The sequence below is a fragment of the Shimwellia blattae DSM 4481 = NBRC 105725 genome (genome assembly GCF_000262305.1).
In the GTDB taxonomy this organism is placed as follows: Bacteria; Pseudomonadota; Gammaproteobacteria; order Enterobacterales; family Enterobacteriaceae; genus Shimwellia; species Shimwellia blattae.
Window position 1 is genome coordinate 1 of the sequence record NC_017910.1, and the last position, 922,746, is coordinate 922,746.

842 protein-coding genes, 18 tRNA genes, 4 rRNA genes, 2 other RNA genes, 16 pseudogenes, 2 riboswitches and 1 other annotated feature (1 of these 885 only partly in view) are annotated in these 922,746 nt (G+C 56.4%); of the genes and pseudogenes, 528 read left to right on the plus strand and 354 right to left on the minus strand.

Features of this window, described 5'->3' with window-relative positions; all coding sequences use genetic code 11:
• Nucleotides 1-99: 99 nt before the first annotated feature.
• The 8 genes from dnaA to EBL_RS00040 all read left to right on the plus strand — a co-directional run bounded on the left by dnaA (nt 100) and on the right by EBL_RS00040 (nt 10,231).
• Nucleotides 100-1,500, plus strand: coding sequence for a chromosomal replication initiator protein DnaA (gene dnaA, locus EBL_RS00005; RefSeq protein ID WP_014715698.1), 1,401 nt, complete (start codon nt 100-102; stop codon nt 1,498-1,500).
• A gap of 4 nt (nt 1,501-1,504) precedes the next feature.
• Nucleotides 1,505-2,605: a DNA polymerase III subunit beta gene (gene dnaN / locus EBL_RS00010; RefSeq protein ID WP_002443737.1), complete on the plus strand. Its 1,101-nt coding sequence runs from the start codon at nt 1,505-1,507 to the stop codon at nt 2,603-2,605.
• A gap of 132 nt (nt 2,606-2,737) precedes the next feature.
• Nucleotides 2,738-3,811, plus strand: a complete 1,074-nt coding sequence (gene recF / locus EBL_RS00015; protein WP_002443738.1) for a DNA replication/repair protein RecF — start codon at nt 2,738-2,740, stop codon at nt 3,809-3,811.
• Nucleotides 3,812-3,839: 28 nt separating this feature from the next.
• Entirely contained in the window at nt 3,840-6,254 is a 2,415-nt protein-coding gene (gene gyrB, locus EBL_RS00020) for a DNA topoisomerase (ATP-hydrolyzing) subunit B (RefSeq protein WP_002443739.1), read from the plus strand.
• Nucleotides 6,255-6,411: 157 nt separating this feature from the next.
• Complete coding sequence (gene yidA, locus EBL_RS00025) at nt 6,412-7,233, plus strand: sugar-phosphatase (protein WP_002443740.1); 822 nt, start codon at nt 6,412-6,414, stop codon at nt 7,231-7,233.
• A 172-nt stretch (nt 7,234-7,405) separates the two neighbouring features.
• Complete coding sequence (locus EBL_RS00030) at nt 7,406-8,317, plus strand: 2-dehydro-3-deoxygalactonokinase (protein ID WP_002443741.1); 912 nt, start codon at nt 7,406-7,408, stop codon at nt 8,315-8,317.
• Nucleotides 8,268-8,900 carry a 2-dehydro-3-deoxy-6-phosphogalactonate aldolase gene (locus EBL_RS00035; protein ID WP_002443742.1) on the plus strand — a complete coding sequence of 211 codons (633 nt, stop codon included), beginning with the start codon at nt 8,268-8,270 and terminating at the stop codon, nt 8,898-8,900. The genes EBL_RS00030 and EBL_RS00035 overlap by 50 nt, the downstream gene beginning before the upstream one ends.
• A gap of 65 nt (nt 8,901-8,965) precedes the next feature.
• Entirely contained in the window at nt 8,966-10,231 is a 1,266-nt protein-coding gene (locus tag EBL_RS00040) for a YidR family protein (protein ID WP_002443743.1), read from the plus strand.
• A 13-nt stretch (nt 10,232-10,244) separates the two neighbouring features.
• On the opposite strand, the gene EBL_RS00045 is transcribed toward EBL_RS00040, so the two are convergent.
• A complete protein-coding gene (locus tag EBL_RS00045) occupies nt 10,245-10,574 on the minus strand; it encodes a YceK/YidQ family lipoprotein (RefSeq protein ID WP_373278481.1) in 330 nt (109 codons plus the stop codon).
• A gap of 316 nt (nt 10,575-10,890) precedes the next feature.
• Nucleotides 10,891-10,962 (plus strand) — a sequence feature (ROSE (Repression Of Heat Shock gene Expression) occurs in the 5'-region of heat shock genes and acts as an RNA thermometer to modulate expression.).
• Here EBL_RS00045 and ibpA point away from each other — a divergent pair.
• The 6 genes from ibpA to EBL_RS00075 all read left to right on the plus strand — a co-directional run bounded on the left by ibpA (nt 10,956) and on the right by EBL_RS00075 (nt 15,380).
• Complete coding sequence (gene ibpA, locus EBL_RS00050; protein WP_002443745.1) at nt 10,956-11,369, plus strand: small heat shock chaperone IbpA; 414 nt, start codon at nt 10,956-10,958, stop codon at nt 11,367-11,369. (Overlaps the previous feature by 7 nt.)
• 88 nt (nt 11,370-11,457) lie before the next feature.
• The gene (gene ibpB, locus EBL_RS00055) at nt 11,458-11,886 is read left to right on the plus strand and encodes a small heat shock chaperone IbpB (RefSeq protein ID WP_002443746.1); all 429 of its coding nucleotides are present in this window, start codon (nt 11,458-11,460) and stop codon (nt 11,884-11,886) included.
• A gap of 119 nt (nt 11,887-12,005) precedes the next feature.
• On the plus strand, nt 12,006-13,667 hold the full coding sequence (locus tag EBL_RS00060) for a putative transporter (protein ID WP_002443748.1): 1,662 nt from the start codon (nt 12,006-12,008) through the stop codon (nt 13,665-13,667).
• A gap of 66 nt (nt 13,668-13,733) precedes the next feature.
• Entirely contained in the window at nt 13,734-14,087 is a 354-nt protein-coding gene (locus tag EBL_RS00065) for a YidH family protein (RefSeq protein ID WP_002443750.1), read from the plus strand.
• Nucleotides 14,077-14,436: a DUF202 domain-containing protein gene (locus EBL_RS00070; protein ID WP_002443751.1), complete on the plus strand. Its 360-nt coding sequence runs from the start codon at nt 14,077-14,079 to the stop codon at nt 14,434-14,436. Before EBL_RS00065 ends, EBL_RS00070 begins: the two co-directional genes overlap by 11 nt.
• Nucleotides 14,436-15,380, plus strand: coding sequence for a radical SAM protein (locus tag EBL_RS00075; protein WP_002443753.1), 945 nt, complete (start codon nt 14,436-14,438; stop codon nt 15,378-15,380). The genes EBL_RS00070 and EBL_RS00075 overlap by 1 nt, the downstream gene beginning before the upstream one ends.
• A 22-nt stretch (nt 15,381-15,402) precedes the next feature.
• Here the strand turns inward: EBL_RS00075 and emrD are convergent, their stop codons facing one another.
• The gene (emrD, locus tag EBL_RS00080; protein ID WP_002443754.1) at nt 15,403-16,596 is read right to left on the minus strand and encodes a multidrug efflux MFS transporter EmrD; all 1,194 of its coding nucleotides are present in this window, start codon (nt 16,594-16,596) and stop codon (nt 15,403-15,405) included.
• Between the two features lie 365 nt (nt 16,597-16,961).
• Between emrD and EBL_RS00085 the strand changes: the two genes are divergently transcribed.
• The 3 genes from EBL_RS00085 to EBL_RS00095 are packed head-to-tail and all read left to right on the plus strand — an operon-like array spanning nt 16,962 to nt 19,725.
• On the plus strand, nt 16,962-18,176 hold the full coding sequence (locus EBL_RS00085; protein ID WP_002443756.1) for a lipopolysaccharide biosynthesis protein: 1,215 nt from the start codon (nt 16,962-16,964) through the stop codon (nt 18,174-18,176).
• A gap of 29 nt (nt 18,177-18,205) precedes the next feature.
• The gene (locus EBL_RS00090; RefSeq protein WP_002443758.1) at nt 18,206-19,309 is read left to right on the plus strand and encodes a glycosyltransferase family 4 protein; all 1,104 of its coding nucleotides are present in this window, start codon (nt 18,206-18,208) and stop codon (nt 19,307-19,309) included.
• Between the two features lie 11 nt (nt 19,310-19,320).
• Nucleotides 19,321-19,725, plus strand: a complete 405-nt coding sequence (locus EBL_RS00095; protein WP_014715701.1) for a hypothetical protein — start codon at nt 19,321-19,323, stop codon at nt 19,723-19,725.
• A 39-nt stretch (nt 19,726-19,764) separates the two neighbouring features.
• On the opposite strand, the gene EBL_RS00100 is transcribed toward EBL_RS00095, so the two are convergent.
• Nucleotides 19,765-20,160, minus strand: a complete 396-nt coding sequence (locus tag EBL_RS00100) for a (R)-mandelonitrile lyase (RefSeq protein WP_002443762.1) — start codon at nt 20,158-20,160, stop codon at nt 19,765-19,767.
• Nucleotides 20,161-20,302: 142 nt separating this feature from the next.
• Here EBL_RS00100 and EBL_RS00105 point away from each other — a divergent pair, with 142 nt between their 5' ends.
• Together EBL_RS00105 and EBL_RS00110 are read left to right on the plus strand one after the other, a co-directional pair.
• A complete protein-coding gene (locus EBL_RS00105) occupies nt 20,303-21,208 on the plus strand; it encodes a LysR family transcriptional regulator (protein ID WP_002443763.1) in 906 nt (301 codons plus the stop codon).
• 144 nt (nt 21,209-21,352) lie between these two features.
• Nucleotides 21,353-23,590 carry a TonB-dependent receptor gene (locus EBL_RS00110; protein ID WP_034920479.1) on the plus strand — a complete coding sequence of 746 codons (2,238 nt, stop codon included), beginning with the start codon at nt 21,353-21,355 and terminating at the stop codon, nt 23,588-23,590.
• Nucleotides 23,591-23,619: 29 nt separating this feature from the next.
• Here EBL_RS00110 and EBL_RS00115 read toward each other — a convergent pair whose 3' ends face one another.
• From EBL_RS00115 to EBL_RS00125, 3 genes are all read right to left on the minus strand, one after another.
• Entirely contained in the window at nt 23,620-24,282 is a 663-nt protein-coding gene (locus tag EBL_RS00115) for an EAL domain-containing protein (RefSeq protein WP_002443766.1), read from the minus strand.
• Nucleotides 24,283-24,544: 262 nt separating this feature from the next.
• A complete protein-coding gene (locus EBL_RS00120) occupies nt 24,545-25,645 on the minus strand; it encodes an alkene reductase (RefSeq protein WP_002443768.1) in 1,101 nt (366 codons plus the stop codon).
• Between the two features lie 141 nt (nt 25,646-25,786).
• Nucleotides 25,787-27,877 (minus strand): TonB-dependent receptor, encoded by a 2,091-nt coding sequence (locus EBL_RS00125; RefSeq protein ID WP_002443771.1) that lies wholly within the window; start codon nt 27,875-27,877, stop codon nt 25,787-25,789.
• Between the two features lie 901 nt (nt 27,878-28,778).
• On the opposite strand from EBL_RS00125, the gene EBL_RS20405 reads away from it, so the two are divergent.
• A protein-coding gene (locus tag EBL_RS20405; RefSeq protein ID WP_126298230.1) for an IS3 family transposase occupies nt 28,779-30,148 on the plus strand; the annotation gives its coding sequence in 2 pieces (ribosomal slippage) (nt 28,779-29,262 and nt 29,262-30,148; 1,371 coding nt in all).
• Nucleotides 30,149-30,551: 403 nt separating this feature from the next.
• Here EBL_RS20405 and EBL_RS00140 read toward each other — a convergent pair.
• The 6 genes from EBL_RS00140 to EBL_RS00165 form a co-directional block, all read right to left on the minus strand.
• Nucleotides 30,552-33,680, minus strand: coding sequence for an efflux RND transporter permease subunit (locus tag EBL_RS00140; RefSeq protein ID WP_002440801.1), 3,129 nt, complete (start codon nt 33,678-33,680; stop codon nt 30,552-30,554).
• Entirely contained in the window at nt 33,677-35,194 is a 1,518-nt protein-coding gene (locus EBL_RS00145; protein ID WP_002440800.1) for an efflux RND transporter periplasmic adaptor subunit, read from the minus strand. The genes EBL_RS00140 and EBL_RS00145 overlap by 4 nt, the downstream gene beginning before the upstream one ends.
• Nucleotides 35,194-36,447 (minus strand): TolC family protein, encoded by a 1,254-nt coding sequence (locus EBL_RS00150; protein ID WP_002440799.1) that lies wholly within the window; start codon nt 36,445-36,447, stop codon nt 35,194-35,196. The genes EBL_RS00145 and EBL_RS00150 overlap by 1 nt, the downstream gene beginning before the upstream one ends.
• Nucleotides 36,448-36,460: 13 nt before the next feature.
• Nucleotides 36,461-36,811 (minus strand): copper-binding protein, encoded by a 351-nt coding sequence (locus EBL_RS00155; RefSeq protein ID WP_002440798.1) that lies wholly within the window; start codon nt 36,809-36,811, stop codon nt 36,461-36,463.
• A 117-nt stretch (nt 36,812-36,928) separates the two neighbouring features.
• Nucleotides 36,929-38,371, minus strand: coding sequence for a Cu(+)/Ag(+) sensor histidine kinase (locus EBL_RS00160; RefSeq protein WP_002440797.1), 1,443 nt, complete (start codon nt 38,369-38,371; stop codon nt 36,929-36,931).
• Nucleotides 38,361-39,044, minus strand: coding sequence for a copper/silver response regulator transcription factor (locus EBL_RS00165; RefSeq protein ID WP_002440796.1), 684 nt, complete (start codon nt 39,042-39,044; stop codon nt 38,361-38,363). The genes EBL_RS00160 and EBL_RS00165 overlap by 11 nt, the downstream gene beginning before the upstream one ends.
• Nucleotides 39,045-39,580: 536 nt before the next feature.
• Between EBL_RS00165 and EBL_RS00170 the strand changes: the two genes are divergently transcribed.
• From EBL_RS00170 to EBL_RS00190, 5 genes are all read left to right on the plus strand, one after another.
• Entirely contained in the window at nt 39,581-40,195 is a 615-nt protein-coding gene (locus tag EBL_RS00170) for a fimbrial protein (protein WP_002440795.1), read from the plus strand.
• Nucleotides 40,196-40,288: 93 nt separating this feature from the next.
• Nucleotides 40,289-40,990 (plus strand): fimbrial biogenesis chaperone, encoded by a 702-nt coding sequence (locus tag EBL_RS00175; RefSeq protein WP_002440794.1) that lies wholly within the window; start codon nt 40,289-40,291, stop codon nt 40,988-40,990.
• 15 nt (nt 40,991-41,005) lie between these two features.
• On the plus strand, nt 41,006-43,495 hold the full coding sequence (locus EBL_RS00180) for a fimbria/pilus outer membrane usher protein (RefSeq protein ID WP_014715705.1): 2,490 nt from the start codon (nt 41,006-41,008) through the stop codon (nt 43,493-43,495).
• Nucleotides 43,486-44,463 (plus strand): fimbrial protein, encoded by a 978-nt coding sequence (locus EBL_RS00185; RefSeq protein WP_002440792.1) that lies wholly within the window; start codon nt 43,486-43,488, stop codon nt 44,461-44,463. The genes EBL_RS00180 and EBL_RS00185 overlap by 10 nt, the downstream gene beginning before the upstream one ends.
• 56 nt (nt 44,464-44,519) lie before the next feature.
• A complete protein-coding gene (locus EBL_RS00190) occupies nt 44,520-45,203 on the plus strand; it encodes a fimbrial protein (RefSeq protein ID WP_174270551.1) in 684 nt (227 codons plus the stop codon).
• 40 nt (nt 45,204-45,243) lie between these two features.
• On the opposite strand, the gene EBL_RS00195 is transcribed toward EBL_RS00190, so the two are convergent.
• From EBL_RS00195 to EBL_RS00205, 3 genes are all read right to left on the minus strand, one after another.
• Nucleotides 45,244-45,939, minus strand: coding sequence for an EAL domain-containing protein (locus EBL_RS00195; RefSeq protein ID WP_002440790.1), 696 nt, complete (start codon nt 45,937-45,939; stop codon nt 45,244-45,246).
• 308 nt (nt 45,940-46,247) lie between these two features.
• On the minus strand, nt 46,248-46,940 hold the full coding sequence (locus tag EBL_RS00200; protein ID WP_002440789.1) for a flagellar brake protein: 693 nt from the start codon (nt 46,938-46,940) through the stop codon (nt 46,248-46,250).
• A 419-nt stretch (nt 46,941-47,359) separates the two neighbouring features.
• Nucleotides 47,360-48,229 (minus strand): LysR family transcriptional regulator, encoded by an 870-nt coding sequence (locus EBL_RS00205; RefSeq protein ID WP_002440788.1) that lies wholly within the window; start codon nt 48,227-48,229, stop codon nt 47,360-47,362.
• 190 nt (nt 48,230-48,419) lie between these two features.
• On the opposite strand from EBL_RS00205, the gene EBL_RS00210 reads away from it, so the two are divergent.
• Complete coding sequence (locus EBL_RS00210) at nt 48,420-48,821, plus strand: rhodanese-like domain-containing protein (protein ID WP_002440787.1); 402 nt, start codon at nt 48,420-48,422, stop codon at nt 48,819-48,821.
• 42 nt (nt 48,822-48,863) lie between these two features.
• Here the strand turns inward: EBL_RS00210 and potE are convergent, their stop codons facing one another.
• Complete coding sequence (gene potE / locus EBL_RS00215; RefSeq protein WP_002440786.1) at nt 48,864-50,207, minus strand: putrescine-ornithine antiporter; 1,344 nt, start codon at nt 50,205-50,207, stop codon at nt 48,864-48,866.
• Nucleotides 50,208-50,809: 602 nt separating this feature from the next.
• Between potE and adiA the strand changes: the two genes are divergently transcribed.
• Both adiA and argR (EBL_RS00225) read left to right on the plus strand, forming a co-directional pair.
• Nucleotides 50,810-53,080, plus strand: a complete 2,271-nt coding sequence (adiA, locus tag EBL_RS00220) for an arginine decarboxylase (protein WP_002440785.1) — start codon at nt 50,810-50,812, stop codon at nt 53,078-53,080.
• Between the two features lie 420 nt (nt 53,081-53,500).
• Entirely contained in the window at nt 53,501-53,959 is a 459-nt protein-coding gene (gene argR / locus EBL_RS00225; RefSeq protein WP_002440783.1) for a transcriptional regulator ArgR, read from the plus strand.
• 258 nt (nt 53,960-54,217) lie between these two features.
• Here argR (EBL_RS00225) and cadB read toward each other — a convergent pair whose 3' ends face one another.
• The 5 genes and pseudogenes from cadB to EBL_RS00245 form a co-directional block, all read right to left on the minus strand.
• Complete coding sequence (gene cadB / locus EBL_RS00230) at nt 54,218-55,567, minus strand: cadaverine/lysine antiporter (RefSeq protein WP_002440782.1); 1,350 nt, start codon at nt 55,565-55,567, stop codon at nt 54,218-54,220.
• 282 nt (nt 55,568-55,849) lie between these two features.
• A complete protein-coding gene (locus EBL_RS00235; protein ID WP_002440781.1) occupies nt 55,850-56,185 on the minus strand; it encodes a HigA family addiction module antitoxin in 336 nt (111 codons plus the stop codon).
• Nucleotides 56,186-56,242: 57 nt separating this feature from the next.
• A pseudogene (locus EBL_RS19515) lies at nt 56,243-56,452 on the minus strand (type II toxin-antitoxin system RelE/ParE family toxin); the annotation flags it as partial.
• 86 nt (nt 56,453-56,538) lie between these two features.
• Nucleotides 56,539-57,432, minus strand: a complete 894-nt coding sequence (locus EBL_RS00240) for a hypothetical protein (protein WP_002440779.1) — start codon at nt 57,430-57,432, stop codon at nt 56,539-56,541.
• A 400-nt stretch (nt 57,433-57,832) separates the two neighbouring features.
• Nucleotides 57,833-58,519, minus strand: a complete 687-nt coding sequence (locus tag EBL_RS00245; RefSeq protein WP_331852413.1) for a substrate binding domain-containing protein — start codon at nt 58,517-58,519, stop codon at nt 57,833-57,835.
• A gap of 359 nt (nt 58,520-58,878) precedes the next feature.
• Between EBL_RS00245 and EBL_RS00250 the strand changes: the two genes are divergently transcribed.
• Together EBL_RS00250 and EBL_RS00255 are read left to right on the plus strand one after the other, a co-directional pair.
• Nucleotides 58,879-60,558, plus strand: coding sequence for a sulfatase-like hydrolase/transferase (locus EBL_RS00250; RefSeq protein WP_014715709.1), 1,680 nt, complete (start codon nt 58,879-58,881; stop codon nt 60,556-60,558).
• Nucleotides 60,559-60,617: 59 nt separating this feature from the next.
• Nucleotides 60,618-61,775 (plus strand): anaerobic sulfatase maturase, encoded by a 1,158-nt coding sequence (locus tag EBL_RS00255; RefSeq protein WP_002440776.1) that lies wholly within the window; start codon nt 60,618-60,620, stop codon nt 61,773-61,775.
• Nucleotides 61,776-61,778: 3 nt separating this feature from the next.
• Here EBL_RS00255 and EBL_RS00260 read toward each other — a convergent pair whose 3' ends face one another.
• The gene (locus tag EBL_RS00260) at nt 61,779-62,216 is read right to left on the minus strand and encodes a hypothetical protein (protein ID WP_002440775.1); all 438 of its coding nucleotides are present in this window, start codon (nt 62,214-62,216) and stop codon (nt 61,779-61,781) included.
• A gap of 166 nt (nt 62,217-62,382) precedes the next feature.
• On the opposite strand from EBL_RS00260, the gene EBL_RS00265 reads away from it, so the two are divergent.
• Together EBL_RS00265 and dsdA are read left to right on the plus strand one after the other, a co-directional pair.
• On the plus strand, nt 62,383-64,359 hold the full coding sequence (locus EBL_RS00265; protein ID WP_002440773.1) for an alkyl/aryl-sulfatase: 1,977 nt from the start codon (nt 62,383-62,385) through the stop codon (nt 64,357-64,359).
• 173 nt (nt 64,360-64,532) lie between these two features.
• On the plus strand, nt 64,533-65,873 hold the full coding sequence (gene dsdA / locus EBL_RS00270) for a D-serine ammonia-lyase (RefSeq protein WP_002440772.1): 1,341 nt from the start codon (nt 64,533-64,535) through the stop codon (nt 65,871-65,873).
• Between the two features lie 195 nt (nt 65,874-66,068).
• On the opposite strand, the gene EBL_RS00275 is transcribed toward dsdA, so the two are convergent.
• The 9 genes from EBL_RS00275 to fdnG all read right to left on the minus strand — a co-directional run bounded on the left by EBL_RS00275 (nt 66,069) and on the right by fdnG (nt 76,894).
• A complete protein-coding gene (locus EBL_RS00275; RefSeq protein WP_002440770.1) occupies nt 66,069-67,112 on the minus strand; it encodes a virulence RhuM family protein in 1,044 nt (347 codons plus the stop codon).
• 138 nt (nt 67,113-67,250) lie between these two features.
• Nucleotides 67,251-67,345, minus strand: a tRNA-Sec gene (locus EBL_RS20410).
• A 131-nt stretch (nt 67,346-67,476) separates the two neighbouring features.
• Nucleotides 67,477-67,833, minus strand: coding sequence for a TehB family protein (locus EBL_RS00280; protein WP_002440769.1), 357 nt, complete (start codon nt 67,831-67,833; stop codon nt 67,477-67,479).
• Nucleotides 67,834-68,171: 338 nt separating this feature from the next.
• Nucleotides 68,172-69,317: an NADH:flavorubredoxin reductase NorW gene (norW, locus tag EBL_RS00285; protein ID WP_002440768.1), complete on the minus strand. Its 1,146-nt coding sequence runs from the start codon at nt 69,315-69,317 to the stop codon at nt 68,172-68,174.
• Between the two features lie 9 nt (nt 69,318-69,326).
• Nucleotides 69,327-70,766, minus strand: a complete 1,440-nt coding sequence (gene norV / locus EBL_RS00290; RefSeq protein WP_002440767.1) for an anaerobic nitric oxide reductase flavorubredoxin — start codon at nt 70,764-70,766, stop codon at nt 69,327-69,329.
• 604 nt (nt 70,767-71,370) lie between these two features.
• Nucleotides 71,371-72,300, minus strand: a complete 930-nt coding sequence (gene fdhE, locus EBL_RS00295; protein ID WP_002440765.1) for a formate dehydrogenase accessory protein FdhE — start codon at nt 72,298-72,300, stop codon at nt 71,371-71,373.
• The gene (fdoI, locus tag EBL_RS00300) at nt 72,297-72,932 is read right to left on the minus strand and encodes a formate dehydrogenase cytochrome b556 subunit (RefSeq protein ID WP_002440763.1); all 636 of its coding nucleotides are present in this window, start codon (nt 72,930-72,932) and stop codon (nt 72,297-72,299) included. The genes fdhE and fdoI overlap by 4 nt, the downstream gene beginning before the upstream one ends.
• Nucleotides 72,929-73,831, minus strand: coding sequence for a formate dehydrogenase subunit beta (fdxH, locus tag EBL_RS00305; RefSeq protein ID WP_002440761.1), 903 nt, complete (start codon nt 73,829-73,831; stop codon nt 72,929-72,931). Before fdxH ends, fdoI begins: the two co-directional genes overlap by 4 nt.
• Nucleotides 73,832-73,843: 12 nt before the next feature.
• On the minus strand, nt 73,844-76,894 hold the full coding sequence (gene fdnG / locus EBL_RS00310) for a formate dehydrogenase-N subunit alpha (RefSeq protein ID WP_002440760.1): 3,051 nt from the start codon (nt 76,892-76,894) through the stop codon (nt 73,844-73,846).
• A gap of 208 nt (nt 76,895-77,102) precedes the next feature.
• Between fdnG and fdhD the strand changes: the two genes are divergently transcribed.
• Both fdhD and EBL_RS00325 read left to right on the plus strand, forming a co-directional pair.
• Nucleotides 77,103-77,933, plus strand: coding sequence for a formate dehydrogenase accessory sulfurtransferase FdhD (fdhD, locus tag EBL_RS00320; protein WP_002440759.1), 831 nt, complete (start codon nt 77,103-77,105; stop codon nt 77,931-77,933).
• A gap of 292 nt (nt 77,934-78,225) precedes the next feature.
• A complete protein-coding gene (locus EBL_RS00325; RefSeq protein ID WP_002440757.1) occupies nt 78,226-78,438 on the plus strand; it encodes a YdgH/BhsA/McbA-like domain containing protein in 213 nt (70 codons plus the stop codon).
• A 41-nt stretch (nt 78,439-78,479) separates the two neighbouring features.
• On the opposite strand, the gene EBL_RS00330 is transcribed toward EBL_RS00325, so the two are convergent.
• Both EBL_RS00330 and EBL_RS00335 read right to left on the minus strand, forming a co-directional pair.
• The gene (locus EBL_RS00330; protein ID WP_002440756.1) at nt 78,480-78,803 is read right to left on the minus strand and encodes an AzlD domain-containing protein; all 324 of its coding nucleotides are present in this window, start codon (nt 78,801-78,803) and stop codon (nt 78,480-78,482) included.
• Complete coding sequence (locus tag EBL_RS00335) at nt 78,803-79,465, minus strand: AzlC family ABC transporter permease (RefSeq protein ID WP_002440754.1); 663 nt, start codon at nt 79,463-79,465, stop codon at nt 78,803-78,805. The genes EBL_RS00330 and EBL_RS00335 overlap by 1 nt, the downstream gene beginning before the upstream one ends.
• 138 nt (nt 79,466-79,603) lie before the next feature.
• Between EBL_RS00335 and EBL_RS00340 the strand changes: the two genes are divergently transcribed.
• From EBL_RS00340 to EBL_RS00350, 3 genes are all read left to right on the plus strand, one after another.
• Nucleotides 79,604-80,152, plus strand: coding sequence for a helix-turn-helix domain-containing protein (locus EBL_RS00340; protein ID WP_002440753.1), 549 nt, complete (start codon nt 79,604-79,606; stop codon nt 80,150-80,152).
• A gap of 122 nt (nt 80,153-80,274) precedes the next feature.
• Nucleotides 80,275-80,586 carry a type II toxin-antitoxin system HigB family toxin gene (locus tag EBL_RS00345; protein ID WP_002440752.1) on the plus strand — a complete coding sequence of 104 codons (312 nt, stop codon included), beginning with the start codon at nt 80,275-80,277 and terminating at the stop codon, nt 80,584-80,586.
• Complete coding sequence (locus EBL_RS00350) at nt 80,583-80,996, plus strand: helix-turn-helix domain-containing protein (RefSeq protein ID WP_002440751.1); 414 nt, start codon at nt 80,583-80,585, stop codon at nt 80,994-80,996. Before EBL_RS00345 ends, EBL_RS00350 begins: the two co-directional genes overlap by 4 nt.
• Before the next feature lie 58 nt (nt 80,997-81,054).
• On the opposite strand, the gene rhaM is transcribed toward EBL_RS00350, so the two are convergent.
• The 5 genes from rhaM to rhaB are packed head-to-tail and all read right to left on the minus strand — an operon-like array spanning nt 81,055 to nt 86,164.
• Complete coding sequence (rhaM, locus tag EBL_RS00355) at nt 81,055-81,369, minus strand: L-rhamnose mutarotase (RefSeq protein WP_034920130.1); 315 nt, start codon at nt 81,367-81,369, stop codon at nt 81,055-81,057.
• Nucleotides 81,370-81,380: 11 nt separating this feature from the next.
• Nucleotides 81,381-82,529 (minus strand): lactaldehyde reductase, encoded by a 1,149-nt coding sequence (gene fucO, locus EBL_RS00360; protein ID WP_002440748.1) that lies wholly within the window; start codon nt 82,527-82,529, stop codon nt 81,381-81,383.
• A gap of 25 nt (nt 82,530-82,554) precedes the next feature.
• A complete protein-coding gene (gene rhaD / locus EBL_RS00365) occupies nt 82,555-83,379 on the minus strand; it encodes a rhamnulose-1-phosphate aldolase (RefSeq protein ID WP_002440747.1) in 825 nt (274 codons plus the stop codon).
• A gap of 59 nt (nt 83,380-83,438) precedes the next feature.
• Nucleotides 83,439-84,698 carry an L-rhamnose isomerase gene (rhaA, locus tag EBL_RS00370; protein ID WP_002440746.1) on the minus strand — a complete coding sequence of 420 codons (1,260 nt, stop codon included), beginning with the start codon at nt 84,696-84,698 and terminating at the stop codon, nt 83,439-83,441.
• Nucleotides 84,695-86,164: a rhamnulokinase gene (rhaB, locus tag EBL_RS00375; RefSeq protein WP_002440744.1), complete on the minus strand. Its 1,470-nt coding sequence runs from the start codon at nt 86,162-86,164 to the stop codon at nt 84,695-84,697. The genes rhaA and rhaB overlap by 4 nt, the downstream gene beginning before the upstream one ends.
• Before the next feature lie 302 nt (nt 86,165-86,466).
• On the opposite strand from rhaB, the gene rhaS reads away from it, so the two are divergent.
• The 3 genes from rhaS to kdgT all read left to right on the plus strand — a co-directional run bounded on the left by rhaS (nt 86,467) and on the right by kdgT (nt 89,460).
• A complete protein-coding gene (rhaS, locus tag EBL_RS00380; RefSeq protein ID WP_002440743.1) occupies nt 86,467-87,300 on the plus strand; it encodes an HTH-type transcriptional activator RhaS in 834 nt (277 codons plus the stop codon).
• 89 nt (nt 87,301-87,389) lie between these two features.
• On the plus strand, nt 87,390-88,250 hold the full coding sequence (rhaR, locus tag EBL_RS00385) for an HTH-type transcriptional activator RhaR (protein WP_002440742.1): 861 nt from the start codon (nt 87,390-87,392) through the stop codon (nt 88,248-88,250).
• Nucleotides 88,251-88,476: 226 nt separating this feature from the next.
• Nucleotides 88,477-89,460 carry a 2-keto-3-deoxygluconate transporter gene (gene kdgT / locus EBL_RS00390; protein WP_034920128.1) on the plus strand — a complete coding sequence of 328 codons (984 nt, stop codon included), beginning with the start codon at nt 88,477-88,479 and terminating at the stop codon, nt 89,458-89,460.
• Between the two features lie 55 nt (nt 89,461-89,515).
• Here the strand turns inward: kdgT and rhaT are convergent, their stop codons facing one another.
• The gene (gene rhaT / locus EBL_RS00395) at nt 89,516-90,550 is read right to left on the minus strand and encodes an L-rhamnose/proton symporter RhaT (protein ID WP_002440740.1); all 1,035 of its coding nucleotides are present in this window, start codon (nt 90,548-90,550) and stop codon (nt 89,516-89,518) included.
• Nucleotides 90,551-90,840: 290 nt separating this feature from the next.
• Here rhaT and sodA point away from each other — a divergent pair, with 290 nt between their 5' ends.
• Complete coding sequence (gene sodA / locus EBL_RS00400; RefSeq protein ID WP_002440738.1) at nt 90,841-91,461, plus strand: superoxide dismutase [Mn]; 621 nt, start codon at nt 90,841-90,843, stop codon at nt 91,459-91,461.
• Between the two features lie 178 nt (nt 91,462-91,639).
• Here sodA and EBL_RS00405 read toward each other — a convergent pair whose 3' ends face one another.
• Nucleotides 91,640-92,302, minus strand: coding sequence for a helix-turn-helix transcriptional regulator (locus tag EBL_RS00405; protein ID WP_232001887.1), 663 nt, complete (start codon nt 92,300-92,302; stop codon nt 91,640-91,642).
• Between the two features lie 760 nt (nt 92,303-93,062).
• Here EBL_RS00405 and EBL_RS00410 point away from each other — a divergent pair.
• A complete protein-coding gene (locus EBL_RS00410) occupies nt 93,063-95,660 on the plus strand; it encodes an autotransporter outer membrane beta-barrel domain-containing protein (RefSeq protein ID WP_002440736.1) in 2,598 nt (865 codons plus the stop codon).
• 676 nt (nt 95,661-96,336) lie between these two features.
• On the plus strand, nt 96,337-97,020 hold the full coding sequence (gene yiiM, locus EBL_RS00415; protein WP_002440735.1) for a 6-hydroxyaminopurine reductase: 684 nt from the start codon (nt 96,337-96,339) through the stop codon (nt 97,018-97,020).
• A 57-nt stretch (nt 97,021-97,077) separates the two neighbouring features.
• On the opposite strand, the gene EBL_RS00420 is transcribed toward yiiM, so the two are convergent.
• Nucleotides 97,078-97,440, minus strand: a complete 363-nt coding sequence (locus EBL_RS00420; protein WP_002440734.1) for a YibL family ribosome-associated protein — start codon at nt 97,438-97,440, stop codon at nt 97,078-97,080.
• Between the two features lie 149 nt (nt 97,441-97,589).
• On the opposite strand from EBL_RS00420, the gene EBL_RS00425 reads away from it, so the two are divergent.
• The 4 genes from EBL_RS00425 to exaC all read left to right on the plus strand — a co-directional run bounded on the left by EBL_RS00425 (nt 97,590) and on the right by exaC (nt 103,216).
• Complete coding sequence (locus EBL_RS00425; RefSeq protein ID WP_002440733.1) at nt 97,590-98,198, plus strand: glutathione S-transferase; 609 nt, start codon at nt 97,590-97,592, stop codon at nt 98,196-98,198.
• A gap of 70 nt (nt 98,199-98,268) precedes the next feature.
• Complete coding sequence (selA, locus tag EBL_RS00430) at nt 98,269-99,660, plus strand: L-seryl-tRNA(Sec) selenium transferase (protein ID WP_002440731.1); 1,392 nt, start codon at nt 98,269-98,271, stop codon at nt 99,658-99,660.
• Entirely contained in the window at nt 99,657-101,501 is a 1,845-nt protein-coding gene (selB, locus tag EBL_RS00435) for a selenocysteine-specific translation elongation factor (protein ID WP_002440729.1), read from the plus strand. Before selA ends, selB begins: the two co-directional genes overlap by 4 nt.
• 176 nt (nt 101,502-101,677) lie before the next feature.
• Entirely contained in the window at nt 101,678-103,216 is a 1,539-nt protein-coding gene (gene exaC, locus EBL_RS00440; RefSeq protein ID WP_002440728.1) for an acetaldehyde dehydrogenase ExaC, read from the plus strand.
• A 34-nt stretch (nt 103,217-103,250) separates the two neighbouring features.
• Here exaC and flhA read toward each other — a convergent pair whose 3' ends face one another.
• The 6 genes from flhA to hypA all read right to left on the minus strand — a co-directional run bounded on the left by flhA (nt 103,251) and on the right by hypA (nt 109,177).
• Nucleotides 103,251-105,341: a formate hydrogenlyase transcriptional activator FlhA gene (gene flhA, locus EBL_RS00445; protein WP_002440726.1), complete on the minus strand. Its 2,091-nt coding sequence runs from the start codon at nt 105,339-105,341 to the stop codon at nt 103,251-103,253.
• A 211-nt stretch (nt 105,342-105,552) separates the two neighbouring features.
• A complete protein-coding gene (gene hypE / locus EBL_RS00450; protein ID WP_002440724.1) occupies nt 105,553-106,563 on the minus strand; it encodes a hydrogenase expression/formation protein HypE in 1,011 nt (336 codons plus the stop codon).
• A complete protein-coding gene (gene hypD, locus EBL_RS00455; RefSeq protein ID WP_002440722.1) occupies nt 106,560-107,681 on the minus strand; it encodes a hydrogenase formation protein HypD in 1,122 nt (373 codons plus the stop codon). The genes hypE and hypD overlap by 4 nt, the downstream gene beginning before the upstream one ends.
• On the minus strand, nt 107,681-107,959 hold the full coding sequence (locus EBL_RS00460) for a HypC/HybG/HupF family hydrogenase formation chaperone (protein ID WP_002440721.1): 279 nt from the start codon (nt 107,957-107,959) through the stop codon (nt 107,681-107,683). Before EBL_RS00460 ends, hypD begins: the two co-directional genes overlap by 1 nt.
• Entirely contained in the window at nt 107,950-108,822 is an 873-nt protein-coding gene (gene hypB / locus EBL_RS00465; protein ID WP_002440718.1) for a hydrogenase nickel incorporation protein HypB, read from the minus strand. The genes EBL_RS00460 and hypB overlap by 10 nt, the downstream gene beginning before the upstream one ends.
• Complete coding sequence (gene hypA, locus EBL_RS00470; protein WP_002440716.1) at nt 108,815-109,177, minus strand: hydrogenase maturation nickel metallochaperone HypA; 363 nt, start codon at nt 109,175-109,177, stop codon at nt 108,815-108,817. The genes hypB and hypA overlap by 8 nt, the downstream gene beginning before the upstream one ends.
• 324 nt (nt 109,178-109,501) lie before the next feature.
• Here hypA and hycA point away from each other — a divergent pair, with 324 nt between their 5' ends.
• The 11 genes from hycA to hypF all read left to right on the plus strand — a co-directional run bounded on the left by hycA (nt 109,502) and on the right by hypF (nt 120,489).
• Nucleotides 109,502-109,969, plus strand: a complete 468-nt coding sequence (gene hycA, locus EBL_RS00475) for a formate hydrogenlyase regulator HycA (protein ID WP_002440714.1) — start codon at nt 109,502-109,504, stop codon at nt 109,967-109,969.
• Nucleotides 109,970-110,054: 85 nt separating this feature from the next.
• Nucleotides 110,055-110,663, plus strand: a complete 609-nt coding sequence (locus EBL_RS00480) for a 4Fe-4S dicluster domain-containing protein (protein ID WP_002440712.1) — start codon at nt 110,055-110,057, stop codon at nt 110,661-110,663.
• Entirely contained in the window at nt 110,660-112,486 is a 1,827-nt protein-coding gene (gene hycC, locus EBL_RS00485; RefSeq protein WP_002440711.1) for a formate hydrogenlyase subunit 3, read from the plus strand. The genes EBL_RS00480 and hycC overlap by 4 nt, the downstream gene beginning before the upstream one ends.
• A 5-nt stretch (nt 112,487-112,491) precedes the next feature.
• Entirely contained in the window at nt 112,492-113,415 is a 924-nt protein-coding gene (locus tag EBL_RS00490; protein WP_002440709.1) for a respiratory chain complex I subunit 1 family protein, read from the plus strand.
• A gap of 16 nt (nt 113,416-113,431) precedes the next feature.
• A complete protein-coding gene (locus EBL_RS00495) occupies nt 113,432-115,141 on the plus strand; it encodes a hydrogenase large subunit (protein WP_002440707.1) in 1,710 nt (569 codons plus the stop codon).
• Between the two features lie 43 nt (nt 115,142-115,184).
• Nucleotides 115,185-115,727 carry a formate hydrogenlyase complex iron-sulfur subunit gene (locus EBL_RS00500; protein ID WP_002440705.1) on the plus strand — a complete coding sequence of 181 codons (543 nt, stop codon included), beginning with the start codon at nt 115,185-115,187 and terminating at the stop codon, nt 115,725-115,727.
• Entirely contained in the window at nt 115,727-116,491 is a 765-nt protein-coding gene (locus EBL_RS00505; protein ID WP_002440703.1) for an NADH-quinone oxidoreductase subunit B family protein, read from the plus strand. Before EBL_RS00500 ends, EBL_RS00505 begins: the two co-directional genes overlap by 1 nt.
• Nucleotides 116,491-116,901: a formate hydrogenlyase maturation HycH family protein gene (locus EBL_RS00510; protein WP_002440702.1), complete on the plus strand. Its 411-nt coding sequence runs from the start codon at nt 116,491-116,493 to the stop codon at nt 116,899-116,901. The genes EBL_RS00505 and EBL_RS00510 overlap by 1 nt, the downstream gene beginning before the upstream one ends.
• Nucleotides 116,894-117,367 carry a hydrogenase maturation peptidase HycI gene (gene hycI, locus EBL_RS00515; RefSeq protein ID WP_002440700.1) on the plus strand — a complete coding sequence of 158 codons (474 nt, stop codon included), beginning with the start codon at nt 116,894-116,896 and terminating at the stop codon, nt 117,365-117,367. The genes EBL_RS00510 and hycI overlap by 8 nt, the downstream gene beginning before the upstream one ends.
• Before the next feature lie 183 nt (nt 117,368-117,550).
• Complete coding sequence (gene hydN, locus EBL_RS00520; protein WP_002440698.1) at nt 117,551-118,096, plus strand: electron transport protein HydN; 546 nt, start codon at nt 117,551-117,553, stop codon at nt 118,094-118,096.
• A 161-nt stretch (nt 118,097-118,257) separates the two neighbouring features.
• A complete protein-coding gene (hypF, locus tag EBL_RS00525; RefSeq protein WP_002440696.1) occupies nt 118,258-120,489 on the plus strand; it encodes a carbamoyltransferase HypF in 2,232 nt (743 codons plus the stop codon).
• A 103-nt stretch (nt 120,490-120,592) separates the two neighbouring features.
• On the opposite strand, the gene avtA is transcribed toward hypF, so the two are convergent.
• Nucleotides 120,593-121,846, minus strand: a complete 1,254-nt coding sequence (gene avtA / locus EBL_RS00530; RefSeq protein WP_002440694.1) for a valine--pyruvate transaminase — start codon at nt 121,844-121,846, stop codon at nt 120,593-120,595.
• Between the two features lie 507 nt (nt 121,847-122,353).
• On the opposite strand from avtA, the gene EBL_RS00535 reads away from it, so the two are divergent.
• Entirely contained in the window at nt 122,354-123,241 is an 888-nt protein-coding gene (locus EBL_RS00535; RefSeq protein ID WP_002440691.1) for a protein bax, read from the plus strand.
• A gap of 50 nt (nt 123,242-123,291) precedes the next feature.
• On the opposite strand, the gene xylR is transcribed toward EBL_RS00535, so the two are convergent.
• Both xylR and xylE read right to left on the minus strand, forming a co-directional pair.
• Nucleotides 123,292-124,470 (minus strand): D-xylose utilization transcriptional activator XylR, encoded by a 1,179-nt coding sequence (gene xylR, locus EBL_RS00540; protein ID WP_002440689.1) that lies wholly within the window; start codon nt 124,468-124,470, stop codon nt 123,292-123,294.
• Between the two features lie 95 nt (nt 124,471-124,565).
• Nucleotides 124,566-126,080 (minus strand): D-xylose transporter XylE, encoded by a 1,515-nt coding sequence (gene xylE, locus EBL_RS00545; RefSeq protein ID WP_081489151.1) that lies wholly within the window; start codon nt 126,078-126,080, stop codon nt 124,566-124,568.
• A 382-nt stretch (nt 126,081-126,462) separates the two neighbouring features.
• Between xylE and xylA the strand changes: the two genes are divergently transcribed.
• The gene (xylA, locus tag EBL_RS00555; RefSeq protein WP_002440685.1) at nt 126,463-127,785 is read left to right on the plus strand and encodes a xylose isomerase; all 1,323 of its coding nucleotides are present in this window, start codon (nt 126,463-126,465) and stop codon (nt 127,783-127,785) included.
• Between the two features lie 50 nt (nt 127,786-127,835).
• Nucleotides 127,836-129,290: a xylulokinase gene (gene xylB, locus EBL_RS00560; protein WP_002440683.1), complete on the plus strand. Its 1,455-nt coding sequence runs from the start codon at nt 127,836-127,838 to the stop codon at nt 129,288-129,290.
• 39 nt (nt 129,291-129,329) lie between these two features.
• Here the strand turns inward: xylB and EBL_RS00565 are convergent, their stop codons facing one another.
• Nucleotides 129,330-129,551 (minus strand): type II toxin-antitoxin system Phd/YefM family antitoxin, encoded by a 222-nt coding sequence (locus EBL_RS00565; protein WP_002440681.1) that lies wholly within the window; start codon nt 129,549-129,551, stop codon nt 129,330-129,332.
• Between the two features lie 83 nt (nt 129,552-129,634).
• Nucleotides 129,635-130,627 (minus strand): acyltransferase, encoded by a 993-nt coding sequence (locus tag EBL_RS00570; protein ID WP_002440679.1) that lies wholly within the window; start codon nt 130,625-130,627, stop codon nt 129,635-129,637.
• 181 nt (nt 130,628-130,808) lie between these two features.
• Here EBL_RS00570 and EBL_RS00575 point away from each other — a divergent pair, with 181 nt between their 5' ends.
• The 4 genes from EBL_RS00575 to EBL_RS00590 all read left to right on the plus strand — a co-directional run bounded on the left by EBL_RS00575 (nt 130,809) and on the right by EBL_RS00590 (nt 135,226).
• Nucleotides 130,809-131,120, plus strand: a complete 312-nt coding sequence (locus EBL_RS00575) for a YsaB family lipoprotein (protein ID WP_002440677.1) — start codon at nt 130,809-130,811, stop codon at nt 131,118-131,120.
• Nucleotides 131,121-131,360: 240 nt separating this feature from the next.
• Nucleotides 131,361-132,278, plus strand: a complete 918-nt coding sequence (glyQ, locus tag EBL_RS00580; protein ID WP_002440676.1) for a glycine--tRNA ligase subunit alpha — start codon at nt 131,361-131,363, stop codon at nt 132,276-132,278.
• A 9-nt stretch (nt 132,279-132,287) separates the two neighbouring features.
• On the plus strand, nt 132,288-134,357 hold the full coding sequence (gene glyS, locus EBL_RS00585) for a glycine--tRNA ligase subunit beta (protein ID WP_002440674.1): 2,070 nt from the start codon (nt 132,288-132,290) through the stop codon (nt 134,355-134,357).
• 158 nt (nt 134,358-134,515) lie between these two features.
• On the plus strand, nt 134,516-135,226 hold the full coding sequence (locus EBL_RS00590) for a DUF3053 domain-containing protein (protein WP_002440672.1): 711 nt from the start codon (nt 134,516-134,518) through the stop codon (nt 135,224-135,226).
• Nucleotides 135,227-135,265: 39 nt separating this feature from the next.
• Here EBL_RS00590 and ghrB read toward each other — a convergent pair whose 3' ends face one another.
• The 6 genes from ghrB to EBL_RS00620 form a co-directional block, all read right to left on the minus strand.
• Nucleotides 135,266-136,240, minus strand: a complete 975-nt coding sequence (gene ghrB / locus EBL_RS00595) for a glyoxylate/hydroxypyruvate reductase GhrB (protein WP_002440669.1) — start codon at nt 136,238-136,240, stop codon at nt 135,266-135,268.
• 54 nt (nt 136,241-136,294) lie between these two features.
• Nucleotides 136,295-137,578, minus strand: a complete 1,284-nt coding sequence (locus tag EBL_RS00600) for an MFS transporter (RefSeq protein ID WP_002440667.1) — start codon at nt 137,576-137,578, stop codon at nt 136,295-136,297.
• Between the two features lie 126 nt (nt 137,579-137,704).
• Nucleotides 137,705-138,649: a sugar kinase gene (locus EBL_RS00605; RefSeq protein ID WP_002440666.1), complete on the minus strand. Its 945-nt coding sequence runs from the start codon at nt 138,647-138,649 to the stop codon at nt 137,705-137,707.
• A 3-nt stretch (nt 138,650-138,652) separates the two neighbouring features.
• Nucleotides 138,653-139,405, minus strand: coding sequence for a sugar phosphate isomerase/epimerase family protein (locus EBL_RS00610; protein ID WP_002440664.1), 753 nt, complete (start codon nt 139,403-139,405; stop codon nt 138,653-138,655).
• Between the two features lie 174 nt (nt 139,406-139,579).
• A complete protein-coding gene (locus EBL_RS00615) occupies nt 139,580-140,596 on the minus strand; it encodes a LacI family DNA-binding transcriptional regulator (protein ID WP_002440663.1) in 1,017 nt (338 codons plus the stop codon).
• Between the two features lie 91 nt (nt 140,597-140,687).
• Nucleotides 140,688-141,353, minus strand: a complete 666-nt coding sequence (locus EBL_RS00620) for an OmpA family lipoprotein (RefSeq protein ID WP_002440661.1) — start codon at nt 141,351-141,353, stop codon at nt 140,688-140,690.
• Between the two features lie 153 nt (nt 141,354-141,506).
• Here EBL_RS00620 and EBL_RS00625 point away from each other — a divergent pair, with 153 nt between their 5' ends.
• Entirely contained in the window at nt 141,507-143,828 is a 2,322-nt protein-coding gene (locus EBL_RS00625) for a molybdopterin guanine dinucleotide-containing S/N-oxide reductase (RefSeq protein WP_002440660.1), read from the plus strand.
• A gap of 7 nt (nt 143,829-143,835) precedes the next feature.
• Here EBL_RS00625 and EBL_RS00630 read toward each other — a convergent pair whose 3' ends face one another.
• Both EBL_RS00630 and tag read right to left on the minus strand, forming a co-directional pair.
• Complete coding sequence (locus EBL_RS00630; protein ID WP_014715719.1) at nt 143,836-144,237, minus strand: N-acetyltransferase; 402 nt, start codon at nt 144,235-144,237, stop codon at nt 143,836-143,838.
• Between the two features lie 23 nt (nt 144,238-144,260).
• A complete protein-coding gene (tag, locus tag EBL_RS00635; protein ID WP_002440658.1) occupies nt 144,261-144,824 on the minus strand; it encodes a DNA-3-methyladenine glycosylase I in 564 nt (187 codons plus the stop codon).
• Nucleotides 144,825-144,969: 145 nt separating this feature from the next.
• Between tag and EBL_RS00640 the strand changes: the two genes are divergently transcribed.
• The 9 genes from EBL_RS00640 to dppF all read left to right on the plus strand — a co-directional run bounded on the left by EBL_RS00640 (nt 144,970) and on the right by dppF (nt 155,440).
• Nucleotides 144,970-145,677 (plus strand): autotransporter outer membrane beta-barrel domain-containing protein, encoded by a 708-nt coding sequence (locus EBL_RS00640; RefSeq protein WP_002440657.1) that lies wholly within the window; start codon nt 144,970-144,972, stop codon nt 145,675-145,677.
• A gap of 205 nt (nt 145,678-145,882) precedes the next feature.
• Complete coding sequence (locus EBL_RS00645; protein WP_002440656.1) at nt 145,883-147,085, plus strand: L-lactate MFS transporter; 1,203 nt, start codon at nt 145,883-145,885, stop codon at nt 147,083-147,085.
• A 223-nt stretch (nt 147,086-147,308) separates the two neighbouring features.
• Nucleotides 147,309-148,985, plus strand: a complete 1,677-nt coding sequence (gene eptB / locus EBL_RS00650; protein WP_002440655.1) for a kdo(2)-lipid A phosphoethanolamine 7''-transferase — start codon at nt 147,309-147,311, stop codon at nt 148,983-148,985.
• Nucleotides 148,986-149,074: 89 nt separating this feature from the next.
• A tRNA-Pro gene (locus EBL_RS00655) sits at nt 149,075-149,151 on the plus strand.
• 592 nt (nt 149,152-149,743) lie between these two features.
• On the plus strand, nt 149,744-151,351 hold the full coding sequence (gene dppA, locus EBL_RS00660; RefSeq protein ID WP_002440653.1) for a dipeptide ABC transporter periplasmic-binding protein DppA: 1,608 nt from the start codon (nt 149,744-149,746) through the stop codon (nt 151,349-151,351).
• A 163-nt stretch (nt 151,352-151,514) separates the two neighbouring features.
• A complete protein-coding gene (dppB, locus tag EBL_RS00665) occupies nt 151,515-152,534 on the plus strand; it encodes a dipeptide ABC transporter permease DppB (protein ID WP_002440651.1) in 1,020 nt (339 codons plus the stop codon).
• 10 nt (nt 152,535-152,544) lie between these two features.
• A complete protein-coding gene (gene dppC / locus EBL_RS00670; RefSeq protein WP_002440649.1) occupies nt 152,545-153,447 on the plus strand; it encodes a dipeptide ABC transporter permease DppC in 903 nt (300 codons plus the stop codon).
• Nucleotides 153,448-153,458: 11 nt separating this feature from the next.
• Entirely contained in the window at nt 153,459-154,439 is a 981-nt protein-coding gene (gene dppD / locus EBL_RS00675) for a dipeptide ABC transporter ATP-binding protein (RefSeq protein WP_002440647.1), read from the plus strand.
• Nucleotides 154,439-155,440, plus strand: coding sequence for a dipeptide ABC transporter ATP-binding subunit DppF (dppF, locus tag EBL_RS00680; RefSeq protein WP_002440645.1), 1,002 nt, complete (start codon nt 154,439-154,441; stop codon nt 155,438-155,440). Before dppD ends, dppF begins: the two co-directional genes overlap by 1 nt.
• Before the next feature lie 6 nt (nt 155,441-155,446).
• On the opposite strand, the gene bcsG is transcribed toward dppF, so the two are convergent.
• From bcsG to bcsE, 3 genes are read right to left on the minus strand one after another with little or no spacing between them, the layout of a single operon-like run.
• Nucleotides 155,447-157,087, minus strand: a complete 1,641-nt coding sequence (gene bcsG, locus EBL_RS00685; RefSeq protein ID WP_002440643.1) for a cellulose biosynthesis protein BcsG — start codon at nt 157,085-157,087, stop codon at nt 155,447-155,449.
• Nucleotides 157,080-157,274: a cellulose biosynthesis protein BcsF gene (gene bcsF, locus EBL_RS00690; RefSeq protein WP_002440641.1), complete on the minus strand. Its 195-nt coding sequence runs from the start codon at nt 157,272-157,274 to the stop codon at nt 157,080-157,082. The genes bcsG and bcsF overlap by 8 nt, the downstream gene beginning before the upstream one ends.
• A 5-nt stretch (nt 157,275-157,279) precedes the next feature.
• Nucleotides 157,280-158,836 carry a cellulose biosynthesis protein BcsE gene (bcsE, locus tag EBL_RS00695; RefSeq protein WP_014715722.1) on the minus strand — a complete coding sequence of 519 codons (1,557 nt, stop codon included), beginning with the start codon at nt 158,834-158,836 and terminating at the stop codon, nt 157,280-157,282.
• Nucleotides 158,837-159,010: 174 nt separating this feature from the next.
• Between bcsE and bcsR the strand changes: the two genes are divergently transcribed.
• From bcsR to EBL_RS00740, 9 genes are all read left to right on the plus strand, one after another.
• Complete coding sequence (bcsR, locus tag EBL_RS00700; protein ID WP_002440639.1) at nt 159,011-159,205, plus strand: cellulose biosynthesis protein BcsR; 195 nt, start codon at nt 159,011-159,013, stop codon at nt 159,203-159,205.
• Nucleotides 159,206-159,229: 24 nt separating this feature from the next.
• Nucleotides 159,230-159,952, plus strand: coding sequence for a cellulose biosynthesis protein BcsQ (gene bcsQ / locus EBL_RS00705; RefSeq protein ID WP_002440638.1), 723 nt, complete (start codon nt 159,230-159,232; stop codon nt 159,950-159,952).
• Nucleotides 159,952-162,546 (plus strand): UDP-forming cellulose synthase catalytic subunit, encoded by a 2,595-nt coding sequence (bcsA, locus tag EBL_RS00710; protein WP_002440637.1) that lies wholly within the window; start codon nt 159,952-159,954, stop codon nt 162,544-162,546. Before bcsQ (EBL_RS00705) ends, bcsA (EBL_RS00710) begins: the two co-directional genes overlap by 1 nt.
• A 21-nt stretch (nt 162,547-162,567) precedes the next feature.
• Nucleotides 162,568-164,868 carry a cellulose biosynthesis cyclic di-GMP-binding regulatory protein BcsB gene (bcsB, locus tag EBL_RS00715; RefSeq protein ID WP_002440636.1) on the plus strand — a complete coding sequence of 767 codons (2,301 nt, stop codon included), beginning with the start codon at nt 162,568-162,570 and terminating at the stop codon, nt 164,866-164,868.
• A gap of 1 nt (nt 164,869) precedes the next feature.
• Nucleotides 164,870-165,973, plus strand: coding sequence for a cellulose synthase complex periplasmic endoglucanase BcsZ (gene bcsZ, locus EBL_RS00720; protein ID WP_002440635.1), 1,104 nt, complete (start codon nt 164,870-164,872; stop codon nt 165,971-165,973).
• Nucleotides 165,955-169,263: a cellulose synthase complex outer membrane protein BcsC gene (bcsC, locus tag EBL_RS00725; RefSeq protein ID WP_002440634.1), complete on the plus strand. Its 3,309-nt coding sequence runs from the start codon at nt 165,955-165,957 to the stop codon at nt 169,261-169,263. The genes bcsZ and bcsC overlap by 19 nt, the downstream gene beginning before the upstream one ends.
• Before the next feature lie 117 nt (nt 169,264-169,380).
• Nucleotides 169,381-171,432 carry an EAL domain-containing protein gene (locus EBL_RS00730; RefSeq protein ID WP_217995383.1) on the plus strand — a complete coding sequence of 684 codons (2,052 nt, stop codon included), beginning with the start codon at nt 169,381-169,383 and terminating at the stop codon, nt 171,430-171,432.
• A 119-nt stretch (nt 171,433-171,551) separates the two neighbouring features.
• Entirely contained in the window at nt 171,552-172,835 is a 1,284-nt protein-coding gene (locus tag EBL_RS00735; RefSeq protein WP_002440632.1) for a dicarboxylate/amino acid:cation symporter, read from the plus strand.
• Nucleotides 172,836-173,072: 237 nt separating this feature from the next.
• Complete coding sequence (locus EBL_RS00740; RefSeq protein ID WP_002440630.1) at nt 173,073-174,569, plus strand: M16 family metallopeptidase; 1,497 nt, start codon at nt 173,073-173,075, stop codon at nt 174,567-174,569.
• 67 nt (nt 174,570-174,636) lie between these two features.
• Here the strand turns inward: EBL_RS00740 and kdgK are convergent, their stop codons facing one another.
• From kdgK to EBL_RS00765, 5 genes are all read right to left on the minus strand, one after another.
• The gene (gene kdgK / locus EBL_RS00745) at nt 174,637-175,569 is read right to left on the minus strand and encodes a 2-dehydro-3-deoxygluconokinase (RefSeq protein WP_002440628.1); all 933 of its coding nucleotides are present in this window, start codon (nt 175,567-175,569) and stop codon (nt 174,637-174,639) included.
• A 211-nt stretch (nt 175,570-175,780) separates the two neighbouring features.
• Complete coding sequence (locus EBL_RS00750) at nt 175,781-177,100, minus strand: MFS transporter (RefSeq protein WP_002440626.1); 1,320 nt, start codon at nt 177,098-177,100, stop codon at nt 175,781-175,783.
• Between the two features lie 255 nt (nt 177,101-177,355).
• The gene (gene yhjD / locus EBL_RS00755; RefSeq protein ID WP_002440624.1) at nt 177,356-178,369 is read right to left on the minus strand and encodes an inner membrane protein YhjD; all 1,014 of its coding nucleotides are present in this window, start codon (nt 178,367-178,369) and stop codon (nt 177,356-177,358) included.
• Nucleotides 178,370-178,574: 205 nt separating this feature from the next.
• Nucleotides 178,575-180,227 carry an alpha,alpha-trehalase TreF gene (gene treF / locus EBL_RS00760; RefSeq protein ID WP_002440622.1) on the minus strand — a complete coding sequence of 551 codons (1,653 nt, stop codon included), beginning with the start codon at nt 180,225-180,227 and terminating at the stop codon, nt 178,575-178,577.
• A 119-nt stretch (nt 180,228-180,346) separates the two neighbouring features.
• Nucleotides 180,347-181,864 (minus strand): SmvA family efflux MFS transporter, encoded by a 1,518-nt coding sequence (locus tag EBL_RS00765; RefSeq protein ID WP_002440620.1) that lies wholly within the window; start codon nt 181,862-181,864, stop codon nt 180,347-180,349.
• Nucleotides 181,865-181,978: 114 nt separating this feature from the next.
• On the opposite strand from EBL_RS00765, the gene EBL_RS00770 reads away from it, so the two are divergent.
• Together EBL_RS00770 and mrdA are read left to right on the plus strand one after the other, a co-directional pair.
• Entirely contained in the window at nt 181,979-182,569 is a 591-nt protein-coding gene (locus EBL_RS00770; protein WP_002440618.1) for a TetR family transcriptional regulator, read from the plus strand.
• 127 nt (nt 182,570-182,696) lie between these two features.
• Nucleotides 182,697-184,646 carry a penicillin-binding protein 2 gene (gene mrdA / locus EBL_RS00775; protein ID WP_002440617.1) on the plus strand — a complete coding sequence of 650 codons (1,950 nt, stop codon included), beginning with the start codon at nt 182,697-182,699 and terminating at the stop codon, nt 184,644-184,646.
• A gap of 9 nt (nt 184,647-184,655) precedes the next feature.
• On the opposite strand, the gene EBL_RS00780 is transcribed toward mrdA, so the two are convergent.
• From EBL_RS00780 to EBL_RS00795, 4 genes are all read right to left on the minus strand, one after another.
• Nucleotides 184,656-185,330 (minus strand): DUF3313 domain-containing protein, encoded by a 675-nt coding sequence (locus EBL_RS00780; protein ID WP_002440616.1) that lies wholly within the window; start codon nt 185,328-185,330, stop codon nt 184,656-184,658.
• Nucleotides 185,331-185,378: 48 nt separating this feature from the next.
• Entirely contained in the window at nt 185,379-186,029 is a 651-nt protein-coding gene (locus EBL_RS00785) for a MarC family NAAT transporter (protein ID WP_002440615.1), read from the minus strand.
• 968 nt (nt 186,030-186,997) lie between these two features.
• Nucleotides 186,998-188,353, minus strand: coding sequence for a glutathione-disulfide reductase (gene gorA, locus EBL_RS00790; protein ID WP_002440610.1), 1,356 nt, complete (start codon nt 188,351-188,353; stop codon nt 186,998-187,000).
• A 90-nt stretch (nt 188,354-188,443) separates the two neighbouring features.
• Nucleotides 188,444-189,286: a 23S rRNA (adenine(2030)-N(6))-methyltransferase RlmJ gene (locus EBL_RS00795; protein WP_002440609.1), complete on the minus strand. Its 843-nt coding sequence runs from the start codon at nt 189,284-189,286 to the stop codon at nt 188,444-188,446.
• Between the two features lie 237 nt (nt 189,287-189,523).
• On the opposite strand from EBL_RS00795, the gene prlC reads away from it, so the two are divergent.
• Both prlC and rsmJ read left to right on the plus strand, forming a co-directional pair.
• A complete protein-coding gene (gene prlC / locus EBL_RS00800; RefSeq protein WP_002440607.1) occupies nt 189,524-191,566 on the plus strand; it encodes an oligopeptidase A in 2,043 nt (680 codons plus the stop codon).
• Nucleotides 191,567-191,574: 8 nt separating this feature from the next.
• Nucleotides 191,575-192,333 (plus strand): 16S rRNA (guanine(1516)-N(2))-methyltransferase RsmJ, encoded by a 759-nt coding sequence (rsmJ, locus tag EBL_RS00805; protein WP_002440605.1) that lies wholly within the window; start codon nt 191,575-191,577, stop codon nt 192,331-192,333.
• Between the two features lie 3 nt (nt 192,334-192,336).
• Here rsmJ and EBL_RS00810 read toward each other — a convergent pair whose 3' ends face one another.
• Nucleotides 192,337-192,840 carry an RrF2 family transcriptional regulator gene (locus tag EBL_RS00810; protein ID WP_002440603.1) on the minus strand — a complete coding sequence of 168 codons (504 nt, stop codon included), beginning with the start codon at nt 192,838-192,840 and terminating at the stop codon, nt 192,337-192,339.
• 233 nt (nt 192,841-193,073) lie between these two features.
• Between EBL_RS00810 and EBL_RS00815 the strand changes: the two genes are divergently transcribed.
• Nucleotides 193,074-194,276, plus strand: coding sequence for an NAD(P)/FAD-dependent oxidoreductase (locus EBL_RS00815; protein WP_002440601.1), 1,203 nt, complete (start codon nt 193,074-193,076; stop codon nt 194,274-194,276).
• A 68-nt stretch (nt 194,277-194,344) separates the two neighbouring features.
• Here EBL_RS00815 and uspA read toward each other — a convergent pair whose 3' ends face one another.
• Nucleotides 194,345-194,782 (minus strand): universal stress protein UspA, encoded by a 438-nt coding sequence (gene uspA / locus EBL_RS00820; protein ID WP_002440600.1) that lies wholly within the window; start codon nt 194,780-194,782, stop codon nt 194,345-194,347.
• Nucleotides 194,783-195,210: 428 nt separating this feature from the next.
• Here uspA and uspB point away from each other — a divergent pair, with 428 nt between their 5' ends.
• Nucleotides 195,211-195,546: a universal stress protein UspB gene (gene uspB, locus EBL_RS00825; RefSeq protein WP_002440599.1), complete on the plus strand. Its 336-nt coding sequence runs from the start codon at nt 195,211-195,213 to the stop codon at nt 195,544-195,546.
• 72 nt (nt 195,547-195,618) lie between these two features.
• Here uspB and pitA read toward each other — a convergent pair whose 3' ends face one another.
• Nucleotides 195,619-197,112, minus strand: a complete 1,494-nt coding sequence (pitA, locus tag EBL_RS00830; protein WP_002440598.1) for an inorganic phosphate transporter PitA — start codon at nt 197,110-197,112, stop codon at nt 195,619-195,621.
• A 226-nt stretch (nt 197,113-197,338) separates the two neighbouring features.
• Between pitA and EBL_RS00835 the strand changes: the two genes are divergently transcribed.
• Complete coding sequence (locus EBL_RS00835; protein ID WP_002440596.1) at nt 197,339-198,535, plus strand: BaiN/RdsA family NAD(P)/FAD-dependent oxidoreductase; 1,197 nt, start codon at nt 197,339-197,341, stop codon at nt 198,533-198,535.
• 53 nt (nt 198,536-198,588) lie between these two features.
• Here EBL_RS00835 and EBL_RS00840 read toward each other — a convergent pair whose 3' ends face one another.
• Both EBL_RS00840 and EBL_RS00845 read right to left on the minus strand, forming a co-directional pair.
• Nucleotides 198,589-199,146, minus strand: a complete 558-nt coding sequence (locus tag EBL_RS00840) for a DcrB family lipoprotein (RefSeq protein ID WP_002440595.1) — start codon at nt 199,144-199,146, stop codon at nt 198,589-198,591.
• Between the two features lie 72 nt (nt 199,147-199,218).
• A complete protein-coding gene (locus EBL_RS00845) occupies nt 199,219-199,887 on the minus strand; it encodes a 7-cyano-7-deazaguanine/7-aminomethyl-7-deazaguanine transporter (RefSeq protein ID WP_002440594.1) in 669 nt (222 codons plus the stop codon).
• A gap of 202 nt (nt 199,888-200,089) precedes the next feature.
• On the opposite strand from EBL_RS00845, the gene tusA reads away from it, so the two are divergent.
• A complete protein-coding gene (gene tusA / locus EBL_RS00850) occupies nt 200,090-200,335 on the plus strand; it encodes a sulfurtransferase TusA (RefSeq protein ID WP_002440593.1) in 246 nt (81 codons plus the stop codon).
• 45 nt (nt 200,336-200,380) lie between these two features.
• On the opposite strand, the gene EBL_RS00855 is transcribed toward tusA, so the two are convergent.
• Together EBL_RS00855 and EBL_RS00860 are read right to left on the minus strand one after the other, a co-directional pair.
• Complete coding sequence (locus EBL_RS00855) at nt 200,381-202,603, minus strand: zinc/cadmium/mercury/lead-transporting ATPase (protein WP_002440591.1); 2,223 nt, start codon at nt 202,601-202,603, stop codon at nt 200,381-200,383.
• Nucleotides 202,604-202,705: 102 nt separating this feature from the next.
• Nucleotides 202,706-203,332, minus strand: coding sequence for a lysoplasmalogenase (locus tag EBL_RS00860; protein ID WP_002440589.1), 627 nt, complete (start codon nt 203,330-203,332; stop codon nt 202,706-202,708).
• A gap of 135 nt (nt 203,333-203,467) precedes the next feature.
• On the opposite strand from EBL_RS00860, the gene EBL_RS00865 reads away from it, so the two are divergent.
• Entirely contained in the window at nt 203,468-203,839 is a 372-nt protein-coding gene (locus EBL_RS00865; protein WP_002440588.1) for a DUF2500 domain-containing protein, read from the plus strand.
• Here the strand turns inward: EBL_RS00865 and EBL_RS00870 are convergent.
• Both EBL_RS00870 and rsmD read right to left on the minus strand, forming a co-directional pair.
• The gene (locus EBL_RS00870; RefSeq protein WP_002440586.1) at nt 203,836-204,105 is read right to left on the minus strand and encodes a DUF1145 family protein; all 270 of its coding nucleotides are present in this window, start codon (nt 204,103-204,105) and stop codon (nt 203,836-203,838) included. The genes EBL_RS00865 and EBL_RS00870 overlap by 4 nt on opposite strands.
• Nucleotides 204,092-204,691 carry a 16S rRNA (guanine(966)-N(2))-methyltransferase gene (gene rsmD, locus EBL_RS00875; protein WP_002440585.1) on the minus strand — a complete coding sequence of 200 codons (600 nt, stop codon included), beginning with the start codon at nt 204,689-204,691 and terminating at the stop codon, nt 204,092-204,094. Before rsmD ends, EBL_RS00870 begins: the two co-directional genes overlap by 14 nt.
• Before the next feature lie 181 nt (nt 204,692-204,872).
• Between rsmD and ftsY the strand changes: the two genes are divergently transcribed.
• The 5 genes from ftsY (at nt 204,873) to EBL_RS00900 (ending at nt 210,667) form a co-directional block, all read left to right on the plus strand.
• Nucleotides 204,873-206,444, plus strand: a complete 1,572-nt coding sequence (gene ftsY / locus EBL_RS00880) for a signal recognition particle-docking protein FtsY (protein WP_002440583.1) — start codon at nt 204,873-204,875, stop codon at nt 206,442-206,444.
• A 2-nt stretch (nt 206,445-206,446) separates the two neighbouring features.
• Nucleotides 206,447-207,115 (plus strand): cell division ATP-binding protein FtsE, encoded by a 669-nt coding sequence (gene ftsE / locus EBL_RS00885; protein ID WP_002440581.1) that lies wholly within the window; start codon nt 206,447-206,449, stop codon nt 207,113-207,115.
• Nucleotides 207,108-208,178, plus strand: coding sequence for a permease-like cell division protein FtsX (gene ftsX / locus EBL_RS00890; RefSeq protein WP_002440579.1), 1,071 nt, complete (start codon nt 207,108-207,110; stop codon nt 208,176-208,178). Before ftsE ends, ftsX begins: the two co-directional genes overlap by 8 nt.
• Nucleotides 208,179-208,460: 282 nt before the next feature.
• A complete protein-coding gene (gene rpoH / locus EBL_RS00895; protein ID WP_002440578.1) occupies nt 208,461-209,318 on the plus strand; it encodes an RNA polymerase sigma factor RpoH in 858 nt (285 codons plus the stop codon).
• 239 nt (nt 209,319-209,557) lie between these two features.
• Nucleotides 209,558-210,667: a branched-chain amino acid ABC transporter substrate-binding protein gene (locus tag EBL_RS00900; protein WP_002440577.1), complete on the plus strand. Its 1,110-nt coding sequence runs from the start codon at nt 209,558-209,560 to the stop codon at nt 210,665-210,667.
• 69 nt (nt 210,668-210,736) lie between these two features.
• Here EBL_RS00900 and panM read toward each other — a convergent pair whose 3' ends face one another.
• Complete coding sequence (gene panM / locus EBL_RS00905) at nt 210,737-211,117, minus strand: aspartate 1-decarboxylase autocleavage activator PanM (RefSeq protein WP_002440576.1); 381 nt, start codon at nt 211,115-211,117, stop codon at nt 210,737-210,739.
• 421 nt (nt 211,118-211,538) lie between these two features.
• On the opposite strand from panM, the gene livK reads away from it, so the two are divergent.
• Genes livK through livF form a run of 5 tightly spaced genes read left to right on the plus strand, consistent with a single transcriptional unit; the run spans nt 211,539 to nt 216,375 of the window.
• A complete protein-coding gene (livK, locus tag EBL_RS00910) occupies nt 211,539-212,648 on the plus strand; it encodes a high-affinity branched-chain amino acid ABC transporter substrate-binding protein LivK (protein ID WP_002440574.1) in 1,110 nt (369 codons plus the stop codon).
• A 47-nt stretch (nt 212,649-212,695) separates the two neighbouring features.
• Nucleotides 212,696-213,622, plus strand: a complete 927-nt coding sequence (livH, locus tag EBL_RS00915; protein ID WP_002440573.1) for a high-affinity branched-chain amino acid ABC transporter permease LivH — start codon at nt 212,696-212,698, stop codon at nt 213,620-213,622.
• Nucleotides 213,619-214,896, plus strand: coding sequence for a high-affinity branched-chain amino acid ABC transporter permease LivM (locus EBL_RS00920; protein WP_002440572.1), 1,278 nt, complete (start codon nt 213,619-213,621; stop codon nt 214,894-214,896). The genes livH and EBL_RS00920 overlap by 4 nt, the downstream gene beginning before the upstream one ends.
• Nucleotides 214,893-215,660 carry a high-affinity branched-chain amino acid ABC transporter ATP-binding protein LivG gene (livG, locus tag EBL_RS00925; protein WP_002440570.1) on the plus strand — a complete coding sequence of 256 codons (768 nt, stop codon included), beginning with the start codon at nt 214,893-214,895 and terminating at the stop codon, nt 215,658-215,660. Before EBL_RS00920 ends, livG begins: the two co-directional genes overlap by 4 nt.
• Nucleotide 215,661: 1 nt before the next feature.
• A complete protein-coding gene (livF, locus tag EBL_RS00930; RefSeq protein ID WP_002440569.1) occupies nt 215,662-216,375 on the plus strand; it encodes a high-affinity branched-chain amino acid ABC transporter ATP-binding protein LivF in 714 nt (237 codons plus the stop codon).
• Nucleotides 216,376-216,424: 49 nt separating this feature from the next.
• Here the strand turns inward: livF and EBL_RS00935 are convergent, their stop codons facing one another.
• Complete coding sequence (locus EBL_RS00935; protein WP_002440568.1) at nt 216,425-216,967, minus strand: hypothetical protein; 543 nt, start codon at nt 216,965-216,967, stop codon at nt 216,425-216,427.
• A gap of 190 nt (nt 216,968-217,157) precedes the next feature.
• Between EBL_RS00935 and ugpQ the strand changes: the two genes are divergently transcribed.
• Nucleotides 217,158-217,898: a glycerophosphodiester phosphodiesterase gene (gene ugpQ / locus EBL_RS00940; protein WP_002440567.1), complete on the plus strand. Its 741-nt coding sequence runs from the start codon at nt 217,158-217,160 to the stop codon at nt 217,896-217,898.
• Between the two features lie 33 nt (nt 217,899-217,931).
• Here the strand turns inward: ugpQ and EBL_RS00945 are convergent, their stop codons facing one another.
• Nucleotides 217,932-218,207 (minus strand): DUF2756 domain-containing protein, encoded by a 276-nt coding sequence (locus tag EBL_RS00945; protein WP_002440565.1) that lies wholly within the window; start codon nt 218,205-218,207, stop codon nt 217,932-217,934.
• 355 nt (nt 218,208-218,562) lie between these two features.
• Here EBL_RS00945 and EBL_RS00950 point away from each other — a divergent pair, with 355 nt between their 5' ends.
• From EBL_RS00950 to glgP, 10 genes are all read left to right on the plus strand, one after another.
• Nucleotides 218,563-219,258 carry a pirin family protein gene (locus EBL_RS00950; RefSeq protein ID WP_002440564.1) on the plus strand — a complete coding sequence of 232 codons (696 nt, stop codon included), beginning with the start codon at nt 218,563-218,565 and terminating at the stop codon, nt 219,256-219,258.
• 111 nt (nt 219,259-219,369) lie between these two features.
• On the plus strand, nt 219,370-220,365 hold the full coding sequence (gene gntR / locus EBL_RS00955; protein ID WP_002440562.1) for a gluconate operon transcriptional repressor GntR: 996 nt from the start codon (nt 219,370-219,372) through the stop codon (nt 220,363-220,365).
• A 150-nt stretch (nt 220,366-220,515) separates the two neighbouring features.
• A complete protein-coding gene (gntK, locus tag EBL_RS00960) occupies nt 220,516-221,043 on the plus strand; it encodes a gluconokinase (RefSeq protein WP_002440560.1) in 528 nt (175 codons plus the stop codon).
• Entirely contained in the window at nt 221,043-222,383 is a 1,341-nt protein-coding gene (gene gntU, locus EBL_RS00965) for a gluconate transporter (RefSeq protein ID WP_002440559.1), read from the plus strand. The genes gntK and gntU overlap by 1 nt, the downstream gene beginning before the upstream one ends.
• Nucleotides 222,384-222,641: 258 nt before the next feature.
• Nucleotides 222,642-223,748: an aspartate-semialdehyde dehydrogenase gene (gene asd / locus EBL_RS00970; protein WP_002440558.1), complete on the plus strand. Its 1,107-nt coding sequence runs from the start codon at nt 222,642-222,644 to the stop codon at nt 223,746-223,748.
• 274 nt (nt 223,749-224,022) lie between these two features.
• A complete protein-coding gene (gene glgB, locus EBL_RS00975; RefSeq protein WP_002440557.1) occupies nt 224,023-226,209 on the plus strand; it encodes a 1,4-alpha-glucan branching enzyme in 2,187 nt (728 codons plus the stop codon).
• The gene (glgX, locus tag EBL_RS00980) at nt 226,206-228,188 is read left to right on the plus strand and encodes a glycogen debranching protein GlgX (RefSeq protein ID WP_002440555.1); all 1,983 of its coding nucleotides are present in this window, start codon (nt 226,206-226,208) and stop codon (nt 228,186-228,188) included. Before glgB ends, glgX begins: the two co-directional genes overlap by 4 nt.
• A gap of 15 nt (nt 228,189-228,203) precedes the next feature.
• Complete coding sequence (gene glgC, locus EBL_RS00985; RefSeq protein WP_002440554.1) at nt 228,204-229,487, plus strand: glucose-1-phosphate adenylyltransferase; 1,284 nt, start codon at nt 228,204-228,206, stop codon at nt 229,485-229,487.
• Between the two features lie 99 nt (nt 229,488-229,586).
• Nucleotides 229,587-231,020, plus strand: coding sequence for a glycogen synthase GlgA (glgA, locus tag EBL_RS00990; RefSeq protein WP_002440551.1), 1,434 nt, complete (start codon nt 229,587-229,589; stop codon nt 231,018-231,020).
• A 20-nt stretch (nt 231,021-231,040) separates the two neighbouring features.
• Nucleotides 231,041-233,488, plus strand: coding sequence for a glycogen phosphorylase (gene glgP / locus EBL_RS00995; protein WP_002440550.1), 2,448 nt, complete (start codon nt 231,041-231,043; stop codon nt 233,486-233,488).
• 59 nt (nt 233,489-233,547) lie between these two features.
• On the opposite strand, the gene glpD is transcribed toward glgP, so the two are convergent.
• Nucleotides 233,548-235,056, minus strand: coding sequence for a glycerol-3-phosphate dehydrogenase (gene glpD / locus EBL_RS01000; protein WP_014715729.1), 1,509 nt, complete (start codon nt 235,054-235,056; stop codon nt 233,548-233,550).
• Between the two features lie 228 nt (nt 235,057-235,284).
• Between glpD and glpE the strand changes: the two genes are divergently transcribed.
• The 3 genes from glpE (at nt 235,285) to EBL_RS01015 (ending at nt 237,303) form a co-directional block, all read left to right on the plus strand.
• A complete protein-coding gene (glpE, locus tag EBL_RS01005; protein WP_002440547.1) occupies nt 235,285-235,611 on the plus strand; it encodes a thiosulfate sulfurtransferase GlpE in 327 nt (108 codons plus the stop codon).
• Nucleotides 235,612-235,687: 76 nt separating this feature from the next.
• Nucleotides 235,688-236,521: a rhomboid family intramembrane serine protease GlpG gene (gene glpG / locus EBL_RS01010; RefSeq protein WP_002440545.1), complete on the plus strand. Its 834-nt coding sequence runs from the start codon at nt 235,688-235,690 to the stop codon at nt 236,519-236,521.
• A gap of 23 nt (nt 236,522-236,544) precedes the next feature.
• On the plus strand, nt 236,545-237,303 hold the full coding sequence (locus EBL_RS01015) for a DeoR/GlpR family transcriptional regulator (protein ID WP_002440543.1): 759 nt from the start codon (nt 236,545-236,547) through the stop codon (nt 237,301-237,303).
• Nucleotides 237,304-237,383: 80 nt separating this feature from the next.
• Here EBL_RS01015 and malT read toward each other — a convergent pair whose 3' ends face one another.
• Nucleotides 237,384-240,089 carry an HTH-type transcriptional regulator MalT gene (gene malT / locus EBL_RS01020; RefSeq protein ID WP_002440541.1) on the minus strand — a complete coding sequence of 902 codons (2,706 nt, stop codon included), beginning with the start codon at nt 240,087-240,089 and terminating at the stop codon, nt 237,384-237,386.
• 598 nt (nt 240,090-240,687) lie between these two features.
• Between malT and malP the strand changes: the two genes are divergently transcribed.
• Complete coding sequence (gene malP / locus EBL_RS01025) at nt 240,688-243,090, plus strand: maltodextrin phosphorylase (RefSeq protein ID WP_002440539.1); 2,403 nt, start codon at nt 240,688-240,690, stop codon at nt 243,088-243,090.
• Between the two features lie 10 nt (nt 243,091-243,100).
• Complete coding sequence (gene malQ / locus EBL_RS01030; protein WP_002440537.1) at nt 243,101-245,221, plus strand: 4-alpha-glucanotransferase; 2,121 nt, start codon at nt 243,101-243,103, stop codon at nt 245,219-245,221.
• A 48-nt stretch (nt 245,222-245,269) separates the two neighbouring features.
• Here the strand turns inward: malQ and nfuA are convergent, their stop codons facing one another.
• Nucleotides 245,270-245,845 (minus strand): Fe-S biogenesis protein NfuA, encoded by a 576-nt coding sequence (gene nfuA, locus EBL_RS01035; RefSeq protein ID WP_002440536.1) that lies wholly within the window; start codon nt 245,843-245,845, stop codon nt 245,270-245,272.
• A 58-nt stretch (nt 245,846-245,903) separates the two neighbouring features.
• Nucleotides 245,904-246,584, minus strand: coding sequence for a DNA utilization protein GntX (gene gntX, locus EBL_RS01040; protein WP_002440534.1), 681 nt, complete (start codon nt 246,582-246,584; stop codon nt 245,904-245,906).
• Nucleotides 246,585-246,624: 40 nt separating this feature from the next.
• On the opposite strand from gntX, the gene bioH reads away from it, so the two are divergent.
• Nucleotides 246,625-247,410: a pimeloyl-ACP methyl ester esterase BioH gene (gene bioH, locus EBL_RS01045; RefSeq protein ID WP_002440533.1), complete on the plus strand. Its 786-nt coding sequence runs from the start codon at nt 246,625-246,627 to the stop codon at nt 247,408-247,410.
• On the opposite strand, the gene yjjJ is transcribed toward bioH, so the two are convergent.
• From yjjJ to greB, 6 genes are all read right to left on the minus strand, one after another.
• Nucleotides 247,411-248,718, minus strand: a complete 1,308-nt coding sequence (gene yjjJ, locus EBL_RS01050) for a type II toxin-antitoxin system HipA family toxin YjjJ (RefSeq protein ID WP_002440531.1) — start codon at nt 248,716-248,718, stop codon at nt 247,411-247,413. It abuts the gene before it with no gap.
• A gap of 1,058 nt (nt 248,719-249,776) precedes the next feature.
• Entirely contained in the window at nt 249,777-250,013 is a 237-nt protein-coding gene (gene feoC, locus EBL_RS01055; protein ID WP_002444765.1) for a [Fe-S]-dependent transcriptional repressor FeoC, read from the minus strand.
• A gap of 12 nt (nt 250,014-250,025) precedes the next feature.
• Nucleotides 250,026-252,344: a Fe(2+) transporter permease subunit FeoB gene (feoB, locus tag EBL_RS01060; RefSeq protein ID WP_002444766.1), complete on the minus strand. Its 2,319-nt coding sequence runs from the start codon at nt 252,342-252,344 to the stop codon at nt 250,026-250,028.
• 49 nt (nt 252,345-252,393) lie between these two features.
• Nucleotides 252,394-252,618 carry a ferrous iron transporter A gene (gene feoA / locus EBL_RS01065; RefSeq protein ID WP_002444768.1) on the minus strand — a complete coding sequence of 75 codons (225 nt, stop codon included), beginning with the start codon at nt 252,616-252,618 and terminating at the stop codon, nt 252,394-252,396.
• Between the two features lie 463 nt (nt 252,619-253,081).
• On the minus strand, nt 253,082-255,418 hold the full coding sequence (locus EBL_RS01070; RefSeq protein WP_002444770.1) for a Tex family protein: 2,337 nt from the start codon (nt 255,416-255,418) through the stop codon (nt 253,082-253,084).
• Nucleotides 255,419-255,506: 88 nt separating this feature from the next.
• Complete coding sequence (gene greB / locus EBL_RS01075) at nt 255,507-255,992, minus strand: transcription elongation factor GreB (RefSeq protein WP_002444772.1); 486 nt, start codon at nt 255,990-255,992, stop codon at nt 255,507-255,509.
• Nucleotides 255,993-256,210: 218 nt separating this feature from the next.
• Here greB and ompR point away from each other — a divergent pair, with 218 nt between their 5' ends.
• Both ompR and envZ read left to right on the plus strand, forming a co-directional pair.
• The gene (gene ompR, locus EBL_RS01080; RefSeq protein ID WP_002444774.1) at nt 256,211-256,930 is read left to right on the plus strand and encodes an osmolarity response regulator transcription factor OmpR; all 720 of its coding nucleotides are present in this window, start codon (nt 256,211-256,213) and stop codon (nt 256,928-256,930) included.
• Entirely contained in the window at nt 256,927-258,288 is a 1,362-nt protein-coding gene (gene envZ, locus EBL_RS01085; RefSeq protein ID WP_014715733.1) for a two-component system sensor histidine kinase EnvZ, read from the plus strand. Before ompR ends, envZ begins: the two co-directional genes overlap by 4 nt.
• Before the next feature lie 51 nt (nt 258,289-258,339).
• Here the strand turns inward: envZ and pckA are convergent, their stop codons facing one another.
• The 5 genes from pckA to EBL_RS01110 all read right to left on the minus strand — a co-directional run bounded on the left by pckA (nt 258,340) and on the right by EBL_RS01110 (nt 264,430).
• The gene (gene pckA, locus EBL_RS01090) at nt 258,340-259,959 is read right to left on the minus strand and encodes a phosphoenolpyruvate carboxykinase (ATP) (protein ID WP_002444778.1); all 1,620 of its coding nucleotides are present in this window, start codon (nt 259,957-259,959) and stop codon (nt 258,340-258,342) included.
• 302 nt (nt 259,960-260,261) lie between these two features.
• Nucleotides 260,262-261,140 (minus strand): Hsp33 family molecular chaperone HslO, encoded by an 879-nt coding sequence (gene hslO / locus EBL_RS01095; RefSeq protein ID WP_002444780.1) that lies wholly within the window; start codon nt 261,138-261,140, stop codon nt 260,262-260,264.
• A gap of 27 nt (nt 261,141-261,167) precedes the next feature.
• Nucleotides 261,168-261,569: a ribosome-associated heat shock protein Hsp15 gene (gene hslR / locus EBL_RS01100; RefSeq protein WP_002444783.1), complete on the minus strand. Its 402-nt coding sequence runs from the start codon at nt 261,567-261,569 to the stop codon at nt 261,168-261,170.
• Nucleotides 261,566-262,237, minus strand: a complete 672-nt coding sequence (yrfG, locus tag EBL_RS01105; protein WP_002444786.1) for a GMP/IMP nucleotidase — start codon at nt 262,235-262,237, stop codon at nt 261,566-261,568. The genes hslR and yrfG overlap by 4 nt, the downstream gene beginning before the upstream one ends.
• Before the next feature lie 69 nt (nt 262,238-262,306).
• The gene (locus EBL_RS01110) at nt 262,307-264,430 is read right to left on the minus strand and encodes an intracellular growth attenuator family protein (protein ID WP_002444787.1); all 2,124 of its coding nucleotides are present in this window, start codon (nt 264,428-264,430) and stop codon (nt 262,307-262,309) included.
• 327 nt (nt 264,431-264,757) lie between these two features.
• Between EBL_RS01110 and nudE the strand changes: the two genes are divergently transcribed.
• Complete coding sequence (gene nudE / locus EBL_RS01115) at nt 264,758-265,318, plus strand: ADP compounds hydrolase NudE (RefSeq protein WP_002444789.1); 561 nt, start codon at nt 264,758-264,760, stop codon at nt 265,316-265,318.
• Between the two features lie 626 nt (nt 265,319-265,944).
• Nucleotides 265,945-266,859: a CfaE/CblD family pilus tip adhesin gene (locus tag EBL_RS20785; protein ID WP_308417262.1), complete on the plus strand. Its 915-nt coding sequence runs from the start codon at nt 265,945-265,947 to the stop codon at nt 266,857-266,859.
• 41 nt (nt 266,860-266,900) lie between these two features.
• Here EBL_RS20785 and mrcA read toward each other — a convergent pair whose 3' ends face one another.
• Nucleotides 266,901-269,447: a peptidoglycan glycosyltransferase/peptidoglycan DD-transpeptidase MrcA gene (gene mrcA, locus EBL_RS01125; protein ID WP_002444794.1), complete on the minus strand. Its 2,547-nt coding sequence runs from the start codon at nt 269,445-269,447 to the stop codon at nt 266,901-266,903.
• Between the two features lie 156 nt (nt 269,448-269,603).
• Here mrcA and EBL_RS01130 point away from each other — a divergent pair, with 156 nt between their 5' ends.
• From EBL_RS01130 to trpS, 12 genes are all read left to right on the plus strand, one after another.
• Nucleotides 269,604-270,401: a hypothetical protein gene (locus tag EBL_RS01130; RefSeq protein ID WP_002444796.1), complete on the plus strand. Its 798-nt coding sequence runs from the start codon at nt 269,604-269,606 to the stop codon at nt 270,399-270,401.
• Nucleotides 270,401-270,970 (plus strand): PilN domain-containing protein, encoded by a 570-nt coding sequence (locus tag EBL_RS01135; RefSeq protein ID WP_002444798.1) that lies wholly within the window; start codon nt 270,401-270,403, stop codon nt 270,968-270,970. Before EBL_RS01130 ends, EBL_RS01135 begins: the two co-directional genes overlap by 1 nt.
• A complete protein-coding gene (locus EBL_RS01140) occupies nt 270,954-271,397 on the plus strand; it encodes a HofO family protein (protein WP_002444801.1) in 444 nt (147 codons plus the stop codon). The genes EBL_RS01135 and EBL_RS01140 overlap by 17 nt, the downstream gene beginning before the upstream one ends.
• On the plus strand, nt 271,394-271,726 hold the full coding sequence (locus EBL_RS01145; protein WP_002444803.1) for a HofP DNA utilization family protein: 333 nt from the start codon (nt 271,394-271,396) through the stop codon (nt 271,724-271,726). Before EBL_RS01140 ends, EBL_RS01145 begins: the two co-directional genes overlap by 4 nt.
• Nucleotides 271,726-272,955 carry a secretin N-terminal domain-containing protein gene (locus tag EBL_RS01150; RefSeq protein ID WP_002444805.1) on the plus strand — a complete coding sequence of 410 codons (1,230 nt, stop codon included), beginning with the start codon at nt 271,726-271,728 and terminating at the stop codon, nt 272,953-272,955. The genes EBL_RS01145 and EBL_RS01150 overlap by 1 nt, the downstream gene beginning before the upstream one ends.
• Before the next feature lie 446 nt (nt 272,956-273,401).
• Nucleotides 273,402-273,923 (plus strand): shikimate kinase AroK, encoded by a 522-nt coding sequence (gene aroK, locus EBL_RS01155; protein WP_002444807.1) that lies wholly within the window; start codon nt 273,402-273,404, stop codon nt 273,921-273,923.
• A gap of 64 nt (nt 273,924-273,987) precedes the next feature.
• The gene (aroB, locus tag EBL_RS01160; protein ID WP_002444809.1) at nt 273,988-275,076 is read left to right on the plus strand and encodes a 3-dehydroquinate synthase; all 1,089 of its coding nucleotides are present in this window, start codon (nt 273,988-273,990) and stop codon (nt 275,074-275,076) included.
• 97 nt (nt 275,077-275,173) lie between these two features.
• Nucleotides 275,174-276,544: a cell division protein DamX gene (damX, locus tag EBL_RS01165; protein WP_002444812.1), complete on the plus strand. Its 1,371-nt coding sequence runs from the start codon at nt 275,174-275,176 to the stop codon at nt 276,542-276,544.
• 65 nt (nt 276,545-276,609) lie between these two features.
• Nucleotides 276,610-277,425: an adenine-specific DNA-methyltransferase gene (dam, locus tag EBL_RS01170; protein WP_002444815.1), complete on the plus strand. Its 816-nt coding sequence runs from the start codon at nt 276,610-276,612 to the stop codon at nt 277,423-277,425.
• Nucleotides 277,426-277,470: 45 nt separating this feature from the next.
• Nucleotides 277,471-278,148, plus strand: coding sequence for a ribulose-phosphate 3-epimerase (gene rpe / locus EBL_RS01175; RefSeq protein WP_002444817.1), 678 nt, complete (start codon nt 277,471-277,473; stop codon nt 278,146-278,148).
• Nucleotides 278,141-278,902: a phosphoglycolate phosphatase gene (locus tag EBL_RS01180; RefSeq protein WP_002444819.1), complete on the plus strand. Its 762-nt coding sequence runs from the start codon at nt 278,141-278,143 to the stop codon at nt 278,900-278,902. Before rpe ends, EBL_RS01180 begins: the two co-directional genes overlap by 8 nt.
• A gap of 4 nt (nt 278,903-278,906) precedes the next feature.
• Nucleotides 278,907-279,911: a tryptophan--tRNA ligase gene (gene trpS / locus EBL_RS01185; RefSeq protein WP_002444821.1), complete on the plus strand. Its 1,005-nt coding sequence runs from the start codon at nt 278,907-278,909 to the stop codon at nt 279,909-279,911.
• 47 nt (nt 279,912-279,958) lie between these two features.
• Here the strand turns inward: trpS and cysG are convergent, their stop codons facing one another.
• From cysG to nirB, 3 genes are all read right to left on the minus strand, one after another.
• The gene (cysG, locus tag EBL_RS01190) at nt 279,959-281,332 is read right to left on the minus strand and encodes a siroheme synthase CysG (protein WP_002444823.1); all 1,374 of its coding nucleotides are present in this window, start codon (nt 281,330-281,332) and stop codon (nt 279,959-279,961) included.
• Between the two features lie 133 nt (nt 281,333-281,465).
• Nucleotides 281,466-281,792, minus strand: coding sequence for a nitrite reductase small subunit NirD (gene nirD, locus EBL_RS01195; RefSeq protein ID WP_002444825.1), 327 nt, complete (start codon nt 281,790-281,792; stop codon nt 281,466-281,468).
• A complete protein-coding gene (nirB, locus tag EBL_RS01200; RefSeq protein WP_002444828.1) occupies nt 281,789-284,332 on the minus strand; it encodes a nitrite reductase large subunit NirB in 2,544 nt (847 codons plus the stop codon). Before nirB ends, nirD begins: the two co-directional genes overlap by 4 nt.
• A gap of 243 nt (nt 284,333-284,575) precedes the next feature.
• Here nirB and EBL_RS01205 point away from each other — a divergent pair, with 243 nt between their 5' ends.
• Nucleotides 284,576-285,859, plus strand: coding sequence for a cytosine deaminase (locus EBL_RS01205; RefSeq protein WP_002444830.1), 1,284 nt, complete (start codon nt 284,576-284,578; stop codon nt 285,857-285,859).
• 29 nt (nt 285,860-285,888) lie between these two features.
• Here EBL_RS01205 and tsgA read toward each other — a convergent pair whose 3' ends face one another.
• Nucleotides 285,889-287,079 carry an MFS transporter TsgA gene (gene tsgA / locus EBL_RS01210; RefSeq protein WP_002444832.1) on the minus strand — a complete coding sequence of 397 codons (1,191 nt, stop codon included), beginning with the start codon at nt 287,077-287,079 and terminating at the stop codon, nt 285,889-285,891.
• Between the two features lie 302 nt (nt 287,080-287,381).
• On the opposite strand from tsgA, the gene ppiA reads away from it, so the two are divergent.
• The 5 genes from ppiA to argD all read left to right on the plus strand — a co-directional run bounded on the left by ppiA (nt 287,382) and on the right by argD (nt 290,773).
• Nucleotides 287,382-287,954: a peptidylprolyl isomerase A gene (gene ppiA, locus EBL_RS01215; RefSeq protein WP_002444834.1), complete on the plus strand. Its 573-nt coding sequence runs from the start codon at nt 287,382-287,384 to the stop codon at nt 287,952-287,954.
• 138 nt (nt 287,955-288,092) lie between these two features.
• On the plus strand, nt 288,093-288,263 hold the full coding sequence (locus EBL_RS19535; protein ID WP_002444836.1) for a YhfG family protein: 171 nt from the start codon (nt 288,093-288,095) through the stop codon (nt 288,261-288,263).
• A 1-nt stretch (nt 288,264) separates the two neighbouring features.
• Complete coding sequence (locus tag EBL_RS01220) at nt 288,265-288,867, plus strand: putative adenosine monophosphate-protein transferase Fic (RefSeq protein WP_002444838.1); 603 nt, start codon at nt 288,265-288,267, stop codon at nt 288,865-288,867.
• 33 nt (nt 288,868-288,900) lie between these two features.
• On the plus strand, nt 288,901-289,464 hold the full coding sequence (gene pabA, locus EBL_RS01225; protein ID WP_002444840.1) for an aminodeoxychorismate synthase component 2: 564 nt from the start codon (nt 288,901-288,903) through the stop codon (nt 289,462-289,464).
• An 85-nt stretch (nt 289,465-289,549) separates the two neighbouring features.
• The gene (argD, locus tag EBL_RS01230; protein ID WP_002444841.1) at nt 289,550-290,773 is read left to right on the plus strand and encodes a bifunctional acetylornithine/succinyldiaminopimelate transaminase; all 1,224 of its coding nucleotides are present in this window, start codon (nt 289,550-289,552) and stop codon (nt 290,771-290,773) included.
• Between the two features lie 53 nt (nt 290,774-290,826).
• Here argD and crp read toward each other — a convergent pair whose 3' ends face one another.
• Nucleotides 290,827-291,459, minus strand: coding sequence for a cAMP-activated global transcriptional regulator CRP (gene crp, locus EBL_RS01235; protein ID WP_000242758.1), 633 nt, complete (start codon nt 291,457-291,459; stop codon nt 290,827-290,829).
• Between the two features lie 304 nt (nt 291,460-291,763).
• On the opposite strand from crp, the gene EBL_RS01240 reads away from it, so the two are divergent.
• Nucleotides 291,764-292,168 (plus strand): OsmC family protein, encoded by a 405-nt coding sequence (locus EBL_RS01240; protein ID WP_002444844.1) that lies wholly within the window; start codon nt 291,764-291,766, stop codon nt 292,166-292,168.
• Nucleotides 292,169-292,214: 46 nt separating this feature from the next.
• Here the strand turns inward: EBL_RS01240 and EBL_RS01245 are convergent, their stop codons facing one another.
• The 4 genes from EBL_RS01245 to EBL_RS01260 form a co-directional block, all read right to left on the minus strand.
• Nucleotides 292,215-293,114, minus strand: coding sequence for a phosphoribulokinase (locus tag EBL_RS01245; RefSeq protein WP_002444846.1), 900 nt, complete (start codon nt 293,112-293,114; stop codon nt 292,215-292,217).
• 87 nt (nt 293,115-293,201) lie between these two features.
• Entirely contained in the window at nt 293,202-293,420 is a 219-nt protein-coding gene (locus EBL_RS01250) for a YheU family protein (protein WP_002444848.1), read from the minus strand.
• On the minus strand, nt 293,414-294,436 hold the full coding sequence (locus EBL_RS01255; protein ID WP_002444850.1) for a hydrolase: 1,023 nt from the start codon (nt 294,434-294,436) through the stop codon (nt 293,414-293,416). Before EBL_RS01255 ends, EBL_RS01250 begins: the two co-directional genes overlap by 7 nt.
• A gap of 103 nt (nt 294,437-294,539) precedes the next feature.
• Nucleotides 294,540-296,447 (minus strand): ABC transporter ATP-binding protein, encoded by a 1,908-nt coding sequence (locus EBL_RS01260; RefSeq protein WP_002444852.1) that lies wholly within the window; start codon nt 296,445-296,447, stop codon nt 294,540-294,542.
• A 121-nt stretch (nt 296,448-296,568) separates the two neighbouring features.
• Here EBL_RS01260 and kefG point away from each other — a divergent pair, with 121 nt between their 5' ends.
• From kefG to slyD, 4 genes are all read left to right on the plus strand, one after another.
• Nucleotides 296,569-297,120, plus strand: a complete 552-nt coding sequence (gene kefG, locus EBL_RS01265; RefSeq protein WP_002444855.1) for a glutathione-regulated potassium-efflux system ancillary protein KefG — start codon at nt 296,569-296,571, stop codon at nt 297,118-297,120.
• The gene (gene kefB, locus EBL_RS01270) at nt 297,121-298,926 is read left to right on the plus strand and encodes a glutathione-regulated potassium-efflux system protein KefB (RefSeq protein ID WP_002444856.1); all 1,806 of its coding nucleotides are present in this window, start codon (nt 297,121-297,123) and stop codon (nt 298,924-298,926) included. It abuts the gene before it with no gap.
• Between the two features lie 18 nt (nt 298,927-298,944).
• Nucleotides 298,945-299,145 carry a YheV family putative zinc ribbon protein gene (locus EBL_RS01275; protein WP_002444859.1) on the plus strand — a complete coding sequence of 67 codons (201 nt, stop codon included), beginning with the start codon at nt 298,945-298,947 and terminating at the stop codon, nt 299,143-299,145.
• A gap of 94 nt (nt 299,146-299,239) precedes the next feature.
• A complete protein-coding gene (gene slyD / locus EBL_RS01280; protein ID WP_002444861.1) occupies nt 299,240-299,863 on the plus strand; it encodes a peptidylprolyl isomerase in 624 nt (207 codons plus the stop codon).
• Nucleotides 299,864-299,948: 85 nt separating this feature from the next.
• Here slyD and EBL_RS01285 read toward each other — a convergent pair whose 3' ends face one another.
• Nucleotides 299,949-300,167 (minus strand): protein SlyX, encoded by a 219-nt coding sequence (locus EBL_RS01285; RefSeq protein ID WP_002444863.1) that lies wholly within the window; start codon nt 300,165-300,167, stop codon nt 299,949-299,951.
• A gap of 241 nt (nt 300,168-300,408) precedes the next feature.
• On the opposite strand from EBL_RS01285, the gene fkpA reads away from it, so the two are divergent.
• The 42 genes from fkpA (at nt 300,409) to EBL_RS01490 (ending at nt 323,816) form a co-directional block, all read left to right on the plus strand.
• Entirely contained in the window at nt 300,409-301,212 is an 804-nt protein-coding gene (gene fkpA, locus EBL_RS01290; protein ID WP_002444865.1) for an FKBP-type peptidyl-prolyl cis-trans isomerase, read from the plus strand.
• Between the two features lie 249 nt (nt 301,213-301,461).
• A complete protein-coding gene (locus tag EBL_RS01295; RefSeq protein ID WP_002444867.1) occupies nt 301,462-302,190 on the plus strand; it encodes a helix-turn-helix transcriptional regulator in 729 nt (242 codons plus the stop codon).
• A complete protein-coding gene (tusD, locus tag EBL_RS01300; RefSeq protein ID WP_002444869.1) occupies nt 302,190-302,576 on the plus strand; it encodes a sulfurtransferase complex subunit TusD in 387 nt (128 codons plus the stop codon). The genes EBL_RS01295 and tusD overlap by 1 nt, the downstream gene beginning before the upstream one ends.
• The gene (gene tusC / locus EBL_RS01305) at nt 302,576-302,932 is read left to right on the plus strand and encodes a sulfurtransferase complex subunit TusC (RefSeq protein ID WP_002444870.1); all 357 of its coding nucleotides are present in this window, start codon (nt 302,576-302,578) and stop codon (nt 302,930-302,932) included. The genes tusD and tusC overlap by 1 nt, the downstream gene beginning before the upstream one ends.
• 8 nt (nt 302,933-302,940) lie before the next feature.
• Nucleotides 302,941-303,225, plus strand: coding sequence for a sulfurtransferase complex subunit TusB (gene tusB, locus EBL_RS01310; protein ID WP_002444873.1), 285 nt, complete (start codon nt 302,941-302,943; stop codon nt 303,223-303,225).
• Nucleotides 303,226-303,343: 118 nt separating this feature from the next.
• Nucleotides 303,344-303,718 carry a 30S ribosomal protein S12 gene (gene rpsL, locus EBL_RS01315; RefSeq protein ID WP_000246815.1) on the plus strand — a complete coding sequence of 125 codons (375 nt, stop codon included), beginning with the start codon at nt 303,344-303,346 and terminating at the stop codon, nt 303,716-303,718.
• Nucleotides 303,719-303,814: 96 nt separating this feature from the next.
• On the plus strand, nt 303,815-304,285 hold the full coding sequence (gene rpsG, locus EBL_RS01320; protein WP_002444875.1) for a 30S ribosomal protein S7: 471 nt from the start codon (nt 303,815-303,817) through the stop codon (nt 304,283-304,285).
• 94 nt (nt 304,286-304,379) lie between these two features.
• Nucleotides 304,380-306,494, plus strand: a complete 2,115-nt coding sequence (gene fusA / locus EBL_RS01325; RefSeq protein ID WP_002444877.1) for an elongation factor G — start codon at nt 304,380-304,382, stop codon at nt 306,492-306,494.
• 68 nt (nt 306,495-306,562) lie between these two features.
• A complete protein-coding gene (gene tuf / locus EBL_RS01330; RefSeq protein ID WP_014716237.1) occupies nt 306,563-307,747 on the plus strand; it encodes an elongation factor Tu in 1,185 nt (394 codons plus the stop codon).
• A 168-nt stretch (nt 307,748-307,915) separates the two neighbouring features.
• Nucleotides 307,916-308,110 (plus strand): bacterioferritin-associated ferredoxin, encoded by a 195-nt coding sequence (bfd, locus tag EBL_RS01335; RefSeq protein WP_002445396.1) that lies wholly within the window; start codon nt 307,916-307,918, stop codon nt 308,108-308,110.
• Between the two features lie 71 nt (nt 308,111-308,181).
• Nucleotides 308,182-308,658 carry a bacterioferritin gene (gene bfr, locus EBL_RS01340; protein ID WP_002445394.1) on the plus strand — a complete coding sequence of 159 codons (477 nt, stop codon included), beginning with the start codon at nt 308,182-308,184 and terminating at the stop codon, nt 308,656-308,658.
• A 312-nt stretch (nt 308,659-308,970) separates the two neighbouring features.
• A complete protein-coding gene (gene rpsJ, locus EBL_RS01345; protein ID WP_001181005.1) occupies nt 308,971-309,282 on the plus strand; it encodes a 30S ribosomal protein S10 in 312 nt (103 codons plus the stop codon).
• A 32-nt stretch (nt 309,283-309,314) separates the two neighbouring features.
• A complete protein-coding gene (gene rplC / locus EBL_RS01350; RefSeq protein ID WP_002445391.1) occupies nt 309,315-309,944 on the plus strand; it encodes a 50S ribosomal protein L3 in 630 nt (209 codons plus the stop codon).
• A gap of 10 nt (nt 309,945-309,954) precedes the next feature.
• Entirely contained in the window at nt 309,955-310,560 is a 606-nt protein-coding gene (gene rplD / locus EBL_RS01355) for a 50S ribosomal protein L4 (RefSeq protein WP_000424395.1), read from the plus strand.
• Nucleotides 310,557-310,859, plus strand: a complete 303-nt coding sequence (gene rplW, locus EBL_RS01360; protein ID WP_002445388.1) for a 50S ribosomal protein L23 — start codon at nt 310,557-310,559, stop codon at nt 310,857-310,859. Before rplD ends, rplW begins: the two co-directional genes overlap by 4 nt.
• A gap of 19 nt (nt 310,860-310,878) precedes the next feature.
• Entirely contained in the window at nt 310,879-311,700 is an 822-nt protein-coding gene (gene rplB, locus EBL_RS01365) for a 50S ribosomal protein L2 (protein ID WP_002445387.1), read from the plus strand.
• 16 nt (nt 311,701-311,716) lie between these two features.
• Nucleotides 311,717-311,995, plus strand: a complete 279-nt coding sequence (rpsS, locus tag EBL_RS01370) for a 30S ribosomal protein S19 (protein ID WP_001138115.1) — start codon at nt 311,717-311,719, stop codon at nt 311,993-311,995.
• Between the two features lie 14 nt (nt 311,996-312,009).
• Complete coding sequence (rplV, locus tag EBL_RS01375; RefSeq protein ID WP_002445385.1) at nt 312,010-312,342, plus strand: 50S ribosomal protein L22; 333 nt, start codon at nt 312,010-312,012, stop codon at nt 312,340-312,342.
• Nucleotides 312,343-312,359: 17 nt separating this feature from the next.
• Nucleotides 312,360-313,061 (plus strand): 30S ribosomal protein S3, encoded by a 702-nt coding sequence (gene rpsC / locus EBL_RS01380; protein ID WP_000529945.1) that lies wholly within the window; start codon nt 312,360-312,362, stop codon nt 313,059-313,061.
• A gap of 12 nt (nt 313,062-313,073) precedes the next feature.
• On the plus strand, nt 313,074-313,484 hold the full coding sequence (gene rplP, locus EBL_RS01385; protein ID WP_002445382.1) for a 50S ribosomal protein L16: 411 nt from the start codon (nt 313,074-313,076) through the stop codon (nt 313,482-313,484).
• Entirely contained in the window at nt 313,484-313,675 is a 192-nt protein-coding gene (rpmC, locus tag EBL_RS01390) for a 50S ribosomal protein L29 (RefSeq protein ID WP_002445381.1), read from the plus strand. Before rplP ends, rpmC begins: the two co-directional genes overlap by 1 nt.
• Nucleotides 313,675-313,929: a 30S ribosomal protein S17 gene (gene rpsQ, locus EBL_RS01395; protein WP_000130100.1), complete on the plus strand. Its 255-nt coding sequence runs from the start codon at nt 313,675-313,677 to the stop codon at nt 313,927-313,929. Before rpmC ends, rpsQ begins: the two co-directional genes overlap by 1 nt.
• 164 nt (nt 313,930-314,093) lie before the next feature.
• On the plus strand, nt 314,094-314,465 hold the full coding sequence (gene rplN / locus EBL_RS01400) for a 50S ribosomal protein L14 (RefSeq protein ID WP_000613954.1): 372 nt from the start codon (nt 314,094-314,096) through the stop codon (nt 314,463-314,465).
• A gap of 10 nt (nt 314,466-314,475) precedes the next feature.
• Complete coding sequence (gene rplX, locus EBL_RS01405; RefSeq protein ID WP_002445369.1) at nt 314,476-314,790, plus strand: 50S ribosomal protein L24; 315 nt, start codon at nt 314,476-314,478, stop codon at nt 314,788-314,790.
• Between the two features lie 14 nt (nt 314,791-314,804).
• A complete protein-coding gene (rplE, locus tag EBL_RS01410) occupies nt 314,805-315,344 on the plus strand; it encodes a 50S ribosomal protein L5 (RefSeq protein ID WP_002445367.1) in 540 nt (179 codons plus the stop codon).
• A 14-nt stretch (nt 315,345-315,358) separates the two neighbouring features.
• A complete protein-coding gene (rpsN, locus tag EBL_RS01415) occupies nt 315,359-315,664 on the plus strand; it encodes a 30S ribosomal protein S14 (RefSeq protein ID WP_002445366.1) in 306 nt (101 codons plus the stop codon).
• 33 nt (nt 315,665-315,697) lie between these two features.
• Nucleotides 315,698-316,090: a 30S ribosomal protein S8 gene (gene rpsH / locus EBL_RS01420; protein ID WP_002445363.1), complete on the plus strand. Its 393-nt coding sequence runs from the start codon at nt 315,698-315,700 to the stop codon at nt 316,088-316,090.
• A gap of 12 nt (nt 316,091-316,102) precedes the next feature.
• On the plus strand, nt 316,103-316,636 hold the full coding sequence (gene rplF / locus EBL_RS01425; RefSeq protein WP_002445362.1) for a 50S ribosomal protein L6: 534 nt from the start codon (nt 316,103-316,105) through the stop codon (nt 316,634-316,636).
• Nucleotides 316,637-316,645: 9 nt separating this feature from the next.
• Nucleotides 316,646-316,999: a 50S ribosomal protein L18 gene (gene rplR, locus EBL_RS01430; protein ID WP_000358960.1), complete on the plus strand. Its 354-nt coding sequence runs from the start codon at nt 316,646-316,648 to the stop codon at nt 316,997-316,999.
• Nucleotides 317,000-317,013: 14 nt separating this feature from the next.
• Complete coding sequence (rpsE, locus tag EBL_RS01435) at nt 317,014-317,514, plus strand: 30S ribosomal protein S5 (RefSeq protein ID WP_002445361.1); 501 nt, start codon at nt 317,014-317,016, stop codon at nt 317,512-317,514.
• Between the two features lie 6 nt (nt 317,515-317,520).
• Nucleotides 317,521-317,700 (plus strand): 50S ribosomal protein L30, encoded by a 180-nt coding sequence (gene rpmD / locus EBL_RS01440; protein ID WP_002438695.1) that lies wholly within the window; start codon nt 317,521-317,523, stop codon nt 317,698-317,700.
• 3 nt (nt 317,701-317,703) lie between these two features.
• Complete coding sequence (rplO, locus tag EBL_RS01445) at nt 317,704-318,138, plus strand: 50S ribosomal protein L15 (protein ID WP_002445360.1); 435 nt, start codon at nt 317,704-317,706, stop codon at nt 318,136-318,138.
• A gap of 7 nt (nt 318,139-318,145) precedes the next feature.
• Entirely contained in the window at nt 318,146-319,477 is a 1,332-nt protein-coding gene (secY, locus tag EBL_RS01450) for a preprotein translocase subunit SecY (RefSeq protein WP_002445359.1), read from the plus strand.
• Between the two features lie 31 nt (nt 319,478-319,508).
• The gene (rpmJ, locus tag EBL_RS19540; protein WP_000868187.1) at nt 319,509-319,625 is read left to right on the plus strand and encodes a 50S ribosomal protein L36; all 117 of its coding nucleotides are present in this window, start codon (nt 319,509-319,511) and stop codon (nt 319,623-319,625) included.
• Between the two features lie 145 nt (nt 319,626-319,770).
• On the plus strand, nt 319,771-320,127 hold the full coding sequence (rpsM, locus tag EBL_RS01455; protein WP_002445358.1) for a 30S ribosomal protein S13: 357 nt from the start codon (nt 319,771-319,773) through the stop codon (nt 320,125-320,127).
• A 16-nt stretch (nt 320,128-320,143) separates the two neighbouring features.
• The gene (gene rpsK, locus EBL_RS01460; protein ID WP_001029684.1) at nt 320,144-320,533 is read left to right on the plus strand and encodes a 30S ribosomal protein S11; all 390 of its coding nucleotides are present in this window, start codon (nt 320,144-320,146) and stop codon (nt 320,531-320,533) included.
• Nucleotides 320,534-320,566: 33 nt separating this feature from the next.
• Nucleotides 320,567-321,187, plus strand: a complete 621-nt coding sequence (rpsD, locus tag EBL_RS01465) for a 30S ribosomal protein S4 (RefSeq protein WP_002445357.1) — start codon at nt 320,567-320,569, stop codon at nt 321,185-321,187.
• 25 nt (nt 321,188-321,212) lie between these two features.
• Nucleotides 321,213-322,202, plus strand: coding sequence for a DNA-directed RNA polymerase subunit alpha (locus tag EBL_RS01470; RefSeq protein WP_002209013.1), 990 nt, complete (start codon nt 321,213-321,215; stop codon nt 322,200-322,202).
• 40 nt (nt 322,203-322,242) lie between these two features.
• Entirely contained in the window at nt 322,243-322,629 is a 387-nt protein-coding gene (rplQ, locus tag EBL_RS01475) for a 50S ribosomal protein L17 (RefSeq protein ID WP_002445356.1), read from the plus strand.
• Between the two features lie 102 nt (nt 322,630-322,731).
• Complete coding sequence (locus EBL_RS01480; RefSeq protein WP_002445355.1) at nt 322,732-323,100, plus strand: DnaJ family domain-containing protein; 369 nt, start codon at nt 322,732-322,734, stop codon at nt 323,098-323,100.
• Entirely contained in the window at nt 323,100-323,525 is a 426-nt protein-coding gene (gene zntR / locus EBL_RS01485; protein ID WP_002445354.1) for a Zn(2+)-responsive transcriptional regulator, read from the plus strand. The genes EBL_RS01480 and zntR overlap by 1 nt, the downstream gene beginning before the upstream one ends.
• Before the next feature lie 51 nt (nt 323,526-323,576).
• Complete coding sequence (locus EBL_RS01490; protein WP_002445353.1) at nt 323,577-323,816, plus strand: alternative ribosome-rescue factor A; 240 nt, start codon at nt 323,577-323,579, stop codon at nt 323,814-323,816.
• On the opposite strand, the gene mscL is transcribed toward EBL_RS01490, so the two are convergent.
• The 5 genes from mscL to def all read right to left on the minus strand — a co-directional run bounded on the left by mscL (nt 323,791) and on the right by def (nt 328,601).
• Nucleotides 323,791-324,204, minus strand: coding sequence for a large-conductance mechanosensitive channel protein MscL (gene mscL, locus EBL_RS01495; protein ID WP_002445352.1), 414 nt, complete (start codon nt 324,202-324,204; stop codon nt 323,791-323,793). The two genes, EBL_RS01490 and mscL, sit on opposite strands and share 26 nt — an antisense overlap.
• Nucleotides 324,205-324,336: 132 nt before the next feature.
• Nucleotides 324,337-325,713, minus strand: a complete 1,377-nt coding sequence (gene trkA / locus EBL_RS01500; protein WP_002445351.1) for a Trk system potassium transporter TrkA — start codon at nt 325,711-325,713, stop codon at nt 324,337-324,339.
• 47 nt (nt 325,714-325,760) lie between these two features.
• The gene (rsmB, locus tag EBL_RS01505) at nt 325,761-327,050 is read right to left on the minus strand and encodes a 16S rRNA (cytosine(967)-C(5))-methyltransferase RsmB (RefSeq protein ID WP_002445350.1); all 1,290 of its coding nucleotides are present in this window, start codon (nt 327,048-327,050) and stop codon (nt 325,761-325,763) included.
• Between the two features lie 69 nt (nt 327,051-327,119).
• Nucleotides 327,120-328,067 carry a methionyl-tRNA formyltransferase gene (fmt, locus tag EBL_RS01510; protein ID WP_002445349.1) on the minus strand — a complete coding sequence of 316 codons (948 nt, stop codon included), beginning with the start codon at nt 328,065-328,067 and terminating at the stop codon, nt 327,120-327,122.
• A gap of 21 nt (nt 328,068-328,088) precedes the next feature.
• Nucleotides 328,089-328,601, minus strand: coding sequence for a peptide deformylase (gene def, locus EBL_RS01515; protein WP_002445348.1), 513 nt, complete (start codon nt 328,599-328,601; stop codon nt 328,089-328,091).
• A gap of 129 nt (nt 328,602-328,730) precedes the next feature.
• Here def and dprA point away from each other — a divergent pair, with 129 nt between their 5' ends.
• Genes dprA through EBL_RS01545 form a run of 6 tightly spaced genes read left to right on the plus strand, consistent with a single transcriptional unit; the run spans nt 328,731 to nt 332,539 of the window.
• Complete coding sequence (dprA, locus tag EBL_RS01520) at nt 328,731-329,855, plus strand: DNA-protecting protein DprA (RefSeq protein ID WP_002445347.1); 1,125 nt, start codon at nt 328,731-328,733, stop codon at nt 329,853-329,855.
• The gene (gene smg, locus EBL_RS01525; protein WP_002445346.1) at nt 329,827-330,300 is read left to right on the plus strand and encodes a DUF494 family protein Smg; all 474 of its coding nucleotides are present in this window, start codon (nt 329,827-329,829) and stop codon (nt 330,298-330,300) included. Before dprA ends, smg begins: the two co-directional genes overlap by 29 nt.
• 30 nt (nt 330,301-330,330) lie before the next feature.
• A complete protein-coding gene (locus tag EBL_RS01530; protein WP_002445344.1) occupies nt 330,331-330,888 on the plus strand; it encodes a DNA topoisomerase family protein in 558 nt (185 codons plus the stop codon).
• Entirely contained in the window at nt 330,878-331,450 is a 573-nt protein-coding gene (tsaC, locus tag EBL_RS01535; RefSeq protein ID WP_002445342.1) for an L-threonylcarbamoyladenylate synthase type 1 TsaC, read from the plus strand. Before EBL_RS01530 ends, tsaC begins: the two co-directional genes overlap by 11 nt.
• Nucleotides 331,451-331,466: 16 nt before the next feature.
• Nucleotides 331,467-332,285 carry a shikimate dehydrogenase gene (aroE, locus tag EBL_RS01540; protein WP_002445340.1) on the plus strand — a complete coding sequence of 273 codons (819 nt, stop codon included), beginning with the start codon at nt 331,467-331,469 and terminating at the stop codon, nt 332,283-332,285.
• Nucleotides 332,282-332,539 (plus strand): DUF1488 family protein, encoded by a 258-nt coding sequence (locus tag EBL_RS01545; RefSeq protein WP_002445338.1) that lies wholly within the window; start codon nt 332,282-332,284, stop codon nt 332,537-332,539. Before aroE ends, EBL_RS01545 begins: the two co-directional genes overlap by 4 nt.
• Here EBL_RS01545 and EBL_RS01550 read toward each other — a convergent pair.
• Nucleotides 332,515-333,069 (minus strand): gamma carbonic anhydrase family protein, encoded by a 555-nt coding sequence (locus EBL_RS01550; protein ID WP_002445336.1) that lies wholly within the window; start codon nt 333,067-333,069, stop codon nt 332,515-332,517. The two genes, EBL_RS01545 and EBL_RS01550, sit on opposite strands and share 25 nt — an antisense overlap.
• Nucleotides 333,070-333,545: 476 nt before the next feature.
• On the opposite strand from EBL_RS01550, the gene EBL_RS01555 reads away from it, so the two are divergent.
• The 7 genes from EBL_RS01555 to rrf (EBL_RS01585) all read left to right on the plus strand — a co-directional run bounded on the left by EBL_RS01555 (nt 333,546) and on the right by rrf (EBL_RS01585) (nt 338,940).
• A 16S ribosomal RNA gene (locus EBL_RS01555) occupies nt 333,546-335,087 on the plus strand.
• Nucleotides 335,088-335,158: 71 nt separating this feature from the next.
• Nucleotides 335,159-335,235 (plus strand) — tRNA-Ile (locus tag EBL_RS01560).
• A 106-nt stretch (nt 335,236-335,341) separates the two neighbouring features.
• Nucleotides 335,342-335,417 (plus strand) — tRNA-Ala (locus tag EBL_RS01565).
• A 162-nt stretch (nt 335,418-335,579) separates the two neighbouring features.
• Nucleotides 335,580-338,483, plus strand: a 23S ribosomal RNA gene (locus EBL_RS01570).
• Nucleotides 338,484-338,578: 95 nt separating this feature from the next.
• A 5S ribosomal RNA gene (gene rrf / locus EBL_RS01575) occupies nt 338,579-338,694 on the plus strand.
• A gap of 14 nt (nt 338,695-338,708) precedes the next feature.
• Nucleotides 338,709-338,784: transfer RNA gene (locus EBL_RS01580), tRNA-Thr, on the plus strand.
• Nucleotides 338,785-338,824: 40 nt separating this feature from the next.
• A 5S ribosomal RNA gene (gene rrf / locus EBL_RS01585) occupies nt 338,825-338,940 on the plus strand.
• The 16S, 23S and 5S rRNA genes sit together here with 3 tRNA genes alongside, the layout of an rRNA operon.
• A gap of 98 nt (nt 338,941-339,038) precedes the next feature.
• On the opposite strand, the gene EBL_RS01590 is transcribed toward rrf (EBL_RS01585), so the two are convergent.
• Complete coding sequence (locus EBL_RS01590) at nt 339,039-339,260, minus strand: lipoprotein (protein ID WP_014715741.1); 222 nt, start codon at nt 339,258-339,260, stop codon at nt 339,039-339,041.
• Between the two features lie 262 nt (nt 339,261-339,522).
• Between EBL_RS01590 and EBL_RS01595 the strand changes: the two genes are divergently transcribed.
• Complete coding sequence (locus EBL_RS01595; protein ID WP_002442128.1) at nt 339,523-340,791, plus strand: 4-aminobutyrate--2-oxoglutarate transaminase; 1,269 nt, start codon at nt 339,523-339,525, stop codon at nt 340,789-340,791.
• An 82-nt stretch (nt 340,792-340,873) separates the two neighbouring features.
• Here EBL_RS01595 and fis read toward each other — a convergent pair whose 3' ends face one another.
• From fis to msrP, 10 genes are all read right to left on the minus strand, one after another.
• Nucleotides 340,874-341,170 (minus strand): DNA-binding transcriptional regulator Fis, encoded by a 297-nt coding sequence (gene fis / locus EBL_RS01600; protein ID WP_000462905.1) that lies wholly within the window; start codon nt 341,168-341,170, stop codon nt 340,874-340,876.
• A gap of 25 nt (nt 341,171-341,195) precedes the next feature.
• Entirely contained in the window at nt 341,196-342,161 is a 966-nt protein-coding gene (gene dusB, locus EBL_RS01605; RefSeq protein WP_002442126.1) for a tRNA dihydrouridine synthase DusB, read from the minus strand.
• A 355-nt stretch (nt 342,162-342,516) separates the two neighbouring features.
• Nucleotides 342,517-343,398 carry a 50S ribosomal protein L11 methyltransferase gene (gene prmA, locus EBL_RS01610; protein ID WP_002442124.1) on the minus strand — a complete coding sequence of 294 codons (882 nt, stop codon included), beginning with the start codon at nt 343,396-343,398 and terminating at the stop codon, nt 342,517-342,519.
• Between the two features lie 11 nt (nt 343,399-343,409).
• The gene (gene panF, locus EBL_RS01615) at nt 343,410-344,864 is read right to left on the minus strand and encodes a sodium/pantothenate symporter (protein WP_002442121.1); all 1,455 of its coding nucleotides are present in this window, start codon (nt 344,862-344,864) and stop codon (nt 343,410-343,412) included.
• On the minus strand, nt 344,854-345,096 hold the full coding sequence (locus EBL_RS01620) for a YhdT family protein (protein ID WP_002442119.1): 243 nt from the start codon (nt 345,094-345,096) through the stop codon (nt 344,854-344,856). Before EBL_RS01620 ends, panF begins: the two co-directional genes overlap by 11 nt.
• Nucleotides 345,097-345,196: 100 nt before the next feature.
• Nucleotides 345,197-346,546, minus strand: a complete 1,350-nt coding sequence (gene accC, locus EBL_RS01625) for an acetyl-CoA carboxylase biotin carboxylase subunit (protein WP_002442117.1) — start codon at nt 346,544-346,546, stop codon at nt 345,197-345,199.
• 11 nt (nt 346,547-346,557) lie between these two features.
• The gene (accB, locus tag EBL_RS01630) at nt 346,558-347,034 is read right to left on the minus strand and encodes an acetyl-CoA carboxylase biotin carboxyl carrier protein (protein ID WP_002442116.1); all 477 of its coding nucleotides are present in this window, start codon (nt 347,032-347,034) and stop codon (nt 346,558-346,560) included.
• Nucleotides 347,035-347,055: 21 nt separating this feature from the next.
• A complete protein-coding gene (aroQ, locus tag EBL_RS01635) occupies nt 347,056-347,508 on the minus strand; it encodes a type II 3-dehydroquinate dehydratase (protein WP_002442114.1) in 453 nt (150 codons plus the stop codon).
• A gap of 225 nt (nt 347,509-347,733) precedes the next feature.
• Nucleotides 347,734-348,342 carry a protein-methionine-sulfoxide reductase heme-binding subunit MsrQ gene (gene msrQ / locus EBL_RS01640; protein ID WP_002442112.1) on the minus strand — a complete coding sequence of 203 codons (609 nt, stop codon included), beginning with the start codon at nt 348,340-348,342 and terminating at the stop codon, nt 347,734-347,736.
• A gap of 1 nt (nt 348,343) precedes the next feature.
• On the minus strand, nt 348,344-349,348 hold the full coding sequence (gene msrP, locus EBL_RS01645) for a protein-methionine-sulfoxide reductase catalytic subunit MsrP (protein ID WP_002442110.1): 1,005 nt from the start codon (nt 349,346-349,348) through the stop codon (nt 348,344-348,346).
• A 328-nt stretch (nt 349,349-349,676) separates the two neighbouring features.
• Between msrP and csrD the strand changes: the two genes are divergently transcribed.
• The 8 genes from csrD to tldD all read left to right on the plus strand — a co-directional run bounded on the left by csrD (nt 349,677) and on the right by tldD (nt 362,103).
• Nucleotides 349,677-351,617, plus strand: a complete 1,941-nt coding sequence (gene csrD / locus EBL_RS01650) for an RNase E specificity factor CsrD (protein WP_002442108.1) — start codon at nt 349,677-349,679, stop codon at nt 351,615-351,617.
• A 334-nt stretch (nt 351,618-351,951) separates the two neighbouring features.
• Nucleotides 351,952-352,995, plus strand: a complete 1,044-nt coding sequence (mreB, locus tag EBL_RS01655) for a rod shape-determining protein MreB (protein ID WP_000913396.1) — start codon at nt 351,952-351,954, stop codon at nt 352,993-352,995.
• 66 nt (nt 352,996-353,061) lie between these two features.
• Entirely contained in the window at nt 353,062-354,102 is a 1,041-nt protein-coding gene (gene mreC / locus EBL_RS01660) for a rod shape-determining protein MreC (RefSeq protein ID WP_002442105.1), read from the plus strand.
• Nucleotides 354,102-354,590, plus strand: coding sequence for a rod shape-determining protein MreD (gene mreD, locus EBL_RS01665; RefSeq protein WP_002442103.1), 489 nt, complete (start codon nt 354,102-354,104; stop codon nt 354,588-354,590). The genes mreC and mreD overlap by 1 nt, the downstream gene beginning before the upstream one ends.
• An 11-nt stretch (nt 354,591-354,601) precedes the next feature.
• A complete protein-coding gene (locus tag EBL_RS01670; RefSeq protein ID WP_002442102.1) occupies nt 354,602-355,189 on the plus strand; it encodes a Maf family protein in 588 nt (195 codons plus the stop codon).
• Nucleotides 355,186-356,655: a ribonuclease G gene (gene rng, locus EBL_RS01675; protein WP_002442100.1), complete on the plus strand. Its 1,470-nt coding sequence runs from the start codon at nt 355,186-355,188 to the stop codon at nt 356,653-356,655. The genes EBL_RS01670 and rng overlap by 4 nt, the downstream gene beginning before the upstream one ends.
• A 58-nt stretch (nt 356,656-356,713) precedes the next feature.
• Nucleotides 356,714-360,508: an AsmA2 domain-containing protein YhdP gene (gene yhdP, locus EBL_RS01680; protein WP_002442098.1), complete on the plus strand. Its 3,795-nt coding sequence runs from the start codon at nt 356,714-356,716 to the stop codon at nt 360,506-360,508.
• Between the two features lie 146 nt (nt 360,509-360,654).
• Nucleotides 360,655-362,103: a metalloprotease TldD gene (gene tldD, locus EBL_RS01685; RefSeq protein WP_002442097.1), complete on the plus strand. Its 1,449-nt coding sequence runs from the start codon at nt 360,655-360,657 to the stop codon at nt 362,101-362,103.
• Nucleotides 362,104-362,119: 16 nt separating this feature from the next.
• Here tldD and aaeR read toward each other — a convergent pair whose 3' ends face one another.
• The gene (gene aaeR, locus EBL_RS01690) at nt 362,120-363,067 is read right to left on the minus strand and encodes an HTH-type transcriptional activator AaeR (protein WP_002442095.1); all 948 of its coding nucleotides are present in this window, start codon (nt 363,065-363,067) and stop codon (nt 362,120-362,122) included.
• Between the two features lie 239 nt (nt 363,068-363,306).
• Between aaeR and aaeX the strand changes: the two genes are divergently transcribed.
• The 3 genes from aaeX to aaeB are packed head-to-tail and all read left to right on the plus strand — an operon-like array spanning nt 363,307 to nt 366,420.
• Nucleotides 363,307-363,510 carry a p-hydroxybenzoic acid efflux pump operon protein AaeX gene (aaeX, locus tag EBL_RS01695; protein WP_002442092.1) on the plus strand — a complete coding sequence of 68 codons (204 nt, stop codon included), beginning with the start codon at nt 363,307-363,309 and terminating at the stop codon, nt 363,508-363,510.
• A 7-nt stretch (nt 363,511-363,517) separates the two neighbouring features.
• Nucleotides 363,518-364,450 carry a p-hydroxybenzoic acid efflux pump subunit AaeA gene (gene aaeA / locus EBL_RS01700; protein ID WP_014715743.1) on the plus strand — a complete coding sequence of 311 codons (933 nt, stop codon included), beginning with the start codon at nt 363,518-363,520 and terminating at the stop codon, nt 364,448-364,450.
• 5 nt (nt 364,451-364,455) lie between these two features.
• A complete protein-coding gene (gene aaeB / locus EBL_RS01705) occupies nt 364,456-366,420 on the plus strand; it encodes a p-hydroxybenzoic acid efflux pump subunit AaeB (protein WP_002442088.1) in 1,965 nt (654 codons plus the stop codon).
• 12 nt (nt 366,421-366,432) lie between these two features.
• Here aaeB and argR (EBL_RS01710) read toward each other — a convergent pair whose 3' ends face one another.
• Complete coding sequence (gene argR, locus EBL_RS01710; protein WP_002442086.1) at nt 366,433-366,903, minus strand: transcriptional regulator ArgR; 471 nt, start codon at nt 366,901-366,903, stop codon at nt 366,433-366,435.
• Between the two features lie 424 nt (nt 366,904-367,327).
• Here argR (EBL_RS01710) and mdh point away from each other — a divergent pair, with 424 nt between their 5' ends.
• The gene (gene mdh, locus EBL_RS01715; RefSeq protein ID WP_002442084.1) at nt 367,328-368,266 is read left to right on the plus strand and encodes a malate dehydrogenase; all 939 of its coding nucleotides are present in this window, start codon (nt 367,328-367,330) and stop codon (nt 368,264-368,266) included.
• Between the two features lie 63 nt (nt 368,267-368,329).
• Here mdh and degS read toward each other — a convergent pair whose 3' ends face one another.
• The 3 genes from degS to zapG form a co-directional block, all read right to left on the minus strand.
• The gene (degS, locus tag EBL_RS01720) at nt 368,330-369,391 is read right to left on the minus strand and encodes an outer membrane-stress sensor serine endopeptidase DegS (protein WP_002442082.1); all 1,062 of its coding nucleotides are present in this window, start codon (nt 369,389-369,391) and stop codon (nt 368,330-368,332) included.
• 80 nt (nt 369,392-369,471) lie between these two features.
• On the minus strand, nt 369,472-370,839 hold the full coding sequence (degQ, locus tag EBL_RS01725) for a serine endoprotease DegQ (RefSeq protein ID WP_002442079.1): 1,368 nt from the start codon (nt 370,837-370,839) through the stop codon (nt 369,472-369,474).
• A 218-nt stretch (nt 370,840-371,057) separates the two neighbouring features.
• On the minus strand, nt 371,058-371,459 hold the full coding sequence (gene zapG / locus EBL_RS01730; protein WP_002442078.1) for a Z-ring associated protein ZapG: 402 nt from the start codon (nt 371,457-371,459) through the stop codon (nt 371,058-371,060).
• A 205-nt stretch (nt 371,460-371,664) separates the two neighbouring features.
• Here zapG and zapE point away from each other — a divergent pair, with 205 nt between their 5' ends.
• From zapE to sspB, 5 genes are all read left to right on the plus strand, one after another.
• Nucleotides 371,665-372,795 (plus strand): cell division protein ZapE, encoded by a 1,131-nt coding sequence (zapE, locus tag EBL_RS01735; RefSeq protein WP_002442076.1) that lies wholly within the window; start codon nt 371,665-371,667, stop codon nt 372,793-372,795.
• A 248-nt stretch (nt 372,796-373,043) separates the two neighbouring features.
• Nucleotides 373,044-373,472, plus strand: a complete 429-nt coding sequence (gene rplM, locus EBL_RS01740; protein ID WP_002442074.1) for a 50S ribosomal protein L13 — start codon at nt 373,044-373,046, stop codon at nt 373,470-373,472.
• Between the two features lie 14 nt (nt 373,473-373,486).
• The gene (gene rpsI, locus EBL_RS01745; protein ID WP_000829818.1) at nt 373,487-373,879 is read left to right on the plus strand and encodes a 30S ribosomal protein S9; all 393 of its coding nucleotides are present in this window, start codon (nt 373,487-373,489) and stop codon (nt 373,877-373,879) included.
• Nucleotides 373,880-374,196: 317 nt separating this feature from the next.
• A complete protein-coding gene (sspA, locus tag EBL_RS01750; RefSeq protein ID WP_002442072.1) occupies nt 374,197-374,838 on the plus strand; it encodes a stringent starvation protein SspA in 642 nt (213 codons plus the stop codon).
• 5 nt (nt 374,839-374,843) lie between these two features.
• Nucleotides 374,844-375,344, plus strand: coding sequence for a ClpXP protease specificity-enhancing factor (gene sspB, locus EBL_RS01755; RefSeq protein WP_002442070.1), 501 nt, complete (start codon nt 374,844-374,846; stop codon nt 375,342-375,344).
• A 66-nt stretch (nt 375,345-375,410) separates the two neighbouring features.
• Here the strand turns inward: sspB and EBL_RS01760 are convergent, their stop codons facing one another.
• A complete protein-coding gene (locus EBL_RS01760) occupies nt 375,411-376,829 on the minus strand; it encodes a glutamate synthase small subunit (RefSeq protein WP_002442068.1) in 1,419 nt (472 codons plus the stop codon).
• 9 nt (nt 376,830-376,838) lie between these two features.
• Nucleotides 376,839-381,302 (minus strand): glutamate synthase large subunit, encoded by a 4,464-nt coding sequence (gene gltB, locus EBL_RS01765; protein WP_002442066.1) that lies wholly within the window; start codon nt 381,300-381,302, stop codon nt 376,839-376,841.
• A 672-nt stretch (nt 381,303-381,974) separates the two neighbouring features.
• Between gltB and mnmL the strand changes: the two genes are divergently transcribed.
• The 4 genes from mnmL to mtgA all read left to right on the plus strand — a co-directional run bounded on the left by mnmL (nt 381,975) and on the right by mtgA (nt 386,916).
• The gene (gene mnmL / locus EBL_RS01770) at nt 381,975-382,913 is read left to right on the plus strand and encodes a tRNA modification radical SAM protein MnmL/YtqA (RefSeq protein ID WP_002442064.1); all 939 of its coding nucleotides are present in this window, start codon (nt 381,975-381,977) and stop codon (nt 382,911-382,913) included.
• A gap of 55 nt (nt 382,914-382,968) precedes the next feature.
• Nucleotides 382,969-385,314 (plus strand): aerobic respiration two-component sensor histidine kinase ArcB, encoded by a 2,346-nt coding sequence (gene arcB, locus EBL_RS01775; RefSeq protein WP_002442062.1) that lies wholly within the window; start codon nt 382,969-382,971, stop codon nt 385,312-385,314.
• 229 nt (nt 385,315-385,543) lie between these two features.
• The gene (gene elbB, locus EBL_RS01780; RefSeq protein ID WP_002442060.1) at nt 385,544-386,194 is read left to right on the plus strand and encodes an isoprenoid biosynthesis glyoxalase ElbB; all 651 of its coding nucleotides are present in this window, start codon (nt 385,544-385,546) and stop codon (nt 386,192-386,194) included.
• Entirely contained in the window at nt 386,194-386,916 is a 723-nt protein-coding gene (gene mtgA, locus EBL_RS01785; protein ID WP_002442058.1) for a monofunctional biosynthetic peptidoglycan transglycosylase, read from the plus strand. Before elbB ends, mtgA begins: the two co-directional genes overlap by 1 nt.
• 9 nt (nt 386,917-386,925) lie before the next feature.
• Here mtgA and npr read toward each other — a convergent pair whose 3' ends face one another.
• The 11 genes from npr to EBL_RS01840 form a co-directional block, all read right to left on the minus strand.
• Nucleotides 386,926-387,198 (minus strand): PTS phosphocarrier protein NPr, encoded by a 273-nt coding sequence (gene npr / locus EBL_RS01790; RefSeq protein ID WP_002442056.1) that lies wholly within the window; start codon nt 387,196-387,198, stop codon nt 386,926-386,928.
• A complete protein-coding gene (gene rapZ / locus EBL_RS01795; RefSeq protein WP_002442054.1) occupies nt 387,195-388,049 on the minus strand; it encodes an RNase adapter RapZ in 855 nt (284 codons plus the stop codon). The genes npr and rapZ overlap by 4 nt, the downstream gene beginning before the upstream one ends.
• Before the next feature lie 66 nt (nt 388,050-388,115).
• Nucleotides 388,116-388,607, minus strand: a complete 492-nt coding sequence (gene ptsN / locus EBL_RS01800) for a PTS IIA-like nitrogen regulatory protein PtsN (RefSeq protein ID WP_002442052.1) — start codon at nt 388,605-388,607, stop codon at nt 388,116-388,118.
• 80 nt (nt 388,608-388,687) lie between these two features.
• Nucleotides 388,688-388,975 carry a ribosome hibernation promoting factor gene (gene hpf, locus EBL_RS01805; protein ID WP_002442050.1) on the minus strand — a complete coding sequence of 96 codons (288 nt, stop codon included), beginning with the start codon at nt 388,973-388,975 and terminating at the stop codon, nt 388,688-388,690.
• A 21-nt stretch (nt 388,976-388,996) separates the two neighbouring features.
• Complete coding sequence (gene rpoN, locus EBL_RS01810; protein ID WP_002442048.1) at nt 388,997-390,430, minus strand: RNA polymerase factor sigma-54; 1,434 nt, start codon at nt 390,428-390,430, stop codon at nt 388,997-388,999.
• 171 nt (nt 390,431-390,601) lie between these two features.
• Nucleotides 390,602-391,327 (minus strand): LPS export ABC transporter ATP-binding protein, encoded by a 726-nt coding sequence (gene lptB / locus EBL_RS01815; RefSeq protein WP_002442046.1) that lies wholly within the window; start codon nt 391,325-391,327, stop codon nt 390,602-390,604.
• A 6-nt stretch (nt 391,328-391,333) separates the two neighbouring features.
• Entirely contained in the window at nt 391,334-391,885 is a 552-nt protein-coding gene (gene lptA, locus EBL_RS01820) for a lipopolysaccharide ABC transporter substrate-binding protein LptA (RefSeq protein WP_002442044.1), read from the minus strand.
• Entirely contained in the window at nt 391,854-392,429 is a 576-nt protein-coding gene (gene lptC, locus EBL_RS01825; protein WP_002442042.1) for an LPS export ABC transporter periplasmic protein LptC, read from the minus strand. Before lptC ends, lptA begins: the two co-directional genes overlap by 32 nt.
• Entirely contained in the window at nt 392,426-392,992 is a 567-nt protein-coding gene (kdsC, locus tag EBL_RS01830) for a 3-deoxy-manno-octulosonate-8-phosphatase KdsC (protein WP_002442040.1), read from the minus strand. The genes lptC and kdsC overlap by 4 nt, the downstream gene beginning before the upstream one ends.
• 22 nt (nt 392,993-393,014) lie before the next feature.
• Nucleotides 393,015-394,001 carry an arabinose-5-phosphate isomerase KdsD gene (kdsD, locus tag EBL_RS01835; protein ID WP_002442037.1) on the minus strand — a complete coding sequence of 329 codons (987 nt, stop codon included), beginning with the start codon at nt 393,999-394,001 and terminating at the stop codon, nt 393,015-393,017.
• A 48-nt stretch (nt 394,002-394,049) separates the two neighbouring features.
• Nucleotides 394,050-395,015, minus strand: coding sequence for a calcium/sodium antiporter (locus EBL_RS01840; RefSeq protein ID WP_002442035.1), 966 nt, complete (start codon nt 395,013-395,015; stop codon nt 394,050-394,052).
• A gap of 254 nt (nt 395,016-395,269) precedes the next feature.
• On the opposite strand from EBL_RS01840, the gene mlaF reads away from it, so the two are divergent.
• From mlaF to murA, 7 genes are all read left to right on the plus strand, one after another.
• Entirely contained in the window at nt 395,270-396,088 is an 819-nt protein-coding gene (gene mlaF, locus EBL_RS01845) for a phospholipid ABC transporter ATP-binding protein MlaF (protein ID WP_002442034.1), read from the plus strand.
• Between the two features lie 3 nt (nt 396,089-396,091).
• Nucleotides 396,092-396,874, plus strand: coding sequence for a lipid asymmetry maintenance ABC transporter permease subunit MlaE (gene mlaE / locus EBL_RS01850; protein ID WP_002442033.1), 783 nt, complete (start codon nt 396,092-396,094; stop codon nt 396,872-396,874).
• 3 nt (nt 396,875-396,877) lie between these two features.
• The gene (gene mlaD, locus EBL_RS01855; RefSeq protein WP_002442031.1) at nt 396,878-397,435 is read left to right on the plus strand and encodes an outer membrane lipid asymmetry maintenance protein MlaD; all 558 of its coding nucleotides are present in this window, start codon (nt 396,878-396,880) and stop codon (nt 397,433-397,435) included.
• A gap of 17 nt (nt 397,436-397,452) precedes the next feature.
• Nucleotides 397,453-398,088, plus strand: a complete 636-nt coding sequence (gene mlaC, locus EBL_RS01860) for a phospholipid-binding protein MlaC (RefSeq protein WP_002442030.1) — start codon at nt 397,453-397,455, stop codon at nt 398,086-398,088.
• A complete protein-coding gene (mlaB, locus tag EBL_RS01865) occupies nt 398,088-398,390 on the plus strand; it encodes a lipid asymmetry maintenance protein MlaB (RefSeq protein ID WP_002442029.1) in 303 nt (100 codons plus the stop codon). Before mlaC ends, mlaB begins: the two co-directional genes overlap by 1 nt.
• Before the next feature lie 124 nt (nt 398,391-398,514).
• The gene (gene ibaG / locus EBL_RS01870; protein ID WP_002442028.1) at nt 398,515-398,769 is read left to right on the plus strand and encodes a BolA family iron metabolism protein IbaG; all 255 of its coding nucleotides are present in this window, start codon (nt 398,515-398,517) and stop codon (nt 398,767-398,769) included.
• A 52-nt stretch (nt 398,770-398,821) separates the two neighbouring features.
• The gene (gene murA / locus EBL_RS01875) at nt 398,822-400,084 is read left to right on the plus strand and encodes a UDP-N-acetylglucosamine 1-carboxyvinyltransferase (RefSeq protein WP_002442027.1); all 1,263 of its coding nucleotides are present in this window, start codon (nt 398,822-398,824) and stop codon (nt 400,082-400,084) included.
• Between the two features lie 70 nt (nt 400,085-400,154).
• Here murA and sfsB read toward each other — a convergent pair whose 3' ends face one another.
• On the minus strand, nt 400,155-400,427 hold the full coding sequence (sfsB, locus tag EBL_RS01880) for a DNA-binding transcriptional regulator SfsB (RefSeq protein ID WP_002442026.1): 273 nt from the start codon (nt 400,425-400,427) through the stop codon (nt 400,155-400,157).
• A gap of 221 nt (nt 400,428-400,648) precedes the next feature.
• On the minus strand, nt 400,649-401,620 hold the full coding sequence (gene ispB, locus EBL_RS01885) for an octaprenyl diphosphate synthase (protein ID WP_002442025.1): 972 nt from the start codon (nt 401,618-401,620) through the stop codon (nt 400,649-400,651).
• 257 nt (nt 401,621-401,877) lie between these two features.
• Between ispB and rplU the strand changes: the two genes are divergently transcribed.
• The 4 genes from rplU (at nt 401,878) to cgtA (ending at nt 404,763) form a co-directional block, all read left to right on the plus strand.
• Nucleotides 401,878-402,189 (plus strand): 50S ribosomal protein L21, encoded by a 312-nt coding sequence (gene rplU, locus EBL_RS01890; protein ID WP_000271401.1) that lies wholly within the window; start codon nt 401,878-401,880, stop codon nt 402,187-402,189.
• Nucleotides 402,190-402,207: 18 nt separating this feature from the next.
• Entirely contained in the window at nt 402,208-402,465 is a 258-nt protein-coding gene (gene rpmA, locus EBL_RS01895; RefSeq protein ID WP_002442024.1) for a 50S ribosomal protein L27, read from the plus strand.
• A 143-nt stretch (nt 402,466-402,608) separates the two neighbouring features.
• Nucleotides 402,609-403,574: a DMT family transporter gene (locus EBL_RS01900; protein ID WP_002442023.1), complete on the plus strand. Its 966-nt coding sequence runs from the start codon at nt 402,609-402,611 to the stop codon at nt 403,572-403,574.
• Between the two features lie 16 nt (nt 403,575-403,590).
• Complete coding sequence (cgtA, locus tag EBL_RS01905) at nt 403,591-404,763, plus strand: Obg family GTPase CgtA (protein ID WP_002442021.1); 1,173 nt, start codon at nt 403,591-403,593, stop codon at nt 404,761-404,763.
• 69 nt (nt 404,764-404,832) lie between these two features.
• On the opposite strand, the gene pmrB is transcribed toward cgtA, so the two are convergent.
• From pmrB to dacB, 3 genes are read right to left on the minus strand one after another with little or no spacing between them, the layout of a single operon-like run.
• Nucleotides 404,833-405,888, minus strand: a complete 1,056-nt coding sequence (gene pmrB, locus EBL_RS01910; RefSeq protein ID WP_002442019.1) for a two-component system sensor histidine kinase PmrB — start codon at nt 405,886-405,888, stop codon at nt 404,833-404,835.
• Between the two features lie 2 nt (nt 405,889-405,890).
• The gene (gene pmrA / locus EBL_RS01915) at nt 405,891-406,547 is read right to left on the minus strand and encodes a two-component system response regulator PmrA (protein ID WP_002442016.1); all 657 of its coding nucleotides are present in this window, start codon (nt 406,545-406,547) and stop codon (nt 405,891-405,893) included.
• Nucleotides 406,548-406,550: 3 nt separating this feature from the next.
• Entirely contained in the window at nt 406,551-407,981 is a 1,431-nt protein-coding gene (gene dacB / locus EBL_RS01920) for a serine-type D-Ala-D-Ala carboxypeptidase (RefSeq protein ID WP_002442013.1), read from the minus strand.
• 245 nt (nt 407,982-408,226) lie between these two features.
• Between dacB and greA the strand changes: the two genes are divergently transcribed.
• Entirely contained in the window at nt 408,227-408,703 is a 477-nt protein-coding gene (greA, locus tag EBL_RS01925) for a transcription elongation factor GreA (RefSeq protein WP_002442010.1), read from the plus strand.
• Nucleotides 408,704-408,852: 149 nt separating this feature from the next.
• On the opposite strand, the gene yhbY is transcribed toward greA, so the two are convergent.
• A complete protein-coding gene (gene yhbY, locus EBL_RS01930; RefSeq protein ID WP_034920336.1) occupies nt 408,853-409,146 on the minus strand; it encodes a ribosome assembly RNA-binding protein YhbY in 294 nt (97 codons plus the stop codon).
• A 124-nt stretch (nt 409,147-409,270) separates the two neighbouring features.
• On the opposite strand from yhbY, the gene rlmE reads away from it, so the two are divergent.
• The 4 genes from rlmE to glmM all read left to right on the plus strand — a co-directional run bounded on the left by rlmE (nt 409,271) and on the right by glmM (nt 414,285).
• On the plus strand, nt 409,271-409,897 hold the full coding sequence (rlmE, locus tag EBL_RS01935; protein WP_014715747.1) for a 23S rRNA (uridine(2552)-2'-O)-methyltransferase RlmE: 627 nt from the start codon (nt 409,271-409,273) through the stop codon (nt 409,895-409,897).
• 182 nt (nt 409,898-410,079) lie between these two features.
• Nucleotides 410,080-412,014: an ATP-dependent zinc metalloprotease FtsH gene (gene ftsH / locus EBL_RS01940; RefSeq protein ID WP_014715748.1), complete on the plus strand. Its 1,935-nt coding sequence runs from the start codon at nt 410,080-410,082 to the stop codon at nt 412,012-412,014.
• A gap of 92 nt (nt 412,015-412,106) precedes the next feature.
• Nucleotides 412,107-412,955 (plus strand): dihydropteroate synthase, encoded by an 849-nt coding sequence (gene folP / locus EBL_RS01945; protein ID WP_002442002.1) that lies wholly within the window; start codon nt 412,107-412,109, stop codon nt 412,953-412,955.
• Nucleotides 412,948-414,285 carry a phosphoglucosamine mutase gene (gene glmM, locus EBL_RS01950; protein WP_002442000.1) on the plus strand — a complete coding sequence of 446 codons (1,338 nt, stop codon included), beginning with the start codon at nt 412,948-412,950 and terminating at the stop codon, nt 414,283-414,285. Before folP ends, glmM begins: the two co-directional genes overlap by 8 nt.
• A 62-nt stretch (nt 414,286-414,347) precedes the next feature.
• Here the strand turns inward: glmM and dcuC are convergent, their stop codons facing one another.
• Both dcuC and iadA read right to left on the minus strand, forming a co-directional pair.
• Nucleotides 414,348-415,817: a C4-dicarboxylate transporter DcuC gene (gene dcuC, locus EBL_RS01955; protein ID WP_002441998.1), complete on the minus strand. Its 1,470-nt coding sequence runs from the start codon at nt 415,815-415,817 to the stop codon at nt 414,348-414,350.
• 12 nt (nt 415,818-415,829) lie between these two features.
• Entirely contained in the window at nt 415,830-416,963 is a 1,134-nt protein-coding gene (gene iadA / locus EBL_RS01960) for a beta-aspartyl-peptidase (protein ID WP_002441996.1), read from the minus strand.
• Nucleotides 416,964-417,118: 155 nt separating this feature from the next.
• On the opposite strand from iadA, the gene EBL_RS01965 reads away from it, so the two are divergent.
• The 3 genes from EBL_RS01965 (at nt 417,119) to EBL_RS01975 (ending at nt 418,613) form a co-directional block, all read left to right on the plus strand.
• Nucleotides 417,119-418,012, plus strand: a complete 894-nt coding sequence (locus EBL_RS01965; protein WP_002441994.1) for a LysR family transcriptional regulator — start codon at nt 417,119-417,121, stop codon at nt 418,010-418,012.
• A gap of 165 nt (nt 418,013-418,177) precedes the next feature.
• Nucleotides 418,178-418,513, plus strand: coding sequence for a preprotein translocase subunit SecG (gene secG, locus EBL_RS01970; RefSeq protein WP_002441992.1), 336 nt, complete (start codon nt 418,178-418,180; stop codon nt 418,511-418,513).
• Nucleotides 418,514-418,526: 13 nt separating this feature from the next.
• Nucleotides 418,527-418,613: transfer RNA gene (locus EBL_RS01975), tRNA-Leu, on the plus strand.
• 87 nt (nt 418,614-418,700) lie between these two features.
• Here the strand turns inward: EBL_RS01975 and EBL_RS01980 are convergent.
• Both EBL_RS01980 and EBL_RS01985 read right to left on the minus strand, forming a co-directional pair.
• Entirely contained in the window at nt 418,701-419,678 is a 978-nt protein-coding gene (locus EBL_RS01980) for an amidohydrolase family protein (RefSeq protein WP_002441989.1), read from the minus strand.
• A gap of 445 nt (nt 419,679-420,123) precedes the next feature.
• Nucleotides 420,124-421,281, minus strand: a complete 1,158-nt coding sequence (locus EBL_RS01985; RefSeq protein WP_002441987.1) for a helix-turn-helix domain-containing protein — start codon at nt 421,279-421,281, stop codon at nt 420,124-420,126.
• 199 nt (nt 421,282-421,480) lie between these two features.
• Here EBL_RS01985 and EBL_RS01990 point away from each other — a divergent pair, with 199 nt between their 5' ends.
• Nucleotides 421,481-422,077: a DUF6448 family protein gene (locus EBL_RS01990; protein ID WP_002441986.1), complete on the plus strand. Its 597-nt coding sequence runs from the start codon at nt 421,481-421,483 to the stop codon at nt 422,075-422,077.
• 58 nt (nt 422,078-422,135) lie between these two features.
• On the opposite strand, the gene argG is transcribed toward EBL_RS01990, so the two are convergent.
• Nucleotides 422,136-423,482 (minus strand): argininosuccinate synthase, encoded by a 1,347-nt coding sequence (argG, locus tag EBL_RS01995; protein WP_014715750.1) that lies wholly within the window; start codon nt 423,480-423,482, stop codon nt 422,136-422,138.
• A gap of 327 nt (nt 423,483-423,809) precedes the next feature.
• Between argG and EBL_RS02000 the strand changes: the two genes are divergently transcribed.
• From EBL_RS02000 to EBL_RS02055, 13 genes are all read left to right on the plus strand, one after another.
• Nucleotides 423,810-423,886 (plus strand) — tRNA-Met (locus EBL_RS02000).
• A 209-nt stretch (nt 423,887-424,095) separates the two neighbouring features.
• Entirely contained in the window at nt 424,096-424,548 is a 453-nt protein-coding gene (gene rimP / locus EBL_RS02005) for a ribosome maturation factor RimP (protein WP_002441982.1), read from the plus strand.
• Nucleotides 424,549-424,574: 26 nt separating this feature from the next.
• Nucleotides 424,575-426,062 carry a transcription termination factor NusA gene (nusA, locus tag EBL_RS02010; RefSeq protein ID WP_002441980.1) on the plus strand — a complete coding sequence of 496 codons (1,488 nt, stop codon included), beginning with the start codon at nt 424,575-424,577 and terminating at the stop codon, nt 426,060-426,062.
• A 24-nt stretch (nt 426,063-426,086) separates the two neighbouring features.
• Entirely contained in the window at nt 426,087-428,771 is a 2,685-nt protein-coding gene (gene infB / locus EBL_RS02015; RefSeq protein ID WP_002441978.1) for a translation initiation factor IF-2, read from the plus strand.
• A 66-nt stretch (nt 428,772-428,837) separates the two neighbouring features.
• Nucleotides 428,838-429,239, plus strand: a complete 402-nt coding sequence (gene rbfA / locus EBL_RS02020) for a 30S ribosome-binding factor RbfA (RefSeq protein ID WP_002441976.1) — start codon at nt 428,838-428,840, stop codon at nt 429,237-429,239.
• Nucleotides 429,239-430,183: a tRNA pseudouridine(55) synthase TruB gene (gene truB, locus EBL_RS02025; RefSeq protein WP_002441974.1), complete on the plus strand. Its 945-nt coding sequence runs from the start codon at nt 429,239-429,241 to the stop codon at nt 430,181-430,183. The genes rbfA and truB overlap by 1 nt, the downstream gene beginning before the upstream one ends.
• Before the next feature lie 116 nt (nt 430,184-430,299).
• Nucleotides 430,300-430,569 (plus strand): 30S ribosomal protein S15, encoded by a 270-nt coding sequence (rpsO, locus tag EBL_RS02030; protein ID WP_002441973.1) that lies wholly within the window; start codon nt 430,300-430,302, stop codon nt 430,567-430,569.
• A gap of 259 nt (nt 430,570-430,828) precedes the next feature.
• On the plus strand, nt 430,829-432,961 hold the full coding sequence (pnp, locus tag EBL_RS02035) for a polyribonucleotide nucleotidyltransferase (RefSeq protein WP_002441970.1): 2,133 nt from the start codon (nt 430,829-430,831) through the stop codon (nt 432,959-432,961).
• 120 nt (nt 432,962-433,081) lie between these two features.
• Nucleotides 433,082-433,969 carry a lipoprotein NlpI gene (gene nlpI / locus EBL_RS02040; RefSeq protein WP_002441968.1) on the plus strand — a complete coding sequence of 296 codons (888 nt, stop codon included), beginning with the start codon at nt 433,082-433,084 and terminating at the stop codon, nt 433,967-433,969.
• 104 nt (nt 433,970-434,073) lie between these two features.
• Nucleotides 434,074-434,154 (plus strand): protein YrbN, encoded by an 81-nt coding sequence (gene yrbN / locus EBL_RS20415; protein ID WP_126298285.1) that lies wholly within the window; start codon nt 434,074-434,076, stop codon nt 434,152-434,154.
• Nucleotides 434,147-436,045, plus strand: a complete 1,899-nt coding sequence (locus EBL_RS02045; protein ID WP_002441966.1) for a DEAD/DEAH family ATP-dependent RNA helicase — start codon at nt 434,147-434,149, stop codon at nt 436,043-436,045. The genes yrbN and EBL_RS02045 overlap by 8 nt, the downstream gene beginning before the upstream one ends.
• Before the next feature lie 150 nt (nt 436,046-436,195).
• Nucleotides 436,196-437,443, plus strand: a complete 1,248-nt coding sequence (gene mtr, locus EBL_RS02050; protein ID WP_002441963.1) for a tryptophan permease — start codon at nt 436,196-436,198, stop codon at nt 437,441-437,443.
• A gap of 205 nt (nt 437,444-437,648) precedes the next feature.
• Entirely contained in the window at nt 437,649-438,587 is a 939-nt protein-coding gene (locus EBL_RS02055) for an Rpn family recombination-promoting nuclease/putative transposase (RefSeq protein ID WP_002441961.1), read from the plus strand.
• An 87-nt stretch (nt 438,588-438,674) separates the two neighbouring features.
• On the opposite strand, the gene EBL_RS02060 is transcribed toward EBL_RS02055, so the two are convergent.
• The 6 genes from EBL_RS02060 to ubiU form a co-directional block, all read right to left on the minus strand.
• Entirely contained in the window at nt 438,675-439,937 is a 1,263-nt protein-coding gene (locus EBL_RS02060) for a CfaE/CblD family pilus tip adhesin (protein WP_014715752.1), read from the minus strand.
• A gap of 223 nt (nt 439,938-440,160) precedes the next feature.
• Entirely contained in the window at nt 440,161-441,573 is a 1,413-nt protein-coding gene (locus EBL_RS02065) for a CfaE/CblD family pilus tip adhesin (protein WP_237714738.1), read from the minus strand.
• Nucleotides 441,574-441,829: 256 nt separating this feature from the next.
• Nucleotides 441,830-442,876 (minus strand): CfaE/CblD family pilus tip adhesin, encoded by a 1,047-nt coding sequence (locus EBL_RS02070; protein WP_002441955.1) that lies wholly within the window; start codon nt 442,874-442,876, stop codon nt 441,830-441,832.
• A gap of 268 nt (nt 442,877-443,144) precedes the next feature.
• The gene (locus EBL_RS02075; protein WP_002441954.1) at nt 443,145-444,155 is read right to left on the minus strand and encodes a luciferase-like monooxygenase; all 1,011 of its coding nucleotides are present in this window, start codon (nt 444,153-444,155) and stop codon (nt 443,145-443,147) included.
• 122 nt (nt 444,156-444,277) lie between these two features.
• On the minus strand, nt 444,278-445,156 hold the full coding sequence (locus EBL_RS02080) for a U32 family peptidase (RefSeq protein WP_002441951.1): 879 nt from the start codon (nt 445,154-445,156) through the stop codon (nt 444,278-444,280).
• Nucleotides 445,157-445,172: 16 nt separating this feature from the next.
• Nucleotides 445,173-446,168: a ubiquinone anaerobic biosynthesis protein UbiU gene (ubiU, locus tag EBL_RS02085; RefSeq protein ID WP_002441950.1), complete on the minus strand. Its 996-nt coding sequence runs from the start codon at nt 446,166-446,168 to the stop codon at nt 445,173-445,175.
• Between the two features lie 258 nt (nt 446,169-446,426).
• Here ubiU and ubiT point away from each other — a divergent pair, with 258 nt between their 5' ends.
• Nucleotides 446,427-446,951 (plus strand): ubiquinone anaerobic biosynthesis accessory factor UbiT, encoded by a 525-nt coding sequence (gene ubiT, locus EBL_RS02090; RefSeq protein ID WP_002441948.1) that lies wholly within the window; start codon nt 446,427-446,429, stop codon nt 446,949-446,951.
• Complete coding sequence (locus tag EBL_RS02095) at nt 446,945-447,448, plus strand: GNAT family N-acetyltransferase (protein WP_002441946.1); 504 nt, start codon at nt 446,945-446,947, stop codon at nt 447,446-447,448. The genes ubiT and EBL_RS02095 overlap by 7 nt, the downstream gene beginning before the upstream one ends.
• Here EBL_RS02095 and EBL_RS02100 read toward each other — a convergent pair.
• On the minus strand, nt 447,435-447,737 hold the full coding sequence (locus tag EBL_RS02100) for a GIY-YIG nuclease family protein (protein ID WP_002441944.1): 303 nt from the start codon (nt 447,735-447,737) through the stop codon (nt 447,435-447,437). The genes EBL_RS02095 and EBL_RS02100 overlap by 14 nt on opposite strands.
• 106 nt (nt 447,738-447,843) lie before the next feature.
• On the opposite strand from EBL_RS02100, the gene EBL_RS02105 reads away from it, so the two are divergent.
• Complete coding sequence (locus tag EBL_RS02105; RefSeq protein WP_002441942.1) at nt 447,844-448,278, plus strand: YhbP family protein; 435 nt, start codon at nt 447,844-447,846, stop codon at nt 448,276-448,278.
• A gap of 24 nt (nt 448,279-448,302) precedes the next feature.
• Entirely contained in the window at nt 448,303-448,950 is a 648-nt protein-coding gene (locus EBL_RS02110) for an NAD-dependent epimerase/dehydratase family protein (RefSeq protein ID WP_002441940.1), read from the plus strand.
• A gap of 54 nt (nt 448,951-449,004) precedes the next feature.
• On the opposite strand, the gene dolP is transcribed toward EBL_RS02110, so the two are convergent.
• From dolP to EBL_RS02130, 4 genes are read right to left on the minus strand one after another with little or no spacing between them, the layout of a single operon-like run.
• Nucleotides 449,005-449,580: a division/outer membrane stress-associated lipid-binding lipoprotein gene (dolP, locus tag EBL_RS02115; RefSeq protein WP_002441938.1), complete on the minus strand. Its 576-nt coding sequence runs from the start codon at nt 449,578-449,580 to the stop codon at nt 449,005-449,007.
• 10 nt (nt 449,581-449,590) lie between these two features.
• Complete coding sequence (gene diaA, locus EBL_RS02120; protein ID WP_002441936.1) at nt 449,591-450,181, minus strand: DnaA initiator-associating protein DiaA; 591 nt, start codon at nt 450,179-450,181, stop codon at nt 449,591-449,593.
• A 30-nt stretch (nt 450,182-450,211) separates the two neighbouring features.
• Nucleotides 450,212-450,613 (minus strand): YraN family protein, encoded by a 402-nt coding sequence (locus EBL_RS02125; protein ID WP_002441934.1) that lies wholly within the window; start codon nt 450,611-450,613, stop codon nt 450,212-450,214.
• A complete protein-coding gene (locus EBL_RS02130; RefSeq protein WP_002441932.1) occupies nt 450,571-452,640 on the minus strand; it encodes a penicillin-binding protein activator in 2,070 nt (689 codons plus the stop codon). The genes EBL_RS02125 and EBL_RS02130 overlap by 43 nt, the downstream gene beginning before the upstream one ends.
• A 61-nt stretch (nt 452,641-452,701) precedes the next feature.
• Between EBL_RS02130 and rsmI the strand changes: the two genes are divergently transcribed.
• Nucleotides 452,702-453,565, plus strand: coding sequence for a 16S rRNA (cytidine(1402)-2'-O)-methyltransferase (rsmI, locus tag EBL_RS02135; RefSeq protein WP_002441930.1), 864 nt, complete (start codon nt 452,702-452,704; stop codon nt 453,563-453,565).
• 4 nt (nt 453,566-453,569) lie between these two features.
• Nucleotides 453,570-454,613, plus strand: a complete 1,044-nt coding sequence (locus tag EBL_RS02140; protein ID WP_002441929.1) for a Fic family protein — start codon at nt 453,570-453,572, stop codon at nt 454,611-454,613.
• A 50-nt stretch (nt 454,614-454,663) separates the two neighbouring features.
• Here the strand turns inward: EBL_RS02140 and garD are convergent, their stop codons facing one another.
• On the minus strand, nt 454,664-456,235 hold the full coding sequence (gene garD, locus EBL_RS02145; RefSeq protein WP_002441926.1) for a galactarate dehydratase: 1,572 nt from the start codon (nt 456,233-456,235) through the stop codon (nt 454,664-454,666).
• Nucleotides 456,236-456,726: 491 nt separating this feature from the next.
• Between garD and garL the strand changes: the two genes are divergently transcribed.
• The 4 genes from garL to EBL_RS02165 all read left to right on the plus strand — a co-directional run bounded on the left by garL (nt 456,727) and on the right by EBL_RS02165 (nt 459,568).
• Nucleotides 456,727-457,497, plus strand: coding sequence for a 2-dehydro-3-deoxyglucarate aldolase (gene garL / locus EBL_RS02150; RefSeq protein ID WP_034920330.1), 771 nt, complete (start codon nt 456,727-456,729; stop codon nt 457,495-457,497).
• Nucleotides 457,498-457,527: 30 nt separating this feature from the next.
• Nucleotides 457,528-458,418 carry a 2-hydroxy-3-oxopropionate reductase gene (gene garR / locus EBL_RS02155; RefSeq protein ID WP_002441923.1) on the plus strand — a complete coding sequence of 297 codons (891 nt, stop codon included), beginning with the start codon at nt 457,528-457,530 and terminating at the stop codon, nt 458,416-458,418.
• Nucleotides 458,419-458,468: 50 nt separating this feature from the next.
• An RNA gene (rnpB, locus tag EBL_RS19510) (RNase P RNA component class A) lies at nt 458,469-458,849 on the plus strand.
• A gap of 365 nt (nt 458,850-459,214) precedes the next feature.
• Nucleotides 459,215-459,568 (plus strand): hypothetical protein, encoded by a 354-nt coding sequence (locus EBL_RS02165; protein ID WP_002441920.1) that lies wholly within the window; start codon nt 459,215-459,217, stop codon nt 459,566-459,568.
• Between the two features lie 47 nt (nt 459,569-459,615).
• Here EBL_RS02165 and EBL_RS02170 read toward each other — a convergent pair whose 3' ends face one another.
• Together EBL_RS02170 and EBL_RS02175 are read right to left on the minus strand one after the other, a co-directional pair.
• The gene (locus EBL_RS02170) at nt 459,616-459,816 is read right to left on the minus strand and encodes a hypothetical protein (RefSeq protein ID WP_002441918.1); all 201 of its coding nucleotides are present in this window, start codon (nt 459,814-459,816) and stop codon (nt 459,616-459,618) included.
• A gap of 29 nt (nt 459,817-459,845) precedes the next feature.
• A complete protein-coding gene (locus EBL_RS02175) occupies nt 459,846-460,547 on the minus strand; it encodes a pirin family protein (protein WP_002441916.1) in 702 nt (233 codons plus the stop codon).
• A 101-nt stretch (nt 460,548-460,648) separates the two neighbouring features.
• On the opposite strand from EBL_RS02175, the gene EBL_RS02180 reads away from it, so the two are divergent.
• Nucleotides 460,649-461,554, plus strand: a complete 906-nt coding sequence (locus EBL_RS02180) for a LysR family transcriptional regulator (protein WP_002441915.1) — start codon at nt 460,649-460,651, stop codon at nt 461,552-461,554.
• A 24-nt stretch (nt 461,555-461,578) separates the two neighbouring features.
• Here the strand turns inward: EBL_RS02180 and EBL_RS02185 are convergent, their stop codons facing one another.
• From EBL_RS02185 to EBL_RS02235, 11 genes are all read right to left on the minus strand, one after another.
• Nucleotides 461,579-461,947 carry a DUF805 domain-containing protein gene (locus tag EBL_RS02185; protein WP_002441912.1) on the minus strand — a complete coding sequence of 123 codons (369 nt, stop codon included), beginning with the start codon at nt 461,945-461,947 and terminating at the stop codon, nt 461,579-461,581.
• 148 nt (nt 461,948-462,095) lie between these two features.
• A complete protein-coding gene (locus EBL_RS02190; RefSeq protein ID WP_002441911.1) occupies nt 462,096-463,082 on the minus strand; it encodes a glutathione S-transferase family protein in 987 nt (328 codons plus the stop codon).
• Between the two features lie 93 nt (nt 463,083-463,175).
• The gene (locus EBL_RS02195) at nt 463,176-463,568 is read right to left on the minus strand and encodes a DoxX family protein (protein WP_002441909.1); all 393 of its coding nucleotides are present in this window, start codon (nt 463,566-463,568) and stop codon (nt 463,176-463,178) included.
• 213 nt (nt 463,569-463,781) lie between these two features.
• Nucleotides 463,782-464,075: a YqjK-like family protein gene (locus EBL_RS02200; protein ID WP_002441907.1), complete on the minus strand. Its 294-nt coding sequence runs from the start codon at nt 464,073-464,075 to the stop codon at nt 463,782-463,784.
• Nucleotides 464,072-464,467: a phage holin family protein gene (locus EBL_RS02205; RefSeq protein WP_002441905.1), complete on the minus strand. Its 396-nt coding sequence runs from the start codon at nt 464,465-464,467 to the stop codon at nt 464,072-464,074. The genes EBL_RS02200 and EBL_RS02205 overlap by 4 nt, the downstream gene beginning before the upstream one ends.
• Before the next feature lie 2 nt (nt 464,468-464,469).
• Nucleotides 464,470-464,772: an ElaB/YgaM/YqjD family protein gene (locus tag EBL_RS02210; protein ID WP_002441903.1), complete on the minus strand. Its 303-nt coding sequence runs from the start codon at nt 464,770-464,772 to the stop codon at nt 464,470-464,472.
• A gap of 35 nt (nt 464,773-464,807) precedes the next feature.
• Entirely contained in the window at nt 464,808-465,176 is a 369-nt protein-coding gene (locus EBL_RS02215) for a DUF1090 domain-containing protein (RefSeq protein WP_002441900.1), read from the minus strand.
• 144 nt (nt 465,177-465,320) lie between these two features.
• On the minus strand, nt 465,321-465,692 hold the full coding sequence (gene mzrA / locus EBL_RS02220) for an EnvZ/OmpR regulon moderator MzrA (RefSeq protein WP_002441898.1): 372 nt from the start codon (nt 465,690-465,692) through the stop codon (nt 465,321-465,323).
• A 13-nt stretch (nt 465,693-465,705) separates the two neighbouring features.
• Nucleotides 465,706-466,371, minus strand: coding sequence for a DedA family general envelope maintenance protein YqjA (gene yqjA / locus EBL_RS02225; protein ID WP_002441896.1), 666 nt, complete (start codon nt 466,369-466,371; stop codon nt 465,706-465,708).
• A gap of 315 nt (nt 466,372-466,686) precedes the next feature.
• Nucleotides 466,687-467,463, minus strand: a complete 777-nt coding sequence (gene exuR, locus EBL_RS02230; protein WP_002441894.1) for a transcriptional regulator ExuR — start codon at nt 467,461-467,463, stop codon at nt 466,687-466,689.
• A 118-nt stretch (nt 467,464-467,581) separates the two neighbouring features.
• Nucleotides 467,582-468,883, minus strand: a complete 1,302-nt coding sequence (locus tag EBL_RS02235; protein ID WP_002441892.1) for an MFS transporter — start codon at nt 468,881-468,883, stop codon at nt 467,582-467,584.
• Nucleotides 468,884-469,350: 467 nt separating this feature from the next.
• Here EBL_RS02235 and uxaC point away from each other — a divergent pair, with 467 nt between their 5' ends.
• The 3 genes from uxaC (at nt 469,351) to EBL_RS02250 (ending at nt 472,919) form a co-directional block, all read left to right on the plus strand.
• Nucleotides 469,351-470,763 (plus strand): glucuronate isomerase, encoded by a 1,413-nt coding sequence (uxaC, locus tag EBL_RS02240; protein ID WP_002441890.1) that lies wholly within the window; start codon nt 469,351-469,353, stop codon nt 470,761-470,763.
• Between the two features lie 18 nt (nt 470,764-470,781).
• Nucleotides 470,782-472,269 carry a UxaA family hydrolase gene (locus EBL_RS02245; protein WP_002441888.1) on the plus strand — a complete coding sequence of 496 codons (1,488 nt, stop codon included), beginning with the start codon at nt 470,782-470,784 and terminating at the stop codon, nt 472,267-472,269.
• Nucleotides 472,270-472,358: 89 nt separating this feature from the next.
• Complete coding sequence (locus tag EBL_RS02250; protein WP_002441886.1) at nt 472,359-472,919, plus strand: YgjV family protein; 561 nt, start codon at nt 472,359-472,361, stop codon at nt 472,917-472,919.
• Here EBL_RS02250 and sstT read toward each other — a convergent pair.
• The 3 genes from sstT to EBL_RS02265 all read right to left on the minus strand — a co-directional run bounded on the left by sstT (nt 472,916) and on the right by EBL_RS02265 (nt 476,208).
• Nucleotides 472,916-474,166: a serine/threonine transporter SstT gene (gene sstT, locus EBL_RS02255; RefSeq protein WP_002441884.1), complete on the minus strand. Its 1,251-nt coding sequence runs from the start codon at nt 474,164-474,166 to the stop codon at nt 472,916-472,918. The two genes, EBL_RS02250 and sstT, sit on opposite strands and share 4 nt — an antisense overlap.
• Nucleotides 474,167-474,379: 213 nt before the next feature.
• On the minus strand, nt 474,380-475,351 hold the full coding sequence (locus EBL_RS02260; RefSeq protein WP_002441882.1) for a TerC family protein: 972 nt from the start codon (nt 475,349-475,351) through the stop codon (nt 474,380-474,382).
• Nucleotides 475,352-475,704: 353 nt separating this feature from the next.
• Nucleotides 475,705-476,208: a M48 family metallopeptidase gene (locus EBL_RS02265; RefSeq protein WP_002441880.1), complete on the minus strand. Its 504-nt coding sequence runs from the start codon at nt 476,206-476,208 to the stop codon at nt 475,705-475,707.
• 87 nt (nt 476,209-476,295) lie between these two features.
• Here EBL_RS02265 and rlmG point away from each other — a divergent pair, with 87 nt between their 5' ends.
• Entirely contained in the window at nt 476,296-477,432 is a 1,137-nt protein-coding gene (gene rlmG / locus EBL_RS02270; protein ID WP_002441878.1) for a 23S rRNA (guanine(1835)-N(2))-methyltransferase RlmG, read from the plus strand.
• Here the strand turns inward: rlmG and EBL_RS02275 are convergent.
• Together EBL_RS02275 and ygjG are read right to left on the minus strand one after the other, a co-directional pair.
• A complete protein-coding gene (locus EBL_RS02275; RefSeq protein ID WP_002441876.1) occupies nt 477,429-479,447 on the minus strand; it encodes an NADPH-dependent 2,4-dienoyl-CoA reductase in 2,019 nt (672 codons plus the stop codon). The genes rlmG and EBL_RS02275 overlap by 4 nt on opposite strands.
• 173 nt (nt 479,448-479,620) lie before the next feature.
• Entirely contained in the window at nt 479,621-481,018 is a 1,398-nt protein-coding gene (gene ygjG / locus EBL_RS02280) for a putrescine aminotransferase (protein ID WP_002441874.1), read from the minus strand.
• Nucleotides 481,019-481,348: 330 nt separating this feature from the next.
• Between ygjG and EBL_RS02285 the strand changes: the two genes are divergently transcribed.
• Together EBL_RS02285 and EBL_RS02290 are read left to right on the plus strand one after the other, a co-directional pair.
• A complete protein-coding gene (locus EBL_RS02285) occupies nt 481,349-482,254 on the plus strand; it encodes a diguanylate cyclase (protein WP_002441872.1) in 906 nt (301 codons plus the stop codon).
• Nucleotides 482,255-482,638: 384 nt separating this feature from the next.
• Nucleotides 482,639-483,418, plus strand: coding sequence for a siderophore-interacting protein (locus tag EBL_RS02290; protein ID WP_002441871.1), 780 nt, complete (start codon nt 482,639-482,641; stop codon nt 483,416-483,418).
• Between the two features lie 19 nt (nt 483,419-483,437).
• Here the strand turns inward: EBL_RS02290 and idi are convergent, their stop codons facing one another.
• From idi to EBL_RS02305, 3 genes are all read right to left on the minus strand, one after another.
• Nucleotides 483,438-484,025 carry an isopentenyl-diphosphate Delta-isomerase gene (gene idi, locus EBL_RS02295; RefSeq protein WP_002441869.1) on the minus strand — a complete coding sequence of 196 codons (588 nt, stop codon included), beginning with the start codon at nt 484,023-484,025 and terminating at the stop codon, nt 483,438-483,440.
• A gap of 169 nt (nt 484,026-484,194) precedes the next feature.
• Nucleotides 484,195-484,761: a UbiX family flavin prenyltransferase gene (locus EBL_RS02300; RefSeq protein ID WP_002441868.1), complete on the minus strand. Its 567-nt coding sequence runs from the start codon at nt 484,759-484,761 to the stop codon at nt 484,195-484,197.
• 12 nt (nt 484,762-484,773) lie between these two features.
• A complete protein-coding gene (locus tag EBL_RS02305) occupies nt 484,774-486,261 on the minus strand; it encodes a UbiD family decarboxylase (RefSeq protein WP_002441866.1) in 1,488 nt (495 codons plus the stop codon).
• A 117-nt stretch (nt 486,262-486,378) separates the two neighbouring features.
• On the opposite strand from EBL_RS02305, the gene EBL_RS02310 reads away from it, so the two are divergent.
• The 23 genes from EBL_RS02310 (at nt 486,379) to EBL_RS02395 (ending at nt 514,522) form a co-directional block, all read left to right on the plus strand.
• Nucleotides 486,379-487,287, plus strand: a complete 909-nt coding sequence (locus EBL_RS02310; protein WP_002441864.1) for a LysR family transcriptional regulator — start codon at nt 486,379-486,381, stop codon at nt 487,285-487,287.
• Between the two features lie 269 nt (nt 487,288-487,556).
• Nucleotides 487,557-488,873, plus strand: a complete 1,317-nt coding sequence (gntT, locus tag EBL_RS02315) for a gluconate transporter (RefSeq protein WP_002441863.1) — start codon at nt 487,557-487,559, stop codon at nt 488,871-488,873.
• Between the two features lie 961 nt (nt 488,874-489,834).
• Entirely contained in the window at nt 489,835-490,056 is a 222-nt protein-coding gene (locus EBL_RS20420; protein ID WP_002441859.1) for a hypothetical protein, read from the plus strand.
• Nucleotides 490,057-490,127: 71 nt separating this feature from the next.
• On the plus strand, nt 490,128-490,769 hold the full coding sequence (locus EBL_RS02320; RefSeq protein ID WP_002441857.1) for a YjbF family lipoprotein: 642 nt from the start codon (nt 490,128-490,130) through the stop codon (nt 490,767-490,769).
• Nucleotides 490,769-491,512, plus strand: coding sequence for a capsule biosynthesis GfcC family protein (locus EBL_RS02325; protein WP_014715762.1), 744 nt, complete (start codon nt 490,769-490,771; stop codon nt 491,510-491,512). Before EBL_RS02320 ends, EBL_RS02325 begins: the two co-directional genes overlap by 1 nt.
• Nucleotides 491,512-493,605, plus strand: a complete 2,094-nt coding sequence (locus EBL_RS02330) for a YjbH domain-containing protein (RefSeq protein ID WP_002441852.1) — start codon at nt 491,512-491,514, stop codon at nt 493,603-493,605. The genes EBL_RS02325 and EBL_RS02330 overlap by 1 nt, the downstream gene beginning before the upstream one ends.
• A 249-nt stretch (nt 493,606-493,854) precedes the next feature.
• Entirely contained in the window at nt 493,855-494,499 is a 645-nt protein-coding gene (locus EBL_RS02335; protein ID WP_002441850.1) for a phosphatase PAP2 family protein, read from the plus strand.
• Nucleotides 494,500-495,250: 751 nt separating this feature from the next.
• Nucleotides 495,251-496,396 carry a polysaccharide export protein gene (locus EBL_RS02340; protein ID WP_002441848.1) on the plus strand — a complete coding sequence of 382 codons (1,146 nt, stop codon included), beginning with the start codon at nt 495,251-495,253 and terminating at the stop codon, nt 496,394-496,396.
• A 4-nt stretch (nt 496,397-496,400) separates the two neighbouring features.
• Complete coding sequence (locus tag EBL_RS19560) at nt 496,401-496,835, plus strand: arsenate reductase/protein-tyrosine-phosphatase family protein (protein WP_169315008.1); 435 nt, start codon at nt 496,401-496,403, stop codon at nt 496,833-496,835.
• A gap of 18 nt (nt 496,836-496,853) precedes the next feature.
• Entirely contained in the window at nt 496,854-499,019 is a 2,166-nt protein-coding gene (locus tag EBL_RS02345; RefSeq protein WP_002441843.1) for a polysaccharide biosynthesis tyrosine autokinase, read from the plus strand.
• Nucleotides 499,020-499,098: 79 nt separating this feature from the next.
• A complete protein-coding gene (gene wbaP / locus EBL_RS02350; RefSeq protein ID WP_002441841.1) occupies nt 499,099-500,526 on the plus strand; it encodes an undecaprenyl-phosphate galactose phosphotransferase WbaP in 1,428 nt (475 codons plus the stop codon).
• Between the two features lie 7 nt (nt 500,527-500,533).
• Nucleotides 500,534-501,679 carry a glycosyltransferase gene (locus EBL_RS19565; RefSeq protein WP_002441839.1) on the plus strand — a complete coding sequence of 382 codons (1,146 nt, stop codon included), beginning with the start codon at nt 500,534-500,536 and terminating at the stop codon, nt 501,677-501,679.
• Nucleotides 501,676-502,668, plus strand: a complete 993-nt coding sequence (locus EBL_RS19570) for a glycosyltransferase family 4 protein (RefSeq protein ID WP_002441837.1) — start codon at nt 501,676-501,678, stop codon at nt 502,666-502,668. Before EBL_RS19565 ends, EBL_RS19570 begins: the two co-directional genes overlap by 4 nt.
• Nucleotides 502,669-502,688: 20 nt before the next feature.
• A complete protein-coding gene (locus EBL_RS19575; RefSeq protein WP_002441835.1) occupies nt 502,689-504,023 on the plus strand; it encodes a hypothetical protein in 1,335 nt (444 codons plus the stop codon).
• Between the two features lie 71 nt (nt 504,024-504,094).
• Entirely contained in the window at nt 504,095-505,315 is a 1,221-nt protein-coding gene (locus EBL_RS19580) for an O-antigen ligase family protein (protein WP_002441833.1), read from the plus strand.
• A gap of 60 nt (nt 505,316-505,375) precedes the next feature.
• Nucleotides 505,376-506,797, plus strand: coding sequence for a mannose-1-phosphate guanylyltransferase/mannose-6-phosphate isomerase (locus tag EBL_RS02360; protein WP_002441831.1), 1,422 nt, complete (start codon nt 505,376-505,378; stop codon nt 506,795-506,797).
• A 14-nt stretch (nt 506,798-506,811) separates the two neighbouring features.
• Nucleotides 506,812-508,188: a phosphomannomutase CpsG gene (gene cpsG / locus EBL_RS02365; RefSeq protein WP_002441829.1), complete on the plus strand. Its 1,377-nt coding sequence runs from the start codon at nt 506,812-506,814 to the stop codon at nt 508,186-508,188.
• 65 nt (nt 508,189-508,253) lie between these two features.
• The gene (locus tag EBL_RS02370) at nt 508,254-509,402 is read left to right on the plus strand and encodes a glycosyltransferase family 4 protein (protein ID WP_002441828.1); all 1,149 of its coding nucleotides are present in this window, start codon (nt 508,254-508,256) and stop codon (nt 509,400-509,402) included.
• A 30-nt stretch (nt 509,403-509,432) separates the two neighbouring features.
• On the plus strand, nt 509,433-510,326 hold the full coding sequence (locus tag EBL_RS02375) for a glycosyltransferase family A protein (protein ID WP_014715765.1): 894 nt from the start codon (nt 509,433-509,435) through the stop codon (nt 510,324-510,326).
• Nucleotides 510,327-510,367: 41 nt separating this feature from the next.
• The gene (locus EBL_RS02380) at nt 510,368-511,807 is read left to right on the plus strand and encodes an oligosaccharide flippase family protein (protein ID WP_126298236.1); all 1,440 of its coding nucleotides are present in this window, start codon (nt 510,368-510,370) and stop codon (nt 511,805-511,807) included.
• Nucleotides 511,804-512,760 (plus strand): polysaccharide pyruvyl transferase family protein, encoded by a 957-nt coding sequence (locus EBL_RS02385; RefSeq protein ID WP_002441822.1) that lies wholly within the window; start codon nt 511,804-511,806, stop codon nt 512,758-512,760. Before EBL_RS02380 ends, EBL_RS02385 begins: the two co-directional genes overlap by 4 nt.
• 18 nt (nt 512,761-512,778) lie before the next feature.
• Nucleotides 512,779-513,585, plus strand: a complete 807-nt coding sequence (locus tag EBL_RS02390) for a glycosyltransferase family 25 protein (RefSeq protein WP_002441821.1) — start codon at nt 512,779-512,781, stop codon at nt 513,583-513,585.
• A gap of 64 nt (nt 513,586-513,649) precedes the next feature.
• On the plus strand, nt 513,650-514,522 hold the full coding sequence (locus EBL_RS02395; protein WP_164713765.1) for an acyltransferase: 873 nt from the start codon (nt 513,650-513,652) through the stop codon (nt 514,520-514,522).
• Between the two features lie 95 nt (nt 514,523-514,617).
• Here the strand turns inward: EBL_RS02395 and EBL_RS02400 are convergent.
• Both EBL_RS02400 and EBL_RS02410 read right to left on the minus strand, forming a co-directional pair.
• Nucleotides 514,618-515,705, minus strand: a protein-coding gene (locus tag EBL_RS02400; protein WP_126298237.1) for an IS3 family transposase whose coding sequence is annotated in 2 segments (ribosomal slippage) — nt 514,618-515,453 and nt 515,453-515,705 — 1,089 coding nt in all. Because the reading frame shifts where the segments join, the coding sequence is not laid out codon by codon here.
• 287 nt (nt 515,706-515,992) lie between these two features.
• Nucleotides 515,993-516,451, minus strand: a pseudogene (locus EBL_RS02410) (integrase core domain-containing protein); the annotation flags it as partial.
• Between the two features lie 62 nt (nt 516,452-516,513).
• On the opposite strand from EBL_RS02410, the gene EBL_RS02420 reads away from it, so the two are divergent.
• Nucleotides 516,514-517,601, plus strand: a protein-coding gene (locus EBL_RS02420; protein WP_126298237.1) for an IS3 family transposase whose coding sequence is annotated in 2 segments (ribosomal slippage) — nt 516,514-516,766 and nt 516,766-517,601 — 1,089 coding nt in all. Because the reading frame shifts where the segments join, the coding sequence is not laid out codon by codon here.
• A 38-nt stretch (nt 517,602-517,639) separates the two neighbouring features.
• On the opposite strand, the pseudogene EBL_RS02425 reads toward EBL_RS02420, so the two are convergent.
• A pseudogene (locus tag EBL_RS02425) lies at nt 517,640-518,050 on the minus strand (IS3 family transposase); the annotation flags it as partial.
• 66 nt (nt 518,051-518,116) lie between these two features.
• Between EBL_RS02425 and EBL_RS02430 the strand changes: the two are divergent.
• The gene (locus tag EBL_RS02430) at nt 518,117-519,139 is read left to right on the plus strand and encodes an IS110 family RNA-guided transposase (RefSeq protein ID WP_014715772.1); all 1,023 of its coding nucleotides are present in this window, start codon (nt 518,117-518,119) and stop codon (nt 519,137-519,139) included.
• Nucleotides 519,140-519,357: 218 nt separating this feature from the next.
• Here EBL_RS02430 and EBL_RS02435 read toward each other — a convergent pair.
• Nucleotides 519,358-519,474 (minus strand): annotated as a pseudogene (locus EBL_RS02435) (transposase); the annotation flags it as partial.
• Nucleotides 519,475-520,083: 609 nt separating this feature from the next.
• Here EBL_RS02435 and EBL_RS02440 point away from each other — a divergent pair.
• The 10 genes from EBL_RS02440 to EBL_RS02490 all read left to right on the plus strand — a co-directional run bounded on the left by EBL_RS02440 (nt 520,084) and on the right by EBL_RS02490 (nt 535,240).
• Nucleotides 520,084-520,575 carry a cellulose biosynthesis protein BcsO gene (locus EBL_RS02440; RefSeq protein WP_042340370.1) on the plus strand — a complete coding sequence of 164 codons (492 nt, stop codon included), beginning with the start codon at nt 520,084-520,086 and terminating at the stop codon, nt 520,573-520,575.
• Between the two features lie 22 nt (nt 520,576-520,597).
• A protein-coding gene (locus tag EBL_RS20265) for an IS3 family transposase (protein ID WP_126298233.1) occupies nt 520,598-522,111 on the plus strand; the annotation gives its coding sequence in 2 pieces (ribosomal slippage) (nt 520,598-521,051 and nt 521,051-522,111; 1,515 coding nt in all).
• Between the two features lie 194 nt (nt 522,112-522,305).
• Nucleotides 522,306-523,109 (plus strand): cellulose biosynthesis protein BcsQ, encoded by an 804-nt coding sequence (gene bcsQ / locus EBL_RS02455; RefSeq protein WP_014715776.1) that lies wholly within the window; start codon nt 522,306-522,308, stop codon nt 523,107-523,109.
• A gap of 18 nt (nt 523,110-523,127) precedes the next feature.
• Nucleotides 523,128-525,242: a UDP-forming cellulose synthase catalytic subunit gene (bcsA, locus tag EBL_RS02460; protein WP_014715777.1), complete on the plus strand. Its 2,115-nt coding sequence runs from the start codon at nt 523,128-523,130 to the stop codon at nt 525,240-525,242.
• Nucleotides 525,239-527,659: a cellulose biosynthesis cyclic di-GMP-binding regulatory protein BcsB gene (gene bcsB, locus EBL_RS02465; protein ID WP_014715778.1), complete on the plus strand. Its 2,421-nt coding sequence runs from the start codon at nt 525,239-525,241 to the stop codon at nt 527,657-527,659. Before bcsA (EBL_RS02460) ends, bcsB (EBL_RS02465) begins: the two co-directional genes overlap by 4 nt.
• 9 nt (nt 527,660-527,668) lie before the next feature.
• Complete coding sequence (locus EBL_RS02470; protein ID WP_014715779.1) at nt 527,669-531,520, plus strand: cellulose biosynthesis protein BcsC; 3,852 nt, start codon at nt 527,669-527,671, stop codon at nt 531,518-531,520.
• 2 nt (nt 531,521-531,522) lie between these two features.
• Entirely contained in the window at nt 531,523-532,005 is a 483-nt protein-coding gene (gene bcsD / locus EBL_RS02475; protein WP_014715780.1) for a cellulose biosynthesis protein BcsD, read from the plus strand.
• 27 nt (nt 532,006-532,032) lie between these two features.
• Nucleotides 532,033-533,043 (plus strand): family 8 glycosyl hydrolase, encoded by a 1,011-nt coding sequence (locus tag EBL_RS02480; protein WP_014715781.1) that lies wholly within the window; start codon nt 532,033-532,035, stop codon nt 533,041-533,043.
• A gap of 897 nt (nt 533,044-533,940) precedes the next feature.
• Entirely contained in the window at nt 533,941-534,201 is a 261-nt protein-coding gene (locus EBL_RS02485) for a DUF2534 family protein (RefSeq protein ID WP_014715782.1), read from the plus strand.
• A 115-nt stretch (nt 534,202-534,316) separates the two neighbouring features.
• Nucleotides 534,317-535,240 (plus strand): Rpn family recombination-promoting nuclease/putative transposase, encoded by a 924-nt coding sequence (locus tag EBL_RS02490; RefSeq protein WP_014715783.1) that lies wholly within the window; start codon nt 534,317-534,319, stop codon nt 535,238-535,240.
• A gap of 76 nt (nt 535,241-535,316) precedes the next feature.
• Here the strand turns inward: EBL_RS02490 and EBL_RS02495 are convergent, their stop codons facing one another.
• On the minus strand, nt 535,317-535,637 hold the full coding sequence (locus EBL_RS02495) for a hypothetical protein (RefSeq protein ID WP_014715784.1): 321 nt from the start codon (nt 535,635-535,637) through the stop codon (nt 535,317-535,319).
• A 534-nt stretch (nt 535,638-536,171) separates the two neighbouring features.
• On the opposite strand from EBL_RS02495, the gene EBL_RS02500 reads away from it, so the two are divergent.
• From EBL_RS02500 to EBL_RS02530, 7 genes are read left to right on the plus strand one after another with little or no spacing between them, the layout of a single operon-like run.
• A complete protein-coding gene (locus EBL_RS02500) occupies nt 536,172-537,587 on the plus strand; it encodes an undecaprenyl-phosphate glucose phosphotransferase (protein ID WP_042340371.1) in 1,416 nt (471 codons plus the stop codon).
• Complete coding sequence (locus EBL_RS02505) at nt 537,577-538,863, plus strand: outer membrane beta-barrel protein (protein WP_014715787.1); 1,287 nt, start codon at nt 537,577-537,579, stop codon at nt 538,861-538,863. Before EBL_RS02500 ends, EBL_RS02505 begins: the two co-directional genes overlap by 11 nt.
• Nucleotide 538,864: 1 nt before the next feature.
• A complete protein-coding gene (locus EBL_RS02510; RefSeq protein WP_014715788.1) occupies nt 538,865-539,422 on the plus strand; it encodes a polysaccharide biosynthesis/export family protein in 558 nt (185 codons plus the stop codon).
• A 2-nt stretch (nt 539,423-539,424) separates the two neighbouring features.
• Nucleotides 539,425-541,551, plus strand: a complete 2,127-nt coding sequence (locus tag EBL_RS02515) for a GumC family protein (RefSeq protein WP_014715789.1) — start codon at nt 539,425-539,427, stop codon at nt 541,549-541,551.
• A 41-nt stretch (nt 541,552-541,592) separates the two neighbouring features.
• A complete protein-coding gene (locus EBL_RS02520; protein ID WP_042340373.1) occupies nt 541,593-542,981 on the plus strand; it encodes a hypothetical protein in 1,389 nt (462 codons plus the stop codon).
• A gap of 1 nt (nt 542,982) precedes the next feature.
• A complete protein-coding gene (locus EBL_RS02525; RefSeq protein ID WP_042340375.1) occupies nt 542,983-544,002 on the plus strand; it encodes a glycosyltransferase family 2 protein in 1,020 nt (339 codons plus the stop codon).
• Nucleotides 543,980-545,194, plus strand: a complete 1,215-nt coding sequence (locus EBL_RS02530; protein ID WP_014715792.1) for a glycosyltransferase family 4 protein — start codon at nt 543,980-543,982, stop codon at nt 545,192-545,194. The genes EBL_RS02525 and EBL_RS02530 overlap by 23 nt, the downstream gene beginning before the upstream one ends.
• Before the next feature lie 34 nt (nt 545,195-545,228).
• Here the strand turns inward: EBL_RS02530 and galE are convergent, their stop codons facing one another.
• From galE to EBL_RS02545, 3 genes are all read right to left on the minus strand, one after another.
• Nucleotides 545,229-546,245 carry a UDP-glucose 4-epimerase GalE gene (gene galE, locus EBL_RS02535; protein WP_014715793.1) on the minus strand — a complete coding sequence of 339 codons (1,017 nt, stop codon included), beginning with the start codon at nt 546,243-546,245 and terminating at the stop codon, nt 545,229-545,231.
• Nucleotides 546,246-546,311: 66 nt separating this feature from the next.
• On the minus strand, nt 546,312-547,244 hold the full coding sequence (locus EBL_RS02540; RefSeq protein WP_042340629.1) for a glucosamine inositolphosphorylceramide transferase family protein: 933 nt from the start codon (nt 547,242-547,244) through the stop codon (nt 546,312-546,314).
• A gap of 271 nt (nt 547,245-547,515) precedes the next feature.
• Nucleotides 547,516-547,591: transfer RNA gene (locus tag EBL_RS02545), tRNA-Ile, on the minus strand.
• 143 nt (nt 547,592-547,734) lie between these two features.
• On the opposite strand from EBL_RS02545, the gene mug reads away from it, so the two are divergent.
• Nucleotides 547,735-548,241, plus strand: a complete 507-nt coding sequence (mug, locus tag EBL_RS02550) for a G/U mismatch-specific DNA glycosylase (protein ID WP_002443270.1) — start codon at nt 547,735-547,737, stop codon at nt 548,239-548,241.
• Between the two features lie 54 nt (nt 548,242-548,295).
• On the opposite strand, the gene rpoD is transcribed toward mug, so the two are convergent.
• The 3 genes from rpoD to rpsU all read right to left on the minus strand — a co-directional run bounded on the left by rpoD (nt 548,296) and on the right by rpsU (nt 552,584).
• On the minus strand, nt 548,296-550,140 hold the full coding sequence (gene rpoD, locus EBL_RS02555; protein ID WP_002443271.1) for an RNA polymerase sigma factor RpoD: 1,845 nt from the start codon (nt 550,138-550,140) through the stop codon (nt 548,296-548,298).
• A 269-nt stretch (nt 550,141-550,409) separates the two neighbouring features.
• A complete protein-coding gene (dnaG, locus tag EBL_RS02560; protein WP_002443273.1) occupies nt 550,410-552,155 on the minus strand; it encodes a DNA primase in 1,746 nt (581 codons plus the stop codon).
• Nucleotides 552,156-552,368: 213 nt separating this feature from the next.
• A complete protein-coding gene (gene rpsU / locus EBL_RS19585; RefSeq protein WP_001144069.1) occupies nt 552,369-552,584 on the minus strand; it encodes a 30S ribosomal protein S21 in 216 nt (71 codons plus the stop codon).
• Nucleotides 552,585-552,830: 246 nt separating this feature from the next.
• On the opposite strand from rpsU, the gene tsaD reads away from it, so the two are divergent.
• Complete coding sequence (gene tsaD / locus EBL_RS02565; RefSeq protein ID WP_002443275.1) at nt 552,831-553,850, plus strand: tRNA (adenosine(37)-N6)-threonylcarbamoyltransferase complex transferase subunit TsaD; 1,020 nt, start codon at nt 552,831-552,833, stop codon at nt 553,848-553,850.
• 33 nt (nt 553,851-553,883) lie between these two features.
• Here the strand turns inward: tsaD and plsY are convergent, their stop codons facing one another.
• Nucleotides 553,884-554,513 carry a glycerol-3-phosphate 1-O-acyltransferase PlsY gene (gene plsY, locus EBL_RS02570; RefSeq protein WP_002443276.1) on the minus strand — a complete coding sequence of 210 codons (630 nt, stop codon included), beginning with the start codon at nt 554,511-554,513 and terminating at the stop codon, nt 553,884-553,886.
• A gap of 106 nt (nt 554,514-554,619) precedes the next feature.
• Between plsY and folB the strand changes: the two genes are divergently transcribed.
• The gene (gene folB, locus EBL_RS02575; RefSeq protein ID WP_002443278.1) at nt 554,620-554,976 is read left to right on the plus strand and encodes a bifunctional dihydroneopterin aldolase/7,8-dihydroneopterin epimerase; all 357 of its coding nucleotides are present in this window, start codon (nt 554,620-554,622) and stop codon (nt 554,974-554,976) included.
• A 129-nt stretch (nt 554,977-555,105) separates the two neighbouring features.
• Nucleotides 555,106-555,942, plus strand: coding sequence for an undecaprenyl-diphosphate phosphatase (gene bacA / locus EBL_RS02580; RefSeq protein ID WP_002443280.1), 837 nt, complete (start codon nt 555,106-555,108; stop codon nt 555,940-555,942).
• Between the two features lie 10 nt (nt 555,943-555,952).
• Here the strand turns inward: bacA and EBL_RS02585 are convergent, their stop codons facing one another.
• Together EBL_RS02585 and EBL_RS02590 are read right to left on the minus strand one after the other, a co-directional pair.
• Nucleotides 555,953-557,194 (minus strand): multifunctional CCA addition/repair protein, encoded by a 1,242-nt coding sequence (locus EBL_RS02585; RefSeq protein ID WP_002443282.1) that lies wholly within the window; start codon nt 557,192-557,194, stop codon nt 555,953-555,955.
• Nucleotides 557,195-557,305: 111 nt separating this feature from the next.
• Nucleotides 557,306-557,926 carry a TIGR04211 family SH3 domain-containing protein gene (locus EBL_RS02590; RefSeq protein ID WP_014715795.1) on the minus strand — a complete coding sequence of 207 codons (621 nt, stop codon included), beginning with the start codon at nt 557,924-557,926 and terminating at the stop codon, nt 557,306-557,308.
• Between the two features lie 253 nt (nt 557,927-558,179).
• On the opposite strand from EBL_RS02590, the gene EBL_RS02595 reads away from it, so the two are divergent.
• The 4 genes from EBL_RS02595 (at nt 558,180) to glgS (ending at nt 564,324) form a co-directional block, all read left to right on the plus strand.
• Entirely contained in the window at nt 558,180-559,481 is a 1,302-nt protein-coding gene (locus EBL_RS02595) for a CYTH domain-containing protein (protein ID WP_002443286.1), read from the plus strand.
• 41 nt (nt 559,482-559,522) lie between these two features.
• Nucleotides 559,523-562,360: a bifunctional [glutamate--ammonia ligase]-adenylyl-L-tyrosine phosphorylase/[glutamate--ammonia-ligase] adenylyltransferase gene (gene glnE / locus EBL_RS02600; RefSeq protein ID WP_002443288.1), complete on the plus strand. Its 2,838-nt coding sequence runs from the start codon at nt 559,523-559,525 to the stop codon at nt 562,358-562,360.
• 80 nt (nt 562,361-562,440) lie between these two features.
• Entirely contained in the window at nt 562,441-563,877 is a 1,437-nt protein-coding gene (hldE, locus tag EBL_RS02605) for a bifunctional D-glycero-beta-D-manno-heptose-7-phosphate kinase/D-glycero-beta-D-manno-heptose 1-phosphate adenylyltransferase HldE (protein WP_002443290.1), read from the plus strand.
• Nucleotides 563,878-564,114: 237 nt separating this feature from the next.
• Complete coding sequence (glgS, locus tag EBL_RS02610) at nt 564,115-564,324, plus strand: cell surface composition regulator GlgS (protein WP_002443291.1); 210 nt, start codon at nt 564,115-564,117, stop codon at nt 564,322-564,324.
• 52 nt (nt 564,325-564,376) lie between these two features.
• Here glgS and ubiK read toward each other — a convergent pair whose 3' ends face one another.
• Complete coding sequence (ubiK, locus tag EBL_RS02615; RefSeq protein WP_002443293.1) at nt 564,377-564,658, minus strand: ubiquinone biosynthesis accessory factor UbiK; 282 nt, start codon at nt 564,656-564,658, stop codon at nt 564,377-564,379.
• 119 nt (nt 564,659-564,777) lie between these two features.
• A riboswitch (FMN riboswitch) is annotated at nt 564,778-564,929 on the plus strand.
• Nucleotides 564,930-565,032: 103 nt separating this feature from the next.
• Between ubiK and ribB the strand changes: the two genes are divergently transcribed.
• Nucleotides 565,033-565,686, plus strand: a complete 654-nt coding sequence (gene ribB / locus EBL_RS02620) for a 3,4-dihydroxy-2-butanone-4-phosphate synthase (protein WP_002443294.1) — start codon at nt 565,033-565,035, stop codon at nt 565,684-565,686.
• Nucleotides 565,687-565,757: 71 nt separating this feature from the next.
• Here ribB and zupT read toward each other — a convergent pair whose 3' ends face one another.
• Nucleotides 565,758-566,525 carry a zinc transporter ZupT gene (gene zupT, locus EBL_RS02625; protein ID WP_002443296.1) on the minus strand — a complete coding sequence of 256 codons (768 nt, stop codon included), beginning with the start codon at nt 566,523-566,525 and terminating at the stop codon, nt 565,758-565,760.
• Between the two features lie 183 nt (nt 566,526-566,708).
• Here zupT and ygiD point away from each other — a divergent pair, with 183 nt between their 5' ends.
• Entirely contained in the window at nt 566,709-567,497 is a 789-nt protein-coding gene (ygiD, locus tag EBL_RS02630) for a 4,5-DOPA-extradiol-dioxygenase (RefSeq protein WP_002443298.1), read from the plus strand.
• Between the two features lie 55 nt (nt 567,498-567,552).
• Here the strand turns inward: ygiD and EBL_RS02635 are convergent, their stop codons facing one another.
• The 3 genes from EBL_RS02635 to tolC form a co-directional block, all read right to left on the minus strand.
• Entirely contained in the window at nt 567,553-568,713 is a 1,161-nt protein-coding gene (locus EBL_RS02635) for a glutathionylspermidine synthase family protein (protein WP_002443300.1), read from the minus strand.
• Between the two features lie 3 nt (nt 568,714-568,716).
• Complete coding sequence (locus EBL_RS02640; RefSeq protein WP_002443302.1) at nt 568,717-569,373, minus strand: DUF1190 family protein; 657 nt, start codon at nt 569,371-569,373, stop codon at nt 568,717-568,719.
• 187 nt (nt 569,374-569,560) lie between these two features.
• Nucleotides 569,561-570,967: an outer membrane channel protein TolC gene (gene tolC, locus EBL_RS02645; RefSeq protein ID WP_002443304.1), complete on the minus strand. Its 1,407-nt coding sequence runs from the start codon at nt 570,965-570,967 to the stop codon at nt 569,561-569,563.
• A 210-nt stretch (nt 570,968-571,177) separates the two neighbouring features.
• Between tolC and nudF the strand changes: the two genes are divergently transcribed.
• From nudF to EBL_RS02675, 6 genes are all read left to right on the plus strand, one after another.
• On the plus strand, nt 571,178-571,813 hold the full coding sequence (gene nudF, locus EBL_RS02650) for an ADP-ribose diphosphatase (protein WP_002443306.1): 636 nt from the start codon (nt 571,178-571,180) through the stop codon (nt 571,811-571,813).
• A 2-nt stretch (nt 571,814-571,815) separates the two neighbouring features.
• Nucleotides 571,816-572,238: a DUF1249 family protein gene (locus EBL_RS02655; protein ID WP_002443308.1), complete on the plus strand. Its 423-nt coding sequence runs from the start codon at nt 571,816-571,818 to the stop codon at nt 572,236-572,238.
• A gap of 24 nt (nt 572,239-572,262) precedes the next feature.
• The gene (cpdA, locus tag EBL_RS02660) at nt 572,263-573,090 is read left to right on the plus strand and encodes a 3',5'-cyclic-AMP phosphodiesterase (RefSeq protein WP_002443311.1); all 828 of its coding nucleotides are present in this window, start codon (nt 572,263-572,265) and stop codon (nt 573,088-573,090) included.
• A complete protein-coding gene (yqiA, locus tag EBL_RS02665; protein WP_002443313.1) occupies nt 573,090-573,665 on the plus strand; it encodes an esterase YqiA in 576 nt (191 codons plus the stop codon). Before cpdA ends, yqiA begins: the two co-directional genes overlap by 1 nt.
• Before the next feature lie 44 nt (nt 573,666-573,709).
• Nucleotides 573,710-575,602 carry a DNA topoisomerase IV subunit B gene (gene parE / locus EBL_RS02670; protein ID WP_002443315.1) on the plus strand — a complete coding sequence of 631 codons (1,893 nt, stop codon included), beginning with the start codon at nt 573,710-573,712 and terminating at the stop codon, nt 575,600-575,602.
• Between the two features lie 142 nt (nt 575,603-575,744).
• Nucleotides 575,745-577,232, plus strand: a complete 1,488-nt coding sequence (locus EBL_RS02675; protein ID WP_002443318.1) for a TrkH family potassium uptake protein — start codon at nt 575,745-575,747, stop codon at nt 577,230-577,232.
• A 62-nt stretch (nt 577,233-577,294) separates the two neighbouring features.
• Here EBL_RS02675 and EBL_RS02680 read toward each other — a convergent pair whose 3' ends face one another.
• Both EBL_RS02680 and EBL_RS02685 read right to left on the minus strand, forming a co-directional pair.
• Entirely contained in the window at nt 577,295-577,606 is a 312-nt protein-coding gene (locus EBL_RS02680; protein WP_002443319.1) for a putative quinol monooxygenase, read from the minus strand.
• A 29-nt stretch (nt 577,607-577,635) separates the two neighbouring features.
• Complete coding sequence (locus EBL_RS02685) at nt 577,636-578,217, minus strand: NAD(P)H-dependent oxidoreductase (RefSeq protein WP_002443320.1); 582 nt, start codon at nt 578,215-578,217, stop codon at nt 577,636-577,638.
• Between the two features lie 245 nt (nt 578,218-578,462).
• Between EBL_RS02685 and parC the strand changes: the two genes are divergently transcribed.
• From parC to ftsP, 3 genes are all read left to right on the plus strand, one after another.
• Nucleotides 578,463-580,727, plus strand: coding sequence for a DNA topoisomerase IV subunit A (gene parC, locus EBL_RS02690; protein ID WP_002443321.1), 2,265 nt, complete (start codon nt 578,463-578,465; stop codon nt 580,725-580,727).
• Between the two features lie 186 nt (nt 580,728-580,913).
• Nucleotides 580,914-581,672 carry a 1-acylglycerol-3-phosphate O-acyltransferase gene (locus EBL_RS02695; RefSeq protein ID WP_002443324.1) on the plus strand — a complete coding sequence of 253 codons (759 nt, stop codon included), beginning with the start codon at nt 580,914-580,916 and terminating at the stop codon, nt 581,670-581,672.
• Between the two features lie 98 nt (nt 581,673-581,770).
• Entirely contained in the window at nt 581,771-583,186 is a 1,416-nt protein-coding gene (gene ftsP / locus EBL_RS02700; protein ID WP_002443326.1) for a cell division protein FtsP, read from the plus strand.
• A gap of 45 nt (nt 583,187-583,231) precedes the next feature.
• Here the strand turns inward: ftsP and hemW are convergent, their stop codons facing one another.
• Genes hemW through EBL_RS02725 form a run of 5 tightly spaced genes read right to left on the minus strand, consistent with a single transcriptional unit; the run spans nt 583,232 to nt 586,546 of the window.
• Complete coding sequence (gene hemW, locus EBL_RS02705; RefSeq protein WP_002443331.1) at nt 583,232-584,371, minus strand: radical SAM family heme chaperone HemW; 1,140 nt, start codon at nt 584,369-584,371, stop codon at nt 583,232-583,234.
• Nucleotides 584,364-584,957 (minus strand): XTP/dITP diphosphatase, encoded by a 594-nt coding sequence (locus tag EBL_RS02710; protein ID WP_002443335.1) that lies wholly within the window; start codon nt 584,955-584,957, stop codon nt 584,364-584,366. The genes hemW and EBL_RS02710 overlap by 8 nt, the downstream gene beginning before the upstream one ends.
• A gap of 16 nt (nt 584,958-584,973) precedes the next feature.
• Nucleotides 584,974-585,273: a DUF167 family protein YggU gene (gene yggU, locus EBL_RS02715; protein WP_002443338.1), complete on the minus strand. Its 300-nt coding sequence runs from the start codon at nt 585,271-585,273 to the stop codon at nt 584,974-584,976.
• Entirely contained in the window at nt 585,270-585,824 is a 555-nt protein-coding gene (locus EBL_RS02720) for a YggT family protein (protein ID WP_002443339.1), read from the minus strand. Before EBL_RS02720 ends, yggU begins: the two co-directional genes overlap by 4 nt.
• Nucleotides 585,825-585,841: 17 nt before the next feature.
• Nucleotides 585,842-586,546, minus strand: a complete 705-nt coding sequence (locus EBL_RS02725; protein WP_002443341.1) for a YggS family pyridoxal phosphate-dependent enzyme — start codon at nt 586,544-586,546, stop codon at nt 585,842-585,844.
• A 7-nt stretch (nt 586,547-586,553) separates the two neighbouring features.
• Here EBL_RS02725 and EBL_RS02730 point away from each other — a divergent pair, with 7 nt between their 5' ends.
• Nucleotides 586,554-587,537, plus strand: a complete 984-nt coding sequence (locus EBL_RS02730) for a type IV pilus twitching motility protein PilT (protein WP_014715798.1) — start codon at nt 586,554-586,556, stop codon at nt 587,535-587,537.
• A gap of 10 nt (nt 587,538-587,547) precedes the next feature.
• On the opposite strand, the gene ruvX is transcribed toward EBL_RS02730, so the two are convergent.
• The 8 genes from ruvX to metK form a co-directional block, all read right to left on the minus strand.
• Nucleotides 587,548-587,967, minus strand: coding sequence for a Holliday junction resolvase RuvX (gene ruvX / locus EBL_RS02735; protein WP_002443345.1), 420 nt, complete (start codon nt 587,965-587,967; stop codon nt 587,548-587,550).
• Nucleotides 587,967-588,530 (minus strand): YqgE/AlgH family protein, encoded by a 564-nt coding sequence (locus EBL_RS02740; protein ID WP_002443347.1) that lies wholly within the window; start codon nt 588,528-588,530, stop codon nt 587,967-587,969. The genes ruvX and EBL_RS02740 overlap by 1 nt, the downstream gene beginning before the upstream one ends.
• A 113-nt stretch (nt 588,531-588,643) precedes the next feature.
• Nucleotides 588,644-589,591 (minus strand): glutathione synthase, encoded by a 948-nt coding sequence (gene gshB / locus EBL_RS02745; RefSeq protein WP_002443349.1) that lies wholly within the window; start codon nt 589,589-589,591, stop codon nt 588,644-588,646.
• Between the two features lie 33 nt (nt 589,592-589,624).
• The gene (gene rsmE, locus EBL_RS02750) at nt 589,625-590,356 is read right to left on the minus strand and encodes a 16S rRNA (uracil(1498)-N(3))-methyltransferase (RefSeq protein WP_002443351.1); all 732 of its coding nucleotides are present in this window, start codon (nt 590,354-590,356) and stop codon (nt 589,625-589,627) included.
• Nucleotides 590,357-590,459: 103 nt separating this feature from the next.
• Nucleotides 590,460-591,197: a deoxyribonuclease I gene (endA, locus tag EBL_RS02755; protein WP_002443353.1), complete on the minus strand. Its 738-nt coding sequence runs from the start codon at nt 591,195-591,197 to the stop codon at nt 590,460-590,462.
• 86 nt (nt 591,198-591,283) lie between these two features.
• Nucleotides 591,284-591,793 carry a SprT family zinc-dependent metalloprotease gene (locus EBL_RS02760; RefSeq protein WP_002443354.1) on the minus strand — a complete coding sequence of 170 codons (510 nt, stop codon included), beginning with the start codon at nt 591,791-591,793 and terminating at the stop codon, nt 591,284-591,286.
• 642 nt (nt 591,794-592,435) lie between these two features.
• Complete coding sequence (locus EBL_RS02765) at nt 592,436-593,830, minus strand: sugar porter family MFS transporter (RefSeq protein ID WP_002443356.1); 1,395 nt, start codon at nt 593,828-593,830, stop codon at nt 592,436-592,438.
• A 377-nt stretch (nt 593,831-594,207) separates the two neighbouring features.
• On the minus strand, nt 594,208-595,362 hold the full coding sequence (gene metK / locus EBL_RS02770) for a methionine adenosyltransferase (RefSeq protein ID WP_002443357.1): 1,155 nt from the start codon (nt 595,360-595,362) through the stop codon (nt 594,208-594,210).
• Between the two features lie 875 nt (nt 595,363-596,237).
• Here metK and speA point away from each other — a divergent pair.
• On the plus strand, nt 596,238-598,214 hold the full coding sequence (speA, locus tag EBL_RS02775) for a biosynthetic arginine decarboxylase (protein ID WP_002443359.1): 1,977 nt from the start codon (nt 596,238-596,240) through the stop codon (nt 598,212-598,214).
• A gap of 157 nt (nt 598,215-598,371) precedes the next feature.
• Complete coding sequence (gene speB / locus EBL_RS02780) at nt 598,372-599,289, plus strand: agmatinase (RefSeq protein ID WP_002443361.1); 918 nt, start codon at nt 598,372-598,374, stop codon at nt 599,287-599,289.
• Nucleotides 599,290-599,292: 3 nt separating this feature from the next.
• On the opposite strand, the gene EBL_RS02785 is transcribed toward speB, so the two are convergent.
• Complete coding sequence (locus EBL_RS02785; protein WP_232001950.1) at nt 599,293-600,507, minus strand: MFS transporter; 1,215 nt, start codon at nt 600,505-600,507, stop codon at nt 599,293-599,295.
• A gap of 438 nt (nt 600,508-600,945) precedes the next feature.
• Here EBL_RS02785 and EBL_RS02790 point away from each other — a divergent pair, with 438 nt between their 5' ends.
• From EBL_RS02790 to EBL_RS02855, 14 genes are all read left to right on the plus strand, one after another.
• Entirely contained in the window at nt 600,946-601,269 is a 324-nt protein-coding gene (locus EBL_RS02790) for a non-heme iron oxygenase ferredoxin subunit (RefSeq protein ID WP_002443364.1), read from the plus strand.
• Complete coding sequence (locus EBL_RS02795; protein WP_002443367.1) at nt 601,266-601,574, plus strand: recombinase-like helix-turn-helix domain-containing protein; 309 nt, start codon at nt 601,266-601,268, stop codon at nt 601,572-601,574. Before EBL_RS02790 ends, EBL_RS02795 begins: the two co-directional genes overlap by 4 nt.
• Nucleotides 601,575-601,585: 11 nt before the next feature.
• A complete protein-coding gene (locus EBL_RS02800; RefSeq protein ID WP_002443369.1) occupies nt 601,586-602,608 on the plus strand; it encodes an aromatic ring-hydroxylating oxygenase subunit alpha in 1,023 nt (340 codons plus the stop codon).
• On the plus strand, nt 602,608-603,357 hold the full coding sequence (locus EBL_RS02805) for an SDR family oxidoreductase (RefSeq protein ID WP_002443371.1): 750 nt from the start codon (nt 602,608-602,610) through the stop codon (nt 603,355-603,357). The genes EBL_RS02800 and EBL_RS02805 overlap by 1 nt, the downstream gene beginning before the upstream one ends.
• A gap of 23 nt (nt 603,358-603,380) precedes the next feature.
• On the plus strand, nt 603,381-604,169 hold the full coding sequence (locus EBL_RS02810; protein ID WP_002443373.1) for an IclR family transcriptional regulator: 789 nt from the start codon (nt 603,381-603,383) through the stop codon (nt 604,167-604,169).
• Between the two features lie 87 nt (nt 604,170-604,256).
• Nucleotides 604,257-605,180 (plus strand): VOC family protein, encoded by a 924-nt coding sequence (locus tag EBL_RS02815; protein ID WP_002443375.1) that lies wholly within the window; start codon nt 604,257-604,259, stop codon nt 605,178-605,180.
• Nucleotides 605,177-606,373, plus strand: coding sequence for an NAD(P)/FAD-dependent oxidoreductase (locus tag EBL_RS02820; protein WP_002443377.1), 1,197 nt, complete (start codon nt 605,177-605,179; stop codon nt 606,371-606,373). The genes EBL_RS02815 and EBL_RS02820 overlap by 4 nt, the downstream gene beginning before the upstream one ends.
• 26 nt (nt 606,374-606,399) lie before the next feature.
• Entirely contained in the window at nt 606,400-607,653 is a 1,254-nt protein-coding gene (locus tag EBL_RS02825; RefSeq protein WP_002443379.1) for an MFS transporter, read from the plus strand.
• 10 nt (nt 607,654-607,663) lie between these two features.
• A complete protein-coding gene (locus tag EBL_RS02830) occupies nt 607,664-608,194 on the plus strand; it encodes a cupin domain-containing protein (protein WP_002443380.1) in 531 nt (176 codons plus the stop codon).
• Nucleotides 608,195-608,203: 9 nt separating this feature from the next.
• Nucleotides 608,204-608,977 carry an alpha/beta fold hydrolase gene (locus tag EBL_RS02835; protein ID WP_002443382.1) on the plus strand — a complete coding sequence of 258 codons (774 nt, stop codon included), beginning with the start codon at nt 608,204-608,206 and terminating at the stop codon, nt 608,975-608,977.
• Nucleotides 608,961-609,755: an SDR family oxidoreductase gene (locus tag EBL_RS02840; protein WP_002443385.1), complete on the plus strand. Its 795-nt coding sequence runs from the start codon at nt 608,961-608,963 to the stop codon at nt 609,753-609,755. The genes EBL_RS02835 and EBL_RS02840 overlap by 17 nt, the downstream gene beginning before the upstream one ends.
• 9 nt (nt 609,756-609,764) lie before the next feature.
• Nucleotides 609,765-610,547, plus strand: coding sequence for an aspartate dehydrogenase (locus tag EBL_RS02845; protein ID WP_002443388.1), 783 nt, complete (start codon nt 609,765-609,767; stop codon nt 610,545-610,547).
• Between the two features lie 11 nt (nt 610,548-610,558).
• Nucleotides 610,559-612,028, plus strand: coding sequence for an aldehyde dehydrogenase (locus EBL_RS02850; protein WP_002443389.1), 1,470 nt, complete (start codon nt 610,559-610,561; stop codon nt 612,026-612,028).
• A gap of 16 nt (nt 612,029-612,044) precedes the next feature.
• Nucleotides 612,045-613,685, plus strand: a complete 1,641-nt coding sequence (locus EBL_RS02855; protein WP_002443391.1) for a thiamine pyrophosphate-binding protein — start codon at nt 612,045-612,047, stop codon at nt 613,683-613,685.
• 63 nt (nt 613,686-613,748) lie between these two features.
• On the opposite strand, the gene EBL_RS02860 is transcribed toward EBL_RS02855, so the two are convergent.
• Complete coding sequence (locus tag EBL_RS02860) at nt 613,749-615,020, minus strand: OprD family outer membrane porin (protein ID WP_002443393.1); 1,272 nt, start codon at nt 615,018-615,020, stop codon at nt 613,749-613,751.
• 495 nt (nt 615,021-615,515) lie between these two features.
• Complete coding sequence (gene loiP / locus EBL_RS02865) at nt 615,516-616,274, minus strand: metalloprotease LoiP (RefSeq protein WP_002443395.1); 759 nt, start codon at nt 616,272-616,274, stop codon at nt 615,516-615,518.
• A 343-nt stretch (nt 616,275-616,617) separates the two neighbouring features.
• Here loiP and tkt point away from each other — a divergent pair, with 343 nt between their 5' ends.
• From tkt to EBL_RS02900, 7 genes are all read left to right on the plus strand, one after another.
• On the plus strand, nt 616,618-618,609 hold the full coding sequence (gene tkt, locus EBL_RS02870; protein WP_002443397.1) for a transketolase: 1,992 nt from the start codon (nt 616,618-616,620) through the stop codon (nt 618,607-618,609).
• Nucleotides 618,610-618,897: 288 nt separating this feature from the next.
• On the plus strand, nt 618,898-619,917 hold the full coding sequence (epd, locus tag EBL_RS02875) for an erythrose-4-phosphate dehydrogenase (RefSeq protein WP_002443399.1): 1,020 nt from the start codon (nt 618,898-618,900) through the stop codon (nt 619,915-619,917).
• Nucleotides 619,918-619,966: 49 nt separating this feature from the next.
• The gene (pgk, locus tag EBL_RS02880) at nt 619,967-621,130 is read left to right on the plus strand and encodes a phosphoglycerate kinase (protein WP_002443401.1); all 1,164 of its coding nucleotides are present in this window, start codon (nt 619,967-619,969) and stop codon (nt 621,128-621,130) included.
• A gap of 102 nt (nt 621,131-621,232) precedes the next feature.
• Complete coding sequence (fbaA, locus tag EBL_RS02885) at nt 621,233-622,312, plus strand: class II fructose-bisphosphate aldolase (protein ID WP_002443404.1); 1,080 nt, start codon at nt 621,233-621,235, stop codon at nt 622,310-622,312.
• 188 nt (nt 622,313-622,500) lie between these two features.
• Complete coding sequence (gene mscS, locus EBL_RS02890) at nt 622,501-623,361, plus strand: small-conductance mechanosensitive channel MscS (RefSeq protein WP_002443405.1); 861 nt, start codon at nt 622,501-622,503, stop codon at nt 623,359-623,361.
• 171 nt (nt 623,362-623,532) lie between these two features.
• Nucleotides 623,533-624,168 carry an arginine exporter ArgO gene (argO, locus tag EBL_RS02895; protein WP_002443407.1) on the plus strand — a complete coding sequence of 212 codons (636 nt, stop codon included), beginning with the start codon at nt 623,533-623,535 and terminating at the stop codon, nt 624,166-624,168.
• 132 nt (nt 624,169-624,300) lie between these two features.
• Nucleotides 624,301-625,041: an oxidative stress defense protein gene (locus EBL_RS02900; RefSeq protein WP_002443409.1), complete on the plus strand. Its 741-nt coding sequence runs from the start codon at nt 624,301-624,303 to the stop codon at nt 625,039-625,041.
• Nucleotides 625,042-625,080: 39 nt separating this feature from the next.
• Here the strand turns inward: EBL_RS02900 and EBL_RS02905 are convergent, their stop codons facing one another.
• Nucleotides 625,081-625,974: a LysR family transcriptional regulator ArgP gene (locus tag EBL_RS02905; protein WP_002443411.1), complete on the minus strand. Its 894-nt coding sequence runs from the start codon at nt 625,972-625,974 to the stop codon at nt 625,081-625,083.
• 237 nt (nt 625,975-626,211) lie between these two features.
• Here EBL_RS02905 and rpiA point away from each other — a divergent pair, with 237 nt between their 5' ends.
• The 3 genes from rpiA (at nt 626,212) to EBL_RS02920 (ending at nt 630,887) form a co-directional block, all read left to right on the plus strand.
• A complete protein-coding gene (rpiA, locus tag EBL_RS02910) occupies nt 626,212-626,874 on the plus strand; it encodes a ribose-5-phosphate isomerase RpiA (RefSeq protein ID WP_002443412.1) in 663 nt (220 codons plus the stop codon).
• A gap of 292 nt (nt 626,875-627,166) precedes the next feature.
• Nucleotides 627,167-628,405, plus strand: coding sequence for a phosphoglycerate dehydrogenase (serA, locus tag EBL_RS02915; protein WP_002443414.1), 1,239 nt, complete (start codon nt 627,167-627,169; stop codon nt 628,403-628,405).
• Between the two features lie 208 nt (nt 628,406-628,613).
• Nucleotides 628,614-630,887: a YgiQ family radical SAM protein gene (locus EBL_RS02920; RefSeq protein ID WP_002443416.1), complete on the plus strand. Its 2,274-nt coding sequence runs from the start codon at nt 628,614-628,616 to the stop codon at nt 630,885-630,887.
• A gap of 45 nt (nt 630,888-630,932) precedes the next feature.
• Here EBL_RS02920 and dkgA read toward each other — a convergent pair whose 3' ends face one another.
• Nucleotides 630,933-631,760, minus strand: a complete 828-nt coding sequence (dkgA, locus tag EBL_RS02925) for a 2,5-didehydrogluconate reductase DkgA (RefSeq protein ID WP_002443418.1) — start codon at nt 631,758-631,760, stop codon at nt 630,933-630,935.
• Nucleotides 631,761-631,868: 108 nt separating this feature from the next.
• Nucleotides 631,869-633,032, minus strand: coding sequence for an alcohol dehydrogenase (yqhD, locus tag EBL_RS02930; protein ID WP_002443420.1), 1,164 nt, complete (start codon nt 633,030-633,032; stop codon nt 631,869-631,871).
• Between the two features lie 185 nt (nt 633,033-633,217).
• On the opposite strand from yqhD, the gene EBL_RS02935 reads away from it, so the two are divergent.
• Nucleotides 633,218-634,135 (plus strand): AraC family transcriptional regulator, encoded by a 918-nt coding sequence (locus EBL_RS02935; protein ID WP_002443422.1) that lies wholly within the window; start codon nt 633,218-633,220, stop codon nt 634,133-634,135.
• Nucleotides 634,136-634,199: 64 nt separating this feature from the next.
• On the opposite strand, the gene EBL_RS02940 is transcribed toward EBL_RS02935, so the two are convergent.
• Both EBL_RS02940 and metC read right to left on the minus strand, forming a co-directional pair.
• Nucleotides 634,200-634,856: a DedA family protein gene (locus EBL_RS02940; RefSeq protein WP_002443424.1), complete on the minus strand. Its 657-nt coding sequence runs from the start codon at nt 634,854-634,856 to the stop codon at nt 634,200-634,202.
• 140 nt (nt 634,857-634,996) lie between these two features.
• A complete protein-coding gene (metC, locus tag EBL_RS02945; RefSeq protein ID WP_002443425.1) occupies nt 634,997-636,208 on the minus strand; it encodes a cystathionine beta-lyase in 1,212 nt (403 codons plus the stop codon).
• A gap of 258 nt (nt 636,209-636,466) precedes the next feature.
• On the opposite strand from metC, the gene exbB reads away from it, so the two are divergent.
• Together exbB and exbD are read left to right on the plus strand one after the other, a co-directional pair.
• Nucleotides 636,467-637,204 (plus strand): tol-pal system-associated acyl-CoA thioesterase, encoded by a 738-nt coding sequence (gene exbB, locus EBL_RS02950; RefSeq protein ID WP_126298240.1) that lies wholly within the window; start codon nt 636,467-636,469, stop codon nt 637,202-637,204.
• A 6-nt stretch (nt 637,205-637,210) separates the two neighbouring features.
• Nucleotides 637,211-637,645 (plus strand): TonB system transport protein ExbD, encoded by a 435-nt coding sequence (gene exbD, locus EBL_RS02955; protein WP_002443429.1) that lies wholly within the window; start codon nt 637,211-637,213, stop codon nt 637,643-637,645.
• Nucleotides 637,646-637,696: 51 nt separating this feature from the next.
• Here exbD and EBL_RS02960 read toward each other — a convergent pair whose 3' ends face one another.
• Both EBL_RS02960 and mgrA read right to left on the minus strand, forming a co-directional pair.
• Entirely contained in the window at nt 637,697-638,251 is a 555-nt protein-coding gene (locus EBL_RS02960) for a sugar O-acetyltransferase (protein WP_002443432.1), read from the minus strand.
• Nucleotides 638,252-638,396: 145 nt separating this feature from the next.
• Nucleotides 638,397-639,437 (minus strand): L-glyceraldehyde 3-phosphate reductase, encoded by a 1,041-nt coding sequence (mgrA, locus tag EBL_RS02965; RefSeq protein WP_002443434.1) that lies wholly within the window; start codon nt 639,435-639,437, stop codon nt 638,397-638,399.
• A 531-nt stretch (nt 639,438-639,968) separates the two neighbouring features.
• Here mgrA and mqo point away from each other — a divergent pair.
• On the plus strand, nt 639,969-641,606 hold the full coding sequence (mqo, locus tag EBL_RS02970; RefSeq protein WP_002443436.1) for a malate dehydrogenase (quinone): 1,638 nt from the start codon (nt 639,969-639,971) through the stop codon (nt 641,604-641,606).
• A gap of 54 nt (nt 641,607-641,660) precedes the next feature.
• On the opposite strand, the gene EBL_RS02975 is transcribed toward mqo, so the two are convergent.
• The 4 genes from EBL_RS02975 to EBL_RS02990 form a co-directional block, all read right to left on the minus strand.
• Nucleotides 641,661-641,897, minus strand: a complete 237-nt coding sequence (locus tag EBL_RS02975) for a hypothetical protein (RefSeq protein ID WP_002443438.1) — start codon at nt 641,895-641,897, stop codon at nt 641,661-641,663.
• A 160-nt stretch (nt 641,898-642,057) separates the two neighbouring features.
• A complete protein-coding gene (gene yghU / locus EBL_RS02980; protein WP_002443439.1) occupies nt 642,058-642,915 on the minus strand; it encodes a glutathione-dependent disulfide-bond oxidoreductase in 858 nt (285 codons plus the stop codon).
• Nucleotides 642,916-643,037: 122 nt separating this feature from the next.
• A complete protein-coding gene (gene yjiA / locus EBL_RS02985; protein WP_002443441.1) occupies nt 643,038-644,000 on the minus strand; it encodes a GTPase in 963 nt (320 codons plus the stop codon).
• Nucleotides 644,001-644,141: 141 nt separating this feature from the next.
• The gene (locus EBL_RS02990) at nt 644,142-645,446 is read right to left on the minus strand and encodes an HD domain-containing phosphohydrolase (RefSeq protein ID WP_002443443.1); all 1,305 of its coding nucleotides are present in this window, start codon (nt 645,444-645,446) and stop codon (nt 644,142-644,144) included.
• Nucleotides 645,447-645,812: 366 nt separating this feature from the next.
• Here EBL_RS02990 and tpx point away from each other — a divergent pair, with 366 nt between their 5' ends.
• Nucleotides 645,813-646,319, plus strand: coding sequence for a thiol peroxidase (gene tpx / locus EBL_RS02995; RefSeq protein ID WP_002443446.1), 507 nt, complete (start codon nt 645,813-645,815; stop codon nt 646,317-646,319).
• Between the two features lie 13 nt (nt 646,320-646,332).
• Here the strand turns inward: tpx and EBL_RS03000 are convergent, their stop codons facing one another.
• From EBL_RS03000 to pdxR, 3 genes are all read right to left on the minus strand, one after another.
• The gene (locus tag EBL_RS03000) at nt 646,333-646,617 is read right to left on the minus strand and encodes a type II toxin-antitoxin system RelE/ParE family toxin (protein WP_002443448.1); all 285 of its coding nucleotides are present in this window, start codon (nt 646,615-646,617) and stop codon (nt 646,333-646,335) included.
• A 2-nt stretch (nt 646,618-646,619) separates the two neighbouring features.
• A complete protein-coding gene (locus EBL_RS03005) occupies nt 646,620-646,880 on the minus strand; it encodes a type II toxin-antitoxin system Phd/YefM family antitoxin (RefSeq protein WP_002443450.1) in 261 nt (86 codons plus the stop codon).
• 132 nt (nt 646,881-647,012) lie between these two features.
• Entirely contained in the window at nt 647,013-648,428 is a 1,416-nt protein-coding gene (gene pdxR, locus EBL_RS03010; RefSeq protein ID WP_002443453.1) for a MocR-like pyridoxine biosynthesis transcription factor PdxR, read from the minus strand.
• 120 nt (nt 648,429-648,548) lie between these two features.
• Between pdxR and EBL_RS03015 the strand changes: the two genes are divergently transcribed.
• Together EBL_RS03015 and EBL_RS19595 are read left to right on the plus strand one after the other, a co-directional pair.
• Nucleotides 648,549-649,004, plus strand: coding sequence for a carboxymuconolactone decarboxylase family protein (locus EBL_RS03015; protein WP_002443455.1), 456 nt, complete (start codon nt 648,549-648,551; stop codon nt 649,002-649,004).
• A 42-nt stretch (nt 649,005-649,046) separates the two neighbouring features.
• Nucleotides 649,047-649,252 (plus strand): annotated as a pseudogene (locus EBL_RS19595) (IncC plasmid conjugative DNA transfer DtrJ family protein); the annotation flags it as partial.
• Between the two features lie 47 nt (nt 649,253-649,299).
• On the opposite strand, the gene EBL_RS19600 reads toward EBL_RS19595, so the two are convergent.
• The 3 genes and pseudogenes from EBL_RS19600 to EBL_RS20920 all read right to left on the minus strand — a co-directional run.
• Nucleotides 649,300-649,635, minus strand: a complete 336-nt coding sequence (locus EBL_RS19600; protein ID WP_014715805.1) for a hypothetical protein — start codon at nt 649,633-649,635, stop codon at nt 649,300-649,302.
• An 83-nt stretch (nt 649,636-649,718) separates the two neighbouring features.
• Nucleotides 649,719-649,946, minus strand: coding sequence for a type II toxin-antitoxin system RelE/ParE family toxin (locus EBL_RS19605; RefSeq protein WP_002443459.1), 228 nt, complete (start codon nt 649,944-649,946; stop codon nt 649,719-649,721).
• 25 nt (nt 649,947-649,971) lie between these two features.
• Nucleotides 649,972-650,091, minus strand: a pseudogene (locus EBL_RS20920) (antitoxin PaaA2 family protein); the annotation flags it as partial.
• 153 nt (nt 650,092-650,244) lie between these two features.
• Here EBL_RS20920 and EBL_RS20270 point away from each other — a divergent pair.
• A protein-coding gene (locus EBL_RS20270) for an IS3 family transposase (protein WP_126298233.1) occupies nt 650,245-651,758 on the plus strand; the annotation gives its coding sequence in 2 pieces (ribosomal slippage) (nt 650,245-650,698 and nt 650,698-651,758; 1,515 coding nt in all).
• 1 nt (nt 651,759) lies between these two features.
• Here the strand turns inward: EBL_RS20270 and EBL_RS03030 are convergent.
• On the minus strand, nt 651,760-651,954 hold the full coding sequence (locus tag EBL_RS03030; RefSeq protein WP_014715806.1) for a 2-thiouracil desulfurase family protein: 195 nt from the start codon (nt 651,952-651,954) through the stop codon (nt 651,760-651,762).
• 220 nt (nt 651,955-652,174) lie between these two features.
• On the opposite strand from EBL_RS03030, the gene EBL_RS03035 reads away from it, so the two are divergent.
• Nucleotides 652,175-652,594, plus strand: coding sequence for a hypothetical protein (locus EBL_RS03035; protein ID WP_002445509.1), 420 nt, complete (start codon nt 652,175-652,177; stop codon nt 652,592-652,594).
• An 820-nt stretch (nt 652,595-653,414) separates the two neighbouring features.
• Nucleotides 653,415-654,200, plus strand: coding sequence for a membrane protein (locus EBL_RS03040; RefSeq protein ID WP_014715808.1), 786 nt, complete (start codon nt 653,415-653,417; stop codon nt 654,198-654,200).
• Between the two features lie 2 nt (nt 654,201-654,202).
• Here the strand turns inward: EBL_RS03040 and EBL_RS03045 are convergent.
• Nucleotides 654,203-655,290, minus strand: a protein-coding gene (locus EBL_RS03045) for an IS3 family transposase (protein ID WP_126298255.1) whose coding sequence is annotated in 2 segments (ribosomal slippage) — nt 654,203-655,038 and nt 655,038-655,290 — 1,089 coding nt in all. Because the reading frame shifts where the segments join, the coding sequence is not laid out codon by codon here.
• A gap of 98 nt (nt 655,291-655,388) precedes the next feature.
• On the opposite strand from EBL_RS03045, the gene EBL_RS03055 reads away from it, so the two are divergent.
• From EBL_RS03055 to EBL_RS03065, 3 genes are all read left to right on the plus strand, one after another.
• A complete protein-coding gene (locus tag EBL_RS03055) occupies nt 655,389-656,846 on the plus strand; it encodes a cbb3-type cytochrome c oxidase subunit I (protein WP_014715810.1) in 1,458 nt (485 codons plus the stop codon).
• 257 nt (nt 656,847-657,103) lie between these two features.
• Complete coding sequence (locus EBL_RS03060; protein WP_002445513.1) at nt 657,104-657,445, plus strand: TehB family protein; 342 nt, start codon at nt 657,104-657,106, stop codon at nt 657,443-657,445.
• A 254-nt stretch (nt 657,446-657,699) separates the two neighbouring features.
• A complete protein-coding gene (locus tag EBL_RS03065) occupies nt 657,700-658,329 on the plus strand; it encodes a deoxynucleoside kinase (RefSeq protein ID WP_002445515.1) in 630 nt (209 codons plus the stop codon).
• Nucleotides 658,330-658,733: 404 nt separating this feature from the next.
• Here EBL_RS03065 and EBL_RS03070 read toward each other — a convergent pair.
• The 6 genes and pseudogenes from EBL_RS03070 to EBL_RS03095 form a co-directional block, all read right to left on the minus strand.
• Nucleotides 658,734-659,231, minus strand: a pseudogene (locus tag EBL_RS03070) (DUF5983 family protein).
• A 20-nt stretch (nt 659,232-659,251) separates the two neighbouring features.
• Nucleotides 659,252-659,467, minus strand: a pseudogene (locus EBL_RS19615) (integrase core domain-containing protein); the annotation flags it as partial.
• Nucleotides 659,468-659,474: 7 nt separating this feature from the next.
• On the minus strand, nt 659,475-660,545 hold the full coding sequence (locus tag EBL_RS03075) for an IS110 family RNA-guided transposase (RefSeq protein WP_002445664.1): 1,071 nt from the start codon (nt 660,543-660,545) through the stop codon (nt 659,475-659,477).
• 210 nt (nt 660,546-660,755) lie between these two features.
• Nucleotides 660,756-661,708 (minus strand): annotated as a pseudogene (locus EBL_RS03080) (IS3 family transposase); the annotation flags it as partial.
• A 73-nt stretch (nt 661,709-661,781) separates the two neighbouring features.
• Nucleotides 661,782-662,222, minus strand: a pseudogene (locus EBL_RS03090) (tyrosine-type recombinase/integrase); the annotation flags it as partial.
• A gap of 193 nt (nt 662,223-662,415) precedes the next feature.
• Nucleotides 662,416-662,491: transfer RNA gene (locus EBL_RS03095), tRNA-Phe, on the minus strand.
• A gap of 485 nt (nt 662,492-662,976) precedes the next feature.
• Here EBL_RS03095 and EBL_RS03100 point away from each other — a divergent pair.
• Nucleotides 662,977-665,115, plus strand: a complete 2,139-nt coding sequence (locus EBL_RS03100) for an ornithine decarboxylase (protein ID WP_002444891.1) — start codon at nt 662,977-662,979, stop codon at nt 665,113-665,115.
• Nucleotides 665,116-665,121: 6 nt separating this feature from the next.
• Here the strand turns inward: EBL_RS03100 and EBL_RS03105 are convergent, their stop codons facing one another.
• Nucleotides 665,122-665,814, minus strand: coding sequence for a response regulator (locus EBL_RS03105; RefSeq protein WP_002444892.1), 693 nt, complete (start codon nt 665,812-665,814; stop codon nt 665,122-665,124).
• Entirely contained in the window at nt 665,804-667,429 is a 1,626-nt protein-coding gene (locus EBL_RS03110) for an ATP-binding protein (protein WP_002444894.1), read from the minus strand. Before EBL_RS03110 ends, EBL_RS03105 begins: the two co-directional genes overlap by 11 nt.
• A gap of 324 nt (nt 667,430-667,753) precedes the next feature.
• On the opposite strand from EBL_RS03110, the gene EBL_RS03115 reads away from it, so the two are divergent.
• The 12 genes from EBL_RS03115 to EBL_RS19625 all read left to right on the plus strand — a co-directional run bounded on the left by EBL_RS03115 (nt 667,754) and on the right by EBL_RS19625 (nt 676,194).
• Nucleotides 667,754-669,118: a 2-hydroxycarboxylate transporter family protein gene (locus EBL_RS03115; RefSeq protein ID WP_002444895.1), complete on the plus strand. Its 1,365-nt coding sequence runs from the start codon at nt 667,754-667,756 to the stop codon at nt 669,116-669,118.
• Nucleotides 669,119-669,140: 22 nt separating this feature from the next.
• Nucleotides 669,141-670,001 carry a fumarylacetoacetate hydrolase family protein gene (locus EBL_RS03120; RefSeq protein ID WP_002444897.1) on the plus strand — a complete coding sequence of 287 codons (861 nt, stop codon included), beginning with the start codon at nt 669,141-669,143 and terminating at the stop codon, nt 669,999-670,001.
• 18 nt (nt 670,002-670,019) lie between these two features.
• Complete coding sequence (citC, locus tag EBL_RS03125) at nt 670,020-671,045, plus strand: [citrate (pro-3S)-lyase] ligase (protein WP_002444899.1); 1,026 nt, start codon at nt 670,020-670,022, stop codon at nt 671,043-671,045.
• Nucleotides 671,046-671,060: 15 nt separating this feature from the next.
• Nucleotides 671,061-671,351: a citrate lyase acyl carrier protein gene (citD, locus tag EBL_RS03130; protein ID WP_002444900.1), complete on the plus strand. Its 291-nt coding sequence runs from the start codon at nt 671,061-671,063 to the stop codon at nt 671,349-671,351.
• Complete coding sequence (citE, locus tag EBL_RS03135) at nt 671,348-672,223, plus strand: citrate (pro-3S)-lyase subunit beta (protein ID WP_002444902.1); 876 nt, start codon at nt 671,348-671,350, stop codon at nt 672,221-672,223. The genes citD and citE overlap by 4 nt, the downstream gene beginning before the upstream one ends.
• A gap of 10 nt (nt 672,224-672,233) precedes the next feature.
• Nucleotides 672,234-673,751, plus strand: coding sequence for a citrate lyase subunit alpha (citF, locus tag EBL_RS03140; protein ID WP_002444904.1), 1,518 nt, complete (start codon nt 672,234-672,236; stop codon nt 673,749-673,751).
• A gap of 4 nt (nt 673,752-673,755) precedes the next feature.
• On the plus strand, nt 673,756-674,295 hold the full coding sequence (citX, locus tag EBL_RS03145) for a citrate lyase holo-[acyl-carrier protein] synthase (RefSeq protein ID WP_002444905.1): 540 nt from the start codon (nt 673,756-673,758) through the stop codon (nt 674,293-674,295).
• Nucleotides 674,273-675,130: a triphosphoribosyl-dephospho-CoA synthase CitG gene (citG, locus tag EBL_RS03150; RefSeq protein WP_002444907.1), complete on the plus strand. Its 858-nt coding sequence runs from the start codon at nt 674,273-674,275 to the stop codon at nt 675,128-675,130. The genes citX and citG overlap by 23 nt, the downstream gene beginning before the upstream one ends.
• Before the next feature lie 255 nt (nt 675,131-675,385).
• Entirely contained in the window at nt 675,386-675,559 is a 174-nt protein-coding gene (locus tag EBL_RS20905) for a DUF5431 family protein (RefSeq protein WP_306307617.1), read from the plus strand.
• Nucleotides 675,498-675,626: a Hok/Gef family protein gene (locus EBL_RS19620; protein WP_373278507.1), complete on the plus strand. Its 129-nt coding sequence runs from the start codon at nt 675,498-675,500 to the stop codon at nt 675,624-675,626. The genes EBL_RS20905 and EBL_RS19620 overlap by 62 nt, the downstream gene beginning before the upstream one ends.
• Before the next feature lie 327 nt (nt 675,627-675,953).
• Nucleotides 675,954-676,127 (plus strand): DUF5431 family protein, encoded by a 174-nt coding sequence (locus EBL_RS20910; RefSeq protein WP_306307619.1) that lies wholly within the window; start codon nt 675,954-675,956, stop codon nt 676,125-676,127.
• The gene (locus EBL_RS19625; RefSeq protein ID WP_373278508.1) at nt 676,066-676,194 is read left to right on the plus strand and encodes a Hok/Gef family protein; all 129 of its coding nucleotides are present in this window, start codon (nt 676,066-676,068) and stop codon (nt 676,192-676,194) included. The genes EBL_RS20910 and EBL_RS19625 overlap by 62 nt, the downstream gene beginning before the upstream one ends.
• A gap of 117 nt (nt 676,195-676,311) precedes the next feature.
• On the opposite strand, the gene mltC is transcribed toward EBL_RS19625, so the two are convergent.
• The 3 genes from mltC to mutY form a co-directional block, all read right to left on the minus strand.
• Entirely contained in the window at nt 676,312-677,397 is a 1,086-nt protein-coding gene (mltC, locus tag EBL_RS03155) for a membrane-bound lytic murein transglycosylase MltC (RefSeq protein WP_002444912.1), read from the minus strand.
• A 99-nt stretch (nt 677,398-677,496) separates the two neighbouring features.
• Complete coding sequence (locus EBL_RS03160) at nt 677,497-677,769, minus strand: oxidative damage protection protein (protein WP_002444915.1); 273 nt, start codon at nt 677,767-677,769, stop codon at nt 677,497-677,499.
• Nucleotides 677,770-677,771: 2 nt separating this feature from the next.
• On the minus strand, nt 677,772-678,854 hold the full coding sequence (mutY, locus tag EBL_RS03165) for an A/G-specific adenine glycosylase (protein ID WP_002444917.1): 1,083 nt from the start codon (nt 678,852-678,854) through the stop codon (nt 677,772-677,774).
• Between the two features lie 156 nt (nt 678,855-679,010).
• Here mutY and trmB point away from each other — a divergent pair, with 156 nt between their 5' ends.
• Genes trmB through EBL_RS03180 form a run of 3 tightly spaced genes read left to right on the plus strand, consistent with a single transcriptional unit; the run spans nt 679,011 to nt 680,831 of the window.
• On the plus strand, nt 679,011-679,730 hold the full coding sequence (gene trmB, locus EBL_RS03170) for a tRNA (guanosine(46)-N7)-methyltransferase TrmB (RefSeq protein WP_002444919.1): 720 nt from the start codon (nt 679,011-679,013) through the stop codon (nt 679,728-679,730).
• Complete coding sequence (locus EBL_RS03175) at nt 679,730-680,056, plus strand: YggL family protein (RefSeq protein ID WP_002444921.1); 327 nt, start codon at nt 679,730-679,732, stop codon at nt 680,054-680,056. Before trmB ends, EBL_RS03175 begins: the two co-directional genes overlap by 1 nt.
• A 58-nt stretch (nt 680,057-680,114) precedes the next feature.
• Nucleotides 680,115-680,831, plus strand: a complete 717-nt coding sequence (locus EBL_RS03180; RefSeq protein ID WP_002444923.1) for a YggN family protein — start codon at nt 680,115-680,117, stop codon at nt 680,829-680,831.
• Between the two features lie 15 nt (nt 680,832-680,846).
• On the opposite strand, the gene EBL_RS03185 is transcribed toward EBL_RS03180, so the two are convergent.
• The 3 genes from EBL_RS03185 to zapA all read right to left on the minus strand — a co-directional run bounded on the left by EBL_RS03185 (nt 680,847) and on the right by zapA (nt 682,033).
• Entirely contained in the window at nt 680,847-681,443 is a 597-nt protein-coding gene (locus EBL_RS03185; RefSeq protein WP_014715818.1) for a 5-formyltetrahydrofolate cyclo-ligase, read from the minus strand.
• Between the two features lie 35 nt (nt 681,444-681,478).
• Nucleotides 681,479-681,662: non-coding RNA, 6S RNA (ssrS, locus tag EBL_RS19630), on the minus strand.
• Between the two features lie 41 nt (nt 681,663-681,703).
• Nucleotides 681,704-682,033: a cell division protein ZapA gene (gene zapA / locus EBL_RS03190; protein ID WP_002444926.1), complete on the minus strand. Its 330-nt coding sequence runs from the start codon at nt 682,031-682,033 to the stop codon at nt 681,704-681,706.
• A gap of 281 nt (nt 682,034-682,314) precedes the next feature.
• On the opposite strand from zapA, the gene EBL_RS03195 reads away from it, so the two are divergent.
• The 7 genes from EBL_RS03195 (at nt 682,315) to gcvP (ending at nt 691,534) form a co-directional block, all read left to right on the plus strand.
• Nucleotides 682,315-682,893 carry a YecA/YgfB family protein gene (locus EBL_RS03195; protein ID WP_002444928.1) on the plus strand — a complete coding sequence of 193 codons (579 nt, stop codon included), beginning with the start codon at nt 682,315-682,317 and terminating at the stop codon, nt 682,891-682,893.
• 65 nt (nt 682,894-682,958) lie between these two features.
• Nucleotides 682,959-684,272: a Xaa-Pro aminopeptidase gene (pepP, locus tag EBL_RS03200; RefSeq protein ID WP_002444930.1), complete on the plus strand. Its 1,314-nt coding sequence runs from the start codon at nt 682,959-682,961 to the stop codon at nt 684,270-684,272.
• Complete coding sequence (ubiH, locus tag EBL_RS03205) at nt 684,269-685,447, plus strand: 2-octaprenyl-6-methoxyphenyl hydroxylase (protein ID WP_002444932.1); 1,179 nt, start codon at nt 684,269-684,271, stop codon at nt 685,445-685,447. The genes pepP and ubiH overlap by 4 nt, the downstream gene beginning before the upstream one ends.
• A gap of 12 nt (nt 685,448-685,459) precedes the next feature.
• Nucleotides 685,460-686,662, plus strand: a complete 1,203-nt coding sequence (gene ubiI, locus EBL_RS03210) for an FAD-dependent 2-octaprenylphenol hydroxylase (RefSeq protein WP_002444934.1) — start codon at nt 685,460-685,462, stop codon at nt 686,660-686,662.
• Nucleotides 686,663-687,061: 399 nt separating this feature from the next.
• Nucleotides 687,062-688,159, plus strand: a complete 1,098-nt coding sequence (gene gcvT / locus EBL_RS03215; protein ID WP_002444936.1) for a glycine cleavage system aminomethyltransferase GcvT — start codon at nt 687,062-687,064, stop codon at nt 688,157-688,159.
• A 20-nt stretch (nt 688,160-688,179) separates the two neighbouring features.
• A complete protein-coding gene (gene gcvH / locus EBL_RS03220; RefSeq protein WP_002444938.1) occupies nt 688,180-688,569 on the plus strand; it encodes a glycine cleavage system protein GcvH in 390 nt (129 codons plus the stop codon).
• 91 nt (nt 688,570-688,660) lie between these two features.
• A complete protein-coding gene (gene gcvP, locus EBL_RS03225; protein WP_002444940.1) occupies nt 688,661-691,534 on the plus strand; it encodes an aminomethyl-transferring glycine dehydrogenase in 2,874 nt (957 codons plus the stop codon).
• 65 nt (nt 691,535-691,599) lie between these two features.
• Here gcvP and EBL_RS03230 read toward each other — a convergent pair whose 3' ends face one another.
• Together EBL_RS03230 and rpiB are read right to left on the minus strand one after the other, a co-directional pair.
• The gene (locus EBL_RS03230; protein ID WP_002444942.1) at nt 691,600-692,046 is read right to left on the minus strand and encodes a type II toxin-antitoxin system HicB family antitoxin; all 447 of its coding nucleotides are present in this window, start codon (nt 692,044-692,046) and stop codon (nt 691,600-691,602) included.
• A gap of 18 nt (nt 692,047-692,064) precedes the next feature.
• Nucleotides 692,065-692,496 (minus strand): bifunctional allose-6-phosphate isomerase/ribose-5-phosphate isomerase RpiB, encoded by a 432-nt coding sequence (gene rpiB / locus EBL_RS03235; RefSeq protein WP_002444945.1) that lies wholly within the window; start codon nt 692,494-692,496, stop codon nt 692,065-692,067.
• Between the two features lie 337 nt (nt 692,497-692,833).
• Here rpiB and EBL_RS03240 point away from each other — a divergent pair, with 337 nt between their 5' ends.
• The 7 genes from EBL_RS03240 (at nt 692,834) to EBL_RS03270 (ending at nt 699,750) form a co-directional block, all read left to right on the plus strand.
• Complete coding sequence (locus EBL_RS03240; protein WP_002444947.1) at nt 692,834-693,721, plus strand: MurR/RpiR family transcriptional regulator; 888 nt, start codon at nt 692,834-692,836, stop codon at nt 693,719-693,721.
• Nucleotides 693,722-693,807: 86 nt separating this feature from the next.
• A complete protein-coding gene (gene alsB, locus EBL_RS03245) occupies nt 693,808-694,758 on the plus strand; it encodes a D-allose transporter substrate-binding protein (protein WP_002444949.1) in 951 nt (316 codons plus the stop codon).
• Nucleotides 694,759-694,810: 52 nt separating this feature from the next.
• A complete protein-coding gene (gene alsA, locus EBL_RS03250) occupies nt 694,811-696,337 on the plus strand; it encodes a D-allose ABC transporter ATP-binding protein AlsA (RefSeq protein WP_002444952.1) in 1,527 nt (508 codons plus the stop codon).
• Complete coding sequence (alsC, locus tag EBL_RS03255) at nt 696,316-697,287, plus strand: D-allose ABC transporter permease (protein WP_002444954.1); 972 nt, start codon at nt 696,316-696,318, stop codon at nt 697,285-697,287. Before alsA ends, alsC begins: the two co-directional genes overlap by 22 nt.
• 22 nt (nt 697,288-697,309) lie before the next feature.
• Nucleotides 697,310-698,002, plus strand: coding sequence for a D-allulose 6-phosphate 3-epimerase (gene alsE / locus EBL_RS03260; protein ID WP_002444956.1), 693 nt, complete (start codon nt 697,310-697,312; stop codon nt 698,000-698,002).
• Entirely contained in the window at nt 697,986-698,891 is a 906-nt protein-coding gene (alsK, locus tag EBL_RS03265) for an allose kinase (RefSeq protein ID WP_002444958.1), read from the plus strand. The genes alsE and alsK overlap by 17 nt, the downstream gene beginning before the upstream one ends.
• A gap of 115 nt (nt 698,892-699,006) precedes the next feature.
• Nucleotides 699,007-699,750: an SDR family oxidoreductase gene (locus tag EBL_RS03270; protein ID WP_002444960.1), complete on the plus strand. Its 744-nt coding sequence runs from the start codon at nt 699,007-699,009 to the stop codon at nt 699,748-699,750.
• Between the two features lie 24 nt (nt 699,751-699,774).
• On the opposite strand, the gene trhA is transcribed toward EBL_RS03270, so the two are convergent.
• Nucleotides 699,775-700,428, minus strand: coding sequence for a PAQR family membrane homeostasis protein TrhA (gene trhA, locus EBL_RS03275; RefSeq protein ID WP_002444962.1), 654 nt, complete (start codon nt 700,426-700,428; stop codon nt 699,775-699,777).
• Nucleotides 700,429-700,609: 181 nt separating this feature from the next.
• On the opposite strand from trhA, the gene EBL_RS03280 reads away from it, so the two are divergent.
• The 3 genes from EBL_RS03280 to EBL_RS03290 all read left to right on the plus strand — a co-directional run bounded on the left by EBL_RS03280 (nt 700,610) and on the right by EBL_RS03290 (nt 703,533).
• A complete protein-coding gene (locus tag EBL_RS03280) occupies nt 700,610-701,197 on the plus strand; it encodes an HD domain-containing protein (RefSeq protein ID WP_002444964.1) in 588 nt (195 codons plus the stop codon).
• 38 nt (nt 701,198-701,235) lie between these two features.
• On the plus strand, nt 701,236-701,964 hold the full coding sequence (locus tag EBL_RS03285) for a MurR/RpiR family transcriptional regulator (RefSeq protein ID WP_014715822.1): 729 nt from the start codon (nt 701,236-701,238) through the stop codon (nt 701,962-701,964).
• A 135-nt stretch (nt 701,965-702,099) separates the two neighbouring features.
• The gene (locus tag EBL_RS03290; protein WP_002444968.1) at nt 702,100-703,533 is read left to right on the plus strand and encodes a 6-phospho-beta-glucosidase; all 1,434 of its coding nucleotides are present in this window, start codon (nt 702,100-702,102) and stop codon (nt 703,531-703,533) included.
• Between the two features lie 32 nt (nt 703,534-703,565).
• Here EBL_RS03290 and ygfZ read toward each other — a convergent pair whose 3' ends face one another.
• A complete protein-coding gene (gene ygfZ, locus EBL_RS03295) occupies nt 703,566-704,555 on the minus strand; it encodes a tRNA-modifying protein YgfZ (RefSeq protein WP_002444970.1) in 990 nt (329 codons plus the stop codon).
• A 222-nt stretch (nt 704,556-704,777) separates the two neighbouring features.
• Between ygfZ and sdhE the strand changes: the two genes are divergently transcribed.
• Nucleotides 704,778-705,044, plus strand: coding sequence for an FAD assembly factor SdhE (gene sdhE / locus EBL_RS03300; protein WP_002444972.1), 267 nt, complete (start codon nt 704,778-704,780; stop codon nt 705,042-705,044).
• On the plus strand, nt 705,025-705,441 hold the full coding sequence (locus tag EBL_RS03305) for a protein YgfX (RefSeq protein WP_002444974.1): 417 nt from the start codon (nt 705,025-705,027) through the stop codon (nt 705,439-705,441). The genes sdhE and EBL_RS03305 overlap by 20 nt, the downstream gene beginning before the upstream one ends.
• Before the next feature lie 14 nt (nt 705,442-705,455).
• On the opposite strand, the gene fldB is transcribed toward EBL_RS03305, so the two are convergent.
• Nucleotides 705,456-705,977 (minus strand): flavodoxin FldB, encoded by a 522-nt coding sequence (gene fldB, locus EBL_RS03310; RefSeq protein ID WP_002444975.1) that lies wholly within the window; start codon nt 705,975-705,977, stop codon nt 705,456-705,458.
• Nucleotides 705,978-706,026: 49 nt separating this feature from the next.
• Here fldB and xerD point away from each other — a divergent pair, with 49 nt between their 5' ends.
• From xerD to tnpA, 6 genes are all read left to right on the plus strand, one after another.
• A complete protein-coding gene (gene xerD / locus EBL_RS03315; protein WP_014715825.1) occupies nt 706,027-706,998 on the plus strand; it encodes a site-specific tyrosine recombinase XerD in 972 nt (323 codons plus the stop codon).
• Nucleotides 706,999-707,027: 29 nt separating this feature from the next.
• Nucleotides 707,028-707,744 (plus strand): bifunctional protein-disulfide isomerase/oxidoreductase DsbC, encoded by a 717-nt coding sequence (gene dsbC, locus EBL_RS03320; protein ID WP_002444979.1) that lies wholly within the window; start codon nt 707,028-707,030, stop codon nt 707,742-707,744.
• Nucleotides 707,745-707,747: 3 nt separating this feature from the next.
• Nucleotides 707,748-709,481: a single-stranded-DNA-specific exonuclease RecJ gene (recJ, locus tag EBL_RS03325; RefSeq protein WP_002444982.1), complete on the plus strand. Its 1,734-nt coding sequence runs from the start codon at nt 707,748-707,750 to the stop codon at nt 709,479-709,481.
• A gap of 96 nt (nt 709,482-709,577) precedes the next feature.
• Nucleotides 709,578-710,676, plus strand: a protein-coding gene (prfB, locus tag EBL_RS03330; protein WP_126298241.1) for a peptide chain release factor 2 whose coding sequence is annotated in 2 segments (ribosomal slippage) — nt 709,578-709,652 and nt 709,654-710,676 — 1,098 coding nt in all. Because the reading frame shifts where the segments join, the coding sequence is not laid out codon by codon here.
• A 9-nt stretch (nt 710,677-710,685) separates the two neighbouring features.
• On the plus strand, nt 710,686-712,203 hold the full coding sequence (gene lysS / locus EBL_RS03335; RefSeq protein WP_002444987.1) for a lysine--tRNA ligase: 1,518 nt from the start codon (nt 710,686-710,688) through the stop codon (nt 712,201-712,203).
• 204 nt (nt 712,204-712,407) lie between these two features.
• Complete coding sequence (tnpA, locus tag EBL_RS03340; protein WP_002444991.1) at nt 712,408-712,866, plus strand: IS200/IS605 family transposase; 459 nt, start codon at nt 712,408-712,410, stop codon at nt 712,864-712,866.
• Between the two features lie 115 nt (nt 712,867-712,981).
• Here the strand turns inward: tnpA and EBL_RS03345 are convergent, their stop codons facing one another.
• A complete protein-coding gene (locus tag EBL_RS03345) occupies nt 712,982-713,611 on the minus strand; it encodes a GntR family transcriptional regulator (RefSeq protein WP_002444994.1) in 630 nt (209 codons plus the stop codon).
• Between the two features lie 160 nt (nt 713,612-713,771).
• Here EBL_RS03345 and EBL_RS20280 point away from each other — a divergent pair.
• Nucleotides 713,772-715,285 (plus strand): IS3 family transposase gene (locus tag EBL_RS20280; protein ID WP_126298233.1). Its coding sequence is split into 2 segments (ribosomal slippage): nt 713,772-714,225 and nt 714,225-715,285, totalling 1,515 coding nucleotides; the frame shifts between segments, so codons are not numbered across the junction.
• Nucleotides 715,286-715,398: 113 nt separating this feature from the next.
• On the opposite strand, the pseudogene EBL_RS20430 reads toward EBL_RS20280, so the two are convergent.
• From EBL_RS20430 to EBL_RS03385, 6 genes and pseudogenes are all read right to left on the minus strand, one after another.
• Nucleotides 715,399-715,614, minus strand: a pseudogene (locus tag EBL_RS20430) (integrase core domain-containing protein); the annotation flags it as partial.
• 7 nt (nt 715,615-715,621) lie between these two features.
• On the minus strand, nt 715,622-716,692 hold the full coding sequence (locus tag EBL_RS03360) for an IS110 family RNA-guided transposase (RefSeq protein ID WP_002445664.1): 1,071 nt from the start codon (nt 716,690-716,692) through the stop codon (nt 715,622-715,624).
• Nucleotides 716,693-716,902: 210 nt separating this feature from the next.
• Nucleotides 716,903-717,855, minus strand: a pseudogene (locus EBL_RS03365) (IS3 family transposase); the annotation flags it as partial.
• Between the two features lie 201 nt (nt 717,856-718,056).
• A complete protein-coding gene (locus tag EBL_RS03375; protein WP_002445564.1) occupies nt 718,057-718,863 on the minus strand; it encodes a carbon-nitrogen hydrolase family protein in 807 nt (268 codons plus the stop codon).
• Nucleotides 718,860-719,522, minus strand: a complete 663-nt coding sequence (locus tag EBL_RS03380; protein WP_002445562.1) for an RraA family protein — start codon at nt 719,520-719,522, stop codon at nt 718,860-718,862. The genes EBL_RS03375 and EBL_RS03380 overlap by 4 nt, the downstream gene beginning before the upstream one ends.
• A gap of 9 nt (nt 719,523-719,531) precedes the next feature.
• The gene (locus tag EBL_RS03385) at nt 719,532-720,854 is read right to left on the minus strand and encodes an MFS transporter (protein WP_002445560.1); all 1,323 of its coding nucleotides are present in this window, start codon (nt 720,852-720,854) and stop codon (nt 719,532-719,534) included.
• Between the two features lie 268 nt (nt 720,855-721,122).
• On the opposite strand from EBL_RS03385, the gene actS reads away from it, so the two are divergent.
• A complete protein-coding gene (actS, locus tag EBL_RS03390) occupies nt 721,123-721,872 on the plus strand; it encodes an amidase activator ActS (RefSeq protein WP_002445558.1) in 750 nt (249 codons plus the stop codon).
• A 117-nt stretch (nt 721,873-721,989) separates the two neighbouring features.
• Nucleotides 721,990-722,063: transfer RNA gene (locus EBL_RS03395), tRNA-Gly, on the plus strand.
• Nucleotides 722,064-722,107: 44 nt separating this feature from the next.
• Here the strand turns inward: EBL_RS03395 and EBL_RS20285 are convergent.
• From EBL_RS20285 to EBL_RS20290, 3 genes and pseudogenes are all read right to left on the minus strand, one after another.
• Nucleotides 722,108-723,006: pseudogene (locus EBL_RS20285) on the minus strand (IS3 family transposase); the annotation flags it as partial.
• 262 nt (nt 723,007-723,268) lie between these two features.
• Nucleotides 723,269-725,275 (minus strand): BCCT family transporter, encoded by a 2,007-nt coding sequence (locus EBL_RS03410; protein WP_002445574.1) that lies wholly within the window; start codon nt 725,273-725,275, stop codon nt 723,269-723,271.
• 191 nt (nt 725,276-725,466) lie between these two features.
• A protein-coding gene (locus EBL_RS20290; protein WP_126298233.1) for an IS3 family transposase occupies nt 725,467-726,980 on the minus strand; the annotation gives its coding sequence in 2 pieces (ribosomal slippage) (nt 725,467-726,527 and nt 726,527-726,980; 1,515 coding nt in all).
• A 789-nt stretch (nt 726,981-727,769) separates the two neighbouring features.
• Here EBL_RS20290 and EBL_RS03425 point away from each other — a divergent pair.
• Nucleotides 727,770-728,450: an alanyl-tRNA editing protein gene (locus EBL_RS03425; RefSeq protein ID WP_002442146.1), complete on the plus strand. Its 681-nt coding sequence runs from the start codon at nt 727,770-727,772 to the stop codon at nt 728,448-728,450.
• On the plus strand, nt 728,443-729,360 hold the full coding sequence (locus tag EBL_RS03430; RefSeq protein ID WP_002442148.1) for a DMT family transporter: 918 nt from the start codon (nt 728,443-728,445) through the stop codon (nt 729,358-729,360). The genes EBL_RS03425 and EBL_RS03430 overlap by 8 nt, the downstream gene beginning before the upstream one ends.
• Before the next feature lie 47 nt (nt 729,361-729,407).
• Here the strand turns inward: EBL_RS03430 and EBL_RS03435 are convergent, their stop codons facing one another.
• The gene (locus tag EBL_RS03435; protein WP_002442152.1) at nt 729,408-729,980 is read right to left on the minus strand and encodes a helix-turn-helix domain-containing protein; all 573 of its coding nucleotides are present in this window, start codon (nt 729,978-729,980) and stop codon (nt 729,408-729,410) included.
• 163 nt (nt 729,981-730,143) lie between these two features.
• Entirely contained in the window at nt 730,144-731,697 is a 1,554-nt protein-coding gene (locus EBL_RS03440) for an L-lactate permease (RefSeq protein ID WP_002442154.1), read from the minus strand.
• A 621-nt stretch (nt 731,698-732,318) separates the two neighbouring features.
• Here EBL_RS03440 and EBL_RS03445 point away from each other — a divergent pair.
• Genes EBL_RS03445 through EBL_RS03455 form a run of 3 tightly spaced genes read left to right on the plus strand, consistent with a single transcriptional unit; the run spans nt 732,319 to nt 735,164 of the window.
• Nucleotides 732,319-733,038, plus strand: a complete 720-nt coding sequence (locus EBL_RS03445; protein ID WP_002442157.1) for a (Fe-S)-binding protein — start codon at nt 732,319-732,321, stop codon at nt 733,036-733,038.
• Nucleotides 733,039-733,048: 10 nt separating this feature from the next.
• Nucleotides 733,049-734,476 (plus strand): LutB/LldF family L-lactate oxidation iron-sulfur protein, encoded by a 1,428-nt coding sequence (locus EBL_RS03450; RefSeq protein ID WP_002442159.1) that lies wholly within the window; start codon nt 733,049-733,051, stop codon nt 734,474-734,476.
• Nucleotides 734,469-735,164 carry a LutC/YkgG family protein gene (locus EBL_RS03455; protein WP_002442162.1) on the plus strand — a complete coding sequence of 232 codons (696 nt, stop codon included), beginning with the start codon at nt 734,469-734,471 and terminating at the stop codon, nt 735,162-735,164. Before EBL_RS03450 ends, EBL_RS03455 begins: the two co-directional genes overlap by 8 nt.
• Nucleotides 735,165-735,219: 55 nt before the next feature.
• Here the strand turns inward: EBL_RS03455 and EBL_RS03460 are convergent, their stop codons facing one another.
• Genes EBL_RS03460 through idnO form a run of 3 tightly spaced genes read right to left on the minus strand, consistent with a single transcriptional unit; the run spans nt 735,220 to nt 737,002 of the window.
• A complete protein-coding gene (locus EBL_RS03460; protein ID WP_002442164.1) occupies nt 735,220-735,690 on the minus strand; it encodes a NanQ anomerase/TabA/YiaL family protein in 471 nt (156 codons plus the stop codon).
• Nucleotides 735,691-735,722: 32 nt separating this feature from the next.
• Nucleotides 735,723-736,226: a gluconokinase gene (locus EBL_RS03465; RefSeq protein WP_002442166.1), complete on the minus strand. Its 504-nt coding sequence runs from the start codon at nt 736,224-736,226 to the stop codon at nt 735,723-735,725.
• A gap of 11 nt (nt 736,227-736,237) precedes the next feature.
• A complete protein-coding gene (gene idnO / locus EBL_RS03470) occupies nt 736,238-737,002 on the minus strand; it encodes a gluconate 5-dehydrogenase (protein WP_002442167.1) in 765 nt (254 codons plus the stop codon).
• Nucleotides 737,003-737,346: 344 nt separating this feature from the next.
• On the opposite strand from idnO, the gene EBL_RS03475 reads away from it, so the two are divergent.
• The 12 genes from EBL_RS03475 (at nt 737,347) to arsC (ending at nt 748,792) form a co-directional block, all read left to right on the plus strand.
• The gene (locus tag EBL_RS03475) at nt 737,347-738,339 is read left to right on the plus strand and encodes a LacI family DNA-binding transcriptional regulator (RefSeq protein ID WP_002442169.1); all 993 of its coding nucleotides are present in this window, start codon (nt 737,347-737,349) and stop codon (nt 738,337-738,339) included.
• A gap of 166 nt (nt 738,340-738,505) precedes the next feature.
• Nucleotides 738,506-739,468 (plus strand): 2-hydroxyacid dehydrogenase, encoded by a 963-nt coding sequence (locus EBL_RS03480; RefSeq protein WP_002442171.1) that lies wholly within the window; start codon nt 738,506-738,508, stop codon nt 739,466-739,468.
• Between the two features lie 103 nt (nt 739,469-739,571).
• Nucleotides 739,572-740,882, plus strand: a complete 1,311-nt coding sequence (locus tag EBL_RS03485; RefSeq protein ID WP_014715835.1) for an MFS transporter — start codon at nt 739,572-739,574, stop codon at nt 740,880-740,882.
• Nucleotides 740,883-740,894: 12 nt separating this feature from the next.
• Nucleotides 740,895-741,410: a heme-degrading domain-containing protein gene (locus EBL_RS03490; protein WP_002442174.1), complete on the plus strand. Its 516-nt coding sequence runs from the start codon at nt 740,895-740,897 to the stop codon at nt 741,408-741,410.
• A gap of 201 nt (nt 741,411-741,611) precedes the next feature.
• Nucleotides 741,612-742,610, plus strand: coding sequence for a siderophore ABC transporter substrate-binding protein EitA (eitA, locus tag EBL_RS03495; protein ID WP_002442176.1), 999 nt, complete (start codon nt 741,612-741,614; stop codon nt 742,608-742,610).
• On the plus strand, nt 742,610-743,620 hold the full coding sequence (locus EBL_RS03500; RefSeq protein ID WP_002442178.1) for a FecCD family ABC transporter permease: 1,011 nt from the start codon (nt 742,610-742,612) through the stop codon (nt 743,618-743,620). The genes eitA and EBL_RS03500 overlap by 1 nt, the downstream gene beginning before the upstream one ends.
• Entirely contained in the window at nt 743,620-744,381 is a 762-nt protein-coding gene (eitC, locus tag EBL_RS03505) for a siderophore ABC transporter ATP-binding protein EitC (protein WP_002442180.1), read from the plus strand. The genes EBL_RS03500 and eitC overlap by 1 nt, the downstream gene beginning before the upstream one ends.
• 108 nt (nt 744,382-744,489) lie before the next feature.
• Nucleotides 744,490-744,840 (plus strand): transcriptional regulator, encoded by a 351-nt coding sequence (locus EBL_RS03510; protein ID WP_014715836.1) that lies wholly within the window; start codon nt 744,490-744,492, stop codon nt 744,838-744,840.
• Between the two features lie 47 nt (nt 744,841-744,887).
• On the plus strand, nt 744,888-745,250 hold the full coding sequence (arsD, locus tag EBL_RS03515; RefSeq protein WP_002442183.1) for an arsenite efflux transporter metallochaperone ArsD: 363 nt from the start codon (nt 744,888-744,890) through the stop codon (nt 745,248-745,250).
• A gap of 17 nt (nt 745,251-745,267) precedes the next feature.
• On the plus strand, nt 745,268-747,019 hold the full coding sequence (gene arsA, locus EBL_RS03520) for an arsenical pump-driving ATPase (RefSeq protein WP_002442185.1): 1,752 nt from the start codon (nt 745,268-745,270) through the stop codon (nt 747,017-747,019).
• Nucleotides 747,020-747,064: 45 nt separating this feature from the next.
• Nucleotides 747,065-748,354, plus strand: a complete 1,290-nt coding sequence (locus EBL_RS03525) for an arsenic transporter (RefSeq protein WP_002442187.1) — start codon at nt 747,065-747,067, stop codon at nt 748,352-748,354.
• Between the two features lie 12 nt (nt 748,355-748,366).
• Entirely contained in the window at nt 748,367-748,792 is a 426-nt protein-coding gene (gene arsC, locus EBL_RS03530) for a glutaredoxin-dependent arsenate reductase (protein WP_002442188.1), read from the plus strand.
• Between the two features lie 43 nt (nt 748,793-748,835).
• Here the strand turns inward: arsC and EBL_RS03535 are convergent, their stop codons facing one another.
• The 16 genes from EBL_RS03535 to EBL_RS03610 all read right to left on the minus strand — a co-directional run bounded on the left by EBL_RS03535 (nt 748,836) and on the right by EBL_RS03610 (nt 762,131).
• Nucleotides 748,836-749,165, minus strand: coding sequence for a DMT family transporter (locus EBL_RS03535; RefSeq protein WP_002442189.1), 330 nt, complete (start codon nt 749,163-749,165; stop codon nt 748,836-748,838).
• Between the two features lie 17 nt (nt 749,166-749,182).
• The gene (locus EBL_RS03540; protein ID WP_002442190.1) at nt 749,183-749,596 is read right to left on the minus strand and encodes a DMT family transporter; all 414 of its coding nucleotides are present in this window, start codon (nt 749,594-749,596) and stop codon (nt 749,183-749,185) included.
• Between the two features lie 31 nt (nt 749,597-749,627).
• The gene (locus EBL_RS03545; protein ID WP_002442192.1) at nt 749,628-750,296 is read right to left on the minus strand and encodes a hypothetical protein; all 669 of its coding nucleotides are present in this window, start codon (nt 750,294-750,296) and stop codon (nt 749,628-749,630) included.
• A 12-nt stretch (nt 750,297-750,308) separates the two neighbouring features.
• Nucleotides 750,309-750,929: a phosphate propanoyltransferase gene (locus EBL_RS03550; RefSeq protein WP_002442193.1), complete on the minus strand. Its 621-nt coding sequence runs from the start codon at nt 750,927-750,929 to the stop codon at nt 750,309-750,311.
• Nucleotides 750,926-751,339 carry a BMC domain-containing protein gene (locus tag EBL_RS03555; protein WP_002442195.1) on the minus strand — a complete coding sequence of 138 codons (414 nt, stop codon included), beginning with the start codon at nt 751,337-751,339 and terminating at the stop codon, nt 750,926-750,928. The genes EBL_RS03550 and EBL_RS03555 overlap by 4 nt, the downstream gene beginning before the upstream one ends.
• 12 nt (nt 751,340-751,351) lie before the next feature.
• Entirely contained in the window at nt 751,352-752,299 is a 948-nt protein-coding gene (cutD, locus tag EBL_RS03560) for a choline TMA-lyase-activating enzyme (protein ID WP_002442197.1), read from the minus strand.
• An 81-nt stretch (nt 752,300-752,380) separates the two neighbouring features.
• A complete protein-coding gene (cutC, locus tag EBL_RS03565) occupies nt 752,381-755,770 on the minus strand; it encodes a choline trimethylamine-lyase (RefSeq protein WP_002442200.1) in 3,390 nt (1,129 codons plus the stop codon).
• A gap of 23 nt (nt 755,771-755,793) precedes the next feature.
• Nucleotides 755,794-756,948, minus strand: a complete 1,155-nt coding sequence (locus EBL_RS03570; RefSeq protein WP_002442202.1) for a 1-propanol dehydrogenase PduQ — start codon at nt 756,946-756,948, stop codon at nt 755,794-755,796.
• 15 nt (nt 756,949-756,963) lie between these two features.
• Complete coding sequence (locus EBL_RS03575; RefSeq protein WP_002442204.1) at nt 756,964-757,221, minus strand: EutN/CcmL family microcompartment protein; 258 nt, start codon at nt 757,219-757,221, stop codon at nt 756,964-756,966.
• Nucleotides 757,222-757,246: 25 nt separating this feature from the next.
• Nucleotides 757,247-758,839, minus strand: a complete 1,593-nt coding sequence (locus EBL_RS03580) for an acetaldehyde dehydrogenase (acetylating) (protein WP_002442205.1) — start codon at nt 758,837-758,839, stop codon at nt 757,247-757,249.
• Nucleotides 758,840-758,892: 53 nt separating this feature from the next.
• Entirely contained in the window at nt 758,893-759,171 is a 279-nt protein-coding gene (locus tag EBL_RS03585) for a BMC domain-containing protein (RefSeq protein WP_002442217.1), read from the minus strand.
• A 12-nt stretch (nt 759,172-759,183) separates the two neighbouring features.
• Nucleotides 759,184-759,468, minus strand: coding sequence for a BMC domain-containing protein (locus tag EBL_RS03590; protein ID WP_002442227.1), 285 nt, complete (start codon nt 759,466-759,468; stop codon nt 759,184-759,186).
• Between the two features lie 17 nt (nt 759,469-759,485).
• Nucleotides 759,486-759,764 carry a BMC domain-containing protein gene (locus tag EBL_RS03595; RefSeq protein WP_001540796.1) on the minus strand — a complete coding sequence of 93 codons (279 nt, stop codon included), beginning with the start codon at nt 759,762-759,764 and terminating at the stop codon, nt 759,486-759,488.
• 442 nt (nt 759,765-760,206) lie between these two features.
• Nucleotides 760,207-760,725: a FidL-like protein gene (locus EBL_RS03600; RefSeq protein WP_002442231.1), complete on the minus strand. Its 519-nt coding sequence runs from the start codon at nt 760,723-760,725 to the stop codon at nt 760,207-760,209.
• A complete protein-coding gene (locus tag EBL_RS03605; RefSeq protein ID WP_002442233.1) occupies nt 760,722-761,537 on the minus strand; it encodes a winged helix-turn-helix domain-containing protein in 816 nt (271 codons plus the stop codon). The genes EBL_RS03600 and EBL_RS03605 overlap by 4 nt, the downstream gene beginning before the upstream one ends.
• Nucleotides 761,538-761,558: 21 nt before the next feature.
• The gene (locus EBL_RS03610; RefSeq protein WP_002442236.1) at nt 761,559-762,131 is read right to left on the minus strand and encodes a TetR/AcrR family transcriptional regulator; all 573 of its coding nucleotides are present in this window, start codon (nt 762,129-762,131) and stop codon (nt 761,559-761,561) included.
• Between the two features lie 373 nt (nt 762,132-762,504).
• On the opposite strand from EBL_RS03610, the gene asrA reads away from it, so the two are divergent.
• From asrA to EBL_RS03640, 6 genes are all read left to right on the plus strand, one after another.
• Nucleotides 762,505-763,548 (plus strand): anaerobic sulfite reductase subunit AsrA, encoded by a 1,044-nt coding sequence (gene asrA, locus EBL_RS03615; protein ID WP_002442237.1) that lies wholly within the window; start codon nt 762,505-762,507, stop codon nt 763,546-763,548.
• Nucleotides 763,549-763,551: 3 nt separating this feature from the next.
• Nucleotides 763,552-764,370 carry an anaerobic sulfite reductase subunit AsrB gene (gene asrB / locus EBL_RS03620; protein WP_002442239.1) on the plus strand — a complete coding sequence of 273 codons (819 nt, stop codon included), beginning with the start codon at nt 763,552-763,554 and terminating at the stop codon, nt 764,368-764,370.
• A 10-nt stretch (nt 764,371-764,380) separates the two neighbouring features.
• Nucleotides 764,381-765,391: a sulfite reductase subunit C gene (asrC, locus tag EBL_RS03625; RefSeq protein ID WP_002442241.1), complete on the plus strand. Its 1,011-nt coding sequence runs from the start codon at nt 764,381-764,383 to the stop codon at nt 765,389-765,391.
• Between the two features lie 331 nt (nt 765,392-765,722).
• Nucleotides 765,723-766,466: a sulfite exporter TauE/SafE family protein gene (locus EBL_RS03630; RefSeq protein WP_002442242.1), complete on the plus strand. Its 744-nt coding sequence runs from the start codon at nt 765,723-765,725 to the stop codon at nt 766,464-766,466.
• 24 nt (nt 766,467-766,490) lie between these two features.
• Nucleotides 766,491-767,732, plus strand: coding sequence for a four-carbon acid sugar kinase family protein (locus tag EBL_RS03635; protein ID WP_002442244.1), 1,242 nt, complete (start codon nt 766,491-766,493; stop codon nt 767,730-767,732).
• A gap of 16 nt (nt 767,733-767,748) precedes the next feature.
• Entirely contained in the window at nt 767,749-768,492 is a 744-nt protein-coding gene (locus tag EBL_RS03640; protein WP_014715838.1) for a DeoR/GlpR family DNA-binding transcription regulator, read from the plus strand.
• Nucleotides 768,493-768,534: 42 nt separating this feature from the next.
• Here the strand turns inward: EBL_RS03640 and EBL_RS03645 are convergent, their stop codons facing one another.
• The 3 genes from EBL_RS03645 to EBL_RS03655 all read right to left on the minus strand — a co-directional run bounded on the left by EBL_RS03645 (nt 768,535) and on the right by EBL_RS03655 (nt 770,735).
• Complete coding sequence (locus EBL_RS03645) at nt 768,535-769,419, minus strand: DHHA2 domain-containing protein (protein ID WP_002442247.1); 885 nt, start codon at nt 769,417-769,419, stop codon at nt 768,535-768,537.
• 253 nt (nt 769,420-769,672) lie between these two features.
• Entirely contained in the window at nt 769,673-770,125 is a 453-nt protein-coding gene (locus tag EBL_RS03650; RefSeq protein ID WP_002442249.1) for a hypothetical protein, read from the minus strand.
• 205 nt (nt 770,126-770,330) lie between these two features.
• The gene (locus EBL_RS03655) at nt 770,331-770,735 is read right to left on the minus strand and encodes a YgiW/YdeI family stress tolerance OB fold protein (RefSeq protein WP_002442251.1); all 405 of its coding nucleotides are present in this window, start codon (nt 770,733-770,735) and stop codon (nt 770,331-770,333) included.
• Between the two features lie 230 nt (nt 770,736-770,965).
• Between EBL_RS03655 and qseB the strand changes: the two genes are divergently transcribed.
• Both qseB and qseC read left to right on the plus strand, forming a co-directional pair.
• Nucleotides 770,966-771,628 carry a quorum sensing response regulator transcription factor QseB gene (gene qseB / locus EBL_RS03660; RefSeq protein WP_002442253.1) on the plus strand — a complete coding sequence of 221 codons (663 nt, stop codon included), beginning with the start codon at nt 770,966-770,968 and terminating at the stop codon, nt 771,626-771,628.
• A complete protein-coding gene (gene qseC, locus EBL_RS03665; RefSeq protein ID WP_002442254.1) occupies nt 771,625-772,980 on the plus strand; it encodes a quorum sensing histidine kinase QseC in 1,356 nt (451 codons plus the stop codon). The genes qseB and qseC overlap by 4 nt, the downstream gene beginning before the upstream one ends.
• 33 nt (nt 772,981-773,013) lie before the next feature.
• Here qseC and EBL_RS03670 read toward each other — a convergent pair whose 3' ends face one another.
• The 3 genes from EBL_RS03670 to uxuA all read right to left on the minus strand — a co-directional run bounded on the left by EBL_RS03670 (nt 773,014) and on the right by uxuA (nt 776,672).
• On the minus strand, nt 773,014-773,784 hold the full coding sequence (locus EBL_RS03670; protein WP_002442257.1) for an FCD domain-containing protein: 771 nt from the start codon (nt 773,782-773,784) through the stop codon (nt 773,014-773,016).
• A 136-nt stretch (nt 773,785-773,920) separates the two neighbouring features.
• The gene (locus EBL_RS03675; protein ID WP_002442259.1) at nt 773,921-775,390 is read right to left on the minus strand and encodes a fructuronate reductase; all 1,470 of its coding nucleotides are present in this window, start codon (nt 775,388-775,390) and stop codon (nt 773,921-773,923) included.
• Between the two features lie 97 nt (nt 775,391-775,487).
• Nucleotides 775,488-776,672 carry a mannonate dehydratase gene (uxuA, locus tag EBL_RS03680; protein ID WP_002442261.1) on the minus strand — a complete coding sequence of 395 codons (1,185 nt, stop codon included), beginning with the start codon at nt 776,670-776,672 and terminating at the stop codon, nt 775,488-775,490.
• A gap of 325 nt (nt 776,673-776,997) precedes the next feature.
• Between uxuA and EBL_RS03685 the strand changes: the two genes are divergently transcribed.
• From EBL_RS03685 to EBL_RS03695, 3 genes are all read left to right on the plus strand, one after another.
• Nucleotides 776,998-778,014: a LacI family DNA-binding transcriptional regulator gene (locus EBL_RS03685; RefSeq protein ID WP_002442263.1), complete on the plus strand. Its 1,017-nt coding sequence runs from the start codon at nt 776,998-777,000 to the stop codon at nt 778,012-778,014.
• Nucleotides 778,015-778,135: 121 nt separating this feature from the next.
• Nucleotides 778,136-779,605 (plus strand): Na+/H+ antiporter NhaC, encoded by a 1,470-nt coding sequence (gene nhaC, locus EBL_RS03690; RefSeq protein ID WP_002442265.1) that lies wholly within the window; start codon nt 778,136-778,138, stop codon nt 779,603-779,605.
• 8 nt (nt 779,606-779,613) lie between these two features.
• Nucleotides 779,614-780,801: a MalY/PatB family protein gene (locus tag EBL_RS03695; RefSeq protein WP_014715840.1), complete on the plus strand. Its 1,188-nt coding sequence runs from the start codon at nt 779,614-779,616 to the stop codon at nt 780,799-780,801.
• Nucleotides 780,802-780,858: 57 nt separating this feature from the next.
• Here EBL_RS03695 and EBL_RS03700 read toward each other — a convergent pair whose 3' ends face one another.
• The 11 genes from EBL_RS03700 to EBL_RS03750 all read right to left on the minus strand — a co-directional run bounded on the left by EBL_RS03700 (nt 780,859) and on the right by EBL_RS03750 (nt 792,780).
• The gene (locus tag EBL_RS03700) at nt 780,859-781,560 is read right to left on the minus strand and encodes a creatininase family protein (protein ID WP_002442269.1); all 702 of its coding nucleotides are present in this window, start codon (nt 781,558-781,560) and stop codon (nt 780,859-780,861) included.
• A gap of 20 nt (nt 781,561-781,580) precedes the next feature.
• Nucleotides 781,581-782,528, minus strand: a complete 948-nt coding sequence (locus tag EBL_RS03705; RefSeq protein ID WP_002442270.1) for a GntR family transcriptional regulator — start codon at nt 782,526-782,528, stop codon at nt 781,581-781,583.
• Nucleotides 782,512-784,029 carry a sodium:solute symporter family protein gene (locus EBL_RS03710; RefSeq protein WP_002442273.1) on the minus strand — a complete coding sequence of 506 codons (1,518 nt, stop codon included), beginning with the start codon at nt 784,027-784,029 and terminating at the stop codon, nt 782,512-782,514. Before EBL_RS03710 ends, EBL_RS03705 begins: the two co-directional genes overlap by 17 nt.
• A complete protein-coding gene (locus EBL_RS03715) occupies nt 784,029-784,274 on the minus strand; it encodes a hypothetical protein (RefSeq protein ID WP_002442274.1) in 246 nt (81 codons plus the stop codon). Before EBL_RS03715 ends, EBL_RS03710 begins: the two co-directional genes overlap by 1 nt.
• A 166-nt stretch (nt 784,275-784,440) precedes the next feature.
• Nucleotides 784,441-785,118 carry a Fe2+-dependent dioxygenase gene (locus tag EBL_RS03720; RefSeq protein ID WP_002442277.1) on the minus strand — a complete coding sequence of 226 codons (678 nt, stop codon included), beginning with the start codon at nt 785,116-785,118 and terminating at the stop codon, nt 784,441-784,443.
• 47 nt (nt 785,119-785,165) lie between these two features.
• Entirely contained in the window at nt 785,166-787,454 is a 2,289-nt protein-coding gene (locus EBL_RS03725; RefSeq protein ID WP_002442279.1) for a catecholate siderophore receptor Fiu, read from the minus strand.
• A 291-nt stretch (nt 787,455-787,745) separates the two neighbouring features.
• Nucleotides 787,746-788,558 (minus strand): MetQ/NlpA family ABC transporter substrate-binding protein, encoded by an 813-nt coding sequence (locus EBL_RS03730; RefSeq protein WP_002442281.1) that lies wholly within the window; start codon nt 788,556-788,558, stop codon nt 787,746-787,748.
• A gap of 21 nt (nt 788,559-788,579) precedes the next feature.
• Entirely contained in the window at nt 788,580-789,248 is a 669-nt protein-coding gene (locus EBL_RS03735; protein WP_002442283.1) for a methionine ABC transporter permease, read from the minus strand.
• Complete coding sequence (locus EBL_RS03740; RefSeq protein WP_002442284.1) at nt 789,241-790,263, minus strand: methionine ABC transporter ATP-binding protein; 1,023 nt, start codon at nt 790,261-790,263, stop codon at nt 789,241-789,243. The genes EBL_RS03735 and EBL_RS03740 overlap by 8 nt, the downstream gene beginning before the upstream one ends.
• Before the next feature lie 218 nt (nt 790,264-790,481).
• Nucleotides 790,482-791,162 carry a LuxR C-terminal-related transcriptional regulator gene (locus EBL_RS03745; protein ID WP_002442286.1) on the minus strand — a complete coding sequence of 227 codons (681 nt, stop codon included), beginning with the start codon at nt 791,160-791,162 and terminating at the stop codon, nt 790,482-790,484.
• 301 nt (nt 791,163-791,463) lie between these two features.
• On the minus strand, nt 791,464-792,780 hold the full coding sequence (locus EBL_RS03750) for a voltage-gated chloride channel family protein (RefSeq protein ID WP_002442288.1): 1,317 nt from the start codon (nt 792,778-792,780) through the stop codon (nt 791,464-791,466).
• A gap of 86 nt (nt 792,781-792,866) precedes the next feature.
• Nucleotides 792,867-792,938: riboswitch (Fluoride riboswitch) on the minus strand.
• A 220-nt stretch (nt 792,939-793,158) separates the two neighbouring features.
• On the opposite strand from EBL_RS03750, the gene EBL_RS03760 reads away from it, so the two are divergent.
• The 3 genes from EBL_RS03760 to kduD all read left to right on the plus strand — a co-directional run bounded on the left by EBL_RS03760 (nt 793,159) and on the right by kduD (nt 796,307).
• Complete coding sequence (locus EBL_RS03760) at nt 793,159-794,337, plus strand: acetyl-CoA C-acetyltransferase (RefSeq protein WP_002442289.1); 1,179 nt, start codon at nt 793,159-793,161, stop codon at nt 794,335-794,337.
• Nucleotides 794,338-794,645: 308 nt separating this feature from the next.
• Nucleotides 794,646-795,482 (plus strand): 5-dehydro-4-deoxy-D-glucuronate isomerase, encoded by an 837-nt coding sequence (gene kduI, locus EBL_RS03765; RefSeq protein ID WP_002442291.1) that lies wholly within the window; start codon nt 794,646-794,648, stop codon nt 795,480-795,482.
• Nucleotides 795,483-795,545: 63 nt separating this feature from the next.
• Nucleotides 795,546-796,307, plus strand: a complete 762-nt coding sequence (gene kduD, locus EBL_RS03770) for a 2-dehydro-3-deoxy-D-gluconate 5-dehydrogenase KduD (RefSeq protein ID WP_002442293.1) — start codon at nt 795,546-795,548, stop codon at nt 796,305-796,307.
• Between the two features lie 534 nt (nt 796,308-796,841).
• On the opposite strand, the gene EBL_RS03775 is transcribed toward kduD, so the two are convergent.
• Together EBL_RS03775 and EBL_RS03780 are read right to left on the minus strand one after the other, a co-directional pair.
• Nucleotides 796,842-797,165, minus strand: coding sequence for a cupin domain-containing protein (locus EBL_RS03775; protein WP_002442306.1), 324 nt, complete (start codon nt 797,163-797,165; stop codon nt 796,842-796,844).
• A 100-nt stretch (nt 797,166-797,265) separates the two neighbouring features.
• A complete protein-coding gene (locus EBL_RS03780) occupies nt 797,266-798,216 on the minus strand; it encodes a LysR family transcriptional regulator (RefSeq protein ID WP_002442309.1) in 951 nt (316 codons plus the stop codon).
• A gap of 114 nt (nt 798,217-798,330) precedes the next feature.
• On the opposite strand from EBL_RS03780, the gene lysA reads away from it, so the two are divergent.
• Nucleotides 798,331-799,593, plus strand: coding sequence for a diaminopimelate decarboxylase (lysA, locus tag EBL_RS03785; protein WP_002442311.1), 1,263 nt, complete (start codon nt 798,331-798,333; stop codon nt 799,591-799,593).
• Between the two features lie 30 nt (nt 799,594-799,623).
• Here lysA and galR read toward each other — a convergent pair whose 3' ends face one another.
• Entirely contained in the window at nt 799,624-800,631 is a 1,008-nt protein-coding gene (gene galR, locus EBL_RS03790) for an HTH-type transcriptional regulator GalR (protein WP_002442313.1), read from the minus strand.
• A gap of 213 nt (nt 800,632-800,844) precedes the next feature.
• Complete coding sequence (locus tag EBL_RS20440; protein WP_014715842.1) at nt 800,845-801,099, minus strand: hypothetical protein; 255 nt, start codon at nt 801,097-801,099, stop codon at nt 800,845-800,847.
• Between EBL_RS20440 and aas the strand changes: the two genes are divergently transcribed.
• Complete coding sequence (aas, locus tag EBL_RS03795) at nt 801,098-803,257, plus strand: bifunctional acyl-ACP--phospholipid O-acyltransferase/long-chain-fatty-acid--ACP ligase (RefSeq protein WP_002442315.1); 2,160 nt, start codon at nt 801,098-801,100, stop codon at nt 803,255-803,257. The genes EBL_RS20440 and aas overlap by 2 nt on opposite strands.
• Nucleotides 803,250-804,446 carry a lysophospholipid transporter LplT gene (gene lplT / locus EBL_RS03800; protein WP_002442317.1) on the plus strand — a complete coding sequence of 399 codons (1,197 nt, stop codon included), beginning with the start codon at nt 803,250-803,252 and terminating at the stop codon, nt 804,444-804,446. The genes aas and lplT overlap by 8 nt, the downstream gene beginning before the upstream one ends.
• Before the next feature lie 77 nt (nt 804,447-804,523).
• Here lplT and EBL_RS03805 read toward each other — a convergent pair whose 3' ends face one another.
• The 4 genes from EBL_RS03805 to mutH form a co-directional block, all read right to left on the minus strand.
• Nucleotides 804,524-805,564: an NADP(H)-dependent aldo-keto reductase gene (locus EBL_RS03805; protein WP_002442320.1), complete on the minus strand. Its 1,041-nt coding sequence runs from the start codon at nt 805,562-805,564 to the stop codon at nt 804,524-804,526.
• A 168-nt stretch (nt 805,565-805,732) separates the two neighbouring features.
• On the minus strand, nt 805,733-805,951 hold the full coding sequence (locus tag EBL_RS03810; RefSeq protein WP_002442322.1) for a YgdI/YgdR family lipoprotein: 219 nt from the start codon (nt 805,949-805,951) through the stop codon (nt 805,733-805,735).
• A 150-nt stretch (nt 805,952-806,101) separates the two neighbouring features.
• Nucleotides 806,102-806,815 (minus strand): TerC family protein, encoded by a 714-nt coding sequence (locus EBL_RS03815; protein WP_002442324.1) that lies wholly within the window; start codon nt 806,813-806,815, stop codon nt 806,102-806,104.
• A gap of 66 nt (nt 806,816-806,881) precedes the next feature.
• On the minus strand, nt 806,882-807,583 hold the full coding sequence (gene mutH / locus EBL_RS03820) for a DNA mismatch repair endonuclease MutH (protein ID WP_002442326.1): 702 nt from the start codon (nt 807,581-807,583) through the stop codon (nt 806,882-806,884).
• A gap of 691 nt (nt 807,584-808,274) precedes the next feature.
• Here mutH and rppH point away from each other — a divergent pair.
• The 12 genes from rppH (at nt 808,275) to recD (ending at nt 826,672) form a co-directional block, all read left to right on the plus strand.
• Nucleotides 808,275-808,805, plus strand: a complete 531-nt coding sequence (gene rppH / locus EBL_RS03825) for an RNA pyrophosphohydrolase (protein ID WP_002442328.1) — start codon at nt 808,275-808,277, stop codon at nt 808,803-808,805.
• A 12-nt stretch (nt 808,806-808,817) separates the two neighbouring features.
• Entirely contained in the window at nt 808,818-811,064 is a 2,247-nt protein-coding gene (ptsP, locus tag EBL_RS03830; protein WP_002442330.1) for a phosphoenolpyruvate--protein phosphotransferase, read from the plus strand.
• Nucleotides 811,065-811,226: 162 nt separating this feature from the next.
• Nucleotides 811,227-812,108: a prolipoprotein diacylglyceryl transferase gene (lgt, locus tag EBL_RS03835; protein ID WP_002442332.1), complete on the plus strand. Its 882-nt coding sequence runs from the start codon at nt 811,227-811,229 to the stop codon at nt 812,106-812,108.
• Nucleotide 812,109: 1 nt separating this feature from the next.
• Nucleotides 812,110-812,904 (plus strand): thymidylate synthase, encoded by a 795-nt coding sequence (thyA, locus tag EBL_RS03840; protein WP_002442334.1) that lies wholly within the window; start codon nt 812,110-812,112, stop codon nt 812,902-812,904.
• Between the two features lie 198 nt (nt 812,905-813,102).
• Nucleotides 813,103-813,543, plus strand: a complete 441-nt coding sequence (locus EBL_RS03845) for a prepilin peptidase-dependent protein A (RefSeq protein WP_162138175.1) — start codon at nt 813,103-813,105, stop codon at nt 813,541-813,543.
• Nucleotides 813,513-814,145 carry a prepilin peptidase-dependent protein gene (locus tag EBL_RS03850; RefSeq protein ID WP_232001910.1) on the plus strand — a complete coding sequence of 211 codons (633 nt, stop codon included), beginning with the start codon at nt 813,513-813,515 and terminating at the stop codon, nt 814,143-814,145. Before EBL_RS03845 ends, EBL_RS03850 begins: the two co-directional genes overlap by 31 nt.
• The gene (locus EBL_RS03855; protein WP_126298242.1) at nt 814,142-814,570 is read left to right on the plus strand and encodes a YgdB family protein; all 429 of its coding nucleotides are present in this window, start codon (nt 814,142-814,144) and stop codon (nt 814,568-814,570) included. Before EBL_RS03850 ends, EBL_RS03855 begins: the two co-directional genes overlap by 4 nt.
• On the plus strand, nt 814,567-814,875 hold the full coding sequence (locus EBL_RS03860; RefSeq protein ID WP_014715846.1) for a prepilin-type N-terminal cleavage/methylation domain-containing protein: 309 nt from the start codon (nt 814,567-814,569) through the stop codon (nt 814,873-814,875). Before EBL_RS03855 ends, EBL_RS03860 begins: the two co-directional genes overlap by 4 nt.
• Nucleotides 814,876-814,896: 21 nt before the next feature.
• Nucleotides 814,897-818,274, plus strand: coding sequence for an exodeoxyribonuclease V subunit gamma (gene recC, locus EBL_RS03865; RefSeq protein WP_002442345.1), 3,378 nt, complete (start codon nt 814,897-814,899; stop codon nt 818,272-818,274).
• A 108-nt stretch (nt 818,275-818,382) separates the two neighbouring features.
• Nucleotides 818,383-821,271, plus strand: coding sequence for a pitrilysin (ptrA, locus tag EBL_RS03870; protein ID WP_002442347.1), 2,889 nt, complete (start codon nt 818,383-818,385; stop codon nt 821,269-821,271).
• Nucleotides 821,268-824,828, plus strand: a complete 3,561-nt coding sequence (recB, locus tag EBL_RS03875) for an exodeoxyribonuclease V subunit beta (RefSeq protein WP_002442349.1) — start codon at nt 821,268-821,270, stop codon at nt 824,826-824,828. Before ptrA ends, recB begins: the two co-directional genes overlap by 4 nt.
• Nucleotides 824,825-826,672 (plus strand): exodeoxyribonuclease V subunit alpha, encoded by a 1,848-nt coding sequence (gene recD, locus EBL_RS03880; RefSeq protein ID WP_002442351.1) that lies wholly within the window; start codon nt 824,825-824,827, stop codon nt 826,670-826,672. The genes recB and recD overlap by 4 nt, the downstream gene beginning before the upstream one ends.
• Nucleotides 826,673-826,704: 32 nt before the next feature.
• Here the strand turns inward: recD and argA are convergent, their stop codons facing one another.
• Nucleotides 826,705-828,036, minus strand: a complete 1,332-nt coding sequence (gene argA / locus EBL_RS03885; protein ID WP_002442355.1) for an amino-acid N-acetyltransferase — start codon at nt 828,034-828,036, stop codon at nt 826,705-826,707.
• Nucleotides 828,037-828,269: 233 nt separating this feature from the next.
• Between argA and amiC the strand changes: the two genes are divergently transcribed.
• Entirely contained in the window at nt 828,270-829,517 is a 1,248-nt protein-coding gene (gene amiC / locus EBL_RS03890) for an N-acetylmuramoyl-L-alanine amidase AmiC (protein ID WP_014715848.1), read from the plus strand.
• A gap of 80 nt (nt 829,518-829,597) precedes the next feature.
• On the opposite strand, the gene EBL_RS03895 is transcribed toward amiC, so the two are convergent.
• From EBL_RS03895 to EBL_RS03905, 3 genes are all read right to left on the minus strand, one after another.
• Nucleotides 829,598-829,674, minus strand: a tRNA-Met gene (locus tag EBL_RS03895).
• Between the two features lie 35 nt (nt 829,675-829,709).
• Nucleotides 829,710-829,786, minus strand: a tRNA-Met gene (locus tag EBL_RS03900).
• 45 nt (nt 829,787-829,831) lie between these two features.
• Nucleotides 829,832-829,908, minus strand: a tRNA-Met gene (locus EBL_RS03905).
• Between the two features lie 207 nt (nt 829,909-830,115).
• Here EBL_RS03905 and mltA point away from each other — a divergent pair.
• Together mltA and tcdA are read left to right on the plus strand one after the other, a co-directional pair.
• A complete protein-coding gene (gene mltA / locus EBL_RS03910) occupies nt 830,116-831,216 on the plus strand; it encodes a murein transglycosylase A (RefSeq protein ID WP_002442359.1) in 1,101 nt (366 codons plus the stop codon).
• Between the two features lie 78 nt (nt 831,217-831,294).
• Nucleotides 831,295-832,104: a tRNA cyclic N6-threonylcarbamoyladenosine(37) synthase TcdA gene (gene tcdA, locus EBL_RS03915; protein WP_002442361.1), complete on the plus strand. Its 810-nt coding sequence runs from the start codon at nt 831,295-831,297 to the stop codon at nt 832,102-832,104.
• Here the strand turns inward: tcdA and csdE are convergent, their stop codons facing one another.
• Together csdE and csdA are read right to left on the minus strand one after the other, a co-directional pair.
• Complete coding sequence (csdE, locus tag EBL_RS03920; RefSeq protein ID WP_002442363.1) at nt 832,105-832,533, minus strand: cysteine desulfurase sulfur acceptor subunit CsdE; 429 nt, start codon at nt 832,531-832,533, stop codon at nt 832,105-832,107.
• A gap of 4 nt (nt 832,534-832,537) precedes the next feature.
• Nucleotides 832,538-833,743 carry a cysteine desulfurase CsdA gene (csdA, locus tag EBL_RS03925; RefSeq protein ID WP_002442365.1) on the minus strand — a complete coding sequence of 402 codons (1,206 nt, stop codon included), beginning with the start codon at nt 833,741-833,743 and terminating at the stop codon, nt 832,538-832,540.
• A gap of 134 nt (nt 833,744-833,877) precedes the next feature.
• On the opposite strand from csdA, the gene EBL_RS20445 reads away from it, so the two are divergent.
• Genes EBL_RS20445 through rlmM form a run of 4 tightly spaced genes read left to right on the plus strand, consistent with a single transcriptional unit; the run spans nt 833,878 to nt 836,699 of the window.
• Nucleotides 833,878-834,195 (plus strand): hypothetical protein, encoded by a 318-nt coding sequence (locus tag EBL_RS20445; RefSeq protein ID WP_126298243.1) that lies wholly within the window; start codon nt 833,878-833,880, stop codon nt 834,193-834,195.
• A 53-nt stretch (nt 834,196-834,248) separates the two neighbouring features.
• A complete protein-coding gene (locus EBL_RS03930; protein ID WP_002442367.1) occupies nt 834,249-835,166 on the plus strand; it encodes a transcriptional regulator GcvA in 918 nt (305 codons plus the stop codon).
• 44 nt (nt 835,167-835,210) lie between these two features.
• Entirely contained in the window at nt 835,211-835,606 is a 396-nt protein-coding gene (locus EBL_RS03935) for a DUF423 domain-containing protein (RefSeq protein ID WP_002442369.1), read from the plus strand.
• Nucleotides 835,599-836,699: a 23S rRNA (cytidine(2498)-2'-O)-methyltransferase RlmM gene (rlmM, locus tag EBL_RS03940; protein WP_002442371.1), complete on the plus strand. Its 1,101-nt coding sequence runs from the start codon at nt 835,599-835,601 to the stop codon at nt 836,697-836,699. Before EBL_RS03935 ends, rlmM begins: the two co-directional genes overlap by 8 nt.
• Before the next feature lie 43 nt (nt 836,700-836,742).
• Here rlmM and xni read toward each other — a convergent pair whose 3' ends face one another.
• From xni to queF, 5 genes are all read right to left on the minus strand, one after another.
• Complete coding sequence (gene xni, locus EBL_RS03945; protein WP_002442373.1) at nt 836,743-837,507, minus strand: flap endonuclease Xni; 765 nt, start codon at nt 837,505-837,507, stop codon at nt 836,743-836,745.
• An 84-nt stretch (nt 837,508-837,591) separates the two neighbouring features.
• Nucleotides 837,592-838,959: an L-serine ammonia-lyase gene (locus EBL_RS03950; protein WP_002442376.1), complete on the minus strand. Its 1,368-nt coding sequence runs from the start codon at nt 838,957-838,959 to the stop codon at nt 837,592-837,594.
• A gap of 131 nt (nt 838,960-839,090) precedes the next feature.
• Complete coding sequence (locus tag EBL_RS03955) at nt 839,091-840,380, minus strand: HAAAP family serine/threonine permease (RefSeq protein ID WP_002442378.1); 1,290 nt, start codon at nt 840,378-840,380, stop codon at nt 839,091-839,093.
• Nucleotides 840,381-840,826: 446 nt separating this feature from the next.
• Nucleotides 840,827-842,191: a nucleotide 5'-monophosphate nucleosidase PpnN gene (gene ppnN, locus EBL_RS03960; protein ID WP_002442380.1), complete on the minus strand. Its 1,365-nt coding sequence runs from the start codon at nt 842,189-842,191 to the stop codon at nt 840,827-840,829.
• A gap of 113 nt (nt 842,192-842,304) precedes the next feature.
• The gene (queF, locus tag EBL_RS03965) at nt 842,305-843,153 is read right to left on the minus strand and encodes an NADPH-dependent 7-cyano-7-deazaguanine reductase QueF (RefSeq protein WP_002442382.1); all 849 of its coding nucleotides are present in this window, start codon (nt 843,151-843,153) and stop codon (nt 842,305-842,307) included.
• Nucleotides 843,154-843,218: 65 nt separating this feature from the next.
• Here queF and syd point away from each other — a divergent pair, with 65 nt between their 5' ends.
• The 8 genes from syd (at nt 843,219) to EBL_RS04005 (ending at nt 851,630) form a co-directional block, all read left to right on the plus strand.
• Nucleotides 843,219-843,764, plus strand: a complete 546-nt coding sequence (gene syd / locus EBL_RS03970; protein WP_002442384.1) for a SecY-interacting protein — start codon at nt 843,219-843,221, stop codon at nt 843,762-843,764.
• Between the two features lie 647 nt (nt 843,765-844,411).
• On the plus strand, nt 844,412-844,741 hold the full coding sequence (locus EBL_RS03975) for a YqcC family protein (protein ID WP_002442386.1): 330 nt from the start codon (nt 844,412-844,414) through the stop codon (nt 844,739-844,741).
• Nucleotides 844,741-845,538, plus strand: coding sequence for a tRNA pseudouridine(65) synthase TruC (truC, locus tag EBL_RS03980; protein ID WP_002442388.1), 798 nt, complete (start codon nt 844,741-844,743; stop codon nt 845,536-845,538). Before EBL_RS03975 ends, truC begins: the two co-directional genes overlap by 1 nt.
• A complete protein-coding gene (locus EBL_RS03985; RefSeq protein WP_002442390.1) occupies nt 845,538-845,987 on the plus strand; it encodes a flavodoxin in 450 nt (149 codons plus the stop codon). The genes truC and EBL_RS03985 overlap by 1 nt, the downstream gene beginning before the upstream one ends.
• Nucleotides 845,988-846,344: 357 nt before the next feature.
• Complete coding sequence (locus EBL_RS03990; protein ID WP_002442392.1) at nt 846,345-847,700, plus strand: MFS transporter; 1,356 nt, start codon at nt 846,345-846,347, stop codon at nt 847,698-847,700.
• Nucleotide 847,701: 1 nt separating this feature from the next.
• Complete coding sequence (locus EBL_RS03995; protein WP_002442395.1) at nt 847,702-849,048, plus strand: enolase C-terminal domain-like protein; 1,347 nt, start codon at nt 847,702-847,704, stop codon at nt 849,046-849,048.
• A gap of 18 nt (nt 849,049-849,066) precedes the next feature.
• On the plus strand, nt 849,067-850,407 hold the full coding sequence (gene gudD, locus EBL_RS04000; RefSeq protein WP_002442397.1) for a glucarate dehydratase: 1,341 nt from the start codon (nt 849,067-849,069) through the stop codon (nt 850,405-850,407).
• 68 nt (nt 850,408-850,475) lie between these two features.
• A complete protein-coding gene (locus EBL_RS04005) occupies nt 850,476-851,630 on the plus strand; it encodes a glycerate kinase (protein WP_002442399.1) in 1,155 nt (384 codons plus the stop codon).
• Between the two features lie 47 nt (nt 851,631-851,677).
• Here EBL_RS04005 and EBL_RS04010 read toward each other — a convergent pair whose 3' ends face one another.
• The 3 genes from EBL_RS04010 to barA all read right to left on the minus strand — a co-directional run bounded on the left by EBL_RS04010 (nt 851,678) and on the right by barA (nt 855,272).
• Nucleotides 851,678-851,983: a HigA family addiction module antitoxin gene (locus EBL_RS04010; protein WP_034920402.1), complete on the minus strand. Its 306-nt coding sequence runs from the start codon at nt 851,981-851,983 to the stop codon at nt 851,678-851,680.
• Between the two features lie 11 nt (nt 851,984-851,994).
• Nucleotides 851,995-852,273 (minus strand): type II toxin-antitoxin system RelE/ParE family toxin, encoded by a 279-nt coding sequence (locus EBL_RS04015; RefSeq protein ID WP_002442404.1) that lies wholly within the window; start codon nt 852,271-852,273, stop codon nt 851,995-851,997.
• A gap of 209 nt (nt 852,274-852,482) precedes the next feature.
• Nucleotides 852,483-855,272, minus strand: a complete 2,790-nt coding sequence (gene barA, locus EBL_RS04020; protein ID WP_002442406.1) for a two-component sensor histidine kinase BarA — start codon at nt 855,270-855,272, stop codon at nt 852,483-852,485.
• Between the two features lie 53 nt (nt 855,273-855,325).
• Between barA and rlmD the strand changes: the two genes are divergently transcribed.
• From rlmD to EBL_RS04070, 11 genes are all read left to right on the plus strand, one after another.
• Nucleotides 855,326-856,624: a 23S rRNA (uracil(1939)-C(5))-methyltransferase RlmD gene (gene rlmD, locus EBL_RS04025; protein ID WP_002442409.1), complete on the plus strand. Its 1,299-nt coding sequence runs from the start codon at nt 855,326-855,328 to the stop codon at nt 856,622-856,624.
• Between the two features lie 53 nt (nt 856,625-856,677).
• Nucleotides 856,678-858,912, plus strand: a complete 2,235-nt coding sequence (relA, locus tag EBL_RS04030) for a GTP diphosphokinase (protein ID WP_002442412.1) — start codon at nt 856,678-856,680, stop codon at nt 858,910-858,912.
• 67 nt (nt 858,913-858,979) lie between these two features.
• Complete coding sequence (mazG, locus tag EBL_RS04035) at nt 858,980-859,771, plus strand: nucleoside triphosphate pyrophosphohydrolase (RefSeq protein WP_002442414.1); 792 nt, start codon at nt 858,980-858,982, stop codon at nt 859,769-859,771.
• 351 nt (nt 859,772-860,122) lie between these two features.
• Nucleotides 860,123-861,760, plus strand: a complete 1,638-nt coding sequence (gene pyrG / locus EBL_RS04040) for a glutamine hydrolyzing CTP synthase (protein WP_002442416.1) — start codon at nt 860,123-860,125, stop codon at nt 861,758-861,760.
• A gap of 84 nt (nt 861,761-861,844) precedes the next feature.
• Nucleotides 861,845-863,143: a phosphopyruvate hydratase gene (gene eno, locus EBL_RS04045; protein WP_002442418.1), complete on the plus strand. Its 1,299-nt coding sequence runs from the start codon at nt 861,845-861,847 to the stop codon at nt 863,141-863,143.
• Nucleotides 863,144-863,279: 136 nt separating this feature from the next.
• Nucleotides 863,280-865,070 (plus strand): sensor histidine kinase, encoded by a 1,791-nt coding sequence (locus EBL_RS04050; protein WP_002442421.1) that lies wholly within the window; start codon nt 863,280-863,282, stop codon nt 865,068-865,070.
• Entirely contained in the window at nt 865,060-865,728 is a 669-nt protein-coding gene (locus EBL_RS04055; protein WP_002442423.1) for a response regulator transcription factor, read from the plus strand. The genes EBL_RS04050 and EBL_RS04055 overlap by 11 nt, the downstream gene beginning before the upstream one ends.
• A 142-nt stretch (nt 865,729-865,870) precedes the next feature.
• Nucleotides 865,871-866,494: a DMSO/selenate family reductase complex B subunit gene (locus EBL_RS19650; protein WP_002442425.1), complete on the plus strand. Its 624-nt coding sequence runs from the start codon at nt 865,871-865,873 to the stop codon at nt 866,492-866,494.
• A gap of 2 nt (nt 866,495-866,496) precedes the next feature.
• Nucleotides 866,497-867,321: a dimethyl sulfoxide reductase anchor subunit family protein gene (locus EBL_RS04060; protein WP_002442426.1), complete on the plus strand. Its 825-nt coding sequence runs from the start codon at nt 866,497-866,499 to the stop codon at nt 867,319-867,321.
• A gap of 27 nt (nt 867,322-867,348) precedes the next feature.
• The gene (locus EBL_RS04065) at nt 867,349-869,775 is read left to right on the plus strand and encodes a DMSO/selenate family reductase complex A subunit (RefSeq protein WP_002442428.1); all 2,427 of its coding nucleotides are present in this window, start codon (nt 867,349-867,351) and stop codon (nt 869,773-869,775) included.
• A gap of 62 nt (nt 869,776-869,837) precedes the next feature.
• Entirely contained in the window at nt 869,838-870,518 is a 681-nt protein-coding gene (locus EBL_RS04070; RefSeq protein ID WP_002442430.1) for a TorD/DmsD family molecular chaperone, read from the plus strand.
• A gap of 6 nt (nt 870,519-870,524) precedes the next feature.
• On the opposite strand, the gene EBL_RS04075 is transcribed toward EBL_RS04070, so the two are convergent.
• Entirely contained in the window at nt 870,525-871,349 is an 825-nt protein-coding gene (locus EBL_RS04075) for a MurR/RpiR family transcriptional regulator (RefSeq protein ID WP_002442432.1), read from the minus strand.
• Nucleotides 871,350-871,513: 164 nt separating this feature from the next.
• Between EBL_RS04075 and EBL_RS04080 the strand changes: the two genes are divergently transcribed.
• On the plus strand, nt 871,514-873,070 hold the full coding sequence (locus EBL_RS04080) for a maltose/glucose-specific PTS transporter subunit IIC (protein WP_002442433.1): 1,557 nt from the start codon (nt 871,514-871,516) through the stop codon (nt 873,068-873,070).
• 211 nt (nt 873,071-873,281) lie between these two features.
• On the opposite strand, the gene EBL_RS20705 is transcribed toward EBL_RS04080, so the two are convergent.
• Nucleotides 873,282-873,434 (minus strand): hypothetical protein, encoded by a 153-nt coding sequence (locus EBL_RS20705; protein ID WP_002442435.1) that lies wholly within the window; start codon nt 873,432-873,434, stop codon nt 873,282-873,284.
• Between the two features lie 229 nt (nt 873,435-873,663).
• Here EBL_RS20705 and queE point away from each other — a divergent pair, with 229 nt between their 5' ends.
• Entirely contained in the window at nt 873,664-874,335 is a 672-nt protein-coding gene (gene queE, locus EBL_RS04090) for a 7-carboxy-7-deazaguanine synthase QueE (protein WP_002442437.1), read from the plus strand.
• A 50-nt stretch (nt 874,336-874,385) separates the two neighbouring features.
• On the opposite strand, the gene queD is transcribed toward queE, so the two are convergent.
• Nucleotides 874,386-874,751: a 6-carboxytetrahydropterin synthase QueD gene (gene queD, locus EBL_RS04095; protein WP_002442439.1), complete on the minus strand. Its 366-nt coding sequence runs from the start codon at nt 874,749-874,751 to the stop codon at nt 874,386-874,388.
• A gap of 361 nt (nt 874,752-875,112) precedes the next feature.
• Here queD and cysJ point away from each other — a divergent pair, with 361 nt between their 5' ends.
• Genes cysJ through cysH form a run of 3 tightly spaced genes read left to right on the plus strand, consistent with a single transcriptional unit; the run spans nt 875,113 to nt 879,411 of the window.
• Nucleotides 875,113-876,915, plus strand: coding sequence for an NADPH-dependent assimilatory sulfite reductase flavoprotein subunit (gene cysJ / locus EBL_RS04100; protein WP_002442441.1), 1,803 nt, complete (start codon nt 875,113-875,115; stop codon nt 876,913-876,915).
• Complete coding sequence (gene cysI / locus EBL_RS04105) at nt 876,915-878,627, plus strand: assimilatory sulfite reductase (NADPH) hemoprotein subunit (RefSeq protein WP_002442443.1); 1,713 nt, start codon at nt 876,915-876,917, stop codon at nt 878,625-878,627. Before cysJ ends, cysI begins: the two co-directional genes overlap by 1 nt.
• Nucleotides 878,628-878,679: 52 nt before the next feature.
• Nucleotides 878,680-879,411, plus strand: coding sequence for a phosphoadenosine phosphosulfate reductase (cysH, locus tag EBL_RS04110; protein WP_002442445.1), 732 nt, complete (start codon nt 878,680-878,682; stop codon nt 879,409-879,411).
• A 23-nt stretch (nt 879,412-879,434) separates the two neighbouring features.
• On the opposite strand, the gene EBL_RS04115 is transcribed toward cysH, so the two are convergent.
• Nucleotides 879,435-880,472 carry an aminopeptidase gene (locus tag EBL_RS04115; protein WP_002442447.1) on the minus strand — a complete coding sequence of 346 codons (1,038 nt, stop codon included), beginning with the start codon at nt 880,470-880,472 and terminating at the stop codon, nt 879,435-879,437.
• A 285-nt stretch (nt 880,473-880,757) separates the two neighbouring features.
• Between EBL_RS04115 and cysD the strand changes: the two genes are divergently transcribed.
• The 13 genes from cysD to EBL_RS04180 all read left to right on the plus strand — a co-directional run bounded on the left by cysD (nt 880,758) and on the right by EBL_RS04180 (nt 891,073).
• On the plus strand, nt 880,758-881,666 hold the full coding sequence (gene cysD / locus EBL_RS04120) for a sulfate adenylyltransferase subunit CysD (protein ID WP_002442449.1): 909 nt from the start codon (nt 880,758-880,760) through the stop codon (nt 881,664-881,666).
• An 11-nt stretch (nt 881,667-881,677) separates the two neighbouring features.
• Nucleotides 881,678-883,114: a sulfate adenylyltransferase subunit CysN gene (gene cysN / locus EBL_RS04125; protein ID WP_002442451.1), complete on the plus strand. Its 1,437-nt coding sequence runs from the start codon at nt 881,678-881,680 to the stop codon at nt 883,112-883,114.
• The gene (gene cysC, locus EBL_RS04130) at nt 883,114-883,719 is read left to right on the plus strand and encodes an adenylyl-sulfate kinase (RefSeq protein ID WP_002442453.1); all 606 of its coding nucleotides are present in this window, start codon (nt 883,114-883,116) and stop codon (nt 883,717-883,719) included. Before cysN ends, cysC begins: the two co-directional genes overlap by 1 nt.
• A gap of 48 nt (nt 883,720-883,767) precedes the next feature.
• Nucleotides 883,768-884,091 carry a DUF3561 family protein gene (locus EBL_RS04135; RefSeq protein WP_002442455.1) on the plus strand — a complete coding sequence of 108 codons (324 nt, stop codon included), beginning with the start codon at nt 883,768-883,770 and terminating at the stop codon, nt 884,089-884,091.
• A gap of 173 nt (nt 884,092-884,264) precedes the next feature.
• On the plus strand, nt 884,265-884,579 hold the full coding sequence (gene ftsB / locus EBL_RS04140; protein ID WP_002442457.1) for a cell division protein FtsB: 315 nt from the start codon (nt 884,265-884,267) through the stop codon (nt 884,577-884,579).
• Nucleotides 884,580-884,600: 21 nt separating this feature from the next.
• Nucleotides 884,601-885,296: a 2-C-methyl-D-erythritol 4-phosphate cytidylyltransferase gene (ispD, locus tag EBL_RS04145; protein ID WP_002442459.1), complete on the plus strand. Its 696-nt coding sequence runs from the start codon at nt 884,601-884,603 to the stop codon at nt 885,294-885,296.
• Nucleotides 885,297-885,308: 12 nt separating this feature from the next.
• Nucleotides 885,309-885,788 (plus strand): 2-C-methyl-D-erythritol 2,4-cyclodiphosphate synthase, encoded by a 480-nt coding sequence (gene ispF, locus EBL_RS04150; protein ID WP_002442462.1) that lies wholly within the window; start codon nt 885,309-885,311, stop codon nt 885,786-885,788.
• A complete protein-coding gene (truD, locus tag EBL_RS04155; RefSeq protein WP_002442464.1) occupies nt 885,785-886,834 on the plus strand; it encodes a tRNA pseudouridine(13) synthase TruD in 1,050 nt (349 codons plus the stop codon). The genes ispF and truD overlap by 4 nt, the downstream gene beginning before the upstream one ends.
• Nucleotides 886,815-887,576, plus strand: coding sequence for a 5'/3'-nucleotidase SurE (surE, locus tag EBL_RS04160; protein ID WP_014715854.1), 762 nt, complete (start codon nt 886,815-886,817; stop codon nt 887,574-887,576). Before truD ends, surE begins: the two co-directional genes overlap by 20 nt.
• Nucleotides 887,570-888,196, plus strand: coding sequence for a protein-L-isoaspartate(D-aspartate) O-methyltransferase (locus EBL_RS04165; protein ID WP_002442467.1), 627 nt, complete (start codon nt 887,570-887,572; stop codon nt 888,194-888,196). Before surE ends, EBL_RS04165 begins: the two co-directional genes overlap by 7 nt.
• 171 nt (nt 888,197-888,367) lie before the next feature.
• Nucleotides 888,368-889,498, plus strand: a complete 1,131-nt coding sequence (gene nlpD, locus EBL_RS04170; protein WP_232001957.1) for a murein hydrolase activator NlpD — start codon at nt 888,368-888,370, stop codon at nt 889,496-889,498.
• Between the two features lie 107 nt (nt 889,499-889,605).
• A complete protein-coding gene (gene rpoS, locus EBL_RS04175; protein ID WP_002442472.1) occupies nt 889,606-890,598 on the plus strand; it encodes an RNA polymerase sigma factor RpoS in 993 nt (330 codons plus the stop codon).
• A gap of 130 nt (nt 890,599-890,728) precedes the next feature.
• On the plus strand, nt 890,729-891,073 hold the full coding sequence (locus EBL_RS04180; protein ID WP_002442474.1) for a nitrous oxide-stimulated promoter family protein: 345 nt from the start codon (nt 890,729-890,731) through the stop codon (nt 891,071-891,073).
• A gap of 26 nt (nt 891,074-891,099) precedes the next feature.
• Here EBL_RS04180 and mutS read toward each other — a convergent pair whose 3' ends face one another.
• Nucleotides 891,100-893,667 (minus strand): DNA mismatch repair protein MutS, encoded by a 2,568-nt coding sequence (gene mutS, locus EBL_RS04185; RefSeq protein ID WP_126298289.1) that lies wholly within the window; start codon nt 893,665-893,667, stop codon nt 891,100-891,102.
• A 160-nt stretch (nt 893,668-893,827) separates the two neighbouring features.
• Between mutS and EBL_RS19655 the strand changes: the two are divergent.
• The 3 genes and pseudogenes from EBL_RS19655 to EBL_RS20710 form a co-directional block, all read left to right on the plus strand.
• Nucleotides 893,828-894,124 (plus strand): annotated as a pseudogene (locus EBL_RS19655) (integrase); the annotation flags it as partial.
• A gap of 267 nt (nt 894,125-894,391) precedes the next feature.
• Nucleotides 894,392-895,596, plus strand: a protein-coding gene (locus EBL_RS04195; protein ID WP_126298244.1) for an IS3 family transposase whose coding sequence is annotated in 2 segments (ribosomal slippage) — nt 894,392-894,710 and nt 894,710-895,596 — 1,206 coding nt in all. Because the reading frame shifts where the segments join, the coding sequence is not laid out codon by codon here.
• Between the two features lie 259 nt (nt 895,597-895,855).
• Nucleotides 895,856-896,026, plus strand: a complete 171-nt coding sequence (locus tag EBL_RS20710; protein ID WP_000069461.1) for a hypothetical protein — start codon at nt 895,856-895,858, stop codon at nt 896,024-896,026.
• On the opposite strand, the pseudogene EBL_RS04200 reads toward EBL_RS20710, so the two are convergent.
• The 4 genes and pseudogenes from EBL_RS04200 to EBL_RS04220 all read right to left on the minus strand — a co-directional run.
• Nucleotides 896,023-896,451 (minus strand): annotated as a pseudogene (locus EBL_RS04200) (Fic/DOC family protein); the annotation flags it as partial. The gene EBL_RS20710 and the pseudogene EBL_RS04200 overlap by 4 nt on opposite strands.
• A protein-coding gene (locus tag EBL_RS04205) for an IS3 family transposase (protein WP_126298259.1) occupies nt 896,448-897,616 on the minus strand; the annotation gives its coding sequence in 2 pieces (ribosomal slippage) (nt 896,448-897,367 and nt 897,367-897,616; 1,170 coding nt in all). The gene EBL_RS04205 and the pseudogene EBL_RS04200, both read right to left, overlap by 4 nt.
• Before the next feature lie 51 nt (nt 897,617-897,667).
• A pseudogene (locus tag EBL_RS04215) lies at nt 897,668-897,892 on the minus strand (cell filamentation protein Fic); the annotation flags it as partial.
• 257 nt (nt 897,893-898,149) lie between these two features.
• Nucleotides 898,150-898,794 carry a histidine phosphatase family protein gene (locus tag EBL_RS04220; RefSeq protein WP_014715861.1) on the minus strand — a complete coding sequence of 215 codons (645 nt, stop codon included), beginning with the start codon at nt 898,792-898,794 and terminating at the stop codon, nt 898,150-898,152.
• 347 nt (nt 898,795-899,141) lie between these two features.
• Here EBL_RS04220 and EBL_RS04225 point away from each other — a divergent pair, with 347 nt between their 5' ends.
• Nucleotides 899,142-899,366 carry a hypothetical protein gene (locus EBL_RS04225; RefSeq protein ID WP_002444448.1) on the plus strand — a complete coding sequence of 75 codons (225 nt, stop codon included), beginning with the start codon at nt 899,142-899,144 and terminating at the stop codon, nt 899,364-899,366.
• 34 nt (nt 899,367-899,400) lie between these two features.
• Here EBL_RS04225 and EBL_RS04230 read toward each other — a convergent pair whose 3' ends face one another.
• Genes EBL_RS04230 through EBL_RS04250 form a run of 5 tightly spaced genes read right to left on the minus strand, consistent with a single transcriptional unit; the run spans nt 899,401 to nt 903,770 of the window.
• Nucleotides 899,401-900,168 (minus strand): ABC transporter ATP-binding protein, encoded by a 768-nt coding sequence (locus tag EBL_RS04230; RefSeq protein ID WP_002444446.1) that lies wholly within the window; start codon nt 900,166-900,168, stop codon nt 899,401-899,403.
• A gap of 9 nt (nt 900,169-900,177) precedes the next feature.
• Entirely contained in the window at nt 900,178-900,942 is a 765-nt protein-coding gene (locus EBL_RS04235; RefSeq protein ID WP_002444445.1) for an ABC transporter permease, read from the minus strand.
• Entirely contained in the window at nt 900,942-901,781 is an 840-nt protein-coding gene (locus tag EBL_RS04240; protein WP_002444443.1) for an ABC transporter permease, read from the minus strand. The genes EBL_RS04235 and EBL_RS04240 overlap by 1 nt, the downstream gene beginning before the upstream one ends.
• On the minus strand, nt 901,768-902,844 hold the full coding sequence (locus tag EBL_RS04245) for an ABC transporter substrate-binding protein (RefSeq protein WP_002444440.1): 1,077 nt from the start codon (nt 902,842-902,844) through the stop codon (nt 901,768-901,770). The genes EBL_RS04240 and EBL_RS04245 overlap by 14 nt, the downstream gene beginning before the upstream one ends.
• Nucleotides 902,841-903,770 carry a TauD/TfdA dioxygenase family protein gene (locus EBL_RS04250; RefSeq protein WP_002444438.1) on the minus strand — a complete coding sequence of 310 codons (930 nt, stop codon included), beginning with the start codon at nt 903,768-903,770 and terminating at the stop codon, nt 902,841-902,843. The genes EBL_RS04245 and EBL_RS04250 overlap by 4 nt, the downstream gene beginning before the upstream one ends.
• Nucleotides 903,771-904,035: 265 nt before the next feature.
• On the opposite strand from EBL_RS04250, the gene mltB reads away from it, so the two are divergent.
• The 15 genes from mltB (at nt 904,036) to luxS (ending at nt 915,351) form a co-directional block, all read left to right on the plus strand.
• On the plus strand, nt 904,036-905,121 hold the full coding sequence (mltB, locus tag EBL_RS04255) for a lytic murein transglycosylase B (protein ID WP_002444437.1): 1,086 nt from the start codon (nt 904,036-904,038) through the stop codon (nt 905,119-905,121).
• 152 nt (nt 905,122-905,273) lie between these two features.
• Nucleotides 905,274-905,771: a nicotinamide-nucleotide amidase gene (gene pncC / locus EBL_RS04260; protein ID WP_002444434.1), complete on the plus strand. Its 498-nt coding sequence runs from the start codon at nt 905,274-905,276 to the stop codon at nt 905,769-905,771.
• Nucleotides 905,772-905,864: 93 nt separating this feature from the next.
• Nucleotides 905,865-906,929 (plus strand): recombinase RecA, encoded by a 1,065-nt coding sequence (gene recA, locus EBL_RS04265; protein ID WP_002444432.1) that lies wholly within the window; start codon nt 905,865-905,867, stop codon nt 906,927-906,929.
• A 125-nt stretch (nt 906,930-907,054) separates the two neighbouring features.
• Nucleotides 907,055-907,549: a regulatory protein RecX gene (locus EBL_RS04270; RefSeq protein ID WP_002444430.1), complete on the plus strand. Its 495-nt coding sequence runs from the start codon at nt 907,055-907,057 to the stop codon at nt 907,547-907,549.
• Nucleotides 907,550-907,749: 200 nt separating this feature from the next.
• The gene (alaS, locus tag EBL_RS04275) at nt 907,750-910,377 is read left to right on the plus strand and encodes an alanine--tRNA ligase (RefSeq protein WP_002444429.1); all 2,628 of its coding nucleotides are present in this window, start codon (nt 907,750-907,752) and stop codon (nt 910,375-910,377) included.
• A gap of 241 nt (nt 910,378-910,618) precedes the next feature.
• Complete coding sequence (gene csrA, locus EBL_RS04280) at nt 910,619-910,804, plus strand: carbon storage regulator CsrA (protein WP_002444426.1); 186 nt, start codon at nt 910,619-910,621, stop codon at nt 910,802-910,804.
• A 345-nt stretch (nt 910,805-911,149) separates the two neighbouring features.
• A tRNA-Ser gene (locus EBL_RS04285) sits at nt 911,150-911,242 on the plus strand.
• Nucleotides 911,243-911,246: 4 nt separating this feature from the next.
• Nucleotides 911,247-911,323, plus strand: a tRNA-Arg gene (locus tag EBL_RS04290).
• A 56-nt stretch (nt 911,324-911,379) separates the two neighbouring features.
• Nucleotides 911,380-911,456, plus strand: a tRNA-Arg gene (locus tag EBL_RS04295).
• 47 nt (nt 911,457-911,503) lie between these two features.
• Nucleotides 911,504-911,580: transfer RNA gene (locus tag EBL_RS04300), tRNA-Arg, on the plus strand.
• A gap of 179 nt (nt 911,581-911,759) precedes the next feature.
• Nucleotides 911,760-911,836: transfer RNA gene (locus tag EBL_RS04305), tRNA-Arg, on the plus strand.
• 188 nt (nt 911,837-912,024) lie between these two features.
• Complete coding sequence (gene yqaB / locus EBL_RS04310; RefSeq protein ID WP_002444417.1) at nt 912,025-912,591, plus strand: fructose-1-phosphate/6-phosphogluconate phosphatase; 567 nt, start codon at nt 912,025-912,027, stop codon at nt 912,589-912,591.
• On the plus strand, nt 912,588-913,016 hold the full coding sequence (locus tag EBL_RS04315; RefSeq protein WP_002444415.1) for a YqaA family protein: 429 nt from the start codon (nt 912,588-912,590) through the stop codon (nt 913,014-913,016). Before yqaB ends, EBL_RS04315 begins: the two co-directional genes overlap by 4 nt.
• Nucleotides 913,017-913,128: 112 nt before the next feature.
• The gene (gene gshA / locus EBL_RS04320) at nt 913,129-914,685 is read left to right on the plus strand and encodes a glutamate--cysteine ligase (RefSeq protein WP_002444413.1); all 1,557 of its coding nucleotides are present in this window, start codon (nt 913,129-913,131) and stop codon (nt 914,683-914,685) included.
• A 150-nt stretch (nt 914,686-914,835) separates the two neighbouring features.
• A complete protein-coding gene (gene luxS, locus EBL_RS04325; protein WP_002444411.1) occupies nt 914,836-915,351 on the plus strand; it encodes an S-ribosylhomocysteine lyase in 516 nt (171 codons plus the stop codon).
• A 63-nt stretch (nt 915,352-915,414) separates the two neighbouring features.
• On the opposite strand, the gene emrB is transcribed toward luxS, so the two are convergent.
• From emrB to proW, 6 genes are all read right to left on the minus strand, one after another.
• Nucleotides 915,415-916,950 carry a multidrug efflux MFS transporter permease subunit EmrB gene (emrB, locus tag EBL_RS04330; RefSeq protein ID WP_002444409.1) on the minus strand — a complete coding sequence of 512 codons (1,536 nt, stop codon included), beginning with the start codon at nt 916,948-916,950 and terminating at the stop codon, nt 915,415-915,417.
• 15 nt (nt 916,951-916,965) lie between these two features.
• A complete protein-coding gene (gene emrA, locus EBL_RS04335; RefSeq protein ID WP_002444407.1) occupies nt 916,966-918,141 on the minus strand; it encodes a multidrug efflux MFS transporter periplasmic adaptor subunit EmrA in 1,176 nt (391 codons plus the stop codon).
• A gap of 122 nt (nt 918,142-918,263) precedes the next feature.
• A complete protein-coding gene (mprA, locus tag EBL_RS04340; RefSeq protein ID WP_002444405.1) occupies nt 918,264-918,794 on the minus strand; it encodes a transcriptional repressor MprA in 531 nt (176 codons plus the stop codon).
• 550 nt (nt 918,795-919,344) lie between these two features.
• Nucleotides 919,345-920,532 (minus strand): MFS transporter, encoded by a 1,188-nt coding sequence (locus EBL_RS04345; RefSeq protein WP_002444401.1) that lies wholly within the window; start codon nt 920,530-920,532, stop codon nt 919,345-919,347.
• A gap of 127 nt (nt 920,533-920,659) precedes the next feature.
• Complete coding sequence (gene proX / locus EBL_RS04350) at nt 920,660-921,655, minus strand: glycine betaine/L-proline ABC transporter substrate-binding protein ProX (protein WP_002444398.1); 996 nt, start codon at nt 921,653-921,655, stop codon at nt 920,660-920,662.
• Nucleotides 921,656-921,720: 65 nt separating this feature from the next.
• Nucleotides 921,721-922,746, minus strand: the 3' portion of a protein-coding gene (gene proW / locus EBL_RS04355) for a glycine betaine/L-proline ABC transporter permease ProW (RefSeq protein WP_002444396.1). It continues 21 nt past the right edge of the window; the window shows 1,026 of its 1,047 coding nt (coding positions 22-1,047); its start codon lies beyond the right edge, outside the window — the gene reads right to left on this strand; the stop codon is at nt 921,721-921,723.

The following is a 922,746-nucleotide window of genomic DNA, read 5'->3' on the forward strand; positions in this document are numbered from 1 at the left end:
TTCGCACGCTACCCGGTCCGGGCTTGTCAGCGTGTGCCAACAATCATGAATAAATCTGTCTTCGTCATTTTATCGACTTTAGTTTGAGTGGAGTCCGCCGTGTCACTTTCGCTTTGGCAGCAGTGTCTTGCCCGATTGCAGGATGAGTTACCAGCCACAGAATTCAGTATGTGGATACGCCCCCTACAGGCGGAACTGAGCGATAACACGCTGGCCCTTTATGCGCCAAACCGTTTTGTGCTCGACTGGGTAAGGGACAAATACCTCAATAATATCAACGGACTGTTAAATGAATTTTGCGGTGCGGATGCACCGCTACTGCGCTTTGAAGTGGGCAGTAAACCGGTGAGCGCGACTGTGGTTGCCAGCCGTGGACCTGCCAGCAATGTGGTGGCGCCGGAACACCCTGCCCGGGTGGTGGCACCCGCAGCGGCACGCCCGAGCTGGGACACGGTTCCGGCACCGGCAGAGCCGTCCTACCGCTCTAACGTTAACCTGAAGCACACCTTTGATAACTTCGTTGAGGGTAAGTCAAACCAGCTGGCGCGCGCGGCGGCACGTCAGGTGGCCGATAACCCCGGCGGGGCTTATAACCCGCTGTTTTTATACGGCGGCACCGGGCTTGGGAAAACCCACCTGCTGCACGCGGTAGGCAACGGGATCATCGCGCGCAAGCCGAACGCCAAAGTGGTGTATATGCACTCTGAGCGTTTTGTACAGGACATGGTAAAGGCGCTGCAGAACAACGCCATTGAAGAGTTCAAACGCTACTACAGATCTGTGGATGCCCTGTTGATAGATGACATCCAGTTCTTTGCCAATAAAGAACGATCCCAGGAAGAGTTCTTCCACACCTTTAATGCGCTGCTGGAAGGTAACCAGCAGATCATTTTGACCTCGGATCGTTACCCGAAAGAGATCAACGGGGTTGAGGATCGTCTGAAATCCCGCTTCGGCTGGGGGCTGACAGTAGCCATTGAGCCGCCAGAGCTGGAAACCCGCGTGGCGATTCTGATGAAAAAGGCCGACGAGAACGACATCCGCCTGCCGGGCGAAGTGGCCTTCTTTATTGCCAAGCGCCTGCGCTCAAACGTGCGCGAGCTGGAAGGGGCACTGAACCGGGTTATCGCCAACGCCAACTTTACCGGCCGGGCGATCACTATCGATTTTGTCCGCGAAGCGCTGCGCGATTTGCTGGCGCTCCAGGAAAAGCTGGTTACCATTGATAATATTCAGAAGACTGTGGCGGAGTATTATAAAATCAAGGTGGCGGATCTGCTGTCTAAACGGCGTTCGCGTTCGGTGGCCCGCCCGCGCCAGATGGCGATGGCGCTGGCTAAAGAGCTGACCAACCACAGCCTGCCGGAAATTGGCGATGCGTTTGGTGGCCGTGACCACACCACGGTGCTGCACGCCTGCCGCAAGATTGAGCAGCTGCGTGAAGAAAGCCACGACATTAAAGAAGATTTTTCCAACTTAATCAGAACTCTCTCTTCGTGATGCTATGAAATTTACCGTTGAACGTGAACATTTATTAAAGCCCCTGCAACAGGTGAGCGGCCCGCTGGGCGGGCGCCCGACATTACCTATCCTCGGTAACCTGCTGCTCCAGGTGGAGAACGGTACACTGTCATTGACGGGCACCGATCTTGAGATGGAAATGGTGGCACGGGTGGCGCTGGTCCAGCCCCACGAGCCTGGCGCCACAACCGTACCGGCGCGTAAATTTTTCGATATCTGCCGCGGATTACCGGAAGGGGCAGAAATCGCCCTGACCCTGGAAGGGGACCGGATGCTGGTGCGCTCCGGGCGCAGCCGCTTCTCGCTGTCTACCTTACCGGCGGCGGATTTCCCGAACCTGGATGACTGGCCCATCGACGTGGAATTCACGTTACCCCAGGCCACCATGAAACGCCTGATTGAGGCCACCCAGTTTTCCATGGCCCACCAGGACGTGCGCTATTACCTCAACGGGATGCTGTTTGAAACCGAAGGTGAAGAGCTGCGCACTGTGGCGACGGATGGTCACCGCCTGGCCGTATGCTCCATGCCGGTGGGCACATCGCTCCCGAGCCACTCGGTGATTGTGCCGCGCAAAGGCGTCATTGAGCTGATGCGGATGCTGGATGGCGGGGAGACCCCGCTGCGCGTGCAGATTGGCAGCAATAATATCCGTGCCCATGTGGGGGATTTTATCTTCACCTCTAAACTGGTGGATGGCCGCTTCCCGGACTACCGCCGGGTACTGCCGAAAAACCCGGACAAAACCCTGGAAGCGAGCTGCGACTTGCTGAAGCAGGCCTTTTCCCGGGCGGCGATTTTGTCTAACGAAAAATTCCGCGGAGTGCGCCTGTTTGTGGCGGACAACCAGCTGAAGATCACCGCCAATAACCCGGAACAGGAAGAAGCCGAAGAGATCCTCGACGTCACCTACGATGGCACCGAAATGGAAATCGGCTTTAACGTCAGCTACGTACTGGATGTCTTAAATGTCCTGAAGTGCGAAAATGTCTGCATTCGCCTGACGGACTCCGTATCCAGTGTGCAGATAGAAGACAGTGCCTCACAAAGCGCGCAGTATGTCGTAATGCCGATGCGCCTGTAGTATTGCGTATCGGTATTGGGGGGCTTTTTGGGTATTGTGCCCGCAAAGCCCCGGCCAGGCCCGCCAGATCAACCGGTACCAGCGGATACGCCGCCACCGGTGAGTCGTCAGCCCTCAGTGTGTGAGTTAACCATGTCCCTGTCCCGGCTACTAATCAAAGACTTCCGTAATATCGATGCGGCGGATCTCGCCCTGTCTCCCGGGTTTAATTTCCTGGTGGGCGCTAACGGCAGCGGCAAAACCAGCGTGCTGGAAGCTATCTACACCCTGGGCCACGGCCGGGCGTTTCGCAGCCTGCAAACCGGGCGGGTTATCCGCCATGAACAGCCCGCTTTTGTGCTCCACGGGCGGTTACAGGGAGCAGAGCGGGAGATAGCTGTCGGGCTGACCAAAGATCGCCACGGCGAGAGTAACGTCAGAATCGACGGCAGCGACGGCCACAAAGTGGCGGAACTGGCACTGTTAATGCCGATGCAGCTTATTACCCCGGAAGGGTTTACCCTGCTTAACGGCGGGCCGAAATACCGCCGGGCGTTTCTGGACTGGGGCTGTTTTCACAATGAGGCGGGCTTTTTTACCGCCTGGAGCAACCTCAAGCGGCTGCTCAGGCAGCGCAATGCGGCCCTGCGCCAGGTCAGCCGCTATGGGCAGCTGCAGCCCTGGGATCTGGAGCTGGTGCCGCTGGCAACCCGAATCAGCCGCTGGCGGGCAGAGTACAGCGCCGCCATTGCCGAAGATATGGCTGACACCTGCGCCCAGTTTCTGCCGGAGTTTGCGCTGAGCTTCTCTTTTCAGCAGGGCTGGGAAAAGGACGCGGACTACGGCGAGGTGCTGGCGCGCAATTTTGAACGTGACCGCATGTTAACCTATACCGCTGCAGGCCCCCACAAAGCGGATTTCCGCATCCGGGCGGACGGCGCACCGGTAGAAGATACCCTGTCCCGTGGCCAGCTTAAGTTGCTGATGTGCGCGTTGCGCCTGGCCCAGGGCGAGTTTTTAACCCGTCAGAGCGGGCGACGCTGCCTGTATCTGATAGACGATTTTGCCTCTGAACTGGATGATGCGCGTCGCGGACTGCTGGCCAGCCGCCTGAAAGCGACACAATCCCAGGTTTTTGTCAGTGCAATCAGTGCTGAACACGTATCCGATATGGCGGACAAAAATTCAAAGATGTTCGCCGTGGATCAGGGTAAAATAACCGATTAATCCAAGTTGAAATGAGCGAGAAACGTTGATGTCGAATTCTTATGACTCCTCCAGTATCAAAGTCCTGAAAGGGCTGGATGCGGTGCGTAAGCGCCCGGGTATGTATATCGGCGACACGGATGACGGCACCGGTCTGCACCACATGGTATTTGAGGTTGTGGATAACGCTATCGACGAAGCACTCGCTGGCTACTGCAAAGATATCGTAGTCACCATTCATGCGGATAACTCGGTATCTGTACAGGATGACGGGCGTGGCATTCCGACCGGGATCCACCCGGAAGAGGGCGTGTCCGCTGCCGAAGTGATTATGACTGTGCTGCACGCTGGCGGTAAATTCGACGATAACTCCTATAAAGTCTCCGGCGGTCTGCACGGCGTGGGGGTATCTGTTGTGAACGCCCTGTCTCAGAAGCTGGAGCTGACCATCCGCCGCGACGGGAAAGTGCACCACCAGATTTATCAGCACGGGGAGCCCCAGGCACCCCTGTCCGTTACGGGCGACACCGAAGTGACCGGCACCATGGTGCGTTTCTGGCCGAGCCTGGAAACTTTCACCAATGTGACCGAGTTTGAATATGAAGTGCTGGCAAAACGCCTGCGTGAACTTTCGTTCCTGAACTCCGGCGTCTCTATTCGCCTTATCGACAAGCGCGACGGCAAAGAAGACCATTTCCACTACGAAGGCGGTATCAAAGCCTTTGTTGAATACCTGAACCGCAACAAAACGCCGATCCACCCTAATGTGTTCTACTTCTCCACCGAAAAAGACGGCATTGGCGTGGAAGTGGCTTTGCAGTGGAACGACGGGTTCCAGGAAAATATTTACTGCTTTACCAACAACATTCCTCAGCGCGACGGGGGGACTCACCTGGCCGGGTTCCGTGCGGCCATGACCCGTACCCTGAACGCCTATATGGACAAAGAAGGCTACAGCAAGAAAGCCAAAGTCAGCGCCACCGGTGATGACGCCCGTGAAGGTCTGATTGCGGTGGTGTCCGTGAAGGTACCGGATCCGAAATTCTCCTCCCAGACCAAAGATAAGCTGGTCTCCTCTGAGGTGAAAACCGCCGTTGAACAGCAGATGAACGAGCTGCTGGGTGAATACCTGCTGGAAAACCCGGGCGATGCCAAAATCGTGGTGGGTAAAATCATTGATGCGGCCCGTGCCCGTGAAGCGGCACGCCGCGCCCGTGAAATGACCCGCCGTAAAGGCGCGCTGGATCTGGCTGGCCTGCCGGGCAAACTGGCGGACTGCCAGGAGCGCGATCCGGCCCACTCTGAACTCTACCTTGTGGAAGGGGACTCCGCGGGCGGCTCTGCCAAGCAGGGGCGTAACCGTAAGAACCAGGCCATTTTGCCGCTCAAGGGTAAAATCCTGAACGTGGAAAAGGCCCGCTTTGACAAGATGCTCTCCTCCCAGGAAGTGGCGACGCTTATCACCGCCCTGGGCTGTGGCATTGGCCGCGACGAGTACAACCCGGACAAACTGCGCTACCACAGCATTATCATCATGACCGATGCGGACGTGGACGGCTCGCATATCCGTACGCTGCTGCTGACCTTCTTCTACCGTCAGATGCCGGAAATTGTTGAGCGTGGCCATGTGTATATTGCCCAGCCGCCGTTGTACAAAGTGAAAAAAGGCAAGCAGGAGCAGTACATCAAAGATGACGAGGCGATGGATCAGTACCAGACCACCATCGCGCTGGACGGGGCGGCACTGCATATCAATGCCAGCGCACCGGCGTTGTCTGACATGGCGCTGGAAAAACTGGTGTCAGAGTTTAACTACGTGCGCAAGATGATTGGCCGCATGGAGCGCCGCTACCCGCGCGCGCTGCTGAATCAGCTGATTTATCACCCGACACTGAGCGAAGAAAACCTCAAAGATGAAGCCTTTGTGACCCGCTGGGTTTCGGACTTAATTGCCGATCTGACCGAAAGCGAGCAGCACGGGAGCATCTGGAAGTACGACATCAACGACAACGAAGAGAAACAGCACTTCGAGCCGGTTATCCGGGTGCGTACCCACGGTGTGGATACGGACTACCCGCTGGACCACGAATTTGTGACCGGCGGTGAGTACCACAAAATCTGCCACCTTGGCGAGCAGCTGCGTGGGCTGATCGAAGAGGGCGCTTACGTGGAACGCGGCGAGCGCCGCCAGAACGTGACCAGCTTCGAGCAGGCACTGGACTGGCTGGTGAAAGAGTCGCGTCGTGGCCTGGCTATCCAGCGTTACAAAGGGCTTGGCGAGATGAACCCGGAACAGCTGTGGGAAACCACCATGGATCCGGAAAGCCGCCGCATGCTGCGCGTTACGGTAAAAGACGCCATTGCCGCCGATCAGCTGTTTACCACCCTGATGGGCGATGCGGTAGAACCGCGCCGCGCGTTTATTGAGGAAAACGCCCTCAAAGCCGCCAATATCGATATCTGATACTGCCAGCGCGCACCAGCTAACAACACCGCCTCCGGGCGGTGTTGTTGTTTACGGGCGCCGCCACACGCCAGGAAAAAGCACAATAAACCGGCTATTGTCGTGAGCGGAATCGCGTTAGCATGTTCGTAATAACTCTTATGGATGATGAATGGCGATGACAATAAAACTGATTGCGATTGATATGGACGGCACCCTGCTGTTGCCTGATCACACCATCTCCCCGGCCGTAAAAGAGGCCATCGCCCGGGCCAGAGCACAGGGGATCCGGGTGGTTATCACCACCGGTCGGCCTTTTGCGGGCGTAGAGAACTACCTGCAGCAACTGGGTATGACTCAGGAGAGCGACTACTGCATCACCTATAACGGGGCACTGGTTCAGAAAGCCAGCGATGGCAGCACCGTAGCCCGGACGACACTGAGCTATGAGGATTACCGCTACCTGGAGGCCGTATCGCGCCAGGTTGGCACGCACTTTCATGCGCTGGACAGGCACACCCTGTATACGGCGAACCGGGATATCAGCCGGTATACGGTCCATGAGGCGGAGATTACCGGCATCCCGCTGGTATTCTGTGAAGCAGAAAAGATGGATCCGGCAACCGGCTTTCTGAAGGTGATGATGATTGACGAGCCCGGGGTGCTGGATGCGGCCATCGCCCGTTTACCGCACGAAGTCCGCGAGCGCTACACGGTGATGAAAAGCTCGCCCTTCTTCCTGGAGATCCTCAATAAGCAGGTGAATAAAGGCACCGGGGTAAAAGCCCTGGCAGACGCGCTGCAAATCAAACCGGAAGAGGTGATGGCGATTGGCGATCAGGAAAACGATATTGCCATGATTGAATATGCCGGCACCGGCGTGGCCATGGGGAACGCGATCCCTGCCGTCAAAGAAGCGGCGAATCTGGTCACCGCATCGAATCTGGAAGACGGGGTCGCCGTTGCTATTGTGCGCCATGCCCTGGGCTGTACACACTAACTGCCTGCCCCCCTTATCCCTGTAAACCCGCTCCCGTAGCGGGTTTTTTTTCGCAATTTACCGAATTGTTCTTTTTGTGACTCATCTTGTATTACAAGATGTGGGTGTTGTAATACATTAGCTTCGCTGCGCACGGTATCACGGGCGCAACCCACAGTCTGAAGGACACCATATGACATCACGCTATATTGCTATCGACTGGGGATCCACCAACCTGCGGGCCTGGCTGTATCAGGACGGGCAGTGCCTTGACAGCAGGCAGTCAGAGGCAGGGATCACCCGCCTCAATGGCCGCACACCAGCGGCCGTGTTGGAGACCATCACCACCGGCTGGCGGGCACCCGACACCCCGGTGCTGATGGCCGGTATGGTCGGGAGCGACGCAGGCTGGAAAACCGCCCCCTATTTGCCCTGCCCGGTGGCGTTATCTGACATCGCCACCCGGCTGACCCCGGTGGTGGACAATGTCTGGATCGTGCCCGGGCTGTCTACCGGGGAGGCGGCGCACCCGAATGTGATGCGCGGCGAAGAGACCCAACTGCTCGGGGCCTGCCAGGTGCGCCCCGCTGCGTACTATGTGATGCCCGGCACCCACTGTAAGTGGGTCTCTGTGCAGGGCCAGCAGGTCACGGATTTTCACACCGTGATGACCGGGGAGCTCCACTATTTACTGATGTCCCACTCACTGCTGGGTAAAGGCCTGCCTGAGCAGGTTCTCAGCCAGCAGGCATTTGATGACGGCCTGGAAAATGGCCTGAACAACCCGGCACTACTGGCGCGGCTTTTTGAAGTGCGCGCCGCGCATGTGCTGGGCACGCTGCCCCGTGAGGCGGTCAGCGATTATCTTTCCGGTCTGCTGATTGGTGCCGAAGTGGCCACCATGACCCGCAACATGGATCGGGATCCCACCATTACGCTGGTTGCCGGAAGCGGGCTAATCTGGCGCTACCGCAGGGCCTTTACCGCCCTTGGGTATAGCGCGCAGGCCATATCCGGTGATGAGGCATTTCAGGCAGGCATAAGGAGCATTGCAGATGCAGTGGCACACTCAACTTCCGCTGATAGCCATCCTGCGCGGGGTTAAACCCGCAGAGGCATATGAACATGTGGCGGCGGTGATTGACGCCGGGTTTGACGCGGTCGAGATCCCGCTAAACTCACCGGGCTGGCAGCAGAGTATCTCCGCCATGGTTGAGGCGTTTGGCAGCCGGGCGCTGATCGGTGCCGGCACCGTGCTGAGCGTGGAGCAGGTTGACACCCTGGCCGGTATGGGCAGCCAGCTTATCGTGACGCCCAACACCCAGCCTGCGGTTATCCGCCGGGCAGTCGCACACGGGATGACGGTGTGCGCTGGCTGTGCCACCGCCACTGAAGCCTTCAGTGCCCTGGAGGCTGGTGCCCAGGCGCTGAAAATTTTCCCCTCTTCTTCGTTCGGGCCGTCCTATATCGGGGCGCTGAAAGCGGTATTGCCGCCGGAGGTGCCGGTCTTTGCCGTGGGGGGCGTGACGCCGGAGAATCTGCGCTTCTGGCTGGAGGCCGGGTGTATCGGCGCCGGGCTGGGCAGTGATCTCTACCGGGCCGGGCAGGGGGCCGAACGCACGGCTCAGCAGGCCCGGGCGTTTGTCAGCGCTTACCGGGACGCCACATCAGCCGCTCAGGCAGAGTAAAACGGGTGGGATAAACGCCCGCAATCCTTTACCCTGAGGCGATATCTTCGCTTCAGGGTCTTTCTATGGCACAAATAACCCACGCCGCACGCCACCATCAGCTGACCAATATTCATAGCTGGACACCGGACAGCCAGTGGCTGGTCTTTGATGTGCGCCCTTGTGGTGCCTCATTTACCGGGCAAACTATCGAGCGGGTCAATATTCACAGCAAAGAGGTGCAGGTGCTGTACCGGGCCCCGGCGCAAAGCCATGTGGGTGTGGTCACGGTCAACCCGCAGCCGCCGGAGCGCTACGTGTTTATTCACGGCCCGGAGCACCCGGATGCCGACTGGCACTATGATTTTCACCACCGGCGCGGCGTGGTGCTGGAGGGCGGGCAACTGACCGGCCTTGATGCCATGGACATTACCGCCCCCTACACCCCCGGCGCCCTGCGCGGCGGGAGCCATGTACATGTCTGGAGCCCGGACGGGGCGCTGGTGAGCTTCACCTACAACGACCATGTGCTGCACGAGCGTGATCCGGCGCTGGATCTGCGTAATGTGGGGGTGGCGGTGCCCTGTGGCCCGGTAACGCCAGGGGGCCACCACCCCCGGGAGTACAGCGGCAGCCACTGGTGCGTCCTGGTCAGCGAAACCACCCCCACACCGCGCCCCGGCAGTGATGAGATCAGCCGGGCTTATGAAGAGGGCTGGGTCGGGGAGCAGGGTTATACCCGGACACCGGGTGAGCACCCGCGCCGGGCACTGGCGTTTATCGGGGATACGCTTTCGGTGAACGGGGAGAAAGTGCCGGAGCTCTTTATTGTTGATTTGCCGGACAGCGAAGCGGGCTGGAAGCAGGCCGGGGCGTTCCCGCTTCAGGGAACACCGGACCGCATGCCCGCCCAGCCTGCCGGGGTTGTGCAGCGGCGCCTGACATTTACCCATCAGCGGCGTTACCCGGGGCTGGTGACATCGCCACGCCACTGGGTACGCAGCTCGCCGTCTGCAGAGTGGATAGCCTGCCTGATGAAAGATGACCAGGGGGTGGTTCAGCTCTGGCTGGTCTCCCCGCTGGGGGGCGAGCCGCGCCAGCTCACGCATGGCACCCGGGGGGTTGAATCTGCCATTAACTGGCACCCTTCCGGGCGCTGTCTGGGGTTTGTTCAGCAGGGGCGGGTCGTGTTGTGCGATGCCCGGAGTGGCGAAATCACCCCGCTCAGCCCGGCGGGAGAAACGCCGGTCAGTGGCGATGCGGTGGTCTTTTCACCGGACGGCCAGCACGTGGCCTGGATGCAGGAGGCCGGTGGTTTCCGCCAGCTGTTTACGGCCCGGACGGGCCTGTAGCCATAAAGCGGGCTTAATTTGCGGCGGTCACTGGCGGGATCACGTCATTGATCGCCTGGTTCCGGCGCTCGCTCTCTTCCACCTTCGCCCGGGCAGATTTGTCGGTGCGCAGCATATCCCAGGGCAGTAATACCGTATCCATCACCGCGGTAAACGGCATATCCAGCGCCACAAACGGCTTCAGCCCCCAGGTGGTCTGGTCATCAGACAGCAACTGGTAGCTGGCTTTGGTGCCAGGATAGTACCCCTGCTGACCGCCGGTATGGGTCATTACGCTGGAGCAGCCACTGATTACGGCCACACTGGCGCTTATCAGTAATACTTTAAGAGAAAGTGTCATCATTTGCGTTGCCATTATGTCATCGCTGCGGGCGGGTCCTTGTTGGGTTATATCATGAGCAGTCAGAATGCCCAGAGCTGAAGTGCTGCACTGTGGCGCCGCTCTCACTCTGCCGGCAATATTCCCGGCTTTAGTGTAAGTGAAGATTCGCCAGGGGTAAAAAATTAGTTCACCGTCTTTGATTCCACGTAACCCCCTGGTGAAAAAATCACCCGCACCTTGCGGTGGGCCAAAAATTTTTGCGCCGGTTAGCTTGAAAAAACAGACGCCACCACCATCTTAATTGGGTGGCCGGAAAAGGTGCTCGCCGAACGGGAGACCTGGCCGTTAAGCCTGTCCATTGCGGAAGGCTGAATTTATCTCGCTGATTTCAGGAGCTTTATTATGCGTAATTTCGACTTATCCCCACTGTATCGTTCTGCCATTGGTTTCGACCGTTTATTTAACTTACTGGAAAATAATCAAACCCAGTCAAATGGCGGCTACCCTCCGTATAACGTTGAGCTGGTAGATGAAAACCATTACCGCATCGCCATTGCCGTGGCCGGTTTCGCCGAGAGCGAGCTGGATATCACCGCCCAGGACAACTTGCTGGTGGTCAAAGGCGCCCACGCCGGTGAACAGCCAGAGCGGACCTATCTGTACCAGGGGATTGCCGAGCGTAACTTCGAACGCAAATTCCAGCTGGCAGAGAATATCCACGTGCGTGGCGCAAGCCTGGTAAACGGCCTGCTGTATATCGATCTGGAGCGCGTTATTCCGGAAGCGATGAAACCACGCCGTATCGAAATTAATTAATCAGGCAGTATCGCTGTCTCTGTCGCCCGCTTGCCGGTTACCGGGAGCTTACGGGCAATAACTTTTCGCTTCTCAGAAGGAAAAAACCATGCGTAACTATGATGTCTCCCCCTTATTACGTCAGTGGATTGGCTTTGATAAATTAGCCAGTGCGCTGCAAAATGCCCCGGAAACCCAGGGTTTCCCGCCTTATAACATTGAAAAGAGCGACGATAACCACTATCGCATTACGCTCGCCCTGGCCGGGTTCAGCCAGCAGGATATTGAAATTAACCTTGAAGGTACGCGCCTGAGTATCAAAGGCACGCCGAAAACCCCGGAAAATGAGCCGAAATGGCTGCATCAGGGGTTGGTTATGCAGCCGTTCAGCCTGAGCTTTACCCTGGCTGATCATATGCAGGTAACCGGGGCCACCTTCACCAACGGCCTGCTGCATATTGATACCGAGCGTCAGGTGCCGGAAACCGCCGGTCCGACCCGTATCGCCATCAGCGAACGCCCGGCGCTGAATAGTTAATCTTGCGGTTTTGCGCCAAAAGGCTCCTTCGGGAGCCTTTTTTGTGCTCTGTCGCCGGGTCATGAAGGCCCGGTTCTGACAAAATCCCTGTAGTGTGTGTGGCATATCAGGGAAGTCGTATGAGCGAGGTTGCGCTGACAGTCAGTGTATTGGCACTGGTCGCCATTGTGGGGCTATGGATCGGCAGCATTAAGCTGCGCGGTGTGGGGTTTGGCGTTGGCGGGGTACTGTTTGGCGGTATTCTGGTCGGCCACTATGCAGAGCAGTTCGGTATCGCCCTTAACGGCGGAATGCTGCACTTTATTCAGGAATTCGGGCTGATTCTGTTTGTCTATACCATCGGTATTCAGGTGGGGCCGGGGTTCTTCTCTTCGCTGCGGGTTTCTGGCCTGCGGCTGAATCTGTTTGCCATTCTGATTGTGGTGCTGGGTGGGCTGGTTACGGCCCTGCTGCACAAGCTGTTTAATATTCCGCTGCCTGTGGCGCTGGGGATCTTCTCCGGTGCGGTCACCAATACACCCGCACTGGGGGCCGGCCAGCAAATTCTTACCGATCTGGGCACCGCTGCATCAGACGTCAACCAGATGGGCATGAGCTATGCCATGGCGTACCCCTTCGGGATCTGCGGCATTCTGCTGAGTATGTGGGGGCTGCGCCTGGCGCTGCGTATCAATGTTGACCAGGAAGCGCGCGCCTTCGATACCGAAAATGCCGTCAGCCAGGCCACGCTGCAAACGGTCAATATCCGGGTAGAAAACCCCAATCTTGATAAGCTCGCCATCCAGGATGTGCCGGTACTGAATAACGACCGGATTATCTGCTCACGCCTGAAACGCGACGAATTGCTGATGGTCCCTTCCCCCACAACGCTGATTCAGCCCGGGGATCTGCTGCATCTGGTGGGCCAGGAAAAGGATTTGCATGAAGCGCAACTGGTTATCGGCAAGCCGGTTGAGACATCGTTATCCACCCGGGGCACGGATCTGCGGGTTGCCCGGGTGGTGGTGACCAATGAGAAGGTACTGGGGAAAAAGGTCCGCGAGCTTAATTTTAAGCAGCGCTACGATGTGGTTATCTCGCGGCTGAACCGCGCCGGGGTGGAGCTGGTGGCAGGCAGTAGCGCCACGTTACAGTTCGGGGATATCCTGGTGCTGGTCGGGCGCCCGGCGGCCATTGAGGCGGTCTCTGCCGAAGTGGGCAACGCACAGCAAAAGCTGCAGCAGGTTCAGATGCTGCCGGTGTTTATCGGTATCTGGCTTGGGGTGCTGTTGGGCTCTGTACCGCTGTTTATTCCCGGTTTTCCGGTGGCGCTGCGTCTGGGGCTGGCGGGCGGGCCTTTGATTATGGCGCTGATCCTCGGGCGTATCGGCAGTATCGGCACTCTCTACTGGTTTATGCCACCCAGCGCCAACCTGGCCCTGCGGGAGCTGGGGATTGTTCTGTTCCTGGCGGTGGTGGGGCTGAAATCCGGCGGGGACTTTGTCGATACTCTGGTCTCGGGGGACGGGGTAAGCTGGATGCTGTACGGTATCGCCATCACCCTGATTCCGCTGCTGGTGGTCGGGTTTGTAGCACGCCTGGTGGCGCGGATGAACTACCTGACTATCTGCGGGATGCTGGCCGGTTCGATGACTGATCCCCCGGCGCTGGCATTCGCCAACAGCCTGCACGGCACCAGCGGTGCGGCGGCGCTCTCTTACGCGACGGTATACCCGCTGGTGATGTTTTTGCGGATCATTACGCCCCAGTTGCTGGTGGTGCTGTTCTGGGGGCTGGGATAATCCCCCCCGGATGGCCCGTTATTTGTTATTCTCAGGGGATGTTTCACCCTGAATTCACTCACTACCATGGCAAACAAAAGTAAACTGCCGGGCGATGCGCCGGACTACCGTTTTTCACTGGCGAATGAGCGCACCTTTCTTGCCTGGGTGCGCACGTCACTTGGCGTGCTGGCCGCCGGGGTCGGGCTGGATCAACTGGCCCCAAACCTGGCAACCCCGCTGGTGCGCGAGATCATCGCCATGGCGCTGTGCCTGTTTGCCGGTTGTCTGGCGATTTTTGCGTATCTGCGCTGGCTGATGACCGAGAAATCCATGCGCCTGAAACAGGATCTGCCCTATACCCCGGTGTTGCTGCTGCTAAGCATTATGATGGCGCTGGTGGCGGGGGCTGTGCTGGTGATGGTGCTGTATGGCGGATAATCGCCGCCAGCGGCGCATTGCCGATCCCGGGCTACAGCCGGAGCGCACCTCCCTTGCCTGGTTTCGTACCCTGCTGGGTTACGGGGCGCTGCTGTTACTGGCCCTGCGCCATCAGGGGCAAATCGCCGGCACTGTTTACTGGATCACACTGGCTATTACATCACTGGCGGGATTTGTGATCTACGGCTACGCACGCCAGCGCAATCTTATGGATATTGAGCTCAGCGATTTTGTTAACCGCGCGGCGATGGGGGCACGTCTGAGTATTGTACTGGCGGTGCTGGCGCTGGCGGTGTTGTTTTCCGCCGCCCACGCCCGGTGGATACTTCAATATCTACAGGAGATGTAATGCTGGGTCGTCTGTTTACGGCAATCACCCCTAAGCCTTTTGGGCTCTCCCCGTATCGTCGTGTCGATAGCGCCCGTCAGTCTCCTGTTGCGTTAATGGATAACCACACCCTGGAGAATTATCTGCGCCAGCAGATAGACGCCAGCCCTGAAGAGGATGTGACCTTTGACTGGCTGTGTGGTGAGCCCTCCGGTGAAAAACTGCTGTTTTTCCGTGATGTTGTCGCAATGCAGGCACGCCTGGCTGGCGGCAAGCGGATCCACAACGCCCTGCTGATTGACGGCTATCTGCCTGATGAGGGCTGGGTGCAGTTTCTCAGCCACCACCAGTGGCTGGTGGAGCTGCCGGTTTGTGGCCCCCAGGAGTGGCATGATCTGGCGCGCACCCGGCGGGGGCTGGCCCCGGATCATGCGGTAATTATGGATACCCTCGGGCGGCTCAGGCAGTGGCAGGTGAGCCTGCGGCTACTGGTGGAGGTGAACCAGGATAACTGCCAGCACCCGCGCGGCTTATATGAGTGGCTGCGCCAGACCGGTGTGCCCTTTATTCAGTTCGCCCCCCGGGCGGGTAGCGGTATGCCGGACGGGCTGGACGCCTCCCGCTGGGGACACTTTCTGAATACGGTTTTCCAGTGCTGGGTGCACCGCGATATCGGCAAGATATTTATTCAGCAGTTTGATGCGGTGCTGGGGGCCTGGTGCGGGCTGAAATCGGCCCCGGGGATGACCCCCGCCTGCCAGCACTGTGAGATGGGCTGGCTGTGCCACGCTCAGCCCACCGAGCCGGAGGTGAAATGCACCCTGTGCCGGGGCTACCTTGATTTCTTTACCTACTCGGCGCCGTTTATGCGCGTGATGCGCGATCTGATAGCCCAGCGCCGCTCCCCCATGGAGCTGATGCTGCTGCTGGAGACCGGCCAGAAAAAGGCGCCGCAGGGCGAGTAAACAGACCTGCGGCCAGGTGCGGTTAAACCGGCTGGTGATGATGGCGCGCCCGCTGGGCCAGCGCCAGCCAGCAGCACACAATCAGCAGCCCCATGGCGGTCATCAGCATCCCGCTGCTGTTCTGGCTGGTTTGCGGCAACATGGCGGAAAACCAGGCCAGGGTGCCGGAGGCGATATTCTGCAGGCCGCCCACCAGTGCCCCGGCAGTACCGGCCAGCACCGGGAACGGCTCCATTGCGCCGCTGGTTGCCAGGGGGAACAGCATCCCCGCCCCGAAGAAGAACAGCGCCGCGGGCACCAGCAGTGTCCAGACATTCATGGTGTCAAACCAGGCGGGCAGCCACATCAGCAGCCCGGCCAGCAGGCAGCAGGAGACCGACTGCCACATCAGGGTGGAAAACTGGCTGTTCCGGCGCCCGGCGACCCATGCCCCGAAGAAGGCGGCCGGGATCGGCAAAATAAACAGAATACTGACCACCACACTGGGCAGCCCCAGAACCGCCCCCAGCAGCACGCCGGAGCTGGATTCAAACACCGCAATCCCCGCCAGACCGCCCATCAGCATCAGCAGGTAGCAGTCAAAGGACAACGAGCCCAGTAACTTGCGATAACTGGCCAGCATCCCGGGGCGCTCGCTTTGCTGCGGGCGGGTTTCCGGCATATGGCGCCAGATATTCCAGGTTACCACCAGGCACAGCGCCAGTAAAAAGGCATAACAGGCGCGCCAGTTCCAGATGGTTTCCAGCACCCCGCCAATCAGCGGCGCCAGCAGCGGGCTGACGAGGATCCCCATATTCAGAATACTGTTGGCGTGGCGCAGTTCGCCGCCCTCATACAGATCCCGGGGCATGGTCCGGCACATGACACCAGCGACCCCGGTCCCGGTCCCCTGTAGCGCACTGGCGGCAATCAGCAGTGGTAGCTGGCGGGACATCAGCGCCACCAGGGTGGCGACGATAAAAATCAGCATCCCCACCAGGATAACCGGGCGGCGGCCCACCCGGTCCGACAGGGGGCCATAAATTAGCTGGGAAACACCATAGGTGAGCAGATACGCCGCCATCACGCCCTGCACCGACCCTTCGCGCACGTTAAGGTCGTGCGCCATACCGGCCAGGGCCGGAATATAGATGGTTTGCGTCATTTGCCCGACGGCAACCAGCAGAATCAACATCAGCATAATATGCCGGTTCTGTTTCGCTTTAGTGTTTTGCATGGTTATTGTTTATCAATGCTGAATATGGAACTGGGTTTTTGGTTTAATTGCAGCGAAATCTACCACATTTTTGCTAAACTTAAGATGAATTATGCTGACGAAGATGTGGGCGATTATGGCAATTTTTGTTGACATCAACGGAGAGAGAGAATGACATCTGGCTGTTCTGCCAGGGCATGCTATACATAACGTAGCGATAGAACGGCTGTGGCCGGAGAACAGAGTGTCCAGACGCAATACTGGCGGCAGAATGAGATAAAAATGCATAACCGCCGACTAAAAACACCATCAGATAGCTATCTGTTAATATCCTTTAGCTGGAGGGTTTTTCTTTGCCAGCGCGGCCCCTGGCCTCGGGTATCGTGATGAATTTATTACGCAGTATCACCACGATTGCCAGTTCTTCGGTGATTTCCCAGCTAATTGGCGCGTTATCTATCTGGTTTATCTCGCACCGCTACGGTATGGCGGAGGTAGGGATCTATTCACTGGTCTACAGTATTGTGCTGGTGGGGGCGCAGGTCTGTATGTTCGCCTCTCAGCTTCTGATCCCCCGCCAGCCGGATGCTGCGCAACTGGCCCGTAACGTGGTGTTTTGCGCCCTGCAGAGTATGGTGGTGGCGGTGCCCTGGGCAGTGCTGACCGGCTGGATTTTTCACCTGCCGGTGTGGCTCCTGTACCTGCTCTCCTTTGCCAATGCCATGGTGCTGGTGGCGGAGAATCTGGCGCTGCGGGAGGGAAATTACCGGTTTCTGACGTTCCAGCGCATTATGGTCTCCGTGATTGTGATTGCCTCTGTCCTGGCGGCACCCGGTAGCGGGTGGTTTTATGTGTCGTGGACTGTGCTGCTGCTGTTGCTTATCGCCTGGTGTATTGCCCGCACCTTTGATCTGCGCACCGTACGCGCCAGCTATTTCACCCCGGGCAATAATCTGGCCTTTTTCCGTGAGCATCGTCAGCACCTGTTTAAGGTCGGCAGTGCCGAAGTGCTGGCCATGGTAAACAATAACCTGCCCATTATGCTGGTGAATTTCTGGTTCTCGGCGCTGGTTGCCGGGTACTTCTCGGTAGTGATGCGTTTTTGCCTGTCGCCGGTGATGATAATCGGCAACGCGGTGCGCAACTCTATTTTCTCCAAGTGGTCGATGGATTTTCGCAACCACACGTTTAACTACCCGGAATATAAAAAGATCCGCCTGCTGCTGGTGGTGATGGGGGTGGTCTGTACCCTGGGGATACTGATTTTCTACCCGCTGGTGATGCATCTGGGCTTCAGCAAAGAGTGGATCGACTCCATCCCCTCGTCGCGTTACCTGGCACCCTATATCTTCCCGGCGCTGGCCATAAGCCCCCTGACGGTGGTTGAGCTGATTTTTGGCTCGCACCGGTATTTTCTGCGTATTCAGATAGAGCAACTGGCGATTGTGCTGCTGGGCTTCCTGGTGGTGCCCTGGCTTGGCCATAGCTATGCGCTGGCGCTGCTGACTTACTCGGTGCTGACGCTTATCCGCTATATGTTTATTTTACTGCAGATGAATAAACGGGCCGCACTGCTCAGTGAGCAGATGGTCCGGATATGAGAGCCGGCAACGCTTATCAGGTAAGTCCGATGATTAAAAAGATTACCGTACTGGGCACCCGGGGGATCCCGGATGTGCTGGGCGGGGTGGAGACGCACTGCCAGAACCTGTATCCGGCTATCAAGGCCCGGCATCCTGAGCTGGAGATTTGCGTGATTGCCCGCTCACCGTATGTCGATTACCGGCGCAGCGAATACCGTGGGGTACAGACCAAAGCTATCTGGGCGCCGAAGAAAAAATCCCTGGAGGCCATCGTCCACTCGCTGCTGGCGGCCCTCTCCTGCCGCTTTGACGGCTCTGATGTGGTCCACGTTCACGCGATTGGTCCCGGGCTGGTGGTGCCCCTGCTGCGGCTGATGGGGAAAAAAGTGGTGTTTACCCACCACGGCCCGGACTATGACCGCCAGAAATGGGGGCGGCTGGCCCGTACCGCTCTGGTGCTGGGTGAGCGCCTGGCAGTAAAATACGCCAGCGAAGTGATTGTTATCTCTGAGGTGATTAACCGTCTTATCCAGAACAAATACCGGCGTATGGATGCCCACCTTATCTACAACGGGGTGAACCCGCCGGTCACGCTGGATGAGCAACAGGTGCAGCAGACCCTGGGGCAGTTCGGCCTGGTGGCGGGCGGGTATATCGTCGCCGTGGGGCGTTTTGTGGAAGAGAAAGGCTTTCACGATCTGATCAACGCCTGGCGGGCATCCGGCGTGACGCTGCCTCTGGTGCTGGTGGGGGATGCGGACCACGCCACCCCCTATAGTGAGAAACTGCGCCAGCAGGCGGCCGATAACGGGGTGATCCTCACCGGCTTTTTGCGCGGTGCGGCGCTTCAGGCGGTGTTCTCCCGGGCGCGTTTATTTGTGATGCCCTCTTACCACGAAGGGCTGCCCATCGCCCTGCTGGAGGCCATGTCCTGGTCACTGCCGGTGGTGGTCAGTGATATTCCGGCGAATCTGGAGGTCGGGCTCGATCCTCAGGTGTATTTCCCCACCGGCCACGTGGATAGCCTGGCAGAGCAGCTGACCCGCTGGAGCCAGGCAGGCCATGTGGATTACAGCCGTTATCTGCAGCGTTATGACTGGGATACCATTGCCGCCAGGACGCTGCAGGTCTATCAACAAACCCAATCATAGCCAGGTGTAGAGTGGATACTCCCGAAAAACGGCCCATGGTGATTGAGCGCTTTTACCAGGCGCTCGATGAAGACACCGCCGCATCATTATCCGCGGACCAGAAAGCGGCCCTGGAAGAGGCGGTATTGTCGATAACGCTGACAACCCGGCAGCGGATCGATATCCGGCGTACCGTCTCATTTTTTGGCCGCCGCTATTTTTATGTTTTTCTGGCCGGTCGCGACAGGCGCAACGCCACGCGCCATAAATCGACCCTCGGGCGTATGGCGCTGTCGGTGCTGGTGTTCGGGTGGCTGCTGTTTTGCGCCGTTTCGGTGTTTATCACCCTGTATCTGATCAAATCAGCCCTGGGAATTGATGTGTTTAAACATTTCCATGTGGGGCTCTGGACCTGGCTGATTGAGCACCAGCGCTGAGGCCAGGCCGGTATTCTGCGATACCGGCCTGCGGGTCACTCAGCCGTGATACTGGCTGTCTGTGACCTGCTCCAGCCAGTCTACCGGGCTGCCGTTGAGCGACTCGGCAATGGCGATATGGGTCATGGCTGTTTCGCGACAGGCCCCGTGCCAGTGCTTCACCCCCTCCGGGATCCAGACAATATCACCCTGGTTAATTTCCTGCTTTTCCTGGCCCCACTCCTGTAGCCAGCCGCGCCCCTGGGTCACAATAAGTGTCTGCCCCAGCGGATGGGTATGCCAGGCGGTACGGGCGCCGGGCTCAAAGGTGACGCTCGCCCCGCCAACGGTGGCAGGCGGTGTGGCCTGAAAAGGGGCATCAATACGCACTGTTCCGGTAAACCACGCTGCCGGGCCCGGCCGGGAAGGCTGTGAGCCGCTACGTATAATTTTCATCATCTTCTCCTGTTATGGGGATGTCTACGGACACTGCTGAGTGTAGATGGGATGATTGTTGAGTATTAGCCGGGTAAACGCGTAAGGTGTTGTGAGTAAAATTCATTAGTAGCCCTGAGCTGCAGGGTGAGGATAAGGCAACATGTTGAAAGATAACGTTAATGATCTTATCTCTTTCAGTATGGTGGCCCGGGAGCGCAGTTTTACCCGGGCGGCAGCGCAGCTGGGGGTTTCCCCCTCGGCCCTGAGCCACGCCATGCGCGGGCTGGAAGAGCGCCTGGGGGTGCGCCTGCTCACCCGTACCACGCGCAGCGTCTCTCTGACGGATGCAGGGGAGCGGTTGCTCAGCCAGATAGCGCCGTCACTCAGTGATCTGGAGGTGGCCCTTAACGGGCTGGGTGATCTGCGCGACAAACCTGCCGGGAGTATCCGCATTACCGCCGGGGAGCACGCGCTGGCCTTTGCCTTGTGGCCGGCAATGAAACCCTTTCTGGCCCGATACCCGGACATCCGACTGGAGATCACCACCGATGACGGTCTGACTGACATTGTCAGTGCCCGGTTTGACGCGGGGATCCGCCTGGGTGAGCAGGTCGCGAAAGATATGATTGCCGTACCGGTTAGCCCGCCGATGCGTATGGCCGTGGTAGGCTCCCCGGCATACCTGGCCCGGACGGGAATCCCGCAAACGCCCCGGGCGCTGCAACAGCATAACTGTATTAATCTGCGCCTGCCCACCCTCGGCGGGCTGTACGCCTGGGAGTTCAGCCAGAACGGGCACAGCATCCGGGTACGGGTGGACGGGCAGCTGGTCATCAACAGTCTGGTACAGCGGTGTGATGCGGCCCTTGCCGGGCTGGGGCTGGCCTATGTACCGGAAGATGTCGTGCAGCCGGATCTGGACGCCGGGCGGCTGGTGCGGGTGCTGGCTGAGTGGTGTGAGCCTTTCCCGGGGTATTATCTGTATTATCCCAGCCGTAAGCAGCATACTGCTGCATTTTCCCTGTTTATTGACGCCGTACGCTGGCACGCGACCCCCCGGAGATAAGGCGGTCTGTCGCCTCTGCAGGCATCGTCACCCCATAAATTTTTAGTAATAAGTTCCATTTTTCTTGCAATCGTCTCGCTCAGAATGATAATTGCTCGCAAAACAATAAGTGTTATCACTTTCATTTGCCCGGAACTTATACAAATGCGCACCAACCCTTCCTCTGCTATGCGGGTTAAGCCCCGTCTTCTGGCTGTGTTAATCAGTTCAGCAACTTTCCCGGCCGTCGCCGCCACCGCGTCGGCAGACGCCAGCCAGGCCCGCCCGAACGAGGAGACCGTCGTGGTTACTGCGGCCCCGGACGCAAGCGATACGTTTACGGCCGGTGGTGATCAACTGGTACCGGCGTTCCTTGATGGTCAGATTGCCAACGGCGGCCGGATGGGCATGCTGGGCGAGCAGAAAGCCATGGATGTTCCCTTTAGCGTTATCGGCTACACCTCAAAACTGGTGGAAGATCAGCAGGCCCACACCATTGCCGATGTGGTGGCGAACGACGCGGGCGTACAGTCAACCCAGGGCTACGGTAACTTTGCTGAAACCTACCGGATCCGTGGCTTCACCCTCGACGGGGACGATATGACCCTGGGTGGCCTGTCCGGTATTGTGCCGCGCCAGGTGATGGACACCCAGATGCTGGAGCGCATTGAAGTGTTTAAAGGGGCAAACAGCCTGATGAACGGGGCATCCAGCACCGGCGTGGGCGGGATGATTAACCTTGAGCCGAAGCGGGCAGAGTCAATCCCTGTCACCCGGGTCGGGGTGGACTACACCTCAGATTCGCAACTGGGCGGCAATCTTGATGTGGGCCGCCGCTTTGGTGATAACGATCAGTTCGGGGTGCGGGTTAACCTGCTGCACCGGGAAGGCGGCACTACCGTGGATAACGACCGCCGCCGCACCACGCTTGCCTCTGTGGGGCTGGACTACAAAGGCGAGCGCCTGCGCAGCTCTCTGGACTTTGGCTATCAGAAAAAAACCTTCCACGGCAGTACCGCCGGGATCAACATTACCAACGTTGATTTTATCCCCTCCGCCCCGGGAACGTCCCATAACTACAGCCAGAAGTGGGCCTGGAGCGATATTGAAAACGAATTCGGTATGCTGAAGTCCGAATACGATCTGCTGGATAACAACCTGCTGACCGCCTATGGCGCACTGGGCGGGCAGCACGCCCATGAACAGGGCACCTACAGCTCGCCAAAACTGATTGACGGCAGCGGTGCCGCCACAGCGGGCCGCCTGGATACCAACCGGATCAGTGATACCGCCAGCGGTATGGCCGGGCTGCGCAGCCAGTTTGCTACCGGGCCGGTTAGCCATAAAGTGAACGTGGGCTATGCGGCGCAGACCACGCAGATTAAAACTGCCTGGGGCATGGCATGGGGGAATGAATCCCCCACCAATATCTATGATACTCACGCGGTGCCGATGCCGGACAATGTACTGACTGGCGGGAAAAACTACACCGATCCGCTGACCACCGAGCGCGATCGCTCCCAGGGGTGGTTGCTCAGCGATACACTGGGTGTGCTGGATGACTCGGTCCTGTTAACGCTGGGGGCCCGCCATCAGAAAGTGGTGGTGACCAGCTATAACGTCAACACCGGTAAGCAGGAGGCCGCCAGCAGCTACTCTGAGCAACGCTGGATGCCCACCTACGGGATTGTCTACAAGCCCTGGGAGAGCGTATCGCTGTATGCCAACCACACCGAAGCGCTCCAGCCTGGCGGCACCGGTGCCCTGGGCACGGTTAACTACGGGCAGAGCCTTGGTATCGTTCACTCGAAGCAGAATGAAGTGGGCGTGAAGCTGGACTTTGGCCGGGTAGGCGGCTCCGTGGCGCTGTTTGAAATTAAAAAACCGTCGGTGCTGACCACCACCAGTAATAACCTGTCTTACAGCAAGCTGGACGGGGAGCAGCGCAACCGTGGCCTTGAGCTGAATGCCTTTGGTGAGCCGGTGCTGGGCCTGCGCCTGAACGGCGGGGCCACCTGGATGGATCCGGAGCTGACCAAAACCCAGGACGGTATCAACAACGGTAACGATGCCATCGGGGTGCCGCGTTTTACCGCCGTATTCGGCGCTGAGTATGATATTGCCCAGGTGCCGGGGCTGACCGCCACCGGGCGGGTTAACCATACCGGCTCCCAGTATGCGGATTCAGCAAATACCAAGAAGCTGTCTGCCTATACCACGCTTGATCTCGGCATGCGCTACCGTATGCAACTGAACGAAGACAAAAACGAAATGGTGGTACGTGTCGGGCTGGATAACGTCACCAATAAGAAATACTGGTCTGGCGTTGATTCAACCAGCGGTATCTACCTGTTCCAGGGTCAGGGCCGCACGCTGAAAGCGTCGCTGAGTTACGACTTCTGATAACGCAACCGCCCCGTCAGGGGCGGTTATTATATTTCCAGCTCAAAGGATAAGTTACCGTCAACCGGCCAGTAATAGCCCTGGGCGCAGCGAATGGGCGCCACGGCGGCAAACTGCAGATGATCGTCATTTTCCACCCCTTCCACAATCACCACCCGGGCTAACTCATTAAGCTGCCGGGCAAAATCTGCCATGGTGCGGCGATCGTTAATTTCCGCCAGATGCCACAGGACATATTTATCAATTTTTATCCCGTCAAAGCGCAGGGGCAGCGCTGAAATAGCGGTTATTGCCGCTTCATTAATATCATCCAGCCAGATGTTAATACCATAGCGGCGAACTTTACTGAAAATGGCGGCACCACGGCGGGTGAGCGCGTCCAGGTGCGCCATACACTGCAGGCAGTCCAGCTCGATATTATAGCCCGCCATGCGGGGCAGAACGTTATCTGCCCATTTATCATCCAGGAGCAGGTCCAGGCTGACATTAATAAAAACGGCCTGTTGTTGTGGTATACCTGGCTCCCGCAGGCGGGCTATCTGTAAATCAACAATATCGGATAATGTTGCCAGCGGCGCGTGGCGAAAAAACGTTTCAGCATCTTCATTTTCCGGGCGGCATAACATTTCGCTGGCGATGATTTGCCCCGTAGCAATATCCACAATAGGTTCAAAACGGCACTGTAGTTTCATGATGTTTTATTGTTATCCGTTTTTATGCGCCAGTGCTTCTCGCACCGCGTCAGGTAAGCCGGTATACGTTTATACCTGACGGTTATTGAAAATTAATATACAAAAGCGCTACAGATGACGGTTTTTTGCCACCACAGCTGCGGGCAGGAGGCGTAAGGCTAACGGGGATGCCAGTGGTCGGAAGGGAAAAGCGCGGGAGAAGACCGGCAGGTGTGCGGGAACGCTGAAAACAGAGACCGCCCCGTCAGGGGCGGTCCGGAGATCATCCTGCCCGGGCCGGATAATCTGTATAGCCATGCTCGTCGCCGCCGTACAGGGTGAGGCGGGCATCGGCGTCAAAGTCGGCCAGCGGCCAGTTATTGCGCAGGCGAATCGCCAGGTCCGGGTTGCTGACATAAGGCGTGCCGAAGGCAAACAGATCCGCATATCCCCGGGCCAGCATCTGCTCTGCGTGGGCTTTCGTCAGTTTGCCCGCTACCATAATGGTGCCCGGATAGACGGCGCGCACCTGCTGGCGGAAATGTTCCGGCACAGCGGTAAAGCGGGAAATATTTTCTGAAAAGTGCACGTAGGCCAGATTCATCGGCGCCATTTGCGCCAGGGCCAGCAGCACCACGTCGACAATTTCCGGGTCCGGATCGGCAAAGCCCTCAATCACGTGGGGGGAGAGGCGCACGGCGACTTTTTCACTGCCGATGGCATCACAGACTGCCTGTAGTGTCTCTGTCAGGAAGCGCACGCGGTTCTGCTGGCTGCCGCCGTAGTTGTCGGTACGCAGGTTGCTGGACTGGTGCAGGAAGGTGTCAAACAGATACCCGTGGGCTGCATGAATTTCCACCCCGTCAAACCCGGCTTCCATGGCATTGCGGGCGGCCTGGACAAAGTCGCGGATCGTGTCGTCAATGTCCTGCTGGCTCATGGCGCGGGGCATATCGGTCTCAATCATCCCGAAGCCGCCTTGCGGCAGCGGGCCGAAGACTTTATCCGGATCCTTTTGCGCAGAAGGGGCTACCGGCTGCTGCCCGGCAATGCTGGCGTGGCTGCGGCGGCCCACGTGCCAGAGCTGAACAAAAATCTTGCTGCCCGCGTCATGCACCGCTTTTGTGACCTGTTTCCAGCCTTCAATATGCTCGCGGGTGTAGATCCCGGGCGTCATTGAATAGCCGCGGGCCACGGCGGAAATCGGCGTGCCTTCGCTGATAATTAACCCGGCGTTAGCGCGCTGCTGGTAGTAGGTGGCCATCATTGCGTTGGGCACATCACCGGGTTGTGAGGTGCGGGAGCGGGTCATGGGGGCCATAACGATACGGTTAGCCAGCGGCAGCGAGCCGAGGCTGACATTGCTGAATAAGTCGTGAGACATTGCGATTCTTCCGGTTAACTGAACTGCGGGCAGCATAGCAAACGGGAACTGCTGCATTAACTGGCACAATGGCAATTGTCTTTTGCTGGCAAAGCAATAGTGGCGCGGAGAACCGCGCCAGCAGAGGATGAAAACGCAGGATTAAAACGTATAGTTAACCGAGAGCCAGTAGTTACGCCCCGGGTTCACATAGCCAGTGGTTGAGGCGGCGGTCTGGAAGTAGTCCCCCGCATAGGTGGAAGAGCGCCCCACCTGGTAGAGCTTCACATCGCTGAAGTCTTTATCCAGCAGGTTGTTGATGGCGCTGTTCAGGGTCAGGCTGTCGGTCAGCTTCCAGGACATACCGAGATCAACCACGGTCCACGCTTTGAGGTATTCGCCTTTGTCGTCATAGACGGCCTGCTGAATGGGGCTGAGGTTCTGGTACTTGCTCAGATAACGCGGTGACTTGCCGTTATAGCGGGTATTCAGCCACAGGTTAATCTCCGGTGTGCTTTGCCAGTTCAGCCGGGCATTGGCCATATGCTGCGGGGTGTAATTCAGCGGCGCGCCCTGATTGATGCCGTCCTGCTGTTTGCTGCGGGTAAAGGTGTAATTCAGGGCCAGTGACCAGTCCGGGTGCCCCAGGGGGATGTGGCTGGCAAACTCAATACCGCCGGTGCGGGCTTTACCACTGTTGGTAAAACTGTTGGTGAAGTCATCGATACGGTAAGAGACAATTTTGTTGCGGTAATCGGTCCAGAAGCCGGTGATATTGGCATTTAACCCGTTGCCCGGATCGTAATACAGCGCCGTTTCCAGACTGGTGCTCTCTTCGGGTTTCAGGTTCGGGTTGCCCACGCTGTTCACCTGGCCCTGGCGGGTCACACCGCTGATACCGTCATGTAACTGGCCAAGGGAGGGGGCTTTATAGCCGGTGGTCACCCCGCCTTTCACGGTCCAGTCCGGGTTAACATTCCACACCAGATACGCCCTGGGGCTCCAGTGGCCGCCAAAGACATCATGATGCTCATAGCGGGTGCCCCAGGTCAGGGTTAACGGCTCCAGCAGCTGCCACTCATCTTCCGCAAATACGGCGCCGCTTTTTTGATGGAAACTTTTCCCGGAGCTCGCTTTAACGACCCCGTCGGTCATCCGGGAGTCGGTAAATTCACCGCCGATAGTCAGCAAATGCGCTGTGCCAAGCGGGGTGAGGAATTTGGTATCCAGTACGGTATTGGTGTTGTTCAGCACCCGGGGCCGCCCGGCGAGGCTGGCATTTTCCGGGGAGAGGGCGGCGGCAACCAGCTGGCGGCCTTTGTTCTGGGTCTGGTTCCAGCTGAGGTTGGATTTCCAGATACCGGCATCAAGGGTGGTGTCGTGGCCGAGGGTGATTTTATTGCGCTCATAGCGCAGGGTCTTATCGTAACCCCCGGTCAGGCTGCCCAGCTGGCCGTCGCTGTTGTTGTAGCGCTGCCGGGAGCTGTCGAGATCCAGCCACAGGGTGTTGCTGTCATGGGTTTTCAGATCCAGCCGGGTGCCGATGGTGTAATTTTCCCCGGCGGTCGGGTAGGGGATACGGCTGACGGCGGTCTCGCTCAGGGAGGTGACGCTGGAGCCCTGGCGCTGGGTGGTGCTGCCGCGCACCTGGAGCGCCAGCCGGTCCTCAATCAGCGGGCCGCTGGACCAGAAGTTGGCCACCGTGCTGTTGCCCCATTTGTTATCACTTTGCAGGTTAATGCCGCTATTTATGCTGGTTTTCCAGCGATCGGCGCTCTTTTTGGTGATCACGTTGACCACCCCGCCGATGGCATCGGAACCGTACAGGGTCGACATGGGGCCACGGATCACCTCAATGCGCTCAATGGCGGACAGGGGCGGCATAAAGCTGGTATTCATGGCGGAGAAGCCATTTGGCGTGACGTCGCGGCTGCCGTTCTGGCGCACGCCGTCTATCAGGATCAGGGTGTAGCTGGGGGGCATACCGCGAATGCTTATCTCCAGCCCGCCGGTTTTGCCAGTGGTGCTCTGAACATCCACCCCTTCTACTGCCCGCAGGGCATCGGCCAGGTCATTGTATTTATTGGTCTGGAGCGCTTCCTGGGGGATCACGGAGATACTGGCGGCGGCGTTAGTGAGTTTTTGTTCGTGGCCTGCGGCGGTGACCACGATAACGTCTTCCGCCCCAAGGGCGGTGGTGCTTGCCAGGCCGCAGCTGGCGAGAAGTGCTGAGGTGATAAGTGAGAGACGCATAGCATTATCCTTATGGTGAAAAAACAGGCAGGGCATAAGGTAAAGGTGCGTCGGGGGCAGAAATATCCGGCAAACATCTATTTGCGAAAATTCTCAAATGCAAACAATAATCAATCAAACTTTACAGTGAGCCGGGCAATAAACAGGTTCATCGCGGGTTAGCGTGATATTTCCCAAACGGTGATTTGTGAGAATAGCGATTCTCGCCCGCTTCAGGTTCGGACATATGAACGCCCGGTGAACGGGTTCCGCTCCCCGACGATGGGCACTCATATGTTGTGTGCGGAACCTGGTCGCGTTCCAGGAGGGGGGGCCGGCCCCCTCCTGGAGACCTCGCCGGCCCGCGGTCAATCGCCGCTGCGCGGTTCGCTGCAACTCCGGCTTGCTCTGGCGGACCAGTCAGGATTATTCGCCTCATCCATGAGGCTCACCCCTCCGGGGCCAGCGCAAGCGCTGTTTAACATTGTTCCTGACAATGTTATGCGGCATCCATGCCTCAACCTTCCTTCTGGCTGCCATCCTGGCAGCCAGTCCTTGAGCTGCACCTGCGTTTTCGCCGATTGCCTTTATGCGGGGGTTTAACACCCTCGCGGTCGTTAACAAACGTTCAGCGGCATTTCAGCCGCTGAAACTGTGTTGTTGTACCGCAGGGGTTTTCCAGTCCCGCGTAAAAGAAACTGGCGGCGCGAAGCTGAAAAGACCAGGGGTGGCGGCCCGGATGGCCGCCACAGGGAGGGCTGAGACAGGATGTCGAATCCCGACCGGACCGCAGGATTGAGGCACAGCAGAGCGTATCGCGCAGCGACAGTTTCCCCGCGGGCCGGGGGTATCCCTAAAGGGGAATCGGTTGCACTGAACCCAGGATCCTGGACTAACTATTCATAGTCCGGAGATCATAAACATGAAATATCCTGTGGAAGTCCGGCTGGCAGCCGTTAAGCATTACCTGGCCGGAAAAGCTACACTAAAAGAGACAGCACGCCAGTTTAAGGTTGGAAAATCCCCTCTAAATCGCTGGATTCGGGCATACAGGCACCAGGGTATGGAGGGACTGAAGCCCCGCTCTCGCCATCCCTATACTGCCGAATTTAAGCTATGCGTTGTCCGTTACATCATCAGAAACCGGTGTAGTTGCGAGGATGCCTCCGCGCACTTTGCTATCCCTAATGAAACCTGCGTGCTGAACTGGTTAAAACGTTATCAGCTCAACGGCAGCAGAGCATTTAAACCAGCCAAAACTGCCCGAATTATCACTTCTGGAGTTGCTATGAAAAAAGCAAAATCCCCACCAAATCCCCGGGAGTTCAGTGAGATGACTCATGCTGAACTTCAGGATGAACTTGAATATCTACGCGCTGAAAATGCCTACCTAAAAAAGTTAAAATCCCTGAGAGAGGAAGAACTCAGGGAGCAGCAGAAAAAGCGGCAACAATAAACGCACTGCTACCAGATCATAAGCTGAAATATTTACTTCGCGCTGCGGCTTTGCCACGCAGTACGTATTACTATCAATGCGCCAGAAGTGATACCACAACGGACAAATATGCTGATATCGTGCTGGCTATACAGGCAATCTATAAACATCATGCTGGTCGTTACGGTTACCGACGTATGACACTTGCCCTGCGAAAAGAGGGTTTTACACTAAATCACAAAACTGTCAGAAAGCTGATGAAGGAGCATGGCCTGCTCTGTCAGTTACGACGTAAAAAGTATCGCTCCTATATGGGAGGATGCAGCGTAACAGCAGAGAATCTTCTCGCCCGTAATTTCAGGGCCTGTAGCAGCGGGCTGAAATGGTGCACAGATATAACAGAGTTTCGCGCCGGAACACATAAGCTCTACCTTTCCGTTATACAGGATTTGTTTAATAAGGAAATTGTTGCCTGGCATACATCTCTGAGGCCCTCTCTGGGGTTGGTCTGTAAGACGCTGGATAAGAGCCTGAAAGGGAAAAATTATAGGCCAGAGTTGATATTACACAGCGATCAGGGGTGGCATTACCACACACTCATGTGGCGCAGTATGCTGGCTGATGCAGGGATCAGGCCGAGTATGTCACGTAAGGGTAACTGTCTTGATAATGCTGTGATGGAAAATTTCTTTAGCCACCTGAAAACGGAGATGTATTACCGCAAGGAGTATCGGGATCCTGAAGAACTGCGACGGGATATAGCGAAATACATTCATTACTTCAATCAAGAACGTATCAGCCTTAAGACTGGAGGAGTAAGCCCGGTAGAATACCGGGCTCAGGTAGAAAAACAGTAATCAGGCGGTGTCCAGGTTTTGGGGTTCAGTGCAGGTATTCCCCTTTAGGACGCGACCAGGTTCGGTTGCCACAAAGAAATACCGGGGGGCGGGGAGCGGAACCCGTGCACACCACTGACATGGACAAAATCACTGGCACCGCAGCCCATCCCGGCACCATAAGGCCAGTGTGAATCGCCGGATTCCACTAAACCACCCTTTGGGAAAAGGCTTCAGCCGCCACGCTTAAATGCGATGAACCAATAAAAAGCCCCCAAACGGGGGCAAACATAAAATAAGAACACTAAGAAAAGGCTACAGAGAGGGGATGTACGCCCTGGCCTGTAGCGCGGCCAGAGCTAACTACCTGATAATCATAGCCCGTGGAGGCTGACCCTCCACTGACCCGTTCATGACAACCCTGTCATTTCGCCTTCTTGCGGTGGATAAGTTTATACACCGCCGGGATCACCAGCAGCGACAGCAGTGGGGCGGTGACCATTCCGCCTATCATCGGCGCGGCGATACGCTGCATCACCTCAGAGCCGGTGCCGCTGCCCCACATAATCGGCAACAGCCCGGCCATAATGGTGGCGACCGTCATCACTTTCGGGCGCACGCGCAGCACGGCGCCTTCGTGAATTGCCTCATTGAGCAGCGGGGCCGGTAATTTCTCCTGGTGGTTCCCCACCCGCTTATCAATGGCGTGGTTGAGGTAGAGCACCATAATGACCCCGAACTCTGCCGCCACCCCGGCCAGGGCAATAAAGCCCACCGCCGCCGCCACGGAAAGGTTATACCCCAGCAGATACAGCAGCCAGACACCGCCAATCAGGGCGAAAGGCAGGGTGCCCATAATCAGCAGCGCATCCTGCACCCGCCGGAAGGTCAGATACAGCAGCACAAAGATAATCAGCAGCGTTACCGGCAGCACCACTTTCAGCTTGGCGGTGGCGCGCTCCAGGTACTCATACTGACCAGACCAGCTCAGGGAGATCCCCTCGGGGAGTTTTACCTGCCCGGCAACGGCGCGCTGCATATCTTCCACGGCGGATTTCAGATCCCGGTCGCGGATATCCACATAGATCCAGTCAGAGAGCCGGGCGTTCTCGCTTTTGAGCATTGGCGGCCCGTCGTTCACTGAGATACTGGCAAGCTCCGACAGGGCTATCTGCCCCCCGGCGGCGGTCACCACCGGCAAGTCGCGCAGCTTTTGCAGCGAGTCGCGCAGTTCGCGCGGGTAACGCACGTTGATGGGGTAGCGTTCGCGCCCTTCAATGGTTTCGCCAATATTGTCGCCACCGACCACGGCGGAGACCATCGACTGCAACTCTTTTACCGAGACGCCATAACGGGCGGCTTTTACCCGGTCAATATCCACATCAATATAGCGCCCGCCGTCCAGGCGCTCTGCCAGGGCGGAGGTCACCCCCGGCACCTGGCTTACCACCCGCTCTATCTGCTCTGCGGTCTGCTCAATCAGCGCGATATTGTCACCGTTAACTTTGATACCCACCGGGCTTTTGATACCGGTTGCCAGCATATCGAGGCGGTTACGGATGGGCGGCACCCAGATATTTGCCAGACCCGGTACTTTTACCCGGCTGTCCAGCTCATTGATAAGTCCCTCCATGGTCATGCCGGGGCGCCACTGATCTCTGGGTTTAAAGCGGATAGTGGTTTCCAGCATGGTCAGGGGGGCCGGGTCGGTGGCGGTATCTGCCCGGCCCGCTTTACCGAAGACCGTGTCGACTTCGGGCACGGTTTTGATAAGCCGGTCAGTGAGCTGCAACAGGCGCGCCGCCTCCCGGCTGGAGATCCCCGGCAGGGTGGAGGGCATATACAGCAGGTCCCCTTCGTCGATGGCGGGCAGGAATTCGCTGCCCAGCCGTGAGAGGGGCCACAGGGTGGCGACCAGCAGCACACCGGCCACGGCCAGGGTGGCTTTTGGCCGTTTCAGCACCCGGTCCAGCAGGGGCTCATAGGCGCGGATCAGCGCCCGGTTAATGGGGTTGGCTTGTTCATCGGGGATCTTACCGCGAATAAAGAACCCCATCAGAATCGGCACCAGGGTTATCCCGAGCCCGGCGGCCACCGCCATGGAGTAGGTTTTGGTAAACGCCAGCGGGGAGAACATCTTCCCTTCCTGGGCTTCCAGGGTGAATACCGGAATAAAGGAGAGGGTAATAATCAGCAGGCTGCAAAACAGGGCCGGGCCCACCTCAGACGCGGACTGCTGCGCGATGTGCCAGTAATCTTCGGAACGGGGCTGGCGGTCCGGGTTATCGTGGCGCCACTGCTCCAGCACCTTGTGCATGTTTTCGATCATCACGATAGCCGCATCCACCATCGCCCCGATGGCAATCGCAATCCCCCCCAGGGACATCATATTGGCGCTGACCCCCTGGTAGTGCATCACGATAAACGCCCCGAGGATCCCGAGCGGCAATGTCAGCATCGCCACCAGTGCCGATCGCAAATGGAACAGGAACAGGGCGCACACCACCGCCACCACAATAAACTCTTCAATCAGCTTATGGGTGAGGTTCTCAACAGAGCGCTCGATCAGGTGCGATCGGTCATAGACCGGCACGATCTCTACCCCGGCAGGGAGGCTTTTTTTCATCTCTGCCAGTTTGTCTTTTACCGCTCTAATGGTGGTCAGGGCATTTTTGCCGGAGCGCATAATCACCACGCCACCGGCCACTTCCCCTTCGCCGTTAAGCTCGGCAATACCGCGGCGGATCTCCGGGCCACGGCGCACGGTGGCAATATCGGCGAGCATCACCGGGATCCCCCCCCGGGAGGCGACCACAATCTGGTCAAAATCCGCCAGGGATTTCAGGTAACCGGAGGTGCGCACCATATATTCCGCTTCCCCCATTTCGATAACCGCGCCGCCCCCTTCCTGGTTGCTGCTTTTAATGGCGGTAATCGCCTGGTCGTGGGTGATATTCAGCGCCCGCATCCGGTCGGGGTTGAGCACCACCTGATACTGCCTGACCATGCCGCCAATACTGGCCACTTCCGATACGTCGGGCACGGTTTTAAGCTCAAATTTCAGCAGCCAGTCCTGAATGGCGCGTAAATCTCCCAGGCTGTGCTTGCCGCTGTGATCGACCAGCGCATATTCAAAGACCCAGCCCACACCGGTGGCATCCGGGCCGAGAGAGGCTTTCGCCTCCGGCGGCAGGGAGGACTGCACCTGGCTCAGGTACTCCAGCACCCGGGAGCGTGCCCAGTAGAGATCGGTGCCATCTTCAAACAGGACATACACGTAAGAGTCCCCGAACATGGAGTACCCGCGCACGGTTTTTGCCCCCGGCACGGAGAGCATGGTGGTGGTCAGCGGGTAGGTGACCTGGTCTTCAACAATCTGCGGCGCTTTGCCCGGGTAGCTGATGCGGATAATCACCTGGGTGTCGGAGAGGTCCGGCAGGGCATCGAGCGGGGCGTTTTTGACGGACCAGACCCCCCAGGCGGCCATCATCAGCGTTGCCAGCAGCACCAGCAGACGGTTACGCAGGGACCAGCGGATAACGGCGGCAATCATGGCTGCTCCTTATGCCCGGTGTGATTCATCTGCCCGGCGGGCATGATGGTCGTGATGGCGGCACCCTCTTCGCTGACACTGAAGCTGAACATCACCTGGTCACCGGGGTGCAGATTGCGGCTCAGCGCCGGGGTAATGGTGAAGTCCATGGTCATGGCGGGCCATTTCAGGGCCGGTACTGGCTGGTGGGAGAGGGTCACCGTGCCTTCGGCGCTGTTCAGGGCGTTGACTACCCCGGTAGTGGAATAGGTGGCGGCGGTTTTTTTCTCTGCCGCGGGCTGGGTGGTGTCGCTCATCTGGGGCAGCGCGCTGCGCAGGCTGGCTTCGGAGTCGATCAGGAACTGGCCGGAGGTCACCACATTCTGGCCTTCGCTGAGGCCGGCGGTTATCTCTGTCCAGCCATCCTGGCTGCGCCCGGCGGTAACGGTGACCGGGGTAAACCAGCCATCCCCTTTGGTGACCAGCACCCGGTTGTTGCTGCCGGTCATGATGAGCGCCTCCTGCGGGATGGCGAGCACGCTGGGTGCCGGGCCCCCCTGCGCAAGGCGGGTTTGCAGATACATGCCGGGTTTCAGCAGGTGCTGCGGGTTATCCAGCACCACCCTTGCCTGCAGGGTGCGGGTGGTGACATCCAGATCCGGCAGCAGCTCTTCTACCCGTCCCTGGAACACTTTCCCCGGCCAGCTCTGGGTAGTGGCCTCCAGTTTGCTGCCGGTGGTTATCTGGCTGGCCTGGTTTTCCGGGTAGCTGATGACTATCCAGACCGGATCAAGGCTTGAGAGCTCAAACAGCTCCTGGGCGGCGGCCACCTGCGTCCCGGCGCGAATATTCAGTTTACTGATATAGCCGTCTGCCGGGGCGGTGAGGGTCACCCGGGTCTGGGGTTTACCGTGGCGTTCGGCGCTGCGGATCACCGACTCCGGCATAAACTGCAACTGCAGGCGGGCCCGGGCGGCGGCGGTAAGGGCGCTGTCGCCCATCCGGCGTACTGCCAGATATTCCTGCTGGGCGGCAGCCCACTGGGGATACCACAGCAGGGCCAGCGGCTCGCCGCGTTTTACAAACTGCTGGGTGGCGTTCACGTAGAGCTTCTCCACCACGCCGCTGGCAAGGGCGGGGATCGCCTCCACGCTGCGCTCATCGGTGGCGACGGTGCCGAAGGCATCGCTGTGCGAAGCCATCGTCCGGCGGGTGACCCTGGCCGTCCGCACGCCAAGGTTCTGCTGCTGTGCGGCGCTGATTCTGACCCCGTTTTGCTCGTCGCCTTCATCCGCGTAGCGGGGCACGAGATCCATATCCATAAACGGGGATTTCCCCGGTTTATCAAAGCGGGCGTTCGGGCTCATGGGATCGTACCAGTAGAGCACCTTGCGCCCGGTGTTGTCTGCCGTGGCGGCGGGGTTAGCGCCGGGCTGTGCCGTGGAAGGGCTGCTGGTGTGGCCCAGCCAGTAACCGGCACCGGTGCCCAGGGCAATCAGCACGGCGGCCAGGCTTAATTGAGTGGTAACACGCATTAGTTCACATCCTGTGGGATCAGGTAACGGATGGCAGCCCAGCTGTCAGCGAGGGCTTTTTCGGCATTATTTTTGGCGATTTCGCCGCTCAGGTAGTCCCGGCGGGCGGCGAGGATCTCAGAAAGCGAGGCGCTGCCGGACTGGTACTGGGCCTGAACCAGGGTAATTTTGTCGCGCAGCAGCGGCAGAACTTGCTGTGCCTGGCGATCGTAAATGGCTTTTGCGGCGTTGTACTGGGCAACCAGGGCCGCCAGCTCCGCCTGGTGCTGGCGAATCAGCTGGGTGAGCTGGTCGTTTGCCTCATAGGTGCGGGACATATCGGCCGCGTGGTCTTTGTCCTGGCGCTTACTCTGGAAGAGGGGCAAATCCACGGAAAACATCACGCCCGCCATATCGTCATAGTCATCTGACCGGTGGCCGTAAAAGACCTCGACCCCCACATCCGGAATGGCGGCCACTTCCGACTGGGCAGACTTCGCCCGGGCGCTGTCGGCCGCGCGGGAGGCCTGCACCACTTCCGGGTGCTGTTTGATACCGGCTATCAGCGCGCTCTGTTCGGCGGGTAAGCGCTCAATGCGCGGAAACGCGCCGCTGGCTTTATCAATATCTTCGCCGGTGAGTTTTTGCAGGTTGGCCCGGGCGATTTGTACATCCCGGCGGGCGTTGTCTTCTTCGTTACGCATGGCGTTCAGCGCCAGTTCGACATCCAGCACGCTGGACGGTGTGGCCCCGCCGCTGGCAACGCCCGCACGCTGGGTGCCTGTCTGGCGGCGGGTTTCACTGATAAGCCGCTGTACCGAGGCAAGCGTCTTTTCCGACAGGGCCAGATTGAGCCAGGCCTGGGCGGTGTCGCGCTGGAGCTTCGCGCGGATAATCGCCGCGCCGGAGGCGGTCTGCTGCGCCTGGGCGCGGATGGCATCCGCCTTGCGCTCGCGTTTGGTGCTGCTGATATATTGCTGCTCAATGCCTATTTTTTGCATCGTCATCCCTTCCCGGGTGAAGCGATGGGCGTTGCTGCCCTGCACCGGCACGTTATCCAGGCCAAATTTCAGCTTGGGATCCGGTAACTGGGTGGCGGAGTCCGCCATATTGTTCAGGGCATCGACCTGGTGGCTGTTGGCCGAGAGCTCTGCCGAGTAGCTTTCCGCCGCCCGGATAGCCTGGTCAAGGCTGGTGGCACCGGCGGGCAGTGTAACCAGCAGGCACAGCAAAAAGGGCAGCCCGGAAGCTGCCTTGTTAAGGAGGGGGGTCATAAGCGCTCCGGAATTATCGGGTGTGCGTTGTGTCCAGGGCGTAGCCCGTGGTGGTCTGGTGGAAGGTGAAGTCGATATTCTCACCGGCGCTCAGCGCAGCACCTTTGTAACCGGAAAGGTCAAAACGCATGGTCATGGGCGGCCAGTTCAGCTGTTCAATGGCCTGGTGGGCAATGGTTACGGTCTTACCGTTGAGGGCTTTAACCACCCCGGTTGCGTGGTATTGCACCGGGGCGGCGGTGGTTTTTGCGTCCATGTTCATGCCGGCCATCTGGCCGTTACCCATTGCTGCCAGGGTCGGGAATGTCACCGCGCTGGTGCTGAGCAGGGCGCCGGTCAGAAGAAGAGAGTGCAGTAATTTCATGAGGGTCTCCAGATAACTATCCGTGTGGTATCAGTGAATAACGATGCTGGAGACCATAATAGGGCGGCCATCCTGATGGCGGCATGACAGGAAAATGACAAGGCTGTCATTTTCCTGTTATACGGGCAGGCGGAGGGTAAACCGGGTGGAGTGGATATCAGAGGCGACACTGATATCGCCGTGGTGCGCCTTAATGATGGATTTGACAATCGCCAGCCCGATACCGCTCCCTTCCCCTTTGCGCTGGCGGGAGGGGTCCACCCGGTAGAAGCGGTCGAACAGTCGGGGAAGGTGGCTGGCGGCAATCGGCGTGCCCGGGTTTTCGACCACCAGAACCACCGACCCTTGCTGGTGGCTGAGGCGCACGCGCACCGTTGCCCCCTGCGGCGTGTAGCGGATGGCATTAGACAGCAGGTTATTGATTGCCCGGCGAATCATTAACGGGTCGCCGTGCAGCAGCTGTGGCTCCCCTTCCAGGGCCAGCGCCACGCCGCGCTCTTCGGCAAAGGCTTCAAAAAACTCAAAAACCTTGATCACTTCCTGGCGCAAATCGATCAGGGCATTTTCCGGGATCAGCTGGTTGTTATCCGCCTGGGCGAGGAACAACATATCGCTGACCATTTTGGCCATACGGTGGAACTCTTCAAGGTTCGAGTAGAGGATCTCCTCCAGCTCCCGGGTGCTGCGCGGCTGGCTGAGGGCGATTTCGGTCTGGGTTATCAGGTTGGTGATGGGGGTGCGGATCTCGTGGGCAATATCGGCACTGAAGTGCGACTGGCGGGTAAAGACATCTTCAATGCGCTCAATCATATGGTTGAACGACTTCACCAGCTGCTCCAGCTCAATGGGCACCGCGCGGGAGTCCAGGCGCACATCAAGGTTCGCCGACGAGATATTGCCTATCCGGGTGCTCACGGCCCGCAGCGGCGCGTGCCCCCGGTAGACGGCAAACAGCACCACCAGAATAATCAGCAGGCTTATCAGTGCTGCGGAGATCACCAGCTTATGTTTCAGGCCGTTAATATAGTGCAGGTGGAAATCCATCGACATGGCCACCACCAGGCGCTGGGTGATTTGCTGGCCGTTGTGGGTGGTGACCACCGGCACGGCGATGACCCGGTACGTGGTGGTTTTGTGCCGGGTATGGTGTGGTGCCAGTGTACCGTGGCCTGCCGGGCCCGGGGCGTTCCACAGGTAGTAGCGCTGATAGTGCCGGGCGTGCTCCGGGGTGAAGGTGCTCAGCGCCGGGGTGCTGGCGGTCTGAAATAACAGCTCGCCACGGGGCCCGGTGAGGTAGATAAACACATTCTGATAGGCGGCGGTTACCTTGCGGATATCATTTACCCGTGCTGCCAGGGGCTCCTGATTATCCGAGAGGATATGCAGTACATTGGTGCTTATTTGGGTGAGATCGTTAACATCCTGTTCGGCAAAGTGCTTTTCCACGGAGTTGATCATTATCCAGGTAAACACAAAGAACGCGACAATGGTGGAAAGGCAGATAAAAAATGTCAGCCGGAAGGCCAGGGAAAATGGCCGCTGCAGGGGGTTATTGCGCATCCGGGACCTCAAGCAGATACCCCACGCCGCGCACGGTCTGAATCAGCTTTGGCTCAAAATCATTATCTATCTTGGCCCGCAGGCGCTTTACCGCCACGTCGATAACATTGGTGTCGCTGTCAAAGTTCATATCCCACACCTGGGAGGCGATAAGCGAACGCGGCAGCACCTCCCCCTGGTGGCGGATAAAAAACTCCAGCAGGGTAAATTCTTTGCTGGTGAGCGTAATACGGGTGCCGTTACGGGTGACCTTGTGGGATACCCGGTCGAGCATTAAATCGGCTATCTGAAAGCGGCTTTCCGGAATGGTGTCGCTGCCGCGGCGCAGCAGGGTGCGGATCCGGGCCAGCAGCTCGGCAAAGGCGAAGGGTTTTACCAGATAGTCGTCCGCCCCCAGATCAAGCCCCTTCACCCGGTGCTCTACCGTGCCGAGCGCGGTCAGCAGCAGGATGGGCATCGCCCGTCCGGCGGCGCGCAGCATCCGCACGATATCCCAGCCGTTCACATCCGGCAGCATCACATCCAGCACAATAAGATCGTAAGAGCCGGTCATTGCCAGGTGGTAGCCATTAAGACCGTTGTCGGCCAGGTCCACTACAAAGCCCGCTTCGCTCAGCCCTTTACACAAATATTCGCCGGTTTTGGACTCGTCTTCGACCACTAATAACTTCATTGCGCCTCCACCCGGCAGTTCACCGTATTACCGCGCAGTCTAATCTGCCACCGGAAAAGAGAGAAGCGCCCGGAGGGAAAATGACAAAAATATCATCAAAAGAACCGTTATAAATGTTGCGAAGTGGTGTACAGAGTGGGGGTTTTACAGGCCAGTTTTCCATCTGAAAATGCTGTAAAAACAATACACTAATTAATGTTATTCCCCATGATCCAGAAAAATAACAACTGTAAACATTTATTATAATGTTTTTCTTTATACATCATGGTTTTTTGATAGGCCAAACCCATTAATTTTTTGAAACTGGCTGGTTAATAAAATGTATATTGACCGGGAAATAGCATGATGGCAGCAGCAGGTGGTGAAAATAGTATTCACCGCCAGCGGGTTTTCTGCGCTCAAAATTCCGGGTTGTGATTAGCCAGAAATATTGCCCGGCCAGCATGGCTATTTGCAATGGCACGAGTTAGTTACGCGCATTATCTGGCTGACGTTTGTGCCAGGTTTTTTATCGTATTCCGGCAAAGGAAAAGGCAATGAAAAAGGTCATTCTCGCTACGGCGATGGCAACGGTATTTTGTGGCGTTTCCGGCGCAAATGCTGCGGATCAAAATGTAGGTGGCGGTCAGGTTAATTTCTTCGGGAAAGTGACCGATGTTTCCTGCACCGTATCAGTGAACGGCCAGGGGAGCGATGCCAATGTGTATTTATCTCCGGTGACGTTAACTGAGGTGAAAGCCGCCGCGGCTAACACCTACCTGAAACCAAAATCATTCACCATTGATGTTACCAACTGCCAGGCCGCAAGCGACGCAGGCAACACCGCAGTGGGCGGGGATAAACTGGGCGTGAACTGGACCGGCGGTAACTTACTGGCGGGCGCGAACACCAACCAGCAGGGCTACCTGGCAAATACCGAAGGTGCCGGTGCTAAGGATATTCAGCTGGTACTGTCCACGGATTCTGACACGGCGCTGGCGAATAAAATTATCCCGGGTGCCTCTTCCCAGCCGAAAGCGAAGGGAGATACCGCTGCCGTGGCAGACGGTGCGCGCTTCACTTATTACGTTGGCTACGCCACCGATACACCGAATAGCGTCACTACCGGTGTGGTAAATAGCTACGCCACTTACGAAATTACCTATCAGTAATTTCCGTTATATCCGGACTGTTCACCGCTAATTATTGCGGGCTGCACCCACATTGCAAGCGGCAGTTTCTGCCGCTTATTTTCTGAGGTCACAATGAAAACTATTGCCCTGCTGAGCTGTTTAATTTTTAGCATTCCTGTCTGGGCTAATAACATTATTGTTAATGGCACCCGCTTTATTTATCCGGGTAATGAAAAAGAAATTACCGTTCAGCTTTCTAATACAGCCGATCGCCCGGCACTGGCTCAGTCCTGGCTGGATAATGGCGACGCCAGCGCCACGCCAGACACCATTACCACCCCGTTTATTATTACGCCGCCCATCTCCCGGGTGGATGCCCGGAGCGGCCAGACGCTGCGTATCCGGCTGGCAAACCCGTCTGCTATGGCTGCCGGGAAAGAGTCCCTGTGGTGGCTGAATGTGCTGGAAATCCCGCCGGTCGTTACCAGCGAGAAAAACGAAGGCAGCAATATTCTGCAACTGGCGATCCGCTCGCGCTTTAAGTTTATTTACCGCCCGGCCGGGTTAGGTAACCGGGATACCGCCCCGGAAAAACTGCTCCTCACGGCGGATGCTGGCGGGGTGCAGATCAATAACCCGACGCCGTTTTATATCACGGTGACCCGTATTTCGCGTAACGGCACTCACGCGCTCAATAAAAATACCGTGATGCTGGCGCCGCTTGCCAGCCAGCATGTGGCCCTGAGCGAGAGTGTGCGTGCCAGCGAGACGCTGACACTGAACAATATTAATGATTACGGCGCCGATGTTGCTGTGAAGCTCGCCGTCAGATAACAGGGAATTTTGATCATGAAGCAGAGGACACGCTCTCCGGCAATGCCCTGTACGGCCATGATCCTGGTGTTGTATTGCAGTGCGGTAGTGGCGGGTGAAAAACGGCCTGACCAGGGGACGGTATATCAGTTTAACGATGGTTTTATTGTCGGCAGCCGTGAAAAAGTGGACCTGTCGCGCTTTTCGTCCAGCGCCATCTCGGAAGGGGACTATTCCGTAGATGTGTATACCAACGGGGAGTGGAAAGGGCGCCGGGATCTGCATATCACCCGGGATGAACACGGTGAACTCGGGGTGTGCTACACCCGGGAAATGCTGGCCCAGTTTGGTATCGCCAGTGAGAAGCTGAACCGGGAACTGAGCCAGCAGAGCGGCTTTTGCGGGCGGCTGAGCGCGTGGCGCAAGGATCCGATGGTGAAAGATACCCTGATCCAGTCTGCTCTGCGCCTTGAGATTAGCGTGCCACAAATCTATGAAGATCAGCTGTATAAGCACTATATCAGCCCCGCCTACTGGGACCGGGGCATCGCGGCGCTGAATCTGGGCTGGAATGCCAACGTCTGGAATAACCATACGTCTTCGGCCGGGGGAAGCGACAATAACAGCGCGTATCTGGGGATCAACGGCGGCCTGAGCTGGGACGGCTGGCTGCTTAAGCATATCGGCAATATGAACTGGCAGGAAAAGCAGGGCGGCGCCCACTGGAAAAGTAACCAGACCTACCTCCAGCGGCCCATTCCGCAAATTAACGCCATTGCCAGCGGCGGGCAGATTTTTACCAGCGGCGAGTTTTTTGACACCATCGGCCTGCGCGGGGCAAGCCTTGCCACGGACGACAACATGTTCCCGGATGGGATCCGCAGCTACGCCCCGGAAATTCGCGGGGTCGCCAACAGTAACGCCCTGGTCACCGTGCGCCAGGGAAGCAATATTATTTACCAGACCACCGTACCGCCCGGCCCCTTCACCCTGACCGATGTCTACCCTTCCGGTTACGGCAGTGATCTGGAGGTCTCCGTAAAAGAGGCCGATGGCTCCACCCAGGTCTTTAGTGTGCCTTATGCTTCTGTGGCCCAGCTTTTGCGCCCGGGGATGACGCGCTATGCGCTCTCGGCCGGGAAAGTGGACAGCAATAACCTGCGTAATAAGCCGGTGCTCTGGCAGGGTACCTGGCAGCACGGCCTGAACAATATGTTCACCCTGTATACGGGCACCACCGGGTTTAACGACTATCAGGCTTTTTTGCTCGGCACCGGGATGAATACCGGTATCGGGGCACTCTCTTTTGATATTACCCAGTCACAGCTGAAGCTGGACAGCGGCACAAAGCGCGGCCAGAGCTACCGGGCCACCTTTAACCGCATGTTTGCCGAAACGGAAACCAGCATTGTGCTGGCGGCGTATCGCTACTCAACGGAAAACTACTACAACCTGAGCGATGCCCTGTACGCGGTGGATCAGGAAAAACACCGCGACCGGAATTACAGCCTGTGGCGTGAGCGCAACGGGTTCAGCTTTACCGTAAACCAGAACCTGCCGGAGGGCTGGGGTGGCGTGTATCTCAGCGGCCGGATCTCTGACTACTGGGAGCGCAGCGGCACCGAGAAACAGTACCAGCTCAGCTACAACAATATGTACGGGCGGCTCTCCTGGACCCTGGGGGTGCAGCGGGTCTACACCCCGGACAGCAGCGGTAACCGGCGCGATGACCGGGTGTCGCTTAACCTCAGCTACCCGCTGTGGATTGGCGAAGGCCGCACGGCGAATCTCACCTCGAACACCGTCTGGAACGACAGCCACTTTGCCAGTGCGCAGGTGGGGGTAAACGGCTCCCTGGACAGCGACAGCAACCTGAATTACGGGGTTTCGACCACCACGACCCGGGGCGGCAACCACGATGTGGCGCTCAACGGGAGCTACCGCTCCCCGTGGACCACCATGACCGGCAGCTACAGCCAGGGTGAAGGCTACCGCCAGAGCGGTATCGGGGCCAGCGGCACCGTTATTGCCCACCGGCACGGGGTGGCCTTCTCGCCGGAAACCGGCACCACCATGGCGCTGGTTGAGGCCAAAGACGCCGCCGGGGCCACGCTGCCCGGCTCCCCGGGCACCCGGGTAGACCGCGACGGCTACGCGATTTTGCCCTACCTGCGCCCCTACCGGATCAATGCAGTGGAGATCGATCCGAAAGGCTCTGAGAGCGATGTGGCCTTCGAGAATACGGTGGCCCAGGTCGTGCCCTGGGAAGGGAGCGTGGTGAAAGTGACATTCGGCACCCGGGTACAAAACAGCGTACTGGTGCATGCCCTGCAGGCGGGCGGTCAGCCGCTGCCTTTTGGGGCGACCATTACCGATGCCAGCGGCAACGAGATTGGCGTGGTGGGCCAGGGCAGCATGATGTTTATTAACGAGGCCACCGCCCCCCGGGCGATTGTGAAATGGAGCAGCGGCCAGTGCACGGTGCAGCTTGATCCGGCAAAAAGTAAGGAGAAGGTATGTCGTTAATCCGTATGGTCCGCTGGGGGATAGTGCTGTGTGCCCTGTGGGGAAGTGCCGCGTGGGCCAGCTGCTGGCAGGCCCACAGCCCCTATGAGATCGATATGTCGATGGGGCGGGTGGTGGTGAGCCCGGATCTGCCGGTGGGCGGTGTTATTGCCACCCGGACCTGGACGATGCCGTCGAATAATACGGTCTATGTCTCATGCTCTGAGTCGGCGTCCCGCACTTTCAAGGCAGACGTGGTAGCCCCCGGGATGATGCTGGGGGGAAGTAATATCTACGCCACCGATATTCCCGGTATCGGGCTGCGGTTTTCCCGTAAAGGGCAGATAAGCATTGTGTACCCCGGCACCTATACCACCACCGGTAGCCGTTTTATTCTGGCGGGGTCCACATTTACCCTGGAGATTGTTAAAACCGCCGAGGTGACCGGCAGCGGCACACTCGCCAGCGGGCCCTACACCGAATATGGCCTGCCGGGGATAGTAATGCTGAAAACCAGCCTGACGGCGGACGCCATCACCATTGTTTCCCCCTCCTGTAGCGTGCTGAGCGGTAAAAATATGAATGTGGATATTGGCACCATTAAGCGCAGCGATCTCAAAGGGGTGGGCACCTGGGCCGGTAACACACCGTTCAACATACAGCTGCGGTGCAGCGGCGGGGTGAGCATCAGCGGATACGCCAATATCAACACCACGTTTTCCGGCAACCTGGCAACGGGGACCACCTCCCGCCAGGGGGTACTGATCAATGAAAAAACCGGCAGTTCAGCGGCAAAAGGGATCGGCGTGCAGGTGCTGCAAAACGATACCCCGCTGGAATTTAATAAAAAATATAATATCGGGAGGCTGGCCAGCGATACGACACAGCTGTACTCCCTGCCTTACCGCGCCCGGTTTTACCAGTATCTTGCCGATACCAGCAGCGGCGAGGTGGAGTCGCATATGGTGTTTAATCTTACCTATGATTAATTCAGGAGCACGCCATGTGGCCAGCCAGAGCAGGAAAAATAACGCGTAATATCATTATGCTGGGGATTGCGGGCTACGGCATTTTCAGCGCCCCGGCACAGGGATTCACGACCAATTACGAGAAGGGCCGGGTGGGGTTTTTAGGCCAGGTGACCGATGTCTCCTGCACCGTCACGGTAGGGGTGCAGCAGGAGATTGTCGGTAATGTCCGGTCGGCACGGGCTGCCGGCTCGCAGGCCGGGAGCCAGAGCGTGACCCACCCGCTGCGGGGGCCGAAGGCGGCCTCGGGCGAGGTCTGGCTGGCGCCGGTAAGCCTGGCGGAGGTGTACAGCCACCCGCCGGGTGCCTTTCTGAAGCCCCAGCCCTTTACGCTGCAGCTTTCCCGCTGCCGGCTGGATAACGGGCCACGCAGTGGCGGGCCGGATAATATCCGGGTGCGCTGGGTCGGTGGGTATATGGTTAACCCGGTCAATAATGAAAATGCCGGGTATCTGGCCAACACCCTGCCGGACGGGGCGCGCAATATCTACCTGGCGTTAGCGGTGAATGACAATAACACCCTGGATAAAAACAATAAAATTGTTCCGGGCCTGGCCGGGCAAAACCAGGTACAGATGCAGGAGCTGGCCAGCCAGGGGGGAATATTCACCTATTATGTTGGCTATATCACCCAGACGCCGCGCCAGGTGACCAGCGGGCCGATTATTACCCGGGCCGTATGGGAGCTGGTTTATTACTGAGGAATAGTACGGTGAAGTGCCAGTGCGCTGGCACTGATTATCAGACAGAGGCGATTAACTCATCCATGCTCAGCGCAGGCCAGTAGTGCCCCTGCAGGGCATACCAGTCCATTCCCGCCAGCCAGTCTATTTGCGCCTGGTTTTCCACCCCTTCGATAATTACGTGATGCTGATTGTTATGTAAAAAACTCAGTAATGAGCGCATATAGTGCTGGCCGAAGGCGTTATCTTCCAGAAACCAGAAGGCGTCTTTATTGATTTTGATATAGCCGAAATGGTGGCGGCGAATCACATCAATACCCGCATAGCCAGAGCCGTAGTCATCAAGCCAGAATACCGGGCTGCGCTGTTGCGCTATGGCGGAAAAAAAATCAGACAGCAGGCGCTGGCTATGTTCGTTAATTTCAAAGTGCACACAGGGTATCCGGTGGATACGTTCAATAAATTGCGCATCGTGAAACAGGTCGAGGATGTCATCATCCACATTCAGGGTAACGGTGATGTGGTGGCGGGCAAACCATGACTGACGGGACTCAATGAGTGCAAGCTGGTCGAGGAATATAGCGGTACGTAAAGCGGGGGTGGCGCTGTGGAAGAATTCCTCGGGGGTGAGGATTTCGTTGTTAAAGCGCGAGAGGCATTCAACGGCAACCAGTTTCCCATGTTGCGAAAACATGCGCTCAAAAACGTAATGGATATCTGTTTTCCATGGTTGTGATACGGTGCTAATGTCCATTATTCCTCTTTGATTATCAGCACAGTTGTTGCGTACAGCCTGCCCATAAAAATATTCCTACAAAAACTGTGGTTATAAGAAGCATGGCAATAATACTGGCGACGAAAGGGTACGCCGGATATTTTACACATGAAGTTAATTTCTGGCGACGCGATTCTTTTATATGGCATGGTGAAATTTTATGGTAACAGAAGGAGTTAACAATCGCGGGCATGCTGCCATTACCCCGGGAATAGGACAAAGACACAGCGGTCGGGCAGGCAGCATGGTAATGGTATTTTGTTGTTTTATTTTCTGAACTGCTGGCGTTAGTGTGTTTTCTTGCGTTTATTCTCCATCAGTAATTCGGTCACGAGTTTATCAATACGGTTACGCTCTGATGGGCTGCGAAACTGAAACTGGCAGGATATTTTATAACAGGTGTCTGGCTGGCCTGTTTCTTTTATCGTGTTGATTTTGCTGACATTCCTTACCGCGAGATCAATGATCAGCTCGCCATAGTCATCAAGGCTGAAGATAGCCTGCTTTAACAGCACATTATTGTGGGTGAGTTCAGTATGCTGGATTTCAGACAGCAGCGCGCAGCCGCCGGGGGATATATCCAGAATGCTGAAGGCATAGTTTTTACCGTTTTTATAGCGACCATGGCAGGAAAAAGGAGTGTCTCCTGGCAGCATCAGCCGCTTGTCTGTCCGACGCTGAAGAATTTGAATCTCCCCGGGGAGCATAAAGCGCTGCTGGCCCTCTTCTGACGGCAGAGAGGTTGTGGTGAATTCCACTTTCCCGGATTCTACATGTAAAACAAATAAATAGTTTTTACCGGCGGTGACCGGTGGATTCATATTTATGGAAAAGAAACCGGCGCCAAGATTACTTATTTTTGTTGTTATGCTGGACCCGGAAATAACTATCTCAATATCTGTTCTGCGCCTGAACTCCTCACGAAAAATAGCAATAATTTCATATCGGTTACGCTCTGTGACTCCCGAATTCATCAGCATCCCTCTGTTATGTTTTTCTTCTGTATGTATTTAATGCCACTGGTTTTCTGCGAACACAGTAATTGATTCAATTGCTCTTTTTTGCAGCGCTCATATGTTTATAACTATCAGTATTTGTTTATTGATATGGCATAACATTGTAAAGGGTGGTTTTTTGTTAAAATAACACATTGTTTTTATCGCGTTGAATATTAAAAACCCTACTCCCGGTATAGTTATTGGTTGCCAGAAGTGGAAGGAATCGTGCTATTTTTTTGATATCACTGTGAATTAACCGGCTGTTAATCGTTTGTGCAGACTCACCATGCCGGTTTAATTTCCGGCGCTGTAACAGAAAATAAGCCCGCTAATAGTCAGTGGTGTTATTTTGGCTGGCGCTATTTACCTGGTAATAGTGTGGATATATTGCGGCCAGCCGGTTACCGCGCCGTATTGCGGTTGTTTTCTGGCGGACAGAGCTGCTCTGCGGGAAAGTCGGGAATATCTGCGGCTGTCAGGTATGCGTTTTTCATCAGCAGCGAGGCATTAATGCGATCGGAGAAACCCGCCACCGGGCGTAACTGATGCGCAGTCGCCTGGGCGCGGGAAATGATGCCCACAGCGTTCCGGCTCAGGAGTAAAGACAGGGTGACTTGTTCACTGCCAGAGGGGATTTCCCCGGGGCGTTGTGCCGGGCTGGGGTAAAAGCCGGATAAAAAACGGCGATAGCTGGCGGCATAAGCACATGCCTGCTGCGGGCAAATCAGGCTTTCAGCCACACCAGACCAGGCACTGCTGCTGGCCGCCACCACGGAGATATACAGATCAGGCAGTATGATCCGGTGGTACTGCTGCGGGAAACTCTCACCCAGCACAATGGCGATGTCGGCCTCCCCTGATTTCATCTTTGCCAGATTTTCCGGCGTTTCAGAGGCGCTGAATACCAGCGCGTGCCCCGCCAGTTTGTGGGTCAGGTATTCAATAATCCGCTGGTTTGTCGCCACGGAAAACGTGTTATTAAGCGCAATATGTATTTGTGGTGACTGCTGTATTTGTAACTGACGGGCCTGATGCTCCAGCTGGTTTGCGCTTTGCACCACCTGCCGGATATACGGTAATAGCTGCTGCCCCTGCTCTGTGAGGGTGACACCTTTATGGTGGCGGTGAAAAAGCGGTACGCCAAACCAGATTTCTGCTTTTTTCAGCTGCGCTGCCAGGGCCTGAAGGCTGAGGTGCGACTCCCGGGCGGCCACGGTCAGCGAACCGGCGCTGGCGGTTTTTAGCAAATTATTTAATACCGTAATATCCATCACCCCTCCGCAGTAGCTCTACTGGTTATATCAGCGCGTTGCCCGCGATTCAATCAGCAGGATGTGGCCTGAAAAAAAACGTTCAGCGTGCTGAAAAATCATTGCATATGCGGCCGGGAAGTTTATTGCCAGACTGGGTAACAACGCAGGGTATCTCTGTATATCAGCAACCGGTACACCAGGAGGCACAATGTCTGTCAGTGAACAATATGCATATTATCAACATAAACTGGCCTGGGAGATGGACGCCTGGGATCTCTTTACCGCCCGGCAGGCGGGGGAAAATATCGTGGTGGTAGACGGGCGTAATGCCCGGGCTTTTCAGCAGGAGCATATACCCGGCGCCATTAATTTACCGCACCGCCAGCTGAGTGCCGGGACAACCCGCCACCTGGCAACGGATGCCCTGTATGTCTGCTACTGCGACGGTATTGGTTGTAATGGCTCCACGCATACCGCGCTGAAACTGCTGGCGCTGGGGTTTTGCGTAAAAGAGCTGACGGGTGGGCTGGTGTGGTGGAAGCAGGAAGGCTATGCCACAAACGGGGATGCCGGGCAGAGCGGGCAGGAGATGCAGTGCGGGTGTCGGTAAGAGGTGAAGACCCCGCCGGGCGGCGGGGTCTGCTGAGTGTTATCAGTTCTGGGTGCTGGTTTCATTCGGGTGCGTGATGCGGTATTCCGTATCGCGCCCGGCAACAAAGCCGTAGAAAATGTAGCCAAACAGCGTGATTATCGAACCGCCATATACTGCTTCATCACCGCAGGCGTAAACACCATAGATGCTGTATACCACCGCACAGGTGCCCAGGAAGGAGGCGATAACATACTGGTGCTGGGTCACGTGGTTTTTACGCAGCATCACCTGCAGGCCAGTCATCGACAGGACATACGGCACCATGTTAATAAACACCGCGAGGTTCAGCAGCATATTGAACTGGTTGAGCAGGTTCGGGGAGATGGTCATACATGCCAGCAGCAGCTCCAGTACCAGCATGATCAGCATCCCGGCGATGGGGGCGTCGTCGCGGCTCACTTTACCAAAAATTTTCGGGAACAGACCGGTATCCGCAGCGGCTTTTGAAACCTGCGCGTTAGTGAACTGCCAGCCCAGCAGGGAACCAATACAGGCGATAACCGCCAGTGCTGTCACTACCTGGCCTACGATCGGGGTGAACATCATAGAGAACACCAGGCCAAACGGCGCATCGGACGTGGCCAGCTGTGCGTTAGGCACAATACCCTGAATTACTGACGTTGACGCGATATACACGATAGCGGCAAACGCTGTACCAAACAGACAAGCCAGGGGAACGTTTTTCTCCGGGTTTTCTACGGCATCAGAGTTCGCACCGGCAGACTCAATCCCCAGGAAGGCCCACAGCGTTAAAGAAATACCGGAAGAGACAGAGCCGCCCAGGGACATGCCGTGCGGGTTCCAGGCTTCGGCGAAGAGCTCCGGTTTGAACCAGAACCAGCCAATCACAGAAAGACCGGCAACCGGAATAATGATCCCCCATACGGTGATGCCGGAGATTTTCCCGGTGAAGCTGGCCCCTTTAAAGTTGGCAACCATGGTGACCACCAGAATGCCGACTACCGTAAAGAAGGTATGCATCGGTGAGGTTTTGATCCACGGGAAGAACGGCGCCATATAGCCGGTTGCGGATACCGCGATAGCCACACAGCTGATGACCAGGCAGACATAATAGGTATAAGAGGCAATAAAGAAGGAGGATTTACCGTGTGCCTCTTCTGAGTAGGCGGACATCCCACCGGCGCGTTTACAGAAGGCGCCGCACTTGGCAAAGGTAAACGCAATACACATGGCCCCGAGGGCGGTTACGATCCATGACAAAATAGAGATAGTACCAATTTGGGCCAGACTGGCCGGGAGCATAATTATCCCCGACCCCATCATATTGACCGCAACCAAAATGGTGAGCCCCACGACCCCCATTTTTTTAGATTCTGTAGCCATTCATATTCTCCTGACCAAATAATTTCGTAATGGAAATTAGTTTTCAGCAGGCAATTTTAATTCAGATATTAAATATAAATATTCAACGTCAGAATTAAAATTAGAAGCAAACTCCTGCCGGGTAAATATTTTCTTTTTCAGAATATTTATTCTGAAAGATGATTTAAGAACGCTCGAGGTTTGGCAGGATAATATTCCCGGTGAGAGGGTGTGTCAATTAACAATATGTGGTTTATATTTTTTTTAAAGATTTTTTGATTGTCTGTGCCTGTGCCCGGATTTTGTGTGTTAATGCCGCTTTTTGCCACTTGTTTAAGTTAATCGTGCCGCTAAGGGAATAAAAATACCCTGGGTTTTATTATATAGGGTAAATATTCAGTGTTCTGATATTATTATTTCCACAGGGTGAAAATCGTGTTTTTTCTCTGGAAATATGCACCTCTATGATTTATTGTCTTTCCCCGACAATGTTTAATGACTATTAGCCACGTGGCGATACGGCTATTTAATTATTTATAAATAGTGAATAGTTAAATATATCCGCTATTTTTATATTAATTTCGCCATTGTGTTACTGGTAAATCAGCTATTTCGAGAATCCTATGTGTGATAAAGAATATCTGGTCGTAGGCGGCTCTGTCGCTAAAAATACGCCCCTTGAAGAGTGTGTTGATCAAATCGTAACAACGCTGACCAACAAAGGTGAGCATATCCGTTTTGCGCCAACCTATGAGCAGGCCACCGGGTATGTGAGTTCAACCGCTGCCGTTGACTGCGTCATGGCCGAATGGGCACCGCATAAGAAAGACGACATTCTGGTTTTCCTGAAGCAATTCCGTATCCGCCACGCCAAGGCCCCGGTATTTTTGCTGGTGAAATCCCACGAAGATAACAAAGCCATTGTGCCGGAAATAATGAGCCAGATTACGGAAACCTTCCTGATCCTGGATGACACCACAGACTTTATTGTCGGGCGCCTGCAGGCGGCCGTAGCGCGTTATGAAAAAGCCATTATGCCGCCGCTGATGGCCGCCATGATGAAATACGCGAAGGAAAAAGAATACTCCTGGTCTGCACCTGGTCACCAGGGGGGGATCGGTTTTTGTAAAACGCCGGTAGGCCGTAAATTCTTCGATTTCTACGGTGAAAATATTTTCCGCACCGATATGGGGATTGAACGTGCCAGCCTCGGGTCTATGCTTGACCACACAGGTGCCTTTGGCGAAAGTGAAAAATATATTGCCGATGTTTTTGGTGCCGACCGCTCCTACTCTCTGGTGGTGGGGACCTCTGGCTCTAACCGTACTATTATGCAGGCGTGCTGTACTGATAAAGACATCGCCATTGTTGACCGTAACAGCCATAAATCCATTGAACAGGGTCTGATGCTGACCGGTATTACCCCGGTATATCTGACACCTACCCGCAACGCTTACGGTATTATCGGCCCGATCCCGAAAAAACAGATGGCTGCCCAGTATATTAATGCGGCCATTAAAAACAGCCCGTTTGCCAGCAAAGCAGCCAATCAGCGCCCGGTATACAGCGTTATTACCAACTGTACCTACGATGGTCTGATTTATAATGGCGACACCATCCAGGCACTGCTTGGCGAGTCCACAGACCGCATTCACTATGATGAGGCGTGGTTTGGCTACTCCCGCTTTAACCCGATTTATAAAGGCTTCCACGCCATGCGCGGGGAGAAAGCGTCCCACAGCAAAGATCAGCCGACCATTTTTGCGACCCACTCCACCCATAAACTGCTCAATGCGCTGTCTCAGGCCTCTTACATTCATATCCGCGAAGGGCGCGGTAATGTGAAACCGGCCCAGTTCAACCAGGCGTATATGATGCACGCAACCACCTCTCCGCTGTATTCCATTGCGGCGTCAAATGACGTGGCGGCCGCGATGATGGACGGCGAACAGGGGCTGAACCTGACCACGGAAGTGATTCAGGAAGCGGTCGAATTCCGCCAGGAAGTGGCCCGCGCTTACCACGCGGCTGAGAAAAATGGCGACTGGTTCTTCAAACCCTGGAACGCGGAAGTGGTCCGCTGCCCGAAAACCGGCGAGCAGTATGACTTTGCCGATGCGCCGCTCGAACTGCTGACCCGCGAACAGTCCTGCTGGCGGCTGCAGCCGGGCGACAGCTGGCACGGATTTGATAACCTGGACGAAGACTGGGTGATGCTGGATCCGGTAAAAGTCAGCCTGCTGGCCCCGGGTCTGAACGACGACGGCTCCCTGCAGGAGAAAGGCGTGCCTGCCGCACTGGTTACGGCTTACCTGTCCAGCATTGGGATTGTGCCGACCCGCACCACCGATTTCCAGATTATGTTCCTGTTCTCCATGGGGGTTACTAAAGGGAAATGGGTCACCCTGATGAACAGCCTGCTGGCGTTTAAACGTCATTATGACAACAACGACCTGCTGTCTGAGGTGATGCCAGCCCTGGTTGAGGCGGCACCGGAACTGTACCGCGGTATGCGCATGCAGGAGCTGGGCAACCGGATGATAGACTTCCTGCGCCAGTACAAACCGAGTGAGCAGCTGAACAAAGCCTACTCAACCCTGCCGGCTATCGATATGCTGCCGCGCGCGGCCAATATTGAGCTGGTGAATGATAACGTGGAAATGGTCTCTATTGAGAACCTGGCAGGCCGCACGGCCGCGAACTCCGTGATCCCTTACCCGCCGGGAATTCCGATGCTGATGTCCGGTGAAAACTTTGGTGACCACACCAGCCCGCAGATTGCTTACCTGAAAGCGCTGCAGGAGTGGGACCGTCAGTTCCCGGGTTTTGAGCATGAAACCGAAGGTACTGAAAAAGAAGATGGCGTTTATCATGTAATGTGCATCAAACGCTAATGTGAGGTTATGCAACAGGGCCGTGTTATTATGGCCCTGTTGCTTATTTATTTCACTGGAAATGGAGGGTTATTCGCTATATATTCACTGCTGGTAGATAACTATTCCAGTTTTTGCATTTCTTTCCTGCGCTTCTCATTAATTTTTCTGATTCTGTCATCATATATTCTAATAATTCATGCGCACTTAGTGATCAGTGGTTATTATTCAGGCAAAACGTGGACATAAAATTTTACGTTTTAGCAGAGACTGAAATTTTAGTGATGCCTAAAACTTGATCAGCATCAAGGTATTTTTCATTTGTATTATGATTCCAATAATGATTTCAGTTGTAGAAGTTTATCGAGGAATTAATATCTTGCTTAATAATTATCATCCCACATAATGGCGCCATCTGTGAATTCTGAGTGAGGATATTATATGGGTGACAAAAGAACGCTGGATGAAGTATTTAAACAAATGCTTCGTGAAGAGAATATGAGTTCTCAGGCTGATATTGTTGACTATCTTAAACACAAAGGATTCGAACATATAAACCAGTCCAAAATTTCCCGAATGCTGGCAGCGGCTGGTGCGGTTCGTTCGCGCAATGCGAAAATGGAAATGGTGTACTGTTTACCTTCCGAACTTGGTGTCCCGACCAGTAATACGCCGCTGCGTAAATCTATTGTGGATATTGTGGCGAATGACTCCATGGTGGTGACCCGCACAGTGCCTGGCGCGGCTCCGCTTATTGCCCGCCTGCTGGACTCCTGCGGTAAGCCTGAAGGTATCCTCGGCACGATTGCCGGTGACGATACTATTTTTATTGTTCCGGTAATGGGGTTCCCGATTCAGGACTTGCGTGAAACTGTCGCCGGTATTCTTAACGGCAAATAATAACAGTCAGTGCTCTCATATATTGCTGGATATTATTAGACTGATGCCAGACGGTAACATAACAGAGAAATGGTGCTACATCATTTTGCCAGAATGTAATCAGCGGTAATATTTTTTGCAGAGATAAACCTGTTTTGTGTGACCTGTAATATTTCCTGACGGGGAAAAGCCATATATTAGCGCCTCGTCAGGCAGCGGAAAAAAAGCCCGGAAATCATAATGAAATCCGGGCTGCGTTGTTTTATTAGCGGGAAGGTATCAGAGGGTGGGCTCTTTATGGGTTTCCACTACACCGCGTTCGGCATTGCGCACGGTATCTTTCGCCCCCAGTTTACGCCCCCAGAAGATAAGGATCGTCAGGCTGATGATAAACGTGGCCGTGAGTTTAATGGATTCCGCACCGGACAGGGCCACAAAGCAGAACAGGCAGCCCATCAGGGAGGCAAGCAGGCTCAGCACGTGTTTCAGGCGCGCCCCTTCCAGGCGAATTAACGCCACGCAGGAGTAAAAATAGGGCAGCATGGTCAGCAGCACGGCAATACCGATTAAATCACCGAAGATATCCGCAGAGCGCGAACCGCTGGAGGCCATAAAGGTCATGGCGGCCATCAGCAGGCTCATCTTAATTGCCGACAGGATAATCCCTTTACGGGGCACACCGTGGCTGTCTGTTTCGCCGTAGATTTTCGGGAAGTTACCGTCCTGCGCCGCGCGCACCCCGGCCTGGCCGACCATCATCATCCAGGAGCCCAGCGCCGCAAGGCAGGCGAACGCGGTAAAGGCCGACACCACCGGCGCCGCCCAGTTACCGACCATCATCGCCGCGCTGCTGGCAAACGGCGCGCCGGTAACGGCCATCACGCTTGCCGGGAACATGCCGCTCATTACCTGGGTTGCCAGGATATAGACAATCCCGGCAAACGCCGTACCCAGCAGGGTCGCCAGCGGTACGGTCCGTTTCGGGTTTTTCACCAGCCCGGAACTGACCGAGGCGGACTCCACCCCAACGAAGGCCCACAGGCAGATCAGAATACTGGTCATGATAACGTGGCCGTCGGCCTGCCCGGAGGTGTTCCAGTTTGCCTGATACAGGGCCGGGTCGAACCAGTACCAGCCGAAGATAGCGGTGCCAAAGACCGGGATCAGTACCAGCACCAGCCCGACGGTGGTCAGCCGGCTGACCCAGTTCCCCCCCAGCATATTCACAAACGCCATGATCCAGATGATCACGATGCTGGCGATCCCGGCAGGGATCGGGTGGTTGAGCGCCGGGAAGAAGACCGATAAATAGGCCACGCCCGCCAGGCAGTCTGCCAGGTTGCCTATCCAGTTGGCGTGGTAATAAAGTACCGCCGTCTGAAAGCCGAAAGCGGGCCCCAGGCGACCGGCATAGGCAATAGGCCCGCCCACTTGCGGGTCACGGGTTGCCAGCCGTGCGAAAACATAGGCCAGAGACAGGGCCCCGATCAGGGCGATGATCCAGCCAAAAAGTGCGATGGAGCCAATTTGGGCGAGGTTGGCGGGTAGCAGCGCAATCCCGCTGCCCATCATGTTCCCGGCGACGATCCCCGTACAGGCAATAAGCCCAATTTGCTTTGATGAAGCCATATATATCCCGTTGTACTGATTTGGTTTGTGCTGCCATCCCTGCCGGCAATGATGTGGCGCGATGCCAAAATCCTGGCGCCAATTATATGACAAATAGACCGTGGCTTCTCATCACCCGGTTTTTTACGGGTGATATTTTGTTAAACGGCACGTCACCTGCCTGACCTGGCGAATAGATATTCGCCGGGCTGCAGTTGCTTAAGTCTAGCTGTGGAATCCGAAGCCGGTAGCGCCTGGGTCAGGAAAATCACTACCGGAAATGGGGAGGGGAGCCTGGCGGGATCAGGCGATTTTCTTATCAGCTTTGCTGGCGATAAATCTGGCGACGGGAACGATGCGGCTGAGCTCTTCCTGCGCGCGGGGATCGTTTTCTACCTCCCACAGATCGACAGCGGCCTGAAGGTTAAGCCAGAAATCAACGGAGGTATCGAAGGCTTTGGCAAGGCGAAATGCCATGTCAGTCGTGAGTTTGCGGTTGTTATTAACCAGTGCACTTACGCTATTACGATGCACATGTAACATTTGTGCAAGTTCGTTGATTTTAAGGTCCAGTGGCTCCAGGTATTCATACAGCAGGATGTCACCTACAGTAGTTGGTTTTCTGGTTGCCTGTTTCATTCGTATTCCTTGCGGTTTTGCGTTTCGGAGGTCGCCAGCGTTAACTGGCGCTTTTATTCAGTATTTATGCGGATCCAGGTAGAGGTCTTCTGCTTTTCCGTTCACCCACTTAAATATCAGGCGATACTGCTGGTTAATACGAATTGACGAATAACCTTCCAGTTTGCCGTTTAGCTCTTCATATCTGTTGCCTGGAGGCGATCTTAAATCCAGATATGTCACGGCAGCATTGATGATGTCGAGCTTACGAGCGAGCGTCGTATGAATACAGTAATGCACTCACGCACAGTGCTCAAGTGCATTGCTATCGCATACTGTTCACCGGTGGACCATGCCCGTCCGGTAATTGCCTGCTATTTCTGGGCCTGTACCGGCGGTGGGTTAAGTTGTAATTCTTCTCTGGTCAGCCAGGTTTTACCGCCGTTGCGGCTGTAGGGGGTGTTCGGGTCGTAGAACAGGTTGCCCCGGCTGTCCCGGGCATCGGGGTCGGTGACGTTGGCGGCGTAAATATAGCGCGGCGTGGTGGTAATGGTCTGGTAGCGGCTGCCATATGCCCCGGGCAGGTAGCCTGCGCCGGTTAAGTCACCTGCTCTGACGGATTTATCCGGGTAGTAGTCAGCGCCTACCGAGATCAGCACCTTATTACCGGGGGAAGATTCCGGCAGCCAGGCTTTTAATTGCACAAACGTCCCCAGAATACGCGGAGAGGCGCAATCGGCCGCAATACAGACAATATCCGTGCCGCCGTGGATTGGGTGCATTTCGGCATCCAGCTGATAAATATTCGCCGTGTCGTCAGTGCTTAAATTCGGTGTGTCGGCAATATAATCAACGAGGTTAAAATCATAATTTGCCGCCCAGGAAGGGCGCGTTGTCACGCGGATTTGTTTCCACTGCGCTTTGGCAATATCCCGGGGGGCGGCCGGGTCGGAAAATAGCGCCCATAGCGCAACATCGCTCACGGCGATGCGGGTGCCATTCAGGGTGGCGGTACTGGTGGCCGCCGGGTAGGCCACAAACCAGAACGCGATGGCTTTCCAGTCACCGGAGACATATTTCTGTGCTGCCGGATTGGCGCTGTTAATAATGGCGTTGCGCCAGTAGTCCGGTGCTGCATCACCAGACGGGATCCCCTGGATAACATTACCGTGCAGGGTCCATGACGCGACAGACGGTGCTTTGTAGAGCACGGCATCATTCATTTGCGTCATCGACTGATATATTTGTTCGACAAGAGCAGCATCCATAAACGCCTCTGTGGCCTGATTAATATGTTAACAAGAACAGGGTATGGCTGATGGCGATAATCTGCCAACACCCTTACTACTGATATATACTCTGAATAATTCGAGTTGCAGGAAGGCGGCAAGACCGTGAGTCCTCAGGAGCATAGTTGGCTATGTGACTGAGGTGAGCGGGCGCAGGCAACGCACCTGCAGCTTGAAGTATGCCGAGTATAGTCAGAAATGCGGCGAACGTCAGAGGTTTAGGGTAAAAATAACCCTGGAAAAGATCGATATTATTTTCGTTACGACGTACTGAAACCCTCGCGGTGGGCGCCAGCCCGCTCACCGTGGTGCGGGGGTTAATAGCCAGCAGCTTATATTTTCATTATTTGCAGCAGGTATTCCCCTGCCGCACAGGTAATTATTCTGCCTGCGGGGGAATAGTGGCAAAAAAATCCCGCAGTATGGTGTATATCTGGCGCACCACCGGTGAAAACTGGCTGCGATGGGGGCAGATAAAATTCAGCGGCGCCTTTTCGCCCCGGAGATCCGCCAGGAGCGGCACCAGGCGTCCGCTGGCGATCTCCTCCTGCACATCCAGCCAGGATTTATAAGCAATACCGTATCCGGCCAGGGCCCATCGGCGGGAGACGTCTGCATCATTGCTGACATAGCGGCCATGAACAATAATGGTTTGCTGGCCCGCCGCGCCGCTAAAAGACCAGGCGTTGTGGATATGTTCATTTCTGAACCACAGAATGCACTCCCTACCGGCCAGATCTGCGGGGCTTTTGAGGGCCCCTTCCCGGGCAAGATACTCCGGAGAGGCAACCAGCACCCGCCGGTTATGCGGAGCAAGCGGTAGCGCCACATAGCTGCTGTTTTTCAGCTCCCCGTAACGGACGGCAATATCAATCGGATCCCGGTAAATATTGCTGACCTCGTCAGAGAATAGGAGCCGTACCGATACGCCGGGGTTTTCCCGGCAAAATTCAGAAATCAGCGGGAATCTTACGCCCTGCTCAGGGTTAAGATTAATGCAGCCCCTGTCAGCACCCGGTAATACTGTTTCCCGGCGGGTTGCCGGGTGATGTCCGGGAGGGCTCAGGGCCCCTTCCGGAAATTATTCACTGATGGCAATTGTACAATAAATTCTATATTTTCTTCTGCTGAATATTCCCCCGCAAAAATAGCCTTTTGCCGATTTTTCCTATATTTACCAGTACGTTATCTTTCCCGTCTGTAAAATTATTCGCCACTGAAGAAGGCCGGAATGTACAGCCAGGCTGTATATTGATCTGAAATAAATTTTACGCACTATACTGTTATTGTTTCTTTTCGTTATGGCAGGAATCGATTCAGCAAGGTCATTATTTATGGCATTGATTATTTTTTGAGATCGATCCCGGTTTTAACTTATTTCATATCACAAAATAACGGTTCTTTTTGAAAGCATGGTGAGTGTTTATGAATTTGTCATTCCGTAAAACGGCTATTACAACCACTATTTCGGCGATTATTGCCTCTGGTTTTATGACCACCGCAGTGCAGGCGGATGATGTCAAACTGAAAGCAACAAAAACCAACGTGGCGTTCGCTGATTTCACGCCAACTGAATACAGCACCAAAGGGAAACCGAATATTATTATCCTGACGATGGATGATTTAGGTTATGGACAATTACCCTTTGATAAGCGTTCTTTTGACCCTAAAACCATGGAAAATCGCGAAGTTGTCGATACCTATAAAATAGGTATTGATAAGGCGATTGAGGCGGCAAAAAACTCAACGCCGACCTTACTCTCCCTGATGGATGAAGGGGTCCGGTTTACTAACGGCTATGTGGCGCACGGCGTGTCCGGCCCTTCCCGGGCGGCTATTTTCACCGGCCGCTCCCCGGCGCGGTTTGGGGTTTACTCTAATACGGATGCGCAGAACGGTATTCCGTTAGAGGAAACTTACCTTCCGGAATTATTCAAAAATCACGGTTATTACACGGCCGCTATTGGTAAATGGCATCAGGCGAAAATCAGTAATGTTCCGGTGCCGGAAGATAAACAGACCCGGGATTATCACGACAACTTTATTACCTACGCGGCTGAAGAGTGGCAACCCCAGAACCGGGGCTTCAATTATTTTATGGGCTACCATGCTGCCGGTACTGCCTATTACAACTCGCCTTCATTATTCCGCAACCGGGAGCATATTCCGGCTAAAGGCTATATCAGCGACCAGCTGACAGACGAAGCGCTGGGGGTTATCGACAGAGCTAAAACCCTGGACCAGCCATTTATGCTCTACCTGGCTTACAGCGCCCCGCACCTGCCAAATGATCAGCCCGCGCCTGATCAGTATCAGAGCAAATTTAATACCGGCAGCCAGACGGCAAATAACTTTTATGCCTCGGTCTACTCTGTTGACCAGGGGGTAAAACGGGTACTGGAAAAACTCAAAGAGACCGGCCAGTACGACAACACCATTATTCTGTTCACCTCTGATAACGGCGCGGTGATTGACGGCCCTCTGCCGCTTAATGGCGCCCAGAAAGGCTATAAGAGCCAGACGTACCCCGGCGGCACCCATACCCCGATGTTTATGTGGTGGCACGGTAAACTGCAGGCCGGAAATTACAGCCAGTTGATCTCGGCGATGGACTTCTTCCCCACGGCGCTGGATGCCGCGAAGATCAGTATCCCCGGCAACCTGAAGCTGGACGGCACGTCACTGCTGCCTTATGTCACGCAGAAGAAAAAAGGCACGCCGCACCAGTACCTGACCTGGGTGACCTCTTATTCCCACTGGTTTGATGAGAAAAATATTCCGTTCTGGAACGGATACCACAAATATGTGCGCAGCGAATCTGACGATTACCCCCATAACCCGAATACGGAAGATCTGAGCCAGTTCTCATACACGGTGCGCAGTAACGACTATTCACTGGTCTATACCGTCGAGGGTAAGCAGCTGGGGCTGTATAAACTGGATGATCTGCAACAGAAAAATAACCTGGCGGCACAGCATCCGGACATTGTAAAAACCATGGCGGGCCAGGTGAAAACATTCCTCAGTGGCAGTAAGCCGCCTCTGAGCCAGATTAACCAGGAGAAATTTACCAACATCAAAAACGCCATTGAGGCGGAACAGTAACCGGTAACCCGTAGCCGGATGGCGGGCCAGGCCCGCCATCTTATTTTTTAGAGAGAATTATGCATATTACTGCCAAACCCACCAGCTACCAGTGCAACCTCCAGTGTGATTATTGCTTTTACCTTGATAAAGAGGCCCAGTTTACGCACTCGCCGCATATGGACGCGCACACGCTGGAAGCGTTTATCAGGAATTATATCGATTCAGCCGGGCCGGAGGTCTATTTTACCTGGCAGGGCGGGGAGCCGACCCTGGCGGGGCTGGATTTTTACCGTAACGTCATCGCATTGCAGCAGAAATTTGCCGGTAATAAAAAGATCCATAACGCAATGCAGACCAACGGGATTTTACTCAATGATGAGTGGTGCCGTTTTTTGCGACAGCACAATTTCCTGATGGGTATTTCCATTGATGGCCCGGAAGAGTTGCATAACCGTTACCGGGTGACCCGCTCAGGGAAAGGCACTTTTGAGAAAGTGATGGCAGCAATTGAACTGCTGAAAAAGCATCAGGTAGAGTTCAATACACTGACGGTGATTAATAATTATAATGTTCACTACCCGCTAAAAGTGTACGAATTTTTAAAAAGCATCGGCAGCCGCCATATGCAGTTTATTGAACTGCTGGAGACCAGTGAGCCCAATGTCTATTTTGATAACCCGGCAGACACTTTCCGGCTGATTGATTTTTCGGTGCCGGCGAAAGATTATGGCCATTTTATGGCGACGATTTTTAAGGCGTGGGTGAAGACGGACGTTGGCCATATTTTTGTCCGCCAGTTTGAGAGCACCATCAGCCAGGTGCTGGGCCACGGCCACACCAGCTGTATATTCCAGCAGGCGTGCCACAATAATTTTGTTGTGGAGTCCAACGGCGACGTTTACGAGTGCGATCATTTTGTCTGGCCGGAATATAAAATTGGTAATGTGGCCTCTGATCCGCTGTCCCGGCTGGACAGCACCCGCCTGACGGCGCAAAAGCAGGTGTTGTCCCGGGAGTGCCAGCAATGTATCTATAAACCGCTGTGCCATGGCGGCTGCCCGAAACACCGGATCAATAAAGGCACTGGGGCGAATATTTCCTATTTTTGCCAGGGGTATCAGGTGATGTTTGCCACCATGGTGCCTTATCTCAATGCGTTTGTTGAGCTGGCGAAACACCGTATCCCGCTGGATAACATTATGAAAATTCAGGGCAGCATTACGCCGCCGTCCTGAGGGTTATGAGCACATGTCATTAAAGGGCCCGCGCGGGCACTGGCGCATGATCAGGTGAAGTTGCGCTTCTTCCAGGGTGTACATCCCCCCGTGGAAGGGATCAACAATGAGCCAGCCCGGTACACCGAGGAAAACCAGATTACCCAGGGTGTACCAGTGGCTGAGGCGGTACGCCAGCGGCCTGCGCACCGAGTAGTAACCCTCGTGCCTGAGTATCAGCGTATAGCTGCGCTTACCAAAATAGCTGCCGTCGGCTTTTTTCAGGCTCACCGCCTGCGGCGTTCTGCCCGTTGCGGCAAGCTGGCCTTTGTCATCCACAATCGCGAAGAACGCGTTTGTGGGGTCGCTGTCGATATAAACGGTTTCTTCACTGCTGCCAACCAGCGTGGCGCAGCCGCTTAGTAACAACGGCAGTAACAGCAAAAAGGCTAATTTTCTCATCCAGGCGCTCCCCCTTGTATAGCGGTTAAAGGCGGCACAAGGGACCGGGAACTTAAGTGCCGGGCAGCATTTACCGGAAAATGTGAATAAATTGTCATAATATTGTAACAAGCCGCAAATTGCGGCCTGATTTATGACACTGATAGCCGGATAAATGAGGATAACCATGGGTCTGAAACCGATAGTAAAAGGCATGGTGCTTGCGGGTATTTTTTCGTCTTTCCCGCTGACAGCCTGGGCGGACGTTACACCAAAAGCCGCGACGGATGCCACAAAGCAGGCTAACGATGCGCTTTATAAACAACTGCCTTTCTCCGATAACACCGATTTTACCAATGCCCACAAAGGATTTATTGCCCCGCTGCCGACGGATGTTATTAAGGGCGAGCAGGGCAATGTTATCTGGGATCCTCAGCAATATGCGTTTATTAAAGAGGGAGAGAAAGCCCCGGATACGGTAAACCCGAGCCTGTGGCGCCAGTCTCAGTTGATTAATATTAGCGGCCTGTTTGAAGTTACGGATGGGGTTTACCAGATTCGTAACCTTGACCTCTCTAATATGACCATCATCGAGGGTAAAGAAGGTGTTACCGTCGTTGATCCACTGGTTTCTGCAGAAACCGCAAAAGTGGGCATGGAGCTCTATTATAAAAACCGCGGTAAAAAGCCGGTGGTGGCGGTTATCTACACCCACAGCCACGTAGACCACTATGGTGGCGTGCGCGGTGTGGTTAGTGAGGATGATGTTAAAGCCGGTAAGGTGAAGATCTATGCGCCTGCGGGCTTTATGGAAGCGGCGGTGGCGGAAAATATTATGGCCGGTAACGTGATGAGCCGCCGGGCCAGCTATATGTACGGTAACCTGCTCAGGCCAGACGCGACAGGCCAGGTCGGCGCCGGGCTGGGCACCACAACCTCTGCCGGAACCGTTACCCTGATTGCGCCTACTAATATCATCGAAAAAGACGGCCAGAAAGAGGTGATTGATGGCCTGACCTATGACTTTATGCTGGCTCCGGGCTCGGAAGCGCCTTCGGAGATGCTGTGGTATATCGAAGAGAAAAAACTGATTGAATCCGCAGAGGATGTTACCCATACCCTGCATAACACCTATTCCCTGCGCGGGGCGAAGATCCGCGAGCCCCTGCCGTGGTCAAAATATATTAATGAAGCGATTGTGCGCTGGGGTGATAAAGCCGAGGTTATCATGGCCCAGCACCACTGGCCGACCTGGGGCAATGAGAATGTGGTGAACCTGCTGAAGAGCCAGCGGGATCTGTACCGGTATATCAATGACCAGACCCTGCGGATGGCTAACGAAGGGCTGACCCGTGATGAGATCGCGGCGAAATTTAAACTGCCGGATAGCCTGGCGCACACCTGGGCCAACCGGGGCTACTATGGCTCTGTCAGCCACGATGTGAAAGCGACCTACGTGCTGTATCTTGGCTGGTTTGATGGTAACCCGGCCACCCTGGACGAGCTGCCGCCGGAAGAGTCTGCGAAGAAATTTGTCGATTATATGGGCGGTGCCGACGCCATCATGAAGAAGGCGAAAGAAGACTACGCCCAGGGGAATTACCGCTGGGTGGCGCAGGTGGTCAGTAAGATTGTGTTTGCCGATCCGAAAAACCAGGCGGCCCGCAATCTGGAGGCCGATGCTCTGGAGCAACTGGGGTATCAGGCAGAATCGGGCCCGTGGCGTAACTTTTACCTGACCGGGGCGCAGGAGCTGCGCAATGGCGTGGTGAAAGGGCCAACCCCGAACACCGCCAGCCCGGATACGGTAAAAGCCATGACACCGGAAATGTTCTTTGACTATCTCGCGGTGCATATTAACGGCGAAAAAGCCGGTAAGGCGAAGTCGGTCTTTAATATTGACCTTGGTAACGACGGCGGCAAATACAAGCTGGAGCTGGAAAACGGCGTGCTGAACCACACAGCCAATGCAGAAGCCAAAAATGCAGATACCACCATTACGCTCAATCGCGATACGCTGAATAAAATTATCCTCAAAGAAGAGACCCTGAAACAGGCTGAGGATAAAGGCGATGTGAAGCTGAGCGGTGATCGCGCGAAACTGGAAGAGATGCTGGGCTATATGGATAAGTTCGATTTCTGGTTCAATATCGTCACCCCTTAAGATCTATACCCCTGCAGTGCTTCTGCAGGGGTCATTTTACTGCGCGGTTTTCTCCGCCAGAATCCCCGCCTGCCCCTGTAGCCTGATATTAGCCCGGAGATTATCGCATCGCTCGTGGCCCTGGCATGTACATTCCTGCTTTCCTTTATTATCTAAGCGCAAAGAGACGTATTATGGAAAACATTCAAAAACTTATTGCTCAATATCCGTTAGTGGAAGATCTGGTCGCACTCAAAGAGACGACCTGGTTTAACCCGGGTACGACCTCTTGTGCGGAAGGCTTACCGTATGTCGGCCTGACGGCGCAGGACGTGCAGGATGCCAGTGATCGCCTGGCGCGTTTTGCGCCCTATCTGGCAAAAGCCTTTGTGGAAACGGCCCCGGCGGGCGGGATTATTGAATCTGAAGTGGTGCCCATTGGGGCTATGCAGCGGCGTCTGGAACAGGAGTACGGCCAGACAATCAGCGGCGACATGTTGCTTAAGAAAGACAGCCATCTGCCGATTTCCGGCTCCATTAAAGCGCGGGGCGGTATCTATGAAGTGCTGACCCACGCAGAAAAGCTGGCGCTGGAGGCGGGCCTGCTGTCAACGGATGATGACTACAGCGTGCTGCTCTCGCCTGAGTGTAAAGCGTTCTTCAGCCAGTACAGTATTGCGGTGGGCTCAACCGGTAACCTGGGGTTGTCCATCGGCATTATGAGTGCCTGCATTGGTTTTAACGTGACGGTGCATATGTCTGCCGATGCCCGCGCCTGGAAAAAAGCCAAACTGCGCAGCCACGGTGTTACGGTGGTGGAATACGCAGAGGATTACGGGGTGGCGGTGGAGCAGGGGCGTAAGGCTGCCGAGTCCGATCCGAACTGCTTTTTTATCGACGATGAAAACTCCCGCACCCTGTTTCTGGGCTATGCGGTTGCCGGCCAGCGGCTGAAAGCGCAGTTTGCCCGGCAGGGGCGGGTGGTGGATGCCAGCCACCCGCTGTGTGTTTACCTGCCCTGTGGTGTTGGTGGCGGCCCTGGCGGCGTGGCGTTTGGCCTGAAGCTGGCATTCGGGGATAACGTGCACTGCTTCTTTGCCGAGCCGACCCATTCACCGTGCATGCTGCTGGGCATTTATACCGGCCTGCATGATGCTCTGGCGGTGCAGGATATCGGTATCGATAACCGGACCGCGGCGGATGGCCTGGCCGTTGGCCGTGCTTCCGGGTTTGTCGGGCGGGCTATGGAGCGGCTGCTGGATGGCCTGTACACCCTCGATGATCAGACCATGTACGACATGCTGGGCTGGCTGGCGGAGGAAGAGAAGATTCTGCTGGAGCCCTCGGCGCTGGCGGGGATGGCGGGGCCACAGCGTATTTGTGCCTCGGCGGCCTGGCAGCAGATGCACGGGATAAGTGATGTGGCGCTCAGTAATGCCACTCACCTGGTCTGGGCTACGGGTGGCGGTATGGTGCCGCAGGAAGAGATGGCGCAGTATCTGGCAAAAGGGCGGGCACACCGTCGCAGTGCGTGATTATCTGATGCGATTTTAACGGGTAAGTACACAATCCCCGTAAGCTGCGAAGCGTGTTGCTTATGGGGATTGGGGGAGCCGGGGCCCGGAAAATGGCTGCCACCGCAACTTTTTGATACCAGGGCCGGTGACAGATCGGTGTTGTAGCGTTCTTTGAATGCGGCAGTGATTTCACAGGGGTCATGCCTGTGGCGCTCAGAACTCTTTTTTGTGCTTTTTTCCCCATTGCAGCAATGTGTTGAGATCCTTCTCACCTTCAGCTTCTTTTAAGCGCCGTTGTTGCTCCGCATACTGGCGGTATTCCGCCTGGGCTTTTTCATCGGCCATTTTCTTGCTGACGTTGCCCGCACCTTGCAGAACTTCGCGGTCGTTAAATTGCAGAAACTGATCCAGTTTATCCTGCCAGTCACTTAAAAAAACTTGCTGACGACGACGAGCCTGATCTTCGGCAAAATCCAGCCACATGTTCACTACACGGTTGAGTTCGCTGACTTCATCCTGGTTAAGGTAGTTTTTTGCCACAGTCACGTCGCCTTTACGTACCTCTTCGCCTTTATAGCTGGTTAGACCCATATGTGGTTGGCTGGAATTGGCACGTTGGTGGATGAGTTCAGCTGCCGTATGGCCGGTACAGGCAAAATGCAGTTTGTTCTGGATAGTTTGGAAAAACTGCGTGGTCTCTTTCAATGATGGCTGATAGTCAGCGGCCAACGCAAAGATCTCTCTGACTCGTAAATAAACCCGTCGTTCGCTGGCGCGAATATCGCGGATGCGCTCCAGCATCTGATCAAAATAGTCAGGTACGGCCGATGTCCCAACGGGTGGATTTTTCAGCCGCTCATCGTCCATCACAAAACCTTTTATCAGATACTCCTGGAGTGTCTGAGTGGCCCACTGACGGAACTGCGTGCCGCGTGGCGAGCGGACACGATAACCAATAGCGAGTATGACGGGGAGACTGTAGTGAAGCATATGGCGGCTTACCTGACGATGACCTTCCTGCTGAACTTGTAAGTAAGACTTACAGGTTGCGTTTTGTTCAAGTTCGCCTTCTTCGTAGATTGCTTTAATGTGTTGTGTGATGGCCTGGGGGGTAATCTGGTAGAGGTTTGCGATGGTTGCCTGGGGTAACCAGAGTGTTTCTTGCTCAAAGCGGCATTCAACATGTACCTCACCGTCATCACTGGCAAACATAATAAACTCGCCTGTCGGAGAATGAGATAAATCTTTGTCAGCCATGTTGTCTCCGCTTTTATGTGAGCTGTTGTGTGTAACCATTCCGTATCCCTGAAGGCTGTACACCGGTAAACAACGTCCGGAACAGGATTTCTGTGCGATACCATTATTACGTGCAGACAACATGGGGGATAGGCGGTTTGGCGGAAGACCACAGGAGTCGAACCTGCCCGGGACCGCTGGCGGCCCCAACTGGATTTGAAGTCCAGCCGCCTCACCGGAGACGACGATCTTCCTCAGAAAGTGCCCGCTATTATAGCGGTTTTAGTGGTATTTCCTACCCCTGTTATCACTTTCTGAAGACAACAGGGCGGCGCCCGTTTGCGGACGCCGCCCTGTCAGACCGGTTACTGCTTGTTGCCGCGCGTTAGCGGCGCGGGATATTGACCACCTGCCTGATACCCTCACCTTCAGGGGAGGAGTCCGGCGCGGCGAAAAAGTCGATATTAAAGTATGTATCGTCGGTCAGCAGTTCAATACGGTGCCAGTACCGGGGCGGGCTGATACCAAAATGCCCGGCCTCTATCACCACTTCAATTTCCGGCGTGGTGTCCTGCTCATTGCGAAAACCGATATATTTTACCGCCCCCTGCATCACGGACAGGCGCCCGTAGACCCCGGCTTTAGTGTTGTGGTGGGTCAGCAGGGCACCGGGTACGGTGGTTTTATTCCAGAACGGTGTGGAGCGGGTATGGCGGAAGTTTTCAGGGATAGTTATAGCCATGGTGGTCACCTCATTAAGTCGTCAGTCCATCAGGATCGCGCGCGGTACTGCAACGCTGTGTATCTGTAATAGTGCATATGCCGTGCCAGTTTTAAAAATCACTGATATTCATCTAGTTACGTTTTTTCCACTGCGCAGCAATGTCATATTGACTTCCCCTGTTTGTGTCAATATGACTGTCTGAGAGTCATATTGACCGTCAGACTGCTGGCTGGACTACCTTCACAGAATAAACCAAAAAAAGCCCCGCAAGGCGGGGCAAATCGTAAGGCTAAGTACCGGGCGGGCCCGGTAAGGCATGCGGCGCAGTCCGGCGCCGTTGAGGTTTTTCCGGTTATTCAGGCGGCGGTCGCCACATTCAGCTGTTTGAGCAGGGCGAAGCCTTGCTTCATTTCATCTTCGCTGACCACAAAGGCCCGCAGAATATTCTGTTCGTCATAGCCACGGGCCACCATACCGGCCGCGCCGCGCTGGATCTGCCATGACAAGTCCGTGCGCCGGGTATCCCCCGCCAGCTGGAGCGGCAGATCCGGGGTTTTGATTTTGACCAGCATGCCCGGTAGCTGCAGCGTGTGGTTATCACCCAGCAGATTTTTCGCCAGCGTCATCGCCCCCAGCAGGGCCGGCTGCAGGAAGGGCAGCACCTGGCCGTCCACTTCCGCACAGTCGCCCAGGGCGTAGATATCCGGCTGGCTGCTCTGTAACTGGCGGTTCACCACAATACCCCGGTTCACCGTAAGCCCCGCATGCTGCGCCAGGCCCGTATTCGGGCGCAGGCCAATGGCGGCCACCGCGATGCTGACATCCAGGGTACGGCCATTGCTCAGTGTGGCCTGAACCCCGTCGGCAGTACGGCGCAGTGCCTGTAACTGCTGGCCAAACAGCAGCTCCACCCCCTGCTGATGCAGATGGCTTTGCAGGCGGGCGCTGGTCTCTGGCGGCATCAGCGAGCCCAGCAGGCAGGGGCCGTTATCCACCACCACTACCTGCTTACCGGCCCGTGAGAAATCCATTGCCAGCTCGGTACCTATCAGCCCGCCCCCGAGGATAAGAACGCGCCCGGCGTCCCGCAGCCCGGATTCACAGGCGCGGTACTCGTCCTGGCTGTTCAGGGTCAGCAGCAGCTCGCGCCCGTCAACCGGGGGGCGCACTGCGCTGGCGCCGGTGGCCAGTACCAGCTTGTCATAGTGCCACTCACGGCGGCTGCTGCTGACCACATGGCGTTCGGGATCGATACCGGTGACCCACTCGCCGGGGAAGAGCTGCAGATGATACTGTTCGGCAAACTCGCCTGCGCTCTGGCGGACCATTTCGTCGGCGCTGACCCCCTGGCTTATCACATGGCTGAGGTCGGGCTTGTTGTACTCGTCCATGCTGTCTGCGGCAATCAGGGTTAGCGGCACCTCGCTGTTTTGCTTACGGATACTTTTGACCAGCTGGCGGGCGGCAAAGCCCGAGCCGATAATGACAATGCCATGCTCCATAACGCCCCCTTATTTCACCGGATCAAACACATCTTTGCCCATTGAGCATTCCGGGCAGAGAAAGTCGTCAGGCACATCGCTCCACGGGGTGCCGGGGGCCACATTCTGGGTCTCTTCGCCGGTGGCCGGATCGTAGATCCACATACAGACACTGCACTGCATTTTCGGGCCGAGATCGGCGTTGGCAGCAGGCCGGGCGGCTTCGGTACTGGCGCAACCGCAGGCACTCTGTGGGGCGGTCTCCGGCAGCGGAGAGAGCGCCCACTGGCGGGCGATTTCCCGGCCGTGTTCGCGGCAGGCGGCCAGGGTGTCGCTGTCCGGGCGCCATTTGGCTTTCAGGGAGATAGTGGTTTCGAACCCGGCATCCATCAGGCGGGTCTGGACCCGGTCAACGGCGCCGCCGTTCCAGCCGTAGCTCCCGAAGGCAGAGGCTTTTTTATTGCGAAAACGCAGGCCGGTAAGCTCTTCGAGTAAGCCTGCCACTTTCGGCATCATCACGTTATTCATGGTTGATGAGCCCACCAGAACCCCCTTAGAGCGGAAGGTGCTGGTGATAATGTCGTTTTTGTCGCTGCGCGCCACGTTGTAAATTTTCACCGCCACGCGAGGGTCAACTTCGGTAATCCCCTGGGCGATGGCGTCGGCCATCATCCGGGTGTTGTTCGACATGGTATCGTAGAAAATAGTAATGCGATCTTCCTGGTAGTCGGCCGCCCACTTCAGATACTGCTCAACAATTTGGGTCGGGTTGTCGCGCCATACCACCCCGTGGGAGGTCGCTATCATATCCACCGGCAGGTTGAAACCGAGGATCTCGGTAATTTTCGGGGTCACCAGGCGGCTGAACGGGGTCAGAATATTGGCGTAATAGCGCTGGCACTGATCAAACAGCTCCGTCTGGTCGACTTCGTCATTGAACAGGTGCTCGTCGCAGTAGTGCTGGCCAAAGGCGTCATTACTGAACAGCACCGCATCGCCAGTGATATAGGTCATCATGCTGTCCGGCCAGTGCAGCATCGGGGTTTCAACAAAAATCAGTTTCTTGCCGTTACCGATATCCAGGCTGTCGCCGGTTTTCACCACATTAAAATTCCACTCCGGGTGGTGGTGGTGGCCGTTAATGGAGTCGATGGCGTTGTTAGTGCAGTAAATCGGGGTATCGGGGATGTAAGACATCAGCTCGGTCAGGGCACCGGCGTGGTCTTCTTCCGCGTGGTTGATGATGATGTAGTCGATAGCGTTAAGGTCTATCTCGTCTTGCAGGTTGCGCACAAATTCCCGGCTGAATTTGTGGTCTACGGTGTCAATCAGGACATTTTTTTCTTCCCGGATCAGGTAGCTGTTATAGCTGCTGCCTTTCAGTGTTTTGTACTCGGTGCCGTGAAAATCACGCACTTCCCAGTCACGCTGACCAACCCAGTGAATGTTATTTTTAACCAGAATAGACATAGATACCTCAATAGCAAATGATCAATAAATGATGCTTAGCTAATACAGGAATCGTGCCAGTTTTTTAACTTAATGAAACTAAAGGAAAATAAAAATAATCGGTTCATTGTGATAGTCATTATGACTCTTGATGTGTAGGTCAAAAAGACATTGTCATTGTTAAAATGACTATTCCGGGGGCAGCAAACAGACAAGCCGTAAACGACAGGGCAGAGAAAAACACAAAAGGGAGATACACAGCAGAACGACACAGGAAGGAGAGTCCCCAACGGGGACCGCGAACGGTCCCCGTGGGGTTGCAGTAACACTCGCTCACCCGAGCGGGTGCACTTACAAGCCCATTGCTACATGGATTCGGGCGCATTATATGCCTGAATTCATCGGGTTACCAATACCCCGTGGGGGCCTTTTTTGTGCTTTTTTAAATTTAGGGGGCATTTACTGCCGCTTCGTTAAAAGGACTTATATAAATTCAATATAAATCAACAGGATAAAAAATTTCCGCGACGGCAGGTGATCTGTCTGAATTTATAAAAAAATGCCAAAAAAAAGGGCGGCAGCGCCACCCTGATGTATTGACTCGCACCACAAATGCAAGCGCGTCTTATTCCCCTTCGCCGGGGAACAGGAACGGGTTGATGGAGCTGCGGGCAAAGCCCTCCTGCTCCATGCGGGCATCCAGCACCAGGCTTGCCAGATCGTCGGCGACCGCCTCTACGTTCGGGTCCTTTTCCTGATAGAGGATCTTCAGGTAGGAGCCACAGTCACCGCAGCTTTCCGCCTTAATGGCGGACTGCTCGCTGTCCAGAGACCAGTAGTGCAGATCCCGGGTCTGTTCGCAGTTGCTGCATTTGACCCGGACCACATGCCACTCGGTCTCGCACAGATTACAGTGCAGGTAGCGCAGCCCCTGGGTGGTGCCTATCTGCACAATGCTGGAGACCGGCATACTGCCGCACACCGGGCAGAACTGGCGGTGTTCACCATATTCGGCCCGGGCTTTGCCGGGGATCTGGCTGGCCATTTGCGCCCAGTACAGGGAGAGCGCCGCCCAGATAAACGGGGCTTTGTCGCTGCTTATCTGGCTGAACTGCGCGTTGAACAGTGCGCTGGCCATCTCTTCAAGCTCCCGGGCGGAGGCTTTTTCCAGATTTTCGATCACCGCCAGCGCCTGGCCGCTCATTTCCGGCTTCAGCTCGGCAATCAGAGAGCGCAGCAGGGTGTGCCAGTGGTCGTCACGGGGCAGGGTGTGGAGATCCAGCGGTGGTGTCCCCTCGCTTGCGGCCCGGGCAATCCTCGCGGTGAGGTCTATCTCCAGCGGGTGGTCATAGAGCACCACCTCCTGGGCGTGGGCTATCAGTGCGGCAAAGCGCAGATAATCGCCCAGCGGGTTGCTGGTTGCCAGTTCACGCAGGCGCTCTGCCCGGCGGTGGTAAAGATTTTTCAGCCTGGGGAATAATAACGGCGGAATCATATCCGCCGTATGTTTGTCGCCCTTCTCCAGCTGGTCTTGCGGGATAATGCGAATACTCATTCAGATGATTTTTCCTGTTTCTGGCGGACTTCCCGATACCAGCGCGGGTGGTGTTTCTTCGCCCACGCAGCCGGTACCCAGCCTTCCACCATTGCGGTAATGGTGCCTTTCACCCAGAGGGCGGCGTAGATATGCACCATGATAACCACAATCAGCGCCACTGCGGCAAATGAATGCAGCATTAGCGCGACCCTGATCACCGGGATTGAGAAAGCCGGCGCGAAGTACGGCCGCCAGATAACGATCCCGCTTACCAGCAGCAGCACCAGCAGCAGAATAGCCGACCAGAAAACAAACTTCTGGCCAAGGTTATAGCGCCCGGTGTCGCCCACTTCCTCGTTAACGATGATCTTACGAATATTCTTCGCCCAGAAGATATCATCCTTATTGATTAGGTTGTGGTGCCAGTAGCGGAAGAACATGATGATAAATGAAGCAAACATCACCACCCCGACAAACGGGTGCAGAATGCGCGCCAGCTGCGGCGTGCCGAAGATTTGCATCAGCCAGTTGAAGGAGGGGAAGAAGAACCCCAGCCCGCTCACCGCCGCCAGCACAAAGCAAAAGGCGGTGATCCAGTGGTTGATTCGCTCCGGCGCCGTATAGCGCACGATGGTGTCACGTTTTCTCATTTGCGCACCTCGTCTTTTTCGTCATGGGGTTTGTCTTCCTCTTCGTCTGCGCGGTTAGGCCCGACACCGACATAATGGAAGACACTGGCGGCGAAGGTGGCCGCAAAACCAATGGCGGCCAGCGGTTTCCAGACCCCTTTCCAGAACTTCACGGTGGCGCTGATTTCCGGGTTTTCCGGCAGGCCGTGGTACAGATTCGGCTTGTCCGCGTGGTGCAGTACGTACATAACGTGGGTGCCGCCCACGCCCGCCGGATCGTACAGACCTGCGTTTTCGTAACCCCGGGTTTTCAGCTCGCTGACCCGCTCCCCGGCCAGGGTTTTCATGGCCTCTTTGGTGCCAAAATGGATGGCGCCGGTCGGGCAGGTTTTCACACAGGCTGGCTCCTGGCCCACTTCAACCCGGTCTACGCACAGGGTGCATTTGTAGACCCGGTTGTCTTCCGGGTTCAGGCGCGGCACGTCGAACGGGCAGCCGGCAATACAGTAGCCGCAGCCAATGCACTGCTCAGACTGAAAATCGACGATCCCGTTGGCATACTGGATAATTGCCCCTTCCGCCGGGCACGCCTTCAGGCAGCCCGGATCAGCACAGTGCATACAGCCATCCTTGCGGATAAGCCATTCCAGTTTGTCGTTCTGCTCCACTTCTGAAAAACGCATCACCGTCCAGGATTTCGCGGTCAGATCCGCAGGGTTGTCGTACACCCCCACGTTATTGCCCACTTCATCACGCAGGTCGTTCCATTCGGAACAGGCCACCTGGCAGGCTTTACAGCCAATGCAGGTGGTCACGTCAATCAGCTTCGCCACCTCTTCCTGATGATCCCGCGCACGGGGCGCGGGGGTGAAGCCGTTAGTGGCGGAACGGCGGATAATATCCTGAGATTGATAAGCCATAGTTCGCCTCCGTTACGCCTTTTCCACATTCACCAGGAACGCCTTGAACTCCGGCGTCTGGGTGTTCGCATCACCGACAAACGGTGTCAGGGTGTTGGCGATAAAGCCTTTCTTCGCCACCCCTTCGTAACCCCAGTGAATCGGAATACCGATGGTATCCACCTGTTTACCGTGCACATTCAGGGTGCGGATACGTTTGGTCACCACCGCCCGGGCTTTGATATAGCCACGGTTAGAGGAGACTTTCACCATATCGCCCTGAGCGATGCCCAGTTTACCGGCCAGCTTCTCGCCAATTTCCACAAACTGCTCTGGCTGGGCAATGGCGTTGAGTAACGCGTGCTTAGTCCAGTAGTGGAAGTGCTCCGTCAGGCGATATGTGGTGCCCACGTAGGGGAATTTATCCGCTTTGCCCATTGCTTCAAGGTCGCCCTTAAAGACGCGGGCTGCCGGGTTAGAGACCACGTTCGGGTGCAGCGGGTTGGTGCCCAGCGGCGTTTCGAACGGCTCGTAGTGTTCCGGGAACGGCCCTTCCGCCATCTTGTCGAGGGCGAACAGGCGGCCCATCCCTTCCGGCTGCATAATAAACGGCCCCACATCGGTGCCCGGTGCTGCGGCGCTGTAGTCCGGAATATCCACGCCGCCCCATTTGGCGCCGTCCCACTTGAGGAGCTGGCGTTTCGGATCCCACGGGTTGCCCTGTGGATCGGCCGAGGCGCGGTTATACAGAATGCGGCGGTTAAGCGGCCAGGCCCATGCCCACCCCAGGGTGTTACCCAGGCCAGATGGATCGGCGTTATCGCGCTTCGCCATCTGGTTGCCGTCTGGCGTCCAGCTGCCGGTGAAGATCCAGCAACCGCTGGTGGTGGTGCCGTCGTCACGCAGATGGGCAAAGGTGCTGAGCTGCTGGCCTTTTTTCGCCAGTACCGCGCCGGTGGCCGGGTCGGTAATGTCGGCCAGTGCCCGGCCGTTGCTCTCCTGGGCGACCTCTTCCGGGGCCGGGGCTTCCGGGGTGCTGTAGTTCCAGCTCATGTTCAGCACCTGCTCCGGGCAGGCTCCGCCTTCGGTGGCGTACATCTTTTTCAGCCGCAGGAACAGACCGGCCAGAATTTCCCCGTCGTTGCGTGCATCCCCGGGGGCGTCTGCCCCTTTCCAGTGCCACTGCAACCAGCGGCCGGAGTTAACGATAGAGCCGTTCTCCTCCGCAAAGCAGGTGGACGGCAGGCGGAATACCTCGGTCTGGATGGTGGACGAGTCCACATCGTTCTGCTCACCGTGGTTCTGCCAGAAGGTGGCGGTTTCGGTGTTCAGCGGGTCAATGGTGACCAGGAATTTCAGCTTCGACAGTGAGGCTATCACCTTGTTCTTGTTCGGGAACGAGGCCACCGGGTTAAAGCCCTGGCAGATATAGCCGTTCACTTTGCCCTGGTGCATCATTTCGAAGTATTGCAGGACGTCGTAGCCTTTGTCCCACTTCGGTAACCAGTCAAAGCCCCAGCTGTTTTCTGCGGTGGCTTTATCCCCGAAGAAGGCCTTCATCATGGAGACGAAGAATTTCGGGTAGTTACCCCAGTAGTTCACCTGGCCTTCCAGCAGCGGTTTGGGGGTGTTGGCGGCCAGATAGGTTTGCAGATCCGGCTGTTTTTCGCTGGGTAAAGTCAGATACCCGGGCAGGCTCTGGGAGAGCAGGCCAAGGTCAGTCAGCCCCTGAATGTTGGAGTGACCGCGCAGGGCGTTAACCCCGCCACCGGCCATCCCCATGTTGCCCAGCAGCAGCTGGATCATCGCCATGGTGCGGATGTTCTGGGCACCGATGGAGTGCTGGGTCCAGCCCAGGGCATACAGGAACGAGGTGGTCTTATCTTTGGCGCTGGTTTCGGCCAGATATTCACACACTTTGAGGAAATCGGCCTTTGGCGTGCCGCAGATGGTCTCGACCATTTCCGGCGTGTAGCGGGAGACGTGCTGTTTGAGCAGGTTCCAGACACAGCGCGGGTGGGCCAGGGTGGTGTCGCGTCTGGCGTGGCCGTTTTCGTCCAGCTCGTAGTTCCAGCTGGTCTTATCGTATTTGCGGTTTGCCGCGTCGTAGCCGGTGAACAGCCCGTCGTCAAAGCCGTAATCCTCACGCACGATCAGGCTGGCGTTGGTGTAGGCTTCCACATATTCGCGGTTAATTTTTTCGTTTGTCAGCAGGTAGAGGATAACCCCGGACAGGAACGCAATATCCGTACCGGAACGAATCGGGGTGTAGAAATCCGCCACAGACGCAGTACGGGTAAAGCGCGGATCAATAACGATAAGTTTAGCGCCGTTATGGATCTTGGCTTCCATGGCCCAGCGGAACCCGACCGGGTGTGCTTCGGCGGCGTTACCGCCCATCACCACGACAACGTCGGCGTTTTTAATATCTACCCAGTGGTTGGTCATCGCACCGCGACCAAATGTTGGAGCAAGACTTGCTACCGTTGGTCCGTGTCAGACACGCGCCTGGTTATCCACGGCAAGCATGCCGAGGGCGCGGGAAAATTTCTGGGTTAAATAGCCGGTTTCGTTACTTGAAGCAGACGCACACAGCATACCGGTGGAGAGCCAGCGGTTAACGGTGGTGCCTTGATCGTTTTGGGCAATGAAGTTGGCGTCCCGGTCGGCTTTCATCAGTTTTGCGATCCGGTCGAAGGCATCGTCCCAGCTGATATCCTGCCATTTGTCGGAGCCTGGTGCGCGGTACTGGGGTGTCTTCAGGCGGCTTTCTGAGTGGATAAAATCCACCAGACCTGCGCCTTTCGGGCACAATGCCCCGCGGTTTACCGGATGATCCGGATCCCCTTCGATATGGAAAATGGAGGCTTTCGCGTTTTTTGCACCGTCTCCGAGGCTGTACATCAGTAAGCCACAGCCTACGGAACAGTATGTGCAGGTGTTGCGGGTTTCACGGGTACGCAACAATTTATATTGCCGTGTTTCCGCAAGCGCGGTTGCCGGGGTAAAGCCCAGTGCCGCTGCTGTGGTTCCTGCCATACCGCCAGCGCAGATCTTAAAGAACTGCCTTCTGCTGACTTGCATGGGTTGCTCCTTGTCTCGACATATTGCTCATTGCTTTGCCCTGTTGTGCCGGGCTGACCAGTCACGCCAGGGGCGATTTATTCTGTTTTCCTTTGCACCAGACGGGGCAAGGGTTCAAAATCTGTTCAGAAACCCTCCATAACCGGAGGGGTAGTGCTAACAGAATACCATAATAGTGTTGTGGCTGTTCTCATTTGGTTAATATAATGTGAAGAATGTATCAACAGGTGAGCCGGAAAGTGCTCAAAGTGTCACAGGCGCACAGCCCTTTATGCTCTGGGATAAGCAGGATCTGGTGAATACCCACCAGGACTGGCTGGCAGAGGAAGTACCCGTGGCGCTGGTCTATAACGGCATTTCCCATGTGGTGATGATGGCATCGCCCAAAGATCTGCAGGCGTTCGCGCTGGGGTTTTCCCTGTCTGAGGGGATTATTGCCTCACCGGCGGATATCTACGGTATGGATGTGGTTCCCACCTGCAATAACGGGCTGGAGGTGCAAATTGAGCTCTCCAGCCGCCGGTTTATGGGGCTGAAGGAGCGCCGCCGCGCCCTGGCAGGCCGCACGGGGTGCGGGATCTGCGGGGTAGAGCAGCTGGATGACGTGGTGCGCCCGATCCCGTCACTGCCGTTTTCGCAGCAATTTTCCCTCAGCAAGCTGGATGCGGGTATTGAATCCCTGCGTGGCTACCAGCCGGTGGGGCAGCTTACCGGGTGTACCCATGTGGCCGTCTGGCTGGATGAACAGGGCCAGGTGAGCGGGGGCTATGAAGATGTTGGCCGCCACGTGGCGCTGGACAAGCTGCTGGGGCAGCGCAGCCTGGCAGGCTGGTCCGACGGGGCGGCGCTGGTCTCCAGCAGGGCCAGCTATGAAATGGTCCAGAAGGCCGCCATGTGCGGGGTGGAGATCCTGTTTGCGGTATCTGCGGCCACGACCCTTGCCGTTGAAGTGGCGCGCCGCTGTAATCTCACGCTGGTGGGTTTTTGCCGCCCGGGCCGGGCGATGGTCTACACCCACCCGCAGCGTTTACTTCCCTGATACGCCCTTTCCCGGGCAGATAAAACGCACGTTTTATCCCCTTCGTCGCCAGTGATCATTTCGTGTCACTGGCGATTTTTAGCTCTAAACCCTGATAATAACGCTGGTTAATGGGTTTTTATCCTGCTTTTAACATTTGCGCGGTTATTAATCAGAATATTATCTCTTGTTCAGATTATTTGATTGTGTGAAGCAAACTATTCCACTATTCCTGAGTGTGATCTGGATCTACTATTTATCTCAACAAAGGCACAGCGCCTTTCCCGGAACAGACAAACGCAGGAGACAGACCATGAAAACTATCAAAACTTTTGTTGCTGCCATCGCCCTTACCGCTGCTTTCGGCGCTTTTGCAGGCCAGACAGTCACCGCCACTGATTCAACCCTCGACGGTGCGGAAGCAAAAATCGCGGCTAAAGCAGAAGCGGCCGGTGCCTCTGCTTATAAAATCACTGAAGCCTACACCGGTAACCAGGTACATATGACGGCGGTACTGACCAAATAAGCCAGACTGTCCCTGTGTAAAAAGCGCCTGCGGGCGCTTTTTTAATGGATGCCCGCCAGGCGCAGCAGCGCGGTCACAACGGCGGCAGCAATGATAACCAGGATAAGCGGCGCTTTGCGCCAGGCCAGCAGCAGCGCCACCGCCACCCCGGACACCCGGGCGGCACCGGCAAAATGGCCATCTTCATAGAGCGCGGCGCTGAGCGCGACCGCAAACAGCAGTGTGGTGGCCGCGTCGGACAGTAGTGCCCGGGCGTGCTCAGAAAGAGCCAGCTTGCTGCCCAGTTTTACCCCGCCAAAGCGCATCAGATAAGTGCCCACAGACAGCAGCGCAATACCGCTCAGAATTAATCCGTTACTGGCCATTATTTTTTCCTCAGCGCTAAGCCAAACAAAGAGATCAGAACCGGTAATCCCACCGGCAGCAGGGGCACAGTCCCCAGGGCCAGCAGTGCGCCGCCACTGGCGCGAATACAGGTGGTTTTATGGCGTAGCGCGGGCAGTACCAGCGCCAGCAAAATGGCCGGGAAGACAGCATCCAGCCCGATGGCTTCGGCCGAAGGCAGCAACCGGCCCGCCACACTCCCCAGCACCGCCCCCAGCGGCCAGCAGATGGCGACCCCCATTCCGCACAGCCAGTAAGCGGCTCTGCGCTGGGCCGGGGTATGCTGGGAGAGGCCAAATACCACGCTCTCATCGTTCATGATATGGCAGCCCAGCAGGCCGCTGGCGCCTTTGCCCACCAGATCACGCACGTTCACACCAAACGGAATATGGCGCGCATTTACCAGTAGCCCGGCCGCTGCCGCCGCGAGAGGGTGCCCGCCGCTGGCCACAATGCCGATAAACATAAACTCTGATGCACCGGCCAGAACAAATAACGACAACATAAACGGCACCCAGAGCGGGAAGCCATAGGCGGCCGCCAGGGAGCCGTAAGAAGCGCCAGTAATGGCGATGGCCAGGGCGACCAGGGCAATGGCCTTTACCGTGGCGGCTGGCAAACAGGAAAATGGAGATGTGGACATAAGAGTTTCACCATATCGAACGATGTTCCATTATAATGAACATAACCAGAGTGTTTATCAAGACGAACGAATCGTTCATTATAGCGAACGTTCCGTGAACGCATTGATAATCTTAGTGGATAAAAGCCGGGAGATGTCATGGCACAGCCGATTGCCTTAATTGCCAGAAGCCTGGTGCGCGAGCGTACCCGGGCCGGGTTGTCCCTTGGGGAGGTGGCGCGCCGCGCCGGGATTGCCAAATCCACCCTGTCTCAGCTGGAGGGAGGCAACGGAAACCCGAGCCTTGAAACCCTGTGGTCACTGTGTGTTGCGCTGGACATCCCTTTTGCCCGCCTGCTGGAGCCCCAGGCACCTGCCACCCAGGTTATCCGCCGGGGAGAGGGCACCAAAGTGGTGGCCGGGCAGGCCAATTACGAGGCCATTTTGCTGGCCGCATGCCCGCCGGGGGCACGGCGCGATATCTACCTGCTGCTCACCCAGCCCGGGGCGGATCGCGAATCACAGCCGCATCCGCCGGGCTCCGTGGAGCATATTATCGTTACCCGCGGCCGGGCGCTGGTGGGGCTTATCAGCGCACCGGAAGAGCTGGGGGAGGGGGACTATATTTGCTACCCGGCCGATCAGGCGCATCTGTTTAAAGCGCTGGAGCCGGATACCACGGCACTACTGGTGGCGGAGCAGAATTAGCGGTGGGTCCGGGTAACCGGTGGCAGTGTGCTGCGAGCAGGATTCAGGAAATAAAGTGTTCACATTGTCACCACTACTGCACTAAGATAGGCTGTTTCCATGTTGGAAACATGGAGCGCAGGATGCATATTATATCAAGAGCGCCGTTCGATACCGCGACCAAAATATTCCCTAATCAGGCTGCTGCACTTGATGATCTTTACCGGGTTCTGAAACGTGAGAATTATCGCTCACCGGATGAGATGAGAATGCAATTTCCCAGCCTGGACCGGATGAAGCTCCGGGAAAAATGGTGGGTTATTGATGTGGGTGGTGGTCAGCTAAGGGTGATGTTCTTTGCTGATTTTGAACGGGGAAAGTTGTTCATCAAGCATATTTCTACCCATGCTGAATACGACAAGCTGACGGACTATTACCGGAGGAACAAAGAGTGAGTTACGCAGAAGCCATTAAAACTGCGCAAGCGCTGGCAACCATGTTCCCGCTGCTTGGGGGAAGCACCTCCCGTAAAGATTATGAAGACGCTTTGCGGATGGTGGAGTATCTGGTCGAACATGAGCCGGATAGCCCGCTGATTGATATGCTGGCCGCCAGGATAGAGAAATACGAGGATGAAGCTCCTGAATTCGCCGAGTTTAACGCGCGCATTGCCAGCGTTCCGGCGGGAGTATCGGTACTCAGGGTTATCATGGATCAGTATCATTTAACGCAGAGTGATTTCGAGCAGGAGATTGGTAAAAAATCCCTGGTTAGCCGTATTTTGAGTGGTCAGCGTTCCCTGACCCTTGCGCATATCAAAGCGCTGGCCGCGCGCTTTCATATTAAGCCTGAGCTGTTCCTCTGAATTATCCATTCACCCGGCAGACCCTTCTGCCGGGTGATAATGACGGGTCCTGAAGCCGTTATTCCAGGTAAAACACCGGCTTCAGTTCCGCACTGCGCGGGCTGTTATCCGGGTTGGTGGGCATCACCTCGCGCATATACGCCCACCAGCGCTGGCAGACGTCCGTTTGCGCTATCGCGTTCCAGCGCTCTTCTGATTCCACCTCCACCGTGGCAAACAGCAGGTGGCGCTCCGCGTCGAGATAAATCCCGTAGTGATGGGCACCGTGCTGTTTCAGCACCGCTTCCAGCTCCGGCCAGATGGGCGAATGGCGGCGCTGATACTCCTGGTGAGCGCCGGGGTTCACCTGCATCACAAAGGCTTTACGGATCAGGGTATTCTGGCTCACAGGGCCTCCAGATACAGGGCGTGCACGTCGTCACGGCTGGCGGTACGCGGGTTACACGGTGCGCAGGGATCTGCCAGGGCTTTATCCAGCCAGCCTTCAATATCCTGCCGGGTGATGCCCAGTGCGGCAAAACCGGCCGGGATCCCCACCCGGGCGGAAAGCGTACGGATGGCGTGAATGGCCGCAAGGCTTGCCTGCTCTTCGTCCATATCACGGGTATCAACCCCCAGCGCACTGGCGATCCGGGCAAAGCGGGCGGGCGCAGACGGGCGGTTAAAGTGTTCAACCACCGGCAGCAGGATAGCGTTACACACCCCGTGTGGCAGGTTGTGGGTGGCCCCTGGCTGGTGGGCCAGGGCGTGAACCAGCCCGAGACCGGCGCTGTTAAATGCCATTCCCGCCAGATACTGGGCACAGGCCATCATCTCTCTGGCCTTCAGGTTGTGGCCGTTATCCACCGCCTCCGGTAGCCACTGGCCAATCAGGCGGATGGCTTCCAGGGCGTTCGGATCGGTAAGCGTATGGGCCCCGGTGGAGACATAGGCTTCAATGGCGTGGGTGAGTGCGTCCATCCCGGTGGCGGCGGTGACCGCAGGCGGGATCGCCAGCATAACGCTTGCGTCATCCACGGCAATATCCGGAATGATATTGCTGTCGATAATCACCTCTTTGACCTGGCGTTCGCTGTCGGTAATCACGGCGTTGCTGGTCATCTCGGCGGCAGTACCGGCAGTGGTGTTGATCGCCACCAGGTGAACCCCCGGATGGGTGACATGGCCAACACCCGAATACCGGGTAGAGGGCCCCGGATTGGCGGTGAGAATTTTAATCGCCTTGGCGGTGTCTATCGGGCTGCCGCCACCAAAGGCGATGATATAGTCGCACTGGTTATCCTGCCAGGCCTGGAACCCCTGCTGCACCAGGGCTTCGGTCGGGTTCGGGAATACCGAATCAAACAGGTGCCAGTCCATATTGTGCCCGGCCAGGGCGCTGAACAGGCTGTCCAGCAGGCCCAGTTTCACCAGCTGGCCATCGGTCACAATCAGGGCCTTGCCCCACTGTTTGCCGGAAACCAGTTTCACCATATCGCCGATAGCGCCCGTCCCGTGCAGGCTGATTTTGGGTAGAGCAAGGGTAAAGCTCATGAGTATCTCCTTGTGTCCGGGCCGGTTACAGGGCCAGCGCGCCCGCCAGCGGGGTTACACCAAAGCGTGCCGCCAGGGCGGCCAGCTCCTCCCGGGAGATGGTCTGCTTCATGCCGCCCATCGACAGCACCTTCACCAGGATCTCGGCAGATTTTTCCGCGGTATCGATAAGCCCGAAGGCCTCATCAAGGGTCGGGCCGCTGCCGAACACCCCGTGAAATGGCCATAACACCAGGGCGTGCTTGTCCATCTCCCGGGCGGTGGTCTGGCCAATATCATCAGTACCCGGCACCATCCACGGCAAAATACCTACCCCGTCCGGGAAGACCACCAGGCATTCGGTGCTGCCTTCCCACAGTTTGCGGGTGATAAGGTTGGTGTCGTTTTCCAGCACATAGGTCAGGGCTATCAGGTTGGTGGCGTGACAGTGCATGATCACGCGATCTTTACCGCCGGTGGCCCTGATGCGGGCGCAGTGAGATAAAAAATGGGCCGGTAATTCCGAGGTTGGCAGGGCATCCCCCTCCAGCCCCCAGAGGATGTGATACCCGGCGCCGTCACGGTCAACCCGGACCACGCCAATATTGGCGGCGGTTTCCAGCGCCACATTGCGGAAGAACTTACCCGAACCGGTAACAATAAACGGCGTACCGGCCAGTTCCGGCATCGGCTGGCTGAGCGGGATATAGCGCGGCGTGGCGTGGAAGTCGGCAGTGTAAGGGGCGATGTCGTCTTCATCCAGGCGCAGGGTCAGGTTGCCGCCGTTGCGCTCGTCCCAGCCTTTTAACCAGGCGTCGGAAGTGGCTTTGATCATGCCCTGGACAAACCAGGCATCGAGAATCTGTTGCATTGTCTGTTACCCCGTTAAGCCGGGCAGTGTGCCCGGCAGAGTGATAGTGGTGGTGGCGTTTAGCCGCGCTGGCTGAGGATGCTTTGCTCGTAGTGGCGCACTGTGGTCAGCCACTCGCTGCCTGCCGGAACGTCGTGGCGCTGGCAGTACATCTCCCACACCGCCTGCCAGGGCAGGGATTTTTGCTCTTCCAGCAGTGCCAGGCGGGCAGTGTAGTCCCCGGCGGCCTCCAGCTGGCGTAACTGGTCCGTTGGCTCCAGCAGGGCGCGCAGCAGGGCTTTTTTCATATTGCGGGTGCCGATAACCCAGGCGGCAATCCGGTTGATGGAAGCATCAAAGAAATCCAGGCCGATATGTACCCGCCCGAACAGGTCATGGCGCACGATCTCGCTGGCGATAGCCTGGGTTTCGTCATCCAGCAGGACCACGTGGTCGCTGTCCCAGCGTACCGGGCGGCTCACATGCAGCAGCAGGCGCGGCACATAGAGCATGGCGGCGGAAATTTTGTCGGAAATCACCTCGGTGGGGTGGAAGTGGCCCGCATCCAGGCACAAGGCGGTCTGGCGGCTGGTGGCATACCCCATGTAAAACTCGTTTGAGCCCACGGTGTAGCTTTCTGCGCCAATGCCGAACAGCTTGCTTTCTACTGCGTCAATATGGTGTGCCGGGTTCAGCTTTTCGCTTATCACCTCATCCAGGGCGGCGGCCAGGCGCTGGCGCGGCGCCAGGCGATCGACGGTAATGTCTTTCATGCCGTCCGGGATCCAGATATTCATCACAGACGGGGTGCCCAGCTGTTCACCGAAGTAGGCAGAAATCCGGCGGCTGGCCTTGCAGTGATCTATCCAGAACTGGCGGATTTCCGGGTCCGCGTGGGAGAGGGTAAACCCGTCGGCACTCAGGGGGTGCGAGAAGCACGACGGGTTAAAGTCCAGCCCCAGCTGGTGGGTTTTGGCCCACTCTACCCAGTTTTTAAAGTGCTCCGGTTTGATCTTATCCCGGGATACCGGCGTTTCAGACTCCAGATAGATAGCGTGCAGGTTAAGGCGCTTTGGCCCCGGGATCAGGCTCAGCGCCTGTTCCAGATCGGCCCGCAGCTCCTCTGCATTACGCGCCTTGCCCGGGTAGTTACCGGTGGCCTGGATCCCGCCGGTCAGATTGCCCTGCGGGTTTTCAAAACCGGCCACGTCGTCACCCTGCCAGCAGTGCATGGATACCGGCAGGCGGTCCAGCTGTTGCAGGGCGTGTTCGACATCAATGCCTGCGGCGGCAAAACGCTGTTTAGCCAGTTGCCAGGCCTGTTCAAGTTGAGTAGTCATGCGCAAAGCTCCTTTGTGTGGCGGTTTTGCTGCGAGCGGGCAACAAAACGGGCAAGGTTGCCAGTCGGATCAGGGGTATAGGTGATGAGGTGATGGTTGTTGCGCACCACCTGGCGGAACGCGTCCACGTCCCGCAGTAAATCTCGGGCCATCAGCTGAATGCCGATATTGCCAAGGGTGGAGGCCTCCACCGGGCCCGCCAGTACCGGGATCCCGCAGGCATCGGCACATAGCTGGTTGAGCAGGGTATTCTGGCTGCCACCGCCCACAATATGCAGGTGGGTGAACGGGCGGCCGCGCAGGGCGGAGAGCTCCTCAAGCACCGTGGCGTACAGCAGCGCCAGGCTGTCAAAAATACAGCGCGCCAGTTCGGCCGCGGTTTGCGGCACCGGCTGGCCGCTTTCCCGGCAGGCGGCCTGAATTTCCGCGCTCATGCTCTCCGGGTTGATAAACCGGTCGTCATTCGGGTGAATGGTGTAGCGGCAGGCGGGGATCTGGCGGGCCTGCTCTATCAGCCGGGGGACATCGCTTATCTGCTGCTCAGCGCAGACCCGCTGCAACAGCCACAGGCCCATAATGTTTTTCAGCACCCGGTAGCGCCCCTCGGCCCCGCCTTCATTGGTGATATTGGCCGCCAGCGCCCGGGGGCTGGTATACGGGGTCTGGCTTTCAAAGCCCATCAGCGACCAGGTCCCGGAAGAGAGATACGCGGCCTGGTCATCCTGTAGCGGGGCGGCAATCACCGCGCTGGCCGTATCGTGGGTGGCAACGGAAACCACCGGAATACGGTTGTGCTGCGGGCAGATCCAGTGGCCGATAACATTGCCCGGGTGGGTGGGTGTGCCAAACCAGCGGCGCGGTACGCCCGCCCAGGCCAGCAGGGTGTCATCCCAGTCGTCGCTGTTAATATTCACCAGTTGGGTGGTGGTGGCGTTGGTATATTCCCAGTTCATGGTGCCGGTTAACCGGTAGCATAAATAGTCCGGTATCAGCAGCAGATGGGCGACGCGCGCCAGCAATTCTGGCTGCTGCTCACGCAGGGCGCGCAGCTGGTAGAGGGTATTAAACGGCAGAAACTGGATCCCGGTGCGCTGGTAAATCGCGTCGCGGCCCAGGGCCTGGCAGGCCTGCTCCTGTATACCCCGGGTGCGGTTATCCCGGTAGGCCACCGGCAGGCCAACCCGGTTGCCCTGCGCATCCAGCAGGACAAAGTCCACGCCCCAGGTATCAATGCCGATACTATCGATCAGGATGCCCTCATCACAGATTCTGGCCAGGCCAAGGCGGATATGGTGCTCCAGGTTATCCACATCCCAGGTCTCCTGGTTCTCAACCCGGTGCAGGCCATTGGCGAAGCGGTGAATCTCCCGCAGGGTAAGGTTGCCGGTGGTTGTCTCATAGCGGGCCAGCATTACGCGGCCGCTGGAGGCACCTAAATCAACAGCAACACAGTGGTGAACAGTCATGACGGGCTCCTTGCGAAAATCACTGGTTGCCAGTCTAGGAGCCTGCCCGGGTGTTCACCTTCGTACTAATGACAGCCCGTAAACGGGGCTGGCAGGAAACCAAAGATAAGCGTGAGTCGCTTCACAAATTGCCGCGCAGGGGCGGAAATCGCCCGGTGTGACAGCCGCCGCATTTCGCGATATTTCCCGCCATATCTTGAATAACCTGCAGCTTTTGCCCCGTTTGGTGTCGAAACTTTAAGGCCGTAACCGGGTTGCTTCTCTAGTATCGAAGGACATTTCCGCAGGAGGGGGTAACAGCAATGACACAGTTACACGGGTTTGATTTCTTCCCGGCGGGCGGTGGCAGCGTGGCAATAGAGCCGCGCCAGCCCCAGACCCGGTTTCCTGAACATGACCATGATTTCTATGAAATTGTTATTGTTGAGCACGGCACCGGCACCCATATTTTTAACGGCCAGCCCTACACCCTGAGCGGCGGCTCCGTGTGCTTTGTGCGTGACCATGACCGGCACCTGTATGAACACACCGACAATCTGTGCCTGATCAACGTACTGTACCGCTCGCCGCACGGGTTCAGCTTTTTATCCGGGCTGGATAAGCTGCTCCCCCAGGAGCAGAACGGGAGCTACCCGTCTCACTGGCGCATCAGCCCGGCGATTTTGCAGCAGGTGTGCGGCCTGGCCCGGCAGCTGGAGCAGGATGGCACCGGGAGCGATCCCCACGGCATTGCCCGGCGTGAAATCCTGTTTATGCAGCTGCTGCTGTTGCTGCGCCAGGGCAACCAGGCCGATGCGGCCAGCAATAACGGGGGGCTTAACCAGCTGCTGGGCTGGCTGGAGGAGCACTACGCAGAGGAGATCTGCTGGGACAGCCTGGCCGACGATTTCTCCCTCTCCTTACGGACACTGCACCGCCAGTTAAAACAGCGCACCGGGCTGACGCCCCAGCGTTTTCTGAACCGCCTGCGGCTGGGGAAAGCGCACCACCTGTTGCGCCATAGTGAAGACAGCGTCACGGATATTGCTTTTCGCTGCGGTTTTGGCGACAGCAACCACTTTTCGACCCTGTTTAAGCGCGAATTTAGCTGGTCCCCCCGGGATGTGCGCCAGGGGCGCGACCGCACCCTGCAATAGCCGGGCGTTATCGGCAATTCGCGAACAGATTCACTGTTTTTGGCCCCGTAAAAAGAAATAATTATCACTTTCTGATCCGGATACCGGGCATGGCTCCATTTATTCTGCGCAAAGCTGACTTTTTCCCCAACTGCACCTTTCCGGCGGCGGTGGCGGAACGCTATCCGCAGGATGTATTCGCCGAGCACAGCCACGAATTTAATGAGCTGGTGATAGTGCTGCGCGGTAACGGGCTGCATGTGCTTAACGGGCGCCCGTGGCGCATTACCCGGGGCGATCTGTTTTATATCCGGGCGCAGGACCGGCACAGCTATACCTCGGTCGATAATCTGGTATTGCAGAATATTATTTACTGCCCACACATGCTGACACTCCCTGCGGACTGGGCACAGCTGCTGCCCGGGCTTAGCGAGGCGCCCGGGCGGCCAGACTGGCGCTTAACCGCCCGCGGCATGGCCGAAGCCAGAGGGCTTATCACCCGGCTCGGGCAGGAGACCAGCCACGGGGACGCCTGGGGCGCGCTGATGGTGGAATCCCTGTTTTTGCAGCTGGCGATAGCCCTTTACCGCCACCGCTATATACCCACGCAGGCCCCGGAGCCGGAAGAGCGCGGCTCCGTTGAAGCGCTGATCGCGGCTCTGGCAAACAGCCTGGACAAACCCTTTGATCTGGACAGCTTCTGCGCCCGCCACCACTGTGCCGGGCGCACCCTGCGCCAGCAGTTTCGCCAGCAAACCGGCATGACCATCCCCGGCTACCTGCGCCAGGTACGCATTTGCCACGCCCAGTACCTGCTCCGGCACACGGCGCTACTCATCAGCGAAGTCGCCACCCGCTGCGGTTTTGAAGACAGCAATTACTTTTCCGTGGTATTCACCCGCGAAACGGGCGAGCCCCCCCGGCAGTGGCGGCAAAGCCGCAGCGCCAGCCCCCTTAGCCTCACCGACTGATCCCCCCGGGCCGCCCGGTTTTACGTTGCGCTGCGTTGCAGTGAAAGTGTGACCATTTTCAATTAATGAAATCCGGGATCTTAAAAAATAAAACATCGTTTCTTTTTGTGATCTGCGATCATGTTAATTGCTCCTGATAAAGCCTATTGTTTCCAGTAAAAGCGCGCCACGGCCTGTATCTTCCGCCTCCGGCGCCAGGAAAATAACTTTATCGATGGTGCCTATTATGCAAATCAAAAGAGCAATTGAACGGATCCCCGGCGGAATGATGCTGGTTCCGCTGTTCCTTGGCGCGCTGTGTCATACCTTTGCGCCAGGATCGGGCAAATATTTTGGCTCATTCACCAACGGGATGATGACCGGTACGGTGCCTATCCTCGCCGTGTGGTTTTTTTGCATGGGGGCGTCTATCAAACTCAGCGCTACCGGTACGGTGCTGCGTAAATCCGGCACCCTGGTGATTACCAAAATCGCGGTGGCCTGGCTGGTAGCGATGGTGGCATCGCGCCTGTTACCGGAACACGGTGTTGAAGCCGGGTTCTTTGCGGGGCTGTCTACGCTGGCGCTGGTGGCCTGCATGGATATGACCAACGGCGGGCTGTATGCCTCCATCATGCAGCAGTACGGCACGAAAGAAGAGTCCGGCGCGTTTGTGCTGATGTCGCTGGAATCTGGCCCGCTGATGACCATGGTTATCCTCGGTACGGCCGGTGTGGCCTCGTTTGAGCCCCATGTGTTTGTGGGGGCGGTATTACCGTTCCTGGTGGGGTTCCTGCTGGGTAACCTGGATCCGGAACTGCGGGATTTCTTCAGCAAAGCCGTGCAGACCCTGATTCCGTTTTTCGCCTTTGCCCTCGGTAATACTATCGACTTAAGTGTGATTGCCCAGACCGGCGTGCTGGGGATTGTGGTCGGGGTGATGGTGATTATTATTACCGGTATTCCGCTGATTATTGCCGATAAACTTATCGGCGGGGGCGACGGTACTGCGGGGATTGCCGCTTCCAGCTCTGCCGGTGCCGCCGTGGCAACGCCGGTACTGATTGCGGAGATAGCACCGCAGTTTAAAGCGGTTGCGCCTGCGGCCACGACCCTTGTGGCGACATCAGTGATTGTGACCTCGGTACTGGTGCCGGTTCTCACCTCTATCTGGTCACGTCATGCAAAAAAAGCGCGGATCTCCGCAGATATACGCGCTGCGGTGAAATAACCCGCCGCCCGCTTTCCTGAACCCAAAAGGGGCCTGTTGGCCCCTTTTTGATGGCTCAGTTCGCCATACCCAGCCCCACGACATTGGCCGCGATAATAATCACCACGCAACCCAGGCTCAGCACACGCACTGGCTGGCGACCGGCGTTATTCCACTCCTTAAGCACCAGCCCGACCAGACCGCCGCACAGCACATAGAAGCTCATGTGCAGCATCCAGCTCATATAATCATACTGGGCCGGGATCCGCGCATGGCCCCAGGCATAGAAGAAGAACTGCAGATACCACATTAACCCGCCCAGGGCAGAGAGCAGCACGTTGGTAATAATCAGCCCCCGGGCCTGGGAGAAATCCGCCCTGACCGAGAGCGACGGCACCCGCGCCAGGCGGATAAAGCAGTAACCCAGGTTAATGACGGCACCACCGCCCATGATCACCACATAACTTGGCAGCGCCACATACAGCGGATCCACCCCCAGCGCGGCGGCGGCTTCATGCATGGGTTTGGCGGCGTTCATGGCAAAAGACATCCCGGCGGAAAAAATACCGCACATCACCGCCAGCATAAGCCCTTTTTTGAGGTTGAACTCTTCGGCTTTGATGCCCATTTTGCGCTCTTTTAGCTGCCCGGCCCGGGTCACAATCGCCACCCCGATAAGCGCAATCAGCACCCCGAGGAGCGTCATTTGCCCGCCGGGGGTGCCCACCAGTACGCCAAACTGGCCGTTCAGAATTGGGGTCATCAGGGTGCCGACAATCAGCGTAATACCAATGGCGATACCAATCCCCATCGACATGCCGAGGTAGCGCATGGTCAGGCCATAGTTAATATTGCCAATGCCCCACATGGCGCCGAATAAAAACACCGGCAGCAGGGTCGATGCGCTAAACGAGGTGTAGTAATCCAGCAGGTTCGGTAACAGGGCGGCGCTGACGGCCCAGGGCAGAATTATCCAGGAGACTATCCCGCCAATGGACCACATGGTCTCCCATGACCATTTTTGTACTTTTTTAAACGGAGCGTAAAAGCAGGCGGCGCTGGCCGCGCCAATGAGGTGCCACAAAATACCCATCGTAATTGCGTTACTCATTCTTATATCCTCATATGTCGAATGGGTTCGGGGCCACAAACCCCGGTACGATGAGTGTAAAAATTCACCAGCAGCATAACCTTTATACCGTTGCCGCCAGGCGGGTAAGGGTGGCAAAGAGCGGAGGAATCCCCTGTCGGTATTCACAAATCTGGCGTTTTGCGGGGGGTGATAACCTTATAAAAAACGAGGCATTGATAATCATTTTCAATATCATTTAAATAATTATAATGACCAGACTGCTTACGCGGCGTTAACAACCTCTGCCGCCCGACAATCTGGAGATGATTATGAGTTATACACTGCCATCCCTGCCGTACGCTTATGACGCACTGGAGCCGCACTTCGACAAACAGACCATGGAAATCCACCACAGCAAGCACCACCAGGCGTATGTGAATAACGCTAACGCTGCGCTGGAAAGCCTGCCGGAGTTTGCCAGCCTGCCGGTTGAGGAGCTGATCACCAAACTGGATCAACTGCCTGCGGATAAAAAAACCGCGCTGCGTAACAATGCCGGTGGCCATGCGAACCACAGCCTGTTCTGGAAGGGGCTGAAAAAAGGCACCACGCTGCAGGGCGATCTGAAAGCCGCCATTGAGCGTGATTTCGGCTCTGTCGATGCCTTCAAAGCAGAGTTTGAAAAAGCCGCTGCCACCCGTTTTGGTTCCGGCTGGGCGTGGCTGGTGCTGAAAGGCGATAAGCTGGCAGTGGTCTCCACGGCTAACCAGGACAGCCCGCTGATGGGTGAAGCCATTTCTGGTGCTTCCGGCTTCCCGATTGTTGGCCTGGATGTCTGGGAGCATGCTTACTACCTGAAATTCCAGAACCGCCGCCCGGACTACATTAAAGAGTTCTGGAACGTGGTGAACTGGGATGAAGCTGCAGCCCGTTTTGCTGCTAAAAAATAATCCTGCCTGATGTAAAAAAGCGAGCATAAGCTCGCTTTTTTTCTTTGTTATATTCTTATTTATATCGGCCACCCGGCCAGGGAAATACACAGCCGTGGCGGGCCATTTTATAAAAAACCTGGTGTTGGCATCGGACAATGTGGTTCACATCAGGGAGTTGTTATTATTAATACCGTGGTCAGCTAATAGTGCGGGCATTGATATACAGGCGGTTAAGTTTATTTCCTAGGTGTTTTTCAATACGTTGCTTGCAGGCATAAACGTGGCGGATGTTTAAATCCATCGTTTCGGCGATTTGCCGGGCAGTCATACCGTTGATGAATTTCCCTAATATAATGAATTCTGTTTGTGTCATGGTGGGGCCCCGGGTGTGAAGATCAATGTAGCCGACAAAAATTTTTCTTATTTTATCACTGGTGACGGACAGCTCATCATCATGGTAGATAATGGCGGAGATCGGCCGGTGTAATTTAAACAGGAAATTCGCCAGCGGCTGCAGGTGCCTGTCGCTGATGAGTATGATCCTCAAGCCGGACTTAGATAAAAATGTTATCCACGCATCATCTGTAAAAATATGCAGATTGGTGATGGAAAAATCGATAAAAATATACCCATTAAGCATGGCATGGTTGTTGTCTGTCAGTAATCCTTCAATAATGCCACGGTTAAAATACAGGTTATCCTCAGGCCACAGGCAAAAGCAGGGGCTGGTACAGTATGCGGTCTGAGGGGACACCTCTGGCCGTACAGAACAGTGCTGTGGGCAACTGCTGCAGAACAATTTTTTCAGTTCCGTATTGAGCCCCATTTCCCGTTTTCTCCCTTCTTCCCCTGGTATCATTTTTTATCATTTCATTCGCCTTCCTGTTATGTCAACGGGTGCTAAAAGGAGCCGGAAATTATAGAAATAAGGTATAACTGGAAAAATCCGAATATGTTAAAAAATGTTGCGCAATTGGATGTCAGGTAAAATAAGTGTGAATAACGAACGTGGTGTACTGCCTGTAACTGGTAGCAGTTTGCTTCTTACCAGGAAAATAATCCTTTGTATTAGGAAGTTTGTTTTTATAAAAATGTGGCCGCTGTCATGCTGTTATCGCACAAATAGTTAAACCCTGTGTATTATCTTCAGTGGCCAAAAATCTTCCCGGATCTTAATGGTTTTTATTAAGTTTACTGCGCATTTGATCAATTAGTGCGATGGCATGACAATAATAATCCGAACAGGAAATAAATACTCCTGGTCATTCGCGTAAACAGCCTGAGATTTTTTAGTGTCTGTTTATAAATACCACGAAAAATAACGGCTATGACGTAGTGGCATTTATTATGCACCATATCTTTTCTAAGAGTATTTCATCTTAATTTACGCATTGTAAGTTAACCTTAAAAATACGTTTTTAACACTCTATTGACACTTTGTTTTTTGAATGGAACTATCAGACTGAAAAGTCAGACACACCAGACAAGCATAGAGGCACAGCGCACTGTGTAATAAATATTGCTATTCCTTGCTTCAGGAAGAGAACAGTACGTAAATAATATTTACGCGCGCTCTCTTTTACACCTCCGGGAATGGTAATGAATAAATGAGGTGGATTATGAGCAAAAATAAAATATTCGGGTTTTCAAAAGGTACGGTGGGGATCTCCGGGGCTTTGATGATTTCCGGGTTGCCATTTATAGTGGCAGCTGATGGTGTATTTGATGCCAGCCGGACGTTATATTACTATTCATCATTAAACCCTAATGGCGATCGATATGATTATACTAACTATGATCAGGTAAACGTTGTAACTAGTGTCAAAGGGACGATCTCCGGGCTTGATGGGTGGGGAATCTACCTTAATAAGGAAAATTATAAGTTTAATAATCTCAGCGTGACATCGAAGGGTGATAAGGCTGATGGTATCCACTCCAAAGCCGGGGGCGGAACGGTCACTATTGAGAATTACACCGTCAGAACTGAGGGAGAGAGTGCCGACGGTATCAACCTGGGCCGGGAGTTAAACGAGCTACAATCCACAGTATTAATCAATAATGCGCAGATCTATTCTGAGGGTGGCATGGGGATTCGGGCCAACAGCTCAGTTAGGTCATTAACACCTGTTACCAGTATTATTATCAATGACCAGGCCGGTATTGAAACCGCTGCTGAGGGTTCATCTATTGCGGGATATGCCGTATTTGCCGGGAAAGATACCGAAAATAATAGTTCAGAAACCGCAATGGGCCAGGCCGTTATCGCACTCAATGGTAATAGCACAATAAAAACTGCCGGGGGGAATGCTCACGGCGTTTATGCCCGGGAAAACGGGACTATTTCTCTTAATAATACTCATGTGGAAACGGCAGGGAATAACGCTCACGCGCTGTTTGCTTCAACCAGCACCGCAGACCAGGCGGCCACTATTAACCTGCGGGGGAATACAGCGCTGCAGTCAGGAGCGGGTTATGCCGCTTATGCTTCTGGTGAGCTGGCAACGATCCGCTCCTGGGATGATGTAAACAATCTGGCCACGTCCGGTATTTATACCGTGGAAGGCGATATCGTTGCCGATAAGGCAGGGCGGGTAACACTCGATATGGCCGAAGGCAGCCAGTTCACCGGGAAAACCAACTCTAACCAGCTGGCTGATTCAGCCAGTACGGCGGGCGAAATCAACCTTGCACTGAGTGGGGCCTCCAGCCTGTGGACCATGACCGGGGACTCGGTACTGTCGCAACTGAACCTGGATGGGGCGACACTGAAATATCAGCCCCCGAAAGAGGGCAGCACCTTTACGCCGATGACCCTCACCGTGGCGGGCGACTACACCGGCAATGGCGGTACTCTGGCGTTAAACACTGTGCTGGGTGGCGATAACTCCTTAACCGATAAACTGATCGTTAAAGGTAATACCTCCGGCAGCACCAACGTCGCGATCAACAACATTGGCGGTGCCGGTGAACAGACCGTAGAAGGGATCGAAATTGTTGAGGTTGGCGGCAACTCTGAGGGCACCTTTGCCAAAGCCGGGCGTATCGTGGCGGGCGGTTATGATTACGACGTGGTGAAAAAAGCCAGTAACTGGTATCTCACCAGCCATCTGACGCCGGTTGAACCCGAAGAGCCGACGGAGGTTCCCATTGATCCGCCAGACCCTGTCGATCCACCAGACACGCCAGACCCTGTTAACCCACCGGTTGATCCGGTAGATCCACCAGCACCACCCGCAACAGGTGTAAACCAGTACCGTCCGGAATTTGGTAGCTACCTGGCGAACAACTACGCGGCGAACACCCTGTTTATTACCCGCCTGCACGATCGCCTCGGGGAGACACAATACACCGACATGTTAACCGGTGAGCGCAAAGTCACCAGTATGTGGATGCGTCACGAAGGGGGCCACACCCGCTTTACCGACGGCAGCGGCCAGTTGAAAACTCAGGCTAACCGCTACGTTCTGCAAATCGGGGGCGATATCGCCCAGTGGACCAGCGACGGCCTTGACCGCTGGCACCTGGGGGTTATGGCCGGGTATGCCAACCAGAAAAGCCGGACCCACAACACCCACAACGGCTACAGCTCACGCGGCCAGGTTGATGGCTACAGTATCGGGTTATACGCCACCTGGTACGCCAACGAGGAGAATAAAACCGGCACATATCTGGACAGCTGGGTACTGTACAACTGGTTTGATAACAAGGTGACCGGCAAGCATTTAGCCAGTGAGAAATATGACTCTGACGGTATTACCGCGTCAGTCGAGGGGGGATACACCTTCCTGGTAGGTGAAAGCGAGCGCGCCACTTACTGGATCCAGCCGAAGGCCCAGGCGATTTGGATGGATGTTCAGGCGGATACCCACCGGGAGCGCAACGGCACCGTGGTGAAGGATAAAACAGACGGCAACCTGATGACCCGGCTCGGCGTGCGCGCTTACCTGAAAGGCCACAGCGCCATCGATGATGGTAAAGGCCGCGAGTTCCAGCCCTTTGTGGAAGCCAACTGGATCCACAACACCCGTAACCAGACCGTGCAGATGGGCACCATCCGCAACGATATCAGCGGCACTAAAAATATCGGTGAGCTGAAAGCCGGGGTTGAGGGGCAGATAAACCCGCGTCTGCAGGTGTGGGGTAACGTTGCCCAGCAGATTGGCGATAACGGCTACAGCGATACCGCCGCAATGCTGGGAATAAAATACAGTTTCTGAGGATAATGCACATTATTGTTAAGACCAGCGCTTATGCTGGTCTTTTTTTTGTTCAAATCGCGATGGTTCACCAGAAAGTAAAATAAATACCGGTAAGGATAATTCCCCAAAAAACTAACAGTATCATACTGATAATGCCGTAAACTTTTTGGTTGTAAGTCATTCTTACTCCAGATAACATGCTGTTTGTAGTGGTAATTTTCTTTATTGTCAATAATACTTTTGGTGGTAAAAAGGCCCCGAAGAATAAAAATATCCTGCTTTCTGCAAAGGTTATTTTTTTATTCTGGTGTATTTATATAAATATATTTTTTGGTAAAAGTCATGGTTAATTTTTTTGCCAGCTATAAATATATAAATTTTATTAATATATTTTAAATAAGTTATTAAGCTAATTATCGGTGATGGCTTGACCCCGGGTGGTCCGTAACGGCAAAATGATAATATCAGTTAACTTATAGTGATTTAACCCTGCAGACAGGGTGCAGTAGCGCTATTCATAATCCCCCATTGATAAAGTGATCTGCCTCCCATATTGACCTTCTGTGTTTACATACTGTTTAGCATGGTACCGGGGGCAGCGTATTTTTACCCCGATTTGTGGATGGTCACCACCCCGGGAAGCGTTGATAATAACGGCCTACCTCAGGTTCAGTTGCAGCGGAGAGAACAGCAGATGAAGCATCATGTTCAGGTATATACCGGCCCGGTCCGGGAGTACAGCGGCAGCCGCCCCAGTGCCATTGCCAAACACCAGACGGAAGGCGAGCTGGTGCTTAATACCCTCGGGCTGGAAGGCGACCAGCAGGCAGAGACCGTCTATCACGGCGGGCCGGATCGGGCCCTGTGCCACTACCCCAGTGAGCACTATATCCACTGGGCCCGCGAATTCCCGGAGCAGGCAGAGCTGTTTAATGCCCCGGCCTTCGGAGAGAACCTCTCCACCCGGGGAATGACCGAGCAGGATGTCTTTATTGGCGATATTTATCGCTGGGGAGAGGCGTTAATCCAGGTCAGCCAGCCGCGTTCGCCGTGCTTTAAACTCAACTACCACTTCGGGATCAGCGATATGTCCGTGCTGATGCAGCAAAAAGGGCGCTGTGGCTGGCTCTACCGGGTGATTAATGGCGGGAGGGTGTCTGCGGCACTGCCGCTGGAGCTGGTCTCCAGGGTGAGTGATATCTCCCTGAGTGAGGCCATGTCGATTGCCTGGCACATGCCGTTTGATGACGAGCAGTATCACCGCCTGCTGTCGGCGGCCGGTCTGTCTGTAAGCTGGGTAAAAACCATGCAGCAGCGGCGCCTGAGCGGGAAAATCGAAGATTTTAACCGCCGCCTGCTGGGCCGCGCTGGCGGGTAATCCGCCCCCCGGCCACGGTACAAAAACGGGAAAGGTGGTGGCCTTTCCCGCCGGGAGTCAGAACGGGTTTCTGGCGAAACCGGTCATCTCTTTCAGGCCCATCTCCCGGCCCAGCGCCGTCATCGGGTGTACCACAACCAGCCCGCGCACGCTCTTTTTCAGTTTCCCCATATCCGCCTGCTCTTTGCGGGTAATGGCGCGCTGAAACGGCATTTTCATCAGTTTCTGCGCTTCTTTGCTCAGCTTCGCCACGCGCTGCTCATGCAGGCGGGCGATCTCTTTTTCCAGGGTGGCCTGCTCGGCTTCCAGCTCGGCGTATTTTTCGGCCTGCTCAACCAGCGACAGGCCAGCCATTTGGTGTTTTACCGCGTCCAGACGATCGCTGAGGCGTTTAATTTCGTTATTTTCGATATCTTTCATAAATAGTCATTTCAGAAGTGAAGCCAGGATCGGGCAAGGATACACCATCCGCCCCGCAGGAGAAAATTGTCCCGCCGTGGCGCGCGAAACGGGAAGGGTAAACCTGTTTGAACCATACTTAGGCAACACTGGCGAAAAAGGACTCCGTTATGAAACTTATCGGCAGCTATTCAAGCCCGTATGTCCGTAAAATCTCGGTCATTTTGCTGGAAAAAGAGATAGCATTTGAGTTTGTGAACCGCATCAACAGCGACGGCGAAGATATCGTGACCCGCTATAGCCCGCTGAATAAAGTGCCGGTGCTGGTGGCGGACGATAACAGCATCTGGTTTGACTCTCCGGTGATTGCCGGGTATCTGGAGGCGCTGAACATTCCGCCACAGCTACAGCCCACCGACGGGGCACAGGCCCGGTATATGCACCAGGTCGAAGCGCTGGCAGATGGCCTGCTGGATGCGGCAACCCAGCTTGCCCATGAGCTGAAAAAAAAGCCCGGCCAGCAGAATGACGCCGACATCATCGCCCTGCGCGGGAAAATTACCCGCGCGCTGGACTGGCTGGAGCAGCAACTGGTCGCGGGCAAGATCACCGCACAGCCGCTGACAGTGGGCACCATCGCCATTGGCTGCGCCATCGGGTTTATTAACCGCCGCCGCATAGCCCAGGGCTGGTGCGTGGACCACCCGCAGCTGATCCGCCTGGTGGAAAGCCTGTTCCGGCGCGAGAGTTTCCTGCGCACTGAACCGCAAGCCTCATGATCTACGCCTGTGACAGGGGATCGGCTCCCCTGTTACACTGCACCTATTGTCTGTTAATTCGATACCATCCATGACTACCGATCCCCGTTCGCTGTATAGCCTGATCCCGTCTACGGATCGCCTGCTTAATGCTGGCGAGTTCGCCGGGTTGCTGGCTGATTTTGGTCACACCCGGGTCGTGGCGACCCTGCGCCAGATGCAGGATGACGCCCGGGAACACATTCGCCAGCACCAGAGCCTGCCGGACTGGTGCGCTGACTGGGCCGGGGCACTGGGCTGCCGCCTGGCCTCCGCCCGCCAGAGCGCGCTGCGCCCGGTGTTTAACCTCACCGGTACGGTGCTGCACACCAATCTGGGCCGGGCCATCCAGCCCCAGGAGGCGGTCGAGGCGGTCAGCCAGGCCATGGCATCGCCGGTCACCCTGGAATACTCCCTGGAAGGGGCCGGTCGCGGCCACCGGGATCAGGCGCTGGCGGCGTTACTGTGCGAGCTGACCGGGGCGGAAGATGCCTGTATCGTCAATAACAATGCGGCGGCCGTGTTACTGATGCTGGCGGCCTGCGCCAGCGGCCAGGAGGTGGTGGTCTCCCGGGGTGAACTGGTAGAGATAGGCGGGGCATTTCGCATCCCGGATGTGATGCGCCAGGCAGGCTGCCAGCTTCGCGAAGTGGGCACCACCAACCGCACGCACCTGAAAGATTACCAGGCGGCGGTAAATGACCAGACCGCCCTGCTGATGAAAGTGCACACCAGCAATTACCATATTGAAGGCTTTACTAAGAGTGTCAGCGAGCAGGAGCTGGTCACCCTGGGCGATACGCTGGGGATCCCGGTGATTACCGATCTGGGAAGCGGCTCCCTGGTGGATCTCAGCCAGTATGGCCTACCGGCTGAGCCCATGCCCCGGCAGCTGATTGCCGCCGGGGTGAGCCTGGTGAGCTTCTCCGGGGATAAACTGCTCGGCGGCCCCCAGGCGGGGATCATCGTCGGGAAAAAGGCCCTGATTGAGCGCCTGCAACAGCACCCGTTAAAACGCGCCCTGCGGGCCGATAAAATGACCCTGGCGGCGCTGGAGGCGACACTGCGCTTATACCAGCACCCGGAAACGCTGGCCGAACGGTTACCCACCCTGCGCCTGCTGACCCGCAGTGCGGAGGATATCCGGGCCCAGGCAGAGCGCCTGCTGGCCCCGCTCCAGGCGCGCTACGGGGCGGATTTTCTGGTGGCGGTCGAGCCCTGCCTGTCACAGATTGGCAGCGGTTCACTGCCGGTCGATCGCCTGCCGGGTGCCGCCTTAACCTTCACCCCGCGCGACGGGCGGGGCAGCACGCTGGAGGCGCTGGCAAATGGCTGGCGCGCCGCTCTGGTGCCGGTTATCGGGCATATTTCAGACGGGCGGCTGTGGCTGGATCTGCGCTGCCTGGAAGATGAAGCCGGTTTAATGGAGATATTATTGTCATGATTATTGCCAGTGCAGGCCATGTTGACCACGGCAAAACGACGCTGCTGCAGGCGCTGACCGGCGTCAATGCCGACCGTCTGCCGGAAGAGAAAAAGCGCGGTATGACCATCGATCTGGGGTACGCCTACTGGCCCCAGCCAGATGGTCGCAGTATTGGGTTTATCGACGTACCGGGGCATGAGAAGTTTCTCGCCAATATGCTGGCCGGGGTGGGGGGCATAGACCACGCCCTGCTGGTGGTGGCCTGCGACGACGGGATCATGGCCCAGACCCGGGAGCACCTGGCGATTTTGCAACTGACCGGCCAGCCTGCACTGACCGTGGCCCTGACCAAAGCCGACCGGGTAGACGCAGAGCGTATCGCCCGGGTAGAGGCTGACATCCGCCAGCTGACCGCCGAACTGGGCTGGCCGGAAGTGGCGCTGTTTGTGACCTCCGCGCCGGACGGGCGCGGCATTGAGCCGCTGCGCGAACACCTGCGCCAGCTACCGGAACGCGAACATCTGACCCGCCACCGCTTCCGGCTGGCTATCGACCGGGCCTTTACCGTAAAAGGGGCCGGGCTGGTGGTTACCGGCACCGCCCTGAGCGGTGAAGTGCGGGTGGGTGACTCCCTGTGGCTGACCGGCGCGGCAACCCCGATGCGGGTGCGCGGGCTGCATGCCCAGAACCAGAATACCGACCACGCCTGGGCCGGGCAGCGCATTGCCCTGAACATCAGCGGGGATGCAGAGAAAACCGACATCTCCCGGGGGGACTGGCTGCTCAGCGTGCAGCCGCCTCAGCCGGTGGAGCGGGTGATTGTGCAACTGCACTGCCATACACCGCTGCAACAGTGGCAGCCCTTACACATTCACCATGCGGCCAGCCATATTACCGGGCGGGTCTCGCTGCTGAATGACGAGCTGGCCGAGCTGGTGCTGGATGCGCCGCTGCTGCTGGCGGATAACGACCGCCTGGTACTGCGCGACATCAGCGCCCGCCAGACCTTAGCCGGTGCCCGGGTCGTGTTGCTGGATCCGCCACGGCGCGGTAAGCGCCAGGCGCCATTTCTGGCCTGGCTGGCGGCGCTGTCCAGCGCCCGGGATGACGCCCGGGCACTGGCGCTGTATCTGCAGCGCGGCGCCATCAGCCGGGCGGCGTTCAGCTGGGCCCGTCAGCTGACCCCGGCGGGTATGGATGCGCTGCTGGACTCTCCGGGGCTTATCCGCGCCGGTGACCAGCTGCTGAGCGATGAGGTGGCCGGAAAGTGGCGGGAAAAACTGCTCGCGGTGCTGGCCCGCTACCATGAACAGCACGACGACCAGCCAGGGCCGGGGCGCGAACGGCTGCGGCGTATGGCCCTGCCGGGCGAAGATGAAGGGCTGGTGCTGGCGCTGATTGAGCAAATGCGCCAGCAAGGGCTCCTGGAGAGCCGCCAGGGCTGGCTGCATCTGCCGGGCCATGAGCCGGGCTTCTCCGGGGATCAGCTGGCCCTGTGGCGCCAGGTGGAGGCGCGCTTCGGGGATGACCCCTGGTGGGTGCGCGATCTGGCCCGGGAAACCGGCGTTGAGGAGCAGGTGATGCGCAAACTGCTGCGTAATGCGGCGCAGCAGGGCTATATTACGGCGATCGTCAAAGATCGTTACTACCGCCAGGCGCGGATCATCGAATTTGCCGATCTGATCCGCGCGCTGGATCCGGAGCGCGGCGCGACCACGGCGGCGGATTTCCGCGACCGTCTGGGGGTCGGGCGCAAGCTGGCTATCCAGATCCTTGAATATTTTGACCGCATCGGTTTTACCCGCCGCCGGGGAAATGACCACCTGCTGCGCGACAGCGCCCTGTTTTTACATCAGTAAGCGGGCTGCCAGTGAAGCCGGGGCTCACCCGGCTCACCGGCATATCACAGATACAGGGCGCTTTTTCCCCGCGTCAGCGTCAGGATCGTGATAGCGCTCGTAAAGCGCTGGTAAGATGGCGAAAAAAACACCGCCAGCGACTACCCTTAGGAAAGATGCCCCCTGAGGAGAGAATCATGACGACGACCCCCCCTGATCTGCGTTTAACCCCCGGTGAATATGGCTTTCCGCTACAGCTTAAAGCGCGCTACGACAACTACATCGGCGGAGAGTGGGTGCCCCCGGTTGACGGCGCCTACTACCAGAACCTGACCCCGGTCACCGGCCAGCCCCTGTGTGAGATAGCCAGCTCCACCCCACGGGATGTGGACCTGGCGCTGGATGCGGCCCACGCCATCAAAAGCACATGGGGCAGCATGGCGGTGCAGGAGAGGGCGGCTATTCTGCTCAGAATCGCCGACCGTATGGAGCAGAACATTGAACTGCTGGCTACCGCCGAAACCTGGGACAACGGCAAGCCCATCCGCGAAACCAGCGGCGCAGATATCCCGCTGGCTATCGATCACTTTCGTTATTTCGCCTCCTGCATTCGCGCCCAGGAGGGGGGCATCAGCGAGGTAGACAAAGACACGGTGGCCTACCACTTCCACGAGCCGCTGGGGGTGGTGGGGCAGATTATCCCGTGGAACTTCCCGCTGCTGATGGCCTGCTGGAAGCTGGCCCCGGCCCTGGCCGCCGGGAACTGCGTGGTGCTGAAACCGGCACGGCTGACACCGCTGTCTGTCCTGCTGCTGATGGAGCTGGTCGGGGATCTGCTGCCCCCCGGGGTGGTGAACGTGGTCAATGGCGCCGGGGGCGAGATTGGCGAATATCTGGCGACCTCAAAGCGGATTGCCAAAGTGGCGTTTACCGGCTCCACCGAAGTGGGCCAGCAGATCATGCAGTACGCGACGCAGAATATTATTCCGGTCACCCTCGAACTGGGGGGCAAATCGCCGAATATTTTCTTTGCGGATGTGATGGAAAAAGAGGACGCCTTCTTTGATAAGGCCCTGGAAGGGTTCGCGTTGTTTGCGTTCAACCAGGGGGAGGTCTGCACCTGCCCGAGCCGGGCGCTGGTTCAGGAGTCGGTATATGATCGCTTTATGGAGCGCGCCATTCGCCGGGTTGAGGCCATCCGCAGCGGTAACCCGCTGGACAGCAGCACCCAACTGGGGGCACAGGTATCCAGCGGCCAGATGGAGACCATCCTCAACTATATCGAGATAGGCAAAAAAGAGGGCGCCGATGTGCTGAGCGGCGGTAAGCGCCGCCTGCTGGGGGGCGATCTGAAATCCGGCTACTACCTGGAGCCGACTATCCTGTTCGGCCAGAACAGTATGCGGGTATTTCAGGAGGAGATTTTCGGCCCGGTACTGGCGGTCACCACCTTTAAAACCCCGGAAGAGGCGCTGGAAATTGCCAACGACACAGCCTACGGGCTGGGGGCCGGTGTGTGGACCCGTAACGGCACCCTGGCCTATAAAATGGGGCGCGCTATTCAGGCCGGGCGCGTCTGGACTAACTGCTACCACGCTTACCCGGCCCACGCGGCGTTCGGGGGGTATAAACAGTCCGGCATTGGCCGGGAAACCCACAAAATGATGCTGGAGCACTACCAGCAGACCAAGTGTTTGCTGGTGAGCTACTCCGATCACGCCCTCGGCCTGTTCTGATAAACCGGCCCGGCTCCGTCAGGGGCCTGGCCGGTTACAGGGCGTCTTTATCGATCCCCAGGCGCTTCATGCGGGACAGCAGCGTGGTGCGCTTCATGCCCAGGCGCTGGGCCGCACCGCGGGGGCCTGCCACTACGCCGTTGGTCTCTTTCAGCACCCGGATAATATGCTGCACTTCGTCCTCGCCCTCCCGGGGGGTATCGCAGTCGGCCATGCTGGCGACCGGCAGCGGGTTCAGCTCCGCAAAGCGATCCGGCTCCGGCAGGGAGAGCTGTAACACATTGCCCCGGGTGAGCAACACCGCTCGTTCAATCACGTTTTCCAGCTCGCGCACGTTACCGGGCCACTCCATACGGCTCAGAATCCGCAGGGTTTCGGCCGGAATACTGTCGATATTGCGCCCCAGGCGGCGGGCAATCTTAAAGGTGAAGGCTTTCACCAGCAGCGGGATATCTTCCGGGCGTTCGCGCAGCGGCGGCAGCTGGATGGGGAACACATTCAGCCGGTAGTAAAGGTCGCTGCGAAACTCCCGGTCAAGGACCATCTGTTTCAGATCGCGGTTCGTGGCGGCAATCAGGCGCACATCCACTTGCTGAATCTTATTACTGCCGAGGCGTTCAAACTCCTTTTCCTGCAACACGCGCAGTAGCTTCGGCTGCAATTCCAGCGGCATATCCCCCACCTCATCAAGGAACAGGGAGCTTTTATCTGCCAGTTCAAAACGGCCAATACGCTGGGTGTTGGCCCCGGTAAAGGCACCGCGCTCGTGGCCGAACAGGTCGCTTTCCAGCAGGCCCGCAGGCATGGCGGCGCAGTTAATTTTTACCATGCGCCGGTTATTGCGCCCGCTCTGGTTGTGGATAGCCCGGGCAATCAGCTCTTTACCGGTGCCGGTCTCCCCGAGGATCAGCACCGTACTGTTGCTGTGGGCCACCATCTCCACTTGCTTCATCACGTTGGTCATGACATCGCTGCGCCCGATGATTTCGCCAAAATCACCGGCCACGTTGTTGATTTGCTCCGTGAGGGCAAGGTTCTCATCCACCAGGTTTTCCTTGAGGTGGTTGATCTCCCGCCAGGCGAGGGCGTTATCGACCGCAATGGAGATACGCTCGGCAATCTGGCGCAGTAATTTGAGGTTTGCCGGGGTAAAGACATCCGCCTCGCACTGGGCCAGCTTCAGCACCCCGAGCATTTTATTACCGAAGGTCAGCGGCAGCAGGCACAGGGTCTGGATCTGGTTACCCCACATTTCGAACAGCATCCGCTCGTAGGGGGCCAGCTGATCATGGTGGTGCAGGTTCAGCAGCAGCATTTCGCGGCTTTTAAAGACCCGCTCAGAGAGTGTGCCGCTTTCGGTCACTTCGCTCTGGTCGTGGATCGGGGATTTTTCATCCACAAAATGGGTGGAGTAGACATGCAACAGCCCGCGCCGGTTACTGCGCAGCACAATACTCACGGAATCTATAGAGAAATAGCGGTGGATCTCGTAGGCAATTTCGCTCACCAGATCGTCTAAATCCAGTTTTGACAGCACCGCATTGGTGACCGCCACCAGGATACGGAAATCGTCGCGCTCCCGGCACAATAGCTGGTATTCGTGGTTGTTGTTCAGCCGGTTCTGGATCTGCTCAGCCACCAGGGAGACAATCTGCGCCAGGGTATACAGCCGGGAGAGCTCTTTGTCGCTCCAGGGCTGGTCGGTTTCGCGGATAAACTCACAGCCGCCAATGATTTTTCCGTCGGTAGCCAGCGGCAGCAGGCAGTAGCGTTTAAAAGGGCTGTAGAGCTCCAGGCTTTTCAGTTGCGGCCAGGTATCGTCGAACTCTTCCTGGGTACACATCAGGGCTTCCGGGCGTGAGAGCACCCGGCGCACCGGGCCATTAGCCAGCAGCATTTCGTCTTCATAATGCAGGGGGTGGCCCTGCTTATCCATACCGTAAAAGCCCACCTGTTGCTGCAGCGGGTGATACAACAAAATATTAACTTTGTCGGCCAGGGCGCTGCGTCTGACCATGCCGGTCAGACTTTCTGCCAGCGCGCTTAAATCCGGCTGTTGTAACAGGGTGCGGGTGATATCAAACAACCCCTGTTGTCCGAGATCACTCATTGGCGTATATGACATAAGCTCATCCGAAAAAATGTTTTTCCGCTGCGGCGCACACGGCCACGTCGCGTTATTTTATCTTAGTTGTTTTTGTAACAAGGAAAGGGGCAACGCCCGCCTTTCGCCCTGCCCGGCGGCTTCGCCGCACCGCCGGTAAGGGAAAAGGGAAATGTTATAATATTAGTCGTAACAGTGTATGAGATCTGAGGCCAGCGGATGCTGGCACAGGTCAACAAATACGGGGTAAAGGCTCTGCGTGGGGTAAATCAAGGCTGCGTTTGACACCGTACAGCCCGGTCACCCGGACCCCGGTACGGGCCGTGACATCGCCAATAATCGCGGCATCTTTGCCCAGCGGGTGCTGGTGCAGGGCATTAAGCACCTCTGGTGCCGCCGCACGGCTGGCGACAATCACCAGTTTGCCTTCATTGGCAAAGTTGAGCGGATCAAGCCCCAGCAGCTCACAGACCCCGCGCACCACCGGTTTGACCGGTAATTGCGCTTCGCTGATCTCCATACCGCAGCCGCTGGCATCGGCAAACTCGTGGAGCACCGCATTCACCCCGCCACGGGTGGCATCGCGCAGGGCTTTCACCCCGGCAATCGGGTGCAGGCTGGCAATCATGGGGGCCAGTACCGCACAGTCGCTGCGCAGATCCCCCTCCAGCCCCAGCTGCTCGCGCAGGTTGAGAATGGTGGCCCCGTGATCCCCGAGCGTGCCGCTGGCGATAATCACATCGCCGTCGCTTATCTGGCTGGCGCCCCAGTTCAGGCCGCGCACAATCGCCCCCATACCGGCAGTATTAATAAAGACCTTATCCGCCGCCCCTCTGGGCACCACTTTGGTATCCCCGGTCACGATGGTAATACCCGCTTCCCGGGCGGTGTGGGCCATGCTGTGGACAATCTGCTCCAGCAGGGCAAAATCCAGCCCCTCTTCGAGGATAAACCCGCAGGACATCCAGCGCGGGATAGCCCCGCCAACGGCCACATCGTTCGCGGTGCCGCAAATCGCCAGGTGGCCGATATTGCCCCCGGGGAAGAACAGCGGATCGATAACATAGCTGTCGGTCGAGAAGGCGAGCTTATCCCCGCAGGCGGTCAGCTCCGCCAGCGGGAGCCGGGCGGCGTCTTCCTGCTCGGCAAGCCACGGGTTGGCAAAAGCCTCCATAAACAGGCTGGCGATCAGCTGCTGCATGGCCTGGCCGCCGCTACCGTGGGCTAGGGTAATGGTTTTCATGCTTCACTCTCCTGGCCGCGGTACTGATACCAGGCGGCACACGCACCTTCTGAGGAGACCATCAGGGCACCGAAGGCGTTCTGCGGGTTACAGGTGTTGCCAAACAGCGGGCACTGGTGGGGTTTGCAGCGCCCGGTCAGCACGTCGCCACAGCGGGCGCGCGGATCGTCACTCACCTGTTGCTGGCGCGGGTTAAAATGCTGCTCGGCATCAAACTGCTGATAGGCCGGGGTCAGTCTGACACCGGACTGGTTAATGATCCCCAGCCCGCGCCATTCGGAATCCCCTTCCAGCATAAACACATCGGCAATCGCCTGCTGGGCCAGCGGGTTCCCCGCATCCGGCACAACCCGGCGGTACTGGTTTTCAATTTCAGGCTGACCGGCAATTTTCTGCTCTACCAGCATCAGCATGCCCTGTAGCAGATCCACCGGCTCAAAACCGGCAACCACCAGCGGGCGGTGGTGCTCACTGGCGATAAAGTCATAAGCGGCAGTGCCGATAACCATACTCACATGGCCCGGGGCAAGGAAAGCGTCGATACCGTTGTCTGGCTGCTCCAGCAGGCTGCGCAGGGTCGGGATCAGGGTGATGTGCTGGCAGAAAAAGTAGAAATTATCCACCCCGTCCGCTTTGGCCTGTTGCAGGGTCAGGGCGGTGGCGGGCATGGTGGTTTCGAACCCGAGCCCGAAGAAGACCACCTTGCGATCCGGGTTGGTGCGCGCCAGTTGCAGGGCGTCCATCGGCGAGTAGACCACCCGCACGTCTGCCCCTCTGGCCCGGGCGTCCATCAGCGAGCCGGATTTACCCGGCACTCTGATGGCATCCCCGAAGGTGCAGAAAATCACCTCCGGGTGGCTGGCTATCTCCAGGCAGGCGTCAATGCGCCCCATGGGTAATACACACACCGGGCAGCCGGGGCCGTGGATAAACTCAATGTTTTCCGGCAGCAGCTGGTCGAGCCCGAATTTAAAAATTGCGTGGGTGTGGCCGCCGCACACCTCCATCACGCGCAGCGGGCGGCGGGCGTCGTAGTTCAGTAGCGGGGCACGGGCGTTAAGCTGCTCAATGAGCGCCATCACTTTCGCCGGATCCCGGTATTCGTCAACAAAGCGCATCAGGCCCGCTCCTCACCATAAAGCAGCGCGCCCACATCCGGTTCCACGGCAAACATATTTTGCAGGGCCTCCAGGGTGTCGAGGGCTTCCTGCTCATCAATGATGCTCATGGCAAAACCCACGTGTACCAGCACCCACTGGCCGATACGGGAGTTGCCGTCGTCGTCATGGGTGCCGACCAGGGCGAGGTTTACCTCGCGCTGCACACCGCAGACATCCACTTTCGCGTGGCTGTCGCCGATTAATTCACTGATTTGTCCGGGAATGCCTATGCACATTGTTGTGCCTCCAGCCAGGCCAGCCACTGATCCATACCGTCGCCTTTGGTGGCGGAAACCAGCAGGATCTCAATATCCGGGTTCACTTCCCGGGCGTATGCCATGCATTTTTCCACGTCGAAATCGAGATAGGGCAGCAGATCCACTTTATTGAGGATCATCAGCGATGCGGCGGCAAACATATGGGGGTATTTCAGCGGTTTGTCTTCCCCTTCGGTTACCGACAGCACCGCGACTTTATGGCGCTCACCGAGGTCAAAACTCGCCGGGCACACCAGGTTGCCCACGTTTTCAATAAACAGAATGCCGTTGTCCGCCAGCGGCAGGCGCAGCATGGCGTCGTGGATCATCTGGGCGTCCAGGTGGCAGCCTTTACCGGTATTCACCTGAATGGCCGGGGTGCCGGTCTCGCGGATGCGCGCCGCGTCGTTCACGGTCTGCTGATCCCCTTCGATAACCGCACACTCTTTATTACCGTGCAGGCGTTTAAGGGTTTCGGTCAGCAGGGTGGTTTTACCGGAGCCCGGGCTGGAGACCAGGTTCAGGACCAGTTGCTGGTGGGCGGCAAACTGCTGGCGATTATGGGCTGCCAGCTGGTTGTTTTTATCCAGCACGTCGATTTCAATTTCCAGCATCCGGCGCTGGGTCATGCCCGGCGCGTGGGTGCCCGCTTCGCCGTGGCCGTAATGCAAATCGCCCTCAGCCGAAGCCTGAGGCGCAAAAGAGGGGGTCTTAAGGCCGGTAATTTTCATTGCCGGGCGGGCGGATGGCGCAAAAGGCGCGCTGCGAAACGCGGAGTGCGGGTTGTGCTCATCCCCTTCGATATAGCGGTTGCCTTCACCGCAACCACAGGTGCTACACATGTTGATTCTCCTGTTCGATTTCCAGGCGTTTAATCTGGAGGCCGTCATCGGCCACGATACGTAAATTAGTACCGTTGCATTGCGGGCAGACGCGCACCCGCTGGGTCAGCAGGGTGATGTGCTGCTGGCAGTCATAGCACCAGCATTCGGCTTCCTGTTGGTGAACGTCCAGCGTACACCCTTCTGCCAGGGTGTCGCGGCAGACCAGATCAAAACAAAACTGCAGGGCGCTGGTTTCCACACAGGAAAATGCGCCAACCTCCAGCCAGACGCCGGTCACTTTGCTGGCACCGTGCTGGCGAGCCTGCTGCTCAATAAGTTCAATTGCCCGCTGGCAAAGGGTGATTTCGTGCATAACGCCTCCCGGACTGATAGGGGAGTGATGCAAGCAGTATGCCAGGTTGCCGCACTGTACCCACACTAAAGGGCGCCCCGCCGGGCTTTGCCCGGACAGTTGTCTGACCCGGAACGAAAAAAATCCATGTTAGCAGATAGCTACCCGGGGGACTGTGGGGCACATCAGGTATCTGTCACCGGGTGTCGAAGATGTCGAAATGACATGTCGTCAGTGGGGGCGTTTTCGTGGGCGGCCTTAAAAACCATTTAATAACAATGAGTTGAAAAACTGGCATGAAATATGCCTATGGGGGTTATTACCACTAACTGAAATGACACCACTATGACTATATGGGAACTGAGTGAAAAGGCAGAGTATATTGCCGATCGTCACCAGCAGTTGCATAACCAGTGGCAACACTATTGCAATACGCTGACTCAGGCGATCACCCTGTCGAAAGCCAAATTACACCACGCGGTTGGCTGCAACCCGGATGATGATTTGCGCTTCTTTTTATTTGATCACTTCGTTGTCCGCATTGCGCTGGCGGAAGGCTTTAACAGCCAGGTGATTGAATACTTTATTGAAACCCGCAACGGCGAGCAGAAGGTACTGATTGCCCGCGCCCATATGGCGCAAAACGGCACCCTCGACAACAGCATCGACAACCGCGACCGCAACGCCGTACTGGACCATTACCTGGAAAAAATCAGCCCGGTTTACGACTGCCTGTACCGCGCCATCCATGATGACGTACCGCTGCGCATGGCCGATCTGAGTCTCCCTGAAATACGCAGAGCCACGGCCTGATCCTGATTCGTGTGTCGAACCCTGTCGAAAATGACACTGTCCGGCATGTTTTCGTCAAAAATGACTATTCCTGAGGTAATACCCGGTGAACCGTTTTGTAATTGCCGACCCGAAGCTCTGTATGGGGTGCCACACCTGTGAGGCCGCCTGCTCAGAGACTCACCGGCAGCATGGGTTGCAGTCCATGCCGCGTTTACGCGTGATGCTCAATGCCCATGAGTCCGCACCGCAGCTCTGCCACCATTGTGAAGATGCGCCCTGTGCCACTGTCTGCCCGGTGAACGCCATTAACCGTGTGGATGGCGCCGTACAGCTGAATGAAAGCCTGTGCGTAAGCTGCAAACTGTGCGGCATCGCCTGCCCGTTTGGCGCTATCGAATTTTCCGGCAGCCGCCCGCTGAATATTCCGGCCAACGTCAACAGCCCGAAAGCCCCTCCGGCGGCACCGGCCCCGGCCCGGGTCAGCACCCTGCTGGACTGGGTGCCCGGCATTCGCGCCATCGCCGTGAAATGCGACCTGTGCAGCTTTGACGAGCAGGGGCCCGCCTGTGTGCGCACCTGCCCGACCAAAGCGCTGCGCTTAGTGGACAACCGGGATATCGCCCTGTCCAGTAAACGTAAACGCGAGATGGCGATGAATATCGCTTTTGACGATTTGTCCATGTTCACCGGCCAGAGCGAGGCAACCAAATGAATGCACTGACGCTACTTTACTGGGCGCTGTCCGGGTTTGTCCTGAGTGCGGTGCTCGCCGGGGTTTTCTATAAAGCCAAAGCCGTAAGCGGCTTTCTGGCCGGGCTTGGCGGCGCTGTCAGTAGCGCACTGGCGCTGGGCGCGGGTGTACAGGCGTTGATGAGCGGTGCCACCGGTGAAATGGGCCTGCGCTTTTTTCACCAGACCTTACAACTGACCCCCATGAACGGCCTGTGGCTGATTGCCGTCTGCCTGCCGGCGCTGTTTGTCAGCCTGTTTAACATCAGCTGGCACCAGCACGCCGGGGTGAAGGCCAACGGCCTGCTGATCAACCTGCTGCTGGCGGCAGCGGTAATGGCGCTGACCGCCGGTAACATCGCCACCCTGGTGCTGATGGCGGAAATCATGGCCCTGTGCGCGGCGTTCCTGACCGGTTGTGCTCAGTCCGGCAAACTGTGGTTTGCCCTGGGCCGCCTGGGCACAGTGCTGCTGGTTATCGCCTGCCTGCTACTGGAAAAACGCTACGGCACCCTGGACTACGCCGCCCTGCATGAGGCGACCGCGTTACAGCCGCTGGGCTCCGGTATCTGGTTACTGGGGCTGGTGGGCTTTGGCCTGCTGGCCGGGATCATCCCGCTGCATGGCTGGGTGCCCCAGGCTCACGCTAACGCCTCTGCCCCGGCGGCGGCGCTGTTTTCAGCCGTGGTGCTGAAAGTGGGTCTGTTCGGGATCCTCACTTTTTCGCTTATCGACGCGGCGCTGCCGCTGTGGTGGGGCATTGTGGTGATGGTGCTGGGGATGCTGACCGCGTTTATTGGCGGCCTGTATGCCCTGATGGAGCACAACATCAACCGCCTGCTGGCGTACCACTCCCTGGAAAACATCGGCATTATTCTGCTCGGCCTCGGGGCGGGCTTAACCGGCCTTTCCCTGAATGAGCCGGGGCTTATCGCCCTTGGCCTGACCGGTGGCCTGTTCCACCTGGTGAACCACAGCCTGTTTAAATCCACCCTGTTCCTCGGGGCCGGGGCCGTGTGGTTCCGTACCGGCTACCGCGACATTGAAAAGCTGGGCGGTATCGGCAAACGCATGCCGCTTATTTCGCTGGCGATGCTGGTAGGGCTGATGTCCATGGCCGCGCTGCCACCGCTGAACGGCTTTGCCGGTGAGTGGGTGATTTACCAGTCCTTCTTCCGCCTGGGTGAGCAGCCGCTGTTTGCCGCCCGCCTGCTGGGGCCGCTGCTGGCGGTAGGGCTGGCTATCACCGGTGCGCTGGCAGTGATGTGTATGGCGAAAGTCTACGGGGTGACCTTCCTCGGCGCGCCGCGCACCCGGGAGGCCAGTGAGGCCAAACCGGCCCCGCTGCTGATGAACCTCAGCGTGGCGGCACTGGCCCTGTGCTGTGTAGCTTCCGGTGTGGCTGCCCCCTGGATCCTGCCGCTGCTGCGTAACGTGGTGCCGCTGCCGCTGGTTTCTGCCCACAGTGTGGTGTCCCAGCCGCTGATGACGCTGCTGCTGATTGGCTGCCCGCTGCTGCCGTTCCTGGTGATGGTGTTCTTCAAAGGCGATCGCCTGGTGTCCCGCTCTCGCGGTGCGGCCTGGGTGTGTGGTTACGACCACGAGCAGTCGATGGTTATCACCGCCACAGGTTTTGCCCAGCCGGTAAAAGCGGCGTTTGCCCCGCTGTTAAACCTGCGTAACCGGCTGAACCCGGTGCAGTGGGTGCCGGGCTGGCAGAGTGAATGCCTGGCGGGCTCGGTGCGCCGTCTGGCCTTTATTGAACTGGCGATTCTGCTGGTGATTGTGGTTTCCCGGGGAGCATAAAAACAATGACTGTGATTCTTGGTTTGATTCAGGCGCTGGTGCTGTTTGCCATTGCGCCGCTGATATCCGGCATTACCCGCGTAGCCCGCGCCCGGATGCATAACCGTCAGGGGCCGGGGGTGCTTCAGGAGTACCGGGATCTGTTCAAGCTGCTGGGCCGCCAGAGCGTGGCCCCGGCGGCCTCTGGCTGGGTCTTCCGCCTGATGCCGTTTGTGATGGTGGGCGTTATGCTAACCATCGCCAGCGCCCTGCCGCTGATTACTGTCGCCGCTCCGGTGGCGGCACTGGGTGACCTTATCACCCTGATTTACCTGTTTGCCATTGCCCGCTTCTTCTTCGCCATTGCCGGTCTGGATACGGGCAGCCCGTTTACCGGTATCGGCGCCAGCCGTGAAGCGATGCTCGGGGTACTGGTGGAGCCTATCCTGCTGCTGGGCCTGTGGGTGGCCGCGCAGGTCGCGGGCTCTACCCATATCAGCAATATCACCCTGACCCTGTACCACTGGCCGGCCTCCCAGACGCTGACCCTGCTGCTGGCCATGGCGGCCTGCGCCTTCGCCACCTTTATTGAGATGGGCAAGCTGCCCTTCGACCTGGCGGAAGCAGAGCAGGAGCTGCAGGAAGGGCCGCTGACTGAATACAGCGGATCTGGTTTTGCCATCCTCAAATGGGGTATCAGCCTCAAGCAGCTGGTGGTGTTGCAGATGTTTGTCGGGGTGTTCCTGCCCTGGGGGCAGATGGTGGATTTTTCAGTCGCGGGCCTGGTGCTGGCGATTGTGGTGGCCGTCATCAAGCTGGTGCTGGGGGTGCTGATTATCGCCCTGTTTGAAAACAGCATGGCGCGCCTGCGGTTCCTGAAAACGTCCCGGGTGACCTGGGCCGGTTTTGGCTTCGCGTTTTTAGCTTTCGTCTCCTTCCTGGTGGCGTAATAAGAGAGTGTTTTGTATGTCTGAAGAAAAAATCGGTCAACAGTATCTGAACGCGCTGCACCAGGCGTTTCCCGGTGTGGTTCTGGACGAAGCGTGGCAGACCCGCGACCAGATAACCATCACCGTGAAAACCAACTACCTGCCGGAAGTGGTGGAGTTTCTCTACTACCAGCAGGGGGGCTGGCTGTCGGTACTGTTCGGGAACGACGAACGCCCGCTGTGCGGCCATTATGCGGTCTACTATGTGCTCTCCATGGAGAAGGGCACCAAATGCTGGATCACCGTGCGTGTTGAAGTGGACGCCAACACCCTGGAATACCCGTCTGTCACGCCGCGCGTACCGGCGGCTGTCTGGGGCGAGCGCGAAGTGCGCGACATGTACGGCCTGCGCGCCGTTGGCCTGCCGGATGAGCGCCGCCTGGTGCTGCCCGATGACTGGCCGGACGATCTCTACCCGCTGCGCAAAGACAGCATGGACTACCGCCAGCGCCCGGCACCGACCACCGACGCAGAAACCTACGAGTTCATCAACGAGCTGGGCACCAAAAAGAACAACGTGGTGCCGATTGGCCCGCTGCATGTGACCTCTGACGAACCGGGCCACTTCCGCCTGTTTGTTGACGGTGAAAACATCATTGATGCGGACTACCGGCTGTTTTATGTCCACCGCGGCATGGAGAAACTGGCAGAAACCCGCATGGGTTACAACGAGGTGACCTTCCTCTCTGACCGGGTGTGCGGTATTTGCGGGTTTGCCCACAGCACCGCGTATACCACCTCGGTGGAAAATGCCATGGGCATCCAGGTGCCGGAACGGGCCCAGATGATCCGCGCCATTCTGCTGGAAGTGGAACGCCTGCACAGCCACCTGCTCAACCTGGGGCTGGCCTGCCACTTTGTGGGCTTTGACTCCGGCTTTATGCAGTTCTTCCGGGTGCGTGAGCAGTCCATGAAAATGGCGGAAATCCTCACCGGTGCCCGTAAAACCTACGGCCTGAACCTGATTGGCGGTATCCGCCGCGATATGCTCAAAGACGACATGGTCCAGACCCGCCAGCTGGCCCAGCAGATGCGCAAAGAAGTCCAGGAGCTGGTGGATATTCTGATGAGCACCACCAATATCGAGCAGCGCACCGTGGGCATTGGCCGCCTGGATCCGCAAATCGCCCGTGACTTCAGCAACGTCGGCCCGATGGTGCGCGCCAGCGGCCACGCCCGCGACGCCCGCTACGATCATGAGTTTGTCGGTTACGGCCTGCTGCCGATGGAGATCCACAGCGAACAGGGCTGTGACGTTATCTCGCGCCTGAAAGTGCGCATTAACGAGGTGTTCACCTCCCTGAATATGATCGACTACGGCCTGGATAACCTGCCGGGCGGCCCGCTGGCGGTGGAAGGCTTTACCTATATTCCGCACCGTTTCGCCCTCGGCTTTGCCGAAGCGCCGCGCGGCGACGATATCCACTGGAGCATGACCGGCGACAACCAGAAGCTGTTCCGCTGGCGCTGCCGTGCGGCCACCTACGCCAACTGGCCGACCCTGCGCTATATGCTGCGCGGTAACACCGTGTCTGACGCGCCGCTGATTATCGGCAGTCTGGATCCTTGCTACTCCTGTACTGACCGTATGACCGTGGTCGACGTGCGCAAGAAGAAGAGCAAAGTGGTGCCGTACAAAGAGCTTGAGCGCTACAGCATTGAACGCAAGAACTCGCCGCTGAAATAAGCCGTTACCCCCCCGCCGGGCGGCGGGGGGTTGAGGAAGAGCAATGTTTACTTTTATTAAAAAAGTGCTGAAAACCGGGGTAGTCACTGAAAACTACCCGCTGACCCCCATTGCGGTGGATAAAAATTTCCGCGGCAAGCCGGAGCATAACCCCAGCCAGTGTGTGGGCTGTGCGGCCTGCGTGAACGCCTGCCCGTCTAACGCGCTGAGCGTGGAAACCAACCTCGCCGGGCAAACCCTCGACTGGCAGTTTAACCTCGGGCGCTGCATCTTCTGCGGCCGCTGTGAGGAAGTCTGCCCGACGGCGGCCATTAAACTCTCTCAGCAGTATGAGCTGGCGGTGTGGAAGAAAGAGGATTTCCTGCAGAAATCCAGCTTCCCCCTGTGCCACTGCCGCAGCTGCCAGCGCCCGTTTGCGGTGCAAAAAGAGATTGATTACGCCATCGCGATTTTGCAGCACAACGGCGACCAGCGCGCCGAACAGCACCGGGAAAGTTTTGAGACCTGCCCGGAGTGCAAACGCCAGCAGGGGCTGGTCTCCTCTGACCGTATTGATTTAACCCGCCATATGAAAGAGGCCAGCTGATGAGCAACTTAATCGGCCCGCGCGACGCCAACGGGATCCCCGTACCTATGACGGTGGATGAATCCATCGCCAGCATGAAAGCATCGCTGCTGAAAAATATTAAACGCTCCGCCTATGTCTACCGGGTGGACTGCGGCGGCTGTAACGGCTGCGAAATTGAAATCTTCGCCACCCTGTCGCCGCTGTTTGACGCCGAGCGCTTCGGGATCAAGGTGGTGCCCTCTCCGCGCCATGCGGATATTTTGCTGTTTACCGGTGCGGTGACCCGCGCCATGCGCTCCCCGGCACTGCGTGCCTGGCAGTCTGCGCCGGATCCGAAGATCTGCATCTCTTACGGTGCCTGCGGCAACAGCGGCGGTATCTTCCACGACCTGTACTGCGTGTGGGGCGGTACGGACAAGATAGTCCCGGTGGATGTCTATATTCCGGGTTGCCCGCCAACCCCGGCCGCCACCCTGTATGGCTTTGCCATGGCTCTGGGCCTGCTGGAGCAGAAAATCCACGCCCGGGACGCCAGCGAACTGGATACCCAGCCTGCGCAGATCCTGCACCCGGATATGGTGCAGCCCCTGCGGGTGCGCATTGACCGCACGGCGCGCAAACTGGCGGGCTACCGCTATGGCCGCCAGATTGCCGATGACTATATGAACCATCTGGCCCAGGGGGAAGCCGGTATTGCCCGCTGGCTGGAGGCGGAAAACGACCCGCGGCTGAGCGAAATTGTCACCAATCTTAACCAGCTGGTTGAGCAGGAGCGTATCTGATGAGCGAGTCGGTGGTGTTCAGCCAGCTGAGCCGTAAATTTGTCGATAATGATAACAAGGCGCCGGATCAGGCCCAGCAAGTTATCTACTATAGTCTGGCGATTGGTCACCACCTTGGGGTGATCGACTGCCTGAAAGCCGCGCTGGTCTGCCCCTATGAGGCGTACCAGGCGTGGGTAGCGACGCTGGAAGCGGGCAGCGAAGCGCGGCGCAAAATGGAAGGCGTGCCGCGCTATGGCGAGATAGTCATCGACCATAATCACGTGGTGATGCTGGCGCGGGCATTTGATGCCGCGCTGGCGCAGCAAACCCCGCAACAGCAGCAGTGGAGCCGTGAACTGCTGGATATGCTACAGGCTATTCAGCTGGAACCGGCCATTTACCTGATGGTGAGGAGAGATCGTGACTGACGTTTTGCTTTGTGTCGGCAACAGCATGATGGGGGACGACGGTGCCGGCCCCCTGCTGGCAGAAAAATGCCAGGCTAACCCGCAAGGGGAGTGGGTCGTGATTGACGGGGGCAGCGCCCCGGAAAATGACGTTGTGGCCATTCGTGAGCTGAAACCCCGGCGCCTGCTGGTGGTCGACGCCACCGATATGGGGCTCAACCCGGGTGAGATCCGCATTATCGACCCGGACGACATTGCCGAAATGTTTATGATGACCACCCACAACATGCCGCTCAACTACCTGATTGACCAGCTCAGAGACGACGTTGGCGAGGTTATCTTCCTGGGGATCCAGCCGGATATCGTCGGCTTCTATTACCCGATGACAGACCCGATCAAACAGGCCGTTGAGACCGTATACCAGCGCCTGGCAGGCTGGCAGGACCACGGGGGATTCGCCCAGCTGGAAGCGCCAGAACCGGAATAACCCCCTGCAAACCGGCACCCAGTGACTGTCATTTGCCTGAAGATTATCGTCATTTGTGACGATCCGGCACGGGCGACGTGCCGGATCAAGGTAAAACCGGCCAGATGGCGCTAGTTTCAAACCTGGCACGCTTTGTGTATGCCAATAACTATTCAAAACGTAAATGAACTGCCGGAGATTATGATGAACCGCTTCGTCATTGCTGATTCGAGCAAATGTATTGGCTGCCGCACTTGCGAAGTGGCCTGTGTCGTGTCCCACCAGGAGGGTCAGGATTGTGCAACCCTGACCCCGGAAGTTTTTTTGCCACGCATTCACGTTATCAAAGGGGTCAATATTTCGACCGCGATGATGTGCCGTCAGTGTGAGGATGCCCCGTGTGCCAACGTGTGCCCGAACGGCGCCATTGTGCGGGAAAAAGGCTTCGTACATGTGATGCAGGAACGCTGCATTGGCTGTAAAACCTGCGTGGTGGCTTGCCCTTACGGGGCGATGGAAGTCGTGGTGCGCCCGGTTGTGCGCAACAGCGGCGCGGGCCTGAACGTGAAAACCCAGAAGGCGGAAGCCAACAAATGTGATTTGTGCTACCACCGCGAAGCGGGCCCGGCCTGTATCGAAGCCTGCCCGACCAAAGCCATTATGCTGGTAGACCGCAACAAACTGGATCAGATTTCCGCTGAGCGCCGCCGCCGTGCTGCGCTGGATACCTCTGGTTCCCTGATCTTCTGAATGACCACCGGGCGGGGGTAACACCTGCCCGGGATCACCTTTTTTGTAAGTACCACCCCGGTAACAGCGGTTTTCCTGCCGTTGCCCATTCGGGTGGGTTATCCTGAAACGTGGGGCGGGTTTCGTCCCGCGTCTTTTTCATCTCATCAGCTAATATAACGATGCGTAATCAGGGTGTGGCGCTGCGGATCCGCGGCAAAGTTCAGGGGGTTGGGTTCCGGCCTTATATCTGGCAGATTGCCAGTGAAATGGGGCTGGCAGGCGATGTCTGCAACGACGGCAGCGGCGTGGTGATCCGCCTGGTGCACCTGCCGGAGGACTTTATCACCGCCCTGTATCAGCGCTGCCCGCCGCTGGCGCGTATCGACAGCCTGGAGCGCAGCGTTATGCACTGGCCTGCGCTGCCGGACGATTTTACCATCCGCCAGAGCGATGCCGGGGCCATGTCCACCCAGATAGTGCCCGACGCGGCCACCTGCCCCGCCTGCCTTGCGGAAATGAACGACCCGGCCGAGCGCCGTTACCGCTACCCGTTTATTAACTGCACCCACTGTGGCCCGCGATTTACGATTATCCGCGCCATGCCCTATGACCGCCCCTTTACCGTGATGGCGGGCTTCCCCCTTTGTGCCGCCTGCGAGGCGGAATATCGCGACCCCCGGGACCGGCGCTTTCACGCCCAGCCAGTGGCCTGCCCGGCGTGCGGCCCCTGGCTGAGCTGGCAGGCCGGTGACCAGCACGCAGAGCGGGAGGCAGCACTCCAGGCGGCGCTGGCGGCCCTGCGAGGCGGGCAGATCATTGCCGTAAAAGGGGTGGGTGGGTTTCACCTGGTGTGCGATGCGCGCAACGATACGGCAGTCACCCTGCTGCGCCTGCGCAAACAGCGCCCGAAAAAGCCCCTGGCGGTGATGCTGGCGCAGGACAGCGGCCTGCCCGGTGCTGCCTGCGCACTGCTTAACACCCCGGCGGCGCCCATCGTTCTGGTGGATAAAGCCCACTGTGGCCCCCTGAGCCCGGAGATAGCCCCCGGGCTGAATGAGGTGGGGGTATTGCTGCCGGGCAACCCGCTCCAGCACCTGCTGAGCCAGGCCTTTGGCGGGCCGCTGGTGATGACCTCCGGCAATCTCAGTGGCCGCCCCCCTGCGCTGACTAACCCGCAGGCGCTGGAGGATCTGGCCGGGCTGGCAGACGGCTGGCTGCTCCACAACCGGGACATCCTCCAGCGGATGGATGACTCCCTGGTACGGGCAGACGGCAGCATGCTGCGCCGGGCCCGGGGGTTTGTGCCGGATGCGCTGCCGCTGCCGCCGGGCCTGACGGTCACACAGCCGCTGCTGTGCCTGGGGGCTGATCTTAAAAACACCTTTGCCCTGGCGCGCGGTGATCAGCTGGTGCTGAGCCAGCACCTGGGCGATCTGGGGCAGGAGGGGGTGGAAGAGCAGTGGCAACATGCCCTTGATCTGATGCGCCAGGTCTACGATTTTACACCGCAGCAGGTGGTGATGGATGCCCACCCGGGCTACCAGCTGACCCGGATTGGTCACCAGATGGGCCTGCCGGTACACCTGGTGCTGCACCACCATGCCCATATTGCCGCCTGCCTTGCGGAGCACCACTGGCCCCTGGACGGGGGGGCGGTAATTGGCCTGGCGCTGGACGGTATCGGCATGGGGGCAGAGGGCGAACTGTGGGGCGGGGAGTGCCTGCGGGTGGACTACCGCCAGTGCGACAAACTGGGCGGGCTACCGGCGGTGGCGCTGCCCGGCGGTGATCTGGCGGCGCGCCAGCCCTGGCGTAACCTGCTGGCCCACTGCCTGCGGTTTGTGCCCGGCTGGGAAGCCCTGCCCGAAACGGCCGTGATCCGCCAGCAGATGTGGCAGCCGCTGGCAAAAGCGATTGCCCGGGGGGTTAACGCGCCGCTGGCCTCTTCGGCCGGACGTTTATTTGATGCCGCCGCCGCCGCACTGGGCTGTGTGGGGCTGGCGCAAAGTTATGAAGGGGAGGCTGCCTGCACCCTGGAGGCGATGGCCTGGCGCCACGGCCCGGTGGATCACCCGGTGAGCTTACCCTGCGTAGATGGCCAGCTGGATCTGGCCGTGTTCTGGCAAAGCTGGCTGGGCTGGCAGGCCGCCCCTGAGGCCCGGGCCTGGGCCTTTCACGACGCGCTGGCCGCCGGGCTGGCGGCGCTGGCCCGTTATCACGCCCGCCAGCAGGGGCTGAATACGGTAGCCTGCGGTGGCGGTGTCTGGCATAACCGCCTGCTGAGCCAGCGCTTAGGGCACCACCTGGCGGACTGTACGCTGCTGTTTCCCCATATCCTGCCTGCGGGAGACGGGGCGATTTCTGCAGGCCAGGCGGTGATTGCCGCCGCCTGGTCACAGGCTAAAGGATAAGATCCCCGGTTCTGACGTTATTATACTCTCAGCCGTGCGGACACTGCTGAGAGCGACACTCATTGCGCAGAGTCAGGTTTCCCGCCGTAGCGGGCTGGCAGGTTCAGGCCTGCTCAGCCCAGGCGAGCTCCAGCTCCTCGGCAAGGATTTTTACACCCGCTTCGATTTTGTCCGGCTCCGGCACGTAGTTCATGCGCATACACTGCTGAGTGTGGGGCCAGGGCTTTTCCAGCCCCGGGAAGAAGTAGTGCCCGGGCACCATCAGTACACCGCGTTTTTTCAGGCGCTGATAGAGCACCTCGGTACTGATGGGTAAATCTTTAAACCACAGCCACAGGAAGATGGCCCCTTCCGGTTTGTGGATCAGGCAGCGCTCCTGCGGAATATAGCGGCGCAGAATGGCAATGGTCTGCTGCACCCGCTGGTAATAGAACGGTTTAATGACCGTTTCCGACAGGCGCAGCAAATCCTGGCGGCGGATCATCTCGGCCGCCATGGCCGGGCCGATCCCGCCGGGGGCCAGTGTCATAATGCCGTTCATATTGCTGATGGCGGAGATGGTCTGCTCACTGGCGATGATGATGCCGCAGCGGGTGCCCGGCAGGCCCAGCTTGGACAGGCTCATACACAGAATGATATTCGGGTTCCACAGGGGGCGCGCAGGCGAGAAGATAATCCCCGGGAAGGGCAGACCGTACGCGTTATCGATAACCAGCGGGATCTGGTGCTGGTGGGCCAGCTCGTCAAGGCGCATCAGCTCTTCATCGGTTATCACATTACCGGTGGGGTTGGTGGGGCGTGATACGCAAATCATGCCGGTATCGTCGCCGATATGCAGGCGATCGAAGTCAACATAGTATTTAAACTGCCCGTCCGGCAGCAGCTCAATATTGGGCCGTGCGGAGACAAACAGATCGTCCTCCAGCCCGGCATCCGCATAGCCGATATACTCTGGCGCCAGGGGGAAAAGCACCTTGCGTACCGAGCCGTCACGCCGGCGCCCGGCGAACAGGTTAAATAAGTAGAAAAACGCGCTCTGACTGCCATTTGTCAGTGCAATATTCTGCGGTGAAATATCCCAGTCAAAGGTGGTTTTCAGCAGCTCAGCCAGGGCGATGATAAATTCATTTCTCCCCCCGGGGCCGTCGTAATTGCACAGGGCATCCACGGCATTACCGTTATCCAGCATGTCTGCCAGTAGCTTACGAAAGTAGCTGTCCATTTCGGGAATGCAGGCCGGGTTTCCGCCGCCGAGCATGATTGCGCCCGGGGTGCGTAAACCATCGTTGAGGTCTTCCATCAGGCGGGTAATGCCTGAATAACGGGTAAATTTGTCGCCAAAAAGAGAGAATGTCATAGCCGTGGATCTGTGAGTTACTGCACAAGGGAGCTAACGATAACCCCGGAAACCATGTTGTGCAAACCGGAGCGGGAAAGGGGCTGTAGCGTTTAATGCTGCCTGGTGTGGGAAAGCAGCATTAAACACTATTTTGGTTGCTGGCTGTACCGGGCGCGGGCAAATTTGCGTTTGGTTACATTTCCTGAGCCCGGGCATCTGACTGAGTTTTCTACCCTTTCCTGGCCCCAGCACGACGGGTCAAAAGTGAGCACCGGGGGAGGGGTATTTTCTTGCCGCATCGCTTAGCCGCGCCGGCGGGAAAATTAACGTTAACAGAATGTAATTTTTGGCGAATAAGATATTTATTTCTCAGTATTTTTTAGTTTTAACAAAAATTAGAGTTTGGCAGGAATTAAGAATTGGACTATTTATTTTAATGTCCCGAAACCGTACTTTTGTTATGATCTGGAATTCGTATTCCGTAAAATAAGGTGTTGGAGTGCATATATCCGACCAGGAGACATAATGATATCGACTCCCATTCGACGATTTGGGGCCGCGATACTCATGTTGCTGACCTTGAGTTTTTCTTCTCAGGTTCTGGCCCAGAAGCACGAAAGTAAAGCAACGAGTCACAAAGCCCATACAACGCACGCGAAAGCGAAAAAGACCACGACCACAGCGAAAAAACGACACACAGCGCTGAAGGCCAGCCCAAAAGGCAAAGTACTGGCAAGTAGTAAACAAGAGTATTCTCGCAATAGTGTAAGTAGCAGTACGTTCCCTGACTTGCGAAAATACCCTTCCGGGACACCAAGGAAGAAGGCGTTTCTCCGGACGATTATGCCGTATATCAATCGCCAGAATGCAGCGATTACTGCGGATCGAAACTGGCTGATTTCGAAGCAATACGATGCCCGCTGGTCACCATCTGAAACGGCGCGTCTTAAAGACCTGTCGCGTAAGTATAAAGTGGCCTGGAACGGCAACACTAAACGCGTGCCGTGGAATGCACTGCTGGATCGGGTAGATATTATTCCGACCAATATGGTTGCTACCATGGCGGCGGCTGAAAGCGGCTGGGGGACCTCCAGACTGGCGCGCAGCAATAACAACCTGTTCGGTATGAAGTGCGTGAAAGGGCACTGTACCGGGGCTGCGGGCAAGGTGAAGGGCTATTCGCACTTTGAGTCGGTCAATGAATCTGTGGCGGCGTATGTGGCTAACCTGAATACGCATAATGCGTATAAATCATTCCGTAAAGAGCGCGCGAAATTGCGCCGTGCGGATCAGGAAGTGACCGCCAGCAATATGATCCACAAGCTCAAAGGGTATTCCACCCGCGGGCAGAGCTACAATAACTATCTGTTTGCCATGTACCAGAGCAACCAGAACCTGATGGCCGCCTATTAATCCCGGCCGGATAAAAACGCCTTCTTCGTAAGGCGTTTTTTTATTGTGCTTTATTCGTTGATTTCGCTGTTTTTCCCCCGGTGCTCCCCGGGGGTTATTCCGTAGGCTTTCTTGAAGACTGAATAAAAATACTGCAACGACGGGTAGCCGCACATCTGTGATATTTCACTGAGTGATAATGACGTGCTGGAAATTAAACTTCTGGCCCGCTCCAGCTTCTCATTGTGAATAATCGCGTGGATAGTCTCGCCCACCTCTTCTTTAAAACGCTTCTCCAGATTCGAGCGGGAAATCCCTACCGCGTCCAGCACCTGCTCCACTTTAATGCCCTTGCAGGCGTGGTTGCGGATATAGTGCATCGCCTGGATAACCGCCGGATCGCACAGCGAGCGGTAATCGGTGGAGCGGCGTTCAATCACCCGGGCGGGCGGCACCAGGATGCGCTGTAGCGGTAGCTGTTCGTTGTTCAGCAGGCGGTGCAGTAACTTGGCGGCCTGGTAGCCCATCTGCCGCGTGCCCTGGGCCACAGACGAAAGCGCCACCCGGGAGAGGTAGCGGATCATCTCTTCGTTGTCGATGCCAATGACCGGGAGCTTCTCCGGCACCGGCAGGTGCAGGTTGTCGCACACCTGCAGCAGGTGCCTGGCCCGGGCGTCGGTAACGGCGATAATCCCGGTCTGGGGGGGCAGGGTCTGTATCCAGTCTGCCAGCCGGTTCTGAGCGTGCTGCCAGTTGTCTGGCGTGGTTTCCAGCCCCTGATAGACTGCCCCGGGGTAGGCTTCGCTGGCGACTATCTGGCGAAAGGCGTGTTCCCGCTCGGCGGCCCAGCGCTTACCGCTGGAGGCAGGCAGCCCGTAGAAGGCGAAGCGGTTAATGCCTTTTTCTTTAAGGTGCAGAAAGGCGCTGTTGACCAGCTGGTGATTGTCGGTGGCGATGTAGTGCACCGGGGGGTAGTCTTCCGGGCGGTGATAGGAGCCACCCACGCCAACGATGGGCACGCCGGTGGCCCGGAGTAAGGACTCTATCTCTTTGTCGTCAAAATCCGCAATCACGCCATCGCCCAGCCACTCGCCGATGGTGTCGAGCCGGGTGCGGAAATCCTCCTCCATAAAGATGTCCCACCCCAGTTGTGACGCCTGGAGATACTCGCCAACCCCTTCAATCACCTGGCGATCGTAGGCTTTGTTGGCGTTAAACAGCAGTGTGATGCGATGACGTTTTTCGTGCATGCCGGATCTCATCCTGTATATGGTTTTTATGAACCAGATAGCAAAAGGCCACAATCGTTATCGTACCGATCGTGGCCAGGCCTGAGAAGAACAGATCAGCCGCGGGAGATTTGCGCTTCACGCGCCTGCGGGGTGTTTTCTGACCATAAAGATTCCAGCTCTTCCAGGGTCTTGCCTTTGGTTTCCGGGACAAACTTCCACATAAACAGCGCAGCCAGCACGCCCATACAGCCGTAGATCCAGTAAGAGAATCCGTTGTTAAAGTGGGAGACCAGCCAGGAGTTTTTGTCCATCATCGGGAAGGTCCAGGAGACAAAGTAGTTTGCCAGCCACTGGGCCGCCACCGCAATGGCCAGCGCCTTGCCACGGATCGCATTCGGGAAAATTTCTGCCAGCAGCACCCAGCATACGGGCCCCCAGGACATGGCAAACGCCGCCACGTAGAACAGCATCGCCAGCAGGGCGATAACACCGGACCACTGGGCGTAGAACGCCGTCCCGAGGACGAACATCCCCAGCGCCATTCCCACCGCGCCAATAATCTGCAGCGGCTTACGGCCAAATTTATCCACCGTCATGATAGCCAGCACGGTAAAGCTCAGGTTGATCACCCCGACAATAATGGTCTGCAACAGGGCAAGGTCGGTACTGGCACCCAGGGTTTTAAACACTTCCGGGGCGTAGTACAGCACCACGTTTATCCCGACAAACTGCTGGAACACGGAGAGCATCACACCGATAACAATCACCCCGAGGCCGAACATCATCAGGCGCCCGCCGGTCTGCTTACCGTGCTCAATAGAGTGGGCAATATCCCGGGCGGCCACAGTGGCCTGGGTTTTGCCCATGATTTTTTCCAGCACCCCTTCAGCCAGCTGATGGCGGCCTTTAGCGATAAGCCAGCGCGGGCTTTCCGGCACGGTAAATAACAGGCCAAAGAATAACAGCGCCGGGATCGCTTCTGAGGCGAACATATAGCGCCAGCCAATGCTGTGCAGCCAGGAGGCATCGCCCGAGCGGGCAATAAAATAGTTAACGCAATACACCAGTAACTGGCCAAAAATAATGGCGAACTGGTTACAGGAGACCAGCTTACCGCGAATATTAGCCGGGGCGACTTCTGCGATATACATCGGCGAAAGCATTGACGCCAGCCCCACCCCGATACCGCCAATAATCCGGTAAATAACAAATTCAGGAATATAGCCAGATAAATAATAAGGGATCCCTTCGCTACTATCAGCAATGCTTCTGAGACCCAGCTCCGGCCAGGCGGAACCGACCGCGGAAATAAAAAACAGCAGTGCGGCAATTTTTAATGCATTACGGCGGCCGAAATAATTACTGCACACGCCACCCAGTGCCCCACCGATAATACAGCCAATCAGGGCGCTGGCGACACAGAAGCCCAGCAGCGAGTTGGCTGCCGCCTCCCCGAGCCCCCGGGGCTCCACAAACACTTTACTGATCGATTCAACCGCACCGGAAATCACGGCGGTATCATAACCAAACAGCAGCCCGCCCAGCGCGGCCACCACCGTGATATTAAACACATAAGATGAATTATATTGAGCTGTCATGTATTGCCCTGCCTTATTTTTTTCAGACATGCAACATTCAGCGGGTGGCGTTACTGGCCTGCCAGCACCACTAAACAAAGATGTGTAGGGTATAAAAAACCTGATGCACCGCACAGGCGACATGAATAATTTCCCGATATCCCTCCTGCAGCGCAGCAGATTTATTTCCCTCCTATCCTTATTGGCCTGCTGGCGGCAGGCAATTACCATATTTGGTATTCTTATTATCAATTATTACTTCTATGAGACATTTCACAAATCATTCACTTTTATCTCCGTGGGGCTATTTTTTGCGACCAGTACCACAATAAGTAATTCTCTGAACCGGGCTGTAAAATAACGTAATTGCCGGAATGCGTAATGGGCCGCAGGATGAATCCCGTAGCATCAAACCTATTTCAAGGAGCGCATCATGCCGACCTATTTTGACCAGATTGACCGGGTACGTTTTGAAGGCCCGAAAACCACCAACCCACTGGCGTTTCGTCATTACAATCCGGACGAACTGGTTCTGGGTAAGCGCATGGAAGATCACCTGCGCTTTGCCGCCTGCTACTGGCATAACTTCTGCTGGAACGGGGCGGATATGTTCGGGGTGGGCTCCTTTGACCGCCCGTGGCAGCACCCGGGCAGCGCACTGGAAATGGCCCGCCAGAAAGCAGATGTGGCGTTCGAATTCTTCCATAAACTGAATGTGCCTTACTACTGCTTCCACGATGTGGATGTCTCCCCGGAAGGTGCCTCCTTAAAAGAGTACCTGGAAAACTTTGCCCACATGGTCGATGTGCTGGCTGAAAAACAGCAGCAGAGCGGTGTCAAACTGCTGTGGGGCACGGCAAACTGCTTTACTAACCCGCGCTTCGGGGCCGGTGCCGCCACCAACCCGGATCCGGAAGTGTTCGCCATGGCCGCCACCCAGGTGTTTACCGCCATGAACGCGACCCAGAAACTGGGCGGTGAAAACTATGTGCTGTGGGGGGGCCGTGAGGGCTATGAATCCCTGCTGAATACAGATTTACGCCAGGAGCGTGAACAGATCGGCCGCTTTATGCAGATGGTGGTTGAGCACAAACACAAAATTGGCTTCCGGGGCACACTGCTGATTGAGCCAAAACCGCAGGAGCCGACCAAGCACCAGTATGATTACGATGTGGCGACCGTTTATGGCTTCCTGAAGCAGTTCGGCCTGGAAAAAGAGATTAAAGTGAACATTGAGGCGAACCACGCCACCCTGGCCGGTCACTCTTTCCACCATGAAATCGCCAGCGCCATTGCCCTTGGGATCTTCGGCTCGGTGGATGCCAACCGTGGCGACGCGCAACTGGGCTGGGATACAGACCAGTTCCCGAACAGCGTGGAAGAGAACAGCCTGGTGATGTATGAAATCCTCAAAGCCGGGGGCTTCACCACCGGTGGCCTGAACTTTGACGCCAAAGTGCGCCGCCAGAGCACCGACAAATACGATCTGTTCTACGGCCATATCGGCGCGATGGATACCATGGCGCTCTCCCTGAAGATTGCCGCGCGCATGATTGAAGACGGCGAGCTGGATAAACGCGTTGCCCGTCGCTACAGCGGCTGGAGCAGCGAGCTGGGCCAGCAGATCCTCAAAGGGCAGATGTCCCTGGCGCAGCTTGCCCAGTATGCTCAGCAGCATCAGCTGGATCCGCACCACCAGAGCGGCCACCAGGAGCTGCTGGAGAATCTGGTCAACCACTATATTTTTGATAAATAAGCCCTGTCGCGCCACGCTCTGCGTGGCGCACCCTTTATGGAGCCAACGCTATGTATATCGGGATCGATCTGGGAACCTCCGGGGTAAAGGTGATTTTACTGAGCGAACAGGGCGAGGTGCTGGCCAGCAGTACCTCGCCGCTGACCGTTTCACGCCCCCGGGAATTGTGGTCTGAACAGGATCCGCAACAGTGGTGGCAGGCGACAGATAGCGCAATGCAGGCGCTGGCTGCGCAACATCCGCTGGATCAGGTCCGCGCCATTGGCTTGTCCGGGCAGATGCACGGCGCCACACTGCTGGACAGCCAGCAGCGGGTGCTGCGCCCGGCCATTTTATGGAACGACGGGCGCTGCGGCGAAGAGTGCCGTCTGCTGGAACAGCAGGTGCCGGACTCCCGCCAGATTACCGGCAACCTGATGATGCCGGGCTTTACCGCCCCGAAACTGCTGTGGGTAGCCCGCCACGAGCCGGAGATCTTCCGCCAGGTGGCGAAGGTGCTGCTGCCTAAAGATTATTTACGCCTGCGCATGACCGGCGACTACGCCAGCGATATGTCAGACAGCGCTGGCACCCTGTGGATGGATGTGGCCAGCCGGGACTGGAGCGACAAGCTGCTGGCCGCCTGCCACCTCACCCGGGACCATATGCCCGCCCTGTATGAGGGCTGCGATATCACCGGGGAGCTGCTGCCTGAGATTGCCCGCCGCTGGCAGATGCCGGTGGTGCCGGTGGTGGCCGGTGGTGGCGATAACGCCGCCGGTGCCGTGGGGGTAGGGATGGCAGACGCCGGGCAGGCGATGCTCTCCCTGGGGACCTCCGGGGTCTATTTTGCCGTGAGCGACGGCTTCCTGAGTAACCCGGAAAGCGCGGTGCACAGTTTCTGCCACGCCCTGCCTGAGCGCTGGCATTTGATGTCGGTGATGCTGAGTGCGGCTTCCTGCCTGGACTGGGCTGCCCGGCTGACCGGCATGGCGGATGTGCCCGCATTACTGGCTGGCGCAGAGCAGGCCAGCGATACCGCGGGCGACTTGTGGTTTCTGCCTTACCTGTCCGGGGAGCGCACCCCCCATAACAACCCGGCCGCTAAAGGGGTCTTTTTCGGCCTGACCCACCAGCATGGCCCGGCGGAGCTGGCGAAAGCGGTGCTGGAAGGGGTGGGCTATGGCCTGGCCCAGGGGATGGATATCGTGAACGCCTGCGGCGTTGCCCCCCGGAGTATTACGCTGATTGGCGGCGGGGCGCGCAGCCCGTACTGGCGCCAGATGCTGGCAGATATTAGCGGCCAGACCCTCGACTACCGCACCGGTGCCGAGGTCGGGCCTGCGCTGGGGGCCGCAAGGCTTGCGCAGATTGCCATGTCCCCCGGGGTAGCCTTAAGCACGTTGCTGCCGCCGCTGCCGCTTGAGCAGCAGCACATTCCGGACGCGGCGCGCACAGCCCGCTACCGGGAGAAACGCGAAACGTTCGCGCGGCTATATCAGCAGCTTGCACCGCTGATGGTCTGATAAAAAATGCCGGGCAATGCCCGGCATTTTTCTGGATATTTACTGATAGGCCAGCGCTTTAATGGTATGACCATGACGCGCCATAATTTCTGCAAATTCGGCATCCAGCTTTGCTTCCTGCCAGGCGTTAAAATCATCGCGGCTGATCAGCACCGCCGCTGAGCCATCACGGCGGGTAATTTCGACGGGCTCCCCGGCGGTGGCGGCGTCCATGACTTCAGAAATATGCTGGCGGGCCTGTGAGGTCGTATAAGTGCGCATAACCGCTCCATTAATGTACAGATGACAGGTACAACTCCTGGCTATATTTTGCACATATTCTCCGCCCCGGCGAGCCCTTTTTGCTAACTCACCAGCCGGTGCTTATCCAGGCGCTGTAACCCGGCGGATAATACCAGGCTTCCCCCCAGTGCGACCGTAAATACCCAGACCATATCCAGCAGCGGCCAGCGGGTCAGCACCAGATTGTGGTGGCGCAGGGCGTGGATTATCAGCGCGTGAAAGCCGTAAATCCCCAGCGAGTGGCGCGACACCAGGCCGAGGAACGCCAGAGAGCGGTCATTAACGCGGTTTTTAACGTACAGCAACAGGGCCGGGGCGGCGATAAACACCAGCGGCCCGCAGTAGAGGTAAAACGTGTCGGCAAAATTGCCGCGCCAGAGCAGCTCATGGCGCGTCCCGAAGGCGATACCCAGCACCGCAAGGCCAAACCCGACCAGGGGCCAACTGCCCAGCCGCTCGCTGGACATCTCGCCCAGCACCCGGCCCAGAATGCCGTACAGCAGGTAGTAGAAGGTTTCGCCGCCAATGTATAAATTGAACGGCAGGATCTTCATGCCGTGGATAACCAGTGGCGGCGTGTTCGGGTTAGCAATAATGCCCAGTACCAGCAACAGGCCCAGCAGGGTGCCCGGCGGGCACTTTTTTACCTGAATCAGCGGCGAGAGCAGGTAAATCACCAGCAGGGCGAAGAAAAACCACAGGTGATAAAACACCGGTTTCTGAAACAGATGGAGCAGCGAGGCGTGGGGGCTTATCCGGGTGGCGAAGGTGATATAGAGCAATGCCACCAGGCTGTAAAACAGTAAGCATGCGCCAACCCGCAGAAAATGGCGGCGGCGTGCGCTACGCTCCCCGAAAAACAGATAGCCTGAAATCATAAAAAACAGCGGCACGCTGACCCGGGAGGCGGAATTAAGCAGGTTAGCGATATCCCAGCCGGGCGTGGGAGGGCGCTGGGGGTGGGTGGTCAGCACCCATGTTGTGGTATGGATAACCACCACCATCAGGCAGGCTATCCCGCGCAGATTATCTATCCAGTTTATTTTTTGCTGCATGAACTCCCCTGGGTAACTGTGATCCAGTAGCACAGTGTGGCGGCTGAATCTTCACCGTGCAGCCAGGTAAAATCTGAGTTTTACCCGCCAGGCGGGAAGCAAAGGTGCAGGTTACGGCGCAATAGGCCACACTGTTGCGCGCAGAATAATAACGGCTTTACTACCACGATGGCGAAAAGTTATGGATAAAAAACGCCGGCTTGCAGGGCTGGTTACCCTTGTCTTACTGGGGCTGACCGGATGCAGTCATACCGAAGAGCATCAGCAATATGCGCAGCGGGCCCACACGGCACCGGTACGCCAGTTTGATATGGAGCAGTCCTGCCGTGATGCGGCGGCTATGCGCTACAACACCCGGGCCCAGCAATTAACCATCAGCCAGCTGGAGCGCTTTCAGGGCAGTTATGAAGTGAGCGGCACCACCCGCCGCGAGGAGCATTTCACCTGTTCGTTTGACGATGCCGGGCAGTTTTTGCACTTATCCATGCGCTGATCCCCCCTGCTCGGGCACGAAAGCGCCGTTTACGGCCAATTTGTCGCGGTATCTGCGCCATTCACCGGTATACTGTCCCCACTCTGGCTGGCAGTAATGCGCGGCCAAAACGTCGCTGGCGTGCCAGGCGCGTCCTGCGGTGGCCGGTTGTCAACCCGCCACCCGTGATGCAACTTGACTGCTTTTGAGTATATACTGGTCGCTTCCTCATAAAACCACCCGTATCGCGTGCGAAAGAATATGCAAAAGTTTGATACCAGGACCTTTCAGGGCCTGATCCTGACCTTACAGGATTACTGGGCTCGCCAGGGCTGCACCATTGTTCAACCTCTGGACATGGAAGTTGGCGCCGGAACCTCACACCCGATGACCTGCCTGCGCGCGCTTGGCCCGGAGCCAATTGCCGCCGCCTATGTGCAGCCGTCACGCCGTCCGACCGATGGCCGCTACGGCGAAAACCCGAACCGCTTACAGCACTACTACCAGTTCCAGGTGATCATTAAGCCGTCACCGGACAACATTCAGGAGCTGTACCTCGGCTCGCTGAAAGAGCTGGGGCTGGACCCGACCATTCACGATATTCGCTTCGTGGAAGACAACTGGGAAAACCCGACCCTGGGCGCATGGGGCCTGGGCTGGGAAGTGTGGCTCAACGGGATGGAAGTGACCCAGTTCACTTACTTCCAGCAGGTGGGTGGTCTGGAGTGTAAGCCGGTAACCGGCGAAATCACTTACGGCCTGGAGCGCCTGGCCATGTATATCCAGGGCGTAGACAGCGTTTACGACCTGGTCTGGAGCGACGGCCCGCTGGGTAAAACCACCTACGGCGACGTGTTCCACCAGAACGAAGTGGAGCAGTCCACTTACAACTTCGAATATGCAGACGTGGATTTCCTGTTCACCTGTTTCGAGCAGTATGAGAAAGAAGCCCAGCAGCTGCTGGCGCTGGAAAAACCGCTGCCGTTACCGGCCTATGAACGCATTCTGAAAGCCGCACACAGCTTTAACCTGCTGGATGCCCGCAAAGCTATCTCGGTGACGGAACGCCAGCGCTATATTCTGCGCATCCGCACCCTGACCAAAGCGGTGGCGGAAGCGTACTACGCTTCCCGTGAAGCGCTCGGCTTCCCGATGTGTCACAAGTCAGATAATAAGTAAGAGGTCGCCATGTCTGAGAATACATTTCTGGTGGAAATCGGCACTGAAGAGCTGCCACCGAAAGCCCTGCGCAGCCTGGCCGAATCCTTTGCTGCTAACTTTACTGCCGAACTGGACAACGCGGGCCTGGCCCACGGCCAGGTTGAGTGGTTTGCTGCCCCGCGCCGTCTGGCGCTGAAAGTCGCCGGTATGGCGAGCGCTCAGCCGGATCGCGAAGTGGAAAAACGCGGCCCGGCCATTGCCCAGGCCTTTGATGCGGAAGGTAACCCGAGCAAAGCCGCCGCAGGCTGGGCCCGCGGTTGCGGTATCAGCGTTGATCAGGCCGAGCGCCTGGTGACCGACAAAGGCGAATGGCTGCTGTATCGTGCCCATGTGAAAGGCGAAAGCGCCCAGGCGCTGTTACCGAACATGGTGGCGACCTCGCTGGCGAAATTGCCGGTCCCGAAACTGATGCGCTGGGGTGATTCCGACGAGCACTTTGTGCGCCCGGTTCACACGGTGACCCTGCTGCTGGGCAGTGAGCTGATCCCGGCGACGATTCTGGGCATTCAGTCCGATCGCGTGATTCGCGGCCACCGCTTTATGGGTGAGCAGTCCTTCACGATTGATAGTGCAGATCAGTACCCTGAAATCCTGCGTGAGCGCGGTAAAGTGGTGGCGGACTACGCCGAGCGTAAAGCCCGCATTAAAGCCGACGCCGAAGCCGCTGCCCGCCACATTGGCGGTAATGCGGATCTCAGCGACAGCCTGCTGGAAGAGGTGGCCTCCCTGGTGGAATGGCCGGTGGTGCTGACGGCGAAATTTGAAGAAAAATTCCTCGCTGTACCGGCAGAAGCCCTGGTCTACACCATGAAAGGTGACCAGAAATACTTCCCGGTCTATGCCGCAGACGGCAAACTGCTGCCGAACTTTATCTTCGTGGCGAACATTGAGTCTAAAGATCCGCAGCAGATTATTTCCGGTAACGAAAAAGTAGTGCGCCCGCGCCTGGCGGATGCGGAGTTCTTCTTTAATACCGACCGCAAAAAACGCCTGGAAGACAACCTGCCGCGCCTGGAGACGGTCCTGTTCCAGAAACAGCTCGGCACTCTGCGCGACAAAACCGACCGTATTGAAGCGCTGTCTGGCTGGATTGCCCGCCAGATTGGGGCAGATGTGAACCACGCTACCCGCGCGGGCCTGCTCTCCAAGTGCGATCTGATGACCAACATGGTGTTTGAATTTACCGACACCCAGGGCGTCATGGGGATGCACTATGCCCGCCACGACGGCGAAGCCGAAGATGTGGCCGTGGCCCTGAATGAGCAGTACATGCCGCGCTTTGCCGGTGATGCGCTGCCTTCAAGCCTGGTGGCCTGTGCAGTGGCGATTGCCGACAAAATGGACACCCTGGCGGGTATCTTCGGCATTGGTCAGCACCCGAAAGGGGACAAAGACCCGTTCGCCCTGCGCCGTGCGGCACTGGGGGTTCTGCGGATCATTGTTGAGAAAAACCTGCCGCTGGATCTGCAAACCCTGACGGAAGAAGCCGCCCGCCTGTACGGCGACAAGCTGACCAACGTGAACGTGGTCGACGATGTGGTGGACTTTATGCTGGGCCGTTTCCGCGCCTGGTATCAGGAAGAAGGCCACGCGGTAGACACCATCCAGGCGGTGCTGGCGCGCCGTCCGACCCGCCCGGCAGATTTCGACGCCCGGGTGAAAGCGGTCAGCCATTTCCGTACCCTGGAAGAAGCTGCCTCCCTGGCCGCTGCCAACAAGCGCGTGTCCAACATTCTGGCGAAGTCTGAAGAGACCCTGAATGACATTGTCCACGCCTCGCTGCTGACCGAAGAGGCCGAGATAAAACTGGCCCGGGATCTGGTGGTTCTGCGCGACAAGCTACAGCCCTGGTTTGAAGCGGGTCGCTACCAGGACGCGCTGATTGAGCTGGCTCAGCTGCGCGCCCCGGTGGATGCGTTCTTCGAGCAGGTGATGGTTAACGCGCCGGAAAAAGAGATCCGTCTTAACCGTCTGACATTGCTGAACAAACTGCGCGAGCTGTTCCTGCAGGTAGCGGATATTTCGCTGCTGCAATAATTGCCGCCGGTTAGCATATTCAAACCCGCCGCTCAGGCGGGTTTATTCTTTTTGGGTGGTATAGCCTCAGGGGCTATTAAGTCACGGTGTGTTGGACTATTCTTAGCACCGTTGGCGGCACATTTGCGCTTTTTTTATTGGGTAACAGGAGTAAAAAAATGGCGACAGGTAAGTCCTGCTCTCGCTGGTTAGCATCTCTGGCAGCGATTGTCATGGTAGTGAGTTTAAGTGGGTGTTTTGACAAAGAAGGCGAGCAGCGCAAAGCGTTTATCGATTTCCTGCAGAATACCGCCATGCGTAGCGGCGAACATCTGCCGACGCTGACCTCTGACCAGCGTAAACAGTTCGGGCCGTTTGTCTCTGACTACGCCATTCTGTACGGCTACTCCCAGCAGATTAGCCAGGCGGTGGATTCCGGGATCAGACCCGTGGTCGACAGCGTGAATAGCATCCGTGTGCCGCAGGATTATGCGACCCAGCGTGAAACCCTGTCCCAGATTAACGGCTCGCTGGGTGTGCTGAGCCAGCAGATCCAGAGCGCCAGAATGCAGGCAGACAGCGCCCGGGCGACCTTAAAACAGAATGATGAACTCAAAGCGGTGTACGACAAGGTATACCAGAAAGTGGTCTCCGGCACTGCGGCAACCCTGGAGCCGCTGATCCCGGCCGCCCAGACGCTGACCGCGCAACTGGTGCAGGTGGGGGATTTCATTCAGCAGCAGGGCACGCAGGTGGGCTTTGTGGCAAACGGGATCCAGTTCCCGACCTCTCAGCAGGCCAGCCAGTACAACAGCCTGATTGGGCCGCTGGCTTCCCAGCAGCAGGCCTTTAACCAGGCCTGGAGCAGCGCTTCTGCCAGCATGCAGTAAGCGATAACATACCGGGGCAACCGCCCCGGTATGGGTGTATCACTTCAGCGCCTGCGGGTTCACGCAGTTCTGCGCAACATTCCCCTGCATGGCATTGATCAGGTTATCGACCGCACAGGCCGCCATATTGTAGCGGGTTTCGTGGGTGGCCGAGCCAATATGCGGCAGCGCCACCACATTGGGCATACTCAGCAGCGGTGAATCTGGCGCCAGGGGCTCGCGTTCAAACACATCCAGCCCGGCGGCGTGAATCACCTTGTTGTTCAGGGCATCGATCAGTGCCGCTTCATCCACGACCGGGCCACGCCCGCCGTTGATCAGAATGGCGGACGGCTTCATCAGCGCCAGTTTTTCCGCATTGATCAGGTGATGGGTCTGCGCCGTCAGCGGCAGCACGATACAGACAAAATCAGCCTCTCTGAGCAGGGTATCCAGCGGGCAATAGCGGGCATTAAAGCGCTCTTCGGCCTGGGGGTGATGGCTGCGGGCGTTGTAGAGAATTGGCATATCAAAGCCAAAGTGCGCGCGCTGAGCCAGGGCCAGGCCGATACGCCCCATACCGACAATCCCCAGGGTTTTGTGGTGGACATCCGTACCGAACCGCTCCGGGCCAATGCTTTTGGTCCACTTGCCTTGTTTTACCCACTCTGCCACTTCCACCACCCGGCGGGCGGTGGTCAGCATCAGGGCCATCAGCGTATCGGCGACGGTTTCGGTGAGCACGGTGGGGGTGTGCATCAGGGCGATGTGGCGGGCCGAAAGGGCATCGACATCAAAATTGTCGTACCCCACCGAAATGGTCGAGCTGACGCGCAGTGCGGGCATCTTCTCCAGCAGGGCCGGGCCCACCTTTTCACTGGAACCCAGTAACCCTTCGGCCCGGGCGAAAGCCTGCGCATGCTGTGCCACGGTCTCCGGGCGCAGATCCGGCACGCGGGTAACGGAAAAGTGCTCCTCTACGCGGGACAGCAGATCATCAGGCAGGGTTTTATACAAAATAACGGACGGCTTCATAACGGGCTCCGTAAACAGAAAAGAAACAGCAGGCGGCCGGGGCCGCCTGCCCTGTCAGGCGTGGTGCTGTGCGCTGGCCGGGATCGTCTGGCGGCTGGCCGGGCGGACAATTAATGTCAGCCACACGGCCACCAGCAGTGCGCCCCCCATAAAGATAAAAGAGGCGGAAGGGCTGCCGGTCGCCCCGTTGAGGTAACCCACAAACCAGGAGCCGAAGAACGACCCCAGGGCCCCCATACTGTTGATAAGCGCCATGGCGCCACCGGCCACGTTACGCGGCAGCATCTCCGGAATAATCGCGAAGAACGGCCCGTAAGGGGCATACATGGCGGCACCGGCAATCACCAGCAGGGTGTAGGAGACCCAGAAGTGATCCGGGCCGACCGCCCAGGAGCCGATAAACGCCAGTGCGCCCACCAGCAGCAGCGGCCAGACAAACAGTTTCCGGTTGTGCATCTTGTCAGAGGCCCAGGAGACCACAATCATGGCGATAGTTGCCGCCAGATAGGGCACAGAGCTCAGCCAGCCCACATCGACCATACTCAGGTTAGCACTGCCCGCGTGGATAATGGAAGGCAGCCACAGCACAAAGCCATACACCCCGATACTCCAGGCAAAGTATTGCATACACAGCAGGATAACGTTGCGCGAGCGGAACGCCTCGCCGTAGTTACGCACCGCCTTGATACCGGCCTGCTCTTTGTCCAGCTCTGCCTGCAGTGCGGCTTTCTCGTCGGCGGCCAGCCAGCTGACCTGGCCGGGTTTATCTTTTACCAGCACCCACCAGCAGAAGGCCCAGAGCACCGCCGGTACCCCTTCGATAATAAACATTTCCCGCCAGCCAAAGGCCTGAATCAGGTAGCCGGAGACAATCGACATCCACAGCACGGTGACCGGGTTACCGAGGATCAGGAAAGTGTTCGCCCGGGAGCGTTCCGACTGGGTAAACCAGTTGCTGATATAAATCAGCATGGCGGGCATGACCGCCGCCTCAACAACCCCGAGAATAAAACGAATGGCGGCCAGCATCGGAATATTGCTGACCATCCCGGTCAGCGAGGCGCAGCCCCCCCACAGGATCAGACAGACAAAAATCAGCTTACGCACGCTGCGGCGCTCTGCGTACAGGGCACCGGGGATCTGGAAGAAGAAATAACCGAGGAAGAACAGCGCCCCCAGCAGTGAGGAGATCCCCTTAGTGATCCCCAGATCGTCATTGATCCCGGCGGCGGAAGCAAAGCTGAAGTTCGCCCGGTCCAGGTAGGCCAGGCTGTAGGTAATAAAGATGATTGGCATGATGTACAGCCAGCGTTTTGGAGCATTCGTCGGGCTTTTCATAGGCTTGCCTCTGTGTTGAGGTTGAGCGTCATACCGGTGTGTAGGGTAGCGGCTGATGCTGACGCATTAACAAGTGTATGCACTACTGAGTCCATGCCCGGCGCCACCCGGGCCTGTGGTGGCGAATTACGCTGTTTCGGCCAGAGCCTCCCGGGTCGGGAGCCCTTCGCTGTCCCCGATAACCTGAATCGCCAGGGAGCCAATTTTATTACCGCGCCGCACCGCCTGGGGCAGGGGTTTGCCCTCCAGCAGGGCACTTATCACGCCCACGGCGAAGCCATCCCCGGCGCCCACCGTGTCGACCACGTTCGCCACATAGAACGGATCCACCCGCCCCTTGTCCCCCTGGGCGGTCTTGTACCAGGCGCCCTCTGGCCCGGTTTTGATCACCACAATCTGCACCCCCTGGTCGAGGTAGAAATCGGCAATGCCTTCCGGCGTGCTGCGCCCGGTGAGGATCTCCCCCTCACGCAGGCCGGGGAGCACCCAGTCTGCCTGGCGCGCCAGCTTATTAAGCTGGGTGACCATCTCCTGCTGGCTGCGCCACAGGGAAGGGCGCAGGTTGGGATCAAAAGAGATAGTTTTACCCGCCGCGCGCATGGTGCGGGCGGCAAAATGCAGCAGCTCAAGGGAGGTGGCAGAGAGCGCCGCCGCCACCCCACTTAAATGCAGATGCCGGGCCGCGGAGAAACAGGCGCTGTTGAAATCATCACAGGAGAGGTGGCTGGCGGCGGATCCTTTGCGGAAATACTCTACAATGGGATCGGTTCCATTTTCTGCTTTCGATTTCAGCTGGAACCCGGTGGGGTAGCGGTCATCCAGGGTTACGCCCCGGGTGTCGATACCCTCTTTTTCCAGATGGTCGATAATAAAGCGGCCAAAGGAGTCATTCCCCACCCGGCTTATCCAGCACACCCGGTGGCCCAGGCGGGCCAGACCGGTTGCCACGTTAAGCTCTGCACCGGCTGCGCGCTTTGTAAAGTGGCAGGCTTCCGCCAGCGGGCCGCTCTCTGCGGCAACAAACATCGCCATGGCCTCGCCAATGGTGATGACATCCAGGGTCTGTGACATAACTTATTCCTCGCGCAGCAAATTAACGTAGCGGCGGGTGACCGCCACCAGGTCCGCTCCTTCCAGCGGGAACTCAATTCCCCGGGGAACGCTATCGGGAAGCTGGCGCAGCAGGGCTGACCAGCGCTCAGGCTCTGATGTGTCTGGCGGCACGGCCCGGAACTGGCCGTTATGGGGGCTGGCCGCTTTCACATGGATATAACTGACGGACGGCGCCAGATGGCGGGCCGCCTGCTCCGGGCTGTCGTCTACCCACAGCCAGTTGCCCATATCAAAAGTCAGGGTGACGGGCAGCGCGTTGACCCGGCAGGTGGCCTGGAAGCGCTGCATCGGGGCGAGGCGCCCGTTGGGGGTCTGGTCATTTTCAATCACCAGCGCAACGCTGCCGGGGGCAAGACAGTCGCGCAGCCCATCGAACGCAATGGTGCGCGGAGCCTCCCCCAGGGAGAGCTTCAGCCAGCGGGCCTTCAGGCGGGCGGCCTCTGCCAGCAGCTGCGGGAGCAGGGGGTTAAGCTGACCACTGGCGGTAAACAGCGGCTCTGGTGCTGAGTAGCAGGCGAATAAGTGCCGGGCGCGGATGGCCGCGCTGAGTGTGCCCAGATCCTCCAGTTCGCGGGCGCTACACAGCTCGCGGCGGATCTCTACCCCGTCGGCCCCGGCGGCGGCAATCACCGGCAGTAACGCCTGCTGCCCGCCCAGTGCTGCCACACGGTCATTGCCGTAGGCAGATGTTACAACAACGATCTCCCGTTTCATCCAGTACCCCGTATTCATTACATCTGGCTAACATGATCAATACAGTAGATGGAACCGGTTCCATAAAAAAGTGCCAGGTGGCGAATTTATGATCACTATCACGCAAACGCCTGGTCCGGAGGTAACTGTTCAGCAGGAAATGTCGCCCGGTGGGCAATAATGTGCCGCCCGGCACTAGCGGGCGGTGGAGCCGCGGATAATAAGCTCGCCGGAGAAGTTCTGCTCGCGTACCGGTTCGCTGTTGCCTTCGATCCGGCTGACAACCTGCTCCAGCGCCGCATAGCCTATCTGCCAGGTGGGCTGTTTGAGGGTGGTGATCCCCACGCCTGCCAGCTCTGCCCATTCCAGCTCATCAAACCCGAGCAGGCCAACATCGCTGCCCCAGTTAAGGCCCAGGCGGCGCAGGGCCCGGGCAACCTGAAGTGTCAGGGCCCCGTTGGCGGAGATAATCGCTTTGCGCATGCCCCGGTGGCTGGCGTGGAACTGGCGCAGGGTGGTGTCGAGGGTTTCGCTGTCGTGCAGCGGCACGCCTGCGCTTTCTGCCCGCACGTGGGGGTAGCGGCTCAGGGTGCGGCGAAATGCCTCCTGGCGCTCCCGGCGGGTATTCACGGTGCCCAGGGGCTCGCTGAGGAACAAAATCGCCTCAAACCCCTGCTGGACCAGGTGCTCTGTGGCGGTGGTGGCGGCCTGGTTGTTATCCAGCCCGACCATATCGCAGGCAAAACCGGGAATTTTACGGTCAATCAGCACCATCGGCAGGGCGGACTGTTGCAGGCGGTTAAGGGCCTCTTCGCGCATGCCGACCGCGTTGACCACAATCCCCTCCACCTGGTAGCTGCGCAGCAGATCCAGATAGTGCTGCTCCTGGTTGATTTCGTTATTGGTATTACAGACCAGCGGGGTAAAGCCCTGCTCCCGGCAGGCGGCTTCGATACCGCTTAATACGTCCACGGAGTAGGGGTTGGTGATATCGGCAATGATAAGCCCGATAAGCCGGGTGCGCCCGCGTTTGAGCCCCCGGGCCATCTGGCTCGGGCGGTAGTCGAGCCGGGCAATGGCCTGCTCAATACGCTGGCGTAAATCGTCAGACAGCAGGTTCTGCTCACCATTCAGATAGCGGGATACGCTGGTTTTTCCGGTATTTGCTGCTCTGGCCACATCGCTGATGGTGGGCCGGGATGATTTCACCATGTCTGTTCCCTCGCTGACGAAGAGAACACCTTAGCGCGAAACGCCGTGGGATCAAGCAATAACGCACCCCGCCTGGGGGGGTGCGCCGGGATTACTGCAGTGGGCTGAGGGTGATTTCAACCCGGCGGTTCTGGGCTTTACCCTCTTCGGTACTGTTGCTGGCGATGGGGTTCGCCGGGCCCATACCGGAGGTGCGCAGACGGCCCGCCGCCACCCCCTGGGTGATAAGCGCGCTGGCTACGGCATCTGCCCGCTGCTGAGACAGGCGCATATTCAGCGCCTGGCCGCCGGTGCTGTCCGTATAGCCCACCACGTTAACGGCGGTTTTGGCATACTCTTTGAGCACCATCGCCACCCCGGTCAGGGTATTGGCACCCGCCGGTTTCAGGGTGGCACTGCTGCTGTCGAAGGTGACGTTGTTTGGCATATTGAGGATGATATTGTCGCCATTGCGGGTCACGCTGACGCCGGTGCCCTGCATTTTCTGGCGCAGTTTTGCCTCCTGCACGTCCATGTAGTAACCCACACCGCCACCCAGTGCGGCACCGGCGGCCGCGCCGATAAGCGCCCCTTTACCGCGGTCTTTTTTAGATGACGAGAGCGCCCCGACACCGGCACCGACTAAAGAGCCAATGCCCGCGCCAATGCCGGATTTCCCCGCTTCACGCTCGCCGGTGTATGGGTTAGTGGTACAGCCGGAAACGGCCAGGGCACCGCTGACGACAGCGGCAATGAAAATGATGCTTTTTTTGTTCATATTTTCCCTAATCTGGATTCTTGTACGATAGCGCTTTACCAGGGTAAATCCGCAGTTGATTATGACGGGTAAATATGTTGAAAATTCCGTGAATCATTCTGAATTTTGTAAAGAAAACGCAATCAGATCCCCGCCGTTAACCAGGAGTCCGCTGTGGCACATGCATCCTCTACCCGCCAGATCCTTACCGCCGCTCACTGGGGGCCCGTGCAGGTTGAAACCGATGGTGAGCGGGTGCTCACTTCCCGCGGAGTATTAGATACCGCGCTACCTAACAGCCTGCAAACGGTGGTTGCCGACCAGGTCCACAGCCCGGCGCGTATCCGCTACCCCATGGCGCGCAAAGGCTTTCTCGCCTCGCCGGAGGCACCACTCGGCGAGCGGGGGAAAGATGAGTACGTGCGTATCAGCTGGGAGCAGGCGCTGGATCTGATTGATAAACAGCACCGGCGCATTCGCACCGCTTACGGCCCGGGGGCGATTTTTGCCGGTTCTTATGGCTGGCGCTCCATTGGCGTGCTGCATAAATCGTCCACGCTGTTGCAGCGCTATATGGCCCTTGCCGGGGGGTATGTGGGCCACCTGGGGGATTACTCCACCGGGGCAGCCCAGGTGATCATGCCTTATGTGCTGGGCTCTAATGAGGTGTACCAGCAGCAGACCAGCTGGCCGGTGGTGCTGGAGCACAGCGAGGTGGTGGTGCTGTGGAGCGCTAACCCGCTCAATACCTTAAAAATTGCCTGGAACGCCAGCGACGAGCAGGGGCTGAACTACATTGCCGCGCTGCGCGACAGTGGCAAAACGGTCATCTGCATTGATCCGATGCGCTCAGAAACGGTGGAATTCTTTGGTGAGCAGGCCCGCTGGGTAGCACCCCGCCCGGGCACGGATGTGGCGCTGATGCTGGGGATCGCCCATACCCTGGTGGTGAACCGCTGGCTGGACAGCGACTTCCTCGCCCGCTGCACCGAGGGTTACCCTCAGTTTGCCGACTACCTGACCGGGCTGGATGACGGCCAGCCGAAAGACGCCCGCTGGGCGGCGGCGATTTGCGGCGTGCCGCAAGCACAGATCTGCCAGCTGGCGGAGCTGTTCAGCCAGCGGCGCACCCTGCTGATGGGGGGCTGGGGCATGCAGCGCCAGCAGTACGGGGAGCAGCGCCACTGGATGCTGGTGACCCTGGCCGCCATGCTGGGGCAAATTGGCCTGCCCGGGGGCGGGTTTGGTTTTTCCTACCATTTTGCGAACGGCGGTAACCCCACCCGGCGGGCGGCGGTGCCCGCCTCCATGCAGAACACCCTGCCGGGGGCTGGCCGTGTGGTGGATAGCATCCCGGTGGCGCGCATTGTGGAGGCGCTGGAAAACCCCGGCGGGCACTACCGGCACAACGGAGAGGATAAAACCTTCCCCGACATCCGCTTTATCTGGTGGGCGGGGGGCAATAATTTTACCCACCACCAGGACACCAACCGGCTTATCCGGGCGTGGCAGAAGCCGGAGCTGGTGGTTATCTCCGAGTGTTACTGGACCCCGGCGGCAAAGCATGCGGATATCGTGTTACCGGCGACCACCAGCTATGAGCGCAACGATCTGACCATGACCGGTGACTACAGCCACCAGCACCTGGTGCCCATGAAGCAGGTTGTCGCCCCTCAGTATGAGGCGCGTAACGATTTCGATGTGTTCGCCGATCTCAGCGCCCGCCTCAGCGACGACGGGCGGCTGCGCTTTACACAAGGCAAAGATGAAATGGCCTGGCTGGCGGAGTTCTACCAGGTGGCCCGGCAGCGGGGGGCTGAGAAGGGGGTCGTCCTGGCGGATTTTGCCACCTTCTGGGCGGCAAACCAGCTGACTGAAATGCCGCAGCAGGAAGAGAATAACCGCTTTGTCCGCTTTGCGGATTTCCGGGCCGATCCCCGGGCGAACCCCCTGAAAACCCCGAGCGGCAAAATTGAGATTTACAGCGCGCGGATTGCCGGGTTTGGTGAGCCAGACTGCCCGCCACACCCGGCCTGGATAGCGCCGGATGCCTGGTGGGGCAACCGGGAGCCGGGGCAGCTTCAGCTCCTTTCTGCCCACCCGGCCCACCGGCTGCACGGGCAGTTGCACTACAGCCGCCTGCGGGAGCTGTACCAGGTGGCGGGCCGTGAGCCGGTTACCCTGCACCCGGATGACGCGGCCCGCTACGGCATTGCCCCGGGGGATCTGGTGCGGGTGTGGAACGCCTGCGGCCAGGTGCTGGCCGGTGCCCTGGTAAGCGACGGGATCCGCCCGGGGGTTATCTGTATCCATGAAGGGGCGTGGCCGGATCTGGCGCCAGAGGCAGGGGGGATTTGCCGGCAGGGGGCGGTAAACGTGCTGACCCGGGATATTCCCACCTCGCGCCTGGGGAATGGCTGCGCCGGGGGCATGGCGCTGGTATGGATTGAAAAATACAGCGGCCCGCAGCCTGCGCCCGCAGCGTTTATCCCCTGAGAGCCGGTCAGGATGACCAGTTCATAATCCAGGTGGGCAGGCGGGTCTCTTCCTGCCAGGCGCAGTCTTCAATATGAAACCCCTGGCTCAGGTAGAAGGCCACCGCCCGGTGGTTTTGCTGGTAGACCTCAAGGCTCAGGCGGGCAAAGCGCTGCTGGACATGGTGCATCAGCGCGCGACCTGTGCCTTGCCCCAGGTGCGCCGGGGCGACAAACAGCGCCCCGATAAACTGCCGCTCCAGCACGCTGATAAACCCCTCAAGCCCGCCGGGCCCTTCCCACACCCAGGTGCAGGCGTGGGGCAGGTACACATGGCGTACCACCGGCAGGCTTTCCTGCCAGTAGCCCGGGTCAATAAACGGGTGGGCCTGGGTGGTGCTCTCCAGCCACAGCGCCAGCAGGGCATCCATCTCCTGCGGGTGAAAACGGCGGATCACCGGGGGGCCTGCGGGTGGCAAAAGCAGCTGGTCACATGGTCGTTTACCAGGCCGCAGGCCTGCATAAAGGCATAGCAGATGGTGGAGCCGACAAATTTAAACCCGCGCTTTTTCAGCGCTTTTGACATGGCGTCTGATTCGGGGGTTGAGGCGGGCACCCCGGCCAGGCTGGCGCGCTGATTATCCCGGGGCTGGTTATCCACAAATCCCCAGATAAAGTCGCTAAATGACTCCCCGGCGGCCTCCATGGCAAGAAATGCCCGGGCATTACCAATAATGGCGGTAATTTTCCCCCGGTGGCGAATGATTCCGGCATCCTGAACCAGCCGTTCAATGTCGGCATCGGTCATTTTGGCCACCGCGTGGGGATCAAACTGATGAAACAGACGGCGGTAATTTTCCCGCTTTTTTAAGACGGTTATCCAGGATAACCCCGCCTGCTGCCCCTCCAGGCACAGCATTTCAAATAAACGCTGGCTGCGTTTTTCCGGTACACCCCATTCGGTGTCGTGATAAGTGAGGTAGAGCGGATCCTGAGTGACCCAGCCGCATCGTTGCATAGTTCTGTCCTGGTCGGGGGCGAATTGCGCAAAATCAGCCTGACAGGTGACTTGACGTAACCGCTTTTACGATAATAGTTAAATCATAGCGCATTGATAATGCACAGCCTGTGCCTTATCCGGCTCTTTTCCGGAGTCGTACCCCATGACGATTATAAAGATAAGCAGTGTGCGCCAGATTAGCTGGCGTATGGCAGTGGTGTCGTGGTGTCTGTTGTTTTCACCTGTGTCGCATGCCTGGCCCCAGGAGTACCAGGGGAGCGATGACGAGGGAAATACCCACTCCCGGTATACCTGGGATAGCGAGCATCAGCCGAACTACAGCGATATTCTGGCAAAACGCCTGAATGCGGGCGCCACCGCTCCGGGTGCGGCCGGGCTGTTTCTGGGCGGCAGCGCCACACTGGGCGAGCCGGACACCACCAGCCTCGGGGTCGGGTGGAATATCCCGCTGTCTGGCGCGGTGACCACCGGACCGGTAGCCAGCCTGAAGCGCGACAACGCCAGCCAGAACCATGACGAGGCCGCCCTGACCGGCGCGGGGCTGGCAGATCCTTTGCAGCGGGCGAGCATCAGCTCCCTGGGCTGGCGGGTCAACTACTCCCTGGGGGCGATTAACTCCTGGGCCGCGATCAGCGTTAACCACCAGTATGGCGATAATCTCTGGCGTGCCCAGCCGGGCACCGGCGCGGTAGCGCTCACCGGCCAGGAGAGCAACTGGAAGGATATCGCCCTCGGGGCGGATATGCCCCTGTACCCCAATGTGGCGGCCTGGGCGTCGCTCTCCCAGAGTGATGGCGCCCTCTACGGCAATGACTACATGTATAACCTCGGGGTGAGTGCGCGCTTCTGAGTAAGTCAGCACCCACTAACTTTAAAGCCGGGGCGCTGGCCCGGAAAAAGGCGCCCGCCCGGCCTCCGCTACGTCATTCATTCCGCTCTCGCGGCATTTCATTCCGTCTTTACGGCATCTCATGCCAAATTCCCCTGGAATAAAGCGCCATTCGGTAAGGTTATTCACAGACGATATTCCCGAATTGCTAACCCAGGTGGCTGCTATGAATACACCCTCTAATCACCATGTTCGCTGGTTTACCCTGCTGGGCACCATCATTACGCAGTTTGCGCTTGGCTCGGTATATACCTGGAGCCTGTTTAATGGCGCGTTGTCCGACAAGCTGGGCGAGCCGGTAAGCCAGGTGGCCTTTTCGTTCGGTATTTTAAGCCTTGGTCTGGCGCTCTCCTCTTCGGTTGCGGGGAAATTACAGGAGCGCTTCGGAGTGCGTAATGTCACTATCGCCTCCGGTGTGCTGCTGGGCCTGGGGCTGTATCTTACGGCGCACGCAAACAACCTGATGATGCTGTGGCTGAGCGCCGGGGTGCTGGTGGGCCTTGCGGACGGGGCCGGTTACCTGCTGACCCTCTCCAACTGTGTGAAATGGTTCCCGGAGCGTAAGGGGCTGATTTCTGCGTTTGCCATCGGTTCTTACGGGCTTGGCAGCCTCGGGTTTAAATTTATCGACAGCCAGCTGCTGGCATCCTACGGCCTGGAGCACACCTTTATTATCTGGGGTGCCCTGGTGGCGGTGATGATTATTGGCGGCGCCTTCCTGATGAAAGACGCTCCGCTGCAGCAGGCATCTGCCGGTAACGGCGAAACGGCCAAAGACTACACGCTGGCGCAGTCCATGCGTAAACCTCAGTACTGGATGCTGGCCGTGATGTTCCTGACCGCCTGCATGAGTGGCCTGTATGTAATTGGTGTGGCGAAAGATATTGCCCAGACCATGGCGCATCTGGATGTGGCGACAGCGGCAAACGCCGTAACGGTTATCTCCATCGCTAACCTGGGTGGCCGCCTGGTGCTGGGGATCCTGTCTGACAAAATGGCCCGTATCCGCGTTATCACCCTTGGGCAGATTATCTGCCTGATCGGGATGGCCGCACTGCTGTTCGCACCGCTCAATGCCTGGACCTTCTTCGCCGCTATCGCCTGTGTTGCCTTTAACTTCGGCGGGACTATCACCGTCTATCCGTCACTGGTGAGCGACTTCTTCGGCCTGAACAACCTGGCGAAAAACTACGGGGTGATTTATCTGGGGTTCGGTATCGGCAGCATCTGCGGCTCGATTATTGCCTCCCTGTTCGGTGGCTTCCACGTGACCTTCCTGGTGATTTTCGCCCTGCTGATTGTCTCCCTGGCGTTCTCTACCGCCATTCGCCGCCCGCAGGCGCTGAGCCTGCACCATTCCCACGCCTGATGCGGCTTTTCAGGTAACAGTAAATACTCACTAACCGCCCGGCTTCTGCCGGGCGGTTTTGTCTGAAAAGCGCATTTTCTGTTAACTCTGTGAAGTGGCTAGCATAATTAGCATCAACAATAAGTAAATGGCTCTTTATTTATCGGTAAAACGAACTACCGTATCCCCCCGAAGTCTTACCTCAGGTAAATGATTATTCTTTCTTCTGGTTTCGGGAAACTGCATGAAATTTATTAAATCGATGACTCAGCAGAGACTCTGCTTTCTGCTGGCGGTGTATATCGGCCTGTTTCTGAATATGGCCGTATTCTCCCGCCGCTTCGATAGTGATGTTGATGGGTTTGCCTCCCGGGAGCTGACCATGGGTGTGGAGCTGATGGCGACAATCCTGGTTACGTTCTTCCTGTTTCGCGTGTTATCGCTGGCCGGGCGCTTCACCTGGCGCGTGCTGGCCTCTCTGGTGGTGGTGTTTTCCGTAGCCGCCAGCTACTACATGACCTTTATGAACGTGATAATCGGCTACGGGATTATCGCCTCGGTCATGACAACCGATGTCGACCTCTCTAAAGAGGTGGTGGGCTGGCACTTTATCCTGTGGGTGGTGCTGGTGAGCCTTGCGCCTTTGTGGCTTATCTGGCGTAACGACTGCCAGCAAACCCTGCTGCGGCAGGTGCGCTCCCCGGGGCAGCACCTGAAAAGCCTGGGGATGCTGCTGGTGGCGGGCCTGCTGGTGTGGGCGCCTATCCGCATGATGGATAACGTGCAGAAAAAGCACGAGAAAGCCAGCCGGGTCGATCTGCCAAGCTATGGTGGCGTGGTGGCGAACTCGTACCTGCCGTCTAACTGGATCTCCGCACTGGGGCTGTATGCCTGGGCCCAGGTGGATGAATCGTCTGACAGCCGTTCGCTGCTCAACCCGGCAAAGAAATTTACCTACACAGCACCGCAGGATGACGACGACACCTGGGTGGTGTTTATCATCGGCGAAACCACCCGATGGGACCATATGGGGTTACTGGGCTACGGGCGCGATACCACCCCGAAACTGGCGGCAGAGAAAAACCTGGTGGCGTTCCGGGGCGAATCCTGCGACACGGCGACCAAGCTCTCCCTGCGCTGCATGTTTGTGCGTGAGGGCGGGGCTGCGGAGAACCCCCAGCGCACCCTGCATGAACAGAACGTATTTGCAGTGCTGAAGCAACTGGGCTTTGAGTCCACGCTTTCCGCCATGCAGAGCGAGATGTGGTTTTACTCCAACACCCTGGCCGACAATATTGCCTACCGGGAGCAGATTGGGGCAGAGCCCGCCAACCAGGGCAAGCAGGTAGACGACATGCTGCTGGTCGACGAAATGAAGCGCTATATGGCCGGTCAGCCCCAGGGGAAACAGCTGTATATCTTCCACACCAAAGGCTCGCATTTTTCCTATTCCCAGCGCTATCCGCGCAGCTTTGCCCGCTGGAAGCCGGAATGTGTGGGGGTGGATGACAACTGCACCCGGGAGGAGCTGGTCAACGCCTATGACAACTCGGTGCTGTATGTGGATACCTTTATTGATAGCGTGATTGACCAGGTTCGCGACAGGAAAGCCATTGTGTTTTATGCCGCCGACCACGGGGAGTCGATCAGCGAAGGGAAGCACCTGCACGGCACGCCGCGCAAACTGGCCCCGCCGGAGCAGTTCCGGGTGCCGATGATGGTCTGGATGTCGGACAAATACCTTGAAAACCCGCGCAACCAGCAGGCGCTGGCGCAGCTTAAAGCCGCGGCCGCCGGGAAGACCACACGCCACCACGTGGAGCTGTACGACACGGTAATGGGCTGCCTGGGCTACAGCTCACCGGACGGCGGCATCAACCAGAACAACAACTGGTGCCACATTCCGGCGCAGAAAAAATAGACCGCTGTATTATTTTCAGCCATTCAGTCAATTTTTTTTATTAAAGCATTGACGGGTATCCGGGGTAGCAGTAATATGCGCCCCGCATTCGGCGAGTAGCGCAGCCTGGTAGCGCAACACGTTCGGGACGTGTGGGTCGGAGGTTCAAATCCTCTCTCGCCGACCAATTCCTGAGAAACCCGCAACACTTGTGTTGCGGGTTTTTTGCATTCAGCCCCCACGCACGCATTTCCTGCCAGCGCTTATCCGTTTTGTGAACTGTTCCATTGAATTTTCTTATGACGTCTGACCACTTTTTATCTTTTGCTTAGCGGTCTCATCAGCATTTTTCCCTGCCAGCCTGGCAAGTTACAAAATAACTTGTTCATATCTTAGCCATTCAGGCTAAAACTTTACAAAAAATGGCTAAAATCTAATCACCATGTTTTAGTGCCGAATCAGTGTTTTTCACTGCTGAGGCGGCGGTAACATAATTTTCTGTGCTGTAAATCGGGCTTCGCGGTTTTTTTTCTCGTTGTGTGGCGCTTCGCAAAGCGCGTGTAAATCCCCGCGGCGTGTATTGACGACGGGCGGAAGTGTTGACAGATTGTGACACGGGAAGGGGAGTTTACGGACAGTATCTGCTGGAAAATACTGACCCTTCTGAAAGGATTCTCCATTCTCAATGCCTTTTGCAGGCGCTCCCGCACGGACCGGGTAAAAAATAAAAAAAGGTCTGGCGGACAACACAACACTTATCACATCGGAGCAAAACAACAATGCGAATCTCCTTGAAGAAATCAGGGGTGCTGAAGCTGGGCCTCAGCCTGGCGGCGCTCACCGTTGCCGCCGGCGTTCAGGCAAAAACACTGGTCTACTGCTCAGAAGGCTCCCCGGAAGGGTTTAACCCCCAGCTGTTCACCTCTGGCACCACTTATGATGCCAGCTCAGTGCCCATCTACAGCCGACTGGTGGAGTTTAAACTTGGCACCACTGATATTATCCCGGGCCTTGCGGAAAAGTGGGATGTCAGCGCCGACGGTAAAACCTACACCTTCCACCTGCGCAAAGGGGTGAAGTGGCAGGAGAGCAAACTCTTTAAACCGACCCGCGACTTTAACGCAGACGATGTGGTGTTCTCCTTCGACCGCCAGCAAAACCCCAAAAACCCGTATCACGGCGTGTCCGGCGGCAGCTATGAATACTTCGAAGGCATGGGCCTGCCCGCGCTGATAACCGGCGTGAAAAAAGTGGACGACTATACGGTTGAGTTCACCCTGAGCCGCCCGGAAGCGCCGTTCGTTGCCGACCTGGCCATGGACTTCGCCTCTATTCTTTCAAAAGAGTACGCCGACAATATGCTCAAGGCGGGCACCCCGGAGAAAGTCGATCTTAACCCTATCGGCACCGGCCCGTTCCAGCTGCTTCAGTACCAGAAAGACTCCCGCATTCTGTATAAAGCCTTCCCGGGATACTGGGGCACCAAACCGCAGATAGACCGGCTGGTGTTCTCCATCACGCCGGATGCCTCCGTGCGTTATGCCAAGCTGCAAAAAAATGAGTGTCAGGTGATGCCATACCCTAACCCGGCGGATCTGGCGCGCATGAAAGAAGACAAAAACATCAATCTGATGGAAATGCCGGGCCTGAACGTGGGTTACCTGTCGTTCAATACCGAGAAAAAACCCTTTGATAACGTGAAAGTCCGCCAGGCGCTGACCTGGGCGGTCAACAAAGAGGCGATCATCAAAGCGGTTTACCAGGGGGCAGGCCAGCCGGCGAAAAACCTGATCCCGCCGACCATGTGGGGCTATAACGACGCGGTACAGGATTACGGCTACGATCCGGAAAAAGCCAAAGCGCTGCTTAAAGAAGCCGGTATGGAAAAAGGCTTCAGCGTGGATCTGTGGGCGATGCCGGTTCAGCGCCCCTATAACCCGAACGCCCGCCGCATGGCTGAGATGATCCAGGCCGACTGGGCCAAAATTGGCGTGCAGGCCAAAATCGTCAGCTATGAGTGGGGCGAGTACCTCAAGCGCGCCAAAGCCGGTGAGCACCAGACCGTGATGATGGGCTGGACCGGGGACAACGGGGATCCGGATAACTTCTTCGCCACCCTGTTCAGCTGTGCCGCCGCCAAAGACGGCTCTAACTACTCCCGCTGGTGCTATAAGCCGTTTGAAGAGCTTATCCAGCCTGCCCGCGCCACCGACGACCACAACCAGCGTATCGCCCTGTACAAACAGGCCCAGGAGATGATGCACGATCAGGCCCCGGCACTGATTATTGCCCACTCCACCGTGTTTGAACCGGTGCGCAAAGAGGTGAAAGGCTACGTGGTAGATCCGCTTGGCAAGCACCACTTTGAGAACGTCTCCATCGAATAATCATATCCACAACAGGAGGGCTGCGAGCCCTCCGACGATAACGCCAGACACGCCGGTAACAGGTTGTGCTGTGTTACCGGCCCCCCGTGCGCGGGCGTCTGATTGGTGAGCAATATCGCCTGCCGGCCAGTGCGGCGGCAGGCTTTTACAGAGAACCAGGGATATGTTGCAGTTTATTCTCCGACGTCTGGGGGTTGTGATCCCGACGTTTATCGGCATTACCTTACTCACATTCGCGTTTGTCCACATGATCCCCGGCGATCCGGTAATGATCATGGCCGGGGAGCGCGGAATCTCCCCTGAACGCCACGCCCAGTTACTGGCCCAGCTCGGGCTGGACAAACCCCTGTGGCAGCAATACCTCAGCTACATCCAGGGGGTACTGCACGGGGATTTAGGGATCTCCCTGAAAAGCCGTTTACCGGTGTGGGATGAGTTTGTCCCGCGCTTTAAAGCCACCCTGGAGCTGGGCCTCTGCGCGATGCTGTTCGCCATGATTGTCGGCATCCCGGTGGGGGTGCTGGCGGCGGTTAAGCGCGGCTCCATCTTTGACCACTCCGCCGTGGGCCTGGCGCTGACCGGTTACTCCATGCCCATTTTCTGGTGGGGCATGATGCTTATCATGCTGGTGTCGGTACAGCTGAATCTGACCCCGGTTTCCGGGCGCATCAGCGATACGGTATTCCTTGACGACTCGCTCCCCCTGAGCGGTTTTATGCTGATTGATACCGCCCTCTGGGGCGAGCCCGGGGACTTTACCGATGCCCTGGTCCATATGATTTTGCCCGCCATTGTGCTGGGGACCATTCCGCTGGCGGTGATTGTGCGCATGACCCGCTCCGCGATGCTGGAAGTGCTCGGGGAGGACTATATCCGCACGGCCCGGGCAAAAGGGCTCAGCCGCATGCGGGTGATTGTGGTCCACGCCCTGCGCAACGCCATGTTACCGGTGGTCACGGTTATCGGTTTGCAGGTGGGCACGCTGCTTGCCGGGGCCATCCTGACGGAGACCATCTTCTCCTGGCCGGGGCTGGGGCGCTGGCTGATAGATGCCCTGCAACGCCGGGACTACCCGGTGGTTCAGGGTGGGGTACTGCTGGTGGCGACGATGATAATCCTCGTTAACCTGCTGGTTGATCTGCTTTACGGGGTGGTGAACCCGCGTATTCGCCACAGAAAGTAAGGGAGCCCTGATGACACAACTGAATGAAAATACCGTGCTGGCCGCACCGGTGCCGATGACGCCGCTTCAGGAGTTCTGGCACTACTTTAAGCGTAACAAAGGGGCGGTAGTGGGCCTGGTGTATGTGGTGGTGATGCTGATCATTGCCCTGTTTGCCAGTGTGCTGGCGCCCCACGGCCCGGCGGAACAGTTCCGCGATGCGCTGCTCCACCCGCCGGTCTGGCAGGAGGGGGGCTCCTGGCAATATATCCTTGGCACCGATGATGTGGGCCGCGATGTGCTGTCGCGCCTGATGTATGGCGCGCGCCTCTCGCTGCTGGTGGGCTGCCTGGTGGTGGCGCTGTCGCTGGTGATGGGGATTATCCTGGGGCTGGTGGCCGGTTACTTTGGCGGCCTGGTGGACACCATCATTATGCGGGTGGTGGATATTATGCTGGCGCTGCCCAGCCTGCTGCTGGCGCTGGTACTGGTGGCTATCTTCGGCCCGTCGATTGTTAACGCCTCCCTGGCGCTGACGTTTGTCGCCCTGCCGCACTATGTGCGCCTGACCCGGGGCGCGGTGCTGTCTGAGGTGCACCGCGATTATGTGACCGCCTCCCGGGTAGCGGGTGCAGGCGCAATGCGCCAGATGTTTATCAACATCTTCCCCAACTGCCTGGCACCGCTGATTGTTCAGGCCTCTCTCGGGTTTTCTAACGCCATCCTCGATATGGCCGCGCTCGGCTTTCTGGGCATGGGGGCGCAACCGCCAACCCCGGAATGGGGCACCATGCTTTCCGACGTGTTGCAGTTTGCCCAGAGTGCCTGGTGGGTGGTGACCTTCCCGGGGCTGGCCATTTTGTTAACGGTACTGGCATTTAACCTGATGGGCGACGGGCTGCGGGATGCGCTCGACCCCAAACTGAAGCAGTAAAGAGGCACCCAATGGCGTTACTGAATATAGATAAATTATCGGTGCATTTTGGCGAGAAAGAGGCCCCATTCCGTGCCGTTGACCGGGTGAGTTACCGGGTGGAGCGGGGCCAGGTAGTGGGGATTGTCGGCGAGTCCGGTTCGGGGAAATCGGTCAGCTCGCTGGCTATTATGGGGCTGATTGATTACCCGGGTCGGGTCATGGCCGAGCGGCTGATGTTCGATGGTCAGGATCTGCAACGCTTGTCTGAGCAGGAGCGTCGCCAGCTGGTCGGGGCCGATGTGGCGATGATTTTCCAGGATCCGATGACCAGCCTGAACCCCTGCTATACGGTGGGGTATCAGATTATGGAGGCCATAAAAGTACACCAGGGCGGCAACCGCCGCACCCGGCGCCAGCGGGCCATTGATCTGCTGACCCAGGTCGGGATCCCGGATCCGGCCTCCCGGCTGGGGGTGTTCCCGCACCAGTTATCCGGGGGCATGAGCCAGCGGGTGATGATCGCCATGGCGATAGCCTGCCGCCCGCGGCTGTTGATTGCCGATGAGCCCACCACCGCCCTGGATGTGACCATCCAGGCGCAGATTATTGAGCTGTTACTGGATCTGCAACAGCAGGAAAACATGGCGCTTATCCTGATAACCCATGACCTGGCGCTGGTGGCGGAAGCGGCCGATAAAATCATTGTGATGTATGCCGGGCAGGTGGTGGAAAGCGCCGACGCGCAGGATATTTTCCGCGCCCCGCGCCACCCCTATACCCAGGCCCTGCTGCGGGCGCTGCCGGAGTTTGCCCAGGATAAAGCCCGGCTGGCTTCCCTGCCGGGGGTAGTGCCGGGGAAATATGACCGGCCACAGGGCTGTTTGCTGAACCCGCGCTGCCCCTATGCCACCGATCGCTGCCGGGTGGAAGAGCCCCCGCTGCACAGCCTGCCGGGCGGCCGCCAGTCGAAATGTCACTACCCCCTTGATGATGCCGGGAGGCCCGCATAATGCATATTCAGTTAGTCAGCAGCCAGCCGCTACTCCGGGCGGAGGATCTGAAAAAGTATTACCCGGTGAAAACCGGCCTGTTCCGGCCCGAGCGGCTGGTCAGGGCGCTGGACGGGGTCTCTTTCACGCTGGAGCGCGGTAAAACGCTGGCGGTGGTGGGGGAGTCCGGCTGCGGGAAGTCGACACTCGGGCGGTTGCTGACCATGATAGAAACCCCCACCGGCGGGCAACTGCACTATCTGGGCCAGGATCTGCTGATCCCCGATCCCCAGGCTCAGAAGCTGCGGCGCCAGAAAATCCAGATTGTGTTTCAGAACCCTTATGGCTCCCTGAATCCGCGCAAAAAAGTGGGGCAGATTCTTGAAGAGCCGCTGGTTATCAACACCACCTTAAGCCGCGACGCCCGGCGGGAGAAAGCCCTCGCCATGATGGCGAAAGTGGGCCTGAAGCCCGAGCATTACGACCGCTACCCGCATATGTTTTCCGGCGGCCAGCGCCAGCGTATTGCCATTGCCCGGGGGCTGATGCTGGATCCGGATGTGGTAATAGCCGACGAGCCGGTCTCCGCGCTGGATGTGTCGGTGCGTGCCCAGGTACTGAACCTGATGATGGATCTGCAACAGGAGCTGGGGCTGTCTTATGTGTTTATCTCCCACGACCTGTCGGTGGTGGAGCATATCGCCGATGAGGTGATGGTGATGTACCTCGGGCGCTGTGTGGAGAAGGGCAGCAAGGCGCAGATTTTCACGAACCCGCAGCACCCTTATACCCAGGCGCTGCTTTCAGCCACCCCCCGGCTGAACCCGGATCAGCGCCGGGAGCGCATTAAGCTGAGCGGCGAGCTGCCAAGCCCGCTGAGCCCGCCACCGGGCTGTGCCTTCAGCGCCCGCTGCCGCCGGTGTATGACGAGCTGCACCCAGTCACCGCCAGAGCTGAAGAGCTATGAGGGCCAGCAGGTGGCCTGCTTTGCGGTGGAGCAGGACCACGCGATGTCTCAATAACAGAGGCTATTGCGGGTACGGCACCCAGTCACCGCCGCTCAGGCGAACATAAGGGTGCCCCTGATATTCCACCACCACTGCGTTAGCATTCTCGGAGACCACCGCAGATTGTGGCAGACCACGGGTCAGGGCATTCCAGTCCACCGTGTCTGCCACAAAGTTCCTGCCGTCGACGGTGCGGGCGACCAGCTCAGAGATAGCCAGAAAACTGCTGGGCTGTGTTATCTCAATGGGGGTGCCCTGGTGGGGCGCCTTCATGCCGGTAAATTTCACGCCGACCGGCACATGGGTTATCGACGGGCTGGGGATATCGCGCAGCCCGGAGATCTGCATTTTATCGCCCACCAGCGCGGCACCGTGTTCCGGCACCAGCAGCACCATCACCTTGCGGTTGCTTTTTTCCAGCGCACTCAGAAAGGCGTCCAGCTCATCGAACAGTTTTTTGGCCCGGGTGCGGTAGTCGGCGGTTTTACGGGTTCCGGCGATGTAGTTACCGTCGTGCAGCGGCAGCAGGTTAAAGAAGGTGGCGCTGCGCCCGCCTGGCTGCTGGCCGCTGTGCGCCATCCAGCGTTGCAGGATAGCCGCATCGTCATAGATGCGGGAGCCGTCAAAAGAGTGCAGGTTCAGGGGCAGGTTTTGCTGGTCCATCAGCGGTGCCTGCATTCCCCCTTGTTCGCGGATCTCTTTGAGCATATCGCCGAACACGCCATTGTGGTCGAGCATCAGCTGTGAGGTAAAACCGAGGCGGGCAAGGTTCTCAAACAGATAGCACTTGTTACCCGCCGCCGAATAGAGATCTTTATGCGATGGCTGCCCGCAACTGGCGCGCAGCAGGCGAATAGCCGCCGGGCCGCTGTATGAGGTGGCCGAATTAAAGTGCTTAAACACAATGTCAAAGTGCGACCACAGAGGGTGGGTATCCAGCCCGGTGGCCTGAATATCTGACCACGCCAGTGAGCAGATATTAATAACCAGCAGGTCGAAGGGCTGGGCATCGGCGGGCAGCGCGGTGGGGAAATTGGTCTGGCGCTTCGCTTCGCTGGCATAAAAACGGTTAAGCCAGTCGGTCAGGTTATCCGTGGTCGGGGGGGCGGTCTGGGCCGGAATATCATTTGCGGCAGCAGCGGCGGTCTGATCTGCGGCTGTGTGAGAGTTTCCGGCGCTCACCTCCGGGGCCCGTGTCAGCACTGGCCCGCCCGGGGTTGCCAGGTTTAGCCAGACCATGGCCGCCACGCTTATGGTGGTGACCCGGAGCCACTGGGCGATAAACAGCCAGCCTACCAGCATCACAAAGGCGACGCCGACCATTTTCCAGTTAATAAAGCGGGCTATCAGATCGACAATATAATCCAGGCTAAATTCGGTCAGCTGCGCGCCCTGGCTTATCAGGCTGTCCAGCCCCAGCAGCCAGGTATCGTGCCAGAACAGGCCAATGCCCACGGGAAAACTGATCCAGTTGCGCAGGGTATGCAGCCGCTCACCGGGCAGCGGCAGCAGTAGCCAGGCCATAAAAATCAGGTTCGCCAGCGGGTGAAAATTAAGATAACCGGCCCACAACAGGGCAAATTTAAACAGAAAATAGAGGTTCCACCCCGCCAGCCCCCGCCAGCGCCACCCGGTGGCGGGTGTGTGTACGGATTCAGTCATGTTTACGCGTGGCCCCGGGTGCGGCAGAGCGACGTATCACCCCGGCGGGTTTCAGGTATCTGGCCGTGAAAAACGTGCGCGTTACGCGGGCGATTATCCCGGGTAATCGCGGGTGCAGGGCGTAGCCCAGCGGTATAAAAATGACCGCACACAGAAAAATCAGCTGTAAAATATCGTTAATATTCATGAGGGTTACGGATCCTGCGGGTTCCCGGTGAGCAGGGTGACGGGCTGTGGCTCCCGCCGCCATCCCTGCTCGTTGTAATGGATGTTCATGGCATCCTGACTGCCTGATGTCTGAGGGAGAGGCTGATTAAGCTGCCCCAGGCTGGATTTGCCCATCTCAACGAGCTGGGCCGCAATGTTTTTATCCTCATACCATACGGTGCGGTTAGCGATAATATCGGCCACAGGGAACGGGAAGATCCGGCTGAGCGCCTTGTCGAGATCGTTAATCAGGCAAAAAGAGAGAAACAGAAATATCTGTCCGTGGCCGATGGTCATGATGTCGCCCGTGCGGTTAGGGCGGCACAGGGTCAGCGCCTGTTCTGCCCGCAGGCCGGCAACCGGGCGCATGGCGACCAGAACGCCTTTACTGTCGAAGGCGATCAGCGGGTTATTCAGCAGATCGTTAATGGCGCGGCAAAAGGTCTCCCAGGGCTGGAGACCCTTAAGTGATAGCGGGCGGACGGAGTTGATCAACTGGTCGAAGTCCCGGGGAACATGCTGGTGGAAGACCTGGCTTTTGATGGCGTCAATCATGGCGAGGCTGCGCGAAAGCGTAATGGTCCAGGGTATTACCATATTGGCGCCGCAGCCCAGTAACAGGCGTTCGTCGGTGGCGCGCAGGCAGGGATTCTTCTCCCGGATAACCAGCTTCAGGGCTGAGCCGCGCTGCAAGCGCAAAGAGTGTACCGCCCGGGCTACGCGCTCGACCTGGCCTACCTGGCTGAGAGAGAAAATCACCGTGGCGGCACTGGCACTACGGGCGGCCTCGAACAGTGCGTTACTCGTGCTAAAGAGCACCCAGTGTTCCGAGAACGCCGGTGCCCCTTCCAGCACATCTGTCTGACACAAAATACGCTGATCGTCCGTGTAGCTTTGTGGGGGGGTATCTGTGGACGTGAGCACTTCCCAGCCGTTTTCGGTGTGCGTTACCGGCACCTGGCTGCGCCCGGCAATGCCTTTATCACTGCACCACCACTGCACGCTATAGCGGTGCTGATCACTCTGATAATGTAAATCCGCAAGGCCGGAAAGACGGGGATACTCTCCCATTAAGCGTGCGGTTTGTTTGCCAAGACTATTTCCCGGATTTAACACTAACAGACTGGCGTGGTGTGCATTAGTCCAGCGTGACGTTATTGTCAACCATGAAACTAACTCACTGTTATTAACATTTTCGAAAATTTTTTCACTTAATAAAAGAATAATAAAAAAATGTTCCGGATTAATGTTTCTGATTAAATCAGAGGAAAATGCCTGTAATGCTTTTATCTGCCCAGGCATGGTAAATAATGAAACTTTCCCGGGCCCGCTATTTGCCGCGAGGGTGATCTGCTCCAGGTCTGTTTTATCCATGACAACTGCCGCACAGCGTGCGTCAGGCGCCTGTTCAGCCAGTGTTGCGTTAAGCAGGGAAAGCGCATCCTGTTTACGATCTGTGTTAATCCACCATATTCCCCCGGCAGGCATATGACTCAGTTCGGCCCAGAGCGGTCGGATACCGAGCGAAAAAACTGGACCCATTGTCATCCTCGTGAAAATAGAAACAGGCTTTTGCCAGTATACGCGTGAGTACCAGAAAATAAACGGCTATTGAAAATAAAATATAGCAGTTCTATCATTCAGTTAAAGATTATCGCCTACATCATTAATGCAGGACCTGAATCATTATAGCCTGGATGAGAATGGGGAACGAAAATGAACATTAATGATGTATCCCGTAGCAGGAAAAGTGTCGTGGCTTATGCTTTTGAAAATGATTTTCTTGCCCTGCAACGGATCTTTGCGCTGCCCGACATTCACTACTCAGATATCTCTCAAAATGAACGGCTGTCTGCTGCATTGCAGCGCTGGCCGTTGCTGGCGGAATTCGCTGAAAAAAAACAGGGATAACAGGAGTTTTACTGATGGCTATTATTGGTATCCAGGGCGCGCGGCGGGGTGGGCACCTCGTCGGTGGTGGCAGGCCTGGGGTGGGCGCTAAAGCAACTGGGTGAAACGGTACTGGTGATTGATGCCTGCCCCGACAATATGCTGCGCCTGTTTTTCAATATTGCCGTAACGCATCCTGGCGGATGGGCCCGCGCCTTACTGGATAACCACCCCTGGCAGCAGAGCGCCTGGCGCTATGCCAGTGGCCTTGAGCTGCTGCCTTTCGGCCAGCTTACCCTCGCTGAATGGGGGGCCGCCAGCGCCAGCGGCTCACCGTTGCCCGGTTTTTCCGCCGGGTTACACAGCCTGAAAACCAGCCGGTGTTGGCAGTGGATCCTGGTGGATTTACCGGCGGGCTACTCCCCCCTTAACCAGGCGCTGATGGCGGAAATGGAGCATTTACTCACCCTGATCCGCCCGGATCCTAACTGTCATGTGCGCCTGCATCAGCAGGCGGTGGCGAAAAACGCCCACCTGCTGGTCAATGGCTTTGATGCGAAGAGCGAGCTACAGTCAGATATTTTACAGTTATGGTTAAAGAGCCTGCCCCGTATTTTGCCGGTGGTGGTGCACCGCGATGAAGCGGTCACCGAGAGCCTGGCGGCGAAGCAGCCGGTGGGAGAATACCGTAAGGACTCCCTGGCCGCAGAGGAGATGCTCACCCTGGCGAACTGGTGTCTGCTGCATTTTTCCGGGAGCCATGGTTAATGGGCTGGCATGGCGGGTTAATGATACCGCCAGTCGCGGGGCGCCTGGCTAAGCGGTATATGCACTACCGGCGTCACAGTGCGCCGCCGTTCAGCGCTTTTACGGGCTGCCTGATGGTGATGCTGGCGTGGGCATTTTTACCGCTGGAAAATGCCCGCTGGCAGCAGATACTGGCCCGGCGCAAGCTCTACTGGCCGCAAGTGGATGCAGATCGCCCGCGACCGCTGGATATTGTGCGCTACCTGATCCAGAGCCTGTGGCTGATATTGTGGTGCCCGTCGCGTGCTGCGGTGGCAAGATCTGCCCCGGGAGACTCCCCCATTGCCCGTCTGTGGCAGCGCTACCGGCGGTGGGCTGATGCGCTGCCCCTGCGGGTGGCAAACAGCAGGGGCCTGAATGCGGCGGATCACGGCTTTGAGGGGCTGAGTTTTCGCACGCGGCTGATAGTGCTGTATACGGTGTGCACTGTGGCGCTGATTCTGGCGCTGGTGTGTATTACCCAGCCTTTTAACCCGCTGTCGCAATTTGTTTTTTTGCTGACCCTATGGGGTGTGGCCCTGGTTATCCGCCGTTTCCCGGGGCGCTTTCCGTCGATGATGATGATCGTGCTGTCGCTGACGGTCTCCGGCCGCTATATCTGGTGGCGGGTGACTGCCACGCTTAACTGGCACGATCCGCTTAGCCTGACATGTGGCCTGATCCTGCTGTTTGCCGAAATCTACGCCTGGCTGGTACTGGTGCTGGGGTATTTTCAGGTTATATGGCCCCTCCACCGCCAGCCGGTACAACTGCCGCTGGCAATGGAAAAATGGCCGCAGGTCGATATTTTTATTCCTACCTACAACGAAGATCTGCACGTGGTAAAAGGCACGGTTTACGCCTCGCTGGGGATAGACTGGCCCAAAGATAAGCTCAGTATCTGGCTACTGGATGATGGCGGACGCCCGGAGTTTGAAGATTTCGCCCGCGACGCAGGTATCCACTATCTGGCGCGTAAAACCCATGAACACGCGAAAGCGGGCAATATTAACCACGCACTGCAGTACGCCCGCGGTGAATTCGTGGCGATTTTTGACTGTGACCACTTACCCACCCGCTCTTTTCTGCAACTGACCATGGGCTGGTTCTACAAAGATAAAAAACTGGCGATGATGCAGACGCCACACCACTTTTTTTCCCCCGATCCCTTTGAGCGCAACCTCGGGCGTTTTCGTAAAACCCCTAACGAGGGGATGCTGTTTTACGGCCTGGTGCAGGACGGCAACGACATGTGGGATGCCACGTTCTTTTGCGGCTCCTGTGCGGTGATCCGACGAGGGCCGCTGGATGATATTGGCGGGATTGCGGTAGAGACCGTCACCGAGGATGCCCACACCTCGCTGCGCCTGCATCGCCGTGGTTATACCTCTGCCTATATGCGCATTCCCCAGGCGGCGGGGCTGGCGACAGAAAGTTTGTCGGCACATATCGGCCAGCGTATTCGCTGGGCGCGGGGGATGGTGCAAATCTTCCGTCTGGATAATCCGCTACTGGGCCGGGGGCTAAAACTGGCCCAGCGCCTGTGCTATACCAATGCGATGCTGCATTTTTTGTCGGGGATCCCGCGGCTTATCTTTCTGACCGCACCGCTGGCGTTCCTGCTGCTGCATGCCTATATCATTTACGCCCCGGCGCTGATGATAGCGCTCTTCGTTCTGCCGCACATGATCCACGCCGGCCTGACTAACTCACACATTCAGGGCAAATACCGCCACTCTTTCTGGGGGGAGATCTACGAAACGGTGATCGCCTGGTATATTGCCCGCCCGACGCTGGTGGCGCTGTTTAATCCCCGTAAGGGGAAATTTAATGTCACCGCGAAAGGCGGCCTGGTAACGCATGAATACATCGACTGGATAATCAGCCGTCCTTATCTGGTGCTGGTGTTGTTAAACATTCTGGGCGTGCTGGCCGGGGGGATCCGCATGATCTACGGCCCCCGGGATGAGCTGCTGACGGTGATTATCAGCCTGCTGTGGGTGTTTTATAACTTACTGATCCTTGGCGGTGCGGTGGCGGTATCGGTGGAAAGTAAGCAGGTGCGCCAGGCAAACCGGGTGGAGATCGCGCTACCGGCCGCCATTGGCCGCGATGACGGGCACCTGTTCCCCTGCACCATTCGTGACTATTCCGAGTCCGGGGTGGGGATTGTGCTGCACAGCCATGCCGGGCTGCTGGACGGGCAGAAGGTGGATTTGATTCTTAACCGCGGCCAGCAGTCTTTCGCGTTCCCCGCCCGGGTTATCCGCATTGCCGGTCAGCGTATCGGCCTGGAGCTTGACCCCCTGACGACCAGGCAACATATTGATTTTATTCAGTGCACTTTTGCCAGAGCCGATACCTGGGCCCTGTGGCAAGACAGCTTCCCCCAGGATAAGCCGATGGAGAGCCTGCTGGATATTCTGATGCTCGGCTTCCGGGGGTATCGCCACCTGGCGGTCTTTGCACCGTCTAAAGTGAAATATGTGTTCCGTTTTCTTACCGCGTTAGTGGACTGGGTGGTCTCTTTTATTCCCCGGCGCGCGGTGGTCGCGCACGGCCAGATCAGGCATTAATTCAACAATGATGATGGTGTGATGAAAAAAACATACTTCTGGTTTTATGCTGCGCTACTTGGCATCGGGGGGCTTCCGGCCGCGTTGTCATGGGCAGCCCCCGGCCCATTACCCCAGACGCCGGTTGCCGTAAGCACCCCAGCGCCCCCCGTGCCGGGGGAGGATAACCCAGGGGAGGCGGCGCCACAGGCCCCGCAGCGTAGCGCGGTGTTGTCTTTTGCCAGTATCGCACCGGCACCGGGCAATATGACCCTGCGCGGCACCACCTCTGACGGCTATGCGGAGTTCGGCGTGCGCCGTGATGAGGTCGTCTCCGGGGCGCTACTGAATCTGGACGTCACCCCGTCGCCCTCCCTGATCCCGGGATTGTCCCAGCTTAAGATCTACCTGAACGACGAGCTGATGGCGGCCGTGCCGGTAACCCGTGAACAACTGGGTAAGAAAACCCGCCTGCAGATACCGCTGGACCCGCTATATATCACGGACTTTAACCGCATCCACCTGGCGTTTATTGGTCATTACCGGGAAGTGTGTGAAAACCCGGCCAATACGACGTTGTGGATGGACATTGGCCGGGACAGCAACCTGACGCTGACCTACCAGACCCTGGTGGTGAAAAACGATCTTTCGGCGTTTCCGCTGCCGTTTTATGACGCCCGGGATAGCGGGCGCCTGACCCTGCCGGTGGTGTTTGCCGGGGCCCCGGATACCGGGCAGCAAAAGGCCGCGGCTATCCTCTCTTCCTGGTTTGGCACCCGGGCCCAGTGGCGCGGGCAGGTGTTCCCGGTGTTTTATAATCAGCTACCGGAGCAAAACAGCATTGTGTTTGCCACTAACGCCCGGCGCCCGGACTTTCTGAAAGCGCACCCGCCGGTCACCGCGCCGGTTATCGAGATGCGCAGCCACCCGGATAAGCCGTGGATTAAAACGCTGGTGATTTGGGGCCGGGATGATAACGATCTTCTCCAGGCGGTCCGGGGGATCGCCAGCGGAGATGTGTTGCTGCGTGGCGAGCAGGTCACGGTGGATGCGGTAAAACCGCTACAGGCCCGCAAACCTTATGATGCGCCGAACTGGGTACGCACCGACAGCCCGGTGACGTTCGGCGAGCTGAAAACCTACGAGGGTCAGTTACAGTCGGTGGGCCTGCAGCCCTCCTCAATCACCCTGAATCTGAATTTGCCGCCAGATCTCTATCTGTTACGCAGCACCGGCATTGATATGGATCTGAAATATCGTTATACGGCGCCACCGGCCCGGGACAGTTCGCGGATGGACGTCAACCTGAATGATCGTTTCCTGAAGTCCTTCGGGCTGTACCCGAACAGCGAAAATAACCACCTGATGGTGCGCCTGCCCATCCTCCAGGGGCTGCTGGATGCGGGCGCTAACGTGTCTATTCCGGCACTGCGTCTCGGGGCGGCTAACAAGCTGCGTTTTGATTTCCAGTACATGAACCCGATGCCCGGCGGCTCGACAGATAACTGCGTAACGTATCAGCCGGTGTCCAATAAAGTGGTGCTGGATGAAAGCTCCAGCATCGATTTATCGCACTACTACCACTTTATCGCCATGCCGGATCTGCGGGTGTATGCCAGCGCCGGTTTCCCGTTCAGCCGGATGGCGGATCTGTCTGACACCCTGATTGTTGTCCCGGCGCAACCCCGGGCGGACCAGGTAGAGGCGCTGCTCAACGCGGTGGGCACCATAGGCGCCCAGACCGGCACCGCCGCGACCAGCTTGAGTCTGAGTGACAACCCCGCAGAGATGAAAGGGGCAGACAAAGACATCATGATAATCGGCACGCTGCCGCCCGGGATGAAAGATGACTCCCGGGTTAATCTGCTCCTGGAATCCACCCGGGCCTGGGTGAAGACCCCGGTGCGCCAGACCCCTGGCGATAGCGTGCTGCTGCCAGACGACGACAGGGCCGCACATGCGCAGACCACAATGAGCTCCGACGGGCCGATGGCGGCAATCGTCGGCTTCCAGTCCCCCTATAACGATTCGCGCAGTGTGATTGCCCTGCTGGCGGACAGCCCGCGCGGGTACAGTCTACTGAATAACGCCCTGAACGACAGCGGTAAACGGGCGGCGATTGCCGGGTCGGTTGCGGTGATCCGCGAAGCGGACGTACAGGGGATCCGGGTGGGGGACATTTATTATGCGGGGCACTTACCGTGGTTTGAGCGACTGTGGTTTGCCCTGTCTAACCACCCGGTTCTGCTGGCTATTCTTGCGGCCATCAGCGTGGTGTTGCTGGCGTGGGTTCTGTGGCGGCTGCTGCGTATTCTGAGCCGCCGCCGTCTGAAGGGAGACTAATATGCGATGGCGAGGATGTGCGCTGGCCCTGGTGATGGCCTGCGCCACATCCCGGGCCGCGACCTGTCCCTGGCCGGCCTGGGAGCAGTTTAAACAGGATTATCTCAGCGACCAGGGGCGGGTGATTGACGCCAGCGACCCGCGCCAGATAACCACCTCAGAAGGACAGAGCTATGCGCTGTTTTTCGCCCTGGTGGCGGATGACCAGACCACCTTTGACAGGGTGCTGACCTGGACCCGCAACAACCTTGCCCGGGGGGATCTGAGTAAGCACTTACCCGCCTGGCTGTGGGGGCGCCACAGTGCCAGCCAGTGGCAGGTGCTGGATGCCAACAACGCCACTGATGCGGACATGTGGATTGCCTGGGCGCTGCTGGAAGGGGGGCGGATTTGGCATAACGACACCTACACCCGCCAGGGAGAAGACTTACTGAAGCAAATTCGCCAGGAATCTGTCGTCCGGGTGCCGGGTCTTGGTATGGTCCTGTTGCCCGGTAAGCAGGGGTTTGTACAGCCGGGGAGCTGGCGGCTTAACCCCAGCTATCTGCCGCCCCAGGTGCTGGCGCGCATGGTGCGCTACCACGCCCCCTGGTCTGAAATGCGCGCGGCCAATATGGCCTTACTGGTAGATACCGCGCCGCACGGTTATGTGCCGGACTGGGTCGTCTGGAACAAGGGAGAGGGCTGGCAGCTTGGTGTGAAGCCGCCGCTTATCAGCAGTTATGATGCCATCCGGGCTTATCTGTGGGCCGGTATGCTCAGTGACAGCGATCCGGACAAAGCGCGGCTGCTGGACCATTTCGCCCCGATGATCACCGCAACAGCGGCGCGCGGGGCTCCGCCGGAAAAAGCCCGCGTCGCGGACGGCGGGCTGAGCGGTGAGGGCCCGGTCGGATTTTCTGCCGCGCTGCTCCCCGCCCTGCAACACAGCCCGGCGCTACAGGCACAGCGCCAGCGGGTGGCGGTGAACTTTCCCGGCAAAAATGCCTATTACAATTATGTTCTCACGTTATTTGGCCAGGGATGGGATCAACAGCGTTACCGGTTCTCCGTTAACGGGGAGCTGGTATTACCCCAGGATGGATCATGCATAAGTTCTCATTAAGTCTGCTCAGCCTGGTGGTGGGGCTGGTTATTCTCCCCCGGGCCTGGGGCGCCCAGGAGACGGCGAAACAGCATTTGCTGGATCAGGTGCGGCTGGGCGAGTCCAGCCAGCGTGACGATCTGGTGCGCCAGTCACTCCACCGCCTGACGCTGATAGCCCCGGATGATCCGGATGTTATGGCCGCCCGGCTGCGCTATTTGCTGCGCCACGGGGATACGGCTGGCGCCAGTAAGCTGATGGCGCAGATAGGCAAAACGGCCCCCGACAGCCAGGCATACCGGCAGGCGCAAACCAGCGTGGCGTTGTCCTCCCCCCGGGGGCGGGCACAGCTACAACAGGCCCGGCTACTGGGGACCACCGGCCATACCCGCGAGGCTATTGCCGCTTATGACGCGCTGTTTAATGGCCACCCGCCAGACGACTCGCTGGCGGGGGAATACTGGTTGCTGGTGGCGAAAATACCGGCCCGCCATCAGGGGGCGGTAACACAGCTACAGCAACTGTATGCCCGGGCGGCGGGGAATACGGATCTTGGCGGCGCGCTGGCCGGTATGCTGTTCGCCGATAACCGTAACCAGGAGGGGTATAACGTGTTGCGCCAGATGGCGCGCTCCGCTGCCGGGCGCTCTACGGCAGAGCGCCTGTGGTGGGAGCGCGTCAGGGACAAAGCCCCCGGCCCCGCCAGTACGGCGGCCCTGCAACAGTATCTGGCGGTATTCAGCGACGGGGAGAATGCCAGCGCCGCCCGGCAACAGCTTGCGCAGCACCACCAGCCGGTGCAGGTTCCCGCCCCCGGGCGCGCACCTGCAACAGAGCCTCCAACTGAGCGCCCGGTGGCGAAAGCGACCCCCCCTGCCAGTAAGGCACCCACGGTGACACGCAGCAGCCGTTACTGGTCGCTGATAGACCAGGGCGACCAGGCCCTGAAAAACCACGATACGGCGCTGGCGCGCCTGCGCTACCAGCAGGCGCGCAACACGGATCGCCACGACAGCTATGCGCTGCTGGGGCTCGGGGATGTGGCGGTCGCGGAAAAAAACGATCCCGTGGCCGGGGAGTATTACCGGCAGGCGTTACAGCTGGATGCGGGCAACAGCAGCGCGGTGCGCGGGCTGGCTAATATTTACCGCCGCCAGTCGCCGGAAAAGGCCAGTGCGTTTATCGGCACCCTGACCCCGCGCCAGCGGAGCAGTATTGATGATATTGAGCGCAGCCTGCGCGACGACAGCCTCGAACAGCAGGCCGCAGTGCTGGAAAACCAGGGCGAGTGGGCCCGGGCGGCCGCCCTGCACCAGCAGCGGCTGGACAGCAACCCGGACAGTGTCTGGATAACGTACCGGCTGGCAAAAGATCTGGCTGCTGCCGGGCAGCAGGCCCGCGGAGACCAGCTGTTCCGGGCGCTGGCGGCAAAGGAACCCCGGGATCCGGAGCGGATATATGCTCAGGGGCTGTATCTTGCCGCAACAGACAGAGACCGCACCGCCCTGGATGAAATTCACCGCCTGCCCCGCAGCCAGTGGAGCCCAAATCTCCGGGCGCTGGCAGCGCGACTGGAGAGCAACCAGGTGATGGCAGAGGCGAACCGGCTGCGTGACGGGGGCCAGGAGGCGCAGGCCATTGCGTTACTCCGTCAGCAACCACCGGCGGAGCGCTTCACCCTGGCGCTGGCGGAGTGGGCCAGCGAGCGGGGGGATTACCCGCAAGCAGAGCGGGAGTATCAGCGGGCGCTGGCCCGTGACCCGGCCAGTGATGAGGCGCGGCTCGGGCTGGTGGAGACCTTTCTTGCCGCAGGGGATAAGCCACGCGCCCGCCACTACCTGGCGGCCCTGCACCGCCCGGATGACGCCTCCCTCAACAGGGTGCGCCGGGAGGCCCGCGTGCGTAATGCGCTGGGGGATACCGCTACCGCCGGGCAGCTGTATCAGGCCGCCATTGCAGAGGCAAAGCGCCAGCCGCCGTCCATGAGTAGCGCGATGGCCCTGCGCGACGGGGCCCGTTACCAGGCCGCCGGGGGGGCACCTTTGCAGGGGCTGGATACCCTGCGCGATGCGATGGTCGCTGCCGGTATCAGTGATAAGCGCCCGGAGGATAACGACAGCTTCACGCAACTGACCCGTAACGACGCCCGCGATGACTGGCTGAAACGCGGGATCCGCAGCGACGCGGCCGATCTGTACCAGCAGCAGGATGTGCGCGTCACCCTCGATCACGATTACTGGGGCTCCAGCGGCACGCCGGGTTACTCGGATCTTAAAGCCCACACGACCATGCTCCAGCTGGATGCGCCGCTCAGTGACGGCACCGGCTTCCTGCGTGCTGATGTGGTGAATATGGATCCCGGCAGTTTTGGCAGCGAAACGAAGCCGCACTGGGGCACCTGTTATAAAGCGGGCTGTAGCCACTATGGGAGCCAGAGGGCCAGCGGGGTCAGTGTGGCTGCAGGCTGGCATAATGCCACCTGGGCCGGGGATATCGGCACCACCCCGATGGGGTTTGATGTGGTGGACCTGGTCGGGGGATTAAGCTATCGCGGGGATCTGGGCCCGCTGGGCTACACCCTGAATGCTCACCGGCGGCCGGTATCCAGCTCGTTACTTTCGTTTGCCGGGCAGCGCGATCCGAATACCGGTAAAACCTGGGGCGGGGTGCGGGCAACCGGTGGCGGGATCAGCCTGAGCTACGACCAGGGCAAGGCGCACGGTATCTGGTCGAGCCTGAGTGCCGACAGCCTGCAGGGGAAGAATGTGGAGGATAACTGGCGGGTACGCTGGATGACCGGCTATTACTACAAGCTGCTCAATGAGAATAACCGCCGGGTGACCGTGGGGGTGACCAATATGCTCTGGCATTATGATAAAGACCTGAGCAATTACACCCTCGGCCAGGGGGGCTATTACAGCCCGCAGCAGTATGTGTCGTTTGCGCTGCCGGTTATCTGGCGCCAGCGCACGGAGAACTGGTCATGGGAGCTGGGGGGCTCGGTGTCCTGGTCGCACTCGCAAAGCGATACGAACAGGCGCTACCCGCTACAGAATCTGGTGCCGCTCTCGCTGCCCGATCGCAACGCCCCGGAAGAGGGCGGATCGTCCAGCGGGGTGGGGTATACCGCCCGGGCGCTGGTGGAGCGGCGGATCAACAGTCACTGGTCAGTGGGGGCCGGGGTGGATATTCAGCAGGCCAAGGATTACACCCCCAGCCACGGGCTACTTTTTGTGCGTTATTCGTTCGGCGGCTGGATGGGCGATATGGCGTTGCCACCGCAACCGCTGGTGCCTTATGCAGACTGGTAAAAAAGCGCCAATTAGCCGCAGATCAGACGCAAAGTCCCCGCAATGCAGTATACTCTGCCGCGTGTGGTCATCATGGAGAGGGTGACCACTCCCTGATAGTCCATGTGGAGAGTGAACTTGCGAGTCAGCCGTTCTTTAACGATCAAACAAATGGCCACGGTTTTTTCCGTGTCCCTGGTGTTTATCGCTGTTTTTATTATTATTTTGCTTTTTCACTTTACGCAGCAAAATCGCTATACGGTCGCCACCCAGATGGAAAGTATTGCGCGCTCGGTGCGCGCCCCTCTGTCGGCGGCGATCCTGAAGGCCGATATCCCCCAGGCCGAATCCATTCTGATGCAAATTCCGCCGTCCGGTATTGTCGGGCGTGCCGATGTGGTGCTGCCTAACCAGTTCCAGGCACTGCATATTAACTTCGCCACCGAGCACCCGGTGCCGCTGCTGATGGCGCGCCTGTTTGAGCTGCCGGTGCAAATTTCGCTGCCGCTCTATTCCCTGGAGCGCCCGGCGAACCCGCAGCCGCTGGCCTACCTGGTGTTGCAGGCGGACTCCTGGCGGATGTACCGCCACATTATCAGTATTATCTCAACCCTGGTGACCACCTGGCTGATGCTGGTGCTGGTGGTGACCGTGGCGGTGACCTGGTGTATTAACCGCCTGATGGTCCACCCGCTGCGCAATATTGCCCAGGAGCTGCACGGGCTGGAGCGCAGCCAGGTGGCGGGCCACCAGCTGAAACTCGGGGCGCTGCACCGGGATGATGAAATTGGCCTGCTGGTGCGCAGCTATAACCGCAACCAGCAGCAGATCAGGCGCTTACTGGAAGAGAAAGAAAAACTCGCCACCCATTTCCCGCTCTCTGAGCTGCCCAACAAGGCGCTGTTACTGGCGCTGCTGGAGCAGACAACCAAAGAGGGCAAAGCCCCGGCGTTGCTGGTTGTCAGCAGTGAAACCCTCCAGGAAGTGGTGGGGGTGTTAAAAGAGAGCCAGCGCGAGACGCTGCTGCTGACGGTTATCTCCCGCCTGAAGGGCTGCCTGGGGGCTGATATGACCCTGGCGCAGATGAATCAGTATGATTTTGCGGTGATTTGCCCGCAGCAGAGCGATCCCTGGGCGATGATGACCCTCGCGCGCCAGATACTGGCGGCGCTGCACGAGCCGTTGCCCCTTCAGAATCTGCACCTGCGCCCGACGGCCAGCATCGGCATTGCCATGTGGGCACAGGCGCTGGGGGCGGAGCAACAATACCGCCGGGCCATGTCCGCCGCCCTTGCGGCGCGGCGCTTTGGCCGCAACCAGGTGCAGTTTTATGAGCCGGAGCAACTGCAGCGGGCCCAGCAGCGCCTGGCCCAGGAGAGCCATATTCTCAACGCCCTGGAAACCGGGCAGCTGGCTATCTGGCTGCAGCCGCAGGTGGATATCCTCAGTGGCACCCTGCTCGGGGCGGAAGTGCTGCTGCGCCAGCACCAGGAAGACGGCCAGTGGTCCCAGCCGGATACACTGCTGGAGCAGGCGGAAGCCTGCGGGCTGATAATGACCGTCGGGATCTGGATGCTGGACGCCTCTGCACGCCTGCTGGCCAGCTGGCAGCAGCGCGGTGTGATGCTGCCGCTGAGCATTAACCTGTCGGCGCTGCAACTGGTCACGCCGGACGTGGTGGCCCAGCTTGGCGAGCTGTTGCAGCGTTACCGTATCCAGCCCGGCACGCTGATTCTGGAAGTGACGGAAAACCGGCGGGTGGACGACCCGCAGGCGGCGATCAACATTCTGCGCCCGCTGCGTGACAAAGGCGTGCGTATCGCGCTGGATGACTTCGGCATGGGCTATGCCAGCCTGTACCAGTTCCACCAGAATAAAGCGACCCCGGTAGATATCCTGAAAATTGACAAGGCGTTCGTTGACCTGTTACCGGACAATAACAGTGTCGCCAGCCTGATCATGGACGCCGCCGGGCGGCTGAATCTTGACGTGGTGGCACAAGGGGTGGAAAACGACGCGCAGCAGCGCTGGCTGCAGGAGGCCGGTGTGCAGGTGGTGCTGGGGCAGCAGTTTGCCGAGCCCCTCTCGCCGGATACCTTTGCCACCCGCTATCTCCATAGCCCGGCTTTCCTTACTACAGATTCCATCACTAAAATTCATCAAAACGTGCTGAGTTACGAAAAAAAATAACATTTCTGTTTCATATGTGATGCCTGTTCATTTCTGAAATGTTTCAAAGGTGTAAATTCGGAGCCGTCAGCCTGGGTCACTGCGACGCAGGCTGTGACTATCCCTCTGAAGGACACCCTATGAAAATTTCATTTTTCAAAAGCCTTTACGTTCAGGTGCTGACCGCTATTGTCATCGGTATTTTACTGGGACACTACTGGCCGGAACTGGGCGCACAGATGAAACCGCTGGGCGATGCGTTCGTTAAACTGATAAAAATGATTATCGCGCCGGTTATTTTCTGTACTGTTGTGACCGGTATTGCCGGTATGGAAAGCATGAAAGCCGTGGGCCGCACCGGGGCCGTGGCGCTGCTTTACTTTGAAGTGGTCAGTACGGTTGCGCTGATTATCGGCCTGGTGATTGTGAATATCATTCAGCCCGGTGCCGGTATGAACGTGGACCCGGCCAGCCTGGACGCGCAGGCGGTGGCGATGTACGCCCAGCAGGCCCAGGAGCAGGGGGTGGTCGCATTCCTGATGGATGTGATACCCGCAAGCGTGGTGGGCGCTTTTGCTGGCGGTAATATTCTGCAGGTGCTGCTGTTTGCCGTGCTGTTTGGCTTTGCGCTGCATCGCCTTGGCAGCAAAGGCCAGCTGATTTTTAACGTGATTGAGAGCTTCTCACAGGTTATTTTCGGCATCATCAATATGATCATGCGCCTGGCGCCCATCGGTGCGTTCGGGGCCATGGCATTTACCATCGGCAAATACGGGGTGGGGAGCCTGGTACAGCTCGGTCAGCTGATTATCTGCTTCTATATCACCTGTATTCTGTTTGTGGTGGTGGTGCTGGGGTCGATTGCCCGGGTGACTGGCTTTAACATTTTCAAATTTATCCGCTATATCAAAGAAGAGCTGCTGATCGTGCTGGGGACCTCGTCGTCGGAGTCTGCCCTGCCGCGCATGCTGGATAAAATGGAAAAGCTGGGCTGTAAGAAGTCGGTCGTGGGTCTGGTTATTCCGACCGGGTACTCGTTTAACCTCGACGGTACATCTATCTACCTGACTATGGCGGCGGTCTTTATTGCCCAGGCCACCAACAGCCATATGGATATCTTCCACCAGATCACTTTGCTGGTGGTGCTGCTGCTCTCTTCTAAAGGGGCGGCGGGCGTGACCGGCAGCGGCTTTATCGTACTGGCGGCCACCATTTCTGCCGTCGGGCATTTGCCGGTGGCGGGCCTGGCGCTGATCCTGGGTATCGACCGCTTTATGTCTGAAGCCCGTGCGCTGACCAACCTGGTGGGTAACGGTGTGGCGACGGTCGTGGTGGCGAAGTGGGTAAAACAGCTGGATGAAACCCAGCTGCAGAAAACCCTGGATAACCCGCCCTCCGCTGACTCACAAAAAGTTCCTTCCTGATATCCTGTCCGGCCGCAGCCACTTGCCCTGGCTGCGGTCGCTTCGCATAATTGGCGCGGCGTATCATCCGCGCGTTGCTCCCGCGATTGTCCGGTGTCCGCACCCGCTGAAAAATTTAATGCTCCGCAGGACTTTTTTCGTTATTCGTGGTCTAACAGCGATGATGCGTCATTCTGGCGGTACTGATAACGCCGCCATTGCAGTTTTTTTAACCGGGAATGTTGATCAGGGGTTTACATGCAGGGCAAAACAATTCGACTTTTGACAGGGGCGCTGCTGATGGTTGCCGTCAGTGGATCTGTACAGGCCGATCCGCTCCAGCCTGATCCGGCCTGGCAGCAGGGAACATTGTCGAATGGTTTTCGCTGGCAGGTGCTTGCCACCCCCCAGCGCCCCAGCGACCGGGTGCAGGTGCGCCTGATGGTGGACATCGGCTCGCTGGCAGAAACCACCCAGCAGAGCGGTTACAGCCGCGCGCTGGCCAGTATGGCGCTCCAGCGCAATGTGCCGGGGGCCGCCCCGGGCGCGTTCTGGCAGCAGAGTGTTGATCCCCGACACGGGATGGCCCCTGCCGTTGTCTCTTATGATGTGACCCGCTACAACCTCAGCCTGCCTAACGGGCGCAATGACTTACTCAAAGAGGCTTTTGACTGGCTGGCCCACACGGCGGGCCAGTTGCCGATCACCCCCCAGCGGGTTGCCCACTTGCCGGGCGCGGAGAGCGCAACCGTTGGCACCTGGCCGGAAAACCCGCGCGACGCCTGGTGGCGCTACCGGCTGAAAGGCTCGGTGCTGCTGGGCCACGATCCCTCCGCCCCGCTGAAGCAGCCGCTGGACGCCGCCGGGCTGAGCAGCTTTTACCACAAGTGGTACACGCCAGACGCCATGACCCTTATCGTGGTCGGCAATGTGGACAGCCGCAGCGTGGCAGAGCAGATAGCTAAAGTCTTTGGCGAGCTGAAAGGCAAGCGCGAGACCCCGGCACCGGTGCCGGCGATTTCGCCCCTGCGCCGCGAGGCGGTAAGCCTGGTCAGCGAACATCTGACCCGGGATCGGGTGGCGATTATGTGGGATAACCCGTGGACCCCCATCCGTGATTCTGCGGCCCTGCTGCGCTACTGGCGGGCAGATCTGGCTCGTGAAGCGCTGTTCTGGCATGTCCAGCAGAGCCTGAGCAAAAACAATATCCGCGATATGGATCTGGGGTTTGACTGCCGGGTGCTCTACCAGCGTGCCCAGTGCGGCATTAATATTGATACCCCGGGGGAACGGCTGGAGGCCAATTTCGCCGCGGTCGTTAAAGAGCTGGAAAAGGTTCACCAGAAGGGGCTGGAGCAGGAAGAATTTAACGCGCTGGTGGCGCAAAAAAATCTCGAACTGCAAAAACTGTTTGCCATGTACGGGCGTACCGACACCGGGATCCTCACCGCCCAGCGCCTGCGTTCATTGCAAAACCAGGTGGTGGATATTGCGCCGGAGCAGTACCAGGCACTGCGCCAGGATTTCCTGAACAAGCTCACGGTCACCAGTATCAACCAGGAGCTGCGCCAGGTCCTCTCCCAGCAGATGGCGATTATTTTGCAGCAGCCGAAAGGCGAGCCGGAGTTTGATGTGAAATCGCTTCAGGCTATCTGGGACGGGTTAATCAAACCCGTTGCGGCAGGCGGTGCGGCAGATACAGTCGCACCGGATGACGTGGCGCCAGACGCTTCAGACATTCCGCCCGGCCAGTAGCGGGGCCGGCCGTCGGGAGAGATAAAAAAAACAGGTGCCGCGGCACCTGTTTTTTTGTGGTTAATGGTCAGGCTGGCATGGCCTCGCGGGGGATTATCGCCCCGCGATACTGAATAACCGTGCTGGCCGTCAGGTGGCCGCGCTGTGCCGCAGCGGCAGTGCTGCCACCGGTCAGGCGTACGGAGAGATACCCGGCGCTGAACGAATCCCCGGCGGCGGTGGTGTCCACCACGCGCTCTTTGGGCAGTTTCACCGCCGGTACTTCTACCAGCGGCTGGCCTTTTTCTGCCACCAGGCAGGAGTCGGCACCGCGTTTAATAACCACTTCGCTGACGCCAGCGGCCTGGGTGCGGGCAATCACTTCATCAACCGGTTTTTCCCCCCACAGGGCGTCTTCGTCATCCAGGGTGAGGAACGCAATATCGGTGCAGCTCAGCATCTGCTGGTAAACCTGCTGCGTCTCTTCTTTGCTGGCCCACAGGCGCGGGCGATAGTTGTTATCAAAAATCACTTTGCCGCCGTTTGCGCGGCACTGGCGCAGCAGGCCGAGCAGTTTTTCACGACTCTGAGGGCTGAGGATAGCCAGGCTTATCCCGCTCAGGTAGAGGTAGTCAAACGTCGCCAGCTGCGCGCAGATGGCGTCGGCGTCGGCGCTTTCCAGCCAGTAGCGGGCTGCGGCTTCGTTACGCCAGTAGTAGAAGGTGCGCTCGCCGGTGGCGTCCGTTTCAATGTAGTACAGGCCCGGCAGGCGGTTTTCCATGCGCTGGGTCAGTGAGGTATCCACATTCTCTGCCTGCCAGGCATCCAGCATCTGCTGGCTGAAACTGTCCTGGCCCAGGGCGGTAACGTAGTGCACGCTCAGGGCCTGCGGGGCCACCTGGCGGGCAATATAGACCGAAGTATTCAGGGTATCGCCGCCAAATCCGCGGCTGACACTGGAGCCCTTTTCGGACAGCTCAATCATACATTCGCCAATAACGGCAATTTTCTGCGTTGACATAGTTTTGAATACCAGAATGAGGAAATATGCAGCTAGTTTGAGCCGCCATGTCCGGTGAGTCAAATATTTTAAAACATCGTTTTGATAAACTTTGAGCTAAACGAAAGTTCGGGGAGAATTCCGCCCGGAAAAGGGCGTAGCGCCTGTTACAGCCGCTGTCAGCCAGCCGTAACAGGCGCGATTTACCCGCGAGCGGGTAATAACCGGAAACTTATAACGCCTGGTGGCGGGTCTCTTTGCTGTACCACAGGGCGATAAGGGTAATGGTCGCCATGGCCGCCAGATAAACGCCCACCCAGAATAACCCCCAGTTCGCCTGTAGCCAGGTGGCGATATAGGGCGCGACCGAGGCCCCGAGGATCGACGCCATATTATAAGAGAAGGATGCCCCGGTGTAGCGCACCTCTGTGGGGAAGAGCTCCGGCAGCAGTGCGCCCATGGGGCCGAAGGTCAGCCCCATCAGGCTAAGCCCGATAACCAAAAACAGCATCACCCGGGCCGGGCTGCCGGAGCCCAGCAGCGGCACAAACAGGCACAGGGCAAACAGCAGGATCAGGCTGGTTATTACCAGCATGCAGCTGCGGCGGCCGGTGTTGTCCGCCAGCCAGCCGGATACCGGCACCATCAGGCCAAAGCCGAGCACGGCGAGCATCAGCATCCACAGCACGTCGTTACGGGAGAAGCCAAGGCCCGCCGGGGCCGGGGTGGTGCTGTAGGTCATGGAGTAGACCGTCATAATATAAAACAGGGTGTAGGTGGCGAGCATAATCAGGGTGCCGATGATAGTGGCCCTGAGATGCTGGCTGAGCAGGGTGCCCAGCGGGATTTTTACCTGCTTACCGGCCCTGGCGATTCTGGCGAATACCGGGGTTTCATGCAGCGAGACGCGCACATACAGGCCAATGATCACCAGCACCGCCGAGAGTATAAACGGCACCCGCCAGCCCCAGGACATAAACTGCTCGTCGCTCAGCAGCCAGGAGAGCAGCAAAAAGGTGCCGTTGGCAAAGAAAAAGCCAATCGGGGCACCCAGTTGCGGGAATGAGCCATACAGCGCCCGCTTATGGGGCGGGGCGTTTTCGGTAGCCAGCAGGGCCGCACCGCCCCATTCGCCACCCAGCCCCAGCCCCTGACCAAAGCGCGCCAGTGCCAGCAGCAGGGGGGCGAAAATCCCGATACTTTCATAGCCCGGCAGTAACCCGATAACCACCGTAGAGATCCCCATCGTCAGCAGGGAGGCCACCAGCGTGACTTTGCGGCCCACCCGGTCGCCAAAGTGACCAAACAGGGCTGAGCCGATTGGCCGCGCCACAAAGGCGATGGCAAAGGTAGCCAGAGACTGTAGCGTGGCGGCGGTGGCATCCCCCTGGGGGAAAAAGATATGCGGGAAGACAATCACCGCAGCAGTGGCGTAGATGTAGAAGTCGAAGAATTCAATGGCGGTGCCCACCAGGGAGGCAATCACCACTTTGCTGCGCGGGTTAACCGGCAGAGACTGGGAGTCCGCAGGGGCGGCGATGGAGGCTTGCATAGGCTTTTTTCTTATTAACAGGCGAACGAATCGCCATATTACGCACAGCAAAAGTGTGATTTCAACGGCCGGAACGGGGCGAAATTGCCTGAAAAATCGCCATAAAGCGAATAATTTTCACTCAGTGAAATTTAACGGCAGATAGCGCTGTGGCGTAAGCATCGCGCAGTGGATAACACCAGATTCAGGTTAAATAAAAGTTACAGAATAGTCGGGTGTGCGGTATACCCCCGGCCAGGGCCGGGGGAGGCGGGCTCAGACAGGGGGGTTGCCTTCTGCCCGGGGGGGATCATCCTGGTAGCGGGCGGTGGCAATCCAGGAGGCGCAGAACAGGATCAGGCGGGCAAAGAAATAGAAAAAGGCCATCAGCCCCAGTACCGAGCCAAAGGCCGCCCCGGAAGGGGAAGAGACCAGTTTGGGCAGGGTGAAGGTCATGATGATTTTCAGCACTTCAAAGCCAATGGCCGCCAGTAGGGTGCCGCGCAGCAGCGCTTTTTTGCGCGGCCGGTGGCGCGGCAGGCGCCAGAAGATCCAGAAGAACAGCAAATAGTTCGCAAAGACCGAGATAGACAGGCCAATCAGCCGCCAGGCGGGTTTTAACCAGCCGATGGCATCCAGATGCAGGATATTAATAATGGTCTGCTGGGCCGCACCGGAGATGGACGTTATCGACAGGGTGATTATCAGGGCAATTAAGAGCCCCACCAGGGCGACCATGTCGCGCAGGTATTTCACCCAGATTTTTTCTTTGTCGTCAGGGTTGCGCTCCCACACGTCCCGAAACTGGGCGCGGACCGCTTCGCGCAGGTTACCCATCCAGTTTATGCCTGAGTAGAGCGCGACCAGCAGCCCCACCAGCCCGACGGCCGTGCGCTGCTGCACGGCGGTATTAATGGTGTTTTGCAGGGTGGCGGCAAGGGTCGGATCGCTGACGTTGCTCAGAATGCGCGCGAAGATATCCTCCAGCAGTGTCGGGTGCGAGGCGAGGATATACCCCCCGGCGGCGAAGGCGACCATCAGCATCGGGATCAGGGATAAAAACGAAAAGTAGGTGATGGCCGCGCCAAACTGGTTGCCCATCCGGTCGTTAAAGCGCTCGGTGGCGCGCAGGAAGTGGGCAACAACCGGGTTGCGCTCCACGTGGTTAACGGCCTTTTTTACCCCGTTAAGCGTGGTCTGTACGGTGTCACTGCGGTTATTTTCTGCCGCGGCAGGTTCATGCTCCACAGCACCTGTCGCCCGGGAGGTTTTTTGCTCCGGTGTCGTCATGTGTTGGTTTCCTTGTCATGCGGGGCGTGAATTTTAATAAAATTATAGCGTTAATACTAATCCACCGGGGCTTTCGTTGCATCACTGTGGCGGGCTATGCGCCACTGAAGCACCGGCCGGGCCGCTTCAGTGGCGATAATGGTACGAGAGCGAAGGTTAGTCGACAATAAACAGTGTCGCCCCGGTTTGGCGCTACGGGCAACCCTCAGCCCGCCGGTTCACCATACAGGCTTATCAGCCGCCGGGTGACGCCGTTTGTCCAGCCGAAGCCATCCTGCAGCGGGTACTCACCGCCGCCCCCGACCCGGGGCGTCTCCCCGGAAATATTATATTTTTCAACCACCTTGTTTGATGTACGGTAAACCCGGTTTACCGTGGAGAGCCAGTTATGGGCTATCTCATCGGCCAGGCCATCCTGGCCGTAATTTTTCAGCCCCTGGATAGCCATCCACTGTAACGGGGCCCAGCCGTTGGGTTTATCCCACTGTTCGCCGCTTTCGATGTCGGTTGCGAGGATCCCCCCCGGCGAAAGCAGGCGCAGGCGCAGATGCATGGTCAGACGCCGGGCCTGTTCGTGGCTTGCCAGCAGCACAAACAGCGGTACTACGCTTGCGGCGGAAAAGGCCGCCGGGCGCTGGCGTCGCCAGTCGTAATCGTGATACAGGCCGTTAATGTCGTCCCACAGGTAGCGGTTGATCGCCTCCCGGCGGTCGGCGGCTTTGGCGAAAAACAGGCGCTGGGTCTCTTTCTCACCTTTGAGCCCGGCAATATTGGCGATGGTGGTCTCCAGCTTAAACAGGAAGGCGTTCAGATCGATGGGGATAAACTGGGTGGTACGAATACTGGCCAGCCGGTCCTGGTCTCGCAGCCAGCGTGAGGAGTAGTCCCAGCCGGAGGCCGCCCCGGCCCGCAGATCCCGGTATACTTCGCTGGCGGGTCGCCCGGAGAGGCGCGCAGTCTGGATATCTTCAAGCCAGGATTCATCCCGGGGGGTGTCCCGGTCATCCCAGTAGCGGTTAAGTAGCGAGCCGTCCGGCATGCGCACCACGTGGCGATAGGCCTGGTTATCCGCCAGGGCCTCGGCCCCGTCCATCCAGTAGCTGTACTCTTTGCGTAAATGCTCAAGGTAGCGCCGGGCGCCGCGTACCCCGTCTTCTTCAAACAATTCCACCATCAGGGCAAAGACCGGCGGCTGGGAGCGGCTCAGATAGTAGGTGCGGTTGCCGTTGGGAATGTGGCCGTAGTTTTCCAGCAGCCAGGCGAAGTTGTCCGCCATATTGCGCAGCAGATCGTCCCGCCCGCTGTCCACCAGGCCGAGCATGGTGAAGTAGGAATCCCAGTAGTAGGTTTCGGTAAAGCGCCCGCCGGGCACAATATAGGGCCGGGGAAGGGGCAGGAGTGATGAGTCTTCATAGTGCTCGCGCGGGGTGCGGGTGAGCACCGGCCACAGGGTGTCGATATGCTCCAGCAGGGTCAGGGACGGGTCCGCCACGTAGCGATCGCCGTCGGGCTTTGGCATATGGAAGTGGGCCTCCACAAAGACCTTCAGGTTAAAGCCGCTCACCCGCCGTGCCCGGCGGTAGTTAATCAGAATGGTGAGCGGATCCATCTTCGGGGCGCAGTCGGGGAAGGTTTTGCTGTCCGGAAACAGCCGCGAGGACTGCACATGTTCGAACAGCTCCAGGTAGCGATCCGCCGGCGTCAGGGCATCGGACGCGGGCAACCCTTCAATGATCTCCGGCTCTGGCTCGGCATCGATCATCTCGTCGAGTTTCAGCTCACAGGGATCCTGCTCCCAGGGGATCTCCTGCTCAGCAATCAGCGCAGACGGGGTGGTGCGGGCGTTCTGGATTGGCATAGTGACGGCTCCTCCGGTTGCCAGACAAATTATCGCAGCGGCGACGTGTGCTCCTTATTAAGGGTAGTCAGATTGTTGGCGGTGCGGCACACCGCGTGCGCTAACTTTGCAACGATTTATTAAAACGCCCCTTCAGATCGGCGGGAACGGGCCAGTGCGAACCAGACTGCCAGCGCCAGCCCCAGCAGCAGAACACTGGCCGCCCCGAGGGCCAGACTGTGGGAGAGGCTGAACGCGTGGCGCGCAGCCTGAGCCAGGTGCTGACCTGTTTGCGCATCCAGCTGCCCGGCCAGGGCCATGGCCTCCCCGATGGACGAGGCGGCCTGGCGGGAGAGGGGGGCCGCCAGCCCGTCGGGCAGGATAATCGCCGCCGTAAAGCTGCGGCTTAACAGCAGCCCGAACAGGGCGACCCCCAGCCCGGCCCCCAGCTCATAAGCCATGGTTTCGATGGCGCCCGCCGCGCTGGCCTTTTCCGGTGGGGCGGCGGCCATGATGGCCGCGGTGGAGGCCAGCAGCGCGCTGGCGACGCTAAACCCGAGGAGCGCCATCAGAGCCCAGGCCTGGTACGGCTGGCTGGCAAAATCCGTGGCCGATAACCCGGCAAAGCTCAGCCCGCTGAGCAACATGCCGCCTGCGGCCACCCGGCGCAGCCCGCAGCGGGAGACCAGAACCCCGGCCACCGGCCCGCTGATACCGCTGGCCAGCATCACCGGCAGCATAAACGCGCCCGCTGCCAGCGGGGTAAACCCGTGCACGAACTGGAGCTCCTGGGCCATCATCAGCTCAAAGCCCACCAGGGTTATCATGGCGACCATCGCCATCATAATGCCGCAGAAGATCACCCGGTGGCCGAACAGGCGGATGTCGATCATCGGCCGCGCCAGGCTCAGCTGGGTGCGGATAAAACGCCACAGCAGCAGTGCGCCGACCGCCAGCGCCGGTAGGGTGACACCCAGGGGCTGGGTGCCTTTGAGCAGGGTTTTCAGGCTGTAGATAATCAGCAGGATGGCGGCTATCAGCATCAGCGCGTGGCGCAGGTTAACCGGCTGGCCGGGCCTGCCCTGCTGAACCGGCACCAGAAAACGGGTGAGCAGCATCACCACCAGAATAATCGGAACGTTGACCAGAAACACCGATCCCCAGTAGAAGTGCTCCAGCAGAAAGCCGCCGATAAGCGGGCCAAAGGCCGCCCCGCCGGAGCCCACCGCCGCCCAGATCCCCAGGGCGATATTGCGCTGGCCGGTATCGGCAAAGAGGGTGCGGATTGCCGCAAGGGTTGCCGGAACAATCATCGCCGCCCCCACGGCCAGCAGACCCCGGGCGGCGATAAGCCAGCCCGCTCCCGGTGCGAGGGCCGCCGCCAGTGAGGCCAGGCCGAACAGGGCGCTGCCGGTCAGCAGCAGGCGTTTAAAACCGATGCGATCCCCCAGTGCCCCCATGGGCAGCACCATGCCCGCCATGATCAGCGAGTAGATATCAATAATCCACAGCAGCGTATTGCTGCTGGCCCCGAGCCGGGTGCTCAGGGTCGGGGTCGCCACGTGCAGCACGGTGGCGTCGATCGCCACCGGAATATACACCAGCACCACAATGAATAAGGTTAACCACGGGCGCAGCCGGGCCCATAACATGCGCATACTCTCACCCTGAAAATGAATTTGAACAAGCGTCCAGTTTGCTATTCTGACCATCAATTGAACGCATGTCCAACTTTTTGCTATGCTGGCCCGCAGGCAGCAACTGAGGTGAGCATGAGTTATCTGAATAAAACACAGCGGCGGGAAATTATCCTGGAGGCCGCCGGGCGCGTGGCGCTGAGCGAAGGGCTACAGGCCATGACGGTGCGCCGCATTGCCAGCGAGGCGCAAATTGCCACCGGGCAGGTGCACCACCATTTTGCCTCCGCCAGCGCCTTAAAGGCCGAGACGTTCGTACGCCTCAGCGAGCAACTGCTGGACACCTACCGCCAGAAGCCCGCCACCAGCAGCTGGCGGGAGTGGCTGCACCAGGTGCTGGGCAGTGACACGAGCGGCTCAAGTGAGTATCTGGCCCTGTGGCGCGATGCCCAGCAGGAAGCAGGGCACGACCCGCTCATCCGCGAGGCCTATATCCAGTCGATGCTGGCGTGGCACCAGGAGGTGGTGGCGGTGATCCGCGCCGGGATGGCCGGTGGCGGGTTCAGCACCAGCGGTGAGCCGGACAGTATCGCCTGGCGGCTGATTGCCCTGAGCTGCGGCATGGACGGGATCTACCTGCTGGGGATTGCCGGTATTGACGACCGGGCGTTTTATCAGCACCTGGATGCGGCCATTACCCGGGAGCTGGCACCTGCCGCGCTGTAAAACTGAGCACCCGGTACCCGGGCCGGGGTTTTTCGCTGTCCATTAGCCATCTTCCTATAGTGCCGCCGGGCGCTAAGGCCTATCCTTGCCGGTTTTTATCAGTGAGTCAGTCAGGTAATTACCGTTAATGGTGTTGCTAAGAGATGAGATCCGCGATCATTTAGCGGAAAAAAGACTGTTTGCCCGCCGCGCGGTAACCTCCCTTCTGCTGGTTGTGGTCTGTTTCGGGATACTGGTTGCGAACCTGTGTCGCCTGCAAATCAGAGAGCATGATTTTTACCAGACCCGCTCCGAGCAAAACGCCATCAAAATGTTGCCGGTGGCCCCGACCCGGGGGCTGATTTTTGACCGTAACGGCACGGCGCTGGTGCGCAATATTACCCTGTTCCGCCTGCAGGTGATCCCCGGGAAAACCGCCAGTATCAGCCAGATGCTCCAGGCGCTGACCCCGGTTGTGCACCTTACACCGGAGGAGGTCGCCAGCTTTCGCAATGCGCTGCACCACAATAGCCGCTATAAGTCCATTACCCTTAAAGACCGGCTCAGTGAGGTCGAGGTGGCGCGCTTTGCGGTCAATGAGTTCCGCTTTCCCGGGGTCACGGTGGAGACCTATCAGGAGCGCGAATACCCCTTCGGATCCGCCCTGGCCCATGTGGTGGGGTATGTCTCTAAGATTAATGACCACGACCTTGAGCGCCTGAGCCGCGACGGTGAGGCGGAAAACTACGCCGCCGACCACAATATCGGTAAGCAGGGGATTGAGGGCTACTATGAAAAAGCCCTGCACGGGACCACCGGTTACCAGGAGGTGGAGGTCGATAACCACGGGCGCATTGTGCGCACGTTAAAAGTGGTGCCGCCCCAGGCCGGAGAGGATCTCTACCTGACCCTGGACGTGCGCTTACAGCAGTATATTGAGACGGTGCTTAAAGGCCAGCGCGGGGCGGTGGCAGTGGTGGACCCCCGGGATGGCGGCGTACTGGCGATGGTCTCCAGCCCCAGCTATGATCCCAGCCCCTTTGTGAAGGGGATCAGCGCGCCGGCGTACCGCGCACTGCTCTCCGACCCGGACCGGCCACTGATCAACCGGGTGACCCAGGGGCTGTATCCGCCCGCCTCCACGGTGAAACCCTATATGGCGGTTTCGGCGCTTTCTGCCGGGGTTATCACCCCGGGGACGCGCTTTTTCGGGGCCCCTACCTGGACCTTACCCGGCACTCAGCGCCGCTATCGCGACTGGCTGAAAACCGGCCACGGTATGCTCAATGTGACCAAAGCGATTGAGGAGTCTGCCGATACCTTCTTCTACCAGGTGGCTTACCAGATGGGCATCGACAGGATCCACACCTGGATGAGCAAATTCGGCTACGGGCAACGGACCGGTATTGATCTGAATGAAGAGTACGCCGGGGTGCTGCCCAGCCGGGAGTGGAAAAAGCGCGTACATAAAAGTATGTGGTATCAGGGGGATACGGTCTCTGTGGGGATCGGGCAGGGCTACTGGATAGCCACCCCGGTGCAGATGGTTAAAGCGCTGACCACCTTACTGAATAACGGCAAGGTGAAGGATCCGCATTTGCTGTATTCCATGGCCAGCGGCACCCGGGTGATGCGGTATCAGCCACCGGCGCAGACACCACAGGTGGGCGATCCGAACTCCCCCTACTGGAATATTGTGCGCAACGGTATGTACGGCATGGCAAATTTACCTAACGGCACCGGGTATAAGATGTTTCACTCGGCCCCTTATGGCATTGCGGCAAAATCAGGGACATCCCAGGTGTTCAGCCTGCGCCAGAACCAGGTCTATAACGCGCGGATGATCCCGGTACGCCTGCGCGACCATATTTTTTATACCCTGTTTGCTCCCTACCAGCATCCGAAGGTGGCAATGGCGCTGATCCTGGAAAATGGCGGTGGTGACGGGGTGGTGGCCGGGCCGGTGGCAAGGAAGATCCTTGATCATATCTTCCTGCCCGGCCACGGTATGGCGGAAACGCCGCCCGGCCTCCCGGGGGATGCGCCGCCCGCAGAGCGCGACGCACTTCCCCCGGGCGACAGTGACGGCGCCCGGTAGCCCCGGGCGTTATTTTATTCCGTTCTCAAACAGTCTGGCATCGGTAGCCAGGCTGTCTATTACGCCTTTCAGGGTCTCCATGGTGACTGCCTGCTGGGAGTTAGAGAGCTGTTTCCCGTTCCCTTTACGCAGCACTTTTATCAGCACCTTCCCGGTGACAGAGTCAACCGCTTCGGCTTCGAAGTAGAGGTGGGTATCCTGGGTACGATACCCGGTGACCACCTGCCCGGCGGCCAGCACCATGGTGACCGGCAGCACTTCATAGAACTGCATGGATTCATTGCTGGTATTCACCGCGGTAATGGCGCTGCGGATGATGAGCGTTTTCGGCCCCGGTTTGGTGGTGAGCGTGAAGCGGGACTGCAGGGATGACTTCAGCTTCTGGTCGGCATAGTTGCGGACCTGGTTGAGGGTCTCCTGGGAAACCTGAGGGCCCGGGCGCGGGGTCGGGTAGTAGGTGACCGGGTTATAAATTAACTTGTCGTAGTTTGCGAAGTTTACTGTGGGATCAACCCAGCGCAGGACCGGCTGGCCCGAGGCGCTGACGGCTTCCGTCAACCCGCTGTAGTCTTTAAGAAAGCCGGAGTATTGTTGCTTTTCTGTCCGGCTGGAGCTGCACCCGCTGAGCATGACGCCCGCAGTGACCAGTGCGCAAAGCAGTTTAGCTGTGGAATTCAGGTTCATGGTTATGGTCTCTGTCTTATAAAGTGGGATCCCGGGATATTATTGAGGTTATTTCCACGGGTAATTAATGACGATTTCCTGTACACCGTTAATAACAAACTGCACACCCATACAAACCAGTAAAAAGCCCATCAGCCGGGAGATGGCATCAATGCCGTTTTTTCCTACCAGACGCATGATGGTATTTGAGCTTAGCAGGCTGCCCCACAAAATAATGCTCAGCAGAGCAAATATCAGCGGCGGCGCCACCCAGATAACCCACTCCGGGAAAATACTTTTGTCGTTAATGGTTGAGGCGGAGCTGATAATCATGGCGATGGTGCCGGGCCCGGCGGTGCTGGGCATCGCCAGGGGCACAAACGCGATATTTGCCGCAGCCCGCGGTGCTGTGGTGGCGGGCTCCGGGCGTACCGGGGCCGGGAATAGCATTCGAAAGCCAATAAACATCACGATTAAGCCACCGGCGATACGCAACCCGGGAATAGAGATACCAAAGGTATTCATCACCACCTGGCCTGCATACCAGGCCACCATCAGAATAATAAACACATACAGGCTGGCCATGGCAGACTGCTGGCGGCGCTCGGCGTGGGTCATTTCACCAGAAAGGCCGAGGAATAAAGCAACCGTGGTTAGCGGGTTAGCCAGGGGCAGTAATACGGCCAGCCCCAGCAGGATGGCCTCAATTAATTCGAACATAATTTACCTGACAGGCACGGCCTGAATCTGACCAGCCAGCGGCTGGCACATACGTAATGAGTGTCTGCGCATGATGTCGTTGCGGTACTTACGCTGACGATGCGGCCCGGCATTACCCCTATTTATAATGCAGAGAGTATAGCCCGCTGTAATCATAACGGGTTATTTTTAGCGCCTGTCTCATTCTGTGCGAAATTAATTGAAGTGTATCAATGAGTTATTTTGGCGACGTTATATTTTTGCTGTTTGTTATTTAGCCATATTTTTATATTTGGCCGGTCTTCCTGGCGGGTAAAAATAAGGTTTATCGCATTTAAGCGTGGCAGCTGAAGCCTTTCCCAAAGGGTGGTTTTGGCGAATAGCGATTCGCAGGCGCCTCAGGCATTGTGCCGGGATCTGGTCTATGTACGTTTAGTGAAAAGGTTCCGCTCCCCGACCCCCGGTATTTCTTTTTCGCGGGACTGGAAAACCCCTACGGTACAACAACACAGTTTCAGCGGCTGAAATGCCGCTGAATGTCAGTTAATGGCCGCGAGGGTGTTAAACCCCCGCATAAAGGCAATCGGCGGAAACGCAGGTGCAGCTCAAGGACTGGCTGCCAGGATGGCAGCCAGAAGGAAGGTTGAGGCATGGATGCCGAATCCTGACTGGTCCGCCAGAGCAAGCCGGAGTTGCAGCGAACCGCGCAGCGGCGATTGACCGCGGGCCGGCGAGGTCTCCAGGAGGGGGCCGGCCCCCCCTCCTGGAACGCGACCAGGTTCCGCACACAACATATGAGTGCCCATCGTTGGGGAGCGGAACCCGTTCATCGGGCGTTCATATGCCCGAACCTGAAGCGGGCGAGAATCGCTATTCTCACAAATCACCCTTTGGGAAATATCACGCTAACCTGCGATGAACCAAAAATAAGGGCCAGTGTTTACTGGCCCCGGGTCTGTCAGCGGTACTGAATCGCGTGGGAATGCCCATTAGCGCATGGTGACAAACTCTTCTGCTGCTGTCGGGTGAATAGCCACCGTATTGTCGAAGTCTTTTTTAGTCGCGCCCATTTTCAGCGCTACGGCAAAGCCCTGGAGCATTTCATCCATGCCGGAGCCGATGCCGTGGATCCCGACGATTCGCTCCTCCGGCCCGGTGCAGACCAGCTTCATCCGGCACGGCTGGCGGTGCGTGGTTACCGCGGTATACATGGCGGTAAAGGAGGAGGTGTAAACCTTCACCTGAGCATCACCGAACTGCTCCCGGGCCTGGGGCTCCGTCAGCCCCACAGTACCAATAGGCGGGTGGCTGAACACCACGGTGGGAATATTGCTGTAGTCGAGATGCTCGTCCGGCTTGTTGTTAAACAGGCGTTCAGACAGGCGGCGGCCCGCCGCCACGGCGACCGGCGTCAGCTCAACGGCACCGGTATTGTCACCTACCGCGTAGATCCCCGGCACGCTGGTATTCTGGAATTTATCCACCTCGATATAGCCCCGGGCGTTGGTTTTTACGCCGGTCACTTCCAGATTGATCCGGTCGTTCGCCGGTTCGCGGCCAATGGCCCAGATCAGGCAGTCTACTGTCTGGCTGCGGCCATCTTCCAGGTGCAGGGTCAGGCTGCCGTCGCTGTTTTTAACCACCTCACGGGGGATGGCCTGGGTGTGCAGGGTCGGCCCTTCGGTGTTCATCACTTCCACCAGGGTATCGACAATCAGCGGGTCAAAATTGCGCAGCGGCGCGTGTTTGCGCACAAACAGGTGGGTCTCCTGGGCTCCCAGCCCGTTAATCACCCCGGCCAGTTCGACGGCAATATACCCCGCGCCAACGACCGCCACGCGCTGTGGCAGCTCGGGCAGTGCAAAGAAGCCGTTGGAATCAATACCGTACTGGGCTCCCGGAATAGTCGGGTGGCTGGGGCGCCCGCCGGTGGCTATCAGAATATGATCTGCGCTGATCTGCTCGCCATTCACCTCTACCGTGTGGGCATCCACAAAGCGGGCGAAACCTTCGATAACGTCAACGTGGTTTTTGGTAAAAACGTTATTGTATGAGGTGTGGATCCGGTCGATATACGCGCTGCGGCTGGCGACCAGGCGCTGCCAGTCCAGCTGGTTTAAGGTGGTATCAAAGCCGTAATCCGGCCCGTAGAGGCGGATAGCCTCTGAAATTTGCGCCGCGTGCCACATGACCTTTTTCGGCACACAGCCCACGTTGACGCAGGTGCCGCCGATGGCGCTGGCTTCGATAATGGCGCACTTCTTACCGTACATGGCTGCCCGGTTAACTGATGCGATACCGCCGCTACCACCACCGATAGCAAGATAATCGTAATGTCTGGTCATGGCTATTCTCCGACAAACCTGTCAATCAAATATGTATCCGGGACGGTAGCGCGCCCGGAGTGCGCTGTAAACTATCGCTGTAATCGCCGGTTATTCCGGCACTATCCAGCTTACGGTGGCGTGGCCGTAGCCTTCCGGCACCAGGGTTTTATGCAGCCACGGCAGTACGCTGGTCATTTGCTGCTCCAGCTTCCAGGGCGGGTTGATGACAATCATCCCGGAGGCGGTCATACCGCGCTGGTCGCTGTCCGGGCGCACGGCCAGCTCAATTTGCATAATGCGGCGAATGCCGGTCTCTTCCAGGGCGTGGATCATGCGCTTAATTTGCTGGCGCAGCACCACCGGATACCACAGGGCGTAAACCCCGGTAGCAAAGCGTTTATAGCCCTCGCTGATGCCTTTGACCACATCCTGGTAGTCGGTTTTCATTTCATAGGGCGGGTCGATAAGCACCAGCCCGCGGCGGGAAACCGGCGGCAGCTTTGCCTTGAGCTGGATAAAACCATCGCCCCGGGTCACGGTGGCGCGGGCGTCTTTCTGAAATTCGCCGCGCAGCAGCGGGTAGTCTGACGGGTGCAGCTCCGTGAGTTGCAGCGTGTCCTGGGGGCGTAACAGGTGCCCGGCAATCAGCGGGGAGCCCGGGTAATAGCGCAACTGGCCGCTGCGGTTGACCGCGCGAACGGCGCTAATATAGGGGGCCAGCTCGGCGGGCAAATCTTCCTGTTGCCAGACCCGGGCAATACCGTCCAGATACTCGCCGGTGCGCTCTGCCTGAGGGCTGGCCAGCTGGTAGCGGCCCGCGCCTGCGTGGGTATCCAGGTAGAGAAACGGCTTTTCTTTTTCTTTCAGTGACTCGATTATCAGGCTCTGAACGGTGTGTTTTAAAACGTCGGCATGGTTACCGGCGTGGAAGCTGTGGCGATAGCTGAGCATAGGGGCAGGGGTTCCCGAAAACGATAATTGCGCCATCTGTCCGCGGTGTTTACGACCGGTATACGACGATATGGCAGGATCAGAAAATAAAAACGTAACCGACAGTATACCGGAAAGTGAGCGTCTCCGGCACGGCATTCACCGCCACGCGTTACCATTGAAATTCACTACACTAATCCCCATGCTATCAAGCATTGCGGCGCGACGCGCCACTTACCTTATTACAGGACTGCGCTTATGACTAACCCGTTGTTAACTGATTTTACGTTACCGCCTTTTTCCGCGATTAAACCTGAGCATGTGGTCCCGGCGGTAACCAAAGCGCTGGACGACTGCCGGGCGGTGGTTGAACAGGTGGTTGCCCACGGTGCCCCGTGGAGCTGGGAGAGCCTGTGCCAGCCCCTGGCTGAAGTGGACGACCATCTGGGGCGTATCTTCTCACCGGTAAGCCATCTGAATTCGGTAAAAAACAGCCCGGAGCTGCGCGAAGCCTACGAACAGACCCTGCCGCTGCTGTCTGAATACAGCACCTGGGTGGGGCAGCACAAGGGGCTCTACCAGGCGTACCGCAACCTGCGCGACGGCGAGAACTACACCCGGCTTGATACCGCACAGCAAAAAACAGTGGATAACGCCCTGCGCGATTTTGAGCTGTCCGGTATTGGCCTGGCGGCAGAGAAACAAAAACGCTACGGCGAGATTGCCGCCCGCCTGTCGGAGCTGGGCTCCCGGTACAGCAACAACGTGCTGGATGCCACCATGGGCTGGAGCAAACTGATTACGGACGAATCCCAGCTTTCCGGTATGCCGGAGAGCGCCCTGGCGGCGGCCCGGGCGCTGGCGGAATCCCGCGAGCAGCAGGGCTGGCTGTTAACGCTTGATATCCCGAGCTACCTGCCGGTCATGACTTACTGCGATAACCAGGCGCTGCGTGAAGAGATGTACCGGGCATACAGCACCCGGGCTTCTGACCAGGGGCCGAATGCCGGGACGTGGGATAACACCCCGCTGATGGAAGAGATCCTCGCCCTGCGCCATGAACTGGCCGGGCTGCTCGGTTTTGACAACTACGCGCAAAAATCCCTCGCCACCAAAATGGCGGAGAATATCAACCAGGTGCTGGATTTCCTGACCGATCTGGCGAAACGCGCCCGTCCGCAGGGCGAGGCGGAGCTGACCCAGTTGCGGGCTTTTGCCCTGCGTGAGCACGGGGTCCATGAGCTGCAACCCTGGGATATCACCTACTACAGCGAAAAACAAAAACAGCATCTGTACAGCATCAGTGACGAGCAGCTGCGCCCCTATTTCCCGGAAAACAAAGCGGTAAATGGCCTGTTTGAGGTGGTAAACCGTATTTACGGCATCACCGCCCGGGAGCGCCACGATGTGGATGTCTGGCACCCGGATGTGCGCTTCTTCGAACTGTATGATGCCCGGAACGAACTGCGCGGCAGTTTCTATCTGGATCTGTATGCCCGTGAACACAAGCGCGGCGGGGCGTGGATGGATGACTGTGTCGGCCAGATGCGCAAGGCAGACGGCTCCCTGCAGAAGCCGGTCGCCTACCTGACCTGTAACTTTAACCGCCCGGTGAACGGCAAACCGGCGCTGTTTACCCACGATGAAGTGATAACCCTGTTCCACGAATTTGGCCACGGTCTGCACCATATGCTGACCCGGGTTGAAACTGCCGGGGTCTCCGGGATCAACGGGGTGCCCTGGGATGCGGTCGAACTGCCGAGCCAGTTTATGGAAAACTGGTGCTGGCAGCCCGAGGCGCTGGCGTTTATCTCCGGCCACTATGAAACCGGTGAGCCGCTGCCCCAGTCCCTGCTGGATAAAATGCTGGCGGCGAAGAACTACCAGGCGGCGCTGTTTATTCTGCGCCAGCTGGAGTTCGGCCTGTTCGACTTCCGCCTGCATGCGGAGTTTGACGCGCAGCAGGGGGCCCGGATCCTCGAAACCCTGCGGGAGATTAAAAAACAGGTTGCTGTGGTGCCGTCCCCGGCCTGGGGCCGCTTCCCGCATGCGTTCAGCCATATTTTTGCCGGTGGGTACGCGGCGGGCTATTACAGCTACCTGTGGGCCGATGTGCTGGCGGCGGATGCGTTCTCCCGCTTTGAGGAGGAGGGGATCTTCAACCGGGAGACCGGGCTGTCATTCCTGAATAACATCCTCAGCCGCGGTGGCTCTGAAGAGCCGATGGTGCTGTTTAAACGCTTCCGTGGCCGCGAGCCGAAGCTGGATGCCATGCTGCACCATTACGGCATCAAAGGCTGAGCCCGGTTGTGAAAATCTGTTTAACTGATGAGTCAGGCGCCGGAGACGGCGCCTTATCTGTTCTGGCCGCCCGCTGGGGGCTGGAGCACGATGCAGATAACCCCATGGCGCTGGTGCTGACCCCGGCGCACCTGGAGCTGCGTAAACGCGACGAGCCAAAGCTCGGTGGGATCTGGGTGGATTTTGCTGATGGCGCCATGGCACACCGGCGCAAGTTTGGCGGGGGCCGTGGTGAGGCAGTCGCCAGAGCGGTGGGCGTTAAAAGCGGCTACCTGCCGGATGTGGTGGATGCCACCGCCGGGCTGGGGCGGGATGCGTTTGTGCTGGCCTGTATCGGGTGCCGGGTGCGGATGCTGGAGCGCAACCCGGTGGTAGCCGCCCTGCTGGATGACGGCTTACAGCGCGGCTACCAGGATGCGGAGATCGGCCCCTGGCTGCGGGAGCGCATGTCGCTGCTGCACGCCTCCAGCCTGACCTCGCTGGCGGAGATCACGCCGCGCCCGGATGTGGTCTACCTTGATCCGATGTTTCCCCACCGGCAAAAAAGCGCGCTGGTGAAAAAAGAGATGCGGGTATTTCAGTCCCTTGTGGGGCCGGATCTGGATGCGGATGGCCTGCTGGCCCCGGCCCGGGCGCTGGCGAAAAAGCGGGTGGTGGTAAAACGCCCGGATTACGCGCCGCCGCTGGCGGGGGTGGCTACCAGCGATGCGGTGACCACCAAAAGCCACCGTTTTGATCTTTACGCCGGTACGCCGGAGGCCGTGTAACCGTCAGGTGCGCCTGGCGGTGATCCACTCCTGAACCTCAATATTAAAGGTGTCTGGCGCTTTGCGGTAAGTGCGGCGCGCCAGATCCAAAATGGTGTGCCGGGCCAGGGCCTCTTCCATCTGTTGCTGAGCGCTGTCCATTACCGCCCGCACGCCGCAGGGGCCATCACAGGCCCAGGCGGGGGGCGTATCGTTAAACAGCGCCAGACGCTGGCGAATTTCCCGGCACTCAAACAGGGATTTCTCCCCGTCAATGGCCTGCACCACATCCAGCACGGTGATAAGCTCGCTGGGCCGCGCCAGGCGGAACCCGCCGCCTTTACCTTCGCTGCTGGTGACCAGGCCCGCCCGGGATAAGCGGGTGAAGATCTTGGCCAGATAGTCATAGGGCACGTTTTGCAGCCCGGCCATCTCGCGCACGCTCATTTCGCGGGCATCACCTTTTGCATCCACCATGCATATCAGGCTGTGAATACCGTACTCCACGCCAGAGCTGAAAAACGCCATGATTGACTCCGATTCTGTTAATCCGGGTCATTATACATAATGCACCGGTGTCAGACAGCACTACGGGCAAAAAACCGGCACTGAGATAATAAAACAAGCGCAATATCAATTGGTTAGGACAGGATCGCCGCTGCGGGCATTCTTTTAACTCAGAAAGATCTTGTCTGAGTTGACTGCGACAAGTATAGTCGCAGTCAACAACGGCACGGGCCGTGGCAACAACAGGATCGATGATGAAAAACAGTGTTCTGATTATTGGCAGTGGGTTTGCGGGCATGTGGTCGGCAGTCAGCGCAGCGCGCCTGGCGTACCTTAATGGCCGTGACGATGTGGAGATTACTGTGCTGGCACCCCGCCCGGAGCTGGGGATCCGCCCGCGTTTTTATGAGGCAAACGTCAGCACGCTGGCCGCCCCGCTGGGCCCGCTGTTCAGCGCGCTGGGGATCCGCTTTATTGCCGGTGCCGCCGAACATATCGACACACACCAGCAGCAGGTGACCTACCGGGAGCCCGGCGGCGCCACCGCCACGCTGGGCTACCAGCGGCTGATCCTGGCAACCGGTAGCCGCCTGCGCCGGGAAGGGGTGGCGGGCATTGCACGCTACGGGTTTGATATTGATAACCAGGAGAGCGCCGCGCAACTGGAGCGCCACCTGTCCGGGCTTGCCGACCAGCCGGAGAGTGTGGCCCGCAATACGGTGGTGGTGTGTGGCGGCGGCTTTACCGGCATTGAGCTGGCCTGCGAATTACCGGCCCGTTTGCATCAGCTGCTGGGGGGCGGTACTCAGATTAAGGTAATCGTAGTTGATCGCGGCCAGACCATTGCGTCCCGCTACAGTGCGCAAATGCGTGAAACCATTGTGCAGGCGTCTGCTGAGCTGGGTGTTGAATGGCGGCTCAACAGCCAGGTGGCCTCGGTGGATGCGCAGGGCGTGACCCTGGCCGACGGCAGCCGGATTGCCGCCCACACGGTAGTGTGGACTGCCGGGGTTCAGGCCAGTGACCTGAGCGGGCAGATCAGCGCCCCCCGGGATGCCCGGCAGCGGCTGGTGGTGAATGAGGAGTTACAGGTGCCCGGTTTCCCGGCGATTTACGCCACCGGTGATATGGCCCACGCCCGCACGGATGACAAAGGCCACACGGCCCTGATGACCTGCCAGCACGCGATACAGCTGGGAAAATTTGCCGGGCATAACGCCATGGCCAGCCTGCTGGGCTGCCCGGCGCTGGCGTATCGCCAGGAAAATTACGTGACCTGCCTCGATCTCGGGGCCTGGGGCGCGGTGTATACGGAAGGCTGGGATTCGCAGGTGAAAGCCGTTGCCCGGGAAGGGAAGAAGATTAAGCGCACCATCACCCATGAGCTTATCTACCCACCGGCAGCAGACCGTGAGGCGGCATTCGCCTTGGCGGATCCGCTGGCGAAGTTTGTTTAGGAAGGTCTCTGTAAGAACACCCCCCGCATGGGCGGGGGGCGGGTAATCAGAAGGGGTAACGGGCAGGGTTACGCGTCTTCTTCATCTTTTAGCGGCACAATCAGCATATCAACGTGTACGGTGTTGATAAGCTGGCGGGCGGAGGACATCAGCTTGCTCCAGAAGTCCTGATGATGGCCGCAAACCACTAAGTCCATATCGTATTTCTTAATAGCGTCAACCAGCACCTGGCCCAGATCGCCGCTACCGCTTAAGGTCTCGGTCACCGGGTAGCCTGCGGCGGTACACAGATCGTTCAGCGCCTGGTGGGTCTCTTCAGAGATGCGTTTTTGCATATCGCCCAGATTGACATCGATAAGCCCGGTGTACAGATCTGAGTAATTTACATCAACGTGGATCAGGGAAATTTTGGCATTGTACGGACGGGCCATAGAAACGGCTTTTTCGACCAGGACATTGCTCTCCGGGGAGAGGTCAACAGCGATAAGAATATGTTTATAAGCCATAGTGTTACTCCTTCCATAAGACGTCGATGACTTGAGGCGCCGGATAGTTTGCATGGTCCGGGCTATCTGCTCGCCCGCGTGCGCATACTACATACGCGGGAGTGATTGTTGTGTAACTCACTCAGTAACGGCAAACATACTAACTCAAAATACGCATTTATTTGTACTTCTGTCGCGGGTTATCGCATTTCACGCGGCGATTAACTGCGCTTGCCGCGCCTGTGGCCTGGTACTAAGAAAAAACGCTGAACTTTACTGATGTTGCTTATGGATGTGGTAAAAAAATTAGCGGATCTCCTACACTATTTAATAAGCCGACTGAAGAAAGAAATGTGACGCAGGTCGACTTTTCCAGTGCTCATGGTAATGAGCGTGCTGGGAGTGTGGTCTTTCCGTTGTAGTGGCGCGGTAAACGCCGGGGAGGGGTTATGATCAGTACCATAGCGCTGTTTTGGGCTTTATGCGCAGTATGTGTGGTGAATATGGCACGTTATTTTTCATCGTTGCGGGCGTTGCTGGTGGTGCTGCGCGGTTGTGATCCGCTGTTGTACCAGTATGTGGACGGGGGCGGGTTTTTTACCTCCCACGGGCAGCCGGGCAAGCAGATGCGGCTGGTGCGCTATATCTATATTCAGGGCTACCTGGATCACCACGATGAAGAGTTCATTCGCCGCTGTGAGCGGGTGCGCCGTCAGTTTTTGCTGACCAGCGCACTGTGCGGGCTGGTTGTGGTCAGCCTGGTGGCGCTGATTATCTGGCACTGACGCCCTGCGGGCGCGTTAATTATCAAAAAAAAACGGGCCTGTAATGGCCCGTTTTTTGTGACTGGTGTGCGGTCAGATTAACTGCAGCGACAACCAGTACAGCACCCCGGAAAGCAGAATGGAGGCCGGCAGGGTAAATACCCAGGCCATCAGAATGCTTTTCACGGTTTTGCTCTGCAGGCCGCTGCCGTCTACCAGCATGGTCCCCGCCACCGAGGAGGAGAGCACATGGGTAGTGGAAACGGGCATCCCGGTATAACTGGCCACGCCGATAGAGATAGCGGCAGTGACCTGCGCGGCCATCCCCTGGGCATAGGTCATGCCTTTCTTACCGATTTTCTCACCGATGGTGGTCGCCACGCGGCGCCAGCCAATCATGGTGCCGACACCCAGCGCCACCGCAACGGCCATGATTATCCAGATAGGTGCATATTCCACCGTAGACAACATATCGCTGCGCAGCTGTTTCAGGTAGCGGTTATCGCTGACAGAGGTTTCCGGCAGACCGGCGACTTTCTCTGTGGTGTCCGCTACGCAAAGCAGCAGACGGCGCATATGACCACGCTCTTCCGGTGACAAGTCTGAATAGCTTTTCAGGTTGTTGAGAATCGCTTTTGCCCGCTCCAGCGCCAGCACAGCGCGGCTGGCGTCACAGTGGAACTCCGGCCTTGCGGTGCCCGCTTCTGGTGCCGGGATATTGGGGGTCATATCGATAACGTGCTTCAGCGATTCGCTGTGCAGGTTAAAGTAGTTCTCTACGTTGTTGACCGCATCACGGGTATGGGCGATGTCATAACCGGTCGCGTTCATATTGACCACGAACCCGGCAGGCGCCACGCCAATCAGTACCAGCATCACCAGACCAATGCCTTTCTGACCATCGTTAGCACCGTGGGAGAAGCTCACCCCGATGGCGGAAACGATAAGTGCGATACGGGTCCAGAATGGCGGCTTTTTCTTGCCGTCTTTCTTTTCACGCTCTGCGGGGGTCAGGTGGACACGGCGGCGTTTTTTGGTGCCGCTCCAGTAGCGACGCAGCAGGAAAATCATCCCCCCTGCGATAACCAGACCCACAATCGGCGAGATGATCAGCGAGGCAAAAATGCCCAGCACTTTCGGGATATTCAGCGCATCAACTACTGAGCTGCCCGTCATCAGCGCATTGGTCAGGCCGATACCGATAATCGCGCCAATAAGCGTATGTGAGCTGGAGGCCGGAAGCCCCAGATACCAGGTGCCAAGGTTCCAGATAATGGCGGCAAACAGCATGGAGAACACCATTGCCAGGCCATGGGCGGAACCGATATTCAGCAAGAGATCTGTTGGCAGCATATGCACAATGGCATAGGCCACACTCAACCCGCCGAATAACACGCCGAGGAAGTTAAACACCGCAGCCATCATCACGGCCAGTTGCGAACGCATCGCGCGGGTATAGATAACCGTAGCTACGGCGTTTGCCGTGTCGTGGAAGCCGTTAATGGCTTCGTAGAACAGAACAAACAGCAGTGCCAGTATGAGTAATAGCCCGGTATGGTATTCCAGGCCGGCAAACAGATGTAGCATAGACGTTAAGCCATTTTGAGGACATGAACGCGGCGCATTATCAGGGACTTTAGCGACGCGGGCAAAGTGAAATATAGACTTTTTTTGACATAACATCGGTTGCTGTTACGTTCTGAAATGATTTATCTACATATATTCATAGGGTTATCGCCAGAATATTCTTATTGCGCTGGTGCGACCACTGAGAAAACTTTACAATTCGCCCCCCTGTTTTTAAGAGGTTATTGTGGAAAAGTTTGATGCCATTATTATCGGCGCGGGTGCTGCCGGTCTGTTTTGCGCCGCTCAGGCCGCGCAGGCGGGCAAACGCGTGCTGGTTGTGGACAACGGCAAAAAGCCAGGCCGGAAGATCCTGATGTCGGGGGGCGGGCGGTGTAATTTCACCAATTTGTATATTGAGCCCGGCGCCTACCTGAGCGCGAACCCCCATTTTTGTAAGTCCGCCCTGGCCCGCTATACCCAGTGGGATTTTATTGATCTGGTTAACCAGTACCAGATTGCCTGGCATGAAAAGACCCTCGGCCAGCTGTTTTGTGATGATTCTGCCCAGCAGATTGTCGATATGCTGCTCAGTGAGTGCGAGAAGGGCGGCGTGACCCTGCGCCTGCGTAGCGAGATCCTGAGTGTGGAAAAAGACGACCAGGGCTTCAGCCTGGCGCTGAACGGTGCGCAGGTACAGGCACCGAATCTGGTGGTGGCCTCTGGCGGGCTGTCGATGCCGGGGCTGGGCGCTTCGCCGCTGGGGTATAAAATTGCGCAGCAGTTTGGCCTGCAGGTGTTACCCACCCGGGCCGGGCTGGTGCCTTTTACCCTCCATAAACCGCTGCTTGAGGTCCTGCAACCGCTTTCCGGTGTTTCAGTACCGGTCACGGTGACCGCCGCAGACGGCACCCTGTTTCGCGAACAGCAGCTGTTTACCCACCGGGGGTTATCCGGCCCGGTGATGCTGCAAATTTCCAGCTACTGGCAGCCCGGTGAATTTCTGACGGTCAATTTACTGCCCGACTGCGACCTGGCGGCCTTCCTTGATGAGCAGCGTGAGCAGCGCCCGAACCAGAGCCTGCGCAATAGCCTGGCGACCCTGCTGCCAAAGCGGCTGGTCGAAGCGCTGGTCACCCTGGGTAAGGTGCCGGATATTACGCTAAAACAGCTTAACAGCCGCCAGCAGGCGGAGCTGGTGGCCGGGTTGCAGGCGTGGCAAATTCAGCCGAACGGCACTGAAGGCTACCGCACCGCGGAAGTGACCCTGGGCGGGGTAGATACGAATCAGCTCTCTTCGCGCACCATGGAGGCCCGTGAGGTCAAAGGGCTCTATTTTATTGGCGAAGTGGTGGATGTCACCGGCTGGCTGGGGGGCTATAACTTCCAGTGGGCCTGGAGCTCGGCCTGGGCCTGTGCTCAGGCGCTGGCGGCGCAGGCATAAACTTTTCCGGCATGCGGCCCCTTGCGGTGCAAGAGGCCGTGGATCTGGTGTGATTATTTCACATCCAGGGTGCTGATAATGTTTTCTGCTTCGCTCTGGGCTTTTTGCTGATCGTCTGCCGGCAGGGTTATCTGCATGGTCAGCAGTTTGCCGTCAACTTTACCGATGATAACGGAAGACCAGGCGGTCTGCCCTTTGGCGGAGATGATGCTGTCCAGCTGCTGTAAGTCGTGGCCGTTAACCTGGATGGCTTTGTTCGCCACCACCTGCAACTGCGGGTCGCGGTTGCGCTGCTGTGCCTGCAGGCGGTCTGCCAGGACATTCAGCGGCTCATCACTGGTGTCGCCCACAATCACGATAACCGCTTTCTGGCCGGTGGTATCGGAATAGACATGCATATTATTGGTCTGGGTGCCCAGCTTACCGCTCTGATCAGACATCCCTGCCGGTAATGAGAAGGCCAGTTTGCCATCCAGCAGAGAAATGTTTTGCCCTGCTGCGTTACTCTGTGCTGCACTGTCTGGTGTGGCTGAGTTACTGTCGCTGTTGTCGCAGGCGGCCAGTCCGAATACCAGCAGACCGATACCGACGTATTTTACCAGGTTACGCATTACTGATTCCTTCTCTGTTTAACGGCCCTAGCGGCCATCGCGCCATATTATCATAAGATTGCTAAGTTGCTCTTAACCCGCACGTAATGGCCGGGTTTCGGACTTTTCCGCCACTCTTTTTAATAGCATATTCAGCAGTACGCCATACATCGGCAGGAAGAACAGAATGCTGATAAACACCTTAAAGCTGTAGTCCACGGCGGCAATTTCCACCCAGTGTGTCGCCATAAAGGGATCCGGGCTGCGCCAGAAGGCAATAAAGAAGAACGAGGCCGTATCACTGACATTGCCTAAAAATGTGGAGGCCACCGGAGCCAGCCACCAGTGGCGGCTCTGGCGCAGGCGGTTAAAGACGTGGATATCCAGAATCTGCCCGAGGGCGTAGGCCATAAAGCTGGCGCAGGCGATACGGGCCACAAACAGATTAAACTGCCCCAGCGCCGCCAGCCCCTGCCACTGGCCCATATAAAACAGGGCCGAGATCCCGTAAGAGACGACCAGCGCCGGGATCATCACCGACCAGATAATCCGCCGCGCCAGCGGCGCACCGAAGATCCGTACCGTCAGGTCTGTGGCAAGGAAGATAAACGGAAAGCTGAACGCACCCCAGGTGGTGTGAAACCCGAAGATATTCACCGGCAGCTGTACCAGATAGTTACTGGAGATAATCACCAGCAGATGAAATAGCGATAGCCAGACAAGCGCCTTGCGGTGCTGGCGCAGTGAAGCGGAAAACGACATATTGTGACCTTTTTATTGGCTGGGGTGAGGGAACCCATAACACACACGGCCGGAACCTACCGGCAATGGTTCGAAAACCGCCGCATGATACTGCTTTAGCCTGGTGATGCAATGGTTAATTTTAACGCAATCGTTCACGTATCTTGCGCGCTTTGCGCCACGGCGTAAAATAAGGCCGTTTTTTCGACTGTCTGAGAATACTATGAGTGATTTGTTTGCCGGCTCTGACCATACCCTTGATGCCCAGGGGCTGCGCTGCCCGGAACCGGTGATGATGGTGCGCAAAACCGTGCGTAAGATGTCCGTTGGCGAGACGCTGCTGATTGTGGCGGACGACCCGGCGACAACCCGCGATATTCCGGGGTTCTGCCGGTTTATGGAGCATGAGCTGCTGGCCCAGCAGACCGACGCACTGCCCTACCGCTATCTGCTGCGTAAAAGTAATTAAGCCTTTTGTTTCCCCCCGGCAGGCCTGCCGGGGGGCTACCCTTCGTTAGTTTTTCCCGCGGCGCAATAAGCGCAGGGCGTTGGCTGTGACCAGCGCCGTGGCGCCCGAATCCGCCAGTACCGCCATCCATAACCCGGTGACCCCCAGCAGGGTGGTGACCAGAAACAGCGCCTTTAACCCCAGCGCCACGCCGATATTCTGGCGAATATTGCTGTGGGTGGCCCGGGCCAGGCGGATCAGCGCCGGAAGCTCTGCCAGGCTGTTGCGGGTCAGCGCCGCGTCTGCCGTTTCGAGGGCCACATCGCTCCCGCTGCCCATGGCAATCCCGATGGTGGCGGTTTTCATGGCCGGGGCGTCGTTGATCCCGTCGCCCACCATGGCCAGCGGGGCCTGCTGGTTGAGGGCCCGCACGGCGGTGACTTTATCCTCCGGCAGCAGGCCGGCCCGGAACTCAATACCCAGCTCACCGGCGATGGCCGCCGCTGCCCGGGGGTTATCCCCGGTGAGCATAATGCCCTCAATACCCAGCGCCTTAAGCTGCGCTATGGCCTGGCGGGCGTCTTCACGCAGTGTATCGCTCAGGCCAATAATGCCCTGGAGCTGGTTATCCGCCAGCGCCACAATCACCGTTTGCCCGCCGGATTCCAGGGTGGCTATCTCCCGGGGCCAGTCGCCACTGAGTGCCTCCCGGGGGGCGCGGGCGGGGGCACACAGGGTGATGTTCTGCCCGTTAATGACCGCCTCGATACCGACACCCGCCCGGGTGGTCTGGGATGTGGCCCGGCTGACCTCCAGCCCGCGGGCCTGTGCTTCACGCATAATGGCCTGGCCCAGGGGGTGGCTGGTGCCCTGTTCGGCGCTGGCGGCCAGGGCCAGTAACTGCGCCTCACTCAGGGTGCCGTGGGTGACAATGGCGCTCACCCGGGGCTGGCCCCGGGTAAGGGTGCCGGTCTTATCAAAGGCCATCTGCTGCACCTGGCGCAGCCGCTCCAGCGCCACGCCGCCTTTAAGCAGGGCCCCCCGGCGCGATGCGGCCGCCAGGCCCGAAGTGATGGCCGCCGGGGTGGAGATAACCAGCGCACAGGGGCAGCCGATAAGCAGCAGGGTCAGCCCTTTGTAGATCCACGGCTCCCACAACTGGCCCATCAGCAGCGGCGGGATCACCGCCACCAGCAGCGCCAGGGCCATAATGGCCGGGGTATAAACCCGGCTGAAGCGGTCAATAAAGCGCTCAATGGGCGCCCGGCGGCTGTCTGCCTCTTCAATCATTCTGAGAATGCGATCGATGGCGCTCTCTCCCGGGCGGGAGGTGACCCGCAGCGAGACCAGCCGGTCAACGCTGGTGCAGCCCGCGGAGACAGGATCGCCGTTCTGATGCTCCACCGGCACCGACTCACCGGTAATGGCGCTTTCGTCAAAACTGGCCGGGCCGTTGAGTAAGATACCGTCTGCCGGTAAGCGACCCCCGGCGGAGACCTCAATCACATCGCCGGGGTGCAGATCCGCCAGCGCAACGGTGGTGCGCTGGTCGCCCTCAACCCGGGTGGCCACTTCGGGCCGGAGCGCCATCAGTGCGGTTACGCCTTTGCGTGCCCGGCTGGCGGCCCAGCCTTCCAGGCGCTCGCCCAGCAGGAATAACAACAACACCATGGCGGCTTCATGGGTGGCACCGATCACCAGAGCACCGGCGGCGGCCACGGTCATCAGCGTTTCAATGGCAAACCAGCTGCCGCTGCGGATAAGCCGCCAGGCCTGGCGCGCAATCGGCCACAGCCCGGTAAGGGTGGTGACAATAAAAGCAATATTGCCCGCCGCCGGGGCAGCCCAGGCGATAATCTGGCTGATTATCATCATGGCGGCGAGGATCAGGATCGTACGGTTTTCCTGCCAGAATCCGGCTTCTGCTACCGGTGGCGTGCCCGCAGGCCGGGAGGATAACAACTGGTAGCCTGCCCGGGTGACCGCCTGCTCTACGGCCGCGCAGAGATCGCCCTGGCCGGTCACCAGCAGCTTTTCGGTGGCGAACAGCACCTGCACCTGGCTGACGCCGGGCACGCTGCGCACTGCGTTTTCCACTTTGCGGGCGCAGGCGGCACAGTCCATGCCGCTCACCTGCCAGCTGTGGCGGGTCGCCCCCGGGGGCAGTGGTGCGTCGGCCGGGCTCTCCCGGGTTTCGCTGGCGGTCGCGGCACAGCAACTGCCCGAGTCGCAGCAGGTTGCGTGCTCAGTGTGCGGTGTGTGTTGCTCTGGGGAGACGGGGTTTGCCATGGGGCCCTCCGGTAATGATAATTTTCTCATTACCTTATCCTACACTCTGGAGTTGCCTCCAGAGTCAAGACGATTTTAGCGGGCCCGTGGTTACGGCATATCTCAGAGGTAGAGGGCCCGGACTATCATAAAATGACCGGCAAAATAGCAGGCGGCGGCGAGGGCCGTATCCCCTTTAAAGCGGTAGCGATAGCGGCTCACCAGCCAGACGATATTGCTCAGCAACAGCAGCGCAGCCCCGACAAAACCGGAGAAGCTGGTATCCACCGGGCGTGAGAACCACTGCTCTGCGGCCATCCAGACCATGGCGAGGGTGGCGGCGATAAACAGTGTGACCGGCAGCCGCAGAGTGTCGAGCCGGCTCCAGATGGTTGCCAGCAACAGGGCGCCGATGATCAGCAGCGCCAGGGGCGCGGGCCAGAAGAACGAAAACGACAGCTGGCTGGCAAACCAGACGGCATACAGCAGGTGAGAGACAAAAAACGCCATGAAGGCATAACGCGGGGTGCTCCCCGACATCTGGCTGAGGGTGTCGCCAGCCAGCGAGGCGACCAGACCGGCCAGGACCAGGTAATAGAGCGGGGTGAATACCGGTGCCTGCCAGGCAAGCATCAGTAACAGCAGTAAAGTTATGGGTTTAAAGATCCAGCGTTGCCAGGCGGGACCACGATAGGATGCATCAACATACAGCCAGCCGGAGAAAAATACGGCTATAAATGACCAAAGCATAATTGCTCCCTGATTCGTTACAGTGGCACACGCCGCTGCGTGTGTCTGCCTGCCAGTGTAGTGGGCATTGGTCTGTCGTGACAATGGGTGAACTCCGGGTTACGCTGCACGCCATGATTTGACTGAGGATCCCGGATGAACAGACCCCCGTTTATTGTGCTGGTGATTGCCGCTGTCATTGTGGTGGCGGCCGGTACGCAGTTTGTCAGACAGTGGCGACAGCGCGCGGCGGATGATGCCGCGCCACAGGTTCAGACCCGGGTGATTGTTATAGAAATGCGTGAGTTTCCCGCCAGCGAGCGGCGATCGCGCCAGCAGACGGTGGCTCCCGCCGGTAGCGCGATGCGTTATGAAGTGCGGTTTCGCCCGCAGAACGCCGGGGCGGGAAGCGACATCATCTGCCGGGTAACCGCCGCCCGGTATCATGATATGACGGCCGGTGAGCAGGGAGTGCTGACTATGCAGGGGAAACGTTTTGTGCGTTTTGATCCCCTGCCCGGGCGCTAGCTTTTCTTTTGCGCCTTTTGCCAGGCGAGCAGCTCAAAGACACCGAACAGAAAAATCCGCAGCTGGAACCAGCCGCTCATTTTTGGGCTCTCTTTCGGCAGTGAGGCTTTCAGCATTGCCGCCTGCAGGCCGTGCATAAAGAACATAAAGATTGCCGCGACATTAATAAAAATATTCAGCGGGCGCGGGTAGGGGTGGATCAGGTTGAACAGCAAAAACCCCCAGACGAACAGCATCACCAGGCGGCCAAAATTAATGATCAGCATTGCCAGCTCCTTGAGTTTCACGGCGGTACAGCCGGTAGGCGACCTGGCCTGCCACTTTTTCCCGGTGCAGTGACCAGTTAGCCGGGGTGGGCGGGAGGCCGTTCTCCACTTCACTTTCTATATAGATGAGCGCGTCTTGCGCCAGCCAGCCCTGCTGTTCCAGCAGGCGCAGTGTCTCTTCCAGTAGCCCTTTGCGAAAAGGGGGATCGACAAAAACAATATTGTGCGCCTGCCCGGGCCGGGCGAGGAAGGTCAGCGTGTTGGTATTCACCACATCGCCCTGGCTTGCCTTAAGGGTGGCGAGATTGAGCTGGAGCTGCCGGGCAACGCTGCGATCCATCTCCAGCAGGGTGGCGCTGGCCGCGTAGCGGGAGAGCGCCTCCAGCCCCAGGGCACCACTGCCGGCAAAGCAGTCCAGGCAACGGGCATCGACAATGTCCGGCGCCAGCCAGTTAAAGAGGGTTTCGCGCACCCGATCGGTGGTGGGGCGCAGCCCCGGGCTGTCCGGGACCGGTAATTTCCGGCCGCGCCACTGGCCGCCGATAATGCGAATCTGGCCGCTGCCTGTACTGTGGGTTTTTTTCATGGGGATTACTGTGATTATTCCGGGAGTGCTATTCTAGCGGGCCGTCAGCGCCGGGGGAACCATAATCCCACGGCGTGATGCCATGACGGGAAAGTGGTAGACTAACATATTCATTTTCCGTCCCTGCGATACGTGAAAGCAGGGCTGCGCCATGAACCAATAGCGAGGAGTCCGATCGCCAATGGCAAAAGAAAAAAAACGCGGCTTTTTTTCCTGGTTAGGCTTTGGCCAGAAAGAACAGACGCCAGAAACAGAAAAAGAACAGGAAGTTCAGGAACAACAGCAGGTTATTGACGCGCAGCCCGAACAGGTGCCAGCAGAGACACCGGTTGAACATCACTCTGAATCCTCTTCTGAACCCACCGCAGAGGCCCAGGCCGTAGCTGACGCAGAGGCACAAGCCGCAGCAGAAGCCAAAGTGGCTGCCGAAGCACAGGCTGCCGCAGAAGCCAAAGCAGCTGCCGAAGCTCAGGCCGCAGCAGAAGCTAAAGCGGCCGCCGAAGCCCAGGCCGCAGCAGAAGCTAAAGCGGCTGCCGAAGCACAGGCCGCAGCAGAAGCCAAAGCAGCTGCCGAAGCCCAGGCCGCAGCAGAAGCCAAAGCAGCTGCCGAAGCACAGGCCGCCGCAGAAGCCAGAGCGGCCGCCGAAGCCCAGGCCGCAGCAGAAGCTAAAGCGGCTGCTGAAGCCCAGGCCGCCGCAGAAGCTAAAGCGGCTGCCGAAGCACAAGCCGCAGCAGAAGCTAAAGCTGCCGCAGAAGCCGAGGCCGCCGCAGAGGCAGAGGCACAGGCCGCAGCCCAGGCAGAGCCAGAGATCCACGAGCAGGAAAAACCCACCAAAGAGGGGTTCTTCGCCCGTCTGAAGCGCAGCCTGCTGAAAACCAAACAGAACCTGGGCTCTGGCTTTATCAGCCTGTTCCGGGGCAAAAAAATTGATGACGATCTGTTTGAAGAGCTGGAAGAGCAACTGCTGATTGCCGATGTGGGGGTAGAAACAACCCGTAAAATCATCAGTAATCTGACCGACGGCGCCAGCCGTAAACAGCTGCGCGACGCAGAAGCGCTGTACGGATTGCTCAAAGAAGAGATGAGCGGGATCCTGGCGAAGGTTGACGAGCCGCTGAACATTGAAGGCAAAATGCCCTACGTTATCCTGATGGTCGGGGTCAATGGCGTGGGTAAAACCACCACCATCGGTAAGATGGCGCGCCAGTTCCAGCAGCAGGGGAAATCCGTCATGCTGGCCGCCGGGGATACGTTCCGCGCCGCAGCAGTAGAGCAGTTACAGGTGTGGGGCCAGCGCAACAATATTCCGGTGGTGGCTCAGCATACCGGGGCGGATTCCGCCTCTGTGATTTTTGATGCCATCCAGGCCGCTAAAGCGCGCCATGTGGATGTTCTGATTGCCGATACCGCCGGGCGTTTGCAGAATAAATCGCACCTGATGGAAGAGCTGAAGAAAATTGTCCGGGTAATGAAAAAACTGGATGAAGACGCCCCCCATGAGGTTATGCTTACGCTGGATGCCAGCACCGGGCAGAATGCCGTAAGCCAGGCAAAACTGTTTAATGAAGCCGTTGGGTTAACGGGGATCACGCTGACTAAACTTGATGGTACAGCCAAAGGCGGGGTGATCTTCTCCATTGCCGATCAATTCGGGATCCCTATCCGCTACATCGGTGTCGGGGAACGCATTGAGGATTTACGTCCGTTTAAAGCGGACGATTTTATTGAGGCACTATTTGCCCGAGAGGATTAACAATGATTCGCTTTGAACACGTCAGCAAAGCCTATCTTGGTGGGAGACAAGCGCTGCAGGGGGTGTCGTTTCACCTGCAGGCAGGCGAAATGGCGTTTCTTACCGGGCACTCTGGTGCCGGTAAGAGTACGTTGCTCAAACTGATTTGTGGTATTGAGCGCCCCAGCGCCGGGAAAATCTGGTTCAGCGGCCATGAAATCAGCCGCCTGAAGAACCGGGAAGTCCCGTTTCTGCGCCGCCAGATCGGCATGATTTTCCAGGATCACCACCTGCTGATGGATCGCTCCGTCTATGACAATGTCGCGATCCCGCTGATTATTGCCGGTGCCAGCGGTGAAGATATTCGCCGCCGGGTGAGTGCCGCACTGGATAAGGTCGGGCTGCTGGACAAAGCGAAAAACCTCCCTATTCAGCTCTCCGGCGGGGAGCAGCAGCGGGTGGGTATTGCCCGCGCGGTCGTCAATAAACCGGCCGTCTTACTGGCGGATGAACCGACCGGTAACCTGGATGATGCCCTGTCAGAGGGGATCCTGCGCCTGTTTGAAGAGTTTAACCGGGTCGGGGTTACCGTGCTGATGGCGACCCACGACACTGGCCTTATCGCCAGCCGTCCGTATCCGGTTCTGACCTTAAGTGAAGGGCACCTGCACGGAGGCCATTCTGGTGAATAAAAACAGCGCGTTAAACCGTATTCGCCGCTACAGCCATAAGTTCGACAAAGTTAACCAGCTGGGCGGTAAACTGGGTGATCTCGGCCGTTCTGTGCAAAAGCGCAGCGGCGGCGGTGGTAAAAAGCCGAAATCGAAGCAGCAATCCCTGAAAGGCGGCCTGAATGAGCAGGTGCGTTATGCCTGGCAGGGGGCGGTGCAGGATCTGCGTAACAAACCACTGGCCACCTTTCTGACGGTAATGGTTATCGCCATTTCGTTAACGCTGCCAAGCGTGTGCTATATGGTCTATAAAAACGTCAGCCAGGCCGCCAGCCAGTATTATCCGACCCCGCAAATTACCGTGTATCTGGATAAAGCGCTGGATGATGACGCCGCCCAGCAGGTGGTGGCGCAGCTGCAGGCACAACCGGGGGTAGAGAAGGTCAACTACCTGACCCGGGACGAAGCCCTGGGCGAGTTCCGTAACTGGTCCGGGTTTGGCGGCGCGCTGGATATGCTGGAAGAGAACCCGCTACCGGCGGTTGCGGTTGTGGTGCCGAAGATTGATTTTCAGACCCCACAGGCGATGGGCACCATTCGCGACCAGTTAACCGGCATTAAGGGGATTGACGAAGTGCGCATGGATGACAGCTGGTTTGCGCGCTTGTCGGCGCTTACCGGGCTGGTGGGGCGCGTTTCCGCAATGATTGGCGTACTGATGGTCGCTGCGGTGTTCCTGGTCATCGGTAACAGCGTGCGGCTGAGCATTTTTGCCCGCCGGGATACCATTAACGTGCAGAAGCTGATCGGCGCAACGGATGGTTTTATTCTGCGCCCGTTCCTGTATGGCGGGGCGCTGCTGGGGTTCAGCGGGGCGTTTTTATCGCTGATCCTGTCGGAGATTCTGGTGTTGCGCTTGTCGTCGGCGGTGAAAGATGTAGCCCAGGTCTTCGGCGCCAGCTTTGAGCTCAGCGGCCTCTCTTTTGATGAGTGTCTGCTGCTGTTGCTGGTCTCGTCGATGATTGGCTGGGTGGCCGCCTGGCTTGCCACCGTGCAACATTTACGTCGCTTTACTCCCGAGTAATTAAAACTCTGGTATACTTTGCCCCTGCTCGCGAGACGTATTCGCCAGCAGGGGATGCAGCCTGGCAACCCGTCGCGCTTCCCCCTTCTGCCGTTCATCTCCCTGTCACAGTTATGTGTAATTTATTCACAGGCGTAATTGAACTTGTGGATAAGATCACGGTCTGAGATCGGGTGCGAATGCGAAAGTGCGTGCCCTGTAGCGCGCGGCGTAGTAGTCTCGCAGGTCGGGGCCGGAAAAAGCGTTATCGCGGCACCGGAATTTAACGTAGAGAGGGTTTGAATGACCAACGAAATGCAAAATTTAGCTTTAGCCCCGGTCGGTAACCTGGATGCTTATATCCGGGCGGCCAATGCCTGGCCGATGCTGTCGGCTGAGGAAGAGCGGGCACTGGCTGAAAGGCTGCATTACCAGGGCGATCTGGAAGCAGCGAAAAAGCTGATTCTGTCTCACCTGCGGTTTGTTGTTCATATTGCTCGTAATTATGCGGGCTATGGCCTGCCGCAGGCGGATCTGATTCAGGAAGGGAATATCGGCCTGATGAAAGCCGTGCGCCGTTTTAACCCGGAAGTGGGTGTGCGCCTGGTCTCCTTCGCCGTGCACTGGATCAAAGCAGAGATCCATGAGTATGTCCTGCGTAACTGGCGTATTGTGAAGGTGGCAACCACCAAAGCACAGCGCAAACTGTTCTTTAACCTGCGTAAAACCAAGCAGCGTCTGGGCTGGTTTAACCAGGACGAAGTGGAAATGGTAGCCCGTGAGCTGGGGGTATCCAGTAAAGATGTCCGTGAGATGGAGTCCCGTATGGCGGCTCAGGACATGACCTTCGATATGTCGTCTGATGATGACGCCAGCGACAGCCAGCCGATGGCGCCGGTACTGTACCTACAGGATAAGTCCTCTAACTTTGCCGATGGCATTGAAGATGACAACTGGGAAGAGCACGCGGCCGATAAACTGACTGAAGCAATGAGCGGCCTGGACGAGCGCAGCCAGCAGATTATCCGGGCGCGCTGGCTGGATGAAGACAACAAAAGCACCCTGCAGGAGCTGGCCGATCAGTATGGCGTCTCTGCAGAGCGTGTGCGCCAGCTTGAAAAGAACGCAATGAAGAAATTGCGTGCTGCCATCGAAGCCTGATACCAGCCTTTGTGATTAAAAAACCACCTGCGGGTGGTTTTTTTGTGCGCGTCATCCCCCTTCTGGCTATTCCAAATTTCTGAAAATACGTTATGGTCTTAGCAGAGTATGCTGCTAACGCACCGCCGTACTCGGGGTTTACCAATAACAAAAACCATTTTATGAATATTAAATGGTATAAAGTTCTAAAATATAACACAAAAGCAACACGCCATCACAACAATAATGGGGAATGCAGGATGAAGATACAGGGTAAAGCGCTTCTGGCAGGATGCATCGCGCTGGCAATGAGCCACACCGTATTTGCAAAAGAGATTAAAGTCGCCGTGGTCGGGGCCATGTCCGGCCCGGTAGCCCAGTACGGAGACCAGGAGTTCACCGGCGCCAAACAGGCGATTGCCGATATTAATGCCCGGGGCGGCATCAAAGGCGACAAGCTGGTCGCCGTAGAATATGACGATGCCTGCGACCCGAAACAGGCGGTTGCGGTGGCCAACAAAGTGGTGAATGACGGCATTAAATACGTTATCGGCCATTTGTGCTCCTCCTCCACGCAGCCCGCTTCTGATATCTATGAAGACGAGGGGATTTTGATGATCACCCCGGCGGCAACGGCGCCTGAGCTGACTGCCCGCGGCTACTCCCTGATCCTGCGCACCACCGGTCTGGACTCCGACCAGGGGCCGACGGCGGCGAAATATATTCTTGACCATGTGAAGCCCCAGCGTATCGCGGTTATCCACGATAAACAGCAGTACGGCGAGGGGCTGGCCCGCTCCGTGCAGGACAACCTGAAAAAGGGCGGCGCCAATGTGGTGTTCTTTGACGGTATCACCGCCGGTGAGAAAGACTTCTCTACCCTGGTCGCGCGGCTGAAAAAAGAGAATATCGACTTTGTCTATTACGGCGGTTACCACCCGGAAATGGGCCAGATCCTGCGCCAGTCCCGGGCGGCTGGCCTGAAAACCCAGTTTATGGGCCCGGAAGGGGTGGCGAACGTCTCGCTGTCGAATATTGCCGGGGCTTCTGCTCAGGGGATGCTGGTCACCAAGCCGAAAAACTACGATCAGGTACCGGCTAACAAACCGGTTGTAGACGCCATTAAAGCGAAGAAACAGGACCCGAGCGGCGCCTTTGTCTGGACCACCTACGCAGCCCTGCAATCCCTGGCGGCGGGCCTGGAAAAAGCCCCGGATCAGCAGCCGGAAGCGGTGGCGAAGTATCTGAAAGGCACCAGCGTGGATACGGTGATGGGCCCGCTCTCCTGGAATGACAAGGGCGACCTGAAAGGCTTTGAGTTTGGTGTGTTCACCTGGAACGCGAACGGCACATCCAGCGAAGCGAAATAACCGCCCGTTTTTTCTTTCTGATCAGCACGCTGAAAACGCCCGCATTGCCGGGCGTTTTTTGGTCTGTGCTCAGCGCTGCCAGCCGTGGGCACAGGGGCTGAAGCCCAGCGCCTGCATAAAGGCGTTCATGACGGCCCTGTCTTCCACGCCCTGGTCGCTCATCTCCCAGTGGGTGATTTCCGGGTGCCGGGCCAGAAGCTCTTCTATCAGGTACAGGCCCACCCCGCGACGGCGGGTAAGATCCCGGATCCGCAGCGAATCCAGCATGGCGCGCTGCCCGTTAACGGTGACCCGCACGGCCCCCAGCAGGCGTTCATTAAAGCAGGCGGCATACAGCATATGCGTGGCGTCTGGTTGCAGCGTGTCCGCCGGGTATTCCGGCCAGATTTTCCCGAGATCGATAATATCCTGATCGGACAGTGTGGTAAGGCGAAGAATCGTCAGTTTCATAGTTTCAGGCTAATCGTGAACAAAGTCGCAGTGTATCAATTTCATCTGCCAACAGGCGTGCTCTTTTCCTGCGGTTAAAGCAGGCGATTACTTCTTGTGCTTTTATGATTCTGGTTCAAAACGTTATCAATGAAAAAAATGGTGGGTTTATTAACTGTTTTTTTACCTTTTTATCCGCCTATTATGCCGGAGTTTTATGCTGCTGCCCGCACTTTTTTTTGTTTATCTGAACTGTTAATCAGCATAATATCTTTGGTTAATAGGCTGAAAAATAGAGATATTGGTTGCGTAATTCCCAAAATAACGCGCTAACTCCTTATTCAGGTTATAAAAACCGGCTTTGATTATAAAAAGTACAGAATGCTTTTTAACCATAATAAGACCGAATATTTACAACATCACGAAATGGGGTTTACACAGGATGAATAACAATGCAAAGCGCCTGATTGTTGCAGGTATTGCGCTGGCTTTGTCTCATACCGCTATGGCGAAGGACATCAAAGTTGCGGTGGTCGGGGCCATGTCCGGCCCGGTAGCACAATGGGGCGATATGGAGTTTAACGGTGCCCGCCAGGCGATAAAGGACATCAACGCCAGCGGCGGTATTAAGGGCGACAAGCTGGTGGGCGTGGAATATGACGATGCCTGCGACCCGAAACAGGCCGTTGCGGTGGCGAACAAAGTCGTCAACGACGGTATTAAGTATGTGATTGGCCATCTTTGCTCTTCCTCTACTCAGCCCGCTTCCGATATCTATGAAGATGAAGGCATCCTGATGATCACCCCCGGGGCCACTAACCCGGAGCTGACCCAGCGCGGTTATCAGTTCATTATGCGCACCGCCGGGCTGGATTCCGCCCAGGGGCCAACCGCCGCCAGATACATCCTCGACCATGTGAAACCCCGGCGTATTGCCATCATTCATGACAAGCAGCAGTACGGTGAAGGGCTGGCGCGCTCGGTGCAGAGCACGCTGAAAGCCGCCGGTACTGAGGTGGTGTTTTTTGACGGTATCACCGCCGGTGAGAAAGACTTTTCCGCCCTGGCCGCCCGCCTGAAAAAAGAGAATATCGATTTTGTCTACTACGGGGGCTACTACCCGGAGATGGGCCAGATCCTGCGCCAGTCCCGGGCCCTTGGCCTGACAACCCGGTTTATGGGGCCAGAAGGGGTGGGTAACGCTTCCCTGTCGAATATCGCCGGTAAAGCCGCCGAAGGCATGCTGGTCACCATGCCCAAACGCTATGACCAGCAGCCTGCCAACCAGCCGATTGTGGCGGCCCTGAAAGCCGCGAAGAAAGACCCCAGCGGGCCCTATGTCTGGATAACCTACGCTGCCGTGCAATCCCTGGCCACGGCGATGAACCGCACCGGCAGTGACGACCCCGCCGGGCTAATTAAAGACCTGAAAGCCCACGGGGCAGAGACGGTTATCGGCCCGCTCAAATGGGATGAGAAGGGCGATCTTAAGGGGTTCGAATTCGGGGTATTCCAGTGGCACGCTGATGGTTCCTCCTCAGTGGCGAAATAAGCGCCCCGTCCCCTGCCTGCGGGCAGGGGCGGCACAAAGGTGATGTTATGTCTGAACAAGTTCTCTATTTCATGCAGCAGATGTTTAATGGCGTGACGCTGGGGAGTACCTACGCGCTTATCGCCATTGGCTACACCATGGTGTACGGCATCATCGGCATGATTAACTTCGCCCACGGCGAGGTCTACATGATTGGTAGCTACGTCTCGTTTATGATTATCGCCGCCCTGATGATGGTGGGCGTAGACGTGAGCTGGATGCTGATTGGCGCCGGGTTTATCGGGGCGATTATTATCGCCAGCGCCTACGGCTGGAGTATTGAGCGGGTGGCCTATAAGCCCGTGCGCAGCTCCAAACGCCTGATTGCGCTTATCTCCGCCATCGGGATGTCTATCTTCCTGCAAAACTATGTCAGCCTGACCCAGGGCTCCCGGGATATTGCGCTGCCGGGGCTGATCAACGGCCAGTGGGTGATTGGCGCCAGTGAGGGGTTTAGCGCCTCGATTACCGCAATGCAGCTGGTTATCTGGGGGGTTACCCTGGTAGCGATGGTCGCGCTGACGCTGTTTATCCGCTATTCGCGTATGGGGCGGGCCTGCCGCGCCTGCGCAGAAGATCTGAAAATGGCCAGCCTGCTGGGTATTAATACCGATCGGGTTATCTCCCTGACCTTTGTTATCGGGGCGGTGATGGCGGCGGTCGCCGGTGTTCTGCTGGGGCAGTTTTACGGGGTGATTAACCCCTATATTGGCTTTATGGCCGGGATGAAAGCCTTTACCGCTGCGGTGCTGGGCGGGATCGGCAGTATTCCCGGGGCGATGATAGGCGGCCTTATCCTCGGGGTGGCTGAAGCGCTGACCTCCGCCTACCTGAGCACTGAATACAAAGACGTGGTCTCTTTTGCCCTGCTTATCGTGGTGCTGCTGGTGATGCCCACCGGTATCCTGGGCCGTCCGGAGGTAGAAAAAGTATGAAACCGATGGATCTGGGTATGGCCCTGTTATCGGCCGCTATCTTCTTTGTGCTGGCGGCGGTGTTTATGGGGGTGCAACTGGGGCTGGACGGCACGCACCTGGTGGTGAACAGCGCAACTCCGGTGCGCTGGCAGTGGGTGTATACCGGCACCGTTGTGGTGTTTTTATTCCAGGTGCTGCGCGCACTGTGCCAGAAGGGGCTTAGCAAGATCCCGGGGCCGAAATTTGTGCTGCCGGCCATTGATGGTGGCTCGGTAAAACAGAAGCTGTTCCTCGGGGCTTTGCTGGTGGTGGCGGTGGCCTGGCCGTTTATGGTGTCCCGCGGTACGGTCGATATCGCCACCCTGACGATGATCTACGTGATCCTCGGGCTCGGGCTGAACGTGGTGGTGGGATTATCCGGGCTGCTGGTGCTGGGCTATGGTGGCTTTTACGCGATTGGCGCCTATACCTTTGCGCTGCTGAATCACTATTACGGTCTCGGGTTCTGGACCTGCCTGCCACTGGCGGGGTTAACCGCCGCCGCTGCCGGTTTCCTGCTGGGCTTCCCGGTGCTGCGCCTGCGCGGTGACTATCTGGCCATTGTTACCCTCGGCTTTGGTGAGATTGTGCGCATTCTGCTGCTGAACAATACCGAGATTACCGGCGGGCCGAATGGCATCAGCCAGATCCCGAAGCCCACGCTCTTCGGGCTGGAGTTCAGCCGAACCCCCCGGGAGGGCGGCTGGGATACCTTCAGTAATTTCTTCAATGTTCCCTATGATCCCAGCGACCGGATTATCTTCCTGTATCTGGTAGCGCTGCTGCTGGTGGTGCTGTCGTTGTTTGTTATTAACCGCCTGCTGCGTATGCCCCTGGGCCGGGCCTGGGAAGCGCTGCGCGAAGATGAGATAGCCTGCCGTTCCCTGGGGCTGAGCCCGCGGCGCATTAAGTTGACGGCATTTACCATCAGTGCGGCATTTGCCGGTTTTGCCGGGGTGCTGTTCGCGGCCCGCCAGGGCTTTGTCAGCCCGGAATCCTTCACGTTTGCCGAGTCTGCTTTTGTGCTGGCGATTGTGGTGCTGGGGGGGATGGGCTCCCAGTTTGCGGTGATCCTGGCGGCTATTCTGCTGGTGGTGTCCCGCGAGCTGATGCGCGATCTTAACGAATACAGCATGCTGCTGCTGGGGGCGCTGATGGTGTTAATGATGATCTGGCGTCCGCAGGGATTACTGCCGATGACCCGTGTGCAAATGAAGCTGAAAAGCAACGGCAAACAAGGAGAGCAGGCATGAGCCAGCCATTATTAGCAGTAAACGGCCTGATGATGCGTTTTGGCGGCCTGCTGGCGGTCAATAACGTCTCCCTTGAGCTGCACCAGAATGAAATTGTCTCGCTGATTGGCCCCAACGGGGCCGGTAAAACCACGGTATTTAACTGCCTGACCGGCTTCTATAAACCCACCGGCGGCACTATTTTGCTGCGTGATCGCCACCTGGAAGGGCTGCCGGGCCAGGAGATAGCCCGGCTGGGCGTGGTGCGCACCTTCCAGCATGTGCGCCTGTTCCGGGAGATGACGGTAATTGAAAACTTACTGGTGGCGCAGCACCAGCAGCTAAAAAGCGGGATTTTCTCCGGCTTGCTGAATACCTCTGCCTTTCGCCAGGCCCAGAAAACCGCCCTGGATCGGGCGGCCCTGTGGCTGGAGCGCATCGGCCTGCTGGGGCTGGCTAACCGCCAGGCCGGAAACCTGGCCTATGGTCAGCAGCGCCATCTGGAGATAGCCCGCTGTATGGTAACCCAGCCAGAGATCCTGATGCTGGATGAGCCTGCCGCCGGGCTGAACCCGAATGAAACCCGGGAGCTGGATGAGCTTATCGTGGAGCTGCGCGACAAGCACAACACCACCGTGCTGCTGATTGAGCACGATATGAAGCTGGTGATGGGCATTTCAGATCGTATCTACGTGGTGAACCAGGGCGCTCCGCTGGCCCGGGGAACCCCGGAGCAGATCCGCGAAAACCCTGATGTTATCCGTGCATACCTGGGTGAGGCATAAGATGGGAAAAGTGATGTTATCGTTCGACCAGGTCAGCGCCCACTACGGGAAAATCCAGGCGCTGCATGAGGTGTCGCTGCATATTAACCAGGGGGAGATAGTGACCCTGATTGGGGCCAACGGGGCGGGGAAAACCACCCTGCTGGGCACCCTGTGTGGCGACCCCCGGGCCAGCACCGGGCGGATAATCTTTGATGGTAAAGATATTACGAGCTGGAACACCGCACGCATTATGCGCGAAGCGGTGGCGATAGTGCCGGAAGGGCGGCGGGTATTCTCGCGTATGACGGTGGAGGAGAACCTCGCCATGGGCGGTTTTTTTGCCAGCAGCGAGCAGTTCGCCAGCCGGATCAAACGGGTGTATGAGCTCTTTCCGCGCCTGTATGAGCGGCGTATCCAGCGGGCGGGAACCATGTCCGGCGGGGAGCAGCAGATGCTGGCCATTGGCCGGGCGCTGATGAGCCAGCCGCGTCTGCTGCTGCTGGACGAGCCCTCCCTGGGGCTGGCGCCGATTATTATTCAGCAGATCTTCGATACCATCGAACAGCTGCGCCGGGAAGGGATGACTATCTTCCTGGTCGAGCAGAACGCCAACCAGGCGCTGAAGCTGGCGGATCGCGGCTATGTGCTGGAAAATGGCCGGGTCGTTCTGGAAGATACGGGGGACGCCCTGCTGGCGAATGAGGCGGTGCGCAGTGCATACCTCGGGGGGTGAGAATACCCGCAACATGCTAAAGGGCCCGTAAGGGCCCTTTTTTATCGGTTCAGGGCCCGCAGGGGCGGAGCACCTGCTCCGCCTGGCGTGGCTCATCGGGCAGGGTAAATCTGGCCGTGAGCGGCGGCTTGCCTGCCGCAGCCTGCGATATAACCACTCTTAAAATATGGTCTTTACCGTGCAGCCACTGGTTCAGGGCCTGTACGGTGGGGGTAATGGTCCAGGTGAAGTTGCTCTCCTGCCAGGCGCCGCTGGCGGTCCACGCCTGGCTGTGTGTCTGCACCTGCTCATGGCTCAGCACCTGCACCCGGGGGGTGTGCTCCCCGATGGCATCCGGCCCTTCGAAATCATCCAGCGGGAAATCTGCCAGCAGGGCACCGGCTACCCGCAGCGTAAGCAGGGCCGGGGGCGAATCCGGGCGGCAGGAGAGCACCAGCCAGGCGTTATCACGCTGTTCGCCGAATTGTGCCTCACCCTGTAATGTCGCGGTTTTCAGCGGGTTCCCCGGGTAGGGGCTCCCGGTAACCCAGTGGGTTGTGGCCAGGCTGGCGGTGCTGAACATGGCCGTCAGAAACAGGGCGGTGTACTTCATGGGGATCCTCCAGGGTATGCCAGGTAATAACGTCCTGTTTTATGGAATAGTTTTATTAAACCAAAGATAAACCTTCAGGTGATTTCATCTTCACCGCGCCTTTTGCTCCCGGTATCCGCCCGGCATATATTGCGCTAAGCTCACAGACCGCAGGGCTCTGCCTGTGTTTAACCAAAACCGGATGTTGCTTATGAATCACTGGCCTTACCCGACTATTGTCGCCCACCGCGGGGGCGGTAAACTGGCCCCGGAAAACACCCTTGCGGCGATTGATACCGGTGCCCGCTACGGCCACACCATGTTCGAGTGTGACGCAAAACTCTCCCGGGACGGGGAAATTTTCCTGCTGCATGATGACACCCTGGAGCGCACCAGCAACGGCTGGGGCATTGCCGGGGAGCTTCCCTGGGCGCAGCTGGCTCAGGTGGATGCCGGAAGCTGGTTCTCCCGGGCGTTTGCCGGTGAACCGCTACCGCTGCTGCGCCAGGTGGCTGAGCGTTGCCGCCAGCACCACATGATGATCAATATTGAAATTAAACCCACCACCGGCGAGGAGAGCCGCACCGGCACGGAAGTGGCACTGGCGGCCCGGGAATTGTGGGCGGGAATGACGCCCCCGCTGTTATCTTCCTTCTCCCCTGAGTCTCTGGCGGCGGCACAGCAGGCTGTTCCGGCGCTGCCCCGGGGGCTGTTAATGGATGAGTGGCGCAGGGACTGGCGTGAGCTGGTGCAGCAACTGGGCTGTGTTTCCATTCACCTTAACCACCGGCTGCTGGATGCCGGGCGGGTGGCAGAGCTGAAAGCGCAGGGGCTGCGTATTCTGGTGTATACGGTTAACCGGCCCCAGCGTGCCGCCCAGCTGCTGGGCTGGGGGGTAGACTGTATCTGTACCGACCGGATAGACGAGATTGGCCCGGATTTCCGGGGCTGAGAGACCGGGAGCCCGTGGCTCCCGGTATGCGGTTCAGTAGCGGGGGGGGTTGCCAGGTTGCAGGCTCTGGGTGCGCTGGCGGTTTTGCTCTATCTGGCGCTGCAGTTGCTGGCTTTGTTGCTGGCGCTGCATCTGCTGGCTTTGCTGAAGCTGGCTCTTTTGCAGGCTCTGCTGGGTGCGCATATCTTCGGCCAGGCGCTGCTGGCTGGGGTTCTGGTAGTTTGGCTGGTTGGGGTTGGTGGTCTGGCTAAAAGGGTTTGCCAGTGTGCTCAGCGGCACCATAAGCGCCAGCCAGAATAATCTTTTCATGGTGTTCGCTCCTCCTGTCAGGGCGATACTGACAGTGTATCGCGTTTTATGCCGGTTTGCCGGGCATTGTGATGCCGCTCCGGTTTTTTTCAAAAATAAGCTGGACAGATGCAAATGATAATGATTATTATTGCCACGCACTCAGGGGGAACCCCTAACGGAATCACCTGAAGGCACGACATTGCTCACATTGCTTCCAGTATTTCTTAGCCAGCATTTTTGCTGGCTTTTTTTTTATTTACTGCGCGCCATTCGTTCACAATTTTTGAACGAAGGAGTCAATTTTCACCCTCTATGATTACTTAGTGAATACGTCCACACTGATGTCATCAACGAAATACGAGGGGGATTCACCATGATTTATGTTCGTAAGGCTGACCAACGTGGGCATGCTAACCATGGCTGGCTGGACAGCTGGCATACCTTCTCTTTTGCCGATTACTACGACCCGAACTTTATGGGGTTCTCCGCCCTGCGGGTAATTAACGATGACGTTATCGATCCGGGCCAGGGGTTTGGTACTCACCCCCATAAAGATATGGAGATTCTGACCTATGTTCTGGAAGGTGCGGTAGAGCACCAGGACAGCATGGGGAATAAAGAGCAGGTTCCGGCCGGTGAATTCCAGATAATGAGCGCAGGCACCGGGGTGCGGCATTCGGAATATAACCCGAGCGACGTTTCGCGCCTGCATCTGTACCAGATCTGGATAATCCCGCAGGAAACCGGGATCACCCCGCGCTATGAGCAGCGCCGGTTCGATGCCCCCCAGGGTCGCCAGCTGGTGCTTTCGCCAGATGCCAGAGACGGCTCTCTGAAAGTCCACCAGGATATGGAGCTCTACCGCTGGGCGCTGGCAAAAGATGAGCAGTCGGTGTATCAGCTGCCCGCCGATCGCCGGGTGTGGATCCAGGTGGTAAACGGCAACGTGAAAATTAACGGCAGCCACGTGACAACCGGCGACGGGGTCGCAGTGTGGGATGAGCCGGCCATTTCGGTACACGCCGACAGCGCCAGCGAAATTCTGCTCTTTGATTTACCCCCGGTCTGATTCCGGCCTCTGATCCGCATCAAATGAACCGGGCAACCCTCTCTGTAACAGGAGGAGGTTGCCCGTGGTCCGTGTTACACTGAGCTGATTATTCAATGAAGCTCCAGGACAATGAAAAAAAAACGACCAGTTCTCCAGGACGTAGCGGATCGCGTCGGAGTAACAAAAATGACCGTAAGCCGTTTTTTACGTAACCCGGAGCAGGTTTCAGCTGCATTGCGGGTAAAAATTGCAGCGGCGCTGGACGAGTTAGGCTATATCCCTAACCGCGCTCCGGATATCCTCTCCAATGCGACCAGTCGCGCCATTGGCGTGTTGCTGCCGTCGCTGACTAACCAGGTATTTGCTGAAGTGTTGCGCGGTATTGAAAGCGTGACCGACGCGTTTGGCTACCAGACCATGCTTGCCCACTACGGCTATAAGCCGGAAATGGAAGAAGAGCGCCTGGTTTCTATGCTGTCGTGGAATATCGACGGGCTGATCCTGACCGAACGCAGCCACACCCCCCGGGCACTGAAGATGATCGAAGTGGCCGGGATCCCGGTGGTGGAGCTGATGGACAGCGTAAGCCCCTGCCTGGATATCGCCGTGGGGTTTGATAACTTCGAAGCGGCCCGCCAGATGACGTCTGCTATTCTCCAGCGCGGCCATCGCCATATCGCCTATCTTGGTGCGCGTCTCGATGAACGTACTATTATGAAGCAGAAAGGTTATGAGCAGGCGATGCGCGACATGGGGCTGACCCCTTACAGCGTGATGGCCGAGCAGTCTTCTTCGTATTCATCCGGTATTGAGTTGTTCCGCCAGGCACGGCGCGAATACCCCCAGCTCGACGGTATTTTCTGTACCAACGACGACCTTGCTGTCGGGGCGGCGTTCGAATGCCAGCGGGTAGGGCTACGTATTCCTGACGATATGGCGATTGCCGGTTTTCACGGCCACGATATCGGCCAGGTGATGGAGCCACGGCTTGCCAGCGTGCTGACCCCCCGTGAGCGGATGGGCCGGATTGGCGCCGAGCGCTTACTGGCCAGGATCCGGGGGGAAATCGTCACGCCGAAGATGCTCGACCTCGGGTTTACATTATCGCCAGGCGGCTCAATTTAACTTTCTTTTTTTTGACGTACTTCACATTTATTCACTTTGTACGGTAATGGTTATTGCCTGTTACCTGTGCAAACGGGACAATGTTACCGATAACAGTTACCCGTAACATTGTTCCTTTCCGTTACTATATTGTGCTACCAGGAGTTAGCTATGAGCACGACCAACCAAGATCACTACATTTTTGTCCTGATGGGCGTTTCTGGTAGCGGGAAATCTGCTGTCGCCAGCCAGGTTGCCCATGAACTTCAGGGTGCATTTTTGGATGGTGACTTCCTGCATCCGCGCAGCAACATTATCAAAATGTCTTCTGGCGAACCCTTAAATGATAATGATCGCGAGCCGTGGCTCAAAGCGCTGAATGATGCCGCTTTCGCAATGCAGCGTACTAACAAAGTATCGCTGATTGTGTGTTCCGCACTGAAAAAAAGTTACCGCGATATTTTACGGGAAGGAAATCCGAATCTGCGCTTTGTGTACCTGAAAGGGGACTTCGACCTGATCGAAAGCCGCCTGAAAGCACGCAAAGGGCATTTCTTTAAGACCCAGATGCTGGTCACTCAATTCGAGACTCTGGAAGAGCCAACGACGGATGAACGCGATGTGCTGGTTGTGGATATTAACCAGCCCCTGGACGGCGTGGTTGCCGATACGATCGCAAAAATTCATAAGGTTTGTTAATGGGTACACTGACGCTTGTTCTGACAGCTGCAGGTTCCGTATTACTGCTGCTGTTCCTGGTGATGAAGGCGCGTATGCACGCCTTCCTGGCCCTGATGGTGGTGTCTATTGGTGCCGGGTTGTTTTCCGGCATGCCGCTGATGAAAATTACCGAAACCATGGAAAAAGGCATGGGGGGAACCCTGGGCTTCCTGGCTGTGGTGGTCGCCCTGGGGGCGATGTTCGGTAAAATTCTGCATGAAGCGGGCGCTGTTGATCAGATTGCCGTGAAAATGCTCAAATCTTTTGGCCACAGCCGCGCCAGCTATGCTATCGGTATTGCGGGCCTGATTTGTGCGCTGCCGCTCTTCTTTGAAGTGGCCATCGTGCTGCTGATTAGCGTGGCATTTTCTATGGCGCGCCACACCAATGAGAACCTGACCCGGCTGGTTATTCCGTTGTTTGCCGGGGTGGCCGCTGCGGCTGCCTTCCTGGTTCCCGGCCCGGCCCCGATGCTGCTGGCATCACAGATGCACGCGGATTTTGGCTGGATGATCCTGATTGGCCTGAGTGCGGCCATCCCGGGGATGATTATTGCCGGCCCGCTGTTTGGCCGCTTTATCGCGCGTTTTGTGGCGCTTGAAGTGCCGGAGGATGTGAAAGATCCGCACCTTGGCGAAGGTAAACTGCCCTCTTTTGGTTTCAGTATCAGCCTGATTTTACTGCCGCTGGTGCTGGTGGGGCTGAAAACCATTGCCGCCCGTTTCATTCCTGAAGGCTCTGAAACATACCAGTGGTTTGAGTTTATCGGCCACCCGTTTACGGCGATTCTGGTTGCCTGCCTGGTGGCGATTTATGGTCTGGCTATGCGCCAGGGCATGCCGAAAGAGCGGGTGATGGAGATTTGCGGCCACGCCCTGCAACCTGCCGGGATTATCCTGCTGGTGATTGGTGCCGGTGGCGTGTTCAAACAGATCCTGGTGGACTCCGGCGTGGGCCCGGCACTGGGCGAGGCGTTAACCGGTATGGGGCTGCCTATTGCCCTGACGTGCTTTATCCTGGCGGCTGCCGTGCGTATTATCCAGGGCTCGGCAACGGTTGCCTGCCTGACCGCGGTAGGGCTGGTGATGCCGGTTGTTGAGCAACTGAACTACTCCGGCGCGCAAATGGCGGCACTGTCTATCTGTATCGCCGGGGGCTCTATTGTGGTGAGCCACGTGAATGACGCAGGCTTCTGGTTGTTCGGTAAATTTACCGGTGCAACCGAGGCCCAGACCCTGAAAAGCTGGACCATGATGGAAACCATCCTCGGGACTGTCGGGGCGATCGTCGGGATGATTTACTTCGCTGCATTATCCTGAACCACATCTTATGTAAATGTGAGAAAGGCCGCTGGTGCGGCCTTTTTTTTATGTTGTGGCGCAGCGTCTCTTAGGTTTTCCTCAGAGTGCAACAGAGACTGGCGCGATCCCTTTGCCGGATAAGGCAATTTTCTAATACCCTTATAATCATCGATTAATTTCACTTGCGACTTTAGCCACATTTTGTAATGTGAACGGATGCCCGGTTTACCGTAGGCTGACGCAACGCAACACACACCTCTGCAGGAAATACTCGTTATGAAAAATGTTGGTTTTATCGGCTGGCGCGGGATGGTCGGCTCAGTGCTTATGCAGCGCATGGTGGAAGAGCGCGATTTCGACGCTATCCGCCCGGTCTTTTTCTCTACGTCCCAGTCAGGGCAGGCCGCACCGGCGTTTGGCGCCCATACCGGCGGGACCCTCCAGGATGCCTACTCCCTGGATGCGCTCAGAGCTCTGGACATTATCGTAACTTGCCAGGGCGGCGATTATACCAGCGAGATCTACCCGAAGCTGCGCGCCAGCGGCTGGCAGGGCTACTGGATTGATGCCGCCTCTTCGCTGCGCATGGAAGACGACGCGATAATCATTCTGGATCCGGTAAACCAGCATGTGATTGAGCAGGGGCTCAATAACGGCATTAAAACGTTTGTGGGCGGTAACTGCACCGTAAGCCTGATGCTGATGTCCCTCGGCGGCCTGTTTGCGGAAGGGCTGGTGGAGTGGGTCTCTGTGGCCACTTATCAGGCGGCCTCTGGTGGCGGTGCCCGCCATATGCGCGAACTGCTCAGCCAGATGGGCATGCTGCATAATCTGGTGGCTGCAGAGCTGGCGGACCCGGCTTCTGCCATTCTGGATATCGAGCGCAAAGTGACCCGGCTTGGCCGCAGTGGTGACCTGCCGGTTGATAACTTCGGCGTTCCGCTGGCGGGCAGCCTGATTCCGTGGATCGACAAACAGCTGCCGAACGGCCAGAGCCGCGAAGAGTGGAAAGGCCAGGCGGAAACCAACAAAATTCTTAATGCATCACCGGTGATCCCGGTGGACGGTTTGTGTGTGCGCGTGGGGGCGCTACGCTGCCACAGCCAGGCGTTTACTATCAAACTGAATAAAGATATCTCCGTTTCGTCCATCGAATCATTGTTAGCCAGCCATAATGAATGGGTCAGTGTTGTGCCTAATGATCGAGAAATTACGATGCGTGACCTGACCCCGGCCGCAGTTACTGGTACACTCAGCACCCCCGTTGGTCGCTTGCGTAAGCTCAACATGGGGCCACAATATTTATCTGCCTTCACGGTAGGTGACCAGTTATTGTGGGGGGCGGCAGAGCCGCTGCGCCGTATGCTGCGCCAGCTGGCCTGACTGATATAGCGCCGCCTGTTCAGGATTAGGGGTGCCAGGCACCCCTTTATTTAGTGCGTATGACAAGGAGTAACGCAGATGTCCGATATTTTACCGGGAGTAATATAACGTTTGGCTATGCTTGAGATGAGGTTGCAAGCGCATACCGCATCTGGAAGATGTTTGAGCCGCAGAGGATAGTGTGTCTGGCTCATGACAGGTCAATAAAAAATGTCAGTCTGGTCAAATAGATAAACACCAGGCAGGCTGGCACTTAAATTACAGGATGATCAACATGTCTGTTCGTATAGAAAAAGACGTGATTAATGCGCTAATTGCGGGACACTTTGCAGACCCTTTTGCCATTCTGGGGATGCACCGAACCGAAAACGGACTGGAAGTCCGGGCCCTGCTTCCTGACGCCACCGATGTGTGGGTCATAGAACCAAAAACCGGCCGCAAGGTGGGTAAACTTAACTGCATGGACTCCCGTGGCTTTTTTGCCGGGGTGTTACCGCGCCGTAAAAACGTCTTTCGCTACCAGCTGGCAGTAGTCTGGCATGGTCAGCAAAACCTGATTGATGACCCGTACCGGTTCGGCCCTCTGGTTGAGGAGCTCGACAGCTGGCTGTTATCTGAAGGCACCCATTTACGCCCTTATGAAACCTTAGGCGCCCATGCGACAACCGTGGATGGCGTCTCAGGAACCCGTTTTGCCCTCTGGGCACCGAACGCCCGGCGCGTGTCGGTCGTGGGGGAATTCAACTACTGGGATGGCCGTCGCCACCCCATGCGCCTGCGCCAGGAAAGCGGGATCTGGGAGCTGTTTGTACCGGGTGCGCGTAACGGGCTGCTGTATAAGTTCGAACTTATCGACGCCAACGGCGCGTTACGTATCAAGTCAGACCCTTATGCCTTCGAGGCGCAAATGCGCCCGGATACCGCATCGCTTATCTGCGGCCTGCCGGAAAAAACCACCCTGAGCCCCGAGCGCCAGCGGGCAAACGGCATGGACGCGGCCATCTCCATTTATGAAGTACACCTGGGGTCCTGGCGGCGCCATACCGACAACAACTTCTGGCTCAGCTACCGGGAGCTGGCAGACCAGCTTATCCCTTACGTCAAAGGGATGGGCTTTACCCATATTGAGTTGTTGCCGATTAACGAACACCCGTTCGATGGCAGCTGGGGTTACCAGCCCCAGGGGCTCTACGCGCCTACCCGGCGCTTTGGCACCCGGGATGACTTCCGCTATTTCGTTGATGCAGCACACAACGCGGGCCTGAACGTGATCCTCGACTGGGTGCCTGGCCACTTCCCGTCTGACGAGGCCGGTCTGGCAAACTTCGACGGCACCGCCCTGTATGAACATGCGGACCCGCGCGAAGGTTACCACCAGGACTGGAACACCCTTATCTACAACTATGGCCGCCGCGAAGTGAGCAACTATCTGGTGGGGAACGCCCTGTACTGGATGGAGCGCTTCGGGATCGATGCCCTGCGGGTGGATGCGGTCGCCTCAATGATCTACCGCGACTACAGCCGTAAAGAGGGCGAATGGGTGCCCAATGAGTACGGCGGGCGCGAAAACCTGGAAGCGATTGCGTTTCTGCGCCACACCAACCGGGTTATTGGCGAGCAGATCCCCGGCGGGGTCACCATGGCGGAAGAGTCAACAGACTTCGCCGGTGTCTCGCGCCCGCCAGAAACAGGCGGACTGGGCTTCTGGTATAAGTGGAACCTGGGCTGGATGCACGACACCCTTGATTTTATGAAGCTGGACCCGGTGTATCGCCAGTACCATACGGATAAGCTCACCTTCGGTATGCTGTATAACTACACCGAAAACTTTATTTTGCCGCTCTCCCACGATGAAGTGGTACACGGTAAAAAATCGATCCTTGACCGTATGCCCGGGGACGCGTGGCAGAAATTTGCCAACCTGCGGGCGTATTACGCCTGGATGTGGGCTTTCCCGGGGAAAAAATTGCTGTTTATGGGCAATGAATTCGCCCAGGGGCGGGAGTGGAACCACGATAGTAGCCTGGACTGGCACCTGCTGGAAGGCAGCGATAACTGGCACCACGGTGTTCAGCGCCTGGTGCGGGATCTGAACCGCACCTACCGCAAACACGCCGCGCTGTATGAGCTGGATTTCGACCCCTACGGCTTTGAGTGGCTGGTGGTGGAAGATAAAGCGAACTCGGTGTTTGTGTTTGTCCGCCGGGATCGTGCCGGTAATGAAATTATTGTGGCCAGCAACTTTACACCAGTGCCGCGCCATAACTACCGCTTCGGGGTAAACCAGCCAGGCCGCTGGCGCGAAGTGCTGAACAGCGATTCGCTGCACTACCACGGCAGCAACGCCGGTAACGGCGGGGCCGTAGAGAGTGAAGCTATCGCCAGCCACGGGCGTGAGCATTCGCTCAGCCTGACGTTGCCGCCCCTGTCCACCATCTGGCTGGTCCGGGAGGGTGAATGACGCAACTGCTGCCTGGTAATCCGGCCCCGTTAGGGGCCAGTTTTGACGGTAAAGGGGTGAATTTCACCCTGTTTTCGGCCCATGCCCAGCTGGTAGAGCTCTGCATCTTTGATGCGCATGGCCAGGAGCAGCATTTTATTTTACCGGGCAAAACGGGGGATATCTGGCACGGCTATCTGCCGGATGCCAGACCAGGATTGCGCTACGGCTACCGGGTACACGGGCCCTGGGATCCGGCGAACGGGCACCGTTTCAACCCGGCAAAAATGCTGATTGACCCCTGCGCCAGAGCCATTGAGGGTGACGCCTGCGACGATCCGCGCCTGTATGGCGGGCGGGAGACGCCAGACTCACGGGATAACCGGGAGGTTATCCCGAAAAGCATCGTGGTGCAGGACCGCTATGACTGGGAAAATGACCAGCACCCGCGTACTCCCTGGGGCGAAACCATCATCTATGAGGCCCATGTCCGGGGGCTGACCCGGCTACACCCGGGGCTGCCGGAGCATCTGCGCGGCACCTACGCGGCGCTGGGCCACCCGGTGATGATCGACTACTTTAAGCGCCTTGGGATCACCGCGCTGGAGCTGATGCCGGTTAACCGCTTCGTGAGTGAGCCGCGCCTGCAGCGCCTGGGGCTGACAAATTACTGGGGCTACAACCCGATAGCCCTGTACGCGGTGGAGCCCCGCTACGCCATTAACGGGGATATTACCGGGGCGGCGAACGAGTTTCGCGACGCGGTAAAAGCGCTGCACGCGGCGGGTATCGAGGTTATCCTGGATATTGTGCTCAACCATTCAGCAGAAACTGATCTGGATGGGCCGACGTTTTCGCTGCGCGGAATAGATAACCGTAGCTATTATTGGTTACAGGAGAATGGCGATTACCACAACTGGAGCGGTTGCGGTAACACCCTTAATTTAAGCCACCCGCAGGTGGTCAGTTTTGCGATCGACTGCCTGAAATTCTGGGTTGAAACCTGTCATGTTGATGGTTTCCGGTTTGATCTTGCCTCGGTCATGGGGCGGACCCCGGCATTCCGCCAGGATGCGCCGCTGTTTGAGGCTATCCGCCATGATCCGGTGCTCAGTGGCGTGAAGCTGATTGCCGAGCCCTGGGATATTGGCCCGGGGGGGTATCAGGTGGGGAATTTCCCGCCGCCGTTTGCCGAGTGGAACGACCATTTCCGCGATGTGGCGCGCCGCTTCTGGCTGCAAAAAGAGCTGGCTGCCGGGGAGTTCGCCTGCCGGTTTGCCGCCTCCAGCGACCTGTTCCGGCGAGGAGAGCGCCGCCCGTCGGCAAGTGTCAACTTAGTGACCGCCCATGACGGTTTTACCCTGCGCGATTGTGTGTCGTTTAACCAGAAACACAACGAAGCGAACGGTGAAGAGAACCACGACGGCACCAGTAATAATTACAGCAACAACCATGGCGTTGAGGGCGAGAATGTTTCGCACCATATCCGGGAGCGGCGTCGCGAAAGCGCCCATGCGCTGCTCACCACACTGCTGCTTTCCCAGGGCACGCCGATGTTGCTGTCCGGTGATGAACATGCGCATACCCAGCACGGTAATAATAACGCCTACTGTCAGGATAACGCCCTGACCTGGCTGGACTGGGAGCATGCTTATATCGGGTTAACGGAATTTACTGCGGCCCTGATCCAAATACGGAAAAAAATCCCTGCACTTATCAGGGATAACTGGTGGAATGATCAGGACGGCAATGTATGCTGGCTGAATGCAAACGGCCAGCCGATGAGACTGGAAGACTGGCAGGGGCAAACGCGACGCTTACAAATCCAGCTGAGCGATGCCTGGCTGATTACTATTAACGCAACTGAAGAAGTGGGCGACCTTGTTCTGCCCACAGGGGAATGGCGTGCTGTTCCGCCGTTTGCCGGGGAAGATAACCCGGTAATAACCACGGTATGGCACGGCCCCGCGCACGGAGTGTGCGTTTTCCACAGGTCATGAGTAAAGGAGTAAATCATGGTGAAGTTAGATAAAAACGATACGTTGATGCTGGCGCGTCAGCTGCCTATTAAATCAGTTGCTTTAATTCTGGCAGGCGGCCGCGGAACCCGGTTAAAGGATTTAACCAATACCCGCGCCAAGCCGGCAGTGCACTTTGGTGGCAAGTTCCGGATCATCGATTTTGCGCTGTCCAACTGTATTAACTCCGGCATTCGCCGGATCGGGGTTATTACCCAGTACCAGTCCCATTCCCTGGTGCAGCACATCCAGCGCGGCTGGTCCTTCTTCAGTGAAGAGATGAACGAGTTTGTTGATCTGCTACCGGCCCAGCAGCGCGTACACGGTGAAAACTGGTATCGCGGCACGGCAGATGCGGTGACCCAGAACCTCGACATCATCCGCCGCTATAACGCCGAGTATGTGGTTATCCTCGCCGGTGACCATATCTACAAGCAGGACTACTCGCGCATGCTCATCGACCATGTGGAGAAGGGCGCCCGCTGTACCGTTGCCTGTATGCCAGTGCCGATCGAAGAGGCCAGCGCATTCGGGGTGATGGCGGTTGATGAAAATGAAAAAATCATCGAGTTTGTCGAGAAGCCCGCCAACCCACCGGCCATGCCCGGCGACGCGACCCGCTCACTGGCCAGCATGGGGATTTACGTCTTTGACGCCAGCTACCTCTACCAGCTGCTGGAAGAAGACGACCAGGATGAGAACTCCAGCCACGACTTCGGGAAAGATATTATTCCGAAGATAACCCGTGCCGGTGCGGCATATGCCCACCCGTTCCCGCTCTCCTGCGTGCAGTCCGATCCTGATGCGGAACCCTACTGGCGCGACGTGGGCACCCTGGAAGCCTACTGGAAAGCGAACCTGGATCTGGCATCGGTGACGCCGGAACTGGACATGTACGATCAGCACTGGCCGATTCGCACCCATATGGAGTCTCTGCCACCGGCAAAATTTGTGCAGGACCGCTCCGGCAGCCACGGCATGACGCTGAACTCGCTGGTCTCCGGGGGCTGTATTATTTCTGGCTCCGTGGTCGTGCAATCCGTGCTGTTTCCGCGCGTGCGAATCAATTCCTTCTGTAATATTGATTCTGCTGTGTTATTACCGGATGTCTGGGTCGGGCGCTCTTGTCGCCTGCGCCGCTGTATTATCGATCGCGCCTGCGTTATTCCTGAAGGGATGGTGATTGGTGAGAACGCCGAGGACGATGCACGTCGCTTCTACCGTTCGGAAGAGGGCATTGTACTGGTCACCCGCGAAATGCTCGCCAGACTGAAAGATTGACGGCTAGTCGAAAGGGATTTTCACGTGGGGTAACCCACTGTAGAACACTGTGTTTTGATGCGGCGCCTGCCGCATCACTATCTGAGGACGGGAGCGACGATGCAGGTCTTACATGTCTGTTCTGAAATTTTTCCATTATTAAAAACCGGTGGCCTTGCGGATGTCATCGGTGCTCTGCCTGCCGCACAAATTGCTGACGGAACCGATGCCCGGGTGCTGTTGCCCGCTTTTCCGGATATCCGCAAAGGCGTTACCGACGCCCAGCTGGTGACCAAAAGAAATACCTTCGCAGGCCCCATATCACTGTTATTCGGCCATTTTAACGGGGTTGGCATCTACCTGATTGACGCGCCACACCTCTACGACCGCCCCGGCAGCCCCTATCACGATACCAACCAGTTTGCCTACACCGATAACGTGCTGCGTTTTGCGCTGCTTGGCTGGGTTGGGTGCGAAATGGCCTGCGGGCTTGATCCGTTCTGGCACCCGGATGTGGTGCATGCCCATGACTGGCATGCGGGCCTGGCACCGGCCTACCTCGCGGCCCGGGGGCGCCCGGCAAAATCCGTCTTTACAGTACATAATCTGGCGTATCAGGGGCTGTTTTACGCCCACCATATGCCGGAAATCGACCTGCCCTGGTCGTTCTACAATATGCATGGCCTGGAGTTTAACGGGCAGATTTCCTTCCTCAAGGCGGGGCTGTATTACGCAGACCATATTACCGCCGTGAGCCCGACCTACGCGCGGGAGATTACCGAGCCGCAGTTTGCCTGTGGCATGGAAGGGCTGCTGCAGGAGCGCCACCGTCAGGGGCGGCTTTCCGGCATTCTGAATGGCGTGGATGAGCGTATCTGGGATCCGGCTACCGATCCGCAGCTGACAGCCCGCTACACCCGCGACACCATTGAGCTGAAGGCGCAAAACAAGCGCCAGCTACAGGTGGCGATGGGGCTGAATATTGATGACAAAGCACCGCTGTTTGCGGTGGTCAGCCGCCTGACCAGCCAGAAAGGGCTGGATCTGGTGCTGGAGGCGTTACCCGGCCTGCTGGAGCAGGGCGGGCAGCTTGCGCTGCTGGGTGCCGGTGATCCTGTTCTGCAGGAAGGCTTCCTGGCGGCGGCGGCAGAGCACCCCGGGCAGGTTGGGGTACAGATTGGCTATCATGAGGCGTTCTCCCACCGCATTATGGGTGGCGCGGATGTGATTCTGGTGCCCAGCCGCTTTGAGCCCTGTGGGCTGACCCAGCTGTACGGCCTGAAATATGGCACGCTGCCGCTGGTGCGGCGCACCGGTGGCCTGGCAGATACGGTATCAGATTGCTCGCTGGAGAATCTGGCTGACGGTATTGCCAGTGGTTTTGTGTTTGAGGACAGCAATGCCTGGTCGCTATTACGGGCGATCCGGCGGGCTTTCGTTCTGTGGTCCCGTCCCTCTCTGTGGCGCTTTGTACAGCGCCAGGCGATGGCAATGGATTTTAGCTGGCAAGTCGCGGCGCAGTCTTACCGCGATCTTTATCAACGCTTGATGTAACTATCCAGGAATCACTGTTTATGAATGCACCTTTCAGTTATGCATCCCCGACACTCAGCGTTGAGGCTCTGAAGCACTCTATTGCCTATAAGCTGATGTTTACTATTGGTAAAGATCCTGCCATTGCCAACAAGCACGACTGGCTGAACGCCACACTGTTTGCCGTGCGGGATCGTATGGTCGAGCGCTGGCTGCGCTCTACCCGTGCGCAAATGTCCCAGGAAGATCGCCAGGTCTATTACCTGTCGATGGAGTTCCTGATTGGCCGGACACTATCCAACTCGCTGTTATCACTGGGTATTTATAATGATATCCAGGCCGCCCTGTCTGAGATGGGGCTGGATCTTGAAGAGCTGATCGACGAAGAGAACGATCCGGGCCTCGGTAACGGTGGTCTGGGCCGCCTGGCGGCCTGCTTCCTTGACTCTCTGGCAACTCTTGGGCTGCCGGGGCGCGGGTACGGCATTCGCTACGATTACGGCATGTTCAAGCAGAACATCGTAGATGGCAGCCAGAGAGAGTCCCCGGACTACTGGCTGGAGTACGGCAACCCCTGGGAGTTTGAGCGCCACAATACCCGCTACCGTATCCGCTTTGGCGGGCGTATCCAGCAGGAGGGTAAAAACGCCCGCTGGCTGGATACCGAGGAGATCCTCGCGGTGGCCTATGATCAGATTATCCCCGGCTACGACACGGACGCGGCAAACACGCTGCGCCTGTGGAGCGCCCAGGCGAGCAGCGAAATCAACCTTGGTAAGTTTAACCAGGGGGACTACTTCGCGGCAGTGGAAGATAAAAACGTCTCAGAGAACGTGTCCCGGGTGCTGTATCCGGACGACTCTACCTACTCTGGTCGCGAACTGCGCCTGCGCCAGGAGTATTTCCTGGTCTCCGCCACGGTGCAGGATATTCTCAACCGCCACTATATGTTGCATAAAACCTATGACAACCTGGCGGATAAGATAGCGATTCACCTTAACGACACCCACCCGGTGCTGGCGATCCCTGAACTGATGCGCCTGCTGATGGATGAGCACCGCTTTAGCTGGGAAGAGGCCTTTGAGGTGACCTGCCAGGTGTTCTCTTACACCAACCACACGCTGATGAGCGAAGCGCTGGAGACCTGGCCGGTCGACATGCTGGGCAAGATCCTGCCGCGCCATTTGCAGATAATCTTCGAGATTAACGACTACTTCCTGAAAACGATTCAGGAGCAGTACCCGAACGATACCGGGTTACTGAGCCGCACCTCGATCATTGATGAGTCCAATGGCCGCCGGGTGCGGATGGCCTGGCTTGCGGTGGTGGGCAGCCACAAAGTGAACGGCGTTTCTGAGCTGCACTCTAACCTGATGGTGCAGTCGCTGTTTGCGGATTTTGCCACCGTCTTCCCGATGCGTTTTTGTAATAAAACCAACGGGGTGACACCACGCCGCTGGCTGGCGCTGGCGAACCCGCCTCTGTCTGAAGTGCTGGATAAAAACGTGGGCCGCAACTGGCGCACGGATCTTGGCCTGCTCAGCGGGCTGACCAGCCACATTAAAGATCCCAAGGTGAACTACGCGGTCCAGCAGGCGAAGCTGGAAAACAAACGTCGCCTGGCGAACTTTATTGATCAGCAGCTGGATGTCAAAGTGGATCCCCACGCGCTGTTTGATGTGCAGATCAAGCGCATTCACGAGTACAAACGCCAGCTGATGAACGTGCTGCACGTGATAACCCGCTACAACCGGATCAAAGATGACCCTAACGCGGACTGGGTGCCGCGGGTCAATATTTTTGCCGGTAAGGCCGCCTCGGCCTATTACATGGCCAAGCACATTATTCACCTGATCAACGACGTAGCCGGGGTGATCAACACCGATCCGGCAGTGAAGGATAAGCTGAAAGTGGTGTTTATCCCGAACTACAGCGTCAGCCTGGCCCAGATAATCATTCCGGCGGCGGATTTGTCGGAACAGATCTCTCTGGCCGGTACGGAGGCCTCCGGCACCAGTAATATGAAGTTCGCCCTTAACGGCGCTCTGACTATCGGCACGCTGGACGGCGCTAACGTTGAGATCGGCGAGCGGGTGGGTGAGGAAAACATCTTCATCTTCGGGAATACGGCGGAGCAGGTTGAAGCGCTGCGGCGCAACGGCTACAACCCGCGGGAATACTACGAAAAAGATGCGGAGCTGCACCGGGTACTGACCCAGATTGGCTCCGGGGTGTACAGCCCGGGTGATCCTGGCCGCTACCGGGATCTGGTGGATTCGCTGATTAACTTTGGCGATCACTACCAGGTGCTGGCGGACTACCGCAGTTATGTGGACTGCCAGGACGCGGTGGATAACCTGTATCTGGACAAAGAAGAGTGGACCCGCCGGGCAATGTACAACATTGCCAATATGGGGTATTTCTCTTCTGATCGTACCATTCAGGAGTATGCGGACGAGATCTGGCACATTAAGCCAGTGCGCCTGTAACGCCCCGCAACACAATAAAAAACCGGCCTCTCAGGCCGGTTTTTTTATCTGCGCGCCGCTCAGGAGGCCAGCGATAGGGACGGTTTATCCCGGTTTCCGGCCAGCCATTCGGCGATGCGCTGTTTCTGCGCGTCATTCAGCCACATACCCAGCCGGGTGCGCCGCCAGATGGCGTCGTCCAGATCATGTACCCACTCATCGGTGACCAGGTAGCGCAGCTCCGCCTCATAGAAGTCGTGGCCAAAATGTTCCCCCAGATCGCTGTTGCTCCGGGCTCCCGCGAGCATTTTTTCTGTCAGTGAGCCGTAGGTCCGGGCGTAGTGCCGGGCCTGAGACTCGCTGAGGAACGGATACTTACGGCGCAGGGTGGCGGCGTAATCGTCCCTGTCTCCCTGGAAATCGCCACCGGGTAACCGGGCTTCTCTGGTCCAGGCCGGGCCCATTTGCGGGAACCAGGGTTTCAGTTTCTCCAGCGCGTGCTCGCCCAGTTTCCGGTAGGTGGTGAGCTTACCGCCAAATACCGACAGCAGCGGCGCTTTGCCGTCCTTGTCGTGGATATCCAGGGTGTAGTCGCGGGTGACCGCCTGGGGCGAGTCTGATTCGTCGTCGCACAGCGGGCGCACGCCGGAATAGGTCCAGACAATATCCTGGCGGCTGAGCTGCTTTTTAAAATGGTCGTTATACACCTTCAGCAGGTAGCTGATTTCCGATTCATCAATCGCCACCTGGCGCGGGTCCCCGTGGTATTCAACATCGGTGGTGCCGATAATGGAGAACTCATCCATCCACGGGATCACAAACACGATCCGCTTATCTTCGTTTTGCAGAATATAGGCCTGCTTCTGGTTATGTACCCGCGGCACCACAATATGGCTGCCCTTGATCAGGCGGATCCCGTAAGGGGAGGGCAGCGCGAGTTCTTCATCAAAGAATGTCTTCACCCAGGGGCCGGTGGCGTTAACCAGCGCCCGCGCGTGGTGAATCTGGCGCTCGCCGCTGTCGCGGGCCTGGGTCTCCACAACCCACAGGCCATTTTCCCGGCGGGCAGAGACGGCGCGGGTGCGGGTCAGCACCTCACCGCCCAGCTGGCGCACCATCTGGGCGTTAGCCAGTACCAGTCTGGCATCGTCTACCCAGCAGTCGGAGTATTCGAATCCGCGCGTCAGCGCAGGTTTAAGGACGGAATCCGCGCCAAAGCGCAACCCGCAGGAGCCCGGCAAGCGGGTGCGCTTGCCCAGATGGTCGTATAAAAACAGCCCGGTACGGATCATCCATGCGGGGCGTAAATGGGGCTGGTGCGGCAGGCGAAAGCGCATCGGGAAGGCCAGATGAGGCGCCATATTCAGCAGCACTTCGCGCTCGGCCAGGGCTTCGCGCACCAGGCGAAACTCATAGTGCTCCAGGTAGCGCAGCCCCCCGTGGATCAGTTTAGAGCTGGCTGAGGAGGTCGCGCACGCCAGGTCGTTTGCCTCCAGCAGGACAACGGATAATCCGCGACCGGCTGCATCGGTGGCAATACCTGCACCATTTATACCGCCGCCAATCACAATCAGATCTTTGATATTCATCTTGCCCTCACGCATTTTCGTTAAAGCTCTAAAATGTTCGATATCGAGCATAATAGCACTAAAAATGCGTTTGCGATAACAGTAAAAAAACATTTGCGCGTGATATGCATAACATTCTGGTATTGTGCTACCCGGGCAACGTACACTGCTGTGGCCTTCGCGCCTGTCCTGCCTGGTGGTGGCGGGCGCCGGACCACAAAACCCTGACTGAATAAGATGAGTGACGTGATGGAACAGTTTGAATGTATTGATATTGAGCAGGCTTACCAGAAACTGCAGCACGGGCAGGCCGTACTGGTGGATATCCGCGATCCGCAAAGCTACGCGCTGGGCCACGCCACCGGTGCCTGGCACCTGACCAACGACACCCTCGGGCGTTTTATACAACAAACGGATTTCGACACGCCGGTGCTGGTGATGTGCTACCACGGTAACAGCAGCAAAGGGGCGGCCCAGTATTTGCTACAGCAGGGATATGAGCAGGTCTACAGTGTGGATGGGGGCTTTGATGCCTGGCATCGCCACTTCCCCGCCGAAATCGCCAGAGGCGAATAGCGCGACAGACAGTCGGCAGCCGCCGCCGGAGCAGATATACTGTGACCCTTTTCGGGAATAAGGGATCCGTTCCATCATGTTGATGATTACCTCTTTTGATAATCCGCGTATGGCGCAGGCGTTCGTGGATTATATGGCTACCCAGGGCATTACACTGACCATCCGGCATGCGGGGCCACGTTGTGATATCTGGCTGGCGGACACCAGCGCACAGGAGCGGACCCGTGAGGAGCTGGCGCGCTTTATGGCGAACCCTCACGATCCGCGCTATATGGCGGCCAGCTGGCAAACCGGCCACACCGGCAGCGGGCTGCAGTATCGTCGCTACCCCTTCCTGGCCACCCTGCGCAATAAAGCGGGCCCGTTTACCTTGCTGATTATGGCGGTCTGTATTGTGGTCTGGCTGCTGATGCAGTGGGTTGGCAACCAGCAGATGATGCTGTGGCTGGCCTGGCCCTGGGATGACTCTGTGCGCTTCGAGCTGTGGCGCTACTTCAGCCACGCGCTACTGCACTTTTCAGTGCTGCATATCACCTTCAACCTGTTATGGTGGTGGTATCTGGGGGGGCCGCTGGAAAAGCGCCTTGGCAGCGGCAAATTGTTTGTCATAACCGTCATATCCGCACTACTCAGTGGCTACGTACAGCATAAATTCAGCGGTGCCTGGTTTGGCGGGCTCTCCGGCGTGGTCTACGCCCTGATGGGCTATTGCTGGCTGCGTGGCGAGCGTGACCCTGAGTGCGGCATTCATATGCCGCGCGGTCTGATGGCGTTTGCCATTGTCTGGCTTATTGCGGGCTGGTTTGATCTGTTTGGCCTGTCGATAGCCAATGCCGCCCACGCCAGTGGCCTGGCGGTGGGGCTGGCGATGGCCTTTGCCGATACCCTGCATGTGCGAAAACGAACATAATAACGATTACGGAGAACCATCCGGTGAAGCAAACACAACGGCATGATGCGATTATTGACCTCGTCAAAAAACAGGGATATGTCAGCACCGAGGAGCTGGTGGCGCATTTTTCCGTCAGCCCACAAACCATTCGCCGGGATCTGAACGATCTGGCCGATCAGAACATCATTATGCGCCACCACGGTGGTGCGGCGCTGCCTTCCAGCTCGGTGAACACCTCCTGGCATGACCGTAAGGCCACCCAGACGGAGCAAAAAGCGCGGATCGCGCGCCGGGTGGCGATGGCCATTCCGGATGGCGCCACCCTGTTTATTGATATCGGGACCACACCGGAAGCGGTGGCCCACGCCCTGCTGGATCACAACAATCTGCGTATTGTGACCAACAACCTCAATGTGGCCACGACCCTGATGGTCAAAGACGATTTCCGGATAATCCTGGCCGGTGGCGAGCTGCGCAGCCGCGACGGCGGGATTATTGGTGAAGCGACGCTCGATTTTATCTCACAGTTCCGGCTCGATTTCGGCATCCTCGGGATAAGCGGCGTGGATACCGACGGCTCATTACTGGAGTTCGACTATCACGAAGTGCGCACCAAGCGCGCGATCATTGAGAATTCCCGCCATGTGATGCTGGTGGTCGATAACTCTAAATTTGGCCGTAACGCCATGGTCAATATGGGCAGCATTGGCATGGTGGATGCGGTATACACCGACCAGGTGCCCCCGGCGGGTATTATGAAGGTGATTACGGATAACAAGGTCCAGCTTGAGCTGTGCTGAGTGACACCAGCCGGCGGCTGGTGCGGTGAGTGAACAGGAGGGGAAACGTGCGTTTCCCCTCTTTTTTTACCCGGTGTGGGTCAGACCCCGTACCCCATCATCTTCAGCAGATGCTGGGCATGCTGCACCGCATCCTGACGGTGGGCCACCCCCAGTTTCTGATACAGATTACGAATATGGGTTTTGATGGTGGTGGCCGCCACATCCAGCTCCCCGGCGATTTGTTCATTGCTGTAGCCGGAGTAGATAAGCCCCAGCACCTGCCACTCCCGCTGGGTCAGCGGGCTGGTGCGGATAAGCTCCGGGACTTGCGGGTGACTGAGCAGCCGGGCCACGAACCCTTCATCAAAGTGGGCAAACTTGTGGCGGTGGTGCTGGTTAATCTCGCGCAGGATACGCTGGGCGCGGTGCTGGTCTATCTCCGGTAGCGTATTGAGCTGCAGTAACTGGCGCAACTGCTGGGCCATGGCCTCGCCCTCAATCACAAAGTGGCTGATAAACCCGGTACGGTTAGCCAGATCCAGCGCGTCAATCAGCAGCCGCTGGGCTTCGCTCTTACGGCCAGCCTGCCAGTACAGCTGGTTAAGCAGCAGCATATTGCGGTTGAGATCGCTGCGTAACTGCAGGCGGCGGGCGTTTTCGTTAAGCTCCTCAAGGATAATCTCTGCCGGTTCATACTCCCCCAGCAGAATTTGCGCCCTGGCGATATTGCGCCACTGGCCCTGCAAAAAGTGGTTGTCGGCGCTGTCTGGCCGGGGGGTCAGGCGCAGCCAGTTAGCGGCGGCACTTTTGTCCCCGGTCATCTGCCAGTAAATCACCCGGACTTTATCTGCGTTGGTTATCCAGTCGCTGTGCCAGGGGCCGCTGCCGAGCAGGTTTTCCAGACGGTTAAGATGGCTGCGGGCATTGTCCAGCTGCCCTCTGGCCAGCGCACACTGAATAATGAGCGCCAGACACTGGAGCTGCTGGCGGGGCTGAAAACCGGCTAACACCTCGATCCCCTGACGGGCGCAGGCTTCGGACTCATCCAGGCGTGACCAGGCCCAGAGTAACTGGGCGCGAATACGCAGCAGAAACTCATGCAGCGGTAACTGCTCAAGGTGGTGCTCCTGGACCAGCCGGAAGGCGCTCTCCTGGGTCTCCCAGGCGGCCTGCAAAAACCCCTGGGCAATCAGAATTTCGCTTTGCTGAATCAGGCTCCACAGGGCGTAATGCCAGACATCGTTATGGCGCGCCATCTGCTCTGCCTGCTGCATCACCGCCAGGGCTTCACTGAGCTCCCCTTTGCAGTGCAGCACCTCCCCCTGAACGGAGGTGGCGACAATCCGGCTGTGGAAACTTGCGACCGGCAGCGCTTCCAGCGCCTGCGTTGCCAGGCGTTCGGCCTCTTCCTGCTCGCCGTGGTTAATCGCAACCTGGGCGCGCAGCGCGTTAAATTCGGCCCGCAGAGTCGCATCCGGCGGGGTTTTCATCTCCTGCTCGGCCCGGGCCAGCAGGGTGTTGACCTCACCATAGCGGTGCTGGCTTTGCATCAGCCAGGCCTGGAGCAGCAGCAGTTTGGGCTGCTCCAGCAGCGTCTCCCAGGGCAGGGCTTTAATGGAGTCTTCCAGCAGCGGCAGCTCGCTGTTATTAAACAAAAGCCAGGAGTGATGCAGCAGGATATCGCGCAGCATGGCGGTATCGCCCGCCGCCATTGCGTGGTGGATGGCCTCACCGGGGAAGCCCTGGGTAAGCCAGCTTTCCGCTGCGGCCCGGTGAATATCCGCAAGCTCCCCTGCCAGCTCCCACTGGCAGCGCTGGCGTAAAAAGTTACCAAACAGCGGGTGGTAGCGGAACCACTCTCCGCTGCCGTCCATTCGTTGCAGGAACAAACCCTGGCGCTCCAGATCTTCAAGGCGCATCTGGCCGTTCTCTTCCCCGGTGACCCGGACAATCAGCGCATCATTCATGGAGCTGAGCAGGGCGCTTTTGAGCAGGAACTGGCGGGTGGCGCTGTCTACCTTGTCGAGCACTTCATCCACCAGGTAGTCATTAAGGTGCCCGGCATTGATGCCGGACAGGCGCCGCGCAGAGTGGTGCGGTGTGTGGCGATTCTGGCGGGCGGCCAGGGCAATCAACTGCAGGGCGGTTGCCCAGCCTGCCACATCGTCACACAGCTGGCCGCTTTCACTGGGATCCATCGGGGTTACCAGCCGGTCATCAAAGAACTGCTGCGCTTCGTGGTGGGTAAAGGCCAGCTGCTGGCTGCCTATCTCCAGAAGCTGCTCGCGCACGCGCAGGTTCGCAATCCCCAGCTGGGGTAAATTGCGCGACAGGATAACCAGCGTCACGTATTCCGGCTGGTGGCGCAGGAAAAAACGCATCGCGTCATGGATGGCCGGGTTGGTTATCAGGTGGTAGTCATCAATCACCAGATAGAGGGGCTTTTGCCACTGCTCAAGCTCAATAAACAACTGGGAAAACAGTGACGACAAACTCGCATACTGGCGCTTTTGTGCCATAAGCTCACTGCTGGTGCAGTGGTTACCGGTCGCCTGCTGTATGGCGGCAATCAGGTAGGTGGCAAATTTTTCGGGCTGGTTATCGCTCTCATCCAGAGAGTACCAGCCAAGAAAGTCCTTTTCCGCTGCCCACTGAGAAACCAGAGTGGTTTTGCCATAGCCTGCCGGGCTGGTGAGCAGCGCCAGCCGGTAGTTACCGGCAGCGGACAGTTTTTCCAGCAGACGATTGCGGACCACAGTGTTTCCCGGACGTGCTGGCCGACTTAATTTCGACGGTATCAACATAGGTAGTCGCTTCACTGTGAAGGGGGAAAATATTTTTTTTTGCGCTTCGTAATTAATGCTAAGGGTAAAGTCCGGTATCTCGCGGGTTTATGCAAGTAAGCGTTGAATTTAAACTATCCAAAGTTGCACTTTGTCACATTTTAGAATTTTACCCGGTGAGGGGATAACCCGTCGCGCACCAGGCGCGGCGCGGCCTGGTAGTGTGTCGCGCCCTGATGAAACTATATGAGTATCAGATAATTACGCCATGTATTACCGGTAATATCCGGCGCTGTTATTGCGGGCAGGTATTGGTATTTCCCGTACTCCGGCTCATTATTTTTGCCTGTTATGACTCCCCCCGGTGAGCCCGAAAAAATAGCCCGCAACCGGCGGGGTTTTATTTCTCCACCGGGGGGGAATACATAATTATGTGCTGTTTTATCTGTCTCAGGCTGCGTGCTGCGCTATTTATGTCAGAGTAGTAGTGCCTGGGATCACATTTTCTCCTACTACCTGCTCCTCCTCCCCATCTAATCCCTGACAGGATGAGGAAGTCCCCCCAGGCACCCGGCACACTAATGGAAAATGTTTCAGTTATCACAGGAACCGATTACTTATGTCTCAGCCTATATTTGATAAAGCACAGTTTCAGGCTTCACTGACCCGTCAGTGGCAAGCTATCGGTCTTCATGCAGCAGACGAGATGACACCGCAACAGTGGTGGCATGCTGTCAGCGGTGCGCTGGCCGAAAATCTGGCCGCCCGGCCCGCACCGGCCAGTGAATCAAACCAGCGCCATGTGAACTATATCTCCATGGAGTTTCTGATTGGCCGCTTAACCGGCAACAACCTGCTGAATCTGGGCTGGTATGACGGCGTTCGCGAGGTGTTGCAGGGCTACAACATCAACCTGAGTGATTTACTGGAAGAAGAGCGAGACCCGGCACTGGGTAACGGCGGGCTGGGGCGTCTGGCTGCGTGCTTCCTGGACTCCATGGCGACAGTGGGCCAGGCGGCCACGGGCTACGGGCTGAACTACCAGTACGGGCTGTTCCGCCAGTCCTTCAGTGATGGCAAACAAATCGAAGCGCCGGACGACTGGTCCCGGGACAACTACCCGTGGTTTCGCCATAACCGCGCGCTGGATGTGCAGGTAGGCATTGGCGGTAAGGTGCTGAAAAACGGCAGCCAGATCCGCTGGGAACCGGCCTTTATGATTCATGGCCAGGCCTGCGACTTACCGGTGATTGGCTACCGCAACGGGGTGTCCCAGCCGCTGCGCCTGTGGCAGGCGAGCCATGCCCACCCCTTTGATTTAACGCTGTTTAACGACGGCCAGTTCCTGAAGGCCGAGCAGCAGGGCATTGACGCGGCGAAGCTGACCAAAGTGCTGTACCCGAATGACAACCACCAGGCCGGTAAAAAACTGCGCCTGATGCAGCAGTATTTCCAGTGCGCCTGCTCCATTGCCGATATTCTGCGCCGCCACCATCAGGCGGGCCGCAAACTGGCGACGCTGCCGGATTATGAAGTTATCCAGCTGAACGATACCCACCCGACTATCGCTATTCCGGAGTTACTGCGCGTATTGCTCGATGAGCACCAGATGAGCTGGGATGATGCCTGGGCTATCACCAGCCGCACCTTCGCCTACACCAACCACACTCTGATGCCGGAAGCGCTGGAGTGCTGGGACGAGCGCCTGATTCGCACCCTGCTGCCGCGCCATATTCAGCTGATCAAAGAGATCAACCGGCGCTTTAAAAAGCAGGTGGACAAAACCTGGCCGGGCAACAAAGCCCTGTGGGCGAAGCTCGCCGTGGTACACGAAGGCCAGGTGCGGATGGCAAACCTGTGCGTGGTGAGCGGTTTTGCGGTCAACGGGGTGGCGGCGCTGCATTCTGAACTGGTCGTTAAAGATCTGTTCCCGGAATACCACCAGCTGTGGCCGAATAAATTCCATAATGTGACCAACGGCATCACCCCGCGCCGCTGGATAAAACAGTGCAACCCGGCCCTTTCCGCCCTGCTGGATAAAAGCCTGAACCGGGAGTGGGCAAACGATCTTGATGCCCTGTCCGGGCTGGAAGCCTGTGTTGATGACGCGGCATTTTGCGCCGAATACCGGGCCATTAAGCGGCACAATAAAGAGCGCCTGGCGGCCTATATTCAGGCGCACACCGGCATTACCATTAACCCGGAAGCGCTGTTCGACGTGCAGATAAAGCGCCTGCATGAATATAAACGCCAGCATCTCAACTTGCTGCATATCCTCGCGCGCTATAAAGAGATCCGTGAGAACCCGCACCTGGATTGCGTGCCGCGGGTGTTCCTGTTCGGGGCGAAAGCGGCACCGGGCTACTATCTGGCAAAAAATATTATCCATGCGATCAATAACGTGGCGGAGAAGATCAACAACGACCCGCTGGTAGGCGATCGCCTGAAGGTGGTGTTCCTGCCGGATTACTGCGTTTCCGCCGCAGAGATGCTGATCCCGGCGGCCGATATTTCTGAGCAGATCTCCACCGCCGGTAAAGAAGCCTCCGGCACCGGCAATATGAAGCTGGCGCTCAATGGTGCGCTGACCGTGGGCACGCTGGACGGCGCCAACGTAGAGATAGCTGAAAAAGTCGGCCAGGAGAATATCTTTATTTTCGGTCATACGGTGGAGCAGGTAAAAGCGCTGAAAGCGGCGGGCTACTCCCCACTGGCGTGGCGGAAAAAAGACAAAACCCTGGATGCGGTACTGAAAGAGCTGGAAAAAGGCCTCTACAGCGGTGGCGACAAGCATATGTTTGATCTGATGCTCCACAGCCTGGGCAAAGAGGGTGGGGACCCTTATCTGGTGCTGGCGGACTTCACCGCCTATGTTGAGGCCCAGCGCCAGGCCGATGCCCTGTACCGCGATCAGGACGCCTGGACCCGGGCGGCGATCCTCAATACCGCCCGCTGCGGTATGTTCAGCTCTGACCGCTCTATTCGTGACTATCAGCAGCGTATCTGGCAGGCACCACGTTAAGGAAGCGACCATGGAAAGCAAGCGTCTTGATAAAGCCGCCCTTGCTGCGGGGATTGCAGCAGACTATATCAACGCCCACGGTAAAACCCAGGCTATTCCGGCGCAGACCCGGCAGCGTTTGCTGGAGGCCATGAACCATACCCCACGCCCGGCAACGGAGGCCGGGCCTGTACCCCAGGTGAAGGTCCTGGTTCAGGCGAAAAAACTCGCGCTGGCGGTGGCAGGCCACGGGGAATACCGCTGGATGCTGACCACCGAACAGGGCGACCAGTACCGCGGGCAGGTTAGCGCAGGCAGTATGCTGACTTTGCCCGCCGGGATTGCCACGGGCTACCACACGCTGACGCTGGTGCGTGACGAGGCGCGCTGGAACTGCTGGCTGATTGTGGCACCGGCGCGCTGTTATGAGCCGCAGGCACTGCGTGAGGGCCACAAACTGTGGGGCGCCTGTGTGCAGCTGTATACCCTGCGCTCTGCCCGTAACTGGGGGGTAGGGGATTTTGGCGATCTGCGCCAGATGGTGACAGAAATGGCGGCCCGGGGCGGGGCATTTATTGGACTGAACCCGATCCATGCGCTCTACCCGGCCACCCCGGAAAGCGCCAGCCCGTACAGCCCCTCATCCCGGCGCTGGATGAATATTATTTATATTGATGTGGAGGCCGTTGAGGATTTCTCTCTCAGCACCCGGGCACAGCAGTGGTGGGAAAGCCCGGAAACCCGCCAGCAGTTACAGGCGGCCCGGAACGCCCACTGGGTGGACTACAGCGCGGTCACCGCGCTGAAGCTGACGGCCCTCTCCATGGCCTGGCAGCAGTTTTTAACCAGGGGCGGTGACGATGCCCTGATGGCGGAATTTCGCGGGTTTATCGCCCGGGAGGGAGAGAGCCTGTTTTACCAGGCGGCCTTTGATGCGCTCCACGCCTGGCAGATGCAGCAGGACACCACCCGCTGGGGCTGGCCGGTATGGCCCCGGGAATACCAGGATGCAGACAGCCCGGCAGTGGCGGCGTTTTGTGTGCAGCACCGGGAGCAGGTGGAATTTTACATGTGGCTACAGTGGATTGCCTGGCGGCAGTTTTCCGCCTGCTGGGAGAGCTGCCAGCGGCACGGTATGCCGGTGGGGCTCTACCGGGACCTGGCGGTCGGCGTGGCGCAGGGGGGGGCGGAAACCTGGCGAGACAAAGAGCTGTACTGCCTGAAGGCGTCTGTCGGGGCACCACCGGATATCCTCGGCCCCCTGGGCCAGAACTGGGGATTGCCGCCAATGGATCCGCATATTATGGCCCAGCGCGGCTACGAGCCATTTGTTGAGCTGCTGCGCGCTAATATGACCCACTGCGGCGCCCTGCGCATTGACCATGTTATGTCGCTGCTGCGCCTGTGGTGGATCCCCTACGGGGAAACGGCGGATAAAGGCGCCTATGTCCACTACCCGGTAGATGACCTGCTGGCGATCCTCGCCCTTGAGAGCCAGCGCCACCAGTGCATGGTGATCGGCGAAGATCTGGGAACCGTGCCACAGGAGATAGTCGCCAAACTGCGCGATTTTGGGATCTACTCCTACAAGGTGCTGTGGTTTGAGCAGGATGGCAAAGGGCACTTCCGGGCACCGGAGGATTTCACCGCCCAGGCGATGGCGGTGGCCTCAACTCATGATATGCCGACGGTGCGGGGCTACTGGGAGTGCGGTGACCTGGCGCTCGGGCAGTCTCTCGGGCTCTACCCGGATGCGGACGTGCTGGCGGGGTTGTACCAGGATCGCGCCCGGGCGAAGCAGTCGCTGCTGGACAGCCTGCATCAGTATCAGTGTGTGCCGCAAAAAACCGGGCGTCTGGCCGCGCGCATGAAGATGACGCCAGCCCTGAACCGGGGGCTACAGCGCTATATTGCCGACAGCAACAGTGCGCTACTGGGGCTACAGCCGGAAGACTGGCTGGATATGTCGCAACCGGTCAATGTGCCCGGCACCAGCGATCAGTACCCGAACTGGCGGCGCAAACTGACCCACAGCCTGGAGGCGATGTTTGACAGCCCGCAGGTGAACCGGCTGCTAAAAGATCTTGATAAGCACCGGCGGCAGAAGCCACTGAGGGTGGCAAAACCCGCCCGCCGGGCGAAAGCGTCCTGATAATCAAAACGCCCGCAGTGCGGGCGTTTGTTTTTACAGGCCCGGGGATCAGTAGTAGGAGTGCTCGCCGCGCTGGTGCTCGGTCAAATCTTTCACCCCTTTGAGTTCCGGGAACGCTGCCAGCAGCTGTTTCTCGATCCCTTCTTTCAGGGTGTAATCCACCATTGAGCAGCCGTTACAGCCGCCGCCGAACTGCAGAATGGCGAAGCCGTCTTCGGTTATCTCCATCAGGGAGACGCGCCCGCCGTGGCCGGCCAGCTGCGGGTTAACTTCAGCCTGCAGCATATATTCAACGCGCTCGATAAGCGGCGCATCGTCCGCCACTTTACGCATTTTGGCGTTAGGGGCTTTCAGGGTCAGCTGGGAGCCGAGCTGATCGGTCACAAAGTCGATTTCAGCGTCTTCCAGAAACGGGGCGCTGAGCTCATCCACATAGGCAGTCAGCAGGTCGAATTTCAGGGCGGTGTCAGTGGCTTCTACCGCATCAGGCGGGCAATAAGAAACACCACACTCCGCATTCGGGGTACCAGGATTAATGACAAATACGCGGATTTGCGTCCCTTCTTCCTGATTTGCCAGCAGTTTGGCAAAGTGTGCCTGGGCGGCATCGGAAATACGGATCATAGCTTTGGCCTAATAGTTGACTATTTCAGTTGGTTATAATACGCCCATCAGCCGGGCTCTACAAGGTGCGGCACAGGCACCAGATTTGAACCGTGGCGGCACCGTGGCGCATTAACAGTCGGGTGATTTCCGCCACTGTGCTGCCGGTAGTGACCACATCATCCACTATAGCGATATGGCGATGCTGCACCGGGATTTCAAGACTGAATGCCCGGCGCAGATTACGCCTGCGCAGGGGGGCGCTCAGCCGGTGCTGAACCCGGGTGGATTTCACCCGCCGCAGCCCGCCGGGCACATAGGAACACCCGGTCCAGCGGGCCAGATACCGGGCCAGCAGATCGCTCTGGTTATAGCCCCGCCGCCAGGCCCGGTGGTGGTGCAACGGCACCGCCAGGATAAGGTCTACCCGGGGTAAATGGCGGCTGCGGCGCTCCGCCAGAATGCGCAGCAGCATCAGCCTTGCCAGGGCCGGGGCCAGCGCGGTTACCCGGTTAAATTTGAACTGCTGCACGGCGCGGCGCAAGGGCGGGCGGTAGTCGTCCACCATTACCAGGCGCTGCCAGGGGGGCGGGCGCAGCAGGCAGCGCCCGCAGGGCAGTGCCCCGCTTATGGCGGGTAAACCACAGCACGGGCAGCAGGGCGGGGGAGCCAGGGCGCGCTGGCAGTAGCTGCAGATGCCCCAGTGGCTCTGGTGCAGGGGCATTGCGCATAGCCAACACAGGCCGGGGATTGTTAGCATAAGGGCCTCTGTGGTGATCAGGAAAACAGGACTGTAGCGAATGAAAGATATCTGGTGGCAGACGACCGGCTCGGGAAATTGTCATCTTGTGCTGTTGCACGGATGGGGGCTGAATGGGCAAGTCTGGCATTGCATTGAGGAGCAACTCAGCGCGCATTTTACGCTGCACCTGGTGGATCTGCCGGGCTATGGCCGCAGCCAGGGATACGGGGCGCTGAGCCTTGAGGAGATGGCCGGGCTGGTGGCGCAGCGGGCGCCGGAGCAGGCTATCTGGCTGGGCTGGAGCCTGGGAGGGCTGGTGGCAAGCCAGGTGGCGTTAAGCCAGCCCCGGCGGGTACAGGCGCTGGTGAGTGTGGCCTCCTCCCCGTGTTTTACCGCGCGCGATGGGTGGCCGGGCATTAAGCCTGAGGTGCTGGCCGGGTTTCAGCGCCAGCTGAGTGAGGATTTTCAGCGTACCGTGGAGCGCTTTCTGGCGCTGCAGACTCTGGGCACAGAGAGCGCCCGCCAGGACGCCCGGCGGCTGAAAGAGGTGGTGCTGTCTTTGCCGATGCCAGAGGTCGACACCCTGAACGGCGGGCTGGAGATCCTGCGGACTGCGGATTTGCGCGAGCCCATGTCCCGCCTGACGATGCCGGTGTGGCGGCTCTATGGCCGGCTCGATGGTCTGGTGCCGCGCCGGGTGGCCGGGTTACTGGACGACGCCTGGCCTGACAGCCCCTCATGGATTTTTGATAAAGCCGCCCACGCGCCGTTTATTTCGCACCCGGCGCAGTTTTGCGAGCGGCTACTGGCCCTTAAAGACCTGCTGTGTACGCCGCAGGGCTAGTCAGCCTAAACGCGCGATACGGACAGCGGCTTCGTCAATATGGTGGCGTAATGCCTCAATACAGGGGGCAAAACTGGCGGAGAAGCGATCGCTACGGCGGATCTCTTCCAGGAAGATTTGCGCCAGAGCCAGCGCCTCGTGCCAGATATCTGCGTCGATATTCTCCGGCAGTGATGCCGGGCGCAGGGTGCTGGCCATATCGCCACTCGTTTTGGGGGCAAAGCCCATCGGCAGAATGTCATAGGCCGGTGCGAGTTCATACGGGCCCCCGTGGTGGTGGCTGATAAACGACAGGTTGCCGGTGTGCATGTCGGTGTTCCCGATGAGCCGCCCGAATGCCCAGAGTAGCGCGCTGCGCCAGGCGGCATCAGGCGTGACGCATTTTTCATCAACCAGCCGGGTGACCAGGGCAGGCCAGGACGCGCTGCCCCCGCCGACAAATTCAGCATCCAGCGCCCGCAGCGAAATAACGGCTTTGCGCCCCAGGGGGCCAACCCGGTCGAAGCGGGGGATCTCCAGGAACCGCTGGTGGTCAAAATCAAAGATCTGCGTTTCCACCCCCAGTGCCTTTAGCGCCAGGTGTTCGGCCAGCAGCAGGTCGCGCCAGCGTTCGCTGACCGGGTTATCAGACACTGCGGTAAATTTCACTAATACGTGGCCACGCGCGGTATAGGCGCAGAACTTCGGCTGCTCCCCGCCTGCGGATGAACCCGGTAACTCACCAGTACCGGCTGCCCGGGCCAGCCGGGGGAAGGCGGTTTCCCGTTCAGCGGGAACAGGCTCAGGCATTGCCACGAAGTTGTCTCTGGCCCGTTCACCGACCAGCAGATTACCGATGGCATCGTGGCCGTGTGCGAGCAAGGCTCTGATTACGCTGGTGTCATCCCACTTATCAGGATTTGTCGGCAGGCCCAGAGTGTCTGCATACGCAGAGGCATAGGCTCTCCCCAGGTAACCCTGTGGCCGCATATCAAACAGCCACCAGGGTATGGCATCGCTATGCTGGCTCACACCGTCTGTTGGCTGCATGACAAACCCGTCGGGATAAACCGGAATAAGATTGCCAGGGGGCTTAATTTTCCCGGTATCCGTAACCCGGTAAATGGGGGCGCATTTGAAGCCACGGGTACTGTCGCGCAGGGCATACTGAATAGCTCTGCCGCAGCCGATACGGATAATGTCATCGCCGCAAGCCGTTAACGCGCGGGAGACGGTGGGCTGGCTAATACCCAGTTTTTCAACCAGTTGCCTCACGGTTACCGGCCCCTGGCGGAGTAACCGGTGTAGCGTATCTGAGCGGGTAGACATTATCGGCAGCGCCTGATGAATAGAAAGATGAATAGGAAAATGAATAGCTACACTAGCATTCAGGCCGTGGCCTGTCATCTGCCCGGGGCGCGGATATAAAAAAGGTTCATCGCGGGTTAGCGTGATATTTCCCAAACGGTGATTTGTGAGAATAGCGATTCTCGCCCGCTTCAGGTTCGGACATATGAACGCCCGGTGAACGGGTTCCGCTCCCCGACGATGGGCACTCATATGTTGTGTACGGAACCTGGTCGCGTTCCAGGAGGGGGGGCCGGCCCCCTCCTGGAGACCTCGCCGGCCCGCGGTCAATCGCCGCTGCGCGGTTCGCTGCAACTCCGGCTTGCTCTGGCGGACCAGTCAGGATTATTCGCCTCATCCATGAGGCTCACCCCTCCGGGGCCAGCGCAAGCGCTGTTTAACATTGTTCCTGACAATGTTATGCGGCATCCATGCCTCAACCTTCCTTCTGGCTGCCATCCTGGCAGCCAGTCCTTGAGCTGCACCTGCGTTTTCGCCGATTGCCTTTATGCGGGGGTTTAACACCCTCGCGGTCGTTAACAAACGTTCAGCGGCATTTCAGCCGCTGAAACTGTGTTGTTTTACCGCAGGGGTTTTCCAGTCCCGCGTAAAAGAAACTGGCGGCGCGAAGCTGAAAAGACCAGGGGTGGCGGCCCGGATGGCCGCCACAGGGAGGGCTGAGACAGGATGTCGAATCCCGACCGGACCGCAGGATTGAGGCGCAGCAGAGCGTATCGCGCAGCGACAGTTTCCCCGCGGGCCGGGGGTATCCCTAAAGGGGAATCGGTATTCCCCTTTAGGACGCGACCAGGTTCGGTTGCCACAAAGAAATACCGGGGGGCGGGGAGCGGAACCCGTGCACACCACTGACATGGACAAAATCACTGGCACCGCAGCCCATCCCGGCACCATAAGGCCAGTGTGAATCGCCGGATTCCACTAAACCACCCTTTGGGAAAAGGCTTCAGCCGCCACGCTTAAATGCGATGGGCCATAAAAAAGCCCCGGCGGGTGCCGGGGCTTTCAGGGTTATTGCCGGGTTAACACAGGGTCCACCATACCGGCTGGCACTTTTTACCGTCCGGGCACTCTTTGCAGCTGCCGTGCAGGCAGCCGGAGAGATCGTCGGTCACGGTGGTTGCTTTGCCCATGGCCGCCAGCCTGTCCAGCATGGCGTCGACCATCGGGCGCGGGGTGTTCAGCAGCTGGCTTATCTGGCCTGCCTCCAGCCGCCCGCGCAATGCCAGCAAATCCCGGACTTCAATCAGCGTAGCCATGTATCCCCCGCCTTAGTGGCAATCGCCGGAGCTGTTCTGGCAGCAGGAGGAGACCGGCTTACCCTGTGTCAACAGGTTCACATCCACCAGGCTGCGGGAGCGGCGCAACAGGCCAATCACCACCACATTAAACAGAATCACCGCCAGAATGCACACCAGACTGTACTGCGGGTGGGCGCTGAAGCTGGCTATCTGGTAGTTAAGGGTGGCCAGCGAGTAGCCGATATCCATCCCCCAGAAGACCGCAAACATTACCCAGCCACGGCTGGCTTCCCGGGCGATGGCCCCCATGACCGCGATGCACGGCGTATACAGCAGCACGAAGATCAGATAGCTGTAGGCGGCCGCATCGCTGCCGAATTTGGCGTTCATCACGCCCATGGTGCCGGTGCCCATGTCGCCGTCACCTTTGCTGGCTTCAATCGGGTTGGCCAGTACGCTCAGGCTGAAGGTGTCCACCAGGCTGGTCCAGGTCTCCTGTAGCGCGTCGCTCAGCTCGCCGGTCAGGCTGAAGCTGGCCGGATCAAACGCTTCTTCGTGGATATTTTCCGCCGTATAGAGGGTGTTCAGGGTCCCGACAACCACCTCTTTTGCCATGGCGCCGGTAAACAGCCCGATGGTCGCCTGCCAGTTATCTTCATGAACACCGATCGGCGCCAGGAGCGGGGTCAGCACTTTACTGACCGAGGCCAGGGCCGAATCATTGATGTTGTCTACCGCCTTACCGCTAAAGGAGAAGCTGTTCAGCGCGCCGATAAACACACTGACAATCACAATCACCTTACCGGCACGCAGTACAAAGCCTTTCAGGCGCTGCCAGGTCTGGAGCAGCAGCCCTTTAAGGTGCGGCACGTGGTAGACGGGCAGCTCCATCACAAAGGGGCTCGCCTCGCCGCGCAGAATGGTGAATTTCAGCATCAGCCCCGTGAGGATAGCCATCACAATGCCGAGGATATACAGCGAGAACACCACCAGCGCACCGCTCTGGCCGAAGAACGCGGCGGCAAAGACCGCAAAGATAGCCAGCCGCGCGCCGCAGGACATAAACGGCGCCATCATAATGGTCATCAGCCGTTCCCGGGGGGCGTCCAGGGTGCGGGCACCCATAACGGACGGCACATTACAGCCAAACCCGACAATCAGCGGCACGAACGATTTCCCCGGCAGGCCAAGGGACTGCATCAGACGGTCCATTACGAACGCGGCCCGGGCCATATAGCCGGAGTCTTCCAGGAACGAGAGGAACAGGAACATCATCCCAATCTGCGGCACCAGCGGCAGCACGGTATTAATACCGCCCCCGATCCCCTGGGCGAGGAAGATAGTCAGCCATTGAGGGAAGTGCAGGGTCGCCCCCAGCCACTGGATGCCGTGAATAAAGATAGCCACAGAGCCACCGTCAAAGATGGGCTGTAGCGCGCCGCCGATGTTGATAGCCAGCAGGAACATCAGGTACATCACCAGCAGGAAGATAGGCAAACCCAGCACCCGGTTCAGGATAATTTTATCCATGGCGGCGGTGAGTTTATTGGGGCCGGAGGTGAGGGTGTTGCTCACCGCTTCGCAGATGGCGGAAATGCTCTGGTAACGGGCATCGGCAATGTGCAGTGCCGGGTCGTCAATCTCATCGGCCAGCCGCGCCCGGGCAACATCCAGCTTCTCCTGGGCTTCGCCTGCGTAGTTGCGGCTGTAGATATCCCCTTCGAGCATCTGAATCGCCAGCCAGTTGCGCTGGCGCGCCGGGATCTGCGCCGGCATTTCGCCCGCCAGCCAGGCCGCTTCGCGTTGCAGGGGTTTGGCGTAGTGCACCAGTTCGATGTTCTGGTTCTGGTGGCGGCGGTCAATGGCCAGCTTGAGGCTGTCGATACCGCGCCCGCGGGTAGAGATAATCGGAACCACCGGGCAGCCCAGCCGGGCGGCGAGGGCATCGGCATCAATCTGAATATGCTGCTTTTCGGCAATATCCAGCATGTTGAGGGCAACAATGCAGGGAATGCCCAGCTCTATCAGCTGCAGGGTCAGATACAGGTTACGCTCAAGGTTCGAGGCATCCACTACGTTAATCAGCAGGTCGGCATCACCGCTGAGAATGTAGTGGCAGGCAATCTGCTCATCAAGGGAGGTTTGTGAGGAGATAGTGGTGAGTGAGTAAGTGCCGGGCAGGTCTACCAGCGTGACTTTATGGTCGGTGGTAGAGAACTGGCCTTCTTTGCGCTCAACGGTCACCCCGGCCCAGTTTCCCACCCGCTGGCGGGAGCCCGTCAGCTGGTTGAACAGGGTGGTTTTTCCTGAGTTCGGGTTACCAATAAGACCAATAGTAAGATTTTTCATGGGTTAACGTGAACGGAAATAATGAATAGGGCGCATCGCGCCGGAAATATCAGGCGACGGATTCCACCTGTAATAATTCTAAGTCTTTTTTACGCAGCACCAGGTTTACGCGCCGGGTTTCGATGTGAATCGGGTCGCCTAACGGGGCAATACGAACCACCTGAAATAAAGCACCGGGTAACATACCAAGGGAGAGTAATTTCTGGCGGTATGCCGGGCTGATTTCGCGGGAGAAGCCAGTAATCTTCCACGCACTATTGGGTATAAATTGCATAGAACCTACTTAGTTTTTCTGACTGAGCTTCAGCAGTGCGGGGCTCAGGGTACGGTAAAAAAACAGCACACATGCGCGATATCGCGGTGATATGCGGCCCAGCTGCATCAGGGATGTGGTTGTGGCGTGCTAACAATGATAATGAGAATGGTTTTTATCAGCAATCATAAAGCTAAAGTATTTGTGATTTTATTGACACAGCGCAACCGGCAGGGCGTTTTTTGCACTGCATATAACACAAAAAGCGAAGCGGGAAATAATGCAGGCGTATTTGCTCTGTTACGAATAGCGTACTTATTAACATTTCTTCGTATATTGTTATCTCATTGTCTGGGCAATTAATTATTCGGGCCGGGAAATAACGCTGGGTTATAACGTTAACGGTTAATAAACAATAGCTGTCATTATTAAACAATCGGGCGGGGCGGAATAACCCGGCCAGTGATGGCCGGGTGGGGGAGTATCAGCGTTTTTTGCCAAATGCAGCGGCCAGCGCGTCGCTCATGGCGCTGTTACCGGCCGGGGCGTTATCCCGCGTGCGGGGTTTGGCGCCCCGGGTGGCCGGGCGGTTGCCGCGGCCCTGCTCCTGGGGGGTATTGCCGCTGCGGCGCGGGCTGCCCTCGCCGGGTTGCTCATCCAGGCGCATGGTCAGGGCAATGCGTTTGCGGTTGAGATCCACATCCAGCACTTTGACCTGCACAATGTCACCGGCTTTCACGACCTTGTGCGGATCGTCGACAAACTTGTCAGACAGCGACGAGATATGCACCAGCCCGTCCTGGTGGACACCGATATCCACAAACGCACCGAAGTTGGTCACGTTGGTGACCGCCCCTTCCAGCACCATGCCCGGGGTCAGGTCGTTCATGGTTTCGACCCCGTCGGCAAATCTGGCGGTTTTAAATTCCGGGCGCGGGTCACGGCCGGGCTTTTCCAGCTCTTTGATAATGTCTGTCACCGTGGGTAGCCCGAAGCGCTCGTCGGTGTAGTCGGCAGCTTTCAGGCCGCGCAGGGCACTAGTGTCGCCCATCAGCACTTGCAGGCTCTGCCGGGTGGCGGCAAGGATACGCTCTACCAGCGGGTAGGCTTCCGGGTGTACGGTGGAGGCATCCAGCGGGTTATCCCCGTGGTTAATACGCAAAAAGCCCGCACACTGTTCGAAGGCTTTTGGCCCCAGACGGCTGACTTTCAGCAACTGCTGGCGGTTGCGGAACTGGCCGTTTTCGTCGCGCCAGGCCACGATATTCTGGGCCATCATTCTGGTCAGCCCGGCGACCCGGGTTAACAGCGCCACAGAGGCGGTATTCAGATCCACCCCCACGGCGTTTACGCAGTCTTCCACTACCGCATCGAGTTTTTTCGCCAGCAGGGTCTGGCTGACATCATGCTGGTACTGACCAACCCCGATAGACTTCGGATCGATTTTCACAAGCTCTGCCAGCGGATCCTGAAGACGGCGGGCAATGGAGACAGCACCGCGCAGCGAAACGTCAAGATCCGGGAATTCCAGCGCCGCCAGCTCCGAGGCCGAATAGACCGAGGCACCCGCCTCGCTGACAATCACCTTCTGGGCGGTCACTTTCGGGAACTGTTTCTGAACATCAAGGAAGAAGCGCTCCGTCTCGCGGGAGGCGGTACCGTTACCGATAGCCACCAGCTCAACCTGATACTTTTCACACAGTGCCGCGACAACGACGGCGGCTTTGGCGGCCTGGCCCGTGTGCGGGTAAATGGTATCGGTCGCGACCAGTTTACCGGTGGCATCCACCACGGCCACTTTCACCCCGGTACGCAGGCCCGGATCAAGGCCCATTGTGGGGCGCAGCCCTGCGGGGGCCGCCATCAGCAGGTCGTGAAGGTTACGGGCAAAAACGTTGATGGCTTCATCTTCCGCCCGCTCGCGCACGCTGCCCATCAGTTCGGTTTCAAGGTGCATCATCACTTTGATGCGCCAGGTCCAGCTGACCACCGCGCGCCGCCAGCTGTCTGCCGGGGCGTTATTCAGGCGCAGGCCCAGATGGTCGATAATAATCTGCTCGCAGTAGCTCTCTTTGGGGGGCTCATCAAATTGCGGATCCGCATTCAGCGACAGCTGCAAAATACCCTCGTTGCGGCCGCGGAACATGGCCAGCGCCCGGTGAGACGGCACGGCGGCAATAGGCTCATGATGATCAAAGTAGTCGCTGAATTTCGCCCCTTCCTGGGCTTTGCCTTCGGCCACCCGGGAAACGATATGGGCATTTTTCCACAGGTAGTCGCGCACTTTGCCCAGCAGCACCGCGTCTTCGGCGAAGCGCTCCATCAGGATATAGCGGGCACCGTCGAGGGCGGCTTTAACGTCTGCGATGCCTTTATCGGCATCAACATAGCTTGCGGCGGTGGTTTCCGGATCATGGTCCGGCTCGTTCCACAGCAGATCCGCCAGCGGCTCAAGCCCGGCCTCAATGGCAATCTGCCCACGGGTGCGGCGCTTTGGCTTATAGGGCAGGTAGAGGTCTTCGAGCTCGGTTTTGCTCAGGGTGCCGTTGATGGCGCTGGCCAGCGCCTCGGTGAGCTTACCCTGTTCGGTGATGGACTTGAGGATCGCCTGGCGGCGGTCTTCCAGCTCGCGCAGGTAGCTCAGCCGGGTTTCCAGCTGGCGCAGCTGGGTATCGTCCAGCCCACCAGTGACTTCTTTACGGTAGCGCGCAATAAAGGGCACGGTGTTGCCCTCGTCCAGCAGGCGAACGGCGGCTTCTACCTGCTCGTTCCGGGCCTGGAGTTCAGCGGCAATAATGCGGCACAGAGAATCATTCATCATGGTGTTGTCATCTGTTGATTGCGGAAATAACCGGAGGATACGGACTGGCAGCCAAAATTGCCAGCAACCGGGCCCCTCCTTCCGGGATTCAGACGGTTCCGGGCCGGGGGTATTCAATACTGTTCACATACCATACGGCTTCCCCTGCCGGGGTCTGCACGCAGGCCAGATCGCCCACCTCTTTTTTGAGCAGGGCCCGGGCCATCGGGGAGTCGATGGAGATATAATCGTTGCGGCCGAAAATTTCGTCATACCCGACAATACGAAAGCGTTTGAGCTCTCCGTCGTCGTTTTCTATCTCCACCCAGGCGCCGAAGAAGACCTTGCCTTCCTGCTGCGGGGAGTAGTCGACGATTTTCAGCTGTTCAAGGCATTTGGTCAGATAGCGCACCCGGCGGTCGATTTCCCGCAGCCGTTTTTTATTGTACTGGTAATCGGCATTTTCGCTGCGGTCGCCAAGGCTTGCCGCCCAGGTCACTTTTTTGGTGACCTCCGGCCGCTCCTGGCGCCACAGGTAGTCCATTTCCTGTTTAAGTTTTTCATAACCTTCGCGGGTGATAAGCGGTGTTTTCATTGATCAGTAACTCCGGTTTTCCTGCTCTGCGGCTGCGCGGCTCTCCTGGCGCGTAACCGGGCCGAAATCAGGCTAATTTGTTGATAAACGCACAGATAACTTGCTGTAAAATATGCTTTGTAACAATTTTGACTAGAATATATACCTGAATAGGCTGGTGAAGCGCGTGCGCTTTTTTAGAATACCCACTCAGTATTCGAACCTTTGGGAGTAACATAATGCAAGAGAATTATAAAATTCTGGTTGTGGACGACGATATGCGTCTGCGCGCGCTGTTAGAGCGTTATCTGACTGAGCAAGGCTTCCAGGTTCGTAGTGTGGCTAACGCCGAGCAGATGGATCGTTTGCTGACCCGCGAATCCTTCCATCTGATGGTGCTGGATCTGATGCTGCCCGGTGAAGATGGCCTGTCTATCTGCCGCCGCCTGCGCAGCCAGAGCAACCCGATGCCTATCATCATGGTGACCGCCAAAGGTGAAGAGGTGGATCGCATCGTCGGGCTGGAAATCGGCGCCGATGACTATATTCCCAAACCGTTTAACCCCCGTGAACTGCTGGCCCGTATCCGCGCGGTGCTGCGCCGCCAGGCCAACGAGCTGCCCGGGGCACCCTCCCAGGAAGAGGCGGTTATCGCCTTCGGTAAATTTAAACTTAACCTCGGCACCCGCGAAATGTTCCGCGACGAGGAGCCCATGCCGCTGACCAGCGGTGAGTTTGCGGTGCTGAAGGCTCTGGTCAGCCACCCGCGTGAGCCGTTATCCCGCGATAAGCTGATGAACCTTGCCCGGGGCCGCGAATACAGCGCCATGGAGCGTTCCATCGACGTGCAGATCTCCCGTCTGCGCCGGATGGTGGAAGAGGATCCGGCCCACCCGCGCTATATTCAGACCGTCTGGGGTCTTGGCTACGTCTTCGTTCCGGACGGCGCTAAAGCATGAGGCGCTTGCGCTTCTCGCCGCGCAGCTCTTTCGCGCGCACCCTGTTGCTGATCGTCACCCTGCTGTTTGTCAGCCTGGTGACGACCTATCTGGTGGTGCTCAATTTTGCCATTCTGCCGAGCCTGCAGCAGTTTAATAAGGTACTGGCCTACGAAGTGCGTATGCTGATGACCGACAAACTGCAGCTGGAGGACGGCACGCAGCTGGTGGTTCCCCCGGCATTTCGCCGGGAAATTTACCGGGAGCTGGGTATTTCGCTCTACTCTGACGAAGCCGCCGAAGAGGCCGGGCTGCGCTGGGCACAGCATTATGAATTCCTCAGCCAGCAGATGGCGCAGCAGCTGGGCGGCCCGACAGAAGTGCGGGTAGAAGTTAACAAGAGCTCACCGGTGGTGTGGCTCAAAACGTCGCTCTCGCCCAGTATCTGGGTGCGGGTGCCGTTAACCGAAATTCACCAGGGGGATTTTTCCCCCCTGTTTCGCTATACCCTGGCGATAATGCTGCTGGCGATTGGCGGGGCCTGGCTGTTTATCCGTATCCAGAACCGGCCGCTGGTGGATCTGGAGCACGCGGCGCTGCAGGTGGGTAAGGGGATTATTCCGCCGCCGCTGCGTGAGTACGGGGCGTCGGAGGTGCGCTCCGTGACCCGGGCCTTTAACCATATGGCCGCCGGGGTTAAGCAGCTGGCAGATGACCGCACCCTGCTGATGGCCGGGGTCAGCCACGATCTCCGCACACCGCTGACCCGTATCCGCCTGGCAACGGAAATGATGGGCGAACAGGACGGTTACCTGGCCGAGTCCATCAATAAAGACATTGAAGAGTGCAACGCGATTATCGAGCAGTTTATTGATTACCTGCGGACCGGGCAGGAGATGCCGGTAGAGCGCACGGATCTGAATATGGTGCTGGGTGAGGTGATTGCCTCTGAAAGTGGCTACGAGCGGGAAATTGAGACCGGCCTGCAAAACGGCGAGATTATGGTGGATATCCACCCCTTGTCAGTTAAACGGGCTGTGGCGAATATGGTGGTGAATGCGGCGCGCTACGGGAATGGCTGGATCAAGGTCAGCAGCGGAACAGAGCTGAATCGCGCCTGGTTCCAGGTTGAAGATGACGGCCCGGGTATCAGCCCCGACCAGCTCCAGCATCTGCTTCAGCCGTTTGTACGCGGCGACAGCGCGCGCAGTACCAGCGGCACCGGGCTGGGGCTGGCAATCGTGCAGCGTATTGTGGATAACCACCGCGGTATGCTCGATATCGGCAGTAGTGATAAGGGCGGGCTGCGCATCCGGGCGTGGCTGCCGCTGGCGCCGGGCACCGGTGTCACCCTGGCGAAAAATAAACCCACCGCCTGAGCGAGACCATAAAAAAAGCCGCTGATTATCAGCGGCTTTTTTGTCAGAGCCTTACAGCTGCGGGCCGGCGCTGACCAGCGCTTCCCCGGCCGGGGTGTCCGTATACTTATCGAAGTTCTCGATAAACAGCTTCGCCAGAGTGGTGGCTTTTTCCTGCCACTGCTCGGGTGAGCCGTAGGTATTACGCGGATCCAGGATCCGGCTATCCACGCCCGGCAGTGCAGTCGGCACGGCGAGGTTGAATATCGGCAGCGTAAAGGTTTCGGCGTTATCCAGCTCCCCGTCAAGGATAGCGTTGATAATGGCGCGGGTATCTTTAATGGAGATCCGCTTACCGGTGCCGTTCCAGCCGGTGTTGACCAGGTATGCCTGAGCACCGGACGCCTGCATACGCTTAACCAGCACTTCAGAATACTGGGTAGGGTGCAGGGTCAGGAAGGCAGCCCCGAAGCAGGCCGAGAAGGTCGGCGTTGGTTCGTTAATACCGCGCTCCGTACCGGCCAGTTTCGCCGTAAAGCCCGACAGGAAGTGATACTGGGTCTGGCTTGCGGTGAGGCGGGATACCGGCGGCAGCACGCCGAACGCGTCTGCTGTCAGGAAGATAACCTTGGTGGCGTGGCCTGCTTTTGAGACCGGTTTAACGATGTTGTCGATAAACTCAATCGGGTAGGAGACGCGGGCGTTTTCGGTTTTGGAGGCATCGTTAAAATCGATGACGCCATCAGCGTTTACGACCACGTTTTCCAGCAGGGCATCGCGGCGGATAGCGTTATAGATTTCCGGCTCTGCTTCTCTGGACAGGCGGATGGTTTTGGCATAGCAGCCGCCTTCGAAGTTAAACACGCCGTCATCATCCCAGCCGTGCTCATCGTCGCCAATCAGGCGGCGCTTCGGATCGGTGGACAGGGTGGTTTTCCCGGTGCCGGACAGGCCAAAGAATACCGCAACGTCGTCTTTCTCACCCACGTTTGCCGAGCAGTGCATTGACGCAATGCCTTTGAGCGGCAGCAGGTAGTTCATAATGGCGAACATGCCTTTTTTCATCTCGCCGCCGTACCAGGTCCCGCCGATAAGCTGCATGCGCTCGGTGAGGTTAAAGGCGACAAAGTTTTCTGAATTCAGGTTTTGTTCTTTCCAGTTCGGGTTGGTGCACTTGGCACCGTTCATAACGATAAAGTCTGGCTCGAAGCCTTCGAGCTCTTCCTCGCTGGGGCGAATAAACATGTTTTTCACGAAGTGTGCCTGCCAGGCCACCTCGGTAATAAACCGTACGGAAAGGCGGGTGTCCGCATTGGCACCGCAGAACGCATCGACAATAAACAGTCGCTTGCCCGATAACTGCTCCGTTACCAGAGACTTCAGCTGCTGCCAGGTCTCCTGGGACAAGGGCTTGTTGTCGTTTTTACCCTTGCCGTTGTCTGCCCACCACAGGGTATCGCGGGTGGTGTCATCACGGACGATGTATTTATCTTTCGGGGAACGGCCGGTAAAGATACCGGTATCTACTGCCACTGCGCCCAGACTGGTCAGCACACCACGCTCGAAGCCTTCCAGGCCCGGCGCCAGTTCTTCCTGGTAAAGGGTGTCGTAATCGGGGTTATAGACCACTTCACTCACGTCGTGAATGCCATAAGCTTGCAGAGCCTGCGGGGTAACACCATGAAAGCGCATTTGACTACTCCTTTGCTAACTTATACTGATGCAAATTGTAGGGTTGTTTTACGGTTGTTAACCGGGACGGGCTTCATAGATTTGCGGTTTGACGGAAATGCGTTCTCCACAAAACGTTGTGATACCAGTCACAATGTGGGACCGATTATGACAGCATTCAGCTTGACGGCGTGAAAAATATTTAAGGAATGTTAAATAAATGGGATCGAAATGAGCTTTTTGTGAGTGGGATCGATTTTGCAGAGGAAAATGTGACCTCAGCCATGCCAGAAATGACATGGCTGCACACCTGTTATGGGCGATTAATGGATATGCGGATCCGCCGGGGCGGCGTTCTTACGCAGTTCAATAATGTCCATTTCGTTAAACTCGTAGTGATTACCGCAGTAATCGCAGTGCATATCAATTTTACCGTCTTCTGCCAGGATGGAGGCTATCTCGTCTTCCGGCAGGGTTTTCAGCGCATCGGCGCAGCGCTCACGGGAACAGGTACATTTAAATTCCACATCCTGGGGATCGTAAACCGTGACCTCTTCTTCGTGGTACAGGCGCCACAACACTTCGCGCGCCGGCAGGGTCAGTAACTCTTCCGGTTTGATGGTCGCCGTTAAGGTGGCCAGGTGGTCGAAGTCTTCACGCTGGGCGTTCTGGGCCGGTAATACCTGCAGCAGCATCCCCCCGGCTGCCGGTTTGCCTTCTGCTTCACCGGTCAGAATAAACAGGCGGGTGGGCAGCTGCTCTGAGCGCATAAAGTAATCTTCCAGGCAGGCGGCCAGGGTGTCGCCTTCCAGGCCGACCACGCCCTGATAGCGTTCGCCTTCATCCGGCGTGATGGTGATAACCAGATAACCGTTCCCCACCAGAGTTTTCAGATCCGCATCTTGCGGAACCTCGCCCTGGGTACGGGCCACACCGCGCATCTGCTGCTCGTTGTTGCCGTTGATCACCGCCAGAGCCAGCGGGCCATCCCCCTGGAGCTGCACGGTAATGCTACCGGCAAATTTCAGGGTGGCGGTCAGCAGACTGGTGGCCACCAGTAATTCACCCAGCACTTTTTTTACCGGCTGCGGGTAGTCGTGGTTTTCCAGAATGTGTTGCCAGGTTTCAGAAACCGTCACCAGCTCGCCGCGCACGGCGTGATTTTCGAACAGGTAGCGATGTAATTGGTCATGTTGGGCCATAGTCGTCTCTCTTGCGGGGGGCAGCGATTATTCGCTGTCACCGTATTTAAATTTCATCAGATCCCGGCGCTCTTTTTTGTCCGGGCGACGCTCCGGGTTCGGCATCGACAGCGCGTTCATTTTGCGCGCCAGGGCAATGCTCTCGCGTCTGGCGATACTTTCGGCCGTCTCTTCATAGAGGGCTGCTGCGTCACTGGCCGGGCGGCGCTGTTCACTGATTTCGCGCACTATCACGGTGCGCTGGTCGTTTCCCTGGCGCAGGGTAATCAGCGCACCGGTCTCTACCAGCTTGCTGGGTTTGCTGCGCTGTCCGTTGTAGTGGACTTTGCCGCCGTCGATCATCTCGCGGGCCAGGGCGCGGGTTTTATAAAAGCGGGCGGCCCAGAGCCATTTGTCCAGGCGAACACCGGCGGTTGTTTTTTCTTTCACTGCGACTCCAGAAGTTCAGGGATCAGACGCCGGTAGTCACTGAGCGCGCGAAAGCGCTGGTACTGCTTATCCGGCATGCCGGAATCCGGGTTGCTGACACCCAGGCAGTAGCGGATCCCGAAGCGGGCGGCGGCATCAAGAATCGCCTCGCTGTCATCAATAAACAGCGTGCGGGAGGCATCCAGCCCGGTTTCACCGGCAACGGCCTGCCACAGGCGCTGATCTTCTTTCGGATAACCAAATGTGTGGGTGGAAAGTAATAAATCAAGGTGTGCGCCCAGGCCGGTGTGTTTTAGTTTTACCGCCAGGTTATGGGGGTGGGCGTTGGTCAGCAGAATGCGGCGCTTGCCGCACCGGGCCAGGGCATCAAGAAACGGCTGCGTATCGGCGCGCAGTTTTGCCTGCGGCCCCTGTGCGGTGGTCATTGCCCGAATATCCAGCCCAAGTGTTGTGCTCCAGTAGTCCAGACAGTACCAGTTTAGCGTATGTTGCACCGCATGATACTCACGCATGATGAGCTGGTGTGCCTGCGTCGGGCTGAGACCCCGGCGCTGTTGCAGGGTCTGTGGCACCAGGCGCTGCCAGAAGTCCGTATCAAAGGCGAGATCCAGCAGCGTGCCGTCCATATCCAGCAGGACAGTATCAATATTTTTCCAGTCAATGGTCATGGGCGCGGGCTCCGGGCAGGCAAAAGGCCACAGAGTAGTATAAACCCCCGGCGACGGGAATAGCCGGGGTTAACGGGGGCTGTTATCCGGCCCGGGTAGCAGGTTTTTGGGCAGGCAGTCTTCGTAGTAGCGCTGGATAGCCACGGTGCGCATCTGGTTGTGCTGGTAGCGGCGTACAGCCATCACCCCGTTCCAGAGCGTGCAGCCAAGCAGCAGCAACAGCAGCAGTGTGGTGCCCGTATTGCGCCAGATCCCGGCGCTGTCCGGTATGGCGTGCAGGGTTACATGCCGGGTGCCGTTGGCGTCGGTCTGGATCCCGGTGACGATGCCCTCGGCCGTGAACGGGGTGTTCATCAGCTGACCGGCCAGGTGGCGCAGCGCGCTCCAGCGCTCGGCGGGCGGATAGTCGTCAAGGGGGGTGGCAGGCCCGGGAAGGTTCACCAGCGAGTTGCCCTCATCACTGATAATCACGAAGCCGCCGGGGGCCGGGCTGTTCAGGGCCTGGGCGGCCCGCTCGGTCTCCCGCAGGAAAAAGGGGTTGGTGGAGGTGGTCACTAAGTTATCAAGGGATTCGGCGCTGACCGGGCGCAGCAGCAGATTTGTACCATCGAGCTTGCCGGTGCTGGCGCGGCGGGTGAGGGTGGCCCAGTCCCGGGTATTGCCCAGGTTTGTCAGGGCGTTTTTCAGCCGCACGCACTCATCCCGGCCGGTGCACAGGGCCTGGGTTTTCCTGACGATGTCGGCAAAATCGCTCAGCAAAATCATGCCGGAGCGCTGAATTGCCGAGGCCAGCTGCGGGTTAACCTCGCTCTCGCCGGGCTGGGGGTGGAGCTGCTGATTAACCGACGCCAGCAGGGCGCTGGCTTTCGCCACCGTTTCGGACTCCGGGAATGGCAGTGCGCGCGCGGTATTCCAGATAATTTGCGAACAGTCAAAAGGCGCGAACGGGCTGTGATTACGGGGAGAGAAGCTGCCGATATTACAGGTGCCTGTGCCCTGTATTTTTAGCGTGTCCCCCACCTTCACCCCGGCGCTTTCCAGCTGCCGGACATGCTGGGCGCTGATGGTCTGGGCACCCTTGAGCCAGGAGAGGGTCAGTTTTAATGGCATATCCAGCGGCACCCAGATGGCCATCATAACCAGCACCAGTAGCGACCCGGTGGCAAGGACCAGGCTGCGCGACCAGCGCTGCAGCGGAAAGTGCTTTACCTCATCTTCAAGGGAGAGAAACGGCCCCTGGCGCACGACCCGGCGATCCAGATAGACGTCAATATCGGTCTGGCGGCCCAGATTATGGCTGACAAACGGTTTCCAGTGCTTCGGGTAGATAAGGTCAATAACCCCCAGGGAGATGTTATTGAGCGGATCCTGGTCCGACTCGCCAAACAGCCCCCAGCGCTTGGGGGTGCCCCGCAGGCAGTGAATTTCACGCAGTGAGCGGCGGGCGGGTGGGGCAAACATCCCCAGGCAGCCGACAGCACACAGAATCAGCCCCGCCCCCGCCAGCCACGGGATCAGAAACCCCGGGGTTACCAGGCATAAAAACGCGAGTACCAGAGCGGCGACAATAAAGAGCGGATCGCGCAGATTTTCCGCCTGGCTCAGGGCGTATTCTTCCGGCGTTTCCTGGCGCACATGGCGCAGTTCCACTTGTTCGCTCTCTTCACCACGGATAAACGAATGCCCCTGCGAGGTATTTTCCAGGGCGAAGCCCGCCGCCTCATTAACATAGTCCTGCAGGGTGTGGCCGTTGAGGCTGATGACCAGCGGCATGGTTTCGGTGCGCACCAGCTCGATGCGGTTATCGTTGCTGATATAGGGCTCCCAGAACGGGGGCAGGTGTACTTCAACCGAGTCCAGATAGTAGCGCCATTTGTTGGCCTCATCGGTAGAGAGACCATAACGGGTAATGGCCCGGGTAACGCAGATAACTTTGGTGCTGCGCGGGCTTAAGGTGAGGGGCTGAGGGGCATTACTGGCCGCAGAGAGCCCCACCAGCTGGCGGGAGCGGTTAAAGGTTTCCAGGTAGTTTTCTGCCGCTTTGCGCTCATCTGCCGAGAGCTTGCGAAACGTGGCCCCGGGGAAATTTACCGCAGGCAGGCGCGCGCTCTGCTGCTGGCTGCGCCATAGCAGACTCAGGGCAAGCGTCACGGTTGCCAGAACAGTTGCGACTAAAATCAACAAGGTGCTCATTGGTTCCCCGTCACATCAGCATGTTATTTTTCAAGTGCAGCAAACGGTAACCCTTCAGCATGAACGTAGTACCACGATATAAAACACCTGCGGCCGGCAGTTATATCAGCTTTATGTTGATGACGAGTGGAATCTGATCAACTTTAGCAACAAAACATGACCCGCCATATCAGCAAAATCCCGTTTCATATGCAACGTGTTGACATGAATAGCCAGGCACCAAATCATATTGGTTACTAATATGTAAATGGAAAACAATTTACATTGCCCAAACCGTGCGGCGTATCGCACAATGAGGGCCATTTTCAACCGCAGAAGCCCAGGACGATGAGCGAATCCTTAAAAAAACCGACCATTCTGAATGTTGAAACCGTGGCCCGGTCCCGGCTGTTTAACGTTGAAGCGGTTGATCTCGAATTCAGCAACGGCGTTCGCCGGGTCTACGAGCGTATGCGCCCTTCTAACCGTGAAGCGGTGATGATTATCCCGATTGTGGATGACCACCTGGTCCTTATCCGCGAGTATGCGGTGGGCACGGAAAGCTATGAGCTGGGCTTCTCTAAGGGGCTTATTGACCCGGGTGAGGATATCTACCAGGCGGCGAACCGCGAACTCAAAGAAGAGGTGGGGTTTGGGGCCCATCAGCTGACCTTCCTGAAACGCCTGTCGATGGCGCCGTCTTATTTCTCCAGCCAGATGAACATCCTGGTGGCGGAGGCACTCTACCCGGAATCCCTGCCGGGCGATGAGCCGGAGCCGTTACCCCAGGTGCGCTGGCCTCTGAACCAACTTGATGCGCTGCTGGATGAGCCGGACTTTAACGAAGCGCGTAACGTCAGCGCGCTGTTCCTGGTGCGCGACTGGCTGCGCGGGCAGGGGCGTCTGTAGGCCAGCACGCCGTGAGATACCCGGTTAACGCCCGGGGAAAACCATAAAAAAAGCCCTGCTTATGGCAGGGCTTTTCTCTTCCGGTTGTGTGCCCGGTTTATCTGTACCTAAGATAAAAATCACATTACTTCACTATTCTGACTTGTCGCCATTCCTTAGTATCCCTCGTCTGTAATCACCTTTCTCTCCGGCAATTATCCCTGCCTGTTTTCCGCTGTATGCCGTTCAGTGCTTTCTTTGGATTTTGCTTAAGAGATTGAAATATAAGGAATATATTGAATGTTTCTCTTGACATACACATGGTTCGTCAGTATAATTACGGGCTTACGGGCTTACGGGCTTACGGGCTTACGGGCTTACGGGCTTACGGGCTTACGGGCTTACTTTTACTCTCTGCTCCCGCATTGTCTACTATTCTTCCTCCTTCCAGCGCAACTATTCCATATACACTGAGCAGCGATATCACCACAATGCCTAACCGGCCTGGCACTTTTATAACTAATGTTTATGTTGCGTTTCGTCATCAGGGGGGCTACGACACTGCTTTGCCAGCCAGATGGGGACGGAACACCTGGGTTTGCGCATCAGCATCCAATCCAGAAAATGGCGCTTGTAATACTTCCCCAATGGGGTTCACTCCTGGAGTGAAAATTCGCGGCAGGGAATTTGTACGTTTGATTTTTACGGAACAGCGTAGTAAGCAGCGTATGGAAATTCTGATGGGGATATCGACTTATCTGAGATGGAATGGGGGATCGGCCTGCGGCTCTGAAGCTACAGGGATCAGTTCGGATACATCAACGCCCGCTTTTACCTCTCCCTATTACCCGGCATATGCTGTATGCAGTAAAGATGGTAAGCAAACTGATGGTAAGGAATTAAATGTATGGTTCGCGGCGCAGCAATTGCCAAGATTTACTGGCGGTATCTGGAAAGCCAGGCTTATCCTTAACGAAATGCAGTGGCGGCCGAGTATTCAAGTCGCTACCTTCACGGCGGATATCACCGTTGATGTCACCGATAAACATAATGGCGCAATTTATCTACCGGCCTTTGGCCGCGCCACGCCGCTGGTGGACCTCAACTTACGCACCAAACCCTTGTCTACCGCCCCAGGCGGGGAAGTCTCTGGTGGCACGGTGATTGATACCTGCCTGTACGACGGCTACAACAGCAACAGTCCGTGGCTTAAGGTTACGCTTTCCGATCTGCTGACCTCCTCCGGGCGGGCGGCGGATCTCTTCTCGGTGGTGAAAACCGGCGCGGCCAACAGCCAGCCACTAAACCGGATAGATTACCGGGTGACCCTCAATTATAACGGCCAGCCCGTGAAAGTGGAAAACGGCAAAGAGATCACCCTGACCGGGGTAAACCGTGCGCTGATTCGTCCGGTGGCCTTACCCGGCATACCGCACCCGGTGATTTGTGTGCCCGCCCCGCTGACCCTGGATGTACTGCCCTTTGCCAAAGCCAGCAAAACCGCAGGCCGCTACCAGGGCACGCTGCGGGTTAATCTCAGCGCCACAGCGCTGGCACCATAAAAAAAGCCCTGCTTATGGCAGGGCTTTTTTGTCGGGGCGAATCAGAACAATTCCTGGGTTTCGCCGTTTTCTGTCACTGTGGTGCCCACCTCATGCACCGCCTGCGTGGTGGGCTGGGTGCCTTCAATAAAGAACTCCGGCTGCCCGCCACGACCGGCCAGCTGGCCGGTGGCCCGGTCAATATTGACCGAAACCACCCCGGCAGGGGGGGTTAATGGCTGCTCCGGCACCCCTTTGAGAATGAATTTCATAAAATCATCCCAGGCAGGCTGCGCGCTTTTGGCGCCGCCTTCATAGCCGGAAATCTGATCGGGAATTGCCCCGGAGGCGGTCGTGCGCCCCAGATCGCGGCGGTGATCGTCAAACCCTATCCAGACGGAGGTCACCACCCCCGGGCCGTAGCCTGAAAACCAGGCGTCTTTGGCGCTGTTTGTGGTGCCGGTTTTGCCGCCAATATCAGGGCGGTTAATTGCCCGGGCAGCACGCCAGCCGGTGCCCATCCAGCCAGGCTCCCCGACGATATTGGTATGCATGGCGCTTTTAATCAAAAAGGCCAGCGGGGTGCTTATCACATGGGGGGCATACTCCTGAGGCTGGTTCACGGTCAGCGCCTGGTTGGCCTGCTCCAGCTGAGGCATCGGCACACTGCCGTTTTGCGGGTTTTCAGAGGTGGCCACATCTTCCACATCGTGGTTTTCCAGCAGATTCGATTTTGGCGTATCCCCGTAGATCACCGGAATATCGCAGTCGGCACAGGCGATTTTCGGTGTTGCTTCGAACACGGTGTTGCCCTGCTCGTCGGCGATCCGCGCGATAAACCACGGGTCAATCAGGTAGCCGCCGTTGCTCATCACGGAATAGCCCCGGGCAACCTGCAGCGGGGTGAACGAGGCAGAGCCTAACGCCAGTGACTCGGTGGGCACGATATTTTGTGCCGGGAAGCCAAAGCGCTGTAAATACTCTGCCGCGTAATCCACCCCCATGGCGCGCATGGCGCGCACCATGACCACGTTCTTCGACTGCCCGAGCCCCTGGCGCAGGCGGATAGGCCCGGCATACTGCGGCGGGGAGTTCTTAGGCTGCCAGTCGGAACCGGCACCCGCATCCCAGCGGGAGATAGGCACGTCGTTGAGGATACTGGCCAGGGTCAGCCCCTTATCCATGGCGGCCGTATACAGGAAGGGTTTGATATTTGACCCCACCTGGCGCAGGGCCTGAGTGGCGCGGTTAAATTTGCTCTGGTTAAAGTCAAACCCGCCGACCAGGGCGATAATCGCGCCGTTATTGGCATCAATTGACACCAGCGCGGAGTTAACATCCGGAATTTGCGCCAGCCACCAGTCCGCGCCGGACTGGCGCACCCAGATTTGCTGGCCTGCCTGTATCACATCGGTCACTTTGCGCGGGGTTGCCCCCTGCTGGGTATCCGAGCGGTATGGCCGGGCCCAGCGTACGCCGCTCATACTGAGGGTAACGGCGGAGCCGTCTGCCAGGAGTGCGCTGGCCTCAGCCCCACTGGCCCGGGTGACCACAGCCGGTAACAGCGGGCCGGAAGCCGGGATAGTGCGCAGCAGGCCGGTAATTTTATCCTGCCCCCAGGGGGTCTCGCCGATTTTCCACAGCTGGCTGGCCGGGCCCCGGTAGCCGTGGCGCATATCATAGGCCAGCACGTTGTTACGCAGGGCATCCTGCGCGGCCTGCTGTGCCGGGCGGTGAATGGTGGTATACACCCGGAAACCGTCCTCATAGGCTTTTTCGCCATAGCGGCTGACCATCTCCTGGCGCACCATTTCCGACAGATACGGGGCAGAGAAGGTAATTTTCGGCGCATGGTAGTTCGCCCGGATAGGCTCTGCCCGGGCCTGATCAAGCTGCCCGACGGTGATGTAGCCTTCATCGCGCATACGGGCGAGCACCACGTTGCGACGGGCGGTGGCCCTGTCCAGTGAATAGAGCGGGTTAAAGGTGGAGGGCGCTTTAGGCAGCCCGGCTATCATCGCCATTTCACTGAGGGTGAGCTGATCAACAGGTTTACCGAAATAGACCTGCGCCGCCGCACCCACACCGTAAGCCCGGTAGCCGAGGTAAATCTTATTCAGGTACAGCTCAAGAATTTCTTCTTTGCTGAGTAGCTGCTCAATGCGCACCGCCAGGAACGCTTCTTTGACTTTGCGTATCAGCGTTTTTTCCGGGCTCAGGAAGAAGTTTCTTGCCAGCTGCTGGGTAATGGTACTGGCCCCCTGAGAGGCGTGCCCGGAGAACAGGGCAATACTGGCTGCGCGGAAAATACCAATCGGATCAACGCCGTGGTGCTCATAGAAGCGGCTGTCTTCTGTGGCAATAAACGCGTGCACCAGTTCCGGCGGTATCTGATTCAGGGCCAGAGGAATGCGGCGCTTCTCACCGTACTGAGCAATCAGCTCGCCGTCGGCACTGTAGACCTGCATCGGGATCTGCAGGCGCACATCCTTCAGGGTCGCCACATCCGGCAACTGGGGCTCAATATATTTGTACAGGCCGTAAATCGAGCCGGCTCCCAGCATGATGCAAAACAGTGCAAGGATGAATAAATACTTTACGAACTTCACTCGGCATTTTCCATTTAGTATGCAGTGGACAGTTTATAAACAGACGCGCGGTAGTATAAAGGCAAGCCAGACGCTTTGATACACCTGAACCTTGCGGGCCGTTTCCCGGAGGTTCCCACACGATGACAGTGTGGCACCACTTTGGGGGGCGCAATCATGATGAACAGCCAGTGGCGAATAGGGCTTGAGTTACACAGCAGCGGCCTGCGCGCCGTGGGGTTACAGTTCCGGCGGCAGGGCTGGCGGCTATGCCGCTGGTGGCATCTGCCTTTTGGCTCCCCGGGGGTGGAGTACACCTCCGGGGAGTTTGCCCGCCAGGCGGCGCAAACCCTCAGCCACTGGCGGAAATCCCTGCCGTACCGTTACCAGTTGCGGGTCTCTGTTCCGGCGCAGCGGGCGCTGCAACAGCAGGTGGCAATGCCGGACTGCACACTGCCGGAGCCCCAGTTACAGCGCTATATCGAGCAGGCCGCGGCGGCACAACTGGCCCTGCCAGACGATCCCCTGGCCTGGGACTACATGCACCCCGGTACGGGCCCGGCAAGGGTTACCGGGGTGCGCCTGCGCGATATTCAGCGCCTGGTGGCTATTCTGCGTAGCGCGCGGCTGACGGCCAGCAGCATCAGCCCTGACGCCAGTGCACTACAGAGCTTTTTACCCCGGGCGCAGGGCGGTGACCAGTGGCTGGTTCACCGGGAGCCGGGGCACTGGCTATGGGCCGGTGGCGGGCAGTGGGGTACGGAGGCCAGCACGGATCCCCACTGGCTGGCTCAGTGGTGCCAGCAGCGCGAGCTTAACCCCGCCTCCGTTGCATTCAGCTCTGCGCTGGCGGAGGACGCAGCGCGGGTCACATTCTCCCCCTGGTCCGGGATCCCGGGGCTTTCTGCACCGCTGCCGCCGTGCGCCGGTGTGTTTACCGTGGCGACGGGCCTGGCACTCGGAAGCCTGCGCTGATGACCCCCCTGGTGAATATGCTGCCCTGGCGCCACCGGCGCCGCCAGGCACAGATGCGCACGGGGGCCATGCTGATGCTGCCGGGCCCGGCGATTGCGGCAGTGTTCTGTAGCCTGCTGTGGCAGGAGGGGCTCCTGGCCCGGCAGCAGCTGGCCGCCACCGGCCAGGCGCATCAGCAGCGGGTGGCGGAGATCGCCCTGCGCCTTGAGCGATGCCTGCAACAGCAGGCAGAGCAGCAGCAATTGCTCCAGCGCAGGCAACGCCAGGTGGCCGCCCGGGAGGCGGGGCTGGCGTGGCAGCAGCGCCTGACCCGGCTGTCTGGCGCAATGCCGGATCCCGCCTGGCTTCTGGCGCTGGAGGCCCGGGGGAGCAGTGTGCGCCTGTCCGGGCAGAGCACAACCCTGGAAGGGGTGAGGCAGCTGGAGCAGCGCTTACCCGGTGTGGGGTTTAGCCACTACCGGATGGGCGCCATTACGCGCACTGACCAGGGGCTGTGGCAGTTTAACGTGCGCCTGGTTTGGGAAGCACTCTCCACGGCCGGTGGTGGCCCCCATGCGCCCGCTGGCTGAGCGCCGGGGCCTGTGGGCTGGCGTGTGGCTGGTGAGCCTGCTGGTGGCGTTGCTGGTTGTCGGGTGGCTGTACCGTGATACAGCCCGCCACCACCAGGCCCTGGCCCGCGTCAGCCTCACATTTGACCAGGCGTACCGGGTGCAACAAAAGCGGCTGCTGGCGCTGAGTGTGCCGCTGCCGGAAATACCGCCTGCCCGGCCAGCCCTGCCGGTGCTGGCCTTCGCCGCCGCCTGTGGCGGGGAGCTGATTGCCTGGCAGCCGGAGGCCGACGGCGGGCCAGCGCTGACCCTGGCGCTGCCCTGGTCCCGGGTGCCGCCGCTGTTTTCACAACTGGCGGGCTATGCGGTCACCCTGCGGGGCTTTTCACTGAGCGCCCGGCCAGACGACGTGCTGCTGGTGCTGGCCCTCACCCCGGAGGCGGAATGAGAGCCGGTACTGTGGGCGTGGTGTTGTGGCTGGCCAGCGGGCTGCCCCCGGGGGAGGCCCGTGACCCTTTCCACCCGCCGGGGGCGGCCTGTGCCCGGGAGTGGCACGGCTGGCGCTACGGGGGGCAGGTGGCCGGTGAAGAGGGCGTTATTGCCCTGGTCCAGTCCCCGGACAGGCGCTGGCAGCGGCTGGGGCCCGGCGCGGCCATTGTGGCGGGCTGGCGGGTGAGCACCATTACACGCCAGGCCCTGGTGCTGGCTCACGACGGGGAGTGCGGGACACAGCAGCTGGTGTGGATGCCCGGCGCTGGCCGCCAGGAGGAAGAGTAATGCGCACTGTTTTGTTGTTACTGGCCCTCTTGTGGCCGCTGATTACCGGGGCCGGAGAGGCCGGGGGGAAGAGCAGCCTGCCGCAGCAGCCTGTTTCACTGATGCTCGACAATGTTCCCGCCGGGCAGGTGCTGCAATCCCTGGCGCGCCAGGCACAGCTTAATATCGTGGTGGCGCCGGGGGTGAGCGGGGCGCTGTCATTACAGCTGGCGGCGGTGCCCTGGGCCCAGGCGCTGGAGATTGTGGCCGCCGCGCTGGATGTGCGCTGGTCGCTCAGGGGCAATGTGTTGCAGATAACCCCGGCCAGCCGGGCCCGGGAGCAGGCGCGCTACCCACCGCGCCAGGCCCCGCTGGGGAGTGCCACCCTTGGTCTGCGCCACGCCAGTGCCGCCGATCTGGCCGCCGCCCTGACCGGGGGAGGCGCAAGGTATCTTTCCCCCAGGGGGAGTGTGCTGGCGGATGTGCGCACTAACCGCCTGCTGGTGCAGGATACCCGCCCCGCCCTGGAGGCGCTGCGCCACTGGGTAGAGACCATGGATGTCCCCCTGCCACAGGTGGAGCTGGTGGCCCATATTGTCTCCATTGGTCAGGAGAGCCTGCGCGATCTGGGGGTGAAGTGGGCCGCCAGCGCCGGAGGGGGCACACTACAGGCGGAGTTGCCCGCCACGGCGGCCTCCACGCGGCTGGGGTTTAATATCGGGCGTATCAGCGGGCGAATGCTGGAGCTGGAGCTTTCCGCCCTGGAGCGGCGCCAGCAACTGGCAATTATTGCCAGCCCGCGCCTGCTGACCTCTCACCAGCAGCCTGCCAGTATCCGCCAGGGAAGCGAGATCCCCTACCTGCTGACCAGCGGTGAGAACGGCAATGTTTCCGTGGATTATAAAGAAGCGCTGCTGGGGATGACGGTCACGCCTTATGTCTACTCCCCGGAGCGTATCCGCCTGAAACTGCATATCAGCCAGAATATGCCGGGCCAGAAACTGCAGTATGCCCAGGGAGAGGTGCTGACAATCGATAAACAGGAAATTGAAACCGAGGTGGTGCTGCGGGACGGTGAAACCATTGCGCTGGGCGGTATCTTCCAGGATAAGCGCCAGCAGGCCCGGGGCCAGGTGCCCTGGCTGGGTGGGGTGCCGCTGCTGGGCGGGCTGTTTCGCCACGAGGCAAAAAACCGCCAGCGCCAGGAGCTGGTGGTCTTTATTACCCCCCGTTTGCTGAACGGGCGTTAATCACGCCGCCCGGACACCCTTTTTTACCAGAAAGATGCGCATCTGTTTGACGGCGGAAGGGAATTAGCATACAAGGTTTAGCGGTTTCGCAGGTGCTCCGGAAATAGACTACACTTCGGGTCCTGAATGATGCTGTACCAATCCGCTACCTTATCGCGTAGTGTCTTTGGGCCCTGGCAGGCCGATGGTGCGAAGTTTACGGAATTCAGCCTGTTAGCAAAAGGCGCCTGAATCTGACCTCTGGTTATGCATTCCGTAATTTAAGATTTCTTTCCGGTTCTTCAGGAACGGTAATTTATTCGGTTGCCAAACTGCCTTGAGTGTTGAGATAATTTTTCACCTGACTCTCGCTCTATCGCATATGAGGTTTCAGTTCATGTCCAGTTCTGCCACAGCGTGGCGGGACGGGTTTATCATTAACGAATAGTCGTAGTAATACCGAAAAAATGGCAGAGAAACGCAATATCTTTCTGGTTGGGCCTATGGGTGCCGGCAAAAGCACTATTGGGCGTCAGTTAGCTCAGCAGCTCAATATGGAATTTTACGATTCTGATCAAGAGATTGAGAAACGTACCGGCGCTGATGTGGGCTGGGTCTTCGACGTTGAAGGTGAAGAAGGTTTCCGCGAGCGTGAAGAAAAAATCATCAACGAACTGACGGAAAAACAGGGTATTGTTCTGGCGACTGGCGGCGGCTCTGTCAAATCCCGTGAAACCCGTAACCGTCTTTCCGCGCGTGGTGTCGTTGTCTATCTGGAGACGACTATCGAGAAACAGCTGGCCCGTACCCAGCGGGATAAAAAGCGCCCGCTGCTGCAGGTCGACTGCCCGCCGCGTGAAGTGCTGGAAGCGCTGGCCGGGGAACGCAACCCGCTGTATGAAGAAATCGCGGATGTGACTATCCGTACTGACGACCAGAGCGCAAAAGTGGTCGCAAATCAGATTATTCACATGCTCGAAAACAATTAAATTTGCCGTAATACACTGCCGCGTCTTCGGGCGCTGCCTTATGCGTTAAAAGGGGCTGAGCATTATGGAGAAGTTGACCGTCACTTTGGGGGAGCGTAGTTACCCTATCACCATCGCCTCGGGTTTATTCAACGATCCGGCGTCTTTTTGGCCGCTGAAGGCGGGCGAGCAGGTTATGCTGGTGACTAACGAAACGTTAGCGCCGCTTTATCTTGCCACGGTCCGGCGTACGCTGGAGCAGGCCGGTGTTCATGTCGATCAGGTCATTCTGCCGGATGGCGAAAAGTACAAAAGCCTCCCCGTTATGGATTCCGTCTTCACGGCGCTGCTGAAAAAGCCGCACGGCCGTGATACGACGCTGGTGGCGCTGGGCGGCGGGGTGATTGGCGATTTAACCGGGTTTGCCGCGGCCTGTTATCAGCGCGGGGTGCGCTTTATTCAGGTGCCGACCACGTTATTGTCCCAGGTGGACTCGTCCGTAGGCGGTAAGACCGCCGTTAACCATCCGCTGGGTAAGAACATGATTGGCGCCTTCTGGCAGCCTGCGGCGGTGGTGATTGATCTCGACTGTCTGAAAACCCTGCCGCGCCGGGAGCTCTCCTCCGGGCTTGCCGAAGTGATTAAGTACGGCATTATCCTTGATGCGCCTTTCCTGGGCTGGCTGGAAGAGCATATCGATGCGCTGCTGGCGCTGGAGCCGAAAGCGATGGCCTATTGCATTCGCCGCTGCTGTGAGCTGAAGGCGGATGTTGTCGCGGCCGACGAGCGGGAAACCGGTATGCGCGCGCTGCTCAATTTAGGCCATACTTTTGGTCACGCCATTGAAACCGAGATGGGCTATGGTAACTGGCTGCACGGTGAGGCCGTGGCTGCCGGTATGGTGATGGCGGCGCGTACTGCTCAGCGTCTTGGGCAGTTTAGCGAGGCAGATGTTCAGCGCATTATCGCGTTACTGAAGCGGGCAGAGTTGCCGGTTCACGGGCCAGAGAGTATGGCGCCTGAGGCTTATCTGCCGCATATGATGCGTGATAAGAAAGTTATCGCCGGGGAGCTGCGTTTGGTGCTTCCTCTGGCGGCAGGGAAGAGCGAAGTGCGTGCCGGAGTGGCGCGTGACGTGGTGTTAAGCGCGATAGCTGATTGCCAGCGGGCGTAACAATTATAAAGGTCAGTCGCCGTATTACGGCGAGTATTAACTTCGGGTGTTGTGCAAAGTAACAAATGCTGGCATGAACCTATGAGTGGGGTGTCAAATGGATGAAAGAAAACCGGAAGACGAGCTGAAACCCGATCCCAGCGATCGTCGTCCTGTTCGCGCGCAGAAATCCGCAGAGTACGATAACGATCCGCAGATTAACGTTGATGATATTGACGTTGATGATGAGGATGATCGTCGTCCTGCCCGGCGTCGCAGCCGGGAAGAGCGCGAAGAGCCAGAGATGTCACTTGATGATGACACCCTTCTGGATGAAGAAAACCAGGAAGACGATGACGCGGAGCCTGCCGTAGAGCGCCGCCGTCCGCGTAAGAAAGCCCCTTCCCGGGCCCCCGCTTCCCGCCAGCGCCTGATGATGGGCGTGGGTATTCTGGTGCTGCTGGTGCTGATTGTCGGCATTGGCGCGGCCCTGAAGACCCCCTCTTCAGACGCGGAGACCGCCTCTCAGGGTGGTGAGAAAAATATTGATCTGGCATCCCCTGCCGGTGACAGCACTGCCCCGGCAGCACAGCCTGCTCCTGGTGTTGTGGATCAGACTGCGGCCAACGGGCAACAGCCTGTACAGCCTCAGCAGGAAGTGACACTGCCTCCGGTCTCTTCACAGCCGACCCTCAGCCAGCCTGCCACCGCGCCTGCTGGTCAGCAGCGTGTAGAAGTGCAGGGTGATCTGAACACCGCCCTGACCCAGCCTGCGGGCCAGCAGGTGAATCAGGTCGCCAGCACCGCGACACTGCCGACCCAGCCCGCTACGGTTGCGCCGGTCAATGGTCAGCGCCATCAGTCAGTGGTACGTACCCCTGCTGAACCGGTCGCCCCGGCCAGCCAGCGCCGTGAGCCGGAACCGCGCAAAGCACAACCCGTGCAGAGCAAACCGCAGGCCGTTGTTAAAAACACCGTTACTGAGCCGAAAACCGTTGTGAAGGCCGCCCCGGCGCCGGCACCGGTAAAAGAGACAGTAAAAGCCCCGGTGAAAGAAACCGTACCGGCACAAACGGCGAAAACCACGCCGGCTGCCACAACCGCCCCGAAAGCTACAGCACCGGCAGCAGCAACGGAAACCGCATCAAAAGCGGCCCCGGCAGCAACTGCAGCAGCAACAGCGGGTGCTGCGGTATCCAGCGGGAATGTTGATGCACTGAAAACTGCCCCCTCCAGCCACTACACGCTGCAGCTGAGCAGTTCGTCAAACTACAACAATCTGAACGCCTGGGCGAAAAAAGAGAACCTCAAAAACTTTGTGGTGTACCAGACTAAGCGTAATGGCCAGCCCTGGTATGTACTGGTGAGCGGTGTTTATGCCTCGAAAGAGGATGCTAAACACGCGGTCTCTTCCCTGCCGGCAGATGTGCAGGCGAAGAATCCGTGGGCCAAGCCTATTCATCAGGTTCAGTCCGATCTGAAACAATGATATAAAGCGCAGGATGCTGTCGGAGCTTCTCCCTCAGCTGGAGAAGGTGTAAATAGTCGGACGGCATGAAAAAGAATCGCGCTTTTCTGAAATGGGCAGGGGGCAAATACCCCCTGCTCGACGAGATCAAAACTCATCTTCCTGAGGGTGAGTGTCTGGTAGAACCTTTCGTCGGGGCGGGGTCGGTATTTCTGAATACCCACTATGACCGCTATATTCTGGCCGACATTAATGCCGATCTGATCAATCTTTACCGCATCGTACAGACGCAGGCGGATGCCTATGTGGCGGAAGCCCGCAGGCTGTTTGTCCCCGAGCGTAACGAGGCGGACAGCTATTACCAGATTCGGGAAACTTTCAACCGCAGCAGCGATTTGTTTGAGCGCGCGGTGCTGTTTTTATATCTTAACCGCCACGGTTACAACGGCTTGTGCCGCTATAACCTGAAAGGGGCGTTTAACGTGCCCTTTGGCCGCTACCGTAAACCCTATTTCCCGGAAGCGGAGCTTTACGGGTTTGCCGAGCGGGCCCGCAATGCCACCTTTCTTTGTCAGTCCTATGATGTCACTATGAACAGTGCGTCTGCCGGGCAGGTAGTGTATTGCGATCCCCCTTACGCACCGCTGTCGGACACGGCAAACTTCACGGCCTACCACACCAGTGGCTTTTCACCGGAGCAACAGCAGGAGCTGGCCCGGCTTGCCGAATCACTGGTCGCGCGGGGCGTATCGGTACTGATTTCTAACCACGACACCCAGCTGACCCGCAAATGGTATCACCAGGCGGCAGCGTTAAATGTTGTGCAAGTGCGGCGTAATATCAGCAGAAATGGCGGCGCGCGTAATAAGGTGGACGAATTACTGGCGCTGTATAAAGCCTGAACCGGTTCGTCCCTTGCAGAGTAGACCATTCACCTGGAGAAACGGATGAAACAGTTTTTGATTGCCCCATCGATCCTTTCGGCTGATTTTGCCCGCCTGGGCGAGGATACGGCGAAAGTGCTGGCCGCCGGGGGCGACGTGGTTCACTTTGATGTTATGGATAACCACTATGTTCCTAACCTGACCATGGGCCCGATGGTGCTCAAGGCGCTGCGCGATTACGGCATCAGCGCGCCCATCGATGTGCATTTAATGGTCAAGCCAGTCGATCGTCTGATCCCCGATTTTGCCGCCGCAGGCGCCAGCATTATTACCTTTCACCCGGAAGCCTCAGAACATGTTGACCGCTCCCTGCAGCTGATCAAAGAGCACGGCTGTAAAGCGGGGCTGGTCTTAAACCCGGCCACACCGCTGAACTGCCTTGACCATGTGATGGATAAGCTGGACGTGATTTTGCTGATGTCCGTAAACCCGGGCTTTGGTGGGCAGTCGTTTATCCCCCATACCCTGGAGAAGCTGCGCCAGACCCGGGCGCGGATTGACGCCTCCGGCCTGGATATCCGCCTTGAGGTCGATGGCGGAGTGAAAACCGGTAATATTGCACAAATCGCCGCCGCCGGGGCCGATATGTTTGTCGCAGGCTCGGCGATTTTTGGCCAGCCGGACTACAAAAAAGTTATCGATGATATGCGTAGTGAACTGGCAAAGGTACGTCATGATTGAGTTTAATCAGATTAAAGCGGTGGCCTTCGATCTGGATGGCACCCTGGTAGACAGTGCGCCAGGCCTGGCCCAGGCCATGGATAGCGCCCTGTATGCCCTTGAATTACCGCAAGCCGGTGAAGCCCGGGTAAAAAACTGGATTGGCAACGGTGCCGATGTGCTGGTTCAGCGGGCTGTGGACTGGGCTGTCCGGGAGAAGAAAGCCCAGGATGAGCAGAAAGCGGCCAACACCGGGCTCCCGGTGGTGGTGCACCCGACAGTGCCGGAGAGTGAGCGCGCCATGATGCTGCGTAAACTGTTCGACCGCTATTATGCAGAGTGCGCGGCGAGCGGCAGCAGCCTGTTCCCGGCAGTAGCCGAAACCCTGGCGGCCCTGAAACAGACCGGGCTGCAACTGGGTCTGGTGACCAATAAACCCACGCCGTTTGTCCGCCCGCTGCTGGAATCGCTGCATATTGACCACTATTTTGATGTGGTTATTGGCGGCGATGATGTGCAGCACAAGAAGCCGCACCCGGAAGCACTGCTGCGCCTGCTGGCGCAGTTTGGCCGTCAGGCCGGTGAGATGCTGTTTGTGGGCGACTCACGCAACGATATTCTGGCCGCTCAGGCCGCCAGCTGCCCCGCAGTGGGGCTGAGCTATGGATACAATTACGGTGAAGCTATCAGCCAGAGCAACCCCGATATGGTGCTTGATAGCTTCAGTGATCTTTTGCCCGCTTTCGGGCTCCCGGTAAATGAACATCAGGAATAAAAAAATGAGTAAGCCTATTGTCTTTAGTGGCGCGCAGCCATCAGGTGAATTGACCATCGGCAACTATATGGGAGCGTTGCGTCAGTGGGTAAACATGCAGGATGATTACCACTGCATTTACTGCATCGTTGACCAGCACGCCATTACGGTGCGCCAGGATCCGCAGGCGCTGCGTAAAGCGACCCTGGATACCCTGGCCCTGTATCTGGCCTGCGGTATTGATCCGCAAAAAAGCACTATTTTTGTCCAGTCCCATGTTCCGGAACACGCGCAGCTTGGCTGGGCGCTCAACTGCTACACCTACTTCGGTGAGCTGAGCCGTATGACCCAGTTTAAGGACAAATCTGCCCGCTATGCGGAGAATATCAACGCCGGTCTGTTCGACTACCCGGTACTGATGGCGGCAGATATTCTGCTGTACCAGACCAACCAGGTACCGGTTGGTGAAGACCAGAAACAGCACCTTGAGCTGAGCCGCGATATCGCCCAGCGCTTTAACGCCCTGTATGGCGAGGTGTTTAAAGTGCCGGAGCCGTTTATTCCGAAATCCGGCGCGCGGGTGATGTCGCTGCTGGAGCCGACCAAGAAAATGTCCAAGTCTGATGACAACCGCAATAACGTCATCGGCCTGCTGGAAGATCCGAAATCGGTGGTGAAGAAGATCAAACGTGCGGTGACCGACTCTGACGAGCCGCCAGTGGTGCGCTATGACCTGCAGAACAAGGCGGGGGTTTCTAACCTGCTGGATATTCTGTCTGCGGTAACCGGCCAGAGCATTGCGGAGCTGGAGCAGCACTTTGAAGGCAAAATGTACGGCCACCTGAAAGGGGAAGTGGCGGAGGCTGTCTCCGGTATGCTGACAGAGCTTCAGGAGCGCTATCACCGCTACCGTAATGATGAAGCCTTCCTGCAGCAGGTGATGAAAGACGGGGCCGCGAAAGCCCGCGTTCACGCCTCAGAAACCCTGCGCAAAGTGTACGATGTGATTGGCTTTGTCGCCCATCCGTAAGCTATCGTACCCTGTTAAAAAGGCTCCCCCGGGAGCCTTTTTTATTATCAGTGGTTTGAGAACCAGTTGAGCTTATCGCGCAGGGCCACCACCCGGCCAACGATAATCAGTGCCGGGCTGGCCACTTGCCCGGCCAGCTGTTCAAGCTGCTCGAGGGTGCCGCTAACCACCCGCTGGCGCACTGCGGTGCCGTTTTCGACCAGCGCAACGGGCATATCCGCTTCCATACCGTGGGCCAGCAGCTGGCGCTGAATTGTACCCGCCTGGCTGAGGCCCATATAAAAGACCAGGGTCTGCTTTTCGGCGGCCAGGTTGGCCCAGTCCAGCTCGCCCCCGGTCTTCAGGTGCCCGGTCACCAGGCGCACGCTCTGGGCGTAGTCCCGGTGGGTGAGCGGGATCCCCGCATAAGCGGAACAGCCGGAGGCGGCAGTAATGCCCGGCACCACTGAGAAGGGAATATTTTCCGTACACAGGGTTTCCAGCTCTTCCCCGCCACGGCCAAAAATAAACGGATCGCCGCCTTTCAGGCGCACCACCCGTTTGCCACTGCGGGCTTCGCGCAGCAGGATCTGGTTGATTTCATCCTGGGGGACACAGTGATAACCGGCGCGTTTGCCCACGAATACCCGGTCGGCATCCCGGCGCACCAGGTTCATAATCTCATCTGAGACCAGCCGGTCATAGACCACCACATCCGCCTGCTGGATCTGCTGTAGCCCTTTGAGGGTCAGCAGGCCAGGATCGCCGGGGCCTGCGCCCACCAGCACCACTTCGCCCCGGTGGTCGAGCGGCTCGCTGAGCAGCGCGTCGGTTGCCTGCTCTACGGCGCGGAGATCCTGGTTCGCCAGTGACTGGGCCAGCCGGTCATTTACGAAGAATTTCTCCCAGAAGCGGCGGCGTTCGGCCACGGTTTTAAAGCTCTGTTTTACCCGGTTGCGCAGGGCCCCGGCATAGCTGGCGACCTGGCCCAGATGCTGGGGCAGTAATGATTCCAGTTTTTCGCGCAGCAGGCGCGCCAGCACCGGTGAGGTGCCGCCGGAAGAGACAGCCACCATCAGCGGCGAGCGATCGATAATCGACGGCATAATAAAGCTGGCCCGGGCGGGGGCGTCCACCACATTACAGAAGATGCGCCGCTGTTCCGCCTGGTGGCTGACTTCCTGGTTAACGGCGTCATCATCTGTGGCGGCGATAGCCAGCCAGCAGTTATCCAGCAGGTGAGGGGCAAACTCACCTTCGGCCAGCGTCAGCGCCTGAGCGCTGGCCCAGACATGGAACTGGGGAGTAAACGCCAGTGCGTTGACCGTCAGACGGGCACCGGCTTCCAGCAGGAGTCGCGCTTTGCGCTCTGCAACATCACCACCACCAACCAGTAAACAAGCCCGGTTTTGCAGCTGACAAAAAATCGGCAGATGATCCACTGTAAACCTCAATAAATACAGGAAAGGACGCGCAGACCTGACCGCGCGACGCCTAGCATAACAGCAAGCCGTCGCGGGTAATATAACGAGTGGTTATTAGACATTACCCCTTCATGGTGAAGGGGCATGCGGGTTACAGCCGCACCTGGACGTTACCGTTCTGTACCCGGGCTTCAAAGTGGGCCACAGAGCGGCTTTCATCTTCCATGCACAGACCGTCGCGCAGGCGAAAACGCTGTTTTTTCAGCGGGCTTGCGACCCACAGCTCGTTCTGGTGCTCGGCAATGATGCCCCGGGAAAGCACGCTGGCTTCAAAAAACGGATCGATATTGCTGATGGCGAAGACCTGCTCATCGTTACGCGGGCGGAACAGCGCAACCTGCTGAGTGCCCACCAGGGCACAAACACCGGTGGCGGGCAGAATATCGGTTAACGGGCAGACAGTGGTCCAGGCGCTCATGCTTTTTCCTCCACAAGGGTGACCGGGATGCGTTCATGCGGGGTGGCCGGGCGGTGCTGGGCACGCTCTGCCACCATCTGGATGTTCGGATCGCGCTGCGGGCTGTTAATGAAGTGGCGGAACCGTACCTGAGCCTGGGGGTTATTGACCGTTTCGGCCCATTCGCAGTGGTAGGCGGCGCGCAGTTTTTCCACCTCCGCTTCCAGCTGGTCGTTGATCCCCAGCTTGTCGTCGATTATTACGCTGCGCAAATAGTCGATACCGCCTTCCAGGTTGTCCATCCATACGGAGGTGCGCTGCAGTTTATCTGCCGTGCGGATATAGAACATCATAAAGCGGTCCGTGTAGCGCACCAGGGTTTGGGCGTCGAGATCGGCGGCCAGCAGGTCCGCGTGGCGCGGTTTCATCCCGCCGTTACCGCAGACATACAGGTTCCAGCCTTTGTCGGTGGCGATGATCCCGACATCTTTCCCCTGGGCTTCAGAGCACTCGCGGGTACAGCCGGAGACGCCAAATTTCATTTTGTGCGGGGTGCGAATGCCTTTGTAGCGGTTTTCCAGCTCAGCCCCCAGGCCTGCGCTATCGTTAACACCGTAACGGCACCAGGCGCTGCCGACGCAGGTTTTCACCATGCGCAGGGCTTTGGCGTAGGCGTGGCCGGTTTCGAAGCCTGCCTCTGTCAGCTGGCGCCAGATCTCCGGCAGATCGTCTTTTTGCGCACCAAACATGGCAAGGCGCTGGGAGCCGGTGATTTTGGTGTACAGGTTAAACTGCCGGGCGACTGCGCCCACCACCATCAGCCCTTCGGGGGTAATCTCGCCACCCGGTGAGCGCGGAATAACGGAATAGGTGCCGTCTTTTTGCAGGTTTGCCAGGAAGTTGTCGTTAGTCTCCTGAAGCGGGACTTTGTCCGGTTGCAGAACATACTCATTCCAGCAGGAGGCCAGCAGCGAGCCGACGGTCGGTTTACACACTTCGCAACCGTAGCCAGTGCCGTATTTCGCCAGCAGTGCGTCAAAGGTTTTAATGCCTTCGACGCGGATCAGGTGGTAGAGCTCCTGGCGGGAGAACGGGAAGTGTTCACACAGGTTGTGGTTTACCTCGATCCCCTGTTTTGCCAGCTCCGCATTCAGCACCTGGGTGACCAGAGGAATACAGCCGCCGCAGCCGGTTCCGGCTTTGGTTTCCGCCTTCAGGGCCGCCACTGTATGGCAGCCACGGTGAATGGCGGCAATCAGGTCGCCTTTGCTGACATCAAAGCAGGAACAGATCTGGGCGCTGTCCGGCAGGTTGTCCACGCCGATGGCGGGCTTCCCGCCGCTGGCATAGGCAGGCAGGATCAGGGTGTCCGGGTGCTCCGGGAGGGGGATGCTGTTGAGCATCAGCTGCAGCAGGTTGCCGTAGTCGCTGGTGTCGCCCACCAGCACGGCGCCGAGCAGGGTTTTGTTGTCGGCGCTGACGTTAATTCGCTTGTAGACCCCGGTGCTTTCGTTCAGGAAGACATAGCTGCGGGCCCCCGGTGTGCGCCCGTGGGCGTCGCCAATCCCGCCCACATCAACACCGAGCAGCTTCAGCTTGGCGCTCATATCGGCACCGGTAAAGGCGTTCTCATGGCCGAGCAGATGGTCAACGGCCACCTGGGCCATTTTGTAGCCCGGTGCTACCAGGCCGAAGGTGCGCTTTTGCCAGCTGGCGCATTCGCCGATGGCATAAATATCCGGGTCAGAGGTCTGGCAGCTGTCGTTAATGGCTATCCCGCCGCGTGGTGCTATCTCCAGCCCGCACTGGGCGGCCAGCTTATCCCGGGGGCGGATCCCGGTGGAGAAGACAATAAAGTCCACTTCCAGGCTACTGCCGTCGGCAAAGTTCATGGTCTTGCGGGCGCTGCTGCCCTGCTGAACAATCGACTGGGTGTTTTTGCCGGTGTGGACAATAACGCCCATCTCTTCGATTTTACGGCGCAGCTGTTCGCCCCCCTGCTGATCAAGCTGTTCGGCCATCAGCATGGGTGCGAATTCAATCACGTGGGTCTCCACCCCGAGGTGTTTCAGGGCACCGGCGGCCTCCAGCCCCAGTAACCCCCCGCCCACCACGGCGCCCCGTTTGCTGCGCCGGGCGCAGGCTTCAATGGCGTTCAGATCTTCAATGGTGCGGTAGACAAAACAGTCGGCGGTGTCGGCCCCTTTGATGGGGGGCACCCAGGCCCAGGAGCCGGTCGCCATGATCAGCTTGTCATAGAACACGCTGCGCCCGGCGCTGGAGTGGATCACTTTTTCTTCGCGGTTAATGGTGATAGCCCGCTCGCCTGTCAGCACCTTAATGTGGTTTTTTTCGTAGAACCCTTCCCGGACCAGGGAGAGCTCTTCGGCCGTGTGGTGGGAAAAGTAGGAAGAGAGGTGCACGCGATCGTAGGCGATGCGCGGCTCTTCGCAGAAAACGGTGATTTCGAACTGCCCGGGTTCTGATTTATCGAGAAGATCTTCAATAAACCGGTGGCCGACCATCCCGTTACCGATGATAGCGAGTCTGACTTTGCTCATTTTTGCCTCAGTATTTTTTCTCTTACTGCCTACCTTAACGATTCAGCAAAGTGAATTATTGATGCAAATCAAATACGCCTTTAGGTACTACTTTGGTGGTATATGGCTGATTTTATTGTGTTTTTGTAAGCTACGGAAATGGATGGATTTTCACCGCTTACGATTTTGAACATATTTGAGTCGGTGTCCGGCTGCGGGATGTGCTATCACTCACCACAGTGTCAGATTTAATGAGGAGTTACCATGTCAGCACCGTTATGGCTTATTCAGAATGTCCGGCTGGCGGATAAAACCGGGCTCTGGCAGATAGCCATTGAGCAGGGGCGCTTCGGGGCGATAACGCCAATGGGCGCAGAGCGCCACGAAAGCTATGAGGTTCTTAACGGCCGGGGCGGGCTTGCCATTGCGCCGTTTATTGAGCCCCATATTCACCTTGATACCACCCAAACCGCCGGGCAGCCTGCCTGGAACCAGTCCGGCACCCTGTTTGAGGGGATCGAGCGCTGGGCCGAGCGTAAGGCCCTGCTCAGCCATGAGGATGTTAAAGCCCGGGCCTGGAAAACCCTCAAGTGGCAAATGGCGAACGGCATCCAGTATGTGCGCAGCCATGTGGATGTGTCAGACCCCTCCCTGACGGCGCTGCGCGCCCTGCTGGAAGTTAAGCAGGAAGTGGCCCCGTGGATAGATCTGCAACTGGTGGCCTTTCCCCAGGAGGGGATCCTGTCCTACCCGGACGGCGCCGCCTTACTGGAAGAGGCGCTACAGCTGGGGGCCGATGTGGTGGGCGCCATACCGCATTTTGAATTTACCCGTGAGTACGGTATCGAATCGTTGCATATCGCCTTTGCGCTGGCCCGCAAGTATAACAAGCGGATTGATATCCACTGCGATGAGATTGATGACGAACAGTCGCGCTTTGTGGAAACCGTCGCCGCCCTGGCGCTGCGCGAAGGTATGGGGGAGCGGGTGACCGCCAGCCACACCACGGCGATGCACTCCTATAACGGGGCCTATACCTCACGCCTGTTCCGGCTGCTGAAAATGTCGGGGATTAATTTTGTGGCGAACCCGCTGGTCAATATTCACCTCCAGGGGCGCTTTGATGACTACCCGAAACGGCGCGGGATCACCCGGGTTAAAGAGCTGCTGGAACACGGGATCAACGTCAGCTTTGGCCATGACGATGTGTTTGACCCCTGGTATCCCCTGGGAACGGGCAACATGTTGCAGGTGCTGCATATGGGGCTGCATGTCTGCCAGATGATGGGTTACCAGCAAATTAATGATGGCCTGCGGCTGATAACCCACAATAGCGCCCGGACCTTCGGGGTGACGGATTATGGCATTGCCACCGGCAATACGGCGAATTTACTGATTCTGCCCGCGAAGGATGGTTTTGATGCGCTGCGTCGCCAGGTGCCGGTACGCTGGTCGATTCGCCAGGGGCGGGTTATCGCCACCACCCAGCTTTCCCAGACCTGGGTACAGACAGACAGCGGCGGCGAAGAGACCGATTTTAGCCAGTGATCCCCGCCGGGCGGCGGGGAGAGTCACCGTCAGTGGGGCATCCGGGTTACGGAGTCGCGCAGCTGGCGGTGGCGGCTCACAAAGCCCAGCAGGAAGCACATCACAAAGACCACCGCATACAGGCCGTTTGCGGTGAACAGGGCCGCCTGCGGCCCGCTGTGGGCAACAATGGGGCCGGTGACCACGAAGGTCAGCATGGTGCCGATGGTGCCACAGGTCAGCACCACGTTAACCAGCTTCGGAGAGGCCACCCGGGTCTGGAGCGAGGCAAGGGTAATCACCGAGGTGTAAATCGCACTGGAGAAGAAACCCAGCGCCAGAATAAACAGCGGCATATGGTCAGTGCTGCTGGTGATAAAACCGTACATCAGCGCACAGGCCAGGGCCGCCAGCACCGTGAGCAGGCGCTGCAGATCAAAGAAGCGCAGAATCACGCTGAACGCCCACATGCCGAACATATAGGACATCCAGAAATTGCTGACCAGCTGCCCGGCGTCGTGCAGATTCATCCCGAGGGTTTTGGCGTATTCCGGCACCCAGGAGATAAACCCCAGCTGGCCGAGGATATAGCACATGGCGGCAATGGAGAGAAACAGCACGCCAGGGCCCCACTTCTCTTTCACCACCGGCTGGTCACTTTGCGCCGCGTGTTTACCCAGCGCCGGAAACTCACTGCCGAATGTCAGCAGGAAGATAGCCACATAGACCAGGCCAATACAGGCATAGACCCAGTACCATTCGATACTGCGGGCCAGTAAAAAGGCGGCCAGTATCGGGAAGATCATCCCCGCCATGCTGAAGAACGAATCGGTAAACAGCAGTCGGGAGCCGCGCTGGCGCCCTTCATAGAGATGGGTGATAAGAAATGTGCCGATAGACATGGTGATACCGCTCACCAGGCCCAGAACAAACATCGACGCGGAGAAGATCGTCAGGTTATGGCCCAGCATCAGCCCGGCCACCGCCAGCAGCATCAGCAGGAAACCAAAACGCAGCTGGGTTTTCAGCGGGACGATTTCCATTAACCAGGCATTGAGGAAAATAGAGATAAGGATCCCGGCGTTGAGGAAGGTGAAGGTGTTGCTCATGCGGGAGACGGGCAGGTTAAAGTACCCGGCAATATCACCCATTACCATGCCGGTCACGATGACCAGGGCACCGGTAAGCGCGTACGAGAAAAAACTTATCCATGTGAGCCTGATACGATTGCTGTTAGTCATAGGGAGCCTGTGAATAGAACGGTAAAGCGCCTTGACAGCGCGGTAAACGGGCAGATTTTAGTCACAAGCGTGATCTATTCAAATCTTTTATGTATTTGGCGTGTATTGCTGTCATTTAATATTGATGTCTGTCACAAAAAACTCCCCAGGGAGGCGGCGCGGACCCCAGGGGGTGAAGGGGGGCGCTATCCGGCGTAACCCGTGCTTACAACGTAAAGGCTGGTAAATGCCTGGTATGATGCTAAGGTGCTTCTTAGAATTGACAGCCATTCTGCCCACTCTTGTTTTTAAAGGAATCTTTCATGCTCAAATCTACTCTGGCGGCGGTCGCCACCGTTTTTGCGCTTTCGGCAATGGCGCCTGCTGCCCTGGCTGCCGGTAATGATCCCCATGTCCTGCTGACCACCTCTGCCGGGAATATTGAGCTGCAGCTGGACGGCGAGAAAGCGCCGGCCACGGTGAAAAATTTTGTTGATTACGTTAACAGTGGCTTTTACAGCAATACCGTTTTCCACCGCGTTATCCCGGGCTTTATGATTCAGGGCGGGGGATTTACCGCCGACATGAACCAGAAGCAGACCCGTGCGCCAGTTAAAAACGAGGCGGATAACGGCCTGCGCAACACGCGCGGTACTATCTCTATGGCCCGTACCGCCGACAAAGACAGCGCCACCAGCCAGTTCTTTATTAATGTTGCGGATAACGCCTTCCTTGATCACGGCCAGCGCGACTTCGGCTATGCGGTATTTGGCAAAGTGGTGAAGGGGATGGACGTGGCTGACAAGATTGCCCAGGCGCCAACCAGCAATGTGGGCCCTTACCAGAACGTGCCGTCCAAACCGATTGTCATCCTGTCTGCTAAAGTTCTGCCTTAAGGGCAGGATCCCTTCTGCGGGTGCTGTGGCACCCGTTTTGCTTCCTGAATATCGCCCTTTCTGACGCCCCGTGCACCCGGCAGGGCCGGGAATTGCTGCTTATACTTGTGGCATCCATCCACGACAGACGGGGGCCCTATGGGCAGAAAACTGACTGACCGGCAAAAAACACGGCTCTGGGAGCGGGTGCGCGCGCGTAATTTTCAGGCCAGCCAGCAGCTGGAGGGGTTTACGGCTCCCCTGGTGATCCCGGACCCGGCGCACCCCCTGGAAGAGGCGCTGAAAGCCGCGAGGAGGCGCTATGGCTGAGATGAACGACACGTTCGGCGAAGTGCGCGACCCGTATTTCTGGTCCGGCAGTGAGGTACTGCGCAACCGGCTGGATATCCGCGATGCCGCGCGCCTGCAGGAGGCGGAAATGACCTTCAGCGCGCTGCGGGTGACAACACTGGGGCTGGGGCCGGTGCGCCGCGGGCTCCCCCACCTGTGCCATATCCACCACCAGCTGTTCCAGGATATCTACAGCTGGGCCGGTAAACTGCGCGAGGTAGATATTTACCGGGGCGATACCCGGTTTTGCCACTTTGCCTACCTGGAAAAGGAAGGGAACGCGGTGATGCGTGGCCTGGAGGAGGAGAATTACCTGGCGGGCCTGGAGCAGGATGCCTTTACCCGGCGTCTGGCGCACTTTTACTGTGAGGTGAATGTGCTGCATCCGTTTCGTACCGGTAATGGCCGCGCCGAGCGGATCTTCTTTGAGCAGCTGGCGATCCACGCCGGGTACAGCCTTGACTGGCGCGGGCTGGATATTGCCCGCTGGCGTGAGGCAAACCAGCTGGGGGCGATGGGGGATCTGGCCCCGCTGGTGACCATATTCAGTAAAGTGATAAGCGCTGCGCACGAAACTGAGTAGAATGGCCGGGTTTTACATAGACCCGGAGCGACCATGCTGCTGTTGATCGATAACTACGATTCGTTTACCTGGAACCTGTATCAGTATTTTTGTGAGCTGGGAAGTGAGGTGGTGGTCCGGCGCAATGACACCCTGAGCCTTGACGAGATAGCCGCCATGGGGCCAGAGAAGCTGGTTATCTCCCCGGGCCCCTGTACCCCGACCGAAGCGGGGATCTCCCTGGCGGCAATTACGCATTTTGCCGGGCAGCTACCCATACTCGGTGTCTGCCTGGGCCACCAGGCCATAGCCCAGGCGTTCGGTGCCCGTATTGTGCGGGCCGGGCAGGTGATGCACGGTAAAACATCGCCGGTGACGCATCATCATCAGGGGGTTTTTCATGGCCTGAATAACCCGCTGACTGTCACCCGCTACCACTCGCTGGTGGTGGAGCCCGGCTCCCTGCCGGACTGTTTCGAGGTGACCGCCCGTAGCGATGACGGTGAAATTATGGGGATCCGCCACCGGGAGTGGGATCTGGAAGGGGTGCAGTTCCACCCGGAAAGCATCCTCAGCGAGCAGGGCCACGCGCTGCTGGCCAATTTCCTCAGGCGCTGAATTTTTATTGCCATTAAATGATTTTTTATGCATATTTTGTGATTATCTTTTCATGTCGCAGTACGCATAAAATGGATGGTCACGAATGGCAACTGAACAATCAGCAATTACCCGCGCTACTTTTGATGAAGTTATTCTGCCGATTTATGCGCCGGCAGAATTTATTCCGGTAAAAGGCCAGGGAAGCCGGGTGTGGGATCAGGCCGGGAAAGAGTATATCGATTTTGCCGGGGGGATCGCGGTGACCGCGCTGGGGCATTGCCACCCGGCGCTGGTGGCGGCGCTGATCGACCAGGGGCAGACCTTATGGCACACCAGCAATGTCTTCACCAATGAGCCTGCCCTCACTCTGGGCAAAAAACTCACCGGGGCCACCTTCGCCGAGCGCGTGGTGTTCCTGAACTCCGGGACAGAGGCGAACGAAACCGCGTTTAAACTGGCCCGCTACTACGCAAGCACCCGCCACAGCCCGTACAAAACCAAAATTATCGCTTTTCACCACGCCTTCCATGGCCGCTCACTGTTTACCGTGTCGGTTGGTGGCCAGCCTAAGTATTCCGATGGCTTCGGGCCGAAACCGGCCGATATTGTCCATGTGCCGTTTAATGATTTAGCCGCCGTGAAAGCGGTCATCGATGATCATACCTGTGCCGTTGTGGTGGAGCCTGTCCAGGGGGAGGGCGGGGTCTGCGCGGCAACGCCGGCGTTTTTGCAGGGGCTGCGTGACCTGTGCGACGAGTACCAGGCCCTGCTGGTCTTTGATGAGGTGCAGTGCGGCATGGGCCGCTGCGGCGAGCTGTTTGCTTATATGCACTACGGGGTGACCCCGGACATTCTGACCAGCGCCAAAGCGATTGGCGGCGGCTTCCCGGTGAGCGCCATGCTGACCACCGAAGAGATAGCCTCTGCCTTCCATGTGGGCTCGCACGGCTCCACTTACGGGGGCAACCCGCTGGCCTGTGCGGTGGCGAATGCGGCATTTGATATTATCAACACGCCTGAGGTGCTGGGCGGTGTTCACCATAAACGGGATCTGATGGTGAAGCATCTGCACCGTATCGACGAGCAGTACGATGTCTTTAGTGATATTCGCGGTATGGGGCTGCTTATTGGCGCCGGGCTGAAGCCGACATTCCGGGGTAAGGCGCGGGATATTCTGTACGCCGCGGCAGAGGCCGGGGTGATGGTGCTCAATGCCGGGCCGGATGTGATGCGTTTTACACCGGCGCTCAATATTGACGACAGGGATATTGACGACGGGATGGCCCGCTTTGCGGATGCGGTTGCCCGGGTGGCTCAGGGCCTGTAGCAGGCAGAAAAAAGGCGCGTTGCCGGTGGCACGCGCCCTGTAAGACGGCGGGATTAACGGGTCCCGTAAACGACGATGGTTTTACCGTGGGCAGAGATCAGGTTCTGATCTTCAAGCATCTTCAGGATGCGGCCTACGGTCTCGCGGGAGCAGCCGACAATCTGGCCAATTTCCTGACGGGTAATTTTGATCTGCATACCATCCGGGTGGGTCATGGCATCCGGCTGTTTAGCCAGGTTCAGTAAGGTCTGTGCGATACGACCGGTCACATCCAGGAAGGCCAGGTTACCCACTTTTTCTGAGGTGACCTGCAGACGGCGGGCCATCTGTGAAGAGAGGCGCATCAGGATATCCGGGTTAACCTGAATCAGCTGGCGGAATTTCTTATAGGAAATTTCAGCAACTTCACAGGCTGTTTTGGCGCGTACCCAGGCACTACGTTCCTGACCTTCTTCAAACAGACCCAGTTCGCCGATAAAATCGCCCTGGTTCAGGTAGGACAGGATCATCTCTTTGCCTTCTTCATCTTTGATCAGAACGGCAACGGAGCCTTTGACAATGTAATACAGGGTTTCCGCCTTTTCGCCCTGATGAATCAGCGTACTCTTCGATGGATACTTATGAATGTGGCAATGGGACAAAAACCATTCGAGAGTCGGGTCGGTTTGCGGTTTGCCAAGCACCATGCGCAATTATCCTCTTGTTATCTTGACTCCAAAGCGCGGGTTCTGCCGTCTCTGGGGCTGCAATCGTTAAATAATCCCCACCCTGGGGTAACCGGCAGAGGGTCTGCCTCTGTGAACTGATGTTCCTGTTCGCGTATCCGCATTGTGCGGTGGGTGTATTGCTACACATCCTGGTTGTTTTAGCATAGGTTTCCGAAAGTGTCTCCTGTTGTCTCGCTTCAGCTTGACCCAGGTCGTCTTCTGTTGCCTGTTTTCTTTCAGGCGCATACCCTTGTAGAAAAGTTTTGTCCACGGAGTAATAAAAATGCAAGCAAGAGTTAAATGGGTTGAGAGCCTGACATTCCTCGGGGAGTCCGCTTCCGGGCATCAGGTTTTGATGGATGGCAACTCCGGCGATAAAGCGCCAAGCCCGATGGAGATGCTGTTAATGGCCGCCGGTGGCTGTAGCGCCATTGACGTGGTGTCTATTTTGCAAAAGGGCCGCCAGGATGTGAGCGACTGCGAAGTGAAGCTGACTTCGGAGCGCCGTGAAGAGGCACCGCGCCTGTTTACGCATATTAATCTGCATTTCGTGGTGACCGGCCATGAACTGAAAGACAGCGCAGTGGCGCGCGCGGTGGAGCTGTCTGCGGAGAAGTATTGCTCAGTCTCGCTGATGCTGGGTAAAGCGGTAAATATTACCCACTCCTACGAAGTGGTTGAGAAGTAACAGAGTGTACCTGCCGGGCAGTGCGTAACAGATTGCCCGGCGGCACTTAGCGAATCTCCGGGCGCTGTAGCCCGCCGTCGGTAATTTTCTTCCCTTCCATAATGCGCTGCACCAGCGGCAGCATAATCAGCTCCATTGCCAGCCCCATCTTGCCGCCAGGCACCACCAGGGTGTTGATATGCGAAATAAACGAGCCCTGCAACATGGCCAGCAGCCAGGGGTAATCGATATTCTCCAGGTTGCGGAAGTGGATAACCACGAAACTTTCATCCAGCGAGGGGATACCCTTTGCGGCAAAGGGGTTGGAGGTATCCACCGTTGGCACCCGCTGGAAATTAATATGGGTGCGGGAAAACTGCGGGGTGATGTAGTTGATATAGTCCTCCATGGAGCGCACCACCGACTCCATCACCGCCTCCCGGGAGTGCCCCCGCTCGCTGGTGTCGCGGATAAGTTTCTGGATCCATTCCAGGTTCACAATCGGCACCACCCCCACCAGTAAATCCACATGGCGGGCTACGTCGTTGCTGTCGGTCACCACGCCGCCGTGGAGCCCTTCATAAAAGAGCACGTCGGTGGGTTCGGCAATGGGCTGCCAGGGGGTGAAGGTGCCCGGGGTCTGGTTCCAGGGGACCGCTTCATCATAGGTGTGGAGGTATTTGCGAAATTTACCGCGCCCGTGCTGGCCATATTCGGTGAAGGTCTGCTCCAGCAGGCTGAAATCGTTCGCCTCCGGGCCGAAGTAGCTGATATGGCGCCCGAGATCCCGGGCCTTGCGGATTGCCATATCCATTTCCGGGCGGGTATAGCGATGGAAACTGTCCCCTTCAATTTCTGCCGCGCGCAGGCCAAGCTGGGAGAAAATTTTCCTGAAGGCCAGGCTTGTGGTGGTAGTACCGGCACCACTGGAACCGGTAACGGCAATAACCGGGTGTTTCGCAGACATAACGACAGCTCCTGGGTTAGCAAACAACAGGCAAGTAAGCGCACTAATGTAGTATGCAGTATAGCTGGTCGCCAGGGGGGCGCGGGGCTATCCCCGGAACTGTGAGCGGGGCATTATATTAATGGTTTCATGCAGTTCAGACCAGACCAGCACCGCTTCGCCGCTTTCCAGCTGGCGCCTGACATCGGCGACTTTTTGCGCGAGGGAACGCTCCTGTTCACCATAATCGGTCCCTTCCCGTAATACAAAGGATTCGAGAAGATTCTCCAGGGTGTCGGGATCCAGCTGCTGCCAGGGAATTAGCATGAGGGTTTGTCCAGATAAGTGTGTAACCAGGCCGGAATGCGTTTTTCCAGCCACATCTCCGGCTGACGCCAGCTACCGCTAATGAACCCTACATGGCCGCCATGTTCTGTGAGCTGGTATTCAATATTTGCCGGTAATCCGGACGGATCCGGGATCACGTGGTGGTCCATAAAGGGATCGTCTTTGGCGTGGATCATCAGCAGTGGCCGGGTGATATTGGGCAGTAACGGCATGGCGCTGCACTGGCGGTAGTAGTCCAGCGCATCGGCAAAGCCGTGAATTTTCGAGGTGATCAGGTCATCAAACTCTTTGATGCGCCGCACTTTGCGCAGCCGCGAAAGGGGAATAGGCAGCGAGCCCGGGTAGGCTTTCAGCTTGCGCGAGGCATTGGCTTTGAGCAGGTTGAGCAGGTAGCGCTGGTAGAAGCGTGAAAAGCCTTTTTCCATATGGTAGCAGCACTGCTCCAGCATCAGCGGGGCGGAGACAATCACCCCGGCATCCAGCCGGCAGTCACGGCCCTGGCGCGCCATCAGGCAGGCCAGCATATTGCCCCCCAGTGAATAACCCACCGCCGCGGTGGGCACCTCCCCGTAGCGCTGCGCCATCCACTCCAGAAAGTAGCTGCCGTCTTCCGTTTCGCCGGAGTGGTAGATGCGCTCTGCGCGGTTGGGGATGCCGCTACAGCCGCGAAAATGCATCACGACACCCAGCCAGCCTGCCTGCTGTGCCGCATGGATAAGCCCGTGGGCATAGGGGCTGTGCAGGCTGCCTTCCAGGCCGTGAAATACCACCAGGCGCGGTTTATGGCGGGCCTGTTCCGGGTCTTCACTCCAGGCGAGGTCGATAAAGTCCCCGTCCGGCATGTCGAGACGTTGCCAGTGGGGACGAAACTGTAAGCGCCGGCGTAACAGGCGGGGCAGCATGGTTTGCAGATGCGGGTTACTCAGCCCCGGCATGGGGACAAAGTCCGCTGCGGGGTCGGCGAATGTTAGCGTTGTCGGGCAGGTTTTATCCATATTGCTGATTATTTTTCGAATCGAACTCTCTACTATACCGGGCCATCACGGGGATGGTTATGGAATTGGTGTCATTGCCTGCCCGGGGGCAGGCATGGCGTCATTACGCCTGTTGCTGAAGCATCTGCTCCAGCTGTTCCTGGGCGTCCAGCCAGTCCATTTCGCAGTTTTCCAGCTCCGATTTCGCCTGAGCCTGTATCTGCAGGCATTCTGTCATTTCCGCCTTGCGGGATGGCTCATAAATCGCGCTGTCGCCAAGGCGGGCTTCCGCTTCTGCCAGGCGGGCGTTGAGCTTTTCCATCTGTTTTTCCAGCTGGGTGATTTTCTTACGCAGTGGCTGGGTCTGGGTGCGCAGCTCCGCCTCCCGGCGTTTCTGATCTTTACGGGCCTGGGCGCTGTTGGCGTTGTCTTTTGCGGTGTCGGCTTCGCTGCTTTCCTGCTTCTGGCTGTCGCTCAGCCACTGCTGGTAGTCATCCAGATCACCGGCGAACGGCTCGACTTTGCCGTCGTGCACCAGGTACAGGTCATCCGTGGTGGAGCGCAGTAAGTGGCGGTCGTGCGAGACCACCACCAGCGCGCCGTCGAAATCGATCAGCGCCTCGGTCAGGGCCTGGCGCATGTCCAGGTCCAGGTGGTTTGTCGGCTCATCGAGCAGCAGTAAATTGGGGCGCTGCCAGACGATAAGCGCCAGCACCAGGCGGGCCTTTTCGCCCCCGGAGAAGCGGGCAACTGCCTCGCTGACTTTATCCCCCTGGAAACCAAAGCCCCCCAGGTAGTCACGCAGTTGCTGCTCCAGCACGTTGGGGGCCAGGCGCACCAGATGCTGAAGGGGGGAGTCGTCCGGGCGCAGGTATTCCAGCTGATGCTGGGCGAAGTAGCCGAGCTTGATCCCTTTGGCAAGGCCAATGTCGCCGTGCATGGGGGCAAGCTCACCGGCCAGCAGTTTGATCAGCGTTGATTTACCGGCACCGTTGCGGCCCAGCAGGCCAATGCGCGAGCCGGGCACCAGGTTGAGCTTGATGGAGTCCAGCACGACATGCTCCCCGTACCCGGCGGAGACCTTCTCCATGCGCAGTAGCGGGTTGGGCAGGCTTTCCGGCGGGCGGAAACTAAAGTGGAACGGGTTGTCCACATGGGCCGGGGCAATCAGCTCCATACGCTCCAGCATTTTGACCCGGCTCTGGGCCTGTTTGGCTTTGCTGGCCTTGGCTTTAAAGCGATCAATAAAACTTTGCAGGTGGGCCACTTTTTGCTGCTGGCTTTCATACAGCGACTGCTGCTGGGCCAGGCGCGTGGCGCGTTGCAGTTCGAAGTCGCTGTAGTTGCCCGTGTATTCGAACAGGTTTTCCTGCTCGATATGCAGAATTTTCCCCACGATAGGATCGAGAAAGTCCCGGTCGTGAGAGATAAGAATCAGGGTGCCGGGGTAGTTTTTCAGCCATTTCTCCAGCCAGATGACCGCGTCCAGATCCAGGTGGTTGGTGGGTTCATCCAGCAGCAGTAAATCGGAGCGGCAAATCAGCGCCTGGGCGAGGTTAAGGCGCATGCGCCAGCCCCCGGAAAAGTCGCTGACCGGCTGCTCAAGCTGCGGGTTGCTGAACCCCAGCCCGTGTAACAGGCTGGCGGCGCGGGAGCGGATAGTCCAGGCGCCGATGGCGTCCAGCTTGCCGTGGATGGTGGCAATGGCGTGGCCGTCGTTACGCTCGTTGGCCTCGTTGAGCGCTTTTTCCAGCTGCCGGTACTCCCGATCCCCGTCAATCACATACTCCAGGGCCGGAACGGCAAGGGCCGGGGTCTCCTGGTTTACCCAGGCCAGTTGCCAGGTCCCGGGAAAGGTGACGCTCCCGCCATCTGCGCTGATTTCGTCCTTCAGCAGGGAGAGTAATGTGGATTTGCCGCAGCCGTTTTTACCCACCAGGCCCACCTTCTGACCCGGGTTAATAGTGGCAGAGGCATTGTCCAGCAGAACGCGGGTGCCGCGACGAATTTGTAATGAGGAAAAAACAATCATAACGCGCCGTATGTTTAGAGTATGTTAAATTGTCATTATAATCGGGTAACCTGAAGCGGTTGCCGATGCAACGGGCTGCATGGTAGCCCAAAAAACTAACGATTACGACGCCCGGAGGGAGATGATGCCGCAGCCTGCGAAAGTATTGCTTATCTATGCCCATCCGGAATCGCAGGACTCCGTGGCTAATCGCGTGCTGCTGCAGCCGGCATACCTGCTGGCCAATGTTACCGTGCATGATCTCTACGCCTGGTATCCCGATTTTTTTATCGATATCGCCCGGGAGCAGGCGCTGTTACGCGAGCATGACGTGATTGTCTTTCAGCACCCCCTGTACACCTACAGCTGCCCGGCGCTGCTCAAAGAGTGGCTGGATCGGGTGCTGAGCCGGGAGTTTTCCGGCAGCCCCGGGGGTAACCAGCTGGCCGGTAAATACTGGCGCAGCGTGATAACCACCGGTGAGCCCGAAACCGCCTACCGCCATGATGGCCTGAACCGTTACCCCATCAGCGATATTTTGCGCCCCTTTGAGCTGACGGCGGCCATGTGCCGTATGCACTGGCTGACCCCGATGATCATTTACCGGGCGCGACGCCAGTCCCCGGAAGATATGCAGGCCCATGCCCGGGCCTACAGTGAATGGCTGGCGTCTCCTGTGATGCAGGGGGGATAAATGGAAGGCGCAGACTGGTTACTGGCCGGGGTGTTATTTCTGTTTGCCGCCGTAGTGGCGGTGCCGCTGGCGGCGCGCCTGGGGATCGGTGCGGTGCTGGGCTACCTGCTGGCCGGGATTGCCATTGGCCCCTGGGGGCTGCGGCTGATTAGCGATGTTGACGAGATCCTGCACTTTTCGGAGCTCGGCGTGGTGTTTCTGATGTTTATCATCGGCCTGGAGCTCAACCCGAACAAGCTGTGGCAACTGCGCCGCCCGATTTTTGGTATCGGCACGGCACAGTTACTGCTGAGCGCGTTGATACTTGGTGGCCTGCTGATGCTGGCGCAGTTTTCGTGGCGGGCGGCACTGGTTGGCGGGGTGGGGCTGGCGATGTCCTCCACCGCCATGGCGCTGCAACTGATGCGCGACAAAGGGATGAACCGCAGCGAGTCCGGCCAGCTTGGGTTTTCGGTGTTGCTGTTTCAGGATCTGGCGGTGATCCCGGCAGTGGCGCTGGTGCCGCTGCTGGCCGGTAATGGCGATGAGCACCTGAGCGGCTGGACAGTGGCGCTCAAGGTGGCGGCCTTCGCCGGGATGCTGCTGGGCGGGCGCTATTTACTGCGCCCTCTGTTCCGGTTTATTGCCGGTTCCGGCGTACGGGAGGTTTTTACCGCGGCCACTCTGCTACTGGTGCTGGGGGCGGCGCTGTTTATGGATGCGCTGGGCTTCTCGATGGCGCTGGGCACGTTTCTGGCCGGGGTACTGCTGGCGGAAAGTGAATACCGCCACGAGCTGGAAACCGCCATTGAACCGTTTAAGGGGCTGTTGCTGGGGCTGTTTTTCATCTCCGTGGGGATGGCCCTGAACCTGGGGGTGCTCTATTCCCACTGGCTGTGGGTGATGGCGGCCGTTGTGGCGCTGGTGCTGGTGAAGATTCTGGTGCTGTATGTGCTGGGGCGTCTTTTCGGGCTGCGTGCATCTGAGCGGTTGCAGTTTGCCGGGGTGCTCAGCCAGGGGGGCGAGTTCGCCTTTGTGTTGTTCTCGCTGGCGGCAGCCCAGCATATTTTTCAGCGCGAGCAGACGGCCCTGTTACTGGTGACGGTAACCCTGTCGATGATGACCACGCCCCTGGTGATGGGCCTGATTGACCGGGTGCTCTCCCGGCGGGTCAATAAGCCGGATGAGCCGGACGAGAAGCCCTGGGTCAATGATGACCAGCCCCAGGTGATTATTGTCGGCTTCGGGCGCTTTGGTCAGGTGATTGGCCGCCTGCTGATGGCCAATAAGATGCGCATTACGGTGCTGGAGCGGGATATCAGTGCGGTTAATCTGATGCGCAAATATGGCTACAAAGTCTATTACGGGGATGCCCGGGAGCTGGAGCTGTTGCGCTCTGCCGGGGCGGAACATGCGAAGGCCATTGTGGTGACCTGTAATGAGCCGGAGGACATCATGCAGGTGGTGGCGCTGTGCCAGCAGCATTTTCCGCACCTTGAGATCCTGGCCCGCGCCCGGGGGCGTGTGGAAGCGCACGAACTTTTACAGGCCGGTGTGAAACACTTCTCCCGGGAGACCTTTTCCAGCGCGCTGGAGCTGGGGCGCAAAACGCTGATGAGCCTGGGGATGCACCCGCATCAGGCCCAGCGGGCGCAGCTGCATTTCCGGCGTCTGGATATGCGGATGCTGCGCGAGTTAATGCCGGTACACAGTGACAGCACGCAAGTTTCCCGGGTGCGGGAGGCCCGCCGGGAGCTGGAGGAGATCTTCCACCGGGAGATGCAGCATGAACGTCGCCAGCCGGATGGCTGGGATGAGTTTGAATAAAAGTCGTAAGGGGTTGTGATGCCAGTTCGTAAGCGTTTTATTGCCGGGGCAACATGCCCGGGCTGCCAGGCCCAGGATACCCTCGCCATGTGGCGGGAGAATAATATTGATATTGTTGAGTGTGTTAAGTGCGGCCACCAGATGCGTGAGGCCGACAAACAGGCCAAAGAGCATATCCGTAAAGAAGAGTCGGTGATCGGCATTTTTCATCCGGACTAGCGTTATGCCTCTCCTTTTTTTAAGCTATGGGGTACACAGGCGCTGATTTCGGCTACAATCGGCGCCACTTTGTTTCTCACGCTCAGGAGATATCATGAAAGTAGCAAAAGACCTGGTGGTCAGCCTGGCCTATCAGGTACGTACAGAAGACGGTGTTTTAGTTGATGAGTCTCCGGTGAGTGCGCCGCTGGACTATCTGCATGGTCACGGTTCCCTGATCTCTGGCCTGGAAAATGCGCTGGAAGGTCATGAAGTTGGTGATAAGTTCGACGTGAGCGTCGGCGCAAATGACGCCTACGGTCAGTACGACGAAAATTTAGTGCAGCGTGTGCCGAAAGACGTCTTTATGGGCGTTGATGAGCTGCAGGTTGGCATGCGTTTCCTGGCTGAAACTGACCAGGGTCCGGTTCCGGTTGAAATCACTGCCGTTGAAGACGACCACGTGACCGTTGACGGTAACCACATGCTGGCAGGCCAGAACCTGAAGTTCAACGTTGAAGTTGTGGCGATTCGTGAAGCGACCGAAGAAGAGCTGGCCCACGGCCACGTTCACGGTGAGCATGACCATCACCACGAGCACGGCGAAGGCTGCTGCGGTGGTCACGGCCATGAGCATGGCGAAGAGGGCTGCTGCGGTGGTCACGGTCACGACCATGACCACGGCCATGAACATGGCAAAGGCGGTTGCGGCGGTAATGGCGGCTGCGGTTGCCACTGATCGCCCGGATAACCGGCGCTCAGTGCTGGTTTGATGGCGAAAAAAAGCGGGGAAACCCGCTTTTTTTACGCCCGGTGTTTGTGGCTCAGTAGTGCGGCGGCGGCGTCTCTTCTGATTGTGAGGCCACCATGGAGGGCTGGCTGGCTTTGAGCTTTTCCACCAGAAGGCGCAGGTGTTCACGGATCCTGGCCAGTTCCAGTTCGTGGGCCGTTACTGTCTGGTTTAGCTCTTCGATTGTAATTTCCTGAAAGGCCAGGCGGCTTTCCAGTTCAGCCAGGCGTGCTTCGCTTGACGAGTGCTGCATCTTGGTGTCTCCCGGTGCTGGCCCGCGCCGCTAAAATGGGGCAGGCAGGGGCCGATTTTACTGAATTTCAGTGCAGTTTGCAGGTCCCGGGCCCCGGGAGATACTTAATTTATGCGAAAAGAGTCTGAAATGAACCTGAATGCTCTACGGAAGATTGTGTAGATTTCCTTCGCAACGGTATAGTAGTGCGTTCAACATGTTATTAACCTGGGGTGAGATGCCCCGGCCCTGGAGAGAATGGATGAAATCACTGTTTAAAGTCACGCTGCTGGCTACCACTATGGCTGTGGCCCTCAATGCTCCGGCGGTACTGGCTGCCCCGGCGGCGTCTACCGCAGACAGCAAAGCGGCATTTAAGAACGATGACCAGAAATCTGCATATGCACTGGGCGCCTCTCTGGGGCGTTATATGGAGAATTCTCTGCAGGAGCAGGAGAAGCTGGGTATCAAACTGGATAAGAGCCAGCTGATTGCCGGTGTTCAGGATGCCTTTGCAGATAAGAGCAAACTGTCTGATCAGGAAATTGAGAAAACCCTGCAAACCTTTGAAGCCCGCGTGAAGTCAGCCGCACAGGCGCGGATGGAAAAAGACGCGAAAGAAAACGCGGAAAAAGGCCAGAAGTTCCGTGACGCGTTCGCCAAAGAAAAAGACGTGAAAAAAACCGCCTCTGGCCTGCTGTATAAAGTAGAAAAAGCCGGTACGGGTGACGCACCGAAAGACACGGATACCGTGGTGGTGAACTACAAAGGTACGCTGATCGACGGTAAAGAGTTTGATAACTCCTACTCCCGCGGTGAGCCGCTCTCTTTCCGTCTGGACGGTGTGATTCCGGGCTGGACCGAAGGGCTGAAGAACATCAAGAAAGGCGGCCAGATTAAGCTGGTTATCCCGCCGGACTTGGCTTACGGTAAAACCGGTGTTCCGGGGATCCCGGCCAACTCCACCCTGGTGTTTGATGTTGAGCTGCTGGATATCAAACCGGCACCGAAAGCAGATGCCAAACCAGAAGCGAAAGCCGCGGCCGAAGCGGGTAAAGCTAAATAATTACGCCGCTTGCGTGCCTGCCGCTGCCTTCGGGCAGCGGTTTTTGTATCCACCCGCTGTAAACCCTGCCTGTCGCCCCGGCGTGACTTGACCTGCCGCACAACGCAGCCTGCCAAAGCGTGGGTATAATTAATGCTGGAAAACCCGTCTGCTGCTGTATTACTTTTAGTGCCTGCACGTTAATTGAGATATGAGTCTGCCCTGACAACGAAAAAACGACAGGCTCCGAAAATAGGGTGGTATTTTTTCATGTCCAGTTCGCTTTTAACCAATGAAACCAGTGAATTAGATTTACTGGATCAGCGTCCATTTGAGCCTTCCGACTTCGACATTCTTAAATCTTATGAGGCGGTAGTGGATGGGTTAGCTATGCTGATTGGTCCCCATTGTGAGATTGTCCTGCATTCTTTACAGGATCTGAAATGCTCCGCCATCCGTATCGCCAACGGTGAGCACACCGGGCGTAAAATAGGCTCCCCGATTACTGATCTGGCCCTGCGCATGCTGCACGATATGACCGGTGCTGACAGCAGCGTTTCGCGCTGCTATTTCACCCGGGCGAAAAGCGGGGTGCTGATGAAATCCGTCACCATTGCTATCCGCAACCGGGATCACCGGGTCATTGGCCTGCTGTGCATCAATATGAATCTGGATGTGCCGTTCTCGCAGATTATGAACACGTTTATTCCGCCGGAAACGGAAGACCAGGATATCTCCTCCCCGGTGAACTTTGCCTCTTCGGTAGAGGATCTGGTGACCCAGACCCTGGAGTTCACCATTGAAGAGGTGAACGCGGATCGCAATGTTTCCAACAACGCCAAGAATCGCCAGATTGTTCTGAATCTGTATGAGAAGGGGATCTTCGACATCAAAGACGCCATCAACCAGGTGGCCGATCGGCTGAATATCTCCAAGCACACGGTATACCTCTATATCCGCCAGTTTAAAAACGGCGATTTCAGCGGGCAGGATAAGTAATGCGCTTTGGTTTACTGGTCACCGGCCCGGCCTATGGTACGCAGCAGGCAAGCAGCGCGCTGCAGTTTGCCCGGGCGCTGCTCGCTGAAGGGCACAGCCTGGAGAGTGTCTTTTTCTACCGGGAAGGGGTGTATAACGCCAACCAGCTGACCAGCCCTGCCAGTGATGAATTTGATCTGGTGCGCGCCTGGCAACAATTGCAGACACAGCATGGCGTGGTGCTCAATATCTGTGTGGCGGCCGCCCTGCGCCGTGGGGTGACTGACCAGCAGGAGGCGGAACGCCTGGGGCTGGGCGCGGCTAATTTGCAGCCCGGTTTTACCCTTAGCGGGTTAGGCGGGCTGGCGGAAGCGGCATTAACCTGTGATCGGATGGTACAGTTCTGATGAAACGCATCGCTTTTGTGTTTAAAAGTGCCCCTCACGGTACCAGTGCCGGCCGGGAAGGGCTGGATGCCCTGCTGGCCACGTCGGCGTTAAGTGATAACCCGGGGGTATTTTTTATCGGTGATGGGGTCATGCAGCTGCTCGCCGGGCAGCAGCCGGGCGCGATACTGGCCCGGGACTATATCGCCACCTTTAAGGTGCTGCCGCTGTATGATATCGACGATTGCATGGTGTGCCAGCAGTCGCTGCAGGATCGGGGGCTGGCGCAGGCGCCGCTGATGCTGGACGCCGAACGGCTGAGTGCTGAGGCGATCCGCACCCGGCTTGCTGACTACGACGTCGTTTTCACTTTCTGAAGGTTTCTATGCTGCATACGCTCAGTCACTCTCCCCGGGAGTGCGATATGGCCGCGCTGGTCGCTGCCCTCAGCCCCGGTGATGATCTCCTGCTGATCCAGAATGGCGTTATCGCCGCGCTGCCGGGGCCCACGCTTGATTTACTGCTGGCTGCGCCGGTCTCTGTGTCTGTGCTCAGCGACGACCTGGTCGCCAGGGGGCTTGCTGCTCAAATATCGACCAGTGTAGCGAGGGTTGGCTATACTGAATTTGTCAGGCTTGCGTCGCAACACCGTGCACAAATGGCCTGGTAAATGCGGGATTGCTGTATATTTCTTGACACCTTTTCGGCTCAGCCCTAAAATTCTGCGTCCTCATATTGTATGAGGCCGTTTTATTACGTGTTTACGAAGCAAAACCAGGAGCTATTTAATGGCAACAGTTAACCAGCTGGTACGCAAACCACGTGCGCGCAAAGTTGCAAAGAGCAACGTGCCGGCACTGGAAGCATGCCCGCAGAAACGTGGCGTATGTACTCGTGTATATACCACCACTCCTAAAAAACCGAACTCCGCACTGCGTAAAGTTTGCCGTGTTCGTCTGACTAACGGTTTCGAAGTGACTTCCTACATCGGTGGTGAAGGCCATAACCTGCAGGAACACTCCGTTATTCTGATCCGTGGCGGTCGTGTTAAAGACCTGCCAGGTGTTCGTTACCACACCGTACGTGGTGCGCTTGACTGCTCCGGCGTTAAAGACCGTAAGCAGGCTCGTTCCAAATACGGCGTTAAGCGTCCTAAGGCTTAATGGTTCTCCGTTAAGTAAGGCCAAACGTTTTAACTTTAATGTCAAACTAAACTCGTAGAGTTTTGGACAATCCTGAATTAACAACGGAGTATTTCCATGCCACGTCGTCGCGTAATTGGTCAGCGTAAAATTCTGCCGGATCCGAAGTTCGGATCTGAACTGCTGGCTAAATTCGTCAACATCCTGATGGTAGATGGTAAAAAATCTACTGCAGAAGCAATTGTATACAGCGCGCTGGAGACCCTGGCTCAGCGTTCTGGTAAAACTGAACTGGAAGCCTTTGACATCGCGCTCGAAAACGTGCGCCCGACTGTCGAAGTTAAGTCCCGCCGTGTAGGTGGTTCTACTTACCAGGTACCAGTTGAAGTCCGTCCGGTTCGTCGCAATGCCCTGGCAATGCGCTGGATCGTAGAAGCTGCTCGTAAACGCGGTGATAAATCCATGGCTCTGCGTCTGGCGAACGAACTTTCTGACGCTGCAGAAAACAAAGGTACTGCAGTTAAGAAACGTGAAGACGTTCACCGTATGGCAGAAGCCAACAAGGCGTTCGCTCACTACCGTTGGTAATCCCTTCGGAGTGTTAGTCACCAGGCGGGCGCTTCAGGTAAGCCGCCCGCTACTTGGCAACTTAACTTGAACGTCCCAGGAATAGAGGAATCAAATGGCTCGTACAACACCCATTGCACGCTACCGTAATATCGGTATCAGTGCACACATCGACGCCGGTAAAACCACTACTACCGAACGTATTCTGTTCTACACCGGTGTAAACCATAAAATCGGTGAAGTTCATGATGGCGCAGCTACCATGGACTGGATGGAACAGGAACAGGAACGTGGTATCACCATCACGTCCGCTGCGACTACTGCTTTCTGGTCTGGTATGGCCAAACAGTATGAACCGCATCGTATCAACATCATCGACACCCCGGGGCACGTTGACTTCACTATCGAAGTAGAACGTTCCATGCGTGTGCTCGACGGTGCGGTAATGGTTTACTGCGCCGTTGGTGGTGTTCAGCCGCAGTCTGAAACTGTATGGCGTCAGGCCAACAAATATAAAGTTCCGCGTATTGCGTTCGTTAACAAAATGGACCGCATGGGTGCGAACTTCCTGAAAGTTGTTGATCAGATCAAAACCCGTCTGGGCGCGACTCCGGTTCCGCTGCAGCTGGCGATTGGTGCTGAAGAGCACTTCACCGGTGTTGTTGACCTGGTGAAAATGAAAGCCATCAACTGGAACGAAGCTGATGCTGGCGTAACCTTCGAATACGAAGATATCCCGGCTGACATGGTTGAACTGGCTAACGAATGGCACCAGAACCTGATCGAATCCGCAGCTGAAGCCTCAGAAGAGCTGATGGAAAAATACCTGGGCGGCGAAGAGCTGACCGAGGAAGAGATCAAACACGCTCTGCGTCAGCGCGTGCTGAACAACGAAATCATCCTGGTTACCTGTGGTTCTGCATTTAAGAACAAAGGTGTTCAGGCCATGCTGGATGCGGTAATCGAATATCTGCCGTCTCCGGTAGACGTTCCGGCTATCAAAGGTATCCTGGACGACGGTAAAGATACGCCGGCAGAGCGTCACTCTGACGACAACGAGCCGTTCGCGGCCCTGGCGTTCAAAATCGCTACCGACCCGTTTGTTGGTAACCTGACCTTCTTCCGCGTGTACTCCGGTGTGGTTAACTCTGGTGATACCGTACTGAACTCCGTGAAAGCTGCACGTGAGCGTTTCGGTCGTATCGTACAGATGCACGCTAACAAACGTGAAGAGATCAAAGAAGTTCGCGCTGGTGACATCGCGGCTGCAATCGGTCTGAAAGACGTAACTACCGGTGACACCCTGTGTGATCCGGATGCGCCGATCATCCTGGAACGTATGGAGTTCCCGGAGCCGGTTATCTCCATCGCGGTTGAACCGAAAACCAAAGCTGACCAGGAAAAAATGGGTCTGGCTCTGGGCCGTCTGGCTAAAGAAGACCCGTCTTTCCGCGTATGGACTGACGAAGAATCTAACCAGACCATTATCGCCGGTATGGGTGAGCTGCACCTCGACATCATCGTTGACCGTATGAAGCGTGAATTCAACGTTGAAGCGAACGTGGGTAAACCTCAGGTTGCTTACCGCGAAGCGATTCGTGCGAAAGTTACCGATATCGAAGGTAAGCACGCGAAACAGTCTGGTGGTCGCGGTCAGTATGGTCATGTTGTTATCGACATGTACCCGCTGGAGCCGGGTTCTAACCCGAAAGGCTACGAATTTATCAACGACATCAAAGGCGGCGTAATCCCTGGCGAATACATCCCTGCTGTTGATAAAGGTATCCAGGAGCAGCTGAAGTCTGGCCCGCTGGCAGGTTACCCGGTAGTTGACCTTGGCGTGCGTCTGCACTTCGGTTCTTACCACGATGTTGACTCCTCTGAACTGGCGTTTAAACTGGCCGCGTCTATTGCCTTTAAAGATGGCTTTAAGAAAGCGAAACCAGTTCTGCTTGAGCCTATCATGAAGGTTGAAGTAGAAAGCCCGGAAGAGAACACCGGTGACGTTATCGGTGACCTTAGCCGTCGTCGTGGTATGCTGAAAGGCCAGGAAACCAACGTAACTGGCGTTATCATCCACGCTGAAGTTCCGTTGTCTGAAATGTTTGGTTATGCAACTCAGCTGCGTTCTCTGACCAAAGGTCGTGCTTCTTACTCCATGGAGTTCCTGAAGTATGATGACGCGCCGAACAACGTTGCTCAGGCCGTAATTGAAGCCCGTGGTAAATAATCCAGGGTTAACACAATGATCCCGCGCTCTCTCCGTAAGGTGAGAGCGTAATAGTAAGGAATATAGCCGTGTCTAAAGAAAAATTTGAACGTACAAAACCGCACGTTAACGTCGGTACTATCGGTCACGTTGACCATGGTAAAACCACTCTGACCGCTGCCATCACCACCGTACTGGCTAAAACCTACGGCGGTGCTGCTCGTGCATTCGATCAGATCGATAACGCGCCGGAAGAAAAAGCGCGTGGTATCACCATCAACACTTCTCACGTTGAATACGATACCCCGACCCGCCACTACGCTCACGTAGACTGCCCGGGGCACGCCGACTATGTTAAAAACATGATCACCGGTGCTGCTCAGATGGACGGCGCTATCCTGGTTGTTGCTGCAACTGACGGCCCGATGCCGCAGACCCGTGAGCACATCCTGCTGGGTCGCCAGGTAGGCGTTCCGTACATCATCGTGTTCCTGAACAAGTGCGACATGGTTGATGACGAAGAGCTGCTGGAACTGGTTGAAATGGAAGTTCGTGAACTTCTGTCTCAGTACGACTTCCCGGGCGACGATACTCCGATCATCCGTGGTTCTGCTCTGAAAGCGCTGGAAGGCGACGCAGAGTGGGAAGCAAAAATCATCGAACTGGCTGAAACCCTGGATTCTTACATCCCGGAACCAGAGCGTGCTATCGACAAGCCGTTCCTGCTGCCTATCGAAGACGTATTCTCCATCTCCGGTCGTGGTACTGTAGTTACCGGTCGTGTAGAGCGCGGTATCATCAAAGTTGGTGACGAAGTAGAAATCGTTGGTATCAAAGATACCGCTAAATCTACCTGTACTGGCGTTGAAATGTTCCGCAAACTGCTGGACGAAGGCCGTGCTGGTGAGAACGTTGGTGTTCTGCTGCGTGGTATCAAACGTGAAGAAATCGAACGTGGTCAGGTTCTGGCTAAGCCGGGCACCATCAACCCGCACACCAAGTTCGAATCTGAAGTGTACATCCTGTCCAAAGACGAAGGCGGCCGTCATACTCCGTTCTTCAAAGGCTACCGTCCGCAGTTCTACTTCCGTACTACTGACGTGACCGGTACCATCGAACTGCCGGAAGGCGTTGAGATGGTAATGCCGGGCGACAACATCAAAATGGTTGTTACCCTGATCCACCCGATCGCAATGGACGACGGTCTGCGTTTCGCAATCCGTGAAGGCGGCCGTACTGTAGGTGCGGGCGTTGTTGCTAAAGTTCTGGGCTAATATTTAGCGAATGAACTTAAAAGGGCGCTTCGGCGCCCTTTTGCTTTTCTGGTCAGTCACAATTCTTAAAAAATAAACCGCCACGCTGAGCATTAATTACCGGTTGCTGCTATTGTAATCATAATTATTCTCATTTACACTCTGTGTGTAATTTAAGCAGGAGTGGCTATGTACGTATGTCTGTGTAACGGTATTAGTGATAAAAAAATTCGCCAGGCCGTTCGTCAATATCATCCCCAGTCTTTCCAGCAATTGCGCAAATTTATTCCGGTGGGTAATCAGTGCGGTAAGTGTGTTCGCGCCGTGCGTGAGCTGATGCAGGAAGAGTTAACCTCAATGCCTGAATATCAGGAGATTGCCTGACCGCACGTCTTTACTTTGACATCCCCGTTCATGCATCTACGCTTCAATAAGTGGAAGCGGAGGTATCTGTAATGAAAGGTGATGTTAAGATCATAAATTATCTCAATAAATTATTGGGAAACGAGCTTGTCGCAATCAACCAGTACTTTCTTCATGCCCGGATGTTTAAAAACTGGGGGCTGTTGCGCCTCAATGAGGTGGAATATCACGAATCCATTGATGAGATGAAACACGCGGATAAATATATCGAGCGTATTTTATTTCTCGAGGGGATCCCCAATCTTCAGGATCTGGGCAAGCTGCATATTGGTGAAGATGTTGAGGAGATGCTGCAGTCTGATCTGAAACTTGAGATGGACGGCGCTAAAGACCTGCGCGAAGCTATCGCTTATGCGGACAGTGTTCATGACTATGTCAGCCGCGATATGCTGATCGGCATTTTATCCGAAGAAGAGCACCATATTGACTGGCTGGAAACTGAACTGGACCTGATAGCCAAAATTGGCCTGCAAAATTACCTGCAGACACAAATTAAAGAGCAGAGCTGAGTCCCGGTGACGTGATGCACTCTCCAAACCCGCTGCGGCGGGTTTTGTTGTTTACGGGGCAGGGGAGGCGCGGATATTTTTGCGTTGACCAGTGGGTATTTTTCCGCCAGCGCTTGCTTCATGTGTGGATTTACGTATAATGCGCGGGCCTGTCTAATTTAGCGGGCTGGCTCGTAAGGGCTCAGGCAGTTTTTATGCCATAAACAACGCTCCCGATTTGGGGGCAACGTAAGAACGATTACACTCTCCCATCAATCGTAATGGGTGCGAGGAGTAATCATTTCGTCTATAAATAATTGGAGCTCTGGTCTCATGCAGAACCAAAGAATCCGTATCCGCCTGAAAGCGTTTGATCATCGTCTGATCGATCAATCAACTGCGGAAATCGTCGAGACTGCTAAGCGCACTGGTGCGCAAGTCCGTGGTCCGATCCCGCTGCCGACCCGCAAAGAGCGCTTTACCGTTCTGATCTCTCCGCACGTTAACAAGGACGCGCGCGATCAGTACGAAATCCGCACTCATAAGCGTCTGGTTGACATCGTTGAGCCAACCGAGAAAACCGTTGATGCTCTGATGCGTCTGGATCTGGCTGCCGGTGTAGACGTGCAGATCAGCCTGGGTTAATCAGGTCATCGAGCGATTGAGAGGTTGAAACAATGATTGGTTTAGTCGGTAAAAAAGTGGGCATGACCCGCGTCTTCACCGAAGAAGGCGTATCTATCCCAGTAACCGTTATCGAAGTTGAAGCAAACCGCGTTACTCAGATCAAAGATCTGGCTAACGACGGCTACCGTGCCGTTCAGGTTACTACCGGTGCTAAAAAAGCTAACCGTGTAACCAAGCCGGAAGCTGGTCACTTCGCTAAAGCTGGCGTTGAAGCTGGCCGTGGCCTGTGGGAATTCCGCCTTGCAGAAGGTGAAGAATACACTGTAGGTCAGAACATTAGCGTTGAACTGTTTGCTGACGTTAAGAAAGTTGACGTAACCGGTACCTCTAAAGGTAAAGGTTTCGCCGGTACCGTTAAGCGCTGGAACTTCCGTACCCAGGACGCTACTCACGGTAACTCCTTGTCTCACCGCGTTCCGGGTTCTATCGGTCAGAACCAGACTCCGGGCAAAGTGTTCAAAGGCAAGAAAATGGCAGGTCAGCTGGGTAACGAACGTGTAACTGTTCAGAGCCTGGACGTAGTACGTGTTGACGCTGAGCGCAACCTGCTGCTGGTTAAAGGTGCGGTCCCGGGTGCAACCGGTAGCGACCTGATCGTTAAACCGGCTGTGAAGGCGTAAGGGGATAGCAATGGAATTAGTACTGAAAGACGCGCAGAGCGCGCTGACTGTTTCCGAAACTACCTTCGGTCGTGATTTTAACGAAGCGCTGGTTCACCAGGTTGTTGTTGCTTATGCAGCAGGTGCCCGTCAGGGTACTCGTGCACAGAAAACCCGTGCTGAAGTTACTGGCTCCGGTAAAAAACCGTGGCGCCAGAAAGGTACTGGTCGTGCGCGTTCTGGTTCCATCAAGAGCCCGATCTGGCGCTCTGGTGGCGTGACCTTCGCTGCACGTCCGCAGGACCACAGTCAAAAAGTTAACAAAAAGATGTACCGTGGGGCGCTGAAAAGCATCCTGTCTGAACTGGTACGTCAGGATCGTCTGATCGTTGTCGAGAAGTTCTCTGTAGAAGCGCCTAAAACTAAGCTGCTGGCACAGAAACTGAAAGACATGGCTCTGGAAGATGTGCTGATCATCACCGGTGAACTGGATGAGAATCTGTTCCTGGCTGCACGCAACCTGCACAAGGTTGACGTACGTGATGCAACAGGTATCGACCCGGTTAGCCTGATCGCCTTCGACAAAGTCGTAATGACTGCTGATGCAGTTAAGCAAGTTGAGGAGATGCTGGCATGATCCGTGAAGAACGTCTGCTGAAAGTGCTGCGCGCGCCGCACGTATCTGAAAAAGCATCTACCGCGATGGAAAAAACCAACACCATCGTTCTCAAAGTTGCTAAAGACGCGACCAAAGCAGAGATCGTTGCTGCTGTACAGAAGCTGTTCGAAGTAGAAGTTAAAGACGTAAACACCCTGGTTGTTAAAGGGAAAGTTAAGCGTCATGGACAGCGTGTTGGTCGTCGTAGCGACTGGAAAAAAGCTTACGTCACCCTGAAAGAAGGCCAGAATCTGGACTTCATCGGCGGCGCAGAGTAAGTCGGAGGAGTAAAGAACAATGGCAATTGTTAAATGTAAACCGACATCTCCGGGTCGTCGCCACGTTGTTAAAGTGGTAAACCCTGAGCTGCATAAGGGCAAACCTTTTGCTCCGCTGCTGGAAAAAAACAGCAAATCCGGTGGCCGTAACAACAATGGTCGCATCACTACCCGTCATATCGGTGGTGGTCACAAGCAGGCTTATCGTATTGTTGACTTCAAACGCAACAAAGACGGTATCCCGGCAGTTGTTGAACGTCTTGAGTACGATCCGAACCGCTCTGCGAACATCGCACTGGTTCTGTACAAAGACGGTGAGCGCCGTTACATCCTGGCCCCTAAAGGCCTGAAAGCTGGCGACCAGATTCAGTCTGGCGTTGATGCTGCAATCAAAGCGGGTAACACCCTGCCGATGCGCAATATCCCGGTTGGTTCTACTGTTCATAACGTAGAAATGAAACCAGGTAAAGGCGGTCAGCTGGCGCGTTCTGCTGGTACTTACGTTCAGATCGTTGCGCGCGATGGTGCTTATGTCACCCTGCGTCTGCGTTCTGGTGAAATGCGTAAAGTCGAAGCAGACTGCCGCGCTACCGTGGGCGAAGTTGGCAATGCCGAGCATATGCTGCGCGTTCTGGGTAAAGCAGGTGCTGCACGCTGGCGTGGTGTTCGTCCTACCGTTCGCGGTACTGCGATGAACCCGGTCGACCACCCACATGGTGGTGGTGAAGGTCGTAACTTTGGTAAGCACCCGGTATCCCCGTGGGGCCTGCAGACCAAAGGTAAGAAGACCCGCAGCAACAAGCGTACTGATAAATTCATCGTACGTCGCCGTAGCAAATAATTTTAGAGGATAAGCCATGCCACGTTCTCTCAAGAAAGGTCCTTTTATTGACCTGCACTTGCTGAAGAAGGTAGAGAAAGCGGTGGAAAGCGGAGACAAGAAGCCCCTGCGCACTTGGTCCCGTCGTTCAACGATCTTTCCAAACATGATCGGTTTGACCATCGCTGTCCATAATGGTCGTCAGCACGTTCCAGTTTTTGTTTCCGACGAAATGGTTGGTCACAAGCTGGGTGAATTCGCACCGACCCGTACTTATCGCGGCCATGCGGCTGATAAAAAAGCCAAAAAGAAATAAGGTAGGAGGAAGAGATGGAAACTATCGCTAAACATCGCCATGCTCGTTCTTCTGCTCAGAAGGTTCGCCTCGTTGCTGACCTGATCCGCGGTAAGAAAGTGTCACAGGCTCTGGAAATTCTGACCTACACCAACAAGAAAGCTGCTGAGTTGGTCAAGAAAGTACTGGAATCTGCTATTGCTAACGCCGAACACAACGATGGCGCTGACATTGACGATCTGAAAGTTACGAAAATTTTCGTAGATGAAGGCCCAAGCATGAAGCGCATTATGCCGCGTGCGAAAGGTCGTGCAGATCGCATCCTGAAGCGCACCAGCCACATTACTGTGGTTGTGTCCGATCGCTGAGACTCTGGAGACTAGCAATGGGTCAGAAAGTACATCCTAATGGTATTCGCCTGGGTATTGTTAAACCATGGAACTCTACCTGGTTTGCGAACACCAAAGAATTCGCTGACAACCTGGACAGCGATTTTAAAGTACGTCAGTACCTTACTAAGGAACTGGCTAAAGCGTCTGTATCTCGTATCGTTATCGAGCGTCCGGCTAAAAGCATCCGTGTGACCATTCACACTGCTCGCCCGGGTATCGTTATCGGTAAAAAAGGTGAAGACGTTGAAAAACTGCGCAAGGTCGTAGCGGATATCGCTGGCGTTCCTGCACAGATCAATATCGCCGAAGTTCGTAAACCTGAACTGGACGCAAAACTGGTTGCTGACAGCATCACTTCTCAGCTGGAACGTCGTGTTATGTTCCGTCGTGCTATGAAGCGTGCTGTACAGAACGCCATGCGTCTGGGCGCTAAAGGTATCAAAGTTGAAGTTAGCGGCCGTCTGGGCGGTGCTGAGATCGCACGTACCGAATGGTATCGTGAAGGTCGCGTACCGTTGCACACTCTGCGTGCTGACATCGACTACAACACCTCTGAAGCGCACACCACTTACGGTGTAATCGGCGTTAAAGTGTGGATCTTCAAAGGTGAGATCCTGGGTGGTATGGCTGCTGTTGAACAACCGGAAAAACCGGCTGCTCAACCTAAAAAGCAGCAGCGTAAAGGCCGTAAATAAGGAGCGTCGCTGATGTTACAACCAAAGCGTACAAAATTCCGTAAGATGCACAAAGGCCGTAACCGTGGCCTGGCTGCTGGTACGGATGTGAGCTTCGGCACTTTCGGTCTGAAAGCTGTTGGCCGTGGTCGTCTGACTGCACGTCAGATCGAAGCAGCACGTCGTGCCATGACCCGTGCAGTTAAGCGTCAAGGTAAGATCTGGATCCGTGTATTCCCGGACAAACCGATCACTGAAAAACCGCTGGCAGTGCGTATGGGTAAAGGTAAGGGTAACGTGGAGTATTGGGTTGCCCTGATCCAGCCGGGTAAAGTCCTGTATGAAATGGACGGTGTACCGGAAGAGCTGGCCCGTGAAGCATTCAGCCTGGCAGCAGCGAAACTGCCGATCAAAACCACCTTTGTAACTAAGACGGTGATGTAATGAAAGCAAAAGAGCTGCGTGAAAAAAGCGTTGAAGAGCTGAACGCGGAACTGCTGAACCTGCTGCGCGAACAGTTCAACCTGCGCATGCAGGCCGCCAGCGGCCAGCTGCAGCAGACCCATCTGCTGAAGCAAGTGCGTCAAAATGTCGCACGCATTAAGACTTTACTGACTGAGAAGGCGGGTGCGTAATGACCGATAAAATCCGTACTCTGCAAGGTCGCGTTGTTAGCGACAAAATGGAGAAATCCATTGTTGTTGCCATCGAACGTTTCGTGAAACACCCGATCTACGGTAAATTCATCAAGCGTACGACCAAACTGCACGTACATGACGAGAACAACGAATGCGGTATCGGTGACGTGGTTGAAATCCGCGAATGCCGTCCGCTGTCCAAGACTAAGTCCTGGACGCTGGTTCGCGTTGTAGAGAAAGCTGTTCTGTAATAGAGTAAGCGTTCTCAATACGAATAAACGACTCAGCGATGAGTCGTTTATTTTTTCTACCCATATGCAGGAAGCGGTGTTATAATGCCGCGCCCCCGATATGGGGTTTTTTAACGACCCGAATTTAGGGTCTCAGTAGTAGTTGACATTAGCGGAGCACTAAAATGATCCAAGAACAGACTATGCTGAACGTCGCCGACAACTCCGGTGCACGTCGCGTAATGTGTATCAAGGTTCTGGGTGGCTCGCACCGTCGCTACGCAGGCGTCGGCGACATCATCAAAATTACCATCAAGGAAGCAATTCCGCGTGGTAAGGTGAAAAAAGGTGATGTGCTGAAGGCGGTAGTGGTGCGCACCAAGAAGGGTGTTCGTCGCCCGGACGGTTCTGTCATTCGCTTCGATGGTAATGCATGCGTTATTCTGAACAATAACAGCGAGCAGCCTATCGGTACGCGTATTTTTGGGCCGGTAACTCGTGAACTTCGCAACGAGAAGTTCATGAAAATTATCTCTCTGGCACCAGAAGTACTCTAAGGAGCGAATCATGGCAGCGAAGATCCGTCGTGATGACGAAGTTATCGTGTTAACCGGTAAAGATAAAGGTAAGCGCGGTAAAGTAAAAAATGTTCTGTCTTCCGGCAAAGTAATCGTTGAAGGCATCAACCTGGTTAAGAAACATCAGAAGCCGGTTCCGGCCCTGAACCAGGCAGGTGGCATCGTTGAAAAAGAAGCTGCAATTCAGGTTTCTAACGTTGCAATCTTCAACGCGGCAACCGGCAAGGCTGACCGTGTAGGCTTTAGATTCGAAGACGGCAAAAAAGTCCGTTTCTTCAAGTCTAACAGCGAAACTATCAAGTAATTTGGAGTAGTACGATGGCGAAACTGCATGATTACTACAAAGACGAAGTAGTTGCTAAACTGATGACTCAGTTCAACTACAATTCTGTCATGCAAGTCCCTCGGGTCGAGAAGATCACCCTGAACATGGGTGTTGGTGAAGCGATCGCTGACAAAAAACTGCTGGATAACGCAGCAGCTGATCTGACAGCAATCTCCGGTCAAAAACCGCTGATCACCAAAGCACGCAAATCTGTTGCAGGCTTCAAAATCCGTCAGGGCTATCCGATCGGCTGTAAAGTAACTCTGCGTGGCGAACGCATGTGGGAGTTCTTTGAGCGCCTGATCACTATTGCTGTTCCTCGTATCCGTGACTTCCGCGGTCTTTCCGCTAAGTCTTTCGACGGTCGTGGCAACTACAGCATGGGTGTCCGTGAGCAGATCATCTTCCCAGAAATCGACTATGACAAAGTCGATCGCGTTCGTGGTTTGGATATCACCATTACCACTACTGCGAAAACTGATGATGAAGGCCGTGCTCTGCTGGCTGCCTTTGACTTCCCGTTCCGCAAGTAAGGTAGGGTTACTTCATGGCTAAGCAATCAATGAAAGCTCGCGAAGAAAAACGCGAAGCTTTGGCTGAAAAATTCTTCGCGAAACGCGCAGAACTCAAAGCGATCATTTCTGATGCTAACGCATCCGACGAAGATCGCTGGAACGCTGTTCTCAAGCTGCAGAGTCTGCCGCGTGATTCCAGCCCGTCTCGTCAGCGTAACCGCTGCCGCCAAACTGGTCGTCCGCACGGTTTCCTGCGGAAATTCGGGTTGAGCCGTATCAAGGTCCGTGAAGCCGCTATGCGCGGTGAAATTCCGGGTCTGAAAAAGGCTAGCTGGTAATTGTCACCAATAGAATCACGGGAGTAGACACAGATGAGCATGCAAGATCCGATCGCGGATATGCTGACCCGTATCCGTAACGGTCAGGCCGCGAACAAAGTTGCGGTCACCATGCCTTCCTCCAAGCTGAAAGTGGCAATTGCCAACGTGCTGAAGGAAGAAGGTTATATTGAAGATTTTAAAGTTGAAGGCGACACCAAGCCTGAACTGGAAGTTACTCTGAAGTACTTCCAGGGCAAGTCAGTGGTAGAAAGCATTCAGCGTGTTAGCCGTCCTGGTCTGCGCATTTATAAGCGCAAAGACGAACTGCCGAAAGTTATGGCTGGACTGGGTATCGCTGTTATTTCTACCTCTAAAGGTGTTATGACTGATCGTGCAGCGCGCCAGGCTGGTCTTGGTGGCGAAATTATCTGCTACGTAGCCTAATCGGAGGAAAGAATGTCTCGTGTTGCTAAAGCACCGATCGTCATTCCTGCCGGTGTTGATGTAAAAATCAACGGTCAGGTTATCACGATCAAAGGTAAAAATGGCGAGCTGACTCGTACTATCAACGACGCTGTAGAAGTTAAAAATGCTGACAATCACCTGACCTTTGGTCCGCGTGATGGTTATGCAGACGGCTGGGCACAGGCAGGTACTGCTCGTGCGTTGCTGAACTCCGCAGTAATCGGTGTTACCGAAGGCTTCTCCAAGAAATTGCAGCTGGTTGGTGTAGGTTATCGTGCAGCGGTCAAAGGGAATGTAGTAAACCTGTCTCTGGGTTTCTCTCATCCCGTTGAACATCAGCTGCCGGCTGGCATCACTGCAGAATGCCCGACTCAAACTGAAATCGTGCTGAAAGGCGCTGATAAGCAGGTGATCGGTCAGGTTGCAGCTGATCTGCGCGCCTACCGTCGTCCTGAGCCTTACAAAGGCAAGGGTGTTCGTTACGCCGACGAAGTCGTGCGTACCAAAGAGGCTAAGAAGAAGTAAGGTAACACTATGGATAAGAAATCTGCTCGTATCCGTCGTGCGACCCGCGCACGTCGCAAGCTCCAGGAGCTTGGCGCGACTCGCCTGGTGGTACATCGTACCCCGCGTCATATTTACGCCCAGGTAATCGCACCGAACGGTTCTGAAGTTCTGGTGGCCGCTTCTACTGTAGAAAAAGCTATCGCGGAACAACTGAAGTACACCGGTAACAAAGACGCCGCCGCAGCTGTAGGTAAAGCTGTTGCAGAACGCGCTCTGGAAAAAGGCATCAAAGATGTGTCCTTTGACCGTTCCGGGTTCCAATATCATGGTCGTGTCCAGGCACTGGCAGATGCTGCCCGTGAAGCTGGCCTTCAGTTCTAAGGTAGAGGTGTAAGATGGCTCACATCGAAAAACAAGCTGGCGAACTGCAGGAAAAGCTGATCGCGGTAAACCGCGTATCTAAAACCGTTAAAGGTGGTCGTATTTTCTCCTTCACAGCTCTGACTGTAGTTGGCGATGGTAACGGTCGCGTTGGTTTTGGTTACGGTAAAGCGCGTGAAGTTCCAGCAGCGATCCAGAAAGCGATGGAAAAAGCCCGTCGCAATATGATTAACGTCGCGCTGAACCACGGCACCCTGCAGCACCCGGTTAAGGGTACTCACACGGGTTCTCGCGTGTTCATGCAGCCGGCTTCCGAAGGTACCGGTATCATCGCCGGTGGTGCAATGCGCGCCGTTCTGGAAGTCGCTGGAGTTCGTAACGTTCTGGCTAAAGCGTATGGTTCCACCAACCCGATTAACGTGGTTCGTGCAACTATCGATGGTCTGGAAAATATGAAATCTCCGGAAATGGTCGCTGCCAAGCGTGGTAAATCCGTTGAAGAAATTCTGGGGTAATTGACCATGGCAAAGACTATTAAAATCACTCAAACCCGCAGTGCAATCGGTCGTCTGCCGAAACACAAGGCAACGCTGCTTGGCCTGGGTCTGCGTCGTATTGGCCACACTGTAGAACGCGAGGATACTCCTGCGGTCCGCGGTATGGTTAACGCGATTTCCTACATGGTTAAAGTTGAGGAGTAAGAGATGCGTTTAAATACTCTGTCTCCGGCCGAAGGGTCTAAGCAGTCCACTAAGCGTCTGGGCCGTGGTATCGGTTCTGGCCTCGGTAAAACCGGTGGTCGTGGTCACAAAGGTCAGAAGTCTCGTTCTGGCGGTGGCGTACGTCGCGGTTTCGAAGGTGGCCAGATGCCACTGTACCGTCGTCTGCCGAAATTCGGTTTCACTTCTCGCAAAGCTGCGATCACTGCAGAGATTCGTCTCTCCGATCTGGCTAAAGTAGAAGGCGACGTAGTTGACCTGAATACGCTGAAAGCAGCAAACATTATCGGTATCCAGATCGAGTTCGCGAAAGTGATCCTGTCTGGCGAGGTTGCTCGTCCGGTAACTGTTCGCGGCCTGCGCGTGACTAAAGGCGCTCGTGCTGCTATCGAAGCTGCTGGCGGTAAAATCGAGGAATAAGTAGCAGATGGCAAAACAACCGGGATTAGATTTTCAAAGTGCTAAAGGCGGTTTCGGTGAGCTGAAGCGCAGACTGTTGTTTGTAATTGGCGCACTGATTGTATTCCGTATTGGCTCTTTTATTCCGATCCCTGGTATTGATGCCGCTGTACTTGCCAAATTGCTTGATCAACAGCGTGGCACCATCATTGAAATGTTTAACATGTTCTCTGGTGGTGCTCTCAGCCGTGCTTCAATCTTCGCACTGGGTATCATGCCGTATATTTCGGCATCTATTATTGTGCAGCTTCTGACGGTGGTCCATCCGGCCCTGGCAGAACTGAAGAAAGAAGGGGAGTCTGGCCGTCGTAAGATAAGCCAGTACACCCGCTACGGTACTCTGGTGCTGGCAATATTCCAGTCGGTCGGTATTGCGACCGGTCTGCCGAATATGCCTGGTATGCAGGGCCTGGTGTTAAATCCAGGCTTTGCATTCTATTTCACCGCTGTTGTGAGCCTGGTGACCGGGACAATGTTCCTGATGTGGCTGGGTGAACAGATTACTGAACGGGGTATCGGTAACGGTATTTCGATCATTATCTTCGCGGGTATCGTTGCGGGCTTACCGCCGGCCATTGGCCATACCATCGAGCAAGCGCGGCAAGGCGACCTGCACTTCCTTCTGTTGTTGCTGGTTGCAGTATTAGTATTCGCGGTTACCTTCTTCGTGGTGTTTGTAGAGCGTGGTCAACGCCGTATTGTCGTTAACTATGCAAAACGCCAGCAAGGACGTCGCGTTTATGCAGCACAGAGCACACATTTACCGCTGAAAGTGAATATGGCCGGTGTAATCCCTGCTATCTTTGCTTCTAGCATCATTCTGTTCCCGGCGACCATCGCGTCATGGTTCGGGGGCGGGACCGGTTGGAACTGGCTGTCAACAATTTCGCTGTATTTGCAGCCAGGGCAACCGCTTTATGTGTTACTCTATGCGTCTGCAATCATCTTCTTCTGTTTCTTCTACACGGCGTTGGTTTTCAACCCGCGTGAGACAGCAGATAACCTGAAGAAGTCCGGTGCATTTGTACCAGGAATTCGTCCGGGAGAGCAAACGGCGAAGTACATCGATAAAGTGATGACTCGTCTGACCCTGATCGGCGCGTTATATATTACTTTTATCTGCCTGATCCCGGAGTTCATGCGTGATGCAATGAAAGTACCGTTCTACTTCGGTGGTACGTCCCTGCTTATCGTTGTTGTCGTGATTATGGACTTTATGGCTCAAGTGCAAACTCTGATGATGTCAAGTCAGTACGAGTCTGCATTGAAGAAGGCGAACCTGAAAGGCTACGGCCGTTAATTGGTCGCTTGAGAAGTTACGGAGAGTAAAAATGAAAGTTCGTGCTTCCGTCAAGAAATTATGTCGTAACTGCAAAATCGTTAAGCGTGATGGTGTTATTCGCGTGATTTGCAGCGCCGAACCGAAGCATAAACAGCGTCAAGGCTGATTATCTCGCATATTTTTCTTGCAAAGTTGGGTTGAGCTGGCTAGATTAGCCAGCCAATCTTTTGTATGTCTGTACGTTTCCATTTGAGTATCCTGAAAACGGGCTTTTCAGCATGGGGCGTACTAATCAATAGTAGGAGTGCATAGTGGCCCGTATAGCAGGCATTAACATTCCTGATCAGAAACATGCCGTGATCGCATTAACTTCGATCTATGGTATCGGCAAGACCCGTTCTAAAGCCATCCTGGCTGCAGCGGGTATCGCTGAAAGTGTTAAGATCAGTGAGCTGTCTGAAGGACAAATCGACACGCTGCGTGACGAAGTTGCCAAATTTGTCGTTGAAGGTGATCTGCGCCGTGAAATCAGCATGAGCATCAAGCGCCTGATGGATCTTGGTTGCTATCGCGGTTTGCGTCATCGTCGTGGTCTCCCGGTTCGCGGTCAGCGTACCAAGACCAACGCACGTACCCGTAAGGGTCCGCGCAAACCGATCAAGAAATAATCGGGGTGATTGAATAATGGCAAAGGCACCAATTCGTGCACGTAAACGTGTAAGAAAACAAGTCTCTGACGGCGTGGCTCATATCCATGCTTCTTTCAACAACACCATCGTTACCATTACTGATCGTCAGGGTAACGCGCTGGGTTGGGCAACTGCCGGTGGTTCCGGTTTCCGTGGTTCTCGCAAATCCACTCCGTTCGCAGCTCAGGTTGCGGCAGAGCGTTGCGCTGATGCAGTAAAAGAATACGGCATCAAGAATCTGGAAGTTATGGTTAAAGGTCCGGGTCCGGGTCGCGAATCTACTATTCGTGCTCTGAACGCCGCTGGTTTCCGCATCACTAACATTACTGATGTGACTCCGATCCCTCATAACGGTTGTCGTCCGCCGAAAAAACGTCGCGTATAACGCTGCGTTTTCCAGGTTAGTTGGAGAAAGAAAATGGCAAGATATTTGGGTCCTAAGCTCAAGCTGAGCCGTCGTGAGGGCACCGACTTATTCCTTAAGTCTGGCGTTCGCGCGATCGATACCAAGTGTAAAATTGAACAAGCTCCTGGCCAGCACGGTGCGCGTAAACCGCGTCTGTCTGACTATGGTGTGCAGTTGCGTGAAAAGCAAAAAGTTCGCCGTATCTACGGTGTGCTGGAGCGTCAGTTCCGTAACTACTATAAAGAAGCAGCACGTCTGAAAGGCAACACCGGTGAAAACCTGTTAGCTCTGCTGGAAGGTCGTCTGGACAACGTTGTATACCGTATGGGCTTCGGCGCCACTCGTGCTGAATCACGTCAGCTGGTTAGCCACAAAGCTATCATGGTAAACGGTCGTGTTGTTAACATCGCTTCTTATCAGGTTAAAGCGAATGACGTTGTAAGCATTCGTGAGAAAGCGAAAAAGCAATCTCGCGTGAAAGCAGCTCTGGAGCTGGCTGAGCAGCGTGAAAAGCCAACCTGGCTGGAAGTTGATGCTGGCAAGATGGAAGGTACGTTTAAGCGTAAGCCGGAACGTTCTGATCTGTCTGCGGACATTAACGAACACCTGATCGTCGAGCTTTACTCCAAGTAAAGCTTAGTACCAAAGAGAGGACACAATGCAGGGTTCTGTGACAGAGTTTCTAAAACCGCGCCTGGTAGATATCGAGCAAGTGAGTTCGACGCACGCCAAGGTGACCCTTGAACCATTAGAGCGTGGCTTTGGCCATACTTTGGGTAACGCACTGCGCCGTATTCTGCTCTCATCGATGCCGGGTTGTGCGGTAACTGAGGTTGAGATTGATGGTGTACTGCACGAGTACAGCACCAAAGAAGGCGTACAGGAAGATATCCTGGAAATCCTGCTCAACCTGAAAGGGCTGGCGGTGAGAGTTCAGGGTAAAGATGAAGTTATTCTTACCTTGAATAAATCTGGCATTGGCCCTGTGACTGCAGCCGACATTACCCACGACGGTGATGTCGAAATCGTCAAGCCGCAGCACGTGATCTGCCACCTGACCGATGAGAACGCATCTATCAATATGCGTATCAAAGTTCAGCGCGGTCGTGGTTATGTGCCGGCCTCTGCCCGAATTCATTCGGAAGAAGATGAGCGCCCAATCGGCCGTCTGCTGGTCGACGCCTGCTACAGCCCTGTAGAGCGTATTGCCTACAATGTTGAAGCAGCGCGCGTTGAGCAGCGTACCGACCTGGACAAGCTGGTCATCGAAATGGAAACCAACGGCACAATCGATCCTGAAGAGGCGATTCGTCGTGCGGCAACCATTCTGGCTGAACAACTGGAAGCTTTCGTTGATTTACGTGATGTACGTCAGCCGGAAGTGAAAGAAGAGAAACCAGAGTTCGATCCGATCCTGCTGCGCCCTGTTGACGATCTGGAATTGACTGTCCGCTCTGCTAACTGCCTCAAGGCAGAAGCTATCCACTATATCGGTGATCTGGTACAGCGTACCGAGGTTGAGTTGCTGAAAACGCCGAACCTGGGTAAAAAATCTCTTACCGAGATTAAAGACGTGCTGGCCTCACGTGGTCTGTCTCTGGGCATGCGCCTGGAAAACTGGCCGCCGGCAAGCATTGCTGACGAGTAACCGGATCACAGGTTAAGGTTTTACTGAGAAGGATAAGGTCATGCGCCATCGTAAGAGTGGTCGTCAACTGAACCGCAACAGCAGCCATCGCCAGGCTATGTTCCGCAATATGGCAGGTTCACTGGTTCGTCATGAGATCATCAAGACGACCCTGCCTAAAGCGAAAGAGCTGCGCCGCGTAGTTGAGCCGCTGATTACTCTTGCCAAGACTGATAGCGTTGCTAATCGTCGTCTGGCATTCGCCCGTACTCGTGATAACGAGATCGTGGCAAAACTGTTTAACGAGCTGGGCCCGCGTTTCGCGAGCCGTACCGGTGGTTACACTCGCATTCTGAAGTGTGGCTTCCGTTCTGGTGACAATGCGCCGATGGCATACATCGAGCTGGTTGATCGCGCAGAGCCGAAAGCAGAAGCTGCTGCAGAGTAATTTGCAGTAACGTAAAAAAACCCCGCTTGCGGGGTTTTTTTATGCCCGTCTTTCAGGAACCGTATACACTAACTGCCATCTTTTCCGTTATGGAGCCCTATCATGTGGTTACTTGATGCCTGGGCTGAGCGCCATATTCAGGAAGCCCAGCGTGATGGCCAGTTTGACAATCTCCCCGGTGCCGGTGAGCCCCTGATCCTTGATGATGATTCCCATGTGCCTGAAGCGCTGCGGGCCGGATACCGTTTACTGAAAAATGCCGGCTGCCTGCCACCAGAACTGGCCCAGCGCAAAGAGGCGCTGGAACTTTCAGATCTTCTGAAAACCGTGCATCAGGATCACCCGGATTACCAGGCACTCAGTAAACGCCTTACCCTGCTGGAGCTGAAACTGCGCCAGGCGGGGATCAGTACCGACTTTCTGCACGGTGAATATGCACAGCAATTGCTGAAGAAAATGGAGGATCAGTAATGTACCGCATTGGTGAACTGGCAAAACTGGCCGGCGTGACACCGGATACTATCCGCTACTACGAAAAGCAGCAGATGATGGCGCATGAGGTGCGCACAGAAGGCGGGTTTCGTCTCTACACTGAGCAGGATCTTCAGCGGCTTAAGTTTATTCGTTATGCCAAGCAGTTAGGATTCACTCTTGAGGCTATCCGGGAGCTGCTGTCTATCCGCATTGATCCTGAGCACCATACCTGCCAGGAGTCGAAGACCATAGTCCGCGCCAGATTAGATGAGGTGGAACAGCGTATCCGCGAGCTTGAGCTGATGCGTGCCTCGCTGAAAAAGCTGGACGATACCTGCTGCGGCACCGCTCACAGCAGCGTGTATTGCTCGATCCTTGAAACCCTTGAACGGGGCGCCAGCGGGCAGTCAACAGACGCTTGATTTCTGCCTTTACCCGGCGCATGATGCACACAATTTCACCAGGAGGCATATATGAGCCGTTATCAGCATAAGAAGGGCCAGATTAACGACAGCGCCCTGCAGGCATTACTGCACGATCCGTTATTTCGCCAGCGGGTAGAGAAAAACCGCAAAGGGAAAGGAAGTTACAGCCGGAAAGAAAAATTTGCGAAGGGGAAAGGACTGGAGGCCAGTGGCAAGCAAGCGAAGCGCTTATTTACCACTGGCCTTCTGGTATCAGGCGCGTTTAGCTGCGTTTGTTCTGCTCTTTAAGCAGGTCGCGGATTTCGCCCAGCAACGCTTCTTCTTTGGTCGGCTCTGCCGGGGCGGCAGCTGGCTCTTCTTTCTTGCGATTCAGTTTATTGATCACTTTGATGGCCATGAAGATGGCAAACGCGACAATGACAAAATCGAAGACATTCTGAATAAACACACCGTAATGCATGACCACCGCCGGAATATCGCCTTCCGCCGGGCGTAGTGTCACGGCAAACTGTTTAAAATCGATCCCGCCAATTAAAAGCCCCAGCGGCGGCATAATGATATCGGCAACCAGTGAGGAGACGATTTTGCCAAACGCTGCACCAATAATCACACCGACCGCAAGATCGACCACATTCCCGCGCATTGCGAACTCGCGAAACTCTTTTAACAGACTCATTGTTATCTCCTTGCACCACTGAATTTAATAATTTTAACAAAGGACTGGCTATTTTCCATTGCGTCAGAAAATAAGCCAGTTTTTATCTTTCTTAATATACGGTCCGGTAAAATACGGCCTCTAGCGCCTGATTTACAGGAAAAAAGGACTCGGCTGGAATAACCGCTCCACATCGCTGATAAACTTCTTATCAGTAAGGAACATAATAACGTGATCCCCCTGCTCGATACGCAGGTTCGCATTGGCGATCATCACATCGTTACCCCGCACCACCGCGCCAATAATTGTCCCCGGCGGCAGCTTGATCTCATTGATCTCCCGGCCAACCACCCGGGAGGTGCTTTCATCCCCGTGTGCTACTGCTTCGATAGCTTCCGCAACCCCGCGGCGCAGGGAAGATACGCCAACGATATCCGCTTTACGCACATGGCCAAGCAGAGCCGAAATGGTTGCCTGCTGCGGGGAGATGGCAATATCAATAACACTGCCCTGCACCAGGTCCACATAAGCCCGGCGCTGGATGAGCACCATCACTTTTTTGGCGCCCATGCGCTTGGCAAGCATCGCGGACATGATGTTCGCTTCATCATCGTTGGTGACAGCAATAAACAGATCGATCTGATCAATATGCTCTTCGGCCAGTAACTCCTGATCGGAGGCATCGCCAAAGAAAACAATAGTGTCCTGAAGTTTTTCCGCCAGCTCGGCCGCGCGCTTTTGATCCCGCTCGATCAGTTTCACGCTGTAGTCTTTTTCCAGCTTTTTCGCAAGACCAGCACCGATATTACCGCCGCCTACCAGCATGATCCGCTTGTAGGGTTTTTCCAGCCGCTGCAGCTCACTCATAACCGCCCGGATATGCTGGGAGGCCGCAATAAAGAAGACCTCATCACCGGCTTCCACAATGGTAGAGCCCTGGGGGCGGATGGGGCGATCGTGGCGGAAAATAGCGGCAACGCGGGTATCGATATGGGGCATATGCTCGCGCAGGGTCGATAAAGCATTCCCCACCAGTGGGCCACCGTAATAGGCGTTCACCACCGCAAGGCTGACTTTACCCTCGGCAAAATTTACCACCTGCAGGGCGCCCGGGTATTCAATCAGCCGGTAGATGTTATCGATCACCAGCTGCTCGGGGGCGATCAGGTGGTCAATGGGCACCGCTTCCGGGGTAAAGAGTTTTTCCGCATCGCGCACGTAGTCCGGCGCACGGATACGGGCAATACGGTTGGGGGTGTTAAACAGGGTATATGCCACCTGGCAGGCGATCATATTGGTTTCATCGGAGCTGGTTACCGCAACCAGCATATCCGCATCATCTGCCCCGGCCTCGCGCAGAACCCGCGGGTGTGAGCCGTGGCCCTGAATAACCCGCAGGTCAAACTTATCCTGCAGGCCACGCAAACGGTCGCTGTTGGTATCGACAATCGTGATGTCGTTATTCTCGCCAACCAGGTTTTCTGCCAGGGTTCCACCCACCTGGCCTGCGCCTAATATAATGATTTTCATTGAATTTTAAACATCATTGAGTAATGGATTTACCGCGCGCTGGCGGCTCAGCCCTTGATGAGTTTCGCATAGAAGAAGCCATCACCTTCTTCCGCCGCCGGGAGATTCTGCCGCCCGGGTTGTTCCGGCGTTCCCGTTTCTACCAGTGTAGCTTCCGGATGCCGGGCCAGGAAAGCCGCTATCTGCTGGCTGTTCTCATCCGGCAGTACCGAGCAGGTAGCATAAACCAGGGTGCCACCGGTTTTCAGCCGGGGCCAGATGGCGTCGAGAATTTCACCCTGCAGCTGCGCCAGATCGGCAATATCCGTATCGCGGCGCAGCCATTTAATATCCGGATGGCGGCGGATCACGCCGGTGGCAGAGCAGGGGGCATCCAGCAGGATCCGATCGAAGAGCCTGTCGCCACACCACTGCTGTGGATAGCGGCCATCGCCACATTTTACTTCCGCCTGCATCTGCAGGCGGGCCAGGTTTTCACTGACGCGTCTGAGGCGCTGGGGGTCAACATCCACAGCCAGTACATTTGCCCCGGGGGCGGCCTCCAGAATATGTGTGGTTTTCCCGCCGGGGGCCGCACACAAATCGAGGATCTCCTCGCCGTTCTGTGGATCAAGAAGATCTACACACCCCTGGGCAGAGGCGTCCTGCACGGTCACCCAGCCCTGATCGAAACCCGGCAACTGATGCACCGGTAACGGGGATTCAAGGCGTAGCGCATCAGAATAGTCCGGGTGCGGGTAGGCCACATGCCCGGCGTCATTCAGCAAGGCCAGCCAGGCATCGCGGGTGTGGTGCTGGCGGTTAACCCGCAGCCACATCGGCGGGCGCTGGTTATTGGCCTCAACCACCGCTTCCCACTGTGTGGGGTAGGCGGCGCGCAGGCGTTTGAGTAACCAGCCCGGGTGCAGGAAGCGGATTTCCTGGCTGTCGGCTTCAGCCAGTAGCGCATCCTGCTGGCGCTGGAACTGGCGTAATACGCCGTTAATGACCCCTTTAAAGGCCGGGCGCTTAATGGCTACGGCGCCTTCCACGGTCTCTGCCAGCGCGGCATGGGGCGGAATGCGGGTATACAGTAGCTGATAAATCCCCACCAGAATCAGATAGTGCACGGTGCGCTGTTTGCCGGTCATCTTGCGGGACATCAACTGGCCGACCAGCCATTCAAGGCGCGGCAGTGTACGCAGCACGCCAAAACACAGTTCCTGCAGCAGCGCTTTATCTTTGTCGGAAACTTTTTGCTGGAGCGGGGGCAGCACCGCACTGAGTGACTGGCCCTTCTCAACAACCTGCTCAAGGGCCTGGGCAGCGAGGCTGCGAAGGTTTATGGTTTTTTTCATAGTCGCGCTCAGGTATGGACCTGTAATAAATAAAATGCCCGGTTAAACCGGGCGAAATAAGCGGGGGCCTCAGGCCAGGATATTTCCGGGGCTGAACCAGTCTTTGCGGGAATTTAACAGATCCCGGGCCGCCATGGGCTTTTTACCGGCGGGCTGCAGCGTTTCTATATTCAGAATACCGTCTGCGGTGGCAACCTGAATGCCGTCTTTACCCGCCTGCAGAATGGTGCCGGGCGCGTGTGTGGTGCTGCCGGTGATCACGGAGGCCTGCCAGACTTTAACCGGCTGCTCCTCAATCATGAAATAACTGACCGGCCAGGGGTTAAAGGCCCGGATGCAGCGCTCAAGCTGAGCGGCGCTGAGCGTCCAGTTAAGGCGCGCTTCTTCTTTGCTGAGTTTCTCAGCGTAAGTGACCAGCGCTTCATTCTGCACTTCTGGTCTGGCTGTGCCTGCCGCCAGCTGATCCAGGGTGTGAAGCAGGCCCTGGGGACCGAGCCCGGCTAATTTGTCGTACAGGCTGGCGCTGGTATCCCCGGCGGTGATTGGGCAGGCCAGTTTATACAGCATATCGCCGGTATCCAGGCCCACGTCCATCTGCATAATGGTCACGCCGGTTTCGCTGTCCCCGGCCCACAGTGAACGCTGAATGGGCGCGGCACCGCGCCAGCGCGGTAATAGCGAGCCGTGAACGTTAATACAACCCAGGCGCGGCATATCCAGCACGGCTTTGGGCAGAATAAGACCGTAGGCCACGACCACCATCAGATCGGCCTGCAGATCAGACACCAGGCGCTGGTTTTCTTCCGGGCGCAGGGATACGGGCTGGAACACCGGCAGCTGTTTTTCTTCTGCCAGCACTTTTACCGGGCTGGGCATGAGCTTTTTGCCGCGCCCGGCCGGGCGATCGGGCTGGGTGAAAACCCCAACCACCTGGTGATGAGACGACAACAGCGCGTCAAGATGACGCGCTGCAAAATCCGGCGTACCGGCAAAAATAATACGTAATGGTTCGGACACGGTTATCCCTTTTGAGACTGACTACGCCTCGCGCGCTTTCATGCGATCCAGCTTCTCAACCTTCTGGCGAATACGCTGGCGCTTGAGCGGTGACAGATAATCCACAAACAGTTTACCCATCAGGTGATCCATTTCATGCTGGATACAAATTGCCAGCAGGTCATCTGCTTCGAGTTCGAATGTGTTGCCGTCACGGTCGAGGGCGCGAATTTTTACTTTTTCTGCCCGGGGCACCAGTGCGCGCTGTTCCGGTACAGAAAGGCAACCTTCTTCAATTCCGGTTTCACCGCTTTTTTCCAGCAGCTCCGGGTTGATGAGCACCAGTTGCTGATTGTGGTGTTCAGAAATATCAATCACGATAATACGCTGATGGATATCTACCTGCGTGGCCGCAAGGCCGATACCTTCCTCGGCGTACATCGTTTCGAACATATCATCAACGATACGCTGAATTTCTGCATTAACTTCTTTGACCGGTTCGGCAACAGTGCGAAGCCGCTCGTCCGGGAAATGTAAAACGTGCAAGACTGACATAGTTATCCAGAGCTGTGTTCAGGTAATGGAATCTTTATTAACTCTATTCTAGACATTTCCCGGCCTGATTGACAGCATCGATGACCAATCGCAAGGATTGCTTTTATAGCTTATGGCAGGGAGAAATCCATGGAGTTGACCGAGTTATGGCTACGCTTGCTGGCGGTTCAGTCCCTCAGTGGCGCTAAGATGCTGAAAGTGGTAGACAGCGTGGCCAGACACGCGCAGCCGCTGGATATCGCACTACAAACTGTCGGGTTTTCTGCCGCCCAGAAGGCGCGGTTTTACCAGTATTCAGAGCAAAGCATTGAGCGCACATTGTGCTGGCTGGCGCATCCGGATCATCATCTGATTTGCGCCAGCGACCCGTTATATCCGCCCCGGCTCAGGGCCATTGACTGGTTTCCCGGCGCGCTGTTTGTGGAAGGCGATCCGGCGCTTTTATCTACCCCACAGATAGCGATCGTAGGGAGTCGCCAGCACAGCTGGTACGGGGAGCGCTGGGGGCGGTTACTGAGTGGCGCGCTTGCCGCCAGCGGTATCACTGTTACCAGCGGTCTGGCGCTGGGGATTGATGGTATTGCGCATCGCGGAGCGCTGGAGGTAGGCGGCAAGACCATTGCGGTACTGGGGAACGGGCTGCCGGACTATTATCCCCGGCGCCACCAGCAACTGGCCCGCCAGATTTATGAACAAGGTGGCGCTGTTGTCTCGGAGTTGCCGCTGGGCGCTCCCCCCGTTGCGGCGAATTTCCCCCGGCGTAACCGGATAATCAGCGGCCTGAGCCTTGGTGTTCTGGTGGTTGAGGCGGGTATACGCAGTGGCTCCCTGGTGACAGCGCGCTATGGGCTTGAGCAGGGGCGGGACGTTTTCGCCCTGCCGGGGCCGCTGGGAAACCCGGGCAGTGAAGGCCCGCACTGGTTACTCAAGCAGGGGGCTATTCCGGTCACTGAACCTGCCGATATTTATCAACATTTACCAAATGAGCAACAGCGTTTGTCCCTTCCTGCGGAATCGGTGAATTATTCACGAAATCATCAGGTGCCTCCATTGCCATTTCCGGAGCTGTTGGCTAACGTAGGAGATGAGGTAACACCTGTTGACGTCGTCGCTGAACGTGCCGGCCAACCTGTGTCAGTGACGGTAGCGCAGCTGCTTGAACTGGAGTTAGCAGGGTGGATCGCAGCAGTACCCGGCGGCTATGTCCGATTAAGGAGGGCATGCCATGTTCGACGTACTAATCTATCTGTTTGAAACCTGGATCCAGAGCGAAACTGAACTGCGTGTTGACCAGGACAAACTGACTCATGATCTGGCCGATGCAGGCTTTGAGCGGGAAGATATCTACAATGCGTTAATGTGGCTGGAGAAACTGGCCGACTATCAGGAAGGGCTGGTCGCCCCTATGCAGCTGGCGGCTGACCCCCTCTCTATGCGCATTTTTACCCCGGAAGAGTGCCAGCGCCTGGATGCCAGCTGCCGCGGTTTTTTACTGTTTCTTGAGCAAATACAGGTGCTAAATCTCGATACCCGGGAAATGGTGATTGAGCGTATTCTGGCGCTGGATACCGACGAATTTGAACTGGAAGACCTGAAGTGGGTGGTTCTGATGGTATTGTTCAATATTCCCGGTTGTGAGAATGCCTATCAGCAAATGGAAGAATTACTCTTTGAAGCTAATGAAGGTATGCTGCACTGAAATTCTATATTGATGTCGGCAAGAGTTACTATGAGCAAAGAGTCCCTCTTTACAACACGTAACCAGGAGCCCTGCCCACAGTGCGGGGCTGAACTGGCTTACCGCAGTGGCAAACATGGCCCGTTTCTCGGCTGTTCGAACTATCCCGAATGTGACTATATTCGCCCGCTAAAATCCCAGGCTGACGGACATATCATTAAAGAGCTGGATGGCTACCAGTGCCCCGAGTGCCAGGCCACGCTGGTACTGCGCCAGGGGCGATTTGGCATGTTCATTGGGTGTAGCCGCTACCCGGAGTGCGAACATACCGAGGTTATCGACAAGCCGGATGAAACGGCTATTCAGTGTCCTCAGTGCCGGAAGGGCCACCTGATCCAGCGCCGCTCGCGCTACGGGAAAACATTCCACGCCTGTGATCGCTACCCGGAGTGCCAGTTTGCCATTAATTTTACCCCGGTTGCGGGAGAGTGCCCTGAGTGCCACTATCCGCTACTGATCGAAAAGAAAACCTCCCAGGGCATAAAGCGTTTTTGTGCCAGTAAACAATGTGGAAAGCCGGTAACGGCGGAACAAACCCGTGAAGAATAACCTGCCTGAAACACGTCTGTCTGAGATAGTCCGTGTTCTGAATAATAAAGAAGTCATCGCATATCCCACAGAAGCTGTATTTGGTGTCGGTTGCGACCCGGACAGTGAACAGGCCGTTATGCGCCTGCTGGCGCTGAAGCAGCGCCCGGTAGAAAAAGGGCTGATTCTGATTGCTGCCAGTTTTGAACAGCTGAAACCCTATATTGACGACAGCATGCTGACAGCCGCGCAGCGGTCGGCCATTTTTGACTGCTGGCCGGGCCCGGTGACCTTTGTCTTCCCGGCGCGGCCTTCGACACCCCGCTGGTTAACGGGGCGTTTTGACTCTCTGGCTGTGAGAGTCACGAATCACCCGCTGGTGATTGAACTCTGCCAGGCATTTGGCAAGCCACTGGTGTCGACCAGTGCCAATCTGACCGGGCAACCCCCCTGCCGGACCACCGCGGAAGTTATTGCGCAATTTGGTGAGCATTTCCCGGTGCTGGATGGCGCGACCGGCGGGCGTCAGAACCCGTCGGAAATTCGCGATGCGCTGACCGGCGAACAGTTCCGCCAGGGATGAGATAATGGATAACCCTATGGAAAAATACGCCGTATTCGGCAACCCCATCGCCCACAGCAAGTCGCCGCTGATCCATCAGCTATTTGCCCGACAGTTGAATATCCACTATCCCTATGGCCGGGTTCTGGCCCCGGTGGATGGTTTTATTCCGGCGCTGGAGCACTTTTTTGCCGCCGGGGGAGAAGGGGCGAACGTCACGGTGCCTTTTAAAGAGCAGGCATTTGCCCGGGCGGACCACTTAACCGAACGGGCCCGGGCCGCAGGGGCCGTAAATACGCTGAAACGGCTGGATGACGGCACTATCCTTGGGGATAACACGGACGGTATTGGCTTGCTAAGCGATCTGGAGCGCCGGGGGCTGATTCAGCCCGGCTACCGTGTCCTGCTGGTGGGGGCCGGTGGGGCCGCGCGTGGCGTGATCCTGCCACTGCTGGATGCGGGATGTGCGGTGACGATAACCAACCGGACATTTTCCCGCGCCCGGGATCTGGCTGATGCGTTCACCGCAAAAGGGCAGATTCAGGCGGTTATGGCGGATGCCCTGGCAGGGCAGTCTTTTGACTTAATCATCAATGCCACATCAAGTGGCATTGCGGGAGATATTCCTGCCATTCCTGCCTCACTGATTAACCCGGATGTACGCTGCTATGACATGTTTTATCAGCAGGGGTTAACGCCGTTTCTGCGCTGGTGCCATGAGCAGGGGGCGCGGCACTATGCGGATGGCCTGGGCATGCTGGTGGGGCAGGCGGCCCATGCGGTATTACTGTGGCATGGTGTGATGCCGGAGATTGCCCCGGTCGTTGCGAGCCTGCAGCGCGAGCTGGCCGTATGAACCAGGCGATTTTATTCCCGGACCGTGAAGCGTGGGAAGCCGATAGCCAGGCGCTTTGCTTCCCGGTCCAGGTCAACGGAATGCCGCTCACCTGCGCAATCAGCGAAGAGTCGTTGCGCCGCCGGTTTGGTGGCGGCACTCCGGCATTCTGGCTGGCGCAATTCCGCGCCAGCCGCTGGGATCTGGAAGAAGAGGCAGAAGCGCTGATAGCCGTCGATGCTTTTGACGATCAGGGCTGGCTCTGGCTACCCTGATCCAGATAGTCATTTTTCCAGCTGACATAGTTATTCGCGGAATAACGCAGCCCTTCCAGTTCACTCTCTTTCAGTGGCCGAATCTGTTTTACCGGGCTGCCTAAATACAGGTAGCCGCTCTCCAGGTGTTTATGCTGCGGGACCAGGCTGCCGGCACCTATCATGACGTCATCCCCGATGACGGCCCCGTCCAGCAAAATAGATCCCATGCCGACCAGAACACGGTTACCAATGGTGCAGCCGTGCAGCATAACTTTATGGCCCACGGTGACATCCTCGCCGATCAGCAGCGGGTTTCCCTGTGGGTTGCTGGTGGATTTGTGCGTAACATGCAGTACGCTGCCGTCCTGAATATTGGTACGGGCCCCTACCGACACATAATTGACATCCCCGCGGATCACCACCAGAGGCCAGATACTGACATCATCGGCCAGGCGGACATCGCCGATAACGACACTGGAGGGATCGAGCATGACCCGGTGTCCGGTCGTGGGGAACAGATCTTTATAAGGGCGCAGTACATCAGCCATGGTTTATCTCCGGGGAAAAGATGAAAAACAAACTTTGGGCGTTTTTTTAGCCATCTGCAAGGGGGAAAAGGGGGCTTTATAAGCGTAATCGTACAGGATTGCGGCGTAATGCGTAAAAACTAAGCGGGCGAGCAAAAAGATCTAAAAAACACTTGTGCAAAAAAATGGGATCCCTATAATGCGCCTCCGTTGACCCGACAACGTGAATCACTTCACAGGATGTTGAGTCAGCAAAGAGAAAAAATCCTGAAATTCAGGGTTGACTCTGAAAGAGGAAAGCGTAACATACGCCACCTCGCGACAGAGCGCCAAGCGCGTCGCACTGCTCTTTAACAATTTATCAGACAATCTGTGTGGGCACTCTAAGGCACTGATATCTTAACGTCGCAAGACGAAAAATGATTATCAAGTCTCAAGAGTGACTAACAGTTAATTCATTACGAATAAACAGTTTAATTCTTTGAGCATCAAACTTTGAATTGAAGAGTTTGATCATGGCTCAGATTGAACGCTGGCGGCAGGCTTAACACATGCAAGTCGAACGGTAACAGAAATCAGCTTGCTGATTTGCTGACGAGTGGCGGACGGGTGAGTAATGTCTGGGAAACTGCCTGATGGAGGGGGATAACTACTGGAAACGGTAGCTAATACCGCATAATGTCGCAAGACCAAAGTGGGGGACCTTCGGGCCTCATACCATCGGATGTGCCCAGATGGGATTAGCTAGTAGGTGGGGTAACGGCTCACCTAGGCGACGATCCCTAGCTGGTCTGAGAGGATGACCAGCCACACTGGAACTGAGACACGGTCCAGACTCCTACGGGAGGCAGCAGTGGGGAATATTGCACAATGGGCGCAAGCCTGATGCAGCCATGCCGCGTGTATGAAGAAGGCCTTCGGGTTGTAAAGTACTTTCAGCGGGGAGGAAGGTGTTGAGGTTAATAACCTCAGCAATTGACGTTACCCGCAGAAGAAGCACCGGCTAACTCCGTGCCAGCAGCCGCGGTAATACGGAGGGTGCAAGCGTTAATCGGAATTACTGGGCGTAAAGCGCACGCAGGCGGTTGATTAAGTCAGATGTGAAATCCCCGGGCTTAACCTGGGAACTGCATTTGAAACTGGTCAGCTTGAGTCTCGTAGAGGGGGGTAGAATTCCAGGTGTAGCGGTGAAATGCGTAGAGATCTGGAGGAATACCGGTGGCGAAGGCGGCCCCCTGGACGAAGACTGACGCTCAGGTGCGAAAGCGTGGGGAGCAAACAGGATTAGATACCCTGGTAGTCCACGCCGTAAACGATGTCAACTTGGAAGTTGTGCCCTTGAGGCGTGGCTTCCGGAGCTAACGCGTTAAGTTGACCGCCTGGGGAGTACGGCCGCAAGGTTAAAACTCAAATGAATTGACGGGGGCCCGCACAAGCGGTGGAGCATGTGGTTTAATTCGATGCAACGCGAAGAACCTTACCTGGTCTTGACATCCATAGAACTTGGCAGAGATGCCTTGGTGCCTTCGGGAGCTATGAGACAGGTGCTGCATGGCTGTCGTCAGCTCGTGTTGTGAAATGTTGGGTTAAGTCCCGCAACGAGCGCAACCCCTATCCTCTGTTGCCAGCACTTCGGGTGGGAACTCAGGGGAGACTGCCAGTGATAAACTGGAGGAAGGTGGGGATGACGTCAAGTCATCATGGCCCTTACGACCAGGGCTACACACGTGCTACAATGGCGCATACAAAGAGAAGCGACCTCGCGAGAGCAAGCGGATCTCATAAAGTGCGTCGTAGTCCGGATTGGAGTCTGCAACTCGACTCCATGAAGTCGGAATCGCTAGTAATCGTGGATCAGAATGCCACGGTGAATACGTTCCCGGGCCTTGTACACACCGCCCGTCACACCATGGGAGTGGGTTGCAAAAGAAGTAGGTAGCTTAACCTTCGGGAGGGCGCTTACCACTTTGTGATTCATGACTGGGGTGAAGTCGTAACAAGGTAACCGTAGGGGAACCTGCGGTTGGATCACCTCCTTACCTTAAAGATACAACCTTTCAGTGCTCACACAGATTGTCTGATAGAAAATAACGAGCAGTAATACTCCGGCAGGCTTGTAGCTCAGGTGGTTAGAGCGCACCCCTGATAAGGGTGAGGTCGGTGGTTCGAGTCCACTCAGGCCTACCAATTTACTCCCTGACTTTGTTGTAGCAAAGCTCGCATACTTCAGTATGCTTCGCTTCACTACGCCGCGTCAGTCAGCAAATTAGGTTCACGGGGTTGTTGCTACGATGGGGCTATAGCTCAGCTGGGAGAGCGCCTGCTTTGCACGCAGGAGGTCTGCGGTTCGATCCCGCATAGCTCCACCATCGTCTGCTCGGAAATAAAAAAACTTCAGAACATACTGAATAAGTGTGTTGCGAAGTTTTGCTCTTTAAAAATCTGGAACAAGCTGAAAATTGAAACAATAAACGCGCAAGCGTTTATGAGTCTCTCAAATTATCACACCTGAAGACATCTTCGGGTTGTGAGGTTAAGCGACTAAGCGTACACGGTGGATGCCCTGGCAGTCAGAGGCGATGAAGGACGTGCTAATCTGCGAAAAGCGCCGGCGAGGTGATATGAACCTTTGACCCGGCGATGTCCGAATGGGGAAACCCAGTGTGTTTCGACACACTATCGTTAGCTGAATACATAGGCTAACGAGGCGAACCGGGGGAACTGAAACATCTAAGTACCCCGAGGAAAAGAAATCAACCGAGATTCCCCCAGTAGCGGCGAGCGAACGGGGAGCAGCCCAGAGTCTGAATCAGCGTGTGTGTTAGTGGAAGCGTCTGGAAAGTCGCGCGATACAGGGTGAAAGCCCCGTACACGAAAATGCACATGTTGTGAACTCGATGAGTAGGGCGGGACACGTGATATCCTGTCTGAAGATGGGGGGACCATCCTCCAAGGCTAAATACTCCTGACTGACCGATAGTGAACCAGTACCGTGAGGGAAAGGCGAAAAGAACCCCGGCGAGGGGAGTGAAAAAGAACCTGAAACCGTGTACGTACAAGCAGTGGGAGCATCCTTCGGGGTGTGACTGCGTACCTTTTGTATAATGGGTCAGCGACTTATATTCTGTAGCAAGGTTAACCGAATAGGGGAGCCGCAGGGAAACCGAGTCTTAACTGGGCGTTAAGTTGCAGGGTATAGACCCGAAACCCGGTGATCTAGCCATGGGCAGGTTGAAGGTTGGGTAACACTAACTGGAGGACCGAACCGACTAATGTTGAAAAATTAGCGGATGACTTGTGGCTGGGGGTGAAAGGCCAATCAAACCGGGAGATAGCTGGTTCTCCCCGAAAGCTATTTAGGTAGCGCCTCGTGAATTCATCTGTGGGGGTAGAGCACTGTTTCGGCTAGGGGGTCATCCCGACTTACCAACCCGATGCAAACTACGAATACCACAGAATGTTATCACGGGAGACACACGGCGGGTGCTAACGTCCGTCGTGAAGAGGGAAACAACCCAGACCGCCAGCTAAGGTCCCAAAGTCACAGTTAAGTGGGAAACGATGTGGGAAGGCCCAGACAGCCAGGATGTTGGCTTAGAAGCAGCCATCATTTAAAGAAAGCGTAATAGCTCACTGGTCGAGTCGGCCTGCGCGGAAGATGTAACGGGGCTAAACTGTGCACCGAAGCTGCGGCAGCGACACTCAGGTGTTGTTGGGTAGGGGAGCGTTCTGTAAGCCGTTGAAGGTGGTCTGTGAGGACTGCTGGAGGTATCAGAAGTGCGAATGCTGACATAAGTAACGATAATGCGGGTGAAAAACCCGCACGCCGGAAGACCAAGGGTTCCTGTCCAACGTTAATCGGGGCAGGGTGAGTCGACCCCTAAGGCGAGGCCGAAAGGCGTAGTCGATGGGAAACAGGTTAATATTCCTGTACTTGGTGTTACTGCGAAGGGGGGACGGAGAAGGCTATGTTATCCGGGCGACGGTCGTCCCGGTTTAAGCGTGTAGGTGTGTGGACCAGGCAAATCCGGTTCACTTCAACACTGAGGCGTGATGACGAGGCACTACGGTGCTGAAGTAACAAATGCCCTGCTTCCAGGAAAAGCCTCTAAGCATCAGGTAACATCAAATCGTACCCCAAACCGACACAGGTGGTCAGGTAGAGAATACCAAGGCGCTTGAGAGAACTCGGGTGAAGGAACTAGGCAAAATGGTGCCGTAACTTCGGGAGAAGGCACGCTGACATGTAGGTGAAGCCCCTGCGGGTGGAGCTGAAGTCAGTCGAAGATACCAGCTGGCTGCAACTGTTTATTAAAAACACAGCACTGTGCAAACACGAAAGTGGACGTATACGGTGTGACGCCTGCCCGGTGCCGGAAGGTTAATTGATGGGGTCAGCGCAAGCGAAGCTCCTGATCGAAGCCCCGGTAAACGGCGGCCGTAACTATAACGGTCCTAAGGTAGCGAAATTCCTTGTCGGGTAAGTTCCGACCTGCACGAATGGCGTAATGATGGCCAGGCTGTCTCCACCCGAGACTCAGTGAAATTGAACTCGCTGTGAAGATGCAGTGTACCCGCGGCAAGACGGAAAGACCCCGTGAACCTTTACTATAGCTTGACACTGAACATTGAGCCTTGATGTGTAGGATAGGTGGGAGGCTTTGAAGTGTGGACGCCAGTCTGCATGGAGCCAACCTTGAAATACCACCCTTTAATGTTTGATGTTCTAACGTAGACCCGTAATCCGGGTTGCGGACAGTGTCTGGTGGGTAGTTTGACTGGGGCGGTCTCCTCCCAAAGAGTAACGGAGGAGCACGAAGGTTAGCTAATCCTGGTCGGACATCAGGAGGTTAGTGCAAAGGCATAAGCTAGCTTGACTGCGAGAGTGACGGCTCGAGCAGGTGCGAAAGCAGGTCTTAGTGATCCGGTGGTTCTGAATGGAAGGGCCATCGCTCAACGGATAAAAGGTACTCCGGGGATAACAGGCTGATACCGCCCAAGAGTTCATATCGACGGCGGTGTTTGGCACCTCGATGTCGGCTCATCACATCCTGGGGCTGAAGTAGGTCCCAAGGGTATGGCTGTTCGCCATTTAAAGTGGTACGCGAGCTGGGTTTAGAACGTCGTGAGACAGTTCGGTCCCTATCTGCCGTGGGCGCTGGAGAACTGAGGGGGGCTGCTCCTAGTACGAGAGGACCGGAGTGGACGCATCACTGGTGTTCGGGTTGTCATGCCAATGGCATTGCCCGGTAGCTACATGCGGAAGAGATAAGTGCTGAAAGCATCTAAGCACGAAACTTGCCCCGAGATGAGTTCTCCCTGAGACTTAAAGTCTCCTGAAGGAACGTTGAAGACGACGACGTTGATAGGCCGGGTGTGTAAGTGCAGCGATGCATTGAGCTAACCGGTACTAATGAACCGTGAGGCTTAACCTTACAACGCCAAAGATGTTTTGGTGTGAAGACAGAGATGATATTCAGCTTGTGACAGATAAGACTGACCGGCGGAAGCGGGTTGGTAACAGAATATGCCTGGCGGCCGTAGCGCGGTGGTCCCACCTGACCCCATGCCGAACTCAGAAGTGAAACGCCGTAGCGCCGATGGTAGTGTGGGGTCTCCCCATGCGAGAGTAGGGAACTGCCAGGCTCCAATTTAAGTGTGCTGATATGGCTCAGTTGGTAGAGCGCACCCTTGGTAAGGGTGAGGTCCCCAGTTCGACTCTGGGTATCAGCACCAGTTTTTACGGGTTAAAGTTTGGCACGTAGTAAAGAATTTGTCTGACGGCCGTAGCGCGGTGGTCCCACCTGACCCCATGCCGAACTCAGAAGTGAAACGCCGTAGCGCCGATGGTAGTGTGGGGTCTCCCCATGCGAGAGTAGGGAACTGTCAGACATCAATTAGACAAAAAGCCCAGTCATGCGACTGGGCTTTTTGTTTTTCCGGATCCGGACAGACACCAACAGAGGCCGTAGCGGCCCCTGCTGAACCTGTTATCTGGTCAGTGCCACGATACCCAGCGTTAAACCCGCGACAGCGGCAGCTCCACCGGCAATAGCCCCGGCCGTTTCCCAGTTATCCTGAGTGGTTCCTTTCACACACGTATTGGTATGCACCAGACGGCCCTGATCGTCGTAAACCGGTACACAAGGGGAGTCGTGGGCGCAGCCCGCCAGTAGTGTCGCCAGTACCGCGACGGCTATCATTCTTTTCATCTTACACCTCTCTATACCCAGTAGCGGGAAAGTCGCTGCTTTCCCCGATATGCTGATATTACTCCTGGATTGTGGCCAGATAAGGGCGGAAAAATATCAAATTGTGTCCACTGTAAACATTAAGGAGATAAGTGCAGGCGTGAAAAGTGGTTCCCCCAAATAGTAAAAACTGGCTCTGGCGATCGCGGGTTGCGAAGGTTACAAACATGTTATCTCAGGCGAATACGCCAGGTACGCCTGCCCCGACAACGAGGAGATAAACATGAGTCATGAGAATGTCCAGCAGCGCCGTCTGAACGCCACACCGCGTGGTGTGGGTGTTATGTGCCAGTTTATGGCCGCCACAGCAGAAAATGCCACCATCACGGATACCGAAGGTAAAACCTACACGGATTTCGCCGCCGGGATTGCCGTGCTTAATACCGGGCACCGGCACCCGAAGGTCATTGCGGCGGCGCACCGGCAGCTGGATCTGTTTACCCATACGGCGTTTCAGGTTGTGCCTTATGAAAACTACATCTCGCTGGCAGAGCGGCTTAATGACCTGGTCCCGATTGACGGTGAAGTGAAAACCACGTTTTTTACGACCGGAGCAGAGGCGGTCGAAAACGCCGTGAAAATAGCCCGTGCAGCCACCGGGCGGCCGGGGGTGATTACCTTTACCGGGGCGTTTCATGGCCGTACGCTGCTGACGATGGCGCTAACGGGTAAGGTCGCCCCGTATAAGACAGGCTTTGGCCCGTTTCCGGGCTCTGTCTTTCATGCCCGTTATCCGAATGCCCTGCACGGTGTCAGCGTGGATGATGCGCTGCAAAGCCTGGACGATATCTTCCACTGCGATATTGCCCCACAGCAGGTGGCAGCGATTATCTATGAGCCGGTTCAGGGGGAAGGTGGCTTCAATGTGGCACCGGCAGAGTTCGTTAACGCCCTGCGTAGTCTGTGCGATCAGCACGGTATTTTACTGATTGCTGATGAGATCCAGTCCGGGTTTGCCCGCACCGGTAAAATGTTTGCCAGCGAATACTATCCGCAAGCCAGACCAGACCTGATGACAATGGCGAAGAGCCTGGGCGGTGGCTTCCCGATTTCGGCGGTGGCCGGGCGTGCAGAGTTAATGGATGCCCCGGCTCCTGGCGGGCTGGGGGGAACGTATGCCGGTAACCCGGTAGCCATTGCCACAGCCCATGCCGTGCTGGATGTTATCGCCGAAGAGCAGCTTGCCGCCCGGGCTAATACGCTGGGGGCTACGCTGTGTGAAGCGATTTCCGGCTGCCATAACCCGGCGGTTGCCCAGATCCGCGGGCGGGGCTCAATGATCGCCGTAGAGTTTAATGATCCTCAGACCGGTGCGCCGGCCCCGGAGGTGGCGAAAGATATTCAGCAGCGTGCGCTGGATCAGCAATTGATCCTGCTTACCTGCGGTATACACGGGAACGTTATCCGGTTCTTGTATCCGCTGACCATTCCGGATGCCCAGTTTGCCAGCGCGCTGAACATTCTGACCGGGATCCTGAAAAGCCCGCGCTGACGCTCCTGCGACAGGAAATAAAAAAAAGGCGCTTCCCCATGCCGGTAAGCGCCCTTTTATTCAACGAGTTAACTGATGGTAATCAGTTCATGCCGTATTTTTTCAGTTTTTTACGCAGCGTACCGCGGTTGATGCCCATCATCAGGGCTGCGCGGGTCTGATTACCACGGGTGTATTGCATCACCATGTCCAACAGGGGCTGTTCTACTTCAGCCAGTACCAGCTCATACAGGTCATTAACATCCTGACCATTCAGTTGAGCAAAATAGTTCTTCAGTGCCTGTTTTACCGAGTCACGCAGAGGTTTTTGGGTTACCTGATCCTGAGAGTTAACGGTAGAAACGGTCAGTACGTCAGAATTTACGCGTTGTTCGAACATAGTTCTGTCAGCTCTTTATTTCTGTTTACGCAAAATTTTCGAAGTATGCCTCCAACGCCTCCAGCTGCTCGCTGGCATCCTCAATGGCGTTGAATGTGCGCCGAAACTGGTCATCCGGAGCGTGTTCCTGGAGATACCAGGACACATGTTTACGAGCAATTCGGTAACCTTTTGCCGGACCATAAAAGTCATGCAGTGCCCGAACATGCTCACAAAGCAAGCGCTTAACCTCTGCCAGAGGCAGGGGCGGGAGCAGCTCTCCGGTGTCCAGATAATGCTGGATTTCCCGAAAGATCCAGGGTCTTCCCTGAGCCGCACGGCCTATCATCAGAGCATCAGCTCCTGTATAGTCCAGTACAGCTCTGGCTTTAAGCGGGTCTGTTATGTCGCCATTCGCGATGACCGGAATGGAAACGGTCTGCTTAACTGCCCGAATGCTGTCGTATTCGGCACTGCCCTGAAACAAACAAGCGCGGGTGCGCCCGTGTATCGTCAGTGCCTGAATACCGCAACGTTCAGCCAGTAGGGCAATTTCTGTGCAGTTACGGTGCTCCGGATCCCAGCCGGTGCGAATCTTCAGCGTTACAGGAACATCCACCGCGCTGACAACCGTGGAGAGGATCTTTTCGACCAGCTCCGGGTATTGCAGCAGGGCAGAGCCCGCCAGCTTGCGATTCACTTTCTTTGCCGGGCACCCCATATTGATATCAATAATCTGAGCGCCAGCCGCAACGTTAATACGCGCAGCTTCAGCCATTTCTTCAGGTACGCTTCCGGCAATTTGCACGGTGCGGATCCCTGGTTCATCAACATGCACCATACGCAGACGGGATTTGTCACTGGCCCATACTTCCGGGTTTGATGACATCATCTCCGAAACGGTCAGCCCGGCACCCATCTCATAACAGAGTGTCCGAAAGGGTCTGTCAGTGATGCCGGCCATAGGGGCTGCAATCAGACGGTTCCTGAGCTGATAGTGTCCAATGTGCATGAGTTAAGAAATGACCATACTGTGACTGCAAGGCGGCGTATATTACGCATTTTTTGCGCGAGATGAAAGGCCAAACTTTGAACAATCAGCTGTTGTAGATCAATGAATCTGCGCCTTTAGGCTGAAATATGCAGATTAACTCATATTAATCATAACGTTAGTTTTTATGGCAATATTTGTGCTGTTTAAATATTTCCTGAAAGTTCCACCGCCGCGCACAGGAAACCGCCCCAGGATGCTGTTTTTTCAGCCAAAATACGTTTCGTTTTTGGGAGCTGGTTCGCGGATTTTCCCGGGAAGTTGCTAACAGCTGGCGGAAAGTCAGGCGCAGGCTACCCCGCGCCTGAGGAAAAAATCAGCGTTTTTTACCGGTGATGCGACACCACTCTTCTTTTTCAGCCACCGGGTCGAGGGTGAACAGATCCTGGTAGGCTTCACAAACGCTTTCAGCCTGGGTGGCAAGCACCCCGGAAAGCCCCAGTAAACCGCCGTCAACGGGCAGCACGCTGATTAACGGTGCCAGCTCACGTAACGGGCCTGCCAGGATGTTTGCGACCACCACATCCGCTTTCATGGACGCAGGCTGATTCTGTGGCAGATACAGCTCCAGGCGTTCAGAAACCCCGTTACGCTGGGCGTTATCACGGCTGGCCTGGATTGCCTGGGGATCAATATCAATCCCGATGGCTTTTGCCGCCCCCAGCTTCAGTGCGGCGATCGCCAGGATCCCGGAACCGCAGCCAAAGTCGATAACCGTTTTACCTTCCAGATCCAGACCGTCCAGCCATTCCAGACACAGGGACGTGGTCGGATGGGTGCCGGTGCCAAACGCCAGGCCAGGATCCAGCATCACGTTAACCGCAGTCGGATCGGGAATTTCACGCCAGCTCGGGCAGATCCACAGGCGCTGACCAAAACGCATCGGGTGGAAGTTGTCCATCCACTCCCGCTCCCAGTCTTTATCTTCCAGCTGCTCAATACGGTGGGGGAAACCGGCTCCCAGCAGCGGGTGATTTTCCAGCAGGGCCACCACGGCTTTCATATCGGTTTCGGCGTCGTACAGGGCTATAACGTCCGTATCGCCCCACAGGCGGGTTTCCCCCGGCAGCGGTTCAAATACCGGCGTATCGTGGGTGTCCTGGAACGTCACGGAAACCGCGCCGCTCTCAATCAGGCCATCGCCCAGTTCTTCCGCCTGGTTACCGGTGGTATTAATTTTCAGTTGGATCCATGGCATGGCTTAACTCTTTATTTATCAGAATGTGAAACAGAAATTGTCGCCGCCCGGCTTTCGCCTGCGCGGTTACCAGTCAGAAACGCTATCAGGCTTAATAATAGTGAAGGCACTATCGGGTGAAAGCCAAATAGCTGGAGATTAACGGTGGCCAGCAGCGCGTAGATCACACCGCCGGTCACCATGGCGCTCAGGGCGCCAGTGCTGTTGGCCCGCTCCCAGTACAGCCCCAGCACCAGCGGCCAGAGGAACACCGCCTCCAGGCCGCCAAATGCCAGTAAATTGAGCCAGATTATCATTTCCGGCGGCCGCCAGGCCGCCAGCAACAGCAGGATCCCGAGGATAAGCGTAATGCCCGCAGACATACGTTTGAGGCGCTTCTCATTATGGACCTGCTCCGGGTGCATATTCAGCCACAGATCTTTAATGATGGTGGCTGAGGACTGCAGCAGCTGGGCGTTGATCGTTGACATGATGGCCGCCATCGGCGCGGCCAGGAAGATCCCGGCGGCAACCGGGGGCAGAACGGTGACCATCAGGGTCGGGATCACCAGATCCGGCACGGTCAGATCCGGCAGCACAGCGCGGCCCAGGGCGCCAGCCAGATGCATACCAAACATCAGGATTGCCACCACAATGGTGCCGATAATAATTCCCCGGTGTACCGCTTTACTGTCCTTATAAGAGATACAGCGTACGGCGGTATGGGGTAGACCTATCACCCCAAAGCAGACCAGCACCCAAAAGGAGGTCATAAACGCCGGGGAGAGGATATCCTCTGCCCCCCGGGGGGAGACCAGTTTCGGGTCGATCTGCTGTAGCTTATCCACCGCGCTGTGCAGGCCACCGGCCGCATGAACGATACCCACCAGCAGCAGGATAGTCCCCAGCAGCATTACCATGCCCTGTAGCGTGTCGTTGAGTACGCTGGCCCGGAAGCCGCCAAAAGCGGTATACAGGGCGATGCTGATCCCAAAGATCAACAGCCCGGTTTCATAGGGGATCCCGGCGGCGGTTTCCAGCAGGCGCGCACCACCAATAAACTGCACTGTCATGGCGCCGACAAACGCCACCAGCAGGCTCAGGCTGGCAAACCATACCAGCACCCGGCTCCGGTAGCGGGCGTATAACATGTCATTGAGCGTTACCGCATTATAACGGCGGGCGAGAATGGCGAATTTTTTACCCAGAATACCCAGCGACAGCCAGATGGCGGGTAACTGGATCATCGCCAGTAGCACCCAGCCCAGCCCGTATTTGTATGCCGCACCCGGCCCGCCAATAAACGAGCTGGCGCTGATATAAGTGGCGACCAGGGTCATTGCCAGCACAACACCGCCCATGGAGCGGCTGCCAAGGAAGTATTCATTAAGAAAGTTGCCGCTGCTGCGCCGGCGCATGGCATATACCGATATGCCCATCACCATGATCAGGTAGGCTACAAGGGGAACGATCACTTCAGGACGCACGATCATCCTCCAGCGGGATATCTTTAAAGATGATTTTTATCATCAGCCAGCAGAGCACAACAAAGCTCAGGGGCACCAGCAGGCAGGCCATTTCAAACCAGTGGGGGAGCCCTGTGATCCCCGGCTGTGAATCAGGTAAGTAAGCGGCTACTAACCATGCTGCCAGATACAGCAGTGTCAGCCAGAGTGCCCAGCGAGCCTCTTTATGTGCCTGGATAAAGCGTTTATCCATTGGAACTCCGGGTCGTGAAGAAAGGCGCGATTGTACCTTATGGGGAAGGGATCAAAAAAGAAAAAGGCCGGTTTCCCGGCCTGAGTGCAGCTTCAGAAGATTACTTCTCCTGAAGACCGAGTTTCTTCTCAAGGTAGTGGATATTGCTACCACCACGCTGGAAGTTTTCGTCATCCATAATGCGCATCTGCAGCTCAATGTTGGTTTTAATACCATCAATGATCAGTTCCTGCAGCGCAATCTTCATGCGCGAAATCGCCACTTCACGGGTTTCACCGTAGCAAATCAGCTTACCAATCATGGAGTCATAGTAAGGCGGCACGGTATAGCCCGCATAGATATGCGACTCCCAGCGCACGCCAAAACCGCCTGGCGCGTGGAAGCGGGTGATTTTGCCCGGGCTTGGCAGGAAGGTTTTCGGATCTTCGGCGTTAATACGGCATTCCACCGCATGGCCGCGCACCACGATATCTTCCTGCTTAATGGACAGGGGCTGACCTGCGGCAATACGCAGCTGCTCTTTGATAAGGTCCACACCGGTTATCATTTCGGTAACCGGGTGCTCTACCTGGATACGGGTGTTCATTTCAATGAAATAGAACTCGCCGTCTTCGAACAGGAACTCGAAAGTACCCGCCCCGCGGTAACCGATATCCACACAGGCTTTAGCACAGCGGCTGCCGATAAACTGGCGCAGTTCAGGCGTAATGCCCGGTGCCGGTGCCTCTTCCACCACTTTCTGGTGGCGGCGCTGCATGGAGCAGTCGCGCTCAGCCAGGTAGATGGCGTTGCCCTGGCCGTCGGCCAGAACCTGGATCTCCACATGGCGCGGGTTTTCCAGATATTTTTCCATGTATACCATGTCGTTGCTGAAGGCAGCTTTCGCTTCAGCACGGGTCATGGTGATGGATTCTGCCAGGTGCTCGTCGTCGCGCACAACGCGCATACCGCGACCGCCGCCGCCGCCAGAGGCTTTGATAATTACCGGGTAACCAATGCGTTTGGCAATGGCGCGGTTTTTATCCATATCGTCGCCCAGCGGGCCATCAGACCCCGGTACGCACGGTACACCGGCTTCTTTCATGGCGTGAATAGCGGAAACTTTGTCGCCCATCAGGCGGATAGTTTCGGCTTTCGGGCCAATAAAGATAAAGCCAGAGCGTTCAACTTGTTCTGCGAAGTCGGCGTTTTCAGACAGGAAGCCATAACCCGGATGGATGGCAACAGCCCCGGTGATTTCCGCAGCGGAGATAATCGCCGGGATATTCAGGTAGCTTTTTACTGACGGGGCCGGCCCGATGCAGACGGTTTCGTCTGCCAGCAGTACGTGTTTCAGATCGCGGTCCGCAGTGGAATGCACAGCAACGGTCTTGATGCCCAGTTCTTTACAGGCACGCAGGATACGCAGCGCGATTTCCCCACGGTTGGCGATAACAATTTTATCCAGCATTGTTCGCCTCGTTATTCGATGACGACCAGCGGCTCGTCAAATTCTACAGGCTGACCGTTTTCGACCAGAACAGCTTTCACCACACCGGCTTTATCTGCTTCGATCTGGTTCATCATTTTCATTGCTTCAACGATGCACAGGGTATCGCCGACGTTGACTTTCTGGCCCACTTCCACAAATGCTTTCGCATCCGGGCTTGGGGTACGGTAGAAGGTGCCGACCATCGGGGAACGCACAATGTGGCCACTGATTTCAGCTGCCGCTGGCGCTTCCATTGCCGGTGCAGTTGGTGCAACGGCATTTGCCAGGGCTGGTTGTGGCTGCTGAGGTTGCATATAAGGCGCGGCATATGCCTGCTGCATAACTGGTGCCTGATTGACGACGGCACGGCTGATGCGTACTGACTCTTCTCCCTCAGAAATTTCCAGTTCAGCGATGCCTGATTCTTCAACCAGTTCAATCAGTTTTTTAATCTTACGAATATCCATGAGTGGGTTCCGTACTCTCGTTTAGTTTGACTTTGACAGGCGTTTTACCGCTGTCTGTAGTGCCCAGGAGTAGCCATCTGCGCCAAAACCGCAGATAACTCCGGCAGCAATATCAGAAAGATATGAATGATGGCGGAACGGCTCGCGGGCATGCACATTGCTGAGGTGTATTTCGATAAACGGAATACTGACCGCCAGCAGGGCGTCGCGAAGCGCAACGCTGGTATGCGTAAATGCGGCCGGATTAATCAGGATATAGTCCACAGTGTCTTTAGCCTGATGAATACGGTCAATTAGCGCATATTCCGCGTTTGACTGCAGGTGCTCCAGTGTCACATTCAACATCCTGGCCTCTGTTTCCAGAAGCTGAACAATTTCTGCCAGCGTCTGGCTGCCGTATTTTTCTGGCTCGCGAGTGCCGAGCATATTCAGGTTAGGGCCATTCAAAAGCAGAATGCGAAATTTATCTGACATCGTGCCGCGATCTCCAGCGATTTTCAGGTAATTTACAAAATATACCTAAGTTTCGGGATTGTCACCTGGCGGGCGTTAACGGCGACCAGGCCAAAAACCAAAGTCGCACATTATAACCATTTCGTAGCATTTCGCAGCTAAATACTGGTCTTATCAGGGAAGATTATCAACTGATATCAAAGAAAAGGGCGGATTACCGCCAGGTTATGCAGGGGAGAGCACGTTTCAGCGGCGATTTTGCCATAACCGGGTGAGTTTCCGGTAACGCAGTCCCAACAACAGAAGCGCCCCCAGGCCATAAAGCAGCGGCTGGGGAGAGATAACCTTCACTGACCACAGGTAATGAACCGGCGCCAGAATTGCCACAATATAGACCCCATTGTGCAGGGTTTGCCAGCGTTTTGCGAGAAATCGCTGGGCGCGGCGGGTAGAGGTGACCGCCAGCGCCAGCAAAATTAACCAGCAAATCGCCCCGAGAATCAGATACGGGCGGGAGAGTACCTCCTGGCCAAATAGCAACAGATTTGCGATACCCAGCTCCAGCAGCGCATAGCTGGCTAAGTGCAGCGTGGCCCAGGCAAAACACCAGAGCCCCAGCAAACGGCGGGTTTGCATCAGTAGCGACTGGCGGGTCATCCGGGCGAGAGGCGAGACCAGCAACACCGCCAGCAGCAGCTTCAGGGCCATTCGCCCGGTAAAATGCTGGATATCTTTAGCAGGGTCGGCGCTAAGGCCGCCCTGGGTAACGGCAACAAACAGCCAGATAAGCGGTAAAGCCGCCGCCAGATGCAGCGCGGCCTTCAGCCAGAAAAGGTGTCGACGGGTCAGGTGCATATTAAAAGTTATCCCGCAGATTCAGCCCGCGATACAGGGCGGCGACCTCGTCTGCGTACCCGTTAAACAGCAGCGTGGGCTGGCGCTTCACATCCAGTATGCCGCCGCTACCGATAAACCGCTCCGTGGCCTGGGACCAGCGGGGATGGTTCACCTGAGGGTTCACATTGGCATAAAAACCGTATTCATTCGGTGCCGACAGGTTCCAGGTTGTTGGTGGGCGCTCACGTACCAGTTTGATACTGACGATGGACTTAATGCTCTTAAAGCCATATTTCCACGGCACCACCAGGCGAACAGGTGCACCGTTCTGGGGCGGCAGTGTTTTACCGTAGACCCCGGTCGCCATCAGCGTGAGCGGGTGCATGGCCTCGTCAATACGCAGCCCCTCCACATAAGGGTACTGGATCCCGCCGCCGATAAAGCGGTCCTTCTGGCCCGGCATTTGCTCCGGGCGGTACAGGGTTTCAAAGGCCACGTATTTTGCGTCGCTGGTGGGCTCTGCCAGGGCCAGCAGTTTATGCAGCGGGAAGCCCACCCAGGGGATCACCATGGACCAGGCTTCCACACAGCGCAGCCGGTAGATGCGCTCTTCCAGCGTAAATTTCCGGAGCAGATCCTCGTGGCTGAGCGTCAGGGGTTTTGCCACTTCGCCGCTGATTGTCAGGCTCCAGGGGTCTGTGACCAGGATACCGGCATTGGCGGCGGGGTCGGCCTTATCCAGGCCGAACTCGTAAAAGTTGTTGTACCCGGTGATTTTATCTTCCGGGGTGAGGGGCAGCGTACTTTGCCACTGCTCCGGCTTACTGAATTCCAGCGGCTTGCCGGGGGCGGGCCTGGGGCGATCGTTGCCTTTAAACCAGTCGAGGACATTCGCCTGAGCCCGGGAGGATAGTGTCAGGGAGGCGGCGCCAATCCCCAGGTATTTCAGCACCTGGCGGCGGTCCATATTAAAGACGGACTCTGCCGTGACGTCTGCATCCTTCAGTATTTTTTTGCTGCGCATTTCAACCTCCGGGATCAATGGCTTACATGGCGACTCCACAGAGTCAGGTCGTTGCAGCGTATCATCATGTCCGGTGAGCAAATATTCGCGTTTTTGTTAAAATTATTCGCCACCAGGAGGATGTCAGATTAAGTGTAGCCCGCCGGGTATGTGAATATTCCGTTTATTCCTGGTGATAAATAACGGATAAATTCAGACAGCTTTGCTAGTATGCTAGCCGGTTGAATAGTGAAAAGTTAGTGCTTACTCCTGAGTGGAGTTGCCTGTACCGGAACAGGCAGTAAGGCATAAGAGAGAATATTACCCACCAGGCGGAGTTATCACACGGATGCGATTAACGACCAAATTTTCAGCATATTTAGCACTGTTAACCGGGCTGGCCATTGCCGCTACCCTGTTTGGTGCCTCACTGAGCTTTTATACCTCAGTCCAGACTAAAAGCGCGCTGCGGGTAGAGGCGGTGGCCACCATTGTCGATAACCAGTTGCTGAACCACTCCCCGGCGGAGCTGAACCGCTATGTTCAGGCGCTGATGATCCCCTCCGATATTGTCCGCTTCGAACTGCTCAGCGGCGGGCGTACTTTACTGGATAGCCAGCTGCACGGCACCTATGCCCCGGGCCGCAAGGCGCTCCGGGCGCATGTGGTCACCATTACGTTGCTCAAACACCCGGGAATGCAGGTGCGGATGACCTATCACGACCCGGCAGCAGAGTATTACCAGTCGGTTCTGACCATGGGGCCGCTGACTATCGCCATTGGTTTTATGGTGCTGGTGGTCTTTTTTTCTTCCCGCTGGGTGAAGCGCCAGTTGCGGGGCCAGGAGGCGATGGAGCTGCGGGCGGAGCGCATTTTACGGGGCGAGCGGAGCAAAGCGGTGCGCGGCAGCGCCGTTGAGTGGCCCTATCGCACCAGCCTTGCCCTGGACCGCCTGCTGGATGAGCTACAGGAGGCCGGTGTCCGGCGCCACCGGGTTGATACGCTGATTCGCAGCTACGCCGCCCGGGACGATAAAACCGGCCTGAACAACCGGCTGTTTTTCGATAACCAGCTGGCGACCCTGCTTGATGAGCGCGAAGGCGACGGTATGCACGGGGTGGTGATGTTAATCCGCCTGCCGGATGCCGATGTGCTGCGCGACTCCTGGGGAGAGGCGGATGTGGAAGAGGTGATGATCCGGATTGTGGATATGATCTCTTCTTTTATTACCCGCTACCCCGGCGCGCTGCTGGCCCGCTACTTCCGCAACGATTTCGCGGTATTGCTGCCCCACCGGACACTGAAAGAGGCCGACAGCATGGCCAGCCAGCTGGTGAAGCAGATTGACGCGCTACCGGGCTCGCGCATTGTGGATCGCAATAATATGCTCCATATCGGCGTCTGTGCCTGGCGCAGCGGCCAGTCGACTGAGCAGATCATGGAAAATGCCGCCGAAGCGGTGCGCCACGCGGCCCTGCAGGGCGGGAATGGCTGGTCGGTTTATGACGACTCCCTGCCGGAAAAAGGGCGCGGAAATGTACGCTGGCGCACGCTGATTGAGCGTACTCTGCAAAGCCAGGGGCCGCGTCTGTACCAGAAACCCGCCGTGCTGAACGAGGGGCAGGTACATCACCGGGAGATCCTGGGCCGCATTGCGGATGGTGAGCAGGAGGTGGTTGCCGCAGAATATATTCTGATGGTGCGCCAGTTCGGGTTATCGGAATCTTATGATCGGCTGATGCTCTCCCGGGTGTTGCAGTTGCTGACCATCTGGCCGGAAGAGACCTTCGCGGTGGCGGTGTCGGTTGAGTCGCTGATTCGCGACACCTTTCAGCGCTGGCTGCGCGATACGCTGATGCAGTGCGAGCGCAGCCGCCGCCAGCGGCTGATTGTGGAGCTGGAAGAGGCGGATGTGAGCCAGCACGGGGAGCGTCTTGAGCGTGTTGTTCGCTTAATTAAAGGGCTGGGCGCCCGGGTGGCGGTCTCCCAGGCGGGGCTGACGGTGGTGAGCAGCGCCTATATTCCGGAGCTGGGGGTCGAATTTATTAAACTTCACCCGGGGCTGGTGCGTAATATTGATAAGCGCACGGAGAATAAACTTTTTGTCCAGAGTCTTGTCGAAGCCTGTCGTGGCCAGGGAACGCTGGTTTTCGCTTCGGGGGTGCGCACCCGCAGCGAGTGGCAAACCTTGCTTTCCTGCGGGGTCAGCGGTGCGCAGGGGGATTTTTTTGCTGAATCCCGGCCGCTGGATCTGCAGGTGAAAAAATATTTGCAAAGATATTCGGTTTGACCTGCTGTTTACGCCGTTTTCACGTAGAATGTTGCGCGCTGCATCTGGAGTGGGGCGTACTAGCGAGCCAGCCGGAATAGCGCAGCACGTATACGACAGTTGGTTTCTCTGACTGGCTTCCCGGTTGTATTAAGAATTATCTGGTGCTGAAGTGCCTGAATGAGTGTCGGCGGGAAGTGGCGTTGTCGCACTATGTAACAACCTGGTCATATCAGAAACGAACTGCACTATTTTTCACCGTAACAGAACATTTTTGCGCCTTGTCCCTGTTGCGTGTGGTTGGTAAAGTAAGCGGATTTTGTGTCTGCCCCAGCTTTCAGGATTATCCCTTAGTATGTTGAAAAAATTTCGTGGCATGTTTTCTAATGACCTGTCCATTGACCTGGGTACTGCGAATACCCTGATTTATGTAAAAGGACAAGGCATCGTTTTGAATGAGCCTTCTGTGGTTGCTATTCGTCAGGATCGTGCCGGCTCACCGAAAAGTGTTGCCGCCGTTGGTCACGATGCAAAACAGATGCTCGGCCGTACCCCGGGTAATATCGCGGCCATCCGCCCGATGAAAGACGGGGTTATCGCTGACTTTTTCGTAACCGAAAAAATGCTCCAGCACTTTATTAAGCAGGTTCACAGCAACAGCTTTATGCGCCCGAGCCCGCGTGTTCTGGTGTGCGTACCGGTAGGGGCGACCCAGGTAGAACGCCGCGCGATCCGTGAATCCGCCCAGGGCGCAGGCGCCCGCGAAGTATTCCTGATTGAAGAGCCAATGGCTGCGGCCATCGGTGCCGGGCTGCCGGTATCTGAAGCCACCGGCTCTATGGTGGTGGATATTGGTGGTGGTACTACCGAAGTGGCGGTTATCTCCCTGAACGGGGTGGTCTACTCTTCTTCTGTACGCATTGGCGGCGATCGTTTTGATGAAGCTATCATCAACTATGTGCGCCGTAACTATGGCTCCCTGATTGGTGAAGCCACGGCTGAGCGCATCAAGCACGAAATCGGCTCTGCCTATCCGGGTGATGAAGTCCGCGAAATCGAAGTGCGCGGCCGTAACCTGGCAGAAGGGGTTCCGCGTGGCTTTACCCTGAACTCTAACGAGATCCTGGAAGCGCTGCAGGAGCCGCTGACCGGTATCGTCAGTGCTGTTATGGTGGCGCTGGAGCAGTGCCCGCCGGAGCTGGCGTCCGACATTTCTGAACGCGGTATGGTACTGACTGGCGGCGGGGCGCTGCTGCGTAATCTGGATCGTTTACTGATGGAAGAGACCGGTATTCCGGTTGTGGTTGCCGAAGATCCGTTAACCTGCGTTGCCCGCGGTGGCGGTAAAGCCCTTGAAATGATCGACATGCATGGCGGCGACTTATTCAGCGAAGAGTAATCTGCCGCAGCTGAGGGGCAGCCTTCGGGTTGCCCAGTTTTGCTGGCCCGGAAACACGCATAGCCTATGAAGCCCATTTTTAGCCGTGGCCCGTCGCTACAGATTCGCCTTATTCTGGCGGTGCTGGTTGCGCTTGGTGTCATCATTGCCGACAGCCGCCTCGGTACGTTCAGCCAGATTCGAACGTATATGGATACTGCCGTCAGCCCTTTCTATTTCATATCAAATGGTCCCCGGGAATTACTGGATAACATTTCACAGACCCTGGCCTCCCGCCAGCAGGTAGAGCTGGAAAACCGCGCTCTGCGTCAGGAACTGATCCTGAAAAACAGTGAATTACTGACGCTTGGTCAGTATAAACAGGAGAATGCCCGCCTGCGCGAACTGCTGGGTTCCCCCCTGCGCCAGGATGAGCAGAAAATGGTCACTCAGGTGATCTCCACCGTCAATGATCCCTATAGCGATCAGGTGGTTATTGATAAAGGCAGCGTAAACGGTGTTTACGAAGGCCAGCCGGTTATCAGCGATAAAGGCGTCGTCGGCCAGGTGGTCGCGGTCGCGAAACTGACCAGCCGGGTGTTACTGATCTGCGATGCAACCCACGCACTGCCCATTCAGGTGCTGCGTAATGATATCCGCGTGATTGCTGCCGGTAACGGGTGTACAGACGATTTGCAGCTGGAGCACCTTCCGGCGAATACCGATATCCGCGCCGGTGACGTTCTGGTGACCTCCGGGCTCGGCGGGCGCTTCCCGGAAGGCTACCCGGTTGCTGTGGTCTCCTCGGTGAAGCTCGACACTCAGCGCGCCTACACGGTGATTCAGGCGCGCCCGACCGCGGGCCTGCAGCGCCTGCGCTATCTGTTGCTGCTGTGGGGGGCGGATCGTAACGGTGCCAACCCCATGACCCCGGAAGAGGTTCACCGGGTGGCGAATGAGCGCCTGATGCAGATGATGCCGCAGGTATTACCGGCACCGGCTGCCCCGGCGGGGCCAACGGCACCGGGCACGACGCCAGCACCTGCCACTGCTCCGGCCCCGGCAGGTACACCGTCTGCGGCGAACACCCAGCCTGCTGCCGCGCCTGCGGCCCAGGGAGGGCGCTAGTGGCGAGTTATCGTAGTCAGGGGCGCTGGGTTATCTGGCTCTCTTTTCTGGTGGCGTTGCTGCTGCAAATTATGCCCTGGCCGGATGATATAAAAATCTACCGGCCAGACTGGGTACTGCTGATTCTGATCTACTGGATCCTGGCGTTGCCTCACCGGGTGAATGTGGGAACCGGGTTTATTATGGGGGCGGTGCTCGATCTTATCAGCGGTTCAACACTGGGCGTTCGCGCCCTGTCTTTAAGCATTATTGCTTACCTGGTGGCCTTAAAATTCCAGCTGTTCCGCAACCTGGCCCTCTGGCAACAGGCGCTGGTGGTGGTATTGCTCTCACTGGCGACCGATCTTATTGTTTTCTGGGCAGAGTTTTTGGTGATCAACGTCTCTTTCCGCCCGGAAGTATTCTGGAGTAGTGTAGTCAACGGTGTGCTCTGGCCGTGGATATTTCTGCTCATGCGTAAAGTTCGCCAGCAGTTTGCTGTGCAGTAAAAAGGCTGATGATGACCATGCTTTATCTTGCTTCCGGCTCCCCGCGTCGCCAGGAGTTGCTGACACTGATGGGGATTGCGTTCGAGCGTATTGTCCCCGGTATTGAAGAGCAGCGCCGGGCAGACGAAACGCCTGAACACTATGTCCAGCGCCTGGCCCGGGATAAAGCACAGGCCGGTGTGGCGCTGGCGGTCAGAGATTTACCGGTGCTCGGGGCGGATACCATTGTTATTCTGGATGGTGAAGTGCTGGAAAAACCCCGCAGCCCGGAGCATGCCGCACAGATGCTGGCGCGTTTATCCGGGCGCACCCACCAGGTGATGACCGCCGTTGCCGTGGCGGATAGCCAGCGGGTGCTTAGCTGCCTGGTGACCACCCGGGTAACCTTTTGCCCGCTATCGGCACAGGATATTCAGCACTACGTTGCCAGCGGCGAACCGCTGGATAAAGCCGGGGCTTACGGTATTCAGGGCGCCGGTGGCTGTTTTGTCAGGGAAATTCACGGGAGTTATCACGCGGTGGTCGGTCTGCCGCTGGTGGAAACCCGGGAGCTGCTCAGAGAGTTTGACGCATTACGGGACAGGAGAAGTGAAACATGACAGCGGAACTACTGGTTAACATTACCCCGTCAGAGACCCGGGTGGCCTATATTGACGGCGGGATCCTGCAGGAGATTCACATTGAGCGTGAAGCCCGGCGCGGGATTGTAGGCAATATCTACAAAGGTCGCGTAAGCCGCGTGCTTCCGGGAATGCAGGCGGCATTTGTAGATATTGGCCTGGATAAAGCCGCGTTTTTGCACGCCTCCGACATTATGCCCCATACGGAGTGTGTGGCCGGAGATGAGCAGAAAAACTTCACGGTACGGGATATTTCAGAGCTGGTGCGTCAGGGGCAGGATCTGATGGTGCAGGTGGTTAAAGATCCCCTCGGCACCAAAGGCGCGCGCCTGACCACCGACATCACGCTGCCTTCCCGCTATCTGGTCTTTATGCCCGGTGCTTCTCATGTGGGGGTTTCCCAGCGTATCGAAAGCGAAAGCGAGCGCGAGCGCCTGAAAGCGGTGGTGTCCGGGTATTGTGACGAGCTGGGTGGCTTTATTATCCGCACCGCCGCCGAAGGGGTGTGTGAAGAGGATCTGGCCTCTGATGCGGCCTACCTGAAACGCGTCTGGACGAAGGTGATGGAGCGTAAAAAACGCCACCAGACCCGCTACCAGCTGTATGGTGAGCTGGCACTGGCCCAGCGCGTACTGCGCGATTTTGCCGACACCTCGTTAGATCGCATTCGCGTGGATTCACGCCTGACCTATGAAATGCTCCAGGAGTTTACCGGGGAATATATCCCTGAGATGACCGGGAAACTTGAGCACTACAGCGGCCGGCAGCCTATTTTTGATCTCTATGATGTTGAAAATGAAATCCAGCGCGCCCTGGAGCGTAAAGTTGAGCTCAAGTCCGGCGGTTATCTGATCATCGATCAAACCGAAGCAATGACTACAATTGATATCAACACTGGCGCGTTTGTCGGGCACCGTAATCTGGATGACACGATTTTCAATACGAATATCGAGGCGACCCAGGCCATCGCCCGCCAGTTGCGGCTGCGCAACCTGGGGGGGATTATCATCATCGATTTTATCGACATGAGTAATGAAGATCACCGGCGGCGGGTGCTGCACTCGCTGGAGCAGGCGCTGAGTAAAGACCGGGTAAAAACCGGCATCAGCGGCTTTTCCCAACTGGGGCTGGTAGAGATGACCCGCAAACGCACCCGGGAAAGCATTGAACATGTTCTGTGCAGCGAATGCCCCACCTGCCACGGGCGCGGCACCGTTAAAACGGTGGAGACCGTATGCTATGAAATCATGCGTGAAATTGTGCGCGTGCATCATGCCTATGATTCTGACCGCTTCCTGGTGTATGCCTCCCAGGCGGTGGCGGAAGTGCTCAAGGGTGAGGAGTCCCATGCTCTGGCGGAGGTGGAAATCTTTGTTGGGAAGCAAGTTAAAGTACAGATAGAACCGCTCTATAACCAGGAGCAGTTTGATGTGGTCATGATGTAACTCCCCGGGAGATTGCACGACGTTACAGACCGCGAACGCGGCCAACAAGGAGATACTCGTGAGGCGACTGCCGGGGATTTTATTACTCACAGGCGCATCGTTGCTGGTTGCCGCGGCGCTGGCAGTGAGCGGCTTTCGCCTGCTGTTACCGCACCTGGATAGCTGGCGCCCGGCGTTATTATCCCGGATCGAGGCCAGTACCGGCCTTGCGGTACAGGCCAGTGCCCTGAATGCGCGCTGGCGCAGCTTCGGGCCGACGCTGGATGCCCGCGATATCAGCCTCACCATGGCAGACGGGGGGCATCTTTCTGTCCGGCGCGTCACCCTGGCGCTGGATGTCTGGCAAAGCCTGCTGCATATGCGCTGGCAGTTCCGGGATCTGACCTTCTACCAGCTCCAGGTGCGCACCAATACCCCGATTTCCCAAAACAGTGACGGCGGCGAGCTACCGGCAGACCGGATCCGCGATCTGTTTTTGCGCCAGTTCGATCACTTTGATCTGCGCGACAGCACCCTGAGTTTTCTGACCCTTTCCGGCCAGCGCGCTGAGCTGGCTATCCCCCAGCTGACCTGGCTTAACACCCATAACCGCCACCGGGCGCAGGGCAGTGTGAACCTGTCCAGCTTTACCGGGCAGCACGGGCTGGTCTCGGTGCGTATGGATCTGCGCGATGAAGACGGCGTACTCAACCACGGCACCCTGTGGATGCAGGCCGACGATGTGGATGTGAAACCCTGGCTGAACAAATGGGCCCAGGAAAAAATCGCCCTGGATTCCGCCCGCTTCAGTATGACCACCTGGGTTGATATCAGCAAAGGCGATATTGCCGGTGGCCATGTCTGGCTGCGTAAAGGCGGGGCCAGCTGGAAAGGCGACAGCCAGTCCCACCGCCTGGTGGTGGATGATCTTATGGCGAAGATCAACAAAACGGGCGAGGGCTGGCAGGTGACCATCCCCTCTACCAGGATCCGGATTGATAATACCCCCTGGTCAGACGGCAGCCTGGCGCTGGCCTGGATGCCTGCGGCGGCGAAAAGCGCGGATAAAGCAGCACACAGCGATGAATTGCGTATCCGCGCCACCCGGCTGAACCTTGAGAATCTGACACCGCTGCTGCCGTTTGGTGAGAAATTCTCTGATCAGATTGGCCCTGTCTGGCGCACCATGCAGCCCACGGGGAACATTGACCTGCTGGCGGTGGATATTCCGCTCCAGGACACGGCAAAGACCCGTTTTCAGGGGCAGTGGCATAATGTGGGCTGGCGGCAGTGGCAACTTGTCCCCGGGGTGGCGCATTTTTCCGGCACCTTGTCAGGCAGTGTGGAAGACGGGCAGTTAACCGCCCTGGTCAACAACGCGAAAATGCCCTATCAGGGGGTGTTCCGGGCACCGCTGGAGATACAACACGGCCAGGCAACACTCAGCTGGCAGAACAACGCCGATGGCTGGTATCTGGACGGCCACAATATTGACGTGCGCGCCACGGGCGTGCGGGCTGCCGGTGATTTCCGTTACAGCCAGCCACAAAATGACCAGCCGTGGCTGAGTATTCTTGCCGGGATCGCCACCAGCGATGGCGGCAACGCCTGGCGCTACTTCCCGGAAAACCTGATGGGCAAGCCGCTGGTGGACTACCTCAGTGGTGCCATTAAAGGCGGCCAGACGAATAATGCCACCCTGGTGTATGGGGGCAACCCGCATTTCTTCCCCTATAAGCATAATGAAGGCCAGTTCCAGGTCTGGGTGCCGCTGCATAACGCCACCTACGCCTTTCAGCCGGGCTGGCCGGATCTGCAGAACTTTGATATTAACCTGGATTTTGTTAACGACGGCCTGTGGATGAAAACCGACGCGGTGATGCTTGGCGGGGTAAAAGCCACCGGCCTTACGGCAAACATCCCGGATTACAGCAAAGAGCAACTGCTGATTGATGCGGATATCAGCGGGCCCGGAGAGGCAGTGGGCCCCTATTTTGAGCAAACACCGCTGCACGACTCGCTGGGGGCTACGCTACAGGAGTTGCAGCTAACCGGCGGCGTTAACGCCAGGCTGCACCTGACTATCCCGTTTGACGGCTCCATGACCCGCGCGACCGGTGATGTGAAGCTGCATAATAACCAGCTCTTTATTCAGCCACTGAACACCACCCTCCACGGGCTGAGCGGGCAATTCAGCTTTGCAAATGGCGACCTGAAAAGCCAGCCACTGCGGGCCAGCTGGTTTAACCAGCCGGTGACTATCGGGTTTAATACCAAAGAGGGGGCTAAGGCCTTCAGTGTGGGCGTTGATCTGAAAGGCGACTGGCAGCCCGCGAAGATGGGGGTACTGCCGCGCCAGATTGAAGACAAAGTGCGCGGAAGCGTGCCCTGGCAGGGGAAAGTGGCCATTGAGCTGCCCTACAAAGGCGAGGCGGGCTACACCGTCGACCTGACGGGGGATCTTAAACCGCTCTCCAGTACGCTGCCTGCCCCGGCAGACAAAGCCGCCGGGAGCCCCCAGCCCATGAGGGTGAAGGTGGCGGGGGATTTACGCCACTTTGATTTGACCGCCAGCACCGGCAATAGCCAGGTAAACAGCCGCTGGCTGCTGAAGAACAAGCTGACACTCGACAGGGCGATTCTGGCCTCTGATGCGAAGACAACCCCACCGCTGCCCGCCGCCAGTGAGATTGAGCTCAATCTCCCGGCGCTGGACGGCGCCCAGTGGCTGGCGCTGTTCCAGCAGGGGGCCGCAGACAAGGTCAGCTCCACCACTGTCTTTCCTGAGCGTATCACTCTGCGTACCCCCCGGCTGACCCTGGGCGGCCAGCAGTGGCAGAATATCAGCCTTATCTCCCAGCCGCTGCCAACCGGCACCCGGGTGAGCGCCGAAGGGCGGGAAATTAACGGCAGCCTGTTGATGAATAACCACAGCCCCTGGCAGGCCGATATTAAGTACCTCTATTTTAACCCGGCCCCGGCGACACCGGCTTCCGGGAGCGCCAGCGTGTCGGCCATGGACAGCCACAGTGTGGATTTCACCCGCTGGCCTGCCCTGCAACTGCGCTGTAAAGAGTGCTGGCTGTGGGGCCAGAAATATGGCCGGATTGATGCGGATCTGGCGGTGCAAAATCAGCGCCTGACCCTCAGCAACGGGCTTATTGACAGCGGCGTGGCCCGGCTGACCGCCAGCGGCGAGTGGGTGAATAAGTCTGGCGAGGTGCGCACCTCGCTGAAAGGGCAGCTCAAAGGGAAGAAGACAAACGCCGCGGCCGATTTCTTCGGCCAGAGTATGCCGGTTCAGGACGCCTCTTTTAAGGTGGATTACGATCTGCACTGGCGCGATGCACCGTGGCGGCCACAGATGGCGTCGCTAAACGGGATCCTCAAAGTGGGGATGGGCAAAGGGGTCATCACGGATATCGGCACCGGGCGTGCCGGGCAGTTACTGCGCCTGGTGAGCTTTGATGCCCTGCTGCGTAAGCTGCGCTTTGATTTCAGCGACACCTTTGGCAGCGGCTTCTATTTTGACTCGATTCACAGCACCTCGTGGATCAAAGACGGGGTGATGCACACGGACGACACCCTGGTGGACGGGCTGGAGGCCGATATCGCCATGCGCGGTACGGCGGATCTGGTCAATCGTCGGCTGGATATGGAGGCCGTTATTGCCCCGGAAATCTCCGCCACCGTCGGGGTTGCCACCGCATTTGTGATTAACCCGATTGTCGGGGCGGCAGTGTTTGCGGCCAGTAAAGTGCTGGGCCCCATCTGGAATAAAATCTCGGTGCTGCGCTACCGGATCAGCGGGCCGATGGATAAGCCGCAGGTTAACGAAGTGCTCCGCCAGCCGCGGGTTGACGCAAAGCAATAATTTGACGCGGGCGATTAATTACCGCAATCTCAATAGATATCCCCACTGGAAATACCGCCCGTCGCTGGACTGGCGCGGGCGGTATTTCTCAGGGGCTGAAACCATTTCACCGCCATGGCGGCGGTAACCAGAAGAGTAGCAAAACGATGAGTCTGAACCTGGTAAGTGAGCAGTTACTGGCTGCGAATGGCCTTAATCATCAGGATCTGTTTGCCATCCTTGGGCAATTATCTGAACGCCGTCTGGATTACGGCGATCTCTATTTCCAGTCGAGTTATCACGAATCCTGGGTGCTGGAAGACCGTATCGTTAAAGACGGGTCCTACAATATCGACCAGGGGGTCGGGATCCGCGCCGTAAACGGGGAAAAAACCGGGTTTGCCTATGCCGATCAGATAAGCCTGCAGGCACTGCAGCAGAGCGCCCATGCGGCCCGCAGTATTGTCCGCGAACAGGGCGACGGTAAAACCCGTACCCTGGGCGCAGTGGCGCACAGCCCGCTGTATGCGGCGGTGGATCCGTTACAGAGCATGGGCCGGGAAGCCAAACTGGACATCCTGAAACGCATCGACAGTGTGGCGCGCGGCGCGGATCCCCGGGTGCAGGAAGTGACTGCCAGCCTGAGCGGGGTCTACGAGCTGATTCTGGTGGCCGCAACGGACGGGACGCTGGCGGCGGATGTGCGCCCGCTGGTGCGCCTGTCGGTCAGCGTGCTGGTAGAGCAGGACGGCAAGCGGGAGCGCGGCACCAGCGGTGGCGGTGGTCGCTTTGGTTATGAGTGGTTCCTGCAGCCCATGGAAGACGGTGAAAGCCGGGTCGATACCTGGGCCCGGGAGGCCGTACGCATGGCGCTGGTGAATTTGTCCGCCGTTGCCGCACCGGCAGGGATGTTGCCTGTGGTCCTGGGGGCCGGGTGGCCGGGCGTATTACTGCATGAAGCGGTAGGCCATGGCCTGGAGGGGGATTTCAACCGCCGCGGCACCTCGGTATTCAGCGGCCAGATGGGCCAGCTGGTGGCCTCTGAGCTGTGTACAGTGGTGGATGACGGCACAATAGCCGATCGCCGTGGCTCGGTGGCCATTGATGACGAAGGGGTACCGGGGCAGTACAACGTGCTGATTGAGAACGGCATTCTGAAAGGTTTTATGCAGGATAAACTGAATGCCCGGTTAATGGGGCTGAGCCCGACCGGTAACGGTCGCCGTGAATCTTATGCCCACCTGCCGATGCCGCGCATGACCAATACCTATATGCTGGCCGGTAAATCTACCCCGCAGGAGATTATTGAGTCGGTGGATTACGGGATCTATGCGCCGAACTTTGGCGGCGGCCAGGTTGATATTACATCCGGTAAGTTTGTCTTCTCGACCTCTGAAGCGTATCTGATTGAAAAAGGGAAAATCACCACGCCGGTGAAAGGTGCAACCCTGATTGGCTCCGGGATAGAGACCATGCAGCAGATCTCTATGGTGGGTAACGATCTGCGCCTGGACAGCGGCGTAGGCGTTTGCGGCAAAGAGGGGCAGAGCGTACCGGTCGGGGTCGGCCAGCCGACACTGAAAGTGGACAACCTCACCGTGGGCGGGACTGCCTGAGTATTAACGGCCGGGATCACGCATCCCGGCTGATTCCCGTTCCCCTGCGCTGCCCGCGCACCTCCTGATAATGCCGCGCCACATCCTGAAAATATTCGGTCAGATAGTTAATGCACACCTGAACTTTGAGCGGGAGTTTGTCTTTCTCGGTATACAGGGCGTACACCGGTCGCGGGCTGGACAGATACCCGGGAAACAGGATCTCCAGCTCACCGTTATGAATTTCATTAATGACCCACATTAACGGCACGTAGGCGATACCGGCACCGGCGCGCAGCCAGCGGGCCAGGGTCATCGGATCGTTGGTTTCAAAGCGCCCCTGGGGGCTTATCCGCGCGAGGGTGCCTTCCGGGGTGACCAGCTCAAATTCGTTATCCGGGCGGACACTGTAAGCCAGCCAGGAGTGGTTCGCCATGTCGGAGGGCTTTTCCGGCGTACCGTACTGAGACAGGTAACTGTGGGCGGCGCATACCACCATCGGCATCGATCCCAGATGGCGTGAAAACAGGCTTGAATCCCGCAGGGCCCCCACGCGGATCACCAGGTCAAGGCCGTCGGCAATCAGGTCCGGGGCCGGAATGCCGGTCACCAGGTTGACCGCAAGCCCCGGGTGCTCTTTGAGCATTCGGGCGGTCATACCCGCGAGCACGTTATGGGCCATAGTGGAGGAGCAGCCAATTTTCAGGGTGCCGATGGGGGTATTGTTAAAAGCATAGAGCTGTTCGTGAACGTCCTGGGCCTCATGGAGCATTCTCCGGCAGCCCTGATAGTAGATTTTCCCCGCTTCGGTAAGGCCGATACTGCGCGTACTGCGGTTAAGTAGCTTAACCTGGAGCTCATCTTCCAGTTTTGAGACGGTCTGACTGATAGAGGAGACACTCATCTGCAACTGCCGTGCTGCGGCGGTAAATGAGCCAAGTTCAACCACTTTGGCAAAGACGGACATGCGTTTTAGACGTTCCATTGTTCACTCTGGCTTAAAAGTGATTTAGATCACACATTATAGATATCAGGATAACAGTTACGTTAATATATTATTACCGTCTTATATGACACGGTGCTTTTGTCTGAGCAATTCTTGCCCTCCAGGCTGCGGCCACGAAATATAAATTATACTCGTCTGTATCGGATGCGTCCCATAGCGCCGGCCGTCCGGGGGCAGGGACGATATGCAACACCTGCAGGTATTTATCCAGGAACATCATGAGTCTATTTCCGGTAATCGTGGTATTCGGCTTGTCCTTTCCACCGATTTTTTTTGAGTTGCTACTGTCTCTGGTCGTGTTCTGGCTGGTGCGCAAGATATTAATGCCGACAAGGATATACGATTTTGTCTGGCACCCGGCATTGTTCAACACCGCGTTGTACTGCTGCCTGTTCTGGCTAATTGGCCGCCTGTTTGTCTGAGGTTGATGTGAACACACTAACAAGAAAAATATTGCGCACCGCAATCACCCTGCTGATGGTGGTGCTGGCCTTCATCGCCATCTTTCGTATCTGGGTTTTTTATACGGAGTCACCCTGGACACGCGACGCGCGCTTCAGTGCGGATGTCGTCGCCATTGCACCGGATGTTGCCGGTCTGATCACCAGCGTAGATGTGCGGGACAACCAGCTGGTGAAAAAGGGCCAGACCCTGTTTACCATTGACCAGCCGCGCTATGTGCAGGCCCTGGCCGAAGCGGAAGCCGATGTGGCCTATTACAGCACCCTGGCCGATGAAAAACGGCGTGAAGCCAGCCGCCGTAATCGCCTCGGCGTTCAGGCCATGTCCCAGGAGGATATCGACCAGGCCAACAACGTCTTACAGACCGTATTACACCAGCTGACCAAAGCCCGGGCCACGCGGGATCTGGCAAAACTGGATTTAGTGCGTACCGTTATCCGCGCCCCGGCTGACGGCTGGATAACCAACCTGAATGTCTACGCGGGCGAGTTTATTACCCGTGGCGCAACGTCTGTTGCGCTGGTGAAAAAAGATTCGTTCTATGTGCTGGCGTATATGGAAGAAACCAAGCTGGAAGGGGTCCGGCCCGGCTACCGGGTGCAGATCACGCCGCTGGGCAGTAACCAGGTTCTGAAAGGCTCGGTAGACAGCATCTCCGCCGGGGTTACCAACGCCAGCAGTACCGATGACAGTAAAGGGATGGCCAGCGTTGACTCGAATCTGGAGTGGGTGCGCCTGGCTCAGCGTGTGCCGGTACGTATTCGCCTTGATGAGCAGCCGGGCAATCTGTTCCCGGCAGGGACTACGGCCACAGTGGTCGTTACCGGAGAGCACGACCGGGATGGCGAGCATGATTCGCCATTTGTGAAGTTTATGCATCGCCTGCGTGAATTCGGTTAATCACCATGTTTTATTACATATCGCACCTGCATTTGCGCTTTGCGCTGAAGCTGGCTCTGGCACTGGTGCTGGCGATTTTTGTCGGGTTTCATTTTGAGCTGGAAACCCCGCGCTGGGCGGTGCTGACCGCCGGTCTTGTGGCCTCTGGCCCGGCCTTTGCCGCTGGTGGTGAGCCTTACTCCGGGGCCATCCGTTACCGCGGAATGCTGCGTATTATCGGGACGTTTATCGGCAGTGTTGCCGCCCTGATTATGGTCATCTCCCTGATACGCGCCCCGGCACTGATGCTGGCGGTGTGCTGTCTCTGGGCCGGGCTGTGTACCTGGGCCTCTTCCCTGGTACGGCTGGAGAACTCCTACGCGCTGGGGCTGGCCGGGTATACTGCGCTGATGGTGGTCATCACCATTCAGCCCACGCCGCTGATGGCTCCGCAAATTACCATTGAGCGCTGTAGTGAGATTGTCATCGGGATCCTGTGCGCGATTTTTGCGGATATGGTTTTCTCCCCCCGTTCGGTTAAAAAACAGATTGATAAAGAGCTGGACGGGCTGTTGCTGGATCAGTACCGGCTGATGCAGCTGTGTATTGCCCACGGGGATCGCACGGAAGTGGACAAGTCCTGGAGTGGTCTGGTCCGGCGTACCAAGGGGCTTGAGGGGATGCGCGGGAACCTGGCGATTGAGTCTTCGCGCTGGGGGCGCGCTGTCCGGCGGCTGGAATCGATCAATACCTTGTCTCTGACCCTGATAACCCAGGCCTGCGAAACTTTTCTTATCCAGAATACCCGCCCGGAGGCGATCCCCGCAGAGTTCCGCACTCTGTTTGCTGAGCCGGTCGAGACGGTGGCGGAGCTGCACCAGAAGTTAAAACGCATGCGGCGGATTATCACCTGGACCGGTAGCCAGAATACCCCGGAAACGATCTACGCCTGGGTAGGGGCGGCCACCCGCTATCTGTTGCTTAAACGCGGGGTCGTGTCCAATGCGCGCATCAGCGCGGTGGAAGAAGAGGTGTTAACCAGGGAGCCGGAAGTGAAACCGGACTCAGCGGAGCACCACCAGGCGCTGGTCAACTTCTGGCGTACCTCTATTTCCTGCCTGCTGGGGACACTATTCTGGCTGTGGACCGGCTGGCAGTCCGGTAGCGCTGCCATGATAATGATCGCGGTGGTCACCTCCCTGGCGATGCGCTTACCGAACCCGGCCATGGTGGCCGTGGACTTTGTGGTCGGGACGATCATTGCGCTGCCGCTGGCCTGTTTCTACTTCCTTGTCGTCTTGCCGAATACCCAGCAAAGTATGCTGCTGCTCTGCCTGTCGCTGGGGTTGCTGGGGTTCTTCGTCGGGGTTGAGGTGCAAAAGCGGCGTATGGGCTCACTGGCTGCGCTGCCCTGTACCATCAACATTCTGGTGCTGGACAACCCGATGACCTTTCACTTCAGCATGTTTCTGGACGGGGCCATCGGCCAGATGATTGGCTGCTTTATTGCGATGATTGTTATCCTGCTGATCCGCGATAACTCTAAAGCCAGCACCGGGCGCAACCTGCTGAACCAGTTTATGTCTGCGGCGGTCTCCGCCATGACCACCCGTCATGCCCGGCGCAAAGAAAACCATTTACCCGCCCTGTATCAGCAGCTGTTTTTACTGCTGAACAAATTCCCCGGGGATGTGGCGAAATTCCGCCTGGCGCTGCTGCTGATTATTGCGCACCAGCGCCTGCGTGATGCGCAGATCCCGGTGAATGAGGATCTGGCGGCGTTCCACCGCCAGCTGCGTAAGACGGCGAATCTTATTACGTCATCAACCAGCGATGTGAAACGGCGGCGGTACTTTACCCGCCTGCTGGGGGAGCTTGAGATCTATCAGGAGAAGCTGGAGACCTGGGAGGCACCACCCCAGGTGATTGCCTCGGTTAAACGGCTGACGCAGATCCTCGATAAATACCAGAACGCGCTCACCGATAACTGACCCGGGGCCGCCTTATAGCTCCTGCTCGAACAGGGTGAGGATCGCTTCATAAAGCGCTTTGACAGTGAAATTGCTGGCGGGGGTGGTGAAAATCGTGTCGTCACCGGCAATGGTGCCGAGGATCCCCTCCGCCTTGCCCAGCGAGTCCAGCAGACGGGCGATAAGCTGGGCCGCTCCCGGGCTGGTATGGATAACGACCACCGCATGGTTGTAATCAATATCCAGCACCAGGTTTTTCAGGGGACTGGATGTGGTCGGCACGCCCAGCTCTACCGGCAGGCAGTAAACCATTTCCATTTTGGCGTTGCGGGTGCGCACGGCGCCAAACTTGGTCAGCATTCGTGAGACTTTAGACTGGTTAATGTTTTCAAATCCCAGATCCTGCAGGGCCTGGACAATCTCCCCCTGAGAGCTGAACTTCTCTTCTTTCAGTAATGACTTGAAGGCCTTAATAAGGTCGTCTTGTTTTGATGAAACTCGCATAACTCACCATCAATTAGGCTAAAACGGCTGTTATTATGCAGTTTAATGAATTTTTATTCAAATTTTATCTGAGCAGGGGCCCGGGAAGGGCAAGGCGGGTGGCGCATTTTACCAATACCTCATTAATAATGACATCTTTGTGCAACAGGTCATATTTTCGCCAAAAAGTAAACTGTTTGTTGGTTTCATGTTTGGTAAATGCTTACTAAGGTGAAAGAGATGCGGTTATTTGCAGTACGCGTAAATGAAAAAGTGAGCCGGTAAAATATGTTGAGTTATCCTCAGGAAGGCGACGTTTTCGCTAACCAGTTGCGTAAGTTCGCATTCTCACGGCGGGAAGATTGTAATTGCCTTATCTCTGGATTATGTTCGCCTCCACATGGAGTAACGGCACTCATTTGCTTACCTTTATAAGGAGTTCAGGATGAAAGTTGCAGTCCTCGGCGCGGCCGGTGGTATCGGTCAGGCGCTCGCCCTACTACTCAAGATCCAGCTGCCTTCAGGTTCCGAGCTTTCTCTTTATGATATTGCACCAGTGACCCCGGGCGTAGCCGTGGATCTGAGCCATATTCCCACCAATGTCAGGATTAGCGGGTTTTCAGGTGAAGATGCTACTCCTGCGCTGGAGGGGGCGGATATTGTGCTGATTTCCGCAGGCGTTGCCCGTAAGCCCGGAATGGACCGCTCGGACCTGTTTAACGTGAATGCCGGTATCGTGAAGAACCTGGTTGAGCAGATTGCGCAAACCTGCCCACACGCCTGCATTGCCATTATCACTAACCCGGTTAACACCACGGTGCCGATTGCCGCTGAAGTGCTGAAAAAGGCCGGCGTCTATGACCGGAATAAGCTGTTTGGGGTTACCGCCCTGGATGTTATTCGCACCAGTACCTTTGTGGCGGAGCTGAAAGGCAAAAAACCTGATGAGATTAACGCACCGGTGATAGGCGGCCACTCAGGCGTGACGATTTTACCGCTGCTGTCGCAGATCCCCGGCGTGAGCTTCACTGACGAGGAAGTGGCCTTCCTGACGAAGCGCATCCAGAATGCCGGGACCGAAGTGGTGGAAGCCAAAGCCGGTGGCGGCTCTGCTACCCTGTCTATGGGGCTGGCGGCGGCGCGTTTCGGGCTGGCCCTGACGCGGGCGCTGCTGGGTGAGCAGGGCGTGGTGGAGTGCGCCTACGTGGAAGGCGACGGCGAATATACCCGCTTTTTCGCCCAGCCACTGCTGCTGGGTAAAAATGGCATCGCGCAGCGCCAGCCTGTCGGCCCGCTCAGCCCGTTTGAACAGCAGGCGCTGGATGGCCTGCTGGAGACGCTGAATAAAGATATTGTGCTGGGTGAGGAGTTTGTAAACCGCTGACAGTCCGCACTGGAGCATAAAAAAACCGGAAGCCAGGCTTCCGGTTTTTTCGTTGTGGGGCGGTCAGTTTGAGGAGGGGTACTCCTGGATGGTGATATTCAGCGTCAGCTTGTGACCATCGCGGATAATATCCATCGGGATCACGGAGCCCGGGCGTATCTCCGCCACCTGGTCCATGGTCTCCAGCACTGAGATGGCCGGTTTATGGTTCACCGCCACAATAATATCTTTCACCTGCATACCCGCCAGTGCGGCCGGGCCGTCCGGCGCCACTTCATTAACAATAATCCCCTGCAACTGGTCCAGGCCGGTGCCCGGCCCGTGCAGCGGCATGTTATCCCGCCCGCTGATGCCGATATAACCGCGGATCACCCGGCCATCGCGGATAAGTTTATCCATAATTTTGGTCGCAAGGCGGGTGGGGATGGCAAAACCAATCCCTTCCGGGGTTTCGCCGTCGGCGCTTTTATCAAAAGAGAGGGTATTGATCCCCACCAGTTCCCCCAGGGTGTTCACCAGCGCACCACCGGAGTTACCGTGGTTGATGGAGGCATCGGTCTGGAGGAAGTTCTGACGCCCGGAGGGGTTCAGGCCGACCCGCCCGGTGGCGCTGATGATCCCCTGGGTGATGGTCTGCCCGAGGTTATAAGGGTTACCAATCGCCATCACCACGTCGCCCACGTGGGGGGTGCGGTGCGGGTTAATCGGAATAGTGGGCAGGCTGGTGGCGTTAATCTTCAGCACGGCGATATCGGTCAGACTGTCGGAGCCCACTAACAGCGCTTCGAAGAACCGGCCATCCTGGAGGGCGACAATAATTTGCTCGGCATCGTTGATGACGTGCTTATTCGTTACGATATAGCCCCGGTTATCCATAATCACCCCGGAGCCGAGGGTCAGCCGGTTCTGGGCCGGTACGTTAACGTTGAGCCCGCGGGTGTAAATATTGACCACCGCAGGTGCCGCGCGCCGCACGGCCGAGTTATAGCTGACGGGCGTTTCATCCGCGCTGTCGTAACGTGGTGAGGTGATCTCAATGTTCTGGCGTAATGACGGCACCAGTGCCAGCAGCAGGGCGGCGATAATCAGGCCAAATATAACCGGGCGAAGAAGTTTAAATATCATAATTCCAGGATGCCTGCGTGAGAAACGGCAACATCTTATAGCAATCGCGGGCGCCGTTATCCGGTGCCCGCGCCGGGGTTTTACTGTTGCAGCAGCAGATACAGCACATCATCGCCGCGTACAACGCGCAGTGCAAGAATTGCCGGTTTGTTTGCCAGCAATTTGCGCATATCGGCAATGGTCCGCACCCGGTAACGGTTAACGGCGACGATAATATCGCCCTGTTTCAGGCCAGACTGTGCGGCCGGGGTGTCCTTGTCGATGGCATCAATGCGGATACCCGGTGAGCCGTCTTTCAGTTTGCCATCGCCCAGGGTCGCCCCCTGGAGCGCCGGGGAGATAATATCGGCACTGGCGGTTGCGGCGCTGCTCTTATCGAGGGTTACCGTCACCTCCATGGGCTTGCCGTTACGCAGCAGCCCGAGCTTCACGCTGCTGCCGGGCTCTGTGGTGGCGATACGGGTGCGTAACTCCGCAAAGCTGGACAGGGGCTTACCGTTCATGCTGACAATCACATCGCCCGCTCTGATGCCCGCTTTAGCAGAGCCGGAGCCGGGCAGCACTTCACTGACAAACGCCCCGCGCTGGGCATTCAGATTAAAGGCTTTGGCGATATCGGCGCTCATCTCCGTGCCGCGGATCCCGAGCAGGCCACGGCGCACCTCGCCAAACTGGATCAGCTGTTTTGCCAGCGTCAGCGCCATATTGGCCGGGATAGCAAAACCAATACCGATACTGCCGCCACCACCACCCGGTGCGAGGATAGCGGTGTTGATCCCGATCAGCTCGCCGTTCAGGTTCAGGAGCGCGCCGCCAGAGTTACCGCGGTTAATGGAAGCGTCGGTCTGGATAAAGTTCTCCAGCCCTTCAAGGTTCAGGCCGCTGCGCCCGAGGGCGGAAATAATCCCCGATGTGGCCGTCTGCCCCAGGCCATAGGGGTTGCCCACCGCAATGGCAAAATCCCCCACCCGCAGGCTATCGGAATCGGCCACTTTGATCTGGGTGAGGCGTTGCGGGTTTTGCAACTGAAGCAGGGCGATATCGCTTTGCTCATCGCCGCCGATGAGTCTGGCGTCGAATTCGCGACCGTCATTGAGCTGTACGCTGATTTTGTTCGCCTGGCTGATCACGTGGTTATTGGTCAGCACGTATCCTTTGGCCGCATCGATAATCACACCGGAGCCGAGCCCTTCAAATTGCTGAGGGCCGCGGGGCATACCGGGGAGGGCAGGCTGGCCGCCGGGGGCATCCGGGGTGACGGTGGCCGCCCCCTGAACCTGCACACTGACCACCGCAGGCAGGACTTTATCCAGAACCGGTGCCAGGCTGGGTAATGCCCCCTGTCCGGGCACGGCCGACGGGATTGCTGCCGCTGCCGGGCGCGGGGTAGAGAGGGTTAATCCAATACTTAACGCTAATGCAGTTAACAGCAAAGGGGATTTATTCATTGCAACAGGCTCTCATCACCATCGTAAAGGAAAAAGACCCAAAACATCCTGATATTATTTAATTCTCAACGATTTAACAATGACTTGTTAACAAGATGGATCGTTGTCTTATCCTGATATATGGGTACTGAGACAGACACTTTCCAGAATAGTGCCTGTTTAATGAAAAAGGGGCGCCAATTGGTGCGCCCCTTTGAAAAAAGCGAGAAATTTGATAATCAGTTGTGGGTTGGCCGGTCGCTGCGCAGCAGGCCGGATGCCCCTTCAGAATAGTCGCGCGGCATTTGTACTGGCGCCTGGTCATTGCTGGCTTCGGACTCGCCCAGACGATTACGGAACGGGTTGGTCTCGGCAGTCATTTCCGGCAGTAAATTGTTCGAGCTTTTCACCATATGCTGATACAGCTGGCGGTAGTCTGTCGCCATGGTGTCCAGCAGTTCGGCGCTACGGGCAAAGTGGCTGACCAGCTCTTCACGATACTGCTCCAGCTCCTTTTTGTTCTTTTCCAGCTCATACTGTAAGGCCTGCTGCTGGCGTAATTTGCGGTTCCCGAACCGCATGGCAACGGCACCGATAATGATACCGACCACTAACCCAATAAGCGCATATTCCCAGGTCATGAACTTCTCCCGTTGTCTTGTGTGTCCGTAGGGGGTGACTGCGAGGCCTTTCTGTTAGCTCCGTGCCATCGCGCGATACCAGCACTATAACCGTTAATCTCACAGAAGTGGAATCCTGACGCACTATCGCTTAGTGTAGAGCGGCCTTTTTTTAGTCAACCGGGCACTCCGTTATGGCAGAGTGCCGAGGAATAAGAATAACACCATGCACACCCTTTCTCCGACATCGCGATACCAACAAGCCCTTGATGAGGGCAACTACAAACCGGATGACGTTCAGCGTGAGGCGGTCAGCCGCCTGAACATCATCTGGCAGGAGTTAACCAGCACCTCTCCCGCCGCACCCGCGACCGCCAGTAAAGTGAAATCCACCTTTGGCCGGTTGTTCGGCAAACGCAGCCCTGAGCCCGCGCCTGCGCCTGTCCGCGGGCTCTATATGTGGGGGGGCGTTGGCCGGGGGAAAACCTGGCTGATGGATATGTTTTATCAGAGCCTGCCCGGCGAGCGAAAACTGCGCCTGCACTTTCACCGCTTTATGCTGCGGGTGCATGAAGAGCTCGGGCGACTCCAGGGGCACAGTGACCCGCTGAATATCGTGGCGGATGATTTTAAAGCCCAGGCGGATGTTATCTGCTTTGATGAGTTTTTTGTCTCCGACATTACCGATGCCATGCTGCTGGGCGGGCTGATGAAGGCGCTGTTTGACCGGGGCATAACCCTGGTGGCCACCTCGAATATTCCGCCGGATGAGCTGTACCGTAATGGTCTGCAGCGCGCCCGCTTTCTGCCCGCCATTGAGGCGATTAAAGCCCACTGCGACATTATGAATGTCGACGCCGGTATCGACTACCGCCTGCGCACCCTGACCCAGGCCCATCTGTGGCTGTCGCCGCTTAGCGAAGAGACCCGGGAGCAGATGCACCAGTTGTACCGGGCGCTGGCCGGGAAACCGCCGGAAGGGGAGTCTGTGCTGGAGGTGAACCACCGCCCGATGCCGGTACTGGGAACGGTAAACCAGACGCTGGCGGTGGATTTTGCCACCCTGTGTATGGATGCCCGCAGCCAGCATGACTATATTGCCCTGTCGCGCCAGTTCCATACGGTCTTTCTGACCAGTGTGCAGGTGATGGATACCCGGATGGAGAGTGAAGCCCGGCGGTTTATCGCCCTGGTGGATGAGTTCTATGAGCGCCATGTGAAGCTGATAGTCTCAGCTGCGGTGCCTTTATATGAGATTTATCAGGGGGAGCGGCTGAAATTTGAATTCCAGCGCTGTCTGTCGCGCCTGCAGGAGATGCAAAGCGAAGAGTACCTGAAGCTGGAACACCGCCCGTAACCCGCCGCCGGGGAGAATAATCCACAAAAACCGGCAATCAAATGGAAAAAGGGGTCGATCTTTGACCCCTGTTTCCCTATAATCCTGCGACCCCACGTTACAACAAAGTTTTTTTCCCGAAACTTTCGAGTGCCGGTGAAACGTATCCGAAGGGGTAGGTTTACTGGACAATGTCGTGTGAACCTCAACAGATTTTAGGCGTTTGGGTGTTCACCAACGTGTAACTAATTATTTGGGTAAGCTTTATAATGAAAACTTTTACAGCTAAACCAGAAACCGTACAGCGTGACTGGTATGTTGTTGACGCGACCGGTAAAACTCTGGGCCGTCTGGCTACCGAACTGGCTCGTCGCCTGCGCGGTAAGCATAAAGCGGAATACACTCCGCACGTAGATACTGGTGATTACATCATCGTTCTGAACGCAGAAAAAGTTGCTGTAACCGGCAACAAACGTTCTGACAAAGTGTACTATCACCACACTGGTCACATCGGTGGTATCAAACAAGCGACCTTTGAAGAGATGATTGCCCGCCGTCCTGAGCGTGTGATTGAAATCGCGGTTAAAGGCATGCTGCCGAAGGGCCCGCTGGGTCGTGCTATGGCCCGTAAACTGAAAGTTTACGCTGGCAACGAGCACAACCACGCGGCACAGCAACCGCAAGTTCTGGACATCTAATCGGGATTATGGCAATGGCTGAAAATCAATATTACGGCACTGGTCGCCGCAAAAGTTCCGCTGCTCGTGTGTTTATCAAACCGGGCAACGGCAAAATCGTTATCAACCAGCGTTCTCTGGAACAGTACTTCGGTCGCGAAACTGCCCGCATGGTAGTTCGTCAGCCGCTGGAACTGGTCGACATGGTTGAAAAACTGGATCTGTACATCACTGTTAAAGGTGGTGGTATCTCTGGTCAGGCTGGTGCGATCCGTCACGGTATCACCCGCGCTCTGATGGAGTACGACGAATCCCTGCGTTCTGAACTGCGTAAAGCTGGCTTCGTTACTCGTGACGCTCGTCAGGTTGAACGTAAGAAAGTGGGTCTGCGCAAAGCACGTCGTCGTCCGCAGTTCTCCAAACGTTAATTGTTTTCTGCCCCTGGCAGATTGCTTTTGGCGCAAAAACCCGGTCATGTACCGGGTTTTTTTATACCTGAAAAAACGAACCGGCCATAATATGATGATTTAACGGCGTTTTTATGGTGAATAACAATCACTTCACCACATGGTCGTTAAAATCTGGTAAACTGTCCTCCAATTTTGTGCCCAAATGCCAGTATCCGTTTATGTTTTCGCCGCCTGTAAAGGGCGGGGTGATTGCTACTGGCAAGGTTTGTTTTGTCAGACGGCCTGCGGGCACGGTCTGGCTGAAGTAATACACTGAATAATACCTGGAGGTTTTCATGGCTGTCGCTGCCAACAAACGTTCGGTAATGACGCTGTTTTCTGGTCCTACTGATATTTATAGCCATCAGGTGCGCATTGTCCTGGCTGAAAAGGGTGTCAGCTTTGAAATTGAGCATGTGGAGGCTGGTAACCCGCCGCAGGATCTTATCGATCTGAACCCGAGCCAGAGCGTGCCGACCCTGGTGGATCGCGAGCTGACCCTGTGGGAGTCCCGTATCATCATGGAATACCTTGATGAGCGCTTCCCGCATCCGCCGCTGATGCCGGTATACCCGGTTGCCCGCGGTGAAAGCCGCCTGTACATGCAGCGGATCGAAAAAGACTGGTACAGCCTGATGAACATCATCAACACCGGCTCTGCCCAGGAAGCGGAAACCGCCCGCAAACATCTGCGTGAAGGTTTGCTGGAAATCGCCCCTGTCTTCACCCAGAAACCCTATTTCCTGAGTGACGAGTTCAGCCTGGTAGACTGCTGCCTGGCTCCGCTGCTGTGGCGTTTGCCGCTGCTGGGGATCGAGCTGAGCGGTGCGGGCTCCAAAGAGCTGAAAGGCTATATGACCCGCGTATTTGAACGTGATTCTTTCCTGGCCTCCCTGACGGAAGCCGAGCGGGAAATGCGTCTGCACGGTCGGGGTTAAGCGTAATGGATATGTCGCAGCTCTCTCCTCGTCGTCCGTATCTGCTGCGGGCTTTTTATGACTGGTTGCTGGACAACCAGCTGACACCTCATCTGGTGGTTGATGTTAATCAGCCAGGGGTTGAGGTGCCGATGGAGTACGCCCGCGACGGGCAAATTGTGCTGAACATCGCACCCCGCGCAGTGGGCAACCTGGAACTGACCAACGGCGAAGTGCGCTTCAGCGCGCGCTTTGGCGGGGTGCCGCGCCAGGTCTTCGTACCCATGTCGGCGGTACTGGCTATCTATGCCCGTGAAAACGGTGCAGGCACCATGTTCGAGCCGGAAGCCGCTTACGATGAAGAGCCGATAAGCCTCAACGATGAGGACGCATCCGACGGGAATAACGAAACGGTGATGTCGGTTATCGACGGGGATAAACCCGACCATGCCGACGACAACGGGCCCGACGATGAACCCACGCCGCCGCCGCGCGGTGGCCGCCCGGCACTGCGCGTGGTGAAATAAATCCTGCCTGGTGGCAGCAATAAAAAAAGGAGCTGATATCAGCTCCTTTTTTGTTGCCGGTGTGGCTTACACTTCCAGGTAGTTCATGATCCCGTCTGCGGCTTTGCGGCCTTCCGCAATGGCGGTGACCACCAGATCCGAGCCACGGACAATATCGCCACCGGCAAAGATCTTCGGGTTACTGGTCTGGAAGGCATTTTCCGCCCTTTCCGGGGCGATGATCCGCCCCTGGGTGTCAAGCTCTACACCGTGCTCTGCCAGCCACGCCATACTGTGAGGGCGGAAGCCAAACGCCATTACCACCGCATCTGCCGGTAGCAGGTGCTCAGAACCGGCCACAATCTCTGCCCGGCGGCGGCCTCTGGCATCCGGTGCGCCCATTTCGGTGCGCGCCATCTTCACGCCGCACACCCTGCCGCTGGCGTTGATCTCAATTCCCAGGGGCTGCACATTGAACTGAAACTCCACCCCCTCTTCGCGGGCGTTTTTCACTTCCCGGCGTGAGCCCGGCATGTTTTCTTCGTCGCGGCGGTAGGCGCAGGTCACGTGGGCTGCCCCCTGGCGTACCGAGGTACGCACGCAGTCCATGGCCGTATCCCCGCCACCCAGCACCACCACGCGTTTCCCCTCCATACTGGTGTAGGGGGCGTCTGGCGCGTCAGGAAAGCCCATCAGCTGCCGGGTATTGGCAATCAGGAACGGCAGGGCGTCGTAAACCCCCGGCGCGTCTTCATTTTCCAGGTCACCACGCATGGACTGATATGTCCCCACCCCGAGGAATACCGCATCGTATTCACTCAGCAGGGCCTCAAGGGTGATATCGGTGCCCACGTCGGTATTGAGGCGAAACTCAATCCCCATACCGGTGAACACTTCCCGGCGACGGGTCATCACGCTCTTGTCCAGCTTGAATGCCGGAATACCGAAGGTCAGCAGCCCGCCTATCTCCGGGTGGCGATCGTAGACCACCGCTTTAACCCCGTTACGGGTTAAGACATCGGCACAGGCAAGCCCCGCCGGGCCCGCACCGATAATCGCCACCCGCTTGCCGGTCTGCTTAACGCCGGTCAGATCCGGGCGCCAGCCCATTTCGAAGGCTTTATCGTTGATATAGCGCTCAATATTGCCGATGGTGACCGCGCCGAACTCATCATTCAGAGTGCAGGAGCCCTCACACAGGCGATCCTGCGGGCACACCCGGCCACACACTTCCGGCAGGGTATTGGTCTGGTGGGAGAGCTCTGCCGCTTCAATAATGCGCCCTTCATTGGCCAGCTTCAGCCAGTTCGGGATGTAGTTATGTACCGGGCACTTCCATTCGCAATAAGGGTTGCCACAGGAGAGGCAGCGGTCTGCCTGGGCCTGGGCCTGGTTTTCGGAAAAAGGTTCGTAGATCTCTACAAATTCAATTTTGCGGATCCTGAGCGGCTTTTTCGGCGGATCAACACGCTGCAAGTCGATAAATTGATATACGTTCTGGCTCATCGCTACCTCTTACTGCGCCTGCACCCGCAGCTCTGCTGCGGAACGACTACGGTGACCCAGCAATGCCTTCACATCACTGGACTTCGGTTTAACCAGCGCGAACTTCGCGGCAAAGGCTGGCCAGTTAGCAAGGATCTCCTCCCCGCGCTGGGAGCCGGTCAGATGGACGTGTTCGGTGATAAGCCCGCGTAAGTGCTCCTCGTGGATGGCCAGGTCGTCAACATTCAGCACCTCGACCAGCTCCGGGTTGACGCGTTTGCGAAACTCCCCGTCTTCGTCCAGCACATAGGCGAAACCACCGGTCATACCGGCCCCGAAGTTCACCCCGGTTTTGCCCAGGACACAGACAATACCGCCGGTCATATATTCGCAGCCGTTATCGCCAATGCCTTCCACCACGGTGATGGCCCCGGAGTTACGCACCCCGAAGCGCTCACCGGCGCGGCCTGCGGCATACAGGCGGCCACCGGTGGCCCCGTACAGGCAGGTGTTACCGATAATGCTCGCCTCGTGGCTACGGAAGGCAGAGCCCACCGGCGGGCGAACTGAAATCACGCCGCCCGCCATGCCCTTGCCCACATAGTCGTTGGCATCGCCTGTCAGGTGCAGTTCTACCCCACCGGCGTTCCACACCCCGAAGCTCTGCCCGGCTGTGCCGCTGAAGTGGGCTTTAATGGGATCAGAGGCCAGCCCCTGATCGCCATGATGCCGGGCGATATATCCGGACAGGCTCGCCCCTACAGAGCGGTCCGTATTGCGGATATCAAACCAGAAGGTTTTGCTTTGCTTCTCATCCACAAACGGCTGAGCCTGTTTCAGCAGCCGGGCATTGAGCTCACCGTTATCAAACGGCGGGTTATGTTCGGTGCAGTACAGGGCTTTACCCGGGTGCGGTTCTGCAGTCTCCAGCAGGCGGTGCAGATCCAGTTTTTGTTGTTTGGCGCTCAGCCCTTCCAGCCGGGTGAGCAGATCCGTGCGGCCAATCAGATCCACCAGACGGGTCACCCCCAGTTGGGCCATCAGCTCGCGGGTTTCCCGGGCGATAAACTCAAAGTAGTTGGTCACTTTGAACGGCAGGCCGTGGTAGTGGTTCTTGCGCAGTTTTTCGTCCTGGGTTGCCACACCGGTCGCACAGTTGTTGAGGTGGCAAATACGTAGGTATTTACAACCCAGCGCCACCATCGGGCCGGTGCCGAAGCCGAAGCTCTCCGCCCCGAGGATCGCCGCTTTAATAATGTCGACGCCGGTCTTCAGGCCGCCGTCTACCTGCAGGCGAATCTTATGGCGCAGGCCGTTGGCCACCAGCGCCTGCTGGGTTTCCACCAGGCCAAGCTCCCAGGGGCACCCGGCATATTTTACCGAGGTGAGCGGGCTGGCCCCGGTGCCACCGTCGTAACCGGCGATGGTGATAAGGTCCGCATAGGCTTTCGCCACCCCGGTGGCGATGGTGCCGACCCCGGGCTCGGAAACCAGTTTTACCGAGATCATCGCCTGCGGGTTGACCTGTTTAAGATCGAAAATCAGCTGGGCCAGATCCTCAATGGAGTAAATATCGTGGTGCGGCGGCGGGGAGATAAGCGTCACGCCCGGCACCGAATAGCGCAGTCGGGCAATATACGGGGTGACTTTATCCCCCGGTAACTGGCCGCCTTCGCCGGGTTTGGCCCCCTGGGCCACTTTGATCTGGATAACATCGGCACTGACCAGGTACGCCGGGGTCACCCCGAAGCGACCGGAAGCCACCTGCTTAATGCGGGAGACTTTGCTGGTGCCGTAGCGGGCCGGATCTTCGCCGCCTTCGCCGGAGTTTGAATTGCCGCCCAGGGCGTTCATGGCCTCGGCCAGGGATTCGTGGGCCTCCGGGCTCAGGGCGCCAATGGACATGGCCGCCGTGTCAAAGCGCTTAAACAGCTCACTGGCGGGCTCGACACTGTCAATGCTGATGGCGTCACCCTTCGGGGTGATGCTCAGCATATCGCGCAGGGTGGCGACTGGCCGCTCGTTGACCAGCCGGGCATAGTGCTGATAGTCCTGGTAATCACCGCTCTGTACTGCCTGTTGCAGGGTGCGTACCACGTCCGGGTTGTAGGCGTGGTATTCACCACCGTGGACATATTTCAGCAGCCCCCCTTGCTCCAGAGGCTTGCGTACCAGCCAGGCGCGTTTTGACAGGTTCAGCAGATCCTGCTGGAAATCAGAGAAGTTAGCGCCGCCGATACGGCTCACCACCCCCTGGAAGCAGCGCTGCGCCACATCATCATGCAGGCCGACGGCTTCAAACAGTTTGGAGCAGCGGTAAGAGGCCACAGTAGAGATGCCCATTTTGGACATGATCTTGTACAGGCCCTTATTGATCCCGTTGCGGTAGTTGAGCATCACCGTGCGGTAGGGCTTGTCGATGGTGCGGCTGTCGACCAGGCGGGCCAGGGTCTCATAGGCCAGATAGGGGTAAATCGCCGTGGCGCCAAAGCCCAGCAGTACCGCGAAGTGGTGCGGATCGCGGGCGCTGGCGGTTTCAACAATGATGTTGGCATCGCAGCGCAGGCTCTGCTCCACCAGGCGGCTCTGAATGGCGCCGACCGCCATTGGGGCCGGGACCGGCAGCCGGTCTCTGGCGATATTCCGGTCGGAAAGCACCAGCAGCACTGTGCCGCCGCGCACCATCTGCTCGGCTTTGTTGCACAGGGCCGTGAGGGTCTCTTCCAGGGTGGTTTCTGTGGCATCAAAGGTGATGTCCAGCGTATCGGCCTGGTAGTGGCTCTCTTTCAGGGTGGTCAGCTGGCGGAAGTCGGAATAGAGCAGAATCGGTGATTTAAAGCTCAGCCGGTGGGCCTGGCCTTCCGCTTCACAGAAGACGTTCATCTCCCGGCCAATGCTGGTGGCAAGCGACATGACGTGAGCTTCACGCAGCGGATCGATAGGCGGGTTAGTCACCTGGGCAAACTGCTGGCGGAAGTAGTCATAAATAATGCGCGGCTGGCTGGAGAGCACCGCAAACGGCGTGTCATCCCCCATGGAGCCCACCGCTTCCTGGCCGTTTTCACCCAGCACGCGGATCACCTGATCCAGCTCTTCGTTGCTGTAGTTAAACTGCTTCTGGTAGCTGGCCAGCAGATCGTCGTCCATTTCCCGGGTGCCGACTTGCTCGTCGGGCAGATCTTCAAAAGGCACCAGGCGGCGGACATTTTTCTCCATCCACGCTTTGTACGGGTGGCGGCTTTTCAGATCGTGGTCGGTCTCGGCGGAGTGCAGGATACGGCCGCTACGGGTGTCGATAACCATCAGCTCGCCGGGGCCGACGCGGCCTTTTTCCAGCACTTCGTCCGGCTGGTAGTCCCAGATCCCCACTTCAGAGGCGCAGGTGATCAGCTTATCTTTGGTTATCACGTAGCGCGCCGGGCGCAGGCCGTTACGGTCGAGGTTACAGGCGGCGAAGCGCCCGTCAGACATGACGATACCGGCCGGGCCATCCCAGGGCTCCATATGCATGGAGTTAAAGTCAAAAAAGGCGCGCAGGTCCGGATCCATATCCGGGTTATTCTGCCAGGCGGGCGGCACCAGCAGGCGCATGGCGCGGATGATATCCATCCCGCCGGCCAGCAGCAGCTCCAGCATATTGTCCAGGGAGCTGGAATCGGAGCCGGTCTCATTCACAAACGGCGCCGCCGCCTGGAGATCCGGGATCAGCGGGGTCTGGAATTTATAGGTACGGGCCCGGGCCCACTGGCGGTTACCGGTGATGGTGTTGATCTCACCATTGTGGGCCAGATAACGGAACGGCTGGGCCAGCGGCCAGCGCGGTACGGTATTGGTGGAGAAGCGCTGGTGAAACAGACAAATGGCGGACTCCAGGCGCAAATCCGCAAGATCCAGGTAGAAGCGCGGCAGATCTGCCGGCATACACAGACCTTTATAAATATTGACCAGGTTGGACAGGCTACAAATGTAGAAATCTTTGTCCTGCTCCTGGATGCGTTTTTCAATGCGACGGCGGGCGATAAACAGACGGCGCTCCATATCGCGCGGGCGCCAGCCTGCGGGGGCGTTCACAAAAATCTGCTCAATGCGCGGCAGAGAGGAGAGGGCGATTTCCCCGAGTACGTCCTGATTGGTCGGCACATCGCGCCAGCCAACAATCGACAGGGTTTCCCGCTGTAGCTCTTCCTCAACAATACGGCGGCTGGCCGCGGCTTTTTCGTCATCCTGGCTTAAGAACAGCATGCCGACTGCGTAGTTTTTGGCTAAACGCCAGCCGCGCTCTTCGGCCACAACGTGGAAGAAGCGATCCGGTTTTTGTAACAGCAGACCGCAGCCGTCCCCAGTTTTGCCATCCGCAAGGATAGCGCCACGGTGTTGCATACGCGCCAGTGCATGGATCGCGGTACGCACTACTTTGTGGCTGGGTTCGCCTTCTATGTGGGCGATCAGGCCGAAACCACAGTTATCCCTCTCAAGGGATTTATCGTACAACATATCAGTGAACCTCCCCAGGCTCTGTGGATCCCCGACACCGTTTGCGGCAGGCGCGCAAAGAGAGCCGCGACAGATGCGCACGAGACTTCGTGCCTTGTTCGCTCTCCTGAAGACCTGCGCAGCGGATTCACAAGTAGTGAGGACTTGCTCCAGAGGGAATCGCAATTACTGCATAAATATGACGGTTTGAATCCCCGTCGACAATGCTTCCAGCGGATTCCCAAATTAGCGATAATCTGCAGTCAGGTCAAATGGCAGCCATATGGCCTGCTTGTTGATTAAAAAGTCGTTTAATATATTGATTATAAACATGAAAAATCATATGTGGTGAGCAGTGAACTCCCCGGGGACCGGGAATGTAATGTGATCTGTCTCACTAATATCTGGCAAAATCATTACCACAGCGTGCTATTCACTGATAACTATCCAGCACAATATATTGGTATGTCGCTTCAGAGCCAGTTATTACCCTGTTTTTCAACCAGGAGAATAATTTTTAAATAGCGGCCAGCAGCATAAGGAAAAGTTATCCGCGCCGTGGTGATTAAAACGGCGTTAATTGTGAATGGTTATTCAAAAGATGTGGTGCTCCCGGCGGTTGATCCAGGTCATCGCCAGAATGAGCAGAAAATGGCAGGCTAAGCCCCTTTTTACGGGCCGGTCTTTCAGATTATGCAGTTACAGAAATTAGTCAATATGTTTGGTGGTGATTTATCGCGCCGCTACGGGCAAAAGGTGCATAAATTAACCCTTCACGGTGGGTTCAGCTGCCCCAACCGGGATGGCACCATCGGGCGGGGCGGCTGCACGTTCTGTAATGTGGCCTCATTTGCCGATGAAGCCCAGCAGTATCGCTCCATTGCCGACCAGCTGGCTGACCAGGCCCGGCGGGTAAACCGCGCAAAACGCTACCTGGCCTATTTTCAGGCCTATACCAGCACCTGGGCTGAAGTGCAGGTGCTGCGTTCTATGTATCAGCAGGCTGTCGCCCAGGCCAGCGTGGTCGGGCTGTGTGTCGGGACTCGCCCGGATTGTGTACCGGACAGCGTGCTGGATCTGCTCAGTGATTACCGCAATGAAGGCTACGAAGTGTGGCTGGAGCTGGGGCTACAGAGTGCTCAGGATAAAACCCTGCACCGTATTAACCGGGGTCATGATTTCGCCTGTTACCAGCAAACCACCGCGCGCGCGCGGGCCCGGGGGCTGAAAGTGTGCAGCCACCTGATCGTCGGCCTGCCCGGGGAAAGCGACGCCGAATGCCTTGATACGCTGAACCGGGTGGTGGAGACCGGGGTCGACGGCATTAAACTGCACCCGCTGCATATTGTGACCGGCAGCACCATGGCGAAAGCCTGGCAGGCTGGCCGCCTGGCGGGGATCGCACTGGATGATTACGTGCGCATTGCCGGGGAGATGATCCGCCATACCCCACCGGACATTATCTACCACCGGATTTCTGCCAGCGCCCGGCGCCCGACGCTGCTGGCCCCGTTATGGTGTGAGAATCGCTGGACCGGGATGGTCGAGCTGGATCGCTGGATGCACCAGCACGGTGTCCAGGGCTCGGCCCTCGGCACGCCGTGGCAGTGTCCGCAATCTTCTGAAATCTGAGTATTTCGCCGGTTTTCCGGTATGATTGAACGGATACTCAGCGAAGGACTCTTCCATGAAGCAAATCCGTTTACTGGCGCAATATTACGTTGATTTAATGATGAAGCTGGGCCTGGTCCGCTTTTCATTACTGCTGGCTCTGGCTTTAGTTATTCTCGCAATGGCAGTGCAGATGGCGGTGACCATGCTGCTGAGTGGCGAGATAGAAAGTATTGATGTTATTCGCTCTATCTTCTTCGGGTTACTTATTACCCCCTGGGCGGTGTATTTCCTCTCGGTGGTGGTGGAACAGCTGGAAGAGTCCCGGCGGCGCCTGTCGCGGCTGGTGGAGAAGCTCGAAGAGATGCGCGAGCGCGATCTTAAGCTCAATGTTCAGCTCAAAGACAACATTACCCAGCTGAATCAGGAAATTGCCGATCGCGAAAAAGCCGAGGCGGAGCGCCATTCCACCCTTGAGCAACTGCAAATCGAAATGCAGGAGCGCGCCCAGACCCAGGTCCAGCTGGAGCAACAATCCTCTTTTCTGCGCTCCTTTCTGGATGCCTCTCCGGACCTGGTGTTCTACCGTAATGAAGGGCAGTATTTCTCCGGCTGTAACCGGGCGATGGAGCTGCTGACCGGGAAGAGTGAAAAACAGCTCATTGGCCTGAAACCCAGCGATGTCTACTCTGAAGAGACGGCGGCGAAAGTTATCGAGACCGATGAAAAAGTCTTTCGCCACAACGTATCGCTGACTTACGAGCAGTGGCTGGATTATCCGGACGGGCGCAAAGCCTGCTTTGAGATCCGCAAAGTGCCCTACTATGACCGGGTGGGGATGCGCCACGGGCTGATGGGCTTTGGCCGCGATATCACCGAACGTAAGCGCTATCAGGATGCCCTGGAGCGCGCCAGCCGCGATAAAACCACGTTTATTTCCACCATCAGCCACGAGCTGCGCACCCCCCTGAACGGGATTGTCGGGCTGAGCCGTATTCTGCTGGATACGGAGCTGACCCAGGAGCAGGAAAAATACCTCAAAACTATCCATGTCTCGGCGGTGACGCTGGGCAATATTTTCAACGATATTATCGATATGGATAAGATTGAGCGGCGCAAAGTCCAGCTGGATAATCAGGTGATGGATTTTACCGGTTTCCTCTCGGATCTGGAGAACCTCTCCGGGTTGCAGGCCCAGCAGAAGGGGCTGCGCTTTGTGCTGGAGCCCACCCAGCCACTGCCCCATAACGTAATTACCGACGCCACCCGCCTGCGCCAGGTCATCTGGAACTTAATCAGCAATGCGGTGAAATTTACCCCCCAGGGCGGCAATGTGACTGTCCGGGTGCGTTACGACGCCGCGCAGATGCTCCATTTTGATGTGCAGGATTCGGGGATAGGTATTCCGCCGGATGAGCAGGACAAGATTTTTGCCATGTACTACCAGGTCAAAGGCAGCCACGGAGGGAAACCGGCAACCGGTACCGGCATCGGCCTGGCGGTGTCCCGCCGCCTGGCCAGAAGCATGGGGGGCGATATTGTGGTCTCCAGTGAGCCGGGCAAAGGCGCCACCTTTAGCCTGACAGTACAGGCCCCGAATGCGGATGAAGAAGCCGCAGATCTCAGCCAGGCGGATGACGTGCCATTACCGGCGCTGCATGTGCTGCTGGTCGAGGATATTGAACTGAACGTGATTGTTGCCCGCTCGGTACTGGAAAAGCTGGGTAACAGTGTTGATGTGGCCATGACAGGCCAGGCCGCGCTGGATACATTCACCCCGGGGGAATATGACCTGGTGCTGCTGGATATTCAGCTGCCGGATATGACCGGGCTGGATATTGCCCGGGAGCTGCACCGCCGTTATCAGCCCGATGAGCTGCCGCCGCTGGTGGCGCTGACGGCAAACGTACTCAAAGATAAGCATGAATACCTCGATGCCGGAATGGACGATGTTCTCAGCAAACCGCTGGCTGTCCCGGCCCTGACCGCAATGATCAAAAAGTTCTGGGATGAGCCAGAACAGAATAAGGAGCATGCCGTGACCGGAAATCAGACACCACCGAAAGAAAATATTCTGGATACCGAAATGTTAAGCCAGTACATGGAGCTGGTAGGGCCAAAATTGATCACCGACGGGCTGGCCGTTTTTGAGAGGATGATGCCAGGCTACCTGAATATTCTGGAGTCCAACCTGACCGCCCGGGATCAGAAAGGCATTGTGGAAGAGGGGCATAAGATTAAAGGCGCGGCGGGTTCGATTGGTCTGCGCCATCTGCAGCAGCTGGGCCAGCAGATTCAGAGCCCGGATCTTCCGGCCTGGTCAGATAACGTGGGTGACTGGATCGAAGAGATGAAGCAGGACTGGCAGGGGGATGTGGCAGTGCTGAAAGCGTGGGTTGCGGAACACAGCGCTAAAAAATGACCCCGGTAAACCGGGGTGCGCGAAGACTGCGCCAACACCAGGGAAAAGGTAACGCCGCTGCTGTGTTGATTATTGTTCAGGCACAGCGACGCCTGTGAAAGCGAAACGCTCAGGGATTAAGATAGCAAACCTTAAATTATTTGTTACAAGAATCAGTAAAATATGTGAAGCGAAGCGCTGATATCAGTTCCGCTGATACCCGGCGCGGCGGGCATAACGGAGGGCGTGAATGAAAAAAATTGGCGTTATTTTGAGTGGCTGTGGCGTTTATGATGGCTCAGAAATTCACGAAGCGGTGATCACATTGCTGGCGCTTGATCGCCAGGGGGCGCAGGCGGTCTGCTTCGCGCCGGATAAGCCCCAGTCTGATGTGATCAACCACCTGACAGGCGAGCCCGTGGCGCAAAGCCGCAACGTGCTGGTGGAGTCTGCGCGTATTGCCCGTGGCAATATTCGCCCGCTCTCTGAGGCCCGGGCCAGTGATCTGGACGGGGTTATCATCCCCGGTGGGTTTGGGGCGGCGAAGAATTTGTCGAATTTTGCCAGCGCCGGCAGCGAATATGTGGTGGATGAAGACCTTAAAACACTGGTGCAGGCGTGTCATAAGGCGGGTAAGCCTCTGGGGTTTATCTGTATTGCGCCCGCCATGTTGCCGGGCCTGCTGGAGTGCCCGGTGCGTTTTACCATCGGCACGGATCCGGACACGGCTGAAACCATTGAGGAGCGGGGCGGTGAACATATTCCGTGCCCGGTGGACGATATCGTGGTGGATGAAGAGCAAAAAGTGGTCACCACGCCCGCCTATATGCTGGCGCAGAATATTGGTGAGGCCGCCACAGGTATAGAGATGCTGGTCGCCCGGGTACTGGCGCTGAGCTGATGAAACGCTCCGGTCTTTGGTACCGGTGCCGGCGTACGCTGCTGCGCCTGGTCGGTTGTGTGGCCGGGATCTGGCTGCTGGGGATTGTGCTGTTCAGCGTGATGCCGGTGCCGTTTTCCGCCGTGATGGTCGAGCGCCAGATAAGTGCCTGGCTGGGCGGTGATTTCCGCTATGTGGCCCACTCTGACTGGGTGGGAATGGATGAGATCTCCCCCTGGATGCCGCTGGCGGTTATCGCGGCGGAAGATCAGAAATTCCCGCAGCACTGGGGCTTTGATGTGCAGGCTATCCGCATGGCGCTGGACCATAATGAGCGCCATGAAAAACGCATTCGCGGCGCATCAACCCTGTCGCAGCAGACGGCGAAAAACCTGTTTTTGTGGGACGGGCGCAGCTGGCTGCGTAAAGGGCTGGAGGCCGGGCTGACGGCGGGGATCGAGACGGTCTGGTCCAAGCGGCGCATTCTTACGGTGTATCTGAATGTCGCCGAATTCGGTGAGGGGATCTTCGGGGTCGAGGCCGCCGCACAGCACTACTTCCACAAGCCTGCCAGGCGGCTGACCCCGTCAGAAGCGGCCCTGCTGGCGGCGGTATTACCTAACCCGCTGCGCTACCGGGCAAATGCCCCTTCCGGTTATGTGCGCACCCGCCAGCAGTGGATCCTGCGCCAGATGCGCCAGCTCGGCGGCACCGGGTATTTGCAGCGTAATCATTTGTACTGAGCGTGCGGCTCAGTCCTCATCAAACCCGGCGTTAAACAGGGCGATAACGGCGCTGAGCGCCTCCTGCTCCTGGGGGCCGCTGGCTTCGATTTCAATGTGCCCGCCTTTGGCGGAGTCCAGCATCAGCAGGGCGATAACGCTGCTGGCTTCGGCCTCGGTGCCCGCTTCGTTGCGCAGCAGCACTTCCGCATCAAAACTTTGCACCAGCTCGAAGAGTTTCATGGCCGGGCGGGCGTGCATGCCCAGCTTATTCGTGATTTCAACGCTTTGCTTTACGGTCATGTTTTGCGTTTTTCCAGCGTTCTGTGGCGCGACTGAACATTCTTACCCCGGGAGCGGAAATAGTCCGCCAGTTGCTCGGCCACATAGACCGAGCGGTGTTTCCCGCCGGTACAGCCAATGGCAACGGTCAGGTAGCTGCGGTTATTGGTCTCCAGCATCGGCAACCACAGTTCAAGGTAGCTGCGGGTCTGGTAGATAAAGTTGTGGACTTCGGTGTGGCGATCCAGGAACGCGGCCACCGGTTTATCCAGGCCGGTCATCGGGCGCAGTTTCGGATCCCAGTGGGGGTTGGGCAGAAAACGCACGTCAAACACGTAGTCTGCGTCAATCGGGATCCCGTGCTTAAAGCCGAAGGATTCAAACACCATGGTCAGTTCCCGCTCCCGCTTGCCCAGCAGGCGGGTGCGCAGCATTTCAGCCAGTTCGTGAACCGACATTTCTGAGGTATCGATAATCAGATCGGCCCGGGAGCGCAGGGGCTCCAGCAGGTTGCTTTCTTCATCGATGGCGCTTTCCAGGGATAAATTCTTACTGGACAGCGGGTGTAAACGACGGGTATCGCTATAGCGGCGGATCAGCGTATTGCGATCGGCATCCAGGAACAGTAACTGCGGAGAGAAGCCTTCAGGCAGATTTTGCATTGCCTGTTCAAACACCTCCGGAGACTCCGGCATGTTACGCACGTCAATACTTACCGCGGCCGATACGTGGCGGTCATGAAGGGTTTTTGCCAGCTCAGGCAGCAGCACTACCGGCAGGTTATCAACACAGTAAAACCCCATATCTTCCAGGGCCCGTAACGCTACCGATTTTCCTGAACCTGAGCGGCCGCTGACAATCATCAGCACCATGAACACTCTCTCCCACATCTCATAACTGTCAATACAGAGATTACCGCAGGGGTGCTGCGGCGTATTTTATTCCGCTTCGCTGTTGGTGTTTTCTTCGGTGATTATCTGGTACAGCTCTTCGTCGCTCTGGGCGGCGCGCAGACGGCGACAGATGGTTTTATCGGCCAGGCGGCGGGCTACCACAGACAGGGTGTGTAAATGGGTTTTGGTCTGGTCTGCGGGCACCAGTAAGGCAAATAACAGATCAACGGGCTGATTGTCGATGGCATCAAAAGCGATGGGGGTTTCCAGCTGAATAAAGACCCCGACAGCGCGTAAGGTGTCGGCCTCCAGTTTACCGTGAGGAATGGCGATACCGTTACCAATGCCGGTACTGCCCATCCGTTCCCGGGTGAGGACCGCTTCAAAGACCACTTGCGGCGGAAGGCTAAGCTGTCTGGCCGCCAGTTCGCTGATGATTTCCAGTGCGCGTTTTTTGCTCTGGCAGTGTACAGCACTGCGCGTACATTCCTGGTTAAGGACGCTACTGAGTAAAAATTCTGAATCGTTATTTGTCATAATTTCACCTAAGCGTCCTGGGTTTGCGGCCCGCAATCGCGAAGGATGCGGGCCGCAGAGAACACAGGACGCCTGGACAATTAGTGTTGTTTTAGTTTGTCTTTATGCTTATTAAGCTGTCGGGCCAGCTTATCGATAAGCCCGTCAATCGCGGCATACATATCCTGGCCTTCGGCGCTGGCATGTAGCTCTCCACCATTCACATGCAGTGTTGCCTCTGCAATATGGCTGACTTTCTCCACTTTTAACACAATGTAGACCTGATTAATCCTTTCAAAATACTGCTCCAATTTAGCAAATTTTGTCGTCACAAACTCGCGCAGAGCCGGGGTTATTTCGACGTTATTGCCGGTGATATTGAGCTGCATAGTGTCTTCCTTATGGTTGAGTCAGACCAGTTGTTTACGCTGGTTTGACGGAGGAATCGATAATGACTCACGGTATTTCGCCACAGTGCGCCTGGCCACCATAATGCCCTGGTCAGAGAGCATACTGGTGAGCTTACTGTCGCTCAGGGGTTTCGCGGGGTTCTCCGCCGCGATTAACTTCTTCACCAGCGCACGAATTGCCGTGGAGGAGGCTTCCCCGCCTCCTTCCGTGTTCACATGGCTGGAGAAGAAATACTTCAGTTCAAAAATCCCCCGCGGGCTGTGCAGATACTTCTGGGTTGTCACCCGGGAGATGGTGGATTCATGCATCTCAACCGCCTGGGCAATATCCGCCAGCACCATGGGTTTCATGTGCTCTTCGCCATGCTCAAAGAAGGCCTGCTGCTGCTCCACAATACAGCGGCTGACCCGCAGCAGCGTATCGTTACGGCTCTCAAGGCTCTTGATCAGCCAGCGGGCCTCCTGCAGGTTGCTGCGGATAAACTGGCTGTCGCTGTCGTTGCGCGAGGCGCTGCCCATGGCCGCATACTGCTGGTTGATTTGCAGGCGCGGTATGCTGTCGTTATTCAGCTCTACCACCCAGTTGCCCTGGTGCTTACGTACCAGAACATCCGGGATCACGTACTCCGGCTCGCCGGTCTGGATCGACTGGCCCGGGCGCGGATCAAGTGACTGGATAAAATTGACCGCCTCTTTGAGCACGTCTTCTTTCAGGCGGGTGACCCGCATCAGAGTGCGGAAATCATGATTAGCCAGCAGATCAAGATGATCGCGGACAATCAGCTGTGATTCGGCCAGAAAAGGGGTCTCTTTGCGGTACTGGGAGAGCTGGATCAACAGGCAGTCGCGCAGATCTTTTGCCGCCACGCCCACCGGATCAAAACGCTGGATCCGCTTGAGGACAGCCTCGACCTCTTCGATGGTTATCTCGTCGTCGCCCGTGCTTTCGCGGATATCTTCCAGTGGCACCGTCAGATAGCCGGTGTCGTCCACCGCATCAACAATCGAGGTGGCAATGGCGCGATCCGTATCGGAAAACGGCGTCAGCTCCACCTGCCACATCAGATAATCCTGGAGGCTCTGGGTGGTTTCACCCTGGTAGACGGGGAGCTCATCATCAAAATAGTCGGCACCGGTGCCGGAAGGGGTGCCTGCGGTGTAGATCTCATCCCAGCTGGCGTCCAGCGGCAGCTCTTCGGGCATCTGTTGCTGTTCCAGCGCGTCGCGGCTGTCGAGGATTTCGCTGTCGGCAGATTGCTGGGTATCTATCTCCTGATGGCTGTCGGTTTGCTCCAGCAGCGGGTTACTTTCCAGGGCTTGTTGTAGTTCCTGTTGAAGTTCAAGCGTGGACAGCTGCAGCAGGCGGATTGCCTGTTGCAGCTGTGGCGTCATCGCCAGCTGTTGACTAAGCCGTAGTTGTAAACCCTGCTTCATGTTCAGTGCAAACTTCCTCAGGTCTGGATGGCCGCCCGGCACCGGGCCTGGCGGAACATCAATGATTATCTGGCGGCCGCAACCGGGGGTTGCCTTGCCGCCTTATCTCTTCCGGACCGTGAACTGGCACTGCCAGGCCGCACAAGAGTGCCGGTGAATCTTCATACCCTATCAGAGTCTGAAGTCTTCCCCAAGGTACACGCGTTTCACCTGATCGTTTTCCAGGATCTCCGCCGGGGTGCCGTGGGCAATCAGGTGGCCCTGGCTAACGATATAGGCGCGTTCACAGACCGCCAGTGTTTCACGGACGTTATGGTCTGTTATCAAAACCCCAAGACCGCTGTCACGCAAGTGCTCGATGATTTTTTTGATGTCGATAACCGAGATAGGGTCAACCCCGGCGAAGGGTTCATCCAGCAGGATGAATTTCGGGTTAGCCGCCAGTGCCCGGGCTATTTCTACCCGGCGGCGTTCACCGCCGGACAGTGACTGGCCCAGGCTGTCGCGCAGGTGCTCAATGTGAAACTCCGCCAGCAGATCATTGGCCCGGTCTTCACGCTGTTCGGCGCTCAGATCGTCGCGGATCTGTAATACCGCCATCAGGTTATCGTACACGCTCAGGCGGCGGAAGATAGACGCCTCCTGGGGCAAATAGCCGATACCGCGGCGGGCGCGGGCGTGCAGCGGCAACAGGCTGATGTCTTCGTCATCAATAATAATATTGCCAGCATCGCGCGGGACTATCCCCACCACCATGTAGAAGGTGGTGGTTTTCCCCGCCCCGTTCGGGCCCAGCAGGCCGACTATCTCACCGGAGTTTACGGTCAGGCTGACATCTTCTACCACATGGCGGCCTTTGTAGGCCTTCGCGAGGTTCTTCGCAATTAATGTTGCCATAACGAATCAGTTACTCTTGTGTTGTGACGACTTGCTGCCGTTTTTATCCTGAAGCTGGTTCGGTACCAGAACGGTGGTTACGCGTTTGCCTTTTGAGCTGAACGCCTGCATTTTCTGCTGCTTAACCAGATAGGTGATTTTGTCGCCCTTGATGTTGCTGTCCAGCTGTTCCAGATAGGCGTTCCCGGTCAGCACCACGAAGTCGCTTGCCAGCTCATAATGCATTTTGGCCGCATGCCCTTTTACCGGCTTGCCGTTGTCCTGCATCTGGTAGAAGGTGGCCGGGTTACCGTAACCGTCGATGACCTCTTTACCGCTTTGTCCTTCCGGACGGGTCACCACCACTTTATCGGCATTGATTTTGATGGTGCCCTGGGTCACCACCACATTGCCGGTAAAGGTCACCACGTTGCCCTGCATGTCCAGTGACTGCTGATCGGATTCGATATGAATCGGCTGATCCGTGTCCCCGGTGACCGCAAGTGCGGGGAGACTGGCCGCCAGAAGCGCCCCGGAAATGACCAGATTAAGGCTGAGTTTGTTTATCTTGAATTTCATATGAAGTTCTAACCTTTTCAATCAGCTGGGCAGTTTTACTGCGCAGGTTTCCGCGCATTTTCAGGCCGCTGGAATTAAATGTCGTGCCGTACAACGTGACCAGATCATCGGAGGTAACATCCTGCGTTATCAGGTTGATCTGAGCATTATCCGTTGTGATTTTTCGTAGCTGAGAGTCTGGCGTAAGCGCGTTGACTTCAACATGACCATACAGATAGAGCATCCGGTCATTAGTCAGTTTGGCGCGATCTGCCTTAATTGACCAGGTTGCCACTTGCTGTGCATCGTAACTGGTGACCACCGGATCCGTGAACCAGGAGACAGACTCCGCGGTGTAATACCCGGTCGTGCGGGAGACAAGGCGGTATGTCAGCGCGCCTTCCGGGCTGTAAACCAGGGTACTGGAATAGCCACTTTTGTATGTCGGCTCATCCGTATTTGTTGTTACGGGTCCGGTTTCATCCCGGTCAGCCAGGTTGACACCAATCAGCACCAGCACCAGCAAAGTGAGCAGGATGATAACCCAGCGCCTGGTGTTACTCATATGGATTGCCCTTTGGCTTCATCAAGTTTGCCCTGTGCCAGTAACAGTAAATCACAGACTTCGCGCACTGCGCCGCGGCCACCGGGGATATGGGTAACATAATCCGCCCGGGGCAGCAGCAGGGGGTGCGCATCCGCAACGGCCACGCTCAGGCCGATTTTCTGCATCACCGGCCAGTCTATAAGATCATCGCCAATATAGGCAGTCTGCTCCGGGCTGATACCCAGCCGGGCCTGCAAATCGGCAAAGGCGATCAGCTTGTCGGACTGGCCCTGGTACAGGTGCGTAATGCCTAGTGTCTGGCAGCGATCTTCGAGCAGTTTTGCTTTTCTGCCGGTAATAATGGCGACCTCAATGCCGGATGTCAGCGCACAGCGGATGCCGTAGCCATCGCGCACGTTAAATGCCTTCAGCTCTTCGCCATTATTCCCCATGTAAATCAGCCCGTCAGACATGACGCCGTCAACGTCAAGGATCAACAGACGGATCTCCCGGGCTTTCGCCATGATCTCTGTGTTCACCGGCCCGTAGCAGGTGTTCATGGTGGCTTGCGGGTTACTCATTCAGACTTCTACCTTCCTAGCGTTATACCACGCCTGCGCGCAGCAGATCGTGCATATGGAGCACACCAATGAGCCGGTCGCCTTCAGCCACCATAACGGAGGTGATATGGCGCGACTGCATGAGGTTCAGCGCATCAACCGCCAGTATACCCGGGCGCACGCGAATGCCCCCCGGGGTCATGACATCCACAATTCTGGCATTATGCAGATCAATGCCTGCGTCCAGTATCCGGCGTAAGTCCCCGTCGGTAAAGATGCCGTCGATGTTCATCTGGTCATCACAGATAACGGTCATGCCCAGGTTTTTACGGGTGATCTCCAGCAGCGCATCGCGCAGGGAGGCCTCTTTGCTGACGTGGGGGATCTCATCACCGGTGTGCATGATGTCGTTAACCCGCAGCAGCAGTTTGCGCCCCAGGGCACCACCGGGGTGCGACAGCGCAAAATCTTCTTTGGTAAAACCACGGGCCTGGAGCAGGGCCACGGCCATGGCATCCCCCATGACCAGGGTCGCGGTGGTGCTGGTGGTCGGGGCCAGTCCCAGCGGGCAGGCCTCCTGAGGCACGGTCACGCACAGGTGGATATCTGCGGCTTTCGCCATGGTGCTCTCCGGGCGGCCAGTCATACACAGCAGCGGCACATGCAGGCGCTTGAGTACCGGGATCAGCGCCAGGATTTCGTTCGACTCGCCCGAGTTGGAAATGGCAATCACGATATCCTGAGGGGTGACCATACCGAGATCCCCGTGGGCCGCTTCACCCGGGTGTACAAAAAACGCCGGGGTGCCGGTACTGGCAAAGGTGGCTGCCATTTTGCGGCCAATATGCCCGGATTTCCCCATCCCCATCACCACGACTTTGCCGGGGCAGTGGAATATGGTTTCGCAGGCGCGCGAAAAATCGTCATTGATGTACTGATCAAGCTGGGCCAGGCCTTCACGTTCAATTTTCAGGACATCCTTACCCGCCTGCTGAAAGTCAAAACCCGGCTGTAATTCTACATGGGACATAATGCATTCTCAGTTTATCTGATTATATGACAGTTCCGTCATGGGGGCTTAGCTGGGCCACCCAGTCAGGGCCGTAATCCATACGACAAATCCAGTCAGCAAAAAGGCGCCGCTACGTTTACCAATATGATGGCGCGAACGCCAGCAAAGGGTGGTGAAAATAACACTCGCCGCCAGCATCACCAGATAGTCCCGGGAGAATGCCTGCGGATCTATGGGGCCGGGGGAAACCAGTGCGGGGATCCCCAGTACCACGGCAATATTGAAGATATTAGAACCAATTATATTGCCTATTGCGATGTCATCTTCGCCCTTACGTGCGCCGGCAATCGCGGTCGCCAGTTCCGGGAGACTGGTTGCCACTGATATTATCGTCAGCCCGGTAACCAGCTCGCTCATACCCAGGTAGCTGGCGACGACCGTGGCGTTATCCACCACCATGCGGGTTGCCACCGGCATAATAACCAGCGCCACCCCCAGCCACAAAAACGCTACCGGACGGTTAAGTTCCCCGGGCAGCTCGGCTATCTGCTCGCGGGTAAAACTGTCGCTGCCGTGCCGCTGGGCAAGGCGGGCAATTTTAACGGTGAACCACAGGTAAATAACAGCCGAGATTAGCAAAATGATGCCATTTAATCTGGTCAGCTCTGCGTTCATTATCACCGGGGCGCATAATAGTGTGGCGACCAACATTAACGGGATCTCGCGGCGCAGAATATCAGAATGCACAGTAAAAGGATGCAGTAGCGCCCCTAATCCGGCGATCAGTAAAATATTGGTGGTACAGGAGCCTAATGCAATCCCCACACTTAAATTCGGCTGATGCTGCAGGGCGGCGGCGGTGGATATCATCATCTCCGGCAGGGATGTGCCGGCGCTGACGACAGTCATACCAATCAGCAGGGGAGAGAGCCCCATACTGCGGCACAGCACCGAGGTGGCGAATACCAGGCGATCGGCCCCGTAGACTACCAGGAATAAACCGATAATTAGCAGGCTGCTCGCCAGTAGCATAAGAATTCCTATAACGCAGGTATAATTGCCAGTTTTGTAGCGTGTGGTATCCGGATGGGCGCGGGGCGCCAGTATGGTCTTGCTTAGCAAGTAATTCTGACTTTATCGCATGGAAAAGTAAAACAAATGCCAGCTTTCGTATACCGCTACTGGTAAGATTCTGCAATATTATTGCGCCTGTTACAGTTTCAGGCGTTCAGTTTAAGGCGACTGATGAATATCACAGCATCAATAATGGCTGAAAGGATAAGCGAATGAACCAGGCGCAGACGAATCTGGTCGAGGTCCGGGGAGTCACTTTTTCTCGCGGCAACCGGCGTATTTTTGACAATATCTCGCTCTCTGTCCCGCGCGGGAAAATAACCGCTATTATGGGACCTTCCGGTATCGGTAAAACCACCTTGCTGAAGCTCATTGGCGGGCAAATTCAGCCGGAAAGCGGCGAAATTTTATTCGCCGGTGAAAATATTCCCGCCATGTCCCGCTCGCGGCTGTATACCGTGCGTAAACACATGAGCATGTTATTTCAGTCCGGCGCACTGTTTACCGATTTGACGGTGTTTGAAAACGTCGCCTACCCGCTGCGCGAGCATACACCGCTGCCGGAGCCGCTACTGCGCAGCACGGTAATGATGAAGCTCGAAGCGGTAGGGCTGCGCGGTGCGGCAAATCTGATGCCCTCGGAGCTGTCCGGCGGGATGGCGCGCCGTGCGGCGCTGGCCAGAGCCATTGCCCTTGAGCCTGACCTGATCATGTTCGACGAACCTTTTGTCGGCCAGGATCCGATAACCATGGGCGTATTGGTTAAACTTATCTCTGAACTGAACAGCTCCCTCGGGATGACCTGTATTGTGGTATCGCACGATGTTCCGGAAGTGCTGAGCATCGCGGATTGTGCATGGATCATTGCAGAGCAAAAAGTGGTGGCCCACGGCTCCACCGATGAGCTTGAGCATAATCCCGATCCCCGCGTGCGCCAGTTCCTTGACGGTATTGCGGATGGCCCGGTGCCATTTCGCTATCCGGCCAGAGACTATGCCGCTGATTTATTACCAGGAACGGGAGCGAATTGATTCATGTTGCTTAATGCATTGGCGTCGCTGGGGCGTCGTGGGGTGGATACCTGCGCTGCTTTTGGCCGCGCCGGGTTGATGCTGTTTAACGCGCTGGTGGGTAAACCGGCGTTTGGCAAGCATTTCCCGCAGCTGGTGCGCCAGCTGTATAACGTTGGCGTTTTGTCGCTGCTGATTATTATTGTCTCCGGTTTGTTTATCGGTATGGTGCTGGGTTTGCAGGGGTATCTGGTGCTCACCACCTACGGGGCGGAATCCAGCCTCGGTATGATGGTGGCGCTGTCATTACTGCGTGAGCTGGGGCCGGTGGTCTCGGCTCTGCTGTTTGCCGGGCGCGCCGGCTCTGCGCTGACGGCCGAAATCGGCCTGATGAAAGCCACCGAGCAGCTCTCCAGTATGGAGATGATGGCCGTTGACCCGCTGCGCCGGGTCATTGCGCCGCGCTTCTGGGCCGGGGTTATCTCTTTGCCGCTGCTGTCGCTGATTTTTGTGGCGGTTGGCGTCTGGGGCGGTGAACTGGTCGGGGTGAACTGGAAGGGGATCGATGCCGGTTTCTTCTGGTCAGCCATGCAGTCTGCCGTGGACTGGAAAATGGACGTGCTGAACTGTGTCCTGAAGAGCCTGGTGTTCGCGATTACCGTCACCTGGATTGCCCTGTTTAATGGCTATGATGCCGTGCCAACGTCTGCCGGGATCAGCCGCGCAACAACACGCACTGTGGTTCACGCCTCTCTGGCCGTACTGGGCCTTGATTTTGTGCTCACAGCACTGATGTTTGGGAATTAAGTTATGCAAACCAAAAAATTTGAAATCTGGGTTGGTGCGTTTTTACTGGTTGCGCTGATCGCTATTTTGTTTATTTGCCTGAAGGTGGCGAATGTCACCTCATTACGCAGTGAGCCCACATACCGTATTTCTGCCGTGTTCGACAATATTGGCGGCCTGAAGGTCAGCTCGCCGGTGCGTATCGGCGGGGTGGTGATTGGCCGGGTCAGCGATATTGCGCTGGACGCAAAAACCTACCTGCCGCGTGTCACCATGGAGATAGATGATCGCTACCATGAGATCCCGGACACCAGTTCGCTGGCTATCCGCACTTCTGGCCTGCTGGGCGAGCAGTACCTGGCCCTGAATGTGGGGTTCAGCGATCCGGACATGGGCACCTCAATGCTCAAAGACGGCAGCGTTGTTCAGGATACCAAGTCCGCCATGGTGCTTGAGGATCTGATTGGTCAGTTCCTGTATAAGAGCAACGACGGCACAAATAAGACGAATGGTGATGCCCCCGCAAACAGTGACGGGGATACTACCGGAACAACCGCGCCGCACGCTGGCGCCACGAATTAACTCTGGAGAGAACAACAATGTTAAAACGCCTGTTTATGATTGCCGTACTGGCCATCGCTCCGCTGGTTAGTGTCCAGGCGGCAGATCAGACCAACCCGTACAAACTGATGAATGAAGCGGCACAGAAGACATTCAGCCGCCTGAAGAACGAGCAGCCGCAGATCCGCAGCAACCCGGACTACCTGCGCAATATCGTTGATCAGGAGCTTTTGCCTTATGTGCAGGTAAAATACGCCGGTGCGCTGGTGCTGGGCCGTTACTACCAGCAGGCGACCCCGGCACAGCGTGAAGCCTACTTCGCGGCGTTTCGTGAATACCTGAAACAGGCCTACGGCCAGGCACTGGCGATGTATCACGGCCAGACCTACCAGATCGCGCCAGAACAGCCGCTGGGCAACGCAGATATTATTCCTATCCGGGTCACCATTATCGATCCTAACGGCCGCCCGCCGGTACGCCTGGACTTCCAGTGGCGTAAAAACAGCCAGACAGGTCACTGGCAGGCATACGATATGATTGCTGAAGGGATCAGTATGATCACCACCAAACAGAACGAGTGGAGCGATCTGCTGCGTACCAAGGGTGTTGACGGCCTGACCGCACAGCTGAAATCTATCGCCCGCCAACCCATCACTCTGGAAGAGAAAAAATAATGTCTCAGGCGTTGCAGTGGTCACTGCAGGAGAACCAGCTGGTGCTGAGCGGCGAACTGGGCAGCGATACACTGCTGCCCTTGTGGAACGCGCGGGCAGAGATAGCGCCCGGGATGCGCGGTATTAACCTGCAGGCGGTAACCCGTGTGGATACCGGCGGAATTGCGCTGTTGCTTCATCTGATGGCGCTGTCCCGCGATCACGGCAACTCGCCGGTGATAACTGGCGGTGATGCGAACCTGCACACGCTGGTGACGCTGTATAATTTACCGCCAGAGCTTATCCCCTTCGATGTAGCCTGAGCATTTTCAGTACGTTACTCACTCAGCCCCAAAAATCTTGCTTTGGGGCTTTTTTTTCATATTTAAGACGGCTCCACTTTCCTCTAAGATGTGTGGCTGTTTTACTAGCCGACGAATAGATCCCATGGAAAATCATGAAATTCAGACTGTGCTGATGGCAGCACTGCCTCTTGAAGAAGTTCTCGTCTCCGGTGACGGTAGCCATTTTCAGGTTATCGCGGTCGGTGAGATGTTCGCCGACATGAGTCGTGTAAAAAAACAGCAGGCGATTTACGCGCCGCTGATGGAGTACATTGCGGATAATCGTATCCATGCCCTGTCCATCAAGGCATATACCCCACAGGAGTGGGCCCGCGACCGCAAACTAAACGGTTTTTGAGCTGACGGCTGACGGCCGCCAGCAATGTGATTTGATAACAGAGAACAGGTGAATGGATAAATTTCGTGTGCAGGGTCCGACCCGGTTAAGTGGTGAAGTAACAATCTCCGGGGCGAAAAACGCCGCACTGCCCATCCTTTTCGCTGCCTTGCTGGCAGAGGAACCCGTTGAGATCCAGAACGTCCCGAAACTGAAAGATATCGACACCACCATGAAGTTGCTCAGCCAGCTGGGCACTAAAGTGGAGCGTAACGGCTCAGTCTGGATCGATGCCAGTGACGTGAATGTCTACTGCGCCCCTTACGAGCTGGTGAAAACCATGCGTGCCTCTATCTGGGCCCTGGGGCCGCTGGTGGCGCGTTTTGGTCAGGGTCAGGTATCCCTGCCTGGCGGCTGCGCCATTGGTGCCCGTCCGGTGGATCTTCATATCAGTGGTCTGGCCCAGCTGGGTGCGGACATTAAGCTGGAAGAAGGCTATGTGAAAGCCTCTGTAGACGGTCGCCTGAAAGGCGCCCATATCGTGATGGATAAAGTCAGCGTGGGCGCGACGGTCACCATCATGACGGCGGCTACCCTGGCAGAAGGGACTACGGTCATTGAAAACGCCGCCCGCGAGCCGGAAATTGTCGATACCGCCTGCTTCCTGAACGCCATGGGGGCAAAAATCAGCGGTATGGGATCTGACCGCATCACCATCGAAGGGGTTAAGCGCCTGGGCGGCGGTAAATACCGTGTGCTGCCGGATCGTATCGAAACCGGGACCTTCCTGATCGCTGCGGCTATCTCCGGTGGCAAAATTGTCTGCCGTAATGCCCGGCCGGACACCCTGGATGCGGTACTGGCTAAACTGCGCGAAGCAGGGGCCGATATCGAAACCGGTGATGACTGGATCTCGCTGGATATGCACGGCAAACGCCCGAAAGCGGTCAACGTGCGCACCGCGCCGCACCCGGCCTTCCCGACGGACATGCAGGCACAGTTCACGCTGCTGAACATGGTTGCCGAAGGCACCGGCGTGATAACCGAAACCATCTTCGAAAACCGCTTTATGCACGTGCCGGAGCTGATTCGTATGGGGGCCCGCGCCGAACTGGAAGGTAACACGGCTATCTGCCACGGGGTGGAGACGCTCTCCGCAGCCCAGGTGATGGCGACGGATCTGCGCGCTTCCGCAAGCCTGGTACTGGCGGGATGTATCGCTGAAGGCACGACCATTGTGGATCGTATCTACCACATTGATCGTGGCTACGAGCGCATTGAGGACAAGCTCAATGCACTGGGGGCGAACATCACCCGGGTGAAAGGCGAAGAGTAATCGCTTTCCGGCACTTTCCGGAACCCACCGACAAAAAGGCCGCTCAGATGAGCGGCCTTTTTAGTGCCCGCTAGCGGGGGGATTTGTCGCGCATAAAGCGCGTACGGTCGATATATTCATGGGTGAAGGGGTTGTGGTAGCGGGATGGCCAGATCTCCTCCGGCCCGATACCGATAGCTTTTGCTATCAGCATCTCTCCCTTTGGCCAGGGGCGCGTCAGGGCATTTGCCAGGGTTGATGAGCTTAACCCCGCCCGGCGGGACTCCGCTGCCAGTGACGTGCCGCGCTTGCGTAGCGCCGCGATAATATCCGCAGGATGCCAGTCTGTAAATTTTGATTCCATATCCTCTCCCTGTGCGATATTGGCTGTGTAGTGTTAAGGAATGTTCTCCTGACGACCGCTTACGCCAGCGCATTAATAACACCGCAAAGAGTGGGTATAGTTCCAGTATTTTCCAGAAATATATCTGAAAGAGTGAGTAAGTGTTGAGTTTTGCCTGTCGGCTAATGCAAACTCAGGTGCAGAACTGTGATGTCTCCGCACCATTACGGTGCGGAGTGGGATCAGAACTGGCGGCGTACCGCGATGTGCGCCAGGCCAATCAGCGCCTGTTTGTCGGGAGAGTCCGGCAGAACATCCAGCGCGGCGATGGCTTTATCGGCCTCTTCTTCCGCCCGCTGGCGGGTCCACTCAAGGGAACCGCAGGCGGCCATTGCTTCCAGCACTGGCTCCAGCAGATGGCGGCCATTTCCCTGCTCAATCGCCTTACGGATCATGGCGGCCTGTTCGGCTGTACCGTGGCGCATGGCGTGTAGCAGCGGTAATGTGGGCTTGCCTTCGTTCAGGTCGTCACCGACATTTTTCCCCAGGGTTTCGCCATCGGCGCTGTAGTCCAGCAGATCATCAATCAGCTGGAAGGCAGTCCCCAGGTAGCGGCCATAATCGCGCAGGGCCAGTTCCTGTGCTTCACTGGCACCGGCAAGGATGGCAGAACACTGGGAGGCGGCCTCAAACAGCCGGGCGGTTTTGCTGTAAATGACCCGCATATAGTTCTCTTCCGTGATATCCGGATCGTGAACGTTCATCAGCTGCAGCACTTCGCCTTCGGCAATCACGTTAACCGCGTCAGACATGATCTTCAGCACTTTCAGTGAGCCCAGGCCGGTCATCATCTGGAAGGCGCGGGTGTAGATAAAATCCCCGACGAGTACGCTGGCGGCATTGCCGAACGCTGCGTTAGCGGTGGCTTTCCCCCGGCGCATATCTGACTCATCGACAACATCATCGTGGAGCAGCGTCGCGGTATGGATAAATTCGATCAGTGCGGCGATATTGATATGAGCATCCCCCTGGTAACCCAGGGATCGGGCAGACAATACGGCAATCATCGGGCGGATACGCTTACCCCCGCCACTAACGATGTAATAGCCTATCTGGCCAATCAGTTGTACATCGGAACTGAGCTGCTCAAGGATCACTGCATTGACGCCCGCCATATCTTGCGCGGTTAATTCAGTTATATTTTCAAGATTCATCGCAAAAGTCTGGCTATCGTCCTGTTTACCACATGGCCCCACAGTGTATCGGGGGGCGGGAGAGGCATAATGTAGTACAGATTGTACTGAAAAAACGAGACAGATAAACGTACCTGGGCCGGTTGCTTTTTTTTTCTACGCAGAGTGATGATCGCACTTGTCAAACCCGCCCGATTTGCGTAATATTCGCGCCCTATTGTGAATATTTATAGCGCCCCTGAAATCACACAAGGTGTGCGCGGAAAGCGGAGTTTTATATGTACGCGGTTTTCCAAAGTGGTGGTAAACAACACCGAGTAAGCGAAGGTCAGACCGTTCGCCTGGAAAAGCTGGACATCGCAACCGGCGAAACTGTTGAGTTCGCTGAAGTGCTGATGATCGCAAACGGTGAAGAAGTCAAAATCGGCGTTCCTTTCGTTGATGGCGGCGTAATCAAAGCTGAAGTTGTGGCTCACGGTCGTGGCGAGAAAGTTAAAATCGTCAAGTTCCGTCGTCGTAAACACTATCGTAAGCAGCAGGGCCATCGTCAGTGGTTCACTGATGTTAAAATTACTGGCATCAGCGCTTAATACAGAGGAGCAGATTAAATGGCACATAAAAAGGCTGGCGGCTCAACTCGTAACGGTCGCGATTCCGAATCCAAACGTCTGGGCGTAAAACGCTTCGGCGGTGAAGCAGTTCTGGCTGGCAGCATCATCGTTCGTCAACGTGGTACTAAATTCCACGCTGGCAGCAACGTAGGTTGCGGTAAAGACCACACTCTGTTCGCTTTGGCTGACGGTAAAGTTAAGTTCGAAGTTAAAGGCCCGAAAAACCGTAAATTTATCAGCATCGAAGCTGAATAAGTTTTTCGTGTCCCGGTAACGGACTGAAGCCCCGCACTTGTTGCGGGGCTTTTTACATTCTGTAGCCGGGGGCGGAGTATCCTTCGCCACCGCAGTACCCGAACACGTAGCCCGGCAGTATATGTACTACAGGGAGTTATGGCATGAATCAGCAGGCTGTTGCCGGGATCCTTCTGGCGCTTACCACCGCAATGTTCTGGGGTGCATTACCCATTGCCATGAAACAGGTACTGGAGGTGATGGAGCCGCCGACTATCGTGTTTTACCGCTTTCTGCTGGCAGGGGCGGGCCTGGCGCTTATTCTTGGCGTGCGCAGGCAACTGCCGCCGCTGAGGCTGTTCCGTAAGCCGCGCTGGCTGGCGGTTCTGGCGATAGCGACGGGGGGCTTGTTCGGGAATTTTATTTTATTCAGTTCCTCGCTTCAGTATCTGAGCCCGACGGCGTCTCAGGTGATTGGCCAGCTCTCTCCGGTTGGTTTAATGGTGGCAAGTGTCGTCGTCCTGAAGGAGAAAATGCGCGGCACGCAGGTGATAGGTGCACTGATGCTGCTGTGCGGGCTGGTGATGTTTTTCAACACCAGCCTGGTGGAGATTTTTACCCGGCTTACGGATTACACCTGGGGGGTGATATTCGGGGTCGGGGCAGCAATGGTATGGGTCAGTTATGGGGTGGCGCAGAAGGTACTATTACGCCGCCTCGCCTCGCAACAAATCCTTCTTTTGCTGTACACTTTATGTACAATAGCGCTGCTTCCCCTGGCAAAGCCGGGGGTTATCATGCAGCTGAATAGCTGGCAGCTCTCGTGTCTGATTTTTTGCGGGCTGAATACCCTGATTGGCTACGGTGCGCTGGCTGAGGCCATGGCGCGCTGGCAGGCGGCGCAGGTAAGTGCCCTGATCACGCTGACGCCGCTGTTCACGCTGCTGTTTTCTGATTTGCTGTCGCTTGCCTGGCCCGATATCTTTGCAGCGCCCACCCTGAATACATTGGGGTATATCGGGGCGTTTGTGGTGGTGTCAGGGGCGATGTATTCCGCGATTGGTCATCGTCTCTGGGGACGCTGGCGCAGGAAAGACGCTGTAGTACCGGTGCCTCACTCGGGCGAATGATTTACGGAGAAGTAAAATGAAGTTTGTTGATGAAGCAACGATCCTGGTTGTTGCCGGTGATGGCGGCAACGGTTGTGTGAGCTTCCGTCGTGAAAAATATATTCCGAAGGGTGGCCCGGACGGCGGCGACGGCGGCGACGGCGGGGATGTCTGGCTGGAAGCGGACGAAAACCTCAATACCCTGATTGATTACCGTTTTGAGAAATCCTTCCGCGCTGAGCGCGGTGAAAACGGCCAGAGCCGCGACTGCACCGGGAAACGCGGTAAAGACGTCTCCATCAAAGTGCCGGTCGGGACCCGGGTTATCGACCAGGGCACCGGCGAGACCATGGGCGATATGACCACCCACGGCCAGCGTCTGATGGTGGCCAAAGGCGGCTGGCACGGGCTGGGTAACACCCGCTTTAAATCCTCCGTTAACCGTACCCCGCGCCAGAAAACCAACGGGACGCCGGGAGATAAACGCGATCTGCAACTGGAGCTGATGCTGCTGGCAGACGTGGGGATGCTGGGGATGCCAAACGCCGGTAAATCGACCTTTATCCGCGCGGTCTCTGCCGCGAAGCCAAAAGTGGCCGATTATCCGTTTACCACCCTGGTGCCGAGCCTGGGCGTGGTGCGTATGGACAGCGAAAAGAGCTTCGTGGTGGCCGATATTCCGGGGCTTATCGAAGGCGCGGCCGACGGTGCCGGCCTTGGGATCCGCTTCCTTAAGCACCTGGAGCGTTGCCGCGTACTGCTGCACCTGATTGATATCGACCCGATTGACGGCTCTGATCCGGTGGAGAATGCGCGCATTATCATCGGCGAGCTGGAAAAATACAGCGAAAAACTGGCGGCTAAACCCCGCTGGCTGGTGTTTAACAAAATCGACCTGCTGGATAAGGCAGAAGCCGAAGCCAAAGCACAGGCAATTGTGGAAGCCCTGGGATGGGAAGAGAAGCACTATCTGATCTCTGCGGCCAGCCACACGGGTGTTCAGGCACTGTGCTGGGACGTGATGCAGTTTATCATTGATAATCCGGTCGTCAGCGCAGAGCAGGCAGCACAGCCGGAGAAAGTCGAATTCATGTGGGACGACTATCACCGCCAGCAGCTGGAAGAAGTGGAAGAAGAAGCTGAAGAAGACTGGGACGACGACTGGGACGATGAAGACGACGAAGGCGTCGAAATTATCTACCAGCGCTGAGTTTCCCGCTCACCGTGTTGTTAAAAAAGGCCCTTCGGGCCTTTTTTTATGGGCTTTCGGGGGCCGTTGTCAGATATTGCCCGGTATCCAGCAACTGGCGCTCAGGCCCGGCTGGCCTTTTCGTTCATCCAGGTGCAGCTTACCGTGATGCAACTGGATAATCCGCTGGACAATGCTCAGGCCCAGGCCGCTGCCGCCATAGCGCTGGTCAAGGCGCTGGAACGGCTCGGTAATACTGCGGCGCTGCTCCGGCGGTATACCCGGGCCCTGGTCCAGCACCTGCAGGCAGGTGCCGCTACTGGCCGCGCTGAGGCGCACCTCGATCGTGCTGTTTTCCGGGCTGTAGCGTGAGGCGTTCTCCAGCAGGTTGCGCAGCATCAGGCGCAGCAATACCGCATCCCCCTCGGTGGTCAGTGAGCTGTCTGCCGGCCAGATAAGCCGCTGCCGACGCTGGCTGAGTAGCTCTTCCATTTCGGCTTTCAGTGGCCCGAGGATATCCTCAGACCAGCGGATGGCGGTGTAGTGCCCGCTGGCCAGTGCCTGGCTGGCCCGGGCAAGCATCAGCAGTTGCTCGACGGTATGCATCAGCTGATCGATACGTGCGATCAGCGTGCTGGCGTGGGCCGCCCCCTGTTGCTCCATCAGTTCCAGATGCAGCCGGATCCCGGCCAGCGGTGTGCGCAGTTCGTGGGCTGCATCGGCAGTGAACAAGCGCTCCTGCTGAATTGTGTGGTCAAGGCGGGAGAGTAACTGGTTCAGCGAGCCGGTCACGGCGACTATCTCGGTCATATCGGAATAGACCGGCACCGGGGAGAGGTTATCCGCCGAGCGGCTGGTCAGGCTGGTACGCAGGCGGTTGAGCGGCCGGGTGATCCAGGTGATGGCCCAGAAGGAAAAGAACAGGGTAAACCCCACCATTACCAGCGAAGGCACCAGCAGCGAGGCAATGGCCTCGTGGATCTCTTTTTCCACATGGCGGTTGCGGGCTTTGGCACTCAGGGTTTCATTGACCAGAAAACCAATCTGCTCCCGGCTTTCGTGCCACAGCCAGATGGCGCTCAGCAGCTGAAAAAAAAGCAGAATGCAGGCAAGCAGGAGCATCAGGCGCTGGCGCATGCTGTTCACGGTTATTTCTCCAGCCGGTAGCCGACGCCGCGAATGGTTTTGATCCGCTCTTTACCCAGTTTACGGCGCAGGTTGTGAATATGGACCTCCAGAGTATTGGAGCCGGGATCGTCCTGCCAGCTGTAGAGATCCTGTTGCAGGGTTTCCCGGTGCACGGTCTGCCCGGCGCGCATCAGCAGGCGCGACAGCAGCGCAAACTCTTTCGGGGTTATCTCAATTTCGCTGTCATCCAGGTAAACCTGCTGGGTTTGCAGATTCAGGGTGAGGTTATCAAGGGATATCTGATTATCGCTCTGCCCCTGGTAGCGGCGAATCAGCGCCCGGACCCGGGCCTGAAGCTCGACCAGCGCGAAGGGTTTGACCAGGTAGTCATCTGCGCCGGAGTCCAGCCCCCTGACCCGGTCTTCCAGACCGTCGCGGGCCGTCAGGATCAGTACCGGGGTTTTTATGCCGCTGCGGCGCCAGGCGCTGAGCAGCGTGGCGCCGTCTTTGTCCGGCAGGCCGAGGTCGAGGATAACCAGGCTGTATTCGCCCGTACTGATTAACCCGTCTGCCCGGGCGGCAGTATCGGCACAGTCAAGCGCATAGCCTTCGTTACGCAGGGCGATGGTCAGTCCTTCCCGGAGTAGTGCATCATCTTCGATAATCAGTAATTTCATGGGTCAGTTATTCTGATAAAGGTCTTTATAGAGCCGGCTTTCAAAGCGCACCAGGGGAAGCCGGCGATTACGCTGATCTGCCGGAGGCACCGCATAACCAGACAGAAACTGCACAAAAGCGACGCGCTGGCCGCTGGCGGTTGTCATAAAGCCTGCCAGATTATAGACCCCCTGCAGAGAGCCCGTTTTGGCGGAGAGTTTCCCGTCTACGCCTGCCTGGTGTAGACCCGCCCGGTACTGCAAGGTTCCGTCATGTCCGGATAAAGGTAGCATTGATATAAAATTCAGTTTGCTGTCATTTTGTGCGATGTACTGCAGTATCTGCATCATGGTGGCGGGGGAGATCAGGTTATGGCGCGACAAACCTGAACCGTCCACCAGAATGGTGTTGCCCAGATCGATACCGGCATTTTTCCGCAGCACCTGGCGCACCGCATCGGCCCCGGCCCGCCAGGTGCCCGGCACGTTGTAATAGCTGCGGCCAATGGTGCGAAATACCGTATCGGCAATCATGTTGTCCGATTTTTTCAGCATTATGCGCAGCAGAGACTGGAGCGGTGGCGACTGGGTGCTGGCCAGCACCGTTCCCGACGGGCCCGGCTGGGTCTGGCGTACCAGAGAGCCCGCATAGCTGATACCGGCGGTTTTCAGCTCCTGCTTCAGGATAGCCCCGGCGTAACCGGCCCCGTCCTGAATGGCGAACGCCAGCGGCAGCGGATCCTGGCGCTGGGCCAGGCAGCCGGTCAGGGTGTAGCGGTTAAGATCGCCCGCCACCACATCCAGCTCGCAATACTGGGCTTCGGCAGAGCCTCTGGGGAGGGTTTTGACCTGGCTGAAGACATTCACCGGGTAATAAGAGGCAATGCGCACAAAGGCGGTTTCGCCGGGTTGTGGGCTGTTGAGCGTGACGGAGAAACAGTTGCGATCAACAATCGCCGCCGCAGGTGGAGCGCTGAAGCACTGGGTCATATCATTCCACGGCCAGCCGGGGGCTTTATCGTGGCTGGCAAATACCGAGGTATCAATCACCACGTTGCCGGTGACCTGGGTTATTCCGGCCTTTTTGACCGCATTTACCATATTGCGCAGGCTCTGGCGGCGCAGGGTCGGATCGCCTTCAAAACGGGCGATCAAATCCCCGTTCAGCACCCCGTCTTTGAGCTCGCCACGGCTTTCCAGTGTGGTGGTGAAACGGTAATCCGGGCCCAGTTGCAGCAGGGCGACCAGGGCGGTGATGACCTTCTGGGTGCTGGCAGGCAGGGCCATTTGCTGGCTGTGGTACTCCACCACAGGCGCAGGGGCCCCCACTTTTTGTGCAACCATCGCCAGGTTTGCCCCGGCAGGTAACTGACTCACGTACTCTTCGACATTTGCTGCCTGGGCATTTAGTGCCACTGCGGTAGTAAATCCAATCACAAATCTGGAAAATCGCATAATCTCGCGTTACGGCCGGGAAACGTGCCGTCATACTACGGTGCAACACCTGGTAAAGTAAACGGTGGGTGACCCCCGCGGAACTTCGCGGTAAAATATTTATCAAATTGCCATAACAGACTGGCCCGGCGCTTCTCCGGGTCGGTTTTCTTTTGTTTGTTTCCCGGCAGGCTTCGGCCAGCCGGGTTCTGAGCGCAGTAACCTCCGGGTTGCGCGCCTGCAGGCCGATTTAACGAGGTATAATAATGCAAGCTATTCCGATGACATTACGTGGTGCCGATAAACTGCGCGAAGAGCTGGATTTCCTGAAATCGGTGCGCCGTCCGGAGATCATTGCCGCTATTGCTGAAGCCCGTGAGCATGGCGATCTGAAAGAAAACGCGGAATACCATGCTGCCCGTGAGCAGCAGGGGTTCTGTGAAGGCCGTATTAAGGACATTGAAGCGAAGCTGTCCAACGCCCAGGTGATTGATGTTACTAAGATCCCGAACAATGGCCGGGTGATTTTTGGCTGCACCGTTACGGTGCTGAACCTGGATAACGACGAGGAAGTGACCTACCGTATCGTGGGTGATGACGAGGCAGACTTTAAACAGAATCTGATCTCGGTAAACTCGCCGATTGCCCGTGGTCTGGTGGGGAAAGAGGTCGATGACGTGGTCGCCATCAACACCCCGGGGGGGATGGTGGAATTCGAAATCACGAAAGTTGAGTATCTGTGATATTCAGAGTGTAAGGCTTGTTGTAGATTGTAAAGCATAGTAAAAGGCCGTAGTTCGGCCTTTTACCAGCAAGCGGCCCGTGGCATTTTCGTAGCACCACGGGGAGATCCGCTGCTTCAGGGCAAAAAATCGCCAGATTGAACGGTTTTTTAGCGTGGAAGTGAAATTATACGCTCTGCGGTTGGGCGATAAAGCACCAGCGTTTTACCGATGACCTGTACATTACAGGCGCCGGTTTCCCGCACGATGGCTTCCACGATCAGGGTTTTAGTCTCGCGATCTTCCGAGGCAATTTTCACCTTGATTAACTCATGGTGCTCAAGCGCTTGTTCAATCTCGGCCAGTACCCCTTCGGTCAAACCATTATTGCCAAGCAGGACAACCGGCTTGAGCGAATGTGCCAGACCTTTCAGGTGCTGTTTTTGTTTAGTACTCAGATTCATCGTATATTTTTGCTTAGGTTGGGATTGAAAACGGGTCATTCTACCGCCATCTCCCACTTATAGCCAAATAGCAACTGCGCATTTTTTGGCAAGTCGCTGCCGATGAACCCGGATGGAATGTGAAATGACAGGTAAAAAGCGTTCTGCCAGCTCCAGTCGCTGGCTCCAGGAACACTTTAGCGATAAATATGTTCAGCAGGCACAGAAAAAAGGGTTACGTTCCCGTGCCTGGTTTAAACTTGAAGAGATCCAGCAAAGTGACAAACTTTTTAAACCGGGAATGACAGTTGTTGATCTCGGGGCTGCACCCGGTGGCTGGTCACAGTATGTGGTCAGCTTAATCGGTGGCAGTGGCCGCATCATCGCTTGCGATCTTTTACCAATGGATCCCATCGTTGGTGTGGACTTCCTTCAGGGCGACTTTCGTGATGAACTAGTGCTGAAAGCGTTACTGGAGCGAGTGGGTGATAGTAAGGTGCAAGTGGTGATGTCTGATATGGCGCCAAACATGAGCGGGACACCAGCGGTAGACATCCCCCGTTCAATGTATCTTGTTGAACTGGCGCTTGAAATGTGTCGGGATGTTCTTGCTCCCGGCGGCAATTTTGTTGTGAAGGTGTTCCAGGGCGAAGGTTTCGATGAGTATCTAAGGGAAATTCGCTCCCTGTTTACGACCGTAAAAGTTCGTAAGCCGGATTCTTCCCGTGCCCGTTCACGTGAAGTCTATATTGTAGCGACCGGGCGAAAATGATAACCAGATTGTCTTTCCTGCTGCGCTAACCTGGTACTCTTATCCGCCCGTAAACGTGCACCACAGGCGTTTGGGGGCAGTGGGTAGTTTACCGGGCAGCAGGTTTTGAAAGATACTGGATACATAATATCCTGACGCTGTTTTTAACACAGTTGTAATATGAGGTTAATCCCTTGAGTGACATGGCGAAGAACCTAATACTCTGGCTGGTCATCGCAGTTGTGCTGATGTCAGTTTTTCAGAGCTTTGGGCCCAGCGAGTCTAATGGCCGTAGGGTGGATTATTCTACGTTCCTGCAGGAAGTTAATCAGGACCAGGTTCGCGAAGCGCGTATCAACGGACGTGAAATCAACGTTACCAAGAAAGATAGTAACCGGTACACGACTTACATCCCCGTTAACGATCCTAAGCTGCTTGATAATTTATTAACCAAAAACGTAAAAGTTGTTGGCGAGCCGCCTGAAGAACCCAGCCTGCTGGCGTCTATCTTCATTTCCTGGTTCCCGATGCTGCTGCTGATTGGGGTGTGGATTTTCTTTATGCGCCAGATGCAGGGCGGCGGTGGCAAAGGCGCCATGTCGTTCGGTAAAAGCAAGGCGCGTATGCTGACCGAAGACCAGATCAAAACCACCTTTGCGGACGTTGCCGGTTGCGACGAAGCCAAAGAAGAGGTGGGCGAACTGGTTGAGTACCTGCGCGAGCCGAGCCGTTTCCAGAAGCTGGGCGGTAAGATCCCGAAAGGCGTTCTGATGGTGGGGCCTCCGGGTACCGGTAAAACCCTGCTGGCGAAAGCCATTGCCGGGGAGGCCAAAGTGCCGTTCTTCACCATTTCCGGTTCTGACTTCGTAGAAATGTTCGTGGGTGTGGGTGCATCCCGCGTGCGCGACATGTTCGAACAGGCTAAAAAAGCGGCACCGTGCATTATCTTTATCGATGAAATCGATGCGGTCGGCCGCCAGCGTGGCGCTGGTCTGGGTGGTGGTCACGATGAACGTGAGCAGACCCTGAACCAGATGCTGGTTGAGATGGACGGCTTTGAAGGCAACGAAGGTATCATCGTGATTGCCGCAACTAACCGTCCGGACGTGCTGGACCCTGCGCTGCTGCGTCCTGGCCGTTTTGACCGCCAGGTAGTGGTTGGCCTGCCGGATGTGCGTGGCCGTGAGCAGATCCTGAAAGTCCATATGCGCCGCGTACCGCTGGCGCCGGATATCGACGCGGCGATTATCGCCCGCGGTACACCGGGCTTCTCGGGTGCTGACCTGGCAAACCTGGTGAACGAAGCGGCCCTGTTTGCCGCCCGCGGCAACAAGCGCGTGGTTTCCATGGTTGAGTTCGAGAAAGCGAAAGACAAAATCATGATGGGTGCGGAACGCCGCTCCATGGTGATGACGGAAGCGCAGAAAGAGTCCACCGCCTACCACGAAGCGGGGCACGCGATTATCGGCCGCCTGGTACCTGAGCACGACCCGGTACACAAAGTGACGATTATCCCGCGTGGCCGTGCCCTGGGGGTAACCTTCTTCCTGCCGGAAGGGGATGCCATCAGCGCCAGCCGCCAGAAACTGGAAAGCCAGATCTCGACCCTGTACGGCGGCCGCCTGGCCGAAGAGATCATCTACGGCGTGGAACATGTGTCTACCGGTGCGTCTAACGACATTAAAGTGGCGACCTCCATTGCCCGTAACATGGTTACCCAGTGGGGCTTCTCTGACAAACTCGGCCCGCTGCTGTATGCCGAAGAAGAAGGCGAAGTGTTCCTGGGCCGCAGTGTCGCGAAAGCGAAACATATGTCTGATGAGACTGCCCGTATCATCGATCAGGAAGTGAAGGCGTTAATTGAGCGTAACTATGCGCGCGCCCGGCAGATCCTGAACGACAATATGGATATTCTGCACTCCATGAAAGACGCGCTGATGAAGTATGAAACCATTGATGCGCCGCAGATTGATGATCTGATGGCCCGCCGTGAAGTTCGCCCGCCAGCTGGCTGGGAAGGTCCGAAGGCTAATGGTAATTCAGACAACAACAGCACCCCGAGTGCGCCGCGTCCGGCTGATGAGCCCCGGCCGCAAAACCCGGGCAACACCATGTCCGGGCCGGTGGATGATAAATAATCATCGCGTCTGATATCATTGAATAATCACAAAACCCCGGTCAGTCTGCCCGGGGTTTTTTTTAACCCCTATTTGTTACGAGAGAAACTGCCATGATTCTGACCGCCCAGGGCACTACGCTGGATCTTACCCACCCCCATGTGATGGGGATTCTGAATGTCACACCGGATTCATTTTCTGACGGCGGTCAGCATAACTCCCTGGTGGAAGCGGTTAAACACGCTAATCTGATGATTAACGCGGGCGCGACCATCATTGATATTGGCGGCGAATCTACCCGCCCGGGGGCGGCGGAAGTGAGCACGCAAGAAGAGCTGGATCGGGTGATTCCGGTTGTTGAGGCCATCGCCCGGCGCTTTGAGGTCTGGGTGTCGGTAGATACCTCCAAAGCGGAGGTTATCTGTGAGTCTGCCCGGGCCGGTGCGCATATTATCAATGATATCCGCTCACTGCAGGAGCCCGGCGCACTGGAGGCGGCCGCCCGGACAGGGCTGCCGGTCTGCCTGATGCATATGCAGGGGGAGCCGAAGACCATGCAGGCCGCCCCGGCCTATGACGATGTCTTCACCGATGTGATGCAATTTTTTACCACCCAGATTGCCCGCTGCGAGGCGGCCGGCATTACGAAAGATAAATTGTTGCTCGACCCTGGCTTCGGTTTCGGTAAGAATCTCAGCCATAATTATCAGCTTCTGGCACGACTGGCAGAGTTCCACCACTTTGGCTTGCCGCTTCTGGTGGGGATGTCCCGTAAATCTATGGTGGGGCAGTTGCTGAATGTCGGCCCGAATCAGCGCCTGAGCGGTAGCCTGGCATGCGCCGTAATTGCGGCCATGCAGGGGGCGCAGATCCTGCGGGTTCACGATGTTAAAGAGACGGTGGACGCCATGCGCGTGGTAGAGGCAACGCTTGCTGCGAAGGGAAATACATATTATGAGTAACCGCAAATATTTTGGTACTGATGGTGTCCGGGGTAAGGTGGGGCAGTCTCCGATTACGCCGGATTTTGTCCTGAAGCTGGGCTGGGCCGCCGGGAAAGTGCTGGCCCGCAACGGCTCCCGCCAGGTGATCATCGGTAAAGATACGCGTATCTCTGGCTATATGCTGGAGTCCGCACTGGAAGCGGGCCTGGCCGCGGCGGGCCTGTCGGCTGCCTTTACCGGCCCGATGCCGACCCCGGCCATCGCTTACCTGACCCGCACTTTCCGCGCCGAAGCCGGGATTGTTATCTCTGCGTCTCATAACCCTTACGACGATAACGGCATTAAATTCTTCTCTACCGAAGGCACCAAATTGCCGGACGACGTAGAAGCCGCGATTGAAGAGAGCCTTGAGCAGGAGATTAGCTGCGTTGAGTCTGCCGATCTTGGTAAAGCGGCGCGCATTGTGGATGCGGCGGGCCGGTATATTGAGTTTTGTAAGGGGACGTTCCCGAATGAGCTGAGCCTCAGCAAACTTAAGATTGTGGTTGATTGTGCCAACGGCGCCACCTACCACATTGCCCCCAGCGTGCTGCGGGAGCTGGGCGCTGAGGTGATCGCCGTGGGCTGCTCGCCAAACGGGCTCAATATTAACGATCACTGCGGCGCCACCGATGTGCGCATGCTGCAGGAGCGCGTACTGGCGGAAAAAGCCGATCTCGGCATTGCGCTGGATGGCGACGGTGACCGGGTTATCATGGTGGACCATGAAGGCAACAAAGTGGACGGCGATCAGATCCTCTACATTATTGCCCGGGAAGCCTTACGCCAGGGGCAGCTTCAGGGGGGGGCCGTTGGCACCCTGATGAGCAATATGGGGCTGGAGCTGGCGCTGAAAGACCTGGGGATCCCGTTTGCCCGGGCCAAAGTGGGCGACCGCTACGTGCTGGAAACCATGAAAGAGAAAGGCTGGCGCATCGGCGCGGAGAACTCCGGCCATGTGATCCTGCTGGATAAAACAACCACCGGGGACGGTATCGTCGCCGGGTTGCAGGTGCTGGCGGCCATTGCCCGTAACCATATGACGCTCAAAGATCTGTGTGGCGGCATGAAACTGCTGCCGCAGATCCTTATCAATGTCCGCTACACCGCAGGCAGTGGCGATCCGCTGGAAAATGCCACGGTGAAAGCCGTGACCGCCGCAGTGGAAGAGGAACTGGGTAACCGGGGACGGGTACTGTTACGCAAATCCGGCACGGAGCCGCTGATCCGCGTGATGGTCGAAGGGGAGAACGAAGCCCTGGTCACCGGGCTGGCAAACCGGATTGCCGATGCGGTAAAAGCGGCCTGAGCTGAGCCGCTTATCGTGCAGGTTAACTGAACTCTCCCGGGTGCCTGCCCGGGAGAATAACCTCAGGCGTGTTCCGGTACTTTACGCCGGTTGCGCGCCAGCATTACCCCGGCAACGGTCACGACCACCAGCCCTGCCAGCCAGGGAACGATAGCCATCAGATGCCCGGAGCGCAGGAAGGTTATCACGATCATCAGCAGCCAGCCGCTCAGCATCGGCAGCGCTGTGCGCTTCACTATCTCTACCGGCGAGACCCCGGCAATCCCGGCAATGGCGATAATCACCCCGGCAATGGGCGACAGGGTGCGGCCGATCCCGGCAGAAATCTGCACCGGCAGCATCATCACCGCCACATTACTGCCAATATGCTCACTGATTTGCGGGATCATCGGCGCGAAGGAGAAAAACGCCGCATTGCCCGAGCCCATCAGCGCGGAAATCACAAAGGTGATAAGCGTCATCAGCAGAATAATGGAAGCCGCACTTAACCCGGCATCCCCGGACAGGCTGAGCAGGGAATCCACCGCGCCCACGGCCTTCAGCCCGGCGGAGAAGACTTCACCGGCCACAATCAGCGTAATCACGCTGGCGAACACCCCGCCCATGGTATCGAAGACTTTTTGTAACCCTGCCATCACGTCCCGGGCATTGCGCCAGCGGATATACTCGCAAATCAGGGCGATAGCCAGGCTCAGCAGTACCGCCGTATCCAGCGTGATACGCAAAGATGAGAACACCAGCTTACTGCACAGCAGCATGATTGCCAGCGGGAGCATGGGTAACAGCAGGTAGAGCAGGGGAGCCTGCGGGGCACCTGAATCACGGCTTTCGGAGAGCGGATCGCCGCTGGCCGCTTCCGGCTGTGCGCGCTTATCAAAAAAGCGCTGCGTCAGGGCGTGAACCAGGGCGACAAACAGAATAACCGGCACCACCACCGGTAGCTGGTCGTTCACAAAATAGTCGACAATCTCAATACCGGCAGTTTTGGCCGCCAGCACGGAGTTCCCTGAGCCCGGGCCAAACTCCACGGCACAGGTACTGGCAATCACCGCCGCCACGGCGGCGCGGCTGCACCCCAGACGGATCAACAACGGATAGAGGGTGGCCATCAGTAACAGGCCAAGCCCGGTTGCGCTGCTGATAAACAGCGATAAAAACTGGCCCAGCACCAGCGCCAGAGCCAGTAACAGGTAGGGTGAATTCAGACGCTGCAGCGGCCGGGAGGCAATGCGTACCAGCACCTGGCTTGCGCCGGTGACCGACATATAGGTCGCGAAGCCGCCAATCAGCATAATTTGCAGGCCCAGACCGCCGGTGCGGCTACTCAGGGTATCACGGATATATTCAAAGGCATCCAGCATGCCCAGCCCGGTGGTTTTATGCACCAGGCTGCTGAGGCTGACCCCCTGGGTAAACTGCGCAATCAGTAATAAGGCAATACCGGTAAGCAGTAGCACCGACTGGGGGTGGTAGCGTTTGAGGATCAGCCGCCCGGCGAACAGGATGGCGATCAGCGCAATAATCAACGGCATAGGAACTGCTCCTTATTCAAAGTTTCCGCGTACCAGACATTCGCCTTCGCTGTACACCAGGCGCCCTGCGGCAAAAGTCTGCGCCAGGGAAAAGTCCTCATTCAGCACGCAAATGTCTGCCCGCTCGCCGGGTTGCAGGCGGCCACCGGCGATCCCCAGGGAGCTGGCCACGTTGGCGGTCATCATGGCGATGGCCTGGTGCGGCTCTACACCCTGGTTAATCAGCCGGGGCAGCAGGCTGATATTGCCGTTCACCGGGGCGGCGGATAACCCTTCAACCTGGCCCTGTGCATTGAAGCGCGGCACGCTGCCGTTGCCGTCTGAACTGATGGTGATGCGCTCGTGCGGTACGCCCGCCTCCAGTGCCCACGCAACCGCTTCTTCCTGGGGGGCAAAGCGGCTGCCGCCGGAGGTCACATCAATGGTGCCGCCGCGCAGCGCAAAGCTGATGGCCTGGTCAAACAGCGGGCGGGTGCGCGCAACGTGGGTGGGCGAGAGGTGGTGAATGGGTAACCCGGCATCGCACAGGGCCACCAGCGGCTCCAGCCCTTCCGGCAGCCCGCCCATATGAACGTGGAGCACCCCTTTTTTACCGGCCAGCAGCGCCGCGACCCGGATATCACTCACCAGGCGCAGTAACTCCTGGTGGGAAGGGAAAGAGCTGCGGTGATCCGCCAGGGCGATTTTCACCCCGAGAATATGAGGAATAAAGGCAATATCATCCCGCACGTTGCCCGTAATAGTGCGGGTGGGCAGCTCATAGGAGCCGGTATGCATATAGGCCCGCAGCCCTTCACTGTTCAGCGCCTGCATTTTGGCATACAAATCTTTCGGGGAGCGAGAGATACCGTCCGTGCCCAGCACCCCGACTACGGTTGTGATCCCGGCGGCTATCAGGGCGCTGAAGCTGGCCTGAGGGGTACGGCTGGCAAAACCGGCTTCACCGCCGCCGCCGGTCAGATGGATATGCTGATCGATAATGCCGGGAATGATAATTTTCCCGCGGCAGTCATAGTGGGTAACCGGGAAAGGGAGTGTCGGGATCTGCTCGTCGAGGGCGATAATCTCCCCCCGGCACACTAACAGTTGTCTGACCCCTAAATCGTCGGGGGAGTAAATCCGTGCATTGCTCAGTAAGGTAAACATATGACCACTCTGCCTCAGTAAAGAAGATTTGCGCGTTATGCTGGTGCAGGTGGTTTTATTGTTATGGGTTGCTACCATAATGGCAGTGGCACATTCGGACTATTGCCAAATGGTTATTCTGCTATACCGAAATGACATACCAACAGGGAACGAATATGGACAGTAAGTGGCTGGAAGATTTTCTATGTCTCAGTCAGTTCGGGAGTTTTTCACAGGCGGCCCAGGCGCGCCATATCACCCAGCCCGCCCTGAGCCGGCGGATAAAAACGCTGGAAACCTCGCTGGGGGTGCCGCTGTTTGATCGCACCACCACACCGATAACGCTGACCCGCTTTGGTGAGCATTTTGAGCCTTATGCCCGGCGTGTACTGACAACGCTTGCCGAGGCATGCAGTGAGCTGGAGATGCTCTCCCCGGCGATGGATAACACCATTGTGATGGTCAGCCTGCATACCCTGTCTATCAACGTGCTGCCCGACATTATCAGTTATTTGTGCCGGCAAGAGCAGACGCTGCATTTTAAGGTGAATGCCTCTGTTCAGGGGGTGGATAACCATTTTGAAGCGCTACTCAACCGTCAGATAGACCTGCTGGTGACCTATGATTCGGCGGATGCGCACCCGGCAGCGGAGATTGCCGGGCAGCTGCAAAGTATGGTGTGGCGCTATGAGCGGTTTATTCCGGTTATCTCCTCCCGGCTGTATCAGCCGCAGATGGCGGTGGACGCCCCCATTCCCTGGCTGAGCTACAGTGACTATACCTTCGTGCAGCGCATTGTGGCGCCCGCAGAGGCGCGGCTGCGTAAACAGCTCTGTAAAGTCTTTGAAAGCGGGCTGAGCGAGAGTATCCGTGAAATGGTGCTGCGCGATCTTGGCCTGGCCTGGCTGCCGGAGTCGTCCGTGGCGGAGCATCTGGCCAGTGGCGAACTGATGCAGTTTTGCCCGCAGACGCCCGGCCTGGTCTGCGATATTCCGATCACTATCTGGAGCCACCGTAAGAGCCACCGGCCGGTTTTGCGCCACTGCTGGCAACTTTTATCCAGAGAGTAACCGCGCATGTTGAAAATTTATGCAATCAATACGTTATTCAGATAAAGGGGCTTGCTAAGGCGACAGCCATTGGTTAGTATTCACACCCGCTTCAGCAGGAAGATTACTCCTGCTTTGACTGGTGAAGCTAAAGTATGCGGATGACCCGCAAGGAACAGGTTAATTATGTATGAAGCTCTGTTAGTTGTTTTCCTTATTGTAGCCATCGCCCTTGTGGGTCTGATTATGCTGCAACAGGGTAAAGGCGCTGATATGGGAGCCTCCTTTGGTGCAGGCGCTTCCGCCACGCTGTTCGGTTCAAGTGGTTCCGGTAACTTCATGACCCGTATGACAGCTATCCTGGCGACGGTGTTCTTCATCATGAGCCTGGTTCTGGGGAATCTCAACAGCAACAAAGTCAGCAAAGGAAGCGAGTGGGAAAATCTGAGCCAGCCTGCACAAGCTGAAAAAGCGGCTCAGCCAGACGCACCGGCAAAACCGGTTAGCGATATCCCGCACTAAGTTTTAAATTTGTGCCGAGGTGGTGGAATTGGTAGACACGCTACCTTGAGGTGGTAGTGCCCAATAGGGCTTACGGGTTCAAGTCCCGTCCTCGGTACCAGCATTCAGAAAATGGACGTCATAAGACGTCCATTTTTGTATCCGGAATTCGCGTTATTCTCCGCTCTTCCTTACTGACAACCGCGAATCACAACTTAAACAGTTTACGTGAGTTCTCGCGGCCAATCTTAACCCTGTCATTATCGCTGATCGGTGCGGCATCAAACCACGGGCTGAGCTCGCTGGCATCCTCATAAGGGGAGTCAACGGAGAACAGGATCCGGTCGGAGCCCACTTCCAGCATGGTATCCAGCAGAGCCTGAGAGCGGAACGTACCGCTGGTGGTCAGGTAGAAGTTCTTACGCAGGTATTCGGTAACCGGGAGCTTATGGCTACCCTGAGTTTCCGCACGCTGATGGCGCAGACGGTGCTCCAGGCGCGGCAGGGTAAAGGGTAATGCTTCCCCCAGGTGGCCGAGGATAATCTGCAGGTTTGGATGGCGGTCAAACAGACCACTGAGAATCAGGCGCACCGCGTGGGTAGAGGTTTCAACCCCAAAGCCCCATGCAGAGCCCAGCAGCCCGTCATAGCCCTGGTAAATACGGCGCTGGGTTACCAGCGGAATACGCGGGTGCAGGTAGACCGGAACTCCCAGCTCTTCCACCTTCTGCCAGAACGGCTCAACCTGAGGCTCATCAAGGTACTGTGCGGTTTCCTCATTCCCGATGTTAGAAAAGCCGTTAATCAGGGCGCCGACAAAGCCGTGCTGTTTTACGGCCCTTTCCAGCTCTTTGGCTGCGGCTTTCGGGTTTTGCAGTGGTACACAGGCGAAAGCCCGTAAACGGTCAGGGTGTTTGGCAATTAAGTTCGCGGCGCAGTAATCATTCATTTTCACCGCCATTTTTTCAGCGGCAACGGCATCCGTGAGGCCTTCAATACCCGGCTGAGTCAGTGACATGATATAAGTTTCAATACCGTTCTTATCCATATCCTGAATACGCAAATCAATATTTAATAAGCGCTCTTTTACATTTTCAAAGTAGTCGCCCTTTGTAAAATCATGTGAACCAGCTGCATTAAAATCAGGTGACTGATAGTGTTCTTCCAGTGCAATTTTACCTTTCATTCTAAGCCTCTTAACTCAACAGTGTTTTTCCCGTGATGGGATAAACGACGAGTAAGATTATTAATACTTCGAAAATTACTAGTCAAGCGCTTAACTATAACGGGCGGCACGAATGGCTCATGCAAAAAATTTTTAAATTAAACCCTCACGTTACTTGTTTTGCCGGGCTTTGCCAGCCAGCTGGCGAGTAAAAAAATATCGCCCGGGAATAACAACATGCAGTGACAATTGCACCGTGGTTATCTGCCCCGGGCAGGAGTGAGAAGTTTATTTTTTAATAGCCGTTTGCTACCGCTGATTAACCACCGGATGATATTTCAGATATATTTAAAGTATTTATTCAGTGCGTTACATTTTGATGAAAAAATAAGATTTTCATTATTAATGATCTGTCTGATCCGCGGGCGTAACAACGCCTGAAATATAAAATTACTTACTGGCGTATTTATTCATGATTTCCCGGTGTTTTTTGCTGGCGCCGGTATTCTGTGGGGGTCATGCCGGTATCTTTTTTAAAGGCGGTATTGAATACCGATTTGGAGTTAAAACCGCAGGCGTACATCACCTCAAGAATGGTGTCGGTGTTCCCGGGCCGGGCCAGTAATTCTTTAGCAAAGGCGATGCGGTATTCACTGATAAACGAGGCGAAATTCTGCCCGAACCCGTTATTGATCAGCGATGAAAGCTCATGAGGGGTGCAGCCGGACAGCCGGGCCAGCTGGCTGAGCGACAGCCTGGCGTCCAGAAAGGGCCGGGTGCTTTGCATCAGCTGGCGCAGTTTGTCCAGTTGCCCGGCTTCCGGGGCAGGGGAGGCGGTGGTGGCGGGAGTGCCCACACTGGCCAGCAGCTCTGCATCTTCCCGGGTCAGCCCTGCGAAGGTGCTGGATTGCCGCAGGGCACCAACCAGCAGCGTATTAATAAACACAAAACCGGCGATCCCGGCGGCCAGCAGTACCCAGGCGGTTTTATCTGTCAGGCGCAGCAGGTAGAACACCAGGCAGCAGATGATACTGACCAGCCAGAGCGCAATATAGCCCGCCAGCAGAACACTGAGCCAGCGCATCTGTAAGCCGCTACCGGCGGAAGAAATATGGCAAAGCCCCCGCCGCCAGGTGTGCAGCCTGCTCAGTATGTAGCCCAGCCAGACAATAAACACCCCGTGGTAGAGCAGCGCCAGCGGCAGGGAAACCGGCATCCCCGGCATGTCCTGGGCTTTCAGGATCCGGAGCTGTTCTGCCCCGGGCAAGGGAAAGTAAACGCTGAAAAAGAGCACCACGCCGGTGATAAACGGCAGCAGATGCAGCGCGTGAACCGGGCGGAGGGTAAATTCCCGGTACATCAGCGCCTGGCAATAGAGCGCAAGGGCCGGTAACTGTAGTAGCGAAAGCACCGTGCCGGTATAGGCCAGCCCCGGGTAGCGGAAGCTGATCCCTGCGCCATAAAGCAGCAGTTCACCGAAGCCCGCCGCCACGGAAAACAGCACCAGCGCCAGTAGCCGGTTACTTTGCAGCCTGACCTGTGGCGGTAAGAACAGAAAGGCCGAGAGCACCAGCGCCTGGGCCAGCCCCACAACAAGAAGAAGAAGCGATATTTCAGTCAGCATGTACGGCTACCACAGGTTAGGTTCTGGCGAAATACCGGTGCGGCCAGGGCCCGCACGTTCGATATTGCACCCGGAAGGTTCGGTTTTATCTATCCGAACGACAGCACCTGGCGCGGCGAATAGTCTGGCGTACCAGCGGCGGGCTAAAAGCCCCGTCCCGCCGGAAGATCCGTAACCGTAACGATACAGGTGCATTATCATGAGAAAGCAAAATAAGATCAAAACCATCCTGTGGGCAGGTATGTTCACTCTTGCCGGGCTGGCCGCCAGCCCGGCGGCGCTCGCCCATTGCGACAGCCTGGACGGGCCGGTGATCACCGAAGCCCGCAGCGCGCTGGAGAAAAAGGACGTCACCGCCCTGCTGAAATGGGTGCCCGCCGGGCGTGAAGGGGATGTCCGCGCGGCATTTTCCCGCGCGCAGCAGAATCGCGGCGGCGATAAGGCTACCCGGGAAGCGGCCGATCAGCAGCTATTTGCCACCCTGGTGCGCATTCACCGTGAATCCGAAGGGGCCCCCTTCACCGGCGTACAACCGGCAGGGCATATTCCCGCGATTGTTACCATGGCGGATAGCGCGCTGAAAACAGACAATGTGGAGGCGGTAGTTGCCCGGGTCACGGCACATGTTGAACAGGAGATCCGCGCGCGCTTTGCCAGCGCACAGCGCAGTAAACAGCATGCCGGTGACTCTGTGACCCGGGGGCGTGAGTACGTTAATGACTATATCCATTACGTGCACTTTGTTGAGGAGGCCAGTAACCTGGGAGAGGCGGCGGCCCCCGGGCATCACGACTGAGCGATACAAAAAAACGGGGGCGCCCGCAGGCACCCCCGTTAACCGGCTCGTGGTCGGGTTATTTGTCTTTGCTTTCCAGCCCTTCAACCTGGGGCAGCCCGGTTGCGGTGGAGGCAGACAGCAGGCCGGTTTTGGCGTAGACGTTAAACAGCTTGTCGCGGGTATCGGTAATGTCCAGGTTACGCATGGTTAACTGGCCGATACGATCGTCTGGTGAGAAGACCGAGTCGCCTTTTTCCATGGTCAGACGCTCAGCCTGATAGGTCAGATTGTCAGACACGGTATTCAGGATGGAGTAGTCATTACCACGGCGCAGCTCCAGTGTTACCTCGCCGGTAATGGCACTGGCCACCCAGCGCTGCAGCGAGTCACGCAGCATCAGCGCCTGGGAGTCGAACCAGCGGCCCTGGTAGAGCAGACGGCCCAGCTGGCGGCCCATAGCGTGGTACTGCTCAATGGTGTCCTCGTTATGGATCCCGGTCAGCAGACGCTCGTAAGCGATATGCAGCAGCGCCATCCCCGGGGCTTCGTAAATACCACGGCTTTTGGCTTCGATGATGCGGTTTTCAATCTGGTCGCTCATGCCCAGACCGTGGCGACCGCCGATGCGGTTAGCTTCCAGCATCAGTTCCACATCGTCGCTGAAGGTTTTGCCGTTCAGCGCGACCGGGTGGCCCTGTTCAAAGCGCACGGTGACTTCTTCCGCGGCAATTTTTACGTTCTCGTCCCAGAATTTCACGCCCATGATGGGGTTGACTATCTTGACGCTGGAATTCAGGAACTCCAGATCTTTCGCTTCGTGGGTGGCGCCCAGCATGTTGGAGTCTGTGGAGTAGGCTTTCTCGACCGACATTTTGTAGTCAAAGCCGCAGGCAATCATAAATTCTGACATTTCCTGGCGGCCGCCCAGCTCGTCGATGAAGTCCGTATCCAGCCACGGTTTGTAAATTTTCAGCTCGGCGTTGGTCAGCAGACCGTAACGGTAGAAACGCTCGATATCGTTGCCTTTATAGGTGCTGCCGTCACCCCAGATATTGACGCCGTCTTCTTTCATGGCGGCAACCAGCATGGTGCCGGTAACGGCACGGCCCAGTGGGGTGGTGTTAAAGTAGGTCAGCCCGCCGGTGGTGTTATGGAATGCACCACACTGAATGGCGGCGATCCCTTCGGCAACCAGCTGTTTGCGGCAGTCGATCAGGCGGGCGTTTTCTGCGCCGTACTCCATAGCGCGACGGGGGATTGCGTCGTAATCGTCCTCATCCGGCTGCCCCAGATTCGCCGTATATGCATAAGGGACGGCGCCTTTTTTTCGCATCCACAGCAGCGCGGCGCTGGTATCCAGACCGCCGGAAAATGCGATGCCAATACGTTGACCAACCGGAAGATGCTTCAGAATCGTCGTCATAAAATAAAACCCTGCCTGATAGACTAAATAGAGTGAGTATTTCGCTACTCGCATTGCATGATTATGCAAAATAAGTGAGTTTTCATTTAATCATCTTTTGCGGGTGACCGGAAGCACTTGCGCAATTTTTTGTATCACCCTCCGCACATATTGTTGCGCGTTGTTGCATTGCGGCCAGCAGATTGGCCGACAGGCGGGGAGAAATGTTGACAACATGTGATAGCTAACCCTATACTACAAGCCGATTTTACGTCCCGTCCTCGGTACCAAATCCCAGCTTTGTTTGCATTTTTTACTCAATACGAGTAAAATCTGCCACGTTTCGGACGCGGGGTGGAGCAGCCTGGTAGCTCGTCGGGCTCATAACCCGAAGGTCGTCGGTTCAAATCCGGCCCCCGCAACCACTTTCCCTGAATGTTTTTTTTCAAATATACTGTAGAGAGTACAGCGTCGCCCGGCGATGGATTTGAAAAATGTGCACCGGAAAGTGCCCCCGCCGCGTATTGCGGCATATAGGTTCAGTTATATAAAACCTCGATCTTTCGGGGTTTTTTGTTATCTGGCAGTAGTATAACTGGGCTTTACGCCCTTTTTTTATGTCCTGGAGGTGGCGTTGTCCACGTTAGAACAAAAGTTAACAGAGATGATTACGGCGCCAGTCGAAGCACTGGGGTTTGAGCTTGTCGGCATCGAATTCGTTCGGGGTCGCACATCCACGCTGCGCATCTATATTGATAGTGAAGATGGCATCACTGTTGATGATTGTGCTGATGTCAGCCACCAGGTGAGTGCGGTGATGGATGTTGAAGATCCGATTACCGTGGCTTACAACCTGGAAGTCTCCTCACCTGGCCTCGATCGCCCCCTGTTTACTGCAGAGCATTACATCCGTTTTCTGGGTGAGGAAGTGACCCTGGTCTTACGTATGGCGGTACAGAACCGTCGTAAATGGCAGGGCATTATCAAGGCCGTAGACGGCGAGATGATTACGGTCACGGTCGAAGGCAAAGATGAAGTGTTCGCGCTGAGCAACATCCAGAAAGCGAACCTGGTTCCCCACTTTTAACAGTCTGGATTGAGGCGAAGCCCAGGATGAACAAAGAAATTTTGGCTGTTGTTGAAGCTGTTTCGAATGAAAAAGCAGTCCCGCGCGAGAAGATTTTTGAAGCGCTGGAAACGGCTCTGGCAACGGCAACCAAGAAAAAATATGAGCAGGAAATCGATGTCCGCGTGGCCATCGATCGTAAAAGCGGTGATTTCGACACCTTCCGTCGTTGGTTAGTGGTTGAAGAAGTGACCCAGCCAACCCGTGAAATCACCCTCGATGCGGCACAGTTTGAAGATCCGTCGCTGAATGTAGGCGACTACGTTGAAGATCAGATCGAATCTGTGACTTTTGACCGTATCACCACCCAGACGGCAAAACAGGTTATCGTACAGAAAGTACGTGAAGCCGAGCGCGCCATGGTGGTTGATCAGTTCCGCGAACACGAAGGTGAGATAATCACTGGTGTGGTGAAAAAAGTTAACCGCGACAATATCACCCTTGATCTGGGGAGCAACGCTGAAGCCGTTATTCTGCGTGAAGATATGCTGCCGCGTGAAAACTTCCGCCCGGGCGACCGTATTCGCGGCGTGCTGTATGCCGTGCGTCCGGAGGCTCGCGGTGCTCAGCTGTTTGTGACCCGCTCCAAACCTGAGATGCTGATCGAGCTGTTCCGCATTGAAGTGCCGGAAATTGGCGAAGAAGTGATTGAAATTAAAGCCGCGGCCCGCGATCCGGGTTCCCGCGCTAAAATCGCCGTGAAAACCAACGACAAACGCATCGACCCGGTGGGTGCCTGTGTTGGGATGCGCGGCGCCCGTGTGCAGGCCGTCTCTACCGAGCTGGGTGGCGAGCGTATTGATATCGTACTGTGGGATGATAATCCTGCCCAGTTCGTTATCAACGCCATGGCACCGGCAGACGTTGCCTCTATCGTGGTTGATGAAGATAAACACACCATGGATATCGCTGTTGAAGCCGGCAACCTGGCTCAGGCGATTGGTCGTAATGGTCAGAACGTGCGTCTGGCCTCTCAGCTGAGCGGTTGGGAACTCAACGTGATGACCGTTGATGACCTGCAGGCGAAGCATCAGGCGGAAGCCCACGCAGCGATTGAAACCTTTACTAAACACCTGGGCATTGATGAAGAGTTCGCCTCTGTCCTGGTAGAAGAAGGTTTCTCCACACTTGAAGAACTGGCCTACGTGCCGATGAACGAGCTGCTGGAAGTGGACGGCCTTGATGAGCCAACCGTTGAAGCGTTACGCGAGCGCGCGAAAAATGCGCTCACCACGCTGGCATTAGCCGAAGAAGAGAGCCTCGGTGATAACAAACCGCAGGACGATCTGCTGAACCTCGAAGGTATGGATCGCCCGCTGGCCCTTAAACTGGCTGCCCGTGGTGTATGCTCACTGGAAGATCTCGCCGAACAGGGCGTAGATGATCTGTCTGATATTGAAGGGCTTTCCTCTGAGAAAGCGGCCGAATTGATTATGGCTGCCCGTAATATCTGCTGGTTCAGTGACGAGGCGTAATAAACTGTAGCAGGAAGGAACAGCATGACAGATGTAACCGTAAAATCGCTGGCTGCAGAGATCCAGACTTCCGTGGACCGCCTGGTACAGCAGTTTGCTGACGCTGGCATCCAGAAGTCAGTGGATGACTCTGTAACCGCACAAGAGAAACAGACCTTACTGGCACACCTGAACCGTGAACACCACTCAGGGCCGGATAAGTTGACTTTGCAGCGCAAAACGCGCAGTACTTTAAGCATTCCGGGTACCGGCGGGAAAAGTAAGTCGGTACAAATTGAAGTCCGCAAAAAACGCACCTTTGTAAAACGTGATCCGCAAGAAGCTGAACGCCTTGCTGCGGAAGAACAAGCGAAGCGTGAAGCGGAAGAGAAGGCCCAGCGTGAAGCAGAGGAAGCTGCTAAACGTCAGGCGCAGGAAAAAGCGCAACGTGAAGCTGAAGAGAAGGCCCAACGTGAAGCCGCTGAAAAAGCAAAACGTGAAGCTGCGGAAAAAAACAAAGTGAGCAATAAACAAACTGACGAAGTAAACCAGAACGCCACCAGCGAGAAAGCGCGTCGCGAAGCCGAAGCCGCAGAGCTGAAGCGTAAGGCGGAAGAAGAAGCTCGTCGTAAGCTGGAAGAAGAAGCCCGCCGCGTTGCTGAAGAAGCGCGCCGCATGGCAGAAGAAAACTCAGCAACCTGGACTGAGACCAGCGACGTGACCGAAGAAGCCGGTGACTACCACGTGACCACTTCCCAGCACGCGCGCCAGGCGGAAGACGACAACGACCGTGAAGTTGAAGGTGGCCGTGGCCGTACCCGCAATACCAAAGCGCCGCGTCCGAAGAAGAGCAACAAACACGCTGAATCCAAAGCTGACCGTGAAGAAGCCCGTGCGGCAGTACGCGGCGGCAAAGGCGGCAAGCGTAAAGGCAGCGCACTGCAGCAGGGCTTCCAGAAGCCGGCGCAGGCTGTTAACCGTGACGTTGTGATTGGTGAAACCATCACCGTTGCCGAACTTGCCAACAAAATGGCGGTGAAAGGCTCCCAGGTCATCAAAGCGATGATGAAAATGGGCGCTATGGCCACCATCAACCAGGTTATCGACCAGGAAACGGCACAGCTGGTAGCGGAAGAGCTGGGTCACAAAGTGATTCTGCGCCGTGAAAACGAGCTGGAAGAAGCAGTAATGAGCGACCGTGATATGGGCGCTCAGGCTGAACCGCGTGCACCGGTTGTGACCATTATGGGCCACGTTGACCACGGTAAAACCTCACTGCTGGACTACATCCGCTCCACGAAAGTCGCCTCTGGCGAAGCGGGCGGCATTACCCAGCATATCGGTGCGTACCACGTACAGACCGACAACGGCATGATCACCTTCCTGGATACCCCGGGGCACGCCGCGTTTACCGCTATGCGTGCTCGTGGTGCTCAGGCGACCGATATCGTTGTGCTGGTTGTTGCCGCGGATGACGGCGTGATGCCGCAGACCATCGAAGCAATCCAGCACGCCAAAGCGGCGAAAGTGCCGGTTGTGGTTGCGGTGAACAAAATCGATAAGCCAGAAGCGGATCCGGATCGGGTTAAAAACGAACTGGCCCAGTACGGCATCATCCCGGAAGAGTGGGGTGGCGATTGCCAGTTTGTTCACGTTTCTGCGAAAGCCGGGACCGGTATCGACGAACTGCTGGATGCCATCCTGCTGCAGTCCGAAGTTCTGGAGCTGAAAGCAGTACGCAGCGGCATGGCCAGCGGTGTTGTGATCGAATCCTTCCTGGACAAAGGCCGTGGCCCTGTTGCTACCGTGCTGGTTCGCGAAGGTACGCTGCATAAAGGCGATATCGTCCTGTGCGGTTTCGAATACGGCCGCGTTCGTGCGATGCGTAACGAACTGAACCAGGAAGTGACCGAGGCTGGCCCGTCTATCCCGGTTGAGATCCTGGGTATGTCTGGTGTTCCGGCTGCCGGTGACGAAGTGACCGTGGTCCGTGACGAGAAAAAAGCCCGTGAAGTGGCACTGTATCGTCAGGGTAAATTCCGCGAAGTGAAACTGGCGCGTCAGCAGAAAGCGAAACTGGAAAACATGTTCGCTAACATGACTGAAGGCGACGTTTCTGAAGTGAACATCGTGCTGAAGGCAGACGTTCAGGGTTCTGTAGAAGCCATCACCGATTCTCTGCTGAAACTGTCTACTGACGAAGTGAAAGTGAAGATTGTCGGCTCCGGCGTTGGTGGGATCACCGAAACCGATGCGACCCTGGCTGCCGCGTCCAACGCGATTCTGGTGGGCTTCAACGTGCGTGCTGATGCCTCTGCGCGCCGCGTGATTGAGGCGGAAAACCTCGACCTGCGTTATTACTCCGTTATCTATAACCTGATTGACGAAGTAAAAGCCGCCATGAGCGGGATGCTGGCACCGGAATACAAACAGGAAATCATTGGTCTGGCTGAAGTGCGTGATGTATTTAAATCACCGAAATTCGGCGCGATTGCAGGCTGTATGGTTACCGAAGGCGTGGTTAAACGTCACAACCCGATCCGCGTACTGCGCGACAACGTGGTTATCTACGAAGGCGAGCTGGAATCCCTGCGTCGCTTCAAAGATGACGTTAACGAAGTCCGTAACGGCATGGAATGTGGTATCGGCGTGAAGAACTACAACGACGTTCGCACTGGCGATGTGATCGAAGTGTTCGAAGTTATCGAAGTTCAGCGCACCATTGCCTGATATTAGCTAACATTGCTAAATCATAAGGGGGGCCATGTGCCCCCCTGTTAGTCTGGAGAAGATATTATGGCGAAAGAATTTGGCCGCCCGCAGCGTGTGGCGCAGGAAATGCAGAAGGAAATCGCAATCATCCTGCAGCGTGAAATTAAAGATCCTCGCCTGGGGCTGATGACTACCGTGTCCGGCGTTGAGGTTTCCCGGGATCTGGCCTACGCAAAAGTGTTTGTTACCTTCCTGAACGATAACGACGAAAATGCAGTTAAACAGGGTCTGAAGGCGCTGCAGGATGCCTCCGGGTTTATCCGCTCCCTGCTCGGGAAAGCTATGCGCCTGCGTATTGTGCCGGAGCTGACCTTTTTCTACGACAACTCCCTCGTCGAAGGGATGCGGATGTCAAACCTGGTCAGCAGTGTGGTTAAGCATGACGAAGAGCGCCGTGTAAACCCGGACGACAGCAAGGAGGACTGATGAGTCGTCCTCGTCGTCGCGGTCGCGATATCCACGGCGTGCTGTTACTGGACAAGCACCAGGGCGCCTCTTCCAATGATGTCCTGCAAAAAGTAAAACGTATTTATAACGCTAACCGGGCCGGGCACACCGGGGCGCTGGATCCGCTGGCTACCGGCATGTTGCCGATTTGCCTCGGTGAAGCCACCAAGTTTTCCCGCTATCTGCTGGATTCCGACAAGCGCTACCGGGTGGTGGCTAAGCTGGGCCAGCGCACGGACACCTCCGATGCGGACGGCCAGATAGTTGAAGAGCGCCCGGTGGCGTTCAGCGAACAGCAACTGGCTGAGGCACTGGACAGTTTCCGTGGCGACACCATGCAGGTGCCCTCCATGTTTTCGGCGCTGAAATATCAGGGCCGGAAACTGTATGAATATGCCCGCGAAGGCATTGAAGTCCCCCGGGAGGCCCGCCCGATCACGGTGTATGAGCTGCTCTTTATCCGCCACGAAGGGGATGAGCTGGAGCTGGAAATTCACTGCTCCAAAGGCACTTATATTCGCTCAATTATTGATGATCTTGGCGAGAAGCTGGGCTGCGGCGCGCATGTTATCTATTTGCGCCGTCTGGCCGTCAGCAAATACCCGGTTGAGCGGATGGTCACCCTTGAGCAACTGACCGCACTGGTTGAGCAGGCACAGGCCCGGGGGATCCCGGAAGCCGAGTTACTGGATCCCCTGCTGATGCCGATGGACAGCCCGGCGGCAGATTTTCCGGCGGTCAATATTCCGCCAGCCAGTGCCGCATACTTTAAAAATGGCCAGCCGGTGCGTGCGGCCGGTGCACCGGAAGAGGGCCTGGTTCGGGTCACCGAAGGTGACGGGCAGGTGTTTATCGGCATGGGCGAAATTGACGATCAGGGCCGGGTTGCCCCCCGGCGGCTGGTGGTTGAATACCCGGCGTAACGGGTGGCTATCTTGCGATAACAGGCCGCGACAGGTAGAATGTCCCGGCTTTATATTGGGGTAGCTGAATTAGAGATCGGCGCCCTGTCTTTTTATCTATAATTCTGGAGTCAAAAATGTCTCTAAGCGTTGAAGCTAAAGCTCAAATCGTTTCTGAGTTCGGTCGTGGTGCTAACGACAGCGGTTCTACTGAAGTTCAGGTTGCTCTGCTGACCGCACAGATCAACCACCTGCAGGGCCACTTTGCAGAGCATAAAAAAGATCACCACAGCCGTCGTGGTCTGCTGCGCATGGTTTCCCAGCGTCGTAAACTGCTGGACTACCTGAAACGTAAAGATGTAGCACGTTATACTCAGCTGATTGAGCGTCTGGGTCTGCGTCGCTAATTCTGGCGAGTTTCTGAAAAAGGGGCCTTTTCAAAAGGCCCCTTTTTTCAACCAAACGGCAGCAATTTGCTACAAACTCATGTATTGTTGCCAGGTATGGATCTCCATTGCAGAGGTTCGCGCGGCTATTGAGAACGTTTTTCCGCACCGGTACGGGCGGGACAGGGTTGTCATTAGTCGCGAGGATGCAACGGAGAGTGAATCTCATGGGCTGGCGCTCAGTAGCGTTAAGCCGATTTTTATATAAAGGAAATTTACTTTGCTGAATCCTATCGTGCGTAAATTCCAGTATGGTCAGCACACTGTGACCCTGGAAACCGGGATGATGGCTCGCCAGGCGAGCGCCGCCGTAATGGTGAGCATGGACGACACCGCGGTATTTGTGACCGTTGTTGGCCAGAAAAAAGCCAAACCAGGCCAGGACTTCTTCCCGCTGACTGTTAACTATCAGGAGCGTACTTACGCTGCTGGCCGTATTCCGGGGAGCTTCTTCCGCCGTGAAGGCCGCCCGAGCGAAGGCGAAACCCTGATCGCGCGTCTGATTGACCGCCCGGTTCGTCCGCTGTTCCCGGAAGGCTTCGTGAACGAAGTTCAGGTTATCGCGACCGTGGTTTCTGTAAACCCGCAGGTTAACCCGGATATCGTGGCGATGATCGGTGCCTCTGCGGCCTTGTCCCTGTCTGGTATTCCGTTTAACGGCCCGATTGGTGCAGCCCGCGTGGGTTACATTAACGATCAGTACGTACTGAACCCGACTGCCGACGAGCTGAAAACCAGCAAACTGGATCTGGTGGTTGCCGGTACTGACAGCGCCGTGCTGATGGTTGAATCTGAAGCCGATCTGCTGAGCGAAGACCAGATGCTGGGCGCCGTGGTATTTGGCCACGACCAGCAGCAGGTGGTTATCGAAAACATCAAAGCGCTGGTAAACGAAGCGGGCAAACCGCGCTGGGACTGGCAGCCGGAAGCGGTAAACGAAGCGCTGAACGCGCGCGTGGGCGCCCTGGCTGAATCCCGTCTGAGCGATGCTTACCGCATCACCGACAAGCAGGAGCGCTATGCTCAGGTTGATCTGATCAAATCTGAAGTTATCGCTACCCTGAAAGCCGAAGACGAAACCCTGGACGAAAACGAACTGGGTGAAATTCTGCACGCTATCGAGAAAAACGTAGTGCGTAGCCGCGTACTGGCCGGTGAGCCGCGTATCGATGGCCGCGAAAAAGATATGATCCGTGCTCTGGACGTGCGCACCGGCGTACTGCCGCGTACTCACGGTTCTGCCCTGTTCACCCGTGGTGAAACTCAGGCCCTGGTGACTGCTACCCTGGGCACCGCCCGTGACGCGCAGACCCTGGATGAGCTGATGGGCGAACGTACCGACACGTTCCTGTTCCATTACAATTTCCCTCCGTACTCTGTGGGCGAAACCGGTATGGTTGGCTCCCCGAAACGTCGTGAAATCGGCCACGGTCGTCTGGCAAAACGCGGTGTTCTGGCCGTGATGCCGACTATGGACGAATTCCCGTACACAGTACGTGTGGTGTCTGAAATCACCGAATCTAACGGCTCTTCTTCCATGGCGTCCGTATGTGGTGCCTCTCTGGCGCTGATGGATGCCGGTGTACCGGTGAAAGCCGCCGTTGCGGGTATCGCAATGGGCCTGGTGAAAGAAGGCGACAACTTTGTTGTGCTGTCTGACATCCTGGGCGACGAAGACCACCTGGGCGATATGGACTTTAAAGTAGCCGGTTCCCGCGACGGTATTACTGCTCTGCAGATGGATATCAAAATCGAAGGGATCACCCGCGAAATCATGCAGGTTGCGCTGAATCAGGCCAAAGGTGCCCGTCTGCACATCCTGGGCGTGATGGAGCAGGCTATCAACGCACCGCGTGGGGATATCTCCCAGTTCGCGCCGCGTATCCATACCATCAAGATCAACCCGGACAAGATCAAAGACGTTATCGGTAAGGGCGGTTCTGTTATCCGTGCTCTGACGGAAGAGACCGGCACCACTATCGAAATCGAAGACGACGGTACTGTTAAGATCGCAGCAACCGACGGCGAGAAAGCCAAAAACGCCATCCGCCGTATTGAAGAGATCACCGCAGAGATCGAAGTTGGCCGTATCTACAATGGTAAAGTGACCCGTATCGTTGACTTTGGCGCGTTTGTTGCCATCGGCGGCGGTAAAGAAGGTCTGGTACATATTTCTCAGATTGCTGACAAGCGCGTTGAGAAAGTGACCGATTACCTGCACATGGGCCAGGAAGTTCCGGTTAAAGTGCTGGAAGTGGACCGCCAGGGGCGCGTTCGCCTGAGCATGAAAGAAGCCGTAGAACAGACTCCGGCTGGTGAGGCTGCGGCTCCTGCTGCACCGGCTGCAGAGTAAGCCCTGCCGTTTCAGCTCTCCACGCCTGGCGTGGGGAGCTGTTTATTACGGGGCAGGATGCTCCGTATTACAACCGGGGGACCAGGACGTTCATCCAATTGTTGTCTTCGGGAGTGGGAAATGAAGCCTTTTTTGCGCTGGTGTTTTGTTGCGACAGCTATCACGCTTGCCGGCTGCAGCAACCACTCTTCCTGGCGTAAGAATGAAGTCCTCGCGGTGCCATTACAACCGACACTGCAGCAGGAAGTGATTCTGGCGCGCATGGAGCAGATACTTGCCAGTCGGGCTTTAACCGATGACGAACGCGCACAGCTTTTATATGAGCGCGGAGTGTTGTATGATAGCCTCGGTCTACGGGCACTGGCGCGAAATGATTTTTCACAAGCGCTGGCTATCCGACCGGATATGCCTGAAGTATTCAATTACTTAGGCATTTACTTAACGCAGGCGGGCAATTTTGATGCCGCCTATGAAGCGTTTGATTCTGTACTTGAGCTTGATCCAACTTACAATTATGCGCATTTGAATCGCGGTATCGCCCTCTACTACGGCGGTCGTTACCGGTTAGCGCAAGATGATCTGCTGGCGTTTTATCAAGACGATCCCAATGATCCATTCCGCAGCCTGTGGCTTTACGTTGTAGAACGTAAGCTGGATGAGAAGCAGGCGAAAGCGTCTTTGCGTACCCGGTTGACGAAATCGGACAAAGCGCAATGGGGATGGAACATTGTTGAATTCTACCTGGGCGACATGAGTGAGCAATCACTGATGGAACGTCTCAAGGCGGATGCTACGGATAACACCTCGCTCGCTGAGCATCTCAGTGAAACCAACTTCTATTTAGGTAAGTACTACCTAAGTCTGGGGGATAAGGACAGCGCTTCGGCACTGTTCAAACTGGCGGTTGCTAACAACGTTCATAACTTTGTTGAGCACCGATATGCATTGTTGGAATTAGCGCTCCTGGGCCAGGAGCAAGATGACCTGGCAGAATCGGACCAGCAATAGCTGACGAACACACATCAGCCCATTTTTTTTATTGCCATCACCTTCGCGGGTGAGGGCGTTGTTGTTCGTTAATACACCTACTTTGAGCCGGTTCACACTTTTCAATGAAAATTGCAGATCATTTTCACGATGAGTTATGTAGACTGGCCGCCAATAATTTTGAGGCACACGTACTACATGGCTGAATTCGAAACCACTTTTTCAGATCTGGGCCTGAAGGCTCCTATCCTTGAAGCCCTTAACGATCTGGGTTACGAAAAACCATCTCCAATCCAGGCAGAGTGTATTCCACATCTGCTTAATGGCCGCGACGTGCTGGGTATGGCCCAGACCGGTAGCGGTAAAACTGCAGCCTTCTCTTTACCGCTGCTGAACAACCTTGATCCTGAGCTGAAAGCACCGCAGATCCTGGTGCTGGCCCCGACCCGCGAACTGGCGGTTCAGGTGGCTGAAGCCATGACGGATTTCTCTAAACATATGCGTGGCGTAAACGTAGTGGCCCTGTATGGCGGCCAGCGTTATGACGTGCAGTTACGCGCCCTGCGCCAGGGGCCGCAGATTGTGGTAGGTACGCCTGGCCGTCTGCTGGATCACCTGAAACGTGGCACCCTGAACCTCTCCAGCCTGCATGGCCTGGTGCTGGATGAAGCAGACGAAATGCTGCGCATGGGCTTTATTGAAGACGTTGAAACCATCATGGCGCAGATCCCGGCTGAACATCAGACCGCGCTGTTCTCTGCCACCATGCCGGAAGCGATTCGCCGTATTACCCGCCGCTTTATGCAGGATCCGCAGGAAGTGCGTATCCAGTCCAGCGTAACCACCCGCCCGGACATCAGCCAGAGCTACTGGACTGCATGGGGCATGCGCAAGAACGAAGCCCTGGTACGCTTCCTGGAAGCGGAAGATTTTGATGCGGCGATTATCTTCGTGCGCACCAAAAACGCGACCCTGGAAGTGGCAGAAGCCCTGGAGCGCAGTGGCTATAACTCTGCCGCGCTGAACGGCGACATGAACCAGGCACTGCGTGAGCAGACGCTGGAACGCCTGAAAGATGGCCGCCTGGATATTCTGATCGCCACCGACGTTGCGGCCCGTGGCCTGGACGTTGAGCGTATCAGCCTGGTAGTGAACTACGATATCCCGATGGATGCTGAATCTTACGTTCACCGTATCGGCCGTACCGGTCGTGCGGGCCGTGCGGGCCGTGCGCTGCTGTTCGTTGAAAACCGCGAACGCCGCCTGCTGCGCAACATTGAACGCACCATGAAGCTGACCATCCCTGAAGTGGAGCTGCCGAACGCAGAACTGCTGGGCAAACGTCGTCTGGAAAAATTCGCCGCTAAAGTCCAGCAGCAGCTGGAAAGCAGCGATCTGGATCAGTACCGTGCGCTGCTGGCAAAACTGCAGCCGGAAGCGGAAGGTGAGCTGGATGTTGAAACCCTGGCCGCAGCGCTGCTGAAAATGGCCCAGGGCGAACGCCCGCTGATCCTGCCGCCGGATGCGCCGATGCGCCCGCGTCGCGAATTCCGTGAGCGTGATGATCGCCGTGGCGACCGTAACGATCGTGGTGACCGTGGCGAGCGCGGTGATCGTCCGCGCCGTGAACGTCGCGACGTTGGCGATATGCAGCTGTACCGCATTGAAGTGGGCCGTGATGACGGTGTTGAAGTGCGCCATATCGTGGGTGCAATTGCCAACGAAGGCGATATCAGCAGCCGCTATATCGGTAACATCAAACTGTTTGGTACGCACTCCACCATTGAGCTGCCGAAAGGGATGCCGGGCGATGTGCTGCAGCACTTTACCCGTACCCGCATTCTGAACAAGCCGATGAACATGCAGTTAATCGGTGATGCTCAGCCGCGCCCGGATCGTGGTGGCCGTAGCTTCGGTGGTGAGCGCCGCGAAGGTGGCCGTCGTGACGGTGGTCGTGGTTTTGGCGGTGAGCGCCGTGAAGGTGGCCGTGGTGATGGTCGTCGTTTCAGCGGCGAGCGTCGTGACGGTAACCGCGGCCCGCGCCGTGATGACTCCGCCCCGCGCCCGGCTCGTCGTTTCGGCGGTGACGCTTCCTGATTAGCACAATTTGTGCCATCAGAGGCGCATTAACCCAGTGATTAAAGTCCCGGCACAGGTTGCCGGGATTTTTTTGTTCTGTTTTGTACTCGTGTACTGGTACAATAGTGGCAATGCAGCGCCATGGTGGCGCAGAAAAGGTAAACAGGTATGGCAACAGAGGCAACAACAACCCGCAGTGCTGCCCCGTTACTGGGTGGTGTAGTGATAATCGCAGGGACTATTATCGGGGCGGGGATGTTCTCTCTGCCGGTGGTGATGTCCGGTGCGTGGTTTTTCTGGTCCCTGGCGGCGCTGGTGTTTACCTGGTTCTGTATGCTCCATTCCGGAATGATGATCCTGGAGGCCAACCTGAATTACCGGCCCGGTGCCAGTTTTGACACCATGACCCGGGATCTGCTCGGTAACGGCTGGAACCTGATTAATGGCGCCTCGATTGCGTTTGTGCTGTATATCCTGACCTATGCCTATATTTCGGCCAGTGGCTCGATCCTCAGCCATACCTTTGCTGAAATGTCGCTGCCGGTGGCACCCCGCGTGGCTGGCGGTGCCTTTGCCTTACTGGTGGCGTTTATTGTCTGGCTGAGTACCCGGGCCGTAAGCCGGATGACGGCGATTGTCCTGGGGGCCAAAGTCATCACCTTTTTCCTGACTTTTGGCAGCCTGCTGGGCCATGTAAAACCCGCCACGCTGCTCAATAGCGCGGAAATAAACCCCAGTTATGCCCCCTACCTGCTGATGACGCTGCCGTTTTGCCTCGCCTCTTTTGGCTACCACGGTAATGTGCCGAGCCTGGTGAAGTTCTACGGTAAAGATCCGCGTACCATTGTGCGCTGCCTGGTGCTGGGCACGCTGATAGCTCTGGGGCTGTATATCATCTGGCTGCTGGGTACCATGGGCAATATTCCGCGCCATGACTTTGTTGATATCGCGGATAAAGGCGGCAATATCGACGTGCTGGTCCAGGCCCTGAGTGGGGTGCTGAACAGCAAAGGGCTGGAGCTGCTGCTGGTGATTTTTTCTAACTTTGCGGTGGCGAGCTCTTTCCTCGGGGTGACGCTCGGGCTGTTTGATTACCTGGCGGACTTGTTTAAATTCGACGATGCCCCGCTGGGCCGCTTTAAAACGGCGCTCATTACCTTTCTGCCGCCGGTTATCGGGGCCATGCTGTGGCCAGACGGCTTCCTGTATGCCATTGGCTATGCGGGGCTGGCGGCGACCATCTGGGCGGCGATTGTTCCGGCGCTGCTGGCCAGAGCCTCCCGTAAGCGCTTCGGCAGCCCGATGTTCCGGGTATGGGGTGGTAACGGCATGATAATCCTGGTGCTGATTTTCGGGGTGGGTAATGCGCTGGTGCATATCCTTTCCAGTTTTAACCTGTTGCCGATCTATCGTTAATTTTGTCATAGCCGTCATTCCCGGGGCCACGCGGTGCAAACCAGTGGCCCTTATTTTTGGGCCGGGCAGATTGATTCTTGCGTACTGTCGCGAAGAAATAAGCCCGTTTTCTGCATGCGGGGTCCGGGGGTGCTAATGTCCGGGGTAATATTTTATATACCTGGCGCGGCTGAGGTTCCGCGCCACCGGGCGGAAGGGCACCGTTATGGCGGGCAGAAAAAGACAGGGCAAGGAGCGGCGGTCTGTTACGCATCATGATCTGGTGTTTAAACAGTTTCTTACTCACCCGCCTACAGCACGGGAATTTATGCAATTGCATCTGCCGGCTGAGATCCGGAGCCTGTGTGATTTCAGTACCCTGAAGCTGGAGTCCGGCAGTTTTGTTGAGCCTCATCTGCGCGCTTACTTCAACGATGTTCTCTATAGCCTGAAAACAGTCGACGGAAGGGATGGATATATCCATGTGCTGATTGAACACCAGTCCAGGCCGGAGCGGCAGATGGCTTTTCGGCTGTTGCGCTATGCGGTGGCCGCTATGCACAGGCATCTGGAAGCGGGCCATAAAATGCTACCGCTGGTGATCCCGGTGCTGTTCTATAATGGCAGGCGTAGCCCCTATCCCTGGACTACCCGCTGGCTGGATGGGTTTGCCGTACCCGCTCTGGCGGAAAAACTCTACACCAGCGCCTTTCCTCTGGTGGATGTTACCGTGATAGCTGACGACGACATTATGAACCACCGCAGTATGGCTGCGCTGACGTTGCTGCAAAAGCATATCCACCGGCGTGATTTGATAAGTAGCCTGAATGCACTGGCAACCCTGCTTTTAAAAGAATCCATGACAGAATCACAGCTGGTTTCATTGATAAACTATGTGGTTCAGGCGGGAGAGACCGCAGATGCTGAAATCTTTATCCGCACACTCGCACAGCGAGTGCCACAATATGGAGGCACACTGATGACAATAGCCCGGCAACTGGAGCAGAAAGGTATTGAAAAGGGCATTGAGCAAGGCATCGAGATTGGCAGGCGTAATGCATTGTTGAATGTCGCCCGGGCAATGCTGGACAGCGGTTTTGAGCATACCGTTGTGATGAAAGCCACCGGGCTTACTGAAGAGGATATTGCCCGGCTCCTCCACTGACGGACCACTGCTGGAATATACAGCGCCCCGCAGCATTTGCTGACGGGGCGTTGTTTTATCAATAAGACCGCATATCCGGAAAACGCTTTACGGTGCCAGGGTGCGTGCGGCCAGGTTAACCCGCAGGGTGCCACTGTAGCGCCCGGCGGTTTTACTGGCTTTGGCAAAGGGCTGTACGGTGAGCGTGAGTGGGGAAGGGGTGCAGACCACCGTTACCGGGAATCCGGGTAGGGCCACCGGGCGGATAAGGGCAGTATCAACGCCATTGAGGGTGACGGTTTTTTTATTCTCCATGGCGACGGGGTTGCCGTTGTAATTCATGGTCACCCGGTAATCCACCCGGTCACGGGGGTTACCGCCGGTGGTGCCGGTTTTGGTCACGGAAAAGAGGTCAGCCGCCCGGTTCCAGGGGGGAAGCAGATCAGAAAGGGTGACCTGCAGCCAGGCGTTATTGGAGTTGTAGCCATCATACAGGCAGGTATCGATAACGGTACTGCCGCTGACTTCGCCGCCGGGTGCGGTGCTGAGTGGTTTAGTGCGCAGGTTAAGATCCACCAGGGGATCGGCGCGGCCGAAGGCGGGCAGGTAAATGGCGCCGTTATTGCGGTCAGTAACATCGAGGGTGATATTTGCGGTCCACCATGCAACGGTCATTGATGGCCCGCTCCATTGTCTTTGTTCCAGAATAAGAACACCTTCCCAGATCCCCCCTGTTGGAATTTTCGCCAGGTCTTCTGCTTCGAGCCTCAGATCAAAGTTTTTACTGTTTGTTCCAGTGTAAGACCGACCATCAGTCATCTGTTGCCATCCTGCGGCACTGCTACAGTCGTGGGGAGATGTATGATATGTACATGATGAGGATCGCCCCCTGAGAGGGATATTGAAGGAGACTTTGCTGCGTTGTTCGGTCATGCGTAGCGAGATCATGGTATCGCGGACAGGGCCGCCCCATAACCACTGGCGGGAACAGGCCCCTGAACTTGTGTCCGTATTGCTTTTACATCTGAACCAGTCCCGGGCTCTGCGTCCGGGATTATCCCGATCATACCCATTGGCCACACTTTGCCATATCTTGTAGCTCGCTGGCGGGGCACTTCTGTCGTATGAAATGGTGATTGTGGTGTTCATATCTACCGGCAGCAGAGCATCGGCCCGGGCAGTATGACATGTGAAAAGCAGCCAACTGAGCAGTGTGGCAGGCAGGAGCGATATAGCACGGTGCCGGGTCAATAACCATAAAGCAGAAGGCCAGTGAACGTGACTTATTTGTTTAAATGACCATAATTTATTACTGGAATTTTTTATTCTATTGTATTTATTTATTATTTCAGAGTGATGCTGCAGTGCCATAATTGCATCCTTCCTGCGCTGGCGTGTCGTTGCCGCCTACCAGACCATATCCCCTGCAGGAACCTCAACTTAATTAATCTCTGGGTATGCTTAGCTTATCTGAGCGCGGGTGTTGTAAAGCTGATGGTTTCTGAGGCCTGTTTCGCTATTCATTGCCACCAGCAACAGGCTGCCGCTGGTGGCAATGATCTTAATTCTCCTGAAACGCAATCCTCTCCGTGGTTTATGGTGCGAGTGTCCGCGCAGCCAGGTTAACCCGCAGGGCGCCACTGTAGCGCCCGGCGGTTTTACTGGCTTTGGCAAAGGGCTGTACGGTGAGCGTGAGTGGTGCGGGGGTGCAGACCACCGTCACCGGGAATCCGGGCAGGGCCACCGGGCGGATAAGGGCAGTATCAACGCCATTGAGGGTGAAGGTTTTTTTATTCTCCATGGCGACGGGTTTGCCGTTGTAATTCATGGTCACCCGGTAATCCACCCGGTCACGGGGGTTAGCGCCGGTGGTGCCGGTTTTGGTCACGGAAAAGAGGTCAGCCGCCCGGTTCAAGGGGGGAAGCAGATCAGAAAGGGTGACCTGCAGCCAGGCGTTATTGGAGTTGTAGCCATCATACAGGCAGGTATCGATAACGGTACTGCCGCTGACTTCGCCGCCGGGTGCGGTGCTGAGTGGTTTAGTGCGCAGGTTAAGATCCACCAGAGCATCGGCGCGGCCGAAGGCGGGCAGGTAAATGGCGCCGTTATTGCGGTCGGTCACGTCGAGGGTGATATTGGCGGTCCAGGTCGCAACTATTTTTCCATCGTACCATCCGATCTGTTGCAAAATGAGTCTGGCCTCCCAGATACCCCCGCTGGGGATTTTGGTATATTCTCCAGGCCGTAGATAGGCCGTTAACATTCTGCCATTGAAACGAATACCATAGCAGCGAATACCGGCCGTGTAATGAATTGGTATAAAAGCGGTGATTGGGACACATCCGTTCGGGGGATCAGCATAATGGATTGCATGCGCGGTTATATTGAGGTTCACTGTATTCTTGCTGCGTTTTTCGGTAAACCTTAATGGAATCGTTGATTCTTGTCCAAATGGAAGATTCCACACACCACTTCTCCTACAGGCTCCGTTTGTACTGTCTGTTTCGGATAAGCATCGCCAAAAATCGACTCCACGAATACCATTACCGGGAATAGCACCTGCTTTTTGATTGTTCCAGAGAGTCAGCTGCCCACCAGGAGTGAGCCGGTCAAAGCTGGTTTTAACGGTAATTGTCTGGTCAACCGCATCCGCTGCAATACTATAATCAGGAATAAGTAATAGCGTTAAAACGGTCTGTAACAGTGCACAACGGATGATTCTGTTTTTTTTATCTGCACCAGGTTGGTTTTTGGTGTTGTGATTTTTACCGAAAAACAGACACGTAAAATGTAAAACGAAACGATATAATTCATTGTATTTATTTGTTATTTTGCTATAATGCTGCGATGCTGCGATGCTGCGATGCTGCGATGCTGCGATGCTGCGATGCTGCGATGCTGCGATGCTGCGATGCTGCGATGCTGCGATGCTGCGATGCTGCGATGCTGCGATGCTGCGATGCTGCGATGCTGCGATGCCATATCTCCACCCTTCCCTGTTAAACACTTGTTCTTGATTATGTGCTGGCTCTGAGTGTCCACTCTGTGTGTGGAGAAGATATCGGGGGGCCGGGCACACCATTGCCAGTCACCAGACCATATTTCTCTTTTAACCCCAATTAAATTGATCTCAGTTGTTCTTAACTTGTCTGAGCCTGCGGGAAGGAAGGGGGCTTATACGGTCAGCGCGGGCCCGGGTCACCTTCAGGTGGCCCGGGCCCGCGCTGACCGCAGCAGGTCAAATAATCACCATTATAAGAGGCTCAGGGGGCGAGAGACTCTGCCGCCAGCATAATGCGCAGTGTGCCCTCATAGTGGCCGGGATTTTTAATACTGGGGTTAAAGGGGGCGACAGTCAGTGTCAGCGGGGCGGGAACACAGGCCACCGGCTGGGGAATGCCCGGCAGCGTGACGCTGTGCACGGGTTCACGGTCCGTGGCCGTGAGCCGCAGGGGCTGGCCGTTGCGCATCACCTGCTGCCTGCCGCCATAGCCCAGCGCCACCCGGTAGTCGATACGGTTACTGGTACTGGCCGGGCTGTGGCCATGATGCACGACAGAAAAGGTCTCCGCACTGCGCCCGGCTGTGGGCAGTAAGTCAGACAGCGTGACACTCAGCCAGGGGCTGTTAGCGTTGTAGCCGTCATACAGGCAGGTATCAATCACCTGCTGCCCGGCGACCAGATCTCCGTGGCCGATAGGATGCAAACCCAGCCTGACCAGCGGCCTTGTCGGATCCCTCCCCGGGAGGTAAATCGCGCCGTTATCTTTGTCTGTGATTTCCAGTGTAATACAGGCGCGCCAGGTCGCGACGCTTGCAGCGGCTCCCCAGGCACGCTGGTGCAAAATAAGCTCTGCCTGCCAGCGTCCGCCCACCGGCAGCCGGGCAACCTGTGCTGCATCCAGGCTAACGGAGAGCACCTTCCCGTTGTAATACTTCACCGCCAGCCCATCGTCACAACCCAGTAATGAAACATGATTTACTGGTATTGCGCGGCTTATGGGGGCGCAGTGGTGCGGAGGATCCGCATAAAACGCACTTTGCGCTCTGAGCTCCAGCACCGCCACCATACCGCTGCGCTGCTCGGTAAAGGCCAGTTTAATCACGCTGCTTTCCCCCCAGGCGTAGCGCCATTCCAGATCCGTGGCGCAGGCCCCGTGGCGGGGATTGGTGTTTGACAGGCAAACCCAGCCATCGGTGCCGCGCATTGCGGGGTTGCTGTCGCTGCCGCCCCGGGCCTGATTCCACAGAGTCAGCGCTACCGGGACGCTTTTGTCGGTGTGAAGCAGCGGATTAATGGTGTTATCCATGGCGCCTGTGCCGGTGCTGGCCTGGAGGGCAGTGAAGGGGGAAAAGATCAGCAGCAGTGCCCAGAGGAGCGCTGCGTGATGCCTGCGGAGAAATTGCCCGGAAAATCGCCGTAAAAAATAAAGTAGTGATGAATGCTGTGCCATTAACGGTATCCGGGTTTATATCCCGATTAGTTTCTGTTATTCCGTTAATGATGCCGGTATATTTTTAAACCTTAGTGAAATTATCTGGTTATGGTGGTGGCGGGCCGCGGTGGCCCGCACGGGATCAGCCCGGCAGGCTGTTGAAGATCTGTGCCGTCAGCGCCACGGAGTGCAGCCGGGCCTGATGATCAAAGACGGAGCAGTTGATCATCAGCTCATCGGCCCGGGTCTGGCGCAGGATCGACTCCAGTCCGTGGGTTACTGTGGCTTTATCACCCACCACCGACATGGCCAGAGCGCGCTCCACGGAGTATTTCTCCGCCGGGCTCCAGTAACTGTTAATGTCCTGAATCGGCGGCGGCAGTTGCACGCTGCCGTCCCGGCGCAGGCGGGTGGAAGCCTGCTGGTGGGAGGTAAACAGGAATTGCGCCTCCCGGTTGCTGTCTGCGGCCACCACGTTGATGCACACCATGGCGTAAGGGGTGGCGAGGCGCGGCGAGGGCCGGAACTGTGCCCGGTACACTTCCAGCGCCTGGAGCAGCATTTCCGGCGCAAAGTGGGAGGCAAAAGCAAACGGCAGGCCAAGCTGTGCCGCCAGCTGGGCGCTGTACAGGCTGGATCCCAGCAGCCATAGCGGGATCCTGGTGCCGTACCCCGGTACCGGCCGCACGGCCGGATCGGGATCCGTGGCATCGAACCAGTGAATCAGCTCGGTAACATCGCCGGGGAAGTTATCAATATCACTGTTCATATGGCGGCGCAGGGCTCTCATGGTGCGCTGGTCGCTGCCCGGGGCGCGCCCCAGCCCAAGATCAATGCGCCCGGGGTAGAGGGTTTCCAGGGTGCCGAACTGCTCGGCAATCACCAGCGGGGCGTGGTTAGGCAGCATCACGCCGCCAGATCCCAGGCGCAGGGTGGTGGTGTTCGCGGCCAGATAACCTATCAGTACCGAGGTCGCCGCACTGGCAATACCCTGCATATTGTGGTGCTCGGCCAGCCAGTAGCGGTGGTAGCCCAGCTGTTCGGCTAAACGGGCCAGCTCAAGGGAACGGCGGAAGGCATCCGCCGGGCTGGCGCCTTCCGGAATGGGGGCCAGATCGAGAACGGAAAAGGGAACGGGGGAGATCTCAGGCATATCGGCTCACTTAAACAGCACTATTATCCGGTTAGCCCCGGCCCGGGGTTCACCGGGTCGGGGAGAATGTTTTAATACTGTATTAAAGATCGCTGATATTTATTAACAATGCGAGCCTTTTGTCAGGCTTCCAGTACCAGCCCGGCCAGCCGTTTCCAGTAGCCGTTGCAGTCGCTGTTTGCCGCCAGTGGCAGCGGTGCGGCCCCCTGTTCGTTAGCGCGGAACTGCGCCACCAGATCCAGGGTTTCAGTGCCCAGCGGCGACAGGCGCACAATATCGACCAGCCCCTGCATGGTGCTCAGCTCGTTACCCAGGTTATACACATAACCGCTCATGGTCTGGATCCCGTTAAGCACAAAGACCTGCTGATCCTCCTGAGAGCGCATACTGCGGCCGGTGGGGTATTTAATGCAGCAGGTTTCGCACTCGTCTTTGGGCCGGTCTTCTGAGCGGGCAGTAAAGCAGCGGGCAGAGTAGGCCAGCGGCAGGTGCCCGTAGCTCAGCACTTCGACTTCAAATTTATTGCGGATCCCTAACTCCTCACACTGGGTCAGCACATTGGCCAGCCAGTCCCGGGAGAGCTCGACCGGCATACACCAGCGCACCATGCCCTGCTTGTGCAGCAGGCGCAGGGCCACGGCGTTGTAGCAGTTGAGTGCGTGGCCCGCCACGAAGGGGAGCTTATGGTCGGCGGCCAGGTTCACGGTGCCCAGATCGTTGGCCTCAATCAGAAAATCGCCGTTTTCCACATAGCGTCTGACTTCGCTCAGCTCAGAGGAGGCCTGAATCAGCGCCAGGGTAGAGAGCACCACCTGTTTGCCGCTGGCGGAGAGCGCTTTTGCCATATCCAGCCAGTCGGCCACTTTGGTGGCCCGGCGCTTGCTGCATACCGCCTCACCCAGGTACACAATCTCTGCACTGCTGCTGGCTGCCGCCTGATAAAACTGCTCCAGCGTCTCTTTTGGCCAGTAATACAGGACTGGCCCTAACGAATATTTCATGGTGACTCCTGCCTGATTATTGCCATTTCCGGTGATAAGCACCGAGGGTAGTCTGGGTGCCTTCTGCCATGGAGCCCAGGGCCTCCATCCAGGCGCTTTGCGGGCTGTAGCTGGCCGGATCGGCAATACAGCGGTCAATGGCCTGGCGCCACACTTTGGCCACCTGGCTGACATAAGCCGGGCTGCGCTGGCGCCCTTCAATTTTCACCGAGGCAATATTCGCCGCCAGAAGCTCCGGCAGCAGCTCCAGGGTATTCAGGCTGGTGGGCTCTTCCAGGGCGTGATAGGGGCGGGAGTCCACCAGGTAGCGCCCTTTGCACAGGGTCGGGTAACCGGCGTTTTCACCGTCTTTATAGCGGTCGATAAGCACATCGTTCAGGCGGGATTCCAGCCCCTGGGGGGTCTGCTGCCAGCGCACAAAGCGGGCCGGGGAGCAGGCACCCACCGTATTGGGGGATTCACCAGTCAGGTAGGAAGAAAGGTAGCAGCGCCCTTCCGCCATGATACACAGGCTGCCAAAGGCAAACACTTCCAGCGGCACAGGGGTGACCCGGGCCAGTTGTTTAACCTGGTGGATAGAGAGCACCCGGGGCAGCACTATGCGCGCCACGTCGAAATGGCGCTGATAGAAGCGGATAGCCTCTTCATTGGTGGCGGAGGCCTGTACCGACACATGACGTTCAATATGCGGGTACTTTTCAGCGGCGTACTCCAGCATGGCCAGGTCCGCAAGGATCAGGGCATCCGCGCCCAGCTGTGCGGCCATATCCACGGCGCGCTGCCAGCGCTGGTAGCCATCCGGGTGGGCGAAAGTATTAATGGCGATGTGTAATTTGCGACGATGCTTATGGACGAAATCCACCGCTTCGAGTAGTTTTTTTTCAGTGAAATTCAGCCCGGCAAAGTGGCGCGCATTGGTGTCATCTTTCAGGCCAATGTAGACCGCATCGGCGCCATTTTCGATGGCAGCCTTCAGGGCCGGCAGGTTACCGGCGGGGCAAAGCAGCTCCATAATTTTTCCTGGTTATCCGGGCAGGCGCCCGTGCTGTACCATGACCTGGCAGGCCAGCGTAATTGTTAACGAACCGCGATTTTAATTAACCAGTTGATGGCAATTTTTGATTTGGGGCAGCTAATGGCGTATTGGTACTCTGAAAAGCACAGGATGACCCCGTGCCGTTAAGTTCGCCAATTGTTGATTTTGAGCCAGCTGGCGGCACCATGTCTGTGGCACAATATCGAGGATTATCTATTTCAGGGAGTAAAGTACGTGTTAGATAAACTGCGTTCGCGTCTTGTCCGTCTGGGCCCGTCACTGATTAAAACCCCCGTCCGGCTGGCGCCCTTTGCTCTGAAGCGTCAGGTTCTGGAGCAGGTTCTTGGCTGGCAGTTCCGCCAGGCGCTGGAAGATGGCGATCTCGACTTTCTGGAAGGCCGCTGGCTGAGCATTGCGGTGCGCGATATCGGCCTGGAGTGGTTTACCTCCGTTCAGGAGGGCAGGCTGGTGGTGCGCGAACAGGCGCAGGCTGATGTCAGCTTCCGGGCTGATGCGAACGATCTGTTACTGATCGCCGCCCGTAAGCAGGATCCGGACACGCTCTTTTTCCAGCGCCGGCTGGTTATCGAGGGGGATACGGAGCTTGGGCTGTATGTGAAAAACTTAATGGATGCCATAGAGCTGGATGCGATGCCAAAACCGCTGCGCGTCCTGCTGCTGCAACTGGCTGAATTTGTTGAGGCGGGGCTGAAGAGTGAGTCCGCCACGCGTGAACATTCGATAGGTGAACCATGCTAATTCGTGTAGAAATTCCGATCGACGCACCGGGGATCGATGCGCTGCTGCGCCGTGCATTTCCCGGAGAAGGAGAAGCCCGCCTGGTTCACGACCTGCGTGAAGACGGGCTGCTTACCCTGGGGGTGGTCGCCACCGACGACGAAGGCCAGGTGGTGGGATACGCCGCTTTCAGCCCGGTGAGCGTGGAAGGGGAAGATCTGCAGTGGGTGGGTCTGGCACCGGTCGCGGTGGATGAAGCCTGGCGTGGCCAGGGGCTGGCGCGCCAGCTTATCTACGACGGGCTGGATTCGCTGAATGAGTTTGGCTATGCGGCGGTGGTCACCCTCGGGGATCCGGCCCTGTACGGGCGCCTGGGCTTTGAACCGGCCGCACGCTACGATTTACACTGCCGCTGGCCGGGCACGGAGACGGCCTTCCAGGTACACCGCCTGGCGGATGATGCCCTGGAAGGGGTTCACGGCCTGGTGGAATACGCCGACCACTTTAACCGCCTGTAAGATCCCGCGTTTGAAGACCGGTAAACAGATCTTCAAACGCGATCTCCCCCGCTACCAGTTGCTCCTTCTGGCTTTTCTTTAGCTGTTTTACCCGGTATTCCAGGCGCAGCGCCTGGCCGTGATCGCCCGCTTCGGTGCTGAAGACCAGTTGCAGGCCGGTTTTGCCGCGCAGCGCTTTGGCCCCCTTGCCGGACTGATGCTGCTTAAAACGGCGGGGAACATCGGTGGTGATACCGGTATACAGGGCGTTATCGGGGCTGCGAATGATATATAAAAACCAGGGTGTCATGGGGCGGGCCTGCACAAAATATTGCGCCACCTTACCATGTTGCGCCGCTGGTGGCACGGCCGCAAAGGGGTTACCCTCCGGGCATGGTGTCTGAAAGGTGGATGTGATGAGTGACTCCCTTGCCGCGATCAGTCGCTGGCTCAGCAAACAACATGTGGTGACCTACTGTGTTGCCCGGGATAGCCACCCCTGGTGCGCGAATGCCTTCTATGTTTACGATCCTCAGCGGGTGGCGCTGTATCTGTTAACGGATCCCGGCTCGCGCCACGGCCAGATGGCGGGCAGCTGTTGCCCGGTGGCGGGCACGGTGAGCGGGCAGAATAAAACCGTGGCGCTGATCCGCGGGGTGCAGTTTTGCGGTGAGCTGCGCCTGCTGGAAGGGGAAGAAGCCCGGGAGCCACGGGCCCGCTACTGCCGCCGTTTTCCGGTGGCGCTGGCGATGCCTGCGCCGGTCTGGGAAATCCGCTTTGATGAACTAAAATTTACCGATAACACCCTCGGATTCGGGAAGAAACTTTTCTGGGAGCGGGGTGGAGAATAACCCCCTCCGTAATGGAACATATCTATGAGTAATGTACTGATCACCGGTGCCACCGGGCTGGTGGGAAGCGATCTGCTGCGCCAGCTGGTCATCGCCCCTGATATCACCACGATTTATGCCCCCACCCGCCGCCCGCTGGAGATTCAACCCGGCGTGGTCAATGCGGTGGATCCCCAGTTGCTGGACTCCCTGAACCGGCTTCAGGAGCCGGTGGATACGGTATTCTGCTGCCTGGGCACGACCCGGCGTGAGTCCGGCAGTAAGGAGGCGTTTGTCCAGGCAGATTACACCCTGGTGCTGGAAACGGGGCAGGCCGGGCTGAGGCTAGGCGCCCGCCAGATGATTGTGGTCAGCGCCATGGGGGCGAACCCGCATTCGCTGTTTTTCTACAATAAAGTCAAAGGCCAGATGGAGCGGGGGCTGATAGCCCAGGGCTGGCCGCAGCTGACGCTGTGCCGCCCCTCCATGTTACTGGGAGAGAGGGGAAAACCACGGCTGAATGAGTCGGTCATGGCGCCGTTATTTGGCATACTGCCGGATCGCTGGCGCTCAATACCCGCCCGGGATGTTGCCAGGGCGATGCTGCTTAGTGCGCTGCACCCGCCTGCTGAACCGGTAAAAATCCTCAGTAACAGCCAGTTACGGGCGCTGGCGCTGAGTGAGCAGGAGTAGCCGGTAAAAAAGCGGATACCGGGCTGGTATCCGCGATTGAGGGGAACGGGGAAATTACTTGATATAGGTAAATGCGGTCGTGACGTGTTTCACCCCGCTGACCCGGCTGGCCGTGTCGGCTGCCGCTTTCCCCTCGGCCTGGGTGACCAGCCCCAGCAGGAACACCTCGCCATTTTCGGTGGTGACCTTCACGTTTGAGGATTTGACCTGATCGCTTGCCAGCAGCTGGGAGCGGATTTTGGTGGTGATCCAGGTATCCCCGGAGGCGACACCCAGGCTAATGGGTGAGCCCTGGCGGATTTCGTTATACACCTCGGCGACGCCCTCAGTACCGACGGCAATCTGTTTCGCGTGGGCGGCCAGTTCGCTGGTGGGGGCCTGGCCTGTCAGCAGCACTTTACCCTGATAAGCGGTCACGTTAATACGCGCCTCTTTTTTCAGCTGTTCGTCTTTTGACAGGTTTTTGTTTACCCGCAGCTCCAGCGTGCCGTCATCCACCTGGGTGCCGACGGTGCGTGGATCGGTGGCTGTTTTGGTGGCTACAGCAGCACTACCGACTACAGCCGTGGCGATACACCCCTGAAGGAGCAGTGCGGTTGCAACGACTGCCAGTGGCCTGGTTGCCTTCATAAGTACTCCTTTAATCGTCCTGATGTGGAAAAAGTGTGTTGTCTATCAGGTCACACAGGCAATTTACGGTCAGCATGTGCATTTCCTGAATACGGGCGCTGCGATGCGACGGAATACGAATTTCGACGTCCTGGGGGCCGAGTAACCCGGCCAGTTCTCCGCCATCGTAGCCGGTTAAGGCAACGATCGTCATATCGCGGGTAACGGCAGCCTCTACGGCTTTTACAATATCGCGGCTGTTGCCGCGGGTAGAGATGGCCAGCAGAACATCGCCTGCCTGGCCCAGCGCGCGCACCTGTTTGGCGTAAATCTCTTCGTGCAGGCGGTCGTTGGAAATTGCCGTGAGCACGACATTATCAGCGCTGAGCGCAATCGCGGGTAAACCCGGCCGTTCAGTTTCGAACCGGTTGATCATGCTGGCCGCGAAATGCTGGGCATTGGCGGCGGAGGTGCCATTCCCGCAGCTGAGAATCTTATTGCCGTTCAGCAGGGAGTGCACCAGGGTTACGGCCGCGCGTGAGATGGCATCGGGTAATGCCTCTGCTGCGGCTATCTGGGTCTGAATGCTTTCTGTAAAGCAGGCTTTAATTCTATCGAGCACGGTAATCCTTAAAATTAACCGCCAGGCAGGCTAGCAGTGTCTCTCTGATGAAAACGCATTGGTTAACCATTCAATGTCGTCACCGGTGAAGGCTACCACATCAAATCGACAATCCACAGTCTCAAAGCTCCCATTGTGACGGGCAAGCCACAGACTGGCGGTGTGTAATAATTTGCGCTGTTTAACCGGGGTCACGCTGGCAGCGGCGCCGCCGAAGGCATTGCTCTTGCGGTAGCGAACTTCCACAAAAACCAGCGTTCCCCCCTGGCGCATAATCAGATCAATCTCACCCCGGCGGCCGGATACATTGGCGGCAACAAACGCCAGCCCCTGGCGTTCCAGCCAGCGGCGGGCACGCTGTTCGTAATCCGCGCCTTGCTGGCGGCGGCCTACATGGCGGAGATTATCTGCCCACTCTGGTAACGCAGCCATGTCAGCTTCCGGTCAATAACGCAATTCGCGTCGGCGCTTAATTCGCCGGTATTACCGCGAATGTGGAACCCCGGCACCTGGCGCATCTGGGCGAAGTTGTTTGCCAGGGTCCAGGCATCGGCCCCCATGGCGTACAGACGCGCCCGGTTATAGTCATGGCGGGTGGTGCTCAGCACTTGCTGCATCAGGCCCGGGTTCTCCCCGGCCAGTAACGGAATTTCGCTGTATTGCAGCCCTTCCATTTCCAGGCGGAAATCCGCACCGGTGCGTCTTTGTGAGCTGCGGGAGCTGGCATACAGCACGGCGTTACTGCGGCTGCCGGTGCGCATGGCAATCATCGGTTTGAGCAGTGCCACTTCCGGCTGGGTTGCCACAATATAGGCGGCATCCACGGCGCCATCATCGCCGCTGGTTGCCCCATATACCGGGCTGCTGGTGCCGGACAGGGAGACCGGCGTACCGCTCAGGGCGATACCGGCACCGCTGTTAATGGCGCCGCGCAGTTCAGCTACGCTGCCAAAGCGCTGCTGGCGTACTGTGCCGCCCCCCAGTTGTACCCACTCCCGGGTGAAGGCTTCCGCCACGCGATTACCCAGATCGCCGTGGGGCGCGAGGATAAGCGGGCTGCGCTGACCGGCCTGCCAGATACGATCCGCAGCGTTGCGGGCTTCATCTTCCGGGGATAAGGCGAAGTAGCAGATATTCGGGCGGTTTTCGATTTTGCCCGGCTGGTTCAGGGCCAGCACGTTCAGCGGGGTGTTGCTGGCGATAAGCTGCTCAACCTGGTTTTTCAGTAACGGGCCCACGATAAGCGATGCGCCATCCAGCCGGGCCTGTTCGATTATCTGGTTCAGGGGCTGGCTGTTGGTATCGTACACTTTCACATTTGCCACCGGGCCGGCAGGGGCAGGGGCGGGGGCCACCGGGGCAGGCGCTGGCTGGCTGGTCTCGCTACCGGCCACGCTGACCTGCGGCGTGACGGCGCGCTGGACAGGGGCTGCCTGCGGGGCTGTGTCTGGCTGTTCACCGGTCAGATCAGAGACTGACGCGGCAGACGGGCTGACAACGCCATCGTCGTTACTGGTCAGCTGGGTGATGTTGCTGGCCTGGGCGTGTTGCTGCGGATCGGTGGTGTCGTCTGCGGTGCTTACCGGCTGGGGGCTCAGGTTACCGCTGCGTGCGGCCATAAAGCCCTGCTCTATGGTCTGGCCAAAAACGGCCGCCTGGCCGCTTAGGGGCAGCAGCAGCGCAATCTGTGTGGTGGAGGCCGGTTTAAAGCTCTGCACACTGGCAAGCTGGGTTGGCAGCAGTTTTGCCCCCGGGTTTTGCGGGTAGCGGGTTTGCCAGTCTTTAATGGCGGCTTTCATCATGGCCGGATCGTTGCGGTTGATAAACCAGGTGTGTTGCAGATCCAGCCATCCCTGCAGGGTATTTTCATCCGCATTGATAACCAGCGCCTGGGCCTGCTGCTGGGTCATCCGGGCAAGGGTGTGCCAGGTGGCGTCGTGGTTTTTTTGCTGTTCTGCTGCCGGCAGCATTGGCTCCAGGGCGATCAGCGCCCGCAGGTGATCCAGGGTGGGCTTGCCCTCAGTGACGTTAACCTGTGCCTGCCAGTAGCGCCGCTGCTGGGCGGTACTCAGGTTTTGGGGGCTTATCTTCGCCAGCATTGCCGCTGCAGTGGGCCGATCGCCCTGAGCCTGTGTTAATTCGGCATTGAGCAGGGCGGCTTCCTGCTGTTGTTCAGCGGTGAGCTGGCCGGGGAGTTGCCGGAACAGGGTGACCGCCTGCTGGGTTTTCCCTTCACCCAGCAATGCACGAATGGCGAGTAATTGCCAGGTGGTCTTGGTATCATTCGTGGCCTGCTGCATCTGTTGCAGGTAGTAGCCGGAGTTCGCCTGCGCCTGCCCCTGCAGGTGGGTGGCGCTTTCGTCTGTGGTACGGGTGCCGCAGCCGGCAAATACAAGCGCTGCCAGTAAAACAGGCACGCAGCGCCCGGCTTTAGAACGTGAAAAGTTTGACGGTACCATACTGTATCCAGTGTTATTTTTTACATGTGTTTAATTTTAAATCGGCAATACGGATGAAACAATGAAACAACTCGATTCGGTGGTGATATCTCCCAGCACGCTTTACATCGTTCCAACCCCGATCGGTAATCTGGGTGATATCACCCAACGGGCATTGTCTGTATTGCAATCCGTTGATCTTATTGCAGCAGAAGATACCAGACACACCGGCATACTTCTGCAGCATTTTGCGATCAGCGCCCGGCTTTTTGCCCTGCATGACCATAATGAACAGCAAAAAGCACAGACCCTGCTGGCGAAGATCCGGGAAGGCCAGAGTATCGCTCTGGTGTCCGATGCGGGCACCCCGCTGATTAACGATCCCGGTTACCACCTGGTGCGCACCTGCCGCGACGCCGGGATTAACGTGGTTCCGCTCCCCGGGGCCTGTGCGGCGATCACCGCACTCAGCGCTGCGGGGCTGCCGTCTGACCGCTTCTGCTATGAGGGGTTCTTACCGGCCAAATCAAAAAGCCGCTGCGATACCTTAAAATCCCTGGAGCAGGAGCCGCGTACGCTGATTTTCTATGAGTCCACCCACCGTCTGCTGGACAGCCTGGCGGATATTGAAGCGGTGCTGGGGGGCGAGCGTTATGTGGTGCTGGCCCGCGAGCTGACAAAAACCTGGGAGTCGATTTACGGGGCACCGGTGGCGGAGCTTCTTGCGTGGGTTAAAGAAGATGAGAACCGCCGCAAGGGGGAGATGGTGCTTATCGTGGAGGGGTTTAAAGCGCAGGAGGAGACCCTGCCCGCAGATGCGCTGCGCACCCTGGCGTTATTGCAGGCGGAGCTGCCCCTGAAAAAAGCGGCGGCGCTGGCGGCAGAGATCCACGGGGTGAAGAAAAACGCCCTCTATAAATATGCCCTTGAGCAGCAGGGGAGCTGATCCTGTGAGCCGCTATCAGCCGCCGTTTACGGTAACCGAAAACGTGATTAATCAGGTGGCTGAGTTTGGCGAATTGCTGGGGATCTGGTCTGTGCAGTCCGGCCGGGCATCTCCGCTGTTGCGTAAGGAAAACCGCATCCGGACTATACATGCCTCCCTGGCAATAGAGCATAACTCTCTGGAGCCCCATCAGATTACGGCCATTATGGAGGGGAAGCGGGTTGTCGCTCCCGTAAAGGATATTCAGGAGGTGCGTAATGCGATTGCCGCTTATGACAGCCTTCCGCGCTGGCAACCCTGGCGCTTGCGTGATGTCTTAACGGCCCACAGGTTATTGATGGCGGGCCTGGTGGATGAGCCGGGCAAAATCAGGACCCGTGATGTGGGAATTTATCGCGGTCAGCATCTGGTGCATATGGCACCGCCAGCCTCTCAGGTTCCCCGCCTGATTGCGTCATTACTTCAGTGGCTGGAAACCACCAGTCTGCATCCTCTGGTTGCCAGCTGTATCTTTCACTACGAATTTGAGTTTATCCATCCTTTTACTGACGGCAATGGCAGGATGGGCAGGCTATGGCAAACGCTGATCCTGAGCCGCTGGCGCCCGGAGATGGCCTGGCTACCCGTAGAGACGTTGATCCACTATCAGCAAACGCGCTATTACCATGTGCTTAGTCAGTGTGATCAGGCCGGGGACTGCACGCCGTTTGTGGAGTTTATGCTCGGCAATCTAATCAGCGCATTACGTGAAGGTATTGCTGCGGCATCAGATACAGGTGGCGCGATGCCGGAAGAAATGTCGGAAGAAATGTCGGAAGAAATGTCGGAAGAAATGTCGGAAGAAATGCCGCTGCAACTGACGGCGACGGAACAGAAAATGCTGGATATTTTCCGACAGCAGCCCCGGATTCAGGCCGTCGCGCTGGCCCCTTTGCTGAAGGTCAGCCCGCGCACCGTTGAGCGTTACATTCGTATACTCAGGCAAAAAGGCTGCCTGGAGCGGGTAGGGGCGCACAAAGGCGGGATGTGGCGGGTCATTGAAAAATAATGCACAAACCACCGCAGGGTGTGTGGGCCTGCGGTGATCTCCGGTGTGGATCAGGTAACCGGTGCCGGGTTAAAGACGGCCAGCTGGTTATGCAGCCCCCACCGATCCGAGAAGGTTTTTTTGCGCCCGCTGGCCACATCCAGGATAAATTCAAATAACTTCAGGCCCACATCTTCAATGCTCTCTTCGCCGGTGGCGATGGTGCCGGCGTTGATGTCCATTAAGTCAAACCAGCGGTTGGCCAGCTCCGTGCGGGTGGCCATTTTAATGACCGGTACGGCAGCCAGACCATAAGGGGTGCCGCGACCGGTGGTAAAGACCTGCACCGTAATGCCGGAGGCCAGTTGCTGGGTGCCGCAGACAAAATCGCTGGCCGGGGTGGCTGCAAAGATAAGGCCGCGTTTTGTCGGGCGCTGGCCCGGGGAGAGCACCTCCACAATGGCGCTCTTGCCGGATTTGGCAATCGAGCCGAGCGCTTTTTCCACCACGTTAGCCAGGCCGCCTTTTTTATTCCCCGGGGAGGGGTTGGCGCTGCGGTCCGTTTTTCCCATGTCGAGATAGTTATCGTACCAGGCCATCTCTTCCAGCAGGCGCTTACCCACGCTTTCATCAATGGCGCGCGGGGTCAGCAGGTGGATAGCGTCCCGTACTTCAGTGACTTCAGAAAACATCACCGTGGCCCCGCAGCGCACCAGCAGATCAGAGGCGTAGCCCACCGCCGGGTTGGCCGTTACGCCGGAGAACGCATCACTACCGCCGCACTGCATGCCGACCACCAGTTCAGAGGCCGGGCAGGTCTCGCGTTGCCGGGCGTTGAGTTTTTCCAGGTGGCGGCGGGCCACATGCAGAATATCCTCCACCATGGCGCGAAAGCCCACATGGTGCTCATCCTGCAGGCGCACAATGCTGGCTGAATCTGGTGCTATGGGTTGTATATCGTCGGTGCCCTTTAACAGCCGTTCTGGCTGTAGCTTTTCACAGCCCAGGCCAATCACCATTACTTCCCCGCCGAAGTTAGGGTTGAGCGCAATATTATGAATCGTGCGGATGGGCACCACGGCTGCCGGTGCGTTAATGGCAACACCGCAACCGTATAAGTGATTCAGGCCCACCACCCCGTCGACATTGGGGTAGTCAGGCAGCAGGTCGCGCTCAATTATCCGGATCACGTAGTCCACGACCCCGGCCACGCAATGTACGCTGGTGGTGATCCCCAGCAGATTTTTAGTGCCGACGCTGCCGTCTGCGTTGCGGTAACCTTCAAAGGTATAGCCTTCTAAGGGGGGGAGCGGCTCCGGCACCCGGGTTGCCAGGGGCAGGGTTTCCAGCGGGGGCGCTACCGGCAGCTCCACCAGCGATTCATCTATCCAGGCGCCGCGTGGGATATCCCGCACCGCATAGCCAATAATCTCACCGTAGCGCACAATGTTGCCCCGGGCCGGGATAGCCTCCAGGGCGACTTTGTGCCCCTGGGGAATGTGTTCGGTCAGCGTGAGGCCATCCGGAAAACGCGTGCCCGCTTTCAGGCCGTTATCATTAACGATGATCGCCACATTGTCGGTATCGTGAACTTTAATATAAAACGCTGCGGGTGAGTCCTGTCGGATGTCGATATTAGCCATTGTCCAGTATTCTCCAGATATTTCTCTGCGGGAATCATTAATGAAATTGCGCTGATTATTATTCCCCGGGTGTGTTCCGGTCTGGCGAAATAATGTCAGCCGGTAAAAAATAAAAGTGTGACAAAGATCGGCTTATCTGCCTGCCTCTTTGGTCACCGGGCCGGTGGATGAGTGAACTGTGCACCAGAGCCCATAAAAGTGGGCGTATGATGATAAAATTAGTTGTTTTTACGTTTATTATTGTGCATGTGCACAATGCCAGATGTCCGGTGGCTTATTATAATTTCTACCGGACAAAATAAGCGGGGCAGTAAATAAAACATTATTTAAACATTATTATAAAGGGTCGCAGTTATTGCCGGTGAGTCAATATTGATTCATGGCTATTAAAAGATACCGGGAAATAATAATGTTTTATTTCTGTCTCCAGGGTTACCGGTACGTTTGCGCATTAATGGCCGGTCAATAAGAGGAAATCTAAGGTTAATATGATGAATAACAACGTATTTCCCAATAAGTTTAAGGCAGCGCTTGGTGCCCGCCACACACAGATCGGCTGCTGGTCTGCCCTGGCCAACCCGATTTCAACAGAGGTACTGGGGCTGGCCGGGTTTGACTGGATTGTGCTGGATGGCGAGCACGCCCCGAACGATTTAACCACCTTTGTGCCGCAACTGATGGCGCTGAGCGGCAGCCACAGTGCGCCGGTTGTCCGGGTGCCCACCAATGAGCCGATTATTATTAAGCGTATGCTGGATATCGGTTTTTATAACTTCCTGATCCCGTTTGTGGAGAGCGCGGAAGATGCCCGGCGGGCGGTGGCTTCGGTTATGTATCCGCCCCGGGGGATCCGCGGCGTGTCCGTGTCGCACCGCAGCAACTGCTATGGCACCGTGCCGGACTATTTCCAGAAGGTGAATGACAACATTACCGTGCTGGTACAAATCGAGAGCCAGCAGGGCGTTGACAATATTGATGCCATTGCCGCGACTGACGGGGTTGACGGGATATTTGTTGGCCCGGGGGATCTTTCTGCCGCGCTGGGCTACCTTGGCAACCCTTCTCATCCTGACGTGCAGCAGTGCATTCAGCATATTTTTGCCCGGGCCAAAGCGCACGGTAAGCCCTCCGGGATCCTGGCGCCGGTAGAGGCCGATGCGCGCCGCTATCTGGAATGGGGGGCCACCTTTGTGGCCGTGGGCAGCGACCTGGGGATTTTCCGCACTGCCACGCAGAAACTGTGTGACCAGTTTAAAAAGTAATCTTCAACTGCATTGATAAAGGAACAGGCTATGACAATGAAAGTGGGCTTTATTGGTCTTGGGATCATGGGCAAGCCGATGAGCAAAAACCTGATCAAGGCCGGTTACTCACTGGTGGTGCTGGATCGCAATTCCCAGTCAGTGGCTGAGCTTACCGGGGCCGGAGCCCAGGCGCTGGCTACGCCAGAAGCGATTGCGCAGCAGTGCGATGTGATTATTACCATGCTGCCAAACTCCCCACAGGTAAAAGAAGTGGCCCTGGGTGAGAACGGCATTATCTGCGGGGCGAAACCGGGCCTGACGCTGATTGATATGAGCTCTATTGCGCCACTGGCGAGCCGCGAAATCAGCGAAGCGCTGAAGGCGAAAGGCGTGGATATGCTGGATGCGCCGGTGAGCGGTGGTGAACCGAAGGCGATTGATGGCACCTTGTCTGTCATGGTGGGGGGCGATAAAGCGGTATTCGATAAATACTACCCGCTGATGAAAGCGATGGCGGGCTCCGTGGTGCACACCGGGGAGATCGGGGCCGGTAACGTAACGAAACTGGCAAACCAGGTGATTGTGGCCCTGAATATTGCCGCCATGTCGGAAGCGCTGGTGCTGGCAACCAAAGCCGGTGTTAACCCGGATCTGGTGTATCAGGCTATTCGCGGCGGCCTGGCGGGCAGCACCGTGCTGGATGCGAAAGCGCCGATGGTGATGGAGCGGAACTTTAAGCCGGGCTTCCGTATTGATCTGCACATTAAGGATCTGGCTAATGCGCTGGATACCTCTCACGGTGTGGGCGCGCAGTTACCGCTGACGGCCGCCGTAATGGAGATGATGCAGGCGCTGCGGGCCGATGGCCTGGGGACGGCGGACCACAGTGCGCTGGCGTGCTATTACGAGAAGCTGGCGAAGTGCGAAGTCACTAAGTAATTGGGCCATCAGGCGTGACAGCTGGGGGGAAACCCACTATACTGCGCGCCGAAGCTGACCAGACAATCGCCGCTTCGTCGTCGTCCCTCTTCGGGGGGAGACAGGCGGAGGGGAGGAAAGTCCGGGCTCCACAGGGCAGGGTGCCAGGTAACGCCTGGGGGGCGCAAGCCCACGACCAGTGCAACAGAGAGCAAACCGCCGATGGCCCGCGCAAGCGGGATCAGGTAAGGGTGAAAGGGTGCGGTAAGAGCGCACCGCGCGGCTGGTAACAGTTCGCGGCACGGTAAACTCCACCCGGAGCAAGGCCAAATAGGGGTTCATAAGGTACGGCCCGTACTGAACCCGGGTAGGCTGCTTGAGCCAGTGAGCGATTGCTGGCCTAGATGAATGATTGTCCACGACAGAACCCGGCTTACCGGTCAGCTTCAACTCTTTAAAAAACCCCGCTCCGGCGGGGTTTTGCTTTTTGTGAAAAACCCTCTGCACTCCCTGTTCTTCTGCCACTCTTCAGACGACGTTCTGAGGGATTTCTGCCGGTTATTTTTATCCGGGCGGGAAGGTTTAGCGCGCAACCATTAAACGCGGCAAACAGGTTGACAGCTGAAATAACTAATTGCGTAACTAACTTATTTCGCTGATTTAATGTGATTTGTCATTATTTCGTGTTTATAAATGACCGGGTTCACATTTTTTATGCTGGGAGTGAGATTATTCCTGGGGTATTGATGACGCGCAATTCTCAGACCGGCATTAGCGGTTAAACAGGCGGCATAAAGTCACTACGGCGCCTACTCTAATGATTATCAGATTATTTCTACTTACCTTTTTATCTCTCCCTGTTGCTGCACATGCACTTAACTTTGAATCAACAGATCTGAAACTTGTCTGCCCGCAGCGCGGCAATGTGGAGATCACCCTGCATCGCTATAACCATGCCTCTGAACAGTGGGGTAAACATTTTGCGGTAGGGGCAGGACACACCCGCCACGGTGATCTGGAGTTTGTCCGGTTTACCAACGGGGATGTGTTTATTCACCTCAATGCGACCGACGAGTACCTGTTCCGCTATGCGGGGCAGAATAAATCGTTCCACTGCCGCAAAATTTCTGAACGCCCGGCAACGCCGTGGCAGCCTGATCGTATCGTCTGACGGGGAAACAAAAACCGCCAGCGTGGGCTGGCGGTGGCGTGGTGGGATCAGGCGATGGACGGGTGCTTTTTGCTGGTGCTGGCCTCCTGAATAATGGCCTCCAGCTCGTTCATCATTTGCTCTATGCTGAGCTCATCAGCCCCGGGGGTTATCACCGGTGTGGCTGACATCAGAGTACCGGATGCCGTTGTCTTTAACTGCCCGGCGGGTTTCACGGTACGTTTCTTGCGGCTTACTTTCTTACCCACAGCTCGCTCCTTTTAGCTGATTTGTGTATTTACACCGGTAAATCTATCAGTAAAGCGCGCAAAGGCGAATCGGCAACCAGGGTAATGTTAGCTTCATCACTAATAAAAGCGCCATCGCCACAGGTCAGGGCTGTTTTTTGTGCCGACTGGGCAGTGGCATGTACCGAGCCGTGAATCGATTGCAGATAAGCCCGCGGCCCGTGCAGGTGAAAACGCATCTGCTCGCCCTGGTTCAGTTCGATATGGTGGATCCATACCTGCTGGCGCAGGATCAGGCTGTCTGCTTCGCCATCCGGGGAGGCCAGGAGCTGGTGGCAACCCTCACTGAGCAGGATTTTCTGTACCGGCGGGTTTTCCCGATCCGGGCAGGCGTCCAGCCAGAGTTGCAGGCGGGTCAGTTCCCGGTCTTTACTGATGTTCTGCTCGCAGTAGCTTACCCCTTCACGGGTGGCTATCAGCACGGCTTCACCGGCGCGGGCCTGAATGTGGTCCCCGTCGCTGTTGCGGTATTCTGCTTCGCCATCCAGCACCAGGTTGAGAATATCCACCTTCGGATAGGTGCGCGGCTGGAAACTGGCGCCAGGGGCCAGCACTTCCTGGTTCAGCGCCCGCAGGGAGGCATAGCGTAATAATTTCGGGTCAAAATAGTGGCCAAAAGAAAAGGTATAACGAGCCTTCAGCCATCCATAGTCAGCTTGCCCACACTGTTTGACTGTTCTTGGCGTGATCATAATTAACCTCTCTTTGCATGGGTCCATGTTAAAACGCTGGACGCTGTATTGTTAGCCAGTTAATCTGCTGGGTATGTTCAAAATTCCTGAATGAGAAAACCATGTCTAAAGAGCGAGCTTTAACGCTGGAAGCGTTGCGCGTTATGGATGCTATTGATCGCCGGGGAAGTTTTGCTGCCGCTGCTGATGAACTGGGACGGGTACCTTCCGCGCTGAGCTATACCATGCAAAAGCTGGAAGAAGAGCTGGATGTGGTGCTGTTTGATCGCTCCGGCCACAGAACCAAATTTACTAACGTCGGGCGGATGATCCTGGAGCGCGGGCGTGTGCTGCTGGAAGCCGCAGACAAGCTCACCGTGGATGCCGAAGCGCTGGCCCGGGGCTGGGAAACCCATCTGACCATCGTGACCGAGGCGATTGTGCCCAGCGTGTCGCTGTATCCGCTGGTGGGGAAACTGGCGGAAAAAGCCAATACCCAGCTCTCGATTCTGACCGAGGTGCTGGCCGGTGCCTGGGAGAGCCTGGAGCAGGGCAAAGCCGATATTGTGATAGCCCCGGATCTGCATTTTCGCTCCTCGTCGGAGATAAACTCCCGCAAGCTGTATAAAGTGCTGAGTGTCTATGTGGCGGCGCCGGATCACCCGATCCACCAGGAGCCTGAGCCGCTGGCAGATGCCACCCGGGTTAAATATCGCGGGATAGCCGTGGCGGATACTGCCCGGGAGCGCCCGGCGGTGACCGTATCGCTGCTGGATAAGCAACCGCGCCTGACGGTCAGCACCCTGGAAGATAAGCGCCGGGCGCTGTTGCAGGGGCTGGGGATGGGGACCATGCCTTATCCGATGGTGGAAAAAGATATTGAAGAGGGGCGCCTGCGGGTAGTGAGCCCGGAGGCGACCATGGAGATCGACATTATTATGGCCTGGCGGCGGGACAGCATGGGCGAGGCGAAGTCATGGTGCCTGCGCGAGATCCCGAAGCAACTGAAAAGCGCCATGGCAAACTGAAAACCCCGCAAGGCGGGGTCAGGGCTAGTAAGCGTAGTCTTTCGGGCTCGGGCCGTAGCGGTTATCCCCTGAGGTGCCCGCCTGGCAGCTGAACACAAAGATAATCAGCCAGCCAACCACCGGGATAATCAGCAGTAATAACCACCATGCGGAGCGGTCGGTATCGTGCAGGCGGCGGAACAGCACAGCCCAGTAAGGGAGAAAAATAAAGAGCCCGTAGAGTGTTGTCAGTAAGGGTTGGTCGCCAGAGATTTTCATCCCGGTGATATTGTCAATGATCCCCAGAACCGCACTGAGGATCAGGTTAACCAGAATAAACATCCAGTATTCTTTGCGCCGGGCCCGGCCACTAAACCCAAGATAATTTCGTATTACTTTCAGATACCAGTCCATTTGTCATCCTGCCTCAGTTTCATTTTCCCGCCAGCCACTTGACGGTCTGCTGATTATAGCAAGCGTAGCCGGGAAAACGGATGAGGTAAACGATGAACAGGCAAGGTTTTATACAGCAGGCCGCAGGAAGCGGCGCTGCTGTTTATGGTCAGGCGTACTGCCGGTCGCGCCCGTGGGGGGCAGTCAGATCCTGGCGCGGTCCGATGGAGATAATCCCCGTCGGGTTGATGGTTTTATGGCTGCGGAAATAGTGGTTGCGGATATGGTCGAAATTCACCGTACCGGCGATGCCGGGCATCTGGTAAATGTCGCGCAGGAAGCCATACAGGTTCGGATAGTCGCTTATCCTCTGCCAGTCACACTTAAAGTGGGTAACGTAGACCGGGTCAAAGCGTACCAGGGTGGTCCACAGGCGGATGTCCGCCTCGGTGAGCTGATCGCCGGTAAGGTAACGGCGATGGGACAGGATCGTTTCAAGCCGCTCCAGAGAGCGGAATACCTGGTTTACCGCGTCGCTGTAGGCTTCCTGGGTGGTGGCGAACCCGGCTTTGTATACCCCGTTGTTGACCGTGTCATAGATCCAGCCGTTTAACTCATCAATCTGGTCGCGCAATTCACCGGGGTAAAAATTCCCCGGGCGGGCGCCAAGATGATCAAAAGCGGTATTAAACATGCGGATAATTTCTGAAGACTCATTGCTGACAATGGTCTGGTTTTGCTTATCCCACAGGACCGGTACGGTCACCCGGCCACTGTAGTGCGGATCGGCTTTCAGGTAGATCTGATACAGATAGTCGAGGTGGTAGAGGCTGTCGCCGGTGGCGCCGGGGAAGTCTGTGGCGAAGGTCCAGCCGTGCTCCAGCATCAGCGGGTGCACCACCGAAACGGAAACCAGCGACTCCAGCCCTTTTAACTGCCGGACAATCAGCGTGCGGTGGGCCCAGGGGCAGGCCAGGGAAACATACAGATGGTAGCGGTTCTTCTCAGCGATAAAGCCCGGCTCGCCACCGGGACCGGTGCTGCCGTCTGCTGTCAGCCAGTTGCGAAATGCCGCCGCAGAGCGCTGAAAACGCCCGCCTGTTGATTTGGTATCGTACCAGGTGTCCTGCCAGACACCATCGACCAGTAAGCCCATTTTCCCCTCCTGCAACCAGAGACAACGTGAGCGGGAAAGTGCCCGCTCACAGTATGACTGAGTATATACCTGCGTGACTGCCCGTGTGGCCGGTTACCAGTTTTTGTTCAGTACCCGGTCCAGGCTGAAGCGGCCCGGGCCTGTCAGGAACAGCAGCAGGTAGCCACCGGCGATGGTCAGGTTTTTCATAAACATAATCTGGTTCGTTGCGTCTGCGAAGTTATCGTGGAACAAAAACGCAGTCAGCAGCGTAAACAGTGCGGTAATGATAGCGGTCGTCCGGGTCAGGAAACCAAACAGGATGCCCAGTCCGCCGCCAAACTCCAGCAGGATAGTCAGGGGCAGGAAGAACCCGGGAACACCCATGGATTCCATATATTGCTGGGTGCCGCTATAAGCGGTGATTTTGCCCCAGCCTGCCACGATAAACAGTACCGGCATCAGAATACGTGCGATCAGAATGCCAACATCTTCGAATTTTTTCATTTTCCGCTCCAGAAAACCCTGTGAAATATACGTGTGTTTTTCAGGAATGCCTCAGCAATTTCAGTAAGCTGGCGGCAATGCCCTTCGATGAAGTGCATAGTAGGATTATCCGGCGGGGATTGTTAGCGAGAAAAACTGTCAATTTTCTTCAAAATAACTGACATTGAGTGATATAGCATAAATGGCCGCAGCCCGGGACGACCGGGCGGCGGATTAACGGCGGGTAAGGCGCAGGGCTTTACGGATAAGCCGCCAGCTGCTCCACAGCCCGATACCGCGCTTTACGGTTCGTCCCAGAAAGCGGGGATGGCGTACTCCCCACAGGGCCATCAGGCTACTGCCGGCAACCAGCCAGGTTTGCAGGTGCTGTATGCGGAGCCAGCCCCTGTCGAGCGGGGCTGTGGCGGCAAGCCACTCCTGGCTGCTGTGGTGTAGCGCGCGCCGCTGCTGGTGGATCTCCTCCAGCAGGCTGGCTTTCTGTGCTGCGCGTTGCTGGCGGGTACTCATTGATCGTCTTCCAGCAGGTCGCGGTCTTTTTTCAGCTCCTGGCGGGAGTGAAACAGCAGTGTTGAGCGCTTCGCCGCGGAAAGGGTCCACAGCCCACCGGCAATGGCAAGGACAAAGAGAATTGCCGTTGTCCAGATGAGCACCTGCAGGCGGTACTGCGGATCGACTGCCCAGATAATCATTACCAGCAGGCTCATTAAGCCAAAAGCGGTGAACAGTAACGTGAGCCCGGTGGCGAGCAACAGCCGGAACAGGCGCGATTTCTCTTCTTCGAGCTCAACGATAGCCAGTCTCAGGCGGGTTTCAGCAATACCGACCAGCAGCGTTAAGATGCGCTGGCCGGTATTCAGGACGCTTTTCCCCGGCCCCTGGGGTATGCGGGAGTCAGCCATGTTTAGCGGCGGGTCAGTAATACACCCAGCACCAGGCCCACTGCGGCACCGATACCGACACCGGCCCAGGGTTTTTCATGTACATAGTCATCGGCGCGGGTGGCGGCCTCGCGGGTCTGGCGGGCAATCGCGTCGCCTGTTTCGGTCAGGCGGGCACGGCTTTCTTTCAGGGCCCGTTGCGCTTTGTCGCGCAGCCTTTCCACTTCATCTTTGGATTTTTCACTGGAGGAGCTCAGCACTTCTTCCAGGGTGTCTGCCAGCGATTTCAGCTCGGCACGCAGTTGTTCTGAAGCATCTTTAGACATAATGTTCTCCGGATAGTTGAGGGGGATCCATTTACTCAGTAATCACGAGCCATTAACGTTTTCAGTTCGTGCTCTTCTTCAGCCAGTTTCTGCTCTCGCTTTGCTATCTTTGCCGGATCGCCGCTCTTGCGGGCCTGGGCAAGGTCGTGTTTTCTTTCGGCGATCTCCTGGCGCTTCTGTGCGATCGCTTTCTGATGGCTGGACTTTAGTTTTTCATCTGTACAGTTTTTTTGCACTTCTTTCAGTGCGTTTTTCAGGCCGTTTATCCGGCTCTGGTTATTATGTTTTTCCGCGTAACCAATTTCCCGTTGAATGTTCTGCTCTTTCTCACTGCAAAGTGACATCGCCTGCGCGGTGGTGGTCAGTGTGAGAAGCGCAAGAGCAAATACTGTGCGGTAATTCATCAGAAAATATCCATCAGCCAAAGTTATTATCAGTATCGGGCACGTATCCGGTGATGCCAGATACGTGCCAGCAAAGTAAAAGCATAGTCAGTAAGTGGTGAAAACCCAACGTGAAATTGCGCAAATCAGAGGATTCACGTAGCGCTACCCCAGGTGGCGGGACTCCGGCTTAAGGCGGGAGAGCAGGCGGTCAGCAAAGTTGGCATTATCATCCTGGGCAATCACGTAGCCCTGGGGCAGGGAGCGCAGCAGCACCGCTCTGGCTTCATTGCTTTGTTGTGCGGAGTCAAACTTTATCAGCAGCGCGTCTTTGTGTGGCGTGATGCTTTTAAAAGCGATGCCGTTGGCATTGAGATGGTGCCAGACAAAAAAACCATCCGGTGTGGCGACACCACTCTGGGTGGCGCGGATCTCCAGGGTTGCCTCTTTGTGCTGCAACACCGACCACATCGCCACGGCAATCGCCAGGCACAGGAATAACCAGGTCAGGTGACGTAATAAAAATCTGTTACTCATGATAGTTCAAACGTTAACCCCGGTTGTTACGGTACTTTTTCTTCCAGACCACCACCAGAGAGCCCACCAGGCCGATAACCAGTAACACGACCGGCAGCAGCATCAGGCAGGACATCAGCGCGTCTTCGTACTTATGAAAGACCGGCGTGTTGCCCAGCAGGTAGCCCAGAGAGGTGAGTATCAGCACCCACAGCAGGCCGCTCATCCAGTTAAAAAACTGAAAGCGCATATTATTCAGGCCGGAGATCCCGGCGATGGTGGGCAGAAGTGTACGTACAAACGCAATAAACCGCGCGATCAGGAGTGCTGAAAGCCCGTGTTTATGAAAGAGATGGTGTGAGCGCTGGTGGTAATGGGCAGGCAGATGGGAGAGCCAGTTTTGTACGATCCTGGTGTTCCCCAGCCAGCGGCCCTGAATATAGCTGAGCCAGCATCCCAGGCTGGCGGCTGCGGTCAGCAGCATGATGGTGGGCACGTAGTCCATCGCGTCTTTGGCTATCAGAACACCGACCAGAATCAGCAGGCTGTCGCCGGGTAAAAATGCCGCAGGCAGCAGACCGTTTTCCAGAAACAGAATCATGAACAGGACGAAATAGAGCATGCCAATCATCGACGGATTAGCAAGAGTGTCAAAATCCTGACTCCATAATGCATTCAGCAGTTGAGATAAAAGTTCCATTCATTAATCCTGGCGTAACAAACAACATACCCGCATCAGAGCGGACAAATAACGCAGGCAGCCGGTGTGAATGGCGACCTGTTGTCAGGGTCTTACTAACGTCACTATTCCATGTGGGGGCAATCTGGCGTGAAACGTTTCCGCGCAGCGCGCTTACTTTAGCGAGCAAATGCTTCTGATTGTAACAAAGCGCGCTAATAAACGTCAGTATTATTGCGCGTAATTACGATGAGATTGTTGCCGAGGGAGGAGGTGGAGGCGAGGGGTTTTACAAAGGCTGACACAACACATGGTTTGCTTACCCCCGGCCGGGTGTTACTTGATGCTGTTCGCGGCGGTGTCCAGATGCACAACGGGATTCTCCGCAAACAGGTAGCGGTCCGCGTTGAATTCAAAATCGTCGGTGGTTTCGTTAAACAGCATGATTTTGGTGTTCTCAAGGTGCTGCCACATCGCCAGTTTCGCAGCATGGGGATCTTTGCGAATAAGGGCCTTGAGGATACGGTCATGATCTTCACACCAGTGATCGACTGTGCGCTCATCGATGTGCTCATGCAGTTTTTTCCAGTACGGGTTATGGGCGCGCTGGGTCCACATTTTTTCCACAATGGCCGCCAGCGCCGTGTTCTGGGTCGCCAGTGCGACCTGAACATGGAACTGCAGATCCCATTCGGAATCGCGAAAACACTCTTCGTTCCGGGCTTTATCCTGGATTTCCAGCAGTTTGATAATGTCCTGCTTGGTTACCTGGGTGGCGGCAAACTCCGCGATATTGCTCTCGATTAACTGGCGCGCCTGTAACAGCTCAAAGGGGCCGTAGTTGGCGAACTCCATGGCGTCGTTATGGGGCTGGTGGTGTTTTGCGAGGTTTGAAATAACGTGGATACCGGAGCCTTTGCGCACCTCAACATAGCCTTCCACTTCCAGCATGATGATGGCTTCACGAACTACCGTACGGCTGACGTTCTTCTCTTCAGCGATAAAACGCTCTGCCGGTAATTTTTCCCCCACCGGGTAGCTGCCGCTTTCAATACGATCTTTAAGCTCAGCGGCGAGTTGCTGGTACAGGCGGCGGGATTCCGTGATTTCCATAAGTGGCTCCTGGTTCCGGATAAGGCGAGGGGTCGTGACTTGTTATACCACTTTTAACAACCGCTCACCACTCAAGGTGAACGAAAAGCCGCCCGGAGGCGGCCTTTTCGGGATTTTATCAGTTTTGTTCTGCCGCTTTGTGACTTTGATGCTCTGCCTCAACTTCACTGGCGGGTTTGTTCTGCAGTACCGTCCAGATAACGATAGCCCCGAGGATATCGAACACAGCCAGTGCAGCGAACAGCGGGCTGAAGCCGATGGTATCTGCCAGGGCACCAACAACCAGGGCAAACAGGGTACTTGCTGTCCAGGCGGCCATACCGGTCAGACCGTTGGCGGTTGCCACTTCGTTACGACCGAACACGTCAGAAGACAGGGTGATCAGTGCGCCAGACAGTGCCTGGTGAGCGAAACCACCGATACACAGCAGACCGATTGCAACATACGGGCTGGTGAACATACCGATCAGGCCCGGGCCAATCATCAGTACCGCACCCAGCGTAACGACCAGTTTACGGGAAACAATCAGGTTTACACCGAACCAGCGCTGGAACAGCGGCGGCAGGTAACCACCGATAACGCAACCCAGGTCCGCAAACAGCATTGGCATCCAGGCGAACATCGCGATTTCTTTCAGGTTAAAGCCATAGGCTTTAAACATGAACAGCGGGATCCAGGCGTTAAATGTACCCCAGGCCGGCTCTGCCAGGAAACGCGGCAGTGCAATACCCCAGAACTGACGGTTACGGATGATCTGCGCAGCAGACATTTTTTTCGCGTTACCGGTCTGGTGCTGTGCTTCCTGGCCGTTGATGATGTAGTCGCGCTCTTCGTCAGTCAGGTGTTTCTGGTTTTTCGGGTGTTTATAGAGCCACAGCCACAGCATCGCCCAGATAAAGCTCAGGATACCGGTCAGAATGAAGGCCCATTCCCAGCTATGCCATACGATGGCCCAGACTACCAGCGGCGGCGCGATCATCGCACCAATAGAGGAGCCCACGTTGAAGTAACCCACGGCGATGGAACGTTCTTTCGCCGGGAACCACTCAGAGCTTGCCTTCAGACCGGCCGGGATCATGGCTGCTTCTGCCGCACCCACGGCACCACGGGCCAGCGCCAGGCCACCCCAGCTACCTGCCAGTGCGGTAGTACCGCAGAATACCGCCCACAGCACGGCAAACATGGCATAACCTATTTTGGTGCCCAGGATATCCAGGATATAACCGGCTACCGGCTGCATAATGGTGTAAGCAGCAGAGTAAGCGGCAATAATGTAAGAGTATTGCTGGGTAGTGATGTGCAGCTGTTCCTGAAGGGTCGGGGCAGCCACCGCGACAGTGTTACGCGTCAGGTAACCGAGCACGGTGCCCAGGGTCACCAGCGCTATCATGTACCAGCGTAAACCTTTAATCTTTCGCATTTCAAACCTCTGTCTTTTTATTCATCACAGTGGCCACCAACGACACCAGAGTGATGTTCATAACGAGGGACTTGCAGGGGGGGGAGCCCCGGCACAGCCCGTTTGTTTGCCATTAAATAGTCAGGTATTGGGCAAGCTCCGGTATCCGTACCGTCAGAGCGCCAGCAGACTGGCACTTATCTTTCCATAGGCAGATGTGTTGCGACGGAGGCTAAGATAACTTGTCATACAGCTTTAAAAGTTGAGTGACATCACAAAAGCGCTATCAACTGTATGGATATGTAAATCCATGTATGAAGCCAGCTGTGGCGCGGTTTGTGGCGATTTTTAATTTGAAAGATTGGTATTATTTCTTCCTTGTTTGTGAGATGAAGCACAAAAATCAAATAAGCGAGGGGAAATTGGTGTGATAACTTTGCATCATATGATGAATGACATCCGTATAACCCGTCCGGAGGACTACCGTAATGTCCCAGTTTATGACTGAAGATTTCCTGCTTGATACTGAATTTGCCCGTCGCCTGTACCACGATTACGCGAAAGACCAGCCGATTTTCGACTATCACTGCCATTTACCGACGCAGCAGATTGCCGAAAATTACCATTTTAGTAACCTGTATGATATCTGGCTGAAAGGTGACCACTATAAATGGCGCGCCATGCGCTCTAACGGGGTTGCTGAGCGTCTGTGTACGGGGGATGCGTCCGATCGCGAGAAATTCAACGCATGGGCAGAGACCGTGCCGCACACCATCGGTAACCCGCTGTATCACTGGACCCACCTGGAACTGCGCCGCCCGTTCGGCATTACCGGTAAGCTGTTCTCCCCGGCCACGGCGGATGAGATCTGGAACCAGTGCAACGAGATGCTGGCGCAGGACAACTTCTCTGCCCGCGGCATTATGCAGCAGATGAACGTGAAGATGGTTGGTACTACCGATGATCCGGTCGACTCTCTGGAGCACCACGCCGCCATCGCAAAAGACACCAGCTTCACCGCGAAAGTGCTGCCGAGCTGGCGCCCGGATAAAGCCTTTAATATTGAACAGGGCACCTTCGTGGATTACATGGCAACCCTGGGCCAGGTGTCTGATACCGACATCCGCCGCTTTGCCGATCTGCAGACTGCGCTGACCAAACGTCTGGACCACTTTGCCGCCCACGGTTGTAAAGTGTCTGACCACGCGCTGGATGTGGTGATGTTTGCTGAGGCAGACGAATCCACCCTGGACGCCATTCTGGCCCGCCGCCTGTCTGGCGCCACCCTGACTGAGCACGAAGTGGCCCAGTTTAAAACCGCCGTACTGGTATGGCTGGGGGCGGAATACGCGCGTCGCGGCTGGGTACAGCAGTACCACATTGGCGCACTGCGCAACAACAACCTGCGCCAGTTCAAACTGCTGGGGGCGGATGTGGGCTTCGACTCCATTAACGACCGTCCGCTGGCGGAAGAGCTGTCTAAGCTGCTGAGCAAGCAGAACGAAGAAAACCTGCTGCCGAAAACCATCCTGTACTGCCTGAACCCGCGCGACAACGAAGTGCTGGGCACCATGATCGGTAACTTCCAGGGCGAAGGCATTGCCGGGAAAATGCAGTTCGGTTCCGGCTGGTGGTTTAACGACCAGAAAGACGGGATGGAGCGCCAGATGACACAGCTGGCACAGCTGGGGCTGCTGAGCCGTTTTGTGGGGATGCTGACCGACAGCCGTAGCTTCCTGTCATACACCCGTCATGAGTATTTCCGTCGCATCCTGTGCCAGATGATTGGCCGCTGGGTGGCCGCTGGCGAAGCGCCGGCAGACATTGAACTGCTGGGCAATATGGTGAAAAACATCAGCTTTAACAATGCCCGTGACTACTTTGGCATTGAACTGAACTAAAGCCAGACCGAGGTTGATATGCAATTTATTAAGATCCATCCGCTGGATAATGTCGCTGTTGCTCTGGAAGATCTCGACCAGGGAACGACGCTCAGTGTGGACGGTAACAGCATCACGTTGCTGGCACCGGTAGCCCGCGGCCATAAATTTGCCCTGCGCGCCATCGCCAAAGGTGAGAACGTTATCAAGTACGGTTTGCCGATTGGGCATACCCTGGCCGACGTTCAGCCCGGTGAGCATCTCCATTCCCACAACATGCGCACAAATCTGAGTGATCTGGATGAATACAGCTATCAACCTGATTTTCACGCAGCCGATAATCACGAGTCCGATCGCGATATCGAGATCTACCGGCGCGCCAGCGGTGAGGTGGGGGTCCGTAATGAGCTGTGGATCCTGCCAACCGTTGGCTGCGTGAATGGTATTGCCCGTCAGATCCAGCAGCGCTTCCTGAAAAAACATCACGAGGCGCAGGACATTGACGGCGTGTTTCTGTTCAGCCACCAGTTCGGCTGCTCGCAACTGGGCGATGACCACGTCAATACCCGCACCATGTTGCAGAACATGGTGCGCCACCCGAATGCGGGTGCGGTACTGGTGATTGGTCTGGGTTGTGAAAACAACCAGATAGCAGCCTTCCGTGACACGCTGGGGGATTATGATCCGCAGCGGGTCCACTTTATGATCTGCCAGCAGCAGGACGACGAAATCGAAGCCGGTGTGGCTGAGCTGGATCAGCTCTACGAAGCCATGCGCCACGATAAACGCGTGCCGGGTAAACTCAGCGAGCTGAAGTTTGGCCTGGAATGCGGTGGCTCTGATGGCCTGTCCGGGATCACCGCGAACCCGATGCTGGGCCGCTTCTCTGACTTTATGGCCGATCATGGCGGCACCACGGTTCTTACCGAAGTGCCGGAAATGTTCGGTGCAGAACGTATTCTGATGAGCCATTGCCATGATGAGCCGACCTTTGAAAAAACCGTCGCCATGGTGAATGACTTTAAACAGTATTTTATTGAGCACCATCAGCCGATTTATGAGAATCCATCGCCGGGGAACAAAGCCGGTGGTATCACAACCCTGGAAGAGAAATCCCTTGGCTGCACCCAGAAAGCGGGCCAGAGCCAGGTGATGGACGTGCTGAAGTACGGCGAGCGCCTGAAAACCCCGGGCCTGAACCTGCTCAGTGCGCCAGGTAACGATGCGGTGGCCACCAGTGCGCTGGCCGGTGCCGGGTGCCATATGGTGCTGTTCAGCACCGGTCGCGGCACCCCTTACGGTGGTTTTGTGCCGACGGTCAAAATCGCCACCAACAGTGAGCTGGCGGCCAAAAAGCCCCACTGGATAGACTTTGACGCGGGCCAGTTACTGCACGGCAAAACCATGCCCCAGGTGCTGGACCAGTTTATTGATACGGTGGCGGAGATTGCCAGCGGCAAACAGACCTGCAATGAGCGCAATGACTTCCGTGAACTGGCTATCTTTAAAAACGGTGTCACTCTGTAATCCGGGTTAGCGGTCAACAGTAAAACGGCGCATCATGCGGGTATCTGGCATGGCGCCGTTTTTTTATGGGAGCAGGCGGGAGGCACATCATGGATCTGTACTGGCTGGCCCAGGGTATCGGGGTCATTGCGTTTTTCATCGGCATTACCACTTTTTTTAACCGCAATGAGCGGCGCTTTAAGCTGCAACTTTCGCTCTACAGCGCGATTATTGGCGGGCATTTCTTCCTGATGGGCTCCGCCCCCGCTGGCGCCAGCGCCATGCTGAACGCGGTGCGCACCGTGATTTCCATGCGCACCCGCAGCTTATGGGTGATGGCGGTATTTATTGTGCTGACGCTGGGTATCGGGCTTGCGAAGCTGGAGCACGCCATGCAGTTGCTGCCGGTGCTGGGCACCGTAGCCAGTACCTGGGCGCTGTTTCGCTGCAAGGGGCTGACCACCCGCTGTGTGATGTGGTGCTCCACCGCCTGCTGGGTGGCGCATAATTTCTGGCTGGGATCGATTGGCGGCACCCTGATTGAGGGGAGCTTTTTGCTGATTAACGGGCTGAATATCATCCGCTTCCGGCGGATGCAAAAACGCGGTATCGACCCGTTTAGTGCAGAAAAGACCCCGCCGGTGGCGGGGCCTCAAACTACAGAGCGTTAGCTGCGCACCGCGTTGCTGGCGGCGGCTTTTTCATCTTCACCCAGGCAGGCGGCGGCGGTAAACAGCACGTCGGTTGATGAGTTCAGCGCCGTTTCGCAGGAGTCCTGCAACACCCCGATAATAAAGCCCACTGCGACAACCTGCATGGCGATATCATTGGGGATGCCGAACATACCGCAGGCCAGCGGGATCAGCAGCAAAGAGCCACCCGCCACCCCGGAGGCACCACAGGCGCACAGGGAGGCCACCACGCTCAGCAGCAGAGCGGTTGGCAAATCAACCGGGATACCCAGAGTGGTCACGGCCGCCAGTGTCAGCACGGTAATGGTTATCGCCGCACCGGCCATATTGATGGTGGCCCCCAGCGGAATGGAGACCGAGTAGGTATCCCTGTCCAGCTTCAGCTTCTCACACATGGCCATGTTAACCGGAATGTTCGCTGCGGAGCTGCGGGTAAAGAAGGCGGTCACCCCGCTTTCACGCAGGCAGGCGAACACCAGCGGGTACGGGTTGCGGCGGATTTGCCAGTACACCAGCAGCGGGTTAACCACCAGCGCCACCAGCAGCATACAGCCGACCAGCACCAGCAGCAGTTGCGCATAGCCCCACAGGGTTTCAAAACCGGTCTCTGCAAGGGTTGAGGCGACCAGGCCGAAGATCCCCACTGGCGCACAGCGGATCACCACCTTCACAATAAAGGTTACCGCGTCGGACATATCGTTAATCAGATTTTTGGTGCTCTCACTGCCGTGGCGCAGGGCAAAGCCCAGTCCGATGGCCCAGGCCAGAATACCGATATAGTTGCCCTTGAGAATGGCATCAATCGGGTTGGAGACCACGCTCATCAGCAGCCCTTTCATCACCTCAGCAATACCGGAGGGCGGCACAATATCCGCGTTACCGGTGGCCAGGTGCAGGGTCAACGGGAAGAGAAAGCTCAGCACCACGGCGGTCAGCGCCGCGGAGAATGTGCCCAGCAGGTAGAGGATAAGGATCGGGCGGATATTGGTTTTCTGGCCTTTTTTATGGTTGGCGATGGAGGCCATCACCAGCATCAGTACCAGCACCGGGGCCACGGCTTTCAGCGCGCTGACAAACAGCGAGCCCAGTAATCCGGCCTGGAGTGCCGCGTGTTTTGAGACCGTCGCCAGGATAATACCGAGCACCAGCCCCACCAGAATTTGTTTGACCAGGCTCCCCTGGGACAAACGATAAAATAGCCCGCTCGGGCGCATCTGTTTTTTCATTGTGATGTTCTCTGTTGTGGAGATACCAGGTCATATTGCACTCTTTGTTACATTTATGACTGGGTGTAACTCTTTGTGTTTGCCTGGCCAGTATAAGGGAAAGTGCATCACGGGGAAGAGGGAAGTGCGCATTTTTTAGTGGAAAAATGGCGAAAAGGCAGTCAATTATGGTGGGTCAGGTCCCCCCCGTGGGGGAAGGACCTGAGAAATCGCTTATTTTACCGCCTGATGTTTGCGGTCATTTGCCTTGTTAACGGCACAGTTGATAAGCAGCGTCAGCGCCAGGATCCCGCCGACCACGCCCAGCGAGGCCGACACCGGAATATGCCAGATATCGACAATCAGCATCTTGATGCCGATAAACACCAGGATCAGCGCCAGGCCATATTTCAGCATGGAGAACCGCTCCGCCACCCCCGCCAGCAGGAAGTACATGGCGCGCAGCCCGAGGATCGCAAACAGGTTAGAGGTCAGCACGATAAACGGATCCGTGGTGACGGCGAAAATCGCCGGGATACTGTCCACGGCAAAAATCACATCGCTCAGCTCAACCATGATAAGCACCAGCAGCAGCGGCGTGGCATACAGCAGGCCATTTTTCCTGACGAAGAAATGCTCATTTTCGAGCCGGTCAGTCAGGCGCAGGTGGCCACGCAGCCAGCGGATCAGCCCGTTATCCCCTACGTTGCCGTCGTCGTCTTTTGTCAGGGCCATTTTTACCCCGGTAAACAGCAGGAAGGCGCCGAAGAAATAGAGGATCCAGTCAAACCGGGCGATAAGCCAGCTGCCGGTGAAAATCATCAGGGTGCGCAGTACGATTGCGCCCAGCACACCGTATACCAGTACCCGGCGCTGGAGCGTTACGGGAACTGAGAAGTAGCTAAACAGCATCAGCCAGACGAAGACGTTATCGATAGCCAGGGCTTTTTCCAGCACGTAGCCGGTCAGGAAGGCCAGCGCCTGGGTTTTTGCTACCTCCGACCCCAGGGTCGGGCCGAGATACCACCACAGCCCGGCGGCGAACAGTAAAGAGAGGGTGACCCAGACAACAGACCAGACGGCGGCCTGCTTCATGGTCATGGCGTGTGCGCCACGGCGGCCCTGGATCATCAGGTCAATGGCCAGCATCGCGGCAACAATCGCGGCGAAGATGCCCCACATCAGGGGAGTACCAACACTGTGCATAACAGATTCCTTGCGCTTTAACGGGGCGGCCCGTCAGCAGTCAACAAAAACAAAAAAGGCCGGTGTCGGAAGACATCAGCCTTTTTGCGCACAATGCAAATGGACCTGCCTTCCGGCAAGGTCTCACTTACAATGTTGTCCGGGAATCTGCGGCATGACGCCACGGGATCTAAAACCGGGACACACTGCCTGGCGACCGGGAGCGTTCAGCTCCGTAATGACGATCCACCAGCAATGAAGTTACTCCCCTTTGCGTGGCTAAAATATGACAATTTATGTCAATCGTCAATAAAGCCGCCATTATTGATAACAACACGCCGCCATTTTTTACTCAGGGCGGAACAGGGCAGGGATCAGCCGCCGTTTTCGCCCAGCGCCCGGTGGGTGAGCCACAGGCGGGTATCAAACTCCAGCTGGTGGTAGCCTGGCTCCATATGGCAGCAGAGCTGATAAAACGCTTTGTTGTGATCTTTCTCTTTCAGGTGTGCCAGTTCGTGGACCACAATCATCCGCAGGAAAGGCTCCGGGGCCTGGCGGAACACGGTGGCAACGCGGATCTCCGCTTTGGCTTTGAGCCTGCCGCCCTGCACCCGCGATATGGCGGTATGCAGCCCGAGGGCCTGCTGAATAACATTAATTTTGTTATCCCAGAGCACTTTATTCACGGGCGGCGCGCTGCGCAGAAAGCGGTTTTTCAGATCCTGGGTATACTGCCAGAGGGCTTTATCGGACGTGATATCGTGGCGACCGGGGTAGCGTTTTTCCAGCATATGGCCCAGGCGGTTCTGGGCTATCAGGGTTTCGACCTGGCTGAGCAGGGCGGCGGGATATCCCTGTAAATAAGTGAGTGTGGTCATCTGTTCGCGTGTTTCCGGCAAAAAGCGTTTGCGTAGTCTCGCTGAATAAGGGATAAAACGCGCGGATTTTACCATTCAGGAGGGCCGATGAGCCACGTTGATTTAGCCACGCAGTTTACGCTGCACCGTTTCCCGAAAATGAAAGAGGAGACCCCGCTCCAGGCATGGGAGGCGGCAGACGAGTATCTGTTGCAGCAACTGGAGGGCGAAACAGCGGCCAGCGGAGCGACCCTTATCTTTAATGACGCCTTCGGCGCCCTGACCTGTGCACTGCATCACCGCCATCCGTTCACGATTTCAGATTCGTGGATAGCGCAGGAAGCCGCCCGCCAGAACCTGGCGGCCAACCAGCTGGATGCCAGCCTGGTCACGTTTCAGGACTGTAGCGCACCGCTACCGGCGGCCCCGGCGCTGGTGATTATTAAACTGCCAAAACAGCTGGCCCTGCTGGAGCAGCAACTGCGCGCGTTACGCGCCGTCTGCACCCCGCAAACCCGGATCATTGCCGGGGCAAAAGCCCGGGATATTCACAGCTCAACCCTGGCGCTGTTTGAAAAAGTCCTCGGCCCGACCACCACCACGCTTGCCTGGAAAAAAGCCCGCCTGGTGAACTGCACCTTTAGCGCACCGGCGCTTAACGCCGTCAGCGCAGTGCAGAGCTGGCCGCTGGAAGGCACCGACTGGATAATCCACAACCAGGCGAATGTCTTTTCCCGCAGCAGCCTGGATATCGGGGCGCGAGTCTTCCTGCCCCAGTTGCCGGAAGGCATGGACGGTGAGCTGGTGGATCTGGGCTGTGGTAACGGGGTGATTGGCCTGGCGCTGCTGGCGCAGAACCCACAGGCCCGGGTGCTGTTTACGGATGAGTCATATATGGCGGTGGCCTCCAGCCGGATGAACGTGGAAAGCAACCTGCCGGATGCCCTGGCGCGCAGCGAGTTTATGGTGAATAACGCCCTTGCCGGGGTAGAGGCAGAGCGCTTCGACGCCATTTTATGTAACCCGCCATTCCACCAGTTGCACGCCATCACCGACCATATTGCCTGGCAGATGTTTACCGATGCCCGCCGTTGCCTGAAGTTTGGCGGCGAGTTGCGGATTGTCGGCAACCGCCACCTGGGCTACTACCAGAAACTGAAGAAAATCTTCGGCAACTGCACGACGCTGGCAACCGGCGGTAAGTTTGTGGTGCTCAGATCGGTGAAGATGCGTAAATCCCGCTAGAGCGCCATGCCCAGCAGGGTGCCCTGTTTGATGGCCCGCCGGGCATCCAGCCCGCTGGCGTCATCACAGCCGCCCGCCAGATGGGGCGTGATACCCAGGGCGGCCAGGGCGTCTGCCAGCTCCCGGCGCGGCTCCTGCCCGGCGCAAATAATCACATTATCCACCGCCAGCAACTGCGGCTGACCGTTGACGGTAATATGCAGCCCCGCATCGTCGATTCGCCGGTACTCCACGCCCGGCACCATGCGCACCCCGCGCGCCAGCAATGTGGTGCGGTGGATCCAGCCGGTGGTTTTCCCGAGCTCCTCGCCGGGCTTTCCGGCTTTGCGCTGTAGCATCACTATCTGGCGCGGGCTGGGCATATGCTCTGCCCCCCCTTGTGCCAGCCCGCCGGGCCGGGTGAGGGTGGTGTCTATCCCCCATTCCCGGGAAAAGGCCATGTTGTCCTGGCTGGTGAGGGGGCCGGACTGGCTCAGGTACATGGCAGTATCAAAGCCGATACCGCCACAGCCAATAATCGCCACCCGTTCACCTACCGGGTGCTTATCCCGCAGGACGTCAACATAGCTGAGCACACTGGGGTGATCGATCCCGTCAATCGGCGGGCGGCGCGGCGTGATCCCGGTCGCCAGTACCACTTCGTCGAACGGGGTCAGCTCACCGGCGGTGACCCAGTGATCCAGGCGCAGGGTGATCCCGAGCTGTGCGATCATTGCCCGGTAGTAGCGCAGGCTCTCGCTGAACTCCTCTTTGCCGGGGATCTGCATGGCGATAGTAAACTGCCCGCCCGGCTTGCTGGCGCCATCAAACAGGGTGACCCGGTGCCCGCGGGCGGCTGCGGTTACCGCACAGGCCAGCCCGGCAGGCCCCGCCCCGACAACGGCAATGTGCCTGGGTTGAGAGGCGGGCTGTTCCGGCATCAGGGTTTCGTGGCAGGCTCTGGGGTTGACCAGGCAGGAGGTTATTTTGCCCACGAAGATCCGGTCCAGGCAGGCCTGGTTACAGCCGATACAGGTATTGATCTGATCGGCCTGACCGCGGGCCGCTTTGGTGATCAGCGCCGGATCGGCGAGAAAAGGGCGCGCCATGGAGACCATATCCGCATCCCCGGCGGCGAGGATCTCTTCAGCCACTGCGGGATCGTTGATGCGGTTTGTGGTGATAAGTGGGATAGAGACAAACGGTTTTAGCGCGCGGGTGACCCAGCGGAATGCCCCCCGGGGCACCGGGGTGGCAATCGTGGGGATCCGCGCCTCATGCCAGCCGATACCGGTGTTAATAAGCGTAGCCCCCGCCTGCTCAATGGCCTGGGCCAGGCGGGCGGTTTCGCTCAGGGTATTTCCCTGCTCAACCAGATCCAGCATCGACAGGCGGTAGATAATAATAAAGTCATCACCGGCCCGCTGGCGCACGGCGCGCACGATATCGGTCGCAAAGCGCATCCGGTTGGTGAAATCGCCACCCCACTGATCGGTGCGCTGGTTGGTATGCAGGGTGAGGAATTCGTTAATCAGATAGCCTTCTGAGCCCATTATCTCCACCCCGTCGTAGCCCGCCTGGCGGGCCAGCGCGGCACAGGTGGCGAAGTCTTCGATAAGCTGCAGGATCTGCCCGCCGGTGAGCTCCCGGGGCACGAAGCGGTTGATCGGCGCCTGTAGCGGGGAAGGGGCCACCAGCTGCGGCTGGTAACTGTAGCGGCCGGTATGCAGGATCTGGAGCGCTATCTTACCGCCGGCGGCGTGCACTGCCCGGGTGATCACCTGGTGGTGGGGGATCTGGTCCGGGTGGTTAAACACCGCACCGCCCTGCATCCCCACCCCGCAGGGAGTGGGGGAGACACCGCCGGTGACAATCAGCGCCACATCGTGGCGGGCCCGCTCGGCGTAAAATGCCGCCAGGCGTTCAACGCCCTGGGGGTGCTCTTCCAGCCCGGTATGCATTGATCCCATTAATACGCGGTTTTTCAGGGTGGTGAAGCCGAGATCCAGCGGGGTAAACAGCAAGGGGTAGCTCATGGTGTCTCTTCCAGTGCATTTATTATTATGTGGTCGGATGAGTTACTAATTTAGCTGGCGCCGGGAAAAAGGGAAAAATCGTGACTGGCGAATGTGATGGGATTCAAAGAAGAAAATGACTGGCGGAAACGGACCGGGCACTGGTGCAGGAAAACGACCAGGCCCGGTCAGGATTATGGGTTGGCGACTGCCGCCGCCTCATTCTGCTGGGTAGCAAGACGAGACAGAGCCTGGCCTGCGGCATCCAGCACTTGCTGGCATTCCGCATCGCTCAGGGTGAGCGGGGGTTCAATACGAATGGTTTTCGCGTTATTCAGCGTACCGGCCACCAGCACCTGCTGGCGGAACATTTCGCTGGAGAACTGATAACCGATTTCGTTGTCGACAAACTCCAGTGCCATCAGCATGCCTTTACCGCGCACTTCGGCCACCAGCTGCGGGTAGCGGCTGGCCAGCTGGCGGAACCCGTTAAGCAGGAATTCACCTTTACGGGCCGCCTGGCCTGGCAGGTTTTCTTCCAGCAGAACGTGAATGGTCGCCAGTGCGGCCGCACACGCCAGCGGGTTACCCCCGAAGGTGGTGGTGTGCAGGAACGGGTTGTCAAACAGCACAGAGAACACCTCCTCTGTGGCAATTGTCGCCCCAATCGGCATCACCCCACCGCCCAGTGCTTTGGCAAGACACAGAATATCCGGCTGCACATTTTCATGCTCACAGGCGAACATTTTTCCGGTCCGGCCCATTCCGGTCTGTACTTCATCGAGGATCATTAACACCCCGAATTCATCGCACAGCTTACGCACGGCCGTCAGGTAGCCTTCCGGCGGCAGGATCACACCGCCTTCACCCTGGATAGGTTCAAGGATCACGGCGGCCACATCATCACCGGTTTTGCGGCATTCGCTGAACATGGTGCGCATGGCGTCAATGTCGCCGAACGGCACATGGCGGAAGCCCGGAAGTAGCGGCATAAATGGCTTACGGAAGGTGGATTTGGCCGTTGCGGACAAGGCCCCTAACGATTTGCCATGGAATGCGCCACTGGTGGCGATAAAGGTAAACTTACCTTTTGGCGCCTGACAGGCTTTCGCCATCTTCAGGGCCGCTTCGACAGATTCCGTACCGCTATTAGAGAAAAAGCAGTATTTCAGCTTACCGGGCGCCAGGGTTGCAAGGGTCTTGGCCAGCATCGCCCGTAGCGGGTCGAGTAGCTCCTGACTATGCAGCGGCTGCTTGGCAAGCTGATGTTTCACGGCGGAAACAACAGCTGGATTACGGTGCCCTACGTTGAAAATGCCAAATCCACCCAGGCAGTCAAGGAAGGATCTTCCCTGGGTGTCGACAAGCGTGTTGAGTCCCCCTGCTTGCCATTCTACGGCTCCGTAATCCCCGCCGGCGGTGACGGATTTTCGATATTCCAGAAATCCCGGATTTACGTGCTGCTGGAAGTAATCCCTGACTTCCCGGTTAAGTTCTTTCATCTCCTCGTGGTCAAGGGTGGATTTTTCAATAATGTTCAATGCATGCGCGGTACAGGCAAGAGCTGAGGCGCCAGAAGGTAATCTGTTCAAAATATGCTCCCGGAGATCGCGTATCTTATGATACGCATTAAGTATTGCAGGCTTTACGCCAGCCTGGCGGCGGCGGCGAAAATCGGGATTATTTGCTGCGTAAGTGTAAAATTTGTTATATGAATGCTAAACTGAAAGGATTTAAGCGGCTTTTATCCCAATGGGTGTTAATAATTTCCGGAAATAAGCGGCGGGCATGACAAAACGTGCGCACCGTAGCGGGGCATCTGCCTGTTACCGGTGTGCCGGGTTGTCGTCCATTGTGCAGGATAAGAATTTCTTCTATGGTTCCCCTACTGTTCCCGCGGGGAACCATATGGACATACCACAATGATAATGACGATCAGGGAAATTGATCAGGCAATTCTGGCGCTGAATAATGCGATTAAAAGCCATTATGCATGGACCGGCCATTTGCTTAGCCTCGCACTGCATGACTCCCGGGTTGATGAAACCCTGATGGATCCGTTATCTGAGCGGCGCTGCCAGTTTGGTGTCTGGCTGCATCAGCTGCACCAGTCGGTACAGGTGGAAGAGGGCCAGTTTATCAGCGATATTGATAACTACCACCACCAGATGCACGACCAGGCCCGGGTATTAACGCAGGCCATTATCAGCCAGACCGCCAGCCAGGCGATGATTGATAGTTATCTCACGGCCCAGAACCAGTTTATCCTCAGCCTGGACCGCTACAAAGAACAGCTCTTTTCACTGCGTAATTTACATGACGCCCTGACCGGGCTGCCCCTGCGCCATTTGCTGTATCAGCATTTTTCGTTATTTTACCGCCGGGCCCGGCAGCGCCAGCAGAAAATGTACATCATGATGATGGATCTCGACCGCTTTAAATCCATCAATGATACCTGGGGCCATAATGCCGGGGATGATGTGCTGCGGGCACTGGCCGGGATCCTCAAAGAGGGGAGCGGTGAGCCCCAGCATATTTATCGCTTTGGCGGCGAGGAGTTTGTGATGCTGCTGGCGGATGCCAGCGAGCAAGAGGCCTGTGCCCGCGGTGCTGCCCTGTGCGAGTATCTGGCCTGCCATCCGATTGCGATTGCCGGCCAGAATCTGCAGGTCACGATGACGGGCGGAATGGCATGTGTGGGGGAGAATGAGCTCCTGCATGATGTGATTGGCCGGGCAGATAAAGCGATGTACTACGGTAAGCATCACGGGCGCAACTGCTGTGTTTATTCGGATACTCACGGCGAGCTGACCAGGCTAACGCCCTGAGGCGGGCAGGCACCCGGCAACGTGGTGGGGGGATATGCCGGGCGCCGGGGTCTTCATTACCAGAAGACCTCTCCCATCCAGATGCAGGACAGCAGCCCCAGAATGGCGACGGTCCAGCAGGTTACCAGCATGGTGTGTTCAAAATGGTCGTGGTCAAAATAGGCTTTCATGGCAGGTCTCTCTCAGTAATCTCTGTTGATCACGTTTTACCCCTGAACCGGGTGAGCAGGTGTGATACAGATCTCACTTGATTATATTCATCATACAAATTGACTTGCTGATAACCTTCCGGTAGCAGGATAACGCACCGCATGGCTATTTTTAGTGACTAATAATCATTATCATTCTCTGTCAGGTATATCCGAATCATTAAGAGAGTGAAATATGGCCCAACCTTCTGCTGTTGTTCATTATCCGCGCCGGGTGCGTAACGAGCTGCGCTTTCGTCAGTTAACCGTATTGCGCTGTGAAGATATTGCCCCGGCGCTACGCCGCATTGTGCTGGGGGGGCCGGATCTGGACGGTTTCAGCAGCGACGGGTTTGACGATCACTGCAAGCTGTTTTTCCCGGCACCGGGCCAGGTACTGACCCCGCCGCAGGTTACGGAAAGCGGTATCGTCTGGCCGGGGGATGTGCGCCCGGCGGGCCGCGACTATACGCCGTTGTTTGACAGGGAGCGCCAGGAGCTGGCCTTTGACTTCTACCTGCATGATGCGGGTGTGGCCTGCCAGTGGGCCCGGGACGCGGTGCCGGGCGCGCCGCTGATTATTGGCGGGCCGCGCGGCTCACTGCTGGTGCCGGTTGAGTATCACTGGCAGCTGTATGTGTGTGATGAAAGCGGGCTGCCTGCATTGCGCCGCCGCCTGGAGACCATTGCCGCCAGTGGTCAGCGCCCGGCCGTCAGGGCGCTGGTCTCGCTGTATGATATGGCAAGCCAGGCGTATCTGGACGGGCTGGCGCCGTGGGCGGATATCAGCTGGTTTGCCGCCGGTGATGAGGCGTCGCTGGCAGAGCAACTGGCGCAGATAACAGTACCGGCACAGGACTATTTTGTGTGGATAACCGGCGAGGGCAAACAGGTGAAGCGCCTGAGTGCGCCGCTGGAAGCGCAGCTGGATCCTCAGTTATTACGGGCCGCCGCATACTGGCACATTAAACCGTAATCGCGCCGTTTACCGCGGCTCAGGCACCGGTCTGGCGTGACCAGGCGGGCCGGTTGCTTTTCAGCGCCTGAGCATACTGCAACAGCTGCTGGCGGGCAGGCGGGTGGCTGGCCTGGGAGACCATCCACGGGCTGAAGTAGTCCGGGTTACCGTCGATTTCACGCAGCGCTTCTTCTAAAGATATCCAGCGCCAGTCCATCACTTCATCTGCGCGGGGCTGTACCGGCATCTGGCTCAGGGCGGCATACACCGGGCAGATTTCGTTTTCCACTATCTGGCCTGTGTCGCGGGCCCGGTAGCGGAATGCGGGGTATACCGGCGCTATCTCTTCTACCGTCAGGCCGGTTTCATAGTGGCAGCGGCGGACAATCGCCTGTTCAAAGGTTTCCCCCTGTTGCGGGTGGCCGCAGACCGAGTTGGTCCATACCCCGGGCCAGGCGCGTTTGCTGCGGGCACGCCGGGTGATGAGCAGCTCCCCTTCCGGGTTAAAGATCCAGCAGGAGAACGCCAGGTGCAGCGGGGTATCCTGGTGGTGGACGGTGGCTTTATCCTGAATGCCGCAGGGGTTGCCCTGGGGATCCAGCAAAATGACATGTTCCGGGATCATAGGCGGTGTTGGCTCTGGCTAACTGGGCAGAAAACAGTGCCCAGTATATAACCGGGCAACCTGAAGTGCTAACCAACAAATGTGGTCCGTGACCACGACAATGGCATGATAAACAGTAACGCCGGGGCCATATTCGCGACAGGAAATACTTTAGCCCCGGCTGCCGGTATCAGGCGTTTTCGCCCCAGCGGGCGAGGGGTAAGTTGAGATCGAAAAGGTCCAGGGCGCGGGTGACACTGTGGGTAATCATCTCATCTGCATTTTGCGGGCGCTGGTAGAGCGCCGGTACGGGCGGAAAAATAACCGCCCCCATTTCTGTGGCCAGGGTCATATTGCGCAGGTGGCCCAGATTCAGGGGCGTTTCCCGGGCCATCAGCACTAGCCGGCGGCGCTCTTTGAGCACCACGTCGGCGGCACGGGTCAGCAGATTATCGGTCAGGCAGTGGGCGATAGACGCCAGAGAGCGCATGGAGCACGGGGCGACCAGCATCCCCATGGTTTTAAACGAGCCGCTGGAGATGGAGGCCCCGAGGTTGGCAATATCGTGCACCACATCTGCCAGGGCAATCACCTCTTCCATCCGGTAGTCTGTCTCCATCTGGCAGGTCTGGTATGCGCCGCGGGAGATAACCAGATGCACTTCCAGATCCAGCGGGCGCAGCAGTTCAAGCGCCCTGACGCCATACTGGAACCCGGATGCCCCGCTGATACCGACAATAATACGTTGCTGACTCATGGGTTCCCCCTGTTATTCGAAATCAGGCAGGAAGCGTTTAACGTCCACTTCCTTAAATGTAGACCGTTCAAAGTGCGTTTTCAGATGGAAAGGCACTGTACAGTCAAAAATGGTTTTGCAGGTCATCCCCTGCTGGGTTATGAACGGGCTGTATTCCGGCACCTGAGACGGATCCAGCGGATGGCAACGCACGCCCGGGATGGTTATTGTATCGATATCACCCTGGTAGCGGGTCTGCATGGCCCACAGCACATCATCGGTATCGAAAATATCCACATCTTCATCAACCAGGATAACGTGTTTCAGCTCCGGAAAGGCTGAAAACGCCAGCAGTGCGGCCTGGCGCTGGCGACCTTCATCATTTACGGATGATTTTTTAAACTGCATCACGGCCAGTAATTTACCACCCCCGGCGGAATGTGCGAATACATTCAGCAATTTACCCGGCATGGCGCGTTCGACCATATCCAGAATGCTGGCTTCTGTCGGGATCCCGGCCATATTAACGTGCTCTTCGCCAGGCCCGAGGGTGGTGCGCCAGATGGGATTAACCCGGTGGGTGACGGCTTTGACTTTAATGACCGGAATGGCGGCTTTTGCCTCACCGGTATAGCCCGGGAATTCCGGCATCGCGCGGCCCGTATGGGTGTTGATATCTTCCTGCATTCGCACGTCTGGCAGTAATTCGCCTTCAATGACGATCTCCGCGTGGGCGATGGCCTTTTCATTAATGGTCTTGCACTGCACCATTTCGACAGCGCGACCACGCAGGGCACCGGCAATGCTCAGCTCGTTAAAGCCCAGCGGTGTGGTGGGCGGCTCAAAGCAGGCGGCCACTTCAATTGCCGGATCCACTCCAATGCTGATGGAGATCGGTAACGCTTTGCCTGCGGCTTCGGCTTTGATGCGAAAGGCATCTATATGGCGCCCGGGTGTCAGCCACATGGTGAGCTCATCTTTGCTCTGCACGCATAAGCGGTGGATGGTGATATCGGATTCGTGGGTTTGCGGATCGGAGGCATAACACAGGCCCATGGTAATGTAGGGGCCGGCGTCTTCTTCGGTGTTGGTCGGGGCGGGCAGCAGTTTACGCAGGTCAAAATCCGGGTCTGTTGCCAGGTGAACCACTTCCTGACAAACCGCATTACCAGTGCTAACATCCACGGGCGCAATGGCATGTTTTACCGAGTCTTTCAGCAGAAAGCCGAGCTTTTCCGGGGCGCAGTTCAGAAAATGCCCCACGCGTTTACGGGAGCCATTCAGGCCAATTGCTACGTTGGTATTTCTGAAGCCTTTAATGTTGTGAAACACCATGGCCGGGCCATTTTTACGGGTCGGCCGCTGGCAAGTTCCCCCGGCGCCCACATACCGGTAAACCCCGGACAGCTCAGCGTGGGGGTCAACTTCAGTAAAGGTTTCCACGTACTCGCCGGGCAGTGTTTTCAGTAGCTCCAGCGCAGAGCGCAGGTCGTGAACGGGTATTTTATCTTTGTTTTTCATGATATTACCTGTATTTTCAGTATGCGTTTATGGTAGCCCACGGTGATTTTCCGGGCCAATACCGTTTTAGTGATAACCAGCAGATCAAAAAGATGATGCGACAGGCCAGGTGACCCTATGGATTTGAAGCGACTGCGTTATTTTTGCAAGGTGGTGGAGTCGGGCTCGATTACCCAGGCGGCAAAAGCGCTCAATATGGCCCAGCCCCCGCTGAGCAAGCGGATCCAGGAACTGGAAGAGGAGCTTGGTGTGGTGCTGTTTATCCGCACCGGTAACCGCATTGAACCCACAGAGGCGGGGTATCATTTGTATCGCCGGGCCTGTGAGCTCCTGCGCCAGACTGAAGACGCCGCCCGGGAGACCATCCGGATCGCTAATCGTGATGTGAAGGTGCTGCGTATTGGCCTGACGCACCTCTACCAGCGCTGGTTCAGGCCGCTGTTGCTGGCGCTGTATCAGCGGCACCCGGAGATGGAGCTCAGCATTGCCGTGTCGGATTCCAGTTATCTGGAGTCTCAGCTGAATGACGGGCTCCTTGATGTGGCGCTGATACAAAAGCCACAGCGCAGTGAGGGGCTGGATATCTACGCTTTTGAGCCCGTGCGGCTGGTGGCGGTTATCAGCAAAAAACTGTTAGCCCGGGCCGACAGCACCACAATGCCGTATCTGGCCCTTGGTCAGTACCCGCTGGCGTTACTGCACCGCGCCAAAGATGCGGGAACCTATGAGCAGCTTCTCGATCTGTTCCGTAAAGGGGGCGTTGAGCCGAAGGTGGCCATGCATGTTACCCAGCCGGAGGCGATCCTCGACTGGATCGAAAGCGGCCTGGCGGTGGCTACGTTGCTGCCGGTTTCTGAGGTGGCCTGCCGCTCACTGCATCACTGCCATGTGCTGGATGTGTTCCCGTCGCCCCAGGTCTTTTTTCCGGCAATGGTAAAAACGACCATTACCCCGCACATTCCTGAACTGATGACGCTCCTTTCTGAAGGATACCCGCCAGCGTTACAACCAGAGCCCGGCGCCTGAAATGTAAGCAACTTTTTGTGCTGGCAGATAATTTGACGGCTATCGCATTTCGCGAATATTCCCTGGCCGGGTGATTCTCTTTCCCGGGATGTTACCCGTATCATTATCGGGACGACATCAGGGTAATCATGACGGCCCGCAACAAGACGCGCCGCATCGCATTACCCCTCAATACTGTATGTCTATTTGCCATCCTTAAATATTGCCCTGAACCGGGCCGATTGCGGATGGTCAGGTTACCGATAACAAACTGAAGACCGGGATACATCATGCCACTCATTATCGTCGCACTTGGGGTTATCTTGCTGTTACTGCTGATGATCCGTTTCAAACTGAATGGGTTTATCGCCCTGATCCTTGTGGCCCTGGCTGTCGGGGTGCTCCAGGGGATGCCGGTAAACAAAGTTATTGCTTCTATTAAAGCCGGGGTGGGCGGAACGCTGGGCGGCCTGGCGCTGATCATGGGGTTCGGTGCCATGCTGGGCAAGCTCCTGGCAGACTGTGGCGGCGCACAGCGCATTGCCACCACCCTGATTGATAAATTTGGCCGTAAGTATATTCAGTGGGCCGTTGTGCTGACGGGCTTTACCGTGGGTTTTGCCCTGTTCTATGAGGTGGGGTTTGTGCTGCTGCTGCCGCTGGTGTTTACCATTGCGGCCTCTGCCCGTATTCCGCTGCTGTATGTGGGGGTGCCGATGGCGGCAGCCCTCTCGGTGACTCACGGCTTCCTGCCACCGCACCCGGGCCCGACGGCGATTGCGACTATCTTCCATGCGGATATGGGGAAAACCCTGCTGTACGGTACGGTGATGGCTATCCCGACGGTTATCCTCGCAGGGCCGGTATATGCCCGCTTCCTCAAAGGGATCGATAAGCCGGTGCCGGAAGGCATGTACAACGCGAAAACCTTCAGCGATGACGAAATGCCAAGTTTTGGCGTCAGCGTGTGGACCTCGCTGGTGCCGGTTATTCTGATGGCCCTGCGCGCGGTGGCGGAAATGACCCTGCCTTCCGGCCACTGGATCCTGCCCTATGCGGAGTTCTTCGGTGATCCGGTCATGGCAACCCTGATTGCGGTGCTCATTGCTATCTTCACCTTTGGCCTGAACCGCGGGCGCACCATGGATGAGATTGGCGACACCATTACCAGCTCTATCAAAATTATCGCCATGATGCTGCTGATCATCGGTGGCGGCGGCGCCTTTAAACAGGTGCTGGTAGACAGCGGGGTGGATAAATATATCGCCGGGCTGATGCAGGGCTCCAGCGTCTCTCCGCTGCTGATGGCCTGGTCGATTGCTGCGGTGCTGCGTATTGCGCTGGGCTCTGCCACCGTGGCGGCTATTACGGCGGGCGGTATTGCGGCCCCGCTGATTGCCACAACCGGTGTCAGCCCTGAGCTGATGGTGATTGCGGTTGGCTCCGGTAGCGTGATTTTCTCACACGTTAACGATCCGGGTTTCTGGCTGTTTAAAGAGTATTTTAACCTGACCATTGGCGAGACGATTAAGTCCTGGTCGATGCTGGAGACCATCATCTCCCTGTGTGGTCTGGTGGGCTGCCTGCTGCTGGGAATGGTAGTGTAATCCACCCGCTAGCGTGATCTGAATACGCCCTGCCGGTAACGGCGGGGCGTTTTGCTATCAGGGCTCGGGTCATCCGGCAGCGGCCATCACGGTGGAAAATGACTGCTTATTGTGCCAGGATTAATAAAATTAATATTTATGTAATAATAATAAGAGCTATTAATGTTTATCTGATTTTTGAGTATGGTGAGGATTGATACAATTTTCAGCCAGGAATAATGAATAAATACATCGGTGTTTTCGGGAATTATCTTGAAACTTGCATGCGGTAAGATTTATACCTGTGAATAAGGTTCATTGTTGTTAATCAGCATTAATGGTGCACAAAGATATCGGATACGTGGCGTAAAGTGGCCAGATGCCAGATAGAGTAGTGCGCAAACCAGTAATGCGCTCGGGAAATAGTCGAGACGGGGATCGTGTTACAGGTAGCGGCCTTAAGATCATTGGCAAATGCTGCACAGAGGTACAAAAATATCATCAGAATAACGAAATAATCTTAACTTATAGCATGCTTAAATAAATGTTGATAAGTAAAAATTAAATAATAACAATGTGAACTATTTTATCCTGAAGAGTAATATTTCTGCCGTCTGGACGAAATACTGCAGATCTGCGCTATAAAGGGGCGTCAACGTAACGGAACTACGTGTGGTTTACTCATGCGTCATTGGCTAATTTGCTGTTTTTTATCATAAAATTTTACGATACTGGCGTTATTTTTTCAGGATGCTTTATACCAACTCATTAGCCCATCATAACGAATTCATCTGACTGCTATAATGTTCTGTTAATCATCTAAAAAATAATGAGAGATTGGCTGAAACTCACTGGTATTCTAATAAATCCCTTAATTATCAATGGTATTTAAGATGACAAATAGGAAAAATCCCGAGGTTTATCCTTGAGTTATTTCCGTGCCTGTTGTAGGTTATTCCCTCATCCTTGATGAGGGGGAATTATGAAGAAGACCGTTTATGCATTAGCAATGCTGTTGGCTGGCGCGACATTTAGCGCGACTGCCGCAGAATCGCCGTCACAATTAAGTGATGGCGAAACGACGGCCGCCGTAGTGGGTGCAACCGCGCTGACAGTTGGTGCGGTTGCTTTACTGGTTGGCGGCGACGGCGGCGGTAGCAGCAATAGCAACAACAATACGTCTACCACGACGTCTACACGTTAATTTAAAAAAATAATTCATAACCACACGTAAGTGTGGTTATTTTCTTCCTCTTATTTTGCAGGGTGCTTCTGGTGCGCTATTTACTGTTGCTGCTTTGCCTGCCGCTTTTACAGGCATGTACGCCTTCCCAGCGGAGCATTAGCGACACATTTATGCAGGTCGTCTCCGGGCCGAAAGATGTGGCTGTCTCTGATGCACAAATTGCCCGTATTCCCTACGGCAGTATTTATTTAACTCTCCCGGGCACACCACGATTATTTGTTGCCGGTTATCAGGAGAATGGACTCGATCACTGGATAACCCGCGATCAGGTTGTATTTATTACTCAGAACGGGCGCTTGACCAGAACGGTGGGCTACCGGGATAACCTGCTGGAAATGACCAACCTGACGCAGGATCCGTTGCTGAACCCACGTAACTTACGGGACGGCGCCAGCTGGACACGCATTATGCGCTGGACAGAAAAGGGCAATCCGCTCTCTTCCACGGTAACTTCACGCTTTAGCCCCCGGGGCCAGCAGGTCCTGACGCTTGCCGGGAAATCCGTGGCCTGCCAGATCTGGCAGGAAGACGTCACCCTGGAGGCCACCGGGGATAGCTGGCAGAACCAGTTCTGGGTTGATTCGTTAACTGGCCAGGTGCGCCAGAGCCAGCAACATCTGGGGGCAGTTCTGCCTGTTGAAATCAGCCTTCTGAAGCCGACGACACCATAATGAAAATAATAACCACGCTACTTTGTGCAGCAGGGATAATGGCTGCTGCTTCTGCCCCGACATGGGGTGAGGGACGAGTCACAATTTATGGGCCGGGCAGTGACCATAGTCAGGTGCTCGATCAGGTTAAGGATCTGCGCCAGCTGGTGGCGGATCCGGCATTTGGGCCCTATCAGCCGGGGATGGTGATTGCCGTGCCTGCGGCAACCCGTAAAGCCCAGCAAGATAAACAGCAAACCCTGAGCCGCCTGCAGGCGTGGGCTGCCAGTGAAGATGGTGAGCGCGCTGCCGCTATTCGGCTGGTGGTGAATCAGCTGAGCCCGCTGAAGGTGACCGGGCGGCAGTTCGCGTCCCTGGATCCTGATTTCGTTAAAAATAACGATAAAGCAAACCGTGTGCTGTCCGGTGAATACGCGCTGTATCAGGCATCGGCCCCTGGTTCGGTATTGTTACTGGGCCCGGTTAGCGGGGCCGGGAAGCTGGTGTGGCAACCAGGGCGGCAGGTGAGTGAGTACTTATCTGGCCACGATTATTTAGCGGGTGCGGAACACAGCCAGGTAACGGTGATTGATCCTGATGGTGTGGTGCGCGTGGCGCCAGTGGATTACTGGAACCGCCGCCACGTAGAGCCCCAGCCGGGCAGCATCATTCTGGTGGGGTTCTCATCCTGGGCGCTGCCCGGGGATGGCGACGATCTCAACCAGCAGATCATTACCCTTTTGACTCACCGGATCCCTGACTGATGAAAAAACATTACCTGCTCAGCATCCTTGCCGCGTCTGTGGCCTGTGCCTGCCAGGCGATGGCGGCGGAAACCTACCCGGATCCGATTGGTCCATCCCAGTCTGATTTTGGCGGTGCCGGGCTTATGCAGACCCCGACGGCGCGTATCCCGAAAGAGGGGGAGTTCAGCGCCAACTACCGGAATAATGATCAATATCGTTTTTATTCGGTTTCCATGGCGTTGTTCCCGTGGCTGGAAACCACAGTGCGTTATACCGATGTGCGCACCCGTAATTACAGCAACGATCCCAGCTTCAGTGGTAACCAGACCTATAAAGATAAATCCTTCGATGTGAAGCTGCGTTTGTGGGAAGAAGGGCATTATTTACCCCAGATCGCGCTGGGCAAGCGTGATATTGGTGGTACAGGCCTGTTTGACAGTGAATACCTGGTGGCCAACAAAGCCTGGGGGCCGTTTGATTTCTCCCTCGGTATGGGCTGGGGCTATATTGGCAACAGTGGCAATATTACCAACCCGTTCTGCTCCTGGAAGGACAAGTATTGCCACCGGCCACAATCCCGTGAGACGGGTAATTTTAACCTTAGTGACTCCTTTAAAGGCCCGGCTGCGTTATTTGGCGGGGTGGAGTGGCAGACCCCGTGGCAACCTCTGCGCCTGAAGCTGGAATATGACGGCAACGACTATAAAGACGACTTTGCCGGCAAATTGTCCCAGAGCAGCCGCTGGAACTGGGGGGCGGTCTACCGCCTGGCGGACTGGATGGACGTGAACGCCAGCTATGAGCGCGGTAATACCTTTATGTTCGGTTTTACCCTGCGCACCAACTTTAATGATCTGCACAGCTACAAGAAAGATCCGGCACCGGAATATAATCCGCAAACCCAGCCACCGCACCTGGTGAATTACAGCCTTGCTGCAGGCCAGCTGTATGAGCTGCGCGATAGCGCCGGGCTGGCGGGCCCCCGGGTTGAGATCCTCGGGGATACCCTGAAGGCCAGCGGCCAGCAGGATAAATATCGCGACACCCAAAAAGGGGTGGATCGCGCCAATATCACGTTGCTTAACCAGATGCCGGCGAATGTGAATACCCTGGATGTTACTCAGTATCGTAACGGGATGCCACAGGTGACCACCCGCACTGACGCCAACAGCCTGCGCCAGCAGATTGAAGGCTACCCGCTGGGCCAGGAACAGCCGCTACGCCAGCAGCGTGTGGAGCCAGATACCCGCAAAGGGCAGGGATTCTTTATGGATAAAGATCGCCTGAATTACAGTCTTTCCCCGGTGCTGCGCCAGTCCGTTGGCGGGCCGGAAAACTTCTACATGTACCAGATTGGCGTTGTGGGCGATGTGAACTACTGGCTGACCGACCACTGGCTGGTGGACGGTAGTGTCTTCGTTAACATTGCCAACAACTATAACAAGTTTAACTATGACGGCGTGCCTCACGACTCGAGCCTGCCGCAGGTGCGCACGCATATTCGTCAGTATGTGGATAACGATGTCTACGTACAGACGCTGCAGACCAACTATATGCGTGCGCTGGGTAATGGCTTCTATGGCCAGATGTATGCCGGTTATCTGGAGATGATGTACGGCGGTGCCGGGGCGGAGCTGTTATATCGTCCGCTGGATGCCAACTGGGCAGTGGGCGTGGACGGCAACTACGTGAAGCAGCGTGACTGGGACAACATGATGAAGTTTACCGATTATCATGTTGCCACTGGCCACCTGACCGGCTACTGGCGGCCATGGTTTGCGGACGAGGTACTGGTGAAGCTGAGTGTCGGCCGTTATCTGGCGAAGGACAAAGGGGCAACTCTGGACATTTCCAAACGCTTCGACAGCGGCGTAGTGGTGGGGGCCTATGCAACCAAAACTAACGTTTCCAGCGACGAATACGGTGAAGGATCCTTTACCAAAGGCTTCTATATTTCGGTACCGCTGGATCTGATGACTACCCAGCCAACCCGCAGTATGCCGACCATTAGCTGGACACCGCTGACCCGGGACGGCGGCCAGATGCTGGATCGCCAGTATCGTCTGTACGACATGACCAGTGACCGGGATGTCCCGGTCAGCGAGCCATAAACCAGCGCAGCTACAAGGGATAATAAGGGAACATTATTATCCGGCGACGGTGCCGCCCCCGTGAACGGGCCGGCAACCACCGCTGGCGGCGTGTATTAGCAGAATATGCCGTTCTGTTACGGGTATAGGGAAATCACCCGGACTTACAGCATATTCTGACGGCAACTCTGGGCGGGGTTGTGTATTCTTGCGCTTCCCTCGCGGTATTGTCACTGGAGGGGCCCGTGGCTAGAGGGTGGAAAGAACATCATGAGTTGGTCTTCGGTTACATTTTTGGGCGACAGTACTTTGTTATTGCCCAGTGCAGCGCTGCTGTTTGTGGCGGCGTTGTTTTCGTCACGTCGTCAGGTTGCCTGGCAGTGGGCGCTGGCCTTTGGTGTAACCGGGGCGATAGTATGCAGTTCTAAACTGGCGTTTATGGGCTGGGGGATTGGTATCCGTGCGCTGGATTTTACCGGCTTTAGCGGCCATACCGCGCTTTCTGCCTGTTTCTGGCCGGTATTTTTGTGGCTGGTGTGCAGCCGGTTGTTGCCACGCTTTCGCCACCTGGGTGCTGTGCTGGGTTATGGGGTTGCCGCCACGGTGGGAATTTCCCGGTTGATGATCCACGTGCACTCCCCGGCGGAGGTGGTAGCCGGATTTGCCCTGGGATGCACCGCCAGCGCCGCCTTCTTGCTGTGGCAGCGGCGTGTTTCCCTGGCGTTGTTGTCCGGCCTGGGGCTGGCGGCGGCGCTGGTGGTTCCGATGGTTATCCTGACTACCGGCTCAAAGGCGCCCACACAGTCACTGCTGGAGAATATTGCCGTACAGTTGAGTAGCAAGGCCCGGCCCTATATCCGGGACGATCTGCACAACGGGCGTATTTCGTTGGGCGTACTTCGTTTTAACCAGTAGCTATTTAGCCAATGACCGGGAAATCGTGCCCTGTAAAGCACGTGGGTGAATAAGTTTATTACCACTGCGCATAGTCGAAACAATCAACAAAATCCATATAGCGCAGCGATAATAACTTTGCGGTAATTGTGCGCGGCGTGATGGCTTCATCATATTACCGGTAACATTGTCCTGCAATATTACTTTTCAGCCCAGATGAGGGGCGTATAGTGGCCCATTTCATCGCGCAACGGCTGGAGTAGCGGTAACTAAATAACGCCTGGGCCTGGATGGCCGGTGATTTATTATGCGAGGAACACGCAGCGTGCCTTATGCGTCCGCTGAGCTGTGCCCGCAATTCCCGGGGGAGGGTACTCACCCCGGCGATCCTGGAAAAAAATTCAACTGGTGTGGTGCAGTGGACAGGTAGCTGGTAAGCCTGGGGCGGTAGCGTACCTGTAACTCGATGGTCCGGGGATTATCTTTGACCATAAAGTGTCGTATCCTGCCCTGCCACGCCTTCTGAACTGGACAATATAGCAATCGTGTTGTGCGGTATTTTTGGCTGGTCTCCTGGGTGGGTTACCAGTATGTTAAATAATGTCGGCAGCAGACTGAGAGCAGTCGCGAAGTTGAAGGTGCTAAGCGGGTGAGTAGTGAACTGAACCATATTGTGGCGTACAGCGGACGTTGTGCGATTTTTCGGGCGGTGGCTTCTGGCACATGCATAGCAGCCAGAGCATTAATTAGAATGACAGATGGTGTGTGAACCATGGAAAAAAAATTAGTGAAACTGACTGCACTGGCACTGGCTGTGGGGTTGTTGAGTGGCTGTACCGTAGTGCCGGGGCAGGGGTTGAGTACTTCCGGGAAAGATGTAATACATCCTACGGACAGCGATTACGACATTGATAAGCTGGTTAACGTTTATCCGATGACACCTACGCTTTTAAATCAGTTGCGTCCGGCGAAGGTGATCTCCCAGGCGAATCCACAGCTGGATAATTTGCTGAAAACCTATCAATACCGCATTGGTGTGGGTGATGTGCTGATGGTCACCGTCTGGGATCATCCTGAGTTGACCACCCCGGCTGGTCAGTACCGTAGCGCCAGCGATACCGGTAACTGGGTCAATGCTGATGGCACCATGTTTTATCCCTACGTTGGCAAGATTCATGTTGCGGGGAAAACCATGGAAGAGGTGCGTGACATGCTGGCCGCTCGCTTAGCCACCTACATTGAAAGCCCGCAGGTAGATGTGAGTATTGCGGCATTCCGTTCCCAGAAAGTTTATGTGACCGGTGAGGTGGCAAAATCTGGTCAGCAGTCGATTACCAATATTCCGCTCACCATTCTGGACGCGGTCAATGCCGCAGGCGGACTTTCTGCCGATGCGGACTGGCGTAATGTGGTGCTGACCCATAACGGTAAGGACAGCAAAATCTCCCTGCAGGCATTAATGCAAAAGGGTGATTTAACGCAGAATAAACTGTTGTACCCGGGCGATATTTTATATGTTCCGCGCAATGATGATCTGAAAGTGTTTGTGATGGGCGAAGTGACCAAACAGAGCACCCTGAAGATGGATCGCAGTGGTATGACGTTAGCTGAGGCTTTGGGAAATGCTGAGGGTATTTCACAGTCCATGTCTGATGCATCAGGTATTTTTGTTATTCGCCCATTAAGAAAAAATGGTACAGGTAGTCATATGGGTAAAATTGCAAATGTGTATCAGTTAAATGCTAAAGATACATCAGCAATGGTCATGGGTACAGAATTTGAATTAGAACCATACGATATTGTTTATGTCACAACAGTCCCTCTGATTCGCTGGAATAGAGTTATTTCACAATTGCTCCCGACTATTACGGGGGTACATGATGTGGTTGAGACGACTCGCTATATTCGTAACTGGTAAAATGATGATTAAATCAATATTAGTGATTTGTACCGGAAATATCTGTCGCTCACCAATAGCGGAAAGGTTATTACGTCAATCCTTACCAGATAAGATAGTTGATTCTGCTGGAGTAGGAGCATTAGTTGATAAACCGGCCGATGACTCTGCTATCAAAGTTGCTTCAAAAAATAAACTATCATTAGATGGTCATAGGGGGAAACAATTTACTTCTACCTTGGGTAGAAAGTATGAGCTGATTTTGGTCATGGAGTCATCACAATTAGAGGAAATAACCCGTATCTCACCTGAGTCTCGGGGGAAAACAATGTTGCTCGGGCATTGGATGGGTGCTAAAGAAATACCAGATCCGTATAGACGAAGCGATGAAGCCTTTGAGTCTGTTTATAAATTAATTGACCAAGCTTGTCAGATGTGGATAAAAAAGCTGGTTGGATAATCATCAGGGATATAATGCATGATATTAGAAGCCATTAATAATAAATCATCTTCAGACAACGATGAACTGGACCTTAAACGTTTAGTCGGGGAGTTGATAGATTTTAGAAAATTAATAATATCAATAACAGCTGGGTGTACGGTTTTTGCCGTTTTGTATGCACTTTTGGCAACTCCGATATATCAGGCTGACGCATTGATACAGGTAGAGCAAAGACAAGGGAATGCAATACTGAATAGTCTTAGTCAAATGCTACCTGATGGGCAGCCACAATCTGCACCTGAAATAGCTCTCTTGCAGTCAAGAATGATTTTAGGTAAAACAGTTGATAATTTGAACTTGCAAGCGAAGGTTGAACAAGATTATTTTCCATTAGTCGGTCGGGGATTGGCAAGGTTGTTGGGAGAAAAAGATGGGCAGCTAGCTGTAACACATCTATTTATCCCCAAAGACAAGGACGGTAAACAAAAAATCAAAATAAAAGTAATTGATGAAACTAATTATGAAGCATATTACAATGATATTTCTATTAAAGGTAAAGTTAATCAGTTATTAGATGGGCATGGTATCTCATTATTTATTGCAAATATCGATGCTGCACCCGGTAGTAAATTTATAATTACCTATATTAATCGATTGCAAGCGATTACAAATTTGGTTGATACATTTACTGTTGAGGATCAGGGGAAAAATACAGGTATACTATCACTAGGCCTTACAGGAGATAATCCTGATTTAATTGTTAAGATTCTAGATAGCATTAGCCAGAATTATCTGGCACAAAACGTGGCCAGACAAGCAGCGCAAGATGCTAAAAGTTTAGATTTTCTTAATCAGCAGTTACCAAAGGTACGCACTGATTTAGATGTGGCGGAAGATAAGCTTAACTCTTATCGTAAACAACAAGATTCAGTTGATTTAACTATGGAGGCTAAATCAGTTCTTGATCAGATCGTTAACGTTGATAATCAGTTAAATCAATTAACATTCAGAGAAGCCGAAATATCTCAGCTATATACTCATGAACATCCTACATATAAGGCTTTAATAGAAAAAAGGCAGACTCTGCAACAAGAAAAGGTCAAGCTGAATAAACGTGTTAGTTCAATGCCTTCAACCCAGCAGCAGGTATTAAAACTTAGTCGGGATGTCGAATCAGGAAGAGCCGTTTATTTACAATTGTTAAATCGTCAGCAAGAGCTGAATATTGCGAAATCAAGTGCTATCGGTAATGTCAGGATTATAGATAATGCAATATCTCAACTTTCACCAGTCAAACCTAAAAAAACGGTTGTTATACTAGCTGGGTTTGTGATTGGACTATTTATATCAGTTGGTATTGTTTTTCTCAGAGTATTTTTACGTCGAGGAATTGAATCTCCAGAACAGTTAGAGGAAATAGGAATTAATGTTTATGCAAGTATTCCTGTGTCTGAGGCTCTGGAAAAAGAGAATAAACGCGCAGGTTCTAATAAGAGGCAAGAGAGCGATAAGTTATTATCCATTGAAAATCCAGCTGATTTAGCAGTAGAAGCAATTCGTAGCTTAAGAACTAGTTTGCATTTTGCTATGATGGAGGCAAAAAATAATATACTAATGATTTCTGGCTCTAGCCCAAATGCGGGGAAAACATTTGTAAGTAGTAATTTAGCTGTAGTAATGGCTCAGAGTGGGAAAAAAGTGATTTTTATTGATGCTGATATGAGGAAAGGTTACACTCATAAGTTATTTGGTAATTCTTCCTTAGGTAAAGGACTGTCAGATATTCTTGCAGGAAAAGCATCGATAGATGATGCAATATTTTCTGGAGGAAGTGTTGGGGTTGATTATATCTCTCGCGGTCAGATACCTCCAAATCCATCTGAGCTTTTGATGCATCCTCGATTTGAAAAACTTTTGAGTGACGTAGCAAAAAAATATGATTTAGTTATTATTGATACTCCACCAATATTAGCTGTTACAGATGCGGCAATAATTGGTCGCTATGTTGGAACTTCGTTAGTAGTCGCTCGTTTTGGAAAGGATACTACAAAAGAAATCGCAGTAAGTATTAAAAGGTTTGAGCAGTCAGGGACTGTGGTTAAAGGATGTATTCTGAACGGGGTAGTAAAAAAAGCAAGTAGCTATTATGGCTATGGATATAATCACTACGGCTACTCATATCCAACTTCAGATAAGAAATAATTAGCTAAGGCCCATTATTCAAATGGGCTAATTTAGATTGTTTATTTTTAATGTATATATATCTGCGACAGAGGAAATAATGTCTCACTTTATGAGGAATATGTTCTGTAGCACAGCTTTAGCTTTGGCGGATTTTATAAGTTTTACCGCTTCACTTTACTTCGCTCTAGGTGTGCTTTCAATAACATTAAATGATTTTGAGAATAGAGTTACTAATAATCAAATAGAGGGCTGGATTTATTTACATTGGTTATTAGGAGCATGCTGTGTTGCATGGTTTGGTATACGCCTTAGACATTATTTTTATAGAAAAACCTTTTGGTTAGAGTTGAAAGAAATACTTAGAACTTTGCTTATTTTTGCTGTTTTTGAAATAGCAGTTATGGCTTTTGCTAAATGGTACTTCTCTAGGTATCTATGGCTATTGACATGGTGTTTTGCGGCAGCACTAGTTCCTCTCTCAAGAATGGCAACTAAATGGATTCTTAATAGGTTAGGTTTGTGGTTACGAGAGACATGGGTAATTGGTAGTGGGAAAAATGCCAGGGATGCATGGCTAGCGATTAATAGTGAGCGTAACCTTGGACTAAAAATTTCTGGATTTGTTTCTAGTGACATTCGTGACAAGGTTGGTGATAATATCTATGGTGTCCCGATAGTGTTAGCTGATAAAAAATGGTTATTAACTATAAATAAACAAATGCAATTTATTGTAGCAGTAGAAGCTCAGCAGAGTGATCTGCGAAATAATTGGTTGCGTGAGTTTATGATTAAGGGATATCGCTACGTATCTATTATTCCTACATTACGTGGAGTACCTCTAGACAGTACGGATATGTCATTTATTTTTAGTCATGAGGTCATGATATTTCGCGTGCAACATAACCTTGCCAAATGGTCATCTCGAGTAATGAAACGATTATTCGATATTGTTTTTTCAATTGCTATAATTTTAATGCTGTCGCCGCTGTTGATATATATTAGTAGGAAAGTGAAAAAGGATGGTGGCCCAGCAATTTACGGGCATGAACGTGTCGGTAAAAGTGGAAGGCCATTTAAGTGTTTAAAGTTTAGATCAATGGTGATTAACTCCAAAGAGGTACTTGATCATGTGTTGTCAACAGACGTTGCAGCCAGAGAAGAATGGAATTCTACTTTTAAATTGAAAAATGACCCCAGAATTACTCCTATAGGCCATTTTTTAAGGCGCACTAGTTTAGATGAATTACCGCAGCTCTTTAATGTGTTAAAGGGGGAGATGAGTCTCGTTGGCCCAAGGCCAATAATTACAGAAGAACTTGAGCGCTATAATAAAGAGGTTGATTATTATCTTCTGAGTAAGCCGGGTATGACGGGGTTATGGCAAGTCAGTGGTCGTAGTGATGTCGATTACGATACTCGTGTATATCTAGACGCATGGTATGTTAAGAATTGGTCAATGTGGAATGATATCTCAATTCTTTTCAAGACAGTTGGAGTCGTTTTAAAGAAAGATGGGGCCTACTAAATCAAATATGAAAATACTGATTTTTAATACATTATACTATCCTTACCGGATAGGAGGAGCCGAAGTCTCTGTTCAGATACTTGCAGAAGAGTTGGTTAAGAAAGGGCATTCAGTCAGGGTAGTATCATGCACAGAAGATGATGAAAGATCTTTTGATATAATAAATGGTGTCGAACTTGTGAGAATACCATTGTTAAATTGCTACTGGCCTTTTACAAAAGAAAAAAAATCAAAAATTAAAAAAATTATTTGGCATATTTTAGATAGTAGTAATTTTTTTATGGACAAAAAAATTAAGTTAGAGCTTGATGATTTTTTGCCTGATATTGTCCATACTAATAATGTCTGCGGTTTTTCTTCAAGAATATGGAAGACAATAAAAAATAAAAAATATCCGTTAATTCATACATCGAGGGATTATTATTTATTTCATCCAAACAGCACTTTGTTTAGAAAAAATAAAATAATGAATGAAAACGGAGTGAGCGTTTTTTTATGGTCGATGTTAAGACGAAGATATAGCTCCTATGTCGATACTTATGTAGGAATAAGTAAATTCATATTGGAATTGCATGTTAATAATGGTTTTTTTAAAAATAAAAAAACATCTTTTATTTATAATCCAGTAAAAAGTATAGTGGTTAATAATAATAATTCAATAAAAAATATAGGTTTTATTGGACGTCTTTCAACTGAAAAAGGATTTGATATATATTGTAACTTATCTAAATCCTATAGCGATAAATATAATTTTATTGCTGCCGGAGATTATGTGATAAATGAAAAAACATCTATGGAATTGTTAGCCAATCGATCCGGTGTTGATGTCCGTGGGTATATGAGCCTAAGTGACTTTCTTTCAGAAGTTGATGCTGTGGTATTACCAATAAAATGGAATGAACCTTTTGGACGTACCGTCGTAGAGTGTGCATTAGCTGGTAAGTTTGTTATAAGCAATAGAGTAGGCGCAATCACTGAATTAGCAGATATATTACCAAATGTTATACTCCTAGATAATGTAGAGGTGGATTTTAATTGCGCATTACAGCTTGTTCAGAAAGGTAAAACTTATACTGGTAATGATTTTGATGCATCATCAATTGCAGATAAGTACGTAGAGCAATACAACAATACTATTACGAGCGTAAAATGAAAAGAAATGCTGATAATGTTATATTTGATGGGCGTTGGTTTGGGGAGCATGGTATAGGGCGATTCGCTACTGAAGTTTATTTGCGTAATAATGATTTCAAACTTATTGATAAAGGTGTGAAGCCCACAAGTCCATTGGATGTTTTATTCATTACGCTTTATCTTCTTTTCAATAAAGGGTTCTATTTTTCACCTGGATATAATGCGCCATACTTTTTCTTAAAAAGAGCGGCTATCACTATTCATGACTTGAATCATATTGATATTGATTGTAATAGTTCATTTCTGAAAAGATTATACTATACGGCTGTAATGAAACGAGCTTGTCATAAAGCATATAAAATATTCACTGTTTCTGATTTCTCAAAAAAAAGAATTGCACAGTGGGCTGGAATTGATGAGTCTAAAATAGTGGTCGTAGGTAATGGAGTATCTTCGGAATTTACAAACATAAATACAAATACAACTATAAGTAAAAATCATATACTTGTAGTCAGCAATAGAAAAGAACACAAAAATGAATTGAGAATTATTGATGCATTTGAAAATTCGACTATACCAAAAGATATAGATCTAGTCTTTACTGGGGACATAAATGATAAACTAAAAGCTCTCTTAGTAGAGAAAAACCTTCAAAAACGAGTAAGATTTACTGGGAGAGTCACTAATGAAGAACTAGCTGAATTGTATAAAGGTGCTGTTTTTTTACTTTTCCCTTCTCTCTACGAAGGTTTTGGACTACCGGTGATTGAAGCAATGTCCTGTGGTACTCCAGTTATTACTTCTAATTCCACTTCATTGCCTGAAGTTGCAGGGGATGCTGCTTTATTAGTTAATCCTGAAAAAGTATCAGATATTACGAATGCAATAGATACGCTATATTTTGATCAGGATTTGCAGCGTATCTTAATTGATAAGGGCTACATACAAGCGAAAAAATTCACTTGGGAAAAAACTTCTAATATAATTAGAGAAAATCTTATTTTATAATTCATCAAGCTCCGGTATTTATGGCTGCGACTATTATGAATAGACGAAATATATTGAAGTGTTTTGCTTTACTGTCCTTTTCAGGTGTATCCACTAAACTACTAGCCAATGATCCATCATATGAAAAAAATGATATTGAGGTTTTAAAAAAAATACACCACTCCTCAGTAAGTCCTAAAGATTTTGGTGCTGTGGGGGATGGTAAGGCAAATGATACAATCGCAGTTTTAAAAATGATTGACTATGCTGTTTCTCATTCTTTAAGCATAGATCTTCGGGGTGGTCCATGGAAAATATCAAATACGATTGATTTTACAGATATCAAAGAGATATCTTGCGACTGGACTGGACGATTTATTGTTGACCCAGTTAATTTTGATAGTAACTGTTCATATGTTGTGACTTTAGGCTCTCCTGATAGTAGCTTCAGAAGTAGACGTGCTAATAACTTATGTATTAATGGGTTGTTGTGTATTGTTTCTACTTCAAAGAAAAAGAAATTAAATGGTTTATTCATCAAAGGCTCCTTGTTAAAAATAGATGCTATAAGAGTGATTGGATTTAATGGAGAAGGTGTTAATATATCAGCCACCTGGGATAGTTCGTTTGTTAGTATATCGACCGAGGATTGTGGAAATACTGAATATTATCAGTTTTCCATTAACAGATACGGTGATACCTCTAATTGCTTATTTATTGGCCGTCTACAATGCGAAAGAGCTAATCATAAGTGTTTTTCAATCGAGTGTATTCGTTCTGTCATTAATACCATTCATGCCGAGCGCACTATTATTTTAATTGATGATGAAAAGAATAAAAAAATACCATCTAAATTGAATTATGTTAATGTGAAGATCGATGTTGGGAACACTACAATTAATCAGATATTTCACGATGTATCTAAAAAGAGCAAGTATAAAAAATCATCAGTACTGCTTAATATAGATCATGGTTCTATAAAAGATGTGCAAATGAATGATAGTGTAATATCTACTAGCTTTGGGCGGTTTTCAGAATACATAAACATCTCCGCAAGGTCATGGTTTTTTAGTGGAAATCAAATCACCAATAATGTTATTTCAAACCCTAAGATTCTACAGGATATCACTGTTATAAATGATACAAAAATTCAATATGGTAAGATAAATAATTTATCTTTAGGTGCAGGTTGTTCCGGTAGCTATTTTTTAAACGTTAATATCGCTGGCATCAATACTATTCCTGATACTGTTGAAAGTTGCTACTTTCAAGCATGTGTCTTTGAATGTGAATATGATGCAATTATAAATAGAGATTCATTGAAGAAAAACATTGAGTCAAAAAAAATAATTTTCAATGACTGCAGATATATATGATTAAACTAGACTATATATTTAGCACATGGGAATCTATGCCTTTTAATTAAACATAGAATGAGAGCTTCATCATGGATAATGTATCTACAAAACATAGTGATACACCTTTAACTAGCAGTGCTCTTTTGCTGGTTTTCCTATTAAGTATTGCTTGTCAGCTCACGGATGTTGCCTTAGGGCCAGTGAAATTATGGGAATTAATGGCAATATCAATATTCCCATTGACCATAAGAAAAATTGAAAAGAGAATATTAATATTCTTTTCTGCATTTTTGATGCTTTTAATTCTTTCATTAATGAAAGGTTTTTTTGCGGATATTCATTATCAATATTTCTCGGCATTAAAAAGTAAGTATGTTATATCGATTGTTAGATTTATTGAGTTGATACTTTGTTTGATAGTTACTCTTACCCCATATAATATTGTACGTAATAATAAGGGAAGTGTTGAATCAATAATAAAAGTATTTTTAACATTTAATCTATATATTACGTTGTTTATTTTTATCCTGTTTGTTAGTGACGTTCTTTTCCATACTGGTCTCGTATCTTATGGTGTAACTCACCGCTTACGTGGTTTGTATGTTGAGGGGGGGCCATATGGTCTTTTTATTAGCACATTAATATTGCTGGAGTTAACTTTCTTTAAAAGAAAGTTAGTCATTTTTGTCTTTTTGTTGGCGCTGATGTTATCACAGTCAAAAGCAGGGATTATTTCGTGTTTTCTATTAGTGACTTATTATATTTTCATTAGAAGCCCTTTGCTTAGAACATTTATAAACCCTAAGAAAATAATAAGATTTTCAATAACAATGATATTTCTGGCTGGCCTTGTATTAGGTGTTACCTATAAAGTTGCATATAATTACTATGATGATTTAAATAATGTTGATGATGTTTTAGCTAGTCGAATTAATGACACGTCATTTGTCATGGGGCGTATAGCTGCTACCCATATTGGGCCAAACATAATTTCTGATAATCCCGTAGCAGGTGTTGGTCTTGGCGCATACTCTTTAGTTCGTAATAATATACAATATCGACAGCAGTTTCCTTTTGTTTCTGGTTGGGATTTGACTGGATTAGGAGGATTAACGACTTTAGCAATAGAAAATGGATTTTTAGGATTGGGGATATTTTTATTTGCGACACTACTTTATTTTTCCTTTAACTTGTTAGGTGGCTATTTTATTTTACTCTTTCTGTTTCCATTTGTATTAGGGGCTCAATTATATATGGTATATCCTTGGTTTTATTTAGGGTTATATGCTTGTTTGAGAAAAAAGAGATAAATAATAATTTTAACAATACTCTTGCGTTGTCATGAATAAACTAAAAATTTGAGGGGTTATATGATATTGCCAATTATTATGGCGGGAGGAACGGGAAGTCGCTTATGGCCAATGTCCAGAGAGCTATACCCTAAGCAATTCCTCCGATTGAACGGTGGTGATTCTATGCTTCAGGCAACTGTGAATCGCTTGCATGGTTTAGGTGTTAGCCAACCATTAGTGATTTGCAATGAGCAGCATCGTTTTCTGGTGGCGGAACAATTACGACAAATAAACTGTTTATCCAAGAATATTATTTTAGAACCAATAGGAAAAAATACAGCACCTGCAATTGCATTGGCTGCCATAAATGCGGCAGTCAACTCAAATGAGGACCCTCTTCTTTTAGTTCTTGCTGCAGATCATGTTATTGAAAATACAAAATCTTTTCATCAAGCGATACATGATGCAATTCCTTATGCCAATCAAGGTAAGTTAGTTACATTTGGTATTGTTACTACTGGACCAGAAACTGGTTATGGTTATATTCAACGTGGACAGAAGTTTAATGAGGCCGAGTGTTCGGCCTTTGAGGTTAAACGGTTTGTAGAAAAACCAGATTTGGCTACCGCACAGGAATACTTTGAAAGTGGAGAGTATTACTGGAATAGTGGAATGTTTTTATTTCGTGCGAAGCGATATCTTGAAGAGCTAGGTGTCCATCGGCCGGATATACTCACTGCTTGTCAAGACGCTATGGCTGGTCAGTCTCCTGATTCGGCACAAGATTTTATTCGCGTAGATAAAGAGGCTTTCATTAGGTGTCCAGATGAGTCAATAGATTACGCAGTTATGGAGAAAACGTCTTCTGCTGTCGTTGTTCCGCTTGATGCCGGCTGGAATGATGTTGGATCTTGGTCCGCTTTGTGGGAAGTGAACGATAAAGATGAACAAGGTAATGCTGTTACTGGTGATGTGTTTACTCATAATGTAACAGATTGCTATATCAATGCCGAAGAGCAATTAGTCGCAGCCGTAGGTGTGGAGAATTTGGTTATTGTCAGCACTAAAGATGCTGTATTAGTGATTGATAAATCTAAAGTTCAGGATGTTAAGAAAGTTGTAGAGCATCTTAAAAAGAATTGTCGCCGTGAATATAGGTTACATCGTGAGTCATATAGCCCGTGGGGCAGGAATGATAAGGTTGTAAGCACGTCCCGTTATAATATAAACAAAGTAACGGTTAAACCGGGTGGTAAGTTCTCACTGCAGATGCACCATCACCGTGCGGAGCACTGGGTTGTATTATCTGGTACTGCACAGGTAACGCTCAATGATAAAGTCTATTTACTGACAGAGAATCAGTCTACATTTATACCTGTTGGTGCACAACATATGCTGGAAAATCCAGGGAAAATCCCGCTTGAATTACTGGAGATCCAGTCCGGTTCATATTTAGGTGAAGACGATATTATTCGTATCAAAGATCATTACGGAATGTAAAAAAAGAGGTGAACATGTCCGGTAATTTAACCTGCTTTAAGGCATATGATATTCGCGGAAAATTAGGTGAGGAGCTTAATGAGGATATAGCTTATCGTATTGGTCGTGCATATGGTGAATATCTCAAACCTAAAACTATGGTACTGGGTGGTGATGTGCGCCTTACCAGCGAAGCGTTAAAATTTGCTCTTGCAAAAGGCTTACAGGATGCTGGTACTGACGTGCTGGATATTGGTCTTTCTGGTACCGAAGAGATATATTTTGCAACGTCATACCTGAAAGTGGACGGCGGGATTGAGGTTACTGCCAGCCATAATCCGATGGACTATAACGGTATGAAGCTGGTACGGGAAGAATCCCGGCCAATCAGTGGCGATACGGGATTACGCGATATTCAGCGTCTGGCAGAAGAGAACAACTTCCCGGATACTGATAACGTAAACCGTGGTAACTACCAGAAAGTCTCCATTCTTGATGCTTATGTTGACAAGTTGCTGAGTTACATAGCTTTTGCTAACTTTAGTCGCCCGATGAAGCTGGTAGTTAACTCAGGTAATGGCGCTGCTGGTCATGTGATTGACGTTATTGAAGCCCGTTTTCAGGCTGCAAATGTACCCGTCGAATTTATTAAAGTACATCATCAGGCTGATGGTAATTTCCCTAACGGTATCCCTAATCCTCTGCTGCCAGGCTGCCGTCAGGACACAACGGATGCTGTTGTTAAATCACATGCGGACATGGGGATCGCGTTTGACGGTGATTTTGACCGATGCTTCTTGTTCGACGACCATGGCAACTTTATCGAAGGTTACTACATCGTTGGTCTGCTGGCTGAGGCATTTCTGGAAAAACATCCGGGTTCAAGGATCATTCACGATCCTCGTTTAAGTTGGAACACCGTTGATATTGTTACTAAAGCCGGTGGCATTCCTGTTATGTCTAAAACCGGGCATGCATTCATTAAAGAGCGCATGCGCAAGGAAGACGCCATTTACGGTGGAGAGATGAGTGCGCACCATTACTTCCGTGACTTCGCTTATTGCGATAGTGGGATGATTCCATGGCTGCTGGTTGCTGAATTGCTGTGTGTTAAGGGTAAGACTCTGGAGCAATTAGTTAATGATCGCATGGCTGCATATCCTGCGTCAGGTGAGATTAATAGTGTGCTAGACGACGCTAAGGGTGCGATTACTCGAGTATTGGAAAAATACCAGACAGAAGCCTTAGGCGTAGATTATACAGACGGTATTAGTGTTGAATATACTGACTGGCGCTTTAACCTGAGGAGTTCAAATACTGAGCCTGTTGTTCGTCTGAATGTTGAGTCCCGGCAGGACACTGTTCTGATGCAAGAAAAAACAGCTGAAATACTGGATTTGCTACGTCGTTAATTTTTAAAGATGAGGTGATTATTGTCATCTCATCTTTTTATTTGATAGATAGGTTTAATGAAATTATGAATAATGAGCTAGATGTTGGCATTATAGGCGACTGGTTTGTTACCTATGCTGGTTCGGAAAAGGTAGTCGCAGAGTTTCTTGAAGTCTTTCCGCAGGCTGACCTCTATTCTGTCGTTGATTTTTTATCGGAAGAGAATAAAGTACATTTCAAAAATAAACCGATAACGACGACTTTTATTCAAAATCTTCCAAAGGCTAAAAAGAAGTACCAAACCTATTTGCCTCTGATGCCATTAGCTATTGAACAATTAGATGTATCAAAACATGATATCATTCTCTCCAGCAGCCATGCCGTCGCAAAAGGGGTGCTAACTGGGCCAGATCAGCTTCATATCAGTTATGTTCATTCACCTATCCGCTATGCCTGGGATCTCCAGCACCAATATTTACGTGAAGCTGGCATGGATAAAGGGGTTAAAAGTATGCTGGCACGCTGGATTTTGCATAAGATGCGTATCTGGGATTGCCGGACTGCAAATGGTGTCGATCATTTTATTGCTAATTCGAAATTTATTGCTCGTCGAATTAAAAAGGTTTACGGAAGAGATGCTGACGTAATTTATCCTCCTGTGGATGTTGAACGTTTTACCCTGAACGAAAAGAAAGATGATTATTACTTTACGGCTTCAAGATTAGTGCCCTACAAAAGAATGGATCTCATTGTTGAAGCGTTTAGTCATATGCCTGATAAGAAACTCGTTGTCGTCGGTGATGGTCCTGAAATGCCAAAATTAAAGGCCAAGGCAACAAGTAACATTGATATATTAGGTTATCAATCTAATGAGGTTATGCAAGAACATATGCGCAATGCTAAGGCGTTTGTTTTTGCTGCCGAAGAAGATTTTGGTATTACGCCTGTAGAAGCACAGGCATGTGGTACTCCTGTTATAATTTTTGGGAAAGGGGGGGGGCTTGAAACGACTATACCATATGGTAAAGATAGCCCAACAGGAATTATATTTAATGAACAATCGGCACAGGCAATAAAACAGGCTGTTAGTGAATTTGAAACTACTGCTGATATTTTTGACCCCGTTGCATGTAGACAAAATGCAGAGAGGTTCTCATCCGAAAGATTTAAGTCAGAAATTGAAATGTTTGTCAATGAAAAATGGCGTCATTTTTGTGATAATAAAAATAACTAAACTACTATTTTGAATTAGTAAGGGAAAAATATGCTGTTACACGTCATGAAGAATGTTGTTAGGCCATTCTATAGATATTTTAAGAAAAAAAGACTTTTTATTTTAACAAATAAACTTGATTTAATTAATAAAAGCTCTAAGGTTAACATCAATGAGATGTCTAATAAATTAGATGATGTCATTGTTTCATTAACAACACATGGCCAACGAATTGATACCGTGCATATTACGATTGAATCAATCCTGAACGGTGATTTTGTTCCAAAAAGACTCATCTTATGGCTTGATAATGCACAAGTCTATAATAATCTTCCCGAGTCGTTATCAAGACTTAAAAAAAGAGGCGTTGAAATATTCTTAACAAAAAACTATGGCCCACATACGAAGTATTATCCATATATTAAGCTAAATCTTTCTGAAGGTTATTTGGTGACTGCTGATGATGATATAATATATCCGAAGAACTGGCTTTCTTTACTATATAAATACGGTAACAATAAAAAAGGTGTCATTTTTTGTTTCCGGGCTCATGAGATTAAATTTAAAGAAACAGGAGAGTTTGATAATTACAATTTATGGAAACCATGTCAGACGATTTTGCCTAGTGTAAAATATTTTGCAACTGGTGTTTCAGGCGTTATCTACCCTCCGGAATTTCAAAAAATGTTATATGACGAAGGTGAGGACTTTATCTCAAAATGTCCAAAGGCTGATGATGTTTGGTTACATTATGTTGCATATAAAAATGATTATAAAATACAGCAAATAGGTAAAAAGAGTAAACATTTTCCGATGGTGGCAGGTACAGAACAGTACGGGCTATGGAATAATAATGTTGCGCTAAATGACAATGATAATCAAATAAATAAAACGTATTCAAAATATGAAATGCACGACATACTCCTACGTTCAAACAAAAAATAATATACAAATTGTTGATGTGTTAATATTAATTTGTTGGGGGTATGATGATAAGTAAAAGCAGTATAAAATCTGCTGCAATATGGTCAAGTATAGAAGCCATATCTTCCGTTGGGTTAAGCTTTATCTCAATAATCTATTTGGCCAGAATATTACATCCATCTGATTATGGCTATATTGCAACAGCTCAGATAATGTCTAGCTTAATAGGCATGATATGTAGTTTTGGATTAACTGAAGCTGTCATTCAGAGAAAAGAACTGGACGACAAGGTTAAAGAAACAGCCTTTACTGGTTCTTTGATATTTATTCTTATCGCTTTATTATTGTCAAGTATTGTTTTGTTTTGCTTATATTTATTTACAACAGAAAAAATTGTTATTTATATATTTGTTTTTGAAACAATGGGTGTTGTTTTTACAATATTGTCCTTGCTTCCAACTGCTCTACTTTTGAGAGAGTTGAAAATGAGTGCATTTACAAAACGCACATTGATTTCCCGGATTTTATTTTTTGTGGTAACCATTCCTCTTGCATTAAATGGTTTTGGTGTGTGGAGTGTAGTTTTTGGTAACCTAACACAATCATTTACCGCAATGCTGTTAGTCTTTTTTGCAGTCAGACATGATATTCCACGGAGACTCACCCTTGATTTTAAATTATTTAAAGAACTTTTTTTATTTGGTTTTTATGTAATGCTTGAAAATATATTATGGAGTGTGCTTAGTCGCGTATTTAGTCTTCTTCTGGCAGCTTTCCATGGTACTTATGCTTTGGGTTTATATAATATGGCATCAAGATTAACTGATTCCATATTAGGGGTGCTGAATACAGTTATTAGCCGGATGGCTTTACCTCTATTCTCCCACGTACAGGATGACAATAAAAAATTACATTCTGTATTTCATAAAGCTACTCAAATATTTAATCTTGTATCCATGCCGGCATTTGCAGGCATGGCCTTCACAAGCGATAAATGGGTTCCTATTATTCTTGGCGATAACTGGAGTGAAGCTATACCAGTAATAAAGATAATATCTGTAATGTATGCCATAATGTACTCGAGGATTTTCGTCGGGACAGCCATGAAAGCTGTTGGTGAATCAAAAAGGTTTATGATTTTGTCGGCAATATCTGCTTTTTTGTCTGTACTGACTGTTCTTTTAACCAAAAATTATACACTTATTGAAACTGTTTTTTCTTGGGCTGTTGTTCGTGTAGTGGTAACAATCCCGATTGGCATTTATTTAATGAAGCTAATACTGAATATGAAGGCAATGCCACAATTAAGACCTGTTGTAGTTCCATTTCTATCTACGATTATTATGTCTGCAGTATTGATTTTCTTTAATATGTCAAACATTATACTTTTCAGTAATCAAGTAATTAGCCTATCCATGATTGTTTTGATTGGTGGTATTACATATATTTCCTCTGTTTTTATTTTGAGATTTTTATTTTCTTTGTTTAAAGGTAGTGTATGAACGATTTATGTATGATTAGATTGAAATCTGAGTTAGATAAAATAGTAACATTTATAAATGATAAGGATGATGTTATTTATGTCGATTATCCGCTGCATCACAATGTTGGTGATTTACTTATTTATCAGGGTGCCATTGCTTTTCTTAAAGATAAAGGTGTTCGTATAAAATCTTATTGCTCTACTGCTGATGTAAATATCAATAATCTAAAAAAGATAGCAACTGAAAATACTACTTTTATTTGTCATGGCGGGGGTAACTTTGGTGATATTTACCCAATCCATCAGCAATTGCGTGAAAATATAATTTTGTCATTTCCTCAAAACCGCATTATTGTATTGCCACAAACATCACACTTTTCAAACAACGATAGTTTGGAAAAGACTGTTAACGTTTTTAATAAACACAGAGATATTATTTTGTTTGCAAGAGATAAACAAACTCTTGAAACATTTAAGATGCTTTCACCTAAGTCCTTTTTATGTCCCGATATGGCTCATTATCTTTATAATTCATTTAAAGTTTCAGCAAAAAATAAGAAGACACTATATTTTTTGAGGGTGGATAAGGAGGTGAATAGTACTCAGCTATCTCTTAATATACCATCTAGTGACACCCCTATCGACTGGTGTGATATCATTACGAGGAAGGATAAGATATTTCGACGGATTATAGAAATTATCCTAAAATCATCTAACGTTATGAATAGCAAAGCTCTTAAAGATCTCTCCGCTTATTTATGGATATCACATAGCGGTCAACTGGCTAAACGGAGTGGTTTTTATTTCTCATCATTTGATAAAGTAATTACATCCAGAATGCATGGCCATATATTATCTTGCTTAGTTGATACCAGAAATGAGCTCATCGACAACTCTTACGGAAAAAATTCTGGATATTATTCTCAATGGACCAAAGATGTGGATTGCGCATCTATACTTAATAATCAGTAAAGCATGGGCTAAAAATTAATGATTCCAGTATTCGTTGTTTCCATGAAAAAAGACACTATTAGGCGAAAGGATATCTCTGATAAGCTGAATTCATATGGTGTCTCATTTTCGTTCATAGACGCGGTTGATGGTAAACTTATTGATGATGAAATAGTTAATCGCCTGAATATAAATGGTGCTGCATCTCGAAAGAAAAGAAAAATCACACGTGGTGAAATTGGGTGTACCTTTAGCCATCTTCTTGCATACGACAATATTATTAATAATAATATCCCAATAGCAATTATTTTAGAAGATGATGCGATTGTTGATGAGCGATTTGGCGACTTTGTTAGCTGTATTGATAATTCCGATTTTCCTCATGATTGTGATGACTTATATATTTTAGGTGGGCAAAATGGAATTGATAAAAGTAAGTTTATTTCTAAAAGCTTTTGGGGTAAAAAAAAATTTGGTGGGCAATATTTTTACAAAACCATCAGAAGCGAAGGGTATATATTTAGAACGTGTTGCTATTTGCTATCTTTTAATTCGGCCAGAAAGTTAAAAGAGTTATCCAGCCGAGAGTTTTTCATAGCGGATGAATGGTCTTTATTTAAGAGGAAAAATGTAATTTGTGACTTATATTTGGCTGATTTTGTCGATCATCCATTAGATTTGTCAAATAGCCATATTGAATCGGAAAGGCTTGACTCTGAGTCAAATACTACTGAATATACAATGCAAGGTAAAACAAGATGGTTTGTGAAAAAATTTTTATTTGCCTCGCAAATATACTATAAATTAATTTATTTAAGAGCTTTGATCAGACGATTCTATATTTAACTCTTCTTTTTTAGGTTGTAAATTTTAATTATGTTATTAAGGGGCGTATATGTGGTGCAATAACATGAGGATATTATCTATTTTTGCTGTAATTGTATTGCATCAGGCAAGTGCTTTTTCTTTATATGAAAACACTTCACTTGAGTGGTGGGTGGTTGATTTCTATAATTCTTTTGCTCGGTGGTGCGTCCCTGTATTTATTATGCTTAGTGGTTACCTTCTTTTGCATAAAGAGGAAGGTTTTTATGTTTTTTATCGGAAAAGACTTTCCAGAATACTCATCCCATTAATATTTTGGAGCTTTTTTTATCTGCTGTGGAACTTTACTATTCATTATTTTAAGTGGGGGGGGGATATAGGTTTTTATCAAATGATAAAGGCTTTGCTTACTGGCAGACCATATTATCACATGTGGTTTTTATATATGATTCCATTTATTTATATAACAACACCGTATCTTAGAATTCTCACAAAAAATCTTAATAAAAAAGAATATCTCTTTTTGGTTGTGATTTTTTTCTTGTTTTCTGCATCAGACTATATTTATAAAATGATATACTTACAAATGTCTTTTGCAAAGACATCTTCTATTTTTCATGTTTTTATATATTATATTGGGTATTTTCTTCTGGGTGGCTATATAAATAAGTTTAATGTAAAAATGCCGTTATTACATTCAGTGCTAGGATTTGTTTTTTTTGCTGTTATTACAATGATATTGCATTGTTATAATGGCCAATATTCATATGCTAATCTTAGTCTTAATGTTATATTGTGCTCCATTTTTGTTTTTTTTATGGTTATGTATACTGATAAAATTGTTTTATCTACTTATAATGTTTTTTTTGCTAATGTTAGTTTCGGGGTAATCCTCCCATTTTTAACGGAGGCGATAAGTAGAATCAGGTCATGCGTTGAATATGCTGCATTGGCGTGAAGCCATTCAGTGCCATATTCGGACGCTCGTGATTATAAAACCATTGCCAGCGTGTGGGGTAATCCTCCCATTTTTAACGGAGGCGATAAGTAGAATCAGGTCATGCGTTGAATATGCTGCATTGGCGTGAAGCCATTCAGTGCCATATTCGGACGCTCGTGATTATAAAACCATTGCCAGCGTGTGGCATAGTCCTGCAATTCGTCCAGTGATGTAAACAGGTGCTGTCCCAGCCAGTCATAACGTACAGTCCGGTTATATCGCTCAATATATGCATTTTGCTGAGGTTTTCCGGGTTGAATAAAACGCAGGGTGATATTCTGCTGAACAGCCCATGACATCAGTATCTTGCCGGTATATTCTGGCCCATTATCACATCGTATTGCTGCTGGTTTACCTTTCCACTCAATCAGTTGTTCGAGTGTCCTCACCACTCGATTTGCGGGAAGAGAAAAATCCACCTCAATGGCCAGCGCTTCACGATTAAAGTCATCGATAACATTCAGCAATCGGACGGAACGACCATCCGACAGTTGATCGTGCATGAAGTCCATCGACCAGCATTCATTGCGGCTTTCAGGCACCGCCAGCGGCTCGGGCTTATCCCGTTTCAGTCGTTTTTTCGGTTTAATTCGCCTGTTCAGCGACAACTCGCAATAAATCCGGTATACCCTTTTGTGATTGAACTTAAAGCCTTTTACGTTACGCAGGTACAAAAAGCACAGACCAAAACCCCAGTTGCGCTGACTGTCGGTGATACGGAGTAGCCAGTCAGCAATAACCGTGTTTTCTTCATTCAGTTGAGGCTGATAGCGATAGCAACTTTCGCTGACAACAAACAACTGGCAGGCAAAACGTATGCTGACGCTTCGGTGCCTGACCGCGTCCTGTGCCATCTGCTTTCGCTGCGATGGCTTCACCACTTTTTTGCCATAGCCTCCTGAATAATTTCGGCTTTGAGCCGTTCTTCGGCATACATCTTTTTCAGGCGGCGGTTTTCATCTTCCAGCTCTTTTAGTCGGGCCATCATGGATGCATCCATTCCGCCAAAGCGTGAACGCCACTTGTAGAAACTGGCATTGCTCATACCATGTTCGCGGCACAGTTCAGCAACTGGCGTTCCGGCCTCAGCCTGCTTGAGGATGGCCATGATCTGGCTGTCGGTAAAGCGTGATTTTTTCATAGAGATCTCCCCGGTTCAGATTACGAGAAAATTCTACTTATGAACACACCGGTTTTTCGGGGGGATTACCTCGGAATCTATCTGGTTCATCCGATTTTTATTGATATGCTTCATTATTTATTTAAAGTAAAATATTATCATCCAATATATTATATTCCGATCTTTTCGATGATTACCTTCTTGTTATCAGCAATATCTGTCTATTTTTTAATGAAAATTAGATCTGTTAGGGGTATTTTTTGATTTTTATTTTATAAATGTTAAAAATAATTGTAAGCATACCCGTTTTAGTTCCACGCACTTTTTGAGATTTCCGGGTTTTCAGCCATCAGCCGGTATTCTTCCGGCGTCAGGTTATTCAGGGATTCATGCGGGCGCTCGCAGTTATATTCCGTCAGCCAGCGCTCTGTTATTTCCCTTACTTCATTCAGTGTCCTGAACAGGTAAAAGTCCAGTATTTCAGTCCGGTATGTCCGGTTAAAACGCTCTATGAACGCGTTTTCAGTCGGTTTTCCCGGGCGGATAAATTCCAGTTCAACATGGTGCTCCTCCGCCCACTGAGCCAGTGTGACTGATACCAGTTCTGGTCCGTTGTCCATCCTGAGTTTCAGAGGGTATCCCCGGCTGGCGACAATCCTGTCCAGCACCCGGACCACCCGCTGCGCCGGGATATTCAGATCGATTTCAATGGCCAGGGCTTCGCGGTTAAAATCATCCACCACATTAAACGTCCGGAACGGTAATCCCCCCGAAAAACCGGTGTGTTCATAAGTAGAATTTTCTCGTAATCTGAACCGGGGAGATCTCTATGAAAAAATCACGCTTTACCGACAGCCAGATCATGGCCATCCTCAAGCAGGCTGAGGCCGGAACGCCAGTTGCTGAACTGTGCCGCGAACATGGTATGAGCAATGCCAGTTTCTACAAGTGGCGTTCACGCTTTGGCGGAATGGATGCATCCATGATGGCCCGACTAAAAGAGCTGGAAGATGAAAACCGCCGCCTGAAAAAGATGTATGCCGAAGAACGGCTCAAAGCCGAAATTATTCAGGAGGCTATGGCAAAAAAGTGGTGAAGCCATCGCAGCGAAAGCAGATGGCACAGGACGCGGTCAGGCACCGAAGCGTCAGCATACGTTTTGCCTGCCAGTTGTTTGTTGTCAGCGAAAGTTGCTATCGCTATCAGCCTCAACTGAATGAAGAAAACACGGTTATTGCTGACTGGCTACTCCGTATCACCGACAGTCAGCGCAACTGGGGTTTTGGTCTGTGCTTTTTGTACCTGCGTAACGTAAAAGGCTTTAAGTTCAATCACAAAAGGGTATACCGGATTTATTGCGAGTTGTCGCTGAACAGGCGAATTAAACCGAAAAAACGACTGAAACGGGATAAGCCCGAGCCGCTGGCGGTGCCTGAAAGCCGCAATGAATGCTGGTCGATGGACTTCATGCACGATCAACTGTCGGATGGTCGTTCCGTCCGATTGCTGAATGTTATCGATGACTTTAATCGTGAAGCGCTGGCCATTGAGGTGGATTTTTCTCTTCCCGCAAATCGAGTGGTGAGGACACTCGAACAACTGATTGAGTGGAAAGGTAAACCAGCAGCAATACGATGTGATAATGGGCCAGAATATACCGGCAAGATACTGATGTCATGGGCTGTTCAGCAGAATATCACCCTGCGTTTTATTCAACCCGGAAAACCTCAGCAAAATGCATATATTGAGCGATATAACCGGACTGTACGTTATGACTGGCTGGGACAGCACCTGTTTACATCACTGGACGAATTGCAGGACTATGCCACACGCTGGCAATGGTTTTATAATCACGAGCGTCCGAATATGGCACTGAATGGCTTCACGCCAATGCAGCATATTCAACGCATGACCTGATTCTACTTATCGCCTCCGTTAAAAATGGGAGGATTACCGAACCGTCTGCCACAGGTCAGGGCATCGTGCATAAAATCGATGGACCAGCTCTGATTCAGTACCTGTGGTACACGTAATGGCGAAGGATTTCGGGCTGGCAGACGCCGCTTTCCCCGCAGTCTGAAATTCAGCCCCATCTGACAATAAATACGGTGCACACGCTTATGATTCCAGGCATGGCCCTGTCGGCGAAACACCTGGAACAACTTTTTGAAGCCGTATTTTGGATAGCGTTCAGCCATGACCGAAAGCGCCTCTATAACAGGCTCATCACGCCGGGTATCGGCCTGATAAAAATATACCGTCCTGCTCAGCGATAATGTCCTTTTGAGACGACGATTTTCATCCTCAAGGCCTTTCATCTTCTTGATATCAGAGGCTTCCATTCCGCCGTACTTTGCTTTCCAGTTAATGGGATGGACTACCTCCTCCCTCTGCGGTTAACTGTACGAAATACGTTCAGCAGGAGAACCATCATGAATATCGTATTTCTGGGTATTGATCTGGCTAAAAATGTCTTTCAGCTCTGCGGGTTAAACCAGGCCGGTAAGCCGGTTTATTCAAAACGTATTGGCCGAAAAGAATTACTCCAGACGGTGGCGAATATTCCGGCCTGTCTGATTGGTGTCGAAGCATCCACAGGGGCATTTTACTGGCAGCGTGAGTTTGAAAAACTGGGGCATAACGTAAAGGTCATCAGCCCCCAGTATGTAAAACCCTTTGTCCGTGGACAAAAAAATGACGGTAATGATGCACAGGCCATCGCAGTGGCTCTGATGCAACCAACAATGCAGTTCGTGCCGCCAAAAAGCCCGGAACAGCAGGATATCCAGGCTTTGCACCGGGCAAGGCAGCGTATTGTTAATCACCGCACTGCGACCGTTTGTCAAATCAGGGGACTGCTGCTTGATCGGGGAATAACTATCGGCGCGGCAGTTTCAAGAGTTCGTCGTGCCGTTCCGCTGATCCTTGAGGATGCAGAAAACGGGTTAAGTGCCCGTATGCGCAGAACGATTGCGGAACTCTATGATCTCTTTGACGATCTCGGTCGTTGTATAAACTTTTTTGATAAAGAAATAGAGACGGTGTTCAGGCAATCAGAAGCCTGTCAGCGTATCGCTAAAGTTAAAGGCATTGGTCCTAAAACGGCCACGGCCGTTGTTGCTGCTATTGGCAAAGGAACTGAATTTAAGAATGGCCGTCACTTTGCTGCATGGCTTGGTCTGGTTCCACGCCAGCACTCGAGTGGCGACAGACAGGTGCTGATGAATATGACGAAAAAAGGCGACAAGCATCTGCGAACACTTTTTATTCATGGTGCCCGTGCTGTTGTCAGGGTTGCTACGAATAATAATGATGGCTATCTGAATCAGTGGGTTAACCAGTTGAAAGAACGTCGCGGATTTAATAAAACGACCGTGGCGGTCGCTAACAAAAATGCGAGAATAATCTGGTCGATGCTGAGAAATGATACAGAATATCAGGCAGTGGGAAGTTAATACCCTGCCAGCAAAGTTGCAGCGTACTGAGAAATGGTGACAGGTTGCACCTGCACAATCGGAACCTGATTTTTATACTGGCCTCAGAGGCCGTCCAGTTGTTGAGGCGATTGTGTGCGGATTACCCATTTGGGCACAGGTTTTCCTGATGCCGGATAGATGTAAGCAACAACCCAAAACCAGAATCAGCGCTTGCAAAACGGAGGTAGTCCATAGATGTAGTAAGTGGCTTCAGAGATACCGGCCTCCCGGCAGTCATCTTTAACAGTTCGTCCGGCTTCAACCGACTTAATCACGGCAATGATCTGATGCTCAGTAAAACGGGCTTTACGCATGGCGATCTCCTTCGTTAGCAGATTGATTATGTCGGAGGATCTCTAAATGTGAATGGCACGATTATGCGGGATACTTACATGTGGAGTAGCACACATATGATTCCTCATCAAGTATATAACCTTTATTTATAATAACTGTTGTGATATTTCCAGTAAAAACACTCACTAATGGTAATGATGACATGGGCTTAACGTTTTGATGCGATAATCTACAGCCTTAAGGAAAATGATGTAATATTTTGATATATATCTAACATGTATATTGTGGTTATTCACGGGTAAGTGTAGATTTCTGATTCCCTATGTTGCCATAGGGAAACTGCTCTATTGTTACTATTTTGTCACGTGGTTTTCGTCCGTATGTAACTGGCAGTCAGTGCAGCATAATCCTATAGTTGTCCGCAATATAGTAAAAGCAAGCGAGTTTGCGCTAATAATTAAAATATAATCTGTGCCTTTTCCCTTGTTACTGACAACCAACTATCAGTATCTGGAAGAAGAACCTGGTCGGTAAATATATTGTGCCTGGTATATCTGAGTACAACAGGTTGCAACAGCAAACAGACCCGTGTTTTGACAACAGTAATTTATCCACTATGGGGTGCTTTTATGAGCAGCAACTACGATGATCTTCAGCGTTTCAGGGATAAAACACAGACCAATGGGATCCCTTTTCAGGAAATCGCCACGCCGAAGGCCCGTTCCACCAGGAGCGACTGGAATATGATTAACCAGGTGCTTGCCGGGGAACAGGAGAACTCGCCTTTTCCCGCCACGGTGAATACCAGCCGGGCGGCCCCGCAAACCGTGGCTCCCGGGATGTTTACCCTCGCCAGTGCTCCGGCAATTGGCGGGGAGCCAGTTGCTGCCCGGAAGGAACCCCAGCCACCCGCCAGACCGGCCCCCGTAACCCCAATGGGGGAGGTATCCGCAGCGGAACCTTCGACGTTACTGAAAGCGATGGCGGATATTCCCGTGCCTGCCCAGCCCATGGCCCCGGTTAGCGCAGGCGACGCCGGGCAGATAACACCGGCACACTCTATGCCCACGGCGGCCGCTACCCTCAATGTCAGGATAGTTGTCACTCCCTCTGAAAAATAATCCTGAGGGCACGGAGTGACAGATGAAACGAATTTCCCCGGAGCGCAAGGCCTCAACACTGGCAAAATTATTCCCGCCCTACAATATGACCGTCGCGGCTGTTGCACAGATGGAAGGGATCGCCGAAGCTACACTGTATCACTGGCGTAAACAGGCTAAAGCAGAGGGGAAACCGGTGCCGGGTAACAGTAAAAACAGTGAGCAGTGGCCAGCAGAAGCCCGTTTTGCCGCCATTGTGGAAACCGCCACGTTAAGTGAAACAGAAATCGCAGAATACTGCCGTAAAAAAGGGCTGTATCCTGAGCAGCTGATACAGTGGAAGCAGGGCTTTATACAGACCGGAAACCCCGGTGATAAAGCAGCGCTGAAGCAAAGTCAGAAGGAAGTTAAACAGCTTAAAAAAGAGCTGGTCCGTAAGGAGAAAGCGCTGGCGGAGGCGGCAGCGATACTGGTACTGCGAAAAAAGCTCAGGGATTACTACGGGGAAACGGACGGGGACGACTGACCCCGGCGGATGAACGACAACAGTTCATTCAGTGGATTAATGAAGCGGTGGTCTCTGGCGCAAGGCTTGCAGTCGCCTGCCGTGAAGTGGCCATCAGCCTGCGTACCTGGTGGCGGTGGCAAAAATGTCCGGAGGATGGTCGTCCGGGGGCAATAAGACCCGCCCCGGCGAATCGCCTCAGCACGGGGGAAGAGCAGCAGATACGGGATATCTGCCACAGGCCGGAATATGCCCGTCTGCCGCCATCACAGATTGTGCCCCGGCTGGCCGACAGGGGAATTTACCTGGCCAGTGAGTCGACATTTTACCGGATATTACGCCGCCATAATGAAGTCCACCACCGGGGACGTCAGTCGCGGCCACAGCGGGTGCCAGCCCCGACGACCTTTACAGCCAGAGCGCCCTGCCAGGTCTGGTCATGGGACATCACCTGGCTGCCCTGCGTGGTGCGTGGTCGCTGGTATTATCTGTATATGATAATTGACCTGTACAGCCGGAAAATCACGGGCTACGAGGTTCATGAAACGGAAAGTGGCGGGCTGGCTGCAGCGCTAATGCAGCGGACAACGCTGCGTGAGGGCTGCTGGCGTCAGCCGCTGGTGCTGCATGCAGATAACGGAGCCGCCATGAAATCGCAGACCCTGCAGATGAAGCTGTATGAGCTGAATATCATACCGTCACACAGCAGGCCACGGGTAAGTAACGATAACGCGTATGCAGAGTCGTTGTTCCGGACACTGAAATATGTACCACAGTGGCCGTCATCGGGGTTCAGAACGCTGAGTGATGCCCGGGAGTGGGTGGAGAAATTTACCCACTGGTACAACGAAGAGCACCGCCACAGCGGGATACGGTATGTCACCCCGGCACAGCGACACCGGGGAGAAGATCACGCGCTTCTGAGGCAACGGGATGAACTGTACCGTCAGGCACAGAAAACACATCCTGAGCGCTGGTCAGGCAGAACGAGAAACTGGCAACCCGAAGGTCCGGTAATGCTGAATCCGGAAAGGGGAAAACAGGCCGCTTAAATTAACCTGGGGTGACAACTACCTTGACACTTACCGGCTAACCCGCGGCCCCCTCAGGAACGCCAGGTCACCTTCAGCAGTAAGCCGCCGGTGACCAATTATAGCGCTATGTTTGCTCCCGCAGCGGCCCCTGCCAGTAGCCGGGCTGCCGTGCGGGCGTTGTCGTTACATTCCGTGCTGGAAAGGATCGCGTCATGCCGTTAATTTGCGTCTGTTCACCCAAAGGCGGGGTGGGAAAAACCACCCTGGTGGCTAACCTGGCATATTGCCTGGCCCGGGGAGGCAATAAAGTGCTGGCCATCGATTGTGATGTGCAGAATGCGCTGCGGCTCCACTTTGGTGTCCCGCTCACCGATGGTCGGGGGTATGTGGCTAAAGCCACCGAATCCGCAGACTGGAGCCAGTCCGTGATGTCGGCGGGGGGCAATCTGTTTGTGCTGCCCTATGGTGATGTAACCCCCCAGCAGCAGACTGATTTTGAGGCCAGGATGGCCAGCGACAGCCATTTTATCAGCCGGGGGCTGGGTACCTTGCTCAACTATCCGGGGCTGATTGTGCTGGCGGACTTCCCGCCGGGGCCCGGGGCGGCGCTAAGTGCCGTGTCGCGTATGGCTGATATGCACCTGGTAACCTTCCTGGCGGATACCTCTTCGCTAACGCTATTACCGCGAGTAGAGAATGGCACGCTATTTGGTGATACAGATGTCAGCGGCTCCGATGTCCGTTATGTCCTGAATCAGGCGAATAACCGGCGGCGGATCAGCCGGGAGGTGGCAGATGTGATGGCCCGGCGTCTGGGCGATCGTCTGATTGCCAGCATTCATTACGACGAAAGCGTGGTGGAGGCCAATGCATCTCAGCAAGCGATTTTCGATTTCAGCCCAGCTTCAGCGGCGGCCTTTGATATTGAACTGCTCAGTAAAAAAGTGACCAGCTTGTTGGGTATTACTGTGGGTGATGGGGCGGTTCATCACAGCCCTGGCGCTACGGGTTTCTGATACGGACGGAATGCAGGTATGAAAAAACCCTTGTTTTGGCTATTACTGCTGGTAATGGCCCCTATTGCTGTACTTATCATCACTACCCCGATGGACAGCCAGAAGCAGTATATCTTCGCGCTGATCAGTATCTTGTGTTTAGTATTACTGAATTTCAGTAAAAAACACGCGATATCGGTGGTGTTGATCCTGATCTCTGCGTTGATGTCCACCCGCTATATTTACTTCCGCGCCACCCAGACGCTGTATTTTAATTCAGAGATTGAGGCAATTCTCGGTACCGGGCTGTTCCTGGCGGAGCTTTACACATGGGTAATGCTGCTGCTGAGTTATTTTCAGGGGGTATTTCCCCTTGAACGTAAAATTGATCCTCTGCCGGAAGATCAGCGGCTGTGGCCAACTGTCGATATTTATGTGCCGACCTATAACGAAAGCCTCGATGTGGTGCGCGATACCGTGCTGGCGGCCCAGTGTATTGATTACCCCCAGGACAAATTAAAAATCTATTTACTGGACGACGGCAAACGCAGTGAATTTGCGGTATTTGCCGCCGATGTCGGGGTTGGTTATATCACCCGAACCAATAATGCCCACGCCAAAGCGGGCAACCTTAACCACGCCATGGAATTAACCCAGGGCGAGTTAATTTGCGTGTTTGACTGTGACCACGTGGCCACCCGGGTCTTTCTCCAGGCCACGGTAGGGGCATTCCTGAAAGACTCCCGTCTGGCACTGTTACAGACGCCACACTATTTCTATTCCCCGGACCCATTTGAACGCAACCTGACCCGGGGGCGCAGCATCCCGAATGAAGGGGCACTGTTTTATGGGCCGATCCAGAAAGGCAACGATAACTGGAACGCTACGTTTTTCTGCGGCTCCTGTGCGGTGATCCGCCGCAGCGCCTTGCAGCAGATTGGCGGCTTTGCCGTGGAAACGGTCACCGAAGATGCCCATACCGCCCTGAAATTACAGCGCCTGGGATGGCGCACCGCATATCTGGGGATCCCGCTGGCGGCGGGGCTGGCCACCGAACGCGTGGTGCTGCATGTTATTCAGCGTAACCGCTGGGCACGCGGGATGACGCAGATTTTCCGGGTCGATAATCCGCTGTGGGGCAGGGGGCTGACCTTTCCTCAGCGGTTGTGCTACCTCAGCGCGATGCTCTATTTCCAGTTTGCCCTGCCGCGTATCGTCTTTTTGACTGCCCCGCTGGCGTACCTGCTGTTTAACCTCAACATTATCCATTCGTCCGCCAGTCTGGTGTTTGCCTATGCGCTGCCGCATTTGCTGATGTCGATTATTGTCGGCTCACGGCTAAATGGCCGCTATCGCTACAGCTTCTGGGGGGAGATTTACGATCTGTTGCTGTCGTTCCATCTTGCCCTGCCAACCATGGTGACCATGCTGTTTCCCAAGCGCGGTAAATTCAATGTTACCGACAAGGGCGGCCTGCTCAACGCCGGTTATTTCGATTTCGCCATTGTGCGCCCGCATATCATTGTCGCCAGCCTGCTAGTGATCGCCATTATCAGCGGTATCGTGCGGGCCGTGGGCCACAACTACTTTGCGGTGGATCCGGGGGTTATTGCCCTTAACGTCGGCTGGGCCTCGTACTGTCTGTTCTTCCTGCTGGGGGCGATAGCCGTTGCCCGGGAAACGCGACAAGTGCGTAAAACTATCCGTATTGATGTCGAGCTTCCGGTGATTATCCACTATGCCAGCGGTATTGCGTCCCGCAGTGTTACCCGGGATCTCTCGATGGGGGGCTGCCGGATCAAACTGCCGGATAACCGCCACCTGACCGATGAGATCGAAGAGATAGAACTGGAGCTGAATTCCGGGGCGATTTGTCTTCCGGTTTCCATGGTGGGGGCCAGTGAGGATGATATTCGGCTGATGTTTGCCGAGTTGCCGCTGTCGCTGCGTCGGGAACTGGTGCGGGTGGTCCTGTCCCGGGCCGACGCCTGGATCCAGCCGACCAGGGCCCAGGATAATCCGCTGGTCTCTTTCATTACCATTGGCCGTTGTATTGTTGATGTGTTTATCCGCTCCTGGCGGGAGTGGCGTGCTGCCGCCAGGGCAGGTAACGTTACCCCCCCCCGTAAAGATGACGAGGAAAAAGCAGTATGAAACGGATTCTGACACTGCTGCTTCTGTTAACAACCGGTGCGGCGGCACCACTGTATGCAGCGGACCCGCTACCGGCCACCGGTCAGCGCCTTGATACGGCAGCGGATAATGGCGCGCCGGCTTTTCCGGCTCCAGCGGATAGCAGCGCCACCCCACTACCTGCCCAGGGGGATATGCTTTCTCCTTCCGATGATGAGCCCCCCGCCAGCGAGCCGGATCAGGAGCCGGTTAATTTGGCGCCGTTATCTGGCGCAAACAGCCTGACACCAGAGGTTGTCAATAAGATAACCCTCGCCCAGATGGGGATGCCCCAGGGGATGATCCTGCGCGGTGGCCAGCTTCAGTCCGGGGTCAGTTTTTCTGTGCCGAGCGATGTAGTCATCACCCATGCCCAGCTCTCGCTTAACCTGAGAGTCTCCCCGGCCCTGGCAGCGCGAGGGGCCAGTCTGTTATTGATGATGAATGGTCAGCCACTGGGCACTGTGCCGCTGGGGAGTGCCCAGAGTAATAATGCGCACTTTCAGCTTGATATCCCCGGGCCGATGGTGGTTTCAAACAACAACCTCAGCGTGACCATCAATGATGGCGATGCGCTGCTGTGCCTGCGGGATCTGACCGATAAATATCAGGTGACGGTGCTGCCGGACTCCAGCGTTGAGCTGGCCGGGCAACAACTGAATATCAGTGCCGATCTGAGTCACTTCCCGCGGCCGTTTTTCGACAGCCAGCAGATGGCGGACACCCGGCTGACCTTTGCCTTCCCGGCGGCAATCTCCCCGGGGCAGGTCAACAGCGCGGCGCTGGTGGCCTCCTGGCTGGGGATGCAGGCCGGTTACCGGAGCATCCGTTTTGATGCGTTGACCAATAGTCTGCCGGAACACCACGGGATACTGATAGGCGCCCCCGGCCAGCAAATTGGCGGTATCACGTTGCCGCAGACCCAGGGGCCGATGCTGCAAGTTGTTGATAACCCGGCGAATCCTGCCTGGAAACTGCTGTTGATTGTTGCCCGGGATGACGCCGGGCTGCGGGCGGCGGCGTGGCGGCTGACCCGGGGCCAGTTCCCGCTGCAAACCGGGCAAGTAGCGGTGGGCCCGCAGGCCATTCCGCGCAGTACGCCTTATGATGCTCCGCGCTGGATTGATACCACCAAACCGGTTCGGCTGGCGGATCTGGTGCGCGGGGATCAATCGATGACCGCCGCCGGGATCTGGCATGAGCCGCTGAATGTCTCATTCCGGGCGGCACCCGATATGTTCCTCTGGGACGGTAAAACCATCCCGCTACAGGTGAATTATCGCTTCCCGTCCGAAAGCTGGATCGACGAAGAGAAATCCTGGCTGAACATCGTGTTTAACGGCGCGTTTCTGCGTAATTTACCGGTTAATAAAATCGGAATTCTGGAGAAGATCTGGCACAAACTGGGGGGCGATGCCCGCCAGGAAAGCGCCCAGATCCCCCTCCAGCCCTATATGATTTACGGGGATAACCAGTTGTCGCTCTACTTTAATATTGTGCCCAAAGCGGATGCGCCCTGCAGCGTGCTGCTGAACAACAACATTAAAAGCCAGATCAAAGACGACTCCTGGATTGACCTGAGCCACACCCGGCACTTTACGCTGTTGCCGAACCTTTCCTACTTTGTCGGGGCGGCGTTCCCGTTCTCCCGGCTGGCGGATTACTCTGGGGCGCTGATGCTATTACCTCCCCGGCCATCCCTGGCGGAAATCAGCACACTGCTCGATCTGGCCGCCCGCTCGGGTAATGCCACCGGCACGGTGCTGGCGAACAGCAATGTACTGTTCGGGATCCCGGAAGGCGGGGTGAACAGCCTGCTGGTCAATGACCGCGATATTCTCGTGGTCTCCAGTATGGCCCAGCAGACGTTTAACCAGCGTATGCTGGCGGGCTCGCCTTTTGTCAGCGATAACCAGTCCCTGGGGGTACGTGAGATTACCCTGTGGCAGAAGCTGCGGCGCTGGGCAGTGGGGGAGTGGAATGTCTCCACCGTTGATGCGGATCGCTACTTCTCTTCTAACAGTGACTGGCGCGGTTTTATCAGTTTTGCCTCCCCCTGGGGGAATGGCAAAACCGTGGTGATGGCCACTGGTAGTGATAATGAGCAGCTCTCCCGGCTGACGCAAGATCTGGACAATATCCGGATCAATGCGGCTATCCGCGGCGATGCGGCAATCATTACCAATGAAAACGGCGTGCGCAGCTTCCGGGTCGGGCCGCAATATCCCAGCGGGCAGATGCCCTGGTACATGATGGTGGTCTGGTATGCCAACCAGCACTCCGCCACGCTGGCGATTGCCGCTTGCCTGATGTGTCTGGTGGTGGGTCTGGGCTTCTACAGCTACCTGCGTCTCCGGGGTCGTCAGCGTCTTGAGCCCGAATCAAAAGAAAAAGAATAAGGTGGTGCCATGATAAATAATAAAACCGCCAGGTTACTGCCCGTTGTCTGTGCGTCCGGGATCTTAACCCTAAGCCTGGCCGTGGGAAATGCGCTGGCGGCAGACAATAATCCGGCCTTCACGGCGCTGTTTGAACAGGCGCGCTACTGGCATGAGAAGTCTCATAACGATCTGGCCACCGAAGCACTGAAAAAGGTGCTGCTGGTGGATGCCAATAACAACGAAGCCCTCTATCTGATGGCGCTGTGGGCTCAGCAGTCCGGGGATCTGACCGGGGCGGCCCAGTGGCGAAAACGGCTGACGAAAGCCAACCCGCAGGCACCGCAATTGCAGGCCCTGAGCAATGCCAGCCAGGTAGCGCAAATTCCGAAATCCCAGCTCAGTCTGGCCCGGCAACAGGCTCGCAGTGGCAACATCAGCGCGGCGCTGGAGACCTGGCAGTCGCTGTTTAACGGCGGTACACCTCCGCCGGGGCTGGCGCCGGAGTATTACCTCACCATGGCCGGTGACAATGCCCGTTATGGTCAGGCCCTGAGTGGCTTACGCCAGGTGGTGGCCCAGAACCCGCAGGACAATGCGGCCCGGGTGGCGCTGGGGAAAGTGCTGACCTACCGCGAGGGCACTCGCAGGGAAGGGATCGGGCTGCTGGAGCAGATGGCCTCCGGCAATCAGGAAGCCGATGCTGCGCTACGCCAGGCGCTGATGTGGTTTTCTCCACAGACCCAGGATGAACCCAGCTATACCAACTGGATGCAGCGCCATCCCAAAGATACCGCGGTGCTGGCCCACTACCGGCAGAGTGCGGAAGGTGTTGCCATGCAGGCGGGGTTCAGCGAGCTGAACAGTGGGGATTTGGCCACCGCGAAGGCCCGCTTTGAGCAAGTATTACAAAGTAACCCTAATGATCCCGATGCCCTGGCCGGTATGGGCTATATTGCCCAGCGCCAGGGGGACTACGCCGGGGCCGCGCAATACTTACAGCGCTCTGCCAGCCAGGGGGGCGAGCAGTCGGCCAGCCGCCAGAACCAGGCGGCGGATGCCGATTTTTATGGCAAATTATCCCAGGCCCAGCAGGCGTATAAACAGGGGAATATCAGCCAGGCGCTGGCCCTGAGTGCCCCGCTGGTGGATCAGGCAGGCGAGCGCGGCAACGCGGCAAAATTGTTCCGGGCGGATGTCCTGCGCCACAACAAAGACTACCCCCAGGCAGAGCAAACCCTGCGCGCGCTGCTCCAGGATTCACCGGATAACGCCGCGGCGAAAGAAAACCTCTACTATGTGCTGCGGGAGCAGAACAAAACCGACCAGGCCCAGAGCGTGCTGCGTACGTTATCGCCCGCACTTCAGGCCCGGCTACAACCCCGCATCGGGAGTGGATCTCCTGGCGATCCTATCCGCCGTCAGGCCCAGCAGGCTGCTGATCGCGGCGACCGCGAACAGGCGATTGCGCTCTTGCGCCAGGGGATCAACCGGGTGCCTGGGGATCCGTGGCTACGGCTGGATCTGGCCCGTCAACTGGATAAAAACGGCAACAGCGCTGAGGCGATCTCGGTTATTGAACCGCTCTACCGGCCGGGCGCCGGGGCCAGCTCGCTGTATGCGTCGGCGTTATTCCTCAGCGATCGCGGGGCCTGGCAACAGGCCAGCGCGGTGCTGGCGCGTATTCCGCCCGCCAACCGTAACCGGGACATGAACAGTCTCTCCCGGCGGATCACGTTTAACGGCCAAATGGCCATTGCCGAAAGTTATCTGGCAACCGGGAATATCAACGCGGCGCGTAATACATTGCGGGCGATGGGGGACAGTACTCCGGACAGCCCGGCGGATGCCGGTAAACTGGCGCAGCTGCTGGCCAAGTCCGGGGACCTGAGCGGGGCGGTTGCGGTGGTACAGCGCAATATGGCCCGGGGGGTCCAGGGCAATGCCGGGGATTATGCCGATCAGATAGCGGTACTTAACCAGGCGGGGATGAATGCCCAGGCCAGCCAGTGGCTGGCAAATCCTGAATTGCAGGCCCGCAGCACCCCAACCCAGCTGGCCGGGTTACAAAATGGCTACGTGATCAATGAGGCCGACCGGCTACGTGAGTCCGGCAATTATGCCGCGGCGTATGATAGGCTAATCCGCGCCATGCAGCAGGACCCGCAAAATACCGATCTGATGTTCGCCATGGCCCGGCTCTACCAGTCCGGCAAGATGAACAAAGAGGCCGGGGTAGTTTACGACTATCTGATGACCCGGGACACCCCAACCCAGGATGCCCGTGCCGGGGCCATTGACGTGGCGCTGGCGGCCAACAACGTCGAGCGGGCCCGTCAGTTAGCGAGCGGGTTGCACGATACCAGTACCCCGCAGCGTAAAATGCTGCTGGCCCGCATTGAAGAGGCGGACGGTAATCATCAGCAGGCACTGGCGTTGTTGCGTAGCGCCCGTGGCCAGGTGCTGGGCTTGCAATCTGCCAGTGTCGGCAGCGGCCCCGGCAGTACACCGGTTATTGGCGGTATGGTGCTGGCGGATAACCCGTTCAGCACTACGTCCACCACCAGCCGGACAACCCCGAGTGCTTCTGTCTATGGCATATCGATGCCCTGGCAGGTGGATCAACAATCCAGGGACCCGCAAACTGCGCCGCCGGGCACCGTGCGGCCGGATATTCCGGTGGAAACCGCCCAGAGTAGCCAGTTACGCCAGATTGACCAGATGATCCAGCAACTGGATGAGAAAACCTCCAGTTGGGTACGTAGCGACATGTCGGTACGGGGCAGGGACGGGGAGAATGGTCTGAGCAAGCTGACCGAAGGGCGGGTACCGCTTCAGTGGTCAATGGTTCCCTTTGGTGATGCGCGGCTTGAGCTGAACGTCACCCCGGTCACTCTCAGTGCCGGCAGCCCGTCCGGGGATGCCAGCCGGCGGTTTGGTACCGGGGCGATTATGCAGGGGAAAAACACCGCCGCCCTCGGGCACTCCACTTATGGTAATGACCAGCTGGAAGACGCTCCTTCTCAGGGCTCGCAGAACGAGTCCGGTGTGGAAGTGGGGGCCGCCCTGCGCGGGGACAATTATAAACTGGATATCGGTACCACCCCACTGGGGCCGGATCTCAGTAGCGTCGTGGGTGGGGTCCAGTGGTCACCGCAGTTAACCGACTATGTGAAGCTGATCTTCACCGGTGAACGCCGGGCGGTGACCGACAGCCTGCTCAGCTATGTGGGGGCGTTTGATAAGTTTACCGGTAAGCACTGGGGCCAGGTGACTCGTAATGGGGGCAGCGTTCAACTGAGTTACGATGACGGCGACGCGGGCTTCTATCTTGGCGGCGGTGGCTGGCGCTATATTGGTGACAATATCCAGAGCAACAACAGCATCACCGGGTCGGCAGGCTTCTACCTGCGGCCGCTGCGCTCCGCTGATCGGGAGCTGAAAACCGGGATTAGCCTCAGCTATATGGATTTCTCGAAAAACCTCAGCAACTTCAGTTATGGCCACGGGGGCTATTTCAGCCCGCAGAACTATGTCAGCGTCTCTTTCCCGGTGGACTACAGCCAGACCTTCTCGAACTGGAAAATGTCCGTGGGCGGCGCGCTGGGCTATCAGTCCTACAGCCAGGATTCGGCCCCGTACTTCCCGGGGAATTCATCGCTGCAGTCTCAGCTGGAGGATTATGTCAATGCCGGGCAAGCCAAAGAGGCGTGGTACGCGGGTAAGAGCGAGAATGGCACCGGTTATAACCTGCACGCCAACGTCGATTACAACGTGAATAAAGATCTGACTGTCGGCGGCAAAGTGACTTATGACACCTTTGGGGATTACAACGAGAGTGCTGCCCATGTTTATTTCCGCTATATGTTCGGGGATCATTAATAATGACAACAGATGCACTACACGGGACCTTATTGCGTTACTACCAACAGCAACAGACGCCGGAAGGCTGGTTTGATTTGCTGACCATTATGGTTGATGGAATGATTGGTAATGTTGGCGAGCAGGAATGTCAGCCGTTTTTACAGGACATGGGCTGCCAGCTGGCGGCCCGCTATCCGCTGCCGGCCTGTGAAACGGTGGGGGATCTGGAGGATGCCATTAACCGCTTGCTGGCCCATTTTAACTGGGGCACCATTGAAATTGACCTTGCCGGGCAGGCGATGTTACTGCGTCATCGGGGGTTACCGGTGGCCAGGGCGCAGCAGGACTCTCATGAACAGCACCGCTGGTGTAATGCCTTCAGTGTCATTCTTGAGGGGATGTACGGGGCGTGGCTGGCAACCCTGCGCGCGGCACCACATTTACGATTACATCGGGACCATATCTACGGGGTTTCCGATATCCAGTTTCGTTACCAGGGGTAACGCTATTGATCACTGAAGGAGAGCCAGATGTTGTCACGGGCCTTATTGTTACTGACACTGTTGATGACGGCGTTATTTAGCCCCGTCTCCTGGGGCGAGACTGTTGACTGGCCGCACTTTAAAGTGCGTTTTCTGATGCCGGATGGCCGAATTGTGGACAGCGGTAACCATAATATTAGCCATACCGAAGGCCAGGGGTTCGGGATGTTGTTTGCCCTCCAGGCGAATGATAAGCCTGCGTTTGATGCCATCTGGAACTGGACCCGTGACAATCTGCGCAACCCACAAAATGGCCTGTTTTACTGGAAGTTTAACCCGGTGGCCAGTGACCCGGTGGCGGATAAAAACAATGCCACTGACGGTGATACGCTGATCGCCTGGGCGCTGATGCAGGCGGCGGATAAATGGCGGGAGCCGGGTTACCAGCAGGCCTCTGACGCTATCCAGGCCGCGCTGATCAAATCCATGGTGATCAACTATGCCGGTTATACGGTGATGCTGCCCGGTGAAAAGGGCTTCCGGCAACAGAACGGTATTGTGCTCAATCCGTCCTATTTTGTCCTGCCCGCCTGGCAGGATTTTGCCCGGCATACCCACCTGGCGGTCTGGGAAAAACTGATCGCCGATAGCCAGCGCCTGCTGGCAAAGATGCAGTTTGGGACGCCGCATTTACCCAGCGACTGGGTCTACCTGTCTGAGGAAGGGAACCTCTCGCCGGCAAAAGCCTGGCCTGCCCGATCCAGCTATGATGCCATTCGCGTGCCGCTCTACCTCTGGTGGGCCGATCCCGCTAATAGCAACCTGATCGTCTGGCACCACTGGTGGTCACAATCCGCCCGGGAAAAAACCCCGGCCTGGGTTGATGTCAGCAATAATCAGCATTCGCCCTATATGATTTCAGGCGGATTGCTGGCGGTGCGTGATCTGGTGATGGAGGATGCCAGTCTCGCCGGTGATACGGCCATTGTGGAAGGCGATGACTACTATTCTGCCAGCCTGAAACTGCTGGTGGCGATCGCCCGCAACGCCCATCACTAGCTCGCCGGGGCAGCACAACGGGCGCTTTAGGGGGCCCGTTGTGGACAAGCCAGAGGGAGGTAGCTAGCATAGCCATATCATATTTTTATTCGCTCGCACGGTATCTATCATGCGTTCTGATATCCGCGCCCAGCGCGGCATTATAGCGCACGAAAAATTTTGATACCGTTTTGAAATTTATTTGATACCAAGAAAAGAAACAAAAAGCGCTGAAAGATGCGGGCATTCGTACCCGTAATAAGGATGGGGGATTCCGCGATATTGTTGAACTGGTGACAGAGATAGCCAGAAAATCACTGAGCTACAGTATCAAAAGTGGAAAGCCATAAACTTCATTACTGGAAGGTGCAGGATTTACTGATTATTCGGTCCGATTTTTACAGCCAATATCCACGCCCGAAGCAATAGGGCGTATGGAACGTCTTAAATTTATATTCGGTGATTTAATTTGGAGTGGCTGCAATAAATAATGAGAGGGTAGTAAGTAATTGTTAACAGTATGTCTTTATGATGTTGTTGTTCGTTATATTTAATATCTCTATGTCGAAATTACCCTCTATTAATGGCGGTGAAGTCAATGTGGTTAGCCAGCTTTCTTTAATATCAGCGGTAAGGGGAGGATATTAAATATAAAAGGGGGATTTTATGAAGTTTATAATGTCTGTGATGGTGGATAAGTAAAATAATTCAGGAAAAATATAATCACCTTATTTTATTATACAAACCGCGCAGGCTTTACCCCGTGCAAACACCCTGTGCGATTGGCCGTTCCGGGCGGCATTTGTGGTTAACTTTAGTAGCATTAACGTATACAATTTTGCTGCATTTGGTTTTTGTTTTGTAACATTTGCCTGGTGTGCCGGGATGAGCCCGGCAGTAAGCCACAAGGAGCCCGGAATGCCGAATATTTTACGCACCCCCGAGGGGAAAAAGTTTCTGATAGCCGTGGCGATGGTGTTTATCGTCGCCCTGAGTGTGGTAACGAAGGTGACATTTCAGGGGGTTGAGGATCAGTACGATCTGCCGATGGCGAGCTGGACCACCTCCATGTTCATTATTCAGGGGGCGTGGGTGGCCATCTACAGCCTGGTCTTTACCGTAATTGGTTCGCTCCCCTTTGCCTTTTACTTCCTGGTGCCCAAAGACGGGCGGGGCTGAGTTTTCCCTGCTCACGCTAAAATTGCGTGCCGTCTCGTAAGGTGGGGCGACAGGGGCGGTAACGGTGGCGGGGTGTGCTAGTGTCCGGGGATGTTTTTTTAGCCCCGGAGCGCCAATGGGTAAAACTGGAACCACACCGGGCCCGCACGATGCGATTTTTAAAAAATTTCTTACCCGCGTGGATACCGCGCGGGATTTTCTGCAACTGCATCTGCCCGCCGAACTCCTGGCATTATGCGATCTTTCCACACTGGCGCTGACATCCGGCGCATTTGTGGAAGATGATCTGCGCCCGTACTACAGCGATGTTCTCTACAGCCTGACCGCCGCAGGGGATGCCGGATATATCTATGTGCTCATTGAACACCAGAGCACGCCGGAGCCACTCATGCCGTTCAGGCTGATGCGTTATGCCATTGCGGCAATGCAGCGCCATCTTGATGCCGGGCACCACCGGCTACCGCTGGTTATTCCGGTGTTGTTCTATGCCGGGCTGCGTCGCCCTTACCCCTGGGCGGTTAACTGGCTGGAGGGCTTTTCTTTACCGGATCAGGCGCGGCGGCTCTACACCAGTGATTTCCCGCTGGTGGATGTGACGGTGATTGCGGACGATGACATTATGCACCACCGCAGTATGGCAACGCTGACACTGCTGCAAAAACATATTCGCCAGCGGGATTTAGCCGGGCTGCTGGACAGGCTTGTCACCTTACTGAGGCCAGGGCATATTAGCGAGGAGCAGATAGTTGCGCTGATAAACTATATCTTTAATGCGGGCTCGGCGTCTGATGCGGATGCCCTCGTCCGGAAACTGGCCCAACAGGTCCCCCGATACGGAGAGAAAATCATGCTGACGCTGGCAGAGCACTTTGAGCAGAAAGGGGTGAAAAAAGGCATCGAGCAGGGAATTGAGCAGGGGGAGCGTGAAGCCACGCGTAAAATCGCGCGCACCATGCTGCTGCGTGGTCTGGATGCCGCTACGGTGATGGCGGTTACCGGGTTAACCGCGTCAGATATTGCAAAACTTCAGGAAGCGTAGCCGCCGGGTACATAGCGTACCGCGGCGGCATTGAGAGGCAAAACCCCGGCCGGTGGTTTTGCCGGTGGGTAATCGGTCAGACGCAGCGGAAAGTCAGGCGCGCCACGCCGTTTACCAGCAGGTGTGAATCCGTATCTGTTTTTACCTCCTGCATGGTTTTGTTCTTTGTCCGGCAGAAGTCCACCGCGGTTTTATTGACCGTTCCGACCGCGCCCGAAACCCGGCCTGCTGCCGGTGCGGCCTCAGCCTCCGTATACCAGTTACCATCCGCCAGTTGTTTAACCTGAGACTGATAGGTTAACCCCAGCCCGTGAAAGTCGGTCTTGTCGTTCTGGACAGAACAGCCAGCCAGTGCCGCTGTGATAACCATGACCGCAGGAATCAGAGATGCTTTCATTACAAATATCCTTCAGAAAACGTGATGGCCGGATAACCCGCCAGATTAATCATGATAAGCCGGGCATTATGCCGGGCTCAGCTCTACAGACTCATCCTCTGGTTAAAGGTTCAGGTACCGGGCGGCCAGTTGTGATGTCGTTTCAGTAATATTTATGTTATCCCGGTGCAACTGTACTGAAGGTTGCAGGTATCACACTGGTTTTCTGTACAAAAATATCATGCCAGAGCATGTAATAAAAAAGTCGTATGATGTTTTAGTATGATATTTAATTAATACTAATTTATTAAAATAATATATTTTTTTGAGGTTTTTTAGGACTGCTCCTATGCTCTGAGATATCAACCTGTTGGTTGTGAACACCATAACTATGTCCCGCTGTGAGGTGGGGCGATCTCCCCTCCAGAGGACGGGGCTACATAGATTGCGGTTAATAGACCGTGGTTTTTTATAATGATAACCAGCGGTTTTATAATCGCGTTAATTTTACATGGAGTTATTACTTGTAGTTAGCTTATTTATCTGAGCGTGGGAATGATTGTGAACATGAGAAAAGTTACTCATGGCGGATATCCGACATTTATCAAGCCAATTGACTTTATAATAATAAACTCAGTGTTGATATTGAGTGGCTGGCTGTTAGATATAAAAACAACTGAAAAAGTAATGCTCCATGCATTACTGTTTTCTACCGCATTTTTATTGTTTGGTGAATATACAAAGTGTTATCTGTATCGCCATAAGAAAAATAAATTCTATAGCCGTAGCCGGTTGTTCTTAACGGGCTTTCTGGCACTGGGATTTATCGAATCTGTCCGTACGCTGATTACCGGTTTTGACACATTAGGGTATCTGGCCCTGCTCGATAGTCGGTTTATTTCTGCCACCGTCTACTGGTATGCATTGCCACTGCCGTTTTTGTATGTGATTCGCGTAGTTATTGCAAGTTATTCGGCGAAAAAGTGTGTCCGGGTGGCAATTATTGGCGTGACAGAGAGTGGCCTTGCTGCGGAGCAGGCGCTGCGCCACGGGTACTCGGATATTCGCCTGGAGCTGGCATTTTATGACGATCGTGACCCGCAGCGGTTCCGGGAGCTGAAAGGGAGGATGACCGGCCCGTTTAAAGGGTCGGTTATGACACTGGTGGCAGAGGCCAGGGCCGGGCACCTTGATGAGGTCTACGTTGCGCTGCCGATGGTGGCCTTAAAGCGGATCCGTAATGTGCTTGGTATGCTGTCAGATACAACGGTAAACACCTATATTGTGCCAGATCTGTACACATACAGCCGGAATATATCACAAATCCGCTATATTCATGATTTACAGGCTATCGGGATATTTTCCTCTCCTTTTGAAGGGGGCGGCGCCATTGTAAAGCGCGCGGAGGATCTGATATTAGGTAGCGTGATTATTATAATGATCTCTTTATTACTGTTCATTATTGCCGTGGGTGTCAAGATAACGTCAGAGGGCCCGGTATTTTTTGAGCAGGATCGCTATGGCCTGAGCGGGCAACGAATTAAAGTAAAAAAATTCCGCACCATGCGGGTGATGGAAAATTCAGACCGGGTCGTTCAGGCCACCAGAAATGACCCCCGGGTAACACGATTTGGCTCTTTTTTAAGAAAAACATCACTCGATGAACTCCCCCAGTTTATTAATGTATTGCAGGGGAATATGTCAATCGTCGGGCCCCGGCCACATGCGGTGACCCATAATGAATTATACCGCCGCCAGGTGGAGAACTACATGATACGTCATAAAGTAAAACCCGGTATTACCGGGCTGGCACAGGTTAATGGTTGCCGCGGCGAGATCGACGCATTATTTAAACTGGAGAAGCGGATTCAGTATGACATCGAATATATCCAGAACTGGAGCCTGTGGCTGGATATAAAAATTATATTTAAAACTATTTTTAAAGGGTTTATTGGTAAAAATGCATACTAAATATATCCTTTTCTTTTTTATCATAGTCACCCCCGGGGTGCGCGCAGAGCTCACCCCAAAGTCACATATCTGGCCCGGTGGGGTGGAGTTTCAGGCAACGGCCGATCTGAACTACGGCTATGAGGATAATATTACCTACCAGAAACACCACAGTGATGCCACAGGCTCCGGCCTGCTGAGTATGGCGCCGGTCTTGTCGTGGTCTGCCTCCCATGGTCCGGATAAATATTATCTGATGTATTCCGGTGATTATCGCCATTACACCGCAGATTCGGCCGATGACTATAACGATCACTTTCTGCACCTGAGCGGAGAGTGGCGCTACGGGTTAAAGCACGGTGTTACGGTGATTCTGGAAGAGGCGCTGGGCCATGAAGATCGCGGCCGGGATACCACCGAGGGCTTTTCGCCAGCGCAGTTCAGGCAGTTTGGTATTAACTCGCCACTTCACACCCGGTTATTTAACAGTGAGGTACGCTACAGCTACGGCGCGCCAGAGGGACGAGGCAAAGCGATACTGGCGCTGAATCACAAAACCCTGCGCTTTGGTAATGACAGCAACGCCAGGCGGACAGACGATGATTTCTACCAGTATATCCGCAGCCAGGCCTGGTCGGAAAATGGCCTGTCGGCAGAGCTTATCGACAGATATACCTCCAGAACGCGTTTTCGTTACGGCGTGATGATGAATCAGCGCCACTACGACACGGACTCAGACAAAGACACCAGCGAATACTACCTGCTGTACGGCCTGAAAACGCAGTTTTCCAGCAGAACGCTGGTCGATATTAATGTCTCCTGGCTTTATAAAACCTTTGACCATAATGCGGATGCCGGCGATTTTAACGGGCTGAACTGGGACATTAAAGGTGAGTGGCGGCCGCTTCGCCAGTCTGTGTTCTCGGTACATTCGGCCCAGCAAATTAAAGATCCCTCTGAGGCGGGGGGATATATTTTAGTCTCAAGCTATGGCGTGTCATATAAACATTTCTGGCTCGGGGATCGTTTGTCCGCGCAGCTGGATTATTCATATATTACGGAAGATTATAAAAAGCAAAGTAATAAGCGGCGGGATAAGAACAGTGTTTTTACCGCCGGGCTGCATTATGAGGCAACACCGGCAGTAAGCCTTGGGGTTGAATATAAGCTGGATGTTCTGAAATCAAACAAAGACACATATTCATTTTATATCGGACAGAATGAGGATCGGGAGGTCATCAGGACGCCCGGTTACGACAATTCATTGATAATGCTTACAGCTAAGGTGCAGATTTAAAATGAAAATAATTAAATTGTGCGCATTACTGGTACTGAGCTTTGTGTTTGCCGGGTGCAACTCATCGCCCCCGGCATTGCAGGATGTACCAGAAACAACATCCCGGGGATATTCACTGGGTGCCGGTGATACCGTCAGCATTGTGGTATATGGCGAGCCGGAAATGACCATGCATTTTATTATTGATAAAAGTGGCGCCATTAATTTCCCCTATATTGGCCCGCTGGTACTGAAAGGAAAAACGCCGGAGCAGGTCAGCGATGAGCTGACAACCCGCTTACGGGGAGAATACCTGAGTAAGCCCATGGTCACCGTCAGTATTGTGGCGTTTCGCAAGTTCTATATCTCCGGGGAGGTGAAAAATCCCAACGGCTACGCCTATGAACCGGGCCTGACCGTCGGCAGGGCTATTGCCCTGGCCGGTGGCTTTACTGACCGGGCCGATCGTAGCGACATCAGTATTCAGCGCGCGGGAGAAGGGGAATTACCAGGTAGTGTCGGGTCCGGATATGCCGTTCACCCCGGAGATATTGTAACTATTGGCATGGGGTTCTTTTAACGATGAAACTTTCAGTGGCAGAAAGGGGCTGGAAAAATAACGGCCTGATTGATACCTCGCGTTTTCTCCGGGAATTTAGACAAAATATCTGGAAAATTGTGCTGGCGGGCGTGATTGCCGGTGCTGTGGCCTACCCGCTGATTAGCCTGATGCCGAAACAGTACGTCTCTACGGCAACGGTACTGATTAAAGCCCAGCAGGACAATGTACTGCCGTTTTCACCCGTTGAAGCCTATGACTCCACCCGTAATGGCTATTACGAAACGCAGTATGCGCTGATGCAGTCGCGTATCGTCCTGGAGCAGGCGATTAAGCAGCTCGGGCTGGCGCAGAACCCGCAATTTACCGGTGAAAAGGCGGGCGGCGCGCCGCAAAGTGAACAGCAGCGCCTGGATAACGTGCTGAAAACGCTGCTAAAGCACCTGTCCATTAACAGTGTGCGTACCACACATCTGGCTACCGTCTCCTATGAGTCCACCTCAGCGCAGCTTTCTGCGGATATCGCTAACGGGGTTGCCCGGGCGTTTATCGACTACAGCGCCGGGCAAAAGCGCCTGAAAACCCGGCGCGCTGCAGCGGATAACCAACAAAAATTACGCGCCCTCAGGGCGCAGATAAAGCAGCAAAAAGAGGCTATCGACCGCTATCTGGCGCAGGAGGGGCTGCTGGTTTTTCGCGGCATTGATGGTTTTGAGACCGGGCAGCTGGATATCGCTACCAGCCGCCTGGCGGATGCGGTGCAAAGGCGGGTAAGCGCCCAGTCGCTGTATCACGAAGCCCGCACCGGGTCGGGGCGCTCGCTGAGTACGGTGATTTCTCTGCCGGCGGTTTCAGGCCCCGGGCAGATGCAGGATCTGCGTAATGCGATGACCCAGGCAAAACGCTCCCTGTATGAGCTGCGCAAATCATACGGCCCCGGGCACATGAAGATCCTTGCAGCCCAGGCCCAGGTACAGGCTATAGAGGAGCAAACCCGGCAGGCACTGAAAGAGCAGGAAAACGGCCTGCGCCAGCAGTATCAGGCGGCACAGGCGGATGAAAACAATTACCGCAACCAGCTGGAACAACAAAAGCGCGACTTCCGGAATCTGGCCCTGAAACGCGAGGGCTATAACGATCTGAAGCTGGAGCTTGATCAGACACAGGCACTGTATAAAACGCTGTATCAGCGCACCCAGGAGCAGGCGCTGTCTGTCAGTGACAGTGATGCGGACGCGGTGCTTTATGATCCTGCCGTGCCTGCAGTGCTGTCTGCAAAACCCGACAAGCGCTTTCTGCTGCTGATGAGCGTGATACTGGCGCTGTTGCTCGCCAGCCTGTACTACATTATCCGGGCGGCAAGGGGGAGCGCTGTTGATACCGCCAGCCAGTTACCGGAGCATTTTAATCTGGAGCCCCTGGGGGAGATCCCGCATTTTAGCGGGGTAAACAGCCATGAGCAGCTGCGCCATAAAATCGTCAGCGATCCGCTTAACCGCGACACTATCCACAGTATTCGCTCACTGATTATGCTGAACCCCAAAAAACTGCAGGTGATTACTATTACCTCTGCCGGGCAGGGGGAAGGGCGCACATTACTGGCCAGTTTGCTGGCGAACTCTTTTAGTTTCGATCAAAAAACCCTGCTGATAGATATGGATTTCTTCAACCGGGAGGGTTTATCCGGCGAGCTGAATGCCCCGCAGGTGCCCGGTGTGGCAGATGTGCTGTGCGGCAGTAAGTCGGTTGATGAGGTGCTGGTGCAGCTTGATGACCGGCTGGATTTTCTGCCCGGGGGTAATGTTCTGGTCTCCTCGCAGCTGATGCTGTCATCAGACCGGCTGCAGCCGCTTATCGAGACACTGCGCACCCGGTATCAGCGGATCATTATCGACGCCGCCGCCGTCAGCCAGGGGCCGGATGTCCAGCTTATCAACGCCGTAACAGACGGGCTTATCCTGGTGTTGAAAGCCGGGGTTATCCCGGTAAAACCGGTCATTGCGGCGCTGGAAAAAGTGGCCAACGGCCACAGCGTGGTGATTGGCGGGGTACTGAACCAGGTGGAGATCAGGGAAGGTGAAACCAAAACCCGGGGGCGCGTGCGCGCGGCGAATTCGCCGGGGTTTCCCGGGATGGTGGAGCGGTCGTAAATCCGTGTGTGCTAATGGGCGGGCAACAACCTGGTGGCATTATGATAATGAATACCGGCTCTTATCTGCAGCTATTTAGCGCCATTACGCTGGTGTGTTGCGGCATGGTGCAATACTTTTCTGGCATGCAAGTCATATTATGGCTGCCGTTTTTTCTGACCCTGCTGATGGTGTTGCTACTGGTGGTGCAGTGCCATCAGCGGGCGCCGAACCTGGATCGCCAGGGGATAATTGTATTATCCCTGTATGCGATATTTCTGGTTCTTAGCGGGATCTCGTCGCTGTACCAGGCGGGGGGGTTCGTTACCCTGGTGGGGTTTAAAAATGAAATCGCGCTGTCGCTGGTGATGATCTGCCTGCTGCTGGGATTTTGCCAGACCACGCAGCTGTACCGGGTTATCTGCGGGCTTTACTGGGTGTTTTATGCCCAGTTTCCGGTGGTGCTCTACCAGCTACTGGTTATCGTACCGCAGCGGGTGGCGGTACGCGGCCAGGAAGAGAAATGGGATTCCGTAGTCGGCACATTTGGCGGTGATCCTTTCGGCGGCGGAAATTCCGGGGTGATGGGGCTGTTTTGCCTGCTGATCATGCTGCTGAAACTGTCAGAATATAAGCACGGCATTGCCAGCTTAACATCCATGGTTATGCATATTATTCTGGGGTTTATGCTGTGTATTGTCGGTGAGGTTAAATTTGTCCTCTTCCTGGCACCGTTCTTACTGGCCGGGTTGTGGCTGATGCCCTCCTATATTAAAGAGGTTAACCGCATTAACGGCAAAATGATCCTCTTTATTCTTCCGGGCACACTTATCCTTACCGGCATGGCGATTGTTGTGTTGGCTTATGGCTATACCTCGGCATTTGGTTATAGTCAGGATGACGGCATATTCAGTATATTCCTGGATTCGCTGAATTATATTTTTGATCCGGATTATGTTATTTCCACCGGGGAGCTGGGCCGGTTTACCACCCTGATATTCTGGTTAAAAAATAATGACCTGTGGGGGCTTTCCGGCACCCTGTTTGGTTACGGGCTCAATGCAACGAATAGCGGCAGCTCGCTGGCACCGGGTTTTCTGAATCTGGTTTACCATTTTATTCTCGATGCGACATCGCTGAGTATGTTGCTCTGGGAAGTGGGGATTATCGGAACCGTTATATTTATCGGGCTGTTTTTTTACATTCTTAACATAACCTGGCCAGGGCCATTACTTTCCATTGAACAGCTTGATATGCAGGACGTCCGGTTGCTGAGTTTTTCTCCGGCTCTGAATGTCTTTAGTATCGGCTGTCTGCTCAGCTTGCCCTACAGCCAGATTATGATGCTGGTTCCGATGTTACAGTTTCTTTTTTACTTCTCGTCAGGTGCAAGTCTGGTTATTCGCCAGGTGGCTCGTCACTACGCAGGAAAGTATGCAGGACAGTTATAGCATGACCCTTAAGCCCTTTATTTCCGTCAGCATTAAAACGCTTAACGAAGCGGAATGCATTGAGAAAACCATTGACAGTATTCATCATCAGTTAGCCGGTTACCCGCATAAAATTATCGTGGCCGACAGCCTGTCTGTTGATAATACTCAACAGCTGGCGAGCGCGAAGGGGGCGACGGTGGTGTCGCTCACCCGGGAAGAAGATCGCAGTTGTGGGGTAGGGCATCAGCTGGGCTGGCTTTACAGTGAAGGTGAGTTCCTGTTGCTGCTGGACGGCGACATGGAGCTGGAGCCCGGGTTTATTGACCAGGCGGTGGCCTTTCTCAATGAGCACCCGGAGTACGCCGGGGTGGCCGGCACCGTGGTGATGGATGACGCCGCGAACTATGAGTTTGTCTCCCGCAAGCAGCGCATCAATAAAATCTACCCCCTGGGTGACTGCGATCACCTCAGCGGTGGCGGCCTGTACCGGCGCAGCGCCATTGAGGATATTGGTTACCTGACCAACCGCAGCCTGCATGCTTACGAAGAGGCTGAACTGGGAATGCGGCTCTTGCACGCCGGTTATAAACTGCGCCGCCTGGATGTGCCCTATTTCCGCCATACCTCATACACCATGGCGACGTTTGCGATGCTGGTCTTCCGCTGGCGCAATGGCTTTCACCAGGCGCCGGGAGAGCTGCTGCGCAGCGCATGGGGGAAACCCTATTTTCGGGATGCGCTGCGGATTGTGAAAAATGAAGTGATCTTTTCCGGCTATCTGATTGTGTTATTACTGGCGCTACTGACCCTGTCGCCGGTGATTATCGGGCTGGTATTATTGCCGCTGGTGGCCTTTACGCTGCTGAAAATGGTCCGCAACCACTCAGCGGTTAACGGCCTGTTCAGCGTTATTAATATGATGGTTCGTGGGGTTGGCGTTATTGTCGGCTTTTTGCGCCCGCCACGTGATCCACAGCTCCCTCCTGACAGCAAAATAATCCACGAGCAGGTGAACCATGAAGGTGTTACTGGCAAATAAATTTTTCTTTATTAAAGGCGGGGCAGAAACGGTTTATTTCCAGGAGCGGGATAATCTGAAGCGTGCCGGGGTGGAGGTGGTGGACTTCTCCATGCAGCACGAGCGCAATTTCCCGTCTGACTATGCGGATTATTTTGTCAGCAATGTGGATTACCACCAGTCAGGCGGGGCCCTTTCCCGGATAAAAACCGCCGTCAGGTTTATTCACAACAGTGAAGCCTGCCAGAAATTACGCGCCCTGCTGGAAAAAGAGCGCCCCGATATTGTGCATTTCCACAATATCTACCATCAGCTTACCCCGGCGCTGATTAAAGTGGCCCGGGACTTTGGCTGCAAAACGGTGCTGACCGCTCACGACTACAAGATCATGTGCCCCGCATACTCTATGCTGCGCGACGGGAAGGTGTGCGAGGCCTGCGTGACCGGCACGGTGTTTAATGCCTTCCGCTACCGCTGCCAGGAGGGCTCCGCCAGTAAGAGCCTGCTGCTGTCGCTGGAGGCGGTCTGGCAGCATGCCGTGAAGAATTACCATGCCCTGGACGTGATTATCGCCCCCAGCGAATTTCTGGGCCGTAAGCTACAGCACTCCCTGCCGGATGCCCGCATTGAGGTGATCGTCAACGGCATGGATGACCAGCAGGCCGGTATCGACAGCACGCAGGATGAGGGATATCTGCTGTATGTGGGGCGCCTTAGCAAGGAAAAAGGCGTGCCCACCCTGGCAAAAGCCCATGAGCTGATGAATAACCGCATCCCGCTGAAAATTGTCGGCCAGGGGCCGCTGTACGACGAGATGGTGGCCACCTATCCCCGGGCGGAGTTCCTCGGCTACGTTCAGCAGGGAGAGACGCTGGACGCACTTATTAAAGGGGCCCGGGCCGTGGTGCTGCCGTCTGAATGTTACGAAAACTGCTCCATGGCTATTCTGGAGGCGATGTCTTTTGCCCGCCCGGTTATCGGGGCGCGCATTGGCGGTATTCCTGAGCAGGTGCGCGATGGCACCGAAGGGATCCTGTTTGAGCCCGGCAATGCGCAGGCGCTGGCCCGCGCCCTGGATACCCTGGCGGAAAACCCGGCCCTTGCCCACGAGATGGGCCACAACGCCCGCCAGCGTCTTTGCCAGAAGTATTCACTGCGCCACCATATGACGGCACTGCAGGATGTCTACCGCGGGCTGCTGGGCGCGTCATAACTCAGGCAGCACCGGCAGGCCCGGTGCTGTTTTCTCAGGCCTGGTAGCCCTGCGGATTCTTTTTCTGCCAGTTCCAGGTGTCGCGGATCATGTCGTCCAGGCTGTGGGTTGCCCGCCAGCCTAACAGCCGGTGAGCCAGGGAGGGATCTGACCAGCATTCGGCGATATCGCCCGGGCGTCTGGGGGCGATCCGGTAGTTAACTTTACGCCCGGCCTCTTTTTCAAATGCCCCGATAAGCTCCAGAACTGAATAACCCGTTCCGGTGCCAAGATTAATGGCCCGGAAGGCGCCGTCTTCTGGCTGGTGGTCCAGCGCCGCCAGGTGCCCGCAGGCCAGATCCATCACGTGGATATAATCACGTACGCCGGTGCCGTCCCGGGTGGGGTAGTCATTCCCGTATACGGACAGGCAGTCGAGCTTACCGATGGCAACCTGGGAAATATACGGCACCAGATTATTGGGGATCCCCCGGGGATCTTCGCCGATTTTGCCGGAGCGGTGGGCACCCACCGGGTTGAAATAGCGCAGGCAGGTGATGGTAAACCGGGGCTGGGCCCGGGAGAAGTCCCGCAATATCTGCTCCGCCATCAGCTTAGAGGTGCCATACGGGTTGGTTGTACCGGCCGTGAGGCACTGCTCATCTAACGGCACTTTCTCCGGCGTGCCGTACACAGTGGCTGATGAGCTGAAAATAAGGCTGTGTACCCCGGCGTGCTGCATTTCACCCAGTAGTGCGACGGTGCCGAGCACATTGTTCTCGTAATAGGCCAGCGGCTGGCTGATGGACTCAGAGACAGATTTCAGCCCGGCAAAGTGGATAACATCCGTGATGTCATGGCGGGCGAACAGGGTTCTCAGCAGTGAGGTATCCCGCACATCTCCGATACAGGTGACCGGCGCTTTTCCGGCCAGCTCCGCCACCCGGTTTAGTGACTCTCGGGAGGCGTTGGACAGGTTATCAACCACCACCACCTCATCGCCTCTTTCCAGTAACGCCAGGACCGTATGTGAGCCAATATAACCTGCACCACCAGTAACAAGAATTGCCATTGTGTGTCTCCGCAAGATATCGAAATACAGGTGCCTGTTTTTCCTTACTGGCCAGGCTGATTTCAGTTACGCAGAACTGAAGCGCCGGTTTCTGCGCCGGGTTATCAATTTATAGGCGATTTTCTTAAAAGGTGAAAGCAGGCTGAAGGCCAGGTGTTTGGTGTCATAAATAATCACATCGCTACTAAAATTGAGCGTGTGGATACCGTCACTGTTATTTACGCTGGCACTGAGCTGATCCACCAGGCTTTCTTCATAGTGTTGCGCCGTGAGCTTTTGCAGCGCCTTAATATAGACAGATTTCCCGTACTCGCCCGGGAGGCACTCCTGAGTGACAATATATATTTTATTATCAATATAGTGTGGTGCCCCGGCCCCGCGCGGGTGATGATTGCACACCTCCAGCTCAGGGGATATCTGTTGCCACGGCTCAGCAAGATCACTGGCGGTATGAATAACCAGATTATCGGCCATATCAGTGGAGCAGAGATAGTATTTCTCATTGATGCTGAGCAGCACATTGTCAGTTAATGCGCTCCCGGATATCAGGGTCCGGACCTTTTTCCAGCGGGCGGGGAATTCGGTGAGTTCAAACAGAATCACCTCCCGGCGCTCGGAAGACTCCGGGATCATAAACAGCTTATCGTTAATATAAAAGATAAACGGGAAGGAGAGGTGGCAGTGTAAATCGTCAAAGCCTTCCAGTTTTACGTCGTCGATTTCAGCAAGGCTCTCATTCAGCGTCCGGCAGCGCAGGGTCCCCCTGGAGGTGATAAAATTAAATGCTTCATAGAAAATATAGAGTTTATTATTTCTGGCGATAATAAACGGATCGGCCTGGAACGCATATTTTTTGGTGAGTTTTACCGCGTTAGTTTTTTTAATAATATCCAGTGTATTGTGGGGGAAGTGATGAGGCTCCGGAGATTTGACTACCATAATATCCCATATTTCATGGAATAGTGTTTTTTTAATTATCCGCTGAAAGGTATTCGCCATTGCTTTGCTGGTCTCATACTGAAGTTTTAATAAACTCACCGTGAAATTATGATGTGCCAGTGGTGTTCTGTCAAAAGTATAACTATCTGAAATAGTGTGGGTATTTATATGAGTTTCCGCACCGGGCGGTATTTTCACAGATGGAAAGGGATGGGGCAGGGCCGGGCAGCGAAACCCATTCAGGGAACCATTTTGCCGCCATTTGTGGTTAAGCGCACAAAAAAGCCGCTCATGATGAGCGGCTTAATTATATGCTTTTAAAGCTGAAATCTGGTGGCCCCTGTTGGGTTTGAACCAACGACCAAGCGATTATGAGTCGCCTGCTCTAACCACTGAGCTAAGGGGCCGTGGCGGGGAATTATAATGTAACTGTTGCCCGCAATCCAGCCTGAAGATGACCGGCTGCTGGTTTTTCAGCCAAATAATAGTTGAAATTTATCTGAGAGTTACTGAACGTGACCGACCAGGGTAACCAATAAGAAGGACCCCCATGATAGAAGACGTCCTGGCGCCTCATCTGCGCGTCGTGTTTTGTGGTATTAACCCGGGCAAATCCTCGGCCCATCTGGGGCTGCCCTTTGCCAACCCCTCCAACCGCTTCTGGAAAGTTATCCATCTCGCCGGGTTTACGCCGCAGCAACTGGCCCCGGAGAATTTTATGCAACTGGCAGACTCTGGCTGTGGCCTGACAAAACTGGTGGATCGCCCCACCGTGCAGGCCAGTGAGGTTGAGCGTATGGAGCTCAAAGAGGGGGGCAATGCGCTGCGCAGTAAAATCAACCGCTACCAGCCAGCCGCGCTGGCGGTACTGGGCAAGCAGGCGTTTGCGCAGGCCTTTTCCCAGCGTAATGTCAGCTGGGGGCGCCAGCCGTTTAACTGGGGCGATACTGAAGTCTGGGTGCTGCCAAACCCCAGCGGCCTGAACCGCAGCCCGCTGGAGTCACTGGTCAGTGCATATCGGGAGCTGAACGAGGCGCTGCACGCCCGCGGGATCTGAGATTTCCGGGCACAAAAAAGCCCTCCGCAGAGGGCTTAATCAGCAGGGGCCGGATCAGTCGTCCAGGAAGCTACGCAGCACTTCAGAGCGGCTCGGGTGGCGCAGCTTACGCAGCGCTTTCGCTTCGATCTGACGGATACGTTCGCGGGTAACATCGAACTGTTTACCCACTTCTTCCAGCGTATGGTCGGTATTCATGTCGATACCGAAACGCATACGCAGCACTTTGGCTTCACGGGCGGTGAGGCCGGCCAGAACATCGTGCGTGGCGGCGCGCAGGCTCTCGGTGGTGGCAGAATCCAGCGGCAGTTCGAGGGTGGTATCCTCGATGAAATCCCCCAGATGCGAATCTTCATCATCACCAATCGGTGTTTCCATGGAGATAGGCTCTTTGGCAATCTTCAGCACTTTGCGGATCTTGTCTTCCGGCATCAGCATGCGTTCAGCCAGCTCTTCCGGGGTCGGTTCCCGGCCCATTTCCTGCAGCATCTGGCGGGAGATACGGTTGAGCTTGTTGATGGTCTCAATCATATGTACCGGGATACGGATGGTACGGGCCTGGTCGGCGATGGAGCGGGTGATAGCCTGGCGGATCCACCAGGTGGCATAAGTGGAGAACTTATAACCACGGCGGTATTCGAATTTATCTACCGCTTTCATCAGGCCGATGTTGCCTTCCTGGATAAGATCGAGGAACTGCAGACCGCGGTTGGTGTATTTCTTGGCGATAGAGATAACCAGACGCAAGTTTGCTTCAACCATCTCTTTCTTCGCACGGCGGGCTTTCGCTTCACCGATGGACATGCGACGGTTGATATCCTTCACCTGCTCAATGGTCAGGCCGGTTTCTTCTTCGATCTGCTGCAGTTTCTGCAGGCAGCGCTGCACGTCTTCAGTCACGTCGCGCAGCTTTTCAGACCACGGCTTGTTCATGGCAATGGCTGCATTAAACCAGGTTTCGCTGGTTTCGTTGCCGGTGAACAGGGTGATGAAGTTCTTCTTCGGCATTTTGCACTGTTCAACACACAGCTTCATGATGATACGTTCCTGAGTACGAACGCGATCCATCATTGAACGCATGCTGTTGACCAGATAGTCGAACTGTTTCGGCACCAGACGGAACTGTTTGAACACTTCAGACAGTTTGAGGATCTCTTCCTGAGCGGTAGCGTGGCTGCGGCCTTTGGCTTTGATCGTGTCGCGGGTGACTTCATACTGGGCGCGCAGTTCGGCAAATTTTTCACGGGCCAGTTCCGGATCGATGCTGTTGTCATCATCGGAGCTGTCGTCGTCGCTGTCGTCGTCTTCATCCTCGTCATCGTCCATATCTTCCTGGGACAACTCAGAGCCAACATGGGTCGCGGTGGGCGCCATGTCTTCTTCCGCGTTCGGATCGACAAAACCAGTAATCAGATCAGACAGTCGTGTCTCTTCGGCTTCAACACGATCGTACTGTTCCAGCAGGTAGGTAATCGCTTCCGGGTATTCGGCAACGGAGCACTGAACCTGGTTGATACCGTCCTCGATACGCTTGGCGATATCGATTTCCCCTTCACGGGTTAACAGTTCAACGGTCCCCATCTCACGCATATACATGCGCACCGGGTCGGTGGTACGGCCAATTTCAGATTCAACGCTGGATAACACCTGAGCCGCCGCTTCTGCTGCGTCTTCATCGGTATCGGTGGTGTTTTCGCCCAACATCAGGTCATCGGCATCAGGTGCTTCTTCTACCACCTGGATGCCCATGTCGTTGATCATTTGGATGATGTCTTCGATCTGATCGGAGTCGACGATATCTTCCGGCAGATGGTCATTGACCTCGGCATAGGTCAGATAGCCTTGCTCCTTACCACGGGTGACAAGAAGTTTCAGCTGTGACTGCGGGTTTTGCTCCATAAGACGGTATCCACACTTAAGTCATTTGGGTTGGTGTTGGAAGGCGTTGCCGCCAACAATATCTCCCCCGGTTTACTGGCCGTTGCGCTGCTGCGGTTGATGTTCCTGCTTCGGGTGGCTTTTAGCCCCGGGGACACATACGCAATACCGCAGATAACGACCTGGCATCTCCAGGGGTTAACGAGGGCTTTTTTATATTCTTGCCGCGGCGCCTCAGTGCGGCTTTCGGGATCCCCCGAGTTATATTCGGCAGTTAAGCCGCTGGTATTCTATTTTTTCGCTAATGCCTGTGTTATCACACGCACTTCTTCGCGTTCTGCCGCCGAGAGACCCTGGGTCCTCGAACGGGCAATTAATTCTGTCAGCCGAAGCTCCAGCGCGGAATCGAACAGATGATCGAGTGCGTCGGTAAATGTCTTTTCGGCGATGTCCTTATCTGCTATATCGTCCCACACAGCCAGTTTTTCAAGGGTTGCGGCGTAATCTGTACCGCGATATTGTTCCAGAAGCTGCCCGGTGGTCAGCCCCGGCTGTGCCAGACACGCCGCCACCAGTTCGCTAAACAACGCCAGACCCGGCATTTTTGACTGGGTCAGCCCGGTTAACGGGGGGACCAGTGGCGCCAGATCGGGGTTCTGTACCAGTAACCCTATAAGTATACGCATGGTTGTGCGTTTTAGCTGTGGCGCTGGCCGGGCCGTATTATTTTCTGCCTGCTTTGGCATTAAACGATCAAGATGCACATCGTCAAAAATGCCCAGCTTGTTACCCAGGATCTGGCGTAACTGAATACGCAGGGCTTCACCCGGTACCTGGCTGATAAGCGGCAGCGCCAGCGCCGCCAGCTGCGTGCTGCCGTCCGGCGTGGTTAAATCCACCTGGGGCAACAGGCTGTTAAACAAAAAAGTGGATAACGGCAGCGCTTCATCCATCCGGGCTTCAAACGCCGCTTTTCCCTCTTTACGCACCAGGGTGTCCGGATCTTCGCCTTCCGGCAAAAACATAAACCGCAACTGACGCCCGTCGCTCATATAGGGTAGCGCGGTTTCCAGCGCCCGCCAGGCCGCATCGCGCCCGGCCCGGTCCCCGTCGTAACAGCAAATCACATTACTGGTCACGCGAAACAGCAGCTGGATATGGTCTGCCGTGGTAGACGTGCCCAGGGAAGCCACCGCATAGTTAATGTCATACTGGGCCAGGGCCACCACATCCATATACCCCTCAACCACCAGTAACCGGGTGGGCTCCGGGGTATGTTGCTGGGCTTCATACAGGCCGTACAGCTGGCGGCCTTTATGGAAAATATCGGTTTCCGGGGAGTTCAGGTATTTAGGGGTATCGTTCCCCAGCACCCGGCCCCCGAAGCCAATCACCCGCCCGCGTTTGTCCCGGATCGGGAACATAACCCGCTCGCGGAAGCGATCGTATACCCGCCCGTTGTCATTGCGTACCAGCATCCCGGCATCAAGCAACAGCTGGCGGTGGTCATTATTGTTGCCAAAGCGTTTTAAGGCATTATCCCAGCCGGGCGGGGCAAAACCAATCGCAAAACGCTCCACTATCTCCGGGCTGAGCCCGCGTTTTTCCAGATACGCCCTGGCCGGTTGCGCAGAAGGCTGGCCAAGAGCCTGCTGATAGAACCCGTTCAGGCCATCCATCAGTTGGTACAGATTCTGGCGCTGGTGGCGCTCTATCTGGCTGAGGCCGTTACCCGCCTCATAGGGGATCTCCAGGTTGTGCATGGCGGCCAGCTCTTCAACGGTCTCAACAAATTCGAGCTTGTCGAAATTCATCAGGAAGTCGATGGCATTGCCGTGGGCACCACACCCGAAACAGTGGTAAAACTGCTTTTCACCGTTGACGGTGAAAGACGGGGTTTTCTCGTTATGGAACGGACAGCACGCGTGGTAGTTTTTACCCTGCTTTTTGAGCTTCACACGGGCATCTATCAAATCAATGATGTCGGTGCGGGCCAGCAGATCATTAATAAAGACGCGTGGGATTCGTCCAGCCATAAGCCCCCAGTTGCTTATATCTCAGCATGTTACAACGCAAGCGCAATAGCGTTTATCCGGTAAGCTGGTGTGTTTGCCAGGCCCGGGCGCCACGGTGCAGTGGAGTAAAATGATAAGGGTATAAACGAAAACAAGCCGCGCATTCCTTTCGGAAGCACGGCCCTGACAACTACAACTCAGTCTGAAAAGAGAGGGACGCCCCTCTCTTTTTAATTAGTACAGACGAGTACGGCGTGCGTTTTCACGAGCCAGTTTCTTCGCGTGACGTTTCACTGCAGAAGCCTTGGCGCGTTTACGTTCGGTAGTCGGTTTTTCATAGAATTCACGACGACGAACTTCAGCCAGAACACCCGCTTTTTCGCAGGAACGTTTGAAGCGACGCAGTGCAACGTCGAACGGCTCGTTTTCACGTACTTTAATTACCGGCATGTGCCTCTCACCTTTAAATTCGGTTTGTCGCTGACTGCAACGTCAGCGTTATTTCAAAATGGTGCGGAATTTTACTGCAACTACTGCTGCTTTGTAAAGCACCGCCGGAACAGAACACCGTTTTTTGCTCTGCTCCGCGCCAGGCCCGCGAGTATACACTAAGCCTGTGCGGATCGTGAGCAAAGTTTTACAACGGCGCGGTCAGAGCATACACTGCGCGGCAGGTTAAAGAGGTAGAAGACAGCTATGCGTGTACTGGGTATTGAAACATCCTGCGATGAAACCGGCATCGCCATCTATGATGATCAACAGGGTTTACTGGCTAACCAGCTCTACAGCCAGATAAAATTACATGCCGACTACGGCGGCGTGGTGCCGGAGCTGGCCTCCCGCGACCATGTCCGCAAAGCTGTGCCTCTGATTCAGGCGGCACTGAAAGAGTCCGGCCTGACACCTGCCGATATTGACGCCGTTGCCTATACGGCAGGCCCGGGGCTGGTCGGGGCGCTACTGGTTGGTGCCACCGTGGGCCGGGCGCTGGCGTTCGCCTGGGATGTTCCCGCCATTCCGGTACACCATATGGAAGGGCACCTGCTGGCTCCGATGCTGGAAGATAACCCACCGGCATACCCGTTTGTTGCTCTGCTGGTCTCTGGTGGTCATACCCAGCTTATCAGCGTGACCGGGATCGGTGAATACCAGCTGCTGGGTGAGTCCATTGATGATGCTGCCGGTGAAGCCTTCGACAAAACCGCAAAACTGCTGGGTCTGGATTACCCCGGCGGTCCGTTACTGTCGAAAATGGCCGCAGAGGGCACCCCGGGTCGCTTTACCTTCCCGCGCCCGATGACAGACCGCCCGGGGCTGGATTTCAGCTTCTCTGGCCTGAAGACTTTTGCCGCGAACACCATTCGCGATAACGGCACCGATGATAAGACCCGGGCAGACATTGCCCGGGCCTTTGAAGATGCGGTGGTAGATACCCTGATGATCAAGTGTCGCCGTGCGCTGGATCAGACCGGCTTTAAACGGCTGGTGATGGCCGGTGGCGTGAGTGCGAACCGCACCCTGCGTGCCCGGCTTGCACAGATGATGCATAAACGCGGTGGGGAAGTGTTCTACGCCCGCCCGGAATTCTGCACCGATAATGGCGCGATGATCGCCTACGCCGGTATGGTGCGCCTGAAAGCCGGTGGCGTGACCGGGCTGGAGATAAGCGTTCGCCCGCGCTGGCCGCTGGCCGAGCTGCCCGCCGCCGCACAGTAACCACACAGCCCGCACAGAGTTATGCGGGCTTTTTTATTTGCGCGTTTCGCCGCCGGAGCTTGCGTCTGAACGGGGCTTGCGGCGCCAGATTTTGGTCTCCTGGCCGCGCCACAGGCGCTGGATATTATCGTTATGGCGAATCAGTATCAGGCAGGAGAGCATCGCAACCGGGAAGGTAAACTGGGGCTTAAACCACCAGACATAAAAAGGCGCTACCAGCGCGCTGATAATCGCCCCGAGGGAGGAGTAGCCGCTGAGCAGAACACTGAGCAGCCAGGTGCCCGCCATCACCCCGGTAAGATCAAGGCCGATGGGCGCAATGGCGCCAAACGCTGTCGCGACCCCTTTGCCGCCATGAAATTTAAAAAAGACCGGCCAGATATGGCCCAGACAGGCGGCAATCCCTACCAGGCCAAGCCAGAACGGCGTTAACCCCAGCGCCCAGGCTGCCCAGACCGGCAGCATGCCTTTTAAAATATCAAAAACCAGCACCGCCGCAGCGGCTTTTTTGCCGCCAATGCGTAACACGTTTGTTGCCCCGGGATTACCGGAACCACAGTCGCGCGGATCAGGCAAGCCCGCCAGACGGCAAATCAGAATAGCACTGGAGACAGAGCCGCAAAGATACGCGAGAATGATCATTACAGGCGCGATTACACTCATAACGCTGTTCCGTTGTGAAAATGTCGTTTTATTCTCTGCATCTGTGGATAATACGCACATTTCGCCGGAAGTGGTATCCGGCATCATCAAAAAGCGGATCTGAACGATGGATATTGTATTTATAGAGCAACTTTCGGCAATCACGACAATCGGGGTGTATGACTGGGAGCAAACCATTGAACAGAAACTGGTTTTCGATATCGAACTGGCGTGGGATAACCGGCGCGCCGCGGCCAGTGACGACGTGGCGGATTGCCTGAGTTATGCGGATATCAGCGCGGCGGTGCTTACCCACGTGGAAGGCCAGCGCTTTGCGCTGGTAGAGCGGGTGGCGGAAGAGCTGGCCAGTTTGCTGATGAGCAAATTCTCATCCCCCTGGGTGCGAATCAAGGTCAGTAAACCCGGCGCGGTGGCCCGGGCGGCAAATGTCGGGGTGATTATTGAGCGCGGCAGCCGCGCATAACACAGTCCTCATTTTCCGTTAAGCTAATGCGGTTACGTTATTACCACTCCCGCACTATGAGGGCGGGAGCGGCTCTTTCTGGCGCCAGTCTGGCGCCTGTTTGTTCATTTCAGGGTATAGGGGTTAAGAATGGTAGAAGCACACTCACTGATATCAGCGCTGATATTGGGGATTGTCGAAGGATTGACAGAATTTTTACCGGTCTCGTCTACTGGCCATATGATTATTGTCGGCAATTTACTGGGGTTTACCGGTGATACGGCAGAAACCTTTGAGGTAGTCATTCAGCTGGGATCTATCCTGGCGGTAGTAGTGATGTTCTGGCGGCGTCTGTTCTCGCTTATCGGGATTAACTTCGGCAAGCCGGTCCCCTATGAGGGGGATAAACATAACCCGGAGCGCACAGGCCGCTTGTCCCTTATCCATATCCTGCTGGGGATGGTCCCGGCTGTGGTGCTGGGCCTGGTATTCCACGACACCATTAAAAGCCTGTTTAACCCGGTTAACGTGATGTATGCCCTGGTGGTTGGTGGCCTGCTGCTGCTGGCGGCAGAGTGGCTGAAGCCCGGACAGCCCCGGGCCGTGGGGATCGACGATATGACTTATCGTCAGGCGTTTGTAATCGGCTGCTTCCAGTGCCTGGCCCTGTGGCCGGGATTTTCCCGTTCCGGGGCCACCATCAGCGGCGGGATGCTTATCGGCGTCAGCCGCTATGCGGCATCGGAGTTTTCGTTCCTGCTGGCCGTCCCGATGATGATGGGGGCGACAGTGCTGGATCTCTACAAAAGCTGGCACTTCCTGAGTCTCCACGATCTGCCCATGTTTGCCGTCGGGTTTGTGGCGGCGTTTGTTGTGGCGATGATCGCGATTAAAACCTTCCTGACGGTTATCAAGCGTATTTCGTTTGTACCGTTTGCCATCTACCGCTTTATTGTCGCGGCAGTGGTGTACGCCATTTTTATGTGATGTGTTGCCCTCAGTCCTGTGGCTGAGGGCAGCGTCCTTCCTTCCAGCGGGCCACCGCGGCAATGCGTTTTTGGGTCAGCGCCTCTTTAATCTGCGGGCCCTGGTATCCTTCGGCAATCACATCCCGGGCATTCACCTGGCAGGCGGCCTGCCACGCTTCACGCAGTAACCGCCCCTGGCTGTAGTCGCACTCTTCAAACCCGGTACGCCCCCGGGCGTCTGCCTCGCTGGTCAGGGCCAGTTGCTCTATACGCCTGGGCTTGCGCCAGGCATCCAGGGCATTAAACAGCCGGACGATGGTCTCCGGGCGCAGTATCGGGAAGGTGTGGATAAGATCGTGATATTCCGCCATCAGCATGGCCAGATCGCGCAAGTCATTGGGCACCCGCAGGCGCTGGCACAATTCCCGGACCAGGGGCACCCCCGCCAGGCCATGACCCCGGTGATGGGGCCACAGATGCTGCGGGGTGAGCCCTTTGCCGAGGTCATGGCACAGGGCGGCGAAACGCACATCAATTTCCGGGGTGAGCCTGGCCGCCATGGCGAGTGTCATCAGGGTGTGGACCCCGGTGTCTATCTCCGGGTGCCATTTTTCCGGGGCCGGTACACCAAACAGGGCGTCTATCTCCGGGAACAGAACCCGCAGGGCGCCGCAGTCGCGCAGCACCTGGAAATAGACCTGCGGGCTGTCGCTGTGCAGGGCTTTTTCGGTCTCTTTCCACACCCGTTCAGGTGTCAGCTGTGACAATTCGCCGCTGCTGACCATCTGGCACATCAGTTCAAACGTGGGGGGGGCGATACGAAAACCCAGGGGGGCGAAACGGGCCGCAAAGCGGGCAATGCGCAGTACGCGCAGCGGATCTTCACTGAAGGCGGCAGAAACATGGCGCAGCCAGCGCTGTGCCAGATCGTGCTGTCCGCCGTAGGGATCGATAATATTCCCGTCATCGTCCATGGCCAGGGCGTTGATGGTCAGATCCCGGCGCAGTAAATCTTCGTCCAGGGTAACGTCTGGCGCCGCATAGCAGGTAAAGCCGGTATAGCCCTGGCCGGATTTGCGCTCGGTACGGGCGAGGGCATACTCCTCGTGGCTCTGCGGGTGCAAAAAGACCGGGAAATCCCGGCCCACCTGCTGGTAACCCGCGTCCAGCATCTGCTGCGGGGTGGCACCGGTCACCACCCAGTCTTTATCTTTGACCGCCAGGCCAAGTAATCCGTCGCGTACTGCACCGCCTACCAGATAACGCTTCACCTTCACCTCTCACCCAATCGCCCTTTTATCGCGCCATCATACGTGATGTGCGCTAAAAACAAAAAACCGGCGGGCTGCGGGCGCGCCGGTTGTTGCGGGCGATAAGGGGGGCTAGTTCATCCAGCGGTTGTTGCGTTTGCGGCTGGGGATCATATGCGGCAGCAGCAGGCCCAGCAGTAAGCCGATACCGGCCACGCCACCGCCATACATAAACCACTGCATAATAATGGCGCGCTGTTTATCGTCCAGCTGAACATTCGCCGCGCTGACCTTTTTCTGGGCCACAATCAGCTGGTTTTTCAGCTGCTGGTTTTCGGCTTTCAGGCTGTTGATGATGCTGTCGCTGGCGGCCACTTTCTTCTGCATGTCTGCCGTGCGCTGGTTCCAGGTGGTATCGATATTATTCAGCTTATCGCTCAGGGTTTTGACCTGGTTTTCCAGCTCAGGCACCCGGACTTTAAAACTCGGCTGATTGGTTAACTGGGACGACGGAATCCATGAGGTACGGCCATTGGCATCGCGTACCTGGGCGTATTTGGTGTCCGGATTGCTCTGTAACAGCGTGACTTCTTCACCGGCGTTTACCGTGCCAACGAGACGATAATTGTCGCCCGGGCCACTACGTACCCAGGTATTCAGCTCGTCGGTTACGTATCGTTTTTCTTCGCTATGGGCCGTAACGGATACGCCGAGCGTTAATAAAGTCAGGCAAATAAGGGGTAATTTAGGCATCAGATCGTCGATATTGTCCAAAAGTGAAACGATAGTAGTGGCATCAGTGTGGCGGTGCAAAATCTAATTCTGAATGAGAATCATCCAGAAGATTGCATTGCGTGACTGATGATGCACACCGCGTTGCTTTTTCCACAGCGCCGTATGCCTCCGGCATAGCAATTTGGCGCAAAATATTATTAACTGACCAGCATTCTTCAATTAAGTTCGCCGCAATATGCATTCCCGATGTCCGGCGTTAAGTAAACGGCCTATGTCACAAGAAATCGAATTAAAATTTATCGTTGCCAGCAGCGCGCTGGACGCACTGCGCACCCGGTTAAACGGGCTGGAATCCCGCCACAGTGCTCCCCGTCAACTGGTGAATATCTACTACGAAACCGGCGACTTTTTACTGCGCCGTCACGATATGGGCCTGCGGGTACGCGGCGATAACGACCAGTATGAAATGACCATGAAAACCGCCGGCCACACGGTAGGCGGCCTGCACCAGCGCCCGGAATATAATATTGCGCTTGATACATCGGTGCTGGACCTGGCGCGTTTCCCGGCCGACATGTGGCCTGCCGGGCTGGATCCCGACACGCTGGCGGCCAGTGTCGCGCCGCTGTTCAGCACTAACTTCTCCCGCGAGAAGTGGGTGGTTACTCAGGGTGAGAGCCGCATAGAGATTGCCCTTGATCTGGGCGAGGTCAGCGCCGGTGAACTGCATGAACCCATCAGCGAGCTGGAGCTGGAAATCCTTGAGGGCAATACCCGGGATCTGCTGGCCCTGGCCCGGCAACTGATCACGTTACCGGGGCTGCGCCAGGGAAGCCTGAGCAAAGCCGCCCGGGGCTACCACCTGGCCCGGGGCAATGAAGCGCGCCCGCTGAAGGCACCAGGCATACTGCAGATGCCGGCAAAATCCACCGTAGAGCAGGGGCTGGACGGCGCACTGGAGCTGGCCCTGAGCCACTGGCAATACCACGAAGAGCTGTGGGTGCGGGGCAACGGGCAGGCCAGAGGGCAGGTGCTGGCCGCGGTCGCCATGGTGCGCCATGTGCTGGCGCTGTTTGGCGGTATTATCCCGCGTAAGGCAAGTGCTCACTTACGTGATCAGCTTATGCAGTGCGAGGCGGCACTCCAGGCGGAAGACGCCGCACCGGAGCTGGTCTGGAGCCCGCTGTTTGGCAGCACCCGGCTGGCTATCACCGAATGGCTGGTTGAGCGCGGCTGGCTGGCCTTTGTGGATGATAAAGCGCGCCAGAAGCTCAGCGGCTCTTTTAAACGCTTCTCTGATATTCAGCTGTCACGCCATGCTGCAGAGCTGCGCCAGCCCTTTTTACACCCGGCGGATGATATCCACTACCAGCAGCAACAGGTGCGCCTGGCCCGGGAGCTGGATGCCATCCGGGTGCTGGCCGGGCACTATGATGAGCAGCAAACCCGCCCCTGGCTGGAGACCTGGGAACACCTGCGCCAGGCCATCGCGCAGGGCCAGTATGATGAAACCGAACACTGGCGGGTGGAAGCCCTTGCCCTGGCGCCGTTCTGGCTGCACAGCGGCAGATAATCATGCCCGGGCACCGGGCGCTAACCGAGGGAAACGATCCAATGCTGTCACGCTCTGCGCTTTTACAACAACAGGAGCAGGTGGCCATCTCCCGCCTGCCGGAAGAGGCCTCCACCGCCCTGAGTGACGACGCCCGCGCGGTGCTGGCGTTCAGCGACTTTGTGGCAGACAGCGTACCGGCAGATCCGGCGGGCTGGCAGGCGCTGCTGGCACAACCCCCACAGGCGCAGGAGTGGCAGCACTACGGGCAGTGGCTGGACCAGGAACTGGCACCGGTCACCGATGAAGCCGGGCTGATGCAGGTACTGCGCCAGTTCCGGCGGCGGGTGATGGTGCGCATCGCCTGGGCCCAGACCCTGGATCTGCTGCCCCTGACCGAAACCCTGCAACAGCTGAGCGTGCTGGCGGAAATCCTGATTGTCCGCGCCCGGGACTGGCTGTACAGCGCCTGCTGCCGTGAATGGGGCACCCCCTGCAACGCACAGGGGGTCGCGCAACCGCTGATGATCCTCGGTATGGGCAAGCTGGGGGGCGGGGAGCTTAACTTCTCTTCGGATATCGATCTTATCTTCACCTGGCCGGAAAACGGCACCACCCGGGGCGGTCGCCGGGAGCTGGATAACGCGCAGTTTTTTACCCGCCTGGGTCAGCGGTTAATCAAAGTGCTGGATCAGCCCACCCGGGACGGTTTTGTCTACCGGGTAGATATGCGCCTGCGGCCATTCGGTGATGGCGGCCCGCTGGTAATGAGCTACGCCGCACTGGAAGATTACTACCAGGACCAGGGGCGTGACTGGGAGCGCTACGCCATGGTGAAAGCGCGCATCATGGGGGATAACAACGACCCCTGGTGCCAGGAGCTGCACAGTATGCTGCGGCCCTTTGTGTTCCGCCGCTATATTGATTTCAGCGTGATCCAGTCCCTGCGCAACATGAAGGGGATGATTGCCCGGGAAGTGCGCCGCCGGGGGCTGACCAATAATATCAAGCTGGGGGCCGGGGGGATCCGCGAGGCGGAGTTTATCGTCCAGGTATTCCAGCTGATCCGCGGCGGCCGGGAGCCACAGCTACAGACCCGGGGCTGGCTGGAGACCCTGGAAACGCTCGCCAGCCTGCATCTGCTTGCCCCGGACGACATTACCCGGCTGCGCGCCGCCTGGTGCTACCTGCGCCGCCTGGAGAACCTGCTTCAGAGCATTGGTGATGAACAGACCCAGACCTTACCTGATGACGCACTCAACCAGGCCCGCCTGGCCTGGGCGATGGGGGAGGAAGCATGGCCTGCGCTGCAGGCCACCCTGGCGCAGCATATGCAGGCGGTACGGCGTATTTTTGATGAGCTGATCGGCGATGATGAGCAGGACAGCAGCGCCGAAAACAGCGACGAAGGCTGGCGCGAACTGTGGACGGATACCTTTGAAGAGGGCGACTCTGCGGCGGTACTGAGCCACTTCTCACCGCCGGATCGCCAGCGGCTGCTGGATACCCTGGCCGATTTTCGCCGTGACGTGGAAAAGCGCACCATCGGCCCCCGGGGGCGCCAGGTTCTGGATCAACTGATGCCGCGCCTGCTCAGTGAGATATGCCAGCGGGAGGATGCGCAGGTGATCCTCGGGCGTCTGGTGGTCTTGCTGGTGGGGATCGTCTCCCGCACGACCTATCTGGAGCTGCTGGTGGAGTTTCCCGGCGCGCTCAAACACCTGATCCGGCTGTGTGCCGCCTCACCGATGGTGGCCGGGCAGCTGGCGCGCTACCCGCTGCTGCTGGATGAGCTACTGGATCCGGCCACCCTGTATCAGCCCACCGCCACCGATGCCTACCGGGATGAGCTGCGCCAGTACCTGCTGCGGGTGCCGGACGACGATGAAGAAGAGCAGCTTGAAGCGCTGCGCCAGTTTAAACAGGCGCAACTGCTGCGCATTGCTGCGGCGGATATTGCCGCCACGCTACCGGTGATGAAGGTCAGCGATCACCTGACCTGGCTTGCGGAGGCGATGATCGATGCGGTGGTGCATCAGGCCTGGGGCCATATGGTGGCCCGCTACGGCCAGCCTGCCCACCTGCATGACCGGGAAGGGCGCGGCTTTGCGGTTGTGGGTTACGGCAAGCTGGGGGGCTGGGAGCTGGGCTACAGCTCGGATCTTGATCTGGTGTTTCTGCACGACTGCCCGGCAGAGGTCATGACAGACGGCCCGCGCGAAATAGACGGCCGCCAGTTCTATCTGCGGCTGGCCCAGCGCATTATGCACCTGTTCAGTACCCGGACCGCCTCCGGCATTTTGTATGAGGTGGACGCCCGGTTACGCCCCTCCGGGGCCGCCGGGATGCTGGTCACCACGATCGATGCCTTTGCCGATTACCAGCAAAACGAGGCCTGGACCTGGGAGCACCAGGCCCTGGTACGCGCCCGGGTGGTGTATGGCGATCCGGGCACACGCCAGCGGTTTGATGCCATCCGCCAGCATATCCTCTGCCTGCCGGTGGAGGGGGAAAAACTGCAAACCGAGGTGCGCGAAATGCGCGAGAAAATGCGCGCCCACCTCGGCAATAAGCACAAAGATCGCTTTGATATTAAAGCCGATGAAGGCGGGATCACCGATATTGAGTTTATTACCCAGTATCTGGTGCTGCGCTATGCCCATCAGTCGCCGGCGCTCACGCGCTGGTCTGATAATGTGCGCATTCTGGAGCTGCTGGCCCGGAACAATATCATGGGGGATGACGAGGCCCGGGCCCTGACCCATGCCTACGTGACCCTGCGTGATGCGCTGCACCATCTGGCGCTCCAGGAGCTGCCCGGCCATGTGGCGCCGGAGGCGTTCGCTGAAGAGCGCGAGCAGGTCAGGCGCAGCTGGCAGGCCTGGCTGGCCCCGCAGTGAGCGGCCAGGCGCGACGCGCGATAACGGCATTTTATGCTATTATCCGGCAAATTTTTTAGTTTCTCTCTGGAGAGTCAGGAATGAAAGTAACGCTGCCCGAGTACAGCCGCGCTGGCGTCATGGTGGTTGGTGATGTGATGCTTGACCGCTACTGGTACGGCCCGACCAGCCGCATCTCCCCGGAAGCCCCGGTGCCGGTCGTGAAGGTGGAAAATATCGAAGAACGCCCCGGCGGCGCGGCGAACGTCGCCATGAATATTGCCTCTCTGGGGGCCACCTCGCGCCTGGTGGGGCTGACCGGTATTGATGATGCGGCCCGTGCCCTGAGCAGCGCACTGACCGGGGTGAATGTGAAATGTGATTTCGTTTCGCTGCCCACCCATCCGACCATTACCAAGCTGCGGGTCCTGTCCCGCAACCAGCAGCTGATCCGCCTGGATTTTGAAGAAGGGTTTGACGGGGTGGATCCGCAGCCGCTGCATGAGCGTATCAGCCAGGCGCTGCCCGGTGTCGGGGCGCTGGTGTTGTCGGACTACGCCAAAGGGGCGCTGGCGACCGTGCAGCAGATGATTGCCCTGGCGCGCAATGCCGGTGTCCCGGTACTTATCGACCCGAAGGGAACGGATTTTGAGCGCTACCGGGGGGCCACCCTGCTGACGCCAAACCTCTCGGAGTTTGAGGCGGTTGTCGGCAAGTGTAAAACCGAAGCGCAACTGGTGGAGCGCGGCATGCAGCTGGTGGCGGATTTTGAACTGTCTGCGCTGCTGGTGACCCGTTCAGAGCAGGGGATGACCCTGCTGCAGCCGGGCAAAGCGCCGCTGCACCTGCCAACACAGGCGCAGGAAGTGTATGACGTCACCGGTGCCGGTGATACGGTTATCGGGGTGCTGGCGGCCACGCTTGCGGCGGGAAACAGCCTCGAAGAAGCCTGCTTCTTTGCCAATGCGGCAGCCGGTGTGGTGGTGGGTAAACTGGGAACCTCGGTGGTGACCCCGGTAGAGCTGGAAAACGCCGTGCGCGGCCGGGCAGATACCGGCTTTGGTGTCATGAGCGAAGACGAGCTGAAAACTGCCGTGGCGGCGGCCCGCAAACGGGGCGAAAAGGTGGTGATGACCAATGGCGTGTTCGATATTCTCCACGCGGGCCACGTTTCGTATCTGGCTAATGCCCGGCGCCTTGGCGATCGTCTGATTGTGGCGGTCAACAGCGATGCCTCAACCCGGCGGCTGAAGGGCGCTACCCGCCCGGTGAACCCGCAGGACCAGCGGATGATCGTGCTGGCAGCGCTGGAGTCTGTGGACTGGGTTGTGCAGTTTGATGAGGACACCCCCCAGCGGCTGATCGGCGAAATTCTGCCGGATCTGCTGGTGAAAGGGGGCGACTATAAACCGGAAGAGATCGCCGGTAGTCAGGAAGTGTGGGCCAATGGCGGTGACGTGATGGTGCTCAACTTCGAAGACGGCTGCTCGACAACCAATATTATCCGCCGTATCCAGAAATCATCGGATAATCAGTAAGCCGGCAACCGGCCGCTGATCTTTTCTTAAGACTGTTACCATCCCCCTGCCAGACGCGCGCTGGCCGGGGGATTTTTTTTCCCGGTGTGTAACTCGTACTTTTTATGATTTCGCGCAATAGCCTTGCGGAAATTGTGCATTTTATGTTCAGGGTGCGGTGCAAAAATCTGTCATTACTATAGGTAGTAAAAAAAACCAATGGACAGTCAGGAATCGATACGCTGAAGGAGTAGGCCCGTGAACAATAATGCACTGTATTCGTTAGAGAATTTTGATTTTCTTGCCCGTACCTTTGCCCGGATGCACAACCAGGGGCGCAGGGTGGATATTAACGCGGTAACCGGCAATATGGATGAGGCGCACCGCCAGTGGTTTTGCAAGCGCTATGCGCTTTACTGCAGAAAGGAAGCCACGGTGAAATCCGTAGCCCTGGAAGCCGGGCATTAATTTCCCGACGCTAACCCGTAGCGGGCCGCAGAGCAGGCCCGCTATGTTTTTGTCAGTCCTGGGCTTCGATAGACGGGTTCTCCGTCCCCGGGTTCTGGCGCTCTTCCAGAGCGGCAATACGCTGCTCCAGCACGGCCAGCTTTTCCCGGGTGCGCAGCAGCACCTGGGTCTGAACATCAAACTCTTCGCGGCTTACCAGATCCAGGCGTGATAACTGGGACTGTAAAATCTGGCGGATTTTTTTCTCAACATCCTCACCGAATTCGCGGATCCCTTTGGGCATGGACTCGTGTACCTGGCGGGCGATGCTTTCAATTTTCTTCGGGTCAATCATATGGGGTTCTCTGTGCGGTAAAGGACTGGCGCCATTGTAATGCCTGCGCTGCCGGCGGCAAACCGGAAATCGTGAACGATGTCGTTGCCGACACTAATCAATAAGGTTATAGTTGTCCTGTTTATTCTCAGGGCGGGGTGAAACTCCCCACCGGCGGTAAATCAGCCATGGCGCTGAAAGCCCGCGAGCGCTCCGGAGTGATGTCCGGAGGTCAGCAGATCCGGTGTAATTCCGGGGCCGACGGTCATAGTCCGGATGGGAGAGAGTAACTCTGTTGGGTTAAGGCCCACTCACGTTATGATTTAGCCGTTTTACGGCACTCCTAAGACTGCCCTGGTTCTGGTAATCCATAATATTAATGAGGTTTTTTTACCATGAATCAGACGCTACTTTCCGCTTACGGTACGCCTTTCGAACGCGTTGAAAACGCATTAAAAGCTCTGCGCGAAGGCCGCGGCGCTATGGTGCTGGACGACGAAAATCGTGAAAACGAAGGGGATATGATTTTCCCCGCAGAGAACATGACTGTGGAGCAAATGGCACTGACCATTCGCCACGGTAGCGGCATTGTCTGCCTGTGCATTACGGAAGAACGCCGTAAGCAGCTGGATCTGCCGATGATGGTTGAAAACAACACCAGCGCCTTTGGCACCGGTTTTACTGTGACCATTGAAGCGGCCCACGGGGTCACAACCGGGGTATCGGCGGCAGACCGCCTGACCACGGTACGCGCGGCCATTGCGGATAACGCCACTCCGGCTGATCTGCACCGCCCGGGGCACGTGTTCCCGCTGCGCGCCCAGCCTGGCGGCGTGCTGACCCGCGGCGGCCACACGGAAGCGACCATTGATCTGGTTACCCTGGCGGGCTTCCGCCCTGCCGGTGTGCTGTGTGAGCTGACCAACGACGACGGCACCATGGCCCGTGCACCGCAGTGCATTGAGTTTGCCCGCCAGCACAATATGGCCGTGGTCACCATTGAAGATTTGCGCGAATACCGCCTGGCCCACGAACGTAAAGCCAGCTGACAGCGCGCCTTGCGCTGAAAACAGATAAAAAAACGGGCCACACGCGGGCCCGTTTTTTTTGTCTGTGTTATTTAGCCCAGCCCGCTGCTTTGCAGAAGCGACAGGCTCAGCCCCATCACCGCCATGCCGCACAGCACCCCGTGGCTTGGGTTATTGTGCGGATCTATCTCTCTTGCCATTGGCATCAGCTCATCAACCGACAGGGCAACCATTATCCCGGCCACTGCCGCCATAATGGCCGCCATCATCACCGGGGAGATAACGCTGCCCAGAATCAGCCACGCCAGTACCCCTCCGGCTATCTCCGCCAGGCCGGACAACCCCGCCCAGCAGACGGCCCTGGTGCGCGAGCCGCTGGCGGCATACACCGGCCCGGCCACCGCCAGCCCTTCGGGAATATTGTGCAGGGCGACGGCCAGGGCAATCCCCGTGCCCAGTTCAAGATCACTGCTGGCGGTCACAAAGGTGGCGATCCCTTCCGGGAAATTATGCAGGCTGATGCCGAGAGTCAGCAGCAGCGCGGTGCGCCGCAGATTACGCGGCTGCAGTTTGCCGCAGGTTAAATCCTGCGGATGGGTATGGGGCAGACAGCGGTCGAGGGCGAAATACCCCAGCAGACCGGCCAGAAACATACCGTAGCCCAGCACCGGTTTCATACCGGCGGTATCCAGGGCGGCGGGCAGCATCTCCATCAGGGAAATCAGCAGCATAATACCGGCGGCAAAGCCGATGGAAAATGCCAGCACCCGGTTTGAGGGTTTCTGGCCTATGATCACCAGAAGCGCACCGATAAAGGTGGTGCTCCCTGCCAGCAGGGTCAGAATTAGCGGCAGCGACATACTCCCTCCTTGCGTATTGTCTGTGTTCTGTTACCGGCTCCGGGTAACGTTCAGGGCTTACAGTATGGCGTACTGTGTTCAAATTTTCTGACAATGATCATCATGGTTATCCGGGTTTATCTGAACAGAAAACCGCGTACTCTGATGTAAATCAACCATATCATTTTGGTTAAGGAAAAGCATATGACCGCACGCATGCCCGCACTATTTCTCGGCCACGGTAGTCCAATGAACGTACTGGAAGATAACCCGTTTACCCGGCTCTGGCAGCATCTGGGTGCGTCACTGCCGCGCCCGCGTGCGATCCTTGCCATCTCGGCCCACTGGTATACCCGGGGAACCGCGGTGACCGCCATGGAAACCCCGCCGACCATCCATGATTTTGGCGGTTTTCCCCAGGCCCTGTTTGATATTCAGTACCCGGCCCCCGGATCACCTGAACTGGCCCGGCGGGCCGCGGAGCTGCTGGCCCCTGTACCGGTCATTCGCGAGCAGGAGTCCTGGGGGTTTGACCACGGCTCCTGGGGGGTCATTATTAAAATGTATCCGCAGGCGGATATCCCGATGGTGCAGCTGAGCATTGATTCCACCAAACCGCCGGAGTGGCACCTGGCCATGGGGCGCAAACTGGCGCAACTGCGGGATGAGGGGGTACTGATCATCGCCAGCGGCAACGTGGTGCATAACCTGCGTGCCGCCCGCTGGCATGGTGAGGGCGAGCCTTATCCCTGGGCAGAGGCGTTTAACGACTACGTGAAAGCGAATCTGGCCTGGCAGTGCCCGGATGAGCAGCACCCGCTGGCCCGTTACCTGGAGCACCCGGGCGGGGCGCTGGCTAACCCGACACCAGAGCATTTCCTGCCGCTGCTCTATGCCCTGGGCACCTGGGATGGTCAGGAGCCGCTGGAGATAGCAGGCGAAGGGATGCAGATGGCATCGATCAGTATGCTGTCGGTACAGGTCGGGGCATAACCGGCACAAAATATAAAGGCGCCATCAGGCGCCTTTATCGTCTCAGTGTGCGGAGTTACCCGGTGAAGGTGTGCGGGTAGAAGCGCGACAGATCCTGGGTGATCAGCGCGCGATCTTCGCGGATCCCTATCCCGGCGGCTTTATCGTTAATAAGCCAGCTGCCTATCAGGGTGTAGCTGTCGCCAAACTTCGGCAGCGGGTGGAACTGCTGCACAATATAGCCCTCTTCCCCGTAGGGGCCGTCTACCTCGGCTATCGGGGTGCCGTTTTCAATGATTTTAATATTGGCCCCTTCCCGGGAAAACAGCGGTTTTACCACGTATTTGTCCATGGTCGGGTGCTCTGCGTCGGCAAACCAGGCCGGTAACAGGTTGGGGTGGTCCGGGAACATTTCCCACAGCAGCGGCAGCAGGGCTTTGTTCGAAATAATGCTTTTCCAGGCCGGTTCCAGCCAGCGCACGCCAGCGTCTTCCAGCTTGGTGGAGAACATTTCGCGCAGCATAAATTCCCAGGGGTAGAGCTTAAACAGGTTGCTGATGACCTGATCCTGCAGATCGGTAAACTGGCCCTTTTCGCCAAGGCCGATGTCGTCAATATACAGGAATTCGTTTGCCACTCCGGCTTCGGCAGCGCAGTCCTGGAGATACTGAATAGTGCCCCTGTCTTCAACCGTGTCCCGGCAGCAGGTAAAGTGCAGCAGGTTAAAACCATGGTGCTCTTTTAGTTGCGCAAAGCGCGCGATCAGTTGTTCCTGCAGGCTGTTAAACTGATCGCTGTCGGGGGGAAGGTTTCCGCTGGCTATCTGATCTTCCAGCCAGATCCACTGAAAGAAGGCCGCCTCGTACAGAGAGGTGGGGGTATCGGCGTTATTTTCCAGCAGTTTAGGCTCACCGGTGCCGTCCCACGCCAGATCAAGGCGTGAATAGAGCGAAGGCTGGTGGGTTTTCCACGACTGGCGCACAAACTCCCAGGTGTGCTTCGGGATACAAAAGCGCGCCATCAGCGCGTCACTGGCGACCACGCGATCAACAACCTGCAGGCACATCTGGTGCAGCTCTTCGGTGACCGTTTCCAGCTTGTCAATCTGCGCCGGGCTGAAGCGGTAATAGGCATCTTCACACCAGTAGGGTTCCCCGTACATGGTGTGAAAATTAAAACCATACTCTGTGGCTTTGTCGCGCCAGTCCGGGCGCTCTGTTATTGCAATACGTTCCATTGATTAACCGCCCATTGAACGGTGGCTGGTGCCGCTGGCGCTGCGCTGCATGGTGGACTGCTTCGCAACAGACTCGCCAAAGCCGCCGCGGGTCACGGTAGTGGTGGTGGCCGGTTTCGGGGCCATGGCGGTTTTGGGCACGTTCATGGTGCGCCCCGGGGTGGCGGCCCCGTAGTTTTTACCGCTGGCGTCCGTATAGCGGCCATAGGCCGGGCTGTTCGGGTTTTTCGAGGAGAACAGCGGCTGCTGGGCAAAGCCTGCGCCGCCGCCCATCATGCGGCCCATCATGTAGCCGGCCATCAGTGGCATCCAGAAGCTGCCGCCGCTGGAGGACTCTGCCGCCATGCCAGCCTGAGCAGGGGCCTGCTGGCACTGGCCTTCGCCAAATTCCGCAATGCAGTCTTCCCGGGTGGCGTATTTCGGCGCGGTGCGCTCCGCTTCTTTTATGGCGTTGTTATAAGCGGTAGTACATTCGGCACTTTTGCCCGGGTTTGCCTGGGAGCAGTCATCCGCATTCTGGTAAAGAGAGACGGTTTCGTCAGATTTTTCGCACCCGGCCAGCATAAATACAGCCGTTACCGCCAATGCGACAGGGGTGAGGTGGCGCGCATTCCAGCTTTTGCGGAATGTCGCGTGATTGATGTGTTTTGTCCTTTTCATGTCAGGTTCCCGGCCCAGTGGTGATTCAAAAACAGCAAGAGCTGTCAGAATAGGTGATAGGTGGTGGAAATTGAAGCGGTGAGTGGGCCGGGGGGACGCATCTTTACGTTGCCTTACGATCCGGCTCGCAAACCGCAAATATAAAAAAGGCGTGCCCGGCACGCCTTTTATGCTCAGCGGGCGAAGATCACTGTAGCGGTACGTTCGCCATGCGTTCGGCTGCGGCGTCCTGCGCTTCGTTAAGCGGGGCGACCACATCCGGCGTGGTGGACACCGGTTTACCCAGGGTGTCATTCAGCGCAACCAGATCCTGCTCGTTCAGCGTACCCAGCGCGGATTTAATATTCAGCTGGTTGATAAGGTAGGTGTAGCGGGCGTTGGCCAGCTGCTGTTTGGCGTTATACAGCGTGGTGGTGGCATTGAGCACATCCACAATGGTACGCGTACCCACGGAGTAGCCCGCTTCCATCGCATCCAGAGAGCTCTGGGCCGAGACCACAGTCTGTTTGTATGCGTTAATGCTGCTGACTGAGGCGTTCACGTTGTTATAAGACGAACGCACGTTCTGAACCACGCTGCGGTGGGCGGATTCCAACTGCTCACTGGCGCCGACAAACGCATACTGAGCCTGTTTCACCTGGGAGGTTACCGAACCACCAGAGTAGATAGGCAGTGAGAAGTTCAGGCCAATCTGGTTCTGACCCACAATGCTGTCACGGGAACCTTCGGCAATCGCTTTGTGGTTATAGTCGCTATTGGTTATCCCGGTGGAGGCGGTCAGCCCCACGGTTGGCAGGTGGCCGTCCTGGGCATAGCGGATTTGCTCGCGGGCCAGATCCTGGCTCAGGCGGGCCTGTAACAGAGACAAGTTACGCTTCTCAGCCTCTTTCAGCAGGGCGGTAACCGGCTCTGCGCGGTTGGTTTTAAAACCGTCCACATTCAGCGCCGCCAGCTGCGGATAGTAATTACCAGTCACCTGGCGCAGGGCTTCCACTGCGTTATCCAGATTGTTACGGGCGGTCACTTCGTCTGCCAGCACGCTATCATACTGGGCGCGGGCGTTCTGCACGTCGGTAATGGCTACCAGGCCTACGTTAAAGCGCTGTGATGTCTGATCTAACTGGCGGTAGATAGCCTGTTTTTGCGCTTCCGTATAGGAGAGGGTATCAATGGCGTTCAGAACGTTAAAATAGGCCGTGGCGGTGTTGAGGATCAGCGTTTGCTGATCGGTCTGATAACTGACATCCTGGATCCCGGCGCTTTTTTCCTGCAAGGTCAGGGCGCGCCATTTGGACATATCGAAGATAGTCTGGGTCAGTGACAGAGAGCCGCTGGTCGTATTAGAATTCATGCCCGATCTGTCACGATAGCCATTATTATAAGTATAATCGGCACCCAAACCGAGCTGAGGCAGCAGGGGACTGCGGGCTTCGTTAATTTTCTCAAAAGCAGCATCGCGGTCCGCAGCCGATTTACGCAGGTCCGGGTTGCTCACGCGTGCCTGCTGATAAACCTGTAACAGGTTCTCTGCCTGGCTCATGGAACTGAATCCTGCCAGACTCAGCCCGATAAGTAGTGGGAGCAGTTTCTTCATTTGCATTCCTTGTTGTGAAGCAAAAATTTTTGTTAGCGCTGACAAGAGCCCAAAATGATCGTCAATTCTAGCAGAACCCACCCGCGGTTGAAGTTGACCTTGTGTGCCATGGTGTAGGTTTATCTGGTTAATTTATCTCACTTCCTGCGTATGGCGGACGAAAATCGTGAAAATCGCACCTCTCATCACAATAGCAGGCAGGACAAAATCATGACGAATAAATCACAGGCTCCCATAGTGACACTGACTGAAAATGATGTAGAAATTATTGCACGGGAAACGCTGTACAGTGGTTTTTTTTCTCTGGAGTTGTACCGTTTTCGCCACCGGCTTTTCAATGGTGAAATGAGCGGCGAAGTGCGGCGGGAAATTTTAGAGCGCGGCCATGCGGTGGCGCTGCTACCCTTTGACCCGGTGCAGGATAAAGTTGTGCTGATTGAGCAAATCCGCATTGCCGCACTGGAAACCAGCCCCACCCCGTGGTTGCTGGAGATGGTCGCCGGTATGATTGAACCGGGCGAGTCCCTTGAGCATGTGGCGCGCCGGGAATCCATGGAAGAAGCTGGCCTGAAGGTGGGGCGGATTAAACCCGTGCACAGTTATCTGGCAAGCCCGGGAGGCACCACCGAAAGAACATATATTCTGGCTGGTGAAGTGGATGCCACCAGTGCCCATGGGATCCATGGCCTGGCGGATGAAAACGAAGATATTCGGGTTCATGTGGTGAGCCGGGAGCAGGCTTACCAGTGGGTAGAAGAGGGGAAAATTGACAACGCGGCGTCGGTAATTGCCCTGCAGTGGCTGCAATTACACCACGAGGCCCTGAGAAAAGAGTGGGACCACTAAAAATGAAGCGCTATACACCTGACTTTCCAGAAATGATGCGACTGTGTGAGACAAACTTTGCACAATTACGCCGCCTGCTGCCCCGTGGCGATGTACCAGGTGAAACGGTAAATTATCAGGTAAATAATGCGCGATATCGATTAACTATTCTGGAGTCTACCCGCTACACTACGCTGGTGGAAATTGAGCAGACGGCGCCTGACACCAGCTACTGGAGCCTGCCGTCAATGACTGTCCGGCTGTATCATGATGCGATGGTCGCGGAAGTGTGTTCAACTAAACAGATCTTTCGTTTTAAAGCACGGTATGATTATCCTAATAAAAAGTTGCATCAACGCGACGAGAAACATCAGATTAACCAGTTTCTTGCGGACTGGTTGCGCTATTGCCTGGCGCATGGAGCGATGGCAGTTCCGGTTTGTTAGCGTTGTGAAACCTAAGGACACCATTTGGAAAGCCTGTTAAACCTTTCTGTTGCTGGTGGGGCCAGCATCAGGATCTTGCAAATTACCGATACCCACCTGTTTGCAGGGAAAAATGAAACCTTGCTGGGGGTGAAAACCTGGGACAGCTATCAGGCTGTTCTGCAGGCGATTCACCGCCAGGCAAAAGAGTACGACCTTATTGTTGCCACCGGGGATCTGGCCCAGGACCACTCCCTGCAGGCGTATTACCACTTTGCCGAAGGCGTTGCCCCCTTCGGGCTGCCCTGCGTCTGGCTACCCGGTAACCACGATTTCCAGCCCGCCATGTACAGTGCCTTACAGGAAGCGGGGATCTCTGCCGCCAAACGGGTGATTGCCGGGGACCACTGGCAAATCGTCCTGCTGGACAGCCAGGTCTTTGGCGTTCCCCACGGCGAGCTGAGCGAATACCAGCTGGAGTGGCTGGATCGCGCCCTGGCGCAGGAGCCTGACCGCCATACCCTGTTACTGCTGCACCATCACCCGTTACCGGCTGGGTGCAGCTGGCTTGACCAGCACAGCCTGCGTAACGCCGGGGCGCTGGATGACGTCTTACGCCGCCACCCGCAGGTCAGAACTCTGCTGTGCGGGCATATTCATCAGGAGCTGGATGCCCAGTGGAATAATCTGCGGGTGCTGGCGACTCCGTCGACCAGCGTTCAGTTTAAACCTCACTGCACCAACTTTACGCTGGATACCATCCCCCCGGGGTGGCGCTGGCTGCAGCTGCATCCTGATGGGACACTAACCACTGAAGTGTGCCGGATCGACGGCATGCAGTTCAGTCCGGATACGGAATCTGAAGGTTACTGATGTCAACGCTGCTCTATCTGCACGGGTTTAACAGTTCCCCCCGCTCGGCGAAGGCCACCTTACTGAAGCAGTGGCTGGCGGAGCATCATCCCCACATTGAGATGGTTATCCCCCAGCTACCGCCTTATCCGGCCCAGGCGGCAGAAATGCTGGAGGGCATCGTACTGGAGCACGGCGGAGAGGATTTAGGCATTGTCGGCTCCTCCCTCGGGGGCTATTACGCCACCTGGCTTTCCCAGTGTTTTGTGGTGCCCGCCGTGGTGGTCAACCCGGCAGTACGGCCATTTGATTTACTGGCAGACTACCTGGGTGAGAACCGGAACCCCTACACCGGCCAGCAATATGTGTTAGAGTCACGCCATATTTACGATCTGAAAGTGATGCAAATTGACCCGCTGGAATCGCCGGATCTTATCTGGCTGTTACAACAAACCGGGGATGAAGTGCTGGATTACCGCCAGGCGGTGGACTACTACTCCGCCTGTCGCCAGACGGTGGAAGCGGGTGGAAACCACGCCTTTGCAGGCTTCGAAGATCATTTCCCACAGATTGTCGATTTTCTGGGGCTGTATTAAACCCCCGGTACGGCGCTCTGTTTTGCTATCTGAATGAATACACCATGACGCAATCATATAACGCGGATGCCATTGAGGTACTCACCGGGCTTGAGCCTGTTCGCCGCCGCCCGGGGATGTACACGGATACCACCAGACCAAACCATCTGGGCCAGGAAGTTATCGATAACAGCGTGGATGAAGCGCTGGCGGGCCACGCGAAGCGGGTAGATGTTATTCTGCACGCGGATCAGTCACTGGAGGTCATTGACGACGGGCGCGGCATGCCGGTGGATATCCACCCGGAAGAGGGCGTACCGGCCATTGAGCTGATCCTCTGCCGCCTGCACGCCGGGGGCAAGTTCTCCAATAAAAACTATCAGTTTTCCGGGGGGTTGCACGGTGTCGGGATCTCGGTCGTTAACGCCCTGTCTAAGCGGGTCGAGGTAAAAGTGCGCCGCGACGGTCAGGTCTATGCCATGGCCTTTGAAAACGGCGACAAAGTGGAAGATCTCACCGTCACCGGCACCTGCGGCAAACGCAACACCGGCACCAGCGTACACTTCTGGCCGGATGAAACCTTCTTCGACAGCCCGCGCTTTTCGGTCTCGCGCATGAGCCACCTGCTCAAAGCGAAAGCGGTGCTGTGCCCCGGGGTGGAAATCACCTTCACGGATAAAGTCAACAATACCGAACAGCGCTGGTGCTACCAGGACGGCCTGAACGACTATCTGAGCGAGGCAGTAAACGGCCTGTTCACTGTGCCGGAAAAACCGTTTGTCGGCACCTTCAGCGGCGAGAGCGACGCTATCGACTGGGCGCTGCTGTGGCTGCCGGAAGGCGGCGAGCTGCTCACCGAAAGCTATGTCAACCTGATCCCCACCATGCTCGGGGGCACCCACGTTAACGGGCTGCGCCAGGGGCTGCTGGACGGGATCCGCGAGTTCTGTGAATTCCGCAATCTGCTGCCGCGCGGGGTTAAGCTCTCGGCTGATGATATCTGGGAGCGCTGTAGCTATGTGTTGTCGGTAAAAATGCAGGATCCGCAGTTCGCCGGGCAGACCAAAGAGCGCCTCTCCTCGCGCCAGTGCGCGGCCTTTGTCTCCGGGGTGGTGAAAGATGCCTTTAGCCTGTGGCTGAACCAGAACGTTCAGGCGGCAGAGCAACTGGCGGAAATGGCGATTGCCAGCGCCCAGCGTCGCCTGCGCGCAGCCAAAAAAGTGGTGCGTAAAAAGCTCACCAGCGGCCCGGCACTGCCCGGCAAGCTGGCCGACTGTACCGCCCAGGATTTACAGCGCACGGAGCTGTTTCTGGTGGAAGGGGACTCCGCAGGCGGCTCTGCCAAACAGGCCCGTGACCGGGAGTACCAGGCCATTATGCCGCTGAAGGGGAAGATCCTGAACACCTGGGAAGTCTCTTCCGACGAGGTGCTGGCCTCCCAGGAGGTGCACGATATCTCCGTGGCGCTGGGTATTGATCCGGACAGTGACGATCTCAGCCAGCTGCGCTACGGGAAAATCTGCATTCTCGCGGATGCCGACTCAGACGGTCTGCACATCGCGACACTGTTGTGCGCGCTGTTTGTGCGCCACTTCCGGGCGCTGGTCAAAGGGGGCCATGTCTATGTGGCCATGCCGCCGCTCTACCGTATCGACCTGGGTAAAGAGGTCTATTACGCGCTGGATGAGAACGAAAAAGACGGCGTGCTGGAGCAGCTCAAACGCAAGAAGGGCAAACCCGGCGTGCAGCGCTTTAAAGGGCTGGGCGAGATGAACCCGATGCAGCTGCGCGAAACCACGCTGGATCCGAATACCCGCCGCCTGGTGCAGCTGACCATTAATGATGATGATGACGCCAAAACCCTGGCGGTCATGGATATGCTGCTGGCGAAAAAGCGCTCTGAAGATCGGCGCAACTGGCTGCAGGAGAAGGGCGACCTGGCAGATATTGAAGTCTGATCGCGCCTGAAAGAGCAATGCTGTAACGGCTTCCCCTGTGGGAAGCCGTTTTTTTATGCTCCGGCAACGGGCGGCCTGTTTGGGGAGTCTGAATGTATCGTATACACTAGGTCAATTCCTGATATGAGCACCGTACTTCTTTATGTATCCGACACGTTATAGTGAGTTACGGCAGAAGATCTCCCGGGGCCGGGTGATCACCCACTTTTGCAGTTTCCTGGTTTTTTTATACAGCTTCTCCATGTTTCCCCCCATGCTGGTGGCTTTACTGGATAAAGACCGCAGCTTTTTTATCTTTCTGGCTACCTTCGGTATCTGCTTTTGCGGCGGCGGCCTGGCCTTTCTCGCGACTCGGGGTAATGATCTGGAGTTGAAAACCCGGGATGGCTTTGTCGTTATCGTGATGTTCTGGCTGCTGTTTTCGCTGATCAGCGCCATGCCGCTGGCAATGGATGATGCCCTGAATCTCACCCTGGCCAGCGCGCTGTTTGAGGGGGTCTCCGGCATCACGACCACCGGTGCTACGGTGATAAACGATGTCGGCGCACTCCCCAGAGCCATGCTGTATTATCGCGCCCAGCTTAATTTCCTGGGCGGGTTAGGGGTTATTGTGCTGGCCGTGGCGGTATTGCCCCTGCTGGGGGTGGGCGGGATGAAGCTGTATCAGTCTGAAATGCCCGGCCCCCTGAAAGAAGAGCGCCTGACCCCGCGCATTGCCGACACCAGTCGCAGCCTGTGGCTCACTTATTCGATACTCGGGCTCTGCTGTATGCTGGCCTATATGGCCGCAGGCATGACCGCGTTCAATGCCCTGTGTCACGCGCTCTCCACGGTCTCTCTGGGGGGATTCTCCACCCACAGCGCCAGCATCGGTTTTTATAACAGTAACGTTGTGGAAATGGTTGCCGGGGTATTCTCGCTGCTTTCGGCGGTGAATTTTACCTTATGGTTTGTGGCGTTTTCCCGCCGTTCCCTCAGGCCGTTGCTGCGTAACGCGGAGCTGCACTTCTTCCTGTCTGTGGTGCTGGTGGTGGTGCTGATCACTGCCTGGCAAGTCTGGCATGTGGGGATGTACAACATACCCGATAGCCTGGTGCACGCTTTTTTTCTGGTGAGCTCGGTTATCACGGACAATGGCCTGGCCACCGGGGACTATGCGCAGTGGCCGTCTCATACCATTATGTTCCTGATGGTGATGAGTTTCTTTGGCGGGTGCGTTGGCTCAACCTGCGGGGGGATCAAAGCGCTGCGCTTTCTGATCCTGTTTAAGCAAAGCCGCCGTGAGCTGCACCAGCTGGCCCATCCCCGGGCGCAGATTGGGTTGCGCATTGGCGGGGTTATCATTAACGACCGTATTCTCAGCTCAGTATGGAGCTTCTTCTTTCTGTATGTTGGCTTCAGCATCCTGTTTGTCTGGATCCTGAACATGATGGGCTATGACCTGGTCACGTCATTTGCGACGGTGGCGGCCTGTATTAATAATATGGGGCTGGGGTTTGGCAGCACAGTCTCATCTTTTGATGTGCTAAACGACGGGGCGAAATATCTGATGTGCCTGGCGATGATCCTCGGGCGGCTGGAAATATTCCCGATCCTGATTTTATTTTCCCGCTTCTTCTGGCGTACCTGACAGCAGTTGTGAAGATCAAACCACCGGGTTACCGGTGGTTTATCAACACTATCCGCGTGGGATCAGGCTTCTTCCAGAATCCGGATATGCAAATCTAACACGTCGTCTTTGGTTGCTTCAGAAAACGCTTTCATGTGCGGCGTTTGCAGGTGTGCCTGCAGATGCGCCACGGATTCCCACTTCTCCACCATCATGATGGAGTCCACCGCCGTGGCCTGAAATTCAGCATTGCTGTCGTGGTCAACCAGCGCGGTATAACCATGGCAACCGGCTTCTTTCAGCACGGTCGGGGTGTTTTTCTTAATGGCTTCAACAACAGCCTGACGATGGTGCAGCCCGGGACGGGTGCGAATTTCAGCTATCACTGTCAGCATGATCAACTCCTGTTTTATCAGAGCTTCAGTTAACCAAAAATCTCACCAAGATGCTTGCGATATTCTGCGGTATAACGCGGGACGTCCGGCATTTTCATGACGTCATTGGCAATAAAGGTTGGCAGCGGGCTCATAGCCAGGAACTGGTTCGCTTTATGGAACGGCAGATACACGCCATCAACCCCGGCACCGTGGAAGAACTGTTTTTCGTCTTCAAAGGCTTCCAGCGGGGCGTTCCAGGTCAGGGAAAGCATATATTTGGTGTCGTGCAGCAGGCCACCGGAGCCATATTTTTTGCTGGCGTCAGAACGGGTACGACCGTCGCTGGCGTACAGTTTACCGTGACCGGCGGTGAAGACATCGTCCATATATTTTTTCACCGTCCAGGGGGCACCCATCCACCAGCCCGGCATCTGCCAGATAATCGCATCGGCCCAGAGGAATTTCTCTACTTCCGCGTCGATATTGTAGTCCGCTTCCGCGCGGGTCACCTGAACGTCGTGGCCCAGATCACGCAGAAAACTCTCGGCAATATCTGTCATGGTATCGTTCAGCTGACCGTTAGAGTGGGCGAACTTTTTCGCGCCATTGATAATTAAAATATTGCTCATTTTTCAATCTCTGATTTGTGAAAATAATCACGGATTTTATCTGAGAACCGTTATCAGAAACATGACAATAATGTATAAAAACTTTTGCTGATACCGCAATAATCGGCCCGGCAACACCGGCTGTTACCCCAGGACAACGATATACGGCGGTTACCCTGTGCTCATGACGCCAGATAAGGTACTATCTGCGCCATTAGCCGTAATGTTACCGCTGCGGCACGCCAGTTTGAGGACTATAACCCACAATGAGCGATTTGACTCATGATGGTGCAGAGCGCCAGGCGCTGCACGAATTCACCGAAAACGCCTACCTGAACTACTCCATGTACGTGATTATGGACCGGGCCCTGCCATTTATTGGCGACGGGCTGAAACCGGTTCAGCGCCGTATTGTCTACGCCATGTCAGAACTGGGGCTGAATGCCAGCGCCAAGTTTAAAAAATCGGCCCGTACCGTGGGCGACGTGCTGGGGAAATACCACCCGCACGGCGACAGCGCCTGCTATGAAGCAATGGTGCTGATGGCGCAGCCTTTCTCTTACCGCTACCCGCTGGTTGACGGCCAGGGGAACTGGGGGGCGCCTGACGATCCGAAATCCTTCGCCGCCATGCGTTATACCGAATCCCGGCTGTCTAAATATGCCAGCGTCCTGCTGAGCGAGCTGGGCCAGGGCACGGTGGATTATGTGCCGAACTTTGACGGCACTCTCGACGAGCCGAAAATGCTGCCCGCCCGGCTGCCGAACATTCTGCTTAACGGCACCACCGGGATTGCGGTGGGCATGGCAACCGACATTCCGCCCCATAACCTGCGCGAAGTGGCCCAGGCGGCGATAAAACTTATCGACGAGCCGAAAGCCTCACTGGACCAGTTGCTGGATATTATCCAGGGGCCCGATTACCCCACCGAGGCGGAGATCATCACCTCCCGGGCGGAGATCCGCAAAATCTACCAGAATGGCCGCGGCTCCGTGCGGATGCGCGCCGTGTGGAAGAAAGAAGACGGGGCGATGGTCATCAGCGCGCTGCCGCACCAGGTATCCGGTGCCCGGGTTCTGGAGCAGATAGCTACCCAGATGCGCGCCAAAAAACTGCCCATGGTGGATGACCTGCGTGACGAATCCGATCACGAAAACCCCACCCGGCTGGTGATTGTACCGCGCTCTAACCGGGTCGATATGGAGCAGGTGATGAACCACCTGTTCGCCACCACTGACCTGGAAAAAAGCTACCGGGTCAACCTGAACATGATTGGTCTGGATGGTCGCCCGGCGGTGAAAAACCTGCTGGAGATCCTCAGCGAGTGGCTGGTGTTCCGCCGTGATACGGTGCGCCGCCGCCTGAACTACCGGCTGGAAAAGGTACTCAGACGCCTGCATATCCTTGAGGGGTTACTGACCGCCTTCCTGAATATTGATGAAGTTATCCATATCATCCGCAGCGAAGACGAACCAAAACCGGTCCTGATGGCGCGCTTCGGGCTCAGTGAGACCCAGGCAGAAGCTATTCTTGAACTGAAACTGCGCCACCTTGCCAAACTCGAAGAGGTGAAAATTCGCGCAGAGCAGAGCGAGCTGGAAAAAGAGCGTGACCAGCTGCAGGGCATTCTCGCCTCCGAGCGTAAAATGAACACCCTGCTGAAGAAAGAAATTCAGGCCGATGCGGACGCCTACGGGGACGATCGCCGCTCGCCGCTCCAGGAGCGCGAAGAGGCGAAAGCCATGAGCGAGCACGATATGTTGCCCTCAGAGCCGGTCACCATTGTGCTGTCCCAGATGGGCTGGGTGCGCAGCGCCAAAGGCCACGATATTGATGCCCAGGGGCTGAACTACAAAGCCGGGGACAGCTATCTCGCAGAGGCCAAAGGTAAGAGTAACCAGCCGGTGGTCTTTATTGACTCCACCGGGCGCAGCTACGCGCTGGATCCGATAACCCTGCCTTCTGCCCGGGGCCAGGGCGAGCCGATTACCGGCAAGCTGACCCTGCCGCCAGGAGCGGTGGTTGAGCAGTTACTGATGGAAAGTGACGACCAGAAACTGCTGATGGCCTCAGACGCGGGCTATGGCTTTGTGTGCACATTTGCCGATCTGGTTGCCCGTAACCGGGCGGGGAAAACCGTGATCACCTTGCCGGACAACGCGAAAGTGCTGCCGCCGGTACCGATTGTGGATGAGCAGGACCAGTTGCTGGCTATCACTGCCGCAGGCCGGATGCTGATGTTCCCGGTCGGCGATCTGCCGCAGCTTTCCCGGGGTAAGGGGAATAAGATAATCTCCATCCCGACGGCGGATTTCACCAGCGGCGCAGACCGCCTGGCGATGCTGTATGTGCTGCCGCCCCAGAGCTCGCTGACTATCCATGTGGGTAAACGCAAGCTCAAACTGCGCCCGGAAGAGTTGCAGAAAGTGCGTGGTGAACGCGGCCGCCGCGGCACGCTGATGCGTGGTCTGCAGCGCATTGACCGGGTGGAAATTGATGCACCGGCACGGCCGGAAACCGGCGAAGAATAACCGCTGCACCCGGGGCCGGACAACCCGCCCCGGCCCCGCTATTTCAAGGTAATGTGATAGGTAAACATCGATTTTCGCCGTATTCTGCTGACGTTCGAACCGGGCCTTCTGGCGTATTGATGCTTTCCGGTGTTTTTTGTAATGGAATCGGTATACTGACACCGGCGTTATGCTTCTGAGGTCGTTATGCTAGCTATTGTTCGTTTTATTATTGTTGTTATTTACTGCATTCTGGTGTGTATTCTGGGATCCATCTGGTGTCTGTTCAGCCCGCGTAACCCGCGCCATGTAGCGACCTTCGGCCACCTGTTCGGGCGGATGCATCCGTTATTCGGGCTGCGTGTTGAAACCCGCTATCCGGCAGGTGCAGACAAGTTCGGTAATGCGATTTACATTGGCAACCATCAAAATAACTACGATATGATCACCGCCTCGAATATCGTATTGCCCCCTACCGTTACCGTGGGTAAAAAGAGCCTGGTGTGGATCCCGTTTTTTGGCCAGCTCTACTGGCTGACCGGTAACCTGCTGATTGATCGCGATAACCGCGCCAAAGCACACAGCACCATCGCCCAGGTGGTGAAACAGTTTAAACGCCGCAAGATTTCAATCTGGATGTTCCCTGAGGGCACCCGCAGCCGGGGCCGTGGGTTACTGCCGTTTAAAACCGGGGCCTTTCACGCCGCCATCGCCGCCGGGGTGCCGATTATTCCGGTGTGCGTCTCCAATACCAATGACAAGATCAAACTTAACCGCTGGAACAACGGCCTGGTGATTGTTGAGATGCTGGCGCCGATTGATACCTCCGGCTACGGGAAAGATCAGGTGCGTGAGCTGTCTGCCCATTGCCGCCGGGTCATGGAAGAGAAAATCAGCCAGCTGAATGCGGAAGTGGCTGAGCGCGAAGCCTCCGCCAAAGCGGCCAGTAAAAAAGAAGCCAGCTAAACCACGGAGTGGTGCGCTGATCAGAAATCACCATTTCAGTTATTTTATCCTGCGGCCCGGTATCCGCCGCGGTTCAGAGAGTTTTACACGGAGCTATTATGTCACTCAGTCGGCGGCAGTTTATTCAGGCATCAGGTGTTGCGCTTTGCGCAGGCGCGGTGCCGCTGAGGGCAAACGCAGCCAGCCAGCAGCCACCATTACCGGTTCCCCCGCTGCTGGAGTCCCGCCGTGGTCAGCCACTGTTTCTGACGATGCAGCGGGCGCACTGGGCGTTTACCACCGGTCTTGGCAAGGCACAGGTCTGGGGATTTAATGGCCGCTATATGGGGCCCACCATCCGCGTGTGGAGCGGGGATGATGTCAAAATGATCTACAGCAACCGCCTGACGGAAAACGTCGCCATGACGGTAAGCGGCCTGCAGGTGCCCGGCCCGCTGATGGGCGGCGCGCCGCGTATGATGACCCCTAACGCTGACTGGGCACCGGTCCTGCCGATTCGCCAGCAGGCGGCCACGCTCTGGTATCACGCAAACACACCTAACCGCACCGCGCAGCAGGTTTATCGCGGGCTGTGCGGCATGTGGCTGGTGGAAGACAGCATCAGCAAAGGGCTGCCGGTGCCCAACCACTACGGGGTGGATGACTTCCCGGTCATTATTCAGGACAAGCGGCTGGATAACTTCGGCACGCCGGAATACAAAGAGCCGGGCAGCGGGGGCTTTGTGGGGGATACCCTGCTGGCAAACGGGGTACAGAGCCCGTTTGTGGAAGTCTCCCGTGGCTGGGTGCGCCTGCGCCTGCTTAATGCCTCTAACTCACGCCGTTACCTGCTGAAAATGAGCGATGCCCGCCCGCTGCACGTGATTGCCGGGGATCAGGGCTTTTTGCCGGCCCCGGTGTCCGTTCAGCAGCTTTCGCTGGCCCCCGGGGAGCGCCGGGAGATCCTCGTGGATATGACAGACGGCAACGAAGTGTCCATTACCTGCGGTGAAGCCGCCGGGATCATGGACCGTATTCGCGGCTTCTTTGAGCCGTCGAGCATTCTGGTTTCCACCCTGGTGCTGACCCTGCGCCCGACCGGCCTGTTGCCGCTGGTCACCGATCCGCTACCCACCCGGTTGCTGTCTGATGAGATAATCGGCGGTGCGGCCTCTGCCAGCCGCGATATCAACCTGTCTGACGATCCGGGCATTAACGGCCAGCTGTGGGATATGAAGCGCATTGATATCCGCACCCGTCAGGGCACCTGGGAGCGCTGGAACATCCGCTCAGATGCGCCGCAGTCATTCCATATTGAAGGGGTGTCGTTCCTGATCCGCAATGTGAACGGTGCCGCTCCTCTGCCGGAAGACCGGGGCTGGAAAGATACCGTCTGGGTTGACGGTCAGGTGGAGCTGCTGGTCTATTTTGGTCAGCCCTCCTGGGAGCACTTCCCGTTCCTGTACACCAGCCAGACTCTTGAAATGGCGGACCGGGGCTCTATTGGCCAGTTGCTGGTCTCCCCGGCGCCCTGAGCGTAACACGGCGGGTATCGCCCGATACCCGCATTTTCCCGCCTCTCACTCCTCTGCCAGAAACAGCTCCAGCAGCGAATTCAGAAACAGTTTGCCGTGGCCGGTTATCTGCCAGTGGCTGTCGGTTTCGGTGATATAGCCGGCGTTGATTGCGGCGTCTATCCGGGGGCGGATGCTGTGCTCCTCCAGGCCGGTAAAGCGCGTGAAATCAGCGCGCGGTGCGGGCTCCAGCAGGCGCATACGGTTCATAAAGAACTCGAACGGTTTATCTTCCTGCGCCACATCCCGCTGGCTGTCAAGGTAGCGGCCTGCCAGATACCCCCGTGGATGGCGGGTTTTTGCGGTACGCAGGATCCTGGCGTCCGGGAAGGTGATTTTCCCGTGGGCGCCGCAGCCAATCCCCAGATAATCCCCGAAGCGCCAGTAGTTAAGGTTGTGTTGGCACTGGTAGCCGGGCAGGGCATAAGCGGAGGTTTCATATTGCTGATAACCCGCCGCGCTCAGGAGCTGATGCCCCTGCTCAAAAATATCCCACAGGGCGTCGTCGTCCGGCAGCACCGGGGGCCGGGAGCCAAACAGGGTATTGGGCTCAATGGTCAGCTGATACCAGGAGAGGTGCGGCGGGCGCAGCGCAATGGCCTGGCGTAAGTCGTCCAGGGCTTCGCTGAGGGTCTGGTCCGGCAGGCCGTGCATCAGGTCCAGGTTAAAGCTGCGCAGCCCCAGGCCCTCGGCCATGGCCGCTGCGCGTCTGGCTTCTTCCGGCCCGTGGATCCGCCCAAGGCGGGTGAGCTTCCCGGCGCTGAAGCTCTGCACGCCGATGGAGATCCGGTTAACCCCGGCCTGCTGGTAGCGGGCGAAACGGTCTGCTTCCACCGTGCCCGGGTTGGCCTCCATGGTGATCTCTGCATCTGCCGCCAGCGGCAGGCGGGCGCGCACTCCGTCCAGCAGTGTCTGCATGGCGTCACCGCTCAGCAGGCTGGGGGTGCCACCGCCAATAAAAATGGTCTGCACAGTGCGCCCCTGCGCCAGGGGGGCGTCCTGGTCCAGATCCCGCAACAGATGGCGCACGTAATCGTCGTGGGGCACCTCGCCTTTCAGGGCGTGGGAGTTAAAGTCACAGTAGGGGCACTTCTGCACACACCAGGGGATGTGAATATACAGGCTCAGGGGTGGCCGCTCAGCCATGGCGCATGGCTTCCAGCAGCAGCTTCAGCGCCTGCCCGCGATGGGAGATAGCGCGCTTTTCGTCCCGGGTCAGCTGTGCGGCGGTTTTCCCCTCAGACGGCACAAAGAACACCGGATCGTAACCAAAGCCACCGTCCCCGGCCGGGGCGCGGGCAATGCGGCCTTCCCAGCTGCCGTGGCACACCAGCGGGGTGGGGTCGTCGGCGTGGCGTAAATAGACCAGCACGCAGTGGAAACGGGCCGTGCGCTGGTCATCGGGCACTGCTTTCATGGTGTCGAGCAGTTTTTCGAGGTTCTGCCGGTCGCTGGCCTCTTCCCCGGCGTAACGGGCAGAGTAGATCCCCGGCGCGCCGCCGAGGGCATCCACCGCCAGGCCGGAGTCATCGGCAATGGCGGGCAGGCCCGTGGCCCGGGCTGCATGGCGGGCTTTGAGAATCGCGTTTTCAATAAAGGTAAGGCCGGTTTCCTCGGCAGACTCAACGCCCAGAGTGGTCTGGGCGACAATGTCGAGGCCGAAATTATTCAGAAGATCAGCCAGTTCACGCACTTTACCGGCATTCCCGGTGGCGAGGACAACTTTTTGCATCAGAGAGATCCTGTGGTTACAACGTGGTTGGCAGCAATTCGGCCACGGCGGCGGGGATCTGCCGTGGCTGGCTTATCAGCACCTGCTTGTGGCGGCCCAGCTCACCTTTTTCAATGGTGACCTGGCTTTTGGCCACCCGGAATTGCCTGGCAAGATATTTGGTCAGATGGGCATTGGCCTGCCCGTCTACCGGGGGGGCCGTAATGGCGACTTTTAACTCATCGCCATAGAGCCCGACAATCGCGTCGCGGCTGGCTTTAGGCTGAATATACAGCCTTAACACCAGCCCGTTTTCTGTCTGGCTTACGGCACTCACAGTAAATACCAGAGCCCCGGAAACAGATCCATGCCCAGATAATTCAGGAGATACAGCACCAGAATGACACCCATCGCGGAGAAGTCTATCCCGCCCATGGCCGGAATAATGCGGCGGATGGGGGCCATCATCGGCTCGGTCATCTGCATCAGCACATATTCAATCGGGCTGCGTCCCTGGCTTATCCAGCTCATCAGAGAGCGAATAATAATCACCCAGAATACCAGGCTCCCGGCGGACTTCAGCAGCGACAGCAGCCCCACCAGCAGGTTCATGGGATCCAGGCTCAGCACCCCGGCCTGAATCAGCAACAGCACCGGATACTTAATGGTGGTCAGAATAAACGCCAGCAGCAAAGAGGCGCTGTCAATCGGCCCGATGGCGGGAATAACCCGGCGCAGGGGGCCGATAATCGGCTGGGTAATTTTGACAATAAACTGTGAAAACGGATTGTAAAAGTCACAACGGGACCACTGCATCCAGATACGCAGTAGCAGGACCATTACATACAGTTCAATGAGAGTTTTGACCAGAAAAGTCAACGTCAGCATGGCGTTCCTCTGTGTTATTAGCGCGCTGCGTAATTGCGCGCGCCGAAAATTGCCGTTCCAATGCGCACCATGGTGCTGCCTGCCGCGATGGCGGCGTCCATATCATCGGTCATACCCAGTGAGAGTGTATCGGCACTGGGGTAGCGTGCCTGAAGCTGCTGTAATGCCCCGGCCATCTGGCGGGCGACGGCAAGCTGGCGCTGGTAGTCGCTCTCCGGGGCCGGGATAGCCATCAGACCGCGCAGCACCAGGCCCGGTAACGGGGCGACCTGGGCGGCCAGTGCATCCAGCTCACTTAACCCAATGCCGGATTTGCTGGTCTCATCGCTGATGTTTATCTGAATCAGGACATTAAGCGGGGCCATTTCTGCCGGGCGCTGTTCACTCAGCCGGGTGGCGATTTTCAGCCGGTCTACCGTATGGCACCAGTCGAAGTGCTCCGCGACCAGGCGGCTTTTGTTGGACTGCAGCGGCCCGATAAAGTGCCACACCAGATCCCGCTGGCTCGCTTCCTGAAAATAGCGGATTTTATCCACCCCTTCCTGAACATAGTTTTCGCCAAAGGCGCGCTGGCCCGCAAGGATTGCCTGTTCGATATCGCTCGCAGGTTTGGTTTTACTGACTGCAAGCAGGGTCACTTCTTTCGGGTCTCTGCCGCAACGCTGTGCAGCGGCAGAGATCCGTTGATGAACCTGCGCTAAATTGTCGGCAATGTGATTCATGGTAGAGATGCCTGAAATGGAAGAATTAGTGGCCCATAGTGTAAAGCATTATGTCTCTGATCTACACCTGTGTACCGGGTTTGGCTGCTGGTGGCGCCGGGCCGGTATTCTGGAGGCGGCACCGCTGGTTTTCCCCGAACCAGCGGCGCTGCTGGCCGGCTGGCTGACACCCCAGCAGCAGCTGCGCTTTGAGCGCGACCGGCAGCTGGATTTTGCCGTAACGCTTGCCTGTGGCCAGCGCCTGCGGGCCAATGCGTTTCGCCAGCGGCTGGGGGTCTCCCTGGCGCTGCGTATTCTGCCCAGACACTGCCCGTCGCTGGCAACGCTGGCGCCCCCCGCAGCCCTGGAGGGGGCCTTGTCCCGGCACAGCGGGATCCTGCTGGTGACCGGGGCGACCGGCAGCGGTAAGTCTACCAGCCTGGCGGCGATGGTGGGGTGGCTGGCGCAGCAGGGGCGCCATATTGTGTGCCTTGAAGATCCGCTGGAGTACCTGCACCCGCCCGGGAATGGCCTGGTACAACAGCGGGAGATAGGCGAGCATTGCCTGTCATTCAGTGACGGGCTGCGCGCGGCCCTGCGTGAAGATCCGGATGTCATCCTGCTGGGTGAGCTACGGGACGCAGAAACCATCCGCCTGGCGCTGACGGCGGCAGAGACCGGCCACCTGGTGCTGGGCACCCTGCATACCCGTGGTGCCTGTCAGGCGGTTTCGCGGCTGGTGGATGTCTTCCCGGATGCGGGGAAAGATGTTGTGCGGGCACAGCTGGCAGAGAGCCTGTGTGCCGTGCTGGCCCAGCGCCTGGTGGCCGCCCGGGCAGGGGGGCGGGTGGCGCTGTTTGAACTGCTGCTGAATACCACGGCGGTGGCAAACCTTATCCGCGAGGGGAAAACCCACCAGTTGCCCGGCATCCTGCAGACCGGGCGCGGGGTCGGGATGCAGAACTTCGCCCACAGCCTGGCAGAGCGCCAGGCGGCGGGGGAGCTGGCATAGCCTGCGGGGCTCAGGGGTGCTGTTCGAACCAGCTTTCCAGGATAACCACGGCAGAGGCGGAATCCACGCTGCCTTTGTCCAGCGCCCGGAAGCCGCCCTGTTCAAACAGCCCGGCCCGGGCTTCCACGGTGGTTAAGCGCTCGTCGTGCAGGGTGACGCTCACCCCGAAACGCCCGTGGAGGCGGTTGGCAAATTTCCGGGCCCGGCCGGTCAGCGGCTGTTCGCTGCCGTCCATATTCAGCGGCAGCCCGACGATAATATCATCCGGCTGCCACTCTTTAAGCAGGCGCTCCACGGCGTTCCAGTCCGGTGTGCCGTCTCTGGCTTTGAGCGCGTGCAGCGGGCGGGCGGTGCCGGTAATGCGCTGGCCAATGGCCACGCCTATGCTCTTAGTACCAAAGTCAAAAGCCAGTGAAGTGCCGCTACTCATCAGGCGTGTCCTGCATCAACGGGCATATTGTGAATATCAATGCCAATCAGTTTAGCCGCTTCGCGCCAGCGATCGGCAATCGGGGTTTTAAAGAGAATATTGAGGTCTGCCGGTGCCGTCAGCCAGGCGTTATCCAGGATCTCCTGCTCCAGCTGGCCCCGCTGCCAGGAGGCGTAACCCAGGGCCACCAGAATATGCTCTGGCTGTTTGTCGGTGCCGATGGTTTCAAGCACATCCCGGGAGGTGGTCACGATAGTATTATCAGAGATACGGATGCTGGCGCTGAATATATCCGGTGGCGTATGGAGGATAAAACCGCGATCCTCTGCCAGCGGGCCGCCCACGAAGACTGGCTTGTCCAGCCGGGCTTCTGGATCACGCAACGCGGGATCAATTTTCAGCTTATCCAGCACTTCCCGGACATTGAGCCCTTCCAGCGGCTTGTTGATAATCAGCCCCATGGCGCCGTCTTCATTGTATTCGCAGATATAAACCACCGTGCGTCTGAACAGTGGATCCCGGAGACCGGGCATGGCAATCAGAAAGTGGTGCTGTAAATTCATTGTCAAAGTCAGGGGTTCCCGGTTAGAAACGATGGCCCAGTATGGAGGGAAAGTGCGCCGGTGTCACTGAGCCCGGCGCGTGAATAAGGGGTGGGGCTACCCACCCCGGCGGCTTATTTTGCCAGGCGGCGCTCGATGGCGTCCATCAGCATGCCGGTGATAGAGATCGGGAATTGCGCCTCGATTTCCCGTACACAGGTGGGGCTGGTGACGTTTATCTCAGTCAGACGATCGCCAATGATATCCAGGCCCACGAAGATAAGCCCTTTTTGCTTCAGCACGGGGGCGACCCGGCGGGCAATGGCCCAGTCGCTTTCGGTCAGCGGGCGCGGCTCGCCCCGGCCACCGGCGGCCAGGTTACCACGGGTCTCCCCCCCTTGCGGGATACGCGCCAGGCAGTAAGGCACGGGCTCCCCGTCGACCACCAGCACGCGCTTGTCGCCGTCTTTAATGGCTGGCAGATAGTTCTGAGCCATACAGTAGCGGGTGCCAAGGGCGGTCAGGGTTTCGCCAATGACCGGCAGGTTAGGATCCCCGGCTTTCACCCGGAAAATAGACGAGCCGCCCATACCATCCAGCGGTTTGAGGATGATATCGCCATGTTTTTCATAAAACGCTTTGAGCTGCGCTTTGTTGCGGGTCACCAGGGTGTCCGGGGTGAGATCCGCAAACCAGGCGGTGAACAGTTTTTCGTTACAGTCGCGCAGGCTCTGGGGTTTGTTGACAATCAGTGTGCCTTTATCTTCCGCGCGCTCCAGAATATAGGTGGCGTAGATAAATTCCGTGTCGAACGGCGGATCTTTACGCATCAGGATCACGTCAAGGTCACCCAGCGCCATATCCTGCTCAGTGCCAAACTCGTACCACTTGTCGTAATTCTGCTCAACGCTGACCAGACGGGTGCGGGCCCGGGCTTCGCCCTGGGTCAGGTAGAGGTCAGACATCTCCATATAGTGCAGCTCATAGCCGCGGCGCTGGGCTTCCAGCAGCATCGCGAAGCTGGTGTCTTTTTTGATATTGATAGTCGCAATGGGATCCATCACGATACCGAGCTTAATCATGGTTATTCTCCTGTAGCGCCTGGTTAGCAGGCCTTAGCCCAGATCGCCAAACCGCACCTGAAGGGCGGTAATAGCGGTGAGTGCAGTCGTCTCGGTGCGCAGAACCCGTGGCCCGAGCAGAATATCGGTAAACTGATATTTTGCCGTCATGGCGATTTCGTCCGCCGACAGGCCACCTTCCGGGCCGATCAGCAGGCGCACCTGCTCCACGGGCTGGGGCAGGGTATTGATACTCTGGTGGGCTCTGGGGTGTAAATTGAGCTTCAGCCCCGTGGTCTCTTCTGCACACCACTGTTCTAAATTCATCACCGGGCGAATGTCCGGAATGCGGTTGCGGCCGCACTGTTCGCAGGCGGCAATGGCGATTTTCTGCCACTGCTGGCGTTTTTTCTCCAGCCGTTCGGCATCCAGTTTTACGCCGCAACGTTCGGAAAACAGCGGGGTAATGACGTTGACCCCCAGCTCAATGGATTTCTGAATGGTGAACTCCATTTTTTCACCACGGGACATGACCTGGCCCAGGTGGATATGCAGGGGCGACTCGCGATCGTCCACTTCACCACTGAGCACCTGCACCTGCACCCGTTTTTTATCTGCCTGGACAATTTCAGCGTTAAATATCTGGTTACTGCCATCAAATAGCTGAATTGCCTGGCCCGGGCCCATACGCAGCACGCGGGCGACATGGCCTGCGGCGTCATCGCTCAGTGCCAGTTGCTGACCCTGGGTTACCGGGGCCGGGTGGTAAATACGGGGAATGCGCATCGGGTTCGTTATCCGTCAGGGCCGGCGGTGGCCGCCAGCCTGTTAAACATGTGCGCTAGTGTAGGTTAGCTCTTTTGCCTGTGGCAAGCCCGCCGCACCAGGATCAGCGCTGCAGGGCCGTGAGGATCCCGACCGGGGGCCGCCGGGCGCAGGCCTTCTGCACATAAGGGTTGTGGTTGCCCTGAAGTGCGGCGATCCGACCGTCGCGCTTACACTCCCACGGGGTGACCGGGTACTGTCTATCCCAGGCGGTAAACAACTGTGTCTGCTGGCGCGACAGGCGCAGCTGATAGCGGTCACGCATATAGAAATAGGTGCGGGCAATGGCGCCTCTGGCCCGTGGCGGGGGCTCGGCCATTCTGGCTTTAAAATCGACTTTCATTTCGCAGCGCCCGTACTGGCGCTCTCCGCCGTGCCACTGGCTGTACATGAAATTGCCCCGATCCCCATTCACCTCGCCCACCGCAGGCTGCAGATTGTGCATATCGCTTTCCATCTGGCGATACAGGGGATCCCGGGCGCAGTTTTTGCGCCCGCCATCCTGCCAGCACTGGCGCTGGTTGCCAAATTGCCAGGCGGGCACCACATGTTCCCACTCGACCCGGCTGGCGCGGCCGGGGTTTTTGCGCACCTGATACCCGCAGGATCGCAGGTCAATATGTCCTTTTTTCCCCTGCCAGGTAATTTTACAACCGCAGTAAAAATCCCCCGGGACATCGGCATTGACTTTAACGCCTGCGGCTTTTGCCCGGGAGAAGGAGTGGATCCCGGCAGCGGTGGCGCTACCGGTCACCAGCGCCGGGATAAGTACCCCCGCCGCCAGCATAAATTTGCGAGCCATCTTCCAGTTCCCTGCTAAACGTGAAGCGAAAAACTACCGGAGACAGGCCCCGGTTGCAACCGTTAGCGGGAAAATAGCCTGATAATTCAGCTTGTTGTCTGATCGGGTAACAGGATATCGCCACAATGGACACAGCGGTACTGGCTTTCCCCGCGCAGGACGCGGTTGTGGCGGCGCACTGTCAGCATGTGCTGCTGGCAACGGCAGCGGTAGGGGAAGCTCTTCTGGCGTACAGAGGCGGTGGCGAACTGGTGGGTGCGCCGGGCGGGCACGCCGAGCACGGTTTCCATCATCCACTTCCACTCTTTACCGTGGGGGGCGACCCGGCCAAACACGGTCCACACCAGCAGGTGGGCCAGTTCGTGGGGCACCACTTCGTCAATAAATGCCTGCTGGTTTTCCAGCAGTAGCACCGGGTTGAGGCGGATTTCGTTGCGCTCCGGCCAGGCGGTTCCGGCGGCCATACCGCGCTGCTGCCAGGTGACTACCGGTTCGGCAAACTCCTGGTGAAAGTGGGCGCGGGCTTGTTGCAGGTGGTGGCGCAGGCTGTTCATGACGGCCTGCACCAGCGCAATAGGGATTCGTGGGGTTTTCATGGCCGTTGAGCATAAGAGCAGCCGGGGCCGCTGGCAAGGGGCGGCGGTATATTTGGTGGGTATATACCCGGTGCATCCGCGCCGGGCCATAAAAAAGGTTCTTCTGGCTGCCATCCTGGCAGCCAGTCCTTGAGCCGCACCTGCGTTTCCGCCGATTGCCTTTATGCGGGGGTTTAACACCCTCGCGGTCATTAACTGGCATTCAGCGGCATTTCAGCCCCTGAAACTGTTTTGTTTTACCGCAGGGGTTTTCCAGTCCCGCGTAAAAGAAACTGGCGGCGCGAAGCTGAAAAGACCAGGGGTGGCGGCCCGGATGGCCGCCACAGGGAGGGCTGAGACAGGATGTCGAATCCCGACCGGACCGCAGGATTAAGGCGCAGCAGAGCGTATCGCGTCAGCGACAGTTTCCCCGCGGGCCGGGGGTATCCCTAAAGGGGAATCGGCATTCCCCTTTAGGACGCGACCAGGTTCAGGTGCAACAGAGAAATACCGGTGCTCGGGGAGCGGAACCCGTTCACCGGGCGTTCATATGCCCGAACCTGAAGCGGGAGAGAATCGCCATTCTCACAAACCACTCGCGCGGAGCCATAAAAAAGCCCCGCGTGGTAACGCGGGGCGAAGGGCAATGCTCAGAAGCGAATATTAGTTATGCAGGCCGATTTCACGTAACGGGCGGCCTTTCATCAGGTTGCGTTCAATATGCTCCAGAGAGACATGTTTTGTCTCCGGCACCAGCCACAGGGTCAGGCCAATAAACAGCAGGTTCAGCGCGGCGTATACCCAGAAGGTGTTGGCGCTGCCCAGGTTGTTGAGCATGGTCAGGAAGGTGGCCCCGACAATCATATTCGCCACCCAGTTAGTGGCGGTAGAGCAGGTGATACCAAAATCGCGGCCTTTCAGCGGCTGAATTTCAGAGCACAGTACCCAAATCAGCGGACCGGCGCTCATGGCGAAACCGATAATGAACATCAGCAGCATGGCAACGGCAACGTACTGAGCCGTGGCGGAGTGAATACCCACATGCATCATAGTGCCGAGGGTGCCCATACCAACCGCCATCACCATAAAGCCGAGGATAAGGGTGGGTTTACGGCCCCAGCGATCCACCAGACCGATGGCGATAAAGGTAGCCAGCACGTTAGTCAGCCCCACGATAACCGTCCCCCACATCTGTTCTGTGGTGTTGGCATAACCCGCCAGCTGGAAGATTTTCGGCGCGTAATACATGATGACGTTCATCCCGGTAAACTGCTGCATGACCTGCAACAGCACCCCGAGGAAGACCGCCCGGCGGAAGTTGCTGTTCTCTTTAAACAGTGACCAGCCGCTCTGTTTGACTTTCAGGCTTTCGCGGATCTCGTCCAGCTCGCGGCGGGCCTCTTCACTGCTGTCGCGCAGGCCAAGCAGTACCCGCTCGGCGTCGTGGAAGCGGTGCTTGGCGGCAAACCAGCGCGGGCTGTCCGGCAGGAAGAACACCCCAATCAGCAGCAGCACCGCCGGGATAATAATCACGCCCAGCATCCAGCGCCACGCGCCGGAATAGCTGAATGCGGTATCGGAAAGATACGCCGCCAGGATGCCGATGGTTATCATCAGCTGGTACATGGAGATCATACTGCCGCGGATCTTCTCCGGGGCGATTTCAGACAGGTAAAGCGGCGCGGTATACGACGCCACACCCACCGCCAGGCCCAGCAGCACGCGGGCAACAATCAGGATCTCCGGGTTGGGCGCAAAGGCGGAAAACAGAGAGCCGACCACAAACAGGATAGCGCCGATCATCAGGCTGTATTTGCGGCCCAGTTTAAACGACATCCAGCCACTGACCACGGCCCCCACGGCGGCACCGAACATCATGGAGCTGACCACCCACTCCTGCTGGTGGGCGGTAATCTGGAACTCATCGGCGATAAACGGCAGCGCACCGGCCACGACGCCGATATCCAGACCAAATAACAATCCGGCCAGCGCGGCCAGAAAACAGACAAAAAATGTCATGGTTTTGTTGGAACGTTTTGTGGATCGATTGTCAGGCATCACACCCTCCGGCAGCCGCAACGGGAAATTTGGATGAGTGAAGCATAAGAGAGGCCACTGCAAAAAGATGTGATAGTTATCACGCAAGTGTAATCGATTACACTTAGTTGTAATACCCCGGTAGTAGTGCAGTACGCGATATCAATGGCTTATCGTGATTTTTTTATGGGCAGTTTGCCTGAATATCCCTGCGGTACGGCTGGTTTACGGCAATGCGTTTTCGGGTTGCAGAAGTTAATGACGGGTACATCACAGTTTAATACAGGGGGAGTGTAATCGGTTCCATATACCTGGCAATACGGCAGCAAACAGGGGAGGAGTAGCGTCACAAACGGGGAAACAGGCCCGGCAGTGCCGGGCCCGGAAGGTGTGAGGGTTTATTTCAGACCGGCGGCTTCGCGCAGCTGCGCGGCTTTGTCGGTTTTTTCCCACGGGAAGGCTTCGCGGCCAAAGTGGCCGTATGCTGCCGTCTGCTGGTAGATCGGGTGCAGCAGGTCCAGCATCTGAATCAGCCCGTAAGGACGCAGGTCGAAGAATTCACGCACCAGCAGGATAAGCTGCTCAGCGGCGACTTTTTCAGTACCGAAGGTTTCCACCATGATGGAGGTCGGCTCCGCAACGCCGATAGCGTAAGAGACCTGGATTTCACAGCGATCCGCCAGACCGGCAGCCACAATGTTTTTCGCCACATAACGGGCAGCGTAAGCGGCAGAACGGTCAACTTTAGACGGATCCTTACCGGAGAATGCGCCGCCACCGTGGCGTGCCATACCGCCGTAGGTATCTACGATGATTTTACGCCCGGTCAGGCCGCAGTCGCCCATCGGGCCACCGATAACAAAACGGCCAGTCGGGTTGATGAAGAATTTGGTGGTCGGGTTCAGCCACTCTGCCGGCAGAACCGGCTTGATGATTTCATCCATAACCGCTTCATGAAGATCTTTCTGGGAGATATCTTCAGCGTGCTGAGTGGAGAGCACCACCGCGTCAATGCCGACAACTTTACCGTCGTCATACTGGAAGGTGACCTGGCTTTTCGCATCCGGGCGCAGCCACGGCAGCGTCCCGTTTTTACGCACTTCGGCCTGGCGCTGTACCAGACGGTGCGCATAGGTAATAGGGGCGGGCATCAGCACGTCGGTTTCATTGGTGGCGTAGCCGAACATCAGGCCCTGGTCACCGGCACCCTGCTCCAGCGGGTCGGTGCGGTCAACACCCTGGTTGATATCCGGAGACTGTTTACCAATGGCGCTCAGCACGGCGCAGGAGTTGGCATCAAACCCCATATCGGAGTTTACGTAGCCAATCTCACGCACGGTTTTACGGGTGATTTCTTCGATATCCACCCATGCGCTGGTGGTGATTTCGCCGCCAACCAGCACCATGCCGGTCTTCACATAGGTTTCACAGGCTACGCGCGCTTTAGGATCCTGCTCCAGGATAGCGTCAAGAACCGCATCGGAGATTTGGTCCGCAATTTTATCAGGATGCCCTTCAGAGACTGATTCGGACGTAAAAAGGTGTTTCGCCATATTAATTTCACCCTAAGAGAAAACGGTTGGAACAGGCTGCCGGGATGTTCGTTATAACTGGCAGAATCAACTGTAAAAAACCGTTGTATCCGCCATTCCCACTGTGGGCAGTCTGTATGTTAATCGGTATAGATGGATTAACTTCTGGATGGCTATTTTAGGTTAAGGGTTAAACGAATTGCCAGTTTTTTTTGATCCAGTCTGCATTCTTTCCGGAAAGGAGCGTCAATTTACGCTGACACCTGCCAGTAAATAGTCACCCCGGGTGATTTTTTATTTTGCCTTTTCGCCCGGTTGACGGTATAAAACGCCCCGCGCGGCTTAAGACCCTGCGCTCCAGGCGTTGAGCCTGATCGGGGAGGGCATTTTCCCGGTTTTCCGGAGCCAGAAACCAACAGCGCACGAGGGTTCGTGTCGCCACTTCCAGCCGTTATGTGCAGTGTAATTGTGGGGCTTTACAGCTAAGGCTTTGGCATATCGCATGTTGTCGTGCGTGGAGGTGATACGATTAATGAACCAGCGTTATAGCAACTCTTCAGTCTGCCGTTCTGGCGGGCGCGCTACTTTCAGATCCTGCAACACATTTCCAGGAACCCGCCGACGTTATTCCCGTTCCGGCATTTCTCAGCACTCCGGGGCCACTGTGGCCTGTCGTGAGCACTGAACAAGGGGGCTCTGGTCTTTGACCGGGCTATTCTCAGGGTGTTTCCAGTCCTGTATCAGGGGTGGATTTGTCTGTCTTGATGCTATGAAACTGAAACCGTTCGTACAGCTCAATATGCTACATATTTGCGCTGTTCATGGGTTGTTATCGCAGGTCACCCCTGTGATAGTAGTTTGCTGTTCTACACTTTTAACCAGGAAAGAGGTTCGCTATGTCTGACGATATTGAGATGACTCCGGGTACGTCAGTGGGCGAGCCAGGTGTATTACGTTCCATGCAGGAGGTGGCCATGAGCTCCCGGGAAGCCAGCAAGATGCTGCGTACTTACAATATTGCCTGGTGGGGCAATAACTACTACGACGTTAACGAACTGGGGCACATTAGCGTGTGTCCTGATCCGGATGTCCCGCAGGCCAAAGTGGATCTGGCAATGCTGGTGAAAGCCCGCGAGGCCCAGGGGCAACGCCTGCCTGCGCTGTTCTGCTTTCCGCAGATCCTGCAACACCGCCTGCGCTCCATTAACGCGGCCTTTAAACGGGCCCGCGAATCTTACGGCTACCGGGGGGATTACTTCCTGGTGTACCCGATTAAGGTTAACCAGCATAAGCGGGTTATTGAGTCGCTTATCCACTCCGGTGAGCCGCTGGGGCTGGAGGCGGGCTCCAAAGCGGAGCTGATGGCGGTACTGGCCCACGCCGGTATGACCCGCAGCGTAATTGTCTGTAATGGCTATAAAGACCGTGAATATATCCGCCTGGCGCTGATCGGTGAAAAGATGGGCCACAAGGTCTATCTGGTTATTGAAAAGATGTCTGAAATCGCCATGGTGCTGGAAGAGGCCGAGCGCCTGAACGTGGTGCCGCGCCTCGGGGTTCGCGCCCGCCTGGCCTCTCAGGGCTCCGGGAAATGGCAGTCTTCCGGCGGCGAGAAGTCTAAATTTGGCCTGGCGGCGACCCAGGTGTTGCAGCTGGTCGACATGCTGCGCGAGGCGAACCGTCTGGAGAGCCTGCAACTGCTGCACTTCCACCTTGGCTCGCAGATGGCGCAAATTCGCGACATTGCCACCGGGGTGCGCGAATCGGCCCGTTTCTATGTGGAGCTGCATAAGCTCGGGGTCAATATTCAGTGCTTTGACGTGGGCGGCGGCCTGGGGGTGGACTACGAAGGAACCCGCTCCCAGTCAGACTGCTCGGTAAACTACGGCCTGAATGAATATGCCAATAACATTATCTGGGCAATTGGCGACGCCTGTGAAGAGCATGGCCTGCCGCACCCGACGGTGATAACCGAATCGGGCCGCGCGGTAACCGCCCACCACACGGTGCTGGTCTCTAATATTATCGGCGTGGAGCGCAGCGAATACAGCGAAGTGCCCCCACCGGCAGCGGATGCGCCGCGAGCCCTGCAAAACCTGTGGGAGACCTGGCAGGATATGCAGGATCCGGGTAGCCGCCGCTCGCTGCGTGAATGGCTGCACGACAGCCAGATGGACCTGCACGATATTCACACCGGTTATTCCGCCGGGACGTTTGATCTTCGCCAGCGTGCCTGGGCTGAGCAGCTGTACCTCAATATGTGCCATGAGGTGCAAAAGCAGCTCGATCCCCAGAACCGTGCCCACCGCCCGATTATCGACGAACTGCAGGAGCGCATGGCAGACAAGATGTATGTCAACTTCTCCCTGTTCCAGTCCATGCCGGATGCGTGGGGGATAGACCAGTTATTCCCGGTGCTGCCGCTGGAAGGGCTGGACCGGATACCGGAGCGCCGGGCGGTGCTGCTGGATATTACCTGTGATTCCGACGGTGCCATCGACCACTATATTGACGGCGACGGCATTGCCACTACCATGCCGATGCCGGAATACGATCCGCAGAATCCGCCGCTGGTGGGCTTCTTTATGGTCGGCGCCTATCAGGAGATCCTCGGCAATATGCATAACCTGTTCGGGGATACGGAAGCGGTCGATGTGTTCGTCTTCCCGGACGGCAATGTGGAAGTGGAGCTGTCCGACGAGGGGGACACCGTGGCGGATATGCTCCAGTACGTGCAGCTGGATCCGAAAACGTTGCTGACCCACTTCCGGGATCAGGTTAAACAGACCGATCTGGATGCGGCACTGCAACAGCAGTTTATGGAAGAGTTTGAAGCCGGGCTGTACGGTTACACCTATCTGGAAGATGAGTAACCGGGGCGGGTAATTTATGTGCTATTGAACATGGCATAAATTACGGTAATATTCACAGTACAAACAGATGCACAATAGTCCCTCCCTCGTCGGGTTTAACGACGTGGAGGGGCTTTTTTTTTGATAGCGATACAACCCTGTCCGGGAGGTCAGATACATGAATACCTTAGGCCATCAGTATGACAACTCTCTGGTATCCAATGCCTTTGGTTTTTTACGTCTTCCGCTGAGTTTCATGCCATATGATAGCGATGCAGACTGGGTGATAACCGGCGTGCCTTTTGATATGGCTACGTCTGGCCGCGCAGGTGGCCGCCATGGCCCGGCCGCTATCCGCCAGGTCTCTACCCACCTGGCATGGGAAGGAAACCGCTTCCCGTGGGATTTCGACATGCGCCAGCGCCTGAAGGTGGTGGACTGCGGTGACCTGGTGTATGCCTTCGGGGATGCCCGGGACATGAGCGAAAAACTCCAGGCCCACGCCGAACGCCTGCTGGCCGCCGGTAAGCGGATGCTCTCCTTCGGTGGGGACCACTTTGTTACCCTGCCGCTGCTGCGCGCCCACGCAAAGCATTTTGGTAAAATGGCGCTGGTGCATTTTGATGCCCATACGGACACCTACGCCCACGGGGCAGAGTTTGACCACGGCACCATGTTCCACACCGCCCCGAATGAAGGGCTTATCGATCCCCGCCATTCGGTGCAGATCGGTATCCGTACCGAGTTTGACAAAGACAACGGCTTTACCGTGCTGGATGCACCGCAGGTTAACGATCGCGGTGTGGACGATATTGTGGCCCAGGTGAAGCAGATTGTCGGCGATATGCCGGTGTACCTGACCTTTGATATCGACTGCCTGGATCCGGCATTTGCGCCGGGTACCGGGACGCCGGTTATGGGTGGGCTGAGCTCTGATCGGGCCATCAAACTGGTGCGTGGCCTGCGCGATCTCAATATTGTCGGTATGGACGTGGTCGAAGTGGCCCCGGCCTATGACCAGTCGGAAATCACCGCTCTGGCGGCGGCAACCCTGGCGCTGGAGATGCTCTATATCCAGGCGGCAAAAAAGGGCTGAGTGTCAGGCATTAATCGTTAATGCTGCTGCGCGCAGGCGCAGCAGCAACATGGTTCCGGCAAACAGGGTCACTAACTGGGAGACCACCAGCAGTGAAAAACCTGCGCTAATGGAGCCCAGCATATGCATCAGTACCCCCATCAACAGCGGGATAAACGCTGCCACTAAGTTCCCCACGCCATTAATCAGCCCATAGGCGCTGCCCACCACTTCATGACGGGCCTGATACTGGACCATGGCCGGAATGGCCGCCCCCTGAATCCCCCAGCAGGCATTGGCGCTCAGTAACCAGAAGGTGAGCCACACAGGATGCTGGCTGAGCATCAGCCCGCAGATGGCCAGGGCCGTACTCAGGCCGCCGCTGATAAAGAGCAGGGGAGCCTGGTTTGGCCGCAGCTTGTCGAGCAGTAACCCGCCAACATATTTCGCCACCAGACTGAGTAAAAACGGAATGGCCGCCAGCCAGCCGGTGGACTGCAGGCTCAGGTGATGCTCGTCGTGGAGCCAGGCCGGCAGCCAGGATGAGCTTCCCCACAGATAGCTGAGGGTGGCGATTTCCACCAGCAGGATCCAGCCTAATAGCGGCGTTCGCCAGGCGAGCCGTAAGACGGTACAAAACCGCAGGCGGGTGCCAAGCTGGCGGCCATCGCGCACCGGAATAAATACCCACACCAGCCCGCCCCCCAGCACGAAATTAATCACCCCGAGGGCATAAAAAGAGCCCGCCCAGCCAAGACTGTCCAGCAGGGCATTGACCAGCGGAAAGCCGAGGGCCAGCCCCAGCGAGACGCCCATCGCGGTCACCGCGTTGGGTTTGCCCAGCTCCCGGAGGCCGAAATTCTCGTTGATATAGCGTGTTTTCAGGGAGAATAACGGCCCCTCCGCCACGCCCAGGACTACCCGGCTAATCAGCAACCCTACCAGTGATCCCACCAGGGGAGAGGCGGCACAAATCAGGGACCAGAACAGTACGCTGCACAACAGGGCATAGCGGTTATGGAGCCGGCTTTCCATAAGCGGCGTTAACAGAATGGCCGAGAGCCCATAGCCGACAAGGAACCCTGTCATTAACACTCCCTGTAGCATTCTGTTTTCATTTAAGTGGAAATATGCCGAAAAATCAGGGTTTAAAATCATCATTGATATATTTACACGATCAATATAAGAAATGATGATTAATAGAAGCAGTGCGATTACACCTTGCCATCTTGCGGATATCATCTCATTGCTCTCCTGGTTTACAGGTAACGGAGGCGTGTTTTATTTAACGCTAAAATCAGATGAAAAAAAATAAAATATCAATTCTAACTAACTGTTATATATAATTTTTATTTATTTTGTTTCATATGCGAAACACTGAGCACAACGGATTTAAATTGTTCGTCCAACGGAAAATATCCCACCTAATGTCAATAGCAAAGATCACTTCATTGGTGAAAGTAATTTATTTGAAATTGATATCTTCATCTGATTTTTAAATCAGTTTTTCCCGGCTGCATTCTTTTTAGTGATCAGTGGCACATTTATGTGACGCATACACCTTTTATTAACAATTTAATCACAAACAGGCTTGACGAATGTCCAGCCACTTATATATTGACCGTATTAAATAAGAAACGCTGTTTCATATATGAAACAAAAGAGTGGAGGATCGTGATGAGCTGGATTGGCGTGTGTGATGCCTCGCAAGTAAAGGAAGACTTTCCGTTCAGTGGCAATGTGGAAGGTAAAGCGATAGGGGTGTACCTGGTTGAGGGCGAATATTTCGCGCTGGAAGATGTGTGCCCCCATGCTTATGCCTTGCTGAGTCAGGGATTTGTGGAAGATGGCAAAGTGGAGTGTCCGCTCCATGAGGCTGTTTTTGATGTGCGTACCGGTAGCTGCCTGCACGGCCCGGGCGGGCGCAACCTCAACAGCTACCCGGTACGGGTATTCGACAATCAAATCCAAATCACCTTTATACCGGAGAGTGTGCCATGAGCCACCGTATTGATACCAACCCCCATTTGCCGCAGAGCCACCCGTTCCAGCCGCCAAAAGAGGGCGGTAACGGCAGTATCCACAAACCCGGCCAGTTTCAGAACATTATCTGGCAGACCCGCAGCCGCGTACCGGATGCGTTTGAGCTGGGGTTAATTGACGCCCTGGAGCAGCTCTTTGAGCAGGGGATCAGCGCGCTGCCGGAGCTGATCCAGGCCCTCAACGGGCAAAAACAGTGGGATCCCCAGGGGCAGCCCTGGAGTGAGCAGAGTTTTCGCGCATTTTTACAGGTCAACGGCTACTGAGGGGAACAACAATGACAACCGCTGTGCAGAACTATCTTGATCAGGGGCTACGGGGATTGTGGTATCCCGTACTGGCCAGCTGGGAAGTCCAGTCGGCCCCGGTGGGCATTACGCGCCTTGGGGAGCAAATTGTCCTGTGGCGCAACCAGGATGGCACCGTCCAGGCACTGGAAGATCGCTGTCCTCACCGGGGTGCCCGTTTATCCATGGGGTGGAATTTAGGCGATCGTATCGCCTGCTGGTATCACGGTGTTGAAGTGGCCGGTGACGGGGAAGTGAAAGATGTACCGGCGGTGGATCGCTGCCCCCTGGTCGGCCAGAAATGCGTGCGCCGTTATCACGTACAGGAGGCCCACGGGGCACTCTTTTTATGGTTCGGCGTAACCGACGATCAGGCGCCGGAGCCGCTGATATTCCCTGAAGAGCTGAGCGATAGCGAAAGCTACAGCCACTTCCTGTGTACCGCCGCCTGGAAGTGTAATTACCAGTACGCACTGGAAAACGTGATGGACCCCATGCACGGCACTTACCTGCATTCGTCGTCTCACTCCATGGCGGAGGGCGATCGCAAAGCCGATATGGCCCTTGAGCCCACCGACAAGGGGTTTATTTTCAAAAAGAATGGTCAGATTGGCATTAACTTTGACTGGGTAGAGTTCGGGGCCAGCGGCGCTTACTGGATGCGCCTGTCCATTCCTTATAAGCAACGCTTCGGGCCCGGCGGCCATTTCTGGATTGTCGGCATGGTGGTCCCGGAAGATAACGACAACTGCCGGGTCTTCTTCTGGCGGATCCGCAAAGTGCAGGACTGGCAGCGTGATCTGTGGCGCTTTATGTACCGTAACCGCCTTGAACAGCTCCACTGGGATGTGCTGGAACAAGACCGGATCGTGCTGGAGAGCATGGCGCCCGATGCGCGTGAGCATGAGTACCTCTACCAGCACGATGTGGGCCTGTCCCGCCTGCGCCGCATCATGCAAAAAGCCGCGGCACGCCAGCTGGCGGAGCGTGAACAGCAGCAGGGAGCCGCCTGATGTCGGCCTTATTACAGGGAAAGCGCATTGTTGTCACGGGGGCTGCCCGGGGGCTGGGGTTTCACTTTGCGCGGGATCTGGCGCGCCAGGGGGCCACGGTGGTGTTGTGCGACATTCTGGCCGGCGAGCTGGCGGCGGCGGTAGAACGCTTATCCGCGGAAGATCTGGCCGTGAGCGGGCAGCATATTGATCTGGCAGATCCTTGCTCCATTAGCCACTGTTTTCGCCAGATAGGCGAGGCGGGCCCCATTGATGGCCTGGTCAATAATGCCGCCCTGGCGACGGGTGTCGGCGGTAAGAGCCTGAGTGAATACGATCCCGATCTTTGGGATCGGGTCATGCTGGTGAATGTGAAAGGGACCTGGCTGGTGACCCGGGCGGCCATCGATCTGCTGCGCGACGGTGGCAGTATTGTCAATGTGGCCTCCGATACGGCCCTGTGGGGCGCACCACGCTTGATGGCCTATGTGGCCAGCAAAGGTGCGGTGATCGCCATGACACGATCCATGGCGCGTGAACTCGGCGAGCGGCGGATCCGGGTTAACGCTATCGCCCCGGGGCTGACCCGGGTCGAAGCCACGGAATATGTCCCGGCAGAGCGCCATGCCCTGTATGAAAACGGGCGCGCCTTACACGGTGCCCAGCACCCGGAAGACGTTAGTGGTGCCGTGGTGTGGTTACTGTCTGGCCTGTCGGGCTTTGTGACCGGCCAGTTGATTCCGGTTAACGGCGGTTTTGTTTTTAACTAACGGGCTGCGGCCAGGGGAGCAGTATGGCGGAAGAGCAGAGTAATAAATCGCTGGTGCCGGGGCTGGAGCGCGGCCTGCAGTTGCTGCTGGCATTTAGTGAACAGCGCCGGGAACTGACGTTTGCAGAGCTTCACCGGCTGGTGGATATGCCGAAGGCCACGGCCTGGCGCGTGGTCCAGACGCTGACCCAGATGGGCTTTCTGGAGCGCAACCCCAGGACCAGTACCTTTTCCCTCGGCATGAATGTGTTGCGCCTCGGGTTTGAATTTATTGCCTCTCTGGATGTGGTGCAGGTGGGGCAGCCTGTCATTGAACAACTGCGCGATGTCAGCGGATGCAGTAGCCACCTGGCGATCCGCGATGGCCGGGATCTTATCTATGTGGCCCGGGTGAGCGCGGCGGGATCCCGTATCAACCAGGTCAGCGTGGGGACCCGTTTACCGGTGCACCGTACCTCTCTGGGGCGGATGTTATTAACCGATATTCGCCGGGATGAATTCGAGCTGCTTTATCCCCACCCGCGGTTACCGGGCGAGCACGGGGGAGACAGCCTGGATCGGGACACACTGTGGAACATGGTCCAGCAGGATAAAGGCCGGGGCTATGTTATTGGCGAGTCGTTTTACCGCCATGGCATCTCCTCCATTGTTTACCCGATCTTCGATCGTTCCGCGCGGGTGGCGGCGGTGATAAGCATCATGATCCCGACCGAAGAGATCCCGCAGACTGACCGGGATCGCCTCCAGCGGGAGGTCGCCCTGGCGGCCAGGAAGATCTCGGGCTTTTTAGGCTATTTAGTAAAAGCCAGCTAAATCAATCAATTAAATTAAGGTGCCCCCGGGCGCCCGGCCACAGCTACGCCCGGAATCCGGGTGAGCGTATCTGATGAGGCAGACAGCATGAGCATTACGGGAATCGAAAAACTGGAGTTTGGCGTAGAGGATCTGGCGCAGTGCGCCCGGTTTATGGTGGATTTCGGCCTGCAGGAGAACGGCGATAACCGCTTCATTACCCTGAGCGGGGCCGAGGTGGCGCTCTGTGACAGCCAGGATCCCGGGCTCCCGGTGGCCTTTGAAGAGGGCTCAACCCTGCGCCGTATGACCTGGGGCGTGGCCTGTGGTGACGATCTGGACGCCCTGCGCCCCCGCCTGGCTTCGCAGCCGGGTTTTTACGACGGCGGTGAGTTTCTTGAGTGCCGGGATCCTAACGGTATGACCTTGCGCTTTCGGGTCACTACCCAGCGGCCCGTGACCCTGGATGTGCCACCGGTGAATCAGTGGGGCGACGTCCGGCGTATTGATACCCCAAGCCCGGTCTATGAGCGTGCCGAGCCTGTCAATATTGGTCACGTGGTGTTCTTTGTGGAAGAGCTGTCCGCCGTTGAGCACTTTTACCGCCACGTACTCGGTTTTCAGGTGTCGGACCGTTATATCAACCGGGCCGTGTTCCTGCGGACTCAGGCCCGGGGTGGCCACCACAACCTGTTCTTACTGCAGTTGCCGAAGCGCCCGCGGGGCCTGAACCATGTGGCTTTCACGGTGCGGGATATTCATGAGGTGATAGGCGGCGGTATTGCCATGAATAAACAGCAGTGGAGCACGTTTATCGGCCCTGGTCGTCACCCGGTTTCATCGGCCTACTTCTGGTATGTCAACAGCCCCACCGGCGGCGCGTTTGAATACTACACCAACGATGATTACCTCACGGAAAACTGGCAGCCCCGGGAGCTGGAGCACTCGCTCGTCTCCTTTACGGAGTGGGCCGTAGAAGGGGGAATAGACCACGATACCCGCCGCCAGGCCACTAAGCTGGAGGCGTTATGACAGAGCGGATGGTGATTGTTGGCGGGGGCCAGGCCGGGGGCTGGGCGGCGAAAACGCTCCGCGAGCAGGGGTTTACGGGGGAGATCTGCGTGGTTGCGGATGAGCCCTGGGATTTCTATGAGCGCCCGCCCCTTTCCAAAGGGGCGTTACTGGAGGCGGCACCCGCATTACCGCGGCTGTTTAGCCCGGAAACCGTCGCGGCGCTGGGGATAACCTGGTATCGCCCCCAGCGGGCCGAAGCGATTATCGCCGGGGAGAAAACCCTGATCCTGAGCAGTGGTCAGCGGCTGGCCTATGACAAGCTGCTGCTGGCAACCGGCGGGCGGGCGCGTCTGCCCGGCAGTGACTGGCAGCGCCACCCGGCGGTGTACACCCTGCGCACCTGGGAAGATGCCCGGCGGCTGAAAGAGCAGCTGGCGTGTAGCCAGCGCCTGGCGGTGGTTGGCGGCGGCTGGATTGGCCTTGAAATCGCCGCCTCGGCCCGCAAACAGGGGCTTGAGGTGACGGTGTTTGAGTCCCAGTCCCTGCTGTGCCAGCGCTCCGTTAACCCGACGGTCTCCCGGGCATTGCTGGAGATACACCAGCAGAACGGGGTCACCGTGCACTGTCAGGCGGGCGCGCTTTCCCTGGACGATGACCAGGGCAAGCCGGTGATCATCAGCGGCCAGCAGCGCGCAGTGTTTGATGCGGTGGTGGTAGGGATTGGGGTGGAGCTTAATCTGGAGCTGGCCCGCCAGGCGGGGCTGGAGATTGACTGCGGGATCGTGGTGGACAGTTTCGGGCGCACCAGCAACGGGGATATTTTCGCCGCCGGTGATGTGGCCCGGCACCCGACACTGGGAATTGCGGTTCAGTCATGGTCGTTTGCGCAGAACCAGTCTGTGGTTGCCGCCCGGGCTATGCTCGGGGATCTCTCCCGGGGTTACGACGACGCGCCCTGGCTGTGGTCCGATCAATACCACCATAACATCCAGATCCTCGGCATTCCCGATCCTGACGGCACCACCCTGGTACGTAAAACCGACGGAAGCGCGCTCTATTTTACCCTGACGCCACAGGGCCGGTTAAGCCAGCTGGTGGCCTTTAACGATCCCCGTACCGTCAAACTGGCCAGACGCTGGATGGCGACAGGCAGGGATTTATCCGGGGTTCCGCTTACGGATCCTGAGTTTTCTCTAATGACACTGCGCTAGTTCAGGCACACCCTCAGGGGGAGTTAATGGCAACATTTACGACAGACACTGCGCCGCAAACGGCGCCCGGTGGGGAGATGGCCGTGCCGGAAACCCGGGTCCGCTGGTCGGTTCCCGTGGCGCTATTTTCCTGCGTGTTACTGGCATTCTTCGACAAAATCAGCATTGCGGCGCTGTTTACAGACCCGCACTTCCAGCAGGCCATGGGAATAGATTTTGATACCACCAGGCTTGGGTTGCTGATGAGCGCATTTTTGCTCAGCTATGGTTTTTCGTCGGTCTTCCTCAGCTCCCTGGGAGACAAGATCTCGCCGGTCAAATTGCTCAGCGCAATGATGGTGAGCTGGTGCGTCTTAATGGTGCTGATGGGGCTGAGCCATAACTACAGCGTGATGATTGCGCTGCGTATTTTACTCGGTATTGCGGAAGGGCCGCTCCTGTCTCTGGCTTATACCATCGTGCGGCGCACCTTCCCGGCCCGTCTCCAGGCCCGGGCCACCATGATGTGGCTACTGGGCACGCCGATTGGCGCGGCCATTGGCTTCCCGCTGTCGATTTGGCTACTGAACAGTTTTGGCTGGCAAAGTACCTTCTTCGTGATGGCGCTGTTAACCCTGCCGGTACTGATCCTGGTGCGCATTGGCCTGCGCCATATTCCCCACCTGGCAACAGGGCCTGGCGCCACGAGCCAGCAGGCCCGGCGTAGTGCGCGCCATATGCTGATGCGCAACCCCCACTTCTGGCTTATCTGCCTGTTTAACATCGCGTTTCTGACCTATCTGTGGGGGATCAACGGCTGGCTGCCCGGCTACCTGATTAAGGGCAAAGGGATCCACCTGGAGCACGCGGGCTTGCTCTCATCGCTGCCGTTTATTGCCATGTTGCTGGGGGAAGTGACCGGTGCCTGGCTTTCCGACAAGTCCGGCAGGCGGGCCGTGGCGTGCTTTATTTCCATGGCCGGTGCCGCCCTGGGGCTGTTTGCCGTGTTGCATCTCTCTTCGCCGCTGGCGGTGATTGCCGCCATGAGTTTTAGCACCTTTATGTGGGGTGCCGGGGCTCCCAATATTTTTGCCCTGTTATCCAGGGCGACCCCGCCGGAAGCGAGCGCCACCGCCGGGGGAATATTTAACGGCCTGGGTAATTTTGCCGGTGCCCTCTCGCCTGCGGTGATGGGGTTGCTGATTGCCTACAGCCACTCAATGGATGCCGGGCTGCTATTTCTGGTGATGGCCGCCGCCCTGAGCTGCGTGCTGTTATTGCCCCTGTTAAAACGCTACTGAGGAATTACAGATGACTGAGATGACCTCCCGCCAGAAAGCCACTGTTAAACCAGACAACCAGTCTATGGCGCAGTGGGTTGAATCACGGATTGCCCGCTTTGAAGGGCGCAAATATGACTGGGATGCGCTGAAGTTCCAGGCCGATTTTGACCCGAAATATCGCCGCGCCCAGATGCGCTACATCGGCACCGGCGGCACCGGTATCGCCAACGATACCAACACCGTACCGGCAGAACACTTCACCTTCTCGACCATGGTGCTGCCCAGTAAGTGTGAAGGGCCGCTGCACCTCCATGAAGATGTTGAAGAGGTGTTCTTTATGCTGCGCGGCTCAATTACGTTAATGGTCCGGGACGGTGATAACTACTGCGAAACCATTCTGCGCGAGCGGGATCTGATCTCCGTTCCGGCGGGGGTGTATCGCGGCCTGTTCAACCACGGCGAGGAAGAAGCGCTGATGTGCGTGATGCTGGGTGCCGCAAAGCCGGTTATTCCCTCCTATCCCCACGACCACCCCCTGTCGCAAGTGAAGCGCGGTTAAGGAGATTTTATGATCCACTGGCGTGAATCCGGCCAGGGCCGGGCCATTACGTTGCTCCACGGTATCAGCTCCGGGGCGGACTCCTGGCATAAACAGCTGGCGGCCCCGGGTAAGGCCCGGCTGCTGGCCTGGGATATGCCCGGCTATGGCAATAGCGATGATTTGGCGCTCTTCGACGGGGAGGTGGAAAAGTACGTCGCCGCCCTGGCCGAGATGCTTAATCAGGCCCGGGTCGGGCAGACGGTGCTGGTGGGGCATTCGCTGGGGGCGCTGATTGCGGCGGCCTTTAGCGCCCTCTATCCCGGGCGGGTGAGTTACCTGGTCCTGGCGGATCCGGCCCAGGGTTATGGTCAGGCACCCGCTGCGCAACGCCAGCAGGTGTGGCAGCAGCGCCAGCAGCAAATCGCCGCCGGTGGGGAAACTATGGCACGCCAGCGGGCCCACCGCCTGCTGCGCCCCGGGGCCCTCAGTGAAGATATCCGGACCGTTGCCGGCACTATGGCGCGGCTGCGTGAAAAAGGGTTTCTGGGGGCCGCCCGCCTGCTGGCCGAAGGGGATATTCACCCCTGGCTGTCCCGGTGGCGTGGCCCGTTACAAGTCTGGTGTGGCGAGCAGGACACCATCACGCCACCAGAGCGGGCCCGGGATTTAGCCCGTCGCTATGGTGGCACCTATTACGGGATCCCCGATGCCGGTCACGCCAGCTATCTGGACAACCCCCATGATGTTAACCGCCTCCTTGAGGGCGTACTGGAAGAGATTGCCTATGAACACACTCATTGAAGGCCGGGTGGCAGTTGTCACCGGCGGCTCCTCGGGGATCGGTTTTGAAACCCTGCGTTTATTACTGGCGGAAGGGGCCCGGGTGGCTTTCTGTGGCCGGGATGCCGGGCGTCTGGCCCACGCTAAAGATGCGCTGATAACCGAATTTCCCCACGGCCAGATCCTCGCCCGGACCTGCGACGTTCTGGATGCCGCTCAGGTGAATGATTTTGCCCGGGAAGTGGACGCGGCGTTTGGCGGGACGGACATGCTGATCAACAACGCCGGTCAGGGGTTTGTGGCGCATTTTGCCGACACCCCCCGGGAGGCGTGGCTCCATGAGGCCCAGCTTAAATTGTTCGGCGTGATTAACCCGGTCCAGGGGTTTATGGCCCAGCTGGAGCGCTCCGATATTGCCTCAATTACCTGTGTGAACTCCCTGCTGGCCCTTCAGCCGGAAGAGCACATGATTGCCACCTCCGCGGCGAGGGCCGCACTGCTCAATATGACGCTGACGCTCTCTAAAGAGCTGATTGAGAAAGGGATCCGGGTGAACTCCATTTTGCTGGGGATGGTGGAGTCCGGCCAGTGGCGGCGGCGCTTTGAACAGCGCAGCGATCGCAGCCAGACCTGGGCCCAGTGGACGGCAGAAATTGCCCGTAAACGCGGGATCCCGATGCAGCGCCTTGGCCGCCCTGAAGAACCGGCCCGGGCGTTGTTATTCCTGGCGTCGCCGCTGGCGTCATTTACGACCGGTGCCGCGCTGGATATTTCCGGCGGGTTCAGTCGCCACCTCTGAGGAGTTCTGATGAAAAAGATCATGTTGATCGGTTTTGGCGCCATGGCCCGCTCGGTTATTGAACGGCTGCCCGCAGGGGTTTCCATAGGCTGGATCCTGGCCCGCCCGGCACACCATGACGCCATTCGCCAGCAGTTTCATGGTCAGATTGAGCCTGTAGACGATCCCGAAGCGTGCCGCGCAACACCGGATCTGGTCCTTGAGTGTGCCAGCCAGCAGGCCGTGGCCCAGTATGGCCCGCAGATACTGGCAAAGGGCTGGCACCTGGCGGTGATCTCAACGGGGGCGCTGGCCGACAGGGCTCTCGAAGAGGCGCTAAATCAGGCCCGCCAGCAGGGCGGCGGGCGCTTAACCCTGCTCAGTGGTGCCGTGGCCGGGATAGATGGTCTGGCGGCGGCCCGGGAAGGGGGTCTGGATAAAGTGGTGTATCGCTCCCGCAAGAGCCCCGCCAGCTGGCGGGGCAGCTACGCCGAGCAGCTGATCGATTTACAGAATGTGCAGCAGGCGGCGGTGTTTTTCTCCGGCACTGCCCGTGAAGCGGCGCGCCTGTTCCCGGCGAATGCCAATGTGGCCGCCACGGTGGCCCTGGGGGGACTGGGCCTTGATGACACCCTGGTGGAGCTGATGGTGGATCCCCATACCCGGCGGAACACCCATACCATTGATGTGGCCGGAGGCTTTGGCGAGTTTCACCTCGAATTAAGCGGTTTCCCCCTGGCCAGTAACCCTAAAACCTCCACCCTGGCGGCCCTGAGTGCAGTACGCGCCTGCCGGGAACTGATTTACTCATAAGGAGCGCGCACATGACACCTCTGGAGATTTTCGTTGCCGGGCAGTGGCGGTTAGGGGGCGGGGAACCCATGGTGAGCACATTTCCCGCCGACGGTAGCCTGAACGGCACACTGCATGCGGCAAGCCTTGAGGATCTGGACGATGCCGTCAACGGTGCCGACCGGGCCTGGCGGGATCCCGCATGGCGCCAGATGCTGCCCCATCAGCGGGGGCGGATTTTGCAGCGCGTGGCGGATCTTATTGAACAGCAAGTGGACGATCTGGCCTGTCAGCAGAGCCGGGATAACGGCAAACCCCTGCAGGAGAGCCGCGGGCTGGTGATGAGCGCGGCCGGAACGGCCCGTTACTTCGCCTCGGCCTGTGAATTACTGGAAGGGGAGATAACCACCCCCCGCCAGCCGGGCGTCATGACCTTAAGCCGTTATGAACCCATTGGCGTGGTGGCGGCGATTACGCCCTGGAACTCCCCCATCGCCAGCGAAATGCAGAAGATTGCACCGGCCATTGCCGCAGGCAACGCCGTGATAGTCAAACCCGCCGAAGCCACCCCCCTGATGGCGCTGGTTCTGGCCCGGTTATTTGAACAGGCGGGGTTACCCGCCGGGCTGTTAAGCGTATTGCCGGGGAAGGGGGCGATTATTGGCGACGCGCTGGCACGCCACCCCCTGGTTCGCAAAATCTCGTTTACCGGCGGGACACGCACAGGCCGCTATCTTGCCCATGTGGCGGCAGAAAAACTGATCCCCGCCTCTTTAGAGCTGGGGGGCAAGTCGCCCACCATTGTGCTGGACGATGCGGATCTGGATCAGGCAGCCCACGGTATTTGCTACGGCATTTTTAGCTCTGCAGGCCAGGCCTGTATTGCCGGTTCACGCTTATTTGTTCACCGCAGCTGTTACCAGCCTCTGGTGGAGAAACTGGTGGCACTGACCCGGGGGCTGCGCCTGGGCCACCCCCTGGAGGCGGGCACCCATATTGGCCCGCTGATTACCCCGGAGCACCGGGAGTCTGTTCGCCGGTATGTGGCAATGGCCCGGGAAGAAGGGGGGGAAATACTCTGCGGCGGCCAGGTGCCGACCACCGGGGAGCTGGCCCGGGGCAACTGGTTTGAGCCGACGATTATTGCCGGTTTAACCAACAAAGCCCGGGTGTGCCAGGAGGAGATTTTTGGCCCGGTACTGGTGGTGATGCCCTTTGACGATGAGCAACATCTGGTGGCCGAGGCGAACGACTCGGTGTATGGCCTGGCGGCGGGGATCTGGACCACCCGCAGTGATCGGGCACTGATGCTGGCAGATCAGCTGGAAGTGGGCACCGTGTGGATCAACACCTATAAGCAGTTTTCGGTATCGACCCCCTTCGGCGGCTTTAAAGAGAGCGGGCTTGGCCGGGAAAAAGGCATCCAGGGGCTGAAAGCCTGGATGCAGCAAAAAAGCGTTTATCTGGCGTTGGGTAATCCCGTCAATCGCTGGTGTGAATAATAAAAAGGAACAACCAATGACAGAGATGATTAGCGTGGGCGAAGCCATTGCCCGTACCCTGGAGCAATACGGTGTTACTACCCTGTACGGGGTGATTTCTATTCACAACCTGCCGGTTGCTGATGCTATCGGCCAGCGCGGCAATATCCGGTTTGTGGCGGCCCGGGGGGAAGCGGGCGCCGTGACCATGGCCGATGCCCACGGGCGCTTTTCTGGCCTCGGGGTGGCCCTGACCAGTACCGGTGCCGGGGCCGGTAATGCGGTGGGGGCGCTGGTTGAAGCGCTGAACGCCAGTACGCCGGTGATCCATCTGACCGGGCAGGTAGAAAAAGCCTGGCTTGATGCGGATACCGGGTTTATTCATGAAACCCGCGACCAGCTCACCTTCCTGCGGGCCAGCTCCAAACGGGCCTGGCGGGTTATGAATGCCAACCAGGCAGTGGCTATTCTCCACCGTGCGATTCAGGAGGCGCAGACGCCCCCCTGTGGCCCGGTTTCCATTGAAATTCCGATTGATATTCAAAGTAGCCTGATCCCGGCGTCATTAGTGACCACGGTCCCGGCACCTGCCGCAGCACCCGCCCCCCGGGAGTCCCTTATTGATGCCCTGTGGGCGCGTTTGTGCCAGGCGCGCCAGCCCTTACTGTGGCTGGGCGGCGGCGCATTAGCGGCCAGTGCGGCGGTGAAAACGCTGGCTGATGCCGGTATTACGGTGATATCCAGTACCCATGGCCGGGGCATTTTGCCCGACAGCCACAAAGGCAGCCTGCGGGCGTTTCATAATTCGCCCTCAGTGGAGGCGATAATGGCGCAGTGTGATTTCACCCTGGTGGTGGGGTCGCGGCTGCGCAGTAACGAAACCCGCTCCTGGACGCTGGCCCTGCCGTCACCGCGGGTGCAGGTGGATATTGATCCGGCGGCGGCGAGCCGTAACTATCTGATGGATGAAACCCTTGTTGCCGACGCCGGGGAGGTGTTAACGGCCCTGGCCCGGCGGGTGACCGGGCGCCACTGGGGGGATAACCACTGGGATAGCGCCGTGGCGCAGGCGTTACACCAGGCCGAAGGGGGGCTGCGTGAGCAGTGTGGCGCCTACAGCCGCTTAAATGACGCTATCGACCAGGTGTTACCGGCAGACGGCATTCTGGTGCGCGACATTACCGTGTCCGGCAGCCTGTGGGGGAGCCGCCTGTTCCGGGCCCATTTCCCGCTGCACAATATTCACTCTCTGGCGGGGGCTATCGGCATGGGGCTGCCGATGGCCGTGGGGACGGCGCTGGCGAACCCGCATAAAAAGGTGGTGGCTCTGGTGGGTGACGGCGGCCTGAGTCTGAACCTCGGGGAGATGGCGACCCTGGCCCAGGAGCAGGCCAACGTAACGCTGCTGATTATGAACGACGGTGGCTATGGGGTTATGCGCGGAATTCAGGATAAGTATTTTGGCGGCCGCCAGTATTTTAACCAGCTCCACACCCCGGATTTCACGGCCCTTTCCCGGGCCATTGGCCTCCAGGCGTGGTGCGTTGAGCGGGCGGATGATTTCCAGTCGGTGATGGCAGAGGCCATTAATAGTCCCGGCCCGTCGGTGGTGGAAGTGCGCATGGACAGCATCGGGGCATTACGCTTTGCGGGGCCGCCCCAGAAAACTCTCTACTAGCCAGCAGAGAACAAAAAAACCAGGCCAGGCCTGGTTTTTTTATGGTCATCACCGGTGGGGTGATCAGAAGATATTGAACGGGTAGTCCACGTAAACGCGGATTTCGTTACCGCTTCTGTTGTAGTCGCTGGCGTCAGCCGACACGCGCAGCACAGAGTAGCGAACTTTGAATTTCAGATCTTTGGCCGGGCCATCCTGCACTTTATATTGCAGCTGGTTAAACCATTCGTGTTCTTTACCGTTGCTGGTGGCAGAGGTCTTGATGTTGTCACCGTAAACGTAGGCGGTGTCGTAAGTCAGCCCCGGCATGCCAAGACCGGCGAAGTCGAGAGAGTACGCCACTTGCCAGGAGCGCTCATCTTCACCGTTAAAGTCAGACCAGTAGGAGTTGCTCAGCCAGATGGTGTTGCCGCCATCACCTACGCCGCCCTGGTTACGGTAGCCACCGTAGTTGTAGCCGGTAGAGCCGCTGCTCTGCTGGTAGGCCACTTTAAAGGTATGGATATCGTAGATATAGCTGGCTGCCAGGCTCCAGATGGTGTTGTCGCGGCCGGTATCCAGGCTGTTAGCAAACTGCTTATCCAGACGGGAGTTATAGCCGTTAAAGTCGAGGATCATCTGCTGGCCGGTGGCGAACGGCTGGGTATAGGTCATGCCCAGATACTGTTTGTTCAGGGTGTCTTCAACGTCAGAAGCGTAGAACGCGGCGGATAAGTAGTCGTTGAACTTGTAGCTGGCGCCCCCGAAGGTCAGGCTTTTCAGCCCGGTGTCGTGGCTGTCGTCACTTTTCTGCTGTTCGGCGGTGAAGTAACCGGCGTTAACGTCCAGACCGTCGAGCTCCTGAGAGTTCAGGAACAGACCGGTGTAGGTTTCATTCAGCAGGCGGGAGTCATCCGCATACAGAATAGGCAGTACCGGGCGCTGAGTACCCCAGCTCAGTACGGTGTTGGAGACACGCATTTTTACGCGCCCGCCCGCCTTGAACAGATCGGATTTTGCCTTACCGTCGTTATCCTGGTGGAAGAAGTCGATACCACCGGCACCGCTGCGGCCACGGCCGCCATCCAGACGCACGGCGTACTGGAGCAGGCCGTCAGCACCGAAGCCCACGGTCCCCTGAGTAAAGCCGGACTGGAAGTCGAGGATCATCCCCTGGCCCCATTCGGCTTTGGTTTCCGTATCCGGTGTTTTGTAGTCGCGGTTGATGTAGGCATTACGCAACAGCACATCCATATGGCTGTCTTCGACTAAACCTTTACTGTCTGCCTGGCCTGCGGCGAACGCGGATCCGGAGATTAAAACCCCGGAAATAATAAGAGAAAGTTTCTTTTTCACTGTTGACTGGTCTCTGCTTGCTTTTCTTGATAAAGCGGATGCATTTTCCCCGACAAATCTGCTGTGAAATAGTCCGTAATGCGCCCGGAATAATGGCGTTCCCGGTTATTACACAGTTGAAAGTGAGGTTTGCACCACGAATAGTGGGCCAGGAAATTATAATTTTTACCCCCTGGTGCCGCGATAGTTACCCGAAATGGCGCTATAAGCAATAAGAATTACTATATTTGCACACGAATTGTTACTTTTTATCACCAGTAGCTATATCTATATATCCAAACAGAAATGCCGGAAAATAACTGCCTGATGGCGCCGGATTCAGCACAAAGTTGTTACGCCGGAAATTAATCAGAAATATATGTCGGGTGGGGTGAGTGGATATTAATCAGAAAATAGTTTAATTATCGGAATAATATTAGTTTCTGATCCGTTACCTGTCATAACAATATCCCGCCAGATAGTAATATAGCGGGATATTGTCCGGTTGCTGGTGGGTTACTTAATACCGTCTGCCGCCATGCGATCGCGAATATGCTGAGCGCGGGCCTCAGAGGCCGGGTGGTCATCAAGAATGCTGCTCTGGCGGTTTTCTTCCAGCCGGGCCAGTTTTTCAAAACTGGTGACCAGGCCCGCCGGGCTGATACCGCGCTTACGCAGCAGATCGTATGAGTAGTCGTCCGCCTCTGACTCCTGGCGCTGAGAGAACTGGGAATTCACCAGTTGTTCCCCCAGGGCACCAATCTGAGACTGGGACAGGTTGCCGATAACTCCACCCATGGAGGCCGCCGCCACGCGGATGGCGTTGGTGCCCATGGCGACCTGCATCCCTTTTTTCACATGGCCCAGGGCCACGTGGCCCATCTCATGGCCGACAACCGCTTCCACTTCATTGTCGTTCATCATGTCCATCAGCCCGCTGTAGACGCGAATGCAGCCGTTAGCCATGGCGAAGGCGTTCACATCTTTGGTGATATACACCTTATAGTTGGCGGGCACCCCATTGATATTATCGCCAAGGGCGGCGGCAATGGTGTTCAGCCGGGTGGTATAGGGGCTATTTGCCGGGGCGAGAGTCGCTTTGCTGTCCAGCTCCTGGCAGGTTTTGTCGCTCAGTGCGATGACCTGAGCATCTGACAGGGAGAATGCCTGCATCGCGCCTGCGCCGGATGTTAACAGGCCCGACGAGTCCATGGTTTCGCACCCGCTTAACAGCGCCGCCACGCTCAGGCTCAGCAATATCGTCCGTATCTTCATTTTATGCTTCCGGAATCAATGAGTAAGGAAATTTTCTGGTTCACCAGCCACCAGCAGCATAGTAACCGATGTCAGTATAAAAAGGATCCAGTCTGTCAGGCGAGTGGGGCATTTATGTTATGCCCTGGATCCAGAGATTTCTGATGAGATAAAAGGATGCTCCATGTACATGACCTGCGAGCTGGGTTACATTGTTGGCACTTTTTCCGGGCCTCGCCCATGACGCATTTATCCGTCGCTTTCCGGATGGCCTGACGCCGTGATGCGCTAATCCGGAACTCAGGGATGTGGTAATCGAGTCGTAAACAAGGCATGACCTTCAACTATCCGATCTGGAGTTAAAATGTCCTCTCGTAAAGAGCTTGCCAATGCTATTCGTGCGCTCAGCATGGACGCAGTACAAAAAGCCAAATCCGGTCACCCGGGTGCCCCGATGGGCATGGCTGACATTGCCGAAGTCCTGTGGCGTGATTATCTGAACCATAACCCGCAGAACCCGCACTGGGCAGATCGTGACCGTTTCGTGTTGTCCAACGGCCATGGCTCGATGCTGATTTACAGCCTGCTGCATCTGACCGGTTATGACCTGCCGATGTCTGAACTGCAAAACTTCCGCCAGCTGCACTCCCGCACTCCGGGCCACCCGGAAGTGGGCTACACCGCCGGTGTAGAAACCACCACCGGCCCGCTGGGCCAGGGGATTGCTAACGCCGTGGGTATGGCGATTGCTGAGAAAACACTGGCCGCGCAGTTTAACCGCCCGGGCCACGAGATTGTTGACCACCACACCTACGCCTTTATGGGCGACGGCTGCATGATGGAAGGCATCTCTCACGAAGTGTGCTCCCTGGCCGGTACTCTGAAGCTGGGCAAACTGACCGCATTCTACGATGACAACGGCATCTCCATTGACGGTGAAGTTGAAGGCTGGTTTACCGACGATACCGCCAAACGCTTTGAATCCTATGGCTGGCACGTTGTGCGCGGCATTGACGGCCACAACGCAGACGCCATCAAAGCGGCTATCGAAGAAGCCCGTAAAGTGACGGACAAACCGTCCCTGCTGATGTGCAAAACCATCATTGGCTTCGGCTCACCGAACAAAGCCGGTACTCACGACTCCCACGGTGCCCCGCTGGGTGATGCAGAAATCGCCCTGACCCGTGAAAAACTGGGCTGGCACTATGCACCGTTTGAAATCCCGCAGGAAATTTACGCCCAGTGGGATGCCAAAGAAGTGGGTGCGGCGAAAGAGCGCGCCTGGAATGAGAAATTTGCCGCCTACGCCAAAGCCTTCCCTCAGGAAGCGGCTGAATTCACCCGCCGCATGAGCGGTGACATGCCGGCTGATTTCGACGCTCAGGCGCAGGCTGTTATCGAAAAACTGCAGGCCAACCCGGCGAAAATCGCCAGCCGTAAAGCCTCCCAGAACGCGATTGAAGCCTTTGGCCCGTTACTGCCGGAATTCCTCGGCGGCTCTGCCGACCTGGCCCCGTCTAACCTGACCCTGTGGTCTGGCTCCCGGGCGCTGAACGAAGATCCTGCCGGTAACTATATTCACTACGGCGTGCGCGAATTCGGGATGACCGCTATCGCGAACGGTATCTCGCTGCACGGTGGCTTCCTGCCGTACACCTCCACCTTCCTGATGTTCGTGGAATATGCCCGTAACGCGGTGCGTATGGCGGCCCTGATGAAACAGCGCCAGGTGATGGTCTACACCCATGACTCTATCGGTCTGGGTGAAGATGGCCCGACCCACCAGCCGGTAGAGCAGGTGGCTTCTCTGCGCCTGACGCCGAACATGAGCACATGGCGTCCGTGTGACCAGGTGGAAACCGCTGCCGCCTGGAAATATGGCGTTGAGCGTAAAGATGGCCCGACCGCGCTTATCCTGTCCCGCCAGAACCTGGCCCAGCAGGAGCGCAGCGCGCAGCAGCTGGCAGATATCGCCCGTGGGGGATATATTCTGAAAGATTGCGCCGGTCAGCCGCAGCTTATCTTTATCGCGACGGGTTCTGAAGTGGAACTGGCCGTTGCCGCATGGGAAAAACTGACTGCCGAAGGCGTTAACGCGCGCGTGGTTTCCATGCCGTCTACTGACGTGTTCGACAAGCAGGATGCAGCCTACCGCGAAGCGGTACTGCCGAAAGCGGTTTCTGCCCGCGTGGCCATTGAAGCGGGTATCGCGGACTACTGGTTCAAGTACACCGGCCTGAACGGCGCGATTGTCGGCATGACCACCTTCGGGGAATCTGCACCGGCAGAGCTGCTGTTTAAAGAGTTCGGCTTTACGGTTGAGAACGTGCTCAGCAAAGCGAAAGCGCTGCTGTAATCGCGTGAATAATGCGTTTAAAACGGGTCGCTCTGGCGGCCCGTTTTTTTTGGCTCCCGGCGACCGTACCCGGGGAAAAATGTGATGTAGATCAGATTACCGCACTGACTGCCGGCAGGCTGATTCCTTTTATTCCTGCTTTCGCTTATTCTGGCTGAAGCGTTTCAGTTGGCTGAATGTTCGATTATTAATCAATCAGTCACACTGTTTTACAGGTAAGGTTCCACTACGAATGCTGCTGGATTACTCTGTCAGTCATTCTTTCCAGGAGTGCCTTGCAGGAGACCTATGACCATACGCATAGCAATTAACGGCTTTGGACGCATCGGGCGTAACGTGGTTCGTGCTTTGTATGAATCCGGGCGCCGGGCGGAAATCTCAGTCGTTGCCATTAATGAGCTGGCCGCCGCCGAAGGGATGGCCCATCTTCTCAAATACGACACCAGCCATGGGCGTTTTGCGTGGGATGTCCGCCAGCAACAAGATCTGCTATGGGTGGGTGATGACGCTATCCGTATCCTGCATGAGCGCGATCCTGCGGGGCTTCCCTGGCGGGAGCTGGGGGTAGATGTGGTGCTGGATTGTACCGGGGTATACGGCAGCCGGGCCGACGGTGAGATGCATCTTGCCGCGGGCGCGAAGAAAGTGCTGTTTTCCCACCCGGGTGGCGCGGATCTGGACGCCACCGTGGTGTATGGGGTCAACCATCGCCAGCTGCAGCCAGAGCACCGTATCGTCTCTAACGCCTCCTGTACGACAAACTGTATTATTCCGGTGATTAAGCTGCTGGATGACGCGTTCGGCATTGAGTCCGGCACGGTGACCACGATCCACTCGGCAATGCACGATCAACAGGTTATTGATGCCTATCACCCGGACCTGCGCCGCACCCGGGCGGCAAGCCAGTCGATCATTCCGGTCGATACGCGCCTTGCGGCGGGTATTACGCGTATTTTCCCTAAATTCTGCGACCGTTTTGAGGCAATCGCCGTGCGGGTGCCGACGATTAATGTCACGGCAATCGACCTCAGCGTGACGGTGGCGCAGAAGGTGAACCCCGGGGATATCAACCAGTTATTCCAAAAAGCAGCGAGCGGGGTATTTCGTGGTATAGTTGACTATACGGAATTACCGTTGGTCTCGATAGATTTTAACCATGATCCGCACAGTGCCATTGTGGATGGCACCCAGACGCGGGTCAGCGGTGAGCATCTGATTAAAACCTTAGTCTGGTGCGATAATGAATGGGGCTTTGCTAACCGGATGCTCGACACCACGTTAGCAATGGCGACGACAGGTTTCAGGTAAGGCGCGGGTTGCGCCTGCAAAACTTTTAGAATCAACGAGAGGATTCACCATGTCTGTAATTAAGATGACCGATCTGGATCTGGCGGGTAAACGCGTACTGATCCGTTCTGATCTGAACGTGCCGGTAAAAGACGGTAAAGTTACCTCTGATGCGCGTATCCGTGCATCTCTGCCGACTATCGAGCTGGCCCTGAAACAGGGTGCGAAAGTGATGGTAACTTCCCACCTTGGCCGCCCGACTGAAGGTGAGTACAACGAAGAATTCTCTCTGCTGCCGGTTGTTAACTACCTGAAAGACAAACTGTCTGCTCCGGTACGTCTGGCAAAAGACTACCTGGACGGTGTGGACGTTGCCGCCGGTGAACTGGTTGTGCTGGAAAACGTGCGCTTTAACAAAGGCGAGAAGAAAGACGACGAAACCCTGTCTAAAAAATACGCCGCACTGTGCGACGTATACGTAATGGATGCTTTCGGTACTGCGCACCGCGCTCAGGCATCTACCCACGGTGTAGGCCGTTTTGCTGATGTCGCCTGTGCCGGTCCGCTGCTGGCTGCTGAGCTGGACGCGCTGGGTAAAGCGCTCAAAGAGCCAGCCCGCCCGATGGTTGCCATCGTTGGTGGTTCTAAAGTTTCTACCAAACTGACCGTGCTGGACTCCCTGTCCAAAATCGCTGACCAGCTGATCGTCGGCGGCGGTATTGCCAACACCTTTATTGCCGCACAGGGCCACAATGTGGGTAAATCCCTGTACGAAGCAGACCTGGTTGATGAAGCCAAACGCCTGCTGACCACCTGTGATATCCCGGTTCCGACGGATGTTCGCGTGGCAACGGAGTTCTCTGAAACTGCACCGGCAACCCTGAAATCTGTCAGCGCAGTCAATGCAGACGAGCAGATCCTCGATATCGGTGACGTTTCCGCTGAGAAACTGGCCGAAATTCTGAAAAATGCCAAAACCATTCTGTGGAATGGCCCGGTTGGAGTCTTTGAGTTCCCGAACTTCCGTAAAGGGACTGAGATTGTTGCCAACGCCATTGCCGACAGCGAAGGCTTCTCTATCGCCGGTGGTGGTGACACCCTGGCCGCTATCGACCTGTTTGGCATTGCCGATAAAATCTCTTACATTTCTACCGGCGGCGGTGCATTCCTTGAATTCGTAGAAGGCAAGGTTCTGCCAGCCGTAGCGATGCTTGAAGAGCGCGCTAAAAAATAATTTTTGACGGGCAGGGAAACTTGCCCGTTGTTTTATGCGGCCACAGGTGCTGTGGCTATTAAATCCGATTTTTACAACGCCGAAGATACAGGACACCGTAACATGTCTAAAATTTTTGATTTCGTAAAACCTGGGGTTATCACTGGTGATGACGTTCAGAAAGTTTTCCAGGTCGCCAAAGAAAACAATTTTGCGCTGCCGGCTGTAAACTGCGTGGGTACTGACTCTATCAACGCGGTGCTGGAAGCTGCGGCGAAAGTACGTGCGCCGGTTATTGTTCAGTTCTCTAATGGTGGCGCTGCGTTTATCGCAGGTAAAGGTCTGAAAGCGGAAGGCGCGCAGCAGGCTGCTATTCTGGGCGCTATCTCTGGTGCGCACCACGTTCACCAGATGGCTGTACACTACGGTGTTCCGGTTATCCTGCACACTGACCACTGCGCGAAAAAACTGCTGCCGTGGCTGGACGGCCTGCTGGACGAAGGTGAAAAACACTTCGCTGCGACCGGCAAACCGCTGTTCTCTTCCCATATGATTGACCTGTCTGAAGAGTCTCTGGAAGAGAATATCGAAATTTGCTCTAAATACCTGACCCGCATGTCTAAAATTGGCATGACGCTGGAAATCGAACTGGGTTGCACCGGTGGTGAAGAAGACGGCGTAGATAACAGCCATATGGATGCTTCTGCCCTGTATACTCAGCCGCAGGACGTTGATTACGCCTACACCAAACTGAACGCCATCAGCCCGCGTTTCACCATTGCCGCCTCTTTCGGTAACGTACACGGTGTGTATAAGCCGGGTAACGTGAAACTGACCCCGACTATCCTGCGCGACTCTCAGGACTATGTTTCCAAAAAACATAACCTGCCGCACAACAGCCTGAACTTCGTCTTCCACGGTGGCTCCGGCTCTACTGCTGAAGAGATCAAAGAATCTGTTGGTTACGGTGTTATCAAAATGAACATCGATACCGACACCCAGTGGGCAACCTGGGAAGGTATTCTGAACTACTACAAAGAAAACGAAGCGTATCTGCAGGGCCAGCTGGGTAACCCGAAAGGTGCCGATCAGCCGAACAAGAAATACTATGATCCGCGTGTCTGGCTGCGTGCCGGTCAGAGCAGCATGGTAGCCCGTCTGGAAAAAGCATTCCACGAGCTGAACGCGGTAGACGTGCTGTAAGCCAGCGCCGTCACTGTTATGAAAAACCCGCCTGCTGGCGGGTTTTTTTATGGGTAAATCTCTGAAACCAGGTTTCTTATTCTGTGCAGCAACGCACAGTTTGGCGTATTCTGCCATTTTTGATTACCCTTTGAAGGGGGCTCCCCCCTTCGGGGTTTGATTTTTCTTTATTGTTTAAGGATCGCAGGATGAAAGACATTAACGTGGTGGACAGCATTCACGAGGCGGGAGGCTGGCTGACCCGTAATCAGGATTTGTTACTGGGCTACGCGGTGAACATTGTTGCGGCAATTATGATTCTGATTGTCGGGTTGATTATCGCGCGGCTGATTTCAAAAACCATTAACCGGCTGATGCTGGCGCGCAACATTGACAGTACCGTGGCCGATTTTCTGTCTGCCCTGGTGCGCTACGGGATCATCGCCTTCACCCTGATTGCGGCACTGGGCCGGGTAGGGGTGCAGACCGCGTCGGTAATCGCGATACTGGGTGCCGCCGGTCTGGCCGTAGGTATGGCCCTGCAGGGCTCGCTCTCTAACCTGGCCGCCGGGGTGCTGCTGGTGACCTTCCGGCCATTCCGTACCGGTGAGTATGTGGATCTGGGCGGTATCGCCGGTACAGTGCTCAATGTGCATATCTTCTCCAGCACACTGCGCACGGCAGACGGCAAAATTGTTGTAGTGCCGAACGGTAAAGTGATCGCGGGCAATATTATTAACTTCTCCCGGGAGCCGGCACGCCGCAATGAGTGGGTGATTGGCGTGGGCTATGATGCGGATATCGACCAGGTCAAACAGCTGATTACCGACATTCTGATGGCCGATGAGCGGGTGCTCAAAGATCGCGAACTGGTGGTGCGGATGAATGAACTGGGCGCATCGTCGATTAACTTTGTGGCCCGGGCATGGAGCAACAGCGCCGATCTGATGCCGGTCTACTGGGACACCCTGGAAGCGGTGAAAAAGACCCTCGACAGTCACCGGATCAGCTTCCCGTACCCGCAAATGGATGTGCACCTGCACAACCCCGGGGCGACAGCTCAGCAGTAAGCGTAAACAGTAAACGTAAAGGCCAGCTCCGCTGGCCTTTTTCATTGTGGGGGCAGGGCGGCCACCGCTGTTATTAGTATTTCTGATATACGATTAAAATTATCCATTTCCTCTTATAACTGGCGCAGATTACACTCCTGGCATTACCTTAACTGTGCAAGGAATTATCCAGTGTTATCTTATTATTTTCAGGGGCTTGCATTGGGCTCTGCGATGATCCTCCCCCTCGGCCCACAAAACGCCTTTGTGATGAACCAGGGGATCCGCCGCCAGTACCATATTATGATTGCCGCCCTGTGCGCGGTGAGTGACCTGGTGCTGATTTGCGCCGGTATTTTTGGCGGCAGCGCGGTGCTGATGCAGTCCCCCTGGCTGCTGGCGCTGGTGACCTGGGGCGGGGTACTGTTTTTAGTGTGGTACGGCTGGGGTGCTTTGCGCATGGCCGCCAGTAACAGCCCGGCGCTGGCCAGTGCCGAGGTGATGCGCCAGGGGCGCTGGCGGATTATCGCGACCATGCTGGCGGTCACCTGGCTGAACCCCCATGTCTATCTGGATACCTTCGTGGTGCTGGGCAGCCTGGGTGGCCAGCTGGCAGAAGAGCCAAAACGCTGGTTTGCCCTGGGTACGGTCAGCGCGTCGTTTATCTGGTTTTTTGGCCTGGCGCTGCTGGCGGCCTGGCTGGCACCGCGCCTGCGCACCGTAAAAGCCCAGCGCATTATTAACGGCCTGGTCGGTATGGTAATGTGGGGCATTGCGCTGGGTCTGGCGCGGGAAGGGATCGGCCATGTTCAGGCGTTATTTTCCTGAGCAACGGCGGGATTCCGCTATGCTTAATCCATTCACACCCTGCCGTTGTTTAGGAAACATCTGCTCTTAAATTGGTGTTTTATACTAAATACTCGGCAGGTTATCCGTTGAAGAGTACATGGAGGCATTACAGTGAAGTTTAAAATTCTGGTTCTGGCAGCAATGATGGGCCTGGGTGGCAGTGCCACGGCGATGGCGGCAGATTTGCCCGACAGCCCCCATATTGTGACCACGGGTACCGCAACGGTTGATGCAGTGCCGGATATCGCGCGGCTGAATATTGAAGTGAATGTGTCCGCCAAAGACGCGGGAAGCGCCAAAAAACAGGCGGACCAGAAAGTCGCCCAGTATATGACATTCCTGCAAAACAACGGGGTGGAGAAGAAAGACATCAACGCGGCCAACCTGCGTACCCAGCCGGTGTATGAGTACAGCAAAGAGGGTAAAGCTATCCTCAAAGGCTACCAGGCTATCCGCAATGTCACGGTGACGGTGCGTAACCTGAATAAACTCAACGATCTGCTGGATGGTGCCCTGAAAGCGGGCCTGAATGAAATCCGCTCAGTCTCCTTTGAAGTGGACCAGCCTCAGGCCTATCAGGATAAAGCCCGCCAGGCGGCCATTGAGAATGCTATCCACCAGGCGAGCAAGCTGGCCGAAGGGTTCCACACCAAACTGGGGCCGGTGTGGAGTATCCGCTACCAGGTGTCTGATGCACGGCCAATGCCGGTGATGCGCATGATGAAAGCCTCTGCCGCGCCTGAGGCTTCCGTCAGCGATACCTACGAGCAGCAGAAAATACAGTTTGATGATCGCGTAGAGGTGGTTTTCGGGCTGGATAACGGACGTGCTCCCGCCCCTGCGGCGCACTGATGATACTCTCCGTGGCGGCAGCCGCCGCCACGCTCTCCACTACTCCTGGCGCAGGGCGTGATGCCCGTATTCCAGCAGGGCATCTGTAACCTGGCGCATCATGCGGCTTTCCGGCGCAAAGCGGTGCCAGTACAGCATGCGGCGCTGGAACAGCCCCGGGGTCAGATCAATCAGCTCCCCGGTGCGCAGCTCCTTTTCGATTTGCAGATGCGGGATCATGCAGCAGGTTGTGCCCTGGCGCGCCAGCTGCACAAAGGCTTCTGACGAGTTCACAATATGGCAGGGCACGCTGCCCGGCGGCAGGTCAAAATGCTGCTGCACAAACGCCTGATGCATATCATCCAGATGGTCAAAGGCCACCGCCGGTGCCTTCAGCAGGGACGCCCGGGTAACACCGTTGGGAAAATAGCGCTCGGCAAAGGGCCGGGAGGCGACAAACAGATAGTCCAGCGCACCGAGCTTATCCACCAGGCAGCTGGGCAGCGCCTGGGGCTGGATACTCACCGCACCAACCACTTCCCCCCGGCGCAGGCGCTCCTGGGTGCGGGTTTCATCCTCAACCTGGAGGTTCAGGCGGATGGGGGAGTCGGCCAGTACCGGGGCCAGCGCCGGTAACAGCCAGGTGGCCAGGCTGTCCGCGTTGACCGCAATAGATAACAGCAACGGGGTAGAGCCGCTTTGCTCATCACCCAGCCACTCTTCTTCCAGCAGCTCCACCTGGCGCAGCAACGCCAGCAACTTTTGCCCTTGTTCTGTCGGACGGGGGGGGACGGTGCGCACCAGCAGAGGCTGGCCAAACATATTTTCCAGCTGTTTAATACGCTGCGAAACCGCTGACTGAGTAATACAGAGCTTTTGCGCAGCGCGCTCGAATCCCCGCTCCCTGATAACGGCATCAAGTGCCTGTAGTGTCCTGTAGTCCGGGCGTTTCATTGTGGTGTGTTTGCTCCTGTTTTCGTTATTTCAGCACTATGACATAAAAATAGTCCTGGGCCAGGTTAAATCCTTATGCAGGCAAGAAAAAATGGTCGAACTACATACACTACCACGGATCACGGGTAAAAATGTCACGAACCGGCCAGATGATGTGGGAACATGTCTGCCACTTTGCGCCGCCGGGGGTATATAATACCGCCCCGGACCTCCCCACTGATGACACAGGCGAAAATCATGACGCAGGATGAACTGAAAAAGGCCGTAGGCTGGGCTGCACTTCAATATGTACAACCGGGCACCATTGTTGGTGTGGGCACTGGCTCTACCGCCGCCCACTTTATTGATGCTCTGGGCACCATGAAAAACCAGATTGAAGGGGCGGTTTCCAGTTCCGATGCCTCCACCGAAAAACTCAAAAGCCTGGGTATTACGGTGTTTGACCTGAATGAGGTTGACTCACTGGGGATTTACGTTGACGGCGCCGATGAAATTAACGGCCACATGCAGATGATCAAAGGCGGTGGCGCGGCCCTGACCCGGGAAAAAATTATTGCCTCCGTTGCAGAGAAGTTTATCTGCATCGCAGACAGCTCCAAACAGGTGGATATTCTTGGGCGCTTCCCGCTGCCGGTTGAAGTGATCCCGATGGCGCGCAGCTGTGTTGCGCGCACGCTGGTGAAACTGGGCGGGCGCCCGGAGTACCGCCAGGGCGTGCTGACCGATAACGGCAACGTCATTCTGGACGTTCACGGGCTGGAAATTCTGGATCCGGTCGCCCTGGAAGACGCCATTAACGCCATTCCGGGCGTGGTGACCGTGGGCCTGTTTGCCCGTCGCGGGGCCGATGTTGCGCTGATCGGTACGCCGGATGGGGTTAGAACCATCATCAGTAAATAATCTTACCGGGGGCGGTTATCGCCCCCGTTACCCGCCAAAAAGATCACAAAAAAATAGTGCCCCCTTGTTTGGTGACATATATCACAAATTATTATCTGTAATTTAATAAACGCCGATATTTCCTCCGTTTGTAACATTTTATGCTGCCTTATGCCCCCGGGTGATATTTGCTCATGGCAACTACGCAAACGTTCATATTGCCGCTGACGTTTTTTTTGATATGTTGACAGAAGGCGAGCGTATGACAGACGCCGCGACACAACATCAGTTCAGATAAGACAGGGTCGGGGAAATGGCAAAAGTATCACTGGAGAAAGACAAGATTAAGTTCCTGCTGGTTGAAGGTGTACACCAGAAGGCGATTGATAGCCTGCGCGCGGCGGGCTATACCAACATTGAGTACCATAAAGGCGCGCTGGACAGCGATGCGTTAAAGGCATCCATCCGCGATGCCCACTTCATTGGTTTACGATCCCGCACCCATCTGACTGAAGACGTTATTGCCGCGGCGGAAAAACTGATTGCGATTGGCTGCTTCTGTATTGGTACTAACCAGGTGGATCTGGATGCGGCCGCCAGACGCGGTATTCCGGTATTTAACGCCCCCTTCTCAAACACCCGTTCCGTGGCTGAGCTGGTGATTGGCGAGCTGCTGCTGCTGCTGCGCGGCGTACCGGAGGCAAACGCAAAAGCGCACCGTGGTATCTGGAATAAACAGGCTGTCGGGTGTTTTGAAGCGCGCGGGAAAAAGCTGGGGATCATCGGTTACGGCCATATCGGCACCCAGCTGGGCATCCTGGCCGAATCCCTGGGGATGCACGTCTTCTTCTATGATATTGAAAGTAAATTGCCGCTGGGGAACGCAACCCAGGTTCAGCACCTTTCCGACCTGCTTAATATGAGCGATGTGGTCAGCCTGCATGTGCCGGAAAACGCCTCCACCAAAAATATGATTGCCGCTGAACAACTGGCAATGATGAAGCCCGGGGCGCTGCTGATTAACGCCTCCCGCGGGACGGTGGTCGATATTCCGGCCCTGTGCGACGCCCTGAGCAGCAAGCACCTGGCGGGGGCCGCTATTGATGTCTTCCCCACGGAGCCCGCCACCAACAGCGACCCGTTCAGCTCACCGCTGATTGAGTTTGATAATGTGCTGCTGACGCCCCACATCGGCGGCTCCACCATGGAAGCGCAGGAAAATATTGGCCTGGAAGTGGCCGGGAAGCTGACCAAATACTCGGACAACGGCTCGACACTTTCGGCGGTGAACTTCCCGGAAGCCTCCCTGCCGCAGCACCCGAGCGGTGCCCGTCGCCTGCTGCATATTCATGAAAACCGCCCCGGCGTGCTGACGGCCATCAACCATATTTTTGCCGATCAGGGGATTAACATTGCCGCCCAGTATCTGCAGACCTCGGTGCATGTGGGGTATGTGGTGATTGATATTAACGCGGATGAAGAAATTGCCCGTAATGCGCTGCAGCAGATGCGGGCCATCCCCGGTACGGTGCGCGCCCGCCTGCTGTACTGATGGTTTTTGCCTCTGTTCTCAGGCCCGCGACTGCGGGCCTTTTTGTTGTAAACCACAAGTTAAAAATAATTTAATCAATAGTTTCATTGAGATCCCGTCAGGCCGGATGGCGGGTGGCTATTTTCTCTTCAAAACGCTTCTTTTCAGGGGGTAATCAGGCGTATAATCCCGGCCTTTTGATGGTTTTTGTATCACTTCCGGAAACTTTATGAGCAGCATTTCTCTGATTCAGCCCGATCGCGATCTCTTTTCATGGCCCCAGTACTGGGCTGCCTGCTTTGGCCCCGCGCCTTTTTTGCCAATGTCCCGCGCGGAGATGGATCAACTGGGCTGGGATAGCTGCGATGTGATTATCGTTACCGGAGACGCCTATGTGGATCACCCCAGTTTCGGGATGGCCATCGTCGGGCGAATGCTGGAAGCCCAGGGCTTCCGGGTGGGGATCATTGCCCAGCCGGACTGGACCAGCAAAGAGGACTTTATGCGCCTTGGCAAGCCGAACCTCTATTTCGGGGTGACTGCCGGGAATATGGACTCGATGATCAACCGCTATACCGCCGATCGCCGCCTGCGCAGCGACGATGCCTACACCCCGGGCAACGTGGCCGGTAAACGCCCGGACCGGGCGACCCTGGTCTATACCCAGCGTTGTAAAGAGGCCTGGAACGATGTGCCCGTTGTACTGGGCGGTATTGAGGCCAGCCTGCGGCGTATCGCCCACTATGATTACTGGTCCGACACGGTGCGCCGCTCAGTCCTGGTGGACTCAAAAGCCGATATGCTGGTCTACGGCAACGGCGAGCGGCCCATGGTGGAGCTGACCCACCGCCTGGCGGCGGGGGAGAAGATTGGCGATATCCTTGATATCCGCAACACCGCAATTTTGCGCAAAGAGGCGCTGCCGGGCTGGTCCGGGGTGGACTCCACCCGCCTGGATACCCCGGGGCGGATTGATCCTATTCCGCACCCTTATGGTGAGGATCTGCCCTGTGCTGAGACCGGCAAACCGGAAAAGGCGGTGGCCAGTGCAGCAAAACCAGTCACGGTGCAGCCGCCACGCCCGAAACCCTGGGAAAAGACCTACGTTCTGCTGCCGTCTTATGAAAAAGTCAAAAGCGACAAAGTGCTGTATGCGCACGCCTCGCGTATTCTGCACCATGAAACCAACCCCGGCTGTGCCAGAGCGCTGATGCAAAAACACGGCGACCGCTACCTGTGGGTTAACCCGCCTGCGATCCCGCTGTCGACCGAAGAGATGGACAGCGTATTTGCGCTGCCGTATCAGCGTATTCCGCACCCGGTATACGGTAAGGCAAAGATCCCCGCCTATGACATGATTCGCTTTTCCATCAACATTATGCGCGGCTGCTTCGGGGGCTGCTCTTTCTGCTCGATCACCGAGCACGAAGGGCGGATTATTCAGAGCCGCTCTGAAGATTCGATTATTAATGAGATTGAGGCGATCCGCGACACGGTGCCCGGCTTTACCGGTATCATTTCCGATCTCGGCGGCCCCACGGCCAATATGTATATGCTGCGCTGCAAATCGCCGCGGGCGGAACAGACCTGCCGCCGCTCGTCCTGCGTGTACCCGGATATCTGCCAGCATATGGATACCAACCACCAGCCGACTATCGATCTGTACCGCCGGGCCCGGGATCTGGACGGGATTAAAAAAATCCTGATAGCCTCCGGCGTGCGTTACGATCTGGCGGTGGAAGATCCGCGCTATATCAAAGAGCTGGCCGCTCACCACGTGGGTGGCTATCTGAAAATTGCCCCGGAACACACCGAAGAGGGCCCGCTGTCCAAAATGCAAAAACCGGGTATGGGCAGTTATGACCGGTTCAAAGAGCTGTTTGATCTCTACTCGAAGCAGGCGGGCAAAGAGCAGTATTTAATTCCGTATTTTATTTCCGCCCACCCGGGCACCAAAGACGAAGATATGGTGCATCTGGCCCTGTGGCTGAAGCGCCACCGGTTCCGTCTCGACCAGGTGCAGAACTTTTACCCCTCGCCGATGGCGAACTCCACCACCATGTATTACACCGGGAAGAACCCGCTCAGTAAGGTGGCCTATAAGAGTGAAGAGGTGTATATCCCGCGCGGCGATCGCCAGCGCCGTCTGCACAAGGCGCTGCTGCGTTACCACGATCCGGCTAACTGGCCGATGATCCGCCAGGCGCTGGAAAATATGGGCATGAAGCACCTGATAGGCAGCCGCCGTGACTGCCTGGTACCGGCACCGACGATAGATGAAATACGTGCCGCCCGTCGCCAGAGCCGGGGCAGCCAGGTGGCGCTAACCCGCCATTCGGATATTGTGCACCAGCGCAGCGCTGGTCAGGGGGCGAAGGCCGGGGCCGGTAAACGCCCGGCAGGGGCCCGCACCGGCACCGGGAAGCCCCAGGCCGCCCGCCCGGCAAAACCGGGTGCCGGCCGCCGCCAGAGCATTCAGGGGAAGAAGTCCGCAGGTAAGTAACCGGCGACGGTGCCCGTGAAAGCGGGCGCCCGTTGTCAGAGTGGTTTAAGCGCCGAAGGTGTCCGGATCCGGCCCTAAGCGCTTGCCGATATCCATTTTGGCGATTTCGCCCAGTTCGTCTTTTTCCAGCCGGAAATCCCACACGGCAAAGTTTTCCGCAATCCGCGACGGAGTTACCGATTTCGGTATCACCACCAGGCCGTTGTCCAGATGCCAGCGGATCACGATTTGCGCCGGGGTTTTGTTATATTTATCCGCCAGGTGGCGAATAATTTTATTGTCAAACACCCCTTCACCGCCTTGTGCCAGCGGGCTCCAGGATTCGGTCTGGATCTTGTGGGTGGCGTTCCAGGCGTGGAGCTGGCGCTGCTGCATCAGCGGGTGGAGCTCTATCTGGTTGATAACCGGGGCAACGCCGGTTTCATCAATCAGCTTTTTCAGGTGCTCTATCTGGAAATTACAGACCCCGATACTTTTTACCAGCCCCTGCTGTTGCAGCTCTATCATGCCTTGCCAGGCCTCCAGGTAGTGATCTTTACCGGGCACCGGCCAGTGCATCAGCCACAGATCCACATAGTCGAGCTGGAGCTTTTCCAGGCTGGCCTCCAGGGCCTGGCGCGGGCGTGGCTGATCGTCATTCCACAGTTTGGTGGTGATAAACAGCTCCTCGCGGGGCAGGGAAGACTGGCGGATAGCGGTGCCGACCCCTTCCTCGTTCTTGTAGGCGGCAGCCGTATCAATGGCGCGATAGCCGATCTCCAGCGCTTTATCAATTGCGTTCACCACCTCTTCGTTGGTGGCTTTCCACACGCCAAGGCCGAGCTGCGGCATGATATTGCCATCCTGGAGCCTGATGATTGTAGGATGTGTCATCGTTCCTCCTCCTGTACTGTGAACCGGGCCCGCGATACAGGCCCGGTAAAACTCTTGCACTAAGTCTGGTCTATCTGGCGGAAAACGAAAGTCTCCCGGGGAAATCCTTTAGCGCGCCGCTTCGTAAATACGGCGGCTGACATCCAGCGTAATGTCCTGATGCTCGCCCAGCTGGGTCAGGCCGTGCTCTTCGAGTTTGCTGAGCAGTGCCGGAATGGAGCTGCCGTCCAGCTGGTAATCGCGCAGGTGGGTGGCCACCCCCATGGACTCGAAGAACTGGCGGGTCGCGCTGATGGCTGCATCGATGCGCTGATCATCCGTGCCCCGGGTAATGTTCCACACCCGGGCGGCGTACTGCAGCAGTTTGTCGTGTTTCTGCGCGCGTTTTTCGTTCAGCAGGGCGGGCAGCACAATCGCCAGCGTCTGGGCGTGATCCAGGCCGTGCATGGCGGTCAGCTCATGGCCCAGCATATGGGTTGCCCAGTCCTGGGGAACCCCGGCACCGATCAGGCCGTTCAGGGCCATGGTGGCGGCCCACATGATATTGGCGCGCACGTCGTAGTTTTGCGGATCGGTAAGGGCTTTCGGGCCTTCTTCGATAAGGGTCAGCAGAATGCCTTCCGCAAACCGGTCCTGCACTTTGGCATTCACCGGGTAGGTGAGGTACTGCTCAATAGTGTGCACAAAGGCATCCACCACCCCGTTGGCAACCTGGCGGGGGGGCAGGGTATAGGTGTACACCGGATCCAGTACCGCAAAAACCGGCTGCACAAACGGCGACATAAAGGCGCGTTTGTCGCCGGTGCTGCGCCGGGAAACGACCGCGCCTTTGTTTGATTCTGAGCCGGTGGCCGGCAGGGTCAGCACGGAGCCCATCGGAATGGCGCTGGTAATAAATTCCCCGTAGGTTTCCAGAATCTCCCACGGATCGCTGCTATGGGTGTAGCCTGCGGCAGCGGCGATAAACTTGGTGCCGTCCAGCACGGAGCCCCCGCCAACGGCCAGCAGGAAGGTGACGTTTTTCTCGCGTACCAGTGCAACAGCCTGCATCAGGGTTTCATATGCCGGGTTGGGCTCAATGCCGCCGAATTCCAGCACATCCATGCCCGCCAGTGCCTGGTGCACCTGGTCCAGTACGCCGGTTTTTTTCACGCTACCGCCACCGTAAGTGATAAGCACCCGGGCACCGGCCGGGATCTGGGCGCGTAACTGCTCAATGGCTCCTTTGCCAAATAAAATCCGGGTCGGAGTGTGCAGGTCAAAATTATTCATGTGTCGGTTCCCCTGTATCAGGTGAAATAGGTTTCATCAGTATGGGGCTTATTGTCCGCGCAGAGGGGCTACGGGCTCAATGCATATTTCTGCCTGTCTCTTGCCTGATCCTCCAGAGTGCTGGAGAATGCGCACAGGTTTTTGCACTATAATAGCCATCATTTACAGCCTGCGAGCGGCCCGTCGTGGAAACTGAAACTCTCTGTCAGCAACTGACAAAACGCATTAATTACCTGAATAACAATGAAATTGATTTTTCGTCCATTGTGCCGGATGTCCGCCTGTTCTACAGCGAACACAGCTGCGCCCGCACACCGGTGATGTACCGGCCGGGGATTATTTTTCTCTTTTCCGGGCATAAAACAGGCTATGTGAATGAGCGGGTATTCCGCTACGACGCGAACGACTATTTACTGCTGACGGTGCCGCTGCCGTTTGACTGTGAAACCCGGGCCACGCCGGAGGCACCACTGGCGGGGATGCGCATCAATATTGATTTGCTCCAGCTTCAGGAGCTGGTGATGGATATTGGCGAGGATGATGCCTTTCAGCCCGCCCCCAGCGCCAGCGGGATCAACTCAGCCCGGCTGGATGCCGGGCTGCTGTGTAGCCTGGAGCGGCTGCTGGATGTGCTGGATCGCCCGCTGGATGCGCGCATCCTCAGCCGGCAGATTATTCGCGAGATCCTCTATCAGGTGCTGACCGGCCCCTGTGGCGGCGCGCTGATGGCGCTGATAAACCGCCAGAGCCATTTTGGGCTGATAAGCCGGGTGCTGCGCCGTATTGAAGCCCAGTACACCGAAAGCCTGAGTGTGGATCAGCTGGCTGCCGAAGCCAATATGAGCGTTTCGGCTTTTCACCATAATTTTAAGGCGGTGACCAGCACCTCCCCGTTGCAGTATCTGAAAAACTACCGGCTGCACAAGGCGCGGATGCTGATGCTGCACGACGGTATGAAAGCCAGCGCGGCGGCTATGCGCGTAGGGTATGAGAGCGCGTCTCAGTTTAGCCGCGAGTTTAAACGCTACTTCGGTCTGACCCCGGGGGAGGATGCCGCGCGCCTGCGGGCCGTGCAGGAGACCATCAGCCCGCTGGCCCGGTAAGCAAAAAAATACCGCCGGGTAGTGAACCGGCGGCAGTGTGAGTGTTACGGGGTATTGCGGGTGATCAGGCGCTGATTTTTTTGCGGATAACCACCACTAAGGTGCCCGCCAGCCCGCCAACCAGCAGCAGCACCGGCAGGATCATCAGGCAGGTCATGACCTGGTCTTCATGGCGCTTCACAAACGGGATCATACTGATGGCGTAGCCAAAACCGGTGATCACGCTGACCCACAAAAAGCCGCTCAGCCAGTTGAACAGCTGAAACTTGCGGTTCGGCAGCCCGGAAATCCCCGCCATGGTCGGCAACAGGGTGCGGATAAACGCCAAAAAGCGCCCCGCCAGCAGGGCCAGCAGACCGTGGCGATCAAACATATAGGTGGCCCGCTGGTGATACTGATCGGGAAGGTGGCTCAGCCAGCCTTTTACCGTGCGGGTATTGCCCAGCCAGCGGCCCTGAAGATAGCTCAGCCAGCAGCCGAGGCTGGCGGCAATGGTCAGTATCAGGATTGTGGGCACCAGATCCATCACCCCGCGGCCAATCATCGCGCCTGCCAGCAGCAGCAGGCTGTCCCCGGGCAGGAAAGAGGCGGGCAACAGGCCATTTTCCAGAAACAGGGTAGCGAACATAACGCAATAGACAATGCCGACAATATGCGGGTCGGAAAGTGCCGCGAAATCGTGCTGCCACAACGCAGTGGCAATATGTTGAATGACAACCATGGGGGATCCTGTGGTACTGCTTTTTGTGTGCGTCTAACGTAAGGCGGTATTGTAACCTGATTTACGACCGGGCACCTTGATCAGACACGAACCTTTACGTTTCCTTTAGTGTCTGACCAGGTGCTGTGCTGCGGATACGTTTACGCGATTCTGGCAAACCCTGCGGCCAGATCGTCAATCAAATCCCGGGGATCTTCCAGGCCAATATGCACCCGCACGAGCGTGCCTTCCACAAGGGCCTGGCTGCCGGGGCGAATGGCGGCAATCTCTTCCGGCTGGTTCGCCAGAATCAGCGACTCAAATCCCCCCCAGGAGTAAGCCATACTGAACAGGCTAAAGTTATCCAGAAAATCAGCCAGTTGCTGGTCGGTTAGGCGCTGCTTCAGCACAAACGAGAACAGCCCGCTGCTGCCGGTAAAATCCCGCTTCCAGTATTCATGCCCCGGGCAGGAGGGGAGCGCCGGGTGGTTCACCCGCGCCACGGCGGGCTGGGCGGCCAGCCACTGCGCAACCTCAATACTGCTTTGCTGGTGCTGGCGCAGCCGGACACCGAGAGTGCGTAAACCGCGGCTGGTCACATAGGCGGTATCCGCATCCACCATCTGGCCCATCAGGTAGGCGTTCTCCCGCAGCTGATCCCAGCAGCGGGCGTTGGACACGGCCGTGCCTATCATGGCGTCTGAGTGGCCGACCAGGTACTTGGTGCCCGCCTGAATGGAGATATCAATACCGGCGTCGAGCGCTTTAAACAGCACCCCGGCAGACCAGGTGTTGTCCATGATGATCACCGCCTCCGGGGCGGTGGCGCGAATGGCGGCCACAATGGCCGGAATATCGTGAATCTCCATGGTGATCGAACCGGGGGACTCCAGAAAGACCACCCGGGTATTGGGCTGTATTTTTTCCGCAATACCGGCGCCGATCAGTGGGTCAAACCAGCTGGTGGTCACCCCGAGTTTTGCCAGAATTTTGCTGCAGAAGTCCTGGCTGGGTTCGTAGGCGGTGTTGGTCATCAGCACGTGATCGCCCTGTTCTACAAAGGCGAGGATCGTATTGGCAACTGCCGCCGCCCCGCAGGGGAACAGGGCGCACCCGGCACCGCCTTCCAGCTCGCACATGGCTTCCTGGAGTGAGAAGTGGGTCAGCGTGCCGCGCCGCCCGTAAAACAGCTCGCCGCTGGCCCGGCCTGCGGTGGCTTTTCGCTTGTCGGCAACGCTGTTAAATACCAGTGAAGAGGCGCGCTGAACCACGCTGTTAACGGCGCCCTGGGTGAAGCGCTTACGGCGCCCGGCATTAACCAGAACCGTGTCGGGGTGTGATGCGCGATAGTGTGAATTGTCGTCTGACGCCATGGTTGCAGCTCCGTTTATCCGTCTGGATGTCTAAATGTCGATATACGTTACCACTTCCCGGCGCCGTTGTGCAGACGCTTTTTTATTGCGCAGTTAAACGCTGAAAAATCAGCAACGGCATTTTTTTACTGCGTAAGCGCAAGGAAAACCGGCAGAAAAAATTGCACTCTGTAAATAGTAATGAGAACGACTATCAATTCGATGCGGTTTTGTTATCATGTGCGGCAGTTTTCCTTATGTTCGTCCTGGAGCGTTAGCGTGGAAGAAAATTTGATGCAGGCGGATCTCTCTGTCCTGGGGATGTATCACCATGCCGATTTAGTGGTAAAAGCGGTGATGATTGGCTTAATACTGGCATCGGTGGTGACCTGGGCGATCTTCTTTAGTAAAGGCGCTGAGTTTATTAAACAGAAACGTCGTCTTAAGCAGGAACAGCAACTGCTCAGTGAGGCGCGTTCCTTTACCCAGGCGCGCGAAATCGTGCAGCAGTTTGCAGAGAACAGCTTCAGCCGCCAGCTGGTTAATGAAGTGCACAACGAGCTGGAGCTCTCTTCCGGCAGCGAAGATAACGAAGGCATTAAAGATCGCAGCGCTTTTCGCCTGGAGCGCAAAGTGGCCGGGGTGGCCCGCTACCTGGGGCGCAGTAATGGCTACCTGGCGACCATCGGGGCGATTGCGCCATTTGTCGGGCTGTTCGGGACCGTATGGGGCATTATGAACAGCTTTATCAGCATTGCTCACAGCCAGACCACGAACCTGTCTGTGGTGGCCCCCGGTATCGCCGAAGCCCTGCTGGCAACGGCTATCGGCCTTGTGGCCGCGATCCCGGCGGTCATTATCTACAATATCTTCTCCCGCACGATCAATGGCTATAAAGCCGATCTGGGCGATGTGGCCGCACAGGTCCTGCTGCTGCAAAGCCGCGATCTGGATTTAAGCGCCAGTTCTGTGCCCTCTGTCAGTGCCCACAGTGCCCAGAAATTACGTATAGGATAATGCCCCGTGGCCATGCATCTGAATGAAAACGCCGGTGAAGATAATGAAATGCACGACATCAACGTTACGCCGTTTATCGACGTTATCCTGGTGTTGCTGATTATCTTTATGGTGGCGGCACCGCTGGCAACGGTGGATGTGAAGGTGAATTTGCCCGCCTCGTCCAGTGAGCCGCAGCCGCGCCCGGAAAAACCCGTGTACCTGTCCGTGAAGGCAGATAAAGCGATGTTTATCGGCAATGAGCCGGTTACCGACGCCACAATGGTCGACACGCTCAACAGCATTACCGCCGGTAAGAAAGACACCACCGTGTTCTTCCGGGCGGATAAAACCGTCGATTACGAAACCCTGATGAACGTGATGGACAGGCTGCGCCAGGCTGGCTACCTGAAGATTGGTCTGGTGGGTGAAGAGGCCGCCACGGCCCACCGCCCGGGCTGAGCCCGCACTACTTGTTACCAGAGCCCCCGCCAGCGCGGGGGCTTTTTTGTATCAGCAAAGGCTTTTGACCACCCGGCACGGGTTGCCGCAGGCCACGGAGCCTGGCGGAACGGAGCGGGTCACCACGCTTCCGGCACCGATCGTGCTACCGGCACCAATGGTGACACCGGGCAGTAAAATACAGCCGCCGCCTATCCAGACATCATCTTCAATGGTGACCGGCCGCGCGCTGCCGATATGCTGGCGGCGCGTGGTGATATCCAGCGGGTGCTGTGCGGTATAGACCTGAACATCCGGGCCGATAAACACATTATTCCCCACCCGGAACGGGGCGCAGTCCAGCAGCACGAAATTGAAGTTAATAAACACGTTATTGCCCAGCACCGTGTTGCAGCCGTAGTCGACCCGCAGCCCCTTTTCTATGTGAACGTTGTCGCCCACGGTGCCAAATATTTTGCGGATCAGCGCATCTTTTTCCCCTTTCTGGCGGGCGGCTAACTGGTTAAACGCATCGGTGCGATCCCGGGTGGTATAGCGGATCTCAACCAGCTCATGATCATTAATGTCGTAGGGCTCCCCGGCGACCATTTTGTCAAATGCACGCATTTCTGGTTCTCAGTGGCGAAAGAATAGGGGGATTAATCCAGATTTCCGGCGCCGGGGCTATGAGGTTGCGCACGGCCGGGCGGATAGTGAATGGATAAAGCAGAATAGCCCATACGCAGCCCCGCCGGAGCGGGGCCGGTGAAGGTTATTTATCTGAAGAGGCCTGCCACAGGTTCAGTTCCCCGTCGGCAACGTACTGGTCTATTTTGTCCAGCTCTTCCTGGCTGAAGTGCAGGTTATCCAGCGCTTTTACGTTTTCCTCCAGCTGTTCCGGGCGGCTGGCGCCAATCAGCACCGAGGTGATGCTGTCGTCTTTGAGCAACCAGCTCAGGGCCATTTGCGCCATACTCTGGCCCCGCTGTTGCGCCATCTCGTTGAGCAGTCTCAGGCTGTTGAGGTTGCTCTCACTGAGCATGTTTTCCGTCAGCCCCCGCTCGCGCTTACCTTCGTAGAACATCCGTGAGCCCTGCGGAATACCGTTGAGGTATTTGCCGGTCAGCAGCCCCTGGGCCAGCGGCGTAAAGGCAATACAGCCCGTGCCGGTCTCTTTTAACACATCCAGCAGGCCGCTCTTATCCACCCAGCGGTTCAGCAGGTTATAGGACGGCTGGTGGATCAGTAGCGGAATTTTCCACTCTGCCAGCAGGGCGGCCATTTCGCGGGTGCGCTCGGGCGAGTAAGAGGAGATCCCCACATACAGCGCTTTGCCGCTCTGCACCGCCTGGGCCAGGGCTGCAGCGGTCTCTTCCATGGGGGTTTGTTCATCGACCCGGTGGGAGTAGAAAATATCGACATAGTCCAGCCCCATGCGTTGCAGGCTCTGGTCCAGACTGGCGAGTAAATATTTGCGTGAACTGCCGTTACCGTAAGGGCCGGGCCACATATCGTAACCGGCCTTGGTGGAGATAATCAGCTCATCACGGTAGGGGCGGAAATCTTCATGCAGCAGTTTACCGAAGTTGCTTTCTGCACTGCCGGGCCCCGGCCCGTAGTTATTCGCCAGATCAAAATGGGTTATCCCCAGATCAAAAGCTGTGCGTAACAGGGCGCGCTGGGTCTCCAGCGGGTTATTGTCACCAAAAGAGTGCCACAGACCGAGAGAAAGCGCGGGCAGGCGCAAACCACTGTGCCCGCAGAGGCGGTACGCCATCTGCTGATAGCGTTCCGGGCTGGCAAGGTAAGGCATAATGACTCCTCATTTCACTGGTTTTTAAAACATTGTTTTGATCTGCTACTTCCCCACAGTACACCAGAACGCGACATAATAAAATGTGCCGTGAATGCGGGTTTGCGGATAAAGTAATCGCGAGAGTGGATAATTAATAACCTGAGGGAATGATTAATTTTTTGATATTTTGTCCGCTTCGTTGAGGATATTTCGTTTTTTCATTGACCTGCCTCGATTCAGTTATTTATTTTTACTGATACCATTTTTTGTAAAATCTTATTAACATTACAATGTTATTTTTTAATCTTTAATAAAACACTTTAACAAAATATAGAAAGTGCTAAGGTATTCACGCGCCGCCGTTCCTGTTTTTTTTGTTCAGTGGACGCATTGCCTGATACCCCACCGTTCCGGTCGCCAGTGCCCGGAGCGCACAGCACTCTCAGCCGGGTTCACTGCCGTATGCGCATGGCGGCTGAATGGCCTGAGTTAGCGCAGTGACAGAGTATCCGGTTAGATAAACAATGATGAGATTGAGGCAGAGTACAGATGAGTAAGGACTTTCTTGCGACATCCACGACCAGCCCGCAGGGCATGGCGCGTAGAGCAAACGCCGCGACAGATCCCGTTGATGTGTTACTGATTGGGGGAGGCGTGATGAGCGCGACCCTGGCGGCGTATATCCAGGATCTTGAACCCGACTGGTCAATGGCCATGGTGGAGCGACTGGACGGGATCGCAAAAGAGAGCTCCAACGGCTGGAACAACGCCGGTACTGGCCACTCTGCCCTGGCGGAACTGAACTACACGCCGGAATCCGCTGACGGTGAAATCGACATCACCAAAGCGGTGAAGATCAACGAATCTTTCCAGATCTCCCGCCAGTTCTGGTCCTGGCAGGTGCGCAATAATATGCTGCACAACCCGCCATCATTTATTAACAGCGTGCCGCACATGAGCTTTGTGTGGGGCGAACAGAACGTTAACTTCCTGCGTAAGCGCTTCCACGCCCTGCAAAAAAGCACCCTGTTCCGCGGTATGGAGTATTCCGAAGATCCGCAGCAGATAGCCCAGTGGGTGCCGCTGGTGATGGAAGGGCGTAAACCCGGTGAGAAAATTGCCGCCACCCGTATTCTTGGCGGTACGGACGTGAACTTTGGCGAGATTACCCGCCAGCTGGTGGGCTCGTTACAGAAGAAGAGCAACTTCAGCCTGAGCCTGTCTACTGCCGTGCGCGATATCAAACGCAACAGTGACAAGAGCTGGCGCGTGACCGTACAGGATCTGAAAACCAGCCAGAAGCGCACCATCAACGCCCGGTTTGTGTTTATCGGCGCGGGCGGTGCCTCTCTGACGCTGCTGCAAAAATCCGGCATTCCTGAAGCGGCCGATTACGCCGGTTTCCCGGTGGGCGGGGAGTTCCTGGTCACGGAAAACCCGGAAGTGGTGAACCGCCATCTGGCGAAAATGTACGGTATGGCTCCGGTGGGCGCGCCGCCCATGTCGGTGCCGCACCTGGATACCCGTATTCTGGACGGTAAGCGGGTGCTGCTGTTCGGGCCGTTCGCCACGTTCTCTACCCGTTTCCTGAAAGAGGGGTCGTTGCTGGATCTGTTCGCCACCATTACCCCGTCAAATATTAAACCGATGCTTCACGTGGGCTTTGATAACCTCGATCTGGTGAAATACCTGATAAGCCAGGTGATGCAAAGCGATGAAGACCGCTACGAGGCGCTCAGCCACTACTATCCGGATGCAGATCCTACCGACTGGCGCCTGTGGAAGGCGGGCCAGCGGGTACAGATCATTAAGCGCGACCCGGTAAAAGGGGGCGAGCTGCGCCCGGGCACAGAAGTGGTCAGCGACAAGGAGGGGACCATTGCCGCGCTGCTGGGTGCTTCGCCGGGTGCCTCTACCGCCGCGCCGATTATGCTGCGCCTGCTGGAGAGCGTCTTTAAAGAGAAGGTCGCCACCGCCGCCTGGCAGGAGAAATTACGCCAGATTATTCCTTCATGGGGTAAGGCGCTGAATGGCGACCCGGAAGCCGCCGAACAGGAGCTGCAATACACCAGCGAAGTGCTGCAGCTTGATCGTCCGCTGAAGGACTCCCCGGTCTCCCAGGCCCCGCGCCCGGATCCGGACGTACCGGCCCCTCAGCACAAACCCGTGGCGGATATTGCCCTGTAATACCGTAATACCACACCCTATTCACCATTTGCGCCCCGGAAACGGGGCGTTTTTTTAGGTTTTACTCAGCTGTTTATGCAGGTAGGCCACGGTGTGTGCATCGTCAAGCGTGTTGATGATGTTCTGGTGCGCGCTGCTAATCAGCTGGTTGAGCATCTGGCTTATCGTGACATTGTGGTAGCAGGCCAGGCGCTCCAGGCGGAACTGCGCTGACCATGACAGCTGAACCACGACCGGTGCCGAGACCGGATAATGGGTGTTATCACCTTGCGCCATGCTGTTCTCTGGCATGTCTGCTCCCTGTGAATGTTCTGTCGGTATTCCGTTTATCTTCTTTCCTGAATAAACATGACTATAGCGGTTTCCCGGGTAAAAATTAGCTGAATTATATTTACCAATATCGCTATTGTGCCCGGGGGAAGGGTGTGCATCCCCCGGCCACGGGAAGGGCTCAGAATGTCAGCTGCGTGAAATCGCTACTGCTGTGGCGCTCGGCGAGAAATTCACCGGGGGTGCCTGAGGTGCGGTTTACCCGGTGCCCGCGCTGCACGGCCGGGCGTCTGGCAACCTCTCTGGCCCAGCGCAGAACGTGGGGGTAGTCCTGCTCCACATTCAGGAAGGTTGCGCTGTCGCCATATTGCTGCCCCAGCACCAGGTTGCCATACCAGGGCCACACGGCCATATCCGCGATACTGTACCGGGCGCCCGCCACAAAGGGGTGCTCTGCCAGTTGCCGGTTGAGTACATCCAGCTGGCGCTTGGCCTCCATGGTGAAGCGGTCAATGGCATACTCAATTTTGACCGGCGCATAGTGATAGAAATGGCCGAACCCGCCTCCCAGGTAGGGGGCAGAACCCTGAAGCCAGAATAACCAGTTCAGGGTTTCGGTGCGCTCTGCCCACTCCCGGGAGAGGAAGTGGCCAAATTTATCCGCCAGGTAGAGCAGGATAGCGCCGGACTCAAACACCCGCACCGCCGGTGATTCAGAGCTATCCAGCAGGGCCGGAATTTTAGAGTTAGGGTTCACGCCAACAAACCCGCTGGAGAACTGATCCCCCTCACCAATGCGGATAAGCCAGGCGTCATATTCTGCGGCGCTGACCCCAAGGGCCAGCAGCTCTTCGAGCATAATAGTGACTTTCTGGCCGTTAGGGGTGCCCATGGAGTAAAGCTGGAGCGGGTGTTTACCGGTGGGGAGTGTCGCCTCGTGGGTGGCTCCGGCGATGGGGCGGTTGGTTTTCGACCATACCCCGGCCGCCTGCTGGTTCCAGACCCAGACCCGGGCTGGCTGATAATGGTTGTCTGGCATAGTGTTCTCTGCTGTTAGTGAAATAAATAAAGGCTCACAGAGAAACAAGTGTAGCAGCCCCCGGCAGGCCGGATCTGGCGATACGGGCGAATCCGGCCGACCGGGGGCAGGCGGCGGGCCCGCTAGCGTTTCAGGCTGGCGAAGGCCTCGCGAATGTGCTGTTCCGGTAAGCGGGCGCCGATAAACACCAGCGTACTGTGGCGGGTTTCGTCGTCCTGCCAGTCCCGATCCCAGTCTGCGCTGTACAGGCGTTGCACCCCCTGGAACAGCAGGCGGCGCGGCTCGCCCTCAATCCACAGCATGCCTTTATAGCGCAGCAGATTGTCGGCGAACTCCAGCAGCAGTTGCTCCATCACCCGGGAGATATCACTCAGCCCTACCGGGTAGTCCAGCTCAATCACCACCGATGAGATATCCACCGGCTGGCTGGCCATAAAGTGAAAGCGCGGCGTGCTGGCGGGCAGAATGCGCTCTTCCAGCATAAAACCGTTGGTATCGAACAGCAGCGCGAGATCGATATCCCCGTGGACCACGGTGTAAACCGGTGCCCGGGCGTTGATCCGCCCAAGCCGCGCCAGCAGCGGCTCAGTATCCCCGGCCACGTCAGTTTTGGTGAGCAGCAGGCGATCCGCGTAACCGACCTGGGACTGGGCCAGGGCGTAGTTGTTCATCTGCTGATCCGCATGGACCGCATCCACCAGGGTGATGACCCCGTCCAGCAGGTAGCGCTCGCAGAGCACCTCATGGGAGAAAAATGTCTGAATAATCGGGCCGGGATCGGCCATGCCGGTGCACTCAATCAGCAGCCGGTCGAAGGTTATTTCGCCTTTATCCAGACAGTCCAGCAGATCCAGCAACGCATCTTCCAGCTCGTTAGAGCGGGTGCAGCAGATGCAGCCGTTGGTCAGGGTCCGAATCTGGGTGGAGCGATCGCCAATCAACTGATCGTCAATCGCCACTTCGCCAAATTCGTTTTCAATAACGGCGATTTTGTACTGGTGCGGCTGGTTCAGAATATGGCGCAACAGGGTGGTTTTTCCGGCACCCAGAAAACCGGTGAGGACGGTTACAGCAATAGGTTTCATACCCGTGGGTGTCTCCTTGTGGTTCCGCAACATATGCCCGGCCGTGACGCGGCAGGCCAGGTGAACCCCCACTATACGATATGGCGGCCCGCGCAGTGGTATTTGATAGCCAGAGTTGGAGCCGGCTAGCAGAATCTGCCGTCAGGGCCGTTCTGAGCGCTGGTTACCGCTGATGGGCAGCGGCAAAAACAGGCTTCTGGAGAACTGGATCCGCCCGGCAGGCGCGGGGCGTGATTTTTTCAGGTAGTTTTTGCTTATCATCTCAATGCCGCAGTCGATAAGCGCCACGTTGCTCTCCAGGCACTGGAAGATATCGGCATCCAGTTTCCCCGCCGCCACCTCCTGGCGGATGATAGCCAGCGCCTGCACATTCTTCATGCCCTTGCGGTAGGGGCGGTCTTCGGTCAGGGCGGTGTAGATATCGGCAATGGCGAGAATACGGCTGGGAATATCGAGGTAGGCTTTGGTGAGGTGGTAAGGATATCCGGAGCCATCCAGGCGTTCGTGGTGGTGTTCCGCCCACTGGGCGATGGTGCTCAGCGCCGGGTATTCACTTAAGATCTCCCCGGTTTTGTAGCTGTGCCCCTTGATGCGGGAGAACTCCCTGTCATTCAGCCGGTCGGCTTTTTCGATGATGGTCACCGGGATATAAATTTTCCCCAGATCGTGCAGGTAACCGGCGATTTCAATCAGTTTTTGCTCCCGCCCCCCCATACCGTACTGCATGGCCAGGCGCCGGGCCACCGCGCCCACACTGATACTGTGGCTGACGGTAAAGCTGCTGTACCTGTCGACAATTCTGGCAATCAGCAGGCAGATCTCCCGGAACTGATCAATATCCAGGTGAACCGCCTTCACCGGGCTGATGATATCCATCACCCGGGAAAGCCCGCTGTTCTCAAGGCGGAACCAGAAGTAGTCCTGCTCTTCAAGATCGCGAAAGGCTGCAAAGATCTCGTCGGGAAACTGGCCCCGGTAGCGCTCGCAGAACCGGTTGATGATCTCCCCGGCATTGGCAAACAGCTGGTTATCATTCAGCGGGAGTATGCGCTCCACACAGTCGGCAAAGGCGACAATATACTGCTCGATACTGCCTTTTCTTTCCGGGTCGTCCGCCAGGTGCTTGTGGTGGTTGAGGATAATATCGCGTATGGGTTTGAACACCTTAAACCCGTACAGCATCCGGTAGCCGCTGAGCTGGTGGGGGTCATCGGCGTAGTCGATGGCGTCCAGGGTGTCTATCCGCCGGGCGTCGCCAATCATGCCGATATCGTGCAGCAGGGCGGCAACAAACACTTTGCCCTGGGATTTTCTGGGCAGATCCATGCGTACGGCAAGCTCCTGGGCAATACAGGCAGTGCGCTGCATGTGCTGGCTGACAGGCTGATTTACCGCCGAAATGACATCAATAATCAGTTTGAGCGCTGAATGAAATGATATGTCCAAGGTGCTGTCCGGGTGTGTTTGCTGCTCCGTTAAAGGGCGCTGAAAAAGGCCAAAACCACGGCGTCCCGCTGTGGGCGAATATGATAGCAAAGGATAGCAACAGAAACAGGGATGACCGGTGGATTTGGGGTTTATCTGGTTTTTTGATCATTCGGGATTTTGCCGGATGTGACCGGCTCAACGTTTTCTGTTGATGGCGGTATGGCGCTCTGAGCAGGGCGCCTGTCATCAGATAATTGTGCTGCTGTCCAGCCATGTTTCCGCCCCCGGCAAGAGAATATCAGGTTTCGGGCTTGCACTTGCCGGGCGGCGCGCTATGCTTGCGGCCGGATATGAAAATGTTAATTGTTTTTTATGGAGGTGGTCATGTCTGCAACAATTACTGATGAAGGTAAACGCATTTCGGTGGGCGGGGAATTACCTGTGGCTGGCCAGCCGGCACCGGCATTTACTCTGGTAGACAGCGACCTGAAAAATCGCAGCCTGGCGGAATTTGCCGGTAAACGGGTGGTGCTGAATATTTTCCCGAGTGTGGACACCCCAACCTGCGCCATGTCTGTGCGCCATTTTAATGCTCTGGCATCGGGCCTTGATAATACCGTTGTGCTGTGTATTTCTGCGGATCTGCCGTTTGCCCAGCAGCGTTTTTGTGGAGCGGAAGGGCTGAGCAATGTGCTGACCCTTTCCACCATGCGCGGGCGCGAGTTCCTGCACAATTACGGGGTGGAGATCACCAGCGGTGAGTGTGAAGGTCTGGCCGCCCGGGCGGTGGTCATTGTAGACGAGAAAGGCACGGTCATTTACACCCAGCTGGTGGCGGAGCTGGCGGATGAGCCGGACTACGACGCCGCAGTGAAGGCACTGCAACGCTGATCCTGCCCGGTATTCAGATGACATCATGCCAGCCGCGCCAGCGGCTGGTATTGTTATGGCTGTCCGGCGGTTGCTTACTGTAATAGATCATATGACTGGCGCAGGGAAAGCTATAAACATTCGGCCCGAATTCATCACTGCGGTTCTGACCGATATCGGGCATGTCGGCGAGACGGACCAGCGTGGTACGCAGGTGTGCCAGGTAGCTCAGTGACTGTTGCTTCCCCCACTGCTGGTGAGTGTAATCGCGGATTTCATAAATATCGTGCCGTGCTTCACCAGTGAGCAGATAAGGCATGATTATTTTCCGTCGTGGGCCAGCAACTGCTCAAAGAAAACGTCACCGTCAAGGGTATTTCCGGCTGCGATATCGTCCCGGGCGCGCTGGATTTTTGCCCTGAGCCATTGCTGTTTCAGCGCCTCCAGCTGCTGATAATCTTCAGCAGACACGACAACAGCAACCGGTTTGCCGTTACGGTTGATTTGTACCGGCTCGCGCTGGACTTTAAGCAGCATATTGCCAAATTGGGTTTTGGCTTCATTTGCCGTCAGGGTATGCATGATTCCACCATATCGTCTGAATCGTTCGATGCGGCCATTATAATTTCTGTTTATTTATTCGCCACCGTTTTTTACGTTGCGGCAGGAAGGGGAGCTGCTGTAGCGCTCCCTGTCTGGCGGGTGGCATCTGGCTCAGCGCGCCAGCTGTTTGCGGATCAGCTGATCCAGCCGCTCACAGGCCTGATAGGTCCTTTCATTCTGCGCATCGGCAATCCCCAGTAATAACCCCGCCGGTGTGGCATCCCCCCCGGTGTACCAGGCCGATAACGGCGAAGGCGCCAGCCCGTGCTGCCAGGCCTCTCTGGCAATGGGGATATCCTGCGCCCCGTCCGGCAGGTTTAACAGGACAGAGAGCCCGTTAACCCGGGCGCAATAGCCCAGGGTATTCAGATGGCTGAGCAGGGCGCTGCTCCTGGCGCTGTAGGTGCGCTTCATTTTGCGCAGGTGGCGCAGAAAATGGCCTTCATGTAAAAAACGCTGTGTCGCCAGCTGAACGGCCGGGTCTGGTGCCGGGGCAAGGCTTGCAACCACGTCGGCAAGGGTCTCTGCCAGGGCAGGCGGGGCAACAATAAACCCAAGGCGCAGCCCGGGGCTGAGGGTTTTACTGAACGAGCCCACATGGATAACCCGGCCGTGGGTATCCATGGCGGCGAGCGCGGGCGCGGCCCGGCGCGTTAGCTGTAAGTCTCCCAGATAATCATCTTCAATAATCCAGCTCTGGTTACGCTCAGCCCAGGCCAGAAGCTGCCTGCGCCTGGCGAGAGATAACGGCATACCCAGCGGTGCCTGCTGGCCCGGTGTCACCAGGGCCAGGGCCGCCCCGGCACCGGCCTGTAACCCGGCAGAGACGTTAATGCCTTCTTCATCTACCGGCACGGGGAGTAGCGCCATTCCGGCCAGCTCCAGCGCCCGCCTGGCGGGCGGAAAGCCCGGATTTTCAACCCAGCATGTTTTCCCGCAGAGGGCCAGCGCATGCAAAATCACCCCCAGCGCCCCGGTGAACCCCGCCGTGATAAACACCCGGGAAGGGTGGCAGGTGATACCCCGGGAAAGGGCCAGCTGGGCGGCTATTTCCTGCCTGAATAGCGCCTCGCCGCGGGGATCGGCATAGCACTGGCGGGCGGCCATACCCGCCCGGGCGGATGCGGCGAACAGGCGGGCAAACAGCGGGGAGGGGAAGGCATCACTGGCCGGGATCCCCATTCTGAAGTGGCCGTCGGGGAAGAAAAAATCCCGGTACAGGGAAGATCCAGGGCGCGCGGCGGGGGCGGCAGCCGTGCTGGCCGGGGGAACCCCGGCAACGCAGGTGCCTTTGGCGCGCGCGGTGGTGACCTGCTGGGTATCGGCCAGGCGTTCGTAGGCAGTTTTCACCGTACCCCGGGAGACGCCAAGCTGGGCGGCAAGATCGATCCATGAGGGCAGGCGATAGCCCGCAGGCAGCACGCCATTATGGATAGCGCTCGCTATGCCGCTGTAGATCTGCTGCGCCAGCGGCACCCGCGCGGTGCGATCTATAGTCAGATTAAGGCGATTTTTCGACACCGGCATTTCCCTGTTTCCTGCCGCTGCGTGCGGCTTTGGTACATTAAAATCACTCAGTTTTGGTTCTTTTTTCTGAATATGCAACTGCTAGTATTACTGCGAAATTTATTGCACAGGAGCAACCGTATGACCCAGCGTATTGATTATATGAAAACCTCACCGGCGGGCGTTAAGGCGCTGGGCGGTGTTCATGCTTATATCGGGCAGTGCGGGCTGGAAAAATCTCTCGTCGAGCTGGTGGATTTGCGGGTCAGCCAGATTAACGGCTGCGCATTTTGTCTTGATATGCACACCCGGGCGCTGCTCGCCCAGGGGATGACGCCGGTCAAACTGGCGCTGGTGCAGGTCTGGGAAGAGGCCGGTAATGTGTTCAGCGCGCGGGAAAAGGCGGCACTGGCCTGGGCTGAAACCGTCACCCGGGTGGCCGATACCCATGTCCCGGACAGCGCTTTTGACGCCGCAGCAGCGGTATTCAGCGAAAAAGAGCTGGCGGACCTGACAATGGCTATCGGGCTGATTAACGCCTATAACCGGCTGGCGATAAGTTTCAGAAATGTGCCCCGGGAAGCGGCAGAGGGGTAGTTTTGCCAGCGTGCCCCGGTAAACTCAGACGCTGCCGGATTCAGACGTGACCTGCGGCACTACGGTGCGGGGTATGAGCCAGGCTTTCTTTACCATCACGCCAGGCGGCTCGTGAAACCTGCCGTGTATATTCCAGTGTGCTCTATTTGTCAGCGCCGTTTGCTATTTACCCTAACCTGTTGCTAGCCGCGCTGCTGATAGGGTTGGCGGTATCGGTGACGATGGGGAGATTTAAGAAGTATTTATAGAATTGAAAACCTCTCTCGACGTGGGAGAGGTTTTCAATGGTATTCGATTATTTAATTTTATTTAAGGCATTGTCTGGTACCCAATATGCTCCATGTTTCCCGGGAATGGTGATTTGCGTGCGATACCACTGAAATGCAGCATCTTTAATGCAAACCTCTACGCCTGACGGGATTTCGATAGCGGCATTTTCTGATAATAATGCAGACAGCTTCTCGTTATCCTGGGGCTTGGTCGCTGAATTCACTACGTTATAGTTTTCTACATTCAGGACACCAAAATAACCGGGTTTGGTTATGGCTGATTTCCCATCCGGGCAAGTCGCAACAGCTGAGGCTGAGCCAGTCATGCTTAATAGTACTATGCAGAATAATTTTTTTTTCACTTTTCATGTCTCCATCATGTAGGGCTGGTTACGGATACTCCTGACAAGCGTGCAATATCCGCAGAATTTCTATTCCAATACCATTAATGACGAGCGTGCAACACCCGCAGAATTTCTATTTCAGTATCATTAATGTGGTAGACAACCAGATAGTTTGGATGGAAAACGATTTCGCGCGTGCCAGCAACTCTGCCAGGACGATAAAGATAAGGATGATGAGGGAGGCTTTTGGCTACATGAACTATCGGCTGATGTAATTTGCGGCTCGCAGCAGGGTTATATTGCTCGATGTAATCAATAATGTCAGCCAAGTTGTTGAGTGCTGATTCTTCCCATTTAACCTATTGCACGCTTTGTCCTCAAAATCCGTCTCTCTTCCAGCATTGCTTCCAGCTTTTCCATTGTATCATCGTGGGGAATGCCCGGACGCGGGTCGTCCAGTGCGGCCTGAAATTTTCAAATTCTTCGTTCTGGTTGTTTGCTGATCTTTCACCTCCTTTTCGCCAGTTTTGGCCTGCATCCATTAATAAAGGGGGGGGGGTAGATCCCTCAATGTCAGGATAGTTGTCACTCCCTCTGAAAAATAATCCTGAGGGCACGGAGTGACAGATGAAACGAATTTCCCCGGAGCGCAAGGCCTCAACACTGGCAAAATTATTCCCGCCCTACAATATGACCGTCGCGGCTGTTGCACAGATGGAAGGGATCGCCGAAGCTACACTGTATCACTGGCGTAAACAGGCTAAAGCAGAGGGGAAACCGGTGCCGGGTAACAGTAAAAACAGTGAGCAGTGGCCAGCAGAAGCCCGTTTTGCCGCCATTGTGGAAACCGCCACGTTAAGTGAAACAGAAATCGCAGAATACTGCCGTAAAAAAGGGCTGTATCCTGAGCAGCTGATACAGTGGAAGCAGGGCTTTATACAGACCGGAAACCCCGGTGATAAAGCAGCGCTGAAGCAAAGTCAGAAGGAAGTTAAACAGCTTAAAAAAGAGCTGGTCCGTAAGGAGAAAGCGCTGGCGGAGGCGGCAGCGATACTGGTACTGCGAAAAAAGCTCAGGGATTACTACGGGGAAACGGACGGGGACGACTGACCCCGGCGGATGAACGACAACAGTTCATTCAGTGGATTAATGAAGCGGTGGTCTCTGGCGCAAGGCTTGCAGTCGCCTGCCGTGAAGTGGCCATCAGCCTGCGTACCTGGTGGCGGTGGCAAAAATGTCCGGAGGATGGTCGTCCGGGGGCAATAAGACCCGCCCCGGCGAATCGCCTCAGCACGGGGGAAGAGCAGCAGATACGGGATATCTGCCACAGGCCGGAATATGCCCGTCTGCCGCCATCACAGATTGTGCCCCGGCTGGCCGACAGGGGAATTTACCTGGCCAGTGAGTCGACATTTTACCGGATATTACGCCGCCATAATGAAGTCCACCACCGGGGACGTCAGTCGCGGCCACAGCGGGTGCCAGCCCCGACGACCTTTACAGCCAGAGCGCCCTGCCAGGTCTGGTCATGGGACATCACCTGGCTGCCCTGCGTGGTGCGTGGTCGCTGGTATTATCTGTATATGATAATTGACCTGTACAGCCGGAAAATCACGGGCTACGAGGTTCATGAAACGGAAAGTGGCGGGCTGGCTGCAGCGCTAATGCAGCGGACAACGCTGCGTGAGGGCTGCTGGCGTCAGCCGCTGGTGCTGCATGCAGATAACGGAGCCGCCATGAAATCGCAGACCCTGCAGATGAAGCTGTATGAGCTGAATATCATACCGTCACACAGCAGGCCACGGGTAAGTAACGATAACGCGTATGCAGAGTCGTTGTTCCGGACACTGAAATATGTACCACAGTGGCCGTCATCGGGGTTCAGAACGCTGAGTGATGCCCGGGAGTGGGTGGAGAAATTTACCCACTGGTACAACGAAGAGCACCGCCACAGCGGGATACGGTATGTCACCCCGGCACAGCGACACCGGGGAGAAGATCACGCGCTTCTGAGGCAACGGGATGAACTGTACCGTCAGGCACAGAAAACACATCCTGAGCGCTGGTCAGGCAGAACGAGAAACTGGCAACCCGAAGGTCCGGTAATGCTGAATCCGGAAAGGGGAAAACAGGCCGCTTAAATTAACCTGGGGTGACAACTACCTTGACACTTACCGTAGATAGCCCTGCCGCCAGTTCCGGGCAGCGGGTGACCAGACGGCCTTCTTCGCGCCAGTGTTGCAGCAGATCTGAGGAACAGGATTTATCGGTACCGTTGTAGCGGACAAGGTGCCCTGACAGGCAGGCGCTAAGCAGGATTATTTCTTTGATGGGCATGGGAGATACCTTTGATAAGGTGCGTGGTAACGCGCTTATCTCGATAGCGGCGGATATAAGGTGGCGGAAAATGAGCGGGTGGCGGTTAGATTTTGGGGGAGAGGAAACGCATATTATAATGAAAAACGAATAGTATCTTCTGCTCTTTAACCCCGTTTATGAACTGCCAGAGGCTAAGCCACGTGTTTTATCCTGAGTGGGTGATACCAGAAGGAGACTCATGGAAGTGATTGAAAAATTTAAGAGGGCGTTAGAAATGAATAAATATCTGTCTGGTCTGTGTGTCGTTTCTTTTTTTTATTTTTCTTCAATAGGTTACGCGCACTCTTCGGGTCTAGATAAAGTTCAGGTTAATATCTACCCCCTCCACTCTAAGATTGGATTTATCCCGGTAATTTCTAATTCAGATGAAATCAAGCCTTCTGATTTCAGTGAGTCGGATCTACAGAAGATGCAGGATAGCCTGAGGAAGAACACCAGCAAAGTCGATGAGCTAACTCAGAAGGTTTTACAGCTTGAGGGAAAGAATTCTGAGCAGGAGAGTAAGATCGAGCGATTGCAAAGAAGCCTTGATGACATGAAGCGGAGCAACGACAACCTTTCAAATCAGGTCAGCAATTTATCCGGCAAAATTAAGTGATAAAAAAGAGCCACCGCCTGTATTAACTTACCGGGCTATTAGCGTAAGCGTGCCTGCATTAAAGCCACGCTTATCAGCGCCCAGAAATCGGCCGTAGCCATATAGCAAAAACCCAGCCATAGGCTGGGTTTTCTAAATAGTGGTGCCGGACTCGGAATCGATGCTTTCATTCATTGTATTGAATATAAAAGATTATTTTTGATGTTGTTGAATTTATGCCCTCATTTATATCCTCGGTCCGTTTCGGTGGATTTTGGGAACCGAACCGGGCACAGCACGGCAGTTAGTCGGGTAAAGAAAGCTTCTGGTACACCACTGCACGTTTTAATAAGGTACCCGAAAATTTAGCAGAAACGCGATCCCATGTTGCATATAGTCATTCTTCTGCAGGCAACCCCGGATATGAAATTATGCAGTGGTACTGGAGCACCACCTCTGGTATGCACTAACTGATATTACATCGTCAGTAGATCTCTTTCAGTAATGTAAGGCCATTAGTGTAGAAAAAACTATCAACTGACCGAAGTAAGTTGTCGGGTTGCTGGAGATAACTTGCCCATACCCGGTGCATAAAACAAGATGCCCTGAAGTTCTGTTCCTTTACACATCATTACACCTGTACAGGCAATCCTGCTGACAATCTCAGGGCTTTCTGACTGACTAACCCTGTCGAATTAACACCTTAAATAGATCATACAAAACATTTTTAAAAGTGGTATTCTAAATGCTACTTTCATTTTTTGTAAATGAATGTAAGGGGCTGACTTCCTCATTCCTTGTGGAAGATGCATTTGTGTTGTTGTAAAAGGATTATATTCCCATGCATTACTCCAGACGGCTCTGGTTGACATTGCTTGTCACCTGCCTCCTTTCGTTTGGCGTGCTTCTCTGGCTTGGTGGTGAAATTTACCAACAGGCTCCTCCGATCCCGGAACGCGTTGTGACTCCCGATGGCACAACAGTGTATACCGGGGAACAAATTCAGAATGGCCAGCAGGCCTGGTTTGCCGCCGGGGGCCAGCAGCTTGGTTCAGTATGGGGCCACGGCAGTTACGTTGCACCAGACTGGTCTGCCGACTGGTTGCACCGGGAAGCGCTTGCTCTGCGCAATATCATCGCCCAGGATCATTTCCACGCGACTTATGATGCCTTGTCAAATGAACAGCAACTCGTTGCCAGTGGGCTGATGAAGCAGGAGATGCGCCAGAATACTTATAATGCACAGCGCAACGTAATCGTTATTTCGCCGCAACGTGCGCAGGCGATTCTCCAGCTCTCTGAGCACTACGATGGCTTGTTTAGTGATGCGCCTGCGTTCCATAAGCTACGCGTTGAGTATGCGATGAAAGAAAATACACTCTCTTCCGCTGTCGCGCGCAACGATCTTAGTGCTTTCTTCTTCTGGAGTGCATGGGCGGCTACGACCGATCGGCCAGGTGATTCCATCACCTATACCAGCAACTGGCCACATGAAGAGCTGGTTGGCAATACACCAAGCCCAAGTCTGGGTATCTGGTCTGTTGCCAGCGTGATTTTGCTGCTCGGTGGGATCGGCGCTCTGGTGTGGTATGGTAATCCCCCCATTTTTAACGGAGGCGATAAGTAGAATCAGGTCATGCGTTGAATATGCTGCATTGGCGTGAAACCATTCAGTGCCATATTCGGACGCTCGTGATTATAAAACCATTGCCAGCGTGTGGCATAGTCCTGCAATTCGTCCAGTGATGTAAACAGGTGCTGTCCCAGCCAGTCATAACGTACAGTCCGGTTATATCGCTCAATATATGCATTTTGCTGAGGTTTTCCGGGTTGAATAAAACGCAGGGTGATATTCTGCTGAGCAGCCCATGACATCAGTATCTTGCCGGTATATTCTGGCCCATTATCACATCGTATTGCTGCTGGTTTACCTTTCCACTCAATCAGTTGTTCGAGTGTCCTCACCACACGATTTGCGGGAAGAGAAAAATCTACCTCAATGGCCAGCGCTTCACGATTAAAGTCATCGATAACATTCAGCAATCGGACGGAACGACCATCCGACAGTTGATCGTGCATGAAGTCCATCGACCAGCATTCATTGCGGCTTTCAGGCACCGCCAGCGGCTCGGGCTTATCCCGTTTCAGTCGTTTTTTCGGTTTAATTCGCCTGTTCAGCGACAACTCGCAATAAATCCGGTATACCCTTTTGTGATTGAACTTAAAGCCTTTTACGTTACGCAGGTACAAAAAGCACAGACCAAAACCCCAGTTGCGCTGACTGTCGGTGATACGGAGTAGCCAGTCAGCAATAACCGTGTTTTCTTCATTCAGTTGAGGCTGATAGCGATAGCAACTTTCGCTGACAACAAACAACTGGCAGGCAAAACGTATGCTGACGCTTCGGTGCCTGACCGCGTCCTGTGCCATCTGCTTTCGCTGCGATGGCTTCACCACTTTTTTGCCATAGCCTCCTGAATAATTTCGGCTTTGAGCCGTTCTTCGGCATACATCTTTTTCAGGCGGCGGTTTTCATCTTCCAGCTCTTTTAGTCGGGCCATCATGGATGCATCCATTCCGCCAAAGCGTGAACGCCACTTGTAGAAACTGGCATTGCTCATACCATGCTCGCGGCACAGTTCAGCAACTGGCGTTCCGGCCTCAGCCTGCTTGAGGATGGCCATGATCTGGCTGTCGGTAAAGCGTGATTTTTTCATAGAGATCTCCCCGGTTCAGATTACGAGAAAATTCTACCTATGAACACACCGGTTTTTCGGGGGGATTACCGTATCACGTACGTGACGAAGATGAAACAGTGAAGATTTCTCCACTGAAAGATCCTTTATTTAACGTCAAACTGACACCCTCCATGCGGGCAACAACTAAATATTTCTACGTGGTTATTGCTCTTTTTCTGGTACAGATCCTGCTGGGCTCTATGACGGCACACTACGGTGTGGAAGGCCAGGATTTCTTTGGCATTCCACTTTCGCGTATTTTGCCGTATACGGTGTTGCGAAGCTGGCATACTCAGCTTTCTGTACTGTGGATTGCGACGGCATGGCTGGCGACGGGGATTTATATTGCGCCACTGATTTCCGGGCATGAGCCTCGCTTCCAGCGAGCCGGGGTGAATATCCTGTTTATTGCTTTGCTGGTCCTGGTCGTGGGCTCTCTGGCGTTTGGTTGGCTGGGTACAATGGGTTATCTCGACGCCCGCCAGAATTTCTATATTGGTTCCCAGGGACTGGAATTCACTAATATGGGGCGTATGTGGCAATGGCTTCTGTTTATTGGCTTGATTATCTGGCTGCTGCTGGTTGGTCGGGCGCTCTGGCCTGCACTCTCTCATCCTTCTGAAAACCGTGGGCTGATCACGCTGATGTTCCTGGCTGCCGTCTGTATCGGTCTGTTCTATGCGAGCTCCCTGATGTGGGGATATCGCGCGCATTACGCCATTATCGAATACTGGCGCTGGTGGCTGGTACACCTGTGGGTTGAAGGTTTCTTTGAAGTCTTCGCAACAGCAGTGATTGCGCTGATATTCTGTAGGCTGGGGTTGGTTCGACCGAGTGCGGCAGATAAAGCAACGCTTTTCTCCACTATCATCTTCCTGTTTGGTGGTATTCTCGGCACACTGCATCACCTTTACTTTACTGGTGCGCCGATTTCGGTGATCGCCTGGGGTTCTATTTTCTCCGCTCTGGAGGTGGTACCTCTCTCTATGGTAGGGATTGAGGCTGCACACAACTATCGGCTGTTGAGTAAGGCTCCCTGGGTGCAACGCTATCGCTGGATGATCTTCTTCTTTGTTTCCGTTGCTTTTTGGAACATGGTTGGGGCGGGCCTGTTGGGTTTTGCAATAAACCCGCCCATTTCGCTCTATTATGTCCAGGGATTAAACCTGACGGCGGCACACGGCCACGCGGCGCTCTTTGGTGTATATGGCCTGCTGGGTATTGGTCTGATGCTGTTCTGCCTGCGCGGGCTAATGGAAGATCATATCTGGATGGATAGCTTACTGAAATGGGCTTTCTGGCTAATGAATATTGGTCTGACTATGATGGTCTTCCTGACGTTGGTACCGGTCGGAATTTATCAGGCGTGGGCCAGTGTGGATAAAGGATTATGGTACGCCCGCTCTGCCGAAGTCGTACATTCCTCTGTTGTTGAAACGCTGGTCTGGCTGCGCGTGCCGGGAGATATTCTCTTTGGCTTCGGGGGCCTTTCCCTTGCTGTTTTTGCCCTGCGTCTTCTGATGAAACGCCGTTAAAAAACACAAGCCTGGCCATGAGGCCAGGCTTGTTCCGGGGAGCCTGCGTAGCCTTGTGTTCATTCAAGTCTTACCCGGTGTCCACGGAAGCCATCGTTTACTCACCACATCAATCGGTACGATTGATTCTTGGGCGCGACTTTCCACATAAGCCTCATCACATCGAATTTTTATGATAACGATATTCATTATCAATTATCTTTACGGATGAAGTTTAAAGGTGCATTATAAATGCATCTTTAAGTCAGGAGGTCAAAATGAGCCATCGCAGAATCCCTGAAAACTGGAAAATAAAACGTTCAACCCCATTCTTCACGAAAGATAATGTACCGGTAGCACTGTTGAGTCACCATAACACCGCAGCCGGCATATTTGGTCAGCTTTGTGTCATGGAAGGCACAGTGACCTACTACGGTTTCGCCAGTGAAGCAGCAACGGATCCAGACGTTAAAGTGGTTATTAATGCAGGAAGCTTTGCAACCAGCCCACCACAATACTGGCACCGCATTGAGATGACCGATGATGCAAGGTTCAACATCAACTTCTGGGCAGATCCGACATTTTCCGGAGATGAAGTTTACAGTGCCAAAAAATCATAACCCTGATGCTCTCCTGCCGATAATGGAGAGAGAGCCCTGGCCCTACAGATAGAATGAACACAACATGAGTGCATTTTTTAGGCAAACATCAATGCAAGTTGACTACGGAGAGCAGGAATGCTGCAGTGAGTTGTCTTTACTGCACATTGCCGAATATCTGGAGTACCTTTCATGCGGAGTTCCTCCCTGCCCCGGGGTAAATGATGAATGTTCTTTCGATGTGTCCCTGTTAATAAATTCATCAGGAGACTGAGATGAAGATTGTTGCTGTTGAAGCCAATATTGCAGCAGGAAAAACAACATTACTTGCCCCTCTGGCGCAGGCGTTGTCGGAGAAGACCGGAACCACCTGGAAAGTTATCAGGGAGCCAGTCGATGAAGACCCGGTATTTCTGGAGCTGCTCAAGGTTTTTGTGGAAAACCCGGAGGATGCGGATGCCAGAGTTGCCTTCCAGTTATATATCACCCGCAGCAGACAGGGACTTTTAAAGGACGTACCTGAAGGTAATTACGTGATTGAGCGTTCGCTGTTTAGCGATATTGTTTTTTGCCATGTCAATTTCCTGATGGCTGAGCAGCCCTCGGCTCGCTATATGTCATATTTCTATCAGATTAAGGCATATTTAAACAGTTATCCCAAAATCGATCTTGTTGTTTATATTGATCGGGATGCGGAATCATGTTTTAACGCCTGTCGAGCGCGAGGGAGAGCAGGGGAGAGTCAGTATACGCTGGACTATTTTAAGGATCTGAAGGCGTTTCACGATGCCTGTCTGCCGCAGATTACCCGGCAATATGGTTCGAAACTGTTGACCTGCCGTGTGGATCGCGGGTTTGCATGCCCGAATGAAATGGCAAATGCAGTAGTGGAGCATCTGGAGTGAACGCCGTATAACGTACTTTTAAGAATCTCTCACCTTATATATGGCTGATGGGGAGTCTGTTGATTGAGTACATTAATGCATTTTTCAGGAATGCTTACAAGTGGAGCTACGTTGCTGTGTAAATAAGGTTTTTCGGTGTTGATGAATATGTGGCGAGTACAGAATAGGTAATGTTATATTAATATTATTACCCGAGTTGAGTTGTCATTCTTTTCTGAAAAGATTAAGTAAATTTTTCTCAATCTTTATTCTGTATCCGGATAAAAATATAATGGACATGCTATTATTTTACCATTTGTATAAATGAATACGCCAGCTGATAAGGCTGGCGTCTGTTGCGGTTCTGTTCTGATACAATAGGTATTAAAAAAAGTGAGATTACATAATCAGGCTGATGAGTTGGTTTAATCTTGCCAGTCGAAGTTACTAAAACCTGGCAGCAGTTCGCCAGAAGCATCAAAATGGATGATGTCGGCGGAGTAACGACGAATGAATGTCACCACTAACCGCCGACAGGTCTTTGATAATCACATTCGCTTCAGCTCCAGTACCGGGTATAAGCGTGCGTTGAGTCTGAGCAGGTAACCGTAGCCTGTGTACAGTATCCAGTCGTAGTCGCCGCCGTCATGACGTTGAAGGGTTACCTGGTCAAGGATAGCGTTATCCTCACAGGTAATATGGGCGGTGCTACACTGGATCCCGTTCAGACGGGCGGCACGTGGCAGAGGATCTTCAACAACCAACTTCCCGGGGGCGTCAGCAATGCGAAGTGAATAACCGTTGTTGCAAACCACATCGATCAGGTCGGCAAGTTCAATACCGTCGATATCCACGGCGATCCGACCCATGTTAAGAGCCAGTACGTTGACGGCATCGGCTTCCAGTGTCAGAGAATGTTTCATTGCTGCACCTCTTGTAGTGGTCAACTAAAACTGGCCACGGGTTTAGAGTTTTTCCAGTATCGGTTTTCCGATTCGTTTGGGGGTAACCCACCGTTATAGTCATGCGGCCTTAGCGAGCTGTAATACCCGACGATATAGTCTGTGATCGCATGAGCTGCTTCGCTAAAGTTTATATAGCCTGTCACTGGCACCCACTCGTTTTTCAGACTTCTGAAGAAGCGTTCCATCGGGCTATTGACGCTCCTATGTCAAGAGCGGGCGATTGGCATAGGCGAGGTCCGATAAAATCAATGGATAGAGTTCACGGACGATGTAGCGTTTCAGGCATCTCAGGATCTCTTTGGTCGACAACCCTTCACCCGTTCGTCTGTTTACATAGATTTTTGTGCGCGGATCACTACGCATACGCACAAGGGCTATTGTCCACAGGGCGTTGTTAGCTTCACGTGAGCCTCCGCGGTTTAATCTGTGCCTGACAGTTTTTCCTGATGATGCTGGTAACGGATTTACACCACAGAGCGAAGCCAGAGCCGCTTCATTTTTTAAACGTTCGGGGTTATCACCTGCAACGGCCAGCAGCGTCGCAGCCGTCTGTGGGCCTACCCCAAACTGGCTACGAAGATTACTGGCATATTTGCGGGTCAGTTTATCCAGAGATTCGTCCAGTTCATTCAGCTCTTCAGTCAGGACTATCCATCGTTTAGCAAGACTTCGAAGCGTGCTACACAGGGCTATCCGTAAGGGGGAGTACTCTGACACCTCGCTGTTAATGCAGGCGGTTACGCATTCGTGTGGTTTCGATTTCCAGAGTTTGTCGCGAACATCCTGAGGGGCACTCACCAGCAGCGCACGAAGCTGATTAATCGCCTGCGTGCGGGCTTTTACTGCACTGCGTCGGGCAACACTGATAATCCGGAGAGCTTCACACGCGCCGGACTGCATTTTTGGTATGGCCTTGCTGCTCCCTGAAAGTACTGTCCGGGCTGCATTCTCTGCATCCAGAGGATCTGACTTCCCTTCAAGGCGGCGTTTTGAGCGATCTGGCCGGTTAACTTCAACAACATAAATACTATTCTTAATGAGAAAACGTGTTAACGCAGCGCCATACGTCCCGGTTCCCTCAATGCCAGCTCGTTCGAGGATCCCAAAAGAGCGAGCCCAATCAAGTAGTTCAAGATAGCCCGTTTGATTTGTTTGAATAATACGGGTGCCAAGCAGTTTACCTGCCTGACTGATAACAGCACCGACATGAACATCAAGGTGTGTATCGACACCCAGGATCACGCTTTCAGGAGATTGACAGTCATTTTGCATGGTTTGCCCCCAGATATTGGTAGCACAACCATCCCCATCGCCGGACAGGACACTCGGGATGCAGCACAAAGCTCCTATCAGGTCACAAACGCTGGGCCCGGCTATGCCCGGGAAATACCTGAATCGGACGACAGGTCAACACAAAGGCATCTGGGCCAATCCCAGCACGGGTCAGTCCGATCCGGTATTTGAAAGTATATTAGAATGAGTATCCCAACAGTTTCCGCGTCGACTCATACTTTGCCTGATCCGGTAACGCCACAATAACTGCCGGAACTGCCTGCTTGTGTAGTGGCTACCCTGGTCACTGTGGAACATCACTCCCGCTGGTTTACCTCGGGTTTCCCACGCCATTTCCAGTGCTTTGATGGTTAACCTGCTGTCCGGTGAGAATGACATTGCCCAGCCTACCGGTTTCCTGGCGAACAAATCGAGAACAACGGCGAGGTAAGCCCAGCGGCTGCCTGTCCAGATATACGTCACATCGCCGCACCACACCTGATTAGGCTCTGTCACTGCGAACTGTCGCTTAAGGTGATTTGGGATAGCGATGTGTTCATGACCACCACGTTTATACCGGTGGGTGGGTTGCTGACAACTCACCAGCCCCAGTTCTTTCATGAGCCTGCCGGCAAGCCAGCGTCCCATTCTGAAGCCTCTCAGGGTTGCCATAATGGCGATACTTCTTGCACCAGCAGAGCCATGACTGATGTTATGCAGCTCCAGAACCTGACTACGTAATACAGCCCGCTTGCCGTCTGGCTTTTCGGGGTTTTTCACCCAGTATTTGTAGCTGCTGCGATGAACCCCGAACACGTGGCAGAGTGTGGCCACAGGATACTGCGCTCTGAGTTTCCCGATTAACGAGAACTGTTCAGGGAGTCTGACATCAAGAGCGCGGTAGCCTTTTTTAATATGTCGTTTTCCATTTCCATGCGTTGTAGCTTTTTCTTTAGCTCACGTATTTCAATCTGTTCCGGGGTTATAGGGGAGGCTTTAGGTGTTTTGCCCTGTCTTTCATCCCGCAACTGCTTTACCCATCGCGTCATGGTAGAAAGCCCCACATCCATAGCACTGGCCGCAGCTGCAACGGTGTAGTTCTGATCAAGAACCAGTTGAGCGGATTCGCGTTTAAACTCTGCGCTGAAATTTCTTTTTTTCATTGGGACACCTGTATTGTTCTGAGATGAGCATATCACCTCTGTTCAGGTGGCCAAATTCAGTAAACCACTACAGTACGAGTAAATCAGGGGTCTTTAACGTGGTGATATCCCGTAAACCAATAAACGGGAATACATGCATTTCAAGGCTACGGAGTATGCGGTTGCGGTGAGATTCCTGGTCTTTCTTTTTGCTGTTAAGCCACTGGATAGCGACGGTTTCGAAAGTCTCCGCAGCTTCAGGAACAGCCCTTTTCGCCCGTTTTTGCTCACAGGGATCAATGCCTTCAGCAATCAGTTTTCTGGCATTGTCCCGTTTGTTGCGTGCTTCGGAAAGGGAGACTTCAGGATAGACCCCGAGTGCGAGTGTTTTCTCTTTCCCGAGGTGGCGATAACGGAGTCTCCAGTACCGCGAGCCATTGGGATGTACAAGCAAAAACATGTTCCCGGTGTCGGAAATTTTATAGGGTTTAGCCTCCGGCTTTGCTGCCCGGATTTTAGCGTCAGTCAGTGCCATAGCTGGGTTCCTGAGTGATTTGAGGGTATATAAATTATCGAACCAGACTATACCCCTATATGTACCCTCGCAAGGGTGTTGATGCGGGGAGAATTGGGTTGATTCTGGTTGAGTAAAGGGATGGTGAAAGGGTGGTTTTAGCGGGGCCTACAAAGCAAAAACGGACCTCCGTGGAGGTCCGTTGATATGAATTTGGTGCCCGGACTCGGAATCGAACCAAGGACACGGGGATTTTCAATCCCCTGCTCTACCGACTGAGCTATCCGGGCAACGGGGCGCATTAAACCCGATTCGCTCCGGCGCGTCAACGGAATTTATTACTATCCGTGACGACCGCGCACTATATCAGCAATCTGGAGAAAATTACGCCATAACTGGCCGCAGGGCAGGGGGCTGCCCGCCTGGCCGCCTTGCGCCCTGGTCAGAAAACTGCCATGATTGCGCAAAATTTCTTCCATGCAACCTACTGCGGACGGGACAGCTGTGATGCCAGGCGTTAACTCCATCATTTGCCAGACGGCACACCCCGTGCTGCCGTTCCCCCACATATTGCCCCTGCGCTGTGTTATGCGGTGAGGCGGCCTGAGGCTCACTGCAGGGCAACAGTAAAACCAGCAGCTATATTCTGTTTTTACTGATGCCTGGCGGGCGCAGCTGGTTTCCAGTCACACCTGACAGACACCTTCGCCGGGGGGAAGCCCTCCCATTATCAGTGCCTGTGGCACGTACCCTGTAGCACGGGGATTTTGTGCATATGAACGCGTTAAACATTGCCGCCAGCAGCGACTTGCTCACCCGCTTAGTGACATCGCGCACTGTGGTGGCCCTTGATGATACGGATTTTACCGATGTGGCTGCCGTGGTGCTGACACCGGCAGATGCCCGGGGGGCTATCCTGGCGCTGCTTGCCCGCAGCGGGTTTGATTTACCGGTATTCCTGTTTACCGACCAGGCAAATACGCTGCCGGAAGGTGTACTGGCCGCCCTTAGCGACACGGAACAGGACGCGGCACGCCTTGAGGCCGCCGCCAGTGATTACGAAGCCCGGCTGCTGCCGCCGTTTTTCAGCACCCTCAGTAAATATGTCGCCATGGGCAACAGCACCTTCGCCTGTCCGGGCCACCAGCACGGTGCGTTCTTTAAAAAACATCCGGCGGGCCGCCAGTTTTTTGAGTTTTTTGGCGAGAACCTCTTCCGGGCGGACATGTGCAATGCCGATGTCCGGCTGGGGGATTTGCTTATCCATGAAGGCTCTGCGAAACAGGCGCAGAAAAATGCCGCCCGGGTCTTCAATGCCGATAAAACCTACTTCGTGCTGAATGGCACCTCCGCGGCGAACAAAGTGGTGACTAACGCCTTACTGACACCGGGTGACCTGGTATTGTTCGATCGCAACAACCATAAATCCAACCACCACGGCGCCCTGATCCAGGCCGGGGCAACCCCGGTATACCTGGAAACGGCCCGCAACCCGTTCGGCTTTATTGGCGGGATCGATGCCCACTGTTTTAACGAAGACTACCTGCGCCGGCAGATTGCCAGCGTGGCCCCGGAGCGGGCCGCGCAGCCGCGCCCGTTTCGCCTGGCGGTGATCCAGCTGGGCACATACGATGGCACCGTTTATAGCGCCCGCCAGGTGGTGGATACCATCGGCCACCTGTGCGACTACATCCTGTTTGACTCGGCCTGGGTCGGGTATGAGCAGTTTATTCCGCTGATGGCTGACTGCTCGCCGCTATTGCTGGATCTTAAACCCGAGGATCCGGGGATCTTTGTGACCCAGTCGGTGCATAAACAGCAGGCCGGGTTCTCGCAAACCTCGCAAATCCATAAAAAAGATAACCACATCCGCGGCCAGGCGAGGTTCTGCCTCCATAAACGGCTCAACAATGCCTTTATGCTGCACGCCTCGACCAGCCCGTTCTATCCGCTGTTTGCCGCGCTGGATATTAACGCCCGCATTCATGACGGGGAGGGTGGGCGGCGCCTGTGGCAGGAGTGTGTGGCGCTGGGGATCGAGGCACGTAAGGCGATTTTTGCGCACTGCCGCCTGCTGCGCCCGTTTGTGCCGCCCCGGGTGGAAGGCAGACCCTGGCAGGACTATCCGACCCGGCAGGTAGCCGGGGATCGGCGCTTTTTCAGCTTCGATCCGGCGGATAACTGGCACGGCTTTGAGGGGTATGAAAAAGATGAATACCTGGTGGATCCCTGCAAATTACTGCTGACCACCCCGGGGATCGATGCGCAAACCGGCCAGTACACCGAATTTGGCGTACCGGCGGCTATTCTGGCGCACTACCTGCGTGAGAACGGCGTGATCCCGGAAAAAGCCGATCTTAACTCGATCCTGTTTTTGCTCACCCCGGCCGAAAGCCCGGAGAAAATGGCCCACCTGGTAGCGCTACTGGTGCGTTTTGAGCAGCATATTGAGCAGGATACACCGCTGGCGGAGGTGCTCCCCTCGGTGGTGAGCCAGCATCCCCTGCGTTACCAGGGCTACACCCTGCGCCGTCTTTGCCAGGAGATGCACGCGCTGTATGTGCGCTGTGATATTAAAGCGCTGCAAAAAGCCATGTTCCGCCAGAGCGGGTTACCGGCAGTGGCGCAAAGCGCGCAGCAGGCGCATATCCGCTATATTCGCGGTGAGGCGGAGCTGGTGCGCCTGAGCGAGGCCCGGGGCAGGATCGCCGCAGAAGGGGCATTGCCTTATCCCCCGGGGGTGTTGTGTGTGGTGCCCGGTGAGGTCTGGGACGGTGCCGCATTGCGTTACTTCCTGGCGCTGGAGGAGGGCATCAACCTGTTACCGGGCTTCTCCCCTGAATTGCAGGGGGTCTACAGCGAGACCGGGGCTGACGGGCGCACCCGTCTGTACGGGTATATGCTGCCTGGCTAGAGTGATTCAGCCATCCGCCCGCCGGTACAGGCGGCGCGGGTGGCCTATTTTCCCGTACAGCATATCCACTTGCAGAAAGCCTACCTCCACACAGTGCTCCAGATAGCGGCGGGCGGTGGTTTTGCTTAACCCGGTTTCCGTGACAACCTCATCCACAGAGAACCCTTCCGCCAGCGGTTCACCAAACAGCGCCTGTACCCGCAGTAGCGTTTTTTCTTCAATACCTTTCCCGGCACCTTCCGGGCGATAGCCCCGGGCCTGCAGCTGATACAGATTGTCTACGTTTTGCTGGTCGACAATTTTCCAGGTGCGTTGCTGATCGAAAAATTGCGTGAAGCGCTCCAGAGACTGACTGAGCCGCTTCCAGGAAACTGGCTTGAGGATATAGTCAAAAGCACCATTGCGGATGGCCTGGCTACAGGTGTCCATATCGCTGGCAGCAGTGATAAAAATAGCGCTGCAGTGATGCTGAGTGAGCAGCGGGTCGCCAATCAGGGTAATGCCTTTACCATCCGGCAGGTAGTTATCGAGCAACACTAACTGGGGGCGGGTGCTGGCCAGCAATGCCCGGGCATCAGCCAGCGAAGAGGCCATTCCCGCCAGTTGCAGGCGCGGGTGCCTGCTGACCAGTTCCGCATGGAGCCGGGCCAGTTCATTTTCGTCTTCCACGATAACGACACTGATCATTTCATTTTTCATTGTCTGCCTCCTGCTGCTGCCGGGCATTAGAATGGACCGGGATAAACAGTGAAAATACCGTGCCCTGGGGAGCATTGTCATTCACTTCGATGCTGCCCCCGGCCTGGGTAACATAGCTGGCTATCAGGTACAGGCCGATACCGTGATCGCCCCGGGATTTTGTGGTGATTCCGCGTTCAAAGATCCGATCGCGAATTTCCGGTGCGATCCCGATACCGCGATCGGCTACTTCGATTATCAGTTCCCGATCATTTTGCAGGATCAGTATCTCCACCGGCAGATGCGGCTGCCCGGCCTGCTGGGTGGCTTCAATGGCGTTATCCAGCAGATTACCGATGATGGAGATAATCTCCTGCTCACCCAGGGTTTCCAGCTCTCCTTCCATCCGGCAGCCGGGATCAAAACTGATTTCTACCCCTTTTTCCCGGGCGCGGGCGGCTTTACCCAGTAATAACCCGCACAGGGTCGGGGAGGCAAAGCGGGCGGATAAGAAATCCAGCAATTCCTGAGCATGTTCCGACTGGGATTCAATATAGCGGATGGCGTCGTCATAGCGCTTCATATGCAGCAAGCCGGAGAGGGTCGTCATCCGGTTAAGCTGTTCGTGGCGCATAATGCGCAGGTTATCCATATAGCGTTTTACCTGGCTGAGCTGGGCGCTCAGGGCGTCAATTTCATTACGGTCCCGGAAGGTTATTACCCAGCCCTGTAGCTGATCTTCCAGCATGATCCGTACCCGGCTGGCGAGCACGGTTAACTGGTTGAAGCGGCACAGTTCGTCGTGTGTATCGGCCTGTAGCATTGCGCCGGGATCAAAAAAGGGCTGGGGGAGGATAACTTCATTAATATGCTGACCGCGTAGCGCCCCGGAGGGTTGCTCCAGCCCTAGCAGATGCCGGGCAGCCTGGTTGATCACCTCAATGCGCTGGTTGTTATCAATGGCGATCACCCCTTCATAGATAGACTCCATCAGGGCTTTTTGCTGGCGTACCAGCAAGCCGATCTCCCGAGGCTCAAGGGAGAATATCTGGCGTTTAATACTGCGGGTGAAAAACCATGAGAAGACAAACAGCGCCACCAGCAATAACATGGCGGCCACCAGAATATTGATCATTTTGCTGACGGTGATGTTATCCAGATAACTGGTCAGGTAACCGACAGAGACAATCCCCACCACTTGCCCCGCATCGTCAAAAATGGGCGCTTTGTGGCGTAGTGAAATTCCCAGCCCGCCTTTGCGGATGGTTGTGGTGCTCTGGCCAGCGAGCACGGCCTGGTTATCCCCGCCAACCAGGCGGGAACCCACCCGATCCGGATATACGGAGTGGTACAGGTGCAGCGCCTGATTATCACCAACAACAATAAAGCTGGCGTCACTGTGGCGGGCGAATTTATTCATCAGCCGGGCCAGATCAGGAATATCTTTTTGCGCGACCTCTTTACGGACATCGGGTATCAGGGCAATTTCTTCCGCCTGTATTCTGGCCCGGATGCTCATTTCCTGATAAAGCTGGCGGCCAACGTCAAAATAATAATAGCCACCCAGTGCTGCAAACAGGATGGAAAAGAAAGCCACCAGCGAAATAAATAATTTTATCTGAAAAGATACTTTCATAGCTGCTACAGGCATTATCAGTTGGTTGTTTAATCTATCATTCTTTGTTTGCGGATACTGTATCCGGTGCAAAACTTGTGATCCCTTACACAGCGCAACGTTTATGGCGATAATTGATATTAGTGATCATCAGGAGAGAGCGTGACTTAATAATTAAAACCATAAAAACTACACGTAAAAATAGGTCGCACCTCACAATAAATAAAAGAAACCATAAAAACCATAGGTGCCATTAAAACTTCGGTTTTAATATGCATTCCCTCACATACTATGAGCCATTGGCCCTCTACGCTACAACAGCCAAATAATTAAGAGGGTATTATCATGAGTACAACTGGCGATTCTTTCTCTGTACCACAGGATATACTGGAAATACCAAAACCATCGCTTAAAGAGCGCTGGTGGCACATTATGGACAGCTGGAAAGTGGGGATTATTCCACTGCCGCTATTTTTACTGGCCGGCGCGCTGATTGCGATTGATTGCCTGGGTGGAAAGCTCCCCAGTGATATTGTTGTGATGGTTGCCACGCTGGCCTTTTTTGGTTTTGCCTGCGGTGAGTTCGGTAAACGTCTGCCGATCATCGGTAAACTCGGGGCGGCGGCAATCTGCGCCACTTTTATTCCTTCTGCACTTGTCTATTACGGGTTGTTGCCGGATGTGGTTGTCGAGTCGACAACAAAATTCTACAAATCCACCAACATTTTGTACCTGTATATCTGCTGCATTATTGTCGGCAGCATTATGAGTATGAACCGGGCTACCCTGATCCAGGGGTTCCTGCGGATTTTCTTCCCGATGCTGTGCGGTGAAATTGCCGGAATGTTGGTGGGTATGGGGGTCGGTATGGCCCTGGGCCTTGAACCTTTCCAGATTTTTTTCTTTATTATTCTGCCGATCATGGCCGGTGGCGTAGGAGAAGGGGCAATCCCGCTCTCTATCGGCTATGCCACTATTCTGCATATCGATCAGGGTGTTGCGCTGGGCCGGGTTTTGCCAATGGTGATGCTGGGTAGCCTGACGGCGATCGTTATCTCCGGCTGCCTGAATCAACTGGGTAAACGCTACCCGCATCTGACCGGGGAAGGCCAACTGATGCCGGACCGTGCTAATGCTGCGTCTTCCGCCCCCCAGGCTGCGGCGTTCTCCGGCAAGGTGGATGTAAGCACCATTGCCAGTGGCGCGCTGTTGGCAGTGCTGCTGTATATGATAGGGATGCTGGGTCACAAACTGACGGGCCTGCCGGCACCGGTTGGCATGCTGTTTATGGCGGTGCTGGTCAAACTGTTTAATGGCGTATCTCCGCGTATCCTTGAAGGCTCGCAGGTGGTTTATAAATTCTTCCAGACATCCGTGACCTACCCGATCCTGTTCGCGGTTGGGGTGGCGATCACCCCATGGAATGAGCTGGTGAATGCTTTCACGCTGACCAACCTGCTGGTGATTATCAGCACGGTTGCGGCACTGGTTGGCACGGGCTTTCTGGTGGGGAAAAAGATAGGTATGTATCCCATTGATGTTGCCATTGTTTCCTGCTGCCAGAGTGGCCAGGGCGGCACTGGTGATGTGGCCATCCTTACCGCCGGTAACCGGATGGAGCTGATGCCTTTTGCCCAGATAGCAACCCGTATTGGCGGGGCGATCAACGTCTCTGTCTCGCTACTGGTGCTGAGCAATTTCCTTTCTTAACCGTATGATTTCAGGAACCGTTATGAAACTCGCAAGTTTTATGTACCAGGGCCAGCGCAGCTACGGCATGGTCACCCGCCAGGGCGTTATCGATCTGGGCCGCAGGCTCGGTGGCCGTTACCCGGATCTGAAAGCGTTGCTGGCAGCAGACGCGATCAGTATGGCCGCCAGGTTCAGCAATGATCCTTGTGATCTGACTCTCGGGGAAGTGGATTTTCTGCCGGTGATCGAGCACCCGGAAAAGATCCTTTGTGTGGGTATGAACTACGCAGAGAAGCGTAAAGAGTTTGATCAGCATAACCCGGCCCCCACGCTGTTCGTGCGCTTTGCGGACTCCCAGACCGGGCACAATTGCCCGGTGGTGAAGCCGCGCTGCTCCAGTGAATTTGACTATGAAGGTGAACTGGCGGTGATCATCGGCCTGGGGGGAGAAAATATTTCCCGCGAACAGGCGCTGGCCCATGTGGCCGGGTACAGCTGCTATATGGATGGCTCTGCCAGGGACTGGCAACACAGCTGGTTTACCGCTGGTAAAAACTGGCCCAGCACCGGGGCATTTGGCCCGTGGATGACTACCCGGGACGAGATCCCGGATCCCCACCGTCTGGCGATTCGCACCTGGCTGAACGGGCGTATGGTCCAGGAAGACAATACAGCCAGCATGATCCATAAGGTTGCTGAACTGATTGAGTACATCAGCACCTTTACCCGCCTGAGCCCGGGGGATGTGATTATTACCGGTTCGCCTGGCGGTGTGGGTAAAAAACGCAATCCACCGCTGTTTATGAAAGCCGGTGACCGGATCGAGGTAGAGATCGAGCAGATTGGCCACCTGAGTAACCTGATTGTTGAGGCTCCGGCCCGGGCGGCGGCTATCCACTAAGACCAGCGGACGAATATTATGCAGGGAACCAGGGCAATTGATTTCCGGCTCACCAGGGTGGTGAGCCAGCCAGAACGGCTGATGGCCATTCGCTATCTTCTGGCTGATAACGGGCTGGATATGGATAGCGATATTGCCAGTTTTGTGGAGGCCTGGTGCGGTAACCGTCTGGTGGGGTGTGCGGGCCTGGCCGGTAACGTTATCAAGTGTGTGGCAGTGGATCAGGCACTGCGCGGGGAAAATCTCAGTGCCAGGCTGCTGGCCGAGGTCGAAAACGTTGCCCTGGAGCAGGGGCACTTTCATTTATTTCTCTGCACCCGGCCAGCCTGCCAGGGGCGCTTTACCTGTAGTGGGTTCTGGCCACTGGCCAGCAGTGGTGACGATGCGGTGCTGCTGGAGAACACCCCCACAGGCCTGGCGCACTACTGCCGTAGCCTCCAGCGCCTGCGCCAGCCTGGCACGGAGATCGGTGTCATTGTGATGAACGCCAACCCGTTTACGCTCGGGCACCGCCATCTGGCTGAGCTGGCTGCCAGCCAGTGTGACTGGCTGCATCTGTTTGTGGTGCGTGAGGATGCGTCCTTCTTTCCGTACCCGGAACGGCTGGCAATGGTGCGCGCCGGGGTCAGCCATCTGCCCAATGTCACTGTTCATGAAGGCTCCCGTTACATTATTTCACGGGGGACATTCCCGGCTTACTTTCTGAAAGACAGCGCCAGAGTGCAGCACGCCTGGAGTGAGATCGATGTGATCCTGTTCCGGGATGCCATCGCCCCGGCGCTGGGGATCACCCGGCGGTTTATTGGATCTGAACCGTTTTGTGATGTGACCCGGGACTATAACCAGACACTGCACCGGTTGCTGACCGGGAAAATCGCAGTGCAGGAGATCCCGCGGATCAAGGCTTCCGGTAGTGCTGTTTCGGCCTCCCGGGTACGCCACTTGTTAGCGACCGGCCAGTTATTGCGGGCCCGCGAGATTGTACCGGTTACCACTTACGACCACCTGATTGCCCGCTACGGGGCACAGGTGGCGGTTGCTTAATACCAGGACAACATTATGAAGATTATTAACCAGGCGCTGGCCGGGACCATGGAGTCCAGTGACCTGATGGTGAAGATTTCCCCGGCAGACGGGGAGCTGGATGTGGTCATTCACAGTGAGGTGATCAAGCAGTTTGGTGATCAGATCCGCCAGGTTGTACTGGAAACCCTCAGCACGATGGGGGTAACCCAGGGGTTAATTATTATTGAGGACAAAGGCGCACTGGACTGTGTGATCCGCGCCCGTCTGCAAACTGCGCTGCTGCGTGCCTCTGGCCAGCAGCCGGACTGGGGGGTTATACAATGAGTACTCTACGCCGCAGTATGCTGTTTTTACCTGGCGCTAACGCTGCCATGCTCTCCACGGCGTTTATCTACCGCCCGGACGCGATCATGTTTGATCTGGAAGATGCCGTCTCCCTGCGGGAAAAGGACAGCGCCAGAATGCTGGTTTTTCATGCGCTCCGGCACCCCATGTATCGGGATATTGAAACCGTAGTGCGAATTAACCCACTGAATACGCCGTTCGGGCTGGCGGATCTGGAAGCGGTAGTCCGGGCTGGGGTTGACGTGGTGCGCCTGCCGAAAACCGATACTCCGGAAGATATTCATTTACTGGAGAGCCACCTTGAACGCATCGAGCGGGCCTGTGGCCGCCCGGTGGGCTCTACCCGGCTGATGGCAGCCATTGAATCTGCTGTCGGGGTGATTAACGCTGTGGCGATTGCCCGCAGCTCCCCGCGGCTGATTGGCATTGCGCTGGCGGCGTTCGATTATGTGATGGATATGCAGACGGAGCGCGGTGATGGCACCGAACTGTTCTATGCCCGCTGCGCGGTGCTTCATGCGGCGCGGGCTGCCGGGATCGACGCTTTTGATGTGGTCTGGTCGGATATTAACGACGAAGCCGGATTCCTGCGTGAGGTTGAATTGATCCGTAAGATGGGATTTAACGGCAAATCGCTGATCAATCCCCGCCAGATAGATCTGCTGCATAACGCGTATGCTCCTACCCGGCAGGAGGTGGACCACGCCCGGCGGGTTATCGAGGCAGCCGAAGAAGGCGAACGCAACGGTCTGGGGGTGGTATCCCTCAATGGCAAAATGATTGACGGGCCGATTATTAACCATGCGCGGGTGGTGATTGAGCGCGCGGCGGCTTCCGGTGTACGGCGCTAAGGACAGAACCATGAATCAGACAGAACCTCTCCATATTCAGTATCCGGCCCTGGGGCATCTGGCTCCGTTTGAAGATGCACTGGCCGCGACCCCCTGGCTGGCGGATCCTGCCGCCAAATCTCAACGTAAGTTGTGTGCTTCTCTGGAACAGGCGGTTGAGCGCAGCGGCCTGAAAAACGGAATGACTATCTCTTTTCATCACGCCTTCCGGGAAGGGGATCAGGTGATTAATCAGGTGGTTGCCACCCTGGCGCGCATGGGTTTCCGGGATCTGACTCTGGCGTCCAGCTCGCTAATGACCTGCAATGACGCACTGATTGAGCATATTCGAAATGGGGTTATCCGCCGTATTTATACCTCCGGAATGCGCGGCAAACTGGCAGAGGCGATTTCCCACGGGCTGATGGATGAACCGGTGCAGATCCACTCTCACGGGGGCCGGGTGAAGCTCATCCAGGACGGGGAACTGAATATTGATGTGGCGTTTCTTGGGGTGCCGTGCAGTGATGAGTTCGGTAATGCGAATGGCACCCACGGTGCTTCCTGCTGCGGCTCTCTGGGCTATGCCATGGTGGATGCCCGTTACGCCCACAATGTGGTCCTGCTCACGGAATCGCTGGTGCCGTTCCCCAATATGCCTGCCAGTATTGTGCAGGATCAGGTGGACTATATTGTGCCCGTGGCGCAGGTCGGCGACCCGGCGAAAATCAGCGTTGGGGCGGCACGGGTCACCAGTAACCCACGGGAACTGATGATCGCCCGCAACGCGGCAGATGTGATTGAACACTCCGGATATTTCACCGAAGGCTTTTCCATGCAGACTGGCTCCGGGGCGGCATCTACCGCCTGCACTCGTTTTCTTGGCCAGAAGATGGCCCGCGACGGGATCCACGCGCGTTTTGCCCTCGGGGGGATCACTGGCAGCCTGGTGGATCTGCATGAGCAGGGGCTGATCGCCACCTTGCTGGATACCCAGTGTTTTGACAGCCAGGCGGCCGGATCTCTGGCCCGTAACCCGCAGCATGTGGAAATCTCCACTAATGTTTACGCTAATCCGGGCAGCAAAGCAGCCTGCTGTGATCAACTGGATGTGGTGATCCTCAGTGCGCTGGAAATTGATACGGACTTTAACGTTAACGTGATTACCGGGTCGGACGGGGTGATGCGCGGTGCTTCCGGTGGTCATTGTGATGTGGCGGCGGCGGCGAACCTGACTATTGTTGTGGCCCCGCTGTTGCGCAGTCGTATTCCGACGGTTGTGCGACGGGTAACAACTTGCGTGACGCCGGGGAGTTGTATTGACGTGCTGGTCACGGACCACGGTATTGCGGTTAATCCGGCGCGGCCGGAAATTCGCGAGCGCCTGGAAAATGCCGGATTACCGGTGATGGATATTGAAATGCTCTGGGAAAGGGCGATTTCCTTAACCGGGGCTCCCAAAGCTATCGAATTTACCGATAAAATCGTCGGCGTGATCCGCTACCGCGATGGCAGCGTGATCGACGTTGTTTATCAGGTGAAGGAATAATGTAATGACAGTAACGACGCCCGAACAGGCGGGGGTCACTCTGGACGCGCTGCTGGCGGCAAAAGAACGCCGCGCGGCACGCCAGACTGACTGGCTGGGGCACTATCAGCAACCGGTGGTTTCATTAACCCTGGTGACTCCCGGCCCGGTAAAAAACAGCATTCGCTACCGGAATACGATGGGGGTTGCCCTGCAGTCCTGTGATCAGCTGTTCTGGCGTCAGGGCTGGAAGGTGCTGGATCGCCAGGTGTTGTGGCTACCCACCGGGCCGGAGGCAATGTGGTGCGTGGCGCATCCGGCCCGGGATCTTAAAAACCGTTGCAGTGAACTTGAGCAGCTGCATCCTCTGGGAAGGATCTGGGATCTGGACGTTATCTGCCCTGAGCTGGGGCCAGTAGGGCGCCAGTCTCTGGGGGAGGATATGCGCCACTGCCTGCTGTGTAATGAACCGGCCCATGCCTGTGCCCGCTCCCGGCGACATCCGCTGGAGCAGGTGGTGTCCCGCGTTGAGGGGATTATTGATGACTGGTTTGCCCGCGACTAAACCCGCTGCGGTGGATGTGGTAACCCTGGCAGAGCAGGCGCTCTGCCAGGAGCTGGAGCTCACACCTAAACCCGGGCTGGTGGACCGTGTTAACAGCGGAGCCCACCGGGATATGAACTATATGACATTTATCCGCAGTATCCGGGCGGTTGCTCCCTGGCTGCGGGTGTTTGAACACTGTGGTTATCAACATGCCTGCTTACCTGCCAGCCAGGTTCTGGCCTTGTTACGCCCGGCTGGGCTTGCCTGTGAACAGGCGATGTTTGAGGCCACCGGGGGGGTGAACACCCATAAAGGCGGTATATTCTCTCTTGGCCTGCTGTGCTGTGCTGCCGGGCGGTTGCACGGACGGCAACAGCCGGTAACGACCGGGACATTGTGCGAAGAGGTCAGCCAGATCTGTGATGGTCTGGTGCGGCGTGAACTGGCGGGCGGACCTTCAGGCAATCAGACTGGTGGTCAGTGCAGTATGACTGCGGGCCAGCGGCAGTATCAGAGCGCCGGGCTGACTGGTGCCCGGGGCGAGGCCGAAAGTGGTTTTGCCACGGTACGCCGTTATGTCTTGCCCTGGTGGTATCAGGAGCAGGGGGAGCGTCGCCTGCACAATGCATTACTACGGCTGATGGCTGTAAATCCGGACAGTAATCTGATCTCCAGGGGGGGGGCTGAAGGGCTGGACTATGTGCAGCGTTATGCCAGCAGTTTGTTACGCCATGGCTGGCAGCGCCAGGATCTGGTGGTGATGGATCGGGAGATGACCGCCCGCCATCTGAGCCCCGGAGGCAGCGCTGATTTATTATCTGTGGCCTGGGTGCTGGCAGCCGTGGGAGAATAATTGAATTTTTATTATTTACATTGTGGATAGTATTCTCTTTATTTTTATCTGAAGCGGTGCTGTTGATATAACGTTGTGGATAGTGCTATTCATCATATTTTTTAAATACAGGTGCAGGGTTATTATACCCGTGGCGCTTAAGGCTGACTGCCTTATGCGGAGTCTCTGATATAGCCGGTTGCAGTAAAACGGTAATAAGCGGTGAAGTACAGAATGTGGTAAGGCAGAAAGAATAAAGCCCCGTAGTTAATTTTCATTAATCCACGAGGCCTACTCTATGCCAAACAACATCAGAGTAGCCGCTTATCTGCCGCGAGGCAAGGAGATACCGGCCATGAAATTATCGCAATATTCCGCAGTGTGGTGTCTGTTGATAGTGTGTTTAACGCTGTTACTGCTCACCTTAATTATCCGCCCGCAGTTATGTGAGGTTCGCATAATCCAGGGCGACCGGGAAATCGCGGCAATTATGGCCTGTGGATCCGGCACCTCGTAGCGGGTAAGCCGCACAGCCAGGCGTGCGGATAATGCCGCACACCTGCTGATGTGCTCCGGCCAGCCCTGGCGCCTTTCGACCGGGCTCTCCGTAACAGGAGAGCCCGTTTTTATTTTTCGGGAAATAACTGCATATTGATAAATTGTTAAGCGTGGCGCTATTTATCATATTTTTTAAATACAGGCGCAGGGTTATTATGCCCGCGGCGCTTAAGGCTGTCTGCCTTATGCGGAGTCTCTGGCGTGGCTGTTGCAGTAATGCGGTAATAACGCAGTGCGGTACAGAATGTGGTAAGGCAGAAAGAATAAAGCCCCGTAGTTAATTTTCATTAATCCACGAGGCCTACTCTATGCCCAAGAACATCAGAGTAGCCGCTTACCTGCCGCGAGGCAAGGAGATACCGGCCATGAAATTGTCGCAAAATTCCGCAGTATGGTGTCTGTTGATAGTGTGTTTAACGCTGTTACTGCTCACCTTAATTATCCACCCCAGGCTATGTGAAATTCGCGTAACCATGGGTTCCCGGGAAATTGCGGCCATTATGGCTTGTGGTGTTGAACCCTCGTAGCGGATAAGCCGCACTGTCAGGCGTGCGGGTAATACCGCACGCTCTGATCTGTTCTGGCCGGTCTTAGCGCCTTTTCGCCGGGCCCTCTTATAACAGAGGGCCCGTTTTTACGGCCGGTTATTTTATCCGGCGGTAGGCGCCCTGGGCAGTATTAACCTTGTACAGGTAACGGCGCGACTCTGCCGAAGGGTGGCGGGTGGTCAGGGTCTGGTAGACATCGTCCGGGGTCATGGTGTTGATGATATTAACCGCTTTAACCCGGTCCCCCGAAAAGACCCGCAGCACGCTACCGGCACCGCCGTTATAGGCGGTAATAACGGCGTAGCGACGGGAGGTGGGGTTATCAATGCCGGACAGGTAGACATCGTTGAGCATGGCCAGGTAGGCGGTGCCGGTATCGATATTGCTTTTAGGATCGAACAGATAGCTGCGGCTCGGGGTTCCCCATTTGCCCTGAGAGCGGAACACATCTTTACCGGCGCTGTGCTGGACCACCTGCATTAGCCCCAGGGCATCCGCATGGCTGACCGCATAGGGGTTAAAGCTCGATTCGGTCTGCATAATGGCGAGGATCAGCGATTCATCAATACCATATTTGCGCGCGGCCTCGCGCACCATGCCGATATATTTATGGGCGCGTTTGTCCAGGTGGTTAGGCACCAGGTTTATGGTCACACTGTAGATAATGCGCAGGCCGTTACTGCGGCTTTTCAGCCGGGTTTGCAGTAAATAGTCGGCGAATTTAGCGGCCCGGCCTTCCCAGCGAATGGGCTGCCCGGTGTTATCAACCACCTGACCATACAGGAACGGCTGGCGTGAAATCAGCACGTCGTTGACATCTGAGTAGAGGTCAATCGAGCCGGGGTTATCCCCCATCAGCAGGGTGGTGATAATCGCCTGGCGCAAATGTCCGGTAGGATCCGTACCGGCCATGGTCTCAACCGTTATGGTCCCTTCATCAAAGTTGATGTGGCTGCGTGTCTGATATTTGTCCGTATATTTTACGTAGTCTTTCGGACCCGCGATTAATACCTCGTCAAACCCCCACAGATTTTCGATATTGTTGGCAAATTGCCCCATCAGAATATCAAAACCGTTGGTGTCCTTTACCCAGGCTTCATTGTAGGTCTCGGCGTTCTTTTTGTTACTGGAACACGAGATCAACAACGGTGCCACCAGAGCCAGCGCTAAAAGTTTTTTCATGTTCAGGCGTGTGTTTCTGTTCAACAAAAGGGCCGTAGCCCTTCAGTCAGCTGATGGGGTCACCAGCTTTTGTTGTTGTTACCGGAAGGATATCTGCGATCACTTCTCTGGTGGCGTAAAACCTTCAATATGAACATCCTTGCCCTCAAACAGGAAGTTGACCATCTCCTGCTCCAGCAATTTGCGATGTTCCGGATTCATCATATTGAGCTTTTTCTCATTAATCAGCATGGTCTGTTTCGCCTGCCACAGCTTCCACGCCTCTTTGGAGATCTCATTATAGATACGCTTGCCCAGTTCCCCCGGGTACAGCTGAAAATCCTGGCCTTCAGCGTCGTGCTGCAGGTAGGTGCAAAAAATGGTTCGGCTCATGATTACTCCTCTCTCGTTACCGGAACGCCGCAATCCCCGGCTATGCCTGCACGTAATTGCTGCAACAGGCGTTCAACGGGCGCAGCTAACCCCACGGATGGCGGCTGGGCTAAGTTATACCAAAGAGCACCCCCCTCATCCATGCATCCGTGAAGGGATGACACTCCCAGCCACATTGGCACAATATCCAGATGGAAATGGCTGAAAGTGTGACGGAAAGCGGTTAGCTGACACAGATTATCTGCTGAAATACCGCGTTGCGCCAGCCATGCACGCAGGGCGGCTTCATCGTCAAACTGGGGAAAGCAATACAGCCCGCCCCACAGCCCCACCGGCGGGCGCGGTTGTAAAAAGACCTCATCCCCCTGCTGGAGCAGCAGAAAATACCCGGTGCGCTCCGGGAGCGTTTGCCTGGGCTTTTTGCCCGGGTAGAGCGCCTGGCTACCGGCGGCCTGGGCTTCACAGTCGTTTTTCAGCGGGCACAGCTCGCATTTGGGACGTGAGCGGGTGCACACCATGGCCCCCAGATCCATCATGGCCTGGTTAAAGCGCTCCACGCCCGCCGCAGGGGTGACGGACTCACTGAGTTGCCAGAGCCGGTTTTCAACCTCTTTCTTCCCCGGCCAGCCCGCCACCGCATAGCAGCGCGCCAGTACCCGCTTAACGTTGCCGTCAAGAATCGGAAAATGCTGACCAAGAGAGAGTGATAAAATGGCCCCCGCAGTGGATCTGCCCACCCCGGGAAGTGCTGCTACCTCTTCAAAGCTCCGGGGAAACTCCCCGTGGTGCAAATCGACCACCTGCCGGGCAGCTTTATGCAGATTTCGCGCCCGGGCGTAGTAGCCCAGGCCGGTCCATAAATGCAATACTTCATCCAGGGGCGCGTTGGCTAAATCCGTCACCGTGGGGAAGCGCGCCATAAAGCGCTGGAAGTAGGGGATCACCGTGGCGACCTGGGTCTGCTGAAGCATCACTTCAGAGAGCCATACCTTATAGGGCGTTTTTTCCTGCTGCCAGGGCAGGGTCTTGCGGCCATATTTGTCATACCAGTCAAGCACCTGGCGGGAAAACTGAAGGGATTGCATCATTATAGCGTTATTCTGCCCAGTAGATATTCTGGCTGCCGATTCCAGCACAACAGCGCTGTGGCTGTAAACCGGAACTTTCCCGTGCTTGCATCCGGGTACTAACTTTGGATAATGCCCGTTTCCTGAACTTTTACGCGAGTAGATTTGAATCTCATGATTAACGACGTCATATCACCGGAATTTGATGAAGATGGTCGCCCGATGCGACGCATTCGTAGTTTTGTCCGCCGCCAGGGTCGCCTGACCAAAGGGCAACAGTTCGCGCTGGATAACTACTGGCCGGTGATGGGTGTAGAGTACGCCGCACAGCCGCTGGATTTATCTGCCCTGTTTGGCCGTGAGGCACCGGTAGTCCTTGAGATAGGCTTTGGTATGGGGGCCTCGCTGGTGGCAATGGCGAAGGCGAACCCGCATCAGAACTTCCTCGGCATTGAGGTTCACTCTCCCGGCGTGGGCGCCTGCCTGAGTGCCGCCCATGAAGAAGGGGTCACCAACCTGCGCGTAATGTGCCATGACGCCGTTGAAGTGCTGGAAAACATGATCCCCTGTAACTCCCTGTCAATGGTCCAGCTGTTCTTCCCGGATCCCTGGCACAAAGCACGCCATAATAAACGGCGTATTGTGCAGGTGCCCTTTGCGGAGCTGGTGAAAAGCAAGCTGAAGCTGGGCGGTGTGTTCCATATGGCGACCGACTGGGAACCTTATGCCGAACATATGCTCGAAGTGATGGTGACCATTGACGGGTATCATAACTGCTCGGCGGAGGGGAACTATGTACCGCGCCCTCAATCCCGCCCGGTCACAAAATTTGAACAGCGTGGTCAGCGTCTTGGCCACGGTGTGTGGGACTTAATGTTCGAGAGGATGAAATAATGGCAACACAGCGTAGCCGTCGCTTGCGTAAAAAAATGCATATTGACGAGTTTCAGGAAGTGGGTTTCTCCGTCGCCTGGCGTTTCCCGGACGGCACCAGCGAGCAACAGATAGACAGCGTGGTCGATCAGTTTATTGAGCAGGTTATCGATCCCAACGGCCTGGCCTTCGACGGCAGCGGCTATCTGGCCTGGGAAGGGCTTATCTGCCTGCAGGAAATTGGCAAGTGCACACCAGAACATCAGGCGCTGGTACGTAACTGGCTGGAAGCACACCAGTTAACCGATATCCGCACCAGCGATTTATTCGACATCTGGTGGGATTAATTGCCGCGGGGCCGGGGTATCCGGCCCTGACCGTCCGGGATATTTATCAGGAGCAGGTATGATTCGTCACGTATTCACCGGCGCGATGCTGTTCGTTGCCGCGCAGGCCCATGCTGATTACCAGTGCAGTGTTAACCCAAAAGACGACGTGGTGATTAAAGCCCGGCACGTACAGGTCGTGGGGGAGAACGGCAATCTGGTGATTAGCCCGTCAGGCGATGTGCAGTTTAACGGTAAACAACACACGCTGAGTGCGGCTCAGCGCCAACTGGCGGTGAGTTACCAGCAGTCGCTGCGTAGCGACCTGCCCTGGATAGACAACGGCGCCCGCTCGCGGGTGGATAAAAGCCGCGTCGCGCTGGATAACATCATCACCCAGCAGATGGGGGCCAGCAGCAATATGCACAGCCGCCTGAAGAAGCTGGACAAGCAGCTAAAAGAGCAGATGAACCGGATCATTGAACACCGCGAGGACGGGCTCACCTTCCACTACAAAGGTGTCGACCAGGTGCGTGCCGACGGGCAGCAGCTGATCAATCAGGCGATGGGCGGCATCCTGCAGGACAGCATCAATGAAATGGGGGCCAAAGCGGTACTGGGCGGCGGTTCAAACCCGTTACAAAGCGTGCTGGGTAACCTTGGCGGTATGCAGTCGGCCATTCAGGACGAATGGAAAAACCAGGAAAAAGATTTTGAACAGTTCGGCCGCGATGTCTGCTCGCGGGTGGTCTCGCTTGAGAATCAGCGCACGAAGCTGGTCTCTGGACTGAAATAATTGCGGGCCTGCCTGTTACCACTGCCAGATTCGGGAGGGGGTAACCACGGCAGGTAGCGGAATATCCCAGGACTCTGCCGGCAGCGTCTCCACCTGCTGGCAGTCATGAGCGTAGCCCACGGGCTGCAGCCGGTACTGCTGCCAGCGCTGCAGGGTACGATCGTAAAACCCGCCCCCCATTCCCAGGCGCTGGCCTGCTGCGTCAAACGCCACTAACGGCACCACCAGAACATCCAGCGCATCCAGAGGCAGAACACTGCGCACATCCAGGCGCGGCTCTGCGATATTAAAAATATTCACAGTCAGCGGCGTGTGCGGCGTGTAGCGTAAAAACAGCAGGTTACCGGGGCTGAACGGATGCAGTACCGGTAAATAGACCTGTTTCCCGGCCTGCCACAGGGACTCGATCAGCGGGCGGGTATTGAGCTCGCCATCAAAAGAGAGCGATAACGCCACGTGTCGGGCCTGCTGCAAAGGGGGGTAGCGGAGCATCTGCCCGGCGGCCTGAATGGCGAAAGTGTGCTGCTGTTCCGGAGTGAGTGCCCGGCGGCGCTGGCGAATTTGTTTACGGATCTCGTGACGCAGAGTGGCAGTAGTCACATGGACGCTCATATCACATAAGAAGAGGTTAACAACAGGAAGGGTAGGGAATCTCCGAGATGCCGCCGCAGGCTGTAACCCTTGAACCCTTGGTTCAAGGTGAATGTGTCGTCATGGCCTTAAGGCTTCTCGGGCGAACCGAGCATGCGCACCGACCGTGGAGCGCCACATTCTTGTGGTTTGAAATATCGGCTCAGGGGACTGGCCCGCTTGCAAACATCTCAGAGAAATTTTTTATCTGTGGTCACTCTACCATAGTTAACCGCAGATTGTTATTCAAAAGTGCTTCCCGGTCTTTCAGCAGTGCGGCCCTGCTCAAGCAGAGCGTCTTCAATGGTTTGCTGAAGCATTTTGATTCGCTGCTCCATACCAGAGGCGTAATCCCGGGTTTTGGCTTTTTCCTGTGCCAGCTCATAACAGATGTTAAGTGCGGCGATAAAAACCAGCTGTTCGCTATTGGTGACTCTAGTGCGAACTTTTAAATCTTGCAACCGCTGATCAAGCTCTTCTGCTGCCTGGTTCAGCGCATCCCGCTGTTCTGGCGGACAATTTACCCGCAAAGAACGACCAAAAATTTGGATATCGACTGGTTGTGCAGACATGCCACCTTCCTGCTGATTAACGCCCCATAGGCCCACAGCCTGTCCGGGGCTGCGCGGGGGGCAAAATATAGCTACCCTGAAACAAAGATACAAGCCCTGATGACGTCCTTTTTGCGGTTCGTATCAGGCCCGGGCTCTGGCTGGTCAGAATTAACACACTGACACACGCACTGCAACCGAACCCATCAACCACCCCATGTTGTCCGGGCTGATTCTGGTATCTCCGGGGGCCAAAGTGGTAGCATACCATGAACTCCACCTTCCAACGATGGCGAAAGCGCATGTCTATACAGAACACGATGCCTGACTACGATAAAGTAGCTCAGTTACTCAACCAGCAAAACATTGGTCTGACCCCGTCAGAAATGCACGGTCTGATCAGCGGCATGCTGTGCGGCGGTTGCAAAGACAGCGCCTGGCAGCCACTGGTTCATGATCTGACAAATGAAGGCCTGGCCTTTAGCCAGGACTTAGCCGAGGCCGTGCGCCAGATGCATGCCGCCACCAGTGATGCGCTGGACGACGATAACTTCCTGTTCCAGCTCTATATTCCTGACGACGATGACATCACCGTATTCCAGCGGGCAGACGCGCTGGCCGGCTGGGTAAACCACTTCCTGCTGGGCCTTGGCGTCACACAGCCGAAACTGGACAAAGTGAGCGGCGAAACCGGCGAAGCCATTGACGATCTGCGGAATATCGCCCAGTTAGGATACGATGAAGACGAAGACCAGGAAGAGCTGGAAATGTCCCTGGAAGAAATCATCGAATATGTCCGGGTTGCCGCGCTGCTGTGTAACGACACCTTCAACCACCCGGAACCGACCGCGCCGGAAGTGCGCAAACCGACATTACACTAAACAACAGCGGCCCGCAGACACCTTCTCTCTGGCGCGGCGGGCTCCCGGTTTTATAAGGAGATCTCATGACCCAGCAAGCGTTTATCCGCCGTCGCCAGGCGCTACTTCGCAAAATGGCGCCCGCCAGTGCCGCACTGATCTTTGCCGCACCGGAAGCCAGCCGCAGCGCCGACAGTGAATACCCCTATCGCCAGAACAGCGATTTCTGGTACTTCACCGGCTTTAACGAGCCAGAAGCGCTGCTGGTGCTGATCAAAAGTGATGAGACCCACAGCCACAGCGTGCTGTTTAACCGCCTGCGGGATAAAACCGCAGAAATCTGGTTTGGCCGCCGCCTGGGTCAGGAAGCGGCCCCGGAAGCGCTGGGGGTGGACCGGGCGCTGGCGTTTTCTGAAATTGGTGAGCAGCTTCACCAGTTGCTCAACGGCCTGGATGTGGTCTACCACGCCCGGGGGGAGTACGACTGGGCCGATAGGCTGGTATTCAGTGCGCTCGACACCCTGCGCAAAGGCTCACGCCAGAATCTGCGAGCCCCGGCAACCCTGACCGACTGGCGCCCCTGGGTGCACGACATGCGGCTGTTTAAATCCCCCGAAGAGCTGGACATCATGCGCCGCGCGGGCGAGATTTCCGCCCTGGCCCACACCCGGGCCATGGAAAAATGCCGCCCGGGCATGTTCGAATACCAGCTGGAAGGGGAGATCCTGCACGAGTTTACCCGCCACGGTGCCCGTTACCCCTCTTACAACACTATCGTTGGCAGCGGTGAGAACGGCTGCATTCTGCACTACACCGAAAACGAAAGCGCCATGCGCGCAGGCGATCTGGTGCTTATCGACGCCGGTTGCGAATACCAGGGCTACGCGGGGGATATTACCCGCACCTTCCCGGTCAACGGCAAATTTACCCCAGCCCAGCGTGCGGTGTACGACATTGTGCTGGAGTCACTGGAAACCGCCATCCGGCTGTACCGCCCGGGCACCTCCATTCAGGCGGTCACCAGTGAAGTGGTGCGCATTATGGTCAGCGGCCTGGTGAGGCTTGGGATCCTCTGCGGGGATGTGGACACCCTGGTGGCGGAAAACGCCCACCGCCCGTATTTTATGCACGGGCTCAGCCACTGGCTGGGGCTGGATGTACACGACGTGGGTGAGTACGGCCCCGATCGCTCGCGGATCCTTGAGCCCGGCATGGTGCTGACTGTGGAGCCCGGGCTGTATATTGCGCCGGATGCCGACGTCCCGGCGGAGTTTCGCGGGATAGGTATCCGTATCGAAGACGATATTGTGATTACTGAAAACGGCAACGAAGTGCTCACCAGCGGGGTGGTCAAAACCGCCGACGATATCGAGGCGCTGATGGCAGCGTCCCGCCCGTGAGCGTGATAATCACCGGCGGGGGAATGGCGGGGGCCACCCTGGCGCTGGCTATCTCCCGGCTGACCGGCGGCCAGCTACCGGTGCACCTGGTGGAGTCGCGCATGCCGGATTCCACCACCCACCCCGGGTTTGATGCCCGGGCGATTGCGCTTTCCGGCGGCACTTGCCAGCAGCTACAGCGCCTGGGGATCTGGCCTGCGCTGGCCGATTGCGTCACGCCGATCACCAGCGTACACGTCAGCGATCGCGGCCACGCCGGGTTCACCACCCTCGAAGCCCGGGATTACGACATCAGCGCGCTGGGCCATGTTATTGAGCTTCATGAAGCGGGCCTGCGGCTGTTTCGCTTACTGGGCGAAGCCCCCGGGGTGACCCTCCACTGCCCGGCCCGGGTGACCGGGGTTGAACGCAGTGCGGAGCAGGTCACCGTCACCCTTGATAGTGGCGCGGTGCTCAGCGGCCAGTTACTGGTCGCGGCAGACGGCACCCGCTCACCGCTGGCGGGCCGTTGCGGTATTGAATGGCAGCAGCGTGACTACCAGCAGGTGGCGGTTATCGCCAATGTGGCCACCGCCCGGGGCCACCAGGGGCGTGCCTGGGAGCGTTTTACTGAGCATGGCCCGCTGGCCATGTTGCCCATGTCTGGTAAGCGCTGCTCTCTGGTATGGTGCTTCCCGGCTCACCGCCAGCAGGAGGTTGAACAGTGGAGCGATGCCCGCTTCTGCCGTGAACTGCAGCAGGCGTTCGGCTGGCGGCTGGGGCAAATTATGCACAGCGGCGTGCGCCACTGTTACCCGCTGGCGCTGACCCGGGCGGATCGCTGTGTTACCCATCGCCTGGCGCTGGTGGGCAATGCGGCACAGACACTGCACCCGATTGCCGGTCAGGGGTTTAACCTCGGGATCCGCGACGTGGTGACCCTGGCCGAAATGCTGGCGCACGCCTGGCATGCCGGGAGCGATACCGGCGGCAGCGCTCTGCTGTCGGCGTATCAGGCGCGCCGGGCGGCGGATAAAACCGCCACCATCGGTGTTACCGATGGGCTGGTGAGTCTGTTTGCCAATCACTGGTTCCCGCTGGTTGTGGGCCGTAATCTCGGCCTGATGACCATGGAATGGATATCGCCGGCGCGTGATGCGCTGGCCTACCGCACCCTTGGCTGGGTTGCGCGTTAACAGGAGTCTTATGTGCAAAGCGTAGATGTGGCCATTGTTGGCGGCGGTATGGTGGGTCTTGCGGTGGCCTGTGGCCTGCAGGGGAGCGGCCTGCGGGTGGCGGTGCTGGAGCAGTCGGCCCCCCGCCCCGGGGCGGAGGATACCCCGGCCGGGCTGCGGGTTTCGGCGATCAATGCGGCCAGTGAAAAGTTACTCAGCCATCTCGGGGTCTGGGAGACCATTCTGCGCGGCCACGCCAGCAGTTATCACGGCATGGAAGTGTGGGAGCGGGACAGCTTCGGGCGGATCGCGTTTGATGACAAAACCAGTGGCTACAGCCATCTGGGGCATATTGTGGAGAATGAATCCATCCGCCGCGCCCTGTGGCAACGGGCGGGCGAGTGCCGGGACGTTACGCTTATGGCCCCGGCGCACATCCAGCAACTGGCCCGGGGGGAGAACGACGCCTTTGTGAGCCTGACCGACGGCACAATGCTGACGGCCCGCCTGGTAGTGGGGGCAGACGGCGCCAACTCCTGGCTGCGCAGGCAGGCCGATATCCCGCTGACCTCCTGGGACTACCGGCACCATGCGCTGGTGGCAACGGTGCGCACAGAGCGCCCCCATGACGCGGTCGCCCGCCAGGTTTTTTATGCTGATGGCGTGCTGGCGTTCCTGCCGCTTAACGACGGGCATTTAAGCTCGATTGTCTGGTCATTAACCCCCGCAGAGGCCGCGCGCGTGGCGCAGCTGCCTGCGGCGGATTTTAACCGCGAGCTGGCGGTGGCGTTTGATACGCGCCTTGGCGTATGCACGCTGGAAAGCGAGCGCCTGTGCTTCCCGCTTACCGGGCGCTATGCCCGCCAGTTTGCCGGGCACCGCCTGGCCCTGACCGGAGATGCGGCCCACACTATCCACCCGCTGGCCGGGCAGGGGGTCAACCTCGGGTTTATGGACGCCGCAGAGCTTATTGCTGAGCTGCGCCGCCTGCATAAAGAGGGCAAAGACATTGGCGAATACCTGTACCTGCGCCGCTATGAGCGCAACCGCAAACACAGCGCCGCCCTGATGCTGGCCGGTATGCAGGGGTTTCGTGAGCTGTTCGCCGGTGACAACCCGGCGAAAAAGCTGGTGCGAGACTTAGGCTTAACCCTGGCCGACAGCCTGCCGGGGGTGAAGCCCCGGCTACTGCGCCAGGCCATGGGCCTGCACGACCTGCCCGAGTGGCTGCGCTGATCCACCACCTGCCCCTGCCCGCAGCGGGGGCAGGGCGCCTCATTTGAAATATTCTAATTTGACCCCGCCAGTCGGATTACTTTTATTAATCCGAAGCAAATTCAGATGTAGTGATTTTGTTTACCTATTTTTCTGAATTGTTATCTTCTTCTGATTTTTCACCTCTCATATGTGTGATTGTGCGGCATTAATCGCATTTCCTCAGTTTTATTCTCTGGCTATATCCACGCGGTTTCTGGCTGTAAGGTTATCTGACGGGTGGCCTGCGCTTATGGTTTAACGCCGGGTTAGGTGGTAAGTTTGCCGGTAAAGAGAACGTTTGCGTCGCCCCCGTGGCGCGGGGGAAAGGGCGTGTTGTGGGCTGCGGCAGGCAGCGCATATGGACTGAAAGAGGATAAAATGGCTCAGCAGACCCCGTTATTTGAACAGCACAATTTATGCGGCGCGCGCATGGTGGACTTCCATGGCTGGATGATGCCGCTGCATTATGGCTCCCAGATTGATGAGCACCACGCGGTGCGCACCGATGCGGGCATGTTCGATGTGTCGCATATGACCATTGTCGATTTACACGGCAGCCGCACCCGCGAATTCCTGCGCTACCTGCTGGCTAACGACGTGGCCAAACTCAAAACCCCCGGTAAAGCCCTCTACAGCGCAATGCTGAACGCCTCCGCCGGTGTGATTGACGATCTGATTGTCTACTTCCTCTCTGAAGATGACTTCCGCCTGGTGGTTAACTCCGCCACCCGTGAAAAAGACCTCGCCTGGATTAACGAACACGCAGAGCACTTTGGCGTGACCGTTACCGTGCGCGACGATCTGGCACTGATTGCGGTGCAGGGCCCGAACGCACAGGCAAAAGCGCAAACCCTGTTTACGGAGCAGCAGCGCCAGGCCGTTGCGGGCATGAAACCCTTCTTCGGCGTGCAGGCGGGGGATTTCTTTATCGCCACCACCGGCTACACCGGCGAAGCCGGGTACGAAATTGCCCTGCCTAAAGAGCAGGCGGCTACATTCTGGGCGGATCTGGTCAAAGCCGGGGTCAAACCCTGCGGGCTCGGGGCGCGCGATACGCTGCGCCTGGAGGCCGGTATGAATTTATATGGTCAGGATATGGACGAGGGCGTCTCCCCGCTGGCGGCCAATATGGGCTGGACCATTGCCTGGGAGCCGCAGGATCGCGACTTTATCGGCCGTGAAAAACTCGAACAGCAGCGTGAAAAGGGCACCGATACCCTGGTGGGGCTGGTGATGACCGAAAAAGGCGTGCTGCGCAGCGGCCTGCCGGTGCGCTTCTTTGATGAAGACGGCCACTGCCAGGAAGGGGTTATCACCAGCGGCACCTTTTCCCCGACCCTGGGCTACAGTATTGCCCTGGCCCGCGCTCCGGCCGGTGCCGGTAAGCGTGCCGTGGTCCAGATCCGTAACCGCGAGTTACCGGTTACGGTGACTAAACCCGTTTTTGTTCGCGCCGGTAAACCCGTCGCGCAGTAAATCGCTATCAGGAGATAACAATGAGCAATGTGCCTAATGAACTGAAATACAGCAAAGAGCATGAGTGGCTGCGTAAGGAAGCGGACGGTACATATACCGTTGGGATCACGGAACATGCTCAGGAGCTGCTGGGGGATATGGTGTTTGTTGACCTGCCTGATGTGGGCACCACCGTTGCCGCAGGTGACGACTGCGCAGTGGCTGAATCTGTTAAAGCGGCTTCCGACATCTATGCACCGGTCAGCGGTGAGATTGTTGCCGTGAACGATGCGCTGGGCGACGCCCCGGAGCTGGTAAACAGCGAGCCCTACGCAGCAGGCTGGATTTTCAAAATCAAAGCCAGCGACGAGGCGGAAATCAATGCCCTGCTGGACGCCACAGCCTATGAAGCGCTGTTAGAAAACGAGTAATAGCAGTGGGCCGGATTTATCCGGCCCGTTGGTTTCTGATTTTTATATCTGGTCCTATTTCCCGGCCAGGATGTTGCAGGAATAACCACTCATGACCCAGACCTTACCGCAGCTTGAACACAGTGATGCTTTTATTGACCGCCATATCGGCCCTTCTGCTGAACAACAGCAGGAGATGCTGGCGACCGTTGGCGCGGCATCGTTACATGCCCTGACCGCCAGTATTGTCCCGGCAGATATCCAGCTGGAGCAGCCGCCGCAAACGGGCGCTGCCGCCACGGAATTTGCCGCACTGGCAGAGCTCAAAGCCATCGCCGGGCGCAATAAACGCTTTAAAAACTATATCGGTATGGGTTATGCCGCGGTGCACACCCCGCCGGTTATTCTGCGCAATATGCTGGAAAACCCGGGCTGGTATACCGCGTATACCCCCTACCAGCCGGAGGTCTCCCAGGGGCGTCTGGAAGCGCTGCTGAACTTCCAGCAACTGACCCTGGACCTGACCGGGCTGGATATGGCCTCCGCCTCACTGCTGGATGAAGCCACCGCCGCAGCGGAAGCCATGGCCATGGCAAAGCGCGTCAGCAAGCTGAAAACCGCCAACCGCTTCTTTGTGGCGGCAGACGTTCACCCGCAGACCCTGGATGTGGTGCGCACCCGGGCGGAAACCTTTGGTTTTGATGTCATTGTGGATGAGGCCAGCAAAGCGCTGGACCATCAGGATCTGTTCGGTGTGCTGCTGCAACAAGTGGGCACCACCGGTGACGTTCACGATTACAGCGGGCTTATCGCTGAGCTGAAAGCCCGCCAGGTGGTGGTCAGCGTGGCGGCAGATTTAATGGCGCTGGTACTGCTGACGGCCCCGGGCAAACAGGGGGCCGATATTGTCTTTGGCTCCGCCCAGCGCTTTGGCGTGCCCATGGGCTACGGTGGCCCGCACGCGGCATTCTTTGCCAGCCGCGATGAATTTAAACGCGCCATGCCTGGCCGCATTATCGGGGTATCGAAAGATGCCGCCGGACAAACGGCCCTGCGTATGGCGATGCAAACCCGCGAGCAGCACATCCGCCGCGAGAAAGCGAACTCGAACATCTGCACCTCTCAGGTGCTGCTGGCGAATATCGCCAGCCTGTATGCGGTATACCACGGCCCGGAAGGGTTAAAGCGCATCGCCCGGCGTATCCACCGCTTTGCGGATATTCTTGCCGCCGGTCTGCAGGCCAAAGGCATCACGCTGCGCCATAACAGCTGGTTTGACACCCTGTGTGTGGACGTGGCCGATAAAGCCGCGGTGCTTGCCCGGGCAGAGGCCCGCCAGATAAACCTGCGCAGCGATATTCATAACGCGGTCGGCATCACGCTGGATGAAACCACCACCCGTGAAGATATTGCCGCGCTGTTTGCCGTGCTGCTAGGGGATGAGCATGGCCTGGCGATTGACGCGCTGGACAAAGACGTAGCGCTGGACAGCCGCTCAGTGCCGGCCACCATGCTGCGTGACGATGCTATTCTGACGCACCCGGTCTTTAACCGCTACCACAGCGAAACCGAGATGATGCGCTACATGCACAGCCTGGAGCGCAAGGATCTGGCACTCAACCAGGCGATGATCCCGCTGGGCTCCTGCACCATGAAGCTCAACGCCGCCGCAGAGATGATCCCGATCACCTGGCCGGAATTTGCGGAGCTGCACCCGTTCTGCCCGGCAGACCAGGCGCAGGGGTATCACCAGATGATAAGCCAGCTTTCCGACTGGCTGGTAAAACTGACCGGCTACGATGCGCTGTGTATGCAGCCGAACTCCGGCGCCCAGGGTGAGTACGCGGGCCTGCTGGCGATTCGCCGCTACCACGCCAGCCGTAACGAATCCCGGCGCGATATCTGCCTGATCCCGAGCTCTGCCCACGGCACTAACCCGGCCTCTGCCCATATGGCGGGGATGCAGGTAGTCGTTGTGGCCTGCGACAAGCAGGGCAATATTGATCTCGGCGATCTGCGCGCCAAAGCGGAACAGTACGCGGATCAGCTGTCCTGCATTATGGTGACGTATCCCTCTACCCACGGGGTATACGAAGAGACCATCCGCGACGTGTGCGATGTCGTGCATCAGTTTGGCGGCCAGGTCTACCTTGATGGCGCCAACATGAATGCGCAGGTGGGGATCACCTCCCCGGGCCATATCGGGGCGGATGTGTCGCACCTTAACTTACATAAAACCTTCTGTATCCCCCACGGTGGCGGCGGCCCGGGTATGGGGCCGATTGGGGTTAAAGCGCATCTGGCGCCGTTTGTTCCCGGCCACAGCGTGGTGCAAATTGAAGAGATGCTGACCCAGCAGGGGGCCGTATCTGCCGCGCCGTTTGGCAGCGCCTCTATTCTGCCAATAAGCTGGATGTACATCCGCATGATGGGGGCCGAAGGGCTGAAAAAAGCCAGCCAGGTGGCAATCCTGAATGCCAACTACATCGCCGCCCGCCTGAAAGGGGCGTTCCCGGTGCTGTATACCGGCGACAACGGCTACGTGGCCCACGAGTGCATTCTCGATATTCGCCCCCTGAAAGAGCAGACCGGTATCAGCGAGCTGGATATTGCCAAGCGCCTTATCGACTATGGCTTCCACGCCCCGACCATGTCATTCCCGGTTGCCGGTACTCTGATGGTGGAGCCGACCGAGTCGGAAAGCAAAGCTGAGCTGGATCGCTTTATTGAAGCGATGCTGGCGATTCGCAGTGAAATGGACCGGGTGGCCGCCGGTGAATGGCCGCTGAGCGATAACCCGCTGGTGAACGCGCCGCACATTCAGCAGGAGCTGGTGGGTGAGTGGGTGCACCCGTACAGCCGCGAGCTGGCCGTATTCCCGGCCGGGGTTGCTGATAAATACTGGCCGACGGTGAAGCGCCTGGACGATGTCTACGGCGACCGTCATCTGTTTTGCTCCTGTGTCCCGGTGAGCGAGTACCAGTAAGCGGTTATGTGAGTAACAGGGCGCTGCGGCGCCCTTTTTTCTGGCTGACTGCAATCTATTGCTGATCAGAAAAGGTGATTTCCCGTTAGCTCATGCCGTGCTGCCTGGGCTAAAAAGTGGCTGCGATCCCGGTACTCCAGGCGATTTCCCTGAATGAATTGATCAATTCGCTTAATAAGTACATCGGGTAGCGTAATATTGATACGCTGCTGTTTTCCCGAGAATTCACTGAGATCAACATCTATCATAAACCAGGTATCGAACCCGGCATATTCACTCTCTCCTGCGTAGGTTGCGACGCCAGCATCGGTAATATCTTCCACCGAGTATGCACCCGAAAGCATCATCTCTTCGACCACACTCAGGATAACCTCACGCGCCATCACCGGGATATCGGCCATTTCATCGGCGGCGGAGATACATCCGTAATTCAGCCGATCAAAGGCCGGAACAATAATGCCATAGGCGGTATGGGTATTTTCTGGTGATTCGACCCCGACAGAGAAGAACATGATGACCTCCTGTGCACATCAGCGGCTAATGGCCGTAACCCGGGCCTGATGCCTGCCCCCTTCAAACTCTGCCGCCAGCCAGCAGTCGACAATCATCTTCGCCAGTGCTTCCCCCACCACCCGGGCACCGAATGCCAGAACATTGGTGTCGTTATGCTGGCGGGAAAGCTGCGCGGAATAGGGCTCGCTGCACACCACCGCCCGGATCCCGGCCACTTTATTGGCGGCGATCGCCATACCCACCCCGGTGCCGCAAATAAGGATCCCGCCGTCTGCCTCCCCGCGGGCAACCGCATCAGCCACGGCCCGGGCATAGAGGGGGTAATCAGTGCGCGTTGCGCTGGTGGTGCCCTTATCCAGCACCCGGATACCCTTCTCCTGCATATGGCGGATGATGGCGGGTTGCAGGGCGAACCCGATATGGTCACAGCCAATGGCCACTGTTTTCATGGTGCCTCCGTCAGTTTTGCGCGTTGCTTCACGAACAGGTGCTATTTGTGAAGATATGTCTGATGAATATGCCCAGTCATCCGGGTGCAGTAGCGCTGTTGTAGCGGGGAGGTGTGGCGAAAACAATCGCGATTATTCGATTTTTGGCAGGATTAGCGGGCGGCGGATAGCCGGTTGTACAGCGGTGTATTAAGGGTTCTTTTAACGGGAAAAACTAACGCAAGACAATGATTATCAATAACTTTATTAAAAATTACTGTTTGTGAAGTGGGTTGCATATTTTGCCGGGCGCTTGTGGTTGTATTGTCGCCAGTTTCATTTTTCAGCAGGTGGCGCCATGACAGCAACCCCCACAGAACAGATCCCCGCCGGGATCGGCCTGGCCCCCTGGCTGCGTATGCGCCAGGAGGGGATGACCGGCAACGAAAGCCGCATTGTGGACTGGCTGCTGGTGCCGGGCAACTTGCAGGCCAGCCCGGCAATCAGGGAGGTTTCCCGGGCGCTGGGCGTATCGGAGGCGATGATAGTCAAAGTGGCTAAGCTGCTGGGGTTTAGCGGCTTCAGGCAGTTACGCAGTGCGCTGCAGGAGTATTTTATCCAGTCTGAGGCGGTGCTGCCCAGCGAGCTGGCATTTGATGAAGAGCCCCAGGATGTGGTCAACAAGGTGTTTAACAGCAGCCTGCGCACCATTATTGAAGGGCAGTCCATCGTCAATGCCGAGGAGATCCGCCGGGCAGCGCGCTGCTTCTGGCAGGCACAACAGCGGGATCTGTATGGCGCGGGGGGCTCGAATGCAATCTGTGCCGATGTGCGGCACAAATTCCTGCGCATTGGGGTGCGCTGCCAGACTTATAGTGACGCGCACCTGATGGCGATGTCGGCCGCCTTACTGCAACCCGGGGATGTGGTACTGGTGGTGACACACTCCGGCCACACCAGCGATATTGAGGCGGCTGTCCGGCTGGCAAAACAAAACGGGGCGCAGATTATCTGCATTACCCACAGCCACCACTCGCCGATTGCGCAACTGGCGGATTTTATTATCTGCTCACCGGCCCCGGATACCCCGCTACTGGGGCGTAATGCCTCGGCCAGGATCCTGCAGCTCACGCTACTGGATGCCTTGTTTGTGGCGGTCGCGCAGCAGGATGTGGCCCGGGCCAACCGCAATATGCAAAAAACGGCGGCAATTGGCGCGTGGTTTGCCGCGGGCTCATTGCGCTAAACAACATGAGGAAATAACCGCAGACACCTCACGAAGGTGGGGTTCACGACACCTGAAGCCAACACTCTGATAGTGAGAAAAATATGATGAATAAATATCTGAAATATTTCAGCGCTGCTGCTGTGGGCCTGCTGTTTTCTGCCTGTGCCCTGGCCGCCTCTGATTACGCGATTGTTTTAAAAACCCTGTCTAACCCATTCTGGGTGGATATGAAAAAGGGCATTGAGGATGAGGCCAGAAAACTTGGCGTCAGTGTCGATATATTTGCCTCACCGTCGGAGGGGGATTTTCAGTCCCAGCTCCAGCTCTTTGAGGATTTAATTAATAAAAAATATAAAGGCATCGCCTTTGCGCCGCTATCCGCCGTGAATCTGGTTATTCCGGTCGCCCGGGCGTGGAAAAACGGCATTTATCTGGTCAATCTGGATGAAAAAATTGACCTGGATAATCTCACCAAAGCGGGCGGCAATATTGAAGGCTTCGTCACAACAGATAATGTGGCCGTGGGCGCAAAGGGGGCGGAATATATTATTAATGCACTGGGTGAAGCAGGCGGGCAGGTGGCGATTATTGAAGGGAAGGCGGGGAATGCCTCGGGCGAGGCCCGGCGCACCGGTGCCAGCGGTGCATTTGGCAACGCCCCGCAGGTACAACTGGTGGCCAGCCAGCCTGCCGACTGGGATCGGATAAAAGCGCTGGATGTAGCCACCAATGTGTTGCAGCGCAACCCGGATCTTAAAGCCTTTTACTGCGCTAACGACACCATGGCAATGGGGGTGGCCCAGGCCGTAGCCAATGCGGGTAAAACCGGGGAAATCCTGGTGGTAGGGACAGACGGCATCCCCGAGGCCCGCAAGATGGTCGCCTCCGGCATGATGACGGCCACCGTGGCCCAGAACCCGCAGGATATCGGCGCCACGGGGCTCAAACTGCTGGTAGAGGCCGCCCGTAACGGCAAGGTTATCGCCCCGGATCAGCCACCGGTCTTTACGCTGGTGGATTCGTTACTGATCACCCGGGATGCCGCTAACGGCTGATACACCCTCCACACCACCGGGCAGCGAAGCCTGCCCGTAACAGAGGCTCGTTATGACCACGCCTTATATTACGATGGCGGGGATCGGTAAGTCTTTTGGTCCGGTTCACGCATTAACCGCGGTCGATATTGATATTTACCCTGGCGAGATCCACGCATTACTCGGGGAAAATGGCGCCGGGAAATCGACCCTGATGAAAATATTATCCGGTATTTACTCCCCCACCCGGGGCGTTATTACGGTGAATAATACGGATTACCACAAGCTGGATCATAAGCAGGCCGCCGGGCTGGGTATCGGGATTATTTACCAGGAGCTGAGCGTTATTGATGAATTAAGCGTTCTGGAGAATCTGTATATTGGCCGCCACCTGATGCGAACCCGCTGGGGAATAAAAATCATTGACTGGCCGGAAATGCGCCGCCGCGCCGCCATGATGCTATTACGTGTCGGGCTAAAAGTGCCGCTGGATGAAAAAGTCGCCAATCTGGCTATCGGCCATAAGCAGATGCTGGAAATTGCCAAAGCGCTGATGCTCGACGCCCGGGTCATTATTATGGATGAGCCCACCTCCTCATTAACCAGCAAAGAGGTGGACTCCCTGTTCCTGATTATGCAGCGGCTACGCAGCGAGGGCACCGCCATGGTGTATATCTCCCACAAGCTGGCAGAGATCCGGCGCATCTGCGATCGCTACACGGTAATGAAAGACGGCCACACCGTGTGCAGCGGCCTGACGGCGCAGATCAGTAACCGCGAAATAGTGCGCCTGATGGTGGGCCGGGAGGTGCAGTTACGCCGGGCTCGCTCCCCGCAAGGGGATGACACCGCCCCCATCGCCCTGGATGTCCGCCAGGTGACCAGCCGCGACGGGAAGCGGGTGCGCAATATTTCGTTCAGCGTGCGGCGCGGCGAGATCCTCGGGTTTGCCGGGCTGGTGGGGGCCGGGCGCACCGAGCTGATGAACTGCCTGTTTGGGGTCGAACCGCGCAGCGCCGGTGAGATCCGCCTGTACGGTGAGACCATCACCCCGCGATCGCCGCTGGACGCCCTGAAAAAAGGCATGGCCTATATCACCGAAAACCGCCGGGAAACCGGGTTCTTCGCCAATTTTTCCATCGCCCAGAATATGGCCATCAGCCACAGCCTGAAGCAGGGGGGCTACAAAGGTGCCCTGGGGCTGATTAACCGCAAGGCCGAGCGGGAGCAGGCACAGCACCAGCGCCAGTTGCTGGGGCTGAAGTGCCAGAGTGTGGAGCAGAATATTGGCGAACTTTCCGGGGGAAACCAGCAAAAGGTGCTGATTTCCAAATGGCTGTGTTGCCGCCCGCAGGTGCTTATTTTTGACGAACCCACCCGGGGCATTGATGTGGGGGCCAAAGCGGAAATCTACCGGGTGATGCGCCAGCTGGCGGATGACGGGAAAGTGATTCTGATGGTCTCTTCGGAGCTGCCAGAGCTCATCGCGGTGTGCGATCGCATCGCCGTTTTCTGCGCCGGTCAACTGACTCAAACCCTGGAAAATCATCCGGATATCAGCGAAGAGGAGATCATGGTATGGGCTCTGCCACAAGCGTAAAACAGCGCTCCCCCGGGTTTAATTTTGCCCGCTTCTGGGAGCAGTACGGCACCTTTTTTATTCTGGCGATTATCGTGACCATTTTCGCCAGCCTGTCACCGGCCTATTTTCTGACCAGCAATAACCTTACCCAGATCCTGGTACAAAGCGCGGTAACGGTGCTGATAGGCATGGGGGAGTTTTTTGCCATCCTGGTGGCGGGGATTGACCTGTCCGTGGGGGCGATTCTGGCGCTTTCGGGCATGGTGACCGCCAAACTGATGCTGGCGGGCTGGGATCCGCTACTCGCCGCCCTGGTGGGTGGGGTACTGGTGGGGGGCGCGCTGGGGGCGATCAACGGCTGCCTGGTGAACTGGACCGGGCTGCACCCGTTTATTATCACCCTCGGCACGAATGCGATTTTCCGCGGTGTCACGCTGGTTATTTCAGACGCCAGCTCCGTGTATGGCTTCTCCTTCGGGTTTGTGAATTTCTTTGCCGCCAGCGTGCTGGGGATCCCGGTGCCGGTTATTTTCGCCCTGCTGGTGGCCGGGCTACTGTGGTTTCTGACCACCTGGACCCGGCTGGGGCGCAATATCTACGCCCTGGGCGGTAATAAATCATCCGCCTTTTACTCCGGTATTGATGTGAAATTTCACATGCTGGTGGTGTTCGTGATTTCCGGTATCTGCGCCGGGCTTGCGGGGGTAGTGTCGACCGCGCGCCTGGGGGCGGCGGAGCCGCTGGCGGGTATGGGGTTTGAAACTTACGCCATCGCCAGTGCGATTATCGGCGGCACCAGCTTCTTTGGCGGTAAGGGGCGGATTTTCTCGGTGGTGATAGGCGGTCTGATTATCGGCACCATTAATAATGGCCTGAATATTTTACAGGTGCAGACCTATTACCAGCTGGTGGTGATGGGCGGGCTGATTATTGCCGCCGTGGCGCTGGACAGATTAATCAGTAAATAACATTGCCAATACAGGAGTGAATATGAAAATTTCGCCCTCTCTGATGTGTATGGATCTGGCGGCGTTTAAAGAGCAGATTACGTTTCTGGACCGCCACGCGGACTATTTTCATCTCGATATTATGGACGGGCATTTTGTCCCTAATCTGACCTTATCCCCGTTTTTTGTCGGCCAGGTCAGTAAGCTGGCTACCATTCCGCTGGACTGCCACCTTATGGTTACCCGCCCTCAGGATTATATTGCGCCGCTGGCAGAGGCCGGGGCCAGTATGCTGACCCTGCACCCGGAAACGCTCAACGGTCAGGCCTTCCGGCTGATGGCGGAAATACGCCGCCGGGGCATGAAAGTGGGGCTGATTATTAACCCGGAAACCGCCCCCGACACGATGAAATATTACCTGCACCACGCGGATAAGGTGACCGTGATGACGGTGGATCCCGGTTTTGCCGGGCAGCCGTTTATCCGGGAGATGCTCAGCAAAATCACGGAGCTTAAACACTGGCGCGCAAGGGAGGGGCTGGCTTTTGATATTGAAGTGGATGGCTCCTGCAATACTGCCACCTGGCGGCTGCTGATTGATGCCGGGGCCGATGTGCTGATTGTCGGCTCTTCGGGGCTGTTTAACCGCAGTGCGGATCTCAGCCAGGCCTGGGGGGAGATGGTGGCGGAAATCAACCAGGCGCAACAGGGGCTGCACAATGCGTTCGCCTCATAGGGTGGTGGCCGGGGTGGATATGGGGGCGACCCATATCCGTTTTTGCCTGCATAACTCTGAGGGCGAGCTGCTCTTTCGCAGCAAACAGCTCACTGAGGCGGTGATTCAGCGGGGAATTTGTGCAGGGATCACGGGCGTTCTTGCGCCGGAAATCATACGCCAGGAGGCCCGCTGTACCGGGCTGGTGGTGGGGTTTCCCGCCCTGGTCGCCCGGGACCGGCGACGTGTGCTTTCCGCACCGAACCTGGCGCTGGGCGCCTCTTCCTTTCTGGGGCTGGCCGGGGCGCTTGAGCAGACGCTGGGTTGCCCGGTGGCCTTCTCCCGGGATGTGAACCTGCAGCTGCGCTGGGACGTGGCGGAAAATCACCTTGAAGACCAGGTGGTACTGGGGGCTTACCTGGGCACCGGTATGGGGTTTGCTGTCTGGCTGAACGGTGGGCCCTGGCTGGGGGCACACGGTGCGGCGGGTGAGCTGGGCCATATTCCGCTGGGGGATCCGCAACTGACATGTACCTGCGGCAATCCGGGGTGCCTGGAAACCTTATGCTCCGGGCGGGCGCTGCGCCAGTGGTATCAGCAGGTGCCGCGTCAGTATGCGCTGGGTGAGTTATTCCTTCACGCAACGCAGGAGCCGGAAGTCCGCCAGATGCTGTTACGCGGCGCGCAGGGGATTGCCACGGCGATTAATCTGTTTGATCCGGATGTGGTGGTACTGGGAGGCGGGGTGATGGATATGGCGGGGTTCCCCCGGGAGCGGCTGACAGCGCTGATTTGCCGGTATGTCCGCAAGCCGCTTCCTGGCGCCAGCGTCCGCTTTATGGCGGCCTCCTCCTCGGCATTTAATGGCGCCCGGGGGGCTGCGCTGCTGGCCGCACAACTCCACGGGTGAGGGGAGCCTGGATCCGGTCTGTGTTTGTTTAGTGAACAGGAGCCTAAAAACTGGCAAAGCAAGGTGAATCCATCCAGAGTAAAAGACCATGCGCATCAACAGGAGGATATGAATTATGGCTCTGGCACTGGTGACTGGCGGCAGCCGGGGGATAGGGAAGGCGACAGCACTGCAACTGGGCAGAGAGGGCTATACCGTGGTGGTGAATTACCGGAACAACCATGCGGCAGCAGAAGCTGTGGTAGCCGAAATCCTCAGCAAAGGGGGGCGGGCATTCAGCCAGCAGGCGGACATCAGCAATGAAACGCAGGTAGAGGCGCTATTTGCTGCCCTGGATAAGCAGGAAGAGCCCCTGAGCGCGCTGGTGAACAATGCCGGGATCCTGTTCCGGCAATGTACGATTGAGCAACTCAGTGCCCGGCGGATTAGTGAGGTTCTGGCGACGAACGTTACCGGGTATTTCCTCTGCTGCCGTGAAGCGGTGAAGCGTATGTCCCACCGGCATGGGGGGCAAGGTGGGGCGATTGTGAATGTGTCATCGGCTGCGGCACGGCTTGGCTCTGCGGGGGAATATCTGGATTATGCCGCCTCTAAAGGGGCAGTGGATACGCTGACAGTGGGCCTTTCGCTTGAAGTGGCGGCCTGTGGGATCCGGGTGAATGGGGTCCGGCCGGGATTTATTTACACTGACATGCATGCCAGCGGCGGTGAGCCAGGCCGGGTTGACCGGGTCAGCCACAGCCTGCCTATGCAGCGTGGCGGCCACCCACAGGAAGTGGCCGAAGCCATAGTCTGGCTGCTGAGTGAGAAAGCGTCATACGTGACAGGCAGTATTATTGATCTGGCCGGGGGAAAATAGACACCGGGGGCTGTGCCCCCGGTATTAACTGACATACAGATAAATCGCCAGAAAGTGGCAGACACTGCCCCCCAGCACAAAACCGTGCCAGATGGCGTGATTAAACGGAATGCGCTTGCAGACATAAAAAATAACCCCGAGGGAATAGACCACCCCACCGGCCGCCAGCAGCGTAACCCCGCCAATTGAGAGCTTGATAGCCAGCTGATAAATCACAATCAGCGACAGCCAGCCCATGACCAGATAGGTCACCAGCGACAGCACCTTAAAACGGTGGGCGATAGTCAGCTTAAACAGGATCCCCAGTAGCGCCAGGCTCCAGATAACGATCATCAGCCCCCTGGCGAGGGGCGAATCCAGCCCCACCAGCAGAAAGGGGGTGTAGGTCCCGGCGATCAGCAGGTAAATTGCGCAGTGGTCGCATTTTTTCAGCCACACTTTCGCCCGCTGGTGGGGGATCGCGTGATACAGGGTGGAGGCGAGGAACAGCAGGATCATGCTGCCGCCATACAGACTATAGCTGGTGATAGCCGTTGCCCCGGCGTTAGTGTCCACGGCCTGGACCAGTAATAACACCAGCCCGACAATACCGAACACCAGACCGATACCGTGGCTGACACTGTTGGCTATCTCCTCGGCAAGAGAATATCCTTGTGCCATAAGTGGTTTGCGGATCATTGTACTCCCCCCGGAAAGCCGGAACATAAATTACGCTCACTAGCCTAACTGAGAATAATTCCAGTGAACACCTGTTAGCTAAAATAATATTGTGAACCGATGTAACCCGTCCGGCAACCGGCTGTGATAACTTCTCTGCAACCTCTTTTGTAACCTTCTGAATCTGAGAGATGACACCACGGTGAAGAACGATCCTCTGCAACAAACCCTGGGTTTTTTAATTGAGCTGGACGCCCTGAAACTGGTGAACCGGCGCACCCGCCTGCAACATCATGGCCGCCATGAAAACTCGGCTGAACACAGCTGGCATTTTGCTATGGCGGCCATCAGCCTGGCCCCCTGGGCCCCACCGGGGACCGATATCGGGCGGGTCGTGCAGATGGCACTGCTGCACGATATTGTGGAAATCGACGTGGGGGATGTGCTGGTTTACGATCTGGCGGGGCGTGCGGCGGTGGCAGAGCAGGAAGCGGCCGCCGCGCGGCGCATCTTCGGCCTGCTGCCAGAGGAGACCGGGGCGCGTTTTCTGGCGCTCTGGCAAGAGTACGACGCAGGCACCACCCCGGATGCCCGCTTCGCGGAGGCGCTGGACCGGCTGTTACCGGTTATCCAGAACCTGCACAATGAAGGGCAAAGCTGGCGGGAAAACAATATTGCCCTGGAGCAGGTACTGGCCCGCAACGCCCATGTGGGGGAAACGCTCCCGGCGCTCTGGCACTATGTTGAGCAGCAACTATATCTTGCCCGGGACAAAGGCTGGTTACGCTAAACCGGCCCCGGGCGATAACAGGGGAACCCGATGTGACGATGTTTACTCACGCCGCCATTGCCAGCCTTAACGGGCTGGAAATGCAGGTTTATAACTATGTGCTGAAAAATCGCGATAAGGTGATGTACATGACCATTCGCGAGCTGGCAGAAGCCGCCGGGGTATCGACCACCACCGTGCTGCGCTTTTGCCGCAAATTACACTGTGATGGCTACTCTGAGTTTCGTATCCGCTTTAAATTATATCTGGAGCAGGATGAACCGCTGAACAGCCCGTTTGGCACCAGCGAAATGATCCGCTTTTTTAAAAGTATCAGTAATGATGAATTCGAAAAGCTACTGGATGACGCCGTCGATATAATAATAAATTCGGAGCGGGTTATTTTTGTTGGCGCAGGCACCTCTGGTGCCCTGGCAAAATATGGTGCGCGCTTCTTTTCTAATGTGGGTAAATTCAGCAATCATATTGATGATCCCTATTTCCCGGTGACCAGCGACATGGCGAAAAATGCGCTGGCTATTGTGCTGTCAGTTTCAGGCGAAACGCCGGAGATACTGCGCTTTGCCAGCCAGTTCAGCCTGCACCACTGTAAAGTGCTGTCGATTACCAGCCACGATAATTCCGCGCTGGCGAAGCTGGCGGATTTTAACCTCTCCTGGCATATTCCACAAACCCGGGTGGGCGGCGTTTACGATATTACAACCCAAATCCCGGTGATATATATTCTTGAGACCCTGGGCCGGAAGTTGGCTAAAAAAACGGCCTGAAGTGGCAATAAATAACAGGGTGTTTTTTCGGTGTAACAAATTACCTGGCGGGTAATTTGTTATATCGTGACATTCTGTTTTGCTTTGTTAGACTCCGGATATCTTATATTGAATATTCTCACCAGGAGCCGGATGATGAAAAAACTGACGCTGCCAGAAGACTTCTTATGGGGGGGCGCGGTGGCTGCCCACCAGGTGGAAGGTGGCTGGGATCAGGGGGGGAAAGGCCCGAGTATCTGCGACGTGCTGACCGGCGGTGCCCACGGTGTTCCCCGGGAGATAACCCCCCGGGTAGAGCCGGGCAAATACTACCCGAACCATGAAGCGGTGGATTTTTATCACCGCTACAAAGAAGACATCAAACTGTTTGCCGAAATGGGGTTTAAGTGTTTTCGCACCTCCATTGCCTGGACACGCATCTTCCCGAAGGGGGATGAGCCGCAGCCGGACGAAGCAGGGCTGAAGTTTTATGATGATATGTTTGATGAGCTGCTGAAGTACAACATTGAACCGGTCATCACCCTGTCGCACTTTGAAATGCCGCTGCATCTGGTACAGGAGTATGGCGGCTGGACCAGCCGCAAAGTGGTGGACTGCTTTGTCCGCTTCGCGGAGGTGGTGTTTGAGCGCTACTGCCATAAAGTGAAATACTGGATGACCTTTAACGAGATCAATAACCAGCGCAACTGGCGGGCACCGCTTTTCGGTTACTGCTGTTCCGGGGTGGTGTTTACGGAGCACGAAAACCCGGAAGAAACCATGTACCAGGTGCTGCACCACCAGTTTGTGGCCAGCGCCCTGGCGGTGAAAGCGGCACGGCGCATTAACCCGGAAATGAAAGTGGGCTGCATGCTGGCGATGGTGGCGCTGTATCCGTTCTCCTGCGATCCGCAAGACGTGATGTTTGCCCAAAAATCCATGCGTGAGCGCTACCTGTTTACGGATGTTCAGCTGCGTGGTTACTACCCCTCCTACGTGCTTAACGAGTGGCAGCGCCGCGGTTTTCATATTCATATGGCCCCCGGTGATGAGCAGATCCTGCGCGAGGGTACCTGTGATTTCCTGGGGTTCAGCTATTACATGACCTGCGCGGTGAAAGCCAGCGGAGGAAGCGGCGACGCTATCTCTGGCTTTGAGGGCAGTGTGCCCAACCCTTATGTGAAGGCTTCAGACTGGGGGTGGCAGATCGATCCGGTGGGCCTGCGTTACGCCCTGTGCGAGCTCTATGAGCGCTACCAGAAGCCGCTGTTTATTGTGGAGAACGGTTTCGGCGCCTGTGACAAGGTGGAGTCAGACGGCACCATCAATGATGATTACCGCATTGACTACCTGCGTGCCCATATTGCCGAGATGATCAAGGCTGTCACCCACGACGGGGTCGCGCTGATGGGCTACACCCCCTGGGGCTGCATTGACTGCGTGTCCTTTACCACCGGCCAGTACAGCAAGCGCTACGGCTTTATCTATGTGAATAAACACGATGACGGCACCGGGGATATGGCCCGCTCGCGCAAGAAAAGTTTTTACTGGTATCAGGGGGTTATCGCCAGTAACGGGGAGGCCCTGTAAAACCGCAGGGGGCCAGGTGGCCCCCGCGTACCTTATGACTCTTCGGCCAGGGAGTAGGGCAGCTGCTGAATGGTCAGACAGCCGTCTGCGTCATCGCGCACCCGGAACACGCTGTCTGGCGCCATATCGTTGTTCATTACCACCTGCACTTCCAGGCGGTTATCTTCCAGCATAACTGCCGCCAGCACAGTACCGGTGCGCCGCCAGTTATCGCCCAGCTTCAGCTCCAGATCTTCACCGGCTTCCGGCACCCGGCTGGCGCTACCGGCCAGTGTCCACAGGGCGCGCTTATTGGCCCCGCGAAATTTAGCCCGGGCCACGGTCTCCTGGCCGGTATAGCAGCCCTTTTTAAAGCTGATACCGCCGAGTGCCTGAATATTGGTGGCCTGGGGGATCAACTGGGCGCTGGTGGGCTCGTCGATAACCGCCAGCCCCGCCTCGATATTCAGCGCCAGCCACTGGTCGCTGTTGTTAAAACGGGCGCGGTCTTTCAGGGCGCTGACCAGGGCTTCGGCCCCGTCTTCGTGGGTTACCACCAGGAAGCGCTCTTCCGGCAGGCCAAACCACAGCAGGGTGGTGTCGCCGTCGTGGGTGACCTGGGTGGTGGCATCGGGCAGGGAAGGGTACAGGCTCGCCAGCGCCTCGCGGGCATTCTGCCCGGCCACACCCAGTAATACCCGGGAGTCATCGGCACTGATGGTTACTCTGGAGAAGACAGCATATTTTTTCAGCGCGGTCAGCTGGCTTTGCTGTACGCTGCGGCGCTCTATCCAGAAAAAATCGTCGCCATGCCGGAAAATGCGTAAATTGCTCCACATTTTTCCTTTAGCATCACAGTGCGCGGTCAGCAGGTGCTGAGAGGCGGTCAGTTGCGTGATGTCTGCGGTGACTTGTCCCTGCAGGTATTTCTCGCTGTCCGGGCCACTGATAACAGACAGCGCCCAGGCTTCCAGTGAAATCAGCGTCAGAGGGAGATGCCCGGCAGCAGCGGGTTGTCGTGCAGCAAATGGGGTGAATGCCATAGAAAAGCTCCGGTTACCCAACAGATTGTTGAGCTAATGGTAAAATAGGCGCCTGCCAAAGCAAATGCTTTCAGCATGCGATTTGTGCCGTTGGCAGAGAATCCCCGGAAGATAAGGATACCGGGGCAGGTAAAATACACTTATCGGCAACATTGCCTGCAGCCGGGGCGAAAAACACGCTACACTAGCGCCCAGACCAGGTAATCACACAGGATAGATTTTATGGATATCAATAACAAAGCCCGGATTCACTGGGCCTGCCGGCGCGGAATGCGCGAACTGGATATTTCCATTATGCCGTTCTTTGAGCATGATTATGACACCCTCAGTGACGATGAAAAGCACACCTTTGTCCGCCTTCTGGCGTGCGACGATCCGGATTTGTTTAACTGGCTGATGAATCACGGTAAACCTGCGGATGCTGACCTCCAGCATATGATTGCCTTGATCCAGCAACGGAACCGGGAACGTGGTCCTGTGGCAATCTGAATTACGCGTCTCCTGGCGCGCACAGTGGCTTTCTTTACTGCTCCACGGCATTGTGGCGGCGGTAGTGCTGCTGCTGCCCTGGCCGCTAAATTATCTGCCCGTCTGGCTGCTGCTGTTGTCGCTGGTCGTGCTGGACTGCGTGCGCAGCCAGCGGCGGATTAATGCCCGCCACGGCGAGATAAAACTGCTGGATAACAGCCAGCTTCACTGGCTGGGGCGCGACTGGCTTATCCTGGGTACCCCCTGGATGAGCCGTGCCGGTATGTTGCTGCGCCTGCGCGATACAACCACCGCCCGCCGCCATCTTCTGTGGGTGGCATCGGACAGTGTTGATCAGGGCGAATGGCGCGATCTGCGCCGGGTACTGGCAGAGCAAAAATATCAACCCCCGCATTAGCGCGGGGGATTTTTTTAACTGAACTGTTCCGCCATCTCGCCGAGGATCTGCTCACACCAGGTTTGCAGCCGCTCGTCGCTCAGGTCGTACTGGTTGGTTTCATCCAGCGCCAGGCCCACAAACAGCTCGCCACCGGCAATCACCGGTTTTTTACTGGTGAACTCGTAGCCTTCGGTAGGCCAGTAACCAATAAAGTTTACCCCCAGCGGGGCGAGCTTATCGTGCAGCATGCCCAGGGCATCCAGGAACCACTCGCCGTAACCCAGCTGATCGCCCATACCGTAGAGCGCGACAATTTTACCGGCCAGGTTCAGCCCGGGGAGCTGATCCCAGATGGCTTCCCAGTCTTCCTGTAGTTCGCCAAAATCCCAGGTAGGAATACCAAGGATCAGGACATCGTATTGCTCCATCAGGGCCGGAGCGTCATCCTTAAGGTTATGCAGGGTAACCAGCTCCGGGCCGATAATATCGCGGATCTTTTCCGCGGCCATTTCGGTGTAGCAGGTGCTGGAACCATAAAAAAGACCAATTTTCATAGGGTAAAAACTCAACTCGTCTCACGCATGCCGGGCAGTGTACCAGATCATGGCACTCTTCAGGCATAATGGGCACAATCAACACAATCAGGAGGCTGCAGTGGCGCGGGAAGTCGAACAGGAAGCGGGGCAGGATCTGGCCCGTATTGAACAATTCCTCGATACGCTCTGGCTGGAGCGCAACCTGGCTGAAAACACCCTCAGCGCTTACCGGCGCGATCTGACCATGACCCTGGAGTGGCTACAGCACCGCCAGCTTGGCTTGCTGACCGCCCAGGCCTGCGATTTACAGCAACTGCTGGCAGAGCGCCTGGAAGGGGGCTACAAGGCCACCAGTTCGGCCCGGTTACTGAGTGCGGTGCGCCGCTTGTTTCAGTATCTGTACCGTGAAAAGCTGCGCCAGGACGATCCCAGTGCGCTGCTGTCATCACCCAAGTTGCCCCAGCGGTTACCCAAAGATCTCTCTGAGGCCCAGGTAGAGCGCCTGCTACAGGCCCCGGTGGTTGATCAGCCCATTGAGCTGCGCGACAAAGCCATGCTGGAGCTGCTCTACGCTACCGGCCTGCGCGTGTCGGAGCTGGTGGGGCTGACCATGAGCGACATCAGCCTGCGCCAGGGGGTGGTGCGGGTTATCGGTAAGGGCAACAAAGAGCGCCTGGTCCCCCTGGGGGAAGAGGCGGTTTACTGGCTGGAAAACTTCCTTGAATATGGCCGCCCCTGGTTGCTGAATGGCGCCTCGGTTGATGTGGTCTTTCCCAGCAACCGGGCCCGGCAAATGACCCGCCAGACCTTCTGGCATCGGATCAAACATTATGCGACGCTTGCGGGTATCGACAGCGAAAAGCTCTCGCCCCATGTGCTGCGCCATGCGTTTGCCACCCATTTACTGAACCATGGCGCGGATTTACGCGTCGTACAGATGCTGCTTGGCCACAGCGATCTGTCTACCACCCAGATTTATACCCATGTAGCGACAGAGCGGTTGCGTCAGCTGCATCAACAGCACCACCCGCGGGCGTGAGTGCCGGATTAACCCGAAAGGATGAAATAATGAAAAAAGGTGTATTACTGCTGGCACTGCTGGCAACCACAGTTTCCGGCTTTGCCCATGCAGATGACGCCGCCATCAAACAGGCGTTAAGCCACCTTGGCGTCTCCAGCCCGGATATTCAGCCCGCGCCGCTGGCTGGCATGAAAACGGTACTGACCGACAGCGGCGTACTGTACGTGACCGACGACGGCAAACATGTGATTCAGGGCCCGCTGTATGACGTGAGCGGCAAACAGCCGGTTAATGTCACCAACCAGCTGCTGCTTGGTAAGCTCAACGGGCTGGAAAAAGAGATGATTACCTATAAATCCCCCAACGAGAAACACGTTATCACCGTGTTTACCGACATCACCTGCGGCTACTGCCACAAGCTGCACGAAGAGATGAGCGACTACAACGCGCTGGGGATCACCGTGCGCTACCTTGCCTTCCCGCGCCAGGGGCTGAACAGCCAGGCCGAGCAGGATATGAAAGCTATCTGGTGTGCTAAAGACAAAAACAAAGCCTTCGACGCGGCCATGAAAGGCGGCAAAGTGGCCCCGGCCAGCTGTGCCGTTAACCTGGCAAACCACTATAAGCTGGGGATCCAGTTCGGGGTTCAGGGCACCCCTGCCATTGTGCTGAAAGACGGCACCGTGGTGCCCGGGTATCAGAGCCCGAAAGAGATGAAAGAATTCCTTGATAAACACCAGAAAATGACAGCGAGTGGTCAGTAACGGGTGGAACATAAAACACAACTTCGCCGCCGGGTCGCCAGTGACACGGCGGCCCTGCCGGATACCCTGCCGCCGCTTCTTAAACGTATCTATGCCAGCCGTGGGGTAGTGAGTGCGGCGGATCTGGAGCGCAGCGTAAAAGGCATGCTGCCCTGGCAGCAGCTTAACGGTATTGAGAGCGCCGTTAAGCTCCTGCACGACGCGCTGCAACACCAGCACCATATCATGATTGTCGGCGATTTCGATGCGGACGGGGCAACCAGCACCGCGCTGAGCGTGCTGGCGCTGCGCGCCATGGGCGGTGCCCGCATCAGCTTCCTGGTGCCGAACCGCTTTGAAGATGGCTACGGCCTCAGCCCGGAGGTGGTCGATCAGGCCCACGCCCGGGGTGCGGAAATCATCATGACCGTGGATAACGGCATCTCATCCCACAGCGGTGTGGCCCGGGCCCATGAGCTGGGGATCCCGGTGCTGGTGACCGATCACCACCTGCCGGGGGATCTGCTGCCCGCGGCCGAAGCAATCATTAACCCGAACCTGGCAGACTGCACGTTTCCCTCCAAGTCTCTGGCGGGGGTGGGGGTGGCTTTTTACCTGATGCTGGCCCTGCGCACCCATCTGCGCGACGCGGGCTGGTTTGAACAGCAGGGAATCGCCATTCCCAACCTGGCGGAGCTGCTGGATCTGGTGGCGCTGGGCACCGTGGCCGATGTGGTGCCGCTGGATATGAACAACCGCATTCTCACCTGGCAGGGGCTAAGCCGCATCCGCGCCGGGAAATGCCGCCCGGGCATTCGCGCGCTGCTGGAGATTGCCAACCGCGATGCAGCGCGGCTCACAGCCACAGATCTCGGGTTCGCCCTGGGGCCACGGCTGAATGCCGCTGGCCGGCTGGACGATATGTCCGTGGGGGTATCCCTGCTGCTGAGCGATAATCTGGCCCAGGCGCGGATGCTGGCCAGCGAGCTAGACGCCCTGAACCAGACCCGTAAAGAGATAGAGCAGGGCATGCAGAGCGAAGCCCTGGCCCTGTGTGATGATCTGGGGCACCAGGCGCAGACCCTGCCCGCCGGGCTGGCACTGTACCACCCCCAGTGGCACCAGGGGGTGGTGGGGATCCTGGCTTCCCGCATCAAAGAGCGTTTCCACCGCCCGGTTATCGCCTTTGCCCCGGCGGGTGACGGCCTGCTGAAGGGCTCCGGCCGTTCGGTTCAGGGGCTGCATATGCGCGACGCGCTGGAGCGACTGGATACGCTGCACCCGGGCATGATGCAGAAATTCGGTGGTCATGCCATGGCTGCCGGGCTGACCCTTGAAGAGGCGCAGTTTGATGCCTTCAGCGAGCGTTTTGCCGCCCTGGTGAACAACTGGCTGGATCCGGCTATGCTACAGGGAGAGATCTGGTCAGATGGCCCGCTCACGGCCCCGGAGATGACCATGGAGATGGCCGAGCTGCTGCGCGATGCGGGCCCCTGGGGGCAGATGTTCCCGGAACCGGTATTTGACGGTAAGTTCCGCCTGCTGCAACAGCGCATCGTGGGGGAGCGCCACCTTAAGGTGATGGTCGAGCCGGTCGGTGGCGGGCCGCTACTGGACGGTATCGCGTTTAATATCGATCCTGCCCGCTGGCCGGATAACAGCGTGCGCGAGGTTGAGCTCGCTTATAAGCTGGATGTAAACGAGTTTCGCGGCAACCGGAGTTTGCAATTGATTATCGACAATATCTGGCCATTATAACGCCGGATTCGCTATAAAAGGCGCAGGGGATCCGGTAGACTCGGGTCCTTACATTCCGAAATTTTCTTCTGTCATTTACGAAAGATTCTACAGACTATGTTTGAAATTAATCCGGTAAAAAACCGCATTCAGGACCTCACCGAGCGCAGCGACGTTCTTAGGGGGTATCTTTGACTACGATGCTAAGAAAGAGCGTCTTGAAGAAGTAAATGCCGAGCTGGAACAGCCGGACGTATGGAACGAGCCAGAACGCGCTCAATCTTTGGGCAAAGAACGTTCCTCCCTGGAAGCAATAGTTGACACTTTGGACCAGATGCGTCAGGGTCTTGAAGATGTCTCGGGCTTGCTGGATCTGGCTGTTGAGGCGGATGATGAAGAAACGTTCAGTGAGGCGGTTGTCGAACTGGACGGATTAGAAGCCAAACTGGCTCAGCTGGAGTTCCGCCGCATGTTCTCCGGCGAATATGACAGCGCAGACTGCTACCTGGATATCCAGGCAGGCTCCGGCGGTACTGAGGCTCAGGACTGGGCCAGTATGTTAGTCCGTATGTATCTGCGCTGGGCTGAGGCCCGGGGCTTCAAAACGGAAATTATCGAAGAATCCGAAGGCGAAGTGGCCGGAATAAAATCTGCGACGATCCGTATCGCAGGGGACTATGCTTATGGCTGGCTGCGCACCGAAACCGGTGTTCACCGCCTGGTGCGTAAAAGCCCGTTTGACTCCGGCGGCCGCCGTCATACATCGTTCAGCTCCGCGTTTGTGTACCCGGAAGTGGATGATGATATTGATATTGAAATCAACCCTGCGGACCTGCGTATCGATGTGTATCGTGCGTCAGGTGCTGGTGGGCAGCACGTTAACCGCACAGAATCCGCGGTGCGTATTACCCACGTTCCAACGGGATTGGTAACGCAGTGCCAGAACGATCGTTCTCAGCACAAGAACAAAGATCAGGCCATGAAGCAGATGAAGGCGAAGTTATACGAGCTGGAAATGCAGAAGAAAAATGCCGAAAAACAGGCGGTGGAAGAGACAAAATCTGACATCGGCTGGGGCAGCCAGATCCGCTCTTATGTTCTGGATGATTCGCGCATCAAGGACTTGCGTACTGGGGTAGAAACCCGCAACACACAAGCTGTACTGGATGGCGATCTGGACAAATTTATCGAAGCAAGTTTGAAAGCTGGGTTATGAGGAACCAAAATGTCTGAACAACAATCACAGGGTAGCACCGAAGCCGTACAGGATCTTAACAACGAATTACAGACTCGTCGTGAGAAGCTGGCGGCACTGCGCAAGCAGGGTGTGGCATTCCCTAACGATTTCCGCCGCGATCATACCTCTGACCAACTGCATGCCGACTTCGACGCCAAAGACGCAGAAGCGCTGGAATCACTGAATATTGAAGTCAGTGTTGCCGGGCGCATGATGACCCGCCGTATTATGGGTAAAGCGTCCTTCGTGACCTTGCAGGATGTGGGTGGCCGTATTCAGTTGTATGTATCCCGTGATGATCTGCCGGAAGGCATCTATGACGAATTCAAAAAATGGGACCTCGGGGATATTCTGGGTGCGCGCGGTAAGTTGTTTAAGACTAAAACCGGCGAGCTGTCCATCCACTGTACAGAGCTGCGTCTGCTGACTAAAGCACTGCGCCCGCTGCCGGACAAGTTCCACGGCCTGGCAGACCAGGAAACCCGTTATCGCCAGCGTTATCTGGACCTGATCGCTAACGACGAATCCCGTAAAACTTTCCAGACCCGTTCCCGTATTCTGGCCGGTATCCGCCAGTTCATGGTAGAGCGTGGCTTTATGGAAGTTGAAACCCCGATGATGCAGGTTATCCCGGGTGGGGCGTCTGCGCGTCCGTTCATCACTCACCACAATGCGCTGGATATGGACATGTATCTGCGTATTGCCCCGGAACTGTACCTGAAGCGTCTGGTTGTGGGTGGTTTTGAGCGCGTGTTCGAAATCAACCGTAACTTCCGTAACGAAGGTATCTCTGTACGCCACAACCCTGAGTTCACCATGATGGAACTCTATATGGCGTATGCGGATTACAAAGACCTGATCGAGCTGACCGAGTCTCTGTTCCGTACCCTGGCAGAAACCGTTCTGGGCCATACTGACGTGCAGTACGGCGAGCATGTGTTTGATTTCGGCAAACCGTTCGAAAAACTGACCATGCTGGAAGCCATCAAAAAATACCGTCCGGAAACCAATATGGATGACCTGAAGAGCTTCGACACCGCGAAAGCGCTGGCTGAATCTCTGGGCATCAAAGTTGAGAAAAGCTGGGGCCTGGGCCGCGTAACTGCGGAAATCTTTGATGAAGTTGCTGAAGAACATCTGATTCAGCCGACCTTCATTACTGAATACCCGGCAGAAATCTCCCCGCTGGCTCGTCGTAACGACGTGAACCCGGAAATCACTGACCGCTTTGAGTTCTTCATCGGCGGCCGTGAAATCGGTAACGGCTTCTCCGAGCTTAATGACGCTGAAGACCAGGCTGAACGTTTCCGCGAGCAGGTTGACGCGAAAGCTAACGGCGATGACGAAGCGATGTTCTACGACGAAGACTATGTTACCGCACTGGAGCATGGCCTGCCGCCGACCGCTGGTCTGGGTATTGGTATCGACCGCCTGATGATGCTGTTCACCAACAGCCACACCATCCGCGACGTTATCCTGTTCCCGGCTCTGCGTCCGCAGAAATAATTATCGCCTGTGGCTTGCCACACTGGCTGAACAATACCGCCCCCCGGGGCGGTATTTTTTTGTCTATAGAAAACCCCCAGCTAGGCTGGGGGTTCCGTGAAGCTTTCAGCTTTGAGCCAGTTATTAAAACCCCTTTTGATTTGTTAAAACACCTTGCGGTCTGGCAACTGCAAGAGTTAAACAAAAAATCAAAAGGGGGTCCCAATGGGGGACGAAAAGAGCTTAGCGCACACCCGATGGAACTGTAAATATCACATTGTTTTTGCCCCAAAATACCGTAGACAGGCGTTTTATGGAGAGAAACGCAGAGCAATAGGGGGGATCCTGAGAAAGCTATGTGAATGGAAAAACGTACATATTCTGGAGGCAGAATGTTGCGCAGATCATATTCATATGCTTGTGGAGATCCCGCCGAAAATGAGCGTGTCGGGTTTTATGGGGTATCTGAAGGGAAAGAGCAGCCTGATGCTGTATGAGCAGTTTGGAGATCTGAAGTTCAAATACAGAAACAGGGAGTTCTGGTGCCGGGGTTACTATGTGGATACGGTAGGCAAGAACACGGCGAAGATACAGGAGTACATAAAGCACCAGCTTGAAGAGGATAAAATGGGGGAGCAGTTGTCGATCCTGTATCCGGGTAGCCCGTTTACGGGCCGTAAGTAACGGAGTTGGATGCAAATGTCAGATCGTATGCGCCTGTTAGGGCGCGGCTGGTAACAGAGCCTTACAGGCGCATTTGAAAAACCTCCGGCTATGCCGGAGGATGTTTGTATCAGATCTAACCGGATATCGCGTGTTCGCGGCCACGCAAGATGTGCGTTGTCATTAGCTGCTCCGCCAGTGCAATATCCTGATTTTTCAGTGCGGCCACAATAGCCTGATGTTCCCCGGTAGAGGCCGTGTAATAAGCATGGCGCCGGAGAGGGTCGGGCTGGTAATACACGCGCTGGCGAATATTATCGGACAGCGCCAGGAAAACCTCATTGCTGGTAAGGGATATCAGATAGCGATGGAAGCGTTTGTCTTCCTCAAGCCAGTGGCCGTAGTCCTGATGGTCTAATGCTTCCTGTTGTCGCTGAATGCACTGCTCCAGCGGATGAAAATGTGTGTCTGTCAGATAACCTTGTAGCTGGCGTAACGTTTGCAGTTCAATAGCCAGACGTAAATCGTAGTAATCGCGGATCTCTTTCAGTGAAAGTTGCTGGATAAGGATCCCTTTACGCGGAATGATTTTTAGCAAACCCTCGCTTTGCAACTGGTGCAAAGCCTCGCGAATCGGCGTGCGGCTCATGCCAAGTTCTTCTACCAGTTTATTCTCAGAGGTATAGCTATCACGCTGATACTCACGCCTGATGATGCGGTTTTTGATGGCGATATACGCCTGATGGCTCAGAGAGTGCTCCGACATACTGCATGGTTTCCTTAACCCGCGTGGAGAGCACCGAGTATAAGAAGTTGCCCGCAGGCGGACAAGTGCCCGCAGCCAGATGTTAACACCTGACAGTCCCTCAATGTCAGGATAGTTGTCACTCCCTCTGAAAAATAATCCTGAGGGCACGGAGTGACAGATGAAACGAATTTCCCCGGAGCGCAAGGCCTCAACACTGGCAAAATTATTCCCGCCCTACAATATGACCGTCGCGGCTGTTGCACAGATGGAAGGGATCGCCGAAGCTACACTGTATCACTGGCGTAAACAGGCTAAAGCAGAGGGGAAACCGGTGCCGGGTAACAGTAAAAACAGTGAGCAGTGGCCAGCAGAAGCCCGTTTTGCCGCCATTGTGGAAACCGCCACGTTAAGTGAAACAGAAATCGCAGAATACTGCCGTAAAAAAGGGCTGTATCCTGAGCAGCTGATACAGTGGAAGCAGGGCTTTATACAGACCGGAAACCCCGGTGATAAAGCAGCGCTGAAGCAAAGTCAGAAGGAAGTTAAACAGCTTAAAAAAGAGCTGGTCCGTAAGGAGAAAGCGCTGGCGGAGGCGGCAGCGATACTGGTACTGCGAAAAAAGCTCAGGGATTACTACGGGGAAACGGACGGGGACGACTGACCCCGGCGGATGAACGACAACAGTTCATTCAGTGGATTAATGAAGCGGTGGTCTCTGGCGCAAGGCTTGCAGTCGCCTGCCGTGAAGTGGCCATCAGCCTGCGTACCTGGTGGCGGTGGCAAAAATGTCCGGAGGATGGTCGTCCGGGGGCAATAAGACCCGCCCCGGCGAATCGCCTCAGCACGGGGGAAGAGCAGCAGATACGGGATATCTGCCACAGGCCGGAATATGCCCGTCTGCCGCCATCACAGATTGTGCCCCGGCTGGCCGACAGGGGAATTTACCTGGCCAGTGAGTCGACATTTTACCGGATATTACGCCGCCATAATGAAGTCCACCACCGGGGACGTCAGTCGCGGCCACAGCGGGTGCCAGCCCCGACGACCTTTACAGCCAGAGCGCCCTGCCAGGTCTGGTCATGGGACATCACCTGGCTGCCCTGCGTGGTGCGTGGTCGCTGGTATTATCTGTATATGATAATTGACCTGTACAGCCGGAAAATCACGGGCTACGAGGTTCATGAAACGGAAAGTGGCGGGCTGGCTGCAGCGCTAATGCAGCGGACAACGCTGCGTGAGGGCTGCTGGCGTCAGCCGCTGGTGCTGCATGCAGATAACGGAGCCGCCATGAAATCGCAGACCCTGCAGATGAAGCTGTATGAGCTGAATATCATACCGTCACACAGCAGGCCACGGGTAAGTAACGATAACGCGTATGCAGAGTCGTTGTTCCGGACACTGAAATATGTACCACAGTGGCCGTCATCGGGGTTCAGAACGCTGAGTGATGCCCGGGAGTGGGTGGAGAAATTTACCCACTGGTACAACGAAGAGCACCGCCACAGCGGGATACGGTATGTCACCCCGGCACAGCGACACCGGGGAGAAGATCACGCGCTTCTGAGGCAACGGGATGAACTGTACCGTCAGGCACAGAAAACACATCCTGAGCGCTGGTCAGGCAGAACGAGAAACTGGCAACCCGAAGGTCCGGTAATGCTGAATCCGGAAAGGGGAAAACAGGCCGCTTAAATTAACCTGGGGTGACAACTACCTTGACACTTACCGCAGTCATGGCCCGCTCTGATGAATGGGGCTATTTACCAGACTGGTTTTATCATTCTCCTGTTCCGGAAGTGTAGTGGTCAACAAAAACTGGCCACCGAGTTAGAGTTTTTCCAGTATCGATTTTCTGATTCGTTTGGTGGTAATCCACCGTTATATTCGTGCGGCCTGAGTGCGCTGTAATATCCAACGATGTAGTCCGTTATGGCGTGAGTCGCATCGCTGAAGCTTACGTAACCTGTCACTGGTACCCATTCGTTCTTCAGACTCCGGAAGAAGCGTTCCATTGGGCTATTGACGCTCCTATGTCAAGAGCGGGCGATTGGCATAGGCGAGGTCCGATAAAATCAATGGATAGAGTTCACGGACGATGTAGCGTTTCAGGCATCTCAGGATCTCTTTGGTCGACAACCCTTCACCCGTTCGTCTGTTTACATAGATTTTTGTGCGCGGATCACTACGCATACGCACAAGGGCTATTGTCCACAGGGCGTTGTTAGCTTCACGTGAGCCTCCGCGGTTTAATCTGTGCCTGACAGTTTTTCCTGATGATGCTGGTAACGGATTTACACCACAGAGCGAAGCCAGAGCCGCTTCATTTTTTAAACGTTCGGGGTTATCACCTGCAACGGCCAGCAGCGTCGCAGCCGTCTGTGGGCCTACCCCAAACTGGCTACGAAGATTACTGGCATATTTGCGGGTCAGTTTATCCAGAGATTCGTCCAGTTCATTCAGCTCTTCAGTCAGGACTATCCATCGTTTAGCAAGACTTCGAAGCGTGCTACACAGGGCTATCCGTAAGGGGGAGTACTCTGACACCTCGCTGTTAATGCAGGCGGTTACGCATTCGTGTGGTTTCGATTTCCAGAGTTTGTCGCGAACATCCTGAGGGGCACTCACCAGCAGCGCACGAAGCTGATTAATCGCCTGCGTGCGGGCTTTTACTGCACTGCGTCGGGCAACACTGATAATCCGGAGAGCTTCACACGCGCCGGACTGCATTTTTGGTATGGCCTTGCTGCTCCCTGAAAGTACTGTCCGGGCTGCATTCTCTGCATCCAGAGGATCTGACTTCCCTTCAAGGCGGCGTTTTGAGCGATCTGGCCGGTTAACTTCAACAACATAAATACTATTCTTAATGAGAAAACGTGTTAACGCAGCGCCATACGTCCCGGTTCCCTCAATGCCAGCTCGTTCGAGGATCCCAAAAGAGCGAGCCCAATCAAGTAGTTCAAGATAGCCCGTTTGATTTGTTTGAATAATACGGGTGCCAAGCAGTTTACCTGCCTGACTGATAACAGCACCGACATGAACATCAAGGTGTGTATCGACACCCAGGATCACGCTTTCAGGAGATTGACAGTCATTTTGCATGGTTTGCCCCCAGATATTGGTAGCACAACCATCCCCATCGCCGGACAGGACACTCGGGATGCAGCACAAAGCTCCTATCAGGTCACAAACGCTGGGCCCGGCTATGCCCGGGAAATACCTGAATCGGACGACAGGTCAACACAAAGGCATCTGGGCCAATCCCAGCACGGGTCAGTCCGATCCGGTATTTGAAAGTATATTAGAATGAGTATCCCAGCAGTTTCCGCGCCGACTCATACTCTGTTTGATCCGGTATCGCCACAGCAACTGCCGGAACTGCCTGCTCGTATAATGACTGCCCTGATCGCTGTGGAACATCACTCCGACGGGCTTACCACGCGTTTCCCATGCCATTTCCAGCGCCTTCATGGTGAGTCTGCTGTCCGGCGAGAACGACATTGCCCAGCCCACTGGTTTTCTTGCGAACAGGTCGAGAACAACGGCCAGGTACGCCCAACGCTTACCCGTCCAGATATAGGTCACATCGCCGCACCACACCTGGTTTGGCTCTGTTACGGCGAACTGCCGCTCAAGGTGATTAGGGATAGCAACATGTTCATGACCACCACGCTTATACCGGTGAGTTGGTTGCTGGCAACTGACCAGCCCAAGCTCTTTCATTAGCCTGCCAGCGAGCCAGCGCCCCATCTGATGGCCTCTCTGAGTTGCCATTGTCGCGATGCTCCTTGCTCCGGCCGAACCGTGGCTGATGTTGTGCAGCTCAAGTACCTGGCTTCGTAATACAGCCCGTCTGCCGTCTGGCTTTTCAGGACGATTTTTCCAGTATTTGTAACTGCTGCGATGAACCCCGAACACGTGGCAGAGAGTGGCCACAGGATAACGCGCCCTGAGCTTCCCGATTATCGAGAACTGTTCAGGGAGTCTGACATCAAGAGCGCGGTAGCCTTTTTTAAAATATCATTTTCCATTTCAATGCGTTGCAGCTTTTTTCTCAGCTCGCGTATTTCGATTTGCTCCGGGGTTATCGGAGAAGATTTTGGCGTTTTGCCCTGACGCTCATCACGCAGTTGTTTGACCCATTTTGTCATCGTGGAAAGGCCGACATCCATGGCCTTCGCTGCTTGTGCAACTGTGTAATTTTGGTCGACAACCAGCTGAGCGGATTCGCGTTTGAATTCAGGACTAAAATTTCTTCGTTTCATTGGTGCACCTGTAGTGTTCTGAGGTGAGCATATCACCTCTGTTCAGGTGGCCAAATTCAGTAAACCACTACAAGAGAGTAATTCACGGTACTGACCTGTCCCAGCCATATGGCGATAAAAACGATTTTTATAAACATATAACTCTAATTCACAGGTAAAAATGCTAACGCCAGTTATCACAATCGGGCCGGTCGATCGGGTTTATTTGCTCAGCAGCGTGTAAAGCTCAGCGCGGCGATGTTCGAGGCAGGGCAAAGCCTCACGGGCTGTCCGTGTATGTTCGTAATCAATATCGCTGTAGATGATCCCTTGCTCGATTCCCATGCTATTGCGGGGTACGCCCATCGCATCACACACCAGGCTGCGGCCGCTGTAGATATTACCGGTTTGATCGCAGACTACTACTGGCAGTGTGTTTTCCAGCGCCCGGGCGCAGACCAGAGTCTGGAAATGCTGCTCCTTAAGTGGCCCGTGAACCCAGGCGGTGGGCACAATAATAAAATCAGCGCCCTGAAGCGCCAGTTCACGCGCTATTTCAGGAAAGCGAAGTTCGTAGCACACCATCAACCCGATACGCCCCAACTCAGTATTAACTACCTGAATTGCGTTATCGCCCTGAATAATATTCCGGGACTCCTGGTAGGAAAATGCATCATACAGGTGTGTTTTTCGATAGGCGTGCAGAAGTTTGCCGTGATTATCAATCAGGAGTGTGGTGTTCCAGACACGGACAGTATCTTCGGGGTTGCGCTCAAATATCCCCACTGCCAGATAAATGCCGGCAGTATGTGCGGCAGTGCAAAGCCTGGTGACGAAAGGCCCTTCAAGAGGCTCGGCAATATCCGCATAGCAGGTGGCAGAAGAGGGGGGAATAAACGCCATGAACGTTTCCGGCAGCACCAGAAGTTGCGCGCCATTCTGGCTGGCCTCCCGGATTGCCGCTTCTGCTTGTGCCAGATTAACGGCTTTATCCGTATCGGTTGTGAACTGCCCCAGCGCAATTTTCATGAGTGCGCCTCCTTCTCAAAGAAACGAGCAGCCCCGGAAATAGATGCCAGAGACTCACCGTTATCAATACGTTGCTTAATTTTGATTTCCGCATGCTGAGCTTCCAGTGCGCGTGCTGCCCATCCACTGACCTGTTCGGGAGGGATAACTATAATGCCGTCGTCATCGGCCAGGATCAGGTCACCCGGGTTTACCGTGACTCCGTCAATCGATACCGGGACGTTAATTGCACCTTCGATTCCTAAAATCCGGGTTGTGAGCGGGCTGACATTACGCGCATAAAGCGGTACGCCGATTTCACGTAGTGCGTGCAGATCAGTCACACAGCCGTCAATAATGGCACCGGCAATGTTACTGGCCCGGGCCATATAAGAGACCAGTTCTCCCCAGCAGGCCCGGTCAGTGTCACCCGACATATCAATGCAGACCACATCGCCAGGTTGTACCAGATCAAATACCTTATGTACTGCGCACGAATCCATATGAGGAATACGAACGGTAACGGCATTTCCCGCAAAGCGTTGTCCGGGAAGAATGGATGAGAGTGATTTAATAAAGCCAAAATCCGTCATGTGCCCCAGCGTTGAAGGGCAAACTTCGGCCACTGCTTTTACCAGGGCAGGCGTGATACCAGGGATACGTGGGTTTAGCGTAAACATAACGACTCCTTAAGCGTGTTGGACGGGGGTAAATAGACGATCGGGATTGATGAAGAACCAGCAGACAATCGCGAGGGCAATGGGCACGATGTTAAATAGCAGGGCGATATTCCAGCCGAAGTGCTGAGCCAGAAAACCGCATAACACCGGAGAGATCACACCGCCAAGGTTGCCCCAAAGATTCATCCAGCCGCTGACTGATCCTGAATATTGCTGGCCCTTATCTGCGGCGATGGCCCAGGAAGCCACAACGGGTAAGCCGAGAGCGCCCAGCGTTAGTGTCAGCCAGAATACGCTTATGAAAGGGGCGTGCGTCATTGCGACAGCCAGTGTGCCGATAATAAACAGGATGAAGCCTGCGATAGCCAGGTAGCCACGGGCGACCATCAGCGAACAGCCACGCTGGAGTAAACTGTCCGACAACTTACCGCCAAAAAGTACGCACAGGCAGATAGCCAGCCACGGGAAGCTGGCGGCGATACCCATGTGTGTCAGAGAGAAACCTCGAGCTTCCTGGAGATAGGTGGGTAACCAAATGAGAAACAGCGTGGTCATATATACCACGAAAAAATACTGGATCCCGACCGCCCAAAACTCACGGTTGCGCATAAACTGGCGCCACGGAGCCTTTGCTGCTGTCTCTTTCTGTGAAATTGTGCGGCCTTCGCGAATATGCTTCAGTTCAGCGTCCGAGATCCATGGATGCACATCCGGTCTGTCACGGGAAATAATGTACCAAAGTAGCGCAATAACGCTGCCCGCAGCGCCAAAAATATAGAACACCGCATGCCAGCCCCAGGCGAGCATAATCAGCACTGTTATTGTCGGGGCAATGACGGGGCCAAAATAAGATCCTGCCAGTAGCAGGCTGGCCGCCCGTGCTTTTTCATTTTTACGAAACCACCAGCTGTTAAATACCGCATTACCGGGGTAGGTTGGCGCTTCGCCAACCCCAAACAGAAAGCGTACCAGGCACAGCCAGATAAAGCGGGGCGTTGTTGCGGTTAGCAGTGTGAATAATGACCACAATAAGAGGCTCAGGCTGACAATAATCCGGCAGCCAAACCGCTCTGCCAGCATGCCACTGGGGATTTGTGCAACAGCATAGCCTAATGAAAACAGAGCACCCAGCAGGCCAAATTCGACTTTCGTCATATCCAGGTCGTGCATCATATGTTCCGCAACGATGGAGATATTAGCGCGATCCATGTAAGCGATAAGACCAATTACAAAGAACAACAGTCCCAGTCCCCAGCGCAACCGGCCGTGTGTCTGCGTTTTCTCTGTGATAACGGACTGACGGGCAATAAGGGAGGTTTGCTGATTATCCATAGCATTATCCTGAAGTTGGTTGCGCCACGATTGTTGTATTCATCTTGTATACAAGCTGGAGGCTAAGGGGAATATGCGTTAATGTCAAAAAAATGTTTGTTATTTGTGATATTGAAGGCCGGGAAAGATAACTTTGTTAGCGTTATCAGGGTATTGTCAAAAGTGAGAGGTACCAGGGCCACCGGGTGACTTCTTACATGATTTTGGCTGCCGCCTCAGAAATGTTACCATTCCTGCCCGGGTATCAGCTGAACAGGAGAAGGGAATCATGTGGAGCAAAGGATCGCAGTTAATCCTGTGGCTCAGGCGGGGCGGGTTACTGGCCTGCTGCCTGATTCTGGCGGCCTGTGCCGGTAAAGGCGGTGACGGTTATAGCGGCACCACCTGGACGGTAAAACGCGGCGATACCCTGTATCGCGTCTCCCGGGAGACGGGCACTTCTGTAGCGGAGCTTGCCCGGCTCAATGGTCTTAAAGCCCCCTATACGATTAATGTCGGCCAGAAGCTGCGGGTAAACGGCACTGCACCTGCCAGCAAGCGGCGCGGCTCTGCTGTCGCCTCCAGTAAACGCACCACCGGTGCGGTGCGTATGCCGGCAAAACCCGCCGTGGGCTGGCCGCCGGTGGGCGATCGCTGCTGGCGCTGGCCTGCCAGCGGGCGGGTGATTTTGCCCTATTCCAGCGCTGACGGCGGTAATAAAGGCATTGATATCGCCGGGAAGCAGGGCGATCCGGTTTATGCCTCCGGGGCGGGGACGGTGGTGTATGCCGGTAACCAGCTGCGCGGTTACGGCAATCTGATCATGATCAAGCACGACGAGCGGTACATTACGGCCTATGCGCATAATGACACCATGCTGGTGCACAACGGTGAAAAGGTGAAAGCCGGGCAGAAAATCGCCACCATGGGCAGTAGCGGTGCCGAATCGGTACGGCTGCATTTCCAGATTCGCTACAAAGCCACGGCCATTGATCCCCAGCGCTACCTGCCGCAACAGGGGAAAAGCCCGTCCTGCTGACGGGCAAACACCGGGCGGAGAAATAATTGGCCGCAAACGCTTAAAATACCATCACTTAGTGCGATAAGCTCTTGCCTCCGTGGTGCGAACGTTTATAATCCCTAACGCACTTCAGATGCGGGCGTAGTTCAATGGTAGAACGAGAGCTTCCCAAGCTCTATACGAGGGTTCGATTCCCTTCGCCCGCTCCAATCTCCTGATAAATCAACAACTTATGATTCATCAGTTAGTTACATTGCCCCGCCTTAGCAGGTACAACATAAACTACCCTCTGCTGAGCAGTCCATGACATCAGTATCCTGCCGGTATATTCTGGCCCATTATCACATCGTATTGCTGCTGGTTTACCTTTCCACTCAATGAGTTGCTCGAGAGTCCTCACCACACGATTTGCGGGAAGAGAAAAATCCACCTCAATGGCCAACGCTTCACGATTAAAGTCATCGATAACATTCAGCAATCGGACGGAACGACCATCCGACAGTTGATCGTGCATGAAGTCCATCGACCAGCATTCATTGCGGCTTTCAGGTACCGCCAGCGGCACGGGCTTATCCCGTTTCAGTCGTTTTTTCGGTTTAATTCGCATGTTCAGCGACAACTCGCAATAAATCCGGTATATCCTTTTGTGATTGAACTTAAAGCCTTTTACGTTACGCAGGTACAAAAAGCACAGACCAAAACCCCAGTTGCGCTGACTGTCGGTGATACGGAGCAGCCAGTCAGCAATAACCGTATTTTCTTCATTCAGTTGAGGCTGATAGCGATAGCAACTTTCGCTGACAGAAAACAACTGGCAGGCAAAACGTATGCTGACGCTTCGGTGCCTGACCGCATCCTGTGCCATCTGCTTTCGCTGCGATGGCTTCACCACTTTTTTGCCATAGCTTCCTGAATAATTTCGGCTTTGAGCCGTTCTTCGGCATACATCTTTTTCAGGCGGCGGTTTTCATCTTCCAGCTCTTTTAGTCGGGCCATCATGGATGCATCCATTCCGCCAAAGCGTGAACGCCACTTGTAGAAACTGGCATTGCTCATACCATGCTCGCGACACAGTTCAGCAACTGGCGTTCCGGCCTCAGCCTGCTTGAGGATGGCCATGATCTGGCTGTTGGTAAAGCGTGATTTTTTCATAGAGATCTTCCCGGTTCAGATTACGAGAAAATTCTACTTATGAACACACCGGTTTTTCGGGGGGATTACCAGGTTATTTTGAAAAGTTGTGCGGAGTTGCTGGCCAATGCGGAACAATCGGTGCCGCAGCAATTCCGGAAACACGGAACACAGGAGTCCATTTGGACTGAACTGGGGGGATTACCGTCTTTTTGAGTGACCACTGCATTTTGAAAATATCACGCCTTGACGCAGACTGCCTGGGGGCAGTCTGCTTACTGATTTACCGGACTAAGTAAAGATAGTGCAGATGTTTCTCATACTGATCGAGGATGTCGTGAATTAACTGCTCCTGGTTCCAGCTCATGACATCATAATTCTGTCCACCTTCTTTGAGGTATACTTCAGCCCGGTAATATTTATGGTACTCCTGATTCTGGTCGTCATTATCCAGACCATCCAGCGCAAACGCTGGCGTGTTATACCCTTTCAGGCGTACTTCATAAATAAAGTTCAGCTCGTTACCAAGGTCAACTTCCAGGCGGATACGGTCATCCTCGTGGTTACTGATATGGCTGGTTGTGCTTTGTTTTCTAAGCTCCTCTTCTACCTGACTCATCGCCGGAAAAATCACTTCATCCATGTAACGTTTGACCAGAGAACGTTTGGGCATGTAGGCGATATTACGTAAGCGACGTTGCCAGGGAATTGGGTTACGGGCAGCCGTTGGCGCAATGGTTGCCAGATTCTGACTTTCTTTTTTGGTTAAATCCCGCTTTAACGCCTTTAAAAGGCCGTAAACTGAGATTAACAGTACAATAGAAAATGGAAGCGCACTGGCAATTGTCACGGTCTGAAGCGCACTTAATCCACCCGCTACCAGTAGTGCGATTGCGACCACCCCCATCATAGCCGCCCAGAAGATACGCTGCCAGACAGGGGCGTTACTGGAGCCACCTGCTGCCAGTGTATCAACCACCATTGCACCAGAGTCTGCGGATGTTACAAAGAAAATCACCACCATGGCCATTGCCACAAAAGACAGTATTGTTGAGAAAGGAAAATGCTCAAGGAAATTAAACAGTGCCAGTGCGACATCGTGCTGTACCGTGGTGGCCAGGTCACGGGCACCTTCCGCTGTAATCAGGTGGATAGCGCTGTTACCAAATACGGTCATCCACAGCAGTGTAAAACCGGCCGGAACAAACAGAACGCCGGTCACAAACTGACGGATAGTACGCCCCCGTGAAACGCGGGCAATAAACATCCCGACAAATGGTGACCAGGAAAGCCACCAGCCCCAGTAGAGTAATGTCCAGCCCCCCAGCCAACTGCTGGAGTGCCCGGATGTCGGTTCATAGGCATAAAGGTTAAAGGTTTTACTGACCAGCTCTGAAAGATAGCCACCGGTATTTTCTACGAAGGACTTTAGTAACAGGACTGTCGGGCCCAGTAATAAAACCAGAATTAACAGTAAAACGGCCAGACCAAGATTCAGCTCAGAAAGAATACGGATGCCTTTATCCAGGCCGGATACCACGGAGATCGTCGCCAGGGTGGTAATTACTATAATCAGTGTGACTTGCACTGCTTCATTAACCGGCACGCCAAACAGATGGTTGAGCCCGGCATTGACCTGCAATACGCCGTATCCCAGGGAGGTCGCTACCCCGAAGACCGTACCGATAACTGCAAAAATATCTACCGCATGCCCGATGGGTCCATATATTCGGTTGCCAATAATGGGAAATAGTGCTGAACGCAGGGTTAGTGGTAGCCCGTGTCGGTAACTAAAGAATGCGAGGATCAGTGCCACAATGGCATAAATTGCCCAGGCATGAAGTCCCCAGTGGAAGAACGTTAACCTGAGCGCCTGCTTAGCGGCTTCAACAGTTTCAGGTGTTCCAACCGGGGGGGATAGATAGTGCATTACCGGCTCTGCAACCCCGAAGAACATAAGGCCTATCCCCATACCAGCAGAAAACAGCATGGCGAACCATGAGTGGTAACTGAAGTCCGGCTCTGCATGGTCCGGCCCCAGTTTGATATCCCCGTAACGAGACAATCCGAGAAAAGTAACACTCAGCAGAATCAATGCCACAGCCAGTACGTAAAACCAGCTGGCATTCGTGAATATCTGATTCTGCAGCAGGCTCAAATGACGGTCCGCAGTCTCAGGATACACAGCGGCAAATGCCACAATCAGAACAATAAATAGAGCAGAAGTGTAAAACACCGGTTTATTCAGATTACTGGATACAGGCTTTTTTTTAATCGTAGAATCATTCATAAGCATCGTCTTCCTGGCAGTTAGATGATAGGCCCTGTTTGTATATTGTAACAAACATGTGTCGGTATGGAGATGTGCGGAGTTGCTATTGACGTGATGTGATGAAAGCTCCTCCCAAAGTAGCCAGAGTCATATTTTTACTGACTGCGATTAACCGGTAAGTGTCAAGGTAGTTGTCACCCCAGGTTAATTTAAGCGGCCTGTTTTCCCCTTTCCGGATTCAGCATTACCGGACCTTCGGGTTGCCAGTTTCTCGTTCTGCCTGACCAGCGCTCAGGATGTGTTTTCTGTGCCTGACGGTACAGTTCATCCCGTTGCCTCAGAAGCGCGTGATCTTCTCCCCGGTGTCGCTGTGCCGGGGTGACATACCGTATCCCGCTGTGGCGGTGCTCTTCGTTGTACCAGTGGGTAAATTTCTCCACCCACTCCCGGGCATCACTCAGCGTTCTGAACCCCGATGACGGCCACTGTGGTACATATTTCAGTGTCCGGAACAACGACTCTGCATACGCGTTATCGTTACTTACCCGTGGCCTGCTGTGTGACGGTATGATATTCAGCTCATACAGCTTCATCTGCAGGGTCTGCGATTTCATGGCGGCTCCGTTATCTGCATGCAGCACCAGCGGCTGACGCCAGCAGCCCTCACGCAGCGTTGTCCGCTGCATTAGCGCTGCAGCCAGCCCGCCACTTTCCGTTTCATGAACCTCGTAGCCCGTGATTTTCCGGCTGTACAGGTCAATTATCATATACAGATAATACCAGCGACCACGCACCACGCAGGGCAGCCAGGTGATGTCCCATGACCAGACCTGGCAGGGCGCTCTGGCTGTAAAGGTCGTCGGGGCTGGCACCCGCTGTGGCCGCGACTGACGTCCCCGGTGGTGGACTTCATTATGGCGGCGTAATATCCGGTAAAATGTCGACTCACTGGCCAGGTAAATTCCCCTGTCGGCCAGCCGGGGCACAATCTGTGATGGCGGCAGACGGGCATATTCCGGCCTGTGGCAGATATCCCGTATCTGCTGCTCTTCCCCCGTGCTGAGGCGATTCGCCGGGGCGGGTCTTATTGCCCCCGGACGACCATCCTCCGGACATTTTTGCCACCGCCACCAGGTACGCAGGCTGATGGCCACTTCACGGCAGGCGACTGCAAGCCTTGCGCCAGAGACCACCGCTTCATTAATCCACTGAATGAACTGTTGTCGTTCATCCGCCGGGGTCAGTCGTCCCCGTCCGTTTCCCCGTAGTAATCCCTGAGCTTTTTTCGCAGTACCAGTATCGCTGCCGCCTCCGCCAGCGCTTTCTCCTTACGGACCAGCTCTTTTTTAAGCTGTTTAACTTCCTTCTGACTTTGCTTCAGCGCTGCTTTATCACCGGGGTTTCCGGTCTGTATAAAGCCCTGCTTCCACTGTATCAGCTGCTCAGGATACAGCCCTTTTTTACGGCAGTATTCTGCGATTTCTGTTTCACTTAACGTGGCGGTTTCCACAATGGCGGCAAAACGGGCTTCTGCTGGCCACTGCTCACTGTTTTTACTGTTACCCGGCACCGGTTTCCCCTCTGCTTTAGCCTGTTTACGCCAGTGATACAGTGTAGCTTCGGCGATCCCTTCCATCTGTGCAACAGCCGCGACGGTCATATTGTAGGGCGGGAATAATTTTGCCAGTGTTGAGGCCTTGCGCTCCGGGGAAATTCGTTTCATCTGTCACTCCGTGCCCTCAGGATTATTTTTCAGAGGGAGTGACAACTATCCTGACATTGAGGGTAACCCTGAGTATGTGACAGATAGAGGCTACCGGATACGCGCCCTGAGTTTCCCGATTAACGCGAGCTGTTTTAGGGGGCCTGATATCAAGAGCTCCGTGGCTTTTTCTTTAGATCACATATTTCGATTGACTCCGGGATTACTGGAAATGACATCAGATATAGCCAGATCTCCCTGACGGTTTGGAAGAGGAGTGTAGCCAGCGCCTGTTACCATGACTGCCCCGGATACTCTTCAGTTGCACATTTGTGTTAAATTAAAACGAACAGAATTTTTGTTTTTGTTGTTGGTTTTTATTTTTTTATCATTTAATAACAATTAGTTGTGATGATATTTCCACTTTGACAATAAAATCATTTGTTCGTTTTTATTTGTTGTTTTACTTTTATTCAGAACAGGTGGGGTGTGGTGATTACTGATTCACTGGCACATGATGTGTTAACTCTGACTGAGTTTTTCGGGCTGTTCAGTTTCCTGATGCTGTTTATATACCTCCTGCCCGTAATGCGCTAACGGCCCGCAATGGTCTGATTCTGAGTGATTTGCAGCCTGGGGTGATTGTAAATGGGGACGGGGGGAACTGAATATGGCGGAAATACTCGTGGTTAAATTTGGTTGTTGCATTGTTTCTGGTCCAGCCTGTAATGCCTGTAACCGTATAGCAACCCATAATTTGTCCGGAAACCTGCCCAGACCACTTTTTTGTACAAAATAAGGAAGATAGCTATGCAACAAAACCAGTGTTATCTGGAGGATACTTATCGCTTTAATACAGTAAGCAGTGTCATTGCTACCGGCGTTGATGGGGGAGGGCAATGGATTGCTTTGCAGGATAATATTTTTCATCCGCAGGGGGGTGGGCAACCTGCAGACACCGGGTGGGTTAATAAGATCCCGGTGGTGGTAAAAAAACACCCATCAGGCTTAGTGGTTCTTTATCCGCAGTCTTCTTTTTCGCCGCCTGTAGGAACAAACGTTGCTTCAGCGGTATCGGCAGATACCCGTGTATACCACGCCGCACTGCATACAGCCGGGCATTTACTGAACCGGGAAATGCGTCAATTCGGGTGGATAGCTGTCCGGGGGCACCATTTCCCTGGCGAGTCCCGGGTTGAATTTAGCGCCGTAGAGAGTTCTGCCATTCCGGCCGAACGCTTAGACGCGACTGATATTGAGAGCATCATTTGCCAGTGTATTCAGCAGGGGGCGGCAATAAGATGCTGGTTCGAGGGGGCCACACGTCTATGTCAGATTGATCAATCAGAGCCTGTGCCTTGTGCCGGAACGCATACGGATGATTTGGCAAGAATTAATGCGTTTAGCCTTAAAGGAATAAAGTTTAAAAAGGGTACGCTGCGGATAAGCTATGACGCCGGGCATGCCCCGTTAGGGGAGTATTATGTCTGATGATTCTATTCTGGCGCCGCGCAGCCGACTTTGGGTCATTGACTTCGGGTTATTAATCGTTGCCCTCTCCTGGGGAGCAAGTTACTCCCTGATGCAGATTATCATTCAGGCGGGCGTCACGGTTCCTCTGTTTTTAATGCTAAGATTTGCGCTGGCTGTTCCTTTTATGTTTGTCGGCGCTCGCGTCCGCTTAAGCAGCATTACCCGTGGCGAAGTGGTTAATGGAGTCATGTTTGGTGTACTTCTTTATGCCATCCTGACATTTGAAACATTTGGCGTTCAACACACTTCGGCGACGAATGCTGGTTTCCTGATTGCGTTATCGGTGGTGTTGGTACCATTTTTTGAGCGTTTTCCTGGCAAGAGAAAACAAAGCAAATTTATATATTTTACCTGCTTTATGTCCCTTGCCGGTGGCGGAATGTTGAGCTTTACCACCAGTGGGAGTATTGCGTTCAATCAAGGCGATCTTCTTATCTTATTAGCTGCACTGATTCGCGGCTTTCAGATATTTATGTTTGGCAGGCAGACCGCCGGTAAGGATTACTCATTAATCAATATCACATTAATTGAATTACTTGTTGTCGCGGCCCTTGGGTTGTCCACCGTTATACTGACTGAACCTGCATCATTGCTATATATCCCTGAAATATCTGTTTCGATATGGGGCTTCATTATATTCCTCAGTCTGCTGGCGACTGCGTTTGCATTCCTGATGCAGATGTATGCAGCTAAAATGACCAGTCCGACCCGGGTCGGGTTAATTTTGTCCCTCGAACCGGCCTTTGCGGCAGTCTTTGCTATCACCATCATGGGGGAAATGCTCAGTGTCCTGCAAGCGACGGGAGGAGGGCTTATTATATGTGCGGCTCTGTTGGGGCGTCTTGCTGAAGGGAGGCGTTATAAATGATCATTAACGTGTGGATTCACCACCTGAATAGCACGATCATAGCCGGGCTATCCTTGTGTACTGTAAGACATGATAACTGTCGCACTTACAGGATCATCGGCACAAATATACGCATGTTTCACATCACCTGAAAAGGCATAGAAATCCCCGGGCTGCAAAATAATGCTTTCACTGTCAGATATTTTCAGAAGCAGTGTACCGAGGTGGACAATGATATGTTCATGTGTCCCTGATATATGCGCCGGACTATTGATTATCACCCCTGGATTCATTTGTAAGTGCCATATCTCGGTGATGTTTCCCTGGCCGATGCGGAACTTCATTACCTGGGAGTAATCTCCCTGATAGTCGGTATTTTTTTCAATATAGGGGTAGCGTTTGTTATTGTTACCGAGCAGATCACCTAATGTGAGTCTCAGTGCGCTGGCTATAGCGTCCAGTGTGTCTACGCGAGGATTAGAACCACCGGACTCCAGCGTGGAAAGGGTCGCTTTGGAGATGCCGGAAAGTTTTGCCAGCTCATTGAGTGAAAGATTTCGGGCTATTCGCAACTGTTTTACGTTATTACCGATGTTAGTGTACGTTTTTTTTAAGCGCTCGCGCTGCTGTGCATTGCTCATCGTTGAATCTTCATTATCAGCATGAAATTAGCGCCATATTAACATTGAAGAGGGGGAAATGCTGAGTGTTCTGGGGGACCAGACAAGATCTACAGAAATCACGGTTACGCCCGGTGCTGACCACATTCGCCAGCACCGGGCGTTTATCTCCCTGTAAACCGGTCTAAGCCATAAACCAGTAATAGAAGAGACCCACTTTTAACCCCAGAATCACGATGTAGGCACAGCAGTATTTCATAGTGCCGGACATAATCTGGTCGGCCTGATCTTCCATTTTGGTGGCGGAAACCGCGATGGCGATACTTTGTGGCGAAATCATTTTCCCGCCGGTCGCGCCAGAAGTATTGGCCGCCGCCAGCCAGTTTGGATCAATATCTAATTTCCCGGCCGCAATGGTCTGTAGCTTGCCGAACAGGATATTAGAGTTAGTGTCGCTGCCGGTGATAAAGGTCCCCAGCGCGCCAATCACCGGGGCGAGGAAGACATACGAACTACCGGTCAGATCGACAATAGACTGGGCAAGCGTGGAGATAATACCGCTGAGATCCATCACCGTGGCCAGCGCAACGATCGCCATAATCGCCACGATAGAGTTCTTAAGCTGGAGGATCGTTCTGACAAACACCTCCAGCATACCACGGGCAGAGGCACCCTGAATAAAGCCGCCAATAATGGTCGCAAAGATTATCAGCATCCCTGGGGTGGTGATCCACTCCGCTTTCAGCGCCAGGGTCTGGCCACTGGCCAGGGTGAAATGCAGCACCGAGGCCCACTGAGACGCCGCCGCTTTTATTGTCGGGAATAAAGGCGAGCACAGCAGAATAAAGACAAAAATGAACAGGTAAATAGAGCCCACCCGGAACAGCACCATTGGGGAGCGCGGTGTTGTTTCACGGTTATGGCTGGTCTCGATCCGCCACTCGGGGTCTGTTTTCCCTTTGCGCAGGCGGCTGGCAATCGCCACAACAAACAGGCTTACCAGGCTACCGGCAAAAGCGGGTAACTCAGCGCCAAGATGTATCGCAACAAAATACTGCGGAATCAGCGTGGTGATACCGCACAGTAACGTAATAAGAAACACCCCGCGGATAGCTTTCAGCCCACCACCCACGATACACACAATGACAAACGGCAGCAGAATATTAAACAAAGCCAGCTGCAGAATAATGGTCCCGCCCAGGGCATAAACCGGCAGATTCACCTGCTCAGCCAGAATAGAGACCGGAATACCCACTGCGCCGAACGCCGTGGGCACGGTGTTTGCCACCAGTGATGCAATCGCCGCTTTCAGCGGGCTAAACCCCAGGGCAACAAGGATACCGATCGGAATCGCAACGGCAGTACCGTACCCGGCAGCCGCTTCAAGAAACCCGCCAAAACACCACGAGATCAGCAGCACCTGAATACGCTTATCATCACTGATACTGGCGAGGGTATCGCGCAGAATATCCAGCGCTTTGGTCGCCTGCATCACGTTATAGCTGAAGATAGCGCCGAGGATAACAATCACGATGGGCCATAATCCTTTGAGCGCACCATAGCCAATTGAGGCCTCAAGATCCTGTAGCGGCATACCCCAGAATATGACTGACAGCGCCGACGTGAACGCCAGTGAAATCAATACTGAATAGTGGATGGGCATTTTCAATTTCAATATTAAAAACACCATAAGTAATAAAGGGGTGAGGGCTAGAGCAAACATAAGATATCCGTTCATTACTATTCCTGATTGACTTATGTAACCTGGTTTATATTTGTGAGTGGGGAAAGTAACTGATTGATAAAATAAAAACTGCAAACTAAATCGCTTCAGTACAATAAAAATATTTGTGTTAAATGCTTTGAATAATAATGTTATTTCAAAGTTAAATATCATTAATTTTAAATGGTTAGCTACCCATTCTGGGTATTTTAAAATAGGTATAAAGTGGTATCCGGAATAAACTGAACAATAGTCTTTTGAGAACATTTGCTGACAAATATCGGCGAGTTGTAAATTTAATATAAAAATGTGAGCAGTGCCGAAATAAATAAAATGAAGTATTGCATACAGATATTAATTGCGAGAGTATATTTTTGTCATACAAATAAAGTCATGACCGTTTTCGAGTGTCCGGCGATAAGGAGCAGAAATCAGGTGCGGGGAGCCGCCCTCCATGAACACACTGATAATAAGACCTTTTTACCGTATTGACGTAACTGGCTGGCCCCGCTCGTGCCCCTGCCAACGTGTCCCGGGTGGTGCAGGCCCGGCTAACGCACGGCAAGGGGCGATAACCACGAGATTATCAGCACGGCCTACGGGGCTGCATAAAAATGAAGCAATGGAGCACTGATTGTGAATGTTAATTTCTTTGTCACCTGTATTGGCGATGCACTGAAATCACGGATGGCACGAGACTCCGTACTGCTGCTGGAAAAACTGGGCTGCCGCGTAAACTTCCCTGAAAAGCAGGGGTGCTGTGGTCAGCCAGCCATTAACAGCGGCTACATTAAAGAAGCGATCCCGGGGATGAAAAACCTGATCGCCGCCCTGGAAGAGAACGACGACCCGATTATCTCACCGGCAGGCTCCTGTACCTATGCGGTAAAAAGCTACCCGTCCTATCTGGCTGATGAACCCGCATGGGCGCTGCGTGCGGAAAGGGTTGCCGCGCGTATGCAGGATCTGACGTCCTTTATCGTCAACAAACTTGGCGTAGAAGACGTAGGCGCCAGCCTGCAGGGCAGGGCGGTGTATCACCCGTCCTGTAGCCTGACACGCAAACTGGGCGTGAAGGATGAGCCGCTCAGGCTGCTGAAAAACGTGCGCGGGCTGGAGCTGCTCACCTTTGCCGATCAGGATACCTGCTGCGGGTTTGGCGGGACATTCTCCGTCAAAATGGCCGAAATCTCCGGCGAGATGGTGAAAGAAAAAGTCATGCATCTGATGGATGCCCGCCCGGAATATTTGATTGGTGCCGACGTAAGTTGTCTGCTGAATATTGGTGGCCGCCTGCAGCGTGAAGGGCAGCCGGTCAAAGTGATGCATATTGCTGAAGTGCTGATGAGCCGCTGAGGGGAAAAAGATGTCGATAAAAACCAGCGATACAGAATTTAAAACACGCATCCGTCAGCAAATTGAAGATCCCGTTATGCGCAAAGCCGTGGCGAATGCGCAGGAGCGTATCGGGGCAAATCGCCAGAAAATGGTGGATGAGCTGGGCCACTGGGACGACTGGCGTGACCGGGCCTGCCAGATTCGCGACCATGTACTGAGCAACCTTGATGCTTACCTGTACCAGCTCTCTGAAAAGGTGACGGAAAACGGCGGCCACGTCTATTTCGCCCGCACCAAAGAGGAGGCCAACCGCTACATTTTACAGGTCGCCAAAAGTAAAAACGCGCGCAAGGTGGTGAAGTCCAAATCCATGGTCACCGAAGAGATCGGCGTGAATGCGGTATTACAGGAGGCCGGGATTCAGGTGATCGAAACGGATCTGGGGGAGTACATCCTTCAGCTGGATCAGGATCCCCCCTCCCATGTGGTGGTCCCGGCCATCCATAAAGATCGCTATCAGATCCGCCGCGTACTGCATGAGCGTCTGGGCTACGATGGCCCGGAAACCCCGGAAGCGATGACACTGTTCATCCGCCAGAAGATCCGTGAAGATTTCCTCAGTGCTGAAATCGGTATCACCGGCTGTAACTTTGCCGTGGCGGAAACGGGCTCTGTCTGCCTGGTCACCAACGAAGGCAACGCGCGGATGTGTACCACACTGCCGAAAACGCACATCGCGGTGATGGGGATGGAGCGTATCGCGCCGACATTTGCCGAAGTAGACGTGCTGATTACCATGCTGGCGCGAAGCGCAGTAGGCGCACGCCTGACCGGCTACAACACCTGGCTTACCGGCCCGCGTGAGGCGGATAACGTTGACGGACCAGAAGAGTTCCACCTGGTGATTGTGGATAACGGCCGCTCGCAGGTGCTGGGCTCTGAGTTTCGCGATGTGCTGCGCTGCATCCGCTGCGGGGCCTGTATGAACACCTGCCCCGCATACCGCCATATTGGCGGACACGGGTATGGCTCTATCTACCCCGGGCCTATCGGTGCGGTGATCTCCCCGTTACTCGGTGGCTATAAAGATTTTAAAGACCTGCCTTACGCCTGTTCACTGTGCACGGCCTGCGACAGCGTCTGCCCGGTGCGTATTCCCCTGTCAAAACTGATCCTGCGCCACCGCCGGGTGATGGCCGAAGGGGGCATTACCCCGAAAGCAGAGCAGCGGGCGATTAAAATGTTCGCCTGGGCCAACAGCCACCCCGGGCTCTGGAAGGTCGGGATGACGGCCGGTGCCCATGCGGCAAGCTGGTTTATCAAAGGCGGTAAAACGCCGATCCGGATTGGTGCGCTGGGTGAGTGGATGGAGGCGCGCGATCTCCCTGATGCTGACGGCGAGAGCTTCCGTAGCTGGTTTAAGAAACATCAGGCCCAGGAGAAAAAGAATGGATAACCGTAGTGAATTTTTAAACACCATCGCCCGCTCCCTGGGCCGCCCGCTGCGCCGGGAACCGCAGGCAGATGACGCACCCGTTAACAACTATGCGAACGAGCGGCTGACAGAGCTGAGCCAGCAGCAGCGCTGCGATGCCTTTATCCAGTTTGCCAGCGATGTCATGCTGGCGCGCTGTGAGCTGACCTGCGAGGCAGAGGCCCCGCAAGCCGCGTTACGCCTGTGTAGCGAGCTGGGCGGTAAACCAGTGGTGATAAGCGGCGACAAGCGGCTGGCGGAACTGGGGATCACCGGGCACCTGCAACAGGCGTGCGGGGCGGAAGTCTGGGATCCGGCCCGGGGGGAGGAGAATATTACCCTGGCCGAGCAGGCAAAAGTGGGCGTGGTGTACGCGGAATACGGCCTGACAGAGTCCGGCGGCGTGGTGCTGTTCTCCGCACCGGAGCGCGGGCGCTCACTCAGTTTGCTGCCGGAGTCCTCGGTTTTTGTATTGCGCAAGAGCACCATCCTGCCGCGGGTGGCGCAACTGGCGGAAAAACTGCACCAGAAAGCGCAGGCGGGGGAGCGTATGCCATCGTGCATTAATATCATCAGCGGCCCCAGCTCGACGGCGGATATTGAGCTTATCAAGGTCGTTGGGGTACACGGCCCGGTGAAGGCGGTCTATCTGATTATTGAAGACTGCTGAGACACCCCCTCAATGGCCGCTCCGCTCATCAGGGCCGGGCGGCCAGCATTCACACTCACCCCAGCAGTGCGCGGTCAATTTTGGCAACGATTTTGCGCAGCGCAGCCGGTGCCTGGCAGGTGGACATCGGGCGGTGCAGCTCACCGGGAAAGATAACCGCCAGCTCACCGGGCTGAAGGTGGATCTGCGTCTCGCCGGGGATTGCCGGGCAAAAGCCGATATCGTGGGCTGCGTTAAAGGGCTCGCTCAGGGTCGGCTCTGGCCCGGCGACACCGGCCCCGATCACTTCATGGCCTTCCAGCACAATATGAACATCAAGATACTGGCGGTGAAACTCAGGCTTCTGGCTTGCCAGCGGCCTGGTTTCCCCCTCGACTACGTTAAAAAACATCTGATCCCCCTGAACCTGATAGCGCCCGGCGGGTAAATTCTCAGGGCGGTGTTCAAGAATGGTCGTCAGCATCTGGCGCAGGGCGGCCGGGTAGAGCGGGTTACGGGCCGCCGTGGCTAAGGCATCAATAATCATTTTCTATATCCTGGTTTCGGGTGGGTGCGCGGTCAGCGCAACTGGTGAACACACTGGCGGACGATGCTTTCCACCGGCGGGGTAATATCTACCGCCAGTACATCCGGCTCGTCCGGCCCGGGGGTTTCGAGGGTGGAAAACTGGCTTTGGAGCAGGGCCTGGGGCATAAAGTGGCCTTTACGCTGACACATGCGCGCCATCACCTGTTCAAAATCACCGTGCAGCCACAAAAACCGCACGTGCCGGCTCCCGCTGCGCAGCCTCTCCCGGTAGCGCTTTTTCAGGGCCGAGCACACCAGCACCCCGGTTTCGTTTTTTTGCTCCAGGCTGTAGATAACATCGGACAATCGGCCCAGCCAGGGCTGGCGGTCGTTATCATCCAGCGCCTGGCCTGCCGCCATTTTGTCGATATTGGCGCGCGGGTGAAGGTCGTCCCCGTCAATAAATTTGGCCTCCAGGGCCCGGGAAAGCGCCAGCCCCACGGTCGATTTCCCGGTGCCGGAGACACCCATAATGATAATGCAGCGACCCGCCATCTTATCGCCCCTCACACCGCTACCAGCATGCCGCCATCCACAAACAGCAGATGACCATTCACAAAATCAGACGCCTTAGACGAAAGGAACACTGCCGCGCCGATAAGCTCCTCAGGCTCCCCCCAGCGGGCGGCGGGGGTGCGCTTACATAGCCAGTCGGTAAAGGCGCTGTCTTCAACCAGGGACTGGGTCATGGCGGTTTTGAAATACCCCGGGGCGATACCGTTGACCTGGATGTTATAGCGCGCCAGCTCCACGCACATGCTGCGGGTGAGCATTTTCACCGCCCCTTTTGTTGCCGCATAGGGGGTAATGGTGTCGCGGCCCAGTTCGCTCTGCATCGAACAGATATTGACGATTTTGCCCTGCTGGCGGCTGAGCATCCGCCTGGCCACCGCCCGGGAGACTAAAAACACCGCCGTCTGGTTGACCGCCACCACCGCGTTCCAGTCACTGACCGGGAATTCGGTGAATTTATGGCGCCGCTGAATACCGGCGTTATTAAATAACACATCAATGGGCCCGATACCGGTTTCGATATTCTCAATGGCCTGTTCAACGTCCTGCGGATCGGTCACATTAAATACCGCCACATGGGCTTTATATCCGGCCTCTTTTAAACGGGCGGCGGCTTTTTCAGCCCGCTCACCTGAAATATCATTAATAATGATTTCCGCACCGTATTTTGCCAGGCCCTGAGCCATGGTAAATCCAATACCCTGGCCGGAGCCGGTAATTAAAATGCGTTTATTCTGCAAGCTAAAAAGATCATTCATGGCGAAGCCCCGTTTTTGCGCAGTGATCAGCGGAAATAAATATCCCCGTGCGGATACTGATAACCCGTGATAATGGTGAATATATGCCAGCCCGGCATTGTGTTGCGCTAATAACCGGGCCGGGCCGTGGCGAATTAACGTGTCGTCTATCTCACGTTTTTTACCCGGGTGAAACTGTGATCGCGATCACTCAAAATGATGTTACGAAACGGCGTTACTTTCCCTGTGATCTGGCGCGGGAAATAACCGGGTTTTCCCCCGTTGCGGGCGGGTGTGGCGATTTCTATTTACCCCGGCGGCAGGCATAATGAGAGGCTCCTTCCCGTTCACTTCTGGCAGAAACAATGAAAGTGCAGCGCATAACACTGAATGATATTGCCACCCTGGCGGGTGTAACAAAAATGACGGTCAGCCGCTATTTACGCACCCCGGAAAAAGTAAAACCGGAAACCGCCCGGCGTATTGCCAGTGTGATTGAAGAGGTGGGCTACCAGCCGGATCCGGATAACCCGGCGATCAACAGTAATGCCATTGAACGCATCGGGGTGCTGGTGCCGTCGTTTAATAACCAGATTTTTGCCGATCTGCTGGCCGGGGTAGAGAGCGCCGCCGCGGCCCGGGGCTACCAGACACTGGTTGTGAATTACGACTACGACCGCCAGAAAGAAGAAGAGCAAATCGCCACGGTGCTGGCCTTTAATGTGAAAGCGCTGCTGCTTACCGAAAGCGTGCACAGTATCCGTGCCGAAAAATACCTGCGCACGGCCAGGATCCCCGTTGCGGAAGTGATGGGGCTTGCCAAAAACCCCGGGCGCATCAACGTGGGGTTTGATAATTTCCGCGCCGGTCTGGATATGACCCGCATGCTGCTGGCCAGCGGCAAACGGCAGATCATTTACTTTGGCGCCATGTCCGACCTGCGTGATGAACAGCGCTACGCCGGATACTGCCAGGCCATGAGCGACGCAGGCTTAAGCGCCGGGCGCATTATGCCGGGTAAGATCTCCTCCGTAACGATGGGCACCGGAATGATGACCCTGGCGCGCCAGATGTACCCGCAGATGGACGGCATCCTGTGCACCAATGACGATCTGGCGGTGGGGGTGCTGCGCGAATGCCGCGCCTGCGGGATCCAGGTGCCGGAGCAAATGGCGATTGCCGGGTTTCATGGCCTGGAGATCGGCCAGGTCACCACCCCGCGGCTGGCCAGCGTACTGACCCCGCGTTTTGATATGGGTAAAATTGCCACCGAGCTGCTCATCAAGAAAATCAACGGATTACCGGCTATCGAGCGGGTCGATCTCCACTACCAGTTATCGATGGGGGAAACCATTTAACTGCGGCGATATCCCTGATGCGTATCAGGATTTTGCCCGCCAGATCACGCCCGTGGTAACACGCTTTTTTAACACTATCTGGTGTGATGTGGATCGCAAAAATAAGCGGGGAAAACACGTTTGATACAGGGCATACGCTACTGGCATTTCAAACAGGACCGCTCCTATGCACACAGACACTCAGCACCACACACAGCCCACGGTATTACTGGTCGCCCCGGTAATGGACGCACTACAGACCGCGCTGGACGCGCACTACCGGGTCCTGCGGCTCTATGAACAAACCGATATTCCCGCTTTCCTGGCCCATTCCGGTGCCGCTATCCATGCGGTGGTCACCCGGGGGGATGTCGGCATCCGCCGGGAAATCCTCGAACAGCTGCCCGGGGTGGGCGCGATCGCGGTCTTCGGGGTCGGCACAGACGCCATTGATATGGCTTACGCCCGGCAGCGCAATATCCGGGTGGCGATCACCGCCGGGGTACTGACCGACGATGTTGCCGATCTCGCCATGGGGTTATTGCTGGCCGCCAGCCGCCGCCTGTGCCAGGGGGACCGCTTCGTCCGCGAAGGGAGCTGGGAGCACAGTGCGCCGCTGCTGGCCAGCAAAGTGAGCGGCAAGCGGATCGGCATCTTCGGCATGGGCCATATTGGCCAGGCCATTGCCCGCCGTGCCCGGGGGTTTGATATGACCATTCTGTATACTGACCGCCAGCGCAACAGTGCGCTGGATTACCAGTGGTGCGCCGACCTGCACACCCTGGCCCACGAAAGCGACTTTCTGGTGGTGGCCGCCTCCGGCAGTGCGGAAAATAAAGGCATTATCGATGCCAGCGTCTTTAAGGTGATGCCCGCGCACAGCTGGCTGATTAACATTGCCCGGGGCAGCCTGGTGGATGAAGCGGCGCTGATAACGGCGTTACAGCAGCATGTTATCGCCGGGGCGGCACTGGACGTATTTGAAAACGAGCCCCATGTTCCGGCGGCCTTCTTTGCGCTGGACAACGTACTGCTCCAGCCCCATGTTGCCAGCGCCACAGTTGAAACCCGCCAGGCCATGAGCGCATCGGTACTGGCTAATCTGGCCGGTTATTTTAATCACCAGGAGATCCCCGGGCTGATTAAATAACGGTATTTTCTCTCCAGTAATATACAGCATATTCTTGCTGGCTATTTTAACCGGCTGCCACCGGTTTATTCCGGTGGCGGTGAAATATAACCGGGAAATTAATATGAACGATAAAATACCAGGGACCCGCTGGGTGCGGGTTATCGCGCCGATTCTTATTGCCTGTATTATGTCATTTATGGATCGGGTAAATATCAGTTTTGCCTTACCTGGCGGTATGGAGCAGGATTTAGGTATTACCAGCCAGATGGCCGGTGTCGCCAGCGGAATATTTTTTATTGGTTATTTATTTCTCCAGATACCCGGCGGGCGAATTGCAGTTTATGGCAGCGGTAAGCGTTTTATTGCCTGGTCGCTGGTGGCCTGGGCTATTGTTTCCATCGCTACCGGGTTTGTGACCCATGAATATCAGCTGCTGACCCTGCGTTTTATTCTCGGGGTGTCTGAAGGGGGCATGCTGCCGGTGGTGCTGACCATGGTAAGCAACTGGTTCCCGGAAAAAGAGCTGGGCCGGGCGAATGCCTTTGTCATGATGTTTGCCCCGCTGGGCGGCATGCTGACGGCCCCCGTCTCCGGGGCGATTATTGCCGCCCTCGACTGGCGCTGGCTGTTTATTATCGAAGGGCTACTGTCGGTGGTGGTGCTTATCATCTGGTGGCTGGTCATCAGCGATCGCCCGGAAGAAGCCCGCTGGCTACCGGCCAGAGAGCGTGAATACCTGCTGGCCGAACTGGGCAGAGAACGCCAGGCCCGCCAGGAGGCCGAGCCCGTAGCGAATGCGCCGTTAAAAGCGGTGTTCCGTAACAAGGGGCTGATGCGCCTGGTGGTGCTGAACTTCTTTTACCAGACTGGTGACTACGGCTACACCCTGTGGCTTCCCACCATTCTGAAAAACCTCACCGGGGCCAGCATGGCCGGTGTCGGGATGCTGGCTATCCTGCCGTTTATTGCCACCCTGGCCGGGATCTATGTTATCTCCCTGTTCAGCGATCGCAGCGGTAAACGCCGCCTGTGGGTGCGAATCTCCCTGTACAGCTTTGCGGCTGCGTTGCTTGCCTCGGTGCTGCTGCGTGACCATATTGTGGCGGCTTACATAGCCCTGGTGGTGTGTGGTTTCTTCCTGAAGGCGGCCACCAGCCCGTTCTGGTCGATCCCCGGGCGTATTGCCGCCCCGGAAGTGGCGGGCAGCGCCAGAGGGGTGATCAACGGTCTGGGTAACCTCGGCGGCTTTTGCGGGCCGTACCTGGTGGGGGTGATGATTTATCTGTATGGCCAGAACGTGGCGGTGTGCGCCCTGGCGGCCTCACTGCTGCTGGCGGGAACCATGACATTTTTGCTGCCAAAAGGGTGCGATCTGTCTGCAACGGATAGCCATAAAACACCGGCCCCTGATGCCGCGCCCAGACATATTTAACCGGAGCCCCACATGACACCAGAACAACCCACCCTTGAGCAACAGATAGCGCTGTGCGACGCTCAGCGCCAGCGCACCTGGCTTAGCCACTTTGACAACCACGATGCCTGGGCGCTGGGCAATACCCTTTACCAGGCGGCCCGGGAGGCCGGTTACCCGATGGCGATTGATATTACCGTTAACCGCGTCTGCCTGTTCAGCGCACTGCTGCCCGGGGCCAGCGGTGAAAATATTGACTGGGTGCGGCGTAAGCGCAACCTGGTCGAGCTGCTGGGCATCAGCTCCTGGGAGGCGGGGCTGATGCTGGAGCAGCGCCAGACCACCCTGGAAGCCCGCTACGGGGTCAGCTGCCGGGATTTCGCCCCGTACGGCGGCAGCTACCCGCTCCAGCTGACCGGCTGCGGCATAATAGGCACCGTTACGGTATCCGGCGCCCCCCAGCGGGATGACCATAATCTGGTGGTGCGCACCCTGTGGGCCGCCGCGGGCCAGCCGTTATCTCAGTGGCAGCCGGTGCCCGCGCGTTAATGGCCGGGCGGGTCTGACTGCGGGGGGCGTGTTGCTGCCCCCCATATCATTACATTTTATTATGATAACTTAATGAAATTATCACGCATTGACATATCTGCGGCCGCCATTGTATAAAACCCCTCACTTGATAATAAGTTTCATTCTCATTAGTAATTTCTCCAGGATTCAGCAAATCATTTTAATTAAGGACCGCGTTTAATGAAAAAGGCCATTTTCGCGTCGGGCATGCTGCTTGCGTCGGTGAGTTCTGCTCTGGCAACCACATACCCTCTGACGATTGAAAACTGCGGGTATACGGAGACATTTACCCGCCCGCCTGAGCGCGTGGTGGCGCTGGGGCAAAATACCGTTGAGATCCTGCTGTTGCTGGGGTTGCAGGATAAGGTGGTCGCCAGCGCATACTGGCCAACGAAAGTGCTGCCGCAACTGGCGGCGCAGAACGCCGGTATCAAACTGCTGACGGTCGAAATCCCCACCCTTGAGGCTATCCTCGCACCGGGTCCTGATTTTATTCCCGCCCAGCTCCCGCTCTTACTGGGGCCGGAAAGTAAAGTCGCAAAGCGTGAAGATCTGGCAACCGCTGGCGTAAACAGCTATCTGTCGCCCGGGGTGTGCGCCACGGAAAAGGCCCCGGGGGATATGTACGGCAACCGCCATCAGCTGTGGGATATGAGCTGGCTCTACAAAGAGATTGAAGATTTCGCCACCATTTTTGATGTGCAGGCGCGCGGGGCGGCCTTAGTGGCAGATTTCAGGCAGCGCGAAAGCCGCCTGCGTGCAGAATTCAGCCGGAATAAAAAAGATCTCTCCTTTGTGTTCTGGTTCTCAAGCTCATCGCCGTCTGCGGATGCCTATGTGGGCGGTAAAAACAGCGCGTCCGGGTTTATTGCCGGTGTTCTTGGCGGCCATAACGCCATTACCGCTGAAGCCGAATGGCCCACGGTCAACTGGGAAAGCATTATTGCGGCAAATCCGGATGTGATAGTGGTCTCCAGCCTGGATCGTAACCGCTGGGCGCTGGACAGCGCGGAAGAGAAAATCAAATTCCTCAAAAGTGACCCGGCCGTCAGCCAGCTGGAGGCGGTGAAAAAGGGCCACATTGTGGTGATGGACGGCCAGGCGATGAACCCGACCATCAGAACGCTGTTCGGTGCCGAGCAGGTGGGGGAACAGCTCAGAAAACTGGGGCTGAACTGATGGCCGCCGCGTTTGCGGCGCGAACCACGTTAGGCCTGGCGTCTGTCATCCTGCTGTTGCTGGTGATTGCGCTGGGTGTCAGCGTGGGGGAGCTGCCTATCCCGCTGCAAAGCGTTTATTACGCCATCAGCAATAAAGCGGGGCTGAGCGCAGTGCCGCTTAACCGTATTTATGAAAGCGTGATTTGGGATTTCCGCCTGAGCCGCGCGCTGGTTGCCGCATGTAGCGGCGCCGGGCTCGCTATTAGCGGTGCCGTACTGCAAAGTTTGCTGAAGAATGCGCTGGCAGAGCCCTATGTGCTTGGTGTTTCTGCCGGGGCCTCTGCGGGGGCCGTTTCGGTGGTGGTCCTGGGGATTGGCACGGGGGTTGTGTCGCTCTCCGCCGGGGCATTTGCCGGGGCGTTTGGCGCCTTTGTTTTTGTCGCGTTGCTGAGCCGTGGCGGCAACGCCCGCACGATTCTGGCCGGTGTTGCCGCCTCCCAGCTTTTTAATGCCATTACCGCCTATACCATCAGCACGTCGGCCAGTGCGCAGCAGGCGCGCGATGTGATGTTCTGGCTGCTGGGCAGCTTCAGCGGTGTCAGGTGGCCGGAGTTTCACCTGGTGCTGGTGGTGGTGCTGGCCGGGCTTGGGGTGTGCCTGTATTACGCCCGCGCGCTGGATGCCTTCACCTTTGGTGAAGATGCCGCCGCCTCGCTGGGGATTGCCGTACCCCGGGTGCGCTTTATCCTCTTTACGATTACCGCGCTGATTACCGCGACCATTGTCAGTATGGCGGGCGCGATTGGCTTTGTCGGGCTGGTGGTGCCCCACGTTATGCGCTTCTGCTGTGGCCCGCTGCACCGCCGGTTGCTGATTGCCAGCGCACTGACCGGGGCGATTCTGATGGTGCTGGCGGATATCGCCTCCCGGCTGCTGATTGCGCCGCAAAGCCTGCCGGTGGGGGTGGTCACGGCGCTTATCGGGGTGCCGTTCTTCGCGATGATGATTTACCGCACCGGGAGGCCGTGATGAGTATTGTCGCTGAACACATTACCTGGCGGGCAGGTAATAAGGTGATTGTTGATGATGTGTCGCTGAGCGTTGCCGCCGGGGAAACGGTCGGGCTGATTGGCCCTAATGGCTGTGGTAAATCTTCGCTGTTGCGGGTTCTGGCGGGCCTGCGCCGCCCGGAGAGCGGCCGCGTAACGCTGGATGGCAAAAACATTGCCCACATGGCCCGAAAGCAGCTCGCCCGCCGGGTGGCGTTTGTGGAGCAGCACAGTACGACAGAGTCCGGTATGCGGGTGCGCGATGTGGTGCAGCTTGGCCGCATTGCGCACCATTCCCCGTTTGCGGGCGGGCACCCGCACGACGATGAGTGCGTAACCGCAGCGCTGCAAAAGGTGGATATGCTGGAAAAAAGCGGGCAGCCCTGGCCCGGCTTGTCGGGCGGGGAGCGCCAGCGGGTCCAGATAGCCCGGGCGCTGGCGCAAATGCCCACGGAAATTCTGCTCGATGAGCCGACCAACCACCTGGATATCCACCACCAGTTACAGCTTATGCAGCTGATTAGCACGCTGCCGGTAACCAGTATCGTGGCGATTCACGATCTTAACCACGCCGCCATGTTCTGTGATTCACTGCTGGTGATGCACCAGGGGAAAATTATCGCGACCGGCACCCCCGGGGATATCCTCAGCGAAGCGCTGCTGTGGGAGGTGTTTCGGGTCCGAACGAAAATTGAGATCTCCCGTTTCCACGGCAAAAAGCATATTCACTTTATGGTTTAGCGGCGTCTGCGCTGAAAGTACCCTGCCAGTTAATATATCTGTTTTTCCGAATATGAAAGTTGCTTTTATCACCCTGCGGCGTATCCTGTCTGCATATGAACAGGAGGTATGATGCCACTCACGTCCCTGCAACTTTTCAAAAACCTGTCTGATGAAACCCGCCTGGGCATTGTGTTACTGCTCCGGGAGATGGGGGAGCTGTGCGTGTGCGATCTCTGCACGGCGCTGGACCAGTCGCAACCGAAGATCTCCCGCCATCTGGCGATGCTGCGGGAAAGCGGGCTGCTGCTGGATCGCAAACAGGGCAAATGGGTCCATTACCGTTTATCCCCGCATATGCCCTCCTGGGCGGCACAGGTGATTGAGCAGGCCTGGCTAAGCCAGCAGGCCAGCGTGCAGGCCGTTGCCCGTAAGCTGGCCTGCGGTTGTTCTGCTGGCGGTAAGAGCGTCTGCATCTGAAAAATTTAACTTAATATATCTGGTTTAACGAATATGAGGTATTGAGGATGAAAACATTAACCGTCTTTGATCCGGCAATGTGTTGCAGTACCGGCGTGTGCGGCACCGATGTCGACCAGGCACTGGTGGATTTCTCAGCCGACGTGCAGTGGCTGAAAGGGCGCGGCGTGCAGGTGGAGCGTTACAACCTGGCGCAACAGCCGATGCGTTTTGTTGAAAACGAAACGGCCCGGGCCTTTCTTGAGGCCTCCGGTGCCCAGGGGCTTCCGCTGTTATTACTGGACGGCGAAACCGTTATGGCCGGGCGCTACCCGAAACGCCCGGAGCTGGCCCGCTGGTTCGGCATTCCGCTGGAAAAGGTGGGCTTAGCCCCCCAGCGCGGCTGTGGTGGTAATACATCCTGTTGTTGAGCATGTCAGGAGGACAGATGAAATTCTTACAGCATATTCCGCCTTACCTGTTTTTTACCGGTAAGGGTGGGGTGGGCAAAACCTCCATTTCCTGTGCCACGGCTATCCGCCTGGCAGAGCAGGGTCTGCGGGTTTTACTGGTCAGTACCGATCCCGCCTCGAATGTCGGGCAGGTTTTTGGGCAGACTATCGGCAACCAGATCCTGGCGCTCAGTGCGGTGCCCGGCCTGTCTGCGCTGGAGATAGACCCCCAGGAGGCCGCCCGGCAGTACCGCGCCAGAATCGTTGACCCGATAAAGGGCCTGCTGCCTGATGAGGTCGTCAACAGTATCAGCGAGCAGCTCTCCGGCGCATGCACCACGGAGATTGCGGCATTTGACGAGTTTACCGGCTTGCTGACAGACTCCCGTCTGCGGGAGCGGTTTGATCACATCATCTTTGATACCGCCCCCACCGGCCACACTCTTCGCCTGCTCCAGTTGCCCGGCGCCTGGAGCAATTTTATTGAACATAACCCGGATGGCGCCTCTTGCCTGGGGCCGATGGCGGGGCTGGAAAAGCAGCGCGAGCAATATACCCATGCGGTTGAGGCGCTGTCTGACCCGGCGCGCACCCGCCTGGTGCTGGTCGCGCGGGCGCAAAAATCGGCGCTTGCGGAAGTGGCCCGCACCCATGGCGAGCTGGCCGCAACGGGCATTAACAACCAGTATCTGGTGGTGAATGGCGTGCTGCCTGAATCTGAAACCGGGCATGATCCACTGGCCGCCGCCATATGGCAGCGGGAGCAGGTGGCGCTGGCGCACCTGCCTGCCGGGTTATCGGCACTGCCTGTTGATATGTTACCCCTCCAGCCGGTCAATATGGTTGGCGTTCCGGCCCTGAAAGCGCTGCTAAGCCCCGGCGCTGCGGCCATTACCCCGGCGGAGGCTGAACCCCACCACTTAGTGGAGGAGGCGCCGCTCTCAGCCCTGGTGGATGAGCTTGCCCGCAGTGAACACGGCCTGATCATGCTGATGGGCAAAGGCGGGGTGGGGAAAACCACGATGGCCGCCGCCATTGCTGTCCGGCTGGCAGATAAAGGATTTGATGTGCATCTCACCACCTCAGATCCCGCCGCACATCTGAGCGCAACACTCAGCGGTAGCCTCAGCCATTTGCAGGTCAGCAGAATAAACCCGCAGGAGGAAACCGAACGCTATCGCCAGCATGTCCTTGAAACAAAGGGGAAAGAGCTGGACGAAGAGGGGCGGCGACTGCTGGAAGAGGATCTACGCTCACCCTGTACCGAAGAGATTGCCGTGTTCCAGGCGTTCTCACGGGTGATCCGCGAGGCGGGTAAGCGGTTTGTGGTTATGGATACGGCACCGACCGGCCACACCCTGCTGTTGCTGGATGCCACCGGGGCGTATCACCGCGAAATTGCCCACAAAATGGGGAGTAAAGGCCACTTTACCACGCCGATGATGCAGCTTCAGGATCCGGCGCGGACCAAAATAGTGCTGGTGACCCTGCCGGAGACCACCCCGGTGCTGGAGGCGGCAAACCTGCAGGCGGACCTTGAGCGGGCGGGGATCCACCCCTGGGGCTGGATCATCAATAACAGCCTGGCGATAGCGCAGACGCACTCACCGCTGCTTTGCCAGCGCGCCCGGCAAGAACTGCCCCAGATAGAGGCCGTGAAGCGCCAGCACACCCGCCGCGTAGCGCTGGTTCCGGTGCAGGCAGAAGAGCCCACCGGCGTTGAAAAACTCAGGGCACTGGCAGGTTAATTTTTTGGCATACAGGGCGGTAAACCCGCCCTGTCAGGAGGATATATGTTACTGGCAGGCGCTATTTTTGTCCTGACCCTGATTCTGGTTATCTGGCAGCCGAGGGGGTTAGGTATCGGCTGGAGTGCGGCACTGGGCGCGCTACTGGCGCTGGTTTGCGGCGTGGTGCAGATTAGCGATATTCCCGTGGTGTGGCATATTGTCTGGAACGCCACCGCCACCTTTATTGCGGTGATTATCATCAGCCTGCTGCTGGATGAGTCCGGCTTTTTCGAATGGGCTGCGCTGCACGTTTCCCGCTGGGGAAATGGCCGGGGCCGCCTGCTGTTTACCTGGATTGTGCTGCTGGGGGCGGCGGTTGCGGCACTGTTTGCCAACGATGGCGCAGCGCTGATTCTGACCCCTATCGTTATTGCCATGCTGCTGGCGCTGGGGTTCAGCAAAAGCACGACCCTGGCATTTGTGATGGCCGCCGGGTTTATTGCCGATACGGCCAGCCTGCCGCTTATCGTCTCAAACCTGGTCAATATCGTGTCGGCGGACTTCTTCTCTCTGGGATTTACGGACTATGCCTCGGTCATGGTGCCGGTGGATCTCGCCGCCATTCTCGCCACCCTGGCGATGCTGCATCTGTTCTTTCGCAAAGATATTCCCCCTGCCTACGATCTGGCCCTGCTGAAAGCCCCCGCGAAGGCCATCAAAGATAAGGCCACTTTCAGAACCGGCTGGGTAGTGCTGGCGCTGCTGCTGGCGGGTTTTTTCATCCTTGAGCCGCTCGGTATTCCGGTCAGCGCCATTGCGGCGACCGGGGCGGTTATCCTGTTTGCGGTGGCGAAGCGCGGGCACGCCATTAACACCGGCAAAGTGTTGCGCGGCGCACCCTGGCAGATTGTGATTTTCTCACTCGGTATGTATCTGGTGGTCTACGGGCTGCGCAACGCCGGGCTCACGGAATACCTCTCTGGCGTGCTGAACCTGCTGGCGGAGAACGGCCTGTGGGCCGCAACCTTTGGCACCGGGCTTATTACCGCGTTTCTCTCCTCCGTGATGAACAACATGCCAACGGTGCTGGTGGGGGCGCTCTCTATTGATGGCAGCACCGCTTCCGGCATTATCAAAGAGGCGATGGTCTATGCCAACGTGATTGGCTGCGATCTGGGGCCGAAAATCACCCCGATTGGCAGCCTGGCAACACTGCTCTGGCTGCATGTGCTGGCTCAGAAGAACATGACCATCACCTGGGGCTACTATTTCCGTACCGGCATTGTGATGACCCTGCCGGTACTGTTTGTGACGCTTGCCGCGCTGGCGCTACGTCTTTCTGTCACCCTGTAATGAGACACTGATATGAGCAACATCACTATCTATCACAACCCGGCCTGCGGCACGTCGCGCAATACGCTGGGGATTATCCGTAACAGCGGCGCAGAGCCTGAGATTATTCACTACCTTGATAACCCGCCCTCGCGGGAGGTGCTGGTCAGGCTGATTGCCGATATGGGGATCCCGGTCCGGGCGCTGCTGCGTAAGAATGTTGACCCCTACGAGGCCCTGGGGCTCGCGCAGGACACCTTTACCGACGATCAGCTACTCGATTTTATGCTCAGCTACCCCATTCTGATTAACCGCCCGATTGTGGTCACCCCGCTGGGGACCCGGCTGTGCCGCCCTTCGGAGGTGGTGCTGGAGATCCTCCCCGGGGCGCAACAGGGGGCGTTCAGCAAAGAAGATGGTGAGCAAGTGGTGGATGAAGCAGGCCAGCGGCTGAAGTAAGCCGGGCAGGCAGCGCCGCCCGGCTGGGTAACCCGTGTCGGCGTTACATGGTCGAGAAGACGTTCATGATAACGCCGCCGGAGATAATCAGCGCCATGGCGATAATTGCCGCCAGATCCGGCTTCTGCTTATAGAGGATCATCGAGCAGATAGTCACCCCCACAATACCGAAACCGCACCATAACGAGTAGGCCACGCCAACCGGGATGGTGCTCATTGCACGGGTAAGGGCGAAGTAGCACAGGCCATAGGCGCACACCACCAGCACCGAAGGGGCCAGTTTGCTAAAGCCGTTGGTCTTTTTGATCATTGACGTGCCGGTGATTTCGGAGCCGATAGACAGCGCCAGCCATACAAATCCGAGATTAAGCATAAAGGTATCCTTTCCTGTTAGTTGGCGATTTCTTTGTTCATGGCAGCGACAGGTGCCTCGGGGGCGGCCTCTTCGCTCTCTTCAGAACCCATTTTTGAGAACAGATTCATAATCACGATACCGCTGGCGATAACCGCCATGCCGATAATTGCTGCGGTATCCGGGTGCTGGCCGTAAAACGCCATCCCGAGTGTCGACACCACCAGAATGCCGGTGCCGGACCAGGTGGCGTAGGCCAGGCCTACGGGGATATCTTTTACCGCCCGGGAGAGCGAGTAATAACAGGTGCAGTAGAGCGCCACCAGCAGCGCAAGCAGCATCATTTTGGTGCTGCCTTCACTGCTGCCGAACATTTTTAGTGTCGACGTGGCCGAGGTCTCCGAGAGGATAACCAGCAGCATCCATAACCAGCATTTTGTTTTAGAAGACATATTTAAGCTCCAGGGTCAGTGTAGGATAAGGTCACAGCTTTCTGTTTTTTAAAAAATCCATTGCCGCGTCGGTCAGCCGGGCGTGCGGTGCCGTTGCAAGGGCCGGGTTATTCACCAGATCCGTCACGGTGAGATAACCGCGCGGCTCGTGACTTGCGACCCCGGCCGTGGCCGGGTCTGCCAGCCTGGCGAGCAGCGCATTCATGGTGCAGAGCTCCACGCCCGCCGCTTCCAGACGCGCCAGCATATTTTGCAGGTGCCCGGCGTAGGCGCTGTCGGCCCGGGCGCCGCGCAGCTGGTTGAGCTCGCTGTGCGGATCGCAGTGGTAGCGCAGCGCCAGCACCGGAATACCGGCCAGCAGCGCATCGTGCAGCCGCCTGGCGACCGGGCTGTTCAGGGTGCCGTCCAGCAGGCTGGCGGCCAGCGGATAGTCGAGAAACGGCACCAGCACGGCCCGCCAGGGGGCCGGGGGCAGGGTATCCTGCCAGGCCCGGGGCGGTAACAGTTCGCCCGCTTCCTGCCAGGCGGCGGCATCGGCCAGGCCCGCTTCGGCGGCAATGCGCAGCGGATACCCGCAGCCTGCCAGGCGCTGGCGGATTTCCGTGCGGTAGCCCTCTGCGGCCGTGACCATCACCAGCACCGGTGGCGTCAGGCGCTCAATCACCCGTGCGGCCAGGCGTTCTATCTGTTCGTCGGTCATGGCGGGCCTCCGTTAGCCGATGAGCGTCACCTGCGCGCCGTTTTTCAGACCGGCGGCGTTGGCTTCTTCGGTATCAATGTGGAACTCCAGCGCGAAATCATCGCGCACGCGGACCACCACTTCGTCAAAGGTCAGCTGGCGCTCCCCCTGGCTACGCACGCTCACCTTCTGGCCGTTGCAGACATTCAGCAACCGGGCGTCCCGGGGCGACATATGAATATGGCGCCAGGCGCAGATCACCCGGGAATGCAGCTCAATATGCCCGGCGGGGCCAATCAGCAGGGCGCTGGCGGCGTTGTCCAGCTGGCCGGATTCACGAAGCGGCGCCTGAATACCGAGGGCAAAGCAGTCCGCGCGGGAGACCTCCAGCTGGGATTCCGGCCGGGCAGGGCCGAGCACGCGCACACCGGTCAGCGAGCCCTTGGGCCCGACAACGGTCACGCACTCCTTAGCGGCGAACTGCCCGGGCTGGCGCAGGGGGCGCAACGGGGTCAGGCTGTAGCCTTCACCGAACAGGGCTTCAACGTCCCGCCGGGCAAGATGCACGTGGCGGTTGGAAATGCCCACCGGGATCGCCGGGGAGCTGGCGCTCAGGCGGGCGGTGATTTTTTCGCGCAGCAGGGTGTCTATCATGCTTTTTTCCCTTTCTTATGGGCCTGCGCCGGGTTTTTCTCTTCCTGGTCGGGCTGGGGGGCCCCGGGGGTGACCGGCTCTGGCGCGGCCACGGCAGCGGGGGCGGCGGGTGCGGCCGCGCTTTTCGCCGGTGGCGGGTTGCCTTTAAGGCTGCTCAGCGCGTTAACCACGCTGGGCTCCGGGCGGGCAATCACCAGGGAGCGCACTGTGTGCCCGGCCCCTGCCACGGCCACGCCGCGCTCAATGGCGGTGTGAATGGCGCTGATCTCCCCTTCAAAACAGACACTGACCAGGCCCGAACCCACCTTGCGATAGCCAATGCAGGTGACCCCGGCGGCTTTACAGGCCGCGTCAACGGCCTGAATGGCGCTGACCAGCCCTCGTGTCTCAATGACGCCTAAGCTTTTCATTCTCGGCTCCTGTTAATGGCGGACTAAGCGAATATCAAAATCAAATTGCCGGAAGAAGGCCTCCAGCTGGTCCAGCTCTTGCGGTGCGTAAGACGGATCCCCGCTCACCGGGTAGGGCATATCCAGGCGCTCATATTTTTTGCGCCCCAGCTGGTGGTAGGGCAGGATGTCAATGCGGCGGATATTTCCGCGCTTCGCCAGCTTTTGCACGTAGGTTATCGCGCCGGTGATGGCGTCGAACGAATCGTTGTAACCGCGAATCAGCGGCATACGCACAATCACGCTGGCACCGGAGTCCACCAGCCATTCAAGATTGCGGCGGATCCCCTCATTGCCGATACCGAGCATCCCCTTGTGCTGTTCACTGTCTATCTGTTTGAGATCAAACAGGAAGGTGTCGGTTACCGGTGCCAGTTTCTGGTAGTTGGCCAGCGGCGTGGTGCCCTGGGTCTCCACGGCGGTATTGATCATCATTTTTTTGCATTCGCTGAATAAGGCGACGGCAAAATCGGTTTGCAGGCTCATTTCACCGCCGCCGATGGTCACGCCACCGCCGGAGGAGATATAAAAGTCATAGTCCTGCATGATTATCTCCATCAGCTCGCTGACGGTGACATCCCGGCCCATGATGTCCAGTGCGCGCCGGGTGCAAATCTCTTCACACTTGCGGCATCCCACACAGGTTTTGCTGCGGTCGACAACGTGCTTCATGACGCCGTTCTCAGCCACCTGAGTGTGCACCCCGGCCGGGCAGACACTGGCACACTCGCCGCAGTTAATGCATTTGTCGTGCGAGAACATTACCTGAAACTGCTGAGTCAGCCCTTCCGGGTTGGCGCACCAGGGGCAGCGCAGGTTGCAGCCCTTAAAAAACACCAGTGTGCGGATGCCATCGCCGTCATAGATGGAATACTTCTGGATATTGAAAATGCGCCCGGTTAATTCTTGTGTTGCTATCACGCGTGCCTCCCGCTCCCCCGGGCGGCCCGATAGCCAGCCCGGGGGAGAACCTCCGGTTATGTCAAATGCGGCAGTCAGAAATTAAAATTTCTCAATCACCGTGCGGCTGATGATTTCGTCCTGCACCTCTTTGCACAGCTCAACGAAGTAGGCGCTGTAACCGGCAACGCGCACGATAAGGTCGCGGTATTTCTCCGGCTCCTGCTGCGCCTTTTTCAGCACTTCGTTATCCACATAGCTGAACTGCATCTGGCCGTTGCCGAGGATAGACGCGGTACGCAGCAGCGTAATCAGACCGTGGCGGCCCTCCTGGGTATCCAGCAACCCTTTGAGGAACTTGAAGTTATGCACCATGCCGATGTTCATGGTCTCCACGTTCATCTTGCTGACCGACTTGATAATCGCCGTCGGGCCTTGTTTATCCGCGCCCTGGGTCGGGCTGATCCCGTCAGAGAGCGGCATCCACGCCAGGCGGCCGTTGGGGGTGGCGTTGGTCAGCTCACCAATTGGCGTGTTGTTGGAGATGGACAAGGTGCCGTGGCTGAGGGTGGAGTAGAGCATCTGGTATTTGCGGCACTCTTTCTCGGTCCACTCGGTAATATCCAGCGCATACTGGTCGGCATAGTTGTCGTCGTTGCCGTATTTCGGCGCGTTCAGACAGTCGCGGCGCAGCGCTTCATAGCCTTCAAAGTTCGCCAGCAGCGCATCGCGAATCTGTTCGAGGGTGTATTTGCGCTCGTCGAACACCAGCTTGCGGATGGCCGCCATGGAGTCCACATAGGTCGCCAGCCCTGAGAAAATCAGCCCCGGCCCGTGGTTGACCATAGCCCCCCCGGCGGCAACGTCTTTGCCGCTCTCCATGCAGCCTTCCACCAGCAGGGACATCAGCGGTTTGGGGGCCACATCGCGGTGAACACGCTGGCTGATAACCGTACCAATGGCCGACAGGCGCACGATATGGGCAATCTGCTGTTTTACGGCCGCGTCGAACGCTTCAAACGTGTTCAGGTTTTGCAGCTCACCGGTATCCAGCCCCTGGTAGCTGTCAAATAGCACCATCCGCCCCCGGTTGAGCACAAACTCAATGGCGATAGGCCACTGGGTGTAACCGGTGGAGGTCCACTGGTAGATACGCCCGGATTTCTGGGGCTCCACGCAGCCCATCAGGCAGTAGTCGCGGGCGTCTTCAAAATCGAAACCCTTGCGCAGCATCATTTTGATGTGGGAGTCGTCAAAGTGGCAGGCCGGGAAGCCCATACCCGCTTTCACCACGTCGACGATTTTTTCCATATATTTCTGGGGCGACTGGTTGTGGATACGGCAGGCCAGCGACGGCTGGTACACCTTCACAAAGCGCACGGCATCCATAATCAGGTAGGTCAGATCGTTACAGGCATCCCCGCCGCTGCGCTTCTGGCCGCCAACGGTCAGGTTGATAAACGGCTGATAACCGGCGAAATATTTGGCCCCCAGCTCGCTCGACATCCACATCAGTTCGGCGCATTTGATAATAAACGCCTGTAACAGCTCCAGGGCGGACTCCCGGGTGAGGCGGCCTTCGCGGATGTCGGCTTCGAACATCGGGTAGCAATACTGGTCCACACGGCCCAGGGAGAGCCCGGTCTGGTTCTCTTCAATTTCAAACAGCGATTCGACAGTCCAGATACTCTGCAACGCTTCCTGCAGGGTTTTCGGCGGGTTTGCCGGGACATTCTCGTTCACATCGGCAATGGTCAGCAGCTCGGCCCGGCGCCGGGCGTCTTGCTCTTTCACCGCCAGTTCGCGGGCGTGGGCGGCAATGCGGCGGGCGTAACCCATGACCCCTTCGCAGGTTTCGATTGCCGCTTTGTAGTAGTAGATACGGTCGATATCTTCCGGGTTTTCCATGCTCAGGCAGGCCAGGTGCGCCTCGGCATCGGCTTTAATGCCGTTCATCCCTTTGGTGAACAGTAAAACGTCATAGCCCGGGCAGGTGTCGCCGCCGCCGTTGATCTGGTGGTAGGAGAGATCGCTGACAAAGGTCTCGCCGCTGAAGGCCCAGACCCCGGCTTCACGGTACTGCGCTTCGCAGATCTCATCCAGTGAGCGGCCTTCCCAGAAGGGGACAATCTCTTCGCGGATGGTTTTTTTATCCGCTTCGCTGATGTCGAAGGGATCCTGTGCCCGGGTGCTCATGGTGTCGAGCTCGTCGCGGACCCAGCGCCAGGCGATATCCGGTGAGAAGGCACCCGCGCGCGGCTTGCCGCACGGATGGCCGACAATAAGCTCATCGTCCTGAATCAGAATCGGCGCGGTTTCGCAGGCGTGGCGGAAGGCTTTGGCGCGCAGCAGAATGGTCGGCATGCCCGGGTTGGCTTTTACCACCTCGGTAAAGGCCAGGGCGCGATAGATAGACACGCTCGGGCGTACCGTCAGGTAGTGGTCACGCAGGCGCTGCATGCGCGGCGTTAAGCCTTCCATGACCGGCGTACTCCCGGTACTGGCGGCAAATGGCGCACTGGCGGGCTGCTGCACGCCGCTAAACAGCCGCACCGGCAGGTTCAGGGCGCTGAGGTTACGCTGGGCGCTGATAAACAGGGCGGAGAGTTCGTTGGTGGCGGCGTTGTCGAGGCTGGCACCGTGGATCATGGCATCAAGCATCGGGTAGCCGTCGGTGGCGCAGGCGGCGCGGACTTCACTTAACTGGGCCAGTTTAAACCACAGGCACTCGACTATCTCATAGGCCTGGTCGGCGGTCAGTGCGCCGCTGCTGATATCGCGCTGATAGTAAGGCAGCAGGGCCAGATCCGCCCCCTGCGGGTTCACCGCGTAGCTGCCGTTGTCCAGCTGTAGCGCCAGCTGGAACAGATAAAACGCCTGGCAGGCTTCTTTAAAGTTGCGGGCCGGGTGGGCCGGAACATGGCGCAGCATGGCGGCGCTTTCTGCCAGCTCGGCTTTGCGGTAAGCATGGGTTTGCCCGGCGGCCAGCTGTTCGGCGCTGTTAGCCAGGTTCTGCGCCAGCGCCAGCAGCGCGTCGCAGGCGTAGACCGCGGCGCGGCAACCGTTCACCTCATCCATGCCGCTGCGGCTGACGGCGCTCCCCAGGGCGCGGGCTTTCTCTTCCAGCTGATGTTTGATAGCCAGAACGCCTTTTTCCACCACCAGTTTGTAGTCTGGTGAGTCCAGCTCGCTGTTGAGGTTAAGAAACTGAAAGACCGACGGGCGGCGGGTGGCGCTTTCATCATGGAAAATCGCCCCGTGCGGTTTGCGGGTCTGGTCGCCAACGATAAGCTCATCGGCGCTGACGCTCAGCGGCAGCTGGCGCATCAGCTCAAAGAAACGGCGCGCCGGTTTCACGGCGGCGGGGATCCCGGCGATATCGCCATCCAGGGCGCTGAGCACGGCGGCATGTTCGGTGCACAGGGTGCTGGCGTGTGAGAGTAAGCGGTCTGCCAGCACTTTGACGCGCGGCGTTAAGCTGTAGTGTGCCATGTAAGGTTCTCCAAATCTTGTTGTCAGTGGCCCTGTACGGGGGTGCCGGACCAGGCCTGGCGATAAAGCCCGGTTAAGGCGTTGGCGTCTGGCGTGCGTGGGTTGGTCGGGGTGCAGCTGTCCCGCAGCGCCTGGCCTGTCATCTCTGGCAGGCGGCGGTTGAACTCCGCCGCGTCAATGCCGGTGTCGGCAAGGGTCGCCGGCATCTCAAGGGTCTCTTTTAAGGCCTGAATGGCGACCAGCAGGCTGGCGACCCCCTGGCGCGGCGTGCTGGCGGGCAGCGCCAGCAGGTGGGCCAGACGGGCATATTTGTGTGCCGCCGGGGTGTCGCACTGGCCGTGGAAATCGGCGTTCCATGCCACCACTTCTGCCATCAGCAGGGCGTTGGCGCGGCCGTGGGGCACGCGAAATACCCCGCCCAGGGCGTGGGCCAGGCTGTGGGTGATCCCCAGCGACGCGTTGGTAAACGCGATACCCGCCATGCAGGAGGCGTTATGCATTTTTTCGCGGGCCTGCAGGTCGCGGCCGTTACGCCAGCAGGCGGGCAGATAGCGGAATACCTGCTGGACAACGCTCTCTGCCAGCGCGTCGGAAAAGTCGCTGGCCGCGCGGGAAACGTAGGCTTCCAGGGCGTGGCACAGCACATCCATACCGGTGTCGGCCGTGATGGCCGGTGGCACAGAGGCCACCAGCGTCGGGTCGAGAATGGCGATATCCGGCAGCAGTGAGGGATCCACCAGGACCAGTTTTTCCGCCCCGGCTTTCACAACCGAAAAGGCCGTGACTTCCGAGCCGGTGCCGCTGGTGGTGGGGATAGCCACGAAGCCGGGGCGCGGGCGATCCTCACGGGGGCGGGTTTGCGCCAGGGTGAAAATAACCGCTTTGGCCGCGTCGATAACCGAGCCGCCGCCGAGTGCGATAACCAGATCCGGGTAGTGGCTGTCCATCAGCGTCATGCCGCGTACCACGGTGGCGATATCCGGATCTGCCACCACATCGTCCCAGACTTGCCAGGCGATGCCGCGTGCGCTCAGCAGGGCCGTTACGCGCCCGGCAAGGCCAAATTTCACCATGGCCTGATCGGTCACCAGCAGCACGTTGCGGGCGGAGAGCTCGTTCAGCACCGAGAGGGCGTCCTGGCCGAAGCAAATCCGTGGTTTTAGTAAAAATTCACTCATGGGGTTATTCACTCCTCAGGCGTCCCGAAACACGTTCTCGACAATGGCGACCACCGACATCGCCTTGTAGCGGTCTTTATTGAGCGCGAAATACTCCTCCGCCAGCACGATGTCGTGCATTCCTGCGCCAACGCTGTCGACGGCGACCCAGGTCTGGTCTTTCATCGGCTGCTGGTTGTCATCTAACCGGGTGACTAACAGCAGGTTGCTGCCGCGCAGTTCATCGCACTTTTGCGTGGCGACCACATGGCCGGTTACCTTTGCGAGAATCATTGTTTTATCGCCTTATATCAGGGTGTTATTTACCAAGGCGTTCCAGTACCTGGCGGATAACACGTTCCACGTTTTGCTCGTTGATGTCGTTTGTCGCCTCAGTGGCGGCGCCTGCTGTGGCGAAGCGGTCATCGCTGCCGGTGGCGGCGCTGATCGGGGCCGTGAAGCGCGCGTCATCAAGAATGCTGGGCTGCGGGCAATGTGCCGGGGCGGCCATGGCGGGCTGGGGCTCCGGGCGGCTGCCTGGTGCGCGCAGCTCATCAACCGAGCGCACCCCGTAGCCCACTTTGCGGATATTGAGCAGGTTCAGCGGGCCGACGTTGTCTGAGCTTGAGCCACCGCCTACCGCACCACAGCCGAGGGTGAGCGCCGGGGAGATGTTGGTGGTCGCGCCAATCCCGCCCAGCGCTGCCGGGGTATTGATCAGAATGCGGTTGACCGGTTTTTCAAGGCAGAACTGGCGGATAACGTCCTGGTTGCGGGTGTGGATCACCAGGGTATGGCCGAGCCCTTCATTGGTCAGCAGCTCTACCACGCGGTGGCAGGCGGCTTTCCAGTCCTCTTCCACATACAGGCCGAGTACCGGGCACAGTTTTTCACGCGAGTAGGGGTTTTTCGGGGATACGGTGGACTGCCTGGCGATCAGCACTCTGGTGCTGGCCGGGACACTAAAGCCCGCCATCTGGCTCAGGTGCAGCGCGGTTTTGCCCACCACTTGCGGGTTGATGGTGCCGTTGGCGCGCAGCAGCAGTGCCGCCATTTTCGCCGCCTCGTCGTCGTTCATGAAGTAAACGCCCTGGGCTTCCAGCTCCCGGTGTACTTCGTCGTAAATGCAGCGCTCCACAATGACCGACTGCTCAGAGGCGCAGATAACGCCGTTATCGAAGGTTTTGCTGGTGACGATATCTTTCACCGCCTGGTGAATATCGGCGCTGCGCTCAATAAACGCCGGGCCGTTACCCGGGCCTCCGCTGATGGTCGGGGTGCCGGAGGCATAAGCCGCGCGCACCATGCCTTCACCGCCGGTGGCGAGGATCAGCGAGACGTCTTTGCTGTGCATCAGTTCGGAGGTGGCATCGAGCGTCAACTGGGTGATGCCGTCTACGCTGCCTGCCGGTGCGCCTGCCGCCTGGGCTGCGCGTTTGACGATTTCAATCGCTTTCAGGCTGCACTGGCGCGCCCCCGGGTGCGGCGAGAAGATAATCGCATTACCGGCTTTGAGGGCAATCAGCGCTTTGTAGATAACGGTGGAGGTCGGATTTGTTGAGGGGACCAGCGCACAAATCACGCCCAGCGGCACGCCCACATCCATCACTTTTTTTACCGGGTCGTCATGAATGATGCCTACGGTCTTGATATCTTTGATGGCGTCGTAGACGCGCAGCGACGCGAAGCGGTTTTTCAGCACTTTGTCCTGCCAGTTGCCAAAACCTGTCTCTTCCGCGGCCATTTTCGCCAGCGCTTCGGCGTGGTGCGCTGCTTCCTGGGCCACGTTTTTCACGATGGCGTCGATTTGCTGCTGCGAAAAGGTGGCCAGAATCGCCTGCGCCTTTTTGGCGTTGCGCACCAGTTCCCGCGCGTTCTGCCGGGACTGCAAATCGTTATCCAGTTCAATCATGAGTCTATCCTTCATCAGACGAAAAGAGTGGGGACGGGGCGTGCCCTGTCAGGTCATGCTTTGTGCTGCGCCGCGATTTTTTCGATATCGTTATGCGGGCGCGCAATGACGCGGGAGGTGACGACTTCGCCAATGCGTTTCGCCGCTTCCACGCCGGAATCCACCGCGGCGTTCACCGCACCGACATCGCCTTTCACCATGGCGGTGACCAGGCCGGAGCCGACATTTTCATAGCCGATAAGCTCCACATTGGCGGCTTTACACATGGCGTCTGCGGCTTCAATACAGGCCACCAGACCTTTGGTTTCGATAAGACCAAGCGCTTCTTTCATCAGGTTTCTCCGTTAGTCGGCAATTTTGTAATGCGAGACGATTTTGTTGATGTCGTTGTGCGGGCGGGCGATAACCAGTGAGGTCACCACTTCGCCAATGCGCTGGGCTGATTCCACCCCGGAATCCACCGCCGCTTTCACCGCGCCGACATCGCCTTTCACCATGGCGGTGACCAGGCCGGAGCCGACGTTTTCATAGCCGATAAGCTCCACATTGGCGGCTTTACACATGGCATCTGCCGCTTCAATACAGGCCACCAGACCTTTGGTTTCAATCAGACCTAATGCATCACCCATTTGTGTTCTCCTGGCCCTCAGGCCTTGTGTTTAATGACGATTTTGTTGATGTCGTTATGCGGACGCGCAATCACCAGTGAGGTCACCACCTCGCCAATGCGCTGGGCAGATTCCACCCCGGAATCCACGGCCGCTTTCACTGCGCCGACGTCGCCCTTCACCATGGCGGTGACCAGGCCGGAGCCGACGTTTTCATAGCCGATCAGTTCGACGTTGGCGGCTTTACACATGGCGTCTGCCGCCTCAATACAGGCCACCAGACCTTTGGTTTCGATAAGCCCCAATGCATCACCCATCGTGATTTCCTCCAGAACAGGTTTTGTGGTTCGGGAAAACCGTCCGCGTAACGGCATCAACACGCGGAAGCGGCGTTCGGAATTCACTATAGGGGATGGCGGGTGAAGTGAAATATAAATCCGTAAACGGCACTGTTTTAGATTTTAATTCTGAAATTTAGCCATTTTTAGCGCTGTATTTATGTGTCTGTGCTGTTTTTGCGGATGGTATTTGTGTGGCGATAAGGCGTTTTTTCAGGCGTTTTACGAACGGGGAAGTAATGTTAACGGGATGCTAATTTATTGCCGAAGTGGCGTAACATACCCGCCAGATAAGTGTGGTTATGGTCATGTTTTGCGGTGCAGGGCTAAATGCAAAACGTGCGCTTTCCTCCCGGGGAAAATAGCAGGGAAAAGCGCAGTGTGAGCGGGGACTCATTTTCCCCGCCGGGGGCTGGCGGGGTTAATCGAGGGTGCTGCCGGATTTCAGGGTGCAGATATAGAGTGGCGAATTGATGGAGCTTAACAGGATGGCCTTGTCGTTAAGCTTTTGCGCGTTAAGGAACAGACCGTCGTGGCTGTCGGACATCTCGCGCATGAAGTAGTCGAAGATGACATCGGGTGATTCGTCAATTGACGAGGCGCTGGACGCCCACTTCCTGATGCGGTAGTGGCGCTCGGTCGCGGAGATACGTTTGCTGCTGTAGTCGAACTGCACGTAGCGCTGCAAATAGCGGTGACCGGCGGCAGAGTCGGTATAGCCTTCCACCACCATGGAGCCGTGGCCGCTGGCGCCGAAGCTGAAATGGATATTGCCGTTGACGTTCTCTTTCCCCATGTCTTCAAAACGCATGATGGCTTTGGTGGAGCAGCTCATTGCGCCATCGCTCGGGTCCGGCAGCAGGCGCCAGGCGCTGAAGCTGGCCGCGGCGATAAACACCAGGGCAGAAAGGGCGAAAAAGGAGCGGGGGGCTAATTTCATTGCGGCTTCCAGGCATAGTAAAAGTAGTTATCGCAATAGCTAAACGGGTTGTCTTCGTGCATGGCGCAGTGGGCGAGGAACACCCGGCCAAGGCCGTTGGTCTCCAGCCGGTCGCCGTAGAAGAAGACGAAACGCTCCCCGGGCCTGCCGCCGATGCGCAGGCGCTGGCGCACCTGGTCAAAATTCCTGACGTAAGCATTGGCTGAGACTGAGCGCAGCATCTCGTCACTGGCCTGTAGCTCGCACTGGCTGTGGCTGATGTGTGTCAGGCTGATAGGGCGCGCCACCCGTGCGCTGACAAGCGTAAACACCACCAGCAGCAACGCCATGATCAGCAGGCAGCCACCGGCGAGATACCAGCACCTGGCGCGGGAGTGCCAGCGGGCGGCGGGCGGTGTCCGGGGTTCTGCTGCGTCTTGCGCCACCAGCGGCTCTGGCGGGGCAGCCGGGGCGGCCGGGGCCACAGGGGCAGGCGGCGCGTCGGCCAGTATTTCGATGCTGAGATCCTGGTTGAGTTGCAGCATGCCGCGCGACACGGTGACGATAATGTTATCGATATCGTAGTGGCGGAAGGTTTTTCGCAGCATGCTCAGATACTGGTTGAGATTGCTGTTGGAAGAGGTCAGCCCGTTATCGTCCCAGACTTTTTTCAGCACCTCATCGCGGCTGACAACGCCGGTGTGGCGCAGGAAAAAATAGAGTAGTGCGCTGGCAGTGATGGATAGCTGGCTATCCGGTTCATCGCTGTCAGGTAGCGTCAGTGTGCCGTCCGTTGCATCATAAATAAGACGGGCATTGATGTTGTAGCGCATCGCGGCCTCAATCTACGTGCTTCACGTGGGAAGCGTCATTTTTGTCAGATTATTCACCAGTGACTGGCGGTGTTCACGGCTCATCGTGCGTCCTTCGGTGAGCTCTGATAACCAGATACCATCGGCGGCATAGCGCACCAGGGTGCCGGTCGGGCCGTTGTCGAGTGCATCCCCCCGGGCCAGGTGCCCCAGCATCCAGTCGCGCCAGCATTTGCGCAGTACCGGCTCGTCTGGCATGGCCAGCGACAGTACCATCAGCTGGCGGCTTTCGTGGGTGCCGGTGAGCGCCGGGTTGGAGAGATAGCGTAAATAGGCGCGGGTAAAGCGCCCGTGAGTGATGTTGTCGGCGGCCATCAGCTCGCCTATCGCCTGCTCCATAATGTCCAGCAGCCGGGTGAACAGGGCGAAGATCAGCGCCTGTTTATTCGGAAAGTGGTACAAAAGCCCGCCCTTACTGACCCCGGCCTCGCGGGCGACAGCATTGAGCGAGAGCGCGGCAATACCGTCGCGCCCGGCAATCAGTGCTGCGGACTCAAGCAACTGGCGGTGCAGGCGGATAGGGTCTTTTTTACGGTGCTGGGTTTCCGTGGTCATGGCGAAATCATACCGACCAGACGGTATGATTCTTTTTGATCACTATCAATATGAGAAGAAGCTGACCGGGCGGGATAGCGTTATTGGGCGAAGGCTCACAAACTGCTTATCCGGGGGGGCTTACCGGCAGCCATGAGCATTTACCCGGCACTTTTTATCTTTATTTATAATTTGATCTGGCCCGGATTTTTATCCTGTGACTGTCGGAATTTTATGATAGCCATCACTTTATATTTTTTATGACCGGTAATTATTTTCTGGTTAATTGTTTTAGTGGTATGCAGAACCATTTTTTTATATTAACCGGCACCCGGTGGCGAATGTTACCCTGCTAAAAGATGAATATCTTTTAAAAATTGTCACGGAGTGAACCATGGCTATTAAAATAACGCCGGAAGAGTTTAATGTGCTTATCCGGCGGCTGAGCAAAAATCAGCGTGTTTTTGCCCCTTCAGCAGAGTTTCGCGGCGGGCGGTTTTCTGATACAGATAATGTTATTTATCATGAGATTAGCGACTGGGGAGAGCTGGTATGGAAAGAAAAATCCCATATGTCGCCCAATACGATCCTCGCCCCAATCACTGAGACCCTTTTCTACTTTAATAAAGACACTATCCAGATAGCCGATGTCGACACCACGCCGGTAGTTATTTTTGCCCGCGCCTGCGATATTAATGCGCTTTCCCGTCTTGATTATATGTATTTAACGAATGGGAATAATTCCGATTACAGTTACCAGCGTATTCGCGAACATATTCACATCATTTTAATGGAGTGTGAAGCGAGTTTTGAAAACTGCTTTTGCGTATCCATGGGGACCAATAAGACCGACAACTACAGTGCGGCGATGCGCTTTAGTGACGCAGGCGCAAGCGTCAGCCTGAATGACACCTTCCTGGAAGAGGCGCTGGCCGGGCTTGGGGAGCCGGTTGACTACACCCCCGGGTTTGTCAGCGAAAACCCGGTGAAGGTCGCCACCCCGGATAGCCAGTGCGATGACCCGCAAAAAATCCGCGAGATTCTGATCAATCACCCCCTGTGGGAGGAATACCATAAGCGCTGCATCAGCTGCGGGCGCTGCACTGTCAGCTGCCCTACCTGCACCTGCTACAGCGTCTTTGATGTGGCCTATGAAGAAAACCCACAGCGCGGCGAGCGCCGCCGCCAGTGGGCCAGCTGTGTGGTTCCCGGCTTTAGCGATATGGCAGGGGGGCACGGCTTCAGGGAGAAAGCGGGGGAGCGGTTGCGCTACCGCGCACTGCATAAAGTGAACGATTACAAGTCCCGCAACGGCATTGAACACATGTGTGTGGGCTGTGGACGCTGCGACGATCGTTGCCCTCAGTACATTAAGTTCTCTCTTATTATCAACAAGATGACTGACGCAGTCCGCCAGTCTGTGGATAAGGAAGCCTGATTTATGTCGCACTGTTCCTGTCAGTCTCACAAGCAGCACAGCCTGTTGCCCGCTGTGCACCGTATTCTCTCTATTACCCGGCATACCCCTCTTGAGTGGAACTTCCGCGTTGCGGTGGATTACCCGGCGCAACTGGGGCAATTTGTTGAAGTCTCCCTGCCTGGCGTGGGTGAGGCGCCGATTTCCGTTTCGGACTGCGGCGAAGGCTGGATGGATCTGCTGATCCGCAAAGTGGGCCAGGTGACTAACGCGCTGTTTACCCTCAAAGAGGGCGACAATGTCTGGCTGCGTGGTTGTTACGGCCATGGCTACCCCCTGGATGCTTTTAAACACAAGCCGCTGCTGATTGTGGCCGGGGGCACCGGGGTTGCGCCGGTCAAAGGGCTGATGCGCTATTTCGTTGAACACCCGGATGAAATTGCCAGCATGGATATGATCCTGGGTTATAAAAACCGCGACTGCGTGCTTTATAAAGAGGAGATGGCCGGCTGGTCGGGCAAACATAACCTGATCCTCACCCTCGACGAAGGCGAAGCCAGCGACGCGTACCAGATTGGCCGGGTAACCGACCGGTTACAGGAGCTGGTGCTGCGCTCGCCGGAAACGATGCAGGCCATCGTGGTGGGGCCGCCGGTGATGATTAAATTTACCGTACAAATGCTGCTGGAGAAGGGGTTAACCGCAGAGCAGATCTGGGTGGACTACGAACGCCGGATGGCCTGCTCAGTAGGGAAATGTGGCCATTGCCGTATGGGGGATATCTACGTGTGTGTTGATGGCCCGGTATTTAACTACGCCACCGCGCAGGCATTCGCGGACTGAGGAGCACGCCATGAGCATTGATGTTGATATTATTAAAGCCCGGGCGAAGAACGAATATCGCCTGTCGAAAGTACGCGGCGAGGCGATGGTCAGCGTGCGTATCCCGGGGGGGATCCTGCCTGCCCACCTGCTGACCGTTGCCCGCGATATCGCCGAGACCTACGGTAACGGGCAAATCCACCTGACCACCCGGCAAAAGCTGGCGATGCCCGGCATCCGCTATGAAGATGTGGACAAGGTGAACGCGGCGCTGGAGCCGTTTATCCGCGAAATCGAAATGGAGCTCTGCGAGGTCGACGTCGCCGATCCTAAAGCGGGTTATCAGGCCATTGGCGGGCGGAATATTGTGGCCTGCCAGGGGAACCGCATCTGCCAGAAGGGCAATACGGACACCACCGGCCTGGCTTACCGGCTGGAAAAGCTGGTCTACCCCAGCGACTACCACCTGAAAATTGTGATTGCCGGTTGCCCGAATGACTGTGCGAAGGCGTCAATGGCGGATCTGGGCATTATTGGCGTGGCGAAAATGCAGTTCCACGCGGATCGCTGTATCGGCTGCGGGGCGTGCGTTAAAGCCTGTAGCCACCATGCGGTTAACTGCCTGGCGCTGAAAAACGGCAAAGCGGTGAAGGAAGCCTCTGCCTGTATTGGCTGTGGCGAGTGTGTGCTGGCCTGCCCGACCCTGGCCTGGCAGCGCAGACCAGAGCAGCTCTGGCAGGTTCGCCTGGGGGGCCGCACCAGTAAGAAAACCCCGCGAGTGGGGAAAATTTTCCTTAACTGGGTCACTGAAGATGTTATCCGCCAGGTGATTGTTAACCTGTTTGAATTTGAAAAAGAGATGCTTGACGGCAAACCGGTGTACCTGCACATGGGGCACTTAATCGACAAGGGCGGATACCTGCGCTTTAAACAGCGGGTGCTGGACGGGGTAACCCTGAACCCGGATGCCATGGTCGCTGAGCGTATCTACTGGGCGGAAGATGAATCGGTCGCGCGGATCCACGTAAAACCGGTCGCGTAACGGCGGATACCCGAAGGTAAACCACACAGGGGGGCATTAGCCCCCCTTCCTGTTTCTGGCGCCCGGCAATTTATATCAGCCGCTATCTGCGCATTTGCCGCGTAAATAAGACTATATCCTGGTCATTACCCGCCAGGAATTTAATGAAAAGTGAATATTCAGCGGATATGGCCGGTTAATTTGTGAAACCAGTCACGCGAACAGGGCGTATTTTTATTCTTCTGTGACGGGAATATCACTATCACCTGTCTGCTCATCTGCCTGTTGGTCGATCAACTACCCGGACTCCCCGGATTGTTATGATGATGAAAATTAACCAAGGGGAAGAGATATGCCACTACTATTAATTGCATGTGCCGCCGGAACCCTATTTCTGGGTGGCTTTGTTCAGGGGATGGTTGGCTTCGGGCTGGGAATGGTTTCGGTGCCACTTCTGTCTTTATTCCTGGATGTCAAAATGGCGATACCGATAGCCACCGTTTTTGGCTGGCTGATTACTATTCCGGTCTGTATTAAGATGCGCCAGTATATTAATTACAAACTGGCCTTTATTCTTTATATCCCGGCGATTGTCGGTATCCAGTTTGGCGGCGAGTTACTTAAAAATGTTAACTCCGCATATATTCTGCTGGCCATGGGGGCGGTGCTCATCCTTGTTGGCGGCTCGACGTTGATTAACCGGCCTATCCGCGTGAAAGGCGGCTTGCCTTCGGCGATAACCTGCGGGCTGTTATCCGGGGTGCTGGGCGCGAGTGCCGGGGAGTCTGGTCCGCCGATCATTACCTACATGAACTGCCTGAAAGATAACGCGAACCGGATAAAAGCCACCACTAACTTCTACTTCTTTATGGCGATGCTGACCGTTATCTTCAAACTGTTCAGTAACGGGGTAATTACCCACGATGTTGGCGTTATCACCGCCTGGTCGATTCCCGGAATGCTGATTGGCGGATTTATCGGGATGTATTTCTTCGATTACGTGCAGCAAAAAAATATCGATGTGAAGAAAATCATGAACTTTACCATTCTGATTCTCGGTGCTGTCATTGTGTTAAAAGGGTTTTCCCACCTTTAAAACGTTAATATTCAGGTGATGTATATGAGCAAATTTATCGTTATTGCTGATGATTTTACAGGTGCGAACGACACCGGTATGCAGTTTTTCAACCAGGGGTGCAGTGTGAGCGTCTCTCTGGATAAAACCCATACCGAAACCCAAAGTGATATTACGGTTTACAATACCGACAGCCGCAGTATGCCGCCCGATATGGCAAAACAGGTGATTACCAGCGTCACCACCCATTGCGCGATTGATAACGCCACGTTTATTTATAAAAAAATAGACGCCACCTTCCGGGGGAATATTGGCGCGGAAATTGACGCACTGCTTGGCAGTACGCCGTTTCATTTTGCCGTGCTGTGCAGCGCGCTGCCGGATAAGCAGCGCACCGTGGAAAAGGGGAAGTGCCTGTACCGTGGCCAGGGGGTTACCCGCAGCGAGTTTGCCACCGATCCCAAAACGCCGGTGGTCAGTGATTCCATCGCTGAGATTATTGCCTGCCAGTCCGCGCTGCCGGTGCAGTGTGTGGATGCCGCAGGGCTGGCGGCGGCCATTTGTCAGGCCCGGGCGCACCCGGAGAATAAGGTGATTATTGTCGTGGATGCGGCCACGAATGATGACCTGGCCCGTATCGGTAACACCCTGGCGGCCACCCTGGATGGGGGGATTCTGATTGGCTCATCCGGGCTGGCCGCGCACCTGCCTGCGGGGATGTACCTTAAAAAGCCAGACTACCCAAGCCTGGTGGTGGCCGGGAGTATCAGCCCGGTGACCATTAACCAGATCGCCCGGGCAGCAGAAGAGGGCGTGGCGACGGTGTATTTTGTCGACATCAGGGAGATCATGACCAACCTTGATTATATGGATCAGTGTGTTACTGATATTCTCGGTATTCTGAATAAAGGTGAAAACTGTATTATACAGTCGTCAAAATCAGCCGCAGAGCGGTTTAACATTGATGCCAACTGTAAATTATATGAAATGTCGCGCTCTGAATTTGCTGACTATATTTCCGGATTTTTAGGTAATCTGGCCTCATCCATTATTCACCGGTGCCAGTTATCCGGGGTGCTTTTTACCGGCGGGGATATTGCCATCTCCTGTGCTGCGGCGCTGGGCAGTAAAAGCTACACCATAAAAGGTGAAATATTACCTTGTATTCCGGTAGGTTATCTTGACGGTGTCGGCCGGGTGTTTATTGCCACCAAGGCTGGTAGCCATGGCGATGATGATGCTATAGTGAACGTTATTGAATTTTTCCGAAAAGAATATCACCGCTAAATATTCAGGGGGGAGCATGTCATCACATAATCAGACGCTCCGGCATCAGCGAAAGATTTTGCAGCTCCTGTATGAGAACACATCATTAAGCGTGCGCGAAATTAGCGAGCGGTTAAATATATCCGGCAGTACCGTGCGGCGTAATCTTGCCGCGCTGTCTGCCATGTATTCCAATATAAAGAAAGTGCACGGTGGTGTGGAGATTGATGCCTTTGTCAGCCACCGTAACCACAACAGAAATGCGGTTGATCCTCACCTTATCACGCGTGCGGCGGGCAAGGTTACCCCGGGTGACCTTGTCTATCTTGATAGCGGCGAAACCGCACTGCTGCTAGCCGAGGCCATTTGCCAGTGCAGTATTACCGTGGTGACGATAGACCTCAAAATCGCCTCGCTAATGAAAGACTTTAACCGCACTGTGCTTATTGGCGGCAGCATGGAGCGTAACTGCGATTTTACCACCGGCCCGGAGGCGCTATCCCAGCTGGCGCAATACCGGTTTGATGTCGCCTTTATCTCAACCAACTGTTTTGATCTGGTCCACGGTGTTACTGCCCCCCATGTGGATAACGCACGGTTAAAACAGCAGGTGCTGGCCCACAGCGCCAGAAAATACCTGATTGCCGAAGGCCACAAGTTCAATAAATTCTCCCTGCACCCGGTGGCCGCCCTGCAGGATTTTGACGCCATTATTACCGATGGCACGATCCCTGAGTTAACGCTGGAGATGCTGGAGAGCTGCGCTGTCACGCTGGAGTAGGGGGGATAGCTGGCGGGCAGCCTGGGCCACCCGCCGGGGAAATCAGCGCTGGTGTTTCCAGGGCTGATTTTCTGTCAGCCACGGCAGCGCGTCTTTTTTACGGCTCATGGCGTTTTTCAGCACGACCGGCTGGTCAGCACTTTCCCAGGAGTAGTACAGGCGGGAAGTGGCGGTGTCGATTTCAGTCAGCATCAGCACGGTTGGCTGGGCGCTCTGTTTCAGGGCGCGGACAGTCTGCTGCATCTGCTCGCTGTTGGCGTTATGGCTGGTGATCTCCAGCTGGGCGACTTTGACGGTCTGGTCATCAAACTGGTAGTTTTTCGCGTCTTTATCCAGCAGCTCTGTCGGGGTGTAATCGCTGAGATCGGTCTTGGCATCCAGCAGCTGGCGGGTAAAGGTGGCGCGATCAATGCTGGCAATGGCAAACAGCACATCCACCGCCTGGCGATCCAGATCTGTGGTGGTAGACGAGGTCAGCGCAACGGTATCGCTCAGAATGGCGCCCAGCATCAGAATGGCCTGCGTGTTGGAAACTGGCATATCGGATTCCAGCATAATTTGCTGCCACAGTACGGTGCAGCAGCAGCCCAGCGGTTTCACACAGATATCCGCCGGCTCTTTGGTCATGACGGTACCCAGGCGGTGGTGATCGATGATCCCGCGGATCTGGGCATCAGCCAGGGTCGCAGGCCCCTGCTCAAATTCACTGAAATCCACCAGCCAGACATCGCGATCGGTGAGATCGTCGGTGAGCAGCGCCGGCGCTTTTACGCCCGCCTGCGCCAGGACAAAACGGGTCTCCGGGTTGATCTCGCCCAGACGAAACGCCTGGCTCTTCTTACCGCGAAACGCCAGCCAGTCAGCCGCCACAATGGCAGAGCAGATGCTATCGGTATCGGGGTTCAGGTGGCCAAAAACATACAACATATAAAATCCTGTCAGGTCAGTGCTGCGCAGCGGGCAAGTCCGCGGCGCCTCGTAGCAAAAAACAAACAACGGGCCGTCAGGGCTGACAACCCGTATGCAAACAGCGTAACCATAGGCGATCCGGCCTGCCGTTGTCTGGTTTTTTTCTCAGGAAAAACCGTTACTGGATCAACATTTCGCCTGTTTTTTCCGCCCCCCTCAGGAAGATTCCGGTTGACGACTGCCGCTGGCATTCGGGCCCCCTTTGCGGGGGCTATATGGCGAAGTCGGGGCGTTTCAGGGTCAGGCGGATATCCTGAATATTGAGCTGCTCAGACAGTGTCCGCAGGATAAGCAGGTAGCCGATAAATTCGCCATCGGTGGGGAACTCCCCCGGCAGGCGCTGGCTACCGGCGGCCACGGCGGCCACCCGGTTAAAAACCTGCTCAATATTCTGGCGGGTAAGACGGGCTGACTCGCCCGCAACGGAGGCAATCTCTTTGAGAAAATGGTCCGCACAATTAAAGCGCAGGGTGCTGTTATGTAGCTGAGGGGCCGCCCGGATAGCCTTGTCAATGTCACGGCGGGCTTTTTCCACTTCAGTGGCCAGGGGAAGCGAGTGATGAAAATAGCGTGCACTGAGAGAGCGATACCCCACGGGCAGCGTGACGGCAGGCCCGGTAAACCGGGTATGATCGGCACCAATACTGAATGATTCAGCGTTCATAATGCCTCCTGATAATAAGCAGTAAGCGGCGTGGCGTAATGGCCGCGGATGCCTGGATAAGCTGAACTCCTCTGATAGTCGCTGTTAATGCCAGTGTAACACCCACAGCGAAGGGGGGAAGGGAATACGCATTTAATGTGCCCGGGCGTAAGGCGGGGCACACAAAAGGCACCGCCGGAGGGGGGCTCCGGCGGCTATCGGCAGATTACTGCACTTTGGTGACTTTTTTCACATCCAGCTCAACAGAGTTCCAGTCCTTATCAATTTCACCCTGTAACTCAACGGTATCTTTCGGGGTGATGGTCTGGCCGTTCCAGCGTTTCTGGTCGATATCGACATTTATCGTGCCGGTGGCATCGCGGAAGATATAGTCATCGCCGCCAATGCGCTGTTCAATATTGCCCTTCAGCGTTACCCAGGTGTCGTCGCTCATGGTTTTGGCTTTTTCGACGGTCATCAGCCCGGCGCTGGGGCCGTTAAAGCCCCCGGTGGTCTGGCTGTGGGTCGTCTGGGTTGCGGGTGCGTTCGGATCAACAAAACCACCGTTTTGTGCCAGAACCGGGGCACTGGCTACTGCCAGAATGGCAAATAAAGCAGCTGTTCTTTTCATCAGTATTTTCCTCTCGCTTTCCGGTAAGTCCCGGAATCTGTAATCGGTATATTGTTGCTGTGGAGTGGATTACACCAGAGAGTTCTTAACAGAATCTTAAGTATCCGGCCAGGGGGAGTTTGTTTTTTAAAACTGCAGGATCCCGGGCATCCGGCGGGTAATCTGCTGTACAAAGCCCGGGGCAGAGGGTTAGATAGAGCCCAACAGAACACACTACAAGAGATATGACCATGCGCGTGCTGCTCATTGAAGATGACAAGTTGATCGGCGACGGTATCAAAGCCGGCCTGGTAAAAATGGGGTTCAGTGTTGACTGGTTCAGTGAGGGCAAACAGGGGCTGAATGCCCTGGATGCGGCCCCCTATGATGCGGTGGTGCTTGATCTCAGCCTGCCGGGGATGGACGGGCTGGACATTTTACGCAGCTGGCGCAAAAACGGGCACGATGAACCGGTGCTGATCCTCACCGCCCGGGATGCACTGGAGCAGCGGGTAGATGGCTTACAGCAGGGGGCGGATGACTACCTGTGCAAACCCTTTGCGCTGATTGAGGTGGCCGCCCGCCTGCAGGCGCTGATTCGCCGCCGCCACGGGCAGGTGCAGGCCCTGTTAACCCACGGCCAGATAGCCCTGGATCCCGCAAGCATGACGGTAACCTGCGCCGGGCAGCCGGTCCACCTGAAGCCCAAAGAGCTGGCGCTGCTGGAGCTGCTGATGCGCAATGCCGGGCGGGTGCTGCCCCGGGCGCTTATCGAAGAAAAAATCTATGCCTGGAATGATGATGTCTCCAGTAACGCGGTTGAGGTGCATATCCACCATCTGCGTAAGAAGTTTGGCAGCGGGTTTATCCGCACCGTGTACGGTATCGGCTACACCCTGGGAGAGGATGAATGACCGCGCTGACGCGTAGCCTGCGGCTGCGTTTAATTATCGGGTTTATTCTGCTGGTCACCCTGGCCTGGAGTGGGGCCAGTTTTCTGGCGTGGAACCAGACCCGGAAGAACATTGATGAGCTTTTCGACTCCCAGCAAATGCAGTTTGCCAAACGGCTCACGGCGCTGGATATCGGCGGGCTTAACCAGCATAACCCGGAGCTGCCGCGCAGTAAGAAAATGGTGCGCCACAGCCGCGGTGAGTTTGACGACGATGCCCTGGCATTCGCCATTTTTACCCGTGACGGGCAGATGGTCCTGAACGACGGGGACAACGGCCCGGATATTCCCTGGCACTACCGGCGTGACGGCTTTACCGAGGGCAAACTGCGCGATGACAACGACGCCTGGCGCATGCTGTGGCTCACCACCCCGGACGGCAAATACCGGGTAGTTGTTGGCCAGGAGTGGGAGTATCGCGAAGATATGGCCATCGATATTGTCCAGGCCCAGCTGGTGCCCTGGCTGGTGGCCCTGCCGGTGATGATTATCCTGATTATCTGGCTAATCAACCGGGAGTTTGCCCCCCTCAAGCGGCTGGTCATCCGCCTGCGTATGCGCCAGCCCGATGACCAGAGCCCGCTGCCCCCGCTGCCGCTGCCCGGTGAAGTGCTGCCGCTGGTCGAGGCGCTCAACAGCCTGTTTACCCGGACCGGGGAGATGCTGGTGCGGGAGCGGCGCTTTACCTCTGATGCGGCCCACGAGCTGCGCAGCCCGCTGGCGGCGCTGAAAGTACAGACAGATGTCGCCCAGCTGGCCGGTGATGAGGCCGTAATGCGTGAGCACGCGCTGGCGAACCTGAGTGAGGGGATCGATCGCGCCACGCGCCTGGTGGATCAGCTGCTGACCTTATCCCGGCTGGATTCCCTCTCCGGGCTGGAAGATGTGCAGGATATTGCCCTGCAGGATGTGCTGCAAACCGGCATTATGGATAACTACCACAAGGCGCGGGCCAGCGGGGTGGAGCTGGTGCTGGATATCCGCCAGGCGCCGCCGCCGCGCCGGGCTCAGCCGCTGCTGATGGCGCTGCTGGTGCGTAACCTGCTGGATAACGCCATCCGCTACAGCCCGCGCGGCAGCACGGTGCGCATTACCCTGGATACGGATTATTTCAGTGTGGAGGACAACGGTCCCGGCGTCAGCGATGAGCACCTGCAACGCATTGGGGAGCGCTTTTTCCGCCCGCCCGGCCAGGAGAAGACCGGCAGCGGTCTGGGGCTGTCGATTGTGCAGCGCATTGCCGCGCTACACGGGATGCGTGCGCAGTTCAGTCACGCAGATCAGGGGGGATTCCGGGTCGAACTGCGCTGGTAAGGGGCAGGATTCCGGCCCGGAAGGGCCGGACAGTCACTCCTGGCGGATGGTCGGCGGCCAGGACTCGAACAGATAGCCGTCAAAATTAATATCGTCCACGTCCGACATGGCCAGCAGGCGGTTTTTCACATTCTCCAGGTGCTGCCACATGGCCAGCCGGGCGGCCCGGGCATCTTTTTTGATAAGCGCGGCCAGGATCTGCTGGTGGTCGACCAGCCACTCCTTGCGGTATTGGGTATCTTTCAGGTGGCGATGTAGCTGGATCCACATGGGGTTATTCTCCCGCCACTGCCAGGACTGCTTAAACAGCTCCACCAGCATGGTGTTGTGGGTCGCTTCGGCAATGGCCAGGTGGAAGGCCTGGTCACCCTCTTCGTGGCTGTCTGAGGCCAGATCCTGTTGCTGCATATGCAGGGCGGCGCGCATTTTCATAATATCGTCGCGGGTGGCCTGCAGGGCGGCAAATTCGGCGATGTTGCTCTCCAGTAACTGGCGGGCCTGGAGCAGTTCAAAGGGCCCGGCATTATTGCACTGGGGGGCCGTGGTCCGGGCCGGGCTTCCGGCCGGGTCTGTCGGGAGCCGGGTAATATAAATCCCGGCTCCGCGCCGGACATCAATAATCCCTTCCAGCTCCAGCATAATCAGCGCTTCGCGCACCACCGTACGGCTGACCGCTAACAGCTCGGCAATTTCGCGCTCGGGCGGCAGACGATCGCCTGTCCGGTAGGCTTTATCGATGATCATCGCACGCAGCAAGGCGCCGACTTCCTGATAAGGGCGTTGTTGAGGTGTGGAGGGTTTCATGATGGCGTCACCTGGTTAACGAAGGGCAGGGCGGGGCCGGACTATAGCACCGGGCGGCGGGTATTGCCATGAGGGCGCCCGCCACACCGGATAAGACCACCGGCACCCGGCACAGGCCGGGCACTGGTCAGGGTGATTACGCCAGGGCTTCTACCGTGGCGCGGGCACCGTTTTTCAGCAGATCCAGATATGCGTGGGTCACTGCGGCTACAAACTGCGCATTCGCCGGTAAATCCTTGCTGAAGATAGTTTCAATGGCCAGCAAAGCGCGGACCCGGGCTTCCGGCTCCTGATACTGCTGGTGGATTTCCCGGTAGCGTGCCGCCAGCGGGTCGACCACATCAATCGCGTTACCCTGCTCATCAACACCGCTGACATAGCGCATCCAGCCGGCAACCCCCAGGGTCAGGTGGCGGAAGTCATCACCGTTTTTCAGGTGAATACGCACCGGATCCAGCATGCGCTGAGGGAGCTTCTGGCTACCGTCCATGGCAATCTGCCAGGTGCGGTGGCGCAAAGACGGGTTGGTGTAGCGCTCAATCAGTAAATCAGCATAACCGACCAGATCAGTGCCCTGCGGCATGGAGAGGGTTGGCGCCTGTTCGTTAAGCATCAGCGCGCGGGCCGCCTTGCGATAGGCCGGGTTGGTCATGGTATCGGAGATGGTCTCATAACCGCCCAGGTAACCCAGATAGGCGAGGAAAGAGTGGCTGCCGTTAAGCATGCGCAGTTTCATCATCTCAAAGGGCACTACGTCGGCCACAAACTGTGCACCGGCTTTATCCCAGTCCGGGCGGCCATTGACGAAGTTATCTTCAATTACCCACTGGATAAACGGCTCGCAGGCGATAGCGCAGGGGTCAAACACGCCCAGCTGATCGGCCACCTGCTGCAGGGACTCTTCAGTCACGGCCGGTACGATACGGTCAACCATGGTGCACGGGAAGGTTACATGTCCGGCAATCCAGGCCGCCAGAGCCGGATCCCGGGCCTGCGCCAGGCCGAGTACCGCCGCTTTGGCCGCGTGGCCGTTTTCGCGCAGGTTATCGCAGGACATCACGGTAAAGCCCGGCAGTCCCCGTTCCCGGCGCATGGCGAGGGCTTCAACAATATAACCAATGGCGGACTTCGGCTGCTGCGGGTGAGCCAGGTCGTGCTGAATAAAGCTGTTGTTGAGATCCAGCTGGCTGCTGGCGGCATCAATGCAGTAGCCTTTTTCGGTTACCGTCAGGGAGACAATGGCGGTTTCCGGGCGCGCCATGGCGTTGAGGATCCCGTCGCAGCCGTCAAATTCCGGGTGCAGAGCCTCTTTCATGGAGCCAATCACTTTCAGCGCTGTGCTTTCGGCACCGCGCTCGGCCACGGTATACAGCATATTCTGGTCTTTCAGGGCCTGGATCAGCCGGGCATCGTTACCGGGCATCAGGTTCACTTCGCAGTAACCCCAGTCACTGTCGGTGGTTTCCAGCAGGCGGTGGGTATACAACGCCTGGTGAGCGCGGTGAAAAGCGCCACAGCCCAGGTGAACAATACGGGAGACCAGACGGCTGTTGTCCCACTGGGGGCGGGCAACGGAAAGAGTAGCGTTAGCGACGTTCTGTACCATGACAAACTCCTGAGTTTCGCCCCTGCCCGTACATCAGGACAGTCACGAAAATAAAGTAAAGGGGAGACAGAAAGCGGGGGCGTGGCCCCCGCAGAGCTTATTTGCTGAAGAAAGCGCGCTGGATAGCCAGCTCAACACCGCGCACTTCGGCCAGGCCTTTCAGGCGGCCAATGGCGGAGTAGCCCGGGTTGGTTTTCTTTTTCAGATCATCAAGCATCTGATGCCCATGGTCAGGGCGCATCGGGATAAGGTCCGGGTTACCGGCTTTTTCACGGCGGTGCTCTTCCTCAACAATGGCTTTCACCACTTCATACATATCCACGTCGCCCATCAGGTGCGCCGCTTCATGGAAGGTTTTCGGGTTATCCTCACGCAGGGTAGAGCGCAGGTGCGTAAAGTAAATCCGCGGGCCGAACTGCTTGATCATATCGACCAGGTCGTTGTCGGCACGCACCCCGTAAGAGCCGGTGCACATGGTGAAGCCGTTTGCCTGGCTGTTCACCGTGTCGACCATCCACTGCATATCTTCAATGGTGGAGACAATACGCGGCAGGCCGAGGATCGGGCGCGGCGGATCATCCGGGTGAACCGCCATACGCACACCCACTTCATCGGCCACGGCGGTAATCGCTTTCAGGAAGTAGGCGAAGTTTTCCCGCAGTTTGGCTTTGTCGATATCTTTATAACGGTTCAGGTGTGCGCGGAACTGATCGAGGGTGTAGCCCTCTTCGGCACCCGGCAGACCGGCGATAATGTTGCGGGTCAGGCGGGCAATGTCCTCTTCGCTCATGGCGGCGAAGCGCTCAGCGGCCTGGGCAATCTCTTCTGCGGTGTAGTCCGCTTCGGCACCCGGGCGTTTCAGAATGTGCAGCTCAAAAGCGGCAAATTCGATCTGGTCAAAGCGCAGGGCTCTGGAGCCATCCGGCAACTGGTATGCCAGGTCGGTACGGGTCCAGTCCAGCACCGGCATGAAGTTGTAGCACACGGTGTGGATCCCACACTGGGCCAGGTTACGCAGGGTCTGCTGGTAGTTCTGGATCCACAGATCATACTGGCCGCTGTGGGTTTTGATGTCTTCATGGATAGGCACGCTTTCCACCACTGACCACTCAAGGCCTGCGGCCTCAACAATGGCCTTACGCTTCATGATCTCCTCAACGGACCAGACTTCACCGTTAGGGATATGGTGCAGGGCGGTAACTACGCCGGTAGCACCAGCCTGACGAACATCAGACAGTGTGACGGGATCGTTAGGACCATACCAGCGCCAGGTTTGTTTCATCTTGCCTTCCTTCTTCAGTGATGCCTCCGGAACGTGCCAGAGACCAGGTAATGGGGGCGGTATACCCGCTTAAGCATAGTGGGTGCCGCGAATGGGGTCTAACATCAACCAATTTAAAAAAGTTGTCAACCAACTTTGCTGAATTGGTCAACCAAATGACGGGTTGATCAAATTTTTGGTATGCCACTATCCGGCAGGCAGGAATATTTCCCCGTGGATGTCCGCGCGTTTTGCCTGGCGGATCACTGCCTGTAGTGCGGGCAGTTGACACAAAAAATATCCTCCCCAGTATCTGGTTCCCGGAGCCTTAGTGACGGAAACCTGTATGCCAACCATGAAAGATGTTGCCGCCCTGGCCGGGGTCTCAACCGCGACCGTCTCGCGGGTGATAAACCAGAATGCCTGGGTGGAGCCCGCCACCCGCGAGCGGGTTGAGAAAGCCATGCGCGAGCTGAACTACCGGCGCAACGCCGCCGCCATGGCGCTGGCGACCCGCAGCGGTGCCATGCTGGGGCTGCTGACCGGGAATCTGGCCGATCCGTTCTTTGCCCGCCTGGCCCGGGGGGTGGAAGAGGTTGCCCGCAGCCAGGGGGTACGCCTGATGGTCAGCAGCGGGGGCCACCAGGCCAGTATGGAAAAGGCCGGGCTCGACTTTCTGATTAACCAGGGCTGCGAGGCGATAGTGGTGCACGCCAGCCGACTGGCAGACGATGAGCTGCTGCGTTACGCCGCCCACACCCCGGCGATGGTGGTGGTCAACCGCTATATTGCCGCCTTGTCCCACCGCTGTGTCTGGCTGGACAATCGCAACGCCGCCTACAAAGCGACCCGCCACCTGCTGGATCGGGGCCACCGCTGCATCGCCTGTGTGACCGCGGATCTGCCCATTGATGACCGCCAGCAGCGCCTGGCCGGGTATCAGCAGGCGCTGCGGGAGGCGGGGGTCACCCCGCAGCCCGGCTGGGTGATAAGCGTCCCCTTTAATGAAGAGGGCGGCGAACGGGCGGCCCGGCAACTGCTGGAGAGCCCGTCCCCCTTTAGCGCAGTGTTCACCTTTAACGATGTAATGGCCGCCGGGATCATGCGGGTGCTGCACCAGCACGGGGTGCAGCTGCCGCAGCAGCTCTCCCTGGTGGGGTTTGATGATGTGGTACTGGCCCGCTACCTGTACCCGGCCCTGACCACGGTACATTACCCGGTCGAGCGTATGGCCCGCCGGGCGACCCAACTGGCGCTTCAGCTGGCGGACAACGGGACACCAAAGCCCGGGCACAACGGGTTTTGCGCAGAGCTGGTGCTCCGCGATTCGGTGGTGACACTGGCCCATGGCAACCGGAAATAGCGTGACGCCCTTCGCAATTTTCGCTGCCATGTATGCGGTTACATGGCGGCCCACAGGGGATCACATTTGCCGCTGAAAGGACTCACTACCCTGTGGGCACGACATAACCTGGAGTTCCATCATGAATGCGACACAACACGATAAAAAAACGCTCTCGTTTGGCGTGGCCCTGGTGCCCATTGCCGCCATGCTTGGTTTGCTGATTGTCGGCTATGGCGTTATGGGGTTGCGGATAGAGCCACTGTTACTGTGCGCCGCGGCCGTAGCGGCGGGCATCGCCTGGTGGCAGGGCTACCGCTGGGACGACATTATCGATTCGGTGGTCGGTAAGCTGGCGAAAGCGATGCCGGTTATCATGATCCTGATTTGTGTGGGCGGGCTTATCGGCACCTGGATGTTCAGCGGCACCATTCCCTATATGGTGTACTGGGGGCTGAAGCTGATAAGCCCGCAATATATTCTGATTGCCGCCTTCTTTCTGACCAGTGTGGTCTCTGTCTGTACCGGCACCTCCTGGGGCTCTGCCGGTACGGTCGGGGTCGCGCTGATGGGGGTCGCAGCAGGGCTGGACGTTTCACTGGCCGCCGCCGCAGGCGCGGTGGTCTCCGGCGCCTACTTCGGGGATAAGATCTCCCCCCTGTCAGACTCCACAAACTTTGCCGCGATCGTGGCAGATACCACCCTGTTTGAACATATTCAGCACCTGCTGTACACCACTATCCCGAGTTTTTTGCTGGCGGCGGTGGTCTATCTGGTGGCCGGGCACAGCGGCATGATCGGTGATGTGGCAACCCCGCAGCGGGTGACGGATATCGTCAGCGCACTGGAGGGGCTGTATTACTTTAATATTGTGCTGTTGCTGCCGCCGGTGCTGGTACTGTGGGGGGCTATCCGTAAAAAGCCGGTGATCCCGCTGATGCTCAGCGCCTGTGTGCTGGCGATTATTCTCGGGGTGGCGTTGCAGGGGCTGAGCCTGCGCCAGGGGCTGGATGCATTTATGGATGGTTTCAGTATCACCATGTTCCCCGGGGAAACGGACGCGATTATCGCTGATGTGCCGCGCCTGCTGAACCGCGGGGGCATGTTCTCCATGATGAGTACCATTCTGCTGGTGTTCTGCGCCTTCTCGTTTGCCGGGGCTCTGACCCTGACCGGTGCGCTGAACATTATTATCAGCCGGTTGCTGACGGTTATCCGCAGTGTGGGCGGGCTGATTGCGGCAACCATCGGCACCACGATTCTGGTTACCGGTGCTACCAGCGACGGTAAGCTGGCGCTGCTGGTGCCGGCGGAGCTGTTTAAAGATGCCTACCGGCGGATGGGGCTGGATACGAAAAACCTGTCGCGCACCATTGAAGATGCGGGCACGGTGATTGAGCCGCTGCTGCCCTGGACCTCTGCCGGGGTGTATATGGCCACCACGCTTGGGGTCAGCACGCTGGATCTGCTGCCCTGGGCGGTGCAGTGCTATGCGGCCATCTTCTTTGCACTGATTTACGGGGTGACCGGTTTTGGTATTGCCCGCTTACCGGCAACGGATAAAGCACAGGCCGTGCCGGATGCGGCCCCGCTGGTCGCCCGGGAACAATAAGGACAGTGATGATGACGGTAACGGATTTTGAACAGCCGGTAGTGCGCCGGGGAACCGCTTCAGTAAAGTGGGACTTTATGGAGCGGGTGGTGGATAACCCCCGGGGCGAATTGCTGCCCATGTGGGTTTCGGATTTTGACTTTCTCTGCCCGCCTGCGGTGCGCACCGCCCTGGAGCAGCGTATCCGGCACGGGGTCTTTGGCTACAGCGACCGTGACGACGCCTACTACCAGGCGGCCACAGACTGGTTTGCCCGCCGCCACGGATTGTCGGTAGCGCGCGAGTGGTTTACCAGTGTGGAAGGGGTGGTGCCGGGCCTGGCGCTGCTGGTCCAGATGCTTACCCGCCCGGGTGAAGGGGTGGTGGTGCAGGGGCCCTGGTATGGCTCTTTCGGGAATGTGGTGCAGCTTAATCAGCGCCAGTTGCTGGAAAACCCGCTGGTGCAGGGGGAGGATGGCATCTACCGGATGGACACCGGGGCCCTTGAGGCGCTGTTTCGCCAGCAGCGGGTGCCGCTGATGATCCTGTGTAACCCCCATAATCCCACCGGCCGCTGCTGGTCTGAGGATGAGCTCACCCGGCTGCTTTTGCTGTGTGAGCGCTATGATGTCACCCTGATTTCTGATGAGATCTGGGCCGATTTGCTGCTGCCCGGGGCGCGGTTTACCTCGCTGCTGGCACTGGGGGAGCGCTGGCATTCCCGGGTGATTTGCGCCACCTCGGCCAGTAAAACATTCGGTTTATCTTCCCTGCGGATAGCGAATTTCCTCATCCCCGATGAGGGGCTGCGCAACGCTTTTCAGCAGCGGCTGAACGCCCACGGGCTGGATGTATTTAACGCCCTCTCCCTGACGGCGGCCACCGCCGCGTGGCAGCACGGGGAGCCCTGGCTGGATCAGCTGCTGGCGTATCTGGCGGATAACCGGCGCTGGTTCTGCGAGCAGGCGGCGCAGCGTCTGCCCTGGGCGCGGGTGACTCCCGCCCAGGCCACCTATCTTATCTGGATGGACTGCCGCGCCCTGGGGCTGGAGGACAGCGCCCTGAAGCAGGCCATGGTTGAGCAGGCGGGGATTGTACCGTCGATGGGCAGCAGTTTTGGCCCCCGGGGCCAGGGGTTTATCCGCCTGAATCTGGGCTGCCCGCGGGAGTATCTGGAGCAGGCGATGGACGGGCTGGCGCGCCTGTTGCCCGGGTAAGTTAGCGGCCTTTACGTTAACAGGCACCGGTTTCCCGGTGCCTGTCTCGCGGCGTGGTTAGCCCCAGCCGTGCTCCAGCAGTTGCAGTGTCTCCTGGCGGGCCGTCTGCCAGATGGCCTGCATGTCGTCATCGCTGCGCTGGTAGTGGCCGCCATAATTACCGTCGCCAATATACTCACGCACCGCACTGGCCGGGAGCTGGGATAACCGGGCCACATCCAGCGCCGGTTTTTCGTGGGCGGGTGGGGTCACCCCGGGGATCCGGGTCCAGGGGAAGTTTTCCATCCACGAGGCGTGGCTGGCGTTCTGCGCGTAATGGCGCACCAGCCGGAGGGTGTGCGGGGCAGACCACCAGTTATGCAGCTGTACCCGGGCATCCGGGTGCTGGTTCAGCCAGTTGTGGATTTGGGCCTGAACCGGGCTGTTTCCCCCGTGGCCATTGATCAGGAAAATACGGCGAAAACCGCTGGTATACAGGCTGGTGAGAATATCACTGAGCAGGCGGTTGTAGGTGTCAGGCTGCAAATTGATCGTGCCGGGATAGGCGCAAAAATAGGGAGCCATCCCGAACGGCAACCCGGGGTAGACGGCTACCCGGGCAAGCTCTCCCACCTCACCGGCCAGGCGCGAGGCCAGAATATAGTCGGTACACAGGCTGAGCCAGGCATGCTGCTCGGTGCTGCCCAGGGGCAGGATCACCCGGTCATCCTGCTTCAGGTACGCTTCCAGCTGGAACCAGTTTGTGGCGCAAATATCCATGTTATCTCCTGTCTGATGGGTTATTGCGCCAGCAGGCGCAGTGCCGGGGCCAGCTCGTTGTGCAGGTAGTCCGGATCCGGTATGTGGCTGTACTCCAGCATGATCCCGCAGGCCGGGTACTGCTGGATCCCGGTATGGCAGCCGGTGCTGTAAATTGTCACTGCGGCGCGGTGTAGCAAGTCGGCCAGCGCCGGATCATCAAGGGTGGTGGCATGAAAGGCGCAGGCCTGGCGGGCATAGCGTTTTACCCCCGCCAGCATCACGGGCAGAAAGCGGGCCGAGTGGGCCACCAGCAGTAGCGGCTGATCGCGGGTAATATTGCCCAGCTTCTGGCGGGTCTGTGGGGCGGGGATAAGCCAGGGGGCATACACCGGGACCCGGCGCCCCAGCCGCTGGCGCAGCCGGGGAACCTCATGGGGCAGGGTCAGGTACAGCCCGTAGCGGGAAAGAGTGTGGCTGTCCAGCCGGGTAAACTCGCTGAAGGTGTAGCTGTCTGCCTGCAATGTCATGCCCAGGGTCTGGCGGATGGCCGCCAGATAGCGCTGATTCATGCGGTTAGAGTTCCCCACATAGGCCACCGGGCAGGTGAGCTCAAGGGTGTTTTGCGCGTGGCGCGTCAGCAGGCGCTGGAAAAAATCCTCCGCCAGGTTCAGTGCCTGCGCGTCGCAAAGTAACTGCAGAAAACGCAGGCGCAGCCCGTCCTGCGGGCTGCCGGGCTGCTCGTACTGGCGGTCACGCACCACGTAGGTGCCTTTACCGGGGATGGTCCTGATAAGCCCCAGGGCTTTAAGGGTGCTGTAGGCATGGCTTACGGTAAGCTGGGCCACCCCAAGCTGTTTACTGAGCACCCGCACCGAGGGTAAAAGCTGCTCCGGGCGCAGGGTGCCCGCCATGATACCGTATTCAACCGCGCCAACGATTTGCGCCTGAATCGCCACCGGCAGCTGTTTATCAATGGTGACCGGCATGATGGCCTCCGGGGGAGGTTAACAGCGCAAAGTGGCGCGCCAGGGTCTGGGGCGAGGCGGGGCGGGTCACCAGGCTTACGGCTACCATCACCAGCATGGTAAAGGCCCAGCAGACAATCAGCGGATCAAACCCGAAGGTGATGTGCGGATACCACAGGCTTACGCAGACATAGACAATCTCGCCCAGGATCACGGCGCTGATGGCCGCCGCCCGGGTGGCGCGCTGCCAGTACATGCCGAGGATAACCGGCGCTACCCAAATCCCCAGCCCGCCAAAGGCAAAGCGAATCAGGGAGAAGATACTGTCTGGCTTCATAATGCCGATAACCATCGCGACGACCCCCACCGCCACGGTAAATAACCGCGACAGGCGCAGGATCTGCTGCTCACTGGCACGCGGGTTAAACAGGTTCTGGTAGATATCCCGGGTAATGCCGCCGGTACAGACCACCAGCAGGGCGGAGATGGTCGACATCCCGGCGGAGACGATACCGGTTATCAGCAGTGCGGAAACCCAGGGGGAGACATTCTGCTGGAGGATAAGCGGAACAATAAAGTCCGCGTCGCTGCCTTTCAGCCCGTGGATAAAGGTGGCCGCATTGACCCCCGCCCACTCGATAAGCGTGGCGGAAAACAACATGCCCAGGGTGCCGAGGAGCACCGCCTTAAACATGGTGCGGTAGCTGTTCATGGTAAAAAACTTGGTGAACAGAGTCGGCTGGCCGATGGTAAAAAAGCTCCACATCACAATCATTGAGGCATAGGTCTGCCAGGGGAAATTGTTGTTGGTGCCCGGATGGGTCAGGTGGCCGGGTAGCGTGTCGCCAAGGGTGCGGGTAATGGCCTCAATCCCCCCACCGGCCTGCACAGAGACCAGAAAGGTCACCACGGCGGTGGCGACCATCAGCGCCCCCTGGAGGACATCGGTCATCATGGCGCCGGTCATGCCGCCGGTCATACAGTAGAGGATAACAATGACCCCCATCGCCACCACGCCCACCCACTCAGGCAGGCCGGTGAAGGTGTGCAGAATCACCCCGGCGCCCACGGTTTGCGCCCCCATCATCGCCAGCAGAAAGGTCACGCACATCACGGCGTGGATGCCGCGAATGGCGCTGGATTCGTAGCGGTCAGACAGGTAGTCGCTCATGGTCAGCATCTGGTAGCGCCTGCCCAGCTGGATAAGTTTCCGGCCCACAAACAGCACCGGAATAATCATCGAGAAGGCCAGCCCCGGCACCGAAATGCTCATACCGGCAAAGCCGGTGCTGTAGGTCATGGCGGGCACGCCCATAAAGGTGCTCATGCTGTACTGGCTGGCAAAATAGGCAAAACCGCCGACTACCGCCCCGGCTTTGCCCCCCATGACCAGAAAATCGCTTAAGGAGCGGGTAGACCTGGCGGCCCGCCAGCCGATGAGCCCCAGCAGCAGTAAAAAGAGTGTCAGCGTGGTGTAAAACGGCACCGCTTCCGGTTGTAAAACGAGATTGCTGCTGTTCATCAGGCTTCCTCCCCGGGCAGATCCTGGTATTCAGGGCGCTGCAGACACTGCCAGGCGAAGAGCGCTATCAGCCCGAACACCAGGGATGCGTGGATAAGCCAGCCGTAGATAAACACCGGCACACCCAGCCACCCGGCGATATAGTCGGTACTGAAAAAGACGGGGAAGGGCAGAATAATCAGCAGATACATTGCCAGAAAAATGGCGCTCCAGCGCCGTTCAAAACCATTTGTTGTGATGTCCATGTACAGCGTCCATTAAGAAGAGAGGCGGATCGGTTCTGCTCTTTTGCAGAGTGGCAGCCATGTATAGCGGCTGAGGAAAAAACGGACAATCCGCAAAATATCGAATGGCGCGGTCAGGATAACCACCGTATCAGTAGCGGCCCGGAGAGGGCTCCGGGCGGGGGTGTCAGAGTTCTGACCAGCTACGCAGCAGGTTGTGGTACATGTTCAGCAAAGAGAGGGTTTCTGCGCTTTCGCCGTGTCTGGCGCGCAGGGTCTGGAGCGTGCTGTCCAGTTCGTACAGCATGGCCCGCTGCTGATCGTGGCGGATCATCGACTGGATCCACAAAAAAGAGGCCAGGCGCTCCCCCCGGGTTACCGGTGTTACGCAGTGCAGGCTGCTGGCCGGGTAGAGCACCAGATCGCCCGCCGGGAGCTTAACCCGCTGCTGGCCGTAGGTGTCATTAATGACCAGCTCGCCGCCGTCGTACTCCTCAGGCGCGCTGAGAAACAACGTGGCGGACAGGTCAGTACGCATCCAGCCCGCAGAAGGGTGGCTGCGCACGGCGCCATCCACATGAAAACCGTAGGTTTCCCCCTCGCGGTAGCGGTTAAACAGCGGTGGTGAAAGGGTGCGCGGCAGGGCGGCAGAAAAAAAGTGCGGGCTGGCATCCAGCGCCGCGACAACCTGCCCCTGAAGGTGCTGATACAGCGGGGTGGCGGTATCCACCTGCTGGTTATGTTTCACCCGGGCGCCCTGCTCGCCGGTGGTGGCCCGGCCGTCTGTCCAGCTGGCGTTTTCCAGCTGATGGCGTACTTCATCAAGCTGCCCGGCAGTAAAGAGCCCGGGAATGTGGTACATCATGGTCGTCTCTCCGGGGATGGCGCGTGCTGCGCCATCCCGCTGGTGGGTTAAAAGTGTACGTTGGCGGTCACCAGGAAGGTGCGCGGTTCGCCGGGTTTATAGCGGTAGCCGCTCTTGTTAATGGAGGCCACATAGTGGGTATCGAACAGGTTATAGACGTTCAGCTGCAGATCCAGATTGCGGTTGAGGCGGTAACCCACTTTGGCGTCGCCCACCCAGTAGCCTTCGGTAAAGGAGGGAGTGCCTGTGGCGCCATCGGTGCCGCGTTTCATGCCGCCCACATAGCGGGCGCCACCGCCGAGGGATAACGCGTCCGTGACCTGATACTGGCTCCAGAGGGTAAAGGCGTGCTCCGGGGTATAGGGCAGGCCGCTGCTGCCGTCCTGGGCTGTATTGGCACCGTTTTTGATGCTGGCGTGTTGCAGGGTGTAGCCGCCGATAACCTGCCAGTTCCGGGTAATGTTCCCCTGGGCGCTCAGCTCATACCCTTCCACGCGTTTTTTACCGTACTGGGACCAGGTGCCGTCGTCATTGGCTTCAACTTCATTTTCAATATCGGTGCGAAACAGGGCCGCGGTCAGCAGCAGGCGCTGATCAAACAGCTGCCATTTGGTGCCTATCTCAGTCGTTCTGGCGCGCTGGGGGCGGAAATCGGTGCGGTTGGCGCTATTACCGCTGCCGGACTGGGCAAGGGTAAAGTTATTGCCGCCGGGCGGCTGTTGGGAGATGGCATAGTTAATATAAACGTTGCCCTCGCGGGTGAGGTGGTAGAGGGCCCCGGCCTTCCAGTTCAGCAGATTACCGCTGTCCGAGGTGTCCACGGTTTTGACCACGCTGTTTTTCGCCACCCCGTCCGGGCAGGCCACTGCGCCGCGCCCGCTGCCGCCGCACAGGCTTGAGCTGTCATACCGGGTGCGGTAGTGATCCAGGCGGATCCCGCCGTTCAGTTCGAGATCGCGGGTCATTTGCAGGGTATCAAACAGATAGATGCCGAAGGTGTCGGTGCGGCCGTTGGCGTTGGCGCCGTTGCGATCCAGCCCGGCGGTTTTCACCTTACTGGAGGGGGCGTAGATATTCACCGGCGGCGCACTGAGCGGGTTCACGCCGTAGTTGGTCTGGGTTTCCCGGGTAAATTCTACCCCGGTGCTGATGTCGTGCCCGATCCCCCAGGTGCTGAAAGTTGAGGTGAGGTTGGTCTGGTTGGTGAGGATGCGGTTATTCGCATCCCGGGTGTTCATGGTGCGCGCCATCTTCCAGCTGCCCACATCGTTCGGGTCACCCATGGTGATGTTGCTGTCGCCGGCCATAAACGAGGTCAGAATATAGTCCTGTTTCGTGCGCGACCAGCGGGTGGTATTACGCAGGGTGGTGGAGGCTGTCAAATTATGCTCGAAGCGCATCGTCGCCGTGTCGGTGGTGGCGTTGTCGTAATCTGAGTCGGTGCCGTAGAAATTGCTGGTGTTCACCTTACCGGCGCTGTTGAGGGCGGCAGTACGGGCTGAGGGGGCGGAATAGCCCGGCAGGCCGATGGTGGGGATATTGCCGTCCGGCGTGTTGTGCTGGTGAACATGCAGGTAGTTCAGGTACAGGCGGGTGGGGGTATCCAGGCCAAAGGCCAGGGACGGGGCCACCCCGTAGCGCTCGCTGGTGATATTGTCGCGCCCGGCATCGTGGGTTTTCTCGCCCATCAGGTTCAGGCGCCAGGCGGTGGTGTCGTTAATGGCCTGGTTGGCGTCCAGGGTGGCGCGGCGCAACCAGGCGCTGCCGGTGCTGACGGTGGCATCCAGTCCGGTGTCGGTGCGCGGCTGTTTGCTTATCATATTAATGGAGCCGGTGGGGGCGCTGCGGCCGTAGTCGCTGCCGGAAGGGCCCTTGATAACCTCCACCTGTTCGGTATTGAACACATCCCGGGAGACGGTGCCCGTGTCGCGAATGCCGTCCACGTAAATGCTGTTAGAGGTATCCATGCCGCGCATGTAGATGGCATCGCCCGTGGAGGTATTGCCGTTTTCCCCGGCATAGAAGGCGCCGACGCCGGGCACGTTTTTCAGGGCGTCTGTGAGGGTGGTGGCCCCCTGATCCTTAATAACCTGCTCCGGGATAACCGTCATGGTGCGGGTGGTATCGGCCACCGGGCGGCTGAACTTCGGATCTGCCGATTGTTTTGGCCCGTAAAGGGAGGGCAGGGCCGATTCTACAATCAGGGTGTCGCCGGTGTTGTTCTCTGTGTCGCTGGCCCCCCGGGCCTGAGTCAGGGGGGTAAAGCCAATGCATAAGCCGGTGAAAAACGTCAGCGAGCCGCGGCTGCTGAACGGAGAATTGCGATGTTTTTCCATATCAGTGAGTAACTTATTTTTTATAATGGGTCCCCGGTCACCCAGCGTGCCTCCCTTCTGATGAGGGCGTGAAAGGCGCAGATGAAACGCTGTGTTAACCAATAAATGCAAATGATAGTGATAGTCGTTATCATTCGCGATGCATTATTTACCATCCATTAAATAAAAAATAAATACATTTGTTTACAAACTGACGGAAAAAGGCGTGCGGGGCAGGTATGCCTGCCCGGAAAGACGCCGCGTTTCTGGCGCGCCGGGCAGGCTATGTTTACTCAGGCAGGCGGTTTTTAATCACTGATTAACCGGGATGACGGCCCCTTTGTACTGGGTGCGGATCCAGGTCTGGACGGGCTGGGAGTGCAGCACTTTCACCAGGGCGACTATCTCTTTTTTCTGCTCGTCGCCGCGGCGCACGGTAATGATATTGGCGTAGGGGTTATTTTCGCCGCTTTCTACCGCGATGGGATCGTGCACCGGATCAAGGCCCGCGTCGATTGCGTAGTTGGCGTTAATCACGACTGCGTCGCCTTCGTCGTTGTTATACATCTGGGGCAGCAGGGCGGCCTCGACATTGGGCAGGAACTGAAGTTTTTTCGGGTTACCGACAATATCGCTGATGCGGGCGCTGACCTTATCAACCCCGGGTTTGAGGGTGATCACCCCGGCTTTTTCGAAGATAGCCAGGATACGGCCCTCTTCTGACACCGCATCACGCATAATGATTTTGCCACCGGTGGGCAGATCTTTGAGTGATTTGTATTTTTTAGAGTAGATCCCGATAGGCTCTATGTGGATGGCACCGGCGCTGACGAAGTCGTAGCTTTTATCGCCCGCGTGATCTTTGAGTACGCTGTTCAGATACGGAACGTGCTGGAAGTAGTTCGCGTCGATATCTTTACTGGCCAGCGCAGTATTGGGCAGGATGTAGTCCTGGAAGGGTTTAATCTCCAGGGTGATGCCCTCTTTTGCCAGAATGGGTTTTGCCTGTTCAAGAATTTGCGCGTGGGGAACGTTGGAAGCGCCCACAATCAGGGTTTCGGCCCAGGAGGCGAAGCTCAGGGCGCTGAGTGTGGCGGCGGCGATCAGTGTCAGTCTCTTTTTCATGATGGGGTTTCCCTGTTGTTATTAGCGTTTGTCCAGCAGCGTGGTGACCACATCGCCGCAGAACTGGATGATAAATACGATAAGCAGGATGACCATCGTCGCCACCAGGGTGACGTCGTTATGGTTGCGCTGGAATCCTTCCAGATACGCCAGATTTCCCAGCCCACCGGCCCCGATAACCCCCGCCATGGCGCTGTAGCTCACCAGGGCTATCAGGGTGACGGTGATACCGGATACCAGCGCCGGGGAGGACTCCGGCAGTAATACCCGAAAGATTAATGTGCTCAGCCGGGCCCCCATGGCGCGGGTGGCTTCAATGACGCCTTTATCCACCTCGCGCAGGGCCAGCTCCACCAGCCGGGCATAAAACGGCGCGGCGCCGACAATCAGCGCAGGCAGGGCCGCGTTCACCCCGAGAATGGTGCCCACCAGGGTTTTGGTAAACGGAATAAGCAGCACAATCAGAATGATAAACGGGACAGAGCGGAACACGTTGACCAGCAGTGAAATCGCGCTGTAGAGCAGCCTGCCGGGAAACAGGCCGCCCCGGGCGGTGAGAAACAGCGCCAGCCCGAGCACGATCCCCAGCACAAACGTGGCAAGGCCGGACAACGCCGTCATATACAGGGTTTCCTGAGTGGCGGCCCACAGGGCGTCCCATTTCAGGTGCGGGAACAGTGAATCAGCCATGGCGTGTCACCTCGCACCCGATATTGCTGTGGTGGAGATCCGCAAGGATCTGCTCCAGCTGTGTGGTCGTGGCATTAACATGCAGCCATAACTGGCCGAACACCCCTTGTGCGGTCTGGGTCATTTTGCCGTGCAGAATATTAAACGGCAGCCCGTATTTCAGGGTCAGGGTGCCCACCACCGGCTGGTGGGTATTCTGGCCGGTGAAGGTCAGCCTGATGACGGATCCTGGCAGATCGCTTATCAGCGCCGGGTTGAGGGTTTCCGGCGCCAGGGGATCATTAAGCTGGCCGACAAACTGGCGGGTAATGGGCTGCTGCGGGTGGCTGAAGAGCGCCAGCACGTCGCCTTCTTCCACGATATGGCCATTTTCCATGACCGCGACCCGGTGGCAGATTTTGCGCACCACGTGCATCTCGTGGGTGATGAGGACAATGGTTAACCCGAAGCGGCGGTTAATATCCAGCAGCAGTTCGAGGATCTGATCGGTAGTTTGCGGATCAAGGGCGGAGGTTGCCTCGTCGCACAGCAGAACATCCGGGTTATTGGCCAGTGCCCGGGCGATCCCCACCCGCTGCTTCTGGCCGCCGCTTAGCCGGGAAGGGTAGGCATGCTCCCGCCCGTTAAGGCCCACCAGATCGATAAGCTCCGCCACCCGGGCCCGGATCCGGGCTTTAGGTACGCCGGCTATCTGCATGGAAAAGGCGATATTCTCGCTGACGGTGCGCGACCACAGCAAATTAAAGTGCTGGAACACCATGCTGATTTTCAGCCGCGCCTGGCGCAGGGTTTCACCCCGGGCGGCGGTGATGTTCTGGCCGTTGATGGTCACACTGCCGGAGGTGGGCTGTTCCAGCCCGTTCAGCAGGCGGATAAGGGTGCTTTTACCGGCTCCGCTGTAGCCGATAATCCCGTAAATCTGCCCCTGGTCGATGCGCAGATTGACATTCCCGACGGCGGTGATCCGGGCTGCCCCCTGGTGAAAAACTTTCGAAACATTACTGAGTTCAATCATCCTGTCTGCTTACCCGTTTTTTACCTGTCGATATCTGTTTAGATGCTTTAACGTCTGGAGCTATAGACGTCCAGATGGTAATTGGCGGGAGAGCTTTTTCCAAAGAATAAAATGACGCGTGATAGAACGGAAAAGTATAAGTGCGGGCGGTAAGGGGGCGTCAGCAGCGGCAACCCGGGGGATTGCCGCTGTGGTGGGGCAGAACGCAGGGGGGCGGATTACTCCATATAGTGATCGAGAATCGCGTGCTGATGCAGATTACGGTTGGCCCAGCTCACCGCCTGGGTGCGGTTTTTCACGCTGATCTTGCGAAAGACATTGTACAGGTGGGTACGCACGGTATTTTCGCTGATAAACAGCACCCGGGCGATATCCTGATTGGTGGCCCCCTGGCGCAGTTCATAGAGAATTTCGCATTCACGCTCGGTGAGGGAGGCTTTAGCTTCGGTATCCTGCTCCGGCACCCGGGCATACAGGGAAGGGTGCATCGCGCTCAGGCTGACTGACTGGTCGCCGGATATCACCGCCCGGATAGCGTTCAGCATCTGGCCTTCGTTGTCGTCATAGCGGAAAATACCGTACAGGGATGTCCACTGGGCTATTTCGCTCAGTTCATATTTGTGGGCGCTATTAATCAGGAACAGATGTGGGTTATTACATTGCTGCTTAATAATATCCTGCCAGTAACTATTAAGTTTTTTATTTGATAATGTAATGTCAAACAAAATAGCTGAGCTGGACGCCAGTAATTCTCCATCAGGGGAATTAATGTTTTTAATGATTACCTCAACGGATAACGCCTGGCGCAGATATTGCGCGAATGTGTTGGCCTGCACGGCCGGGCGGGTGATCAGGATAATCCTTTTATCCTGAGCCTGTCGGGATGACATATCAGACATTCTAAACTCTCCTTAGTTTATTTATGCTCATCTGAGAGAGGTGTTGCTCACCTCAATATTTATTTTCTTCTCGGCTTATACATTAATCCGTCTAATGTTTTTGGGGCGTGAAAGAGATTTATTATTATGCTGCGCTGTGTGCGACTTTCAGAGTACATCCCGATGCCACGTTATGTCAAAACTGTATTTAAAATAGGCGCTCATTTACTCTGTATAATATGCTTTTACATGACTGACCATATCTATTTGTGCGGAAATGATCACCGGGGCAGAGTGCGCAGGGCACCCCGCCCCGGAGGCGCTATTCGCGGGGGGCGTGCTGGCGTTGCTGCTGCCAGGCGGGGACATCATCCAGTTTAATATTTTCCGGTACGGCGCGGTATTTTGCCGTGGCGACGCGCTGCGCCCGGTAAATACTGGTATAGCCGGAAAACAGATAGCTGATCACACAGGCCAGCCCGGCATAGACCCCCATGCCTGAGCCAAACAATTCGATAGCCATAAACGTGCAGGCCAGCGGGGTGTTGGCCGCCCCGGCGAAAACCGCCACAAACCCGGCGGCCGCCAGCACCTGAAAAGGCATATGCAGCAGTGGTGCCAGCGCATTCCCGAGGGTCGCGCCGATATAAAACAGCGGGGTCACTTCGCCGCCTTTAAATCCGCTGGCCAGAGAGGCCACCGTAAAACCCAGCTTGGTGATAAATTCGTGGGCGGGCAGGGGCTGCTCAAAGGCGCTGACAATCGTCGGAACCCCGAGGCCCAGATAGTGCTGAGCGTGGCATAGCCAGGCAACCAGCGCAATGAGTAGCCCGCCGATAAAAGGGCGCAGCGGGCCATAGGGAACGGCCCGTTTAAATGCCCGGCCCAGGTGGTGCGTCAGCATGGCAAACAGCCTGCCGGTGGCACCAAAAGCGATACCGGCCACCGTCATGGCGGCCAGCCCCCATAAGGTGACCGGCGGCAGGGCGCCTACCGGATACAGTGTGTGGTGCACCCCCCAGGCCAGGCTGACCTGGTCGGCAACAATGGCCGCCACAAAGCAGGCCAGCAGGGAACCATAGCGGATACGGCCAATCGCCATCATCTCCAGGCCGAATATCGCGCCCGCCAGCGGTGTACCGAATACAGAGGCAAACCCGGCACTGACGCCTGACATCAGCAGGATGCGGCGATCCTCGGCGGATAAACGCAGCAGGCGCACCACCTGATCGGCCAGGGCGCCGCCCATTTGCACGGCGGTGCCTTCCCGGCCAACGGAGGCACCGGTCAGGTGTGAGACCACCGTAGCCCCCATTACCAGCGGTGCCATACGCAGGGGAATGGTTTTCTGCGGGGCGTGGACTTCGTCAATTAACAGATTATTACCGGCCTCAACAGACTGACCGGCGTGCAGATACACCCAGCCCATGGCAAAACCGGCAAACGGCAACAGCCAGATCAACTGCGGGTGCGCAAGCCGTGTATCGGTTGCCCACTCCAGACAATAAAGAAAAAGTGCCGATGCACTGCCCGCCAGCGCCGCAACCAGCGATGCCAGAAACAGCCATTTTATCAGCCAGGGGATCAGGGTCGGATCGGGAAGAAGATCCAGAGAGTGTCTGCGGAAAGTCAGTTTCATAGTGGTCCGGGTGACAACAGTAATAGTCGGCCTGAACCGGGGCAGAAAGGGCACAGATGCACCTGCACCTTCCTGTACCGGACAGGAATCATGCAGGCATCATCAGCCTTCGCAAAGGCGGTTTGTTACACGGGAGGAATGCCATCTCCGCCCGGAATCATACCACCATCAAAGTTTTTATTGAAACTATTATCACGCTTGTATTTTTTTGTGAGCTGGCATCAGTGATATGCGGGGCGGCCTGGCGGCTTATCTCGTTTTAATCTCAGGTGATGTTTTTTTGCTCTGTGATGTTCTTCACCATTTTTTAAACAATACGAAAAATTTTAATAACAATATTTTACTATGTCCGCCGTCATGTACGGGGGAGAACAGAGAATGAAAGATGTGGTGATTGTCGGGGCGGCCCGGACTCCCATTGGCTGCTTTCAGGGCGGGCTGGCAGGCCACAGCGCAGCAGAGCTTGGCGCTGTGGTGGTCAAAGCGCTGCTGGCGCGCAGCGCTATCGATCCGGCGCTGGTGGATGAAGTCATCCTCGGCCAGGTGCTGACCGCAGGGGCCGGGCAAAACCCCGCCCGGCAGACCGCCGTGAACAGTGGCCTGCCCTGGTCTGTTTCTGCCATTACCATTAATGACGTGTGCGGCTCCGGGCTGAAGGCGCTGCACCTGGCCACCCAGGCTATCCAGTGCGGCGAGGCGGATGTGGTAATCGCGGGAGGCCAGGAAAATATGAGCCAGGCCCCCCATGTGCTGACCAACAGCCGCAAAGGGGTTCACCAGGGGGATGCCCACCTGATCGACAGCCTGGTACATGACGGCCTGTGGGATGCGTTTAATGACTACCATATGGGGGTCACGGCGGAGAATCTGGCCCGGGAGTATGGCATCAGCCGTGAGCTTCAGGATGCCTATGCGCTGGCCTCTCAGCGTAAGGCCCGGCTCGCCATCGACGGCGGGCGCTTTCGTGACGAGATTGTCCCGGTTATCCGCGAAACCGCCCATGGCCCCCAGGTGATAGATACCGACGAGCAGCCGCGCCTTGATGCCAGCGAAGAAGGGCTGGCAACGCTGCCGCCCTCTTTTGATCTGCTCGGGAGTGTCACCGCCGGTAATGCCTCCTCTATTAATGATGGTGCCGCCGCAGTGATGATGATGAGCGCCAGCAAAGCGCAGGAGCTGGGCCTTACGGTGATGGCGCGGATCCGCGCCTTCGCCAGTGTGGGGGTCGATCCTGCGCTGATGGGGATTGCCCCGGTGTATGCCACCCGGCGTTGTCTGGAGCGGGTAGGCTGGCGCCTGGAAGATCTGGATCTGATTGAGGCCAACGAAGCCTTTGCCGCCCAGGTGCTGTCGGTAAATAAATTACTGGAGTGGGATGAGCGCAAAGTGAATGTGAATGGCGGCGCCATTGCCCTTGGGCATCCGATAGGCGCTTCCGGTTGCCGTATTCTGGTCTCACTGGTTCATGAGATGATCAAGCGCGAGGCCAGCAAAGGTCTGGCAACGTTATGTATCGGCGGCGGCCAGGGGGTGGCGCTGGCGATTGAGCGGGGCTGAACCCGCCCGCCCGTTGTCCCCATAACGGGCGGAAATTCTGAGACTTAACCCCCTGCCTGCTATAACCATTCACGTAATTTATTGATAGTTAATTAATTTATTTTTTATTCACCGCCCGGGCCCGTGCGCGATACTGGCCTTCCTGCCGGTATTCGTGATCTGCGATGCATTTTTATATATTGCTTCCGAAAAAATGAAACATTGTTTTGATTTATGTTGAAATCGCGTTTTATTGCGCATACCATTTTATCAACAGGCAGCGGAACCGATATTCCGTATCGTGAATTACGACATTAGTGAGGTTCAAGATGGACGTTCGTCAAAGTATTCATAGCGATCACGCGAAAACCCTCGATACGGCGGGGCTGCGCAAAGAGTTTCTGATTGAGACCATCTTCACGCCAGACGAATACACCATGGTGTATAGCCATATTGACCGCATTATCGTCGGCGGTGTAAACCCGGTACACAAAACCGTGACGGTGGGCAGTGAAGTGGGTAAACAGCTGGGGGTCAGCTATTTCCTGGAGCGCCGTGAACTGGGCGTTATCAATATCGGCGGCCCGGGCACCATTACCGTTGACGGCACCTGCTATGAAATTGGTCACCGGGAAGCGTTATATGTGGGTAAAGGCGCCAGAGAGGTGTTATTTGCCAGCGTTGATGCCGCTAAACCTGCGCGTTTTTACTATAACTGCGCACCGGCCCACACCACCTATCCGACGAAAAAAGTCACCCCGGCAGATGTTGCTCCGGTCACCCTGGGCGACGATCTCACCAGCAATCGCCGGACCATTAACAAATACTTTGTGCCGGATGTGCTGGAAACCTGCCAGCTCAGCATGGGGCTGACAGAACTGGCACCGGGCAACCTGTGGAATACCATGCCGTGCCATACCCATGAGCGGCGCATGGAAGTTTACCTCTATTTCGGCATGGATGAAGACACCTGCGTCTTCCATATGATGGGGCAGCCCCAGGAGACGCGCCACATTGTGATGCACAACGAACAGGCGGTTATCTCTCCCAGCTGGTCTATCCACTCCGGGGTCGGGACGAAAGCCTACACCTTTATCTGGGGCATGGTCGGTGAGAACCAGGTCTTTGACGATATGGACCACGTAGCCGTTAGCGATCTGCGCTAATCGCCGGATAATTTATTGACGCACAGCCCGCGCCTGAGCGGGCCTGATATAAAGGAAAGTGACATGATTCTGGATTCTTTTTCTCTGCAGGGCAAAGTCGCTATCGTGACTGGTTGTGATACCGGCCTGGGTCAGGGGATGGCAATTGGTCTGGCTGAAGCCGGTTGCGATATCGTAGGTATCAACATTGTCGAGCCGACAGAGACGATTGAACGCGTGACCGCACTGGGCCGCCGCTTCCTGAGCCTGACCGCCGACCTGCGTAAACTGGACGAGGTCCCGGCACTGCTGGAGCGCGCTGTGGCTGAGTTTGGTCATATTGATATTCTGGTGAACAATGCTGGCCTGATCCGCCGCCAGGATGCGCTGGAATTCAGCGAAAAAGACTGGGACGACGTGATGAACCTGAACATCAAGACGGTGTTCTTTATGTCCCAGGCGGTCGCGAAGCAGTTTGTGGCTCAGGGCCACGGCGGCAAAATCATCAATATCGCGTCTATGCTCTCTTTCCAGGGCGGTATCCGCGTGCCGTCTTACACCGCTTCCAAGAGCGGCGTAATGGGCATCACCCGCCTGATGGCGAACGAGTGGGCGAAATATAACATTAACGTTAACGCCATTGCCCCGGGCTATATGGCGACAAACAACACCCAGCAGCTGCGTGCGGATGAGAAGCGCAGCAGCGAAATTCTCGACCGTATTCCGGCGGGCCGCTGGGGGCTGCCGGATGACCTGAAAGGCCCGGTGGTCTTCCTGGCCTCTGCGGCATCTGATTATATCAACGGTTATACCGTAGCAGTGGATGGCGGCTGGCTGGCTCGCTAATACTGCGTTACGGTTGTAATTATTCTTCGGTTTATTTGCCCTCTGGCCAGAGGGCTTTTTTTATGCCCTTTACGCGACACTGGAAAATTACCTGCGGTAAACAAAACAGTTTCAGCGGCTGAAATGCCGCTGAATGTCAGTTAATGGCCGCGAGGGTGTTAAACCCCCGCATAAAGGCAATCGGCGGAAACGCAGGTGCGGCTCAAGGACTGGCTGCCAGGATGGCAGCCAGAAGGAAGGTTGAGGCATGGATGCCGAATCCTGACTGGTCCGCCAGAGCAAGCCGGAGTTGCAGCGAACCGCGCAGCGGCGATTGACCGCGGGCCGGCGAGGTCTCCAGGAGGGGGCCGGCCCCCCCTCCTGGAACGCGACCGGGTTCAGGTGTAACAAAGAAATGCCGGGGGACGGGGAGCGGAACCGGCTCACCGCACGAACATATTCCGGATCATATTGCCAGCACTAAAGGGACTACCGGCACCGGCACCCTTAAATGCGATGGCCTTTTATTATGGCCTTTGCGCAACACGCGCCGTGTTACTTAAGAAAATCCTCCCTGACCGGGGTGAAGGTATCAAGCAGGGTCCCCGCTTTGATACACACGCAGCCGTGCATAATATTCGGCTGCTTGTAGAGCGTATCCCCGGCGGTGACGTGGTGGGTCTCATCGCCAATCGTGAATTCAAACTCACCGGACAGGACATACGTGAGCTGCTCATGTGGGTGGCTGTGCATCGGGCCGATGGCTCCGGTGTCGAAATTAACCTGTACCGCCATCATGCCACCGGCGTGGGCGAGAATACGGCGCGACACGCCCGCCCCCAGATCGTCGAGTTCAGTATCTTTAATAAAGGTAAACATCGCGGCTCCATTATAGTAAAACGGCGTTTTAATTTTAAATGTTAGCCGCAAACCGTCATGCTGACAGCCCGGCAGCCCGAATTTGCCGGGCCTGTCACATTCAGCCCTCTGGTGGCTGCCAGGGGCGCAGGGCCGCCGTAATGCCGGGCATCTGCTGGCGAAGATGCTCTGTAAAGGTATCGACCAGCGCTGAGGCGGGGCGGTGACGGGGGCGAATCAGGCTGACGGTAAAGGGAATGGTAATACTCAGCGGCCGCACGGCCACCTGCCCGCTGCCTTCGCCGCTGCCCCGGCGGGCGTAATCCAGCGCGGTCAGCGGGTTTACTACGGAGATCCCCACCCCGGCCTGCACCATGGCGCAAACCGAGGCGGCGCTGTGGGTTTCCACCACCATGCGACGGCGCACCCCCTGCTCGTGGAACATGGTGTCGAGCAACTGGCGGTAACTGTCGCTGCGCGAGAGGCTGATGTAGTTTTCCCCGGCGAAATCCTCCGGTACCAGGCAGGATTTCCGGCACAGAGGGTGATCGGCAGGCAGCACGCACACTTCGCTGAGGGTCAGCAACGGGTAGCGCTCGGTCCCCGCCGGGGTGGTGAGGGTTTCCGTGATCCCCAGGTCATAGCGCTGGGCGGAGAGCCACTCTTCCAGCACCGGGGACTCTTCGGGCACGATATTCAGGCTCAGATCCGGGTAGCGGCGTAAAAATGGCCCGATAAGCGGCGGCAGAAACGACTGGGAAAACACCGGCAGACAAACCACAGACAGCTCCCCCTGGCGGAACTCCCGCAGGCTTTCCGCAGCGCTCAGGATCCGGTCCAGCCCGTACCAGGAGCGCTGCACCTCTTCAAATAACCGCAGCCCCTGGACTGTGGGGTGCAGCCTGCCGCGGCTGCGGCTGAACAGTGTCAGCCCGATCAGCTTTTCAAAGCGCGCCAGCTCGCGGCTGACGGTCGGCTGGGAGGTATGCAGCAGCGCCGCCGCCTCCGTAAGGTTACCGGCGGTCATCACCGCGTGGAAAATTTCAATATGGCGTAAGGTAATCGCTGGCATAGTTTCCTCCGAAATCCATATCAGTTTTGCATAGACTGTGCAGAAAGAGATATTTTTTATTGCTTATCCGCCAGGGCAATAATAGAGAAAACCACAATACTTTCCGGAGTTGCCATGCCCCGTTGCCCTGAACACCCCGAGAGCGCATTCACCGCTGAGAACCTGCTGGCCCTGCCGGGCCGTTTTGGCTGCCCGGTCTGGGCCTATGATGCCGCTATCATCCGCCGGCAAATCGCCCGGCTGCGGCAGTTTGATGTGATCCGCTTTGCCCAGAAGGCCTGCTCGAATATTCATATTCTGCGCCTGATGCGTGAGCAGGGGGTGAAGGTGGACTCGGTCTCATACGGTGAGATTGAGCGGGCCCTGGCGGCAGGCTATGAGCCGCACAACGGCAGGGATGAGATTGTCTTCACCGCTGATGTTATCGACCAGGAGACCCTTGAGCGGGTGGTGGCGCTGGCGATTCCGGTGAATGCCGGATCTGTCGATATGCTGGCCCAGCTGGGGGCGCTGTCTGCGGGCCACCGGGTATGGCTGCGGGTGAATCCCGGGTTTGGTCACGGCCACAGCCAGAAAACCAACACCGGGGGCGAAAACAGCAAACACGGCATCTGGCATGAGGATTTACCCCGGGCACTGGCCGTGATCCGCCAGTATGGTCTGAAGTTAGTGGGTATTCACATGCATATCGGCTCCGGGGTGGACTATGGTCACCTGGAGCAGGTGTGCGGGGCAATGGTTGACCAGGTTATCAGCTGCGGGGCAGATCTGGAGGCGATTTCCGCCGGGGGCGGCTTGTCCATTCCTTACCGGGAAGGCGACGAGCAGATCAATACTGAGCACTACTACGGGCTGTGGAACCGGGCCCGGGAGCAAATCGCCGCCCATCTGCAACACCCGGTCACGCTGGAAATTGAACCCGGGCGTTTTCTGGTGGCCGAGGCCGGTGTGCTGGTCACCCAGGTGCGCAGTGTCAAAGCCATGGGCCGCCGCCATTTTGTGCTGGTGGACGCCGGGTTTAACGATCTGATGCGCCCGGCCATGTATGGCAGCTACCACCATATTTCCGCCCTGGCGGGGGACGGGCGCAGCCTGAGTGAGCAACCACTTCTGGAGACGGTCGTTGCCGGGCCCCTGTGTGAATCCGGGGATGTGTTTACCCAGCAGGAGGGGGGCACCGTAGAAACCCGCCTGCTGCCTGCGCTACAGCCCGGTGATTACCTGGTGCTGCACGATACCGGGGCATACGGCGCGTCGATGTCGTCTAACTACAACAGCCGCCCGTTACTGCCGGAAGTGCTGTTTGATGGGGGCGAACCGCGCCTGATCCGCCGCCGCCAGACCATTCAGGAGCTGCTGGCGCTGGAGGCGGTATAACGGCGCGCCGGGGTAATGCCGCAGGCGGTGTTACCCCTCAAGTGGCGGCATCACCGAATGGCGGCGCACCAGAGTGGGGCTGAACAGGTGTGTGGTGGGCGGCTCCGGCAGGTGCTCGGCCAGGGCAAGGGCAAGCTCCGCCGCCTGGGTCGCCATGGTGACTATCGGGTAGCGGATGGTGGTCAGACGCGGGCGCACATAGCGGGAGACCAGGATGTCATCAAACCCAATCAGCGAGATTTTACCCGGCACATCAATGCCGTTATCACTCAGTACCCCCATCACCCCGGCGGCCATGGAGTCGTTATAACAGGCCACCGCGGTCACCGGAATTCCCCGCCCCAGTAGCTCGGTCATGGCCTGTTCGCCGCCGGTTTCGTCCGGCTCGCCAAAGGTGACCAGCCGCTGGTTGCGTGGCAGACCATGCTCTTCAAGGGCATCGTAATAACCCTGGAGGCGATCTTCCGCGTCGGAAATCGGGTGGTTGGAGCAGACAAAGCCTATCTGGCGGTGGCCTTGCTGGATCAGATGCCGGGTCGCCAGCCAGCCCCCGTAGCGATCATCGAGCGCCACGCAGCGCTGCTCATAACCGGGAACGATCCGGTTGATCAGCACCATGCCGGGGATCTGCTTTAGCAGCGGAATCAGATCCGCATCGGGGATCATTTTGGTGTGCACCACCAGGGCAGAGCAGCGGTGGCGCATCAGCTGCTCAATGGCCTGGCGCTCTTTTTGTTCATTATGGTAGCCGTTGCCAATCAGTAAAAAATTGCCGGTACGGTAGGCCACCTGCTCAACGGCCTTTGCCATGGCGCCGAAGAAGGGGTCCGACACATCGCTGACCACCAGGCCAATGGTTTCGGTATTTTGCTGGGCCAGCGCCCGGGCATTGGCGTTGGGGTGGTAATTCAGCTGCTCCATGGCGCTACTGACCGCGATACGTGAGGCTTCGCTCGCTTTCGGGGAGCTGTTGATGACTCTGGAGACCGTTGCTACGGATACCCCCGCCAGTCGGGCTACATCTTTTATTGTCGCCATTACCTGTGTTGTCTCCGTGGTAAGCGCTTACACTCCAGCTAGTGTCACGGAAACCAGGCGGGTGTTCAAGTGCCATGCTGCGCTGTGTCTCAGAATGCGGGTTCCGGGCCGGGTATGTAAGCGCTTTCCCGGGCTGAAAAACGGGCCGCAATTAAACATATTAATTTCAATAGAAAATTTTTGCTTACATTTTGCGAAGCGCTGTTGCGATTATCACATGGCATGAACAAAAGCCCCACTGGTAGAGTTGAGATCCCAGAGGTATTGATAGGTGGTATCGGCACTGTTGATGTCGATAACTGTAGTTACACCAGCCTGCGCGGATGCGCAGGTTTTTTTTGCCCTTTTCCCGCCCCCTGCTGCGAGCAAACGCAGATTTTCACCGGTAAATAAACCGCCTGGCTCGCGCCGCTGCCCGTAGTACGGTAATCTGCCTGCCACTACTGAGCTCGCAAAGGGAGTTGTCATGGGGTTTGCCATCTTTCGTCAGCTATTTCGCCTGCTGTTCCGGGTCCGTGTTTCAGGGGATGTCAGTGCGTTGCATCAGCGGGGGGTGTTAATCACCCCGAATCATCAGTCGTTTCTGGACGGGGTACTGCTGGCGCTGTTTTTGCCGGTCAAGCCGGTTTTTGCCATCTACTCCTCCATCAGCCAGCAGTGGTTTATGCGCCTGCTGGCCCCGTTTGTTGACTATGTTCCGCTGGATCCCTCCCGCCCCATGTCCATTAAACACCTGGTGCGCCTGGTAGAGCAGGGGCGCCCGGTGGTGATTTTCCCGGAAGGGCGGCTGACGGTGACCGGCTCGCTGATGAAAATCTACGACGGCGCCGGGTTTGTGGCGGCAAAGTCCAGGGCAACAGTGGTGCCGGTGCGTATTGAAGGGGCGGATGTCACCTTCTTCAGCCGCCTGAAGGGGCTGGTAAAGCGCCGGATGTTTCCGCGCGTGTCGCTGCATATTCTGCCGCCCACCCAGATTCCGATGCCGCAAGCCCCCCGCGCCCGGGAGCGCCGCCGCCTGGCCGGGGAGATGCTCCACCAGATTATGATGGAAGCGCGCATGGCTGCCCGCCCGCGCCAGACCCTGTATGAAGCCCTGCTGGACGCCAGACAGCGCTACGGCGCCCGCAAGCCCTGCCTGGAAGATATTAATTTCACCCCGGACACCTACCACAGCCTGCTGACCAAAACGCTGTTTGTTGGCCGGATCCTCGAAAAATACAGCCGTCAGGGGGAGACCATCGGGCTGATGCTGCCTAACGCGACAATCAGCGCGGCGGTGATTTTCGGGGCCATTTCCCGGGGGCGGGTGCCCGCCATGATGAACTACACCGCCGGGATAAAAGGGCTGACCAGCGCCATCACCTGCGCCCGGATAGCCACCGTGTTTACCTCCCGCCAGTTTCTGGAAAAGGGTAAACTCTGGCACCTGCCCGAGCAGCTCACCCAGGTGCGCTGGGTATTTCTTGAAGATCTGAAAGCCGATGTCACCCGGCGCGACAAACTGTGGATCTTCGCCCATTTACTCTGCCCCCGCCGGGCCCAGGTGGCGCAAAACCCGGAAGATGCGGCCATGGTGCTGTTTACCTCCGGCTCTGAGGGCAACCCGAAAGGGGTGGTCCACAGCCACAAAAGCCTGCTGGCGAACGTTGAGCAGATCAAAACCATTGCTGACTTCACCGCCCGGGATCGCTTTATGTCGGCCCTGCCCCTGTTCCACTCCTTTGGCCTGACTGTCGGGCTGTTTACCCCGTTGCTGACCGGGGCAGAGGCGTTTCTCTACCCAAGCCCACTGCACTACCGGATGGTGCCGGAGCTGTGCTACGACCGTAACTGCACGGTGATTTTCGGCACCTCCACATTCCTGGCGAACTACGCCCGCTTCGCCCATCCTTATGACTTCTTCCGGGTGCGCTATGTGGTGGCCGGGGCCGAGAAGCTACAGGAAAGCACCCGCCAGCTCTGGCAGGATAAATTTGGCCTGCGTATTCTTGAAGGCTATGGGGTCACCGAGTGTGCACCGGTGGTCTCCATCAACGTGCCGATGGCGGCAAAACCGCATACGGTGGGGCGGATCCTGCCGGCGATGGATGCCCGGTTAATGGCAGTACCCGGCATTGAACAGGGGGGCCGCCTGCAACTTAAGGGGCCCAATATCATGAAAGGCTACCTGCGGGTAGAAAACCCCGGCGTGCTGGAGGTGCCACAGGCCGCTGGCGTCAGCGGGGTGATGGAGCCCGGCTGGTACGACACCGGGGATATTGTCGCCTTCGACGAGCAGGGTTTTTGTACCATCCAGGGGCGGGCCAAACGGTTTGCCAAACTGGCCGGGGAGATGGTCTCCCTGGAGATGGTCGAAACGCTGGCGCTGGCCGTCTCTCCGGAAAAACTTCACGCCACCGTGGTGAAGAGCGACCCGGTGAAAGGCGAAGCGCTGGTGCTGTATACCACCGATGCAGAACTCACCCGGGAGGGGCTGCTCCACCAGGCGCGGGCTACCGGCGTGCCGGAGCTGGCGGTTCCCCGGGATATCCGCTACCTGAAACAGCTGCCGGTGCTCGGCAGCGGTAAACCGGACTTTATCTCACTCAAAGCGCTGCTCGACAGCGGAGAAGACAGGCATGCATAACCAGGCTGCCCCTGACGACGCTATCTGGTCCCGGGGAATGATGGCGGTGATCGCCGCTCAGTTTTTATCGGCATTTGGCGATAACGCGCTGCTGTTCGCCACCCTGGCAGTATTAAAGCAGCTGGTTTACCCGGAATGGAGCCAGCCGGTACTGCAGATGGTTTTCGTGGGCGCTTATATTTTGTTTGCGCCCTTTGTGGGGCAGTTTGCCGACAGCTTTGCCAAAGGCCGGGTCATGATGCTGGCCAACGGGCTAAAGCTGCTGGGGGCGGCGGCTATCTGTGCCGGGCTGAACCCGTTTCTGGGCTATACCCTGGTGGGGATCGGGGCGGCGGCTTACTCCCCGGCGAAGTACGGCATCCTGGGGGAGCTGACCACCGGCTCACAGCTGGTTAAAGCCAACGGGCTGATGGAGGCCTCCACCATTGCGGCGATTCTGACCGGCTCCGTGGCCGGTGGGGTGCTGGCAGACTGGCACCTGCTGGCGGCCCTGGGGGTATGTGTGCTGGTGTATGGGGGCGCGGTGGTCGCTAACCTGTTTATCCCGAAGCGGCCTGCGGCCCGCCCGGGGCAGAACTGGTGGCCGGGCCCGATGGTGCGCCGCTTCCTGGCGGCCTGCCGCACCCTGTGGCTGGATGGTGAAACCCGCTTTTCGCTGCTCGGGACCAGTCTGTTCTGGGGGGCCGGGGTCACCCTGCGCTTTTTACTGGTGTTATGGGTGCCGGCGGCGCTGGGCATTACGGATAACGCCACCCCGACCTACCTTAACGCCATGGTGGCGATAGGCATTGTCGCCGGGGCCGGGGCGGCGGCGAAGCTGGTCACCCTGGCGAATGTCCGCCGCTGTATGCCTGCCGGGGTGCTGATTGGCGCGCTGGTGGTGGTGTTTGCGCTGCAAACCCAGCTGCTGCCTGCTTATGTCCTGCTGGTGCTCATTGGGGTGTGTGGCGGCTTTTTTGTTGTACCGCTCAACGCCCTGTTACAGGAGCGCGGTAAGCGCAGTGTCGGGGCGGGTAATGCCATTGCCGTGCAGAACCTTGGCGAAAACGCCGCCATGCTGCTGATGCTTGGCGGCTATTCCCTGGCGGTGAAAACCGGCGCACCGGCAGTAGGGATTGGGATCGGGTTCGGGGTGCTGTTTGCGGTGGCCATCGCGCTGCTGTGGCTGAAACCCGGCCGCCGGGGGTAGGGCGCTTTTTATCGCTTATTCTGCTGGCTGCCATTCCGGCAGCCAGCTCCGCGCCAGTTTTTACGGTCAGCCCCGGCTCAGGGGGCCGGGTAGGTGTGGATCTGGTGCACGGCTTCCAGCTCTGCCAGCACCTCTTCGCTGAGTGTCAGATTCAGGCTTTCAACGTTGGTCTGCAACTGGGCAAGGCTGGTTGCCCCCAGCAGGGTGCTGGCCACAAATTTCTGCTGGCGGACAAACGCCAGCGCCATCTGGGCCGGATCCATATTGTGCCGCCGGGCAACGGCCACATAGGCGGCCACCGCCTGTTGTGACTGCTCACCGCTGTAGCGGGTAAAGCGGCTGAACAGAGTATTGCGGGCCCCGGCAGGCCGGGCGCCGTTGAGGTATTTGCCGGTCAGGGTGCCGAAGGCCAGGCAGGAGTATGCCAGCAGCTCCACCCCTTCATAACGGCTGACTTCCGCCAGCCCCACTTCAAAACTGCGGTTCAGCAGGCTGTAGGGGTTCTGAATGGTGACAATGCGCGGTAGCTCGTGCTTGTCTGCCAGGTGCAGGTAGCGCATCACGCCCCAGGCCGTTTCGTTAGAGACCCCAATATAGCGAATTTTCCCCGCCCGCTGACATTCCGCCAGCGCTTCCAGCGTCTCCAGCAGGGTGACCGGCGGCATGTCGTCGGTCCAGCTGTAGCCCAGTTTGCCAAAGCAGTTGGTGGCGCGCTGTGGCCAGTGCACCTGGTAGAGATCCAGATAGTCGGTCTGCAGTCGTTTGAGGCTGGCGTCCAGCGCTTCGCGGATATTGCGGCGATCCAGCATCTGGCCCGGGCGGATACTGGTGTCATTGTTGCGGGAAGGGCCGCTGACTTTAGAGGCCAGCACGACTCTCTCGCGCACGCCGCGTTTCTTCAGCCAGTTGCCCACGTATGTTTCGGTAAGGCCCTGGGTCTCCGGGCGCGGGGGCACCGGGTACATCTCTGCCACGTCAATCAGGTTGATGCCCTGGCTTATGGCGTAATCCAGCTGGGCATGGGCCTCAGCTTCACTGTTTTGTTCCCCGAATGTCATGGTCCCGAGGCCAAGAGTGCTGACCTCAAGTGTACTGTGAGGGATATGATGATAATGCATAGCCAACTCCCTTTCGTGTTATCAGTTTTTGTTGTGTTCGCCCGTGGCGGGCTTGTGGCCGCGGGGAGTAATAACATGGCAGAGGAACCCGCAAAGGGGAAGTCTGTGGGGGAAAAAAGCGGCCTGAAGGGATAAAAAAGCCCGCGATGTCATCGCGGGCTTTAGGGGTTATCGTTCAATAATTTGTGAAATGTCATTACGGTTTATTTGTAGTTCATTGCCCTGCAGATCGTGATAGCGGATAAGGCCGGTATCGTTATCCAGCTGCGGTTTTCCGGCGGTGAGGATCATTCGTCCGTCTTTGGTTGCCATCACATAATCACTGCTGCAACCTGATACGGCGAATACCATTCCCACGGCTGAAATCGCAACAGCCCAGTTCTTCATCAGCAAGCCTCCTTCTTTCTGGTGGGTGAGTTTCCGGAAGAAATCCAGTTATCAGTATGAACCGGAAGATAAATAGGGGGAAAGGGGTATTATCTGAAATCGCACAGAAGGGTGGAAAACGCCGCCCCTGGCGGGGCAGCGTGGCGGGATTTACAGGGGATTTTTTTTATTGCGTACCAGGTTCAGCCCTTCTACCGCCATAGAGAAGAACATGGCGAAATACATATAACCCTTGGGCACGTGAATATCGCAGCTTTCAAGGATCAGGGTAAAGCCCACCAGAATCAGAAAGGACAGGGCCAGCATCTTGATGGAGGGGTGACGCTCCACAAAGTCACCGATAGGTTTCGCGGCAAACATCATCACGCTTACGGCAATCACTACCGCCGCCATCATAATAAACAGATGATCAGACAGCCCGACTGCGGTAATCACCGAATCGAGGCTGAAGATAATATCCAACAGCATTATCTGCACGATGGCGCCAAACAGGGTATGGACATTGGTCTTAACCCCTTCTTCTTCCCCTTCGATGGTTTCGTGGATCTCTTTGGACGCCTTCCAGATAAGAAACAGCCCGCCGAGCAGTAAAATCACATCCCGGGCGGAGAAGTCCATACCCGCGATGCTAAACAGCGTAATCGTCAGGTGGGAGAGCCAGGCGATACTGGCCAGCAGCGCCAGGCGCATAACCATGGCCGCCAGCAGCCCCAGACGGCGGGCCTTGTTTTGTTGTGCCCGGGGGAGTTTTGCCACCACCAGGGTAAGAAAAATAATATTGTCTATGCCGAGAACAATCTCCAGCACTGTCAATGTCCCCAGCGCCAGCCAGGCGTTAGGGTCAGTTACCCATGCAAATAACATCTGAAATCCTGCCAAAACGAAAAGCGTAATTATACGCGCATGCAGCCAGCCGACAAACGGACGACACTATTTATTCTCCGGGCTGAAAAAGTGGCGGGCCAGCAGCGCGCCGGTGAAGTTTTTCTTCAGGTAGAATCCCCGGGGCAGGGTGAGGATCGGCTCGCCACTGGCGCCGATGGCCTCGGTCAGTGCTTTGCTGTTTGCCGCCTTGGGGCGCAACTGCATCACTTCCCCGTGGCGGGCGGTGATACGCTCGACCTGGCCCAGGACAATTAAATCCATCAGCTCTTCCCAGTCCCGGCGCAGCTGTTCATCCTCTTCGGGGGAGGGGCTCCACAACAGCGGCGCTCCGACCCGGCGCTCCGCCAGCGGGATCTGGCGCTCTCCTTCTACCGGCACCCACAGCACCCGCTGTAATTTATGCCTGACGTGGCTGCTCTCCCAGGTGACCCCCGTATTGCCGGTCAGCGGTGCCACACAGACAAACGTGGTTTCCAGCGGGCGGCCAGAACTGTCGATGGGGATAGTTTTTAGCTCCACGCCAATGGCGGCGAAATCCTGCTCGGGTTTACTGCCGGCGCTGGCACCCAGCCACATCTCCAGCAATACCCCAATCCAGCCCTTATCGCGGCGCAAATCATCCGGCACCGGCAGCCCGGCCAGCGCTGCCAGCTCACCCAGGCTGTAGCCTGCCAGCGCCTCGGCCTGGCGGCGCAAGACCTGTTCGCTTTGTGGGGGGGTAAGGGGAATTTGCAGTGAGGCTGGCATATCGGTTCCTGAATTATGAGACGTACAAAAAACGACCAGTTAATCGGCGCCCGGTAAGCAGGCGCTGAGATTTACGGGATAACTGTATTAATGGCATGATTTTTATTATTTTTTTGGCAATCTCCGGCGGAAATATTTTTTCTGCCGCTGGGTTTTCCAGTTCTGGTCACTGACAATGAACAGGATCTTACACCAGTTTATCCACAGAAAAATGGGATAACTGTGAAAACTGACAACTACTGGTTCGATTTACAGCCTTGACGAGTGACGAAAGTCTATTTTTCGACGGTTTTGTGATTAACTTACTGGCACAATCTGTGGATAAAAACGGCGCTGTCTGATCTTTGAGCAGTGCGACGATCCTTGCTGTGACAGATATCACAACCGGTGTCTTTACGCCGTGATTAACTAAATTAATATATTGAATCTTAATGTATTTATCAGTAGCTTTTGAGAGGTGTGCTGGCGTCATACTAAAGTTTTCCCTGGTTCATACTGCGGTTCTGCACAATGATATCCACAGAAAAAGTGAATAAAACCCGCCATTGCGATCATCAGCTGTTTATAACTAAGGTGACTTTTGTGAGTTATTTAAATGTTATTCCGCTGAGCGGGAATGAGAGAGTGGTTTACCGCCTTACGGGAGTGTGAAACAATCGTGATTATTCCAGTTTTATTTTGAGGTAGTCCCGTGATTGACGATGATGGCTACCGCCCGAATGTAGGTATTGTAATCTGTAATCGGCAAGGGCAGGTGATGTGGGCCAGGCGTTTTGGGCAGCATTCCTGGCAGTTTCCCCAGGGGGGGATTAACCCCGGGGAGTCACCCGAGCAGGCCATGTATCGTGAATTATTTGAAGAGGTGGGGCTGCAGCGCAAAGATGTGCGTATTCTGGCCTCTACCCGAAACTGGTTGCGTTACAAATTACCGAAGCGTTTGGTGCGTTGGGAAACAAAGCCGGTATGCATCGGCCAGAAACAGAAGTGGTTTCTTCTGCAGTTGCTCAGCAATGATGCTGATATCAATATGCAAACCAGCAGTACACCAGAGTTTGACGGCTGGCGTTGGGTAAGTTACTGGTATCCGGTGCGCCAGGTGGTGTCGTTTAAACGTGATGTCTATCGCCGGGTAATGAAAGAGTTTGCCGGTGTCGTGATGGCGGCACAGGATGCGGCATTGCCGCGCAACACACCCGCGGCCTACAGAAGAAAAAGAGGATAAGCCACGCACAATATGCTCACTCCGTTGCGGGAAATAGTCGAGAAAGTTGCCAGTGCGCCCCGGCTGAATGAGGCGCTGAATATTCTGGTTAATGACATCTGCGCAGCTATGAATACGGACGTCTGCTCCGTGTATCTGGCCGATCACGCCAGGCACTGTTATTACCTGATGGCAACCCGGGGGCTGAAAAAGCCCCGTGGGCGTACGGTTACTCTCGCATTTGATGAAGGTATCGTTGGGCTGGTGGGTCGCCTGGCGGAGCCTATTAACCTTGCCGATGCGCAAAAACACCCCAGCTTTAAATATATCCCCAACGTAAAAGAGGAACGCTACCGGGCCTTCCTCGGGGTGCCTATTATCCAGCGGCGGCAACTGCTCGGGGTGCTGGTAGTACAGCAGCGCGAGCTGCGCCAGTACGACGAAAGCGAAGAGTCCTTCCTGGTGACTCTCGCCACCCAGATGGCCGCCATCCTCTCCCAGTCCCAGCTTACGGCCCTGTTTGGTCAGTACCGTCAGACCCGGATCCGGGCGCTGCCCGCCTCACCCGGGGTGGCGATTGCCCCTGGCTGGATGGACGCGACCCTGCCCCTGATGGAGCAGGTGTCTGAAGCCTCCACCCTGGATACGGCCAAAGAGCGCGAGCGGTTATCCACCGCGCTGGAAGAGGCCGCCGCGGAGTTTCGCCGCTACAGCAAACGCTTTACCGCCAGCGCTCAGAAAGAGACGGCGGCGATTTTTGACCTCTACCTGCACCTGTTATCCGACAGCCGGTTGCGCAAAGCGCTGTACGCCGGGGTGGATAAAGGCGCCGTGGCGGAATGGGCCGTTAAAAAAGTTATTGAGGATTTTGCCGAGCAGTTCGCCTCCCTTACGGACAGCTACCTGAAAGAGCGGGCCGGGGACTTACGCACCCTTGGTCAGCGGCTGCTGTTCCACCTGGATGACACCATCCAGGGGCCAAACACCTGGCCGGAGCGCTTTATCCTGGTGGCGGATGAGCTCTCCGCCACGACACTTGCCGAACTGCCCCAGGATCGTCTGGTCGGGGTGGTAGTTCGCGACGGTGCCTCTAACTCCCATGCGGCGATTATGGTGCGCGCCATGGGCAAGCCCACCGTGATGGGAGCCGATATGCAGCCCTCGCTGCTGCATGAGCGCAACCTGGTGGTGGATGGCTACCGGGGAGAGGTGCTGATTGATCCGGAGCCGGTGCTGCTGGTGGAGTATCAGCGCCTGGTCAACGAAGAGCATGAGCTCAGCCGCCTGGCGGAAGGCGAGGTGGATCAGCCCGCCGTGCTGAAAAGCGGCGAGCGGGTGCAGATCATGCTCAATGCCGGGCTGAGCCCGGAGCATGAGCAGAAGCTCGGCGAGCGGGTGGACGGTATCGGCCTGTACCGCACCGAAATCCCGTTTATGCTGCAAAGCGGCTTCCCCTCGGAAGAGGAGCAGGTGGCGCAATATCAGGGCATGTTGCAGATGTTCCACGACAAGCCCGTCACCCTGCGCACGCTGGACGTAGGGGCAGACAAGCAGCTGCCCTATATGCCCATCAGCGAAGAGAACCCCTGCCTGGGCTGGCGCGGGATCCGCATTACCCTCGACCAGCCGGAGATTTTCCTGGTCCAGGTGCGGGCGATGCTGCGGGCCAACGCCGCCACGGATAACCTCAGCATTCTGCTGCCGATGATAACCAGCATCGACGAGGTGGACGAAGCCCGGCGTCTTATCGATCGCGCCGGGAAAGAGGTGGAAGAGATGCTGGGCTACGCTATCCCCCGGCCCCGTATCGGGGTGATGGTGGAAGTGCCCTCAATGATCTTTATGCTGCCCTACCTGGCAAACCGGGTGGATTTCGTCTCGGTAGGCTCCAACGATCTGACCCAGTACCTGCTGGCGGTGGATCGCAACAACACCCGGGTGGCAAACCTGTACGACGGCCTGCACCCGGCGCTGTTACAGGCGCTGCACCTGATTGCGGAGCAGGCGCGCAAGTATCATCTGGACTATAGCCTGTGCGGCGAGCTGGCGGGCGATCCGATGTGTGTGGCGCTGCTGATAGGCATGGGTTACCGCACCTTGTCGATGAATGGCCACGCGGTGGCGCGGATTAAATATCTGCTGCGCCATATTACCGTGGAGGAGTCCCGGGAGCTGCTGACGCGCAGTCTTCAGGCCCAGCAGGCTTCAGAAGTGCGCCACCAGGTGGCGGCATTTATGGAGCGGCGCGGCATGGGGGGGCTTATTCGCGGTGGCCTGTAATCACCTGCCAGACCCGTCATTTCGCTAATCTTTTACATTTTCAGCCCGGTATCCCTACCGGGCTTTATGCTATGATTCGCAACTTTGGGAGCGTACCGCATGCAGTACGCAGTCAACCCTGTGGCGTGAAAACCGCAGGATAACAAAGAGTTGTGGTGACGGATGACGAATTCTTATCTGCATTTCCCCGAGTTTGATCCAGTGATATTCTCCATCGGGCCCCTTTCCCTGCACTGGTACGGCCTGATGTATCTGGTGGGATTCGTATTTGCGATGTGGCTGGCCGGGCGTCGGGCCAGTAAACCCGGCAGCGGCTGGACAAAAAACGAAGTGGAAAACCTGCTGTATGCGGGCTTCCTCGGGGTGTTCCTCGGCGGGCGTATTGGTTACGTGCTGTTTTATAACCTGCCGCAGTTCCTCAGTGATCCGCTCTACCTGTTCAAAGTATGGGATGGCGGCATGTCGTTCCACGGCGGCCTGATCGGAGTTATCATCGTGATGATGATCTTCGCCCGCCGCACCAAACGCACCTTCTTCCAGGTCTCTGATTTTATTGCGCCGCTGATCCCCTTTGGCCTGGGGGCCGGGCGTTTAGGGAACTTTATTAATGGCGAGCTGTGGGGCCGGGTGGATCCGAATTTCCGCTTCTCAATGCTGTTCCCGGCGTCGCGCGGTGAAGATATCGCCCTGTTGCCCGGCCACCCGGAGTGGCAGCAGCTGTTTGATACCTACGGCGTGCTCCCGCGCCACCCTTCCCAGCTCTATGAGCTGGCCCTGGAGGGGATTGTGCTGTTTATCATCCTGAACCTGTATATCCGCAAGCCGCGCCCGATGGGGGCCGTTTCCGGGCTGTTCCTGATTGGTTACGGGGCGTTTCGTATTATTGTTGAGTTCTTCCGCCAGCCGGATGCGCAGTTTACCGGCGAATGGGTGCAGTACATCAGCATGGGGCAGATCCTTTCTATTCCGATGATTATTGCCGGTATTATCATGATGGTCTGGGCATATCGCCGCCAGAACCGGCAGCAGAATGTAGCGAGTTGATATGAAACAGTACCTGGCTTTAATGCAGAAAGTGCTTGATGAGGGCACGCCGAAAAACGACCGCACCGGTACCGGCACCCTGTCGATTTTTGGCCACCAGATGCGCTTTAACCTGCAGGACGGTTTCCCGCTGGTGACCACCAAGCGTTGCCACCTGCGCTCAATTATTCATGAGCTGCTGTGGTTCCTGAAAGGGGACACCAACGTGGGCTACCTCCATGACAATAACGTCACCATCTGGGATGAGTGGGCCGATGAAAACGGCGATCTCGGGCCGGTATACGGCAAACAGTGGCGCGCCTGGGCAACGCCGGATGGCCGCCATGTGGATCAGCTCACCACCGTAATGAACCAGCTGAAAAACGACCCGGACTCCCGGCGCATTATCGTCTCTGCCTGGAACGTGGGGGAGCTGGACAAAATGGCGCTGGCCCCCTGCCACGCCTTTTTCCAGTTCTACGTGGCTGACGGTAAGCTCTCCTGCCAGCTGTACCAGCGCTCCTGCGACGTGTTCCTCGGCCTGCCGTTTAACATTGCCAGCTATGCGTTGCTGGTCCATATGATGGCCCAGCAGTGTGATCTCGACGTGGGGGATTTTGTCTGGACCGGCGGGGACACCCACCTGTACAGCAACCATCTGGATCAGGCCCATTTACAGCTCAGCCGCGAGCCGCGCCCGCTGCCGAAGCTGGTGATTAAGCGTAAACCGGCGTCGCTGTTTGACTATCAGTTCGATGATTTCGAGATTGACGGTTACGACCCGTACCCGGGCATTAAGGCACCGGTCGCTATCTGAGCCGCCTTTTTGCTGAATACCTACCGGCCCGCAGGGGCCGGTTTTTTTTGCGTGCGGGCCTGCGGATATTCTGCACGCGCCTGCAACCCGGCCACTTTTTCTGAACCCTTCCCGGCTTATGTCCATAAGCCACTGGTGGCCTGCTGCCCGGCTTGCCACACTCCCCCCATGACAGATAACCAGCAAGGCCACAGCCTGATGGAGCTATTGATCGTGATGCTGATAATTGTGCTGACCGCCACCGGGGGGTACAGCTGGTATCAATGGCAGGGGCACCAGCAACTCCGGCACAGCGCCAGCGCGCTACGGGACTTTTTACAATACCAGCGCGACCGGGCTAACGGCTTTAACCAGGAGATTGTCCTGCGTATGGGCCGTGGCCCCGGCGGTGACTGCGTGGTGGCGGGAACCGCCGGGCACATACCTGCGTGCGACACCGCCGGTATTCACGGTTACCGGCCACAGTCTGCGGGGGTGAAACTGCTCGCGCTGAGCCCCGGGGTGGCCTTTTTTGGCCTGCGCAATACGGCCTGGCCGGGGCATGTGGTGCTGGCGGGCCGTGCGGGCCAGGCCCGGGTGGTGATTTCCGCCTTTGGGCGCATCCGTCTGTGCTACCCGCCACCGGGCGGGCGCTGCTGATGCGGGATAGCGGCTTTACCCTGCCGGAACTGCTGCTGGCGGTGGGTATCGGCAGCCTGATTATGCTGGGGGCCATGCGCTTTCTTCCTGCGCTACAGCACGGTGTGCTGGTCTCAACCCAGCACCACCAGGCCCGGGCGCTACTGTGGCAACTGGCGCGCAGTATCGGCAAAAGCGTGCGCCGGGCCGGTTACTGCAATGGCGAATGCCCGGGCCCGGGGCTGAGCGTCTCCCCGGCGGGGGATTGCCTGATAGTGCAGTGGGATATGAACAGCAACGGGCGCTGGGAAACCGCACCGGATACCCGGGCGGAGCAGCTGGCCTACCGGCTTTCGGGAGACAGCCTGGAGACCCGGCGCGGTGCGGCTGACTGCCGCGGGCGGGGGTGGCAAAAAATGAACGACCCGGCAGCGCTGCGCATTACCCGCTTCCGGGCCTGGCCGCAGGCAAACAGCCCGCTGGTGGCGATAGCCCTTTCCGGTGTACCGGTGACTACACCGGCGGCAGAGGCGGTACATATCCTGTATTACGCGCTGCGCCATAACCCGGAGAGCCGCCCCGGCACGCCGCCGCAAGCGGCAGAACAGGGCGGCCCCCGGTGACCCCCCCGCGCCAGCAGGGGGGCATATTGCTGATGGTGCCGCTGCTGGTGCTGGCGGCGGGCAGCATAATGCTCCAGGGCGGGGGCCAGGTGCTGGGGAATCAGGCCACCCGCCTGCATAGCGAGCGCCAGATGCTTATCTGGCAGCAGCAGGCTCATAACGCCCTGGCCTGGGGGCAGCAGGTGAGCTGGGTGCCGGGGGAGAGATGGCAGTGCCGGGAGCTGCCCGGCGAGCCCGGGCAGGCCTGCCTGTTACAGGTGGCCCCCGGAGATGTTCTGCTGGCCGGGCGGGGGGCCGCCGTGGGGGAGGGGGCGCAAATGGTGTTCTGGCAGCGCGGGCGCGTTATCCGCGGCCAGGTGGTGTTTCTGCCCCGGGGCTGGAGCGACTTCTGCCCGCTGGGGGCAGAGCGGTGCCGGTTACCATGAGCCGCCAGGCCCAGCGCGGCAGCAGCCTGCCCGAGGCGCTGGTCGCCATGCTCCTGTTGCTGCTGGTGGTTACCGCACTGGCCGGTTACCAGCGGGGAGTCTACCGGGGGCTGGCGCACTGGGAGGAGGGCTACCGGCTGTGGCTGATGCTGGAAGGGCAGCGGGCCTGGCCGCCTGCGCCGCTGCCGGAAGGCTGGCAGCGCCAGGAGCAGCGCACGCCCCGGGGGGCGTGTGTACACCGGCAGATCACCCTGCGCTCACCCCAGGGCAGACAAGCCCGGGTGTCCGCATTACACTGTCGCTAATGTTATTCATCAGGAGCGTTTATGCTGCGTGTTTACCACTCCAACCGGCTGGATGTGCTGGAAGAGATCATGGAGTTTATCGTTGAGCGCCAGCCCCTTGCGGATCCGTTCGCAGCAGAGGTGGTACTGGTACAAAGCACCGGGATGGCCCAGTGGCTGCAAATGACCCTGGCTCAGCGCTTTGGTATCGCAGCAAATATCGACTTCCCCCTTCCGGCCAGCTTTATCTGGGATATGTTTGTCCGGGTGCTGCCCGGGATCCCCAAAGAGAGCGCATTTAACAAAGCCGGAATGGGCTGGAAACTGATGACGCTACTGCCAGAGAAGCTGGCACAGCCGGAGTTTGAACTGCTGCGTCACTATCTGGAGCAGGACGACGACGGCCGTAAGCTGTTCCAGCTGGCCTCACGCATTGCTGACCTGTATGACCAGTACCTGGTCTACCGCCCGGAATGGCTGACACAGTGGGAAAACGACCAACTGGTTGACGGCCTGGACGAAGCCCAGCGCTGGCAGGCCCCCCTGTGGCGTGCCCTGGTGGAGTACACCGCCGCGCTGGGCCAGCCGGAATGGCACCGTGCCAATCTGTACCAGCGGTTTATCAGCGCGCTGGAGTCCGGCGGTGCACCGCCGCCCGGGCTGCCGCAGCGGGTCTTTATTTGCGGTGTGTCGGCACTGCCGCCGGTTTACCTGCGGGCGCTCCAGGCGCTGGGCAACTATGTTGATGTGCACCTGCTGTTTACCAACCCCTGCCGCTACTACTGGGGGGATATTCGCGACCCGGCGTTTCTTGCCCGTTTGCTGAGCCGCCAGCGCCGCAAGCATAACCAGGACCAGACACTACCGCTGTTTAAAGACAGTGACCAGGCTTCTGCCCTGTTTGATGATAACGGCATCCAGGATGTGGGGAACCCGCTGCTGGCCTCCTGGGGGAAGCTGGGCCGCGACTACTCTTTTTTACTCTCTGAGCTGGAGCAGTCCCAGGAGGTTGATGTCTTCGTTGATATCCCGCGGGACAATATGCTGCACGGGCTACAGGCGGACATTCTCGACCTGCAGGATAGCATGCGCCCGGGCCTGACCGAGGCGGAATTTCTGCACAGCACGGGCAAATACCGGCTTGATCCCGGGGATCGCTCCGTCACGTTCCACGCCTGCCACAGCCCCCAGCGGGAGGTGGAGATCCTGCACGATCGCCTGCTGGCCATGATGGATGAAGACGCCACCCTGACCCCGAGAGACATTATCGTTATGGTGGCGGACATTGACAGCTACAGCCCGTTTATTCAGGCGGTGTTTGGCAGCGCAACGGGGAACCGCTGGCTGCCGTTTGCGCTCTCGGATCGCCGCGCCAGCCAGGCACACCCGGCGCTACAGGCGTTTCTGTCGTTACTGACCCTGCCCGAAAGCCGCTTCACCGCAGAGCAGGTGCTGGCCCTGCTGGAAGTGCCGGCGCTGGCCAGCCGCTTTGCCATTGATGAAGAAGGGCTGCGTAATCTGCGCCAGTGGGTCAGCGAATCCGGCATCCGCTGGGGTATGGATGACGACAACGTCCGGGAGTTTGAACTGCCGGCCACCGGGCAGCACACCTGGCGCTTTGGCTTAACCCGCATGCTGCTGGGCTATGCAATGGAGAGCCGCAGCGGCGAGTGGCAGGAGATCCTGCCTTATGACGAGTCCAGCGGTCTGATTGCGGGCCTGGTGGGGCAACTGGCGGATCTACTGATGCAGCTTAACACCTGGCGCAAACGGCTGACGGAACCACGCCCGCTGGATGCATGGCAGCCCCTGTGCCGGGAAATGCTGGAGGCGTTTTTCCAGCCAGATGCGGAAGCAGAAAGCGCACTGGCGCTGGCAGAGCAACAGTGGCAGGCGCTGATCCGCCAGGGCATGGAGGCCGGTTACCGGCAGCCGGTTCCGCTGACCCTGCTGCGGGATGAGCTCTCCCGCCTGCTGGACAAAGAACGGATCAGCCAGCGCTTCCTGGCAGGCCCGGTGAACTTCTGCACCCTGATGCCGATGCGCTCCATCCCGTTCAGGGTGGTATGCCTGCTGGGAATGAATGACGGTGTCTACCCGCGCACCCTCTCGCCACTGGGGTTTGATTTAATGAACAGCAAACCGGTGCGCGGGGATCGCAGCCGCCGGGATGACGACCGCTACCTGTTTCTGGAGGCGATAATCTCCGCCCAGGAGCGGCTGTACGTCAGCTATATTGGCCGCTCAGTGCAGGACAACAGTGAGCGCTTCCCCTCGGTGCTGGTGCAGGAGCTGCTGGATTATCTGGCCCAGAGCTATTACCTGCCCGGCGACGAGCAGGAAAACTGCGACACCAGCGCCAGCCGGGTGCAGCAGCATCTGGTTGAGCTGCATACCCGCACCCCGTTTGATGCGCGCAACTTCCGGGCCGAAGATCACCAGCAAAGCTACGCCCGGGAATGGCTGGCCGCGGCCTGTGAACAGGGCGAATCCCAGCCCGGGTTTATTCAGCCCCTGCCACCCCTGGAGCAGGATGAGCTGAGCCTTGAACAGTTACAGCGCTTCTGGGCCCACCCGATCCGCGCCTTTTTCCAGATGCGCCTGGGGGTGAGCTTCCGCCTGGAAGAGACCGAACTGCCGGAAGATGAGCCGTTCTCCCTCGACAGCCTTGAGCGCTACCAGATAAACCAGGCACTGCTCAATACGCTGATCGACGGGGAAGATCCCCAGCCGCTTTTTCGCCGCTACCGGGCTGCCGGGGCATTACCCTACGGGGTATGGGGGGAGCTGGGCTGGGATGACCAGCTACTGGAAATGGAGCAACTGGCAGCCAGCGTACAGCAGGAGAAAAGCGCCACCCACAGTATGGAGGTGGATCTGGAGGTGTCCGGGATCCGGCTTACCGGCTGGTTGCAGCAGGTACAGCGTGACGGGCTTCTCAGATGGCGACCGTCGGTGCTGAATGTGGCCCACGGTATGCAACTTTGGCTGGAGCACCTTGTCTATTGTGCGTGCGGAGGCCAGGGAACGAGCCGCCTGCTGGGTCGCAAAGAGAGCCGCTGGTGCTTTCCGGCGTTACCGGCAGAAGAGGCGCAGGCATTCCTGGCCCAGTGGGTTGATGGCTACCGGGAAGGCATGTGCCAGCCGCTGGTGCTGTTACCCGCCAGCGGCGGTGCCTGGGTTGAAGCCTGCTACGACGCGCAAAGCGACACCATCTTATGGGACGATGACACCCAGCGTAAGGCGCGTAGCCGGTTATTACAGCGCTGGGAGGGCAACCAGATGGTTGAAGGGGAAGGGGCCGATATCTGGCGCCAGCGCCTGTGGCGCACCCTGGAGCCAGACTATTACGAGGCGATTATCCATAATGCGCAGCGTTATCTGGTGCCCCTGTTTCGCTATAACAGTATGCAGGAATAAACTGGACAAAATTTGTTCATTGCAATACGGCCGCCAGTGCGCTATCCATAGCCGGGGCCGAAAGCCGTGATGATATTCGCGTTACCGTTGTTCTGGTGAGGTTTATTAATGCCAACATGCAGCACCTGGTTGAAGTCGATTTTTCTGTTAGCCGCCCTCTGGGCGCCATTAATTCAGGCAAAAACCTCCTGGACCCCCCTTCAGGAAACCATTCATAAAAGTGATCAGGATCCCCGCCAGTATCAGGCCATCCGGCTGGATAACGGCATGGTTGTGCTGCTGGTCAGCGATCCCCAGGCGGTAAAATCCCTCTCGGCGCTGGTGGTGGCGGTGGGGTCACTGGAAGATCCGGACACGCACCTCGGGCTGGCCCATTACCTGGAGCACATGACCCTGATGGGCTCCCGCCACTACCCGCAGCCAGACAGCCTGTCTGAGTTTCTGAAAATGCACGGTGGCAGCCACAACGCCAGCACCGCCCCGTACCGGACTGCGTTCTACCTTGAGGTGGAAAACAGTGCCCTGGCGCCCGCCGTAGACCGCCTGGCGGATGCGATAGCCACCCCGGTGTTGTCCCCGGACTACGCAGAGCGCGAGCGTAACGCCGTGAACGCGGAGCTGACCCTGGCCCGCTCCCGGGACGGGATGCGCATGGCCCAGGTGAGTGCGGAAACGCTCAACCCGGCGCACCCCGCCTCGCGCTTTTCCGGGGGGAACCTGGAAACCCTGCGCGACAAACCGGGCAGCAAACTGCACGATGCGCTGGTGGCATTTCACGATAAATACTACTCCGCCGGGCTGATGAAGGCGGTCATCTACAGTAATAAACCCCTGGCTGAGTTAGCCGCTATTGCAGCCCGCACATACGGGCGCATTCCGGATAAAAAAATCCGCCGCCCGGTAATCGACACCCCGGTGGTGACGGAGGCCCAGAAAGGCATCCTCATCCACTATGTGCCTGCGCTGCCGCGCAAAATGGTGCGTATTGAGTTCCGCATTGCCAATAACAGCGCCCAGTTTCGCAGCAAAACGGACGAGCTTATCAATTACATGATTGGCAACCGCAGCAAGGACACCCTGTCGGACTGGCTGCAAACCCAGGGGCTGGCCGACAGCGTGCGTGCGGATTCTGACCCGGTCGTTACCGGAAATAGCGGCGTTATGGCTATCTCCGTCTCCCTGACTGACAAGGGGCTGGCCCGGCGTGATGAGGTGGTCGCGGCTGTGTTCAGCTACCTGAATATGCTGCGTGAGAAGGGCATTGATAAGCAGTATTTTGACGAGCTGGCACACGTGCTGGATCTGGATTTTCGCTACCCGTCCATTACCCGCGATATGGACTACGTAGAGTGGCTGGCTGATACCATGCTCCGCGTACCGGTGGCCCACACCCTGGACGTGGTCAATATTGCCGACCGCTACGACAGCAAAGCCATTGGCGAGCGCCTGGCGATGATGACCCCGCAAAATGCGCGTATCTGGTACATCAGCCCGGACGAGCCCCACAACAAAACCGCCTATTTTGTGAATGCCCCCTACGCCACACAAAAGATCCCGGCCGCCACCCTGGAAAAATGGCGCCAGGCCGCAGGCCAGATACAGTTACAGTTACCGGCGCTGAACCCCTATATTCCTGATGATTTCACCCTCACCACCCCGGGCAAAACCTACACCCACCCGGAGTTGCTGGTCAAAGAGCCGGGGCTGCGGGTACTGTATATGTCCGGTGGCCGCTTTGCGGATGAGCCCAAAGCCGATGTCACCGTGGTGCTGCGTAACCCCGGCGCGATGAACAGCGCGAAAAACCAGGTGATGTTCGCCCTGAATGACTATCTGGCCGGGCTGGCGTTGGATGAGCTTAGCAACCAGGCTGCCGTCGGGGGGATTTCGTTCTCGTCGAATGCCAATAGCGGGCTGATGATCAACGCCAACGGCTACACCCAGCACCTGCCGGCGTTGTTATCTGCCCTGCTGCAGGGTTACTTCTCCTACACGCCGACGGACGCCCAGCTGGAGCAGGCAAAATCCTGGTATCTGCAGATGCTCGACTCCGCGGAAAAGGGCAAAGCCTATGATCAGGCGATTATGCCGGTCCAGATGCTCTCTCAGGTGCCGTACTATTCCCGCCCCGAGCGGCGGGCGCTGCTGCCTTCGATAACCGTGGCGGATCTGCTGGCCTACCGGGAAAAACTGAAAACCGGCGCCAAACCGGAGTGGCTTATCGTGGGGAATATGGGCGAGCAGCAGGCCCGGACGATGGCGGCAGACATTAATGCGCAGCTGGGCACCCGGGGCACCGAATGGTGCCGCAATAAAGATATTCTGGTAGATAAACCGCGCAAGGTTATCTTTACCCGCACCGGCAGCAGTACCGACTCGGCCCTGGCGGCGGTCTTTGTTCCCACCGGGTATGACGAAAATACCAGCAACGCCTACACTGCGCTGCTGGGGCAGATTATTCAGCCGTGGTTTTACACCCGCTTACGTACCGAAGAGCAGCTGGGGTATGCGGTCTTCTCCTTCCCGATGGTGATAGGCCGCCAGTGGGGGCTGGGATTCCTGCTACAGAGCAGCGATAAGCAGCCTGCCTATTTATGGGCGCGCTATCAGGCGTTTTTCCCGACGGTGGAGCAGCGCCTGAGGGAGATGGATGAAAAAACCTTTGCCCGGATCCGCCAGGCGGTCATTGACCAGATGCAGCAGCCGCCGCAAACCCTGGCGCAGGAGGCCATCCGCTACAGTAAGGATTTTGACCGGGCTAACCTCCGCTTTGATTCCCGTGATAAAGTCATCGCCCGGCTAAAACAGCTCACACCGGCGGGCGTTGCTGACTTTTTCCACCAGGCGGTTATCGCGCAGCAGGGGATGGCAGTGCTTTCGCAGGTTTCCGGCAGCCATAACGGTAAGCAGGAATTTGCCCAGCCCCCGGGCTGGGAGCAAGCCGGTGATGTTGGCAAACTTCAGCAATCCATGTCCCTGGTAAGAGAGAACCAATGACCGAACAAACCGCGCAGACCCTTGATCCGCTGACCTTACCGCTCACCGGCGCAAGGCTTATCGAGGCGTCTGCCGGTACAGGGAAAACTTACACCATCGCCGCCCTCTACCTGCGCCTGCTGCTTGGCCTGGGGGGAGAGGCGGCCTACCCGCGACCCCTGGGGGTGGAAGAGCTGCTGGTGGTGACCTTTACGGAGGCCGCAACCGAAGAGCTGCGCAGCCGCATTCGCGACAATATCCACGCCCTGCGCATCGCCTGCCTGCGCGGCCAGTCCGACAACCCTTTGTTTCTGAGCCTGCTTGAAGAGATTCGCGATCGGGAACAGGCCGCCAGAGTGCTGCTGCTGGCCGAGCGCCAGATGGACGAAGCGGCAATTTTTACCATTCACGGCTTCTGCCAGCGGATGCTGAACCTCAATGCGTTTGAGTCCGGCATGCTGTTTGAGCAGCAACTGCTGGAAGATGAGCATCAGCTGCGCTACCAGGCCTGTGCCGACTTCTGGCGGCGCCACTGTTACCCGCTTAGCAAGCCGGTGGCTCAGGCCATCAGCACGGAGTGGTCCGGGCCCCAGGCGCTGCTGCGGGACATTAACCGCTACCTGCAGGGGGAGGCCCCCCGGCTGCGCCAGCCGCCAGCGGAAGGGGAAACGCTCCCGCAGCGGCACGCGCGCATTATTGCCACTATTGACGCCATCAAACAGCAGTGGCGCGCCGCAGCCCCCGATATTGCCGCGATCATTGCGGATTCCGGGGTGGATAAACGCAGCTTCAGCAGCCGTAACTTACCCAACTGGCTCAGCCTGGTGGGGGAGTGGGCCGCCCGGGAGACCACCGACTACCAGGTGCCGGAGGCGCTGGGTAAATTTGCCCAGTCGTTTCTTGATGAGAAAACCAAAAAAGGCGAGCCGCCGCGCCATGGGCTGTTCAGCGCTATTGATGCCTTCCTCAGCGAGCCGCTCACCCTGCGGGATCTGGTGATTGCCCGGGCGATGGCCGAAATTCGCTATAGCGTGGCCCGGGAAAAGCGCCGCCGGGGTGAGATGGGCTTTGACGATATGCTCAGCCGGCTGGACGATGCCCTGCGCCAGCCCGCCGGTGAGGCGCTGGCAGATGCCATCCGGGCCCGTTTCCCGGCGGCGATGATTGATGAGTTCCAGGATACGGACCCCCAGCAATACCGTATCTTTCGCCGTATCTGGCTTAACCAGCCTGCGGCCACGCTGCTGCTGATAGGTGACCCTAAGCAGGCGATTTATGCCTTTCGCGGGGCGGATATCTTCACCTATATGACCGCGCGCAGCGAAGTGACCGCTCACTACACGCTGGAGACAAACTGGCGCTCCGCACCGGGAATGGTACACAGCGTTAACCGGCTATTTGGCCAGCTGCCACACCCGTTTTTGTTTCGCCAGATCCCATTTCTGCCGGTCAGCGCGGCGAAGAAAAACCACCGCCACCGTTTTACCCTCAACGGCAACGTGCAGCCCGCCATGACCCTGTGGCACACAGAGGGTGAGGGCTGCGGGGTAAGTGAGTACCAGCAAATCATGGCCCGCCAGTGCGCCAGAGAGATCCGCGACTGGCTGAGTGCCGGTGCGCGCGGTGAGGCGCGCCTGTGGTCGGGGAACGATTCGCGGGCGGTGCAGGCATCGGATATCACGGTGCTGGTGCGCAGCCGTAACGAGGCGGCCATCGTGCGCGATGCGCTGGGCTTGCTGAATATTCAGTCTGTCTATTTATCTAACCGGGACAGTGTATTTCTGGCCCCGGAAGCCCGGGAGATATTGTGGATCCTCCAGGCGGTGCTGGCACCGGAGCATGAGCAGGGGCTGCGCAGCGCCATGGCGACCAGCATTCTCGGGCTGGATGCGCGGGCTATTGATGCACTGAGCCAGCAGGAGAGCCAGTGGGATGCGCTGGTGGAAGAGTTTAGCGCCTACCGGGAGATCTGGCAGCGGCGCGGGGTGATGCCGATGATGCGCGCCCTGCTGGCGCAGCGCCATGTGGCGGAAAACATTCTCGCCAGCCCCGCAGGGGAGCGGCGCTTAACCGATATTCTGCACATCAGCGAACTGCTCCAGGAGGCGGCCGCCCGGGCAGACAGCGAGCACGCCCTGGTGCGCTGGCTGGCTCAGCATATTGAAGAGCCGGATACCAGCGCCGCCAGCCAGCAACTGCGCCTGGAAAGCGACCGGCATCTGGTGAAAGTGGTCACTATTCATAAATCCAAAGGGCTGGAGTACCCGCTGGTCTGGCTGCCGTTTATTGCCAGCTACCGCCAGGAGACCCGGGGGCTGTATCACGACCGGCAAACCTTTGAAACCCTGCTGGATCCCGCCGATGATACCCAAAGCCTGGCGCTGGCCGAAGAGGAGCGCCTGGCCGAAGATCTCCGCCTGCTGTATGTGGCCCTGACCCGCTCAGTCTGGCACTGTAGCCTCGGGGTGGCGCCGCTGTTTCGCGGCAACCGCAGTAAAAAAGGGGCAACGGATTTTCACCACAGCGCCATCGGGCTGCTTATCCAGCAGGGGCAGGCGATGGATGCAGCGCAACTGGCTGAGGCGCTGCTGGCCCTGAGTGATGACGATATTCACCTTCAGCCCACCGCCGAAGGCGATGAGACCCCCTGGCAGCCGCCGCAACCGGACAGCCCGCCCCTGGCGGCCCGGGAGCCGGGCCGCCAGATGGCGGATAACTGGCGGGTGACCAGTTATTCCGGGCTACAGCAGCACGGCCGCCGGGCCGCCCTTGACTGGGTGCCGCGCCTGGATGAAGACGCCGTGGGGGAGGCACTGGCCGTGCAGGAGACGCCAGGCGTGGAAAACCGGCTGACTATACACCATTTTCCGCGCGGGGCCTCGCCGGGCACCTTTTTGCACGGGCTTCTGGAAGCGCTCGACTTCACCCAGCCGCCAGACCCCCAGTGGGTGCTGGCGCAGTTGCTGGAGTCCGGCTTCGATGGGCAGTGGCAGCCGGTGGTGATGCACTGGCTGGAGCAGCTGCTTATCGCCCCGCTTAATGAACAGGGATTGTGCCTGGCGGAGCTGGCACCGGCAGATAAGCGGGCGGAGCTGGCGTTTTACCTGCCTATTGCCTCGCCGCTACAGGCCCGCCAGCTTGACCAGTTGATTCGCGCCGGGGATCCGCTCTCTGCGGGCTGCCCGCCGCTGGATTTCCGCCAGGTTCAGGGCATGCTGAAAGGCTTTATTGATCTGGTGTTTCGCCACAACGGGCGCTACTACCTGCTGGACTATAAATCCAACTGGCTGGGGGAAGATGCCAGCGCCTATACACCGCAGGCGATGGCGGGCGCCATGCAGGAGCACCGTTACGATTTGCAGTATCAGCTCTATACCCTGGCGCTGCACCGCTTTTTGCGCCACCGGATAGCGGATTACGACTATCAGCGCCATTTTGGCGGGGTTATCTATCTGTTTTTGCGCGGGGTGGATCCGGCCTCTGTGGGTCAGGGCGTCTACACTGCCCGGCCCTCTCTGGCGCTGGTTAACGCCCTGGACGCGCTGTTTGCCGGGGATCAGCCGAAGGAGAACCCATGAGCATCCGGGCACTGTTACAGGACGCGGTCGCCTGCCGCTGGTTACGGGCCCTGGACGCCCAGTTCGCCATGATGATTGCCGGGGAGCAGCAGCCCGCGCTGATGCTGGCCGCCGCCCTGGTGAGCCGCGATGCGGGGGAAGGGCATGTCTGTGTACCGCTGGCGCGCCTGGCCCCGGACCATATCGACGCCGGGGCCCAGCGCCCGCTGGTGGAGGCACTTTTCCAGGCCGCCGGGCAGCCGGAAGACTGGCAGCAACAGCTGCTGGATTCGCCCGCCGTGAGCCAGGGGGAGGAGGCCACCCCGCTAAAACTGCACGCCGGGCGGCTCTATCTTAACCGGATGTGGCAGTACGAGCGCCGGGTGGCGCAGTTTTTCGCCGAACAAAACCAGGCGCTGGCGGTGGATCCGCAGGCGCTGGCCGGGGTGCTGGATAAGCTGTTTGCCCCTCAGCCCGACACCGACTGGCAGAAAGTGGCCGCCGCCGTGGCCCTGACCCGGCGCATTGCGGTGATTTCCGGCGGGCCGGGAACCGGCAAAACCACCACGGTGGCAAAACTGTTAGCCGCGATGGTTCAGCTGGCGGACGGGCCGCTGCGGATCCGCCTGGCCGCCCCGACCGGTAAAGCCGCCGCCCGGTTAACCGAATCGCTGGGCGGTGCGCTGCGCCAGCTGCCGCTCAGTGAAGCCCAGCGTGCCAGCCTGCCTGCGGATGCGGGTACTTTGCATCGCCTGCTGGGGGCCCAGCCGGGCAGCCAGCGTTTTCGCTACCACGAGGGTAACCCGCTGCATCTGGATGTGCTGGTGGTGGACGAAGCCTCGATGGTGGATCTCCCCATGATGGCGCGGCTGATTGCCGCATTACCGGCACATGCCCGGGTGATTTTCCTCGGCGACAGGGATCAGCTGGCGTCGGTGGAGGCCGGGGCGGTGCTGGGGGATATCTGCGCCTGGGCGGCAGAGGGCTACACCGCCGGGCGGGCCGCAGAGCTCGGGAGAATCACCGGGTATACCCTGGAGCCGGGCCCGGGTGAGCAGGGGGCGGCGCTGCGCGACTGCCTGTGCCTGCTGCGCAAAAGTTACCGTTTTGGCAGTGACTCCGGCATCGGGCGGCTTGCCAGCGCCGTTAACCAGAGCGACACCGCCGGGGTGCGCCAGGTGCTGGCCGCCGGGTATACGGATATCTGCCACCAGGTACTGCAGGAGAGTGACGACTATAACCAGATGATCCGGCAGGCGGTGGCGGGCTACGGGGATTACCTTAACGGGCTTACCACAGGGGCGGAGCCCGGTGCGGTGCTGGAGGCGTTTGGTCAGTTTCGCCTGCTGTGCGCCCTGCGCGAAGGGCCATTTGGCGTCAGCGGCCTGAATGAGCGCCTGGAGCAGGCGCTGTTTCGCCGCCAGTTGCTGAGCGCCCCCACCGGTGGCGGGCGCTGGTATCACGGCCGCCCGGTGATGATTAGCCGTAATGACAGCGCACTGGGGCTGTTTAATGGCGATATCGGTATCACCCTGGCCACAGAGCAGGGGCTGCGGGTCTGGTTCCGGATGCCGGACGGGGCGATTAAGTCGGTACTGCCGGGCCGCTTACCGGCCCATGAAACGGCCTGGGCGATGACGGTGCATAAATCTCAGGGGTCGGAGTTTGATCACGCAGCCCTGGTGCTGCCGGACCGGCTGGTGCCGGTGGTCAGCCGCGAGCTGGTCTACACGGCGATAACCCGGGCGAAGCGGCAGTTGTCGTTGTACAGCGATACCCGCCTGCTGGTGCGGGCGATTCAGACCGGCACCGAGCGGCGCAGCGGGCTGGCTGAGTGGTTCAGGGCCGCAGAGCCCGGAGGGTAAACCGGCGGCCCGTGGTGCTGGCCGCCGGGCGCTTAGCTGAGGTCTGCCATCAGCACTTTGGAGCGCCGCTGGTAGTTGTACATCTGCTTTTTGCTTTCCGGCAGCAGTTCAATATCCACCGGGGTGAAGCCCCGCTCCTGGAACCAGTGAATACTGCGGGTGGTCAGCACAAACAGCTTATCCAGCCCGGACTGCTTCGCCTGGTTTGCGATACGCTCCAGCAGCAGCTCCCCCCGGGACGAGCTGCGGTAGTCCGGATGCACCGCCACACAGGCCATTTCGCCGATTTTCTCTTCCGGGAACGGGTAGAGCGCGGCACAGGCGATGGTGGTGTTATCGCGCTGAATAATAGTGAATTTATCGATTTCCATCTCCAGCTGTTCCCGGGAGCGACGCACCAGAATGCCCTGCTGCTCCAGAGGGGTTATCAGCTCGAGGATCCCGCCAATGTCATTAATGGTGGCCCGGCGGATCTGCTCGGCGCTTTCCATCACTATCTGGGTGCCGATACCGTCGCGGGAGAAGAGCTCCTGCACCAGGGCACCGTCATCCTGATAACTCAGCAGGTGGCTGCGGCGTACCCCGCTGCGGCAGGCTTTCACCGCCCCGCGCAGAAAGCGCACCGTGCCGGAATTATAGTCGCCGCTGGCTTCCAGCTGCTCCACTTTGGCCTGGGCATCGCCCGGGAACAGCTCCGGCACAATATTCCCCGCGTTGTCTTCGACCCCCTGTACGGAGCAAAAGCCAATCAGCTTTTCGGCTTTCAGCTTGATAGCCAGCTGGGTGGCAACCTCTTCGGAGGTGAGGTTAAAGCTCTCCCCGGTGACTGAAACCGCCACCGGCCCCAGCAGGACAATCGCGCCGTTATCCAGCTGGCGATGGATAGCCTCTTCGTCGATACGGCGGATGCGCCCGCTGTGGCAATAGTCCACCCCGTCATCAACCCCGAGGGGCTGGGCGATAATAAAGTTTCCGCTCACCACATTAATATGCGCCCCCTGTAACGGGGTATTGTTAAGGCTCATGGAGAGCCGCGCGGTGATATCCAGTTGCAGCAGGCCAGCGGCCTGCTTCACCAGATCCAGCGTTCTGGTGTCGGTCACCCGGATATGCTTGTGGTACAACGGTTCATGGTGGTGGGCTGCCAGGTTGGCGTCAATCTGGGGGCGGGCGCCATAGACCACCACCAGGCGGATCCCCAGGCTATGCAGCAGGCCGATATCGCTGACGATACTGGCGAAGTTCTCATGCTCAATGGCCTCTCCGCCGAGCATAATCACGAAGGTTTTGCCCCGGTGGGCATTTATATAGGGAACTGAATGGCGGAATCCCTGCACCAGTTCGGTCTTACGCTCCTTCACCACACTATCACCCCTCAATGAATTATTATTCGAATAAAGTGTATTTTTATTCTGTTTTTGCCATGAGTGCAAGTGTGATTTTTCACCAGGTGATGAATTAATCTGGCGTTGCCGGGGCTGATGGTATGTGAATGTTTACTGTTTTTAAGGTGACACTGTCCGCCGGTTTGGTTAAAGTTTTTGACCAAAATTTCCGTTTTGATATTTATTGTTGCACGCCGGTATTCAGGAGAAGTATGTCAGACACCCCTTCAGCTATCAGTCGTCGTCAGTTGCTCCAGGGGGCAGGAGCGATGTTATTACTCAGCGTGAGTAAGGCGGGCTTTGCCGCCAGCAGCCAGGTGATTGCTGTGCGCGTCTGGCCGTCGTCTACATATACGCGGGTAACCCTGGAGTCTAACCGCCAGCTCAGGTATCGCCAGTTTGCGCTCAGCAACCCGGAGCGGGTGGTGGTGGATCTGGAAGGCGTGCACCTGAATGCGGTACTCAAAGGGCTGGATAACCTGATCCGGTCTGACGATCCGTTTATTAAATCTGCCCGGGTCGGGCAGTTTGATCCGAAAACCGTGCGCCTGGTGTTTGAATTAAAACAGAATGTCACGCCGCACCTGTTTGCGCTGGCGCCTGTGGCGGAGTTTAAAGAGCGCACGGTGATGGATCTCTACCCGGCCAATACTAATAACGATCAGGATCCGCTGCTGGCGCTGCTGGAAGATTACAACAACGGCCAGCTGGAGAAAAAAGTGCCCGCAGAAGGGCCCAAGCCCGGCAGGGCCGGGCGCGACCGGCCTATCGTGATCATGCTGGATCCGGGCCATGGCGGTGAAGATCCCGGGGCCATTGGTAAGCACCATACCCGGGAAAAAGATGTGGTGCTCCAGATTGCCCGCCGCCTGCGCACTCTGATTGAGCGCCAGCCCAATATGAAAGCCTATATGACCCGCAACGAGGATGTTTTTATCCCCCTCAAAGTGCGGGTGGCGAAGGCCCAGAAGCAGCGGGCAGATCTGTTTGTCTCTATCCATGCGGATGCGTTTACTGATCGTTCAGCGCGCGGCTCTTCGGTTTTTGCGCTGTCTACTAAAGGGGCCACCAGTACCGCCGCGAAGTATCTGGCCCGGACCCAGAACGCGGCGGACTTAATTGGCGGGGTGAGTAAAAGCGGCGATCGCTATCTGGACCACACCATGTTTGATATGGTCCAGTCCCTGACCATTAACGACAGCCTGAAATTTGGTAAAGAGGTGCTGGGCCATCTGGGGCGCATTAATAAGCTGCATAAGAACCGGGTGGACCAGGCGGGGTTTGCGGTGCTTAAGGCGCCGGATATTCCCTCTATCCTGGTGGAGACGGCCTTTATCAGTAATGTGGCAGAGGAGCGCCGGTTACGCACGGCGGTGTTCCAGCAGCAGGTGGCGGAATCTATTCTGGCCGGGATCAAGGCGTATTTTTATGAGCACGGCGCACTGGCCAGACGCGGGTAGGGGCCGCTAAGGCCCGCTGCCGGAAGGAGAAATACAGGGAGCCAGAAACAAAAAAACACCCGTCAGGGTGTTCTCAATGTTGGTTGCGGGGGCCGGATTTGAACCGACGACCTTCGGGTTATGAGCCCGACGAGCTACCAGGCTGCTCCACCCCGCGTCCGTATAATGGCTTTTCACAGTAGGCGTTGATATTGGTTGCGGGGGCCGGATTTGAACCGACGACCTTCGGGTTATGAGCCCGACGAGCTACCAGGCTGCTCCACCCCGCGTCCGTACGACTTACTGTTACTGCTTATTTTCTTACTTTCTTTAATTGGTTGCGGGGGCCGGATTTGAACCGACGACCTTCGGGTTATGAGCCCGACGAGCTACCAGGCTGCTCCACCCCGCGTCCGTGGATGCGCACTATACTCTGCTGGCGCTGTGATACAACCTTTTTTTTAAACAAATTGATATCTTTTACATTTTTCGCTCAATCAGTAACCGCTACCGGGCCCGGATGCGCAATTGTGGCCGCAGATCTTGTAAAGCGATTTTCTTCCCCGGTGGGGTTTGCTATCTTCGCCCGGCAGCACGCATGAATCCAGGACATGATGTAATGAATAAACGTTGGCTTAAATTCACCCTGACAGGCGCCATGATAGCGATTCTGGCCGCCTGTTCGTCAAAACCGACCGATCGCGGTCAGCAGTATAATGAAGGCAAATTTACCCAGCCGTTCTCGCTGGTCAACCAGCCGGACGCCCAGGGGGCGCCCATCAACGGCGGCGACTTCTCCAGACAGATAAGCGCCATTCGCAGTGCCTCTCCCCGCTTATATAACAACCAGAGCAATGTCTACAACGCGGTAGAGAGCTGGCTGCGGGCCGGTGGCGATACCCGCATGCTGCGCCAGTATGGTCTGGATGCCTGGCAGATGCAGGGGGCAGATAACTACGGCAACGTCCAGTTTACCGGTTACTACACGCCGGTTATCCAGGCGCGCCACACCCGTCAGGGCGAGTTCCAGTACCCGATTTACCGCATGCCGCCAAAACGGGGCCGGTTACCCTCCCGGGCGGAGATTTACGCCGGGGCGCTGAGCGACAGCTACGTACTGGCCTACAGTAATTCGCTGATGGACAACTTTATTATGGATGTTCAGGGCAGCGGCTATATCGACTTTGGCGACGGCTCGCCGCTGAACTTCTTCAGCTACGGCGGGAAAAACGGCCACGCTTACCGCAGTATTGGTAAGGTGCTTATCGATCGCGGTGAAGTGAAGCGCGAAGATATGTCGATGCAGGCCATCCGCCACTGGGGCGAAACCCACAGCGAAGCCCAGGTGCAGGAGCTGCTGGAGCAGAACCCCTCTTTTGTGTTCTTTAAACCCCAGTCTTTTGCGCCCGTGAAAGGGGCCAGCGCCGTGCCGCTGATTGGCCGGGCGTCGGTGGCCTCTGATCGCAGTATTATTCCTGCCGGGACCACGTTGCTCACCGAAGTGCCCTTGCTGGATAACAGCGGGAAATTTACCGGCCAGTATGAGCTGCGCGTGATGGTGGCCCTGGATGTGGGCGGGGCAATTAAAGGCCAGCACTTTGATATCTACCAGGGGATTGGCGCGGAAGCCGGTCACCGGGCGGGCTGGTATAACCACTATGGCCGGGTCTGGGTGCTGAAAACAGCACCGGGCACCGGGACCAGTGTGTTTAGCGGCTAAATGCCGCGTGGCTCCACTTCCTGAACAGCGGGCTGTATAATCAGCCCGTTTTTTATTCTGTTTATCTGAGGTATTTCCATGTCTGTGGTGCTCTCTGACGGCTGGATGCAGCGTTTCGGCGGAACGGCGCGTTTATATGGCGCCGACGCATTACCCCTGTTTGCACAGGCTCACGTGTGTGTGGTGGGCATTGGCGGGGTGGGCTCCTGGGCGGCAGAAGCGCTGGCCCGCACCGGTATTGGCGCGATCACACTCATTGATATGGACGATGTGTGCATCACCAACACCAACCGCCAGATCCACGCCCTGCGCGGCAATGTCGGGCTGGCGAAAGCGGAAGTGATGGCCGCCCGGATCCGGGACATCAACCCCGAGTGTGCGGTGACCATTATTGATGATTTTGTCACCGCAGATAACGTGGCGGAGTATATGGGCAGGGGCTACAGCTACGTGATTGATGCCATTGACAGCGTGCGCCCGAAAGCGGCGCTGATCGCCTGGTGTCGGCGCAACAAGGTGCCCCTGGTGACCACCGGCGGGGCCGGGGGCCAGATTGATCCGACCCAAATCCAGGTGGCTGATCTTGCCAAAACTATCCAGGATCCGCTGGCGGCAAAAGTGCGCGAGCGCCTGAAGCAGGATTTTGGCGTGGTAAAAAACAGCAAAGGGAAGCTGGGGGTCGATTGCGTCTTCTCAACCGAAGCGCTGGTCTACCCCCAGACAGACGGCACTGTGTGTGCCGCCAAAAGCACCGCCGAGGGGCCAAAACGGATGGACTGCGCCTCCGGTTTCGGGGCGGCGACCATGGTTACCGCCAGCTTTGGTTTTGTGGCCGTTTCCCACGTGCTGAAGAAAATGCAGGCCAGGGCTGCCCGGCAGCAGGGCTGACTAGGCCCGGGCTGCGCGTTTTACGGCCTGGATCAGCGCTTCCAGCCCCTGACTGCGGGAGGCGCTTAACTGGCTGTGCAGCCCCAGGGCAGTAAACAGCGCCCCCGGATCGGTGGTGGCTAATTCCCGGGCGGTTTTTCCCTCCACGGCGGTAAGCAGCACCGCCAGCAGGCCGCGGACAATGCGGCCTTCGCTGTCACCATAAAAATGGAACCGCCCGTCGGCCTGGCGGGAATAACCAAGCCATACCCGGTTTTCACAGCCGGAGATTTCCGTCTCCGGGGTTTTATACTGCTCTGCCAGCGGGGGCAGCTTTTTCCCCAGCTGGATAAGCAGGCGGTATTTCTCTTCCCACTGTCGGGCGCGGGCGAACTGTTCTGTCAGTTGCCCGGCGCTAATATCGGTGCCAAAGGGGTGCTCGGTGGTCATGGTGTTAATCCAGTAGTAAATCGAGGGCCAGATCGATGCTCCCCACCAGGCGGGTGACATCATCAGCCGTATTATAGGGCGCAAACGAGGCGCGCAGTGTGCCGCTGACCCCGAGGGCGGCCAGCAGGGGCTGGGCGCAGTGCTGCCCGGCGCGCAGCGTTACGCCGGATTCGGCCAGCAGGGTGGCGAGATCCCCGTAATGCACCCCGTCAAAATTAAAGGCCAGCAGGCTGGCGTCCTGGCTGCGGTAGCTGCGAAAGCCGGGGCGCCGGGACAGTAGCGCTTCTGCCTGGGTGGCAAGACCCCGGGTATAGTGCTCTGCCTGCGGCCGGTCTACGGTCTCCAGCCATTCCAGCGCCGCGTTAAGGCCAATCACTCCGGCAATATTGGGGGTGCCTGCCTCCAGCCCCCAGGGGGCATCCTGCACGGTAAAGCCTGAGAAGCTGACCTGTTTCACCATTTTCCCGCCCCCGAGCCAGGGGGACATCTCCCGGAGCAGTTCCCGGCGCCCGTACAGGGCACCGGTGCCGGTGGGGCCATACAGCTTGTGGGCGGAAAAGGCGTAAAAATCGATGTCCAGGGCGTTAACATCCACCGCCGTATGGGCAATTCCCTGGGCACCATCCACAACCACGATAGCGCCGCTCGCATGAGCCAGACTTATTGCCCGGGCCAGGTCCGGCGCACCGCCGGTCACGTTGGACATCTGCCCCAGGGCCAGCACGCGGGTGCGGGGGGTGAGCAGTGCCGGGAGCTGGTCAAGATCCGGCAGATGCTGTGCGTTCAGCGGCAGTTTGATGACGTTTGCGCCACACTGCCGGGCGACCATCAGCCAGGGGACCAGGTTGGCGTGGTGCTCTGCCTCGCTGACGATAAGCTCATCACCCGGGGCCAGGCGGGGCTGAACATAGCAGCGGGCCACGATGTTCAGCGCCTCGGTGGTGCCGCTGGTCCAGACAATATCTTCCGGGTGCGGGGCACGGAGCAGCCGGGCGACACTTGCGCGTGCGGATTCGAAATGGTCCGTCAGCAGGCGGGCCTGCCGGGACTGGCTGCGGTGTACGCTGCCGGATGCGCTGCTGTAATACTGATGTATTGCCGCAATCACCGGCTCTGGTTTCAGGGTGGTGGCGGCGCTGTCCAGATAGCTCTCCGCGCCTGACAGGGCGGGAAACTGGCTACGGAAGTGCGCCGGGGAAAATGCATTCATGGTCGTCCTCGTCTTTAGCGCAGGATGGTGAACTATTTAGCCGGGGAGTACAAGAACCAGGGGTGTTGAATAAATGTTTCATTCTGCGGGGGCATGGCTAAAAATATAGCATTTAATGCTAAGGCTGCGGTGCCGTGACGGGGCTGCTGGCGGCGGTTGCTGAGCGGGAGGGGGCAAAAAAAAGCACCGCAACCGGCGGTGCTACACTAATCACTATGGACAGACAGGGTAAATGTACAGGAAGTGAAAATATGGTAGCGTCGCTACCGGGGTCTGAATTGCAGACCAATTTGCAAACACAACAACACAACATCACAACCGTAAGCCAAAAGCCTTTCAGAACATCAATTCCAAAACACTTTTCGTTCCGGCTCAGGAAGTGGCGCCACTATAGGTATTTGCTGGTGCATCCTCAATGGACAAATTATAATGGCTCAGATAAAAAAAACTAATAGGTTAATCCTTTAGTATTTTTGTGAATTTTTTTAACATTACGCCGGTTACCATGTCCAAAAGATTACCGCCTCTGAATGCATTACGGGCGTTTGACTCTGCCGCCCGTCACCTTAGTTTTACTAAGGCAGCCGAAGAACTGTTCGTGACCCAGGCTGCTGTCAGCCACCAGATCAAATCGCTGGAAGATTTCCTCGGGTTAAAACTGTTCCGGCGCCGCAATCGCTCTTTACTGCTGACCGAAGAAGGGCAAAGTTATTTCCTGGATATTAAAGAAATTTTTTCTCAACTGACGGACGCTACGCGTAAACTACAGGCGCGCAGCGCGAAAGGGGCGCTTACGGTCAGTATGCTGCCCAGTTTTGCCATTCAGTGGCTGGTGCCACGGCTGACCAGTTTTAACCAGGACTGGCCGGGAATTGATGTGCGTATCCAGGCCGTTGACCGCCAGGAAGATAAACTGGCTGACGATGTGGATGTGGCTATCTTCTATGGGCGGGGCAACTGGCCCGGGCTGCGGGTAGAAAAGCTGTATACCGAATATTTGCTGCCGGTGTGCTCCCCGCTGTTGCTGACCGGGGATCGCCCGTTGAAAACCCCGGCGGACCTCGCAAAACACACGCTGCTGCATGATGCCTCGCGCCGGGACTGGCAGACCTACACCCGCCAGCTGGGGCTAAGCCAGATCAACGTGCAGCAGGGGCCCATATTCAGCCACAGCGCCATGGTGTTGCAGGCGGCCATTCACGGCCAGGGGGTGGCCCTGGCGAACAACGTGATGGCCCAGACGGAAATTGAAGCCGGGCGCCTGGTGTGCCCGTTTAACGATGTTCTGGTAAGTAAAAATGCATTTTATCTGGTTTGCCATGACAGCCAGGCAGAACTGGGTAAAATAGCCGCTTTTCGAAAATGGATCCTGGCGAAAGCGGCCAGTGAACAAGAGAAGTTCCGCTTTCGCTACGAACAATAATGACTCTGCGCACCTGCCGGTGCGCCTGACCTGAAGGTTTGATCATGACCAGCCGTTTTATGCTGATTTTTGCCGCCATAAGCGGGTTCATTTTTGTCGCCCTGGGCGCGTTTGGCGCCCATGTGCTGAGTAAATCATTAGGGGTTGTGGAGATGGGCTGGATCCAGACGGGTCTGGAGTATCAGGCTTTCCACACGCTGGCTATTCTGGGGTTATCGGTGGCAATGCAGCGCCGTATCAGCATCTGGTTTTACTGGAGTAGCGTTTTCCTGGCGCTGGGCACGGTGCTGTTCAGCGGCAGTCTGTACTGCCTGGCGTTGTCCCATTTACGGCTCTGGGCGTTTGTCACCCCGGTGGGGGGCGTCAGTTTTCTGGCGGGCTGGATATTAATGTTGATCGGCGCTATTCGTCTGAAACGCCGGGGTGTGGTTCATGAATAAGGTTGTTTTGTATTGCCGTCCGGGCTTTGAAAAAGAGTGCGCGGCGGAGATAACCGACAAAGCCGGGCAGATGAATGTCTTTGGTTTTGCCCGGGTAAAAGAGAGTTCCGGTTATGTGATTTTTGAGTGTTACCAGCCCGGTGATGCGGAAAAAATCATTCACGATTTGCCGTTTTCCTCGCTGATTTTTGCCCGCCAGATGTTTGCCGCCTGCGAATTACTGAAAGATTTGCCGCCGGAAGATCGCATCACGCCCATCTGCGGCATGTTGCAGGGCGTGGTGGAGAAGGGCGGTGAGCTGCGGGTGGAAGTGGCAGACACCAATGAAAGCAAAGAGCTGATGAAGTTCTGCCGCAAGTTTACCGTGCCGCTGCGCGCCGCGCTGCGTAACGTTAACGTGCTGGCTAATTATGAAAGCCGCAAGCGCCCGGTGGTCCATGTGTTCTTTATTGCCCCGGGCTGCTGCTATGTGGGCTATTCGCTAAGTGATAATAACTCGCCGTTTTATATGGGCATACCCCGGCTGAAGTTTCCCGCCGAGGCGCCCAGCCGTTCCACCCTGAAGCTGGAAGAGGCATTTCACGTTTTTATTCCTGCCGACGAGTGGGACGAGCGGCTGGCTAACGGCATGTATGCAGTGGATCTGGGCGCCTGCCCCGGCGGCTGGACCTATCAGCTGGTGAAACGCAATATGTGGGTCTACTCGGTGGATAACGGCCCGATGGCCCAGAGCCTGATGGATACCGGCCAGGTAACCTGGCTGCGCGAAGATGGCTTCCGCTACCGTCCGAACCGTAACAATATCTCGTGGATGGTGTGCGACATGGTCGAGAAGCCTGCCAAAGTGGCGGCGCTGATGACCGAGTGGCTGGTAAACGGCTGGTGCCGGGAGACCATTTTTAACCTCAAACTGCCGATGAAAAAGCGCTATGAGGAGGTCTCCGGGATCCTGGCTAATATCCAGGCGCGCATGGAGGAGAACGGAATCAACGCCCAGATCCAGGCCCGCCAGCTGTACCACGATCGCGAAGAGATAAGCGTGCACGTGCGGCGCATCTGGGCGGCAGTGGGCGGCCGGCGCGACGAGCGCTAAAGACGAAATCATGGCCCTGCGGGGCCATTTTTTTGTCTGCCGTTCAGGCTCCGCGCACCGGAAGGCGCAGCTGCTGTAAATTACCGTCGAGCGTTAGATCCGTTTGCAGGCGCGAGACCTGGCGGCAGGTGAGCGCCATTTGCTGGTGTTCGCTGAGTTTGCGCCGCCACTTTTCAGGCACCGTATCCAGCGCCTGGTAGAGGGACTCCAGCGTGCCGAACTGGTTAATTAACCGGGCGGCGCTCTTCGGGCCAATCCCCGCGACCCCGGGAATTTTGCTGCTGCTGATCCCCGCAAGCCCCCAGAAATCCGGCAACTGTGCCGGTTCAACCCCGTATTCTGCGGCAATAAACGGGGCGTCCAGCCAGCGTTTCTGGAAGTAGTCGCGAATTTGTACCCCCGGCGAGAGTAGCTGGCAGAAGCCTTTATCGGTCGAGACAATCGTGGACAGGTGCCCGGCCCGGGCCACTTTTACCGCCAGGGTGGCGGCCAGATCGTCGGCCTCGTTACCGGCGGAAAACCAGCAGGGCACACCGCGCGCTTCAAAGGCGGCGCGCAGGGCGGGCAGCTCGTCCGCCAGCGTGTCCGGCATGGGCGGGCGCCCCGCTTTGTAATCGGCGAGCAACTGGTGGCGCCAGCCCTCCCGGCGCGCTTCGTCGTCAAACACCGCCACCGCGTGGGTCGGCTGGCTGTGAACAATCAGCTGTTCCAGAGCGTGCAGGCAGGTTGTGGCGCAGGGAGATCCCTGTACCGCGTGGATCCGGCGGATAAGGTTCAGGGCATCGACAATCAGGAGGTGAACGGTCATGGACTACGGTCGTTTATGGGTGAGGGGCAACCATAACACGAAAAGGGGAATACCGGCCATGGCTGGCCGGTATGGTGTGGGCTGTCAGTCGCAGGCGACGATTTTCATCGCCAGACCGCCGCGGGAGGTTTCGCGGTATTTGGCGTTCATATCCTTGCCGGTTTCGTACATGGTTTCGATAACTTTATCCAGGCATACGCGCGGTTCGCTGGTGCGGCGCAGTGCCATACGGGCTGCGTTAACGGCTTTTACCGCAGCAATGGCGTTACGCTCAATGCACGGCACCTGAACCTGGCCGGCAACCGGGTCGCAGGTCAGACCGAGGTTATGCTCCATGCCGATTTCTGCCGCGATGCAGACCTGATCCGGGCTACCGCCCAGCAGTTCAGTCAGCGCCGCTGCGGCCATTGAGCAGGCCACGCCCACTTCCCCCTGGCAGCCTACTTCAGCACCGGAGATTGACGCATTCATCTTGTACAGGGAGCCAATGGCGCTGGCTACCAGCAGGTAACGGGTAATGGAGTTGGTGTTCACCTCGCGGATAAACTTATCGTAGTAAGCCAGTACCGCCGGGATAATCCCGCAGGCGCCGTTTGTCGGTGCGGTAACCACGCGCCCGCCTGCGGCGTTCTCCTCGTTTACCGCCAGGGCAAACATGTTGATCCAGTCCACTACCGCCATCGGGTCTGTGGTCATTTTGTCGCTGCTGACCAGCATCCGGCGCAGGGCAGCGGCGCGGCGCGGTACACGCATTTTGCCCGGCAGAACACCTTCGGTGTTAATGCCGCGCTCAATACCGGCACGCATCACGCCCCAGACGTTCATCAGGTGCGCTTCCAGCTCTTCTTTGCTGTGCAGCGCCAGTTCGTTTTGCATTACCAGGCCGGAAAGGGACAGGCCGGTTTTACGGCAGTGTTCGCGCAGATCCGCCGCATTTTTGTACGGGTAAGGTACGCTAACCGGGGATTCATCCTGCTGGCCGAAGTGTTCTTCATCGACAATAAACCCGCCGCCGATGGAGTAGTAAGTCTGGCTGTAGAGCACCTTGTCGCCTGCCAGCGCGGTAATGCGCATGCCGTTTTCGTGCAGGGAGAGGTTATCCGCATGGAAATTCATGCTGGTGTCCACCGGGAAATCCACTTCGTGCTGGCCGTTAGCCAGCAGCAGGCGCCCGTGGGTATTCACGTCCTGAATAAAGTGCGGAATGGCATCAATATCTACCGTGTCCGGCAGGTTACCCGCAAGGCCCATAATGATGGCGATATCAGTATGGTGGCCTTTGCCGGTTAACGACAGGGAGCCGTAAACATCGACCACAACACGTGTGGTATCAAACAATTTCCCCTGGGCTATCAGGTCGTCAGTGAATTGTTTACCTGCTTTCATCGGCCCCACCGTATGGGAACTGGAAGGCCCGATACCGATTTTGAAAATATCGAATACGCTAATCATATGGTGTCCGTTGAGTGGGTTAGTCAGTAACTGGAACTTATTCTGCTGGGTGCGGCGTTGCGGGTATCGCAGCCAGGGGAATCGGCTCCGGGGGCTGAGGGCGCCACCGCCTTGCGGTGGCGCGTCAGGTCTTAGCTGAACAGAGAGTAGAAGATTGCAGAGATGGCAATCAGGCCCATGATAGTGACGAATACGTTACTGATATGGCCGCTGTATTTGCGCATCGCCGGTACTTTCTGAATCGCGTACATCGGCATCAGGAACAGGATGCAGGCGATAACCGGGCCACCCAGGGTTTCAATCATACCGAGGATGCTCGGGTTCAGGGTGGCAACAATCCAGGTGGTCACCAGCATGAACAGAGCAGTAATTTTGTTCAGGCGGTTAGTTTCAATGGTTTTACCTTTACCACGCAGGGATTTGATAACCATCCCGTTGAAGCCTTCGCGGGCACCCAGATAGTGGCCGAGGAAGGATTTGGTGATAGCGATCATCGCGATAATCGGTGCCATCCAGGCGATAACCGGTGCGTTAAAGTGGTTAGCCAGGTAAGACAGAATCGAGATGTTCTGTGCTTTCGCTTCTGCCAGGTCTGCCGGAGACAGGCTCAGTACGCAGCTGAATACGAAGAACATTACTGTCAGCACCATCATGATGTGTGCATAAGCCAGGATGCGGGAGCATTTTTTCTCAGCGCCTTCACCGTACTCTTCACGTTTCGCTACCGCGAAGGAAGAGATGATCGGAGAGTGGTTGAAAGAGAACACCATTACCGGAATCGCCAGCCACAGGGTCATCCACAGGCCGTTACCGGTTGCAGAGGCGCTGCTGAAGGACAGGGTTTCCAGCGCTGCACCGTTCCACTGCGGGATCAGGTAGCAAGCCAGCACCATCAGGGCAGCAACAAACGGGAACACCAGCACGCTCATCGCTTTAACGATCATCTTCTCACCGAAGCGCACGATGGTCATCATCCCGACAATCAGCACCAGAGACAGGATAGCGCGCGGCGGCGATGCCATGCCCAGCTGGTGAGTCAGGAAGCTGTCTACGGTGTTTGTGATAGCCACACTGTATACCAGCAGAATCGGGTAGATAGCGAAGAAGTAGAGCAGGGTGATGAGTTTACCTGCGCCAACACCGAAGTGCTCTTCTACGACTTCAGTAATATCTTCGCCCGGGTTTTTACCGGACAGCACAAAACGGGTCAGACCGCGGTGTGCGAAGAAGGTCATCGGGAACGCGATGATGGCCATGATGATCAGCGGGATCATGCCACCAACACCGGCGTTAATCGGCAGGAACAGGACACCGGCACCGATTGCAGTACCGTAGAGTCCCAGCATCCACATGGTGTCGGACTTACGCCACGCGCTGGAGCTTCCAGCCTGTGGCATTGTAGTGGTTTGAGTAGTATCCATGAACATCTCCAGGGAGGATGGTAGTAGCCAGGTTTATAGTCAATTACGACGTCAAATCGAAAGACAATAAAATGTTGTTCTATGTAAGACAGGATTCTTGTAATTTTCCCCGTCATATTTCGAGTAAGAAAGATACATTTATACAATCAATGTATCAGTGATCATGATCCCAATTGCATCATTCGGCCATTAATGGGAAATATGGTGGTTTTATCTGCTGGATGGGGCGTGTTACATATTTATATCTTGCTGATTACCGTTGCAACACAGAAGATACATAAGATTGTTTTGTTATTACCTGCGGGTGTATGGCTAAAAAATAGCCAATTTGCGGTAGTTACTGCGCTATTTATGGAAATTTATGGTGAGTTTTTTCTGAATAGTGCCAAATCATTTGCGGGCAGAAAAAGGGTGGCCCACAGGCCACCCGGGAGATTAACGACAGATTAACGGCAGATTTCGTAACAGGGAATATAGGCGCTACCGGGGAGCTTCATGCGGTGCTGGACCACAAATCCCTGAAGCAGCTCATCCATACGCTGCATAATGCTGGCATCGCCGTGGATTTTGTAGGGGCCATATTTCTCAATGGCGTGGATCCCCACCTCTTTGACGTTACCCGCCACAATGCCGGAGAAGGCCCGGCGCAGCGCTGCCGCCAGCTGTTCTGCGGGCTGATCCATATGCAGATTGAGGTTCGCCATATTGTCATGGGTGGGCTCAAAGGGCATTTGCAGATCCTGAGCAATCCGGATAGACCAGTTAAAGCTGTAGGCGTCGCCGGTTTCGCGGCGGTTCTCTTTCACCTGGGGCATGGCTTTTTTCATCTGGCGGGCCACTTCCACCGGGTTGTCGATAATAATTTTGTAATGGCGACGGGCCTTTTCACCCAGCGTGCTGACCACAAAGTCATCCAGCACCCGGAAGTAGTCCGCGCTCTCTTTCGGGCCGGTCAGAATCAGCGGCAGCAGCTGATCCCGGTTGTGGGGGGTCATCAGAATACCCAGCAGATAGAGCAGCTCTTCTGCGGTTCCCACCCCGCCGGGGAAGATAATAATCCCGTGGGCAATCCGGACAAACGCCTCAAGGCGTTTTTCAATGTCCGGCATGATAATCAGCTCGTTAACCAGCGGGTTAGGCGGCTCTGCGGCGATGATAGACGGCTCGGTAAGGCCAATAAAGCGGCCTTCTTTATAGCGCTGCTGGGCATGGCCGACGGCGGCGCCTTTCATCGGGGCTTCCATAACCCCCGGGCCACAGCCGGTGCAGATATTCAGCTCCCGCAGGCCCAGCTGGTTCCCGACACTGCGGGCATACAGGTATTCATTTTCGTTAATGGAGTGCCCGCCCCAGCAGACCACCATATTCGGGGCCTCGCCCACATGCAGGGCCCGGGCGTTACGCAGAATAGAGAACACCAGGTTGGTGATATGGGCTGAATCTTCAGTATCCAGGCGCTGAAAGCGCTCCGCAATCGAGAGCTGCCCGCTGACAAACAAAATATCGCGTAATACGGCGAACAGGTTAGCCTGCAGCGAGCGGATGATTCGCCCGTCAACGAAGGCGTCCTCCGGCGGGTTAATCAGCTCCAGTTTCACCCCGCGCTCGCGGCGCAGAACGTTAATGTCGAAGTTTTCAAAGCGGGAAAGCAGTTCTTTACTGTTATCGGTCTGGCTACCGGAGTTAAGCACGGCCAGTGAGCAGTTACGAAACAGTTGGTACAGATCGCTGCTGGCCGTGCGCTTAAGCATGTCCACTTCCAGCTGCGACAGCATATCCATTGAGCCTAGCGGGCTAATATGTGTAATCAAGTTAACTCCTTATGAAGCGAAATGACCGCCACCGTGGTTACAATAGCCCTGGCTTCCCGGATTTCACAACCGGCGAAGGTGAATAATCTTTGTTAATGCGGGCTATTCTCCAGTTACTGGCGCACCAGACGCGCCAGCGCCGGGGTAAATGTGGTGTTACTGCGCCAGGGGTTAATATCCAGCCCGCCGCGCCGGGTGTATCTGGCGTAAACGCTGAGCTGCTCTGGCCGGCAAAAGCGCATGATATCGTTAAAAATGCGCTCTACGCACTGTTCGTGAAACTCATTGTGGTGGCGGAAGGAGACCAGATAACGCAGCAGTTTCTCCCGGTCTATCTGCCCCCCACGGTACTGGATTTGCACTGAGCCCCAGTCCGGCTGGTGGGTTATCAGGCAGTTGGACTTCAGCAGGTGGCTGACCAGGGTCTCTTCCACCTGTTGTGTGCCGGCAGCTCCCTGCAGGTATTCGGCGCTGAAGGTGTAGTTATCAATCACCAGCCCGGGCTGGTCGTCAATGCACTCACCGGCAAACGCGCCAATGGGCTGGCCTTCAATGGCATCCAGCGGGTAGAGCGCCACGCTGACGTCGCCCCCGGCGCAGTGTTGCAGATCGCGCTGCAGGGTCTGGCACACCGCGTCCCGGTCAGGGAAGCGGGTCTGGTTAAAGCTGTTGAGGTACAGCTTAAAACTTTTGGACTCCACCAGGTTCAGGCTGTCTGCGCTCAGCTCGACGTGGCCCACCGCCACCTGTGGCAGGCCGTTGGCGTTCAGCCAGGAGAGCTCGTACAGGGTCCAGATATCGCGGCCGTGAAACGGCAGCGCATCCGCCCGCAGGCCCAGGGGATCGCGGTTCAGGCTGCGCGGCACAGGCTGCAGCAGGCTGGCATCGTAGGTGTCTTTGTAAGCAGTCTTTTTCCCGAGGGTCAGGTTGCTCAGTGCCTGATGGTTTTCGTAAGAGGGCATGTGTCACCAGAGTAAAGCAGGTACAATAATCGGCTAGTGTAGCCTGACTAACGGAGAGAGAGAAAGTGAGTGATACGCGTTCTGCTCTGGCGGCGTTTACCCGGCAGTATTGCCAGCGCTGGCAGGAGCAATTTGGTCACGGACCGCAAAGCAGTGAACTGGCCGGGATCCCGTCGCCCTGTATTGTCTCTGCCGGAGAGGATCAGGTGGAATGGCAGCCGGTAGCCTGCGAGCCCGCAGCGGATTTGTCGGCCGTTGAGCGGGCGCTGGAGATAACGCTCCAGCCCGGTGCGCACCAGTTCTGGTGCTCTCAGTATGCAGGCGATATGGACGCCACCCTGGAGGGTAAACCGCTGACCCTGCTACAGGCCTGGAGCGAGGAGGATTTCCTGCGCGCCGAGGAGAACCTGATAGGCCACCTGGTGATGCAGCGGCGGCTGAAAATCTCCCCCACGGTATTTCTGGCAACCACAGATGATGAGCTGCAGATAATCTCGTTTTGTAACTTGACAGGTGAAGTGGTTCTTGAAAAACTCGGCACCCCGCACCGTACCACCCTCGCCCGGGGGATTGATGAATTCCTTCAGTTGCTTACCCCCGTCGCCGGATAATGGCATATGGCTCACCCGCGTGTGAGATATTTCTTACAAGCCATGTAGGAAAACCGACTGCGTATACGTAGTATTACGGCAGGCCAGTATTTAATTTTATGTTTTATAACAATGTATTGTGCGGTTTTCTGATAGATTTATGCGCTTGTCAGCCTGCTGTAAGCCAGCGGGCAACGGGTTGTAAGCCTGGTCATTTTGAGCGATTCTATCTCCGTCGACAGGAGGTCGGCACGGTGAAGAGAACATCAGGATGATGGCTCATCACCAACAGGACACACCAGGACGGTGATACAGGGAAAGGCCTCAGGATGAGGTATCAGGATAACGCAGGAACGCGTAAGGGACACCTCCAGGAAGGAGAACGAGAGCCGGACGGGACGGAAGGCGGGTCAGGAAGGCCATAGGATGACACATCAGGATGATGTAAAGGAACAACCATCAGGATGATGGATGCAGGACGCCACGGCAATGGATAGCAGGTCAGGACAGACCACAGGAAAAGTTGTCAGGGATGAGCAGGGAGCACCAAAAGTAGCCGGAATGCTGCGAAACGAATCGGGAGCACTGTGAAAGCAGTGCTCCTTTTTTTTATGGATTTTTTCCGTGGTATTCTGTAGCCCCCCGAACGCCCGATTATTGAGGTTATCATGAGTCGTCATAATGACGTGTACCGGCAGCTGGCGCGCCTGGAGCAGGTTCTGCGCGAGCAGCAGCAGTGGCAGGAACAGCCCCCCCACGAAAGTGTATTTACCAGCACCCAGCCCTTTTTTATGGACACCATGGCACCCGAAGAGTGGCTACAGTGGGTGCTTATCCCGCGGATGACAGCCCTGTGCGCGGCGGAGCATCCACTGCCGGAGACCTTTGCCGTTGCGCCTTATTTTGAGATGGCGGTACAGGCTCCCCGTCAGGGACGCGATGAGATCCTCGCAGAGCTGCTGGCGCTGGACGCACTGTTCGCCGGTGAAGACGCCTGATGCTGGAAATCATCTATCAGGACGAGTGGCTGGTGGCCGTGAATAAGCCCTCCGGCTGGCTGGTACACCGCAGCTGGCTGGATCGCGATGAAAAAGTGGTCGTGATGCAGACCGTGCGCGACCAGATAGGCCAGCATGTGTTCACCGCCCACCGTATCGATCGCCCCACATCGGGTGTCCTGCTGATGGGGCTGTCCAGCGATGCGGGGCGGCGGCTGGCCCAGCAGTTTGAAGCGCGCCAGATAAAAAAGCGCTACCACGCGATAGTGCGCGGCTGGCTCACCCAGGAGGAGACTCTTGATTACCCGCTGGTGGAAGAGCTGGATAAAATTGCGGATAAATTCGCCCGGGAACAGCGCGAAGCCCAGCCTGCAGTCAGCCACTATTGTGGCCTTGCCACCACAGAGCAGCCTGTCGCCGTGGGGCGTTATGACAGCGTGCGCTACAGCCTGGTGGCGCTCTCCCCGGTGACGGGCCGCAAACACCAGTTGCGCCGCCATATGGCCCACCTGCGCCACCCGATAATCGGTGACAGCAAGCACGGGGATTTACGCCAGAACCGCGCCGCCGCGGAGCACTTTGGCTGCCGCCGCCTGATGCTGCACGCCAGTGAGCTTTCGATGGTGCACCCCTATACCGGCGCGCCGCTGACCATCACCGCCGGGCTGGATCCTGTCTGGATGCAGGCCATGTCACAATTCGGGTGGCGCGGTATTCTCCCCAATATTGAAAGGGTTGAGTTTAGCGGCCCGAAGCCTCAGGATGCCTTTTCAGACAAACACATGGAGGGAATGTGATGGCAGAGGTCGGTATTTTTGTCGGGACCGTATACGGCAATGCGCTGCTGGTGGCGGAAGAAGCCCAGGCCATTCTTAGTAACCAGGGACACAAGGTGACGGTTTTTGAAGATCCTGAACTGTCTGACTGGCAGCACTATCGCAACCACTACGCGCTGGTGGTGACATCCACCACCGGGCAGGGCGACCTGCCGGACAGCATTGTGCCTTTGTATCAGGCTATTAAAGATCAGGTGGGTTTTCAGCCTGAGCTGCACTACGGGCTGATTGCCCTTGGCGACAGCAGCTACCCGCAGTTCTGCGGCGGGGGCAAGCTGTTTGATGCCCTGCTCCAGGAGCAGGGGGCCCGGCGGGTGGGGGAAGTGCTGACCATCGACGCGGGCGAAGATCCCGAGCCGGAAACCGTGTCCAACCCCTGGGTTGAGCAGTGGGGCACCCTGCTCAAATAGCCCGTTGATTCCGCTATCCGCCCGGCTGGCCGGGCGGGTTTTGCGGGCTCTGTTCCTGCCGCCAGCTTCGTCCGGGTCACAGAATGACCGCAATTCGTGAGTTACTCCCCAGCCGTATGGTCATATGACCCAAACCACGCGCATTTATGGCCATAATGTCGGGCGGATGCACGGTGAGCCAGACCCTCTCCCTTCTTATACTTCAGTGGCTTGATGAAAAATAAATGGCCGTAATGGAGTGCGGGCAGTTATGCGCTTCGGAAACGGTGAAATCTTACACATCATTCTGATTACCCTACAGGTTGTGCCGTTCAGAATGCATGTAGCACCAGGCTACTATTCGGGAGAGTAACAACAATGACAATGTTATCCCAGGCCGCTGAAAAGGCAGAGAAGCGGACTAACGCGCGATACTGGATTGTGGTGATGCTGTTTATCGTCACCTCCTTTAACTATGGTGATCGGGCAACACTGTCGATTGCCGGTTCAGAGATGGCAAAAGATATCGGCCTTGACCCTATCGGGATGGGTTATGTCTTTTCCGCCTTCTCATGGGCGTATGTTATCGGCCAGATCCCCGGCGGCTGGCTACTGGATCGTTTTGGATCCAAACGGGTTTATTTCTGGTCCATTTTTATCTGGTCGATGTTTACCCTGCTGCAGGGGTTTGTCGATATTTTCAGTGGCTTTGGCATTATTGTGGCGCTGTTTACCCTGCGCTTTCTGGTGGGGCTTGCCGAAGCGCCTTCCTTCCCGGGCAACAGCCGGATTGTGGCGGCCTGGTTCCCGGCCCAGGAGCGCGGTACGGCCGTCTCTATTTTTAACTCCGCCCAGTATTTTGCCACGGTGATTTTCGCCCCGATCATGGGCTGGCTGACCCACCAGGTGGGCTGGCACCATGTGTTTTTCTTTATGGGCGGGCTGGGGGTCATTATCAGCTTCGTCTGGCTGAAAGTTATCCACGAGCCGAACAACCACCCAGGGGTGAACAAACAAGAGCTGGAGTACATTGCCGAGGGCGGCGCGCTGATTAACATGGATCAGCCCGGCCAGAAGACGAAAGTGCCCTTCAGCGTGAAATGGGGCCAGATCACTCAGCTGCTGAAAAGCCGCATGATGATCGGGGTGTATCTCGGCCAGTATTGCATTAACGCGCTGACCTATTTCTTTATTACCTGGTTTCCGGTCTATCTGGTGCAGGAAAAGGGCATGTCCATCCTCAAGGCCGGGTTTGTGGCCTCGGTTCCGGCGGTGTGCGGCTTTGTGGGCGGTGTGCTGGGCGGGGTGATTTCCGACTGGTTAATGCGCCGCACCGGCTCGCTGAATATTGCCCGCAAGACACCGATTGTCGCCGGTATGTTGCTGTCGGTCAGCATGGTGTTCTGTAATTATGTTGAGTCTGAAATGCTGGTGGTGGGCTTTATGGCACTGGCGTTCTTCGGCAAGGGGATTGGCGCGCTGGGCTGGTGTGTGATGGCCGACACGGCGCCCAAAGAGATAAGCGGCCTGAGCGGCGGGCTGTTCAATATGTTCGGGAATATGTCCGGCATTATTACCCCGATTGCGATCGGCTACATTGTCGGGGTGAGTGGCTCGTTTAATGGCGCACTGATTTATGTGGGGATCCACGCACTGGTGGCGGTATTCAGCTACCTGATGCTGGTGGGCAATATCCAGCGTATTGAGCTGAAACCGGTTCAGCAAAGGGCGTGATATGAGCACTGAAACATCTCCGCTGATTACCCGGATGCAGGTGATCCCGGTGGCGGGCCGCGACAGCATGCTGCTGAATATTGGCGGTGCTCACGGGCCATTCTTTACCCGAAATCTGGTGGTACTGACCGATAACGCCGGACATACCGGTGTAGGGGAGGCCCCCGGCGGTGAGGTGATTTACCAGACCCTGGTCGATGCTATCCCCCGGGTGGAAGGCCAGCAAGTTGCGCGTATGAATCAGCTGATAGGGCAGGTGCACAGCGGTAACCAGCAGGCGGACTTTGACACCTTCGGGAAGGGAGCATGGACGTTTGAACTGCGGGTTAATGCGGTTGCCGCGCTGGAAGCGGCGCTGCTGGATCTGCTGGGCCAGACTCTGGGTGTACCGGTGTGTGAGCTACTTGGTCCCGGAAAACAACGGGATGCGGTTACCGTGCTGGGGTATCTGTTTTATATCGGCGACCGGCGTAAGACCGATTTACCCTACATTGAAGATGAAAGTGGTCACCCCTGGTATCACCTGCGCCACCAGCAGGCCATGACTTCAGAGGCGATTGTTGACCTGGCGGAGGCCGCCCGGGACCGTTACGGTTTTAAAGACTTTAAACTCAAAGGGGGTGTGCTGCCCGGCGAGCAGGAGCTGGAAGCCGCCTGTGCCCTGAAAAAACGCTTTCCGGATGCGAGGATAACCGTTGATCCTAACGGTGCCTGGCTGCTGGATGAAGCCATTGCGCTGTGCCGGGGCATGAACGACGTGCTGGCTTATGCAGAAGATCCCTGTGGGGCCGAACAGGGCTACTCTGGCCGGGAGGTGATGGCGGAGTTCCGGCGCGCCACCGGGCTTGCCGTTGCCACCAATATGATTGCCACCAACTGGCGGGAGATGGGCCACGCCATTATGCTCAATGCCATTGATATTCCGCTGGCGGATCCGCATTTCTGGACCCTCTCCGGCGCAGTGCGCGTTGCCCAGCTGTGCCACGACTGGGGGCTTACCTGGGGCTGCCACTCGAATAACCATTTTGATATCTCTCTGGCGATGTTTACCCATGTGGGGGCTGCGGCGCCAGGTAACCCGACCGCCATTGATACCCACTGGATCTGGCAGGAGGGGTCACAACGCCTGACCACCGAGCCGCTACGCATTCGCGACGGAAAAATCACCGTGCCTGATGCCCCGGGGCTGGGGGTGACCCTCGACTGGGAGCAGGTGCAGAAAGCTCACGAGCAGTATAAGGCGCTGGCGGGCGGTGCGCGTAATGATGCGCAGGCCATGCAGTATCTGGTTCCTGGCTGGCAGTTTGATCGTAAACGCCCGGCTCTGGGCCGTCACTTTCATTTTTAAGTAAACAAGGACACGAAGATGAGCACGTTTAATTCAACACCCGTAGTGACTGCCATGCAGGTTATCCCGGTTGCCGGCCACGACAGCATGCTGATGAACCTCAGCGGTGCCCACGCGCCGTTTTTTACCCGCAATATTGTGATTATCAAAGATAACTCTGGCCATACCGGCGTCGGGGAGATCCCCGGCGGTGAGAAGATTCGCCAGACTCTGGAAGATGCCATTCCCCTGGTGGTGGGCAAGACCCTGGGCGAGTACAAAAATATGCTCAATGGGGTCCGGGCCCGCTTTGCCGATCGCGACAGCGGCGGGCGCGGCCTGCAAACCTTTGACCTGCGCACCACCATCCATGTGGTGACCGGTATTGAGGCCGCCATGCTTGATCTGCTGGGCCAGCACCTGGGGGTGAATGTGGCCTCGCTACTGGGGGAAGGCCAGCAGCGCAGTGAAGTGGAGATGCTCGGCTACCTGTTCTTTATCGGCGATCGCACCAAAACCCCGCTGGCGTACCAGAGCCAGCCCGATGACAGCTGCGACTGGTATCGCATTCGCCATAATGAAGCCATGACCCCGGAATCCGTGGTGCGCCTGGCGGAAGCCGCCTATGACAAATACGGTTTTAACGATTTTAAACTCAAAGGCGGCGTGCTGAGCAGCGAGCAGGAAGCAGAAGCGGTAACGGCGCTGGCTAATGCGTTCCCGGATGCCCGGGTCACCCTGGATCCTAACGGCGCCTGGTCACTGGAAGAGGCTATCTGCGTAGGGAAACAGCTAAAAGGGGTGCTGGCCTATGCAGAAGATCCCTGTGGCGCAGAGCAGGGCTATTCCGGGCGGGAAGTGATGGCGGAATTCCGCCGCGCCACCGGGTTACCCACCGCCACCAATATGATTGCCACCGACTGGCGCCAGATGGGCCATACGCTGTCGCTGCAGTCGGTTGATATTCCGCTGGCGGATCCGCATTTCTGGACGATGCAGGGATCCGTTCGGGTGGCGCAGATGTGCCATGAGTTCGGGCTGACCTGGGGCTCTCACTCCAATAACCACTTTGATATTTCGCTGGCGATGTTTACCCATGTGGCCGCCGCCGCACCGGGCAATATTACCGCCATTGATACCCACTGGATCTGGCAGGAAGGCAACCAGCGCCTGACCAAAGCACCGCTGCAAATCAAAGGCGGGATGGTGCAGGTGCCGGATGTGCCGGGCCTTGGGGTCGAGCTGGATATGGATCGGGTTATGAAGGCCCACGAGCTTTATCAGAAGCACGGGCTTGGCGCACGCGATGATGCCATGGCAATGCAGTACCTGATCCCACAATGGACTTTCGATAACAAGCGCCCCTGCATGGTGCGCTAAGCGTTACTCGCTGTCATCCCCGGCCCGGGAGCGGTGCCGGGGGCCTGAAACCTGGCGATGGATAGTATATGAAGATAGTTATCGCACCAGATTCGTATAAAGAGAGCCTGAGCGCTCTGGACGTGGCGAATTGTATCGAGCAGGGCTTTCGCGCGATTTTCCCCGGGGCAGAATACATCAAACTGCCGGTGGCGGATGGCGGAGAAGGCACTGTCGAAGCGATGGTCGCCGCGACCAGCGGGCGACGTATTGACACGCACGTTACCGGGCCTCTGGGGGAGCCGGTCGCGGCGTTTTACGGCCTCAGCGGGGACGGAAGCAGCGCGATTATAGAAATGGCTGCCGCCAGTGGCCTGGAGCGGGTGCCGCCTGCCCGCCGTAATCCGCTGGTGACCACCTCCTGGGGGACCGGCGAGCTGATTCGCCAGGCACTGGATCAGGGGGTTGAGCATATTATTATCGGCATTGGCGGCAGTGCCACCAATGACGGCGGCGCCGGGATGCTTCAGGCTCTGGGCGCACAGTTACTGGACGCCTCCGGGCAGCAGATTGCTCCGGGGGGCGGGGCGCTGGCCACACTTGACCGTATCGATAACAGCCAGCTGGACTCGCGCCTGGCCCGGTGCCGGATTGACGTGGCCTGCGATGTGACCAACCCGTTAACCGGGCCGCAGGGGGCCTCGGCGGTGTTTGGCCCCCAGAAAGGTGCCGACAGCGCAATGATACGCCAGCTGGATGCGGCGCTGGCCCATTTTGCGGCCATTATCGCCCGGGATATGCATGTTGATGTGCTGAATCTGGCCGGTGGCGGTGCCGCAGGCGGAATGGGGGCGGCCTTGTTCGCGTTTTGCGGGGCGCAGCTGCGCCGGGGGATTGAGATTGTGACCGACGCACTGCATCTTGATCAGCTGGTGCGGGATGCAGATCTGGTGATTACCGGGGAAGGGCGCATGGACAGCCAGACCATTCACGGTAAGGTGCCCTGCGGTGTGGCGCGCATCGCCAAACGCTATCAGGTTCCGGTGGTGGGGATAGCCGGTAGTATGACACCGGATGTGGAAGTGGTTTATGACCACGGGATAGACGCGGTATTCAGCGTGCTGTACTCCGTCTGCACTCTGGATGAAGCCTTAAGCCAGGCGGCGGACAATGTGCGTATGGCGGCGCGGAATATTGCCGCCGGGCTGCGGGTGGGGATGAGCCTTTCCTGCAAAGCGGAGTAAAAAATACCCCGCCGCACAGTGCTGCCGTGCGGCGGGGTTTCTGAGTGTCAGTGATGGGCGGGAGATTCTGTGGTGTCTTGCTGGTCAATCGGTGCCAGATGGCTAATATCAACAACTTTTTCCGCCCGGGCTATATCGTAATCCATCTGCATACCCAGCCAGAGATGAGGGGCCCCGCCAATCACCGCCGCCAGTCTGATAGCCATTTCTGCGGAGATAGCCGACTGTTCATTAACCAGGCGAGCGAGCGTTGAAGGGGCAACATCCAGGCGCTTAGCCAGTTCACGGATACTCATGCCGCTCTCTTCCAGGGTTTCCGCGATTAATCCACCCGGGTGGGGAGGATTTTTCATCCGTCCGATCATCAGTGATAATCCTCATAATTTAAAATGTATGCGTTACCGTTTATAAACTCGAAAGTAATGCGATAGTTAGCTCTTACTGTCACCGCATACACCGCTTCCCGTTCTCCTTTCAGGCGATGGAGTTTAAAGCTCGGGAGATTTATTTCCTCTACCGTCCGTGCTCTGTGGATAACTGCCAGACGGTTAGATATTCTTTTAATATCGTGTTTATTAAAGTGTTTTTCATCGCCCCGCGTCCAGAGCATTTCCAGCCCTTTGTGTTTAAAATGCTTTATCATCCCACCACGCCCTCCCTGATTAATAATATAAGTCTATGTTGCGTGTAACGCAATGCGCAACACCTGGTGTTATGCTGTGGCGGGGTTTTTAACTCTTATTGATTTGTGGTTCAGAAATAGCGCCTGAGTGATTACGAGTGCGGGGGAAAGGTGCCGGAAAAGGGGCGACCTTTTCCGGCTGTCTGCAGATGCGGCGGCAACAGGCTGCCTTAGCTGAGGATTTTATGGGCCTCGCGGGCGACATTGTCCATCTCGTCCAGCAGCTCCAGCAGTTCGGGCTCCAGCTCTCCTGGTGGGACACCGTTACGCAGCTGCTGCTCCAGCAATTTACAGAGGTTTTTCATCCTCGGTACGCCGCTGTAGCCACAGCTGCCGTGCAGTTTATGGATAATATCAACCAGCCCTTGCGGATCTTCACCCACCAGTTGCTCCTCAACGGTGTTGCGCACCTCGGGGATAAAATCCAGCAGCATATGCAGCATATCCCGGGCCAGATCGGCCTTTCCCGCCGCCTGGCGCAGCGCCAGTGACCAGTCCAGCGTAACGCTGTGCTCCGGCTCTGTAATGGCGGGGGCTGCTGGCGCTAATAATGCGCCCGGCTCACTGTGCGCCTGCCGGGGGGCGGTGCTGAGCCCGGGCTGGTAGCGCAGCAGAAGGCTGTACAGCTTGTCCTCTTCAATGGGTTTTGCCAGATAGTCGTTCATGCCTGCATGTAACAGCTTCTCTTTCTGGCCCGCCATGGCGTGTGCGGTGACCGCCACAACCGGCGTTTGCTGCTGGTGCGGTAGCTGGCGGATCAGCTCACAGGCGCGGATACCGTCCATGTCCGGCATCTGGATATCCATCAGGATCACGTCGAGCTTCATCTGACGGGCGCACTCTATCGCCTGGCGGCCGCTATTACACAGCACCACATGCTGCACGATATCTTCCAGCAGCGCGCCGATAAGTTTCAGGTTTGCCGGGTTATCATCAACCGCCATAACCACCAGCGGCAGCTTGTCGTGGACCACCCGGGGGAGCGCCTCTGCCTCCGGCGAGGCCGTATTGCAGTGATCCAGCAGCAACGGCATCAGGCGGGTTGAGGTGAGCGGCTTGCTGATACAGGCTTTGGCTCCGGCGTTGATCAGATGCTCTGCTTCCACCTGGGCCTGGCAGGGCAGCCCGAGGATCAGGCAGTCTGACATGCTGGCGGCTTTAGCCAGGCGTTCATTCTGCATCGTGATCGGGGTGCGGAAGGTCACCGGAAAGCCAATCAGCAAAATATCGTAATGCTCCGGCTCAAGGGCGGTGAACGTGGGGCTGTAGATAACCTGCAGCGGCGTGGCGCCGAGCATATCCAGTGTGGCCTGGGCGGCGGCTTCGTTGGCTTCCACGTAGGCGAGGCGCTTGCCCGCCAGTGAATCCAGGGCGTGGCTGTCGCTTATCACATTGGCGTTGAGATCAAGATTGATGTGGAACCAGAACGTCGAACCGCGATTAGGCTGGCTGTGGAAGGTGATATCACCGCCCATTTCATTGACCAGACGCTGGGTGATAACCAGCCCAAGCCCCGTGCCGCCGTGGCGGCGGGAGATACTGGTATCCGCCTGGCGGAATGCCTGGAATAACCGGGACTGATCGCGCTCAGGAATACCAATACCGGTATCGGTGATGCGGATCTCCAGCTGCACTTTGTTATTGCCGATGGAGCGCTTTTCTACCAGTACGTCAATATTGCCGCTTTCGGTAAATTTAATCGCGTTGCCGACCAGGTTGGTCATAATTTGCTGCAGGCGCAGAGGATCGCCAATCACATTATCCGGCACATCATTTTTGATGTTCAGGGTCAGTTCCAGGCTCTTATCATGGGCCGCATGTGCCAGCAGGGAGATCACCTCATCCATGGCGTTACGCAGCTGGAAAGGAATGCTTTCGAGCATTAATTTCCCGGCCTCCAGTTTGGAGAAGTCCAGCACGTCATTGATGATAGCCAGCAGATTATTTGCCGAGCGCTCAATGGTATGCAGGTGATCCCGCTGGGTGGAGGTTAAGGTGGTTTTGAGTGTCAGGCGGGTAAAGCCAATCACGCCGTTTAACGGGGTGCGCAGCTCGTGAGACATATTGGCCAGAAACTCAGACTTGATCCGCGCGGCCTCCTGGGCGCGTTTTTTCGCCAGGTCCAGCTCCACGTTCTGGATCTCCATCTGTTCGAGGGTTTCGCGCAAATCGGAGGTGGCCTGGTCGATATTGTGCTGCATCTCTTCGTGGTAGGCGGTAAGGGACATGGCCATGGAGTTGATGCCGTTTTTCAGCATATCCAGCTCCCCGAGCATAAAACCTTCTACCCGGCTGTCCAGCTGGCCCCGGCGGATACGGTCAACGGTGTTGACCATGTTGCGAATCGGGCTGGTGACATCACGCATCAGCCGCCAGGAGAAGATCATCGAAATGCTCACGCACAGCAGCAGCAACACACTGGCGGTAAAAATCTCACGGTACTGGCGCAGACGCACAGACTGTAAATCCAGCTCCAGGGCCACGTATCCCAGGGGATTGCCTGCGGCTTTGGCCTCGGTCACTTCTGACTCATCCGGGGAGTAATACTCAGAAATAATCGGCGTGCGCATGATCAGCATATCCCCATAGCGGCGCACTTCCAGATCCGGGGGAATGGGCTCACCGGGGGGTAACTGCAGGCGCTTTGAGTCCAGCTGGGCATTGGAGGTGACAAATAACCGGCTGTTTTCGTCATACACCGAAATTGCCCGCACAATACCGGAGTGGCGGCGGTGCAGCACGCTGACTAACTGGCGAATCGATTCCCGGTTATGGAGGTTCATTCCATATTCGCTGGAGACGGCCAGCGGTTCGATAATATTCGCACCCGCGTCTTCCAGCTGACGTTGCAAGTCGTTATAGCGGTGAATCACAAAGAATAAACTGAGCAGCAGACCGATCAGTACGGTAGGTGCCAGAATCAAAATCATCATACGTGCCCGCAGGCTGTAGTTGGTCATGAGGTTCCAGGTATGGGACAATCAGAGAACTGAACGTTGAGAACGATATTTTAATGGCGCAATTCTACTCTGCAAAACGGCGTGTGACGACACGTCAGATCATAACTGTGACGGTAAACAGCCTTGATTCTTTTGGCCAGGGGGTCGCAAAGCACAACGGTAAAACGGTTTTTATTCCCGGCGCACTTCCTGGCGAGCAGGTGGAAGCGCGGCTGGAGGAGGATAAACGCCACTTTGCCAGTGCCCGGGTGACCCGGCGGCTGAACGACAGCCCCCAGCGAGTGGCCCCCCGTTGCCCCCATTTTGGTGTTTGCGGCGGCTGCCAGCAACAGCACGTCAGTGAAACGCTTCAGCAACAGAGCAAGGCCCAGGCACTCTCCCGGATGATGAAGCAGGAAGTGACGGATATTATCAGTGGGCCTGCGTGGGGGTATCGCCGCCGGGCAAGGCTGGGGCTGAATGTGGCTCCCCGCAGCCAGGCGCTGCACATGGGCTTTCGCAAAGCGGGCAGTAATGATCTGGTTGATATTCACCAGTGCCCCGTTTTGGTGCCCCAGCTTGAGGCATTACTGGCGCCGCTGCGTGAGTGCCTCTCCGGGTTACAGTCGGTGCGCCGCCTGGGCCACGCGGAGCTGGTGATGGCGGATAACGGCCCGCTGATGGTTTTGCGCCATCTTTCGCCGCTGCCGGATGCGGATCTGCAAAAACTGGAACAGTTTTCGCATTCGCACCAGCTGGCGCTGTTTCTGGCCCCGGACAGTGAGATACTGTCCCGGGTATGTGGTGATTCCCCCTGGTATGAGTCAGACGGGCTACGCTTATCATTCAGCCCGCGGGATTTTATTCAGGTCAACGGGCAGGTCAACCAGCAGATGGTGGCCCGGGCACTGGCGTGGCTGGATATCCAGCCTGCGGACCGGGTGCTGGATCTGTTCTGCGGCATGGGGAATTTTACCCTGCCGCTGGCCCGCCGGGCTGCCAGCGTGGTCGGGGTGGAAGGGGTTGCGGCACTGGTGGCAAAAGGTGAAGATAATGCCGCAGCTAATGCCCTGAAAAACGTCACATTCTTCCATGCTAATCTGGAGGAGGATGTCACCCGCCAGCCCTGGGCTGGTCGGGGATTTACCAAAATTTTGCTGGATCCCGCGCGTGCCGGCGCCGCCGGGGTCATGCAGCACATTATTACGCTGGCCCCTGAGAAGGTGGTCTACGTCTCCTGCAATCCGAGCACCCTGGCAAGGGACAGCGAACAACTGCGGGCGGCCGGATACCACGTAGCGCAACTGGCGATGCTGGACATGTTCCCGCATACCGGGCATCTGGAATCGATGGCGCTATTTGAACGGGGTTAACTATTTTAGCTTTGCCAGTCTGGCTGGCGTCAGGTCCGGGGAGGGAGAGGACAATGGTTGCGGTAAGAAGTGCACATCTGAATACAGTTGGTGAGTTTGACCTGGATAACTGGGTCAAAAGTTTACATATTGCCAACCAGCAATCGTGCGACATTCTGGCCGAGACCTGGCGTTATTGTCAGAAGCAGGTTGCCGGGCATGGTGATGCGGATCTGCTGCTGTGGCGCGGCGTGGAAATGGTGGAGATCCTCTCCACCCTGAGTATGGATCTCGACACGCTGCGGGCGGCGCTGCTGTTCCCGCTGGTGGATGCCAGAGTGGTGGAAGAGGAGATCCTGCAGGAGTCGGTGGGTAAATCCGTGGTGCAGCTGATCCACGGGGTGCGGGATATGGCCGCCATCCGCCAGCTGAAGGCGACCCATACGGATGCGGTCTCCTCCGAACAGGTCGACAACGTGCGGCGCATGCTGCTGGCCATGGTCGACGACTTCCGCTGCGTGGTGATCAAACTTGCCGAGCGTATCGCCCACCTGCGGGAGGTGAAAGACGCCAGCGAAGATGAACGGGTGCTGGCGGCCAAAGAGTGCACCAACATCTACGCCCCGCTGGCAAACCGGCTGGGTATCGGCCAGCTGAAATGGGAGCTGGAAGACTACTGCTTCCGTTACCTGCACCCGGAAGAGTACAAACGTATTGCGAAGCTGCTCCACGAGCGGCGGATTGACCGTGAGCACTATATTGCGGATTTTGTCGCCCAGCTGCGTTTATCCATCAAGGAAGAGGGGGTAAAAGCGGAGGTTTACGGGCGGCCGAAACATATCTACAGCATCTGGCGCAAAATGCAGAAAAAACACCTCGCCTTCGATGAGCTGTTTGATGTGCGCGCGGTGCGGATTGTGGCCGAGCGCCTGCAGGATTGCTACGCGGCGCTGGGGATAGTCCACACCCACTTCCGCCACCTGCCGGACGAGTTCGACGACTATGTGGCAAACCCGAAACCCAACGGCTACCAGTCTATCCATACGGTGGTGCTGGGGCCGGGGGGGAAAACCGTTGAAATCCAGATCCGTACCCGCCAGATGCATGAAGATGCGGAGCTTGGGGTTGCCGCCCACTGGAAATACAAAGAGGGCACGGCCGCCGGGCCGCGCACCGGCTATGAAGACCGGATAGCCTGGCTGCGCAAGCTGATTGCCTGGCAGGAAGAAATGGCCGACTCCGGCGAAATGCTCGACGAGGTGCGCAGCCAGGTGTTCGACGATCGGGTGTATGTCTTTACCCCGAAAGGCGACGTTGTCGACCTGCCTGCGGGCTCCACACCGCTGGATTTTGCCTACCATATCCACAGTGATGTGGGGCACCGCTGCATTGGCGCCAAAATAAGCGGGCGTATCGTTCCCTTCACCTACCAGCTACAGATGGGGGATCAGATTGAAATTATCACCCAGAAGCAGCCGAACCCGAGCCGCGACTGGCTGAATCCGAACCTTGGCTATGTGACCACCAGCCGCGGGCGCTCGAAAATTCACGCCTGGTTCCGTAAACAGGATCGGGATAAAAATATTCTCGCCGGTCGCCAGATTCTGGATGATGAGCTGGCCCAGCTGGGGATCAGCCTGAAAGAGGCGGAAAAATACCTGCTGCCGCGCTATAACTTTAACGAGCTTGATGAGCTGCTGGCGGCGATTGGCGGCGGGGATATCCGCATCAACCAGATGGTGAACTTCCTGCAGGCGCGGTTTAACAAACCCAGCGCCGCCGAGCAGGATGCCCAGGCGCTGGAGCAGCTTAAACAAAAAGCCTATGCGCCGCCGGTACAAAACCGCAGCAAAGACAATGGCCGGGTCGTGGTGGAAGGGGTCGGTAACCTGATGCACCATATTGCCCGCTGCTGCCAGCCGATTCCCGGGGATGAGATAGTAGGCTTTATCACCCAGGGGCGCGGGATCTCTATCCACCGGGCGGACTGCGACCAGCTCGCGGAGCTGCGTAATGTGGCGCCGGAGCGGATTGTCGATGCCGTATGGGGGGAGACCTACTCCGCGGGCTATTCCCTGGTGGTGCGGGTTACCGCCAACGATCGCAGCGGCCTGCTGCGCGATATCACCACCATTCTGGCGAATGAGAAAGTCAACGTGCTGGGGGTTACCAGCCGCAGCGATACGAAGCAGCAGCTGGCCACCATCGACATGAATATTGAGATCTATAACCTTCAGGTGCTGGGCCGGGTGCTGGGTAAACTTAACCAGGTGCCGGATATTATTGAAGCCCGCCGCCTGCACGGCTGAATGCTATACACTGCCGGGGCCTGCGGGCTCCCGGCATTTTTTTACTGATGCTTTAACCAGAACTATGATGAATCAGACTGACCGACTGCTTGGCATTATGCGCCGCCTGCGCGATCCGCAAACCGGCTGCCCGTGGGACAAAGAACAGACCTACCACTCTATTGCCCCCTATACACTGGAAGAGACTTACGAAGTGCTGGATGCCATCGCCCGGGAGGATTTTGACGACCTGCGCGCGGAACTGGGCGATCTGCTGTTTCAGGTGGTTTTTTATGCCCGGATGGCCGAAGAGGACGGGCGTTTTAATTTTGACGATATCTGCGCGACCATCAGCGATAAGCTGGAGCGCCGCCACCCCCATGTCTTTGGCGGGGAGGCAGCCCGGGACAGCGACACGGTGCTGGCCCGCTGGGAGAGCATTAAAACCGGCGAACGGGCGGAAAAGGCCCAGTATTCCGCGCTGGATGATATTCCGCTCACCTTACCGGCCCTGATGCGCGCCTGGAAGATCCAGAAACGCGTGGCGGCCGTGGGGTTTGACTGGGACTCTCTGGGCCCGGTACTGGAAAAAGTGCACGAAGAAATTGACGAAGTGATGCACGAGGCGCAACAGGCGGTAGTCGATCCTGCAAAGCTCGAAGAAGAGATTGGCGATCTGCTGTTTGCCACGGTGAATTTGTCGCGCCATCTGGGCTGTAAAGCGGAAACGGCACTGCAAAAAGCGAACCTTAAATTCGAGCGGCGTTTTCGCGAGGTGGAGCGCATTATCGCCCGCCAGGGGCTGACAATGCCGCAAGCGACCCTGGAACAGATGGAAAATGCCTGGCAGCAGGTTAAACGCCAGGAACATGATATTTAAACAGTTTTTCCGTAAAATGGCCGCCAGGGACATTTGTATTTAACAAGTGATTGATTTGTGTCAAAAACTTTTCCCGGCGAACCGCTATTTTCCCCCCTCCGGGGCCGGGCTGGCAGCGGAGATAAGATGAATGTCTGGTGGGCTTCGGGCGGGAAAGGGGCGTTAAGCCGTAAGAATTGTGATGATCTTATTACCATAATTGCTTTTCGCGCCGGGCAGTTGCACGATTTTCAGCCCCCTGATGGAGAGCAGAACGCGAAGGAAAGTTTGTGGCACTGACCCTGTTCGGGTATACTACTTTCCCGTCCTGGTTATTCCATCGTCTTTTAAACCTAACTTCTCAGGTTCAGCATGACAACGAACTATATTTTTGTGACCGGCGGGGTCGTTTCCTCTCTGGGTAAAGGCATTGCCGCAGCCTCCCTCGCAGCTATTCTCGAAGCCCGTGGCCTCAACGTAACTATGATGAAACTGGATCCGTATATTAACGTCGATCCAGGCACCATGAGCCCTATTCAACATGGGGAAGTGTTCGTTACTGAAGACGGCGCTGAAACCGACCTGGACCTGGGTCACTACGAGCGTTTTATCCGCACCCGGATGACGCGTCGTAACAACTTTACCACTGGCCGTATTTACTCTGATGTTCTGCGTAAAGAGCGTCGTGGTGACTACCTGGGCGCCACGGTACAGGTTATTCCGCATATCACTAACGCCATCAAAGAGCGCGTTATTGCCGGTGGCGAAGGCCACGACGTGGTGCTGGTGGAAATCGGCGGCACCGTCGGGGACATCGAATCCCTGCCGTTCCTCGAAGCCATTCGCCAGCTGGCGGTAGAAGTGGGCCGTGAACACACCATGTTCATGCACCTGACCCTGGTGCCGTATCTGGCCGCTTCCGGTGAAGTGAAAACTAAACCGACCCAGCACTCGGTGAAAGAATTACTCTCTATCGGTATTCAGCCGGATATCCTGATTTGCCGTTCAGATCGCGCCGTACCGGCCAACGAACGCGCCAAGATCGCGCTGTTTTGTAACGTGCCTGAGAAGGCCGTTATCTCGATGAAAGATGTCGATTCCATATATAAAATCCCTGCACTGTTGAAATCACAGGGCCTTGACGATTATATTTGTAAACGATTCAGCATCGACTGCCCGGAAGCGGACCTCTCCGAATGGGAACAGGTTATCTACGAAGAAGCTAACCCGGCAGGCGAAGTGACTATCGGGATGGTCGGTAAGTACATTGAACTGCCGGATGCCTATAAGTCCGTGATTGAAGCGCTGAAACACGCAGGCCTGAAAAACCGCGTGACAGTGAACATCAAGCTGATTGATTCCCAGGACGTGGAAACCCGCGGCGTGGAAATCCTCAAAGGTCTGGATGCTATCCTGATCCCGGGCGGCTTCGGTTACCGCGGTGTTGAAGGCAAGATTGCCACTGCGCGCTATGCCCGTGAAAATAATATTCCGTATCTGGGCATTTGCCTGGGTATGCAGGTCGCGCTGATTGAGTTCGCCCGTAACGTTGTGGGTATGGAAAATGCGAACTCTACGGAATTTGTGCCAGACTGTAAGTACCCGGTTGTGGCCCTGATTACCGAATGGCGTGACGAAGAAGGCAATGTTGAGACCCGTTCTGAGAAGAGCGATCTCGGTGGCACAATGCGTCTGGGTGCGCAGCAGTGCCAGCTGTCTGACGACAGCCTGGTGCGTAAGATGTATAACGCCCCGGTGATTACTGAACGTCACCGCCACCGTTATGAAGTCAACAATATGTTGCTGAAACCGATTGAAGCTGCCGGTTTGCGTGTTGCCGGTCGTTCCGGGGATGATCAGTTGGTCGAGATCATCGAAGTGCCAAACCACCCGTGGTTTGTGGCATGCCAGTTCCACCCGGAATTTACTTCTACACCGCGTGATGGTCACCCGCTGTTTTCCGGCTTTGTGAAGGCCGCCAGCGAATACCAGAAACGCCAGGCGAAGTAAAAAAAGTTAGCACTGCAACGCCCCTTTTTGGGGCGTTGTTTGTCAGGAAGTTTTTAGTTTAACTAGTGACTTGAGGAAAACCTAATGTCCAAAATCGTTAAAATCATCGGTCGTGAAATCATCGATTCCCGTGGTAACCCGACTGTTGAAGCCGAAGTACATCTGGAAGGTGGTTTTGTCGGTATGGCTGCTGCCCCGTCAGGTGCTTCTACTGGTTCCCGCGAAGCGCTGGAACTGCGCGATGGCGACAAATCCCGCTTCCTGGGCAAAGGCGTAACCAAAGCCGTTGCCGCAGTAAACGGCCCGATTGCTCAGGCTCTGCTTGGCAAAGACGCCAAAGACCAGGCTGGCATCGACAAAATCATGATCGATCTGGACGGTACTGAAAACAAATCTAAATTCGGTGCTAACGCTATCCTGGCTGTGTCTCTGGCTAACGCCAAAGCCGCTGCTGCTTCCAAAGGTCAGCCGCTGTTTGAACATATCGCTGAACTGAACGGCACCCCGGGTAAATACTCCATGCCAGTACCGATGATGAACATCATCAACGGTGGTGAGCACGCTGATAACAACGTTGATATCCAGGAATTCATGATTCAGCCGGTTGGCGCGCCGACCCTGAAAGAAGCAGTACGCATGGGTTCTGAAGTATTCCATCACCTGGCAAAAGTGCTGAAAGCGAAAGGCATGAACACCGCTGTTGGTGACGAAGGCGGCTACGCGCCGAACCTGGGTTCTAACGCTGAAGCTCTGGCTGTTATTGCTGAAGCGGTTAAAGCAGCAGGCTACGAACTGGGTAAAGACATCACCCTGGCGATGGACTGTGCCGCATCTGAATTCTACAAAGACGGCAAATACGTACTGGCCGGCGAAGGCAACAAAGCCTTCACTTCTGAAGAGTTCACCCACTTCCTGGAAGACCTGACCAAACAGTACCCGATCGTGTCTATCGAAGACGGTCTGGACGAATCTGACTGGGACGGTTTTGCTTACCAGACCAAAGTACTGGGCGACAAAATCCAGCTGGTTGGTGACGACCTGTTCGTAACCAACACCAAGATCCTGAAAGAAGGTATCGAAAAAGGCATCGCGAACTCCATTCTGATCAAATTCAACCAGATCGGTTCTCTGACCGAAACGCTGGCTGCTATCAAAATGGCGAAAGACGCAGGCTACACCGCTATTATCTCTCACCGTTCTGGTGAAACTGAAGATGCAACCATCGCTGACCTGGCGGTAGGTACTGCAGCAGGCCAGATCAAAACCGGTTCTATGAGCCGTTCTGACCGTGTGGCTAAATACAACCAGCTGATTCGTATCGAAGAAGCTCTGGGCGCCCGCGCACCGTTCAACGGTCGTAAAGAGATCAAAGGCCAGGCATAATTTCCGGGTCCTGACATAGAAATACTAAAATGCCAGTCTTCTGACTGGCATTTTTTTAACTATATATCTGGCAGTAAATTCATGTTGTCTTCAGGCTATCTGACTGCAGCATAGATTATCTCAGGAATTGAAGATAATGTTACATCAGATGAGGCTACGGCTTTCTGGTTATAATATACCGGGAAGCAAGATACTTTTTTTATTGGTGATATTTATTATATGCCCGTTTGTTTATGGCGGGGATCATAAACCTGTAGATGTTTCAATTGGTGTATTTGCTGATCGTGGTGTTGATGAAGCGAAGTCTCGTTGGCAACCTACTATTCGCTGGTTGAATAAGCAGATACCAGAATTCAGGTTTCATCTTATTGCTCTGGAGCTGGAAGCATTACAGGCCGAAGTTAGCGCTCAGCGGCTACAGTTTATTATTATTAACCCTTCTGAAAGCATTCGCCTGGGTCGGTTGTTCCCGTTGTCATGGATTGCGACATTGATTAGCCCATTAAAGGGGGGGACGTCAGAGGCAACGGGTTCTGTATTATGGGTCCGTAGTGATGCCCCTTATCAGAGAGTAAATGAATTGTCTGGAAAATCCATTGGTACTGTTAATCGCCAGGCGTTTGGTGGCTTTATGGCCATGGCGCATGAGGTATTAGCCCCTGAGTTCCCGGTTGAGTTACTCTCAGAGGTAAAAGAGATCGGATACCCTCATGAAAAAGTAGTAAGAGCTTTACAGGAAAAACGAATAGAAGCAGCGATCTTACCTGTCTGCCTAGTGGAGTCGATGATTGAGAATAAACAACTAGAACCTGCATCATTACGGGCACTAGGTAATAGAGCTCCCGCTGGCTTTCAATGCCAGGTGAGTACCCGACTTTACCCTAACTGGGGTTTTGCCATGACGGGGAATGCGGATCGGCAGTTGGCAAAAAAAATAGTACAACATTTGCTGGCTATGCAGGGAAATAGTCCTGAAGCCAAAGCGGCTCAATCACTGGGCTGGACGGTTCCGGAGAATCAGGTAGAGCTTGATAGATTATTTAAAGACTTAGGGCTTCATCCGCTACAGCGCCCCTGGTGGCAGCAAGTCAAATTATGGCTGGTACAACATTATTATATTTTATTGATAGCTATTATTCTGTTAACTGTATTGCCTGTCCAGTATATGCTGCTGAGTTTCCGATTTCGTTGTAATAATATAAAATTACGGCAGATGCAGGATAGCTTACAGCAAATTCAGCGTCAGTCTCTGGTTGATAAATTGGGCTCTAGTCTGGCTCATGAACTAAATCAACCGTTATCCGCTATCCGTTTATATGCTGAAGGCGAATTATCCCGACAAAAAAAAGGTAATAGTCAAACAAATATAGAGATACTACTAACAAAAATTCGTGATCAAGTTGTACGGATTGATGATTTAGTAAAACGGCTGCGAAAGATAATGAGAAAAGAGCCGACTAGTAAAGGGTGGTTTGATTTATCGCAGTTACTGCAAGAAACCTGTACATTGGTGAGTTTATATGCAGAGCGTTTTAAAGTTGATATCAGGATACAAAATATACCTCAGACATTACCTTTTTTTGGTGACCGAACCGGCCTTGAGCAACTGATAGTAAACTTACTGACTAATGCGATTGATGCATCAGCCGGGGCGGGGAATCACTTGGTATTTATTAATATTACACAAACAAAAATGGCCATCACCCTCTGCATTCAAGACCAGGGGGATGGACTGTGTGCATCACAGGCAGAATTAATGGTTCCTTTTGTTACCAGTAAGGTCAATGGCGTAGGGTTGGGGCTGACTGTCTGTCGGGATGTTGTTGAAGCCCATCAGGGAACATTTTGTCTTAAAAATTGTTCAAATAATGGAGTTGAGGCGATAGTTTGTTTTCCCTTGATAGAGGAAGATTCACATGCAGCGTAGTCCCTTATATCTGGTTGATGACGATGCAAGCGTGTTGGATGCATTGTGTTTTATGTTGGAGGGAGAAGGGTATCAGCCACTTTGTTTTTCTGGTGCAGAGGAATTTTTGTTATTTATGAAGCAACACCCGCCACTGATGGCTAATGATGGCTGTCTGGTGCTGGACTGGCGTATGCCTGAAATGAGTGGACAGGAATTACAAATTATATTGAATCAGGCTAACAGCCCTCTGGCGGTTATATTTCTTACTGCTCATGGTGATGTTCCTATGGCTGTAGAATCTCTCAAGCGTGGCGCTGTAGATTTTTTGCAAAAACCCGTTGATAGCACCTCGCTGCTACAGGCTATAAAACTTGGACAGGAGAGGTCACTAAGTGAGTTATTGCTGAGAAAGCAGTTGCAGGCTTATGAGAAGCTAACTTGTAGAGAGAGGGATATATTACGGCTATTATTTACAGGTAAAACAAATAACCAGGTTGCTGAACAGTGTCATATTGCTGTAAGAACGGTAGAAGTCCATCGTGCTAATATTATGCAACACCTGGAGGTTAGTTCGACGGCAGAGATGATTCGGCACTATGCCGCTATTGAACATTACCTTTACCTGGCTGCCCCTGCACCAGTACGTATCCGGCGTAAAAAAATATCAGGGAAATAGCTGCACTAACTGATCACCTGATCGTGCTCAATTAGTTGGTTTATACATATAAAAAATGTGGAATCCCACAATAGAAAACCGCACCTTCTCTACACCACAATGATAGCAATTTATTTTGTTGGAGGAGTGGGAGAACTTTTCTATGGCACGACAATATGGTTTTTATGTAGACAGTAGCAAATGCACTGGCTGCAAGACTTGCCAGGTCGCGTGTAAAGATAAAAATACATTACCCGTTGGGGTTAATTTTCGTCGTGTATACGAATATGCTGGTGGTGAATGGACTTCCACCGGGCAGGATACCTGGCGGCAAAATATTTTTGCTTATTATCTTTCTATCAGTTGTAACCACTGCGCGACACCGGCTTGTACTAAGGCTTGTCCAACCGGTGCGATGCATAAGCGTGATGAAGATGGTCTGGTGGTCGTGGATAGTAATGTCTGTATTGGTTGTAGATATTGTGAAATGGCATGTCCTTATGGAGCTCCGCAATACCATCCAGAAAAAAAATATATGACTAAATGCGATGGTTGCTATGAGTTGATTAGTCAGAATAAAAAACCCATTTGTGTTGCAGCCTGTCCATTACGGGCATTAGATTTTGGACCTATTGATGAGTTACGTGAGAAATATGGTGTGCTTGCGGATATAGCTCCGTTACCTTCCTCAGAACTGACTCAGCCCTCTATCGTTATTAATCCTAATTCGCATGCAAAACCTTGTGCCGATCATAGTGGTGCGGTTATTAATAAAACGGAAATATAATCATGCATGAGTTACCACTAGTTTTTTTTACCGTATTGACTCAAATGGTTGCCGGTAGCTTCATCCTGCTTACTATATTAACGCTGACTTCTCCTGCTTTGTCCGATGGGTCATACCAGGCAATGAATAAGTTATTGCTTTGCTTGTGGGGGATCCTTTGCATTGCAGGTATGGCGTCGATTGCACATGTCGGACAACCGTTGCGTATCACTAATGCGTTGATTGGTATTACCCATTTTTCTCCCATGAGTATAGAGATAATTAGTGTAGGTGGGTTTGGTGCTCTGGGGGCATTGATGATAGCTACACAGTGGAAAACGGGTAAAGTAATTCTGCCAATAATGCTTGTTGTCTGTGGTGTGGCACTGTGGGTGCTCTGGGCGATTGCTCATGTTTATCAGCTATCTGGTGTTGCGCTTTGGAATACGTCATGGACTACAATCAATTTTATTTTTAGCGGATTTTTAAGTGGATCGGCTCTTATTGGCGTTTTATTAAGATATTTCTATATCAACTTCCTTTCACAGAATAAAATAATTTATTTCATATGGTATTCTCTGGCTTTATTAATGTTAGGCTTAAGTGCTGGTTATTTTCTGCATATCAATGATCAGTTAAGCGTTTTGGGGATTGTCCTTCCCCCGTGGCTTATGGTGTTACAGATTATTCGTGTCTTATTAATCGGTTCGGCGCTATTATTTTTTATAGGCTCCAGATGGGAGAAACGAATCCAAAAAGTAAGTATATTTTCTTTAGTTGCAGTTATTGTGGCTGAGTTATTAGGTAGGATTTTCTTTTATGAGTTGCTGCTATTAGCGCAATTGTAGAAATGTATATCTGACGGGAGATTTTTTATGTCTGATAAAAATAATTCTTTAACTGTTGCTAGTAGCATAGGGCTATCTCGTCGACGGTTTTTACAGCTTAGTAGTTATTTGGGGGTTGGCGCTTTTTTAGCAACTCATTCATTAAATAGTATTGCAGCATCGGTAATTAGCGAACATGTTGGTGAAATTACAAAATGGCATAATTGCTGGGCTCATTGTCATTCCAGTTGTTTATTAAAAATAGTAACCGAAAATGGTCAGATAAAACGCATAGAAACAGATGATCAAGGAGATGATGTTTTCGGTAGACACCAGGTCAGAGCATGTCTGCGTGGGCGATCTTTACATAAAAGAGCTTTTTCACCAGATCGTCTTAAATATCCCATGAAGCGAATAGGAAAACGTGGAGAAGGTAAATTTAAACGTATCTCATGGGATGAAGCCCTTGATGAAGTTTATCTTCAGATGAGTAAGATTATATCTAAATATGGGAATCAAGCTATTTTTAACCGTATTGGTTTTGGGAAGCCTGATGGACCCTATCATTTTGTTCCACGATTTTTAAATTTAATTGGTGGTTTTCTCTCTGCAGAGGGCAACTATAGTAGTCATCAAATTGATACAGCATCGAAATATACATACGGTGAGTCAAAATATACTTTTGGCAGTGCGCCGTCAGAAATGGCACACTCTGATCTAATTGTTTACTTTGGCAATAATCCTGCCAATACTAGAATGAGTGGTGCAAACGATACTTACCATTATCAGCATTATAAAAAGCAAAGTAGTGCTAAAACAGTCATCATTGATCCACAATATACAGATACAGCATGTGGTCGGGAAGATCTCTGGCTTGCGATACGACCTGGTAGTGATGCGGCATTGGTTGAAGCTATTGCCTGGGTTCTTATTACTGAGAAATTTGTAGATGAAGAGTTTCTACATAAATATTGCTACGGCTATGATGGTGAACCGGGCGATAGCGAAAAAGGTATTCCATCGCTTGAACCATCATTAGGGTATAAAGCCTATATTCTGGGAGATGGGCCTGATAAGCTGGAAAAAAAACCAGAGTATGCTGAATCTATATGTGGTATTCCAAGTGAGCAAATTTATCAACTTGCCAGAGCTCTGGGGAATGCCAAAGCACCATTTATTGCTCAGGGATGGGGGCCGCAACGTCATGCTGCTGGAGAGCAAACCGCCCGGGCTATTTTTATGTTGCCTATTCTTTTGGGTAAAATTGGTTTGCCTGGGACGAATAATGGTGGTTCAGATTTTATGTTCAGTGGTTCAGATATTACCCCGATGCCAATTGGAAAAAATGGTGTGCAGGCTAAAGTTCCATGTTTTAAATGGCTTGAGGCTGTTGAGCGGGGGCATGAAATGACGGCACTGAGTGATGGTATTACCGGTGCTGAGCGGCTGACTAGCGATGTCAAATGTATTTTTATGTACCAGGGTAACTGGCTGTTAAATCAGCACTCTGACTGTAATGCTACTGCAAAAATTTTAGCAGATGAGAGTAAGCTGGAGTTCATTTTTGTTATGGACAATCATATGACGGCCAGTGCTAAATTTGCTGATATTTTATTACCAGATATCACATGGCTGGAGAACTCTCGTGTAGTGAGATTTGCTACCCATTTGACTCTAACTGAACATGTACTGGACCCTATGTATGAATGCCGCCATCCCTATCAGGTTTTTTCTGATTTGGCCGAGCGTTTTGGTGTCCGGGAGGCTTTTTGTGAGGGAAGGTCATGGGATGAATGGCAACAGTACCTTTATGAAGAGAGTCGTAAGAAACATCCAGAATTCCCACCATTTGATGTATTGCAGAAGAAAAAAACCATACGGTTACCTTTCGATCCTGAGGCTCCAGGATATGTCATGCGAGAGTTTCGGGAGGATCCAATAATCCATGCTTTGAAAACTGAATCGGGTAAAATACAGATCTATTCCCATACTCTTGCTCAGTATGCAGCTAACTGGCAATTGCCTGATGGAGATAAAATTACTCCGTTGCCGCAATATATACCAACATGGGAAAGCTATGCTGATACTGAAACACGGGAAAAGTATCCTTTACAACTGATTGGATTTAAATCGAAAGGTCGCCCACATTCGACATTCCATAATGTTCCTTGGTTAAGAGAAGTTATCCAGGATGCCTTAATGATTAATCCTCTGGATGCCCGGGCTCGTAATTTACACCAGGGGCAGCAAGTACATGTTTATAATGACCGCGGTGTAATTAGCGTCCCTATCCGTATTACCCCAAGAATTATGCCTGGAGTTGTAGGGTTGGGAGAGGGGGCATGGTATTCTCCGGATAGCCATGGCGTTGATGTAGGTGGCTGTATAAATACACTAACTCGCTTAAAACCCACTGCGCTTGCGAAAGCAAATCCCCAGGGAACTAATTTAGTTGAAGTGAGCCCCGCTCCCTGAGTATTCATAAAATATAGGCACTACTGATAAATATATTGTGGTGCCTAATGAGAGAATAACTAATGTCATTAGGTGAAGTAATGTTGTCAGAGAGAAAAAAATATCCAGATAATGAGTTTATGGATGTGTCTCTAAAGATACTTTATCATTTTTTTTATTTTGAGCCGAGCCAAGTATTACTCCAGAAACTGGTTGAAAGTCAGTTACTGGAGTATTGGCGGCGCTATTTAGTGATTGAACTAAATACTTCTGATGAATGGCTCAGTGAACCTGCCTGTCTGGCATGTTTGCAGGCTGATCACTTGGCATTATTTGTTGGTCTTGGGATGCCTGAATCAATGCCATGGGGGTCAGTGTATCTTCATGAGGATAATTTGTTACTGCAGGAATCAACATATTTGCTGGAGTCATTTTTACGTCGGCACGGATTAATTTTCCAGTTAAAGGAGCGTCAGCCGGTTGACCATATAGGACTATGTTTATCGGCGCTGGTCCATTTACTACGTCGCTACAGAATCACTGCTGACCCGGGTGACCAACGAGCGATAGTTGAATTTCTGAGTATTCATTTATTACCATGGGGAGGACGGTTCTGTTCTCTGCTGATAGCGCATGCAAAAACGCCCTTCTACCAAGATTTGGGGAAGGTAACCCGGCAGTTATTGCTTAATCTGCAGCGGGAGTACCAGGTTAGTGTGGAGCAGAAGAAGCTTTACTGGCCACCCATATCAGGACGACCATAAACCCTCTCACAGCAGAAGTGGCAGTGTTGAACTGGCTGTTTGCTGGCTGATGTCATTATAGTGTTTATCGATAGCGATAAGGGATGTGGTGAGTAGCTCAATAAGCAGCATGACCCCAACTTTGGTATTTAGGGCACCAGCGCTTAGTGGACCTTCTGGTTTTGCAGCAACAAGTTGGATATCGCTAAGAGAGGCCAAAGGGCTTTGGGGAGTATTACTAAGTGCCAGTATAGGAACGCTCCTTTTACGCGCTAATTTAACGACGTGGAGTAAATCGCGTGTTGAACCGGAACTGGATATCGCGACGACCAGAGCGTCTTTTGAAAGCGTGGTGGCGTTCATTGCCGCACGATGCATATCGCTGAAAAGCTGAGCTGGCTTACCAAAGCGAAGCATTTTGTAATGTAAATATTCACCTAAAATAGCGCTGGCAGCTACACCATAAATTTGAACAGATTGTGCATGGTGAAGCGCCAGAGCTGCATTCTCCAACAATGCCCGGTCGAGAAGCCTCGTGGTGTCCCGCAAAGCCTGAACCGATTCACTGACAACGCTATCGATCTCGTCTTCAGGTTGATATACGGGTTGACTTTGCTGAATATCAAGCGCTAGTGCCATCTTGAATTCGTTGTAGCCTTTACACCCCAGAGCCCGACACAGACGTGTGACACTCGCCTCGCTGGTGCTGCTTTCACGCGCCAGTTCGGTAATCGTCAGGTAGACAACTTTTGCCGGATCGCTGAGCACAAACTCTCCCAGCTTCTGTTGTGTTCGGCTATATCCGTCAACGCTCTGGCGCAATCTCAGTAGCAGGTTTTCATTTTCTGACATGCAAAATCCTTAATGCGTTTCTCTGCTGATAGTGTGGCGGAAAGCAGGGGAAAGATGCCAGTCATTTTAAAAAGTATGATCAGCTTCCTGGTTTGTGATAATGATTTTCATTTAATGAATATGATGTGGTAATAATTTTCATAACTGATCGGGGAGATGAAAAAATGATGCAAATGTTTAGTAGTACCTCATCTGGGGCATGGTTTGAAAAGGCACAGCGGTTTGGCAGATCGTTCATGCTGCCGATTGCGGTATTGCCCGCTGCGGGGTTGTTGTTAGGGATTGGTGGCGCACTGTCGAATCCAAACACATTGATGGCTTATCCGTTTTTGGATATCGACTGGTTGCAGGCAACCTTTACGATAATGACCTGCGCAGGTTCTATAGTGTTTGCCAACCTGCCAGTGCTCTTTGCTGTGGGGATCGCTGTGGGGCTAGCAAAAACGGATAAAGGCACCGCCGGGCTTGCAGCATTATTGGCGTTTCTGGTGATGAATTCCACCATCAATGCCTTATTGATGCTTAACGGAGCGTTGGTATTCGAGAATGCCGGTGCTGTAGGCCAGGGGATGACGCTGGGCATTCAGACGCTGGAAACAGGTGTATTTGGTGGGGTGGTTATTGGGCTGGTCACTTGCGTGCTGCATAGCCGTTTCAATAAAGTCTCACTCCCTCAGTTCCTTGGTTTTTTTAGTGGTTCACGCTTTGTACCAATTATTAGCTCCTTTGCCGCGATAGTGGTAGGGGCGGTCATGACGGTGGTTTGGCCGCATTTCCAGAAACTCATTTTTGGACTGGGTGGTTTGGTGGATGCGACAGGTTACCTGGGTACACTGTTGTACGGCTTCATCCTGCGTATGCTCGGCCCACTGGGTTTACACCATATCTTTTATTTGCCGTTCTGGACGACAGCGCTGGGCGGTAGTGAAATCGTCAATGGTCAATTAGTAGAAGGTACGCAACGGATTTTCTTTGCCCAACTTTCGGATCCCAGTACACAGCAGTTCTATGTGGGGATTTCACGCTTTATGTCCGGACGCTTCATTACTATGATGTTTGGTCTGCTTGGTGCATGCCTGGCGATGTATCATACTGCCAGGCCGGAAAACAGAAAACTTGTCGCCGGTCTGCTGTTGTCTGCGGCCCTGACCTCTTTCCTGACAGGGATCACTGAGCCTATAGAGTTTTCATTCTTGTTTGTGGCACCCGTGTTATATGTTATTCACGCCTTCCTCGATGGTCTGGCGTTTATGATGGCTCATATTTTACATATCACTATTGGGCAAACTTTTTCGGGAGGGCTTATCGATTTCCTCCTTTTCGGCGTTCTACAGGGGGAGGCTAAAACTAACTGGATGTACGTCCCCATGGTGGGGATACCATGGTTCTTCCTTTACTACTTCATTTTTCGTTATTTGATTAATCGTTTTAACTGGCTTACTCCCGGGCGTGAAAATGTAATCCTGGCTAAATCCGGTCTGCCACAAATTGAACGCGCAGCAGCAGTAATCGCCGGGCTGGGAGGCAAAGAGAATCTGGAAGAGGTGGATTGTTGCGCCACACGCTTACGCGTGACGGTAAAGGAGGGTCGCAAGGTAGATGAAGAGGCACTGAAAGCGACGGGGGCACATGGCGTAATTATTCGTGGCAATGGGGTTCAGGTGATTTATGGCCCGCATGTCACCATCATTAAAAACGAAATCGAAGAGGTTTTATCGTAATGAAAACTGTACTGAATTTTCTGAAAGGTAAATTAATTGTCTCGTGTCAGACGTTGGAAAATTAGCTGCTGTACAGTCCGTTTATTATATCGCGTATGGTGCTGACACATATCGGACATGTGCTGTAGGAAAAGAAAGCGAAATATTGCAGAGAGAAATGCCAGGGGCAGGGAGCGATGACTGAAATGTGGTGTTCAGGGATGATGCTGTTTCAGAAGATAGAGGCTACTACGGCATGTTTGTGCTGTTTAATAGCACGAGGAGCCTCGGTAACCACAGTACCTTGTTTTTGACCGCTTTTGATCGCCGCTATTTGCTGCTCATACGCCTGTTGATGCTGTTTCTTACGTTCTTGTGGGGTCATTTGCTCACCCTCCCGTCTGACTGATGATTCTTTATCCGGCTAAGAATACCTTCGTCCCTGATATTTCGCAATGCCATCGGTGTCACCCTGATATCCCGGATGACGGTGCCTGCCAGAACTGGAACCCGGCCCGGTTTGCCGCAGAAAATAGCATGTAAAGCATCGGGAGGCATGATCCTCTGGCGGGGATCTGCGATACTTAGCGTTTATCCCCTTAACAGAGAAGATTATGCAGTACCCGATAAACGAGATGTTCCAGACCCTGCAGGGCGAGGGTTACTTTACCGGCGTTCCGGCCATTTTTATTCGCTTACAGGGATGCCCGGTGGGGTGTGCGTGGTGCGATACCAAACACACCTGGGAAACACGTGAAGATCGGGAAGTGTCTCTGTTCAGTATTCTGGCAAAGACCCGGGAAAGCGATAAGTGGGGCAACGCCAGCGCAGAGGATCTGCTGGCGATCATTGGCCGCCAGGGCTGGACGGCCCGGCACGTGGTGATAACCGGCGGCGAGCCCTGCATTCACGATCTGACACCGCTCACTGCGCTGCTGGAGCAGCAGGGCTTTATTTGCCAGATTGAAACCAGCGGCACCCACGAAGTGCGCTGCACGCCGGGCACCTGGGTGACGGTTTCACCGAAGGTGAATATGCGCGGTGGTTACGATGTGCTGACCCAGGCCCTGCACCGGGCCGATGAGATAAAACATCCGGTTGGCCGGGTGCGGGATATTGAAGCGCTGGACGAACTGCTGGAAGTGATCACCGACGATAAACAGCGCATCATCGCTCTGCAGCCCATCAGCCAGAAAGAAGATGCCACCCGCCTGTGTATTGAGACCTGCATTGCCCGCAACTGGCGGCTCTCGGTGCAGACCCACAAATACCTCAATATCGCCTGATAACATCAGGGCCCGGAAGCGGGCCCTGAGCGTTGGTCTGTGAAGCGGCCTTATGACTCGCCACGGTAGATGCAGCCAGCGGTGCAGGTCTCTTTGACCATCACCGCGCTGAGCAGCGGCATCACCGGTTGCAGACGATCCCAGATCCATTTCGCCAGCACTTCGCTGGTGGGGTTTTCAAGGCCCGGGATCTCATTCAGATAGTAGTGATCCAGCCGGTCCAGGGTGGGCTTAAACGCCGCTTTCAGCTCAGCGAAATCGACAACCCAGCCGGTGTACGGATCCACCTCGCCGGTTATCTCCAGACGAACCATAAAAGAGTGGCCATGAAGGCGACCGCATTTATGGCCTTCCGGCACATGGGGCAGGCGGTGAGCGGCTTCAAATGTGAAATCTTTAAACAGGGTAGTTGCCATTTTACGGTTCTCAGTCATGCAAAAAAACCGACGCATAGTACAGGATCTGGCGCTTTTTTGCACCCGGCATCTGTGCTGCCCGCAGGCCCGGAGTCTGAGCGGCAGAGTAAACATTTATTGCGGGCGGTTGTGATTACCGGGCGGGGCACCGCCGGGTAACGCGGAGGTAAACAACAGTAATAATATTTATAATCAGTGTGTTAAATTATCTGTTTTTCAGATAATAATGATGACTAAAACTGGTTAGTCCATTTTGTTATTTAATATTTCTATCACTTCTTTAATTGTTATTACCTGCGCCGTTAACCTTACTTTCAGTTTTGTTTTTTTGCCCTGATTCGCTACTGGAACATAATAACGCATGACAACACAGGTCCCCCCATTACCGCTGCAGCCGCTGAGTGCGGAACAGCTGGCGCGGCTGCAAGGCGCAACCGCAGATCTCTCCCCCTTACAGCTGGCCTGGATATCCGGTTATTTCTGGGGCATAGCCAGCCCGCAGGCAGGCAACACCACGGCCCCGGTAGTCAACGCCAGCGCCGGGCCCGCTTCTGTTACCGTGATTTCCGCCTCCCAGACCGGCAATGCCCGCCGGGTCTCTGAGGCCCTGCGGGACGATTTACAGCAGGCGGGCCTGGCGGTGAACCTGGTCAGTGCGGCGGACTATAAATTCAAACAGATCGCCCAGGAAAAGCTACTGGTTATCGTGACCTCTACCCAGGGGGAAGGGGAGCCGCCGGAAGAGGCGATCGCGCTGCACAAATATTTATTCTCGAAAAAAGCGCCTCAGCTGCGTGATACGGCCTTTGCGGTGCTGGGCCTGGGGGATTCGTCTTACGAATTCTTCTGCCAGTCCGGCAAAGACTTTGACAACAAACTGGCTGAGCTGGGGGCGGAACGCCTGCTTGATCGCGTAGACGCGGATGTGGATTTCCAGGAGGCGGCACAGCAGTGGCGCGCCCGGTTAACCGGGGTGCTGAAATCCCGCGCCGGGAGCCCGGCACCGGTGGCAGCGCCGGTCACCGGCAGCGCCAGCCAGGCCAGCACCACGCACTATACCCGGGAAAATCCGCTGGTAGCAACCCTGGCGGTCAACCAGAAAATTACCGGTCGCCACTCTGAAAAAGACGTGCGCCACCTGGAGATTGATCTCGGTGATTCCGGCCTGCACTACCAGCCCGGTGATGCGCTCGGGGTCTGGTATCAGAACGACCCGGCCCTGGTTCAGGAGCTGGTGGAGCTTGCCTGGCTGACCGGGGATGAGCCCGTTGAGGTGAGCGGCAAAACCCTGCCCCTGCGGGAAGCACTCCAGTGGCACTTTGAGCTGACGGTGAACACGCCGCTTATCGTGGAAAACTACGCCACGCTGACCCGTAGCGAGTCGCTGCTGGCGATGGTTGGCGATAAAGCGCAACTGCAACAGTATGCCGCAACCACACCGCTGGTGGATATGGTGCGCTTTGCGCCAGCCCAGCTGGATGCCCGGGCACTCACGGGCCTGCTGCGCCCGCTGACGCCGCGCCTCTATTCTATTGCCTCCTCCCGGGAGGAGGTGGAAAACGAAGTGCATATCACGGTCGGCGTGGTGCGTTATGAGATTGAAGGCCGTGCCCGCACCGGCGGGGCGTCTGGTTTCCTGGCCGACCGGCTGGAAGAGGACGGCGAAGTGCGCGTGTTCATTGAACACAATGACAATTTCCGCTTACCGGCGGATCCGCAGACCCCGGTGATTATGATTGGCCCGGGCACCGGCATTGCCCCCTTCCGCGCGTTTATGCAGCAGCGTGCCGCGCAGGGGGCGACCGGGAATAACTGGCTGTTCTTCGGTAACCCGCATTTTACCGAGGATTTTCTCTACCAGGTGGAGTGGCAGCGCTACGTCAAAGACGGGGTGCTGAGCCGTATCGATCTGGCCTGGTCGCGGGATCAAAAACAAAAAATCTATGTTCAGGACAAACTGCGCGAGCAGGGGGCTGAACTGTGGCGCTGGATCAACAACGGTGCCCACATTTATGTCTGCGGAGACGCCAGCCGTATGGCGAAAGACGTTGAACAGGCATTACTGGACGTGATTGCTGACCAGGGCGCGATGGACGCCGGGGCGGCAGATGAATTTTTAAGTGAGCTGCGCATTGAGCGCCGATATCAGCGGGATGTCTACTAATGAGCGAAAAACACCCAGGACCTCTGGTGGTGGAAGGTAAGCTGGCGGATGCCGAGCGCCTGAAGGCAGAAAGCCACTTTCTGCGCGGCACCATCGCCGAAGATTTAAACGACGGGCTGACCGGCGGCTTTCGCGGGGATAACTTCCTGCTGATCCGCTTCCACGGTATGTATCAGCAGGATGACCGGGATATCCGGGCCGAGCGCGCTGAGCAGAAACTGGAGCCGCGCCACGCCATGATGCTGCGCTGCCGCTTACCCGGCGGCATTATCACCCCGCTGCAGTGGCAGAAAATTGACAAATTTGCCGGGGAGCACACCCTGTACGGAAGCATTCGCCTGACCAATCGTCAGACCTTCCAGTACCACGGGATCCTGAAAAAAGATCTTAAATCGGCCCATCAGGGGCTGCATGAGGTCGGGCTGGACGCGCTGGCCACCGCCAACGATGTTAACCGCAACGTGCTGTGCACCTCAAACCCGGTAGAGTCTGCGCTGCACGCCGAAGCCTACGAATGGGCGAAGAAGATCTCCGAACACTTACTGCCGCGCACCCGGGCTTATGCGGAGATCTGGCTGGATCAGGAAAAGGTCGCCACCACGGATGAAGAGCCGATCCTCGGGCCGACCTATCTGCCGCGTAAATTTAAAACGGCCGTTGTGGTGCCGCCGCAAAACGATGTGGATCTGCACGCCAACGACATGAACTTTGTCGCCATTGCACAAAATGGCAAGCTGGTGGGCTTTAACCTGCTGGTGGGCGGTGGTTTGTCGATTGACCACGGGAATAAGAAAACCTACGCCCGCACCGCCAGTGAATTTGGCTATATTCCGCTGGCCCATACTCTGGCCGTGGCCGAAGCGGTGGTCACCACCCAGCGCGACTGGGGGAACCGTACCGACCGTAAAAACGCCAAAACCAAATACACTCTGGAGCGGGTCGGGGTGGAGGTGTTTAAGGCAGAAGTTGAGCGCCGGGCCGGGATCAGCTTCGAACCGGTTCGTCCTTATGAATTTACCGGTCGCGGCGATCGCATTGGCTGGGTTAAAGGCATTGATGACAAATGGCACCTGACACTGTTTATTGAAAATGGCCGCATCCTGGACTACCCGGGGCGGCCGTTAAAAACCGGCCTGCTGGAGATAGCCCGGGTGCACCAGGGGGACTTCCGCCTGACGGCGAACCAGAACCTGATTGTCGCCGGGGTGGCGGAAAGCCAGAAAGAGCGCATTGAAAAACTGGCCCGGGACCACGGGCTGATGGCGGCGGTAACCCCCCAGCGGGAAAACTCCATGGCCTGTGTGGCGTTCCCCACCTGTCCGCTGGCCATGGCGGAGGCCGAACGCTTCCTGCCGCAGTTTGTGGACAAAGTGGACGCCATTATGGCGGCACACGGCCTGGGCCATGAGCATATCGTTCTGCGTGTGACCGGCTGCCCGAACGGCTGTGGCCGTGCCCTGCTGGCGGAAGTAGGGCTGGTGGGCAAAGCCCCGGGCCGCTACAACCTGCATATTGGCGGTAACCGTATCGGCACCCGCATACCGCGTATGTACCGGGAGAATATTACCGACGCGGAGATCCTGACCACCCTGGATGCGCTTATCGGGCGCTGGGCTACCGAGCGCCAGGATAACGAAGGGTTCGGTGACTTTGTGGTGCGCAGCGGCATTGTGCGCCCGGTACTGGATCCGGCCCGGGACTTCTGGGAGTAGTTCAACAGAGCGGGGGCCGGGCTGCGGCCCCCGCAGATCTGACGAGGTAACTATGTCGCAATTTGATCTCAGCGCACTGGGGGCACTGCCCAAAGGGGAGCAGCAGCAGGCGCTGGCCGCCACCAATGCGCAGCTGGAAAGCCTGAGCGCGGAACAGCGGGTGGCCTGGGCGCTGGAAAATCTGCCCGGCGAGTTTGTGCTTTCTTCCAGTTTTGGTATCCAGGCGGCGGTCTCTTTGCACCTGGTGAGCCAGCAGCGCCCGGATATTCCGGTGATCCTGACGGATACCGGCTACCTGTTCCCGGAAACCTACCGCTTTATTGATGAGCTGACGGAAAAGCTGAAACTGAACCTTAAAATCTACCGCGCGCCGCACAGCCCCGCCTGGCAGGAAGCCCGCTACGGCAAACTGTGGGAGCAGGGGGTGGAAGGGATTGAGCAGTACAACCAGATCAATAAAGTGGAGCCGATGAACCGCGCCCTGAAAGAGCTCAACGGCCAGACCTGGTTTGCCGGCCTGCGCCGGGAGCAGTCCGGTAGCCGGGCGGCACTGCCGGTGCTGGCCATTCAGCGTGGTGTCTTCAAAGTGCTGCCGATTATCGACTGGGATAACCGCACCGTGTACCAGTATCTGACGCAGCACGGCCTGAAATACCACCCCCTGTGGGATGAGGGCTATTTATCCGTGGGGGATACCCACACCACCCGCAAGTGGCAGCCGGGCATGGCAGAAGAAGAGACGCGCTTCTTTGGCCTGAAAAGAGAGTGCGGGCTACACGAGTAACCCGCCCCTGCCAGCCCGCGGAGTTAACTGCGGGCTTTAGCCAGATCCTGAATCAGCGGCAGCAGAATGCGTACCGTATCCCGGCTGCGCTTTTCAATACGCCCGGGCAGGTGTTTATCCAGATACTGCTGATTATCCAGATTAATGTTGTGAATATTGCTGCCCTGGGGGAAGGCGCGGCTTACCGGGTATTGCGTGCCGTTCTTCAGGCCGTTTTGCCAGTCAAGGGACTCCACTGACAGCACCGGGATCCCGGCTTTATCGAAAGGTTCGGCGTCGTTACAGCAGCCGGTGCCCGCCGGGTAACGGGGGTTATGACCCGGGTTAGTGCCTGCGGCAATGCCCTTAGTGCGGGCAATAGACAGGGCTTTATCCCGGGTCAGCTTACGGATGGAGGCCGGTGTGGAGACCCCGCTGTTAAACCACAGCTTCTGGCCCACTATCAGATTATCGAGATTGATCACCAGCAGGGTATTTTTGCGCTCCTGGGGGCTCATACGCCTGAGGATATTTTGCGCCCCGCTCATGCCTACCTCTTCGGCGCTGCTGGCAATAAACCGGATACCGTATGTGGTTTTCACCGTTTTGAGGCGCTCAGCCAGCTCCAGCATGACGCCGATACCGGCGGCATTATCATCCACCCCCTGCAGAGTCAGCCCGCCCAGGTTCTGGTCGGTGTCTTTGTCGTTTAACGGGGTGTAGGTGTCCAGGTGCGCCATAACGATAATCTGCTGTGGCTCCTGGCCTTCGTGGGCGGCCAGTACCATGCTGCCGGTGTAGTTATGCCAGTTCGTGGTACCGCTGCGGGCGGTATAGATATAGCGCCCTTTAAAGGTGCGGATATCGCTCTGGTAACCCCATGAGGCGAACTTCTGGCGCAGATACTCTGCAGACAACATTTCCGCCGGGCTACCGGCCATACGGCCCGGGAACTGGGTGGCAATATAACGGGTCTGCTCGCTCGCCAGAACGCCGGGAGCAGAGGCCTGAGCAAGCACAGGAAAAAGGCAGGCGGCACCAATCGTCAGGCTGCGTACCAGACGACGGAATGCGGGCAACATGATAATGAAATCCTCGGGCTAAGAAAGGAAAAATTCTGACTACCGCAGTATCGGACGCGGACACGCAGTACGCAATTCCTTCATTCTTAAATGCAAGAAAAATAGCATGTTAAGCACAATAAGATCGTTGCTTTGCCAGGTTGTTATTCTTTTGTGGAACTAGTCATTCCAATTGGTAATTTCATCTCGAATAAGACCTCCCTTTATAGTCGGTTAATTCGCTCTGACAACTTGCCTGTCACTACCCGCCCGACCCCCGGGCAATAAAGGCGCAAAGGAAAGGTTATGGACCAAAAACGACTCACGCATCTGCGGCAGCTGGAGGCAGAAAGCATCCATATTATTCGTGAAGTGGCCGCAGAATTTTCTAATCCGGTGATGCTCTACTCGATTGGTAAAGACTCTTCGGTGATGCTGCATCTGGCGCGTAAAGCGTTTTTCCCGGGAACCTTACCTTTCCCGTTATTACATGTTGATACCGGCTGGAAGTTCCGGGAAATGTATGAGTTTCGCGACCGCACCGCGAAAAACTACGGCTGCGAGCTGCTGGTGCACCGCAACCCGGAAGGGGTGGCAATGGGGATTAACCCGTTCGTTCACGGCAGCGCGAAGCACACCGACATTATGAAAACCGAAGGGCTGAAACAGGCCCTGAACAAATACGGGTTTGATGCGGCCTTCGGCGGTGCGCGGCGCGATGAAGAAAAATCCCGCGCCAAAGAGCGGATTTACTCCTTCCGCGACCGGTTCCACCGCTGGGATCCTAAAAACCAGCGCCCGGAGCTGTGGCACAACTATAACGGCCAGGTCAACAAAGGGGAGAGCATTCGTGTGTTCCCGCTCTCTAACTGGACCGAGCTGGATATCTGGCAATATATCTACCTGGAAAATATCGACATTGTTCCCCTGTATCTGGCGGCAGAGCGCCCGGTGCTGGAGCGCGACGGCATGCTGATGATGGTGGATGACGATCGTATCGATCTTCAGCCCGGCGAAGTGATTAAACGGCGTATGGTGCGCTTTCGCACCCTGGGCTGCTGGCCACTGACCGGCGCCGTTGAATCACATGCGCAGACGCTTGCGGAAATTATTGAAGAGATGCTGGTATCGACCACCAGTGAACGCCAGGGGCGGGTGATCGACCGGGATCAGGCAGGCTCCATGGAGCTGAAAAAACGCCAGGGTTATTTTTAAGGAGCCAGCCCATGAACAATACCATCGCACAACAAATTGCCCGCCAGGGCGGGGTGGAAGCCTACTTACAGGCGCAGCAGTACAAAAGCCTGCTGCGTTTTCTGACCTGCGGCAGCGTGGACGACGGCAAAAGCACGCTGATCGGCCGCCTGCTGCACGACACCCGCCAGATCTATGAAGATCAGTTATCCTCGCTGCAAAGCGACAGTAAACGCCACGGCACCCAGGGGGAGAAGCTGGATCTGGCGCTGCTGGTAGACGGCCTGCAGGCCGAGCGGGAGCAGGGCATCACCATTGATGTGGCCTACCGCTATTTCTCTACCGAGAAGCGTAAATTTATTATTGCCGATACCCCCGGGCACGAGCAGTACACCCGCAATATGGCGACCGGCGCCTCAACCTGCGATCTGGCTATCCTGCTGATTGATGCCCGCAAAGGCGTGCTGGATCAGACCCGGCGCCACAGTTTTATCTCCACCCTGCTTGGGATCCGCCACCTGGTGGTGGCCGTCAATAAAATGGATCTGGTGGCGTTCAGCGAGGATCGTTTTGAGGCGATAAAACAGGAGTATCTGGCCTTTGCCGGGCAACTGACCGGCGAGCTGGATATCCGCTTTGTTCCGCTGTCTGCCCTTGACGGGGATAACGTTGCCAGCCAGAGCGTGAATATGCCCTGGTACAGCGGCCCGACACTGCTGGAGCTGCTGGAAACCGTAGAAGTGAACCACACGGCGGATAACCAGCCGGTACGCTTCCCGGTACAGTATGTTAACCGCCCGAATCTGGATTTTCGCGGCTATGCCGGGACGATAGCCTCCGGCCAGCTGACGGTTGGCCAGCGCATAAAAGCGCTGCCCTCTGGCCGGGAATCCACCCTAACGCGGATTGTCACCTTTGATGGCGACCTGGAGCAGGCGGGGGCCGGTGAAGCGGTCACCCTGGTACTGGCGGATGAGATAGACATCAGCCGCGGGGATCTGCTGGTCAGTGCCGACACCTCGCTGCCTGCGGTACAGCGCGCCGCGCTGGATGTGGTGTGGATGGCCGAGCAGCCGCTGGTGGCCGGGCAGAGCTACGATATTAAAATCGCCGGTAAGAAAACCCGGGCCCGGGTTGATGCCGTGCGCCACCAGGTTGATATCAATACGCTGGACCGGCACCAGGCAGAGCAACTGCCTCTTAACGGCATTGGCCGGGTGGAGCTGACATTTGACGAGCCGCTGGTGATTGATACCTACCAGGACAACCCGGTAACCGGCGGGCTTATCTTTATTGATCGCCTGAGCAACGTCACGGTGGGGGCGGGCATGGTCCACAGCACCCTGAGTGCGGATGTGCAGGCTGTAGAGAACTTCAGCGACTTCGAGCTGGAGCTTAACGCCCTGATCCGCCGCCACTTCCCCCACTGGGAAGCCCGGGATCTGCGCAGCCTGGCGGGGGGCCGCTAATGGCGGTACATGACGAAAATATCGTCTGGCATCAGCATGTTATCACCGGTGAGCAGCGTGAGCAGCAGCACGGTCACCGGGGGGCGGTGGTGTGGTTTACCGGCCTTTCCGGCTCGGGTAAATCCACGGTTGCCGGGGCGCTGGAGCGCGCCCTGCATGAGCGGGGTGTCAGCACCTACCTGCTGGATGGCGACAACGTGCGCCACGGTCTGTGCCGCGACCTGGGGTTTAGCGACGACGACCGGCGCGAGAATATTCGCCGGGTAGGGGAGGTGGCCCGCCTGATGGTTGACGCCGGTCTGGTGGTGCTGAGTGCGTTTATCTCCCCGCACCGGGCAGAGCGCCAGATGGTGCGCGAGCGTCTGGCGCCCGGGCGTTTTATTGAGGTGTTTGTCGATACGCCGCTCAGCACCTGTGAAAGCCGGGATCCCAAGGGGCTGTATAAAAAAGCCCGGGCGGGAAAGCTGCCTGGCTTCACCGGTATTGATGCGGTATATGAAGCGCCCGGACAGCCGGAAATTCACCTTGATGGCGAACAATTGGTAACAAATTTAGTTGCCCAACTGTTAGATCTGCTGCGTCATAAAGATATCATCAAATCCTGAGACACTACCGGGGGACTCCCCCCGGTGACGCCACGTCACGGGATAGCTATGCGCAACGGCAGTAACCTTTTTTTATCGCGGGCTTACGGGCCACAAACGGATGATGAAACCGCGTGGTCCTTATCAGGCGGGATCATGGGGTTTATTGCGTGGCTACTGGCGCTGGCGCTGCCGTTTGCGGTGTATGGCTCCAATACGCTGTTTTTTTTCCTCTATACCTGGCCGTTCTTCCTTGCTCTGATGCCGGTTGCGGTGGTGGTCGGCGTGGCGATGCACTCCCTGCTGGCCCAGCGGATGCTGTACAGCGGTGCGGCCACCCTGGTGACGGTGGCGGTGATGTTCGGGATCCTGTTTTTGTGGCTGCCGGGATAACGCCCAGAGCTATGTCAATCCGTAAGAGACTATTTATAAGCGTGAGCATGGCGGGATGGACCGCGCATGACGGCGTATTCTGTGTTACATTCTGCGGCACTTTGTCGAATAAGTAGGTTCCGGGGTTTTTCAGAGATGTGGTTAGCGGGAAGTATCTTGTTTCAGGGGGCGGGATGGGCAAACTGACATTGCTGCTGTTGGCATTGCTGGTCTGGCTACAGTATTCTCTGTGGTTCGGTAAAAACGGCGTTCACGATTATACCCGGGTAAACCAGGATGTGGCGACCCAGCAGGCGACCAACACCAAACTGAAAGCGCGCAATGACCAGCTGTTTGCGGAAATTGACGATCTTAACGGTGGTCAGGAAGCGATTGAAGAACGCGCCCGTAACGAACTGAGTATGACCAAACCCGGAGAAACCTTCTACCGTATGGTGCCAGACGCTTCGCGCCGTGCCGCAGGTAATCCGACGCAAAATAATCGCTAAATAATCGTTCAGGTTCAGAGCATGGCTTCTTCCCTCCCGGATGTGGTTGCCGTGGTGCCGGCTGCCGGTATTGGCAGCCGGATGCAAACGGCATGTCCGAAGCAGTATCTTACCATCGGGGATAGCACTATCCTTGAGCACACCATCGGGTGCCTGACCGCGCACCCGGCTATCCGTCGTATTATTATCGCCATCAGCGCTGATGATCACTGGTTTGAAACCCTGCCACTGGCAACCGACCCGCGTATTCAGGTGGTAACCGGCGGCAGCCAGCGGGCGGAATCGGTGATGGCTGGCTTACAGGCCGCCCGGGGAGCCCACTGGGTACTGGTGCATGACGCCGCCCGCCCTTGCCTGCACCAGGATGATTTAACGCGCCTGCTGGCGCTGACATCCACCAGCCGTACCGGCGGGATCCTTGCCGCACCGGTGCGCGACACCATGAAACGCAGCGAGCCGGGCAGCGCAGCCATTGCCCATACGGTGGATCGCGAAAACCTGTGGCACGCCCTGACCCCGCAACTCTTTCCCCGGGAACTGCTGGAAGAGTGCCTGCAGCGGGCGCTGAATGAAGGCGCCACCATTACTGATGAAGCCTCCGCCCTGGAATATTGCGGGTATCACCCGGCGCTGGTGTGCGGGCGGGCTGATAATATTAAAGTAACCCGCCCGGAGGATTTGGATCTGGCGGCATTTTATCTCTCTCTACGCCGATAAAAGGAAAGCAAAATGCGGATTGGACACGGTTTTGATGTACACGCCTTTGGCGGCGACGGCCCGGTTATCCTGGGTGGGGTACGCATTCCCTATGACCAGGGGCTGCTGGCCCACTCTGATGGCGACGTGGTGCTCCACGCCTTAACAGATGCCCTGCTGGGCGCGGCCGCGCTGGGCGATATTGGCAAACTGTTTCCGGATACCGACCCGGCCTTTAAAGGGGCCGACAGCCGCGAGCTGCTGCGTGAAGCCTGGCGGCGAATTGCGGCAAAAGGCTACCGGCTGGGAAATGTGGATGTGACGATTATTGCCCAGGCGCCGAAAATGGCCCCCCATATCCCCCAGATGCGGGTCTTTATTGCCGAAGATTTAGGCTGCCATATGGATGATGTCAACGTGAAAGCCACCACCACAGAAAAGCTGGGCTTTACCGGGCGCGGCGAAGGGATCGCCGTGGAGGCGGTGGCCCTGATCAGTAAGGCCCCCCTATGATTGATGTGCATAATGTCACCTGGCTGCACGGGAAACCTGCCGCCACGGGCCTGATAAAATCCAGCCCGGAAGATTTTGTGGTGATTGAAGATCTGGGGTTTGGTCCGGATGGCGACGGCGAGCACCTGCTGGTGCGTATTCGCAAAGAGGGGTGCAACACCCGTTTTGTGGCCGATGCGCTGGCGAAATTTCTGAAAGTGCATGCCCGGGAAGTGAGCTTCGCCGGGCAAAAAGACAAGCACGCGGTGACCGAACAGTGGCTGTGTGTGCGCCTGCCCGGCAAGGAAACCCCGGATTTACAGGGCTTTTCCCTTGAGGGCTGCGAAGTGCTGGAATATGCCCGCCACCGGCGCAAACTGCGCACCGGCGCGCTGCGGGGCAACCACTTTACCCTGGTCTTGCGTGAAGTCTCTGACCGGGAAGAGGTGACCCGGCGCCTGAATGCGATTGTGCGCGACGGGGTGCCTAACTACTTTGGCTTACAGCGCTTTGGCCTTGGCGGCAGTAATCTGAGTGCGGCCCGGCGCTGGGCGGCGGACAACCGCCCCATCCGCGATCGCAATAAGCGCAGTTTTGCCTTGTCTGCGGCCCGCAGTGCGTTGTTTAATCAGATTGTCAGTGAGCGGCTGAAAAAAACGGATTTTAATCAGGTCGTTGACGGGGATGCGCTACAATTAGCCGGGCGCGGTAGCTGGTTTGTGGCCGGGGCGGATGAGCTTGCGGCCCTGCAGGCGCGGGTGGACAGCAAAGAACTGCTGATTACCGCCGCGCTGGCCGGCAGCGGTGAGCCCGGCACCCAGCGCGAGGCGCTCTTGTCTGAACAGCAGATCATGGCGGAAGAGCCCGCGCTGCTGGAATTACTGGTGCGTGAGCGTGTCGAAGCCGCCCGCCGCGCCATGCTGCTGTTCCCGCGGGATCTGGCCTGGGAGTGGTGGGATGATGTTACTGTTCAGTTGAACTTCTGGCTGCCCGCCGGGAGTTTTGCCACCAGCGTGGTAAGGGAATTAATAACGAGTCAGGGTGATTATGCGGATATTGCTGAGTAACGATGATGGTGTCCATGCGCCTGGTATTCAGGCGCTGGCGCACGCGTTGCGGGAATTTGCTGAGGTGCAAATTGTGGCGCCGGATCGTAACCGGAGCGGTGCGTCTAATTCCCTGACTCTGGAATCTTCTCTGCGTACGTTTGCCTTCCCCAACGGGGATATTGCGGTACAGATGGGCACCCCAACGGACTGTGTGTATCTCGGGGTGAATGCCTTAATGCGCCCGCGCCCGGATATTGTGGTCTCGGGCATTAATGCCGGTGCGAACCTTGGCGATGACGTTATCTACTCCGGTACGGTGGCTGCCGCCATGGAAGGGCGCCATCTTGGCTTCCCGGCGCTGGCGGTGTCGCTTAACGGCCACCGCCACTACGATACCGCCGCGGCGGTAACCTGCCGTATTCTGCGTGGCCTGGGGCGTGAGCCCCTGCGTACCGGGCGGATCCTCAATATTAACGTTCCGGACTTACCCCTCGCCGACATTAAAGGCATCCGCATTACCCGCTGCGGGGCCCGCCACCCTGCAGAAACCGCCATCCCACAGCAGGATCCGCGCGGTAATACCGTGTGGTGGATTGGCCCGCCGGGCGAAAAGTGCGATGCGGGCCCGGGCACGGATTTCGCGGCCGTTGATGAAGGATACGTGTCGATTACGCCACTACAGGTGGATTTAACCGCCTATGGCGCCCACGATGTGCTGAGCCAGTGGCTGGAGCGCTCAGGAGTGGACGGCCAATGGTAATCAATCGTGTCCAGACGCTTATTAATCAGCTCTGTGCCCAGGGGATCCGCGACGAGCGGGTGCTTGCGGCCATTGCCCGGGTGCCGCGCGAAAAGTTTGTTGATGAGGCATTCGGGCATAAAGCCTGGGAAAATACCGCCCTGCCGATTGGCTCGGGGCAGACTATTTCGCAGCCCTATATGGTCGCCAGAATGACTGAGCTGCTGGGGCTGACGCCGGAATCTCGGGTGCTGGAAATCGGCACCGGCTCCGGATACCAGACGGCAATCCTTGCCCATCTGGTGCACCACGTCTGCTCAGTCGAGCGGATTAAAAGCCTGCAGTGGCATGCCCGGCGCAGGCTGAAACAGCTTGATTTACATAATGTTTCCACCCGTCACGGCGACGGCTGGCAGGGCTGGAAGGCGCGGGCGCCGTTTGACGCTATTATCGTGACTGCCGCTGCGGAAGAGATCCCCGCGGCGCTGCTCTCCCAGCTGGATGAAGGCGGCATTATGGTGCTGCCGGTCGGGGAGACGCACCAGTATCTGAAGTGCGTTCGCCGCCGGGGGGATGAGTTTATTGTTGAAACCATTGAAGCGGTGCGCTTTGTTCCCCTGGTCAAAGGGGAGCTGGCATAAGTCAGGAATATCCTGGTGTTATTGATGAGGCCCCGGCGTATGGTAGCGCGATGATAATTGCGCGCCGTAAAGCGCCGGTGTAGTCAGAAAGTTTTTATTTTCGGGGGATAAATGAGCGCGGGAAGCCCAACATTCACATTGCGCCGGATTGCGGCACTGTCACTGGTTAGTCTGTGGCTGGCTGGTTGTTCCAGCAATAACACATCTCAGGCGCCGATCAGCAAGGTCGGCAAGACGGGCAGTACGTCAACCTCCGGTGGCGGTATGCTTTCTGGCGGGTCAGCCAGTACCGCGACCAGCAGCAGCGGCGGTATGCTGATTACCCCGCCGCCTAAACTGCCGACCACCACCACCGTGCAGGAGCCCCGGATCCAGCCAGTACAACCGGTACAGCGGGCTGAGCCGGTACAGACTTCGCGCCCGGTGCATACGGCCCCTAAAGCGACCGCTCCAGCCCAGACCCAGGCCCAGTGGCACCATGACAAGGTGCAGGTAAAAGACGGGCGCATTGTGTATAACCGCAAATACGGTGATATCGCCAAAGGCAGTTATAACGGCGGCAGCCGCTATACAGTACAACACGGGGATACACTGTTTTATATCGCCTGGGTCACGGGGAACGACTACCGGGACCTGGCAAAACGCAATAATATCCCTGAACCGTACAGTCTGACCGTCGGCCAGACGCTGAAAGTTGGCAGCAATAACAATAACGTAGCTACAGCCAGTGCCCCGGTTGAGACCCAGGTCCCGGTGGCTGAACAAAAATCGTCCACGACGGTTGCGTCTCAGCCGGTAATTACGTATTCTGAATCTTCAGGTGAAAAATCTGATAATAAAATGTTGCAGGGGAATAAAACAACCGTGAGCACTGCACCGGTTGCCAGCAGCGTTAATACCGTTTCCAGCTCGTCGTCTGGCAATGCGTCTGTATCCGCATGGCGCTGGCCGACAGAGGGCAAAGTTATCGATAACTTCTCTGCCAGTGAGGGGGGGAATAAAGGTATCGATATCGCGGGGAGTAAAGGTCAGGCTATCGTAGCGACGGCAAGTGGTCGCGTGGTGTATGCCGGTAATGCTCTGCGTGGATACGGTAATCTTATTATCATCAAACACAACGATGATTACCTGAGCGCCTATGCCCATAACGAGACAATGCTGGTCCGGGAACAACAAGAGGTTAAGGCGGGACAGAAGATAGCTACCATGGGTAGCACCGGGACCAGTTCTACACGTTTGCATTTTGAAATTCGTTACAAGGGGAAATCCGTCAACCCGCTGCAGTACCTTTCGCAGCGATGAATCGGCAAAGTATTTCGTAGTACCGTGTGGCGGTGAAAGCGCTTTTCGGTTCCACTGCTGCCGGTCTTCAGGTGCTTTGCTCAGGGATCACGGGTAGGAGCCACCTTATGAGTCAGAATACGCTGAAAGTTCATGATTTAAATGAAGACGCGGAATTTGATGAGAACGGAGTAGAGGCTTTCGACGAGAAGGCCTTAGTTGAAGAGGAACCCAGTGATAACGACCTGGCAGAGGAAGAACTGCTGTCACAGGGGGCCACACAGCGTGTCCTGGATGCCACACAGCTCTATCTCGGAGAGATTGGTTACTCACCTCTGCTGACCGCGGAAGAAGAGGTTTATTTTGCCCGCCGCGCGCTGCGCGGAGACGTTGCTTCCCGTCGGCGGATGATCGAGAGCAACCTGCGGCTGGTGGTGAAAATCGCCCGCCGCTACAGCAATCGTGGTCTGGCACTGCTGGATCTGATTGAAGAAGGAAATCTGGGGCTGATTCGCGCCGTTGAGAAATTTGACCCGGAACGCGGGTTCCGTTTCTCGACCTATGCCACCTGGTGGATCCGCCAGACCATTGAACGGGCCATTATGAACCAGACCCGGACAATCCGTTTGCCGATCCATATCGTGAAAGAGCTCAATGTCTATTTGCGCACCGCGCGCGAATTGTCACATAAACTCGATCACGAGCCGAGTGCGGAAGAGATAGCCGAGCAACTGGATAAACCGGTTGATGACGTGAGCCGGATGCTGCGTCTGAACGAGCGTATCACCTCCGTGGATACTCCGCTGGGCGGGGACTCGGAAAAGGCGCTGCTGGATATCCTGGCCGATGAGAAAGACAACGGCCCGGAAGACACCACCCAGGACGATGACATGAAACAAAGCATCGTTAAGTGGTTGTTTGAGCTGAACGCCAAACAGCGTGAAGTGCTGGCCCGGCGTTTTGGCCTGCTGGGATATGAAGCGGCCACCCTTGAAGATGTGGGCCGTGAAATTGGCCTGACCCGCGAGCGTGTGCGCCAGATCCAGGTTGAAGGGCTGCGGCGTCTGCGGGAAATTCTGCAGACCCAGGGCCTGAATATCGAGGCGCTGTTTCGCGAATAATCAGCAATATCTCTGAAAAAGGCGGTGAGTGATCACCGCCTTTTTTCTGTTTACGCCCCGGCCTGGTTTTACCCGCAGTGGCGACTGGCGTAAAATGCATTACAAATGCACTTTAACCTCGCGAGCCCCCATGACCGGTAAACGCATCCAGCGTGAGAAACGCACGATTCTGAGCATGATAGCCCTGTATGAAAAACGCTGCCCGGCAGCACTCAGGGATGAGCAGCACTACCAGGCGCTACAGCAGTATGCGCAAAAACGCCTGGAGCGCTGCGTATTTGGTGAGGAAAAGCCCGCCTGCAAGCAGTGCCCGGTGCACTGCTACCAGCCCGCGAAACGCGAAGAGATGAAGCAGATCATGCGCTGGGCGGGGCCGCGAATGCTGTGGCGCCACCCGATTCTGACGCTTCGCCATCTGATTGACGATCGCCGCCCGGTGCCGCCACTGCCGGAGAAGTACCGCCCGAAAAAATAACCCCGCCGTTTCCGGCGGGGTCTGTGTTACACCATACTTTTCAGCCGGTAGAGCCACTCCAGCGCCTGGCGCGGCGTGAGGGTATCCGGATCCAGCCCCTCCAGCGCCTCTGTGACCGGGCTGGCCTCTTCCGGTGGGGCAAGTAGCGACATTTGCGTGCCGTCAATGGCCGTGGCCGCCGCATTACCGGAGAGGCTTTCCAGCTCGCGCAGCTTCTGGCGCGCCCGTTTAATCACCTCTTTAGGCACCCCGGCCAGGGCCGCGACCGCCAGACCGTAACTCTTACTGGCCGCCCCCTCCTGCACGCTGTGCATAAAGGCGATGGTCTCGCCGTGCTCGATAGCATCAAGGTGGACATTGGCCACACCTTCCATTTTTTCCGGTAGGGTGGTCAGCTCGAAGTAGTGGGTGGCGAACAGGGTCATGGCTTTGATGCGGTTCGCCAGATTCTCAGCACAGGCCCAGGCCAGGGAGAGACCGTCGTAGGTGGAGGTGCCGCGGCCAATTTCGTCCATCAGGACCAGGCTGTGGGCGGTGGCATTGTGCAGAATATTGGCCGTTTCGGTCATTTCCACCATAAAGGTAGAACGCCCGGAGGCCAGATCGTCTGCGGCGCCGACCCGGGTAAAGATCCGGTCTACCGGGCCAATTTCCGCCTGACCGGCAGGCACAAAGCTGCCGATATAGGCCAGCAGCACAATCAGCGCCGCCTGGCGCATATAGGTGCTCTTACCGCCCATATTCGGGCCGGTGATGATAAGCATCCGCCGCTGGGGGGCCAGCTGTAGCGGGTTGGCGATAAACGGCTCGCTGAGCACTTGCTCCACCACCGGGTGGCGGCCTTCGGTAATACTGATGCCCGGTTTATCGCTCAGTACCGGGCACACGTAGTTAAGTGCCCATGCGCGCTCGGCCAGGTTGGTGAGCACGTCCAGCTCTGCCAGCGCACTGGCGCTTTGCTGTAAATCCGCCAGGTGGGGCAGCAGCAAGTCGAACAGTTCATCATAGAGCTGTTTTTCCAGCGCCAGGGCTTTGCCTTTTGAGGTCAGAACCTTGTCTTCGTACTCTTTCAGCTCGGGAATAATGTAGCGCTCGGCGTTTTTCAGGGTCTGGCGACGCACATAGTTAATCGGCACCAGGTGGCTCTGGCCGCGGCTGACCTGGATGTAGTAGCCGTGTACCGCGTTAAAGCCCACTTTCAGGGTGTCGATACCCAGCCGCTCCCGTTCGCGAACTTCCAGCCGGTTGAGGTAGTCGCTGGCGCCGTCTGCCAGGGCGCGCCACTCGTCGAGCTCGGCATTATAGCCCGGGGCGATAACGCCACCGTCGCGCACCAGTACCGGCGGGGTTTCGATAACCGCCCGCTCCAGCAAATCGCACAGCTCGCTGAATTCGCCCATCTGCTGTACCAGCGCCTGTACTGCCGGGGCGCTGACGGGGGCCAGCAGCTGGCGCAGGGCCGGTAACTGCTGAAAGGCGTTGCGCATTCGCGCCAGGTCACGGGGGCGGGCGGTACGCAGGGCAAGGCGCGCCAGAATACGCTCCAGATCACCAATCTGGCGTAGCACTTCCTGGTACTCGCCGCTGTTTTCCTGAAGTGCGGCAATCGCCTGCTGGCGCGCCCGCAGGATGGTGAGATCGCGCACCGGCATGTGCAGCCAGCGTTTGAGCATCCGGCTGCCCATCGGGGTGACGGTAAAATCCAGCACTGAGGCAAGGGTATTATCGGTGCCGCCTGCCAGGTTCTGGGTTATCTCCAGGTTACGCCGGGTGGCAGCATCCATGATGATACCGTCCTGGGGGCGATCCATGGTGATGGCGCGGATATGGGGCAGGGCGGTGCGCTGGGTGTCTTTCACATACTGCAGCAGGCAGCCTGCCGCGCACAGGCCGCGCTGGGCATTTTCCACCCCGAAGCCGGTAAGATCCCGGGTGCCGAATTGCAGATTCAGCTGCTGGCGGGCGGTTTCCGGTTCAAACTCCCACAGAGGGCGGCGGCGCAGGCCGCGGCGCCCGTCAATCAGCCCCATGTCGCTGAAATCTTCGGCGTACAGAAGCTCTGCCGGGTTGGTGCGCTGTAATTCAGCCGCCATGGTTTCGCTGTCTTGCGGCTCGGTCACCCGAAAGCGGCCAGAGCTGATATCCAGGGTGGCATAGCCGTAGCCTTTGCTGTCTTTCCACACGGCGGCCAGCAGGTTATCCTGGCGCTCTTTGAGTAGTGCTTCGTCGCTGATGGTGCCCGGGGTCACAATGCGCACCACTTTGCGCTCAACCGGCCCTTTGGTGGTGGCCGGGTCGCCAATCTGTTCACAAATGGCGGCCGACTCGCCAAGGTTGACCAGCTTTGCCAGGTAGTTCTCTACCGCGTGGTGGGGAACGCCCGCCATGGGGATCGGCTCACCGGCTGAGGCGCCGCGTTTGGTCAGTGAAATATCCAGTAATTGCGACGCCCGGCGGGCATCGTCATAAAACAGTTCGTAGAAGTCACCCATGCGATAAAACAGCAAGATCTCCGGGTGCTGCGCTTTGAGGCGCAGATACTGCTGCATCATGGGGGTGTGGCTGGACAGGTCCTTATCAATGTCTTCGTTCATATTGATTTTACTCATTTTTTAATTCTTTCAAGTGCTCATATGGCCCCAGGTAAAACCCCTTTAAACCCACATAAACCCATAAATTTGTAGCTCACTTGTAGCTCAGGGCGGTGATAGATTGGTTTTACTCCTTCTCTGGGCTACAAATGGTGGTGATACTTTGAAAACAATCCTCAATCAGGCATTTATTATCAATAGGTTAAGTGTAAAAGTTAAGCCTGAACTCAGTAGATCTGGAAAAGTCATTATCGAAGCTAACCCTGACCAAAAACCTTACATAGTTTTTGACGATCGTCGGGATTCACCTGTTGGCTTCGGTGTGAAGGTCAGTTTGACGAAAAAAACCTATGTAATCCAGCGAAGAGTAGCCTCGTCAGATCGTAATGTCAGCGAGGGTAAGAAGCCAGGCTCTGTCTTGAAAGTAAAGGTTGGAAATGTGTCCGATTTTCCGAGTATCACTTATTGAATCAAGCGATCATTTCAGCGCAATTCGTTGAGCGTTTCTTACACCCTAAGTACCAAAGATAGGTTAACAAAACCCAAGAAATGAGAAGGACTAGCTGTTTAACATTCAATCTCAGTTGGCCAGTTTGGGTTAAAGCATCTTTGGGCGAAGAAACGGTTGATGCTGTCTAGACTGGCCCCATAGATCACCAGACACTTCGCCTCTCTTAAAATAAGAGGTAGTCTTGGAACTATGTTTAACACCAGTCAGAATAATAAGATGGTTGAAGTGTTATCAGGACCTGAGCGGCGTCGGCGTCGTACTCCACAGGAAAAAATTGCCATTATTCAGCAGACTATGGAGCCGGGCATGACCGTGTCCCACGTTGCCCGTCTGCATGGCATAAATGCCAACCAGATCTTCAAATGGCGAAAACAGTATGAAGAGGGATCGCTGACTGCTGTTACTGCCGGTGAAGATGTTGTCCCGGCCTCCGAACTGGCAGCAGCCAATAAGCAAATCCGCGAACTCCAGCGACTTCTGGGTAAAAAGACGATGGAAGCCGAAATACTCAAAGAAGCCGTGGAGTTCGGCCGGGCAAAAAAATGGATTGCGCATGCGCCCTTGTTGCCCGGGGACGACGACTAACCGACGTCTGCCGGAGTATCGGTGTGTCGCGTGCGCAACTGAGTATCAGGGTTCACCGGCCCTCTGACTGGCAGGATCGCAGACGGCAATCCCATTTTGACGACAGCGCTGTGTTATCCCGAATAAGCACGGAGGTGGCTGACCTGCCGACGTATGGTTATCGCCGTGTATGGGCGTTGCTGCGACGGGAGTCAGAGCGGAAGGGTCTGCCAGTGGTTAACGCAAAGCGGGTATATCGTATTATGCGAGCCCACCATCTGCTCATTGAGCGTAAGCCTGCTGAGCCTTGCCGGAAGCGGGCCCATAAGGGGCGTGTAGCGGTGGCTGAGAGCAACCGGCGCTGGTGCTCAGATGGCTTCGAGTTCCGTTGTGACAATGGCGAAAAGCTGCGGGTGACCTTCGCGCAGGACTGCTGTGACAGGGAGATAATCGACTGGGCAGCCAGTACCGGAGGCTATGACAAAGAAACGGTGCAGGATGTCATGTTGGGTGCGGTAGAAAAACGCTTCGGAAGGGAGTTGCCCACAGAGTCGCTGGAATGGCTGACGGATAACGGTTCAGCGTACAGGGCGCATGAAACGCGGGCGTTCGCTCGGATGTTGGGACTGGAGCCGTGCACAACAGCAGTCCGCAGCCCGGAAAGCAACGGCATAGCAGAAAGCTTCGTGAAGACGATAAAGCGGGATTACATCAACATGATGCCGAAACCGGACAGCCAGGCAGCGGTGATGAACTTGGCGGTGGCGTTCAGTCATTACAACGAACATCATCCGCACAGCGCGCTGGGATATCGCTCACCACGGGAATATAGACGCAGAAAGTTATCGCAACCGTAAGAGAGAAAAGGTGTCTGGATATATAGGGGCAAATCCACTGTCATTGAAAGCATGGGGGCGTTTGAGAAACATTCAGTTGCTTACCTGTCTGATAAGGATGTTGCCCGTTTAGCTAACCGTTTCATACTTGATGTACTGCTTAAAGGGCTTGGCCGATGAGTGAGTCTTTGACGGGGGCTTGATGTGAATTTGCGTAGAAGTTTTGGTATACTGTTTGAACGATGTGTTTCAGCCCAGATTCTGCTTTTCAGGAGTAATAATGAGCAATAACAAAAAAACTCAGGCAAGCTACGCTAAGCCATCTCGTGCTGATATCGTTCGCTCAGTAGCAACATCTACGGCTGTTGAAACAGGGCAGTCCTCCGCGAAGATCGAAGCTTCACTTGAAGCCACACGCAAAAAATTTGCTCATTTGCGTCTTGCGGTTTAACCCCTTCTTAATGCCTCACTGACCCAGTGCTTCATCGACTCGTAGTCCATTGACATGCCTGCATGTATGGCCGAGATATACTGGTTTTTGTTCTGCTCCCAGCTTTGATAATCCAGTGGTTTGTACCCACCCTGAACGGCCATCACGTCGGCCAGCAGTCGCGACAGGCGTCCGTTTCCCTCTCTGAATGGATGGATAAGTATCAGCTCGACATGGGTTATGGCGATAGCGGTGATGAGTTGTTCTTCGTCCATGCCGCTACACGGTGTGTATTGAGCCAGATACTTAGTGTCGAATTCGTTCAGCAGTTTTGGCAACTGTGCTGAAGGGGCAAACATAAAGCCGCCTTTGCTGATATTCACCGCTCTTTCTTGTCCAGCCCACTCGTAGATGTTGCCTAACCAGCGGCGATGTGTAGTGGTCAACTAAAACTGGCCACGGGTTTAGAGTTTTTCCAGTATCGGTTTTCCGATTCGTTTGGGGGTAACCCACCGTTATAGTCATGCGGCCTTAGCGAGCTGTAATACCCGACGATATAGTCTGTGATCGCATGAGCTGCTTCGCTAAAGTTTATATAGCCTGTCACTGGCACCCACTCGTTTTTCAGACTTCTGAAGAAGCGTTCCATCGGGCTATTATCCCAACAGTTTCCGCGTCGACTCATACTTTGCCTGATCCGGTAACGCCACAATAACTGCCGGAACTGCCTGCTTGTGTAGTGGCTACCCTGGTCACTGTGGAACATCACTCCCGCTGGTTTACCTCGGGTTTCCCACGCCATTTCCAGTGCTTTGATGGTTAACCTGCTGTCCGGTGAGAATGACATTGCCCAGCCTACCGGTTTCCTGGCGAACAAATCGAGAACAACGGCGAGGTAAGCCCAGCGGCTGCCTGTCCAGATATACGTCACATCGCCGCACCACACCTGATTAGGCTCTGTCACTGCGAACTGTCGCTTAAGGTGATTTGGGATAGCGATGTGTTCATGACCACCACGTTTATACCGGTGGGTGGGTTGCTGACAACTCACCAGCCCCAGTTCTTTCATGAGCCTGCCGGCAAGCCAGCGTCCCATTCTGAAGCCTCTCAGGGTTGCCATAATGGCGATACTTCTTGCACCAGCAGAGCCATGACTGATGTTATGCAGCTCCAGAACCTGACTACGTAATACAGCCCGCTTGCCGTCTGGCTTTTCGGGGTTTTTCACCCAGTATTTGTAGCTGCTGCGATGAACCCCGAACACGTGGCAGAGTGTGGCCACAGGATACTGCGCTCTGAGTTTCCCGATTAACGAGAACTGTTCAGGGAGTCTGACATCAAGAGCGCGGTAGCCTTTTTTAATATGTCGTTTTCCATTTCCATGCGTTGTAGCTTTTTCTTTAGCTCACGTATTTCAATCTGTTCCGGGGTTATAGGGGAGGCTTTAGGTGTTTTGCCCTGTCTTTCATCCCGCAACTGCTTTACCCATCGCGTCATGGTAGAAAGCCCCACATCCATAGCACTGGCCGCAGCTGCAACGGTGTAGTTCTGATCAAGAACCAGTTGAGCGGATTCGCGTTTAAACTCTGCGCTGAAATTTCTTTTTTTCATTGGGACACCTGTATTGTTCTGAGATGAGCATATCACCTCTGTTCAGGTGGCCAAATTCAGTAAACCACTACAATGCCAGCTTTTAAGCATGGCTACGCTGAGCTGTCCTTGCGGGAACTGTTCTTCAAAAACAGACTGGTAGAGTTGTTCTAACAGGACAAGTTCAGCCTCATCCATCTCATCAGAAGTCGCGATCCCCAGCTTGTTAGCCAAAACTTGCTCGCCAGAGTCTTTCTCATACTGACCCTCACTGCTGGATACATGGTATCGGCTCATGGAGATGCCCTGTGTTATTAGAAGGATGGGAAAACAGAGGGAGTATAACGCTGGATGAGTACAGCAAACAATATTCTTAAAATCATATAGTTACAAAAGTGTAGGTTAAAATGTAGTTTTTATTCACTGGTGGAAAATAATCTTTAATAATCAGCATTAACACACCAATGCATCATGGGGGTGTGGCTGGACAGGTCCTTATCAGTCGCCTCTTGCATATTGATTTTACTCATTTTTAAAGTCTTTCACGTGCCCAATTACTGCCGTAATAAGAAATGGCGCTGATGGTATACAGTGCCCGCCGGGGCCACGGAGGCGAACGCGGTGCGGCAGCGATCCGATACGCCGTTCAGCCCTTCCTGCTGCTGGCTGAAGGTGATGACAGGCGGCGTGGTTTCCCGGTTGATTGTCAGCACGAATATGCTGTCGTAATCGTACTTCGGCCAGCTATCCGGCACGACCGAGCTGTCTGCCCCTTCACGACGCAGGATAGATTTCACCACGCGGATCAGATTGTGGTGCTCCCAGGCAACCAGGATAACCGGCTGTTTATCCCGGGTGAGCCGTTTTGCCACGCGCTTCACGTCTGCGGCGTGGTACTCCAGGTTAATCGGTACAGAGAGCTGCACCGCCAGTGGTGTCACGGTGCTGAGTGCGCGTAATGAACTGCCGGTATTGCTCTGATCCGGTGCAGAAGCAAAGATTGCGCCAGGCGGCCCGAAACGGGACACCAGCACAGTCGGCAGCGCCAGGGAGCGGTTGAGCCCCTTGCAGGTGAGCTGCCCGCTGCCGTTATCGGGCTTCTCCCCGTGGCGGATAAAAATAAAGGTTTGTGTTGCCCGGGCCATACTGCTCAGGGCCATCAGAAGTGTGAAAAATAGCGTGATGTGGCGTCGCATCATGTTGTTCTCTCTGAAAGGCAAAGGTCATGGCCGGGCATATAGCCTGACACCTGGTTGATTTTTGAGCTTATTTTGCCAGTTAACCGGACAATACTTTGCCTGAAGTGAGATAACGGTGTGTATATTTCCGTGCGCCTGAGGATTTTTTCAGCCAACCGGACAGAAAAACACCGGCCGGGCCGGTTGAGCAATCATACTTTTGCAGGAGATTACCGGCCAGTGAAGGTAATGTGATCGTTCTCCGGATCTCGGATTTAGCGCTAGCATAAATGCCTGGCAGGCTATTTCCTGCCCGTAATTAACGGTGTTATTCTGCTGCGGATACTAACTGCGAAAGGAAACAGGTTATGTCCGGAAGTGAGTCCAACGTCAGAATCAGTGATGTTATCCCCAATTTTATCGATACCGCCGTTAACTTTATGGCATCCACCCAGGCATTCCGTGAGTATCTGCATAACGCGCCGCGTACCGATATTACCCCGGCCGGGTTAAGTGACGATAAAGCACGCCACTACTTCGAGTGCCTGAGCTACTACCGGGAAATTTATCAGCCGGTCTCCCGGCAGCGTTAGTGTCAGGGCAGGCGGGCTGTGCCGCCCGCCTGGATCAGGCATACTGCGGGATAAAATCGCTGAGGATATCGTCGCGCAGCGCCAGAAAATCTGCCTGGCTCCGGTTTCGGGGACGGGGCAGGTCTATCTCTACAATGCGCCTGATATGGCCGGGATTTGCCGCCATCACAACAACCCTGTCGCTCAGCCATACGGCTTCATCCACATCGTGGGTGACCAGAATCATGGTGATATTTTCCCGCTGCCACAGTGACTGTAACTCCCCCTGCAACCGCTGGCGGGTGAAGGCATCCAGCGCGCCAAGCGGCTCATCAAGCAGTAAAACCTGAGGCTGGTTTACCAGCGCCCGGGCGATGGCAACCCGCTGGGCCATACCGCCGGAAATTTCGTGGGGCCAGGCGTGTGCGAAGCCCTGTAGCCCGACCAGCGCCAGATGCTCATCCACCCGGCGGGCTTTTTCTGCCGCGCTGAGCGGGGCGTTTTTCAGCCCTACCGCAATGTTCTGCTCCACGTTCAGCCAGGGAAACAGCCGGTTATCCTGAAAGACGATACCCCGCTCAAGCCCCGGCCCGGTGATGGCTTTCCCGCCCAGGCTGATGGTGCCCTGATAGTCAGTATCCAGCCCGAGCACCATACGCAGTAGGGTCGATTTTCCACAACCGCTACTGCCAACGATACTGATAAACTCTCCCGGCCCTATCGTCAGGGAGACATCATTAAGGATCTCCCGCCGCGCACCGGGTCTGTGGGGATCGGCAAAAGATTTATTCACATGATTAATACTGAGCGCAGCACGCGTCATATCAACTCCTCAGATTATCTGGTAACCCAGGCGGTACGCCAGGCGCTGTTCCAGCCAGCGGGCGCTGGCATTCAGCCCCCATCCCACCAGGCCAATGATCACCATACCGGTTATGACTAAATCCATCCGGAAATGCTCACTGCCGTCGATTAACAGGTTGCCGATCCCCTCCCCGGAGACCAGTAAATACTCCGCGCCGATGGTGGCAAGCCAGGAGTAAATCAGCGACAGGTAAAGGCCGGTAAAAATGGTCGGCAGTGCTGCCGGGAGCTGCAGTGTCCGGAAGGTCTGCAACCGGGTCAGGCACAGGGTGCGGGCCACCTCCTGAAGCGACGGAGGGACCTGGCGCAGGCCATCCCAGGTGTGCACGGTAACCGGCACCAGCGCCGCCAGAGACAGGAACACCACTTTGGCCGTATCCGTAAGCCCGAACCAGACTGAAATCAGCGGGATCCAGGCAAACAGCGAAACCTGCTTAAAGGTGTTAAAACTCCCGCCGACAATCAGCGAAAATGTCCGCCACTGGCCCAGCAGATACCCCAGTATCATGCCCGCACTGGCACCCAGCGCAAAACCTGTCAGCTCCCGGATAAGGCTGGCAGACAGGGCACGCCACAGCTGGCCGGAGGCGGCCATATGCCAGGCGGTGTGCAGCACCTGCTCGGGGGGCACCAGCAGGGCTGAGCGGGCCGGGTAGTAATGGGCGCACCACCACCAGACCACGAGTGCCAGTACCGGGAGCACGCCACCGCGTAGTTTTTTCAGACTGTGCATTATTCCCCCTTTACCACCTGGCGGTGGCGCAGCAGATACCTTTCAGCGGCGCTGCATCCCCGGTCAATCAGCCAGCCTGTTGCGCCCACCACCACCACTGAGGCCATCACCAGATCCAGCTGAAACAGCTGGCGGCCATAAACAATCAGGTATCCGAGCCCTTCGCTGGAGGCGATAAGCTCAACCACCACCAGTGAAAGCCAGGCCTTCGTGAAGGCCAGCCGCAGGGCGCTGAACAGCACAGGCACTGCGGCTGGTAACACCACGCCACTAATAATTTGCCGCTGGCTGAAGCCGTTTACCCGGGCGACCTCGATAAGCGATACCGGGGCATGGCGAAACGCCTGAATGGCCCCAAGAGTGACCGGCACCAGGGCCGCATGGGCAATCAGCGCGTATTTCAGCGGCTCGCCAATCCCAAAGATCAGCAGCGCAAAGGGGAACCAGCCCAGCACCGGAATTTGTACCAGCCCGTTAAAGCCCGGCAGGATAAACGCCCGTAGCGTTGCAAAAAGCCCCATCGCGCAGCCCAGCGCCAGGCCCAGCAGGCTGCCAGTGACAAAACCGACCAGCACACGCTGCAGGCTGGCGCGGGTGTTCAGCCATAAATCGCCGCTGGTGGCCAGATCACTGAGGGTCAGCCACACATCCCCGGGGGAGGGCAACACCTGCGCAGAGATCCACTGCTGGCTGGCGGCAAGCTGCCAGCCAGCCAGCAGGGTGAGGGGCAGCAGCCAGCCATATAACCCCGGGGAGAGGCGCAGCCTGCGCCCGGTGCGCGCTGTGCGGGCAACCGCCGGGGAGAAGATCCCGGGCAGTGAAAGGTTAACCTGGGGCATGGGGCGACTCCTGCTGTTCTGCGGTGGGCTGGCCGCTGGCGTTTGCCGGGGTCCAGTAATTTTCCAGCCCTTTTTCTTTCAGCGCCTGGTTAAGATAACGGGGATCAAACCAGCCGCTGACATCCACTGTCCGGCGGATCAGGCGCTCGGCTTGTGCCTGCCCGGCCACCTGCTGGTAGCGGGTACGAAAGAACGTATCCAGCAACGGGGAGTTACGCTCCTGCAAAGACTGGTTAGCAAATTCGGCCTGCCAGGAGGTATAAGGAACGCCGGATTTAGCCCACTCCCGGAATAACGCCTGCTGATTGGCCGGATCTGACGCCCAGCGGGCGGCATCCACAACCACGCTGACCACTTTCTGGGTCTGCTGAGGGTGGGTGCGGGCATATTCATCGCGTACCAGCAGTGAGGTCTGGCGGGTGAGCCCCACATCCTGGCCCTGGGTGGAGTAGATAATGTCCACAATCCCCTGATCCCGCAGCCGGAAGAGCTCCATACCGCCGAAGGCCGCATCCACACCTTTAGTGGCCAGGGCGGCCTGGGTGGCGCCGTTATCCAGGTTAATCACTTTAAGGTCCCGCTCGGTTAACCCGTGGGCTTTCAGGATATTAATGGCCACCAGGTGGCCGTTGGTCCCGCGGAAGATGGCCACTTTCTTCCCTTTAAGATCGGCCAGCGTTTTGATATCCGAGCCCTTCGGCACGGCCACATAGCTGTTGCCCCGGGTGCCCACGGCGGCAATCAGCCGGGTATCAAGGCCGTTCGCCCGGGCAACCACCTGGGGGAGATCCCCCTCCCAGGCGAAATCGATCTGCTTACTGGACAGGGCCTCGTTAACGGCCGGGCCAGCCCCTTTAAAGAAGAACCACTGAATATCTGTGCCGCTCCCGGCAAAGGCTTTTTCCAGCAGTTGCTGATTGCGCACTACCCCCAGGGCCGAGCCACCGGCGGTGACCGGATCCCCTCCGCCGCCGGTGGCAACACCGATACGCAACGCATCGGCATACGCGCTGCTGATGCCCAGCAGTAACAGCCAGGCGACATAATGGCGTTTTTTCATCATAGGGTGGCTCCTGCTGTGGCCGGACGGCGCTGTTTTTCCTGCTCATTTTGCGGTGAGCGGGTGGTTGGGGTGGGCAGAATGGCCCGGCTGTGTCTGCCATCGACACTGACCGGGATATCACCCGCCACGGTCGTGCGGCGCACTATTCGCGCGGCATCGCCGTAATCATCTACCGCGATATGCTGGGTGGCCCGGTTATCCCAGATAACCACATCGCCCTGTTGCCAGCGCCAGCGCACGGTGTTGTTCAGGCTGGTGATGCGCTGCTGGAATAACTGAAACAGCAGGGCGGAATCCTGTGGGCTGACTCCCTGGATCTGGCGCACAAAATGGCCGAGCAGCAGGTTGCGTTCTCCGGTTTCCGGGTGAACATGGACCAGCGGGTGCTCGGTTTCATAGACGGCGGAAACGAAACTCTCCCGGCGGCGCTGGTTGAGTGTGGCATCCACATTTTTTGACGGCACATAGTCATAGACATTGGTGTGTCTGGCCCACAGGGTGTCTGCCAGGTGCTGCAGGGGCTGAGGGAGATCCTGATACGCGCTGGCGGTATTGGCCCAGACGGTATCGCCACCGAAGGGGGGGATCACTTCACCGCGCAGAATCGAGACTTTTGGGTAGTCCACCACGAAGGTGACATCCGTATGCCAGGAGCTGGCGCGGCTCTCCCGGGAGTCGAGGTTCAGAATGGCGCTGGTCTGCCGGTCGCTGTCTACGGTGGGGTGGGGAACTTGTGGCCCGAAGCGGCGCGAAAAGGCTTCGTGCTGTTCATCATTAAGATGCTGGTTACGCAGGAACAGCACTTTATACTGCAACAGTGCCTGATACAGGGCGCTGAATGTTGCGTCATCCAGCGGGTCGCTCAGCGAAATATGACGCACTTCAGCACCAAGACGTCCGGCCACGGGGGTGATGGTAAAGGTCATTTGTTATGCTCCTGTTCACGATGGGTTAACAGGATGATATGCATTGCAGTTATCAATAACGAAGTGATTATTTCAGAAAAGAATATGCGCAAACTGATTGGTGCGCGGTGAAACACAGGGGAAAACCGGCTGCGCGTTTTTTAGCATAAACGGCTACACTTTAGCCGCTGATGGCTGCGGTTATATAAATATCCCTTCACCGTCCGGCCAGATGATTTACCATGAGCGCTACTTTCTATTTTCTCGTTTGGTTTACGGATATCTCATGCTTAAGCGTCAATATGCTTCACTTCTTCCAGTCCTGGTGCTGCTCTGTGCCTGTAGCAGCAAACCCAAGGCCCCGGCGCAGGAGCCGGTAACCTCAGGAACACCTGGCGGCGGTTTTCTGTTGCAGCCGCAGCACGATGTTTTGCTGCAAAGCGGGGACTTTGCCAATAACCCTGCGGCAGAAAAATTTATCGACAAAATGGTGGCGGAGCATAATTTTGACCGCCAGCAACTGCATGAAATTCTCTCCCAGGCGAAGCGGCTGGATTATGTGCTGCGGCTGATGGATCGCCAGGCACCCAGCGGATTACCGCCCAGCGGGCCTAACGGCGCATGGCTGCGCTACCGCAAACAGTTTATTACCCCGGATAACGTTCAGAATGGCGTGGTGTTCTGGAACCAGCATCAGGAAGCCCTCAGCCGGGCGCAGCAGATCTACGGCGTACCGCCGGAGATTATTGTCGGCATTATCGGGGTAGAAACCCGCTGGGGCAGGGTGATGGGGAAAACCCGGATCCTCGACGCCCTGGCGACACTGTCGTTTGCGTACCCGCGCCGGGCGGCGTATTTCTCCAGCGAGCTGGAAACCTTCCTGCTGATGGCCCGTACCGAAGGGGATGACCCGCTCAACCTGAAAGGCTCCTTCGCCGGGGCCATGGGGTATGGCCAGTTTATGCCTTCTTCCTTTAAGCAGTACGCGGTAGATTTTAACGGCGACGGGCACACCAATTTGTGGGATCCGGATGATGCCATCGGCAGCGTGGCGAATTACTTCAAAGGCCACGGCTGGGTGCCGGGCGATCTGGTCGCGGTGCAGGCCATAGGGCAGGCTCCGGGCATGGATAACGGCTTTAAAACCAAATACAGCGTGAGCGAGCTCGCGGCGGCGGGGCTCTCCCCGATGCAGCCGCTGGGCGACCACGCCCAGGTCAGCTTACTGCGCCTGGATGTGGGCAGCGGTTACCAGTACTGGTACGGGCTGCCAAATTTCTACACCATTACCCGTTATAACCACAGTACCCATTACGCGATGGCGGTATGGCAACTGGGGCAGGCGGTGTCGCAGGCCCGTCAGGGTTTTTAAGCACACCGGCGCAGATATCCGGGCCACCCAGGTGGCCCTTTTCTTTTTGGGGGATGCCCCCATATTGAGGTTTCTGGTCAGTGCGGCCCGGCTCGCAACCCGGTAACATCACGCTTGTCCCGGAACCCCCGGAGATTACAATCGGAGCCATGATGACAGACAGTGAAATGATGCAAATCAGCGCCGATGTGGGCGCGCGCCTGCTGCGGGCTGGCGCAACGGTGACCACCGCAGAATCATGTACTGGCGGCTGGATTGCCAAAGTGCTGACCGATATTCCCGGCAGCTCGGCGTGGTTTGAACGCGGGTTTGTGACCTACAGCAATGAGGCGAAGTCTGCCATGGTCGGTGTCAGCCCCGGTACGCTGGATTCCCGGGGGGCAGTAAGCGAGCCCGTAGTGTGCGAGATGGCCCGGGGGGCATTGCATGAAGCCGGTGCCAGTTACGCGGTGGCGGTGAGCGGGATAGCCGGGCCAGACGGCGGCAGCCCGGAAAAGCCGGTAGGCACCGTGTGGTTTGGCTTTGCCAGCGCCGCTGGCGCGCTGGAGGCCCGGCTACAGCATTTTCACGGGGATCGCGACGCGGTGCGCCGCCAGTCGGTGGCTTATGCGCTGCTTACCCTGCGGGAACTATTTCTACAAAATACTTGATACTGTACGCTTGTACAGTATAATCACGGCATCACATCGACATTAGCGACGCAGTGCAGCGCCAGGCGCTTCACCTGCATGACGGGAGTAAAAATGGCTATCGACGAAAACAAACAGAAGGCGTTAGCGGCAGCACTTGGCCAGATTGAAAAGCAATTTGGTAAAGGCTCCATCATGCGTCTGGGTGAAGACCGTACCATGGACGTAGAAACCATTTCTACCGGGTCGCTGTCTCTGGATATTGCGCTGGGTGCCGGTGGCTTGCCAATGGGCCGTATCGTTGAGATCTACGGGCCGGAGTCTTCCGGTAAAACCACGCTGACATTACAGGTCATTGGTGCCGCTCAGCGTGAAGGCAAAACCTGTGCGTTTATTGACGCGGAGCACGCGCTGGATCCGGTTTACGCCCGTAAGCTGGGGGTTGATATCGACAATCTGCTGTGCTCCCAGCCGGACACAGGCGAGCAGGCGCTGGAAATTTGTGACGCGCTGGCGCGCTCTGGCGCGGTTGACGTTATCGTGGTCGACTCGGTTGCGGCGCTGACACCAAAAGCGGAAATTGAAGGCGAAATCGGCGACTCCCACATGGGGCTGGCGGCCCGTATGATGAGCCAGGCCATGCGTAAGCTGGCGGGTAACCTGAAGCAGTCCAATACATTACTTATCTTCATTAACCAGATTCGTATGAAGATTGGCGTTATGTTTGGTAACCCGGAAACCACCACCGGTGGTAATGCGCTGAAATTCTACGCCTCCGTTCGTCTGGATATCCGCCGTATTGGCGCGGTAAAAGAGGGCGATAATGTGGTGGGCAGTGAAACCCGCGTCAAAGTGGTGAAAAACAAAATTGCCGCGCCGTTTAAACAGGCTGAATTCCAGATAATGTACGGCGAAGGGATCAACTTCTACGGTGAGCTGGTTGATCTGGGCGTGAAGCACAAGCTGATTGAAAAAGCCGGTGCGTGGTACAGCTATAACGGTGAGAAGATTGGTCAGGGCAAGGCGAACGCCAGCAACTTCCTGAAAGAGAACAAACCGATGGCGACCGAGATCGAGAAAAAACTGCGCGAAATGCTGCTGCATAATCAGGACAGTACGCCAGATTTTCAGGTTGATGCCTACAGTGAAAACGCGCCTGAGTCTGACGAAAACTTCTGAGTTTTCTGAGTAAGCGCGAGTGATTCACCCGTAACCAACAAGGGCTGCATAATGCGGCCCTTTGTCTTTTACGGCTACAGACCGCGGGGCACCCCGTATTCTGACCGGTGATACAGGATAAACTGATGGACGATACCTCCTCTTCACTCCGCAGCGGGCGGGCCCGGCTGATGGACAAAGCCACCCGCATTCTGGCAATGCGTGACCACAGCGAACAGGAACTGCGCCGCAAACTGCAACAGCCGCCGCGCATCCCGGGTAATACACCGCCGCCGGAATACAGCGCGGAGGATCTCGATGGGGTTATCCAGTGGTGCTATGAACACGGCTGGCTGGATGATGCCCGCTTTGCCGGGCGCTTTATCGCCAGCCGGGCCCGTAAAGGCTACGGGCCACAGCGGGTGCGCCAGGAGCTGCAGCAAAAAGGGATTGATCGCCACCAGTGCGATGAAGCACTACAAAACTGCGATATTGACTGGGAAAACCAGGCCCGGGAGCTGGCCGGGCGAAAATTTGGCACGCCGCTTCCCACCGGATTTGTGGAGAAAGTCAAAGTGCAGCGCTATTTGCAGTACCGGGGATTTTACCAGGAAGATATTCAGGCCCTGTGGCGGGGTTAAGCCATAATCACCACCTTGTAACGCTGTTCCGGGTGGCAAGTTAATGAAATTTTACCAGCTTAATGCATCCGGCGTTTTACTTCCCCGGTCAGAAAACTTATCTTATTCACCACGTTTTACCCGATAAGCCAGACAACAGACGGCAATCTGTTTATGATGTCTGGTTTACACCATATCGTTAGCTTGATTTCAGGATAATTATGAGCAAGAGCACCGCTGAGATCCGTCAGGCGTTTCTCGATTTTTTCCACAGTAAGGGGCATCAGGTCGTTTCCAGTAGCTCACTGGTTCCGAATAACGACCCGACGTTACTGTTTACCAATGCCGGGATGAACCAGTTCAAAGATGTTTTCCTCGGCCTGGACAAACGTAGTTACTCCCGCGCCACCACGTCACAGCGCTGTGTACGTGCCGGGGGTAAACATAATGACCTGGAAAACGTCGGTTACACCGCACGCCATCACACCTTCTTCGAAATGCTGGGTAACTTCAGCTTCGGGGACTATTTCAAACACGACGCGATCAACTTCGCCTGGGAACTGCTCACCGGTGCCCAGTGGTTTAACCTGCCAAAAGACAGACTGTGGGTGACCGTTTACGAGACCGATGACGAAGCATTCGACATCTGGGCTAATGAAGTTGGTATACCGCGCGAGCGCATTATTCGCATTGGCGATAATAAAGGTGCGCCTTACGCCTCGGATAACTTCTGGCAGATGGGCGACACCGGTCCGTGCGGCCCGTGCACCGAAATTTTCTATGATCACGGCGACCATATCTGGGGCGGCCCTCCGGGAAGCGCTGAAGAAGACGGCGACCGCTATATCGAGATCTGGAACATCGTCTTCATGCAGTTTAACCGTCAGTCCGACGGTACAATGCTGCCGCTGCCGAAACCGTCCGTTGATACCGGCATGGGGCTGGAGCGTATCGCTGCTGTTCTGCAGCACGTGAACTCCAACTACGATATTGACCTGTTCCGCATTCTTATCAAAGCGGTTGCCGATGTCACCGGGGCTCAGGATCTGTCCAGCAAATCGCTGCGGGTTATCGCGGACCATATCCGCTCCTGTGCCTTCCTGATTGCCGACGGGGTGTTGCCGTCTAACGAAAACCGCGGTTATGTGCTGCGCCGTATTATCCGCCGCGCAGTGCGCCACGGGAATATGCTGGGCGCCAAAGACACCTTCTTCTACAAGCTGGTTGGGCCGCTGATTGATGTGATGGGCTCTGCCGGTGATGACCTGAAACGCCAGCAGGAAATGGTCGAGCAGGTACTGAAAACCGAAGAAGAGCAGTTTGCCCGTACTCTGGAGCGCGGTCTGGCGCTGCTGGACGACGAGCTGACCCAGCTGAAAGGGGATACCCTGGACGGCGAAACCGCTTTCCGCCTGTACGATACCTACGGCTTCCCGCTGGATCTGACGGCGGACGTCTGCCGCGAGCGTAATATCAAAGTGGACGAAGCCGGTTTCAACGCCGCCATGGAAACCCAGCGCCGTCGCGCCCGTGAATCCAGCGGCTTTGGTACTGACTACAACAGCATGATCCGTGTGGACACCGCCTCTGAATTTAAAGGCTATGACACCCTGGATCTGAACGGGACCATTACGGCGCTGTTCGTGGACGGGAAATCTGTTGACCAGGTGAACCCGGGCCAGGAAGCGGTCGTGGTTCTGGACAAGACACCGTTCTATGCGGAGTCTGGCGGCCAGGTGGGCGACAAGGGCGAGCTGAAAGCCGCCTCTGGCACCTTCCAGGTGACAGATACCCAGAAGTATGGCCAGGCTATTGGCCACCAGGGGACACTGAGCCACGGTGTTCTGACCGTGGGTGACCGGGTTGAAGCGCAGGTTGATGAAGCGCGACGCGCCCGTATTCGTCTTAACCACTCCGCTACGCACTTAATGCACGCGGCGCTGCGCCAGGTTCTGGGCACGCACGTGGCGCAGAAAGGCTCGCTGGTTAATGACAAGGCGCTGCGTTTTGACTTCTCCCACTTTGAAGGGATGAAGGCTGAAGAGATCCGCGCGGTAGAAGACCTGGTCAACGCCCAGATCCGTCGTAACCTGCCTGTCGAGACCAACATCATGGATCTCGAAGAGGCGAAAGCGAAAGGTGCTATGGCGCTGTTCGGCGAGAAGTATGACGATCACGTGCGGGTGCTGAGCATGGGGGATTTCTCCACCGAGCTGTGTGGTGGTACTCATGCCAGCCGTACCGGTGACATTGGACTGTTCCATATTGTTGCTGAGTCCGGCACTGCTGCCGGGGTGCGCCGTATTGAAGCCGTTACCGGTGAAGGGGCGATTGCTGCGGTTCATGCCCAGAGCGATCAATTGCAGGATATTGCCCAGTTACTGAAAGGCGACAGCCATAACCTGGGCGAGAAAGTGCGTGCAGCGCTGGATCGTACCCGTCAGCTGGAAAAAGAACTGCAACAGCTTAAAGCACAGCAGGCCTCTCAGGAGAGCGCCAGCCTGTCCAGTAAAGCGGTTGATGTGAAAGGCGTTAAGCTGCTGGTCAGTGAGCTGAGTAATGTTGAGCCGAAAATGCTGCGCACGATGGTTGACGATCTGAAGAACCAGCTGGGCTCCACGGTGATTGTGCTGGCGACGGTAGTTGACGGTAAAGTGTCGCTGATTGCCGGTGTGTCTGGCGATCTGACTGGCCGTGTGAAGGCCGGTGAGCTTATCGGTATGGTTGCTCAGCAGGTCGGCGGTAAGGGCGGTGGCCGCCCGGATATGGCCCAGGCCGGGGGGACGGATGCACAAGCCCTACCTGCGGCGCTGGCCAGTGTAGAAAGCTGGGTTGCCGGTAAACTGTAATTAAAAATATAAGCGTATCAGACACCATGGCCCACAAGGCCATGGTGTCTTGTTATAACGCACTTTTGACAATGATAAAGTCAGGTTATCTTGTGTATATCGGCTAAACTTAGGTATAACAGCGAGTGGCGTAGCGTCAGGAAGCATGATATGTGTTTGGCAGCGCTCACGTTATGGCGTTATATGATGGATATGCCGGGATATAAAGGCCCGACTCTTTCAATCTTTCAAGGAGCAAAGAATGCTGATTCTGACTCGTCGAGTTGGTGAGACCCTCATGATTGGTGATGAGGTGACGGTGACAGTGCTGGGAGTTAAGGGCAACCAGGTGCGTATTGGTGTTAACGCCCCCAAAGAGGTGTCTGTGCACCGCGAAGAGATCTACCAGCGTATCCAGGCTGAAAAGTCACAACAGACCAACTACTAGTATTCTGAACGTCTCGCCTGTGCGAGACGTTTTTGCTTCTGCCCCCCGTATTTTTCTTCCTCTCCTTAATTTCTGAATTTCTGACGGCTATTTTCTGTTGCTGGTGCTGTTTTTTCGCTGCCGGGTGAATATTGCTGCGCTCTGTTTTACGGGGGCAGGCAGGGCGTATTTGGCTAAAAAATCGTGTTTTTGCTGTGATTTCAGGCTGATTGTTTGCGAAGTGTGCAATTGATTTTATGTGTCGGAAAAAGTGTTTGACTTATAAGTCCCAGAAAGTAATATGTGCGCCACGCAGTGCCGATGAGCAGAAACAAGTTCTTCCGGTACAACTCGTAAGAGGCGTGTGGTGAGGTGGCCGAGAGGCTGAAGGCGCTCCCCTGCTAAGGGAGTATGCGGTCAAAAGCTGCATCCGGGGTTCGAATCCCCGCCTCACCGCCATTTTGCATCCATAGCTCAGCTGGATAGAGTACTCGGCTACGAACCGAGCGGTCGGAGGTTCGAATCCTCCTGGATGCACCATTTTCTCCCACATGGTCAGTGATGACGGTGTGCCAGAAACAAAGCAGTATCCTGATGCATCCATAGCTCAGCTGGATAGAGTACTCGGCTACGAACCGAGCGGTCGGAGGTTCGAATCCTCCTGGATGCACCATCTTTTCCCGGGTTTTAGAAACTCAGGAATCAAAGCAGTATCCCGATGCATCCATAGCTCAGCTGGATAGAGTACTCGGCTACGAACCGAGCGGTCGGAGGTTCGAATCCTCCTGGATGCACCATATTCTCCTTATCTTTTCGCGAATGCGAGGGTAGCAGAGCCTGAGAAAGTTACAGCAGGCACTAAGGAGGATAACGTTGCGTAAGCAACGGCCCGAAGGGCGAACACGGTGAGTCATCCTCCTGGATGCACCATCTTTTCCCTGGTTTTAAAAACCAGGAATCAAAGCAGTATCCTGATGCATCCATAGCTCAGCTGGATAGAGTACTCGGCTACGAACCGAGCGGTCGGAGGTTCGAATCCTCCTGGATGCACCATTCTCTCCTGATTCTTATTTTCCCTTTCGTTGTTTATTTATCCCCTTATTTTCCAGTGCCTTTGCATCACAATTGTGCTGTTTACCGGTAATCTTTATCACTGACGTAACTAACCTTCTGGCAAGTCGCGACATCGCCCACGCATTACGCTAAAGTAACTGCCATCTGAATACGGGGGTGGTGAAGAGATGTATGATCGTTATGCCGGGCTGATTTTTGATATGGACGGCACCATACTGGATACAGAGCCCACGCATCAGGCTGCATGGCAGGCGGTATTGTCCCGCTATGGTATGCACATTGATATGCAGTCTATGACGGCGCTGAATGGCTCCACCACCCGGCGTATCGCTCAGCTTATTATTGAGGCCAACCAGGCCGATATGGACGCAGACCAGCTAACCCGGGAGAAGACCGCACTGGTAAAAACCATGTTGCTGGATACGGTCCGGCCGCTGCCGTTAATTGATGTGGTAAAATCCTGGCACGGCCGCCGCCCGATGGCGGTAGGCACCGGGAGCGAGAGCGCGCTGGTCGAGGCGCTGCTCAGCCACCTTAATCTGCGCCGCTATTTCACGGCCGTGGTCACCGCTGATGATGTTCAGCACCACAAACCCGCCCCCGATACGTTTTTACTTTGCGCCAGACTGATGGGTGTTGATGCGCGAAAATGTCTGGTCTTTGAAGATGCGGATTTTGGCCTTGAGGCCGCGCGTCTGGCGGGGATGGACGCGGTGGATGTGCGCAAACAGTGAGTGATAGCGTAGCGCTGCTGTCGTTATTCAGCAGTAGCTTTCTGAGCGCGACACTGCTGCCGGGGGGCTCGGAGGCGGTGCTTATTGCGCTGCTGGTTGCCGGGAAAAGCAGTTTCTGGCCGCTGATTGCGGTCGCTACGGTGGGCAATACCCTTGGAGGGCTGACGAACGTTGTCCTCGGGCGCTGTTTCCCGCAGCGTGCTGCCTCGCGCTGGCACGGAAAGGCGCTCTGGTTATTAGAACGTTTTGGCCCGGTCACACTGCTGCTGAGCTGGTTGCCGGTGATCGGGGATTTATTGTGCCTGCTGGCCGGGTGGTTACGCCTGCGCTGGGGGCCGGTGATGGTATTTATAGGTCTTGGTAAGCTACTGCGTTATCTCATCGTGGGACTGGCGGCTGTTCAGGGGATAACGTGGTGGCAGTAACTGTAAACTGCATAGTCGGGCTGGTGATTTACCACAACACAAAAATGACGGCAGAATCGTCAGCCACGGGCTCTGTGCTTAATAACACTGCATTTAAAGGCGGGAGGTCGATTTGATCCCGGACGTATCACAGGCGCTGGCCTGGCTGGAACAGCATCCCCAGGCATTAGAAGGTATTAAACGTGGGCTGGAGCGCGAAACGCTGCGCGTCACGCCGGATGGCCATCTGGCGCAAAGCAGGCACCCGGAGCAGGTGGGGGCGGCGCTGACCCATAAGTGGATAACAACGGACTTTGCCGAAGCGCTGCTGGAGTTTATTACGCCGGTGGATGGTGACATTGACCATATGCTGACGTTGCTGCGGGATCTGCATCGCTACACATCACGCAATATGGGTGATGAGCTAATGTGGCCCATGAGCATGCCCTGCTTTGTGGAAAGCAGCGACAAGATTGAACTGGCACAGTACGGCACGTCCCATACAGGGCGCTTCAAAACCCTGTACCGGGAAGGGCTGAAAAACCGTTACGGTGCATTAATGCAGACCATTTCCGGCGTGCATTACAATATCTCATTCCCGCTGGCGTTCTGGCAGGCCCGGCTTGGCGTCACCGATGCCGAAAGCGGCAAAGCGGCGATTTCCGCCGGTTATTTTAAACTTATTCGCAACTACTACCGTTTCGGCTGGGTTATTCCCTACCTGTTCGGGGCGTCACCGGCCATTTGCGGCTCTTTCCTGCAGGGGAAAAAACCGGCGCTGCCGTTCGAGAAGACCGAAAGAGGGATGTATTACCTGCCTTACGGAACATCGCTGCGGCTCAGTGATCTGGGGTATACCAACAAATCCCAGAGCAATCTCGGGATAACCTTTAACGACCTGGATACCTATGTGGCCGGTCTGAAGCGCGCTATCCACACCCCGTCTGAAGAGTATGCGGCCCTGGGGCTGATGAAAGACGGCAAGCACCTGCAACTGAATACCAATGTGCTGCAGATTGAAAATGAGCTGTATGCGCCTATCCGCCCGAAACGCGTGACGCTGCCGGGGGAGAGCCCGTCTGATGCGCTGCTGCGCGGCGGGATCGAATATATTGAGGTACGCTCGCTGGATAATAACCCGTTCTCACCCATCGGGGTGGATGAGAAACAGGTGCGCTTCCTGGATCTGTTTGTGGTGTGGTGCGCCCTGGCCGATGCGCCGGAAATGAGCAGCGATGAGCTGGCCTGCACCAAAGTGAACTGGAACCGGGTTATCCTGGAAGGGCGTAAGCCGGGGCTGACGCTGGGTATTGGTTGCCAGACCGCCCAGTATCCGCTGGTACAGGTGGGTAAAGATCTGTTCCGCGATCTGCGCCGGGTGGCCGAGACGCTGGACAGCATTGCCGGGGATCAGCACTACCAGCAGGTGTGTGATGAGCTGGTCGCCTGCTTTGATAATCCGGATTTGACATATTCAGCACGCATTTTGCGCTCTATGCTTGAGAAGGGGATTGGCGGCACCGGAATGGCGCTGGCGAACCAGTATCACGAGATGTTGCGTAACGAGCCGCTGGAGCTGCTCAGTGAGGCAGACTTCATTGCGGAACATGATGCATCCTGGGCGCGTCAGCGTAAGATGGAGGCTCAGGACAGCGAGCCGTTCGAAAGCTGGCTGGCAAAACAGGGCTGACAGAAAAGAAAAAGGCCACATCACTGTGGCCAAACTTTCATCTCTAAGAATAGGGATGATGATAACAAATGCGCGTCTTTCATATACTGAGACTCGCGGCTGTACAAAGAGTTCATTATTTTTTTAAAAATCACTCTCGGAGGTGACCAGATGCCGTTGTTGGATAGCTTCACCGTGGACCATACCCGTATGGGTGCGCCTGCTGTGCGTGTGGCAAAGAATATGAATACTCCCCACGGCGATACCATCACCGTGTTCGATCTGCGCTTTTGCGTGCCGAACAAAGAAGTCATGCCGGAGAAAGGCATTCACACCCTGGAGCACCTGTTCGCGGGCTTTATGCGCAACCACCTGAACGGAAACGGTGTGGAAATTATCGATATCTCGCCAATGGGCTGTCGCACCGGTTTTTACATGAGCCTGATTGGCCAGCCGGAGCCTCAGCGGGTGGCGGATGCCTGGAAAGCGGCGATGGAAGATGTGCTGAAAGTGCAGGATCAGTCCCGCATTCCGGAGCTGAATATCTACCAGTGCGGCACCTATACCATGCACTCGCTGGCGGAAGCACAGGAGATCGCGCGTCATATTATTGAGCGCGGTATCGGTGTGAACAGCAACGAAGCGCTGGCGCTACCAAAAGAGAAGCTGCAGGAACTGCATATCTAGTTTCTGTGATAAAGAAAAGCCGCCCGGCACAACACCGGGCGGCTTTTTTATGCCTGAAGATCGCTAGTGAGCGCCCCCGGCGCCGCCACCAGTACCAAACGGCGGCCGGGCAAACCACACCAGACCTATCATCACAATAAAGATCCCGGCAGACAGCCAGAAAATCTCATTGGCGGAGATAATCAGCCCCTGGCTGGTTATCTGCTGGGCAATATAGCCGGAAGCCTGCTGTGAGCTCATCCCCATCCCCTCCAGCTGGCTGTACATGGCCTGGGTGTCCGGGTTAAAGGGATTGACCGACTCGCTCAGCTGGGCGTGGTGCAGCGCTTCCCGGTTGGTCCACATGGTGGTGGTTATCGAGGTGCCAATCGAGCCCGCCAGGGTCCGGGTGAAGTTAGACAAGCTGGAGGCCGCCGCCAGCCGCTCCGGCGGCAGGCCAGAGAGGGTGATGGTGGTCAGCGGCATAAAGAAGCACGCCACCGCAAAACCCTGAATAAACTGCGGCCAGGCCGACGCGCCAAAGTCCATACCCGGCTCAAAGGTGTAAGCGCGCCAGTAGAAGCAGACTGCGTACATCACAAAGCTGAAGGTGACCAGGCGGCGCATATCCAGCTTATGGGCAAAGCGGCCGATAATCGGCGAGAGGATCACCGGGATAATCCCCACCGGGGCCGAGGCAAGCCCCGCCCAGGTCGCGGTATAACCGTAGACCTCCTGGAGCAGCTGCGGCAGCAGGACAATCGCACCAAAATAGAGCATATAGGCCAGGCTGATACACAGGCAGCCGATGGTGAAATTACGCGACTTAAACAGCGAGAGATCGACAATCGGGTGATCGTCGGTTAGCTCCCAGACAATCAGGAAGCTCAGCGCCACTACCGCAGTGATAGTGAGGATGATTATCTCCGAAGAGCTAAACCAGTCGAGCTCTTTCCCCCGGTCCAGCATCACCTGCAGGCTGCCGATACCTATCACCAGCAGGGCCAGCCCCACCGCATCAATACGCCGGTGCTCGGTCTGGGTCTCCCTGCCGCGCAGGGTCTGGAGCGTCATCAGCACCACCATAATGCCGATGGGCACGTTGATGAAGAAGATCCACCCCCAGTGATAGTTGTCGCTGATCCAGCCGCCGAGAATGGGCCCGCAAATCGGGGCGACAATCACCGTCATTGACCACAGGGCCAGGGCGATACTGCGTTTCGCCGGGGGGTAATTGCTCAGCAGCAGGCTCTGGGACAGCGGGATAAGCGGCCCGGCCACCACCCCCTGAATCACCCGGAAGAAGATAAGCATCGTCAGGCTGCTGGAGACGCCGCAAGCCCAGGAGGCCAGCACAAACAGCGCCGTGGACCAGATGAACAGGCGAACTTCTCCCACCCGTTTGGCCAGCCAGCCGGTTATCGGAATTGAAATTGCGTTCGCCACCCCGAATGAGGTAATCACCCAGGTCCCCTGGCTCAGGGAAGAGCCCAGGTTCCCGGCAATGGTCGGGATGGCGACGTTGGCGATGGTTGAATCCAGCACCTGCATAAACGTGGCCATCGCCAGGGCGATGGTCATGATGGCAAGTCGGGTGCCTTCCAGCGGTTTCTGTGCCATGACATTCTCCGCCTGTTAGCCAGCGTTTGTGCTGATTATCTCGTTGATCAGTTTATTGACCGGGGCAAGCTCCAGGGTCCGGGCGTCACTTTCGTAGGCCGGGGTTTTACGCACCTGAGAGGCCAGCACCGCGCCGCGCCGATCCCGGGTATCCACCGTGACCAGAGTCGAGAGCCCGATACGCAGCGGGTGCTTTGCCACCTGTTGAGGATCCAGCTCAATACGTACCGGCAGGCGCTGTACCACTTTGATCCAGTTACCGGTTGCGTTCTGGGCCGGCAGTAGCGAGAAGGCGCTCCCGGTTCCCATATCCAGGCCGACCACTTTACCGGTGTATTTAACATCATCCCCGTAGATATCGCTGATAACCGTGGCGGGCTGGCCTATACGCATATGGGCCAGCTGGGTCTCTTTGAAGTTGGCATCCACCCAGATCTGATCTGCCGGGACGATAGCCATCAGCGGCGTGGCGGATGTGATCTGCGCGCCAACCTGCACCGCCCGGCGGGAGACGTAACCGGTAATCGGGCTGACTATCCGGGTGCGCTGCAGCGCCAGCCAGCTGTCCCGGACCTGGGTTGCCGCCTGCTGTACGGCAGGTTGCTGCTCCAGGGTATTGCCGAGGATCGCTGCCTGGTTGGCATTATATTGCTGGATAGCCACATTCAGGCGCGCCTGGGCGCTGGTGACCGCATCGCGGCTGTGTTGTAACTCTTCGCGGCCAATCAAATCGGAGCGGCCCAGCGGAATACGCCGTTCAAGATCGCTCTGTGCCTGTGAGAGGGCGGTTTTCTGCAGCTCGATGGTGGCCTGCAGCTGCTTGCTGTTGATCATCAGCTGGTGGACCTGGCGCACGCTGGTGGCGAGGGCCGTTTTGGCCTTTTCAAAGGCCTGTTGGGCGTCGGTCGGGTCAAGGGTGACCAGCACATCCCCCTGTTGCACATAGTCCGTATTGTCGACCCAGACTTTGGTTACGCTTCCGGCAACCTGGGGCATTATCTGTACCTGGTTGCCGTTTACGTAGGCATCGTCCGTGTCTTCAAAATGGCGCAGTACGGTCAGCCAGTAAATTCCATATGCCACAGCAATAACGGCAAACAGCAGGGTCAGAATAAGCAGCGCGTTTTTGCGCGATTTCTGTTTATTGCCTGATTTCTGCGGTGTTGCCTGAGTATCCGAGTACCCGGTCATAATGTTCTCCACGATTATTTTTATTTTATCGCCAGTGAGACTGGTCTTAGGTCAGAAAGGCCAGCGGATAATCGCTGGCCTGAGTCGGGAAGAGTCTAGATATCAGAAAAGGAGGAGAAGCACTAGCGGGATATATCCGCCAGGGATGCAGGGTTATCCATTTCATCGAGCCGGATCAGCAGTTTACGTGTGATTTTCTCCAGCGAGGATTGTTCCTCTTCAGTCAGGGCAGACCATAACTGATGTAAACACAGATGCTGGGGAGGAAGCACTTCACGCAGGAACTGCTGGCCTTTTTCTGTCAGGTGCAGATGCAGGCAACGGCGATCGTTATCGCTTTCGCGGCGTTCGATCCAGCCGCGCTTTTCCAGCTCATCAGCAATACGGGTAGCGTTAGTGCGGGATGATCCCAGTGCGCTACTCAGCTCGCTGGGCTGAATGCTCAGGTCCTCCTGGGACTCAAGCGTTATCAGCGCCATAAACAGCGTCTCGTTAATCCCTTGATTTTTAAGCATCTTGTTGCGGTTTTCCAGCAATTTCCCTTGCATATGCATACAGAGACGGGTCAGCAAAATTTCCTGGAACGGAAATTCACTGCTGCGACTGGCGCGAAACGTTAGCATTTTTTCAATGGGAGTAAACGAACTATCCATTTTGGGTATAACCTCAATTAATTACAGTCGACATAGTAACCAATGTGACAAATAAAGTAAACGTGTATATAGGTACATCAGCACCGTGGTTACAGCACTGCCATACGTTTCCGGATTAATCTGTAGGTTACTGCGCTCAGCAATACTGGAATTATTATGCTGTACCGTGGGTCAACACGGCTGCCGGGGACGAGGCATTCCGCCCGGACACGTTCAGAGCGCAATAAACCACCGGCACTGCGCAGAGAGTGGCAATACCGGATGTAGCGGGTAAGACGCCAGCCGCGGGTGGCATTCAGCAGGAAAGCAAGGGCGGCTGGCAGGTAGCGGGTAACAACAGGCAGGCGGTCTGCAGTACCCTCAGAAAAGTCGCTTTTCCGGGGCGGGCGTGACGGGGCTGGGGTAACGGAGCTGTCCATACTACCTGATCGTCATAACTGTAGTAAAAATCACATACGTGAATAGATACATGCCACATTATCAGAGTAGGTGTCAGCTTTATAGCCCCGGCCCGCTGAAAATGAAAAAATTCTCCCGTTTTTTCAATACCCTATTCAGAAATATCCGATTGCTGATGATAGCCCCGCCACCAGACGAAACCCGCCAGCAGCGCGACAATCACCCCCGCGAGGCAAACCGCGTTCCACCCCCCGTGCTGGTAGGCACTGGCAGAGAGTAACGATCCGGCGGCACCACCGATAAAATAGCTGGTCATATACCCGGCGGTCAGCCGGTTACGGGCATCCGGGGCAATGCGGTAAATCACGCTCTGGTTGGTGATATGCACCCCCTGTACGGTGAGATCGAGGATCAGAATACCGACAATCAGCGCCAGTACCGAGAACTGCCCGAGCGCAATTGCCCCCCAGGAGAGCAGCAGTAGCAGCAGGCCCCAGGTCGTGGTGTGGTGCGCTTTACCCCGATCGGCCATTCCGCCTGCGGGCCTGGCCCCCAGCGCGCCAGCAGCCCCCGCCAGGCCGAACAGGCCAATCACCCCTTCAGAGAAGTGAAACGGCGGAGCCGACAGCAGAAACGCCATGGAGGTCCACAAAATACTGAAATTGGCAAAAATCAGGCAGCCTAACAGCGCCCGGGTGCGTAGCAGGGGCTGGGTGCGAAACAGGCGAAAGACCGACGCCAGCAGTTGCGGGTAGTTAAGCTGATTATTCTGGGGAACAACCGGCAGCCCGCGCCACAGGGCAAGGGCCATCAGCACCATCAGCACGGTGGCGACCCAGTAGACAGTGCGCCAGCCGCCCAGATCTGCCAGCAGCCCGGCCACGGTTCTTGCCAGCAGGATCCCCAGCAGCAGGCCGCTCATGATGGTACCCACCACTTTGCCGCGCTTATCCGCTGAGGCGAGAGTCGCCGCCAGGGGAACCAGCACCTGGGCGACCACCGAAAGCAGGCCGGTCAGCGCCGTGCCGAGGATCATCATCCCCAGGGTCTGGCTGGTGGCGGTAATGAAGAGGCCCCCGGCGGAGAGCAGCGTCATGGTGACAATCAGCGCCCGGCGCTCAAACATATCGCCCAGCGGAACCAGAAACAGCAATCCGGCCGCATAACCGAGCTGGGCGGCGGTAACGATAAACCCGGCCTGATTAACCGACAGGCCAAACGCGTTCGCGATGGTGTCCAGCAGCGGCTGGGCATAGTAGTTACTGGCAACGGAAAGGCCCGTGGCAACGGACATTAACAGCGTAAGTGCCGGGCTCAGGCCCGCGTGTTGTCTGGTCATTATGTGATGAGGCTCTGAAAAATTGTTCACAGATAATAATCGATCTGCGAAGAGATGCCAGAACAGTCAGGTTGCGGGGAGTGCACACCGGCCGGGCATGGAGCCCGGCCGGTATTGAGGGGAGGGGTTATTTCGCGCTGGCGGCAGCCTGCTGGATCCAGCCATCGAACTGTGCCTGGTGGGCGGCTATCCAGCCGTCAACGTGGCTTTCGATATCGCTTTCTGAGGCTTTACCGTCATGCATCATGGCGTTCTGGGCGTTAATATCGCCGATGGGTAACTGCATAATGGCAAACAGTTTCGCGGCGGCGGGGTTTTTCTCCGCCCAGGCTTTATTGGCAACAATATGCATGGTGTTCACCGGGAAGCCGTAGTTCGCGCCGTTCGGTAATTTGGTCTCTATGCTTTTCTGCTCGCCCGGCAGGGAAGAGTAAGGAACCTGTAACCAGACCACATCTTTGCCCGGTTTCAGTTCGTTGCTCACCCAGTACGGGGTCCAGGTATAGTACAGCACCGGCTTGCCTTCTTTATAACGGGTGATGGTGTCCGCCATCATGGCCGCATAGTTACCCTGGTTGTGGGTCACGGTTTTATCCAGGCCATAGGCACTGAGCTGGTGGTTGATTACCGCCTCGCAGCCCCACCCCGGGTTACAGCCGGTCATATCGGCTTTGCCATCGCCATTGGTATCGAACAGCCGGGCAAGGGCCGGATCTTTAAGCTGGTCGATACGGGTAATCTTGTACTTATCGGCGGTTTTTTTATCGATCAGATACCCCTGTGCCGCACCGCTGACAAAGGTGCCCGCGCGGTAGAATTTATTATCCCCGCCAGCGGCGCTGTACATATCGTCATGCAGCGGTTTCCAGTTGGTGGCGAGGAAGGTGGCGTCCCCGGCGGCGATGGTGGTGTAGGCAACGTTATAGTCAACTTCACTGGGTTGTTTAACGGTATAGCCGAGTTTTTCCAGGGCGCGGCTGACCAGCAGCGTCTGGAAGGTCTCTTCTGAAATGGTGCTCTGTACCGGCACCACGGTAACGCCCTTGCCCGGTAAATCGGCGGCAAAAGCACTGGTGGAAAGTAGGGTCGCAAAGGCGGTGGCGAAAAGGACTGTCTGTCGCATCGTTGATTCCTTCTTGTTAATCGGGTGACAGGGCGGCGCGGGCGCCGCAGCTGTGTTTATAGGGGTTATTTTACAAACGGGCGGGTGATTAACCCGACGGGGCCTGTGGTATACCAGCGGCGGTTGCCTTTTGCCCGGGCGTTGCGGCCAACGGACTGGGTAAGGCGGTCGAGAATAATAGCCAGTATGACAATACCGACCCCGCCCACGGTGGCCAGGCCCATATCGAGCCGGCCAATGCCGCGCAGCACCATCTGGCCCAGGCCGCCTACAGCTATCATTGAGGCGATAACCACCATCGACAGCGCCAGCATCAGGGTCTGGTTTACCCCGGCCATGATCGTGGGCATCGCCAGCGGCAGCTGCACCTTAAACAGCATCTGGCGCGGGCTGGAGCCAAAGGAGCGGGCCGCCTCAATCAGATCCTCCGGCACCTGGTTTATCCCGAGGATGGTCAGGCGCACGATAGGGGGCAGGGCAAAGATAATGGTGACCACTACCCCCGGCACATTACCGATACCGAACAGCATCACAATGGGCACCAGATAGACAAATGCCGGAGTGGTCTGCATGGCGTCCAGTAACGGGCGAATCACTTTTGCCGCACCCGGGCTGCGGGCCAGCCAGATCCCCAGCGGTAAGCCGATGACGATACAAAACAGCAGCGCGGTCAGCACCAGAGCCAGGGTGACCATCGCCTGGGACCAGGCGCCGATAAGGCCAATCAGGATCAGCGAAACAAGGGTCGCGACCCCCATACTGAGGCTGGTCATCTGCCAGGCTATCAGGGCGAACAGAATAATCGCCACCGGGGCAGGCATGCCCTGTAGCAGGTGCTGAAAGCCGCTGAGGATATAATCCACCGGCATACGGATCCCCTGAAACAGGGGGCGAAAATGGATAACCACCCAGTCGATCCCCTGAGTGACCCAGCTGTCCAGCGGGATCAGGGTTTTGTGGAATGGATCCAGAATGTCGAAATGTTCGGCCTTGGGGGCCGGGGCGTTGTGCAGCCAGTCTGCGGCACCGCTGTGCGCGGGGGCGTCGGGGGCTCCCCAGGCATCAGCTGCCGGGGCACTGCCCGTATCCCA

Bases quoted from the DNA above. Each gene is read 5' to 3' on its own strand.
- EBL_RS00590 (WP_002440672.1), top strand. From the start codon at position 134,516: ATGGCGACAGGTAAGTCCTGCTCTCGCTGGTTAGCATCTCTGGCAGCG.
- fdhE (WP_002440765.1), bottom strand. From the start codon at position 72,300: ATGAGTATTCGCATTATCCCGCAAGACCAGCTGGAGAAGGGCGACAAA.
- bfd (WP_002445396.1), top strand. From the start codon at position 307,916: ATGTACGTATGTCTGTGTAACGGTATTAGTGATAAAAAAATTCGCCAG.
- EBL_RS03610 (WP_002442236.1), bottom strand. From the start codon at position 762,131: ATGACCACGGAAACCCAGCACCGTAAAAAAGACCCTATCCGCCTGCAC.
- EBL_RS03535 (WP_002442189.1), bottom strand. From the start codon at position 749,165: ATGCTTAATCTCGGATTTGTATGGCTGGCGCTGTCTATCGGCTCCGAA.
- EBL_RS04235 (WP_002444445.1), bottom strand. From the start codon at position 900,942: ATGCACAGTCTGAAAAAACTACGCGGTGGCGTGCTCCCGGTACTGGCA.
- EBL_RS04165 (WP_002442467.1), top strand. From the start codon at position 887,570: ATGGTAATCAATCGTGTCCAGACGCTTATTAATCAGCTCTGTGCCCAG.
- EBL_RS03450 (WP_002442159.1), top strand. From the start codon at position 733,049: ATGTCGATAAAAACCAGCGATACAGAATTTAAAACACGCATCCGTCAG.
- EBL_RS03035 (WP_002445509.1), top strand. From the start codon at position 652,175: ATGGAAGTGATTGAAAAATTTAAGAGGGCGTTAGAAATGAATAAATAT.
- glnE (WP_002443288.1), top strand. From the start codon at position 559,523: ATGCTGTCACGCTCTGCGCTTTTACAACAACAGGAGCAGGTGGCCATC.
- EBL_RS02635 (WP_002443300.1), bottom strand. From the start codon at position 568,713: ATGGAACGTATTGCAATAACAGAGCGCCCGGACTGGCGCGACAAAGCC.
- rpmA (WP_002442024.1), top strand. From the start codon at position 402,208: ATGGCACATAAAAAGGCTGGCGGCTCAACTCGTAACGGTCGCGATTCC.
- yqiA (WP_002443313.1), top strand. From the start codon at position 573,090: ATGTCAACGCTGCTCTATCTGCACGGGTTTAACAGTTCCCCCCGCTCG.
- smg (WP_002445346.1), top strand. From the start codon at position 329,827: ATGTTCGACGTACTAATCTATCTGTTTGAAACCTGGATCCAGAGCGAA.
- EBL_RS00180 (WP_014715705.1), top strand. From the start codon at position 41,006: ATGAAGCAGAGGACACGCTCTCCGGCAATGCCCTGTACGGCCATGATC.
- EBL_RS02490 (WP_014715783.1), top strand. From the start codon at position 534,317: ATGGGTAAAACTGGAACCACACCGGGCCCGCACGATGCGATTTTTAAA.
- dusB (WP_002442126.1), bottom strand. From the start codon at position 342,161: ATGCACATTGGACACTATCAGCTCAGGAACCGTCTGATTGCAGCCCCT.
- EBL_RS03815 (WP_002442324.1), bottom strand. From the start codon at position 806,815: ATGTTATTTGCATGGGTAACTGACCCTAACGCCTGGCTGGCGCTGGGG.
- kduI (WP_002442291.1), top strand. From the start codon at position 794,646: ATGGACGTTCGTCAAAGTATTCATAGCGATCACGCGAAAACCCTCGAT.
- nirD (WP_002444825.1), bottom strand. From the start codon at position 281,792: ATGAGCGCCTGGACCACTGTCTGCCCGTTAACCGATATTCTGCCCGCC.
- EBL_RS00090 (WP_002443758.1), top strand. From the start codon at position 18,206: ATGATTAAAAAGATTACCGTACTGGGCACCCGGGGGATCCCGGATGTG.
- EBL_RS02385 (WP_002441822.1), top strand. From the start codon at position 511,804: ATGAACGATTTATGTATGATTAGATTGAAATCTGAGTTAGATAAAATA.
- EBL_RS00605 (WP_002440666.1), bottom strand. From the start codon at position 138,649: ATGTCACAGACCCTGGATGTCATCACCATTGGCGAGGCCATGGCGATG.
- EBL_RS02510 (WP_014715788.1), top strand. From the start codon at position 538,865: ATGAAAATAATTAAATTGTGCGCATTACTGGTACTGAGCTTTGTGTTT.
- EBL_RS03955 (WP_002442378.1), bottom strand. From the start codon at position 840,380: ATGGATACTACTCAAACCACTACAATGCCACAGGCTGGAAGCTCCAGC.
- sodA (WP_002440738.1), top strand. From the start codon at position 90,841: ATGAGTTATACACTGCCATCCCTGCCGTACGCTTATGACGCACTGGAG.
- EBL_RS02975 (WP_002443438.1), bottom strand. From the start codon at position 641,897: ATGCCAGAGAACAGCATGGCGCAAGGTGATAACACCCATTATCCGGTC.
- EBL_RS00185 (WP_002440792.1), top strand. From the start codon at position 43,486: ATGTCGTTAATCCGTATGGTCCGCTGGGGGATAGTGCTGTGTGCCCTG.
- sspA (WP_002442072.1), top strand. From the start codon at position 374,197: ATGGCTGTCGCTGCCAACAAACGTTCGGTAATGACGCTGTTTTCTGGT.
- EBL_RS00405 (WP_232001887.1), bottom strand. From the start codon at position 92,302: ATGATACCAGGGGAAGAAGGGAGAAAACGGGAAATGGGGCTCAATACG.
- EBL_RS02760 (WP_002443354.1), bottom strand. From the start codon at position 591,793: ATGAAAACCCCACGAATCCCTATTGCGCTGGTGCAGGCCGTCATGAAC.
- ubiK (WP_002443293.1), bottom strand. From the start codon at position 564,658: ATGATTGACCCGAAGAAAATTGAAAGCATCGCCCGCCAGGTACACGAG.
- EBL_RS04080 (WP_002442433.1), top strand. From the start codon at position 871,514: ATGATGCAAATGTTTAGTAGTACCTCATCTGGGGCATGGTTTGAAAAG.
- argG (WP_014715750.1), bottom strand. From the start codon at position 423,482: ATGACGACGATTCTGAAGCATCTTCCGGTTGGTCAACGTATTGGCATC.
- adiA (WP_002440785.1), top strand. From the start codon at position 50,810: ATGTGTGATAAAGAATATCTGGTCGTAGGCGGCTCTGTCGCTAAAAAT.
- kduD (WP_002442293.1), top strand. From the start codon at position 795,546: ATGATTCTGGATTCTTTTTCTCTGCAGGGCAAAGTCGCTATCGTGACT.
- ptsP (WP_002442330.1), top strand. From the start codon at position 808,818: ATGCTCACTCCGTTGCGGGAAATAGTCGAGAAAGTTGCCAGTGCGCCC.
- kdgT (WP_034920128.1), top strand. From the start codon at position 88,477: ATGCAAATCAAAAGAGCAATTGAACGGATCCCCGGCGGAATGATGCTG.
- yqjA (WP_002441896.1), bottom strand. From the start codon at position 466,371: ATGGAACTTTTATCTCAACTGCTGAATGCATTATGGAGTCAGGATTTT.
- EBL_RS00935 (WP_002440568.1), bottom strand. From the start codon at position 216,967: ATGAAGTACACCGCCCTGTTTCTGACGGCCATGTTCAGCACCGCCAGC.
- mazG (WP_002442414.1), top strand. From the start codon at position 858,980: ATGAATCAGACTGACCGACTGCTTGGCATTATGCGCCGCCTGCGCGAT.
- queF (WP_002442382.1), bottom strand. From the start codon at position 843,153: ATGCCCTCTTACGAAAACCATCAGGCACTGAGCAACCTGACCCTCGGG.
- EBL_RS02310 (WP_002441864.1), top strand. From the start codon at position 486,379: ATGGATTTGAAGCGACTGCGTTATTTTTGCAAGGTGGTGGAGTCGGGC.
- EBL_RS02340 (WP_002441848.1), top strand. From the start codon at position 495,251: ATGGAAAAAAAATTAGTGAAACTGACTGCACTGGCACTGGCTGTGGGG.
- tusB (WP_002444873.1), top strand. From the start codon at position 302,941: ATGCTGCATACGCTCAGTCACTCTCCCCGGGAGTGCGATATGGCCGCG.
- ftsH (WP_014715748.1), top strand. From the start codon at position 410,080: ATGGCGAAGAACCTAATACTCTGGCTGGTCATCGCAGTTGTGCTGATG.
- bcsG (WP_002440643.1), bottom strand. From the start codon at position 157,087: ATGACTGAATCCGTACACACACCCGCCACCGGGTGGCGCTGGCGGGGG.
- potE (WP_002440786.1), bottom strand. From the start codon at position 50,207: ATGGCTACAGAATCTAAAAAAATGGGGGTCGTGGGGCTCACCATTTTG.
- EBL_RS03185 (WP_014715818.1), bottom strand. From the start codon at position 681,443: ATGAGCGTCCATGTGACTACTGCCACTCTGCGTCACGAGATCCGTAAA.
- yhbY (WP_034920336.1), bottom strand. From the start codon at position 409,146: ATGAATCTGAGTACTAAACAAAAACAGCACCTGAAAGGTCTGGCACAT.
- EBL_RS03640 (WP_014715838.1), top strand. From the start codon at position 767,749: ATGTCATCACATAATCAGACGCTCCGGCATCAGCGAAAGATTTTGCAG.
- arsD (WP_002442183.1), top strand. From the start codon at position 744,888: ATGAAAACATTAACCGTCTTTGATCCGGCAATGTGTTGCAGTACCGGC.
- EBL_RS01255 (WP_002444850.1), bottom strand. From the start codon at position 294,436: ATGGATAAAACCTGCCCGACAACGCTAACATTCGCCGACCCCGCAGCG.
- mutH (WP_002442326.1), bottom strand. From the start codon at position 807,583: ATGCCAGCCTCACTGCAAATTCCCCTTACCCCCCCACAAAGCGAACAG.
- citD (WP_002444900.1), top strand. From the start codon at position 671,061: ATGAAGATTATTAACCAGGCGCTGGCCGGGACCATGGAGTCCAGTGAC.
- EBL_RS00110 (WP_034920479.1), top strand. From the start codon at position 21,353: ATGCGCACCAACCCTTCCTCTGCTATGCGGGTTAAGCCCCGTCTTCTG.
- ftsP (WP_002443326.1), top strand. From the start codon at position 581,771: ATGTCACTCAGTCGGCGGCAGTTTATTCAGGCATCAGGTGTTGCGCTT.
- mscL (WP_002445352.1), bottom strand. From the start codon at position 324,204: ATGAGTCTGTTAAAAGAGTTTCGCGAGTTCGCAATGCGCGGGAATGTG.
- dcuC (WP_002441998.1), bottom strand. From the start codon at position 415,817: ATGCCGTTGATTATTGCGCTGATCGCCATCCTGTTCGCCGGGCGGCTG.
- ibpA (WP_002443745.1), top strand. From the start codon at position 10,956: ATGCGTAATTTCGACTTATCCCCACTGTATCGTTCTGCCATTGGTTTC.
- EBL_RS04075 (WP_002442432.1), bottom strand. From the start codon at position 871,349: ATGTCAGAAAATGAAAACCTGCTACTGAGATTGCGCCAGAGCGTTGAC.
- EBL_RS03000 (WP_002443448.1), bottom strand. From the start codon at position 646,617: ATGCCTTATCTGCTCACTGGTGAAGCACGGCACGATATTTATGAAATC.
- EBL_RS02530 (WP_014715792.1), top strand. From the start codon at position 543,980: ATGAAGGTGTTACTGGCAAATAAATTTTTCTTTATTAAAGGCGGGGCA.
- rpiA (WP_002443412.1), top strand. From the start codon at position 626,212: ATGACGCAGGATGAACTGAAAAAGGCCGTAGGCTGGGCTGCACTTCAA.
- EBL_RS02440 (WP_042340370.1), top strand. From the start codon at position 520,084: ATGAGCAGCAACTACGATGATCTTCAGCGTTTCAGGGATAAAACACAG.
- EBL_RS02730 (WP_014715798.1), top strand. From the start codon at position 586,554: ATGCCTGAAATGGAAGAATTAGTGGCCCATAGTGTAAAGCATTATGTC.
- rplW (WP_002445388.1), top strand. From the start codon at position 310,557: ATGATCCGTGAAGAACGTCTGCTGAAAGTGCTGCGCGCGCCGCACGTA.
- EBL_RS02260 (WP_002441882.1), bottom strand. From the start codon at position 475,351: ATGCACAGTGTTGGTACTCCCCTGATGTGGGGCATCTTCGCCGCGATT.
- EBL_RS02055 (WP_002441961.1), top strand. From the start codon at position 437,649: ATGGCGGGCAGAAAAAGACAGGGCAAGGAGCGGCGGTCTGTTACGCAT.
- EBL_RS00575 (WP_002440677.1), top strand. From the start codon at position 130,809: ATGGATAAAAAACGCCGGCTTGCAGGGCTGGTTACCCTTGTCTTACTG.
- EBL_RS00410 (WP_002440736.1), top strand. From the start codon at position 93,063: ATGAGCAAAAATAAAATATTCGGGTTTTCAAAAGGTACGGTGGGGATC.
- EBL_RS03030 (WP_014715806.1), bottom strand. From the start codon at position 651,954: ATGCCCATCAAAGAAATAATCCTGCTTAGCGCCTGCCTGTCAGGGCAC.
- EBL_RS00085 (WP_002443756.1), top strand. From the start codon at position 16,962: ATGAATTTATTACGCAGTATCACCACGATTGCCAGTTCTTCGGTGATT.
- EBL_RS03725 (WP_002442279.1), bottom strand. From the start codon at position 787,454: ATGGAAAAACATCGCAATTCTCCGTTCAGCAGCCGCGGCTCGCTGACG.
- parC (WP_002443321.1), top strand. From the start codon at position 578,463: ATGAGCGATTTGACTCATGATGGTGCAGAGCGCCAGGCGCTGCACGAA.
- EBL_RS00125 (WP_002443771.1), bottom strand. From the start codon at position 27,877: ATGCGTCTCTCACTTATCACCTCAGCACTTCTCGCCAGCTGCGGCCTG.
- iadA (WP_002441996.1), bottom strand. From the start codon at position 416,963: ATGTTTACCTTACTGAGCAATGCACGGATTTACTCCCCCGACGATTTA.
- kdsD (WP_002442037.1), bottom strand. From the start codon at position 394,001: ATGTCCCATGTAGAATTACAGCCGGGTTTTGACTTTCAGCAGGCGGGT.
- EBL_RS00420 (WP_002440734.1), bottom strand. From the start codon at position 97,440: ATGAAAGATATCGAAAATAACGAAATTAAACGCCTCAGCGATCGTCTG.
- EBL_RS04240 (WP_002444443.1), bottom strand. From the start codon at position 901,781: ATGCCCCAGGTTAACCTTTCACTGCCCGGGATCTTCTCCCCGGCGGTT.
- EBL_RS01220 (WP_002444838.1), top strand. From the start codon at position 288,265: ATGAACGACACGTTCGGCGAAGTGCGCGACCCGTATTTCTGGTCCGGC.
- EBL_RS04010 (WP_034920402.1), bottom strand. From the start codon at position 851,983: ATGAAAAATCCTCCCCACCCGGGTGGATTAATCGCGGAAACCCTGGAA.
- EBL_RS01260 (WP_002444852.1), bottom strand. From the start codon at position 296,447: ATGATTGTTTTTTCCTCATTACAAATTCGTCGCGGCACCCGCGTTCTG.
- EBL_RS00210 (WP_002440787.1), top strand. From the start codon at position 48,420: ATGTCTGTCAGTGAACAATATGCATATTATCAACATAAACTGGCCTGG.
- EBL_RS00840 (WP_002440595.1), bottom strand. From the start codon at position 199,146: ATGCGTAACCTGGTAAAATACGTCGGTATCGGTCTGCTGGTATTCGGA.
- EBL_RS00570 (WP_002440679.1), bottom strand. From the start codon at position 130,627: ATGCAGCAAAAAATAAACTGGATAGATAATCTGCGCGGGATAGCCTGC.
- EBL_RS19565 (WP_002441839.1), top strand. From the start codon at position 500,534: ATGAAAATACTGATTTTTAATACATTATACTATCCTTACCGGATAGGA.
- cpsG (WP_002441829.1), top strand. From the start codon at position 506,812: ATGTCCGGTAATTTAACCTGCTTTAAGGCATATGATATTCGCGGAAAA.
- citF (WP_002444904.1), top strand. From the start codon at position 672,234: ATGAATCAGACAGAACCTCTCCATATTCAGTATCCGGCCCTGGGGCAT.
- EBL_RS02345 (WP_002441843.1), top strand. From the start codon at position 496,854: ATGATATTAGAAGCCATTAATAATAAATCATCTTCAGACAACGATGAA.
- gcvT (WP_002444936.1), top strand. From the start codon at position 687,062: ATGGCTCAGCAGACCCCGTTATTTGAACAGCACAATTTATGCGGCGCG.
- EBL_RS03705 (WP_002442270.1), bottom strand. From the start codon at position 782,528: ATGCCGGTCACCATTGATAAACAGCTGCCGGTGGCGATTCAGGCGCAA.
- EBL_RS02595 (WP_002443286.1), top strand. From the start codon at position 558,180: ATGTCACAAGAAATCGAATTAAAATTTATCGTTGCCAGCAGCGCGCTG.
- EBL_RS02500 (WP_042340371.1), top strand. From the start codon at position 536,172: ATGATTGTGAACATGAGAAAAGTTACTCATGGCGGATATCCGACATTT.
- EBL_RS20705 (WP_002442435.1), bottom strand. From the start codon at position 873,434: ATGACCCCACAAGAACGTAAGAAACAGCATCAACAGGCGTATGAGCAG.
- trmB (WP_002444919.1), top strand. From the start codon at position 679,011: ATGATTAACGACGTCATATCACCGGAATTTGATGAAGATGGTCGCCCG.
- EBL_RS00505 (WP_002440703.1), top strand. From the start codon at position 115,727: ATGAGCAACTTAATCGGCCCGCGCGACGCCAACGGGATCCCCGTACCT.
- EBL_RS01275 (WP_002444859.1), top strand. From the start codon at position 298,945: ATGCCAGTTCGTAAGCGTTTTATTGCCGGGGCAACATGCCCGGGCTGC.
- EBL_RS02070 (WP_002441955.1), bottom strand. From the start codon at position 442,876: ATGGATAACACCATTAATCCGCTGCTTCACACCGACAAAAGCGTCCCG.
- rpmD (WP_002438695.1), top strand. From the start codon at position 317,521: ATGGCAAAGACTATTAAAATCACTCAAACCCGCAGTGCAATCGGTCGT.
- EBL_RS19570 (WP_002441837.1), top strand. From the start codon at position 501,676: ATGAAAAGAAATGCTGATAATGTTATATTTGATGGGCGTTGGTTTGGG.
- dnaN (WP_002443737.1), top strand. From the start codon at position 1,505: ATGAAATTTACCGTTGAACGTGAACATTTATTAAAGCCCCTGCAACAG.
- EBL_RS00490 (WP_002440709.1), top strand. From the start codon at position 112,492: ATGACTGTGATTCTTGGTTTGATTCAGGCGCTGGTGCTGTTTGCCATT.
- EBL_RS00785 (WP_002440615.1), bottom strand. From the start codon at position 186,029: ATGTTCGAATTAATTGAGGCCATCCTGCTGGGGCTGGCCGTATTACTG.
- exuR (WP_002441894.1), bottom strand. From the start codon at position 467,463: ATGGAAATCACGGAATCCCGCCGCCTGTACCAGCAACTCGCCGCTGAG.
- EBL_RS02480 (WP_014715781.1), top strand. From the start codon at position 532,033: ATGTTGTCACGGGCCTTATTGTTACTGACACTGTTGATGACGGCGTTA.
- EBL_RS00160 (WP_002440797.1), bottom strand. From the start codon at position 38,371: ATGCGCAATAACCCCCTGCAGCGGCCATTTTCCCTGGCCTTCCGGCTG.
- degS (WP_002442082.1), bottom strand. From the start codon at position 369,391: ATGATATTTAAACTTCTTCGCCCGGTTATATTTGGCCTGATTATCGCC.
- EBL_RS00105 (WP_002443763.1), top strand. From the start codon at position 20,303: ATGTTGAAAGATAACGTTAATGATCTTATCTCTTTCAGTATGGTGGCC.
- EBL_RS00340 (WP_002440753.1), top strand. From the start codon at position 79,604: ATGGCACAGCCGATTGCCTTAATTGCCAGAAGCCTGGTGCGCGAGCGT.
- lgt (WP_002442332.1), top strand. From the start codon at position 811,227: ATGACGAATTCTTATCTGCATTTCCCCGAGTTTGATCCAGTGATATTC.
- mltB (WP_002444437.1), top strand. From the start codon at position 904,036: ATGCTTAAGCGTCAATATGCTTCACTTCTTCCAGTCCTGGTGCTGCTC.
- citC (WP_002444899.1), top strand. From the start codon at position 670,020: ATGCAGGGAACCAGGGCAATTGATTTCCGGCTCACCAGGGTGGTGAGC.
- EBL_RS03950 (WP_002442376.1), bottom strand. From the start codon at position 838,959: ATGATTAGCGTATTCGATATTTTCAAAATCGGTATCGGGCCTTCCAGT.
- rsmE (WP_002443351.1), bottom strand. From the start codon at position 590,356: ATGCGCATTCCCCGTATTTACCACCCGGCCCCGGTAACCCAGGGTCAG.
- yqaB (WP_002444417.1), top strand. From the start codon at position 912,025: ATGTATGATCGTTATGCCGGGCTGATTTTTGATATGGACGGCACCATA.
- hycC (WP_002440711.1), top strand. From the start codon at position 110,660: ATGAATGCACTGACGCTACTTTACTGGGCGCTGTCCGGGTTTGTCCTG.
- fdoI (WP_002440763.1), bottom strand. From the start codon at position 72,932: ATGAGAAAACGTGACACCATCGTGCGCTATACGGCGCCGGAGCGAATC.
- EBL_RS03985 (WP_002442390.1), top strand. From the start codon at position 845,538: ATGGCAGAGGTCGGTATTTTTGTCGGGACCGTATACGGCAATGCGCTG.
- dppC (WP_002440649.1), top strand. From the start codon at position 152,545: ATGACACAACTGAATGAAAATACCGTGCTGGCCGCACCGGTGCCGATG.
- EBL_RS02300 (WP_002441868.1), bottom strand. From the start codon at position 484,761: ATGAGTCAGCAACGTATTATTGTCGGTATCAGCGGGGCATCCGGGTTC.
- dppF (WP_002440645.1), top strand. From the start codon at position 154,439: ATGCATATTCAGTTAGTCAGCAGCCAGCCGCTACTCCGGGCGGAGGAT.
- folB (WP_002443278.1), top strand. From the start codon at position 554,620: ATGGATATTGTATTTATAGAGCAACTTTCGGCAATCACGACAATCGGG.
- EBL_RS02100 (WP_002441944.1), bottom strand. From the start codon at position 447,737: ATGACACCCTGGTTTTTATATATCATTCGCAGCCCCGATAACGCCCTG.
- EBL_RS02810 (WP_002443373.1), top strand. From the start codon at position 603,381: ATGGCGGAAGAGCAGAGTAATAAATCGCTGGTGCCGGGGCTGGAGCGC.
- argR (WP_002440783.1), top strand. From the start codon at position 53,501: ATGGGTGACAAAAGAACGCTGGATGAAGTATTTAAACAAATGCTTCGT.
- EBL_RS01490 (WP_002445353.1), top strand. From the start codon at position 323,577: ATGAGCCGTTATCAGCATAAGAAGGGCCAGATTAACGACAGCGCCCTG.
- EBL_RS00175 (WP_002440794.1), top strand. From the start codon at position 40,289: ATGAAAACTATTGCCCTGCTGAGCTGTTTAATTTTTAGCATTCCTGTC.
- EBL_RS00610 (WP_002440664.1), bottom strand. From the start codon at position 139,405: ATGAAACGGGAGATCGTTGTTGTAACATCTGCCTACGGCAATGACCGT.
- EBL_RS00815 (WP_002440601.1), top strand. From the start codon at position 193,074: ATGAAAAACAGTGTTCTGATTATTGGCAGTGGGTTTGCGGGCATGTGG.
- ftsE (WP_002440581.1), top strand. From the start codon at position 206,447: ATGATTCGCTTTGAACACGTCAGCAAAGCCTATCTTGGTGGGAGACAA.
- hypB (WP_002440718.1), bottom strand. From the start codon at position 108,822: ATGTGTAGCACCTGTGGTTGCGGTGAAGGCAACCGCTATATCGAAGGG.
- gntR (WP_002440562.1), top strand. From the start codon at position 219,370: ATGAAAAAAAAACGACCAGTTCTCCAGGACGTAGCGGATCGCGTCGGA.
- EBL_RS02265 (WP_002441880.1), bottom strand. From the start codon at position 476,208: ATGACCACACTCACTTATTTACAGGGATATCCCGCCGCCCTGCTCAGC.
- EBL_RS02205 (WP_002441905.1), bottom strand. From the start codon at position 464,467: ATGGCTGACTCCCGCATACCCCAGGGGCCGGGGAAAAGCGTCCTGAAT.
- EBL_RS03480 (WP_002442171.1), top strand. From the start codon at position 738,506: ATGCACACAGACACTCAGCACCACACACAGCCCACGGTATTACTGGTC.
- tusA (WP_002440593.1), top strand. From the start codon at position 200,090: ATGAGTGATTTGTTTGCCGGCTCTGACCATACCCTTGATGCCCAGGGG.
- sstT (WP_002441884.1), bottom strand. From the start codon at position 474,166: ATGAAAAAACAGATGCGCCCGAGCGGGCTATTTTATCGTTTGTCCCAG.
- EBL_RS01595 (WP_002442128.1), top strand. From the start codon at position 339,523: ATGAGTCATGAGAATGTCCAGCAGCGCCGTCTGAACGCCACACCGCGT.
- EBL_RS00260 (WP_002440775.1), bottom strand. From the start codon at position 62,216: ATGAGAAAATTAGCCTTTTTGCTGTTACTGCCGTTGTTACTAAGCGGC.
- tusC (WP_002444870.1), top strand. From the start codon at position 302,576: ATGAAACGCATCGCTTTTGTGTTTAAAAGTGCCCCTCACGGTACCAGT.
- rplE (WP_002445367.1), top strand. From the start codon at position 314,805: ATGGCGAAACTGCATGATTACTACAAAGACGAAGTAGTTGCTAAACTG.
- cysN (WP_002442451.1), top strand. From the start codon at position 881,678: ATGAACAATACCATCGCACAACAAATTGCCCGCCAGGGCGGGGTGGAA.
- epd (WP_002443399.1), top strand. From the start codon at position 618,898: ATGACCATACGCATAGCAATTAACGGCTTTGGACGCATCGGGCGTAAC.
- EBL_RS03005 (WP_002443450.1), bottom strand. From the start codon at position 646,880: ATGCATACCCTGACGGCAAATGAAGCCAAAACCCAATTTGGCAATATG.
- ppiA (WP_002444834.1), top strand. From the start codon at position 287,382: ATGCTCAAATCTACTCTGGCGGCGGTCGCCACCGTTTTTGCGCTTTCG.
- EBL_RS00040 (WP_002443743.1), top strand. From the start codon at position 8,966: ATGGCACAAATAACCCACGCCGCACGCCACCATCAGCTGACCAATATT.
- rpe (WP_002444817.1), top strand. From the start codon at position 277,471: ATGAAACAGTTTTTGATTGCCCCATCGATCCTTTCGGCTGATTTTGCC.
- EBL_RS04230 (WP_002444446.1), bottom strand. From the start codon at position 900,168: ATGACGCGTGCTGCGCTCAGTATTAATCATGTGAATAAATCTTTTGCC.
- EBL_RS03570 (WP_002442202.1), bottom strand. From the start codon at position 756,948: ATGAGTGAATTTTTACTAAAACCACGGATTTGCTTCGGCCAGGACGCC.
- cadB (WP_002440782.1), bottom strand. From the start codon at position 55,567: ATGGCTTCATCAAAGCAAATTGGGCTTATTGCCTGTACGGGGATCGTC.
- mreB (WP_000913396.1), top strand. From the start codon at position 351,952: ATGTTGAAAAAATTTCGTGGCATGTTTTCTAATGACCTGTCCATTGAC.
- EBL_RS03760 (WP_002442289.1), top strand. From the start codon at position 793,159: ATGAAAGATGTGGTGATTGTCGGGGCGGCCCGGACTCCCATTGGCTGC.
- EBL_RS02275 (WP_002441876.1), bottom strand. From the start codon at position 479,447: ATGAGCTACCCCTTGCTGTTTACCCCGCTGGATCTCGGCTTCACCACC.
- EBL_RS03460 (WP_002442164.1), bottom strand. From the start codon at position 735,690: ATGATTATTGATGCCTTAGCCACGGCGGCCCGTAACCCGCTCTACCCG.
- aaeB (WP_002442088.1), top strand. From the start codon at position 364,456: ATGTTTTATTACATATCGCACCTGCATTTGCGCTTTGCGCTGAAGCTG.
- rplN (WP_000613954.1), top strand. From the start codon at position 314,094: ATGATCCAAGAACAGACTATGCTGAACGTCGCCGACAACTCCGGTGCA.
- emrA (WP_002444407.1), bottom strand. From the start codon at position 918,141: ATGACCGGGTACTCGGATACTCAGGCAACACCGCAGAAATCAGGCAAT.
- EBL_RS02245 (WP_002441888.1), top strand. From the start codon at position 470,782: ATGCAATTTATTAAGATCCATCCGCTGGATAATGTCGCTGTTGCTCTG.
- EBL_RS04055 (WP_002442423.1), top strand. From the start codon at position 865,060: ATGCAGCGTAGTCCCTTATATCTGGTTGATGACGATGCAAGCGTGTTG.
- EBL_RS03745 (WP_002442286.1), bottom strand. From the start codon at position 791,162: ATGTCTGATATGTCATCCCGACAGGCTCAGGATAAAAGGATTATCCTG.
- EBL_RS03110 (WP_002444894.1), bottom strand. From the start codon at position 667,429: ATGAAAGTATCTTTTCAGATAAAATTATTTATTTCGCTGGTGGCTTTC.
- mug (WP_002443270.1), top strand. From the start codon at position 547,735: ATGATAGAAGACGTCCTGGCGCCTCATCTGCGCGTCGTGTTTTGTGGT.
- EBL_RS03805 (WP_002442320.1), bottom strand. From the start codon at position 805,564: ATGCATTATCATCATATCCCTCACAGTACACTTGAGGTCAGCACTCTT.
- EBL_RS00200 (WP_002440789.1), bottom strand. From the start codon at position 46,940: ATGCTGATGAATTCGGGAGTCACAGAGCGTAACCGATATGAAATTATT.
- EBL_RS02105 (WP_002441942.1), top strand. From the start codon at position 447,844: ATGAGTGACTCCCTTGCCGCGATCAGTCGCTGGCTCAGCAAACAACAT.
- EBL_RS03290 (WP_002444968.1), top strand. From the start codon at position 702,100: ATGAAAAAACTGACGCTGCCAGAAGACTTCTTATGGGGGGGCGCGGTG.
- norW (WP_002440768.1), bottom strand. From the start codon at position 69,317: ATGGAGCATGGCATTGTCATTATCGGCTCGGGCTTTGCCGCCCGCCAG.
- EBL_RS02825 (WP_002443379.1), top strand. From the start codon at position 606,400: ATGGCAACATTTACGACAGACACTGCGCCGCAAACGGCGCCCGGTGGG.
- dnaG (WP_002443273.1), bottom strand. From the start codon at position 552,155: ATGGCTGGACGAATCCCACGCGTCTTTATTAATGATCTGCTGGCCCGC.
- rlmE (WP_014715747.1), top strand. From the start codon at position 409,271: ATGACAGGTAAAAAGCGTTCTGCCAGCTCCAGTCGCTGGCTCCAGGAA.
- EBL_RS00120 (WP_002443768.1), bottom strand. From the start codon at position 25,645: ATGTCTCACGACTTATTCAGCAATGTCAGCCTCGGCTCGCTGCCGCTG.
- EBL_RS03605 (WP_002442233.1), bottom strand. From the start codon at position 761,537: ATGCGCTACAACATCAATGCCCGTCTTATTTATGATGCAACGGACGGC.
- gntX (WP_002440534.1), bottom strand. From the start codon at position 246,584: ATGCTAACAATCCCCGGCCTGTGTTGGCTATGCGCAATGCCCCTGCAC.
- amiC (WP_014715848.1), top strand. From the start codon at position 828,270: ATGTCAGACACCCCTTCAGCTATCAGTCGTCGTCAGTTGCTCCAGGGG.
- rsmD (WP_002440585.1), bottom strand. From the start codon at position 204,691: ATGAAAAAAACCCACAGTACAGGCAGCGGCCAGATTCGCATTATCGGC.
- EBL_RS01670 (WP_002442102.1), top strand. From the start codon at position 354,602: ATGACCATGCTTTATCTTGCTTCCGGCTCCCCGCGTCGCCAGGAGTTG.
- rlmM (WP_002442371.1), top strand. From the start codon at position 835,599: ATGAATAAGGTTGTTTTGTATTGCCGTCCGGGCTTTGAAAAAGAGTGC.
- cysD (WP_002442449.1), top strand. From the start codon at position 880,758: ATGGACCAAAAACGACTCACGCATCTGCGGCAGCTGGAGGCAGAAAGC.
- mgrA (WP_002443434.1), bottom strand. From the start codon at position 639,437: ATGCCTTACCTTGCCAGCCCGGAACGCTATCAGCAGATGGCGTACCGC.
- eitC (WP_002442180.1), top strand. From the start codon at position 743,620: ATGAGTATTGTCGCTGAACACATTACCTGGCGGGCAGGTAATAAGGTG.
- EBL_RS00495 (WP_002440707.1), top strand. From the start codon at position 113,432: ATGTCTGAAGAAAAAATCGGTCAACAGTATCTGAACGCGCTGCACCAG.
- EBL_RS02800 (WP_002443369.1), top strand. From the start codon at position 601,586: ATGACAACCGCTGTGCAGAACTATCTTGATCAGGGGCTACGGGGATTG.
- EBL_RS03490 (WP_002442174.1), top strand. From the start codon at position 740,895: ATGACACCAGAACAACCCACCCTTGAGCAACAGATAGCGCTGTGCGAC.
- yrfG (WP_002444786.1), bottom strand. From the start codon at position 262,237: ATGACCATTGACTGGAAAAATATTGATACTGTCCTGCTGGATATGGAC.
- selA (WP_002440731.1), top strand. From the start codon at position 98,269: ATGACTACCGATCCCCGTTCGCTGTATAGCCTGATCCCGTCTACGGAT.
- EBL_RS03720 (WP_002442277.1), bottom strand. From the start codon at position 785,118: ATGATGTACCACATTCCCGGGCTCTTTACTGCCGGGCAGCTTGATGAA.
- bacA (WP_002443280.1), top strand. From the start codon at position 555,106: ATGGTAGAAGCACACTCACTGATATCAGCGCTGATATTGGGGATTGTC.
- rplP (WP_002445382.1), top strand. From the start codon at position 313,074: ATGTTACAACCAAAGCGTACAAAATTCCGTAAGATGCACAAAGGCCGT.
- EBL_RS04115 (WP_002442447.1), bottom strand. From the start codon at position 880,472: ATGTTGCCCGCATTCCGTCGTCTGGTACGCAGCCTGACGATTGGTGCC.
- EBL_RS00140 (WP_002440801.1), bottom strand. From the start codon at position 33,680: ATGATTGCCGCCGTTATCCGCTGGTCCCTGCGTAACCGTCTGCTGGTG.
- EBL_RS02190 (WP_002441911.1), bottom strand. From the start codon at position 463,082: ATGGGCTTACTGGTCGATGGTGTCTGGCAGGACACCTGGTACGATACC.
- EBL_RS01135 (WP_002444798.1), top strand. From the start codon at position 270,401: ATGACCCCCCTGGTGAATATGCTGCCCTGGCGCCACCGGCGCCGCCAG.
- galE (WP_014715793.1), bottom strand. From the start codon at position 546,245: ATGGCAATTCTTGTTACTGGTGGTGCAGGTTATATTGGCTCACATACG.
- cysC (WP_002442453.1), top strand. From the start codon at position 883,114: ATGGCGGTACATGACGAAAATATCGTCTGGCATCAGCATGTTATCACC.
- cysI (WP_002442443.1), top strand. From the start codon at position 876,915: ATGAGCGAAAAACACCCAGGACCTCTGGTGGTGGAAGGTAAGCTGGCG.
- EBL_RS02370 (WP_002441828.1), top strand. From the start codon at position 508,254: ATGAATAATGAGCTAGATGTTGGCATTATAGGCGACTGGTTTGTTACC.
- EBL_RS00265 (WP_002440773.1), top strand. From the start codon at position 62,383: ATGGGTCTGAAACCGATAGTAAAAGGCATGGTGCTTGCGGGTATTTTT.
- rsmB (WP_002445350.1), bottom strand. From the start codon at position 327,050: ATGAAAAAAACCATAAACCTTCGCAGCCTCGCTGCCCAGGCCCTTGAG.
- yhjD (WP_002440624.1), bottom strand. From the start codon at position 178,369: ATGACGACACCGGAGCAAAAAACCTCCCGGGCGACAGGTGCTGTGGAG.
- nlpI (WP_002441968.1), top strand. From the start codon at position 433,082: ATGAAGCCTTTTTTGCGCTGGTGTTTTGTTGCGACAGCTATCACGCTT.
- EBL_RS00780 (WP_002440616.1), bottom strand. From the start codon at position 185,330: ATGAACCTGAATTCCACAGCTAAACTGCTTTGCGCACTGGTCACTGCG.
- EBL_RS03425 (WP_002442146.1), top strand. From the start codon at position 727,770: ATGCAACAAAACCAGTGTTATCTGGAGGATACTTATCGCTTTAATACA.
- EBL_RS01530 (WP_002445344.1), top strand. From the start codon at position 330,331: ATGAGCAAAGAGTCCCTCTTTACAACACGTAACCAGGAGCCCTGCCCA.
- hldE (WP_002443290.1), top strand. From the start codon at position 562,441: ATGAAAGTAACGCTGCCCGAGTACAGCCGCGCTGGCGTCATGGTGGTT.
- EBL_RS00255 (WP_002440776.1), top strand. From the start codon at position 60,618: ATGCATATTACTGCCAAACCCACCAGCTACCAGTGCAACCTCCAGTGT.
- EBL_RS03645 (WP_002442247.1), bottom strand. From the start codon at position 769,419: ATGTTGTATGTTTTTGGCCACCTGAACCCCGATACCGATAGCATCTGC.
- EBL_RS03240 (WP_002444947.1), top strand. From the start codon at position 692,834: ATGACAGCAACCCCCACAGAACAGATCCCCGCCGGGATCGGCCTGGCC.
- hemW (WP_002443331.1), bottom strand. From the start codon at position 584,371: ATGGCTGAGCGGCCACCCCTGAGCCTGTATATTCACATCCCCTGGTGT.
- ubiU (WP_002441950.1), bottom strand. From the start codon at position 446,168: ATGGAGCTGCTTTGCCCCGCCGGTAACCTGCCGGCCCTGAAGGCTGCC.
- EBL_RS01760 (WP_002442068.1), bottom strand. From the start codon at position 376,829: ATGAGCCAGAACGTATATCAATTTATCGACTTGCAGCGTGTTGATCCG.
- aaeX (WP_002442092.1), top strand. From the start codon at position 363,307: ATGAGTCTATTTCCGGTAATCGTGGTATTCGGCTTGTCCTTTCCACCG.
- rplF (WP_002445362.1), top strand. From the start codon at position 316,103: ATGTCTCGTGTTGCTAAAGCACCGATCGTCATTCCTGCCGGTGTTGAT.
- rpsK (WP_001029684.1), top strand. From the start codon at position 320,144: ATGGCAAAGGCACCAATTCGTGCACGTAAACGTGTAAGAAAACAAGTC.
- yrbN (WP_126298285.1), top strand. From the start codon at position 434,074: ATGAAAATTGCAGATCATTTTCACGATGAGTTATGTAGACTGGCCGCC.
- EBL_RS01545 (WP_002445338.1), top strand. From the start codon at position 332,282: ATGAACCAGGCGATTTTATTCCCGGACCGTGAAGCGTGGGAAGCCGAT.
- rpoN (WP_002442048.1), bottom strand. From the start codon at position 390,430: ATGAAGCAGGGTTTACAACTACGGCTTAGTCAACAGCTGGCGATGACG.
- EBL_RS03175 (WP_002444921.1), top strand. From the start codon at position 679,730: ATGGCAACACAGCGTAGCCGTCGCTTGCGTAAAAAAATGCATATTGAC.
- selB (WP_002440729.1), top strand. From the start codon at position 99,657: ATGATTATTGCCAGTGCAGGCCATGTTGACCACGGCAAAACGACGCTG.
- EBL_RS02110 (WP_002441940.1), top strand. From the start codon at position 448,303: ATGAGTAATGTACTGATCACCGGTGCCACCGGGCTGGTGGGAAGCGAT.
- EBL_RS02210 (WP_002441903.1), bottom strand. From the start codon at position 464,772: ATGTCTAAAGATGCTTCAGAACAACTGCGTGCCGAGCTGAAATCGCTG.
- EBL_RS02675 (WP_002443318.1), top strand. From the start codon at position 575,745: ATGTATCCGACACGTTATAGTGAGTTACGGCAGAAGATCTCCCGGGGC.
- EBL_RS02250 (WP_002441886.1), top strand. From the start codon at position 472,359: ATGGATCTGTACTGGCTGGCCCAGGGTATCGGGGTCATTGCGTTTTTC.
- EBL_RS03860 (WP_014715846.1), top strand. From the start codon at position 814,567: ATGAGCCGCCAGGCCCAGCGCGGCAGCAGCCTGCCCGAGGCGCTGGTC.
- csrA (WP_002444426.1), top strand. From the start codon at position 910,619: ATGCTGATTCTGACTCGTCGAGTTGGTGAGACCCTCATGATTGGTGAT.
- EBL_RS03465 (WP_002442166.1), bottom strand. From the start codon at position 736,226: ATGGCGGGTCGCTGCATTATCATTATGGGTGTCTCCGGCACCGGGAAA.
- EBL_RS02720 (WP_002443339.1), bottom strand. From the start codon at position 585,824: ATGCTGACGTTGACTTTTCTGGTCAAAACTCTCATTGAACTGTATGTA.
- ibpB (WP_002443746.1), top strand. From the start codon at position 11,458: ATGCGTAACTATGATGTCTCCCCCTTATTACGTCAGTGGATTGGCTTT.
- rplQ (WP_002445356.1), top strand. From the start codon at position 322,243: ATGCGCCATCGTAAGAGTGGTCGTCAACTGAACCGCAACAGCAGCCAT.
- xylA (WP_002440685.1), top strand. From the start codon at position 126,463: ATGCCGACCTATTTTGACCAGATTGACCGGGTACGTTTTGAAGGCCCG.
- rpoS (WP_002442472.1), top strand. From the start codon at position 889,606: ATGAGTCAGAATACGCTGAAAGTTCATGATTTAAATGAAGACGCGGAA.
- glyS (WP_002440674.1), top strand. From the start codon at position 132,288: ATGTCTGAGAATACATTTCTGGTGGAAATCGGCACTGAAGAGCTGCCA.
- EBL_RS04250 (WP_002444438.1), bottom strand. From the start codon at position 903,770: ATGACCTTTACCATCACCCCCGTGGCCGGACGTCTTGGTGCTGAAGTG.
- EBL_RS04050 (WP_002442421.1), top strand. From the start codon at position 863,280: ATGTTACATCAGATGAGGCTACGGCTTTCTGGTTATAATATACCGGGA.
- zapA (WP_002444926.1), bottom strand. From the start codon at position 682,033: ATGTCTGCACAACCAGTCGATATCCAAATTTTTGGTCGTTCTTTGCGG.
- EBL_RS20440 (WP_014715842.1), bottom strand. From the start codon at position 801,099: ATGACAACTCCCTTTGCGAGCTCAGTAGTGGCAGGCAGATTACCGTAC.
- EBL_RS03440 (WP_002442154.1), bottom strand. From the start codon at position 731,697: ATGAACGGATATCTTATGTTTGCTCTAGCCCTCACCCCTTTATTACTT.
- EBL_RS04220 (WP_014715861.1), bottom strand. From the start codon at position 898,794: ATGATGCGACGCCACATCACGCTATTTTTCACACTTCTGATGGCCCTG.
- glmM (WP_002442000.1), top strand. From the start codon at position 412,948: ATGAGTAACCGCAAATATTTTGGTACTGATGGTGTCCGGGGTAAGGTG.
- ribB (WP_002443294.1), top strand. From the start codon at position 565,033: ATGAATCAGACGCTACTTTCCGCTTACGGTACGCCTTTCGAACGCGTT.
- asrA (WP_002442237.1), top strand. From the start codon at position 762,505: ATGGCTATTAAAATAACGCCGGAAGAGTTTAATGTGCTTATCCGGCGG.
- EBL_RS03650 (WP_002442249.1), bottom strand. From the start codon at position 770,125: ATGAACGCTGAATCATTCAGTATTGGTGCCGATCATACCCGGTTTACC.
- trkA (WP_002445351.1), bottom strand. From the start codon at position 325,713: ATGAAAATCATTATATTAGGCGCAGGCCAGGTGGGTGGAACCCTGGCA.
- aroB (WP_002444809.1), top strand. From the start codon at position 273,988: ATGGAGAAGTTGACCGTCACTTTGGGGGAGCGTAGTTACCCTATCACC.
- fkpA (WP_002444865.1), top strand. From the start codon at position 300,409: ATGAAATCACTGTTTAAAGTCACGCTGCTGGCTACCACTATGGCTGTG.
- ispB (WP_002442025.1), bottom strand. From the start codon at position 401,620: ATGAATCTTGAAAATATAACTGAATTAACCGCGCAAGATATGGCGGGC.
- rpmC (WP_002445381.1), top strand. From the start codon at position 313,484: ATGAAAGCAAAAGAGCTGCGTGAAAAAAGCGTTGAAGAGCTGAACGCG.
- dam (WP_002444815.1), top strand. From the start codon at position 276,610: ATGAAAAAGAATCGCGCTTTTCTGAAATGGGCAGGGGGCAAATACCCC.
- eno (WP_002442418.1), top strand. From the start codon at position 861,845: ATGTCCAAAATCGTTAAAATCATCGGTCGTGAAATCATCGATTCCCGT.
- argD (WP_002444841.1), top strand. From the start codon at position 289,550: ATGGCAACTGAACAATCAGCAATTACCCGCGCTACTTTTGATGAAGTT.
- ftsB (WP_002442457.1), top strand. From the start codon at position 884,265: ATGGGCAAACTGACATTGCTGCTGTTGGCATTGCTGGTCTGGCTACAG.
- EBL_RS01130 (WP_002444796.1), top strand. From the start codon at position 269,604: ATGATGAACAGCCAGTGGCGAATAGGGCTTGAGTTACACAGCAGCGGC.
- EBL_RS19560 (WP_169315008.1), top strand. From the start codon at position 496,401: ATGATTAAATCAATATTAGTGATTTGTACCGGAAATATCTGTCGCTCA.
- EBL_RS02130 (WP_002441932.1), bottom strand. From the start codon at position 452,640: ATGGTACCGTCAAACTTTTCACGTTCTAAAGCCGGGCGCTGCGTGCCT.
- aroQ (WP_002442114.1), bottom strand. From the start codon at position 347,508: ATGTCAGATAAATTTCGCATTCTGCTTTTGAATGGCCCTAACCTGAAT.
- fldB (WP_002444975.1), bottom strand. From the start codon at position 705,977: ATGAAAATTGGTCTTTTTTATGGTTCCAGCACCTGCTACACCGAAATG.
- ruvX (WP_002443345.1), bottom strand. From the start codon at position 587,967: ATGAGTAGCGGCACTTCACTGGCTTTTGACTTTGGTACTAAGAGCATA.
- EBL_RS00620 (WP_002440661.1), bottom strand. From the start codon at position 141,353: ATGAACAAAAAAAGCATCATTTTCATTGCCGCTGTCGTCAGCGGTGCC.
- EBL_RS00510 (WP_002440702.1), top strand. From the start codon at position 116,491: ATGAGCGAGTCGGTGGTGTTCAGCCAGCTGAGCCGTAAATTTGTCGAT.
- EBL_RS02790 (WP_002443364.1), top strand. From the start codon at position 600,946: ATGAGCTGGATTGGCGTGTGTGATGCCTCGCAAGTAAAGGAAGACTTT.
- metK (WP_002443357.1), bottom strand. From the start codon at position 595,362: ATGGCGAAACACCTTTTTACGTCCGAATCAGTCTCTGAAGGGCATCCT.
- EBL_RS02175 (WP_002441916.1), bottom strand. From the start codon at position 460,547: ATGATCACGCCAAGAACAGTCAAACAGTGTGGGCAAGCTGACTATGGA.
- pyrG (WP_002442416.1), top strand. From the start codon at position 860,123: ATGACAACGAACTATATTTTTGTGACCGGCGGGGTCGTTTCCTCTCTG.
- EBL_RS03160 (WP_002444915.1), bottom strand. From the start codon at position 677,769: ATGAGCCGAACCATTTTTTGCACCTACCTGCAGCACGACGCTGAAGGC.
- EBL_RS03780 (WP_002442309.1), bottom strand. From the start codon at position 798,216: ATGCCAGCGATTACCTTACGCCATATTGAAATTTTCCACGCGGTGATG.
- rpoD (WP_002443271.1), bottom strand. From the start codon at position 550,140: ATGGAGCAAAACCCGCAGTCACAGCTGAAACTTCTTGTCACCCGTGGT.
- yqhD (WP_002443420.1), bottom strand. From the start codon at position 633,032: ATGAATAATTTTGACCTGCACACTCCGACCCGGATTTTATTTGGCAAA.
- rpsI (WP_000829818.1), top strand. From the start codon at position 373,487: ATGGCTGAAAATCAATATTACGGCACTGGTCGCCGCAAAAGTTCCGCT.
- fbaA (WP_002443404.1), top strand. From the start codon at position 621,233: ATGTCTAAAATTTTTGATTTCGTAAAACCTGGGGTTATCACTGGTGAT.
- EBL_RS02725 (WP_002443341.1), bottom strand. From the start codon at position 586,546: ATGAATCACATTGCCGACAATTTAGCGCAGGTTCATCAACGGATCTCT.
- EBL_RS01295 (WP_002444867.1), top strand. From the start codon at position 301,462: ATGTCCAGTTCGCTTTTAACCAATGAAACCAGTGAATTAGATTTACTG.
- EBL_RS20785 (WP_308417262.1), top strand. From the start codon at position 265,945: ATGGGGTTCACTCCTGGAGTGAAAATTCGCGGCAGGGAATTTGTACGT.
- EBL_RS02325 (WP_014715762.1), top strand. From the start codon at position 490,769: ATGAAAATAATAACCACGCTACTTTGTGCAGCAGGGATAATGGCTGCT.
- EBL_RS00870 (WP_002440586.1), bottom strand. From the start codon at position 204,105: ATGCTGATCATTAATTTTGGCCGCCTGGTGATGCTGTTCGTCTGGGGG.
- mtr (WP_002441963.1), top strand. From the start codon at position 436,196: ATGGCAACAGAGGCAACAACAACCCGCAGTGCTGCCCCGTTACTGGGT.
- EBL_RS00030 (WP_002443741.1), top strand. From the start codon at position 7,406: ATGACATCACGCTATATTGCTATCGACTGGGGATCCACCAACCTGCGG.
- EBL_RS00900 (WP_002440577.1), top strand. From the start codon at position 209,558: ATGAAGATACAGGGTAAAGCGCTTCTGGCAGGATGCATCGCGCTGGCA.
- mtgA (WP_002442058.1), top strand. From the start codon at position 386,194: ATGAAACGCTCCGGTCTTTGGTACCGGTGCCGGCGTACGCTGCTGCGC.
- EBL_RS02795 (WP_002443367.1), top strand. From the start codon at position 601,266: ATGAGCCACCGTATTGATACCAACCCCCATTTGCCGCAGAGCCACCCG.
- EBL_RS03670 (WP_002442257.1), bottom strand. From the start codon at position 773,784: ATGAAACCCTCCACACCTCAACAACGCCCTTATCAGGAAGTCGGCGCC.
- EBL_RS00735 (WP_002440632.1), top strand. From the start codon at position 171,552: ATGAAAATTTCATTTTTCAAAAGCCTTTACGTTCAGGTGCTGACCGCT.
- accB (WP_002442116.1), bottom strand. From the start codon at position 347,034: ATGGATATTCGTAAGATTAAAAAACTGATTGAACTGGTTGAAGAATCA.
- EBL_RS00950 (WP_002440564.1), top strand. From the start codon at position 218,563: ATGATTTATGTTCGTAAGGCTGACCAACGTGGGCATGCTAACCATGGC.
- EBL_RS02835 (WP_002443382.1), top strand. From the start codon at position 608,204: ATGATCCACTGGCGTGAATCCGGCCAGGGCCGGGCCATTACGTTGCTC.
- rpsG (WP_002444875.1), top strand. From the start codon at position 303,815: ATGCCACGTCGTCGCGTAATTGGTCAGCGTAAAATTCTGCCGGATCCG.
- bcsE (WP_014715722.1), bottom strand. From the start codon at position 158,836: ATGGGTCCAGTTTTTTCGCTCGGTATCCGACCGCTCTGGGCCGAACTG.
- EBL_RS00235 (WP_002440781.1), bottom strand. From the start codon at position 56,185: ATGAAACAGGCAACCAGAAAACCAACTACTGTAGGTGACATCCTGCTG.
- tag (WP_002440658.1), bottom strand. From the start codon at position 144,824: ATGCAACGATGCGGCTGGGTCACTCAGGATCCGCTCTACCTCACTTAT.
- EBL_RS03715 (WP_002442274.1), bottom strand. From the start codon at position 784,274: ATGGACATCACAACAAATGGTTTTGAACGGCGCTGGAGCGCCATTTTT.
- damX (WP_002444812.1), top strand. From the start codon at position 275,174: ATGGATGAAAGAAAACCGGAAGACGAGCTGAAACCCGATCCCAGCGAT.
- alsB (WP_002444949.1), top strand. From the start codon at position 693,808: ATGAATAAATATCTGAAATATTTCAGCGCTGCTGCTGTGGGCCTGCTG.
- secY (WP_002445359.1), top strand. From the start codon at position 318,146: ATGGCAAAACAACCGGGATTAGATTTTCAAAGTGCTAAAGGCGGTTTC.
- bcsA (WP_014715777.1), top strand. From the start codon at position 523,128: ATGAAAAAACCCTTGTTTTGGCTATTACTGCTGGTAATGGCCCCTATT.
- EBL_RS03345 (WP_002444994.1), bottom strand. From the start codon at position 713,611: ATGTCGGAGCACTCTCTGAGCCATCAGGCGTATATCGCCATCAAAAAC.
- citE (WP_002444902.1), top strand. From the start codon at position 671,348: ATGAGTACTCTACGCCGCAGTATGCTGTTTTTACCTGGCGCTAACGCT.
- EBL_RS02840 (WP_002443385.1), top strand. From the start codon at position 608,961: ATGAACACACTCATTGAAGGCCGGGTGGCAGTTGTCACCGGCGGCTCC.
- mqo (WP_002443436.1), top strand. From the start codon at position 639,969: ATGAGTAAGGACTTTCTTGCGACATCCACGACCAGCCCGCAGGGCATG.
- EBL_RS03740 (WP_002442284.1), bottom strand. From the start codon at position 790,263: ATGATTGAACTCAGTAATGTTTCGAAAGTTTTTCACCAGGGGGCAGCC.
- rhaD (WP_002440747.1), bottom strand. From the start codon at position 83,379: ATGCAACAGATTCTCGATGCCTGGTTTGTCCAGGGCATGATCAAAGCC.
- recA (WP_002444432.1), top strand. From the start codon at position 905,865: ATGGCTATCGACGAAAACAAACAGAAGGCGTTAGCGGCAGCACTTGGC.
- rplM (WP_002442074.1), top strand. From the start codon at position 373,044: ATGAAAACTTTTACAGCTAAACCAGAAACCGTACAGCGTGACTGGTAT.
- tolC (WP_002443304.1), bottom strand. From the start codon at position 570,967: ATGAAGAAACTGCTCCCACTACTTATCGGGCTGAGTCTGGCAGGATTC.
- alsA (WP_002444952.1), top strand. From the start codon at position 694,811: ATGACCACGCCTTATATTACGATGGCGGGGATCGGTAAGTCTTTTGGT.
- EBL_RS02045 (WP_002441966.1), top strand. From the start codon at position 434,147: ATGGCTGAATTCGAAACCACTTTTTCAGATCTGGGCCTGAAGGCTCCT.
- EBL_RS00325 (WP_002440757.1), top strand. From the start codon at position 78,226: ATGAAAACTATCAAAACTTTTGTTGCTGCCATCGCCCTTACCGCTGCT.
- EBL_RS01480 (WP_002445355.1), top strand. From the start codon at position 322,732: ATGTGGTTACTTGATGCCTGGGCTGAGCGCCATATTCAGGAAGCCCAG.
- EBL_RS02855 (WP_002443391.1), top strand. From the start codon at position 612,045: ATGACAGAGATGATTAGCGTGGGCGAAGCCATTGCCCGTACCCTGGAG.
- mreC (WP_002442105.1), top strand. From the start codon at position 353,062: ATGAAGCCCATTTTTAGCCGTGGCCCGTCGCTACAGATTCGCCTTATT.
- EBL_RS03775 (WP_002442306.1), bottom strand. From the start codon at position 797,165: ATGTTTACCTTTATTAAAGATACTGAACTCGACGATCTGGGGGCGGGC.
- zntR (WP_002445354.1), top strand. From the start codon at position 323,100: ATGTACCGCATTGGTGAACTGGCAAAACTGGCCGGCGTGACACCGGAT.
- zupT (WP_002443296.1), bottom strand. From the start codon at position 566,525: ATGTCGCTGCCGCTAATTCTGACCCTGCTGGCAGGGAGCACCACCTTT.
- EBL_RS20420 (WP_002441859.1), top strand. From the start codon at position 489,835: ATGAAGAAGACCGTTTATGCATTAGCAATGCTGTTGGCTGGCGCGACA.
- xylE (WP_081489151.1), bottom strand. From the start codon at position 126,080: ATGTCTGAAAAAAATAAGGCAGGGCAATACATGACAGCTCAATATAAT.
- rng (WP_002442100.1), top strand. From the start codon at position 355,186: ATGACAGCGGAACTACTGGTTAACATTACCCCGTCAGAGACCCGGGTG.
- yiiM (WP_002440735.1), top strand. From the start codon at position 96,337: ATGAAGCATCATGTTCAGGTATATACCGGCCCGGTCCGGGAGTACAGC.
- def (WP_002445348.1), bottom strand. From the start codon at position 328,601: ATGTCAGTCTTGCACGTTTTACATTTCCCGGACGAGCGGCTTCGCACT.
- EBL_RS04245 (WP_002444440.1), bottom strand. From the start codon at position 902,844: ATGATGAAAAAACGCCATTATGTCGCCTGGCTGTTACTGCTGGGCATC.
- EBL_RS03525 (WP_002442187.1), top strand. From the start codon at position 747,065: ATGTTACTGGCAGGCGCTATTTTTGTCCTGACCCTGATTCTGGTTATC.
- EBL_RS03695 (WP_014715840.1), top strand. From the start codon at position 779,614: ATGATGACGGTAACGGATTTTGAACAGCCGGTAGTGCGCCGGGGAACC.
- prlC (WP_002440607.1), top strand. From the start codon at position 189,524: ATGACTAACCCGTTGTTAACTGATTTTACGTTACCGCCTTTTTCCGCG.
- rpmJ (WP_000868187.1), top strand. From the start codon at position 319,509: ATGAAAGTTCGTGCTTCCGTCAAGAAATTATGTCGTAACTGCAAAATC.
- EBL_RS00535 (WP_002440691.1), top strand. From the start codon at position 122,354: ATGATATCGACTCCCATTCGACGATTTGGGGCCGCGATACTCATGTTG.
- parE (WP_002443315.1), top strand. From the start codon at position 573,710: ATGACGCAATCATATAACGCGGATGCCATTGAGGTACTCACCGGGCTT.
- nudF (WP_002443306.1), top strand. From the start codon at position 571,178: ATGACGAATAAATCACAGGCTCCCATAGTGACACTGACTGAAAATGAT.
- EBL_RS02430 (WP_014715772.1), top strand. From the start codon at position 518,117: ATGAATATCGTATTTCTGGGTATTGATCTGGCTAAAAATGTCTTTCAG.
- dkgA (WP_002443418.1), bottom strand. From the start codon at position 631,760: ATGACACATCCTACAATCATCAGGCTCCAGGATGGCAATATCATGCCG.
- EBL_RS03595 (WP_001540796.1), bottom strand. From the start codon at position 759,764: ATGGGTGATGCATTGGGGCTTATCGAAACCAAAGGTCTGGTGGCCTGT.
- EBL_RS02185 (WP_002441912.1), bottom strand. From the start codon at position 461,947: ATGGACTGGTATCTGAAAGTAATACGAAATTATCTTGGGTTTAGTGGC.
- bcsQ (WP_014715776.1), top strand. From the start codon at position 522,306: ATGCCGTTAATTTGCGTCTGTTCACCCAAAGGCGGGGTGGGAAAAACC.
- EBL_RS02515 (WP_014715789.1), top strand. From the start codon at position 539,425: ATGAAACTTTCAGTGGCAGAAAGGGGCTGGAAAAATAACGGCCTGATT.
- mlaB (WP_002442029.1), top strand. From the start codon at position 398,088: ATGTCTCAGGCGTTGCAGTGGTCACTGCAGGAGAACCAGCTGGTGCTG.
- EBL_RS00345 (WP_002440752.1), top strand. From the start codon at position 80,275: ATGCATATTATATCAAGAGCGCCGTTCGATACCGCGACCAAAATATTC.
- EBL_RS00240 (WP_002440779.1), bottom strand. From the start codon at position 57,432: ATGGATGCTGCTCTTGTCGAACAAATATATCAGTCGATGACGCAAATG.
- EBL_RS04015 (WP_002442404.1), bottom strand. From the start codon at position 852,273: ATGATAAAGCATTTTAAACACAAAGGGCTGGAAATGCTCTGGACGCGG.
- mutS (WP_126298289.1), bottom strand. From the start codon at position 893,667: ATGAACGAAGACATTGATAAGGACCTGTCCAGCCACACCCCCATGATG.
- pepP (WP_002444930.1), top strand. From the start codon at position 682,959: ATGACCCAGCAAGCGTTTATCCGCCGTCGCCAGGCGCTACTTCGCAAA.
- EBL_RS00945 (WP_002440565.1), bottom strand. From the start codon at position 218,207: ATGAAAAGATTATTCTGGCTGGCGCTTATGGTGCCGCTGAGCACACTG.
- yidA (WP_002443740.1), top strand. From the start codon at position 6,412: ATGACAATAAAACTGATTGCGATTGATATGGACGGCACCCTGCTGTTG.
- lysS (WP_002444987.1), top strand. From the start codon at position 710,686: ATGTCTGAACAACAATCACAGGGTAGCACCGAAGCCGTACAGGATCTT.
- EBL_RS00070 (WP_002443751.1), top strand. From the start codon at position 14,077: ATGGCGGATAATCGCCGCCAGCGGCGCATTGCCGATCCCGGGCTACAG.
- folP (WP_002442002.1), top strand. From the start codon at position 412,107: ATGATTCTGACCGCCCAGGGCACTACGCTGGATCTTACCCACCCCCAT.
- gntT (WP_002441863.1), top strand. From the start codon at position 487,557: ATGCCACTCATTATCGTCGCACTTGGGGTTATCTTGCTGTTACTGCTG.
- EBL_RS00865 (WP_002440588.1), top strand. From the start codon at position 203,468: ATGAACAGACCCCCGTTTATTGTGCTGGTGATTGCCGCTGTCATTGTG.
- EBL_RS03700 (WP_002442269.1), bottom strand. From the start codon at position 781,560: ATGGATATTTGCGCCACAAACTGGTTCCAGCTGGAAGCGTACCTGAAG.
- greB (WP_002444772.1), bottom strand. From the start codon at position 255,992: ATGAAAACACCGCTTATCACCCGCGAAGGTTATGAAAAACTTAAACAG.
- glyQ (WP_002440676.1), top strand. From the start codon at position 131,361: ATGCAAAAGTTTGATACCAGGACCTTTCAGGGCCTGATCCTGACCTTA.
- xylR (WP_002440689.1), bottom strand. From the start codon at position 124,470: ATGCACGAAAAACGTCATCGCATCACACTGCTGTTTAACGCCAACAAA.
- livG (WP_002440570.1), top strand. From the start codon at position 214,893: ATGAGCCAGCCATTATTAGCAGTAAACGGCCTGATGATGCGTTTTGGC.
- glgP (WP_002440550.1), top strand. From the start codon at position 231,041: ATGAATGCACCTTTCAGTTATGCATCCCCGACACTCAGCGTTGAGGCT.
- EBL_RS03585 (WP_002442217.1), bottom strand. From the start codon at position 759,171: ATGAAAGAAGCGCTTGGTCTTATCGAAACCAAAGGTCTGGTGGCCTGT.
- EBL_RS03120 (WP_002444897.1), top strand. From the start codon at position 669,141: ATGAAACTCGCAAGTTTTATGTACCAGGGCCAGCGCAGCTACGGCATG.
- barA (WP_002442406.1), bottom strand. From the start codon at position 855,272: ATGACCAACTACAGCCTGCGGGCACGTATGATGATTTTGATTCTGGCA.
- uxaC (WP_002441890.1), top strand. From the start codon at position 469,351: ATGTCCCAGTTTATGACTGAAGATTTCCTGCTTGATACTGAATTTGCC.
- rhaB (WP_002440744.1), bottom strand. From the start codon at position 86,164: ATGACTGTTCACCACTGTGTTGCTGTTGATTTAGGTGCCTCCAGCGGC.
- gntK (WP_002440560.1), top strand. From the start codon at position 220,516: ATGAGCACGACCAACCAAGATCACTACATTTTTGTCCTGATGGGCGTT.
- asd (WP_002440558.1), top strand. From the start codon at position 222,642: ATGAAAAATGTTGGTTTTATCGGCTGGCGCGGGATGGTCGGCTCAGTG.
- malQ (WP_002440537.1), top strand. From the start codon at position 243,101: ATGGAAAGCAAGCGTCTTGATAAAGCCGCCCTTGCTGCGGGGATTGCA.
- rlmD (WP_002442409.1), top strand. From the start codon at position 855,326: ATGGCGCAATTCTACTCTGCAAAACGGCGTGTGACGACACGTCAGATC.
- EBL_RS02765 (WP_002443356.1), bottom strand. From the start codon at position 593,830: ATGCCTGACAATCGATCCACAAAACGTTCCAACAAAACCATGACATTT.
- kefG (WP_002444855.1), top strand. From the start codon at position 296,569: ATGATGCCGCAGCCTGCGAAAGTATTGCTTATCTATGCCCATCCGGAA.
- argR (WP_002442086.1), bottom strand. From the start codon at position 366,903: ATGCGAGTTTCATCAAAACAAGACGACCTTATTAAGGCCTTCAAGTCA.
- dppD (WP_002440647.1), top strand. From the start codon at position 153,459: ATGGCGTTACTGAATATAGATAAATTATCGGTGCATTTTGGCGAGAAA.
- EBL_RS03845 (WP_162138175.1), top strand. From the start codon at position 813,103: ATGGAGCTATTGATCGTGATGCTGATAATTGTGCTGACCGCCACCGGG.
- xylB (WP_002440683.1), top strand. From the start codon at position 127,836: ATGTATATCGGGATCGATCTGGGAACCTCCGGGGTAAAGGTGATTTTA.
- surE (WP_014715854.1), top strand. From the start codon at position 886,815: ATGCGGATATTGCTGAGTAACGATGATGGTGTCCATGCGCCTGGTATT.
- EBL_RS00195 (WP_002440790.1), bottom strand. From the start codon at position 45,939: ATGGACATTAGCACCGTATCACAACCATGGAAAACAGATATCCATTAC.
- EBL_RS19650 (WP_002442425.1), top strand. From the start codon at position 865,871: ATGGCACGACAATATGGTTTTTATGTAGACAGTAGCAAATGCACTGGC.
- ftsY (WP_002440583.1), top strand. From the start codon at position 204,873: ATGGCAAAAGAAAAAAAACGCGGCTTTTTTTCCTGGTTAGGCTTTGGC.
- EBL_RS02495 (WP_014715784.1), bottom strand. From the start codon at position 535,637: ATGAAAGCATCTCTGATTCCTGCGGTCATGGTTATCACAGCGGCACTG.
- EBL_RS01285 (WP_002444863.1), bottom strand. From the start codon at position 300,167: ATGCAGCACTCGTCAAGCGAAGCACGCCTGGCTGAACTGGAAAGCCGC.
- EBL_RS02165 (WP_002441920.1), top strand. From the start codon at position 459,215: ATGATTATCAGATTATTTCTACTTACCTTTTTATCTCTCCCTGTTGCT.
- citG (WP_002444907.1), top strand. From the start codon at position 674,273: ATGACTGGTTTGCCCGCGACTAAACCCGCTGCGGTGGATGTGGTAACC.
- EBL_RS02695 (WP_002443324.1), top strand. From the start codon at position 580,914: ATGCTAGCTATTGTTCGTTTTATTATTGTTGTTATTTACTGCATTCTG.
- EBL_RS00565 (WP_002440681.1), bottom strand. From the start codon at position 129,551: ATGCGCACTTATACGACCTCACAGGCCCGCCAGCATATTTCTGAAGTC.
- EBL_RS03545 (WP_002442192.1), bottom strand. From the start codon at position 750,296: ATGACCGACGAACAGATAGAACGCCTGGCCGCACGGGTGATTGAGCGC.
- livK (WP_002440574.1), top strand. From the start codon at position 211,539: ATGAATAACAATGCAAAGCGCCTGATTGTTGCAGGTATTGCGCTGGCT.
- mltA (WP_002442359.1), top strand. From the start codon at position 830,116: ATGAATAAACGTTGGCTTAAATTCACCCTGACAGGCGCCATGATAGCG.
- EBL_RS01240 (WP_002444844.1), top strand. From the start codon at position 291,764: ATGCAAGCAAGAGTTAAATGGGTTGAGAGCCTGACATTCCTCGGGGAG.
- rpsC (WP_000529945.1), top strand. From the start codon at position 312,360: ATGGGTCAGAAAGTACATCCTAATGGTATTCGCCTGGGTATTGTTAAA.
- bioH (WP_002440533.1), top strand. From the start codon at position 246,625: ATGAAAGATATCTGGTGGCAGACGACCGGCTCGGGAAATTGTCATCTT.
- EBL_RS01550 (WP_002445336.1), bottom strand. From the start codon at position 333,069: ATGGCTGATGTACTGCGCCCTTATAAAGATCTGTTCCCCACGACCGGA.
- EBL_RS03590 (WP_002442227.1), bottom strand. From the start codon at position 759,468: ATGGGTGATGCATTAGGTCTGATTGAAACCAAAGGTCTGGTGGCCTGT.
- gshB (WP_002443349.1), bottom strand. From the start codon at position 589,591: ATGATTAAGCTCGGTATCGTGATGGATCCCATTGCGACTATCAATATC.
- EBL_RS03550 (WP_002442193.1), bottom strand. From the start codon at position 750,929: ATGATAGACACCCTGCTGCGCGAAAAAATCACCGCCCGCCTGAGCGCC.
- rhaT (WP_002440740.1), bottom strand. From the start codon at position 90,550: ATGAGTAACGCAATTACGATGGGTATTTTGTGGCACCTCATTGGCGCG.
- EBL_RS00920 (WP_002440572.1), top strand. From the start codon at position 213,619: ATGAAACCGATGGATCTGGGTATGGCCCTGTTATCGGCCGCTATCTTC.
- EBL_RS02590 (WP_014715795.1), bottom strand. From the start codon at position 557,926: ATGCCTAAATTACCCCTTATTTGCCTGACTTTATTAACGCTCGGCGTA.
- ibaG (WP_002442028.1), top strand. From the start codon at position 398,515: ATGGAAAATCATGAAATTCAGACTGTGCTGATGGCAGCACTGCCTCTT.
- thyA (WP_002442334.1), top strand. From the start codon at position 812,110: ATGAAACAGTACCTGGCTTTAATGCAGAAAGTGCTTGATGAGGGCACG.
- pgk (WP_002443401.1), top strand. From the start codon at position 619,967: ATGTCTGTAATTAAGATGACCGATCTGGATCTGGCGGGTAAACGCGTA.
- garR (WP_002441923.1), top strand. From the start codon at position 457,528: ATGACAATGAAAGTGGGCTTTATTGGTCTTGGGATCATGGGCAAGCCG.
- bfr (WP_002445394.1), top strand. From the start codon at position 308,182: ATGAAAGGTGATGTTAAGATCATAAATTATCTCAATAAATTATTGGGA.
- rsmI (WP_002441930.1), top strand. From the start codon at position 452,702: ATGAAACAACTCGATTCGGTGGTGATATCTCCCAGCACGCTTTACATC.
- EBL_RS01150 (WP_002444805.1), top strand. From the start codon at position 271,726: ATGCGCACTGTTTTGTTGTTACTGGCCCTCTTGTGGCCGCTGATTACC.
- dppB (WP_002440651.1), top strand. From the start codon at position 151,515: ATGTTGCAGTTTATTCTCCGACGTCTGGGGGTTGTGATCCCGACGTTT.
- hypE (WP_002440724.1), bottom strand. From the start codon at position 106,563: ATGAAAACCATTACCCTAGCCCACGGTAGCGGCGGCCAGGCCATGCAG.
- EBL_RS03730 (WP_002442281.1), bottom strand. From the start codon at position 788,558: ATGAAAAAGAGACTGACACTGATCGCCGCCGCCACACTCAGCGCCCTG.
- rplB (WP_002445387.1), top strand. From the start codon at position 310,879: ATGGCAATTGTTAAATGTAAACCGACATCTCCGGGTCGTCGCCACGTT.
- gcvH (WP_002444938.1), top strand. From the start codon at position 688,180: ATGAGCAATGTGCCTAATGAACTGAAATACAGCAAAGAGCATGAGTGG.
- rlmG (WP_002441878.1), top strand. From the start codon at position 476,296: ATGAGCCACGTTGATTTAGCCACGCAGTTTACGCTGCACCGTTTCCCG.
- EBL_RS00145 (WP_002440800.1), bottom strand. From the start codon at position 35,194: ATGCGTGTTACCACTCAATTAAGCCTGGCCGCCGTGCTGATTGCCCTG.
- kdsC (WP_002442040.1), bottom strand. From the start codon at position 392,992: ATGAGTAACCCGCAAGCCACCATGAACACCTGCTACGGGCCGGTGAAC.
- ptrA (WP_002442347.1), top strand. From the start codon at position 818,383: ATGCCAACATGCAGCACCTGGTTGAAGTCGATTTTTCTGTTAGCCGCC.
- recB (WP_002442349.1), top strand. From the start codon at position 821,268: ATGACCGAACAAACCGCGCAGACCCTTGATCCGCTGACCTTACCGCTC.
- queD (WP_002442439.1), bottom strand. From the start codon at position 874,751: ATGGCAACTACCCTGTTTAAAGATTTCACATTTGAAGCCGCTCACCGC.
- EBL_RS03115 (WP_002444895.1), top strand. From the start codon at position 667,754: ATGAGTACAACTGGCGATTCTTTCTCTGTACCACAGGATATACTGGAA.
- aaeR (WP_002442095.1), bottom strand. From the start codon at position 363,067: ATGGAACGTCTAAAACGCATGTCCGTCTTTGCCAAAGTGGTTGAACTT.
- prmA (WP_002442124.1), bottom strand. From the start codon at position 343,398: ATGCCATGGATCCAACTGAAAATTAATACCACCGGTAACCAGGCGGAA.
- EBL_RS03555 (WP_002442195.1), bottom strand. From the start codon at position 751,339: ATGAAAAGCTTAGGCGTCATTGAGACACGAGGGCTGGTCAGCGCCATT.
- EBL_RS00100 (WP_002443762.1), bottom strand. From the start codon at position 20,160: ATGAAAATTATACGTAGCGGCTCACAGCCTTCCCGGCCGGGCCCGGCA.
- hypF (WP_002440696.1), top strand. From the start codon at position 118,258: ATGCGTAATCAGGGTGTGGCGCTGCGGATCCGCGGCAAAGTTCAGGGG.
- dsdA (WP_002440772.1), top strand. From the start codon at position 64,533: ATGGAAAACATTCAAAAACTTATTGCTCAATATCCGTTAGTGGAAGAT.
- EBL_RS04345 (WP_002444401.1), bottom strand. From the start codon at position 920,532: ATGACCAGACAACACGCGGGCCTGAGCCCGGCACTTACGCTGTTAATG.
- EBL_RS01070 (WP_002444770.1), bottom strand. From the start codon at position 255,418: ATGATGAATGATTCTCTGTGCCGCATTATTGCCGCTGAACTCCAGGCC.
- EBL_RS01250 (WP_002444848.1), bottom strand. From the start codon at position 293,420: ATGCTAATTCCCTGGCAGCAGCTGGATCCCGACACCCTGGAGAATCTT.
- rhaR (WP_002440742.1), top strand. From the start codon at position 87,390: ATGGCTCCATTTATTCTGCGCAAAGCTGACTTTTTCCCCAACTGCACC.
- emrD (WP_002443754.1), bottom strand. From the start codon at position 16,596: ATGCAAAACACTAAAGCGAAACAGAACCGGCATATTATGCTGATGTTG.
- EBL_RS00500 (WP_002440705.1), top strand. From the start codon at position 115,185: ATGTTTACTTTTATTAAAAAAGTGCTGAAAACCGGGGTAGTCACTGAA.
- bcsA (WP_002440637.1), top strand. From the start codon at position 159,952: ATGGGCTGGCATGGCGGGTTAATGATACCGCCAGTCGCGGGGCGCCTG.
- tldD (WP_002442097.1), top strand. From the start codon at position 360,655: ATGAGTCTGAACCTGGTAAGTGAGCAGTTACTGGCTGCGAATGGCCTT.
- EBL_RS03995 (WP_002442395.1), top strand. From the start codon at position 847,702: ATGAGCACTGAAACATCTCCGCTGATTACCCGGATGCAGGTGATCCCG.
- EBL_RS01140 (WP_002444801.1), top strand. From the start codon at position 270,954: ATGCGCCCGCTGGCTGAGCGCCGGGGCCTGTGGGCTGGCGTGTGGCTG.
- bcsC (WP_002440634.1), top strand. From the start codon at position 165,955: ATGCATAAGTTCTCATTAAGTCTGCTCAGCCTGGTGGTGGGGCTGGTT.
- truB (WP_002441974.1), top strand. From the start codon at position 429,239: ATGAGTCGTCCTCGTCGTCGCGGTCGCGATATCCACGGCGTGCTGTTA.
- EBL_RS02905 (WP_002443411.1), bottom strand. From the start codon at position 625,974: ATGAAACGCCCGGACTACAGGACACTACAGGCACTTGATGCCGTTATC.
- hslO (WP_002444780.1), bottom strand. From the start codon at position 261,140: ATGGCCCAACATGACCAATTACATCGCTACCTGTTCGAAAATCACGCC.
- galR (WP_002442313.1), bottom strand. From the start codon at position 800,631: ATGGCGACAATAAAAGATGTAGCCCGACTGGCGGGGGTATCCGTAGCA.
- cysJ (WP_002442441.1), top strand. From the start codon at position 875,113: ATGACAACACAGGTCCCCCCATTACCGCTGCAGCCGCTGAGTGCGGAA.
- pmrA (WP_002442016.1), bottom strand. From the start codon at position 406,547: ATGAAATTACTGATTATCGAAGATGATGCACTACTCCGGGAAGGACTG.
- EBL_RS03655 (WP_002442251.1), bottom strand. From the start codon at position 770,735: ATGAAAAGAACAGCTGCTTTATTTGCCATTCTGGCAGTAGCCAGTGCC.
- EBL_RS02080 (WP_002441951.1), bottom strand. From the start codon at position 445,156: ATGAAATATTCGTTAGGGCCAGTCCTGTATTACTGGCCAAAAGAGACG.
- msrQ (WP_002442112.1), bottom strand. From the start codon at position 348,342: ATGCACCTGACCCGTCGACACCTTTTCTGGCTGAAGGCCGCGCTGCAT.
- rplR (WP_000358960.1), top strand. From the start codon at position 316,646: ATGGATAAGAAATCTGCTCGTATCCGTCGTGCGACCCGCGCACGTCGC.
- EBL_RS03180 (WP_002444923.1), top strand. From the start codon at position 680,115: ATGATTCGTCACGTATTCACCGGCGCGATGCTGTTCGTTGCCGCGCAG.
- lysA (WP_002442311.1), top strand. From the start codon at position 798,331: ATGCCCCGTTGCCCTGAACACCCCGAGAGCGCATTCACCGCTGAGAAC.
- EBL_RS04225 (WP_002444448.1), top strand. From the start codon at position 899,142: ATGTCCGGAAGTGAGTCCAACGTCAGAATCAGTGATGTTATCCCCAAT.
- EBL_RS04270 (WP_002444430.1), top strand. From the start codon at position 907,055: ATGGACGATACCTCCTCTTCACTCCGCAGCGGGCGGGCCCGGCTGATG.
- infB (WP_002441978.1), top strand. From the start codon at position 426,087: ATGACAGATGTAACCGTAAAATCGCTGGCTGCAGAGATCCAGACTTCC.
- EBL_RS02960 (WP_002443432.1), bottom strand. From the start codon at position 638,251: ATGCGTGCATTTGACAAAATGGTCGCCGGGGAGCCCTACGACATTAAT.
- fusA (WP_002444877.1), top strand. From the start codon at position 304,380: ATGGCTCGTACAACACCCATTGCACGCTACCGTAATATCGGTATCAGT.
- truD (WP_002442464.1), top strand. From the start codon at position 885,785: ATGATTGATGTGCATAATGTCACCTGGCTGCACGGGAAACCTGCCGCC.
- asrB (WP_002442239.1), top strand. From the start codon at position 763,552: ATGTCGCACTGTTCCTGTCAGTCTCACAAGCAGCACAGCCTGTTGCCC.
- hypD (WP_002440722.1), bottom strand. From the start codon at position 107,681: ATGCGCTTTGTTGACGAATACCGGGATCCGGCGAAAGTGATGGCGCTC.
- EBL_RS03635 (WP_002442244.1), top strand. From the start codon at position 766,491: ATGAGCAAATTTATCGTTATTGCTGATGATTTTACAGGTGCGAACGAC.
- arsA (WP_002442185.1), top strand. From the start codon at position 745,268: ATGAAATTCTTACAGCATATTCCGCCTTACCTGTTTTTTACCGGTAAG.
- lptC (WP_002442042.1), bottom strand. From the start codon at position 392,429: ATGAGTAACACCAGGCGCTGGGTTATCATCCTGCTCACTTTGCTGGTG.
- EBL_RS02525 (WP_042340375.1), top strand. From the start codon at position 542,983: ATGACCCTTAAGCCCTTTATTTCCGTCAGCATTAAAACGCTTAACGAA.
- trpS (WP_002444821.1), top strand. From the start codon at position 278,907: ATGAGTAAGCCTATTGTCTTTAGTGGCGCGCAGCCATCAGGTGAATTG.
- kdgK (WP_002440628.1), bottom strand. From the start codon at position 175,569: ATGTCAACGCAGAAAATTGCCGTTATTGGCGAATGTATGATTGAGCTG.
- EBL_RS04180 (WP_002442474.1), top strand. From the start codon at position 890,729: ATGACCGGTAAACGCATCCAGCGTGAGAAACGCACGATTCTGAGCATG.
- degQ (WP_002442079.1), bottom strand. From the start codon at position 370,839: ATGAATAAATCCCCTTTGCTGTTAACTGCATTAGCGTTAAGTATTGGA.
- EBL_RS03930 (WP_002442367.1), top strand. From the start codon at position 834,249: ATGTCCAAAAGATTACCGCCTCTGAATGCATTACGGGCGTTTGACTCT.
- tkt (WP_002443397.1), top strand. From the start codon at position 616,618: ATGTCCTCTCGTAAAGAGCTTGCCAATGCTATTCGTGCGCTCAGCATG.
- EBL_RS00170 (WP_002440795.1), top strand. From the start codon at position 39,581: ATGAAAAAGGTCATTCTCGCTACGGCGATGGCAACGGTATTTTGTGGC.
- avtA (WP_002440694.1), bottom strand. From the start codon at position 121,846: ATGACATTCTCTCTTTTTGGCGACAAATTTACCCGTTATTCAGGCATT.
- mprA (WP_002444405.1), bottom strand. From the start codon at position 918,794: ATGGATAGTTCGTTTACTCCCATTGAAAAAATGCTAACGTTTCGCGCC.
- EBL_RS01620 (WP_002442119.1), bottom strand. From the start codon at position 345,096: ATGGATAAACGCTTTATCCAGGCACATAAAGAGGCTCGCTGGGCACTC.
- dppA (WP_002440653.1), top strand. From the start codon at position 149,744: ATGCGAATCTCCTTGAAGAAATCAGGGGTGCTGAAGCTGGGCCTCAGC.
- EBL_RS19580 (WP_002441833.1), top strand. From the start codon at position 504,095: ATGGATAATGTATCTACAAAACATAGTGATACACCTTTAACTAGCAGT.
- hpf (WP_002442050.1), bottom strand. From the start codon at position 388,975: ATGCAGCTCAATATCACCGGCAATAACGTCGAAATAACCCCGGCTCTG.
- EBL_RS00855 (WP_002440591.1), bottom strand. From the start codon at position 202,603: ATGGCAAACCCCGTCTCCCCAGAGCAACACACACCGCACACTGAGCAC.
- ispD (WP_002442459.1), top strand. From the start codon at position 884,601: ATGGCTTCTTCCCTCCCGGATGTGGTTGCCGTGGTGCCGGCTGCCGGT.
- rpsN (WP_002445366.1), top strand. From the start codon at position 315,359: ATGGCTAAGCAATCAATGAAAGCTCGCGAAGAAAAACGCGAAGCTTTG.
- cysH (WP_002442445.1), top strand. From the start codon at position 878,680: ATGTCGCAATTTGATCTCAGCGCACTGGGGGCACTGCCCAAAGGGGAG.
- EBL_RS01180 (WP_002444819.1), top strand. From the start codon at position 278,141: ATGATTGAGTTTAATCAGATTAAAGCGGTGGCCTTCGATCTGGATGGC.
- tsgA (WP_002444832.1), bottom strand. From the start codon at position 287,079: ATGACTAACAGCAATCGTATCAGGCTCACATGGATAAGTTTTTTCTCG.
- EBL_RS00165 (WP_002440796.1), bottom strand. From the start codon at position 39,044: ATGAAGTTATTAGTGGTCGAAGACGAGTCCAAAACCGGCGAATATTTG.
- rplV (WP_002445385.1), top strand. From the start codon at position 312,010: ATGGAAACTATCGCTAAACATCGCCATGCTCGTTCTTCTGCTCAGAAG.
- EBL_RS00065 (WP_002443750.1), top strand. From the start codon at position 13,734: ATGGCAAACAAAAGTAAACTGCCGGGCGATGCGCCGGACTACCGTTTT.
- arcB (WP_002442062.1), top strand. From the start codon at position 382,969: ATGAAGCAAATCCGTTTACTGGCGCAATATTACGTTGATTTAATGATG.
- EBL_RS02940 (WP_002443424.1), bottom strand. From the start codon at position 634,856: ATGGTTGTCATTCAACATATTGCCACTGCGTTGTGGCAGCACGATTTC.
- EBL_RS19535 (WP_002444836.1), top strand. From the start codon at position 288,093: ATGGGCAGAAAACTGACTGACCGGCAAAAAACACGGCTCTGGGAGCGG.
- mzrA (WP_002441898.1), bottom strand. From the start codon at position 465,692: ATGAGTAACAGATTTTTATTACGTCACCTGACCTGGTTATTCCTGTGC.
- glpD (WP_014715729.1), bottom strand. From the start codon at position 235,056: ATGAATATCAAAGATCTGATTGTGATTGGCGGCGGTATAAATGGTGCA.
- aas (WP_002442315.1), top strand. From the start codon at position 801,098: ATGGGGTTTGCCATCTTTCGTCAGCTATTTCGCCTGCTGTTCCGGGTC.
- EBL_RS00770 (WP_002440618.1), top strand. From the start codon at position 181,979: ATGAGTTATCTGAATAAAACACAGCGGCGGGAAATTATCCTGGAGGCC.
- rapZ (WP_002442054.1), bottom strand. From the start codon at position 388,049: ATGGTGCTGATGATTGTCAGCGGCCGCTCAGGTTCAGGAAAATCGGTA.
- rpiB (WP_002444945.1), bottom strand. From the start codon at position 692,496: ATGAAAACAGTGGCCATTGGCTGTGACCATATCGGGTTCGCCCTGCAA.
- rpsU (WP_001144069.1), bottom strand. From the start codon at position 552,584: ATGCCGGTAATTAAAGTACGTGAAAACGAGCCGTTCGACGTTGCACTG.
- EBL_RS02390 (WP_002441821.1), top strand. From the start codon at position 512,779: ATGATTCCAGTATTCGTTGTTTCCATGAAAAAAGACACTATTAGGCGA.
- EBL_RS03195 (WP_002444928.1), top strand. From the start codon at position 682,315: ATGTCTATACAGAACACGATGCCTGACTACGATAAAGTAGCTCAGTTA.
- dprA (WP_002445347.1), top strand. From the start codon at position 328,731: ATGGAGTTGACCGAGTTATGGCTACGCTTGCTGGCGGTTCAGTCCCTC.
- feoC (WP_002444765.1), bottom strand. From the start codon at position 250,013: ATGGCTACGCTGATTGAAGTCCGGGATTTGCTGGCATTGCGCGGGCGG.
- EBL_RS02845 (WP_002443388.1), top strand. From the start codon at position 609,765: ATGAAAAAGATCATGTTGATCGGTTTTGGCGCCATGGCCCGCTCGGTT.
- EBL_RS03040 (WP_014715808.1), top strand. From the start codon at position 653,415: ATGCATTACTCCAGACGGCTCTGGTTGACATTGCTTGTCACCTGCCTC.
- ghrB (WP_002440669.1), bottom strand. From the start codon at position 136,240: ATGAAGCCGTCCGTTATTTTGTATAAAACCCTGCCTGATGATCTGCTG.
- EBL_RS00060 (WP_002443748.1), top strand. From the start codon at position 12,006: ATGAGCGAGGTTGCGCTGACAGTCAGTGTATTGGCACTGGTCGCCATT.
- EBL_RS02540 (WP_042340629.1), bottom strand. From the start codon at position 547,244: ATGGCGAATACCTTTCAGCGGATAATTAAAAAAACACTATTCCATGAA.
- rpsL (WP_000246815.1), top strand. From the start codon at position 303,344: ATGGCAACAGTTAACCAGCTGGTACGCAAACCACGTGCGCGCAAAGTT.
- norV (WP_002440767.1), bottom strand. From the start codon at position 70,766: ATGTCTATTCTGGTTAAAAATAACATTCACTGGGTTGGTCAGCGTGAC.
- EBL_RS01110 (WP_002444787.1), bottom strand. From the start codon at position 264,430: ATGAGCACCTTGTTGATTTTAGTCGCAACTGTTCTGGCAACCGTGACG.
- EBL_RS03385 (WP_002445560.1), bottom strand. From the start codon at position 720,854: ATGGATAATCAGCAAACCTCCCTTATTGCCCGTCAGTCCGTTATCACA.
- ompR (WP_002444774.1), top strand. From the start codon at position 256,211: ATGCAAGAGAATTATAAAATTCTGGTTGTGGACGACGATATGCGTCTG.
- rpoH (WP_002440578.1), top strand. From the start codon at position 208,461: ATGACCAACGAAATGCAAAATTTAGCTTTAGCCCCGGTCGGTAACCTG.
- EBL_RS01245 (WP_002444846.1), bottom strand. From the start codon at position 293,114: ATGTCTGCGAAACACCCGGTTATTGCCGTTACCGGTTCCAGTGGTGCC.
- mlaE (WP_002442033.1), top strand. From the start codon at position 396,092: ATGTTGCTTAATGCATTGGCGTCGCTGGGGCGTCGTGGGGTGGATACC.
- xni (WP_002442373.1), bottom strand. From the start codon at position 837,507: ATGACCGTTCACCTCCTGATTGTCGATGCCCTGAACCTTATCCGCCGG.
- EBL_RS01980 (WP_002441989.1), bottom strand. From the start codon at position 419,678: ATGAAAGGTAAAATTGCACTGGAAGAACACTATCAGTCACCTGATTTT.
- EBL_RS03580 (WP_002442205.1), bottom strand. From the start codon at position 758,839: ATGATTGAACTGGATAACGATTTGCAGTCCCGGCAGAACGCGCGGGAA.
- EBL_RS03630 (WP_002442242.1), top strand. From the start codon at position 765,723: ATGCCACTACTATTAATTGCATGTGCCGCCGGAACCCTATTTCTGGGT.
- rplU (WP_000271401.1), top strand. From the start codon at position 401,878: ATGTACGCGGTTTTCCAAAGTGGTGGTAAACAACACCGAGTAAGCGAA.
- EBL_RS02290 (WP_002441871.1), top strand. From the start codon at position 482,639: ATGGCCCAACCTTCTGCTGTTGTTCATTATCCGCGCCGGGTGCGTAAC.
- EBL_RS00750 (WP_002440626.1), bottom strand. From the start codon at position 177,100: ATGCAAGCCTCCATCGCCGCCCCTGCGGACTCCCAGTCTCTGCCGGTT.
- EBL_RS00460 (WP_002440721.1), bottom strand. From the start codon at position 107,959: ATGTGCATAGGCATTCCCGGACAAATCAGTGAATTAATCGGCGACAGC.
- EBL_RS00765 (WP_002440620.1), bottom strand. From the start codon at position 181,864: ATGCGCATGTTATGGGCCCGGCTGCGCCCGTGGTTAACCTTATTCATT.
- EBL_RS02830 (WP_002443380.1), top strand. From the start codon at position 607,664: ATGACTGAGATGACCTCCCGCCAGAAAGCCACTGTTAAACCAGACAAC.
- EBL_RS02060 (WP_014715752.1), bottom strand. From the start codon at position 439,937: ATGGCACTGCAGCATCACTCTGAAATAATAAATAAATACAATAGAATA.
- pncC (WP_002444434.1), top strand. From the start codon at position 905,274: ATGACAGACAGTGAAATGATGCAAATCAGCGCCGATGTGGGCGCGCGC.
- EBL_RS03975 (WP_002442386.1), top strand. From the start codon at position 844,412: ATGAGTCGTCATAATGACGTGTACCGGCAGCTGGCGCGCCTGGAGCAG.
- fis (WP_000462905.1), bottom strand. From the start codon at position 341,170: ATGTTCGAACAACGCGTAAATTCTGACGTACTGACCGTTTCTACCGTT.
- glgA (WP_002440551.1), top strand. From the start codon at position 229,587: ATGCAGGTCTTACATGTCTGTTCTGAAATTTTTCCATTATTAAAAACC.
- EBL_RS03430 (WP_002442148.1), top strand. From the start codon at position 728,443: ATGTCTGATGATTCTATTCTGGCGCCGCGCAGCCGACTTTGGGTCATT.
- EBL_RS00275 (WP_002440770.1), bottom strand. From the start codon at position 67,112: ATGGCTGACAAAGATTTATCTCATTCTCCGACAGGCGAGTTTATTATG.
- yjjJ (WP_002440531.1), bottom strand. From the start codon at position 248,718: ATGTCTACCCGCTCAGATACGCTACACCGGTTACTCCGCCAGGGGCCG.
- rpsQ (WP_000130100.1), top strand. From the start codon at position 313,675: ATGACCGATAAAATCCGTACTCTGCAAGGTCGCGTTGTTAGCGACAAA.
- secG (WP_002441992.1), top strand. From the start codon at position 418,178: ATGTATGAAGCTCTGTTAGTTGTTTTCCTTATTGTAGCCATCGCCCTT.
- idi (WP_002441869.1), bottom strand. From the start codon at position 484,025: ATGATCCCGGAACATGTCATTTTGCTGGATCCCCAGGGCAACCCCTGC.
- qseC (WP_002442254.1), top strand. From the start codon at position 771,625: ATGACCGCGCTGACGCGTAGCCTGCGGCTGCGTTTAATTATCGGGTTT.
- glpE (WP_002440547.1), top strand. From the start codon at position 235,285: ATGGAACAGTTTGAATGTATTGATATTGAGCAGGCTTACCAGAAACTG.
- lptB (WP_002442046.1), bottom strand. From the start codon at position 391,327: ATGGCAACATTAATTGCGAAGAACCTCGCGAAGGCCTACAAAGGCCGC.
- rpsS (WP_001138115.1), top strand. From the start codon at position 311,717: ATGCCACGTTCTCTCAAGAAAGGTCCTTTTATTGACCTGCACTTGCTG.
- EBL_RS01470 (WP_002209013.1), top strand. From the start codon at position 321,213: ATGCAGGGTTCTGTGACAGAGTTTCTAAAACCGCGCCTGGTAGATATC.
- EBL_RS02815 (WP_002443375.1), top strand. From the start codon at position 604,257: ATGAGCATTACGGGAATCGAAAAACTGGAGTTTGGCGTAGAGGATCTG.
- exaC (WP_002440728.1), top strand. From the start codon at position 101,678: ATGACGACGACCCCCCCTGATCTGCGTTTAACCCCCGGTGAATATGGC.
- bcsF (WP_002440641.1), bottom strand. From the start codon at position 157,274: ATGAATATTAACGATATTTTACAGCTGATTTTTCTGTGTGCGGTCATT.
- mlaD (WP_002442031.1), top strand. From the start codon at position 396,878: ATGCAAACCAAAAAATTTGAAATCTGGGTTGGTGCGTTTTTACTGGTT.
- EBL_RS03750 (WP_002442288.1), bottom strand. From the start codon at position 792,780: ATGAAACTGACTTTCCGCAGACACTCTCTGGATCTTCTTCCCGATCCG.
- gntU (WP_002440559.1), top strand. From the start codon at position 221,043: ATGGGTACACTGACGCTTGTTCTGACAGCTGCAGGTTCCGTATTACTG.
- rplX (WP_002445369.1), top strand. From the start codon at position 314,476: ATGGCAGCGAAGATCCGTCGTGATGACGAAGTTATCGTGTTAACCGGT.
- crp (WP_000242758.1), bottom strand. From the start codon at position 291,459: ATGGTGCTTGGCAAACCGCAAACCGACCCGACTCTCGAATGGTTTTTG.
- EBL_RS03810 (WP_002442322.1), bottom strand. From the start codon at position 805,951: ATGAAGAACTGGGCTGTTGCGATTTCAGCCGTGGGAATGGTATTCGCC.
- EBL_RS01900 (WP_002442023.1), top strand. From the start codon at position 402,609: ATGAATCAGCAGGCTGTTGCCGGGATCCTTCTGGCGCTTACCACCGCA.
- EBL_RS03600 (WP_002442231.1), bottom strand. From the start codon at position 760,725: ATGAAATTAGCCCCCCGCTCCTTTTTCGCCCTTTCTGCCCTGGTGTTT.
- EBL_RS20710 (WP_000069461.1), top strand. From the start codon at position 895,856: ATGAGCAATAACAAAAAAACTCAGGCAAGCTACGCTAAGCCATCTCGT.
- EBL_RS04060 (WP_002442426.1), top strand. From the start codon at position 866,497: ATGCATGAGTTACCACTAGTTTTTTTTACCGTATTGACTCAAATGGTT.
- EBL_RS00630 (WP_014715719.1), bottom strand. From the start codon at position 144,237: ATGGATGCCCTGCTGGCGCTGTGGCTGGAGAGCACCACCCAGGCCCAC.
- tnpA (WP_002444991.1), top strand. From the start codon at position 712,408: ATGGGGGACGAAAAGAGCTTAGCGCACACCCGATGGAACTGTAAATAT.
- feoA (WP_002444768.1), bottom strand. From the start codon at position 252,618: ATGCAATTTATACCCAATAGTGCGTGGAAGATTACTGGCTTCTCCCGC.
- hypA (WP_002440716.1), bottom strand. From the start codon at position 109,177: ATGCACGAAATCACCCTTTGCCAGCGGGCAATTGAACTTATTGAGCAG.
- EBL_RS02740 (WP_002443347.1), bottom strand. From the start codon at position 588,530: ATGAATTTACAGCACCACTTTCTGATTGCCATGCCCGGTCTCCGGGAT.
- livH (WP_002440573.1), top strand. From the start codon at position 212,696: ATGTCTGAACAAGTTCTCTATTTCATGCAGCAGATGTTTAATGGCGTG.
- slyD (WP_002444861.1), top strand. From the start codon at position 299,240: ATGAAAGTAGCAAAAGACCTGGTGGTCAGCCTGGCCTATCAGGTACGT.
- kefB (WP_002444856.1), top strand. From the start codon at position 297,121: ATGGAAGGCGCAGACTGGTTACTGGCCGGGGTGTTATTTCTGTTTGCC.
- EBL_RS01965 (WP_002441994.1), top strand. From the start codon at position 417,119: ATGGACAGTAAGTGGCTGGAAGATTTTCTATGTCTCAGTCAGTTCGGG.
- uspA (WP_002440600.1), bottom strand. From the start codon at position 194,782: ATGGCTTATAAACATATTCTTATCGCTGTTGACCTCTCCCCGGAGAGC.
- EBL_RS03455 (WP_002442162.1), top strand. From the start codon at position 734,469: ATGGATAACCGTAGTGAATTTTTAAACACCATCGCCCGCTCCCTGGGC.
- EBL_RS00115 (WP_002443766.1), bottom strand. From the start codon at position 24,282: ATGAAACTACAGTGCCGTTTTGAACCTATTGTGGATATTGCTACGGGG.
- speB (WP_002443361.1), top strand. From the start codon at position 598,372: ATGAATACCTTAGGCCATCAGTATGACAACTCTCTGGTATCCAATGCC.
- EBL_RS00205 (WP_002440788.1), bottom strand. From the start codon at position 48,229: ATGGATATTACGGTATTAAATAATTTGCTAAAAACCGCCAGCGCCGGT.
- EBL_RS00425 (WP_002440733.1), top strand. From the start codon at position 97,590: ATGAAACTTATCGGCAGCTATTCAAGCCCGTATGTCCGTAAAATCTCG.
- EBL_RS02375 (WP_014715765.1), top strand. From the start codon at position 509,433: ATGCTGTTACACGTCATGAAGAATGTTGTTAGGCCATTCTATAGATAT.
- pdxR (WP_002443453.1), bottom strand. From the start codon at position 648,428: ATGCCGGTGTCGAAAAATCGCCTTAATCTGACTATAGATCGCACCGCG.
- alsK (WP_002444958.1), top strand. From the start codon at position 697,986: ATGCGTTCGCCTCATAGGGTGGTGGCCGGGGTGGATATGGGGGCGACC.
- ispF (WP_002442462.1), top strand. From the start codon at position 885,309: ATGCGGATTGGACACGGTTTTGATGTACACGCCTTTGGCGGCGACGGC.
- uxuA (WP_002442261.1), bottom strand. From the start codon at position 776,672: ATGAAACAAACCTGGCGCTGGTATGGTCCTAACGATCCCGTCACACTG.
- flhA (WP_002440726.1), bottom strand. From the start codon at position 105,341: ATGTCATATACGCCAATGAGTGATCTCGGACAACAGGGGTTGTTTGAT.
- EBL_RS00845 (WP_002440594.1), bottom strand. From the start codon at position 199,887: ATGTCGTTTTCCGCTTCACTGCGCCAGCACCGCAAGGCGCTTGTCTGG.
- nusA (WP_002441980.1), top strand. From the start codon at position 424,575: ATGAACAAAGAAATTTTGGCTGTTGTTGAAGCTGTTTCGAATGAAAAA.
- nirB (WP_002444828.1), bottom strand. From the start codon at position 284,332: ATGAGCAAAGTCAGACTCGCTATCATCGGTAACGGGATGGTCGGCCAC.
- EBL_RS02095 (WP_002441946.1), top strand. From the start codon at position 446,945: ATGCTAATTCGTGTAGAAATTCCGATCGACGCACCGGGGATCGATGCG.
- EBL_RS02505 (WP_014715787.1), top strand. From the start codon at position 537,577: ATGCATACTAAATATATCCTTTTCTTTTTTATCATAGTCACCCCCGGG.
- EBL_RS02710 (WP_002443335.1), bottom strand. From the start codon at position 584,957: ATGCAAAAAGTTGTCCTCGCCACCGGGAATGCCGGTAAAGTGCGTGAA.
- glpG (WP_002440545.1), top strand. From the start codon at position 235,688: ATGTTGATGATTACCTCTTTTGATAATCCGCGTATGGCGCAGGCGTTC.
- EBL_RS02200 (WP_002441907.1), bottom strand. From the start codon at position 464,075: ATGAGTACCCGCCAGCAACGCGCAGCACAGAAAGCCAGCCTGCTGGAG.
- EBL_RS00645 (WP_002440656.1), top strand. From the start codon at position 145,883: ATGAATACACCCTCTAATCACCATGTTCGCTGGTTTACCCTGCTGGGC.
- yjiA (WP_002443441.1), bottom strand. From the start codon at position 644,000: ATGAAACCTATTGCTGTAACCGTCCTCACCGGTTTTCTGGGTGCCGGA.
- EBL_RS03360 (WP_002445664.1), bottom strand. From the start codon at position 716,692: ATGCAAAATGACTGTCAATCTCCTGAAAGCGTGATCCTGGGTGTCGAT.
- EBL_RS02820 (WP_002443377.1), top strand. From the start codon at position 605,177: ATGACAGAGCGGATGGTGATTGTTGGCGGGGGCCAGGCCGGGGGCTGG.
- alsC (WP_002444954.1), top strand. From the start codon at position 696,316: ATGGGCTCTGCCACAAGCGTAAAACAGCGCTCCCCCGGGTTTAATTTT.
- EBL_RS03990 (WP_002442392.1), top strand. From the start codon at position 846,345: ATGACAATGTTATCCCAGGCCGCTGAAAAGGCAGAGAAGCGGACTAAC.
- npr (WP_002442056.1), bottom strand. From the start codon at position 387,198: ATGACCGTAAAGCAAAGCGTTGAAATCACGAATAAGCTGGGCATGCAC.
- EBL_RS03375 (WP_002445564.1), bottom strand. From the start codon at position 718,863: ATGAAAATTGCGCTGGGGCAGTTCACAACCGATACGGATAAAGCCGTT.
- EBL_RS02125 (WP_002441934.1), bottom strand. From the start codon at position 450,613: ATGGCTGCGTTACCAGAGTGGGCAGATAATCTCCGCCATGTAGGCCGC.
- dolP (WP_002441938.1), bottom strand. From the start codon at position 449,580: ATGAAGGCAACCAGGCCACTGGCAGTCGTTGCAACCGCACTGCTCCTT.
- EBL_RS02075 (WP_002441954.1), bottom strand. From the start codon at position 444,155: ATGCCTGAGATCTCCCCCGTTCCCTTTTCCGTTCTCGATCTGGCCCCC.
- rpsH (WP_002445363.1), top strand. From the start codon at position 315,698: ATGAGCATGCAAGATCCGATCGCGGATATGCTGACCCGTATCCGTAAC.
- garD (WP_002441926.1), bottom strand. From the start codon at position 456,235: ATGGCTAATATCGACATCCGACAGGACTCACCCGCAGCGTTTTATATT.
- EBL_RS03710 (WP_002442273.1), bottom strand. From the start codon at position 784,029: ATGAACAGCAGCAATCTCGTTTTACAACCGGAAGCGGTGCCGTTTTAC.
- mnmL (WP_002442064.1), top strand. From the start codon at position 381,975: ATGCAGTTACAGAAATTAGTCAATATGTTTGGTGGTGATTTATCGCGC.
- EBL_RS03675 (WP_002442259.1), bottom strand. From the start codon at position 775,390: ATGGTACAGAACGTCGCTAACGCTACTCTTTCCGTTGCCCGCCCCCAG.
- mscS (WP_002443405.1), top strand. From the start codon at position 622,501: ATGAAAGACATTAACGTGGTGGACAGCATTCACGAGGCGGGAGGCTGG.
- emrB (WP_002444409.1), bottom strand. From the start codon at position 916,950: ATGGCACAGAAACCGCTGGAAGGCACCCGACTTGCCATCATGACCATC.
- trhA (WP_002444962.1), bottom strand. From the start codon at position 700,428: ATGATCCGCAAACCACTTATGGCACAAGGATATTCTCTTGCCGAGGAG.
- EBL_RS02330 (WP_002441852.1), top strand. From the start codon at position 491,512: ATGAAAAAACATTACCTGCTCAGCATCCTTGCCGCGTCTGTGGCCTGT.
- EBL_RS04065 (WP_002442428.1), top strand. From the start codon at position 867,349: ATGTCTGATAAAAATAATTCTTTAACTGTTGCTAGTAGCATAGGGCTA.
- asrC (WP_002442241.1), top strand. From the start codon at position 764,381: ATGAGCATTGATGTTGATATTATTAAAGCCCGGGCGAAGAACGAATAT.
- bcsB (WP_014715778.1), top strand. From the start codon at position 525,239: ATGAAACGGATTCTGACACTGCTGCTTCTGTTAACAACCGGTGCGGCG.
- EBL_RS00600 (WP_002440667.1), bottom strand. From the start codon at position 137,578: ATGAAAAGCCCGACGAATGCTCCAAAACGCTGGCTGTACATCATGCCA.
- rhaA (WP_002440746.1), bottom strand. From the start codon at position 84,698: ATGACTACTCAACTTGAACAGGCCTGGCAACTGGCTAAACAGCGTTTT.
- bcsB (WP_002440636.1), top strand. From the start codon at position 162,568: ATGAAAAAAACATACTTCTGGTTTTATGCTGCGCTACTTGGCATCGGG.
- citX (WP_002444905.1), top strand. From the start codon at position 673,756: ATGACAGTAACGACGCCCGAACAGGCGGGGGTCACTCTGGACGCGCTG.
- lptA (WP_002442044.1), bottom strand. From the start codon at position 391,885: ATGAAATTCAAGATAAACAAACTCAGCCTTAATCTGGTCATTTCCGGG.
- rhaS (WP_002440743.1), top strand. From the start codon at position 86,467: ATGACACAGTTACACGGGTTTGATTTCTTCCCGGCGGGCGGTGGCAGC.
- qseB (WP_002442253.1), top strand. From the start codon at position 770,966: ATGCGCGTGCTGCTCATTGAAGATGACAAGTTGATCGGCGACGGTATC.
- EBL_RS02285 (WP_002441872.1), top strand. From the start codon at position 481,349: ATGATAATGACGATCAGGGAAATTGATCAGGCAATTCTGGCGCTGAAT.
- gudD (WP_002442397.1), top strand. From the start codon at position 849,067: ATGAGCACGTTTAATTCAACACCCGTAGTGACTGCCATGCAGGTTATC.
- glgX (WP_002440555.1), top strand. From the start codon at position 226,206: ATGACGCAACTGCTGCCTGGTAATCCGGCCCCGTTAGGGGCCAGTTTT.
- zapG (WP_002442078.1), bottom strand. From the start codon at position 371,459: ATGACCTGGGAATATGCGCTTATTGGGTTAGTGGTCGGTATCATTATC.
- EBL_RS00190 (WP_174270551.1), top strand. From the start codon at position 44,520: ATGCTGGGGATTGCGGGCTACGGCATTTTCAGCGCCCCGGCACAGGGA.
- malP (WP_002440539.1), top strand. From the start codon at position 240,688: ATGTCTCAGCCTATATTTGATAAAGCACAGTTTCAGGCTTCACTGACC.
- csdE (WP_002442363.1), bottom strand. From the start codon at position 832,533: ATGACCACCGAGCACCCCTTTGGCACCGATATTAGCGCCGGGCAACTG.
- EBL_RS01590 (WP_014715741.1), bottom strand. From the start codon at position 339,260: ATGAAAAGAATGATAGCCGTCGCGGTACTGGCGACACTACTGGCGGGC.
- malT (WP_002440541.1), bottom strand. From the start codon at position 240,089: ATGTTGATACCGTCGAAATTAAGTCGGCCAGCACGTCCGGGAAACACT.
- EBL_RS01840 (WP_002442035.1), bottom strand. From the start codon at position 395,015: ATGCTACTGGCGAGCAGCCTGCTAATTATCGGTTTATTCCTGGTAGTC.
- rpsD (WP_002445357.1), top strand. From the start codon at position 320,567: ATGGCAAGATATTTGGGTCCTAAGCTCAAGCTGAGCCGTCGTGAGGGC.
- bcsZ (WP_002440635.1), top strand. From the start codon at position 164,870: ATGCGATGGCGAGGATGTGCGCTGGCCCTGGTGATGGCCTGCGCCACA.
- uspB (WP_002440599.1), top strand. From the start codon at position 195,211: ATGATCAGTACCATAGCGCTGTTTTGGGCTTTATGCGCAGTATGTGTG.
- endA (WP_002443353.1), bottom strand. From the start codon at position 591,197: ATGGCTCGCAAATTTATGCTGGCGGCGGGGGTACTTATCCCGGCGCTG.
- cutC (WP_002442200.1), bottom strand. From the start codon at position 755,770: ATGGCACACTACAGCTTAACGCCGCGCGTCAAAGTGCTGGCAGACCGC.
- EBL_RS03485 (WP_014715835.1), top strand. From the start codon at position 739,572: ATGAACGATAAAATACCAGGGACCCGCTGGGTGCGGGTTATCGCGCCG.
- plsY (WP_002443276.1), bottom strand. From the start codon at position 554,513: ATGAGTGTAATCGCGCCTGTAATGATCATTCTCGCGTATCTTTGCGGC.
- proX (WP_002444398.1), bottom strand. From the start codon at position 921,655: ATGCGACAGACAGTCCTTTTCGCCACCGCCTTTGCGACCCTACTTTCC.
- EBL_RS00740 (WP_002440630.1), top strand. From the start codon at position 173,073: ATGCAGGGCAAAACAATTCGACTTTTGACAGGGGCGCTGCTGATGGTT.
- elbB (WP_002442060.1), top strand. From the start codon at position 385,544: ATGAAAAAAATTGGCGTTATTTTGAGTGGCTGTGGCGTTTATGATGGC.
- eitA (WP_002442176.1), top strand. From the start codon at position 741,612: ATGAAAAAGGCCATTTTCGCGTCGGGCATGCTGCTTGCGTCGGTGAGT.
- EBL_RS02215 (WP_002441900.1), bottom strand. From the start codon at position 465,176: ATGAATTACCGCACAGTATTTGCTCTTGCGCTTCTCACACTGACCACC.
- nhaC (WP_002442265.1), top strand. From the start codon at position 778,136: ATGAATGCGACACAACACGATAAAAAAACGCTCTCGTTTGGCGTGGCC.
- queE (WP_002442437.1), top strand. From the start codon at position 873,664: ATGCAGTACCCGATAAACGAGATGTTCCAGACCCTGCAGGGCGAGGGT.
- mlaF (WP_002442034.1), top strand. From the start codon at position 395,270: ATGAACCAGGCGCAGACGAATCTGGTCGAGGTCCGGGGAGTCACTTTT.
- ugpQ (WP_002440567.1), top strand. From the start codon at position 217,158: ATGAATCACTGGCCTTACCCGACTATTGTCGCCCACCGCGGGGGCGGT.
- EBL_RS01205 (WP_002444830.1), top strand. From the start codon at position 284,576: ATGTCAGCACCGTTATGGCTTATTCAGAATGTCCGGCTGGCGGATAAA.
- recD (WP_002442351.1), top strand. From the start codon at position 824,825: ATGAGCATCCGGGCACTGTTACAGGACGCGGTCGCCTGCCGCTGGTTA.
- EBL_RS03475 (WP_002442169.1), top strand. From the start codon at position 737,347: ATGAAAGTGCAGCGCATAACACTGAATGATATTGCCACCCTGGCGGGT.
- dsbC (WP_002444979.1), top strand. From the start codon at position 707,028: ATGAAAAAAGGTGTATTACTGCTGGCACTGCTGGCAACCACAGTTTCC.
- EBL_RS02335 (WP_002441850.1), top strand. From the start codon at position 493,855: ATGAGTTGGTCTTCGGTTACATTTTTGGGCGACAGTACTTTGTTATTG.
- EBL_RS02655 (WP_002443308.1), top strand. From the start codon at position 571,816: ATGAAGCGCTATACACCTGACTTTCCAGAAATGATGCGACTGTGTGAG.
- mutY (WP_002444917.1), bottom strand. From the start codon at position 678,854: ATGCAATCCCTTCAGTTTTCCCGCCAGGTGCTTGACTGGTATGACAAA.
- EBL_RS00035 (WP_002443742.1), top strand. From the start codon at position 8,268: ATGCAGTGGCACACTCAACTTCCGCTGATAGCCATCCTGCGCGGGGTT.
- EBL_RS01990 (WP_002441986.1), top strand. From the start codon at position 421,481: ATGAGAAAGCAAAATAAGATCAAAACCATCCTGTGGGCAGGTATGTTC.
- gyrB (WP_002443739.1), top strand. From the start codon at position 3,840: ATGTCGAATTCTTATGACTCCTCCAGTATCAAAGTCCTGAAAGGGCTG.
- mdh (WP_002442084.1), top strand. From the start codon at position 367,328: ATGAAAGTTGCAGTCCTCGGCGCGGCCGGTGGTATCGGTCAGGCGCTC.
- EBL_RS03540 (WP_002442190.1), bottom strand. From the start codon at position 749,596: ATGTCTTCTAAAACAAAATGCTGGTTATGGATGCTGCTGGTTATCCTC.
- csdA (WP_002442365.1), bottom strand. From the start codon at position 833,743: ATGAATGCATTTTCCCCGGCGCACTTCCGTAGCCAGTTTCCCGCCCTG.
- accC (WP_002442117.1), bottom strand. From the start codon at position 346,546: ATGCTGGATAAAATTGTTATCGCCAACCGTGGGGAAATCGCGCTGCGT.
- aroK (WP_002444807.1), top strand. From the start codon at position 273,402: ATGGCAGAGAAACGCAATATCTTTCTGGTTGGGCCTATGGGTGCCGGC.
- EBL_RS02685 (WP_002443320.1), bottom strand. From the start codon at position 578,217: ATGAGCAATATTTTAATTATCAATGGCGCGAAAAAGTTCGCCCACTCT.
- bcsD (WP_014715780.1), top strand. From the start codon at position 531,523: ATGACAACAGATGCACTACACGGGACCTTATTGCGTTACTACCAACAG.
- EBL_RS00335 (WP_002440754.1), bottom strand. From the start codon at position 79,465: ATGTCCACATCTCCATTTTCCTGTTTGCCAGCCGCCACGGTAAAGGCC.
- EBL_RS03065 (WP_002445515.1), top strand. From the start codon at position 657,700: ATGAAGATTGTTGCTGTTGAAGCCAATATTGCAGCAGGAAAAACAACA.
- metC (WP_002443425.1), bottom strand. From the start codon at position 636,208: ATGGCGTCAGACGACAATTCACACTATCGCGCATCACACCCCGACACG.
- relA (WP_002442412.1), top strand. From the start codon at position 856,678: ATGGTTGCGGTAAGAAGTGCACATCTGAATACAGTTGGTGAGTTTGAC.
- EBL_RS02470 (WP_014715779.1), top strand. From the start codon at position 527,669: ATGATAAATAATAAAACCGCCAGGTTACTGCCCGTTGTCTGTGCGTCC.
- EBL_RS04135 (WP_002442455.1), top strand. From the start codon at position 883,768: ATGCGCAACGGCAGTAACCTTTTTTTATCGCGGGCTTACGGGCCACAA.
- EBL_RS00330 (WP_002440756.1), bottom strand. From the start codon at position 78,803: ATGGCCAGTAACGGATTAATTCTGAGCGGTATTGCGCTGCTGTCTGTG.
- ptsN (WP_002442052.1), bottom strand. From the start codon at position 388,607: ATGACAAATAACGATTCAGAATTTTTACTCAGTAGCGTCCTTAACCAG.
- fdxH (WP_002440761.1), bottom strand. From the start codon at position 73,831: ATGGCTTATCAATCTCAGGATATTATCCGCCGTTCCGCCACTAACGGC.
- loiP (WP_002443395.1), bottom strand. From the start codon at position 616,274: ATGAAGATACGGACGATATTGCTGAGCCTGAGCGTGGCGGCGCTGTTA.
- EBL_RS03435 (WP_002442152.1), bottom strand. From the start codon at position 729,980: ATGAGCAATGCACAGCAGCGCGAGCGCTTAAAAAAAACGTACACTAAC.
- alaS (WP_002444429.1), top strand. From the start codon at position 907,750: ATGAGCAAGAGCACCGCTGAGATCCGTCAGGCGTTTCTCGATTTTTTC.
- eptB (WP_002440655.1), top strand. From the start codon at position 147,309: ATGAAATTTATTAAATCGATGACTCAGCAGAGACTCTGCTTTCTGCTG.
- lplT (WP_002442317.1), top strand. From the start codon at position 803,250: ATGCATAACCAGGCTGCCCCTGACGACGCTATCTGGTCCCGGGGAATG.
- mlaC (WP_002442030.1), top strand. From the start codon at position 397,453: ATGTTAAAACGCCTGTTTATGATTGCCGTACTGGCCATCGCTCCGCTG.
- luxS (WP_002444411.1), top strand. From the start codon at position 914,836: ATGCCGTTGTTGGATAGCTTCACCGTGGACCATACCCGTATGGGTGCG.
- arsC (WP_002442188.1), top strand. From the start codon at position 748,367: ATGAGCAACATCACTATCTATCACAACCCGGCCTGCGGCACGTCGCGC.
- truC (WP_002442388.1), top strand. From the start codon at position 844,741: ATGCTGGAAATCATCTATCAGGACGAGTGGCTGGTGGCCGTGAATAAG.
- feoB (WP_002444766.1), bottom strand. From the start codon at position 252,344: ATGAAAAATCTTACTATTGGTCTTATTGGTAACCCGAACTCAGGAAAA.
- tsaD (WP_002443275.1), top strand. From the start codon at position 552,831: ATGCGTGTACTGGGTATTGAAACATCCTGCGATGAAACCGGCATCGCC.
- EBL_RS02380 (WP_126298236.1), top strand. From the start codon at position 510,368: ATGATGATAAGTAAAAGCAGTATAAAATCTGCTGCAATATGGTCAAGT.
- EBL_RS03230 (WP_002444942.1), bottom strand. From the start codon at position 692,046: ATGTTCTTCTCTGTCGGGGTCGAATCACCAGAAAATACCCATACCGCC.
- EBL_RS00155 (WP_002440798.1), bottom strand. From the start codon at position 36,811: ATGAAATTACTGCACTCTCTTCTTCTGACCGGCGCCCTGCTCAGCACC.
- EBL_RS03100 (WP_002444891.1), top strand. From the start codon at position 662,977: ATGAACGCGTTAAACATTGCCGCCAGCAGCGACTTGCTCACCCGCTTA.
- greA (WP_002442010.1), top strand. From the start codon at position 408,227: ATGCAAGCTATTCCGATGACATTACGTGGTGCCGATAAACTGCGCGAA.
- rpsJ (WP_001181005.1), top strand. From the start codon at position 308,971: ATGCAGAACCAAAGAATCCGTATCCGCCTGAAAGCGTTTGATCATCGT.
- treF (WP_002440622.1), bottom strand. From the start codon at position 180,227: ATGCCAATCCAGAACGCCCGCACCACCCCGTCTGCGCTGATTGCTGAG.
- speA (WP_002443359.1), top strand. From the start codon at position 596,238: ATGTCTGACGATATTGAGATGACTCCGGGTACGTCAGTGGGCGAGCCA.
- rpsO (WP_002441973.1), top strand. From the start codon at position 430,300: ATGTCTCTAAGCGTTGAAGCTAAAGCTCAAATCGTTTCTGAGTTCGGT.
- rplO (WP_002445360.1), top strand. From the start codon at position 317,704: ATGCGTTTAAATACTCTGTCTCCGGCCGAAGGGTCTAAGCAGTCCACT.
- EBL_RS00615 (WP_002440663.1), bottom strand. From the start codon at position 140,596: ATGGTGAAATCATCCCGGCCCACCATCAGCGATGTGGCCAGAGCAGCA.
- recC (WP_002442345.1), top strand. From the start codon at position 814,897: ATGCTGCGTGTTTACCACTCCAACCGGCTGGATGTGCTGGAAGAGATC.
- hycA (WP_002440714.1), top strand. From the start codon at position 109,502: ATGACTATATGGGAACTGAGTGAAAAGGCAGAGTATATTGCCGATCGT.
- glgC (WP_002440554.1), top strand. From the start codon at position 228,204: ATGGTGAAGTTAGATAAAAACGATACGTTGATGCTGGCGCGTCAGCTG.
- tusD (WP_002444869.1), top strand. From the start codon at position 302,190: ATGCGCTTTGGTTTACTGGTCACCGGCCCGGCCTATGGTACGCAGCAG.
- EBL_RS03285 (WP_014715822.1), top strand. From the start codon at position 701,236: ATGTTTACTCACGCCGCCATTGCCAGCCTTAACGGGCTGGAAATGCAG.
- EBL_RS00640 (WP_002440657.1), top strand. From the start codon at position 144,970: ATGACGATTATAAAGATAAGCAGTGTGCGCCAGATTAGCTGGCGTATG.
- EBL_RS02680 (WP_002443319.1), bottom strand. From the start codon at position 577,606: ATGCTGACAGTGATAGCTGAAATTCGCACCCGTCCCGGGCTGCACCAT.
- murA (WP_002442027.1), top strand. From the start codon at position 398,822: ATGGATAAATTTCGTGTGCAGGGTCCGACCCGGTTAAGTGGTGAAGTA.
- wbaP (WP_002441841.1), top strand. From the start codon at position 499,099: ATGTCTCACTTTATGAGGAATATGTTCTGTAGCACAGCTTTAGCTTTG.
- EBL_RS00150 (WP_002440799.1), bottom strand. From the start codon at position 36,447: ATGACCCCCCTCCTTAACAAGGCAGCTTCCGGGCTGCCCTTTTTGCTG.
- yghU (WP_002443439.1), bottom strand. From the start codon at position 642,915: ATGCCAGACAACCATTATCAGCCAGCCCGGGTCTGGGTCTGGAACCAG.
- bcsR (WP_002440639.1), top strand. From the start codon at position 159,011: ATGAACATTAATGATGTATCCCGTAGCAGGAAAAGTGTCGTGGCTTAT.
- EBL_RS02395 (WP_164713765.1), top strand. From the start codon at position 513,650: ATGAGGATATTATCTATTTTTGCTGTAATTGTATTGCATCAGGCAAGT.
- EBL_RS03575 (WP_002442204.1), bottom strand. From the start codon at position 757,221: ATGATTCTCGCAAAGGTAACCGGCCATGTGGTCGCCACGCAAAAGTGC.
- gltB (WP_002442066.1), bottom strand. From the start codon at position 381,302: ATGTTGTACGATAAATCCCTTGAGAGGGATAACTGTGGTTTCGGCCTG.
- envZ (WP_014715733.1), top strand. From the start codon at position 256,927: ATGAGGCGCTTGCGCTTCTCGCCGCGCAGCTCTTTCGCGCGCACCCTG.
- EBL_RS02640 (WP_002443302.1), bottom strand. From the start codon at position 569,373: ATGAAAAGGACAAAACACATCAATCACGCGACATTCCGCAAAAGCTGG.
- mltC (WP_002444912.1), bottom strand. From the start codon at position 677,397: ATGAAAAAACTTTTAGCGCTGGCTCTGGTGGCACCGTTGTTGATCTCG.
- EBL_RS03410 (WP_002445574.1), bottom strand. From the start codon at position 725,275: ATGAATGATTCTACGATTAAAAAAAAGCCTGTATCCAGTAATCTGAAT.
- EBL_RS00280 (WP_002440769.1), bottom strand. From the start codon at position 67,833: ATGGCTATAACTATCCCTGAAAACTTCCGCCATACCCGCTCCACACCG.
- EBL_RS03935 (WP_002442369.1), top strand. From the start codon at position 835,211: ATGACCAGCCGTTTTATGCTGATTTTTGCCGCCATAAGCGGGTTCATT.
- EBL_RS03685 (WP_002442263.1), top strand. From the start codon at position 776,998: ATGCCAACCATGAAAGATGTTGCCGCCCTGGCCGGGGTCTCAACCGCG.
- EBL_RS03060 (WP_002445513.1), top strand. From the start codon at position 657,104: ATGAGCCATCGCAGAATCCCTGAAAACTGGAAAATAAAACGTTCAACC.
- pabA (WP_002444840.1), top strand. From the start codon at position 288,901: ATGCTGCTGTTGATCGATAACTACGATTCGTTTACCTGGAACCTGTAT.
- livF (WP_002440569.1), top strand. From the start codon at position 215,662: ATGGGAAAAGTGATGTTATCGTTCGACCAGGTCAGCGCCCACTACGGG.
- sspB (WP_002442070.1), top strand. From the start codon at position 374,844: ATGGATATGTCGCAGCTCTCTCCTCGTCGTCCGTATCTGCTGCGGGCT.
- EBL_RS19575 (WP_002441835.1), top strand. From the start codon at position 502,689: ATGGCTGCGACTATTATGAATAGACGAAATATATTGAAGTGTTTTGCT.
- ygiD (WP_002443298.1), top strand. From the start codon at position 566,709: ATGACCGCACGCATGCCCGCACTATTTCTCGGCCACGGTAGTCCAATG.
- idnO (WP_002442167.1), bottom strand. From the start codon at position 737,002: ATGAATGATCTTTTTAGCTTGCAGAATAAACGCATTTTAATTACCGGC.
- EBL_RS02360 (WP_002441831.1), top strand. From the start codon at position 505,376: ATGATATTGCCAATTATTATGGCGGGAGGAACGGGAAGTCGCTTATGG.
- EBL_RS00045 (WP_373278481.1), bottom strand. From the start codon at position 10,574: ATGATGACACTTTCTCTTAAAGTATTACTGATAAGCGCCAGTGTGGCC.
- EBL_RS03510 (WP_014715836.1), top strand. From the start codon at position 744,490: ATGATGCCACTCACGTCCCTGCAACTTTTCAAAAACCTGTCTGATGAA.
- xerD (WP_014715825.1), top strand. From the start codon at position 706,027: ATGGCACTCTTCAGGCATAATGGGCACAATCAACACAATCAGGAGGCT.
- pckA (WP_002444778.1), bottom strand. From the start codon at position 259,959: ATGCGCTTTCATGGTGTTACCCCGCAGGCTCTGCAAGCTTATGGCATT.
- EBL_RS03105 (WP_002444892.1), bottom strand. From the start codon at position 665,814: ATGAAAAATGAAATGATCAGTGTCGTTATCGTGGAAGACGAAAATGAA.
- EBL_RS02485 (WP_014715782.1), top strand. From the start codon at position 533,941: ATGCCGAATATTTTACGCACCCCCGAGGGGAAAAAGTTTCTGATAGCC.
- EBL_RS04070 (WP_002442430.1), top strand. From the start codon at position 869,838: ATGTCATTAGGTGAAGTAATGTTGTCAGAGAGAAAAAAATATCCAGAT.
- tpx (WP_002443446.1), top strand. From the start codon at position 645,813: ATGTCTGCAACAATTACTGATGAAGGTAAACGCATTTCGGTGGGCGGG.
- glgB (WP_002440557.1), top strand. From the start codon at position 224,023: ATGTCTGTTCGTATAGAAAAAGACGTGATTAATGCGCTAATTGCGGGA.
- gorA (WP_002440610.1), bottom strand. From the start codon at position 188,353: ATGACCAGACATTACGATTATCTTGCTATCGGTGGTGGTAGCGGCGGT.
- EBL_RS01985 (WP_002441987.1), bottom strand. From the start codon at position 421,281: ATGCTGACTGAAATATCGCTTCTTCTTCTTGTTGTGGGGCTGGCCCAG.
- mrdA (WP_002440617.1), top strand. From the start codon at position 182,697: ATGGTGTTGCTAAGAGATGAGATCCGCGATCATTTAGCGGAAAAAAGA.
- panM (WP_002440576.1), bottom strand. From the start codon at position 211,117: ATGAAACTGACGATTCTTCGCCTTACCACACTGTCCGATCAGGATATT.
- EBL_RS02305 (WP_002441866.1), bottom strand. From the start codon at position 486,261: ATGAAAAACAAAGATAAAATACCCGTTCACGACCTGCGCTCTGCGCTG.
- nudE (WP_002444789.1), top strand. From the start codon at position 264,758: ATGAGCGAATCCTTAAAAAAACCGACCATTCTGAATGTTGAAACCGTG.
- cgtA (WP_002442021.1), top strand. From the start codon at position 403,591: ATGAAGTTTGTTGATGAAGCAACGATCCTGGTTGTTGCCGGTGATGGC.
- EBL_RS02195 (WP_002441909.1), bottom strand. From the start codon at position 463,568: ATGAAAAAATTCGAAGATGTTGGCATTCTGATCGCACGTATTCTGATG.
- EBL_RS00860 (WP_002440589.1), bottom strand. From the start codon at position 203,332: ATGCTTTGGTCATTTATAGCCGTATTTTTCTCCGGCTGGCTGTATGTT.
- EBL_RS03075 (WP_002445664.1), bottom strand. From the start codon at position 660,545: ATGCAAAATGACTGTCAATCTCCTGAAAGCGTGATCCTGGGTGTCGAT.
- serA (WP_002443414.1), top strand. From the start codon at position 627,167: ATGGCAAAAGTATCACTGGAGAAAGACAAGATTAAGTTCCTGCTGGTT.
- nfuA (WP_002440536.1), bottom strand. From the start codon at position 245,845: ATGATCCGTATTTCCGATGCCGCCCAGGCACACTTTGCCAAACTGCTG.
- EBL_RS00810 (WP_002440603.1), bottom strand. From the start codon at position 192,840: ATGGCGTTTTTCAGCTCTGGCGTGGAGTACGGTATTCACAGCCTGATA.
- msrP (WP_002442110.1), bottom strand. From the start codon at position 349,348: ATGCGCAGCAAAAAAATACTGAAGGATGCAGACGTCACGGCAGAGTCC.
- actS (WP_002445558.1), top strand. From the start codon at position 721,123: ATGTGGAGCAAAGGATCGCAGTTAATCCTGTGGCTCAGGCGGGGCGGG.
- gcvP (WP_002444940.1), top strand. From the start codon at position 688,661: ATGACCCAGACCTTACCGCAGCTTGAACACAGTGATGCTTTTATTGAC.
- dacB (WP_002442013.1), bottom strand. From the start codon at position 407,981: ATGCGATTTTCCAGATTTGTGATTGGATTTACTACCGCAGTGGCACTA.
- EBL_RS02180 (WP_002441915.1), top strand. From the start codon at position 460,649: ATGTCTAAAGAGCGAGCTTTAACGCTGGAAGCGTTGCGCGTTATGGAT.
- sdhE (WP_002444972.1), top strand. From the start codon at position 704,778: ATGGATATCAATAACAAAGCCCGGATTCACTGGGCCTGCCGGCGCGGA.
- EBL_RS01145 (WP_002444803.1), top strand. From the start codon at position 271,394: ATGAGAGCCGGTACTGTGGGCGTGGTGTTGTGGCTGGCCAGCGGGCTG.
- rbfA (WP_002441976.1), top strand. From the start codon at position 428,838: ATGGCGAAAGAATTTGGCCGCCCGCAGCGTGTGGCGCAGGAAATGCAG.
- alsE (WP_002444956.1), top strand. From the start codon at position 697,310: ATGAAAATTTCGCCCTCTCTGATGTGTATGGATCTGGCGGCGTTTAAA.
- EBL_RS03500 (WP_002442178.1), top strand. From the start codon at position 742,610: ATGGCCGCCGCGTTTGCGGCGCGAACCACGTTAGGCCTGGCGTCTGTC.
- EBL_RS04005 (WP_002442399.1), top strand. From the start codon at position 850,476: ATGAAGATAGTTATCGCACCAGATTCGTATAAAGAGAGCCTGAGCGCT.
- EBL_RS03015 (WP_002443455.1), top strand. From the start codon at position 648,549: ATGACCCAGCGTATTGATTATATGAAAACCTCACCGGCGGGCGTTAAG.
- EBL_RS03270 (WP_002444960.1), top strand. From the start codon at position 699,007: ATGGCTCTGGCACTGGTGACTGGCGGCAGCCGGGGGATAGGGAAGGCG.
- sfsB (WP_002442026.1), bottom strand. From the start codon at position 400,427: ATGGAATCAAAATTTACAGACTGGCATCCTGCGGATATTATCGCGGCG.
- recF (WP_002443738.1), top strand. From the start codon at position 2,738: ATGTCCCTGTCCCGGCTACTAATCAAAGACTTCCGTAATATCGATGCG.
- rplC (WP_002445391.1), top strand. From the start codon at position 309,315: ATGATTGGTTTAGTCGGTAAAAAAGTGGGCATGACCCGCGTCTTCACC.
- EBL_RS02850 (WP_002443389.1), top strand. From the start codon at position 610,559: ATGACACCTCTGGAGATTTTCGTTGCCGGGCAGTGGCGGTTAGGGGGC.
- fucO (WP_002440748.1), bottom strand. From the start codon at position 82,529: ATGAGCTTTACCCTTGCTCTACCCAAAATCAGCCTGCACGGGACGGGC.
- rpsE (WP_002445361.1), top strand. From the start codon at position 317,014: ATGGCTCACATCGAAAAACAAGCTGGCGAACTGCAGGAAAAGCTGATC.
- EBL_RS03380 (WP_002445562.1), bottom strand. From the start codon at position 719,522: ATGTTTACGCTAAACCCACGTATCCCTGGTATCACGCCTGCCCTGGTA.
- hydN (WP_002440698.1), top strand. From the start codon at position 117,551: ATGAACCGCTTCGTCATTGCTGATTCGAGCAAATGTATTGGCTGCCGC.
- rplD (WP_000424395.1), top strand. From the start codon at position 309,955: ATGGAATTAGTACTGAAAGACGCGCAGAGCGCGCTGACTGTTTCCGAA.
- pitA (WP_002440598.1), bottom strand. From the start codon at position 197,112: ATGCTACATCTGTTTGCCGGCCTGGAATACCATACCGGGCTATTACTC.
- garL (WP_034920330.1), top strand. From the start codon at position 456,727: ATGAATAACAACGTATTTCCCAATAAGTTTAAGGCAGCGCTTGGTGCC.
- EBL_RS02920 (WP_002443416.1), top strand. From the start codon at position 628,614: ATGAGCAGCATTTCTCTGATTCAGCCCGATCGCGATCTCTTTTCATGG.
- EBL_RS00250 (WP_014715709.1), top strand. From the start codon at position 58,879: ATGAATTTGTCATTCCGTAAAACGGCTATTACAACCACTATTTCGGCG.
- tcdA (WP_002442361.1), top strand. From the start codon at position 831,295: ATGTCTGTGGTGCTCTCTGACGGCTGGATGCAGCGTTTCGGCGGAACG.
- EBL_RS00075 (WP_002443753.1), top strand. From the start codon at position 14,436: ATGCTGGGTCGTCTGTTTACGGCAATCACCCCTAAGCCTTTTGGGCTC.
- zapE (WP_002442076.1), top strand. From the start codon at position 371,665: ATGCACACCCTTTCTCCGACATCGCGATACCAACAAGCCCTTGATGAG.
- aroE (WP_002445340.1), top strand. From the start codon at position 331,467: ATGGAAAAATACGCCGTATTCGGCAACCCCATCGCCCACAGCAAGTCG.
- EBL_RS02235 (WP_002441892.1), bottom strand. From the start codon at position 468,883: ATGCGAAAGATTAAAGGTTTACGCTGGTACATGATAGCGCTGGTGACC.
- csrD (WP_002442108.1), top strand. From the start codon at position 349,677: ATGCGATTAACGACCAAATTTTCAGCATATTTAGCACTGTTAACCGGG.
- EBL_RS02805 (WP_002443371.1), top strand. From the start codon at position 602,608: ATGTCGGCCTTATTACAGGGAAAGCGCATTGTTGTCACGGGGGCTGCC.
- ygfZ (WP_002444970.1), bottom strand. From the start codon at position 704,555: ATGGCATTCACCCCATTTGCTGCACGACAACCCGCTGCTGCCGGGCAT.
- EBL_RS02520 (WP_042340373.1), top strand. From the start codon at position 541,593: ATGATAATGAATACCGGCTCTTATCTGCAGCTATTTAGCGCCATTACG.
- EBL_RS00795 (WP_002440609.1), bottom strand. From the start codon at position 189,286: ATGCTCAGCTATCGCCACAGCTTCCACGCCGGTAACCATGCCGACGTT.
- EBL_RS03735 (WP_002442283.1), bottom strand. From the start codon at position 789,248: ATGGCTGATTCACTGTTCCCGCACCTGAAATGGGACGCCCTGTGGGCC.